Origin of the sequence: Streptomyces rubrogriseus, assembly GCF_027947575.1 — a bacterium.
Taxonomy (GTDB): Bacteria; Actinomycetota; Actinomycetes; order Streptomycetales; family Streptomycetaceae; genus Streptomyces; species Streptomyces rubrogriseus.
The window spans coordinates 5049411-5972156 of sequence record NZ_CP116256.1; the positions used below are offsets into that span (position 1 = coordinate 5049411).

Sequence of the window (922746 nt, forward strand, 5' to 3'; positions counted from 1 at the left end):
CTGCCGGTGCTGACCGCGCTGAGTGCGAACTCGCCGTTCTGGCAGGGCCGGGACTCCTCGTACAGCAGCTACCGCAGCCGGGTCTGGCAGCGCTGGCCGTCGGCCGGTCCCACGGAGCTGTTCGGCTCGGCGGAGAGCTACCACCGCAGGGTCGCGGACATGCTCGCCACCGGGACGATGCTGGACGACGGGATGGTCTACTTCGACGTCCGGCTCTCCCAGCGGTATCCGACGGTCGAGTTCCGGGTCGCCGACGTCTGCCTGGACGCCTCCACCGCGGTCGTCCTGGCCGCGCTCGCCCGCGCGCTGGTCGACACGGCGGCGCGGGGGTGGCGCGCGGGCGCGGAACCGGCCGAGCACAGTGTGAGCCTGCTCCGCCTCGCGGCCTGGCGGGCCGCCCGGTCCGGGCTGACGAGTGAGCTGCTCCACCCGGCGACGATGCGGCGGATGCCGGCCGAGACGGTCGTACGGGACCTGCTGGAGCATGCCGGGGAGGCCCTCGCGGCCGCGGGCGACCTGGAACGGGTGCGCGAGGGTGTCGAGGAGTTGCTGCGGCACGGCAACGGCGCCCGGGTCCAGCGCGAGCTGCTGGCCCGCACCGGCAGCCTGCGGGAGGTCGTCGCCGCGTGCGTGCGCCGCACTCAGGCGGCCTGAACCCGTCCTCAGGGGGTTCGAGACATCAGTAGATCAGGGCGAGGGCGTAGCCCAGCAGGCCCACCGCGAAGACCACCACGACCGCGAGGATCAGGGCCATCGGCCCCTTGGCCCAGCCCTTGGCCGGATTGCTGAGCAGGTCCTGCGGGCCTGCCTCGGGCATGCTGCTCTCCGCCGGCGGCGTCTCCCCGGGCGGCACGCCGCCGCCCGGCTCCAGGCCGGTGCTGAGTCGGGGTTCGGGATCCGGATTCACATAGCTCATGGCCCCCGAGTCCCCCGATCGGGCCGAGATCACCGGGTGGGAACACTTCTGCCGTCCGGGTCCCCCGCCGCCTGCGGCTGGGCTAGCCTCCGAGCACCGTCGACCACGGTGTTCGTCGGCGACGTCACCGTCCGTACACGTCAGGAGCCGGCGCATGCACGACCCCGCACTCGCTCCCCGGACCGTCCCGCCGCTGACCGGCTCCCTCGCCGACAGCCTCTTCGAGACGGCCGCCCGCACGCCGACCCTGCCGATGCTCGCCCGGCGCCGCGGCCCCGGCTCCACGGCGTGGGACGAGGTGACCGCGGTGGAGTTCCGCGACGAGGTGGTCGACCTGGCCAAGGGCCTGATCGCGAGCGGGATCACGCCGGGCGACCGGGTGGCGATCCTGGCCCGCACCCGGTACGAGTGGACGGTCTTCAGCTACGCCCTGTGGACGGTGGGCGCCGAGGTGGTGCCGATCTACCCGACCTCCTCGCGCGACCAGGTCGAGTGGATCCTGCGGGACGCGGGCTGCGTGGGCGTGCTGGTCGAGGACGAGCAGAACGTGATGACCGTCGGCTCGGTGTGCGCGTCGCTGCCCGCGCTGCGCCACGTCTGGCAGCTGGACGCGGGCGCGCTGGACACGCTGGTGGCGCGCGGCGCGTTCCTCCCGTCCGCCACGGTCGACTCCATGCGCCGCATCGTGCTGCCGGAGGCCACGGCCGTGGTGGCCTACACCTCGGGCACCTCAGGCCGCGCGCTGGGCTGTGCGCTGAGCCACCGCGGCCTGGCCGCCCCGTGCGACACCCTGCTCGCCGGCTGGGGTCACACGGCCGCGCCGCCGGGAGAGCAGGGCGCGGTCCTCGCCTACCTGCCCTTCTCGCACGTGTACGGGCTGATGATCCAGAACCTCTGCGTCCGCGGCGGGTTCCTGATGGCCCACGAGCCGGCGCTGACCGGGGAGGCGCTCTCCTCGGCCCTGCGCTCCTTCCGGCCGACGTATCTGTACGCCGTCCCGTCGGTCCTGGAGAAGATCTACAAGAATTTCCTGCGCACGGCCCAGCAGGCGGGACACGGTGCCCTGTTCGAGCGGGCCGCGGCCACGGCGCGCGACTACGCCACGGCGCTGGAGCGCCGGCGCCTGGGCCGGGGAACCGGGCCCGGATTCGACCTGCGCCTCCAGCACGCCCTGTACGAGCGGACGGTGTACCGGCGGCTGCGCACCGAGCTGGGCGGCCGGGTGACCCGGGCCACGTCGGGCGGTTCGCCGCTCAGCCGCGAGCTCGCCCTCTTCTACGAGGGCATCGGCGTCCACGTGCACGACGGCTACGGGCTGACGGAGACCAGCGGCGGGCTGACGATGCAGCCACTGGGCCGGGAGAAGTCGGGCACCGTCGGGCAGCCGCTGCCCGGCACGGAGATCCGGGTGGCCGACGACGGGGAGATCCTGGTACGCGGGCCGTCGCTGTTCCAGGGGTACGTCGGCGACGGGACCGCCACCCGCGAGGTGCTGCGCGGCGGCTGGCTGGCCACCGGCGACCTCGGGCACCTGGACGACGAGAACTACCTGGCGATCACCGGCCGCAAGAAGGACGTGATCATCACCAGCGGCGGCAAGAGCGTGGCCCCGGCCGCCCTGGAGCAGCGGCTGCGGATGCACCCGCTGGTCCACCAGGCGGTGCTGGTCGGCGACAACCGGCCCTGCGTCGGTGCGCTGATCACGCTCGACCCGGAGTTCCTGACGCACTGGCGGGCGTCCCTGGCCCTGCCCGGCGACACTCCGGCCCGGGAGGCCCGGGAGGAGAACGCGCTGCGGGAGGAGGTCGCGCGGGCGGTGGCCGCGGCCAACAGCGCGGTGTCGCGTTCGGAGTCCATCCGGGTCTTCCGGGTCCTTCCCCAGCCCTTCGACGTGGCGGGCGGGCTGCTCACCCCGTCGATGAAGCTCCGGCGGGACGAGATCGTACGGACCTACTCCCTGGAGATCGACGCCATGTACGAGGCGCGGTCCCACCGCCGGCCGACGCCGCCGCCCCAGGAGCCGGCCGGCTGGGAGGACGCGGACAACGTGTTCCTCCGCTGAACCGGCGCCCGGCCCGTCCCCGGCCCGGCACACCGGCGCGACTAGGTTCGGCCCGCACGGGAACTTACAGACGAAGGGGATGCGAAGGAGAAGGAACGACGCCCGGCCCGTGCCGGGCCGGGAAGGCGCAATGGCAGCCGAGTCGCGTTGGGACAGGACACTGGCTTCCGAGGAGATCACGAACCGCACCGCCAGCTTCACCGGGGAGTTGCACAATGTGACCGGTGCGCGGCTGGTCGCGGAGGAGTTCCTCCACGACCTCGCCCGTGCGGCGCCGCCCGCGGCGCCCGAGCACTGGGACGACATCCTCCTCGTCGTCACGGAGCTGGCGGCCAACGCCGTGCAGTACGCTCCGGGGCCGTTCCAACTGCGGCTGCGGCGGACCTTCGACGGCGTCCACGTGGTGATGCACGACACCAACACGACGGAGCCCGCGCCGCGCCCCTTCCATCCGAGCAAGGGCGGCGGCGGCATCGGCTGGCACCTGATCCACACCCTGTCCGACCAGGTGAGCGTCGTCACCGGGGAACGGGGCAAGGACATCCACGTCTTCCTGCCCTGGTGACGGACGGCCGCCGGGGCACCACCCGTCGTCGTCGTGGACGGCGATCCGTACGGGCCGGGCGTGACCCGTACGGGGGTAGGCGTTCGGCCGGGTGACACATCGCTTTGTCCGCGCCGGGGACCTGGGTTAGCCTCTGGCGTATTTTTCTCCTGGGGGCGAATCCGTGAACTGCGAGAACGCGGGCACGGGAGGCCGGGCCGCCCGAACGGTCCGGCAGGGGGTGGTGGGTCCTCGCCGCGAGGACCCCGGGGAGCGGAACGAGGGTGCGCATGACCAGCGACAGCACGGGACCGGTCGACGCGGTTCCGGGCGATCAGGAACTGCGCCGTCTCCTGGCCGGCCTGACGGCCGTGCGGGACGGCGACTTCGGCACCCGTCTGCCGGACGACGCGGACGGGCTGATGGGCGACATCGCCAAGGTCTTCAACGGCATGGTGGACCAGTTGTCCGTGTTCACCTCCGAGGTCACGCGGGTCTCCCGCGAGGTCGGCACGGAGGGCGCCCTGGGCGGGCAGGCGCGGGTGCCGGGGGTCTCGGGCACCTGGGCCGACCTGACGGACTCGGTCAACGCCATGGCGGGCAACCTCACCAGCCAGGTCCGTGACATCGCCCAGGTGGCCACGGCGGTCGCCAGGGGGGACCTCTCCCAGAAGATCGACGTGGACGCCCGCGGCGAGATCCTGGAGCTGAAGAACACCATCAACACCATGGTCGACCAGCTCTCCGCCTTCGCCGACGAGGTCACCCGCGTCGCCCGCGAGGTCGGCACCGACGGACGGCTCGGCGGCCAGGCCGACGTCCAGGGCGTCCGGGGCACCTGGCGCGACCTCACCGACTCGGTGAACTTCATGGCGGGCAACCTGACCAACCAGGTCCGCAACGTCGCCCAGGTGGCCACCGCCGTCGCCAAGGGCGACCTCTCCCAGAAGATCACCGTGGACGCCCGCGGCGAGATCCTGGAGCTGAAGAACACCATCAACACCATGGTCGACCAGCTCTCCGCCTTCGCCGACGAGGTCACCCGCGTCGCCCGCGAGGTCGGCACGGCCGGGAACCTGGGCGGGCAGGCCCGGGTGCGCGGGGTGTCGGGGACCTGGAAGGACCTCACCGACAACGTCAACGTGATGGCGTCGAACCTGACCGGTCAGGTCCGCTCCATCGCCCAGGTGGCCACCGCCGTGGCCCGGGGCGACCTGTCGCAGCGGATCACCGTGGACGCCGAGGGCGAGGTCGCGGCGCTGGCCGACGTGATCAACACCATGGTCGACACGCTGTCGGCGTTCGCCGACGAGGTCACCCGCGTCGCCCGCGAGGTCGGCACCGACGGGCGGCTCGGCGGCCAGGCGAACGTGCCGAACGTCGCCGGGACCTGGAAGGACCTCACCGACAACGTCAACTCGATGGCCAACAACCTCACCAACCAGGTGCGCAACATCGCCCTGGTGACGACCGCGGTGGCCCGGGGCGACCTGTCCAAGAAGATCGACGTCGACGCCCGCGGCGAGATCCTCGAACTCAAGACGACCATCAACACCATGGTCGACCAGCTCTCCGCCTTCGCCGACGAGGTCACCCGCGTGGCCCGCGAGGTCGGTACCGAGGGCCGGCTCGGCGGCCAGGCCGAGGTGGAGGGCGTCTCCGGCACCTGGAAGCGCCTCACGGAGAACGTCAACGAACTGGCCGGCAACCTCACCCGCCAGGTCCGCGCGATCGCCGAGGTCACCTCCGCCGTCGCCGAGGGCGACCTGACCCGGTCGGTCACCGTGGAGGCGTCCGGCGAGGTCGCCGAGCTGGGTGACAACATCAACGCCATGGTGGAGTCCCTGCGCGAGACCACGCGGGCCAACCAGGAGCAGGACTGGCTCAAGACCAACCTCGCCCGCATCTCCGGCCTGATGCAGGGGCACCGGGACCTGCCCGTCGTCGCCGAGCTGATCATGGACGAGCTGGTGCCGCTGGTGTCGGCCCAGTACGGCGCCTTCTACCTGGCCGAGGACGGGGACGACGGTCCGGAGCTGCGGCTCGTCGGCTCCTACGGCTACCCGGAGGACACGGCCAGACCCACCCGTATCGCCTTCGGCCGCACCTTGGTCGGTCAGGCCGCGCGCAGCCGGCGCACCATCATGGTGAACGAGCTCCCGCCGGGCTACCTGACCATCTCCTCGGGGCTCGGCGAAGTGGTCCCGGCCGCGCTGGTGCTGCTGCCCATCGTGGTCGAGGGGCAGGTCCTCGGGGTCATCGAGCTGGCCTCGGTCGCCGCCTTCAGCCAGATCAACCAGGACTTCCTGGAAATGCTGATGGAGACCATCGGCGTCAACGTCAACACGATCGTGGCCAACGCCCGTACCGACGAACTCCTCACCGAGTCGCAGCGGCTGACCGGCGAGCTCCAGGCCCGCTCCGCGGAGCTGCAGACCCAGCAGGAGGAACTGCAGCACTCCAACGCGGAGCTGGAGGACAAGGCCTCCCTGCTCGCGGCGCAGAACCGGGACATCGAGGCGAAGAACCTGCAGATCGAGCAGGCCAGGCAGGAGCTGGAGGCACGCGCCCAGCAGCTGTCGCTGGCCTCGAAGTACAAGTCGGAGTTCCTGGCCAACATGAGCCACGAGCTGCGCACCCCGCTCAACAGCCTGCTCATCCTGGCCCAGTTGCTCGCCCAGAACCCCTCGCGCAACCTCACCCCGAAGCAGGTCGAGTACGCGGGCATCATCCACTCGGCGGGCTCGGACCTGCTGCAGCTGATCAACGACATCCTGGACCTGTCGAAGGTCGAGGCCGGGAAGATGGACGTCTCCCCCGAGCGCGTGACGCTGCGCCAGCTCATCGAGTACGTCGAGGCCACCTTCCGGCCCATGACGAGCCAGAAGGGGCTGGAGTTCACGGTCGTGACGGCCCCCGGGGCACCGGCGGACCTGCTGACCGACGACTCCCGGCTGCGGCAGGTGCTGCGCAACCTGCTGTCGAACGCGGTGAAGTTCACCGAGCGGGGCGGCGTGGAGCTGGCCGTCGAACCGGCACCGGACGACGAGGTGCCCGGGGGCGTGGTGCGGGGCGGTCCCGTGGTGGCCTTCCGGGTCAAGGACACGGGTATCGGCATCCCCGAGCAGAACCTGGAGTCGATCTTCGGCGCCTTCCAGCAGGCGGACGGCACGACGAGCCGCAAGTACGGCGGCACCGGTCTCGGCCTGTCCATCACGCGGGAGATCGCCCAGCTCCTCGGCGGCGCCGTCACGGTGGACAGCACGCCCGACCGGGGCAGCACCTTCACGCTCTACCTGCCGGTGGCCCGGCCCGACTTCGAGGACCTGCTGGCCCGCGCCCCCGAGCACCTCCCGGCCGACGCGTCGTCCGACGTCCTCGACCGTCCGGCACCGGTGGCCGAGCTGACCGGCGGCCACCGCCGGCGGCCCCGGCGCCTGCTCGTCGTGGAGGAGCGGCCGCGCGGTCTGCTGACCCTCGTCGCGGAGAGCGTGGTCGCCGACCTGACGCACGGGCGGGACGACGCGGGCGACCGGCCCCCGCTCGACGTCATCACGGCGGTGGGCGCCGAGGAGGCCGCCGGAGCCCTGGCCGCCGAGCCGTGCCACTGCGTCGTCCTGGAGCTGGGCATGCCGGACGACGAGGCGTCCCGCTTCCTGCGGGCGTTGCGGGGCGACTCGGCGCTGGCGAGCGTGCCGGTGCTCGTGCACAGCGGTCACCGGGCGGACGCCGCCGTGGCGGAGGACCTGCGCTCGCGCGCGGCCGGCGGGACCCTGGAGTTCCTGGCCGGCCTCGACGAGCTGCGCGAGCGCATCGCACTGCATCTGGCCGCCGAGGAACCCGGGGACGTGCTGTCCCTGGTGCGGCCGGAGGAGCCGCCGCGTCCGGACCCGCGGGCCGGTCAGGGGCCGCCCGCCGGGCGCACCGTCCTCGTCGTCGACGACGACGCCCGCAACCTGTTCGCGCTCAGCGGGATCCTGGAGCTGCACGGCTTCCGGGTGCTGCACGCGGAGAACGGCCGCCGGGGCATCGAGGCGCTGGTGGACCACCCGGAGGTCGCGCTGGTCCTGATGGACGTGATGATGCCGGAGATGGACGGCTACACGGCGACGGCCGAGATCCGCCGCATCCCGCGGTACGCCGAGCTGCCGATCATCGCGGTCACGGCGAAGGCCATGCCCGGCGACCGGGAGAAGAGCCTGGCCTCGGGTGCCAGCGACTACGTCACCAAACCCGTCGACACCAAGGACCTGATCGCCTGCGTCCGCCGGTGGCTGCCCGCATGAGCGTGTCCGAGCGGCCCGGCGAGCCGGGCGGCGGTGTCCGAGGGGACCTGTCCGACCCGGTCGGCATGACGCCGCTGTCGCCCGTGGGCCGACTGGCGGCCACGGTGGACCGGCTCAGCCGCGAGGTGCGGGCCGCCCAGGCGGAGGCCGAGGGCCGGGCGCTGATCGAGCTGGCCAAGGGCATCCTGGTCGCGCGGCTCGGCTGCGGCCCGGCCGAGGCCGCCCGGCAGCTCGCCGAGCTGGCCGAGCAGTCCCGGGCGACGCCGCTGGAGTTCGCGGTCGACGTGATCAACCAGGCCGCCCGGGACCGCGTGTCGGAGGTGACGGACGCGTTCCTCGCGGCCACCGCCGCGGTGCGGGCCACCACCTTCGAAGACGACCCGGACGGCCCGGACGACCCGCACGGCACGGGCGCCGGGGAACCGGGCGGGACGGTGGCCGAGTCCGCCGCCGTACGCCTGCGGGCGGCCGAGAGCGGCGCACTGGCCGCGGACGACACCCAGGCCGTCGCCGACGCGCTGCTGGAGCAGGCGCTGCGCCCGCTCGGCGCGGTGGCGGTGGCCATCTGGTCGGCCGGGTACGACGGGTCCCTCACCCTGGTGGGCAGCGCCGGGTTCCCGCCCGCCGAGGCGGCCCGCTGGCGCTATGTGCCGCCGGACGTGGCGACGGTGGCCCGGCGCGGACTGACGGAGCGCTCGGGGCAGTGGTTCGCGTCCCTCGCCGGGACGGGGCTGCCCAGCGTGGGCCGGCACCAGTACCCGGAGGGCGGCAGGGTCGCCGTGCCCGCCGGCACCGGGGGGCGCATCCACGGCGTCCTGGAGATCGCCTGGCCGGTGCCGCTGGCCCCGCAGCCCCCGCAGGTGGTCCGTCAGGTGGAGGCCCTGGCGGAGCTGTGCGCACACACCCTGGAGTCGTACACGCCGCCGCGCGGGCCCGGGCAGGAGCCGCGGGTCATCCCGGACGCGGTGGAGCTGATGGACCTGGCCGACGGGCTGCACGACCCCGCCCTGGTGCTGGTGCCGCACCTGGACGCGGCGGGGCAGCTCGCGGACTTCCGCATCCAGCACGTGAACAAGCGCTTCATGGATCCGGCCGGACGGCCGCGTGCCGTCGTGGGCGGTGCGCTGCTGCTCGAGGCCTATCCGATGGCGGCCGGGGACAGCGAGCTTTTCCAGAACGTGGAGCGCGTGTACGCCACGGGCGAGCCGTTCCGCGCCCGGCACCTGAACCTGACCGCGCTGGTGGACCAGGTGCCGCTGGCGGCGGTCGCGGACATCAGCGTCAGCCGGCACGGCAACGCCGTGCTGCTCATCTGGCGCATCGAGGACGAGACGGCCCGGCTGGCCAGCCTCCTCCAGCACGCCCAGCGGCTCGGCCGCATCGGCGGTTTCGAGGAGAACCTGCTGACCGGCGAGATCACCTGGAACGGGCAGCTGTTCGACCTGTACGGGCGCCCGCACACGAGCACGCCGGTGCCGCTGGAGGAACTGGCCGCCCACGCCCACCCGGACGACGCCGTGGCCATCGGGCGGTTCCTGCGCACGCTGCTGCACCACCGGCGCCCGGCCTCGGCGGCGTTCCGGCTGCGGCGGCCCGACGGGGTGACCCGGCACGTGCGGGTGGTGGCCGAGCCGGTCCTGGACACCGACGACCGCCTGCTCCTGGTCCGGGGCGCCTGCCAGGACATCTCGGCCCAGCACTGGACGGAGGTGGCGCTCGCCGCGACCCGCGACCAGCTGGCCCACACCGAGCAGCAGGCCGTCGAACGCGCCCGGCTCACCCTTCAGTTGCAGCACGCCATCATGCCGCCCGCCCAGACCCCGCTGCGGGTGCCGGACCTCCAGGTGGCCGTCCGGTACCGGCCCGCGGAGACGGAGCAGCTGGTGGGCGGCGACTGGTACGACGCGGTGATGCTGCCGAGCGGTCTGGTGCTGCTGTGCGTGGGGGACGTCGCCGGGCACGGGATAGAGGCGGCGACCAGCATGGTGGTGCTGCGCAACGCGCTGCGCGGTCTCGCGGTGACCGGGGCCGGTCCCGGCCAGCTGCTGTCCTGGCTGAACATCGTGGCGCACCACCTGACGGGCGGGGTCACCGCCACGGCGGTGTGCGGCCTGTACGACCCGGCCCGGCGCACGCTGCGCTGGGCCAGGGCGGGCCACCTGCCGCCGGTGCTGGTGCGGGGCCCGGGGGCGGAGCCGCTGCCGCTGGTCAGGGGGATGCTGCTGGGGGCGGTGGCGGAGGCGGCGTACGAGGAGGCGGAGGCGGAGCTGGCCGCCGGGGACACGCTGCTGATGTACACCGACGGTCTGATCGAACGCCGCGACCGGCCGGTGGAGGAGGCGCTGGCCCAGCTGCTGAGCACGGTGCGTCCGACGCCGAACACCCTGGACCAGCATCTGGACCGGCTGCTCACCTACAGCAGGTCCGACACGGACGACGACACGTGTCTGGTGGGCATCCGGGTGGGGTGAGGCACGGCGGGACGAACGGGCCCGGCCGGCAGGTGTGGAGTCGGGATCCGGGGGTATCCGCCCGGCGCGGTGGGCCACACGACGGCCCGCCGCGCCGCCGCGTTGTTGGAGGTACACGTGCCCATAGCCCAGAACCCGCTGTCCGTCGAGGTGACGCTGCCGCGGGAGGATGTCGCGCTGCTCAAGGTGGAGGGTTACCTGGACGTCGACACGGCAACCGAGTTCCAGCACCATCTGGCCAACCAGCTCCACCACGGCCGCAGGCACTTCCTGTTGGATCTGTCGGCGGTCCCGTTCATGGACTCGTCCGGCATGAACATCATCCTGCGGGTCTACCAGGAGGCCCGCGAACTGCCCGGCAGCGTGCACATCATCTCGCCGGCCCCGGCGGTGCTGCGCGTCCTGGACCTGACGGGGGTGAGCATCACGGTGCCGGTCTCGGAGAACCTCGAAGAGGCCCTCGCCCGGGTGGACGCCCAGCCGGGGGGTCCGCGGATTCCCGACGCCTGAGCCGCCGCGCGTCCGCGTCCCGCCCCGTACCGGTCGTGCGGAAGCGGGTGACGCGCCAGGTCGGCGGGTGGTTAGAGTTGTCGACCGGCTGGGTCACACCGCCGGCCCACCGTCCCGGTCGGGGTGGGGTTCGGCGCAACGCGGATGAGGAGTGGGACAGGTGCCGGAACAGGCGGAGGGAACGGCGGGAGCGCCGACGCGCGAGGTCAGGGACTTTCTGCGGCGCCACCGCGAGCAGATCGCCCAGCGATGGTCGGACGAGCCCTTGTTCCGGGCCGTGTTCACCGTCTCGCGCGACGAGGCGGTCGAGGCGGCCAAGGCCGTCGTGGACGCGCTGGCCCAAGTCGCGGACGCGGCGCGGGTCGAGGACCCGGACGCGGCCGGATTCACGGCGGTGCGCGAGCAGTTGGCCCGGATGGGCGCGGCCCGCTCGCGCGCCGGGCTGAGCACCGCGCAGGTGTCGAGCGAGCTGGCCACGCTGCGTCCGCCCGTCGAGAACCTGCTGGTGGCCGCCCTGCCCGACCAGGCTCCGGCCGAACACGTCCGGGACTGTGTCACCACCCTGAACGTCCTGATGGGCACCCTGCGGGTCGTGGTGATGCAGACGGCGCTCAGCGAGGGGCAGGCGCTCATCGACCGCCAGCGGCTGCAGTTGCTGGAGGTGGCCACGCCGGTCATCAAGCTGTGGGACGGCATCGTGGCCGTTCCGCTGATCGGCACGCTGGACAGCGCGCGCAGCCAGGTGGTGATGGAGACCCTGCTGGAGTCCATCGTGGAGCAGCAGGCGCGCTACGCGATCCTGGACATCACCGGCGTGCCGACCGTCGACTCGCTGGTGGCGCAGCACCTGATGAAGACGGTCGCGGCGGCCCGGCTCATGGGCGCCGAGTGCATCGTCTCGGGCATCCGGCCCGCGATCGCGCAGACCATGGTCCACCTCGGTCTGGATCTCGGCACGGTGGTCACCCGGGCGAGCCTCGCGGACGCGCTGGGGTACGTGCTGCACCAGCTCGGGATCGGCATCGTGACGCCCGGCACGAACGGTGCGGTCGAGCGGTGAGCCAGGCGTTTCCCGGGCCCCACGGGGCTCCGGTGACAGGGCATGTACCGGTGCTCCGGCTCGGTGAGATCCTGCTGGTCACCCTTCAGGGGGACCTGCACGACAGCACGGCGCAGCAGCTCCAGGAGGATCTCGCCGAGACCATCGTGCGCAGCGGCGCCACCGGCGTGGTCATCGACGTCTCCGGCGTGGAGATCGTCGACTCCTTCCTCGGCCGGGTCCTGGCCGAGATCGCCGGGCAGACCGGTCTGCTGGCGGCGCGGACGGTGCTGGTCGGGATGCGGCCCGCGGTGGCCATCACCCTGGTGGAGCTGGGGCTGACGCTGCCGGGCGTGCACACCGCGCTCAGTACCGAGGTGGCCATGGAGCTCCTCAGGCAGCAGGCCCCGTCGTCCCGCTTCGGCGGCCTGCGCCAGGAGAGTCAGTGATGCACACCGCCGCGGGCTCCCAGGCCCGCCTGCCGATCCGTTCGGACATGGATCTGGTATGGGTGCGACAGCATGTGCGCCAGGCCGCCGCCCAGCTCGGTTTCGGCCTGGTGGACCAGACCAAGCTGGTCACGGCGGCCAGTGAGCTGGCCCGCAACACGCTCGTGTACGGCGGTGGCGGCACCATGGAGACGGAGTCGATCGTGGAGGGGACCACGCACGGGCTGCGGCTGACCTTCAGCGACGAGGGGCCCGGTATCCCGGACGTGGAGCAGGCGCTCAGCGACGGGTTCACGTCCGGCGACGGCCTCGGCATGGGGCTGGGCGGCGCGCGGCGGCTGGTGCACGAGTTCGCGATCGAGAGCGCCCCGGGCTCCGGGACGACCGTGCGGGTGACGTCCTGGGTGGGCCGGCCGCCACGCCCGCGTGAGGAGTCCTGATGCCCCGCGTGTGGGACGTCCCGGTGCACGACTCGACCCGGGTGCGGGACGCCCGGGTGGCCGCCGAGCACGCGGCGGCCGCGGCCGGTCTCGACGAGCAGCGGACGTCGGCGGCGGCGCTGGTGGCGACCGAGCTGGCCACCAACCTGCTCAAGCACGCCGCGGGCGGCCGGGTCGTCGTCGACGTGGTCGCCCCTCCCATCCTCACGGCCGACCGGGAGCCGAGGCCGCGCGTGCAGGTCACGACGGTCGACCACGGTCCGGGGATCGCCGACGTGTCCGCCGCGCTGCGCGACGGATTCACCACCACCGCCGGCTCCCTCGGCGCGGGCCTCGGCACCTGTGCGCGCGTCGCCGACGACTTCGACCTGCACAGTGCACCCGGCCGGGGCACGGTGGTGGTCGCCCGGATCGGCGTGTCCGAGGCCCGCGCCGCCGACCCCGAGCCGGCGGCGCGGTTGCGGGCCGGCGCGGTGAACGTCCCGTTCGGGGGTGCGGAGTACTCGGGCGACGCCTGGGCCTGGGTCCGGGACGGGGACCTCGTCACGCTGATGCTGGCCGACGGTCTGGGCCACGGTCCGGAGGCCGCCCGTGCCTCGACCGCCGCCGTGGAGGCACTGCGCACCTCGGCCCACCTGCCGCCCGGCGAGGCGGTGGGGCGACTGGACCGGGCGCTGTCCGGCACCCGCGGCGCCGCCGTCGCGGTGGCCCAGGTCGACGCGCGGGCCTCGGTGCTCCGGTTCGCCGGCGTCGGCAACATCGGGGCGCGGTTGTGCGAGGGCGGCACCTGGCGACACCTGGTGTCGCTGCCCGGCATCGTCGGCACCCACCGGCCCACCACGCTGCGCGAGGAGCGGACGGCCTGGGCGGACGACCGGGTGCTGGTCCTGCACAGCGACGGTCTGCCGAGCCGGTGGTCGCCGACGTCCGACACCTCCCGCACCACGACCGACCCGGCGGTGACCGCCGCCGTCACGATCCGTGACGCCAGCAGCTCGGCGCGGCCCGTGCGGGACGACACCGCCGTCGCCGTGCTGGCCCCGACCCCGCCGGATGGCCCATGACCCGTACCTGGCAGATCAGCGACGTCACCGACGCGGCGGTGGCACGCGTCGCCGCCGCTCGCCTGGCGGCGGCCTTCGGCGTGCCACCCGTGGAACGTGCCCGGCTGACGGCGTCCCTCGGCGCACAGCTGCGGCTGTGCCTGACCAAGGGCGGCACCTGGCGGCTCGCCCTGGAGACGGGGACGGTCTCCCGGACCGCTCCGCAGGCCGCGGAGCGCGTGCTGCACGCCGTGGTGACGCCGTCGCCCGAGGCCGCTGCCGCCGGTCAGCCGCCGTGGCGGGTGACGGTGCCGTGTCCCGAGGCGGACGACGTCGGCGCCGTCGCCGACGCGGGCGCCGTGGCGGACGACCCGGCGGAGCTGGCTCAGGCCCTGCTGGGTGCCGACGAGGACACGGCGCTGGTCCTGGAGCGGCTCACCGAGCAGGAGGGCCTGGTCGACTTCCACCGGGAGGAGCTCCAGCAGACGAACCAGGGCGTGGTGGCGCTGCACGCCGAACTGGACGCCGCCGGGCGGGCCCAGCGCGAGGCGTTCGCCGCCGAGCGCAAGGCGCGTACGGAGGCGGAGCACGCCCGGCGCAGGCTGACGTTCCTCGCGGACGCGAGCGCGGTGCTGACGGCGTCGCTCGACCACCACGAGATCGTGCGCCGGCTGCCGGAGCTGCTGGTGCCGGAGTACGCGACCGGGGTGGACATCTGGCTGTTCGACCAGGACGGCGACCGGCCGGGCCCCGCCCACGCGGCGGCCGCGGTGGTCGCCGCCCGCACCGGTCGCCCGCAGTACGCCGCCGCGCACCCCGGCGGGCTGCCCGGCGTCGACGACCAGCCGCCCTCGGCGCTGGCCCCGGACCGGCCGCTGCTGTGCATTCCGCTGCCGACGCGGCAGGCTCCGCTGGGCGTGGTGACCCTGTCCCCGCCCGGGGACCGCTGGGACCCGGACGACGCCGTGATGCTGGTGGAGCTGACCCGGCGGGCCAGCATCGCGATCGACCACGCCCAGCGCTACCAGCACAACCGCGACATCGCCGAGACGCTTCAACGGGCCCTGCTGACCGAGCTGCCGGCCCCGCCCGGGCTCGCCCTGGCGGCGCGCTATCTTCCGGCCACCCACGGGCTGAACATCGGCGGCGACTGGTACGACGCCTTCCGGCAGCCCGACGGCGGTGTCATCGCCGTGGTCGGGGACGTCACCGGGCACGGGCTGCGGGCGGCCGTGATGATGAGTCAGCTGCGCACCGCCCTGCGCGCGTACGCGGTCGACGGGGGCAGCCCCGGGCAGTTGCTGACCCGGCTGCACACCTTCCTGCACCACCTGCAGCCCGACCTGTTCGCCACCGCGGTCATCGCCCGCTTCCACCCCGACGACCCGACGGTGACATGGGCGGCCGCGGGGCATCCGCCGCCGGTGCTGCGTACCCCGGACGGCGCGGTCCGCACTTTGGACGCCAAACCCGGTGCGATGCTCGGCATCCCGATGCACCAGGAGATCGCGGACCACACGGTGCCGATGGCGCCCGGTTCGACGCTCGCCCTGTACACGGACGGTCTGGTGGAGCGCCGCGCCCGCGGCATAGACCCGGGCATCGCGCGGCTGGCGGACGCGCTCGGGTCGTTCGGTCCGGCGGAGCTGGACACGGACCTGGAGGGCTCGGCCGACGGGATCCTGCGTCCGATGCTCAGCGACTCCGAACGGGACGACGACGTGTGCCTGCTGCTGTGTCACCTGCGCGGTACGGGCTGATCCCCGGGAAAAAAGTTCCGAGCGGTTCGCTCCCGCCCGGTGCGCCGCGGGCCCGGGCGGGGCATGGTGGTGATCAGGACGTGTCGCCTGCCTGCCGCACCCGGCTGGCCGAAGCGGTGCGGGCGCGGTGGCATGGACGAGGTGCGAAGCGGCGATCCACGGGCAGGCGAACGGCGTTCGCGGCAGACCGCCCCGGAGCCGCAGAAAGGGATGAACACCGTGACACGACCCAGGATCCTGGTGGTCGGCGCAGGTTTCGCCGGCGTGGAGTGCGTCCGTCGTCTGGAGCGGCGGCTCTCCCCCGACGAGGCCGACGTCACCCTGGTGACGCCGTTCTCCTACCAGCTCTATCTGCCCCTGCTGCCGCACGTCGCCGCCGGGGTGCTCACGCCCCAGTCGATCGCGCTCTCCCTGCGCCGCAGCAGCCGCTACCGGACCCGCATCATTCCGGGCGGCGCCATCGGGGTGGACCTCGAGGCGAAGGTCTGCGTGGTGCGCACCATCACCGACCGGATCGTCAACGAGCCCTACGACTACATCGTGCTGGCGCCCGGCAGCATCACCCGCACCTTCGACATCCCGGGGCTCACCGACAACGCGTTCGGCATGAAGACCCTGGCGGAGGCCGCGTACATCCGCGACCACGTCATCTCCCAGCTGGACCTCGCCGACGCCAGCCAGGACCCCGTGGAGCGGGCCTCCCGGCTGCAGTTCGTGGTCGTGGGCGGCGGCTACGCGGGCACCGAGACGGCGGCATGCCTGCAGCGGCTGACGCACGCGGCCGTCAAGCGCTACAACCGGCTGGACCCGGCGCTGATCAAGTGGCACCTGATCGACATCGCGCCGAAGCTGATGCCGGAGCTGGGCGAGAAGCTCGGCCGCGACGCGCAGCAGATCCTGACCCGGCGCGGCATCGACATCTCGCTGGGCGTGTCCATCGCCAAGGCCGCGCCCGAGGAGGTCACCTTCACGGACGGCCGGGTGGTGCCCACCCGCACGCTGATCTGGACGGCGGGCGTGGTGGCGAGCCCGCTGATGGCGACGCTGGGCGCGGAGACGGTCAAGGGGCGGCTCGCGGTCACCGCCGAGATGTGCCTGCCGAACCACGACGGGGTGTTCGCGCTGGGCGACTCCGCGGCCGTGCCCGACCTCGCCAAGGGCCAGGAGGGTGCCGTCTGCCCGCCCACCGCCCAGCACGCGATGCGGCAGGGGCGGCACGTCGCCGAGAACCTCATCGCCACCCTGCGCAACCAGCCGATGCGGCCGTACGTCCACAAGGACCTGGGCCTCGTCGTCGACCTCGGCGGCGCCGACGCGGTCTCCAAGCCGCTCGGGGTCGAGCTGACGGGCCTGCCCGCGCAGGCGGTGGCCCGCGGCTACCACTGGTCGGCGCTGCGCACGGGCGTGGCCAAGGCCCGGGTGGCGGCCAACTGGGCGCTCAACGCGGTCGCCGGCGACGATTTCGTCCGCACCGGTTTCCAGGCCCGCAAGCCCGCCAAGCTGAAGGACTTCGAGTACACCGACGCGTATCTGACACCGGAACAGGTGCGGGAGCGGGTCGCGGAGGCGGACCGGGCGAAGCCGTGACCCCCACCCGCCCCCGTCTCCCGTGACGGACCGGGGCATGACATGCTGAGAAGTGGATCTCGGCGTGAACCGGCCGGGACGTGGCTGGAACCGGCTGTGAGGGCCGGCTGTGAATCGGGAGAGTGTACGGCGGCGTGAAGGCAGCGGGACGCTCGGCGCGGACACGGCTGCGCGACCGCGTCGCCGCGTCCGACCCGGGTCTGTTGCGGCTGACGGCGGGTTTGCGGACGGTGGGCGCCATCGCGCTGACGCTGGGCGTGCTCGCCGTCTTCGGCGTGGACGTGAAGCATCTGGTCGCGGGCGCCATGGCGGCGATGGTCGCGACCTTCGCCATTCGGGAGAAGGAACCGGGCCCGCAGGCGGTCACGCTGGCGCTGGGGCTGCCCGTCGCCCTGGCCTCGGTCTCGCTGAGCACGCTGCTGGCGTCGTGGGTCGTCGTCGGGGACGCCTTCTTCGTCGTCCTGATCTTCTCGGCGGTCTTCGTCCGCCGGTTCGGCGACCGGGGCACCGCGCTCGGGCTGATCGGCTTCCAGGTCTACTTCGTGTCGCTGTTCGTCGGCGGCAAGGTGTCCGGGCTGCCCGGGCTGTGGGCCGCCGTGGCCGTGGCGTTCGCGTCCAGCGCGGTGGTGCGCTTCGGGGTGGTCCCGGCGACGCCGGCGCGCATCCTCGGTCTGCTGCGGCAGGCCTTCCGGGCCCGGCTGGCCCAGCTGATCGCCACCCAGATCGAGTTGCTGGACGCCGGTCCCGACGACATCGACAAGACGCTGGAGCGCCTGCGCGAGGGCACCGCGCGCCTGCACGAGACGGCTCTGCTGATCCAGTCCCGGCTGGACGAGGGCACACCCGACGCGTCCACGGCACGCCTGGTGCAGCGGCGCATCGCGGACGCCGAGATCGCCGCCGAGCGCCTCGGTCTGCTGCTGCTGACCGCGCGCAGCGCCGAGCGGGCCGACACCCTCACGCTGCATCTGCCGGGTGCGCCCGCTCCCGCGGTGGGCCACTCCCCCGCTCCGGGCGAGGCCACCGAGCTGCTGCGCCGCGATCTGACGGCGCTGCGCACCCTGGTGCTGCGGCCGCCCGCGGAGGCGCGCGGTACGGCCCTGTCCCACCTGCGCAACCGGCTGCTCGGCTACCGCGACGAGGAGAACCTGCCGGAGGCGACCGCGGCCGTCCAGGACGTGTTCCGCGGCGTCGGTGAGACGGCGCGCGCGGTCATGGGCCTGAGGATCGCGCTGGACGGGCCGCAGGACGAGTCCGACGACTCACCGGCCACCGCACGTTCCCGGGAGGAGCTGGACGCCGAGGACGCGGCCATCGACGCCGGTGAGGAGGCGGCCGAGGAGGAGGAGCAGACCGGGCTGCGGCGGCCCACCACGCGCGCCGCGGTGCAGGTGGCCGTGGGGTCCTCGCTGGCGATCGTGGGCGGCGAGTTCCTGTCCTCGCAGCGCTGGTACTGGGCGGTGCTCACCTGCTGGATCGTCTTCATCAACACCGCGTCGACCGGCGAGATCCTGGTCAAGGGATACCGCCGGCTGCTCGGTACGGTGCTGGGCGTGGTGGCGGGCATCGTGCTGGCCGGTCTGGTGGGCAACCACACCTGGACCGCGTTCGGGCTGGTGCTGGTGCTGATCTTCGCGATGTTCTACACGGCGCCGCTGTCCTACACGCTGATGTCGTTCTTCGTCACCGCGATGCTCGGGCTGCTGTACACGCTGCTGCACACGTACAGCATGTCGGTGCTGCTGCTGCGGGTGGAGGAGACGGCGCTCGGCGCGGCCTGCGGGATCGTGGCGGCGGCGCTGGTGCTGCCGATACGCACCGACCGGCGGACGAACGAACTCCTCGGCACGGTGCTGGAGCGGCTCACCGACGTCACGGAGGGTGCCGTCGACCAGCTCAGCGGCGGACCCGAGGCGGACCTGCTGGACACCGCGCGGGAGCTGGACCAGGCCCTGGGCGACCTGCGGGCCGCCACCCAGCCGCTGACCCATCCGATCACGCCACTGCGGGCCCGACGGGACACGGCCCGTTACGTGGTGGCGCTGCTGGAGACCTGCGCCTATCACGCGCGGTCGCTGGCGGCGACGGCCGAGCTGCTGCCCACCCATCCGTCGATCGCGGCCGACCCGCGGCTGCGCGGCGCGGTGCGGCGCACGGTGCGCAACATCGAGGCGATCGCCGCCCATGTCGCGGACGAGAACGCCGGGACGCGGGTGGAGACGGGGCCGAGCATCGCCTCGCTGCTGGAGCCGGACGCCGCCGGAGTACCGCGGTACGGCCGTATCACGGGCCGGGTGCTGCGGCACCTGGAGCGGCTGGACGAGGCGGTGGTCGGCCTCGCCCGGCCGCTGGGCGTGACCGTCGGGGCGCCGCAGCGGTGACGGTCCCGCCCTGGTGGTGAGGGTCAGAAGTCGCTGGGCAGACCGCTCGCCTCGGCGATTCCGCGCAGCTCCTCGTTCTGCTGGTGGCGTTCCTTGAGGTAGTCGGCGATCTCGCCGAGTCGTTCGGGGTCGGAGGCGGTGGTCGCGTCGGTGACGACCCGGACCGGGCCGGTCTCGTCGGTGCTGATCTCGACGACCTCGTTGTCGAGGCGTCCGGTGACGGCGGTGGCGATGACCAGTGCGGCCTCGTCCCTGATCTCCTGGGGCAGCGCCTCGGCGCTGTCCCCGTCGAGCGAGAAGTCGATGGTCGGCATCTGCTGCTCGTCGATCGCCTGGAGGACCGGTTCCACCACGCTGAGCAGCAGCTGGTAGTCGTCGCTGGCCATGCGCACGCGCAGCAGGTCGAGGTAGACGTCCACGGGACGTCCGTCCGGCGGAGGAATCTCGTGTTCGTTCATTCGCCCCGTGTTCCCCGTGCCGGGACTCTCAGACCCTCCGCCAGCGGGCGAGGGCGAAGGAGAAGACGCCGAACAGCACCAGGCCCGCGGCGACACAGGCCAGCAGCCAGGGGCCGAGGGAGGTGTCGGCGAAGGAACGGAGGGTGTCGTCCAGTCCCTTCGCCCGGTCGGGTTCGTAGGCGACGGCGGCCCGTACGGCGAAGGCGCCCGCCGCGGCGAACACGATGCCGCGGGCCGTCCCGCCGCCGACTCCGGTGACGTCGACCAGCAGCCGGGCCCGGGGGCTCAGTCCGCCGAGCTTCATCTTCTTGCGATAGCTGCGGCGCAGCGCCTGTACGCCGATCACCACCCCGGCGACGACGATCGCGGCACCCGCGGCGCCCACGAGCCACCGGCCGGCGGGCATCTCCATCACCCGGGCCGTGATGTCCCGGGACTGCCGGTCGCTGGAACCGCCGCCGCCTGCTCCGGCCGCGAAGGCGAGGACGGAGTAGGCGACGAACGCGTAGAAGACGCAGCGGGCGGCGGCGGGCAGGCGTTTCCTCGCCGTGCGGCCGTCCTTGCCCGTGACTCCGAAGAGCGCTTCGGACAGCCGCCACAGGGCCATGCCGACGAGTCCGGCGCCCAGCGCCCACAGCAGCACCGCGCCGAAGGGCCGGTCCGACAGCTCGGCCAGGGCGCCGCCCCGGTCCGCCTGCCGGTTCCCGCCGCCGAAGGCGATCTGCAGGGCCAGGATGCCGACCAGCAGGTAGATGACCCCGCGGGCGGCCAGTCCCGCCCGGGCCGCCCCCTCGGCCGCCGATCCGTTCGCCGCCCGCCGGGCGCGGCCCCGCCCGGTACGGGCCAGACCGCCCGCGACACCTGCGTTCATGTGGATCCCCTCCCCGACTTCGCACGCGGTGGTACCGACGTGCGCCCGGCCGTCTTCCGTCTCAGTCCGCCACGCCCGCGTGAGCGGCGCCGGGCACCGGCTCCGGCGCGTCCGCGAGGTGGCGCCGGGCCGTCTCCAGGGCCCGCCGTACCTCACGCGTGCCGGTCGACACGCACAGCGTGTACGCCAGGTCCCGGGTCCGCGGACCCGGTTCGCCCGTCGCGTCGGCGGGCTCGTTCACCGCGGCGGCCTCGTACTCCGCGAGGAGTCTGCGCAGCACCGCGGGGTGTGGCATCAGCATCCGTCCCGTCCCCTCCCTGTCACTTTCCGTGTCCCCTGTGGCCCTCGTGGCCCCGGTGGCCCCGGTTGCCGCCATCAGGTCCGCGCCGGGTGGCCGGGGCGGGCCGTGCGCTGTCCCATCGCCTCGTCGCGGACGCGGGCGCAGCTGCGGCTGATGAGCCGGGAGACGTGCATCTGCGAGATGCCCAGGCAGTCGGCGATCCGGCTCTGCGTCATGTCCTCGAAGAAGCGCATGTAGAGGATGGCGCGCTCCCGTTCGGGCAGCCTGCGCAGGCCCTCCTTGGCGGACTCGCGGTCGATCACCGTGTCGTACGAGGTGTCGGCGGCGCCGAGGGTGTCCGCGAGGCTGTAGCCGTCGTCGCCCGCCGACAGCTCGGCGTCCAGCGAGAGGGTGCTGAAGCTCTCCAGCGCCTCCATCCCGGCGCCGACCTCGTCCTCGCTCAGCCCGGTGTGGGCGGCGAGGGCGGCCACCGAGGGTTCGGGACTGCCCGGGCTCTGGGCGAGTTCCCGGCGGGCGACGCGCACCTTGTTGCGCAGTTCCTGGACCCGGCGGGGCACCCTCAGGGCCCACATCCGGTCGCGGAAGTGGCGCTTGACCTCGCCGGTGATGGTGGGCACGGCGTAGCTCTCGAAGGCCCCCCGCTCGGGGTCGAAGCGGTCGATGGCCTTGACCAGGCCGAGCGCAGCGACCTGGCGGAGGTCCTCGATGGACTCCCCGCGGTCCCGGAACCGCCCGGCGATGCGGTGGGCCATGGGCAGCCATGCCGTGACGAGTTCGTCGCGGACGGCGTCGCGTTCGGGTCCGTCCGCCAGCCCGGCCAGGCGGCCGAAGAGGGCCATGGTGTCGGGGGCGTCGTCGTGGCGGCGGCGTGCGGGGGTGGTCGAGGGCTGGGCGGACTGGGTGGTACCGGGACGGATGGTGGGCGTTTCTATGAGCATGCGGATCCGCTCCTGAACGGTGGTCTCAGGGACTTTCCGCGGGAACGGCGCTGTCCGGGTGTCGTCCCCGGCACAGCCGGGGCACCGAAGCAGCCCTACCGCTCCCGCTGCTGCGCCTCCGGTCCGAAGCACGAATCTGCGACTGCCCCCGGCCCGGTGGAACAAACTCCGCTTTTCGAAAAGTCATCAGGACAGCGGAACGACCACGGTGATGCACTTGCCGCCCGAGGGAAGATCTGCCACCCGCACCTCGCGGGCCAGCCGGCAGACGATCGGCCAGCCCCGGCCGCCGAGGCGTCGACGGCCCCGGTCGTCGGTGGCCGGCACCGCCACCGGCAGGTCGTGGCTGCGGTCGCACACCGAGAGGCGCACGCCCGGTCGCACGCCCGGCCCCACGACGTCGACCTGGAAGTCGGTGATGCCGCCGCCGTGCAGGATGGCGTTGGTGGTCAGCTCCGAGGCGACGAGCACGGCGTCCGACAGGGCACACGGGTCGCACGACGCCCGCCCGCCGGCGCCGCGGCACTCGGTGACGGCGCGTTCCACCGCCGCGCGCGCGTCGGCGGGCCGGCACGGCCGGTACCTGCGGCCCGTGTCCCCGCCGCGCTGCTCGACGACGGGTTGAGTCGTGTCCCTGTCACGCATCGGTCAGCTCCGCTCCCTGGTCGGTCGGTCGGACGGCCCGGTCCGGCGCTGCGCGCGCCGTTGGGCCCGTCACTTTCGGCTGACCTCTGCCGGTAGGGGCAAACCTCCGGTCCTCCGTGCGGCCCACGGGCCATCCGGTCGCCCTGCGGGGGTACGCGGAGTGCATGACGGATGTTGTGGACGCGGACGAACTGCTGCGCCGGATGCACCGCGCGAGGGCCTGTGCGCTGGAGGAGGGGCGGAGCTGGCGGGCGCGCAGCGAGGCGCTGCGGTCGACCGACCCGGAGGGCTCCAGGGAGGCCGCCGTACGGACGGTGGCGTACGAGGCGGTGCTGCGGGTGCTGGACGAGGTGCTGACTCCGGGCCGGAACGCGGACCGGCGGTCCCCGGCGGATTGACGCGGCGCCGGGCGGGAAACCGGGTCGGCATGACAGTCGATCACCGCCGAGCACCGGTCCTGGAAGCCCTCGTCGAATACCGCCGTGCAGGACGGCTGTCGTTCACGCCGCCCGGGCACAAGCAGGCGCGCGGGGCGGACCCCGCGGTGCGCGAGGTGCTGGGTGACGCCGTGTTCCACGGGGACGTGCTGGCGACGGCCGGACTCGACGACCGGCTCACCCGGGGACGGGTGCTGCAGCGCGCCCAGGAGCTGATGGCGGACGCCGTGCACGCCGATCACACGTTCTTCTCGACGTGCGGGAGTTCCCTGTCGGTGAAGGCGGCGATGCTGGCGGTGGCTGGGCCGCACGAGAAGCTGCTGATCGGCCGGGACGCCCACAAGTCCGTGGTCTCGGGGCTGATCCTGTCCGGCATCGAGCCGGTGTGGGTCGAACCGCGCTGGGACGCGGAACGGCATCTGGCCCATCCGCCGACCGCCGAGTCGTTCGAGGAGGCGTTCAAGGCGCATCCCGACGCCAAGGGTGCCCTGGTCACCAGCCCGACGCCGTACGGTGCGAGCGCCGATCTGCGAGCCGTCGCCGAGGTCTGCCACGGGCGCTCGCTGCCGCTGATCGTCGACGAGGCATGGGGGGCGCACCTGCCCTTCCACCCGGATCTGCCGTCCTGGGCGATGGACGCGGGCGCGGACATCTGCGTGACCAGCATCCACAAGATGGGCAGCGGTCTCGAACAGGGTTCGGTGTTCCACCTGCGCGGCGACCTGGTGCCGCCCAAGCTGCTCGGCATGCGCGCCGACCTGCTGAGCACCACCAGCCCGTCGGTGCTGATCTTCGCCGGTCTCGACGGGTGGCGCCGCCAGATGGCGCTCGGCGGGCAGGAGCTGATGAGCGGCGCGCTGGAGCTGGCGGCCGGTGTCCGGGCGGCCGTCGAGGAGATCGACGGCATGCACGTCAACGACCGCGAGGACTTCTGCGGTCCCGGGCCGGCCCACGGTTTCGATCCGCTGCCGGTCGTCATCGACCTCGAAGGGCTCGGTGTCTCGGGCTTCCGGGCTGCGGACTGGCTGCGGGAGCACCGCGGCGTGGTCGCCCACATCACCGACCACCGCCGCATCGGCGCGCAGATCACCCACGGCGACGACCGGGGGACCGCCGACGAACTGCTCACCGCCCTCAAGGACCTGGCCCGCGCCGCCCCGGGCCTGGAATCCGCTCCGCGCGTCGAGGTGCCGTCGCCGGCCGAGCTGCGGATGCCTCAGGTGTGCCTGCCCCGGGACGCGTTCTTCGGACCCACCGAGGACGTGCCCCTGGACCGGGCCGCCGGCCGGGTCGCGGCGGAGATGATCACTCCGTATCCGCCCGGCATTCCGGCCGTGCTGCCCGGCGAGCGGCTGGCCGAGCCGGTCCTGCGCTATCTGCGCAGCGGCCTGGAGGCGGGGATGTACCTCCCCGACCCGACCGATCCGGCGCTGGAGACGGTCCGGGTCGTCGCGGAGCACGGTGCGTGAGCGGAGCCCGGTGAGTGAAACGACGGGGTGCCGGGTGAGTGAAACGGGTCACGTGTCCCGGTGCCGGTTTCGCGGAACGCCCAGAGATGGTTTAGCGTTCATCCATACGTGGCGACGGAGTCGACCGAAATGTCCTCCGCGGTCACCGCTTACGGCCCTGGCCGGCCTCCCCCGTCCGGCCAGGGCTTTTTCATGCCCTCGCGCCCCCGTCCCCGGTTCCGGCACGGAATCCGTACGGGATCCCGCCGTCCGCCGAGGTGCTCAGCGCGGCGACAGAGACTGAAATGGGCATAGGGAAAGCCCCGGAACCGAATCGCCGGCGAGGAGCCCCGTGCCATGACCAAAGCGATCAAACTGCTGAACGCCCTCCCCCTCCCCCAGCGCGCGCGGCTCATGGAGCTGGCCCAGGAGGTCTCCTTCCCGGAGGACGACCGGATCTTCGAAGCAGGGGGCAGGGCGGACCGCTTCTGGGTCATCCGCTCCGGCGCGGTCTCCCTGACCCAGCAGGTGACCTCCCTGCAGCGGGTCACGGTCGCCAGCCTCGGCGTGGGCGACCTGCTCGGCTGGTCCTGGCTGTTCCCGCCCTACGAGTGGGACTTCGGCGCCGAGGCGTTCAGCCCGGTGCGCGCCTACGAGTTCGAGGCGGCCTCGGTGCTCGACCTGTGCGAGCGGGACCCGCAGCTGGGCATCGTGCTGGTGCGGTCGGTCGCGGAGATCCTCGCGCACCGGCTGGAGTCCACCCGGGGCCGGCTCATGGAGCACTACGCCCTGCACGGGCGCGGCTCCCTGTGAGCCGCCCTCAGACGCGGTAGCGGCGCAGCGCGGGCATCGCGACGGCCAGGGCCAGCATCACGGCCACGACGAGCAGCCCGCCGCCGGCCACGGCCTCCCGGGCGCCAGCCGCGGAGCCCGCGCCGCCGTGCAGGACGTCGGCCAGCCGCGGGCCGCCCGCCACGACGACGGTGAACACGCCCTGCATGCGCCCGCGCATCTCGTCGGTGGCGGCGGACAGCAGGATCGCCCCGCGGAACACCATGGAGACCATGTCGGCGACACCGGCCACGACCAGGAAGGCGACCGCGAGCCACAGACTGCCGCTGAGCCCGAAGCCGGTGATGGCGGCCCCCCAGACGACGACCGCGCCGATCACCATCCAGCCGTGCCGGCGGGCCCGCGAGAAGGTGCCGGAGAACAGTCCGCCGGCCACCGCGCCGATGGGGATCGCCGCGAACAGCAGACCCAGCGCGAGCCCTTCGCCGTACGGGGCGTACGTCTCGGCGGCGAGCTGCGGGAACAGGGCGCGGGGCATGCCGAAGACCATGGCGACGATGTCGGCGAGGAAGGACAGCAGCAGCACCTTGTGCCGGGCGATGTAGCGGAAGCCGGCCACCACCTCGCGCACGCCCGCGCGCCGGACCGGCGTGCCCGCGAGCGGCGGCAGCGCGGGGAGCTTGTAGACCGCCCACACGGTGACGCACAGGGCCAGCGCGTCGATCAGGTACAGCTCGGGCAGTCCGATCACCGGGATCAGCACACCGGCGAGCAGCGGACCGACCACCTGCCCGGTCTGCATGACGGTCGAGCCGAGCGCGTTGGCGGCGGGCAGTTCGTCCTCGGGCACCAGGCGGGCGATGGAGGCGTTGCGGGCCGGGGCGTTGAGGCCCCAGAAGGCCTGTTGCAGCGCGAGCAGGAGCATCAGCGCGGCCACCGACGCCATGCCGGTGGCCGCCTGTATCCAGAAGAGCAGCGAGGTCACCGCGATGCCGGTGTTGGTGATCAGCAGCAGCTTGCGGCGGTCCACGGTGTCGGCCACCGCGCCGCCCCACAGGGCGAAGACGATGAGCGGCAGCAGCCCGGCGAGGCTCGCGGCGCCGACCCAGGCCGAGGAGCCGGTGATGTCGTAGATCTGCTTGGGCACGGCGACCGCGGTGAGCTGGCTGCCGACGGCCGTGACGACGGTCGAGGACCACAGTCTGCGGTAGGCCGGGCGGCGCAGGGGCCGAGTGTCCATGGCCCAGCGGCGCCATCCGCGCTGCCGCGTCCCGTCCGGCGCCGAGGCCTTCGCGTCCGGTTCGGTGCCGCTCTCGCTGCTGCTCTCGCTGGTGTCCACGCGCTTCCTACATGCTCGGTACATCTTTCGGTTGCGGGGATCACTATCGCAGCTTCGTTCGAGCCAGCCGGGACGTATACGGCCGGATCCGGCCCGCTCAGGCCCCGGCGACGAGGGAGACGCCGAGGACGATCATCGTGGCGGCCACCAGTCCGTCGAGGACCCGCCAGGCCGCGGGCCGGGACAGGAAGCGGCCGAGGTAGCGGGCGCCGAAGCCGAGCGCGGCGAACCAGACCAGGCTGGCGGCGGCGGCTCCGAGGCCGAAGGTCCAGCGCAGCGGCCCCCGGTCGGCGGCGACGGAGCCCAGCAGGAACACGGTGTCGAGGTAGACGTGCGGGTTGAGCCAGGTCAGCGCCAGGCAGGTGAGCACGGCCCGGCGGCGCGAGCCCGCGGCGTCGCCGTCCGCCCGCAGCGCCCCGGACGGCCGGAACACCCGCCGGGCCGCCAGGGCTCCGTAGCAGAGCAGGAAGGCGCCGCCGATCCAGCCGACGGCGGTCAGCGCGCCCGGCCACGCCACCACCACGGCGCCGACCCCGCCGACGCCCAGGGCGATGAGCACGGCGTCGGACAGCGCGCAGATGCCGACCACGGCGAGCACCGCGTCACGGCGGACCCCCTGACGCAGGACGAAGGCGTTCTGGGCGCCGATGGCGACGATGAGCGAGAGGCCGGTACCGAAACCGGCGGCGGCCGCCGTGAGGGCGTTGTTCATGCCCTCGACGCTAAGCGGACGATCACCGGACGTACAGCTAAAGATTCTTACGTATCATTAGCCAGTGTGATGACGACATGACGCCGACCTTGGCGGATCTGCCGCTGGACCAGGTGCGCACCCTGCTGGCCGTCGTGGACGAGGGCACCTTCGACGCGGCCGCCGCCGCCCTGCACGTGACGCCGTCCGCGGTCAGCCAGCGGGTGAAGGCACTGGAGCAGCGCACCGGCCGGGTGCTGCTGCTGCGCACCAAGCCGGTGCGGGCGACCGACTCCGGAGCCGTGCTGGTGCGGCTGGCCCGCCAGGTGGCGCGGCTGGAGCGGGACGCCTCGGCCGAGCTGGGCCTGCGCGGGGAGGGCGAGCCGACCCGGGTGACGGTGGCGGTGAACGCCGACTCGCTGGCGACCTGGTTCCTGCCCGCCCTCACCCGCATCCCCCGGGAGCCCGCCCTCTGCTTCGAACTGCGCCGGGAGGACGAGGGCCACACGGCGACGCTGCTGCGGGAGGGCGTGGTGATGGCCGCGGTGACGTCCTCGCCGGAACCGGTGCCGGGCTGCACGGTCCGGACGCTGGGCCGGATGCGCTATCTCCCCTGCGCCGCCCCCGAGTTCGCCGCCCGGCAGCTGGACGCGCCGCCACGGGAGGCCGTTGCCGACGCCCCGGTGGTGGTCTTCGACCGGCGGGACGACTTCCAGGACTCCTTCGCGCGCCGGCTCGGTCACGGTGGCGCGAGCGCCGCACGGCACTACGTGCCGACCTCGGAGGGCTTCGTCGAGGCGGTCGCCGCCGGGCTGGGCTGGGGCATGGTCCCGCAGCCGCAGGCCGACCCCCTGCTGCGCACCGGCCGGCTCGTCACCTTCGCACCGGACCTCGCGGTGGACGTCACGCTGTACTGGCAGCAGTGGAAGCTCGACTCCCCGGCGCTGGCCACGGTGGCGGACGCGGTGGTGAGGGCGGCCGCGGACGCGCTGAGCCGGTAGGCGCACGGCGACGGACCCGGCAACTCACGAGCACCACACCGGTTTCGCCCCGCGGTCGACAGGTCACCCGCAACGGAGTAAGCCATGCCATGCACGAGGGCGCGAACGATACCGATCGCAGGTGACTTTGATGGACAACTGGCGCGAGCACGCGGCATGCCGGACGGAGGACCCCGACCTCTTCTTCCCGATCGGCACCACCGGTCCGGCCGCTCTGCAGACGGAGCAGGCCAAGGCGGTCTGCCGGACCTGTCCGGTCCAGGAGCAGTGTCTGCGCTGGGCACTCGACACCGGGCAGACCCTCGGCGTCTGGGGCGGCACCAGCGAGCTGGAACGCCGGGCGCTCAAGCGGCGCGAGGCCGCGCGCCGGAGGTCCGGCTGACCCTCGCCGCCCGCGCCGGAGGTAGCCCGGCGCGGGGACCGTCGGCCGTGGGAGGACCGCCGTGAGCGTACGTGTGCGCCGGGTCTACGACCCGGCGGAGCCGGACGACGGCGTGCGCGTCCTCGTGGACCGGCTGTGGCCCCGGGGCGTGTCGAAGGACGCGGCGCGGGTGGACGAGTGGCCCAAGGGGCTCACCCCGTCGACCGAGCGGCGCCGCTGGTACCACGCGGGCGAGGGCTCGTACGAGGAGTTCGCGCGCCGGTACGAGGCGGAGCTGAGCGCCCCGGAGGCGAGCGAACTCCTCGACCGGGTACGGGAGCTGGCCGGGTCGGGCGACGTGACGCTGCTGACCGCGGCCAGATCGCCCGGCGAGAGCCACGCCGCCGTGCTGCTCCGTCTCCTCGACGAGGTGTGAGCGGCGCGGACCGGGCGACCACCGGGTCCGCCGCTCAGGCGGTCTGCCGCGCCGCGGCCCGGCCCGCCGCCCGCCCGGAGAACAGGCAGCCGCCGAGGAAGGTGCCCTCCAGCGCGTTGTACCCGTGCACCCCTCCCCCGCCGAAGCCGGCCACCTCACCGGCCGCGTACAGGCCCTCGACCGGAGTGCCGTCCGCACCCAGGGCGCGGGAGTCGAGGTCGGTCTGGATGCCGCCGAGGGTCTTGCGGGTGAGGATGTGCAGCTTGACGCCGATCAGCGGGCCGGCCGCCGGGTCGAGGATGCGGTGCGGGGCGGCGACCCGGCCGAGGCGGTCGCCGATGTAGCGGCGGGCGTTGCGGATGCCCTGCACCTGGGCGTCCTTGGCGTACGGGTTGGCCATCTGCAAGTCGCGGGCCTCGATCTGGCGCCGGAGCGCGGCGGCGTCCAGGAGCGGCTTGTCCGTCAACCGGTTCATCTTCTCCACCAGTTGCTCCAGGTTCGGCGCGGTGACGAAGTCCGCGCCGTGGCGCAGGAACGCGTCCACCGGACCCGGTGCTCCCTTGCCCAGCACGCGTTCGCGCAGGAAGCCGGCGCGGTCCTTGGCGGTGATGTCGGGGTTCTGCTCGGAGCCGGAGAGCGCGAACTCCTTCTCGACGATCTTCCGGGTGAGGACGAACCAGGAGTGGTCGTGTTCCGCGAGGCCCTCGGCCGTGCGCAGGTGGCGCAGGGTGCCCAGGGTGTCGTAACCGGGCAGGTACGGCTCCGGCAGCCGGCGGCCCAGCGCGTCGAACCACATCGAGGACGGTCCGGGCAGGATGCGGATGCCGTGGCCGGGCCAGATCGGGTCCCAGTTGCGCACGCCCTCGGTGTAGTGCCACATCCGGTCCCGGTTGACCAGGCGGGCGCCCGCCTCGGCGCTGATGCCGAGCATCCGTCCGTCGACGTAGGCGGGGACGCCGGTGACCATCTCGGCGGGCGGGGTGCCCAGGCGCTCGGGCCAGTGGCGACGGACGATGTCGTGGTCGGCGCCGATGCCGCCGGAGGTGACGACCACGGCCCGGGCGGTGAGCTCGAACTCTCCGGCCGCGTCGCGGTTGGAGGCGACGCCGCGCGGCGAGTCGTCCGGGGCGAGGACCGTGCCGCGCACCCCGCGCGCCGTGCCGTCCTCGACCACCAGGTGGTCGACGCGGTGGCGGTGGTGGAAGGTGAGCAGTCCGTCCCGCGCGGCCTGCTTCGCGTACCGCACGAAGGGCTCGACGACCCCCGTGCCGGTGCCCCAGGCGATGTGGAAGCGGGGTACGGAGTTGCCGTGGCCGCCCGCCCTCAGGTCGCCGCGCTCGGCCCAGCCGACGGTGGGCAGGAAGGTGATGCCGTGCCCGGCGAGCCAGGACCGCTTCTCCCCCGCCGCCCACTCGACGTACGCCCGCGCCCAGCGCACCGCCCAGGAGTCCTCGTCCTCGGTCCGGTCGAATCCGGCGCTGCCCTGCCAGTCGTTCCAGGCCAGGTCGAGGGAGTCCTTGACGCCGAGGCGGCGCTGTTCCGGGGAATCGACCAGGAAGAGGCCGCCGAAGGACCAGAAGGCCTGCCCGCCGAGGTTGGCCGCGTTCTCCTGGTCCACCAGCGCGACCCTCCGGCCCCGGCTGGTCAGCTCGTGGGCCGCGACCAGGCCCGCCAGACCCGCTCCGACCACGATGACGTCGGCATCCATGGCGACCGTCCCTTCCTGTTGTGTCGGTGACCCCGTGGTCAGTGACGCGTGCTGCCGTCGGTGAGCAGCGCGGTGAGCAGTTGTCCGAGCCAGATCCGGGCGTGTGCGACGTCCCGGTCGAGGAGCAGCTGGGTGGTGACCCCGTCGTACGCGGCGACCACGGCGTGCGCGGCGTGTTCCGCGTCACCCAGCACGGCGGGCAGGGCGGTGTGTCCGCGCGCCCGGGCGAGCCGGTCGGCGATCGCCCGCCTGAGCCGGGCCCGGTGTTCCAGCAGGGTCTGGGCGACGTCCGGGTCGCGGGCGGCGTGCACGAGGAAGTCCGTCTTCACCAGGAGCCAGTCCCGGTCCAGGAGCAGCACCTCGGTGACGCGCTCCACGGCGGCCGGCACGTCCAGGTCGGGGCCGTCGGAGGCGAGGGCCGCGGACACCTGCTCGGCGATCTGGCCGGCCCGTTGCTCGTAGAGGGCGAAGAACAGCTCGTGGAGGCTGGCGAAGTTGGAGTAGAAGGCGCCGCGGCTGTACCCGGCGGCCTCGCAGACCTCCTCGATCGACACCCGCCCGAACCCCTTGACGGCGAACACCTCGAAGGCGGCGTCCAGGAGGTTGGCGCGGGTGCGCGCACGGCGTCTGGTCACCCGCCCGGTCGTCTCCCGCACCACCATGCCCGGCCCCTTCGCTCCGTTCGATGCGCGAATGTATCGGATACAGCCGTGTATCGAAAGGGCGCGGGCGTGCCCTTTCCCCGTCGAGCGGTGAATAGAACACAGTTTCGAACACGGAGTACGCTGGTCCCATGACCACGCACCTCCAGGGCTCGCTCTTCGACCAGACCGACGAGGTCGGGCTCGGCTCCCTCGACGGGCTCCGCCGCACCCGCCTCGGCTCCGGTGCCTGGATCGACCTGCTCCCCGGGTGGCTGAGCGGCGCCGACGCGCTCTTCGAGCGGCTGGCCACCGGGGTCCCCTGGCGCGCCGAGCGGCGTGAGATGTACGAACGGGTCGTCGACGTGCCCCGGCTGCTGGCGTTCTACGGTGCGGCCGACCCGCTGCCGGACCCCCTGCTGACGGAGGCGCGCGACGCCCTGTCGGCGCACTACGCCGAGGAGCTGGGCGAGCCGTTCACGACCGCGGGCCTGTGCCACTACCGCGACGGCCGGGACAGCGTCGCCTGGCACGGAGACCGGATCGGCCGCGGCGCGCGCCAGGACACGATGGTCGCCATCCTCTCGGTGGGCGCGCCCCGGGACCTGCTGCTGCGCCCGGTGGGCGGGGGCGGCGAGACCGTGCGCCGCCCGCTGGGCCACGGTGACCTGATCGTGATGGGCGGCTCCTGCCAGCGCACCTGGGAGCACTGCGTCCCCAAGAGCACCCGCGCCGCCGGGCCCCGCATCAGCGTCCAGTTCCGCCCGCACGGCGTGCGCTGAGGGCCGGGCAACCGCCCGCGCCCGGTTTCTGGTTGGCTGTCCCGCGCGGGGGACCACCGACCTGGAACGCGGGAGACCATGAGCGCGGACGTACGGCAAGTGGCCGACGGCACCTACCTGGTGCACGGCGGCAACACCAACTGGGTCATCCTCACCGACGGCGACGCGGTGACGCTCGTCGACACCGGATACCCCGGCGACCGCCGGGCGCTGCTCGAATCCCTGGCCGCCGTCGGGAGTTCGCCCGAGGCGGTGGCAGCGGTGCTGATCACCCACGCCCACAACGACCACCTGGGCTCGGCCGAGTACCTGCGGGCCACCCACGGCACCCCGGTCCTGCTGCACGAGGCCGAGGTGCCGCACGCCCGGCGCGACTACCTCCAGCAGGTGTCGGTCGGCACGGTGCTGCGCAACGCCTGGCGGCCCGGCGTACTGCCGTGGATGCGGCACGTGCTGCGCACCGGCGGCACCGAGCAGCACCCGGTGACCGCGCCCGCGGCCTTCCCGGCGGACGGCGCCCTCGACCTCCCGGGCCGGCCCGTGCCGGTGCACACCCCCGGGCACACCGACGGACACTGCGTCTACCACCTGCCCGACGCCGGCGTGGTGATCTCCGGCGACGCGCTGGTGAGCGGCCACGCCATCTCCCGGACCGAGGGACCGCAGCTGCTGCCCGACCTGTTCCACCACGACCGGGCGGGCGCGGTCGCCTCGCTCGACGTCGTCGCCGGTCTGGAGGGCGACGTGCTGCTGCCGGGCCACGGTCCGGTCCACCGGGGGCCGGTGAAGGACGCCGCGGACCTGGCCCGGGAACGGGCGTTCTAGAGTCGGGGCATGGCCTTGCAGATCAGCGCCACCAATCCGGAGCATCCCGCGCTCCTGCTCGAACTGCCCTGGCAGCTGCCGCTGGAGCAGTGGCCCGAGGAGTACCTCGTGCCGCTGCCCCGCGGCATCTCCCGGCACGTGGTCCGCTACGCGCGCGCCGGGGACGAGGTGATCGCCGTCAAGGAGCTGGCCGAGCGGCCCGCGCTGCGGGAGTACCAGCTGCTGCGCGACCTGGACCGGCTCGCCATCCCGGCGGTGGACGCGCTGGCCGTGGTCACCGGCCGCTCCGACGCCGCCGGTGAGGCGCTGGAACCGGTGCTGGTCACCCGGCACCTGGGCGGCTCGCTGCCGTACCGGTCGATGTTCGAGACGACGCTGCGCCCGGCGACCATGCACCGCCTGATGGACGCCCTCGCGGTGCTGCTGGTCCGGCTGCACCTGGCCGGGTTCGCGTGGGGGGACTGCTCGCTGTCCAACACGCTCTTCCGGCGCGACGCGGGCGCCTACGCCGCCTACCTGGTCGACGCCGAGACCGGCGACCTGCACCCGCGGCTCAGCGACGGGCAGCGCGACTACGACCTCGACCTCGCCCGGGTGAACATCAGCGGCGAACTGCTCGACCTGGAGGCCTCGGGGGCGCTGCACCCCTCCGTCGACCCGGTCGAGTTCGGCACCGAGATCTGCGCCCGCTACCGGAGCCTGTGGCAGGAGCTGACCCGTACCTCCGTGTATCCGGCGGGCAAGTACCACTACATCGAGCGCCGCATCCGGCGCCTGAACGACCTCGGCTTCGACGTCGCCGAGATGCAGATCGAGCACGCCTCCAACGGCGACACGGTCACCTTCGTGCCCAAGGTCGTCGACGCCGGCCACCACCAGCGCCAGCTGCTGCGCCTGACCGGACTGGACGCCGAGGAGAACCAGGCCAGACGGCTGCTCAACGACCTGGAGAGCTGGATGGCCACCCAGGACGACTACGCCCCGGGCGACCCCCTCGGCGCCCGCCCGGAGGTCCTCGCCCACCGCTGGGTGCGCGAGGTCTTCCGGCCCACCGTGCGCGCCGTGCCGGTGGAGCTGCGCGGCGCGATGGACCCGGCGGAGATCTACCACGAGCTGCTGGAGCACCGCTGGTACCTCTCCGAGCGGGCCCAGCACGACATCGGCCTGGACACGGCCGTCGAGGACTACCTCGTCAACATCCTGCCCAGGGCCCGGGAGACCCTTCAGCCCACGGCCGACTGAGCGGCGCGGCGGCCGCTCACCTGTGCGGGACCACCGCCACCGGGCACTCCGCGTGGTGCAGCACGCCGTGCGCCACGGAGCCGATCCGGGCGCCGACGGCCGTACGGCGGGCGCGGCGGCCGACGACCATCAGCTGGGCGTCGGCGGACACCGCCAGCAGGACCTGGCCCGCGCTGCCCATCTCCACGTGCTCCACCACCGGAACGTCGGGGAAGCGCTCGCGCCACGGTGCGAGAGCCTCGCCGAGCGCCTTGCGCTCGTACTGCTCCAGGCCTCCGGCCTCGTCCGCGAGGGCCATCGAGCCGGGGCTGTAGGTGAAGACCGTCGGCAGGGCCCAGGCCCGCACGGCGCGCACGGTGGCGCCCCGCGCGGCGGCCGCCTCGAACGCGAACCCGATGACGTCGGCGCTGTCCTCCGGCTCGCCCTGCTGGCCCACCACGACCTCGCGGCCCCCCGCCTCGGCGGCGGCCTCGTCACCGGCCCGGACGAGGACGACGGGCCGGGTCGCCTCGGCGATCACCTGCTGGCCGACCGAGCCGAGCAGGAAGCCGACGACCGCGCCGTGGCCGCGCGAGCCGAGGACCAGCGTCTCGGCGTCGGCCGCGGCGGCGAGCAGGGCCGCGACGGCGTCGCCCTCGCGGACGTCGGTGGTCACCGTGAGACCGGGATGGCGCTCGGCGACGGTGCCGACCGCCCGGGCGAGGGCATCCCGCGCCCACCCCTCCTGCGTCTCCCGGTCCACCGCGTCGGCCACGCCCTGCCCCTGGAACCGCCAGGCGTGCACGACGTGCAGCGGTGCACCGCGGCGCACCGCCTCCCTCGCCGCCCAGGCCAGTGCGGCCAGGCTCTCCTCCGAACCGTCCGAGCCTGCCGTGATCGGGCGCGTCATGCGGGTCCCTCCCTGGGTCGCGGGAACGTCGTTCTCGGAGCCCAGTCTTCCCCAAGCCGTCCGCACGGCCGCGCGGGGGGAGCTTACGGACGCCGGCGGCCCGTCCCCGCCGCCCGAGCGAGGACCCGCGATCGAACATACGATGGCCGCAGGCCGGTGCGGTGACGGGGACGCCGTGCCGTGAACCCGGCCGCTCGACGTGGGGGACGTATGGCACAGGCCGACGCGGAGACACGGACCGTCATCATGACCGTGGACGACGATCCGGGGGTGTCCCGCGCCGTCGCCCGCGACCTGCGGCGGCGCTACGGCGCCACGTACCGGATCGTGCGCGCGGAGTCCGGCGAGTCGGCCCTCGACGCGCTGCGGGAACTGAAACTCCGCGGCGACCTGGTGGCCGTGATCCTGGCCGACTACCGGATGCCGCAGATGAACGGCATCGAGTTCCTGGAACAGGCCCTGGACGTCTACCCGGGTGCCCGGCGGGTGCTGCTGACGGCGTACGCGGACACCAACGCGGCGATCGACGCGATCAACGTCGTCGATCTGGACCACTACCTGCTCAAGCCCTGGGACCCGCCCGAGGAGAAGCTCTACCCGGTCCTGGACGACCTGCTCCAGGCCTGGCGGGCCGGCGACCACCGTCCGGTGCCCAGCACCAAGGTCGTCGGACACCGCTGGTCGGCGCGGTCCTCGGAGGTCCGGGAGTTCCTGGCCCGCAACCAGGTGCCCTACCGCTGGTACTCCTCGGACGAGCCGGAGGGGCGGCGACTGCTGTCGGCGGCCGGGCAGGACGGGCAGCGGCTGCCGGTGGTGATCACGCCGGACGGGACCCCGCTGGTGGAGCCGGAGGCGCCCGAGCTGGCGGCGCGGGTGGGCCTGGCGACCACGCCGACGGCCGACTTCTACGACCTGGTGGTGATCGGCGGCGGCCCGGCGGGGCTCGGCGCGGCCGTGTACGGGGCCTCGGAGGGGCTGCGCACGGTGCTGGTGGAGCGGTCGGCGACCGGCGGGCAGGCCGGGCAGAGCTCCCGCATCGAGAACTACCTCGGCTTCCCCGACGGAGTGTCCGGCGGCCAGCTCACCGAGCGGGCCCGGCGGCAGGCGGCGAGGTTCGGCGCCGAGATCCTCACCGCGCGCGAGGTGACCGGCCTGGAGGCGAACGGCGCGGCGCGCGTCGTACGGTTCTCGGACGGCTCGGCGATCGCCGCGCACAGCGTCATCCTGGCGACCGGCGTGTCCTACCGGCAGCTGGCCGCGCCGGGCACCGAGGACCTGGCCGGCTGCGGGGTGTTCTACGGCTCGGCGCTGACCGAGGCGGCCTCCTGCCAGGGCCACGACGTGTACGTCGTCGGCGGCGCCAACTCGGCCGGGCAGGCCGCGATGTACCTGGCCCGGGGTGCCAAGTCGGTGACCCTGCTGGTGCGCGGCGAGTCCCTGGCGGCGTCGATGTCGTACTACCTGATCCAGCAGATCGAGGAGACGCCCAACATCCACGTGCGCTGCTCCACCGTCGTCGAGGGCGCGCACGGCGACGGCCACCTGGAGCGGCTCACCCTGCGCGACGCGGTCGACGGCGCCACCGAACTCGTCGACGCGCAGTGGCTGTTCGTGTTCATCGGCGCGGCGCCGCTGACCGACTGGCTGGACGGCACGGTGCTGCGGGACGAGCGCGGGTTCATCCTTGCCGGGCCCGATCTGACCCCCGACGGGCGGCCGCCGGCCGACTGGGAGCTGGACCGGCCGCCGTACCACCTGGAGACCAGCGTCCCGGGCGTGTTCGTGGCGGGTGACGCCCGCGCGGAGTCCGCCAAGCGGGTCGCGTCCGCCGTAGGAGAGGGAGCCATGGCCGTGATGCTCGTCCACCGGTACCTGGAGCAGTCGTGAGCGGGCGGCCGATGCCGTGCAGCCCCGAGGAGATCGGGAAGCTGTTCCTGTTCGAGAAGCTGACGCCCGAGCAGCTGGGCCGGCTGTGCGCCGAGGGCCGGGTGGAGCTGTTCGACCCGGGCCCGGTGTACGCCGAGGGCGAGGACGCCACCTGCTTCTACGTGATGCTGGCGGGGACGGTCGTGCTGTCCCGCCGGGTCGGCGCGGACGACGTGGAGACCAACCGCACCTCGCAGCCCGGGGTGTACGCGGGCGCGATGCAGGCCTACGTCGGCGACCGGGTGCCGCAGGTCTACAACAACTCCATGCGGGTCACCGAGCCGACCCGGTTCTTCGTGCTCCCGGCCGACACCTTCGCGGCCGTGATGCGGGAGTGGTTCCCGATGGCGGTGCACCTGCTGGAGGGGCTGTTCTTCGGGTCCAAGAACACCCAGCGCACCATCGGCCAGCGCGAACGGCTGCTGGCGCTGGGGTCGCTGTCCGCCGGTCTCACGCACGAGCTGAACAACCCGGCGGCGGCCGCGGTACGGGCCACCTCGTCACTGCGGGAGCGGGTGGCGAAGATGCGGCACAAGCTCGCGGTGATCGCCGAGGGCCCGTTCTCCCGCGAGGCGCTCGCGGGACTCATCGAGATCCAGGAGCGCACGGCGGAGCGGGTGGCCAAGGCCCCCTCGCTCAGCCCGCTGGAGGCCGCCGACCGGGAGGACGACCTCGGCGACTGGCTGGAGGACCACGGCATCGAGCACGGCTGGCAGCTCGCGCCGACCTTCGTGCAGGCCGGTCTGGACACCGAGTGGCTCGAACAGGTCGCGGCGGCCGTGGACGCGGAGATCCTGCCGGGAGCGGTGGGCTGGCTCAACTACACGGTCGAGACCGAGCTGCTGATGAACGAGATCGCGGACTCCACCGCCCGCATCTCCCATCTGGTGGACGCGGCCAAGCAGTACGCGCAGCTCGACCGGGCGCCCTACCGGACGGTCGACGTCCACGAACTCCTCGACAGCACCCTGCTGATGCTCTCCGGGAAGATCGGCCCGCGGATCGAGGTCGTCAAGGAGTACGAACGCACGGTGCCGCGGGTCCCGGCCTATCCGGCAGAGCTGAACCAGGTGTGGACCAACCTGATCGACAACGCCGTCGCCGCGGTGAACGACGCGGGCGGCGAGGGGACGCTGACCGTGCGGACGGCGCTGCACCACGACCGGCTGCTGGTGGAGTTCCGCGACACCGGCACCGGGATCGACCCGGAGATCCGGGAGCGCATCTTCGACCCGTTCTTCACCACCAAGCCGGTGGGCGAGGGCACCGGGCTCGGGCTGGACATCTCCTGGCGGATCGTGGTCGACAAGCACCACGGCAGCCTCCAGGTCGAGTCCGTGCCGGGCGACACCCGGTTCCAGGTCCTCCTGCCGCTCACCGCCCCGGAAACCGACCAGACGGATACAGCCGAACCGAGCGAGGAGCCGGTATGACCAGCGACACCGGAATCGATCCCACCGTCCCGCCGAGCGGCACCGGGTGCGCCGAGTGCGACGCGGCCGGCGGCTGGTGGTTCCACCTGCGGCGCTGTGCGAGCTGCGGCCACGTCGGCTGCTGCGACAGCTCGCCCGGACAGCACGCGACCGGCCACTACCGGTCCACCGGGCACCCGCTGGTGCAGAGCTTCGAGCCGGGCGAGGAGTGGTACTGGGACTACGCGACCAGCGAGGTGCGCGAGTCGGGCCCGGGCCTCGCCCCGCCCGGCAGCCACCCGGCCGACCAGCCCTCCCCGGGCCCGGCGGGCCGGGTCCCGGACGACTGGGCGAGCACGCTCCACCGCTGACCCGGCGGCGGGCCGGCGGCCGGGCCCCTGAAACCGGGCAGCCCGCTGCCGGACCCGCGTGTCAGGATGGGCGGCGTGCCGCAGACCTCACTCACCAGCCCGCTCGTCGGCCGCGAGGACGAACTCGCGCGTCTCACCGGCGTACTGGAACGCGCCCGCGCCGGTGAGGCCCGCGCGGTCCTCGTGGCCGGGGACGCCGGGGTCGGCAAGACCCGGACCCTGGACGAGGTCGCCGGGCGCGCCGCCGCGGCCGGGACGACCGTGCTCACCGGTCACTGCGTGGACCTGGGCGACGTGGGTCTGCCGTATCTGCCGTTCACCGAGATCCTGGGCGTGCTCGCCGGCGACCAGCGGTTCGCCGCCGTGCTGGCCGGGCACCCGGTGGCCGACCGGCTGCTCGGCGGCGGGCCGGACGACGGGACCGACGCCGCGCCCTCGCGCCTCAGGCTCTTCGAGGGCGTGGCCGCCCTCCTGACCGACCTGGCGGACGTCGCACCGCTGCTGCTGGTCCTGGAGGACCTGCACTGGGCCGACCAGTCCTCCCGGGACCTGCTGAGGTTCCTGCTCGGCCGGGGGGTTCTCCAGCGGCCGGCGGGCGGGGCCCCGGGCCACCGCCTCGCGCTGTTCGCCTCGTACCGGGCGGACGACCTGCACCGCCGCCATCCGCTGCGCCCGCTGCTGGCCGAACTGGTGCGCCTGCCCGGCGTGGAGCGGCTGGAGCTGCGGCCGCTGCCGGACGCCGACGTGGCCCGGCTGGTGCGCTCGCTGCGGGAGCGCCGGCTGCCGGACAGCACCGTGCGCCGCATCGTGGAGCGGGCCGAGGGCAACGCCTTCTACGCCGAGGAGCTGGTCGCCGCCACGGACGCGCCGGCCGGGGGCGTCCCCAGCGGGCTGGCCGACGTCCTGCTCATCCGGTTCGAGCAGCTGTCCGAGACCGCTCAGCAGGTGCTGCGCACCGCCGCCGTGGCGGGCCGACGGGTGGGTCACGACCTGCTGCGGGACGCCGTCGGGCTGCCCGAGGAGGAGCTGGAGTCGGCGCTGCGCGAGGCGGTGGAGCGGCAGTTGCTGGTCTCCGGCGAGGGGGGCACCTACTCCTTCCGGCACGCCCTCGCCCGGGAGGCGGTCTACGCCGACCTGCTGCCCGGCGAACGGGCCCGGCTGCACGGCGCGTTCGCCCGGCTGCTCGCCGGTCCCGACCGCCGGTCCGACAGCGCGGCCGAGCGCGCGCACCACTACCGCGAGAGCCACGACCTGCCCGAGGCGCTCGCCGCCTCCCTGGAGGCCGCCGACCACGCCCAGCGGGTCGGCGCGCCCGCCGAGGAGCTGCGGCACGTCGAGGCGGCGCTCGACCTGTGGACGGCGGTCGACGCCACCGCCCGGCCCGCCGGACCGGACGCGGTGACGCTCACGCTGCGCGCCTCCGCGGCCGCCGCGCACGCCGGTGAGCTGCACCGCGCGGTCTCCCTCACCCGCGCCGCACTGGCCGGCCTCGGTCAGGACGCGGACCTGGAGCTGGCCGCCCGGGTCCGCTACACGCTGGCCGGCAATCTGCTGAGCGTCGACAACCTTGAGTCCGCGTACGCCTACAGCAGTGAGGCGCTGGGCCTGATCCCCGCCGAACCGCCCTCGTCGACCTGGGTGTGGGCGGCGGCCACGCATGTGACGGCGGCCCGCCAGGTCGGGGAGAACGAGACGGCGCTGCGGGTGGCCCGCCGGGCGCTGCGGGCCGCCGAGGAGCTGGCGGTCACCGACGCCCGCGCCGATCTGCTGATCTCGCTGACCAGCCTGGAGGGCGGCAACCGCTCCACCCCCGAGGGCCGGGAGCGGCTTCTGGAGGCACGCGAGCTGGCGCGGCGGGCGGGCAACGCGCCCGTGGAGCTGAGGGCGCTGTTCAACCTCGCCATCGGCTGCTTCGAGTCCGGAGACCTGGAGGAGTGCCTGCCCTGGGCGTCCGAGGGACTGGACCGGGCCCGCCGCTCGGGGCTGCTGTCCTCGCCGTACCCGCGGGAGATGCGGTATCTGCGGCTGCTCGTGCAGTACACGCTGGGCCACTGGGACGAGGTGCTGCGCGAGTCCGCCGAGCACGCCGGGGAGCGGTCGGCCGTGGACGGTCACGCCCTCGGGCCGGGGCTGTACGTGGCACTGGCGCGCGGCGACTCGGGGGTGGCCGACCGGGCGCGGGCCCTGCTGAACGGGCCGTTCGACTGGATGGCGCGCATGGTCGCGGGCGTCGTGCTGACCGACGCGGCGGCGCTGCGCGGGGACGCGGAGGACGCCGTGCGGTGGATGCGCTCCAGCGTCGAGACGCTCACCGAGGCGGGCACCCGGCCCACCGTGACCCTGCGGCTGGCCACCCTCGCGCTGTCCGCCGTCGCCGACACCGTGACCGAGCTGCGCCGGGCCGGGGACGACGCCGGGGCGGCCCGCTGGTCGGACACTGCGGCCGAGCTGCTGGCCGACGCCCGCTGGTCCGCCGGGCACGGCTACGACGACACGCCGCAGGGCCCTGAGGGCCAGGCGTGGCTGGCGCGCGCGGAGGCCGAGTGGTCCCGGGTCGCCGGACCCGCGCCGGACCCGGCGGCCTGGGAGAAGGCGGTGGCCGCGTTCACGTACGGCGACGCCTACGAACGGGCGCGGTGCAGGCTGCGGCTGGCCGACGCCCTGCTGGCGGCCGACCGTCGCGAGGAGGCGGCCGCCGAGGCGGGCAGCGTTCGCCGGGAGGCCGACCGGCTCGGCGCGACGGTGCTGCGCAAGCGGGTCGACGACCTGGTCCGCCGCGGCCGGCTCGCGGGCACCGCCCGGGCCGGGGCGGGCGCCGCGGTGCTGACCGCCCGCGAGCAGGACGTCCTGCGGCTGCTCGCGCTGGGGCACAGCAACCGCCGGATCGGGCAGGAGCTGTTCATCAGCGCCAAGACGGCCAGCGTCCACGTGTCCAACATCCTCGCCAAGCTGAACGCGGCCAGCCGCACGGAGGCGGTCGCGGTCGCCCACCGGCAGGGCCTGGTCGCCCCGGAGCCCACGTCGTCGCACTGAGGCGGGCCCGGGGAACCCCGGCCGCCCGGCGGACGTTGACCCGGCACCGACATCCACGCCCGGAGCGCGCACCACGACACAGGACGGCACGATGAGCGACTTGGTCCCCGGGGGCAACGTCCCCCTGCCGGGCGGCCCCGTGAGCGTACGGGTGCCCGGCGGCTTCGACGTGTCGGCGCTCGTCACGGACGAGGGCGGCAAGGTCGGCGGCGACGCGGACTTCGTCTTCTACAACCAGCCGGAGGCGCCCGGCGCGAGGCTGCGGGGCGACACGCTCACCGTCGATCCGGCGCGGCTGCGGCGGGGCGCCGCGCGCGTGACGGTGGCGGTCGGCCCGTCGGACCCCGGCACCCCGCTCGGCGCGCTCCCCTCCCCCACGGTCCGTGTCACCGACGCCCGCGGCCGGGCCGTCGCCCGGTTCACCCCCGCGCGGCCCGGGCGGGAGACCGTGCTGCTGCTCGTGGAGTTCTACCGGCGCGGCGAGGGCTGGAAGGTGCGCGCCCTGGGGCAGGGGTATGCGGACGGACTCGCCGGTCTCGCCCGGGACTTCGGCGTGGAGGTGACCGACGACGCGCCGCCGGAGCCGGCCACGGCACCGGAACCGCCCACGCCCGGCACCGACTCCGACGGGTTCCTCGACCTGGTCAACTCCGCCCGTGCCGCGGCCGGTTCGCCCGCCGTACGGAGCGATCCCCGGCTCCGCTCGGCGGCCCGCGCGCACGCCGCCGCCATGGCCGCCGCGGGCACGCTGAGCGTCGAGACCCGGGACGGCGTCTCGGTCCACCAGCGCGTCGTCTCGGCCGGGTTCGCGTACCTCACGGTCGGCGAGCACCTGGTGTCGGGCCCGCGCACGCCCGCCGAGTTCGTCGCGTACTGCCTGCGCGCCGAGCGCACCCGGCGCACCCTGCACGACACCGCCTTCACGCACGCCGGGTGGGCGTCCGTCACCGGCGGGCCCTCGGGCGACACGTACTGGACGGCGCTGTGGGCCGTGCCGCTCACGCCGGACGGCCTGGCCCGCACGACGGCGGAGGTCGTCGGTCTCACCAACCGGGAGCGGGCCGGGGCCGGGCTGCCCGCCCTGGCCGTCGACGCCCGGCTGACCGCGGCGGCACAGGCGCACAGCGCGGACATGGTGACCCGCGACTTCTACTCGCACACCGACCCCGGCGGCGGCAAGCCGTGGGACCGGGCGGCCGCCGCGGGCGCGGACCGGCGCACGGTCGGTGAGAACATCGCCTGCGGCCAGCGCTCCCCCGCCGAGGTGGTGGAGGGCTGGATGAACAGCCCGGGACACCGCGCCAACATCCTCAAGGCCGGATTCACCCACATCGGCGTCGGTCTGGCCGGCGGCGGCCGGGCGGGCACGTACTGGACGCAACTCTTCGGTGGCTGAAGGATGACCCCATGAAGGGTGACCTCTTTTCCAGCGAGCACATGGTGCAGCCCGCCACGGCGCCGGGCATGACCGTCGAGAACTCCAAGTGCATCCGTTACGCCGTGAACGGCGAGATGCACGCCCGGCAGGGCGCGATGATCGCCTACCGCGGCAATCTCCAGTTCGAGCGCAAGGGCCAGGGTGTGGGCGGCATGCTCAAGCGCGCGGTCACCGGGGAGGGACTGCCGCTGATGGCGGTGCGCGGACAGGGCGAGGCCTGGTTCGCGAACGAGGCCCAGAACTGCTTCATCGTCGAGGTGGAGCCGGGCGACGAGTTCACCGTCAACGGCCGCAACGTCCTGTGCTTCGACGCGTCGTTGTCGTACCGCATCGCCACCGTCAAGGGCTCGGGCATCGCCGGTGGCGGACTGTTCAACAGTGTCTTCACCGGACAGGGCAGGCTGGGCCTGGTGTGCGAGGGCAGTCCGCTGGTCATCCCGGTCTCGCAGCAGTACCCGGTCTACGTCGACACGGACGCGGTCGTCGGCTGGTCGGCCGGGCTCGCGACCTCCCTGCACCGTTCGCAGTCGATCGGCTCGATGCTGCGCGGCGGGTCCGGCGAGGCCGTGCAACTGGTGCTCCAGGGCGAGGGCTTCGTCGTGGTACGGCCGAGCGAGGCGACCTCGCAGAAGCCGCAGCAGCACTGAGCCCTCCCCCCGGAAGGAAGACTGCCTTGATCGCGATCACGGAGATCGAAGCCGCCGCCGAGCGGATCGCCGGACATGTCGTACGCACGCCGACCGTGCCGAGCCCGGGCCTGTCCGCGCTGCTCGGCGTCCCGGTCACCGCGAAGCTGGAGCTGCTCCAGCGCACCGGTTCGTTCAAGGCGCGCGGGGCCACGGCGAAACTGCTGTCCCTGACCGAGGCCGAGCGGGCCGCGGGCGTCGTCGCGGTCAGCGGCGGCAACCACGGCATCGCGGTGGCGGTGATGGCCGCCGCCCTGGACGTGAAGGCCACGGTGGTCATGCCGCGTACGGCGCCGGCCCGTTCCGTGGAGATCGCCGAGGAGGCGGGCGCGCTGGTGCGGCTCACCGACGGCATGGACAGTGCCTTCGCGCTGGTCACCCGGCTCCGGGAGGAGGGGCTGACGCTGGTCCACCCCTTCGACGACCCCGTGGTGGTCGCGGGGCAGGGCACCGTGGGCCTGGAGTTCGCCGAGGACGCCTCCGACCTCACCGACGTGCTGGTCAGCATCGGGGGCGGGGGGCTCGTCGCCGGCGTGGCGGCGGCGCTGCGGGCGCTGCGGCCCGGGGTGCGGCTCTGGGGTGTGGAGACCGAGGGCGCCGAGGCCATGTCGCGGGCGCTCGCGGCGGGCGGGCCGCTCACGGTGCCCCTGTCCTCGGTCGTCACCACGCTCAGCGCGCCGTCCGTCTCGCAGCTGACGTACGACCATGTGTCGGAGCTGGTCACCGAGGTGCTCGTGGTGCCGGACCGGGAGGCCGTGCGGGGTTCGCTCGCGCTCGCCGAGCACGCCAAGGTGTGGACCGAGCCGGCCGCCGGCTGTCTGCTCCCGGCGGCCCGGCGGGTGGTGGAGCGGGTGGGGGACGGAGCCCGGATCGGGCTCGTGGTGTGCGGGGGCAACTCCACGGTGGGCGACATGGCGGTGTGGGCGGACCGCTTCGGCCTGCGCTGACGCGGTCCGGGCCCGGACCCGGCGGGCCCCGCACCCGGCGGGCCCCGGGTTTTTGAAGAAGGGTCAGAAACGGGGCCGGGACGCGCGGTCGCTGAACACACCCCGGTGCCCCCGACGTACCTCTGGTCGAGCGAAGAACCGGCGGTGCGAGCGAGGGATGGCCATGGGCAGGGCGCACGTCTCCACACACGAGCTGGTCGCCGGACGCTACCGCCTGTTCGAGGTCGTCCAGCGCGAGACGAACCGGGTCTGCTGGTCCGGGGAGGACGCCACGACCGGCCACCCGTGCCTGGTGACGCGGATCGAGCTGCCGGAGGGCCGGACGGGCGAGGCCGCCCGCAGGGCCCCGGGCCGGGTGATCCGCACCGGCGAGACCATGGCGGCGCTGTGCCCCGGGCGGATCGCGCGGGTACTGGACGCGGTGGTCGCGGACGGCATGCTGTGGACGGTCACCGAGTGGGTCGCCGGTGTGCCGCTCGGTGACCTCCTCGACCGTCGGGGCGCGTTCAGCTACGCCCGGGCCGCGCGCGTCGGTCTGGAACTGCTCGCGGTGCTGGAGGCGGCGCACACCCACGGAGTGACGCACGGCGAGCTGAGCCCGGGGCAGGTGTTCGTGCGCGAGGAGGGGTCCGTCCTCGTCACCGGCTTCGGGCTGGCCGGCGCCACCCTCGCCCCGCGGCTCACCGCCCCCGCGTACGCCTCGCCCGAGCAGGCCCGCGACGAGCGGATCGGGCCCGCGGCCGATCTGTGGACGCTGGGCGCGATCCTCTACACGATGGTGGAGGGCCGTCCGCCGTTCCGTGACCGTGGCCGGCCCGAGGCGACGCTGAAAGGCGTGGACCGGCTGCCGCTGCGCACCCCGGTGCGCGCCGGTCCGCTCGCCCGGGCCGTGACGGGACTGCTGCGCAAGAACTCCCGGGAGCGGCTGACCCGGCCGGTGGTGCGCGCTGCCCTCGCCCGGGCGCTGACCGAGGACCCCGGCACCGCCGTGGCCGAGGTGACGACCAGGCCCGGGCCGCGCAGTGTGTACGCGGCCGTCCGGACGGCGGGCCGCGACCGTTCGCGGCGGACCGTGGCCGCCGGGACCGCTCTGGCCGTCGTGACGGTCGCGGTCGCCGTCCTCGCGGTCCTCGCCGTCACCGACGGGCTCCCCGGCAGGGGCGACGGCGTCGCCACGGGTGCCCGGCAGCGCCCCTCGGCGTCCGCCGCCCCGTCCACCGGCTCCGCGCCCCCGCAGCCTCCCCCGTGTCCCCCTCCTCCCCGCCGGCATAGCCGAGCGCGAGCGCCCCGCCGCCGGAACCGGGCGTCCCCGCTCCGGCCGGGTTCCGCCGCTACGACGCGCCGGAGGGCTTCTCCGTCGCGCTTCCCGAGGGCTGGCGGCGCCTGGGCACCTCGAGCGCGCCGGGTGGCGCGTACCGGGTGGTCTTCGGTGCGTCCGGCGACCCCCGGACGCTCGCCGTCACCTACAGCAGGCGCGCGGGCGCGGACCCCGTGGCCGTCTGGCGGGACGACGTCGAGCCGGGCCTCGCGCGCTCGGACGGCTACCGGCGGATCGGCGAGATCCGCGCGACCACCTACCGGGGGCGTGCGGCGGCCGACATGGAGTGGCTGGTCCGGGACGACGGCACCCGGGTCCGTACCTTCGGCCGCGGCTTCCTGCTCGGCGGCGGGCGCAGCTTCTCGCTGCGCTGGACGACGCCGGCCGGCGACTGGGAGGCCGACGCCAACGAGCGGGCGCTCGCCGCGTTCCTCGGCACCTTCCACGACGATGCGGCCTGACCCCTTCCCGCCCTGTTTACACCTGTTTTCCCTCGGGCCGGGCGGGGGACCCGGCCGTCATGGCACACATCGGATACACGATGATGACCGAGCAGGCCGGCCCGCGGGAACTCGTCGGCCATCTGGTGCGGGCCGAGGAGGTGGGTTTCGACTTCTCGGTGACTTCGGACCACTACTTCCCCTGGCTGCGCGCGCAGGGCCACTCGCCCTACGCCTGGAGCGTGCTGGGCGCGGCGGCGCAGGCGACCTCGCGCATCCCGCTGATGACGTACGTGACCTGTCCGACGTTCCGCTATCACCCGGCGGTGGTGGCGCAGAAGGCGGCGACGCTGCAGTTGCTGTCGGAGGGCCGGTTCCGGCTGGGGCTCGGCTCGGGCGAGAACCTCAACGAACACGTGGTGGGCGGCGGCTGGCCGTCCGTCGACGTGCGGCACGAGATGCTCCGGGAGGCCGTGGAGATCATCCGCGCGCTGTTCGACGGCGGCCACGTGAACCGTCGCGGCACCCACTTCGACGTGGAGTCGGCCCGGCTGTGGGACCTGCCCGAGAGCGCGCCCCCCATCGGCATCGCCGTCTCCGGCGAGCGTTCCTGCGAGCTGGCGGGCGAGTTCGCCGACCTGGTGATCGCCACCGAGCCGAAGCCGGAACTGCTGGAGGCCTTCGACCGGCACGGCGGCGGCGGCAAGCCGCGCGTCGGCCAGCTTCCCGTCTCCTACGACCCGGACCGGAACACGGCGATCGAGCGGGCCCACGCCCAGTTCCGCTGGTTCGGCAGCGGCTGGAAGGTCAACTCCGAACTGCCGCACCCGGACTCCTTCGAGGCGGCCACCCAGTTCGTGACGCCGGACGACGTCGCCGAGTCCATTCCCTGCGGCGACGACCCGGACGCCTTCGTGGCGGCCGTACGCCCCTACGTCGAGGCCGGGTTCACCGAGGTCGCCCTGGTGCAGATCGGCGGCGACTCGCAACCCGCCTTCCTGGACTGGTCGGAGAAGACCTTGCTGCCCGCCCTGCGGGAGGCGTTCGGGCGCGACTGAAACCCGGGGGCGGGCGAATCACCCGGACGACTGAGCATCTTGCCGGTGGGCGGGGTACTAGAGGGCTCTACGTCCGTCCTCCTGGAGGCCCCCGTGAACACCGTCGTGCACAAGACCCTGGTCGTGCAGCTCCAGGCGGGCGCCACCGCCGACCGGTTCCCGGTGCTCGCGCACCTCGCGTACGACGCGGCGGACCCGTTCGCCCTCACGGCGGTCTTCAGCCACGACGGCCGGGTGCTCGCCCGCTGGACGCTGGACCGGGAGATGGTCGCGGAGGGGCTCACCCGGCCGGTGGGCGTGGGCGACGTGCGGCTGCGGCCGGAGTCGCGCGGCATGTGGGACGAGCTGCGCATCGAGCTGCTGGGCGACGGCCGGGCCGACGGGGAGCGCCACCGCGCGGTGGTGTTCGTGTGGGCCGCGGCCGTCGATGCCTTCCTGCGCGAGACCCACGCGGTGGTCCGGCCGGGGCGGGAAGTGGTGCGCGTCGACGACTTCCTCGCCGAGCTGACCGCCGAGGGCTGAACGCCCGGGTCGGCCGGGTCCCGGGGCGCTGGGCGCCGGGGCTCGGACGCCCTGGGGCCGGCACCGCCTCAGCGTGCCGTGTGGCGGTGCCGGGTCCACAGCGGTATCCCGAACCAGCACAGCAGGTACCAGAGCACCACGCCGGTGACGAGGTAGGGCACGAAGCCGTCGTGGGTGGCGACCCGCAGGATCAGCAGGAGCGAACAGGCCGTCGTCGCGAGCAGCAGCACGAGGCCGAGCACGGTCAGCCGGGACGCCCACCGCACCGCCTGGGGTTTCACCCGGCGTCCGGAGACGAGCCGGTGCAGGGACACCGGGCCGATCAGGGCGCCGGTCGTCACGGCGCCGAGGACCACCGTGATCAGGTAGATCATCTGATCGGTGTCCGAGAGGGTCTCGTACTTCGGCTGGAAGACGACCGTGAGCAGGAAGCCGAACAGGATCTGCACGCCCATCTGCGCGACGCGGACCTCCTGGATCAGCTCGGTCCACATCCGGTCGGCCCGCTCTTCCTCGGTCTCGTTGCGGCCTCTGCGCCGGCCCGAGCCCTCAGCCGCTTCCGCGTCCCTCACGTCGTCCTCCCGGTGACCGTCGCCTGCGTCCTCTTCCCTGTTCCCGGGATCCCGCCACTCAGGCGCCGGGCCGGGGCGGTGACGCCCGGTTTGGGTGATCGGGGGGCGGTTACACGGGCCGGGAACGACCCAGGCGCGGCAAGGAAGGCGAAGGATGTCCGACACTCGGCTCACCGTGACACTCGACGGCGGCATCGACGACGCGCGGGCGATCGTCCGCTCACTGGAGGGCGTCTTCGGCGCTCCCGACGGCCGGCCCGCGGACGAGGGGGCGACGGTGCACACCGCGACCTTCGACGCCCCGGACACCCGGCACGTCCCGGACGCGTCCTCGGCGCACCCGACGGGCGGCGCGCTGTCCGCACCGGTGACGGTCACCGTTCAGGGCACGCCGCAGGCCGTGGAGGCGGCGAGCGAGACGCTGTCCCGTGCCTTCACCGCGCGGAACGAGGGATCGGCCTCGGGCGACCAGGAGCGGGAGCGGCAGTTGCTCCTGGTGCCGTGAGGCCGGGACCGCTCACCCGTCGGCCGCCTACCAGCGGCCCTCGACCTGGTCCTTGACGCGCCGGTCGTAGAGGTCGCGGATCGCGGGCAGGGTGTCCTCGGACAGCTCCGGCAGCCGGGCGGCGTCCGTGTTGGCACGGGCCTGCTCGGGCGAACGGGCGCCCGGGATCACACTCGTCACGCCGGGCTGCTGGACGATCCAGCGCAGCGCCAGCTGGGCCGGGGTGTATCCCTCGGGCGCGAGCGCGGCGAACTCGGCGGCGGCCTCCACCCCGGTGGCGTAGTCCACGCCGGAGAAGGTCTCGCCCTGGTCGAAGGCCTCGCCGTGCCGGTTGAAGTTGCGGTGGTCGTTGGCCGCGAACACGGTGTCCTTGGTGTACTTGCCGGTCAGCAGGCCGGACGCCAGCGGCACCCGGGCGATGATGCCGACGCCGGCCTCGCGGGCCGCGGGCAGGACCTCGCGCAGGGGCTTCATCCGGAACGGGTTGAGGATGATCTGAACGCTCGCCACGTTCGGCCGGGCGATCGCGGTCAGCGCCTCCGCGCACGTCTCGACGCTCACGCCGTACGCGGCGACGCGCTCCTCCTCGACGAGGGTGTCCAGGGCGTCGAACACCTCGTCGCTGGAGTAGACGGGCGTCGGCGGGCAGTGCAGCTGCACCAGGTCGAGGCGGTCGACGCCGAGGTTGCGGCGGGAACGGTCGTTCCACTCCCGGAAGTTGTCCAGGACGTAGTTCTGCGGGACCTGCTCGACCCGGCGGCCCATCTTGGTGGCGACCAGGACGTGCAGGTCCGGCCTGCTCGCCAGGAAGGTCGCGATGGTCTGCTCGCTGCGGCCGTCGCCGTAGACGTCCGCCGTGTCGAAGAAGGTCACCCCCGACTCGGCCGCCGCCTCCAGCACCGCGAGGGCTTCCTTGTCGTCTACGTCTCCCCAGTCGGCGCCCAGTTGCCAGGTGCCGAGGCCGACCACCGACGCGTGCTGATCCGACCTGCCGAAAGTGCGCTCGTCCATGGTGTCAGTCTGTCATCCGCGGTGCGCGGGCACCGCGTCGGGACGCCCGGAGCGGACCCGTCCGTCGCCGGCGGCGAGTCTGCGTGCCTGGACGGTGCGCGCGATCACGGGCCCCAGCCGGCGCTTGACCCTGCGCAGCGTCTCCAGCCGGCCGGCCGCCCGGTCGATCCGGTAGTACAGCCGGGGCGGGAGGTGCGGCAGCAGCGGCGAGTGGCGCTGGCCGAGCAGGGCGAACATCTGCTCCGGCGGCAGGTGGATGTAGCGGGGCAGGTTCTCGTACCACTGGGCGCTGAGTCGGGCCGCGCTCTGCACCGGCAGCAGGGCCGCCCGCCGTTCGCGTTCGTAGTGGGCGAGGGCCTCCGGCAGGGTGTCCCGCTCGCGCAGGGCGGTGGCCAGGGCCATGGCGTCCTCCAGGGCGAGCGTGGTGCCGGCGCCGATGGAGTAGTGCGTGGTGTGGGCGGCGTCGCCGAGCAGGACGAGGTTGTCCCGCGACCAGGTGCGGTTGGTGAGGGTGCGGAAGACGGGCCAGGCGGTACCGGCCCGCCCGGAGGACCGCGCGGTGAGCGGGTGTCCGTCCAGGACGTCGGCGAAGAGCTTCTCCAGCAGGACGAGCCCCTCGGCCTCGTCGGCGCGGTCCAGGCCCAGGCCGGTCCAGGTCCCGGGCGCGCACTCGACGACGCAGGTGCTGCCCTCGGGGCCGAAACCGTAGCCGTACGCCCAGATCCAGCCGTGGTCGGTCTCGACGAAGGCGAAGGTGAAGGCGTCGAAGACCTTGGTGGTGCCGAGCCACACGTAGTGGTCGCGGCCGCCGGTGATCTCGGTGCCGAAGTGGTCGGCGTGGTGGGTGCGCAGGGCGCTGCCCGCCCCGTCGGCCGCCACCACGAGGTCGGCGGCGGGCGGGTTCGCGCCGGTGACCGAATGCTCGAACGCCAGGCGCACGCCCAGCTCGCGGGCGCGGGCGGCGAGGATCGCGAGGAGCCGGTGGCGGCCGATGCCGAAGCCCTCGTCGCCGTGGTGCCGGGTGGCCAGGCCGCCGACGTGGGCGACACCGTCCCGCCAGCGCACGGAGTGCTCCTCGACGGCGCGGGCGGAGTCGGGGTCGTGCTCGCGGAGCCGGTCGAGCAGTCCGCGCCAGTAGGTGACGCCCCAGCCGTAGGTGGAGCCCTCCGGATCGCGTTCGTACACGGTGACGTCATGGGCCGGGTCCTGCCGCTTCAGCAGGATCGACAGATACAGTCCGGCGGGCCCACCGCCGACGCAGGCGACCTTCACACACACCCCTGGTATGCACTCATTACGGTCATTACGGTCATTCGGGACCGCAGAGTAACAAGGCAGGGGCCGCGGACGGGGGCTACACGGCCGTGGGGGTCGTCGGGGTCATCCGGTGGCCACCGTGCGGCACTCCGGGTGGCCCCAGCCCTGGTCGTTCTTGGCGATGGGTTCGCCGGCCGCGTACGAGCGGCCGCACAGGCAGCGTCCGGGGAACTTCGCCTTGATGGTGCGGGCCGAGGAGCCGCCGCCGCCCTTTCGTGCCGCGCCGGACGACCCCCGGCGCGGTGCCTTGCGGGCCGCCGGAACGTCGGGGGCGGGCGGCGGCTCCGGGGAGCCGAGACCGCTGCCCGCGGCTTCCTGGACGACGGCCGCCTGGCTGGCGGCACGGTCGGCGAAGTCGTTGAGCCGGTCGCCGTCCACCTGGTGGGCGGGTACGTAGCGGAACTCGACGGAGCGGCCGTCGAGCAGCTCGTCGATGCGCACGACCAGCTCCTGGTTGGCGACCGGCTTGCCGGCGGCCGTCTTCCAGCCGTTGCGCTTCCAACCGGGCAGCCAGGTGGTGACGGCCTTCATGGCGTACTGCGAGTCCATCCGGACCTCGAGCGGCACGTCGGGGTCGGTGGACGCCAGCAGGCGCTCCAGCGCGGTCAGTTCGGCGATGTTGTTGGTGGCCCTGCCCAGCGGGCCGGCCTCCCAGCGGACCGGGTTCTCCGACGCGTCGGCGACCACCCAGGCCCAGCCGGCCGGACCCGGGTTTCCCTTCGAAGCCCCGTCGCACGCGGCCACTGCACGTTCACGCATGCGCCCGATCATGCCATGGCCCGGCGGGGCTTCCGGACAGGGCTCAGGAGACGTCCGTGACCTCGGGCATCTCTCCCTCGGTGGTCGTGACGTCGATCACCGAGAAGCTCGCGCCCTGCGGGTCGCTCAGCGCCGCGAACCGGCCGAAGGGGGTCGTGACCGGACCGAACCGCAGGATGCCGCCCCGCTCGGTGGCGCGGGACACGGCCGCGTCGCAGTCGCCGACGGTGAAGTAGACGTTGATGTAGGGCGGGACCTCGGGCGGGAAGTCCTCCGTCATGGCCATGCGGCCCAGGACGGGGTCGTCGCCGAGGTCGAAGAGGCGGAAGTCCACCTGGTCGTCCTGCATCTGCCGGGCCCGGTAGGAGAAGACCGCGGGGAAGAAGGCGTCCGACTTCGCGGGCTCGCGGGTGAAGACCTCGGCCCAGCAGTACGCGCCGGGGACGGCCGTCGCCTCGAAGCCCTCGTGCCTGTCGCCCTGCCAGACTCCGAAGACCACCCCGCTCGGGTCGCGGGCCAGGCACATGGTGCCGAAGTCGCCGACCTTCATCGGCTCCAGCAGCAGCTCACCGCCGGCCTCGCGGATCCGCCCGGCGGTCGCCGCCGCGTCCGGGGAGGCGAAGTAGAGGCACCACTGGGACTGGTCCTCGTGACCGGGCGGGGGCGGGACCACGGCGGCCACCGCCTTGCCGTCCGCGTAGCACTGGGTGTAGTTGCCGAACTCCGTCGACGACTCGCCGAAGGTCCAGCCGAGGACGTCGCCGTAGAAGCTCTTGGCTCCCTCGACGTCGGTGAACATCGCGTCGGCCCAGCAAGGGGCCCCTTGGGGTTGCACGGCCATGACTGCCGCCTCCTGTACGGACAAATGGTTCGGACTGCGAGGGGACGGAACGACCCGGACCCGGTCCGGTTCCTCACGCTAGCCATCCCGTCCCCGCCCCGCGCGCCGGCGGCGCGTCACTCCCCGGCGTACGCCTGCTCCAGTGCGGCGATGTCGAGCTTGCGCATCGACATCATGGCCTTGTTGGCCCGCGCCACCCTGGCGGGATCGGGGTCGCGGAACATCTCCTCGAGCCGACGCGGGACGACCTGCCAGGACACGCCGAACCGGTCCTTGAGCCAGCCGCAGGGCCCGTCCTCGCCGCCGCCCTCGGTGAGCCTGGTCCAGTAGTGGTCGACCTCGTCCTGGTCCTCGCAGGTGATCTGGAAGGAGATCGCCTCGTTGAACGTGAACTGCGGGCCGCCGTTGAGGCCCACGAACTTCTGGCCGTTGGCGGTGAACTCGACGGTCAGCACCGAGCCGGCGGGCTGCGGAGCTCCCTCGGGGTAGCGGGTGACGGCGCCGATGCCGGAGTTCTTGAAGACGGAGACGTAGAAGTGGGCGGCGTCCTCGGCGTCGCCGTCGAACCACAGGCAGGTGGTGAATCCGTCGGTGCTCATGAGTACCTCCAGGGAGCGGAACACGGTCACCACTGTCGACCGGCGCGGACCGCGGAACTCATCGCTCTGCCGGTGGCGAATCTGCCGCGGGCAGAGAAGTCCCCTGTCCGGGCCTCGACGGGCCGAGAGTGGAGGAACCGCGGCGCCGTTCGGCCGCACACCCCGCACCACCCCCGCACGGCCGGCCACGCCTGGCCACGACTCGACAAGGAGCGCCGATGTCTCCATTCACCGCCGGCCCCGCCCCGGCCCGAACGCCCAGGGCCGAGGAGGGCGACACCCCCGCGACCCGGTTCGACGACCGGCTCGCCGAGCAGCTGCTCGACCAGCGGATCGTGCTCCTCGGCACGCAGGTCGACGAGGTCTCCGCGAACCGGGTCTGCGCGCAGCTGCTGATCCTGTCCGCACAGGACCCGCGCACCGACATCAGCCTGTACGTCAACAGCCCCGGCGGCTCCGTGCACGCGGGGCTCGCCATCTACGACACCATGCGGCTGATCCCCAACGACGTCTCGACGCTCGCCATGGGCTTCGCCGCCAGCATGGGGCAGTTCCTGCTGAGCGTGGGCACCGCTGGCAAGCGCTACGCGCTGCCGAACGCGCGGATCATGATGCACCAGCCCTCGGCGGGCATCGGCGGCACCACCGCCGACATCGAGATCCAGGCGGACAACCTGGACTTCACCAAGCGGACCATCGAGCGGATCACCGCCGAGCACACCGGTCAGAGCCCCGAGACCATCTCCCGGGACGGCGACCGCGACCGCTGGTTCACGGCCGAGGAGGCCAGGGAGTACGGAATGGTGGACCAGGTCGTGCAGTCCCTCGCGGACGTGCGCCCGGCCGCCACCAGGCGACGGATGGGACTGTGACATGGGCAGCTACACGATTCCGAACGTCGTCGAGCGGACCCCGCAGGGCGAACGGTCCTACGACGTGTTCAGCCGGCTGCTGTCCGAGCGGATCATCTTCCTGGGGACCGAGATCGACGACGGCGTGGCCAACGTCGTGATCGCACAGCTCCTGCACCTGGAGTCGTCGGCCCCCGAGAGCGAGATCGCCGTCTACATCAACTCTCCCGGCGGCTCGTTCACGTCGCTGATGGCGATCTACGACACGATGACCTTCGTGCAGGCGCCGATCTCGACGTTCTGTGTGGGGCAGGCGGCGTCCACGGCGGCCGTCCTGCTGGCGGGCGGGGACCCCGGGCGGCGGTTCGTGCTCGAGCACGCGCGGGTCCTGCTGGGGCAGCCGGCCAGCGGCGGCCGCCAGGGCACGGTGTCCGACCTGGCACTCCAGGCCAAGGAGATGGTGCGGATCCGCTCCCAGGTGGAGGAGGTGCTGGCCCGCCACACGCACCACGACGTCGCGACGCTGCGTGCGGACATGGACCGGGACAAGGTGTTCACCGCCCAGGAGGCGGTGGCCTACGGGCTGGCCGACGAGGTGCTCGCGCGGCGCCTGGCGAGGGTCTGAGCCGCCGGGCCGGCGTCCCCGCGGTGCGGGGGCGCCGGCCCGTGCGCGTCCTCAGGCGGCCAGGCACATCCCGTCGAACCGCGCGCCGGACGCCCCGCGGCCCGCTCCCGGGCCGGTGTGCCGGGAGGTGAGCCGGATCAGCTCGCCCTGCGCGCGGGCGAGCAGGTCGCCCAGACCCAGTCCGAGGGCGCCCGCGGCGGCGGCCAGTACTTCGGAGGACGCCTCCTTGCGGCCGCGCTCCACCTCCGAGAGGTAGGGCATGGAGATCCGGGCGGCCTCGGCGACCTCCTTCAGCGTGCGCTCCTGCTCCAGGCGTTCACGCCGCAGGACGTCTCCGACCAGGTCGCGCCACAGGGGCTCTCGCGCGGTGGGCGGCCTTCGCTCCGGGGGAACCGGTGAGGCGGCGGGCCGCACCCCCGGGCGCGTGGCCTGCGGGCGCGTGGCCTGCGGGCGCGTGGCCTGCGGGCGCGTGGCCTGCGGGCGCGTGGCCTGTGGGCGCAGCGGAATGACGCGGGCTTCGTTCGGCACGTGGCTGGTCACCTCCTCAGCCTAGGGTTCCGCGCGCGTCCCGGAAGGGTGCGGCGTTCCGCCCTCAGGAGAATCCGCGGCGCTCGCCCCAGCGGCCCGGATGCCGCGGGCCGTCGGCGGGACTAGGCTGGTCGGAAATCGGAGGCATGAGCCGTCGCGACCCGGGTACCCGCAAGCGCGAAAAGCCTAGGGAGAGCCGTGACTTTCGTGGGAGAGGCAATGCAGACCGCCGTGGTCCGTCCGCAAGCGCAGGTTGTCGGGAAGACCGCCGGGAGCGGGACGGGTGAGGGATCACCGCGGGACGTCGGGGACCCCCGGAGCGTGGCACCGCGCGACGCGCGGCAGTTGTCCCGCCAGTTCTTCCGGCGTCTGACGGAACTCGAAGAGGGCACGGCCGAGTACCAGTTCGCGCGCAACACGCTGATCGAGATGAACATGTCGCTCGTGCGGTTCGCCGCGGGCCGTTTCCGCGGTCGCGGGAACGACATGGAGGACATCGTCCAGACCGGCATGATCGGCCTGATCAAGGCCATCGACCGCTTCGAGTTGTCGCGCGAGGTCGAGTTCACGTCCTTCGCGCTGCCCTACATCGTCGGCGAGATCAAGCGCTTCTTCCGGGACACCACCTGGGCGGTGCACGTCCCGCGCCGGCTCCAGGAGCTGCGCGTGGAGCTGGCCAGGGCCCGCGAGGAGCTCTCCACCCGCCTGGACCGCGAGCCCACGGTCGCCGAACTCGCCACGCTGATGAACATCGGCGAGGACCAGGTGATCGAGGGCCAGATCGCGTCCAACGGCTACAACTCCTCCTCGCTGGACGCCGCGCTGACCGGTGACGGACCCGAGAACGGCGAGTCGGTGCTGGCGGACTTCATCGGTGTGGAGGAGGACGGGCTGCGGCTCGTGGAGGACTTCCACTCGCTGGCCCCGCTGATGGCCGAGCTGAGCGAGCGGGACCGGCAGATCATCCACCTGCGGTTCGTGGAGGAGGCCACCCAGGCGGAGATCGGCGAACGGCTCGGCTGCTCGCAGATGCACGTGTCCCGGCTGATCAAGCGGATCATCACCCGGCTGCGCGAGGGCATGCTGGGCGAACTCGGCTGCGCCTGAGCCCCGCCGCGCGGTGGTGCCCGTCAGCCTTCGGTGAGGGGCACCACCGCGCGCACCCGCTTGCCGACCGGCACGCGTTCGACGACGACCGTCTCCACCAGGGCGTGCACGATCTCCAGGCCGTGCTGCCCGATGCGTTCGGGGTCGCGGGGGAAGCGCTCCGGCACCGCGCCGCTGCTGTCGTACACGGTCACCGCCACCGAGGCGCCCGTCCCCTCGAGCTCCAGGATGTACGGCCCCATGCTGTGCCGGTCCGCGTTGGTGACCAGCTCGCTCACCACGAGGAGCACCGCCCCGTCGGCGCGGGGGCCGATCGTGGCGCACCACTCGGTCCTCAGCTGGTCGAGGAAGAGCGAGGCGAAGGAACGCGCCTGCGCTATGCATCCCGGCTCGCCGGAGTAGTGTGCCGCCCGCCTGAGCGGTTCAACGGGTACGTCGAAACCAGTCGGTATCACTGCCCCGTCCAGGTACTCGGTCATGCGTTTCTCTCTCGGAAGCCGGACTGGCCGGACGCTGCTGCACCTGTCCTCGTACCCCGAGTCGCGCGTCGCAGTCCACGTCTCTTCGCAGTGCGGGCATCGTCACAGTGGTCCGGGGAACCCGTGGCGTCGAGAAGGGTGTGCGATCTGGACGGGGGAAGGGTGTGCGATGGACGAACTGATGGCCGCGCGAAGCCTCACCACCCGGCCGGTGGTCACCCTCGGCGGCGATGCGGTCGCCCACGTCAAGGACACCGTATGCGACGCCGCCGCGGAGCGGATCACCGGTTTCACCCTGACGGGGCGGGGCCTGCTGTCCGGCCCGCTCAAGGAGGGCCTGCCGTGGTCGGCCGTGTACGCGCTGGGCCATGACGCGGTGATGATCCGGGACCGGCGGGGCCTGGTGAACGCGGCGGCGATGACGGCGCACCAGCAGAACCTCCGGGCCCGGTTGCGGGGGGCGAGGGTGCTGACCGAGGCGGGGACGGAGATCGGCACGGTGCTCGACGTCGTGGTGGAGGGCGGCACCGGCGGCCGGGTGGTCGGCTTCCGGGTGGCGGCGAGCCGGCGGTTCGTGCCGGGCCCCACCCGGCACCGGCGCCGGGTGTACGTGCCGCGCGGCCGGACGCTCACCGTCAGCGGCCGGGCCCTGGTGCTTCCCGACGGCGCGGTCCGGCACGTCGCCGACGACCTGCCCGGTTTCACCGCCCTGGTCGGCGGTGTGCCCGGCCCGTGGCAGGGGTCGCTGCCGTGATGCTCTTCACCGAGGTGTGCGGGCTGCCGGTGATACCGCAGGAGGGCGCCGCGCCGCTCGGCACCGTGACGTCCCTGGACGTAGACGTGGTCTCCGGCGCCGTCAGCCACGTCCGGTGGCGCGGCGGCCGGTTCCGGAGGGAGACGGCGCTGCCCTGGGACGCCGTGCACACCGTCGGACCGGGCGCGGTGCGGGTACGGTCCGCCGCCCTCGAAGCGGTGCCGCTCCACCACGACCACGAGTTGCTGGGCCGCCGGATCCTCACCGAGACGGGAACCGAGCGGGGCACGGTGCTGGACGTCGCGTTCGACACCCTGAGCGCCCGCCTCCTCGCGCTCTTCACCACCCGCGGCGAGCTGCCGCCCGACCGTCTGCTGGGTCTCGGCGACTACGCCCTCATCGTGCGGGCGGCCTGAACCCCGGCCGCCCCGGCGCCGGGCCCGGGGCCTAGGCCGCCGTCCGACGCGTACGGCTCTGTCGGCGGGCGTGCCCGGCGGGGGCTGCTTAGCGTGGCAGCGTGAGTCCGCGAACCCCCGCAGTACCTCCCGTACCCCCCGGGCCTCCCGGTTCCCCCGGGCCTCCGGGGTCTCCCGGGTCCCCCGGTCGGGCGGTCGCCCGGCACGGCTGGGCGCAGGCCCTGGGCACGGTGCTGGCCGGGCTGGTCGCCATGGAGGGCGTGGCGGCGCTCGGGTTGTGGGCCGCCGGTGCCGCGGACCTGCCCGACCGCGCCTTTCCCCGGGTCGTCGTGGCGACGTTCGTCACCTCCGTGGGCGGTGCGGTGGAGATGTCCGGCGACGCGGGTGAGCTGGCGGCCACCGACGCGGGTCTGACCGTGATGCCGCTGTCCGTCACCCTGACCGGCGCGCTGGTGATCGCCCGGGGCTTCCTGCGGCCGCTGCGCCACCGGGCCGTCGTCGGGACGCGGGAACTGGCCGGCTGGGCGGGGCGGATCGCCGTGCTGTGGCTGCTCGCCCTCCTCGGGGCGGGGTTCGCGGCGCGGCAGACGTTCGAGGTCTCCCTCGGTGAGGGGCTGCTGAGTGACCTCGGCGACCTGTTCGGCGTGCGTCCGACCGTCGGTTTCACCACGGACGTGCCGCTGACCGTCCTGTTCGGACTGCTGTGGCTGGCGGGGGTGCTCGTCCTCGCCCTGCTGGTCTCGCACCGGGCGCCGCTGCCCGGGCGGCTGCTGCGGCTGCGGACGTCGGTGCGGCCGGCCGCGTACGCGATGGTCGCGCTGCTGCTGGCGTACGTGGTCGTGGGCGTCGTCGTCGCGCTGGTCGTCGCCGCGACGCGGGACCGTCCGGCGGACACCTTCGCCGTGCTGCTGCTCGGGCTGCCGAACCTGGCCTGGCCCGCGCTCACGATCGGTCTCGGGGCCACCTGGAACGGGCGGGTGGAGGGGCCGTTCGGGCTCCCGATGCCGCGGGTGCTCGACGAGGTGCTGCGCACGCCGGACGTCTCGACCGTGAACGTGGGCACGCTCGCCGAGCACGACGGACGGATGTGGTGGCTCCTGGTCGCCGCGGCCGTCCTGGTCCTGTCGGCCGGATTCCTCATGGCGTCCCGCTGTCCGGCCCGGCTGCCCGCCTGGCTGCACGCCGTGCGCATGGCCGTCGCCCTGGCCCTCACCGTCCTCATGATCGGCCTGGTCGGGCGGGTCTCCGCCCACTACGGGCTGTCGGTGCTCGGCATCGGCGACCTGGGCGGCGGGCTGGCGGGGCAGGTGTTCCTGCGGCCGCGTCTGTGGGGTGCGGTGGGTCTCGCGCTGCTGTGGGGGCTGGTCGCCGGGTTCCTGGGCGCGTTGCTCGCCCGGTGGGTGGGCGGGCGGTCCCGTCGGGTCCGGCACTGAGGGGTGTCGGTCCGGGGCCGGGGTCAGGCGACGGGGACGACCAGGGGCGGCGCGGCCCGCTGCATCCGCAGCGCGTCCACGGACTCGGCCATCAGTTCGTACTCGGTGGTCTCGTCACTGGTCGCGAGGCGTACCAGATTCCCCGCGGCGAGTTCGTCGGCGACCAGCTCCTGCTGTACGTCGTCGGCGCACCAGGCGCGCAGCCTGAGCGGCACGTCGGGCGCGTCGTCGGCGACGGGAGTCAGGGCGCCGCGCGGTAAGTGGGGGGTGTCGGGCTGCGGATCCAGCCGCTCGGCGATCCACATCGCCCGGTCGCGCAGCCACCACAGGGCCAGCGCGAGGGTGGGGGCCCGGTAGGTGCCCAGGGGGACGCCGATGCGCCGGCCGTCACAGACACCGTAGGCGGTGACATGGCACAGGAATTCGTCGTGCACTGCTACCCTCCCCCGTCACTCAGCCCGCCTGCCGGTCCGGCATGACGTCCGTGCGGCTCGTGTGCTGTGCGTGAGGGCGCTGTCGCATGGTGTGAAAGGCCCTAGTGGTGAGTATGTTCACTACTGAACCACTGTCACCATGAATTTCCGGCCAGTCTCCTGGCATATTCGCGGCGTGGGTTGGCCGAAATGCCGCGCCGCCTCCGTGCCGCCTGCCATGACCCCGGGGGTAATCGACGGTGCCGACGGGCCCGGGCAGGGTGGTCGTACCGGGTCACCGGAACCGGGACCCGGCTCCTGACCAGCACGCCCACCTCATTGGAGGCTGATCGCCATGTCCGCACCCACCCGCCGTTACGAGGACGCCGTCGCCCGCTACTTCGAGGCCTGGAACGCGGGTCCGGACGCGGTGGCCAAGGCGGTCGCCGCGGCCTGGACGGAGGACGGCGGCTACACCGACCCCTTGGCCGACGTGCGCGGCCACGACGGGATCGCCGCCGTGATCGCGGCGGCGCACGAGCAGTTCCCCGGCTTCTCCTTCCGGCTGTTGGGCCCGGTCGACGGGCACCACGACACGGCGCGCTTCTCCTGGGAGCTGGTGAGCGACGCCGAGGAGGGCGGGGCGCCGGTGGCCGGGTTCGACGTGATCACCCTGGACGGCGAGGACCGCATCCGGTCGGTGTTCGGCTTCCTGGACCGGGTGCCCGCGGGGGCGTGAGCACCGGACGACGCGAACACGGCGGTTCCGGAGGCGCCGTACGCCTCCGGAACCGCCGTGCACGTCCGGTCCGGTCGGACAGGCCCTAGCCCTGGACGATCTTGTCGATGCGGGCCAGTTCGTCGGCGTCGAAATTCAGGTTCCCGATGGCCGCGACGCTGTCCTCCAGCTGCCGCGGGCTGCTCGCGCCGACCAGCGCCGAGGTCACCCTGCCCTGCCGCAGCACCCAGGCGAGCGCCGTCTGGGCCAGCGACTGGCCGCGGGATGCGGCGATCTCGTTCAGGGCGCGCAGCTTGCCGACGAGTTCCTCGGTGACCGCGTCGGAGTTCAGGAAGGGGCTGTCGCTCGCGGCCCGCGAGTCCTCCGGGATGCCGTTCAGGTAGCGGCCGGTCAGCAGGCCCTGCTCCAGCGGGGAGTAGGCGATGGAGCCGACTTCCAGCTCGTCGAGGGCGTCCAGCAGGCCGCTGGTCTCGGGCCGCCGGTCGAGCATGGAGTAGCGCGGCTGGTGGATCAGCAGCGGGGTGCCCAGCTCGGCGAGGATGCGGGCGGCCTCGCGGGTCTGCTCCGGCGAGTAGTTGGAGACGCCGACGTACAGCGCCTTGCCCTGCTGCACCGCCGTGTGCAGGGCGCCCATCGTCTCCTCCAGCGGAGTCTCAGGGTCGGGGCGGTGCGAGTAGAAGATGTCGACGTACTCCAGGCCCATCCGGGACAGGCTCTGGTCCAGGGACGACAGCAGGTTCTTGCGCGAGCCCCACTCCCCGTACGGTCCGGGCCACATCAGATAGCCGGCCTTGGTGGAGATCACCAGCTCGTCGCGGTACGGCGCGAAGTCGGCCTTCAGGGCCTCGCCGAGCGCGGACTCGGCGGAGCCGGGCGGCGGGCCGTAGTTGTTGGCGAGGTCGAAGTGGGTGACGCCGAGGTCGAAGGCGCGGCGCAGGATGGCGCGCTGGGTCTCGACGGGGCGGTCCGGGCCGAAGTTGTGCCACAGGCCGAGCGAGAGCGCGGGGAGCTTCAGGCCGCTGCGTCCGGTGCGCCGGTAGGGCATCTCCGCGTAGCGGTCGGGATGTGCGGTGTACAACGCGACTCCAGAGGGGTTGGCCCCCGAGGTACGGGGCTTGGGTGGAACCGTCCTCCACTCTCGCGTGACCTGCGTGCAGTGGTCCAACAGAAGAATCCGATGGGATTGCGCGGTTAGGCTTCTGAGTCATGGAACTGCGTCATCTCCAGCATTTCGTGGCGGTCGCCGAGGACCAGCACTTCACCCGCGCGGCGGAACGGCTGCTGGTGTCCCAGTCCGGGCTGTCGGCGTCGATCCGGGCGCTGGAGCGGGAGCTGCGGGCGCCGCTGTTCGTGCGCACCACCCGCCGGGTGACGCTGACGGAGGCCGGGCGGGCGCTGCTGGAGGAGGCCCGGCGGATCCTCGCCCAGGTGCGCTCGGCGCACGAGGCGGTCGCCGCGGTGCAGGGGGTGTTGCGCGGGACGCTGTCGCTGGGCGCCGAGCAGTGCATCGCCGGGGTGCCGGTGGCCCGGCTGCTGGCCGCGTTCCGGCGCGGCCACCCGGACGTGGAGATCCGGCTGCGGCAGGCGGGCTCCGGGGAACTGGCCGAGGAGGTCGCGGCGGGGCGGCTCGACCTGGCCTTCGCTTACCGCACCCAGGCGGACACGGACCAGTTGCGCTCGGTCTCACTGGCGGGCGAGCCGATGACGGTGCTGTGCCACCCGGACCACCGGCTGGCGGCGGACGGCGCGGTGCTCACCCCGCACGACCTGGCCGACGAGGTGTTCGTCGACTTCCACCCGGACTGGGGTCCGCGCCGCGTGACCGACGCCGTGTTCGCCGCGGCGGGCGTGCGACGGACCGTGCCGCTGGAGGTGAACGACGTGCACGGGCTGCTCGACCTGATCGACGAGAACCTCGGCATCGCGGTCGTGCCGCGGCACTTCCGCCACAAGCGGGCCGCCCTCACCTCGCTGCCGCTCAAGGACGCCGACGGCACGGAGTACGAGACCATCGCGCTGCTCCCGTCCGCGCGGGCGACCAGCCCGGCGGCGCGGGCGCTGATGGGGTTGCTGGAGACGGGAAGCGCGTGAACGGGGGGCGCGGGCGGGCGGACTGCGCGATGGTGGACGCATGCATGCGAAGGACATCCTCATCGAGGGCTACGGCCGCATCCAGGAAGAAGTCCACGCCGCCGTCGAGGGCCTGGACCCCGACGGCCTGAACGCCCGCCCGGCCGTCGGCGCCAACTCCGTCGCCTGGCTGGTCTGGCATCTCACCCGCGTCCAGGACGACCACGTCGCCGACGCCTTCGGGCTCGACCAGATGTGGCTCACCGGCGAGTGGGAGAAACGCTTCGGCCTGGGCCTGCCCCGCCGCGACACCGGGTACGGGCACAGCCCCGCCGAGGTCGCGAAGGTGCGGGTCGACTCGGGCGAGCTACTGACCGGCTACTACGACGCCGTGCACGAGCAGACGCTCACGGCCCTGCGTTCCCTGACCGCGAAGGACCTGGAGCGGGTCGTCGACGACAACTGGGATCCGCCGGTCACGCTTGCCGTGCGGCTGGTCAGCGTCCTGTCCGACGATCTCCAGCACGTCGGACAGGCCGCCTATGTGCGCGGGCTCGTTCAGAGCGCGGAGGCGTAGGCCGGCAGGACCACGTCCTCGATGAGGGCGTTGCGCTCGTCGAAGGGGACGAAGGCGCTCTTCAGGGCGTTCACCGTGACCGTGCGCAGGTCCTCGACGCTCCAACCCGCCTGCTCGACCAGCAGGGACATCTCGCGGGTCATCGTCGTGCCCGACACCAGGCGGTTGTCGGTGTTGAGGGTGACGCGGAAGCCGAGGTCCTTGAGCGCGGTGATCGGGTGCTCGGCGATCGAGGTCGCGGCGCCGGTCTGGAGGTTGGAGGTCGGGCACATCTCCAGGGCGATGCGCCGGTCGCGCACCCAGGCGGCGAGCCGGCCGAGCTTGCCCGCCGCGAGGTCCGGGATGTCGTCGGTGATCCGCACGCCGTGGCCGATGCGCTGGGCGCCGCACACCTGGAGGGCCTGGTGGATGCTGGGCAGCCCGTGCGCCTCACCGGCGTGGATGGTGAAGGGCACGTTCTCGCGGCGCAGGTGTTCGAAGGCGTCGAGGTGGTCGGCGGGCGGGAAGCCGTCCTCGGCCCCGGCGATGTCGAAGCCGACGACCCCTGCGTCCCGGAAGGCGACGGCGAGGTCGGCGGCCTCGCGGACCCGGTCGAACATCCGCATGCCGCAGAGCAGGGTGCCGACCCGGACGGGTGTCCCGGCGGCGGCCGCCTTGGCCATGCCGGCGGCGAGACCCTCCTGGACGGTCTCCACGACCTCCCTCATCGACAGTCCGCCCCTGGTGTTCAGCTCCGGGGCGTAGCGGACCTCGCCGTAGACGACGCCGTCGGCGGCGAGGTCCAGGACGTACTCCTCGGCGGTGCGCAGCAGCCCCTCGCGGTTCTGCATCACGGCGAGGGTGTGCTCGAAGGTGGCGATGTAGCGCACCAGGTCACCGGAGTTGGCGGCCTCGTAGTACCAGGCGGCCAGCTCGTCGGGGTCGGTGGTGGGCAGGGTGTGGCCGACGCTCCGCGCCAGCTCGACGACGGTGGCGGGACGCAGGCCGCCGTCGAGGTGGTCGTGCAGGACCGCCTTGGGGAGGCGGCGGAGGGTCTCGGTGTCTATGCGCGTAGATGCCATGTGCGGGGGTTCCTCGACGGTTCTGGGGGGACGATCAGGGGGCGACGGGCTGGAGCAGGTCCCAGCGGTTGCCGTACAGGTCCTGGAAGACGGCGACCGAACCGTAGGGCTCGTGCCGCGGCTCCTCCAGGAAGGTCACGCCCGCCGCGGTCATGCGGGCGTGGTCGCGGGCGAAGTCGTCGGTGTGCAGGAAGAACCCGACGCGCCCACCCGTCTGGTCGCCGACCCGGGCCCGCTGGGCCCCACCCTTGGCGCGGGCCAGCAGGAGAGCGGTGCCCGCGGCCGGGCCGCCGGGCTCGACCACGACCCAGCGGGAGCCGTCGGGCCTGGGCGTGTCCTCGGCGAGGCGGAAGCCGAGGGCCTCGGTGTAGAAGCGGATCGCCTCGTCGTAGTCGTCGACGACGAGGGCGACCAGGGCGATGCGTGTCATCGGCACCTTCCGGGACGGGCGATTGACGGGAGAGGTTATACGTAAAACTCCCTGGACGCCAAGTCCCCGCCCGCGGGGCCTGGGCAGGTACGGCGGAGGTCAGCCCGTACGCGCCCCGTCGAGCCGCGCCAGGTCCGCGTCGGTGAGGCGCAGGGCGCCCGCGGCGACGTTCTCGGCGAGGTGTTCCGGGTCGCCGGTGCCGGGGATGGCCAGCACGTGCGGGCCCTGGTGCAGGGTCCAGGCGATCCTGACCTGCGCGGGGCTCGCCCCGTGCGCCCGGGCCACCGCGCGCACCTCCTCCTCGTGGGCGGTGCCGGCACCCCGCGGCCCGGCCTCGCCCGCGATGGCGTAGAACGGCACGAAGGCGATGCCCTGGGCGCGGCACTGGGCGAGGAGCGCGTCGGTGGCGGGGTCGTGGAAGCCGAGACCGTACCGGTTCTGGACGCTCACCACCGGGGCGATGGCCTGCGCCTCGGCGAGGTGCCGGGGCTCCACGCCGGAGAGGCCGAGGTGGCGGATCAGTCCCGCCTCGCGCAGTTCGGCCAGGGCGCCGAAGTGCTCGGCGACCGAGTCCTGGCGCATGCGGCGCAGGTAGACGACGTCGAGGTGGTCGCGGCCGAGCTGGCGCAGGTTCTCCTCGACGTGGGCGCGCAGGTCCGCGGGGCGGGCGGAGGTGCCCCACTCCCCCGACCAGTCGCGGTAGGGCCCGACCTTGGTGGCGACGACCAGGTCGTCCGCGTAGGGCGCGAGCGCGCTGTTGATCAGTTCGTTGGCGGAGCGCAGGGAGGAGAAGTAGAAGGCGGCGGTGTCGATGTGGTTGACGCCGAGTTCGACGGCCCGGCGCAGTACGGCGAGGGAGCGTGCGCGGTCGCTCGGGGCGCCGAGGTGGAAGGCGGCGCTGCCCGTCAGCCGCATCGCGCCGAAGCCGACGCGGCGGACGGGCAGGTCGCCGAGGTGCCAGGTGCCGGCCGACTCCGCGGTGATCGTTTCCGAGGTCATCGGCGGAGTTTCGCACACCCGGGCGGCGTCAGCAGTACAGGTTGCCACCCGGGGAGACACCGAGGATCTGGCTGAACTGCTGGTACTTGGTGACCCGGCTCTGCACCTGCGCGGGGTTCCTGCCGTCGCACTCCAGCGAGCCGTTGATGGAGCGGATGGTCTGGCCGAAGCCGGCGCCGTTGACCATCGCGTTGTGCGGGGTCATGGTGCCGGGCCCGGACTGGGTGTTCCAGTACCACAGGCCGGTCTTCCAGGCCACGGCCGCGTCGTTCTGCACCAGCCAGGGGTTGCCCAGCAGGTCGATGCCGAGCGCGTCGCCCGCGGCCTTGTAGTTGAAGTTCCAGCTGAGCTGGATCGGTCCGCGCCCGTAGTAGGCGGCCTGGCCCGCCGGGCAGCCGTAGGGCTGGTTCCAGTCGCAGTAGTGCGGGTAGTTGGCGGTGTTCTGCTCGACGATGTGCACCAGGCCGCCGGTCTCGTGGCTGACGTTGGCGAGGAAGGCCGCGGCCTCCTGCTTCTTGGTGGTGTCGCTGCCGGTGTTGGCGAAGCCGGGGTAGGCGCTGAGCGCGGCGGTCAGGCCGCTGTAGGTGTAGAAGGAGTTCCGGCCCGGGAACATCTGGTTGAACTGGGCCTCGCTGACCACGAAGTTGCCGACCGGCGTCTGCGAACCGCCGTCACAGGCGTACGGGTCCCAGTACCAGGTGCTGATGAGCGGGTCGTAGCCCGGGTTGGCGTGCTCGGCGATGTAGGCCTTGCCGTCGGTGTAGCGGACGATGTCGCCGGTGTTGTAGTTCGCGTCGGCCGACCAGGCGGGGTAGCTCGAACACGAGGCGGCGGAGGCCTCGTTGGCGGGCATCAGCAACGGCACTGCGCCGGCGAGGGCGAGAGCGGTCACCACGGCGGATATACGGCGCCTCGACACAGGTCTGTCTCCTTCTGCGGAGCACGGCCGCTCCCGTACAGGGCGGAGTGGGGCGCGGAACCTGTGCGCACGTGCCGGTCGGACCGGCCACGGCGTGGGGGCGGCCGTGGAGGGGGGTTGGAGGCACACTCAACCGCCTTGGTCTGTACCAGTCAAGGGTGTAGACCAGTTCAGCTTGACGGGCCCGGCCGGACGTTGTGCCGGACCCGTCGGCGCCGGGGCGCCGGGTAACGCGCCTTCAGCTCGCGGCGGCCAGCGCGGGGGCCGCCGGCCGGGGTTCGGCCGGACGGCCGGCCAGGGCGGCCGAGAACTGGTCGACCACCTGGGCGAGAGCCTCCGCGGCACCCGGGGCGACGGTGACCGTGCCGTCCTCATGCGTCGTGATGTCGCGGTCCAGGGTGAACCAGCCCTGCACGACGTGCGCCGCGCCCATGGAGTTCAGCACCGGGCGCAACGCGTAGTCGATCGCCAGGACATGGGCGGTCGACCCTCCGGTGGCGAGCGGCAGCACCGTCTTGCCGGTGAGCGCGTACTGCGGGAGCAGGTCGAGCAGGGCCTTCAGGACACCGGAGTACGACGCCTTGTAGACGGGCGTCCCGACGACGACGCCGTCGGCACGGGCGAACAGTCCGGCGGCCTCGGTGATCGCGGGGTGCCCGAGGTCGGCGCCGAGCAGCGCCTGTGCGGGCAGGGCGCGGACGTCGAGTGGGACCACCTCGTGGCCCTGGGCGGCCAGCCGGTCGTCGAGGTGGCGCAGCAGCCGGTTGGTGCGCGAGGAGGCGGAGGGACTGCCGGAGACGGACAGAACGGTGGCCATGGGTTCTCTTTTCGGGACGGAGGACGCGGCGGAGCACCCGGCGACGGGTGGGCGTCGCGGTCGGGTCGGGGCGGCGCGGAGCGACGGGATCGGGCGGCGTGGAGCGGCACGCGCAGGGCGGCACCGGGCCGGTGCGGCGGCGTGCGGACGAGGCCGGAGCGTGCGGACGATGCGGGGGATCGACAGATCGGCGAACCGGCGGATGACGGGTCGACAGATCGGCGGGATCAGGCCGCGGTGCGACAGGAGGCGCTGGAGACGCGCGCGAGGTCGACGTGGCGTCGCCGCGTGAGATCCGGTCGCGTTGTCATGCCTTCGATCGTGGCAGCCGCCGCCGAGCACGGTCAAGGAAGATCCGGCCGGTCTCATCGTCCGGCCCCGGATTTCACATGGGCGTGACACTGCGGACCGGCGGTTCCCGGGCCGTGCGCGGCGCTCGCACCCGTCGGGAGATCCCTTCCCTCACCACTACACATAAGGGAGAAATAAGAGCAGAATGCACTTATGCGGCGCTACCGCACACCGCATCCGAAGCGGTCGGCCCTGCAAGTCAAAGGAGACGACTCATGGCCAACGTCTCGCACCCCCGAGGTGACATCACCAGCCACCCGGACGCCCCGGAAATGCAGGCGCGCTACGCGCGCGTGCTCGGTGGCCGCGACGTGGCACTCGTGGACGGGCCGGTGTTCCTGCTCGGCCTCTACTGTGCCGTGTCCCCGTGGATACTCCACTTCACGACCAGCCAGCCCTCCCTGGTGGCCCACAACCTGATCGTGGGCATCGCCATCGGCCTGCTGGCCCTCGGGTTCACCCGCGCCCCGGAGCGCATGTACGGCCTCAGTTGGGCCATGTGCGCGATCGGAGTCTGGATGATCATTTCACCCTGGATCGTGGGCTCGAGTCCGGACGCCGGTGTCATCTGGAACAACATCGTCATCGGCGCCCTGGCCCTGCTACTCGGCATGGTCTGCGCCGGTACGGCGGCGCGGAGCGCCCCACGCAGGTCCTAGACGCACCGGAAGGAAACGGCACGGGCCGGTCCCGCACCCGCGGAACCGGCCCGTCGCCCGTGCCACCGCCGACGGACTGCACCCGCCCGCAGCGGGCAGACGCATTCCTGCGGGGGTTTCGGCGGAGAGGGGTGGAGATGGAGATCGACGGCATTGTCAGCGCCATCGTCATCGGCGTCGTCATCGGCGTGCTGGGCCGGCTGGTGGTGCCCGGCCGGCAGCGCATCGGCGTCGTGTGGACGATCCTCGTCGGCATCGTGGCCGCGCTCGTCGGATCGTGGGTCGCCTCGGCGTTCGACGTGGCCGACACGGACGGCGTCGACTGGGTCGAGTGGCTCATCCAGATCGGCCTGGCCGCGGTCGGCGTGGCCGCGCTGGACCGGTCCCGGTCGCGCCCGGGGCGTTGAGGGCCTGACCGTCACCTGCCGCGGAGCCACTCCTCGTACCAGGTGACGGTCGCGTCCACGGTGTCCGCCAGCGGCGTCGGAGCCGCCCCGAAGAACCGCTCGAAGGCGCCGGAGTCCATGATCTGCGCCTCCGTGTGCTGGTAGAACATCTCCTCGTACTCGGCCATGAACTGTTCGTCGAAGGGGCCGAAGGGACGGGGCCGTTCCAGGACCACGACGTTCAGCGGGCGGCCCACACGCTTCTCGATCAGCGCGTGGATCCCGCGCGTGCTGACGGCGGGCGCGGTCGGCAGGTGCCAGACACGGCCGTCCCCGTCGGGACGCTCGCCGAGGGTGGCGAGAGCGGCTGCCACGTCCTCGATGCCGGTGTAGCTGTGCGGGAGATCGATGTTCCCCATGGCCACGACGTCCCCGCCGGTGAGGGCGCCGGGGAAGACGGCCGCGCCCAGGGACGAGTTGAGCACGCCGGGCCCGACGAAGTCGGCACTGCGGCCGAGGACCACCCGGGCCCGGCCGGACCGGTGGGCGGCGAGGTACCGCTCGTCCAGTTCGGCACGCATCCGACCCTTGCGGCTGGTGGCCTTCCAGGGACTGTCCTCGGTCATCACCGCTCCCCCGGTCTCGCCGTACGGGTAGAGCGTGTCCAGCACCACCAGCCGGGCGCCGCTCTCCTCGACGGCGGCCAGGACCGCCTCCTGGACCCGGGGCATCACCTCCACCTGGAGGTGGTAGGCGACGTTGACGCAGTGGTACACGACGGCCGCGTCGCGTATGGCGGCACGGGCACCGTCGGCCGTGCCCACGTCGGCGGCAACCCGCTCGACGCCCTCGACGGCGGGACCGGCGGCCCTGCGGTCCACCAGGCGGACGGGGTGACCCCTGCGCACCAGCTCACGGGCGAGCGCGGTGCCGGCGGGACCTGATCCCAGGACGACGTGCGGGGCGGGCGGCTGCGGGGTGGCGGCGGACATGGCGCTCCTCTTGCCTTGAATCGCTATGAACACTTACTTCTGTTAGAGACTCTAACGTCAGCGATTATGAATAGCAAGATGGTCGGGCCGGGGGGACATAGGCTGGCCGGGAGGGATCACGTCACGAGGAGGACGGTGCGCCATGGTCGTGAAGGACGCCGAACTGCCACACCTGCGCCGGTGTGTGGAGCTGGCGGCCGAGGCGCTGGAGGCCGGCGACGAGCCGTTCGGGTCGGTGCTGGTGGGCGCGGACGGCACGGTACTGGCCGAGGACCACAACCGGGTGGCCTCCGGCGACCGGACCCGTCACCCGGAGTTCGAGCTCGCACGCTGGTCCGCCGCCCGTCTGACTCCGGGGGAACGGGCCGCGGCCACCGTGTACACGTCCGGCGAGCACTGCCCGATGTGCGCGGCCGCCCACGCGTGGGTGGGCCTGGGACGCATCGTGTACGTCGCCTCGTCGGAGCAACTGGTGGGCTGGCTGCAGGAGTTGGGCGTACCGGCGCCGCCGGTGCGGCCGCTCCCGGTGCGGGAGGTGGCGCCCGGCGTGACCGTGGAGGGCCCGGTGCCGCAGCTCACGCGGGAGATCCACGCCCTGCACCGGCGCTTCCACGCGGGACGCGCCTGAGCCGGGGCACCCGTCCTGGCGGCGGGTGCCCCGGTCGACGCGGTCAGTCCCCGGAGCTCGGCCGGAAGCGCCGGTAGAGGACGGTTCCGCCCAGCACGAGCGCGGCGCCGCCCGCGAGGGTGGGCAGGGTGCGGTCCGTCCCGGTGTGGGCGAGGGACACCTCTTCCCGGGGCGGGACGGCGCGCGGGGACGGCCCGGGCCCGGCGCGCTCCTCCTCCGGGGCGGACGGCTCCGGCTCCGCCGGGGGCCGTACGGGCTCCGGGTGGTCGCCGGAGTCGTTCGTCGACTCGTTGCCGACGGCCGGGTTGCCGATGCCGACCACGTTGACGCTGTTGCCGCTGACGTTCACCGGGAGGTGCACCGGCAGCTGTACCCCGTTGCCGGAGAGCACGCCGGGCGAATCCTTTCCGCTTCCCTCGGCGGCCGCGCCGCCGGACGTCGCCCCGGTCGCGCTGCCGGACGTACCGCCCGAGGCTCCCGCCGCCTGGTGCGACGCTCCCTGGTGCGACGCCCCCGGCTCGCCGGAGTTGGCGCAGCCGTTGCCCGCGGCCGGGTTGAGGAGCCCCACCACGTTCACGGTGTTGCCGCACACGTCGACCGGCACGTCCACCGGGAGCTGCACGGTGTTGCCGGAGATCAGCCCGGGCGAACCGGCCGCGGACCCCTCGGCGCCGGCCCCGTCGGACGCGAACGCCGCGTACGCCGGCATCGTCACGGCCAGCGCGCCTGAGGCGGCGACGGCGAGCACACCGTTTCGGGTAACCCTTCTCATGAGGCTCCCTGCCTTCCAGACATGGTCGCGGGCAGTCGCCCGCACCGTCTAAAACGCGGGCGCACCATCCGAGTTATGGCTTATCGGTCTTTCACCCCATCGAGTGGGCGGTTCATCGAACAAGCGGCGCGCGGTCCGGTGCGATGCCGCCCGGAGGCGCCGGGTGCGCGGCCCGCTTATGGTGAGCGAGGGCGCCGACCACCGGTCCGCGACGGGGCGCCCGGGAGGCATCGATGCAGGCCAAGCTGGAGACTCGGCCCTCGGTCCGGCGCTGCGCGGTGACCGGAGCGCTCGGCCTGGCCCTGTTGGGTGCGGGACTGCCCGCCGCCGCGAACGGCGCGACCACCGCGACCACCGCGACCACGCGGGACGCCGGATCGGGCCTGTCCCGGTTCTACGACCAGCGGGTCGAGTGGACGGCGTGCGAGGGCACGGACATGCCGAAGGACCTCCAGTGCGGCAAGGTCACCGTCCCCCTCGACTACGCGCGACCCCGGGGCGGGACCCTCGACGTGGCCCTGGCCCGGTACCGGGCGACCGGCGACTCACGGGGCTCGGTCCTGCTGAACTTCGGCGGGCCCGGCGGCTCCGGCATCAACGAACTCGCCGTGGGCGGCAAGGAGTTCATGCACCTCACCAACGGCTACGACGTGGTGACCTTCGACCCGCGCGGCGTCGGCCGGTCCTCCCCGGTCTCCTGCGGACCGGCCACCCTGAAGATCATGGAGGCGACGGACGGGGACGGGGGGATGACCGACCCCGAGGGCGTGCTGGAACGGCTGCGCGACGCGGCGGCCGAGTGCGCCAAGTACTCCGGTCCCGTGCTGCCCCACATAGGCACGGTCGACGCGGCCCGCGACATGGACGTGATGCGCCGGGCACTCGGCGACGACCGGCTCAACTACCTGGGCTTCTCGTACGGGACCCGGCTGGGGGCGGTCTACGCGGCGCGGTTCCCGGACAAGGTCGGCCGGATGGTCCTGGACGGCGTGGACACGCTGACGGAACCGCTGGCCGAACAGGGGCTGGCCGGGGCGCGGGGGCAGCAGACCGCGCTGGAGAACTTCCTCGACTGGTGCGTCGAGGACGTCGCCTGCCCGTTCGGCCAGGACGCCCGGGACGCCCGGGACCAGGTGGAGCGGCTCGTCACCTCCCTCGACTCCGACCCGGTGCCGTCGGCCTTCGGCGAGCCCTTCACCGGGCAGGACATGGTCGGCGCGATCGGCCAGGCCCTGTACAGCAGGGAGTTGTGGCCCTCGCTGGAGCGGGCCCTCGCGCAGTTGCTCGAGGACGGCGACACCCGCGGCCTGGAGGGCTTCTCGTCGGGCGGCGTCACCTTCCCGGTCCGGGCCCCGGCCCGCACACCCGTCCGGGGCGACAGGACGGCCGGCCTCACCGACGAGGAGGACGTCCCCATGGACAACCTTCCGGCCGCCCTGATGGCGATCAACTGCGCCGACGACCCCGACCGCCCCACCGCCGCCCAGGTCACCGCGTCCCTCGACCGGCTGCGCGCCCGGTACGAGGACGTCTCGCCGGTCTTCGGCCGGTACCGGCTCACCCAGGTGCTCATGTGCTACGGCAGGCCCAAGGGAACGGACTACATCCGGGACGACGTGAAGGACCTCGACACCGCGAGGATGCTCCTGGTCGGCACCCGCGGCGACCCGGCCACGCCGTACCGCTGGACGACGGAGACGGCGCACCGGCTCGGCCCGTCCGCCGTGGTCCTGGACAACCGGGGCGAGGGGCACACCGGCTACGCGTCGTCCAAGTGCGTGCACCGCAAGGTCGACGACTTCCTCCTGTACGGCTCCCTGCCGCCCGACGGCAGCTCCTGCGGTCCCGAGTCCACCGGCGACGGGTCCGACTGAGCGGCGCCGGGTCGGACCGGGCGGAGATCCGCTCCGAATGCCCGATATGCCTTATATAGCCGTGGCGCATATCGTTCTGACATGGAGCACGATCTGAGTCCCGCCACCCTCGCCGGACTGCGGCGCCCCCGCCCGTATCCGGCCGTGTCCGTACTGACGCCGACGCACCGCCGCGAGCCGGACAACGCCCAGGACCGGGTCCGGCTGCGCAACGCGGTCGCCGCGGCCAAGAAGCAGTTGGAGGAGGATCCGGCGGTCAGCCGTGACCGGCGCGCGGAGGTGTCCCGCGAGCTGGACCGGGCGCTGGCCGAGATCGACCTGACGTACGCCGAGGACGGTCTGGCGATCTTCGCCGCCCCGGGTGAGCACCAGGTCTGGACGCTCAGCCGTTCCGTGCCCGAGCGCGTGGTTCTCTCGGACACCTTCCTGACCCGCAACCTCGTCGCCGCCCAGGCGGCCGAGCGGCCGTTCTGGGTCCTGTCGGTCGCCGCCGACCGGGTCAAACTGTGGAGCGGCGGCGCGGGCCGCGTCGTGGAGGAACACCTCGGCGGCTTCCCGCTCGACCGCCCGGCGGAGGACTTCGACCCCGAGCGCCAGGAGCGGATCGGCGACGCGCCGAGCACCTTCCGGGACGAGGGCACCCGCAGGTTCCTGCGCGACGCCGACGCCGCGATGGGCAAGGTCCTGCGCGCCCACCCCCGGCCGCTGTACATCACCGGCCCCGAGCCCGCCCTGTCCCTGTTCGAGGAGGCGGGCGCGCTCGCCTCGGACGCGGTGCTCGTCCCGCACGGCGGGCTCGCGCACGGCACCGCCGAGGCGGTGTGGCAGGCGGTCCGGCCCGTGCTCGAGAAGGAGGCGCGCGGTTCGGTCGAGGCGGTGGCCAGGGAACTGGACGCGGCCCGCGGCCGCAAGGACTTCGCGGCCGGGGTCGACGAGCTGTGGGAGAGCGCCCACACGGGCCGTGTCCGGCTGCTGGCCGTCGAGGAGAACTTCAAGGTGACGATGCGCGACGACGGCGAGCACCTGCTCCCGGCCCACGACGGCGACCTCGACGCCCGGGAGGACATCGTGGACGAGATCGTCGAACAGTGCCTGGAGACCGGCGCCGACGTCCGTTTCGTGCCGGACGGCGCGCTCGGGGACGCGGACGGCATCGCGGGGGTACTGCGCTACTGACGCCGGCCGCCGCACCCGCGTACCGGCCCGCCCCCGGCCTCTTGACGCACGTGAAAGCCTGTTCGCCGTACACGTACCCGCTGTCGGCGGGTGCGCGGCGGACGACGAAGGAGCGGGCGCGGCGTGAGTGAACTTCTGGGTGTGGCGGTCCTGGGTGCGGGGCACATGGGTGCCGACCACATACGACGCGTCGACCGGGTGGTGAGCGGCGCCCGGGTCGCCGCGGTGGCGGACCCCGACGCCGAGCGGGCGAAGGAGGCCGTGGGCGGGATCGGCGGGACCGGCAGGATCACCGTGCACACCGACGTCGAGGCCGCGCTGGACGCGCCGGGTGTCGAGGCCGTCCTGATCGCCTCGCCCGGCGAGGCGCACGAGGAGGCCCTGCTGGCCGCCTTCGCGCGGGGGCTGCCGGTGCTGTGCGAGAAGCCGATGGTGCCGGACTCCGCCGGCGCGCTGCGCGTGGTGGAGGCCGAGGCGCGCCTCGGCAGGAGGCTGGCGCAGATCGGGTTCATGCGGCGGTACGACGCCGAGTACCGGCAGTTGAAGTCCCTCCTGGACGGCGGGCGGCTGGGCCGGCCGCTGATGCTGCACTGCGTGCACCGCAACGTCTCCTCGCCCCCGCACTTCACCTCGGCGATGCTGATCAACAGTTCCGTCTCGCACGAGATCGACGCGGCCCGCTGGCTGCTCGGCCAGGAGCTGAGTGCGGTGACCGTGCTGCGTCCGCGCCCCTCGGCGGGTGCGCCCGAGGGCCTGCTCGATCCGCAGCTCGTGCTCTTCGAGACCGAGGGCGGCGCCGTGGTGGACGTGGAGGTCTTCGTCAACTGCGGCTTCGGCTACGAGGTGCGCTGCGAAGCCGTCTGCGAGGCGGGCAGCGCCCGGATCGGTGCGGCGCACACCATGGTGGTCACCGCGGCTGGCGGCGCGCGGGAGGAGGTGCCGCAGGACTACCTGGTGCGGTTCGCCGACGCCTACGACCGCCAGGTGCAGAGCTGGGTCGACGCCACCCGACGCGGCCTGGTCACCGGGCCGGGCACCTGGGACGGGTACGCGGCCGCCGCGGCCGCCGAGGCCGGGGTGCGGGCGCTGGACACGGGCGCGCGCACCCCCGTCGACCTGGCACCGCGTCCGGCCCTGCACGACCGGGCATAGAACAAGGGTCCACCGAACATCAGGGCGACGACGCCTTCGGGCCCTCCTCCACCTCAAGTCCCGTAGGAGACCTACGACTTAACCCGCACCCGGAGTACACCGAACACGTACCCGAGTCACCAGGGGAAGACTGTGGCATATGCCGGAAGCACCACCGTATCGTGTGTCGCCGAATCCCTTACGAGGCGTGGCGGGCTGTGCAACAGTCGTAACGGTCCTTCCGCCGGCCCCGGTTCCACCTCGGTCGTACCGTCAGCACATCGGAGTGCGTCATGTCGTCCCATCTCTCCGCGGACCACCCGGCCGCCCAGTCACCGGGACAGGGCTCGGTCGAGGCGCTCATATCGCAGACCCGGCGGCTGCGGGGCGACGTGGACGCGGTACGGCGGGACAGCCAGGACGACACGACGGACCCCCGGGGGCGCTGGCAGCGCGCCCTGTACGACCTGGCACTGCACCAACTCACCGACCTCGACGCGCATCTGGCTCAGCTCCGGGACGGCCCGGCACCCGCGCCGCGCGCCGGTTCGCTGCTCAGCCGGGTCGGCAGCGCGGAGTGGAACCTGCTGACCGACGAGGCCGAGTGGTCCGCGGAACTCTTCCACATCCTGGGCCGCGACCCGGCGTCCGTCCCGCTCAGCCTCGACGAACTCCCGTCCGTGGTACTCACCGAGGACCGCCCGAAGCTCACCGCGATGGTCACGGACTGCCTCGTCGACGGCCGGCCCATCGACGGCGAGTTCCGCGTGGTGCGCCCCGACGGGAGCGTACGCACCGTGCACATGATGGGCGAGCCCGTCCTCGACACCGACGGCAGCACCGCATCGATGTGGGCGGTGCTGCGGGACGTCGGCGAACTGCGCCGCAGCCAGCGGGCGGTGAGCGAGACCCGTGACTCGCTCCGGCACCGTCCGGCGCCGCCCTGGCACGGTCTCCTGCGCTTCCCGGACGAGGGCCGGCCCGGCCTGGACCTGGCCGCGGCGCACCTCCCGCCGACGTCCGCGACGGGCCGGCGGTCCCGGGACGGCGGGTGGTACGACGCGTGTCCGCTCGGCGCCGACGGCGAAACCCTGCTCACCGTGGGCGACTTCGGACGCCCGGAGGCCGAGGCGTACGGCCCGGCGGTGCTGATCGGCGGCCTGCGCGGCCTGGCACTGGCCGGCACCCGGCCGGGACGACTGCGGGACCGGCTCGCCGAACTGCTCCGGGCCACCGCCCTGCCGCCGGTGGCCGACGCCGTCTACTGCGGCTACCGGCCGGACACCCACACCCTGACGTGGGCGCACGCCTCGGGCCCCGTCCCGCTGCTCTTCCGCGGCGGAACGGGGCGTGCGCTGTCCGGACAGGACGGACCGTCGGGACAGGACGGGCCGTCAGGAGAGGCCGAGGCGACCCTCGAAGCGGGCGACCTGCTCCTCCTGCACACCGGGGCACTCGAACCGGAGGCCGTGGAGCACCTCCTCACCCTGGCCCCCCGCCTGACCACGGCGGATTCGGCCGGGGACGGTGTACGGCTGGTGACACGGGAGCTGGACGAGTTTCCGGGTCGTCGGGACGCCTGCGTTCTGATGGCCCGGGTGACGCCCTAGGTCCGCGGAGCGCGTCGCGCCTACGCCGGCGCGACGGTGCCGCCCGGCCCCTTCCCCCGGGGCGACTTGCCCTTGGGCAGCGCCAGCTTGATCTCCTCCCGCAGCTCCTGGATCTTCGGGTATCCGGCGTACTCGGCGGTGAGCCGGTACATCTGACGCAGCCGGTCCCAGGTCCGCTGGGAGGAGTTCGAGCCCATCGACACCAGGGCCAGGCGCGCGTACCGGTCAGCCTGTTCGGGGTCGTCGGCGATGAAGCAGGCGGAGGCCATGGACAGGTAGTCGAAGATCTTCGACCGCTGCCGGCCGTCGATCCTGAGGGCCAGGGCCTTGTCCGCGTAGTGCTGGGCGTGCGCGGCGGCTCCCGGTTCGAACTCGGCGAGCGTCCGGTAGGCGAGGGCCTGCATGCCGTACAGGTCCTCCTCCTTGAACGTCTGCATCCAGTCCGGGGGCGGCACGTCCGCCTTGTCGGAGACGAAGAGGTCCTCGGCCCGTCCCAGGGTGCGGCGCATCGCCTGGCCCTTGCCCATCGAGGCCTGGGCCCAGGCCTCGATGGTGTACAGCATGGCCTTGGTGCGCGGCAGTACCTGTTCGCCGGAGCCGGACTTGGCGAGCTTCATGAGGTCCAGTGCCTCGTCGGGCTTGCCCAGGTGCACCATCTGGCGGGCCGCCCGGGACAGGGCCTCGCCCGCCCGCGGCCGGTCGCCGCCCTCGCGCGCGGCGTGTGCGGCGATGACGAAGTACTTCTGGGCCGTGGGTTCCAGGCCCACGTCGTGCGACATCCAGCCCGCGAGGACGGCGAGGTTGGCGGCGACGCCCCACAAGCGGCGCTGGAGATGGGGTGGGTGGTGGTAGGCGAGCATGCCGCCCACCTCGTTGAGCTGGCCCACCACGGCCTTGCGCTGGAGGCCGCCGCCCCGGGCGGCGTCCCAGGCGCGGAACACCTCGACCGAGCGCTCCAGTTCCTCCACTTCCTGCGACCCGATGGGGGCGGCCTCGTAGCGGTCGAACCCGGCGGGGTCGGCGTGCAGGGGTTGGTGGAGGTCGGGGGCGTCGGCCGCGAGGGCCGGGTCGGTGTGCAGCCAGTCGTGCATGGCGCTGCTGAGTGCGGAGCCCGCGGCGAGCGCGGCGCCCGCGCCCACCAAGCCGCGTCGGTTGAGCATGAGGTCCATTCCCGTGAATTCGGTGAGGACCGCCGCGGTCCGCTCGGGCGCCCACGGCACGCCGTCGGGATGCTCTTCGCTCCCGTCGTGTGGCCGTTTCCCCGCACGCCCGTGCCGGACCAGACCGAGGTCCTCGATGGTCACGACACGGCCGAGACGCTCGGTGAACAGAGCCGCCAGCACCCGCGGCACCGGATCGCGCGGGATCTCTCCCATGTCGATCCACCGCCGCACCCGCGAGGTGTCGGTCGCCAGCTGGGGGTGGCCCATGGCCGCCGCCTGCCGGTTGACCAGCCTCGCGAGCTCGCCCTTGGACCAGCCGGCCAGGCCGAACAGGTCCGACAGACGGGTGTTGGGTTCTTTGCTCACTACAAGCCCCCAGGTTCTCGGCTGAGTTGACAGTAGCCCCGTGCGGGTTGCCGGGCGACTATTCGCCACCGTTCGCCAGGGTGCGCCAGATGGTGTGCCACGGGCGGCCGGGTGTCAGGTAGGAATGCGCCACCCCGACCCGGTCGCCGCGGGGGTACTCCCCAGGGTGGCCCCCGGCGGCCGGTCGGGCGGCGCGACGGCTTTCGGAAGACGTGCCGCCCCGGTACCGAACGGACTGGACCGGACCGGCACCCCTCTTCAGGCAGGCACAGCAGGCACACGAAGGGATCTGTCTCGCCCATGTACGCAGCATCGTCCTCCGTGTCCGCCCCGCAGCGCGCGCTGCACCCCCGCCCGACGGCGGGCGGCGGCCCCTATCTCGCCCCAGCGCGTCCGGCGGCCCCGGTGCTCGGGGCCGGCAGGGCGCGGCTCGGCGCGGGGCCCGGCACCCAGCCGCTCAGCGGGAGAATCGACCTGTCCGGCCCCCAGGGGGCCCAACTGCGCACGGCGATCGCCGCCGTGCACCGGATCTGCCCCGAGTTCTCCCCCGTGCAGGTGCTGCGCCGCAGCGGACGCTCGGTGCTCCTGGTCGGAACGACCGGGCGCAGCACGGCGGTGGCCAAGTGCTTAGTGGACCACTCCCCCGCTTGGGCGGAACGAAGCCGGCACGAGATAGGGGCATACCGCTCGTTCGTCCGGCAGCGCCCTCCGGTGCGGGTGCCGAGACTGATCGCGGCGGATCCGGACAACGGCACGCTGGTCATCGAGCGGATGCCCGGAAGGGTGGCGGCGCTGCAACGGCATCCCCTGGAGGCCCCGCCGCGGGCGGACATCAGGGCGGCGATCGGAGCGGTCTGCCGGCTGAACGCCTGGCGGCCGCCGGCCGGCACCTTCGACGCCCCACTGGACTACGCGGCCGGGATCTCCCGCTACCACGAGCTGGGGCTGCTCACCGACCGGGACCTGGGCGACCTGCAGAAGCTGCTGCACGGCATCGCCCACGCGGGCGGGCGCCAGGGCATGGGCCAGTTCTGTCACGGTGACGCGCTGCTGTCCAACGTCCTCATGTCCCCGGCCGGTCCGGTGCTGGTGGACTGGGAGCACGCGGGCTGGTACCTGCCGGGCTACGACCTGGCCACACTGTGGGCGGTCCTCGGGGACGCTCCGGTGGCCCGCCGTCAGATCAGCCAGATCGCCCAGTCGACGGGCACGGCCGCGCGCGACGCGTTCCTGGTGAACCTGATGCTCGTACTGACCAGGGAGATCCGTACGTACGAGACGGCCGTGCAGCGTTCGATGCACGACCCGGTCGGGGCGACGCCGGGGCCGGCCCACCCGGGTGCCGCGCCGACCGGCGAGGAACAGCGGCTGCTGCTGCGCCGGTTGCACGACGACTGCCAGCTGGCCCGGCGGGCCGTGCGGGCGGCGGTCGGCACGCGCTGACGGGACCGCGCGAGAGGACGACGGTGCGCGGTGTGCCCCTCCGACAGGGGGGCGCACCGCGCTTTTCGTGTCCGTCCGCCCGGGTGTGCGCAGGGGCCACAGGTGTACGCCACTGACGCCCCGCAGGCCCGCGGGCCGTCGCCACGAAACTCGCCGAACCCCTTGCTGACGTGGGAAATCACCGCCATGACGGCATGATTGACGGATCGTCGGACCGCCGGGTACGACTGACCCAGCCCGGCCCCGCACGCCCGTCACGTCCCCCCACGCCCGACCGTCACAGGAGGCCGTTTTGCGAGGATCCCCCGTCGTGCCCGCCCTGGCCACCGCGGCACTGCTGCTGCCGCTGCTCGGCGCGGCCCCGTCGGCCGCCGCTCCCACGGAGGCACCACCCGCCCCGGACCGACTCCAGCGGGCGTTCGCCACCGCGGCGGCCGAGTACCACGTGCCGCAGAGTGTTCTGCTCGGCGTCTCCTACCTCCAGTCCCGCTGGGACGCGCACGGCGGCGCGCCGAGCGTGACCGGCGGCTACGGCCCGCTGCACCTGACCGACGCCCGTACGGCCCTGGCCGGGGCGTCGCACCACGGCGGGGGCTCGGAGGACCCGCGCGGCGACGACGCGCGCGCCGCGCTGCACCCGACCGGCGGTGCCACCGTGCCGTCCGGCGACCTGCCAGCCCGGCTGACCACGCTGCCGAGGGCCGCCGAGCTGACCGGAATGAGCCCCGAGGCGCTGCGCACGGACCCGGCCGCGAACGTGGCCGGCGGTGCGGCGCTGCTCGCCGCCGCGCAGCGCGACCTGGGTGAGCCGCTGAGCGCGGACCCGGCGGACTGGTACGCGGCGGTGGCCCGCTTCTCCGGCGCGGAGGACTCCGCGACGGCGGCGGCGTACGCGGACGACGTCTACGAGGTCATCCGCACGGGTGAGCGGCGCACCACGGACGCCGGCCAGCGGGTCTCGCTGGCCGCCCGCCCCGGCGTGGCGCCGGACGTCTCACGGCTGGACGGCGCCGGCCTGCGCGCCGCCTCCGCCGCCGGTACGGAGTGCCCGAGGTCGGTGTCCTGCGAGTGGGTCCCGGCCCCGTACGAGGAGTTCGGCGACGGCGACTATGGCAACCACGACCTGGGCACCCGGCCGGCCTCCCAGCGGATCCGCTACATCGTCGTGCACGACACGGAGGGCACCTGGAACGGGGTCCTCAACATGGTCCAGGACCCCACCTATGTGTCCTGGAACTACACGCTGCGCTCCACCGACGGCCACATCGCCCAGCATGTGAAGGCGAAGGACGTCGCCTGGCACGCGGGGAACTGGTACGTCAACGCGAAGTCGATCGGTCTGGAGCACGAGGGTTTCCTGGCGGAGCCGGACGCCTGGTACACGGAGGCGATGTACCGGTCGTCGGCGCGGCTGGTGAAGTACCTGGCGAAGAAGTACGACATCCCGCTGGACCGGCAGCACGTCCTCGGCCACGACAACGTGCCCGGCACCACGACGGCGACCATCCCGGGCATGCACACCGACCCGGGCCCGTACTGGGACTGGCGGCACTACTTCCAGCTGCTCGGCCGGCCCTTCCAGCCGACCGCCGGGAAGAAGTCCTCCCTGGTGACGATCCGCCCCGACTACGACGCCAACCGCCCCGGGTACACCGGCTGCGAGACGGCGGGCGAGCCCTGCGCGCCGCACGGCTCCAGTGAGGTCCGGCTGTACGCCGACCACGACGTGAACGCGCCGCTGATCAAGGACATCGGCCTCGGCACCACCCCCACGACCGGGGTGAACGACCTGTCCTCCCGGGTCTCCACGGGCCAGCAGTACGCGGTGGCCGACCGGTGGGGCGACTGGACGGCCATCTGGTACCTCGGGCAGAAGGCGTGGTTCCACAACCCGCCGAAGAGCCCGGCCGCGGTGCCCGCCTCCGGGCGGGTGCTCACCCCGAGGAAGGGCCTCGCGAACGTCCCGGTGTACGGGCGCGCGTACCCGGAGAAGGCCGCCTACCCGGCGGACGTGCCCGCCCAGGCCGTGTCACCCCTGCCGTACACCCTGCCCGCGGGGCAGAAGTACGTGGTCGGTGAGAAGGTGCCCGGCGAGTACTACTACGCGGTCACCTTCGACGAGGCGTCCCACCGGGTGGTGACGGGCGAGGACCAGTACTACGAGATCCAGTACGGTCACCGGGTCGCGTACGTGCGCGCCGCCGACGTGACGGTCTCCGCGGCCCGGTAGCCCGCTGCCGGGAGCCGGGTCTCAGCCCTGCTGGAAAAGCTCCGCCGGGAGCGGCTTCAGCAGGGCGTACAGGTCGTCGGTGATGGGGCGGTCCCAGGCGGCGATGGTCACCAGGACGCCGTCGCTGCGGTCGAACTGGACGCAGGAGATCCGGCTCTCGGAGAGCTTGAGGCGGCGCACGATGAGCAGGTTGTCGCCCTGCATCACGGGGACGTCCTCGGCGCCGACGACCGTGATCTCCTCGTCGTTCTCCAGCGCGAGCAGCAGCTGGGCCACCTCGAAGGGGATCTCTCCCTCGGGGACCTCGCGGGCCGGTGAGCCGTCCGGGAGGTTGCCGATGATCATCGCGGGGCCGCGGCCGCCGAACAGGTCGTAGCGCAGGAAGACGCCCTGACAGCTGCCGTCGGGCGCGGGCAGCAGACCGGCGCCGAGATTGCCGGGCCAGTCGCCCGGGTCCATGGCCAGTACGTCGAAGTCGGGCCCGGCGGGCGTGGCGCTGCGGCGGCGGAGGAACGACATGCCGCCATGGTACGTGGCCGGGGGCCGGGAACGGCGTGCGGGCGGCGGCCCGGCCGGGCTACGCGGTCCGCCGCTGCCGGTCCTGGTGGCGGGCCACCCTGGCCCGGTTGCCGCAGGAGGGCCTGCACCATTCCTGCCGGGGGTGCTCCTTGAGGAAGTAGCGCACGCAGCGCGGCGCGTGGCAGGCCCGCAGCCGTTTCAGGTCGGGCCCCGCGAGGAAGCCGATCACGGCCTGGGCGAGGGCGGCTGCGAGGTCCGCCCGTACGCCCTGCGCGGGGGCGGCGCGCACGACGGGCCCGGCGGCGTCGGCCCAGGCCAGGACGGGGACCGTGGGGGTGCGGGCGGCGGCCTCGTTCAGGAGCCGCAGGGCCTGGGGCACGGGCAGCAGCCGGGCGGCGTCGGCGGGGCTCGGCTCGCCGGGGCGCACGGCGCGGGCGAAGAGGGCCCGGGCGGCGGCCCGTACGTCGCGTACGGCGGCCAGGGTGGACGCGTCGGCCTCGAAGACCTCGGCGTCCGGCACCACGCCGGGGTGTGCCCAGGCCCAGGCGGTGAGCCCGGCCGGGTCGGCCAGTTCGTCGGCGACGCCGCCCTGCCCGTCGTGCCGGACGGTCAGCGCCAGGTCGAGCGCGATCCGGGTGTCCCTGCTGGCCGAGTCCTGCATGCGGCCGATGATAGGCACGCCGGGCCCGGCGGGGTGTCACTCCTGCGAGGGACCGGGGGGCACCACCGCGATCGGGGCCGCCGCGTGCAGCAGCACGGCGTGGGTGACCGAGCCCATCATCCGGGCGGGGGCCAGCAGGCGCCGGCGGTGCCGGCCGACGACGATCAGGTCGGCGTCCTTGGAGGACGCGACCAGGTTTCCGGCGGCGTCGCCGGGCACCACGTGGGTGTCGGCCCGGACGTCGGGGTGGCGTCCGCGGTAGGGGGCGAGCAGGCCGTCGGCCAGGACCCGGGTCTCGCTCTCGATGGAGACCTCGTCGATCACCAGGGGCATCATCTGGCCCGCGGCGGCCCAGGTCTGCACCGGCCACGGGTAGGCCGCGACCACCTGGAGGCGGGCGCCGCGCAGCCCGGCCTCGGTGAAGGCGAAGGACAGGGTGGCGTCGTCGGGGCTGTCCACGTGCAGGCCGACCACCACCCGGGGGCCGGGTTCGGCCGGTGCCTCGCCGTGGACCTCGCGTCCGGGCCGGGGCACCACGACGACCGGGCACTCCGCGTCGCGGGCGGCGGCCATGCCGTTGGAGCCCAGCAGCAGGCCGGCGAAGCCGCCCCGGCCCCGGGAGCCGAGGACGAGCAGCTGGGCGTCCGCGCCCAGTTCCGGCAGCAGGGCACCCGGAACGCCTTCCATGCCCACGTACTCCGTCGGCACCGCGAAGGCCCGTCCCTGAAGGTGCGCCCGCGCCTGGTCGAGCGCGGGGTCCTCGGCGGTGTCCGGCGGGCCCGCGACCAGGACGTCGGTCTGGGCCCAGGCGGCGTACTGGCGCACGTGCACCACCCGCAGGGGTGCCTCGCGCCGGTGGGCGGCGTCGAGCGCCCAGTCCAGGGCGCGCAGGCCGTCGTCCGAACCGTCGACCGCCGCGATGACCGGCAGGGTGCTCATGGGTCCTCACCTCCGGAGTACGGACTTCCCCCCGGCGGCGGACCGAACACCCCGGTTCGGCCGGTCGGCGCACCCCGCGGTGTCCTACGTGAGGTCGAACTCCCCTTCCCGCGCTCCCGACACGAACGCGCCCCATTCCGCCGGGGTGAAGATCAGGGAGGGGCTCTGCGGGCTGCCGCTGTTCCGCATGGCGATGAATCCCTCGACAAAGGCGATCTGGACATCCCCCAGGCCTCGGCTGCTGGACTGCCACTGCGCGTTGCTGAGATCCAGCTCCGGCTTGTCCCAGCCCATGAGCGTGCGCTGGTGGGTGGTGCTCTCGGCCACGTCCGTGCTCCTCCCGGTTTCGTCGTCCGCGGCCAGCCTAGCGACCGGGTTCGACCGCCGACAGGCCACGTGGGAAGTGCCTTGCGGGGAGATGCGAAGGAGATCGGTTCGGTCCGAGGAAGGTGGCGATCCGGTGGGTGAACCAGCGCGGGTCGTCCAGCCACGGGTAGTGCCCGGCGCCGGGCTGGACGGCGAGCTCGGCGCGCGGGAAGACGTCGGCGCAGCGGCGCGCCAGCTCCGGGCTGGGGCCGCCGTCGCGCTCACCGGCGAGGACGAGCACCGGGGCGAGGCAGCGGGCGAGCGCGGCCCTGGTGGCGGGCGGGTCGAAGGCGTCCGGGGAGAGGAAGACGTCGCCCGCCCCGTCGTTGCTCTCCTCGTCGGCGCGCGCGTCGTGTGCGCGGGCCGTGTCGTCCCAGCGGCCGAAGAAGAAGGGCGCGAACACGGGGTCGAACTCGCCGGTCCCGGCGAGCCAGGCCCGGAAGGGCCCGATGGCCTCCTCGAACCACGGCTCGTCCGCGCGCAGGAGCGCCGCCCGGAGCCGGTCCTCGGGCGTCGCCGGCATGTCCAGGGCCCAGGGGGTGGCGGTGACCAGGACGAGCCGTGACACCCGTTCCGGGTGGCGGGCGGCGTACAGCAGGGCGAGGCTGCCTCCGGCCGAGTGCGCGAGGAGGTCCATGCGTGCGAGGCCGAGGTGCTCGCGCAGTGCCTCCACGTCGGCCACGAGCCGGTCGCAGCGGTATGTCGCAGGGTCCTGAGGGACGGCGGAGCCGCCGGTGCCGCGCAGGTCGAGGAGGACCAGCAGGCGGTGTGCGGCGAGGCCGCCCAGGTCGCCGAGGTAGCTGGACGCGCGCATGGGTCCGCCCGGCAGCACGACCAGCGGGTCCCCCTCGCCGCGTACGTGGAAGGCGAGGCGGGTCCCGTCGTGGGCGGTGAAGGTCTGCATGGCGCCGATCCTCACCGTCCGCCGCGCTGCCGCGCAACGGGGTTGGGGAACCGGGCCCCGGGTTCAGGCACCGGCGAAGCGGTCCCGCAGTTCCCTCTTGAGGATCTTCCCGCTGGCGTTGCGCGGCAGGGCGTCCACGAACAGGACGCGTTTGGGCGCCTTGAAGGCGGTGAGCCTCTCGCGGGTGTGGGCGATCAGCTCGTCCTCGGTGACCTCCGAGCGGGGGACGACGACGGCCGTGACGGCCTCGATCCACCGTTCGTCGGGCAGGGCGATCACGGCCGCCTCGGCGACGGCGTGGTGCGTGTAGAGGGCGTCCTCGACCTGGCGTGAGGCGACCAGTACGCCACCGGAGTTGATGACGTCCTTCACCCGGTCGACGATGGTGTAGTAGCCGTCGGCGTCCCGGACGGCGAGGTCGCCGGAGTGGAACCAGCCGTCGCGGAAGGCGGCCTCGGTCTCCTCGGGCCGGTCCCAGTAGCCGTCGCACAGCTGCGGGGAGCGGTAGACGACTTCGCCGGGCGTGCCGTCGGGGACGTCCTTGCCGTCCTCGTCGACCACACGGGCGTCGACGAAGAGGACCGGGCGGCCGCAGGAGTCCATGCGGCCCTCGTGCTCGTCCGGGCCGAGCACGGTGGCGAGCGGGCCGATCTCGCTCTGGCCGAAGCAGTTGTAGAAGGCGAGGTGCGGCAGGCGTGCGCGCAGTCGTTCCAGAACGGGCACCGGCATGATGGACGCGCCGTAGTAGGCCTTGCGCAGGCCGGTCAGGTCGCGGGTGGCGAAGTCGGCGCGGTTCGCCAGGCCGATCCACACGGTGGGCGGTGCGAACAGGCTGTCCACGCGGCCCGCTTCGATCAGGTCGAAGAGCCGGTCGCCGTCGGGCGCGTCCAGGATGATGTTGGTCGCGCCGACGGCGAGGTAGGGCAGCAGGAAGACGTGGGTCTGGGCCGAGTGGTAGAGCGGGAGCGCGTGCACGGGGCGGTCGCCGGCGCCGAGGTCCAGCGCGGTGATGGCGCTCAGGTACTCGTGCACCAGCGCCCGGTGGGTCATCATCGCGCCCTTGGGCAGCGCGGTGGTGCCCGAGGTGTACAGGAGCTGCACCAGGTCCTCGGCGCCCGGCTCGGGGCCGTCGTACGGGGGCGCCGCCGCGAGGCGGGCCAGGAGCGAGTCGTCGGTGTCGCGCAGCGGCAGGGTGCGGGCCTGGCCGGGGAGCCGGGCGGCGAGGCCGGGGTCGGTGAGGACCAGGGTGCTGCCGGACTGGCCGACGATGTGGGCGAGGTCCTCGCCGGTGAGGTTCTGGTTGACCGGGACGTGCACCAGGCCCGCGCGGGCGCAGGCCAGGAACGCGATCAGGTAGGCGTCGGAGTTGTGGCCGTAGGCGGCGACCCGGTCGCCCGGGGACAGTCCCTCGCCCAGCAGGACGCTCGCCGCGCGGGAGACCGCGGTGTCGAGTTCCGCGTACGTCCAGGAACGGTCGCGGTACTCCACCGCGACGCGTGCCGGAGTGCGTCGGGCGCTGCGGCGCAGCACCCCGTCAACAGTGCTGCCGGTGCTGCCGTGTCCGGGCGTCATGACCTGATCCTCGGCCGGTCGCGGGGGCGGGTCAAGCGGTGTGCGCCGGTCCGCCGGCTCCCGGCGCCCGCTCGGTCCGCCCCATTGACACGGCCCGTCGCTGACAGGAAAGTTTCACTCCGCACGGCGATCCGGGAAAGATACTTTCAGCTTCGGTGGCGGGAGACTCTTCGATGGCCGGTCAGGCGACGAACGGATTCAGTCGGCGTCAACTGGGCGCCGGCGCCCTGGCCCTGGGGGGTGCCCTGGCCGTCGCCCCGTTCGCGGCCGGGCCGGCCGAGGCCGTCTCGGACACAGGCCGCCGTCCCACCCTGCGGCGCGGTTCCGCCGAACGCGCCGGGCTCCTCCCCGGCCATCTGCGCCGGCTCGTCACCGACGCCGAGGCATTCCTCGGCCCGTCCCCCGAGCACCCGTGGTACGCGGGCGCCGTGCTGCTCGCCGGCCGGGGCGGCACGGTGGCGCTGCACGAACCGATCGGCATGGCGGTGCGCTACCGGGCCTACGACGAGGCGACGGACACCGGTGTCGAGTTCCCGCCGGACGAGCAGATCCCGATGGCCGGGGACACGGTGTTCGACCTCGCGTCGATCTCCAAGCTGTTCACCTCGATCCTCGCCGTGCAGCAGCTGGAGCGGGGCGCGCTGGAGCTGGCGGCGCCGGTCGCCTCGTACCTGCCGGACTTCGGCCGGGCGGGCAAGAAGGACGTGACGATCCGGCACCTGCTGACCCACACCTCGGGTTTCCGGGCGTGGATCCCGCTGTACAGCGCGCCCACGTACGAGGAGAAGGTGCAACTCGTCTACGCCGAGGCCCCCGTCAGCGCGCCCGGCACGGCGTACCTGTACTCGGACCTCAACATGATCTCGCTCCAGCTGGTGCTGGAGGAGGTCACGGGCCGCACACTGGACGTCCTGCTGCGCGAGGAGATCACGAGGCCGCTGGGTCTCACCCGCACCCGCTACAACCCGCCCGCCTCCTGGCGGCCCGGGATCGCGGCCACCGAGGACGCCCGCAAGCCCTGGTCCGGTCTGGACCGGGGGCTGGTGTGGGGCGAGGTGCACGACGAGAACGCCTTCAGCCTGGGCGGCGTCGCGGGACACGCGGGGGTGTTCTCCTGCGCGTGGGACCTCGCGGTCCTCGGTCGGGCCCTGCTCAACGGCGGGTCCTACGGGCGGGCGCGGATCCTGCGGCCGGAGTCCGTGGAGCTGATGTTCACGGACTTCAACACCGACTTCCCGGGCGACGAGCACGGCCTGGGCTTCGAGCTGTACCAGCACTGGTACATGGGTGCGATGGCCACGCCGCGCACGGCCGGGCACACCGGTTTCACGGGCACCTCGCTGGTGCTCGACCCGACGACCGACTCCTTCCTCGTCGTCCTCGGCAACTCCGTCCACCCGGTGCGCGGTTGGCGTTCCGGGTCGGCCCCCCGGGTGGCGGCGGGCACCAACCTGGCGCGGGCGGTACCGGTCCGTCCGGCACACGGGCGCACGGCGTGGTTCTCGGGGACGGCGAATTCCACCACGGCCACGCTCACGCTGCCCGCCCTGGACACGTCGGCCGGGCGGGCCCGACTGCGCTGCGCGCTGTGGTGGGACACCGAGCCCGGCTCGGACGTGCTGGTCCTGGAGGCCTCGACCGACGGCGGCGCGGAATGGCGGCCGGTGCCGTTCACCACCACGCGCCGCGGCGAGGCGCCCCGCGACCATCCGGCGGGCTCGGCCACCGGCTGGTCGGGACGCGTCTGGCACCGGCTGAGCGCCGCGCTCCCGGCCGCGCACGGGCTCACCCTGCGCTGGCGGTACACGACCGACCGGCTGTACGTGGGCCGCGGGGCGTACGTCGACGGCCTGCGCGCGGACGCGGCCGGCGAGGTCCTGTTCCACGACGCGCGCCCGGCGGACGCGGCACGCGTCGTGGCCGAGGGGTGGACGGCGTCGGCGGACTAGGCCCTGTCCTGTTCCAGCACCGCCATCGCCGCGTTGTGCCCCGGTACCCCGCTCACGCCTCCTCCGCGCACGGCGCCCGCGCCGCACAGCAGGACGCCTGCCCGGCCGGTCTCCACGCCCCAGTGGCCGGTGCCCTCCTGGGCGTGGGGCCAGGACAGCTCGCGGTGGAAGATGTTGCCGCCGGGCAGGCGCAGGTCGCGTTCCAGGTCGAGGGGCGATCTGGCCTCGATGCAGGGCCGTCCGTCGGCGTCGGTCGCCAGGCAGTCGGCGAGGGGCTCGGCCAGGTGGGCGTCGAGCTGGGCGAGGGTCGACTGGAGCAGTTCCTCGCGTACGGCGTCGTTGTCCCGGGCGAAGAGGCGGGCGGGCGTGTGCAGGCCGAACAGGGTGAGGGTGTGCATGCCCTTGGCGGCCAGGCCGGGCCCGAGGATCGTGGGGTCGGTCAGCGAGTGGCAGTAGATCTCCGAGGGCGGGGCGGCGGGCAGTTCACCGGCGGCCGCCCGGGCGTGCGCGGCGGCCAGTTGCTCGTAGCCCTCGGCGATGTGGAAGGTCCCGGCGAAGGCCTCGCGCGGGTCGGTGTCCGGGTCGCGCAGCCGCGGCAGCCTGGTCAGCAGCATGTTCACCTTGAGCTGGGCGCCCTCGGCCGGTGCGGGCGGGGCGTCCCCCGTGAGCGCCGCCAGCTCGCGCGGCGAGGCGTTCACCAGGACGTGGCGGGCGGCGGCGACGCCCTCGCCGTCGGCCGAGCGGAAGGTGACCTCGGCGCTGTGCCCGTCCGCGTCGATCCGGACCGCCTCGTGGCCGGTGGCGAGCACGGCACCCGCGGCGCGGGCGGCGTCGGCCAGCGCGTCGGTGAGCGCGCCCATGCCGCCGACGGGTACGTTCCAGGCTCCGGTGCCGCCGCCGATCACGTGGTAGAGGAAGCAGCGGTTCTGGGCCAGGGAGGGGTCGTGGGCGTCGGCGAAGGTGCCGATCAGCGCGTCGGTGAGGGCCACGCCCCGCACCAGGTCGTCGGCGAAGTGCTCCTCGATCGCGACGCCGACCGGCTCCTCGAACAGGGCCCGCCAGGCCGTCTCGTCGTCGACCCGGCGGCGCAGTTCGTCCCGGGTGGGCAGCGGTTCGGTGAGGGTGGGGAAGACCCGCTGGGCCACGTGGCCGGTCATGGCGTAGAAGCGCTGCCAGGCGGCGTACTCCCGCTGCGAGCCGGTGAGCCGGGCGAACGACTCGCGGGTGCGGCGCTCGCCCCCGCCGACGAGGAGCCCGGTGGGCCGCCCGGCGCGCTCGACGGGCGTGTACGAGGAGACGGTGCGCGCACGCACCCGGAAGTCCAGGCCGAGATCCCGCACGATCTTCCTGGGCAGCAGGCTGACCAGGTACGAGTAGCGCGACAGCCGTGCGTCGACCCCGGCGAACGGCGCCGTGGACACGGCCGCTCCGCCGGTGTGGTCCAGCCGTTCGAGGACCAGCACGGAGCGGCCGGCCCGGGCCAGGTAGGCGGCGGCGACCAGGCCGTTGTGGCCGCCGCCGACGATGACGGCGTCGTAGCTGCGGGAGGTGCTGGGCGGGGGCGTCATGGCTCTTGGTAGCACGGCCCGATCCGGGGCGGCCAGCCCGGCGTCGCGCACCGTGCCCGGTCAGCGGGCGGCCACCGAGCGCAGTGTCGCGACCCTGCGGTACAGCTCCGCCGCCTCGGCCGCGCGGCCGAGCTGTTCCAGGCAGTGGGCCTCGTCGTCGCGGGCGACGAGGGTGTCGGGCCGGTCGGGGCCCAGGACCCGTTCGCGGGCGGCGGCGACCAGCCGGTACTCGGTGAGGGCGGCGGCCCAGCGGCCCAGCCAGCCCAGGGCGACGGCGACCTCGCGGTGGCTGACCAGGGTGTCGGGATGGTCGGGGCCCAGCACCCGTCCGCGGGCCGCGCACACCGCGCGGGCCTCGTCCAGCGCCTCCGCCCAGCGGCCCAGCCTGCCGAGGTTGACGCCCCGGCCGTGCCGGGCGCGCAGGGTCTCGGGATGATCGGCGCCCTGGGCGCGGGCGCGGTCGGCGATCAGTTCCTCGTAGGCGGTCAGCGCCTCGGCGCAGCGGCCGAGGCGGCCGAGGGCGACGCCGGTCTCGTAGCGGGCGGCGAAGGTGTCGGGGTGGTCGGGGCCGAGAGCTCGGGCGCGGGCGGCGGCGACCTCGCGGTAGGTCGCCAGAGCCTCCTGCCAGCGGTCGAGCCGCCCGAGTTCGTAGGCCACCTCGTAGCGGGTGACGAGAGTGTCGGGGTGGCCGGGGCCGAGCACCCGGGCCCGGGCCGCGGCCACCTCGCGGGCCATCCGGTGGGCGTCCTCGGTACGGCCGAGCCGGCCCAGGTTGAAGGCCAGGTTGTGCCGGCAGCGCAGGGTGTCGGGATGGTCGGCGCCCATGGTGCGCTCACGGGCGGTCAGCACCGACGTGTACACCTGGTGGGCGTCGGTGTGGCGGCCCAGCCGGCCCAGGGTGTAGGCCATCTCCTGGCGGACGGCGAGGGTGTCGGCGTGGTCGGCGCCCAGCGTCCTGATCCGGGCCTGGGCGACACCCTTGTAGGCGCGCAGCGCGTCGGCGGCCCGGCCGGTGCGCCCCAGTGCGAAGGCGGCCTCGTAGCGGCTGGCGAGCGTGTCGGGGTGGTCGGGGCCGAGCAGGCGCTCGCGTTCGGCCGCGACCGCGCGGTGCGCCCGGCCCGCCTCCTCCCAACGGCCGAGGCGGCCCAGGCTCAGTGCCGCGTTGTGGCGCTCGGCGAGCCCGGCGGCGGCCTCGGACGCCTAGCTCGGGCCACTCGTCCGGGGCGGGGGCGACGCTTCGGCCGCCGTCGGTCCCGTCGCCGGCGGGCCGCGGGATCCACTCGCCGGACAGGCCCGCCCCGGGGTCCGGGGTGTGGCGCGCGGGCCGGTGCCGGTCGCCTTGTGACCGGTGGTCATGCCGTGGGTCCAGGACGGCAGCCCGGCGCGGCGGCCGAGCTGCCGCGGCGTCCGCGGCCGGGCCGCCGCGAGGTCGGCACCCGCGCCGGTGCGGTGCGCCCGGCGGTGATCCGGCGGCCCAGCTCGCCGGCGTCGTCCGGGCGCTGCTCGGGCCGCTTGGCCAGCAGGTCCAGGATGATCCGCTCCAGGTACCGGGGCAGCTCGGCGCGGTGGGTGCGGGGCGGTTCGGGCTCGGTGTCGCGGTGGCCGACGAGGATCGCCCAGGCGTCGTCGAGGTCGAACGGCGGGACGCCGGTGGCGATCTCGTAGAGCACACAGCCCAGGGAGTACAGGTCGCTGCGCCGGTCGACCTCGTCCCCGCCGATCTGTTCCGGCGACATGTAGTGCGGGGTGCCCATGGCGATGCCGGTGCCGGTGAGCCGGGCGGTGAAGCCCGCGTCGGCACCCAGCCGGGCGATGCCGAAGTCGCAGATCTTCACGGTGCCATCGGCGGTCCGCACGATGTTGGCGGGCTTGAGGTCGCGGTGCACGATGCCCTGCTCGTGGGTGTAGGCGAGCGCGGAGGCGACCTGTTCGGCGATGTCGACGACGTCCGCGACGGGCAGCGGATGGCCCTTGTTGTCCGTCAGGAGCCGGCTCAGGTCACTGCCCTCCAGCAACTCCATGACCAGGAAGAGCATGCCGTCCCACTCGCCGAAGTCGTGGACGACGGTCACCCCGCGGTGCTGGAGCGCGGCGGCCACCCGGGCCTCGCGCCGGAATCTCTCCCGCAGGACGCGGGTGAAGGAGTGGTCGTGCTGCGTGCCCAGTGGTTTGAGGCACTTGACGGCTATGCGGCGGCCCAGTGACTCGTCCCGCGCCCGCCACACCTCGCCCATGCCGCCGCGCCCGATTCTCTCGAGCAGCCGGTACCGGCCCTGGATCAGCGTGCTGTCCCCCATGACTTCGCCCGCCCCCGTGGTTCAGTCCGCCGCGCCCTCCCCTGGCCGGTCCAGTATGGCCGCTTGTCGTCCGATTTTGTATGGCGCCGGGCGCACACCCGGGCCGAGCCGTGCCATGGCGCGCAGGATGTGTTTGGGCGGCAGCTGCCAGCGCAGACGTGCGGGGACGAGGCGCAGCAGGGTGCCCGTGGAGCGCAGCCGGCGGGTGACGGTGGCGGGCGGCGGCGCGGATCTGCCGTAGAGCTCGTGCGCGTACGGCGGTAGGGAGTCGTACGCAAGACGGGCGACCCGCCGCCACAGCAGCTCGCGGGCCGGGACCAGGAGGGGGTGCGTGGGCGGGCGGAGCAGGAAGTCGTCCACCTCGTGCGCGTCCGCTCCCGCGGCCAGTTCGGGCCGTACCCGCGCGAAGTAGGCGGCCAGCTCGGCCCGGTTCGCGGGTACGGAGGCGGGGTCGAGGCCGACCAGACGGGCGCTGTGCCGGTGTTCGGCGAGGTAGCGGTCGGCGTGGGCGTCGGTGAGCGGGAACCCGGAGCGGCGCAGGACGTGCAGGTAGGAGCCGATCTCGGCGCAGTGCACCCACAGCAGCAGGGCGGGTTCGTCGACGCCGTAGCGCTCGCCCGTGTCGGGGTCGGTGGCGCCGAGCATGCTGTGGATCTTCCTGACCCGGGCCCCGGCCCGCTCGGCCGCCTCGGTGGTGCCGTACGTCGTGGTGCCGACGAAGCCCGCGGTGCGCATCAGCCGGCCCCACGCGTCGCGCCGGAAGTCGCTGTTCTGCATCACGCCGCGCACCGCGCGCGGGTGCAGGGCCTGGAGGTAGAGGGCGCGGACGCCGGCCACCCACATCATCGGGTCGCCGTGCGCCTGCCAGGTCACGGAACCCGGGCCGAACAGTCCCGGGTCGCCGTCCGTCCGTGTCGCCGCCATACGGGCAGGCTAACGCGGCGCCGGACCCGTTCCCAGGGCCTCAGCGCAGGGTGGCCAGGAACTCTCCGCAGGCGCGGGCGCAGTCGCGGCAGGCCTGGGCGCTGTCCTCGGCGCCCGGGTGGTCGTCGAACACGTGCGCGCTCTCCAGGCACACCTGGCGGCACCACTCCAGCTGGGCGCGGATGGCGGCCTCGTCCACCTGGTTCTGCTCGGACAGCACCCGGCAGGTCGCGTCGCACACCTCCGCGCACATGATGCCCCGGCGCCGCACGAGTTCCTGGTTCTCGGTCCCGTCCGGGTCCACGAGGCTCGCCCGCAGGGCGCAGGCCCGGGCGCACTCGGTGCACGCCTGTGCGCAGGCGAAGCGGTCCTCGAGGAAGCGGAACAGTTCCTGCTGGGAAGTCGTCGTCGATGTCACACCGAGCGGGTTGCCGCCGGCCGCGGCGCCAAACGGCCGGACCCGGTGTTTCCAAGGGTTCCGGGCCGTTTCCGATCGGAAAGGCCGGCTCTTCGAGGGCGCGGGCGTCGCGGTGGCCGGTGAGCAGGTTCGTCACGCGGGCCGCGGGTACCCGCGCTCCATGACCAACGCATGGATGGACCTGGCCGCGGGCGGCTCCGGCGCGCTCGCCGTCTGGCTGATCGTCGCGGCCGTCGTGGTGGTGGCCGTACTGATCGGCGCGTTCGCCTTCGGCAGCCGGCAAAAGCGCCGGGAGCCGCCGCCGCCTCGTCCCGAGGAGCAGCCCCGTATGCCCGACGACGGTCCCGTCCACGAGGAGCGGGAGCGCCGGGAGCCCGACGAGATGCCCCGGAGCGACGAACGCACGCTGCCGCACGAGATGGGGCACCAGGGCAGCCGTACCGCCTCCGACCAGGAGCGCCCGCGCTGGGACGAGGGCAGCAGCGGGTCCTTCGGCAGCGGCGGCCCGGGCGGACGCTGATCCGGCAAGCCGAAGAGTGACGGTACGTGGCCGCTGCGTAGTTTCCGGCACGGGCGGTGGGGAACCCATGCGCCGTGCTGTTGCAGAGGAGAAGGGCCCGCGCCGGTGCGCGGGCCCGCCACGCGGCCGAACACACCGTCAACTGGGCCGACGGACGGCTCCCCGTCTCCGAGGGCGGGGGGCTGCTGCGCAAGGCCTTTCCCGAGCACTGGTCGTTCCTGCTGGGCGAGATCGCCCTGTACAGCTTCGTCGTGCTGCTGCTGACCGGGGTCTGGCTGACCCTGTTCTTCAAGCCCTCGATGACGGAGGTCGTCTACGACGGCTCGTACGAGCCCCTGCTGGGGATGAGCATGTCGGAGGCCTACCGATCGACTCTGGACATCAGTTTCGACGTGCGCGGCGGGCTGTTGATCCGGCAGGTGCACCACTGGGCCTCCTTGGTGTTCCTGTCCGCCATCGGGGTGCATCTGCTGCGAGTTTTCTTCACCGGCGCGTTCCGCCGACCGCGTGAGGTCAACTGGCTGATCGGCCTCACGCTCTTCGTGCTGGCGCTCGCCGAGGGCTTCGCCGGCTATTCGCTGCCGGACGACCTGCTGTCCGGGACGGGGCTGCGCATCGCCCAGGGGATCATGCTGTCCATCCCGGTGGTGGGGACGTACATCAGCATGTTCGTGTTCGGCGGCGAGTATCCCGGCCACGACATCGTGCCGCGGCTGTACTCGTTGCACATCCTGCTGGTTCCCGCGCTGCTGGTCGCGCTGGTCACGCTCCATCTGATCCTGGTGTTCTACCTGAAGCACACTCAGTGGGCGGGCCGCGGCCGCACCAACCGCAACGCGGTGGGCAAGCCGATGTTCCCGCCGTTCATGACGAACTCCACCGGCCTGTTCTTCATGGTCTTCGGGGTCCTGGTCGTGCTGGCGGCGGTGGCCGAGATCAACCCGATCTGGACGTACGGCCCCTACCGCCCCGACATCGTCTCCACCGGCTCGCAGCCGGACTGGTACGTCGGTTTCCTGGAGGGCTCGCTGCGGCTGATGCCGCCGTTCGAGACGGCGGTGGCGGGCCACACGGTCATGTGGAACGTGCTGGTGCCGGCGGTCCTGCTGCCGGGCGCCCTGTTCGCGGTGCTGTACGCCTATCCGTTCTTCGAGCGGTGGGTGACGGGCGACCACGAGGAACACCACCTGTGCGACCGGCCCCGGGACAAGCCCGTCCGCACCGGGCTGGGCGTCGCCGCGATCGTCTTCTACGGCATCCTGCTGCTGGCCGGCGGCAACGACATCCTCGCCCACACCTTCCACGTCTCGCTGAACCTGCTCACGTGGATCTTCCGCGTCTCGCTGGTGCTGGCACCGCCGCTGGCCTTCGTCGTGACCAAGCGGGTCTGCCTGGCACTCCAGGAGCACGACCGTGAGCGCCTGACCGAGGGCGAGGAGACGGGCGAGGTGCACCAGACCCTCGCGGGCGGCTACGCCGAGAGCCACGGTCCCCTCGACCCCGAGGAGCGTCACGTGCTGCGGGCGCGCAGGCAGCCCGCACCGCTCGCGCCGTCCCCGAAGGTGGGCGACGCGCCGCACGTGGGCCGGCTGCGGGCGACGCTCAGCGAGTGGTACTACGGCGACCGGGTCGACGTAGAGGACGCGGAGCCGGAACGGGAACGGGAGTCGGTGGCGCAGACGGAGGCGTCGGCGGAAGCGGTGGAACGGGGCTCCTACTCGGGCGAGCCGGAGCGCTGAACGCCCCGGTCGGCGTACTGGAAGACCAGTCCGCAGACCCCCATGGCGAGCAGGCCGAAGCCGATCAGGGCCAGCCACAGGCCGAAGACGATGCCGAACGCGAGCACCACGGCGGCCAGCGCGATGCTGATCGGCCAGGCGCTGCGCGGCGGGAAGAAGTCGATCGGACCCGCGGTGTCCACGACCTCACCATCGCCGCGGTCCTGCGCCCGCAGCCCGCGCCTGCGGTACTGCACGCGCAGGAAGAACGCGACGAGCGAGGCCATCAGGAAGGCGAGGACGAGGGCGGCGGTGCCGGCGGGCTCACGGGACCACCAGCCGTAGAGGGCCGCCTCGGCGCCGAAGAAGACCGCCACACCGGTGAACAGACGGGATTCGGTCCTCACTGCACATGCCTCTGATCGTGTCGGGCGACGTCGGGGTGGTGGAGGTCGAAGGCCGGGGACTCGGAGCGGATCCGGGGCAGGGACGTGAAGTTGTGGCGCGGCGGCGGGCTGCTGGTGGCCCATTCGAGGGAACGGCCGTAGCCCCAGGGGTCGTCCCGCCCGACCTTCTGGCCGTAGTGGTGGGTGCGCCACACGTTGTAGAGGAACGGCAGTGTGGACAGCCCGAGGAGGAAGGCGCCGATGGAGCTGATGGTGTTCAGCGTGGTGAAGCCGTCCGCGGCCAGGTAGTCGGCGTAGCGGCGCGGCATGCCCTGCTCGCCGAGCCAGTGCTGGACGAGGAAGGTGGTCTGGAAGCCGACGAAGAGGGTCCAGAAGTGGATCTTGCCGAGGCGTTCGTCGAGCAGTTTGCCGGTGAACTTCGGCCACCAGAAGTAGAAGCCGGCGAACATCGCGAAGACGACCGTGCCGAACAGCACGTAGTGCAGGTGGGCGACGATGAAGTACGAGTCCGTCAGGTGGAAGTCCAGGGGCGGGGAGGCGATGAGGACGCCGCTCATGCCGCCGAGCAGGAAGGTCACCAGGAAGCCGCACGCCCACAGCATGGGTGTCTCGAAGGAGAGCGAGCCGCGGATCATCGTGCCGATCCAGTTGAAGAACTTCACCCCGGTCGGCACGGCGATGAGGAACGACATGAGGGAGAAGAACGGGAGCAGCACGGCGCCGGTGGCGAACATGTGGTGGGCCCACACCACCGCGGAGAGAAAGGTGATGGCGATGGTGGCGCCGACCAGGCTGACGTAGCCGAAGATCGGCTTGCGGCTGAAGACCGGGATGATCTCGGTGACGATGCCGAAGAACGGCAGCGCGACGATGTACACCTCGGGATGGCCGAAGAACCAGAACAGGTGCTGCCACAGCAGCGCCCCGCCGCCCGCCGCGTCGAAGACGTGCGCGCCGAACTTGCGGTCGGCCTCGAGCATCAGCAGCGCGGCGGTGAGCACGGGGAAGGCGGGCAGTACCAGGATCGACGTGAACAGGATGTTCCAGGTGAAGATCGGCATCCGGAACATGGTCATGCCGGGGGCGCGCAGGCAGATGATGGTGGAGATGAAGTTGACGGCGCTGAGCGTGGTCGACACGCCGCTCACCACCAGGCCCATCGTCCACAGGTCGCCGCCGGGGCCCGGGCTGAAGGTGGCGCTGTTCAGCGGCGCGTAGGCGAACCAGCCGAACGAGGCCGCTCCCCCGGGCGTCAGGAAGCCCGACACCACCATCAGTCCGCCGAACAGGTACATCCAGTACGACAGCGCGTTGAGCCGGGGGAAGGCCAGGTCGGGGGCGCCGATCTGCAGGGGCATGATGACGTTGGTGAACCCGGCGAACAGCGGGGTCGCGAACAGCAGCATCATGATGGTGCCGTGCACGGTGAACAGCTGGTTGTACTGCTCGTTGCTGAACAACTGGAGCCCGGGCCGGGCGAGTTCACTGCGCATCAGCATGGCGAGGACGCCGCCGAGGAGGAAGAAGCCGAACGACGTCGCGAGGTAGAGATGGCCGATCACCTTGTGATCGGTCGTCGTGGCCCACCGCACCAGTACCCGGCCCAGCGTGCGGTTCGTCCGCTGCCGAGCCGGGGTCCGGCGCGGCGACTTCGTCCTTCTGTCCACCGCCATGCGGCGGAGAGTACCCAGGCGCCCTGGACTCAGGCCCACGACCACGCCGAGGCCGGCGCGGGGCGTCCGGCGGATGGGCCACCTGGCGCACGCGGGCACGGACCGGACGGTGCCGGATCCGCGCCCGCTCGCGGCGATCGGGTTACGAGGCGTCGAGCACGGTGCCGGTCAGCACCGGGCCCTGCGGTTCGCCCTCGTCGTCGGTGTTCTGGAAGCCGACGTACTCGGTGGGCTCCGCGATCTCGTCGCCGACGGTGGGCACGGTCACCTCGGTCTCCGTCTCACCGGGCGGCACGGAGACCCAGAGCGCGAAGTAGTCCAGCCGGGAGAGCGGGACCTCACCCTCCGGGACCACACCCACCGTATCGACGAGCCAGTCGTGGTCGACGTCCTTGGTGGACAGCTCGGGACGGGTGCCGTCGGGGACCGGTACCAGCACGGAGTACAGGTCCACGTCGGCGGGTTCCGAGAGCGAGACCCGCCAGCGCAGCGGCTGCCCCTCGGTGACCTCGTCGGCGACGGGCGTGACATCGATCTTCGGCACCGGGTCGTCCTCCGCGACCGTCACGCCGCCGGCGTAGGAGCCGACGACCGAGCCGTGCACCGCCTTGACCAGCAGGTCGTGGTTCGAGTCGCCGCCGTAGCGCTTGTTGCCCGTCACCTTGACGGGCACGTCGACGAAGGGGCGGCCGGAGCGCACGGTGACCAGGCGCTCCTCGACCGCCGTGCCGAACCCTTCCATGACGTACATCCGGACCGTTCCGGTGCCCTTGCCCGAGACCCGCACCGGGACGTGGTAGGTGCGCACGCCGGAGTCGCCCTCCTCGACCGTCGTCCGGCCGACGTCGACGCGGGCCAGCGGGGCCGGCCGCACCTGGGGCGTGCCGGGGTGCCAGGCGTAGGCGTCCATCAGCCAGGCCTTGCCGGCCCGGGAACGGGGCGTCAGTTCCAGCGCGGTGACCCGGCGCAGGTCGACTCCGGCGCGGGTGGCGGCGGTGAGCGGTACGCGCAGTTCCTGCGCCCAGTAGGAGGCGGTGCGTTCGCTGCCCGGCAGGCCGTCGGCGCGGACTGCGCCGAGGGTGGCACGGCGGCCGGCGGCGTCGGTGACGGCCACGTCGAGCCGGGTGTCGGTGCTGCCCGGCGGCACGATGACGCGCAGGGCGAGGCTCCGTGCGCCGTTCAGGGAGACGGGTGTGCCGGGACGGACCCGGGCCGCGGTGCCGGGCGCGGACCAGTCCAGGGCGATCGCGCCGCGGCCGGTCTCGCGTTCCGGCTGCCAGTACGCGAAGTGCGGTGAGGAGCCGTGCGCGTCCTCGCCGAGGCAGGCGACGCCCGGGGCGGGGTCGACCGCGGAGCACAGGCGTCCGCCGCCGGTCACCCGCAGGCCGGCTGTCCGGCAGGAGTCCGGCGCCGCGGTCGGCGCCGACCGCGTGGGTCAGCACCCGGGCCGGGTCGGCCGAGGGGGCGCGGCGGCCGGTGCCGTCGACCAGTTCGCGCACCCGGTCGTCACCGGCGACGAACAGCCGGGCGGCGGCGGCGACGTAGGTCGCGCCGGCCCGGTGCTGCTGCCCGGCGGTGAGCCGGGTGGGGCGGTCCGCCGAGCAGACCGGGTCGGGGTCCTCGGGGTCCTCCCAGAAGTCGTCGGAGGCGGGCGCCTGGGCCAGGCCTGGCGTCCACTCGGTGTTGAAGTAGTTGTGGTTGGCGCCGGTGATGTAAACCGCGCTGTGCAGGGCGCGGCCCCGGCTCACTCCTCGGGTGCCGTCGACGTACAGCTGCCCCTGGAGGTCGGAGACGTCGCCGTCGCAGCCCGGCAGGATCGTCAGGGACGGCACGTCGGGCACCGGGTTCTGGCCGAAGGCGGTGGGACCGATGAGCACGGTGCCGCGGATGTTCCAGCGGGCCCGCTCCGGGTGGCCGTCCTGGTCCGCGGGCGGCGGGTACAGGCTGTCCATGGCCGCCCGGTCGACGCCTTCGCCGCCTCGGGAGTGGCCGACCAGCAGGACGCGGGAGAGGTCGGCCTTCGGGCCCCGGCGTACGGCGGCCGGGGCGGTGGAGGTCCTGGTGCCCCAGTCGGCCCAGCGGGCCAGGTGGGAGCGCACCAGTGACGAGCGGGCCTGGGCACCGCCGTCCTCGAGGTCGCCGTCCTGGCCGTTGATGCCGTTGGCGGAGATCGAGACGGTCACATAGCCCTGGGAGGCCAGCAGTTCCTGGTCCTGGAGGTAGCCGCGGTGGCTGGGGATGGGCCGGGCGTCGTCGGCGCAGGGCCAGTCGATGGTGACGGCCTCCTCGCCCTGGCCGGGGACGTAGCAGGTGGCGTGGCGGCCGTGCAGGAAGAGCGCGAGGGGGCGTTTGCCGGTCGCTCCCTTCGGTGCGACGACCACGCCGCGCATCTCGACCGGGGCGGACAGGCCGGGCAGTCGTACCGGGTCGAGCGTGTACTCGCCGGTGGTGGTGGCGAACCGGCCGGGCCGGCCCGGGTCGACGGTGCCGGCGGGGAGCTGGGGCGGGAGTTTCGCCTCGGGCGCCTGGGAGGGGCGGCGCTGCCGGGCGGCGGCTCCCGGGTCCTGGTCCAGCCGGCGGCCCGCGGCGCGGACCTGGAGGTCGGTCAGCCCCTCGGGTCCGCCCGGCCGGGCCTCGTCCAGTGGTAGGCGGAAGGTCCTGCCGTCGCGGTCCGGTTCCGGTACGCCGAGGAGGCGGCCGGCGGTGTGGAACTCCACCCGTGCGTCGCCGGGCGGCACGGCTCGCGGGGAGCGCCACTCCAGGGATCTCGCCTCGCCGGTGCCGGTGATCCGCCAGCCGGGCGGCAGGTCGGCGGTGCCGTTCGGTACCGCCCGTACGGATGCGGGTCCGCCGGGCGGTTCCGGCGCGGCCTGGGCCGCGGCGGGCGCGGCGCCCACCAGGGTCAGGGCCGCCGTCGCGGCGGCCCACAGCGTTCGAGCACGTATCAAGAATCCGCTCCTCAACACCTCGGTAGAACCTCGGTCCGGGGCAACGCCCTTACGGGCGCCCCCTGTTGGAGGAGGGGAAGGAGATCCTTCGGGTTGCCTGTGAGCCGTCGGCCGTCAGCCGTCGGCCGTCAGCCGCCGGTCCCTGCGACGCTTCCGCCGGTGCCGGGGGGCGCCTCGCTCTCGGCGGTCCCTGGGTCCGCGGGGGTCTCGCGGGCGCCGCCGCCGAACGGGCAGTCGTCGCTGGAGCGGCCGGCCAGCCGGCCGCCGGGCTGCTCCACGGTCACCTGCGCCCTGCCCAGCGCGGGGTCCTGCCGCAGCCGGGCGACGGCGACCGTGCAGGCCAGCTGGTCGACGGCCGTGTCGCTGAGGAGCCCGGCGCTCCGCGGCAGCTGGACGGTGACCCCGGTGCCGTCGGTGCGGATGGTGGGGGCCTCGGCCGCGGGCGGCAGCTCGGTCGTCAGCCCCCTCCCGCGCTCCCGGTCGTCCGGTCCCCTGAACAGCATGAGCACGCTGCTGCCGAGGTCGGTCGGGCCCGGCACGGTACGGTCCACCGCGACCAGGGACCCGTCCTCGACGAAGTAGAGCGGGACCTTGACCAGGGGCACCGCCTCGGGCACGGACTCCGAGGGCACGGACGTGACGCCCGGATCCAGGACGCCGGTGGCGGGTTCGCCCGCCTCGACGACTCCGGTCTCGGGTATGCCGCAGGCGGAGAGCGGGAGCAGCGCCGCGATCAGCAGCGGGAAGGCGCGCGCGGACGGTTTCATGTGCGGTCCTCCTCCGCCGGGGGCGGTGTCCGCTCCTCCGTGTCGTCCGGGCGCAGCGGCAGGACGACCGTGAAGACGGCGCCGCCTTCCGGGTGGTTGGCCGCCCGGACGGTGCCGCCGTGCAGGCGTACGTTCTCCGTGGCGATGGACAGCCCGAGGCCGCTGCCCTCGCTCCGGGCGCGGGCGTCGGCCGACTTGTAGAAGCGGTCGAAGACGTGGGGCAGGACGCCCTCGGGTATGCCGTCCCCGCCGTCGTGGACGGTGACGACCGCCTGTCTTCCGGCCCGGGGGTCGTCCTCGGCGTGCAGGTTCAGACGGACCGGGGGCGCGCCGTGCCGGAGGGCGTTGGCGACGAGGTTCGCCACGACGACGTCGAGGCGGCGCGGGTCGACGCGGCCGCGCAGCTCTCCCGGCTCCGGCAGGCCGGTCTCCACGGTGTCCTGCCAGCCGCGGGTGGCGAGCGTGCGGCGCAGGGACTCGGCGAGATCGATCTCGTCCAGGTGCAGGGCGGCCGCGCCCGCGTCGAAGCGGGAGATCTCCATCAGGTCGTCCACGAGCGCGGCCAGCTTCGTGGTCTCCGTGCTGATCAGGCGTACGGCCGTCGCGGTGTCCTCGTCCAGCCCGGCCGCGTCCTCGTCCAGCACGTCGGTGACCGCCGACATCGCCGCCAGCGGGGTGCGCAGTTCGTGGGAGACGTCCGCGGCGAAGCGGCGGGCACCGGCCTCCATGCGCCGCAGTTCGGCCACCGAGCCCTCCAGTGCCGCGGCGGTCTCGTTGAAGGTGCGGGAGAGGTCGGCGAGTTCGTCGGAGCCCTGCACCGCGAGCCTGGTGTCCAGGTGGCCCTCGGCGATGCTCCGGGTCGCCCGGCGCAGCGCCCGCACCGGCCGCAGGACACCCCGGGCGGCCAGGAGGGCGATCAGGACGGCCAGCACCAGGGCGGGCACGGTGGCGCGTTCGATCGCGGTGACCAGCGCGTCGACGTAGCCCTGCTCCTCCTGCTGCGGCACGGTGAGGTAGACCTCGAGACCGGAGGCCTGCCGCTCGGTGCTGTACAGGCCGGCGAAGGTGACGGGCATGCCGACGACGAGGGCCGAGTGGCCTTGGTGCGAGACCCGCTGGAACACGGTGGCCCGGCGGGAGCGCACGGACTCGCGCATCGCCGGGGACAGTTCCCCGAACGAGTCCCCGGGGAGGGACGTGGCGCTCTTCTCCCGGTAGGCGACCAGGACCCGCCACTGCTGGGACCGTCCGCCCCTGGACACGTCGTTGGCGAACGAGTTCAGGCCGGCCGCGTCGGGCGGGAACCGGTAGTTGGGGACCAGGGTGTTGACGCGATGCCGGAACTCCTCGATCACCGTGTCCTGGCTCTGTTGCAGGACACCGGTGCGTGCCTCGCGGAAGGTCAGTGCGCCGGTGGTCACCGTGGCCACGACGGCGACGAGGGTGAAGGTCACCACCAGTCGCAGGCGCAGCCCCATCAGTGCGCGCAGCACCCGGGGAGCTCTCACCGGGGTCCGAACCGGTAGCCGAAGCCGCGCACCGTGTGCACGTAGCGCGGGCTGCCCGGCGACTCACCGATCTTGGACCGCAGTCGCTTGACGCAGGCGTCCACGAGCCGCGCGTCCCCGTGGTAGTTGTGCTCCCACACGGCCTCCAGGAGCTGCTGGCGGCTGAACACCTGCCCGGCCGAGGCGGACAGGGTGAGCAGCAGCCGCAGTTCGGAGGGGCCGAGGGCGACCGGTCGTCCCTGGTGGGTGACGGTCAGCCCGGCCCGGTCGATGACCAGGTCGCCGTGGTGTTCGGTGCGCGGTGTGCCCTGGTCGTCCGAGGTGCCGCCCACGCGGCGCAGCACGGCGCGTATGCGGGCGTCCAGGATGCGGGCGCGGACCGGTTTGACGACGTAGTCGTCGGCTCCGGCCTCCAGTCCGACGACGATGTCGGTGTCGTCGCCGCGGGCGGTGGCCATGATGATCGGCACCTGGTCGTGGGCGCGTATGCGGCGGCACACCTCCAGGCCCGACATGCCCGGCAGCATCAGGTCGAGGACCACGGCGTCGGGCCGGAAGGACCGGAGCTGCTCCAGTCCGTCCTCCCCCGTCGCGGCGGCGGCGACCTCGTGTCCCTGCCGGCGCAGGGCCAGTCGCACGCCGTCCCGGACGGCGCGGTCGTCTTCGATGATCAGGACCCGTGGCATGGACCTCAGTATGCGTGTGCGCGGGTGGCGGGCCACGGGCGGGTGACGGCTGTTACACAGCGGTCCAAATGCGGTCCACGGACGATCACACGCCCCGGGCAGGCTTTGTGATCATGAACGAGCGCCGCCGACCGACTCCCCCACCGTCCTCCGCCGCGGGCCGCCGACGCCGCGGTGGCCGCTCCCGCCGCCGACGGGGTACCCGGTCCCGTCTGCTGTGGCCGGGGCTCGCGGCCGGGACCGTCCTGGTGATCGCCGGCGGGCTGGCCCTCAGGGGAGCCTCGGAACCCTCCGGCGGCCCCACCGACACGGCCGGTGCGTCCTCCGTGACCGAGGACCCCGGCTCGCGCGGGGCCGGCGGGACGGGGGACGCGCCGAAGGAGGAGCCGACCGCCTCGCCGGCGGACAGGAAGGACGGGAAGGACGGGAAGGACGGGGACGAGACGGGCGAGGCGGGCGGGAAGGACGAGGGGAAGGGGAAAGGGCAGGACGAGAAGCCGGACCCCGGCTCGATTCCGTCGTCCGGGCCCGGGACGTTCGCCACCGCGGACGGAAACGGTGACCGGGTCGGCGGGAGCGGGCGGACGCTCACCTACGTGGTGCAGGTCGAGGACGGCATCGGCATGTCGGCACCGGACGTCGCGGCCGAGGTCGACCGCATCCTGGCCGACGAGCGAGGCTGGACGGCCGACGGGAAGACGGGGTTCCGACGGGTGTCCGGCGGCGCGTCCGACTTCCGGGTACGGCTCGCCACGGCGGGGACGGTGGACGACATCTGCGGCCAGTACGGCCTGGACACCGGCGGCGAGGTCAACTGCAACGTGGGCCAGGACGTCATGGTCAACCTCAAGCGGTGGCTCCTGGCCACGCAGTACTACGCGGACGACGTCACGTCGTACCGGGCGCTGATCATCAACCACGAGGTCGGGCACTTCCTCGGCCACGGCCACGAGGGCTGTCCCGGGGCGGGGCGTCCGGCGCCGGTGATGATGCAGCAGATCAAGGGGCTGCACGGCTGCCGGACCAATGTCTGGCCCTACGACGCCGACGGCCGGCCCGTCACGGGGCCCGCGGTGGGCTGAGCGCGACGGTATTCATGGTCGTGAACAGAAATCATATACCAGACCGTTGACGCGTCCACGGCAAGTCTCTAGTGTCCGACGGGAAGACCCGGGAAAGCGCTTTCTCCAGTCGATCCTCCCACCGAGTCCTGGTCGGACCCAACCCCCTGGAGACACGATGCAAGTGAGACCCGTCATCGCGAGCGTCGCCCTGCTGGGCGGCACGCTCGTCGCTCTGTCCGGCACGTCCGCGCAGGCCGCGTCCGCCCGCTACGAGGCCGAAACCGCGTCGGCGGTCTGCACCGGCACCATCGACTCCGACTGGTCCGACTACTCCGGCAGCGGTTTCTGCAACGGCACCAACGCGGTCGGCGCCTTCGCCGAGTTCACGGTGGGCGCGCCCGCCGCCGGCACCGCGACGCTGAACGTGCGCTTCGCGAACGGCACCGCCGGCGCACGGGCCGCGGACATCATGGTGAACGGTTCGCGCGTCGCCTCGGCCTCGTTCGAGCCCACCGGCGCCTGGGACACGTGGGTGACGAAGACCGTCACGGTGCCGGTGCTGGCCGGGAACAACACCGTCAGGCTCAGCCCCAGCTCGTCCGCCGGACTGCCCAACGTCGACTACGTCGAGGCCGAGGTGACCGGCGACGACACCACGCCGCCGGCGTCCGGCTCCGCGCTGTACGTGTCGCCGGGCGGCAGCGACGGCGCGTCCGGGACGGAGTCCGACCCGACCACCCTCACCTCGGCGATCGACCGGGTCTCCCCCGGCGGGACCATCTACCTGCGCGGCGGCACCTACCGGTACGCGCAGACGGTCACCGTCCCGCAGGGCAACGACGGCACCTCGGGCGACCGCACCGAGCTGACCGCCTACCCGGGCGAGACGCCGGTGCTGAACTTCTCGGCCCAGTCGGAGAGTTCCTCGAACCGGGGCTCGCGGTCAACGGGTCGTACTGGCACGTCAAGGGGATCGTCGTCGAACACGCCGGGGACAACGGCATCTTCGTAGGCGGCAGCGACAACGTGTTCGAGCGCACGGTGACGCGCTTCAACCGCGACACCGGGTTGCAGCTCTCGCGGACGACCTCGGACACCCCCCGCGACCAGTGGCCGTCCAACAACCTGATCCTGAGCGCCGAGTCGCACGACAACGCCGACTCCGACGGGGAGGACGCCGACGGCTTCGCCGCCAAGCTCACCGTCGGCCCCGGCAACGTCTTCCGCGACGCCGTGTCCCACAACAACATCGACGACGGCTGGGACCTCTACACCAAGTCCGAGACGGGCGCGATCGGCGCGGTCACCATCGAGGACTCCCTGGCCTACGAGAACGGCACCCTCTCCGACGGCACGCAGAACTCCAGCGGTGACCGCAACGGCTACAAGCTCGGCGGCGAGGACATCGAGGTCGACCACGTGGTACGCCGCAGCATCGCGTACCGGAACGGCAAGCACGGGTTCACCTACAACTCGAACCCGGGCACGATGACGATCTCGGACAACGTGAGCATCGACAACGCCGAGCGCAACTTCTCCTTCGACAAGGGAACTTCGGTGTTCCGGAGCAACACCTCGTGCCGCGCCGACGACGGGTCGAACGACAAGACCGTGGGCGACGCCGACGGGTCCAACCAGTTCTGGACCGGCTCGAACGGCTCCCGGTGCGCCGCGTACGCGGGCGCCCTCGACTGGTCCTTCGGCTCGGACGGCACGCTCGTGGTGACCTTCGGCGGCAACCGGCCCTAGGGCCGGTCTGAGCCGTCACGCCGCGTGGCCCTCCGGAGGCACGCCGTTGGCCCTGGCCGCGTCGGCGAGGGCCTGCGCGGCGGCCTCCGCGGCCTGTGCCGTGTCGCTGGCCGCCTGGGCGGCCCCGTCGTCCGACGGGTTCTCCCGGGTGGCCGGCGACTGCGGCAGCGCTTCGGTGAAGGCGCGGGAGACTCCCTGGAGCGCGGAGGTGACCTCGCTGGGGATGACCCAGAACGTGCTGCCGGAACCCTGCGCCAGCTGGGGCAGCACCTGGAGGTACTGGTAGGCCAGCAGCTTGGGGTCCGGGTCGTTGCGGTGCACGGCCTGGAAGACCTCGTCGATGGCCCGGGACTGCCCCTCCGCCTTGAGGATCTCGGCGGTGCGGTTGCCCTCGGCGCGCAGGACGGCGGCCTGCTTGTCGCCCTCGGCGGTGAGGATCTGCGACTGTCGCTGGCCCTCCGCGCCGAGGATCGCGGCCCGCTTGTCCCGCTCGGCCCGCATCTGCTTCTGCATGGCGTCCTTGATGGACTGCGGCGGGTCGATCGCCTTGATCTCCACCCGGTTCACCCGCAGCCCCCACTTGCCGGTGGCCTCGTCGAGCACTCCGCGCAGTTGGCTGTTGATCGTGTCGCGCGAGGTGAGGGTCTTCTCCAGGTCCATGGAGCCCACGACATTGCGCAGGGTGGTGACGGTGAGCTGCTCGACCGCCTGGAGGAAGTTCGCGATCTCGTAGAAGGCCGCGCGCGGGTCCGTGACCTGGAAATACAGCACGGTGTCGATCTCGACGACCAGGTTGTCCTCGGTGATGACCGGTTGCGGCTTGAAGGAGACCACCTGTTCACGCAGGTCGATCACCGGATAGACCCGGTCGATGTACGGGATGACCACGCTGAGCCCGGGTTTCAGCGTGCGGTGGTAGCGGCCGAGCCGTTCGACGTTGCGGGCACGGGCCTGCGGCACGATGCGCACCGCCCGCACCACGGTGAACACGGCGAGAAGCGCGACGATCGCACCGGCGATGAGGAACGCCGAGGCTTCCATGGTCACTCCCGGGGATAGACGAATGCGGTGGTGCCGCTGATCTCCAGGACGTCGACGGTCGCACCCCGGGGAATCACCAGCGTCTCGTCGTAGGAACGGGCCGTCCATTCCTCACCGCCGATACGGACCCTGCCTTCCCTTCCGGTCACGTCGGAGACGACGTAGGCGGCCTGGCCGACCAGGGCGTCCACCCCGAACCGCTGCGTCTGGGGCTGGACGAGGTGGCGCAGCGCGACCGGGCGCAGGAAGAAGAGGGTGACCGCGGAGACGACCGTGAACAGGAGGAATTGAAAAGGCGTGGAAAGGCCGGCCGCCGCGGATGCGGCGGTGATCAGCGCGGCCACTCCCAGCATTCCGAGCGCGGCGGTCAGGGTGAAGATCTCCGCCAGGATCAGGACCGCCGAAACGATCAGCCAGATCAGCCACGGATCCATCGCGGCCCCCTTTCCGCTTTGGAATTATTTTACCGGCTTTCCGGAAAAGCGGACCCGTTCGTCACCGGCCGGCATCAGGGCTGCGGGGGGGGGCGGCGCGCGCCGTGGCCGGGGCGCGCCGTCCCGTCGCGGTCACGCGGCCGCGCAGGCTCCGAGGTCTTCCCAGACGCCCCATTCGCCGGTGGTGCCGGGCTCCTCGCCGGTCACCCACCACTTGGCGCGCCAGTTGTGGCCGCCGAAGGAGACGGTGTCGCCGCCGCTGTAGACACTGCCGGCGCTCCACACCGGCGCGTCGCAGGTGCCCGGATCGCCGTCACCGCCGCCGTCACCGCCACCGTCGCCCCCACCGCTGCCGCCGATGTTGACGTCGATGCAGGAGTAGAAGGCGTTGCCGGTGTCCGCCACGTTCCAGACGGCCAGTACCTTCTGACGGCCGGTGAAGCCGCCGAAGTTCACCTGGTGGCTCACGTCCGGGGCGGGCTGCGCTCTGTGGCCGTCGAATTCGGCGATCTTCTGGCTGCCGATGAAGTACTGCCAGTTGGCCGTGGCGTGGCGTGCCGTGTGGTGCCAGGTGAAGGTGTGCGTACTGCCGACCGGTGTGACGCGCCAGCCCTTGCTGTCGTCGTCGAGTTCGGCGAACTGGCTGTTTCCGCCGCTGCAACTGTTCAGGCCCTTCGGACCCTCGACGCTCTGGGGCTCGTACTTGATCTGACCGCAGTCGACGACGCCCGCGGCGCACTGGTCCTGCCGGCTGCCGGGCGAGGTCACCCACCCGTGCGCGCTCGCCGTGCTCGCCGGAAGGCTGACGGCGAGCAACGGAGCGACCAGCGCCCCGACCGCGAAGGCCACCCGTCTCTTGGTGCGCATGTCGTGCCCCTTTCGGATACAGGTCTAGACCTGACGACTTCAGGTCTAGACCATAGCGACGGAGCCGGTCCGGTCAAGGGTTCGCGCAACATCAACCGACAAGCGGCGGTGCGCATTTGACGCGAGGGCCCTCGTGCGCAACTCGTTGCGCTATTGGTCTAGACAAGGATCGCCGCGATGGTTAAAAGTCGAATGGGTTGCGCGTCTCCCCCTCCCTCGGGACGCCGTCGACCCCGCCCCGTGCTGCGCACCATCCCCACCGGCCGCCCGGTTCCCCGGCGGTCGTTGCGCAAGAGAGGAGCACCACCGTTGGAAGCGCTGGAAAAACGCAGGGAGCACGTGATCGCGCTCTTCCGCATCGTCGTAGGCCTGCTGTTCGCCTGCCACGGAGCCGCCACCCTGTTCGACGTCCTGGGGGGTCCGCACGGGCCCGCTCCGGGCTTCGCCGCGTGGCCCGGCTGGTGGGCCGCGGTGGTGCAACTGGTCGGTGGCACGCTGGTCCTGTGCGGTCTCGCGACCCGCACGGCGGCCGTCCTGTGCTCCGGGTCCATGGCGTACGCCTACTTCGTCGAGCACCAGCCCGACGGGCTCTTCCCCATCGAGAACGGCGGGGAGGCGGCGGCCATGTTCTGCTGGTCCTTCCTCTTGCTCGCCGCCCTCGGACCGGGCCGCTGGAGCCTGGCCTCCCGCATCCGCCCCCGGCGGGGTGCCGACGGCCGCCCGGCCACCCGGACCCTGCCCTCGGACACGCCGACGTCCGTCTGAGCGGGGGCGTGCCGTCCCCGCCGACGGACGGCACGCCCCCGCTCCGCCCGAAGCGCGAACGCCTCGCACCGTCGCCCGCGGTGCCGGCCGTTCCAGCCGCGCGGCCGGGGTGGCGGCGTCCACTCCTCGCCGCTCACCCGCCTACTGCTGGCCGGTGAACATCCTGATCAGGCCGTGCGGCGCGTCGTCGCCGAACATCAGCGCGTGCAGCCGGGACGCGTCGGCGGCCTCCGCCGCGCTGCGCGGGAACAGGTCCCGCTCGTACGCGGTGAGCGCGGCCTCCACGTCGCCGGGGTGCGCGGCGAGGGCCGTGCCGAGTTCCGCGCCGTCGTACATGGCCAGGTTGGCGCCTTCGCCGGACGGCGGCATGAGGTGGGCGGCGTCGCCGAGCAGGGTCACTCCCGGCACTCGCTCCCACCGGTGGGCGGCGGGCAGGGAGTAGAGGGGGCGCAGGACCGGCGCGGTGTCGGCGTCGGTGATCAGCGCGGTCAACTCCGGTGCCCATCCGTCGAACTCCCGCGCCAGCCGCGCGGCGCCCGCCGCTCCGGGGAGACCGATGTCGTCGAACCACTCGCGCGGCCTGCGCAGGGCCACGTAGGCGTGCAGGGTTCCGCCGCTCTCCCGGTGGGCCTGGATCGCCTTTCCCGGCGCGAGCGCGAACATCGCACCGTCGCCGACCGCCTTCGCCGTGGCCGGGTGCCTGGTGTCGGCGTCGAGCAGGTAGGTCTCGACGAACGACATGCCGACGTACTCGGGCGCGGCGCCGGAGAGCAGCGGCCGCACCCGTGACCACGCGCCGTCCGCGCCGACCAGGAGGTTCGTGACGACGGAGGTGCCGTCGGCGAACGCCACCTCGTGGCGGCCGTCGCCGAGGGGGCGGGCGGCACGGACCTTGCGGCCCCAGCGGACGGTGCCGGCCGGCAGTGAGTCGAGCAGCATCCGCCGCAGTTCGCCGCGCATCACCTCGGGGCGCCCGCCCGTGCCGTCGTCGCCCTCCTCGAACAGGACCGTCCCGTCCGGCGCGAGGGCCCGCGAGGCCTGACGGCCCTCCAGGACGAGCCCGCGGAACTCCTCGGCCAGCCCCGCGGCCCGGAGAGCGGGTTGGCCGTTGCTGTCGTGGATGTCGAGCATCCCGCCCTGCGCGCGCGCCTCCGCGGAGGACTCGGCCTCGTGGACGGTGGCCGGGATGCCGTGGACGTGCAGGACGCGGGCGAGCGTGAGACCGCCGAGTCCGGCGCCGACGATCGTGACGTGCGTGGTCATGGTGCTTCCCTCCTGATGGCGGTCCCGGGCGGAGACCCGGCAGGACCGAGTGCACTGGAACGACGTTCCAGCACCGCCCAGGGTGGAACGCCGTTCCAGTCCCTGTCAAGCTGGAACGGCATTCCAGGCGGTCTAGGATGAGCGCATGGCAACCAGGTCGCGCCGCCCGGAACGGCGGCAGGAACCCCTCTCGCGGGAGCGCATCGTCGGGGCCGCCGTCGAGCTCCTCGACACCGTGGGAGAGCGCGGCCTCACCTTTCGCGCCCTGGCCGAGCGCCTCGCGACCGGCCCCGGGGCGATCTACTGGCACATCACGGGGAAGGCCGAGCTGCTCGGCGCCGCCACGGACGCGGTCGTCACCGCCGCCGTGACCGCCGGACCCACGGATGCCGCCGACTCGCCCGAGGACGCGGTGCGCGCCGTCGCACTGGGCCTGTGGGACGCGACCGAAGCACACCCGTGGCTGGCCGCACAGCTCGCGACCCAGCTGTCCCGCACACCCTGGGGGACGGTGGCACCGCGGATCTTCGAGAGCCTCGGCCGCCAGGTCCAGGCGATGGGCGTGCCCGAGGCCCACTGGTTCACGGCGTCCTCGGCGCTCATGCACTACATCCTCGGCGCCGCCGGCCAGAACGCCGCGAATTCCGCGAGCGCCGGTCCGGCGGGGGCCGACGTGGACCGGGACGAGTTCCTGGACACCGTCTCGACGGCGTGGGAGGGGCTCGACCCGGACGCGTACCCGTTCACCCGGGCCGTGGCGGACCAGGTCCGCGGCCATGACGACCGCGAGCAGTTCCTCGCCGGAATCACCCTCGTCCTGACCGGCATCACGGCACTTCACCGGCCCGGCCGGTAGAACCCGGGCCCGGCCGACCGCCTTCGGGCGGCCTTCGGCGTGTGCGCCGTCTCACGCATCCCATGGCCGCCCAAGTTGCGTGGGTCACTGCGCAAATGCCCTTTTCGCCGCCATGCTCGAAGTGAACGGTGCCGGGCGAAGTGGCGCGTGCCGCCGCCGACTTGGCCACGGCGTACCGACGTGAGCCCCGCCACGGCACGCGTGGCCCTTCCCCACCCTCACCCGTTCCCCAGCCTCACCCGTTCCCCTCCCCACCCGTTCCCCTTCCTCACCTGCTCCGCAGCAGACCCCGTAGAAAGGTGCCGATCGTGGCCGCATACCTGTGCGCTCCCGCCGTGATACACGGCGAGCACTCCGTCGAGACCCGAGAGATCGTCGAGGAAGTACGCGGTCGGCACCCGCACGCGCCGTGGGCACCGCGGATCGACGGCATCGCGGCCAGTACGGGCATCGAGAGCCGCGGCTGGATGCTCCCCCTGGAGGCCGCCGTCGCGCCCGGCGGCGGCGGCGACCTCGGGGCCGCCCGGGAGGCGCTGGTCCGCGACGGGTTCACCGAGCAGGACGCGGACCGCGCGATCGCCGCCCTGAAGGCGGTACCCGCGTCGCAGACCGTCCAGGAGCGCACCGCCCCGGCCTGGGAGGCCGTGCAGGCCTACGGGGAGCGCGCGGCACGTGGTGCCCTGCAGATCGCCGGGCTGGACGTCGCGGACGTCGACTGCCTGATCACCAGCAACTCCACCACCCCGGCCCTGCCCGGACTGGACGTCGCGCTGGCCAACCGGCTCCCGCTGCGCGGCGACACCATGCTCCTGCCCGCCACCCAGTGGGCCTGCGTGGCCGGGACCCGTTCCCTGGCGCTGGCCGCCGACCTCGTGGCGGCGGACCCGGACCGGGTGGTCCTGGTCGTGATCTCCGAGGCGCTGAGCACCACCTACCAGCCCGCCGACGACACCCTGGAGTCCCTGATCGTCCGGCTGCTGTTCGCGGACACCGCGGTCGCGGCGGTGGTCACCGGCCGCCCGAGGCCCGAGTCGGTGCTCCGGCTGGACGCCGCCTGGCACCACACCCTGCCGGGCACGCGGGACCTGCACCGCCTGGAGACGCGGGCGGACGGCACCCACTTCGTGATGGACCGGCGCGGGCCGCGGGCGGTGCAGGAAACGGTCACCGCGATGTGGGAGTGGCTCCGCGTCCGCTACGAGGACGACCCCTCCTCCTGGCACCCCGACGTCCTGCTCGCGCACCCCGGCGGGACCCGGGTGCTGGAGTACATGGAGCAGACGATGCCAGACGAGTGGCCCCCGGGGCTGCTGGAGTACAGCCGGGACAGCTACACCAGCGGCAACCGCGGAGGCGCCGCCGTGTTCGACATCCTGCGCCGGGCGTACGACGCCGGGCAGAAGGCGGGCAGCCGTGCCGTCCTGTACGCGGCCGCCCCGGGCCTGACCGCCACCGCTCTGGAAGGTGAGTGGCTGTAGGGGGCACTCCCGGGCCGCCCCGCCACTCTCCGTGTTCACCGCGCGGTCCGCTGATGTGGGCGAAGCGTCCGCGCGTGTTATTGAATGGGGTGTGCGGTCGGGATCCTCGGGGGCCCTTCCGCACGGGTTCGGGTACGGCCCCGGCACTGTGCCGGGGTTGGCGAGCGAGCTGAGGGAGCCGCATGGACTCCACACCCTCCCCTTCGTCCTCGTCGCCGTTCGACCTGGTCAGCAGCGCCCTGGGCCGGTACATCCCGCGTGGCGGAGCCGCGGCGGCCGGTCCCGACGAGTCGCGGGACGACTCCGGCGGACACCGGCCGGAGCACGACCGTCCGCAGGTGGGCCGGCAGGAGCAGATCCTCGGTGCGGTCAATCTGGACCGGGAGCTGAGAGTCACCCACCGCAATCTCGAGGCCCCCGTCTTCGCGGGACTGGACGCCGCGGTCGGCAGCCCGTTCGTCGATCTCCTGCCCCCGGGGGACGTACCGACGGTCACCCGGCGGCTGCGGCAGGTCCTGGACACCGGTGAGGCACACGTCGCCCGGGTCCAGCGGCTGCGGCGCGGCGACGGGTCGGAGCTGGTCGTGTCGATGAGCATCCTGCCCGCGGCCGCGCCCCGGGAGGGCCTGACCGTCTCCGTGATCGCCATGGCCAGGAGGCTGCACCTGTACGCCGCCGAGACCGCGATCGGCACCTCGCTGGACATCGGCGAAACGGCGCAGTCCCTGGCGGATTCCCTGCTGGCCTGGGGAGACGTGGCCGCCGTCGACCTCGACTTCGCCGTGTGGACGGGCGAGGGGGTCACCGAGCGGGCGCAGGGCCGCATCCGGCTGCGGCGGGCGGCCCTGGTGCCGGACCGGGCCTGGCCCGAGGGGTACGTGACCCTGGGCGAGGACCTTCCCAGCGACGCGAGTCGCCTGCTGTCGCAGGCGATACGCCGCGCCGACGCCCCGCAGTCCATCGTCATCCCCGACCGGGAGGCGATCGAGCGGGTGCTCGGCAGCCCGCGGCTGGTGCGTGCGCTGGTGCCCGGCGACCGGTCCGCCGGCGTGGCGTGTGTACCGCTGGTCCTGGAAGGTGATCCGCCCGTCGTCCTGGGCGTGGCGGAGGTGTGGCGGCGGGCGGACCGGCCGTTCGCCGACAGTGAGCTGTTCGACCTCCAGGAGCTGGTGGCCAGGACCTCCCACCATGTGGACCTGGCCCGTCAGCACCAGCGCGAGCACACTCAGGTGCTGGCCCTGCAGCGGCGGCTGCTGCCGCGCTCCGCCGGTGGCACCGTCCAGACCGCCAGCGTCTACCAGCCCGCCACGCCCGACAGCGCGGGCGTCGGAGGGGACTGGGTGAACAGCTTCCCGCTGCCGGACGGCCGTACCGCGCTGGTCGTCGGCGATGTCGTCGGGCACGGCCTGGGCGCCGCGGCCACCATGGGCCAGCTGAGCATGGAGGCCCGGGCGCTGCTGTCCGCGGGACTGGCCCCCGACGAGGTGCTCGAGCACCTCGACGAGACCGTGACGCTGCTGGACGACGCGGAGTCCGGGCTGGCGGCCGGTTACAGCGCGCTCGGGTCGACCTGCTGCATCGCCGTGTACGACCCCGTCAGCCACCGGGTGACGCTGTCCAGCGCGGGCCACCTGCCCCCGATCCTGGTGTCGCCGGACGGGCGGGCCGGCCCGCTCCCGGTCCGCCCGCATCCCGGCCTGGGTACCGAGTTCGCGCTGCGGGAGCCGTACGGCGTGCACACCTTCGTCGCACCCCCGGGCTCCCTGCTCGCCCTCTACACCGACGGCCTGGTCGAGGACCCGGCCGTGCCGATCGACGAGGGCATCGCCAGGCTGGCGGACGCCGTGTCCGGCGTGCATCCGTGGGACTCGCTGCAGCAGGCCGCGCGCCGGGTGGTCTCCGACGTGATGCCGGCGCACCAGCGCGACGACGTGACCCTGCTCATCGCACGCACGATCGGCTACCGCAAGGGGGACACCGCGACCTGGCGGCTGCCCGCCCGCGACGACGCGGCCGCCCGGGCCCGCGCGCTGGTCTCCGCGCTGCTGCGGCAGTGGCGCACCAGGGACAGCACCCGGGACAGCGTGCTGCTGCTGGTCAGCGAGCTGGTCACCAACGCGGTCCGGTTCGCCGGCGGCCCCATCACGGTACGGCTGATCAGGGCCGGTCCCGGCCTGTTGTGCGAGGTCGGGGACACCGGAAACGGCAGACCGCGGCTGGGCCGGGGCGGGCTCCTCGACGACGGTGGCCGCGGCCTGCACGTGGTGCACCGGCTCACCACCCGGTGGGGCGTGCGGTGGACGGACACCGGCAAGGTGGTCTGGGCCGAGGTCGTGCGCTGACGCGGCCACGGACTCCCTTCCGCGGCGGCGGGGAACCGGGACGCGGGTGGCCGGCGTCCGTCGGGGCACAAGATCGCACAGTCCGCCCCGAGGAGTTCGAGATGCCCGGCACAGCCACCCGCTACCTCTACCTTGCCCGGCACGGTGAGGCCGCACCGGACGAGAGCGGGCTGACGGACGCCGGCCGGCGCCAGGCCGCCCTGCTCGGCCGGCGCCTGACGGACATCCCCTTCGATGCCGTCCACCACGGCCCGCTGCCGCGGGCGGAACAGACCGCACGCCTGATCGCCGACGAGCTGAAGGGCGTCACTCCGCGCGTCTCGGAAGCCGCCGGTGACTACGTGCCCCACCTGCCCGAACGGGCCGAACTCCCGCCGGATTCGGCCGACCTCTATCTCCGTTTCCTCGCCGGTGCCACCGACGAGGAACGCGAGCGCGGCCCGGAGCTCGCCCGTCGGGCGCTGCGTCTTTTCACGGGGGCGGTGACGGACGGCGCCCGGGACCGGCACGAACTGGTCGTCACCCACAACTTCCTCATCGCCTGGCTGGTCCGGGACGCCATGCACGCGCCGAAGTGGCGGTGGCTCGGCCTCAACCACTGCAACGCCTCGCTCACGGTCATCCGTTACGCGCCCGGCCGGGCGGCCTCCGTCCTCCTCTCCAACGACATGCGGCACCTGCCCGCCGAGCTGCGCTGGACGGGCTTTCCCGCCGAACTGCACGTCTGACGGCCTGAATCCGCGCACGGGCCGGAGCGCCGTCGCACCGGCCGGTGCTCAGGAGCCGGGGCCGCTCAGGTAGGCCGCCAGCGAGCCTACGGCGGCGGGATTGCGCGGGCTCTCGACGAGGTCGACGTAGTCGAGGGTGACGATCCGGTCGTTCCTGACGGCGGAGACGTTGGCGAGCGGCTTGTAGGACCTGAGGAAGCGGCGCTTCTGCTCGGCGGTGGTGTCCCCGTAGTCGTTGATCACGATGACCTCGGGGTCACGGGCGACGACCGTCTCCCAGCCCACGGTGGTCCAGCTGTCCTTCAGGTCCTTCATGACGTGGTCGCCGCCGGCCTTGGTGATGATGTCGTGGGGCCCGGCGTAGGCCCCGGCGGTGAGCGGCTTGTCCTCGCCGCTGTCGTAGAGGAACACCCGGGGCCGGTCGACGCCTTTGGGGGCCTTCGCCCGCGCCCGGGCGACCTGGTCGCGGAACCGGGCGACGAGGGTCTCGGCCCGGTCCTCGACGTCGAACACCTTCCCCAGGTTGCGCAGGTCCGTGTACAGCGCGTCGAGCGGGGGCATCACGCCGCGGGCCTTGCCCTGTCCGTTGCGGCACGACTCACTGAGCAGGTACGAGTCGACGCCCACGCGGCGCAGCGCCTGGGGCGTGAATCCGTCTCCCTCGCTGAAACCGTAGTTCCAGCCCGCGAAGACCAGGTCGGCGCGGGCGTCCAGGACCAGTTCCTTGTTGATGCGCTCCTTCGACAGCCAGGTGGTCTTCCGGTAGCCGTCCTTCCACGGCACCTTCGTGAGGTCGCCCTTGTCGTCGGGCATGACGTATCCGGCCATGTGGTCCTCGAGGCCGAGGGCGAACATGATCTCGGTGATTCCCACGTCGTTGGTGACCACCCGCCGCGGAGCCTTCTCGAACGTCAGCTTCTCGCCGCAGTTCTCGACCGTCACCGGATAGTGGCCGTCGGACGACGCCCGGGCGCCCTCCCCCTTCCCGGGCTCCGGCGAGACGTCCGCCCCGCAGCCGGAGACGGCGAAGGCCAGGACGGGGGCGAGGGCCAGGGCCAGGGCGGTGGGGCGGGCGCGGTTCGGCATGCTGGGGGTGACTCCTTGTGGGGCGGGCGGGGCTGAGCGGACGCGGCAGGGCGAACGGACGGGGCGCGCTACCCAGTCGGCGGCAGGCGGTCGAAGAGCAGTTGGAGCGCGCCGGTCTCCGGGTGGGCGACGCGGTGCGCCCGGACGCCGAAGACGTCGGCCAGCAGATCGGCCGTGAGCACGTCGTGCGGGGCGCCGGAGGCGACGACCCGTCCGCCGTCGACGACGTGGAGACGGTCGCAGTGGAGCGCGGCGAGGTTGAGGTCGTGCAGGGCGGCGAGCACGGTCGGCCCGCCGGACCGCACCAGGGACAGGACCTCCAACTGCTGTGCGATGTCCAGGTGGTTGGTGGGCTCGTCCAGGACGAGGATCCGCGGCTGCTGGGCGAGTGCGCGGGCGATCAGGACCCGTTGCCTCTCCCCGCCGGAGAGGGTGAGGAAGCCGCGGTCGGCCAGATGGTCCGCGCCGACCCCTTCCAGGGCGGCGGCGCAGACGTGCCGGTCCTCGTCGGAGGTCCGGGCGGCCGCCCCCTGGTGCGGCAGTCTGCCCATGGCCACGACCTCGGCCACCGTGAAGTCGAACTCCGCCCCCGCTTCCTGCGGCAGGGCGGCGAGCCGGCGTGCGCTCTCCCGCGGGCTCAGGGAGGGCAGCTCGTCACCGCCGAGCCGGACGACTCCGGCCGTGGGGCGCAGCGCCCGGTACACGCACCGCAGCAGGGTCGACTTGCCGCTGCCGTTGGGCCCGACGAGCCCGACGAACCCGCCGCTGTCCGCGTGCAGCGACACGTCGTCGAGCAAACGCGCGCCGGACATCTCGACCGTGAGTCCCTCGATCTCGACCCGCATCACACGCCTCCGAAGGTGTAGGTACGGCGGCGCATCAGCAGGACGAAGCAGGGCACGCCGATCGCCGCGGTCAGTACGCCCAGCGGCAGTTCGGCGGGGGCGAGCACCACGCGCGAAAGGATGTCGACCCAGACCAGCAGGACGGCCCCGCCCAGGGGCGCCACGGCCAGCAGTCGGCGGTGGTCCGCGCCGACCAGCATCCGGGCCGCGTGCGGGACCATCAGGCCGACGAAGCCGATCGCCCCGCTGACCGCGACCACCGCACCGGTGACGGCCGAGGCGGTGAGGAACAGTTCCTTGCGCAGCCGCCCGGGGTCCACACCCAGCGCGGCCGCGGTCTCGTCGCCCATCGCGAGGGCGTTCAGGCGCCGGGCCGACCAGCCGAGATGGACGAGGCCACCGAGGACCGCCCCCGTGGCGATCGGTACGGAGGACCAGTTCGCCCCGCCCAGGCTGCCGAGCAGCCACATCATGGCGGACCGCGCCGCTTCGCCGTGCTCGGCGGCGAACACCATGAAGGTGGTGACGGCCGAGAAGCCGTAGTACATCGCGGTACCGGTCAGCACCAGCCGGAGCGGGGTCAGGCCCCGCGGGGTCCGGGCGACCGCGTACACCAGCACCATGGCCGCGAGCGCGGAGAGGAACGCCGCCGTGGACAGCGCCCAGAGACCGAGTGCGCCGAAGGCCCCGAAGATGAGCACGGCGTTGGCCCCGACGGCGGCACCGGAGGAGATGCCGAGGACGAACGGGTCCGCCAGCGCGTTGCGGACCATGGCCTGGACGGCGACGCCGACGGACGCCAGGCCGGCGCCGACGACCGCCGCGAGCACGGCCCGTGGGAAGCGGAGCTCCCAGACGATGGTGTAGGCGGCGACGTCGTCCGCGCCTATGGTCCCTCCGGTCAGGCCCGCCCAGAGGTAGTGCAGCGCCTCGCTCCAGGAGAGCCCCGCCGCGCCGATGCACGCCCCGCAGGCCAGCGAGACGGGAAGCGCGACGCACAGCCCTGCCACGAGCAGGGGAAGTGAGGCGCGCCTGGCCGGTGGTGGCCCGCTGTTCGTCGTGCGGTCCGGTGGGGCGGCGGGTATCCGGTCGCGGAGCGTGGCCACAGGCGTTTCGCTTTCGCCTCGGGCCGTGCGCCTGCGTGTTCGAAGGAGCGGGCCCGGACGCCGGGCGCCCTGCGCAGCACCTCTCGCAGTCCACGGCGATTGACAGGGCTTCACCACCGCGGGTAATCGGGCTTACGGAACCCCTTGCGGGGCTCCGCCTACCGTTGCGGGTCAGCGCCGGACTTCGACCGGACTTCCCCCACGAGGCGCTTCGCAGCGTACCTCGTCACCTCCTGCGGGCAGGAACCGCACCCGGACTCGACGCGGCGGTGCACGAGTACCTCCTCTTCCGTGACCACCTGTGCACCCACGCGGACGACCGCGCCCTGTACGCGAACGTCAAACGAGCACAACGGCTTGCTGCGGATGCAAGGCACCGAGTACGGCCGGTTCGTGCCTCTCCTGCGCGCGGACGCGGTGGCCGCTCGGCCGGTGCGGAGCCGGGGCACGGAGCGGTGCCGGGGGTCACTCACCCGGCCTGATGCGCCCGCGCCAGGCTCCGGACTCGCCGCCGCGCTTCTCGATGTACTCCTTGAAGCGCTGCATGTCGCCCTTCACCCGCCGGTCGATGACTCCGAGCATGTCGCCGGTCTTCTCCGCGACGCCGGTGGGATCGACGTCCATGACGAGTTCGACCCGGGTGTGCGTGTCGTCCAGGCGCTGAAAGCGGACCGTGCCCTTCTGGTTGGTGTCACCCTTGGTGGTACGCCACGTGATGCGCTCGTCGGGCAGCTGGTCGACGATCTCGGTGTCGAACTCGCGCTTCACACCGCTGACCTGGGTGATCCAGTGGTTGTGCCGCTCGTCGAGCTGCCTGACCTCCTCGACCCCCTCCATGAAGTGCGGGAACTCCTCGAACTGGGTCCACTGGTTGTAGGCGGTGTGCACGGGAACCTCGACGTCCACCACTTCCTTGACCGTGCTCATCTGAGAACTTCCCTCTCTGTAGCGATCGTTGCCGCCAGGGACCGGCGTCCGGCCGGAGCCCCTGGGCACGAAGAGGCGAGTACCCGGGCACCGCCCGTATAACGTCACTCCGTCGAGGCGGCCCGTGCCAGGGCAGCGCGCGCTGCAAGCCCGTGGATCACTCGTCGCCGGACGGGGCGGGCTGGAAGGCAATGGCGACGAGGTCGTCGCCGAGAGTGGGCGCCCACCGGGCGACGTCCTCCTCGATGAAGGTGACGAGAGCGTTGGGAGAGACCGGCCCCGTACTGCTCGAGCAGTGGTCCTGGAGGCGTTCACGCAGCGGGTAGAAGGTGCCGGCACTGTCACGCGCCTCGGTGACCCCGTCGGAGTAGGCGATCAGGATGTCACCGGCGTCCAGGGTGTGCGTCACGGTGCCCGGGGGCGCGGTCAGCAGGTCGCTCATGCCCAGCGGCAGGCTGTGGTCGCCCTTCGCGACGGACGCCGTGCCGTGCCGGACGGTGACCAGCGGCTGGTGTCCCCGGTCCAGGACCCGTACGACCCGCGCGTCGGCGGAGAACTCGAGCAGGACGGCCGTGACGAAGACCTCGTCCGCCGGCCCCGGGGCCTGCGCCGGCGTGTGGGCCGGCCGGCCGTCATCCATCGGCTCCGACGGAGGGCTCTCGCGGTCCAGTTGCAGGGCCAAGTCGATCCGCTCGGCCACCTCGCCCAGCGACGGATGGAGCAGCGCCGCCTCCTGGAACGAGGAGATCACCGTGGCCACCGTCCGCGTCGCGCCGATGCCCTTGCCCTTGACGTCCCCGACGATCACCCGGATACCGAACGGTGTCGGACGGACACTGTAGAGGTCCCCGCCAATGAGCGCCTCGTCGTCGGCCGCCCGGTAGAAGCCGGCCAGGCGCAACGGGCCGATCCGGGCGGGCAGCGGACGCAGCAGGGCCAGTTGCACGGCCTCGGCGACCGCCTGGACGCGGTGGAAACGGCGCTCGGTCCGCCGACGCACCACACACAGCGCAGCGGACAGCACGGTGACGGTGGCCAGAACGGTCAGGGCCACGACGGTCATCGGACCGACGTAGTCCTCGATCGACTGAGTGACCGCCAGCAGCACACATCCGGCGGCACCGACGGCGAGGACGCCCGTCGGCGGGTACGTGAAGAGGGCCAGGACCACCGAGGCCGACAGCAGCGCACCGAAGAAGTAGCGCTGCGGTGTCACCTGGTCGAGCAGCATGGTCACCACGACGAGTGCGGGCGGGACCCAGCGGAGCCATCGGGGCGGCCAGGGATGCTGCTCGTCCCACTGCCTGTGCTCCGCCGCAGCCCGCCCCGCGCCCAAGCTGTCACCCCGTTCCTCACGAGTTCCCGGTCCACGGTCTCGGTGAGCATCATGCATGAGTGAGCACGCCCCGGACGGCACCAACCCACCGCGCCATCCCACCCACCGCCACGGGGCCGACGACGCAGGCCCCCTCCCGGCGGTGAGAGACGCGGGGTGTCGTACTCCAAGTCCGGTGCGACAGGAAGGTCAGTCGGTGAAGAAGTCACCCAGGGCGGCGGAGAGCGGGCCCGGGGCTTCCTCGGCCACGTGATGGCCTGCGTCGATGCCGTGGCCCCGGACGTCATCGGCCCAGTCGCGCCAGATGGCGCGCGGGTCGCCGTACAGGTCCTCCAGGTCGTCCCGTAGGGACCACAGGACCAGGACGGGACAGTGGATCCGTGCGCCCCGGGCGCGGTCCGCCTCCTCGTGCCGGCGGTCCACAGTGAGCCCGGCCCGGTAGTCCTCCAGCATCGCGCGGACCACGTCCGGACGTCGGTTGGCGGCCCGCCACTCGTCGTGGTTCTCCTGCCCCATGGCTTCCGGGTCGCCGCGGTACCACGCGTCGGGATCGGCGTTGATGACGCGTTCGGGGATCTCCGGCTGGGCGAAGAAGAACCAGTGCCACCAGGCGGTGGCGAAGCGGGCATCCGCACGGGTCAGGTGCTCGCTCAGAGGCAGGCCGTCCAGGAATGCCACCCGGGTCACCGCGGAAGGGTGGTCCAGCACCAGCCGGAGCGCCACGGCGGCCCCGCGGTCGTGCCCGACGAGCCCGAAGCGACGGTGCCCGAGCGCCCGCATGACTCCGACCATGTCCCCGGCGACGGCGCGCTTGGAGTGCGGGGCGTGGTCCGCGGCGGGCTCCGGGCCACGCGAACGACCGTAACCACGCAGGTCGGGGCAGACGACGGTGAAGCCGCGCCGGACCAGAACGGGCGCGACCCGGTGCCAGGTCGCCGACGTCCGCGGATGGCCGTGCAACAACAGGAGAGGCGGGCCCTCGCCCCCGTACCGGACGAAGACGGACGCCTCACCGGTGCGCACCGTCCTGGTGGCGAACCCCTCGAACACGGAACACCCCTCTCCCTCGGGGGCACGGTCCGAGCCGCCCCGCCGTCCCGACTGCCCGGGAAGAGCCCCGGCACTCGTCCGGACGCCGAGAAGCGGAGTGCCGGTGCTGACGCGGCCACGCCGTGGGCGCGGAGCTGAGCCGGACCGCACAGGGAAGCGGACGTTCGGCGCCCGGCTTCAGGACCGGCCCACCAAAGAAGGCAGGCTTCCCGCGTCCGGATAACGGTCGGGTCTCACCTGCCGGAACATCCCCTGGTCACGAGTGGTGACGTGAGATACGTCACTAAAGGTTTGGCAAAGACGTGGTACAACAGCGCAACTCCGCAGGTGGCCCGGCCAATCCACCACCCGCGAGGAGCCAACCTGCCGCCGACCTGTCCCCCGCTCCCACCCGACCCGGTCACGGTCCGAAACCGCACCGTGCGCCCCGGGTCCGCTCATCGGACAACGACGTTCGCCCAGAGACCGCTCAACCAGGCGAGATCCCCCAGCCCGCCCGACCAGCGTCACCGAGGTAACCACCGTGTCACTCGACTCCGTCACCCAGTCCGTCGACGAAGCAGTCAGCGGATTCTTCGAGCCCATAGCCAAGTGGCTGGGCGAAGTCGTCTTCTACACCGTCCCCGTCGGCGGGACCGACCTGCCGCTCATCGTCGCCTGGCTCGTCGTCGCCGGCCTCGTCTTCACCGGCTGGTTCGGCCTCGTCCAGCTCCGCAAGTTCAAACTCGCCGTCGACGTGGTGCGGGGCAAGTACGACGAGAAGGGGTCGACCGGCGAGGTCAACCACTTCCAGGCGCTGACGGCGGCCGTCTCCGGCACGGTCGGCCTCGGCAACATCGCCGGTGTGGCCGTCGCCGTCTCCATCGGCGGCCCCGGCGCCACCTTCTGGATGATCCTGTGCGGCCTGCTCGGCATGGCCACCAAGTTCGTCGAGGTCACCCTCGGTGTGAAGTACCGCGAAGTGCACGCCGACGGCACCGTCTCCGGCGGCCCCATGCACTACCTCCCCAAGGGCCTGGCCGAGCGCTTCGGCAAGAACGGCAAGACCCTCGGCAAGGTCCTCGCGGTCCTCGCCTCCTTCCTCATCCTGTTCTTCGGCCTCTTCGGCGGCAACCTCTTCCAGGTCAACCAGTCCTACGCGCAGCTGGTCTCGGTCACCGGCGGCGAGGACGGCGCGCTCGGCTCCTCCGCCGGCGCCCTGTTCTTCGGCATCCTGATCGCCGCGCTCGTCGGCGTCGTCCTCCTCGGCGGCATCCGCTCCATCGCCAACGTCACCAGCAGGCTCGTGCCCGCCATGGCCGGCATCTACGTCGTCGCGTGCCTGATCGTGATCCTGGTCAACATCACCGCCGTCCCCGACGCGATCGCCTCCATCGTCGAGGGCGCGTTCAACCCCGAAGGCGTCGCCGGCGGTGTCCTCGGCGCGCTGATCATCGGCTTCAAGCGGGCCGCCTTCTCCAACGAGGCCGGCCTCGGCTCCGCCCCGATCGCCCACTCGGCGGTCAAGACCAGGCACCCCGCCAGCGAGGGCCTGGTCGCCCTGCTGGAGCCGTTCATCGACACCGTGGTCGTCTGCACCATGACCGCCCTGACCATCGTCATCGCCAACCCGGCCAGTTGGGGCGAGGCCCGCGCGGGGGAGGACATCGGCGGCGTCACCATCACGTCCGACGCCTTCGAGACGGTCCTGCCCTGGTTCCCGTACATCCTCACCGTCGCCGTCCTGCTGTTCGCCGTCTCCACGGTGCTGACCTGGGGCTACTACGGCCTCAAGTCCTGGACGTACCTCTTCGGCCGCAGCCGGGCCAGCGAAGTGACCTACAAGATCGTCTACACCGTCTTCGCCGTCGCCGGTTCACTGCTCACCCTGCAGACCCTGATCGACATGGCCGACGCCTTCCTCTTCACCCTCGCCGTCATCAACATCATCGGCCTCTACCTCCTCGCCCCCGTCGTCAAGCGCGAACTGGGCTCCTTCCTCGAATTCGTCCGCGCCCGCAACGCCGGTCAGGACACCGGGGACGACGAGGACCGGGAGTCGGCGAAGACCACCGTCTGACCGCGCAGGCGATGCCGCCGCCCGCGGTAGACTCGCCGCCTTTCGGATCGCGCGGGAACGCCTCGCCCCGGACGCAATGGAGGTGTTGGTGACGAACAGCGGTGGGCGTCGTCGGCCGGACGTCACAACGGTCGAGATCATCGGTGGACCGGAGGCGATCGAGGGCGGCCTCAGCAGCTACGACGCCCGGTGGGCGGAGGACTACCTCCGTCACCGGCGTCGGATCCTCGACGCGTTGGCGGGGGACGTCGATGTCGAGCACATCGGCTCCACCTCGGTTCCGGGACTGGCCGCCAAGCCGATCGTGGACATCGTCGTCGCGGTGGCCGACATCACGGCGGAGGAGGACTACCTCGACGCGCTGCTGGCCGCCGGTTACGAACTGCGGGTTCGCGAGCCGGGACACCGACTCGTGCGCACCCCCACCCGCGACGTGCATGTGCACGTGTACGAGAGAGGGGCGGCGGCGGTGCACGAGTACCTCCTCTTCCGTGACCACCTGCGCACCCACGCGGACGACCGCGCCCTGTACGAGAGCGTCAAACGAGCCCTGTTCGACCGGCGTTGGGACGACATGAACGACTACGCCGACGCCAAGAGCGAGGTCATCCTCGCGATCAAGTCCCGAGCCCGAGCAGCTCACCAATGACGCGGAGCGGCATCACTTGCCGCTGTGGACGGGGAACGCGCCGCGCCCGCCGCAGTCCACGTCCCGCAGGCCGCACGGGGCGTCCGTGTCGTCGTCGGTGATCTCGAAGTCGGCCTGGGCGTCGGAGCGCATGGGCGCGGTGTAGTGGAGGCGCGGCCGCGGCACGGACCCCCCGTACCGCTCCGCCGCCGCCCGGCCGATGAGCCTCGCGGGGAGCGCATCCGTCTCTGCGACCAACCGGTTCGGGCCGTCTGTCGCCAACACCTCGGCTCCGCGTCCCGCAGCGGCCGCGGGTCGCATCAGTCGAGGGCGTGACTGCGGCCGGCCTGCAGGATCTCGTCGGAGAGCCCGGGCTCGACGTGGCGTACGGCGCGGGCGATCACCAGTGCGCCGACCATTTCGCTGAGCAGGCGGACGGCCTTCTGACGGGCTTCGGCCGGGTCGAGTTCGTGGCCCTTCTCCTCGGCTTCGCGCAGGAACTCGGTGGCGAAGCCGGTCACATAGCCCTCGACTCCTTCGGCGTACGCGCTCTGCACCGCCTCGTTCTGCCGTCCGGCGTCGGTGACCAGGGAGGCGGAGGGACAGCCGCCGTTCGCGGCGTCACGGTGTGCGATGGACAGATACCCGGCCACGACGTGCTCCAGCGGGGGGCCCGCCTTGTCCTGACCATCCTCGATCATGCCGGCCAGGCTCTCGTGCGAGGCGGCGAAGGAGGCCCTGCACACCTCGACCACCAGGTCGTTCTTGGAGGCGAAGTGGTTGTAGAAGCCGCCGTGGGTGAGCCCGGCTTCCTTCATCAGCTCGGCGATGCCGACAGCGTCGATGCCCTGCGAGCGGAACATGCGGCCCGCCGCTTCGAGGATGTTCTGCCGGTTGCGGGCCTTGTCCTCCTTGGTGATCCGCGGCATTGCAGTCCTTCCGCCGTCGTTCCCGACTTGACCCTTTCGATGACGGCCTTCATCATAACAGGAGTTCCAATGATGCCTATCATCAAACTGGTCGTCGAACGGGCGTGCCGCAGGGGCTTGCCCCCCTGCGGCGGCACCAAGCACCGAGGAGAGCAGAAGTGACACGCAATGAAGAGATCGTTCGCGAGGCATACCGGCTGGCGGAAGGGAACGTCCTCGACGGGCCCGGCTTTCGCGCCTTGTTCACCGAAGACGGAACCTTCAACGACCTGCCGAACGCGATGACCCTCCGCGGTGACGAGATCGCACAGGGACTGGTGGGGCTGGCCGACGTCTTTCCCGACATCCACCGTGAGCTGCGCGCGGTGCATGTCCTCGGTGACGTCGTCGCCGTCGAGCTGCGGATTCAGGGGACGCATCTCGGCGCGTTTCCGACTCCGGTCGGCGACATCCCTCCCACCGGGAACCGTATCGACGTGCCGACGGCGGACCTCTGGTACCTCCGTGAGGGGAAGGTCGAAACGTTCAACTGCTACAACGCGGCGAACGTGTTGCTCGCGCAGATCGGGGCCACCCCCGACTTCACGTCGGCGATCGAGGCCGCCAAGACGGCCGCCACACGGGCGTAGTCCCACCGCGCGGCACCGAGCGGGCTGCAGAAGCTGCGCCGGGGCGGCCGGCGGAGAGGGCACCGACCCCGCCGCGTTCGTCCGGTTCCCGTTGCTCTTGCCGTAGGTCTGGCGTTGGGCGAGGACCTGGCCGCATCGGGTCATCGTGGCGAGCGGGGCGCAGGGCCGACCGAGTTCAACGGTGCCTCACCACGCAGGACACGGTCTTGAGGTATCCGTGAGAGCGGTCCCTCCCCAGCGGCGCTCTAATCCTGGTCTCAGGTTGACCGGAGACAATCAGCGGCAAAAACATCGACTGGGAGGGGGCGGGCCGGCATGCGAATCATGATCGCGGATGATGACGCGGCCATCCGTGAGTCGCTGGAGCGGGTGCTCCAGGTCGAGGGTTACGACACCAGCACCGTCGCCAACGGTTTCGCCGTGCTCGACGAGGTAGGTGGGGCCGGCGGTGACACGCTGGATCTGCTGCTCCTCGACGTGATGATGCCCCGTCTCGGCGGGTTGGAGACCTGTCGCCGATTGCGGCAGGCGGGCCGGGATCTGCCGGTGCTGATGCTGACCGCCCGTGACCAGGTCTCCGACCGGGTCACGGGGCTGGACGCGGGCGCCGACGACTACCTGCCCAAGCCGTTCGCCACCGAGGAGTTGCTGGCCCGGGTGCGGGCCCTGCTGCGCCGGCGCACGCCGGCCGACGAGGATTCGCACATCCTGTCGTTCGCCGACGTCCGGCTCGACTCCGACAGGTTCGAGGCGTGGCGGGGCGGGCGGCCACTGCACCTGACCCGGACCGAGTTCTCCCTCCTGGAGGTCCTCTTGTGCAACGCGACCCGGGTCTTGACCCGCGACGCACTGTTCGAGGCGATCTGGGGCTTCGGTATGAGCTCCACCGCCAACAACCTCCAGGTATACGTGAGCTATCTGCGCCGCAAGATGGAGGCGGAGGGTGAACCGCGATTGATCTACACAGTGCGAGGCCTGGGATACACGTTGCGGGCGACCCCTCCGTGAGCAGAACCGCCGGCCGGGGGCCGCGCCGGCTGATTCGATGGTGGCGTCGGCGGTCCCTGCGGGCGAGGCTGACGGTGATCGCGGCGACGGCCATCGCGGTCAGTGTGTTCGTGGCCTTCCAGGTGGCCAGCGAGCTGTTGGCCTGGCAGCTGCGGGACACCGTCGAGGAACAGCTGCGTGCCGATGCCCGCGTCCTGGCGACGAACGCGGAGCGCGCCGGTCTGGCGCAGGTTGAGCTGCCGCCCTATCCCGGATCCGGCCGGCTGGTGCGGGCCATCCTGCCCGACGGATCGATCCGGACGCCGGCCGGGCAGCCCGCGCTGCCTCCGGTCAGCGAGAACGCCGGGCGCGTGGCGCGGGGCGCGTCGGCCGACCTGTTGGAGTCGAACGGCGGCGACGAAGAAGGCTACGCCATCTACACACTGCGGGCGGGCGACGGCGCGGTCCAGGTGGCCCGCATGGTCGACGACGGCCCGGTCAACCAGTTCGGGTTCGGCATGCTGCTGATCGGTCTGCTCTGCGTGGCCGGCGGCGCCCTCGTCGGGCGGACCGTGGCGCGGACCGGGCTGGCACCGATCGACCGGCTGACCTCCGCCGCGGTACGTGTCGCGCGCACCCGGGAGCTGGACGCCGACATCCCGGACGAGGGCGGTGGGGAGATCCGGCGGCTGATCCAGTCGATCAACGACATGCTCGCCGCGCTCCGGGACTCCCGGCAGGCCCAGCGGCTGCTCGCCGAGGACGCCGCCCACGAGCTCAAGACCCCGCTCACCAGCCTGCGCCTCAACGTCGAGCTGCTGATCCGGCTCGATCGGCGCGGCACCCTGGACAGCGCACTGCCGGCGGAGAGCCGCACCCGGCTGCTCAACGATGTCGGCGCCCAGGTGACCGAGTTGAGCACCCTGGTCGCCGAGCTGACCGACCTGGCGCGCGGTGATGTGAGCGACGAGAGCACCGAGGTGCTCGACCTCGCCGACGTGGTGGTGGCCGCCGCGACCCGGGCGGAATCCCGCATGCCCGACATCGAGGTCGCGCTTGACGTGACCTCCGTGTGGGTGAACGGGCGCCCCGCCGCGCTCGAGCGAGCGGTACTCAACCTCATCGACAACGCCGGCAAGTGGTCCCCCGCCGGCCAGCCGGTCCAGGTCCGGCTTCGTGCCGAGGAGGAGTCGGTGGTGCTCGAGGTCGACGACGCCGGGCCGGGCATCGACGCCGCCGACATACCGCGGCTGTTCGACCGGTTCTACCGTGCCGAGAGCGCCCGGGGGTTGCCGGGATCCGGTCTGGGGCTGTCGATCGTGCGGCGGGTCGTCGACGCCCACGCCGGCCGGGCCTCCGTCGCCCGCTCCGCACGCGGTGGCGCGCTGCTTCGGGTCGACCTTCCGGCCGCGACCCCGCCCGCCCCCATCGCGCGGCCCACCACGGGGGAGGACACCGCGGCGTCCTGACCCGCCCCGGCGGCGCGCCGCGGGACTGGGGACGGTGGCCCTCGGCCATGCCCCCCGCGGCTCACCACCCGGGCAGGACGCCGCGCTGCGCCGGCCCCAGCCCCGGCGCGTGGCGCAGGACCGGAGGGCGGCGGCCGTCGGGCCCACGAAAGGGATCCGGGACGGGGCCTGGAGCCCCGTCCCGGATCACGTCCGTGCCGCCCCGCTCACCGTTGCAGCGCGGACTCCTCCTTGCCGGCGAGCGGCTGTCGGCCGTCCGGCGGCTCCGTCGCCGGACGGGACAACCGGCTCGGCCACCACATCCGCCGGCCGATCAGCAAGGTAAGGGCGGGCACCAGGACCGACCGCACCAGCAGGGCGTCGAGCAACACGCCGAAGGCCACCAGGAAACCGACCTCGACCAGCATCACCAGCGGAAGTGTGACGAGGACCCCGAACGTGGCCGCCAGGACCAGGCCTGCCGAGGTGATGACGCCACCGGTGGCCGAGAGGGCTTTGAGCATGCCCTCTCCGGTACCGAGGCGCAGGGTCTCCTCCCGGGTCCTGCTGGCCAGGAAGATGTTGTAGTCGACGCCGAGCGCCACCAGGAACAGGAACGCCAGCAGCGGCACCGAGTAGTCGACACCCTTGAACCCGAGGATCGTGTCGAAGACGAACACGCTGCCGCCGAAGGCCGCGGCGAACGAGACGACCACGGTGGCCATCAGGACCAGCGGGGCCAGGACCGCGCGCAGCAGCAGCCCCAGGATGATCAGGACGACGACGAGCACCAGCGGGATCACCAGCTTCTCGTCACGCCCGGTGGTCACCTCGGTGTCGAGGTTCTCCGCGCTCGGCCCGCCGACGATCGCCTCCGCCCCGTTCACCGTGTGCACCGCGGTACGCACCCGCTTGATCGTGTCGTACTCCGCGGCGGTGTCCGGCGCGTCCTTCGGGAACACGGAGATGTTGGCCCAGCCACCGACGGTCTCCTCCGGAACGGCCATGGCCACGCCTCGGGTGTCCTCCACGACGTCGAGCACCTTCTCCTGCTGCGCCGGACGCGTGAAGACCGTCAGCGGCTGGCCGCCGAGCTCCGGGAAGTGCTCGCGCAGAACGGTGAAGCCGGTGACCGACTCCGGCGCGGACAGGAACTGGTCCTGCTCCCGCAAGGCGCCGGTGTTGCCCGCCAGCCCCAGGGCGAGCACGCCGAGGACTCCGAACGAGCCGAGCGTCGCCACCCACCGGCGGCGGTTGATGGCGGTGCCGAGCCGTTCCCACAGCCCCGGCTTCTCCTCCACGGCCGTGCTGAACCGCGGGATGGCCGGCCAGAAGATCCGCCTGCCGAGCACCACGAGCACCGCCGGGAACAGCGTCAGCATGGCCACCAGCGCGCACAGGATGCCGGCCGCACCGATCGGACCCAACCCACTGGTGCTGTTCAGGTCCGCGACGAGCAGACAGAGCAGGCCGGCGACCACGGTGGCCGCGGACGCGACGATGGCCGGCGCCGCGCCGCGCAGCGCGTGGACCATCGCGACCCGGACGTTCTCATGGTGGTGCAGTGCCTCCCGATATCGGGCGATGAGCAACAGCGCGTAGTCCGTTCCCACGCCGAACACCAGAATCGTCAGCAGCGCCGAGTTCTGGTCGTCGACCACGATGCCGAAGCCCTTGACGAGCAGGTAGACGGTCCCCATCGAGGTCAGTGCGGCCGCGCCGACGGCCACCAGCGGGATGATCCACAACACCGGGCTGCGATAGGTGAGGATCAGCAGGAGCGTGACGACGGCGATGGTGGTGAGGAGGACCTGCTCGTCTATGCCGTCGAAGACGGCGTCCATGTCACCGTCGATCGCGCCCGGTCCCGTCACCTCGAGTTCCAGCCCGGAGGGGCGGTCCTTCGCGGCGTCACGCAACGGGCCGACGAGCGCCTCCGGTGGGCCGTAGCCCGTGCTCACATCGAGGGTGAACGTCATCGCCTCGCGGTCGGTGGAAAGGCTCGTCGGTGAGCGCTCGTCGTCCTCGACGCCCGCCTCCGTCGTCTTCGGCGGGTACCGCTTGGCAAGGGTGTCGTAGTGGCCCTGGACCGCAGCCCGGTCGGCGGCGGTGATGCCCTCGGCCCGGTGGTACACGAAGACGAACGTGCTGTCCTCACCACCGGGGAGACTGTCGTCCAGCGCCGCCACCCTGGTGGACTCGGCACCGGCCGGCAGGGTGTCCACGGCGCTGTCGGTGGTGACCGAACTCAACTTCCCGCTCAGCGGCACCATGCCCGCGGCCAGCACCAACCACAAGCCGATCACCAACCACGGCACCCACCGGCCTGCCAACCGACCTGCCCGCGCTCTCCCGGACGGCGCTGCGTCGACTGCCATCACTAGCCTCCTACATGCGAGTTGCATCGCTCATCTGGATGCGCACTTCCTACGGAGCGAACCTGAGACGACCGTTAATGCGCTGCTCAGGCCGGTTGGCAGAACCGTGTGCCCAGCGCACGCGCCGTGTGGTGGCGTGGGAGTGCCACACGGACAGGCGATGCCTGACCTGGTTGACACGGGCGGCCCTGTGGCTCCGTGGCGTGCGGCATCCGCAAAGCGGCGCAACCCGCGCTGCACGGGTCGCGTCGACCCGTGCAGACGGTCTCGTTGAAGTGGCGGTCAGCGCCGCCGCTTTCCGAGAGTCGGCAGACCTCCACCGACGGTTCGGATGCTGTTGCTCCGCCCCTGAACCGGCGTCACCTTCTCTGGCGGCGCGTGATCGCCGTCTCCGCGACCCACCCCGCGTGCATCCTGCGCGCGAGCACACCCTCGGAGACGACGCACCGCTCATCGGCTGCCCAACGTGCAACCGTCCCGTTCTCGCCAGATGCTGGAACAGCCATGCCGAGCCCCCTCGGTGACTACGACGAGACCGTCACCCACAGGAGCAGGCGTGCCAGAACCTGCGCTTTGGCCGTGTCTGCCAGACCGGTACTCCCTGGCCTCTTCAGACGTCGCCTCGCGTGACCTTCGCGGTCGCAAGGTCGATACTGCCCTTGCGGGGCTCTTGTCGGCCCGTGCTCCGACTCGCCGCGGAAACCTGACACGGAACCCCCTCACGACCGCCGCCCACCGCCGAGATCACGAACCAACATCCACCATCCTGACCAGCGGAAACACTGGTCAAGCACCCGTCTGCCAACTTGCCTAGGAGATACCCTTGAGGATGCTCATCAACGTCCCCGAGACCGTCGTCGCGGATGCGCTGCGCGGTATGGCCGCCGCCCATCCCGAGTTGACCGTGGACGTCGAGAACCGGGTGATCGTGCGGCGGGACGCCCCCGTGTCCGGGGAGGTGGCCCTGGTGTCTGGGGGCGGGTCCGGGCACGAGCCCCTGCACGGCGGGTTCGTGGGACCCGGGATGCTGACGGCCGCCTGTCCTGGTGAGGTGTTCACCTCGCCGGTGCCGGACCAGATGGTGCGGGCCGCGGCGGCCGTGGACAGCGGGGCCGGGGTGCTCTTCGTCGTCAAGAACTACACCGGTGACGTGCTCAACTTCGACATGGCCGCCGAACTGGCCGAGGACGAGGGTATCCAGGTCGCGAAGGTGCTGGTCAACGACGATGTGGCGGTGACGGACAGCCTGTACACGGCCGGGCGGCGCGGCACGGGGGCGACCCTGTTCGTCGAGAAGATCGCCGGGGCGGCGGCGCGGGAGGGGCGGCCGCTGGAGCAGGTGGAGGCGATCGCCCGCCGGGTCAACGAGAGCTCGCGGAGTTTCGGGGTGGCGCTGAGCGCCGTCACGACGCCGGCCAAGGGCAGCCCCACCTTCGACCTCCCGGCCGGGGAGCTGGAGCTGGGCATCGGCATCCACGGGGAGCCCGGCCGGGAGCGGCGGCCGATGATGACCTCCGGCGAGATCGCCGAGGCCGCCGTGGACGCGGTGCTGACCGACCTCGGCCCGCGCAACCCCGTCCTGGTCCTGGTCAACGGCATGGGCGCGACGCCGCTCCTCGAGCTGTACGGCTTCAACGCCGAGGTGCAGCGGGTACTCGGCGAGCGCGGCGTGGCCGTCGCCCGCACCCTCGTCGGCAACTACGTCACCTCCCTCGACATGGCCGGCGCCTCGGTCACCCTGTGCGAGATCGACGAGGAGCTGCTCGGGCTGTGGGACGCCCCGGTCAGCACCCCGGGTCTGCGGTGGGGCATGTGAGGGCCGACGGGGGAAGAATCGCGAGGTACCTACCAGGCAAGGAGATCCTGTGCTCGACGCCGACTTCTTCCGCCGTTGGATGACGGCGGCCACCGCACTGGTCGACCGCGAGGCGGACCGCCTCACCGCCCTCGACTCACCCATCGGCGACGCCGACCACGGCAGCAATCTCCAGCGCGGCTTCACGGCCGTGGCCGCCACGCTGGAGAAGGAGGCGCCCGACACTCCCGGCGCCGTCCTGATCCTCGCCGGGCGGCAGCTCATCTCCACGGTCGGCGGCGCCTCGGGACCGCTGTACGGGACGCTGCTTCGCCGTACCGGCAAGGCGCTCGGGGACTCCCCCGAGGTGAGCGCGGATCAGCTGGCCGAGGCGCTGCGGGCGGGCGTGGACGCGGTCCGGACGCTGGGCGGTGCGGCCCCGGGCGACAAGACGATGGTCGACGCCCTGGTGCCCGCCGTGGACGCCCTGGGCGACTCGTTCGCGGCGGCCCGCACGGCCGCCGTCGAGGGGGCCGAAGCGACCACGCCGTTGCAGGCCCGCAAGGGCAGGGCGAGCTATCTGGGCGAGCGCAGCATCGGGCACCAGGACCCGGGAGCGACCTCGTCCGCGCTGCTCTTCGTGGCGCTGGAGGAGACGGCCGGTGAGTGACGAGCAGCTGGTGGGGATCGTGCTGGTGTCGCACAGCGCCGAGGTCGCCGCGTCGGTGGCGGAGCTGGCGAAGGCCCTGTCGGGCGGTGCCGGGGCGGTGGCCGTCGCACCGGCGGGCGGTACCGCGTCCGGCGAGTTCGGCACCAGTTCGGAACTGGTCGCGGCCGCCGCCGCGTCGGTGGACCGGGGCGCGGGGGTCGCCGTCCTCACCGACCTGGGCAGTGCGGTGCTCACCGTCAAGGCGCTGCTCGCCGAGGGTGACGAACTGCCCGAGAACACCCGTCTGGTGGACGCGCCCTTCGTCGAGGGCGCGGTGGCGGCGGTCGTCACGGCGTCGACGGGCGCCGACCTCGCGGCCGTGGAGGCGGCGGCCGCGGAGGCGTACTCCTACCGGAAGGTCTGAGGGCGCCGGAAGGTCTGAGGGCGCCGGAAGGCCCGAGGCCCGGGAAGGTCTGGGCGGGGGCCCCGGCCGCCCGCTCAGCCCCCGTCCACGAACCGCCGTGCCAGCCGCTCCCCCGCCTTCTCGGCCGCGGCGGTGTCGTCGATGGGTTCGACCTCGCTGCCCTTGAAGACGATGTACGTCACGTCGGAGGCCACACCGCCGCCCTCGGGGTCCGCCGGGATGCCGAGGGAGCGTGCGGCGGCGTAGGAGGCCTCGCCGACGAGGTCGCTCGGGCCGACGTCGCCGACGACCGCGTACCGCACCCGGTCCCCGTGGACGAGGGCCGCGAGCGATCCGCCGCGTACGCCGTCCTCGCGGTGGTCCCAGGTGTCGCTGGGTCCGGGCACGACGACGTAGGGCAGGCGTTCGGCGTCCAGCGGGCGGCCGTCGGATCCGGTGTACGCGGTGGCGGGGCTGAAGTGCGGGTCGGTGCCGCTGTTGCACCGGTCGCCGGGCCGGCCGTCGCAGTCGACGTCCAGGTCGGCCTTCCAGTACACGGCCTCCTTGGTGCCGCAGACCGGGATGTCCGCCGGTGCTCCGGCGTCGCTGCGGTAGCGCCCGCGCGAGACGGGGTCGCAGTCCCGCACCCGGGCCAGCAGGTCGGCGGCGCGGACGGGGCTCCCGCTCTCGCCCCGCTGCGCACGGGGCCCGGTCTCCGGACCGGAGTCCGTCCGCTGCCGCACGTGGGGCGCGGGCTGTCCGGCCGGGACGTGCGGCACGGGGCCGATCCTGACTCCGGACCGGTCCGTGCGCAGGGGGCCGGCCCGGTCCGGCGCACCGGGCAGCAGAAGCTGCGCCGGCGGTTCGGGAAGCGGCGGGGGCGCAGCGTCGGGGAACGTCGTGGGGGCGAGCAGGGCGGCGCTGGCCGCGACCAGTGTCAGCGACTGGACACGCACGATGTGGCCTCTCCTCGGGGGCATGGACGGAGACTCGGCCTCATCTGTCCCCGAAACGCCCGCGCGACCACCTTTCACAGGGCCAGACGGTGCACGCCCGCCGTGCGCCCGGTGTGTCGGGGTGCGGGACCGGGGGCGGGCGGGCCGGGGCCTGTTCCGGCTCCGGCCCGCCCGGCCGCCCGCGCCGGCGCGGGACGGCGACGACAGCGGTCCACGCGCCACCGGCCCGAACTTCCCCGAAGCGGCGGGGAGTTCGGACGTGCGATGACTCAGCATACGTAACCCTTCCGAGTGATCGTCACCCACGGCCCTCTTGATGTGATCGCGTCACGGGGTCATATTGGTCCGGACCTTTAAAGTCCACCGCCGTCGAATCGGCGCCGCAGGGGAGGCTGAGCCGTGCGCGAGGTTCCCGTTCCCCCTCTCCCGCGCCGGTGCGCCCTGCTCTGCGGGACGCTCCTCCTGCTCGCCTCCTGCGGCTGGGGCCCGGACGGGGACGGTGACGGTGCCGGCGGCGGGCTGCCCGCGGCGCCCACCGGCGTCACGGCCGACGCCGGCAGCGCGACGACCGTGCACGTGATGTGGAACGCGGTCGACGACGTGCGGACCTACGAGGTGTATCGCGGCGGCACGCTGGTGAAGGAGGTGCCGATGGCCGAGCGGATGGTGGACGTCACCCGGTTGCGCCCCTCGACGGCGTACGTCTTCACCGTGCGGGCGCGGGACGCCGAGGGCCGGCTCGGGCCGCCCAGCCGGGAGGTGCGGGCGACCACTCCCGCCGCGGTGGCCGACGACTCGGCACCGACCCGCCCGGGGGACGTCCGCGGCCGGGCGGCGGGCAGCCGGGCGGTGCAGCTCACCTGGTCGGCGGCGAAGGACGACCGCGGGGTCGTGTCGTACGACGTCTACCAGGGCGACACCAAGGTGCACAGCGTCGGCGGCAACCAGACGGCGGCCGTGGTGACCGGACTGCGGGCGGGCACCCGCTACGCGTTCACCGTGCGGGCCAGGGACGCCGCCGACAACGTCTCCCCCGCGGGCGCCGCCGTCCGGCTCACCACCCCGGGCACCGACGACGGGCGCGCCACCGCGCCCACGGACCTGCGCGCCGCCTCCCACCGCGCCGACGGGGCCTACTACCTGGACCTTTCCTGGGTCCCGCCGCGCACCGAGACACCGGTGACCGAGTACCAGATCCACCTGGACGGCCGTGCGGCGACCTCGCTGGTCTACGGCGCCGACGCACCGCGCGACCGCGCCGAGTACAGCTTCTACGCCGGGCGCGAGGCCGGGGTCGTGCACCGGGTACGGATCCGGGCGCGGCTGGCCGACGGCACCTGGGGCGGCTTCTCGGCGGAACGGACGGTGACCACGGGCGCGGGCCGATGACCTGACGCCCGGTCGGCCCGGGACCTGCCCGGGGGCGCGTCACCTGGGCGGTCGCGCTCCGCATGCGGGCACGGCCGGGGCCCTGTTGGCTGCCAGCGGGGGCACGGGCGTTCCCGACCCCGGCGGCGCAAGGGATGTACCGCCGACCGTGCCGCCGGAGGGCAGTCCACATGCGCATCTCATCGCCGCTTCTCCGCTCCGGCGCCACCGTGGCGGCCGCCGCCGTGCTGCCCGTCGCCCTGGCCGCCGGGCCGGCCCCGGCCGGACCGGGGATCTCCGTGAGCACCACCGGGACCACGGTGTCGGTCACGACCACGGCCTGCGCCCAGCTCAACGGCAGTTGGGGCACCGCCTCCCTGCTCACCAGCAGCCAGCGGGACTTCGCCCAGGGGCGTCAGGTGGCGCTGTCCGGCAGCGGTTCGGGCCAGTCCGCGGCCTGGTCGGGAATCTCGCCGGGTACGTACACGGTGATCGTCATGTGCTCCAACAACAGCACCGCGGGCACCCAGACGGTCATCGTCTCCTCGGCCCCCTCTCCCTCCCTCTCGCCCAGCCGATCGGCCACCCCCACCCCGTCCGCCTCGCCCGGCGGCGTCATGGGCGGTCTGGGCGGTGCGGTCCAGGACTACGGCACGGCCACCCTGGTGGCGGGCGGCGCGCTGGTGGGGGCCGGCGTCATCGCCGGGGCCTGGTTCCTGCGCCGCCGCTCGAAGCCGTACCGGTTCTGAGCGGGCGCCCGGGGGCGCTGTCAGGCCGGTTCGTCGCCGGGCAGTTCGGCGAACTCGGCCAGCGCGTGCCCGAGCCACTGGGTCCAGAACGTCTCCAGGTCGATGCCGGCCCGCAGTACCAGGTGCCGCAGCCGGTCCTCGGGGCTGTCCCGGCCGGGCGGGAAGTCGCGCCGCTCGATCTCCTGGTACTCGGCCAACTGCCGCTCGTGCAGTTCCAGATGGCGGCGCAGGTCCGCCTCGACACCGGCGGTGCCGACCACGGCGGCGGCGCGCAGCCGCAGCAGCATGGTGTCGCGCAGTGGCTTGGGGTCCTGCGGGGTCGCGGTCCAGCGGGACAGTTCGGCACGGCCCGCGGGCAGGACCTCGTAGGACTTCTTCTGGCCGCGGGCCGGCTGCTGGTCGGGCAGCGCGCGGATCAGTCCCTGCGCCTCCAGCCTTCCCAGCTCGCGGTAGATCTGCTGGTGCGTCGCCGACCAGAAGTAGCCGATCGACCTGTCGAACCGGCGGGTCAGCTCCAGCCCGGACGACGGCTTTTCGACCAGGGCGGTGAGGATCGCGTGCGGGAGTGACATGGCCTCATCCTAGGGACGGCCCGTCCTGCGCCCGCGCTCCTCCCGCCCTCCGTCCGTACCTCTGCTACAGCGCCGCCGCCAGCTCGGTGCCCTGCTTGACGGCGCGCTTGGCGTCCAGTTCGGCGGCCACGTCGGCGCCGCCGATGAGGTGCGCGCGGTGTCCGGCGGCGACCAGGTCGTCGTACAGGCCGCGGCTCGGCTCCTGGCCGGTGCACAGGACGACGGTGTCGACCTCCAGCACGGTGGACTCGTCGCCGACGGTGATGTGCAGCCCGGCGTCGTCGATCCGGTCGTAGCGCACGCCCGGGACCATGGTGACGCCGCGGTGCCTCAGCTCGGTGCGGTGGATCCAGCCGGTGGTCCTGCCGAGCCCGGCGCCGACCTTGCTGGTCTTGCGCTGGAGCAGGTGGACGGTGCGCGGCGGCGCGGGGCGCTCGGGCGCGGCGAGGCCGCCGGGGGCGCGGTAGTCGGTGTCGACGCCCCAGAGGCGGAAGTACGTCTCCGGGTCCTCGTGGGCCTTGTCGCCGCCGTCGGTGAGGTACTCGGCGACGTCGAAGCCGATGCCGCCCGCGCCGAGGATCGCGACGCGCTCGCCGACGGGGGCGGCGTCGCGCAGGACGTCGAGGTAGCCGACGACGGAGGGGTGGTCGACGCCGGGGATGTCGGGCGTGCGCGGGGTGACGCCGGTGGCGACGACGACCTCGTCGTGGCCGGCGAGGTCGGCGACGCCTACGCGGGTGTTCAGGCGTACGTCGACGCCGTGCTCCGTGAGCTGCGTGCGGAAGTAGCGCAGCGTCTCGTCGAACTCCTGCTTGCCGGGGACCTTGCGGGCGACGTTGAGCTGCCCCCCGATCTCGCCCGCGGCGTCGAACAGGGTGACCTCGTGGCCGCGTTCGGCGGCGCTCACCGCGCAGGCCAGTCCGGCCGGTCCGGCGCCGACGACGGCGACGCGCTTGCGCCGCCGGGTCGGGGCCAGGACGAGTTCGGTCTCGTGGCAGGCACGCGGGTTGACCAGGCAGGAGGTGATCTGCCCGCTGAAGGTGTGGTCCAGGCAGGCCTGGTTGCAGCCGATGCAGGTGTTGATGGCCTCGGGGCGGCCGGCCGCGGCCTTGGCGACGAAGTCGGGGTCGGCGAGCATCGGGCGGGCCATCGAGACCATGTCGGCGGTGCCCTCGGCGAGCAGTGCCTCGGCGACCTCGGGGGTGTTGATGCGGTTGGTGGTGACGAGCGGGACCGACACCTCGCCCATGAGACGTTTGGTCACCCAGGTGTAGGCGCCGCGGGGCACGGAGGTGGCGATGGTGGGGATGCGGGCCTCGTGCCAGCCGATGCCGGTGTTGATGATCGTGGCTCCGGCGGCCTCGACGGCCTTGGCGAGGGTGATCACCTCGTCCAGGGTGGAGCCGCCGGGCACCAGGTCGAGCATGGACAGGCGGTAGACGACGATGAAGTCCGCGCCGACGGCCTCGCGCACCCGGCGCACGATCTCGACGGGGAACCGCATCCGGTTCTCGTACGAGCCGCCCCAGCGGTCGGTGCGGTGGTTGGTCCGGGCGGCGATGAACTCGTTGATCAGATAGCCCTCCGAGCCCATGATCTCGACGCCGTCGTACCCGGCCTCGCGGGCGAGGCGGGCGGTGCGGACGTAGTCCTCGATCGTGCGCTCGATCTCGGCGTCGGTCAGCTCGCGCGGGACGTGCGGGCTGATCGGGGCCTGGAGCGCGCTCGGGGCGACCAGGTCGGCGTGGTAGGCGTAACGGCCGAAGTGCAGGATCTGCAGGGCGATGCGGCCGCCCTCACGGTGCACGGCCTCGGTGACGACCCGGTGCTGTTCCGCCTCCGCCCCGGTGGTGAGCCTGGCGCCGCCCTCGTACGGGCGGCCCTCGTCGTTGGGGGCGATGCCGCCGGTGACGATCAGCCCCACTCCGCCGCGGGCCCGGGCGGCGTAGAAGGCGGCCATGCGCTCGAACCCGCGCTCGGCCTCTTCCAGGCCGACGTGCATGGAGCCCATCAGGACCCGGTTGGGGAGCGTGGTGAAGCCCAGGTCGAGCGGGCTCAGCAGGTGCGGGTAACGGCTCATCGGGCCCTCCGTGCGGGGTGTGGTGCCTCTGTTGTAGAGGACCGCCGCGTCTTTGTGCAACTAGTTGCACAAAGACGCGGCGTACGCCACACCGACGCCGGAGGGCTCCGTCAGCGGCTCTCGAGCCGTACGTGCAGTTCCCGCTCCTGGTCCCCTGAGGCCTGGCTCAGGTCGTGCACGGTGAACAGGGAGTCCAGGGCGGTGCGCAGCCTCTCGATCGCCCAGTAGCCGCCCTGCGCGTCGGCCTCCACGGACGCCCCGAGCCGGGCGGGGTCGCACTCGCCCCCGCGGGTGTCGGCCATGTCGAAGGTGCCGAGCCACACGGTCGGACGCACCTCGTCGTACTCCCGGGTCACGTCGCCCGCGTGCCGGTCGGAGGAGAAGCACGCGCACAGGGTGTCGAACACGGTCCGGGCGTCCTCCTTGCTGCACCCGCTCAGCTCCACCGAGACGGACTCCGGATGCAGTCGCTCACCGTCCATCGTGATCGCTCCCTCTCGTGGTCGTGACCGAAACCGCTCTCGCCGATACCACCAGAAAAGCACCACCGGCGGCCCGGCGCGAAGGGGCCGGGTCAGCCCCGGGTGAACCGGTACGTCTTGCTGTCCGTCAGCACGCAGAAGCCCGGCGACACGACGATCACGCGCAGGGTGCCGGTACGCCGGTCGTAGTCGATGCCCTCCGCCTCGAAGCCGCCCGAGCAGGCGCTGCGCAGGGGCAGCTGCCGCAGCGCGGTGACGTGTCCGGTGACGTCGGCCGTGCCGCCCGGCGCCGCCGACAGGTCGATCCGCAGGAGCGGCTTGGTGATGCCGAAGAGCGTGCCCTCCGGGTCGTCGGAGGAGCACAGCAGCGTGGTGGCGTCCTGGAAGTCGCAGCCCTGGACGTCGCGCACGGCGTGGTCCAGATGGACGGTGGCCGCCTGCGGGAGGTTCACCGAGGGCGAGGTGGCGGGGTTGACGCCCGGGTTCGGGAAGACCAGCAGCCGGTTCATGGTGCCCCACTCCGCCGCCAGCATCCACTGCCCGTCGGGCGAGACGGCGGACCACGAGTTGTTCAGCGCCTCCCCGGGACTCAGCGTGTGCACGTACTCCGCCCAGCTCCCGTCCGGCGCCTGCACGCGGAACATCTTCGTGTTCCCGTCGTCGCGCTGGTACGGCTCGACGTAGTGGCCGTCGTAGGACGCGTCCGGGTCTCCGACGTGGTTCCAGCCGCGGGTGCTGAGGCCGAACGGGATGGTGCCGATCCCGGTGTAGCGGTTGGGGCTGCCGGCCGGGACCTCGACCGAGGCCAGACCCTGACTCTCGGTCAGCGGGTCGGCGCGGTCGGAGCCCACCTCGGTCCAGGTGTCGGCGGTCCGGGCGGCGGGGGCCGGGGCGTCCCCCCGTGCCGGACCCGCGAGGCCGACGGAGAGGGCGAGGACGGCGAGTCCCATCAGGGCGGTGTGACAACGTTGCCGGGCGCGCAGGGGCATGGGGGCTCCTCGGTGGGGGTGGCCGGGCGGAAGGCGCTCGGCGCACAGTCTGGACCGCCACCCAAGGCATGTACAGACCAACTCCGGACGCGCTTCGTACGGCGGTCCCGGCGCTTCGTGCGGCGGTCCCCGGCCTGCGGGGAGATGCTGGGAGGAGACGGCGGAGCCCCGGCACAGCCGGCCCTTCACGCGGTGGAACGCGGTAGAGCAGGGAGGTCGGCAGCGAAGGGCGTGCCGCGTCGGACGGTGAAGGCGGGGCATGGGATGGGTGCAGCGGGGTCTGCCGGGTTCGGGGGCGAGCCGTCGCCGCGCGGACCCGTGCGGCCCAGTGGACTGCTCGACCTGCTGAACGTGGCCTCGATCGTGCTGGACACCGAGGGCCGGATCGTCCTGTGGAGCCCGCAGGCCGAGGAACTGTTCGGCTACTCCGCACCGGAGGCGCTGGGGCAGTACGCCGCCCGCATCATGGTCCACGAACGCCATCTCGACCTGGTCGTGAGGCTGTTCGGGGAGGTCATGAAGACCGGTCGGAGCTGGGCGGGCGCCTTCCCCGTCCGGCACAGGGACGGCAGCACCCGGCTGGTGGAGTTCCGCAACATGCGGCTGCTCGACGACCGCGGGGACGTCTACGCGCTGGGGCTCGCGGCCGACCAGTCGATGGTCCGCCGGCTGGAGCGGGACGTGGCCCTGTCCACCCGGGTGATCATGCAGTCCCCGATCGGGCTGGCCGTCCTGGACACCGACCTGCGGTACGTCTCGGTCAACCCGGCCCTGGAGCGGCTCAACGGCATCCCCGCCGAGGAGCACCTCGGCCGGACGATCCGCGAGCTGCTGCCGCAGGTGGACGCCGACCCGCTGGAGGCGGCGGCACGCGGGGTGCTGGAGACCGGGCGCCCGGTGGTCGACCAGCCCGCGACCGGCCGGACCCCCGCCGACCCGGACGAGGAGCACGCCTGGTCGGTGTCCCTGTACCGGCTGGAGGACGCCCTGGGCGCCGTGCTCGGGGTGGCCGTCTCGGTCGTCGACGTGACCGAGCAGTACCGGACGGCCGCCGAGGCCGAGGGCGCCCGGCGCCGGCTCGCCGCCGTGGCGGACGCCTCCGCGCGGATCGGCACCACGCTGCGGCTGGACCGCACCGCGTACGAGCTGGCCGACGTGGCGGTGCCCGGCCTCGCGGACGTCGCCGCCGTGGATCTGCTGGACGCCGTGGTGGAGGGCCGGCGCAGCACCCTGGGCCCGGCCGAACCGGCGGTGATCAGGGCGCTGGCCGTTCGCGCGGACGACGGGGCCCGGGACGCCCTGCGGGCCGCCGACCCGCCCGGCGGCGTCGCCCGGTACGGACCGGACCGCCTGGTCACCGAGTGCGTGCGCACCGCCCGGCCGGTGCTGGTGTCCCGGGTGACGCGCAAGGACCTGGGGCGCATCGCCCGCTCGCCGGAGGCGGCCGAGCTGCTGCGCCGGGCGGGCGTCCACTCGTACCTGGCCGTGCCGCTGATCGCGCGGGGCGAGGTGCTCGGCGCCCTGGACCTGAAGCGGATCTCCAACCCGCTGCCGTTCGACGAGGACGACCTGCTGCTGGCCCGGGAGCTGGCCGCGCGGGCGGCGCTGCAGATCGACAACGCCCGCTGGTACCAGAACGCCCGCGACACCGCCCTCACCCTCCAGCGCAGCCTGCTGCCCAGCCATCCGCCGGTGACGGGCGGCCTCGAGGTCGCCTCCCGGTACCAGCCGGCCGGGGGCACCAGCGAGGTCGGCGGCGACTGGTTCGACGTGATCGAGCTGGCGGGCGGCAGGACCGCGCTCGTGGTGGGCGACGTGATGGGCAGCGGCATCGCGGCGGCGGCCTCCATGGGGCGGCTGCGCACCGCGACGAACACCCTGGCCGCCCTGGAGCTGGACCCCGCGCAGCTGCTCGGGCACCTGGAGCGGACCACGGCGGGCCTGGACCAGGCCATCGCCACCTGCCTGTACGCCGTCCACGACCCGCACCGGCGGCGGTGCCTGATCGCCAACGCCGGGCATCTGCCCCCGGTCCGCCTGCGGGCCGGCCGGCCGCCCGAGCTGCTCGACCTGCCCACCGGAGTGCCGCTCGGGGTGGGCGGCGTCGCCTTCTCCACCACCGAGGTCGGCCTGGAGCCGGGCGACCGGCTGGTGTTCTACACCGACGGCCTGGTCGAGACGCGCAGGCATCCGCTGGACGAGCGGCTGGACGCGCTCCTCGCCCTGCTGGAGGGCCCGGACCGCCCGCTGGAGGAGGTCTGCGACCTGCTGCTGCGCACCCTGCACGAGCCGGAGAACTCCGACGACGTGGCCCTGTTGATCGCCCGGGCCACACCGCCGGCGCAGCGCGACGGCGGGACGGTCAGCCCCTGACGCCGATCACCACATGGGCGTACAGCTCCTCGCAGACCGCGAGGCGGGTGGCCAGACCGGCCCGGGTGAAGGCGTCGACGGCTTCGGGTGCCTGGCGTTCGCTCGTCTCGACCAGCAGGCAGCCGCCCGGGGCGAGCCAGCCGGGCGCCGCGGCCGCGACCCTGCGCAGCACGTCGAGGCCGTCGGTGCCGCCGTCGAGGGCGACCAGCGGTTCGTGGTCGCGGGCCTCGGCGGGCAGCAGCGCGACCTCGCCGGTGGGCACGTACGGCACGTTGGCCGCGAGGATGTCCACCCGGCCGCGCAGGGTGTCGGGCAGCGCGTCGAACAGGTCACCCGCGTACACCCGGCCGCCCGCCTCCGCCAGGTTGCCGCGGGCGCAGCGCACGGCGGCCGGATCGACGTCGGCGGCATGCACCTCGGGCCGGTCCAGGGCGGTCGCCAGCGCCGCTCCGACGGCCCCGGACCCGCAGCACAGGTCCACGACGACGTGCGCGTGCGGTGCGTGGGCCAGGGCCTCGGAGACCAGGAACTCGGTCCGGCGGCGGGGCACGAAGACCCCGGGGGCGATCGCGATGCGCAGGCCGCTGAACTCGGCCCAGCCCAGGACGAGTTCCAGCGGCAGGCCACTGACGCGGCGGTCGACCAGTGCGGTGAGGTCGGCGGCGGTGCGGGCGGTGGTCAGGATGAGCGCGGCCTCGTCCTCGGCGAAGACGCAGCCGGCGGCGCGCAGCGCGGCCACGACGGCGTCACGCGACGGGAGGGACGCCGAGAAGAGCGCGGAGGGGGCGGCTGAGGACGCCGGGGTGGGCGAAGCGGGGAAAGTGGGAGGCATGGAAGCCGAGAGCCTTTCGGGAACCGAAGGGCGCTCTCGCGGTCACTCGTCTCCGGTGACCGCACTGCCGTGAGGTGAGAGCACCCGGACCGACACAGCGGTAATCGGTCTCACCTCCCGGTCGTCCGACGGCCGGGGCGGTCCGCGGCCGACGGACACACTACCCCAGTGATCAGACGCCGAGTGGCCCCGCAGGTGGTTGACTCCCGGGACCTCCTCGTCAAGGTTGTACTGTGCAACCAGCAACGCGGAGGAGGAGTCGTGACGGCTGCCGAGACACCGGACGAGACGACCGCCGTTCCCGCCGGATGCCCCGCGGACGCGGCCGTGGAGACCATCCAGCGCGAGATGACGGTCTTCGCCCGCCGGGCCCGCGCCTCGGCGGGCCGCATGCACCCAGAGCTGTCCCTGGTGTCGTACACGCTGCTCGGGCATCTGGAGGAGCGGGACGGCCGCCGGGCCACGGACCTGGCCGCCCACTACGCCCTGGACAAGTCCACCGTCAGCCGCCAGGTGTCCGCGCTGGAGCGCGCCGGACTGATCGAGCGGCGCGTCGACCCGGACGACCACCGCGTCCAGGTCCTGCATCTGACCGAGTCCGGACGGGATGTCCTGGACCGGGTCACCGAGCGGCGGCGGGCCGCCTTCCGGGAGCGGCTCGCCGACTGGCCCGAGGAGGAGCTGCTCCGCTTCGCCGCGTATCTGGAGCGGTACAACGCGTGGCCGGACGCGGCCCCGGGCGGGGAGCGGGACCGGGCAGCGCCTGCGGACACGTACGGTGGGACGAGTACGCACTGATCACGCCGGCCGCGGGCAGGTGCCCCGACGGCCCGAAAGGCCCCACCGCATGAACACCACCCGAGGCTTCACCGGGCGTCCGCGCGCCGCCCGGCCGGGGCTGCCGCCCGGTCAGTACGACGCGGGCGACGACTGGCCCGTGCTGTCCGCCGAGGTCACTCCCGAGATCGCACCCGCCGACTGGACCTTCCGCGTGGGCGGTCTGGTGGCCGAGCCCCGCACCTGGGACCTGGCCGGGGCACGCCTGCTGCCGGCCGCCGGGTACGCGGGCGACATCCACTGCGTCACCGGCTGGTCGAAGTTCGGGGTGCGGTTCGGGGGCGTGTCGCTGGACGCCTTCCTGGACGCGGCGGGTCCGCTGCCCTCGGCCACGCACGCCGTCGCCCGCGCGCACACCGGCTACACCGCGAACCTGCCGCTCGCGGACCTGACCGGCGGACGGGCCTGGATCGTGTGGGAGTACGACGGACAGCCGCTCGCCCCCGAGCACGGCGGCCCGGCGCGGCTGGTGGTCCCGCACCTGTACTTCTGGAAGAGCGTGAAGTGGATCGCGGGGCTCGAACTGCTCGACCACGACGAGCCGGGCTTCTGGGAGCAGAACGGCTACCACGCCCGCGGCAATCCCTGGGAGGAGCAGCGGTACTCCGGTGACTGAGACGGCCACGCACACGGCGGGGGCGACGGCCCCCACTCCCCCGGCCCGGTTCGCCGTGCCCGGGCGCATCGAGGTGAACGGCCGGGTGGCCGGGACGTGGCAGACGGCCACGCTCACCGGGATCCGCCGCGAGACGCCCCGCGCGTCGACCTTCCGCCTCGCCGTGCCCGGCTGGGCGGGCCACCTGCCCGGCCAGCACCTGATGCTGCGGCTCACCGCCGCGGACGGCTACCGGGCCCAGCGCCACTACTCGCTCGCGTCCGCACCGGACGACTCCGGACACATCGAGCTGACCCTGGACCGGGTGCCCGACGGGGAGGTGTCCGGCTGGTTCCACACGGTGGCACGGCCCGGCGACGAGATCGAGGTGCGCGGCCCGCTCAGCGGCTTCTTCGCCTGGCCGGGCGACCGGCCCGCCCTGCTGCTCGGCGCCGGGTCCGGCGTCGTACCGCTGATGTCGATGGTGCGGCACCACCGGGCGCGGGGGCTCACCGTGCCACTGCGGCTCCTCGTGTCCGCGCGCGGCCCCGAGGAGCTGATCTACGCCGGTGAGTTCGGCGCGGAGACGACACCCGTGTTCACCCGCACGGCGCCGCCCGGGACGCCCGTGGGCCGGCTGGCGGCCGCGCATGTGGCGCCGCTCCTCGCCGAGCCGCCCGCCGGCGGCTGGGAGGCCTACGTGTGCGGGTCGAACGCGTTCGCGGAGCACGCGTCGCGGCTGCTGGTGGCGGCCGGACAGCCGGTGGACCGGATCCGGATCGAACGCTTCGGCTGATCCCGCCCGGTTCGTGAGCGAGGCCCGCAGGACTGGGTACCAGTCCAGTGCGGGCACTCGCACACGTGGCGCGACACGAAGGCGCGGCGGCCCCCGCGCTCGACGGCCGTCCGTCCGCTCCTCCGGTCGCGGTGATCGCGGGGAGGTCGACATGCGAACCCGGGTACGCGGCCGGCGTTGGCAGCGCAATCCGCTGCGGCGCAGGTCGGACGTCGTCGAGGCGTGGACCAAGGTGGTCGTCGCCCTCCTGCTGTTCGTGGCCGCGCCGGCGCTCGGTGCCGCCACCGCGTGGTGGGGCCACGGGCAGGCGCAGGCGATCGTCGCGGCGCAGCGGGCCGAGCGGCACCACGTCCGTGCCACGGTGGTGGACCGCACCCCCGGCACCCTGTCGACGGGACAGCTCGGCGGACAGCACTCCTACCGTGCGACCGTCCACTGGAAGGCACCGGACGGCGCGGAGAAGAGCACCACGGCACGGGTGCCGGCCGACACCAGGCACGGTGACACCGTCGACGTGTGGCTGGACTCCCACGGGCAGAGCGTGCCCCCTCCGTCGGACGGCGCCGAGATCTGGCAGCACAGCGCCACCATCGGCTCGTTCACCACGATCGGGACGGTGCTCACGGTGCTCCTCGCGCACCGCGCCGTACGCGCGGTGGCCATGCGTCACCGCATGGCGGAGTGGGACCGCGACTGGGCGCTCACGGAGCCGCAGTGGACCCACCGGCGGGCCTGACGGCGCTCCGCCCGCGCGGTTCCCGGGGGCGGCCGGACCTGGCGTTTCCGCGAGCCGCTCACGTACCGTGTGATCATCCGTACGGTCTGCCGCGTCTCTCCGCAAAGGCGGTTCTCGATGGCCCTGTTCGACCTTCCGCTCGACGAACTCCGCGCCTACCGCAGCGCGTCGGCCGAGCCCGAGGACTTCGACGCGTTCTGGAGCAAGACGCTCGCCGAGGCCCGCGAGCACGATCTGGACGCCCGCTTCGAACCGGTCGACACGGGGCTCTCCACGGTGCGGGTGTACGACGTGACGTTCGCCGGGTTCGGCGGCCATCCGGTGAAGGGCTGGCTGATCCTGCCGGCCGCGGCCACCGAGCCGTTGCCGCTGGTCGTGGAGTTCGTCGGATACGGCGGTGGGCGCGGGCTGCCGCACGAGCACCTGTTGTGGGCGTCCACCGGCCGGGCCCACTTCGTGATGGACACCCGGGGTCAGGGCAGCGCCTGGGGCGGCGGTGGCGGCACCGCGGACCCCGTCGGCGGCACGCCCGCGTACCCGGGGTTCATGACCCGCGGTCTGGACGCTCCGGAGAACTACTACTACCGCCGGGTCTTCACCGACGCCGTGCGCGCGGTCGAGGCCGCCCGTTCGCATCCGCTGACCGACCCCTCGCGCACGGTGGCGCTGGGCGGAAGCCAGGGCGGCGGCATCACGATAGCGGTCGGCGGCCTGGTGCCCGACCTGGTCGCCGTCGCACCGGACGTGCCCTTCCTGTGCGACTTCCCGCGCGCCGTCACGCTCACCGACCGGCACCCCTACCGCGAGGTCGGCCTGTACCTGAAGACCCACCGCGGCCGGAGCGGGGACGCGCTGCGCACGCTGTCGTACTTCGACGGCGTGCACTTCGCGGCGCGGGGGCGGGCCCCGGCCCTGTTCTCGGCCGCCCTGGAGGACCAGACCTGTCCGCCGTCGACCGTTTTCGCCGCGTTCAACGCCTGGACGCACGAGGACCGGACGATAGAGGTGTACGACTTCAACGACCACGAGGGCGGCGGGCCGTACCAGGAGGCCGCGAAGCTGCGCTGGCTGAGCCGCCACGCCTGAGGTTCGTGGGTGGTGTTTCGGCCGAACCGGCGGACCGGACTTCCCAGCTGGTTTAGACCAATGGTAATTCTGGTGGCGCACCGAGCCCGCGCGGCTACCGTACGTCATCAACAGGAGGCGCGGCATGGCCCGCACCACCCCGCACGACCCGCCCCCCGCCGATCCGGCACCCGCCGACGCCCCGCCGCCCCTGTACCGGCGGGTGGCGGACCAACTGCTCGGCGAACTGCGCGACGGGACCGTCCCCCCGGGCGAACGGCTGCCCGGCGAGCGCCGGCTGGCGGAGTACTTCCAAGTCAGCCGGGAGACCGTGCGGCAGGCCCTGGACGTGCTGCGCCGCGACGGTCTGCTCACCACCGACCGGCGCGGCAGCCATGTCGCCCTGCCGGGGCCGCCGTCCGGAAGCGCGGCGCCCCTGGTCTTCCCGGTCGGCGCCCGGGCGGCTCAGCCGCCCACCGGCGACCGGGCCACCGTCGTCTGGGAGACACCGCCACCGGAGCACGCCGCGGCGCTGGGGCTGGTGCCGGGCCGGCCGACCCTGATGCACCACTACACGTCGGCGGCGGCCGGAGGCAACGGCAGGCGGACCGCGGTGACATCGTTTTCCGCCGTGGCGCTGGCCGAGGTCGAGGAACTGGCCCGCTACCGCGACCGGGCCGACGGGGTCGCCGGCGCGCAGTTGCGGCGGGCCTACGACTGGATGCGCCGCGCGGGCCTGACGCTGCATCACCGCGACACCATCACGCTCCAGCCCGACACCGCGTCGGTCCGGGTCGTGCGGCGGGTGCACGACCAGTACGCGCGACCGCTGGAGATCACCGACCTCCTGGTGGACACCCGGCAGGGCGCCCTGGTCTACGAGTTCACACTGCCGGCGGCCGGCTGACCCGTCGCCCTACGGGAGCCGCCGGGCGACGACCAGCCGAGCCCGCGGGCTGCCGTCGGGACGGTGTCCGAACTCGGGCAGGGCGTGCAGGTCCGTCCGGAAGCCGGCCCGCGACAGCTCGCGGCCCACGTCCCCGAGCCGGAACGTCCGGTAGTACATGACGAACGGCGGCCGCCACAGCGCGTTGCGCACCCGCATCGCGGCGTCGAAGCCGAGCAGCGTCCAGTACCCCGCGGAGCCGGGCCGGGGCGGGGCGGCGACCGGGAAGGCGAAGCGGCCGTCCGGCCGGAGCACGGAGCGCACCTGGCCGAACAGGCCCGGCAGTTCGCGGGGCAGGAAGTGCCCGAACGCCCCGAAGCTCACCACGAGGTCGAAGGCGGGGCCGAAGGGCAGGGCACGGGCGTCCGCGCGCACCCAGGAGACCGCCGGGCCCGGGGGCAGGGTGCGCCGGCGCGCGACCTCCAGCATGCCCGCGCTGAAGTCCACCCCGGTCACGTCCCGTTGGCACACCCGGGCCAGTACGTCGACGCCCGCGCCGGTGCCGCAGCACAGGTCGAGCCCGGCGGCGAAGGGCCCCAGCGGCTCCAGCCCGCGGGCCACGGCGTCCAGCACCCGGTCCGGCGTCCGGTACGGGGTGTGGTCGAACTTCGGGGCGAGCAGGTCGTAGCCGCGCTCGACCGAGGACAGTGCCTGGACGGCGAGTTCGCGCAGGGTGGGACCTTCGGGGCTGAACATCCGGTCAGCCTAGAGGCTGTCCGGCGGGCCCCGCGGGAGCGCGGCGTTCGTCGAGCACGGCGAGTACGCGCTCGCACCAGCGGGCGTTCTCCCGCTCGAAGGTGATCCCGGCGGCCAGGGTGAGGTAGGGCCCTACACGGTCGGCCTCCCGCAGGTGCTCCTCCTCGGTGCGGCCGTCCAGGAGCCGTTCCCGCACCCGCTCGTAGCGGGCGAGTTTGCCCAGCGCCCAGGCCCTGCGCTCCTCGACCAGCGCGCGGACCGCCGCCGGGTCGACGCCGTCCATGGCCTGCATCTTGATCAGGAACTCGTCGCGGATGGCGGTGGGCCGCCGGGTCGGCGCGGCGGCGAAGACGCCGAGCTGCTCCCGGCCCGCCTCGGTGAGCGAGAACAGCCGCTTGGTGGGCCTGCGTTCCTGCGGCACGGTCCGGGCCTCGATGAGTCCGTCGCCCGCGAGGCGCTCCAGCTCCCGGTAGAGCTGCTGCGGCGTGGCGGGCCAGAAGTTGGCGAGCGACACGTCGAACACCTTGGACAGCTCGTAGCCCGAGGCCTCGCCCTCGAGCAGGGCGGCCAGGACGGCGTACTTGAGAGACATGTCGACACGCTAGCAAGCGGGGACCGGGCCGACTACTCTACTCCACACCTATTCAAATAGTTCAGTAATAGCTCAGCATGAAGGAGTTGCGATGCGGGCATTCCGCGCGGCGGTGGAGGCACACGACATGGACGCCGTCGAAGCACTGCTGGCCGAAGACGTGGTCTTCTCCAGCCCCGTCGTCTTCAAGCCCTACCGGGGCAAGGCGATCACGGCGGCGATCCTGCGCGCGGTCGAGCGCGTCTTCGAGGACTTCCGCTACGAGCGGGTCATCGGCGAGGCGGACGGCCGCGACCACGCCCTGCTCTTCGCGGCGCGGGTGGGCGACCGCGAGATCAGCGGCTGCGACTTCCTGCACCTGGACGCGTCCGGCCGCATCGCCGAACTGACCGTGATGGTACGCCCGCTCTCGGGCGCCCAGGCCCTGCAGACGGCCATGGCCACGCAGTTCGAGCGGATCGCCGCGGAAGTGCAGGAGGCACAGGAGGCGCACGAGGCACAGGAGACCCGGGCGACTTCGGCGGACTGAGCCCGGCACGGGACATGCGGAGGACGCGACGCGTAACCTCGTCGGAGCCTGCCGGGACCCGGAATCGTGGTACGGTGCAGTCAGCACTCGTGTACGCCCCCTTGATCGGGCGCCGGTGCCAGTTTCCCTTCGGTTCGCGGATCTGCTCGGTCTGATGCGACCGGCGCGTCCGCTTCTCAGCACAACCTCGTGAGCGGGGCCTCGTCCCCGCCGTGTCCGAGGTGCTGTTCCCCGCCGTCCGGAGGCGTGTCGTCCGACCCCTCGCGCGGCTCTCCCCTTCCTTCCGCATGTCCCATGCCCGTGTCCTCGAAAGGACCGCCCACATGACCACCACACTCGAGCACCCCCCTGTGCAGCACTCCCCGGCCGACATCGCGAGCGGTGTCCTCGACATCGAAGCGGGCGGCAAGGGGCGCCTGCGCGGCACGAACCTGCAGCCCGAGCCGGCCGACCCCGCCCTCTCCCCCGCGCTGATCCGCCGGCACGGCCTGCGCAGGGGCGACCTCGTCGAGGGGGTGTGCGGCGACCGGCGCGTCCTGACCGACGTCGTCCGCGTCAACGGGCGTACGCCCGAGGGGCGGAGCCGGCGGCACTTCGCCGACCTGACCCCACTGCACCCGCACGAGCGGCTGCGGCTCGAACACCCGGCGGCCGGTCTCGCCGGACGCGTCGTCGATCTGCTCGCCCCGGTCGGCAAGGGCCAGCGCGGACTGATCGTCGCCCCGCCGAAGACCGGCAAGACCGTCCTCCTCCAGCAGATCGCCGCCGCGGTGGCCGGCAACCACCCCGAGGCCAGGCTGATGGTGGTGCTGCTCGACGAACGCCCCGAGGAGGTCACCGACATGCGGCGCTCGGTGCGGGGCGAGGTGTACTCCTCGACCTTCGACCGGAGCGCCAAGCAGCACATCGCCCTCGCCGAGCTGGTGATCGAGCGGGCCAAGCGGCTCGTCGAGGTCGGCGAGGACGTCGTCATCCTCCTCGACTCCCTCACCCGGCTGTGCAGGGCGCACAACAACGCCGCCTCCTCCGGCGGCCGCACGCTCAGCGGCGGCGTCGACGCCGGGGCACTGCTGGGTCCCAAGCGGTTCTTCGGCGCGGCCCGCAAGGCGGAGGAGGGCGGTTCCCTCACCATCCTCGCCACCGCCCTGGTCGAGACCGGCTCGCGTGCCGACGACTTCTACTTCGAGGAGCTGAAGAGCACCGGCAACATGGAACTGCGGCTGAGCCGGGAGCCGGCCTCCCGCCGGGTCTTCCCGGCCGTCGAACCGGTCGGCTCGGGCACCCGGCGCGAGGAGCTGCTGCTGTCCGGTGCCGAGACGACCGCCGTGCGCGGGCTGCGGCGGGCCCTGGTGGCCCGGGACGGGCAGTCCGGCCTGGAGACCCTGCTGGAGCGGTTGCGCCGGACGCCGGACAACGCCACGTTCCTGCGGCAGGTCCAGCCGACGCTTCCCGGCGGCTGACACCTCTCGCCGACGGCACCGGCCCGCACCGTCCCTCGGTCCCCGCGCTACGGCATCCGGGTGTTTGCGGGGCGGACCCGGCCCGGTCAGCGTGGCGGTGTGCGGGGCCGTTCCTACGTTTGCGGTATGACTATCGGATTCTCATCCCGGGCGGTTCGCTCCACCTGCATGCTCTGCGCGGCAGGACTGTTGACGCTCGTGCCCGCCACCGCGGCCGCCCGCGCGGGGCGGCCGGACCCCGGCCCGCCCGGCGGTGCGGCGGCGACGGCGGCGGCGGCGGCGGCCAAATCGTCGCCGCTGTACCGCTCCGGCACGCAGGTCCGGCCGCGCCCCGCGGCGCCCCGGGTTCCCGAAGTCTCCGCCCTGTCCTGGGTCGTGGCCGACGCCGGTACCGGCGACGTGCTGGCGGCGAACGACGCGCACCGCGAGCTGCCTCCGGCCAGCACCCTCAAGACGCTGTTCGCGCTCACGGTGCTGCCCGCGCTGCCGGGCGGCATCCGGCACGAGGTGGCCCCCGAGGACCTGGCCGGCATCGGTCCGGGCAGCAGCCTGGTCGGTGTCGTCGAGGGCCAGACCTACCGCGTCTCCGACCTGTGGAACGGCGTCTTCCTCAACTCCGGGAACGACGCCGTGCACGTCCTCGCCTCGCTCACCGGCGGGTGGAGCGCCACGGCGGCCCGGATGCAGGCCGAGGCCCGCGCGCTCGGCGCCCGGGACACCCACGTCCGCTCGCCCGACGGGTACGACGCCCCGGGCCAGGTCTCCTCCGCGTACGACCTGGCCGTCTTCGGCCGGGAGGGGCTGCGGCGTCCCGACTTCGCGCGGTACTGCGCCAAGGTCGACGCGATGTTCCCCGGCCGCGACGGAGGCTCGTACGGGATCATGAACACCAACCGGCTGCTCACCGGGGCCGACGGCGTGGCGCCGTACCCGGGGCTGATCGGGGTGAAGAACGGCTACACCAGCAACGCGGGCAACACGCTCATCGCCGCCGCCCGCCGCGACGGACGGACCCTGGTCGTCACGGTGATGAACCCGCAGGAGGGCGGCGGCCACGCCGTCTACGAGGAGGCCCGGGCCCTGCTCGACTGGGGCTTCGCGGCGGCCGGCGAGGTCGACCCGGTCGGCTCGCTGGTCCCCGAGGACGAGCGTCCCCGGCAGGGCCCGCAGGCCGTACCCGCGGCGGTGACCGCGGCGAAGCCGGCCGAGGACTCTCCGGGCTGGCCGGAGTCGGGTGCCATCATCGGTGTCGCGGGGCTCGGCGCGGGCGTCATGGCGCTCGCCCTGCGGCTCAAGTTCGTCCGGGACGACGGAAGTTGACCGGCGTACCGGGCACGTTCAGAACACCGACAGCCCCGTGAGCGTCGTGAAGCGGTCCAGGGCCGCCACCCCGGCCACCGAGTTGCCCCGCTCGTCGAGACCGGGGCTCCACACGCACAGCGTGCAGTGCCCGGGCACCACCGCGACGATGCCGCCGCCGACCCCGCTCTTGCCGGGCAGACCCACCCGGTGCGCGAAGTCGCCGGCCGCGTCGTAGGTCCCGCAGGTCAGCATCACCGCGTTGATCTGCTTGGCCCGGCTGCGGCTGAGCAGCCGGGTGCCGTCCGCGCGGATACCGTGCCGGGCCAGGAAGCCGGTGGCCAGGGCCAGGTCGGCGCAGGACGCGGCGACGGAGCACTGGCGGAAGTACTGGTCCAGGAGCACCGGTACGGGGTTGTCGATGTTGCCGTAGGACGCCATGAAGTGCGCCAGCGCGGCGTTCCGGTCGCCGTGCGCGGCCTCGGAGGCGGCGACCTCCTCGTCGTGGCCGAGGTCCGGGTTGCCGCTCTCGGCACGCAGGAAGGCGAGCAGTTCGCCGGCCGCGTCACCGGTGCGGGTGTGCAGCCGGTCGGTGACGACGAGGGCGCCCGCGTTGATGAACGGGTTGCGCGGGATGCCGTTCTCGTACTCCAGCTGCACCAGGGAGTTGAACGGGTTGCCGGACGGCTCGCGGCCCACGTGCTCCCACAGGGCGTCGCCCTCCCTGGCCAGGTCGAGGGCGAGGGTGAAGACCTTGGTGAGGGACTGCGCGGAGAACGGCTCCCGCCAGTCCCCCACGCCGTAGACCGTGCCGTCCAGCTCGGCGACGGCCATGCCGAAGCGGCGCGGGTCGCGGGCGGCGAGGGCCGGGATGTAGTCGGCCGGCCGGCCGCTGCCCGGGGTCCGCTCGATCTCCTCGGCGATGCGCTCCAGGACCGGCCGGAAGGTCGTCGGTGTGCTCATGATCGCCATTCTCCCTCCGGGCCGGTCCCGGCGGCGGGAGGCCCCGCGGTGGGTGGACCCCCGTACCGGGGTGGTGCTGGCCTCACCCCCGTTTCGGGGGCGGACGCCATTCTGCGGACGGGCAGCCGTTCACATACTCAGGTACATGGTCGAATCAACGGTGCTCGTCGAGAGCCTGCCCACGCCCGCCCAGGAGAAGGATCGCGAAAGGGGAAGCGACTTCTCCGAACTCTCCCGGCGCATAGCCGGCGCGGGGCTGCTCCGGCGCCGCCCGCTGTACTACACGGTCCGCTTCGGCGCCGTCGCCCTCGCGCTCGCCGGCGGGGTCGCCGCGTTCGTCGCCCTGGGGGACAGCTGGAGCCAGCTGTTCGTCGCGGTCGCGCTCGCCGTCGTCTTCGGCCAGCTCGGACTGGCCGCCCACGACCTCGCCCACCGGCAGGTCTTCACCCGCCGGCGCCCCAGCGAGGCGGGCGGTCTGCTGGCGGCCAACCTGCTGCTCGGCATGAGCTACGGCTGGTGGATGAACAAGCACACCCGCCACCACGCGAACCCGAACCACGAGGAGAAGGATCCGGACGTCTCCCCCGACATCCTGGTGTGGTCGCGGGGTCAGGCGAGCCGGGCGACCGGGCTGCCGCGCTTCGTCGGCAGGCACCAGGCGGCCCTGTTCTTCCCGCTGCTGACGCTGGAGGGCCTGAACCTGAGCTTCAACAGCTTCAAGGCGCTGGGCAGCCGGGCGGTGAAACGGCCGGTCCTGGAGGGCACGCTGCTCGTCGCCCACTTCGCCGTGTACTTCGGCGGCCTGTTCACGGTCCTCTCCCCGGGCAAGGCGCTCGTCTTCCTCGCCGTCCACCAGGGACTGTTCGGGATCTACCTGGGCTCGGTCTTCGCCCCCAACCACAAGGGCATGCCGATGATCGAGGAGGGCATGCGGCTGGACTTCCTGCGCCGCCAGGTCCTGACCTCCCGCAACGTGCGGGGCGGTGCGCTCGTCGACGCCTTCATGGGCGGCCTCAACTACCAGATCGAGCACCATCTCTTCCCCAGCATGCCGACCCCCGCCCTCGGCCGGGCCCAGGCCATCACCGAGGCGTACTGCGCCGAGTTGGGCGTGCCCTACCACCAGACGGGGCTGCTGGCGTCGCACCGCGAGGCCCTGCGGCACATGAGGAGCGTCGGGGAGCCGCTGCGCGCCGCACGCTGAGCCGCGGTCAGCTGTGCAGCACGCCGGTGCCGAGCAGCCCGAAGAGCAGCACGCCGACCGCGATCCGGTAGACGACGAACGAGTTGAAGGTGTGCTTGGCGACGAACTTCAGCAGCCAGGCGATGGAGGCGTAGGCCACCACGAAGGAGACGAGGGTGCCGACCGCCAGGGGCGCGGCACCCGCTCCGGTGCCCAGGGCGTCCTTCAGCTCGTACAGCCCGGCTCCGGTCAGGGCCGGGATGCCGAGGAAGAAGGACAGCCGGGTGGCGGCGACCCGGTCCAGGTCGAGCATCAGCGCGGTGGACATGGTGGCGCCGGAGCGGGAGAAGCCCGGGAAGAGCAGGGCGAGGATCTGGGAGCCGCCGACCAGCATCGCGTCCTTGAAGGACGTGTCGTCCTCGCCCCGCTTGTGCCGGCCGGTGCGGTCGGCCCACCACATCACGCCGCTGCCGACGATCAGCGAGCCGGCCACCACCCACAGCGAGGCGAGCGGGCCCTTGATCAGGGGCTTGGCGGCGAGGCCGACGAGGACGATGGGGATGGTGGCGAAGATGACCCACCAGGCGAACTTGTAGTCGTGGTGGTACCGCTCCTCGCGGTCGCGCAGCCCGCGTCCCCAGGCGGAGACGATCCGCGCGATGTCCTTGGAGAAGTAGACGAGCACGGCGGCGATCGCGCCGACCTGGATGACCGCGGAGAAGCCGATGACGGCGTCGTCGTCGACCGGGATGCCCATCAGCCCCTCGACGATCTTGAGGTGTCCGGTGGAGGAGACGGGCAGGAACTCGGTCACCCCCTCGACGGCTCCGAGGACGACGGCCTGACCGATGCTGATGGCGCTCATGGCATCCAGTTCCTACTACACCAAGCTGTGTGCCCGGCGTCAGCTCCAGAGCGCGTCGGCCAGAGTCACCCCCGCGAACGCCGCCGCGAGGCCGGCCGCCACGCTCGCCCCCACGTTCACCGCGGCGTGCAGGCGTGCGCCGGTCTCGGTCAGCCGGAGCGTCTCGTAGGAGAAGGTCGAGTAGGTGGTGAGGGCGCCGCACAGGCCGGTGCCCAGCAGCAGCCGCAGGTCGGAGCCGACCGCTCCGGCCAGGGCGGCGCCGGTCAGCAGGCCGAGGACGGCGCTGCCGATCACGTTCACCGTGAAGGTGCCCCAGGGGAAGACGGAGTCGTGCCGGGACTGCACGGCGCGGTCGGTGAGGTAGCGCAGCGGGGCGCCGATCATGCCGCCCGCGACGACCAGCAGCCAGTTCACGACGGCCTCCGGCCCTCGTACCGGACGACCTCGCACGGGTCGAGGGTGACCAGGCCCTCGGTGACGAGTTCGTCGAGCAGCGGCAGGAAGTCCCGGACCCGGTCCTCGGTGTCGACGACGACGACGGCCACCGGCAGGTCCTCGCTCAGGGACAGCAGCCTGCTGGTGTGGATGAGCGAGGAGGCGCCGAAGCCCTCGACGCCGCGGAAGACGCTGGCACCGGCGAGGCCCGCGGCGTGGGCGCGGTGGACGATCTCCGAGTACAGGGGGCGGTGGTGCCAGGTGTCGTTCTCGCCGACGTACACGGTCAGGCGCAGGGCGCTGCCGGTCAGCCTCGTCATGACTGCCTCCACTTCAGGACCCGGCGGGCCGCCCATGCGGCGAGCCACACCGCCGTGAGTGCCGCGAGCGGGGTCGCGGCGAGGTAGGCCAGGCCGGTCGGGACCCGGCCGTCGGCGAACAGGGACCGGCTGTCGACGGCGTAGGTGGAGAAGGTGGTGAAGCCGCCGAGCACACCGGTGCCGAAGAAGGGCCGGACCAGTCGGTGGGCGGGCCGGACCTCGGTGACGACCACCATGAACACGCCGATCACGGCGCAGCCGACGGCGTTGACCCCGAAGGTCGTCCAGGGGAAGCCCCCGGCCGGTGTGGGCCACCAGAGGGAGGCCGCGTAGCGGGCGACGGCTCCGGTGCCCCCGCCGAGGGCCACGACCGCGACGACCGGTGCCTGGGTGCGCCACCCGGACCGGTTCGGGGCGGTGGCCCGGATGCCGTCGGGGCGCCCGGTCTTCGGGACTGCCATGGTCGTACGTCTCCTACTCGCCGGGCAGGGGGATGCCCTCCTGCGCTAGTCAAGTAGGGACCGTTGGCGGCGTCCGAGCCGCGGTTCGGGTACGGCGGGCCCCACCGCCGCGCCGCGCCCCTGCGGGCCGCGGCTGCTGCTCAGCGTAACGCCGGGGCGGCGTCCGGGTCACTCCGGGAGGGTCCCGGCGGGTCCGCCGGGAGGGCGCGCCGGTCCCGCCGGGAGGCGTCCGCGCCTACCATCCCTTCTCGAACATCCGGGCCACCTCGGCGATCCGCACCTCGTCGCGCCGGTAGTAGGTGCGGCGGCGGATCCGGGTGGCGCGCAGCAGGCCGAGCCGGGTGAGGAGCCCGAGGTGGGTCTCGGCCACCCGCCGGGAGACGCCCAGCCTGGCGGCGACGGGGCCCGCGTGGACACCGTGCTCCGCGGGGTCGACGTGACGCTGCGGCGGGAAGTGCGCGGCCGGGTCCTTCAGCCACTCCAGGATGTCGAGACGCGTGCCGTGCACGGGGGTCCTCAGCATGTCGTCCTCCCTCCGTGCGGGCCCGCCCGTACCGTGTCCCTCCACCTTCCCGCAGCCGGACCCGGGTTGTCCGGCAACCGGGCCATTTGCACATTCAACCAATATCGGTTCCGGTGCTACCGTTCAGTCATGGGAGCCAGGACGGCCGGTGCGCCGCTCGAGGAACGGTGGCGGGACATCCTGTCGGTGCACGCACGCACGATGTGCGAGATCGACCGGGCACTGCACCCGCACGGGCTGGGCGCGAGCGACTTCGAGGTGCTCGACCTCCTCGTGACCGGGGCGCCCGACGACGGCGACCGGTGCCGGGTGCAGAACCTGGTCGGCCGGGTCCACCTCAGTCAGAGCGCGCTGTCCCGGCTCATCGCCCGGCTGGAGAAGGACGGGCTGGTACGGCGCTCCATGTGCGCGGAGGACCGGCGCGGCGTGTACGTCACACCGACCGCCAGGGGCCGGGAGCTGCACGCCGAGATACTGCCGCTGCAGCGGGCCGCGCTGGCCCGCACGCTCGGCGACGACGACGAAGGCCCCCGCCCCTGACCCGGGGCGCGGGCCTTCGCCACGACCTCGGTCTCAGGAGCGGGCCAGCAGGGTGCGCACACCGTCCGAGGTGAGGGTGAGGCGGTGCTCCGAGCCGGCGTCGATGGACAGTGACAGGTCGTCGGCCGGCCACTGCGCGGCGAGGGCGCCCAGCGGCACCATGCGGTAGCGGGACACGTACGGCAGCAGGTCGGCCATCTCCAGTTCCGAGGTGAACACGGGCACCACCTGGCCGCCGCCCTGCTGCTCCAGGACCGGCAGCGCCAGCATCCCGGGGTCGGCGGCGTCCTGGTCGTTCGCGTCGTCGGGCACCGGCACCAGGACGTCGCTGCTCGCGAGCGTGTCGAGCGCCGCCGTGTTGTCGGCGGTCTCGGTGGTCTCGGCGAGCGTGTCCAGTGCCCGCTGCGCGGGTGTCACGGGGTGGTCGTTCGCGGGTGTCTCCATGGCATTTTCCCTGGTAGCGGCGGCGTTACGGCCCGCACGCACGGTCGGCGCGGACGCGGTCCAGCCTCGCGTACCCGGTCACCCACGGCGCAACCCTGTTCGAGCCACCTGCACGATCCCGTACTCATCTGATCAGCGAGGGGCCCACTTGATCGATCAGTAACGCGGTGGGGTTAGCATATGAGCGCCGCCTAGCTCGAAAGATAGAGACGTGACTGTCAACGACGACTCGTTCACCAACTGGAAGCACCGCGAAGAGACCGCGGAATCGATGATCCCGATGATCGGGAAGCTGCACCGGGAGCAGGACGTCACGATCTTGCTGCACAGCCGTTCCCTGGTGAACAAGTCGGTGGTCAGCATCCTCAAGACCCACCGCTTCGCCCGCCAGATCGCCGGGGCGGAGCTGTCGGTCACCGAGACGATGCCCTTCCTGCGCGCGCTCACCGCGCTGGACCTCGGTCCCTCGCAGATCGACATCGGCATGCTCGCCGCGACCTACCGGACCGACGACCGCGGTCTGTCGGTCGAGGAGTTCACGGCCGAGGCCGTCGCCGGGGCCACCGGCGCCAACAAGATCGACCGGCGGGAGGGACGCGACGTCGTCCTGTACGGCTTCGGCCGCATCGGCCGGCTCGTCGCCCGCCTGCTCATCGAGAAGGCCGGGTCGGGCAACGGCCTGCGGCTGCGCGCCATCGTCGTCCGCGGTGGCGGTGAGCGGGCCGCCGAGGACATCGTCAAGCGCGCCTCGCTGCTGCGCCGCGACTCCGTGCACGGCCAGTTCCAGGGCACGATCACCGTCGACGAGGACAACCGCACGATCCTCGCCAACGGCAACGCCATCAAGGTGATCTACGCGGACGACCCGACGCAGGTCGACTACACGGCGTACGGCATCAAGGACGCCATCCTCATCGACAACACCGGCAAGTGGCGCGACCGCGAGGGCCTGTCGAAGCACCTGCGTCCGGGCATCGACAAGGTCGTGCTGACCGCTCCGGGCAAGGGCGACGTCCCGAACATCGTCCACGGCGTCAACCACGACACCATCAAGCCGGACGAGCGGATCCTGTCCTGCGCGTCCTGCACCACCAACGCGATCGTCCCGCCGCTGAAGGCGATGGAGGACGAGTACGGCGTGCTGCGCGGTCACGTGGAGACGGTGCACTCCTTCACCAACGACCAGAATCTGCTGGACAATTACCACAAGTCGGACCGTCGTGGCCGCAGCGCGCCGCTGAACATGGTCATCACGGAGACCGGCGCCGCCTCCGCGGTCGCCAAGGCGCTGCCCGACCTGAAGGCGCGGATCACCGGCAGCTCGATCCGGGTGCCGGTACCGGACGTGTCGATCGCCATCCTCAACCTCCAGCTGGCCCGTGAGGCGAGCCGCGAGGAGGTCGTGGACCACCTGCGCGAGGTGTCGCTGACCTCGCCGCTCAAGCGCCAGATCGACTTCATCGGCGCGCCCGACGCCGTCTCCAGCGACTTCATCGGCTCCCGCCACGCCTCGATCGTGGACGCGGGCGCGCTGAAGGTCGAGGGCGACAACGCGATCCTCTACCTCTGGTACGACAACGAGTTCGGCTACTCCTGCCAGGTCGTCCGCGTCGTGCAGCACGTCTCCGGGGTGGAGTACCCCACGTACCCGGCTCCGGCGGCCTGATCCGGTCCGGTTCGGTCCAGTCTGGTCCGGTCGGGGGCGACGCCGGGCGCGAGCGTGTGCGAGGGGCGGTGGGACACAGGTCCCACCGCCCCTCGCGCGTGCCGGTTCAGAGGGCCGGCGCGTCCGCGAAGAGCCGGGTCAGCGCGGTCGGTGCCGTGATCGCGGTGCCGAGGACGACGCCTGCGCCACCGTCTTCCGGCGGCATCGGAGGTGGAGGCGGAGCCGGAGGCCGACGGGTATCGGCCGGCCCCGGCCGGGGCATGCGTGTGAGGGCACGCCCCGTCCGGGCGCCGTGCGGTACTACGGCCGGCTGATACGAGAATGGTTCCATGAACGCACTGGTTCGGCGCCCGCCCTGGGTGGAGGTGCTGGTCTGGTGCGTGGCCGTGCTGAGCATGACCGTCCTGGCCGCGGCGGCCGTCGTCCGCAGCACGGTGCTGGACCCCGGGTTCTACGGCCAGGTGCTGGAGGACGAGCACGCCTACCAGCGCTTCTACGACGAGGTGCTGGTGGACCCGCGCAGTACGCCCTTCACCAGCGACCTGCTGGAGCGGCTGCCCGTTCCGCAGTCGACCATCACCTCGAACCTCAAGGTGGTGGTCCCGCCCGAGACGCTGCGGACCATGGGCCAGGGGCAGATCGCGGAGATGGTCCACTATCTGGATGGCGACCGCGAGCGGCTGCGGATCACGGTCGACCTGGAGCCCGTCGTCGCGAACGTCGAACGGCTCAGCCAGGCGTACTTCGGTGATGCCGTCGCGGCCCTGCAGAAGCGGTCCGAACCGGACTTCCAGGCCTTCGTGCAGCACCTGAGTGAGCTGGTCGCGCGGGTGGTCGCCGGTGAGGCGCCGCTGGACGAGCTGCCGACGCTGCCGCTCTCCCACAGCCAGGCGGACGCGGCCACGGACGCGCTGATGCGGCTGGTGCCGGACGGCGCGACGCGCGACGGCGTCAGATCGACCGTGTTGACGGCCCTGGACCGGGGCGACGTGGCCTCCGCCCTGGCCGCGATCGCCCCGGTGGCCCTGACCGACCAGGTCCGGGACGCCGCCGAGGAGCTGTTGCGGGAGGCGAAGCAGGGCACGTGGGTGGTGACCGTCGACGTCGAACCCGGGACCGAGGCGCTGGCTCCGCTGGACCGTGCGCGCAAGGTCACCCGGCTCTTCCAGGAGGTGGTGGAACCGGCGGCGGCCGTGCTGTGCGCCGCCGCGCTCACCCTGCTGTGGTTCCTGCGGCCGTCGCCCGCCAAGCGCCGGCTGATTCCGCTGGGCTGGGTTCCGGCCGCCGCCGCCTCACTCATGGCGCTCACCGTGCTCGTGCTGCGGCTCACGCTGGGCGACACGCTGTTCGGCACCCCGCCGTCCTGGCCGCCCGCGGCCACGGGGCTGCTCGCCGACGTGCAGGCCGCCGCGCTCGACCGGCTGCTGACCACCGCCGTCGTCGTCGCGGTGATCCTGCTCGCCGCGGGCGCGCTGCTGATCACCGTCGGCTGGGTCTGGCAGACCCGGCCCAGCGTGCCGGTCCTCACCGATCCGCGGCACGTTCCGGCGCTGACCTTCACGGTCACCGCCGTCGCCCTCGTCGGGACCATGCTGGCGCCGGTGGCGATCAGCGGCTCCTCCCCGCGGATCTGCCAGGGCAGTGCCGAGCTGTGCGACGCCCGCTACGACGAGATCGCCCAGCTCGCGTCGCACAACGCGATGGCGACCACCGCCGACCGGTTCATCGGTCCCCTCCAGGACCCGGACATCGTCGGTCAGCTGGGCGCCGGGTCGCGGGTCCTGCTGCTCGACACCCACCGCTGGGAGCGGCCCGAGGAGGTCGCGGAGCGGCTGAGCAGCTCGGACTTCTCCCCCGCCGAACGCCGTCGGCTGACCGCGATCCTGCAACGGGTGAACCCGCCCCATCCGGGCCTGTGGCTGTGCCACTCGGTGTGCGGCGCCGGGGCCCTCGAACTGGAGCCGACGCTGCGGCAGATCGGCGAGTGGCTGCGCGACAACCCCACGGAGATCGTCACGCTGATCCTCCAGGACGGCGTGGACGCGGTGACGACGCAGGACGCCTTCGTCCGGGCCGGTCTCTCGGACCTGCTGTACGAGCCGGACCGGGACCCGGACCGTCCGTGGCCGAAGCTCGGCGACATGATCGACAGCGGCCGGCGGCTGGTCGTGTTCGCGGAGAAGGCGGACGGACCCGCGCCCTGGTACCGGAACCTGTACCGGTACGGCATGGAGACGCCGTTCGCCTTCCGCAGCCCGGACGAGATGTCGTGCCTGCCCAACCGGGGCGGTTCGGACAAGCGGCTGTTCCTGCTGAACCACTTCGTCACGGCGGGCGGCGGGCTGCGGCTGGACGCCGGGGTCGTCAACTCGCGGCAGCGGGTGCTGGAGCGGGCGCACAACTGTGAACGGCAGCGCGGCAGTCCGGTCAACTTCATCGCGGTGGACTACGCGACGATCGGCGACGCGCTCGGCGCGGTGAACGAGCTCAACGCCGAACGCGTCGAGGACGGCCCCCGCGTCCCGGTCGAGCGCACCCCCGGCCGGATCCCGGGTGCGGCGGAGGCCCGGCGACGCGGTGGTGCTCCGCGCCGCCGGGCGGTCTCCTGGTGACCGGTCACTCCGGTCGGCCGGTTCCGGCCGGCCCGCCTACTGGTTGATCTTGAACTGGGAGCCGGGTTCGATCCGTACGTCCTCCTTGGCCGAGTTGGTGATCGTGACGTCGGTCAGGGTCGCGCTGCCGCGGGCGCCGCCCATCGCGAGGATGCCGGAGCCGTTGTTCGACTTGTCGATGCGGACGTTCTGGATCTTCACGTCCGGCATCGCACCGCCTCCCGTCTTGAACTGGATGCCGTCGTAGGTCGAGTCGAGGATCTCGGTGTCCCGGATGGTCACGCCCGGGATGTCCTGGCCCTGTGCGAAGAGGGTGATGGCGCCGAACTCCTGCGCCTCGCCCCAGAACGCGCCGCCCGTGCGGTGCAGGGCGTTGCCCGCGACGAGGGTCTGCCCGGAGAAGGGCAGCGGGTCGTGGTCGGTGGCGAGCATGATGCCGGGGTAGTTCATGGTGTCGGAGACGACGTTGTTCTCGATGGTGTTGCCGTAACCGCCGTACACCGCGATGCCGTTGGCCCGCCACGGCAGCTGGATCGTGTTGTTGCGGAAGTGGTTGTCGTGGCCGATGTCCACGGACGGGTCCTTCACGTACTTGTTGGCCCAGACCGCGAGCGAGTCGTCGCCGGTGGTGCGGAAGGAGGAGTTGTAGACGGTGGAGTTGCGGGTGCCGTTGGAGAAGTTGATGCCGTCCGCGTAGGTGTCGCGGATGCGCATGCCGGTGAACTCCAGGCCGTCGGCGGGGCCCCACAGCTCGGGGATGTTCGAGTAGTCGCGGCCGACCCATACGCCGACGTTGGCGTGCTCGATCCACACGTTGCTGATCTTGGTGTCCTTGCCGAAGCGGCCGTTGAGCCCGACGCCGCCCTCCGCGTTGCCGTCACCGCCGCGGATGGTGCCCGAGCCGAAGATGGCGATGTCGGAGATCTGCGTGTTGCCGTCGATGTCGAAGCCGAAGTTGCCCTCGTGCGGGTGGTTGATGCCGCCGGCCTCCTGCGGCGGGGTCAGGGTGTAGAGCTGGGAGTGCCACATGCCGGCGCCGCGGACGGTGACGTTGCTGATCCCGACCTGGTTGTACTGGCCGCGGTTCTGCGGATCGTCGGTGAGGATCTTCTGCTCCTGACGCCACTGCCCGGCGGGGATCCACACGCAGTCGATCCTGCCGTTCTGGTCGTCGGTGACGGCGCGCTGGATGGCGTCGGTGTCGTCGAGCCCGTCGCCCGGGACGGCCCCGTACTCGGTGATGGAGGTGCACTCGGCGGGCTTGGTCTTGGCGGGCGCGACCTGCTCCAGGTCGATCAGGTCGATGACGTAATAAGCGGCCGAGTCGCCCGAGTCGCGCTGGAGGCGGAACTCGGTGCCCTGCGGGAAGGTCCGGTCGAGGAGCGCGTGGGACTCGTCGAAGAGGCGCCGGGCGTCGCCGCCGGGCCGGTTGGTGAGGCCCTCCGGGTCGTCGGTGCTGCCGTACAGCCAGCTGTGCCTGGACGACAGGTTGAGCTTCTGCACGAACTCGCCGTCGGCGTAGAGGCTGATGGTGGCCTCGGCTCCGCCGCCGCCGGGGGCGTCGGGGATGGCGTTGCGCACCACGATGGAGTTGGTGGGCGTGGTGGAGGTGAACTCGACGTACTCGCCGGTCGAGTCGAGCCGGACGGACTCGCGACCCGAGGACTCGGTGCCGAAGTTGGTGTGGCCGAAGGTGCGCTTGGCGTCGGTGGTGAGCAGGGTGCCGTCGTACCGGCCGTCCTCCGCCTCGTACTCGGTGTACGGCACGGCGGCGCCGCGTCCGACGACGAGGGACTTGGCGAGCACGTTGTTGTTCTCGTTGGTCTCGGCGACCCGGGCGGTGGCGTCGGCGGTGGCGGTGAGGGTGACCCCGCCGCTGGTCGCCTTCCACGTGCCGGTGACCGGCACGTTCACCGTGGCGCCCGCCGCGACCTGTCCGGTGGTGCCGTCGAGGGTGGTGGAGCCGGCCTGGATCCGGGTCACCGTGCCCGCCTCGACGGCGCTGGTGCCGCGGTTGTGCACGGCGACGGTGAAGGAGACCTCGGCGCCGACCGCGGGGTTGGCCGGGCTGGTGGTGATGGAGCGCACTTCGAGGTCGGGTCCGGGTGCCCGGTCGACGACGAGGCGGTCGGCGGCGGAGCGGCTGTTGTTGGTGTCGTCCAGTTCGGCGACGGTGTCCTTCGGGTCGGCCACGGCGGCGACCGCGTAGCTGCCGGCCGCGTGGGTGCCGGTGGAGACGGGGACTTCGGCGGACTCGCCGGGGTCGAGCGCGGGGACCGCGGCGCTGCCGGCCGTCTGCCCCTCGACGGTGACCTCGGTGGTGGTCGCGGCCGAGGCCGCGGTGCCGGCGTTGCGGACCGTGGCGTTCACGGTGACCTCGTCGCGCTCGTTCGGCGCGGCGGGCGACCAGTCGAGGCCGGTGACGGTGAGGTCGGGGGCGGGTGCGGCGCTGCCGAGGACCTGGAACTCGGCGACCTGGCCGCCGGGGGCGCCGGTGTTGGAGAAGAACCGGAGCCGCACGTCGGAGACCCGGCCGCTGACCGGGATGGTCACCGCGTTGTCCTGGCCCGGGCTGAAGGCGTAGTCGGCTCGGTCGCGCAGCGAGGTGAAGTCGGTCTCGCCCTGGGCCCGGCCGAGCACCTGGATGCTCTGGGTGCGGGCGGACCACACCGGGTCCGGATTGAGCTTGACGACGACGCCGCTGACGTCGGCGTCGGCGCCGAGCCTGACGGTGAGGTCGGCCGGGTTGCCGGCGGCCTCCCAGTAGGTGGAGGTGGAGTCGTCGGTGGCGTTGGCGGCGACGTAGTTCTGGGTCGTGGAGGTGGCCTCGGCGGGCTTGTTGCGGGCGAGGTTGGTGCCGGTGGGCGGCGGGCCGGTGTCGACGTCGTCGCCGTACACCTCCAGTTCGGCCAGTTGCGCGGCGTTCCAGCCGGTGTTGCCGGTGATGTCGACGCGGACGTAGCGGGCCTCGGAGGGGGTGTCGAGGTCGATGGCCACGGTGCCCGCCCGCTCCGGGCCGAACGCCCGTCCGTCGGAGGCGTCGAGACTGTGGAACGTGGCGCCGTCGGTGCTGCCCCGCAGGGAGAGCGTCTGGGTCCGGTTCTCCCAGCCGGCGGGCAGTTTGAGGACCACCCGGTCGATGTCGCGGGCGGTGCCCAGATCGACCTGGAGCCACTCGGGGAAGGTACCGGCCGGCCCCTCCCAGTAGGTGGCCTGCTGTCCGTCGGTGGCGTTGCCGGCCGGGTAGGCGCCGTGCGAGCCGCCCGCCTTGGCGGGGCGGCCGAGGGCCAGATTGACGTCGGCGGCGGCCGTCACCGGCGGTGTCGCGGCCTGCGCGGTGGCCGCCAGGGGCAGTGGCAGCAGCCCGAGGGTCATCAGCCCGGCGACGGCGGCGCCCGTGAGCGTCCGACGGCCGAGAGATCTCCGTCTCATGGGGGTCCTCTGTTCCGTGGGGAGTCGGGGAGGGCGCGACGGCCCGGCAGTTGGGGGGAAGCACCGAATCTGCGCGCCAATTGAGCAGGACAGTCGATTCTTTGCGGAAAGTGCGTCATCAGGTTTCTAGCGCGTCACCCGTTTGTCAACGGTCGCGGTTGGGGCGGGAATTGACACGTAAACGACTTGCGTCGCTTGCGACGAGCTTGCGCAGCGCTTGAACTGGCAACAAAGTAAGGGAGAGCGGTGAACGGACCGTTCCAAGCCCGCAAGTCACGCAAGTCGTACACGAGGTGGAGCAACAGAGGGGGCAAGCACAGGGTGGCTCGACACCCTGGGGTGTCGAGCTAGCCTCTGCCGGTGCGGGGTCCCCGCTCGCGGGGACGGATGGATCAGTCCGTGCCGGACTCCATCGCGGCGCGGTCCAGCAGCTCGTCGTCGGCGGAGACCTCGCCGCGGGAGGCGATGGCCTGCGCGCCGCCCTCCGGCATGGCGCCGATCAGCCCGGTCGCGGCGGCCTGGGCGGCGCCGATGGCGGGGTTGGCGGTGCCGATGAGACCGAGACCGGCGTACTGCTCCAGCTTGGCGCGGGAGTCGGCGATGTCCAGGTTGCGCATGGTCAGCTGGCCGATCCGGTCCACCGGGCCGAACGCGGAGTCCTCGGTGCGCTCCATGGAGAGCTTGTCCGGGTGGTAGCTGAAGGCCGGGCCGGTGGTGTCGAGGATCGAGTAGTCCTCGCCGCGCCGCAGCCTGAGGGTGACCTCGCCGGTGACCGCGGAGCCGACCCAGCGCTGCAGCGACTCGCGGATCATCAGGGACTGCGGGTCCAGCCACCGGCCCTCGTACATCAGCCGGCCCAGGCGCCGCCCCTCGGTGTGGTACTGGGCGAGGGTGTCCTCGTTGTGGATGGCGTTGACCAGACGCTCGTAGGCGGCGTGCAGCAGGGCCATGCCGGGCGCCTCGTAGATGCCGCGGCTCTTGGCCTCGATGATCCGGTTCTCGATCTGGTCGGACATGCCCATGCCGTGCCGGCCGCCGACGGCGTTGGCCTCCATGACCAGGTCGACCGCGGAGGCGAACTCCTTGCCGTTGATCGTCACCGGGCGGCCCTGGTCGAAGCCGATGGTCACGTCCTCGGGCGCGATCTCGACCGACGGGTCCCAGAACCGCACGCCCATGATGGGCTCCACGGTCTCCACGCCGGTGTCGAGGTGCTCCAGCGTCTTGGCCTCGTGGGTGGCGCCCCAGATGTTGGCGTCGGTGGAGTACGCCTTCTCCGTGGAGTCCCGGTAGGGCAGGTCGTGGGCGACCAGCCACTCCGACATCTCCTTGCGGCCGCCGAGCTCGGTCACGAAGTCCGCGTCCAGCCACGGCTTGTAGATCCTGAGCTGCGGGTTGGCGAGCAGGCCGTACCGGTAGAACCGCTCGATGTCGTTGCCCTTGAACGTGGAGCCGTCGCCCCAGATCTGGACGTCGTCCTCGAGCATGGCCCGGACGAGGAGGGTGCCCGTGACGGCGCGGCCCAGCGGGGTGGTGTTGAAGTACGCCCGCCCGCCCGAGCGGATGTGGAACGCCCCGCAGGTGAGCGCGGCCAGCCCCTCCTCGACCAGCGCCGCGCGGCAGTCGACCAGGCGCGCGACCTCGGCGCCGTACGTCTTGGCACGGTCGGGCACCGAGGCGATGTCGGGCTCGTCGTACTGGCCGATGTCGGCGGTGTACGTGCAGGGGACGGCGCCCTTGTCACGCATCCACGCGACCGCGACCGAGGTGTCGAGGCCGCCCGAGAAGGCGATACCGACGCGCTCGCCGGTGGGGAGGGAGGTGAGGACCTTGGACATAGGAAGAGTATGCATCATTACGCATGACCATGCAAAGCCTCTTCCGGCGTCGCCCGCGTCACCCGGTCGGCAGCGCCACGTACTGGTACTCCAGGAACTCCTCGATCCCGACCCGGCCGCCCTCCCGGCCGAGCCCCGACTGCTTGACGCCGCCGAAGGGCGCGGCGGGATTGGAGACCAGGCCCGTGTTGAGTCCGACCATGCCGACCTCCAGGCGCTCGCTGACCCGCAGGGCGCGGTCCAGGCCCTCGGTGAAGACGTAGCCGACGAGCCCCCAGGGGGTGTCGTTGGCCCGGCGGACCACCTCGTCCTCGTCGTCGAAGGTGAGGATCGCGGCGACCGGGCCGAAGATCTCCGTCGCCGTCAGACAGCTGTCCGGGGAGACGTCGGTGAGCACCGTGGGCGGGTAGAAGCAGCCGGGGCCCTCCGGCGTCGTGCCGCCGACGAGTACCCGCGCGCCGCGCTCCACCGCGTCGGCGACCAGCTCCTCGACCTTGGCCCGCCCGGCGGCGTCGATGAGCGGACCGACGTCGACGCCGTCGCCGGTGCCGGGACCCACCACCAGCGCACCCATCCGGCGGGCCAGCCGGTCGGCGAACTCCCCCGCCACCGAGCGGTGCACGAAGAAGCGGTTGGCGGCGGTGCACGCCTCGCCCATGTTGCGCATCTTGGCGACCATCGCGCCGTCCACGGCCGCGTCGAGGTTCGCGTCGTCGAAGACCACGAACGGCGCGTTGCCGCCCAGCTCCATGGAGGACCGCACGACGGTGTCCGCGCACTGTGCCAGGAGCAGCCGCCCCACGGCCGTCGAACCGGTGAAGGACAGCTTGCGGATGCGCCCGCCGCGCAGGAGCGGTTCGCACACCTCCCCCGCCCGCGAGGTCGTGACGACGTTCAGCACCCCGTCGGGCAGCCCGGCCTCCTTGAGGATCGCGGCCAGGGCCAGGCTGGAGAGCGGGGTCTGCGGGGCCGGCTTGAGCACCATGGTGCAGCCGGCCGCGACCGCGGGGCCGATCTTGCGGGTGCCCATGGCGAGCGGGAAGTTCCACGGGGTGATCAGCAGACAGGGGCCCACCGGGCGCCGGGACAGCAGCATGCGGTTGCGGCCGTCGGGCAGGACGCCGTGGCCGCCGTCGATCCGGACGGCCTCCTCGGAGAACCAGCGGAAGAACTCCGCCGCGTAGGCGACCTCGCCCCGGGCCTCGGCCAGCGGCTTGCCCATCTCGGCGGTCATCAGGCGGGCCAGCGCGTCCGTGCGCTCCAGGACGATCTCGTAGGCGCGGCGCAGGATCTCGCTGCGCGCCCTCGGCGCCGTCCGGGCCCACTCCTCCTGCGCCTGGACCGCCGCCTCCTCGGCCAGCCGGGCGTCCTTGGGTCCCGCGTCGGCGACGTGGGCCAGGATCTCGCCGGTCGCGGGGTCGTCCACGGGCATGACGGCGCCGTCCGCGGCGTCCACCCAGGCACCGCCGAGGAAGAGCTGTGTGGGGGTGTCGGTCATGGGGTCCCTCCTGAGCGCCGGTGCGTTGTCCCCGCGGGGCGGGTCGTGAAGCGGTGCGCGGCGGCCGTCATCGTCCCGCCGCTCCCGACGTACCGGCCTCGACGGCGGCGGCCCACGCCCGCAGGCCCTCGTCGACGGCCGTCTCGTCGATCACCAGGGCCGGGATCATGCGCACCACCTGGTTCCACGCCCCGCACAGCAGCAGGAGCAGTCCCTCGTCGACGGCGGCCCGCTGCACCCGGGCGGCGGTCTCCGGGTCCGGCTCGCCGTCGGCGGTGACGAACTCGCTGGCCAGCATCAGTCCCATGCCCCGTACGTCGCCGACGGCCGGGTTCCGCGACGCCACCGCCTCCAGACCGTGGCGCAGCCGGGCGCCCATCGTCTCGGCGTTCTCGACGAGCTTCTCCTCGCGGACGACGTCCAGCGTGGCGCAGGCCGCCGCGCACGCGACCGCGTTGGCGCCGTACGTCCCGCCCTGCGAGCCCGCCCAGGCCTTGCGCATCAGCTCCTCGGGGGCGGCGATGCCGGACAGCGGGAAGCCGCTGGCCAGTCCCTTGGCGGTGACCAGGATGTCGGGGGTGACGCCGAAGTGCTCGTGGCCCCAGAACCGGCCGGTGCGGCCCACGCCGGTCTGCACCTCGTCCAGGATCAGCAGGAAGCCGTGCCGGTCGGCGCGCTCGCGCAGGCCTTCGACGAAGGCGCGGTTCGCGGGCACGTACCCGCCCTCGCCCAGGACCGGTTCCACGATGACGGCGGCGGTGTCGGCGGGCGAGGAGATCGTCTGGAGGGTGTAGTCCAGCTCCTGGAGCGCGAAGCGGGTGGCGGTCTCCTCGTCCCAGCCGTAGCGGTAGGCCGTCGGGAAGGGGGTGACGACCACGCCGCTCATCAGCGGTGAGAAACCGGACCGGAAGCGGGTGCCGGAGGTGGTCATGGCGGCGGCGGCCACCGTACGGCCGTGGAAGCCGCCGTGGCAGACCAGCACGTTGGGCCGTCCGGTGGCCTGGCGGGCCAGGCGCAGCGCGGCCTCGACGGCCTCGCTGCCGGAGTTGGTGAAGAACAGGCTGTCCAGCTCCGGCGGCAGCACCTCGCCGAGCTTGTCTACCAGGCGCCGCAGCGGCGGGTGCATGACGGTGGTGTACTGCCCGTGGACCAGGGTGGCGACCTGCTCCTGGGCGGCGGCCACGACCCGGGGATGGCAGTGGCCGGTGCTGGTGACGCCGATGCCTGCGGTGAAGTCCAGATAGCGGCGGCCGTCCTCGCCCTCGATGTGGACCCCCTCGCCCCGGACCGCCACCACGGGGGTGGCCTGGCGAAGGTGCGGCGACAGTGCGGTCATGCTCGTCTCCCGGCCTGCTCGTCGGTCTCCTGCGGTCCCCCGAGCCTTCCCGCCCCGGCGGGCGCGGCAACGCGTGATCTGTCCGGCCGGGGCAGCGTGTCCGGACGATGTGTCAGGCGTTCGGCGTAACGTGAGTACCCAGGGAGGCACCGTGAGCGAGAACCGGGAGCCGGGCCCGGCGGGCCGGTCGCCCACCGTGGCCGACGTGCTGGCCCTGCCCGTGCTGGCCGGGGGCGAGCCGCGGGTGGTCGCCGGCGAGGGACACGTGGACCGCCCGGTCCGCTGGGTCCACATCACCGAACTGACGGACCCCGCCTCCTTCCTCAAGGGCGGCGAACTCGTCCTCACCACCGGCATGCCGCTGCCCGACGACCCCGCCGGCGTGCGCCGCTACGTCGACGAACTCGCCGCCGTCGGGGCCGCCGCCCTGGTCATCGAGCTGGTCCGCCGCTATCACCGGCCGCCCGACGCCCTGGTGGGGGCCTGCCGTGCGCGCGGTCTGCCGCTCGTCACGCTCGCCAGGGACGTCAACTTCCTGGAGGTCACCCAGGTGGTCCACACGCTGATCCTCGGCCACCAGGCGGAGGCGATGCGCAGGACGCAGGGCGTCCACGAGGCGTTCACCGCCCTCACCCTGCGCGGCGCGGGCCCGGAGGAGGTGCTGCGCGCCGCGGCCGGGATGAGCGGCCGCACGGTCGTGCTGGAGGACCTGGTGCACCGGGCGCTGGTCTGCGAGGCCTCGGGGTCCACGGCCGGGGCCGCGCTCACGGACTGGGAACGGCGCTCACGCACCACACCGGTCACCGACCGCGCGGGGGTCTCGGGCCCCGAGGGGTGGCTCACGGCTCCCGTGGAGTACCAGGGCGAGCGGTGGGGCCGGGTGGTCATGCTGCCCGCCGTGCCGTCCGGCCGCGTCTTCGGCCCCGAGGACGTCACGGTGCTGGAGCGGACCGCGATGGCGCTCACCATCGCCCGTCTCACCCGCCCCACGCCCTGGGAACGCACCGCCCACCGCGACGTCCTGCGCGACCTGGTGGAGCAGCGGCACCGGTCTCCCGGGGACGCGCGGGCCCGGGTCGCGGCCCTCGGGCTGCCCGCGGAACACGCCCGCTTCGTCGCCGTGCTTGCGGACCTGCCCGCCCAGGAGGACACCGGGGCGGCCGAGACACGGCTCTGCGGGGAACTGACCGCGGCGGGGGCGCAGGTCCTGGTCGGCCTGCTCTCCCCCAACCGGCTCGGCGTGCTGCTGGCGCTGCGCCCGTCCCGGCCGTGGCGCGAGGCCGTGGAGCAGGTGAGCCGCACCGTCCTGGACGCGGCCCAGGGCGCGACGGTGTGCGTGGGCTCACCGGCCGGCGACCTGGCCGACGTGGCCCGGTCGTTCCGCGAGGCGGCCCGGGTGGCCGAGGCCACCGCACCCGGCCTGCCCCTCCCCTCCGGCCGCTCCTTCCACGAGCGGTCCGACATCGGCCTGCGCGGCCTGCTGTTCGCGCTGCGCGACGACCTCCGTGTCCAGGACTACGCGGAACGGCAGCTGGGCCCGCTCCTCGACCACGACGCCCGGCACGGCACCGATCTCGTGACGACCCTGCGGGGCTATCTGGACGCGGCGGGCAACAAGACGGTCGCCGCCCGCTCGGCGGGTCTGTCCCGGGAGACCGTCTACCAGCGGCTGCGCACCATCGAGCGGCTGCTCGGCCGCGACCTGGAGTCCGGCGAGCAGCGCACCGAACTCCACGCGGCGCTGCACGCCGTCGACGCGCTGCGGGCCCGCCCGCACCCCGGCGACCGCGACCGATGAGTTTTCCGCCGGCCACCGGTCGTAAGGGTGTACCGATCGCACACGAGACATCGAGGAACTCCGCATGCGCACTCTGATCAGCACCGCCTTCGTCTCGCTCGACGGTGTCGTGGAGGCCCCGGGCGGCGAGCCCGGCTACCGGAACACCGGCTGGACCGTCCAGCTGGTGGACTTCCTCCCCGAGGCGTACGAGATCAAGGGCCGGGAGCAGAAGGAAGCCTCGGCGCTGCTCCTGGGCCGGGTCAGCTACGAGGCGTTCAGCCCGGTGTGGCCGGACATGGCGGAGTTCCCGGAGTACCGGGCGATGCCGAAGTACGTCGTCTCCACCACCCTCACCGAGGACGATCTGGTCACGAACTGGGGCGAGACGACCATCCTGCGCTCGCTCGACGAGGTCGCCGCGCTGAAGGAGGGCGAGGGCGGTCCGATCATCGTCCACGGCAGCGCCGCCCTGAACCGCAGCCTGTCGGACGCCGGCCTGATCGACCGCTACCACCTGCTGGTCTTCCCGCTGCTGCTCGGCGCGGGCAAGCGGCTGTTCAGCGACACGGACAAGGACGCCCAGAAGCTGAGGCTCGTCGAGCACGAGGCCTACGCCAACGGCATCCAGAAGAACGTCTTCGACGTCGTCCGCTGAGCCGGCCGGCGAGCGGTGGTACCGCGACCACCGCTCGCCGCCGATGGCAGCTCAGACGTCTTCGCCGGCCTCCTGCGTGAACAGCGCGTGCAGCCGCCGTGTGTGGTCGACCTGCCGCTCCGGTCCGGTGAGCGCGACCGTCGCCGTCAGCCGCGGCTCGGTGCTGGACGCGGCGAACCGCAGCTCCAGGTCGCCCGGTTCGACGATCCGGCGGCCGTCGCGGCCGGTGAAGGAGGCGAGGTCGGCCGGGACCTCGACGTGCACCCTGCGGGCCTCGCCGGGGGCCAGCGGCACCCGGGTGTAGCCGATGAGGCGCTGTACCGGCTGGACGACGGAGGCGACCGGGTCGTGCAGGTAGAGCTGCACCACCTCGGTGCCGTGCCGTTCGCCGGTGTTGCGGACGGTCAGTTCCAGCGAGAACGCACCGTCGGTCGGCGCCTCCTTGGTGTGCGCCACGAGGTCGCTCCAGGCGAACGTCGTGTACGTGAGCCCGTGCCCGAAGCCGAAGGCCGGTGTCGGGTCGATGTTGGACACCTCGCTGGCCTGGGCGAGCCGCGCCCCGAGGTAGGTGGTCGGCTGGGCACCCGCGCTGCCGGGCACGCTGACGGGCAGCCTGCCGGTGGGGCTGGTGCGTCCACTGAGCACGCCGGCGAGCGCCGCGGTGCCCTCCTCGCCGGGGAAGAACGACTGCACGATCGCCGCGGACTCGGCCGTGGCGCGTCCGAGTGCGTAGGGCCGTCCGGCGAGGAGCACGGTGACCACCGGGGTGCCGGAGTCGAGCAGCGCGTCGAGGAGCTGCTGCTGGGCGCCGGGCAGCGTGAGGGACTCGGCGTCGCAGCCCTCGCCGCTGGTGCCCCGGCCGAACAGGCCCGCGCGGTCGCCCAGTACGGCGACGACGACGTCCGCGTCCCGGGCCGCGTCCACCGCCTCGCCGATGCCGGAGACCTCGCCGTCGTCGACGCCGGTGCCGCGGGCGACGGTGATGTCGGCGTCGGGGAACTCGGCGGTCAGGGTGTCGTGCAGGGTGGGCAGGTCGAGGCCGACCGGGACCTCCGGGTGCTGCACCCCGACGTGGCGCGGGAAGGAGTAGCAGCCGAGTACGGCGGTGGCCTCGGTGGCGTTGGGGCCGACCAGGGCGATGCGGCGGGGCCGGGCGAGCGGCAGGGTGCCGTCGTTGGTGAGCAGGACGACCGCCTTCTCGGCGATCTCGCGGGCCAGTTCCCGGTTCTCGGGCCGGTCCAGGTCGATCCGGCCGCGCAGCGCCTCCGGGTCCGAGAGGTCCACCCCGTCGAGCGCGGGCGGGACCGGGCTCCAGTCCGGGTCGAGCAGTCCGAGCTCCGCCTTCTGTCCCAGGACGCGGCGCAGCGCCCGGTCGACGAGGGCCTCGGGCAGCCGGCCGTCGGTGACCGCGTCGACGAGCGGGGCCCCGAAGGTCTTGACGGTGGGCAGCTCGACGTCGAGGCCCGCTTTCAGCGCGGCTCCGGCGGCGTCGGCCCAGTCGGCGGTGATGCCGTGCAGCGTCTTGAGGAAGGCGATGCCGAAGTAGTCGGCGACGACCGTTCCCTCGAAGCCCCAGGTGTCCCGCAGCAGCCCGGTCAGCAGCGCCTCGTCGGCCGCGGCGGGCACGCCGTCGATGTCGGTGTAGGCGGACATCACGGAGCGGGAGCCGCCCTCGCGGACGGCCATCTCGAACGGCGGGAGCAGGACGTCGGCCCGCTCGCGGGGGCCCACGGAGGAGGGGGCGAGGTTGCGGCCGGCGCGGGAGGCGGAGTAGCCCACGAAGTGCTTGAGGGTGGCGACGATGCCGGCGGACTCCAGGCCCTGCACGTACGCGGTGCCGATGGTGCCGACGAGGTAGGGGTCCTCGCCGATGGTCTCCTCCACCCTGCCCCAGCGGGCGTCGCGGACCACGTCGAGCACGGGGGCGAGGCCCTGGTGGATGCCGACGGACCGCATGTCGCGGCCGATGGCGCCGGCCATCCGGCGTACCGCGTCCGGGTCGAAGGTGGCGCCCCAGGACAGCGGGACGGGGTAGGCCGTGGCGCCCCAGGCGGCGAAGCCGGCCAGGCACTCCTCATGGGCGACGGCGGGGATGCCGAAGCGGCCGGCCGAGGTGATGCGGGCCTGCGTGCGCAGGAGCGAGAGCGCGCCGAGCGCGGGGTCGACGGGGACGGTGCCGAAGGGCCGGGTGAGCTGGCCGAGCCCGGCGGGCACGAGCGCGTCGAGGTCGACGGCCTCCTCCATGTCGTGCTGATGGGGGGCGACTTCGCCGCCCTTGTCGGAGGCACCCACCCACACTCCGTACAGCTGGGCGATCTTCTCCTCCAGGGTCATCGCGGCGACGAGCGCGTCGACCCTGGCGGCGACGGGGTGGTTGGGGTCGTTCCAGAGGGGAATTTCGGGGGTGGTCTCTACAGCCACGTCGGCAGTCACTTTCCTCCGACACCCATCAGCCCCTGGACCAGGGCACGACGGGCGAACAGGTAGACGAGCAGGATGGGCACCATGGACAGCACCACGGCTCCCAGCAGACCGGGGATGTCGATCCCGTGCGCGGTCTGGAAGTTGTACAGGCCCAGGGTGACCACCTTGGTGGAGTCCGACTGGGTCAGGACCAGCGGGAACAGGAAGCCGTTCCACGCCTGGAGCGCGGAGAACACCACGATGGTGGACAGTCCCCCGCGGGACAGCGGCATGACGAGCTGGAAGAACATGCGCCGGGGACTCGCGCCGTCCATCGCCATGGCCTCGTACAGCTCCGGGGAGATGTCGCGCATGGAGCCGCTGAGGATGAGCGCGGACATCGGCAGGCAGAACGCGGCCGTGGGCAGGATGACGCCGAGCAGGTTGTCGTACAGCCCGGCCTCGCTGATCAGGTAGAACATCGGCACGATCACGGCCTGGGCCGGGATGGCGAGGCCGAGCAGGAACAGCCGGAAGATCGCCGACGTGGCCCTGCCGCGGCTGCGGACGATGGCGTAGGCGAGCGGCGGCACCAGCAGCAGCACGATGCCGATCACGCAGGCGGTGACGACGAGCGTGTTGAAGAAGTACTGGCCGAAGCCGGAGTCGAAGGCACCGGTGAAGTTGTCCAGCGTGAAGCTGTCCGGGAGGGAGACCGGGCCGTTCTCGGCGTAGTCCTGGCGGGTGCGCAGGGTCGCGGCGAGCATCACGTACAGCGGCAGGCCGACCAGGACGAGCCAGACGAGCGAGCCGACGCCGGCCACGTAGTTGGGTCGGCGCCTCATGACACACCCTCCATGGAGCTGCGCATCTTGTCGTAGCCGGAGACCCGGACGACGATCAGCGAGATGATCGTGGCCGCTACGACCAGGGCCAGGGCGATCGCTGAGCCGATGCCGTAGTCGAAGCTCTTGAAGGCCTTGTCGTACATGTAGTAGGCGCTGATGGTGGTGTCGGTGCCGGGACCGCCCTGGGTCAGGATGAGGACCGTCTCGAACGTGGTCAGGCCGCCGACGATCATCAGGATCATCGAGGTGATCATGGAGGTGCGCAGCTGCGGCAGGGTGATGTGGAAGAACTGCCGGTAGCGGCCCGCCCCGTCGATCTCCGCAGCCTGGTACAGCACCTGCGGGACGGCACGGGCGGCGCCCTGGTAGATCAGCGTGTGGAACGGCGTGAACTGCCAGGTGCTGACGAACGCCAGCACCCCGATGGCGGTGGTCTGTTCACCGAACAGGTTGCCGTCGCCGAAGAGCCAGGTCGCCTCCGCCGGAATGCCGAAGTTCGGGTCGAGCAGTGCCCGCCAGAGCACGGACACGGCCGTCGCGGACAGCAACAGGGGGATGAAGTAGATGACCGACAGGACGGCCCGGTTGCGCTGGTGACCGGCGGCCCAGACCCCGAGCAGGATGCTCAACGGGGTCTGGAGGACCACGCCGAGGACGGTGAGCAGCAGGGTCAGCCAGATGCTCTTGAGCATCACCGGGTCGTCGACGAGGCGCGACCAGTTGTCCGTGCCGACGAACTCGGGCGAGCTGATCCCGTCCCAGCTCATGAAGGACAGCACCGCCACCATGATCAGCGGGACGATCGCGAAGAGGGCGAAGAACAGTGCGGCGGGCACCGCCCAGGCGAAGCTGGGGCGGCCCACCGTCGTCGTGGACGGGGCGGGCGGCCGCCGCCGGGACTCCTTGCGGGATCCGGCGGCGGGCCGTGCGCTCGTGAGGTGTGTGGTCATGAGCCGTTCGTCACTCGGTCGGGAGGGCCTGCATGGCCTTGATGAAGCCGTCCGTGTCGAGCTGTCCGTTGAAGAACTGCTGGATGGCCTTGTGCAAGTCCGAGCTGGCCTTCTGCGGGTACGCCTGGTCCCAGGACAGCTGGAAGTTCGGGGCGTCGGAGACGAGGTCGTACTGGAAGCGGTTGTACTCGGGGGTGGCCGAACCGTCGATGAACTTGTCGGTGTTGGTCGTGGTCGGCAGGTTGCCGATGTCGAGGTGGGCCTTGACGAACTCGTCGGAGTACATGAGCTTCAGGAACTCGGCGGCGGCCTCCGGGTGCTTGGTCTTCTTCATCACCGAGTAGTAGTTGTTGGGGTTGCCGGCGACGTTGCCCGGGTCGCCCTTGCCGCCCTCGACGGTCGGGAAGGCGGTGTAGCCGAGGTCCTTCTCGGCGAACTCCTTGTGGTCCGTGAGCTGCTGGGAGTAGTACCAGGAGCCCATCAGCTCGAAGCCGGCCTTGCCCGAGGCCACCAGCTGGACCGAGCCGCCGTTGGTGTACTTGACGGAGTCGTAGTTCTTGCCGAAGGCGCCGGAGTCGACCAGCTCGCTGATCATGTCCAGCGCCTTCTTGCTGTCCGCGCTCTCCCAGGCGCTCTTGTCGCCGCCGATGGCCTTCGCGAACAGCTCCGGACCGGCGATGCGGTCGTAGAGGTACTGGAACCACATCTGGGTCGGCCACACGTCGCCGCCGCCGAGCGCGATCGGCGTGACACCCGCGTCCTTGAGCTTGCCCACCGCGGCGAGCAGTTCGTCCCAGGTCTTGGGCGGCTGGACGCCCGCGTCCTCGAGGACCTTCTTGTTGTGGAAGAGCAGGACCGGCTGGGTGCCGCGCATCGGTATGCCGTACGGCTTGCCGTCGACGACGGCGCTGTTGAAGACGGACGGCAGGAACTTGTCCTTGAGGGCCGGGTCCTTCTTGATGAAGTCGTCGAGCGGCAGCAGGAGGTCCGCCTTGACGAACGGCTTGATGCTGCCGCCGCCCCAGTTGTAGAAGATGTCCGGGGCCTGCGGGGTGTTGATGATCGTCTGGAGCTTCGTCTGGTAGTCGGCACCGGGGATGGTGTCGAGGACCGCCTTGACGTCGGAGGTCTTGTTGAAGGTGTCGACGATCTGCTGTTCGATCTTGTTGCTGGCGTCCCCGTAGACCAGGACATGGATCTTGCCGTCGTCCGACGACGCCCCGCCGTTCCCGTCACCGCAGGCCGACAGGCTCAGCGCCAGGGCGAGCGTCGCACCGGTGGCGACCAGTCTGGGCAAGCGCGCACGTGTCTTCATCGTTCGCCTTTCGAAAGTTTCGGCGCCATCACCGAAAGTCCATGCTGGTCGGACAGTAAAGTGAGACCGGATTTCTGGTCAATGGCCGTGCGGCTGCCGACTCAAAACGTTACCGATCGCATGGCCTATCCTTCCTGCATGCACGATGAAGTTGAGGTGGGCGCCCGGGTGACCCTGGCCGAGGTGGCGAAAGAGGCGGGAGTCTCTCCTCCGACAGTTTCGAAGGTCCTCAACGGTCGTTCGGATGTCTCCAGCACCACCAGGGCCAGGGTGGAGCGGCTTCTCGAGGTGCACGGTTACCGCCGCCGCAACGCGAGCCCGCCGCGCTCGCCGCTGGTCGAACTCGTCTTCCACGAGTTGGACAGCGTCTGGGCGATGGAGCTCGTCCGGGGCGTGGAGGACGTCGCCAAGGCCAACCGGACCGAGGTCGTACTCACCCGCGGCGGCACCCGGCACGCACCCGCCCCGGACTGGATCGAAGGCGTGCTCCGCCGCAGGCCGCTGGGCGTCGTGCTGGTCTTCTCCTCGCTCCCCGCGGAGGTCAAGCAGCGGCTGCGGTCCTGGAACATCCCCTTCGTCATCGTCGACCCGGCCGGTGACCCGGACCCCGACGTCCCGTCGGTCGGCTCGGCCAACTGGGCCGGGGGCCTGGCGGCAACCCGCCACCTCACCGACCACGGACACGAACGCGTCGCGATCATCACGGGGTTCGAGGACATGCTGTGCTCACTGGCCCGGCTCGACGGCTACCGCTCGGCGATGACGATGGCGGGCCTGCCGATCGACCCGGCCCTGGTCCGGTACGGCGACTACAGCGTGGAGAGCGGCTTCGAGCACGGCATGGACCTGCTCGCGGGTCCCGGCCGGCCGACGGCGGTCTTCGCGGGCAGCGACCTCCAGGCGCTCGGGGTACTGGAGGCGGCCCGCGTCAGGGGCCTGAGGGTCCCTCAGGACCTCTCGGTCGTCGGCTACGACGACGTGCCGCTGGCCCAGTGGTCGAGCCCGCCGCTGACCACCGTCCACCAGCCGCTGCGGCACATGGCCGAGGAGGCCACCCGGATGCTCTTCCGGCCGGACGAGCCCGGCCGGGCCGGCCGGCGCATCGAGCTGGCGACCCATCTCGTCGTACGGCAGAGCACGGCGCCGCCGGGCGGGTCCGCGGCGGCGCCCGGCGGCGCGGACACCTGACCAGGGGCCGCGCGGACACCTGACCAGGGGCCGTGCGGACACCTGGCGAGGGGCCGCGCCGCACGTCTGACGAGGGGCCGAGGCAGTCCTACCGGCCCGGCACCTCGCGCACCTCGGGCAGGTCGGGCAGGTCGGGCAGGTCGGTCATGCGCTCGTCGTAGCCGGTGGCGGGGTCGACGACGCGGCCGGCGGCCCACCAGTTCTCCCTCGCCGTCTCGAAGGCCACCAGCATGACGTCCTCCTCGGGAACGTCCGCGTACAGCTTGAGGTTGGCGACGATCGCCCGGAACAGTTCCGCCTTCTGCTCCGCGCCGCGCCGGTTGAACGACAACTGGACGAACAGGGTGCGCGAGGTGCGCCGCAGGCCGAACACGACCGGCTGCATGACGAAGTTGTCGTCCGTGACCTCGTGGAAGACGTGGAACTGGTCGTCCTGCGGAATCTTCAGTACGTCGACCATGGACTTGTGCAGGGCCTCGGAGACGAGGCGGCGGTACTGGGGCGTGGTTCCCTGCCGCAGGGAAACGGTGATCAGAGGCATGACGCCGACGCTAGGAGCCCCGGAGGCATTCCGACAGCGAATGTTCGGCATGGTGGATATGCTGCCGGCTCATGGGCATGGGAGATGTGACGCTGGCCGGGCTGCGGGTGCTGCGTGAGGTGGCCGAGCGCGGCACCTTCACCGCGGCCGCGCACAGCCTCGGCTACACGCAGTCGGCGGTCTCGAGGCAGGTGGCCGCGCTGGAACAGGCGACGGGGGCCCGCCTGTTCGACCGCTTCCCCGGCGGTGTACGGCCGACCGGAGCGGGCCTCGCCCTGCTGCGCCACGCCGTGGCCGCGCTGGACGCCCTGGAGGCGGCCGACCGGGAACTGCGCGGAGTGCGGGACGCCACCGGCCGGGTCCGGCTGGGGTACTTTCCCGCCGCCGGCGCGGTGCTCGTGGCCGACGCCCTGTCGGCACTGCGCCGGGAAGGCTCCCGCCCGCGGGTGACGACGCGGGAGGGGAGCACTCCGGCACTGGTGCGCGCGCTGCGCAGCGGCACCCTCGACCTGGCGCTCCTGACCTCCCGGCCCCCGCACCGCTCGCCCGACACGGACGACCCTCCCCTGCACGTCGAACCCCTGCTGGAAACGCGCCTGGCCCTGGCCGTCGCGGCCGGCAGCCGCTTCGCCGAACACGGCACCGCGGACGTCGAGGACATCGCCGGGCAGCCCTGGATCGCCGGTCCCGGCGGCACGGACGAGCCGCTGCTCGGCGTCTGGCCGGGGCTGCCCGGACGGCCCCGCGTCGCGCACACCGCGCGCGACTGGCTGACCAAGCTCCACCTGGTCGCGGCCGGGGCGGGCGTCACCACGGCCTCACCGGCGCTGCTGCCGGTGATTCCGCGCGGCGTCCGCTTCGTCGACGTCACGGGCGTCGCGGAGGAGGTACGGCGCATCGACCTGGTGTCGCTGCCCGGCCGGCTCACGGCTCCCGCCGGGGCACTGGTCAACGCCCTGCGACGGCGCGCCGCCGACCTGGCCGACTGACACCCGGGCCGACCGGGCCGCAGGCCGGCCGGCAGGGCCGTGACGGGTTCGCCGACCGTTGAGGCCGGGCCGCTCGACGCTCCGGGGTCAGGCGCCGTCGTGGCGCCAGACCATGCTCAGTCCGGCCTCCGCGGCGGTCTGCGGCTCGTCCGCTTCGATGCGCAGCAACCGGTACCCGATCCGGGGCGGTATCGCGGCGCTCCGGGCGTTGGCCCGGTCGCAGTGGATCTCCATGGCCTTGACGCCGGGGAGCCCCAGGCCCTCCTCGGTCAGCGCGGCCGCGGCCCGGGTGGCGAGTCCGCGGCCGGTGGCCGGGGAACAGATCCAGTAGCCGATCTCCAGGACGCCCGCCTCGCCGTTCGGGAACATCGCGCCCCCGCCGAGCACCCGGTCGAGACGGTCCGGCGGGGTCAGCACGTAGACGAAGGACCGCCCGGCGTCCCAGTCCGCGTCCTGCTCGGCACGGAACCTCTCGGTCTCCTCGCGGGTGGGCGGATGCTGGGCCCAGCGAAGCCACTCACCCAGGTGCCCGACATCGGCGGCGACCGCGTCGATGAACGCGTCGTCGGAGACCAGGGAGCGCCGTCGCAGTACTGAGCCGTCCGGCAGTTCGATGTTCTCTCGGGGAAGCCCGGAACGCGATCCTTCTGTCATGCCTGCATCCTGGCCCACCCGGCCGGCCACTTGAAGGGGGCCCCGGTGGAGCCCCGGGACCTGCCGGAAGTCCTCGAGGGCCGCGGTGAACTCCTTGGCGGCCACCAGAAAGGTGGCTCTGCTCGACAGGGCCGTGGCCAGGGCCATGCTCCCGGCTGCGGCGTCCTGTCGGCGCAGGCGCCGGGCCAGGGCCACACCCTCGTCGAACAGTTCGCGCACGCGTGCCGTGTGGCACTCCCAGGAGAGGGCCCAGCGCACGGTGAGCATCCGGTGCAGCCGGATCTGTTCCGCCAAGCGGTCCGGACCGTCCGGGCCGTCCGTCGCGCGGAGCTCGAGCCGGTGCCGACCGGCGGGCGGGGTCGTCCGGCCGCGGGGCGCTCACTGCCGGCGACGGACATGAAGAACAGGACGGCCCAGAACGCCGCCTGGTATCCGCTCCACCTCCTCGCCTCCTCCTCCCCGTGGACGGCCAGTTCCTCGAACAGGGCGAGCGCCTCCTGACGGACCGCCGTCGCCTCGGCGTGCCGGAGCGCGTCGTCGAGCATCTGGGCATACCGGATCAGCAGGTGGAGCCGACAGGCCCGCATCCCGTCCTTCGCGGCCTCCGCCGCCTGCACGGCGAGCAGTTCGGCCATGGCGGTCAGCGCCTCGTCGGACCGGCCCGCGGCGTCGAGGGCGGCGATCCACGCCAAGAAGGTCCAGGCGAGTACGCCTTCCCGCGGACCGTGTGGGCGTCCGCGGGTCACGGACTCCGACAGCACGTCCACGGCCTCCGCGTAACGGCCCTCCTCCAGAAGTCCGGTGGCCCACGGAAACAGGCCCCACACCTCCCCGTCGCCGGACGACTCGGCCCGTGTCCGCCCGACGGAGAGCATCTCGGCCCGCACGGCGAGGCCTTCGTCACGGCGGCCGATGGTGTACAGCGCGAGCTGGCAGCCGTCGAGGGCGTCGTACAGGACGTCGGCGTACTTGGGGTCGGCCGGATCGAGGGCACGGGCGGCGGCCACCGCCTCCTCACGCAGCGCCAGTCGGTCCTCGGGGCGGTCCGAGTACACGCGGTCGCAGCTGAGGTTCTGCAGCGCCCGGGCCAGCCGCGGCAGATACGCCGCGGGGCTGACGCGCGCGAGCACCCGGCAGGCGTCGACCTCCTCGCGTGGCGTGCGACGGCCGGAGGCTAGAAGTATGTTCCGGGCGCGCACGACGGCGTCCTGATCGACCTCTGTGGGCTTGGGCATGACGACGATTGTCGGCCTCGCCCAAGCGGCGGGGAAGGCCGGCGAGCTGTGCCGTCCGTCCTACGGAACGCGCCTCCGAGCTGTCACGATGGACATGGCTTCGCCTCCTGGCGGGCGGCCCTCAGGAGGACTGTCCGGGCGACCGGCCGGCCCGTCGGGTGAAGCGGCGCAGACCGCGCCGGGCGGGCTTGAGGGGCTTGTCCTCGGGCGCGACGGCGGTGGGGGCCGGGCCGCTGCCCGCGGGCAGGGCCGCCGCCGCGGGCCCGGACTGCGGCGGTACGGAACGGCCCCCTTGTGCCAGCCGGGTCCGCACGGCCTGGGCCATGGCGTGGTGGGACGCTTCCTGGAGCAGGCCGGCCTCGGACAGCCGCTCCCACATGTGCAGCAGTTCCTGCCCCCGGGTGGCCACCTGGCTCTCGTCCCAGAGCCGTTGCCATGCCGCGGTGGCCCGGGCCACGTCGGGGGCGGCCCGGTTGAGGTCGGTGCGGCAGCGGATGCGGGCGACGGTCAGCGCGAGGACGGTGGAGAGCATGTGGTCGCCGCGCAGGTAGGCGAGGTAGGCCTCGATCGCCCGTGCTTCCAGGGAGAGTTCGTCCTCGGCGCCGCGGCGCAGGGTCAGGTGTTCCCGCAGTGCGCTGGCGAGGACGAACGCGGCGTGCAACTCCTCGCGCTGCGCGTGCTGGATGATGCGCTCGACGCGGGCGAGCGGGGGGAACGCCTCCTCCTCGGCGGCGGTGCGCTCCCGCCCGGGCGGCAGGTCGTCCTCCTCTGCGATGGTCCGGCTGGAGCCGTCGGGGTGGACCCGCAGGCGCGCCACCTGTTGCACGGTGCGGTCGATGACGGTGGCCGCGACCGGGGCGCCCAGGGTGCGGGCGAACATGGCGACGGCGTCGAGGATCGCCTCGTTGGGCGGTCGCATGCCGCCCATCTCCAGCAGGTGGCCGTTGACCACCGTCGACCCGTCCTCGGCCACGTAGGCGTCGAGGCGGATCAGCGGCGGGGCGGCCAGCGCGGGCAGGTTCCCCTCGTCACGGGGGGTCAGCGAGTGGGTCATCCGGTCAGGCTCCGGGTCGTACGACGCCGAGGACGGGCATGGAGGCGGCCGGCGCGGTGGTGATGTTGCGGCCGGGCCGCGGTGCGTGGACGATCTGTCCGCCTCCGATGTACATGCCCACGTGGGTGGCGTCGTTGTAGTAGATGATCAGGTCTCCGGGACGGGCCGAGGACAGGCTGACGCGGGTCAGGCCGCCCCACTGTGCCTGCGAGGTCCGGGGGATGGGGCGGCCGGCCGCCGCCCAGGCCGCGGAGGTGAGTCCGGAGCAGTCGTACGAGGACGGGCCCACCGCGCCCCACACGTACGGTTTGCCGATCTGCGCCATCGCGAAGCCCACGGCCTTCCCGGCCGCTCCGCTCACCTGCGTCCCGCCGCCCGGAGCGCGCCCCTTGCCCTTGCCCTTGCCGGCCGAGCCGCCGGAGGAGCCATCGGAGGAGCCGCCGGACTCCGTCCACCTGGCCTCGGCCTCCCGGGAGCGCTGCCTCTCCAACGCGGCCAGCCTGCGGGTCTGTTCCTCCTCGAGCCCGGCCTCGATCCGCTCGGCGGAGGCGATCTTCTTCTCGATCTTCTGCTTCGCCGCGGCCTTGTCCGCACGGCTGCTCTTCAGCTCCCGCAGCTCCTTCGAGGCGGCCTCGGTCTGCTCGCTCAGGGCCTCGCGCGCGGTCTTCTGGGTCTCGGAGACGTTGACCAGGCCGCGCATGGCCTGGCGGGCCTGGGACGCCTCGTCGAGGGCCTGTTCCGGGTGGTCCCCGAGCAGCAGCTGGATGCCGGTGGCGGCGAGGTCGCCCCCGCGGTACTGGGTCCGGGCGGCCGCGCCGGCGAGGTCGCGCAGGTCCTTCACCCGCTTCTCGGCGCGGGTGAGGTCCTTGCGGAGGGTCGTCAGCCGCTTCTCCTGCTTGGCCGCCTTCTCGTTCGCGGCGTTGTAGGCCTCGGTGGCCACCTCCGCCTCGCGGTAGAGGCCGTCCAGTTCGTCGCGGATGTCCTCGATCGACTTGTCGGTGTGCGGGTCGGGTTCGCCCGGGGCCGCGTAACCGGGGCCGGGCAACAGGATGATCGCGCAGACGAGGGCTGCGGTGACTCCCCGGCTCCGTATCCGTCTGCCGCCGGTCGACACGTTCATGAACTCCACTCTCAGAGGTCGCGTGCGGGCGGACCGGACGGACGGCTGCCGCCGCGGTCGCCACCGCGGGTCGCGCGGTGGGCCGTTCGGGCCTTGAACACACTACCTTCCCCCGAACGGCCCACCCCGGTCTCCCCACGTGTGTCGGCTTGCTCACACGCGACTGTTCACCGTGCGGTACTCAGTTGCGCCAGGTGTCGTTGAGAGTGGTCTTCGCGGTGTTCACCGTCGCGGTGCGGTTGGCACCGCTCTCCCAGGTCACGTTGCCCGCATCGTCCTTGCGGAGGTACTTGTACTCGAAGGTCGTGCCCTCGGGGAGTTCGACGTCCCGCTTCCACACCGGGTAGGCGGCCGGGTCGAGTTGAAGGGCGCCGCCCGGGTTCCAGTTGCCCAGTTCCGGCCGGTTTCCGGTCACGTAGATGTTCTGGCCCCAGCCGGTGGTAGCGTCGACCGCGAAGGACACGCCGGAGGAGACCGGGTCGGGGTCGCCGCCGCCGTCACAGGTGCGGGCTCCGACGTGCAGGGCCACGGCCGTGTCGGCGCCCAGGGTGGCGGTGAACCGGCCTGCCCCGTCGACCGTGACGCCCTTGCCCGTCTGGACGTCGCAGTAGTCCCCCGCGGGCAGCGACGTCTGGAACGTACGGGTCAGCGAGGTGCCCTCGTGGTTGATGGCGACGTACGCCTTGGAGCCGCGGCCGAAGGCGATCTGGTCACCGCCGTTGTCCCACCAGTCGGTCACCCCCTGGCCGCGTGCGGTGTTGCGGAGGCCGACCATGGAGGAGATCTCGCGCCAGGCGTGCTGGCACTTCCATCCGTCGCTGTAGCAGGCGTTCACCTGACCGCCGTTCGGCGGGCCCGCGTCGTGGTCGGTGAACTCGTAGCCGGAGTGGACGTCGGGGCTTCCGTACGGCCAGGCCAGCATGAAGACGTGTGCCAGGGTGTAGGCGGCGCCGTCCTTGTAGGTGAGGGTCTCGCCGTTGCGCTCGGTGTCGTGGTTGGTGACGAAGACGGCGGCCTTGTCGGAGGGCATATGGCCCCATGCCTCGCCGAAGTTCTTCAGGTACGCGAGGTTCTCGCCGTTGAAGACGCGCTTGAGGTCGCGTGCGTAACGGAACTCCTGCACGTCGCCGCTGCCGACGTACTCGGTCGGGGACACGGCCTCGCCCGCGCCGTAGATCGCCTCGTGCTTCCAGTAGACGTTCGGGTTGCTGAGCCGGGACTTGATGGCGGCCAGGTCGGCGGCGGCCATGTGCTTGGCCGCGTCGATGCGGAAGCCGTCGACGCCGAGGGAGAGCAGGTCGTTGAGGTAGCCGGCGATCTTCCCCCGTACGTAGTCCTCGCCGGTGTCCAGGTCCGCGAGGCCGACCAGTTCGCACTCCTGGACGTTGAAGCGGTCGCCGTAGTTGTTGATCTGCGAGGTGCAGTTGTCGAGATCGTTGGACGAGTAGAGGCCGGGATAGTCGTACTTGGTGTACGAGGAGCCGCCGGTTCCCGTGCCGTTGCCGGCCGACATGTGGTTGACGACCGCGTCGGCGACGACCTTCACCCCGGCGGCGTGGCAGGTGTCGACCATGCTCTTGAACTGGGCGCGGTCACCGAGGCGGCCCGCGATCCGGTAGCTCACCGGCTGGTACGAGGTCCACCACTGTCCGCCCTGGATGTGCTCCTGGGGCGGTGAGACCTGGACGTAGCCGTAGCCGGCCGGGCCGAGGGTGTCGGTGCAGGCCTGGGCGACGGAGGTGAACTTCCACTCGAACATCACCGCGGTGACGTCCTTGTCTCCGGGTGGGGACGCCTGGGCCGGTGCCATGGTGGCGAGGAGGCTGCCGGCCACGCCGGCGGTGAGGGCGAGCGCGGTGGCGGTGATTCTTCGCGCTGGGCTGGTCTTCCCGTGCATGGAGTCTCCCGTGTGAGGGTGCGGGTGTCCCGGTGCGGTGCCGACGAGTTCTGGGGAGCCGGCAGGCACTTGCAGTGTGTTGCAGCAAGAATTCTGCAAGCGATTGCGGTCGTGACCGTAAGGGCGGCCTCCAACCACGGTCAACCCCTCCCGCACACCGGAAAGTTGAAGCGCGACCTCTTTACGGCCCTGCCGCGTACGGGTACCTTCCGGCTGCCGTAAGAGATTTCTGCAACTTTCCGTTCACCCTTTCAAGCCCCTCGCGTTCGATCGCCCGCCCGCTGCTTCGCCCGCCCTCCGGAGACAACGCATGAGACGCACCAGACACATAGGACGTACGAGACACACAAGACGCACAAGACGCACGAAGCACATCAAGCGCATCCGTATGCGGTGGCTCGGGCGGCCGTTGGCCGCGGCCGTCGCCGTCGGCGCCGTGCTGTCAGCGGTGCCCGCCCCACCTGCCGCCTCCCCCGCCACGGACCACGCCGCGGCAACGGCCGAGGCCGGGAACACGGCGACCGTCTTCTACTACACGAAGACGAAGAACTGGGACCGGTACAACCTGCACTACGCACCCGACGGCGGCTCCTGGACCGAGGTCCCCGGCGTGGCGATGGAGGCCGCGTGCACGGACTGGGTGAAGAGGACGGTCCCCCTGGGCAGCGCCGAGGGGCTGCGGGCCACCTTCAACAACGGCTCGGGCACCTGGGACAACAACGGGGGTGAGAACTACGCCCTCGGCACCGGAGCCATCACGGTCAAGGACGGCGTGGTCGCGCACTCCGACCCCTGCGCCGGGGGGCAGGATCCGGACCCGACGCCGGGGGACGGCAACCGGGCCACCGTCTACTACTCCACCCGCACCCTCGGCTGGACCACCGCCAACATCCACTACCGGCCCGCGGGCGGCTCCTGGACCGCCGTCCCCGGCGTCGGCATGCGGGCCGCCTGCGCGGGCTGGTGGAAGATGGACGTCGACCTGGGCACGGCCACCTCGTTGACGGCCGCCTTCAACAACGGCAACGGAGTGTGGGACAACAACAAGGGCGCCGACTACACACTGCCGGCCGGCGTCACGACCGTCGCCGACAACGCGGTCACCGCCGACGCCGACGACCCGTGCGCCGAGGAGGTGCCCGACACGGCGGCGCCGACCGTCCCCGCCGGGGTGACCGCCCGGGCCGACGGCGTGTCCGTCGTGCTGACCTGGGAGCCGTCCACCGACGACACGGGAGTCGCCAAGTACCAGGTGACCCGCAGCGGCGGCACGGCCGGGGAAGTCGTGAGCGACGTCGGCTCCACCGTCTTCTCCGACACCGGCCTGGAGGAGAGGACCACCTACACCTACACGGTCAGGGCGACCGACGCCGCGGGCAACGTCTCCGCGGCCTCGGCCGCCGCGATCGCCACCACCGGCACGAAACCGCCGACGCCCGCGGCGGGCAGGCCCCTGGCCACCGATCCCCGCAAGGACCCGATCTACTTCGTCCTCACCGCCCGATTCAACGACGGCGACGCCACCAACAACCGCGGCGGCAGCCAGCACGAGAGGTCCGGCAACGCCGCGAACGACGACCCCATGTTCCGGGGCGACTTCAAGGGCCTGGTCGACAAGCTCGACTACATCAAGGGCCTCGGCTTCTCCGCCGTGTGGATCACCCCCGTGGTCCTCAACCGCTCGGACTACGACTACCACGGCTACCACGGCTACGACTTCTACCGGGTCGACCCGCGCCTGGAATCCTCCGGAGCCTCCTACCAGGACCTCATCGACGCCGCCCACGCCAAGGGCATGAAGATCTACCAGGACGTCGTCTACAACCACTCCTCCCGCTGGGGCGCCAAAGGCCTGTTCACCCCGACCGTCTACGGGGTGCGCGACTCCCAGTGGAGCTGGTACTACGACGAGCAGCAGCCCGGCTTCGAGTACGACGGCCTGACCGTCGAACCCAAGAGCGGCAAGTCGTACTACCTTCGTCAACGACAAGTGGAACCGCGGCTCGGTCAACCACTCGGCGCAGTTCTACACGTGGAAGGAGCGCAAGGAGTACAACGCCGACGACGCGAAGGCGGCCCTGGAGATGTACGAGTACGAGCAGCAGCAGGGCACGGGCAACCAGCCCACGTCGGCCAACGCCTTCCTGGAGGGCAACAGCTACCACGCCCCGGACCACAGCCGCTTCTCCGGCATGAACGTCATCGACATGCGCATGCACATGAACTTCGGTGACGCGAGCAACGCCTTCCACAACGGCAAGGACTCCGACGACAGCTACAACGACGCCACGTACAACGTCGTCTACGTCGACAGCCACGACTACGGCCCGAACAAGAGCAGCGAGCGCTATTCCGGCGGCACCGACGCCTGGGCCGACAACATGTCGCTGATGTGGACCTTCCGCGGCATCCCCACCCTCTACTACGGCTCGGAGATCGAGTTCCAGAAGGGCAGGAAGATCGACTGCGGCCCCACCTGCCCCCTCGCCACGACCGGCCGCGCCTACTACGGCGACCACCTCGCCGGTGACGTGACGGCCTCCGACTTCTCCCGGGTCGACTCGGCCACCGGCACCGTCGCCACGACACTGGCACAGCCCCTGGTCAAGCACGTACAGCGGCTCAACCAGATCCGCCGGGCCGTCCCCGCCCTCCAGACGGGCCAGTACTCCACGGACGGCATCACCGGGGACATGGCCTTCAAACGGCGCTACACCGACGGCGGCACGGACAGCTTCGCCCTCGTCACCGTCTCGGGCGGCGCCACCTACGCCGGCATCCCCAACGGCACCTACCGGGACGCGGTCACCGGCGACACCCGCACCGTCACCGACGGCCGCCTCACCGTCGCCGCCCCCGGCAAGGGCAACCTGCGGGCGTACGTCCTGAACGGTCCCGGCAAGATCGGAGCGGACGGTCCGTACCTGAAGTAGACCGCCGGAACTCATACCGCCCTTCCCTCGTCCTGACTGGTGGACCTGCCGGTGAGGACGAGGGAACGGGTGCGATGACGGACTGGGCGGCCTGGACGCGCGGGCGTGGACGGGTGCTCGCCGGGGTGGCGGTGTGCACCGCTCTCCTGCTCTCGTTCCACCGTTCGGTGCCCAACCGTGTGGGCGGCCTGGGCAGTCTGCTGGAGTCCTTTCTGCCGTGGCTCGGTGTGGTCGTCGTGGTGCTGCTCGTGCTGGCGCTGGTGCGCCGCTCGGCGCTCGCGCTGGTGGCGGTGCTGCTGCCGGTGGCCGCCTGGACGTACCTGTTCGGCGGGCTGCTCCTGCCCGCGCCGGAGCCCGGCGCCGACGACCTGGTGGTGGTGCAGCACAACGTCAGCGACGAGAACACCGACCCGGAGGGCACGGCGCGTGCCCTGGTCCGTGCCGGGCCGGACCTCGTCGCGCTGGAGGAGCTGGTGCCGCCGGCGCTGGAGGTCTACGCGAAGACCCTCGCCCCCGACTATCCGTACCGCACGGTCCGGGGCACCGTCGGGCTCTGGTCGAAGTACCCGCTCTCCGGTTCACGTCCCCTGGACATCAAGCCGCGGGGCATCGAGGAGGTGTGGGAGCGCGGGCTGCGGACCGTGGCGCACACGCCGCGGGGCGAAGTCGCCGTCTACGTCGCGCACCTGCCGTCGGTCCGGGTGGGGGCGGGCGGTCTCGCGTCGTCCCGGCGGGACGAGAGCGCCGGTCTGCTGGGCGACGCCCTCGACGCGGAGGGGCTGCGGCGGGTGGTCCTGCTGGGCGATCTCAACGGCACGGTCGACGACCGGGCGCTGCGTCCCCTGACCGACTCGCTGAACGTGGCCGGGCGGGGCCTCGCCTTCAGCTTTCCCGCCGGTCTGCCGCTGGCCCGGATCGACCAGGTGATGGCCCGCGCCGGGACCGTCGGCGCCCTGCGCACCCTGCCCGCCACCGGCAGCGATCACCTTCCCGTCGTCGCCCGGGTCTCCTGGCACTGAAGCAAGCCGCTTGCGGTGTTTGCGTTAGCCTTTCGTTTGTGACGCGACGACTTGCTCAGGTGGCGAAGAAGGTTGGGGTCAGCGAGGCCACGGTCAGCCGGGTGCTCAACGGCAAACCGGGGGTCTCCGAGACGACCCGGCAGTCCGTACTGAGCGCGCTGGACGTCCTGGGCTACGAGCGGCCCACCCAGCTGCGCGGCGAGCGCGCCCGTCTGGTCGGCCTGGTCCTGCCCGAGCTGCAGAACCCGATCTTCCCCGCGTTCGCCGAGGTCATCGGCGGCGCACTCGCCCAGCAGGGCCTGACACCGGTGCTGTGCACCCAGACCAAGGGCGGCGTCTCCGAGGCCGACTACGTCGAGCTGCTGCTCCAACAACAGGTCTCCGGAGTGGTGTTCGCGGGCGGTCTGTTCGCGCAGGCGGACGCCCCGCACGACCACTACCGGCTGCTCGCCGAGCGCAACATCCCCGTGGTGCTCATCAACGCGTCGATCGAGAACCTCGACTTCCCGTGCATCGCCTGCGACGACGCCGTCGCCGTCGAGCAGTCCTGGCGGCACCTGGCGTCGCTGGGTCACCAGCGCATCGGCCTGGTGCTGGGCCCGTCCGACCACATCCCCTCGCGCCGGAAGCTGGCCGCCGCCCGCGAGGCGGCCCGGGCCGCCGGTACGGAACTGCCCGAGGAGTTCGTCGAGCGGGCCATGTTCTCCCTGGAGGGCGGCCAGGCCGCCGCCACCCGCCTCCTGGACCGCGGCGTCACCGGCATCATCTGCGCCAGCGACCCCCTCGCCCTCGGCGCCGTCCGCGCCGCCCGCCGCCGCGGACACCACGTACCCCACGACGTCTCCGTCGTCGGCTACGACGACAGCGCCTTCATGACCTGCACCGAACCGCCCCTCACCACCGTCCGCCAACCCATCGAAGCCATGGGACGCGCCGCCGTCGACCTCCTCTGCGCACAGATCCAGGGCACCGAAGTCCCGCACGGTGAGCTGCTCTTCGAACCGGAACTCGTGGTCCGGGGCTCCACGGCCCAGCCGGCCGCCCGCTGACGGCTCCCCGTTCCGCTTCTTGACCGTAAGTTCCTTGCGGGAAATGGCAGTGGCTTGCGGCTACCCGACGTAGCTCGTGAAAGCCGCTGATCCTAGGCATGCCCGGACGCGTCCCCAGCCCTCATCGACACCACCGGGCCCCGCCGCACGGCCACTTCACGCTGTCCATCCTGTAGACGACTCAACATTTCTCTGCAACTCTGCGAGCGCTCAGCGTAAATGTCAGAGAACATCGAGTGTCTACCTGATGTGGGGACAGATGAGAAACCGGAACTGGAGATCGCGGGTCCTGTGCACCGTGGTCGCGACCAGTCTTCTGGCGTTGGGAGGACCGCTGCTGTCGGCCACGGCAGCCGGTGGCCCCAACATCGCCGTGGGAGACGCCACCGCGGCGAGCAGCTCGCACGGTGAGTACGGCGCCGCCAACATCACCGACGGCAACCAGGGCACGTACTGGCAGAGCGGCGGCGGCAGCCTGCCCCAGTGGGTCCAGACCGACCTCGGTGCCACCGAGCGGATCGACGAGGTCGTCCTGAGACTGCCCGCCGGCTGGGAGAGCCGCGATCAGACGCTCTCCGTCCAGGGCAGCGCCGACGGCACGGGCTTCAGCACGCTCAAGACGTCCGCCACCTACGCCTTCGACCCGGGGTCGGGCAACACGGTCACCATCGCCTTCCCCGCCACGCAGACACGGTTCGTACGGGTGAACATCACGGCGAACACCGGGTGGCAGGCGGCCCAGCTCTCCGAGCTGGAGGTGCACGCGGCCGGGGAGTCCTCCGTGAACCTCGCCGCCGGCCGGCGGCTGACGGCGAGCAGTTCCACGGGCGCGTACACCCCCGGCAACGGCAACGACGGCAACCGGGCCAGCTACTGGGAGAGCGCCAACAACGCCCTGCCGCAGTGGCTCCAGGCCGACCTCGGCTCGGCGCGCCGGGTGAACCGCGTCGTACTGCGGCTGCCGGACGGCTGGCCGACCCGCAGCCAGACGCTGAAGATCCAGGCCAGTGACAACGGCTCCGACTTCACCGACCTGACCGCCGCGAAGGCGTACACGTTCGACGCGGCGGGCGGCCAGTCGGCCGCGGTCACCTTCGACGCGGCCACCGCGCGCTACGTCCGGGTCCTGGTCACGGCCAACTCCGGCCAGCCCGCCGCCCAGGTCTCCGAGCTGGAGGTCTACGGCCCGGAGACGGGTGACACACAGGCGCCCACGACCCCGGCGAACCTCGCGTTCACCGAGCCCGCCACCGGGCAGATCAGGCTGACCTGGAACGAGTCCTCGGACGACACCGCCGTCACGGGGTACGACGTCTACGCCAACGGCGATCTGCTGACCTCGGTCGCGGGTGACGTCACCACGTACACGGACACCAGGCCGGCCGGCACGACGGTCACCTACTACGTGCGTGCCAAGGACGCGGCCGGCAACCAGTCGGGCAACAGCAACTCGGTCACCCGCCGCGCCGACACCGGCGACACGCAGGCACCCACCGCGCCCTCGAACCTCGCCCTCACCGAACCGGCCGCCGGGCAGGTCAGACTGACCTGGACCGCCTCGACCGACGACAGGGGCGTCACCGGGTACGACGTCTACGCCGACAACAAGCTCCGCAAGAGCGTCGCCGGTGACGTCACCACCTACACCGACACCCAGCCGGCGTCGGCGAACGTGACCTACTTCGTGCGGGCGAGGGACGCGGCGGGCAACGAGTCGGGCGACAGCAACTCCGTGATCCGCAACGGCACCAAGGACGGCTCGAACCTGGCCGTCGGCAAGCCGATCACCGCCTCGTCCCACATCCACACCTACGTCGCCGAGAACGCCAACGACAACAGCACCTCGACCTACTGGGAGGGGGCGGCGGGCGGCTACCCGAACACGCTGACCCTGAAGCTGGGCGCGAACGCGGACGTCGACAGCGTCGTCCTCAAGCTCAACCCCGACGCCGGCTGGTCCAGGCGCACCCAGAACATCGAGGTGCTCGGCCGTGCCCAGGACGCGTCCGGCCTCACCTCCCTGGTGGCCGCCAAGGACTACGTCTTCGACCCCGCGAGCGGCGGCAACAGCGTGACGGTACCCGTCGGCGCACGGGCCGCGGACGTCCAGCTGAAGTTCACCTCCAACACCGGGGCGACGGCCGGGCAGGTCGCCGAGTTCCAGGTCATCGGCACCCCGGCGCCCAACCCCGACCTCGAGGTGACCGGGCTGACCACGTCGCCCGGCTCCCCCGTCGAGTCGGACGAGATCACGGTGTCCGCCACCGTGCGCAACAGCGGTGCCGCGGGCGCTCCGGCCGGCAAGGTCGCCGTCCGGCTGGGTGACACCAAGGTCGCCACCGCCGACGTCCCCGCCCTGGAGGCGGGTGCGCAGCGCACGGTCAGCGCGTCGCTCGGGGCCCGCGAGGCGGGTTCGTACGAACTGAGCGCGGTCGCCGACGAGGCGAACGAGATCATCGAGCAGAACGAGACCAACAACACCTACACCCGGCCCGATCCGCTGGTCGTCAAGCCGGTGCAGAGCTCCGACCTGGTCGCCGCCACCGTCACCACCTCGCCGTCCAGTCCGGCGGCCGGTGACGACGTGACGTTCAGGGTCGCGCTGAAGAACCAGGGCACCCAGGACTCGGCGGGCGGCGGCCACGCGGTGACGCTCGCTCTTGTCGACTCCAGGGGCAGCACGGTCAAGACCCTCACCGGCACGCACTCCGGTGTCATCGCCGCCGGCTCGACGGCCCCGGCCGTGAGCCTCGGCACCTGGAAGGCGGCCAACGGCTCCTACTCCCTGAAGGTGACGGTCGCCGACGACGCGAACGAACTGCCGGTCAAGCGGGAGAACAACACCTCCACGCAGCCGCTGTTCGTCGGGCGGGGCGCGAACATGCCGTACGACATGTACGAGGCGGAGGACGGCACGGTCGGCGGCGGTGCCACGGTGGTCGGGCCCAACCGGACCATCGGCGACATCGCGGGCGAGGCGTCCGGGCGCAAGGCCGTCCACCTCGACAGGACCGGCGAGTACGTCGAGTTCACCACCAAGGCGGACACCAACACCCTGGTGACCCGCTTCTCCATCCCGGACGCGCCGGGCGGCGGCGGCATCGACGCCACGCTCGACGTGTACGTCGACGGCGTCATGAAGAAGGCGCTGCCGCTGACGTCGAAGTACGCCTGGCTGTACGGCGCCGAGGCGTCACCGGGCAACTCCCCCGGTGCGGGCGCCCCGCGGCACATCTACGACGAGGCGCACATCATGCTGGGCGAGACCGTCCCGGCGGGCAGCACGATCCGGCTGCAGAAGGACGCGGCGAACACCTCCGACTACGCGATCGACTTCGTCAACCTGGAGCAGGTCTCGGCGGTGCCGAACCCCGACCCGGCGGCGTACGCCGTACCGGCCGGGTTCACCCACCAGGACGTGCAGAACGCGCTCGACAGGGTCCGCATGGACACCTCCGGCAAGCTGGTCGGCGTGTACCTGCCGCCCGGCGACTACCAGACGTCGAGCAAGTTCCAGGTGTACGGCAAGGCGGTGCAGGTGGTCGGCGCCGGACCCTGGTTCACGAAGTTCCACGCGCCCACGACGCAGGACAACACCGACATCGGGTTCCGGGCCGAGGCGAGCGCGAAGGGTTCGACGTTCGCGAACTTCGCCTACTTCGGCAACTACACGAGTCGCATCGACGGGCCGGGCAAGGTGTTCGACTTCTCCAACACCTCGGACATCGTGATCGACAACATCTGGAACGAGCACATGGTGTGCCTGTACTGGGGAGCCAACACCGACCGGATGACGATCAGGAACTCCCGGATCCGCAACATGTTCGCCGACGGCATCAACATGACCAACGGCTCGACCGACAACCTGGTGTCCAACAACGACGCCCGGGCGACCGGTGACGACAGCTTCGCGCTCTTCTCGGCGATCGACGCGGGCGGCGCGGACATGAAGAACAACCTGTACGAGAACCTCACGACGACGCTGACCTGGCGTGCGGCGGGTCTGGCCGTCTACGGCGGCTACAACAACACCTTCCGCAACATCCACATCGCGGACACGCTGGTCTACTCGGGCATCACCATCAGCTCACTGGACTTCGGCTACCCGATGAACGGGTTCGGCACCGATCCGACGACCTTCGAGAACGTGTCGATCGTCCGGGCCGGCGGGCACTTCTGGAACGGGCAGACCTTCCCCGGCATCTGGGTGTTCTCGGCGTCCAAGGTGTTCCAGGGGATCAGGGTCAACAACGTCGACATCGTCGATCCGACCTACAGCGGCATCATGTTCCAGACGAACTACGTGGGAGGACAGCCGCAGTTCCCGATCAAGGACACGGTCTTCACCGACGTCTCCGTCACGGGAGCGCACAAGAGCGGTGACGAGTTCGACGCCAAGTCCGGCTTCGGCCTGTGGGCCAACGAGATGCCCGAGGCGGGGCAGGGGCCGGCGGTCGGTGAGGTCACCTTCAACGGGCTGAAGCTCGGCGACAACGCCGTGGACATCCGCAACACCACGTCCACGTTCAAGATCATCCGCAATCCGTAGGACCGGCCCGCAACGGGGATCGGCAACGATTGTTGTCGGACAGGCCACTGACTGGCGCAAGTCTCTTGCGAGACTTGCGCTAGTCTTGCGTTTGTGACGCGACGACTTGCTCAGGTGGCGAAGAAGGTTGGGGTCAGCGAGGCCACGGTCAGCCGGGTGCTCAACGGCAAACCGGGGGTCTCCGAGACGACCCGGCAGTCCGTACTGAGCGCGCTGGACGTCCTGGGCTACGAGCGGCCCACCCAGCTGCGCGGCGAGCGCGCCCGTCTGGTCGGCCTGGTCCTGCCCGAGCTGCAGAACCCGATCTTCCCCGCGTTCGCCGAGGTCATCGGCGGCGCACTCGCCCAGCAGGGCCTGACACCGGTGCTGTGCACCCAGACCAAGGGCGGCGTCTCCGAGGCCGACTACGTCGAGCTGCTGCTCCAACAACAGGTCTCCGGGGTCGTCTTCGCCGGCGGCGGTCTGTTCGCGCAGGCGGACGCCCCGCACGACCACTACCGGCTGCTCGCCGAGCGCAACATCCCCGTAGTGCTCGTCAACGCCTCCATCCCCGACCTCGGCTTTCCCTGCATCGCCTGCGACGACGCCGTCGCCGTAGGACAGTCCTGGCGGCACCTGACGTCACTCGGGCACGAGCGGATCGGTCTCGTCCTCGGCCCCTCCGACCACATCCCGTCCCGGCGTAAGCTGACGGCCGCCCGCGAGGCCGCTCAGGCCTCCGACGGCACCCTGCCCGACGCCCACGTGGAGCGGGCCATGTTCTCCCTGGAGGGCGGCCAGGCCGCCGCCACCCGCCTCCTGGACCGCGGCGTCACCGGCATCATCTGCGCCAGCGACCCCCTCGCCCTCGGCGCCGTCCGCGCCGCCCGCCGCCGCGGACACCACGTACCCCACGACGTTTCCGTCGTCGGCTACGACGACAGCGCCTTCATGACCTGCACCGAACCACCCCTCACCACCGTCCGCCAACCCATCGAAGCCATGGGACGCGCCGCCGTCGACCTCCTCTGCGCACAGATCCAGGGCACCGAAGTCCCGCACAGGGAACTGCTCTTCGAACCGGAACTGGTCGTCCGCGGCTCCACCGCCCAGGTTTCCACCCGGTAGCGGGCACCCGGCATCTTCAACGCCCTGTCAAACATTTACGAAATCAGCGCGAGATATTGCGTCCACTTGTTCACGGTGGTTGAGTGAGCGGCGCCCCACAACGCATCGGCGGTGGGGCGCCTTCCACGTTCATGCCCGAAGGGGACCACCCATGAGAAGTGCTCGGTTCCGCCGTACTCGCCGTGCCGGCGCCATCACGCTCGTCTCCGCCCTCACCCTGACCGCTCTCGCCGCCTGCGGCACGAGCAGCAGTGACGACGGCGGCGGTTCCGAAGGCGGCAGCGGGTCCTCCGACCCGGCCGCTCCGCTGGACCCGAAGACCAAGGTGACGATCACCATCGACTGCATGCCGCCGAAGGCGAAGGCGGCCGAGCTGAAGGAGTGGCAGGAGGACGTCAGGGAGTTCAACAAGACCTACCCCAACGTCACCATCGAGGGGCGCTCCACCCCGGGCCAGTGTCTGGAGCCGCCGCGCTTCACCGCGATGCTCAAGGCCAAGTCACAGCCCGACGTCTTCTACACGTACTTCACCGACCTGCCCCAGGTGCTGGACAACGACGGCGCCGAGGACATCACGGCCTACGTCAACGACAGGACCGTCCCGGCGCTGGGGGACATCGACCCGAACGTCCTCGGCTCGCTCAAGCACGAGAACAAGCTCTACGGCCTGCCCACGAGCAACTACACGATGGGTCTGCTGATCAACCGCAAGCTCTTCGAGCAGGCCGGACTCGACCCGGACGCCCCGCCGCGCACCTGGGACGAGGTCCGCAGCGCCGCCAAGAAGATCGCCGGCCTGGGCGACGGCATCGCCGGCTTCGGCGAGTACAGCGCGGGCAACACCGGCGGCTGGCACTTCACCGCCCAGATGTACAGCCGCGGCGCCGACGTCGTGGACGAGAGCGGCAGGAAGGCGACCTTCAACAACGAGGTGGGCAAGGAGGTCGCCGAGAACCTCCACGCCATGCGCTGGGAGGACGAGAGCATGGGCAAGACCCAGCTGCTCAAGTGGGGCGACCTCCAGAAGCAGATCGCCACCGACAAGCTGGGCATGTTCCTCGCCGCACCCGACGACATCACGTACATGGTGCAGCAGCTCGGCGCCGACTACGAGAACTTCGGCATGGGCCCGATCCCGGGCGCGAAGAACACCCTGGCCGGCGGCAACAACTACATGATCAAGAAGGGGATCTCCCCCGACAAGATCAAGGCCGGCGTCGCCTGGCTGAACTTCCAGAACCTCACCGTCGGCGAGGGGCAGTTCAACTGGGCCCGCAAGAAGACCGACAAGCTGCCGGTGGGCCTCCCGCAGCCCAACTTCTGGCTGAACGAGTCGAAGAAGAAGGACGACGCGGCGCGCCTGGAACACGCCACCATGCCGGTCGAGAACTTCAAGTCGTTCATGGACAACCCGGTCCCGGGCCTGGCCGAGCCGCCGAAGGCCCAGGAGGTCTACAAGGTCCTGGACAACGTGATGTCCGGCCTCCTCACCAATGAGGACGCCGACGTCGACAAGCTGCTCTCCACCGCGGAGCAGCAGGTCAACCAGGTTCTGGCCACGCAGTGACCGGCTCCCTCGGGGGGCGGGCCGCACCGCCTCCCGGGGCCCATGAGACCAGCCTCAAGGAGCGACGATGTCGGCCCCCAGCCTGACCCCGAGCAAGGCGGCCAGCGCCCGCCACGCCCAGCCGCCGGTGGACGGCCCGCCCCGGCGCGGCGGGGCGTTCGGCAGGAGCCTCAAGCGCAACCTCACCGCGCACGGCTTCCTGATCGGAGCGGTTCTCTGCTTCGCGTTCTTCTCCTGGTACCCGATGGTCCGGGAGTTCTTCCTCGCCTTCCAGAAGACGGACCAGGGCGAGGTCTCCTGGGTCGGCCTGGAGAACCTGGAGACGGTCTTCAACGACCCGGCCTTCTGGCAGGCGTGGCGCAACACCGCGCTGTTCACCGTGCTGGCCCTGGTACTCGGCTTCGCGGTGCCGTTCGTCGTCGCGATCGTCATCAACGAACTGCGGCACGGCAAGGGGTACCTGCGGCTGCTCGTCTACCTGCCGGTGATGCTGCCCCCGGTCGCCTCGGTGCTGCTGTTCAAGTACCTGTACGACCCCGGCTACGGCATGCTCAACGAGGTGTTCGGGTTCTTCGGACTGCCCGAGCAGCAGTGGCTGCAGGACCCCGACCTCTCCATGCTCTCGGTGGTCATCGCGTCGACGTGGATGAACATGGGCGGCGCGGCCCTCATCTACCTGGCCGCGCTCCAGGGCATCCCGGGCGAGCTGTACGAGGCGGCGGAGCTGGACGGAGCCGGGCTGCTGCGCAAGATCTGGCACGTCACCATCCCGCAGACCCGGCTCATTCTCTCGCTGATGCTGCTGATGCAGATCATCGCCACCATGCAGGTCTTCGTGGAGCCCTTCCTGCTCACCGGTGGTGCCGGCCCCGAGGGTTCGACGACCACGGTCGTCTACCTCATCTACCAGTACGCCTTCAACTTCAACAACTACGGTGCCGCGGCGGCCCTCGGCCTGCTGCTCCTCGTACTGCTGGCCGGGTTCTCGGCGGCGTACGTGAAGCTCAGCCGCGCCGAGGACGAGTAGAGCCGGGGGAAACCACCGATGTCCACACGCACACTCATCTCACCGGCCCAGCTCGCCCGCCCGCGCGGCAAGGCGCTGTACTGGGTGGTCTTCGGCCTCGTCGTCGCCCTGTTCACCGTGGTCTTCCTCGGCCCGATGTACTGGATGGTCTCCAGCGGTTTCAAGGACACCCAGGAGGTCGTGCAGACCCCGCCGACCCTGGTTCCCGAGTCCTTCCAGCCCGACAACTACTCGCAGGCCTGGAACGTCATGGACCTGGCGAGTCTGCTGGGGAACACCCTGTTCTACGCGTTCGGCGCGCTCGCCTTCCAGCTGGTGTTCGACGTGGCGGCGGCCTACTCGCTGTCCAAGCTCCGGCCGGTCTTCGGCAAGGCCATCCTCGGTCTGATGCTGGCGACTCTGATGATTCCGGCGACCGTGCTGGTGGTGCCGCAGTACCTGACGGTGCTCGACGTGCCGATCTTCGAGCGCAACCTGCTGAACACGCCGTGGGCGATCTGGCTGCCGTCGGTGACCAACGCCTTCAACATCTTCCTGCTGAAGCGGTTCTTCGACTCGATCCCGCGGGAGCTGCTCGACGCCGCTTCGATGGACGGTGCCTCACCGATGCGCACGCTCCGGTCGATCGTGCTGCCGATCTCGCGGCCGATCCTGGGTGTGGTGTCCATCTTCGCGATCGTGGGCGTCTGGAAGGACTTCCTCTGGCCCATGCTGACCCTGCCCGACCCGTCCAAGCAGACCCTGAACGTCGGGATCTACTCCCTGTCCAACGGGGTCCCCATGAACGTGCTGATCGCGGCGCTCACCATGGCCTCGCTGCCGACGCTCGTCATCTTCCTGATCTTCCAGCGCAACATCATGAGCGGACTCACCGCCGGCGGGCTCAAGGGCTGAGGGCTCCAGGGCCGGGGCGCCTGCCGCCTGCCCTTCCTCCCCTCCCTCCCGGCTCGTCCCGTCAACCTTCGCCGCCGGCCTGTCCGACGCCCCGCTCTGTCCGGGCCGGCGGCGAAGATCCACCCTGCCCGAAAGGACCGTCACGTGGCAGCCCCCAACTCGCACCGCACCGAAGACTGGTGGCGCGACGCCGTCATCTACCAGGTGTACCCCCGCAGTTTCGCCGACGGCGACGGCGACGGCACCGGTGACCTCGCGGGCGTGAGGGCGAGACTGCCCTACCTCGCCGAACTCGGCGTGGACGCCGTCTGGTTCACCCCCTGGTACGTCTCCCCGCTGGTGGACGGCGGCTACGACGTCGCCGACTACCGCACCATCGACCCCGCCTTCGGCACCCTGGGCGAGGCCGAGAAGCTGATCGCCGAGGCGCGGGAGCTGGGCATCCGCACCATCGTCGACATCGTGCCCAACCACGTCTCCGACCGGCACGCCTGGTTCCGGGCCGCGCTGGAGGCCGGGCCGGGCAGCGCGGAGCGGGAGCGGTTCCACTTCCGCCCCGGCCGCGGTGCCGACGGCGAGCTGCCGCCCAACGACTGGCCCTCCCAGTTCTCCGGCCGCACCTGGACCCGGGTCCCGGACGGCGAGTGGTACCTGCACCTGTTCACCCCGGAGCAGCCCGACCTCAACTGGGCCCACCCCGAGGTGCGCCGGGAGCACGAGGACGTGCTGCGCTTCTGGTTCGAGCGCGGGGTGGCGGGCGTACGCATCGACTCCGCCGCGCTGCTCGCGAAGGACCCGGCGCTCGCGGACTTCGTGGAGGGCGTCGACCCGCACCCGTACATCGACCAGGACGAGCTGCACGACATCTACCGCTCCTGGCGCAAGGTGGCGGACGAGTACGGGGGTGTCTTCGTCGGTGAGGTGTGGCTGCCCGACGCCGAGCGCTTCGCGCGCTATCTGCGGCCCGACGAACTGCACACGGCCTTCAACTTCAACTTCCTGTCCTGCCCGTGGGAGGCGGACCGGCTGCGCCGCACCATCGACGACACCCTGGCCGAGCACGCCCCGGTCGGCGCCCCGGCCACCTGGGTGCTCTGCAACCACGACGTGACCCGCACGGTGACCCGGTACGGCCGTGCGGACACCGGCTTCGACTTCGCGAAGAAGGCCTTCGGCACCCCGACCGACCTGGTCCTGGGCACCCGGCGGGCGCGGGCCGCCGCGCTGCTGACGCTGGCACTGCCCGGCTCCGTCTACCTCTACCAGGGAGAGGAACTCGGCCTGCCCGAGGCGGACATCCCGCGCGAGCGGATCCAGGACCCGATGCACTTCCGCTCCGGAGGCGTCGATCCGGGCCGGGACGGCTGCCGCGTGCCGCTTCCGTGGGCCGCGGACGCGCCGTACTGCGGGTTCGGCTCGGAGACCGAGCCCTGGCTGCCGCAGCCGGCGGGCTGGCCTGCGTACGCGGCGGACCGCCAGGGCGCGGACCCGGAGTCGATGCTCTCGCTCTACCGCCGGGCCCTCGGCCTGCGACGGTCCACGGCGGGGTTCGGCGACGGCGGCCTGGACTGGCTGCCCGCGCCGGACGGTGTCCTCGCGTTCCGGCGCGCGGGCGGCCCGGTGTGCGTCGTCAACCTGTCCGCGGCGCCGGTCGAGCTGCCCGCGCACAGCGCCGTCCTGCTCGTCAGCGGGCCGCTGGACGAGGCGGGCCGCCTGCCCGCGGACACGGCGGTGTGGCTGCGCGCCTGAGCCGTCACCGGGCGGACCCCCTGCCGGCGAGGTCGCCGAAGGGGGGTCCGCCGTCGCCGGTCGTCCCGCGGCAGGGCAGAATCAGGACAGGAGGCCGTGGGAGGAGGCGACGCGTGCGGGAACGAGCGTGGCTGGGCGGGCTGCGCCGCCCCCCGAATCCCCTGGTGAGCGGGCACCGGGCAGCACGGGGCGCGCTGCGGTCGATGTCGGAGGCGCTCGGCGCCCGCCGCCGCCTGGCCTGGCTGAACGCCGCGGACCTGAGCATCGGCACCACGCTGGACGTGCGGCGCACGGCGGAGGAGCTGGCCGACTTCACCGTGCCCGAGCTGGCCGACGGTGCCGCCGTGGACCTGCTGGACTCGGTGCTGCGGTTCCAGGAGGGCGACCGGGTGTCGGGGGGCGGGGCACCGCGGCTCAGGGCCATGGCGGTGTCGGAGGTCGAGGGCCTGAACCTGGCGCCCGATCCCGTCGGCGAGCTGTCGGTGCACACCGCCGACCGGCTGGGGCAGCGGTGCCTCACCACCCGCCGGCCGGTGCTGGTGTCCCGGATGACGCGCGCCGACTTCGCCGTGATCGCCCCCTCGCGCGAGTCGTCGGACATCATGCGCCGGGCCGGGGTCCACTCCTATCTGGCAGTGCCGCTGATCGCCCGCGGAGTGCTGCTGGGGCTCGCCGACTTCGTCCGGGCCGGGCATCGGGCGCCGTTCAACCGGACCGACGTGGCACTGGCCATGGAGCTGGCCTCCAAGGCCGCCGTCTGCATCGACAACGCCCGCCTCTACGGGCGCGAGCGCGATCACGTGGTCACCCTGCAGCGGGCGCTGCTCCCCCGGTCCAGCCCGAGCACTCCGGGCCTGGACGTGACCTCGTGCTACGACCCGGCCGCCGATCCGGCCGCGGTGGGCGGCGACTGGTTCGACGTGGTCGCGCTGCCCAGCGGCCGCACCGCGCTCATGGTGGGCGACGTGATGGGGCGGGGGCTGGCCGCCGCGGCGACCATGGGGCGGCTGCGCACGGTGGCCCGGACCCTGATGGCGCTGGACATCGCGCCCGAGCGGTTGCTGGCCCGGCTCGACCTGGCCGCCCGCGACCTGGAGGAGGACCAGGTCGCCACCTGTCTGTGCGCGGTCTACGACCCGTACGGCAGCACCTTCCGCATCGCCAGCGCCGGGCACCCGCCGCCGCTGCTGACCGGGCCGGACGGCGCGGTGTCGTTCCTGGACGTGCCCGCGGGGGCGCCGCTGGGGACGGGGGTGATCCCGTACGACCCGGTCGAGCGGCCGGTGCCCGAGCTGAGCCGGCTGACGCTGTACACGGACGGGCTGATCAGGTCGCGCACGGCCGACCTGGGCACCCAGCTGGAGCGGCTGCGCGAGGCGGTGGGCGGCGGCGTGCCCGAGGACGGCACCGAGTGCCGGGCGGTGGCCGAGCGGGTCGGCGGCGACCGGTCGGACGACGCGATCGTGCTGGCCGCCCTGGCCCGGCCGCTCGGTCCGGAGTGCGACGTGTACGTGCGGGCGCTGCCGCCGGACGGGAAGGCCGCCGGGCAGGCCCGTACGGCGGTGCGCGAGCAGTTGGAGCGGTGGGGCCTTCAGGAGCTGGTCGACACCACGGAGCTGGTGGTCAGCGAGCTGGTCGGCAACGCCCTGCGGTACGGGAACGCCCCCGGGGAGCTGCGGCTGCTGCGGCACGAGCGGCTGTCCGTGGAGGTCTCCGACTCCGGACCCGACCTGCCGCAGATCCAGCACGCGGACGTGAGCGACGAGAGCGGGCGCGGTCTCCAGCTGATCAACATGATGTGCCGGCGCTGGGGGTCGTGCCGCACGCCCGACGGGAAGGTGGTCTGGGCCGAGCAGGACCTGCCGGTGCGGACCGGGGCGCCCGGCCCCTCGTAGCACCCGGCCCGTCCCGGCACCCCCGGCCCGTCCCGGTACCCCCGGCCCGTAGCGGCACCCGGCCCGTCGGGAAGGCCGGGGGCCGTCCCCGCCCGGCCTTCCCCTACGCGGCCTTGTCGAGGGCCGGGCGCTCGAACTGGGTGCGGTGCAGTTGGGCGTAGCGGCCGTCGACCGCGAGGAGTTCCTCGTGGGTGCCGCTCTCCACGATGCGGCCGGCTTCGACGACCAGGATGCGGTCGGCCGCCCGGACCGTGGACAGCCGGTGCGCGATCACCACGGCCGTCCGCCCCTGGAGGGCTTCGGTGAGGGCTTCCTGGACGGCCGCCTCGGAGGTGTTGTCGAGGTGAGCGGTGGCCTCGTCGAGGATGACGACGCGCTGGCGGGCCAGCAGCAGCCGGGCGATGGTCATGCGCTGGCGTTCGCCGCCGGAGAGCCGGTAGCCGCGCTCGCCGACCACGGTGTCGAGCCCGTCCGGCAGGGACCGTACGAGGTCGGCGAGGCGGGCCCGGCGCAGCGCCTCCCACAGCTCGCCCTCGGTGGCGCCCGGTCTGGCGAGGAGCAGGTTGGCCCGGACGGTGTCGTGGAAGAGGTGGCCGTCCTGGGTGACCATGCCGACGGTGTCGCGCAGCGACCGCGCGCTCAGCTCGCGCACGTCGACGCCGCCGACGCGGACGGTGCCGCCGTCGGTGTCGTACAGGCGCGGCAGCAGCTGGGCGATGGTGGACTTGCCGGCGCCGGACGATCCGACCAGCGCGATGGTCTGGCCCGGTTCCGCACGGAAGGAGAGGCCGTGCAGGACCTCTTCGCCGCCGCGGGTGTCCAGGGTGGCAACCTCTTCGAGGGAGGCGAGGGAGACCTTGTCGGCGGACGGGTAGCCGAAGCGGACGTCGTCGAACTCGACGGCCACGGGGCCGTCGGGGACCGGGCGGGCGTCGGGCTTCTCGTCGATGAGCGGGGCCAGGTCCAGGACCTCGAAGACCCGCTCGAAGCTGACGAGGGCGCTCATGACCTCCACCCGGGCTCCGGCGAGCGCGGTGAGCGGGGCGTACAGGCGGGTCAGCAGCAGGGCCAGCGCCACGACGGCGCCCGCGTCCAGGGTGCCGCGCAGGGCGAACCAGCCGCCGAGGCCGTAGACGAGGGCCAGGGCGAGCGCGGAGACCAGGGTGAGCGCGGTGATGAAGGCGGCCTGGGCGGTGGCGGTGCGCACGCCGATGTCGGCGACGCGGCGGGCCCGGTCGGCGAACTCGGCGGACTCCTCCTCGGGGCGGCCGAACAGCTTGATCAGGGTGGCGCCGGGGGCCGAGAAGCGCTCGGTCATGCGGGTGCCCATGGCGGCGTTGAGGGCGGCGGCCTCGCGCTGCATGCGGGCCATGCGCCGGCCCATGCGCCGGGCGGGGAGCACGAAGACCGGGAGCAGCACCAGGGCGAGCAGGGTGATCTGCCAGGACAGGGTCAGCATCACCGCGAGGGTGAGCAGCAGGGTGACCACGTTGCTGACCACGCCGGAGAGGGTGTTGCTGAAGGCGCGCTGGGCTCCGATGACGTCGTTGTTGAGACGGGAGACGAGCGCTCCCGTACGAGTACGCGTGAAGAACGCGACCGGCATGCGCTGCACATGATCGAACACGGCCGTCCGCAGATCGAGGATGAGTCCCTCCCCGAGCGTCGCCGAGAGCCTGCGGGAGAGGATGCCGAGCACCGCCTCCGCGACGGCGATGAGCGCGATGAGCAGGGCGAGGCGCACGACCGTGCCCTCGTCCCCGTCCGACACGATCGCGTCGACGACCTTTCCGGCCAGGACGGGGGTGGCGACGGCGAGCAGTGCGGTCGCCACCCCGAGCAGCACGAAGCGGACGATGCGGTGGCGGTGCGGGCGGGCGAACGCGCCGATGCGGCGCATCGTGGCGCGGGCGAAGGGACGGCGCTCGTCCTTGGCGTTCATGACGCTGTACAGCTGCGTCCAGGCCGTGGTCTCCATACTCATGCCGATGACCGTAGAACCTCGACCAACCTTGAGGTCAAGGCGGCACGCTACGTCAAGGCGGCACGGTCCGCGGTCTGTAAGCCCGAATCCGCGCGCCGGTCACCCGTAGTTGGCGCTCCCGGGGGAATGTCTTGTGCTGTGACGACTGCGGTTCGCGCCTCCGAGAAGCCACTTCTGCACCGTGTCCCGGTCCGGAGGGTCCTGTGTGTGCTCCCGCTGCTCCTGGTGGGCGTGGTCGCGGTGCGGCACCGGTCCGTGCTGGCCGACGGCTTCGGCCAGCTCGCCACGGCCCGGTGGCCCTGGCTGCTGGCCGCGGCCGGCGCGACCTGTCTGACCTGGGTCGCCGCCGCCTGCACCCGGCAGGGCGCGGTGGTGGAGCGGCTGCCCGCGCGGCGGCTGCTGGCCACCCAGTTCGCGGCCGGCGCGGCCAACCACCTGCTGCCGACGGGCCTGGGCGCGAGTGCGGTGAACCTGCGGTTCATGACGGTGTGCGGGCTGCCGCTGGCCCGTTCCTCGGCCGCGCTCGCGCTCTACCTGCTGGCGGAGAGCGTCGGCCGCCTCGCCGTACTGGGCGCCCTGCTGATCGCGTTCCCCGGCGCGCTGCGGCTCGGCACCCTGCTGCCCGAGGGGGCCGTCGGGCCGCTGCTGGCGGTCGCGGCCGCGGTCCCGGTCGTGGCGGCGGTGGTACTGGCGCTGCTCCCGCGGCTGCGCGGGGCGCTGCTCGCCTTCCTGCGGACGGCACTGGGCGAGGCCCGGTCGGTGCACGCCCGGCCGGCTCGCGCGCTGGCGCTGTGGGGCGGTGCGCTGGCCTTCCCCGCGTTGCAGGCCTCGGCACTGGTGCTGGTGGGCCGGTCGCTGGGACTGACGCTGCCCGCCGGGCACATGGCCGTGGCGTACCTCGCGGCGACGGTCGCGGTGGCGCTGGTGCCCACGCCGGGCGGCATCGGTTCGGTCGAGGCGGCGCTGGTCGTGGCGCTGGTGGCGGCGGGCGGGCCGGCGGCCGTGGCCACGGCGGTGGTGCTGGCGTTCCGGCTGCTGACGGTGTGGCTGCCACTGCTGCCGGGGGCGCTGACGCTGGCGGCGCTGGTGCGGATGCGGGTGATCTGAGCGGCGGGCCCGGGAGGTCATCCCGGGTGAGGTCGGGCGACGGTGACGTGGACCGGTCCGCCCCGCGGGTCGACCCGGTGCGTCCAGCGGGCCGTGAGCTTCAGCGGGCGGTGCGGGACGGCGGTGATGAGGGGGAACCGCTCGCGGTGCAGGGGGCGGCCGTCCTGGTCGACGTACAGAACGGGGCAGGGCAGCGGGACCGCCGTGCGCAGGAGGTAGGGGAGGCGGTCGTCCGGGGTGACGCGGTTGGGGGCGATGCGGAGCAGCGGCGGGCCGGCGAGGAGGGGGACGCCGCCGGGCCAGTACGGGTCCTCCGTGCCCGTGCCGTCCTGGAGCCACCGGCGTACGGCGGTCGCGGCGTGCGCGCCCTCGCGGGCCGCCGTGGCCGCGCTCTCGACGGCGTGCAGCACGCTGCCGACCGCGAAGACGCCGGGCCGTGAGGTGCGCAGGGCACCGTCCACGGCGGGGCCGCGGGTGCCGGGGTCCAGGGTCAGCGCGCCGCGCCGGGCGAGTTCGTGGTCGGGGACGAAGTCGCCGGTGAACACGACGGTGTCGCAGGCCAGCACGGTGGAGCGGCCGTCGCGGTGACGGACGCGCACGCCCGACAGGCGGCCGCGGCCGAGGAGTTCGGTGACCGCGGTGCCGGTGAGCACGGGGGTGCGGTGCCGCAGCCGGGCCGCCAGGGCCCACCCGGGGGCGGCGGGGGCCCGGGACAGCTCCGTGACCAGCGCGAGGACCTCCGCTCCGGCGGCCCGTACGGTGTCGGCGGCGGCGTGCGAGACGCCCTCGGCGCCGACGATCACCGCGCGGGTGCCGATGTGCTGCCCGTACAGGTGGACCGCCTGCTGGAGTTCGCCGGTGGTGTACACGCCGGCGGGGCGGGTGCCGGGGACGAGGCGGGCGGCGCGGGGGCGTTCGCGGGCGCCGGTGGCCAGGACCACCGCGCGGGCCGCGAGGGTTTCGGCACCCCGGGGCCCCACGGTGGTCAGGGCGCGCGGGCCCGCCCAGTCGAGGGCGGTGACGCCGGTGCGCAGGTCGGCTCCGGCGCGGGCGGCCGCGTCGGCGAGGAGGCGGGCGTGGGCGGGGCCGGTCAGGGCGTGCGGCCGGTCGCCGAAGCCCCGGTGCGCGCAGTGCCTGGGAACTCCCCCGGGCGCCTGCTCGCGCTCCAGGACCACGACGCGTGCGCCGGTCCGCGCGAGCCGGGCGGCGGCCGTGAGTCCGGCGGGCCCGGCTCCCACCACCAGGACGTCGGCCTGTCGGCTCGTCACCTCTGTGCCTCCTCGAACAACGCCCGTACCGCCGCCCCGCAGTAGAAGCCCTGGCAACGGCCCGCGCGGGCCCGGGTGCGGCGGCGCAGTCCGTCCAGGGAGCGGGGCGGGACCGGCCCGGCGAGGGCGTCGCGGATCTCACCGCGGGAGACGCGTTCGCAGTGGCAGACCAGGGTGCCGTACTCCGGGTCGGCGGCGACCAGGTCGGGCAGCTGGTGGGGGCGGGGGAAGGCCTCGCCGAGGTTCGGCATGCGGACCGGTTCGAGCGGGCGCCGGGCGCCGAGGTCGAGGCCGGTGTCCGCGAGGAGGCCGGTGACGTGCGCGGCGATGGCGAGGGAGGCGGTGAGGCCGGTGGAGCGGATGCCGCCGACGGTGACGTAGCCCTGGCGGGGGTGGGCGGCGATCCGGTAGTCGTCGTGCCCGGTGGCGGCGCGCAGGCCCGCGTAGACGGCGGTGACCTCCTCCTCCAGCAGGGCGGGGAGGATACGGCGGCCCTGTTCGCGCAGGCGCCGCAGTCCCTCGGCCGTCGAGCCGGTGTCGCCCTTGTCGTCCAGGTCCTCCGCGGTGGGGCCGAGCAGCACGTTGCCGTAGACGGTGGGGGCGACCAGGACGCCCTTGCCGAGGGCGGTGGGGACGGGCAGCAGGATGTGGCTGACCAGGGCGCGGGCGAACGTGTCGTGGACGACGAGCTGGCCCCGGCGCGGGGTGACGGTGAAGTCGTCGTGGCCGAGGCTCCGGTCGAGGGTGTCGGCGTGCAGTCCGGCCGCGTTGACGAGCCGCCGGGCGTGCAGGGGGCCGCGCGGGGTGTCGAGCCGGTGGACGCCGTCCGCGTGACCGGCGTGCGTGACGGGCGAGTCGAGGTGCAGGTCGACTCCGGCACCGACCGCCTGGGTGGCGTAGGCGAGGGTCGTCGTCCACGGGCAGATGATGCTCTCGCCGGGTACGTGCAGGGCGCCGAGCGCGCCGGGGCCGAGGCGGGGCTCGCGGGCGTAGAGGTCGGCGGCGCCGAGGACGCGGGTGTCGTGGTACTCGTTGCGGCGGGCCTTCTCGGCGAGGCGGGGCAGCGCCGCGAGCTGCTCCTCGTCCCAGGCGACGAGCAGGGCGCCGACGCGTTCGACGGGGATGCCCGACTGGGCGGCGTACGCGGCGAGTTCGCGCGAGCCCTCCCGCACGAGCCGGGCCTCCAGCGAGCCGGGCACGGCGTCGAACCCGGTGTGCAGGATGGCGGTGTTCGCCTTGGAGGTGCCCTGCCCCACGTCGTCCTGCGCCTCGACGAGGGCGACGCGCAGCCCCGGGTGGTGGGCGAGCCGCCGGGCGATCGCGCACCCGACGACCCCGGCCCCGACGATCGCCACGTCGTACGGCTCGACGGGCAGCGCCCCCGACCAGGTGACCGTCACGCGGGGCCCCCGGCGAGCAGCGCGGTGACCGCCCCGCGGAAGCGGGTGCGGCGCTCGGTGGCCTCGTCGGCGGTGATACCCGGCTCGTACACGGTGGTGGGTCCGGCGCCGGGAAGCGCCTCGGCGAGGGCGAGGGAGGGGTTTGCGCCGAGCCGGGCGAGGGTGCCGACGCCGAGCGCGGTGGCATCGGGCAGCGCGGCCACCTCGACGGGACGTTGCAGCAGGTCGGCCTGGGTCTGCATGAGGAGGGCGGAGCGGGTGAGGCCGCCGTCGACGCGCAGCACCGTCAGCGGGGTGCCGAGGTCGGCCGCGGCGGCGTCGGCGAGTTCGGCGACCTGGGCGGCGAGGCCCTCGCACAGGGCGCGCACCAGGTGCCCAGGGGCGGTGTCCAGGCCGAGACCGGTGAGCGAGCCGCGCAGGTCGCCGCGCCACCAGGGGGCGGCGAGCCCGGCCAGCGCCGGGACGAAGGTGACGCCGCCGGTGTCGGGCACCGTGGCGCCCACCGGGTCCAGGTCGGCCGCGCCGGTGATGACGCCGAGGCCGGTGAGCCAGCGTACGGCGGAGGCGGCGGTGTACACCTGGCCGTCCAGGCAGTGGTCGGCGCGGCCGCCGAGCCGCCAGGCGACGCAGGCGGCCAGGCCCGAGGCGCCCCGGCGCGGTGTGCGGCCGGTGTGGGCGAGGAGGAAGGCGCCGGTGCCGTAGGTGCACTTGGCGGTGCCGGGTTCGGTGACGCGCTGGGCGAGCAGCGCGGCCTGCTGGTCGACGGCGAGTCCGGTGAGCGGGAGTTCGGGCCCGAAGGCCCGCGTCGTGCCGACGTGGGCGGCGTTGTCCACGACGGCCGGGAGCCGTTCGCCGGTCAGGCCGTACAGCTCCAGGGCGCGCGGCGACCACTCGGCGCGGTCGAGGTCGAGGAGCTGGGTGCGGGAGGCGGTCGCGGCGTCCGTGACGTGGGCGCCGGTGAGGCGGTGGACCAGCCAGCTGTCGGAGGTGGTGACCTGTCCCTCGCGGGTGAGGTGCCGTCGTATCCAGGCCATTTTCGGGGCGGCGAAGTACGGGTCCAGGGGCAGGCCGGTGAGGTGGCGCAGTTCGTCCGCGTGGTCGCCGAGTTCGGCACAGAGGGGTGCCGCCCTGCGGTCCTGCCAGACCAGTGCGTCGGTGAGCGGGCGGCCGGTGTCCGGGTCCCAGGCGAGCACCGTCTCGCCCTGGTTGGCCAGGCCCAGCGCGGTGACCGGCTCGCCGGCGTCGGCGAGCGCCCGGTGCCCGGCGTCGACCACCGAGCCGTACAGCTCCTCCGGGTCCGCCTCGACCAGGCCGCCGGGCAGGTAGCGGGGCCGGACCTCGGCGAATCCGGTGCCGATCACGCCCCGTTCGGGGCAGACCACCAGCGCCTTGGTGCCGGAGGTGCCCTGGTCGACGGCGAGTACCGCGTCCGGCATCGGCACCTCCCGGCTCCCGCGCCGACGGTCTCGGCGATCACTGCGCGCCAGCCTGCCCGCACGGACACACCGCGTCAAGGGTGACTGACGGTCAGTCAGTTAGCCCTGGTGGCAACGGTTTTGCGCCGCTGTGGCAAAAGCGAACAGAGGCGGAACCTCCGCCTCTATAGTGTGCGCCGACCGCTCGACCACCGCACCACCGCCCCCGGGGAGGGCTGTTTGTCACGCCATGCTGCCGTACGGTCCGTTCCGCTCGTCGCAGCGGGCGTGTGATGGCCAGAGACGGAGCACAGCCCGCCTACGACCCCGCCGGCCACGACACGGCGCTGCGCTCCGCCCTCCAGGAGGTGCGGGCCGGGCGCTGGATGTCGATGCGCATCCTGCTGGAGCAGACCGGCACCTGGTCGCAGTGGACACGGCGCACCCAGGTGCTGGCCGCCTCGGCGGCCGGTACGGACGTGGTGCGGGCCTGGCTCGCGGAGGAGCCGCACAGCGTGGCCGCCGCGGTGATGCACGCCCGGGTGGTCGTGGAGCGTGCGCTGCGAGCGCACCGCGAGGCCCACCCCCGCACGCGCGAACTGTGGCTCCAGGCCTGGCACGCCTGCGACGCGGCGACGCGGGCCGCCCCGCACGACCCGGTGCCGTGGGTGTGTCTGCTGGCGCTGGCCCGGCTGGACGAGGGCCCGCGCTGGGAGGAGCACCGGATGGCGCCGCCGGAGCCGATGCTGCCGCCGGGACCGTGGGGGCTGCTCGCCGAGGCCGGCAAGCGCGACCCGTACAACCGGGAGGCCCACCACCGCATGCTGCAGTTCCTGTATCCGCACGGCGGTTCCGAACGCCTGGCCCGGGCGGCCGGGTTCGCGCACTGGGCGGCCGGTTCGGCGCCGCCCGGATCGGCGCTGCACGTGCTGCCGCTGTACGTGCGGGTGGAGCGCTACCGCCGTTCGGGTGCGCGGGAGGCGGCACTGGATCTGCACTGGGTGGCGGAGGACGCCACCCGTGAGGCCCGGCAGGCGTTCGACTCCTGGTTCACGCTCTCCCCGCTGGACGAGCGGTCCCTGCCGGACCTGAACCACCTGGCCCACGCCCTGTGGGGCGCCCTCCGGTTCCGGGAGGCGAACCAGGTGTTCGACGCGCTCGGCCCCTACTGGACACCGCTGCCCTGGGCCTGCCGGGCCCCGGGCGACGGTTCGGCCGGGCGGGCGGTGGAGGTGTTCCTCCAGGCCCGCACGCGCAGCCGTTCGGCCGCCCGTGGCCGCGGCCACGGCCGACGACGCCCCTGACCCCCCACTCTTGCGTCCCCGGAGGTTTGCCATGCCCCGCCCCTCGAAACCGTCGGCCACCGACGAGGAACAGCGTCTGCGCGAACTCGGCTACCGGCCGGTGCTGGCCCGCCGCATGGGCGGCTTCGGCAACTTCGCGATCAGCTTCTCGGTGATCTCGATCCTCTCCGGCTGCATGACCCTGTACGGCTTCGGCATGGGCACCGGCGGCCCCGCCGTGATGCTGTGGGGGTGGGCGGGCGTCGGCCTGTTCGTGCTGTGCGTCGGGATGGCGCTGGCCGAGGTGACCAGTGCGTATCCGACGTCGGGCGCGCTGTACTACATGGCCGACCGGCTCGGCGGCCGGCGCTGGGGCTGGTACACCGGCTGGCTGAACCTGCTGGGGCTGCTCGGCGCGATCGCCGGCATCGACTACGGGGCGGCGCTGTTCACGGGCGCGTTCCTGAACCTCCAGTGGGGCTTCGAGCCGACGCCGGAGAAGACGATGCTGATCTTCGTCGTGATCCTGCTGCTGCACGCCACCCTCAACCTGTTCGGCGTGCGGCTGGTCAGCGTGCTCAACTCGATCAGCGTGTGGTGGCATCTGGCCGGTGTCGCGCTGATCGTCGGTGCCCTGGTGATCGTCCCCGACCACCACCAGTCGCCGTCCTTCGTGTTCACCGAGTTCGTCAACGACACCGGCTGGGAGAACCCGCTGTACGTGGCCGCGATCGGCCTGCTGCTCGCGCAGTACACCTTCTCCGGCTACGACGCCTCGGCCCATCTCTCCGAGGAGACCTCGAACGCCTCGGTGTCGGCGGCGCGCGGCATCGTGCGGGCCATCTGGGTGTCGTGGCTGGCGGGCTTCGTGCTGCTGGCGGGACTGACCTTCGCCATCCAGGACTACGACGCGACGCGGGACACCGCGACCGGGGTGCCGCCCGCGCAGATCCTCCTGGACGGCCTCGGCACGGACGGCGCGAGCGTGCTGCTCCTCGTGGTGATCGTGGCGCAGTTGTTCTGCGGCAACGCCGAGGTGGCCGCCGCCAGCCGGATGGTGTTCGCGTTCAGCCGGGACGGCGCCCTGCCCGGCTCGTCGCTATGGCGCAAGGTCTCCGCCCGCACCCAGACCCCGGTCGCCGCGGTGTGGCTGTCGGTGGTGGTGGCCTGTCTGCTGGCGCTGCCGTCCCTGTACTCGGCGACGGCGTACGGCGCGGTGACCGCCATCAACGTCATCGGCATCACCCCGGCGTACGCCATCCCGGTGCTGCTGCGGCTGCGGGCCGGCGACCGGTTCACGCCGGGGCCGTGGAACCTGGGCCGGTGGAGCAGGCCGGTCGGGTGGGTCGCGGTGGTGTGGGTGGCGTTGGTCACCGTGCTGTTCTGCCTCCCCCAGTCGTCCCCGGTGACGGCCGACACGATGAACTACGCCGTAGTGGCCCTGGTCGTCGTACTGGTATTGGCCACGGTGTGGTGGTTCGTCGCCCGCCGTTCGTACGGCACGCCGACGACCGCGGCCTACGGCGACGACCGTGAGCAGGCGGAACTCGCCGAGGGCATCGTCTGAAACGCCCCGTTCCGCGCCTCGGCACGGTACGGAACACCGCCCGGGATACGGCAGGATGAGCCCTCGCGCCGGTCGAACTGCCTTGCGGTTCGGCCTGATCGCACATACCCGACATCCCGTAGGCATTCCGTAGTCATTCCGTTGGAGGCGGCCGGTGACCGAGGACCTGACCATGGACCATCTGCTCCCCGCCGGCATCGCGCTGGGGGCGGGTCTGCTGGGGGCGTTCCTGCTGCGGATGCTGCTGCGCTGGCTGGCGGGCCATGCCGGGCGCACCCGCTGGGGCGGCGACGACGTGATCGTGGCCGCGCTGCGCACGGTGGCGCCGTGGGCGGCGGTCGCGGCCGGGGTGGCCGGTGCGGCGGCGGCGCTGCCGCTGACCCGCGCGGTGCAGCACGGCGTCAACCAGGTGCTGACGGTGCTGCTGATCTTCGTGGCGACGGTGACGGCGGCCCGGGTGGTCGCCGGTCTGGTGCGGACGGTGACGACCTCGCGTTCCGGAGTCGCCGGGTCGGCCACGATCTTCGTCAACATCACCCGGATCCTGGTACTGGCCATCGGCTTCCTGGTGATGCTGCAGACGCTGGGCGTCTCCATCGCGCCGATGCTGACCGCCCTGGGCGTGGGCGGTCTGGCGGTGGCGCTGGCCCTCCAGGACACGCTGGCCAACCTCTTCGCGGGCATCCACATCCTCGCCTCCAAGACCGTGCAGCCGGGTGACTACATCCAGCTCAGCAGCGGCGAGGAGGGCTACGTCGAGGACATCAACTGGCGCCAGACCACCGTGCGCGAGCTGTCCAACAACCTGGTGGTGATCCCGAACGGGCAGCTCGCGAAGTCGAACATGACCAACTTCATGCGGCCCGAGCAGCGGCTGACCGTGCTGGTCCAGGTCGGCGTCTCCTACGACAGTGACCTGGACCACGTGGAGCGGGTGACGACCGAGGTGATCGCCGAGGTGATGGCGGAGGTCAGCGGCGCGGTGCCGGACCACGAGCCGGCCATCCGCTTCCACACCTTCGGCGACTCGCGGATCGGTTTCACGGTGATCCTGGGCGTGGGCGAGTTCAGCGACCAGTACCGGATCAAGCACGAGTTCATCAAGCGGCTGCACCGGCGCTACCGCGCGGAGGGCATCCGGATCCCGTCGCCCGCCCGGACGGTCGCGCTCCAGCAGGGGGCCGTGGTCCTCCCGCAGCAGCGGGCGGGCGAGGAGATCGTCCCGCTCCCCTGAGCGTCACGTGGCCGGAATCTCCGTGCGACCCCTGTCGAGCCCGGGTCGATCACGAGATATCTTGATGTCGAGCAATGTTGCAGACGTGGAGCGGAGCACCCGGTGACTGACTCGACCATCATCTATACACACACTGACGAGGCCCCGGCCCTGGCGACGTATTCGTTCCTGCCGGTGGTCCGGGCGTACGCCTCGCAGGCGGGTGTCGCGGTCGAGACCCGCGACATCTCGCTGGCCGGCCGCATCATCGCCCTGTTCCCGGAGTACCTGACCGAGGACCAGCGCATCCCGGACGCCCTCGCGGAGCTCGGCGAGCTGGCCAAGACGCCCGCCGCCAACATCATCAAGCTGCCGAACATCTCGGCGTCCATCCCGCAGCTCAAGGCCGCGATCGCCGAGCTGCAGGGCCAGGGCTACGCGCTGCCGGCCTACCCGGACGACCCGAAGACCGACGAGGAGCGCGACGTCCGCGCCCGCTACGACAAGGTCAAGGGCTCCGCGGTCAACCCGGTGCTGCGCGAGGGCAACTCCGACCGTCGTGCCCCGGCCTCGGTGAAGAACTACGCCAAGACCCACCCGCACCGCATGGGCGCCTGGAGCGGCGAGTCCAAGACCAACGTGGCGACCATGGGCGAGAACGACTTCCGTTCCACCGAGAAGTCCGCGGTGATCGCCGAGGACGGCACCCTGCGGATCGAGCTGGTCGGCGACGACGGCACCACCACCGTGCTGCGCGAGTCGGTGCCGGTGAAGAAGGACGAGGTCGTCGACGCCTCCGTGCTGCGCGTCGCCGCGCTGCGCGAGTTCCTCACCGCGCAGGTCGCCCGCGCCAAGGCCGAGGGCATCCTCTACTCGGTGCACCTGAAGGCCACGATGATGAAGGTCTCCGACCCGATCATCTTCGGCCACGTGGTCCGCGCCTTCTTCCCGAAGACCTTCGCCCAGTACGGCGACGTGCTCGCCAAGGCCGGCCTCACCCCGAACGACGGCCTGGGCGGCATCTACAAGGGCCTGGAGTCGCTGCCCGAGGGCGCCGAGATCAAGGCGTCCTTCGACGCCGAGCTGGCCGAGGGCCCGGAGCTGGCCATGGTCGACTCCGACAAGGGCATCACCAACCTGCACGTGCCCTCGGACGTCATCATCGACGCGTCCATGCCGGCCATGATCCGCACCTCCGGTCACATGTGGGGGGCGGACGGCGGCGAGCACGACGCCCTCGCGGTGATCCCGGACTCCTCGTACGCCGGTGTGTACCAGGCCGTCATCGAGGACTGCCGCGCCAACGGCGCCTACGACCCCTCCACCATGGGTTCGGTCCCGAACGTCGGCCTCATGGCGCAGAAGGCCGAGGAGTACGGCAGCCACGACAAGACCTTCGAGATCCCCACCACGGGCACCGTCCGCCTGGTCGACGCCGCGGGCAACGCGGTGCTGGAGCAGACGGTCTCCGCCGGTGACATCTTCCGCGCCTGCCAGACCAAGGACGCGCCGATCCGCGACTGGGTGAAGCTGGCCGTCACCCGCGCCCGCGCCACCGGCGACCCGGCCGTCTTCTGGCTGGACGAGGGCCGCGCCCACGACGCCAACCTGATCGCCAAGGTGAAGGCGTACCTGCCGGAGCACGACACCGAGGGCCTGGACATCCGGATCCTCAACCCGGTCGAGGCGACCAAGCTGTCGGTGGAGCGCATCCGCCGCGGCGAGAACACCATCTCGGTCACCGGCAACGTGCTGCGCGACTACCTGACCGACCTGTTCCCGATCCTGGAGCTGGGCACCAGCGCCAAGATGCTGTCGGTCGTCCCGCTGATGGCGGGCGGCGGCCTCTTCGAGACCGGTGCCGGCGGCTCGGCCCCCAAGCACGTGCAGCAGCTGGTCAAGGAGGACTACCTGCGCTGGGACTCGCTCGGCGAGTTCTTCGCCCTGGTGCCGTCCCTGGAGCAGTACGCCGAGGCCACCGGCAACGGCAAGGCCAAGGTCCTCGCCGACACCCTCGACCGCGCCACGGCGACCTTCCTCAACGAGGACAAGTCCCCGACCCGCCGCGTCGGCGGCATCGACAACCGCGGCAGCCACTTCTACCTGTCCATGTACTGGGCGCAGGAGCTGGCGAAGCAGACCGACGACGCGGACCTGGCCAAGGCCTTCGCCCCGCTCGCCGAGACGCTCACCGCGAGCGAGCAGAAGATCGTCGAAGAGCTGAACGCCGTACAGGGCAAGCCCGCCGAGATCGGCGGCTACTACCAGCCCGACCCGGCCAAGGCCGCCGAGGTCATGCGCCCGTCGGCCACCTGGAACGAGGCGCTGGCGTCCTTCGCCTGATCCTTTCCGGGCCCGCACGGACCCCGGCACCCCGTCTCCGTCCCCTCGGAGGCGGGGTGCCGCCGCTTCACCACTCCCGCGGCGCGATCAGCTCCTCCGGGTCCGCGTCCGCGAAACCGTAGGCATGGGCGACGAACCAGAAGGCCTCGCCGATCTCCTCCCGGGCCGTGGTCTCGATCTCGCTGCCCGCCTCCTCGAAGGCCGCCTCCAGCTCGTTGAACTCCTCGGTGGCCGCGTGGGTCAGCGCATAGAGCGCCGCCAGGTCGCCCGGCGGGTCCGCCTCCACGCGGGCGCACAGCCGGAGCAGGATGTCGCGGCCCCGGTCCACCACCCGGTCCGGGAAGTACTCGTCCCCGTACAGTCCCGCCAGAAACCGGTGTGCGGCCACCCGCTGGTTGGTGATCGGCATGAAGCCCCCTGTCCTCGCTGCCCGGTACCGTCCCCGTGATCCTGCCGCACCCCACTGACAACGCCCTCGGAGCCGCCCCGTGACCGACGCCCCGCCCGCCTTCGAACTGCTGCCGGGTGCCCCGCACTCCCCCGTGATCCTGCACGTCCCGCACTCCTCCCGCGCGATCCCGGCCGACGTGCGGAGCGGCATCGTCCTGTCCGACGCCGAGCTGGAGCGGGAGCTGGACCACATGACCGACTCGCACACCGCGGAGATCGCCGGGCGGGCCGCCGAGCTGGCCGGCCTCACCCCCTGGCGGTTCGTGAACCGGGCCTCGCGGCTGGTGGTCGACCCGGAGCGGTTCCCGGACGAGCGGGAGGAGATGACGGCCGTCGGGATGGGCGCCGTGTACACGCGGACCTCGCACCGTGAAGTGCTGCGCCCGGACGGCACCGACCCCGAGCCGCTGATCGAGCGGTACTTCCGGCCGTACGCGCGGGCCGTGACCGAGGCGGTGGCCGACCGGCTCGCGGCCACCGGACGGGCCGTGATCGTCGACGTGCACTCCTACCCGGCCCGGCCGCTCCCCTACGAACTGCACGGCGAGGGCCCGCGCCCGCCCGTCTGCCTGGGCACCGACGCCTTCCACACGCCGCCCGGGCTGCTCGCCGCGGCCCGGGAGGCGTTCGCCCCGTGCGGGGAGACCGGCCTGGACAGCCCGTTCAGCGGGACGTACGTGCCGCTGGACTTCTACGGCACACGGAGCGAGGTCGGTGCGCTGATGGTGGAGATCCGCCGGGACACCTACATGACGGAGCCGGGCGGTCCGGCCGGGCCGGGGCTGTCCCGGCTCGCCGGGTCGCTGGCGGCGCTCGTAGACGCCGTGTCCGGCTGAGGACGACCGGTCCCACCGGCTGGAGCACTCCCGCGCGACAGCCGGTCGGGTGCGCGACGAGGGTGGGGGGATGACGCAGGAGACCACCACGCTCACCGGCCAGTCGCCACCCCCGGTGCGGGACTGGCCCGCCCTCGACCTGGACGGCCCGGAATTCGACCCGGTCCTCGCCGAGCTGATGCGCGAGGGGCCGCTGACCCGCGTCCGGCTCCCGCACGGCGAGGGCTGGGCCTGGCTGACGACGCGGTACGACGACGTGAAGGCGATCACCAACGATCCGCGGTTCGGCCGGGCCGAGGTGACGAGACGTCAGGTCACACGCCTCGCCCCGCACTTCAAGCCGCGGCCCGGCTCGCTCGCCTTCGCCGACCAGCCCGACCACAACCGGCTGCGGCGCGCGGTCGCGGGCGCGTTCACCGTCGGCGCCACGAAGCGGCTGCGGCCCCGGGCGCAGGAGATCCTGGACGGTCTGGTGGACGGGATCCTCGCCGAGGGGCCGCCGGCCGACCTGGTCGAACGGGTCCTGGAGCCCTTCCCGATCGCCGTCGTCAGCGAGGTGATGGGCGTGCCGGCCGCCGACCGGGAGCGCGTGCACTCCTGGACCCGGCAGATCATCTCGACCTCCGGCGGTGCCGAGGCCGCCGAGCGGGCGAAGCAGGGCCTGTACGGGTGGATCACCCAGACCGTGCGCGCCCGGGCCGGCGGCGAGGGCGGCGACGTGTACTCGATGCTCGGCGCCGCCGTCGGCCGCGGCGAGGTCGGCGAGACGGAGGCCGTCGGGCTGGCGGGGCCGCTGCAGATCGGCGGCGAGGCCGTCACGCACAACGTCGGCCAGATGCTGTACCTGCTGCTCACCCGCCCCGAGCTGATGGCGCGGATGCGCGAGCGGCCCGGGGCGCGCGGCACGGCGCTGGACGAGCTGCTGCGCTGGATCTCGCACCGCACGTCGGTGGGCCTGGCCCGCATCGCCCTGGAGGACGTCGAGGTGCACGGGACGCGCATCGCCGCCGGTGAGCCGGTGTACGTCTCGTACCTGGCCGCCAACCGCGACCCGGACGTCTTCCCCGACCCGGACCGCATCGACCTGGACCGCGACCCCAACCCGCACCTGGCGTACGGCAACGGGCACCACTTCTGCACCGGCGCCGTGCTCGCCCGGATGCAGACCGAGCTGCTGGTCGACACGCTCCTGGAGCGGCTGCCGGGGCTGCGGCTCGCGGTCCCGGCCGAGCAGGTGGCCTGGCGCCGCAAGACCATGATCAGGGGCCCGCGCACGCTGCCCTGCACCTGGTAGCCCCGCCCACCCCGCGCCCGGCGGGCGGCACGCGTCAGGCCCGCAGCCACTCCGTCACGACCACCTCCCGGCCGGTCCGCAGCCGCAGCGCGAACGGACCGGCGGGCGGGGCCTCGCCGGCGAACCGGCCCATGTCGTCGGCCGTCAGCCGGGCGTGCTCCCGCGGGCCGCTCAGCACCTCGATCCCGGCCGGGCCCGGCGGCAGCAGCTGGCCGATCAGGCCCTCGGCGGTCACCTCGACGTCGACGGTCACGCCGTCCGACTGGAAGGTCAGCATCCGCGGGGGGTCCGTCTCCCCCCTGACGGGGATGCCGTCCACCAGCGAGTCGAAGGTCAGCTCGGCGACGCGGGCGTCCAGGTCGTGCAGGACGAAGGCGTCGACGGCGGTCCGCCGCAGCTCGGCCGGGACCGGGTCCAGGATCGCGGCGGCCTGCCGCAGCTCCTCCTCCAGCAGACCGTCGTGCAGCTCTGCGTCGCGCTCGTCGTGCTCGTCGTGCTCGTCGTGCTCGTCGTTGAGATCGCTCATTTCGTCCCCCGTGCCTCCAGCCGGGCCCGCAGCCGGCGCAGACAGCGCTGGCGCATCGGCCCGATGCTGCCCACCGCGATACCCAGCGCGGCGGACACCTCCTGATAACTGGGCGGTGGCGAGGAGATCAGCACCCGCAGCAACTGGCGGCACCGCTCGCCCAGTTCCTCGAACTCCTGCCACAGCAGCCGTACGCGCTCGGTCTGCGCGGCGGCCTCCTCGGAGTCGAGCACCGACTCCTCCGGCGTACGCTCCTCGCTCGGCCGGTCGAGCAGCTGTGGATCGTCGGTCGGCGTCCACCGCTTGGAGGCCTTGAGCAGCTTCAGGCACTCGTGCCGTGCCGTGCTCGCCAGCCAGGAGCCGGTCTTCTCCGGTTCCCGGATCCGCCCCAGGTGCTGGGCGAAGCGGAACCAGGCGGTCTGGTACACCTCGTGCGCGTCGGCGTCGGACAGCCCGTGCGACCTGGCCACGGACCAGACCAGCGGGCCGAGTCCGTCCACCAGTGACTTCCAGGCCGCCGCGTCCCCGTCGGCCGCCGACTGGACGAGCGCCCCGACATCTGCACGGTCCACGGTCCCACCCCTCGTGTACGACCTGCCATCGTACGCCGTGGAGCGGATGGTTCCGACCGCCAGCAGGCCGTTCACGACCCGCCTTCCGACGGGTCGACGGGGACCGGGCGCCAGGTGGGCGGCAGCAGCGCGGGCACGTGCGCCCCGCGCACCTCCGCGTACTCGGTGTTGGCCGCGAGCAGTTGCCGGCCGGCCGCGCGCGGGTCGGTCTCCTTGTGCGCCGTCATGCGGGAGGCGACCAGCCCCGCGACCACGGGGGTGGCGAAGGAGGTGCCGCTCCACTGCGCGTGCCCCTCGAACATCACCTGGTCCGGCTTGGCGGGCGCCTCGCCCGGCTCGCTCAGCACCCCGTTGTGCGGCGGGTACTGACAGGTGCAGGGGTAGGTGAAGCCGAACCGGCAGTCGTCGTAGGTGGAGTGCTGGTAGACGTACGGCACGGGTGTCCCGAAGCCGGTGAGGGCGCTGGTGAGGCGCTCGCCGGGGGCGTAGGCCCGCACCCAGCCGCCGTGGTTGCTGAAGCAGGCGCCGAACTCGCCGTCGGAGCGCAGCGCCCCGATCGACAGCACCGAGTCCTCCCAGCCGGGCAGGGTGGCGTAGGCGGCGGGCCAGAAGGGCGTGGCGCTCGCGTTGTTGCCCGCGGCGGCGACCAGCAGGGTGCGCTGGTCGCGGAGTTCCTCCATGAAGGCGTGGACGCCGAGCAGGCCGTCGGTGCGGCCGTTGGAGGTGCCGGCGGAGAGGCTGAGGACCTCGGGCCAGCCACCGCGGTCGACGGCCTCGAAGAGCTTCTCGCCCAGCTCCGACTCGAGGATCGCGCCCGCGTCGTTGAGGGTGTTGCTGACGGTCACGTCGGTGTTGGGCGCGACGGCGGCGACCAGCCCGGCGATGAAGGTGCCGTGCCCGACGTACTGGCACAGGACTCCGTCGTCGTCGCACTCCCTGATCTGGGCGTCGCCCCCGGTGTGGGCCAGCAGCGGGTAGGACCGGTAGTCGTGCATGAGACCGGTGTCGACGACGAGGACGCCGACGGCGGTCTCGGCGTCGTACGGCGTCCCGTCGGCGGCCGGGTTGGGCGGCTCGCTCAGCGGGACGGGCACGGGCTCGTCGCCGGGGCAGGCGTTGACGGCGATGGAGACGACGTGGTTGCGGCTGATCAGCCGGCGGCCCGCGCGGCCCTCCATCGTCCGCAGGGAGCGCAGCGCGTGGGCGACGGTGGGGTCGCCGTCGCGGGCACCTTCGCCGGGGTCGGCGACCTGGATGCGGGTGATGCCGGTGCGGTTGGACTCGGGGCTCGCCCGGCGCACGTGGTCCGGGGTGAGCCCGGCCATCGTGGTGAAGTGGTCGCGCACGGTGTCCTCGACGAGCCGGGCCTCCTCGCCGTCGCGGGCGAGGACGACGCCCTTCTCGTAGAAGAACTCGGCCGAGTCGTCCGGGCCCATCGCCAGCGGGACGTCCGGCATCGAGCGCTGGATCTGGTCGAACTGCTCGCGGAATCGCTGTGGTGCCATTCTTGTCCTCCACTGTGGCGGTGGCGGTGACGACGGCCGGGGCCCCGGGCGTGACCGCGGGTGTGCCCCCGGATGTGACCACGGTGGTGGCAGCGGTCGTCAATCAGAGTCCCGGGGTGGCCGATTGATACAGACTCGAACCTGTGTGGCGTGGTTCCGGAGCACTACCATCCGTGGGGTGACAGCGCGAAACGACTCGGTTCTCGACCTGCTGCCGATGGTGTTCGCCGCCCCGGGCGAAGCGCTGACGCGGGCGGAGGAGTTGCTCGGCGCCGATCCCTCGCCGCTGCACGCCTCGGTCGCCCATCAGGTGATCGGCATCTGGCAGCGGGACTTCGGCGACACCCGGCGCGCCCTGGCCCATCTGCGGCGCGCCCGCGACCTCGCCGCGCGCGCGGACTCGGCCGAGCGGGAGGCGGACGTCCTGGCCACGCTCGGGGTCGCGCTGGTGCACGCCGGGCGTACGCGGGCGGGGCTGGAGGCGTTCGAGCGGGGCGTGGCGCGCGGGAGCGGTCACACGCGCGCGCGGGTGCTGTTCCGGCGGGCGTACGTGTGGTGGGTCCTCGGCCGGCACGGGGAGGCGCTGGAGGACGTACGGCGGGCGATTCCGGTGCTCCGTCAGGCGGAGGACGTGATCTGGACGGCGCGGGCGCTGACGCTGCGGGCGACCGTGCACCTGGCGCTGGGCTCGGTGGAGCGGGCGGACGCCGACTTCACCGCGGCGGAGGCGCTGTGGGACACCACGGGCCAGGAGCACGACAAGGCCGACGCGGTGGAGAGCCGGGGTCTGGCGGCCTTCCGGTCGGGAGACGTACCGGCGGCGCTGCGGCTCCTGGACGAGGCGGAGGAGCGGTACGGGAAACTGGGCACGCCGACGTTCATGCTCACCATCCGGCGCTGCGAGGTGCTGATGGCGGCGGGACTCGCCACCGAGGCGCTGGCGGAGGCGGACGGGGCCGTGGCGGCGCTGGACGGGATCGGCGGGCAGTCCACCCGCAAGGCGGAGTTGCTGCTGGTGGCCGCGCGGGCGGCCCGGCTGGCGGACGAGCCGCAGACCGCGCTGGCGCGCGCGGCCGTCGCGGTGCGGCTGTTCGCCGGGCAGCGGCGCACCTGGTACGAGACGCACGCCCGGCTGGTGCTGATCGAGGCTCGGGTCGCCACGGGCCGCGGATCGGGCCGGCTGGTCGCGGACGCGGCGGCGGTGGCGGAGCGGCTGGCGGCCTTCGGGGCCCCGGCCGCGCCGGAGGCTTCGTTGCTGGCGGGCCGGATCGCGCTGGACCTCGGCTGGACCGCGGACGCGGAACGGCATCTGGCGGTGGCCGCGCGCAGCCGGCACGGCGGGCCGCCGCTGGCCCGGATGACGGGCTGGGCGGCGCAGGCGCTGCGGGCGCGGGCGGCGGGGTCGGCGCGGGGCGTCCTGGAGGCCTGCCGGCGCGGTCTGGACGTCCTCGACGATCACCGGATGACGCTGGGCGCCTCGGAGCTGCGGGCCCGGGCCACCGCGCAGGGTGCGGAGCTGGCGGCGCTGGCGCAGCGGGCGTCGCTGGTCTCGGGCGGGCCGCGGCGGCTGCTGGGCTGGAGCGAGCGCTGGCGGGCGACGGTGCTGTCGGCGCCGCCGACCCGTCCGCCGGCCGATCCGGTGCTGCTGACCGCCATGACGGCGTTCCGGGAACTCGCGGCCCGCGCGGAGGAGGCCCGCACGGACGGCGGCCGGCCCGCTCCGGCGCTGGAGCGCGAGCAGCGGCGCCTGGAGCGGGAGATCCGCTCCCGCACCCTGCACATGCGGGGCGAGGCGCCCGGCGACGGCGACCGGTTCGACGTGGGGCGGCTGCTGCGGCGGCTGGGCGACGAGGTGCGGCTGGTGGAGCTGGCGGTGCTCGACGGGCGCGTGCACGTGCTGCTGTGCGGGCAGGGCAGGGTACGGCGCTTCGAGGCCGGGTTGCTGGCCGAGGCGGAGGTGGAGGCGGAGCACGTGCAGGCCGGGTTGCGGCGGCTGGCGCATCCGGGTGGGGAGGCGCGGCTGCCGCTGGTGGAGGCGGCGGGCGCGCGCCTCCAGCGGTTGCTGCTGGGGCCCGCCGCGGCCCACCTCGGCTCGGGTCCGGTCGTCGTGGTCCCGCCGGGCCGGCTGCACCGGGTGCCGTGGGCGCTGCTGCCGGTGCTGCGGGACCGCGTCCTCAGCGTGTCGCCGTCGGCGAGCAGTTGGCTGCGCGCGAGGGACACCGCTCCCCGCCCGGTGGTCGCCAGGTCCTGGTCCGCGGCCCCGGCCTGGCGAGCGGCGGCGCCGAGGTGCCGGAACTCGCCGAGCGGTACGCGGGGCGGGGCCACCGGGGAGGGACGGGGCGGGGAGCCCGCCGCCCGGGCTCCGGACCGGGGCGCGCCGACTGCCACCGGGGGGCGGACGGGAGCACGGTGGTCCCGCGGAGCCTGCCGAAACGCCTTCAGCGCCGCCCCCGGGCGAGCGCCGCCCGGGTGACCACGGCGAACCGGCCGGGCCGCACCAAGTACCGACACAGGCCGCACCGGACCGCGGTGAGCACGGCGAACCCGCCGGGCCGCACCGTGTACCGGCATCGGGCGGACCGGGTCGCGGGGAGCACGCACGGGCGGCCGGTACGCCTTCGCTGCCGTCGCAGGCCGCGCCGGACCGCGGCGAACACGCACCGTCGCCCGGTACGGGCCGAGTGCCGTCGCAGGGCGGGCCCCACCGCGGCGAACGCGGGCGGCCCGCCGGGGCGCTCGCGGTGCCGCCGCGAGGTGGGTGGGAGCGTGGCGGACAGGGGGAGCCGGTCGCGGCGGACGGCGGTGCGAGACGGGCTTCACTGGCTGTCGACGGCGTAGGCGTCGGCGTCGGCGGGGAGGGCGTCGGCCGGGAGGTCGTCGGTGGGGAGGCCGACGCCGCCCGGCAGGCGCGACCCGGCGCCCCCGGGGTCGACGCCGCCGTGCGGGGCCGAACCGTCGTACTGGAGGGCGACGACGCACGGGTGCCCCGCGTGTTGCGGGAACTGGACGGGGCCGCGTTGGCGCACATCGCGGCGCACGGGACCTTCCGCGCGGACAGTCCGTTGTTCTCGTCGCTGCGGATGGCCGACGGGCCGCTCATCGTGCACGACTTCGAGCGGCTCGACCGCAGCCCGTACCGGATCATCCTGCCCTGCTGCGACACCGCGCGCTTCGCTTCGGTCGGCGCCGACGAGTTGCTCGGCCTGGTCACCGCGCTGCTGCCGCTGGGCACGGCCGGGGTGGTGGCGTGCACCGCGCCGGTCAACGACGCCGCGGTGGTGCCCCTGATGCTCGCGCTGCACAAGGGGCTGGAGGCCGGCCTGTCCCTGGCGGAGGCGCTGCGCGACGCGCGGGCCGCGCTGCCGGGCGACGCGGTGCACCAGGCGACGGGGTGGGCCTTCACGGCGTTCGGGGCGGCCTGAGCCCGCCCCGGTACCCGGCCGCCGGGTCAGGCGGGTTGGGGCTCGGGCAGTTCCATGAGCCACGGCAGGGCGCCGCGGTCGCCCGCACCGAGGCGGGTGTAGGCGCCGTAGAGGTGGTTGCCGACGGTGCGGACGGAGAGGGTCAGCCGCTCCGCGATCTGCCGGTTGCTCAGGCCCGCGGCGGCGAGCGTGACGATCTGCCGCTGCCGGGCGGTGAGTTCGCCGAGCACCAGTCCGGACAGCGCGGGGGTGCGGGCGCCCTGGCAGCGTCGGACGAGGGCGGCGGCCCGGGTCCGCGCGGTGCGGGCGGCCCGCGGGTCGCGGTGGACGGGGACCGCCTGGGCGCTCGCCTCGGCCGCGAACAACAGGAATCCGCGCCGCTCCAACTCGTCGGCGACCCGGTCGAGCGCGGGCCCGTCCTCGCGCGCGAGGGCGTCGGCGTGCGCGGCGAAGACGCCGGTCAGCCGGCCGACCGCGCGCTGGGGCGCGCCGAGCCGGACGGCGTCGTACGGGTCGACCCGGCCGGCCGTCCGGACCGCCTCGTCGAGGTCGCCGCGCGCGGCGGCGGCCCAGGCGACGGCGGCCTCCTGGCCGCCCCGCGTCCCGTCGCCCGACTGCGCGGTGGCCAGGGCGAGTTCGGTACGGCAGTCCGGGTCGTCGGGGTGGGTCCGCAGGCCCTCGCGGGCCCAGGCCGCGGCGTCGCGCAGTCCCCCGCCCAACCGGGCGAACCGGGCCCGCAGCGCGGCGTATCCGGCCAGCAGCGGCACCCTTCGGCGGCCAGCCACTCCCCACGGGCGCCTCGACCGGCCGTACGTCGGCCTGCTCGATGCGCAGGGCGAGGGCGGCCCGCTCCGCCTCCAGGGCGGGACCGGTCCGGTCCGGGGTGCGGACGGCCAGGCGCCGGGCCCGCAGCCGGCCCGCGGCGGCGCGCAGCACCGGGCCGTGCAGGGGGTGCGCGAGGCGCCCGGCGCCGTGGTCGTCGACGGTGACCAGGCCTTCGGCCTCCAGGTTCTCCAGGATCCGTACGTCGAGCGCGTCCGGGTTCGGATCCAGGTCCAGGGGCAGGGGCTCGGCGAAGGCGAGCCGTTCGAGGGTCTCCCGCTCCTCGGTGCGGGGGCGGTCGAGTACCTGGGCGGTGCGCTCGCGGACCGCCGGGGTGATCGGCACCGGTCCGCGCCACGCCCACTGGTCCGTGTCCGGCACCGGCACGAGCGAGCCGTTCTCGCGGACGGCGGTCAGCAGTTGGCGCAGCAGCCGCAGGTCTCCCCGGCACAGGCGGTGCAACCGGTCGACGGTGAGCGGCTCCAGGACGGTGTCCGCGCCGGCCGCGAGCAGTTCGGCGGTCTCCTCGCGGGGCAGCGGTTCCAGGGCGAGGCGCGGCAGCAGCTCACCGGACCACAGCCGGGACACGGCGTCCGGTACGGAGGTGCCGTCGGTGGCGACGACCAGGAGGCGGGTACGGCCGTGCACGGCGAGCTGGTGCACGAGGGCGGCCGAGGCGGCGTCGAGCAGGTGCGCGTCGTCGACCAGCAGCAGCCGTACGCCGGACAGGAGGTGTACCGCGCGGTGCAGGGTGACTCCCTCGGGCAGCAGGTGGGCGAAGGGCGCGAAGGGGACGTCCCGGGTCTCGGGCGTCCCGGCGGCGCGGGCGCAGTCGGTGCCGCGCACGGCCTCCGTGACCAGCCTGGTCTTGCCCGCGCCCGCCGGGCCCGTCACCACGAGGCCGCCCCGTCCGGCGGCCACGGACCCGCGCACCAGCTCCAGTTCGTCCGCCCGCCCGGTGAACGGCCAGGGGGTCTCCAGCCTCTTCGCGTCCCGCAGAGAAGTCGTCACGGCAACATGAGTCGGCATACTCATCCCTGATACAGGGTGACTTGAGTACCCCCCGACTCAGGCGCCGGGACCTCCCCGGACGGCACCCTGATGCCCATGACCGCACGCTACTGCTCGCTCGAGCGGCAGCCTGCCCCGGTGCTTCCGCCGGGGTTGGCCGTCGAGCGCGTCGCCGCGCTCGTCGGCGGGCAGCGGATGTGGGTCAACGCCACCGTGCTGCACTACTGCTTCCTCGGCGGCGACACCGACGCCTCGGTGGTCCCGATGCCGGGCACCGGACGGCCGCGGCGGGGTTCTTGGGCGGGGACCGAGGAGCAGCGGGACGTGGTGCGCGACTGCTTCCGGGAGTGGCGCGACCTGGGCATCGGACTCGGCCTCGAAGAGGTCCGCGACCGGTCGGAGGCGGAGCTGCGCATCGGCTTCCAGCCCGGCGACGGGTCCTGGTCGGCGGTGGGCAAGGACGCGCTCGGGGTCGGTCTGAACGACCGGACGATGAACTTCGGCTGGGACCTGACCGCGCCGGGCGAGCGGGCGACGGCCCTGCACCAGATCGGGCACGCGCTCGGCATGCTGCACGAGCACCAGAGCCCGTTCGCGGGCATCCTCTGGGACGACGAGGCCGTCTACGCCGAGCTGGCGGGCCCGCCCAACCACTGGAGCCGGGAGCGGACCTTCCACAACATCCTGCGCAAGCTCGACGGCGACGAGGCCAACGGCCCGGTCTGGGACCCGCAGTCGATCATGGAGTACCCGTTCTCCTCGGGCCTGATACTGGAGCCCGAGCACTACCGTTCCGGCCTGCGCCCGCCCGGTACGCTCTCCGCCGCCGACAAGGAGTTCGCCCTGCGCTGGTACCCGCCCACCGGCCGGCCCGGTCCGCTGGTGCCGTTCCGCTCGGTGCCGCTGGGTCTCGGGCCCGGCGAGCAGGCCGACTTCCGCGTGGATCCGCCGGAGACCCGCGAGTACACCGTGGGCACCTTCGGTGACAGCGACGCCGTCGTCGTCGTCTTCGAGGAGCGGGACGGTGTGCCCCGCTACTTCGCCGGACAGGACGACGGAGGAACCCCGCACAACGCCACGATCAGGGCCCGTTTCGTCAAGGGCCGCCGCTATGTCGTCCGGGTGCGCCTGTACTCCTCGTGGGGTGCGGGCGAGACGGCGGTCATGTACTGGTGACCGCGCGGCTCACAAGCACCCGTGCGCCGTGGCCACAGACCGGCGCCGGGGGCCGGTCGCGGCGCGCGCCGCCTTCGGGGAGGGCGACGCGCGCCGCGGCACACGCCGTGTCCGCCGCTGGGGGGCGGCGGGCACGGCGATTTCCGGATCGCTCGTCCCGTCAGGCGGGACGGCCCGCGAGGTGGCGGCCGAAGGCCGGGTGGGCGGTCAGGCGCCGGACGTGGGACCACAGGGCGGGGTGATCGTCCTCGTGCGGCGGGCTGTCGCGTCGGACGAGCGCCGCCCACACCTCGACGTCGGCGGCGGTCAGCCGGTCGCCGACGACGTGGGAGTGCGCGGTCAGGCGCCGCTCCAGGAGGTCCAGCACACCGGGCAGCGCCGCGGGGTCGGCGGCTCGGGTGCACAGTTCCTCGACGGCGGCGACGGCCGCTTCCGCGCCGGACGGGTACAGCACCGGGCCCGCGGCCGGGGTGAAGGACCGGGCGAGGTCGCGCATGATGTCGCGCGCGTGCGTGCTCACGATCCGGCCCGACCAGCCGTCGCTGAGCACCGGCGCGACGGCCGGCCCCCGGTAGTGGTGCGCGCTCGCCTCGTACAGCGGCCGCAGGGCGGAGTACCCGCCGTCGGGGCAGTCGGGGCGCGGGGCCAGGAGGGTCACCGGACAGATCTCGTCCAGGCCGAGGAGGCGGTGCACGACGGCGATGCCCAGACAGTCGTCGTGGCCGGGTGAGAGGTGGAGGCGGTAGCGGCGCGGAACGGCGTAGTGGCCGCTGCGCGGGTCGCGGCCGATCCGGCCGCGGAAGGCGGGGGCAGGGGCGAGCGGTGTGACGGTCATGGTTCTCCCCGGGTATTTCCCTACCTAATCACTAGGATTACTGGGGAAGTGTCGACCGGCGCCGAAGAGGCGTCAAGTAGGTGTCCACCCACCAAGAAGAGGCCGGGGAGGCCAAGAGAAAAGGGTCCCCGCGAGCTTCCGCCCGCGAAGACCCTTCGCAACCGTCGGGACGACAGGATTTGAACCTGCGACCCCTTGACCCCCAGTCAAGTGCGCTACCAAGCTGCGCCACGTCCCGGTGCGCGATCCGGGTTCGCCGTGATCGCGCTGGTCAAGCCTACCCCATGCGCGCGGCGGGGCGGAGTCGCCGGCCGGCCCCTCCCCTCCGGGGCGGCCGGCGACGTGCAGGGGGCGCGCTACACCGTGCCGGGCGGTGTGATCCCGTACTCGGCCACCCGCTCGGTGAGGTCGCGCCACACCTTCGGTGCCACCGGTACCCCGTCGGCGGCGCGTTCCACGGCGCGGGCGGCGCTGCGTTCGCCGGGGCAGTACACCCCGTCGGGGCCAGCGTGTACCCGGTGGGCTCCGGGGCGCCGTTGCAATCGCACAACTGCGACGAGCACGTGAGGGTCCTCGAAGGGGACGCGGAGGTGTGGGGCGGCGGACCGGATGGGATGATCACATCGCGAGACGCCTTTGCGTCACGCCGCCCACCAGGCGTTACCTCGCACGGTGCGAACCGAAAGTACTGCGAACAACGAACGCGACGAACACCTCGGTGACGACGTCACCGGCGACCGCTCCGCGCGGCGCGCCGTGACCGTCTTCCCGGTCCTGGTCCTCCTGGCCGGCGCCCTCGGCCTGCTGCTCCCCGGCGGTTTCACCGGGTGGAGCGAGGCGGTGCCGTACCTGCTGGGCGTCGTGATGTTCTGCATGGGCATCACGATGACCCCGGAGGACTTCCGCGGAGTCGTGAAGCGCCCCTGGGCGGTGGCGCTCGGGCTCGTGGCGCACTACGTCATCATGCCGGGGCTCGGCTGGGCGATCGCCCACCTGCTCGACCTGCCGCCGCAGCTCGCCGCGGGCGTCATCCTGGTGGGCTGCGCGCCCAGCGGTACGGCCTCCAACGTGGTGACCTACCTGGCCCGCGGCGACGTCGCGCTGTCCGTCTCCGTCGCGACCGTCTCCACCCTGGTCGCCCCGCTGGTCACCCCGCCGCTGACGCTGCTGCTGGCCGGCGAGTACCTGCCGGTGGACGCCGGGTCCATGGTCACCGACATCCTCAAGACGGTGCTGCTGCCGGTCCTCGCGGGCGTCGTCGTACGGCTGCTCGCGGGGCGGTACGTGCAGCGGGCGCTGCCCGCGCTGCCCTGGCTGTCCGCACTGACGATCTCCGTGATCGTGGCGGTCGTCGTGGCGGGCAGCGCGGACGCCATCAAGTCGGCCGCGGGGCTGGTGTTCGTCGCCGTCGTGCTGCACAACGGGCTCGGTCTGGCCCTCGGTTACGGCGCGGGGCGCCTCGGGCGGCTGGGCGAGCCCGGCAGCCGTGCCATGGCCTTCGAGGTCGGCATGCAGAACTCCGGCCTCGCCGCGTCGCTGGCCACCGCGCACTTCAGTCCCCTGGCGGCACTGCCCGCGGCGGTCTTCTCCGTGTGGCACAACGTGTCCGGCGCGGTGGTGGCCGCATGGCTGTCTCGGCGGCGGCCTGCGGCCGGCTGAGCGGAGGAGCGCCGTTTCGCCGGGGGTTACTGTCCGGCTGCGGGTGCGTGGTGGCTGGTCGCGCGGTTCCCCGCGCCCCTTCGGGGCGCGGCGGTGGCCGTGCGCAGGGCCGCGATGCCGATGAAGACCATGGAGGAGAAGCCGGCTGTCGCGAAGGCGGTGAAGCCCCAGTCGCCCTGGTCGGCGGCGAGGAGCTGGCCGCCGAGCCAGGGGCCGAAGACCGCGCCGAAGCGGCCCATGCCCGAGGTCCAGCCGACGGCGGTGGCGCGGTTGGCCGGGGCGGAGCCGATGGAGACGGTCGCGTAGATCATGGTCTGGGCGCTGTTGAGGAAGACGCCGGTCAGGAAGACGACCGCGAAGGTCAGCGCCAGCGGCATGTGGACGCTGAGCAGGAAGACGCCGCAGGCGGTCAGCGCGAACCAGATCGCCGAGATGCGCGGGGCGCCGAACCGGTCCGAGGCGCGGCCCGCGACCAGCATGCCGACGATGCCGCCGAGGTTGAACAGCACGACGAAGGTGAGCGCGGAGCCCAGTTCGTAGCCCTCGCCGCGCATCAGGGTGGGCAGCCAGGTGGCGACGCCGTAGACGAGGAGCAGTCCGCCGAAGGAGGCCAGCCAGTACAGCAGGGTCTGGATCCACTCGCCGCCGCGGAAGAGGTTCGCGAGGTTCTCCCAGCGGACGGTGGCGGGCCTGTCGGCCGGCGCGGCGGGGAGTTCGGCGTCGTAGCGGCCGGCCAGGGTGCGGGCCTCCTCGGTGCGTCCGTGGGCGACCAGGAAACTGAGCGACTCGGGCAGGAACTTCAGGAGCACCGGGACGAAGAGCAGCGGGACCACGCAGACCCAGAAGGCGGAGCGCCAGCCGAGCGGTTCGACGATCCACAGGGCGACGTAGGCGGACAGGATGCCGCCGGCGTGGTGGGCGGTCATCAGCAGGCCGATGGTGATCGCGGCGCGGCCCCGGGGCGCGTAGTCGGAGACCATGCTGATCGCGGTCGGCAGCAGTCCGCCGAGGCCGACACCGGCCAGGGTCCGGCCGAGCCCGAAGACGCCGACGCTCCCGGCGATCGCGCACAGGCCGGAGGCCAGGGAGAAGAGCGCGACGCAGGAGACCATCAGCTTCTTGCGGCCGATGCGGTCGGCGACCGTGCCCGCGGCCAGCGCGCCGACCAGCATGCCGAAGGTGGCGTAGCTGCCGAGGTCGCCGGCCTGGCCCGAGGTGATGCCGAGGGCCTTCTCCTGAAGCATGTGGGGCAGCACGGAGCCGTAGATGAACATGTCCAGGCCGTCGAAGAGGACGGCCAGCCAGCAGAGGCCGACGACCAGCAGGGCCAGTCTGCTGCCGCGGGCGGACAGCGCGGGTGAGGAGGACATCGTTGTTTCCTCTCGTCCAGGAGGCGGTGCCTGGAGGGGACGTGTGATGGGGCGACGCTAAGGACCCGGCTCCGGGAGTGTCAACGTTTTTGTTAACAATCTCAGCAACGATTTGGGGGTGGGCCGCGCACGCGGACGTGCGCGACCCACCCCCTGGGAGAAGGCTGTGAGAAAGCTGTCGGAAAGGTGTCAGAAAGGCGTCACGCGACCGGCGGAGTGCCGTGGGTGTGGAACGACTCGATCGTCTTCAGACCCCAGGCCTGGCCCTTCTTCCGCTCCTCCTCGGTCCAGGTGATCAGCGGCCAGTCCGGCGCCAGCACCAGGCGGGTGAGCGGGTTGCACAGCTCGATGCGGTTGCCGCCTGGCTCGTAGACGTACAGGAAGAACGTCTGCTGGATGGCGTGTTTGTGCGGGCCGGTCTCGATGAACACGCCGGTGTCGATGGCGAGGTCGGCGGCGCGCAGGATGTCCTCGCGAGTGTCGGCGGCGAAGGCGATGTGGTGCAGCCGCCCGGAGGAACCGGTCCAGTCCTCGGTGTAGACGACGTCGTACGACTTGTTCGTGAAGGTCAGCCAACGGGCCGCGATCTTCCCGGAGTCGAGCCTGATCTGCTCGGTGGGCCGGGCGCCCAGGAGGTGTTCCTGGAACTCGGCGCCGGCGAGTACGTCGGCGGCGAGGAAGTTGACGTGGTCCAGGCGGCGTACGCCGACGCCCCGGTTGGGTTTGGCCTGCGGCTGGTTCTTGAGGGCGGGCCGGAGTTCCTCGGGTGCCCGGTAGTGCTCGCTCTCCCAGTACAGGGCGTGTTCGTGCCCGTCGGGGTCGGTGGTGACGTACAGCTTGCCGAGGCCGGGCTCGTCCTCGACCCAGGTGCCGGGCCGCCCCGCCGCCTCCAGGGCCGCGACCCTGCGCCGGAGCGCGTCCTCGCCGGAGGCGCGCAGGGCGAGGCGGCCGAGGCCGGGCTGCTCGCGGGCGGTGAGGACGAGGCTGTGGTGTTCGTAGTCGTCGTAGGTGCGCAGGTAGACGGTGTCGCCGTGCTGCCCGTTGACGGTCAGGCCCAGGAAGTCGGTGAAGAAGGCGACGCTCGCGTCGAGGTCGGGCGTGAAGAGCTGGGCGTGGCCGACGTGCGCGATGTCACCGAGCGGCGGAGTCATGGTGGCCTCCAGGGCGTTGTGCGGGGATCGGTGCCGTCGCGGCGGACCGGGGGAAGACGGTGCCGTCGAAGATCTTGCGCGCGGTGCGTACGACGGCGGTACGCCGCACCACGAGCGGGCCCGGGTCGAGCCGGACGTCCACCTCCAGGAACCCGGTGGGGTGTTCCACCCGGACCCGGTCGCCGGACGGGCCCAGGCGGGCGACGCCCTCCCCCACGCCGCCGGGGACGCGCAGCCCGGCCGCGACGCTCGCGGCGCCCAGGACGCCGATGGAGGTGTGGCAGCGCACGGGGATGAAGGTGCGGGTGGTGACAGCGCCGCCGTCCCGGGGCGGGGCGAGCAGGGTCAGCTTGGGCACGGTGGCGCCCTCGACGTCACCGAGGCCCATCAGGTGCCCGGCGGCCAGCCGGATCTCGCGGAGGCGTCCGGCGAGTGCCGCGTCCGCCTCCAGCTCCGCCGGTGTCTCGTACCCGGTGACCCTCAGCGCGGCGGCCGGGATCAGGACGACCGGCATGCCGTTGTCGACGCAGGTCACCTCGGTGCCGGCGACGGTGTCGCGGACGTTGCCGGTGGGCAGCAGCGGCCCGGAGCCCTGCGGGAACTCGATGACGACCGCTGCGGCGGTGCCGGGCACGCCGGATATCGCCGTGTCCCCGTCGTACGCGACGCGCCCGCCCGGGGTCGGGAAGGTCGCGACGGCCCGTTCGCCGGTGTTGAGCATGCGGATGCGTACGGACGTCTCGGTCTCCCCGGCCGGCACGAGCCCGCGCTCGACGGCGAACGGGCCCACCCCGGCGAGGATGTTGCCGCAGTTCTGCCGGTCGGTGACCTCGGGGGTGTCGACGGCAACCTGGAGGAACAGGTAGTCGACGTCGGCGTCGGGGTCGGCCGAGCCGGAGACCACGGCGACCTTGCTGGTCAGCGGGTGCCCGCCGCCCAGGCCGTCGATCTGCCCCGGGTCGGGGCTGCCCATGGTCCGCAGCAGCAGGTCGTCGCGGGCGGCGGGGTCGGCGGGCAGGTCGGCGGCGAGGAAGTAGGCGCCCTTGGAGGTGCCGCCGCGCATCAACGTGCAGCGCACCTCCTCTGGCCCGGTGCCCGAGCCGGTGCCGGTGCCGGTGCCGGTGCCGGCATCGGTGCCGGTCACGGCCGCTCCCCCGCGGTGTACGCGTCGTACGACTGGTAGGTGACCCCGAGTTCCTTCAGCTTCTCGCGCAATCCGTAGCGGTCCAGGCCGAGTTGGCCCTCCACGAAGGCGGTGCGGGTGGCCGCCTCCTTCTGCTCGCGGGCCTCGGACGCCTCGGCGACCTGCCGGGCGCGCTCGCGCGGGACGACCACCACGCCGTCGTCGTCGGCGACGATCACGTCGCCGGGGCGGATCACCTGGCCGTCGACGGCGATCGGGACGTTGACCGAACCCCCGGTGGCCTTGACCGTGCCCTGCGCGGACACGGCGCGGGTCCAGGCGGCGAAGCCCATCTCGCGCAGTTCCTGGGTGTCGCGGATGCCGGTGTTGGTGACGATGCCGCGCACCCCGCGCCGCTGGAGGGCGGTGGCGAAGAGTTCACCGAACAGCCCGTCGGTGGACGGGGAGGTGGTGGTGACGACGAGGATGTCGCCCTCGCCGCACTGCTCCACGGCGGCGTGGATCATCAGGTTGTCCCCGGGCCAGCTGAGCACGGTGACCGCGGTGCCCGCGACCCGTACGCCCTGCTGGACGGGGCGGATGCGGGGCCCGAGCAGTCCGGTGCGGCCCATGGCCTCGCTGACGGTGGCCACGCCGTAGGCGGCGAGCGCCTCGACGTCCTCGGCATCGGCCTTGGGCGGGTTGGTGACGACGACGCCGCTCATGCCAGCTCCTTCGCGATCTGGGGGTAGGGGCGCATGAAGGCCTCGGCCATGGTCCGGTGCGCCAGGCCCAGGTTGGGACCGGCGTTGCGCTTGAGCTGGACACCCCGGCGGACGGCCAGGTCGGTGTAGTAGTCCCACAGGTGCTGCTGGGCGGCGAGGCACTCCATCGCCTTGCGCTTGGTCTCCCACACCTCGGTGATGTCGAGCAGCACCTCGGGCCGGAAGCCGCTCATCTCGGGCTGGTGCGGCTCGAAGTAGAAGACCGGTGGGGCGCCGATGATCTCGCCCTCGCCCGGGTAGCCGATGGCCTGTGCGAGGACGCGCGCCTCCAGCGCCATGCGGTTGGCGGCCGGGTGGTCGCCGTTGTACGGGTCCTCGACCGGGTGGGTGAGTACGACGTCGGGCTGGGTGGCCCGGTAGACCTCGACGAGCCGGTCGGTCAGCTCCGGCGTGACGGTCAGCGGGTAGTCGCCGGCGTCGAAGAAGCGGACCTCGGCGCCGAGGGCGGCGGCGGCCTTCTCGGCCTCCTCCCGGCGCAGCGCCTTGATCTCCGCCAGCTTCTTCCCCTCCCGCCAGGCCTTGGCGGACTCGCCGCGCTCGCCGAAGGTCAGGCACGCGATGGTGACCTTCTCGCCGCGCGAGGCGGCCAGGGCGATGGCGCCGCCCGCCCGCCACACGAAGTCCCCCGCGTGCGCGGTGACGACGAGGGTCGAGCGGGGGACGGCGGCGGGCGCGTTGCCGTGCGTCATGGGTGACTTCTCCTTGGTGGACAGGTGGCGCCCGCCTCGGTGCCGTGTCACAGGCGCGTGTCTGTGGCGCGTGTGTCAGTCGCGCAGCGCCTCGATCACGCTGGTGAGGTGGGCCCGGACGGCCGCCTCGGCGGCCTGCGGGTCCCTGGCCTCGATCGCCTCGATCATGGCCAGGTGCTCGTTCAGGGATTGCTGCGGGCGTCCCGGGCGCAGCGCCAACTGGAAGCGGTGCCTGACCAGTTGAGCGTTGAGCCGTTCCAGCAGTTCCACGGCCGTCAGCTGGCCGGAGAACTCCCGGATCCGGGCGTGCAGTTCGTGGTTGAGGTCCGAGTAGGTCAGCGGTTCGCCGCCGGCCACGGCCTTGCGCATCGCCGAGCCCAGCTCCTTCAGCCGGGCGACCTGCCCGTCGTCGACGGCGGCGGCGGCCTTGGCCGCGCACAGCCCTTCGAGCACCAGGCGGCACTCGGTGATGGCCACGGCCTCCTCCACCGTCACCACCCGCACCCGTGAACCGCGGTTGCGGATGCGCTCGACGAGCCCCTGGGACTCCAGGTCGATCAGCGCGGCCCGGATACTGGCCCGGGTCACGCCGAACTGCTCGGCGAGTTCGTTCTCCACCAGCCGCTGCGCGGGTGCCATGTCGCCGCGCAGGATCGCCTGCCGCAGCTGACCGAGCGCAAGCTGTTTGGCCTGCTCCCCGGTGCCCGGACGGGCTTGGTTCGGCATGGTTGCCCTCCCTGAGTGAGTGCCTGTCGAACGTAAATCTAGCCAAACAACATTGTCAACAATTTTGTTTGCGTTCTTCGCCCCTCCTCCGACCGCGACGAAGTGTCCGCCGGCCGGGCCGGATGCCCCACACCCTGTCTCCCCCGGCGCCCCGCGGGGCCCGGCTAACGTCGCGCCATGACCCACAGCTTCGTTGTGCACGTCCCCGACGCCGAGCTCGAACCCGAGCCGCTCGACCCCGGCCAGATCGTGTCCGGCACGCCCGAGGTGACCGGCAGGGTGGTCTGGGAGTCGCCGGACGGCCGCCGGGTGCGCGGTGTCTGGCAGATCACGCCCGGCGTGGTCACCGACACGGAGGCGGACGAGATGTTCGTCGTGCTCAGCGGTTCGGCCACCATCGAGGTGGCGGGCGGCCCGACCCTCACGGTCGGACCGGGCGACCTGGCCGTACTGCGCGAGGGCGACCGTACGACGTGGACGGTGCACGAGACGCTGCGCAAGGCGTACGCGATCGACCTCGGTCGTCCGTGAGCCGGGCTTCCGGTCTTTGTCCTGTCAAAAGGTTGACATGATGCCGACGCCCGCCCAGGGTGGCCTCGGACAGATCACGCAGGACAGATCACACAGACAGATCACGGAGAGATCCGAAGAGGGGCGCTCATGGTCGAGGCACTCGGTGTCGCCGTCGTCGGTTTCGGCTGGATGGGCCGGGTGCACACCCAGGCGTACGCCCGGGTCCGCCACCACTATCCGCACCTGGCGCTGCGCCCGGAGCTGGTGGCGGTCGCCGAGGAGGTGCCGGGGCGGGCCGAGGAGGCCGCCGCGCAGTTCGGGTTCGCCTCGGCGACCCGCGACTGGCGCGAGGTGGCGGCGGACCCGCGGGTGCACGCGGTCAGCATCACGGCCCCCAACTTCCTGCACCGCGAGATCGCCGTCGCGATGGCCGGGGCGGGCAAGCACATCTGGGTGGAGAAGCCGGTCGGCCTGTCCGCCGACGACGCGCGGGCGGTGGCCGACGCGGTGGCCGGGGCCGGGGTGCAGGGCACGGTCGGCTTCAACTACCGCAACGCCCCGGCCGTGGAGACCGCCCGCGACCTGATCGCCACCGGGGAGATCGGCAGCGTCACGCATGCCCGTCTCCGCTTCTTCAGCGACTACGCGGCCCACCCGGAGGGCGCGCTGACCTGGCGTTACGAGCGGGAGCGCGGCGGCAGCGGGGTCCTCGGGGACCTGGCCTCGCACGGGGCGGACCTGGCCCGGTTCCTGCTCGGCGACATCGCCTCGCTGACCGCCGACACGGCGGTCTTCCTGCCGGAGCGGGCCCGTCCCGCCGCCGCCACCGCCGGTCATGCCCGGGCGACGGGCGGCGAGCCGGGCCCGGTCGAGAACGAGGACTACGTCAGCTGCCTGCTGCGTTTCGCCTCGGGGGCACGCGGCGTCCTGGAGGCCTGCCGGGTCTCCGTCGGCGAGCAGAACAACTACGGCTTCGAGGTGCACGGCACCAGGGGCGCGGTGTTCTGGGACTTCCGCCGCATGAACGAACTCCGCGTCAGCCGCGGCACGGAGTACCAGGACCAGCCCGTGAGCACCGTGTACGTCGGCCCCGGGCACGGCGAGTTCGCCGCGTTCCAGCCGGGGGCCGCGAACGCCATGGGGTACGACGACCTGAAGGTGGTGGAGGCCCACCGCTTCCTGCGCTCGATCGCGGAGGGCACCCCGTACGGCGCCACCCTGTCGGACGCCGTGCACAGCGCGGCCGTACTGGAGGCCATGTCGCGGTCGGCGGAGCACGGCACCTGGGTCAGTCCCGGGCTGCCCGGTTGACGGCGCCGCGGCGGGCCCGCATCGCCCACCGGCCCAACAGGCCCTGGACCGGGACCAGTACGAGCCAGCTCCACATCGCCGCGGGACCGACGGCCAGGGCGAGCGGGACGCTCAGTGCGAAGACCACCGTCGTCGCCGCCATGTCCAGGCCGAAGAGCAGGAAGCCTTCCTCGGGGGCCGTCCCGCCGCACAGCCAGGGCCGGGTGGCCAGCACGGCGAGCAGGGCCACGTGGGAGGCGCCGAGGGCGGCGATCGCCGCCGCGTAGACGGCGACGGAGACCGGCTCGTCCCCGTACTCGGAGATGAGCTTGGTCGGGAAGGGAACGAGTGCCGCGACGCCCAGGCCGGCCAGGGACAGCGTGATCACCTGGCCGTCGACCCGCTCGACGAGGCCGAAGATGCGGCGGTGGTCGCGCCAGAAGAGCCCGAGCACCAGCAGACTGAGCACGTACGCACCCAGGTTGGGCGCGAGATCCCGCAGAGCCGCGTGGTAGGCCGAGGAGTCCAGCCCGCTGGGCACGGAGAAGTCCAGGACGAGCAGCGTGATGGCGATCGCGAAGACGCCGTCGGCCAGCGCCACCACCCGCTCGGGACCGCCGGCCGGAGTCGATTTCCACATGCGCCCGACGGTACGAGCGGCGGCGGGGACGGCCGCGTCACACGCCCGGGGCGGCGGCGCGCGTCACACGGTCGCGGTGTCGAAGGGCACGTCGGGCGGCATGTTGTGCGGGGTGACGACCTGGATCGGCGAGGGCCGCGCCGGACCGGCGGGCGGCAGGGCGCCGTGGGCACGCATCACGTGGCGGCAGGCCTCGCGCAGGTCCTGGCGCAGGTCGTGGTGGAGGACGACGGACAGGCGCCGCTCGCGCAGCAGCCGGGTGTTGTCCTGGTCGAGGTCGTGGGCGACGAACACGTCGCATGGGCGGCCGAGGTCCTCGAAGGCGCGCAGGGTGGCGATGTTGCCGCCGCCCATCGAGTAGACCGCCCGGATGTCCGGGTCGCGTTCGAGCGCGGCCCGCACCAGGTCGTACTGGGTGGCGTCCAGGCCCTGCCCCTCGGCGATCTCGACGAGTGCCCGGCCGGGGTGGCGGGCCCGCATGACGCCGCGGAAGCCCATCTCGCGCTCCTCCTCGTTGCGGAAGAAGCCGCTGCTGAGGCTGGTGAGGACGTTGCCGGGGCGGTCGCCGAGCCACTGGCCCATCAGGTAGGCGGCGGTCGCGCCCGCGGCCCGGTCGTCGATGCCGACGTAGGCCGCCCGGGGGCTTGCGGGCAGGTCCGTCGCCAGGGTGACGACGGGGACGCCCGCGGCGGTCAGCCGGCCGACGGCGGCGGTCACCTCGGGGACGTCCGGGGCCTTCAGGACCACCCCCTGGGAGCCGCGCCGGGCGATCCGGTCCAGGGTCGCGGTCAGCTCCCCGGCCGGGCCCGTCTCTCGGAAGTGGAAGCGGCAGCGCACCACGGCCGGGTGCAGCGCGGGCAGTTCGGCCTCCAGCGCGGCCCGCACGGCGGTGGTGAAGCGCTCCGGCGCCTGCATCACGATGTCGCACATGAACGTGCGGCCGACCAGCCGTACCTGGGTGCGCTGGCGGTCCAGGTCGGCGATGGCCCGTCGGACCTCGTACGCGGTGCTCTCGCGCACGCCGCCGCGGCCGTTGAGCACCCGGTCGACGGTGGCCTCGCTCAGGCCCGCCTGCCGGGCGATCTCCCGGATCGGGAAGGGGTGCCCCATGACCGGCTCCTCGGCTTGGTCGGCGCGGCGCGCTCTGATGGGTTTTTGATGGCTCGCTGATGGTTGTTCGACGCGTTTGTCAGGACAAGAATGACAGCACCGCGTCGCCCCTGTCAGCGAAAGGACGACGATGCCCGCAGCGCCCGTCCCCGCCCACCGCTCCCAGCTGTCCGCAGGCGACTGCGACCTCGAAGCCTTCCGCGAGCTGGTCGAGCAGCCGACCGACCCGACCGCCCACCCGCGGGCCGCCGCCGTGGAGCAGCACGTCCCCGTGTACGACGCCGGGCAGCTGCGCGACGACGAGGGCACGGCGGCCGAACTCGTCCACGCCCTCGCCGACGGCCCCGGCCTCGTCGTCCTCAGGGGCGCCTTTCCGGACCCGGCGGTGGTCGACCGGGCCACCGCGGTGTTCGACGCGCTGATCGCCGAGCAGCGCGCCTCGGGGGCCTCCGCCGGTGATCACTTCGCCGCGCCGGGGGCCAACGACCGGGTGTGGAACGCCCTGGAGAAGGCGGCCCTGCGCGATGCGGAGGCGTTCGCCGACTACTACGCCAATGACGCCCTGGCCCTGGTCGCCCGCGCCTGGCTCGGCCCCGGCTACCAGGTCACCTCCCAGATCAACGTGGTCAACCCGGGCGGCGCCGCCCAGACCGTGCACCGCGACTACCACCTGGGCTTCCTCTCGGAGCGGGCCGCCGCCGCGTACCCGGCGCACGTGCACCGCCTGTCCCCGGTGCTCACCCTCCAGGGCGCCGTCGCGCACTGCGACATGCCCGTGGAGTCGGGGCCCACGATGTACCTGCCGCACTCCCAGAAGTACGAGCCCGGCTATCTGGCCTGGCGGCTGCCGGAGTTCCGGGCCTACTTCGAGGCGCGTCACGTGCAGTTGCCGCTGGCCAAGGGAGACGCGGTGTTCTTCAGCCCCGCGTTGTTCCACGCGGCGGGCACCAACCGCTCCGCGGGCATCCGCCGTATGGCCAACCTGCTGCAGATCTCCTCCGCGTTCGGCCGGGCCATGGAGACCGTGGACCGGGAGGCGGTGGTGAACGCCGTCTACCCGGTGCTGCTGCGGCGGAAGGCCGAGGGCGCGGACGAGCGGTGGCTGGAGCAGGTGGTCGCCGCGAGCGCGGAGGGGTACCCCTTCCCCACCAACCTCGACCGCGACCCGCCGGTCGACGGCCTGGCCCCGCCCTCCCAGGCGGACGCCGTACGGCGGGCGCTGCGCGAGGAGTGGACACCGCAGGCGCTCCGCGCGCAGCTGCGGGCGGGCCACGCACGACGAGAGAGCCGGTGAACGGGGGCGTGCGGGGCGCGGGCCCCGGCACGGACACCCCACACCACGAGCAAGGAGCAGCGAACCACATGCGTATCGGAATCCTCGGCCTCGGCCGCATCGGCGCCTTCCACGCCGAGACCCTCGCCGGACTCGACTCCGTCGGCTCGCTCGTCGTCGCCGACCCGTTCGCGGACGCCGCGAAGGCCGCCGCGGAGCGGTTCGGTGCCGAGGTCGCGGACTCGCCGGAGGCCGTGCTCGCCGCCGGTGTGGACGGTGTGGTGGTCGCGGCGGCGACCGACGCCCACCCGGACCTGATCCTGGCCGCCGTCGAGGCCGGTGTGCCCGTCTTCTGCGAGAAGCCCGTCGCCCGCACCATGGCGGAGGGCGTCGAGGTGCTCAAGGCGCTCGCGGGCCGCGACGTGCCGGTCCAGATCGGTTACCAGCGCCGCTTCGACACCGGGTTCGCCGCAGCGCGGGCCGCCGTGCGCAGCGGTGAGCTGGGACCGCTGCACACCGTACGGTCGACCACGCTGGACCCGGCCCCACCGCCCGCCGCGTACGTCGCCGCCTCCGGGGGCATCTTCCGGGACTGCTCGGTGCACGACTTCGACTCGATCCGCTGGGTGACGGGCCGGGAGGTGAGCGAGGTCTACGCCGTCGGCGGCAACCGCGGTGCCGACTACATCAGGGAGGCGGGCGACGCGGACACCACCGGCGCGGTGCTCACCCTGGACGACGGCACCATCGCGGTGGTCTCCAACAGCCGCCACAACGCCCGCGGGTACGACGTCCGCATGGAGATCCACGGCTTCGACGACTCGATCGCCGTCGGACTGGAGGACCGGCTGCCGCTGCGCTCGGTCGAGCCGGGCGTGACGTTCCCGGCCGGTACTCCGCACGACTTCTTCATGGACCGCTTCACGGCCGCCTACCGCGCGGAGCTGACCGCGTTCACCGAGGTCGTCGCCGGCGCCCGCACCTCGCCCTGCACGGTCGAGGACGCGCTGGAGGCGGGCTGGATCGCCGAGGCGTGCACGCTGTCGCTGCACGAGCACCGGCCGGTGACGATCGCCGAGGTGCGGCGCGGCTGAGGGGGTGCGGCGGGTTCACGGTCCGGCGGGCTGCCCGGTCAGCCCGCCGGCTCGCTGATGTTCACCATCCAGGTGACGCCGAACCGGTCCGTGCACATGCCGAAGACGTCGCCCCACATCTGCTTCTCCAGGGGCACGGCGACGGAACCGCCGGCGGACAGCTTCTCCCAGTAGCCGCGCAGCTCGGCGGCGTCGTCGCCGCTGAGACTCACCGCGAAGGTGTTCCCCGGCGTGTACTCCATCCCGGGCGGGGTGTCGGCTCCCATCAGGGTGAAGCCGCTCGGTGTCTCCAGCATGCCGTGCATGATCTTGTCGGTGTAGGCGGGGTCCGGCATGCCGGCCGAGCCGAAGGTGTTCAGCGCCAGGGTGCCGCCGAACACCTGCTCGTAGAACTCCATCGCCGGTCGGGCGTCGCCGTCGAAGCTGAGGTACGGGTTGAGACGCGAGGACATGGGTGCCTCCCGGAACGGGACGAGGTGTCAGTGCTCGCACGCTAGCGCGCGCCACTGACAACGGCCCGCCGAGCGGGGCACCGGCGGGATGCTGTCCCCCGCCGGCCGGCCCGGTTCAGGCTCCGCAGGAGCGCAGGAACTTCCGGGTGCGTACCGCGATGGGCAGCGGCTTGTCCGGCTCGCAGGGGTACATGTCCTGCTCGACGATGGCGAACAGGTCGACGCCGAGTTCCTGGGCGGCCGTGAGCACCGGGCCCAGCTCCGGCACGCCGCCGGGCGGCTCGCACATCACGCCGCGCTGCACGGCCGGGCCGAACGGCACCCCGCCCTCGCGCACCCCGGCGAGGATCACCGGGTCGACCTGCTTGAGGTGGAGGTAGCCGATGCGCTCGCCGTAGGTCTCGATCAGCTTGACGCTGTCGCCGCCGCAGTAGGCGTAGTGACCGGTGTCCAGGCAGAGGTTCACCAGGTCGGAGTCGGTGGCGTCGAGGAAGCGTTCGACGTGCTCCTCGGTGTCGATGTGGGTGTCGGCGTGCGGGTGGACGACGATGTCCAGACCGTAGGTGTCCCGCACCTCGCGGCCCAGGCGTTCCATGCCCCGGGTGAGGTGGACCCACTGCTCGCCGGTCAGCTCCGGCGGCTCCAGGATCTCGGCGGTCTTGTCGTCGCGCCAGAAGGACGGGATGACGACGAGGTGCTTCGCGTCCATGGCCTTGGTGAGGGCGGCGACGCGGCCGACCTGTTCCCAGGTGGCGTCCCACTCGGAGGGGCCGCGGTGCAGCCCGCAGAAGATGGTGCCCGCGGAGACCTTGAGGCCGCGCCGGGTCACCTCGTCGGTGAGCCGGGCCGGGTCGGTGGGGAGGTAGCCGTAGGGTCCCAGCTCGATCCAGTCGTAGCCGGCCTCGGTGACCTCGTCCAGGAACCGTTCCCACGGCACCTGCCGGGGGTCGTCGGGGAACCAGACGCCCCAGGAGTCGGGGGCCGAGCCGACGCGGATGCGGTCGAGGGCAGAGGGCATGCTCAGGCCTTCCCTTCGGCGGTGCCGGATGCGGTGCTGTCGGATGCCGCGACGTCGGGATTCGCGGCCTCGGTCCTGTCGGCAGTATCGGGTGCGGCGGGCTTCTCCGCAGCGCCCGCGTCGTCGGGCAGCGCCTCCACGTCGACTCCGCCGACCTGCGCCAGCTCGTGCTTGAGGGCGGCGAGTTCGGCGCCGCCCGCCATGTGGTTGGTGAGCGCCTCGAGGGTGATGTCGGCGCGGGCCGCGCTCAGTTCGAGGGTGCCCAGGCGCAGCACGCTGAAGTGGTCGCCGACCATGTAGGCGTGGTGGGGGTTGTGGGTGATGAAGATGACGCCGAGTCCGCGTTCGCGGGCGGCGGCGATGTACTTGAGGACCACGCCGGACTGCTTGACGCCGAGCGCGGCGGTGGGCTCGTCGAGGATGAGGACGCGGGCGCCGAAGTAGACGGCGCGGGCGATGGCCACGCACTGGCGCTGGCCGCCGGAGAGGGTGCCGATGGGCTGTTCGAGGTCGTCCAGGACGATGCCCATGTTGCGCAGTTCCTCGTCGGCGGTCCGCTTCATGCGGGCGATGTCGAGGCGGCGCACGGGCCAGGGGCCCTTGGTCATCTCGGAGCCGAGGAAGAAGTTCCGCCACACCGGCATCAGCGGGATCGTGGCCAGGTCCTGGTAGACCGTGGCGATGCCGCGGGCCAGCGCGTCGCGCGGGGTGCCGAAGCGCACGGCCTCGCCGTCGACGAGGAACTCGCCCTCGGTGTGCTGGTGCAGCCCGGAGATGATCTTGATGAGGGTGGACTTGCCGGCACCGTTGTCACCGAGCACGCAGGTCACCCGGCCGGGGTGTACGGCGAGGTCGACGCCGTGCAGGGCGCGGATGTTGCCGTAGGACTTGCCGGCCCGGCGCAGTTCGACCAGGGGTCGGTCCTGCTCGGGTGCGGGGTCGGCCAGGACGGCGCCGTGGGTGCCGGGGGCTGCGGGGGTCTTGCTGGTCATTTCCGATCACCTCCGGGTCGCGGCGCGGCGGACGTACAGGTTGATGAGGACGGCGCCGAGGAGCATCACGCCGAGGAAGGCCTTGAACCAGTCGGGGTTCCAGCCCGCGAAGACGATGCCCTGGTTCACCATGCCGAACATGAAGGCGCCGAAGACGGGGCCGATCGCGGAGCCGTAGCCGCCGGTGAGCAGACAGCCGCCGATCACCGCCGCGGCGATGTAGATCAGCTCCTGGCCGACGCCCTCACCCGACTGCACGGTGTTGAATGAGAACAGCTGGTGCATGCCGACGAACCAGGCGCCGAAGCCGACCAGCATGAACAGCGTGATCTTGGTGAAGGTGACCGGCACGCCGACCGCGCGGGCGGACTCCTGGCTGCCGCCGACGGCGAAGATCCAGTTGCCGTACTTGGTGCGCAGCAGGACCCAGGTGGCCAGGGCCGCGAAGACCAGCCACCACACCACCGTGATCTTCACCTCGACGCCGCCGACGTCGAAGGACGAGGCGAACAGGGCCTTGGCCTGGTCGAAGCCGTCCATGTCGCTGATGTCGTCGGTGGCGACGTTGCCGGTGACGAGCTTGGTGACGGCGAGGTTGACGCCCTGGAGGACCAGGAAGGTGGCCAGCGTGACCAGGAAGCTCGGCAGGCCGGTCTTCATCAGCACCCAGCCGTTGAAGGCGCCGACGGCGAGCGAGGCCACGAGGGCGACGACCACGCCCATCCAGACGTTCATGGTCAGCTGGTAGCTGAGCATGCCCGCGGTGAGCGCCGAGGTGACCACGGCGACACCGGCGGACAGGTCGAACTCGCCGCCGATCATCAGCAGGGCGACGGGCAGCGCCATGATGCCGATGGTGGACGACTGGTACAGCACCGTCGCCATGGAGCCGCCGTCGCGGAGGGTGGGTGCGGCGATCAGGAAGAAGACGAACACGGCGACGGCGCCGAGGAAGACCCCGACCTCGGGCCGGGCGAGCACCCGCAGCGCCACGGAGCGCTCACGGGTGCGCCCGTCGGTCTGTTTGGGGCCGGGGGCCGGCGGTGTGGTCACCGCCGGCTCAGCCTGTTGGGCCATGCTCATCACCGGGTGCCCTTCGAGGCGAACTCGGCGACGGCCTTGACGTTGGTCTTGTCGACGAAGGCCGGACCGGTCAGCACCGGCTGCTCCCCGCCGCCGCTGTAGTTGCCGTTGTTCTTGTAGAGCCACAGTCCGTCGACCGCGAGGTAGCCCTGGAGGTAGGGCTGCTGGTCGACGGCGAACTCGATGTCGCCCTTCTCGATGGCGCCGGTCAGTTCCTTGTTGAGGTCGAAGGTGGCGACCTTGGCCTTGCTGCCGGACTCGTCCACCGACTGCACGGCGGTCATGGCGAAGGGGGCGCCGAGCGTGATCAGGTGGTCGATGTCGCCGTCCTGCTTGAGCTTGGCGGTGACGGTCGACTTCACCGAGGGCATGTCGGTGCCGTTGACGTAGAGGTTCTCGATGGACCCCTCGAAGGTCTTCTTCACGCCGTCGCAGCGCTGGGTCAGGCCGACGTTGCCCTGCTCGTGGATGACGCAGACGGCCTTCTTGGCCCCGTCCTCGTTGAGCCGCTTGCCGAGCGCCTCACCGGCCACGCTCTCGTCCTGGCCGAAGAACTCCATCAGGCCGAGCTTCTTCCAGTCCGCCAGACCGGAGTTGAGCCCGACCACGGGTATGCCGGCCTTCTCCGCCTTGTCGAGGACGCTTCGCAGGGCGTCCGGCTTGGCGAGGGTGACGGCGATGCCGTCGACCTTCTGGTCGATCGCGTTCTGCACCAGGTTGGCCTGGTTGCCCGCGTTCGGGTCGGCGGAGTAGACGAGCTTGACGTTGTCCTTGTCGGCGGCCGCCTGGGCGCCCTTGCGGACGATGTCCCAGAAGGTGTCGCCGGGGGCCTGGTGGGTGACCAGGGCGACCGTCATGCGGGGGGTGTTCGCCTTGCCCGCGGAGGCGCCCGCGTCGCTCTCCTCGTCGGCCTTCTTCCCGCCCGAGCTGCTGGAGCAGCCGGCGAGGGTCAGGGCCGCGGCGGCGGCGAGGGCCACGGCAGGGGCGAATCTGCGGGAGCGGGCGTGCGAAGAGCGGTCCATCTTTTCCTGCACCTCACTGTGCGACTGTGCGACGGGAGAGCCGTGTGCCAGACCCGAGTGCCAGACCCGAGAAGAATGGCTGTTGCTGCGCTGGGACCGGATACAAGTCCTTGGGACGCCCACTGTCAATACTTTGTCAAGACATCATTTCACTCACAGGTCCGAATGTAAGTACAAAGTATTGACAGCGTCGTCCAGGAGTCATACACCTTGGGAGGCGGCAGGCCCCCGCCCAGCCAAAGGAGCGTCGCACATGGCCGAGTCAGTCCCGCGTTTCGATCTGATCACGATGGGCCGCATCGGGGTCGATCTCTATCCTCTGCAGACGGGCGTACCCCTGGCGGAGGTTGAGACCTTCGGCAAGTTTCTCGGCGGTTCGGCCTCCAACGTCGCGGTCGCGGCCGCCCGGCTCGGCCGCGCCACGGCCGTCATCACCCGCACGGGCGACGACCCCTTCGGCGGCTATCTGCACGGCGCGCTGAAGGAGTTCGGCGTCGACGACCGCTGGGTCACCCCGGTCGCCGCGTACCCGACCCCGGTGACGTTCTGCGAGATCTTCCCGCCGGACGACTTCCCGCTGTACTTCTACCGCCGCCCCAAGGCACCGGACCTGGAGATCCGCCCGGAGGAGCTGGACCTGGACGCGATCCGCGCGGCCTCGATCTTCTGGATGACCGGCACCGGACTGAGCGAGGAACCGAGCCGCACGGCGACGCTGGCCGCCCTCGCCCACCGCGCCAAGTCCGGCACCACGGTCTTCGACCTGGACTGGCGCCCCATGTTCTGGGCCGACCCGGACCAGGCCCGCCCGTACTACGCCGAGGCGCTCGGGCACGCGACCGTCGCGGTCGGCAACCTGGACGAGTGCGAGATCGCCACGGGCGTGCGTGAACCCCGCGCCTGCGCCGAGGCGTTGCTGGCGGCCGGGGTGGAGCTGGCCGTGGTCAAGCAGGGCCCGAAGGGGGTCCTCGCCGTGCACCGCGACGGCCGGTCGGCCGAGGTGCCGCCGGTCCCGGTCGAGGTGGTCAACGGCCTCGGCGCGGGCGACGCGTTCGGCGGCTCCCTGTGCCACGGTCTGCTCTCCGGCTGGGAGCTGGAGCGGATCATGCGGTACGCCAACGCGGCCGGCGCCCTCGTCGCCTCCCGTCTCGCCTGTTCCTCCGCGATGCCCACCGAGGCCGAGGTCGACGACCTCCTCGCGCGAGCCACTCCCTGAACGGAGCAAAGCCTTGTCCCGCAGCATCTCCAGCATCCCGGACCTCACCGCGGTCCGCGCCCGGCACCCCGAGGCGATCGCCGAGGCCGCGGCCCGCCGGGTACGCCGCCCGCTGATCGGCGACTCGGGCCGCCTGATGATCGTGGCCGCCGACCACCCGGCGCGCGGCGCGCTCGGCGTCGGCGACCGCCGGCTCGCCATGGCCAACCGGGCCGACCTGCTGGAGCGCCTGTGCACCGCGCTGTCCCGGCCCGGCGTCGACGGGGTACTGGCCACCGCCGACGTGCTGGAGGACCTGCTGCTGCTCGGCGTGCTGGAGAACAAGGTCGTCATGGGCTCGATGAACCGGGGCGGCCTCGCGGGCGCCGCCTTCGAGATGGACGACCGCTTCACCGGCCACCGCGCCGAGGACATCGCCCGGCTGCGCTTCGACGCGGGCAAGCTGCTGCTGCGCATCGACTACGACGACCCCGGCTCGCTGGCCACGATGGAGGCGAGCGCCCGCGCGGTGGACGCCATGGCCGCACGTGAACTGCCGCTCTTCGTCGAGCCGTTCATCTCCCGCCGGATCGACGGGCGGGTGCGCAACGACCTGTCGGCCGAGGCCGTGACCCGCTCCATCGCCATCGCCTCCGGCCTTGGCGGCACCTCCGCCTACACCTGGCTGAAACTGCCCGTCACCCGGAACCCGGACGACATGGCCGAGGTCCTGGAGACCTCCACGCTGCCCGCGGTCCTGCTCGGCGGCGACATAGGGGGCTCCCCGGCGGACCAGACCGCGGCCTACGAACGCTGGCGCAAGGCGCTGCGGCTGCCCACCGTGCAGGGCATGGTCGTGGGCCGCTCGCTGCTCTACCCGGCCGGGGGCAGCGTGGAGGAGGCGGTGGACACGGCCGTGGGACTGCTGTGACCGGGTTTGCTGTGGCCGACTGTCGTGACCGACTGCTGTGACCGATTGCCGTGACCGAGGAGAGGCGGAGGAGCGGACGATGACGTATCACCTTCCCGCGGGCAAGGCGGCGGCCGACGGCCCGTACGCCGTGGACGTGACGCCCGAGAGCGCGGGCTGGGGCTACTCCGGCCTGCGCGTGGTGAACCTGGCCCCCGGCGGCAGCCACACCTTCGACAGCGGCGGGAGCGAGTGGATCGTGCTGCCGCTGAGCGGCGGCTGCACGGTCGCGACCGCCGACGACTTCGGCCGGGAGACCTTCGAACTCGACGGCCGGGACAGCGTGTTCAGCGGTGTCACGGACTTCGCGTACGTCCCCCGCGACGCCCGCACGACCCTGACCTCCACCGGCGGCGGCCGGTTCGCCCTGACCGGCGCCCGCTGCACCCGCCGCCTGCCCGCCCGCTACGGCCCGGCGTCCTCGGTGCCGGTGGAGCTGCGCGGCACCGGGAACTGCTCGCGGCAGGTCAACAACTTCGGCGCGGCGGCCCCCGCCGGAGGCGGTGACGAACAGGGTTTCGAGTGCGACAAGCTGATCGCGGTCGAGGTCATCACGCCGGGCGGCAACTGGTCGTCCTTCCCGCCGCACAAGCACGACGAGCACCGCCCCGGCGAGGAGTCGGTGCTCGAGGAGATCTACTACTTCGAGTTCGCGGCCCACGACGGCACCCCCGGCCTCGGCTACCAGCGCGTCTCACCGTCCGGGCAGGGGCAGGGGACCGACGTACTCGCCGAGGTGCGCGACGGGGACGTCGTGCTGATCCCCGACGGCTGGCACGGGCCGTCGATGGCGGTCCCCGGCCACCACATGTACTACCTGAACGTCATGGCGGGGCCGGAGGCCGAACGCGCCTGGCTGATCTGCGACCACCCCGACCACGCCTGGATCCGCGACACCTGGCCCGACCAGCCGGTCGACCCCCGGCTGCCCCTCTACACCGCACCGGAGAGGTCCGCATGAGCGTCGCCGCCACCCGCCGACTGACCACCGCCCAGGCCCTGGTGCGCTTCCTGGCCGCGCAGTACACCGAGCGCGACGGCGTACGGCACCGGCTGATCACGGGCACCTGGGGGATCTTCGGCCACGGCAACGTGGCGGGTCTCGGCCAGGCACTCGTGGAGTACCGCGAGCTGATGCCGTACCACCAGGGCCGTAGCGAACAGGCCATGGTGCACGCGGCCGTCGGCCACGCCCGGCAGCTCAACCGCCTGTCCGCACAGGCGGTGACGACCTCCATCGGCCCCGGTGCCACCAACCTGGTCACCGGCGCCGCCCTCGCCACGGTCAACCGCCTGCCGGTCCTGCTCCTCCCCGGCGACTACTTCGCCTCGCACGCCGCCGACCCGCTCCTCCAGCAGCTGGAGCACCCGGTCGAGGCCGACGTGTCCGTCAACGACGCCCTGCGGCCGGTGTCCCGGTACTTCGATCGGATCACCCGGCCCGAGGCGCTCCTCGCCTCCGCGCTCCAGGCGATGCGCGTGCTCAGCGACCCGGCGGAGACCGGCGCGGTCACCCTCGCACTGCCCCAGGACGTGCAGGCGCAGGCGTACGACTGGCCGGAGGAGTTCTTCGCCGACCGGGTGTGGCGGGTACGTCGCCCGGCTCCCGACCCGGCGGAGCTGATCGAGGCGGTCCGGGCGGTCCGGGCCGCCGCCCGCCCGCTGATCGTCGCGGGCGGCGGTGTGCACCACAGCGAGGCGGAAGGGGCCCTCGGGGCGCTCGTGGACGCCACCGGCATCCCGGTCGCCTCCACCCAGGCCGGCAAGGGCGTGCTGCGCCACGACCACCCGGCGGATCTCGGTGGCATCGGCCACACCGGCACCGCGGTGAGCGACGCCCTCGCCCGCACCGCGGACCTGGTGATCGGCGTCGGCACCCGCTACTCGGACTTCACCACCGCCTCCGGCACCCTCTTCCAGCACCCGGACGTCCGCTTCCTGAACCTCAACATCACCGCCTTCGACGCCCACAAGCTCGCCGCCGGCACCCTGGTGTGCGACGCGCGGTCGGGGCTCACCGCGCTGACGGAGGCGTTGTCCGGACACCGGGTGGACGCGGCGTACGAGACGGAGTACCGCACCGGGAAGGCCCGTTGGGCCGAGGCGGTCGAGGCGGCGTTCCGCGCCGACGACGACGGCGCGGTGCCGACCCAGACCCAGGTGCTGGGCGCGCTGGACGGCGTCGTCGGCGACCAGGACGTGGTGATCAACGCGGCCGGCTCGTTCCCCGGCGACCTGCACAAGCTGTGGCGGGCCCGCTCCCCGCGCCAGTACCACCTGGAGTACGGCTACTCCTGCATGGGCTACGAGATCCCGGCCGCCCTCGGCGTCCAGCAGGCCGCGCCGGGCACCCCCGTGTGGGCCCTGGTGGGCGACGGGACGTACCTGATGAACCCGACCGAGATCGTCACGGCGGTGCAGGAGAACCTGCCGGTGAAGCTGGTCCTGGTCCAGAACCACGGCTACGCGTCCATCGGCGGCCTGTCCGAGTCGGTCGGCGCCGAGCGCTTCGGCACCGACTACCGTCACCGCGTCGCCGACGGCTCCTTCACCGGCGCCCCGCTCCCCGTCGACCTCGCCGCCAACGCGGCCAGCCTCGGCATGGACGTGCTGCGCGCCAAGACGGTGCGGGAGCTGCGCGAGGCACTGGCGACGGCCCGCGCGGCGACCCGCCCGACCTGTGTGTACGTCGAGACGGCGCCCCCGTCGGCCGCCCTCCCGGCGGAGGCCTGGTGGGACGTGCCGGTGGCCGAGGTGTCGGCCCGCGAGGCGGCCACAGACGCGCGGGCGGCCTACGAGCGCGCGGTCGCCGACCGCCGCCGCCACCTCTGACCCCGCCGGCACCCCGCCACCCAGTCAGTCCCCTACGCAAGGGAGGTACGTCCATGGCGAAGACCGGCGACCCCGCACGCGCCGTGACCGCCCCCGCGACCGGCACCCTGGACTTCGCCCTGGACCGGAGCAGTCCGGTGCCGCTCTACTACCAGCTGGCCCGGCAGTTGGAGGCGGCGATCGAGCACGGCGCCCTCGCACCGGGGAACCTGCTGGGCAACGAGGTCGACCTCTCCGTCCGCCTCGGTCTGTCCCGGCCGACGGTCCGGCAGGCCATCCAGTCGCTGGTCGACAAGGGGCTGCTGGTACGGCGGCGCGGGGTCGGCACCCAGGTGGTGCACAGCCAGGTCAGGCGCCCGCTGGAGCTGAGCAGCCTCTACGACGACCTGGAGGCGGCCGGACAGGACCCCGGGACCCGGGTGGTGCGCAACGAGGCCGTCCCGGCCACCGCCGAGGTCGCGGCGGCCCTCGGCGTCGCGGAGGGCACCGAGGTCGCCGTCCTGGAGCGGCTGCGCCTCACCCACGGGCAGCCGGTGGCGATGCTGTGCAACCACCTTCCGGCGGGCCTGCTGGAACTCGACGACGCCCGGCTGGAGTCGACGGGTCTGTACCGGATGATGCGCGCCCGCGGCATCACCCTGCACAGCGCCCGCCAGACCGTCGGCGCCCGCATCGCCTCCCGCGCGGAGGCCGAGCGGCTCGGCGAGCGGGAGGGCGCCGCGCTGCTCACCATGCGGCGCATCGCGTACGACGACACCGGGCGGCCGGTCGAGTACGGGACGCACGTCTACCGCGCGTCCCGGTACGCGTTCGACTTCCAGCTGCTGGTCAGGAACTGACCGGGCTGAGGGACCGTGTCCGGGCGGGCACGCGGGAGGGAGTCTCGAATCCGAAGTGCGCTTCACGTCGGGCACTCAGTAGTCTCGGCTCGCGTGAACAGGCGAAAGCACAAGAAACTGTCCCGGCGCCTCGTCGACGCCGCGCTCGTCGGCGAGCCGGCGCGGGTGCGGGCCGCGCTGCGGGCCGGAGCACCCGCCGAGACGGCGGACCCGGCCGGGAGCACCCCGCTGTACCTCGCGTCCGTGAACGGGGACACCGACATCGTCCGCGTACTGCTCGCGGCCGGTGCCCGGCCGGACACGGAGAGCGGAATCGGCTCGGAGGGCACACCGCTGTGCGGGGCGGCCTGCTGGGGACACACCGAGACCGTCCGCGCGCTCCTCGAGTACGGAGCCGACCCGAACCTGCGCGAGGACCACGGCACCGGCCGGGCGCCGCTGGACTGGGCCTCCAACGGACCGCACCAGGAGACGGCGGACCTGCTCGTCGCCGCGGGCGCGCGACCGCGGGACTGACCTCGGGAGGGGACGGCACGAAGAAGGGCCTTCCCGGACTCGCGTCCGTGAAGGCCCTTCACACCGTCGGGACGACAGGATTTGAACCTGCGACCCCTTGACCCCCAGTCAAGTGCGCTACCAAGCTGCGCCACGTCCCGGTGTCGTCTCGTGCGGTGAACCGCGCGATCACGCGGACAGCACTTTACCCCACGGACGGGGCCGCGCCTAAGCGGGCGCGGGAGAGGGACAATCGGTCGTATGAACAGCCCTGCCGACAACCCCGTGGACAGCACAGCCGCCGACCGCCCGGTGGAGGGGCGGGACCGCGACGACGAGGGCCGGGCGCGCAACGCCCGGCCGCGGGACGGGCTCGGACGCCCGCTGCCGTACGGCGCGGACGGCGTGCCGCGCCAGCCCGAGGGCGTCGTACGGGCTCCGGAGGCGACCGTCGCCGAGGCGCAGCGGCTGCTGGACGACGGGAAGCCGTTCCACGCGCACGAGGTCTTCGAGGACGCCTGGAAGTCGGGGCCCGAGGAGGAGCGGGAGCTGTGGCGGGGCATGGCCCAGCTCGCCGTCGGGCTCACCCACTCGGCGCGCGGCAACTCCACCGGTGGGGCGAGGCTGCTGCGGCGCGGGGCGGGTGCCGTCACGGCGTGGGCGGCGTCGGGGGCCGGGCGGGAGCGGCCGTACGGGATGGACCTGGGCGCGGTCGCCGGGTGGGCCCGGGAGCTGGCCGGCGAGGTGGAGGGCGGCGGTTCCGTGGACGCGGCGGCGCGGGCGCCCCGGCTCCGGGGCTGAGTTCCGTCGGGGCGGCCCGGCCGGGGCGTGGTCGGTGGCGTACGGCAGACTCGTGCCGTGCGGACAATTCATGTGATCGGTATCGGCGCGGGCGACCCCGAGCAGCTGACGCTCCAGGCCGTCAGGGCGCTGCGCGGCACGGACGTGTTCTTCGTCCTCGACAAGGGCGAGGCCAAGTCCGACCTGGTGCGGCTGCGCAGGGACATGCTGGAGGCGCACGTACCGGAGGGGACGTACCGGGTCGTCGAGGCGCGCGATCCCGAGCGGGACCGCGGCGCGGGCGGCGCGGCGTACTCCCCCGCCGTCGGGGACTGGCGCAGTGCCCGGGCCGGGATCTACGAGCGGCTGATCGCCGAGGAGCTGGGCGAGGACGAGACCGGCGCGTTCCTGGTCTGGGGCGACCCCGCGCTGTACGACAGCACGCTGGGCATCCTGGAGGAGATCCTGGAGCGCGGCTCGGTCGCGTTCGAGTACGACGTCGTGCCCGGCATCAGCAGTGTCTCCTCGCTGGTCGCCCGGCACCGGACGGGGCTGAACCGGGTGGCGCGCCCGGTGCAGATCACCACGGGGCGGCGGCTGGCCGAGGGGTTTCCCAAGGACGCGGACGACGTCGTCGTGATGCTGGACGCCCACCAGGCCTTCCGGCGGTACGCGGACCAGGACATCGACATCTACTGGGGCGCCTACCTGGGCACCCCGGACGAGATACTCGACTCCGGCCCGATCGCCGAGGCCGCACCCCGCATCGAGCGGCTGCGCGCGGAGGCCCGGGAGCGCAAGGGCTGGATCATGGACACCTACCTGCTGCGGCGCAATCCCGGCGAGCGCTGACCCGGCCGGGCCGCCGCCCTCCGACCGTGCCCCCGGGCGCACCCGGGCGGACCGTCCCCGCATGCGTGGCCCGTGCACCGGTGTGATCGTGACCGTGTGACAGTCGCCGAGGAATCGCCACGGACCGTCGCCACCCAGCCGCCCGTGCTGGACCGGCGGCGCCGCAACGTCGTCTTCGTCACGATCATGCTCGGCATGCTGCTCGCGGCCCTGGACCAGACGATCGTGGGCACCGCGCTGCCCACGATCGTGTCGGACCTGGGCGGTGCCGAGCACATGTCGTGGGTGGTGACCTCGTACCTGCTCGCGGAGACCGTGGCGACGGTGCTGGTCGGCAAGTTCGGCGACCTGTTCGGCCGCAAGGTCGTCTTCCAGGTGTCCGCGGTCGTGTTCATCACCGGCTCGTTCCTGTGCGGGCTGGCGACCAACATGCCGCTGCTGATCGTCTGGCGGGCGGTGCAGGGCGTCGGCGCGGGCGGCCTGATGGTGACGGCGATGGCGCTGATCGCGGACGTCATCCCGCTGCGGGAGCGGGGCAAGTACCAGGGCGCGATCGGCGCGGTGTTCGGGGTCGCGACGGTCATCGGCCCGCTGCTCGGCGGGCTGTTCACCGACCACCTGTCCTGGCGCTGGGCCTTCTACGTCAACGTGCCCATCGCGGTCGTCGTGGTGATCGCCGCCGCCCGCACCATCCCGGTGGTGAAGTCGGCGGCCCGTCCCGTCATCGACTACCTGGGCATCGCGCTGGTCGCGGTCGGGGCGAGCGCTCTGATCCTGGCGACGAGTTGGGGCGGCAACGAGTACGCGTGGGGCTCGGCCGTGATCATCGGCCTGTTCGCGGGCGGGCTGGTCGCGCTCGGCCTGTTCTGCTGGGTGGAGACCCGGGCGGCCGAACCGATGCTGCCGATGCGGCTGTTCTCCAACCCGGTGTTCACCGTCTGCTCGATCCTCAGCTTCATCGTGGGCTTCGCCATGCTGGGGGCGCTGACGTATCTGCCCACGTACCTGCAGTACGTCGACGGGGACTCGGCCACCGTCTCCGGGGTGCGGACGCTGCCGATGGTGGCGGGGCTGCTGATCGCCTCGGTGTTCAGCGGCAACGTGGTCAGCAAGACGGGGCGCTACCGGCTGTTCCCCATCGCGGGCACGCTGGTGATGGGCGTCGGCCTGTACCTGATGTCGCTGATGGGCGCGTCCACGGGCGCGGGACTCGAGTCGCTGTACATGTTCGTCCTCGGTTCGGGGATCGGCCTGTCCATGCAGGTGCTGACCATCGCCGTGCAGAACACGGTCGAGTACTCCGACCTGGGCACGGCGACCTCCGGCGTCACCTTCTTCCGCACGCTGGGCAGTTCCTTCGGCACCGCGGTGTTCGGCACGATCTACGCCAACGCGCTCGGCCCCAACCTGCGCGACGGCGTCGCGGCTGCGGCCCGCACCGGGGCCGCCGACCCCTCGGTGATCGCCAGGGCCTCGACCAGTCCGGAGGGGGTGCACCGGCTGCCGTCCCCGGCGTCGGCGCCGATCGTCGGCGCGTACGCGGACACCATCCAGACCGTGTTCCTGTGGACCGTGCCGGTCGCGGCCCTGGGCTTCCTGGTCGCGCTGTTCCTCAAGCAGGTCCAGCTGCGCGACAGCGCCCGCGCGGGCTCCACCGACATGGGCGAGGGCTTCGCCTCACCGCACGACGCCAGCAGCAGGCGGACGCTGGAGGCCTCCGTCGGAAAGATCATCGGCGGTACGGAGCTGGACACCGCGCGTCGGATCGTCGCGGACAGCGACACCCGGCTGGATGTCGCCGGTGCCTGGGCGGTGATGCAGGTGGACCTGTTCACGCGGCTGGTCGGACACGCCAGCCTCGGCCTGATCGCCGCCCGCCGCCGGCTGCCGCCGGAGGTGCTGCTGCCGGTCTTCGACCGGATGGTGGAGGAGGGGTTCCTGACCCGGCACGGCTCCCTGCTCTCGCACACCGACGCGGGCGCCCGTGAGGCCCTGGTGATCGGCCGGGCGTGGGCGGCCTGGCTGGAGGACCGGGTGGAGCGGGACATCGGCCGCCCCACGGACACGGAGCTGCGCGCGGCCGTCGACGCCATCGCCAAACGCCTGCTGGTGGAGGACCTCAGCAACGGGCTCCCCCAGCGGATCAGGCAAGGAGCAACTGCAGACCGCCCACAACCGTCGCCGCGATCACCAGACGTTCGAACAGGCGTTGGTTGATCCGGTCCACGGCCCACTTGCCGAGGAACGCGCCGGGCACCACGAACACGACCAGCGCGGCGTCGAGCAGCAGCGAGTGCCCGTCGATCAGGCCGAGGCCCGCGCTGAAGGGCAGCTTGGAGACGTTGACGATCAGGAAGAAGAACGCCGACGTACCCAGGAAGCCGAGTTTGCGGAAGCCCGCGGAGAGCAGGTACATCGACATCACCGGGCCGCCCGCGTTGGCGACCATCGTGGTGAACCCGCCCAGGACGCCGTACGAACGGGCCTTCACGCGGCCGGTGCGCGAGGTGACCTCGTCCGGCTGCTCGGCCGCGTCGGCCCGCCGTCGGCGCCACATCGTCACGCCGGCCATGAACAGCAGGATCACGCCGATCGACGTGCGCACGACCGCGTCGTCGGCCCACACCAGGAACAGGGTGCCGACGACCACGCCCACGCCGACCGCCGGGAACAGCCGCCACAGGGTGGGCCAGTGCGCGTGGCGCCGGTAGGTGAGGACGGCCAGGACGTCCCCGGCGATCAGCACCGGCAGCAGGATGCCGGTGGAGGCGCGGGCGGGCAGGACGGCCGCGAAGATCGCGAGACTGACCGTGTTGGCGCCGCTCACCGCGGTCTTGGAGAAGCCGACGAGCAGCGCCGCGAAGGCGAGGGCGGCGAATTCCCAGCCGGTGAGGTGCCAGAGCGTCATGGTGTCCATTGCGGGCTCCGATGCTATGCGCACCCCACCGGCACCGTAAGCACCGTCTCGCCCATTGATCCTTAGCGTGGTCCCCGGTGGTCGGTGTACGCCGCCCTCAGCTCGCGCTTCAGCACCTTCATGCTCGGCCCGAGCGGCAGCTCGTCCGCGAACTCCACCCGGCGCGGGTACTTGTGCCGCCCGAGGTGCTGCTTGGACCACTCGGTGACCCCGGCGGCGTCCGGCACCGCGTCGGGCGTGGTGCCGGGGGCGCGCACGACCACGGCGCAGACCTCCTCGCCGTGGAGTTCGTCCGGGAGCCCGATGACGGCGACCTGGGCGATGCCGGGGTGGCGCATCAGCACCTCCTCGACCTCCCGCGGATAGACGTTGTAGCCGCCCCGGATGATGACGTCCTTCTTCCGGTCGACGATCCTCAGGAACCCGTCCTCGTCCTTGGTGCCCAGGTCGCCGGTGCGGAACCAGCCGTCGACGAGCGCCTCAGCGGTGGCCTCGGGGCGGCCGAGGTAGCCGGAGAAGACGTTGTGGCCGCGGACGACGACCTCGCCCAGTTCCCCGGGCGGCAGCAGTTCCACGGCGTCCTCGACCTCGGCGCGGGCGATCTCCACGTCGACGCCCCACAGCGGGTGGCCGATGGTGCCGGGCCTGGCGCCGAACACCGGCTGGTTCACGGCCGCCGCCGGAGAGGTCTCCGACAGCCCGTACCCCTCGTAGATCCTCGCCCCGAAGGCCTCCTCGAACCGTTCGAGGACGGCCACCGGCAGCGAGGCGCCGCCGGAGATGCACACCCGCAGCTCCGGCAGGGCCGCGGCTCCGGCCGCCGCGGCGGCGAGGGCGACGAACATGGTCGGCACTCCGTGGAAGGTGTTGACGCCCTCCTTCACCATCAGCTCGATCGCGCGCGCCGCGTCGAAGCGCGGCAGCAGGACGAGGGTCGCGCCCGCCCGCCAGGTGGAGTTGAGGGAGACGGTCTGGCCGAAGGCGTGGAAGAGGGGCAGCGCGCCGAGTGCCACGTCGTCGGGCCGGATGTCGTTGGCGTCGAAGGCGTTGACGGTCGCGTTCATCACCAGGTTGAAGTGGCTGAGCACGGCGCCCTTGGGCACTCCGGTCGTGCCGCTGGTGTAGAAGACGACGGCCGGGTCGTCGGCGTCCCGGGTGACGTACGAGGGCAGGGGCTCGGCGTCGGCGGCGAGCCGGTCGAACTCCTCGCCGAGCGTGATCGTCCGTACGCCCGCCTCCCGCGCCGCGGCCGCTCCGGTCTCCGCCTGGGCCGGATGGCACAGCAGCAGGGCGGCACCGCTGTCGCGCAGGACGTGTTCGACCTCGGCCGGGGACAGCAGCAGGTGCACCGGCACCACCACGGCGCCGGTCGCGGCCACGGCGTAGTACGCGACGGGGAAGTCGGCGGTGTTCGGTGCCATCAGCGCCACCCGGTCCCCCGGCCGGACGTCCAGGCCGACGAGGGCACCGGCCCGGGCGCGGGCCCGCCGCCACACCTCGGCGAAGGTCAGCCGCAGGTCGCCCTCGACCAGCGCCTCCTTGTCGGGACGGCGCCGGGCGTTCTCGGCGAGGATTGCGGCGACGGAGAGGGTTGCCATGGGGTGTTGCTCCGTTTCCTTGCTGCGGCTCTGCAGGGGGTGGCGGCTCTGTGGCCGGGTGGGCCTAGTGGCGTTCGACGAGGACCGCGCTGCCCTGCCCCACGCCCACGCACATCGTGGCCAGCCCGCGGCCGGCGCCCGTGCGACGCATGCGGTGGAGCAGTGTGGTGAGGATGCGGGCGCCGGAGCAGCCGAGCGGGTGGCCCAGCGCGATGGCGCCACCGGTGGGGTTGACCAGGTCGGGGTCGATGCCGAGCTGGTCGACGCAGGCGAGGGCCTGGGCGGCGAACGCCTCGTTGAACTCGGCCTCGGCGAGGTCGCCGATGCTCCAGCCCGCCCGGGCCAGCACCTTGCGGGTGGCGGGGACCGGGCCGATGCCCATGACGTCGGGGTGGACGCCGGCCGAGCCGCCCGCGACGTAGCGGCCCAGCGACTCCAGGCCGAGGTCGTTCAGCGCCTCCTCGCTGACCAGGAGGAGGCCCGCGGCGCCGTCGTTCATCGGGGAGGCGTTGCCCGCGGTGACCGTGCCGCCGGCGCGGAAGACGGGCTTGAGGCGGCCCAGCTTCTCCAGGGAGGTGTCCTCGCGGACGCACTCGTCGGTGTCGACGACCACGCCGTCGGGGCGCTCGACGGGGAGGATCTCGTCGTCGAAGTGGCCGTTCTTCCGGGCCTCGGCGGCCAGGCGGTGGCTGCGCAGGGCGAACGCGTCCTGACGCTCGCGCGGGACGCCGTACCGCTCGGCGACCTCCTCGGCCGTCTCCCCCATGGCGAGCAGACCGTGCAGGTCCTTCATCGCCGGGTTGACCAGGCGCCAGCCGAGCCGGGTGTCGGCGGTCTCGATGCGGTGCGGCAGCGCCTCGTCGGGGCGGGGCAGCACGAAGGGGGCGCGGCTCATGGACTCGGAACCGCCCGCGAGGACGATGTCGGCCTCGCCCGCGGCGATGGTGCGGGCGGCGGTGGTGACGGCTTCGAGGCCGGAGGCGCACAGCCGGTTGACGGTGGCGCCCGGCACGGTCTCGGGCAGGCCCGCGAGCAGCGCGGCCATGCGGGCGACGTTGCGGTTGTCCTCGCCCGCCTGGTTGGCGGCGCCCCAGTACACGTCGTCGACCCGGGCCGGGTCCAGCGCGGGCACGTCGGCGACCAGGCCGCGGAGCACGGCGGCGGCGAGGTCGTCCGGCCGTACGGTGGACAGCGCGCCGCGCAGCTTGCCGATCGGGGTGCGGCGGGCGGCCGCGAAGTGGACGGGACGCACGAGGGACTCCTGACCGTCGTCGCGCGGTCACCGGACGGCGCGCCGCCGCCGCGTCGACCACCGCGAACCTTGATGAGCACTACCCTTAATTAGCACTGCTAGTTTTGGACTATAGACCGCCGGACGGCGTCCTGGGAAGATCCTCCGGACGAACGTCACCGACGCAGCCGGAGGATCCATGGCCGAGGCCCGCGAGCACACGCTGACCGGAACGCGGGGACGGATCGCCGTCCGCGAGTGGCCCGCCGTGCGTCCCCGCTACGTGGCGCTGCTGGTCCACGGATACGGCGAGCACACCGGGCGCTACGAGGAGGTGGCCGGCGTGCTGACCGGCCACGGCGCGGCCGTCTACGCGCCGGACCACGCCGGGCACGGACGCTCGGACGGCGAGCGGGTGGTCGTCGAGGACTTCGAGGACGTGGTCACCGACGTGCACGCCGTGGCGGACCTCACCCGCGCCGCCCACCCCGGCCTGCCGGTCGTCATGGTCGGCCACTCCATGGGCGGCCTGATCGCCTCCCGCTACGCCCAGCGTCACCCGGGCGAGCTGACGGCGCTGGTGCTGTCGGGACCCGTCATCGGCGACTGGGAGCTGCCGCGCCGGCTGCTCGCCCTGGAGGAGATCCCCGACACCCCGATCAGCCCGGCCTCGCTCTCCCGCGACCCGGCGGTGGGAGCGGCGTACGCGGCCGACCCGCTGGTCTGGCACGGGCCGATGAAGCGGCCGACGCTTCGGGCGTTCGTGCGGACGCTGGAGACCGTGGCCGCGGGCGGCGACGTCGGCCGGCTGCCGCTGCTGTGGGTGCACGGGGACGACGACCGGCTGGTGCCGCTGCCCGGCAGCCGCGTCGGCGTGGAACCGCTGAGCGGCGGCGACCTGACCGTGCGGATCTACCCGGGCGCCCGGCACGAGGTCTTCAACGAGACGAACCGGGCGGAGGTCTTCGCGGACGTCACGCGCTTCCTGGACGGCGTGCTCGCCCGCTGAGCGGCCGCGCCCCCGGTGCCGGGGTCCGCCGGGCGTTTGTCCCCCGGGCCCCTTGGGCACCCGCGCCCGCATGGAGTGGTTGCGCCGCGCCGCCTGCGTGGATGAGGACCCCGATCTGTTCTTCCCGGTGGGCACCGCCGGACCCGCCCTGCGGGACACGGCGGCCGCCAAACGCGTCTGCGCCAGATGCCCGGTGACCCCCGAGTGCCTGGCCTTCGCCCTGGAATCGGGGCAGACGTCGGGCGTGTGGGGCGGCACCGACGAGGCGGAGCGCGTCGCGCTGCTCCGGCTGACCACGCAGTACGCACGTACGCACGTACGCACGACGAAATGAGGGACACCTCATGGCCGACGCCCTCGAACTCGACGCGCTGTGGGAGGACTTCCACCGCGTGGTGAACATGACCTCCGCGGAACTCGCGGACTGGCTCCGGGTGCGCGACTCCGGCGAGCTGACCGAGCCGCTGCCGGACGACGCCGGGCCACCGCTGGGACAGCACGTCCTCGCGATCCTGCAGAAGCGGCGCACCGACCTGACCGGGGACGACCTGCGCGCCATGCGCAAGGTCGTGGACACCGTGACCTCGCAGACCGACCTGGAGAACGAGCCCGCGGCCGAGGACACCCGCCTTCGGCACCGGCTCATGACGGTCGGTCACGACCCGCTGAAGCCGTAGCCGTGGGCCGCGACCAACGGCGGACCGTGCGCGAACTCGTCGACGCGCACGGGCAGACGTACGCCGAAGAGGCGGGCATCCGGCTGAAGGACACCCCTCAGCCGCTGTACCGGCTGCTGGTCCTCGCGCACCTGCTCAGCGCCCGGATCAGCGCCTCCGTCGCGGTCGCCGCCGCGCGCGCCCTGAGCGAGGCGGGATTGCGCGACCCGCGCAGCATGGCCGGGGCCACCTGGCAGCAGCGGGTGGACGCGCTCGGGCGGGGCGGCTACCGGCGCTACGACGAGCGCACCGCCACCCAGCTCGGCGAGGCCGCCGAACTGCTGACCGAGCGGTGGGGCGGCGACCTTCGCCGGCTCCGCGACGAGGCGGACGGCGACGTCTCCGAGCTGCGGCGGCTGCTCCAGGAGTTCCCCGGAATGGGTCCGACCGGCGCGGACATCTTCCTGCGCGAGGCTCAGCTGGTCTGGCCGGAGGCGGGTCCCCGGCTTGACCGCAAGGCCCTCCGGGGCGCGGAGCGGCTCGATCTGCCCGGGGACCAGGACCGGCTCCTCGCCCTGGCCGGGAAGACGGAACCGGCCGTCCTGGCGGCCGCCCTGGTGCGGGCGGCGGTGGACAAGGAGGTGGCCGAGGACACCCTCGACCGCGTCGGCTGAGTGCGCCGGACCCGGCGGTCCGGCCCGCTCCCGGCGCCCGGCGGCGCCGGTCACCCGAACAGGCCCGTGCGCTGGTGCGCCCCCGGCCCCGGTGATGCGCTGAGGACACCGTTTCCCGTCCCAGGAGGCATCCCGCGATGAGCCGTCGTCCGTCCCACCCCGCCCGTCTCCTGGCCTCCGCCCTGGCGGCGGGCGCGCTGCTCACCACGGCGGCCTGTTCGGACGGCGGCGGGTCGCAGAGCGCCTCGGACACCGCCGCCGAACAGGCCGGGGTAGCCCGGCCCGACGCCGCGAAGCAGACCCCGACCGGCTCCCCCAGCGCCTCCCCCGCCTCCCTCACCGAGGCCGGCGCCAAGGCCGCCCTGCTCACCGAGGCCGACCTGGAGGGCGGCTGGAACCAGGTCCAGGACGCGGACAAGTGGCGGGACCGGCTGCTCGTCGGCGAGGTGGACGTGGCGGACTTCCTCACCGCGAAGTCCAGCGCGACGGACTGCCAGGCACTGCTGGACGCCCTCTACGGCGACGGCCTGCTGGGCGACCCGTCGGGACCGTCGGCCCTCACCGGCTTCGAGCAGGGCGACTCCCGCCTGCTGGAGCAGGTCGCCGGGTACGACCGCGCGGGTCTGGACGCCCGGATGAAGTGGCTCCGGACCCTGCCGGACACCTGTGACGAGTTCACCGCCACCGGCGCCGGGGGCGCCAGGCGCACGGTTCAGGTGACCGAGGCGTCGGTGCCCGACGTGGGCGACGCCCGTGCGGGGCTGCGGGTGAGCGTCCAGGGGGACGCCGACGGCGGCCCCGCCACGCTCACCCTGGACGTCGCCGCGGTGCGCGTCGACACCTCCGCCGTCACCGTCATGGGCGGCGGCCTCGCGGGCGGGCAGACCGACTCGGTCGAACAGGCGGTGCGCCAGGGCACCGAGCGCCTCAAGACCGTCCTGGACGGCGGGACCCCCTCTCCGCAGCCCACCACCATGGACTGACCGCGGCCTTCACCGCGTCGTGCGCACATCCGGCGAAACCCGGACAGGGTGATCACCGGACGGCACAATGGTGTGCGACGGACGGCGCAGGCGCGAAGGAGCCGACACGTGAGCGAGAGCGACCCCGTGCCCGGCGGGCGCCCCGGCGAGGTCGAACGGGCCACCGCGCTGACCGGCGAGCTGACCGGGCAGGGCGTGCACGGCGTGGTGCTGGCGTACGTCGACACCGCCGGGATCGCCCGGGTGAAGACCGTGCCCACCGCGAAGCTCGCCGCGGCCGCGGCCTGGGGCGTCGGCATGTCCCCGGTGTTCGACACCTTCCTGGCCGACGACTCGATCGTCGCCACGGACGTCCTCGGCTCCCCCGACGGCGACCTGCGCCTCTACCCCGACCTCGACCGGCTGACCGTGCTCGCGGCGCAGCCCGGCTGGGCGTGGGCGCCGGTGGACCGGATCACGCAGGAGGGTGCCCCGCACCCGGCGTGCGGGCGCACCGTGCTGCGCCGGATCGTGGCCGGGGCGGCCGAGCGGCACGGCATCACCTTCAGGGCCGCCGTCGAGGTGGAGTGGGCCGTGGGCCGGGGCGACGCGGACGGCGACGCGTTCGTGCCCGCGGTGTCCGGACCGGCGTACGGCGCGGCCCGGCAGGTCGAGCTGAGCGACTGCGCCGCCGACCTGCTGGCGGCGCTGGCGGCGCAGGGCGTGGACGTGGAGCAGTTCCATCCCGAGTACGCGGCGGGGCAGTTCGAGGTCTCGGTGGGGGCGCTCGGCCCGGTGGCGGCGGCCGACCACAGCGTGCTGGTGCGGCAGACGATCCGGGCGGTCTCGCGGCGCCACGGGCTGCGCGTCTCCTTCGCCCCTGCCGTCCTCGGACAGGGCGTCGGCAACGGCGGGCATCTCCACCTCTCCGCCTGGCGCGACGGGACGAACCTGCACGCGGGCGGGACCGCCCGGTACGGGATGACCGCCGAGGCGGAGTCCTTCGTGGCCGGGGTGCTCGGCCACCTCCCGGCGCTCACGGCGCTCACCGCGCCGAGCCCGGCGAGCCGGCTGCGGCTGCGGCCCTCGCAGTGGGCCGGGGTGTTCACCGCCTGGGGGCGGGAGACCCGCGAGGCCGCGCTGCGGATCGTCACCGGCACCGCCGGGATCCGCGACCGCGCGGCGAACCTGGAGGTGAAGCCGGTCGACCTCGCCGCCAACCCGTACCTCGCCCTCGCCTCGGTGATCGCCGCCGGACTGGACGGGCTGGCCTCGTCCGCCCCGCTGCCCGAGGAGATCACCGGCGACCCGGCCCGGCTCGATCCCGCCGCGGCCGCCGCCCGGGGCGTGCGGCGGCTGCCGGTCACGCTCACGGAGTCGGTGGCCGCCTTCCGGACCGACGGCGTACTGCGCGAGGCGCTGGGTCCGGTGCTGGCCGAGGGGTGATCGCCGTGCGGCTGGGCGAGGCCGGGTCGGTCGAGGGGCTGGACGACGACGGTGTGGCGGCGGCGTACCGCTGGAAGTACTGAGATGGCCGCCGGACCGGTGGCCGAGCGGCTTGCCGCGCTGGAGCTGGTGGACCACCACTGCCACGGTGCCGTCACCGACGACCTGGACCGTGCTGGTTTCGAGGCCCTGCTCACGGAGGGCGAGGCGTGGCCCGGCGTCTCCCCCTTCGACAGCCCCGTCGGCCTCGCCGTGCGCCGCCACTGTGCGCCCCTGCTGGGTCTGCCGCGCCACTGTCCCGCCGGGGTGTACCTGGCCCGGCGGTCCGAGCTGGGCGCCGCCGAGGTCAACCGGCGGTTCCTGCGGGCCGCGCGCACCGGCGCGTTCTGCGTGGACACGGGGTACGCCCCGCACCGCGTGACCGCACCGGCCGAGCTGGCCGAGGCCGCCGGCGCGAAGGCGTACGACGTGGTCCGGCTGGAGGGCGTCGCGGAGGCCGTGGTGGCCGACGGTGTCGAACCGGACGCGTACGCACGCGCGTTCCGCACGGCCGCGTGGGAGGCGGTACGGCGGCCGGGTGTGGTGGCCGTCAAGTCGGTGGCGGCCTACCGCACCGGGTTCGATCTGGACCCGGCCCGCCCCTCGCCCGCCGAGGTGACCGAGGCCGCCCGGCGCTGGCTGGCGCGCGGCGGCGGCCGGCTCGACGACCCGGTGCTCGTGCGGCACCTGCTGTGGACCGCCGTGGACCTCGGCCGGCCGCTGCAACTGCACACCGGGTTCGGCGACGGCGACATCCGCCTGCACCGGGCGGACCCCACCCTGCTGACCGACTGGCTGCACCTGACCGCCGGCACCATCCCGGTCCTGCTGCTGCACTGCTGGCCGTACCAGCGCCAGGCCGCCTATCTCTGTGCGGTCTTCGAGCGGGTGTACCTCGACGTGGGGCTCACCCTGCACCACGTCGGCCCCGCGCGGGCGGGCGCGGTCCTCGCGGAGGCACTGGAGATCACCCCGTTCCGCAAGCTGCTCCACAGCTCCGACGCCTACGGACTGGCCGAGTTCCACCACCTGGGGGCGCTGGCCTTCCGGCAGGGACTGGCCGGTCTGCTTCAGGAGCGGCTGGACGCCGACGAGCTGTCCCTCCCGGACGCGCTGCGCCTGGCCCGCTGGGTCGGACGGGACAATGCCCGGCGGGTCTACCGGCTGCCCGGTGGCCCGGCGGACGACGGCTGAGCGGCGTGGGACGGGTCACAGTCCCGGAGCGCCGCCCGGGAAGCACGAACGGCTGAAAGTATGATCAAGCGATGTCTGACATGACCGAAACCACGCCGGGCTGGCTGACGAGCGACGAACTCGAAATGGCGCGCGCCCGCATGCCGATCCTGTACGTCGAGGCCGTGCCCGTACGGGTGGACGACAGCGGCGAAGTCACCAGCGTCGGCCTGCTCCTGCGCATCGGGCCCGACGGGACGGTCAGCCGGACCCTGGTCTCCGGGCGGGTGCTGCACCACGAGCGGGTCCGGGACGCCCTGCTGCGCCATCTGGAGAAGGACCTCGGCCCGGTGGCACTGCCCCGGGTGCCGCCCTCGCTCCAGCCGTTCACGGTGGCCGAGTACTTCCCGACGCACGGTGTCACGCCGTACCACGACCCCCGGCAGCACGCGGTCTCGCTCGCCTACGTCGTGCCGGTGACGGGTGACTGCCGGCCGCGCCAGGACGCGCTGGACCTGGTCTGGTTCGATCCGCGCGAGGCTCTGTCCGAGGCGGTGCGCAGCGAGATGCCGGGCGGGCACGGGGTGCTGCTGAAGCAGGCGCTGGCGCACGTGGGCTGCGTGGGCTGAGCGCTCCCCGATGCTACTCCTCGCGCCGGTCGCCGTCGCTCAGCTGCGGGTCCAGGTCGTCCCTGAGCAGGCCCCGCGACCCCGTCTGCCCGGTGCGGTAGGCGGAGCGGGCCACCAGGTGGGAGGCGACCGGGCTGGTGAGGAACTGGAAGAAGGCGATGAGCGCGAGGGTGCCCACGTCGGTGCCGTGGCGCAGTCGCAGCGCCACCCCGGTGAGGACGAGGAGCATCCCGAGGGTCTGCGGTTTGGTGGCGGCGTGGCTGCGGGAGAGCACGTCGGGGAAGCGGACCATCCCGATCACACCGAGGAGGCACTGCAGGCAGCCGAGGAGCAGCAGGACGGTCCCGGCCAGGTCGGCGGCCTCGGCCCAGGCGTTCACCGGTGGTCCTGCCTGCCGTCCGGGCGCACGGTGGGCCGGTCGCGCACGGCGATGAAGCGGGCGATCCCCACCGAGCCGGTGAAGCCGAGGAAGGCGAGCACCAGCATCACGGGGAAGTAGAAGGAGTCGCGGTCGTGGGCGGCCTTGACGCCGATGCCGGCGATGATGAGCGCCGCGGCCACGTCCAGGGCGACGGCGCGGTCCAGCATCGAGGGGCCGTACCAGATCCGGTACAACAGCAGTGCGCCGGCGACGAGAATCATCGCGAGCGCGGCGACGAGCAGGGCGTCTTCGACGCTGTGCAGGGTGGTCACGTCGGGAGGTCACCTTCCGGTACGGGGCGGGCGGCGTCGGCGATGTCCTCGGCGGTGCCGAAGGCGCGGGCGACGAGTTCCTCCATGCGCCACACCTGCCGCTGGGCGCCCTCGATCTCGCCGGGGTTGCCCGCGTCGAGGACGTGCAGGAACAGGGTTGCCGTCGACCGGCGCACCTCGATGACGGAGCCGCCGGGGACGTTGGAGACGGCGACGGCGGTGGCCGTGAGCATGAGGTCGCTGCGCACTCGCAGCGGGACGGCGACGACCGCGGCGTGGTAGGGGCCCTTGGCGAAGATCTGCCGGGTGACCTCGACGCTGGAGGAGAACATGTCGAACAGCAGGTAGGCCGCGAGGCGCAGCACGCCCAGGGGGTGCAGCCGGAGGCCGATGTCCACGGCGGGCAGCGGGAAGGCCAGGCACAGGCAGACCGCGACGAGGACGCCGTTGACGAGGTTGGCCCAGGACGGGGTGCCCCACAGCAGGATCCAGATGACGGTGAGCCAGCCCACGAGCGGCAGGTCGAGCACGCGCCGGCCGCGGCCGACCCGGAAGGACCAGCTGTAGGGGGAACGGTCGCGGAAGAGGTTGCTCACCGGCCCAGCACCGCCTCGATGTAGGGGGTACGGGCGAGGAGTTCGGTGGCGGCGGCCTGGGTGAAGGTGGTGAGGGGGCCGCCGAGGACGGTGTAGGACAGGCCGAGGGCGACGGCGGCGCCGGTGGCCACCAGCATGGGCCAGGGCAGGTGCTTGGTGGTGGTGATGGACTGCCCGAGGAAGCCCGCGGAGACGACGGCGCCCGCGGGCACCGGCAGCCCGCTCCCGGACTCGGCCGGCCTGCCGGAGCCGGACGCCTCTCCGGAGCCGGGCGTCTTTCCGGAGCCGGACGCTTCTCCGGAGTCGGGCGTCTCTCCGGAGCCGGGTGCCCTGCCCTCCTCGTCGTCACCCGTGTCGTCGTCCTCGGCCGACTCCAGCACGACGCCCTCTTCCTCGGCCCCGGGCGGCGCGTCGCGCCAGAACGCCAGGTTCCAGACCTTCGCCATGACGTAGAGGGTAAGCAGGCTGGTCGCGGCGGATCCGGCGACGAGGGCCCAGGCCCAGCCGCCGCCGTCGGCGACGCCCGCGCGCATCAGGCCGAGCTTGCCGATGAATCCGGACAGCGGCGGGATGCCCGCGAGGTTCATGGCGGGCACGAAGAACAGCACGGCGAGCAGTGGCGCCGTCCTGGCCAGGCCGCCGAGGCGGGTGAGTTCCGTCGTGCCGTCGCGCCGCTCGATGAGTCCGGCGACGAGGAACAGGGTGGTCTGCACGGTGATGTGGTGTGCCACGTACACGATCGCGCCGCTGATCCCGCCCCCTCCCGCGAGGGCGATGCCGAAGACCATGTAGCCGATGTGGCTGATGAGCGTGAAGGACAGCACCCGCTTCAGGTCGGTCTGGGCGACGGCGCCGAGGATGCCGACGACCATGGAGGCGAGCGCGGCGAGCATCAGCAGGTCGCCCAGGCGGTGGCCGGGGAAGAGCAGGGTCTGGGTGCGCAGCATCGAGTACACGCCGACCTTGGTCAGCAGCCCGGCGAAGACCGCGGTGACCGGCGCGGGTGCGGTGGGATAGGAGTCGGGCAGCCAGGCCGCGAGCGGGAACACCGCCGCCTTGATCGCGAACACGGTCAGCAGCATCGCCTCCAGCAGCGTGCGTACGCCGGGCGGCACCTCCTGGAGCCGCCCGGCGAGCTGGGCGAGGTTCACGGTGCCCGCGACCGCGTAGGTCATGGCGATGGCGATCAGGAAGAGCACGGAGGAGAACAGCGAGATGATCACGTACGTCGATCCGGCCCGGATGCGGGTAGCGGTGCCGCCGATGGTGAGCAGGACGAAGCTGGCGACGAGCATGATCTCGAAGCCGACGTAGAGGTTGACGAGGTCTCCGGCGAGGAAGGTGCAGGAGACGCCCGCCACGAGGATGAGGTAGGCGGGGTGGAAGACGCCGACCGGCGCCTGGTCGTCGCGGTCGGCCATGCCCTGTCCCAGCGAGTACACGAGGACGAGCAGGGTGACGGCGCTGGAGACGGTGAGCATCAGGCCCGCGAGGCGGTCGGCGACCAGGGTGATGCCGACCGGCGGTGCGAAGTCGCCGAGGTGCACGCTGAGCGGGCCGTGGCGGTCGGCGGACACCATGAGCACCACGGAGAGCACCAGGACCGCGCCGAGCACGGCGATGCTGATGAAGCGCTGGAACCGGTGCAGCCGGGGCCCGATGGCCAGCTTCAGGCCGGTGACGCACAGGGGCAGCACGACGGGGAGCGGAACGAGCGCGTTCATCTGGTTCCTTCCGTGCCGGCGCCACCCGGGTCGTCGGGCTGGTCGGGCTGGTCGGGCCGCGGGTGGCAGGAGTCCTCGCCGGGGAGCGAGTCGGGCTCGCGGCCGGTCTCCTCGGGGTCGTTGGAGGGCCCGGCGACCCGTGCGGGGGCCGGCCCGGGGCGGCCCGCGGCATCGGTGGAGCCCAGCTCGCGGCCCTCCCGGTAGTCCTCGGGGTCGGCGCCGAGGATGTCGTTCCAGAGGTTCCCGGAGACGTCGTTGGCGCGGGCCTGGTAGGCGCGTTCCTCGCGGACCCGCCGGCGCAGCCGTCTACGGGCGGCGCGGTAGCGGGCCCGCTGCTCGGCGTCGGCGCCGCCGTCCCCGGCGCGGGCCTCGCGGTAGCGGTCGCGGAGTTCGCCGCGCCGGTCGAGGAACTCGGCGCGCAGGGCGACCAGCCGGTCCTCGGTGTCGTCGCTGATCTCGTCGGAGCCGGTGACCTGGTGGCTGCGGTAGGCCATGGCGAGCAGGAAGGCGGTGGTGGCGAGGGTGATGACGATCGCGGTCAGGGCGATGGCCTGGGGCAGCGGGTCGGTGACGCGGTTGCGGATGATGTGCGGGTAGAGCAGGGGCGCCTCGCCCGCGCTGCCGGTGGCGGCCAGGACCAGCAGGTTGACGCCGTTGCCGAGGACTACGGCGCCGAGCAGGATCCGGGTCAGGGAGCGGGTCAGCAGCAGGGTGGCGCCGACGGCGTTGAGGACGGCGGCGGCCACCAGCAGGGACAGGCTCACGGTCATGCGCGGCCCGCCTCCGGGCGCGGGGCGGCCCGCTCGATCTGGCGGTCGATGCGGGCGCCGAGGGCCCGCACGATGTCCAGGACCACACCGAGCACCAGCAGGTAGACCCCGCAGTCGAAGAGGACGGCGGTGGACAGGTGGGCGTCGCCCCACACGGACAGGTGGCCGTGCCAGGTCCAGCCGTGCAGCACGGTGCCATCGCCGAGGCCGCCGAGCGCGACCCCGGTGGACAGGAACAGGCCGAGGCCGGTGAACACGCCCGGTTTGAAGGGCACGGCGTCGGCGAGTTCGTGGCGGCCGCCGGCGAGGTAGCGGGCGATGAAGGCGACGCCCGCGGTCAGGCCCGCGACGAAGCCGCCGCCCGGCAGGTTCTCCGCGCACAGCAGCAGGTAGACGGAGAGGACGAGGACGGGGTGGAAGATGAGGCGGGCGACCACCTCCAGGACGAGGGAGCGGCGCTCGGGGGCGAGGGTGGCGCTGGCGGCGAGCCAGGTCCGCTCGGGTCCGCCCTCGTCGCCGCTGGGCAGGCCCGCCGACTCGTAGCGGCTCGCCCGCCAGGCGGTGCGCAGTCCGGCGTGCGGGTGGTCCCCGGGCAGCGGCAGTACGGGCTGTTCGGCGCCGTCGGCGCGGCGGTGCAGGTAGATGAGGCTGGTGACGCCGATCGCGGCGGCGGCGAGCACCGCGGACTCCCCCATGGTGTCCCAGGCCCGCAGGTCGACGAGGATCGTCGCGACGACGTCCTTCAGCCCGTGGTGCGCGGTCTCCTCGACCATCGCCGCTCCCGCGCTGTCGGCCCGGCGGTGCCCCGCCATGATCCAGACGACGACGGCGACGGCGGCGCCGCCCGCGAGGGCCACCGGCATCCGCAGCAGGCGCCGCCACCGGCTGAAGTTCTCCTCGAAGCGCACCGGCATCCGGCGCAGCACCAGCACGAAGACGATCATCGAGACGGTCTCCACGCAGAACTGGGTGAGCGCGAGGTCGGGCGCGCCCTGGGCGACGAAGAGCAGCGCGGTGCCGTATCCGGTGAGACCGGCGAAGACGACGGCCTTCATCCGGCGCCGCACGCCCAGGCACAGCAGGGCCGCCGCGCAGGTCAGCAGGGCGACGGCGGCCTGGGCGGGGTGGTCCCACAGACGCGGGGCGGGCACGCCGGTCCAGGGTTCGTCCGCGACGAGCACGGCGATCTGGCCGGCCAGGACGACGCTCATGGTCGTGACGAGGTACACCGACAGCGAACCGCGCTGCACGAATCCGGTGCACTGGAGGGCGGTGCGCTCCAGGGCGAGCAGCATCCGTCCGAAGACGAGGTCGGCGGAGCGCCAGGCGAGCCGCTGGCCGGCCCGTGCGACGGGGCTCGCGGCGAGGAAGAGCAGGACGCCGCCCGCCCAGGCCGCGCCGGACAGGCCGAGGGCGAGGCCCGCCCCGTGCCACAGCGCCAGGTGGTACGGGTGGGCGGGCGCGGGGAACTGCCCGGCGTAGGTGCCCAGCAGGCCCTGGAGCCAGGTCACCCCGGGGCCGAGGACGAGGCAGGCGAGGGCGAGCACGGCGGGCGGCGCGAGGAAGGCCACCGGCACGCGCTGCGCGTCGGTGTCGGGCAGGCCGGGCTTGCGGGCGAAGGCGCCCCACAGGTAGCGCAGGGTGTAGGCGGTGGTCAGGGCGGAGCCCACGACGGCCGCGGCGAGCGCCCAGCGGTCGCCGGTGCTCCCGTCCAGGAGCGCCTGGAAGGCGGCCTCCTTGGCACCGAAGCCGAGCAGCGGCGGCACGGCGGCCATGGACGCCCCGGCGAGCACGGCGACGGCGCACACGGCGGGCAGCCGGCGTCCGAGCCCGGAGAGCTTGCGCAGGTCGCGGGTGCCGGTGGCGTGGTCGACGATGCCGGTGACCAGGAAGAGCGGCGCCTTGAACAGGGCGTGCCCGAGGATCATGGCGGTGGCGGCGAGGCCGGTGTCGTGGCGGCCCGCGCCGGTGAGGACGGTGAGGAAGCCGAGCTGGCTGACGGTGCCGTAGGCGAGGACGAGTTTCAGGTCGTGCAGCCGCAGCGCCCGCCAGCCGCCGAGCAGCATCGTGACCGAGCCGAGGACGAGCAGGAGCGGGCGCCAGGGGGTGATGTCGGCGAGGGCGGGGGCGAGCCGGGCGACGAGGTAGACGCCGGCCTTGACCATGGCGGCGGCGTGCAGGTAGGCGCTGACGGGGGTGGGGGCGGCCATGGCGTTGGGCAGCCAGAGGCTGAACGGCCAGATCGCGGACTTGGACAGGGCGCCGACGAGGATCAGCACGACCGCCGTGGACAGCGCGGCCGACGGGGCCGGCGGGTCGGCCAGGATCGCCGAGATCCGGTAGGTGCCCGCCTCGTGCCCCAGGAGCAGGAAGCCGACCAGCATGGTCAGTCCGCCGAGCGCGGTGACCGTCAGGGCTTGCAGGGCGCTGCGCCGGTTCCGCTTGTGGTCGCTGGTCTGGCCGATCAGCAGGTAGGAGAAGACGGTCGTCAGTTCCCAGAAGATGTAGAGCAGGACGAGGTCGTCGGCGAGGACCAGCCCGAGCATCGCCCCGGCGAAGGCGAGGAGGTTTCCGGCGAACCTGCCGAGCTGTCGGGAGCGGTCGTCGAAGTAGGAGGCGCAGTAGACCAGGACGAGGGTGCCCACGCCCGCGGCGAGCAGCACCATGAGTTCGGCGAGGGCGTCCAGCCGCAGCGCCCAGTCCACGTGGTAGGTGGGCAGCCAGCGCCACACGGCGGTGTCGGCGCCGCCGGCGGCCGTCGTGCTCCACCGGGTGGCGGCCCAGACGGTCGCCGCGGCGGGCGGCACGGCCAGTACGAGGAAGGCACCCGTTCCGCACCGTCTGACCAGCGGCGCGGCGAACAGCGCGAGCGCGAAGTGGCAGAAGATGAGCGCGGACACCCGACAGTGATATATCGGGCATCTCGCCTGAGCGTCCAGGCACGCCGCAGGGAGAACAATCGAGGGGCGGTTCCGGATTGCTCCGGAACCGCCCCTCGATCAACGACTGTCTCCAGTCGGGACGACAGGATTTGAACCTGCGACCCCTTGACCCCCAGTCAAGTGCGCTACCAAGCTGCGCCACGTCCCGTTGCCCGCCTGACCTGGGGTTTCCCCCGGCCGAACGTGCAGGAAAACCATACCGCACTCGGGCCGGTGGTCGCGCACGGCTTTTCCGGGGGCGCGGTCCGCCGGCGCCCGCTCCGGTGGCGTCAGCACTTCTGCGGGCGGGACGGCTCGGCCGCGGCGGCCGCGGTCCCGCTGGAGCCCGCCGCGGCCGCGTCCACCCGCACCAGTCCGCGCACCGCCGGTATCAGGAGCAGGGCGGCGCACACGGCGAAGCTGGTGACACCCGCGACGAGCAGTACCCGGTCGGCGCCGAGGGCGGCGGCGGCCGGACCCGCGAGCGCCTGGCCGACCGGCATCATCGCCAGCGAGCCCGCCACGTCGTAGGCGTGGATGCGGTTGAGGACGTCCGGCGGGACCTGGGTCTGCACGCTGGTCGCCCACATCACGCCCCAGAAGGACATGCCGGCCCCGGCGACGGCGGCCCCGGCCGCCATGGCGGGGACACCGAGCCCGGCGCCGACGCTCGCGGGGAAGGCGGCGAAGCCGACCAGGGCGATCGCGCCGGCCCGGAGCATGCGCACCGGCCGCAGCCGCAGGGCGAGGAGGCCGCCCACGACGGTTCCCGCGCCCAGGGCGGAGTTGACCAGCCCGTAGGCGCGGGGGCCGTGCTCCCCCACCACCTCGGTGGCGACCAGCGGCACGGTCGGGCCCCAGACGGCGATCATGTAGACGCACCAGACGGCTATGACGCTCCACAGCCACCGGCGCGCGAGGAACTCCCGCCACCCCTGGACCAGGTCGGCGCGGAAGGCCTTGCTCCCGCGGCCGGACACCGCCCGGCTGCCCGGCGCGAGCGGGGGCAGCCGGAGCAGCAGCAGGCACAGGGCGCTGACCGCGTAGGTGGTGGCGTGCGCGGCGAAGACCCCGCCCGGCGAGGCGAAGCCGACCAGGAGGCCGGCCACGGCGGGGCCGGCGAGCTGGGCGGCGGACTCGGCGACGCGTATCGCGCCGTTGGCTCCCTGGACGTCGGAGGCGAGCCGGGGCACGGTGCTGGCGACGCCAGGCTGGAAGACGGCGCCCGCGACGCCGTTGGCGAAGCCGATGGCGCAGATCTGCCAGAGCACGACGTGCCCGGAGAAGAAGAGCGCGGCGGCCAGGGCCTGGGTGCCGAGCCGTACCAGGTCGGCGCCGATCATGAGCTTGCGGGTGCTGAAGCGGTCGGCGAGGACTCCGCCGAAGACGACCAGACCGGCGAAGGCGGCGGCCGTCGCGGCCATGGCGAGGCCGACCGCGCCCGCCCCGTACCCGTGCTGGAGCAGTCCGGCGGCGAGCGCGACGGGCAGCATGGTGTCGCCGAGGCGGGCCACGGCCCGGGCGGCGAAGAACAGCGCGAAGTCCCGCGACCAGACGGCTCGCGCCGCCGTCGGCCGCAATGACGTACCGGCCATCCCGCGCTCCCCTCCCCTTGCGCTCCCCCTGCGCCCACCTGCCCTCCCGTGGCACCGTGCGTCCGGCAGCCGGGACCCCCCTCCGGTCCCGGCTGTCACGCACGTCTTCGGATCATGCCACGGGGCACTGACAACGCCTGAGGGGTTTTCAGCCCCCGGCGGGCAGCCCCAGCCGGGGGTGGGCCTCCAGCAGCCTGGTCGGTGCCGCCTGGCGCCAGGAGTCGGCGAGGATGTCGCGCAGCTCGTCCTCGCCCTCCAGGGCGGCGAGCCGGGCCCGCACCCAGGCGAACTGGGCCTCGTGCGCGGCGATCCAGAACTTGTCCGGCTCGGCCAGCACCAGTTCGTCGCGCTCCTCCTTCGGGCAGCGCACCGCGAGCGAGGTCTCGTCCTCGGGCAGCGTCGCGAACATCTTCCCCGCGACCCGGAAGGTGGGCATGTTCCAGGCGGTCTTCTCCGTCGTGTCCGGCAAGGACAGGGCGATACGGCGTACGTCTTCTGCGTCCGGCATGACAGGCACGGTAGCCGCCGCCACCGACAATCACCCGGTGGCGGCGTGGGCGGCCGCCCGGTCCCCGACCTGCTTGAAGTAGAGCGTCGTCGGCCGCAGTTCCCCGCCCGGGTCCGCCGCGTAGTCCGGGATCGTGCCGGCTCGGGTCCACCCGGCGGACCGGTACAGGTGCTCGGCCGGGCTGCCGGTCTCGGTGTCCAGGTGGAGGAGGGTGATCCCGGCCGCCGCGGCCGCCTCCTCGGCGGTGGCCAGCAGCCGGCGGCCCAGACCCCGGCCGCGTGCCTCGCGGGACACCATCAGCTTGGCCAGCTCCGCGCGGTGGCGGCTGTTGGGCTTGTCCGGCAGGGCGAGGCTCACCGTTCCGGTCACCCGCTCCCCCTCCCGCGCCACCCAGACGGCGAGCTGCCCGGCGGCCACGGCGGCGGCCCGTCCCCGCCACCAGTGCGCGGCCTCCGCGTGGCCGAGCGGGGCGAGGAAGCCGACGGAGGCGCCGCCCGCGACGGTGTCGGCGAGCAGCGCGGCCAGGCCGTCCAGCAGCGCCGCCACCCCGTGCTCGTCGACCCGGTCCACGTTCACGGCAGCACCACCGCCAGCGCGTAGCGGGCTCCGTCTGGCCCGGGGCAGCGGAACCGCGTCGGCCCCCACACGCGCATCCGCAGGCAGTCCCCGGCGGCGAGGTGGTGTTCCACGTCCTGCGCCGTGATCTCCAGGGCCCCTTCCAGGAGCCAGACGTGCTGCTCCAGGCCGGGCACCGGCGGCCGGTCGTAGGCGATGTCGGCGCCCGCCGCGAGCCGTCCCTCGACGAGTTCGCCGCGCAGTCCCGCGTGCGGCGGGGACACCGAGCGGCGTACGAACCCGCCCGGGCGGTCCTCCCACACGGGTTGCTCGGCGGCCCGCACCAGCAGCGCGGGTTCCGCCTCGACCTCGCTGAGCAGCCGGGACATGGTCCGTCCGTAGACCGCGCACAGGCGGTTCAGTACGGCGGCGGTGGGGCTGGTCTCGCCCCGCTCGGCCCGGGACAGCGTGGACCGGCTCACCCCGCTGCGCTCCGCCAGCTCCCCCAGCGACCAGCCGCGTCCGGCCCGCAGTTCGGCCAGCCGGGCGGCGAGCCGGGTGTCCACCGGGTCCGCGACGACGTCGTCTTCTCTCATATCCGGGACGCTATCCCGCTCATGAGACGGCCGTGTTACGGAAGGCTCACGCCCGGGCCGCGTCGCCGAGTGCGTCGAGGACCGGCCGGATCAGCGGGTGTTCCTCCGCTCCCCGCCGTACGGCCGCGAAGACGCGGCGGGTGGGCGCCACCCCGTCGACCGGGCGGACGACCACGCCGGTCAGGTCGGTGCCGAGCAGCGCCGAGCGCGGGACGAGCGCCACCCCGGCGTCGGCCGCGGCGAGGGACACCACCGCGCGGAAGTCGTCCGAGGAGTGTTCGAGGCGGGGCTGGAACCCGGCGCTCTCACAGGCCAGCACGACCACGTCGTGGCACGGGTTGCCCGGGTAGGGGCCGATCCAGGTGTCCTTGGCCAGCTCCGCGAGCGGCACCTCGTCGGCGTCGGCGAGACGGTGGGCGACCGGGACGACCGCGTCGAAGGGTTCGGCGTACAGCGAGACGTGGGTCAGGCGCGGGTCGTCGGCGGGCGGCGCCCCGCGGTACTCGACGGCGACCGCGACGTCGACCTGCCGGTCGAGGACCATCGGCAGGCTGGCGTCGCCCTCGGCGTCCTGGACGCGGACCCGGATGCCGGGAGCCGACTCGGCGAGGCGGGCCAGGGCGGGCGCGACGACGAGGGCGATGCCGGTCGCGAAGGAGGCGACCGTGACCGTACCGGCCTCGCCCGAGCCGTAGGCGGCCAGCTCGGCCTCGGCCCGCTCCAGCTGGGCGAGGACGGCGTTGGTGTGGCTGAGCAGGATCTCGCCGGCCGGGGTCAGCCGTACGCCCTTGGCGCCCCGCTCGACCAGGCGGTGGCCGGTCTCCTGCTCCAGTGCGGCGAGCTGCTGGGAGACCGCGGACGGGGTGAGGTACAGCGCGGCGGCGGCCGCCGTCACGGTGCGGTGGTCCGCCACCGCTCGCAGGATGTGCAGCCGCCGCGCCTCGATCATGGGATCGATTCTCTCAGGTCACCGGGGCTTTCAGGCCGCGAGCTGCTCCCGGGCCGCGACGAAGGCGTCCACCGCGCGGTTGACGTCGTCCGTGGAGTGGGCGGCGGACAGCTGGACGCGGATGCGGGCCTTGTCCTGCGGGACTACCGGGTAGGAGAAGCCGATCACGTACACGCCGCGCTCCAGGAGCAGCTCCGCCATGCGGCCCGCCTGCGTCGCGTCGCCGATCATGACGGGCGCGATGGGGTGGTCGCCGGGGAGGATGTCGAAGCCCTCCTCGGTCATCCGGCGGCGGAACAGCGCGGTGTTCTCGGCGAGCCGGACGCGCAGGTCGTCGGCCGACTCCAGCAGGTCGAGCACCTTGAGGGAGGCGGCGGCGATCACCGGGGCGAGGGTGTTGGAGAAGAGGTACGGGCGGGAGCGCTGGCGCAGCAGGGCGACGATCTCGGCGCGGGCCGCGACGTAGCCGCCGGAGGCGCCGCCGAGGGCCTTGCCGAGGGTGCCGGTGATGATGTCGACGCGGTCCATGACGCCGTGCAGCTCGGGGGTGCCGCGCCCGCCGGGGCCGACGAAGCCGACGGCGTGCGAGTCGTCGACCATGACCATGGCGTCGTAGCGGTCGGCGAGGTCGCAGATCTCGTCGAGCGGGGCGACGTAGCCGTCCATGGAGAAGACGCCGTCGGTGACGATCAGCTTGCGGCGGGCCTCGCCCGCGGCCTTGAGCTGCGCCTCCAGGTCGGCCATGTCGCGGTTCGCGTAGCGCAGCCGCTTGGCCTTGGACAGCCGGATGCCGTCGATGATCGAGGCGTGGTTGAGGGCGTCGGAGATCACCGCGTCCTCGGGGCCGAGGAGGGTCTCGAAGACGCCGCCGTTGGCGTCGAAGCAGGAGGAGTAGAGGATCGTGTCCTCCTGGCCGAGGAACGCGGAGAGCCGGGCCTCCAGTTCCTTGTGCACCTCCTGGGTGCCGCAGATGAAGCGCACGGACGCCATGCCGTAGCCCCAGCGGTCCAGTGCCTCGTGGGCGGCGGCGACGACCTCGGGGTGGTCGGCGAGACCGAGGTAGTTGTTGGCGCAGAAGTTGAGGACCTCGCCGGGGCGGCCGCCCGCGGTGACGTTGACGGTCGCGGACTGCGGGGTGCCGATGACGCGCTCGGGCTTGTGCAGGCCGGCGGCGCGGATCTCGTCGAGGGTGGCGCGCAGGTCGTCGCGCACGGAGTCGAACATCTCAGAAGCTCCTAAGAGAATACGTACGTCTTCACGCGGTCCAGTCGAGGATGACCTTGCCGCCGCGGCCGCTCGCCGCGTCGGCGAACGCCGCCTCGAAGTCGCGGTGGGAGTAGCGGCCGGTGATCACGGGGGCGAGGTCGAGGCCGCCTTCGAGCAGCACGGACATGGCGTACCAGGTCTCGAACATCTCGCGGCCGTAGATGCCCTTGACGGTGATCATGGAGGTGACGACGCGGGCCCAGTCGACCGGGAACTCCTCGGCGGGCAGGCCGAGCATGGCGATCCGGCCGCCGTGCGTCATGTTGGCGATCATGTCGCGCATGGCCTCGGGCCGGCCGGACATCTCCAGGCCGATGTCGAAGCCCTCGCGCAGGCCCAGTTCGCGCTGTCCGTCGGCGATGGTGGCGTCCGAGACGTTCAGGGCGAGGCTGACGCCGACCTTGCGGGCCAGTTCCAGCCGCTCCTCGCTCACGTCCGTGATGACGACGTTGCGGGCGCCGGCGTGCCGGGCCACGGCGGCGGCCATCAGGCCGATCGGTCCGGCGCCGGTGATGAGGACGTCCTCGCCGACCAGCGGGAAGGACAGCGCGGTGTGCACGGCGTTGCCGAACGGGTCGAAGATCGCGGCGACGTCGAGGTCGACGGGGACGCGGTGCACCCAGACGTTGGACGCGGGCAGGGCCACGTACTCGGCGAACGCCCCGTCCCGGCCGACGCCGAGGCCGACGGTGGCGCGGCACAGGTGGCGCCGGCCGGCCAGGCAGTTGCGGCACTTGCCGCAGACCAGGTGGCCCTCGCCGCTGACCCGGTCGCCGGCCTTGATGTCGGTGACGTCGCGCCCGGTGTCGACGACCTCGCCGACGAACTCGTGGCCGACGACGAGCGGGGTGCGGATGGCCTGCTGCGCCCAGCCGTCCCAGGCCCGGATGTGCAGGTCGGTGCCGCAGATGCCGGTGCGCAGCACCTTGATGAGCACGTCACCGGATCCGATGGTGGGCTCCGGGACGTCCGCGAGCCACAGCCCGGGCTCCGCCTTCTCCTTGACCAGCGCCTTCAACGCTACGGCTCCTGACGGGGATGAGGTCCCGGCCGTGGGCATGCCGAAGCGGCCCGCGTCCGGGGAGGGGAGGGGAATCGCACAGCAATCTGCCGTACGACACCGTCCCCGGTCCATCGAGCCTTTCTTAAGCCCGGCCGCAGCTTTCCTTCACGCGCCCGGCGAGGGTCCGCGTGCGCCCGGCGAGGAGCCTGCCGCCGCTCACAGCGGGAGTCCGTCCTCCGCGCTGCGTTCGATGCGCCGTACGAGGTCGGCCGCCGTCGTCTTGATCGTGGCCAGGCCCGCGGTCCCCCAGGTCCGGGGCCGTACGTCCGCGGCGGACACGGTGCCCAGCACCGTCCCGGTGCTGTCGATGAGCGGGGCGCCCAGGTAGGAGCGGATGCCGAACGTGTCGACGACGGGGTTGCCCGCGAAGCGCGGGTAGTCGCGCACGTCCTCCAGGACCAGCGCCTTGCGCCGGACCACCACGTGGGGGCAGAAGCCGTGGTCCCGGGGCTGGACCCGGCAGAACTCGGGGCGCGTTCCGTCGCCCCGCGTCAGCGGCGGGAGCTCCGGCACCCGCAGTCCGGCGAAGAACTGCCCTCCCTCCACCAGGAAGTTGACCATCGCGTACGGCGCCTCGGCGAGGCCGGCGAGGTGGGCGGCGAAGGCGTCGAGGGCCGGGTCGGCGCGTTCCGCCAGGCCGAGCCGGCGCAGCCGCCGTACCCGGGTGGGGGCCTCCCGGTCCTCGGGGGTGAGCAGCAGACGTCCGGCCGGGCGCGGCGGGTCGTAGCTCATGGGCGGACTCCGGCGCCGAACCCCGACGTCGGGGCCGGGGTGTGGGCGATGAGGTGGCGTACGAGGGTGAGCAGCGTCTGTACGCCGGAACTGGAGATCCGGGCGTCGCAGCGCACGATCGGGATCTCGGGGTGCAGGTCCATGGCCGCGCGCACCTCCTCGGGGTCGTAGCGGTAGGAGCCGTCGAACTCGTTGATCGCGACGACGAAGCCGAGTCCGCGCTCCTCGAAGAAGTCGACGGCGGCGAAGGACTCCTCCAGGCGGCGAGTGTCCGCGATGATCACCGCCCCGAGGGCGCCCTCGCACAGTTCGTCCCACATGAACCAGAAGCGTTCCTGGCCGGGTGTCCCGAACAGGTACAGGACGTGTTCGGGGTCGAGGGTGAGGCGGCCGAAGTCCATGGCCACGGTCGTTTCGAGTTTGTTCTCGATTCCGTCGAGGTTGTCGGTCGCGGCGCTGACCGTGGTGAGCAGTTCCTCCGTGCTCAGCGGCGCGATCTCGCTGACCGCGCCGACGAAGGTCGTCTTGCCGACGCCGAATCCGCCCGCCACGAGGATCTTCAGGGCGGTGGGGAACGGGTCGGCGCCTTCGCCGTGCGTGTGGTCAGAGCTGTCGTCGTAGTCCATCGAGCACTGCCTCCAGAAGGGCCCGGTCCGTGGGGTGGTGGTGGAACGCGGCGGGGGGTTTGGTGGTCAGCGCGCCGCAGTCGACGAGGTCCGAGAGCAGCACCTTGGTGACCGCCACCGGAAGCCGCAGGCGGGCGGCGAGTTCGGCGACCGCGAGGGGCGCCCGGCACAGGTCGAGTGCCTGCGTGTGCTCGGGTCCGAGGTAGCCGAGGGGGGTCGCCCCGGTGGCCATGACCTGGGACATCAGGTCGAGCGCCACGGTGGGCCGGGTACGGCCGTTGCTGACGGTGAAAGGGCGCACCAGCCGTCCGGCGGCGTCGTCGAGCCAGGGCCCGTCGCCGGCCGCGGCCACCGTCAAGGCCTCATCGCCGGGGGTTCGACGGTGTGCTGCCGGGGCGCGGTGACCAGGTAGGGGCGGACGCTCTTGACGAGCATCGCCATCTCGTAGCCGAGGACGGCCGCGTCTGCCTCGCGGCCGGCCAGCACGGCCAGGCAGGTGCCGGAGCCCGCGGTGGTGACGAAGAGCAGGGTCGAGGCGAGTTCGACGACGACCTGCCGCACGTCGCCGCCGTCGCCGAAGCGGACGCCGGCGCTGCGGCCGAGGGAGTAGAGGCCGGAGGCCAGGGCCGCCATGTGGTCGGCGCTGTCGGCGTCGAGTCCGTGGACGGACTTCACCAGTCCGTCGGCGGACAGGAGCACCGCGCTGCTGGTGTGCGGCACGCGCTGGACGAGGCCGCTCATCAGCCAGTCGAGGTCGGACACTTGGCCGGTCGGCGCATCGCTCGCCATGGTGGATCGACTCCTTGGGGTACGAAGGTCTGCGGGAGCGCGGGTCAGGGGTGGGGGCGGGGGTGGTCGCGGGGGTGGGGGTGGTCGTGAGGGTGGGGGCATGCGGGGAGGCAGGGGCCGTCGCGGGGGTGGGGGTGGTCACTCGGCCGTCCCGCCAGGATCGCGCTGGGCCGGTGTCAGGGGCGCGGGTTCGCTGTGCTGCTGGGCCTCCGCGAGGCCGACGCCGCGCTGGAAGGCCGCCATCAGGCCCGGGTCGTGCCCGGTGTACTGCTCGGGTTCCTGGCGGGGCGCGGGGCCACCGCGCAACTGGGGCACGATGTGCTCCTGGGCACGGCGGCGCGGCAGTTGGGGCTTCCCCATGGTGCCGCGCACCGCGCTGAGCCGCGGGACGGGCGGGGTGTTCGCGTGTTCGGCGAGGACACCCCGGTCCTCGGGCCGTACTCCGGGCACGGCGGCGGCCGGGGTGGCGCGGTTCCGGTGCGTGCCGCGCACGGGCAGCGGCGCGGGTTCACCGGCGACCTTGCGGGTCTCGACCGGGCCGAGTGCCTCGGAAGCGGGGACGGGAGCGGGCCCGGGCGGGACGGGAGCCGGTACAACCGGAGCCGGCACGGCCGGAACGGGTGCGGTCGGAACGGGTGCGGTCGGAACCGGTGTGTCGAAGGACGGGGCGCCGAAGTCCCGCGCGTCCAGGGGCGGTACGTGCGCCGTGGCGGGCGCGTCCGGAGCCTGCGGCACCGCGGGCGACACGGCCCGCGGCTGCCGCCCGGGCGACGCCACGGTCGCCGACCGGGCAGCGGTGACCGCGGCCGGGTGGGCGGCGCCCCCGGCCAGCGCACCCGGCTCCGTGCCCAGCAGTGCCTGCGGCACGACGAGGACGGCCTGGACACCGCCGTAGATGTTGGTCTGCAGCCGCACGGTGATCCCGTGCCGCTTGGCGAGCTGGGAGACGACGAACAGTCCGATGCGCCCGTCCGCGAGCAGGCGGGCGACGTTGACCTGGTCGGGGTCGGCGAGCAGGGCGTTCATCCGGTCCTGCTCGCCGACGGGCATACCCAGTCCGCGGTCCTCGACCTCGACGGCGAGGCCCGAGGTGACGAGGTTGGCGCGCATCAGCACCTGGGTCTGCGGCGCGGAGAACAGGGTGGCGTTCTCGACGAGTTCGGCCAGCAGGTGGATGACGTCGGCGACCGCGTGGCCGCGCAGGGTGCCGTCGATCGGCGGGACCAGCCGGACCCGGGAGTACTGCTCGACCTCGGCGATGGCCGAGCGCAGCACCTCGGTCATGTCGACCGGATTGCTCCACTGGCGGCGGGAGACGGCACCGCCGAGCACCGCGAGGTTCTCGGCGTGGCGCCGGATGCGGGTGGCGAGGTGGTCGACGTGGAAGAGGCCCTTGAGGAGGTCAGGGTCCTCGATCTCGTTCTCCAGCTCGTCCAGGATGGAGATCTCCCGGTGCACCAGGGACTGCAGGCGCCGCGCGAGGTTGACGAAGACCTCCAGCTTCTGTTCGCTGCCCGCCTGGCTGGAGAGCTGGGCGGCGCGGACGACGGCGGTGACGGCGCCGTCGTGGGCGCGGGAGAGGTCGGCGGCGAGCAGTTCGAAGTCGTCGGCGTCGTCCGGCGGTCCGCCGCGCGGGGTGCGCGGGGTCGGCGACTCGCCCCGGCGCAACGCCTCCACGACGGCGCGCAGGTCGCCCTCCTGGCGCGCGGTGCTGCGGCGCAGTGCGCCGACGCGGTCGTGCACGGACCGCGCGGCGCGGTCGGCGGCGACGGCCGCGATGACGACGGCCGCGACGGTCACCGAGACCGCCCCGGCGAGTACGGCCCACAGGACGGGGCCGGGCCGGGTGCCGGTGGACCGGACGGTGAAGAGGACGACCGCGCAGGCGCTGAGGGCGACCGCGACCGGTGGCAGGACGGCGAGCCTCAGGAGTTGGGGCCGTATGTGGGTCTCGGGCAGCGCGGCGGTGGTACGCGGGGCCGGCCGGCCGTGCCGTCCGCCCTCGCGGCGGTCTGCTCGCGCGGCCGGGGCGCGGAGGTGAGACATCGGTGTCCTCGTACTGGTCCGTGTACTGATCCGTCGGCCCTACGTCGCCCGACGGACACTGACAGTAGTCGGCTGCCCCTCATGTGCGGTGGGCAGTTGCCAAAGTCCCTCGGACAACGTCCCGCTCTGGTATGAGGCCTCGTACGACAGACCGATAAGCCGGATACGCAACCGTTCCGGCATGACCGAGAAGCAGTCGAACTCGATCAGAAACGGTCACTGTCGGTGACGGTCGGCGGGGAGCCGGAGGTACCCCATCGCGCGATCAGCGACCGCGCGGCCCACTGGACGGCTTCCGGGTCGAAGCGGTCCGTGCGCCAGGTCGCGGAGCGCTCATCGGCGCCGAGGGGTCAAGCCCGGGAGTGGTCCAGCCGGCCCGCGACCTGCCGCCCGGCATCGGCCGCCTGTGGCGCCTGTGCACCGGCTGGCTCGCCTACTCGCGCGACCGCGTCTTCCCCGGCGGCTGCTTCTTCTACTCGGCCACCGCCGAGTACGACGCCCGCGAGGGCAAGGTCCACGACATGCTGGCGGGCGCCCGTACCAACTGGCTCGCGTACGTGGAGCAGACGGCCCTCGAGGCCCGGCAGGCCGGTGAGATCGCGGAGGGAACCGACGTCTCCCAGCTCGCGTTCGAACTCGTGGCCCTGCTGGAGATGGCGAACGCCGAGTCGGTGCTGCACACCAAGGCTTTGGCGACGGCGTGGACCCGCAACTCCTCGAAACCGGCCGCCGGGAGTGGACGGCGGCCGGTTCGTCCTGCGCGCCGACCGGACGACCCCGGCGGGTATCGACGAACCCATTGACGTCCTCACGCCCCCGTGAAACAAGTATATGGATTTTGTATCTTCGATTCACTGGGGGACCGATGACCGACACCGCCCCGGACGCCGCACCCCGCGCCACCACGTTCACCACCCGCGCCCCGGCGACCGGCGCGCCGCTGGCCGAACATCCGGTCTGCGGTCCCGAGGAGGTCGCCGGCGCCGTGGCGCGGGCCCGGCAGGCGCAGGAGGAGTGGGCCGTGCTGCCCGCGGCCCGGCGCCGGGAGCGACTGCTTCGCTGGAAACGGGTGCTGGCCCGCGAGTTGGGCACCGTCGCCCGGACCGTCGCCGAGGAGACCGGCAAGCCGGCCGGTGACGCCGAGCTGGAGGTCGTCCTCACGCTGGAGCACCTCGGGTGGGCCGCGCGCAACGCCGACCCCGTGCTGCGCCGGCGGCGGGTGCGCACCGGGCTGTTCACGGTGCACCAACGGGCCTCGCTGGTGCACCGGCCGCTGGGAGTGGTCGGCGTGATCGGCCCGTGGAACTACCCCTGCTACACCCCGATGGGCTCCATCGGATACGCCCTCGCGGCGGGGAACGCGGTGGTCCTCAAGCCCTCCGAACTGACCCCGGGCACCGGTCTCCTGCTCGCCGCGCTGTTCGACGAGGCCGTGCCCGCGCACGCCGGGCTGTTCACCGCCGTCACCGGCGCCGCTGCCACCGGGGAGGCGCTGGCCCGCTCCGGGGTCGACAAGCTGGCGTTCACCGGGTCGCCCGGGACCGCGCGCAAGGTGATGGCGGTCTGCGCCGAGACGCTGACCCCGTTCCTCGCCGAGTGCGGCGGCAAGGACGCCGTGATCGTCACCGCGGACGCGGACCTGGACGCCGCCGCCGACGCGATCGTGTGGGGCGCCTTCGGCAACGCCGGGCAGACCTGTGCGGGAGTGGAGCGCGTCTACGCGGTGCGCGAGATCCACGAGGCGCTGTGCGAACGGGTGGTGCGGCGCGCCGGCGCGCTGCGGCCCGGCTCCGGCGGGGACGCGCACTACGGTCCGATGACCCTGCCGGGCCAGCTCGAGACCGTGGCGCGGCATGTGACCGAGGCGGTGTCGTCGGGCGCGCGGACCCTGCTGGGCGGTCCCGAGTCGGTCCGGGCGCCCTATGTCGCGCCCGTCGTGCTGACCGGCGCGCCGGCGGACTCGGCGGCGATGACGGAGGAGACCTTCGGCCCGGTCGTCGCCGTCGACGCGGTGGCCGACGTGGACGAGGCGGTGGCCCGCGCCAACGACTCCCGGTACGCCCTGGGGGCCGCGGTGTTCTGCGGCAGCCGGCGCACCGGGGCCGCGATCGCGGCCCGGCTGCGTGCGGGGGCGGTGTCGGTGAACTCGGTGCTGGGTTTCGCGGCCGTGCCGGCGCTGCCGTTCGGCGGCTCGCGGGACTCCGGGTTCGGGCGGATCCACGGCGCGGAGGGGCTGCGGGCGTTCACGGCGGTGCAGTCGACGACCGTGCAGCGCTTCGCCCCGCCGATCGCGCTGACCTCCTTCGAGGTGCCGGCCGCCGCCCGGGAGCGCGCGGTGCGGCTGGCCCGGTCACTGCACCTGCGGCACTGAACCGCCGGTGGATGAACGGCCGTTCAGACGTTGAGGAGCGGGGCCAGGTAGCGGCGGGCGAAGGCGCGGGCCTGGTCCTCGTCGTCCATCTCGATGCAGCTGGCCGGGTTGAGCAGGAAGGAGACGGCCACCCGCACCATGAGTTCGGCGACGGGCCGCGGGTCGTCGCCGGGCCTGCCCTCGGCCTGCTGCGCCCGGCGCAGGTGGCCCGTCAGGTAGTCGACGGTGGCGGCGAGCGAGGAACCGCCGTGCACGGTCAGGTACGGCAGCACCACCTCGGGCTCCAGCCGCAGCAGGCCTCCGAAGAGGGGGTGGGCGCGGGTGTGGCGCAGGGCGACCACGAACCCCTCGACGACCCGTTCCTCCATGGTCGGCAGCGCGGCCACCGCTTGGTCCAGTCGTTGGAAGAACCGGCTGTTCTCGCGCAGCAGGGTCTGCTCGACCAGCGTGTCCTTGGTCCCGAAGCGCCGGTAGACGGTGACGCGGGAGACACCGGCCCGTTTGGCGACGTCGTCCATGGAGGAACGGCGCAGGCCGAAGACGGTGAACTGCTCCAGCGCCGCGTCGAGGATGCGTCGCGCCGTCGGGTCCTCCGTCTCGGTCTTCGCGGCCGTGGTCACGACGCGGCACCTCCGTCCCGGGCGGTCGAGAAACAACTGCCACCACTTTGTCACACGAGTTCTGGAGGACCTGATGGGAAGTCGTCTCACCGAAGAGCAGTCCGCGTTCGTCGCGGCCGTCGCAGACTTCGCCAAGCGCGAGTGCGGCACCCGGCAGCAGCGCGACGCGCTGACCGGCGACGGCCGCGGGGCGCACCACCCCGGGCTGTACGGCAGGCTCGCCGAACTGGGCTGGCTCGGGGTGTGCCTGCCCGAGGAGTACGGAGGCGCCGGCGGCGGGCTCGCCGACGCCTGCCTCTTCCTGGAGGAGACCTCCTACGGCATGGTCCCGGCCGGCGGTTTCGTCACCACCGTCATCGCCGCCAAGGCCTACGAGCGGTTCGGCTCCGAGAAGCAGCGGCACGAGGTGCTGTCCGGCGTCGTGCGCGGCGACGTCCTGTCCATCGCCATGTCCGAGCCGGAGGCGGGTTCGGACGTCGGCGCGCTGCGCTGCCGGGCCCGGCGGACGGCCGACGGGACGTGGCTGATCGACGGGCAGAAGACCTGGATCTCCAACGCCCACTGCGCGCGGAGCATCCTGCTGGTGGCCCGCACCGGCGAGGACAAGCACGGCGGACTGACCATGTTCCACCTGCCCGCCGACACCCCGGGCGTGGAGGTACGGGGCATCGACACCATGGGCGGCCGGGAGGTCAACGACGTCTTCCTGACCGGCGTCCGGCTGCCCGCCGACGCCGTGGTGGGACAGGTCGACGGCGGCTGGCGGCAACTGATGGCCGGACTCAACCACGAGCGGCTCTTCCTCGCCTCGAACATGCTGGGCCTGGCCCGCCGCGCCTTCGACGACGCGCTCGGCTACGTCCGCGAGCGCGAGCAGTTCGGCCGTCCCGTCGGGTCCTTCCAGGCACTGCGGCACCGGGTGGCCGACCTCGCCACCGAGATCGAGTGCACCCGGCTGCTGGTGCGCGAGGTGGCCCTGGACTGCGACGCGGAGCCCGACCGCCTGTTCCCGAGGGCTGCGTCGATGGCCAAGCTGAAGGCCACGGAGGTCGCCAAGCGGGCGGCCCTGGAGGGCATGCAGATGATGGGCGGCTACGGCTACACGACCGAGTTCGACATGGAGCGCCACCTGCGGGCCGCGGTCGTCTCCACGGTCTACGGCGGGACCAGCGAGATCCAGCGGGACGTGATCGGCAAGACGTACGGCCTCTGAGCGGGCCGGTGGACGAGCGGCGCCGCCCGCCCCGGCGGGGGCGGGCGGCGCCGTCGGTCCGGCAGCCGAGTCCGGGCTCAGTCCCCGTACAGCCCGGCCAGCGCCTCGGCGTACTTGTCCCGGATGACCCGGCGCCGCATCTTCAGCGAGGGTGTCAGCTCGCCGGTCGCCGGGCCCCATTCCCCGGCCAGCAGCTCGTACCGCTTCACCTGCTCGGTACGGCTGAGCCGGGAGTTGGCGGCGGCCACCGCCCGGTCCACCTCGGCCCGCACGGCCGGGTGCGCCACCAGCCCGGCCACCGTGCCGTCCGCCTCGACGCCGTGGGCCGCGGCCCAGGCCGGGGCGGCCTCCGCGTCCAGCACCAGCAGGGCGACCAGGTAGGAACGCCGGTCTCCGTGGACCAGGGCCTGGCCGATCAGCGGGTGCTCCTTGAGCGCGTTCTCCACCAGGGCCGGAGAGACGTTCTTGCCGGTCGAGGTGATGATCATCTCCTTCTTCCGGTCGGTGAGCCAGAGGTAGCCGTCGTCGTCCGTGCGCCCGATGTCTCCGGTGGCCAGCCAGCCGTCGGCGTCCAGGGCGGAGCGCACCGATCCGTCCGGCCGGAGGTAGCCGGAGAAGACGGACTCGCCCCGCACCTCGATCTCGCCGTCCGCGGCGAGCCGGACCTCGACGGACTCCACGGGGCGTCCCACCGAACCGATGCGGAATCCGGTGCGGGGGCTGTTGGTGGTGGCCACGCCGGTGGTCTCGGTCAGCCCCCAGGCATCCATGATCACGACACCGAACCCGGCCCAGAAGTCGACCACGTCGACCGGCATCGGCGCCGAGGCGCTGGCCGCCCAGGTCACCCGGTCGAGCCCGCCCGCCGCCAGCAGCGGCAGCAGGACCTCCTCGCGGGCACGGGCGTAGCGCGCCTCCAGCTCGGCGGGCGGCGACTCGCCCCGCTCGCGGTACCCGACGTGCTCGCGGGCCACCGCGGACGCCGCGTCGATGACCTCCCGCTGCTCGGCCGGCATCAGGGAGAGGACGGCCCGCACGGCGGCGCACAGCTTCTCCCAGATTCGCGGCACGCCGAAGAACTGCGCGGGACGCACCTTGCGCACGACCGTGCCGACGGCGGCGGGGTCGGCGCAGAGGTAGACGTGCGAAGCCCGGTGACAGGGGAGGTAGATGCCGAGCATCCGCTCCGCGATGTGGGCGAACGGCAGGTAGCAGATGTGCTCCACGTGCGGGGGCAGCTCCACCACCGCGTCCAGCGCGAGGGCGTTGGCCAGCACCTGTCGGTGGGTCAGGACTACGCCCTTGGGCTCGCCCGTGGTGCCGGAGGTGTAGACGACGGTCAGCGGGTCCTCGGGGTTCGCGGCGTCCAACTCCTTGGCGAACCGTTCCGGTGCCTGCTCCCGCAGGAGGTCGGCGTACGGGACGTGGCCGCCCTCGGCGGCGGGCTCGGCGACCACCAGCCGCTCCAGCGGCGTATCGGCGTCGGTCAGGAGCGGCTCCCACAGCCGGGCCTGGTCCGCCCCCTCCACCACCGCGACCCGGGCCCGGCAGTTGCGGGCGATGTGGGTGATCTGCTCGGGGGCCGCGGTGGCGTAGACGCTGACCGGAACCGCACCCAGGCGGACCAGCGCCAGGTCGGACAGCCAGTGCTCGGGCCGGTTGGCCATCATCATCAGCACATGGTCGCCGCGGCCGACGCCGAGTCCCGCGTATCCGGCGGCCAGGCGTTCGGTGTGCTCGTGGATCTCCGCCCAGGTGAGCGTCGTCCAGTCGCCGTTCCCGTCTCCCTCCGGCGGCTGCCAGGACAGACCGGGGAGTCGCGGGTAGTCACGGGCGTTGCGGGCCAGCAGCCGGGGCAGCGTGCGCCGGGCCGACGCGTCGGGCGGTTCGCCGACGGTGCGGGGCTCTGGAGTCATCGGGGCCTCCTTGCGGGTGGGTGGGGAACGCCGGAGTCAGAAGTCCGTGAAGGTCTCACCGCGGTCCGCCTTGCGCAGCAGCAGCGGAGGCGGGGTGAAGCGCTCGCCGTAGCGGTCGGCCAGCTCGCGGGCGCGGGCGACGAAGCCGGGCAGGCCTGCACCTGCCCCGGCGCAGCCCTCGTAGCCGTTGATGTACTGGAGGACGCCGCCGGTCCAGCCGGGGAAGCCGATGCCGAGGATCGAGCCGATGTTGGCGTCGGCGACGGAGGTCAGCACGCCCTCCTCCAGGCAGCGCACCGCGTCCAGCGCCTCCACGAAGAGCATCCGCTCCCGCATGTCGGCGAACGGGATCTCGTACCCGGGCTTGGTGAAGTGTTCACGCAGCCCCGGCCACAGCCCCGCCCGCCTGCCGTCGGCCCCGTACCCGTAGAACCCGGCGCCGCCACTGCGTCCGGGGCGCTCGAACTGGTCGATCATGCGGTCGACGACGTGGTCCGCGGGGTGCGGCTCCCAGGTCCGCCCGGCCTCCTGGACGGCACGGCGGGTCTCCTCGCGGATCTTGCGGGGCAGGGTGAGGGTCAGCTCGTCCATCAGGGACAGCACCTTGGCCGGGTAGCCGGCCTGGGCCGCCGCCTGCTCCACCGAGGCGGGCTCGACGCCCTCCCCCACCATCGCCACGCCCTCGTTGATGAAGTGACCGACGACCCGGGAGGTGAAGAAACCCCGCGAGTCGTTCACCACGATCGGCGTCTTGCTGATCTGCCGGACCAGGTCGAACGCCCGCGCCAGCGCCTCGTCCCCGGTCCGCTCCCCCTTGATGATCTCCACCAGCGGCATCCTGTCGACCGGTGAGAAGAAGTGCAGCCCGATGAAGTCGGCCTGGCGCTCCACGCCCTCGGCCAGCGCCGTGATAGGCAGCGTGGAGGTGTTGGAACACAGCAGGGCGTCAGGGGCGACGACGTGCTCGATCTCCTGGAACACCTTGTGCTTGAGCGAGGTGTCCTCGAACACCGCCTCGATCACCGCGTCACAGCCCGCGAGGTCTCCCACCTCCGCGGTCGGCGTGATCCGCGCGAGCAGCGCGTCCGCCTTCTCCTGACTCGTACGGCCCTTCGCCACGGCCTTCGCGCACAGCTTCTCCGAGTACGCCCTGCCCTTGAGCGCCGACTCCAGCGAGACGTCCTTCAGCACGACCTCGATGCCCGCACGGGCACACGAGTAGGCGATCCCCGCACCCATCATCCCCGCGCCCAGCACGGCCACCTTGGTCACCCTCCGGGCCTCGACGCCCTTCGGGCGGTTCGCACCCGAGTTGACCGCCTGGAGATCGAAGAAGAACGCCTGGATCATGTTCTTGGTGATCTGACCGGTGACGAGTTCCGTCAGGTACCGGGCCTCCACGACGAAGGCCGTGTCCAGGTCGACCTGGGCCGTCTCCACGGCCGCGGCGAGGATGTTGCGCGGAGCCGGGCCGGGGGCGCCGCCGGTCCGCTTCCTGAGCAGCGCGGGAAGGGCGGAGAGCCGGGCCGCGAGCTTCGGGTGCGACGGCGTGCCGCCGGGGATGCGGTGGCCGGGCCGGTCCCAGGGCTGGGCGGACTCCGGATGGGCGTCCACGAACGCCCGTGCCTTGGCGATGAGTTCTTCCGGGTCGGCGGCGATCTCGTCGACCAGTCCGGCTTCCAGGGCGTCGGCCGGCCCGTACTGGGTGCCTTCCATGAGGACGGTCCGCAGCGCGTTCACGACGCCGAACATCCGGACGGTGCGGGTCACTCCCCCGCCGCCCGGCAACAGGCCCAGGGTGACTTCGGGGAGCCCCACCCGGGCGGCCGGGGTGTCGAGGACCACGCGGTGGTGGCAGGCCAGGGCGATCTCGTAACCGCCGCCGAGGGCCGCGCCGTTGATCGCGGCGACGACGGGCCTGCCCAGGGTCTCCAGGGCGCGCAGCGAGCGCTTGACGCGCATGCCCGCCTCGAAGGACTGCTGTGCGGTCGCCGGGGTGACGGAGATCAGGTCGCGCAGGTCGCCGCCGGCGAAGAAGCTCTTCTTGGCCGAGGTGACGACGACGCCGCGGATGTCGTCACGGCGGTCCACGAGCCGCTGCGCGACGGCGTCGAGCGAGTCGATGAACGCGGCGTTCATGGTGTTGGCGGACTGGCCCGGATCGTCCAGGACGAGGGTGACGACGCGGTCCTCGGACTCCTCCCAGCGGATGGTGGAGGGCCGTGCGGTGGTGTCCATGACTGAGGTCTCCAGTGAGGTCTCGGGCGGGGGCAGCACGGAGGTCAGACGCGCTCGACGATGGTGGCGATGCCCATGCCGCCGCCCACGCACAGGGTGGCGAGGCCGTAGCGCTTGTCCTGGCGCTCGAGTTCGTCGACGAGGGTGCCGAGGATCATCGCGCCGGTGGCGCCGAGGGGGTGACCGAGCGCGATGGCACCGCCGTTGACGTTGACCTTGTCCAGCGACAGGCCCATGTCCTTCACGAACCGCAGGACGACCGCCGCGAACGCCTCGTTGATCTCGACCAGGTCGATGTCCTCGATGCTCAGCCCGGCCTTGGCCAACGCCTTGCGGGCGGCGGGGGCGGGGCCGGTGAGCATGATGGTCGGGTCGGCGCCCGATACGGCGGCGGAGACGATCCGGGCCCGCGGGACGAGGCCGTGACGGTCGCCGACCTCCTTGGAGCCGATGGCGACCAGGGAGGCGCCGTCGACGATGCCGGAGGAGTTGCCCGCGTGGTGGACGTGGTCGATCCTCTCCACCCAGTGGTACTTCTGCAGCGCCACCGCGTCGAACCCGCCCAGCTCACCGATGTCCGCGAAGGACGGTTTGAGCCCGGCCAGGCTCTCGGCCGTGGTGCCGGGCCGCATGTGCTGGTCCCGGTCCAGGACCACCAGCCCGCTCCGGTCCACGACGGGGACGACCGACCGGTCGAAGCGCCCGTCCTTCCAGGCGACGGCGGCCCGCTCCTGGGACAGGGCCGCGTACTCGTCGACGTCGCGGCGCGAGAAGCCCTCGACGGTGGCCATCAGGTCGGCGCCGATGCCCTGCGGGACGAAGCCGGTGTCGTGGTTGGTGCGCGGGTCCAGTGCCCAGGCCCCGCCGTCGCTGCCCATCGGGACGCGGGACATGGACTCGACGCCGCCCGCGAGGACCAGGTCCTCCCACCCGGAGCGCACCTTCATGGCCGCCATGTTGACGGCCTCCAGACCCGACGCACAGAACCGGTTCTCCTGCACACCGGCCACCGTGTCCGGCAACCCGGCCGCGATCGCAGCGATACGCGCGATGTCCGAACCCTGGTCGCCGACCGGACCGACGACTCCCAGCACGATGTCGTCCACCGCCGCCGGGTCCAGACCCGGGAAACGGGCGCGGATCTCCCGGATCAGGCCGACGACCAGGTCGACGGGCTTCGTGCCGTGCAGGGCGCCGTTCGCCTTGCCGCGTCCGCGCGGAGTGCGGATCGCGTCGTACACGTACGCTTCGGTGCTCACCTCGGGGGTCCTCCCAGTGGGTGTGTGGCAGCCCGCGGTCGCGGCGGGCAACGGTGGGGACGGTCGGCGGCTCAACCCAGGAGGGAGCGGCCGATGATCTCCTTCATGATCTCGGTGGTGCCGCCGTAGATGGTCTGGACGCGTCCGTCGAGGAACGCCCGCGCCACCCGGTACTCGCTCATGTAGCCGTAGCCGCCGTGCAGTTGCAGACAGCGGTCGACGACCCGCTTCTGGAGTTCGGTGGCCCACCACTTGGCCATCGAGGCGTGCACGGGGTCGAGCCGGCCCGCGACGTGCTCGGTGACACAGCGGTCCAGGAAGGTGCGGGTGACCGCCGCCTCGGTGGCCATCTCGGCGATCTCGAAGCGGACGTGCTGGAGTTTGGCCAGCGGCCGGCCGAAGGCCTCGCGCTCCTTCACGTAGCGCGTGGTGATGTCGAGGATCTCCTCGGCCGCCGCGGCGGCGCCGACCGCGATGGCCAGCCGCTCCTGGGCGAGGTTGCCCATCAGGTAGGTGAAGGCGCGGTTCTCCTCGCCGAGCAGGTTCTCCTTGGGGACGCGTACGTCGTTGAAGAACAGTTCGGCGGTGTCCTGGGCCTTCTGGCCGATCTTGGCGAGGTTGCGGCCCCGTTCGAAGCCGTCCGCGCCGCGTTCGACGACGAGCAGGCTCTGCCCGGCGCTGCCGCCCTCGGGAGTGGTACGGGCGACCACCACGACGAGGTCGGCGAGGATGCCGTTGGAGATGAAGGTCTTCGAGCCGTTGAGCAGGTAGTGGTCGCCGTGGTCGGTGGCCGTGGTGCGGATGCCCTGGAGGTCGGAACCGGCTCCGGGTTCGGTCATGGCGACGGCGGTGACGATGTCGCCGGAGACGAAGCCGGGCAGCCAGCGCCGCTTCTGCTCCTCGGTGGCGAGCCGGGTGAGGTAGGGGCCGACGATGTCGTTGTGCAGGCTCAGGGCCAGTCCGGAGGCTCCGGCGCGGGCGAACTCCTCGATGAGGACGGCGCTGTAGCGGAAGTCGTCGTTGCCACCACCGCCGTACTCCTCGTCGACGGCCGGTCCCAGCAGGCCCTGGCGGCCCGCCGAGTACCAGACCTCGCGGTCGACGACGCCGTTGCGTTCCCAGCGTTCGTGGTGCGGCGCCACCTCCTTGGCGAGGAAGGCGCGCACGGTGTCGCGGAAGGCCTCGTGGTCGGGGCCGTACAGGTCTCGTCGGAAGGTCACAGCCAACCCCTCACTCGCTCGATCAGCCGGGCGGGATCCGCTCCGACGGGCGTGACGTCCAGCATCGTCACGCCCGACTCGCGGAAGGCCTCGACGCGTTCGCGGACGTGGCCCTCGGGACCGGCCAGGCAGATTCGCTCCAGCAGTTCGGCGGGGACGGCGGCCTCCGCCTCCTTCCTGCGGCCCGCGAGGTAGTGCTCCTGGATGGCGGCCGCGGCGGCCTCGTAGCCGTAGGAGCAGATCAGGTCGTGGTAGAAGTTGCGGCCCGGGGCGCCCATGCCGCCGACGTACAGGGCGACGGTGGGGCGCATCAGGTCGTGGACCGCTTCGGCGTCGTCGTCGATGGCGAGCAGGCCGCCCGCCACGACCGCCAGCGGTCCGAGCGCGGGATCGCGCCTGGCGGTGCCCTCGGCCAGGGACGGACCCCACACCTTCGCGGCGTGTTCCGGCGCGTAGAGGAACGGCAGCCAGCCGTCGGCCAGTTCGGCGGTCATCCGGACGTTGGCCGGGCCGAGTGCGGCGACGTACACGGGGATGGTGCCGCGCACCGGGTGGGTGAGCAGCTTGAGGGGTTTGCCGAGCGTGCCGCCCTTCTCGGGCGGCAGGGGCAGGTCGGTGATGCCGCGGTGCTCGATCACCTCGCGCCGCCAGATCCGCCGCGACAGTTCGATGACCTCGCGGGTGCGGCCCAGCGGGCGGTCGTAGCGGCGGCCGTGCCAGCCCTCGACGACCTGCGGCCCGGAGGCGCCGATGCCGAGGAGGGCCCGGCCGCCGGTGAGGGCGTCGAGTCCGGCGGCGGTCTGGGCGATCAGGGCGGGGCTGCGCGAGTAGACGTTCAGGATGGCAGAGCCGATGCGCATGCGCTCGGTCCTGGCGGCCAGGTATCCCATGATCGTCGGTGAGTCGAAGCCGTACGCCTCGGCCACCCAGACGGCGTCGAGTCCGGCGGACTCCAGGGCGGCCGCCCGGTCCGCGGCCGCCCGCGGGTCGCCCGTGTACGTCAGCGGTGAGGACAGTTCCATCAGCTGCGGTCCTTCGGGGGGTCGGACAGGTGGGGCAGGTCCCAGTCCCGGGCCACGTCGGCGGTGTGCGCGCCGGGAACGGCGGGCGGCAGGCGCAGGGTGCCGGGGGTGGCGGAGAAGCGGGGCGCGGGTGCGGGCTGGGTGACGCCGTGCGCCTCGGTGTAGGTGCCGCGGCCGGTCAGGTGCGGGTGGTCCGCCGCCTCTCGCAGGGAGAGGACGGGGGCCACGCACGCGTCGGTGCCCTCGAAGACGGCCGTCCACTCCTCCCGGGAGGCGGTCTTGAAGCGGGCGGTGAACAGGGCTTGCAGCGCGGGCCAGTTGCGCGGCTCCGAGCGGTCCGGCAGGGCGTCCCCGGACAGGCCCAGCAGGGTGACGAAGGTGGTGTAGAAGCGCGGTTCCAGGGCGCCGACCGCCATCCAGCCGCCGTCGCCGGTCTCGTACGCGCGGTAGTACGGGCAGCCTCCGTCCAGGAGGTTGGTCCCGCGGTCCTCGCGCCAGGTCCCCGCGGCGAGCATGCCCCAGAAGAGCGCGGTGAGGTGGGCCGTGCCGTCGACGATCGCGGCGTCCACCACCTGGCCGCGGCCGGTGGTGCGGGCGGTGAGCAGCGCGGCCAGGACGCCGGTGGTGAGGTAGAGGGAGCCGCCCGCGTAGTCGCCGAGCAGGTTGGCGGGGACGGCGGGCGGTCCGTCCGGTGCCCCGAGCATGGAGAGGGCGCCGGCCGTGGCGATGTAGCCGATGTCGTGTCCGGCCCGGGGCGCGAGCGGCCCCCGCTGGCCCCAGCCGGTCATCCGGCCGTACACCAGGGCGGGGTGGGCGGCCATGCACTCCTCGGGGCCGACCCCGAGCCGCTCGGCGACCCCGGGGCGGTACCCCTCCACCAGGATGTCGGCGCGGGCGGCCAGGGCCCGTACGGTCTCCGGGCCGCCGGGTGACTTGAGGTCGACCAGGACCGAGCGCTTGTTGCGGTTGGTCACGTCGTGGGCGGGGTCGCCGGCGAGCGGGCCGGGGACGGGGCGGTCGACGCGCACCACGTCGGCGCCGAGGTCGCCGAGCAGCATCGCGGCGAACGGGCCGGGTCCGATACCGGCCAGCTCGAGAACGCGCACGCCGTCCAGCGGACCGGCGCAGGACCGGGCGGGGGGATCAGGGGGACGGTGGCTCATGGGTTCCTCTCTCGGGACGCGGGGGACTCGCCGCCGCGCGACCGGGACCTTACTGAGCGTTCGCTAAGAACGTAGAAGCGTCCCGTCGATCGGTCAACGCCCTGAACGACGGGATTTGGCGCGGTACTTGACGGCCGGAGGGGACGGAGACGCACACTTGCCCCGTGGATCCGCCGCTCCTCTCCCGCGATCGCTTATCGATCGCTAAGCTCCCGGGGGAGGGGCACTGATTCCGAGGAGACGTTGTTGAGCACCGAGCAGAGCCAGGACAGCACGGCCACGGCGCGGCACTGGCGTTCCTACGGGCCGCTGGACCTGCACCCGATCCTGGTTCACGCCATGGAGGCCTTCAACGAGCACGGTTACCACGGCACTTCGGTCCGCAACATCGCCGGCCGGGTCGGCGTCACCGTGCCCGCCCTCTACTACCACTACGAGAACAAGCAGGCCCTGCTGGCAACTTTGCTGGAGACGTCCATCAAGGACGTCCTGGACCGTTGCCGGGCGGCGGCCGCGGAGGCGGGGCCCGCTCCGCTGGCGCGGTTCTGCGGCATGGTCGAGTCGATCGTGCTCTACATGGCCCACCGCAGGTCGCTGGCGTTCCTGGACACCGAGATACGCAGCCTGGAGCCGGCCAACCGGGCGCGTTACGTGGCCCTGCGCGACTATCTCCAGCACATGCTGCTCGACACGGTCGAAGCCGGCCGCGCCGAGGGCGTGTTCACCACCGAGATCCCCGCCGACGCCGTCCGTGCGGTCCTGATCATGTGCCAGGGCGTCGCCAACTGGTTCCGCCCCGACGGGCCCCTCACCGCGGAACAGGTCGCCGAACGCCACGTCCTGCTGAGCCTGGGCACCGTGGGGCACCCCCTGCCCTCCCCCGCGCCGCGGGTCCCGGCACCGTACGGCTCCCGATGACATCGACGAGAGGACGCCCCTCATGGACCGGCTCCAGGCCCGTACCCGCTTCCAGGCACTGCGCGAGACGAAGGGCAGGGTGGCGGCGGCCGCGCTGGACGAGGTGTGGGCCGTACTGGACACCGTCCGGCCCGAGGAGATCCTCGGCGAGTGGAAGGGCGGCGAGTTCGACACCGGCCACCCGCTGGGCGGCGAGCTGGCGAAGGCGGGCTGGTACGGCAAGACCTTCGCCTCGGTGCACGACGCCAAGCCGCTGATGTGCCGGGACGCGGCGGGCGAGCTGTATTCCGACCTGGAGCTGGGCAAGGGCGAGGCCAGCCTGTGGACGGTGGAGTTCCGCGGCGAGTCGACGGCCACGATGGTCTACGACGGCCGGCCGGTCCTCGACCACTTCAAGCGGGTGGACGACACCACCCTCATGGGCATCATGAACGCCAAGGGCGTGCCCGCCGAGGGTCCTTACTACTACTTCTTCCTGGAGCGCGCGTGAGGCGTGCCCGGGCCGCGGTCGTCCGGGAGCCGGGCGCCCCGTTCACCGTCCTGGAGGTGGAGCTGGAGGACCCGCGTCCGCGCGAGGTGCTGGTCAGGATGACCGCGGCCGGGGTGTGCCACACGGATCTGGGAATCCAGGCCGGCTGGCCCCGGCGGCTGACCCCCATGGTCTTCGGCCACGAGGGCGCCGGCCGGGTCGAGGCGGTGGGCGCGGAGGTGACCGGTCTCGTGCCGGGGGACACCGTCTGCCTCACCTTCGCCAGCTGCGGCGGGTGCGGGCAGTGCACCGCGGGCATCCGGCGTACTGCGACGCGGCCCGGGACCTCAACCTCTCCGGCGGGCGCGAGGACGGCAGCACCCCGCTCCGCCTGGACGGCGCCCCGCTGCACGGCGGCTTCTTCGGGCAGTCCAGCTTCGCCACGTACGCCGTGGTCCACCAGCGCGGCGTGGTCAGGGTGCCCGCCGACCTGGCCCCGACGCTCGCCGCGCCCCTGGGCTGCGGAGGCCAGACGGGGGCGGGGACGGTGCTCAACCGGCTGCGCCCCGAGCCGGGCACCTCGCTCGTGGTGCTCGGGGCCGGCGGGGTGGGGCTGAGCGCGCTGATGGCCGCGGTGGCCGTGGGCTGCGACCCGGTGCTGGCCGTCGACCCGGTCGCCTCCCGGCGGGACCTGGCCCGCGCACTCGGCGCCAGGGCCGCCCTGCCGCCGGACGACGCTCTCGTCGCGTCGGTGCGGGAACTCACCGACGGCGGGGCGCACCACGTCGTGGACACCACCGGCCGGCCCGGGATGCTCGACCGGGCCGTCGCGGCGCTGCGTCCGCGCGGGGCGCTCGCCCTCCTCGGCCTCGGCGGTGAGGTGACGTTCGACATGATGCGCCTGATGACCAAGGGGGTCCGCCTGCACGGGGTGATGGAGGGCGACTCCGACCCCGCCCGCTTCGTCCCGGAGCTGATCGCCCTGCACGGGCGCGGGCTCTTTCCGGTGGACCGGTTGGTCACCACGTTCGCCTTCGAGGAGATCGGCGCCGCCGTCGCCGCCATGCGCGACGGAAGCGCGGTGAAGCCGGTCCTCACCTTCTCCTGACGGGCGGCGCGGCCGACCGGGGGACGGGCGCCGGGGGGGGCGCGGCGGACCCGCGGACCAGGTGCCGGGAAGGCCGGGGCGGCCCCGGAGAGGTGTGGTTGACTGAACCGCATGGTCCCGCCCCCGTATCCGCCCGTCCGGCCGTGACCGCCGATCCGACCACGGCAGCCCGGCCCCGCAACCGCAGGCAGCTCATCGTCGAGGCGGCGGGCCGGGTCTTCAGCGAACGCGGCTACCACCGGGCCTCCATGGAGGAGATCGCCGCGGGCGTCGGCATCACCGCGGCGGCCCTGTACCGGCACTTCCCGAACAAGTACGCGCTCTTCGCCGAGTGCGCCGACGTCATGGCCCAGGGGCTGGTGGCCGCGCTCGACGGGGTGCCGCCCGGGGCGCCCCTGACGGATGTACTCGACGCCGTCGCCGGGGTCACGGTCGCGTACCGGGCGTCGGGGGGCGTGTACCGGTGGGAGGCCCGCTACCTCAACCGTGAGGACCGCAGGCGCCTGCGGGCGAAGTTCGGGCGGATCGTCGGGCGGGTCGACGAGGCGGTGCGGCGGGAGTACCCGCCGGCCGACGAGGGGCTGCGGGCCGTGGCCGCCCTGGGCGCGATCGGTTCCGTCACGATGCACCGCACCTCGATCGCCGCGCGCCGGGCGGAGAGCCTGCTGTCGGCGTCGGCGCTGCGGGTGGCCGCCGCCGGCCCGGCCGCGGCGGGCGGCGGCGTCGGCCCGGTCGAACTGCCCGCCCAGCCGGTGCCGCGCACCCGGCGGGCGGAGATCCTCGCCGCCGCCGTCCCGCTGTTCGCGCGGGACGGGTTCGCCAACGTCACCAACAACCAGATCGCGCGGGAGGTGGGGCTGGCCCCGTCGGCGCTCTACCGCCACTACCCCGGCAAGGTCGACATCCTGGCGGCGGCGTGCCTCCAGGCGGCGGGTCTGCTGGCCCAGGGAGTGGAGCGGAGCCTGCGCGAGGTGACCGGCCCGCATCAGGCCGTGGCCGCGCTGGCGGCCACCTACGTGGCCTACAGCTTCGAGTACACCGCGCTCAACAGCGTCGCGGAGGCCGAGTTGACCGGACTGCCCGCGGACCTGCGGCGCCCCCTGGTCCACGCGCAGCGGGAGCACATCGCCGTCTGGGAGCAGCAGTTGCGGCTGGCCCGACCGGAACTCGACCCGCGTCAGGCCCGGGTGCTGGTGCACGCGGGGTTCGGGGTGGTGGTCGAGGCCGGCCGCAGCCTGCGCTGGCGGGACGGCCCCGGCCACCGTGACGCCGTGACCGCGCTGGTGGTGGCGGCCCTCGGGCTGTGAGCGGGCGGCCGGGCGGGCCGGTGGGTCAGCCCGGCCTGTTGCCGGTGGGGATGGTGATCGGGGTGGTGGTCCCGGAGGAGCCCTTGTTGAGGAACAGCATGGCCAGGGCGCGCACGAACTGGTCGACCAGGTAGAAGGTGCCGGGCATGATCGGCGACAGTCCCTCCCGGAACTTGATGTACGCGGGCCACGCGGTGCGGACCAGGGCCGCCGCCACCGGGTCGCGCCGCAGCCCCAGCCAGTCGCCGACCTCGTCGCTGAGGACGTAGCGCACGAACTCGTTCAGGAACCCGCGGGTGACACCGAGGTCGATCTGCGCGGTCAGGCCGAGCAGTTCCTCGGCGAGCTTGATGCCCTCGGTCGTCGGGGCGAGGATCGGGGTCAGCACCTGCGCGGACTGCGCCTCCGCGGCCGCCCAGGTCTTGGGGATGTACTCGTCCGGCACCCCCAGCAGGTGGAGGGCGACCTGCCAGGAGTGCAGGAACGCCTCCTGGTCCTCGGCCGGGAACGGGACCTTCCACTCGACCAGCTTGCTGCGTACGTAGGTTCCCAGGCTGTGGAAGGTGACCAGGATGTCGGCGGCACTGATCGGGATGTCCTGGTCCGCGCCGGACGTCCAGTGCGGCGAGCGCGGCAGCAGGTGCCGGACGGCGGCGTGCACCAGCCGGGTCTTGTTGGCGGTGACGACGAACTGCCCGGTCGGCTCGAACGCCTTCAGCTGGGACAGGTCGTAGCCGAAGGTGAACGTCTTGGCGGCGCGGTCCTGCATGTCGGCGCCGCCCGCCGACCAGTAGACGCTCCTGGCCTCGCGCGGGATGACGGTGCTCATGATGCCGCTGCCGAGGCCGTACAGCATGAACAGGTACGTGTCCCGGCGCCGGTTGAAGTCGGCCGCGCGGGTCAGCTTGGTCCGGTCGGCCCAGGACGGCAGCCGGTTGACCTGCCGCAGATGCGCGGTGAGCTCGGCCGGGAATCCGCCGGGCAGCGGGTCGGCGTTGTTCACCCACCCGGCCATCGCGGTGTTGATCGACGGAACGCTGCCGTTCTCGAGCAGCGCGGCCATCAGGGGGTCCGTCGCGCTGTCCCACACGTACTCCGGATCGGCGCCCGCGCCGGTGCCGGCCACCGAGTCCGCCGACGGCCACGCCCATCCCTTCGCGCCGTCCGCCACGCCCACGAGCCCGAGCGCGACACCGAGCGACAGGACTCCTCGCCTGCTGAGATTCTCCATTGACTTAACCCGCTTCCCTGAAGGTCAGACGGTTCACTGAGCTGTTCTCGCACGTCAGTTGAGTGACCACCACACTTCGAGCCCTGCCGAGTGATGTGATTTCTCATTAACATAGCGAGGCACGTCTGCGTGAGCAATGGGCGTGACGGAGGGTTCGTGGGCGGTCCGGGCCCGTCATACGGGAGCGGCCCGGCGCCAGTGCGCCGGGCCGCTCCTGTCCGGCCGGCCGCTGGGCCGGCGGGACCGCGTCACACGTTCCGCTTCGCCGCTGCTCAGCCCTCGCTCACGAGACCGAGGTCGGTACGGGGCTCGGCGGCGGCGACCACGGGGACGGGCCACTCCTGCTTCAGCGGCGCGGACAGGGCCCGCCACCAGGGGTGTACGGGCAGCTCGCCCCCGGGTTCGAAGGGCAGTCCGGGGACGGGCAGGGCGACCGCCTGCCCGACCGCACCGGCCGCGGCCACCGTCCACTCCCCCGGCTCCGCCCACGCGTGCGGCGCCAGGTTGAAGGTGCCCCAGTGGATCGGCAGCAGGGCACCGTGCGGACGGCCGCCCTGGAGGTCGAGGTGGGCACGGACACCCTCCTCGGGGGTCATGTGGATGTCCGGCCAGAACTCGGCGTACGCCCCGAGCTGGATCATCGTGGCGTCGAACGGCCCGTGCGCGGCGCCGATGTCGCGGAATCCGTCGAAGTAGCCGGTGTCCCCGCTGTGGTACACGCGGTGCTCGGCACCGGCGACGACCCAGGACGCCCAGAGGGTGTGCTGGGTGTTGCGCAGCCCGCGCCCGCAGAAGTGCCGGGCCGGGGTGGCGGTGAGGGTGAGGCCGCCGACGCGCGTCGACTCGTGCCAGTCCAGCTCCCGCAGCCGGTCGGGGGAGACACCCCAGTGTTCGAGGTGGCCGCCGACGCCGAGCGGCACGGCGAACACGGTGTCCGTGCCGGCCAGTGCCTTGATGGTGGGCATGTCCAGGTGGTCGTAGTGGTCGTGGGAGATGACGACCACGTCGACCGGGCCCAGGGCGGCCAGTGGCAGCGGGACCGGATGCAGGCGCTTGGGGCCGGCGAAGGGGAACGGGGAGCAGCGCTCGCCCCACACCGGGTCGAAGAGCACGCGCTGTCCGTCGATCTCGGCGAGCACGCTGGAGTGGCCCATCCAGGTCAGCCGGAGCCCGGTGGCGGGCGGCCGGGCGAGGTCGGCCAGGGTGGTGGCGTGCACCGGGACCGGCCCCTGCGGGGACCGGCGCAGCCGCGCCTCCTTGTTGAAGTAGATCTTGGCGAATTCGGCGGCCGATCCGGAGGGCCGGGTCCGTGCCGTGCCCCCGGGGTTCTGGAAGACGCCGTCGCGGAAGTGCGGCGATCTGCGGATGCGCGCCATGCGCTCACCGCTCGGGTCGGCGCCGAAGGCCGCGGGCCGGGGCACGCTGAATCCGGGACTCGGGGAACGGAAGGCGGCCACGGTACCTCCAGGTGGAGTGGTTCAGGCTCTCATTGTGTTCGTCTCGTCCTACGCCACCTCGAACGACGGATGCGACGTCCGTGTTCCCCCGGTCCGTCGCGACCGGGAAGGGCGTCGGCGCACGTCCCGGCGCCTGTATAGGGTGACGTGCGTGGGGAGAGTGCGGTTGAGCGTGGCGGAGCGGCGCGAGGAGCTGCTGGGCGCCGCCATCGAGCAGATATCGGCGCGGGGCGTGGCGGCGTTGCGGATCGCCGACGTGGCCGCGGCGCTCGGCGTCAGCAACGCCCTGGTGCTCTACCACTTCTCCACGAAGGAGCGCCTGGTCGCCGCCGCGTTCACGCATGCCGCCGAGGACGACCTCGCCCATCTGCGGGGGCTGCTGGCCCGTCGCACGTCGGCGCTGCGCCGGCTGCGGGCGGCCGTGCGGTGGTACGCGCCGACCGGGCCGGCCAAGGGCTGGCGGCTGTGGATCGAGGGCTGGGCGGCGGCGCCGCGCGAGCCCGCGCTGCGGGAGGTCGCGCGCGAGCTGGACCGCCAGTGGAAGGCGGCGATCGCCGAGGTCATCGCCGAGGGCGTGGCCGCCGGTGAGTTCTCCTGCCCCGAGCCGGACGCCGCGGCCCTGCGGCTGACGGCGTTGCTGGACGGGCTGGCGGTGCAGCTCACCTCGTACACGGGCACGGTGTCGCGGGCCCGGGCGCAGGCGTGGGTGGACGACGCCCTGGCCCGGGAACTGGGCCTGGAGCGGGCGGCGTTGACACCGACGCGGCGTTAGCGCCCGTCGGGACACCGGCCAGCCGGTGCACCGGCCCGCCGGGACAGCACCGGCCTCGGTGTCAGGCCACCGCGGCGATCCGCGTCTTGATGTCGTCCGGAGACAGCGTCCCCTTGGCCGTCACGTGGTCGCCCGACGACTCGCCCCGCAGCCGGCGCCCGATCCACGGCACCAGGTACTCGCGCGCCCAGTGCACGTCGTCGCGCCGGACGTCGAGCGTGCCGCGCGGCGGCAGGGGCGGCCAGGGCTGGTCCGGATCGGCCGGGACGCGCAGGCCCAGGGCCTGCCCCGCGCGCAGCGCCACCCGGGTGTGCCCCTCCGGCGACAGGTGCAGCCGGTCGGCGTCCCACGCCCTGCGGTCCTGGACGCTCCGCAGCGACCACAGGTCGAGCACCGGGCAGCCGTAGCGGTCGGCGATGGCGCGGACGTGCCCGTTGTACGTGGCGATCTTGCCGCGCAGGTGCTTGAGGACGGGCACCCCCCGGGTGTCGAACCCGGTGGTCACCAGGACGGTTCCGGCCGCGGCGGTCAGCGCGGCCACCGCCAGCTCGAACCGCTCGGCGACCTCGTCGGGATCGGTGCCGGGCCGGATGATGTCGTTGCCGCCCGCCGCGAACGAGACGAGGTCGGGCGCGAGTCCGACGACCCGCGGGACCTGTTCCGCCACGATCTGGTCGAGGAGCCTGCCGCGCACGGCGAGGTTCGTGTACGTGAAGTCGCCCTCGGGGCGCCGGTCCGCGAGCAGTACGGCGAGCCGGTCGGCCCAGCCGACGAACGCCCCGTCGGGGCCGGGGTCGCCGACGCCCTCGGTGAAGCTGTCCCCCACCGCCACGTACGACCCGATCACTGCTCTGCTGTCACTCTTCGAATCGTCTGCCACATCGGCCCATGATTCACCTTGGAATGTGACCTACGCGACCGTAGGAAGGGATTGACGGGCGGTGAGAAAGGCCACGCCTAAAGTATTCGTCAATTCCGGAATACGGCGAGGGCCCTGCACGGCGCCTGCACCGGGGTCCGGACACGCCGAAGGCCGGACCCGGGGATCGGGGTCCGGCCTCCGGTGCGCGGGGGCCGCGCGGAACCGGTCGTCAGACGGAGACGCCGTGCGAGCGCAGGAACGCCAGCGGGTCGATGTCCGAGCCGTAGTCCGGCGTGGTGCGGATCTCGAAGTGCAGGTGCGGGCCGGTCACGTTGCCGGTGGCGCCCGAGAGGCCGACCTGCTGACCCGCCGTCACCGACTGACCGGCGGAGACGGAGAGCGAGGAGAGGTGGGCGTACTGGGCGTAGTGGCCGTCGGCGAGCTGGATGACGACCTGGTTGCCGTACGCGCCGCCCCAGCCGGCCGAGACGACGGTGCCCGCGCCGACGGCCTTGAGGGAGGTGCCGGTCGGGACGACGAAGTCGGTGCCGGTGTGGTAGCCGCTGGACCACATGCTGCCGGACTGGTGGTACGGGGTGCCGACGGTGCCGCCCGCGACGGGGGAGGTGTAGCCGCTGGTGGTGCCCGTGGACTGGCTGCCGGAGTCCGAGGAGGAGGCCTTCTCGACGTCCGTCGACTTCTGGGCCGGCTTCGCGGCGGGCTTCGCGGCAGGCTTCTCGGCGGACTTCTGCGCGGGCTTCTCGGACTGCGCGGAGGACGGCGCCGACGACTTGGCGGCCTGGCCGCCGATCGACAGCTTGAGGCCGGGGTGGATCAGCGACGGGTCGGAACCGACGGCCTCGCGGTTGTCCGCGTAGAGCTTCTTCCAGCCGCCGTCGACGTCCTGCTCGTCGGCGATCTTCGAGAGGTAGTCGCCGCTCTTCACCGTGTAGGTGTGCGAGTCGGAGTTCTTCTCGGCGGCGGCCTTCTTGGCCGACGCCGGAACGGAGTGCACGGCCTGCTCGGAAACGGAGTGCGCGGGAGCGGCGTTGGCGGCGGCGGCACCCATCAGCGGGAGCGCGAGCGCGGCGCCACCGGTCCCGGCGACGGCGATGGTGCGGGTCAGGCGCATGGCCCTGGTACGGCGGTGCTTACCCTTCGCGGGCATGGCGAATTCCTCTCCGGCGCCTGCGAGGTGAGCTGTCGGGTGCGGGCTGGAGATGCCCGGCCGCGCCGAAACGCGGCTTTACCCCAAGCCGTTCCGGGAACCGGAACAGGCAGTTCTACCTGTGGGTCCCCCGCTCCTGCCGTGTACGGGTGGTCGATGAGTGCGGGCTCCGGTCGGCGGCAGGATTAGGCGTCCGTCCGGATCGGTGGTGAACGTAAGGGACCAAGACGCACAGGGACAAGCGAAGGGTTCCCCCGGCAGGTGTTCCGATTGATCCTTTACGGGAATGTCCGGTAACCCTGCGTCGATTTCCGCGGCACGCTTTTGCTTAAAGCCCCTTGAGAAACAGTTGAATTACGTGAACATGACGGGCAACGCACGGTCACGGATATGACGCTGCTCACGCGCCCCTCATTCACCCTCCGCCATTTCAGGGCCAGTTGTAATTAAGATACCAATTCGGACAGAAGGGCCTTATCGGCCCGGAATATCCCTCGGGGCGCCATTTCGCGTCCGGGTGATGCCGTATCGTCGGGTGGAGCCCGCCGGCGAGCAGCGGCGGCGGGGCGGAGTGGGAGGAGCCCCCGTGACGCAGCAGGTCCCGTCGACCGAACCCGAGCTGACCGGTGTGCGCAACTTCCGGGACGTGGGCGGCCTGCCCACCGTGGACGGGCGGCGGGTGCGGCAGGGGGTGCTGTTCCGCAGCGGTCACCTGGCTCACGCCACCGGGGAGGACGCCGCGTTCCTGGCCTCGCTGGGCCTGCACACGATCTTCGACTTCCGCAACGCGGCCGACCAGAAGCTCGAGGGCCCGGACGTCGAGCTGCCGGGCGTGCGCAATGTGAACCTGCCGCTGAGCGACCCGGCCGACGGCGCCGAGTTCTGGAAGATGGTCCGTGACGGCGACCTCGACCAGCTGCGCGAGATCCTGGCCGACGGCAAGGCCGCGGACCGGATGATCGGCTCCTACCGCGCGATCGTCACGGAGCGCACCGCGGAGCACTCCCGCATCCTGCACGCGCTCGCCGAGGACAGCGTCCCGGCCCTGATGCACTGCGCCGCCGGAAAGGACCGCGCGGGCCTGTCGATCGCCGTCACGCTGCTCGCCCTCGGTGTCGAGCGCGAGGCCGTCGTCGAGGACTACCTGAAGTCGAATGCCGCGCACCGCCGCTACAAGGTGCGCCGCAGCGGTTCCGCGGCCTCGGCCTACTCCCCCGAGGTCATGGAGCTGCTCAGCCCCCTGTTCGACGCGCGCGCCGAGTACCTGGCGGCGGCCTTCGAGACCGTCGAGGAGACGTGGGGCGGCGTCGACGCCTACCTGGAGCAGGGCCTGCGGCTCACTCCCGCGACCCGGGAGCGGCTGCGCGAGCGGATGCTGGACTGAGCCACCCGCCCGCGGCCGGCGCTACTTGGCGCCCACCTCGAACAGCAGGTAGAGGAAGCCGCCGAAGACGTGCCCCAGGGCGATGTAGACGATCAGCCGCACCCACAGGGCGCGCGGGAACTTCTCCTGCATGGTGCTCATGGCGTCTCTCCAGGGGTCGGGCCGAGGCACGGGGCGGCCGTCGGGCTCTGCAGCAGGGTGTGGACGAACAGCAGCTCGACCCCGTCGGGGTCCTGCGCGGCGATCCGGTGCGGGGTCATCGAGTCGAAGTGGGCGCTGTCCCCCGCGGTGAGCCGGTGCTCGGTGTCCCCGAGGCGCAGTCGCAGCCGGCCCCGCAGGACGTGCAGCCACTCCTCGCCGGGGTGCACCCGCACGACGTCGCCCTGGGAGCCGTACGGAACCTGGACGCGCAGGGCCTGCATGCCGCGGCCCGGCGCTCCGGCCCGCCAGTACGTCCAGCCGCCCGCGGCGGTGGGTTCCATGTCGGCGGCCCGCACTACGGCATCCCGGTCCGCGGCCGCCTCGCCCAGCAGCTCGGCGACGGTCGTACCGTAGACCCGGGCGAGGGAGAGCAGCATCGGCAGCGAGGGCTGGCGCTGCCCGGTCTCCAGGCGGGAGAGGTGGGCGGGCGAGAGCCCCGCGGCGCGGGCCGCGGCCTCCAATGTGAGGACGGCCCGCCGCCGCAGCTCACGCAGCTGGGGCGCGACGGCGGCGACCGACCCCTCGGCGGGGCCGGTCTCGGAGGAACTCATGCCTCCATTCAGCCCGAAACTTGCCCGTCAGGCAAATTCCTTGCCTCAGAGGCAAAAACACCGGAGGCTGCGCTCAACGGTTGGCCACCGCCTGCTTGACCAGGGTCTTCCCGAAGTCCCACATCAGGCCACCGCCATTGTGCGCGTCCTCCATCACCTCCGTGAAGGCGTCGACGAACCGGTCGGCGTCGGCGGTGTCGACGATCAGCGGCGGGATCAGTTTGATCACCTCCAGGTGGTCGCCGGACACCTGGGTCAGGATCCGGTGCCGTTGCAGCAGCGGCACGACCACCATCTGCGCGAACAGTCCCTTCCGCGCGGCCTGCAGCATCGTCCAGCGGCTGCGCAGCTTCAGGGACCTCGGACGGCCGAACTCGATGCCGATCATCAGTCCGCGGCCCCGGACGTCGGCGAGCAGCTCGTAGCGGTCCACCAGCTCCGCGAGCCGGGACTTCAGCCGCTCCCCCACCGCGGCGGCGTTCGCGACGATCTCCTCGTTCTCCATCACCGACAGCACCGCGAGCCCGGCGGCCATGGCCTGTGCGTTGGACCCGAAGCTCGCCGAGTGGACCTGCACGCGGTCCATCGAGGAGTACACCTTCTGGAAGATCCAGTCCTTGCCCAGGGTGGCCCCCACCGGGACGTAACCGCCGGACAGCGCCTTGGCCACGCAGACCAGGTCGGGCTCCACCCCGTCCGAGTGCTGGTAGGCGTAGAACTTGCCGGTCCGGCCGAGGCCGGTCTGCACCTCGTCGGCGATCAGCAGCGCCTTGTGCCGGTGCAGCAGCTCCTGCGCGGCGAGCAGGTAGCCGGGCGGGGCCTCGTGCACGCCCTTGCCCTGGACCGGCTCCACGATCAGGGCCGCCACGTCGCCCTTCTTCAGCTCCCGAGCCAGGGCGTCCAGGTCGCCGAGCGGGACGGCGGTGTCGGGCAGCAGGGGTGCGAAGCCCTTGCGGAAGCCGTCCTCGCCGTTGACGGAGAGCGAGCCGGCGGTCAGTCCGTGGAAGGCGTGCGTGCAGTACAGGATCCGCTGTCTGCCGGTCGCGTACCGGGCGAACTTGAGCGCGGTCTCGACGGCCTCGGTGCCGCTGTTGCCGAAGAAGACGCGGTCCAGGTGCGGGCTGTAGGAGAGCAGCTTCTCGGCCAGCAACCCGGGCAGCGGCGGGCAGTCGAAGCGGGTCAGGTCGGCGAGCGAGGCGTCGAGCACGTCGTGCAGCGCCTTGCGGACGACCGGGTGGTGGCGGCCCAGGCCCATCACCGCGAACCCGGCGAGCATGTCCAGGTAGTCGTTGCCGTCCGCGTCCCAGAAGTGCGCGCCCTCGGCACGCTCGTAGACCTTGTCGAAGCCGATGGTGTGCAGCATGCGCGGCAGCTGGTGGTTGAGGTGCTTGGCGTGCAGCTCGTACCGCTCGGCTCCGCGCTCGGCCAAGAGCGCGGCGAGGTCGAACTCCTTGGTCATTCAGTTCTCTCCTTGGGCTGGCATGACGATCCGTCCGTCGCCGGACTGTTCCACTGCCGGTTTCCCGGGCCCCTCCCCGACCGGTTCGGCGAGGGCCAGGCTCGCGGCGATCCGACCGGCGACGTCGACCGGGGTGAGGCCGATGTCCGCGAGCACCTCGGCGCGCTTGGCGTGCGCGAGGAACTGCTCGGGGATGCCGAAGCGGCGCACGGGGACGTCGACCTCGGCGTCGCCGAGCGCCAGTGCCACCGCAGAGCCGACCCCGGCGGCGCGGCTGTTGTCCTCGACGACGGCCACCAGGCGGTGCTCGGCCGCGAGGGGCGCGAGCGCCGGGTCGACGGGCTTGACCCAGCGGGGGTCGACGACGGTGCAGCCGATGCCTCGGGCCTCGAGGAGTTCGGCGGCGCCGAGGCACACGGGTGCCATCACGCCCACCGACACGAGCAGCACCTCGGGCCGGTCCGCGGCGTGCAGGACGTCCAGGCCGCCGATCCGGTCGACGGCGGGTACGGCGGGACCGACGGACTCCTTCGGGAAGCGCAGCAGCGTCGGCGCGTCGTCCACGGCGACCGCCTCGCGCAGCTGGGCGCGCAGCTGGTCGGCGTCGCGCGGGGCGGCGATCCGCAGCCCGGGGACGACCTGGAGGACGGACATGTCCCACATGCCGTTGTGCGAGGCCCCGTCGACACCGGTGACGCCGGCCCGGTCCAGGACGAAGGTGACGCCGCAGCGGTGCAGTGCCACGTCCATCAGGAGCTGGTCGAAGGCGCGGTTGAGGAAGGTGGCGTACACGGCGACGACCGGGTGCAGTCCGCCGGTGGCGAGGCCGGCGGCGGACACCGCGGCGTGCTGCTCGGCGATGCCGACGTCCCAGACCCGGTCGGGGAACCGTTCGGCGAAGGGGGCGAGGCCGACCGGGTGCAGCATGGCCGCGGTGATCGCCACCACGTCCGTGCGCTCCTCGCCGATCCGGACGATCTCCTCACCGAACACGGAGGTCCAGGACGGCCCGCCCGCCGGGCCGAGCGGCTCGCAGGTGAGCGGGTCCATCACGCCGACCGTGTGGAAGTGGTCCTCCTCGTCGCGCAGGGCGGGCTCGTAGCCGCGGCCCTTCTCGGTGAGGCAGTGCACGAGCACCGGGCCGTGGAAGCGCTTCGCGCGGCGCAGCGCCGACTCGACGGCGCCGATGTCGTGCCCGTCGATCGGGCCGAGGTACTTCAGTCCCAGGTCCTCGAAGAGCCCCTGCGGGGCGAAGGCGTCCTTGAAGCCCTTCTTGGCGCCGTGCAGGGCCTCGTAGACGGTGTGCCCCACCACGGGCGTGCGCTGGAGCATGTCCTTGCCCCAGGCCAGGGCGCGCTCGTAGCCGTCGGTGGTGCGCAGGGTCGCGAGGTGGTTGGCGAGGCCGCCGATGGTCGGGGCGTACGAGCGTTCGTTGTCGTTGACGACGATGATCAGCGGCCGGTCCCTGGCCGCCGCGATGTTGTTCAGCGCCTCCCAGGCCATGCCGCCGGTGAGCGCACCGTCACCGATGACGGCGACGACGTGGCTGCGCTCCCCCTGCACCTGGCGGGCCTTGGCGAGGCCGTCGGCCCAGCCGAGGACGGTGGAGGCGTGACTGTTCTCGATGACGTCGTGCGCGGACTCCTCGCGCGAGGGGTAGCCGGACAGGCCGCCCTTGCTCCGCAGCTTGGAGAAGTCCTGACGTCCGGTCAGGAGTTTGTGCACATAGCTCTGGTGGCCGGTGTCCCACAGGATGCGGTCGTCCGGCGACTCGAAGACCCGGTGCAGGGCGACGGTGAGTTCCACCACGCCGAGGTTGGGTCCGAGGTGACCACCGGTGCGGGCGACCGCGTGCACCAGGAAGTCACGTATCTCGTCGGACAGTTCACCGAGTTCCGCCTCGGACAGCGCCTTCAGGTCGCGTGGTCCCCGGATGTTCTCCAGAATCGTCACGCTCGGGCCCCCTTCGGTCCGCGTTTCAGCTCACGGTGACGGCCGGCGCCCCCGAGGCGCCGTCCTTCTCCATCTGCTCCGCGATCCTCATCGCCTCCTCGATGAGGGTCTCCACGATCTTCGACTCGGGCACGGTCTTGACGACCTCGCCCTTGACGAAGATCTGCCCCTTGCCGTTGCCGGAGGCGACGCCGAGGTCCGCCTCGCGGGCCTCGCCGGGGCCGTTGACGACGCAGCCCATGACGGCCACGCGCAGCGGCACCTCCATGCCCTCCAGACCGGCGGTGACCTCCTCGGCCAGCTTGTACACGTCGACCTGGGCCCGGCCGCAGGACGGGCAGGAGACGATCTCCAGCCGGCGTTCCCTGAGGCCGAGCGACTGGAGGATCTGGATGCCGACCTTGACCTCCTCGACCGGCGGCGCGCTGAGCGACACCCGGACGGTGTCGCCGATGCCCTGCGAGAGCAGCGCGCCGAAGGCGACCGCCGACTTGATGGTGCCCTGGAACGCCGGGCCCGCCTCCGTCACCCCCAGGTGCAGCGGGTAGTCGCACTGGGCGGCGAGTTGCCGGTAGGCCTCGACCATGACGACCGGGTCGTTGTGCTTGACCGAGATCTTGATGTCCCGGAAGTCGTGCTCCTCGAAGAGCGACGCCTCCCAGAGCGCGGACTCGGCCAGCGCCTCGGGGGTCGCCCTGCCGTACTTCTGGAGCAGACGGCGGTCCAGGGAACCCGCGTTGACCCCGATGCGGATCGGGGTGCCGTGGTCGCGGGCCGCCTTCGCGATCTCCCTCACCTGGTCGTCGAACTTCTTGATGTTGCCCGGGTTCACCCGGACCGCCGCGCAGCCGGCCTCGATCGCGGCGAAGACGTACTTGGGCTGGAAGTGGATGTCCGCGATCACCGGGATCTGCGACTTCCTCGCGATGACGGGCAGCGCGTCGGCGTCGTCCTGGGTGGGGCAGGCCACCCGGACGATCTGGCAGCCCGACGCCGTCAGCTCGGCGATCTGCTGGAGCGTCGCCCCGATGTCGGACGTACGGGTGGTCGTCATCGACTGCACCGACACCGGGGCCCCGCCCCCGACCGCCACCGGCCCGACCTGGATCCGCCGCGACACACGCCGCTCGGCGATCGGCCGGACCGGTACCCCGGGGAGCCCCAAGGGGATGGCGGTCACGACGTCACTCCCGGTTCCCGGAGACCGTCTCCCGCATGGCGCGCAGGGACTCCTTGAGCGAGCCCATGGTGGCCAGGACGGCGGTGGGCTCGTAGCCGCAGTGCGCCATGCAGTTGTCGCAGCGCGGGTCCTTGCCGCGGCCGTACTTGTCCCAGTCGGTCTTCTCGATCAGCTCCCGGTACGTCGGGACGTAGCCGTCGCTCATCAGGTAGCAGGGGCGCTGCCAGCCGAAGAGGGAGTAGTTCGGGATCGCCCACGCGGTGCACGGGAAGTCGACCTTGCCCTCGAGGAAGTCGAGGAACAGCGGGGAGTGGTTGAGCCGCCAGCGGGCCCGGTTGCCGCCCGAGAAGGCCTTCTTGAACAGCTCGCGGGTCTGCTCCACGCCCAGGAAGTGCTCCTGGTCGGGTGCCTTCTCGTAGGCGTAGGCGGGCGAGATCATCATCTCGTCGACCTTGAGGTCGTCGTTGAGGAAGTTGAGCACCTCGACGATGGTCTGCGGGGTGTCGGTGTTGAAGAAGGTCGAGTTGGTGGTCACCCGGAAGCCGCGCCGCTTGGCCTCCTTGATGGCCTCCACGGCCTCGTCGAACACGCCCTCCTTCGCCACGGACTCGTCGTGCCGCTCGCGCAGCCCGTCGATGTGCACCGCGAAGGCGAAGTACGGCGAGGGCTTGAACTTGTCCATCTTCTTGCGCATGAGCATGGCGTTGGTGCAGAGGAAGACGTACTTCCGCTTGGCCACCAACTGCCGCACGATCTCGTCGATCTGCGGGTGCATCAGGGGCTCGCCACCGGCGATGGAGACCATCGGCGCGCCCGATTCCAGCACCGCCCCGACGGCCTGCGCGACCGGCATGCGCTGCTTGAGCACACCGGCGGGGTGCTGGATCTTGCCGCATCCCTCGCACGCCAGGTTGCAGGCGAAGAGCGGTTCCAGCTCCACGATGAGCGGGAACTTGTCCCGTCGGCGAATCTTCTGTTCGGCCAGGTATGTAGCGACCTTGATGGACTGGCGCAGCGGCATGGCCATCTGGGCTCACCTCCGGGGAAGCAACAAAGAACGGTGCCATTCGAAAAAAGCGGGAAGAACGGATCGAAGAACGCGGAAAGCCGATATTCCACCGCGCACGGTGCCGATCCGGACGAGTTCGTGTTCTGGAGCGTCCACGACCACCCGGACGGCCGCAACCGGGCGCGGGCCCGTGCGGACGGCGCTCAGGAGCGTGGCCGCGGACTCCATGTCCACGGCGATCGCGCCGGTCGCGAGCAGGTCGGCGCGCTCGGGGCCGCGGACGACGTGGTCCGAGCCGGTCAGCGGCCCGGTGTGGACGGTGCGCCCGGGGACGGCTCGCGCGAGTTCCTTGACGAGCCGGTCGGTCGCGACGCAGGGGACGGTGGAGCGCGGGTCCCGGGTCTCCTCGGCGACGACCAGGTCACCGGGGTGCATGCCGGGCGAGAGTCCGGCGCAGAAGCCCGTGGCGAGCACGGCGGCGCCCTCGAGCGCCGGGTCGGCGAGGACCCGGGTGACCGAGCGTTCGGCCGCCTTGGGACCCATGCCGGTGCGCAGGACGGTGACCGGCCCGCCGGCGCCGGCGCGGTCGCCGGTGCGCAGGGCGAGGTGCTCGATGCCGAGCGCGCAGGCGATCAGCAGCGGGGTCGGGCCGGTCTGCGGGGTCATCAGCTGCCCTTCACCTCGGCCGGGGTGGCTTCGGCGGGGGCCTCGGCCGCACGGGGCTTCTTGGCGAAGGGCTCCCCGTGGACGTACCGGCCGAGCGCGGTGAGCGGGAAGACCTGGCGGTAGAGGTTGTAGTTGATGGAGAAGTCCCACGGGAAGCCGGTGCCCGTGAAGTAGGGCTCGTCCCAGGAGCCGTCCTCCCGCTGGGTGGCCGCGAGCCATTGGACGCCGCGCTCCACGGCCTTGGAGTCCCGCTCCCCCGCCGCCAGCAGGGCCATCAGCGCCCAGCCGGTCTGCGAGGCGGTCGAGGCGCCCTGGCCGCTCCACTCCCGGACGTAGCGGTAGGAGCGCAGGTCCTCGCCCCAGCCGCCGTCCTCGTTCTGGACGGACTCCAGCCAGCGCACCGCCCGGCGGATGGCCGGGTGCGAGGTGGGCAGTCCGGCCGCGGTCAGCGCGGGGATCACGGAACCGGTGCCGTAGACGTAGTTGACGCCCCAGCGGCCGAACCACGAACCGTCCGCCTCCTGGGCGTCGAGCAGCCACTGGATGCCGCGGCGGGTGCGCGGGTCGTGGGCGAGGCCCTCGACGGCGAGCATCTCGACCACGTGCGCGGTGACGTCCGCGGACGGCGGGTCGATGACCTCGCCGAAGTCGCAGAACGGCAACCGGTTGGGGAAGGCGCTGGTGTTGTCGACGTCGAACGCACCCCAGGCGCCGTTCTTCGACTGCATGCCGAGGTTCCAGCGCACCCCGCGTCCGATCGCCTTCTCCACCCGTTCCGGGTCGTGGTGCCTGACCCGGCGCAGGGCGAGGACCACCTCGGCGGTGTCGTCGATGTCGGGGTAGTTGTCGTTGTGGAACTCGAACGCCCAGCCGCCGGGCGGGAGTCCGGGCCGCTTCACCGACCAGTCGCCGGGGCGCACGATCTGTTCGCCGAGCATCCAGTCCGAGGCCTTCACCAGCTGCGGGTGGTCCTCGGGCACGCCCGCGTCGGCCAGCGCGATGGTGGCCAGGCAGGTGTCCCACACCGGGGACTGGCAGGCCTCGATCATCCGGGCGCCGTCCTCGCGCCACACGGCGAAACGGTCCAGCGACTCCAGGCCCGCGCGCATCACGGGGTGTTCGAGGTCGTAGCCGAGCAGGTAGAGGGCGATGACCGAGTAGACGGCCGGAGGCTGGATGCCGCCCCAGCAGCCGTCGTTCTCCTGCCGCTCGATGATCCAGCGGGCGGCGCTGTTCATCGCGGCCCGGCGCAGCCGGCGCGGGGCGACCTTGCGGTAGGCGTGCAGGGCCTTGTCGATGCGCTGGAAGGCGCCGTCCCAGCTGGCCGCGGGTGCCAGGGGGCGCGGCGGGTTGGGCCGGGCCGGGTCGGTGTGCAGTTCGTCCAGCGGGAACGGCGCGGGACGCACCGGCCGCTTGGCGGAGACGATGGTGAGCGGCACGATGGTCTGCCGGGCCCAGCAGCCGAAGTCGTAGATGTTGAGCGGGACCCAGGTGGGGAAGTAGATGAGCTCCGGCGGCAGTTCGGGCAGGTCGTCCCACTTCCACCAGCCGAACAGGGCCAGCCAGATCCGGGTGAAGACCCGGGCGGAGGCGATGCCGCCGCGGGACCTGATCCACTCGGCGGCGCGTGCCATGTGGGGCGCGTCGGGCGAGTCCCCGGCCAGGCGGAGGGCGACGTAGGCCTCGATGGTGGTGGACAGTTCGCCGGGGCCGCCGTAGAAGGTGGCCCAGGTGCCGTCCTCGCGCTGCTCGCCGCGGATGAACAGCGCGGCGGCGCGGGTGGTCTCCTCGTCCTGGATGCCCAGGAACTGACGCAGGAGCAGGTCCTCGGCGTCCATCGTGACGTTCGTCTCGAGGTCGCCCTTCCACCAGCCTTCGGCGTCCTGCTTGGCGAGCAGGAAGTCGGTGGCACGCCGGGTGGCGCGGGCGGCGGCTTCGGGTACCCCGGCCGCCGCGGCGGGGATCGTGATGTCGGTGTCGCTGGCCGAGGCTGCCAGGGGCCGCAGGGAGGCTCCGGTGCTTCCGTCGGTCGTCGCTGTCATGGCTTCCCCTTCGTGCAGTGTGCATGTGGTGCGTCTGCTGGGTCCGCCGTCGGCCGGTGCTCGTGTCTCCACGACACCGGCCGGCGACTACGCGAGGGCTATTCGACCGATAATGATCATCTCTTTCGTACGACGACGAAGTCCGCGAGTGCCGTGAACCGGTCCCGCACCCGGTCGGGCATGTCGACGGCGTCGAGGGCTTCGATGGCGATGGTGTGCTGGCGACGCGCCTCGTCGGCGGTCCACTCCCGCCCGCCCGCTTCCTCGATGAGGGCGGCGCGGGCCGCGAACTCCTCCTCGGAGAAGTTCGCGAAGTCGCTGGCCTTGGCGTCGGCCGTGAGGATCTCGCCGAGCCGCTCGGAGGCGGGCCCGCCGGCCGCGAGGGCGGCCACGACCGGCAGCGACTTCTTGCGCTGGCGCAGGTCGCTCCAGGTCTGCTTGCCGGTGGTGTCCGGGTCGCCCCAGATGCCGAGCAGGTCGTCGACGGCCTGGAAGGCGAGACCGAGGTGGTAGCCGTACTTCTCGAGGGTGTCGGCGGTGCGTTCGTCGGCGCCGCCGAGCACCGCTCCGATGGAGCTGGCGCAGGCGATCAGGGCGCCGGTCTTGTTGCCCTCCATCTCCAGGCACTCCTCGACGCTGACGCGGTCGCGGTGCTCGTAGGAGATGTCCTGGGCCTGGCCGTCGATCAGCGAGCGGCTGGCTTTGGTCAGGCGGCGGGTGGCCCGCCCGGCCTCGACGGTGCCCAGTTCGAGCAGCACCTCGTTGGCCAGGGCGAACAGGGCGTCGCCGACCAGGATGGCCTGGGCGGGGCCGTGCACCTTCCAGACGGTGTCGCGGTGGCGGCGCTGCTCGTCGCCGTCCATCAGGTCGTCGTGCAGGAGGGAGAAGTTGTGCACCAGTTCCACGGCCACCGCGCCGGGCACGCCGGCCTCGGGGGCGGCGCCGGTGACCTCGGCGGAGAGCACGGCGAGCGCGGGGCGGACGGCCTTGCCGCCGTCGCCGTCCGCGGGGTTGCCCTGGGCGTCGATCCAGCCGAAGTGGTAGGCGGCGACGGTGTCCATGGGAGGGGCCAGGCGGTCGACCGCCGCCCGCAGGACCGGCGTGGCCAGGGTCCGGCCGCGCTCCAGAAGCGCGGTCACGTCCACCGTGGTCCGTCGATCGGCCTTCGGGGCCGGGGGCACAGTGGGCACAGTCTTTCCTCCAGTTGCGGTGCCGGGAGTGCGGGAGCCGGTCCCGCGCGGATCGGCCTTCACGCCGCCTCCTCGAAGAAATCGGGAAGGAGGCCGCGGGACCGGCCCAGGGCGCCGAGCGCGGCGGCCGCCGCCCCGACACCGCTGCGAATCGCACTCTCCATGGTCGCGGGCCACCCGGTGGCGGTCCACGCTCCGGCCAGATAGAGGCCGGGTGCCTTGGTGCGGGCGCCGGGCCTCAGGCGCCCGACGCCGGGGGCGGGGGCGAACGTGGCGGTGCGCTCCCTGGTCACGAAGAAGTCCTTCACCTCGGCACCCCGGGTGCGCGGCAGCAGCCGCTCCAGTTCGGGCAGGTACCGCTCGCGCAGCACGGCCACGGGCTCGTCGATGTCGTTCTGCGCGGTCGACTGGGACAGCGCCAGGTACTGACCCTCCTTCAGCCCGGAGGCCTCGGTGCGGTCGAACACCCACTGGATCGGGGTGCCGAGGGCCGTGAGGAACGGCGCGGCGAGCACCTTGCGGTCGTAGATCACGTGGATGTTGAGGATCGGCGCGGTGCCGATCCGCAGAAGATTTTCCGGGGCGTCCAGCGCACCGTCCGGCAGCAGGTCGTGGGCCTCGCGCTGGGGTACGGCGAGGACGACGGCGTCCGCTTCGAGCGTCTCGCCGGGAACCTGAACGCTCCAGCCGCCGTTCTCGTTTACAGAGACGGAGGTGACGCGTGTACGGACCTCGGTACGGACGCCCGCGGAGTCGAGCGCCCTGCGGGCCAGCCGGTCGTGCAGTTCGCCCAGCGGGACACGGGCCCACCCGATGTCGGCCGCTCCCGGGTCGGACAGCAGACCGGTCTTGAACACCATCGCGGCGAGCCCCAGCGAGGCGTCGCCCGCGACCGCGTTGAGGGTGGCGACCCCGACCAGGTCCCACAGGGCCTCGACGGCACGCGCCGACTGACCGTGCGCGGTCAGCCAGCTGCCGAAGTCCTGGGTGTCCAGGCTCGGATCGGCGAGGTCGAGCCCCTTGAGCGCGAGCGCGGCGCGTCCCACCGAGGCGCGTTCGGCGAGGGAGAGGTGCGGGTAGCTGGCGAGGCTGCGTCCCAGATGCAGGGGGACGGGCAGCGCGTCGCGCCGCAGTCTGCCGAGCCGGTTGCCCTCGGTCCTCGCCAGGTCGACCACGGGCACGTCGAGACGTTCCTGCACCGGTGCGAGCGCGGCTCCGCCGATCCGGTCGAGGAACCACCGGTAGGCGGTGCAGCAGCGCAGGTACACGTGCTGGCCGTTGTCGACGGTGAGGTCGCCGCGCTGGAAGGAGAAGGCGAGCCCGCCGAGCCGGGGGCGTCCTTCGAGCAGGGTGACGCGCACGCCGGCGTCCGCCAGTGCCAGCGCGGTGGTGACCCCCGCGAGTCCGCCGCCGACCACGACGGCATGCCCGCCGGGGCCGAGGGCCGAGACGTCCGCGAGCACTCCGCCCTCGCGCGTGCCCTTGCCCTGCGTCATGGTGCGCCCTTCCCTGTCCGGCCGCCGCGGTGTTTGAACGGCGTACGGCTGACCGTCTCAGTCAGGGACGCCGACCGCCACCGCAGGGTTGCCCGCCGCTGCCCGCCGCCGGTCTCGTGCGGGTCCCGGGTGTCGAGTGTGCCCGGTGTGTCCATCAGGCGCGCCTCCTGACGGTCCGCCGGGTGACGTGCCGGGCGTCGAGGCCGGACAGGCCGCGCACGGCGACGTACGCCTTCTCGCGTCCCGGCAGGGAGACCCGGCCGCGCAGTACGGCCTCGGGGTCGCGCTCGATGCGGTCCAGGAGACGGCGGTAGATGCCGGCCATGGCGGCCACGCAGGCGCCGCTGCGCCGGTCGAGCATGGGCAGCAGCCGGTAGCCCTCGGCGAAAAGGGCGCGGGCCCGACGCACTTCGAAGTGCACGAGGCCCGCGAAGTCGGAGCCCTCGGGTGGTGTCGGCCCGTTGAATCCGGCCGCGCAGCCGAACTTGGCGAGGTCGTCGGCGGGCAGGTAGGTGCGCCCGCCCTCGGCGTCCTCCCGGACGTCGCGCAGGATGTTGGTGAGCTGCAGCGCGAGCCCGAGCGTGTCGGCGTACTCGGGCGCGCGCTCGGCGCCGCGCGCCCCCGGTTCGGTGCCGAAGACGCCGAGCGAGAGGCGTCCGATGGCGCCCGCCACGCAGCGGCAGTAGACCTTCAGGTCGTCCCAGGTCTCGTAGGTCTCGCCGCGCAGGTCCATCTGGACGCCGTCGATCAGCTCGTCGAGGCCGCCGAGCGGGATGGGAAACCGCCGGGCCGCGTCGGCGAGGGCGACGGCGACCGGGTCGGTGTCGTCCTCCTCGACCGCGCCGTCCTGGATCCGGGCGAGCACGGCCCGGGTCTCGTCCAGCCGGGTGACCTTGACGTCGTCCGCCAGCACTCCGTCGCCGATGTCGTCGACCCGGCGCGAGAACGCGTACAGCGCCGACATCGCCCGCCGCTTGGGCGTGGGCAGCAGCCGGATGCCGTAGGCGAAGTTGCGTGCCTGCTGACCGGTGACGGCCTCGCAGTAGCTGTAGGCGGCGAGCACCGGTGCCGGCATGTTCGCTGACGACTCCACGGACCCGATCACCCCTCTCCTCGCAGGACCACGCCCGCCTCGCGCAGCAAGTGGACCTTGCCTGACTTGGGCGGGCCGGGAAGTACGTCGTGATCCGCCGCGGCGATCGCGTTCAGCGCCGCCCTGCCACCCGCCACGAAGCCCGCGAGGAGCAGTCGCAGCCTGCCGTGGACGCTACCCACCAGGGGGGCGCCTTCATTCAGCAGGTCGCGGGCTCGGGCGGCCTCGTAGGCGATCAGTGCGCGCACGGAGGCGTTCGCGCTGGGCGCGGCGAGGTCCGTCTCCCGGACGTGGAAGCGCTTCATGTCCTCGGCGGGCAGGTAGATCCGGTCCCGTCCGAGGTCCTCGGCGACGTCCTGGAGGTGCTCGACGATCTGCAGGGCGGTGCAGATCTCGTCGGAGCGGCGGATCCGTTCGGGGGTCGAGGTGCCGGTGACGGCGAGGACGAGACGGCCGACGGGGTTGGCGGACAGCTCGCAGTAGGCGAGGAGGTCGTCGTAGGTCTCGTACCGTGCGACCAGCTGGTCCTGGCGGTTGGCGGCGATCAGGCCGAGGAAGGGCTCGGGGGTCAGCGCGCGGCGACGCACGGTGGGCACCAGCCGGCGCAGCAGCGGGTGACGGGGCGAACCGTCGGAGCCGGCGAAGACACGGCGCAGGTCGGCCTCGAAGGCGTCCAGCATCAGCAGTCGGTCGTCGGCGCGGTCGTCGGGGACGCCGAGCAGGCGGGCGTCCGCACCGCCCGGGGCGAGGTCGCCGTCGCCGATGTCGTCGACGAGACGGGCGAAGCCGTAGACCGCCATGAGGTCGGTGCGCCAGGCGCGGGGCAGGAAGAAGGGGGCGACGGGGAAGTTCTCGTCGGCGGCCTTGGCGAGCGTGCCGCGCTCCGGGTCGACGGCGTGCGCCGTGTCGGTGACCGTCATCGCGGGCTGCCCTGGGCGGGGACGGCGCACGCTTCGCGGAGCTGGGGAGTTTCCGTCGCCATTGCCGTCACATCTCCCGTTCTACACTGCCGACCCAATACACACTATTTCGGACACGCCGCCCCGCCACCCGCGCGGCAGGCCCGCTCCAGGGTGGCGGGCATTATCGCCCCATGTGCCGCGTTTCGGGACCGGTACAGCTTACGTTGTACAACTCACGGGCGTGCGCCGGGGTGCACAGCGCATCACAACAACACACCGATTGACTTCAAGATTCCTGAGAACGCCAGGAGTTGACGTTTCCTTTGCAGACGCGGGGCCTCGCCGGAACAGTTCCGGCGAGGCCCCGGTGTGTCGGGCTACTTGCCCGTGAACTTCTCGTACTCCTTGAGCACCTCGTCGGTCGGACCGTCCATGCGCAGCTCGCCGCGCTCCAGCCACAGGACCCGGTTGCAGGTGTCACGGATGGACTTGTTGTTGTGGCTGACCAGGAAGATGGTGCCGGCCTGCTTCTTCAGCTCCCGGATGCGCTCCTCGGAGCGGGTCTGGAACTTGCGGTCGCCGGTGGCCAGCGCCTCGTCGATCATCAGGACGTCGTGGTCCTTGGCGGCGGCGATGGAGAACCGCAGCCGGGCCGCCATGCCGGAGGAGTAGGTGCGCATCGGCAGGGTGATGAAGTCGCCCTTCTCGTTGATCCCGGAGAAGTCGACGATCTCCTGGTAGCGCTCCTTGATCTGCTCGCGGGACATGCCCATGGCCAGGCCGCCGAGGATGACGTTCCGCTCGCCGGTCAGGTCGTTCATCAGGGCCGCGTTCACGCCGAGCAGGGAGGGCTGCCCGTCCGTGTAGACCTTCCCGCGCTCGGCGGGCAGCAGCCCGGCGATGGCGCGCAGCAGCGTCGACTTCCCGGAGCCGTTGGATCCGATCAGGCCGATGGCCTCGCCCCGGTAGGCGGTGAAGGAGACGCCGCGCACGGCGTGCACCTTGCGCACGCCCCGCTTCGTGTCGTCGGAGCCCTTCTTGAGCATGCGGCTCAGGGCGGCCGTCGCGCTGCCCTTGCCGGTCTTGGCGCCGTTGACGCGGTAGACGATGTGCACCTCGTCCGCGATGACCGTCGGCACCCGCTGGTCCTGCTGCTGTTCAGCCACGGCCGTACCTCTCCTCCGCCTTCCAGAAGTACACGAAGCCGCCCACGGCGAGGACCACGGCCCAGCCGAGCGCGACCGCCCACACGTGCGGCGGCAGGTTCTCCGAGCCGTACCCGTCGATCAGCGCGAAGCGCATCAGGTCCATGTAGACGGCGGTCGGGTTCCACTGGAGCACGTCGGCGATCCAGTCCGGCTTGTCCTTCAGCATGATCGGGATGGAGAACATCACGCCCGAGGCGTACATCCAGGTGCGCATGATGAACGGCATCAGCTGGGCCAGGTCCGGCGTCTTGGCCCCCATCCGGGCCACGACCAGCGCGAGACCCACGTTGAAGAGGAACTGCAGGACCAGCACCGGGAGGACCAGCAGCCAGGACAACGAGGGGTAGCTGCCGAAACCGACGACCACCAGGAACAGCACGATCATCGAGGCCAGCAGCTGCTGGAGCTGCTGGAGGGCGAAGGAGACGGGCAGCGAGGCCCGCGGGAAGTGCAGCGCCCGCACCAGCCCGAGGTTGCCGGCGATGGCGCGCACGCCCGCCATCGCCGAGGACTGGGTGAAGGTGAAGACGAACACGCCGGTCACCAGGAACGGGATGTAGACGTCCTTCTCCATGCCCCGGCCCGCGTCGAGGATCAGGCCGAAGATCAGGAAGTAGACGAGCGCGTTCAGCAGCGGCGTGGCCACCTGCCACAGCTGGCCGAGCTTGGCCTGGCTGTACTGGGCGGTCAGCTTCGCCTGGGAGAAGGCGAGAATGAAGTGCCGCCGCCCCCAGAGCTGACGGACGTACTCCTTGAGGCTCGGTCGGGCGCCGCTCACGGACAGCCCGTACTTGGCGGCGAGCCGGGCCGGTGTGAGGCCCTCGTCGGGCGACACGGGCTTGGTCATGGCGACCGTGCCGTCGTGCGTTGTCTCACTCACTGGTGGAAACTTTCGTCTTCGAAAATGCTCGGCCGCGCGGGCCTGGCATGGACCTGGTGGCCCCGTTCGGGGCCGGAACACTCTCGGGTACGAGCTTGTCAGATCACCGGGGGGCGGCCCAGCCGGGTCAGGCGCCACACCGTACGCCACCGCATGGGCCGGCGGGGACCGCACGGGGTGGCCCAGCCCTCGCGGAAGCCGCCGAACCAGGCCTTCAGCGCGGGGCGCGACGGCCGGCGCAGCAGCGTGAGGGCCATCCAGACGCCGAGGTAGACCGGGACCAGCAGCGCGGGGAGGTTGCGTCGGGCGAGCCAGACGCGGTTGCGGGCGACCATGCGGTGGTAGACCGCGTGCCGGGACGGCGCGGTCGTGGGGTGGTTGAGCACCATGTCGGACCGGTAGTCGATCATCCAGCCCGCGTCGAGGGCCCGCCAGGCCAGGTCGGTCTCCTCGTGGGCGTAGAAGAAGGCGTCCGGCAACCCGCCGACCTGGGTGAGGACGCGGGTGCGCACCGCGTTGGCGCCGCCGAGGAAGGTGGTGACCCGGGAGGAGCGCATCGGGTCGGAGGCGCGCAGCCGCGGGACGTGCCGGCGCTGGGTCTCGCCGGTGTCCGGGTCGGCGATGCGGAAGCTGATGATGCCCAGTTCGTCGTCGGCCGCGAACGCCTCGCGGCACAGCTCGGCGGTGTCGGTGCGGGCGAGCAGGCCGTCGTCGTCGAGGAAGAGCAGGATGTCGACGTCGCTGCCGCCGGGGCCGAAGGCCTCGATGCCGACGTTGCGGCCGCCGGGGATGCCCAGGTTCTCGGGCAGCTCGACGGTGCGCACGCCGTCGGGCACCTCCGGGACGGGCGAGCCGTTGCCGACCACGACCACCTCGACCGGGTCGCCGTCCTGCCCCGCGACCGAGTCGAGCAGGGCGCGCAGCTCCTCGGGGCGGTTGCCCATCGTGATGACGACGGCGCCGACCTTCACGGGCGCGCTCACTTCAGCCTGCTGGAGGCGAGGATGGACACCAGGTGCAGCAGGGTCTGCAGCAGCGCGATGCCGGCCAGTACGGCGGTGCCGAGGCGGGTGAAGAACAGGTCGCCGCGCGCCTGGTCGACGATGGCGAGGACCAGGATCAGCAGGGACGCCTCGATGCCGAGGATCAGCCGGTGGAACTTGAGCGCGCCGGCGGCCCGGCGGGCCAGCGCCATGCCGGAGGAGCGGATCTCGGAGGCGGCCTCCTTGACCGGCGGCATCCCGTTCTGGTGCCGGGCGACGCCCACCAGGTCCGTCTCGGCCTTGATCAGGATCGCGCCGAGCGCGGCCAGGGTGCCAAGGAAGGCCCACAGCCAGTCGATCCGGCCGGTGCCCCAGATGTCGGCGGCGCGCAGGCCGAGGCCGACCAGGACCGCGGCGTCGGTCAGGTAGGCGCCGACGCGGTCCAGGTAGACCCCGCCGAGCGAGTACTGCTTGCGCCAGCGCGCGATCTCGCCGTCCACGCAGTCGAGGAGCAGGTACAGCTGGACCGCGACCACGCCGAGCACGGCGCCCCAGATGCCCGGCACGAGCAGCGCCGGGGCCGCCAGCACGCCGCAGACGGTCATCAGGTACGTGAGCTGGTTGGGCGTGATCCTGGTGTTCACCAGATAGCGGTCGATCCGCAGCGAGACCTCGCGCATGTAGAGGCGTCCCGCCCAGTGCTCACCGCTGCGCCGGTCCTTGACCCCCGCGGGATGGACGACCGGGCGTAGTTCAGCTACCGATGGCCTTGACATAGTCGGCGTACAGGTCCTTGATCTGGTCGGTGGTGAGGTCGAGGTGCTCGAGGATCGTGTAGCGGCCGGGCCGCGTCTGGGGTGCGAACTCCACGGCCCGGAAGAACTCCTCGGGCGTGAACCCGATCTCCTCGGGCAGCACCGGCAGCCCGTGCCGCCGCAGGACCCGGGCCATGTTGGCGGACTCCTCGTGGGCCCCGCGCAGGTACATCGCGAAGGCCGCGCCCAGGCCGCACTGCTCGCCGTGGGCGGCCGCGCGCTCGGGGAAGAGCAGGTCGAAGGCGTGGTTGATCTCGTGGCAGGCGCCCGAGGAGGGCCGCGAGTCGCCGGAGACCGACATGGCGATGCCGCTGAGCACCAGTGCCTCGGCCAGCACCTGGAGGAAGTCGTTGTCGCCGATGCCGCCGGGGTGGCGCAGGACGGCCTCGCCGGCCTGGCGGGCCATCGCGGCGGCCAGGCCGTCGATCCGCTCGCCCTTGATCCGGTTGGCCAGCTCCCAGTCCGCGATCGCGGAGACGTTGGAGACGGCGTCGCCGATGCCGGCCCGTACGAAGCGGGCCGGTGCCGCGCGGATGACGTCCAGGTCGATGACGACGGCGATCGGGTTCGGCACACCGTAGGAGCCGCGGCCCGCGTCGTTGTCGAGGGTGGCGACCGGGGAGCACAGCCCGTCGTGCGCGAGGTTGGTGGGCACGGCGACCAGCGGGAGGCCGATGCGCGCGGCCGCGAACTTGGCGCAGTCGATGATCTTGCCGCCGCCGAGGCCGACGACCGCGTCGTAGTGGCCGCCCTTCATGGCGCCGGCCAGCTTGATCGCGTCGTCCAGGGTGCCGCCGCCGACCTCGAACCAGTCGGCGCCGGGCAGGGACGGGGCGACGCGGTCGCGCAGCCGGGCGCCGGAGCCGCCGCTGACGGCGACGGCGAGCTTGCCCGAGTGGGAGATGCGCTCGTCGGCGAGTACGCATCCCAGGTCGTCGAGGGCACCCGCGCGGATGTCCACGACGACCGGCGACGGGATGAGCCTCGTCAGTACTGGCACGCGATCTCCCTGCCCTTGGCGAGGTCGTCGTGGTTGTCGATCTCGACCCACTTGACGTCGCCGATCGGCGCCACGTCGACCTTGAAGCCGCGGTTGACCAGCTCCTGGTAGCCGTCCTCGTAGTAGAGCTGCGGGTCGCGCTCGAAGGTGGTCTTCAGCGCGTCGGCCAGCTCCGCGGCGGCCTCGCCCTCGATCAGGGTGACGCCGATGTACTCGCCGGTCGCGTCGGCCGGGTCCATCAGCTTGGTGATGCGCTGCACGCCCTTGTCGGGGTCGACGACGACCTTCATCTCCTCGTCGGCGAGGTTCTTCACCGTGTCGAGGGCGAGGATGATCTTCTTGCCGTCGCCGCGGGCGGCGAGCAGGGTCTTCTCGACGGAGACCGGGTGCACGGTGTCGCCGTTGGCGAGGATCACACCGTCCTTGAGGGCGTCACGGCCGCACCACAGGGAGTAGGCGTTGTTCCACTCCTCGGCCTTGTCGTTGTCGATGAGGGTGAGCTTGACGCCGTACTTCTGCTCCAGCTCCGCCTGGCGGTCGTACACGGCCTCCTTGCGGTAGCCGACGATGATCCCGACCTCCGTCAGACCGACCTCGGCGAAGTTCGCCAGCGTCAGGTCGAGGACCGTGATGCCGTCCTCCGCGCCCTCGGGGCCGACCGGGACCAGTGCCTTGGGCAGGGTGTCGGTGTAGGGGCGCAGACGGCGTCCGGCGCCGGCCGCCAGCACGAGGCCGATCATGCGGGTTCTCCTTCGTCGTGTACGGCGGGTGCGCCGACCTGGTGGGCGGCGACCCAGAAGCGGATGCTCTCGACGAGCACCACGAGTGCCACAACCACGGCGAGGACCGTGAGCGCGACCTTGAACTGTGTGGCGGTGAGGAGCACGGCCAGCAGGGTGATCACCAGCGTGCGGCCCTCGTGCCCCCCGACCGTCCGCACCAGCCACTGCGGCGGTGCGCCCGCGTCGCCACGGATGCGGTAGACCGTGTCGTAGTGATGGTAGGCGACCGCGGCCACCAGCCCGAAAGCCGCCGGAAGGGCCCCGTTCACGTCGGCTTTCGCGGCCAGGAACAGGACGGTGAGGTACTCGGCGGCCCGGAAGAACGGGGGGACCAGCCAGTCGAGGGCGCCCTTGAGGGGGCGGGCGACGGCGAGCGCGGAGGTCAGCACGTACCCGAGCGCGGCGACGAGCGGCCAGGGGCCGCCGAAGTCGGTGAGCGCGGCGGTGGCGACGACGGCGGCACCACCGAGGAGGGCGACGGCGGGGGTGGCGAAGCCGGGCAGCCGGCGGGCGGCGGCGCGCAGGCCCTTGGCGCCGGCCTCGGCGAGCGGACCGGAGTCGGCGAGGTCGGCCAGCGCCTTCGCCGCCCGGTCGGTGCGGGTGGCCCTGCGGGTCAGCGAGCGCAGGACGCGGCCCGCGGTGGTGTACGTCGCGGCGAACGCGCAGCCGATCAGCAGTGCGTAGAAGGTGATCCGGGGCGTGGTGAGCGCGGTCAGGACGGCGATCATGGCCCAGCGTTCGCCGATGGGCAGCACGATCATGCGGCGCAGCCACACCGTCCAGCCGACGCTGTCGAGCTTGTCGGAGAGGGCGGCGGTGGGGCTGGTGTTGGCCGAGGCGTCGTGATTGGCCTCGTTGAAGGAGAAGTCGACGACGTGCCGGCAGGTCTGGAGCACCATCGCGCCGAGGGCCAGGGCCCACACGTCGTCGCCGCCGCGGGCCGCTCCGAGGGCGAGGCCCGCGTAGTAGGCGTACTCCTTGGCCCGGTCGAAGGTGGCGTCGAGCCAGGCACCGAGCGTGGAGTACTGAAGGGAGTACCGGGCGAGCTGTCCGTCGGTGCAGTCGAGGACGAAGGAGGCGATGAGCAGGACGCCGGCGGCGACGAAGCCGCCGCGGGTGCCGGTGGCCGCGCAGCCGGCCGCTATGAGCGCGGTGATCAGCGAGGCGGTGGTGACCTGGTTGGGGGTCAGGCCGCGGCGCGCGCACCAGCGGGCGATGTAGCGGGAGTAGGGGCTGATGAAGTGGGTGGTGACGAAGCCGTCGCGGGCCTTGACCGCCGACTTCAGGCGTACGGCCTCGTCGTCGACGGCTGCGACGGCCTGCCGCGCCTCGTTGCGGGCCTGCGGGTCGGCGGGGACGGCGGCTACGAGGCTGCCGAGTTCGGGCCGGTGCACCTCGGCGCCGTCGGCGTCGAGGGCGGCGGTGATCCGGTCGGCGAGGCTGTCGACGGCCACGGCGGTGCCGCCGCCCGCGGAGTTCTCGCGGGCCATCGCGCGGGTCAGCGTCTGGCGGGCGGCCGGCTGGGCGGTCACCGCGCCCGGGATCGCGGCGAGCGGGAAGCGGGGGTCGGTGAGGCCGAGGCGCAGCGCGTGCGGGTGGCCCACGAAACGGGCGTCGACGACGGCGACCCGCTCCTCGCCGGGAGCCCGGGCGAGGAGGGTCTCGGTCTCCGCGGCCCCGGCCGCGAGGTGCACGTCGAAGCCCAGGGACCGCAGCTCGCTCTCGATCGACGAACCCGGGACCGGCTGACCGGTGAGGATGGCGGTCGGCAACCGAACTCACTCCCTGGTGCCGGCGCCTGGACGCCGGGCCTGTGCATGGTGGGACGCCCGTGCCTGGGGCACCCGGGCGGCATGTCGGCAGAGGGTATCGGATGCCGGGAACGCCGTGTTCACCGCCCGTTTGACGGTCGGTCGACGCCACTTGCTCCCGCCTTTGCCGCGATCATCATCGTGGATTCGGGGCCCGCCCGACAAACCGCGCCCCCAGACCGGGCATCGCGGACATCGCACAGTGTCCGCCGTTGTTCGCACAGGGTCAGGACGAGCCTCGGCGGGCCGGTCCCCCGGATGGCTGAGGCCGCACCTTCCGAAATCCTCGCACCACTCTGACCTGCGGAACGTTTCCGCAGGTCAGGGCACATGACAACGGTGTTCAGTGCCGCGTTGCCCGATACCCCCTACCCGTAGTTGACTGGCATCCGGGCGCCGGGTCGCCGGATGCCGGAACACACAGGGAGGCGGCTTTCTCATGGGGGCTGGGCACGATCACGGGCACGCGCACGGGGGGCACGCCGGCGGGACGGCGACCGCCGCGTACCGGGGCAGGCTGCGGGTGGCGCTGGCGATCACCCTCACCGTCATGGTGGTCGAGATCGTCGGCGGTCTGGTCGCCGACTCCCTCGCGCTGATCGCCGACGCCGCGCACATGGCGACCGACGCCCTGGGTCTCGGCATGGCCCTGCTGGCCGTGCACTTCGCGAGCCGCCCACCGAGCGACCGCCGCACCTTCGGCTACGCCCGCGCCGAGATCCTCGCCGCCCTGGCCAACTGCCTGCTGCTGCTCGGGGTCGGTGGTTACGTCCTGTACGAGGCGATCGACCGGTTCGTCACGCCGGCCGACACCGCGGGCGGCCCGACCGTCGTCTTCGGCGCGATCGGCCTGGTGGCGAACATGGTGTCGCTGTCGCTGCTGATGCGCGGCCAGAAGGAGAGCCTGAACGTACGGGGCGCCTTCCTGGAGGTGGCGGCCGACGCGCTGGGCTCCCTGGCGGTGATCGTCTCGGCGCTGGTGATCCTGGCCACCGGCTGGCAGCCCGCCGACCCGATCGCGTCGCTGCTGATCGGTCTGATGATCGTGCCGCGAACCTTGCGGTTGCTGCGCGAGACCCTGGACGTGCTGCTCGAGGCGGCACCCAAGGGCGTGGACATCGCGGAGGTGCGCGCCCACATACTGGCCCTCGACGGGGTCGAGGACGTGCACGACCTGCACGCCTGGACCATCACCTCCGGCATGCCCGTGCTGTCGGCGCACGTGGTGGTGGACGGCGAGGCGCTGAGCGCGATCGGCCACGAGAAGATGCTCCACGAGTTGCAGGGCTGCCTGGGCGACCACTTCGACGTGGAGCACTGCACGTTCCAGCTGGAGCCCAGCGGTCACGCGCAGCACGAGGCACGACTGTGCCGCTGAGCCGTGACGCGGCGGACGACCGGGGGCGCGCACGTCCCGGAACGCGCCGTTGAACGCTCCGTTCCGCCGCCGCGCCACTGGAGGAGGCGCGGACCGGACGGTTCCCGGGGTGTGCCCTCGGGAACGGTTCACCGTCGGGCCCCTGCTCGGTGTCCGACCGGCCGCCCCCGGTGCCCGCACGGGCACGCGGGACATGCGGGTGTGCCGGGAAGTGCCGAGAGTGCCGGATTCGTACGGCACACTTGGGGCGCGAGGACCGATGTGAAGGATGGGTATGCCGATCACTCCTGCCACCGCGACGCCCAGCTCGTCGAACGGCACCGCAGAAGCCATTTTGCTGGAACTGGTCGACGAGAACGGTGTGACGATCGGCACCGCGGAGAAGCTCTCCGCGCACCAGCCGCCGGGGCGGCTGCACCGCGCCTTCTCCGTGTTCCTCTTCGACGAGCGGGGGCGGCTGCTGATCCAGCAGCGGGCGCTGGGCAAGTACCACTCCCCCGGTGTGTGGTCCAACACCTGCTGCGGTCACCCCTATCCCGGCGAGGCGCCGTTCGCCGCGGCGGCCCGGCGGACGTTCGAGGAGCTGGGGGTGTCGCCCTCCCTGCTCGCCGAGGCCGGCACGGTGCGCTACAACCATCCCGACCCGGCCTCCGGGCTGGTCGAGCAGGAGTACAACCACCTCTTCGTCGGCCTGGTGCAGTCCGAGCCGCGCCCGGACCCGGAGGAAGTGGCGGGGACGGCCTTCGTGTCCCCGGCCGAGCTGACCGAGCGGCACGCGAAGGACACGTTCTCGGCGTGGTTCATGACGGTGCTGGACGCGGCCCGGCCGGCCGTGCGCGAGCTGACGGGCACGTCCGCGGGCTGGTGAAGGACGTCCCGGCGCCGGGCCCGACGCCTGCCGCCGGGCCCGGCGGGTACTGCCGGGCCCGCCGCGTCTAGCGCGGGGCGTGCTTGAGCGGCAGGGCCGCCCAGATCACCTTGCCGCCGCTCGCGGTGTGGGCCACGTCGCAGGCCCCGCCCGCCTCGCGGGTCGTCTCGCGGACCAGGAGCAGGCCGCGCCCACCGGTGCGGCCGTGGTCGGTCTCCAGGGCGGTCGGACGATAGGGGTGGTCGTCCTCCACGGCCACCCGCACCCACTCGGGCCCGACCGCGACCTCCACGGCGAGCACCGGGGAGAGCACCGCCGCGTGCCGGACCGCGTTCGTGACCAGTTCCGAGACGATCAGCAGCAGGGTCTGCGTCACGTCGTCGGAGACCGGCACGCCCTGGCGCACCAGCAGGTCGCGCACGGCGTGCCGGGCCTGCGGGACCGAGGCGTCCACGGCGGGGGCGGTGAACCGCCAGACACCTTCGTACGGCAGCGGCCCGGCGGGCCCGGTCTCGTCCATCGTCCGGTCGCCACCCCTGGGCTCGATTGTCACCACACCCCTGAGTGTTGGTAACGCGCCGCGCCGCCCCCACGGACTGAACACAAGTCAGCATGTATCGAGCGGTTTCTGACCGTTGGCGCATGAGACGCGACCGTTCCTGACCCGCCCGCCCGGCCGCCCGATACGGAGAGGCCGGTGGATAGCATCCGGTCCATGGAGCCGCAGCTGCTGCACCGGGTCGCCGACTCGGTCGCCACCGTCGTCGTCCACCACCCGGCCAAGCGCAACGCCATGACGACCGCGATGTGGCGGGCGCTGCCCGGCCTCCTCGACGACCTGGCCGCCGATCCGGGGGTGCGGGCGCTGGTGCTCACCGGCGAGGGCGCGACGTTCTGCGCCGGGGCCGACATCTCGACCCTGCGCGAGTCGGCCGGGGAGGCGCAGGGTCTGGCGGTGCGGGCCGAGGAGGCCCTCGCCGCGTTTCCCAAGCCGACGCTCGCGGCGATCCGAGGGCACTGCGTGGGCGGCGGGGCGCAGTTGGCGGCGGCGTGCGACCTGCGGTTCGCCGAGGAGACGGCGCTGTTCGGCGTGACCCCGGCCAAGCTGGGAGTCGTGTATCCGGCCTCCGCGACCCGGCGGCTGGTGGCCCTGACGGGGCCCGCCACGGCGAAGTACCTGCTGCTCAGCGGCGAGTTGATCGATGCCGCGCGAGCGCTGCGCACGGGCCTGGTGGACGAGGTGCTGCCGGAGGGCGAGCTCGGCAAGCGGGTGGCGGAGTTCACCCGGGTGCTGGTGTCCCGTTCCCTGCTGACGCAGGCCGCGGCGAAGGAGTTCGCCGCCGGACGCACGGACCGGGACGCCCACTGGGCCGCGCAGGCGCGGGGCAGCGGCGACACCGCGGAGGGGGTCGCCGCCTTCCTGGAGCGCAGGCAGCCGTGTTTCGGCTGGAACGGGCCTACTTCAGGATGAACCGGTTCCTCGTGCGGAACTCCTCGACGAGGTGGGCGGGCGCCTTGTCCGGGGACCCGGCGTCGTAGGGCGGCCGCGGGTCGTACTCGGTGAGCAGCTGGACCGCCTGGGCGTGCTCGTCGCCGGCGATCCGGCCGACCAGGGTGAGGCCCATGTCGATGCCGGCGGAGACGCCGGCAGCGGTGACGTACTTGCCGTCGGTGACGACCCGCTCCCCGGTCGGCTCGGCGCCGTACCCCTTCAGGAGGTCCAGGGCCAGCCAGTGCGAGGTGGCGCGGCGGCCGCTCAGCAGTCCCGCGGCGGCGAGCAGCAGCGATCCGGAGCAGACGGAGGTGGTCCAGGTACTGGCGGCGTCGGCGGCGCGGAGCCAGTCCAGCAGGGTCTCGTTGTCCATCTGCGCGTCCTGCCCGGGGCCGCCCGGCACGACGACGACGTCCGGGTCCGGCACGTCCGCCAGGGTCCGGTCGGCGGTGAGCGCCAGGCTCCCCGTGTCGTTGCGGACCGGCCCGGTCCGCTCGGCGACGAACACGGTCTCGGCGCCCGGAATGCGGCTCATGGTCTCGTACGGGCCCACGGCGTCGAGGGCGGTGAAACGGTCGAAGAGAACGATGGCTGTGCGCACGTGCTGCCTCTTTCGGTTCGGTGGTACGGCGGGTGGGTGTCCCGGTGGGTCAGGAGACGGTCGCGGGCCGGAACCGGCGGCGGTACTCCGCCGGTGAGGTGCCCAGAGCCTTGACGAAGGCGCGGCGCATGGCCTCCGGCGTGCCGTAGCCGCTGGCGCGGGAGACCTCCTCGACCCCGTCGCCGGTGTCCTCGAGGAGCCGGCGGGCGTGCTCCAGCCGGACCCGGTCGACGTAGCGGCCCGGCGTCGTGCCGGTCTCCGCCTGGAAGGCGCGCGCGAAGTGGCGCGGGGAGAGACTGGCGCGGGCGGCGAGGGACTCGACGCTCAGGTCGTCGCCGGGGTGCTCGGTGATCCAGTGCTGCAGCTCCCGCAGCGGCTCGCGACGGGCGGTCTGGGCGGCGAGCTGGGCGCTGAACTGGGCCTGGTTCCCGGGCCGGCGCAGGAACACCACCAGGTGCCGGGCGACGGTCAGCGCGGCGTCCCGGCCCAGGTCCTCCTCCACCAGCGCGAGCGCGAGGTCGATGCCGGAGGTGACACCGGCCGACGTGGCCACGTTCCCGTCCCTGATGTAGATCGGGTCGGGGTCCACCTCCACGGCCGGGTGGTCGCGGGCGAGCCGGTCGCTGTAGGCCCAGTGGGTGGTGACGCGGCGGCCGTCCAGCAGTCCCGCCCGGGCCAGCAGGATCGCCCCGGTGCAGACGGAGACCAGGCGCCGGGCGGCCGTTCCGTTCTCGCGCAGCCACTCGGTCAGGCGCGGGTCGGGGTTGCGGGTGCCCTGGCCGCCGGGGACCACCAGGGTGTCCGGCTGCGGCCCGGCGCCGAGTGCCTGGTCCGGTACGAGGTTCAGACCGCTGGAGGTGCGCACGGGAGCACCGTCCAGCGACGCCGTGCGGATGCGGTACGTCCCCGGCGTGTGCTGCTCGGCGCCCGCGAAGACCTCCACGGGGCCGGTGACGTCGAGGCTCTGGACCCCGTCGAAGAGGAGGACCAGAACGGTTCGGCCGGTTCGGCCGGTTCGTTGCGCCATGCCGTCGATTCTTCGCCCGGCGGTCGTACGGCCGCAATGACGAGAACCCCTCCTTTCCTGCCATGCGTCCCGCAGGGCCCGAAGCAACGTACTGAGCGGTTGGTAACGTGCGTGGCATGACAACTGCCGCCATCGACGCACGCGCGGGCCGCCGCTGCCACAACGCGCTCAACTCACTGCACTCGACGCACTACTTCTCCCCCGACCTGGGCCGGGAACTGGGCGCTCTCGGGGTCACCGAGGCCCCGGCCGTCAACTTCGCGGCCCGCGCCGCCGCGCTGGGTCCGGTCGGCGCCGGTGCCGTCACGGCGGCGTTCTACAACTACAAGCACGACCTCGTCGCCCGGCACGTGCCCGCCGTGTGGGAGAAGGTCACCCCCGGGCAGGCCCTGGCGGCCCGACTGCGCGCCGTCGACGCGACGCTGCGCCGCCTCCTGGGCGAGGAGGCCGTGGCATCGGCCGGGATGGCGGAGGCGGCCGGTCTGGCGCTGCGCGCCGCCGAGGGCTGCACGCGCGGTGCCCGCCCGCTCTACTCGGCCCACGCGGACCTGCCGGTGCCCGACGCGCCGCACCTGGCGTTCTGGCACGCGGCGACCCTGCTGCGCGAGCACCGCGGCGACGGCCACCTCGCCGCGCTCGTGACGGCCGGCCTGGACGGGCTCGAGGCGCTGGTCACGCACACCGCGACCGGCAAGGGCCTGGCGCCGAAGTGGGTCTTCGGCACCCGGGGCTGGGCGCAGGAGGAGTGGGACGCGGCCTGCGACCGGCTGCGCGGACGCGGACTGCTCGACGCGGCCGGCGGGCTGACCGAGGACGGCGCGGCCCTGCGCGAGGGCGTCGAACGGGAGACGGACCGGCTGGACGCGGCACCCTACGCGCACCTGGGAGCCGAGGGCGTGGCGCGCCTCACGGAGCTCGGGACGGGCTTCGCGCGTACGGCGCTCGGCGCGGGCGCCTTCCCGGCGGACCTGCTCGCCGGGCGCTGACGCGACACGCCCGGGCGTCCACCGATGGTGCGCGAACGGGCATGCGGAGCCGGTACGGAGGTACCCGTTCGTTCCCGGCCGGTCCGGCCGGGAGACGAAAGGGGCTGCTCGTGTTCCGTGCCATCGCAGACGTACTGCGCCAGATCGGTGGCGCAGTCGCCACCGTGGTGACGCTTCCCTTCCGGGCCCTGGCCCGGCTCTTCGGCGGGGCCTCGTCCGCCACCCGGGGCCGCCGGGTCTGACCCCGGCCCCCTCCCCGCCGGTTCCCGACCGGCCGGGGCGGTGCCCTGATCCCCGATTGTCGGTGCCACCTGCCACAATTGCCGCGCAACCTCAGTGAGAAGGCGGTACGGGATCGTGACGACACCCGACGTAGGGTCCATCGAAAGCAGGATCGCCGACGAGCTCGGCGTACGGGAGCGGCAGGTGAAGGCCGCCGTCGAGCTGCTCGACGGCGGCTCGACGGTGCCCTTCATCGCCCGCTACCGCAAGGAAGCGACCGAGATGCTCGACGACGCGCAGTTGCGCACGCTCGAGGAGCGGCTGCGCTATCTGCGGGAGCTGGAGGAGCGGCGCGCGGCGATCCTCGACTCGGTCCGCGAGCAGGGCAAGCTCACCGAGGAGCTGTCGGCGCGCATCCACGCGGCGGAGACCAAGGCGCGCCTGGAGGACATCTACCTGCCGTTCAAGCCGAAGCGGCGGACGAAGGCGCAGATCGCGCGCGAAGCGGGTCTGGAGCCGCTGGCCGAGGGCCTGCTCGCCGACGCGTCGGTGGACCCGCAGGCCGCGGCGGCCGCGTTCGTCGACGCCGACAAGGGCGTGGCCGATCCGCAGGCCGCCCTGGACGGGGCGCGCTCGATCCTCACGGAGAAGTTCTCGGAGGACGCCGACCTGATCGGCGAGCTGCGCGAGCGGATGTGGACGCGCGGGCGGCTCGCCGCCAAGGTCAAGGACGGCAAGGAGGAGGCGGGCGCCAAGTTCGCCGACTACTTCGACTTCGCCGAGCCGTTCACCGACCTGCCCTCGCACCGCGTGCTCGCGATGCTGCGCGGCGAGAAGGAGGACGTGCTCGACCTCGTCCTGGAGCCCGAGGAGCCCACCGAGGGCCCGTCGTCGTACGAGGCGATCGTCGCGAGCCGCTTCGGGATCGCCGACCGCGGCCGGCCCGCGGACAAGTGGCTGGGCGACACCGTCCGCTGGGCCTGGCGCACCCGCATCCTGGTACACCTGGGCATCGATCTCAGGCTCCGGCTGCGCACCGCGGCGGAGGACGAGGCGGTCGACGTGTTCGCCGCCAACCTGCGCGACCTGCTGCTGGCCGCCCCGGCGGGCACCCGGGCCACGCTCGGCCTCGACCCCGGCTTCCGCACCGGTGTGAAGGTCGCCGTGGTCGACGCGACGGGCAAGGTCGTGGCCACCGACGTGATCCACCCGCACGTCCCCGCCAACCGGTGGGACGAGGCGATCGCCAAGCTCGCGCGGCTGGCGAAGGAGCACACGGTCGACCTGATCGCCATCGGCAACGGCACGGCCTCCCGCGAGACCGACAAGCTCGCCGGTGAACTCATCACCAAGCACCCCGAGTTGAAGCTGACCAAGGTGATGGTGTCCGAGGCGGGCGCCTCCGTGTACTCGGCCTCCGCCTTCGCCTCCCAGGAGCTGCCGGACATGGACGTCTCGCTGCGCGGCGCGGTGTCGATCGCCCGGCGGCTGCAGGACCCGCTGGCCGAGCTGGTGAAGATCGACCCGAAGTCGATCGGCGTCGGCCAGTACCAGCACGACCTCTCCGAGGTGAAGCTGTCCCGCTCGCTGGACGCGGTGGTCGAGGACTGTGTGAACGGCGTGGGAGTGGACGTCAACACGGCCTCCGCGCCGCTGCTCGCCCGGGTCTCCGGCATCACCTCCGGACTCGCGGAGAACATCGTGGCGCACCGCGACGCGAACGGGCCGTTCTCCTCGCGGACCGCGCTGAAGAAGGTGTCCCGGCTCGGACCCAAGGCGTACGAGCAGTGCGCGGGCTTCCTGCGGATCCGGGGCGGCGACGACCCGCTGGACGCGTCCAGCGTGCACCCGGAGGCGTACCCCGTGGTGCGGCGGATGGTGAAGACCGCCGGGCAGGAGGTGACCGGCCTGATCGGCAACACGTCGGTGCTGCGGTCGCTGAAGGCGGACCAGTTCGTGGACGAGACGTTCGGTCTGCCGACGGTCACGGACATTCTGCGGGAGCTGGAGAAGCCGGGGCGCGACCCTCGGCCCGCCTTCAAGACGGCCACCTTCAAGGAGGGCGTGGAGAAGATCTCCGACCTGTCGTCCGGGATGGTGCTGGAGGGCGTCGTCACGAACGTCGCCGCGTTCGGGGCGTTCGTGGACGTCGGTGTGCATCAGGACGGGCTCGTGCACGTGTCCGCGATGTCGAGGACGTTCGTGAAGGATCCGCGGGACGTGGTGAAGCCCGGGGACATCGTGAAGGTGAAGGTGATGGACGTCGACATTCCGCGGAAGCGGATCTCGTTGACGTTGCGGCTGGACGACGAAGCGGCTCCGCAGGGGGAGCCGAAGAAGGAGCGGGGCGGGAGGCCGCCTCGGCAGCGGCAGCAGCGGCAGGGTGGTTCCGGGGGCGGTAAGGGGCGGCCTTCGTCGGCGCCCGCCGCGTCCAACGGGGCGATGGCGGACGCGTTGCGGCGGGCCGGCTTGGCGTAGGCCGTCCGGCGGTTGCGGCGGGGGTTTGGGTGCGCGGCCCGGTGTTGCCGGGGCCGCTGCGCCCCACCCGTGCCGCCCGGGGGTACCTCCCAGGCCGTTCAGGCACTGGGGGAGGCACGACTGCCCGCAGCTGCGGCGGCCGGCCGCTGCCCGCACTCAGGCGGGAGCCTCCACCACCTTGCCGTTCGCTACCTCCAGGCGGCGGGTGACCTTGACCGCGTTCAGCATGCGGCGGTCGTGGGTGATCAGGAGAAGGGTGCCTTCGTAGGCGTCCAGGGCCGACTCGAGCTGTTCGATGGCCGGGAGGTCGAGGTGGTTGGTCGGCTCGTCCAGGACCAGGAGGTTGACGCCTCTGCCCTGGAGGAGGGCGAGCGCGGCCCTGGTGCGTTCGCCGGGCGAGAGGGTCGACGCCGGGCGGACGACGTGGTCGGCCTTCAGGGCGAACTTGGCCAGGAGGGTGCGGATCTCCGCCGGTTCCAGGTCCGGGACGGCCGCACGGAAGGCGTCGAGCAGCATCTCGGGGCCGTGGAACAGCTTGCGGGCCTGGTCGACCTCGCCGAGCAGGACGCCGGAGCCGAGCGCCGCGTGCCCCGCGTCGAGGGGGACGCGGCCCAGGAGTGCGCCGAGGAGCGTGGACTTGCCCGCGCCGTTGGCTCCCGTCACCGCCACCCGGTCCGCCCAGTCGATCTGGAGGGAGACCGGACCGAGCACGAAGTCGCCGCGCCGCACCTCGGCGTCGCGCAGGGTGGCCACGACCGCGCCCGAGCGGGGCGCCGAGGCGATCTCCATGCGCAGGTCCCATTCCTTGCGCGGTTCCTCGACGACGTCCAGGCGCTCGATCATGCGCTGGGTCTGGCGGGCCTTCGCGGCCTGTTTCTCGCTGGCCTCGCTGCGGAACTTGCGGCCGATCTTGTCGTTGTCGTTGCCCGCCTTGCGCCGGGCGTTCTTGACGCCCTTGTCCATCCAGGCGCGCTGCGTCTGGGCCCGGTCCTGGAGGGAGGCCCGCTTGTCGGCGTACTCCTCGTACTCGTCGCGGGCGTGCCGGCGGGCCACCTCGCGTTCCTCCAGGTACGCCTCGTAGCCGCCGCCGTAGAGGTTGATCTGCCGCTGGGCGAGGTCGAGTTCGAGGACCTTGGTGACGGTGCGGGTGAGGAACTCGCGGTCGTGGCTGACGACGACGGTGCCGGCGCGCAGGCCGGTCACGAAGCGTTCGAGGCGCTCCAGGCCGTCCAGGTCGAGGTCGTTGGTCGGCTCGTCGAGCAGGAAGACGTCGTAGCGGGACAGGAGGAGGGAGGCAAGGCCGGCGCGGGCCGCCTGGCCGCCGGACAGGGACGTCATCGGCTGGTCCAGGTCGACGGTCAGGCCCAGCGCGTCGGCGGTCTCCTCGGCGCGGTCGTCGAGGTCGGCGCCGCCGAGGCCCAGCCAGCGCTCCAGTGCGGTGGCGTAGGCGTCGTCGGCTCCCGGGACGCCGTCGACCAGGGCCTGGGTGGCCTCGTCCATGGCGCGCTGGGCGTCGGTGACGCCGGTGCGGCGGGCCAGGAACTCCCGCACGCTCTCGCCGGGGCGGCGCTCCGGCTCCTGCGGGAGGTGGCCGACGGTGGCGGTGGGCGGGGACAGGCGCAGCTCCCCCTCCTCCGGGTTGGTCAGCCCGGCGAGCATCCGCAGGAGGGTGGACTTCCCCGCGCCGTTGGCTCCGACGAGACCGATGACGTCGCCGGGTGCGACGACGAGGTCGAGCCCGGTGAACAGGGAGCGGTCGCCGTGGCCGGCGGCGAGGTTCTTGGCGACGAGGGTGGCAGTCATCAGACCGTAGATGTTAGCCGCGGCCCGGCGCGCCCCGGGTCACCGCCGTCACCAGCACGCTTCCCGGCGTCCGCGCCACCACGAAGGCCTCCCCCTTCACCGCGCCCGCGTCCAGGGCGACGCGGTGGGCGCCCGGTTCGAGTACGCCGTCGAAGACCTCGCGGACGCGCGTGCGGTGGAGGCGGTCGAGGCGGTACGCGGTGAGTCGCACCCGGCAGGGCGAGGTGACCTCGACGTCCGCGCCCGCGGCGCTCGCCGAGAGGCGGGTCAGGCGGCGGCCTTCGGCCGGGCCCCGGGCCAGGGCGTGCTCGATCTGGGCGACCAGCACCGGGACGATCGGGGCGAGGCCGTCGACGTGGGCCACGTCCACCCCGGCGTCCGCGAAGGCGCGGCCCACCGAGGCGCGCTGTTCCCCGGTGACCGCGCGGCCGAAGGCGACGGCGTCGTAGGTCCGCAGTTCGTCGGCCGGGACGTCGCGGGCGTCCTGGGTGATGTCCGCGCCGATGCCGATGGTGCGCAGCGCCGCGGCGAGCCTGGCGAGCAGGGCGACGCGGGCGCCGATGAGCAGGACCCGGCGGCCGGGGTGCGCCGAGCCGTCGAGCAGGGTGGCGAGGGCCGCGCGGTACTCGGCGCCGGAGAAGCGGTAGGGGCCGATGCCGGGGTAGGCGTTCAGCTCCAGGTCGGCGTGTTCGGCGGTCTGCCAGGCGAAGTCCCGCCAGACGAAGTCGTCGCCGTCCCGCAGGATCACGGCGGTCACCGCGCCGCAGGCCAGGTCGGCGCACTCGGGGCAGCCGTAGATGACGTACCGGCCGCCGGGCAGGGGCGCGTCGGCCTCCAGGAGCAGGCCGCGGACCTGCGCGGTGAAGATGGCGGGCGGTACGTCGGAGGCGAGCGGGGAGACGGCGTCCAGATCGGAGAGCCGGAACAGGAGGGGGCGTCCGTCGACGACGAAGTCCGTGAAGTCGCGGTGGACCTGGAAGTCGCCGTCGGCGTGGACCTGGCCGGCGCGCGTCGCCGGGGCCAGGCCGAAGGTCGCGTACTCGGCAGCCATGCGGTGAGTATTCCCTCGGCCGGGCCTCTTGGAGCACGCCGTCGGGCGTTCGGTTAACGTCCTGGTGTGGAAACCGAACTGGATGACGAGCGGGATGGCGAAGTCGTCGTGGTCGGCGGCGGGGTGATCGGGCTGACGACGGCCGTCGTCCTCGCCGAGCGGGGCCGACGGGTGCGGCTGTGGACCCGGGAGCCCGCGGAGCGGACCACCTCGGTGGTCGCGGGCGGGCTGTGGTGGCCGTACCGGATCGAGCCGGTCGCGCTGGCGCAGGCCTGGGCGCTGCGTTCCCTGGACGTGTACGAGGAGTTGGCGGCACGGCCCGGGCGGACCGGCGTACGCATGCTCGAAGGGGTGCTCGGCGAGACCGGCCTGGACGAGGTGGACGGGTGGGCCGCGGCCCGGCTGCCGGGGCTGCGCGCGGCGAGCGCCGCCGAGTACGCCGGGACGGGGCTGTGGGCGCGGCTGCCGCTCATCGACATGTCGACTCATCTGCCGTGGCTGCGGGAGCGGCTGCTGGCCGCGGGCGGCACGGTGGAGGACCGCGCGGTGACCGACCTGGCCGAGGCGGACGCGCCGGTGGTGGTCAACTGCACCGGCCTGGGCGCCCGGGAGCTGGTGCCGGACCCGGCGGTACGGCCGGTGCGCGGGCAGCTGGTCGTCGTGGAGAACCCCGGCATTCACAACTGGCTGGTCTCGGCCGACGCGGACTCCGGGGAGACGACGTACTTCCTTCCGCAGCCGGGGCGGCTCCTGCTGGGCGGCACGGCCGAGGAGGACGCCTGGTCGACCGAGCCGGACCCGGCGGTCGCGGCGGCCATCGTGCGGCGGTGCGCGGCCCTGCGTCCCGAGATCGCCGGGGCGCGGGTGCTCGCGCACCTGGTGGGGCTGCGGCCGGCCCGGGACGCGGTCCGGCTGGAGCGCGGGACGCTGCCGGACGGGCGCCGGCTGGTGCACAACTACGGCCACGGCGGCGCGGGCGTCACCGTGGCCTAGGGCTGCGCCCAGGAGGCGGCCCGGCTCGCCTCCTGACGCCGGTGTCCCGGTCGGCCGGACCGCGGGGGTCAGTCCTTGTGGTGCTTGCCGATCGGGTCGCCCTCCACCTCCGTGCCGGGGCCGGGACCGATCCGGATCTCGAACTCGCCCTCGTACTGCTTGTGACCCTCGATGACGGCCAGTTCGACGGCTTCGGAGGCCATCTCGCCGCGCACCATGAGCGGGTCGCGGCGCAGGTCCCGCATGAGCGCGACACACATGAAGATCATCACGATGACGAAGGGCGCCGCCGCGAGGATCGTGAGGTTCTGCAGACCGGTGAGCGCGTCCGCCTCGCCGCTGCCGATCAGCAGCATGATGGCCGCGACCGCGCCGGTCACCACGCCCCAGACGACCACCACCCAGCGGCTGGGTTCGAGCGCGCCCTTCTGCGAGAGCGTGCCCATCACGATGGAGGCCGCGTCGGCGCCGGAGACGAAGAAGATGCCGACGAGGATCATCACCAGCAGGCTGGTGGCGGTGGCGATGGGGTACTCCTGGAGCACGCCGAAGAGCTGGCCCTCGGGGGTCGAGTCGTCGCCCAGCCGGTTCTGCTCCTGCAGCCGCATCGCCGAGCCGCCGAAGATGGCGAACCAGACCAGGCTGACGGTGCTGGGCACCAGGATGACGCCGCCGATGAACTGACGGATCGTCCGGCCGCGGCTGATGCGGGCGATGAACATGCCGACGAAGGGCGTCCAGGAGATCCACCACGCCCAGTAGAAGACGGTCCAGCTGCCCAGCCAGTCCGCCACCCCCTTGCCGCCGCTGATCTCGGTGCGGCCGGCCATCTGGGGCAGGTCGCCGAGGTAGGCGAAGACCGAGGTCGGCAGCAGGTCGAGGATGAGGATGGTGGGGCCCGCGATGAACACGAACACGGCGAGCAGCAGGGCCAGCACCATGTTGGTGTTGGACAGCCACTGGATGCCCTTCTCCACACCGGAGATCGCGGAGGCCACGAACGCCACCGTGAGCACCGCGATGATGCCGACGAGGAGGCCGGTGCTGACCTTGTCCATCCAGTCGAGCTTCTCCATGCCGGAGCCGATCTGGAGCGCGCCGAGGCCGAGCGAGGCCGCGGAGCCGAAGATCGTCGCGATGATGGCGAGGATGTCGATGACCCGGCCGCCGGCGCCGTTGGCGTGCTTCTCGCCGATGAGCGGGGTGAACACCGCGCTTATGGTCTGCCTGCGGCGCCTGCGGAAGGTGCTGTAGGCGATGCCGAGGCCGACCACCGCGTAGATCGCCCACGGGTGGAGGGTCCAGTGGAACAGGGTGGTGGCCATGGCCGTGGCCATGCGGTCGCCGGAGTCGGCCGGGCTGGTGCCGGGCGGGGGCGTGGTGTAGTGCGCGAGCGGCTCGCTGACGCCGTAGAACATCAGGCCGATGCCCATGCCCGCGCTGAACATCATGGCGACCCAGGACACGGTCCGGAACTCGGGTTCCTCGCCCTCGGCCCCCAGGTGGATGCGGCCGTAGCGGCTGGCCGCCAGCCAGAGGGCGAAGACCACGAAGCCGGAGGCGGCCAGCGTGAACGCCCAGCCGCCGTTGTGCAGCAGGCCACCGAGCATGCTGCTGGAGACGTCCTCCAGCGAGTCGGTGGCGGCCGCGCCCCAGATGACGAACGCCAGGGTCAGGACGGCCGTGACGCCGAAGACGACGCGGTCGGTCCGGGGCCGGTGCTCGTGCCCCGGAAGGCCCGCTTCCGAACCCGGAAGCGTGCCTCTTTCGTGCTCTTCCTTGTCGCTTGGTCGGTCCTGCGTCACAGGCGGCACCTTTCCAGTCGATCAGGCCGAAAATACTCCACCGCTACGCCCTTACCACGTAAGACGCGGAAGTCACCTCCTCAGCAGCGGGTATCCGGTTCGCCCGCGGTCACGTGGTATGTCGCGCGCTCGTCCAGGAGCAGCGGCACCAGGGCACGCTGTGGCTGGCGCAGCGGTACGTAGGCGCCCTTCTCCCCGGTCGGGCGGGCCTGTACACCGTGCAGGGCGAGTTCGTCCCCGACGTCCCGGTACTGGGCGGGGGTCAGCCGGTAGCCGCAGGGCGGGTCCTGGATCACCTCGGAGTCCTCGGCCGGGTCGTTGTCCGCGCCGCCCAGGTGGACGGGTCCGGTGTCGGACAGGCCCGCCCGGCGGGCGGCGCCCGTGGCCGCCTCGACGCGTCCGCGCCGCTCGTCCGCGAAGCGGAACATGCCGTCCAGGGCGGCGAGCTGGGAGTCCACCCGGCGCCGGTGGTTGAGGGCCGGGTCCTCGCGCTCGGCGCCGGTGAGGGCGTCGACACGGCTCTCGATGAGCAGACCGACCGCGTGTTTCACGCCGGACATGTTGCGCAGGATGCGTTCCTGGCCGTCGCCGGCGGTCTGCTTGACGGGGTCGCCGGTCTCGGGATCGGTCCAGATGCCGTACGTGCCCGTCGAGTACCCGGCGTGCTCGGCGGCGGGGCGGACGTACTCGCCGGACAGGGTGCGGGCCTCGTCGTGGACCGGCGCGGCGGTGTTGAGGTTGCGGGGCCAGAGATCGAAGAGGTCCTTGTCGTAGTACGGGGGTGTGGCGCCGTACTCGTGCAGGTCGTAGATGACGTCGGGGCGCTCGTCGCGGACGACGGCGGCCAGGGCGCGGGCCTCGGCCGTCGCCAGCGCGAGGTGGTCGCGGTTGACGTCGACGCCGTCGCCGTTGCCGCGGGTGTCGGCGGCCCGGCCGTCGGGGTTGGCGGTGGGCACCACCAGCACGGCGGTGCGGTCCAGGAAGCGCCGGGTCGCGCGGTCGGTGGCGTACGCGAGGTCCCGCACGGTGGTCAGGCAGGCCTCGCGGCCGGAGGGTTCGTCGCCGTGCTGGCTGCACACGAGGAGGACCTTGTTGGCGGCGGAGGGCCTGCCGACGGTCACGAGCCGAAGGGGACGGTTCTGCTTCGTGGTGCCGATGCGGTCCAGGGTGACGCGGTCGCTCGCCCGGTCTGCGGCGGACAGCAGGGCCTGTTCCTCCTGCTGGGTGGTCCAGCGGGCGCCGTGGGTGCGTTCGAAGCCGGTGCGGGGCGGGTGGGGTGCGGCGCCGTCGGCGTGGGCGGGTGCGGTGAGGAGGGACGGGACCAGGAGCGACGCGGCGAGGGCCGCGGTGGTCGCGGTGAGGGTGCGCAGGCGGTTCATCGGCCTCCCTTCGGGACGCGGTGCGTGGAGTGCGGCGCGGGTGCCGGGCAGGTGCCGCTCGTACCGGCGACGGCCCTGGTGAACGCGTGGGTGCCGCCTACGGACGGTACGCGGGCCGAAGTGCGGGATCGGTCCGACGCGGGTGTCGGCGTGTCGGCGCACGGGCCGAGGGGGTTCCTGTCGACCCGCACGGCGGACGGGTGGGCCGGGGCCGCCGTCGCGAGCGGTCTCCGGAGGGTGAGGCGCATGCGTATCGGCATGCGCGGACGGTACATCGGTCCACTCCCGCGCATAAGAGGGCCGAGGGTGACCCATGACGGCCGGATGGCGATCGTGTGACAGGAGTGGCCGTGGACATGACGGTGCGCTCAGGGGCTGAATAGGCTCCGAACGGATTCCGAACGGATCTCGTGTCCCTACGACTTGGAGCTTTCGTGCACCGCAGATGCATCGTGCCGGGCGCACTGGGCGCCGCCTCCCTCATGCTGGCGATCCCGGCGTCGGCGGCGGCCCACTCCCCCGGCGCTCCGGGCATCGGCGACCCCTACTACCCGGCCTACGGCAACGGCGGATACGACGTCTCGCACTACGACCTGCGCCTGAAGTACCAGCCGGCCACGGACCGGCTGGAGGGGACGGCGACGATCCTGGCCCGCACCACCGCGGACCTGTCGCGGTTCAACCTCGACTTCCTGCTGGACGTCGGCGAGGTGCGGGTGAACGGCGCCAAGGCCTCGTTCACGACCTCGGGCGAGCAGGAACTGGAGATCACTCCGAAGAAGCCGCTGGACAAGGGATCGCCCCTCACCGTGGTCGTCCGCTACAGCGGTGTGCCGTCCTCGAAGCAGGCGTTCGGCTTCACCAGTTGGCACCGCACCCCGGACGGCGGCATCGCCGCGAACGAGCCCGAGGCCGCGGCCTGGTGGTTCCCCAGCAACGACCACCCGCTGGACAAGGCCACCTACGACGTGTCGGTGCAGGTGCCGGACGGCACCCAGGCGATCTCCAACGGCACCCTCCAGTCGACGAGTTCGCGGCTCGGCTGGACGCGTTGGAACTGGCGTTCGGACCAGCCGCAGGCCACGTACCTCGCCACGCTGGCGGTGGGGAAGTTCGACCTCACCACCGGCACCACCGAGGGCGGCATCCCGGTCGTCAACGCCTACAGCAGGGACCTGGGCGCGAACGACGGCGCGGCACGGGCCAGCGTGGAGCGGACCGGGGAGGTCGCGGACTGGCTGAGCGAGTACTTCGGGCCGTATCCGTTCGACGCGCTCGGCGGCTACGTGCCGAACACCACCACCGGGTACGCGCTGGAGACGCAGACCCGGCCGTTCTACAGCCCGCGGCAGTTCGCGAACGGGTCGAACGTGTCCGTCGTCGTGCACGAGCTGGCCCACCAGTGGTACGGCGACCTGGTCTCGGTGCGCGGCTGGAAGGACATCTGGATCAACGAGGGCTTCGCGCGGTACGCCCAGTGGCTGTGGTCCGAGCACGAGGGCGAGGGCACGGCGCAGGAACTGGCCGACTACACATACGCCTCGCACCCGGCCGACGACGCCTTCTGGACGGTGAAGCCCGGTGACCCGGGCCCGGAGAACCAGTTCGACGGCGCCGTCTACGACCGGGGCGCGCTGGCCGTGCAGGTGCTGCGCAACGAGATCGGGGACGACGCCTTCTTCACCGTGCTGAAGGGCTGGCCCGCGAAGTACGCCCACGGCAACGCGTCCGTCGCCGACTTCCAGCGGTACGCCGAGGAGGTGTCGGGCAAGCCGCTGGCCGCGCTGTTCGACACCTGGCTGTTCCAGCCGTCGAAGCCGGACGCCCCGGCGGCGAGCGCCCGGTCCCTCGTGAAGGCCCCCGTGGCGCCGCCCGTGCAGCCCCGTTCCTGGCAGAAGATCGCCGCGACGAACGACGTGCACGAGCACTGAGCCGCAGACCGGACTAGGCGGCGTCCCCGTGGTCGTAGACGGTCACGGGGATGCCGCGCCGGGTGAGGCGGTCGGTTATGAGCGGCTCCACGCGCGACCACTTGCCGCCGGCCAGGCCGCAGCCTATGCGGGGCATGTGCACGGACGCCTCCAGCTCGGCCGCCCGGTCGGCGACGCGGCCGAGCGCGGTGCCGATCGCCTCGTAGCGCACGGGGGCGCCCTTGCTGCCGGTCCTCATGCCGTGCTGGCCGATCATGTTGGCCACCCACACGTACGGCTCGACCTGGACGAACCGGACCGCGCCGAGCCCGAAGTCGTTGGTCGCGCGGTCGCGGTGCCAGGCGCGGTACGCCGCCTCCGGCTGCGGCCAGCGGCGGGAGACGGCCAGGACGAAGCCCTTGCCCCAGCCCCCGAGGTCGTTGCACACGTGGGCGATCACCTTGACACCCTTGACCGACGGCGCGGTGGCGTCACCCCGGACATAGCTGATCTCCGACATGACGCCACCGTACGGGCCGCCACTGACAGTGGCCCCGGGCCGCTACTCCTTCGGCGTCGGCAGCTCCTGCCCGGCCTGGTGCGCGACCCGGCGCCGGACGCCGAACCAGCCGGCCACCAGCATCACCGCGATCACGGGCACCAGGAGCACGGTCTTGCGGCCGACCTCCTCGTCGTTCCACATCAGGCCGATGACCGCCAGCAGGAAGGCGATCGTGACGATCTCCGTGACGGGACTGCCGGGCAGCCGGAAGCCCGGCCGTTCGACCAGGCCCGCACGCGCCCGGCGGACGAACACCAGGTGGCAGATCATGATGATCACCCATGTGCTGATGATGCCCAGCGAGGCGACGTTCAGCACGATCTCGAAGGCCTTGCTCGGCACCAGGTAGTTCAGCCCGACACCGAGGACGCAGACCGCGCAGGTCAGCAGGATGCCGCCGTAGGGGACCTGGCTGCGGCTCATCACGCCGGTGAACCTGGGCGCGGAGCCGGCCATCGCCATGGAACGCAGGATGCGGCCGGTGGAGTACAGGCCGGAGTTGAGCGACGACATCGCGGCGGTGAGGACGACGAGGTTCATCACGTCACCGGCGGCCGGCACACCGATCCCCGACAGCACCGTGACGAAGGGGCTCTCGTCGCCCGAGTAGAGCGAGCTCGGCAGCAGCAGGGCCAGGAGCACGACCGAGCCGACGTAGAACAGGGCCACCCGCCACATGATCGAGTTCACCGCGCGGGGAACGATCCTGTGCGGCTCGGCGGTCTCGCCCGCGGCGACGCCGACCAGTTCCAGGGCCGCGTAGGAGAAGATCACGCCCTGCATGACGAGGACCACGGGCATCACGCCGTGCGGGAGGATGCCGCCGTGGTCGGTGATCATGCCCATGCCCGGGGTCTGCCCGCTCACCTCGTGCTGGGTGGCGAGCAGGAAGATGCCGATCAGCATGAAGCCGACGAGGGTGGCGACCTTGACGATCGCGAACCAGAACTCCATCTCGCCGAAGATCTTCACCGAGATCAGGTTCACGGCCAGGACCACCGCGAGGGCGACCAGGGCGAGCACCCATTGGGGGATGCTCGTGAACATGCTCCAGTAGTGGGTGTACAACGCGATCGCGGTGATGTCGGCGATACCGGTCGTGGACCAGTTCAGGAAGTACATCCAGCCGGCGACGTAGGCGCCCTTCTCACCGAGGAACTCGCGCGCGTAGGACACGAATGATCCGGAGGAGGGCCGGTACAGCACCAGCTCGCCCAGTGCCTTGACGACGAAGAAGGCGAAGACGCCCGCGACGAGGTAGGCGACGGCGAGCGCCGGTCCGGCGTCCCGCAGACGCCCGCCGGCGCCGAGGAAGAGGCCGGTGCCGATCGCGCCGCCGATGGCGATCATGTTGACGTGGCGGGCCTTGAGGTCCTTGCTGTAACCGGCGTCGCCCGCGTCCGCGGGGATGGTCCCGGTCGCCTGGGGATGGGCGACCTGTGCCGTGTCGACGGCGTCCTTGCTCACGGGTGGTTCCACTCTCTGGTGCGCTCGGGCGGGGTGCGCCCGAGTCGTCCGTACGTGTGTCTCGGGCCCGCACCACCCAATGACGCGGCACAGACCAAGACGGCACCTTCCCACGACGCTGCGTGGGCATGCGGTGGTTCATGTCACACAGCGTGACTTCTCACAAGATCCGCCGATGGTCCGCACGGGTCGGTCAAGAGACGCGCGACAGGTGCGCGAGAGATGCGCGAGAGGTTTCACAGCGTTGGTGAGACAGCGATACTGCTGCACATGACGACGACCGACACCGCGGAGCCGACCCTCACGATCGACGAGCTGGCCGCGCGGGCCGGCGTCACGGTGCGCACGGTCCGCTTCTACGGCACCAGAGGACTGCTGCCGCCGCCGGTGCTCGGTCCCCGCCGGGTGGGGCACTACGGCCGGGAGCACCTGGCGCGACTGGCGCTGATCGAGGAGTTGCAGCACCAGGGCATGACGCTGGCCGCCATCGAGCGGTATCTCAAGCGGCTGCCGGACGACCTGAGCCCTCACGACCTGGCGCTCCACCGCGCGGTGGTGGCCTCCTGGGCGCCGGAGGCGGTGGAGCGGGTCACCCGCGAGGAGCTGGGCAGGCGGGCGGGGCGACCGCTCACCGACGAGGAGGTGGACCGGCTGGGGGCGATGGACGTCGTGGTGCCCGACGGCGACGCCTACCGGGTGGACGTCGGGCTGCTCCGGCTCGGCGTCGAGCTGCTCGACGTGCCCTTCTCCCCCGAGACGGTCCTCGCCGCCCGCACCGCCCTCCTGGAGCACTCCCGCGCCGCCGCGCGCGACCTGTCGCGGCTGCTGCGCGACGCCGTCGCCGAACGGGAGGCGCCGGAGGTGCGGTCGCTGTCCGCCCACATGCACCCGCTGGTGGTGCAGGCGCTGCTGACCACGTTCCAGCGGTCGCTGCGCGAGGAGCTGCGGGAGTGGCTCGACAAGGAGGCCGGTGAGTGATCCGGCGGTTCAGCGGCCGTCCGTGAAGACCTCCCCCTTGTCCGCCTTCTCCACCAGCAGGGCGGGCGGGGTGAAGCGCTCGCCGTAGCGGTCGGCCAGTTCGCGGGCGCGGGCGACGAAGCCGGGCAGGCCGCCCTCGTAGCCGTTGATGTACTGGAGGACGCCGCCGGTCCAGCCGGGGAAGCCGATGCCGAAGATCGAGCCGATGTTGGCGTCGGCGACGGACGTCAGCACGCCCTCTTCCAGGAGCTTGACGGTGTCCAGCGCCTCCGCGAAGAGCATCCGCTCCTGCATGTCGGCGAACGGGATCTCGTACCCGGGCTTGGTGAAGTGCTCGCGCAGCCCCGGCCACAGCCCGGCCCGCCTGCCGTCCTCGCCGTACTCGTAGAACCCGGCGCCTCCGGAACGTCCCGGTCGGCCGAACTCGTCGACCATGCGGTCGATGAGCGCCTCGGCGGGATGCGCGGTCCAGGTGCCGCCCGCCTCCTCCACGGCCCGCTTCGTCTCCTCGCGGATCTTGCGCGGCAGGGTGAGGGTCAGCTCGTCCATCAGGGACAGCACCTTGGCCGGGTAACCCGCCTGGGCCGCCGCCTGCTCCACCGAGGCGGGCTCGACGCCCTCCCCCACCATCGCCACGCCCTCGTTGATGAAGTGACCGATGACCCGGGAGGTGAAGAAACCCCGCGAGTCGTTGACCACGATCGGCGTCTTGCTGATCTGCCGGACCAGATCGAACGCCCGCGCCAGCGCCTCGTCCCCGGTCCGCTCCCCCTTGATGATCTCCACCAGCGGCATCCTGTCGACCGGTGAGAAGAAGTGCAGCCCGATGAAGTCGGCCTGGCGCTCCACGCCCTCGGCCAGCGCCGTGATCGGCAGCGTGGAGGTGTTGGAACACAGCAGGGCGTCGGGGGCGACGACGTGCTCGATCTCCTGGAACACCTTGTGCTTGAGCGAGGTGTCCTCGAACACCGCCTCGATCACCGCGTCACAGCCCGCGAGGTCTCCCACCTCCGCGGTCGGCGTGATCCGCGCGAGCAGCGCGTCCGCCTTCTCCTGACTCGTACGGCCCTTCGCCACGGCCTTCGCGCACAGCTTCTCCGAGTACGCCCTGCCCTTGAGCGCCGACTCCAGCGAGACGTCCTTCAGCACGACCTCGATGCCCGCACGGGCACACGAGTAGGCGATCCCCGCACCCATCATCCCCGCGCCCAGCACGGCCACCTTGGTCACCTTCCGGGCCTCGACGCCCTTCGGGCGGTTCGCACCCGAGTTGACCGCCTGGAGATCGAAGAAGAACGCCTGGATCATGTTCTTCGAGGTCTGACCGGCGGCCAGCTCGACGAAGTAGCGGGCCTCGATGACCTGGGCGGTCTCGAAGTCGACCTGGGAGCCCTCGACCGCGGCGGCCATGATGTTGCGCGGCGCCGGGTAGGGGGCGCCGTTCGTCTGCTTGCGCAGGTTGGCGGGGAAGGCGGGCAGGTTGGCCGCGAACTTCGGGTGCGACGGGGTGCCGCCGGGGATGCGGTAGCCGGGCCGGTCCCAGGGCTGGGCGGACTCCGGGTGGGCGTCGATGAAGGCGCGGGCCTTGGCGAGCATGTCCTCGCGGCTGTCGGCGACCTCGTCGACCAGGCCGTTCTCCTGGGCGCGGCGCGGGTTGTACTGGGTGCCCTGGAGGAGGACCTTCAGCAGGGCGTCGGTGATGCCGAGCATCCGGACGGTGCGGACGACGCCGCCGCCTCCGGGGAGCAGGCCGAGGGTGACCTCGGGGCAGCCGATCTTGGAGCCGGGGGCGTCCAGGGCGACGCGGTGGTGGCAGGCCAGGGCGATCTCGTAGCCGCCGCCGAGGGCCGCGCCGTTCAGGGCGGCGACGACGGGCTTGCCGAGGGTCTCGATGCGGCGCAGGTTCCGCTTGATGGCCATGCCGCCGTCGAAGAGGTCCTGGGCGGTCTCCGGGGTGACGCGGATGAGGTCGCGCAGGTCTCCGCCGGCGAAGAAGGTCTTCTTGGCGGAGGTGACGATGACGCCGCGGACGGAGTCCTTCTCGGCCTCCAGGCGGTCGGTGACCGCCGCCAGTGAGTCGCGGAACGCCTGGTTCATGGTGTTCGCGGACTGGTCGGGGTCGTCGAGGACGAGGGTGACGACACCGGTGTCGTCCTGCTCCCAGCGGATGGTGGTGGGCTCGGTGCTCATGAGGGTGTGCTCCAGGTGATCCGTCGTGGCCGTGACAGCCGTCGTGGCCGTCGTATCCGTCGGGAGGGGGTCAGATGCGCTCGACGATGGTGGCGATGCCCATGCCGCCGCCCACGCACAGGGTGGCGAGGCCGTAGCGCTTGTCCTGGCGCTCGAGTTCGTCGACGAGGGTGCCGAGGATCATCGCGCCGGTGGCGCCGAGGGGGTGACCGAGCGCGATGGCACCGCCGTTGACGTTGACCTTGTCCAGCGACAGGCCCATGTCCTTCACGAACCGCAGGACCACCGCCGCGAACGCCTCGTTGATCTCGACCAGGTCGATGTCCTCGATGCTCAGCCCGGCCTTGGCCAACGCCTTGCGGGTGGCCGGGGCGGGGCCGGTGAGCATGATGGTGGGCTCGGAGCCGGAGACGGCGGCGGAGACGATCCGGGCGCGCGGCCGCAGACCGTAGCGGTCACCGACCTCCTTGGAGCCGATGGCGACCAGGGAGGCGCCGTCGACGATGCCGGAGGAGTTGCCCGCGTGGTGGACGTGGTCGATCCTCTCCACCCAGTGGTACTTCTGCAGCGCCACCGCGTCGAACCCGCCCAGCTCACCGATGTCCGCGAAGGACGGCTTCAGCCCCGCGAGGGAGTCGGCGGTGGTGCCGGGGCGCGGGTGCTCGTCGTGGTCGAGGACGGTGAGGCCGGCGCGGTCCTTCACCGGCACGACGGACCGCTCGAAGCGGCCCTCCTTCCAGGCGGTCGCCGCGCGCTCCTGGGAGAGCGCCGCGTACTCGTCGACGTCACGGCGCGAGAAGCCCTCGATGGTGGCGATCAGGTCGGCGCCGATGCCCTGCGGGACGAAGTTGGTGGCGAGGTTGGTCATCGGGTCGTTGAACCAGGCGCCGCCGTCCGAGGCCATGGGGACGCGCGACATGGACTCGACGCCGCCCGCGAGGACCAGGTCCTCCCAGCCGGAGCGCACCTTCATGGCCGCCATGTTGACGGCCTCCAGACCCGACGCACAGAACCGGTTCTCCTGCACACCGGCCACCGTGTCCGGCAGTCCAGCGGCGATCGCGGCGATGCGGGCGATGTCCGAGCCCTGGTCGCCGACCGGACCGACGACACCGAGCACGATGTCGTCCACCGCCGCCGGGTCCAGACCCGGGAAACGGGCGCGGATCTCGTGGATGAGGCCGACGACCAGGTCGACGGGCTTCGTGCCGTGCAGGGCGCCGTTCGCCTTGCCGCGTCCGCGCGGAGTGCGGATCGCGTCGTACACGTACGCTTCGGTGCTCACTGGCAGGCCTTTCACTGAGGGTTGTGCACTGCGGGATCGGGGCGGGAGGCCGGGGGCGGCACCCAGTCGGGGGCCAGCCCCCAGTCGCGGACCACGGCCTCGGTGTCGGCGCCGGGCAGGGCGGGGCCGGTGCGGACGGCGGTGGGGGTCGCGGAGAAGCGGGGTGCGGGGGCCGGCTGGGTGATGCCGTCGTGGTCGGTGAAGGTGGAGCGGGCGGCGAGGTGCGGGTGGTGCGGGGCCTCGCGCAGCGACAGGACGGGGGCCGCACAGGCGTCGGAGCCGGCGAAGACGGCCGTCCACTCGTCGCGGGTACCGGACTTGAAACGGGCGGCGACGGCCGCGCGCAGCTCGGGCCAGCGGGACGGGTCGTCGCGGGCCGGTGCCAGGTCGGGGATGCCGAGCAGCCGCATGAACTCGGCGTAGAACTGGGGTTCAAGCGCGCCGACCGCCATGTACCGGCCGTCGGCGGTCTCGTAGGTGCCGTAGAAGGGGCAGCCGCCGTCGAGGAGGTTGGCGCCGCGCCGGTCCTGCCAGCCGCCGGCGGACAGCATGCCGTGGATCATCGCGGAGAGGTGGGCGGTGCCGTCGACGATGGCGGCGTCCACGACCTGCCCGGCGCCGTTCTCGCGCGCGTGGTGCAGGGCGGCGAGGATGCCGACGACCAGGTAGAGGGAGCCGCCCGCGTAGTCGCCGAGGAGGTTGGCGGGGACGGCCGGGGGCTCGTCGGGGCCGCCGATCATGCCGAGGGTGCCGGTGAGCGCGATGTACCCGATGTCGTGTCCGGCGCGCTGCGCGAGCGGGCCCTCCTGGCCCCAGCCGGTCATCCGGCCGTAGACGAGGCGCGGGTTGCGGGCGTGGCAGTCCCCGGGGCCCACGCCGAGCCGCTCCGCGACGCCGGGGCGGTAGCCCTCGATCAGGACGTCGGCGCGTTCGGCGAGGTCGAGGACCCGGGCCGGGCCGTCCGATGCCTTGAGGTCGACGACCACGGAGCGCTTGTTGCGGTTGGTGACGTCGTGGGCGGGGTCGATGCCGAGGCCGGGCCCGCCGGGGCGGTCGACGCGCACGACGTCGGCGCCCAGGTCGGCCAGGAGCATGGCGGCGAAGGGCCCGGGACCGATACCGGCCAGCTCGACCACGCGCACGCCGGCGAGCGGGCCCTCGGTGCCCGGCGTCCGCGTCGGCGTCTTCGCTTCCGACATCCAGCCCCCAGCTCTGTGACACAACCGATGTAACACCAGTGATGCTAAGAACGTGTTCCACTGGGCACAAGACCCGGGCGAGCAAGCGCTTAGCCAATTATGGTGCAGGCTCCTCGCCGGGCCGCGCGATCCTCACGCTAGCCTCAGCCACCGGCAACGGCGCGTGCTGCGGACCCAGGGGTTGCCGACGGGTGACGGAGGGATGTCATGAGCAGGCTGAAGGCGGCCGACCGGCCGTACGACATCGTGCTGTTCGGGGCGACGGGGTTCGTCGGCGAACTGACCGCGGAGTACCTCGCCGCACACGCGCCGGACGGCCTGCGCTGGGCGGTCGCCGGCCGCGACGGGGAGAAGCTGCGCCGCCTGCGCGACCGGCTGACCGCTGCGGCGGACACCGCGGCGGACGTCGGCGTGCTGCTCGCGGACGTGTCCGATCCGGACTCGCTGCGCGAACTCGCCGGGCACGCGCGCGTGGTGGCCACGACGGTCGGCCCGTATGTCCGTTACGGCGACGCGCTGGTCGCCGCCTGCGCCGACGCCGGTACGGACTACCTCGACCTCACCGGGGAGCCCGAGTTCGTGGACCTGGCGTACGTCCGCCACGACACCCGCGCGCGGGAGACCGGCGCCCGCCTGGTGCACGCCTGCGGTTTCGACTCCGTCCCGCACGACCTCGGCGTGTACTTCACCGTGCGGCAGCTGCCGGAGGGCGTGCCGCTGAGGGTGGACGGCTTCGTGCGGGTCGGCGCCACGTTCTCGGGCGGTACGTTCGCCTCCGCCCTGGGCCAGTTCGCGCGCGGGCGCGCGCTGCGGGCGGCCGCGCTGGAACGCCGGCGGCACGAGCCCCGGCTGGTGGGCCGCCGCGTGGTGACCCCGACCGGGGCGCCGCGGTTCGCCGGGGAGGTGGGGGCGTGGGCGCTGCCGCTGCCGACGGTGGACGCGCAGATCGTGCGCCGCTCGGCGAAGGCCCTGGACCGCTACGGCCCGGACTTCCGCTACCGCCACTACGCGGCCGTACGGCGGCTGCCCGTCGCGGTGGGCGGGGTGGCGGCCGTGGGCGCGCTGCTGGCGGCGGCCCAGGTGCCGCCCGCGCGGCGCTGGCTGTCCGGTCGGCTCGCGCCGGGCGAGGGACCGAGCGCCGAACGGCGGGCGAAGAGCTGGTTCTCGGTCCGCTTCGTGGGCGAGGGAGGCGGCCGCACGGTGTTCACCGAGGTCGCGGGCGGCGACCCCGGGTACGACGAGACGGCCAAGATGTTCGCCGAGGCGGCGCTCTGTCTCGCCCTCGACACCCTGCCGCCGACGGCCGGACAGGTGACCACGGCCGTGGCGATGGGCGACGCGCTGACCGAGCGGCTGAGGGCGGCGGGCATCGGCTTCCGGGTGGCCGCGGCCCACTGAACGGCTGCTCCGGGAGGCGTCCGGCCGCCCGGGAGGCGTCGAGGCGGTCCGGGGGCCTACCCGGACCACCCGGCGATCGTGTAGATCATCCCGCCGATCCAGGCCAGACCCGCGCCCACCGCCAGCACCAGACCCGCGACCACGGACCGCTCGACGGGGCGGCCGGACCGGGTCGGGTACTTGGGTGCACGGTGTGTCGTCATGGCTTCCACCCTGCCGGGACCGCGGCGGTGGCACATCCGTACGGATACTCAGGTTTCCCTGGGTGCTCGGATCCGCCAATTTGAGACTTTCACGGCACCTCTCTCCGGGTCACCGGGCATCGGCTGCGGAAAAGTGCCACAAAGGAGTTCAATGAAAGCCTTGAAGGCATGAAGTTCCTTCTCGAAGTCACCATGGACGAGGGCGCGCTCGCCGAGGACCCCACGGGCGAGTTGCAGCGGATCCTGCGGTACTGGGGCGGCAACCTGAAGCACTACGCGCTGCGGCCCGGCGACGGTTCCGAGATCTACGACTCGGCGTACCGGGAGGTGGGCCGCTGGAGCGTCGAGGATCAGGCCGGGTAGGCGGCGTCCCGCAGGGCCGCGCGGCACAGGGCGTCGGCCCTGCGGGTGGTCTCCGGCAGCCGGTAGGCGGGCGTCAGGGCCAGGGTGTGGGCGCAGGCGTTGCCGAGGCCCACCCGGTGCCCGACCGAGACGAAGACCGGCTTCACGCCGTCGCGGGTGCGCACCGCCCGGCCGACCTCCTCGGCACCGGCGAGCAGCGGGGACGTGCTGCCGCGCGGGGTGTCGGGGTCGTCGTGGGTGAAGGTGAACGGGTTCTTGGCCACGCCGATCGTGGGCAGGCCGGTGAGGACGCCCAGGTGGCTGGCGAGGCCGAAGCGGCGCGGGTGGGCCAGGCCGTACCCGTCGCACACGACCAGGCCGGGCGGGCAGGGCAGCGCCTCCAGTGCGGCGAGCACGGTCGGGATCTCCCGGAAGGCGAGCAGGCCGGGCACGTAGGGGAAGGAGATCCGGCCGACCGCCGTGGCCTCGGCGACCACGGCGAGGGTTTCGGCGTCCAGTACGACGGCCGCCGCCGCGACGACGTCGCGTTCGTCGTCGTAGGCGACGTCCACGCCGGTCACCCGGCCGGTGCCGGGGGGCGGGCCGGGCTCGTCGAGCACCACGCGGGCGCGCAGTTCGTCCTGGACCGCCCGGGCCCGTTCCTCGGTCGCGGGCCAGTCGGCGGGGATCTGCACGCTCACGGTCGTCATGGTGGCCGCAAGCCTACGGGAGCCCGAGTAGGCTCGCGATCATGTTCGTACTGGAGCTGTCCTACACCGCCCCGCTCGAAGCCGTCGACGCCCTGCTGCCCGACCACGTGGCCTGGCTCGACGGACTGTACGAGCAGGGCGTGTTCCTGGCGTCCGGGCGCAAGGAACCCCGCGAGGGCGGGGTGATCCTCGCCGTCGCGGAGGACCGTGCGCGGATCGAGGAGATCACCGCGGGCGACCCGTTCGTCAGGGCCGGTGTGTGCGCGTACCGCGTCACCGAGTTCGTCGCCACGAAGACGGCGCCCGGACTGGAGCGCTACCGGGAGACGCTCGGGTAGCGGCGCGGCTCACTTGCCCAGTGCCTGGCGCAGCTCGCCCTTGTTCATGCTTGAACGGCCGTGCACGTCACGGCGCTTGGCCTCCTGGTACAGCTGGTCGTAGGTGGGCCCCTGGGGTCCCTGACGGTTCCCGGACCGCTGGCCGCCGCGCTTGCTCGGCGACTTGTCCTGTGTCGAGGTGCGGCTTGCGGTCTTCGACTCGCCGGACTGCGCGCGCTCCTTGTTCACCGTCCGCGCCGCGATCTCCTTGGCGCGGCCGGTGCTCTCGCCGCGGTCCTTCGCGCTCTTCTTGATGTGCTCGTACTGCCGCTCCCGCTTGGAGCTGGAACCGCTCGGCATGTCCGCTCACTTCCTCTCACGTTCAGCGAACGGTTACCCACGTTACGGACACTCACCCCGGCCCGCCCGGTGTCAGCGCTCCAGCCGGGCGACCCGGCCCTGCTCGCCCGCGGCCCAACAGCCCAGGTCCGGGGTGCAGTCCACGGTGTCGTAGGAGCGGGTGTCGACCGTCCGCCAGGTGTGGCCGCCGTCCGTGGTGAGGTCGGTGCCGGTGGGGCCGACGGCGAGGGCCGCGGTGCGGCTGTGCGGGAGCCAGGCGACGCCGGAGCGGTAGGCGGCCGGGGGCCGGTCGGCGGGCCGCCAGCCGCGGCCGGCGTCGGAGGTCCGGGCGGCGGCCCGCGGGGAGGCCTGCCCGGGGCGGTAGTCGCCGCCCACGGCGAGACCGTGGGCGCGGTCGCGGAAGGCGAGGGCGAAGACGCCGCGGGCCGGGTCGCCGGCCGGGATCGGGGCGTCGGTGGCCGTCCAGGTGCGCCCGCGGTCGGCGGAGTGCAGCACGCGCGCGCGTGCGGCCCCGCCGGTGGCCAGCCACACGTCGCTCGGCCCGGCGGAGACCAGGCACTGGCCGCTGGCCGCGAACCCGGCCTCGCCCTGCTGCGCGGCCGGCATTCCCGCGTCGGGCAGCACCTTCCAGGAGCGGCCGCCGTCGCCGGTCGACAGGATGCGGAACCTCCCGTCCACCGGGTCGCTCATGGCGAGGCCGTGACGGCGGTCGAAGAAGGTCAGGCAGTCGTAGAAGGCCCGGGCGTCGGTGTTGCGGAAGGACTCGGTCCAGGTCGCCCCGCCGTCGTCGGTGCGGTAGATCCGGGACGCCTCGCCCTCGCCGATGGCCAGGACCACGGCCCGGCGGGCGTCGAAGGCCTCGATGTCCCGGAACTCCAGCTCACCGGCGCCCGGCGGGGAGACGTCGCGCCAGGTGTCGCCGCCGTCGGTGGTGCGCAGGACCGTGCCCCCGGTGCCGGCCACCCAGGCGGTGTGCCGGCTGACGGCGGCGAGCCCCCGGAACCGGACGTCGACGACCCCGGTGTCCTTCACGTCCCACTGCGGCCGCGGGTGCGCCTGCGCGGGTACGGCGGTCAGCGCGGCCAGCGCCGCCGCGCAGACCGCCCCGGCGAGCGCCACCCGTCCCGTACGTCTGCCGCCGGCTCGAACGGGCCGTCCCGTGCGTCGCGTGCTTCCCAAGCGCCTCATGGCGGGCGAAGCTAGCCCACGGCCCGCGCCCCGTCCAGAGGGCCGCGACCGCTCGGACGCTCGGTGCGGGCGTGCCGCAAGTGCCCTGCGGGACACGGGAGGAGAGGCGTGTCACTCCTGGGACCCGCGGGGCATGAACGCGGTGACAGAGGTCACTCGCTCGTCGTGTGCACGGATGGGCTGATTCCGACGTCTCTTCCAGTGCCCGGCCCGTACCACCCGCGAAGCCCGTCCAGCCGTCACGAGGGAGCAAGGCGTTGTCCACCGTCATCGATCAGCCCGTCGAGGCGCGCCTCGTCGCCGCCGCGCCGCGCATGCCGAACATTCCCGCCACCCTGCACTACGACCGCGCCGACCCGTTCGCCGTCCGCATGACCTTCCCGGCCCCGGCCACCCTGGAGGGCGTGGAGGTCTGCTGGACCTTCTCCCGCGAGCTGCTCATCGCCGGGATGCAGGAGCCGAACGGCCACGGCGACGTCCGGGTGCGCCCGTACGCGTACGACCGCACCGTCCTGGAGTTCCACGCGCCCGAGGGCACCGCGGTGATCCATGTCCGCTCGGGCGAGCTGCGCCGGTTCCTCCAGGCCGCCGGCGAGCTGGTGCCGGTGGGTCTCGAGCACCTCCAGCTGGATCTGGACCACGAGCTGGCGGAGCTGATGCGCGGGAGCTGCTGACCCCTTCCCGGCTCCCGCGGCGCCGGACGGCGCTCAGCCGCGGGCGGACACCGGTGCCCGGGCCGTCTCGTCGCTCACCGCGTCCCACACCTCTCCCACGATCTTCCGCAGGCCGGGGCCCGCGCCCGCGCACCGCCGGGTCAGCTCCGCGATCCGGTCCCGCCCGCGGTTCCCGCCCGCCGGGCCGCCGGTCGCGCCCAGTCCGGCGGCGGCCGCCAGCGCGGCCAGGGCCGCGTCCCGCTCGGAGACCTCACCGGCCGGCAACGGCCCTTCCAGCAGGTGCCGCGCCTCCTCCCGCAGCGCCCGCGCCGCGGCGGCCCGCGCGAGCACGTACTCCACGGACGGGAACACGCCGAGCACGCGCTTCTTCTCCGCCCGTAGGTATCCCTCGGCCACCAGTTGCTCCCGCACGGCGTCGAAGGTGACCCGGGCGTGCAGCCGCACCCAGGTGCGCCACCGGTGCGGCAGCGACTCGCGGACGAGTTCCAGCAGCCCGTCGAGGACGGCGTCGCCGGTGCGGGAGTCCAGGTCGGCGGGGGTGGCGATGCCCTCGTCGTCGGTGAGCAGCCCGCGCTGGGCCAGTTCGGTGAGCGCGCCGGCGCGCACCAGGTGGTGGACACGGGCGGTCTCGGCCGCCGAGGACCGCTCGGGGTCCCAGGCCAGCAGGCAGAGCCGGGCCGGCAGTGAGAGCGAGCCGTTGGGCACGGGGCCTCCTCGGGGTCCGCGTAAATGCGTTGACAGGCCAACCGGGTCTTCTTTAGTTTCGGTACCGCTTCTGTTGCCGCCGATTGGAGAAGGACGTTGCTCGTCTGAGGTCCTGAGACACCGCGTCACACGTATCTCACGTGTGTCCGCCGCGTGCGACCTCGGCGTTCGAGCCGTCCCGGCCTCCTGACGGAGCAGGGCTTCTTTCGTGCCCTCCCCTCGTCCGACGGCGGCCGCCCGCTTCCGGTGTCTCGATACGCGTTTGCCCCTGACCGCTTCGAGCAACCGCGGAGACCCGTATGTCTACTTCCCCCACTTCTCTCACCTGTACGTCCCTGTCCTTCGCCTGGCCCGACGGCACGGCCGTCTTCGACGGACTCGACGTCGCCTTCGGCCCCGGCAGGACCGGCCTCGTCGGCCTCAACGGCGCCGGGAAGTCCACCCTGTTGAAGCTGATCGCCGGGCGGCTCACCCCGGCCGACGGCACCGTCCGGGTGGCCGGCGAGGTGGGCTACCTGCCGCAGAACGTCGCGCTCGACACCGCGCTGCGGGTCGACGAGGCGCTCGGCATCGACGGCCGGCGGGCCGCGCTGCACGCCATCGAGGCGGGTGACGCGAGCGAGGCGCACTTCGAGACCGTCGGCGACGACTGGGACGTCGAGGAACGCGCGCTGGCCACGCTCGGCGAGCTGGGCCTGGGCCACATCGGCCTCGACCGCACCGTCGGCGAGGTGTCCGGCGGCGAGTCGGTGCTGCTGCGGCTGGCCGCGCTGCTGCTGAGCCGGTCCGACGTCCTGCTCCTGGACGAGCCCACCAACAACCTCGACGTGTACGCCCGCAGGCGGCTGTACGCGGCCGTCGAGTCCTGGCCGGGGGTGATGGTCGTGGTCAGCCACGACCGCGAGCTGCTGGAACGGGTCGACCAGATCGCCGACCTGCGGGCCGGCTCGGTCACCTGGTACGGCGGCAACCTCACGGCGTACGAGGAGGCGCTCGCCGTGGAGCAGGAGGCGGCCGAGCGGATGGTCCGGGTCGCCGAGTCCGATCTGCGCAGGCAGAAGCGCGAACTGGCCGACGCCCAGGTCGTCCTGGCCCGGCGCAGGCGCTACGGGCAGAAGATGTACGACACCAAGCGCGAACCCCGTGCGGTGATGAAGCTGCGGGCCCGCACGGCCCAGCAGTCCGCGGGCAAGTACCGCATCATGCACGAGGAGAAGCTCGCCGGTGCGAAGGAGCGGCTCGACGACGCGGTGGAGGCCGTGCGGGACGACGACGAGATCCGCGTCGACCTGCCGTACACGGCCGTACCGCCGGGCCGGACCGTGCTGACCCTGCGGGCGCTGGAGATGGCGTACGGCGCCCGGGTGGCGGGCGGTCTCGATCTGCACGGTCCGGAGCGGATCGCGCTGGTGGGGCGCAACGGCGCGGGCAAGACCACACTGCTGCGCACCGTCGCCGGGGAGCTGGCGCCGGTGGCGGGCGAGGCGACGGCGCACGTGCCGCTGCGGTTCCTGCCACAGCGTCTGGACGTCCTCGACGACACGCTGAGCGTCGCGGAGAACGTGGCCCGGTTCGCGCCCGGCGCCACCGACAACCGGGTCCGGGCGCGGCTGGCGCGCTTCCTGTTCCGGGGCGCCCGCGCCGACCAGCAGGCGGCCACGCTGTCCGGCGGCGAACGCTTCCGGGCGGCGCTGGCGGCGCTGATGCTGGCCGAGCCCGCGCCGCAGCTGCTGATGCTGGACGAGCCGACCAACAACCTCGACATGGCGAGCGTGCGGCAGCTCACCAGCGCGCTGGAGGCGTACGAGGGGGCGCTGCTCGTGGCCAGCCACGACGTGCCGTTCCTGGAGTCGCTCGGCATCACGCGCTGGCTGCTGCTGGAGGAGGGAGAACTGAGGGAAATCACGCCGGACGCTGTCGGGTATTCCGCCTAGCGTCCGTTGGATGAGCGAGTTCATCAGCATCACCGGGGCCAGGGAGAACAACCTCCAGGACGTCACGCTCCGCATCCCGAAGGGCCGGCTGACCGTGTTCACCGGCGTTTCGGGGTCGGGGAAGTCGTCGGTCGTGTTCGACACGATCGCGGTGGAGTCGCGGCGCCAGCTGAACGAGACGTTCACCTGGTTCGTCCGCAACCGGCTGCCCAAGTACGAGCGGCCGCACGCGGACGCCCTGGAGGGCCTGACCCCCGCGATCGTCGTCGACCAGCGGCCGGTCGGGGGCCACTCCCGCTCCACGGTCGGCACGATGACCGACATCCACTCGGTGCTGCGGGTGCTGTTCTCCCGGCACGGCACCCCCGGCGCGGGAGGGGCGACGGCGTACTCCTTCAACGACCCGTCGGGCATGTGCCCCGGCTGCGACGGCCTGGGCCGCAGGGTGCAGCCCGACTGGGAACGGATCCTGGACCCGGCCAGGTCGCTGGCGGACGGGGCGGTCCGTTTCCCGCCGTTCGCGGCCGGGACCTGGCAGGGGCAGACCTACACCAACACCGAGGAGCTGGACACCGGCAAGCCGGTCGGCGACTTCACGGCGGCCGAGCGCGCCTTCCTGATGCGGGGGCGGCCCGGCAGCAAGGTCGCCGTCAGCGGCTCGGGCGGGACATGGAGCACCGAGTACGAGGGACTCGCCGACCGGTTCGAACGGCTGTACCTCAAGCGGGACCTGTCCGGCATGAGCGAGCGGACCCGGGATCTCGTGCGCGGCTTCCTGGTCGAGGCCCGCTGCCCCGACTGCGGCGGGGCCCGGCTGAACGCGGCGGCGCTCGCGACCCGGATCGACGGGCGCTCCATCGCCGACTGCTCCCGGATGCAGATCACCGACCTGATCGCCGTACTGCGGGAGATCGACGACCCGGTGGCCCTGCCGGTGGCGGCCGCCGCGGTGGCCGCGCTGGAGCGGGTGGAGGCGATCGGCCTCGGCTACCTCAGCCTGGACCGGGAGACCGCCACGCTGTCCGGCGGCGAGGGGCAGCGGCTGAAGACCGTGCGGCACCTCGGTTCCAGCCTGACCGGGATGACGTACATCTTCGACGAGCCCAGCGTCGGACTGCACCCGCGTGACGTCGGGCGCCTCGGCGACCTGCTGCTGCGGCTGCGCGACAAGGGCAACACCGTGCTGGTGGTCGAGCACGACCCGGACGTCATCGCGCTGGCCGACCACGTCGTCGACATGGGCCCGCGGGCCGGTGCCGACGGCGGCCGGGTGGTGTTCGAGGGGACGCCGGCCTCCCTGGCCGCGTCGGACACGCTCACCGGGCGGTGCCTGGGGCGGCGTACGGCGGTGAAGGACACGGTCCGCACGGCGACCGGTGAGCTGTGGGTCAAGGGCGCCGAGCGGCACAACCTGCGGGAGGTGACGGTGGCGTTCCCGACCGGGGTGCTCACCGCGGTCACCGGGGTCGCCGGGTCGGGCAAGAGCACGCTGGTCGCGGAGCTGACCGGGGCCCACCCGGACGCCGTGGTCGTCGACCAGTCGGCCATCGGCATCTCCGCCCGCTCCACCCCGGCGACGTACCTCGGGATCATGGACACGGTGCGGAAGGTCTTCGCGCGCGAGACCGGTGCCGAGCCGGGCTTCTTCAGTTTCAACTCGGCCGGGGCGTGCGGGACCTGCGAGGGGCGCGGGACCATCCACACCGACCTCGCCTTCATGGATCCGGTGACCACCACCTGCCACGACTGCGAGGGGCGGCGCTTCCGGGAGGAGGTGCTGCGGCTGACGGTGGACGGCCGGTCGGTCGCCGACGTGCTCGCGATGACCGCCGACCAGGCCCTCGGCTTCTTCTCCGACCCCGGTCTACGCCGTCGGCTGCGCGCCCTGCGCGACGTCGGTCTCACCTACCTCACCCTCGGGCAGCCGCTGTCCACGCTCTCCGGCGGCGAGCGGCAGCGGATCAAGCTGGCGACCCGGCTGCACCGCACCGGCGCGGTCTACGTCCTGGACGAGCCGACCACCGGTCTGCACATGTCGGACGTCGAGGGGCTGCTCGCCCTGCTGGACCGGCTCGTGGACGCCGGCAACACGGTCGTGGTCGTCGAGCACAACCTGGACGTGGTGGCGCACGCCGACCGGGTGATCGACCTGGGCCCGGACGGCGGGCGGGACGGAGGCCGGGTGATCTTCGAGGGCACCCCGCGCGAACTGCTCGCGGCCCGCGGCTCCAGCACCGCCGAGCATCTCAGGAGGGCCACGAGGGGCTGACAGGGGTTCCGCAGGCGCGGGCCCCCGCTGCATGATGGCGCGGACCGGCGCCGGGTCACGGCGCCGGACAGCCGACGTCGACACCCGCCGATCCGCGCCGACACGAAAGGCCCCGCGTGCCCAGCAAGAAGGCCCTCGTCCGCCGCCCCAGCCCCAGGCTCGCCGAAGGACTGGTGACACACGTCGAGCGGGAGAAGGTCGATCACGGCCTGGCCCTCGAACAGTGGGACGCCTACGTCGAGGCCCTCCGAGCGCACGGCTGGGAGACGCTGGAGGTGGACCCGGCCGAGGACTGCCCGGACTCGGTCTTCGTCGAGGACGCCGTCGTCGTGTTCCGCAACGTCGCGCTGATCACGCGGCCCGGCGCCGAGTCGCGGCGCGCGGAGACGGCCGGTGTCGAGGAGGCCGTGGCCCGGCTCGGCTGCTCGGTGAACTGGGTGTGGGAGCCGGGCACCCTGGACGGCGGCGACGTCCTGAAGATCGGCGACACGATCTACGTGGGACGCGGCGGACGGACCAACGCGGCCGGTGTCCAGCAACTGCGGGCGGCGTTCGAGCCACTGGGCGCCCGGGTCGTCGCCGTGCCCGTGAGCAAGGTGCTGCACCTGAAGTCGGCGGTCACCGCGCTGCCGGACGGGACGGTGATCGGGCACGTCCCGCTGACGGACGTGCCCTCGCTGTTCCCCCGTTTCCTGCCGGTGCCGGAGGAGTCGGGGGCACACGTGGTGCTGCTCGGCGGGAGCAGGCTGCTGATGGCGGCGAGCGCGCCGAAGACGGCGGAGCTGCTCGCCGATCTCGGTCACGAGCCGGTGCTCGTCGACATCGGGGAGTTCGAGAAGCTGGAGGGCTGTGTGACGTGCCTCTCGGTCAGGCTGCGCGAGCTGTACGACTGAGCACGGCGCAGGGCGTGCGCCCCGCCCCGGACCTGCGGGTCTCGGGGCCTTGCCGGGTACCGCCGGACGGTGGCTGATCAGCGACCTTTACAGTGCGTTTAACCTACGCTCTCGTAACCTACGGTTTCGTAGCCTACGATCCCGTAGGTTCCCGGCACCGCTCGCCGGTCGCACCGCACTGTCGTACGTCCCCATGGAGTTATTCGTGACGATCGTCTCCCCGCACCTCGGCACTTCCGCAGAATGGACCGACGCCCGGCTGCTCTACGCGCTGGAGGAAGTGGTCGAGCAGGAACTCAACCGGCATCTGCAGGTCGCCAAGGACTGGATGCCGCACGAGTACGTGCCGTGGAGCGACGGCCGGAACTTCCCGGGGATCTTCGAGGACGGCGAGGCCTGGGAGAAGGACCAGTCCAAGGTCACCGAGATCGGCCGGATCGCCCTCGTGGTGAACCTGCTGACGGAGGACAACCTCCCCAGCTACCACCACGAGATCGCCAGCCTCTTCGGCCGCGACGGCGCCTGGGGCACCTGGGTGCACCGCTGGACCGCCGAGGAGGGCCGGCACGGCATCGTGATGCGGGACTACCTGCTCGCCTCGCGGGCGGTCGACCCGGACAAGCTGGAGCAGTTCCGCATGGCCCACATGAGTGAGGGCTTCGAGTCGGACAACCGGCACTCGATGCTGCACTCGGTGGCGTACGTGGCCTTCCAGGAGCTGGCCACCCGCATCTCGCACCGCAACACGGGCCACCAGTCCGGCGACCCGGTCTGCGACCGCATGCTGGCCCGCATCGCGACCGACGAGAACCTGCACATGGTCTTCTACCGGAACCTGCTCAAGGCGGCCTTCGAGCTGGCACCCGACCTGACGATGCAGGCGGTCCGCGACGTGGTCGTCAACTTCCGGATGCCCGGTCACGGCATGCCGGGCTTCGAGCGGGCCGCCGCGCAGATGGCGATCGGCGAGGTCTACAACCTGCGCATCCACCACGACGACGTGATCCAGCCGGTGCTGCGCTTCCTGAAGGTCATGGAGATCGACGGCCTCGGTCCCGACGGGCAGGCGGCTCAGGAGGAGCTCGGGCTGTACATGGGCGGGCTGGACGCCGAGGCCGCCAAGTTCGACGAGAAGCTGGCGGCGCGCAAGGCCCGGATGGCGGCCCGCGCGGCGGGCTGACCGCCTCGGGCCCGGCCACCCCCGGCCGGGCCCTCCCCGGCCCCGCGCGCCGACGGGCGTCACTCGTGCGCCGTAGTCCCCCCGACGCCGGGGACCGGGTGACGGCGCAGGGCGCGCAGCAGTTCCCGTCACGGCTTTGGCCAGTCCTCGCGCTCGCCGAGCGCTCCGGTGACGGCGACGGCGACGGCGACGGCCATGAGCCCCCGGGGCGTGTCCGCCGTGGCGTTCGCCGATCTGCTGTGCGGCGGTTCGGGACCTGCCGGGGGTCTGCCCGGCGCGACGGGTGCGGTACAGCGAGCTACCGGGCCGCACTCAGGGGATGGTGCGCCGCAGCGCCAGCCGTTCCTTCTCCGACAGGCCGCCCCAGACGCCGAAGCGCTCGTCGTTGCTCAGCGCGAACTCCAGGCAGGTCGAGCGGATCGGGCACAGGGCGCAGATGCGCTTCGCGTCCCGTACGGAGCTGCCGGGCTCGGGGAAGAAGAAGTCGCCCCCGGTCTGCGCGCACAACGCCTCCTCCTGCCAGCTGAGGTCGGGCGCCGCTGTCGTCTCGGTGTGCATGCGCAGCAGCCTGCCGGGACGCGAAAAACGTTCGCTCAACGCGGCATCAACGCCGCGCGTCCGGCACCCCCAGCAGATCAGATGGTCCTCCGCCGCGCACGGCGGCGCACGGCGGCGCGCGGAAGCGGTGACCGGGGGTCGGTGGAAGACTCGTCAGTGCAGGCAACGGGACCCTTGCGAGGAGGGCGAACCATGCTCACGACCCGTTTCGTCACCGGCGCTCCGAACTGGCTCGACGTCGGCACGTCCGACCTCGACGGCGCCACGTCCTTCTACGGCGGCCTCTTCGGCTGGCGGTTCCGGTCGGCGGGGCCGGAGGCCGGCGGATACGGCTTCTTCGAGCTGGACGGCCGGATCGTGGCCGGCGGCATGGGCACGACCGAGGAACAGGGCCCGCCGTCCTGGACCGTGTACTTCCAGGCGCCGGACGCCCGGGCCGCCGCCGGGGCCTCCGGGGAGGCGCACGGCGGTGTCCTCGTGCAGCCGATGGACGTCATGGACCAGGGCACCATGGCGATCCTCGCCGACCGGGCCGGGGTGCCGTTCGGCATCTGGCAGCCGGGGCAGCGCGCCGGCCTGGACGTGGCCGGCGAGACCGGCGCGCTGTGCTGGGTCGAGCTGCACACCGCGGACATCGCGGCAGCCGCCGCGTACTACCGTGCGGTGCTGGGTCTGGAGACCTCCGGCGTCTCCTTCCCCGGCGGCTCCTACACCTGCGTCAACCCGGCCGGAGAGGGCGAGGACGCCATGTTCGGCGGTCTCGTCCCGCTCGCCGAGGATGCGGTGGACACGGACGCCGACGCCGGATGGCTGCCGTACTTCGCGGTGGACGACGCCGACACCGCGGTCGCCCGGACCACGGAGCTGGGCGGCACGGTGCGGATGCCCGCGACGGACATCGAGGGCGTCGGCCGCGTCGCCCGCCTGGCCGACCCGTACGGCGCCCGGTTCGCGGTACTCAGGCCGGCACCCCGCCAGGGGTAGCGTACGGCGCGTCCGGCCACTCGCGGTCACGTCGGGCCCGGCACCCGGGCGCACTGGGTCCGGCGCGAGACCGGTGTCCGGCCTCATGGGGTGCGGGACCGGCTCATGCCGTGGACCGGTGGACCAGGGTCGTCGGCAGGACCACGCCGGGCGGGGCGGCGGTCGCTGGGTGCGCGGCGTCGGAGTCGGTGGCGTCGGCGGCGGTTCCGCGGTCCAGGCCGCGCAGCAGCAGGCGGGCCATCAGCCGGCCCATGCCCTCGATGTCCTGGCGGACGGTGGTCAGCGGCGGGTCGGTCTGTTCGGCGACGGGCAGCATGTCGTCGAAGCCCACCACGGCCACGTCGTCCGGCACCCGCCGCCCGCGTTCGCGCAGCACCCGCAGCGCGCCCGCAGCGGTGAGGTCGTTGGCCGCGAACACGGCGTCCAGGTCGGGGCACCGGTCGAGCAGTTCCCGCATCGCCCGCTCCCCGCCGCCCGAGGTGAAGTCGCCCCGCGCGACCAGCCCCGGGTCGGCACCGGGGCGGACGTCGCGGAAGCCCGCGAGCCGGTCGGCGGCCGAGGTCTGGTCGAGCGGGCCGGTGATGTGCGCGACGCGGGTGCGGCCGAGCCCGGCCAGGTGCTGGACGGCCGACCGGGCGCCGCCGCGGTTGTCGCTGTCCACGTAGACCACCTCGCCCCGCCCGTCGTCCCAGTCGGGGCGCCCGCCGAAGACGGTCGGCACCCCGGCGCTGCGGACCAGGCCGGGCAGCGGGTCGTGCAGGTGCAGGGAGAAGACGAGGGCGCCGTCCACGTGCCCGCCGGCCAGGTAGCGCCCGACGCGGGCGTGGTCCTCGCGGCCCTCGGTGAGCAGCAGCACGAGCTGGTTGTCGTGGGCCGTCAGTTCCTTGCTGATGCCGCGCAGTTGCTGGGCGAAGTAGGGGTCGGCGAAGACCCGTGTCTCCGGTTCCGCGGCGACGACGGCGACGGCCTGGTGCCGTCTGGTCACCAGGGAGCGGGCGGCGTGGTTGGGCACGTATCCGAGTTCCTCCACCGCGCGCCGCACCCGCTCGGCCAGCGCGTCCCGCACCCCGTGGGCACCGTTGACCACGCGGGACACGGTGGCCCGCGAGACCCCGGCGCGCTCGGCCACGGCCTCGAGCGTGGGGCGCGGCGCGGTCTCGGTCACGTGCGGCTCCTCCTCGGCGGCTGCGGCTCAGGATAGCGGCAGGCCGCGACGCGGGAGGCGGCGCTCCGGGGACCGAAAACGTTCTTGTGCGCAGGCGGGTGCGGTCGTCAGCATGGACGTATGTACAGAAGAACGGTCCACGACAGCTGACCGGCGGCGCCGGTGGCGGCGCCGGCCGGCCCGCTCAGTGCTCGTGTTCGTGCGCGGCCGCCTCGCCGGGCGGCGCCTCGCTCTCGCCGCTCTTCGCGGTCGCCCCGCCGTGCTCGTGCGGTTCGTAACCGGGGATCGTGCCGTCCGGCTTCTTCACCAGGAACAGCCCCACCATCCCCATGTCGGAGTGGCTCTGCACGTGGCAGTGGTACATCCACGCCCCGGCGCCCACTCCCTCCCCCGCGACGATCTGGAAGCCGAAGGAGTCCGCCGGGCCGGTGATCTTGTTGTCGATGACCCGGGACGGGTCGTCGGGGCCGGTGAGGATGCCGGTGCGGTTGTCCGCCCAGCGGTGACCGTGCATGTGGAAGGTGTGGTAGTACTCGCCGTGCGTGATCATGACGATCTCCACGCGGTCGCCCACGGTGGCCTCGAAGTCGGGGCCGGTGTGCGGCTTGCGGTTGTTGATGGTCATGTCGTTGAAGACGATCGTGTGCGTGGCGTCCGGCAGCACGTCCCCCTTGCGGCGCACGATCACCGGGCCGTACAGGCCGTTGCGGATGCCTCCGGTGCCGTGTTCGGTGCCGACGACGTGGTCGTGGTAGTGCCAGTAGCCCGCACTGCCCGGCCGCCAGGTGCCGTCGTCGCGGCGGCCCGGTTTGTGGGTGCGCCAGGTGTAGGTGCGGGTGCCGCCGGGCTCGACGTCGCTCTTGTTCATCGCGGTGCCGTCGCTGGAGATCTCGTAGTCCAGGCCGTGCACGTGCAGGCTGGCGCGCACGTCCATGGTGTTGGTGAACTCGATGTGCACCGTGTCGCCCTCGTTGAGTTCGATGAGCGGGCCGGGGACGGTCGCCTTGCCCTTCTCGAAGCCGTAGCCCATCTGACCGTCCGCCAGCTTCTCGGCGTACATCCTGAGGTGTCTCACCTCGCCCCCGGCCGGTGCCGTCCTCGCGGTGACCTCCTTGGCCGCGGGGGCGGCTCCCGCGACCTCCGGAGCGATGGACAACGATGTCGCGGCGGCCGCGCCGCCCAGCAGTACCCGTCGGTTGAAGCCTCGCCTGTCCATGCCGAACTCCCCACGCCGATACGGAATGTGCGCAGACCCAGGACCTGATTGGCTGTGATGAGCCTGTGGGACCGTACCGGTTGCCGCCGCGTTTATCCACACTCAGGACAAAGTTCGTTCGATTGCGGTCATACCTATTGGCGTACCGCGCAAAGAGGTCTAGCTTCCTTGGCGCTGCTGCCGTGACCGAGGAGGTGCCCATGCCCTTAAGAGGGTTGAGCGCGAGAAGAAAAGGGTGGGCGGCGTGCGCCACCGCCGCCTTCGTCGCCGCGGGACTGCTGGCCGGCCCTGCCGCCAGTGCACGTCCGGCGCCGGACCCATCCCTGACAACGATGTCGATCAAGTCGCCGCCCGGCGGCGCCAACGTACGGGTGCTGATCTTCTACGGTTCCGCCGCGGCCGGGGACGAGTCCCCGGTCGTGAACGCCGGCATCTCGGCCATCGAGCGGATCGGTCTCTCCGGGCCTGCCAAGGAGCAGTTCACGGTCGAGGCCACGGACAACGCCAACGTCTTCACCAACGAGAAGAAGCTCGGCCGCTTCAACGCGGTCGTGTTCCTGACCGGCGGCGGCGATGTCCTGACTCCCGCTCAGGAGGCTGGCCTGGAGGCGTACATGGAGGCCGGCGGCGGGTTCGTCGGTGTCCACGACACGGCCCGCGCGGAGCCGTACTCGGACTGGTTCACCGGTCTGGTCGGCGCCCGTCCGGCCGCCGGCAGTCCGGCCAAGGTCCAGCGGGCCACGGTCGAGGTCGGTGACCGGCGGCATCCGGCCACCAAGGACCTGCCGCTGGAGTGGAAGCGCCCCGACGAGTGGCTGAACTGGCAGAAGAACCCGTCCGGTGAGGTCCACACCGTGGCCAGGGTGCGCGAGTCGACGTACGCGCCCGGAACGGGCGCCAACGGGGCGGACCATCCGGTCAGCTGGTGCCGGGACTACGACGGCGGCCGGTCGTTCTACACCGGCATGGGCGGCACGGTGTCGTCGTACGACGAGACCGACTTCCGCACCCATCTGCGCGGCGCCCTGATGTGGACGACCCGGCTGTCGCAGGCCGACTGCAAGGCGACCATCAACGCCAACTACAAGGCCGAGCGGCTCACCGACCCCAACCAGCCCGGCCAGAACGACCAGATCGGCGAACCGCACGGCCTGGTCACCGCGCCCGACGGCCGCGTCTTCTACATCGGCCGCGGCGGCGCGGACTCCTCCCAGCCGGTGGTGACCGACTGGAACGACCCGAACGTCGGCAAGGGCACGGGCGAGATCCACGTCTGGGACCCGAAGACCGACAAGGTCACCCTCGCGGGCGCGCTGACCGTCTTCGGCAACAAGGGCGGCGGCGACGAGCTGACCAAGGTCGAGGAGGGCCTGCTCGGCATCGAGCTGGACCCGAGGTTCGAGGAGAACGGGTGGGTGTACCTGCACTACACCCCGCACTCCCAGATCAACCGGGACACGCACATGGCCGAGCGGCGGGTCTCCCGCTTCACCCTCGACCCGGCCACCAACAAGCTGGATCTGGGCAGCGAGAAGGTGCTGCTCAAGTGGCCGGTGCAGATCCACAGCTGCTGCCACGCGGGCGGCGGGATGGCCTGGGACTCCAAGGGGAACCTGTACATCGCCACCGGTGACAACAACTCCAGCGGTTTCAGCGACGGTTACTCCGGCAACAACCCGCAGCCCAACTTCAAGGGCGTGTCCTTCGCCGACGCGCGCCGCACCGCCGGAAACACCAACAACCTCAACGGCAAGATCCTGCGCATCCACCCGGAGCCGGACGGGACGTACACGCTCCCGGAGGGCAACCTCTTCACCGGCAAGGAGACCGCCGAGGGCGGCGGCAAGACGCGGGGCGAGATCTACGTGATGGGTGTGCGCAACCCGGCGCGCATCTCCGTCGACAAGAAGACCGACACCCTGTACGCGGGCTGGGTCGGCCCGGACGCCGGTGCTCCGTCGCCGACGTGGGGTCCGGCCAAGTACGACACGTTCGCCACCATCACCAAGGCGAGCAACCGCGGCTGGCCGTACTGCATGGGCAACAAGCAGCCGTACCGGGACCGGAACCTGCCGGACCCCTCGAAGCCGCTGGGCTGGTACGACTGCGACCACCCGAAGAACGAGTCGCCGAACAACGACGGCCTGGTCAACCTGCCGCCGGTGACCGGCAACAACATCTGGTACTCGCCGCAGGGCGGCGGCCCCGACTACCCGCGCGACGAGAACGGCGTCCCGTCGTACGAGCAGGACGAGGCCACCTACCGGCTGCCCTGGCTCAAGGGCGGCGGCCAGGCGGCGATGAACGGCCCGCTCTACCGCTACGACGCCGACAGCACCAGTGACACCAAGTGGCCCGCGTACTGGGACGGCAAGTGGTTCGTCGGTGACTTCTACGACGCCGACCAGCCGCGCAACGCGGTGCTGATGGACCCGAAGACGCAGGGCGACGGCGGTCTGCCGGTGCACTCGGAGTCCCTGAAGAAGATCGTGCCGATCGGCAACGACGGCATCAAGAACCTGATGGGCTGGAAGTTCGGCCCGGACGGCGCGCTGTACGTCCTGGACTACGGCCGCGGCTTCTTCACCTCGGACTCCAAGTCGGCCCTGTGGCGGGTCACCTACGAGGGCGGCGGCCCGACGCCGGCCGCCAACCAGCTGGCGAGGGGGACCGAGTGATACGCCAACGAAGAATGTGGGCCGCGCTGCTGGCCGGCCTGCTGATGGTGCTCGGACTGCAGGCGACGTCCGCCTCCGGGCAGCCCGCGAAGGCACCCGCCGCGGCCGCCGCCGACCAGGTGCTCACCTGGACGGCCGGTGACGACATCACCAAGTACACGTCGGCGCCCGAGACGGCGGTGGCCGGTCCGGCCACGATCGTCTTCGAGAACAGTGAGGCCACCGGCAACACCACCGGCATGCCGCACACGCTGACGTTCATGACCAGCGATCCCGCGTACAACCAGGACGTGCAGCTGAACATCCTGGCCAACCCGAACGACGCGGAGGGCGGCAAGCACACCGCCGAGGTCACCCTCACCCCCGGCAAGTACATGTACCACTGCACGATCCCGGGCCACGGCCAGATGACCGGCGTGCTCGTGGTCACCGAGGGTGGCGGCGGCGAGGACACCACGGCGCCCGCGACCTCGGCCGAGGTGGGCGGCACGCAGAACGCCGACGGCGCGTACGTCGGTTCCGCGACCGTGAGCATCGCCGCCACCGACGAGGGCGGCTCGGGCGTGGAGCGGATCGAGTACGCGATCGGTGCCGACGGCGCCTGGCAGCCGTACACCACGCCGGTCGTCGTCGACCAGGTCGGTGAACACGTGGTGCGTTACCGGGCGTTCGACAAGGCGGGCAACGCCGCCGAGGAGAAGAGCGTCACGTTCGCCGTGGCCGCGCCGGACACCGACGACACGACCGCGCCGGAGACCTCGGCGACGGTCAGCGGGGAGAAGAACGCGGACGGTGCCTACATCGACATGGCGACGGTGACCGTCACCGCCTCCGACACCGGTTCCGGCGTCAACACCATCGAGTACGCGGTCGGCGACGGCGCCTGGACGGCGTACACCGGGCCGGTCATGGTGCACGAGGTCGGCGAGCACACCGTGCGCTACCGGGCCACCGACAAGGCGGGCAACGTCGCCGCGGAGAAGAGCGTCGCCTTCACCGTGGCCGCCGCTCCCCCGCAGGACACCACCCCGCCGGTGACCGGCGCGACCGTGGACGGCACCAAGAACTCCGACGGCGCCTACGTCGGCAGCGCGAAGGTGACCGTGAACGCCGCGGACGAGGGCGGTTCCGGCGTCGCCGGTGTGGAGTACTCGCTGGACGCCGGGCCCTACCTGGCGTACACCGACCCGGTGGTCGTGGACCGGGTGGGCCGGCACACCGTGGCGTACCGGGCCAGCGACAAGGCGGGCAACACCTCCGAGCCGCTGACCGTGAGCTTCTCGGTGGTGGCGGGCCAGGTGCCGCCGCCGCCCTGCCCGGAGTACGACGAGCGCCAGACGGTGATCGTCGGCACGGTCGACTCGGGGGTGCCGAACCGGGTGACCAACAACCGGTGCCGGATCAACGAGATGATCGAGGACGAGAAGGAGTGGACGTCCCAGGCGCTGTTCCTCAAGCACGTCCGTGAGGTCATGGACGGCCTCCTGGACGAGGGCGTCGTCGACAAGCGGGAGTACCGGGCGATCAACAAGGCCGCCAAGCAGTCGAAGATCGGGCTGCCCGGCCAGACCGAGGGCTACCGCACGATCCTCGACGGCACCCAGGACTCCTTCGCCAAGTGGGAGCAGGTGGGCGGCGGTTCGTTCGGGCTGAACCCGGACGGGTCGATCACGTCCAGCACCGGCACGCCCGGCATGGGCATGCTGTGGTTCCCCGAGCGCAAGTACGGCGACTTCTCGCTGAAGCTCCAGTGGCGGGACGACGCGGCGGGTACGGCGAACACCAACGGCGGCGTCTTCGTGCGCTTCCCGCAGGTGCACGACCACCCGGAGGAGTCCCGGCCGGAGTGGGTCGCCATCAAGTACGGGCACGAGGTGCAGGTGTTCGACAGCCCGACCGGCGACATGTACAAGACGGGTTCCCTCTACGGCTTCGACCGGGTCGGCCTGGCCGGCGCGGGCGTGACGGAGAAGGGCACCTGGAACGACTACGAGATCCGGGTGGTGGACCAGCACTACTCGGTCTACCGCAACGGCGTGCTGATCAACGAGTTCGACAACTTCGGCGGCCAGACCTTCTACCCCGAGCGCTCGGACGACCCGGGCACCGACGGGCGGCGGTTCGCCTCCGGCTACATCGGACTCCAGGTGCACAGCACCTCGGACGTGGTCTCGTACCGCGACGTCCGGATCAAGGACCTCTAGGGGTCCGCGTCGTGGCTCAGTCCGGGCCGGGAGCCTTCTTCCTGGCCCGGCTGGGCTGGACCCGGCTCGGCTCGCCCGGCATCTTCGGATACTCGGGTGGGTACGGCAGATCACCGAGCCCGTGGTCGTGCTCGTCCTTCGTCGCCAGCTCCAGCAGCGCGTCGAGGGAGTACCTCGTGTCGTCCATGCCCGCGTGCACGTCGCCGAGTTCGGCGAAGCGCGCGGGCATGGTCGTGATGTCGAAGTCCTGCGGGTGCGCGACGCCCACCTCGTCCCAGGTCAGCGGGGCGGAGACGGGCGCCTTGGGGCGGGGCCGCACGGAGTAGGCGGAGGCGATGGTGCGGTCGCGCGCGGTCTGGTTGTAGTCGATGAAGATGCGCTCGCCGCGCTCCTCCTTCCACCACTTGATGGTGACCCGCTCGGGCATCCGCCGTTCCATCTCGCGGCCGACGGCGATGGCGGCGCGCCGCACCTGGGTGAAGGTCCAGCGCGGCTCGATCGACACGAAGACGTGGATGCCGCGCCCGCCGGACGTCTTGGGCCAGCCACGCAGCCCGCCGAACTCCTCCAGCACCGCGCGCAGTTCGTGGGCGGCGCGGGCGGCGTCGTCGTAATCCGTCCCGGGCTGCGGATCGAGGTCGATGCGCAGTTCGTCGGGGTGGTCGACGTCGTCGCGGCGCACCGGCCAGGGGTGGAAGGTGAGGGTGCCGTACTGGGCGGCCCACAGCACGGCCGCCTCCTCGGTGGGGCACATCTCGTCGGCGCTGCGCCCGCTGGGGAAGGTGATGTGCGCGGTCGGGATCCAGTCGGGCATCCCCTTGGGCGCGCGCTTCTGGTAGAACCACTCGCCGGTGATGCCGTCCGGGTACCGCTGCAGGGTGGTGGGCCGGTCGCGCAGCGCACGCAGGACGCCGGGGGCGACGGCCTGGTAGTACCGGGCCACGTCCAGCTTGGTGTACCCGCACTCCGGGAAGAACACCTTCCCCGGGCTGGACAGCCGCACACTCCGCCCGCCCGCCTCCAGCTCCACCGCTTCCGCCATGCGAGCCACGGTAGGCGCAGCACGGGGGCTTCGCATATCAGGCGTCCCGGGGCGAGGGCGTACAGAATCGGAGCATGGACCTGCCCGTCATGCCGCCCGTGAAGCCGATGCTCGCCAAGTCCGTGGCGAAGATCCCGCCGGGGATGCACTACGAGGCGAAGTGGGACGGGTTCCGGGCGGTCGTGTACCGCGACGGGGACGAGGTGGAGCTGGGGAGCCGGACGGGCAAGCCGCTGACCAGGTATTTCCCGGAGCTGGTGGCGGCGGTGCGGGAGCGGCTGCCCGAGCGGTGCGTGGTGGACGGGGAGATCGTCATCGCGCGGGACGGGCACCTGGACTTCGACGCGCTCACCGAGCGGATCCATCCGGCCGACTCCCGGGTGCGGACGCTCGCGGAGCGCACCCCTGCCTCGCTGGTCGTCTTCGACCTGCTGGCGCTGGACGACGCGTCCCTGCTCGACGTGGGGCTGGCCGACCGGCGGGCGCTGCTGGTGCGGGCGCTGGGCGGAGTGACGCCGCCGGTGCACGTGGCGCCGGCGACGGACGACATCGAGGTGGCCCGGCGGTGGTTCGAGCAGTACGAGGGGGCGGGGCTCGACGGCGTCGTCGCCAAGCCGCTCGATCTGCGCTACCGGCAGGACGAGCGGGCCATGTACAAGATCAAGCACGAGCGGACGGCGGACGTGGTCGTCGCCGGGTACCGCTTCCACAAGAGCGGGCCCGTGGTCGGCTCGCTGCTGCTGGGGCTGTACGACGACCGGGGGACCCTCCAGCACGTGGGGGTGTGCGCCGCCTTCACGATGAAGCGCCGGGCCGAGCTGGTGGAGGAGCTGGAGCCGCTGCGCATGGACGACGCCCGGGGGCATCCGTGGGCCGCCTGGGCCGAGGAGGCGGCGCACGAGTCGGCGCGGCTGCCCGGCGCGCCGAGCCGCTGGTCGGGCAAGAAGGACCTGTCCTGGGTGCCGCTGCGTCCCGAGCGGGTCGTCGAGGTGGCGTACGACCACATGGAGAACGGGGCGCGCTTTCGGCACACGGCCCGCTTCCGCCGCTGGCGCCCGGACCGGACCCCCGAGAGCTGCACCTACGCGCAGCTGGAGGAGCCGGTCCGCTACGACCTGGCGGAGATCCTCGGCGGGCCCTGACGCACGCGGTGGACCCTACGGCTGCATCAGGATCTTGACCGCGCCGTCCCGCTTCTTCTGGAACATCTCGTACGCGTGCGGCGCGTCCGCCAGCGGCACCCGGTGGGTGGCGAAGCCGTCGACGCCGAGCGGGTCGTCGTCGGTCAGGTACGGGACGATCTCGTCGCTCCAGCGACGTACGTTGGCCTGGCCCATGCGCAGCTGGATCTGCTTGTCGAACATGGTGAGCATCGGCATGGGGTCGGCCATGCCGCCGTACACGCCGGACAGCGAGATGGTGCCGCCGCGGCGCACCAGGTCGATCGCGGTGTAGAGGGCGGCGAGCCGGTCGATGCTGAACCGCTCCGCCAGCGGCCCGCCGATCGCCCGGGGCATCACCGCGGCGGCCTGCTGCACCAGCTTGGCCACGGCGCCGCCGTGCGCCTCGGTGCCGACCGCGTCGATCACGGCGTCGGGGCCGCGACCGCCCGTCCGGTCCTGGATCGCCGAGACGAGTTCCTTCTCGTTGTCGAAGGACCGCAGGTCGAAGGTCTCCACGCCCCGTTCTCGGGCCCGCTCCAGCCGCTCCGGCACGAGGTCCACGCCGAACACCTTGTCGACCCCCTTGAGGCGGGCGATCCGGCACGCCATGTCGCCGATCGGGCCGAGGCCCAGTACGGCGAGGCTGCCGCCCTGCGGGACGGCGGCGTACTCGACCGCCTGCCAGGCGGTGGGCAGCACGTCGGAGAGGTAGACGAAGCGGTCGTCGGCCGGGCCCTCGGGCACCTTGATCGGGCCGAACTGGGCTTGCGGCACGCGCAGGTACTCGGCCTGACCACCGGGGATCGCGCCGTACAGACGGGTGTAGCCGAACAGCGGGGCGCCCATGCCCTCGCCGGTGACCTGGGTGGTCTCGCACTGGGTCGGCAGCCCGGTGTCGCACATGTAGCAGTGGCCGCACGCGATCTGGAACGGCACCACCACCCGGTCGCCGGGCTTCAGGTTGGTCACCTCCGGACCGACCTCCTCGACGATGCCCATCGGCTCGTGGCCGAGGATGTCGCCCGGTGTCATGAACGGCGTGAGCACTTCGTACAGGTGCAGGTCGGAGCCGCACAGCCCGGAGGACGTGACGCGGATGACGGCGTCCGTCGGCTCCTGGATCTTCGGGTCGGGCACCTCCTCCACCCGCACGTCCCGCTTGCCCTGCCACGTCACTGCCTTCATCGCCCGCGCTCCCTCCGTCGCCGTGCGCGTCGGTTCTGCGTGCCCGCCGGGTACCCCGGGGCTCCCGTCGCCGAACCCGGCGGTCTTTTCGGCCGAACAGCGGATTATCTGCCCCGTTCCGTGCGCCGTATCGGATTCATTCAGGTATGGCACTAAATCCTTCAAGAAGCGCACAATCGATGACACAGGATGGGTGGACGGATGGCCGGAATGCGAAGAGGAACGCGCAGGGGGCGGTGCGCCGCACTGCTGACGGCGGCGGTGGCGGTCTCGCTGGGCGCGGCGGGCTGCACGGCGGGGCCCGGCGCGAAGGAGGACGGACGGGCGTCGCACGCGCCGCGACCGGAGCGGTCGCACAGCGCCGCCCCCGCTTCCGGACCGGTGCTCGCCGTGAAGGTGGACAACGTGCGCGGGGCCCGCCCGCAGACGGGCCTGGAGGACGCGGACGTCGTCTACGCCGAGCCCGTGGAGGCGGGACTGAGCCGGCTGATGGCGATCTACGCCACCGAGCTGCCCGAGTCGGTGGGGCCGGTGCGCAGCGCCCGCGAGTCCGACCTGGAGCTGCTCGGCCAGTTCGACCGGCCGGTGCTGGCGTTCTCCGGGGCGCAGAGCAAACTGCTGCCGATCATCGACAAGGCGCCGCTGCGCGCGGAGCCGGCGAGCGAGGATTCCGACGCCTACGTCCGCGCCGGGGACCGGCAGGCCCCGCACAACCTCTACCTGCGACCGGACGAACTGCTGGGGAAGCCGTCGGGGGCCACGGCCCTCACCACCGGGTTCACCTACGGCAAGGCTCCCGCGGGCGGCCGGGCGGAGTCCTCGCACACGGTGCGCTACCCCTCGGCGAGCTTCGCCTTCACCTGGTCCGACAGCCGGGACCGGTGGCTGGTCTCCATGGACGGCAGCCCGGCCCGCACGGCCGACGGCGGGCGGCTGGCACCGGCCACCGTCGTCGTGCAGCACGTGACGGTGCGCGAGTCGGACTTCCGCGACTTCCGCGGCAGCAATTCGCCCTACGTCGAGTCGGTGGGCTCGGGCGAGGCGGAGGTGCTGCGCGACGGGCGGGCGTACGACGCGACCTGGAAGCGCGGGGCGGCCGCGGACGGCACGACCTTCACCACCGAGGACGGCAAGCCGCTGAACTTCGCCGAGGGCCAGGTCTGGGTCGTCTTCGCCTGGCACTCCTGACGGGGAAACCCACGGTCAGCCCGGCGCCACCGCCGGCTCGGCCGGGTTGCGGAGCCCCTCCGCGGCGTCCGCGACCCGGCGGATCAGGTCGATGAACACCGCCTGCTCGTCGGCGGCGAGCGGGGCCAGGAACACCTGGTTCATCCGGGCGATGCGCACGCCCAGCCTGCGGTGGACGCGCAGCCCCTCGTCGGTGAGCCGGAGCAGGGACCGGCGGCCGTCCTGCGGGTCGCGGACCTTGTCGAGCAGCCCGCGGCGGCCGAGCCGGCTGACCACCTCCGCGATGGTGGACCGGTCCAGGCCCACCCGCTCCCCCACGGTGCGCTGGTCGAGCCCCGGCTCTGCGACGAGGGCGTTGAGGACGGCGTACTGCGGCGAGGTGGTCTCCTCGGAGACCATCGTGTTCCACAGCAGGTAGTGCGCCTGCTGCAGCCGCCGGGCCAGGTGGCCGGGGTGGGTGGCCAGATCGACCGCTGCCATGTGCACTCCCGTGGTCACTTTCGTAGGTGCACTGACGATACATGGCACCGCGTACCGGCATCCGGGAACGCCTCACACGATCTACCACGCATTTTGCGGGTCTTGACGCCCCGCCCGTCCGGTGGCAGCGTGTGGGCAATCTCGCTGGAATACTCAGTGCCCTGACTATCTGCTTCCGGGGCACACGGAAGAGATGGGGCTCCTCGGATGGACAAGGTGGTGGCCACGGCCGGTGCGGCGGTGGCCGACGTGGCCGACGGCGCGTCGCTCGCGGTGGGCGGCTTCGGGCTGAGCGGTGTGCCGAACGTGCTGATCCAGGCGCTGTACGAGCGCGGGACCGGCGGACTGTCGGTGGTCTCCAACAACTGCGGGGCGATGGAGTCCGGGCTGGCCGTCCTGCTGGCCGCCGGGCGCATCGCCCGGGTGACCGGGTCCTACATCGGCGCGAACAAGGAGTTCGCGCGCCAGTACCTCGGCGGGGAACTGGAGGTGGAGATGATCCCCCAGGGCACCCTGGCCGAGCGGCTGCGGGCCGGTGGCGCGGGCATCCCCGCCTTCTACACGCCCGCCGGGGTCGGCACCCAGGTCGCCGACGGCGGGCTGCCGTGGCGGTACGACGGGTCGGGCGGGGTCGCGCTGGCCTCGCCGCCGAAGGAGGTCCGCGAGTTCGACGGGACGGAGTACGTGCTGGAGCGCGGGATCCGCACGGACTTCGCGCTGGTCCGCGCGGCCAAGGGCGACCGGCACGGCAACCTGGTCTTCGCCAAGTCCTCCCGGAACTTCAACCCGCTGGCCGCGATGGCCGGCCGGGTGACGATCGCCGAGGTGGAGGAGCTGGTCGAGCCCGGCGCGATCGACCCGGACGCGGTGCACCTGCCGGGGATCTTCGTCCAGCGGGTGGTGGCGCTCACCCCGGAGCAGGCCACCGACAAGAAGATAGAGCGGCGTACGATTTCCGCGCCTCCGGCACGAGGGACGGTGACTTCCTGATGCCCTGGACGCGTGAACAGATGGCCGCGCGGGCCGCGCTGGAGCTGGCGGACGGCCAGTACGTCAACCTCGGCATCGGCCTGCCCACCCTGATCCCGAACTACCTCCCCGAGGGCGTCGAGGTCACCCTGGAGTCGGAGAACGGCATCCTGGGCACCGGCCGGTACCCCACCGAGGCCGAGGTGGACCCCGACCTGATCAACGCGGGCAAGGAGACGGTCACGGTACGGCCGGGCGCCGCCTTCTTCGACTCGGCCCTGTCCTTCGGCATGATCCGGGGCGGGCACATCGACGTGGCGGTGCTCGGCGCGATGCAGGTCTCCGCCTCCGGCGACCTCGCGAACTGGGCGATCCCGGGCAAGATGATCACCGGGATCGGCGGCGCGATGGACCTCGTCCACGGCGCCCGCACCGTCATCGTGGTCATGACTCACACCGCCAAGGACGGCTCCCCCAAGATCCTCGAGGAGTGCGCCCTGCCGCTCACCGGCAAGGCGTGCGTCAACCGCGTCATCACCGACCTCGGCGTCCTCGACGTCACCGACGACGGCCTGGTCCTGGTGGGGACCGCGCCGGGCGTGGACGTCGACGAGGTCGTCGCCAGGACCGATGCCAAGCTCGTCGTCGCGAAGAGCGCGGAGGGGATGAAGTGAAGGACGTCTACATCGTCGACGCGGTGCGCACCCCGTTCGGCAAGTACAACGGAGGCCTGTCGGGCGTGCGCCCGGACGACCTGGCCGCGCACGCGATCCGTGAACTCCTCGGCCGTACGCCCGGCCTGGACCCGTCCCGGATCGACGACGTGTACTTCGGCAACGCCAACGGTGCCGGTGAGGAGAACCGCAACGTCGCCCGCATGGCCGCCCTGCTGGCCGGACTGCCCACCACCGTCCCCGGCGTCACGGTGAACCGGCTGTGCGCCTCCGGCCTCGAAGCGGTGATCCAGGCCGCCCGTGCCATCGCGGTCGGCGACGCCTCGGTCGCGCTCGCGGGCGGCGTGGAGTCGATGACCCGGGCGCCGTACGTGCTGCCCAAGTCGGACCGGCCCTTCCCCGCCGGGCACACCGAGATGTACTCGACCACCCTGGGCTGGCGCATGGTCAACCCGGCGATGGACCCGCAGTGGACGATCCCGCTCGGCGAGTCGGCGGAGCTGATCGCCGACAAGCACGGGATCACCCGCGAGCAGCAGGACGAGTACGCCCTCGGCTCCCACCACAAGGCCGCCCGTGCCCAGGCCGACGGCCTGTTCGACGCCGAGCTGGCGCCCGTCCCGGTGCCGCGCCGCAAGGGCGACCCGGTGGACTTCGCCGCCGACGAGTGCGTACGCCCGGACGCCTCGCCGGAGGCGATGGCGAAGCTCGGGCCGTCCTTCCGGCAGACCGACGGGACGGTGACCGCCGGGAACGCCTCGCCGCTCAACGACGGTGCCGCCGCGCTGCTCCTGGTCGACGAGGAGGGCCTGCGGGCCACCGGGCGAGAGCCTCTGGCCCGTGTCTCGGCGACCGGCGTCTCGGCGACCGACCCGCAGTACTTCGGCCTCGCCCCCGTCGAGGCCGTGAACCGCGCGCTGGCCAGGGCCGGCCGGAGCTTCGCCGACCTGGACGTGCTCGAACTCAACGAGGCCTTCGCCGCCCAGGTGCTGGGCTGTGTCGCCGAGTGGCCCGAGTTCGACCCCGCGGTCCTCAACCCGCAGGGCGGCGCCATCGCCCTCGGCCACCCGCTCGGCGCCTCCGGCGCCCGCCTCGCCGGCACCGTCGCCCACCAGCTCGCCCGCAAGGGGAGCGGCACCGGCATCGCCACCCTCTGCATCGGCGTCGGCCAGGGCCTCGCCCTGGTCCTCGACCGCTAGTCACCCCAGGGACTCCCCCATGACTCTCACCCAGCACGACATCGACGCGGAGATCGCGGCCGAGCACGCCGCCTACGAGAAGCGGGTCGCCGACGGCGCGCCCGTCGAGCACCACCCGCGCCGCGACTACGCCCCGTACCGCTCCTCGGTGCTGCGCCACCCGAAGCAGCCGCCGATCGCCATCGACGTCACCAAGGACCCGGAGCTGGTGGAGCTGGCCTCGCCCGCCTTCGGGGAGCGGGACATCACCGACGTCGACAACGACCTGACCCGGCAGCACACCGGTGAGCCGATCGGCGAGCGCATCACCGTCTCGGGCCGTCTCCTGGACCGCGCCGGGAAGCCGGTCCGCGGGCAGCTCGTGGAGATCTGGCAGGCCAACTCGGCCGGACGGTACGCGCACCAGCGCGAGCAGCACGACGCGCCGCTCGACCCGAACTTCACCGGCGTGGGCCGCACCCTCTCCGACGACGACGGCTGCTACCGCTTCACCACCGTGCAGCCCGGCCCCTACCCGTGGCGCAACCACGTCAACGCCTGGCGCCCCGCGCACATCCACTTCTCCGTGTTCGGCTCGGCGTTCACCCAGCGCCTGGTCACGCAGATGTACTTCCCGAACGACCCGCTGTTCCCGTACGACCCGATCCTGCAGTCGGTGACGGACGACGCCGCGCGGCAGCGGCTGATCGCGACCTACGACCACAGCCTGTCCGTGCCGGAGTTCTCGCTCGGCTACCACTGGGACATCGTGCTCGACGGCCCGAACGCCACCTGGATCGAAGAAGGACGCTGACCCGCCATGACGAAGATCGACACCGGCAGCCCCGAGCAGGTGCTGCCCACCCCGTCGCACACGGTCGGCCCGTTCTACGGGTACGCCCTGCCCTTCCGCGGCGGCGAGGACATCGCACCCGCCGGGCACCCCGACACGGTCACCGTGCACGGGTACGTGTACGACGGCGAGGGCAACCCGCTGCCCGACGCCCTCCTGGAGCTGTGGGGCCCGGACACCCAGGGCGATGTCCCCACCGCCGACGGGTCGATGCGGCGCGATCCCGCCTCCGGCGGCTTCCTGGGCCGCAACGGCGTGGAGTTCACCGGCTTCGGACGCATCCAGACCGACGCGAACGGCCACTGGTACGCGCGGACGCTGCGGCCGGGCGCGCGGGGGCGGAGTGCGCCGTACGTCAGCGTGTGCGTGTTCGCGCGCGGGCTGCTGGTGCACCTGTTCACCCGGATCTACCTGCCGGGCGACGAGGCGGTGCTCGCGGCCGACCCGCTGCTGGCCCGGGTGCCGGCCGAGCGCCGCGACACGCTGGTCGCCGGGGACGAGGGCCACGGGACGTACCGTTTCGACATCCGCCTTCAGGGCGAGGGCGAAACGGTCTTCCTGGAGTTCCAGTGACATCACCTGCCGTCCCCGACCCCGCCGGGAGCGAACCCGACGCCGACACCGGCCTGCTCGCCCCCGGGTGGACGGGCTCGCCGGCCGCCTCGGCGACCGGTGACCGCGCGTACCTGCGGGCCCTGCTCGACGCGGAGGCGGCACTGACCCGTGCCCAGACCGCGCTGGGGCTCGCCCCGGCCGAGGCGGCGGACGCGGTGGACGCGGCCGCCGCCGACCCGGCCGCCTTCGACGCGCGCTCGCTCGCCGAGCGCGCCCGGGGCGGCGGGAACCCGGTCATCCCCCTGGTGGCCGACCTGACCAAGGCGGTCGGCGAGCCGTACGGGCCGTACGTGCACCGGGGCGCGACCAGCCAGGACATCCTGGACACGGCGACGATGCTGGTCGCCGCCCGCACCCTGGACCTGCTGCTGCCCGACCTCGCCCGTACGGAACGGGCGCTGGCCCGGCTGGCCGCCGAGCACCGGGACACGCCGATGCCGGGCCGGACCCTGACCCAGCACGCCGTGCCGACCGTCTTCGGGCTCAAGGCGGCCGGATGGCGCGCGCTGGTGCTGGACGCGCGGGACCGGATCACGGCGGTGCGGGACGCGCTGCCCGCCCAGCTCGGCGGCGCGGCGGGCACCCTGGCCGCCTTCGAGGCGTACGGCGCGACGGACCCGACCGCGCTGCCCGCCGCCTACGCCCGTGAACTGGGGCTGCGGGCACCCGTACTGCCCTGGCACACGCTGCGCACTCCGATCGCCGACCTGGCCGGGACCCTCGCCTTCGCCGCCGGGGCGCTCGGGAAGATCGCCGTGGACGTACTGACGCTGTCCCGGACCGAGATCGGCGAGGTCGCCGAGGGCGGCGGGGGCGGTTCCTCGGCGATGCCGCACAAGGCCAACCCGGTGCGGTCCACGCTGATCGCGGCGGCCGCCCGGCGGGCACCGCAGCTGGCGGCCACGCTGTACGGCTCGCTGGCCGCCGAGGACGAGCGGCCGGCCGGGGCCTGGCACGCGGAGTGGGAGCCGCTGCGGGACCTGCTGCGGCTGACCGGAGGCGCCGCCCGCGATGCCGCGGAGCTGGCCGAGGGGCTGCGGGTGCGCCCGGAGGCGATGCGGGCGCACCTCGGGCTCACCCACGGGCTGATCGTCTCGGAGCGGCTCTCGGCCGAACTGGCGCCGGTGCTCGGGCGGGCCCGCGCCAGGGAACTGCTCACCGAACTGGCGGCGCGCGCCTACGCCGAGGACCGCGATCTTGGCGAACTCCTCGCCGGGGTACCGGAGTTGCGGGACCTCGATCTGGCCGGCCCGACCGACCCCGCTCGCTACACGGGCGCCGCCGCCACCCTCACCGACCGTGCTCTGGAGCGACGTTGACGACCATGCTCAACCACCTGTCCGAAGGCCCCGCTTCCGCTCCCCCGCTGCTGCTCGGCCCCTCACTGGGCACCTCGTACGCGCTGTGGGACGCGGTGGCGCCCGAACTGTCCGTCCGGCACCGGGTGATCCGCTGGGACCTGCCGGGGCACGGAGGTTCGCGGGCCGACCTGATCGGGCCCGGCGCCACCGTCGGGGACCTGGCCGATCTGGTGCTGGCCCTCGCCGACTCGCTCGGGGTGGAGCGGTTCGCCCACGCCGGGGTGTCCCTGGGCGGCGCGGTGGGCCTGCATCTGGCCGTGCACCACCCGGAGCGCGTGTCCTCCCTGGCGGTCGTCTGCTCGTCGGCGCACTTCAACGGCGCGAAGCCGTGGGAGGAGCGGGCCACGCAGGTGCGCACGGAGGGGCTGGCACGGCTCGCGGACAGCGCGGACGCCCGGTGGTTCACGCCGGGGTTCACCGTGCCGCGGCTGGTCCGGGACCACCGGGAGGCCGATCCCGGTGCGTACGCGGCCTGTTGCGACGCGCTGGCCGCCTTCGACCTGCGGGAACGGATCGGTGAGATCTCCGCGCCGACCCTGCTGGTCGCGGGGCGCGAGGACCCGGCCACGCCGCCCTCGCACCTGCGGGAGATCGCCGACGCGGTGCCGGGCGCGACACTGACCGAGATCCCGGGTGCCTCGCACCTGGCGCCGGCCGAGCGGCCCGAGGCGGTGCTGACGGCACTGCGGGCGCACTTCGACGGTACGGCCCGGCGGGGCATGGCGGTGCGGCGAGAGGTGCTGGGCGACGCGCACGTGGACCGGGCGCAGGCGCGGCAGTCGCCCTTCACCGCCCGTTTCCAGGACTTCATCTCTCGCTACGCGTGGGGCGAGATCTGGACCGACGAGACGCTCTCGCGCCGCGAGCGCAGCATGGTCACGCTGACGGCGCTGGTCGCGCACGGCCACTACGAGGAGCTGGCCATGCATGTGCGGGCGGCGCGCCGCAACGGGCTGACGCCGGACGAGATCGGCGCGGTACTGCTCCAGACCGCGGTGTACTGCGGTGTCCCGGCCGCGAACTCGGCGTTCGCGACGGCCCAGCGGGTGCTGGCCGAGGAGGCGGAGGGCACCGCGGAGTGAATCCCCTCGGCGCGCTCTGAGGTCCCTCGGCGCGCCCTGAGGGACCTCAGCCCGCCCGGCCCACCACCGCCAGGGCCTCGCGGGCGCGGGCCGCGAGGCCGTCGGCGCCGCAGGACTCGGCCAGCGCCAGTCCCCGGTTCAGCTCGGCCGCCGAGCGGGCCGCGACGCCGTACTCCACGCGGGCGGCGGCGTGCTCGTACTGACAGGGCGACGCCTCCAGGTAGGTGGCGGCCTGGGCGGCGAGCCGGACCGCGCGCTGGCCGGTCTCCAGTGCGGCGGCACAGCGCAGGGCCTCTCCTATCGCGGTGTCCGTGCCGAAGCGCTCGGCCTGGCGGCGGGCGTCGGTGGCCAGCCGGGCGGCGCGGCCGGGGTCCTCGCCGGCCAGCGCCCGGGCCAGTTCGGTCGCCCAGGGGACGACCACCGGGTTGTGCCGGCCGCGCGCGGCGGCGGCCTTCTCGGCGGCCTCCAGTTCGTTGATCCCCTCCTTGGTGCGGCCGGTGGCGAGCAGCAGCCGGGCACGCACCGGGCGGGGGTCGGGCAGCACGATCGTCGACGGGTACGGCGGTGCGAAGCCGTACTGCTCGGCGACGGTCCGGGCCTCCTCGACATGGCCGCGGGCGAGCAGGGTGTCGATCAGGTTGCAGGTCGCCGACCAGTACAGCGGCAGTCCGCGGCCGACGCGTTCGGCGATGCGCAGGGACTCGCGCAGCGACTGCTCGGCATCCCTCAGGCGGCCCCTCCTGCGGTGGCCGAGGCCGACGTAGGCGTGCGCGAGGGAGAGGTGGCCGCCGCTCCAGCCGGCACTCTCGTAGGCGCGCAGGGCCTCGGTGAACAGTGCCTCGGCGCGGTCGAGCCGGTCGGCGTAGGCGTAGGAGCTGGCCAGCATCATCGGCAGTTCCAGGCCCCACTCGGTGTCGGTCCAGCCGAGTCCGGGTGCCAGGCGGCCGTTGACGAGGGCGCGGTCGCACAGTTCGACGACCTCCTCGGCGCTCTCGCCGTGGGTCATGGCGTCGAAGCCGCGCAGGATGAGCAGGGCGCGCTCGGCGTTGTCGCGGCCGGTGCAGGTGGCGGCGAGTTCGGCCAGGCGTGCGGAGCGGTGCGGCGAGGAGGTCTCGCCCGCGTGGATGCCCTCCCACATGTACTGGGCCGCCTGGAGCCGCAGGCGCGCGGAGGGGTCGGGGTTGCGGGCGGCCTCCGCCTCGACGGTGCGGACGGCCTCCTCCAGCTGGTCGTTGTGGAGCAGTGCCTGGGAGAGCCGGAAGACGGCGTCCACCCGCTGCTCGCCCTCCAGTCCGGGCATGGCGAGCGCGGTGCGCAGGTGACCGATGGTGGTGGCGGGCGCGGTGAGGAGGGTGGCGCAGCCCAGTTCGAACAGCACGCGTGCGTGGGACTCGGGCAACGGCGGTTCCTGCAGTGCCCGTTCGAGGCAGCGCCGGGCTGCGTCGGGGGCTCCGACGGCGAGGTGCTCGCGGGCGGCCTCGCGCAGCTGGGCCACGACTTCCTGGTCGTCGTCGGGGTGCACCTTGAGCAGATGGCGGGAGGCTGCCGCCGCACCGAAACCGGAGTCGGCGACCAGCTGGGCCGCTATGCCGTGCATCGCCGTGCGCAGCGCGTCGGGGATGGAGTTGTAGACGGCGGTGGCGATCAGCGGATGCACGAACTCCAGGTCGCCCGCGGACGGCTGCCCGGCGGTGGCGTCGGGCACGGCCAGGATCCGGGCGCCCCGGAGCAGCTCGGCGCAGCGGGCGGCGTCGGCGCGGTCCAGGGTGGCGAGCCTGGCCACCATGTCGACGGTGATGCCGCCGCCGAGGATGGCCGCGGCCCAGGCGAACCGGGTGGAGTCGACGCCGAGTTGCTCCAGGCGGGCGACGAGACCGCCGCCGCGGGCGGAGCGGTTCAGGTCGCGCAGTTCGGCGGCCTCCGCCTCGACGGGCTGCAGTTCGCTGTCCTGGACCTTCGCGAGGAGTTCGACGGTCTCGTAGGGGTTGCCGCCGGTGACGGCCCACACCTCGCGGCAGAACGCGGCCTCGGCGTGTGCGCCCAGCGTGGCGCGGGTGAGTCCGGCCGTCGCCTCGGGGGTGAGGGCGTTGAGCGGGGCGAGGGGCCGGCCGACGGCGGTGGCCGCCTCCAGGTGACGGGCGCTGTCCCCGCTGACGTCGCCGGGGCGGCGGGCGATGACGACCAGGACGGAGGTCTCGTCGAGCCGTTCGGCGAGCGCGGCGAGCCAGCGCAGGGTCTCCTGGTCGGCCCAGTGGGCGTCGTCGATCAGCAGCACCAGCGGCCACTCCCGGCGGGCGAGCCGGCGTACGGCGGCGACCAGGCCGTCGCACACGCCCTGCGGGTCGGCCTGCCGCTCACCGGGGTCCGCTATGCCGAGGGCGGGGCCCGCGATGTCGTACCAGTCGCCGAGGTACTCGCGGGCCTCCTCGGGGAGCATGGACACCAGGGCGGGCTGGAGCAGTTGGCGCACCACGTTGAAGGGGACGGACCTGAGGGTCTCGCCGCCGCGTGCCGACCAGACGGTGCAGCCACGGGCCTCGGCGATCCGGCGGGTCTCGGCGAGCAGCGCGGTCTTGCCGACCCCGGCCTCGCCGCGGGCCTCCAGCAGGGTGCCGGGGGACGAGCGGTCCGCGCACAGCGTGTCCACCGCGCGCGTGATGGTGGCGACCTCCTCGTCGCGCTCCCAGAGGGAGGCCGGGACGGCGCCCGCCCGCCGTACCTACGTCATCCCGCTACCTCCCCGAGTCGCCCGAATGACGTACAGAGCCTGAGCCTAGCCCTCCGATCGCGCAAGTGGTGGGCGCTCCGCCGACCAGTTGCCGTGAGGGGTGACATGCGGTAAAGCGTGAACGACGGACCGGGCCCGTCATCAGCGGCGGTGCGGCCGGGAGGCCGTCAACCTCGCGCGGCGCGCGGGGCGCCGGGCCGTCCGCAGGGCGGGGCGCGGCCGGAGTACGGCCGGGCCTCTCATCCGGCTTTCACCGACGCCTCATACGGTGGGCACATGACGCAGGCGACTCCTCCCGGGTGGTACCCGGACCCCGGACAGAAGAATGACGGTCCCGCCACCGAACGCTGGTGGGACGGCACGGCGTGGACCGACCGGGTGCGCCCCGCGGAGGCGGCCGCCGCATGGGCTCCCCCCGCACAGCCGCCGGGGCAACCGCCGGTCCCACCACCGGTGCAGGACACCGCGGCCGGGCCGTACCCCGTGCACCCGGGCTATCCGGGCATACCCGTCCAGCCCCCGTCCGCGCGACGGCGGCGGCTGCGCACCGGCATAGCCGTCGCGGCGGCCGTGGCGGTGCTGGCCGGCATCGGGGTCGGCGTGTACGCGCTGACCGACGACGGCTCGGGCGGCAACGACGCGGGCGCCGCGCAGCAGGACCGGCGCGGTCCCGGCGACCGGAACGACCCCTTCGGCGACTCGGGCGGGGGCGGAGGCGGCGAGGACGGCCGGTCGCCCGCGCCGGACTCCCCCGACCAGTCGGAGCCGCCCACGATCGACAGCGGCTCGGTGACGGACGCGTTCAGCGGGATCAGCCTGCCCATCCCGGACGGCTGGTCGGGGCAGGAGTTGCAGGTCGGCGCGCAGGTGACGTCGGAGGACGCCTACAAGTGCCCCGGCGACACCTCCAAGTCCTGCACGAAGGGCGGCGCCTACTCGGCCCCCGCCGTGCTCCTGAAGACCGAGGGCGACACCGCGGAGGAGGTCGCGAAGGCCGACATCGAGGCGAACGCCGAGGAATCCTACGGCGGCGAGTCCTACGGCGGGATCACCTCGCACGAGGAGCTGGCCTCCGAGGCGGTCACGGTCGCCGGGCAGAAGGGCTACCTGGTCCGCTGGAAGGCGGTCACCGCCAAGGGTGCCGACGGCTTCGTCGAGTCGCTGGCCTTCCCCTCGCCCGCCGACGCCGAGCGCATCGTCGTCGTCCGCTTCGGTGTCGACACCGACCAGAAGCAGACGGTCATCGACGAGATCACCAAGGGCATCGAGGTGGACACCTCGGGCGGCGGCGGAGGCGACGGCCAGGACGTCTGACCGGCCCGGCGGCGCCCGCAGAGGTACCGCGGAAAGACTGCCGGCCGGGTGGGGCGCCCTTCCGCTCAAAGGGTGCCCCGCCCGGCCGGCGGTGCGCGCCGCCCCCGTCCCCACGGTGCGGCGCGGGCAGGCCACCGTCCAGTCATCCCGTGGACGGCGGCCTGAGTCTCAGGGGAGGCCGAGCGCCGGCAGCACGACGGCCTCCACGAACCGGACGAGGTAGGCCGCGTCCGCCTGCTCGCCCTCCAGGACGGGCCGCATCCGCAGCATGCCGAAGAGCTGTGCCGGCACGTACTCCAGCGCCGGGTGGCCGGCCGGCACCTCTCCGCGGGCCACACCGCGCGCGAGGATCGCCCGCAGCGCGGCGATCTCCGGCTCGACGAGTGCCTCGCGCAGCGCGCACTTGAGCTCCGGATCCTCCATGACCGCGTGGCCGAGCGCCTGGAGCAGCCCGGTGTCCTTTCCCGCCCCCTCGCCCGCGGCCGCGGCCGCCTGACGCAGGTCCTCGGCGAGCGAACCGGTGTCGATGTCGGTGAAGCGCACCCGGCGGTTGGAGCGCAGGGCGGCGGCCACGAACTGGGGCTTGGTCTTCCACTGCCGGTAGAGCGTGGACTTGCTGCACCGGGTGCTGGCGGCGATGCCCTCCATGGTGACGGCGTCGTAGCCGCAGGAGCGGAGCTGGTCGAGCACGGCGTCGAAGAACTCCTGCTCACGCTCCGGCGTGATCTTGGAGCGGCGCGAGGTGCCGGCCGCTTCCGGTCGGTCCGCGTCCTGCGACGTCATCGGCCCCGCTCCTTCCCGTTTCCCGTGTGTCGTATGTCTATCGATACGCCAGTGTACCGGTACACCACCGTATCGGTACACTGGCGTATCGGAACGAGGTCGTATCGATGAGAACCGTCACACGGCCCCGTACCCGACCAGCAACACGCACCACCGTCAGCGAAGGGGCCGGGGGATGAATGCCCGCAGCGAGCCTGCAGAAGCGGGGCCGGACGCGCCCGCGCGCCCACCGCTCGTCCGTGAGCTCCTGCTCGTGGCCGGGCTCTTCCTGGTCTACAAGTCGGGCCGCCGACTGGCGACGGGAGAAACCGCCGAGGCGTTCCGCAACGCCCACCACGTGTGGGACTGGGAGCGGGCGCTCCGGCTGCCCGACGAGGGCGCGGTCCAGTCCCTGCTGCTGCACGGCGACACGCTGATACACGTCGCGAACACGTACTACGCCGCCGTCCACTTCCCGGCCACCGTGGCCTTCCTGGTCTGGCTCTACCTGCGACGGCCGGCGCACTACCTCTGGGCCCGCCGGGTGCTGGCCGCCGTGACCGGCGCCGCGCTGGTGCTGCACCTCCTCTTTCCGCTCGCCCCGCCGCGCATGCTGGCCGCCACCGGCCTGATCGACACGGCCCGGCTCTTCGGGCCCTCGGTGTACGGGCCGCCGCGCACCGACACGTTGTCGAACCAGTTCGCGGCGATGCCCTCGCTGCACTTCGGCTGGGCCCTGATGCTGGCGGTCGGTCTGATCGTCGCGACGCGGACCCGGTGGCGCTGGCTGTGGCTGCTGCATCCGCTGGTGACGCTGCTGGTCATCGTGGGCACCGCGAACCACTACTGGCTCGACGTGATCGTGGCCACGGCCCTGCTCGGCCTCGCGCTCGCCGTACTGCGGGTGCCCGAACGGCCCCGACGGCCGCGGTGCGCCCTCCCCCACCGGCGGCCCGAGGTCCGGCGCGGGTCGTCGGCCGAGCGGCCCGAGCTGGTCGGGGCGGGCCGGTGAACGCCGCCCTGGTCGCCGTACTGCTGTCGCTCGTCTCCGCCTGCGCCTACGCCGCGGCGGCCGTCGCCCAGGAGCGGCTGGCCTCGCGCGCCTCCGGCGCCGGTGCGCTGCGGATGCTGGTCTCCGGCGCCTGGTGGTGGGCGGTCGCGCTGAACGCCTCGGCGGCACTGCTGCACGTGGTGGCGCTCAAGTACGGACCCCTCACCGTGGTCCAGCCGCTCGGTGCGCTCACCCTGGTCGCGGCGGTGCCCCTGGGGGCGCGGCTGGCGGGCCGGCGGGTGAGCGCGATCGAGTGGCGGGGCACCGGGCTGACGCTGCTGGGCCTCGGCGCACTGCTGCTCACCGCCTCGGGGCCCGCCCCGGACGACGTGCTGAGCGTGCCGGAGGCGCTGACGGTGTCCGGCGCCACGGCGGCGCTGATCGGCGTGCTGTCGCGGCCCGGCGCCCGGCCTGGACTGCGGCACGCGACGGCGTCCGGGATCGCGTCCGGTGTCGCCTCGGCGCTCACCCAGACCGTGACGGTCGCCGTCACCGACCGGTCGGGCCCGCTGCTGAGCGTCCAGGTGATCGGCGTGGCCGTGCTGGTGGCCGCCTTCGCGACCGGCGGACTGCTGCTGTCCCAGACGGCGTACCGCGGCGGCCTCGGCGCCCCGCTGGCGGTGGTGACCCTGGCCAATCCGGTGGCCGCCGCGGTGATCGGGCTCTCCCTGCTCGGAGAACGGCTCCGGGGCGGCGCGGGCGGCGTGCTCCTCGCGCTGACCGGTGCGGCGCTGGCCGCCTGGGGAGTGCTCCAGCTGAGCCGGGCGGCCCCCGACCGGCCGGAGCTAGCCGCACCGGCGCTCGCGGGCCCGGGGCTCGCGGGTCCGGGGCTCGCGGGCCCGGCGCTCGCGGGTCCGGAGACGGAGCCGAAGGGACCGGCACCGGCGGGGCCCGGGCTGGTGCCCCGGCAGCCGGGGCCGGGGCACCTCACGCGGCTCTAGGCCCGTCCGGCCGCAGTCTCAGTCCGTGACGATCGCCGGGTCGCTGGTCCCCGGCCGGCCGTTCTCCACGTGCCCGGCGAAGCGGCGCAGGAAGGCCGGGTCGGTCTCGGAGGTGACCGTCACGTCGTACCAGCGCCGGCTGCGCGCGAGGCCGACGGTGTGGTGCACGGTGGCGCCGGGGCGGACGGTGACGGTCCGGGTGCGGCCGTCGTGGGCGTTCGCGATCCGGAGCCGGACCGTGCCGGCGCCGGTGTTGGTGAGGGTGAGCCGGAGGTCGTCGCCGCGGTGCCGTGCGGTGGCCTCGGGTCCGGCGGGTCCGGCGACCTCGTTGGCGCCCCGGAAGACCCGCAGGAAGCCGGCCGGGCCGTGCACGGTCAGGTCGTAGGAGCCGCCGGAGTAGGCCGAGTTCCAGGTGTCCGCGATGTTCTTGCCGGCCTCGGTGGTGTACGTCCAGGGGCCGTCGGTGCGGTTGCCGGAGGTGACGAGGAAGGCGGCACCGGCCCGGGGTCCGGAGGCGAAGGCCAGCGTGAACTTCCCGGCCGCGGTGTCCACGGCACCGTCCACGTGCGGGGCGTAGCGCAGCGGCCGGGTGGGGCGTGTACCGCGTTCCTGTCGGGGCATGCCGGGGTCCGCGGGCGGCGTCGGACGGTAGTCGGGGTGGCGTTCGCGGTCCGGCGGCTCGTAGGCGTCGGTGTCCGGCAGCCGGGCCGGGCGGCTGTCGGTGCGGGAGAAGTCGAAGGCGGAGGTCAGGTCGCCGCAGACGGCACGCCGCCAGGGTGAGATGTTCGGCTCGTGGACGCCGAAGCGGCGTTCCATGAAGCGGATGACCGAGGTGTGGTCGAAGGTCTCGGAGCAGACGAAGCCGCCCTTGCTCCAGGGCGAGACGACGAGCATGGGCACGCGCGGGCCCAGCCCGTAGAAGCCCTCGCGGTGCTTGGCGCTGCCCTCGAAGACGTCCAGGGAGACGTCGACGGTGGACCGGCCCTGCGCGGCGGACTTCGGCGGCAGCGGCGGCACCACGTGGTCGAAGAAGCCGTCGTTCTCGTCGTACGTGATGAACAGGGCGGTCTTCGCCCACACCGCCGGGTTGGAGGTGAGCGCGTCCAGGACCTGGGAGATGTACCAGGCGCCGTAGTTCGAGGGCCAGTTGGAGTGCTCGGAGAAGGCCTCCGGGGCGGCTATCCAGGAGATCTTCGGCAGCTTGCCCGCCTTGACGTCGGCACGGAGCCGGTCGAAGTAGCCCTCGCCGCTCTTCGCGTCGGTGCCGGTGCGGGCCTTGTCGTACAGCGGATCGCCGGGCTTCGCGTTCCGGTACTTGTTGAAGTACAGCAGGGAGTTGTCGCCGTAGTTGCCCCGGTAGGCGTCGTCGATCCAGCCCCAGTGGCCGGCCGCGTCGAGGCCGTCGCCGACGTCCTGGTAGATCTTCCAGGAGACCCCGGCCGCCTCCAGGCGCTCGGGGTACGTCGTCCAGTCGTAGCCGAGTTCGTCGTTGCCGAGGACCGGGCCGCCGCCCGCGCCGTCGTTGCCGGTGTGCCCCGACCACAGGTAGTAGCGGTTGGGGTCGGTCGAGCCGATGAAGGAGCAGTGGTAGGCGTCGCAGACGGTGAAGGTGTCGGCGAGCGCGTAGTGGAAGGGGATGTCCTCGCGGGTCAGGTACGCCATGGTGGTGGTGCCCTTGGCGGGCAGCCAGCGGTCGTACTTGGCGTCGTGGTAGGCGTCCTGGCCGTCGGACCAGCCGTGCGGGAGCCCTTCGAGGAACTGCATGCCGAGGTCGTCGGCCTCCGGGTGGAAGGGCAGCACCTCGGTGCCGTCGCCCTTGCGCTGGTGCCACACCGACCTGCCGTCGTCCAGTCGCACCGGATGCGGGTCGCCGAAGCCGCGGACCCCGCGCAGCCTGCCGAAGTAGTGGTCGAAGGAACGGTTCTCCTGCATCAGGACGACGATGTGCTCGACGTCCTCCATCGACCCCGAGCGGTGGTTCGCCGGGAGTGCCGCGGCCCGGTCGATGCTCGCGGACAGGGCGCTGAACGCCGTGGTGGCGCCCGCGAGTTGGAGGAATCTGCGCCGGTTCACTTCGGCCATGGGGGTGAGGGACCTCTCGCCTTGGGGGGTTCAACCGGCCGGACGGTGCCGGGTGATGACGGATTGCGCGCGAAAGGAGTGTTCCAGGAGCAGCAAACGTCAGGGAAGGGTCCGGTGGCGCTGGTGTGAAAGTCACCGGTACGCGAGGTGTGCCGGGCTCCCCGTCCGGGGATGGTCGCGATCATGACAGGCATGGACACGGAAGCACCGGCAGCCCCGACCCGACGGCCCGTACGCCAGTTGCTCGCCGCCTCGGTGGGCAACGCGGTGGAGTGGTACGACTGGTACGCCTACACCTTCCTGGCGACCTACATCGCGGACCAGGTCTTCCCGAAGGGCGCGGACAACTCGCTGGTGCCGCTGCTGTCGACGTTCGCCGTGTTCGCGGTGGGCTTCTTCATGCGGCCCGTCGGCGGGCTGCTGATGGGCGCGATCGCGGACCGGCGGGGGCGGCGGGCCGCGCTGACGGTCACCATCCTGCTGATGGGCGGCAGCAGTCTGCTGGTCGGGCTGACCCCGACGTACGCGGCGGCCGGGGTGCTGGCCCCGGTGGTCCTGGTCCTGGCGCGGCTGCTCCAGGGGCTGTCGGTGGGCGGCGAGTTCGCGGCCTCGACGACCTTCCTGGTGGAGTCGGCGGGGCCGGGGCGGCGCGGCCTGTTCTCCAGCTTCCAGTACGTCTCGACCACGGCGGGGCAGCTGGTGGCGTCCGGGATCGCGACGCTGCTGGTGGACACGCTGAGCGAGGACCGGATGAACGGCTGGGGGTGGCGGCTCCCCTTCGTGTTCGGCGCCGTCCTCAGCCTGGTCGGCTTCTGGATCCGGCAGGGCGCGCAGGAGACCCGCAGCACCGAGCAGCAACGGGCGCCGCGTCCGGCCCTCTTCGAGGCGCTGCGCCGTCATCCGCGCGAGTCCCTGCTGATCTGCGGCATCACGGCGGGCGGCACGATCGCCTACTACACCTGGACGTCGTACCTGCCGACGTACGCCGAGCTGAACGCGGGCGTGGCCAAGTCGGACGCGCTGCTCGCCGGGACGATCTCGCTGGCCTTCTTCGGGCTGCTCCAGCCGCTCGGCGGCCTGCTCTCCGACCGGTTCGGGCGCCGTCCCCTGCTGCTCTTCTTCGGTGTGGGCTTCGCGCTGCTGAGCGTGCCGCTGCTGCACTCCCTGCGCGACTCCTTCGCCGTGCTGCTGCTCGTGCAGTGCGCCGGGATGGTCCTGCTGACCGGCTTCACCTCCATCAGCGCCGCCGTCAACGCCGAGGTGTTCCCGCCGCGGGTGCGGGCGGCCGGGATCGGCTTCCCCTACTCGCTCACGGTGGCGCTGTTCGGCGGCACGGCACCGTACGTGGGCACGCTCTTCAAGGACCTGGGCCACTCCGGGATCTTCCCCTGGTACGTCGCCGTGCTGTGCCTGCTGTCCTCACTGGTGTACCTGCGGCTGCCGGAGACGGCGCACAAGGAACTGCGGCGCTGACACCGGGCCTTCGCGCCGGTCTCTCGCGCCGGGTTTCCCGCGCGGGGCCTTCCCGCCGGGCTTCCGGCCGGGTTCGGCTCACCGGTGCCAGAGGTCGCGCCGCAGGGCCGCCTCCGTGCCGGTGAGGTAGACGGCGGTGGCCAGCCACTGGGCCGCGTACTGGTCCAGGTCGTCCCCGGCCGGGCGGCCGAAGGCGTCCCGTGGACGGCGGGCGGCCACCGCGCCGAGCGCGGCGAACAGGTCCGCGCCGGTGGCGAACCCGCCGCGGCGCAGCGCGGCGGCGTGGGCGCCGCGGTCGCTGTCGCGCGCGGGTTCCGCGGTTGCTCGGCGTCCGCCCGTGACCGCCAGTTCGACCAGGTCGCGCACGCGCCGCAGCGGCGAGTCGACCGGACTGGCGTCGGCAGCGGCGAGCGGGGCCGGTGACGGGGCCGGGCCGGGAGCCGCTGCCGGGAAGTGCGCGTCGCACAGCCGGTCGTAGCCGAGGTCGGCACGGTCCCGCCAGTCCTCCGGGAGGCGGAGGGTCGCCGCCCCGGGACCGGGAACCGGCCCGACGGCCAGTGGGCGCAGGGTCGTGACCCGGTCGGGGTCGACCCGCCCGAGCACCCGTACCCGCAGCCCCGGGCACGCGCCCAGTCGCCGGAGGTTCGCGGTGTGCGCGAGGGCGGGATGCCGGTGGGCCGGTGCCAGCCGGACGGCCGGCCCCGGACCGTCGCCGGTGTCGATCCGGGCCAGCACCGCCTCGCCGTCCGCGGCGACGATCTCCACGTCGCACCCGGTCAGCGGCGGGGCGTCCCCGGTCCGGTCGGCGGCGGCGGCCGCGAACGCGAAACCGGCCCAGGGGCGTCCGGCGGCGAACGTGGCCCGGACGCCGGGCTCCGCGAGCAGGCGGCCGTCCGGGGCGACGACGGCCCCGGTGACGACCAGACCACCGCGGGACAGCCGTTCGTGATCGCTCAGGAAGGACCGGACGGCGACGTGGGCGGTGCCGGCGCGGCCGGCTCGCTCCGGTCCCCCCGGCGCTACGTCGGGGAGGGTGTACCAGTTGCCGGCGTCGTCGACGAGATGGGTGAGGACACCGCCCAGGGCACCGGGTCCGACGACCGGTTCCCGGCAGACGCCGTAGAGGCGCAGCGGCCCGTCGGGGCGGTGGTGGTGGACGACGGCGCCGATCAGGCCGGGGTCGGGGTCGGCCGCCTTCAGCCGGTGGGTGACGAGGAGGAGTTCCCGCAGGGCGGCGACCGACTGGGCGGGCCGCTGGACCCGGTGGGCGCCCTGCGGGTCGCGCGCGTCGCGCAGGTGGCGTACGACGTCCAGGGCCGCGCCCTCCGCACGGTGCAGGCCGGCCAGGCGTGCGGTGTGCGCGGCCCGGAGCAACTCGGCCTGCGCGACCGCGCCCGCCGCGGTCATCCCGGCCGCCAGGACGGCGGCGGCCGCCGTCCACAACCCTCGGCGGCGCGGACCTGCCCGGCGGAGGGGCCGCGCGCGGGAAGGGCGACCGGCGCGGTGGGCGGAGGCGTCTGGGCCGGCGGAGCCGTCTCGGCCGGTGGGGCCGGGTCCGCGACCGGGGCGGCGCCCAGGGCGGCGGTGCGGTGCAGGCAGCGCGGGGACAGGAGGCAGGTGCAGCGGGCCTGGTCCGGCGAGGTGATCGTGCCGGACGGGCCGGGGGTCAGGGTGACCAGCGCGTCCTCGCCGCAGCGGATGCCGTAGGTGCCGTCCTCGGCGGCGTCGGCGGAGGTGGCCGCCAGCGACTCGACGGCCGCGTCCAGTCTGCGGCGCAACCGGGTGGACAGGCCTTCCACCGCGGCGGCGAACACCTCCGGCGCGACCGGCGGCAGCGAGGGGGCGGTGCCCGGACGGGAACGGGTCATCGGGCGGCTCCACGGACCTGCGCGCCGACCCAGCGGGCGAGCGAGAGCGGGCCGAGGGCGGCCACCGGCATTCCGGCGGCCACGAGTCGGCGGGTGACGGGCACGGAGTAGCGGGGCGTTCCCCCGCCGTCCAGCGCGGCGCAGCCCAGCAGCCGGACGCCGGCGGACACCAGGGCCCTGACCTCGGCCAGCAGTCCGTCGACCGCGGCACCCTCCTCGAAGTCGCTGACGACCACCACCAGGGTCCGGTCGGGCACCTTCACCAGGGAGCGGGCGTGGGCGAGACCGGCCGCGATGTGCGTCCCGCCGCCGACCTCCACCTCGAGCAGCAGCGAGAGCGGGTCGGCGACCAGACCGGTGAGGTCGGCGACCTGGGTGCTGAAGGTGAGGAAGTGGGTGGAGAGCATGGGTGCTCCGCCCAGGACCGCGGCGGTGAGCGCCGACCAGACGACCGAGGTCTCCATGGAGGCGGAGACGTCGACGACCAGGATCAGCCGCCAGTCGTTCTGCCGTGCGGTCCTGGTCCGGAACACCGGCCGCTCGGGGACGACTTCGACCCGCCCGTCCTCCCGGCGGCGGATGTGCGCGAGGTTGGCCCGCAGCGTGCGGGGCAGGTCGAGGGGGCCGCCGGGGCGGCGGGTGGGGCGCGGGGTGGTCAGGCCCGTCAGGGTGGGGCGCAGGCGGGTGGCGAGTTCCCTGGTGAGTTCCTCGACCAGCCGCTTCACGAGCGGCCGCAGGCTCGCCACCCGCTGCTCGGGCATTCCCCTGGCCAGGGTCAGCACGGCGGACAGCAGTTCCACGGAGGGCCGTGCGGAGGCCGGGTCGAGCAGGGTGATGGCGTCCGTACGGCCGTCGGCGACGGCGCGTTCGAGGACTTCCTCCCGGATCTCCGCGCCGAACAGCGTCCGGAGGTCCTCGGCCCAGTGCCGGACGCTGGGCCAGCTGCGCGCTCCGCCGCCGGTCCGGTCGTCGTCGCTGCCTCCGGAGGGCCCGCTCGCGCCGGGTTCCGGTTCGCCGCCGTCCCCGCCCTCTTCGGTCTGCCGGCTCTCCTCGTCCGCCTCCTCGCCCTCCCGGTCGAAGAGTTCGTCGAGTGCCCGGGCGTACGGCCGCAGGGCCGCGGGGAGTCTCGCGGTGTCGCGGCCGAGCAGCAGCCGCCAGCGGTCCGCGGGCCCTAGCCGCGGGGCGCCGGCTCCGTGCGGGGTCTCGGCGCCGGAGGGCTCCGTCCGCGGCGCGGGAACCGACGTCTCTCCCGCGTCCTTTGCCGCCGGGGCGCTCACCAGGTCCGCCAGGCCCAGCTCCCGGAGCAGAGTGAAGCCCTCTCCGTCGGCCGCGGCCCACCGCCCGACCAGCGCGGCCGGCGCCGGGAGCCGCAGGTCGGGCCGGTCGCCCAGGCGGTCGGAGACGGCCGCGAGGACACGGGTCCGGCCCTGCGGGGTGAGCGCCCGGAAGCCGCCGCGCAGGGCGTACAGCCGGTCGAGGAAGCCGCGGTCGCTCATGGTCTCGACGCGCTCGAACAGCGGGTCGAGGGCGGTGGACGCGGACTCGATCAGGAATCCGGCCGCGACCAGCACCCCGGTGAGCCGGCGTTCCAGCCGTCGCCGTCCGTCGGGCCCGGTCGCCGTGTCCACCCAGCCGGCGAGCCTCGTCCCGAGCAGGTCCGAGCCGTCGAGGTCCAGCAGTACCCGGGCGGCCTGGGCGGCGCCCTGGAGGAGCGGGGAGCCGCTGCGGGAGAGCGCGTACAGCTCGCCGTCCAGCCGCAGGCCGAGCCGGTCCGCGGCGCTGCGGACGGCGAGGGTGACGACCGCGACGGCGTCCCGGGTCTCGTCGCTGCCCGCCAGCCCCGGCAGGAGGCGGACGGCGGCGTCCAGCAGGAGGCCGGCGAGCCGGGCCGCCCGGATCCGGACGGGTTCGCTGGTGCCGGGCAGGTGCCGTCGGTGGATGGACTCCAACAGGTCCAGGGTATCGAGGAGTTCGGGCAGTGCGGCGGCGCCCGGCAGGACGCGCTCGGCCTCGGTGAGGCCGTCGTGGAGCAGGTCCGTGAGGGCGCACCGGGCCGCGGCCCCCAGAAGGGCGACGACCCGGGCGGGGGTGACCCGCCCGGCCTCGGCCGCCCTGCGGTGGTTTTCCCGGAGGGTGCCGTCGGCCGCCTGGGCGGCGGTCACCCCGCGCACGCCGACGAGGTCGAGGCGGGCGGCGACCGACGGGGTCCAGGCGGCCCGCCACCGGGTGGTGAGCGCACCGCCCTCCCCGGCAGCGGTCACCTCGACGGGCTCCGCGTAGCCCACCCCGCACTCCCGCAGGCGCTGGAGCAGGATCTCGCGCCGGGCGTCGAGCGTGGTGCGCAGCGGCGTGAGCCGGAGGTCCCGGCCGCCCGGGTCGGGCGGGCCGGGCAGCCGCAGCGCGGCCAGTTCGGCCTCAACCCAGGGCCCGAGTCCGGAGCGGGGGGTGCCGGGCGCGAGGCGGCCGCGTCCCGTGCCCACCAGGACGGCGCCCAACTCCCGGTCGAGGGTCCGGCCCCGGCCGAGTACGGACGTCACCGCCTCCACCAGTTCCCGGCGGCCCGGTGCGGGCAGACCGCGCAGGGTGCCGAGGTCGCCGGCCATCCGCAGCGCCTCGACGGCCTCACCGGTGCCCGCCGTGTCGCCGGACGCGCGGATCTCCCGGCACACCTCGGTGAGGAACCCGGCGGCGGCGGCACGGACGCGGCCGGGGTCGCCACCGGCGTCGAGCACCGCCTGCCGCCAGCGCGGGGCGCGGATGCCGGCGGGGTACCCGGAGCCGGGGTCCAGCTGGGCGAAGGCGTACGGCACGAGGGACGTGACGACCGGGGAGCCCGGCCCCGGGTCCGGCGCGGTCTCGGCCACCGTCCCCCAGCCGCCCTCGTCGGACAGTCCGGGTACGTGGAAGGCGCCGATCACGGCCGCGACCCGGCGCTGCCCCCGGGCGGCGAGGGTCCGGCGCATGTGTGCCTCGCGGGCGAGGTCACCGGCACCGATCCCGGTGTGGGCCGCGGTGTCGTCGCGCAGCGCCCGCCCGAAGGCGAGGGCGGCGCGGCGCACGGCCTCGGGAGCGCTGCCCGGCGCCAGTGCCTCGACGGTGCGGTCCCACAACTCGTCGGCGTCGACCGCGGTTCCGTCCGGCGGTCCGCACGACCATGCCCGGTCCGCCAGCGGCAGGTCGCAGCAGACCACCTCTGCGCCCCGTTCCCGCGCCCAGCGGATCGCCGCCAGCTCCGGCGAGAAGTCGGCGAGCGGGTAGAGCTCCAGCCGGCCGTCCTGGTGGGCACCGCTCAGGGCCACCGGCGCCACGGTCCGCGGATCGGCGAGGTACGGCAGCCAGGGCTGGAAGTCGGTCGGCAGTTCCACGCAGACGACCTCGGCGTCCGCGGCGTCCAGCAACCGGGGGACGGCGACCGCCAGTGCGGGACTGTGGTGGCGTATGCCGATCAGGTACGGCTGCGTGTCAGCCGTAGGCACCACCACATCGGTGGCGGTCTCTTTGCGTGCGGTCATGGGTCCAGGTGCGTGGGCGTGCGGGGGAGGCGGTGGGGACGGCCGCCCGACGGCCGTCCCCACCGGTGGCGGAGGTCAGCGGCGGCGCCTGCCCGGCCGCGGCACCTCCAGTTCCTCCAGGCGCGGCCCGTCCCCGTCCTGGATGCGCTGCCAGGCCTCGCGGTACAGCCCGGCGACCGGCCGGGTGGGCACGACGACCCCCAGGACGGGCGCCTCGCCCTCCAGCAGGTCGTACATCGGCAGCTTCCACCGCTCCAGGGGGAGGTGCGGGTTCGGCGGCTGGGTCCAGCCGCCGGGCAGGAACAGCGAGCGTCCGGCCTTGGCACGGCTGCCCTCGACCACGAGGTCGGTGGCGGCCAGTTCGGCGCGGGCCGCGCGGAGCCTGGCCGTTCCGCCGCGCTGCCCGCCCCAGCCGGTCCAGCGGGCGGTGTTGCGGTCGGTGGGGTCCGGCATGGCGAGCAGCATCAGGTAGAGGACGGCGGCGTCCTCGCCGATGCCGTACCGCTTGGCCGCCTCGCCGACCAGGTCGGGCACCGAGCGGGCGGGGTCCTGGGGCCACCACAGCCCGTCCGCGTCGCACTCCCCCGCCATCGGCCGGCCCGGGTCGGCGAGCAGTTCGGCGAACGGCCGGTCGTGGACCAGGCGCAGTGCGGTCTCCTGGGCGTTCGGCCGCTCGCCGGTGTACAGCGCCGCGAGGTGGGGGTCGTGACCGGCGGCGTCCAGCAGCGCCGGTCGGATGGCGGGGAGCGGTTCCGTCCGCTCGGTGCCCAGGACGACCGCGCCGTGGCGTTCGAAGCCGTCGCCGGTCTCCGCGGGGTCTCCGGCGGCCCGCCGGAACGCCTCCCAGTCGATCCCGCGCCGGTCGACGGCGAGCAGCAGACCGGGGTGGGCCAGTCGCTCGCGCAGTGCGGTCAGTACGCCCGGCAGGATGGCCCGCAGCGGGTCGCCGGACGGGAGCCGGTGTGCGAGCCACGCGGCCAGGGCCACCGACCCCTTGAGGACCGAGCTGTCGAAGCGGGGTGCCTGCTCGGCGGTCTCCAGGTAGTAGCGGCCGAAGCTCCAGGTCAGGTCCGTCGTCAGACGGGGCTCGGTGGCCAGGTCCGCGAAGCCCCGCAGGGCGTCGGCGGGTGCCCAGCCGACGGGTTCGACGGCGCGGACGGCGTCGTGCAGCACGTCTTCGGGCAGCGGGGTGCGTCTGCCCAGCCGCTGGTTCCAGACCTCTGCCGCGCGGGCGGTGTCGGGGCCGTGCGTCCAGAGCCGGGAGGGTTCGGTGGGCAGCAGAGCGGCCACCACGGCCCGCAGGGCGGCGCTGTCGAGCTGTCTCAGCTCGTCCTTGGACACGCGGGCGTCGGCCGACTTCACCCCGATGACCTTGAGGGTCGCGGAGGGCACGCTCGCGCGCTTGTCGTCGGTCTGCGGCATGCCGGCGAGCACCAGCCGGGCCATGGTCGGGGTGACGCCGGTGAGCCGGGAGAACTCCTCGGCGGCCTCGGGGCGCCAGGGCACGGGGCCGCGCTCGGCCAGTTCGGCGCGGAGGGCGGCGACCCAGCCGGGCGCCCGGGCCGGCTCCGGCACGAACGGCTCCTCGGACACCGGCGTGTAGGGGGCCGGCGTCTCGAAGCGGCCGGACGGGTCGTGGTAGGCCGCGCCGTAGTGCTTGCCCTTGACCTCGTGGGGTCCGTACTCGCGGACGAACTGGTACCAGTCGTCGGGGAAGACGAGGAACGCGCCGCCCTCCAGGTTGAGCACGGTCCCCCTCGTGTACCCGTAGGTGTCGCCCGGCCCGTCGAAGGTGTCGGGGTCGAAGGCCAGGTGCACCCGGCGCCAGTGGCCGGGGTCCAGCTCCGTCAGCCCGTGCGCGTCCAGTTCGCCGAGGAAGGTGTCCAGGGCCTGCCGGTGCTCCTCCACGGTGGCTTCCGAGGCCGCCCGGAGCGCCAGTACGGCGGGCAGTTCGGGCAGCGCCAGTCCGTTGAGGTGCTCCAACGGCTCCTGCTTGGCGAGCGACAGGTGAAATACGCCCGCGGGAGCCGGTTCGGCCAGTCCCTTCATCGACCGGGCGAGGAGCTGCGGCAGCTCGAAGAGGCTGTGCTGGAAGTCGTAGTACCAGCGTGCGTCGCGTTCGGTCAGGCCGACGCCGTTCAGCGCGGAGGCGAGCAGGCGGTCGCCGAGCGCGGGCCGCGGTTCCTCCGGGGTGACGCCCCGGACCGCCGAGTCCAGCCGGGCGAGCAGCCCGTCCAGGACGCGCTGCTGCTCGGCGGCGTAGCGCGCCACGCCGGTGATGCCCCGGAGCAGCGCCTCGTCGCCGACCTCGGGGAAGAGCGTGCGGACGGGTCCGAGCACCGCGTCCCGGTCCGCCGCCCCGTCCCCGGCGGTCTCGGCGACGGCCGCCGCCAGCAGTGCCGCCGCGACGTCGTCGCCGACCCGGCGGAGCGCCGCGGAGCCCTGCGGGTCGCGGGGCCGGAGCAGGTGCCAGTAGCGCAGGGGCGGCAGCAGAGGGGTGCCCGCGGAGAAGGGACCGGCTGTCTGATCACGATTGAAGCGGGCGAGCACCGCGTGGTCGGAGTCTCGCAGTTGGAGGTCGCTCGACCATCGCATCACGGTGACGACCCGGTCGGAGCCGGGGAAGACCAGCGCGTTCTCCGGGCTCCCGCCCACGCGCCACGGTACGACGACCGAGCGGCCGGCCAGGTCCTCCCCCTGCTGCGAACCATCAGGCCGGATGATCACCCGCCAGCCGAGCAGCCCGTCCACCGGGGCGCACACCGGGCCCGGTTCGGCGGACGGGGCGGGCAGCAGCCACGTGGTGCCGAGGGTGCTGCCCTCCGGTGCGGCGCGCAGCCCCTGGGCGAACCAGTCCGGACCGCCGCGCTCGCCCATCGTGTCGTCGGCCGGGTCGTAGGCGTGCCAGGTGCTGTTCTGCCGGCGGGACCAGTCGTCGATCCAGACCCAGTACGAGGTGCCGTCACCGATCACCCGACGGCGCCACGGGACGTGGGTGTCCCCGGGCCGCAGCACGCGGTAGCCGCTGGTCCTGCCGCCCCCGGCGAACGGGAGGGAGACGGGCGGCATGCCGTTCGTCCCGCCGCTGCCGTCCGCGTGGCAGGCGTAGGAGGAGCGGACGTCGCCGACGAGTTCCGTGGGCGGCGAGATGCCCGTGTCGGGGTGGTACCAGTAGCCGTGCGAGGTGGACGTGGCGGACACGTACCAGGAGACGAGCAGTCCGCCGTCCACGTACCGGACGTCGGGGCGGTCCGCGTCGTCCGGCAGGCGCAGTTCGTGACTGAGGACCGTGCCCCGCGCGCCGAGTACCCGCGCGTACGTGCCGTCGAGGACGACGAGGTACGGCCATGCCTCGGCCACGCGTGTCGCGCGGGCCCTCTCCGGGGAGGCGGCGGAGCCGATCGCCTCGTCCCAGGCGGGCCAGCCCAGTTCGTCGACGATCCCGTTGCGCAGGGCGCGGGCGAGCACGGGCGCCATGCCGGTGCCCAGGGCGTCCCGGACCTCCTGCTCGGCGGTCGCCATGATCTCGCCCGGCAGCCAGTTCAGGGTCTCGAACGGGCCGCTGTTGAGGGCGAAGTCGCCCAGTCCACTGGTGAGGTAGCCGCGGCTGACCCCGGCCACCCATTCGGCGAGCATCGGGCGGCCGCCCGGCGACTCGGCGAGCCGGGTCACGGTGCGCTTGTCGATGCCCTCGCGCTCGTAGGTGGGGCAGCCGCTCTGGAACACCTCCCGGAAACGGGTGTCGGCCTCCAGGGCGAGGAGGTCGCGCCGTTCGTCGAGGTCCGCCCAGTCCTGGAGGTTGAGCCACGGGCGCTCCTCGGGGTCCCCGACCGGGATGGCCAGGGCGAGGAGCTGGTCGAGGAGGTTGACGTCGCCGACGGGGGGCGGCAGCGTGCCGCCCTCGTCGTGCAGTTCGGCGCGGAGGGCACCGGCCATGCGGTCGAGGAGGGGGTACAGCCCGGACGGCGCGATGCTCCGCTCGTGGGTGCGGCACAGGGCGAGGAACCGGCGGGTCCAGCCGGCGGTGCCGTCGGGCGACCGGGCCTCGGCGGGCAGCGTGGCGTCGCACAGTCCCTCGGTGGCGCCGGTCTTGTCCAGCAGGTCGAGCCACTGTCCCAGCTCCTCGTGCTCCCACTCCGAGGGGAGCAGTCCGAGCAGGGTGCCGCGGGCGGCGGGTTCGCGCCGGGTCAGTTCCAGCAGGGCGGCCCGGTGCGCCTTCCACCAGCCGGGCGGTGCCTTGCGGGTGCCGGGCAGCGGCAGCACCTCGCGCAGGTAGGCCATCTCCTCGGCGAGGGCGTTCCTGCCCGCGACGGCCTTCGCCAGCCTGCGCAGATCGCCCGCGCCGGGGCTGGACGGGGCCACGCCGTGCGCGGCGAGCCGGACGAAGAGCCCGCGCAGGTGCCGGAAGGCGGTGGCGGCCGGCACCCGGGACGAGAGTCCCTTGGCGTAACTGGAGAGCACCTTGGTCGGCATGGCGTCGGCGAGGGCGAACTCCAGGAACACCGCGTCCATGCGGGCCTCGTCGAACGGCAGGGCGTGGGCCGTCTCGGCCTTGCGCGCGTTGACGAACATCTGCGAGGCGTAGGCCTTCTCGCCGGCGGCCAGGAACACCCGGCCGGCCTCCTCGTAGAAGGTGGGCAGGAAGTGCGGCACGGAACCCGCGAGGCGGGCTCCGATCGACTCGTAGGTGGCGCGGGCCCGCTTCGCCCGGGAGCGCACCGTCCTGGCGACCTTGTTCATCTCCTCGACCAGGGACATCGCGAGGTGGCCGTCGGTGGGGTGGCGGACCAGCACCCACTCGGGGAAGCCCATGGCCCGGTGCTGTCCGACGCCGACCTCGACCGGCTCGCCCACGGGCAGCAGCCCGAGGAACCCGCCGCCGTCCCCGCCTGCCGGGTCTCCCGCGGCGGGTTCCGTGCCGGACGGGTCGGCGGGCGTCAGGCGTACGACGATCCGGTCGTCCAGCCCCGGATGCCGGTAGGCCCGGGTGAACACGGGCACGGCGCGGTCGCCGCCCCCGGTGGTGCCCGGCGGCAGTACCGCACCGGCGCGCAGCAGCTCCTCCACCTCAGCCGCCGCCCCGTCCCGGGTCGTGCCGTCGCTCATGATCGTGTGCCTTTCGTGGGTGTGGTACGTACCGCCGCTGTGGCGTTCACTCGGCGCCGTCCGTGGGCACGGTGCGCCCGGCGTGCAGGGCGGCTGCCATGCGCATGCCCTCGGACCAGGCGACCGGGCCGACCTCGCGCAGCGGGAGGTTTCGGTACTCGTCCTCGTGGCTCCAGACCAGAGCGCCGGTCCAGGCCTTCTCCTCGGTGTACGGGTCGCTCATGCCGACGGAGACGGTGACGATGCGCCCCGCGTCCCGGACGCGGTCGACGATCCGGCCCCCGGAGACCTGGTAGCCGAGGGACGTGGCACGGGCGGAGAGGTGGAACCACGAGCGGTACTCGGCACCCGCGAACTCGGTGACCACGTCGGTGTCGCCGTCGCAGGAGTCCCCGGGCGCCGGCCAGGTGGCCCGGTGGATCTGCTCCACGCCCTGCACCACGCCCGACTCGGCGGCGAACGTGCGCAGTTCCTCCAGGTCGGGGAGGAGGACCGGGTGGGGCATGGTCACCGTGCGGGAGGTCAGGCGGACGGTCTCCCCGTCCAGGTTCACCACCCGCAGTCCCTGCGACTCGTCCGCGTCGCGCAGGAAGCCGACCTCGTCGGGGCCCTCGCCGACCACGACGATGTCCCGCAGGGCCGCCTGCCATGCCTCGTCGGGCCAGACCCGCGCGAGCAGCCCGGTGGGCACCGGGAGCGAGGACACCATCCAGTTGTCGACCTGCGCCGCGCACTCGGCGGCGTGCCGGTCCAGCCACTCGGCGAAGCGCTGGAGTTCGACCACCTCGGGGCGGTCCCGTATCTCCGCGGGCAGCGTCCGCTCCCGCTTGCCCTCCGCCGGGGACTTCGCGGACGCGGGCCGCGCCACCACCCGGCCCTCCACCAGGGCGACTTCGTACGTGTCGCCCGCTGCCAGCCAACCCATCAGCTCTTCGCCTCTCCCACTACTAGGTACACACGGCACAGCACACGGGGCCCTGAATCGGCACGCTCCGCTGTGGCGTTGGCCAAAGACTAGGGGCACCCACCGACAGCCACGGGAGTCGACCGCGCGGTGCCTTTCGCGCCAGATTGGACAGCGGCGGTTTTCGGCCGGGCCCGCTGCCGCCCGGACCGCGGGCCGGGCGGGCCCGGCTGGCGGGCGCGGCCGGCCCCGGGCGGCGGAACCCGCCCTGGCCAGGACGCCAGTGGCCGCGACGCGAAGCCGGCGGACTCTCGTCGGTTCCCGCACGGGCCGAAGCCGTCCGCGGATTGGTGTGTTATCCGCCCTTCTTCGCTGCCGCACCCGTCTCGACCGTCCCCCGACAAGGCTCTGACGACGGCGAATTGCCTCCGATGCGGTTCGCACGTGCGTACGTGTCGTGTTCCGCCGTCCCGGATGGGGGCACATGGCCGATGGCGCGGGGGCGCGCGGAGCCCGGCGGCCCGAACGGGGCCGCCGCTGACAAGGGGTGGGGGAGATGGTTCGTATTGCCGTGGTGCACGACGAGGAACTGCTGCGGTCGGCACTGGTGCAACTGCTCAGATCCGACGACACGCTGGACGTGTCGTCGCACTGTCTCGACGCCGACGGTCCGGAGCTGACCGGGGCGTTGCCCGCCGACGTCTGCGTCGTGGACGGAGAGTGCCTGACGGGGCCGGAGGACGCGGGAGCCGGACGCCTGCGGGCCCGGTACGGGGACCGGCTCGTGGTCCTGGCGACCGCCAAGCGGCCGGGAGTGCTGCGCCGGGCGTTCGACGGAGGCGCCCTCGGGCTGGTCGACAAGAACGCCCCGGCCCATCGGCTGATCACCGCCGTGCACACGGTCGCCCAGGGCGAACGCTTCCTGGACGAGACGCTCACCGTGGCCCTGCTGAAGGGCGCGGAGATGCCGCTGACCACGAGGGAACTGGGCGTGCTGGCCCTGGCTTCCCAGGGGGCGCCGATCGCCGAGATCGCGGCGCGTTTGCACTTGTCCCGGGGGACGGTCCGCAACTACATGGCCACGGCGGTCCGGAAGGTGGGTGCCCGCAACCGCGTCGACGCGATCCGCATCGTCCAGAGCGCCGGCTGGACCTGACGCGTCATGAGTTCCAGTGCCCCGTCAGGTCCCGGTAGAGAGGCGAACGGCCCAGCAGCTCGGCGTGCGTTCCGCACTGCGCCCGTACGCCGTCCAGCACCAGGATCCGGTCCGCACGGACGGCCGAGGACAGCCGGTGCGCCACCACGACCAGGGTTCCGGACCGCCCGGCGAGGGCCTCCTCCGCGCGGGCCTCGGAGGCCGGGTCGAGATGGCAGGTGGCCTCGTCGAGCAGCAGCAGGGGGGCGGGCGACAGGTACGCGCGGGCCAGCGCGACCAGTTGCCGCTCCCCCGGCGAGAGCTCGGCGGGGCGCACCGTGGCGTCCGGCCCGCCCAGCCGCTCGACCAGGGGCGCGAGACCGAACACGTCGATCGCCGCTCCGAGTTCGGCCCGGCTCGCGTCCGTCCTCAGGTACGCGAGGTTGTCGCCGACGGTGCCGGAGAACACGTAGGCGTCCTGCGGGACCAGCACCCGGAGTGCGGCCAGCTCGGCGGCGGGGCGCCCCGTCACCGCGCGGCCGGCCACGCGTACCTCGCCGCGGCTCGGCGCGAGCGTTCCCGCGACGAGGCGGGTGAGGGTCGACTTCCCGATGCCGCTCGGGCCCACGACGGCCAGGTGTTCGCCCGGCGCGACGCGCAGGTCGAGCGCGTCGAGCACGGGCTCGGCGCGGACGCCGTAGGACAGGGTGACGGCCCGCAGTTCCACCGCCGGGGCCGCGGCGGTGTGCACCGCGAAAGCCGCCGCCCCCGGTGCGCTCGCGGTGCTCGGCCCCGACTCCACCCCCGGCCCCAACCCCGACTCTGGCCCCAACTCCGGCTCCGGCTCCGGCTCCGGGCCGAGGATCCGGTCGAGGACGACCAGCAGCCGGGACCCCGCCGCGCCCAGTGCGGTCATCAGGGTGTGCAGGGCGGGCAGCAGGGACTGGACGAGGTAGGTGAACGCGCCGAGCAGCGCCCCCACGCTCACCCCGCGCCCGCGCAGCCACCCCACCGCCACCAGCAGCGCCAGCACGGGCAGGTGGCCCGCGACGCCGAGCGCCGCCGTGCGCACCGCCGCCCATCCGGCCAGCGTCCGGGCCGCCGCGGCGGCATCGGCGACCAGTTCCGCGCCGCGCCGCTCCACCCCGGGCCCGGTCCCGCAGGCGGCGAGGTCCCGCAACGCCGCCCGCGCGCTCGCCGCGTGCTCACCCAACGCCTCGTCGGCCGCCAGGGCCCGGCGCTGGGCGGCCGCCATGGGCCGCAGCGTGACCAGGAACAGCGCGAGCCCGGCCGCCAGCGGGGGCAGCACCACCACGAGCAGGGCCGGGTGCAGGGAGAGCAGGCCCAGCAGTGCGCCGGCGGCGGTGAAGACGAAGGACCGCAGGGTGAGGACGAGACCGGCGAAGCTGTCCCGGGCGATCTCGACCTGGTTCGTCAGCCGCGAGACGGCCGCGCGGTCCGTCCCACCGGGGCCGCCCGGCGCCGCCCGGGCCATGGACCGGTCGACCGCGCGCCGCACCAGGCCGTCGCGCAGCGGCTCCGTCACCCCGGCGAGCTGCGCGAACACGCCCCGGACGACCCGGGCGCCGGACAGCACGGCGACCAGCGCGACCCCGAGCCACAGCAGTCCCCGGCGCGGATCACCGGCGAGGAACCCCTCGTCGACGGAGCGCGCGACCGCGTGGCCGACCAGGAAGGCCTGCCCCGCCTCGGCCAGCGACCAGAGCCCGAGCCGTACCAGCACTCCCTTGCGGTGGGCGAGGAAGCGGCGGGCCGGCGGCGCGAGGCGGCGCAGCGACCCGGCCTCGGCGGACGTCACGGGCGTGCCTCTTCGGGCTCGGGACGCCGGACGGCCCCTGGGACGCTCCCGCCGACTCCGGGACCGGGACCTGGACCTGGACCTGGACCGGCATCAGCACCGGCATCGGCTCCCGCGCCGGCGCCGGCGCCGAAGACCTCCCGGTACCCCGCCGTGTGCCACAGCTCGCGATGGGTTCCCACGGCACGCACCTGCCCGTCCTCCAGCCAGAGCACCAGGTCGGCCCGGTCCGCGACCGACGGGCGGTGCGCCACCACGAGCCTGGTCCCCGGCCGCACCGAGCGACGCAGCGCCAGGTCCACCTCGTGCTCCGTGGCGGTGTCCAGACTGGACGTGGCGTCGTCCAGCACCAGCAGCCGCCCGGCGTGCGCGAAGGCCCGCGCCAGTCCGAGCCGCTGGTGTTCCCCGCCCGAGAGTGGTGCCCGCGGCAGCGGGGTGTCGTAACCGTGCGGCAACCGGCGTACGAAGCCGTCGGCGCCCGCCGCCCGGGCGGCTTGGCGTACCCGCTCACGCGACGGCCGCCGCGCCCCGGTGGCGATCGCCTCCGCGACCGTGCCGTCCCCCAGTACGGGGCGTTCGAAGGCGTACGCCACCTCGGTGCGCAGCGCCTCGTGCGTCAAGCGGTCGAGCCGGACGCCGTCCAGCAGTACGTGTCCCTCGTCGGGGTCGATCAGCCGTCCCGCGACAGCCGCCAGGACGGACTTGCCCGCCCCGCTGCGGCCGACCACCGCGACCGTGCTGCCGCCCGGCACCCGCACGCCGTCGGCGCGCAGCACCTCCCTGCCGCCGCGCAGCACGCGCACCCCGCACAGTCGCAGTTCTCCCGGACCGTCCGGAGGCAGCCGCCGCGTGCCGTACGCCGTGGCGGGCATCCGTTCCAGCTCCCGGGTCCGGCGCCGTGCCTCGCGGGCCCGGACGATCGCCCCGAGCAGGGACGCCGCCGCGCCGACACCGGCCGTGAGCTGCGCGTACCGGCCGACGGCGAGCAGGTCCCCCACGCTCAGTTCGCCGGCCGCCAGCCGCAGCCCGCCGACGGCGGTGGCGGCCAGCGTCAGCAGCGGGACCAGCACACCGCTCCGGCCGAGCGCCCGTCCGTGCAGCGCCCACATGTGCCGGCCCTGGGCGGCCAGTTCCGCCAGCGGTGCCAGCACACGGGCCCGCTCCCGTCCGGCGGTTCCCGCGGCGCCGATCGTGTCCGCGCCCTCCAGGGCTTCCAGCAGCCGGGAGGCGATCAGGGACTGGGTGCGCTGGTAGGCGGCGACCGTGGCGCCGGTGTCGCGGGCGAAGGAACGCAGCAGCAGCGCCAGGGCGGGCAGACCGGTCAGCACGCAGAGCGCCACCCACACGTCGACGAACGCCAGCGCCACGAGGGCCCCCAGCGGGGTGATCAGTGAGGCGGCCAGCGCCGCGCGGGCCGCCGGAGCGCCGCCCGCGTCGGCGGCGTTGAGGGTCAGCCGGGTCCCGATGTCGCCCGGCGGGTACGGCCGCGCCTGGTCGGGGGCGGTGCGCAGCAGGCCACGCAGGGCGCGGGTGCGGACGGACGCCGTCCAGGTGGCGTTGCAGCGGCCGGTGAACAGCGAGGTCGCGCTGTCCAGCAGCAGTTCGCCCAGGAGCAGCCCGGCGCTCAGCGGGAGCCACCATCCGGCGTCGCCGTCGCGCAGGAGCAGATCCAGGGTGCGGCCGAGGGCCAGGGGCTGGGCCACCGCCGCCACGGCCGCCGCGGCCGAGCACAGCAGGACCAGGGCTTCCAGGGCTCGCCCCGGCGCCCGCGACGGCACGGGCCTGCTCTTTCGCACCGGTGAGGACCTCCGTACGTCGTGCGCGGGCAGGCGTCGGCGCCCCGGGCCGGAACCCGGGGCGCCCGCGCCCGGCGACATGGCTCACCACGTCGCCGTGGCCGTCAACCCCTGTGTCAGTTACAGGTGGTGATGCTCAGGCTGCTGTCGCCGCAGAGCAGGAGGCTCGCGCGGCTGCCGGTCTCGACGTCGCCCATGGCCTCTTCCTTGGGGGTCTCCATCGACTGCAGGTCGAACAGGTTCATGACGCATTCCTTTCGTTCGGCAAGGGGTGTGCTTTTCTCACGGCTCCTGGTGGAGCCGAGTCGGGGGGCCGCCGCTTCGGCGCGGCGGCGGCAGGAACGGCAGTCCGGCGGGCGAGTCGCCGAGGACGGAGGCGACGGCGAGCAGGCATCCGGCCGTTCCGGTGGAGAGGTCCATGGACAGGCGCATCATCTGCTCGCCGGGGAAGGCGAGCCGGTCGCGGTAGGACATGGCGTGCCAGGACAGGGCGTCCAGTTGTCGCCGTACGGCCCGCGGCCCGGTACCGGGCGCCGTGGCCGTGGTGCGGCCCAGGTGCAGGACCATTCCGGCCACGCCCCGGTAGAGCCCGGGCTGGGCGTAGAACATCGCCTGGGCCGCGGCCACGATCTCGTTGGCGGCCCGTGCGAACTCCTCGTCCGCCCGGTGCGCCAGGTAGTCGTCCAGCACCATGCCGATGCCCACGCTGCCGGCGCCCAGGTAGGGCATGGTGCGCCAGCCCTCGTCGACCTGAAGCGCGCCGCCCGCGCCGCGGACGCAGCGGGCGAGGTCCTGGCGCAGCGCGTCGCGCGCGAGGTCGAGGAGGGCGGAGTCCCGGGTGCGTTCGAATAGCCGGAGGAAGAACAGGGCCCGCCCCGCGCCGCCGTACAGCAGCCCGGCACGAGCGCGGCCGCGGTCGGCCGGCCCGCCTTCGCCCCGCAACCCGTCGGCGGCCAGTTCGGCGCAGTGCAGCGCCGCCGAGTGGAGCGCGGCCTGACCGGTGGTGGCGGCCAGCGACTCCAGGGCCAGGCCGAGACCGGCGGTGCCGCCGTGCAGGTCCGGACCCAGGTGGTCGAGCGGCTGGTCGAGGAGGAGTTCGGCGAGGTCGAGGGCGCGGTCGCGGTGACCGAGGCGCTCCAGGGTCCAGGCGAGTCCGGCGAGCCCGTCGTGGAAACCGAGCGGCATGCCCGACGGCGGTCGCTTGGTCCGCTCCAGCAGCCACTGCTCGCCGTCCTCGTCCCGTCCGGCCCCGCTCTCGGCCAGGGCGTACAGCACCCCCGCCGCACCGTGGGCGAAGGCCAGCCCGCCGCCCGCCGTGGCGAACTGCGCGATGTCACCGGGGAAGAGGCGGTCCGTGCGGGAGGGGGTCGCGGAGGCACGGATCGCCGCCACCATGGAGTCCCGGCTGCGCGGCCAGTCGTCCGGCCGGACGGGCGCCACCGGCCCGGCGGGCCGCCGCACCGCCGGGGCCCGGTGGACGCGCGTGGTCTCGTCGAGGCGCGTGACCTCGTCGCTGCGCGTGCCCCCGTCGCTGCGCGTGCCCCCGTCGACGCGCGTGCCCCCGTCGACGCGCGTGCTCCCGTCGACCCGCGTGATCTCGTCGACCGCCGCGTCCAGGAAGGCCCGGTCCACCGGGAACTGCTCCGCCACCACCTCCGCGAGGTGCGCCGCCTTGTGCCGGTCGACGGCCAGCAGACTGGTGAGCGGGAGGAACAGCGCGATCCGCAAGCACGCCAGCGCGTACCGGTCCACCGCCACCCCACGCCGGTCGGCAGGCGCCACGAACCCCGGGTTCGCCACGATCTGCCGTCCCGCCTCGTCGACGTGGTGGGCGGCCTCGAAGTCCAGCAGGGCGACGCTGTCGTCGTCCCGGACCATGATGTTGAACAGGTGCAGGTCGTTGAAGACCACACCCCGGGCGTGGACCTCCGCGACGGCGCGTTCCACCCGCGCGTGGACGTCGAGGGCCCAGTCGGTGTACTCGGCCAGTCTCCGCTCGCCCGGGTCGGCCTCGATGAGCGGGTGCCGGCGGGCGAAGAACGTGTTGAGCGGCTTGCCGTCGATGTGCTCCAGGACGAGGAAGTGGTGCTCCCCGACCGTGAGGTGGTCGAGCACCTCCGGTGTGCAGGCGAGCCCCGACAGCCGCTCCAGCGCCCGGCGTTCACGGTGCAGCCGGGTCACGGCGTCGGCGCCGTCGGCCGCCAGCCCGGCGTGCGGACGGGCCTCCTTGAGGACGACCCGCGCACCGGTGCGGGTGTCGCGGGCGAGGTAGACGCCGCCGCCGTTGGAGAAGTGCAGCGCCGACTCGACGGTGTACGGCATGCCGGTCACGGTCACCGCGGAGCGGGCGTCGAGGTGCGGGCGCAGGAAGGCGGGCGGGTCGACCCACTCCGGGATGCGGAAGACCGGACCGCGCAGGTCCGGCACCAGCACACCGTCGGGGCCGGACACGGCCGGCCGCAGTTCCCCGTCCGCGTCGTAGCAGTCGCGCCGGGTGAAGCCGCCGTAGCGGACGTGCACGGGCCCGTCGCCGATCCGCAGGTCGCTCAGGATGTGCGGTCCGGGCTCGCCGGCCAGCAGCTCGGACAGCTCTCCCACGAGCCGCTCGAACTCCGCCTCGTCCGCCGGGTACACGGTGACGAACTTGCCGCTGCCCGCCCGGTCCGCGTACTTGGCGTTGCGCTGGTGCAGCAGGTAGCGGCTGGGCACGAACTTGAAGGCCGTACCGCCGTCGACGCAGTGCCGCCACACCCGGTCGAGCACGGACTCCGCGTTGTCGAGGCAGGCGGAGACGTGGATCTTCCATCCCTGGGCGGGCAGGTCGGCGTCGGCCGGACGCAGGGCGAGCCAGTCCCCGCTCTCGTGGCGCTGCCACCCCTGCGGTACGGGCGAGGAGGCGGCGGCGTACCGGGAGCGCGCGGCCCCGGTCCGGTCGGCCGTGCGGTGCGGGGCGTCGTAGAAGTACGGGTCCGCGTCGCAGTACACGGCGTAGCCCTTGTTCACGCCTGCTCCCTCCCACCGGTGGCTGACGGAGACGACGCTGTCACGCGGCGTACCGCCTCGGACAGTTGCGGCTGTCACCACTCCGAGGTGCGGAACGCACAGGTAACTTCGCGGCTGCGGGACTCCCGGAGGCGGAGAATTCCGTGTGGCGGAAGTGCTGTTGCCGGGGCGGGACGGCGTGGCGATGGTGTGACCACACGACGTCGAGGACGACGGGAGCCGCGCATGCCGCACATGACCGCCTTCGCCAGGAACCAGTGGTACGTCGCCGCCTACAGTCACGAGGTGGGGCGCGAGTTGCTGGGCCGCACGGTCCTCGGCGAACCGCTCGTGCTCTACCGCGCCGAGGAGGACGGGAGCCCGGTGGTCCTGCACGACCGCTGTGTGCACCGCCGCTATCCGCTGTCCGAGGCGCCGACGCGGCTGGACGGGGACCGGATCGTGTGCGGCTACCACGGGTTCACCTACGACACGACCGGCACCTGCGTGTACGTGCCGGGCCAGAAACGGGTCCCGCGCACCGCCCGGGTCGCCTCGTACCCGGTGGCCGAGCGGGACTCCCTGGTGTGGGTGTGGATCGGCGACCCGGCGCTGGCCGACCCCGAGGCGGTGCCGCGGGCCCGGCACCTGGACGCGCCGGGCTGGGTCACGGTCCGGGGCATGGAGCCGATCGACGCGGACTACGGGCTGCTGGTCGACAACCTGCTCGACCTCTCCCACGAGACCTATCTGCACGGCGGTTACATCGGCACGCCCGAGGTCGCCGAGACGCCGATCACCACCGAGGTCGACGAGGGCGCCGGGATCGTCCGGGTGAGCCGGCACATGGACGACGCCGAGTGCCCGCCGTTCTACGCCAGGTCGACGGGGATCGTCGGGCGCATCGACCGCTGGCAGGACATCGAGTACCACGCGCCCTGTCTGTACCTGCTGCACAGCAGGGTCGCCCCGACCGGTGTGGTGCCCGCGCCCGACGGCAGCGACCCGGACGGTTTCCACACCGAGATCACCTACGCCATCACGCCGTCGGGCGACGGCAAGGTGTACGACTTCTGGGCGGTCTCCCGGGACTGGGCGACGGACGACGCCGAGGTCACCGAGTTCCTGTACAAGAACAACCGCACGGTCGTGATGCAGGACGTCGACGCGCTGAACCTGCTCCAGCGCACGCTGGGCGGTGAGCGCACCGGCTATCAGGAGCTGAGCATCAACATCGACACCGGAGGCCTGGCGGCGCGCCGCATCCTGGCCCGGCTGGTCGAGGAGGGCGCCGGGGCCGGACCGCGGGCGGCCCGGTGAGCGGCCGCACCGGCGAGGTCTACCGCGTCGACTGGCTGCCCGGCACCGACGTCCTGCGCGGCACCTGCCACTGCGGCGCCGAGCACACCGCCGAGGACCCCGTCGCGATGTGGGACTGGATGCTCGCCCACCCGCGAGGACACGACCTGCCCGGGGACGGTTCATGACCCGGTACGAAGCCGAACTCGTCGTCGCCCGCCGGGATACCGCGGCCGACGGCGTGCTCGTCCTCACCCTGCGCCACCCGCTGGACGAACGGCTCCCGGCCTGGGAGCCCGGCGCCCACGTCGACGTGGTCCTCGGTCCCGGCCTGGAGCGGCAGTACTCGCTGTGCGGCGACCCGGCCGACCGGGCCGAGTGGCGGATCGCGGTGCTGCACGAGAAGGGCGGGCGGGGCGGCTCGGCCTACGTCCACGGGGAGTTGCGGGCCGGGGACGAGGTCCGGGTGCGCGGCCCGCGCAACAACTTCCGGCTGGAGCCCGCGCCCCGCTACCGATTCGTCGCCGGCGGCATCGGCATCACCCCCGTCCTGCCGATGCTGGCCGCCGCCGAGGAGGCGGGCGCCGAGTGGACCCTGCTGTACGGCGGGCGGACCCGGGCCGGGATGGCGTTCACGCAGGAGTTGGCGCGGTACGGCGACCGGGTCACGCTCGTCCCGGAGGACGAGTCGGGGCTGCTCGACCTCGCGTCCGTGCTCGACGACCTGTCCCCGGACACCCTCGTCTACTGCTGCGGGCCCGGCCCGCTGCTGGACGCCGTCGAGGCACGCTGCCCGGCCGGGAGCCTGCGCGTGGAGCGGTTCCGCCCGAAGGAGGCCGACGCGGACGCCCCGGCGGAGGGGGAGGCGGAGTTCGAGGTCGTGCTCGCCCGCAGCGGCCGTACGGTGGTCGTGCCGCCCGGTGTCTCGGTCCTGGACGCGGTCCGCGGAGCAGGCGTCGAGGTGCTCTACTCCTGTACGGAGGGCACCTGCGGCACCTGCGAGACCGAGGTCGTCGAGGGCGCTCCCGACCACCGGGACTCGGTGCTCACCGAGGAGGAGCGGGCCGCCGGGGAGACGATGCTCATCTGTGTGTCGCGGTGCCGCGGCCGACGGCTGGTGCTGGACCTGTGACTCCGCGGCGACACCTCCTCGGTTGAATCCTCAACGGCCCATCTCAGCAAGAGCATTGACCACGACTGAGCGCCGGCCCTACGTTCCCGCTGAGCACGTTCCCACTGAGCACGTTCCACTGAGCACGTTCCTCCAGGGGGAGTCATGCGTCGTCTGCTCGTCGGCCTCACGGCCGTGTCCGTCCTGGCCGCCGCGACGGCGTGCGGCTCGTCCGACGACTCCGGGGGGTCGGACGGGTCCGGCTCCTCCGGGGGCACCACCGAGGTCGAGGTGGGCCTCATCCCCATCGTCGACGTCGCGCCCCTGTACCTGGGTCAGAAGAAGGGGTTCTTCGAGAAGCAGGGCCTGAAGCTGTCGTTCTCCAGCGCGCAGGGCGGCGCGGCGATCGTGCCGGGGGTGGTCAGCGGCCAGTTCCAGTTCGGCTTCAGCAACATGACGTCCCTGATGATCGCCCAGTCGAACGACGTGCCGGTGAAGGCCGTGGCCAACGGCATCGCCTCGACCGGTGAGGTGGGCAAGGACTTCGAGGCGCTCACCGTGAAGGGGGACAGCCCGCTCCGGTCGCCGAAGGAGCTGGAGGGCAAGAAGGTCGCCATCAACACGCTGAAGAACATCAACGAGACGGCGGTGCGGGCCTCGGTGCGCAAGGCGGGCGGCGACCCGGACGAGGTGGAGCTGGTCGAGCTGGCCTTCGACCAGATGCCGGCCGCACTGGACGCCGGGCGGATCGACGCGGCGATGGTGGTGGAACCGGCACTGGCCACGATCAAGAGCCAGGGCGGCCGGGAGATCGCCTCCCCCATGATCGACGTCGCCCCGAAGCTGACCGTCGCCATGTACTTCACCTCCACCAAGTACGCGCAGGAGCACCCGGAGGTGGTGGAGAAGTTCCGGGCGGCCACCGCCGAGTCCCTCGCCTACGCGGACACGCACCCCGACGAGGTGCGCGAGACCGTCACCACGTACACGAAGATCCCGGCGGACGTGCTGGCGAAGGTGACCCTGCCGAAGTGGCCGGCCGAGCCCGATCGCGCCGCGATCGAGGAGCTGGCGAAGCTCGGCGAGGCCGACGGTCTGTTCAAGCGGACGCCGGACCTGGACAAGCTACTGCCGTGAGGGGCGAGAACGCCGCACTGGGTGCGGCCGGGCTCGCGGCCTTCCTCGCCCTGGGCGAGGCCGTGCCGCGGCTGGGCCTGGTCGAGGAGGAGTACTTCCCGCCCACCAGCCGGATCGCCGACGCGCTCGGCGCGGAACTCGCGGACGGCGCCTTCTGGACCGCGCTCGGCGACACCCTGACCGGCTGGGCCATCGGCCTGGCCGTCGCGGTCGGCGCGGGGATCGTCGTGGGGGTGCTGCTGTCCGTGGTGCCGTACCTGCGTGCGGCGACGGCGTCCACGATCGAGTTCCTGCGCCCGATCCCGTCGGTCGCGCTGATCCCGCTCGCGGTGCTGCTGTACGGCACCGAGCTGCGGTCGGTGCTGCTCCTGGTCGTGTACGCGGCCTTCTGGCAGGTGCTGATCCAGGTGCTGTACGGCGTCCGGGACGTCGACCCGGTCGCCGAGGAGACGGCGCGCTCGTACGGCCTGGGCACCTGGGCGCGGGTCCGGTACGTGCTGTGGCCGACCGCGCTGCCCTACGTCATGACCGGGGTGCGGCTGGCGGCGGCCGTGGCGCTGATCCTCGCCGTCACCGCCGAGTTGGTCGTCGGGGCGCCGGGTCTCGGTGCCCGGATCGCGGTGGCGCAGACCTCGCAGGCCGTGCCGGAGATGTACGCGCTGATCGTCGTCACCGGTCTGCTGGGCCTGCTGATCAACGTCGGCGCGCGGTCGGTGGAGCGGCGGGCGCTGGCCTGGCACCAGTCGGTGCGCGGGGAGGTGGCGGTGTGAGGCGCCTGCTGCTGCGGCTGGTGCTCGTGCTCGCCCTGCCGGTGGTCCTCGTGGCCGTCTGGTGGGTCTCCTCGTCGGGCAGCGAGGACGTGTACTGGCCGCCGCTGCGGACGATCGTCGAGACCTTCCCGCAGGTGTGGACCGGCGAGCGGTGGCGCGGTGACGTGCTGCCCAGCGTGCTGCGGCTCGCCGCCGGTTACGCGCTGGCGGGCGTCGTCGGTGTCGCGCTCGGCACGCTGATCGGCTCCTACCGGCGGGTGCGGGCGGTGTGCGAACCGGTGCTGGAGTTCCTGCGCGCCGTGCCGCCGCCGGTGCTGGTGCCGGTGATCATGCTGTTCGCGGGCATCGGCGACACGATGAAGATCGTCGTCATCGCCACCGGCTGTGTCTGGCCGGTGCTGCTCAACACGGTCGAGGGGGTGCGGGCGGTGGACGCGGTGACGGCCGAGACCGCCCGGTCCTACGGCATCACGGGTGCCGCGCGGCTGCGGCACGTGGTGCTGCGCTCGGCGAGCCCGCAGATCTTCGCGGGGCTGCGCCAGGCGCTGTCCGTCGGCATCATCCTGATGGTGATCAGCGAGATGTTCGCGGCCAGCAACGGGCTGGGCTTCACCGTCGTGCAGTTCCAGCGTTCCTTCGCCATCCCCGACATGTGGACGGGCATCCTGCTGCTCGGTCTGCTCGGCTTCGTGCTGTCGGTCCTCTTCCGGCTGGTCGAGCGGCGGGCGCTCGGCTGGTACCACGGCCTGCGCGCCGCCGCCCGGCGGTCCCGGTGAAAACCGGTGAAACCCCCGTACCTCGTGACTCGTGAAAGGGCGGTCCATGCTCGACGTACGTGGCCTGAAGAAGGTGTACGAGGGTGCGGGGCGGCGCGTCGAGGCGGTGCGCGATCTGACCTTCACCGTGGCGGCCGGTGAACTGGTCTGCATGGTCGGCCCGTCGGGCTGCGGCAAGACGACGCTGCTGAAGTGCGTGGGCGGACTGCTCGAACCGACGGCGGGCGAGGTCTTCCTGGCCGGCCGCAGGGTGACGGGTCCGCCGCCCGGGACGGCGTTCGTCTTCCAGGAGTACGGGCGCAGTCTGTTCCCGTGGCTGCGGGTCGGCCAGAACGTCGAACTCCCCCTGAAGCAGAAGGGATTGAGCAGGGCACGGCGCGGAGAGCTGGTCGCGGAGGCGCTCGCGTCGGTCGGGCTCGCGGACGCCGCCGGGGCCTACCCGTGGCAGTTGTCCGGCGGCATGCAGCAACGGGTGGCCATCGCGCGGGCGCTGGCGTACGAACCCGAGGTGCTGCTGATGGACGAGCCCTTCGCGGCGGTCGACGCGCAGACCCGCGCCGACCTCGAGGACCTGGTCCGGGCGCTGTGGCGGGAGCGGGGTATCACGGTCCTGTTCGTCACCCATGACATCGACGAGGCCGTCTACCTGGGCGAACGGGTGATCGTGCTGTCCGCCTCCCCCACCGTCGTACGGGAGCAGCTCCGGGTCGACCTGCCGGACGCGCGGGACCAGGTGCACACCCGGGTGGCTCCCCGCTTCGCGGAGCTGCGCACCCACGTGTACGAGCAGATCCAGGCGGCGAAGCGCGGCGTGTCCGCCGCCCCGCCCCCGCCCTGACCACCCGTCACTCGGCGGCGGGAACGACTCTCAGGTGGGAGGGGGCGTGGCGGGCACGTGGTGCTCGGTGCGCGGTGCGGCGCGGCTCCCTGAGGACCAGCGTCAACCGCGTGTAGCCCAGCTCCTGGAGCGACGCGGGCGTTTCGACCACGACCCGGCACTCGGTGGTGCCGCGGCGCGGGTCGGGGTGGTGCAGCGGCCGCACGGCACCGTCGTGTTCGACGGCCCGCGCTCCGACGGCGCGGATCCAGTGCGGCAGGCCCTGGCGGTAGGCCGCCTCCATGATGGGGTCCTGGGCGATGTCCCGGCGGACGGCCTGCAGTCCGGGGTCGTGGCCGTACCGCTCCAGGGTGGCGGCGAAGTGCGCCAGCATGGGCAGGCACCAGCTCGACTCGTGCTCGCCGAGGACCGTGGCGGCGTCCGGGTGGAAGAGGACGAACCGGAGGAAGTTGTCGTCCGGCATGGCCGTCGGGTGCGGTCCGGCGCCCTGGAAGAGTGTCCGGAAGGCGCCGTTGGCCAGCACCACGTCCCAGCGGTGGTCGACGACGAGGGAGGGGAAGGGGACGGCCTCCAGGAGGGCGGTGTAGTCCTGGAGATAGGCCTGGGCCTCGGGGGTCGCCGGGGCGGGCCGCGGCGCCGGCCGCTGCCCACCTGCCTGAAATGCCATCGGGAGGTCACCCCTCTTGCCTATGCGGCCTTCTCGCGGCGTCCGCATCCTGTCGCCCCGACGCGAGGCGTGTCAACTATCGTGGCATTTCGTGCCTGTTGACGACTGAAATAGGCCACAGTTGTGGCGATGCCTGGATGTGAGTTCGAGCGGCAGGCTACTCTCCGGGAAGTTCACGGCAACTGCATGTGAGAAGCCTGTGAGGCCTGTGAGAGACGTAGGAGAGCTGTCGGTGACGGGTGGCTTCGAAGGTCCGGGCGCCAAGCCGACCACCACGCTGGCCGCCGTCGTCGCCCGGGTCGGCGCCCTCGCGGACCGGCTCGACGTACCGCACGCCGAGGTCTTCGACGTGGGCCGGCTGTCCGCCGCCTCCGGCGTCCCCGAGGCCGTCGTCGGGGCGCTGCTCGGGGGCCGGCCGACGGGCGAGGCCGACGTGCAGACCAGGTTCGTGCAGCGGCTGGACCTGCTGCGCCGCACCCGGCTGAAGCCGAACGGCCGCAAGTACACCCAGCAGGAGATAGCCGACGGCGCCGGGATGTCGCGGCAGCAGGCCGGTGCGCTCATCAACGGCGACCGGCGCCCCACCATGGAGCACTGCGACGCCATCCAGCGCTTCTTCCGGGTGCACGCCGGATTCCTCACCGCCGAGGACCCCGAGGCGCTCGCGGGCGCCCTCCAGCGCACCGAGCAGGAGCTGCTCCAGCAGCTCGCCGACCGGGAGCGGGAGGCGGCGGCCCCCGCCGACGACCCGCTGGAGCGGCTGCTCCAGGACCACGGCGTGCGCGGCATCGCCTGGCGGGCCGCACAACTGCCCACCGACCAGCACCGCGACAAGGTCGCCGAGTGGCTGGACATGCTCCTGGAAAGCGTCAAGCGGCCCGAGTCGTGAGGACGGCATTGTCAGTGGTGGACGGCAAGCTGGGAGGGTGCCGCCGCCGTGCGGGGGCGCGTGACCGCTGACGTCGTTGTGGGGAGAGCCGACCGATGACCACCGCCGTACTGACCGACCACGAACGCACCGCCGTCCAGGCCTATCTGCGGCTCCTGCACACCGTGCGGGCCGGTTTCGACACCGGGGCGGGCCCCGGCGACTCTCCCCGCCCGCCCGTCGTCCCGCCCTCCGTGCTGGCCGAGGCGGAGCAGGCGCTGCGGGCCGCGGGACTGACGGGGAACGAGGAGGCGTTCTTCCGGCTGCTGCGGGACTGGTGCCCGCCCACCTGACCGGCGGGCGGGCGGCCGGAGTTCAGGTGCGCGGGACCGTGACCGCCGTGGTGACCAGGCCGTCCCGGGCGCTCCAGCGGCCGTCGAAGCGGCTCAGGCGCCTGCCGTCCACGGTCGGTCCCGGCACCAGGAGGGCGGCGTGCAGGGTGCCGCGGCGCGGGTCGACCGGGTCCACGCGGATCTCGATGTCCGCCTCGGTGAAGTCCAGCCACTGCCCGGTGAGGGGGTACCACGCCTTGTAGACCGACTCCTTGGCGCTGAACAGCAACCGGTCCCAGTGGACGCCGGGCCGCTCGCCGCCCAGCCGCCGCAGCAGGGCCACCTCGGCGGGCAGGGCGATGCTCTCCAGGACGCCGTCCGGGAGCGGGCCGTCGGGTTCGGCGTCGATGCCCAGGGAGGCCAGGTCGGTCAGTCGGACCAGGGCGGCGGCGCCGTAGCCGTCGCAGTGGGTCATGCTCCCGGCGAGTCCCTCGGGCCAGCGCGGCGCCCCGCGCTCGCCGGTCGGCACGGGCTGCGCCGGCACGCCGAGCTTCTCCATGGCCCGTCGGGCGCAGGACCGCACCACGGTGAACTCGCGGCGCCGCTTGGCGACCGCCCGCGCGACGAGCGCCTCCTCCTCCGGATACAGGGGCAGGTGGCCGGCGTCGTCCTGGCCGAAGGCTTCCACGGCGACGACCGTGCCGGGCAGCAGTTCCTCGATCAACGGGACACCTCCTGGTGCGACGGCGCCGTGGACGGCTGCGTCGACGGCAGGATGCGGCGCAGCTGCCCCGGCGGCCCGGGCCGCTTGCGCCACTCGCGGGGATAGCCCACCGAGACCTCCTCGAAGCGGACCCCCTCGTGCCAGGTGGTGCGCGGGATGTGCAGATGCCCGTAGACCATGGTCTCCACCCGGAACCTGCGGTGCCAGTCGGCGGTCAGCGAGGTGCCGCACCACATGGCGAACTCGGGGTACCACAGGACGTCGGTCGGGTGCCGGTGCAGCGGGTAGTGGTTGACCGGGATCGTGGGCAGGTCCGCGGGGATCCCGGCGAGCCGGCGCTCGGTCTCGGCGACGCGCGCCCGGCACCAGGCCTCGCGGCTGGGATAGGGGTCGGGGTGCAGCAGGTACTCGTCGCTGCACACGACGCCGGTGCCCTGGGCGTACTCCAGTCCCTCGGCCTTGGTCGCACACCCCGCGGGCAGGAACGAGTAGTCGTAGAGCAGGAAGAGCGGCGCGACGACCGCCGGGCCGCCCGCGCCCTCCCACACGGGGTACGGGTCCTCGGGGGTGGTCACGCCCAGCTCCCGGCACATCTCGACGAGGTACTCGTAGCGGGCGACGCCGCGCAGGTCGACCGCGTCCTTGGGATGCGTCCACAGTTCGTGGTTGCCGGGGGCCCAGACGACCCGGCGGAAGCGGTCCGCGAGGATGCCGAGCGCCCAGCGGATGTCGGCGACGGTCTCCGCCACGTCGCCGGCCACCAGGAGCCAGTCGTCGTCGGACTCGGGGCGCGTCCGCTCGACCAGGGCCCGGTTCTCCTCGTATCCGACGTGCAGATCGCTGATGGCCCACAGCTTCCCCCGAGCCCCGGCGCTCGTCGTCATCCCCCACCCCTCCCAGACACACGTTCGACGCCACGAGATCACATCCCCGCCCGGGTCACAAGGCGGCCCGGCCCGGCCGTGCGACGGCCCCGGGGACCGCCGAACGGCCGGGCCGAGGCATCCGTGTGACGCTCGTTGCGCTCGGGGCCGCGCGTACCCCTATGATCGCCCCAACACCACCGCCACGACTCTCCTTTCGCGCAGAGCGGCTCGGTGTCCCTCCAAACCCCTGGCCGGGCACGGCCCGCTTCGCCCTGCCCGCGAACCCTGGAAGGCGGCTTGCATGGCTTCTCCCGTACGCGTCTGGCTCAACCGCACGTACGCGGAGAACGTCTTCTTCATGGATCAGCTGCGGAGAAATCCCGCCGACCGGGCCGTCGAGATCCATGCCACGCACGGCGACCCGGACTCCCCCGTGCTGGCCGCCGCGGACACCGCGGAGCTGGAGCCCGAGGGGCTCTCCCCGGCCGGTTACGTCGAGTACGCCCTGGCCCAGTGCGCGCGGCGCGGCATCGACGTGTTCGTGCCCCGGCTGCACCAGTCCGCGATCGTGGCCCACCGCGCCGAGTTCGAGGCGCTGGGTACGGCCCTGCTCGCGCCGCCGCCCGAGGCGGTGGCCGTCTTCCGGGACAAGGTGATCGCCTACGAGGCGGTCCGGGCCGTCGGCGTGCCGGTGCCGCCGTGGTGGCGGGTGCGCACGGCCGACGAACTCGTCCTCGCCGTGGAGGAACTGGAGGCGGGCGGCCACCGGGCGTGCTTCAAGCCGGCCTCCGGCGCGGGCGGGGTGGGCTTCCGGACGGTCACCCGGGACCCCTTCTCCCTCGCTCACCTGAACGGCTTCCCCAGCCCGTCCGTGCCGCTGTCCCTGGTCGTCGAGGCGCTGCGGGCGGCCGAGGAGCCCGTGGACTGGCTGGTGATGCCGCGCCTGGAGCAGCCGGAGGTCTCGGTGGACTGCCTCACCGGGACCGACAACCGGGTCCGCCTCGCCGTGGGCCGCACCAAGAACGGCCGCCGCCGCGGGTTCACCCTGCACGAGCAGTGGCTGGCACCGGCACGGCGGATCGCCGAGACGTTCGGGCTGCACCACCTGTCCAACGTGCAGTTCCGGATGTACGGCGACCGGCCCGTCCTGATGGACGTCAACACCCGCCCGGCGGGCGGACTGCACCAGCTGGCGCTGTGCGGGGTCAACGTGCCGTGGGCGGCGGTCCGGCTGGCCCTCGGCGACGACCCGGGCGAGCTGGAGCCGCCGTTCCTGGGTCAGGACTACGCGGTGGTGGCGGGACCGCGTCCGCTGCGCCCGGTGACCTTGCCGCACCAGCGCGCGGACCTCCCGGCCGCCGCGCCGCCGGCACCTGCGACCGCACGGCCGGCGACGGCGACGGCGACGGCGGCGAAGTCCGCCCCCGTGGGACTCACCTGAGGTAGGCCAGTCCCGGGTGCACCGCCCGGTAGCCGTCGACCAGGCGGCGGGCGACGTCGACCGAGTCGACGAGGGGGTGCAGGGCGAAGGCGCGGACCGCGGTCGCGCGGGAGCCGGTCCCGGCCGCGGCCAGGACGTCGCGCTCGACGCCCTTGACCGCGCGGACCAGGCCGGTGGCGTGGTCCGGCAGCGGATCGGCCGCCATCGGGTGGGCGCCGTTCGCGTCGACCAGGCAGGGGACCTCGATCACCGCGTCGGCGTCGAGGACGGAGAGCGTGCCGCGGTTGCGGACGTTGAGGATCAGGGTGGCGCGTTCGTCACGGGCGACGGCGCGCATCAGCGCCAGCGCCACCTTCTCGTAGCCGCCGGACAGGTCCTCGGCCTCGCGTTCGCCCGCGCCCGCCGTCTCGCGGTTCTCGGCCATGTAGGTGGCCTCGCGTTCGGCGCGGGTGCGGTCCCAGGTGGCGAGGGCCGGGGCGTCGGGGCGGCGCATCTCGTCGTAGAAGCGGGCCTGCTGGTCGCGCAGGAACGCGCCCCGGGTGAGGTCGGCCTCCCGGTAGGCGCGGACGGTCTCCCGGTTGAAGTAGTAGTAGTGCAGGTACTCGTTGGGGACGGCGCCGAGGGAGCGCAGCCACTCGGCGCCGAAGAGCCGGCCCTCCTCGAAGGAGCCGAGCAGTGCCGGGTCGGCCAGCAGCCGCGGCAGCTCGTCGCGTCCGTCGACGCGCAGGCCGCGCAGCCAGCCGAGGTGGTTGAGGCCGACGTAGTCGACGAAGGCGCGGTCCGGGTCGGCGCCGAGCACGCGGGCGACGCGGCGGCCGAGGCCGACCGGCGAGTCGCAGATGCCGACGACCCGGTCGCCGAGGTGCCGGGACATGGCCTCGGTGACCAGGCCCGCCGGGTTGGTGAAGTTGATGACCCAGGCGTCCGGTGCCAGCCGGGCCACCCGGCGGGCGATGTCGACGGCGACCGGGACGGTCCGCAGCCCGTAGGCGATGCCGCCCGCGCCGACCGTCTCCTGGCCGAGGACGCCCTCGGCGAGCGCCACCCGTTCGTCGTCGGCGCGTCCCTGGAGGCCGCCGACACGGATCGCGGAGAACACGAAGTCGGCGCCGCGCAGCGCCTCGTCGAGGTCGGTCGTCGCGGTGACGGCCGGCGCGTCGGGCACCCCGGCCGCCTGTTCGGCCAGCACCCGGGTCACCGCCGTCAGCCGGGCCGGGTCCAGGTCGTGCAGGACGACGTCGGTCACGCGTCCCTCGGCGCGGTCGCCGAGGAGCGCCCCGTACACGAGCGGTACACGGAACCCGCCGCCGCCCAGCATCGTCAGCCTCACGTCCGCACCCTTCCGTCGCCCGGCCGCACTCCCGTCCGGCGCCGATCATGGCACGGCCGGTGCCCCCGCGCGCGCACCTCCCCTTCCCTCTGGCCGGGGAGCGGGCGGACACCTACCCTCGGCCCGGTGACCGCCCCTGCCGGCCCCACCGCCCCCGAACGGCTGCTCGCCGTGCTCGCCGCGTTCGACCACGCGCACCCGGCCCTGTCCCTGACGGACATCAGCCGCCGGGCCGGGCTGAGCCTGACCACGGCGCACCGGCTGGTGGGTGCCCTGACCCGGTGGGGTGCGCTGGAGCGCGACGGTGCGGGCGTCTACCACGTGGGCCTGCGGCTGTGGGAGATCGCCGCGCTCGCCCCGCGCGGTCTCGCGCTGCGGCAGGTGGCGTGGCCGTACCTGGAGGACCTGTACGAGGCGACCCACGAGAACGTGCAGCTGGCGGTGCGGGACGGCGGCGAGGTCGTCTACATCGAGTGGCTGGCGGCGCGGTCGTCCGTCGGCGTGCACATCCGCGTCGGCGCCCGCTGGCCGCTGCACGCCACCGGGGTCGGGCTCGCTCTGCTCGCGCACGGCGAACCGGAGTTCCAGGAGGCGTACCGCACCGGTCCGCTCGCCTCCTTCACCGCGTACACGATCACCGACCCGGCACGCCTGCGCCGGGTGCTGGCCGAGGTCCGGCGCACCGGAGCGGCGGTGAGCGACCGGCAGATCACCGACGACGCCCTGTCGGTGGCCGCCCCGGTGCACGGCCCGGACGGCACGGTGACCGCGGCCGTGTCGGTCGTCGTGCCGCACGCCGACGCGCAGGTGCCGGTGCTGGTTCCGGCGGTCCGGCTGGCGGCCCGCGGCATCTCCCGGGCCCTGGGCTGGCGCCCGAATATCCCTCGCACCGGTGAGGACGGGCCCCCGTACTCCTCCTGATACTGGGACGGCCCGTGCCCCAGGAGCCGCCATGCCCGCCCGGTCCCCGCTGTCCTCCCCGCTCGCCCCCGTCCTCGCCCGGCTGCGTACGGCCAGCCCGTACGCGGTGGACGCCGCCGTCGCCGCGCTGGTGCTGTTCGCCGTCTCGCTGCAGTGGCTGTTCCCCGACGAGGGGGACGATCCGCTGTCCTGGCGGGGCTGGCTGCTCGGGGCCGCGACCGCCGTGCCGTTGGTGTGGCGGCGTGCGGCGCCGTTCGCGACCGCCTGTGCCGTGTCGGTGGCCACCCCGGCCCAGGCGGTGCACCACGCGCCGCCGCCCGACCTGATGTACGGCGGCTTCGTCGTGCTCTACACGCTGGCCGCCCTCGCCCGGCCCTGGCAGCGGCGGGTGATGCTGACGGGCTGGCTGATCGGGGTCGCCGCCACCATCAGCCACAAGGAGGACGCCGAGCCCTTCGAGTACGCCTTCCAGCTGCTGAGCATCGGGTGCGCGTACGCGCTCGGCTCGCTCACCCGGACCCAGCGCGCCTACACCGCCGAACTGGAGGACCGGGCGCGGCGGCTGGAGCGCGAGCGGGCGGCCGACACCGCGCGGGCCACGGCGCAGGAACGCGCCCGCATCGCCCGCGACATGCACGACATCCTGGCGCACGCGGTCAGCCTGATGGTGGTGCAGGCCGAGGCCGGACCGGTCGTCGTGCGCAGTGATCCGGCGCGCGCGGAGGCCGCGTTCGACGCGATCGCGACGGCCGGGCGGGACGCGATGACCCAACTGCGGCGCATTCTCGGGGTGCTGAAGGAGGAGGAACGCGAGCCGGGGCCGCGGCGGCTGCCCCAGCCGGGCCTGACCGCGCTGCCGGGGCTGGTCCGCGGGGTCGGCGAATCGGCCGGCCTGCGGGTGGAGTTGAGGACGACGGGCGAACCGGGTGCCCTTCCCGCGGACACCGAGGTGGCCGCCTACCGCATCGTGCAGGAGGCCCTCACCAACACGGTCAAGCACGCGTACGCTTCCTGCGCGGTGGTCGGGCTCGACTGGGCGGAGGACGGGGTGACCCTGACGGTGACGGACGACGGGCGGGGTCCGGCGGCCCCGGGTGACGGGACGGGCGGCGGCGGGCACGGACTGATCGGCATCCGGGAGCGGGCCGCCGCCTGCGGGGGCGAGGCCGTCACCGGCGGCGGGCCGGACGGCGGTTTCCGGGTCGTCGTACGCCTGCCCGTCGCGGTCGGCCGGCGGACGGCCCTCGGGTGAGCGTCCGGGTGGTCGTGGCCGACGACCAGGAGCTGGTGCGCAGCGGGTTCAGCATGATCCTGGAGGCGCAGCCGGACATCGAGGTGGTCGCGGAGGCCGGGGACGGCGCGGAGGCGGTCGCCGCGGTCGAGCGGTACGCGCCGGACGTCCTGCTCCTGGACATCCGCATGCCGGTCATGGACGGCCTGGACGCGGCCCGGCGGGTGTGCGCGCGCTCCGCCTGCAAGGTCGTCATGCTGACCACCTTCGACCTGGACGAGTACGTGTACGAGGCGCTGTACGCGGGTGCCAGCGGCTTCCTGCTCAAGGACGTGCGCCGGGACGACCTGGTGCACGCGGTGCGGGTGGTCGCGGCGGGTGACTCGCTGCTGGCCCCGGCGGTGACGCGCCGGCTGGTCGCGGACATCGTGCGGCGCCGGCGCGAGGAGGCGGCGGCCGACGTCACCCCTCGGCGCCTGGAGGTGCTGACCGCGCGCGAGGTGGAGACGCTGCGGCTGCTGGCGCGCGGGCTGTCCAACTCCGAGATCGCCACGACCCTGTTCGTGAGCGAGCACACCGTCAAGACGCATGTCAGCAACGTGCTGGGCAAGCTCGGTCTCCGGGACCGGGTGCAGGCGGTGATCTGCGCATACGAGACCGGTCTGGTGGCTCCCGGCTCCCCGTGACGCTCCCCCTGCGGGGTGAGGCGGCGAGCGCTCTCCCCCGTGCGGGCGAGTCGGCAAACCGCTCTCTCCGGCGATCCGGCGGACCCCCGGCGGCCCCGACCCTGGTGGCGACGACACCAGACCGAGTCCGATTCCCGGGAGGGACCGTGCTGTCCACACTCGCCCGGGCGGCGACCCGCCGCCCGCTGACCGTGATGCTCCTGTGGGGCCTGTTCCTGCTGCTCGGCTTCGGCCTCGGCACGGGCGTCTTCGGGAGACTCTCCGACGACGTGCCCGACATCCCGGGCACCGAGTCGCAGGTCGCCGCCGAACACCTGGACGGCCTGGACCCGGCGGGCGACTCGATCACCGGCGTGGTCGAGGCCTCCGCCGTCGCGGACCCCGCGGTCCGGGCCGAGGTGCGGCGGACCGTGGCCGACCTGCGGGAGGTCGCGGGCGTCGCCGAGGTCCCGGACCCGTACGCCACGCCCGGGCTGGTCGCCGAGGACGGGCGGGCCCTGGTCGTCTCCGTCACCCTGGAGGGCGGTCTCGACGACGCCGCCGAGGAGGCGGCGGTGGACGACGCGGCCGACCGGCTGCACGGGATCGACGGGAGCGAGGTGTCCGGGGTCCACGTCAGCGGCGGGCCGCTGCTGGGCCGGCAGCTCGGCGAGCGCGCCCAGGAGGACGTGCAGAACGCGGAGTTGATCTCGCTGCCGGTCGTGCTGGTCCTGCTGCTCGTCGTGTTCGGGGGGCTGCGTGCGGCCGGGCTGCCGCTGCTGGTGGCGGTGGCGGGGATCGCGGGCGCGTTCCTGGCGCTGTTCGGCTTCAGCCTGTTCACCGACATCTCCGTGTACGCGATCCAGGTCACGACGATGCTGGGGCTCGGCCTCGCCGTGGACTACGCCCTGCTGATGCTGGTCCGCTTCCGCGAGGAGCGGCGGCACACCCCGGACGTCGTGGAGGCCGTGCACCGCACGGTCGCGGCTGCCGGGCGGACCGTGCTGTTCTCCGGGCTGACGGTGGCGGTGAGCCTGGCCGGGCTGCTGGTCTTCCCGAGCACGTTCCTGCGCAGCATGGGGCTCGCGGTGGCCGCGGTGGTCGTCGTCGACATGCTGGCGGCGCTGACCCTGCTGCCCGCGCTGCTGACCCGGTTCGGCGGCCGGATCCCCCCGGCGAAGGCGCGGCCGGAGGAGGAGGGGCGGCTCTTCGCCCGCCTCGCCCGCTTCGCCGCCCGGCGACGGGTGGCCGTCCTGGCGGTGGCCGTCCCGGCGCTGCTGGTGCTGGCGCTGCCCGTCACCGGCATGTCCATCAACCTCGGGGACGCGCGGCAGCTTCCGAAGAGCACCGAGGCACGGCAGTTGTACGACGCGTTGGAGGCGCACTTCCCGCCGGGCACCGGCGTCTCACCGGTCACGGTGGTCCTGCGGCCGGGCACCGACGCCGCGACCGCCGACCGGATCCGCGCGCTGGCCCCGGGCACCACCGTCCGTGACCTGTCCGGCGGCACCACCGTGCTCGAACTGCCCGCGGGCGGCGCGGCCGACGGTCCGGCGGCCACCGAACTGGTCGAACGGGTGCGGGACCTGCGCGGCGACGCGCCGGTCCAGGTCACCGGCGGCGCGGCCCAACTGGTCGACTTCCGGGAGATGCTCGCGGACCGGGCGCCCTGGGCGGCACTGACCGTGCTGGCGGGGATCTTCGTGCTGCTGTTCGCGTTCACCGGGTCGGTGCTGCTGCCGCTGCGCACCGTCGCGACGACGCTGCTCAGCCTCGGGGCCGCGCTCGGGGCGGTGGTCTGGGTGTTCCAGGACGGTCACCTGGCCGGGCTGATCGGCGCCGAGGGGCTGGGCGCGCTGAGCCTGACGGCGCCGCCGCTGATCATCGCCATCGCCTTCGGACTGGCCATGGACTACGAGTTGTTCATCCTGGCCCGGATGCGCGAGGCCCGGGAGCGGACCGGCGACGACCGGGAGGCCGTGGTGACCGGCCTGCGCCGGTCGGGCCGGGTGGTGACCTGTGCCGCGCTGCTCCTCGCGGTGGTGTTCGGCGCCTTCATGACGGGGGGCTTCTCGCCGATCCTGCAGATCGGGCTCGGCCTGACCCTGGCGGTGCTGATCGACGCCACGGTCGTCCGGATGCTGCTGGTGCCGGCCACGATGGCGCTGCTGGGCCGGCGCGCCTGGTGGGCCCCGAAGCCGCTGCGCCGGGCGCACGAGAGGTTCGGGGTGCACGAGGAGGCCCCCGACCCCGCTCCCGTTCCGCCGCAGCCCGCGGCGCGCTGAGACGCCGGGCGCGCAGCCGAGACGCCGGGCGCGCCGCCGAGACGCCGGGCGCGCGGCCCGGCCGGTCCGCGGTTCCTCCCCGACGGGGGTGGGGAGGGACCGCGGTCGGGGCACGCCCGTCCGGCCCGGCACTTTCGTGACGTTCACGACGTTCACGGGCTGAACTCCCCGGCCCCGCAAGGACTTTCTCGGCTTCACCTCTTGACGGCGGCGGCCTCCCGGAGCACATTGGCCGCACTCTGAGAGCGCTCTCAAACGTCTCCCCGCGGAGCGCGCTCGGGGCGTAACGCTTCCCACTCCCGCATCGAGAGGCGACCCCCACATGAGTCAGACATCCGGCAACCCGCCCAGACGCCGGCCGCTGCGCCGGGCGCTGGTGGCCGTCGTCGGCACGCTCGGCCTGGCCGCGGCGGCGACGACCGTCACGGGCCCGTCGGCGGGCGCGGCCGTTCCGCCGCCCCCGTCCGGCTGGACCCAGGTCTTCGCCGACGACTTCGACGGCGCGGCCGGCTCCGGCGTGAACACCGCGAACTGGCAGTACGACACCGGCACCTCGTACCCCGGCGGCCCGGCCAACTGGGGCACCGGCGAGATCGAGACGATGACGTCGTCCCCGAGCAACGTCTCGCTGGACGGCGGCGGCAACCTGCGCATCACCCCGCAGCGCGACGGCGCCGGCAACTGGACCTCGGGCCGCATCGAGACCAAGCGGGCCGACTTCGAGCCCCCGGCCGGCGGCAAGCTGCGCGTGGAGGCCCGTATCCAGGTCCCGAACGTCACCGGGGCCGCCGCCAAGGGCTACTGGCCGGCGTTCTGGATGCTCGGCGCGCCCTACCGCGGCAACTACTGGAACTGGCCCGGTGTCGGCGAGATCGACATCATGGAGAACACCCAGGGCCTCAACACGGTCTGGTCCACGCTGCACTGCGGCACCTCGCCCGGCGGCCCCTGCAACGAGACGAGCGGCATCGGCGGCAACACCCCGTGCCCCGGCGCCACCTGCCAGGCGGGCTTCCACACCTACCGGGTGGAGTGGGACCGCTCGACGAGCGTCGAGGAGATCCGCTTCTACGTCGACGGCAACAACTTCCACACCGTCCGCGCCAACCAGGTCGACGCGACGACCTGGGCGAACGCCACCAACCACGGCTACTTCATCATCCTGAACGTCGCGATGGGCGGCGGCTTCCCGGACGCCTTCGGCGGCGGCCCGGACGGCGGCACCCAGCCCGGCCACTCCATGCTCGTGGACTACGTCCAGGTGCTGTCGGCCGGTGGGAGCGGTACCACGCCACCGCCGACCGGCGGTGACCGCGACGCGTACAGCGCCATCGAGGCGGAGTCGTACGACGCCCAGTCCGGCACCCTGACCGAGGGCACCTCGGACTCGGGCGGCGGCAGCAACCTCGGCGCCCTCGCCAACGGCGACTGGGTGCAGTACAAGGGCGTCGAGTTCGGTTCGAGCGCGGCGACCCAGTTCAAGGCCCGGGTGGCCAGCGGTGCCGCCGCCGGGGTCAGCGGCCTGGTCGAGGTGCGCCTGGACAGCCGCACCAGCACGCCGGTCGGCAGTTTCGCCGTGGGCAACACGGGCGGCTGGCAGTCGTGGCGGACGATCCCGGCGAACATGGCCTCGGTGACCGGCACCCACGACGTCTACCTGACCTTCACCAGCGGCCAGAGCGCCGACTTCGTCAACGTGAACTGGTTCGGCTTCGGCCACTGAGCGGCGACCGACCCCCCGCAGGAGAGGCGAAGGGGCTCCACGCACCGTGGGGCCCCTTCGTCGCGCCGTGCGGCGTCGCTCAGCGCAGCTCCGCCCGGAAGGCGGCCGGTGTCTGGTCGGTGTGCTGCTGGAAGAACTTGGAGAAGTTCGCCGCGTCCGGGAAGCCGACCGCCGCGCCGACCCGCCCGATCGGCAGCTCGGTGTGGGCGAGCAGCCGCTTGGCCTCCAGGACGACACGCTTGTCGATGAAACCCTTGGGCGTCTCACCGGTGGCGGCGCGCACCGCGCGCACCAGGGTGCGGCGGGAGTAGCCGAGCGCGTCGGCGTAGGCGCTGACGCTGTGGTTGGTGGCGAAGCCCCGCTCGACCGCGTCCCGGAAGAGGATGAAGGTGCTGTCCCCCGGCGTCTCCGCCCGCCCCTGCCGCGCCGCCCTCGCGGAACCGGCCGCGAGGTGGGCGAGGCGCAGCAGGAACGCGGAGAGCGTGTGGCGCAGTACGGCCGTGTGCAGGCTCAGCGGGAGTGTGGTCGCGTCCTCGTACTCGCGCCGCAACTGGTCGAGCGCCGCCGTCAGTCCGGCGAGCCGCGCCTCGTCGGGGTGGAGCAGGGGCGGCAGGTCGTAGCGGTAGAGGCCGGTGGCCTCCACGGTGGCGCGGGGCAGGAAGCCGGGCTGCATGGTGAGCACCGTTCCGCGGTACTCGGCCTCCGGCGCGAAGCGGTGGACCTGGCCGGGACGGATCCACAGCAGGTCGCCGGCCGACGCCTCGTACTCGGCGAAGTCGATCATGTGACGGACCGGTCCGCCGGTGAGGAGCATGACGATGTGGAAGTCGATGCGGTGCACGCGGTGCAGCGGCGCCTGCGCGTGCCAGGTGCGGCCGGCGCCCATGGGACCGACCTGCATGCCCACTCCGAGGAGGCTGAGATCGACCGGGAAGGGGAACGTTCTGATCCCGTCGCCGCCGCCTTGGCTTCTTTCGTCCGCCATGTCCGTCTCGTACCGTCCCGCCCGTGTGCCCCGCGGCCGGGGCGTGTCCCAGTTTCACCACAGGCTGACACACCACGACCTTCACTCCCAAAAGTCAGACTTTTAAGTTTGAACGCGTCAGACCAGCTACTTCGCTCCGATCGAGGATTTCTTGAAGATGAGCACGCAGTCGAGCAAGCAGACAGTGGACGGCGCGGACCGCTTCGAATGGACCGAACTCGACCGGCGTGCCGTGGACACCGCCCGGATCCTGGCGGCCGACGCCGTGCAGAAGGTGGGCAACGGTCACCCGGGTACGGCGATGGCCCTCGCCCCGGCCGCCTACACGATCTTTCAGAAGGTGATGCGACACGACCCCGCCGATCCCGAGTGGACCGGCCGTGACCGCTTCGTCCTCTCCCCCGGCCACACCTCGCTGACCCTCTACACCCAGCTCTTCCTCGCCGGGTACGAGGTGGAGCTGGACGACCTCAAGGCCTTCCGCACGCACGGCTCCAGGACGCCGGGCCACCCCGAGTACGGGCACACGGCCGGCGTGGAGACCACCACGGGGCCGCTGGGCCAGGGTGTGGCCAACGCGGTGGGCATGGCGATGGCGGCCCGCTACGAGCGCGGCCTGTTCGACCCCGAAGCCCCCGAGGGCGAGTCGCCCTTCGACCACACGGTCTGGGCGATCGTCAGCGACGGCGACCTCCAGGAGGGCGTCTCCGCCGAGGCCTCGTCGCTCGCCGGTCACCAAAAGCTCGGCAATCTGGTCTTCCTCTACGACGACAACCACATCTCGATCGAGGGCGACACCGTGACCGCGTTCTCCGAGGACGTGCTGAAGCGCTACGAGGCGTACGGCTGGCACACACAGCGCATCGAGCCCGCCGACAGCGGCGACGTGGACGTGCAGGCGCTGCACGCGGCGCTGACGGCGGCGAAGGCCGAGACCGGCCGCCCGTCCATCATCGCCATGCGCACGATCATCGCCTGGCCCGCCCCGAACGCCCGGAACACCGAGGCCTCCCACGGCTCCGCCCTCGGCGCGGACGAGGTCGCCGCCACCAAGCGCGTCCTCGGTTTCGACCCGGAGCAGTCCTTCGAGGTCGCCGACGAGGTCCTCGCCCACACCCGCCGGGCCCTGGACCGGGGTGCCGAGGCGCACGCCGCCTGGGACAAGCGGATCGCCGCCTGGCGCGACGCCGCCCCCGAGCGCGCGGAGCTGTTCGACCGGGTGGTCGCCGGCCGGCTGCCCGAGGGCTGGGAGGACTCCCTGCCGGTGTTCGAGACCGGCAAGGCGGTCGCCACCCGGGCCGCCTCCGGCAAGGTCCTCCAGGCGCTCGGCCCGGTGCTGCCCGAACTGTGGGGCGGCTCGGCCGACCTGGCCGGCTCGAACAACACGACGATCGACAAGACGTCGTCCTTCCTGCCGGAGGGCAACCCGTTGCCCGGCGCCGACCCGTACGGCCGCACCGTGCACTTCGGCATCCGCGAGTTCTCGATGGCCGCGGAGATGAACGGCATCGCCCTGCACGGCAACACCCGGATCTACGGCGGCACCTTCCTGGTCTTCTCCGACTACATGCGCAACGCGGTGCGCATGTCCGCGCTGATGCAGCTGCCGGTGACGTACGTGTGGACGCACGACTCCATCGGCCTCGGCGAGGACGGGCCCACCCACCAGCCGGTCGAACACCTGGCCTCGCTGCGCGCGATCCCCGGCCTCAACGTCGTCCGCCCCGCCGACGCCAACGAGACCGCGACCGTGTGGGCCGAGATCCTGCGCCGCCACTCCACCCACCCGGCGCCGCACGGCCTCGCCCTCACCCGCCAGGGCGTGCCCACCTACGCCCCGAACCCGGACGCGGCACGCGGCGGGTACGTCCTCGCCGACGCCTCCTCCGGCGCCCCGGACGTCGTCCTGATCGCCACCGGCTCCGAGGTGCAGCTCGCGATGGCCGCGCGGGAGACGCTGGAGGCCGAGGGCACCGCGACGCGCGTGGTGTCGATGCCGTCCGTGGAGTGGTTCGAGGAGCAGCCCCGCGCCTACCGCGAGAGCGTGCTGCCGCCGTCCGTGCGGGCCCGGGTGGCCGTGGAGGCCGGGATCGGCCTGACCTGGCACCGGTACGTCGGGGACGCGGGACGCATCGTCTCCCTGGAGCACTTCGGCGCCTCCGCCGACGCGAAGATTTTGTTCACCGAGTTCGGCTTCACCGCCGGGCACGTGGCCGGCGCCGCCCGGGAATCCCTGGCCGCCGCTCGCGGCTGATCCCACCGGATCCCATCCCGGTCCGGACCCGTTTCGACCTCGATCCGAGGGCAGAAAGAGAAGATGATCACTGTGACCGAAGCAACCGCCACCGCGGGAGCACTCCAGCGCCTGGCCGACCAGGGCGTGTCCGTCTGGCTCGACGACCTGTCGCGGCGGCGGATCGAGTCCGGCAACCTCGCCGAGCTGATCAGGACGAAGAACGTCGTCGGCGTCACCACCAACCCGTCCATCTTCCAGGCCGCCATAGGCTCCGGCGAGGGGTACGAGGAGCAGCTCGCCGACCTGGCGACCCGCGGTGTCACCGTCGACGAGGCGGTCCGCATGATGACCACCGCCGACGTCCGCGCCGCCGCCGACGTGCTGCGCGGGGTGTACGACGCGACCGGCGGGCGCGACGGCCGGGTCTCCATCGAGGTCGACCCCCGGCTCGCCCACGACACCCGGGCCACGGTCGCCGAGGCGCGGCAGCTGGCCTGGCTGGTCGACCGCCCCAACGTGATGATCAAGATCCCGGCGACGAGGGCCGGTCTCCCGGCCATCACCGAGGTCATCGGCGCGGGCATCAGCGTCAACGTCACGCTGATCTTCTCCCTGGAGCGCTACCGCGAGGTGATGGACGCCTACCTCGCCGGCCTGGAGAAGGCGCAGGCGGCCGGGATCGAGCTGGCCGGCATCCACTCGGTCGCGTCGTTCTTCGTCTCCCGCGTCGACAGCGAGATCGACAAGCGCCTGTCCCTGCTGGGCACCGAGGAGGCGCTCGGCCTGCGCGGCCGGGCGGCACTGGCCAACGCGCGACTGGCCTACGAGGCGTACGAGAACGTCTTCGCGGGCGACCGCTTCACCGCCCTCGCGGGGTCCCGCGCCAACCCCCAGCGCCCCCTGTGGGCGTCCACCGGTGTGAAGGACCCGGCATTCCGGGACACCCTGTACGTGGAGGAGCTGGTCGCCCCCGGCACCGTGAACACGATGCCGGAGGCCACCCTGGACGCCGCCGCCGATCACGGCGACGTACGGGGCGACACGGTCACCGGCGGGTACGCCCAGGCCCGGGCCGATCTCGCGGCCGTGGAGCGGCTCGGCGTGTCGTACGACGAGGTGGTGGAGCAGTTGGAGCAGGAGGGCGTGGCGAAGTTCGAGGCGGCCTGGCAGGAGCTGCTCGCCGCCGTGACGAAGTCCCTCGACAGCAAGGGAGTTGACGGGGAATGAGCGAGGAGCTTCCCGCTACGACGGTCCGGGAGACCAAGGCGACGAAGGAAGCCAAGGAGGCCCGGGCGGCGCAGGAGGCGGCCGGACCGCCGCTCGCCGAGGAGGCCGAGCAGGCCCGCGTCGCCGGAGCGGCGAAGGCCGCCGGCGCGTCCGGGTCGTCCCGGAGCGCGAAGAAGACCGGGGCGTCCCGCGCGGCCAGGGCGGCGAAGGGCAAGGGTGCGGCCGGCCGGGCCGTGGAGCCGGTGGCACCGCTCGACTGGAGCAACCCGCTGCGCGATCCCCAGGACCGCCGTCTCCCCCGCATCGCGGGCCCGTCCGGGCTGGTCATCTTCGGCGTCACCGGTGACCTGTCCCGCAAGAAGCTGATGCCCGCCGTGTACGACCTGGCCAACCGCGGCCTGCTGCCGCCCGGCTTCTCGCTGGTCGGCTTCGCCCGCCGGGACTGGGAGGACCAGGACTTCGCCGAGGTCGTGCACGACGCGGTCAGGGAGCACGCGCGCACGCCGTTCCGCGAGGAGGTCTGGCAGCAGCTCTCCGAGGGCATGCGCTTCATCCCCGGCGACTTCGACGACGACAACGCGTTCGAACAGCTGCGCAAGGCCGTCGAGGAGCTGGACGCGTCCCGCGGCACCAGCGGCAACTACGCCTTCTACCTCTCCGTGCCGCCGAAGTTCTTCCCGAAGGTCGTCCAGCAGCTCAAGAAGCACGGGCTGACCGACGCGCCCGAGGGTTCCTGGCGCCGTGCGGTCATCGAGAAGCCGTTCGGCCACGACCTGGACAGCGCCCGCGACCTGAACGCGCTGGTGCACGAGGTGTTCGACCCGGAGCAGGTCTTCCGCATCGACCACTACCTGGGCAAGGAGACGGTCCAGAACATCCTGGCGCTGCGCTTCGCCAACCAGATGTACGAGCCGATCTGGAACCGGTCCTACGTGGACCACGTGCAGATCACGATGGCCGAGGACATCGGCATCGGCGGCCGGGCCGGCTACTACGACGGCATCGGCGCCGCCCGCGACGTCATCCAGAACCACCTGCTCCAGCTGATGGCGCTGACCGCCATGGAGGAGCCGGCCGCCTTCGACGCGCGGTCGCTGCTCACCGAGAAGCTGAAGGTGCTGCGCGCCGTGCGGCTGCCCGACGACCTGGGCGAGCACACCGTGCGCGGGCAGTACGCGGGCGGCTGGCAGGGCGGCGCGCAGGTGCCCGGCTACCTGGAGGAGGACGGCATCGACCCGGCCTCCACCACGGACACCTACGCGGCCATCAAGCTCGGCATCGACAACCGCCGCTGGGCCGGGGTGCCCTTCTACCTGCGCACCGGCAAGCGCCTGGGCCGCCGGGTCACCGAGATCGCGGTCGTCTTCCAGCGGGCCCCGCACTCGCCCTTCGACTCCACGGCGACGGAGGAGCTGGGCGAGAACGCCATCGTCATCCGCGTCCAGCCCGACGAGGGCATGACGGTGCGCTTCGGCTCCAAGGTGCCGGGCACGTCGATGGAGATCCGGGACGTGTCGATGGACTTCGCGTACGGCGAGTCCTTCACCGAGTCCAGCCCGGAGGCGTACGAACGGCTGATCCTGGACGTCCTTCTGGGTGACGCCAACCTGTTCCCGCGCCACCAGGAGGTGGAAGAGTCCTGGCGGATCCTCGACCCGATCGAGGAGTACTGGGCCTCGCACGACAAGCCCGCGCAGTACGCGTCGGGCGGCTGGGGACCGCGGGAAGCGGACGAGATGCTCGCACGAGACGGACGGAGCTGGCGCAGGCCATGAGGATCGACCTGACCGACACCACGGCAAGCAAGATCAACAAGGCGCTGGTGCAGGGCCGCCGGGCCATCGGCACCCCGGCCGTGGGCATGGTGCTCACGCTGGTCATCGTCACGGACGAGGAGAACGCCTACGACGCGATCAAGGCCGCCGAGGAGGCCTCACACGAGCACCCCTCGCGCACCCTGGTCGTCATCAAGCGCCATCCCCGCAACCTGCGCGACCGCACCCGCTCGCACCTCGACGCCGAGGTCCGGGTCGGCTCCGAGGCCGGGACCGGCGAGACGGTCGTCCTGCGCATGTACGGCGAGGTGTCCGAGCACGCCGACTCGGTGGTGCTGCCGCTGCTGCTGCCGGACGCGCCGGTCGTCGTGTGGTGGCCGGTGGAGGCGCCGGACAACCCCGCGAAGGACCCGCTGGGCGCGCTGGCCCAGCGCCGGATCACCGACCTCTACACGGTCGAACGGCCGATGGAGGTCCTGGAGCGCCGGGTCCGCGCCTACGCGCCCGGCGACACCGACCTGGCCTGGACCCGGCTGACGCTGTGGCGCTCGATGCTGGCCGCGGCCCTGGACCAGGCCCGGGTACCGGTGACCTCCGCGGTCGTGGAGGCCGAGGCCGACAACCCGGCCGCCGAGCTGCTGGCCCGCTGGATGGAGGCCCGCCTCGGCGTCCGCGTGGACCGCGTGGTCACCGACGGCCCGGTGGTGACGGCGGTCCGCCTCGGCACGGCGAACGGCGAGATCGTCGTCGACCGGCCGGAGGGCCCGCTCGCCACGATGACCCTGCCGGGTCAGCCCTCGCGCTCCGTCGCCCTGAAGGTGCGCCCCACCTCCGAACTCATCGCCGAGGAGCTCAGGCGCCTCGACGCCGACGAGATGTACGCCGTCGCCCTGCGCGGCAAGGCCGGCAAGGAGACCCCTGTCCATGTCTGACACCCCGAAGCTCAACCAGCGGCCCGAGTGGACCGCGCTCGCGGACCACGCCAAGGGCACGCTGCCCCACCCGGACCTGCGCGAGCTGTTCGCCCAGGACCCCGGGCGGGCGGAGCGCTACGTCGTGCGCGTCGGCGACCTGCGCATCGACTACTCGAAGCACCTGGTCACCGACGAGACGCTGGCCCTGCTCCAGGAGCTGGCCGCAGCGACCGACGTGGCCGGGCTGCGCGACGCGATGTTCCGCGGTGAGCGGATCAACATCACCGAGGACCGGGCGGTGCTGCACACCGCGCTGCGGGCCCCACGCGACGCGGTGATCGAGGTCGACGGCGAGAACGTCGTCCCCAAGGTGCACGCCGTGCTCGACAAGATGGCCGGCTTCGCCGACCGGGTCCGCTCCGGCGAGTGGACCGGCCACACCGGCCGGCGCATCAAGAACGTCGTCAACATCGGCATCGGCGGCTCCGACCTCGGTCCGGCGATGGCCTACGAGGCGCTGCGGGCCTTCACCGACCGCTCCCTCACCCTCCGCTTCGTGTCCAACGTGGACGGCGCCGACCTGCACGAGGCGGTCCGGGACCTGGACCCGGCTCAGACGCTGTTCGTCATCGCGTCCAAGACCTTCACCACCATCGAGACGATCACGAACGCCACGTCCGCCCGCTCCTGGCTGCTGGACGGCCTCGGGGGTGACGAGAAGGCGGTCGCGAAGCACTTCGTGGCCCTGTCGACCAACGCCGAGAAGGTCGCGGACTTCGGCATCGACACGGCCAACATGTTCGAGTTCTGGGACTGGGTCGGCGGCCGCTACTCCTTCGACTCGGCCATCGGCCTCTCCCTGATGATCGCCATCGGCCCGGACCGCTTCCGGGAGATGCTCGACGGCTTCCGCATCGTCGACGAGCACTTCCGCAACGCCGAGGCCCCGGCCAACGCGCCGCTGCTCCTCGGCCTGCTGGGCGTCTGGTACGGCGACTTCCTGGGCGCGCAGTCGCACGCGGTGCTGCCGTACTCGCACTACCTGTCGAAGTTCACCGCGTACCTCCAGCAGCTGGACATGGAGTCCAACGGCAAGTCCGTCGACCGCGAGGGCAATCCCGTGGAGTGGCAGACCGGGCCGGTGGTGTGGGGCACGCCCGGCACCAACGGGCAGCACGCGTACTACCAGTTGATCCATCAGGGCACGAAGCTGATCCCGGCGGACTTCATCGGCTTCGCGCGGCCCGTGGCCGAGCTGAGTGACGAACTCAAGGCTCAGCACGACCTGCTGATGGCCAACTTCTTCGCCCAGACCCAGGCCCTCGCCTTCGGCAAGACCCCGGACGAGGTACGCGCCGAGGGAGTGCCCGAGGAACTGGTCCCGCACAAGACCTTCCGCGGCAACCACCCCACCACGACCGTCCTGGCCGCCGAACTGACCCCCTCCGTCCTCGGCCAGCTCATCGCCCTCTACGAGCACAAGGTCTTCGTCCAGGGCGCGATCTGGAACATCGACTCCTTCGACCAGTGGGGCGTCGAACTCGGCAAGGTGCTCGCCAAGCGCGTCGAACCGGCCCTCACCGAGGGCGCGGACGTGCCCGGCCTCGATCCGTCCACGGCCGCGCTGGTGGCCGCCTACCGCGAACTGAAGGAAGTGCACTGACATGCAGATCGGTCTTGTGGGTCTCGGCAAGATGGGCGGCAACATGCGCGAGCGCCTGCGCAACGCCGGCCACACCGTCGTCGGATACGACACCAATCCCGACCGGGCCGACGTCGACAGCCTGGTCGAGCTGGTGGACCGGCTGGAGCGGCCGCGCGCGGTCTGGGTGATGGTCCCGGCCGGCGGTGCCACCCAGCACGTCATCGACCAGCTGGCGACGCTGCTCAAGCCCGGTGACACCGTCATCGACGGCGGCAACTCCCGCTGGACGGACGACGAGCGGCACGCCGAGGACCTCGGCAAGCGCGGGATCAACTTCGTCGACGCCGGTGTGTCGGGCGGCGTGTGGGGGCTGGAGAACGGATATGCCCTGATGGTCGGCGGCGACAAGGAGACCGTCGACGACCTCAAGCCGATCTTCGACGCGCTCAAGCCGGACGGCCCCTACGGCTACGTCCACGCGGGCCGGGTCGGCGCCGGGCACTTCTCCAAGATGGTCCACAACGGCATCGAGTACGCCATGATGCAGGCCTACGCCGAGGGCTGGGAGCTGCTGGAGAAGGTCGACTCCGTGGACAACGTCCGCGAGGTCTTCCGCTCCTGGCAGGAGGGCACCGTCATCCGGTCCTGGCTCCTGGACCTGGCCGTCAACGCCCTTGACGACGACCACCACCTGGAGAAGCTGCGCGGCTACGCCGACGACTCGGGCGAGGGCCGCTGGACCGTGGAGGCGGCGATCGACAACGCCGTGCCGCTGCCCGCGATCACGGCCTCCCTCTTCGCGCGGTTCGCGTCCCGCCAGGAGGACTCGCCGCAGATGAAGATGGTCGCCGCGCTGCGCAACCAGTTCGGTGGCCACGCCGTGGAGTCGGCCAAGAAGTAGCCGCCCGGGAAGTGGGCGGTCCGGAAAGCGCGTTGACGTGCTCGGCCGGTTCGGGTCAGAGTCCCTCCCTGATGGAGATCAACGACCTGACACCGGCCGAGTCGCGTCTTTGGCGGGCGTTCGCCTCGGGCACCGACGTGGACTTCCGCTCCGCGGACTCCTCCGCCGCGGACTCCTCCGCCGCGGACTTCGACGACCCCGCCGTGGGCGGCGCCTGGGGCCCGGAGCGGACCGTGCGCGCGAGCGTGCTGCGGTCCCTGCTCCTGGACGGCCCCCGGGAGGACGGCCGGGTCGCGGCGCTCAGCCTGGCCGGCGCCCGCGTCACCGGACGGTTGGACCTGCAGTACGCCACGGTCGACCACCCCGTGCGGCTGCGGCACTGCCACTTCGACGAGGCCCCGAGGTTCTACGGAGCCCGGCTGCGCGAGCTGAACCTGAGCGAGTCCGTGCTGCCCGGGCTGATCTCGCACGCGGTCCGGGTGGAGGGCGTACTGCGGCTGACCCGGGCCCGGTTCAGCGGTACGGTGCGGCTTGCGGGGGCGGAGGTCACCGGCAGCCTGTACCTGGAGAGCACCCGCATCGAGACGCCGGACACCGAGTGGCCGGTGCTCCAGCTGAACCAGGCGGTGCTGGGCGCCGACCTGTGGGCGCCGGGTCTGCGCGCGGGTGGCGAGGTCCGGCTCACCGGTGCCCGGGTGGCCGGCACCGTCAACCTCAACGACTCGGTGCTGGACCGGCCGGGCGGCACCGCCGTCCAGGCCGAGACGCTCGCCGCCGAGGCCGACGTACTGCTGCGGCGCGCGGACGTCCGGGGCCGGCTGGAGCTGCGCGGTGCCCGGATACCCGGCCGACTGGACCTGTCGCACGCCCGGCTGGCCAACGCCGGGAACACCGCGCTGCGTGCCAGCAGTTGCGTGATCGGCGAACTCTGGCTGCGGGAGGGCCCGGCGGTGCAGGGGGCGCTCAATCTGCGCCGCGCCCAGGTGGACGTGCTGTTCCTCCAGCCGGAGGTGGTGCCGGCCTGGGTCCAGCTCAACGACCTCACCTACACGTCGCTCGTCCCGCACGAGCCCGCCGAGCGTCGGCTGCCGATGCTGGAGAAGGGGGACAGCTACCTCCCCTTCACCTACGAGCAGCTGACCGCCGCCTACCGGCGCATCGGTGACGACGACGCGGCCCGCCTCGTACAGCTCGCCAAGCAGCGGCGGCGCCGGCGCACCCTGCCCTGGTACGGCCGCCTGTGGGGGCACCTCCAGGACATCGCGGTCGGCTACGGCTTCCGTCCGCTGCGCGCGGGCGGCTGGCTGCTGTCGCTGCTCGCGGTCGGCTCGGTCGTCTACGGACTGCACCACCCGCCGCCACTCAAACCGGAGGAGGCCCCCGGCTTCAACCCGGTCTTCTACACGCTGGACCTGCTGCTGCCGGTGATCTCCTTCGGTCAGGAGAACGCGTTCTCGCCCAAGGGCGGGTATCAGACGCTCTCCTACGTCCTGGTCATCACCGGCTGGATCCTGGCCACGACCGTGATCACGGGTCTGACCCGCACCGTCAGCCGCCAGTGAGGATCTCCGTAAGGAGGGCGGGAGTTCCGAGCGGGCGGGTACGGGGTATGCCGGACGCGTCCCGAACGAACGATCAAGGAGAGCGATGGCGATGCCACCCCTGCGGCAGGAGGTTGAGGCGGGTGCGGCCGGGCTGGACCCCGGGGCGCTGGCCCGGCTGGACCTGCACTTCGCCCGGCAGGTCGACGAGGGCCGGCTGCCCGGGTTCCTGGTGGCCGTCGCGCGCGGCGGCCGCGTCGCCCATCTGACCGTGCACGGACAGCGGGACGTCGCGGCCGGACTCCCGGTGACGGCCGACACACTGTGGCGGATCTACTCCATGACCAAGCCCGTCACGTCCGTGGCGGTGCTGACCCTGGTGGAAGAGGGCCGGCTGGCGCTGGACGACCCCGTCGACCGGTACCTGCCGGCCTTCGCCGAGCCGCGGGTGTACGTCGGCGGGACCGGCGAGAACGTCGTCACCCGCCCCGCCTCCGGTCCGGTGCGGGTCCGGCACCTGATGACCCATACCGCGGGGCTGACGTTCGGCTTCTACCGCACCCACCCCGTGGACGCGCTGTACCGGGCGGCCGGGGTGGAGTCCTCGGTGCGGCCGGGTGCCGACCTGGCCGAGACGGTGGACCTCTACGCGAGCCTGCCCCTGCAGTTCGATCCGGGCACCGAGTGGAACTACTCCGTGGCCAGCAACGTACTGGGGCGGCTGGTGGAAGTGGTGTCCGGGCAGCCCCTCGACGTGTTCTGCGCCGAGCGCGTCTTCGGACCGCTCGGTATGACGGACACCGGGTTCCACGTCACCGACGCGCAGGCGGGCCGCCTGGCCGAGCTGTACGGCGAGACCGAGGACGGCGGCATCGCGCCGGTCCCCGGGCTGCCGCTGCGGGGCCGGCCGCGGTTCCTGTCGGGCAGCGGCGGTCTGGCCTCGTCCGCCCACGACGTGCACCGCTTCGCGGAACTGCTGCGGCGCCGCGGCGAACTCGACGGGATCCGGCTGCTCGCCCCGGCGACGGTGGACCTGATGACCCGCAACCACCTCCCGGGCGGCGCCGATCTGCGGTCCTTCGGCAGCCGCCCGGCGCACGACGAACCCGGCAACGACGGCGTCGGCTTCGGTCTCGGCGTCTCCGTGGTGACCGACCCGAGCCGCACGCGGTCGCCCTCCAATCTCGGCACCTACGGCTGGAGCGGAGTGGCGACGACCACCTTCTGGGTCGACCCGGGCCGTGATCTGACGGTGCAGTTCATGACCCAGGTGCGGCCGAGGTCGTCCCACACGGTCTACCCGGACCTGAAGCGGCTCGTGCACGAGGCCCTCACGGACTGATCCGGCCCGGCGGTGTCCGGCTCCTCGCGGTCAGGACGAGACGTGTGCCATCGCGGCGTCCAGGTGCGGCAGGTGGTGGTCGAGCCGCTCCCGCTTGGTGCGCAGGTAGGTGATGTTCGACTCGCACGGCGGTATCAGCAGCGGCACCTGCTCGGCGACCTGGATGCCGTGCCGCACCAACGCCTCGCGCTTGCGCGGGTTGTTGGACATCAGCCGCACCGAACGCACCCCGAGGTCGTCGAGGATCCGCGCGGCGACGCCGTAGTCCCGGGCGTCCACCGGCAGGCCGAGGGCGAGGTTCGCCTCCACCGTGTCCAGGCCCTCGGCCTGCAACGCCATCGCGCGCAGTTTGGCGAGCAGGCCGATGCCGCGCCCCTCGTGCCCGCGCAGGTAGACCACGACGCCACTGCCCGCGTCGGCCACCTGCCGGAGCGCGGTGGCGAGTTGGGCGCCGCACTCGCAGTGCTGGGAGCCGAAGGCGTCGCCGGTCAGGCACTCCGAGTGGAGCCGGGTGAGCACGTCTTCGGCGCCGAGGTCGCCGTACACGAGGGCCACTTGCTCGTCGCCGCGTTCGTGGTCGAAATAGCCGAACGCCCTGAATTTCCCGTACACGGTGGGAAGCGGCGTCATCACGATCCGCTCCACGTCCGTGCGCTGTGCCGTCTTCTTGCCGAGTACACCGATTTTTTCTGTCATGATTCTCGCGTTCCTCAACAGTTTGCTCAACCGAGATGAAAGGCCGTGCCGGAATGGATGTTTCACTGGTGCCGGCGGACACGAGCGACGATGTGCGCGAGCGTGGCTCCGGAGTCGCGGTGCTGCCGGTCGGGAGTTTCGAGCAGCACGGCCCGCACCTGCCGCTGGCGACCGACACCCTCGTCGCCTGCGCCGTCGCCCGGGCGGTGGCCGACGCGTATCCGGTGCACCTGCTGCCGCCGGTGACGATCGGCTGCTCGCACGAGCACGCGGACTGGCCGGGGACCGTCAGCATCTCCGCCGTGACCCTGCACGCGGTGGTGCGCGACATAGCGGACTCCCTGCGCCGCTCGGGCGTCGGGGCCCTGGTCGTGGTCAACGGGCACGGCGGCAACTACGTGCTGGGCAACGTCGTTCAGGAGTCCTCGGCACGCGGCGAGCGGATGGCGCTGTTCCCGGCCGCGGAGGACTGGGAGACGGCGCGCCGGCGGGCGGGGGTGGTCACCTCGCTGCTCACCGACATGCACGCGGGGGAAATCGAGACCTCCGTTCTTCTGCACAAGCATCCCGAATTGGTCAGGCCCGGTTACGAGGCCGCCGATTTCGTCGCGGACGACCGGCGTCATCTGCTCTCCCTCGGTATGTCCGCCTACACCGATTCCGGTGTCATCGGGCGTCCTTCACTGGGTTCGGCGGAAAAGGGGAAGGAACTACTGGAAAGCCTGGCGGATTCCTTCGGGGAATATTTCGCACTGCTGACGGCCGAGACGGCGGGGACGCCGTCCACGTACGACGACTCCGACGGCTCCGAGGGCTCCGACGGCGAGCGCGTGTAGCGCGCGGCGTACCGACGTCCGACGAGGACGGCGACGCCGGGCAGGCTCGCCACGAGGCTGAGCACGCCGTACACCACCGCCACGCCCAGCCCGGTGCCCGCGCCGAGCCCCGCCGCGCCGAACGCCCACGCGGTGACGCCCTCCCGCGGGCCCCAGCCGCCGACGTTCAGCGGCAGCCCCATGGCGAGCAGCGCCAGCACGGCCAGCGGTGTGAGCGCGGCGACGGAGGCCGCGCTGCCGGCGACCCGGGCGGCGAGCACGAACATCGTGAGGTGTCCGGCGAGCACGACGGCGGAGGAGAGGGCGATGCCCGGCAGGTTCCGCCGGGACAGCAGCCCGTGCCGTGCCTCACCGAGCGCCGTCCGCACGGCCCGGCCCCGGCGCGCGGGGGCCCGGTTCATGCGCAGGGCGAGGACGACGGCGAGCGCGCCGGCCAGGGCGAGGGCCACGAGGGGTGCGAGGTGGCGTGCCTCGGCGCGCACCGGGGACGGCATCGTGAGCAGTACGCCGGCCCCGACACCCATCAACGCGAGCTGCCCCGCGACCCGTTCGAGGACGACGGCCCGCACGCCCCGCCCCAGGTCACCGGCGCTCCGCCCGTGCCGCACCGCCCGGTGCACGTCGCCGAGGACGCCGCCGGGCAGGGCCGCGTTGAGGAACAGGGCGCGGTAGTAGTCGGCGACGGCCGCCGCGAGCGGCAGCCGGATGCGCAGCCCGCGGGCGACCAGGGTCCAACGCCAGGCACTGAACACCGTGGTGACCAGTCCGATCCCGAGGGCCGCCAGCACGGTGGGCCCGTCGATCCGGCGCAGCCCGTCCAGGAAGGCGCCGGTCCCCAGCCGCCACACGAGCACGGCGAGGACGGCGGTGCCGGCGAGCGTGCCGAGGTGGGCGCGCAGGGCGCGGCGGCGGGGAGCCGCGACGCCGGTCGGGGCGTGCGGGCGTACCGGCGTCGGCAGTACCGCCGTCGGTGCGGTCGACACCGTCGGCAGAGTCGGTGCGCTCACGGGGCCCCGCCCGTCGGCCGGCACAGCGCCAGCAGGTCGGTGTGGTGGACGACGACACGCAACTCCCCGGCCGCGCAGGCCGCGAGGCGCTCCTCCAGGTACCGGTCCGCCCGCGCCCGCAGTTCCGGACGCTGTTCGACGGCCGCACCGACCCAGCCCCGCAGCCACTGGGCGGTGAGTCCGGCCTCGTCGGGGCCGAGCCGCCAGGGGCTGGGGTGCGTCCGTACGGTGGCGCCGTGCCCGGCGAAGGCCTCGGCGGCGGCGGTGACCGCGTCCGGACCGAGCATGCCGGTGCGCCGCTGGTGGTCGTTGAACGCCTCGGTGATCTCGGCGTCCAGGGGGTGGGCCGGGGTGAGGTCGACGCGTCCGGCGACGGAGAGGGTCAGCAGCGCCGGGCAGCCGGCCGCGGTGCAGGCGGCGGCGAGCTTGCCGACCTCCTCGGTGGTGAGGACGTCGAGCAGTGCGGACGCCGTCACCAGCGCGGCGCCGTTCAGGGCGTCCGGGGTGAGGCGGGCGAGGTCCCCGCGCCGCGTCTCGACGGTGACGCGGCTGCCGTCGGCGGCGGTGCGCGGGGCGGCCACGGCGGCGAAGTGCAGGAGGTAGGGGTCGCGGTCGTGCAGCACCCAGTGCTGGGCACCGTCGAGCAGCGGGGCCAGCCAGCGCCCCATCGACCCGGTGCCGCAGCCCAGGTCGTGCACCACCAGCCCGTCCGCCCGCCCCGGCAGGTTGGCGAGCCTGATCCGCAGCGGGTCGAGCAGGTCGTGCGCCCGCGCGGCGGCATCGGCGGGCTCCCGCAGCCGCAGCCATTCGGGCGCGTAGCGCGGGGGCTTTGCAGGGTGCTCGCGCACCGGCGCTCCGCGCAGACGGACGGTGGCACGCTCGCCGGAGGACTGCTCGAGGCCGTCGGCGACCGGCCCGTCGGAGGACCCCCCGGCCCCGAACCGCCCCTGCCCGTCGGTGACCGGCCCGTCGGAGGACCCCCCGGCGGCAGGCCGCCCCGGCTCGTCGTCGACCAGCCCGGCGGAGGACCCTGCGGCGCCGGACAGCCCCTGCCCGTGGGCGACCGGCCGTGCGAAGGGCCGCTCGGCGCGGTGCTCCGTGGGCTCGGCGGCGGCGTCGTCCGGCCGCCGCGTCGCGGGGCGGGCGGGGCCGTCTTCGGGCCGGTCGACGGACGGGACCGTCCAGTCCTCGCCCGGGCTGCCCCCGAGGCCGGCGGCAGGCCGCTCCACGGGGCGTCCGGCGCCCGGGCGGACCGGGCCCGCGACGTGGACGACGGCGTTCGGGGAACCGGTGGCGTTGGCGTCCGGCGGGCCGAGCCCGACCGGGCCAGTGCCCCCGGCCGCTGCCGGGACGGTGTCTACGGCCGCTGCCGGGACGGCGCTCTCGGCCGGTGCGGCGGGCTTGCCCGTGCTCATGCGGCCCTCCTCGGTTCGCCCGGCAGCCGGTGCAGTACGCCGGCCAGGCTCTGGGCCGTGCTCGCCCAGCCGTTCAGGGCGGCGCGGCGACCACGGGCGGCGGCCTTGAGCCGCCGTCGTACGTCCGGCTCGCCGAACCAGCCACGCAGCTCCGCGGCGAGGGCGACGGGGTCCTCCGGCGGGACGAGGATGCCGGGCACGCCCCCGTCGGGCGCGCGTCCGACCGCCTCCGGCAGGCCGCCGACATCCGTGGCCAGCACCGGGATGCCGCGCGCGAGGGCCTCGGTCACCGCCATGCCGTACGTCTCGGCGTACGAGGTGAGGACCATCAGGTCGGCGGCGGCGTAGGTGGCGTCCAGGTCGGCGCCGGCCCGCGGCCCGGCGAGCACCAGCCGCTCCTGGAGACCGTGCCGCGCGATCAGCGACCGCAGCCGGTCGGCGTACTCCGGGTCCTGTGCGAGTCCGCCGACGCACACGCAACTCCACGGCAGGTCGGCCACGGCCGCCAGCGCCTCCACCAGCCGGTGCTGGCCCTTGCGCGGGGTGACCGCGGCGACGCAGACCAGCCGCGAGACGCCGTCGGTGCCGGGCGCGAGGGGTGCGATGTCGGCGCCGGGGGCGGCGACGTGGACCCGGCCCGGGTCGAGGCCGTGGTGGGAGACGAGGCGGCGCACCGCCCAGTCGCTGGTGGCGACGACGGCCGGGACGGCACGCAGCACCGAGCGCTCGCGGGCGTCCAGGGCGGCCGCCACGGCGGGGTCGAGGCCGGTCTCGTCGCCGAGCGGGAGGTGGACGAGGACGGCCATGCGCAGCCGTTCGGCCTCCGGGACGACGACCTCCGGCACTCCGCAGGCCACCAGACCGTCGAGGAGGACGACCGCGCCGTCCGGCAACCGTCGCAGAACGCGGGCGAGTTCCGCGCGGGCCGCGTCGTCCGGCCGGGGCCAGTCGCCCGGCACGGGCAGCCCCCGCACCCGCCAGCCGAAGCCGGGCAGGTCGAGCCGTACCCGCCGGTCGTAGGCGTTGCCGCCACTGGGCGCGGCCGGGTCGTCGACGCCACCCGGCATGACGAAGTGCACGGATCGCAGGGACATGGGGACGATCCCCCCGTTCCTCGGGCCCGGGATCCGGACCGGGGCCGCGGCCTGGGCCTGGGCCGTCCCCGGCAGCTGGGCGGGGACGTGGGCGAGCCGGGTCCGCCCCGCGGCGGTCGTGCCGGTCACAGCGCACGCTCGTAACTCGCCCAGGCGACGTGCGACTCGTGCAGGGTGACGGTGAGCCCGGTCAGGCCCCTGGCGCCCTCGCCGAGCCCGCCCTTGTGCACGCGCTCGGCGAGCCGGTCGGCGATGACCTTGGCCAGGAACTCCGTGGAGGTGTTGACGCCGGCGAAGTCGGGTTCGTTGTCGAGGTTGCGGTAGTTCAGCGCACCCACGACGGCACCCAGCTCCTGGGTGGCCAGGCCGATGTCGACGACGATGTTGTCCTCGTCCAGCTGCTCGCGCCGGAAGGTGGCGTCCACCAGGAACGTCGCTCCGTGCAGGCGTTGCGCGGGCCCGAAGACGTCGCCGCGGAAGCTGTGGGCGATCATGATGTGATCGCGGACGGTGATGCTGAACAACGGACGACCCTCCAGGTGTGGCGCGTCTGGTTCCCCGCCGATGGCTGCGCGGGTGCCGTCTATTACGGCTGGATGCCCTCCGCCGTTCAGTGGTCCGTACGTCTTTCCGCAAGGTCAGGCGCCGCTGCGGGCGTCCGTGCCGGTGTCCTCGTCGTCGTAGCGGATCCGGTGGCACAGTGCGGGGATCTCTCCGGATGCCAACCGCGGCATCAGCTCCGGCAGTTCGGCGAAGGCGGACTCACCGGTGACGAGCGCGTCGAGCGCCGGGTCGGCGAGCAGTTCGAGGGCGAGGGCGAGCCGGTCGGCGTAGGTGCGGGTGGCGGCACGGGCCGGGGAGACGGTGCCGACCTGGCTGCCCCGCAGGGTCAGGCGCCGGGAGTGGAAGGCCTCGCCCAGCGGCAGGGCGACGCGCCGGTCGCCGTACCAGCTCAGCTCGACGACGGTGCCCTCGGGCCGCAGCAGTTCCAGCGACCGGGCGAGTCCCGCCTCCGTCGCGCTGGCGTGCACGACGAGATCGCGGTCGCCGACGGCCTCGCCCGGGGAGGCGAAACCGGCGCCGAGCGCCTCGGCGACCTCCGCGCGGGCCGGATCGGTGTCGACCAACTCGACGCGGACGCCCGGGAATCGGGCGAGCAGCGCGACGACCGAGCAGCCGACCATGCCTCCGCCGACCACGCTGACCCGGTCGCCGACCAGCGGCGCCGCGTCCCACAGGGCGTTGACGGCGGTCTCGACGGTGCCGGCGAGTACGGCCCGCCCGGCGGGCACCGAGGGCGGTACCGGCGTCACGGCCGCGGCGGGGACGACGTACCGGGTCTGGTGCGGGTGGAGACAGAACACGGTGCGCCCGACGAGACGCTCCGGCCCCTCCTCCACCACACCCACGTTGAGGTAGCCGTACTTCACCGGCCCGGGGAAATCGCCCTCCTGGAACGGCGCGCGCATCGCCGTGTACTGGTTCTCCGGCACCCGGCCGCCGAAGACGAGGGTCTCGGTGCCACGGCTGACCCCGCTGAAGAGGGCGCGCACGAGCACCTCGTCCGCGCCCGGTACCGGCAGCTCCACCTCGCGGATCGCGCCCCGCCCCGGCGCTTCGAGCCAGAACGCACGTGCCATGCGTGCCATCGGAAGTCCTCCTGAACGATCGGGAAGCCACTCACGTACCGAGGGATGCACAAGCCGCGCACAAGGTAGCGGCGTTGATCGACTCTGTCACACGGCCGGAGGATGTTCGGTGGCCCTGATCAACCTGAACCACACGGACGACGCGTACGGCGCCTGTCCCGCGAGGTCCGTTCAGCAGGAGACGGCGGTCGGCGCGGGCGCGCAGATCCTGCTCCTGGCGCTGCTCGGCACCGCGATCGGCATGGGCACGGCGGGCTGGCTGACCGGCCTGGCGTTCGCGTTCGCGAGCTGGGCGGTGCTCTCCCGGGCCCTGCACCGCTCCCGGCTGCCGTCGTTCGGCCCGGCCAACCGGGTCACCCTCGGCCGGGCCACCCTGGTCGGCGGGGTCACCGCCCTGGTCGCGGACTCCTACCGCAGCGCGCCGCCCGTCTCCCTCCTGGTCGGCCTGACGGCCGTGGCCCTGATCCTGGACGGCGTGGACGGCAAGGTCGCCCGCCGCACCGGCACGTCGACACCGCTGGGCGCGCGCTTCGACATGGAGGTCGACGCGTTCCTCATCCTGGTGCTCAGCGTGTACGTCGCGCTGGATCTGGGCCCGTGGGTGCTGCTGATCGGCGGCATGCGGTACGTGTTCGTGGCCGCGGCGCGGGTGTGGCCGTGGCTGACGGCCCCGCTGCCGCCGAGCACGGCCCGCAAGACGGTGGCCGCGCTCCAGGGCGTCCTGCTGCTCCTGGCGGGCGCGGAGCTACTGCCGCACCTGGGGAACGCCGGGGTGGTGGCGGTGGCGCTGGGCCTGCTGGTGTGGTCGTTCGGCCGGGACGTGCGGTGGCTGTGGCGGCGGTCCCGGGTTCCCGCGACGCCTGCCACGGCAGTGCGGGAACTCGTCGCGCAGTGAGTCCCTCCTAGGCCGCCGCGCCCACCGGCCCCGCGGAGCGCGCCGATCCCGAGGACCGCGCCGAGATCCGCCCGCTGATCAGGACGGACCGGCGGCGGGTGAAGAGACGGGGCAACGAGACCATGAGGGCGTTCAGACGCCCCGACTGCACGCTCGGCCGCCGTCCGCGGTCCAGAGCGCGCATCGCGGTCGCGACCACCTGCTCGGGGGTCTGGTAGCTGCCTTGGTAGGCACCGCCCTCCAGACCGTCGAAGAACTCGGTGCGGGTGAGCCCCGGGGCCAGCGAGAGAACCCGCAGCCCGGTGCCGCGGGACTCGTACCACAGAGCCTCGGTGAAGCTGAGCACGAAGGCCTTGCAGGCGGCGTAGACCGCCATCCCGGGGCTGGGCGCGTAGGCCGCCGCGCTCGCGACGTTGACGAGCACGCCACGGCCGGAGTCGCGGAGCGGCTCGATGAACGCCCGGGTGAGGTCGACGAGGTTGGCCACGTCCACGTTGATCTCGTCGGTGAGTCGGTCGGGGTCCTCCTGATGGAAGGTGCCGCTGGTGCCGAATCCGGCGTTGTTCACCAGGCCGTCGACGCGGATGCCCCGCCCCGCCAGGTCAGCGGCGAGCCGACGCCCCGCCCCCGGCTCGCTCAGGTCCAGCCGCACCGCCGTGGCGCGTACGCCGTGCCGCGCCCGCAGTTCGGAGGCGAGGTCCTCCAGGCGGTCGAGCCGCCGTGCGACGAGGACGAGGTCGGAGCCGCGGCGGGCCAGTTCGCGGGCGAACTCGGCGCCGATTCCGGAGCTGGCGCCGGTGACGACCGTGGTCTGACCGGAGAAGTCGATTGCAGTCATGTCATGCACTGTAGGCAGCTCTTTGCACTCAGTGCAAGTAGTGCGCTTGATGTACGATCATGCGCACAGTGAAACCCTACGCGCTGCGTGCAAAGCTATAGACTGAGTGCATGGCCGACACCCCCACGCTTCGAGAGCGCGCGCGCCGCGCCGCGCGCGCGGAGATCACCGCCACCGCCGTGCAGCTCTTCGCGGAGCAGGGCTTCGAGGCGACGACGATCGACCAGATCACCAGTGCCGTGGGCATCTCGCGCCGCTCCTTCTTCCACTACTTCGGCAGCAAGGAGGACCTCGTCCTGGGCGACACCCAGGCGCTCGGCGAGTCGGTACGGGCCGCGCTGGAGGCCCGCCCGGACGACGAATCGGCCTGGACCGCCATCCGGGCGGCCCTCCTGACCATCCGTCCGGCGGACAAGACCCCGGAGGAGCAGCTCACCCTCGCCCGCATCCACCACGAGGCGCCCTCCGTGCGCGCCCGGCACCTGGAGAAGCACCTGCGCTGGCAGGAACTGCTCGCCCCGGACATCCAGCGCCGCCTGGGCCTGCCCCCGACGGCGGCCCCGGACCCCAGGGCACTTGCCTTCGTCGCCGCCGCTCTGGCCTGCGTCGACGCGGCCGTCGACGCGTGGTACCGCTCCGGCGGCGCGGAGGACCCCGAGCACATCTTCGACGAGGCGGTGGCGACGCTGCGCCGCTAGGACCGGACCGGCCCCGCCGTGGAGGGGGTTGGTGCGGCGGCCCCGGCACCCCGGTGCGGCCACCGGGGCAGCGTCGCCGCCGCCACCAGCGGTACGGCGGCCAGCACCAGCCACGGCACCGCGACCGGCAGGCCGGTGTCCAGCAGCAGGCCGGTCGCGGAGCTGCCGGCCAGCACGACGATCCCGGAGACCGAGGACAGCGCCCCGGTGTACAGCCCGAGCCGCCCGTCCTCGGCGAGGTCCGGCACCCAGGCGCGGGCGACGGGCGCGACGAGCATCTGCCCGAGGGTGAGCAGGACGACGAACCCGGCGGCGGGCAGCAGCCCACCCGTCCCCGTCCACCCCGCGGGCCGCGCAAGCCCGACGACCGCGAACCCGACGGCGATCAGCACCAGCCCAGCCACCATCGACCGGCGCCGCGCCAGCCGCTCCCCCGCCCACCGGGTCACCGGCAACTGCGCGGTCACCACCAGCAGCGACGACAGCGCGAACAGCCAGGCCAGCGGCGCCTGCGAACCGGCGGCCCGCTCCACCTCGGCGGGCAGCGCCAGGTAGAGCTGGTTGTAGGCGAGGAGGTAGGCACCGTAGGCGCAGCACAGCGCGAGGAAGCGCCGGTTGCGCAGTACCAGCCGGGCCCCGCCCTTCATCCGGACCCGGACCCGGCCGGGAACGCGCTGCGGCAGCAGCCATGCGTGCCCGGCGAGGACCAGCACGAAGACCCCGGCCCCGGCGAGGCAGGCCGTACGGAAGTCGACGGCGAGCAGCAGCGCCCCCAGCAGCGGCCCGACGAAGGCACCGGCCTGCCCGGCGACGGTGAACAGCGCCAGGACCCGCGTCCGGTCCCCGGCGCCTTCCTCCTCCCACACGACGGCCTGCCGGGCGACCTCGGACTCGACGGCCGGCGAGAAGAGCGCGGCGGCGAACCCGATCAGCAGTACGGCACCGACGACGGCCCAGGTCCGCTCGGCGAAACCGAGCCACGCGAACCCGGCGATCCGCAGCACGCACCCGGCCAGCACGACGGGCCGGATGCCGTACCGGTCGGCGAGCGCCCCGCCGACCACGAACAGCCCCTGCTGGCTGAAGGTCCGCAGCCCGAGCACGAACCCGACCAGCCACCCCGCCATGCCGACGGACTGCCCCAGATGCTCGGCGAGGAAGGGCAGCACGGCGAAGAAGCCGATGTTGAAGGCGAGCTGGGTGAGGATGAGCAGCCGGAGCAGCGGGGAGAGCGCGACGAACGGGGCGGTACGACGGCCGGGTGCCTGCCCGGACCGCCCGCCGGCGGCGGACGTGGAGGTCATGTCACCGGACTCCGACTCCGGCAGGTTCCTGCTCCGTCTGCGCCACTGACCGCCGCTCGACCGCCTCGGTGTCCCGAGGGGACGACCGGGTGGGCCGTCGGCGCAGCCCGCCCGCGGCGCTGACGGCCAGCGCGCCGAGCAGGGCCAGTACGGCGGCGGGGGCGAGGACGGCCCAGGGGGCACGCTCGGCGTAGGGCTGGTTCTCGGCGAGGAGCAGCCCCCACTCGGGGGACGGCGGCTGGGCGCCGAGTCCGAGGAACCCGAGCGAGGCGAGGGCGAGGGCGACACCGGGCAGCCGCAGCAGGGCGTGCCGGAGGACGGGCGGCACCACGGCGGGCAGCAACTCGTGCCGCAGCAGATGGACCGGTCCCGCGCCCAGGCCCTTGGTGGCGGTGATGTGCAGGGTGGCGCGCTCCTGCCGCAGCAGGGAGGAGGTGTGCGCGGCGAGCGGCGCCCAGGCGACGGCGCCCACGGCGAGCGCGGGGGTGGCCGCGCCGCTCCCGGCCACGGCGGTGACGAGCAGCGCGACGAGCACCGGCGGTACGGCGTTGACGGTGTCGACGAGGGGCGCGGAGACCCGGGGCACGAGCCCGAGCAGTACGCCCGCGAGGAGGGCGGCGGCACTGATGGCGGTGGCGAGGAACAGCGTGTCCAGTGCCCCGTGGCCGACCCGGGCGAGCAGGTCGCGCCCGAGGGCGTCGGTGCCGAAGGGATGGTCGAGGGAGGGGGCCCGCAGCCGCTGCCCCGTGTCGAGGGCGAGCGGATCACGGGCGAGGCCGAACCCGACGACGGCGAGCAGGAGGGCACCGTAGAGCACCGGCAGCACTCCCCCGGCGGGCGGGGTGGGCCGGTGCAGCGAGGACAGCGCGCCGTCGCGGAGCGCGGGCCCGGTGAGCAGCCGGGCGGCGACGCGGGTGGCGCCGGTCGCGAGCGCGGCGAGCAGGACGAGGGCGAGGGTCCCGGCCTGGAGGACGGGCAGGTCCTGAGCGAGAGCGGCCTGAAGGGTGGTGCGCCCGAGCCCGGGAATGTCGAAGACCTGCTCGACGGCGACGGCACCACCGGTCAGCCCGACGACGAACAGTCCGAGGTTGGGCAGCAGCGCGGGCACGCACCGCCGCACGGCCTGGCGGGCGATGGACCGCCCCGTCAGCCCGCGGGCCGCGGCGGCCAGCGCCCACGGTTCTCCGAAGGCACCGGGCAGCAGATCATCGAGCAGCCGCCCCAGCACGGCGCCCGCGGGCAGCCCGAGGGCGAGCGCGGGCAGCAGCGTCCACTGCGGCCCGTACCACCCCAGCGCGGGCAGCCACCCCAGCTGCACCCCGACGACGGTGGCGAGCACGGAGGCGACGAGGAACTCGGGCAGCGAGGCGAGTACGGCGGACAGGCTCCCGCCCCCGCGCCGCCCGCCGAGCCGGCGCCGCGCGCCGAGCCGCAGGGTGCGCGCGCAGATCAGCCCGGCGGTGAGCCCGGCGACGAGCAGCGCGACACCCATGAGCAGCAGCGAGACCCCGAGCGCCCGCGTGACGTCGGGCAGGACGTTCGCGCCGGAGATCCACGACCGCCCGGCGTCCCCGCGCACGAGCCCGCCCAGCCAGCCGGTGAGGACGTGCAGGGGCCCACCGTCGATCCCGAGCTGCCGCCGGATGTCGGCGAGCACCTCGGGCGTGGGCTCGCGCTCGGCGGACCGCGCCTTGAGGACGGTGTACGCGGGGTCGGTGCGGGTGAGCCAGGGCAGCAGCCCGACCCCGCACACGAGCCCGACCGCGAGCACGACCCGCCAGGCCAGGGCGGCCACCCGCTGCAGCACGGTTCAGCGCCGGGTGCCGGTACCGACGAGCGCGCGCTCGTACGGGTCGAGGACGACGCCCTGTACGGAGTCGGCGACGCCGGTGATGATGCGCTGGTGCACGAGCGGCACGACGGCGTCGCTGCCGATGATGCGTGCCTCGGCGGCCATGGCGGCGTCCTGGCGCTTCGCGGTGTCGGCGATCTGCTCGGCGTCGGCGACGGCACGGTCGACGCCCTTGTCGCACAGCTGGGCGATGTTGAAACCGCCGTCGCAGGTGTAGTCGCCGGCGAGGACGGCGACGGGGTCACCGGTGTCGAGGAGCGTGTTGCGGGCAAGCACGAAGGCGTCGAACTTCCCGTCCAGCGCGTCCGCTTCGAGCCGCGAGTACTCCCGCACGGTGAGCTTGACGGTGAACCCGGCCTTCTCCAGCTGCTGCTTGACGACCTGGGCGACCTCGGGCAGCTCGGGCCGGTTGTCGTAGGTGGCGAGGTCGATGGTGTCGCCGCCGGGCTTCTTGGCCGCCGCACGTCCGACGGGCGGGGTGCGCTTGCCTTCCGCCCAGGTCACGGCGGGCCCGTAGACACCGGCACCGGGATCTCCGTACCCCTCGTACACGTCCTTGGCGAACACGGAGGTGTCGAGCGCGCCTCGGGCGGCGGCCCGCAGTCCGGCGTCCTTGAATGGCCCGGAGGAGGCGTTGAGGAGCAGGCTGGTGGTCCGGGTGGTGGCGGTGTCGCGCCGGGTCTCCTCGTCCAGCGAGGCGGCCTGGGCGACGGGAACCGCCTCGGCGATGTCCAGCTCCCCGGTCCGCAGGGCGTTGGCACGGGCGGTGCCGTCGGCGATGAAGCGCGCGTCGATGCCGGAGGCCTGCGCGCGGCCGCCCCAGTAGTCGTCGAAGCGGTCGAGGGCGGCGGAGGTGGCGCCGTTGACCTCGGTCAGCTCGAAGGGGCCGGTGGCGTGACCGACGGGGTCGACGCGGTCGCTCTTGCCGTAGGCGCCCTTGGACAGGATCGCGAGGCTGGGGCTGGAGAGCCGCAGCGGCAGCACGGGGTCGGGCTCGGCCGTGGTGATGCGGACGATCCGGTCGCCGCCCGCCTCGGCGCTGAGGGTGACACCGGCGAGGGCGGCGGGCGCGGGCTCGGCGTCGGTGGCGTGCGTGAGGGACGCGGCCACGGCGGCGGGGGTCACTTCACCCCCGTCCTGGAACGTGGCGTCGCGGAGGCTGAACTCCCAGATCCTGTCCCCGTCCCGCCGCCAGGACTCGGCGAGCGCGGGCGCCGCGGACCCGTTGGCGTCCAGCGAGGTGAGTCCCTCGGTGACCCCGAGCCGGCTGAGCAGGGTGGCGTCGGCGCCGTACGGGGACAGGTTCTCGGCGGGCGGGAAGGCGAGGGCGACGCGGAGACGGGCGCCGTCACCGTCGCCACCGTCCCCGGACGCGGAGTCGTCGCCCCCTCCGGAGGCGAAGCAGCCGGCCATCAGCGGCACGAGCAGGAACGGGGCGAGCAGCCGGGGGCGGCGGTGGGAGCGCATGGTCCTCGGATCGATCAAGTCAGGTGCGGGCACCTGGATTTCGGGCGACGGGCGTCGGGCGGGTGTGCGGGTGCGCAGCAGCGCACGGGGAGCCTACATGGAAACGATTTTCACGCCTACCTGGCCCCGCGCCATCCCGCCATGGGCACCTCGAAGTGCACGATCCCCTGCCCGCCCCCGGCGTCCTCCCGCTCGTCGTGCACCACCTTGGCCAACGACCGCCAGAAGGGCTCGGCCCCGGTGACGGCGGGGTCTGTGTGCAGATAGACGGCTCGATACCCGCCGTCGGCGACGGCGAAAGCGAGCAACTCATCGACAAGTCGACGCGCGATCCCGTGCCGCCGGTGCTCGGGCCGCACGTACACCCGCCGCAACTGCGCGGTCACCCCGGAGGGGAACCGCTCGGCGACGTGCACGGGGTTCGGGGGGTGCGCGGGCCCCCGGGAGTCGAGAGCACCGGTGCCCACGACCTCGCCGTCGGCGGCGACAGCGACGAGGAGGGTGTGCCGGGCGGGGGTCAGGTAGGCCCCGGCCGGGTCGATGACGTCGCCGTGCCAGCGCGGAACGTACCCGGTACCGAAGTCGCGGTAGACGGTGTCGAGCATGACGGCTCGGGCGGAGGGCACGTCGGCGGGGGTGGCGGTCCTGATGGTGTAGTCGGTGGTGCGCACTTGCACATCGTACGCATTAAGCCGGATCGCGCCGCCAATGGGGCCCCTCACCTGCACTGAAGCCACTCATCGAAACCTTGGCCGATGCCCGCGTAGCCCGCTCGTCGTACCCCTCTCGTCGTACATCTCGTCGCTACCGCAGCGGTTGCACTCAAGGCTCAACCCCTTGCGGGACGACTCGGCGGACTCAGCACCATACGGTCTCATTCGCACAGAGACATGGACATGACTCCACCTACGGGAGGCGAACCGTGAAACTCAAGAGCAAGATCGCGGGCACGTTGCTGGCGGCAGGCCTGGCGGTGTCCGCACTGCCCCTGACCGCCTCGCCGGCGCAGGCCGCTTCCAAGCATGTCGGGCAGAACGGCAACGAGTCGCGTTGCTACTCGACGGGCTACTACGTCTGCTTCTACTACAGCACCTGGAACTCGGCCTACTGGGGCGGCTGGAACGACAACGCCAACCTGGGCGACAACTACTACCGCGCGGGCACCGGGTCGGGCGCGGGCCAGGTCGTCCGCAACAACGCCCGGAAGATCCAATGCGACTCATGGGCCGCCTACTGCAGGAGCTACTACTCACCCAACTACTCGGGGAACTACGACTGGCTCTACGGCGGACAGCGCGGGGAGCTCTACTACACGTGGAACAACAACGCGTCGGTGTACATCGGCGTCTGACCCCGAGCCGCCGACGCGTTCCTTCCGGGCCCGCGGGTGCCACACCCCGGGCCCGGCAGCGCGGGGAGCGGCAGGCCCGCACTCCTCCGACGACTTCGACGGATCCGACGAAGTGGAATCACCTCATGCCTCTGCGTCTGCCTCCCCCTCAGCGCCGAACGTCCGTGCCGACTGCATGGGCCGCGGTGGTCGTGATGACTGCGGTGGTCGCCACGTCGGCCACAGCCTGCTCCGGCCAGGACTCCGCGGTTCCCGACTCGACAGTGGCACCGCCGACCGCCCCGCCCGCCCCGGGGGAGGTCGTTCTTCCCGTCAACACCTACCTGCCGACGGTTCATGACCAGGCCCGGACAGCGCTCGCTCGTGCCGTGCTCATCGACCGCTGCATGCAGAAGTCCGGTTTCTCGTTCCCCCGGCCCGCCGACTCGGTCCTGAAGGCAGGCGTCGAGGACAACGGCGTCTACGGCAACAAGCGACGCTACGGGGTGGCCGACAAGGACACAGCACGGCGGTACGGATACCACCTGCCATCCGCAGTCGACGAAGGGGCCGACGAGGACACCGAAGCAGCTGCCCAACGTGCCGACTGGATACGCGCCCAACGGAGCAACCCCGCTTACACCGCTTCTCTCAACGGCGGGGGCGAAAACGGCCCACCGGGAGGGTGCGTGGCGGAGGCCGATGCGGCGCTGGCCGGCGAGGACGACGCGTCGAAGGACTCCAACGCCGACGTGGCCTCGGGCATCAAGGCCGAGTCCCACAAGCGGACGATGAACAGCCCCGACGTCATCGCCGTGTTCAAGCAGTGGTCCCACTGCATGCACGACAAGGGCTATACGACCGCCGCTCCGGTCGGCGAGAACCTGCCCTTCAACATCGACGCCCTCCCGGTGAGCCGCGAGGAAATCAACATGGCGCTCACCGACGTTGCCTGCAAGCGGGAGACCCGACTGGTCACCATCTGGTCGACGGAGGAACAGCGGTACCAGAGAGCGCAGATCAAGAAGCACGCCGATGAACTCCGCAAGGCGGCGGACGACAACGAAAGGCTCAGGGAGTCCATCGCGTCGATCGTCGGCCATGAGTGAGCGCCCGACCACAACGGGTAGCTACACCGGCAGCGCGTGCAGCTTCTTGCCGTGCAGGGCGAAGACGTGTTTGCCGTCGGTTGCCACCAGCCAGGCGTGGTAGTCGCCTGTCTTGTCGTTGAACGTCCAGCGCACCGCGCCGGTCCTCGCGTCGATGGCGATGATGCCGCCCTGCTTGTCCAGGTCCGTGGCGCCGTACAGGGTGTCGCCCGCCTTGACGTACTGCCGCGGCACCTGGAGCCCGGCCTCCGCGAGGGCTTCGGACTTCCAGAGCTGTTTGCCGGAGCGCGGGTCCACGGCCCACATGGTCCTGGCGCTGTCGGCGACGTAGAGCACGTCCTCCAGTGCGGCCGGTTCCCGGAAGAGGGCACCGTCCGACGCTTTCAGGGACCACTTCTCCTTGCCGTCGGCCAGGTTGAAGGCCTGGAGCACGTTCCCTTGGGGAACGATGACCAGATCCTGGTGGACCGTGAAGAAGCCGTAGTTCGTCTTGGTCGTCTTGTGCGTCCACACCTGCCCGCCGCTCGCGGTGTCGCGCACGGTGAGGTTCTTCTTGAAGTCGGTGTAGACGAGGTGGCGGCCCCGGACGGCGGCGTGGATGCCGTTCTGCTCGGTGCCGGCATCGCGCTGCTCCTTCCAGGCGACCCTGCCCGTGGTGCTGTTGAGGGCGGCGATGACGTTGGTCTTGGAGGACCCGTCCTCCTCGAGGATCTCGGCGATGACGTACACCTGCTCCCCGTCCACCGCGATCGGTCGCGGCTGCCGGTACTCCTTGCCCAGCCGGCTGCGCCAGGTCTCCTTGCCGGAGGCCGGGGCGTATCCGATGACGGAGCCGTCGTAGTCGCTGCTGGCCAGGTACAGGGTGTCCTCACTGAGCAGCAGGGGCGCGCCGGGGACCGCGCCGCCCGGCAGGGACCACTTCTGCCCGCCGGTCGCGGCGTCGAGGGCGGCGAGCGGGCTGCCGCTGGCGATCACGACGCCGGCCGCGGCCACCAGCTCGTCGTTGTCACCGTAGGTCTCGGCCGAGGTCGGCTTGGTCCACAGCGGTTTCGGAGCCTGCCCCTTCTCGCCGACGTCGCCGCCGTCACCACCGTCGCCGGAGCCCTTGCCGCCGCCCTTCGGCTCGTCACCGCCGGTGCTTCCCGGGTCCTCTACGTCCACGGAGTCCTCGTCGCAGCCGACCGTACCGGCGGTCAGCGCCGCCAGCGCGAGACCGCCGCCGGCCAAGCGCAGTACACGCCGCCGGGAAGGAGCACCGAAAGCCCCAGGTGTTCTGTCTTCCGACCCGCTGTCTCGCCTGACCATGTGCCGTACCCCCGTGATGTGATGCGTCAGTGCCGGAACCCGAACAGGAGCCCACGCCGTACCGAACATACGGACGTGTGCCTCTGCGACCAGGACGTTAGCCGGGCTCCCGTGCCGTTCACACCGCCAGATCCCAACCGCGACAGCACCGTGAAGCAATCGAGACAACTCGTCGCGGACCCACTTCACGCACCACACGCACCTCACGCACCTCAGACGGTGCCGCGGGCGGCCGGCCCGCCTGATCTCAGGCCCCCTCCGCAGCCGGGGCGAGGGCCTTTCCCAGGAGATCCACCAGCTGGCGCAGCTCCTCGTCCCCCAGCCGTGCGAACGGCGTCAGCGCCAGCGTCGCCTCTATGACCGCCGCCCGCACGCGGCGCCCGTCCTCCGTCAGGGCCACCACGCGTGAGCGGCGGTCGGCGGGGTCGGCGGAGCGTTCGACCAGGCCGCGGTCGGTGAGCTGGTTCATGACGAAGCTGAGGTTGGGCGCGTTGCAGTACAGGCGGCCGGCCAGTGTCTTCATCGAGGGCGGTGCCTGGGCCGGGTCGATGGCCCACAGAGCCTGAGCGGTCGCGGGGGTCAGGCCGTGCTCCGTCAGGACGGCCTCGATCCGGTCGCCGGTCTGCATGAAGAGCTCGTGGTTGGCCGCCACCGCCGCCTCGAGGGTGCTTCGCGTCATGGGCCCATCGTACGCCTATTTACTTCGAGACTCGAAGTGTATGTTGGGGGTCAGAGATTGGTTCGAGACTCGAAGCATCTGTCTGCGGGCCGCGTCATGCCTTCTTTCGGTCGCACTTCTTCCAGTCACTTCTTCCAGTCACTTCTTCCAGTCGCAGTCGCTCCAGCCGCACAGAAAGCGATCACCCATGCACGACTACACGAACACCACCGCCCTGGTCACCGGCGCATCCAAGGGGCTGGGCGAGGCCTACGCACGCGAACTCGCCTCTAAGGGCGCGCACTTGATCCTCGTCGCCCGCTCGGCCGACGCACTGCACACCCTCGCCGACGAGATCCGGGCCACCCATTCCGTCCGCATCGACGTGATCGCCGCTGACCTGTCCGACCGGCGGTCGCCACAGCGGGTCCTCGACGCCGTCGACGGGCTCGGCCTGGACGTGGATCTCCTGGTCAACAACGCCGGGATGGGGGCCGTGGGGCCCTTCCTCGGCCGGCCCCTCGCGCCCAACCTCCAGTCCGTCGACGTGAACGTCACCGCCCTGGTCGGACTGGTCCACCTCCTGGGTGCCCGCATGGTCGAGCGCGGCCGAGGCGGCATCGTCAACATCGCCTCCACCGCCGCCTTCCAGCCCATGCCGTACCAGGCGAGCTACGCCGCGACCAAGGCGTTCGTGCTCTCGTTCACCGAGGCGGTCGCCGAGGAGGTCCGCGGCACCGGCGTACGCGTGATGGCGGCCCACCCGGGAGCCACCGCCACGGGGTTCTTCGACCGGACGACCGCGTCCATGAACCCCAGGTTCACGGACGCCCCCGCCGACGTGGCGGCCAGGACGCTCGACGACTTCGCCCGGGGCCGGGCCGTCTCCTTCCCCGGGCGGGCGTCCCAGCGCATCGGGGTCTGGGCGTCGAGGGTGCTGCCTCGCACCACGGTCACGCGGGTCACGGGCGCCCTCAACCGCCGACTGGGGTTCCGCGACGTCAGCGATCGCGATCCCGTCGCCGCGCCGGGGCAGTGATGTCCTGGGTGGCATACTGCGCAAAGAAGAGGCGTGAACCGGGGGGCGGGCCATGAGGTGGTTCCAGCGGGATCGGCGGGAGCGGCCCGCAGGTGTGGTGCCGCTCTCCGGTGTCGTCAAGAGTGAGAGCGTGCCCGGACAGGCACCTCCACCGCTCACCGCGGGCGGCCCGGTGCTGCAGCGGATCGGCGGCGACAGTGACCAGGTCGCACGGATGACGACGCCTGCGGAGCCGGTCATCCTGGACATCATCCATCAGGGACGAGGCCACTTCGTCGTGGACGCCCTGGACGCCGGTCTGCATTCCCAGAGCCAACTCGTCTACACGGACGGGCCTTTCGCCTGCCGGGCTCTGGTGAATGCCGACGACAGGACGGTGCGGGCACTCAGAGTCCAGGCGGACGGGCCGTGGGCGATCGAAGCGGCCGCGGTGTCGAGTGCCTCGGCCTTGGCCGGAGCCGCACGGTGCCCCGCCTCGAACGTGCTGCGCTACGAGGGCGGCCCGGGGATCGCTTCGCTGTGCCACGAGGGAGACCCGCGGGCCGAGGACGGCGGCTATTTCCTCGTCGACACCTACGCGCCGGATGGGAACGGTTTCCTCGACGAGCTGGCCAACCACGTCGGCCCCTGGCGGGGCGAGGCACCGTTGACCGGACCGTGCCTCATCTACGCCCGCTCGGACGGACCGTGGTCCATCAGCGTGCAGCCCCTGTAGGTCCTGTCGGTCCTGTCGGTCCTGTAGAACCCATAGCACCCGTAGGGCCCCAGGCAAGCATCGGTGATCCGGGCTCAACGACCGTTGCCCCTACGCCTGTTCATCACATAGGGTCCCGTCAGCGACACCAGGCGTCAGCCCCCGAACCGGGAGTGCAACGGTGGCATCACCCTCTCCCCTCTCCGAAACCCTGCGTCGTCTCGACAGGGTCCTCCAGGAGAAGAAAGGCCGTTCGGAGCCGCTGGACGCGGCGGAGCTCGCCGTCCGGGCGGCACTGCCGGTGTCCACCGTCCGCAGCCTGCTCCAGGGCGGTGTGCCACCGGACGACTCCGTCAACGACCGGGTCCGGATGCGGATCGCCGCACTCGCCGAAGCCGAGATGGCCGCGACCGGCAAACGCATGTCCGACCTGGCCTCGGACATCTCCGAGCGGCTCGGCGTCTCCGGGTACTGGGCCCGGCAGGTCTGCGACGGCAAGAAGGTGCCCAGCGTCGAGCTTCTGCACGGGCTCGTCGAGTACTTCGGGGTCGAGGAGGGAGAGGCGTTCTTCACCGCGTCGGCCGCCGACGCGCTCAACCGCGTCCTGCTCCCCGTCCTGCACGGACTGGAACACCCCGAGACCGATCCCGTGCTCGCCCTGATGGATCGGTACGGCGTGAGCTCCGCCGACCTGCGCGCCCACGGCTCCCTGACCCGCGAGCAGCTGGAACGCCTCCTCGAAGGCGTCCTGCGGTCCGTCGTACCCCCGGACGGAGGCCGCGAGCGGTGAGCACCAAGGCGATGAAGTCCTTACTCTCCTTCCTGGGCCGGCGCACGGCGGGGGCCATTCGGCGGCCGGCCGAGCCCCGGGAGGTGATGGCAGCCTTCTGCGAGGCCATGAGCGCCCGCACCGGCCGGCCGATCCGTCTCGTGTTCCGAGGGTTCCCGCCGGACATCCCCGTCTCCGGCATGCGCCTGGACTGCGGGGACCACTCCATCATCGTGGTGGAGGAACACACCGTTCCCGAGGCGCAGTTGGTCATTCTGGGCCATGAGCTGTGGCACGAGGAGCAGGGCGACTGCGGACACCACGTGGCGGGGATGCCGACGGCCGCCCGTGCGCTGCCCACCGAGCAGGCCGGGGAGGTGATCGAGCGGGCCGTCGAACAGATCCTCGCGGCGCACGAGGTGCCCTCCGACGCACTCCTCGCCGTCGCCGCCCGAGCCAAATCCCGCGACGACCACGAGGCGGACGCCGAGACGTTCGGGCTCCTCTTCGGCCGGGAGGTCCGCACCTGGATGAAGGGCCGGTACGCGCAGGGCCCGGTCAGCGCGGACACCGTGGAAGGCCGCATCAACCTGTCCCTGAGCAACCGCGGCGGGCACCTGCTGCCATGAGCCCGTCCTTTCACATTCCCTACATCCTGCCCACCGCGCTGCTGGCGCTGGCCCTCGTGCTGAAGCTCCCCACGTTCCTGCGGGCCTCGCGCGACCCGGACGTCAGGGCCACCACTCTCCTGCTGATCTGGGCCACCGCCGTGCTGGTCGTGATCACCCCGGTCAACATAGAACGGCTCAACGTCCTCACGGGTGTACCGAACATCGCCTCCCCCTGGGCCTACTCCTTCCTGACGGCCTTCTGCGCCACCGGCCTGACCATGATCATGCGCTGGCGGGAGCCACCGTCGGTGAGACGGCGGCGCAGGATCCGCCGCATCTACTGGATCTACGCGGGCATCGTCGCCGTCCTGTGGCTGACGTTCATCCTGGCCGACGTCCCCACGGCACGCGTCTACGACCTGGACACCTACTACGCCGGCACCCCCTGGATGCGCGAGCACATCCTCCTCTACATCGCCGCGCACACGGTGTCGTCCCTCGTGGCGGTCTCCATGCTGTGGAAGTGGTTCCCCGAAGTGGCCAACCGCTGGCTGAAGGCAGGAGTGGTGTTCCTGCAACTGGGCTTCGCGTCAGGGCTCGTCTTCGATGTGGCGAAGACGGCTGCGATCGGGGCCCGCTGGTCGGGACACGACTGGGACGTACTGAGCACTCAGGCCGCGCCCCCGTTCGCGCTACTGGAAGCCGCCCTGGTCGCGCTCGGCTTCATCGTCCCCCAGGCCGGGCCCTTCGTGCAGAAGTGGGTCCGGGACCGGCGCGAGTACCGTCGGCTCGCCCCGCTGTGGCACGCGCTGAGCAGCCTCACCCCGGCGGCGGCCGAAGCGCGCTTCGGACCGTGGACTCCACTCGACCTGCGGCTGTTGCAACGCCGGCAGCGCATCCACGACGCGCTGCGCATGCTCGGCCCCTACCTCGACCCGGTGCTCTACCAGCGGGCCCGCGAAGCCGCACGGGCCGGGCACGGCGTCCCGGAAGCCGACGCGGACGGTGTCGCCGGAGCCGTCACGATCACTGCCGCCATCAGCGCCTACCGGCAGGGCGGACCTTCCGTCTCCCCGGTCCAGGGGCCGCGGGGAGGCGCGGTCGTGGGCGGCCACATCGAAGGCATCGCGTCCGCCCTGCACCGGCCCCGCATTCTCCAAGACGTTCGCCGACGCATGACCAGCACAGAAAGCGCGCATCACCATGGCTGAAGGAATCGTCACCCGCCGGCCCACCGCAGTGGTCATCGGCGCCAGTGCCACCGGTCTGCTCGCCGCGGCGGCCCTCGCGGACTTCGCCGACGTCACCGTCGTCGAACGCGACCGCCTCCCCGAGGGGCCCGAACCGCGCAGGGGCGTCCCCCAGGCCCGCCACGCACACCTGGTGTGGAGCGGAGGAGTCAAGGCCTTCGACGACCTCCTCCCCGGTCTCACCGGGGAGATCGTCGCCCACGGCGGCCGCCTGGTGCACATCATGGGCGACATGGTCTCCCGGGCCCCCAACGAAGTGTGGTTCCGCCGTTTCACCTCCACCCATCACCGCAACCTGGTCTGCTCCCGCGACCTCCTCGACTCCGTTCTGCGAGGCCGCGTCCTGGCCGACGAACGCATCACGCTCCGCCAGGAGACGACCGTGCTCGGCCTCGAAGGCGACGCCACAGCGGTCACCGGCGTCCGCATACGCGCAGGAGCAGCGGCCGAAGCCGACGCAGGCGCCAACACAGGCGTCGACGCCGAAGCCGACGCCGGGGAACGCACCCTGCGCGCGGACCTGGTCGTCGATGCCTCGGGTCGGGGGTCGCGCGCGCCGCATTGGCTCACCGAGCTGGGCGGGCCGAGCGTCACTGAGCGCGAGGTCAACGCCGGCGTCGCCTACGCCACCCGTCTCTACCGGGCCCCCGAGGCGGCCCGGAACATCGACTTCCCCCTCGTGAACGTACAGGCCAACCCGGCCAAGGCACCCGGGCGGGGAGGCATCGTCCTGCCCATCGAGGGGAACCGCTGGATCGTCACGCTGGCCGGTACCCGCGGCGGTGAACCCACCGACGATCCCGGCGCCTTCGTCGACTTCGCACTCAACCTCGACGATCCCGTCATCGGCGAACTCGTCAAGGGCCTCGAGCCACTCGGGGACATCGTCACCACCCGGGCCACGGCCAACCGCCGTCGCTACTACGAGCGGGTCAAACACTGGCCGGACGGCTTCCTCGTCCTCGGCGACGCCATCGCCGGCTACAACCCCGTCTACGGCCATGGTCTGACCGTCGCAGCCCAGTGCGCCCTCGCCGTCCGCGACACGCTCGGCGCGACCCGGCTGGGACAACCGGGCCTCGCACGGCGTCTTCAGCGCGCCGCCGCACGACCGGTGGCCGCCGCCTGGGACCTGGCCGTCGGCCAGGACGCCCTGTATCCGGGAGCCACCGACACCCCGCCCAACGGCGTCGAACGTCTCCTCGCGCGCTTCGTCGACAAGGCCGTGGAGACCGGCGCACGCAATCCGCGCGCCATGGCTGCCCTGCTGGATGTCATGAGCCTGGAGCGACCCGCGACCCGGCTGTTCTCGCCCGACATGCTCATCCCCATGCTCCTCGGCCCCAGAAGACCGCACCTGCAAGGGCCGCCCCTGACCGATGCGGAGCGAAAGACCGTTGGGCCGTAGTGCTGTACTTCCGCTACGGCAAGCCTCAGGAAAGGGGTCACGGCCTCGGCGGTCAGGCCAGCTCGCACAACGGACCCTCGGGGTCCTGGTGGCACGGCGTCCAGGCGACGGAAGCGAAGACCCACTTCTGCCGGAGGTCCGCCGGGACGGACTCCGTGCGGATGCGCAGCGGCTTGCCCTTGGCGTCCTTCAGCTGGAGCCACTCGCCCTTCTGGTAGGAGTCGTTGTAGTGGACCTTGATGCCCCACTCGCACGCCTGCCCCCGTGGCGCGATCGCCTCCACCCTGAGGCCGCCCGAGGGCTGGCCGCCGCCGACCTCGATGTAGTGGGTGCCGAAGTAGGACTCGCCCTGCCCCTCGGCGTCGTCGGTGAGGACGGGCTCCTCGGCGCGCGGCGGAAGGTGGAGCCTGATGCCCTGATAGGTGGCTCCGCCCTGGGGCGGCATGGCGACGACGGTCTGCGTGGTGCTCTTGTGGCACGTGATGCCGGTGGTCTTCCAGCCGTCGATGACCACGGCGGAGGACCGGGTGCTCAGCACGGTCATCTTGAACGCGTCGGTGAGTTCCAGACCTCCGTCCCTGGTGTTCCGCTCGTACCGCTCGGGGGCGTGTTCCATCACGGACGCGTACACGAGCGGGCGGCCGCCCAGCTCCCTCAGGTAGGAGAAGGCGGAACCGGGGTCGCCGGTCGTCAGTTTCCGCGCCTCGTCGGCGGTCAGCTCACGGTCGAGGACCATCGCCCACGTGGGGGGCTCGCCCTCCTCCGGCCGCACCGACACCGTGAACGGGGTCTTGGCCGCGTCGATACCGGTGTTGGTGTCGTTCTCCCTGATCGTGCTCGGCTTGATCATGAGGTACGCCACCAGCACCGCGCCCAGGACGCCCAGGAGACCGACGGCCGCCTTCACGAACAGCCAGCGGAGCTTCTTGCGCCGGGAGGCCTCGGGGTCAACCCCGAGCACGTCGGAGACGAGCACCTCGAAGCTCTCGTCGGGGCGGTCTCCCCCGCCGGCGGGCGGCTGCGGGGCGGGCGGCGCGGGGTCGGCGGGCGGTGGGGGCGTGTCCCCGTCCGTGTCCGCGTGCTGTCCCGTGGGCTCGGCGGGGGCGCCGCCGCCTTCATCGTCGGGGCGCGGCTCCGGAGTCCCGTCCGGTGAAGCGGTCGTCGTCATGCTCGTCCCCCCGCAACACGTCGCATCCCGTCTCCGGCGGCCGCTGACGCCCGTGTCGGCCGGGCCGCTCGAAACCCGCCTGATCCCTTGTCACGTACCGGTTCACCCGTCACGTACAGCAGTCTGCCGTACCGGGGTCACCGCTGGTGACACACCGGTCACAGTCGGGGCCTCGACGTCGAGCGCCTCGCTTCGCCGACGGGCTCGGTCCACCTCGGCCATGTGTGCCTCGGCCCACTCGCGGAGTGCGGCCAGCGGCTCTTCCAGGGTCAGGCCGAGCGGGGTGAGCCGGTAGTACACGCGCGGCGGGACCGTCGGCTCGACTCTGCGGCCGACCAGGCCGTCACGGGTGAGGCCCTGAAGGGTCACCGACAGCATCTTCTGCGAGATGCCGGTCATCCTGCGCTGCAGTTCCGCGAACCGCACCTCCTCCGGGGAGGCCTCCGCCAGCACTTTGACGGCCATGGACGTCCACTTGGTGCCGATCCGGTCGAGGAGGCGGCGGGTGGGGCACTGCGGGTCGAACAGGTCTCCGCGAGGGAGGTGCGGAGGACGTGACGTCGAGGAGGTCACCCGGGGCTCACCACCTGTGGCGGAAGTGCGGTCTTGGATCGCCCAGCCTAGTTTCCTATCGTTCTGTTGTCACCATTGGTAACTGCGTCTTGGTAACTGCTTTCCGGTAACTGCTTCGGCCGACCCCAGGGGTTTCTCGTGCTCACGCCCGTCGCCTCGTCCCACTCCTCCGATCCCCGCCCTCCGGGCGTCGAACTCCGGCGCGTCGCGGTCAACGGCGTCGAACTCGACGTGGCCCTCCAGGGCGAGGGCCCCGCCGTGCTGCTGCTGCACGGCTTCCCGCACACGTGGCAGCTGTGGACCCGCGTCATGGGCCCCCTCGCCGAACACCACCGGGTCGTCGCACCGGACATGCGAGGCGCGGGGGCGAGTACGCGTGCGGCGGACGGATACGACGCCGGCACACTCGCGTGCGATGCCGAAGCGCTGCTGGAAGCCCTCGGAGTCCGCTCGGCGGACGTCGTCGGCATCGACGCCGGAACCCCGCCCGCGTTCCTTCTCGCCATGCACCGGCCCGACCTCGTCGGGCGGCTCGTCGTCATGGAGTCACTGCTGGGCGGGCTGCCGGGGGCCGAGGAGTTTCTCGCGCGCGGGGCGCCCTGGTGGTTCGGCTTCCACGCGGTGCCCGGTCTCGCGGAGACGGTGCTGGCCGGGCACGAGGCCCAGTACGTCGACTGGTTCCTGGACGCCGGTTCCCTCGGGGAGGGCGTCGACCCCGCCGTCCGGGACGCCTTCGTGCGGGCGTACACCGGGACCGAGGCCCTGCGCTGCGCCTTCTCGTACTACCGGGCGCTGCCCACGAGCAGCGAGCAGATCGCGCAGGCCGTCGCCGGCGGGCGGCTGACCGTCCCCACCATGGCCGTCGGCGCCCGTCCGGTGGGGCGGGCCCTCGAACGGCAGCTGCGGCCGGTCACCGATCACCTGGTCGGCCATGTGATCGAGGACTGCGGGCACATCATCCCGCTGCATCGCCCCGAAGCGCTGCTCCGCCTGCTCGAACCGTTCCTGACGTCAGTGGTACTCCATCGGGAGCACCGATGATTTCCGGGCCGGCCGGCAGTCGTTACGGACACGAGAGCAAGGAGTCCGCCATGTCCGTGCAACGACCTGCCGCCGAGCAGCCCACCACCGAACTCGACGCCCGCTACAGCTCCGCACTCCATCCCCGTCCGGGCGCCGCGGACGTCACCGCCACCGAGTGGGACGAGGCCCGGCGGCGTCTGGAGGCCGCCGAGATCTTCTGGGTGGCCACGGTGCGGCCCGGTGGCGGGCCGCACGTCACGCCGGTGATCGCGGCGTGGCACGACGGTGTGCTGTATTTCTCCACCGGACCGGGTGAGCAGAAGGCCCGGAACCTGGCGCACGACGCGCACTGCGCGCTGATCACGGGCGGGAACTCGCTCACCGAGGGGTTCGACCTCGTCGTCGAGGGCGAGGCGGAGCGGGTCGGTGATCCGGCGGTGCTGGAGGAGGTGATCGCGGCGTACGAGGCGAAGTACGGGTCGCACATCACGTCGGCCGAAGGCACCTTCCACGGCATCGGGGACGCCATGCGGCGCGGCGACGCGGTGCTGTTCGCGGTGGCCCCGGTCACCGCGTACGGGTTCGGCCGGGACGACGGGGTCTACAGCCATACGCGGTGGGCATTCTGAGTGACCGGGCAGGCAGCGCGTCAGCGGCCGACCGTCCAGGTCGCCGAGTTGGACGTGAGGTCCCGGACGGCGTGGCTGCGGACGGCGGTCGTCGTGTCGACCACCGTTGCGGTCACCTTGTGGGTGCGCCGGTCGGCCGGGACGCCCAGGGCGGCCGGGAGGACGGAGGTCCTGCCCCGGGCGTGCCTGGCCTCGCGTCCGTCGACGTACCAGCGGAGCTGCGGTCGGGAGAGTCCCGTGGCGGGGCCCAGGTCGGCGAGTTCCACGGAGAGGCGGGTGAAGCGCGTGGCCCGGGTCGCCGTGTTCCGCAGCGGGGTGAGGGCGTTGGCCGAGCGGTAGAAGCCGGCGATCATCGCCTCCCGGCCGGGGAGGTTGAACCGGTCGGTGTTCAGTGACCGCATGATGGAGTTCTCCGTGGGACGGTACACCCCGTACTCGTAGTAGTCGGCGCCCTCGAAGGTGCCGACTACGCCGCCGCTCGGGTCGGTCTCGCCGAGCCAGGACGCCCACTTGGTGCGCTGCCTCGCCATGTCGTCCGCCGTCAGGGTCGAGGCGTTGGGATGGGCGGGCTCGGGGTAGGGGTAGTCGCCGTAGCCCTCGTACTGGTACTCGTCCGCCAGGAGGCCTATGGAGTGGGCCATCTCGTGGGCGGCTATCAGGGTGGACCGGTCGTTGTCGGAGGAGAGCGTGGAGACGCCGTCGTAGCCGTAGTCCGCCGCGAGTCCGGAGTAGCCGGCACCGCCGTACTTGGCGGAGTTGGAGACCACGATCACCAGGTCGGTCGCCGGTGCCCTGTCCGCGTAGGTCTTCGTCCTGTCGAGGTCGACGCAGATCAGGCGCTCCGTGTCGCCGCACCAGAAGTACGAGCCGAGCGCGGTGTTCCTGACGACGTCCCGGGTCGGGTCGCCGGTGACGCCGGAGTCCTCGGAAACGGCCTTCACGGCCCAGACGTTGAAGAGGCCCTCGTAGCTCTTGTAGGGGTCGATGTCGGTGACCTCGTCCCACTTCGCACGCGCGTCCTCGAGGAAGTCGTCCTGCTCGGCGGAGGTGTAGCCGTCGCCGACGATCGTGACGTCGAGGCGGTCGGCGGTCGGGCCGGTCTCGGCGAGCGGGACGACCTCGCCGTCCTCGGATGCGGCGGCGGTGCGTTTCCGGGAGTCGGACCCGGTCGGCCCGTCCGGCTGGGTGTGCGGGCTGCCGGCCGGGACGCTGGTGCGCGCGCCCCCGCCGGTCGGCTCCGGGAAGTACTCGACGTCGACGTACGGGCCGGCGCCGGCCGTCGGTGCGTCGGCGGCGCCCGCGCCGTCGACCGCGGTCAGGGAGACGGAGAGGGCGAGGACGGTTGCCGCCGCCGACCTGCGCAGGCCTGTGTGCACGAAGCTCTCCCCCAACCCGATTGAAGTAACTGCGTAATTAAGTGCAGTTAAGTGCTCGCTTAAGTTAGGGGCCGGTCAGCGCTTCTGGCAAGGGGCGGGTGGGATGCGGGTGTTGCTGGACGGCGTGCGGTCAGTCGCCGACCCCCAGCGCGCCCAGCAGCATCGGCAGGGACGCGTGCAGCTCACGCTCCCAGTAGGCCCAGCCATGGGTCCCCGGGCCGTAGAAGTTGGTCGTCACGTGCCTCGCGCCGACGCGCTTCAGCTCGGCCGCGAGCGCGTGGTTCTGTCGGTTGAAGTCGGCCTCCAGGGCGCTCGTGGCGCCCGGTGCGTCCAGGGGGCCGGTGGTGCCGTCGCCGCAGGAGAGGTAGACCGGGATCGACCTCAGTCGCTTGGCGAGGTGGAAGGGGTCGTGGGCCTGCCAGATGCCGCGTTGGGCGACCGGGTCGCCCCAGACGCGGAGCGGGTCGTTGTCCTGGCCGGCGAAGAAGCCCATGATGCGGTCGACCGACTCGTCGTTCAGGAGGGGATGGGCGGAGCCGGAGAAGGCGGCCGTCGCCCGGAACATCCCGGGGTGCCGGGCGGCGTACAGCAGTGCGCCCTGGCCGCCCATGGACAGGCCCGCGACCACGCGGTTGCTGCCCGCGCCCCAGTCGCGTTCCAGGAGGTGGCGCAGCTCCTTCGTGTGGAACGTCTCCCATGCCGGGTCGCCGCCCCGGCCGTGGTTCCACCAGTCGCTGTACCAGCCGTTCCAGCCCGCCTCGGGCATCACGACCAGGACGTCGCGCAGGCTCTCCGTCTCCGCCACGTCCGTCATGCTCGTCCACGACGTGTAGTCGCCGCAGCAGCCGTGCAGGAGCCAGAGGGTGGGCCAGTGCTGCCGGTGGCGTCGGTCGTGCGGGTTCCAGCCGTCGGGGGTGAGGAGCCGGACTTCGACCGTGCGGCCACCCAGGGCCGTAGACCGCACCGACAGGTCGACCTGCCGGTCCGCGACCCGGGTGACGGCGACGACCTCCGCGCCGGGGCGGGTGGCGCCGGTCCCCGGTTTCCCGGCGGCCAGGGCCCCAGGAGCGGTCGGCGTCAGGACGGCCAGCAGGACGGCGAGGACCAGGAGGAGTCTGGCTCGCAGCGGGGTGAGGACGGTGGGCACGTTCGCGAACACGGCGGCTCCCTGGGTGGGTTGCTGTGCGTGGTGCGTGGTGCGTGGTGCGTCCGGCGGGCGGTCGTGGCGGACCTGGTCAGGGGCGGGCGTCGTGCCGGCGCGGCAGGATCAACAGCGCGTCGCCGACCGGGCGTTCGCCCGCTGCGTCCGAGGGGGAGTTGAGTACGGCGCCCTCGGCCACCATCGTCGTAGAGCCGCCGCCGTCCAGGTTGACGGCGGCGCGCAGGCCGAGTGACCTCGCGACCTCCGCGCTCTCGCCGATGCTGAGTCCGAGGGAGTCCGTGCTGCGCCCGTCGGCGGTGACGAGGACGGTCCGGCCCGCGGCGTCCACCCCGGCCAGGGTGCGCGGGTTGCGCTTGTGGACCCAGCCGTAGTACCAGCTCGGGTCGCCGGGGTGCACCATGCCGTCGGTGGCGGGGGTGACGTGGACACGGCCGTCGCGGACCAGCTCGGGGCCCGCGTTCACGATGTCGGTACCGGGCGAGGTGGGCATCCGGCGGGCTCGGTCGTCCAGCAGGGTCGTGCTCACGCGCAGGCGCTCGCCGACGCGGGCCGTCGCGGTCAGGTCGGCGACGCGTTCGCCCGTCGCCTGGACCGAGCTGCCGCCCCGGGGAATCGTTCCACCGCGCGGTGAGCGCAGTTCCACGACCCGCTCCTGGGCGTCCAGCACGGCTTCCATGCCTTCGCCCCCGGGGCTGCGGCCGCCGTAGTCCGGGGTGAAGGCGACCAGCTCGTCGGGGTTGGTGCAGGTGACGTCGTGCAATGGGAGCGACGTCGGGGTGTCGCCCGCGCTGCCGCCGCAGTTCCTGATCAGCCCGGGTACGCGGTTGACGCCGTTCAGGGGGAGGGAGGCGGCTCGGGTGGCGATCCGGCCCTGCCAGGTGAGGCGGGCGATCTCGGTGCGGCGGCCGTTGTCGTGGACGACCAGGGCCGGGCGTCCGGCCACCGGTTCGCTCAGCAGGCGGCCGTCGTACACGCCCACTCCGGCGGGGTCGCCCGGTGCGCCCGCCCTGGGGTCGAGGACGAAGAAGCCGGCGTTGACCGCGGCCGTGGCGGCGGCCGACGCCGCGAGCGCGCTGGTCGTCTCGCGGTTCTCCAGGTCGGGGCCGTACGACGCGTCGAGGGTGCCGCGGAACGTGCGCGGGTCGATGGTGAGTACGTCGACGTGCCACGGGCCCCGGTCCGTCGCCGCGCCGTCCCAGCCGGTGTAGACGGCCGAGCCCGAGTACCCGGCAGCTCTCAGGCGGGTGCGTTCGGCCGTCGCGGCTGTCTGCGAGTCGAAGGTGCCGACGCGGACCCGCCAGCCGAGGGTGCCACCCCGGTAGTCGGCCGTCGCGGGTGTCGTCACCTCCTCCACCCTCGCCTCGAAGCCGTCCCGCCGCAGTTCCGCGGCCAGTTGGTCGGCGCTCGCCCGGTCCTTCAGCGCCGTCGGCGGCGCGTCGGGGTCCGGGGAGGTGTCGCCGCCGGGGATGGACGCCTCGACGGTCCAGTGGAGTGCCGGGTCCTCGGCGTTCCCGCGCACGATGCGGGTCAGGGTGACGCCCGGCTGGAGGGTGGTCGTGGTGCGGCGCTCGGGGAGGCCGGCGGGGCCCAGGGGGAGGGCGCGACGGGCCGTCGGCGGGTGCCCACCGGGGTCCGGGGACGCCACGGCGGCCGGTGGCAGCGCGGCCAGCGCGGTGAGGGCGCCGAGAACGACACCCGTGGCGGCGCACAGCCGCCTCTTCCTCAGCTTCATCTGTCGTCCCGTCTCGCGCCGACCACGGACACCGACCGACCCATGCTGCGCACAAGTATCGGCCGGTCCCGGCCCACGTCAAGGCCGCCTCGGAAGGCGGAAGTCCGTCCGGTTCGCATGCGCCCCCGGTCAGGGGATCCGCGCCACGCCCGCATAGAAGCCGCTGCGTTCCCGCGCCGGTGCCGGCTCCTCCTGGTACCACTCGGTCGCGGACACCAGGCCGGGCTCGACGAGTTCGAGGCCGGAGAAGAAGGGCTCGACCTCGCTCCGGGTGCGCATCCGCAGCGGGATGGCCCCCTTCTTGTAGGCGGACTCGGTCTCCTGCCTCAGCTCCGGGTGCTGGTCGGCGGTGCCGTGCGACAGGAGCAGGTAGCTGCCGGAGGGCAGGGTGTCCACGAGGGTGCGCACGACACGGTACGGGTCCTCGTCGTCCGGCAGGAAGTGCAGGAGCGCGATCAGGGAGAGGGCGATCGGACGGTCGAGGTCCAGTACCTCCCGGGCGCGTGCGAGGATCGTCGCGGGCTGCCGTACGTCGGCGTGGAGGAAGTCCGTGACTCCCTCCGGGGTGCTGGTCAGCAGCGCCTCCGCGTGCCTGAGGACGATCGGGTCGTTGTCCGCGTAGACGATCCGGGCGGCCGGGCTGATCGCCTGCACGATCTGGTGCAGGTTGGGTTGGGTGGGGATGCCGGTGCCGATGTCCAGGAACTGGTCGACGCCGTTCTTCGCCAGCCAGGCCGCCGCGCGGTGCATGAACGCCCGGTTCCGGGCCGCGTTGCCGCGTGCCTCCGCGGGGAGGGTCTCGCCGACCCGCTGGTCGACGGGGTAGTTGTCCTTGCCGCCCAGCAGCCAGTCGTAGACGCGGGCCGGGTGCGGCCTGCTCGTGTCGATGTGGGGTCTGGGTGTACCGGCGGTCACAGGACACTCCTCCGTACGCGGGACGGCATCGTCGGGTCGTCAGCGTAGTGGGACCGGCGTCCGCTCCCGTGCCAAGATGATGTTCCGACCGGCGCTCACCCGGGCGCTCATCACTCCGGCGCCTTGGGTGGCCCACGAGTTGAGGACGGAGTCAGGCCGCATGACCTCCCTGAGCAGTGGTGAGAGCGCCGCCCACCCCGACCGGATCGACACGAGCAGGCCCCATCCCGCACGGATGTACGACTACTTCCTCGGCGGGAAGGACAACTACGAGGTCGACCAGAGGGCCGCCGAGCAGTTCATGAAGTCGGCGCCCGAGGTGCGTGAGGGAGTTCTCGCCAACCGGCACTTCATGCACCGGGCGGTGCGGCACGTGGTGGCCGAGGGCGGCGTCCGCCAGATACTCGACGTGGGCACGGGCCTGCCCACCGAACCCAACGTGCACCAGATCGCGCGGTCCCTCGCACCCGGTACCCGGGTCGCGTACGTCGACAACGACCCCATCGTCGCCACCCACTCGAGGGCCCTGGCCGACGACCCGGACACCGCCGTCGTCCTGGCCGACCTGCGCGACCCGCGCACGATCCTCGACCATCCCGAGGTACGCGCGGTCATCGACTTCGACCGGCCGGTGGCGCTGCTGCTGGTCGCCGTCGTGCACTTCGTGGCCGACGCGCAGGACCCGGTGGGCATCGTCGCCACCCTGCGCGACGCGCTGCCCGCCGGTTCCTACCTCGTCCTGTCGCACGCGACGGGCGACGTCCACGAGGACCGGCGCGAGGACGCGGCGGCCGTCTACAACAAGGCCACCGCGTCCCTCAACCTGCGGTCGCACGCCGCGGTCCTCGACCTGTTCGGTGACTTCTCGCTCGTGGAGCCGGGTCTGGTCCGGGTCACCGACTGGCGCCCCGAGGAGACGCGGCGCCCCGACGCCCCGCCGATCGGCATCTACGGCGGAGTGGCACGCAAGGACGCCTGACGCACGGCGGCGGCCCGGCCCCGGCCGACGGCGGCCGGCTATCCCTTCTGCTCCACCCGCACCCAGTCCACCTCGGCCTGCACTCCCCCGGCCGCGATCCGGTCCACGCTGGACTGCGGCAGCCCCCAGTACGGACTGGTGACCTGGTTCCAGCCCGCCGGGTAGGCGCCGCCGAGCGCGAGGTTGAGGATGACGTATTGGTCGTGGTCGAAGACCCAGGCGCCGCGTGTCGACTCCAGTTTGTTGCGCGACGTCTCCTGGACCACCCGGTCGTCGACGGAGAACCTCATGCCCGTCGGGGTCCACTCCACCGCGTAGGTGTGCCACTGGTCGGCCCGGCCGCCGCCCGGGTACACCTGGCGTGCGCCGATGTTGCCGTCCGCCGAGTAGCCGGGGCCGTGCAGGGCGCTGCTGGTCCAGTCGCCGTAGCCGATGTTCTCCATGATGTCGGTCTCGCCGGATGCGGGCCAGGACACGGAGGGGTCGTCGACGTCGCTGCCGAGCAGCCAGAAGGCGGGCCAGAAGCCGTCGCCGACGGGGAGCTTCATGCGGGCGCTGACCCGGCCGTAGGTGAAGTCGAACTTCGTGTTGGTGTCGATGCGGCCGGACGTGAAGTCGTAGGTGCCGCCGCCCGCCTTCGTGCAGCCCTTGCAGTGCTCGGCGCGCAGGACCAGGGCGCCGTTCTCCAGGCGGATGTTGTCGGCCGAGTCGACGTAGGCCTGCGACTCGCCGTTGACGGAGCCCATCTCCGTGCCGGTGCGGACCACGCGCCACTTGCCGCGGTCCAGCGCGGCGGAGGTGAAGTCGTCGAAGAACGTGGTCCGGTAGGTGCCGGACTGTTCGCCGGGCAGCGCCGGGTAGGCGGCGGCCGCGCTGCCTCCGGTGCCCCAGACCTCGAACTCGTAGAGGGAGTAGCCGAACTGGGCGGTGGCGGGCGCCGGGTTGTAGAAGGAGCGGCGTTCCTTGCCGAGCATGCGGACGTAGCGGCCGGTGGCTGGCTGGGGCAGGCGCACGGTGTCGTGGCGGCCGGTGGCCTCGCCCGGCGACCTGACGTCGGCGCGGCGGGCGGCGGCCTCGGCCGCGGAGGGGCGGTACACGGTGCGCCAGGTGCGGTTGTCGTCGGAGACCTGGAGTTCGTAGTCGACGGCGTAGGCCGCCTCCCAGTACAGCTCGACGGTGTCGATGGTGGAGGTGGCGCCGAGGTCGACGGAGACCCAGCGGTCGGCGTTCCAGTCGCTGGACCAGCGGGTGGTGTCGGCCTTGAGGTCGGCGGGGCGGCCGCCGTCGGTGACGAACGCGGGTGAGTTTCCGGCGTGCTGGTAGACGTTCGAGTACGCGGGGTGGTTGAGGGCGAGGTTGGTGCGGGTGGTGGAGGCGGGAGCCGGTTCGCCGCCGTAGACCTTGAAGGAGTAGAGGGAGTAGCCGTAGGGGGTGGCGCGTTCGATGCCGCGCATGCGGACGTAGCGGGCCCGCACCTCCTGCGGGTAGGTGTGCGCGGTGACCGAGCCTCCGGTGCCTGCGGTCTCGGTGTAGAAGGGCGTCCAGTCGGTGCCGTTCGTGGACGCTTCCAGTACGTATCTCTTGCCGTGGGCCGCCTCCCAGTCCAGCGTCACCCGGTCGACGCGGATCGTCGTGCCGAGGTCGACGCGGATCCAGGCGTCGTCGGTGAAGTCGCTGGACCAGCGGGTGCCGCCGTCGCCGTCGAAGGCGAGGCCGGGCGCGGTGCCGGCGTTCTCGCCGGCCGAGGCGGTGACCGCGGCCGGGTCGGCGGCGTACGCGGTGGCCGCGCGGTCGGTGTCCCAGGCCGCGGCCGCGGCGACGGACGGTTGGGCGGCGGCCGGAACGGGGGTGGTGAGGGACGGGACCGCGGCCAGCACGGCGAGCGCGGTCAGGGCGGTGAGAAGGGTGCGGGGGGTACGGGACGGCATGCGGTTCTTCTCCTTGGGACGACTGGACAACGCCATGGGTAACGGCATGGGCAATGTCACGGCTGGTGTCATGAACCTGACATACGAACAGGGAAGTCCGTGCACGCGGACCGTGGTGGGCGCGGACTCCCGCATCCGCACCCACCACGGGGCTCAGGCGGCCTTGCGCTCCCTCCCCCGCGCCCGGCCGATGATGTCCGCGTAGTGGTGTCCGCTGCCCTTGATCGTGCGGACCTGGGTCGCGTAGTCGACGTGGACCAGGCCGAAGCGCTTGTCGTAGCCGTACGCCCACTCGAAGTTGTCCAGCAGCGACCAAGCGAAGTACCCGGCCAGCGGGGCTCCCCTGCGGGCGGCGGAGGCACAGGCCGCGAGGTGTGCGGTCAGGTACTCCTGGCGCTCGGGGTCGTCGACGGTGCCGTCGGGACGGACCAGGTCGGGGAAGGACGAGCCGTTCTCGGTGACGTACAGCTTGCGCGGTCCGTACTCCTCGGTCAGGCGCAGCAGCAGGTCCTCGATGCCGCCGGCGTCGATCTCCCAGTCCATGCCGGTGCGCGGGACGCCGGCGCGGCGGACGGTGCGCACCTGCGGGGCTGGGCCGGTGGGGTCGGCGGCGACGGTCTGGGGGAAGTAGTAGTTCAGGCCGAGCCAGTCCAGCTCGGCGCCGATGAGCTGCATGTCTCCTGGCCGCTCGGGGAGTTCGACGCCGTAGACCTCGCGCATGTCCTGCGGGAAGCCGCGGCCGTGGATCGGGTCGAGCCACCAGCGGTTCGTGTGGCCGTCCATGCGGCGGGCGGCGGCCAGATCCTCCTCGCGGTCGGTGGCGGCGTGGATGGTGGAGAGGTTGTTGACGATGCCCACCTGGGCGTCCGGGGCCGCCGCGCGGATGGCCCGCATCGCCAGACCGTGCCCCAGGAGCAGGTGGTAGGAGGCGCGGACGGCCGCCGTCAGATCGGTCCGGCCGGGGGCCATCTTGCCCTCCAGGTGTCCGATCCAGGCCGAGCACAGCGGCTCGTTGAGGGTGGCCCAGTGCCCGACGCGGTCGCCGAGGCGTTCGGCGACGACGGCGGCGTACGCGGCGAAGTGTTCGGCGGTGGCCCGCTCCGGCCAGCCGCCCCGGTCCTGGAGCACCTGCGGCAGGTCCCAGTGGTAGAGGGTGACGGACGGGGTGATGCCGGCGGCCAGCAGGTCGTCGACGAGCCGGTCGTAGAAGGCCAGGCCCTTGGCGTTGACCGGGCCGTCGCCGCCCGGCACCACGCGCGGCCAGGCGACGGAGAGGCGGTAGGCGTTGGTGCCGAGGCGCCGCATCAGCTCGATGTCCTCGTGCGTGCGGTGGTAGTGGTCGCAGGCGACGTCGCCGTGGTCGCCGTTGTCGATCTTCCCGGGGGTGTGCGAGAAGGTGTCCCAGATCGACGGCGAACGTCCGTCCTCCGCCACGGCTCCCTCGATCTGGTACGCCGATGTGGCCGTGCCCCACAGGAAGTCGTCCGGGAGTGCGGCGAAGTCGATGGTCACGAAGGTCCTTTCGGGTTGGGGGTGAGAGCGGTGGGGCGTGCCGGTCACTTGACGGCTCCGGCCGTCAGGCCCGCCACCAGGTAGCGCTGGAGGAGCAGGAAGCCCGCGACCACGGGCACGCTCACGACCAGCGAGGCGGCCATGATCTGGTTCCAGTAGACGTCGTTCTGCGTGGAGTAGCCCTGGAGTCCGACCGCCAGGGTGCGGGTGGCGTCGTTGGTCATGACGGAGGCGAACAGGACTTCGCCCCAGGCGGTCATGAAGGCGTAGACGGCGACCGCGACGATGCCGGGGATGGCGGCGGGCACGACGACCTTGAACAGGGCGCGCAGCGGCCCGCAGCCGTCGACGAGGGCCGCCTCGTCCAGGTCCCGGGGTACCGAGTCGAAGTACCCGATCAGCATCCAGATGGAGAAGGGCAGGGAGAAGGTCAGGTAGGTGAGGATGAGGCCGCCGCGGGAACCGAACAGGGCGATCCCGGTGGCGTTGCCGATGTTGACGTAGATCAGGAAGAGGGGCAGCAGGAAGAGGATGCCCGGGAACATCTGCGTGGACAGGACGGTCACCGAGAAGACGCGCTTGCCGCGGAACTCGTAGCGGCTGACGGCGTAGGCGGCGAAGACCGCGATCACGACGGAGCAGACGGTCGCGGCGCCCGCCACGATGAGTGAGTTGAGGAAGTACTTCGCCAGCGGGACCGTCGACCAGATGTCGATGTACGGGCGGATGGTCAGGTTGCTGGGCAGCCAGTGGAACTGGCTGGAGACGTCCTCGAGCGGCTTCAGCGAGCTGGAGACCATGACGTACACCGGCAGCAGGACGAAACCGGTCAGCAGGGTGAGGAAGACGCGGCGGGTCCAGGTGAAGGAGCGCGGTGCCGCCATCGGGGACCTAGACATCGGCCGTCTTCCTCTCCTGGGGGTTGCGGGGGGCCCGCGCGGTCCTGGAGGTCACGAACAGGTACACGCCCGTCACCAGCAGCAGGAAGAGCAGCAGCAGGACCGACATCGCGGAGCCGGCGCCGAAGTTCCAGGTGACGAAGGACGACTGGTAGATGTGGATGGAGATCAGGTCGGCGGCTTCCGGCGCCGCCTTGCCGAACAGGACGAACGGCGTGTTGAAGTCGTTGAACGTCCACAGGAACAGCACCAGGACCAGGACCTGGTTGACCGGACGCAGCGACGGCAGGGTGATGCGGCGGATCTGCTGCCAGACGCCGGCGCCGTCCAGGGCGGCGGCCTCGTACAGCTCCTTGGGGATGTTCTGGAGGCCGGCCATGACGATGAGGAAGGCGAACGGCCAGCCCTTCCACACCGACACGACGAGCAGCGCGACGAAGCTGTTGTCGCCGATCAGCCAGAAGGAGGGCTTGTCGGTGAGGCCCAGCTGGTCGTGCAGGACGTGGTTCACCAGGCCGTTGTCGTGCTGGAACATGAACGCCCAGGTGATGACGGCCGCGTAGACCGGCAGGGCGTACGGCACCAGGAAGATCGCGCGGAGCAGGCCACGGCCGCGGAAGGCGTCCTGCATGCAGATCGCGGCGGCGGTGCCGATCAGCCAGCACAGGCCGACGGAGAGGATCGTGAAGGCGCAGGTGACGAGGAAGGAGTGGAGCAGCGCCTCGCCGACGGGGGCGTCGAAGTCCACCGACATGGTGAAGTTGTCGAGCCCGGTCCACGGGGCGGTGGTCCAGTCGCGGATGTAGAACTGGGTGAGTTCCTTGAAGCTCATCACGATGCCGATGACCATCGGCACCAGGTGGACGAGGAGTTCGAGGAGCAGGGCCGGCAGGAGCAGCAGGTAGGGCAGGCCGATGCGGCGGATCCGCCCGGGGCGGCGGCGGGGTCCGCGCGCCGTCCCGGGGGAGCTCTTGCCGACCGTCCGCTCGCCGGGCTGCGCCGAGGCGGTCGTGGTGGTCATGGCGAGGTCCGTGTCCGTGTCGGAGTCGGTGGGGCCGGTTCGAAGTCGAGGGTCGGGGTGCTCACTTGTTGGGCATCTGCTGCTGTGCCTTGGCGAGCTTCTCCTTGACGGACTCGGTGGTCACCTCGCGTCCGTTCGCCGCGTCGGCGAACAGTTCCTTGACGGCGGTGCCGACCGCGGTCTCGAACTGCGACTCGTCGGGCACCTGGGGCAGGGCCGCGGCGCTGGTGGCGAGGGTCTCGCGCAGGACGGTGGTGCCCTGGGTGTTGAACGCCGGGTCGGACTGGGCGGCCTTGACCGGCGGGATGGAGCCGTAGGCCTTGTTGAGGAGCTTCTGCTCGGCGTCGCTGGTCATGAACTTCACGAACTTGGTGGCGCCGTCGAGGTTGTCGCTGTTCTTGAAGACGGCCATGTTGATGCCGGCGACCATGGAGTTGGTGGCCTTGCCGGCGCCGGGCGCGCCGGACGGGACGGGCGCGGGGGCGACGCCCCACTCGTCGTCCTTCATGCCCATGGTCTTGAAGGTGGCGGAGGCGGTCTGCCACAGCACCATCGCGGTCTTGCCCTTGGCGAAGTCGCTGAGGGACTGGTTCTGCGCGTACTCGGCGTTGCCGGGTGCGACGACCTTGTCCTTCGCCATCAGGTCGACGTACTGCTTGACGGCGGCGACGGCTCCCTCGGAGGTGAAGTCGGGCTTGCCGTCGGCGGTGAAGAAGTCGGCGCCGTGCTGCTTGGCGAGGACGAAGACCTGGTGGATGTTGTTGGACAGGTTGGAGCCCTCGGCGCCCAGGCCCCACTTGCCGTCCTTGGAGATCTTCTTGCCGGTCTCGACCAGCTCGTCCCAGGTGGCCGGGGGCTTGGTGATGCCGGCGTCGGCGAACATCTGCTTGTTGTAGTAGAGCGCGTAGGCCATCGAGTACAGCGGGACCGCGGCCGGGTCCTGGCCCTCGACGCCGGTGGAGCCGAGCGCGGAGTCGACGAAGCGGTCCCTGCCGCCGATCTTCTCGAAGTTCTTGCTGTCCCAGGGCAGCAGGGCGCCGGTGGCCTGGAGGGAGGCGCTCCAGGTGTTGCCGATGTTCAGGACGTCGGGGCCCTGTCCCGAGGTGGTGGCGGTGAGGATCCGGTTGAGCAGGTCGGACCAGGGCACCACCTCCAGCTTCACCTTGATGCCGGTCTCCTTCTCGAACTTGTCGAGTTCGGGCTGGAGGACCTTCTTGTCGACCTCGACACTGGCGCCCTGGTTGGAGGCCCAGTAGGTGAGTTCCTTCGGCGAGTCGTTGGATCCGCCGCCCGAGGAGGAGCCCCCTCCGCAGGCCGTGGCGGCGAGTGCGAGAGACATGGTGACGGCGCCTACGGCCGCGGCTCGGATGCTGCGCATGGCTCCTGGGTTCCTTCCGGGAGTCGGTCGGGAAGTCCCGACGGCGGCTTCGGCTGTTTCCCTTCCGAAGCCCCTCATGGCTTAATTTAGGACGTGAGTTAAACCCCGAGAGAAAGACTCGTCAAGGTCTCTCGCACGTTCGAGGGGCGCGCGGGGGCGGCAGAGGAAGGGGCCGGATGGCCAGGCACGGCGGGCGCACGGTCCGTGACCTGCGGCGGGAGAGCCGCAGCAGCGTTCTGCAACGGTTGTATTTCGACGGGCCGATGAGCCGGCTCGCGCTGGGCTCGGCGGCCGCCCTGAGTTCGGGTTCCGTCAGCAACGTGGTCGCCGAACTGATGGCCGACGGACTCGTGGAGGAGGCGGGCACCCTCGGCGCGGACGGCGGCCGGCCGCGCACCCTGGTCCGGGTCGCGGCGGACCGGGGGCGCCTCGTCGGAGTCGACGTCGGCGAGACCCGCGTACGCGTGGAGCTGTTCGACCTGTCGATGTCCGAACTCGCCCGGGCGGAGCGCGCGCTGCCCGGACACGGGTCGCGCTCCTACGACGTCGGTGTCGTCGCCGGGCACATCCTCGACGGGGTCGCGGAGGTGCTCGGCGCCGACCGCGCCGACGGCCGGGCGCAGGGCGGCGGTGAGCTGCTGGGGGTCGGCATCGGTGTCCCCGGAATCGTCGAGCGCACGGCCGACGGCACCCTGGTGCACGGCCAGACCGTCGGCTGGGACGCGGTCCCGCTGGAGGCGCTGCTGCGCGACTCGGGCCGACTGCCCGCGCACGTACCGCTGTTCGTCGAGAACGGCGCCAGGACGCTGGGGCAGGCCGAGATGTGGTTCGGCGGCGGACGCGGCGCGCGCAACGCCGTGGTCGTGCTCTTCGGCTCCGGGGTCGGCGCGTGCGTCGTCACCCACGAGGTCGAGCAAGGACGTGCGGTGGAGTGGGGGCACCTGACGGTACAAGTGCGCGGGCGCCGCTGCCGGTGCGGCGCACGGGGCTGCCTGGAGGCGTACGCCGGGGCGGAGGCGCTGCTCGCGCGGTGGCGGGAGGCGGGTGGACAGCCGCCGTCCGGCGTCGACGAGGAGGCCGCGCTGACCGCCATGCTGTCCGCGGCCAGGCCGGGGGACGGGGGCGAACCGGACCCGGTGGCGTCGCGGGTGCTCGCCGAGACCGCCGAGTACCTGGGCGCGGGGCTGGCCGACCTGGTCAACCTCTTCCAGCCCGAGCGGGTCCTGGTGGGCGGCTGGGCCGGACTCCAACTGGGCCCGGCCTTCCTGGAGTCCGTCCGGGCCCACACGCTCGCCCACGCCCTGCGGCACCCCGCCGCACGGGTGGGCATCGCGCTGGGCCGCCTCGGGCCCGACGCGGTGACGGTGGGCGCCGCGATCCTGCCCCTGGCCGCGTTCTTCGCCCGCGGCGGCTGGCGTCCGCCGGTCGACTCCCCGCGCCGGCCCCGGCCTGGCGGGCCGCTCTCGGGGGAGGCTGGCGGCGCAGCGGGGCGGGGGCTGAGGCCGTGCGCGCGGCGCGTGCAGCGGCAGGTGCGTGGACTAGGCTGAGCCGGCCGGGATGCGCGGCCGGGGAGGGCGGCCCGGAGCGACCGCGGAGCGACCCGGAGGCGACCATTAGCGACAGGGAGAACGACGAGATGGCAGGCCGAAGGCGCTGGTCGACCGAGCAGATCCTGGACGCCGCGGCGGAGCTGCTGCTCGCGGGCGACGCCGAGACGTTCAGCGTGCGCAAGCTCGCCGCGTCGCTGGGGACCGACTCCTCCAGCCTCTACCGGCACTTCCGCAACAAGACCGAACTGCTGCGCGCGGTCGCGGACCGGATCCTGCTGTCCGCCATGGACGGCTACCGGCCCGAGGGCGACTGGAAGCAGCGCCTCACCGCCGTGGCACTGCGTCTGCGGGAGTCCTTCGGGCGGCAGCCGCAGCTCGCCGCGGTCTGGGGGCGCCACGGGTCGGGCGGTACGGGCTCCCGGCTGATGATGGAAGAGGTGTTGCAGGCCCTGCGCGCCTCGGGCCTGCCCGACGACGAGATCCCGGCGCGCTACCACCGGCTGGTGATCCTGATCTCCTCGCTGATCACCGCCGAGGGCGGCTTCGGCGCCGTCGGTGCCCAGGAGCACGAGCAGGGCATGGAGCAGTTCCGGGTCGCGGTGCTGGGCGCCGACCCCGAGCGCTTCCCCGCGCTGGCCCACTTCGCCCGGGAGATCCGCCCGCTGGGCGCGGACCGGGGCGCCGCCTTCGAGGAGATCCTCGCCGCCCACCTCGCCCACATCGAGGCCGCGACCCCCTGACCCGGGCCGCCCGCGCTACGCCGACTCCCGTACCACCAGCTCCGGGTCGAAGACGACCGACGTGGGCTCGACGCGCGCGCCCTTGATGTGGTCGTCGAGGAGGCGTGCCATCGTGGCCGCCATCTCCTCCACGGGCTGCCGTACGGTGGTCAGCCGGGGCCGGCAGGTGACGGCCACGCTGGAGTCGTCGAAGCCGACGACCGCGACGTCCTGCGGCACCCGGCGCCCGTGGTCGCGCAGCACCTGGACGGCACCCTGGGCCATCAGGTCGTTGGCGGTGAACACACCGTCGGTGTCCGGGTGTTCGGTGAGCAGGGAGGTCATCGCGGCCATGCCGCTGTCCACCGTGAAGCCGCCCTCGGCCACCGGCACGTACGGGTGCCCGTGCCGGGCCAGGGTGTCGCGGAAGCCGGCCAGGCGCTCCTGGCTGGCCGCGACCGCCAGCGGGCCCGCGACGGTGGCTATCCGGCGGCACCCCCGCTCCAGCAGGTGCTCGGCGGCGAGCCGCCCGCCGTCGCGGTGGGCCAGGTCGACGTAGCTCAGCGGTACGGGGCGGCCCGGACGGGCGAACAGCACCGCCGGCAGTCCGGCTCCGGCGAGCAGCGCGGGCAGCGGGTCGTCGGGGTGCGTGGACACCACCAGCGCGCCGTCCGCGCCGCCCTGCCTGAGGTAGGCCACGACCTCCTGCCGGGCCTCGGGCGTCTCGGCGAACATCAGCACCGGATGCATCCTGCGTGGCCGCAGATGCCCGACCACGCCGCCTACCACGCGGCCGAAGAACGGGTCGGCGAAGACCCGCGTGGCGAACGCGTTCTGCTCCGTGTCCGTGGCGTCGCCCGCGCCCGAGACGACCAGCGCGACGGTGGTCGTGCGCCGGGTCACCAGCTGCCTGGCGGCCTGGTTGGGCGCGTACCCGGTTCGTTCGATGGCCCGGCGGACCAGGTCCTGGATGGCCGGGTCCACGTTGCGGACGCCGTTGACCACCCGCGAGACGGTGGCCCGGGAGACGCCGGCCTCCCGGGCCACGTCCTCCAGGGTCGGGGCCTGTCTGCTCATGCCCGCACCCTAACCGGCGGGGTCCGGCGCACGGTAGAGCGCTCTCCGCTCCCCCGCCCCCTGTCCTCGCGCTCTTCCCGCCGCGCCCTGCCGGCCGCGCGCCGTCCGCCGCCCTCACGCGGAAGCCGGCGGCACCACCTCCATCTCCGCGGCCAGCGGCACGTCCCCCGCCGACCGCCCGGCCAGCACCCGGCAGGGCCCCGCCTCGGTACGCCAGGCGTGCTCCGCCACCGACCAGTGGCGCAGGGCCCGCGCCGGGACGCGCACCGTCGCCGTCACCGTCTCCCCCGGACGCGCCCGCACCGCCGCGTATCCGGCGAGCCACCGCGCGGGACGGTCGAGGGTCGACGCGGGCCGGGCCAGGTACACCTGGACGACCTCCCGGCCCGCTCGCGCACCGGTGTTGCGCACCCGCACGCGCACGGTGAGGCCGTCGCCCGCCCGGGTCACCGGCGGGACGGTCAGCTCCTCGTACAGCCACGTGGTGTAGCCGAGCCCGTGGCCGAACCAGTAGGCGGGCGTGCGGTGGTGGCGCAGCCAGCCCCGGTGACCGAGGTGCAGTCCCTCGTCGTAGTCGAGGCGGCCGCCGTCCGGGCGAGTGCGGGTGACCGGGGCGTCGGCGAGGGCGGCCGGCCAGGTGGTGGGCAGTCGTCCGCCCGGCTCGGCGTGTCCGAAGAGCACGTCGGCCAGTCCACCGCCGCCCTCCTGTCCGGGAAACCAGGCCAGCAGCACCGCTCCCGTCTGCTCCCGCCACGGCAGTTCCACCGGCCCGCCGCTGTTGACGACGGCGACGGTGCGCGGATTGGCGGCCGCGACGGCGCGGACCAGCGCGTCCTGGGTGGCGCCGAGCGCCAGGCCCGTACGGTCGTAGCCCTCCGACTCCCCGTGCTCGGTGGTGCCGACGACCACGACCGCGGCGTCCGCAGCACCGGCCGCGCGGGCGGCCTCGGCAAGCGACGCGGTCACGTCCGGGGCGGGCGGGGCCGCGACGAGGACGGTCGCCCGGCCGGTGCCGGGCGCCAGCTCGCGCCGGGCCACCAGCAGGGTGGGCCGGCCGGCGGTGAGGTCGGCGGTGGCGTACTGGGCGGGCGGGTTGACGTGCACCACCGCCGGATCGTCGGTGGACGGCGGGAAGTCCCCCTCCAGCAGGGTACGTCCGTCCGTCGTCAGGCTCATCCGGCCGAACCCGGCCACGCCCAGGGACCAGGAGCCGCCGGTGCGGGGACACAGCCGGGCGCTGATCTCGACGGTGTGCGCGCCCGGCACCAGGCGGGGCTCCAGCAGGCGTCCGCCGCGGCGCCGTTCGGCGTACAGCTCGCGGCCGTCCGCGTCGAGCATCCGCAGCAGGACGCCGGGCAGCCCCGAGCGCGGGTCGGTGCAGGCGTCCGGGTCCAGTGGAGGTGCGGGGCCGTCCGGCCGGGGGCCCGGAACGTGTACGACGCGGGCCCGGCCGCGCAGTTCGGCCCGGATGCCGTCGAGGACGGACACCTCGTCCTGCGGGAAGACGCCCGCGCTGCCGCCGCCCTGGGTACGGGTCCGCGCGGCATGCGCGCCGATCACGGCGACCGTCCCGAGGTGCTCGGGGTCGAGTGGCAGGACGTCCTTGTTGGCCAGCAGCACCGTCCCCGCTGCGACGGCCCGACGGGCCAGCGCCCGCCCGTCCCCGGCACGCCGCGGCCGGGACCCGGACGGCTGCGCACCGTGCGCCGGGTCCCGGCCCGGGAAGCTCTCCGCACCGGGCACCGGCCCCCGGCCCGCGAGACCCTCCGCACCGGGCACCGGCCCCGGCCCGCGAGACCCTCCGCACCGGGCACCGGCCCCCGGCCCGCGAGACCCTCCGCACCGGGCACCGGGCCCGGGACCGCCGCCCCGTCCGCACCCGGCGAGTCGGCTGGCCCGGCCGGGACCGGCGACCGGGACGCGTCGCGCCCACCCAGCGCGCCGAGCCACGCCGCGAGCCTCAGCAGGCGCCGTGCCTTGTCGTCGACGGTCGGCTCGGGCACCGCGCCCTCGGCCACCGCACGGGCCAGCGCCTCGCCCCAGGCGCCGTCGGGGCCCGGCATGGCGAGGTCGAGACCGGCGCGGGCGGTGTCGGTCGTGCCGCGCACCGCGCCCCAGTCGGACACGACGACGCCGTCGAAGCCCCACTCGCTCTTCAGCGGGTCGGTGAGCAGGGCGTTCGCGGTCATCGTGGTGCCGTTGACCGCGTTGTACCCCGCCATGACGAGCCGGACCCCGGCGGCCACCGCCGCCTCGAAGGGGGCGAGGTAGACCTCTCGCAGCGCCCGCTCGCCCACCCGCACGTCGACGGTGAGGCGGTCGGTCTCGGAGTCGTTGGCCACGTAGTGCTTCGCGGTGGCGGCCACGCCGTGCGCCTGGATCCCGCGGACCAGCGCGGCGCCGATCCGGCCGGTCAGCTCGGGGTCCTCGGAGAGGCACTCGAAGTGCCGGCCGCCCAGCGGGCTGCGGTGCAGGTTGAGGGTCGGGGCGAGGACGACGTCCACGCCCTTGCGCCGGGCCTCTGCGGCGAGCAGGCCGCCGAGGTCCTCGACCAGCGCCTCGTCCCAGGTGGCGGCGAGCGCCGAGGCGGAGGGCAGCAGGAGAGAGGTGCTCCGCTCGTCCCAGGCCTCGCCCCGTACGCCCGCCGGGCCGTCCGACATCACCAACTCCCGTAATCCCACCGCCGGTTCCGCCCTCGTCCGCCAGGTCGTGGCGCCGTTCAGCAGCAGTGCGCGGGCGCGTGGTGTCAGTTTGCCGAGCAGCCGGTCGATCTCTTCGTCGCTCGTCCCCACCCGGGTCTCCCCCTTCCCCTCGTCCCCGGCGTCAGGCGTAGACGCCGAACTCGTACAGCGAGTAGCCGTAACCCGTGCCGCGTGCGGTGCCGTTGACGCGTACGTAGCGGCCGGTGCCGGACACGTCGAGGGTGTCGACGCCGCCGTTGCCGTCGGTCACCGTGGACACGGTCCGCCAGTTCTGTCCGTCGTCCGAGGTCTGGACGGTGTAGGCCCTGGCGTAGGAGGACTCCCAGTACAGCTGGACGTGCCGGAAGCCGGTGCGGGTGCCGAGGTCCACCTGGAGCCACTGCGGGTCGCTCCAGTCGCTGGCCCACCGGGTGTCCGGGTTCCCGTCCACGGCGTTGGCTGCGGTGCAGGGGCAGTCGCCGTAGCTGGGCTGGAAGGAGGACGCGGTGGCCGGTTTGCCGAGGGCGACGTTCGTACCGTCGACGGCGGGCGGCACGACCCGCGCCGAGAGGGTCTCGACGCCGACGTTGCCCCGGCCGTCGGTGGCCTTGACGTACAGCTTCCAGACGCCGGGCCGCTCGGGGGCGGTGACCTCGAGGCGTCCACCGCCGAGGTCGGTGACGGGCAAGGGGGTCAACTGCTTGCTCTGGTCGATGTAGTTGCTGTTGGCCAGTACCTCGTACGCGATCGGGTCGCCGTCCGGGTCGGTGGCGCGCACCGTGAGGACCAGGTCCTTGCCGGCCTGCACCTTGCCCGGGTCGCCCTCGACGCCGAAGCCGCTCACCACCGGCGGGGTGTTGTCGCGCGAGGTGTCACCGCCGTAGGCCCGCTTCACGGCGTAGTACGACAGCCGCTTCTGGCCGGCGGGCAGCAGGTTGAACCAGATGCCGCCGAAGTCGTACTCGGTGCCGTAGTGGAACAGGGTCGCGCCCAGGGCGACGCCGCGGTGCCCGGTGACGCAGTTCCAGGCGTCGGTGTAGCCCTGCGCCTTGGCCTGGTCGGTGGGTTCCCGCGGCACCCCGTTGGCGTCGTCCGGCACCTCCCACTCGCCGGCCGGTCCGGACTCGGTGACGATGTACGGCTTGGTGTAGCCGCCCTGTTCCCACGCGGAGCGCACGTCGCACACGGCGTCGTAGGAGTTGACGGCGTACAGGTCCAGGTCGGGGGCGTTCTTCTTGTAGTAGGGCCAGGCGCCGACCCAGGCGTCGGTGGAGGTCACCGGGTGGTTCGGGTCGACGGCGTGGATCTTCTTGGCGACGTCGTTGACGAAGGTGGTGTAGGCGTCGCGCTGGCGCTCAAGCTCGTCGCCGCCGTAGCAGTTCTGCAGGCCGAGCACCGACTCGTTGCCGACGTTCCACATCAGGACGCCGGGGTGGTCCTTGTACTCCTGGACCCAGCGCGGGAACTCGGCCAGCATCTGGTCCTTGTACGAGGTGTCGGTGAGGTAGTTGACGCAGCCGCCGCTGCCCGGGCCGCCGCCGGGCTGGAGCCAGAAGCCGGCGATGACCTTGACTCCGTGGGCGGCGGCGGAGTCGAGGAGGGGGCGGCTGCTCGCGTCGGTGCCCCAGGTGCGGATGGTGTTCACGCCCATGGACGCCAGGTCGGGCAGGTACCGGTCGGCGTCGGCGGGGGACGGCCCCCAGGTGAGGCCCTTGACCGTGTAGGGGCTGCCGTCCACGGTCAGCTGCCAGTTGCCCTGGCTGCCGGTGACCTTCACGACGCTGCCGGCGGCGTGCGCCTGCGCGGCGGGCAGCGCGGTGAGTGCGCCGAGCGTGAGCAGGCCGGCCGTCAGGGGCGCGGTGAGTCTGCGGGCGGGGGTGAGTCTGCTGGTGGGGGTGCGGGGTCGGCTCATCGGGATGTGTCTCCGGTCTGCGGGGTATGGGGGTCGGCCCGGCCGTGGCGGGGGCGGGGACGGCCGGGCCGGTCTCGGGGGCCGAGGGCGGTCAGGGCAGCTCGTAGTCCTCGTTGAGCGCCGCTCCGGCCTCCGGGTGGGTCTGGTCGTAGCCGCGCGCGTCGCACTGCAGTCCGCCGACGATGCAGTGGCCGACCATGGCGTCCAGGGTCGCCTCGTCCCAGGCGTTGAAGAAGTCGTAGTGGAACGAGTAGCTCGCGCCACTGGCCAGCCGTACCCGGGAGAGGTCGCCGTTGACCGGGAAGGCCATCTTGAACTCGATCATCGGCAGGGCGACCGGGTGGTCGGCCGGGCAGATGTTGTTGTTGGTCCCGGGGTTGACCACCGGATACGCCATGTGGCTCTTGTGGTCCGGTGTGTCCAGGTTCTTGCCGTCCCAGCAACTGGGCGCCTGGAAGCGGATGTTGACCTGGACGTCCTGGCGTTCGGGGCAGTCGGTGGGGAAGTCGACGTTGAAGAAGCTGTCGCCGCACTCCCAGCCCTCGACGAACCCGGGGTGGTCGCGGAACTCCTGTGCGCTCTGCATCGGGCTGGCGACGACGTAGCGCAGGCCCTTCGGGAAGGGGCGCACGCTGGTGTAGTCGGTGACACCGGCCTTGTAGTAGATGGTCTGCGGGCCGACCGGGAGCACCGGGCGGTCGCCGTCGTACATGGTCGGCATCCAGTAGCCGGAGCGGTCACCGGGCGCCCGGCAGGTGGTGGACCCGGCGTCGAGCGAGGCGGTGGTGCTGTACGCGTTGGTCGTCGTGTTGCCCATGAAGGTGTGGTCGTGCGACTTCCCGGGCTGCTGGGCGTAGACGATGGGGTCGTCGGGCGCGGTGTGGCTGACCCCGCAGTTGGCCTGGAACTCGTGGAAGTAGCGGTGCGGCGGCTCCTTCGTGGACGGGGTGACGCCGGTGACCGGCGGGTTTGCGGGGATGTAGCCGTCGCCGTCCGGGTCCTCGGGCGAGGCGGCGGTCGAGACCGCCATGGTGTGCCCGGTGTGCGCGGCGGAGGCCGGGGCGGACGCGGCGGGTGTGTCCGCGTTGGCGGCGACGGTGCCGATGCCGATCGAGGTCAGCAGTAACGCGCTCGCGACGAGGGTGCCGGACAGAACTTTCGATCTCCGTGGCATGGAGACCTCCTGAGAGGGTCGGGGAAATTCTCGGAGAGCGCTCTCCCACGTCGGAGTGTTGAGGGCACGGCGAAGGGTGTCAAGGGATTGAACGGAAGCGGCTGCGGGTGGGCCAACACACGTTGCTTCCCCACTTGTTGAACACAGCTCACGAGAAACGGTCGCAACTCTTGACGTGTCGTGCGCGCAGATGAAGCATGCACACCCAGAGAGCGCTCCCCCACCCCCACTTCGTTCACTTTCCGAACAAGGAGAGCCGCCCGCATGCCCTCTTCCCCCACGCCCTCCCCCACACCCTCCTCCGCGCCCGAGCCCTCCGGGGTACGGCGTCGCAGCCTCCTCGCGGCAGCCGCCGCGGCACCCGTACTGGCCTCACTCGCCGGCGCGGGAACCGCCGCCGCCGACTCCCCCGGCGGCCCTCGCGCCCTGCCCGGCGGTGGCGACCTCGGGCCGAACGTCATCGTCTTCGACCCGTCCACGGCGAACATCCAGGGCAGGCTGGACGAGATCTTCAAACAGCAGGAGTCCGCCCAGTTCGGCACGGGGCGCTATGCGCTGCTGTTCAAGCCCGGCACCTACAACGGCCTCAACGCCCAGCTCGGCTTCTACACGTCCGTCGCGGGCCTCGGCCTCTCCCCCGACGACACCACCATCAACGGCGACGTCACGGTCGACGCCGGGTGGTTCGACGGCAACGCCACGCAGAACTTCTGGCGTTCGGCGGAGAACCTCGCGCTGGTCCCGGTCAGCGGCACCAACCGGTGGGCGGTCTCGCAGGCCGCGCCGTTCCGGCGCATGCATGTGCGCGGCGGCCTCAACCTCGCTCCCGACGGTTACGGCTGGGCCAGCGGCGGCTACATCGCCGACAGCCGGATCGACGGCACGGTCGGCCCGTACTCCCAGCAGCAGTGGTACACCCGGGACAGCTCGGTCGGCGGCTGGCTCAACGCCGTGTGGAACATGGTGTTCTCCGGCGTGGAGGGTGCGCCCGCGCAGAGCTTCCCCGAACCGCCGTACACGACGCTGGAGACGACGCCCGTCTCCCGGGAGAAGCCGTTCCTGTACCTCGACGGCGACGAGTACCGCGTGTTCCTGCCGGAGAAGCGCACCGACGCCCGCGGCGTCTCCTGGGGCAGCGGCACCCCGCGCGGCACCTCGCTCCCGTTGTCCCAGTTCTACGTCGCCAAGCCCGGCGACGCGGCGGGCACCCTCAACCAGGCGCTGGAGGAGGGACTGCACCTGCTGCTGACCCCGGGTGTCTACCACCTCGACCAGACCGTGGACGTGAAGCGCGCCGGCACGGTCGTGCTGGGCCTCGGCTACGCCACCCTCGTCCCCGACAACGGCGTCACCGCCCTGAAGGTGGCCGACGTGGACGGCGTACGTCTCGCCGGATTCCTCGTGGACGCCGGTCCCGTCAACTCCGCGACGCTGCTGGAGGTCGGGCCCGAGGGGGCGTCCGCGGACCACTCGGCCAACCCGACCACCGTGCAGGACGTGTTCGTCCGGATCGGCGGCGCGGGCCCCGGCAAGGCGACCACGAGCCTGGTCGTCAACAGCCGGCACACCATCGTCGACCACACCTGGGTGTGGCGCGCCGACCACGGCGACGGCGTCGGCTGGGAGACCAACCGCGCCGACTACGGCGTGGTGGTCAACGGCGACGACGTACTGATCACCGGCCTGTTCGTGGAGCACTTCAACAAGTACGACGTGCAGTGGAACGGCGAGCGCGGCCGCACGGTCTTCTTCCAGAACGAGAAGGCGTACGACGCCCCGGACCAGGCCGCGATCCAGAACGGCTCGGTCAAGGGCTATGCCGCCTACAAGGTCGGCGACGACGTCACCGAGCACGAGGGCTGGGGTCTGGGCAGCTACTGCTACTACAACGTGAACCCGTCCATCGTGCAGCACCACGGCTTCGCCGCGCCGAACCGTTCCGGAGTGCGCTTCCACGGGCTGCTCGTGGTGTCGCTCGGCGGCAACGGGCAGTACGAGTGCGTCATCAACGACACCGGTTCACCCACGTCGGGGACGGACACCGTGCCGTCGAAGGTGGTGCAGTACCCCTGAGGCGAACGTGACGTCGGCCTTCAGGACCCGGCTGTGGCCTGAAGGCCGAAGTCGTCACACGGAACGGCAATCCAATTCGGTCTCCATCAACTCGTTACCAAGATCGCTACAACCCTTTCGAGGCGTGACACACATCACGACACCTGCTCGCGGAATACCCGATTTCTGCCCGGTTTCTGCATTGGACGGGTCATCAATCCCCCGCTTCTATAGAGCACTTGAACCGCAGGGGGAGCGGCGAGATTTCCCCTCGTGTCCGAGAAGGGAGTCTCGATGTCACCATCATCACGGATATTCAGCAGACGTCAGTCACTGGCCATTTTCGGCGGAATCGCGGCAGGTACCGCGGTGCCTCTGGGGGTGTTCGGGTCCGGCCCCGCGTACGCGGCGGACACGGCGGAGACCGACGGGGGTACGGGACTGCCCGACACCGACCGCGGCAAGGTCGTACAGGCGTACCGGACCGGTGGCCGCGCGGTGCGCACGGCCGCGGCGGCGGCGCTGGTGGGCAACGCGGACAGCGTGGCCACGTTCCTCGGCGAGCGGCTGCCGGCGGCCACTGCCGAGGACAATCGCTTCGCCCTCACCGAGGCCCTGGTCAGCGCGGGCAAGGCGACGCGTACCGGGATCGGGCAGGCGCTGTCCGGCGGGGACGCGGCGGTCGCCGCCTATCTTCAGGGCGGCTTCGAGTCGGCGGTGCACGAGGACCTCCAGGTGGCCGTGACCACCGTCAACGCGCACGGCGGCAAGGCCGTGAAGCGCGAGTCCTCCGAGGCGCTCGCGACCGGTACGGACTTCGCCCTGCGGGACTTCCTCAGCAGCGGGCAGTACCGCGCGCACGACGAGGACCAGCGCGTCGAGGTGACCTCCATCCTCGTGACCGCCTCGCCGCAGGTGCGGGAGTACGCGGAGCGGGCGCTCGACGACGGATCGCCACGCGCGATCCAGTGGTTCCTGACGACCGGGCAGTACATCGCCCGGGCGCGGGACGAGGAGTCGGCGGAGATCCAGCAGCTCGTCAAGATCGTGGAGTCGGAGGGCCGGCGCGCCGAGCTCAAGACCGACGAAGCGGTCGAGCTGTCCGAGCAGGCGGTGCAGGCCGCCGCGAAGGCCAAGGCCGCCGCGCTGGAGGCGAAGGCCGAGGCGCAGGCCGCCGAGCAGGACGTGCAGCGCTCCGCCAGAGCCGCGAACAAGGCGGCGCGGGCCGCCCAGGGTGCCGCGGCCGCCGCATCGACCGCGGTGTCCGCCTCGCGCACCGCGCAGGCCGCGGCCCGGCGTTCGGTGACCGCCGCGAACGCCGCCGCGGCAGCCGCCGCGGCCGCTGGTCGCGCCGCCTCGCGTGCCTACCGCGCCGCGATCAGCGCGTCCAAGAACGCGAACATGGCGGAGGCCGCCAACCAGGCGGCGAAGGCCGCGCGGGTCATGGTCGACTGGGTGCGCACCGTGGCCGCGAAGGCCAAGCTCGCGGCCCTCGCCTCCGACGCGGCCGAGGCCGCGGGCAACGCCGCCGCAGGTGCCGCGGTCAACTCGGCCGCCGCCGCGCGCGCCTCCGCGGACGCCGCCGCGGCCTCCGGTGCCGCGCAGTCCCAGGCCGCCGAGGCCCAGCGCCAGGCCGCCATCGCGGAGGCCGCCGCGGGCCGGGCCACGGCCGCCGCGAGCCGGGCCTCCACCCTGTCCCGCAGGTCGGCCGCCGCCGCCCGGTCCGCGTCCGCCGCCGCCGACAGCGCGGCCGACCACGCGGAGAAGGCGGCCGACGCCGCCGAGGAGGCGGCCCGGAACGCCGGCAAGGCCGTGGACTACGCCAACCGCTCCACCGCCGCCGCCAACGCCGCCGTGGAAGCCGCGAACAAGGCGTACGACGCGGTCACCGAGGCCCGGGAGGTCGAGAAGGAGGCCCGCGAGGCCGAGATCGCCCGGTTGAACGAGGAGACCGAGGAAGCGATCGAGGTCGCCAAGGAGCAGCGGCGCGAGGAGACCGACCGGCTGGAGCGCGCCAACCGGGAGCGCACGCAGGAGGCGCGGCTGTCCGAGGAACTCGTCGCGCTGATCACCGCGATGGAAGCGGCGTTCGCCGACGGCCGCACCGGGGAGGCCGTGGACAAGGGCCGGCAGGCCGCCGTCCTGCTCCTCGACCGGTCCGGCACGTGGACCCGCGAGGCCGCCGAGTTCGCGCTGGCCGGCTCCGACGAGGACGTGCTGCGCTGGATCGAGGCCGACCGGGTCATCGCGCTGCAGCAGGACAACGCGGAGAACACCGCGGCCACCGCCGCGATCTCCACGCAGAACGTGGCCGAGGCCGCCGCGGCGGCGCTGCGGACCGAGGACCCCGCCGCCATCAGGACCTTCCTGGAGAAGGGCGCGGTCGAGGCGGCCAGGGACGACAACGAGGTCGAGGTCACCACGCTCCTCGCGGACGACTCCACCGGTACCGCCGTACGGCGTGCCGCCGAGGCCGCCCTGACGGACGGTTCCGCCGAGGCGCTGCACACGTTCCTGCACGTGAAGCGCGCCGCGGCCGTCCACGAGGACGACAGGGTGGCGGCCACCACGCTGCTGGTCTCCGGCGGTCCGTACGTACAGGCCGCGGCGAAGGTCGCCCTCGAGGGCGACACGCACATGCTGCGCCAGTTCATCGGCACGACGCAGCACGAGTTCGCGCGCATCGACCACGATCACGCCACGCACATCAGCGCGATCCGTGCGGCCATCGCGCGGGCGGCCAAGATCGCTCAGGACGCGCTCGAGGACGCGGCGCGTGCCTCCGAGGCCGCGGCCGTCGCCCGGCAGGCCGCCGAGGAGGCCACCGTGTGGGCCGGCAAGGCCGAGGGCTGGGCGGCCGACGCCAAGGCCTCCGCCGAGGAGGCCCGCCGGAACGCGGGGACGCGGAGAACTCCGCTGCCGCCGCCGCCCGGTCCGCGCAGACCGCGGCGAACGCGGCCGCGGCCGCCCGCAGGGCGAGCAGTGTGGCGCGGGACGCGGCGAACCGGGCGGTGCGCTCCGCCGAGACCGCCGCGTCCTACGCCCTGGACGCCCAGCGCTCCGCGACCGTCGCACGCCAGGCGAAGCTCGCGGCGGGCAGGTCCTTCGCCGAGGCGGCGGCCGCCGCCACCGAGGCCCGGATCCTGGTCATCCAGGCCGCGATCCGGCAGGCCATCCAGGACGCGCTCGACAACTCGAAGGTGCCGATCGACGGCGAGACCGGGCTGCCCGACGGCGCCGAGAGCTGCCTGACGCCGTTCGGCGACCCGATCGAGCACCGCAACAACACCAATCCCTGGGAGCTCGGCTGGAGCTGGCTCACCGGCTCGGGTCCCACCTCGCAGTGCTTCGGCCCGGACGACGAGTTCACCCGCCTCTACCGTGAGCACTCGCACACGCAGGGGGTCCTCGCCTACTTCCTCAACAAGTGGCAGCGCACCGGGAAGTACGAGCTGGGCCACACCTACATGAACGACTACATGCTCAGCGGCTTCGACGGCGCCGGCAAGTACATGACGGACTACGGGACGCTCACCACGGGCGGACTCACCGGCAACCTCGCGTACACCTTCCTGGGCTCGCACCAGGTCCGCATGACTCCCATCCGGGAGAACGCGGACGGATCGGTCACCTGGCGCTACACCGCGTACAACGAGTCGGACATCGAGTCGGCGACGCACCCTCCGGTCATCGGGTACACGGACTGGTGGAGCGACACCGTGGGCGCGTTCGTCGACAAGGTCGTCGGCGACGAGGGGCCGCTGTCGCCGAAGACCCAGGTGATCGAGTTCAACGTTACGCTGGGTCCGTGACGCGCAAGAGGGCAGGTGGACGGTGGCTCTTCGCCGTGCTCGCCGCGTCCGCGGTGCTCGTGTCGGGATGCTCGGGGTCGGTCGACCCGAAGAAGCTGCCCGGTGTGTACCGCAACGACGAGGGCGGGCAGATCGAGCTCTCGGCGGACGGCACGTTCTCGGCCGAGCGTGTGACCACGAACGAGAGCGCGGGCCCGGTTGATTTCAGCGGCAGCTGGGATTACCAGGATCCGGACACCTCGAGCGATTTCGTCTACTTGGGGGTCGAGGACGGCGGTCTCGGAAAGACCGGCGGGATCCAGCTCTATGTAGACGATCAGGACACGCTGTACTTCCAGTCCGATCCGGACGGACCGGTCACGCAAAAGCTCAACAAGACGAGCTGAGTGGCCTCACATTCCCAGCGGTTGCCCGATTCCTGTTCCTTTCAGGAATGGGGCAACCGCGTCAAGTGCGCCCTTCGACAGGGCGCTTCAACCCATGATCCGTCGACTTTCTAGGACTGTGATGAAGAAACGCAGCTCATTCGTGCGCGTTCTGGGCGCCGCGGCGACCGCCGGCGCCCTGGCCTGGGCCGTGCTCGCCCAGGGCAACGCCGGCGCCGCCGCCACGACCGCCACCGAGGCCGTCGCCGAGGCCGCGCCCGGCTACGCCGTCGAGGACTACAACTACCCGAACGCCGACAAGATCCTGGCCGAGCAGAACATCGTCCTCAAGCGCGGCGACGGGCACATCGTGCTCGCCGACTGCGCCGGCGGGGACAACCTCCTGCAGTTCCTCGCGCGCGACCACGAGGACGTCTGCTTCGAGGTCACCGCCGACGAGGGCTACCTGACCCTCGAACTGCCCGCGGTGCACGGGGTGAAGACGGACGACTCGGCCAACACCCACCTGGAGATGACCGCCGAGGACGACCAGGTCGAGTACGACATCCCCGCGGACACGTGGAAGGGCGTCGGCGAGTCCGTCGACGGCCGCGAGCACGTCCTGGTCGAGATCCGCGTCACCAACTAGCCGACCTCCCCCTGTGATTGAGGAATCCACTCGTATGCCTTCCATCAGACGTTCCCGGGCGGCCGTGCTCGGCGCGGTCCTGACCGCCGGGTCGCTGGCGCTGAGCACGGCGGCCGCCGTCGCCGTCACCGGCGGCACGCCGGTCGCCGACTCGGACACCACCCACGCCTACACCGCGCAGATCACCGTCGGCGCCCACGACCGCGGCTGCTCCGCGGTGCTCGTCGACGCCGAATGGCTGCTCACCGCGGCCAGTTGCTTCGCCGAGGACCCGGCCGCCTCGCTCGCCGTACCGGCCGGTGTCCCCGCCAGGACGACCACCGCCGTCATCGGCCGCTCCGACCTCTCCGGCACGCAGGGCGCCGAGCGCCGCGTCGTGGAGATCGTGCCGCGCACGGACCGCGATGTGGTCCTGGCCCGCCTCAACCGGCCCGTCACCAACGTGACCCCGGCCCAGCTCGCCACCACCGCGCCCGCCGCCGGCGCGGAGCTGACGTTCGCCGGTTACGGCCGTACGGACACCGTCTGGGCGCCGCTCGAACTGCACACCGGCACCTACACCGTCGACTCCACGGCGGCCACCTCCGCGGGCGTCACCGGCAAGGACGGCGCGGCCGCCTGCATGGGCGACACCGGCGGCCCGGTCGTCTCCGGCGGCAAGCTCGTCGGCCTCAACAGCCAGTCCTTCCAGGGCGGCTGCCTCGGCGTCGACGAGACCCAGACCTCCACCGCGGGCGTCATCGCGCGCGTCGACGACCTCGCCTCCTGGATCGACGAGAAGGCCGGCGCCACCCGCATCGTCGACTTCAACGGCGACGCCGTCGAGGACATCGCCGTCGGCGACCCGATGGCGACGGTCGGCGGCGACACCACCGCGGGTCTCGTCCGTGTCGTCCACGGCGGCGGCAAGGGCGTCGCGGAGATCACCCAGGACCTCGACTGGGTGACCGGCGGCGCCGAGGCCGGGGACCACTTCGGCAACCACCTCGCGACCGTCGACTACAACGAGGACGGCTACACCGACCTCGTCGTCACCGCGTCCGAGGAGAACGTCGGCAGCGCGGTCGACGCCGGCTTCTTCGACATCCTGTTCGGCGGCAAGGACGGCCTCGGCAGCGGCCCGGCCTCCCGCCACTTCGAGCAGGGCTCGGGCAACGGCTCCATCGGCAGCGCCGCGCCCGAGACCGGCGACCGGATGGGCGCCTCCCTCGCGGCGGGCACCACCGCCGCGGGCGAGCCGTGGATCCTGGTCGGCGCGCCGGGCGAGGCGCTCGGCTCGCTCACCAAGGCGGGCGGCGCCTTCTACGTGCACGGCGACACCAGCATCAGCATCAACCAGGACTCCTCGAACGTCCCCGGTGCGGCCGAGGCGAACGACGCCTTCGGCACGTCCGTCACGGGCGACTCCAACTTCATCGCCATCGGCGCTCCCGGTGACGCCATCGGCGGTGACGCGAACGCCGGCAACCTGGCCGTGTTCAGCCACAAGCTGGACGCCGACGGACGGCCCACCGTGGTCGCCGGCATGGACCAGGACAACGAGAAGATCAGCGGCAGCGCCGAGGCCGGTGACAAGTTCGGTCAGGCTCTCGCACTGGTCGCCTACCGCCCGTCCGGTGCGGCCACGGCCACCGACTCGATCCTCGCGATCGGCTCGCCCGGCGAGGCCCTGGCCGCCGAGACCGGCGCCGCGCAGCAGGCGGGCGCGGGCAACGTCATGCTCGTGCACCTCGCGGCCGACGGCACCTGGGACTACCTGCGCGCGCTCAACCAGGGCTCCAGCACCGACGACCGCTCCGGCACGATCGAGGCCGGCGACTCCGTGGGCGCCTCCCTCAGCGCGGTCAACACCGCCCCGCGGGCGGTCGGTTCGGCCGACACCCTGAAGATCGCCGTGGGCGTCCCCGGTGAGGACCTCGCGGGTGCCGCCGACGCCGGCGCCATCCACACCTTCTCGCTGATGGGCTCGGCGGGCGCCAACGACCTGTGGATCGAGGCCGGCGACGGGGACGGCGTCCCCGGCACCCCGGGCGCGGACGAGAAGCTGGGCACCAGCATCCACCTCACCCCGCGCAACCTCTACGCCGGTATGCCCTACGGGCCCGCCGCCACCGGAGCCCTGCACGTCCTGCCCTTCCCGAACGTCGTGCCGGGCGGTACGAGCCGCCCCGCGACCACGTACCAGCCGGGCCAGGGCGGACTCCCGGCCAACGGCAACTACTTCGGGTACGCGGCGCGGTAACGGCTGCCGCCGTACGACCTGAGCCTCCGGGAACCACCCGGTGATGCCTCCGGTCGATTCGGCGGCGGGTTCCTCTCGGCCCCGCCGGGTTTCGGCCCGGCGGGGCCGAGTGCTGCGCGGTGGCGGGTACGGGTGCTGCGCCGTGGCGGGTACGGGTGCGGACCCGGGGTCCCGACGGGCAGTCGGGACCCCGGGCCGCCGACGGCATCCCGGGTGGGGGGCCGCCCGGCACGCCTACCGCGCGACCGCCGCGGGTGCGGGCGCGTAACCGGTGGGCCGGGCGGTGAAGGTGCCCCGGCCCTGGGTGCGGCTGCGCAGCCGGGTCGCGTAGCCGAACAGCTCGGCCAGCGGGACCGTGGCCGTGACGACCGTCGCCCCGGCCCGCCTGTCGGAACCGGTGACCCGGCCGCGGCGCGCGGCCAGGTCACCCAGCACGCCGCCGACACCGTCCTCGGGCACGGTGACCGTGACCTCCACGACCGGTTCGAGCAGGATCATCCCCGAGGCGCGCAGGGCGTCGCGGAGACCGAACCGGCCGGCGGTGCGGAAGGCCGTGTCCGAGGAGTCCTTCACGTGCGTCTGGCCGTCGGTCAGCGTGACCCGGAGGCCGGTCACCGGGTGGCCGCCCAGCGGACCCTCGGCGAGGGCGTCCCGGCAGCCCGCCTCGACGGCTCGGACGTACTCCTGCGGCACGCGTCCGCCGACGACCGTCGAACGGAACACGAAACCGCCGCCCGCGCCGTCCTCGTCCGGCTCCCAGGGCTCGACGTCGAGCACGACGTGCGCGAACTGCCCGGCGCCGCCGTCCTGTTTGACGTGCCGGTGGACGAAGCCGGTGACGCCTTCGCCGACCGTCTCGCGGTACGCCACGCCGGGGCGCCCGACCGTGACCTCCAGCCCGTGCTCGCGCCGCACGCGCTCCACCGCGACCTCCAGGTGCAGTTCGCCCATGCCGGACAGCACGGTCTGTCCCGTCTCCGGGTCGGTCCGCACCGCCAGCGAGGGGTCCTCCTCGGTCAGCCGGGCGAGCGCCGAGGCCAGCCGGTCGGTCTCGGTGGCCCGCCGGGCCTCCACGGCCACGTGCACCACCGGTTCGGCCACGCCCGGGGGTTCCAGGAGCAGTGGGGCGCCCGGTGCGCACAGGGTCGAACCGGCGCGGGCCGTCTTCAGCCCGACCACGGCGACGATGTCCCCGGCGACCGTGCGCTCCAGCGGGTCGTGCCGGTCGGCCCGTACCCGCAGGATGCGGCCGACGCGCTCGGTGCGGCGCATGCCCGGGTCCCACACGGTGTCTCCCTTCTCGATCGTGCCCGAGTAGACCCTCAGGTACGTCAGCCGTCCCGTCGGGGTGGCGTTCACCTTGAACGCCAGTGCCGCCGTCGGCGCCGCCGGGTCGGCGGGCCGCTCCCGCTCCGCGCCGTCGTGGATGCCGCGCACCGGGGGCACGTCCAGCGGCGAGGGCAGGTACGCCACCACGGCGTCCAGCAGCGGTTCGACGCCGCGGTTGCGGTAGGCGGAGCCGCACAGCACGACCACGCCGTCGCCGGTGCGCGTCAGGTCGCGCAGGGCGCCGGTGAGGGTGGCCGCGGTGAGCGTCTCCCGGTCGCAGAACTCCTCCAGCGCGCCGGGGTGGCGTTCGGCGACCGCCTCCTCCAGCAGCCGCCGCCTGCGGGCGGCCTCCTCGCGCAGCGTCTCGGGCACCGGACCCTCCTCGGCCGTGTCCGCGCCGTCGGCCCATACGAGGGCGCGCATGCGCGGCAGGTCGACGACGCCGGTGAAGCCATCCTCCGCGCCGATGGGCAGCTGCACGACCAGGGGCACGGGGTGCAGCCGCTCGCGGATCGAGGCGACGGCGGTGTCGAGGTCGGCGCCCGCCCGGTCCATCTTGTTGACGAACGCGATCCTGGGCACGCCGTGCCGGTCGGCCTGCCGCCACACGGACTCGCTCTGCGGCTCCACGCCCGCGACCGCGTCGAAGACCGCGACCGCGCCGTCCAGCACGCGCAGGGATCGTTCGACCTCGTCGGCGAAGTCGACGTGTCCCGGGGTGTCGATGAGGTTGATCCGGTGGCCCGCCCAGGCGCAGCTGACGGCCGCGGCGAAGATGGTGATGCCGCGGTCGCGTTCCTGCGGGTCGAAGTCGGTGACGGTGGTGCCGTCGTGGACCTCGCCGCGCCTGTGGGTGGTACCGGTCAGGTAGAGGATCCGCTCGGTGACGGTGGTCTTCCCGGCGTCGACATGGGCGAGGATGCCCAGGTTGCGGACGGTGGTGAGCGGGTTGGTGCGCATGGCCCGAAGCCTTTCGGAGGAACCGGAGAAGGGCAGCGCGATTTCTCCCGACGCACGTGCCGGACGCCCCCGGCAGGGGACGTCGGCTGTCAGATGTGCGTCGCGGGCGTCCGGTGCCGGCCGCGCAGCGGGCACCGGGCGGCCGAAGACACCAGGATCACCTCGTGCCGGGACGGGGGAACGACGGGTGCGGTGCGGCTGCGCACGGCCCTGCTCCCCTCACTCGGTCTCGGTGTCACGGCGAGTGTAGGGAGGCCGGGTGCCGAGCCGCACCGTATTTTCGGCGGCCCGCGTGACGAAACGAGAGATGCCGACTGGGACATCTCCCGGTCGGCATCTCTGTTTGATCTTCTGTGTCCGAGGGGGGACTTGAACCCCCACGCCCGATAAAGGGCACTAGCACCTCAAGCTAGCGCGTCTGCCATTCCGCCACCCGGACCAGGTGTCTGTCGCGGTGCGGGGGTGCTCCCCGCGGCGACATGGACAACCATACCAAGCTTTCGCGGTGCCTTTCACCTGCGTTTCCTTCCCCCGCCCTTCCCCTGAGCGGCGGTCCGGGACCGGTGGCTCCGCTGCGCCTAGGGTCGCACCATGAGTGACTGGATGGTTACGCAGGGACCGCTCCCGCGTCGGCGGCCGCGGGCGTTGTCGCCGCTCAGGGAGCATCTGCGGGACACGTTCTGGTTCGCGCCCACCGCGGCGATGGCGGGCGTCTTCGTGGTCTGGCTGGTGGCCCAGGAGCTCGACGCGGCCCTCGTCCGTTCGCTGCAGGACGACGGCGACTACGACACGCTCGCCGAGCTGCTGCGTTTCGCGGACGACGCGAAGACGGTGGTGTCGGCGGTCGGCTCGGCGATGATGACCTTCATCGGTGTGGTGTTCAGCATCTCCCTGGTCGCGGTGCAGATGGCGAGCGGGCAGTTCACCCCGCGGGTGGTGCGGCTCTTCGTCCGCAGCCGGATCACCAAGGCGACCTTCGCCGTCTTCCTGGCCACCTTCGTCCTGACGCTGCTGGTGCTGACCAGCTACGACAGCAATCCCGACCCGCGCGCCGCCACGTCCGTCCCGCTGGTGCAGTCGGTACTCACCCTGATCATGGTCGCGTTGAGCCTGCTGCTCTTCGTGATGTACGTGAACGCCACCCTGCGGCTGATGCGGGTCAGCCATGTGATCGCCCGCATCGCCGCCGAGTCCTTCCGGGTGGCGGCGCTGATGCCGGTGCCGGCGGACGGCGGCGGGGCGCCCGGGCTCGGGCCCGTGACGGCGTGGATCGCCCACGACGGGCAGGGCGGCGTACTGCGGGACGTGCACATCGCCCGGCTGGTTCGGGTGGCCCGGGGGCACGGGGTGGTGCTGCGGCTGGTCCGGCGTATCGGCGACTTCCTGGTGCCGGGCACACCGGTCCTGGCGGTGCACGGCGGGGCGGCCCCGCCGCGCCGGGCGCTGCGCTACGCCCTCTCCGTCGGGGTGGAGCGCACCTTCCACCAGGACCTGGCGTTCGGGCTGCGCCAGCTGTCCGACATCGGGCTGCGTGCCCTGTCGCCCGCCGTCAACGATCCGACGACCGCCGTGCAGGCGCTGGACCGGGTCGTGCAGATCCTGGCCACGCTGTCCCGGCGGCCGCTGGACGCCGCCCTGCACCGGGACCGCCGCGGCGCGCTCCGGCTGGTGCAGCCCGTACCCGGCTGGGCGGAGCTGGTGGACCTAGGGTTCGCCGAGGTCCGCGCCTGTGCCACCGGTTCGCCGCAGGTGACCCGGCGCCTGATGGCCGGTCTCGACGACCTGCTGCTGCTCGTGCCGCCGGAGCGGCGCGCACCGCTGCTGCGCCACCGCGAGCTGCTGCGGCAGGCCGTCGAGCGGACCGCGCCGACCGCTGCGGAGCGGGCCTTCGCCCTGCGGCCCGACCGCCAGGGCATCGGCTGACCCGGGGCGCCCGGCGGAGGCCTCCGACACCCCTTACGGCATGAGGTGGTGGTCCGGTTACGGCATGAGGTGGTGGTCCGGGAAGTTCCCCGGCAGCCGCTCCCCCGCCGGTCCGCGGGTCACGGCGCGCACCAGCAGCTCACCGCCCACGAAGGCGCCGCGCCAGGAGGCCCCGTGTCCGCCGAACAGCTCGTCGCGGTCGCCGCGGGAGCGCGGTACGCCGTGGCCGACCTTGAACGCGCGGATCTGCGGCGCCAGCCTGTCGTACGTCGCCGGGTCGTCCGTGGAGAGCGTGGCCACCAGGGCGCCGTTGGAGGCGTTCATCGCGGCGAGCAGCTCGGCCTCGGTGTCGACCAGGACGATGGTGTCGACCGGGCCGAAGGGTTCGGCGTGGTGCAGGGGTGAGGAGCGGGGCGGGTTGAGCAGGGTGACCGGCTGGACGTAGGCCGAGGTGTCCTGGCCGGGCAGGAACCGGGCCTCGGCCGCGCTGCCGCGGTGCAGTGGGACGGCGCCCCGGTCGACGGCCTCGGCGACCTGGTCGTGCAGCTCCTTGGCCTTCGCCGCGTTGATCACCGGGCCGAAGTCGAGCGCCGGGTACGGGTCGTCGGGTGCGGCCACGGCGAGCGGGTGGCCGACGCGCAGCGTGCGGACGGCCGGGAGGTACGCGGCGAGGAACGCGTCGAACCGCTGCCGCTGGACGACGAAGCGCGGGTAGGCGGTGCAGCGTTGCTTGGCGTAGTCGAAGAGCTTCGGGACGGTCCGGCTGAGCGCGTCCCAGTCCGTGAAGTTCCAGATGCCCCAGGTGTTGAGTCCTTCCTGTTCGAGGATGTGCCGCTTGCCGAGGTCGGCGAGGGCGGTGGCGACGTCCGCGCCCGTGTCCCGGCCGCCGACGAAGGAGACGCAGCCGATCTCCGGTGCCCGCACCAGTGCCTGGGACAGCTCTCGGCCGCTGCCGCTGAGGAGGGTGACGGGAAGTCCTTCGCGGGCGGCGAGTGCGCAGGCCAGGGTCAGGCAGGCGACTCCGCCGTCGGTCGGGGTTTTGGCGATGACCGCGTTGCCCGCCAGTGCCTGCACCAGCAGGGCGTGGGCGAGGACGCTCATCGGGTAGTTCCAGCTGGCGATGTTGGACACCGGGCCGTCCAGCGGAGCGCGCCCGTCGAGCATGTCCTCGATGCCGTCGAGGTACCAGCGCACGCCGTCGACGGCCCGGTCGACGTCGGCCCGTGCCGACCGCCAGGGCTTGCCGATCTCCCACACCAGCAGCAGCGCGAGCAGTTCGCGGTGCTGGGCGAGGGCGTCGAGGGTGGCCGCGACGCGGGCGCGGCGTTCGGGCAGCGGGACGTGGCGCCAGGCCCGGTGCTGGTCGAGCGCGGCGCGTACGGCGCGGTGGGCCGTGTCGGCGTCGATCCGGGGCGGGCCGGCGATCGGGGTGCCGTCGACCGGGCTGGTGGCCGGCAGGACCCGGCCGTCCGCCCGCCAGCCGGCGTCCCAGAGGTTGAGGACGCGGTCGTCGCGGAACGCCTCGGGGGCGACGGTGCGGCAACGCTGCCAGCAGTCGGTCCAGGAGGTGCCGGACTTCAGGGTGAGCGGCCCGGTGTCCGGAGCGCCGGCGGCCGTCATGCGCGGGCTCCGTCGCGGGCCGCGCCGTCCTGTGCGGCACCTGCCCTTGCGTCGAGTGCGTCGAGTGCCTCGAGTACGTGCCGTGCCGTCTCGGTCGGTGTGCTCCCGACCCGTACGCCGGCCGACTCCAGCGCCTCCTTCTTGGCCCGCGCCGTGCCCGAGGAGCCGGAGACGATGGCACCGGCGTGGCCCATCGTCCGGCCCTCGGGCGCGGTGAAGCCGGCGATGTAGGCGACGACGGGCTTGGTGACGTGCGCGCGGATGTGGGCCGCCGCGCGTTCCTCCGCGTCGCCGCCGATCTCGCCGATGAGGACGATCAGCTCGGTGTCGGGATCGTCCTCGAAGGCGGCGAGGCAGTCGATGTGGCTGGTGCCGACGACCGGGTCGCCGCCGATGCCGACGCAGGTGGAGAAGCCGACGTCGCGCAGTTCGTACATGAGTTGGTAGGTGAGCGTGCCCGACTTGGAGACCAGGCCGATGCGGCCGGGCTTGGTGATGTCGGGCGGGATGATGCCCGCGTTGGACTGGCCGGGGGTGATCAGGCCGGGGCAGTTGGGGCCGATGACGCGGGTGCCCTTGGCCCGGGCGTGGGCGGTGAGGGCGACGGAGTCGTGGACCGGGATGCCCTCGGTGATGACGACCGCGAGGCCGATACCGGCGTCGGCGGCCTCGACGACCGCGGCCTCGGCGAAGGCGGGCGGCACGAAGACGACCGTGACGTCGGCGCCCGTGTGTTCGATGCCCTCGCGGACCGACCCGAAGACCGGGACGGTGCGGTGGTCGAAGTCCACGGTGCGGCCCGCCTTGCGCGGGTTGACGCCGCCGACGACGTCGGTGCCCGCGGCCAGCATGCGGCGGGTGTGCTTCATGCCCTCGGCACCGGTCATGCCCTGGACGAGGACCTTGCTCTCCTTGGTGAGGTAGATCGCCATGTCGTCCTGTCTCCTTATCCGGCTTGTCCGGCGGTGGACGCCGCGGTGGCGAGCCGGGCGGCACGGCGGGCGGCGCCGTCCATGGTGGTGGCCTGTTCGACCAGGGGGTGCGCGCGGGCGTCGAGCAGGGCCCGGCCCCGCGCGGCGTTGTTGCCGTCGAGGCGTACGACGAGCGGTTTGGTGAGCCGGACCTCGTCGAGGGCGCGGACGATGCCGTCGGCGACCGCGTCGCAGGCGGTGATGCCGCCGAAGACGTTGACGAGGACGGACCGCACGTCGGGGTCGGAGAGCACGACGGACAGCCCGTCGGCCATGACCCGGGCGGAGGCGCCCCCGCCGATGTCGAGGAAGTTGGCGGGGCGGGCACCGCAGCCGGCCACCACGTCGAGTGTCGACATGACCAGCCCGGCGCCGTTGCCGATGACGCCGACCTCGCCGTCCAGCTTGACGTAGTTGAGGCCCTTGGCGCCGGCCCGCGCCTCCAGGGAGTCGTCGGCCTCCTGCCTCGTCTCGCCCCAGCGGGACTGCCGGAAGCGGGCGTTGTCGTCGAGGGTGACCTTGCCGTCGAGGGCCACGATCCTGCCCTCGGCCGTCCTGACCAACGGGTTGACCTCGACCAGGAGGGCGTCCTCGCGGACCAGTACCTTCCACAGCCGCACCAGCGTGTCGACGGTCTGCGGGGGCAGGCCGGCGGCGTCGGCGATGCGCACCGCGGTGGCGGTGTGCACGCCCGTGGCGGGGTCGACGGGGATGCGCGCCACGGCCTCGGGCCGCCGGGCGGCGACCTCCTCGATCTCCATGCCGCCCTCCGCGGAGGCGATGGCGAGGAAGCCCCCGGACGCCCGGTCGAGAACGTAGGAGACGTAGAACTCCCGCTCTATGTCGCAGGGTTCGGCCAGCATGACGGTGCCGACCGGGTGCCCCTTGATGTCCATGCCGAGGATGTGCCGCGCCGCCTCCTCGGCCTCGGCGGGGTCGGCGGCGAGCCGCACTCCGCCCGCCTTGCCGCGCCCGCCGGTCTTCACCTGCGCCTTGACGACGGCGCGTCCGCCGAGTGCGCGGGCGATCTCCCGGGCCCGCTCGGGCGAGTCGGTGACCTCGGCCCTCGGGACCACGATCCCGTGTTCCTTGAAGAGTTCCCTTGCCTGGTGTTCGTACAGGTCCATCTCGGCTCCTGACTGAAAGTGCCGCACGCCCCCTGGACACCACCCACCGGATGCGGGATAACAAGCTTCATACAGTATTCGTCGACTGTATGCAATGTACCGCGAGAGCGCCCCAACCCCTCGTGAAGGGACAGGACTTCGCCATGCCCGACGACACCCAGGACGTCATCTCCGGCGGCCACCTCGTTGCCAAGGCACTCAAGGCAGAGGGGGTCGACCGCATCTACACGCTGTGCGGCGGCCACATCATCGACATCTACGACGGCTGCGTCGACGAGGGCATCGAGGTCGTCGACGTACGCCACGAGCAGGTCGCCGCGCACGCCGCCGACGGATACGCCCGCATCACCGGCAAGCCCGGCTGCGCGGTGGTCACCGCCGGGCCGGGCACCACCGACGCCGTCACCGGGGTCGCCAACGCCTTCCGCGCCGAGTCACCCATGCTGCTGATCGGCGGTCAGGGCGCCCACACCCAGCACAAGATGGGGTCCCTCCAGGACCTGCCGCACGTCGACATGATGACGCCGATCACCAAGTTCGCGGCGACCGTGCCGGACACCGCCCGCGCCGCCGACATGGTGTCGATGGCGTTCCGCGAGTGCTACCACGGCGCGCCGGGGCCGTCCTTCCTGGAGATCCCGCGCGACGTGCTGGACGCCAAGGTGCCGGCGGACAGGGCGCGGGTGCCGCGGGCCGGGGGCTACCGCGCCTCCACCAGGTCGGCCGGCGACCCGGAGGCGGTCGAGAGGCTCGCCGACCTGCTGGTGCACGCCGAGAAGCCCGCCGTCCTGCTCGGCAGCCAGGTGTGGACGACGCGCGCGACCGAGGCCGCCGTCGAGCTGGTCCGCACGCTGAACGTCCCGGCGTACATGAACGGCGCCGGCCGCGGCACCCTGCCGCCGGGCGACCCGCACCACTTCCAGCTCTCCCGCCGCTACGCCTTCTCCAACGCCGACGTGATCGTCATAGTCGGCACACCCTTCGACTTCCGGATGGGCTACGGCAAGCGGCTCTCCCCCGACGCGACCGTCGTGCAGATCGACCTCGACTACCGCACCGTCGGCAAGAACCGCGACATCGACCTCGGCATCGTCGGCGACGCGGGGCTGGTGCTGAGGTCGGTGACCGAGGCGGCGTCCGGACGGATCAACGGGGGCGCGGCGAAGCGCAAGGAGTGGCTGGACGAGCTGCGTGCGGCCGAGCGGACGGCGCTGGACAAGCGGCTGCCGCAGCTCAGGTCGGACGCCTCGCCCATCCACCCGTACCGGCTGGTCAGCGAGATCAACGACTTCCTCACCGAGGACTCGATCTACATCGGCGACGGCGGCGACATCGTCACCTTCTCCGGTCAGGTCGTGCAGCCCAAGTCACCCGGCCACTGGATGGACCCGGGACCGCTCGGCACCCTCGGCGTCGGCGTCCCCTTCGTGCTGGCCGCCAAGCAGGCGCGGCCCGACAAGGAGGTCGTCGCCCTCTTCGGCGACGGCGCCTTCTCGCTCACCGGCTGGGACTTCGAGACCCTGGTCCGCTACGACCTCCCGTTCGTCGGCATCGTCGGCAACAACTCCTCGATGAACCAGATCCGCTACGGCCAGGCCGTGAAGTACGGCAAGGAGCGCGAGCGGGTCGGCAACACCCTCGGCGACGTGCCCTACGACCGGTTCGCCCGGATGCTGGGGGGCCACGGCGAGGAGGTCCGCGACCCCGCCGACATCGGCCTCGCGCTGCGCCGGGCCCGCGAGTCCGGCAAGCCGTCCCTGATCAACGTCTGGGTGGACCCGGACGCGTACGCCCCCGGAACCATGAACCAGACGATGTACAAGTGAGGTGAACACTCATGACAGCGAAGGCTCTTGAGGGCATCCGCGTCCTGGACATGACGCATGTGCAGTCCGGGCCCTCGGCGACCCAGCTGCTCGCCTGGCTCGGCGCCGACGTCGTGAAGCTGGAGGCGCCGCACGGCGACATCACGCGGGGGCAGCTGCGCGATCTGCCGGACGTCGACTCCCTCTACTTCACGATGCTCAACTGCAACAAGCGCAGCATCACCCTCAACACCAAGACCGAGCGCGGCAAGGAGATCCTCACCGAGCTGATCCGCCGCTCGGACGTCATGGTCGAGAACTTCGGACCGGGCGCGGTGGACCGGATGGGCTTCACCTGGGACCGCATCAAGGAGATCAATCCACGGATCGTCTACGCCTCCATCAAGGGGTTCGGCGAGGGCCCGTACACCGCTTTCAAGGCGTACGAGGTCGTCGCGCAGGCCATGGGCGGGTCGATGTCCACCACCGGTTTCGAGGACGGGCCGCCGCTGGCGACGGGGGCCCAGATCGGGGACTCGGGCACGGGCGTCCACGTCGTGGCGGGCATCCTCGCCGCCCTCTACCAGCGGGAGCACACCGGACGCGGTCAGCGGGTGAACGTGGCCATGCAGCACGCGGTGCTCAACCTCTGCCGGGTGAAGCTGCGCGACCAGCAGCGCCTGAGCCATGGTCCACTCGCCGAATATCCCAACGAGGACTTCGGCGACGAGGTTCCCAGGTCCGGGAACGCGTCCGGCGGCGGGCAACCGGGGTGGGCGGTCAAGTGCGCGCCGGGCGGCCCCAACGACTACGTGTACGTCATCGTCCAGCCGGTCGGCTGGCGGCCGCTCAGTGAGCTGATCGGCCGCCCCGAGCTGGCCGAGGACCCCGAGTGGGCGACCCCGCGGGCCCGGCTGCCGAAGCTGAACAAGATGTTCCAGCTGATCGAGGAGTGGTCGTCCACGCTGCCCAAGTGGGAGGTGCTGGAGCGGCTGAACGCCCACAACATCCCGTGCGGGCCGATCCTGTCCACGAAGGAGATCATCGAGGACGACTCACTGGTCGCCAACGAGATGGTCGTCACCGTGCCCCACCCCGAGCGGGGCGAGTTCGTGACCGTGGGCAGCCCGCTGAAGCTCTCGGACTCCCCGGTGCAGGTGACCAGTTCGCCGCTGCTCGGCGAGCACAACGAGGAGGTCTACGTCGGCGAGCTGGGCCTCGGCGACGAGGAACTGCGGCTGCTCAAGTCGAGCGGGGTGATCTGACGTGATGGCCGAGGACCGTCTGGCGCGGGTGCGCGGCCTCCTGGACGCCGTACGCGGCGAGGGACGCACGGCGCTGACCGCCCCCGAGGGCAAGGTGCTCGCCGACGCCTACGGGATCGCCGTACCCGGCGAGGAGCTGGCGCGGGACGTCGACGAGGCGGTGGCGTGCGCGGCGCGGTTCGGCGGACCCGTGGTGATGAAGATCGTCTCGCCGGACATCCTGCACAAGACCGACGCCGGCGGTGTGGTCGTCGGCGTCGAGGGCGCGGCGGACGTGCGGGCGGCGTTCTGCCGGATCGTCGACAACGCGCGCGCGTACGACGCCTCAGCGCGGATCGAGGGGGTGCAGGTTCAAGAGCTGCTGCCGCAGGGGCAGGAGGTCATCGTCGGGGCGGTCACCGACCCGACGTTCGGCAAGGTGGTGGCGTTCGGACTCGGCGGGGTGCTGGTCGAGGTGCTGAAGGACGTCACCTTCCGGCTGGCTCCCGTGGACGCCGACGAGGCGCTGTCCATGCTGGACTCGATCAGGGCGGCCGAGGTGCTGCGCGGGGTGCGCGGACAGGCCGGGGTGGACCGGTGGGCGGTGGCGGAGCAGATCCGCCGGGTCTCCGAGCTGGTCGCCGACTTCCCGGAGATCGCCGAGGTGGACCTGAACCCCGTGATCGCCACGCCCGAGGGCGCGGTCGCCGCCGACATCAGGGTGATCCTGGCGACCGACACGCCGAAGGAGCGGCGCCGGTACACGCGCGAGGAGATCCTCACCTCGATGCGCCGTCTGATGCAGCCCGCGTCGGTCGCGGTGATCGGCGCGTCGGGCGAGCCGGGGAAGATCGGCAACTCGGTGATGCGCAACCTCGTCGACGGCGGCTTCGCGGGCGAGATCCACCCGGTGAACCCCAAGGCCGATGACATCTTGGGCCGCAAGGCGTACAAGAGTGTCACCGACGTTCCCGGTGAGGTGGATGTGGCGGTCTTCGCGATCCCCGCGCGGTTCGTGGCGGCGGCCCTGGAGGAGGTGGGGCGCAAGCGGATCCCCAACGCCGTCCTCATCCCCTCCGGCTTCGCCGAGACCGGCGAACAGGCGCTCCAGGACGAGATCGTGGCGGTCGCCGAACGGCACGGCGTCCGGCTGCTCGGCCCGAACATCTACGGCTACTACTCGACCTGGCAGGACCTGTGCGCCACGTTCTGCACGCCCTACGACGTCAAGGGCGGCGTCGCGCTGACCTCGCAGTCGGGCGGCATCGGCATGGCCATCCTGGGCTTCGCGCGGACCACGAAGACCGGCGTGTCGGCGATCGTCGGGCTGGGCAACAAGTCGGACCTGGACGAGGACGACCTGCTGACCTGGTTCGGCGAGGACCCGCACACCGAGTGCATCGCGATGCACCTGGAGGACCTCAAGGACGGTCGCGCGTTCGTCGAGGCGGCGCGCGCGACCGTGCCGAGGAAGCCGGTCGTGGTGCTCAAGGCGGGCCGTACGGCGGCGGGCGCCAAGGCGGCCGGGTCGCACACCGGGGCGCTGGCCGGGGACGACGCCGTGTACGACGACGTCCTGCGGCAGGCCGGCGTCATCCGGGCGCCGGGGCTCAACGAGATGCTGGAGTACGCGCGCGCGTTGCCCGTGCTGCCCGCCCCCAGGGGCGACAACGTGGTCATCATCACCGGCGCCGGCGGCAGCGGGGTGCTGCTCTCCGACGCGGTGACGGACAACGGGCTGTCGCTGATGGAGATTCCGCCCGACCTGGACAGGGCGTTCCGCGCCTTCATCCCGCCGTTCGGTGCGGCCGGCAACCCGGTGGACATCACCGGGGGCGAGCCGCCGTCGACGTACGAGGCGACGATCCGGCTCGGTCTGGAGGACCCGCGCATCCACGCGCTCGTCCTCGGCTACTGGCACACCATCGTCACGCCTCCCATGGTGTTCGCCGAACTCACCGCGCGCGTGGTGGCCGAATTCCGCGAACGCGGCGTCGAGAAGCCCGTGGTGGCCTCCCTGGCGGGCGACGTGGAGGTGGAGGAGGCGTGCCAGTACCTCTTCGAGCGCGGCGTCGTGGCGTACCCGTACACGACCGAGAAGCCGGTGGCGGTGCTGGGCGCCAAGTACCGGTGGGCGCGGGCCGCGGGCCTGTTGGGGGGCGGTTCATGACGTGAGACGGCGAGGGGCCGGCCGACGGGTGCGCGTCGGCCGGCCCCGGGGACCCGCGCGCGCACGAAAGGCATTGGACAGGGGGCGCTGGCCAGATCTTTCGACGCTAGGGGTGCAATCGACATGACAACCACCGATGTCACACGGGTCGCCGCCTACCGGGAGGTGACCGACAGGAACGGACGCGTCTACCGCGTGGGCGAGTCCGACATCGACATCATGGGGCGCAAGCGCAAGTGGATGGTGATCCTGCCCTGGATCGGGATGATGGGCATCTCCTCCGCCGAGTACGCGTTCGCGTCCGCCGAGGACACGCTGCACGAGGCCCAGCACTGGTCCAGCGGCAGCATCTACTGGATGATGACCGCCTGGGTGTTCTGCCAGGCCGCCGTCGCGTTTCCGGCGGGACGGCTGCGGGAGAGCGGCAAGCTGCCGGCGCGCTGGGCGATGATGCTGGGGTCGGCCGGCACGCTGCTGGGCTATCTGTCGCTGGCGTACGCGCCGCACGTCTCGCTCGCCTTCATCGGGTTCGGCGTGTTCAGCGGCATGGGTGCCGGCATGGTGTACGCGACCTGCGTCAACATGGTCGGCAAGTGGTACCCGGAGCGCCGGGGCGGGAAGACCGGCTTCGTCAACGGCGGTTTCGCCTACGGCTCGGTGCCGTTCGTCTTCATCTTCCACGGCTACATGGACACCTCCAACTTCCGCTGGGTGCTGGTTTCCGCGGGTGTCTTCCTCGCGGCGATGGTGGCGATCGCCGGCTTCTACTTCCGGGACCCGCCGAAGAACTGGTGGCCGGCCGCCGTCGACCCGCTGAACCCGCCGGCCGACCCGCGGGCCCGGCGTTCGCTGGAGAAGAACCCGCCGGCCGTCAAGCAGTACTCCCCGATGGAGGCCTGGAAGACCGGCCGGGTGGCGCTGATGTGGTTCTGTCTCGCCTGCACCTCCGGTGTGAACATCTTCGGCATCGCCTTCCAGGTCGACATCGGCGAGGAGGCGGGCTTCGCGGCCGGGATCGTGGCCGCGGCGATGTCGCTGAAGGCGATCGTCAACGGCACCGGGCGCGGCGTCATCGGCTGGCTCTCCGACCTCTACGGCCGCAAGCAGTGCCTGCTCTACGTGTGCGCCATCCTGGGTCTGGCCCAGTTCGGCATCATCTGGTCGGCCGAGATCAAGAACCTGCCGTTGTTCCTGGTCTTCTCCGCCATCTCAGGTTTCGGCGGTGGCGCCATCTTCCCGATGTTCGCGGCGCTGACGGCGGACTACTTCGGCGAGAACAACAACGCCACCAACTACGGGATGGTCTACAGCTCCAAGCTCGTCTCCGGCCTCGGTGCGGGCATGGGTTCCGTGGTCGTCGGCGTCTGGGGCTACAACGGCGCCTTCAGCCTGGCGGGCAGTATCTCGATCTTCGCCGGGTTCGTGGCGCTGTCGCTGAGGCCTCCGGGGCGCCCGAAGGGCAAGCGCGTCACTCCGAATCCCCAGCCGCTCGGCGAGGGATGACCCGACGCAGGCTTCCTCGCACGGACCGGGCGGCCCCTCCCCCAGCACGCGGGAGGGGCCGCCCGGTCCGTGCTCCGGGTCAGTGGCGGCGCTTGCGCAGGGCGGCCAGGTTGTCGTAGCTGATCTTGGCCTCCCGCAGGGACTGCGAGGGATCGGTGGCGCTCGGCGAGTTGTCGTCCTCGATCATCGGGTTGTGGTAGTTGCGCTGTCCGACCCGGGAGAAGAACGTCGTGTAGTCGATGACGCCGGTCCCGAACGGCACCATGTCGTAGCCCATGCCGTTGGTCGTGCTGACCACGCCGTCCTTGGCGTGGAAGAGCGGGTAGCGCCGGTTGTTGCGGACGACCAGGCCGGCCGGGTCGAAGACGTTCTTCCGGGTGGTGCCGTCATGGGCGGTGTACTCGTGGAACTTGTACTGGGCGACGTGGGCCCAGAAGATGTCCATCTCCAGCCAGACCACCCTCGGGTCGGTGACCTTGAGGAAGTACTCCAGTTTCCGGATGCCCGAGCTGCGGGTCGGCCGGCCCTGGTCGTCCAGCGGGCCGCCGTCGAGCAGGAATCCGTAGGCGCTGTCGTGGTTGTGGGTGTAGAGCTTGATGCCCTCCCGGTGGGCGATCGCGCCGAGGGCGTTCCACTTGTCGGCGGCCACGTCCCAGTCGGCGCGGTAGGAGCTGCCGGTGGGGTCGCCGCCGGTGCCCATGTGGTCCATGCCGAGGATGTTGGCGATCTCCAGGTGCTTCTTGAAGGTGTCCTTGTCCGCCTGGGTCAGCGGCCAGGAGGACGGGATGAAGCCGTGGTTGCCCTGGGCGCGCAGCCCGTAGTCGTCGAGCCAGGAGCGCAGCAGCCGGGCGCCCTTGACGGACTCCAGGCTGGCGCCGCCCGGTGCGTTGGCGTGCTGGTTGTATCCGGCGAACTCCACCTGGCGGTAGCCGTGGCGGGACAGCTGCTTGAAGACCTCGCGGAAGCCGGAGGGCAGGTCCGAGGCGAGGGGGTCGCGGGCGGTGGCGTCGCGGACGGTGTAGAGGATGATGCCGCGCTTGTCCGCCGGGACGAGGACCTGCCCGTGGCCGTGTCCATGACCGTGGTCGTGGTCTCTGCCCCGGTCGTGGGCGAGCGCCGGGGAGGCGCCGAGGACGGGGGCGGCGACGGCTCCGGCCGCCACCGCGGTGCAGGTGCTGAGGAAGCGGCGCCGGTTCACGCCGAGGGCGCGGCGCAGGCTCTCGCCCGGGCCGTCGGCGGACGGGTCGGCGTCGGTGCGGGAGGAGTCGGTGAACGGGGTCACGGATGCCTGCCTTCTGGGTCGTGGCCTGCACCGATGCGGTTCGGGCGGGCCGTTGTCAGTGCCGTGTGTTTCACTCTCAGTAGTCGGATTTCGGCGGGCGTACCGGGTGGTGCGTCAGCCGAGTCCGGCGAGCCGGAGCAGGAGTTGTTTCACGTCGGTGGCCGCGACGCGGTCTCCGACAGCGCGGGGGGTGGAGCAGATGAGGAGCGGACCGTCGTCGTCGCTCGCGGGGAGGCGGCCGTGGCTGCCTCGAATAGGTGACGCGTCGAGGGGCACGACCGCCATGCGGTAGCGCATGCCGAGCTTCTTGCGGGCCAGCGCGCCGGCCGCCTTGACCTTGACGTAGGGGTCGAGCGGGTCCATGAACAGTTCGACCGGGTCGTAGCCGGGTTTGCGGTGGATCTCGACGAGCTGCGCGAAGTCGGGCGCGCGGTCGTCGTCGAGCCAGTAGTAGTACGTGAACCAGGCGTCCGGCTCCGCGAGGGCGACCAGTTCGCCGGCGCGGGGATGGTCGAGGTGCTGGGCCTTCTTGCCCTCGTCGTCGAGGAGTTGCTCGATGCCGGGCAGTCCGTCCAGGGCGGCACGGGTGGCGTCGAGGTCCTCGGGGCGGCGGACGTACACGTGGGCGACCTGGTGGTCGGCGACCGCGAAGGCGCGGGAGGCCATCGGGTCGAGGTACTCCATGCCGTCCTGGGTGTGCACCTCGAGCAGTCCGGCGCGGCGCAGGGCGCGGTTGATGTCCACGGGCCGGCTGACGGGGGTGATGCCGTACTCGGACAGCGCGACGACGGTGCGGCTTTCGGCGCGGGCGTCGTCGAGCAGCGGGGCCAGTGCCGCGTCGAGGTCGGCGGCGGCCTTCCGGGAGCGCGGGTCGTCGGGGCCGAAGCGCTGCAGGTCGTAGTCGAGGTGAGGGAGGTAGCAGAGGGTCAGGTCGGGATGGCGGGTGGCCATGATGTGCCGGGTGGCGTCGATGATCCACTGGCTGGAGACCAGGTCGGCGCCGGGTCCCCAGAAGTGGAAGAGAGGGAAGGTGCCGAGTTTGTCGGTGAGTTCGTCGTGCAGGGCCGGGGGCCTGGTGTAGCAGTCGGGCTCCTTGCGGCCGTCGGCGTAGTAGACGGGACGGGGGGTGACGGTGATGTCGGTGTCGGCGCCCATGGCGTACCACCAGCAGATGTTGGCGACGGTGTAGCCGGGGTGGGCGCGGCGGGCGGCGTCCCAGAGTTTGTCGCCGGCCACGAGTCCGTTGTGCTGGCGCCACAGCAGGACGTCGCCGAGTTCGCGGAAGTACCAGCCGTTGCCGACGATGCCGTGCTCGGAGGGCATGGTGCCGGTCAGGAAGGTGGACTGGGCGGCGCAGGTCACGGCCGGCAGGACGGTGCCGAGCGGCGCCCGGGAGCCGGACTGGCCGAGCTGCTTGAGGTGGGGCATGTGGTCGAGGAGACGGGGGGTGAGGCCGACGACGTCCAGGACGAGGAGGGGGGTCGGTCCGTCGGAGGGGGTGGGTCGGGTCATGGCAGTTCCTTCAGGCCGAGGTCCGTCAACAGGTCGCGGGCGAGGGTCAGCTCGGCGGCGATGCCGTCGGTGAGCTGGGCGCGGGCGCGGGGCCGCAGCTCGGGCGGGAGGGCCTGCCAGGTGTAGGTCTCGACCTCCAGGTTGCGGGTGAGGGGGTGCGGGCCGCCGACGAGCCGGGTCAGCGCGGCCTTGAGCACCGGAAGGGTGGAGGTGAGGGGCGCGGCGGGGGCCGCGTGCAGGGGGACGTGGAAGTGGGCGCGCCAGGGCGCGGTGCCGGGCAGTGGGCCGCCGTCCGCGAGGGCCTCGTCGAGGTCGTCGGTGCCGTGCAGGCCGCCGGAGGGGGTGGTGGTGCGGGTCTGGTGCAGGAAGCGCGGCTCGGCGAAGGCGGCGAGCGCCTCGCGGACCGCGGGGTCGGCGGGGTGTTCGGCGTGCAGTGCGGCGGACAGCTGCGACTTGACTATGGGCACGCGGGCGGCCGTGAGGGCGTCCAGGGCGGTGTGCGGGTCTTCGAAGGAGGTGGCGAGGTGGCAGGTGTCGACGCAGACGCCGATGCGGTCGTGGGCGATCGCGGTCAGCGGGGCGATGGCGTCGTGGGTGGTCTCGACGACGCAGCCGGGTTCCGGTTCCAGGCCGACGCGGATGGAGCGGCCGGTGAGTTCCTGGAGCGCGTCGAGGCGTTCGGCGAGGGTGACGAGGGCGGCGCGTGCCTTGTCGGCGCGGGTTTCGTCGTAGGCGGTTCGCCAGGCCAGCGGCAGGGTGGAGATGGTGCCGTCCGTGACGTCGTCGGGCAGCAGTCCGGCGAGGAGACGGGCCAGGGAGGTGGTGTGTTCGAGGCGTTCGGGGTCGGCCCAGTCCGGCTTGTAGACGCGGTACTTGACCTCTTCGGCGCCGAAGCCCTCGTAGGGGAAGCCGTTGAGGGTGACGACCTCCAGGCCGCGCCGGTCGAGTTCGGTGCGCAGGCCGCGCAGGGCGGCGGGGTCGGTGACCAGGGCGTGGGCGGCGTCGCGGGCGAGCCACAGGCCGATACCGAGGCGGTCGCGGCCCAGGCGTTTGCGGACCGGCTCGCAGTGGTCGCGGAGCTGGGCGAGGACGCCGTCGAGGGTTTCGGCGGGGTGCACGTTGGTGCAGTAGGCGAGGTGGACGGTGGAGCCGTCGGGGTGCCGGAAGCGCATGGCTCACTCCCCGCCGCGCAGGATGGAGTTGCCCTCGTGCGTGGCGTCCCCGGCGGCCACGTCGAGTTCCAGGCGTCCGCTGAGCCCGTAGAAGGCGACCGGGTTGCGCCACAGCACCCGGTCCACGTCGTCCTCGGTGAAGCCCTCGGCGAGCATCAGGTCGCCGACCTTGCGGGTCTTGAGCGGGTCGCTCCTGCCCCAGTCGGCGGCGGAGTTCACCAGGACCTGCTCCGGACCGTACTCGCGCAGCAGGGCGACCATCCGGGCCTCGTCCATCTTGGTGTCCGGATAGACCGAGAAGCCGAGCCAGGCGCCGCTGTCCTTGGCTTCCTTCACGGTGGTCTCGTTGAGGTGGTCGACCAGGACCCGCTCGGTCGGCAGCGCGGACTCCCGGACCGCGTCCAGGGTGCGGCGCAGGCCGGCGAGCTTGTCGCGGTGCGGGGTGTGCACGAGGGCGGGCAGCCCGTGGTCGGCGGCGAGCTGGAGCTGGGTGGCCAGGGCGGTGTCCTCGGCGGGCGTCATCGAGTCGTAGCCGATCTCGCCGACCGCCACCACCCGGTCCTTGACGAGATACCGGGGCAGCTCGTCGAGGACGGGCAGGCACCGGGGGTCGTTCGCCTCCTTCGGGTTCAGCGCGATGGTGCAGTGGTGGGCGATGCCGTACTGGGCGGCGCGGAAGGGTTCCCAGCCGAGCAGGGCGTCGAAGTAGTCACGGAAGGAGTCGGGCGAGGTACGGGGCTGGCCCAGCCAGAAGGACGGCTCGACGAGTGCGCGGACGCCGACCGCGTACATGGCCTCGTAGTCGTCGGTGGTCCGGGAGGTCATGTGGATGTGGGGGTCGAAGATGCGCATCAGGACTCCTTGCCGTGGGGGTCGGCCGTGCCGGGCGCGGGGCGTCCGGACTCGGTCAGGGCCAGGACGCGGTGCAGGTCTTCGGGGACGGTGCGGTCCGCGGCGGTGCGTTCGGCGGCGTAGTCGGCGAGCATCCGGGCGAGTTCGTCGTCGCCGTGTGCCCGGCGGGCGAGGTCCGCGACGCTGTCGACCGCGACGCCCGTGAACAGGCACTTGAGCACGGCGTGCCGCCACTGGTGGGCGTCGAGGTGCCGGGCGGCGTACGGGCCGAGGGCGGCGGCGACGAGCCGGGTGTCGTTGGTGCGCAGGGCGTCCTCGACGAGCGGGAGGGCGTCCGGTCCCGGCACGAGGTGGGGCAGGGCGTGCAGGACGGCGCGGCGTTCGTCGGCGGTGCCCTGGGAGTACACCCGGGTCAGGGCGCCGGTGTCGGCGCGGGCGGCGTGCAGGACGAGGACGCGTGCCGCGTCGGCGTGGGCGGGCCCGCAGCGACGCCCGGCCTCGGCGAGGCGCAGTTCCCACACCGAGATGGGGCCGTGGGTGCCGGGGTGGGCGGCGGCCTCGTCGAGGGCCTGGTCCAGCCAGGCCCGGGCGGCTCCGCCGAGCCGGGTGGCGAGGGCGGCGCGCAGGTCGGCGGGCGGGACGTGGGCGGGGGTGGTGCCCTGGGGGTCCTGCCCGTCGGGGGTGCCGTCCGCGTCCTGGGTGTCGGGGGTGACGTGGGCGGTGTACGGCTGCGTCATGGTGTGGCTCCCTTCAGTGGGTGGCGGAGGGCTCGCCCGAGCGGTTGGTGCGGGGTGGTGCCGGTGCGGCCCGGCGCAGGAACGGGAGGGAGCGTTCGGCGAAGTGGGGACCCGCGTGCGAGTGGCGGGGCAGTTCGACGACGGTCAGGCCCCGGTAGCCGGTGGCGGCGAGGGCCTCGAGGACGGGCGGGAAGTCGATCTCGCCGTCACCGAAGGGGAGGTGTTCGTGGACGCCGCGGCGCATGTCCTCGATCTGCACGTGGCGCAGCCAAGGCGCCGCGGCGCGCACGCAGTCGGCGGGAGGGAGCGGTTCGAGGCACTGGCAGTGGCCGATGTCCAGGGTGAGGCCGAGGTGTTCGGGATCGCCGAGGGCGCCGCGCAGGGTGTGGAAGTCGGCGACGGTGGCGAGCAGGTGCCCCGGTTCGGGTTCCACCGCGAGGGGGACGCCCGCGGTGGCGGCGGCGTCCAGGACCGGCGCGAGGGCGTCGGCCAGCCGCTTCCAGGCCGTGTCCTCGTCCGTGCCGGCCGGGGTGACGCCGCTGAAGCAGTGCACGGCGTGGGCCCCGAGTTCGGCGGCGACGTCGACGGCGCGCAGCAGAAGGCCGGTGCGGCGGGCGCGGTCCTGCGGGTCGGGGTCGAGCAGGGAGGGTCCGTGCTTGCGGCGCGGGTCGAGTACGTAGCGGGCGCCGGTCTCCACGGTGACGCCCAGACCGAGCGTGTCCAGCCGCCGGGCGAGGCGGCGGGTGCGGGCGGCGAGGTCGTCGGCGAGGGGGTCGAGGTGCATGTGGTCGAGGGTCAGGCCGACGCCGTCGTAGCCGAGGTCGGCGAGGAGGGCGAGGGCGTCGTCGAGGCGGAGGTCGGCGAGGCCGTTGGTGCCGTAGCCGAAGCGGAGCGGGTGGGTGGCGGGCCCGTCTCCGGCCCCGTGCGGGCCCTGTTTCGGGTTCCGGCTCACGTGATGCTCACCTTCCTCATGGCGGACCTCTTCGCGAACCGCCGGCCGGCCGGCGCGAGGGCCGCCACCAGGAGGGACGTGGCACTCGCACCGGAGCGGGCGGCGAGCGCGGCCTGGAGCGGGATCGTGGCCCGGATGCCGCCGCCCACGGCGCGTTGGGTGAGCGGGGGTGAGGGGTTGAGCGCGGCGTGGAAGTAGGGGCGGGCGGCCGTCGCGGCGTAGGCGGCGCCCAGGGCGGCCGCGAGGGCGTCGGTGACGGCGGGTGCCGGGGTGGAGCCCGACAGGCCGGGGCGGCTGCTGCCCGCCGGCCTGCCGGGAGTCGGGTGCGGCGCCGGGCGACCAGGCCGGTCAGTGCCCCCGCCGTCGCGAGGGCGGCGAGCGGGGCCAGCACGGAACCGCCGGTGGTCTCCCGGCGGGAGACGGCGGTGACCGCGAGGGTGTGGCTGCCGAGCAGGGCGGCGGAGGGCAGCGCGGCACGGGTGCCGCCGCCGGTGGCGGCCGCGCCCAGGAGCAGGTCCAGTCCGCGGGCGGCCGCCATGGCCGCGGGGCTAGCCGGGGTGCGCTTCAGGGCCAGGTCGTAGGCCCAGACGGTGGCCGCCAGCGGCGCCGCGACCGCGAGGGCGGGACGTCCCGCACCGGCCGCCAGCGCCAGGCTGGCGCCGGTGAGCACCCCGGCGGCGGTGAGGGCGGCCGCGGGGCGGATACGGCCGGACGGGAGGGGCGGTGCGGGCGTTCCGCGGCGTCCTCCGCACGGTCCGCCCAGTCGTTGAGGGCCATGCCGGCCTCGTACAGGCACAGGGAGGAGCCGATGGCGAGCAGGGTGCGGGGCCCGGGGCGCGCGCTGGCCGCGGCCGCGCCCGCCAGGGCGTCGCCCGGGACGGTGAACAGGGCGGGCAGGCGTAGGAGTTCGGCCCAGGCGCCGAGGCGGGCGGAGGGCGTGCGGGGTGTGCGCGGCTCGGGACGACCGGAGGGCGGTGGGGTGGCCCGGGAGCCGGGGGCGTCGGCCTGCGGTGCTCCGGGCTCCCGTGCGGTCGTCACCCGGTCCGTGGCGACGGTGCGGTTCATCGCCGCGCCCCGCGTTCGTCGGCGGCGGCCGAGCCGGGGGCGGCGCCGTCGGCCAGCCGTCCGGCGAAGCGTTTCAGCTCCGTGTACTGCTCCGCCAGGGCCGACGGGCCGTCCCCCACCGGGTCCTTGAAGAAGAAGCCCAGTTCACCCAGGGGGCCGGACAGGCCCCGCTGGTGGGCGCGGGCGATCAGGCGGGCCAGGTCCAGGACGAGCGGCGCGGCGAGGGACGAGTCGCAGCCCTGCCAGGTGGTCTGGAGGAACATGCGGGCGCCGAGGAAGCCGTCGAAGGCGATGTGGTCCCAAGCGGTCTTCCAGTCGCCGAGCGCGGGCACGTCGTCGATGTGGACCTCGCCCTCGACAGGGGCGCCGAGGGTGTCGGCCAGCACACGTTCCTTGCCGGCGTTCTTCGCCGCGGCGGCCGCCGGGTCGGCGAGGGCGGCCCCGTCGCCCCCGCCCAGGAGGTTGGTGCCGGACCAGGCACGCACGGCCAGCGCCCGCTGCGCGAACATCGGGCCGAGCACCGAGCGCAGCAGGGTCTGCCCGGTCTTGCCGTCGCGGCCCGCGTAGGGCAGGCCGCTCGCCTCGGCCGGTGCGGACAGCGCCGGGTGGTGCAGGCCGGTCGACGGAGTGAAGTTGACGTAGGGGCAGCCGGCCCGCAGGGCGGCGGCCGCGTACAGCGAGCTGGCGGGGAGCGCGCCCCCGGCGGGCGCGGGTTCGGTGGAGGCCACGTTCACCACCACCGTCCGGTCCACGCCCGAGCGACGCGCGAAGTCGGTGATGTCGGCGGCGAACGCGGCGACCAGCTCCTCCTCGTCGCGGGTGTCGCCGGGCAGGGGTCCGCCGGGGCGGATCTCGCGGTCGGCCGCGGCCAGTTCCGCGTGCACGGCCGAGGGCAGTCCGTGCGGCAGCACGCCACCGGCGGCCAGGGCCTCGGCCCGCTTGGGCAGGGGGCAGTCCACGGTGTCGTGACCGCCGAAGACGAGGGAGGGGAGCGCAGGGAGACCCGCGTCGGCGAAGTCGGGGGTCTCGGTGACCATGCCGGTCGGCGGGTGCAGTCCCGCGGTCACGGCGGCGCAGCCCGCCACCACCGTGGTGGCGACGGAGCCGCGGGCTCCGATCAGCCAGACACCGGTACGGGAGCCACGGGAGGAAGCAGAGGGGGACGCGGACATGGGCAGCCTCCTTGTCGAGCGCGTCGGGCACACACGAGCGGTGGTACAGCCGGGGAAGTACGGCCGGTGGTGGTACGGCCGGGGTGTTCCGTTCGGGGGTCGGGGTGACGGCGGGCGGAGGTCCGGCGTCCTCCGCCCGCCGCCGTTCCGGTCGCCCCTGAGGGGGCGCCTCCCTCGGGAGGTGACCCCTCAGGGGCGGGTTAGCCCTAGGAGGGCAGTTCCTTGAGCTGGATGTTGCGGAAGGAGACCTGATCGTCGGCGCCGTGGTTCTGCAGGCCGATGTAGCCGTCGGTCAGGCTCCGCTCGGGGTCCTTGTTGGTGAAGTCGTTGATCTTGACTCCGTTGAGGAACACCTGGAGGCGTTCGCCCTGGACCTTGATCTCGTAGGAGTTCCACTGGCCGGGCGGCCGCAGAACCTGGTCACGGGCCTTGATGTTCGCCGCCTTGAAGGTGTAGATCGCACCGGTGGTGCGGTCCACGGCGTCCGTGGCGTCGATCTGGATCTCGTAGCCCTTGTTGACGGCGGACCAGGGGTCGTCGGAGGCCGGGAAGCCCACGAAGACGCCGGAGTTGTCGTCGCCCCGCATCTTCCAGTCGAGCTTGAGGGAGTACGACTTCAGTTCCTTGGCCTGGTACCAGAGCAGACCCATGCCGCCCTCGGACTCCAGGACGCCGTCCTTGACGTTGAACTTTCCGGGGCCGGCCTGCTTCCAGCCTTCCAGCGTCTGGCCGTTGAAGATGTCCCGGTAGCCCTTGCCGGGCTTGCAGTTCGCCTTGACCTGACCGGTGGCGTACTGCATGCCGCCGAGCAGGTGGCCGCGGAAGGTCTCGTCCGCGTAGGACTCCTTGGTGTGGCCGAGGCCGGTGTAGAAGGAGCGGCCGCCGCCGTAGGTCTGGCACCAGGCGATCGGGTGGTCGCCCTTCATGTTCCCGCCCTGGTAGGTGGTCTCGTCGAGGGTGGCGAGGACCTTGGCCTGTTCGCGCGGGTTGGTGCGGTAGTTGTACAGCTCGTCGGTGTGCTCCCAGGTGTCGTCCAGGTGCGCGGTGGCCGGGTGGTCGTGGTCCTCGACGCGGACGGTGGCCTTCTGGATGGCCGGGTGCGAGTCGAAGTAGGCGCCGACGAGGCCGCCGTAGAACTCCCAGTCGTACTCGGTGTCGGCGGCGGCGTGGATGCCCATGTAGCCGCCGCCGTTCTTGACGTAGTTCTCGAACGCCTTCTGCTGATCGGCGTTGAGTACGTCACCGGTGGTGGACAGGAAGGCGACCGCGTCGTACTTGGCGAGGTTGGCCGTGGTGAACTGTCCGGCCTCCTCGGTCGCGGTGACCGAGATGCCGGCCGGGGTGCCCAGCTCCTTCAGGGCGGCGATGCCCGCCGGGATGGAGTCGTGGCGGAAGCCCGCGGTCTTGGAGAAGACCAGGACCTTCTTGCCGGCCTTGAACGGCTCCGTGGAGAACTCGAAGTCGTCGATGTCGAACAGCGCGCCCTCGCCGCCCCTGAAGACCAGGTAGACGTCGGTGGTCTTCTTGGGCAGGGCCCGCAGCGGCACGTCGACGTTCTGGAAGGTCTCCCAGCTGCCGGTCGGCGGGATGTACGCCGAGCCGTGCAGCGGACCGGTGGGCGAGCCGGTGCGGACCTCGATGTAGCCGCCGGCGCCGCCGGAGGAGGCCCGTACGGTCAGCTTCTTCTGCCCGTCGAACTTGTAGGGGCTGAAGGAGATCCAGTCGCCGTCGTTGATGTCGCCGACGGTCTTGCCGCCGTTGGCGCCGGTCTTGTCGATCGGCGACACGCCCTGCTGGGTGCTGAAGTGCTCGGCCTGGCGGTGCGGGGGCTGGATCACGGTGCGGGCGGTGCCGGTCAGGGCCTCCTGGCCGTTCGCCCCGCCGTCGGTGTAGCTGGCGCCGACGACGCCGTAGATGTTGGCGTTGGGGTCGTGGCCGCCGTCGCCCGGCGGCGGGTTCAGGGTGCCCTCACAGCCCATCTCGCTGGTCAGCTCGTGGGCGTGGGAGTCGTGGCCGAGGCTGTAGGCGACCTTGACCCTGGAGCAGTCGACGGTCTCCTCGGGGTCGGTGACCTTCACCTTGAAGGGGATGGGCTGCCCCATGGGGAGCAGGGTGCCGTTGCCGGGGGTCTCGATGACCACCTTGGGCTCGGTGTTGCCGACCACGATGCGGACGCTGGCGTTGCCGGTGTTGCCCTCGGGGTCCTTGGCGGTGAAGGTCGCGGTGTAGGTGCCGACCTTCTTGTACTTGTGGGTGGGCGTGAGGCCCTCGCCCTTGGTGCCGTCGCCGAAGTCCCAGCTGTAGGTGAGGTCCGGGGAGTCGGCGTCCTTGGCGGTGGCGGTGAAGGCGACCTTCAGTCCGGCCGCGCCGGAGGTCTTGTCCGCGCTCACCTCGGCGATCGGGGAGAAGCCGTCCGCGGCGTTCTCGATCCGGTACAGGGCGGAGTCCTTGTCGCCCTGGAACCAGGACAGGCCGTAGTCCAGGACGTAGAGCGCGCCGTCGGGGCCGAACTCCATGTCCATGATCTGGGTGCCGGTCCACGGGAAGTCGTTGATCTTCGCGACCGCGCCGTCCTCGGTCTGCTCGATCCGCTTGATCCAGCGGCGGCCGAACTCTCCCGCGAAGAAGTCCCCGTCGTACTCCTCGGGGAACTTCACGCTGGAGTCGAGGTCCGGGTCGTAGCGGTAGACCGGGCCGCCCATCGGGGACTCGGAGCCGCTGCCGAACTCGGGCACGGAGTCGTCGTCGTAGGGGATCCACGCGGCCTGCGCCGGCGGCAGGTCGGTGAGACCGGTGTTGTGCGGCGAGGTGTTCTTCGGGGCCGCGCAGTCGAAGGTCTCGCCGGAGGTCTTGGTGGCGAAGTCGTAGTCGACGTACGGGTCGTTGTCGCCGGTGCAGAAGGGCCAGCCGAAGTTGGCGGCCTTGGTGACCTTGGCGAACTCGACCTGTCCGGCCGGACCGCGCTTCGGGTCGGCGGCGCCGGCGTCGGGGCCGTAGTCGCCGACGTAGACCGTGCCGGTCTTCTTGTCGACGCTGATCCGGAACGGGTTGCGGAAGCCCATCGCGTAGATCTCGGGCCGGGTCTTCTCGGTGCCGGGCTCGAAGAGGTTGCCCTCCGGGATGGTGTACGAGCCGTCCTCGGCGACCTTGATGCGCAGCAGCTTGCCGCGCAGGTCGTTGGTGTTGCCGGCGCTGCGGCGGGCGTCGAAGGCCGGGTTGCGGTCGGCGCGCTCGTCGATCGGCGTGTAGCCGTCGGAGGCGAACGGGTTGGTGTCGTCGCCGGTGGAGAGGTAGAGGTTGCCCTCGGCGTCGAAGGCGATGTCGCCGCCGACGTGGCAGCAGGTGCCGCGGGAGGCCGCGACGTCCAGGACCTTCTTCTCGCTGGCCATGTTCAGCGTGCCGTTGGCGTTCAGGACGAAGCGGGAGAGGCGGTTGACTCCGTCGAACGGCTTGAAGTCCTCGGCGGTGCCGTTCTCCGGGGCGTCGCCCGCGGGGGTGTCGAGCGGCGGGGCGTAGTAGAGGTAGATCGCCCGGTTGTTCTCGAAGTCCGGGTCGATGCCTACGCCTTGGAGGCCCTCCTCGTCGTGGTTGTAGACGGGGATCTTGCCGGCCACCTTGGTGACGCCGCCCTGGTCGGTCAGGCGCAGTGTGCCGTCGCGGGCGGTGTGCAGGACGCTGCGGTCCGGGAGCACCGCGAGCGACATCGGCTCGCCCATCTCGGGCTCGCCCTTGGCGAGCGGTACCTGCTGGAACTGCCCCTCGGCGGCGGCCGCCGTCTCGTCGTGCTCCGGGTGGCCCGGATGGGCGCCGGCGACGGTCGCCGGGGTGCCCACGGCCAGCAGCAGGCCGGTGAACAGGGCGAGGGTGGTGCGAAGCCTGGGGCGCCTCGCGGTGCTGGTGCTTTTGAGTCTGGTTCTGTGCACGAAGTCCCTCCGGGAACGGGTGGGCCGTACGGGATGGGTGCGAAGACGTGCGATGCGGGCGCCGGGGTGCGCCGTCACCCCGGAGGCGTGAGTGTCCTGAACACTTCAGGGACGGTAACCGCGTTCTTCCGGGGCGAACACCCCTTGGACCGGAGCTGGTTGAACTTTTTCCCAACTCAGGACAAAGCGGGATTCGGGCAGGCCGGACCGGGGACCGGCGGGTGGTCCGGTCCCCGTCCCGGCCTGCGGTCGGGCGCGAGCGGATCAGCTGAGGGAGAGGTGCGGATCAGCTGTTGAAGGCCGCGTCGAAGGACGCGCTGGGCGGCTCGAAGTCGAAGGCCTTGAGCCGGGTGAGGGCCTCGGGCGCGCCTTGCAGCCGGTCCATGCCGGCGTCCTCCCATTCGACGGAGACGGGCCCCTGGTAGTCGATGGAGCGCAGCATGCGGAAGACGTCCTCCCAGGGGACGTCGCCGTGCCCGGCCGACACGAAGTCCCAGCCGCGCCGCGGGTCGCCCCACGGCAGGTGGGAGCCGAGCCGCCCGTTGCGGCCGTCCAGGCGCTTGCGGGCCTCCTTGCAGTCGACGTGGTAGATGCGGTCGCGGAAGTCCCACAGGAAGCCGACGGGGTCGAGGTCCTGCCAGACGAAGTGGGAGGGGTCGAAGTTGAGGCCGAAGGCGGGCCGGTGGCCGACCGCCTCCAGGGCCCGCTGCGTGGTCCAGTAGTCGTAGGCGATCTCGCTGGGGTGCACCTCGTGGGCGAACCGCACGCCCTCGGCGTCGAAGACGTCCAGGATCGGGTTCCAGCGGTCCGCGAAGTCCTGGTAGCCGCGCTCGATCATGGACTCGGGCGCCGGCGGGAACATGGCGACCAGGTGCCAGATCGCCGAGCCGGTGAAGCCGATGACGGTGTCGACGCCGAGCCGGGCGGCGGCGCGCGCGGTGTCCTTGATCTCGGCGGCGGCGCGCTGCCGTACGCCCTCCGCGTCGCCGTCGCCCCAGATGCGGGCGGGCAGGATGGCCTCGTGGCGCTCGTCGATGATGGCGTCGCAGACGGCCTGGCCGACCAGGTGGTTGGAGATGGCCCAGCACTTGAGGCCGTACTTGTCGAGCAGCTGGTGCCGGGAGTCCACGTAGGACGGGTCCGCCAGGGCCTTGTCGACCTCGAAGTGGTCGCCCCAGCAGGCGAGTTCCAGGCCGTCGTAGCCGAAGTCGCGGGCGAGTCGGCAGACCTCCTCCAGCGGCAGGTCCGCCCACTGTCCGGTGAAGAGCGTGAAGTTGCGTGGCATGGCGCTGCCGGCCTCCTCAGGGGGTGATCGGGGTGTAGACGGAGTTCTTCTCGGCGCTCTCCTCCACGGCGGCGAGCACGCGCTGCACCTGCAGCCCGTCCGCGAAGGAGGGTTCGGGGCCCCGGCCTTCGGCGACGGCGTGCACGAGGTCGCGCGCCTGGTGCACGAAGGTGTGCTCGTAGCCGAGTCCGTGGCCCGGCGGCCACCAGGCGTCCAGGTAGGGGTGTCCGGGTTCGGTGACCAGGATCCGGCGGAACCCGGCGTGCTCCCCGGGCTCGGTGCCGTCGTGGTAGGACAGCTCGTTGAGCCGTTCCAGGTCGAAGGCGAGTGAGCCGCGCTCGCCGTTGAGTTCGATGCGCAGGGCGTTCTTGCGGCCGGTGGCGTAGCGGGTGGCCTCGAAGGAGACCAGGGCCCCGGAGGTGAGGCGGCCGGTGAACACGGCGGCGTCGTCGACGGTCACCTGCCCCGTCACCCCGTCCGCCGGACCCGCGGACAGACCCCGGGGCGCGCCGGCGGGCAGCGGGCGTTCCCGTACGAAGGTCTCGGTGAGGGCGGAGACGCCCGCGATCCGCTCGCCCGACAGGTACTGGGCGAGGTCGACGATGTGGGCGCCCAGGTCGCCGAGCGCCCCCGACCCGGCCAGCTCCTTGCGCAGCCGCCAGGTGAGCGGTGACTTCGGGTCGACCAGCCAGTCCTGGAGGTAGGTCACCCGCAGGTGCCGCAGCCGGCCGACGCGGCCCTCGGCGACCATCCGCCGGGCCAGCGCGGTGGCGGGAACCCGGCGGTAGTTGAAGCCGACCATCGCCAGCTGGCCCCGGGCCGCGGCCTCGTCGGCGGCGCGGGTCATCGCCTGCGCCTCCTCGACGGTGTTGGCCAGCGGCTTCTCGCACAGCACGTGCTTTCCGGCGGCGAGCGCGGCCAGCGCGATCTCGGCGTGGCTGTCGCCGGGGGTGCAGATGTCGACGAGGTCGATGTCGTCCCGTTCGACCAGGGTCCGCCAGTCGGTCTCGGTGCTCGCCCAGCCGTGCCGGTCGGCCGCCAGGCGGACGGCGTCGGCGTCCCGCCCGCAGATCGCGGCCAGCACCGGGTTCAGCGGCAGGTCGAAGACCCGGCCGGCGGTGCGCCAGCCCTGGGAGTGGGCGGCCCCCATGAAGGCGTAGCCGACCATGCCGACCCGCAGGGGCGGTCTGGTCGCGGACGCCCCCGTCGCCGCCCCGGCCCCGGTATCGGTCCCGGCACCGGTCCCGGTATCGGTCCCGCTGTCGGTCCCGGCGGCTGCCTCCTCGGCGCCGGCCCCCTCGGGCTGCTGCGGCTGTCCCATGCGGATGTCCTCCTCGTCGTGGTGGCGCGGTGGGGTGGGCCCCGCCCCGGCGGCGGCTGGTCAGGCCGCTGCCGGAGCGGCAGCCCTCACTTGAAGCCCGTGGACATGTACTGGTCGACGTTGTCCTTGTCGACGACGGCCGAGTAGCAGGTGACGGTCGAGGGGATCTCGAACTCGGCGAGACCGCTGACGCCCTTGCCCTGCCCGAGGGCGCGGGCCAGGTCGATCGCGGAGGCGGCCATGGTCGGCGGGTAGAGCACCGTCGCCTTGAGTACGCCGCTGTCGGCCTTGATGGCCTGGAAGGCGGAGAGCGCGCCCGCGCCGCCGACCATCAGGAAGTCGTCGCGACCGGCCTGCTCGATGGCGCGCAGCGCGCCCACGCCCTGGTCGTCGTCGTGGTTCCACAGGGCGTCGAAGTCCGACTGGGCCTGGAGCAGCTGGGCCATCTTGGCCTGGCCGGACTCGACGGTGAACTCGGCGGCCTGGCGGGCCACCTTCTTGATGTTCGGGTAGTTCTTCAGGCCGTCGTCGAAGCCCTGGGTGCGCTGCTGGGTCAGTTCCAGGTTGTCGATGCCGGCCAGCTCGATGACCTTGGCGTCCGACTTGTCCTTGAGCTTCTCGCCGATGTAGTGGGCGGCGTTGAGACCCATGCCGTAGTTGTCGCCGCCGACCCAGCAGCGGTAGGCCTGGGGGCTGTTGAAGATCCGGTCGAGGTTGACGACCGGGATGCCCGCCCGCATCGCCTTCAGACCGACCTGGGTGAGGGCCTTGCCGTCGGCCGGCAGGATGACCAGGACGTCGACCTTCTTGTTGATGAGGGTCTCGATCTGGCCGATCTGCTGCGCGGTGTCGTTGGAGCCCTCGGTGATCTCCATGGTGATCTCGGAGTACTTCTCGGCGCGCTTCTTGGCCTGCTCGTTGACGGCGTTGAGCCAGCCGTGGTCGGCCTGCGGGCCGGCGTAGCCGATGGTGACCGGCTTGCCGGGCTTGTCGTCGGCGGCCGGCTGGGTGTCCGCGGCGGCCTTGTCGTCGCCGCCGTCGGGGTCGTTGCTGGTGCACCCGGCGAGGACGGCACCGGCGGACACGGCGGCGGCCCCGAAGAGCATCCCTCTGCGACTCGTGAGCTTCGTCATGACGGTGAACCCTTTCCTCAATGCGTGCTTGCGGTACGGCGCTGGACCAGCACGGCGGCGACGATGATCGCGCCCTTGGCGATCTGCTGGACGTCGCTCTGCAGGTTGTTCAGGGCGAAGATGTTGGTGATCGTGGTGAAGATCAGGACGCCGAGCACGGAGCCGAGGATGTGGCCCCGGCCGCCGGTCAGCAGCGTTCCGCCGATGATCGCGGCGGCGATGGCGTCGAGTTCGTAGAGGTTGCCGTTGGTGTTCTGGCCGGAGCCGGCGAGGGCCACCAGCAGGAAGGCGGCGATGCCGCAGCACAGCCCGGACAGCAGGTAGAGGTAGAGCCGCTGGCGGCGGACGTCGATGCCGGCCAGCCGGGCGGCCTCGGCGTTGCCGCCGACGGCGACGGTGCGGCGGCCGAAGGTGGTCCGGTTCAGGACCAGCCAGCCGACGACGGTGACGGCCGCGAAGACCAGCACCAGCGGCGGTATGCCGAGCACGTACGAGTCGCGCTCGGCGAGGTCGAGGACGCTCGGGACGGTGACGACCTGGGTGCGGCCGTCGGTGATCTGGAGCGCGAGTCCGCGCGCCGAGGCCAGCATCGCCAGGGTGGCGATGAAGGGGACCATCCCGCCGAAGGAGATGAGCAGGCCGTTGACCAGGCCGCAGCCGACACCGACCACGATCGCCGTGAAGAGGATGCCGGCGAAGCCGTACTCCTGGGTGGCCACCGTGGTCGCCCACACCGAGGAGAGGGCGACGATGGCGCCGACCGACAGGTCGATGCCGCCGGAGATGATCACGAAGGTGACACCGACGGTGACGATGCCGATCACCGACGCCTGGGTGAGCACCAGTTGCAGGTTGCGGGTGTCGAGGAACGCGTCGGGCTGGGTGATGCCGCCGATGAGGACGAGGGCGGCGAGCACACCGAGCAGGGTGAGGGTGCGGACGTCGGCGCGGCCCAACCGGACCCGCCAGGCGGGCGGACCCTCCACGGGTGCCGCCTTGTCGGTGCTGCCCCGTGGCGGGGACACGTGCTGCGTCATGACGCCGGGCTTCCTTCCATCACGAGGTCGAGTACGCGGTGTTCGTCGAGTTCGCGGGCGGGGGCCTCGTGCACGACGCGGCCCTCGCGCAGCACCAGTACGCGGTCGGCGAGGCCCAGCACTTCAGGCACCTCGCTGGAGACCAGCAGGACGGCGAGGCCCTCGTCGGCGAGGCGCCGGATGACGGCGTACAACTCGGCGCGGGCGCCGACGTCGACGCCGCGGGTGGGTTCGTCGAGCAGCAGGACCCGGCAGCCGCGCAGCAGCCAGCGGGCGAGGACCGCCTTCTGCTGGTTGCCGCCGGACAGGGTGCGCACGGGCACGGCGGGGTTGTCGGGCCGCAGCGACAGCTCGCGGGTCGCCTTGTGCGCCGCGCCGAGTTCGGCGCCGCGGTCGATCCAGCCGCCGCGCGAGAAGCGGGACATGGCCGAGACCGACACGTTGCGGGTGACGGACTCCAGCATCAGCAGGGCCTGGGCCTTGCGTTCCTCGGGGGCGAGCCCCAGCCCGGCGCGGACCGCGGCCCGCACGCTGCCGGGCCTGAGCGGCCGCCCGTCGACGAGGACCTGGCCGGTGCTCGCCTTGCGGGCGCCGTAGACCGTCTCCAGGATCTCGGAGCGGCCGGAGCCGACCAGCCCCGCGAGGCCGACGATCTCGCCGGGCCGCACCTCCAGGTCGAGGTGGGCGAACTCCCCTTCCCGGGACAGTCCCTTGACGCTCAGCACGGGTTCACCCGCGGGCGGTGCGGTGGGCCGGTCCGGGAAGACGTACTCGACGTTGCGGCCGGTCATCAGCGCCACCACCTCGCTGGTCGGCGTCGACTCGGCGGGCAGCCCGCCGGCCACCGCGCGGCCGTCCTTGAGGACGGTGACCCGGTCGCCGATGCGGCGGATCTCCTCCAGGCGGTGCGAGATGTAGACGACGGCGACTCCGTCGGCGGTGAGGTCGGCGACGATGCGGAAGAGGTTGTCGACCTCGTCCGGGTCGAGCGCGGCGGACGGCTCGTCCATCACGATCAGCCGTACGTCGTGCGACAGCGCCCGTGCCATGGACACGATCTGCTGCTGCGCCGCCGACAACTCCCCGACCAGCCGCCCCGGGTCGACCTCGGGGTGCCCGAGCCGCTTGAGCAGCGCGGCCGTCGACGCCTTGGCCGCCCTCCCCCGTACGACGAAGCCGGCGGCGGTCGGCTCGTGACCGAGGTGGACGTTCTCGGCGACCGACAGGTGCTCGACCAGGTCGAGTTCCTGGTAGATGGTGGCGATGCCCAGTCGCATGGCCGCGATGGGCGAGCGCAGGGTGACCTCCTCGCCGCGCCAGCGGATGGTGCCGGTGTCGGGCTGGTGGGCGCCGGCCAGCACCTTGATGAGGGTGGACTTCCCGGCGCCGTTCTGGCCGAGGAGGCAGTGCACCTCACCGGCCTGGACGTCGAGGTCGACGCCGTCGAGGGCCCGGACTCCGGGGAACGACTTGGTGATGCCGGACATGCTGAGCAGCGGTGGTTCTGGTGCCATGTGAGGTCCCCTCGGCGGGCGTGCGGGCCGGTGTCAGGGCAGAGCAGTGCTGGGCAGGGCAGAGCAGGGATGGACGGAACAGGGCATATCGGGGTAGAGCGCTGTGCCGGACGGAACTGTGAAGCCGTGGAGCCGTGGAGATATGCGGATATGGAGCCGTGGAGATATGGAGCCGTGGAGCCTGGTGCGCGGAAAAGTAGAGGTGGCTACGCGGGTGAGAACAGGTGGTCGCTGATCAGCCGGGCCGCGCCGATGACTCCGGCGGTGGGGCCCAACTCCCCCAGTACGATGGGCAGGTTGCCGGTCGCCAGGGGCAGCGACTGGCGGTAGACCTGGGTGCGGATCGCGGCGAGCAGGTTGTGGCCGAGGCCGGTCACCCCGCCGCCGATCACCACCAGGCCCGGGTTGAAGAAGCTGACCAGTCCGGCGATGACCTGGCCGGTGCTGCGGCCGCCCTCCCGGATCAGGTCCAGTGCGGTGGCGTCGCCCGCGGCCGCCGCGGCGGCGACGTCGGCGGCGCTGAGGCCTCCGTTCGCCTCCAGCCGGTTCGCCAGCTCGGCCGACTGCCCCTGCTCGGCGGCCTCCGTGGCGTCGCGGGCCAGGGCCGCGCCGCTGAAGTGGGCCTCCAGACAGCCGCGGTTGCCGCAGGCGCACTGGCGTCCGTCGGGCACCGCCTGGATGTGCCCGATGTCGCCCGCGCTGCCGGTCGTACCGCGGTAGACCTCCCCGCCGACGACGATGCCGCAGCCGATGCCGGTACCGATCTTGACGACGAGGAAGTCGTGCTGGGTGCGGGCGACGCCCGCGTGCTGCTCACCCAGCGCCATCAGGTTCACGTCGTTGTCGACCATGACCGGGCAGCCGAGTTCCTGGCTGAGCGCCTCCCGTACGGGGAAGCCGTCCCAGCCCGGCATGATCGGCGGAGCCACCGGCACGCCCTCGGGGAAGCGGACCGGCCCCGGGACGCCGATGCCGGCGCCGTCGAAGCCCTCCGCGAGCCCGGAGGCGCGCAGCTTCGCGGCCATGGCGAGCACCTGCTCGAAGACCGCGACCGGGCCCTCGCGCACGTCCAGTGGCTGGTTGATGTGCCCGAGGATCTCCAGCTCGGCGTTGGTGACGGCGACGTCGACCGAGGTCGCGCCGATGTCGACGCCGAGGAAGCGCAGTTCGGGGTTGAGGCGGACGTTGTGGCTGCGGCGCCCGCCGCGCGAGGCGGCGAGTCCGTCGGCCACGACGAGTCCGGTCTCCAGCAGCCGGTCCACCTCGACGGCCAGCTTGGACCTGGAGAGGTCGACCTGGTCGCCCAGCTGGGCGCGGGAGTTGGGCCCTCCGTCGCGCAACAGCTGGAGCAGTCGCGCCTGGTGGGTGTTAGCGGGTCGTGCGGTCATGCGTCTCACGAGCCCCTCCCCGCCTCGATCGGCCTTGGGTCCGCCGGTTTCCGGCCACGTCCGCGACTTGTCGGCGTGGCTTGCTTTCGGAGGGAACGTAGCAGTGGGCGCCGGGTGTGGGAAGAAGTCACGCACGAATTGCTGCGAACTTTCTCCACTGAGTGGACAAAGAAGGGTGCGGCCCGGGACGGCCCGGGACACGACGAGGCCGCCCGGACCATGCGCCGGACGGCCTGTGAACCCGCTGCGAACGGGCTGTGATCTTACGATTCCCCGCGGGCGTGGTACGAGCGGCGGGTGTGCTCGGTGTGCTCGCGCATCAGCCGGGTCGCCGCCTGCTCGTCCCGTTCGGTGACGGCGGCGATCAGCCTGCGGTGCTCGATCCAGGACTGACGGCCGCGCTGGCGGGCGACCGGCGTGTAGTACCAGCGGACCCGGCGGTCGACCTGTGCGGCGAGTTCGGCGAGGACGGCGTTGCCCGCCAGCTCCATCACCTTGCCGTGGAAGCGGGCGTTGCAGGCGACGGCGGCGTCCACGTCCTCGGCGGCGACGGCCCGCTCCCCCTCCTCGCACAGCGCCTCCAGCGCCGCGATGCCCGCGCTGGAGGCGTTGGCCGCGGCGAGCCGGGCCGCCTCGGCCTCCAGGAGCGTACGCACCGTCAGGAGCTGGTCCGCCTCCTCCTCCGTCGGCTCGTGCACGAAGGCGCCCTGCGCGGGGCGCAGATCGACCCAGCCCTCGGTGTTGAGCCGCTGCAGTGCCTCGCGCACGGGCTGCCTCGACACCCCGAGGTGACCGGCGAGTTCGCTCTCGACGAGGTGCTGGCCGGGCTGGAGGGCCCGGGTGGTGATGAGTTCGAGCAGCGCCTCGTAGACACGGTCCCGCAGCGGGCCGGGCCGTTCGAGCCTGGGCACCGCGCCCTGCGGCAGTCCTGCGGACAACATCGGTCCCCCCTCGACGGCCGGAACACAATCAGTACGCGAAGTATTGATTGTCTTTCGTCTACAGTCTACGGCGCGCCCGGGCCATGACGCCGTGGGTGTAGGCCACGTCACACCGGGGGACGGTCCGGGACCTTCAGGGGCAGCGGACGACCTGTCCGGCGTAGGAGAGGTTGCCGCCGAAGCCGAAGAGCAGGGCCGGGTCGCCGGTGGTGATCTCGCCCCGCTCCACGAGCTTGGAGAGCGCCAGCGGGATGCTCGCCGCGGAGGTGTTGCCGGACTCGACGACGTCGCGGGCGACCACGGCGTTGACGGCGCCGATCTTCGCGGCGAGGGGTTCGACGATGCGCAGGTTGGCCTGGTGCAGGACGACCGCGGCGAGGTCGGCCGGCTCGAGACCGGACCGCTCGCAGGCCTGGCGCGCGATGGCCGGCAGCCGGGTGGTGGCCCAGCGGTAGACGCTCTGCCCCTCCTGTGCGAACCGCGGCGGCGTCCCCTCGATGCGGACCGCGTTGCCCATCTCGGGCACCGACCCCCACAGCACGGGACCGATCCCCGGCTGCTCGCCGGGAGCGCAGGCCTCGACGACGGCGGCCCCCGCCCCGTCGCCGACCAGCACGCAGGTGGTGCGGTCGGTCCAGTCGACGACCTCGGACATCTTGTCCGCGCCGACGACCAGCGCCCGGCTCGCGGAACCGGCCCGTACGGCGTGGTCGGCGGTGGCCAGGGCGTGGGTGAAGCCCGCGCACACGACGTTGAGGTCCAGCGCGGCCGGGCCGGGGATGCCGAGGCGGGCGGCGACGCGGGCGGCGGTGTTCGGGGAGCGGTCGATCGCGGTGGAGGTGGCGACCACGACCAGGTCCACGTCGGCGGGGGTGAGCCCGGCCGACGCGAGCGCCTTGGCGGCGGCGTGGCCGGCCAGCTCGTCGACCGGCTCGTCCGGTCCGGCGATCCGGCGCGCACGAATGCCCACCCGGCTCCGGATCCACTCGTCGCTGGTGTCGACCATGCCCGCCAGGTCCTCGTTGGTGAGGATCCGGGCGGGCTGGTAGTGGCCGACGGCGGTGATGCGGGAGCCTTGGTGCATGGGTGGAGTCCTCGCTGCCTCGGGGTACGGGATCCACCAGTGTGATCAGTGACCGACGGGTACGACGGCAGGTGATACGACAGGAAACCGGCGCCCGGCTTGTCGGCTTCGGTCAGCATCCCCGGCCGCCCCGGGCCGTCCGCCGGTCACCGGCCCGTGCGCTCACCCGGTGAAGAGCTGGGTCGCCTTCCGCACGAGTTCGTAGAGACCGTAGGCGAGCGGCACGCCCACCCACAGCCAGGTGAAGGCGATCAGCGGCCGCCGGTCGGGCGTCCCGGTGGCGTCAGGCGGACTCTGGCTGCGGTCGGGTGACATCGTTGCCCTCCTGCTGCGTCGGGGTGGCGGGTCGGTGGTGCCGGGCGTGGACAGGGCGGACGAGTTCGTTGGCCACGAAGCCGACGACCAGCAGTCCGATCATGATGAGGAAGGACGTGCCGTACAGGGCCGAGCCGTGCCGTCCGGCCTCCTCCTGGTGATCGGCGATCCAGTTCACGATCAGCGGCCCGAGGACACCGGCCAGCGACCAGGCGGTGAGCAGCCGCCCGTGGATCGCGCCGACCTGGTAGGTGCCGAAGAGGTCCTTGAGGTAGGCGGGGGCCGTGGCGAAGCCGCCGCCGTAGAAGGACACGACGACCAGGGCGCACAGCACGAACAGCGGTTTGGAGGAGTCGCCGAACAGCGCGATCAGGGTGTACATCAGCGCGCCGACGCCGAGGTACACGCGGTAGATGTTCTTGCGCCCGATCAGGTCGGAGGCGGAGGACCAGCCGAACCGGCCCGCCATGTTGGCCGCCGACAGCAGGGCCACGAAGCCGGCCGCGGCGGTCACGGACACCGGGGTGGAGGTGTCGGAGAAGAAGTCCGTGATCATCGGCGCGGCCTTCTCCAGGATGCCGATGCCGGCGGTGACGTTCATGCAGAGCACGATCCACAGCAGCCAGAACTGCGGGGTGCGCACGGCGGAGCGCGCCGAGACCTGGACCCCTTCGAGCGGGGCGGGGCGGCCGTCCGCCCGTTGCCTGGGCCGCGGCACCCGTACCAGCAGCACGCCGAGCAGCATGAAGACGGCGTACGTCAGTCCGTGGACGAGGAAGGCGAGGGCGATCCCCGAGTTGTCGGTGCCGAAGGACTTGAGCATCTGCGCCGACCAGGGCGAGGCGATGAGGGCGCCGCCGCCGAAGCCCATGATGGCGATGCCGGTGGCCATGCCCGGCCGGTCCGGGAACCACTTGATCAGCGTCGAGACGGGCGAGATGTAGCCGATGCCCAGGCCGATGCCGCCGACGAAGCCGTAGCCGAGGACGATCAGCCAGTACTGCTCCACGGCCGCGCCGAGCGCCGAGAGCAGGAAGCCGGAGGAGAAGCAGACCAGGGCGACGGTCATCGCCCAGCGCGGCCCGTGCCGTTCCACCAGCGTGCCGCCGAACGCGGCCGAGAGACCGAGCATGACGATGCCGAGCTGGAAGGGCAGCGCGCTCTGCGTGCCGCTGAGGCCGAGCGCGGACTCCAGGGGCGGTTTGAACACGGACCAGGCGTAGGCCTGGCCGATGGAGAGGTGGACCGAGAGAGCGGCCGGGGGAACGAGCCAGCGGCTCCAGCCCGGGGGTGCGACGGGGGGACTCATGGGTCCCCAACCGTAGGGATCCGGAAAGCGCTTGAGAAGACTGTTGAGCGGACAACTACAGAAGCCGATCATTCGACTACGGACCACCACCACTGCTGCACAAAGCCTTGCCGCCCCAACCTCCATACTGTAGACAATATTTCGTCGACAGACACTTCTCGGTTCCTCCTCGGTATCCCTCGACCGAACGGAGCTCCCCCGCCATGAAAGTCGCAGTCCTCGGCGCCGGGGCGATCGGCGCCTACGTCGGCGCCGCGCTCCACCGTGCGGGCGCCGACGTGCATCTCATCGCCCGTGGACCGCATCTGGCGGCCATGAGGCAGTACGGAGTACGGGTGCGCAGCCCGCGCGGCGACTTCACCGCGCATCCGCACGCCACCGACGACCCGGCCGAAGTCGGTCCGGTCGACTACGTGTTCCTGGGTCTGAAGGCCAACTCGTACGCGGCGTGCGGGCCGCTGATCGAGCCGCTGCTGCACCAGACCACGGCGATTGTGGCCGCCCAGAACGGCATCCCCTGGTGGTACTTCCACCGGCACGGCGGCCCCTACGACGGGCGCCGCCTCGAAAGCGTGGACCCGGCCGGCGCGGTCAGTGCGGTGCTCGCGCCCGAACGGGCCGTCGGCTGCGTCGTGTACGCGGCCACCGAACTGGAACAGCCGGGCGTCGTACGCCATGTGGAAGGCACCCGGTTCTCGGTCGGCGAGCCGGGCCGGGAGGTCTCGCCGCGGTGCACCGCGTTCAGCGAGGCGATGCGCTCGGGCGGACTGAAGTGCCCGGTCGAGCCGGACCTGCGGGGCGACATCTGGCTGAAGCTGCTGGGCAACATCTCCTTCAACCCGATCAGCGCCCTGGCCCGGGCCACCATGCGGCAGATGTGCCTGCACGGCGGCACCCGCGAGGTCATCGAAACCATGATGACCGAGACGCTGGCGGTCGCCGCGGCCCTCGGCTGCGAGGTCGGCGTCTCCATCGAACGCCGGCTCGCGGGCGCCGAGCGGGTGGGCGACCACCGCACCTCCACGCTCCAGGACCTGGAGCGCGGCAAGCCGCTCGAACTCGACGTGCTGCTGGCGGCCGTCGTCGAACTGGCGGAGATCACCGGGGTCCCGGTGCCCACCCTGCGCACCGTGCACGCCCTGTCGGACCTGCTCGCGCTGAGGAGCGCCGCATGAGGAAACGCGACCGAACCCCCAAGACCTACACCCGCCTCACCCACCCCCTGGTCCGGGACTCGCGCGACGCGCCGTTCCGCCGGGCGACCTGGGAGGAGGCCCTGGACCGCACGGCCCGGGGCCTGACGGCGGCGCGCGGCGCGTTCGGGATGTTCTCCTGCGCGCGGGCGACCAACGAGATGAACTACGTGGCCCAGAAGTTCGCCCGGGTGGTCATGGGCACCCACAACGTGGACTCCTGCAACCGCACTTGTCACGCACCGAGCGTGGCGGGCCTGTCGGCCGCCTTCGGCTCGGGCGGCGGCACCTCCTCCTACGAGGAGATCGAGCACACCGACGTCATCGTGATGTGGGGATCCAACGCCCGTTTCGCACACCCGATCTTCTTCCAGCACGTGCTGAAGGGCATACGGGGCGGCGCCCGCCTGTACGCGGTGGACCCGCGCCGCACCTCCACCGCCGAGTGGGCGGAGAGCTGGCTCGGACCGAACGTCGGCACGGACATCCCGCTGGCGCACGCGGTCGGCCGGGAGATCATCCACGCGGGCCTGGCCAACGAGGCGTTCATCGAACGCGCGACGACGGGCTACGACGACTACAAGGCCCTGGTCGAACCCTGGACCCTGTCCCTCGCCGAGAAGGTGACCGGCGTACCGGCCGCCGCCATCCGCGAACTGGCACACGCCTACGCCCGCGCCGAGCGCGCCCAGCTGTGCTGGACCCTCGGCATCACCGAGCACCACAACGGCACGGACAACGTCCGCGCCCTGATCAACCTCTCCCTGCTCACCGGCCACGTCGGCCGCTACGGCTCCGGTCTGCAACCGCTGCGCGGCCAGAACAACGTGCAGGGCGGCGGCGACATGGGCGCCATCCCCAATCGCCTCCCCGGCTTCCAGGACGTCCTCGACCCGGAGGTCCGCCGGAAGTTCGAGACGGCGTGGGACACGGTGGTCGAGCCGCGCCACGGCCTCACGCTGACGGAGATGTTCGAGGCGATGGACGAGGGCACGCTCCGCGCCGTCTACTGCATCGGCGAGAACCCGGCCCAGTCGGAGGCGGACGCCGAACAGGCGGTACGCCGTCTGCGCGCCCTGGATTTCCTGGTGGTCCAGGACATCTTCCTCACCAAGACCGCCGAACTGGCGGACGTGGTCCTGCCGGCCACGGCCGGCTGGGCGGAGACGGAGGGCACCACCACCAACAGCGAACGACGTGTACAACGCGTCCGCAGGGCCGTGACCCCGCCCGGCGAGGCCCGCGAGGACATCGACATCCTCTGCGACCTCGCGGCCCGCCTCGGCCACGACTGGAAGTACGACGACGCGGAGGCGGTCTGGAACGAGCTGCGCTCCCTCTCCCCCGACCACCACGGGATGACGTACGCCCGCCTCGATGAGCACCAGGGCATCCAGTGGCCGTGCCCGAGCACGGAGGGCCTGGAACCCACGTACCTGCACGGCAGGTTGTGGTCTGCGGACCCTGCCGACCGCGGCCGCCTCGCTCCCTTCGGACTCGTCCGGCACGACCCGCCGGTGGACCTCACCGACGAGCAGTACCCGATCCGGCTGACCACGGGACGCCGCCTCGACTCCTACAACACGGGGGTGCAGAGCGGCGGTTACGCCTCCCCGCTGCGCCGCGTCGAGTCCGTCGAACTCTGCCCGGAGGACGCCGAACGCTACGGCGTGGTGGTCGGCGAGGAGGTGCGGGTGACCTCACGACGCGGCTCGTTGCTGGCCCCCGTCTGGGTCGACACGGCCCTGCGCCCGGGCCTGGCCTTCATGAGCTTCCACTTTCCCGACGAGGTGGACACCAACCAGCTGACCATCGAGGCGAACTGTCCCATCGCCGGGACGGCGGAGTTCAAGGCCTCGGCGATCCGGATCGAGAAGGTGAGCACCGGTGGACCTGCGCTTCGGTGACAGCAAGCCCACGGACGAGGAACGCGCGGCCGTGGACGCCCTGCTCGGCCCGCCCGAGTCCTCCTGGGAGGGCGCGGACCGCTCCGACGCGGACCTCAGGTGGGCGCGCGGCGGCCGGGAGGCCCGGGACCGCCGCGACCAGCTCCTGCCGGCCCTGCACGCGCTCAACGACCGCGTCGGCTGGATCAGCGAGGGCGCCCTGGACTACGTGTGCCGCCGTCTGACCGTCCCCCCGGCCGAGGCCTACGGCGTGGCGACCTTCTACGCCATGTTCTCCGTCCGCCCCCGCCCGGCCACGGTCCTGCACGTCTGCACCGACCTGGCGTGCACGGCGGCGGGCTCGGGTGAGCTGTGTGCGGCGGTGGAGGCGCGCCTGGGCCCGGAGAGCGGCGTGAAGGTCGAGCGATCTCCCTGCTTGGGCCTGTGCGAACGGGCCCCGGCGACTTTGACGATCCGGGCGGGCCACCCAGCCCGTCCGGCGCTTGAGGGCGAGGCCGTCCAGGCCGAAGGCGGGGGTCCGGGGGCGGCAGCCGCCGGGGACGGGAACGGGAAGGGGCGGCGGGGGCGAAAAGCTCTCCACGCGACGGCGGTATGCGCCCCCGCGACCCCCGACCGGGCGGTCACGGCGGCCACCGCCCCCGAATCCGCCCCCACCGAACCGGCCCCCGAAGCCGCGGTCCCCCAGTCCGGCGACCCCACCCTCACCCTCCTCAGCCGCATCGGCACCGTCGACCCCACCTCCCTGGACGACTACCGCGCCCACGGCGGCTACACCGCCCTCCGCCGCGCCTTCGCCCTCGGCCCCGCCGCCGTCATCCGCGAGGTCACCGACGCCGGTCTGGTCGGCCGCGGCGGCGCCGCCTTCCCCACCGGCCGCAAGTGGCAGGCGACGGCCGCCCAGCCCGACCACCCGCACTACCTGGTCTGCAACGCCGACGAATCCGAACCGGGCACCTTCAAGGACCGCGTCCTGATGGAGGGCGACCCGTACGCCCTGGTCGAAGCCATGACGATCGCGGCCTACGCGACCGGCGCCCACCGGGGTTACCTCTACCTCCGCGGCGAGTACCCGCGCGCGCTGGCCCGCCTCACCCACGCCATCGAGCAGGCCCGCACCCGCGGCCTCCTCGGCGACGACGTCCTCGGCCAGGGCTACGCCTTCGACATCGAGATCCGGCGCGGCGCGGGCGCGTACATCTGCGGCGAGGAGACGGCCCTGTTCAACTCCATCGAGGGCCACCGCGGCGAGCCGCGCTCCAAGCCGCCGTTCCCGGTCGAGAAGGGCCTGTTCGGCAAGCCCACGGTCGAGAACAACGTGGAGACCCTGGTCAACGTCCTGCCCATCCTGACGATGGGCGCCGAGGCGTACGCCGCGATCGGCACTCCGACGTCCACCGGCCCCAAGCTGTTCTGCGTGTCCGGCTCCGTGGCCCGCCCCGGCGTCTACGAACTCCCCTTCGGCGCCACGCTGGGCGAGCTGCTCACCCTCGCCGGGGTCCGCGACAACCTCCGCGCGGTCCTGCTCGGCGGCGCCGCCGGCGGCTTCGTCCGCCCCGACGAACTGGACATCCCGCTCACCTTCGAAGGCACCCGCGAGGCGGGCACGACCCTGGGCTCCGGCGTCGTCATGGCCTTCGACGACACGGTCCCGCTCCCCCGCCTGCTGCTGCGGATCGCCGAGTTCTTCCGCGACGAGTCGTGCGGTCAGTGCGTGCCGTGCCGGGTCGGGACCGTCCGCCAGGAGGAGGCGCTGCACCGGATCGCCGACCGCACGGGCGCCGCGGCGGCCGACGACATCGCCCTGCTCCGCGAGGTGGGCCGCGCGATGCGGGACGCCTCGATCTGCGGTCTGGGGCAGACCGCGTGGAACGCCGTGGAATCCGCCATCGACCGTCTGGGGGCGTACGAATGACCGCGATACCGCTCGGAGTGCCGCGCCGCCTGGTGGAGTTCACCCTGGACGGGCAGGAGGCCCGGGTTCCCGAAGGGTCCACGATCCTCGACGCCTGCCGGGCCGCCGGGAAGGACGTCCCGACCCTGTGCGAGGGCGACACGCTGACCCCGAAGAACGCCTGCCGGGTCTGCGTGGTGGACGTGGAGGGCGCCAGGACCCTCGCGCCGGCCTGCTCGCGCAAGGCGGAGCCCGGCATGGTGGTGCGCACGGACACCGAGCGCGCCCGGCACAGCCGCAAGGTCGTCCTCGAACTCCTCGCCTCCTCGGTCGATCTCTCCACCACCCCTTCGGTCGCCCAGTGGATCAAGGAGTACGAGGCGAAGCCCGACCGCTTCGGCCCGGACGCGGCGCGCGTCGACGAGGAACCACGTGTCGACAACGACCTCTACGTGCGCGACTACGGCAAGTGCATCCTCTGCTACAAGTGCGTGGACGCCTGCGGCGACCAGTGGCAGAACAGCTTCGCCATCTCCGTCTCCGGCCGCGGCTTCGACGCCCGGATCTCGGTCGAGCACGACGGCCCGCTGACCGACTCGGCGTGCGTCTACTGCGGCAACTGCATCGAGGTGTGCCCCACCGGGGCCCTGTCCTTCAAGTCCGAGTTCGACATGCGGGCGGCGGGCACCTGGGACGAGGAGCGGCAGACCGAGACGACGACGGTGTGCGCGTACTGCGGCGTGGGCTGCAACCTCACGCTCCATGTGCAGGACAATGAGATCGTCAAGGTCACCTCTCCGCACGACAATCCGGTGACCCACGGCAACCTGTGCATCAAGGGCCGCTTCGGCTACCAGCACGTACAGAACCGGGACTGACCGGCACACCGACCGGCGCAAGGGGCACGACATGGGACGAGTCACGGAACGACGCAAGGTCATCCGCATCAGGGACGGGGCGGTCTCCACCCGGCCGGACACGCTCGTCGCCGAGGAGCCGCTGGAGATCCGGCTGAACGGCAAACCGCTCGCCATCACGATGCGCACCCCCGGCGACGACTTCGCGCTGGCGGCGGGCTTCCTGGTGAGCGAGGGCGTGCTGGCCGAGCAGGGTGACCTGCAGAACATCGTGTACTGCGCGGGTGCGACGGTCGACGGCTCCAACACCTACAACGTGGTCGACGTGAAGACCGCCCCCGGTGTGCGGGTCCCCGACATCACGCTGGAGCGGAACGTCTACACCACCTCCTCCTGCGGCCTGTGCGGCAAGGCGAGCCTGGACGCGGTGCGTACGACGGCCCGCTGGCCCATCGCCGACACACCCCCGGTCCGCGTCACCCCGGAACTCCTCGCGGACCTCCCCGACCGGCTGCGCGCCTCCCAGCGGGTCTTCGACCGCACGGGCGGGCTGCACGCGGCGGCGCTGTTCACCGAGGACGGCGAGCTGGTGGACGTACGGGAGGACGTGGGCCGGCACAACGCGGTCGACAAGCTGGTCGGGCGCGCCCTGCAGAACGGGGACCTGCCGCTGTCCCGGTCCGTGCTGCTGGTGTCGGGCCGGGCCTCCTTCGAGCTGGCGCAGAAGGCCGTGATGGCCGGCATCCCGGTGCTGGCCGCGGTCTCCGCGCCGTCCTCGCTGGCCGTGGACCTGGCCGCCGAGACCGGACTGACCCTGGTGGGCTTCCTGCGCGGCAGCTCCATGAACGTGTACGCGGGTGAGGACCGGGTCGCCCTGCGGGCCGCGGTCGCCCAGGGCTGACCCCCCTCCCCGCGGCACGGCGGCGGGGCTCCTGCCGGGCGGGGAGCGCCCCCTGCGCCCCCGGGGGCCCCGCCTCGACCGCTCCGGTGTCCGACACGCGGGGGACGGCGCGGTCCCCGCGGACACCGGACGTCTCTTGTACTGATGTCCGGACGAATGGGTCCCCTCCACCAGCCGCCCGAAGGGCAGACCGCGCCATGCCCCCTCGAACCCGCCGTCCCTTCTGGCTCGCGCTCGCCACGTCCTGCGCGCTCGCCGTGTCCTCTCCCTTCCCGGCACACGCGCGACCCGGCGACCGCGCACCCGGCTCCGAGGAGCAGGTGCTCTTCGACGCGGCCCGCGACCCCGGCGGATACGCCTGCTTCCGCATCCCGGCGATCGTGCGCACGAGGGACGGCACGCTGCTCGCCTTCGCCGAGGGCCGCGTCCTGGACTGCGGGGACGCCGGTGACATCGACGTCGTCCTCAAGCGCTCCACCGACGGCGGACTCACCTGGGGCCCGCTGCGGGTCGTCAACGACGGCGGCGGCGACACCCACGGCAACCCGGCCCCGGTCGTCGACCGTGCCACCGGCCGCGTCCTGCTGCTGGAGACGTACAACGCGGGCCGCACGGACGGCGCCAACTGCCCGGTGCCCTGCGCGCGCACGCCGCACCTCCAGCACAGCGACGACGACGGCCGCACCTGGTCCACTCCCCGCGACCTGAGCGTCGAGATCCTGCCGCCCGACTGGGACTCCTGGTACGCCACCGGCCCCGTGCACGGCGTCCAGCTCACCGGCGGCGCCCACCCCGGCCGGCTCGTCGTCGGCGTCAACGCCGAGACCTGGGACGGCGGGCGAAGCGGGACGGGGGTCCCCCCGGCCGGAGGCTGGGGGAGGGTCACCGCCAACCACGCGGCCCTCGTCGTCAGCGACGACGGCGGCGAGCACTGGAGGACCGGCGCCACCGACACCTGGCCCGTCGCCGCCGACGGCACCTTCCGGCAGAAGCCCTCCGAACTGACCCTCACCGAACGCGCCGACGGCGCCCTCCTGGTCAGCGGCCGGGAGGAGAACGGCACCGACCTGGGCCACCGCACCCAGGCACTCAGCCGGGACGGCGGCGACAGTTTCGCGGCGCCCTTCCGGGCCCTGCCCGACCTGTACGCCCCGCAGGCGCAGGGTGCGGTGCTGCGTGTCGGCGACCGCATCCTGCTGTCGGCGCCCGCCGACCCCGACCGCCGCCGGACGATGACGGTCCGCTCCTCCCGGGACGGCGGCGCGACCTGGGACAGCGCGGACCGCGGCACGGTCGTCACCCGGGACTGGTCCGGCTACTCGGACCTGGTGCCGGTCGACGACGACACCGTGGGCCTGCTGTACGAGGGCGGGAAGACCGACGCCCGCGACGAGATCCGCTTCGCCCGCCTCACCGCGGACCGGCTCGCTCCGCCCCGGGCCCCCGACCCCACCACCCCCGACCTCGCCGCCGGTGCCGCCCCCGCGGTGGTGCTCGGCGGCGCCGCGCCGACCACGGACGGCGCGGTGGGCGGCGCGCTCGCGTTCGACGGCGCGGACGACGCCGTACGGCTGCCCTACGACGGGCGGCTGACGCTCGGGGAGGGGGACTTCACGGCGTCGCTGTGGTTCCGGTACTCGGCGGCCGACGGGGAGCAGCCGCTGCTGTGGATGGGCGGCACCGGCACCACCCAGCCCCAGGTGTGGCTGCGCGCCGAACCGGACGCCGGGCGGGTGCAGGGGCTGATCACCGCGCGGGACGGAGCGACGGCCCCGCGCTCGGCGTGGGTGCGCACGGACCGCGCGTACGACGACGGGCGATGGCACCGTCTGACGCTGCGCCGGGGCGGGGGGCGGCTCACGCTGTTCGTCGACGGTTCGGCGGCGGACGACGCGGCGGACGTGCGGGGTTCGGTCAGCCGGAACTCACCCTTCGGGGTGCACATCGGCGAACGGATGGACGGCCGGGCCCGCTTCACCGGCGCCGTCGACGACGTACAGGTGTGGAACAGGGCCCTGACGGACTCGGAGATCGCCGCCGGTGACCCGCCCGCCGCCGGCGGGAGCACCGTCCTGCACCTCCCCCTGGACCGGGTGGACGAGGCGGCCACGGCCACGGGCGGGAGCGCGGCCACGGGCGGCTGACCGTCATCGCGCCGGACCGCGGGGGCCTCAGCCGGAGCGGCTCCCGGTGCCGACGGCGGTCCGCGCCGGGGTGGCCGGCTCCTCGGACGCGACCGCCTCCGGGTCGTGCGACCGGCGTTTGGCGATCACCGCGCACACCATCAGCTGCATCTGGTGGAAGAGCATCAGCGGCAGCACCGCCAGCGAGGCCTGGGCGCCGAACAGGACGCTCGCCATGGGCAGTCCGGCGGCCAGCGACTTCTTGGACCCGGCGAACTGGATCGCGATCCGGTCCTCCCGCCCGAAGCCGAGCCCCTTCGCCCCGTACCAGGTCAGGGCCAGCATCACGGCCAGGAGCACTGCCTGGACGGCCAGCAGCCCGGCCAGCCGCGCCGGGCTCACCTGGTGCCAGATGCCCTCGACCATGCCCTCGCTGAACGCGGTGTAGACGACCAGGAGGATGGAGCCGCGGTCGACGAGCCCGAGCACCTTCTTGTGCCGGGCGACGAAGCCTCCGATCCACCGGCGCAGCAGTTGCCCGGCCACGAACGGCACCAGCAGTTGCAGCACGATCTTCACCACCGAGTCGGCGGAGAACCCGCCCCCGCCGCCGCCCAGCAGGGCGGCGGCCAGCAGCGGTGTGACGACGATGCCGACCAGTGAGGAGAAGGACCCGGCGCAGATGGCGGCGGGCACGTTGCCGCGGGCCATGGAGGTGAAGGCGATCGAGGACTGGATGGTCGACGGGACCAGGGTGAGGAAGAGCAGGCCCTGGTAGAGGGGGTCGGTCAGGAACACCGGGACCAGACCGCGCGACGCGAGGCCGAGCAGCGGGAAGACGACGAAGGTGCAGGCCAGCACGGTGACGTGGAGCCGCCAGTGCCGTACGCCGTCCATCGCCTCACGGGTGGAGAGCCGGGCGCCGTAGAGGAAGAAGAGGAACGCGATCGCGCCGGTGGAGGCGCCGGAGGCGACGTCCGCGCCCGTGCCGCGGGCCGGCAGCAGCGCCGCGAGGCCCACGGTGCCGAGCAGCAGCAGGATGTACGGGTCGATCGGCATCCGACGCGGCCAACGCAGGCGTTTCACGGTGCTCCACTTGCTCGCTGCTTGCTCGTACTGCTCGTTCGGCGGGATCACGGGTCCCCGCTCCATCGTGCTCCCCCGTCCGGCGATCGGGAATCCGGCATACCGCTCTGACTGTCATCACGATCACCGATGACCCCGCTAGGCTGGCGGCATGTACGACCCCTCCCACCTGCGCACCTTCCTGTCGGTGGCCCAGACGCTGAGCTTCACGCAGGCCGCCCGGCGGCTCGGGCTGCGTCAGTCGACGGTGAGCCAGCACGTACGGCGGCTGGAGGACGCCACCGGGCGCCAGCTGTTCAGCCGGGACACGCACTCCGTGGAGCTGACGGAGGACGGGGAGGCGATGCTCGGGTTCGCGCGCCGGATCCTGGAGGTGCACGAGCAGGCGACGGCCTTCTTCACGGGCACCCGGCTGCGCGGGCGGCTGCGGTTCGGGGCCTCCGAGGACTTCGTGCTGACCCGGCTGCCGGAGATCCTGGAGGCCTTCCGGCACGACCACCCCGAGGTCGACCTGGAGCTGACGGTGGAGCTGTCGGGCACCCTGCACGAGCAGCTGGCGGCCGGGAAGCTGGACCTGGTGCTCGCCAAGCGGCGGCCCGAGGACCCGCGCGGCGAGCCGGTGTGGAGCGACCGGCTGGTGTGGATCGGCGCGGAGCGGCTGCGCCTCGAACCGGACCGCCCGGTGCCGCTCATCGTCTACCCGCCGCCCGGCATCACCCGCGCGCTCGCCCTGGACGCCCTGCAGCGGGAGGGTCGCGCGTGGCACATCGCGTGCACCAGCGGCAGCCTCAACGGCCTGATCGCCGCCGCCCGGGCGGGCCTGGGCGTGATGGCGCACTCCCGCGGCCTCGTCCCGCCCGGTCTGGTACGGGTGCCGGACCGGGCCGGGCTGCCCGAGCTGGGCGGCGTCGACTTCGTGCTGGTGCACGGCGGCCGCCGCCCTCGGCGCAGGGCGCGGCCGACGCGCTGGCGGCGGCGATCCTGGCGGGCGGCGACCGGCTGCACCGGCCTCAGCGCACGGGCCTCGGATAGGTCAGCTGCTTGACCCGGCGCAGGTACGGTGACGCCTCCACGTGCTGGACGCCCTCCAGGCGGCCGAGCGGGCCGCTCAGGTAGGCGTAGAGGTCGGCCGTGCTGCGGACGACCGCGGTGGCCACGATGTTGGACGGGCCCGCGGTGGCGGCGGCGTGGGCGATCTCGTCGTGTGCGGCGAGCGCCTCGCCGACCCGGTGCAGGGCGGCCGGGCTGGTGGTGAGCCACAGGACGGCGGCGGTCGGGTATCCGAGGATCTCCGAGTGGTACTCCACGTCGATGTACACGGCGCCGGAGCCGAGCAGCGCGGCCAGGCGGCGCTTGACCGCGGACTCGGAGCGGCCGGTGGCGCGCTGGAGTTCGGGGTGTCCGGCGCGCCCGTCGCGTTCCAGGACGTCGAGCAGCGGTTCGTCCTCGGGGTCGATACGGGCCGGCCCCGACGGGGGCGGGCCGGTCTCCGGCCGCAGCGCCGCGACCTGGTCGGCGCTGAGGACGCCGAACTTGCGGAGCCAGCCGCTGGGGCCGCCGTAGAAGCGGTGCAGGATCTGGTGGGCGTGGATCTCCAGCACACTCGGGGTGCGCGGCAGCTTGCCGAGGAGCAGGTCGTCCCGGTCGCCGGGACTGCGCGGCCGGGTGCCGAAGATGATCTCCGTGCCCCCCGCGGCCAGCCCGATCCAGTTGGTGTCGGGGCGCTTGGCGAGGGCGTCGGCGATGGCCGGCGCGCTGTCGGGGACGCAGCGCAGCCGAAGCGTCCAGTAGTCCTGGCCGAGCCGCTCGGCGTCCCGGACGGCGACCACCCGCAGCCCGCCCTCGGCGCACAGTCTGCGGTAGCGGCGGGCGACGGTCTGGTCGGAGACGCCGAGCACCGCCCCGATGCGGCTGAAGGAGGCGCGGCCGTTCACCTCCAGCGCGTCCAGTACACGTAGGTCCAGTTCGTCGAAGGTGTCGGATTCCATCCGCATGTCGGCCACTCCTGTCGGATTCCGTCCCGGTGCCGCCGTGAACCCGTGCGATCGGCCGGGCGAGCCCCATCGTACGAGGGCACGGACATCACGTACGACACGGGAGAGAAGACGGAACATGCGTACATGGGGGCCGCTCACCGCGGTGTGCCTGGGGACGTTCATGCTGTTGCTGGACGTGACGATCGCGGTCGTCGCGCTGCCGGACATGGCCCGGGGGCTGCACGCCTCGCTGAGCGATCTGCAGTGGGTGATGGACGGCTACGCGCTGGCGCTGGCCGCGCTGCTGCTGGGACTGGGGGCGGCGGCCGACGTCCTGGGACGGCGTCGGGTGCACGTGGCGGGCGTGGTGCTGTTCGCGCTGGCGTCGCTGCTGTGCGGGCTGGCCACCGGGCCGGGCATGCTGGTCGCCGCGCGCGGGCTGCAGGGGCTGGGCGCGGCGGCGATGTTCGCCACCACGCTGCCGCTGCTCGGTTCGGTCTACCAGGGGCGCCGGCGGTCGATGGCGCTCGGGGTGTGGGGCGCGGTCAGCGGCGCGGCGGCGGCGGTGGGCCCGGTGCTGGGCGGACTGCTCACCGACGGTCCGGGCTGGCGCTGGATCTTCTGGGTGAACCTGCCGGTGAGCGTGGCGGCGGTCTGGCTGACCCTGCGCGTGGTGCCGGAGTCGCGCGGGGCGAGCGGGCGCCGCGTGGACTGGGCGGGCACGGCCACGTTCGCGGCGTTCGCCGGGGCGGTGACGTACGGGGCGGTACGGGCCGGGTCGCACGGGTGGACGGAGGGCGGCACCCTCGCCTCCTTCGTGCTCGCGGTGGTGGCGCTGGGCGCGTTCGTCGCCGTGGAGCGCCGGGTCGCCGATCCGCTGCTGGACCCGCGGCTGTTCCTGCGGCCCGCGTTCTCGGGCGTGATGCTGGGCGGGCTGGCCTTCAACGCGGCGGCGTTCGGTGTGATGGCGTACACCTCCATATGGCTCCAGACGATGCTGGGGATGAGCCCGGTGCGGGGCGGTCTGGTGTTCGTGTGGCTGTCGCTGGCGTCGTTCGTGGTGGCCGCGGCGGGCGGGCGGCTGCTGCACGGGGTGCCGGCCCGGCTGACCATCGGGGGCGGACTGCTGCTGATCGCGGCGGGGCAGTTCTGCATGGCGTTCCTGGACGCGGGCTCCGGCGGGTCCGCCCTGGTGCCGGGGCTGCTCCTGGTGGGTGTGGGCACGGGCCTGGTGTCGCCCGGCATCGCGGGCGCGGCACTGGCCGCGGTCCCGGCGGAGCGGTCCGGCATGGCCGGGGGTGCGGTCAACACCTTCCGCCAGCTCGGGTACGCGCTCGGCATCGCCGTGTTCGGCACGGTGCTGACCTCGCGGATGGAGGACACGCTTCCGCACGACGCGGCGCACGGCCTGGCGGGCGGTGCGGCGGGCGCCCTGCGGGGTGTGTTCGGCGAGCACGCGCTGCGGGCCTCGTTCGCCTCCGGACTGAACGCGGCCGCGGTGGCCGCGGGCGCGGTCGCGGCCGTCGCCGGGGTGCTGGTGCTCGCCCTGGTCAGGGCCGAACGCGGCGGCCGGAATGCCGGTGTGACGGATTCCGCGCCGCCCGCGCTGAAAGAGGAGGAGGCCGTTCCGGCACCCCCGTACCGGCGGTAAGCGGGTCGTACAGATTCGGTGGAGATTACGGCACCGAACCTTACTCAACCGTCAGGAAACTGTCCGACCCTTCCCCATGTGAGCGCATTTCCTCTCGCTGACCAGCGCGAACCTGAGCCCTGTTCGATTTTGGCGCCCCTCCCGTCCCCGCGCCGGGTGGGGTAGCTTTCACCGCGCTGTGCGGGGGCGTCATCGAAAAGCGGGGATCGAAAAGCGGGGAGCGGGGTTTGCGCGAGTTCACCAGTCCTCCGTTGACGTTGCCACCACCGGTGGGCGGTCTGGCCGACGTCGTCTTCGAACATGCCGACGAGGATCCGCGGCACATCGCCCTCGGCCGCAAGGACGAGGCCGGGCAGTGGCGGGACGTCACCGCCGCTGCCTTCCGCGACGAGGTGCTGGCACTCGCCAAGGGACTGCTGGCCCAGGGCATCCGCTTCGGCGACCGGGTCGCCATCATGTCCCGCACCCGCTACGAGTGGACCCTGTTCGACTTCGCCCTGTGGACGATCGGCGCCCAGGTGGTGCCGATCTACCCGACCTCCTCGGCCGAGCAGTGCATGTGGATGCTCTACGACGCCGAGGTGACGGCCGCGGTCGTGGAGCACGAGGACCACGCCATGACGATCGCCACCGTCATCGACCGGCTGCCGCACCTGCGCGGCCTGTGGCAGCTGGACTCCGGAGCCGTGCAGGAGCTGTACGACGCGGGCGCGCACCTCGACGACGAGGTGGTCCACCGGCACCGCAAGGCGGTCACACCTGAGTCGGTCGCCACCGTCATCTACACCTCCGGCACGACCGGCCGCCCCAAGGGCTGCGTCCTGACCCACGGCAACTTCATGTACGAGGCGGACACCGTCATCGCGCGCTGGGAGCCGGTGTTCCACTCCAAGCGGGGCGACGAGGCGGCGACGCTGCTGTTCCTGCCGCTCGCGCACGTCTTCGGGCGGATGGTGGAGGTCGCGGCGATCCGCGGCCGGGTCCGCTTCGGCCACCAGCCGCAGCTCAACGCCGCGGCCCTGCTGCCCGACCTGGCCGCCTTCCGGCCGACCTTCATCCTGGCGGTGCCGTACATCTTCGAGAAGGTGTTCAACGCGGCGCGGCGCAAGGCCGAGAAGGACGGGAAGGCGGGGCCCTTCGAGAAGGCCGTCGACGTGGCCGTGAAGTACGCGGAGGCGGTGGAGGCGAAGGCCTGGGGCGACGGCCCCGGCCCGTCGGCGGGCCTGCGCATGCAGCACCAGTTCTTCGACAAGCTCGTCTACTCCAAGGTCCGGGCCGCGATGGGCGGACGCATCCGCAACGCCATGTCGGGCGGCTCGGCGATGGACCGGCGCCTCGGGCTGTTCTTCGCGGGCGCGGGCGTGCAGATCTACGAGGGCTACGGCCTGACCGAGTCCACGGCGGCCGCCACCGCCAACCCGCCGGAGCGCACCCGCTACGGCACCGTCGGGCAGCCGATTCCGGGCATGACCGTGCACATCGCGGACGACGGCGAGATCTGGCTCAACGGCGAGAACGTCTTCGAGGGCTACCTGAACAACCCCAAGGCCACCGACGAGACCCTGCACGACGGCTGGCTGGCCACCGGCGACCTCGGCGCCCTGGACGAGGACGGCTACCTCACCATCACCGGCCGCAAGAAGGAGATCCTGGTGACCTCCGGCGGCAAGAGCGTCTCCCCGGGGCTCCTCGAGGAGCGGGTGCGCGACCATCCGCTGGTCAACCAGTGCATCGTCGTCGGCAACGACCGGCCCTACGTGGCCGCGCTCATCACCCTCGACCAGGAGGCGGTCGAGCACTGGCTGACGATGCGCAACAAGCCGCAGCTGTCCGCGGCCGACCTGGTGCACGACGCCGACCTGGAGACGGAGGTGCGGCGCGCGGTCGTCGCGGCCAACACGCTGGTGTCCCAGGCCGAGTCGATCCGCACCTTCCGCATCCTCGCCCAGCCGTTCACCGAGGAGCACGGGCTGCTCACCCCCTCGCTGAAACTGAAGCGCAAGGCCATCGAGAACGCCTACGGCACCGAGGTCGAGGCCCTTTACACAGCGTGAGTTCCACGGTCAGGAATGCGTCCGGGCTCGTGATCGTTGACGATATGAGTACCACCTGACCACAACCGAAGGATCAAGAGCTCGTGAGCAGCAAGGTCCCCCCGATCATCCTGAACAACGGCGTCGAGATGCCCCAGCTGGGCTTCGGCGTCTGGCAGGTGCCGGACGACGAGGCGCAGACCGCCGTCGCCCTGGCCCTGGAGGCCGGGTACCGCAGCATCGACACAGCGGCGATCTACGGCAATGAAGAGGGCACCGGCAGGGCGATCGCCGCCTCCGGCCTGGCCCGCGAGGACCTCTTCGTCACCACCAAGCTCTGGAACAGCGACCAGGGGTACGACTCCACCCTCCGCGCCTTCGACACCTCGATGGCGAAGCTCGGCCTGGAGTACCTCGACCTCTACCTGATCCACTGGCCCATGCCGGCCAGGGAGAAGTACGTCGACACCTACAAGGCGTTCGAGAAGCTCCTGGCCGACGGACGGGTCCGCGCCATCGGCGTGTCCAACTTCCTGCCGGAGCACCTGGAGCGGCTGACCGCCGAGACGTCGGTGATCCCGGCCGTCAACCAGATCGAGCTGCACCCGCACCTCCAGCAGCACGCCGCCCGCGAGGCGCACGCGGAGCAGGGCATCGCCACCGAGGCCTGGTCCCCGCTCGGCTCCGGCAAGGGCATCCTGGACATCCCGGCGATCGTCGCGATCGCCCAGAAGCACGGGCGCACCCCGGCCCAGGTCGTGCTGCGCTGGCACCTCCAGCTGGGCAACGTGGTGATTCCGAAGTCCGTGACGCCGTCCCGGATCAAGGAGAACCTCGACGTGTTCGGCTTCACCCTGGACACCGAGGACCTCGCGGCGATCAGCGCGCTGAACGAGGACCGTCGGCTGGGCCCGGACCCGGCGGACGTCAACTCCTGAGCGGTGCCGCACACGGGAGGGGCCCGACCGCGCGTGCGGCCGGGCCCCTCCCGCGTCTCGCGCGGGTCAGTTGGGCTGCCCCAGCGGCCGTACGACCACGGTGTTGCCGTCGACCCCGGCGGGCTGGGTCATGGCCCAGACGACCGAGTCGGCGATCTGCTCGGCGGTGAGGAGCTCGCCGGGCGGCAGCCCGCAGGTGCCGTCCCAGAACGGGGTCTCCACCCGGCCGGGCGCGATCAGGATCACGCCCACGCCCCACTGCGTCACCTCGCGCCGGGTGGTCTCGGCGAGGCCGGTCACCGCCCTCCCCCCACTCTCGGCTTCGCTCAGGCCGGGGGACCCCCATCGCCACCGGTGATGAGCGTGACCGGTGTGTCGGTCATGAGTCCCCCTGTGTCTGTTCCTGCTTCTCGCACGGACAGCGGGGAATCCATCACTTGGAGCGCTCTCGAAGTCAAGCGCGAGCGTCGGCGGCGACGGCCTCAGACCGGCCGTACCGCCGTGTACACGGTGTGCGCCACCAGCAGGAACACGTCCTGGCGGCGGTGCAGGCCCGCCTCGTCGGCGGGGTCGAGCAGCCGGTCCAGGGTGGCGCGGTCCTCGGCGTCCAGGCGCTCGCCGATCCGCTCGCGCAACCGGGACAGTGACGTGGTGACGTAGTCGCGGGCCGCGTCGGAGAGGGGCGCGGGCAGGTCGAGCAGGAAGCTGCGGGTGCCGGTGTGCTTCAGTCCCGCGGCTGTCAGCATCGCGGGCCAGTCCTCGGTCTCGGCCACGGCGTCCGGCAGGTCCGCGCGCATCTCGGCGAACGCGTCCTCCTCGACGGCGCGGATCCTGGCCTGGAGCCCGGGGCGTCCGGTCCCGATGTCGCGGGGCAGGAACCGGGCGGGCAGTCCGCCCTCCAGGATCGCCAGGGTGCCGCCGGGCGCGAGGTGCCCGCCGAGTGCGGCGAGGGCGGCCCGCTGGTCGGGGAGGTGGTGCAGGCTCTGGCTGGCCCACATCAGGTCGGCGGGGTAGTCCAGCTCGGCCAGTGCGCCGGGCAGGTCTCCGGTGAGAGTGCCGAAGCGGTCGCCGAATCCGAGCCGCTCGGCGCGGGCGCGGGCCCGGTCCAGGAGCGGTCCGGCGCCGTCCGCGGCGACCACGCGGGCGCCGGGGAAGGTGTCGGCGAACAGCGCCGAGACGACGCCGGGTCCGCTGCCGACGTCGACGATCAGACCGGGCTCCGTGACCTCCCCGGCCAGCCAGGACAGGGCCTGCCGGTACAGCGGCGTGTACAGCTCGGCCTGCGCCTCCAGGTGGGGGGCCATCTCGGACCAGTCGATGTCGGCGTGGTCGTGCGGGTGCCCGTGTCCGTGCCCGTGTCCATGCCCGTGTCCCTGCTCGTGGGCGGGGTCGTGTGTGTCGTGATGGTGGTCGTGCGCCATGCCGGTAGCCTCCCGTTCGCGGTGCCGCCAGCGTGCGTCGACTCACCGGCCCGGTGCAACCGGTGTTGCCGCTCCCGCAAAAAAGAGGAGGCCGCCGGGGCCCGGCCCGCAAGGACCGGACCCCGGTGGCTCACCCGCGCCGCGCGCGGGAACCGCTTACGACAGGGGCGGGTAGGCGTTCTTCATCAGCTCCTGGAACTGCGCGGAGAACCAGGCCCCCGAGATCGGGGCGTCGGGCAGGGCCCCCGACATGCTGTTGCCGTTGCGCTCGTTGCCCGTGTAGGTGGGGTCGCACATCCGGTCGAAGCCCTTGCCGTCCGGGTTGTCGATCAGCTTGCTGGAGCCGTCGGACTCGCCCGGGGGCTTCATCCACACGTACGCGTCGATCCCGGCGGCGGGGCTGGCCTGCGGGCGCTCGCCGAGACCTGCTCCGGACTGGTTGCACCAGTTGCCGAGGTGGATGCGGCGGTCGTAGCGCCCGCCGTTCACGTAGGTGTTCACGTCGGTCGTCGCGCCCGGTCCGGTGGGCCGGTCGGCGCCGCCCCAGCCGTTGCGGGAGGTGTCGATCAGCATGCCGAGGTTCTGGTCGAAGCCGAGCGAGACCAGCTTGTCGCGCATGGCCTGGGCGTAGGACAGCTCGTCGGTGTACTGGTTCCAGTCGACCCAGTCGGACTGGCGCACGGAGGTCCCGTTCACCGAGTCCGTGATCTTGAAGTTCTCCTCCTTCAGGGCGCTGTAGTTGGCGGTGTTGACGATGAAGCCGTGCACGTCGTCGAGGGTCGCGCCCTCGGTGGTGGCGGCGGTCTTGAAGATCTCGGCGGAGGGGCCGAAGTTGCTGTCCCAGCCGAGCCAGCCGTGGTGGCCCGCGTCGACGTAGTTGTAGACGTTGCCGACGGCGCCGAGCTTGTTCAGGGCGTAGCCGACACCCTTCTGGTAGTTGCCGTTGGCCTTCATCACGTCGCAGTTCTCCGTGGCGGTCGGCCGCCCGGAGACGTTGGTGACCAGGTTGGGCAGCGAGTCGATCTCGACCGTGGTGACGATCCGGAGGTCCGCGTACTTCGAGTCGGAGAGGATCTCGGCGATCGGGTCGATGTACTCGGTCTTGTAGCGGTCGATCTCGGTCGGGCCCAGCTCGCCGTTGGAAGCGAGGGCGGAGCAGTCGCGTCCCGGCAGGTTGTAGATGACGAGCTGGACGACCATCTCGCCGGAGCCCTTCTGCTCCAGCGCGGCGTCCAAGTGGTCACGCAGTCCCATGCCGCCGTTCGCGCCCTCGATGGCGGCGATCCGGTCGAGCCACACCCCGGTCGGCTCGTCGGCGATGCGGTCGCCTCCGGGCTCGGCGGCGGCGTGGGCGGACCACTCGGGGTTCACGTAGACCTGGGCGCCGTCGTAGGGGTTGTCCACCCGGTCGCCCGGGCCGGTGGGATCGGTCGGCGGGTCGGTCGGGTCGGTGGGCGGGTCGGTCGGGTCGGTCCCGCCGTCGACGTTGCAGGTCACGCCGTTGAGGGTGAAGGTGGCCGGGATCGCGTTGCTGCCGCTGTAGGTGCCCTGGAAGCCGAAGCTCGCCGAACCGCCCGTGGACAGGGTGCCGTTGTAGGACTCGTTGGCCGCGGTGACGGCGGCACCGCTCTGCGTGACCTTCGCGTTCCAGCTGTTGGTGACCTTCTGGCTGCCTGCGTAGGTCCATCCCAGCGACCAGTTGGACGTGGCGGCGCCGTTGTTGGTGACGGTCACGGCAGCGGTGAATCCGCTTCCCCAGTCGTTCTGCACCTGGTAGTCGACGGTGCAGGCGGCGGCCGCGGCCCCGGCGCTCGCCGAGTGGGCGGCCAGTGCCGTGCCCGAGGCGCCGGCGACCAGGGTGAGGGCGGCGAGCATCGCGGTTCTGGTACGGGTCATGAGTGCGGGTTCCTTCTTTCGTGGGGGTGCTGCTGTCGTCCCGGGCCGCGCCCGTGCCGGTGCGGCCCGCTGCCGATCGGCATGGGGGTGCCGTCGTGATCGGAGGTCAGGAACGGCCCCCGGGCACGGTGGAACGGCCCGAGGGGTGAGCGATCCGGCACACGGGCCGGCAAGGCGTCGGACACGTAGCGGCCACGGCTGCGGCAACGGCTAAAAGTCCTGAACGCGGGGGGTGGAACGGGGGGTGGCGCATGAGCGACTCCTTGCAGTTCGGGCGCGCCGTGACGGACGCGTCGACTGGTGGAACCGCTCCCACTGGTGCAGCGAAGGTAGCGCCAAGTGACGGCAAAGAACAGAGGAGTTACCGACTTTCTCCCCGCCGAATCTGTCGAATCTTTTCGACTGTTCACACATCTTGACCGCACCAGGTGCCCTCTCCACTATGGGAGCGCTCCCACTGGTTCAAGGCTTGTTGCTCCTCCCCCCACCCCCTCCCCGAGCCGCAAGGAGGAACCAGCACCATGCACTCAGGACACAGACCCAGACGCCGCACCGCGCGGCGCTGGTGGACCGCCGCGCTGGCGGCGCTCGCACTCCCTCTCACGATGCTGGGCACAGGTTCAACTCCGGCCCAGGCGGCCGCACTCCAGTGCAGCGTCGACTACAAGACCAACGACTGGGGCGCCGGCTTCACCGCGGAGCTGACGCTGACCAACCACGGCACCGACGCCATCGACGGCTGGACGCTGACCTACTCCTACGCGGGCAACCAGAACCTCACGAACGGCTGGAACGGAACCTGGTCCCAGTCCGGGCCGAACGTCACCGTGAAGAACGCGTCGTACAACGCGCGGATCGCCGCCGGGGCCGCCGTCTCCACCGGCGGACAGTTCACCTACAGCGGCAGCAACGCGGCGCCGACGAACTTCGCGGTCAACGGCACCTCCTGCGCGGGCGCGCACCAGCCGCCGATCACCGTGCTGACCAGCCCCGAGGCGGGCGCTGTGTACTCGCGGGGCGAGGCCGTGCCACTGGCGGCCACGGCGGCCGCCGCCGACGGCGCCACGATCAGCAAGGTGGAGTTCTACGACGACGCCACCCTGCTGGGCACCGACACCAGCTCGCCCTACACGTACTCCGCCTCTGGCTTGACCGTGGGCAGTCATTCCCTGGTGGCGAAGGCCTACGACAGCATGGGCGCCTCCGCGGACTCGACCCCGGTCGGCGTCACGGTGGCCGCGGGACCGACCGTGGTCGCCTCACCGGGCCAACTGGGCGTGCAGCAGGGTGAGTCGGGGACGTACGAGGTCAAGCTGTCGGAGCAGCCGACGGCGAACGTGACCGTCACGACCTCCCGCGCGAGCGGCAACACGGGCCTCACCCTGACCGGCGGCGCGAGCCTCACCTTCACCCCGTCGAACTGGGACACCGCCCAGCGGGTGACCGTCTCGGCGGACGCCTCCGGCAGCGGCTCGGCGGTCTTCGAGTCGACGGCCCCCGGCCACGGCAAGGCGGCGGTCACCGTCACCCAGCTGGCGGCGGCGAAGGACTACGACGCCCGCTTCCTGGAGCTGTACGGCAAGATCACCGACCCGGCGAACGGTTACTTCTCACCGGAGGGCATCCCCTACCACTCGGTGGAGACCCTCATCGTCGAGGCGCCCGACCACGGTCACGAGACCACGTCGGAGGCGTACAGCTACCTGCTGTGGCTCCAGGCCATGTACGGCAAGGTGACCGGCGACTGGACCAGGTTCAACAACGCCTGGGAGATCATGGAGACGTACATGATCCCCACCCACGCCGACCAGCCGACCAACTCCTCCTACAACGCCTCCAAGCCGGCGACCTACGCGCCCGAGCTGGACACGCCGAACGAGTACCCGGCGCCGCTGGACGGCACCGTGTCGGTGGGCTCCGACCCGATCGCCGGTGAGCTGAAGTCGGCGTACGGCACGGACGACGTCTACGGCATGCACTGGCTCCAGGACGTCGACAACACCTACGGCTACGGCAACTCGCCCGGCAAGTGCGAGGCGGGCCCCTCCGACACCGGCCCCTCCTACATCAACACGTTCCAGCGCGGTGCGCAGGAGTCGGTGTGGGAGACGGTGCCGCAGCCGACCTGCGACGCCTTCAAGTACGGCGGCAGGAACGGCTACCTGGACCTGTTCACCGGTGACGCCTCCTACGCCAAGCAGTGGAAGTTCACCAACGCCCCGGACGCCGACGCGCGCGCCGTGCAGGCCGCGTACTGGGCGGACATCTGGGCCGGGGAGCAGGGCAGGAGCGACGAGATCTCCGCGACCCTCGACAAGGCCGCGAAGATGGGCGACTACCTGCGCTACGCCATGTTCGACAAGTACTTCAAGAAGGTCGGCAACTGCGTCGGGCCGTCGGCCTGCCCGGCCGGCACCGGCAAGGACTCCTCGCACTACCTGCTGTCCTGGTACTACGCCTGGGGCGGCGCGGTCGACACCTCGGCGGGCTGGGCCTGGCGCATCGGCTCCAGCCACACCCACGGCGGCTACCAGAACCCGCTGGCCGCGTACGCGCTGAGCACCGACGCCGACCTGAAGCCGAAGTCGGCGACGGGCCAGTCCGACTGGGCCAAGTCCCTTGACCGGCAGGTGGAGTTCTACCGCTGGCTGCAGTCCGACGAGGGTGCCATCGCGGGCGGTGCGACCAACAGCTGGGCGGGCCGGTACGCGACGCCGCCGGCCGGTACGCCGACCTTCTACGGCATGTACTACGACGAGAAGCCGGTGTACCACGACCCGCCGTCCAACCAGTGGTTCGGCTTCCAGGCGTGGTCCATGGAGCGGGTCGCCGAGTACTACCAGCAGAGCGGTGACGCCGACGCCAAGGCCGTCCTGGACAAGTGGGTCGACTGGGCGCTGTCGGAGACGACCGTGAACCCGGACGGCACCTTCCGGATCCCCTCGACGCTCCAGTGGTCGGGGCAGCCCGACACCTGGAACGCCTCGTCGCCGGGGGACAACGGCGGCCTGCACGTCGAGGTGGCGGACTACACCAACGACGTCGGTGTGGCGGCGGCGTACGCCAAGACCCTGACGTACTACGCCGACCGCTCGGGCGACACCGAGGCGGCCTCGACCGCCAAGGCGCTGCTCGACGGCATGTGGGAGAACAACCAGGACGCGCTCGGCATCGCCGTCCCGGAGACCCGCGCCGACTACAACCGCTTCGACGACGGCATCTACGTCCCGAGCGGCTGGAGCGGCACCATGCCGAACGGCGACACGATCGACGCGTCGTCGACCTTCGCCTCGATCCGCTCCTTCTACCAGGACGACCCTGCCTGGTCGAAGATCGAGAGCTATCTCCAGGGCGGTGCCGCGCCCACGTTCACGTACCACCGGTTCTGGGCCCAGGCGGACATAGCCCTCGCCATGGGTTCGTACGCGGAGCTACTGGAATAGCCCCCGCGAAGCGCTCCGCGGGGTGCGCGGTTCTTTGGCTGCGGGCTGTGTGTGGCTGGTCGCGCAGTTCCCCGCGCCCCTGCGGGGCGCTTGACGGCTCCGCGTAATCGGTCTCGTCACCGGACGACGGGACCAACCGACCGGGCGGCCCCTGCCCACGCCTGGGGCCGCCCGGTCCTCGCATGTGTTCTGTTCCTGACGGAAGGACGGTTCCCCACCGTGCGAAGAACCCGAATCCTCACCGTGCTGCTGGCCCTCGCGGCCGGCCTGCTCGCGGGCAGTCCGCCCGGCGCGCTGGCCGCCGAGACCTCGGAGGCGGCGGTCGCCGCCGACAGCTACACGTGGAAGAACGCCCGCGTCGACGGGGGCGGCTTCGTCCCCGGCATCGTCTTCAACCGGACCGAGAAGGACCTGGCCTACGCCCGCACCGACATCGGCGGCGCCTACCGCTGGCAGGAGGAGTCCCACACCTGGACGCCGCTCCTGGACCACGTCGGCTGGGACGACTGGGGGCACACGGGCGTGGTCAGTGTCGCCTCCGACCCGGTCGACCCCGACCGGGTGTACGCGGCGGTCGGCACGTACACCAACGACTGGGACCCGACGAACGGCGCCGTGCTGCGCTCCGCCGACCGGGGCGCGAGCTGGGAGAAGACGGACCTGCCCTTCAAGCTGGGCGGCAACATGCCGGGCCGCGGCATGGGCGAGCGCCTGGCCGTCGACCCGCACGACAACGACGTGCTGTACCTGGGCGCCCCCAGCGGCCACGGACTGTGGCGGTCCACCGACGCGGGCGTCACCTGGTCCGAGGTGACGGCCTTCCCCAACCCCGGCAACTACGCCCAGGACCCGAGCGACACGTCCGGCTACGCCTCCGACAACCAGGGCATCACCTGGGTCACCTTCGACGAGTCGACGGGCGGCGGCGCGGGCACAGCGACGGGGACCGTCTACGTCGGGGTCGCGGACAAGGAGAACGCGGTCTACCGCTCGACCGACGCGGGCGCGACCTGGGAGCGGCTCGCCGGGCAGCCGACGGGCTACCTGGCCCACAAGGGCGTGCTGGACGCCGAGAACGGCTACCTGTACCTGGCGTACAGCGACACGGGTGGCCCGTACGACGGCGGCAAGGGCCGGCTGTACCGGTACGCGACGGCGACCGGCACCTGGACGGACATCAGCCCGGCCGCGGAGGCGGACACCTACTACGGCTTCAGCGGCCTGACCGTCGACCGTCAGCACCCGGGGACGGTGATGGCGACCGCGTACAGCTCGTGGTGGCCGGACACGCAGATCTTCCGCTCGACGGACAGCGGTGCGACGTGGTCCCAGGCGTGGAGCTACACCTCGTACCCGAACCGTGAGAACCGCTACACGATGGACGTCTCCTCCTCCCCGTGGCTCACCTGGGGCGCGAACCCGACGCCGCCCGAGCAGACGCCGAAGCTGGGCTGGATGACGGAGGCGCTGGAGATCGACCCGTTCGACTCGGACCGCATGATGTACGGCACGGGCGCCACGATCTACGGCACGGAGAACCTGACGAACTGGGACGAGGCGGGCGGCACGTTCGCCATCGAGCCGATGGTGCGGGGCTTGGAGGAGACGGCCGTCAACGACCTGGCCTCTCCGCCGTCGGGTGCCCCACTGCTCAGCGCGCTGGGCGACGTCGGCGGCTTCCGGCACACCAGCCTGACCGAGGTCCCGTCGATGATGTACACCTCGCCGAACTTCACCTCGACGACGAGCCTGGACTTCGCGGAGACGAAGCCGGACGTCGTGGTCCGGGCGGGCAACCTCGACTCCGGCCCGCACGTCGCGTTCTCCACGGACAACGGGGCCAACTGGTTCGGCGGCACCGACCCGTCCGGGGTGAGCGGCGGCGGCACGGTCGCGGCGGGCGCGGACGGCAGCCGCTTCGTGTGGAGCCCGGACGGCACCGGCGTGCAGTACACCACCGGCTTCGGTACGTCCTGGCAGGCGTCGACCGGTATCCCGGCGGGCGCGATCGTCGAGTCCGACCGGGTGAACCCGAAGACCTTCTACGGCTTCAAGTCCGGGAAGTTCTACGTCAGTTCGGACGGCGGCGCTACCTTCACCGCGTCGGCCGCGACCGGGCTGCCCGCCGGTGACAGCGTCCGCTTCAAGGCACTGCCTGGTGGGGAGGGCGACGTCTGGCTGGCCGGCGGGGCGGCGGACGGCCCGTACGGCCTGTGGCACTCCACGGACGGCGGCGAGACCTTCACCAAGCTGCCGGGCGTCGACGCGGCGGACACCGTCGGCTTCGGCAAGGCGGCCCCCGGAGCCTCGTACCAGACCCTGTTCACCAGCGCGGAGATCGGCGGGGTGCGCGGCATCTTCCGCTCCACCGACGCGGGCGCGACCTGGACCCGCGTCAACGACGACGCCCACCAGTGGGGCTGGACCGGCGCCGCCATCACCGGCGACCCGCGGGTGTACGGCCGGGTGTACGTGGCGACCAACGGACGCGGCGTGATCTACGGCGACACCTCGGACACGGGCGGGGGCACCGATCCGGGTCCCGACCCGACGCCCACCGGAGCCTGCGAGGTGACGTACACGGTCACGAACCAGTGGTCGGGCGGCTTCCAGGCGGACGTCCGCCTCACCAACACCGGCACGTCGGCCTGGAACGGTTGGACCGTCGACTGGTCGTTCCCCGGCGACCAGAAGGTCACCCAGATGTGGAACGCCGAGCACACCCAGTCCGGTACGGCGGTGACTGCCAGGAACGTCGGCTGGAACGCCGGTGTGGCCCCCGGTGCCTCGGTCGGCTTCGGGTTCACCGGGAGCTGGTCGGGGACCAACGCGGAACCGGAAGGGTTCGCCGTCGCCGGACGCGCGTGCCCGGCCGCTACGTGACGGGACCGGTGAAGATCGCCGTCTCCGAGTCGAAGTCGGGGGCGACCTCGATCTGGATCAGCTTCTCGCCCTTGGGGAGTTCGCAGCCCCAGGGCACGCTGATCGACCGGCCGGCGAGGAGCTTGGTCTGGGGAGTGCCGTCGAGACCTGTGTCGGAGTCGAAGACGGACTCGCTGCTCCGGCCGTCCTTGCCGTAGGAGCAGTTGACGGTGAGCAGCGTGGTGTCGAGGGTCTTGGTGCCGCTGTTCTTGACCTTGACCGTGAACCGCGCGTAGGGGGTCTTCTCGGGCATGGCGTACTCGCTCGACACCGTGCGTTCGAAGCCGGACAGGGTGACCTCGACGTCGGACTCGTAGGTGACCGTCTCGTCGAGCGCGTGGACACCGTCGTCGGTGTCCTCGGAGGCCGCAGGGGCTTCCTCCGCGGCCTCCTCCTCGGCCGCGGGGGTGTCGCCCCCGTTCACGGACGCCGTCTCGGTGACGGTGACCGTGGGCGCGGGTCCCGCCTCGTCGTCACCGCCGACTCCCGCGGTGACGGCCGCCGACACGGCCGCGGCCACCACCGCGGCGGCCACGGCGACGAGCACCGTGCGGTTCTTCCTCGGCGGCGGGGGCGGAGGCACCGGTGGCGGCCCGTAGGACGGCATGGGCGGTGGTGTGAAGTCGTTGCTCATGGTTCCCCCCGGGAGATGGTGCTGTTGCGTGGTGCATCATCTCCCGGGAGGCCGTCCTGTGGAGATCATGTGATGGAATCGTGTCCATGATCGTCGGGCGGGGCCTTTCGGCCGGTAGGGTCGCGGGCCGACGCGACCGTCCGGGAGGGCGCGTGCCGACGGCGCCCCCTCACGCGCCCGTGCCCCATGTGCCCGTTTCACGCCCTTGTGGCTCTGCCGCCCTTCTTCGACCGTTGAGTGGGCGGGAGTGGTGGCGAGGACTGGGGGAACCGCATGGCACGAACCTGGGAGGGACCGGCGGGGCGGCTGCTGCTCGGACTTGCGGTGCTGCTGCACCGGACGGTCACGGACCGGGCCGCGAAGAGAAGACTAGAACACTGGCGCAACGCCGCTCTGCGCGCCGCGTACCGGCGGGGCGTGCCGGTCGGGGTGCTCGCCTCCCGGACGCGGCTGACGCAGAGGTGGGTCAGGACGGTGGTCACCGGCGGGAAGCCCCCGCCGGTGGACGAGGCCGCATGAGGGTCAGGGCGTGTAGACCGACGGCCGCGGGGCCGTCGGCATCCCGCTTCCGAGGAAGAAGCTCGGGTGCGGCGGCTGGTTGTAGGCGGTGTTCTGCCAGGACAGGGCGGTGCGGTACTGGGTGTCGTGGAGAAGGGTCGTGATGCGGGTGTCCGTGTCGTAGGGGGTGGAGTAGATGCGCAGGGCCGTGTTGTTCGACGTGCGCCAGACGACCTCCTCGCGCCAGTCGCCGAGGATGTCGCCGGCCAGGACCGGGGTGGCCTTGGTGCCGTTGTTGGAGGCGACGCCGGAGCCGGTGAGCAGGCGGGTGTCGCCCGAGGTGCCGTACTTGTCGACGTGGGTGCCGTCGAGGAGTTCGCGGCCGGTGTCGCCGTCCCACCAGGACAGGAAGTTGGCGCTGGAGGGTTTGCGGCTGCTGACGACGGTGCCCTTGGGGTTGCGGATGCCGCTCTCGGCGGACGACCAGGACTCGGCGCCCGCACTGCCCGACCAGATGTCCCCGGAGACGCCGCGGCCGTTGTCGCCGCTCGCGCCGGTGGACCAGAGGATCTGGCCCGTGCGGGCGTCCGCCATGTACGACGAGGGCTTCGAGCCGTCCTCGTCGACCTTGAACTCCTCCAGGCCCGCACGGGACGGGTCGAGGTCGCCGACGTGCATGGCGTCGCCGTGGCCGTTCCGGGTGGTCCACAGGGCGTAGCCGTTGTCGTCGACGGCCATCGCGCCGTAGACGATCTCGTCCCGGCCGTCGCCGTCCACGTCCGCGACGGAGAGCTGGTGGTTGCCCTGGCCGTCGTAGCCCTTGCCGCTGTTGGTGGAGGAGTTGGTGTCGAAGGTCCAGCGGCGGGTGAACTGCCCGTTCCGCCAGTCCCAGGCGGCGATCACCGTGCGCGTGTAGTAGCCGCGCGCCATGATCACGGAGGGGCGGGAGCCGTCCAGGTACGCCGTGCCCGCCAGGAACCGGTCGACGCGGTTGCCGTAGGAGTCGCCCCAGGAGGAGACCGAGCCGCGGGCCGGCACGTAGTCGACGGTGCCCATGGCCCTGCCGGTCCGGCCGTTGAACATGGTGAGGTATTCGGGGCCCGAGAGGACGTAGCCGCTCGAGTTGCGGTGGTCCGCCGACGAACTGCCGATGACCGCGCCGCTGCCGTCCGTGGTGCCGTCGGCGGTCTTCATGGCGACCTCGGCCAGGCCGTCGCCGTCGTAGTCGTACACCTGGAACTGGGTGTAATGGGCGCCGGAGCGGATGTTGCGGCCCAGGTCGACGCGCCACAGGCGGGTGCCGTCGAGCTTGATGCCGTCGACGATCGTGTTGCCGGTGTAGCCGGACTGGGAGTTGTCCTTGGCGTTGGTCGGCTGCCACTTGAGGACGATGTCGAGGGCGCCGTCGCCGTCGAGGTCGCCGACGGAGGCGTCGTTGGCCTCGTAGGTGTAGGAGACACCGTCGGGGGTGGTGCCGCCGGAGGGCGGGCTGATCGGTACGTCCTTGTAGCCCGCGCGGAACTGGATCGCGTGGACGGAGTCGCCCTGCTCCGTGCCGTTCACGACCGCGCGGACGGTGTAGTCGGCGTGGGAGGGGGCGCCGGAGTGGAAGTAGGTGGTGGAGCCGGTGACGGGGCTGGAGTTGACCTTCGTGCCGGCCCGGTAGACGTTGAACGCGACGTTGTCCGGGTCGGTGCCCAGCCAGCGCCAGCCGACCAGGTTCCCGTCGCCGGTGTGGACGCTGACGACGCCCCGGTCCAGGGCTTCGACCTGGCGTGCCGTGGCGGCCTCGGCGGTGTCGGGGGCCAGCGCGGTCAGGCCCGCGGCGAGGAGCCCGGCGGCGGCGAGGGCCGCGGCCAGGGCGAGTGGGCGTCTGCGGTGCGGGTGGGGGCGTGGGGGCGGGTGTGGGGGTGCCTCACGGGACGAACCTCCTGAGGGGCGGATGGATTCCGCCTCTCAGTCGCCGCCCGGGGCGGCCGGGTTGCCGCCCTTCGCCGGGGACTTCCTGAACGCCGCGAGGGTGAAGACCGGGTCGGGCCGGGGCCGGTCCTGGTCCGGCAGGGCCGCGAGGCGCGCGGCGAACTCCTCGGCGAGCGGCTCGCCCGGCGGCAGCGTGACGAACCAGCCGCGCCGCAGGTCGGCGACGGTCCGGCGGGGGCTGCGGCCCTGGCCGTGGCCGGTGAAGCGGGCCGTGCCCGCGGGGACCAGGCCGTGGTCGCGGGCGTATTCCTCGACCAGGTGGGCGGCGTCGTGCGCGACGCTGGGCGGCCGGGCGGCGAGCACGGCGTCGATGTCGCTGCCCACGTTGTGCGAGGCGCCCTTGTCCACCGTGGTCACATAGGTCCCGCCGGGCCGCAGCACGCGGGCGCACTCGGCGACGATCGCCCGCACGTTCTCGGCGCCGCCTGCGAGGTGCAGCAGCCACACGCTGGCGACGGCGTCGAACTCCCCGTCGGCGAAGGGGAGTCGGCGACTGTCGGCGAGGACGACGGCGCCGGGCAGCCGGGCCGCGGCTCGGCGCGCCATGGCGGGGGCGAGGTCGACGCCCACCACCCGCAGGTCGTCCCGTCCGGCGACGATCCGCCGGGTGACGATGCCGGTGCCGCAGGCCACGTCGAGCAGCCGGCGGGCCTGCCGCGGCACCAGACTCAGCACGCCCTCCGCGGCCGCCGCGGCCCGGGGCTCGCCGCCGCGGGAGTCGTCGTAGCGTTCCGCTTCCTTGTCGTAGTCGAGCACACCGTCAGTGTGCCCCGTGACCGGCGGCCAGGTCCTCCACCCTGCGGGCGAGCTCCACGTCCTTCTCGGTGACGGCGCCGCCCGCACTGTGGGTGTGTACGGCGAGGGCGACCGTGTTGTAGCCGAGGGTCAGGTCGGAGTGGTGGTCGAGCTCCTCCTGCACCTGGGCGACGTGGACGACCATCGCGGCCGCCGCGAAGTGCGAGCCGAGCCGGTAGGAGCGGGTGAGGCGGCCGGCCTCGAGGGACCAGCCGGGCAGGGTGGCCAGCCGCTCCTCGACCTCCTGCGGCGACAGCGGTTCGACGGGCATGGGCTGCGCTCCTCTCCTGGGCGGGTTCGCCTCAGCCTGCCACAGCGCGGCCGCTCCGGCGCGCCCCGGCGTCGACTACCGTTCCGGGTATGACCGCACTCGTGTCCGGCACTTCCCCCGCCACCGACCGGGGCGTGGGCCCGATGCTGCGTGCCTGGCGGGAGCGGCGGCGGGTCAGCCAGCTGGAGCTGGCGTTGCGCGCCGACTCCTCCGCCCGGCACATCAGTTTCGTCGAGACGGGCCGTTCCCGGCCGAGCGAGGAGATGGTGCTGCGCCTCGCCGAGCACCTGGACGTCCCGGTGCGCGAGCGCAACGCGCTGCTGCTCGCGGCCGGTTACGCCCCGCACTACCCGGAGACCCCGCTGGACGACCCCGCGCTGGGCGCCCTGCGCGCGGGCATGGAGCGGCTGATCCGGGGCTACGAGCCGTATCCGGCGCTGGTCGTCGACGCGACGTACCAGGTGCTGGCGGCCAACCGGGGGATCGCGATGCTGATGGACGGCGTCGCGGAGCACCTGCTCACGCCGCCGCTGAACGCCATCCGGCTGACGCTGCACCCGGACGGCCTGGCGCCGCGCATCCGCAACCTGCGCGAGTGGCGCGGACACCTGCTGGAGCAGATGCAGCGGCAGATCGCCCTGCACCGCTCGCGGCCGCTGCGGGAGCTGTACGACGAGGTGGCCGCCTATCCGGTGCCGGAGAGCGCGCCGGGCGCCGAGCCGGACGAGCCGGTGCCGTACTTCGCGCTGCCGATGCAGATCGAGCACGAGGGACACGTCCTGTCGTTCATCTCGTCCATCTCCACCTTCAACACCCCGATGGACGTGACGGTCGCCGAGCTGGCCATCGAGACGCTGCTCCCGGCCGACCCGGCGACGGTCAAGTACCTTCAGACGCTGCTGCCCTGATCCTGCCTCAGGGCCGCGTGCTGGAGCAGCGCGAACGCGGCGACGACGAGGGCCTGGAGCACCGTCCACACCGCCCCGGCCGTGGTGGGCGTGAGCCACAGGGCGAGGGCTGCGAAGCTGACGGCCGCCCAGGCGAGGTTGGCCTCGACGACGCCCCGGACGGCGAGCGCCGGGGGCCGGGAGCGGGCGGCCAGCAGGCCCACGCACCCGGCGTACACCGCGAGGAAGGCCCCGAGGGCGAGCAGCAGCCCGGAACCGGCGCCGAGGTAGCGGCCGAGCGGGCCGGACAGTACGAGGTAGGCGAGCGCGTTGGCGCCGGTCACCGCCGCGTCGAGGGCCAGGAAGCGGCGGAGCATCAGCCGCGGTTCGGCCGTACGGGCGAGTGCGGCAAGCTGGTGCGTGGACATGACGTGTCACCCTCCGTCGGGTCGGAGACGCTGGGGTCGGGCCGGGCCCCGGGCCGGAGTGCGCCGGACCGGAACCCGGTGGCTCCACGATCCCGCGCCGCACGGGGACGGTCGATTACCCGCCGGGTAATGCGTCCGGTCCGAGAATGATCCACGAACACCCCTGTGAGACTGACAGAGGAACATGACAGACTGCGACGAGACTTGGGCGCGTTGGGGAGGCGTGGCGTGAGCGAGCGACGGGCCGCACCCACCGTGGGCCAGGTGGTCCTCGGCAGACGGCTGCAGGAACTGCGGGAGACGGCGGGACTCAAGCGCGAGGAGGCCGCCAAGGTGCTTCGCGTGGCCCCGGCGACCGTGCGGCGCATGGAGATGGCCGAGGTCTCGCTGAAAATACCGTATGTCCAGATACTGCTGACGGCGTACGGAGTCGCCTCCGACGAGGTCGCGGCGTTCGTCGCGCTCGCCGAGGAGGCGAACCAGCCGGGCTGGTGGCAGCGTTACCACGACGTGCTGCCGGACTGGTTCAGCCTGTACGTGAGCCTGGAGGGCGCCGCACGGATCGTCCGGTCCTACGAGCCGCACTTCGTCCCCGGGCTGCTGCAGACCGAGGACTACGCGCGCTCGGTCCTGGAGGCCGGGACGATCGGCAACGCGGGCGCGGACGCGGTGGAGCGGCACGTGTCCCTGCGCATGGAGCGGCAGCGGCTCCTCGACCGTCCGGACCCGCCCCACCTGTGGGTGGTGATGGACGAGACGGTGCTGCGCCGACCGGTGAGCATCCACGGCCGGGTGATGCGCGAGCAGCTCGACAAGCTGCTGGAGTTCGCCGCCCGGGACCGGGTGACGCTCCAGGTCGCCGAGTTCGAGGACGGGCCGCACCCCGGGACGTACGCGCCGTTCACCCTGTTCCGCTTCGCGGAGCCGGAGCTGCCCGACATGGTCTTCACCGAGTACCTGACGGGCGCCCTGTACCTGGACTCCCGCACCGAGGTCTCCGCGCACCTGGAGGTCCTGGACCACATGACGGCGCGCGCCGCCTCGACCCAGCGCACCGAGAAGGTCCTGCGCGAGTACCGCGAGAACTTCTGACCGGCGACGACCCCGGCACCCGCCACCCGGCACCTGAGGAGACGACACCGCATGACCGGACCCGAGCCCGCCTCCGCGCCCCTCGACACCAGCCGGCCGCACCCGGCCCGCGTCTACGACTGGTGGCTGGGCGGCAAGGACAACTACCCGGTGGACGAGGAGCTGGCCCGCAGGATCCTCGCGGCGGACGGCACGGCGGTGCGCGGGGCCCGCGCGAACCGGCGGTTCATGCACCGGGCGGTCCGTACCCTCGCCGAGGCCGGGATCCGGCAGTTCCTGGACATAGGCACCGGCATCCCCACCGAGCCGAACCTGCACCAGGTGGCCCAGGCGGTGGCCCCCGAGTCGCGGGTCGTCTACGCCGACAACGACCCGATCGTCCTCCGGCACGCCGAGGCGCTGCTGCACGGCTCGGCGGAGGGCGCCACCGAGTACGTCCACGCGGACGTCCGGGACCCGGAGCGGATCCTGCGGCTGGCGGGCGAGTCCCTGGACTTCGACCGGCCCGTCGCCCTGTCGCTGGTGGCCCTGACCCACTACCTCGGCGACGCCGCCGACGGCGACGACGTGCACGGCCTGCTCAAGCGGTACAAGGACGTGCTCGCACCGGGCAGCCACCTGGTCCTCTCGCAGGTCACGCCCGATCTGAACCCGGCGGCGGTGGGGAAGGCCGCGGAGCTGTTCGCCCGTGGCGGCACGCCGTTCCACCCGCGTTCCCTCACCGAGTTCGCGCGCTTCTTCGACGGTCTGGAACTGCTGGGCCCCGGCATCATCCCGGTCACCGGCTGGCGGCCGGACCCCGAGGACGTGGCGGCCCAGACGGAGGGCATCGTGCCGGTGTACGCGGGGGTGGCCCGCAAGCTCTGACCCGCTCCGCGCACCGGCCCCCGGTCCGTACGTCCGGCGACCCGCCCCCTGACCCGTACGGGCGCCGCGAACAGGTGCGCTCCCGTGTCCGGCCCTAGGTTCGTGAACCAGGGCCTGGCGAGCACCCGGCACCGGGTGAGCAAGGGAGCGCACGTGACCGACACGCGGACACCGCCCACCGAGCCGGGCGCGGCGCTGCTGCGCGCGGGACGGTTCTTCCGGCCGGGCACCGCCGCACCCGACCTGCACAGCATCGGACTGGTCGGCGGGCGGGAGTCGGACGCCTTCTACCGGGACCGCTGGAGCCACGACAAGGTCGTGACGTCGACGCACGGCGTGAACTGCACGGGTTCGTGCCGGTGGAACGTGTTCGTCAAGGACGGCATCATCACCTGGGAGACCCAGGCCACGGACTATCCGTCGGTCGGCCCCGACCGCCCCGAGTACGAGCCGCGCGGCTGCCCCCGGGGCGCCGCGTTCTCCTGGTACACCTACTCCCCCACCCGGGTGCGCTACCCGTACGTGCGCGGGGTGCTCCTGGAGATGTACCGGGAGGCGAAGGCGCGGCTGACGGACCCGGTGCTGGCGTGGGCCGACATCCAGGGCGACCCGGAGCGCCGCACGCGATACCAGCGGGCGCGCGGCAAGGGCGGCCTGGTCCGGGCGAGCTGGGACGAGGCGGTCGAGATGATCGCCGCCGCGCACGTGCACACGATCCGCACCCACGGTCCCGACCGCATCGCGGGCTTCTCCCCCATCCCCGCGATGTCGATGGTGTCGCACGCGGCGGGCGCCCGCTTCCACTCGCTGATCGGCGCCCCGATGCTGTCGTTCTACGACTGGTACGCCGACCTGCCGGTGGCCTCTCCGCAGGTCTTCGGCGACCAGACGGACGTGCCGGAGTCGGGTGACTGGTGGGACGCGGCGTACCTGATCATGTGGGGTACGAACGTGCCGGTGACCCGCACGCCGGACGCGCACTGGATGGCGGAGGCCCGCTACCGGGGGCAGAAGGTGGTCGTTGTCTCGCCCGACTACGCCGACAACACCAAGTTCGCCGACCAGTGGCTGCACCCGCACCCCGGGACGGACGCGGCACTCGCCATGGCGATGGGGCACGTGGTGCTCAAGGAGTTCTTCGTCGACCGGACGACCCCGTTCTTCGACGACTACGTGCGCCGCTTCACCGACCTGCCGTTCCTGGTGACGCTGACCGAACGGGACGGGGCGTACGTCCCGGACAAGTTCCTGCGCGCCGCCGACCTGGGGCAGGGCGGCGACGACGCCCGCTGGAAGACGGTGGTCCTGGACGAGGCGACGGGCCGCGCGGTGGTCCCGAACGGCTCGCTGGGCTTCCGCTGGAACGAGGCCGACCAGGGGAAGTGGAACCTGGACCTGGGCGACGTGCGCCCCCGGCTGAGCCTGCACGGCCACGAGATGGCCTCGGGCGTGGAGATGCTCCTCCCCCGCTTCGACACCGAGGGCGGCACACACGGGCAGGGACGCGGCGACGTCCTGCGCCGCGGGGTGCCGGCGACGCGCCTCGGCGGGGCGACCGGGCCGCTGGTGACGACGGTCTTCGACCTGATGCTGGCCCAGTACGGCGTGGCCCGGCCGGACCTGCCGGGCGACTGGCCGGCGTCGTACGAGGACGCCGACGCGCCCGCCACCCCGGCCTGGCAGGAGACGCACACCTCGGTCCCGGCGGCGGCCTGCGTCCGCATCGCCCGCGAGTTCGCGCGCACCGCCGAACGCTCCAAGGGCCGCTGCATGATCCTGATGGGCGCGGGCACCAACCACTGGTTCCACTCCGAGACGATCTACCGGGGCTTCCTGGCCCTGCTCCAGCTCACCGGCTGCCAGGGCCGCAACGGCGGCGGCTGGGCGCACTACGTGGGCCAGGAGAAGTGCCGTCCGGTGACCGGCTGGGCGTCGCTGGCCGCCGCGTCGGACTGGTCGCGCCCGCCGCGCCAGGCGATCGGCACCGGGTACTGGTACCTGCACACCGACCAGTGGCGCTACGACCGGTTCCGCGCCGACGTCCTCGCCTCGCCGCTGGGCGAGGGGCGGCTGGCCGGGATGGCGGGCGCGGACTGCCTCGCCCTGTCGGCGCGGACGGGCTGGATGCCCTCGTACCCGACCTTCGACCGCAACCCGCTGGAGCTGGGCGAGACCTTCGGCGACCCGGTGGCGAACGTGGTGGCCGAACTGCGGGCGGGGACGCTCAAGTTCGCGGGCGAGGACCCGGACGCGCCGGAGAACTGGCCGCGGATCGTGACCCTGTGGCGGGCCAACCTGCTGGGCTCGTCCGGCAAGGGCGCCGAGTACTTCACCAAGCACCTGCTGGGCACCCAGTCCTCGCTGCGCGCCGAGGAGGCGGCGCCCGGCGAGCGGCCCCGGGACGTGGTCTGGCACGAGGAGGCGCCCGAGGGGAAGGTCGACCTGCTGCTGTCGCTGGACTTCCGGCACACCTCGTCCACGCTGCTGTCCGACGTGGTGCTGCCCGCCGCGACCTGGTACGAGAAGCACGACCTGTCCAGCACGGACATGCACCCCTACGTGCACGCCTTCTCCCCGGCGGTGGACCCGCCCTGGCAGGCGCGCACCGACTTCGACACCTTCAAGGTGCTCGCGGAGAAGCTGAGCGAACTGGCCGAGGACCACCTCGGTGTCCGCAAGGACCTGGTGGCGGCCCCGCTCCAGCACGACACCCCGGGCGAGATCGCCCAGCCGGGCGGTGTCGTACGGGACTGGCGGCGCGGGGAGTGCGAGCCGGAGCCGGGCAAGACCATGCCGAACCTCGTCGTCGTGGAGCGCGACTACACGGCGATCGGGGCGAAGTTCGCGGCGCTGGGACCGCTGGTGGAGGCCAAGGGCCTGCCCGCCAAGGGCATCACCCTGAAGCCGGACGAGGAGGTGGCGCGGCTGCGGGACCTCAACGGCACGGTGCGCGGCGGCCCGGCCGACGGGCGTCCGGCGCTGGACACGGCGGTCAAGGCGGCCAACACCATCCTGTCCCTGTCCGGCACCACCAACGGCCGCCTGGCCACCCAGGGCTTCCACACCCTGGAGGCGAAGACCGGGCAGGAGATGGCCCACCTGGCCGCCGAGCACGAGGGCAAGCGGATCACCTACGCGGACACCCAGGCGGCGCCCGTGCCGGTGATCACCTCGCCGGAGTGGTCCGGGAGCGAGGCGGGCGGGCGGCGCTACACGGCGTTCACGCTCAACACCGAGCACCTCAAGCCCTGGCACACCCTCACCGGGCGCCAGCACTTCTTCGTCGACCACGACTGGATGCACGAGCTGGGCGAGGCGCTGCCCGTGTACCGGCCGCCGCTGGACATGCACCGGCTGTTCGGCGAACCGCAGTTGGGCCCCGACGGGCACCGCGAGGTGACGGTCCGGTACCTCACCCCGCACAACAAGTGGTCCATCCACTCCGAGTACCAGGACAACCTGTTCATGCTGGCACTGTCCCGGGGCGGTCAGACCATCTGGATGTCCGCCGAGGACGCGGCGGCGATCGGGGTCGCCGACGACGACTGGATCGAGGCGGTCAACCGCAACGGCGTCGTCGTGGCCCGCGCGATCGTCTCGCACCGCATGCCGCCCGGCACGGTCTTCATGCACCACGCCCAGGAACGCACGGTCAACGTCCCGCTCACGGAGACGACCGGGAAACGCGGCGGCGTCCACAACTCACTCACCCGGCTCCTCCTCAAACCGACCCATCTCATCGGCGGCTACGCCCAGTTGTCCTGGGCGTTCAACTACCTGGGCCCGACGGGCAACCAGCGCGACGAGGTGACCGTGATCCGCGGCCGCTCCCAGGAGGTCGAGTACTGATGCGCCCGATGGCCCAGGTCGCGATGGTCATGAACCTCGACAAGTGCATCGGCTGCCACACCTGTTCGGTCACCTGCAAACAGGCGTGGACCAACCGGCGGGGCATGGAGTACGTCTGGTTCAACAACGTGGAGACCCGTCCCGGACAGGGCTACCCGCGCCGCTACGAGGACCAGGAGAAGTGGCGGGGCGGCTGGGAGCTGAACCGGCGCGGAGCGCTGCGGCTGAAGGCGGGCGGCCGGTTCAAGAAGCTCGCAGGCATCTTCTCCAACCCCCGGCTTCCGGAGATCAAGGACTACTACGAGCCCTGGACGTACGACTACAAGAACCTCACCGACGCCCCGCTCGGCACCGACTACCCGGTCGCGCGGCCCGTCTCGCAGCTCGACGGCAAGCCGATGAAGATCGGCTGGTCCTCGAACTGGGACGACAGCCTGGGCGGCGCGCCCGCCTACGGCGACCTGGACCCGATGGTGGAGCGCACCCGGCAGCAGGCTTCGGAGAAGGTGCGGTTCGCGTACGAAGAGACGTTCATGTTCTACCTGCCGCGCATCTGCGAGCACTGCCTGAACCCGTCATGCGTGGCGTCGTGTCCGTCGGGGGCGATGTACAAGCGCTCGGAGGACGGCATCGTCCTGGTCGACCAGGACCGCTGCCGGGGCTGGCGGATGTGCGTGACCGGCTGCCCGTACAAGAAGGTGTACTTCAACCACCGCACCGGCAAGGCGGAGAAGTGCACCTTCTGCTATCCGCGCATCGAGGTGGGCCAGCCCACCGTCTGCTCGGAGACCTGCGTGGGGCGGCTCAGATACCTGGGGGTCGTCCTGTACGACGCCGACAAGGTGACCGCGGCCGCCGAGACACCGAACGAACGCGATCTGTACGAAGCGCAGTTGGGTGTCTTCCTCGATCCGGAGGACCCCGGGGTGCGGCGGGCCGCCGAGGAGGCGGGGATCCCGTTCGACTGGATCGAGGCGGCCCGGCGCTCCCCCGTGCACGCGCTGGTCAGCAAGTACAAGGTCGCGCTGCCGCTGCATCCGGAGTACCGCACCATGCCGATGGTCTGGTACATCCCGCCGCTGTCGCCGGTCGTGGACGCGCTGACGGAGACCGGGCACGACGGCGAGGACGCGGACAACCTGTTCGGCGCGATCGACACGCTGCGCATCCCGCTGGAGTACCTGGCCGAGCTGTTCACGGCCGGTGACACCGGGCCCGTACGGGCCTCGCTGGAGAAGCTGGCGGCGATGCGGGCCCACATGCGGTCGGTCAACCTCGGCGAGGATCCGGACCCGGCCGTCTGCGCGGGCGTCGGCATGCGCCCCGAGGAGGTCCAGGAGATGTACCGGCTGCTGGCGATCGCCAAGTACGAGGAGCGGTACGTGATCCCGACGGCGGCCGTGGGGGACGCGCACCGGCTGGAGGCGTCCGCGCTGCCGGACACGTGCAGCCTGGACACCGACGGCGGCCCCGGCATGGGCGGCGACGGGCCCTTCGGCCAGGACTCGGGACGCAAGCGGCTGCCGCTGGTGCCGGTGGAGAACTTCCACATCCTGCGCAGGCGGCAGACCGCGGACGACGAGAGGGAGGTCTGAACCGATGCCCGGCTTCGAGGTGCTCCACCAGGCGGCGGCGCTCTGTCTGACGTATCCCGACGACGACTTCCGCGCCAGGCTGCCCCTGCTGCGCGAGGCGGCGCCGCAGCTGCGCGGTTTCACCGACCACGCGGCGGCGACCGGGCAGGGCGAACTCCAGGCGCACTACGTGGAGGTCTTCGACTTCAGGAACCGGCACAGCCTGTACCTGAGCTGGTGGACCGACGGCGACACCCGCAACCGCGGGATGTCCCTGGTCCGCTTCAAGGAGCTGTACCGCGCGCACGGCCTGGAGTTCACCGGCGAGGAACTGCCGGACTTCCTGCCGGCGGTCCTCGAGTTCGTCTCCCGCACCGGGGACATGACCATGCTCACCGAGCACCGCGACGCCCTGGACCAGTTGCGCTCCCGGCTCACCGCCTTCGGCACGCCCTACGCCTGCGTCCTGGACGCCGTGTGCGCCACCCTGCCGCCCGCACCCACCGGAGCCCGCCGATGAACGTCTTCCTGTGGGGCGTGCTGCCCTACGCCGCCTTCGCGCTGCTGATCGCGGGCCTGGTCTGGCGGCACCGCTACGACCGCTTCGGCTGGACGACCCGCTCCTCGCAGGTCTACGAGTCCAAGCTGCTGAACATCGCGTCGCCGGTCTTCCACTACGGCATCCTGTTCGTGCTCGCCGGCCATCTGATCGGCCTGTTCATCCCGGCGTCCTGGACGCAGTCGATCGGCATCAGCGAGCACGCGTACCACCTGTTCTCGCTCTACGGCGGCACGGTCTCCGGGGTCCTCGCGGTCGCCGGGATCGGCATCCTGATCTACCGGCGCCGCACCAACGCGCCGGTCTTCCGGGCCACCACGGCCAACGACAAGCTCATGTACGTCTTCCTGCTCGGCGCCCTGCTCCTGGGCATGATCGCCAAGCTGTCGGACACCTCCGGCAACGGCTACGACTACCGGAGCACCATCGCCCCCTGGTCGCGCAGCCTGTTCACGCTGAACCCGAAGACGGAGCTGATGGCGGGCGTCCCGGTGCTGTACCACGTGCACGCGGTGGTCGGCATGGTGCTGATCGCCCTGGTGCCCTACACCCGCCTGGTGCACATGTTCAGCGCGCCCCTGCAGTACCTGACCCGCCCGTACGTGGTCTACCGGTCGCGCGACCCCCGGCAGCTGGGGCCGCGCCCGGACCGGCGGGGCTGGGAGCGCGCGGGCTCCTGACCCGCCCGGCTACCTGTCCGCCACCACCTCCGGGCGCAGCATCAGGGCGCGGAGCTGCTCACGGCTCAGGGGCGTGGTCGGCAGCAGGGGGCCGAGCTGCCCGTGGCCGCGGTGACCCGCGCTGTCGCGGACGAACAGGGCCCGGCCGTCGGGCAGTACGAGCCGGCCCGTGAGTTCCTCGCCCCACTCCGGGCCGTCCTCGTTCCGCTCCCGCGGCTGCCGCCAGATGGTGAGCACCCGGCCGCCGGTCAGTTCCTCGCGCACGCAGTCGGTGCGCGGCGGCTCGGTCCCGCTCGGCGCGCAGAGGTCGTGGGCGGGGTCCAACCCGTCGGGGAACTTGGCCTCCAGGTACTTCCGGTCGTGCAGGGCGACCCCGAGGTAACCGACGCCGTCCCCGCGGCGGACGGCGTACCAGCCGTCCAGAGCGCCGTGGGACTCCCCGCTGGTGGCGGCGTCCAGATCCGCGTCCTTCAGCAGCACGGCCAGGGAGATCTCCTCGACCTCCCCGGCACCGGCCGGCAGCAGCCCCGCGAGCCGCTGCGCCCGCCCCGAGCCACCGGTCAGCTCGGTGTGCGCCGGAGCGGAGGCGGAAGGGGAGGCTGTGGCGGACGCCCGGTCCGCCCCGCCCGAGGGCACGGCGGACACGGTGAACAGCGCGCCGGCCATGACGGCCAGCGCCCCGCCGGCCACCGCCGCGCGGCGCCTTCGGCGCACCCTGGCCGCCTCGGCGAACACCGCCGCCGCGTCGAACGAGGGACCGCCGGCCCCCTCGGCGGCCCGGGCGAGCAGGTCGCGCACCTCGTCGTCCCTGGCGTCGCTCATACGAACTCCTTCCCCACCTGGGCGCGGAGCGCCGCCAGCCCGCGGGCCGTGTGGCTCTTCACCGTGTTCTCCCGCATTCCGAGCACCGCGGCGGTCGCCTCGACGCTCTGGTCCTCCCAGTAGCGCAGCACCAGCACGGCCCGCTGCCGCGGTGTGATGCGGGCCAGCGCCTCCCGCACCACCATCCCGGTCTCCGAGTCGGTGTCGGGAGCGGCGCGTTCGGGCAGCTCCCCGTACGCGTGCTCACGCCGCCAGAACCGGCGTCTGCCCTCGATGAAGGTGTTGAACAGCGTCTTGCGCGCGTACGCCTCGACGTTGTCCAGCTTCTGCAGGCGCCGCCAGCCGAGCACCACCTTGACCAAGGTCGTCTGCACCAGGTCCTCCGCCTCGTGGCGGTTGCCGCACATCAGGTAGGCGCTCCTGAAGAGCGCCAGGCGTCTGTCCCGGACGAAGTCGTGCAGCGCGTCCTCACCGTGATCCACCCCACCCCCCTTTCCCCACCCGCCCGCGCGGACGGTCTCACCGTTCAAGTGCGGTGGCCCGCCCTCCCGGTTGCGGCCCGCCCGGCCGAATCCGGGGACGGAAAAGGCGGCGGACTCCGCAACGTCTCGCCCAGGCCACCGCATTGAGAGGGAGTACGGACGTCCGACACGAGAACACAGCGGGAGAGCCCACCATGAGTGGAATACGCGTACGCACGAGAACCGCCGCCGCGGTCCTGGCCCTGGCCGCGGTCACCGTACCGGCCGCCACGGCGCACGCCGGTGCCCGGTGGTCCGCCGCCGACCTGACGGGCGTGGGCCACGCGGCGCTCACCGGCGTCACCAGGGTGGACGGCGACACCACCTGGGCTTACGGGGTCAAGGTCCGCCAGGAGGGCAAAGTCCAGCCCAGGACGCCCCTGCTGCTGGCCCGCGACGACGACGAGAGGTCCTGGCGGGAGATCCCCATGCCGGCGTTCGCCGACCGCGCCAACCAGATCAGCTCGATCGACGCCGTGTCCCAGGAGGACGCCTGGGCGGTCGGTCTGTACGAGGAGTCGCGCGGGGCCTTCCTCACCCAGCACTGGGACGGCACCGAGTGGCGGGTGGTCGACGCGCCGGCGCCGGAGGGGATCCGGCTCGCCGGTGCGGGACTGCTGGACGTGTCGGCACGGGCCTCCGACGACGTGTGGGCGGTCGGCTGGCTCATCGTCGTCGACAGCGAGGTGCCCAACCCGGACAAGCCCGGGGGGACGATCCAGGAGACGCACGCCGAGGCGATGCTCCAGCACTGGGACGGCGAGGCGTGGCATCTCGTGCCCGTACCGGACGCCGCCTCGCTGTGGACGTACTCCGTCACCGCACTCGCCGACGACGACGTGTGGGTCTCCGGGTACACCTTGGACGACCGGCCCGCGATGCTGCACTACGACGGCTCTTCCTGGTCCCGCGTACCGGTCCCCTACGACGGGGTCAACGGCGAACTGACGGACCTGGAGGCCCGCGGGCCGAACGATATATGGGCCGCGGGCCGGAAGCTGGTCGACGACGAGGACCCGGGGCACGCGCTGCTCGCGCACTGGGACGGCCGCTCCTGGAAGCAGGTGCCGACCCCCGCCGACGCCGGTCGCGTGAACGACCTGACCCTCGCACCCGCCGGTGTGGTGGCCGCCGGGGAACAGCCGGACGGCACGCCGTACGTGATGCGGATGCGCCACGGCCGGTGGTCCCAGCCGCCGGTGCCGCCGGGCGGTACGGACGGCAGCCGGTACCTGACCTCGGTGGCCTGGACCCCGCGGGGCGTCACCGCCGTCGGCTACGAGGAGGGGACGACGGGCCTCCCCAGCCCGTTGCTGCTGACCGGCGGGCGCTGACTCCCGGCCGCTCCGGGCCGCCCACGCCGGGCCGCCCACGCCGGGCCGCCCGCACCCTCCGGCACCGGACGTGAACGTGCCGGAGGGCGCGGGGCGTCCAGGTCAGGCGAGCTTGGCCGACAGGGTGATGGTCGTGCCGGTCAGGGCCTGGCTGACCGGGCAGTTCTTCTTGGCGTCCTCGGCGGCGGCGACGAAGGCGTCGTTGTCGAGGCCGGGGACGGTGCCCTCCACGGTGAGGTGGATGCCCTTGATGCCCTCGCCGGGCTGGAAGGTGACGTCGGCGGAGGTGGTGAGCTTGGTGGGCGGGGTGCCGGCGCCGGCCAGGCCGTGCGACAGCGCCATGGAGAAGCAGCTGGAGTGGGCGGCGGCGATCAGCTCCTCCGGGCTGGTCTTGCCGTTCGCCTGCTCGGCGCGCGACGGCCACGACACCGGCTGCTCGCCGATGCCGGACGAGTCGAAGGTGACGACACCGTTGCCCTCGAGCAGGTTGCCTTCCCAGACGGTGTGTGCGGAGCGCGTGGTTGCCACGGCGGTTCCTCTCGAATTCTCTTGCTGTAGCTGGGCGGTGGGAGACCGGCGGACGGGCTCCCACCCCCCATCCGATCACACTCCGGCTCAGCTCACCCGGAAGACCGGCCCCCGGGCGGTGAACGGCAGCCGCGCGCCCTGGGGAATCAGGTAGGCGTGCTCGCGCCGTACCCGCAGGACGTCGCACCAGCCGTCGGTGACGACGAGGACCGGCGCGGTGGGCGGGAAGTCCTCGGCGCGCAGCAGCAGGTCGATGCCGGGCTGGAGGACGGTGCCGCCCCGGCCGTGCACCCGCACCCTGCCGGCGATGTCCGTCACCGGGAGGTACCCGGCGTCGTGCGGCGCCGCGTCGCAGAACACGACGCGGGCGGCGGGCACGTCGCGGGCCTCGGCGTAGGAGGCGATGGCGCCGAGCGCCTTGCCGAGCAGGGTGCGGTCCATGGAGCCGGAGGTGTCCAGAACGACGCCGAAGGTGCAGCGGGCGATCTCCTCCGGGGGGAAGTACCGTCCGGCGCGCGGGATGTCGGGGGTGGCGGCCTGGCGCCGCGAGGGGCGGGCGTAGGACCGTACGGGCTCGGGGCGGGGCACGTACTCGTCGAACCAGCGGGCCAGCCGCGCGTCCCAGGGCAGCGGCGGGTGGCTGAGGACGCGGATCTCCTCGGCCAGGCCGGCGGGCAGGAAGCCGCGTTCCTGCTGCTGGTGCAGGTCGAGGCCCTGGGTGAGGCCCCGGCGGTAGAAGCCGTCGAGGTCGACGTGGTCGCGGGGCGGGCGGAGCGGACCGCCGAGTACGTCGCCGACGCCCTTGCCGCGCGGGGTGGACAGACGGCGCAGGCGGCGCAGGTCGACGGCGATGCGGTCGTAGACCTCCTCGGCGGAGAGCCCGGCCAGCTCCGGGTCGTGCAGCAGGCCCTCGGGCATGGTGCCGACCTGCATCTCGACGAGCCAGCCGTTGATGACGTAGTCGCAGGCCACGTTGAAGAGGTACGGGTCGCGGGTGCCGCAGCGGTCGCCGTGGCGCAGGGCGGCGTGCAGCATCTCGTGGGCGAGGATGAAGCGCCATTCCTCGTCGTCGTAGCGGCGCAGCGGGTTGACGTAGATCTCCCCCGTCTCGGCGTTGACGGCGGCGACGGATATGCCGTGGGCGCGGGCCAGTTCGGCGTCGGCGACGAGGGTGATGCCGGAGGCGATGCCGCCGAGCAGCGGGTAGGAGGAGACGAACCAGCTCAGGGCCTGCTGCCAGGGCTGAAGCCGGGTGGGGCCGCCGAGCATGGCGTCGCGGCGGCCGCCCGCGAGGTCGAGGGCGGTGGACATGGTGCGGGTGAGGGCGTGGGCGAAGGCCTGTTGCCAGTCGGGGACCTGGAGGTTCCAGCCGTCCCAGGGGACGAGCAGCTGGTCGGGGTCGCCGTCCGCGGTGCCGCAGTGCTCGTAGGCGGCGGGGATGCCGCCCTCGCGGCGCCAGGCGGCAGCGATGCGCTCCTCGTCGCCGTCGGGGTACGTCGGCGGCAGGTGGTCCGGGGTGCGGCCGACCGGGAAGGTCAGCAGGAAGCGGTTGACGACGGTGCAGCGGGCGGCCAGGTCGTAGCGGTCGGGCTGGACGCGCTCGCCGGTGGCGGCGGGTACGTGGCCGAAGCCGAGGTGGATCAGGGCGTGGGCGATGGCCCAGGCCCAGTCGGCGGGCTCGGCGTGGCGGGTGGGGTTCAGGTGGACCCGGCCGTTGGAGCTGACGCGGGCGAGTCCGTGGCGGGGCGCGACCTCGCACTCCTCCTCCCGGCACAGCTTGACCTCCATGGCCGCGAGCGCGGGGTTGGCCCACACCAGTTGCACGCCCTTGGCGCAGTCCTCGGCGGCCGGGTCCTTCTTCTTCTGCTGCTGCTTCTGCTTGCGGGTGCGGCTCACCGGCGGGCCTCCACCAGCCGGGGCATGTCGCGGGCGGCCTCGACGAGGAACCAGGCGGGCAGCAGCGGGTTGCCGTCGGCGTCGGAGGCGATGACGCTCTGGGCGACCTCGACGGAGATCTCGGCGAGCTGTACGAGCAGCGACTTGGCGCGGTAGGCGGTCTGGCGGCCGTTCGCCGACATGTGCTCCTTGCTCGCGGGCAGTTCCTTGACCAGGCGGCCGCGGAAGGACTCGGCGAGGTAGTAGAGCAGGTCGCGGTCCTGGAGGCGGCTGGGCCAGCGGGCCTCGCCCTTCAGGATCGCCTCGATGCCGAACCGGCTGCGGACGATCTTGACGTAGCCGCAGAAGGCGGTCGCGTGGGCCGGGGTGAGCGTGCCGTGCGCGAGAACCTTCAGGGTCTCCTCGTCGAGGTGCTGGCCGAAGGAGTGCAGGGCGTCGGAGAGCATGTGCCAGGAGCGCGGGGTGGAGAACGGCTCCTCGGTCTTGGGCGGCTTGGACCACAGGTGGTCGGGGCGGTCGGTGAGGTGGTCGGTGATCCACGGGTGGATGCCGTTCTCACCGGCCCACACCAGCCAGTCCGTCGCGGAGGCGTCCAGGTGGACGTGGGTGAGACGGTTGACCAGCGCGGAGGCGATGGGGCGGGCGAGTGCGTTGTCGGTGGCCCGGTTTCCGGCGCCGATGACGATGGAGCCCATGGGGAGTTCGTAGTTCCCGATGCGGCGGTCGAGGATCAGCGAGTAGAACGCCTTCTGCACGTCCGGGGTGGCCGCGTTCAGCTCGTCCAGGAAGAGGCAGTACGGCTCGTCGCGGGCGATGGACTCCGGCGGGCAGAACACCGACCGGCCGTCCCGGATCTGCGGGACGCCGATCAGGTCCTCGGGCGCCAGCTGGGTGCCGAGCAGGCTCACGCACTCCAGGCCCAGCGAGTCGGCGAAGTTCCTCACCAGGGAGGACTTGCCGATGCCGGGTGCGCCCCACAGGAACACCGGCCGCACGGTGGCGAGGCCGAGCAGCAGTTCCGGGAGACGGGCGGGAGTGACGGTGACGGCTGCCTGCACGCAGGGGCTCCTTGGCGGGAGGGGGTCGGGAGGTGACCGGCCCAGTGTGCGTGCCCCCTGGGTCCCCGCGCAGCCGAATTACGGTGCGGTGGGCCCCTCCGCGCGCCGCCTGCGGGCCGCCATCACCGCGTACACGAGGACGCCCGCGAACAGGAACAGCACGCCCTGGTAGACCGCCGCGTACCCGGCGCCCGCGACCAGCCACAGGGAGAAGGCCGCCGCGACCGCCGCGACGACGCCGTCCCGGACCAGGCGGGCCCGGTCCACCTTCTCGCCCTGTCCGGAGACCAGGTGGAAGATCTGGGCGGCCGTGGCCAGCAGGTACGGCACGGTGGCGGTGAAGGTGGTGACCAGGACGAGGACCTCGAAGACCTTCGCCGAGCCGGACGTGTAGTTGTAGACGGTGAGGAGGGAGGCGAGGACGACCGTGACGCCGACGCCCACCGTGGGCACCCCGCGCCGCTTGCGCGCGAACGCGGCCGGGAAGAGGCCGTCCCTGGCCGCCGCGTACGGGGTCTGGGCGCTGAGCAGGGTCCAGCCGTTGAGGCAGCCGGTCATCGAGACCAGGGCGGCCAGTGCGACGGCCCAGCCGCCCCAGGCGCCGCCGAACATGGCGTTCACGGCGTCCGAGAAGGGCGCGTCCGAGGTGACCAGGCGCTCGTGGGCGACGGTGCCGAAGACCGAGAGGGTGCCGAGCAGGTAGACGAGGGCGGCGCCCGCGGTGCCGATGACGGTGGCGCGGCCGACCGTGCGGCGGGGGTCCTTGACCTCGCCGGCGCTGACGGCGGCGGACTCCACACCGAGGTAGGAGAAGAGCAGGATCGCGGCGGCGGCGGAGACCGCGCCGATGCCGCCGGAGCCGCTCGCGTTGAACGGGCCGAGGTTGTCGGCGTCGAAGAAGAACAGCCCGCCGACGGCGACGAGCAGCAGCGGAGCGAACTTCAGCACGGTGGAGACCAGCTGGACCGCGCCGACCCAGCGGGTGCCGGCGAAGTTGGCGAGCGCGGGCAGCCACTGGATGACGAGGGCGGCCAGGCACGCGGTCCAGCGGTGGTCGTTCACCGGGATCAGGACGTCGAGGTAGCCGACGGCGGCGACGGCGAGGGCCGCGTTGGACACCCAGGTGGTGATCCAGTACGCCCAGGCGGCGAGGAACCCGGCGAAGTCGCCGAAGGCGCCGCGGGCGTAGACGTAGGGGCCGCCGGTGCGCGGGTCGCGGGCGGCGAGGCGGCCGAAGACCAGGGCGAGCGCGATGGCGCCGACGGTCAGGACGCCGAAGGCGAGCAGGCTGATGGTGCCGAAGGGCGCGACGGAGGCCGGGAGCAGGAAGATGCCGCCGCCGATGATGTTGCCCATGACCAGGGCGGTGGCGACGGGAAGCCCGAAGCGGCGGGCGTGCCGGGTGCTCTCGGATACGGGGGCCGCGGGGGTCTCCCGCGGTTCCGGAGCCGGTGGGGGGACGGTCCCGGTGACGTGCATGGGGTGGTGCGCCTCTCATGGAACGGGGCCCGGGATCGCCGGACGCGCCCATGGTCGGGCACGGTCCGGCACCGCTCCAAATCAGGCGCTTTTGTCCCGTACGAACCCGTCCGCAACGGGAAAAGATGCGCCCTCCGCGGCGTTCGACCGCGAATCGTCCACCGGGTCCACGGGTACCTGCGGACCGTTCGACTCGCGCAGCCAGCGGCGCAGCACCCGGTGGACGTGTTCGGCGCCGACGACCTCCGCGCCCTCGTCGACGGGCGCGGACAGCACGACCGGCGACAGCAGGAAGGCGCGCGACTGGGCGCCGCCGAGGCCGCCGTGCGAGCCGATCTGCTCCTCGAAGGCGAGGACCTCGCCGTCGACCGGGTCGTGGAAGGAGTTGACCATGATGTCGGCGGTGTGCGGGAAGGAGTGCGTGCGGCGGACGGCGTCGGCGGCGCCGGGGCCGAAGGGGGCGAGCGGCCCGGGGTCCTGGTCGAGCCGGTCCAGGGGCACCTCGGCGCCGCGCGCGCCGAGCACCACACCGCCGTGTTCCTCGCTGCGCACCAGCAGGAAGCCGATGCCGGGGTGGTTGGCGAGGGTGGGCAGCAGGGCGGGGTGGCGGGCGTCGATCTCCTCGCGGGTCATCCGGTGCGGCACGTCCGGGAAGGAGACCAGGCCCAGGTTGCCGGAGGCCAGCACGATCGGCTCGGATCGGCGCCCGGTGGGGGTGTCGGCGGGCCGCTGCTGCTCGGCGCCCTCCTCCACGGGTCGGTGCAGGGCGGCGCGTACGGTGTTGCGCGCCTCGGCGCCGCTGCGGGTGCGCCGGGCGCTGCGCGGCACGGGCAGCCCGCAGCCGGCCCGCACCAGGTCGGCGAGGGTCAGGCCGTAGCGGGCGCGGAAGGTCTCGCCGGGGCTCTGGCCGTGGTCGGACAGGAGCACGATCCGGTACGGGCGGGGCGCGTGCTCGGCGACGTTCTCGATCAGGGCGAGGGACCGGTCGAGCCGCCCGAGGACCTTGGCGGCGTCCCGGCCGACCGGCCCGGAGTGGTGGGCGACCTCGTCGTAGGCCACCAGGTCGGCGTAGACGGCGGTGCGGCCGGCCAGCATGTCGCCCATGACCGCGGCGACGACGACGTCGCGTTCGACGACGGTCGCGAAGGCGCGCACGAAGGGGTAGAGGCCGCCGCGGGAGACGCGCGGTCGGACCTTGTGGACGCGGGCGCGGGTGGACTGGCCGATCTCCCGGCACACCTCGGCGACGAAGGACATCGCGGTACGCACGGCGTTGGCGGGGTCGGAGAAGTAGGCGAAGTAGCCGGATCTGGAGCGGGTCTCCCGGCTGCGGCGGCGGGTGGCTATGGACAGCACGAGGGCCTGTTCGTCGGCGCCGCCGCCGAACAGGTTGCCGCGGCTGGCGCCGTCGAGGCTGAGCAGTCCGCCGTCGCCGGTGCGCCGCACGGCGCGGTACTGGAGTTCGGCGGCGCTGGTCGGGCGGTTGCAGACCATGACCTCGCCGCTGTCCTTCTCGTACCAGCGGAAGGCGGGGACGTCGTGGTTGCTGCCGTGCAGGATGCCCAGCTGGCTGGCGCCGGTCTGGCTGGACCAGTCGGTGCGCCACTGGGCGAGCCGGTGGGTCGCCGAGGAGCCGTCTCGGCCGAGCCAGCGGGCGACGGTGGGCATGGCGCCCCGGTCGACGGCGTCGAGCAGGACGTCGTGGCCGACGCCGTCCAGTTGCAGGAAGACGGTGCCGGGGTCGGCCGGGCAGGGCGGTCCCGATCTGCGGCGTCGGTCGGCGAGGCGGTAGAGGCGGCGCCGGTAGGCGTCGTCGTCGCGCACGGCCAGGGCACCGCCGGTGGCGGAGGCGACGGCGGACATGACGGCGGCCACCACGACCGCCGTCTCGGGGGCGACGCCGCCGCGCCCGGCCGGGTTGACGTCGATCGCGAGGAGCAGCAGTCCGCCGTTGAGGAAGAAGACCAGCAGGCCGAGGACGAGGGCCGGCACCAGGAGCAGCAGGCGGACCAGGAGCGGCCAGACCAGGGCGGAGAGCAGGCCGAAGGCACCGGCGCCGACCGCGGCGGTCATGGCGATGTCGGTGGCACTGTCCCCGTCGGGCGACTGGAGCCGGAAGTCCGGCAGGATCCCGGCGAGCACGAGCATGGTGAGCGTGGACACGGCCCACACCGTGACGCTCCGCCCGACCTGACTGGCGACCCGGCGCCAACGCCCTGCACCCACGCTCCGCACACCTCACGTCCCCGGCCCGTCGTCCGTGCGGGCCTTCCCCACCCTGCCACAACGCTCCGGAGTGCCCGTTTGTCCCCCCGGGTCCGGTTCACACCCCGCGGCAGCGGTCAGCGGCCGTCGTACCCGGCGGTCGGCATAGACAGCCTGCGGTGCACGCACGCCTTCATCCGGGCGTCGTAGGACGGTTCGGCGTGGCCGACCGTCTCGACGCGGACGCCGCGCCGCGCGCACTCCGCGCTGAAGTCGTCGACGGAGGACAGCGCGCTCTCCAGCACCCGTCGGCTGGGTGCCACGAACAGGTCCTGGCCGGGGCGCACTCCGTCCCACAGAGCGTCGTGGTCGGGCCGCAGACCGCGCACCAGCAGCTGTCTGGCGACGACGTAGCCGTGCTCCGCGGCCCAGCGGGCGCACATGGCGTGCTGGCTGCGGGAGTCGACCAGGAAGGGGTCGTCGTCCAGCTGTTCCAATGGCGTCAGACTCGCGATCGCCGTCACCCGCACCGGCCCCATGGTGTCCCCCCTCACCTCCCGTCACCTCCCGTTTTCGCCGCCGACCCTACTCCTGGACGTAGGCTTCGGGGAGTCGCGCGAAGGAGGCAAAGGAGTGCCGGTGGAGCTCACATGGTGGGGTCACGCCACCTGCACGGTCGAGGATTCGGGCATCCGCGTGCTCACCGATCCTCTGTTCGTCCGCCGGCTGGCCCACCTGCGTCGCAGGCGGGGCGCGGTGCCGCCGCCCGAGGCGTGGCGCGCGGACGTGGCGCTGGTCTCCCATCTGCACGCCGACCACCTGCATGTGCCGTCGCTCGCGCGGCTCGCGCCGGGCACGCGCCTGCTCGTGCCCCGGGGCGCACGCCGGGCGGTGCCGGGGCTGCGGCGGCTCGGTCACCTGGAGCTGACCGAGGTGGCGCCGGGTGACGAGACGACCGTCGGTGACCTGCGGATACGGGCGGTCCCCGCGCGGCACGACGGGCGACGGCTGCCGGTCGGACGGCACCGTGCCCCCGCGCTCGGCTACGTCGTCGAGGGCGAGGCGCGGACGTACTTCGCCGGGGACACCGGTCTGTTCGACGGCATGGAGCAGGAGGTCGGGCCGGTCGACGCGGCGCTGCTCCCGGTGGGCGGCTGGGGCCCCTACCTGGGTGCCGAGCACCTGGACGCGGGGCGGGCGGCCGAGGCGCTGGCCCGGCTGGCGCCGCGCACGGCGGTGCCGGTGCACTACGGCACGTACTGGCCGATCGGGATGGACGCCGTGCGCCCCCACGAGTTCCACACGCCGGGCGAGGAGTTCGTGCGCCTGTCGGCGCTGCGCGCGCCGGGCGTGGCGGTGCATCGGCTGGGGCACGGCGAGAGTGTGCGGGTGGAGGTCGCGCGGTGAGCTGGCTGGCGGCCGCGACGCTGGACATACCGACGGAGCCGACGCAGCAGGCGCTCGGCTACCCGTCGCTGTTCCTGCTGGTCCTGATCGGGGCGCTGGTGCCGGTGGTGCCGACGGGGGCGCTGGTGAGTTCGGCGGCGGTGGTGGCGATGCACCAGACGCTGCCGTTCGCCATGCTGATGGTGTTCGCGACGGCGTCGCTGGCGGCGTTCTGCGGGGACATGGCGCTGTACTGGCTGGGCCGGCGCGGGGTGGGCTCGAAGAACGGCTCGCGCTGGCTGGAGGCGATCCGGTCCCGGGCGCCGGAGGACCGGCTGGAGCAGGCGCAGGACAAGCTCGCCGAGCACGACGTCGCGGTGCTGGTGCTCTCCCGGCTGGTGCCGGCCGGCCGGATACCGGTGATGCTGGCCTGTCTGCTGGCCGAGTGGCCGCTGCGCCGCTTCGCCCGGGGCAACCTGCCGGCCTGTCTGGCCTGGGCGGTGACGTACCAGCTGATCGGGATCCTCAGCGGCGCCCTGTTCAGCAGGCCGTGGGAGGGCGTGGCCGCGGCGATCGCACTGACCGTGCTGGTCAGCGTGGCGCCGGGGATGTGGCGTCGGTTCCGGGGCCCGGCGAAGGCGTAGGCGTCCGGCGGTCCGCGCCGACGGGTACGGGCACGGGAACGGGGAGCGTCACTCCAGCACGCGGGAGGCGCCGATCGGCAGGTCCCACAGGCGTTCGCGGGGCAGGCCGGCCTGCTGCCAGGCGGCGCGTACGCGGTTGAGCGGTTCCAGTACCGGCTCCGCGGAGAGCACGAACGTGCCCCAGTGCATCGGCGCCATGTGGCGCGCGCCGACGTCCTGGGCGGCCCGCACCGCCTCCTCCGGATCGCAGTGCACGTCGCTCAGCCACCAGCGCGGGTCGTAGGCGCCGATGGGGAGCAGGGCGAGGTCGATGCCGGGGTAGCGGCGGCCGATCCGGGTGAACCAGTGGCCGTACCCGGTGTCACCGGCGAAGTAGACGCGCCGGCCGTCGGGGTCGGTGAGCACCCAGCCGCCCCACAGGGTGCGGCAGGTGTCGGTCAGGGAGCGCTTGGACCAGTGGTGGGCCGGGACGAAGTCGAACCGGACGCCGTTCAGCTCGGTCGCCTCCCACCAGTCCAGCTCGGTGACGTGGGTGAAGCGGCGGCGGTGGAACCAGCGGCCGAGACCGGCCGGGACGAGTACGGGGGTGTCGCGCGGGAGCCGGCGCAGGGTGGGGGCGTCCAGGTGGTCGTAGTGGTTGTGGCTGATGACGACGGCGTCGACGCGGGGCAGGGCGCTCCAGGGGACGCCGACGGGCGTGACCCGGGGCGGGGTGCCGAGGATCCGTCGGGACCAGACCGGGTCGGTGAGCACGGTGAGGCCGCCGATCCGCACCACCCAGCTGGCGTGTCCGGCCCAGGTGACGGCGACGGTGCGCGCGTCCACCCGGGGCAGCGGGCCGGGGGCGCACGGCAGCCGGGGGACGTCGGCGAGTCCGGCCGGGCCGGGTCTGACCGCCCCCTCCCGGGCGAATCTGGCGAAGGCCTTCAGACCGGGCAGCGGTGCGGTCAGCCGGTCGTGGAAGGTCCGCGGCCACACCCGGCGCTCGGCCGGCGGCCGGGGGGCGGCGAGCGGCGGGTGGGCGGCGGCCTCGGCGGAGGCGGGGGTGTTCTCGGCGGAGGCGGGGGTGCTCGTGGCCGACCGGGGCTGCTGCGTCATCGAGGGGGCTCCCATCGCTGAGCGTCGCGGAGACCGTCGAAGACCGACTTCAGACCGGTCAACGCGCGTTGCACGTGTGGCAGTTCCAACGGGTCCGGGGACAGGAGGCATTCCGCCCGCCGCTCGTCGGTGCCCGCGTCGAGCAGGGGGCCGGTGGCGAGCCGGACCCGCAGGGCGGGCAGGTCGTCGCCGAAGCGGTGTCCGCCGGGGGCGGGCAGGCCGAGCCGGGCGGTGAGGAAGTCCTCCAGCTCCTGCGCGTCGCCGACGCCCTCGGCACCGAGCGCGTCCCGCAGCGGGCCGAGGTCGGCGTAGAGGTGGCGCCCTGCCTGCGGGGGCCGGGCGGTGGCGCCCGAGGCGACGACGGCCGCGTGCGCGGCGGCGGCCACGCGCGCGTGCAGGCGTACGGCGGCCGCCCGGCGTGCGGTGACCGGCTCGGGTTCGCCGAGCGCGTACCCGGCCGCGGCGGCGACGGGCGCGGCGACCCGGGCGCCCAGCGCGGTGAGTACGTCCAGCACGCGCGCGTGCAGTCCGTTCCCGGCGGCGGAGGCGGGGAAGCGGGCCACGGCGGCCGGCCAGGCGGGCGGGAGCAGCGCGCCGGCCAGGTCGGTGACGACGGTGACCCGCTCGGGCAGCATCTCGGCGGGGCTGAGGAGCACGGTGGCGTGCGGGTCGTGCAGGGTGTCGCGCCAGGTCTCGTCGCTGACCAGGTGCAGTCCCTCGCCGGTGGCGGCCTCGACGGTCTCGTGCAGCAGCTCGGGCGGCGCGACGGTGCCGGTGGGGTCGTCGGCGACGGACAGCACCAGCAGTCGGGGGTCGCCGCCCTCCGCGCGGACCCGGCGGACGGTCTCCAGGAGGGCGTACGGGTCCGGTACGCCGCCGGACTCGGCGGGCGTCGGTACGTGGAAGACGGGTCGGCCCAGCAGTCGTGCGTACGGTGCCCACCAGGCGGCGCAGGGGCGGGGCACCAGGACGTCGCCGCCCAGCGCGGCGGTCAGCGCCAGGAGCAGGGCGCCCGCGCCGGGGGCGGCGGCGAGGTGACCGGGGTCGGTGGTCAGGCCGCGCCGGTCCCAGTAGCCGCTCGCCGCGTCCAGGAGGGCGGGGGCGCCGCCCGCCGGTTCACCGCGTGCGCGGCCCGCGGCGGCGGCGAGCACGGCGGACAGTTCGGGCAGCACCGGCAGGCCGTCGTCGGGGAAGTGCGGGCCGTAACGCACGGGACCGTGTCCCACGGCACCGGGTCCCGCGCCGTGGCGGCCTGCGGGGTCGTGGCCCGCGGTGTCGTGGCCTGCGGGTTTCGTGACCAGGCCCTCGGGGTCCGTGCGCCGCATGCCGTACCTCCGCGCGGTCCGTGCCGCCTGTCCGTGCCGTGCCCTGGTCCCGTCGGTCCCGTTCCCGTCGGTCCCTTTCCGTTCCCGTCGGTCCTGTGCTTCGCTCGCCGCTCGTTGATCCCAGTACCCACCGTGGCGCCCCGCCAAGGCTCCAGCTCCGGTTGCGCGTGTCACAGCCTGGCCGGCGGCCGCGCGGGGTCAGCGTTCCCCGTCCTCCCCGCGCAGGCGCAGCCGCAGCCGGTGTGCGGCCGCCCCGCACGCGCCCGCGATCAGGACACCGCCCGCGACCAGGGCGGGCACCGAGTCGCCGAAGGTCCCGCCGGCACCGGCCCGCACCCCGTGCTCCGCCGTCGCACCACCGCAGGGCGTGCCGTGCGCGGAGGTCCCCGCGCGCGGGGCGGCGGATTCCCGGCACGCGGGCTGAGCGGCGTCCGCACCGGCACCGGCACCGCTCTCCTCCGGCACGCTCATCGTCGCGCTCCAGGGGTCGCCGCCCTCGCCGCCCGAGGCGTCCGGGCAGGCGCCGTCGACGGTCCAGTCGCCGGCGGCCTCAGCGGCGTCGCCGGTCTCGGCCCAGCCCTCGGTCCCCGCCGAGGGCTCGCTGTCCGTGGCCCCTCCCGGGTTCGTGACGCCTCCCGGGTCCGTGGCTCCCCCCGGGTCGGCCGCGGCCTCCGGGTTCGCCGCGCCCTCCGGGTCCGCGGTGTCCGCTGCGGGCCGCTCGGCCGCGAAGTCCTCGGCGGCGGCTATGCGCGCGGTGCCGCGGTAGGCCGGCCCGGACGCCGTTCCCGCGTCGTCCGCCACCTTGCGCAGCGCGACGGTGCCCTCCTCGAAGGCCGCCGAGGTGGCGTCGAGGCTCGCGGGCGCGGACCCGCCGGTCGGACCGCACGAGACCGAGACCGTGACGGTGTCTCCGGGGCCGGCGTCCGCCGGGCTGACCTGCGCCGCGGCCTGCCCGGCGGACGGCGGCGGGGCCTCCTCGGCGGACGCCGGGGGCACGGCCGCCGAGTCGTCGGCAGGCGGAGGGACGGCGGGTTCCCCCGCGCCGGAGGGAGGCGGCGGGACACCCGGGTCGGCCGAGCCCACCCCCGCTGAGAGACCGAGGGCGGCACTGGCCAGCACGGCGACGGACAGGGCGCGGGCGGTGCGGCGCATGGGACGGGCTCCTTCGAGCGACGGCTTGCGGGGCACTGCACTCGCGCCCCTCGGCCATCACAGCCCGCCCGGCACGGCCACGCCCGTCACCGTGCTCCGTTCGCGCGAACGCGGCGTCCGGGCGGGTGAGTCCCGGGTTTCACGCCTCCGGACCCGGATCCCGCAGGACCTGCTCCCGCACCCGGTCGCAGCAGCGGGTGATCAGGCGGGAGACGTGCATCTGGGAGATGCCGAGCTGTTCGGCGATACGGCTCTGGGTCATGTCGTCGAAGAAGCGCATGTACAGGATGGCGCGCTCGCGCGGGGGCAGGGCGGCCAGCCGGCCCTTGACCGCCTCGCGGTCGACGACCGTGTCGAGGGCCGGGTCGGGGGCGCCGAGCGCGTCGCCCAGCGAGTAGCCGTCCTCGCTGCCGGGGAGTTCGGCGTCCAGGGACAGGGCGGTGAAGCTCTCCAGCGCCTCGAGCCCGACCCGGACGTCCTCCTCGCTCAGTTCGGCGCGCTCGGCGATCTCGGCGACGGTGGGCCTGCGGCCCGGAATGGTCTGGGACAGGTCCTGGCCGGCGAAGCGCACGCGGTTGCGCAGTTCCTGGACCCGGCGCGGCACGTGCAGGGTCCACATGTGGTCGCGGAAGTGGCGCTTGATCTCCCCGGTGATGGTCGGTACGGCGTAGCTCTCGAAGGCGTTGCCGCGCTCGGGGTCGTACCGGTCGACGGCCTTGACCAGGCCGAGGGCCGCGACCTGGCGCAGGTCCTCGTAGCTCTCGCCGCGGCTGCGGAATCGTCCCGCCAGCCGTTCGGCCATGGGCAGCCAGGCCTCGACGATCCGGTCGCGCAGCGCGTCGTGCTCGGGACCGTCGGGAAGGGTGGCGAGCCGGCGGAAGGCGTCGGCGGTGTCGGGGGCGTCGTCGTGCGGGTGCTTCACGCTGGCGTGGATCGGCATGGTGCGTCGCAACTCCCTCGGAGCGCGGGGTCCCGTCGTCGCACCGGGCGGCAGCCCGGTCGGTGCGGCCCCGCGGATCGCGGCCGGAGGTCCGGGACCTGCGGCTCGAAGGGGCGGCTGCACCGTGACGACGACGGGGCCCTTGGTCGGGCGGTCACCGTGGGAGGGCGTCCGGCCCCCGGACGGACGCATCCGTGGCGGCGTCGCGCCGCTCCCACGGACGTGCCTCCTGTCCGAAGCACTGAACTTGCGCATGCCCCGTGTCCCCCGCGGCAAACCCCCCGCTTCTCAGCCCTTGCGCGGACGGTGCAGGCGCACCATGTTGCCGGCCGGGTCGCGGAAGGCGCAGTCGCGGACGCCGTAGGGCTGGTCGACCGGTTCCTGGAGGACCTCGGCGCCCGCGGCGCGGACGTGTTCGAAGGCGGCGTCGACGTCGTCGGTGGCGAGGATGACGCCGCGCAGGTGGCCCTTGGCCAGCAGGTCGGCCATCGCCTGCTTGTCGGCGGCCGAGGCGTTGGGGTCCGCCAGCGGGGGTTCGAGAACGATGTCCACGTCGGGCTGCGCCGGGGAACCGAGGGTCACCCAGCGCATTCCCTCGTACCCGACGTCGTTGCGGACCTCCAGGCCGAGCACGTCCCGGTAGAAGGCGAGCGCCCTGTCGTGGTCGTCGACGGCTATGAAGCACTGCGAGAGGCTGATGTCCATGCGCGTCACGCTACGGGCGGTGGCGCGGGCGCCGCTTCTCCGTTCCTGACCGACTCGCCCCTGCCGGCCGGCGTCCCGCTCCCGGCCGACTCGCTCTTCCCGGCCGGCGTCCCGCTCCTGGCCGACTCGCCGTGCCTGACCGGCCGGGTGTAGACCTTGGCGACGCAGGCCGGGAGGGCGGCCCCGTCGGCGTGATCGCGCTCCCGGTAGGCGCTCGGGCTCTCGCCGACCAGTTCGGTGAACCGCGAGCTGAACGACCCCAGCGAGGTACAGCCGACCGCGAAGCAGACCTCGGTGACGCTCATGTCGCCGCGCCGCAGCAGCGCCATGGCCCGCTCGATGCGGCGCGTCATCAGGTAGCTGTACGGCGTCTCCCCGTAGGCGGCGCGGAAGCTGCGGGAGAAGTGGCCCGCCGACATGAGGGCGACGCGGGCCAGCGCGGGCACGTCGAGCGGCTCGGCGTACTCGCGGTCCATCAGGTCGCGGGCCCGGCGCAGCCGGGCCAGATCCTCCAGCGTCGTCACCCGACCACGATCCCACAGCGCCGGACACCCCAGGTAGCGTTTCCGGCGCCGTGGGCGGGGGGGCACGCTCAGGCGCCGACGTAGGCGGCGAGGTGCTCGCCGGTGAGAGTGGAGCGGTCGGCGACGAGGTCGGCGGGGGTGCCCTCGAAGACGATCCGGCCGCCGTCGTGCCCGGCGCCGGGGCCGAGGTCGATGATCCAGTCGGCGTGGGCCATGACGGCCTGGTGGTGCTCGATGACGATGACCGACTTCCCGGCGTCGACGAGGCGGTCGAGCAGGCCGAGCAGCTGCTCGACGTCGGCGAGGTGCAGTCCCGTGGTGGGCTCGTCGAGGACGTACACGCCGCCCTTCTCGCCCATGTGGGTGGCCAGCTTCAGGCGCTGCCGCTCGCCGCCGGAGAGGGTGGTCAGCGGCTGGCCGAGGGTGAGGTAGCCGAGCCCGACGTCGGAGAGCCGCTGGAGGATCTTGTGCGCGGCCGGAGTGCGCGCCTCACCGGCGCCGAAGAACTCCTCGGCCCGGTCCACCGACATCGCGAGCACCTCGCTGATGTCCCGGCCGCCGAAACGGTACTCCAGCACGGCGGGCTGGAACCGCTTGCCCTCGCAGTCCTCGCAGGGCGCGGCGACGCCGGCCATCATCGCCAGGTCGGTGTAGATGACCCCGGCGCCGTTGCAGGTGGGGCAGGCGCCCTCGGAGTTGGCGCTGAACAGGGCGGGCTTGACGCCGTTGGCCTTGGCGAAGGCCTTGCGGATCGGGTCGAGCAGTCCGGTGTACGTCGCCGGGTTGCTGCGCCGCGAGCCCTTGATGGGGCTCTGGTCGACCGACACGACGTCGGCACCGGCCGGGACCGAGCCGTGGATCAGGGAGCTCTTGCCGGAACCCGCCACGCCGGTGACCACGCAGAGCACGCCGAGCGGGACGTCGACGTCGACGCCCTGGAGGTTGTGCGTCCGCGCGTCGCGGATCTCCAGGGCGCCGGTGGGCTTGCGGACCGACTCCTTGAGGACGGCCCGGTCGTCGAGGTGGCGGCCGGTGACGGTGTCGGCGGCCCGCAGCTCCTCGACGGTGCCCTCGAAGCAGACGGTGCCGCCCGCGGTGCCGGCGCCGGGGCCGAGGTCGACCACGTGGTCGGCGATCGCGATCGCCTCCGGCTTGTGCTCGACGACGAGGACCGTGTTGCCCTTGTCCCGCAGGCGCAGCAGCAGGTCGTTCATCCGCTGGATGTCGTGCGGGTGCAGACCGACGGTGGGCTCGTCGAAGACGTACGTGGTGTCGGTGAGCGACGAGCCGAGGTGGCGGATCATCTTGACGCGCTGCGCCTCGCCGCCGGACAGGGTGCCCGCGGGCCGGTCGAGGGAGAGGTAGCCGAGGCCGATCTCCACGAAGGAGTCGAGGGTGTCGCGCAGCGCGGTGAGCAGCGGCGCCACCGAGGGTTCGTCGAGGTCGCGGACCCACTCGGCGAGGTCCCGGATCTCCATCGCGCAGGCGTCCGCGATGCTGATCTTCTTGATCTTCGACGAGCGGGCGCCCTCGCTGAGCCGGGTGCCCTCGCACTCGGGACAGGTGGTGAAGGTGACGGCCCGTTCCACGAAGGCCCTGATGTGCGGCTGCATGGCCTCCTTGTCCTTGGACAGGAAGGACTTCTGGATCTTGGGGATCAGGCCTTCGTAGGTGAGGTTGACGCCGTTGACCTTCACCTTGACCGGCTCGCCGTACAGGAAGTCCCGCAGCTCCTTGTCGGTGTACTCGCGGATCGGCCTGTCCGGGTCGACGAAGCCGGACTGGGCGTACACCTGCACGGTCCACTGGCTGTCCGACTTCCAGCCGGGGATGGTGAAGGCGCCCTCGGCGAGCGACTTGGAGTCGTCGTAGAGCTGGGTGAGGTCGATGTCGGAGACGGTGCCGCGGCCCTCGCAGTGGGTGCACATGCCGCCGGTGCGCTCGAAGGTCGCCCTGACCGCCTTCTTGTTGCCCCGCTCGACGGTGATCGCGCCGCTGGCCCGGACCGAGGCGGTGTTGAAGGAGTACGCGCTGGGCGGGCCGATGCGGGGCTCGCCGAGGCGGCTGAAGAGGATGCGCAGCATCGCGTTGACGTCGGTGGCGGTGCCGACGGTGGAGCGGGGGTCGGCGCCCATCCGCTGCTGGTCCACGATGATGGCGGTGGTGAGGCCGTCCAGGACGTCCACCTCGGGGCGGGCGAGCGTGGGCATGAAGCCCTGGACGAACGCGCTGTAGGTCTCGTTGATCAGCCGCTGCGACTCGGCGGCGATCGTGTTGAACACCAGCGAGCTCTTGCCCGAGCCGGAGACGCCGGTGAACACGGTCAGCCGGCGCTTGGGAATGTCGATGCTGACGTCCTTGAGGTTGTTCTCGCGGGCGCCGTGCACACGGATCAGGTCGTGGCTGTCGGCGACGTGCGACTCGGGTCCCTGCGGGCCCGGCCTCTTGGCGCTGCTCATCGTGTCTCCATCTGTCGGGGGCTCGGTGAAGGTGACGCCCTCAGTGCCTCGGTGGTCACACGCTAGAGGGCGCCCGGCGGCCCGCGCTTCTCGATTACTGATCCGCTCCCGGGCCGCGGAAATCGGAGCGGACCCGTCCGGACGAATCCGTGTCGGTCCGCGGTGTCCGGGTACGCGGTCGGCACCCCCTGAGGATCTGGAGGGAGACATGCAGCGAGGCAGCGACCGGATGAGCGTCCACCGCGACGACGAGATGAAGCATGAACTGCAGGGTCTGCTCAGGTCCGGGCACCCCACCCGCAGCGAGGAGTGGAACGACCCGGAACCGGCCGCCGAGGACGATCCGGACGTCATGTACGGACCGGTGACACCGGGCCGCGGACCGACGTACCTGGAGGCCCTGCGGCTCGAGCTGGCCCGGAACCTGACCCGGGGCAGCTTCCCCGCGGGACCGCGGGAACTGACCCGCACACTGCGCCGCGGCGACGCGCCGGACGCCCTCGTCGAGGAGCTGGACCGACTGCCGCACAAGGCGCGCTACGACAACGTCCAGGAGCTGGCGGTGGCCCTCACCGAGAGCGGCCGGCCCGGTCCGCAGGGCGCATAGGCGCCGGAAGGGATACCGAAACTCCATGCGCATCGCATTTCTGACCGCGCCCGAGGGCGTGGAGCAGGTGGAACTGACCGAGCCGTGGCGGGCGGCGAAGGACGCGGGGCACGACCCGGTGCTCGTCTCCACGCAGTCCGGCGAGATCCAAGGCTTCGACCACCTCGACAAGGCGGACACGTTCCCCGTCGACGAGGTGGTGGGCGAGACCTCCGCCGACACGTTCGGCGGTCTCGTCCTGCCCGGCGGGGTGGCCAATCCGGACTTCCTGCGAATGGACGAGAAGGCCGTGGCGTTCGTCAAGGACTTCTTCACGCAGGGCCGGCCGGTGGCCGCCATCTGTCACGCGCCGTGGACGCTCGTGGAGGCGGACGTGGTGCGCGGCCGCACCATGACCTCGTGGCCCAGTCTGCGAACGGACCTGCGCAACGCGGGCGCCACCTGGGTCGACGAACAGGTCAAGGTCTGCGACGCGGGCGACAACGTCCTGATCACCAGCCGCAAGCCGGACGACCTCGAGGCGTTCTGCGAGACCTACCTCGCGGAGTTCGCCAAGGCGGCCGACTGAGGCGGGCGGACGGGCGACGGGCGGACGGGCCACCGGCGAGGATCGTCGGTGGCCCGCCGCCGCGCTCAGCCACCGGGCGCGGCGGCCTGGCCGCAGCCGCGTTCCCGGGCGCCCTCGCGGGTGCGGCCGGGGGCCACCGGGCGCCGGGGGTTGCGGCGCAGCCACTCGCCCTCCAGCCGGGCCATGCGGTCGTTGTGGGCCCGCAGCGCGTCGTTCGACCCGTACAGCAGGGTGTCGTGGCGCGTGCGGTGGATGGTCTCCAGCTCTTTCATCAGCTGCTGGTCGTCCAGGCGGCCCGGGTCCACTCCGGTCATGGTGTCGTCCCGCGTGTCGTGTTCGTTCATGCGTCCCGGGTACCCGCCCCGCAGCACTACCACCCCCGAGCGGCACCCGGGAGGGCAGCCACATGGATCTCGCGTTTCTGCACCCCCTCTACGAACACCAGGGCCCCTGGGCCTCCGTCTACGTCGACCTCTCCCGGCACACGGAGGACACCCCCCACGAGCGTGAGCTGACGGCCGCCGCGGTGGCCCGGGAGCTGGCGGAGCAGGGCGCGGACGACGCCACCTGCCGGGCGGTGCGGGAGGCGGTGGACGAGCTGCGGCACGCCACCGATCCGCACGGGCGGGCCCTGTTCGCGTGTGCGGGACAGGTGGTCCTCGATCCGGCGCTGGCCCGGCCCCCGTACGGCGGGACCACCGCCGACTGGGCCCCGCTGCCGCACGTCACGCCGCTGCTCGACCTGGCCGGCGAGGACCCGGTGTGCGTGGTGGCGTACGTCGACCGCAAGGGTGCCGACTTCGAGCTGCGCAGCGCGCTGGGCAGCTCCGACGCGGGCGGCGTGACCGGCAGGCAGTGGCCGGTGCACCGCACGAGCAGCGCGGACTGGTCGGAGCGCCACTTTCAGCTCCGGGTGGAGAACACCTGGGAGCACAACGCGGCGGAGATCGCGGACGCGCTCGCCGTGTGCCAGGAGGAGACCGGCGCCGACCTGCTGATCCTGGTCGGTGACGACCGGGAGCGGCGCTCGGTGCACGAGCGGCTGCCCGCGCGTCTTCAGGACCGCGTCGCCGAGGCCTCCCGGGGCGCCGGGAGCAGGCTGCTGGACGACGAGGTGGAGGGGCTGCGCGACGACCACGTCCGGGCCCGTGCCCGGGAGGACCTGGACCGGTTCCTGGCCGCCCGGTCGCCGGACGACGAGGGCCGGGCCGGCGCGGCGGAGGGCGTGCCCGCGCTGGTCGAGGCCGCCCGGGAGCACCGCATCGACGAGCTGCTGGTCATTCCGGACGCCCCCGACACGCACCGCGAGGTGTGGATCGGCGAGGACGCCGACCAGGTGGCGGTGCGCCGTACGGAGCTGAAGACGCTCGGTGAGCAGAACTCCTGGTCGGCGCGGGCGGACGACGCCCTGCTGCGGTCGGCGGTGATGACGGGCGCGCCCGCGATCTCGGTGACGCCGGTGCTGCCGCCGGAGACCTCCCAGAAGGCGCCGGTGGGCGGCCTGGGGGCGCTGCTGCGCTGGAAGTGATCTCCCCCGGGTCTTCCGGGTCCCCCCGGAGTCCGGAGGTCAGCGGGCCCGCTCCACCCGCCGTTCGTCCCAGACCGGCTCCGCCGTCTCGCGCACCCGGCCGTCGCTGCCGAAGACCAGGTACCGGTCGAAGGAGCGGGCGAACCACCGGTCGTGGGTGACCGAGAGGACCGTGCCCTCGAAGCCCTCCAGGCCCTCCTGGAGGGCTTCGGCCGATTCCAGGTCGAGGTTGTCGGTGGGCTCGTCGAGGAGCAGGGCGGTGACGCCCTGGAGTTCCAGCAGCAGGATCTGGAAGCGGGCCTGCTGGCCGCCGGAGAGCCGGTCGAAGGCCTGCTCGGCCTGCTGGGTCAGTTCGTAGCGGCGCAGCCGGGACATGGCGGCGCCCCGGTCCTGGGCGTGCTCGGTCCACAGGATGTCCAGGAGGGTGCGGCCCAGCAGCTCGGGGTGGGCGTGGGTCTGCGCGAAGTGGCCGGGCACCACGCGCGCCCCGAGCTTCCAGTCCCCGGTGTGCGCCACGTCTTCGCCGGCCAGCAGCCGCAGGAAGTGCGACTTGCCGGAGCCGTTGGAGCCGAGGACGGCGACCCGTTCGCCGTAGAAGACCTCCAGGTCGAAGGGTTTCATCAGGCCGGTGAGTTCCAGTTGCCCGCAGGTGACGGCGCGGACGCCGGTGCGGCCGCCCTTCAGGCGCATCCTGATGTCCTGCTCGCGCGGCGGCTCGGGCGGCGGTCCGGCCTCCTCGAACTTGCGCAGCCTGGTCTGGGCGGCGCGGTAGCGGGACGCCATGTCGTGACTGTTCTCCGCGGCCTGGCGCAGCGTCAGCACCAGCTTCTTCAGCTGGGCGTGCTTCTCGTCCCAGCGGCGGCGCAGTTCCTCGAAGCGGGCGAAGCGTTCGCGGCGGGCCTCGTGGAAGGTGGTGAAGCCACCGCCGTGCACCCAGGCGTCGGCGCCCGCGGGCCCCGGCTCGACCGAGACGATCTTCTCGGCGGCGCGGGCCAGCAGCTCCCGGTCGTGGGAGACGAACAGTACGGTCTTGCGGGTCTCGGCGAGCCGCTCCTCCAGCCAGCGCTTGCCGGGCACGTCGAGGTAGTTGTCCGGCTCGTCGAGCAGCAGCACCTCGTCGGTGCCGCGCAGCAGCGCCTCCAGGACGAGGCGTTTCTGTTCACCTCCGGACAGGGTGCGCACCTGCCGCCACTGCGCCTTGTCGTACGGCATCCCCAGCGCGGCCGTGGTGCACATGTCCCACAGGGTCTCCGCCTCGTACCCCCGTGCCTCGGCCCAGTCGGAGAGCGCCTGCGCGTAGGTCAGCTGGGCGGCCTCGTCGTCCACCGTCATGATCGCGTGCTCGGCGGCGTCGACGGCGCGTGCGGCCTCGCGGATCCGGGGCGGCGCGACGGACACCAGCAGGTCGCGCACGGTGGTCTCGTCGCGTACGGAGCCCACGAACTGGCGCATCACGCCGAGGCCGCCACCGACGGCCACGGTCCCGCCGTGCGGCTTCAGCTCACCGGCCAGCAGTCGCAGCAGGGTGGTCTTGCCCGCGCCGTTGGGTCCGACGAGGGCCACGACGGCCCCCTCCCCCACCCGGAAGGAGACGTCGCCGAGGAGCGCCCTCCCGTCGGGAAGGTAGTACTCCAGGTGCGCGGCTTCGAGGTGACCCATGGGACGGGATTCTGCGGCTCCGGCGGCTCCCCGGGCAAACCCATTTCCGCCGCGGCGTCCGAGCCCCGGGCATGTGGCGCGGACCACCGGCAGGAAACGCCGTCCGCAGGGTAGGCGGGATCCATGAGTCCCGACGTAGACCTCACCGCCGCCACGCCCGGCCCGCACCCCCTCCGCAACGGCTTCCTGCGGCTGGACCAGCGGGCGTTCGAGGCCGTCGCCTCCCGCACCTGGCCGGGCGCGGACCCGCTGCTGCCCCGGTTGAGCCGCGGCGCCAATCACGGAGTGCTGTGGTTCGCGGTGGGCGCCGCCCTGGCCGCGTCGCGCACCCCGAGGGCCCGGCGCGCGGCCGCCCGGGGGCTCGCCTCGCTGGGCCTGGCCTCGCTGGCGATCAACACGCTGGGCAAGCGCTCGGTGCGGCGCCCCCGTCCGGTACTGGACCCGGTGCCGCTGGTGCGGCAGCTGAAGCGGCAGCCGATCACGACGTCCTTCCCCTCGGGGCACGCCGCGTCGGCCGCCGCGTTCGCGACCGGGGTCGCGCTGGAGTCACCGGCGTGGGGCGCGGCGGTGGCCCCGGTGGCCGCCGCGGTGGCCCTGTCCCGGGTCTACACCGGTGTCCACTTCCCGAGCGACGTCGTGGCCGGTGCGGCCCTCGGTGCGGGGGCCGCGTTCGCGGTACGGGGCCTGGTGCCGACCCGGGCCCAGCACACCCCGCCGGCCCGGCCGCGTGCCGAGGTGCCCGCGCTGCCGGGGGGCGAGGGGCTGGTGATGGTCGCCAACGTCGGCTCGGGCACCTCGGACCGGGTGCGGGCCCTGTGCGACGCGCTGCCCGACGCGGAGGTCGTGGAATGCGAGCCCGGGGACGTCCGGGCCGAACTCGAGAAGGCGGCCGGCCACGCCCGGGCGCTCGGTGTGTGCGGCGGCGACGGCACCGTGAACGCGGCGGCCGAGATCGCGCTCCGCCACGGCCTGCCGCTCGCGGTGCTGCCCGGCGGCACGCTCAACCACTTCGCCTACGACCTGGGCGTGGAGGACGTAAGGGATCTGTGCGGGGCGCTGGAGCGGGGCGAGGGGGTGCGGGTGGACGTGGGCCGGTTCGCCTCCGGCGGGCGGCGCGGTGTCTTCCTGAACACCTTCAGCCTCGGCGTGTACCCGGAGCTGGTCAACGAGCGGGAGCGCTGGTCGTCCCGGATCGGCGGCTGGCCGGCCGGGGTGCTCGCCGCCGTGCGGGTGCTGCGCGCCGACCGGCACCCGCTGGAGGCCGAGGTGCGGGGCCGCCGGCGCCCGCTGTGGATGCTGTTCGCGGGCAACGGCACCTACCACCGCCGCGGGCTCGCCTCGGGGCGCCGGCTCGACCTGGCCGACGGACAGCTGGACGTGCGGGTGGTGCACGGGGGCCGCCGGCCGGCCCTGCGGCTGCTGTCGGCGGCCCTCGCCGGACCGCTGACCCGCTCCCCCGCCCATGCGGCGGTGCAGGTGCCCCGGCTGCGCCTGTCGGGGGTCGCGCCGGGCACGCTGATGGCGTACGACGGCGAGCTGACCGAGACCGAGGGCGACCTCACGCTGGAGAAGCTGCCCGAGGCGCTCACGGTGTACCGGCCGCTGCCCGGTGGCGGCCTGTTCTCCTGACGCCACACCCCTCCCTGACACCCTTCCCTGACACCCTGTCAGTCCACATGGCAAAACGGTGATCTCACCATGCGGCTGACGGGCGTACCGTGATCACACTGTCGGGAGAGGGGATCGACCATGCCGAAGCCGCATGAGACCGCCGTATACACGCACGGGCACCACGAGTCCGTGCTGCGTTCGCACACCTGGCGCACCGCCGAGAACTCCGCCGCCTACCTGCTCGGCTCCCTGCGGCCCCACATGCGGATCCTGGACATCGGCTGCGGGCCGGGCACCATCACCGCCGACCTGGCGGAGCTGGTCCCGGACGGCCACGTCACCGGCGTGGACCGGTCGCCGGAGATCGTGGAGCGGGCCAGGGCCACGGCCGCCGCGCGGGGGCTGGAGAACACCGGCTTCGCGGTCGCGGACGTGCACGCGCTGGACTACCCGGACGACACCTTCTGCGTGGTCCACGCCCACCAGGTGCTCCAGCACGTGGGTGACCCGGTGCGGGCGCTGCGCGAGATGAGGCGGGTCGCGCGGCCGGGCGGGTTCATCGCCGTCCGCGACTCCGACTACGGGGCCATGACCTGGTACCCCGCGTCCTCGGGCATGGACGACTGGCTGGACCTGTACCACCGGGTGGCCCGCGCCAACGGCGGCGAGCCGGACGCCGGGCGCCGGCTGAAGGCCTGGGCGCTGGAGGCGGGGTTCACCGACATCACGGCGACCTCGGCCACCTGGACCTTCACCACGCCCGAGGAGCGGGAGTGGTGGAGCGGCCTGTGGGCGGACCGCACCCTGGCGTCCGCGTACGCGGAGCGGGCGACCGAGGGCGGCCATGCGACGCCGGAGCGACTGCGCGCCGTATCGGCGGCCTGGCGGGACTGGGGAAAGCACCCGGAAAGCTGGTTCAGCGTTCTGCACGGAGAAATTCTGTGCCGAAAGGAAGCGTGACCGACGCCTGTTCGGTGAAATCCGGGAAACCAGTACGACAGGAGGTTCAACATCATGGTTCCGCTTCTGCTCGTACTGCTTCTCGCGATCGTCCTTTTCGGTGTCGGATTCGCGGTGAAGATTCTCTGGTGGATCGCTCTGGCGGTTCTGGTCCTGTGGCTGATCGGTTTCCTGGCCCGCGGGACGACGGCCGGCGGCGGCAGGGGCCGCTGGTACCGGTGGTGAACGACCGGTGACGCACGACGGATGACGTACAACAAGTGACCTGCAACAGGTGACGTACAAGAGGTGACGAGGCCGCTGCCCCGGGAGTGCTCACTCCCGGGGCAGCAGCGGTCCCAGCGGCCCGAGGTCCAGGTTCAGGTCCTCGGGCCGCAGTCCGTAGCGGTCACGCAGCTCGGTCATGCGGTCGTCGAGGAGCATCAGGGTGAGCCCGATCCGCTCTTCCTGGTCCTCGCTCAGGTCGCCCTCGTCGACACGGCGCAGGGCCTGGCGTTCCATGAGCTGGCGCAGCAGTTCGACGACCGTCAGGACCAGCTTCATCAGGTCGCGCTCGACCGTGTCCGGCTCGAGGTCGAGGCGGCGCTTGCGGGGCTCGGCGGGTTCGGTCACGTCAGTCCCCGAACGGTGAGGGAACGTTGCGGTTGACCGAGCTGATCAGCGCGTTCAGATCGATGCGGACCAGGTCGACGTCCGCGATGCGCAGCGTGACGTCACCGGTGATGACGACGCCGCCCGCCAGCAGCCGGTCGAGCAGGTCGACCAACGCGATCTCGCGGCGCTCCACGACGGTCACGATCCCTCCTCCTCTGTCTCTCCGGCGAAGGAATAGGCCGCCCACGGACCGGTGAGTTCCACGCGAATTCCGGGCGCGTCGTCCTTCGTACGGTCCACCATTTCGACGAATTCCTCGGATGCGTCGCGGGCCACCAGATAGGCGGCATTGAGAACGTTCCGCCCGGCGGCACCGGAAAGGCGGGGGTTCTGCGGCGCGTGCAGCCGGGCGGCGTCGGCCCGGTCGGACAGCGTCGCGTGCAGACCGGTGGCGAACTGTTCGGCCCTGCTCCACAGGTCGTCGTTCGCCCGCGACTGCCGGCGCCGCTGCCGAAGGTAGTCCCGGCCCGAGGCGGGCTTCGGCGCGGGCTCGGCCGGCCGCGCGGACTGCGCCTGCTGCGCCGGATCCGCCTCGACGTACACCTTCACGCCCCACTCCACCCGGCCGTCCAGCCGGTCGAGCGTGCGCCGGAAGGCCGCCTCGCGCTCCTCCAGCATCACGCGTACGCCGCTGTCGTCCCTGAAGACGGTGGCCAGCCGGAGCGGCAGCGGGGTGGTGACGGCGGTGAGCGCGTCGACCACCTGCTGGTGGGCGCGGGCGGTGGCGGTCAGCCAGTCCAGGTCCTCCAGGTGGTCGCGCAGTGCCGCCTCGCCGAAGTCGGCCTCGGGCACATGGCTGACGACGGCGACCAGGTCTCCGTGCGGCAGCAGCCGGGGCGGGTCGTCCGCCACGCCCGCGAGCTGGGACTGGAGGGCCGCGCCGAAGGGGCGGCAGACGGCGTAGACGTAGCGCAGTCCGGTCACGGCGCCTCCTCCCTCGGCACCCGGCCCGGGTCCAGCTCACGCAGGCGTTCGCGGAGCGCCGCGTTCTCCCGGGTGAGCTCGTCGTGCCGGGCGCGCGAGGACAGCGCGGGGTCGCTCTCCCACCAGTCGATGCCCATCTCCTTGGCCTTGTCGACGGAGGCGACGACGAGCCGCAGCTTGATGGTCAGCAACTCGATGTCGAGCAGGTTGATCTTGATGTCGCCCGCGATCACGACTCCCTTGTCGAGCACCCGCTCCAGGATGTCGGCGAGGTTGGCGCTCTGTCCCTGGCCGTAGGGATCGGGCAGCCGGCTGGGGGTGGTCATCGACGGCTCCCGCCCTCGGCGTCCTCGTACTCGTCCTCGTCCTCGTACTCGTCACCGGACGCGTACTCGTCCTCCCCGGCTTGCTTGTCCTCCTCGGGCGCCTCGTGCTCCTCGTCCTCCTCGGGCGCCTCGTCCTCCTCAGGGTCCTCGTACTCGCTTTCCGCCTCTTCCTCGTACTCCTCTTCGGGCTCGCCCTCCGCCTCCTCGTCGTACTCGCCCTCGGGCTCCTGCTCCGGCTCCTGCTCCTGCTCCCCCTGCCGCTCCTCTTCCTCCTCGGCGACGGCGTCCTCGTGGCTGCGGACCACCTCGCCGTCGCGGATCTCGCCGCGCCAGCCGTCGTCGGCCTCGCCCTTGAAGGTGATGTGGCGGACGAAGTTCTTGAGGTCGAGCCGGGCGCGGCGGCCCTGGGCGCGCCAGATGTTGCCGGTCTTCTCGAACAGGCCCGACGGGTAGTACTCGATGACCAGGACCACGCGGGTCAGGCTGTCGGCGAGCCGGTGGAAGCTGACGACACCCTTGGTCGAGCCCTTGGCGCCCTCCGACGTCCAGGAGATCCGGTCGTCGGGCACCTGCTCGGTGGTCGTCGCCTTCCAGCTGCGGTTGGACCACAGGACCTTCAGCTGCCAGTCCGAGGTCGTGTCGTCGGCGCGGTTCGCGCTCTTGACGCCCTTCGCGAAGGTGCTGAAGTCCTGGTACTGGGTCCACTGGTCGTAGGCCGTGCGCAGCGGCACGCCCACGTCGACGTACTCGATGATGACGGTCGGCTTCTGGCCCCCACCGCCCTTCTTGCGGCCCTTGCCGCCGGTGAGGTTCTTGAAGGCGCCGACCACGTTGTCCTTCACCTTGCCGGCGCCGACCTCGAAGGCGGCCCGCATCGGGCTCTTGCCCTCGGCCAGCTTGCGTCCGCCGTCGAGGGCGAGCTTGGCGAATCCGGGGCTGTTGCCCTCGGCGATGTCGTTCAGTTTGCCGGTGGTCTCGCCGAGCTTGGTGCCGACCCCGGTCAGCAGCCGGGTCGCCTGGGCGGCGAGGTAGTCCTGCACCTCGGCCTTGAGCCGGTCGGCCGCCTCACTCTGCGCCACGTCGGCCAGCGGGTTCTTCTTCGCGGCCTTTCCCGCCGTGGAGGCCGCGGACCCCAGGGAGTCGCTCATCGCTCACCACCGTCCTTCGACCGCCGGGCACCGGTGCCGCGGGCGGCGTTCCTGGCCCCTGCCGTCTTCTTTCCGGCCGCCTTCTTGGCGGGTTGGGCACGCTTGGCCGCCGCCTTCTTCGCGGGGGCCTTGGCGGCGGCCTTCTTCGCCGGCGCCTTCCTGGCCGTGCCGCGCGCCTCGGGCGGTGCCTTCTTCGCGGGCCGCGCGCGCCGCGGCGCCCGCCGCTCCTCGGACTCCTCGGACTCCTCGGCCTGCTCGGGCTCCTCGGTCTGCTCGGGTTCCGCTCGCTCTCCGGCCTCCTCGTACTCCGAGTCCTCCGAGGCCTCGGAGTCGCGGGAGTCGTGGGAGTCGTCGGATCCGGTGCCGGGTGCCCGGGAGGCCACGCCGGAGAGCTGGTCGCGCACCTCGGCGGTGCGCCCGTGCAGCCGGTCGGCGAGGGCGTCGATCTGCCGCTCGACCATGGCGCCCGAGGCCGCCTTGCCCACGCCCCGCAGGTCCGTGCGCAACTGGTCCCCGATCTCCTTGAACTGCGGGTTGTTCTGCAGTTGGCCGGAGACCAGTTCGGCGATGCCCTTCGGGGTCAGGTTCAGCTTCTTGCCGGCCACCATGGTCCCCACGGCGACCGCCATCTTCAGCTTCTTCGTGCGTCCCAGCAGGTATCCGGCCCCTATGGCGAGGCCCAGTCCCACTCGATTCATGGTGCCGTCCCGTTGCCCAATCCCGCGCTCGTGCGCGTAGCGATCTCCAGCCGGTCCAAGAGCTCGTCCTCCTGTCGGTCGAACTCCTCCTCCGTGATCTCACCGGCCTCCAACTGCTCTTCCAGGCGGGCAAGTTCGGCCCTTACCGTGGCCGGGTCGTAGTAGATCCGCTCGGCCTCCTCCAGCACCTGTCTGATGGCCCACCCGCTGCCGCGCACCGGTGCGAACGGCAGCAGCAGGACCTCCGAGATCAGTCCCATGTCGTCACCCCACTCCGGCGTCCGCCCCGCCGGCCGCCGTGCCCGCGGGCTCGGCCGGCCCGGGCTCGACGAAGCTGTACGGCGGCAGCGGGCCGTTCACGCGGACCTCCAGGTGCGGCATCCGGCCGCGGGCCCGCTCGACGGCGGCCAAGAACTCGTCGGCCGCCTCCCGCTTCACCAGGAACGAGACGTTGGCCAGCCAGCCGGTGGACTCGGGGCCCACGCTCACGGCGTCGGCGGCGGCCTCCAGGGCGCGCTCCAGCGCCGTGGCGTCCGCGGCCTCCTTGTCCTTGACCGCGGCCGCGACCATCTCGCCGAGCTGGATCTTCGTCTCGTACGTCCCGCCACCCGCCTGCCTGTTGGACTCGGCGAGGGCGCGGATCTCGGGGTTCTCGGCCATCACGTGATGCAGTACGGCCTCTTCGACGTGGTTGGCCTTGATGTTGTACTCGACGCGGCCGTCCAGCGCCCCCAGGCGTTCCGCGTAGTGCTCGGCGCGCTCGGCGAGGACTCCGGTGACCGCCTGGTCGTCGGGGGCGACGCTGCCGAAGCGCATGGGCAGCACACAGCCGTCCGCACCGATCTCGCTCAGCACGTTCTGGTGGGCGAGGAGCTCCCTGCGCTTGGGGCGCAGCCCCTCGGGGGCGTCACTGACGACGGCCGCCAGCTCGCCCTCCTTGAGGATCCGCACCTCGCGCGGTGGGTCGCCGACCCCGCCCGTGCCCTCGGGGAGCGAGGGACGCGTGGCGGCGGTGATGCCGTAGACGTACGTACTCACTCCTGCTCCTCCTTCCGGCGCGAGGGCGCGGCCTTGCGGGTCCGCGGACGCGACGACGTCTCCCGTTCGGAGCCGCCGTCCTCACGGGCCTGCTTGAACGCGTCCGAGATGGTCTCGGCGGCGCCGGACAGCGCCCCCTTGGACTTGCCCCGGGCGCCGGACTCGGTCATCTCGCCGACCAGGTCGGGCAGCCCCGGGTCCTTGCGCGGCCCGGCCTCCAGGTCGAGCCGGTTGCACGCCTCGGCGAAGCGCAGATAGGTGTCCACGCTGGCGACGACGACGCGGACGTCGATCTTCAGGATCTCGATGCCGACCAGGGAGACGCGCACGAATGCGTCGATGACGAGCCCCCTGTCCAGAACAAGCTCAAGCACGTCGTAGAGGCCGCTGCTGCCGCCTCCGCCGCCGGTCTGTTGTGCCGGTACGACAGTCATGCCTGCTGTTCCTCCATCTTGTCGGTGGTGTGGGTGGTGTTCGCGGGTACGGGCGGGAGCCGTGCGCCGGCCTAGCGGCCGCCGCGGGAGTCGGCCCGTCCGCGCTCGTAGCGCCGGGCGCGCCGGTAGCCGGTGAGCTGTCCCTCGGCGTCCAGTTCCACCTGGTAGCTCGCCATCAGGCTCATGGTGTCGGGCACCCGCTCCAGTTCCAGGACCTCGACCTCAAGGACCCAGCCCTCCTCCGTCTGCTCGAAGGACGACACGGACTCGGCGGTCATGCCGGTGAGCTCCGCGAGCTGGGCGCGCGCCTCGCGCAGAACCTCCATCGGTTTGGGACGGCGCGGCTCGTGTGACGAATGTGACTTCTGAGACTCTTGAGATGTCTGAGATGCCTGAGACCTCTGTGGCTTTCGTGAACTCTGTTGTGATTCTTGCGAGTCGGATGTGTTTTTCGTGTTCGACATGGCCACCTCCCCCTCCGTGTGGCCGCATGTGTGTTCGCCAAACCTCGCCGGGTTGCGCAGTCCGCTCAGCCGCGCAAGGCGTTCAGGCGCCGCCGGGCGGGACCCAGGGCACGGGGCCGGTTCATGATCCCGGCCCAGGGCCGGGTGCGGGCCTGCTCCACGGCGTCGGCGACGGTCCAGCGGCGGGCGTGCAGGGCCGGGTCGTCCAGCTGGTCCCAGGAGATGGGCGTGGCCACGGGGGCGCCTGGGCGGGCACGGACGGTGAGGGGGGCGACGGCGGTCTGCGCGTAGGCGTTGCGCTGGATGTCGAGGTAGAGCCGGTCCCCGCGGTCCTTCTTGCGGGCGGCCGTGGTGAGCCGGTCGGGGTGGGCGGCGGCCAGGACGTCGGCGACGGCCCGCGCGAACTCCCGTACGTCGTCGAAGTCCTGGCGGCCGTCCAGCGGCACGACCACGTGCAGCCCCCGGGACCCGGTGGTCATCGGCGCGGAGGGCAGCTTCAGCTCGTCGAGCAGATCGGCCAGCAGCCGGGCCGCCGCGCGCACCGCCTCGAAGTCGTCTCCGGCCGGGTCGAGGTCGAAGACCATGCGGTCCGGCCGGTCGAGCCGCCCGGTCCGGGAGAGCCAGCGGTGCAGGGTGAGCGCGGCCTGGTCGGCGAGGTACACGAGGGTGGCGGAGTCGTCGCACACGGTGTGGCAGACGGTGCCGCCCTCCTTGCCGACCTCGACGCGGTCGATCCACTCCGGGTAGTGCTCCGGGGTGTTCTTCTGCATGAACCGCGGGCCGTCGACGCCGTCCGGATGCCGTTCCAGCATCAGTGGGCGGCCCCGCAGATGCGGCAGCATGAACGGGGCGGCGGCACGGTGGTAGTCGACGAGATCGCCCTTGGTGTACTCCTCCGTACCGCCCTCACCGGCCGGGAACAGCACCTTGTCCGGCCGGTGGACCTCCACCGTGTGCCGTCCGGCCCGCACGGTCCGGGCGCCGCCGCCCCTGCCGCCACCACCCCTGCCGCCACCACCCTTGCCGCCGCTCCCGCTCACGCTCACGCTCACGGAACGATCGCCTGCTCCACGAGCATCCGTGCGGCCGCCTCGATGGACTCGGCGTCGATCCCCGCGCCGTGCAGTTCCTCCGCCGGGGTCGCGGAGCCCGGCATCGTCGTCACCGCGAGCCGCACCAGCCGGGGCACGGGCCGCCCGTCCGAGAAGGCGTCCAGGACGGCGTCGCCGATGCCGCCCTCCCGCCGGTGGTCCTCCACGGTCACCAGGCAGCCGGTCTCCTCGGCGGCCGCGCGCAGGGTCGCCCGGTCGACGGGCTTGACCGAGTACAGGTCGATCACCCGGACCGGGATGCCGTCCGCTCCGAGTGCGTCGGCCGCGGCGAGCGCCTCGTGCAGGGTGACGCCGGCCGCGACGACGGTGAGCCGGTCGGCGTCGGAGGAGCGCAGCACCTTGCTGCCGCCGACGGGGAACTCCTCGTCGGGGCCGTAGATCACCTTGCTCTCGCCGCGCGAGGTGCGCAGATAGCGGATGCCCTCCAGGCCGGCCATCTCGGCGACGAGGCGCGCGGCCTGGTTGGCGTCGCACGGGTACAGCACGGTCGAGCCGTGGATGGCCCGCATCATGGCGAGGTCCTCCAGGCCCATCTGGCTGGGCCCGTCCTGTCCGATGGCGACGCCCGCGTGGGAGCCGACGAGGTTGATGCCGGCGCCGCTGATCGAGGCCATGCGCACGAAGTCGTACGCGCGGGTCAGGAAGGCGGCGAAGGTGGTGGCGAACGGCACCCAGCCGCGGGCCGCCATCCCCACCGCGGCGGCGACCATCTGCTGCTCGGCGATGTAGCACTCGAAGTAGCGCTCGGGGTGTTCCTTGGCGAAGAACTCGGCCCGGGTGGAGTCGCCGACCTCGCCGTCGAGGGCGACGACGTCGCCGCGCGCCGTGCCGACCGCGGCGAGCGCCTCCCCGAAGGCGTTGCGGGTGGCGACCTCGTCGCCCTGGTCGTAGCGGGGCAGCTCGGTCTGCCCGGTGCCCGTCGAGCGCAGCGACCGGGCGTCCTCGGGCGCGTGCACCCGCACGGTGAGGTCACGGGGGCCGCCGAGTTCGGCGACGGCCTCCTCGGCCTCGGGCAGCGGCTTGCCGTGCTGCCCCTCGCGATCCTCCACCGCCTTGACGCCCTTGCCCTTGAGGGTGCGGGCGATGATCGCGGTGGGCTGTCCCCTGGTGGACAGGGCCTCGCCGTAGGCGCGGTCGATGGCGTCGACGTCGTGGCCGTCGATCTCGATGGTGTGCCACTCGAAGGCCCGGAACCGGCGCGCGTACGCGTCGAGGTCGTGGCCGTGCCGGGTGGGGCCGCGCTGGCCGAGCCGGTTGACGTCGACGATCACGGTGAGGTTGTCGAGGTGCTCGTGCCCGGCGTGCTCGGCGGCCTCCCAGATCGACCCCTCGGCCAGCTCACTGTCGCCGCACAGCACCCACACGCGGTAGTCGGTGTGGTCGAGCCGCTTGCCGGACAGCGCGATGCCGACGCCCACGGGCAGCCCCTGGCCGAGCGAGCCGGTGGCCGTCTCGACCCACGGCAGCCGCTGCGGCGTGGGATGCCCCTCCAGGCGGCTGCCCTGCTTGCGGAAGGTGAGCAGTTCCTCGTCGTCGATGGCGCCGGCCGCCTTGAAGGCGGAGTACAGCAGGGGCGAGGCGTGTCCCTTGGAGAGCACGAAGCGGTCGTTGCCGGGGTGGGCGGGGCGTTCGAAGTCGTAGCGGAGGTGGTTGGCCAGCAGTACGGCCATCAGGTCCGCGGCGGACATCGACGACGTCGGGTGCCCGGAGCCGGCGGCGGCGGCCGCCCGTACGCTGTCGACGCGCAGCTGCTGTCCGAGGTCGACGAGTTCACCGGTGTTCATGAGTCTCCTTCCGCGGCACGTCCGTCGGTGCGCCTGACGGGGCCGGGGGCGATGTCGGGTCCGGGGGGCGGCTGGTTTGCCGGCGGTTCGGGACCGGGGTCGGTGGGCGGGCCCGCGGACCGGCTCGGTCCGGACGGGGCGGTGGGGCGTCTACCGGCGGAGCCCGCTCCGGAGGCGCGGGAGGACTTGCCCGGCTTGCCCGAGCCTCCTCGGGCGGGGCGCGGTCCGGCGGCCTCGACGGCGCGGCGCGGCTTGCCGGACGCACGGGGCGAGCCGGACTGGCTCCCCTTCGCCCGCTCACCGTGCGACCGGCTCCCGGCGGAGGCGGCGTCGGGCCCTCTCTTGGCCGGTTCGCCGCCCGGCTGGTTCTTCGCGGGCTCACCGCCCGGCTGGTTCTTCGCGGGCTCACCGCCCGGCTGGTTCTTTCCGGGTTCGCCGCCCGGCTGGTTCTTTCCGGGCTCACCACCCGGCTGGTTCTTTCCGGGCTCACCGCCCGGCTGCCCCTTCGCGGGCTCGCCGCCGGGCTGCTTCTTCGCGCCGTCGCCGTCGGCATGCTTCCCGGCAGTCCCGGCAGTCCCGGCGGCCACGGCGTCCTTCCCGCTCTGCTCAGGACGCCCAGGCACCCGCGCGACCTCCGGAGACGACGACTCCAGCGGCACCGACCAGGACCGTACGAGGCCCAGCTGAACGGCCTGGCGGGGCAGCACCGCGTCGAGCAGCCAGTCGGCGGCGACCCGCACGCGGTTGCCCGGCATCGCCGCGAGGTGGTAGCCGCGGGTGACCGCACCCGCCGCCGGGCCGGACATCGGCAGGCCGAGCGGATTGGCCGCGGCCTTGGCGCCGCCGAGGTCCACCACGAACCCCATGTCACGGTGGCGGTAGGCCCGCCGCTGCCCGCGGCCGAGCGAGGCGACGACGTTGTGGGCGCAGACCTTGCCGTGCCGCCAGGCGTGCTGTGCGGTCATCGGCGTGTACTGGCCCGGCTGGTTCAGGTCGGGCACCGCCGCCACGTCACCGCAGGCGAACAGCTCGGGCCGGCCCGGCACCTGGAGGTGGGGGTCGACGAGCAGCCGGCCGCGTTCCATGGGCAGCCCCAGGGACTCCACCAGCGGGTCGGGCCGCACGCCCACGCACCACACGAGTGTGCGGGTGTCGACGGTGGACCCGTCGGTCAGGACGACCCCGTCGTGCGTGGCCTCCTGCACGGAGGTCCCCATCCGCACGTCGACGCCCCGCTGCCGCAGGACCCGCTCGGCGGTGCGGGAGAGCCGTTCGTCCATCTCGGGCATGACCCGCGGCGCCACGTCGAGCAGCATCCAGCGCGGCCGCATGCCGGTCCGCATCGGATGCCTGCGGACCTGCGCGTCGGTGTACATCGCGCCGTGCGCGGCGACCTCGGTGCCGGTGTATCCCGCGCCGACCACGACGAACGTGCATCGCGCGGCGCACTCCGCCCGGTCGTCGGCCGCGGCGGCCAGCTCCACCTGCCGGGTCACATGGTCGCGCAGGTAGAGCGCCTCCGGCAGCCCGCGGAAGCCGTGCGCGTGCTCGGCGACGCCGGGGATCGGCAGCAGTTTGTTGACGCTGCCCGCGGCGAGCACCAGCCGGTCGTAGGCCAGGGTGCCCTCCTCGCCCTCCGGGCCGGTGTAGTGCACGGTGCGCCCGTCGAGGTCGATGCCGTCGGCCTCGCCGAGCACCAGCCGGACGTGCGGCAGCGTGCCCGACAGGGACACGCTGACCCGGCGCGGTTCCAGGATTCCGGCGGCGACCTGGGGCAGCAGGGGCAGGTAGAGGAAGTAGTCGGTCGGGTTGAGCAGGGTGATGTCGGCCTGGTGCCGGGTGAGCCGGGACAGGGTGCGGGCCGTCCGGTACCCGGCGAAGCCTGCACCGACGATCACGATGCGGGGTCGGCTCACGGTTCGCCTCCGGGCTGTCGCGTACCTCGTGAGCCTTCCGCGTCCCCTGGGCCGGGGCCCCCAAACGTCCGCGGGGTAGTCGCGGCACGTCCGCGGGGAAGCCGCCGGGCCGCCGGTTTCCGGCACCGCGCCCGGGTACCCGGTGCCCCGGACCCACCCCCGCTCCCTGTCCGGAGGCACCCCCTCATGCCCGAGTACGGCTACTTCCTCTCGTGCGAACAGTACGGTCCCGCGGAGCTGATCGAGCAGGCCCGGATGGCCGAGCAGGCCGGATTCCAGGCACTGTGGATCTCCGACCACTACCACCCGTGGAACGCCGAACAGGGCCAGAGCCCGTTCGTGTGGTCGGTGATCGGCGCCCTGTCCGAAGCCGTGTCGCTGCCGATCGAGACCGCGGTGACCTGCCCGACCGTGCGCATCCACCCGGCGGTGGTGGCGCAGGCCGCGGCGACCAGCGCGGTGATGACCGACGGCCGGTTCCGGCTGGGCGTCGGCACCGGCGAGGCACTGAACGAGCACATCTTCGGCGACGCCTGGCCGGCCGCGCACATACGCCTGGAGATGCTGGAGGAGGCCATCCTGATCATGCGCCGGCTGCTCACCGGCGAGGAGGTCAACCACCACGGCACGCACTACACGGTGGAGAACGCCCGCCTGTACACGGTGCCCGACGAGCCGGTCCCCATCGATATCTCGGGCTTCGGCCCGGCGGCGACGAAGCTGGCGGCCAGGGTCGGCGACGGCTACATCACGATGATGCCGGACGCCTCGATGGTGGAGCAGTACCGCAAGGGCGGGGGCGGCGGGAAGCTGGTCAGCGGCGGCACCAAGGTCTGCTACGACACCGACAAGGACGCGGCCGTGCGCACCGTGCACCGGCTGTGGGCCAACGAGCAGTTGCCCGGCGAGCTGGGCCAGGTGCTGCCCTCACCGAAACACTTCGAGCAGGCGCAGACCCTGGTCACCGAGGACATGGTCCGCGACAGCCGGGTGTGCGGCGACGACGTCGACGAGCACGTGGCGGAGCTGAAGCAGTTCGCCGACGCCGGTTTCGACCGGGTCTACGTCAACCAGATCGGCCCGGACCTGCGCGGCTTCTTCGACCTCTACCGCACCAAGGTGCTGCCGCAGCTCCAGCAGAGCGCCTGACGCGGGCGGAGCACGGGGGTACGCCCGCACGGATGCCGTCCGTGCGGGCGTACCCCTGTGCTGTGTGCGGCCGGTCAGCCGCGACGGCGCTTGTTCTCGGGGTCGAGGTCGTCCTGGCGCGGTGCCGCGGGACCGGTGCCGCCCGGTGCGGGTGTGCCCGCGCCCGGGGCTCCGGTCGCGCCGCCCACTCCGCCGGGAGCGACGGGCGGCATCGGCGGGTACGGCACGCCGAGTCCGCCCGGCGCCGAGGCGGGCGCGTCGCCGCCGGGGACGTGGTCGTGCCCCGTGCCGGGTGCCGAACCCGGGCGCGACGGGTGCGGCCGGGCCGCGCCCCGCAGCAGATACGCCACGACGGCCAGGAGGGCGGCCGTGATCAGCGCGGCGGCCCAGCCCGGGAGCGCGAGGGCGAGCGCCAGTCCCACGGCGAGCGCGACGGCGGCGCCCGCGTAGAGGGCGGCGGTGCCGGACGCGGCGTACAGCGTGGCCCTGCGGCGCTGCCTGCGGGTCTGTTCCCGCAGTTCGTCGCGCACGGTCTCGCGTGCCACCTGCGCCAGTTCGTCGACCAGTTGCCTGTCCAGGTGTTCCAAGTGATCCATGCGGTCCATGGGTTGCGGGTACCCGCCGGCCCGGCTTCCATGGGCGGACCGGGAGTGGGCACCCGGTCGGCCCAACTAGGCTCGTCCGTATGGACATTCTGGGAGCCACACTGCGCATCTACGTCGACGACCTGGACAAGGCGATCCCCTTCTACGAGGGTCTGGCCGGCGGCGAGGCCCTCCGCTTCGAACGCGGTGGCGTCCAGGCCGCCGCCATCGGCTGCTTCCTGCTGATGAGCGGGCCCGAGTCCCAACTCGAGGTGCTGCGCAAGGTGGCCGCGACGATCGCCGTGTCGGACGTCGAGGAGACCCGCCACGTACTCGGCTCACTGGGCGCCGACATCATCGCCGGCCCGGTCGCCACGCCCGGGGGCCGCAACCTGATCGCCCGGCACCCGGACGGGGCGATCTACGAGTACGTGGACCGGCAGCAGTAGGGCCCCGGCACGTCACCCGAGAGGCCGGGCGGGGCTCACTCCCCGTCCGGCCACATCCGGAAGTCGTAGCGGGCCGGGAGCGGTGCGTCGTCCAGCCGCGCCCACAGCAGGCCGATGCCGTCGGCGCCCTCCCTCAGATCGGCGACCTCGAAGCCCTCGTCGAACACGGCCCGCGCGTCCTCGTGCCGGCCCTCCGCGGTCAGCAGCTCGGCCTCGATCAACCGGTACCGGCCGCGGGCCCGCGTCGCGGGGTCCAGCCGGTCCCACACGGTCCGGGCGTCCGCGCTGCGCCCGGCCGCCAGCAGCGCCGCGATCGCCTCCCGGCCCAGCGCGGCGGTGACGGCCACCCACCTCCCGCCCCCTTTCTCCGCCCCGTCGGTCCGGCGTGCGCACAGGTCGTCGAAGGCCTCCGTGTACCGGTCGGCGGCGCGCTCGCCGTGGCCGTCCTCCTGGTCGGCGACGGCGAGGCAGCGCAGCAACGGCCAGCGGTCCGTGGCGGACTTGAGGCCGCGCTCCCAACTGCGCACCGCCTGCGCCCGGTCGTCGCCGTGCCACTGGGCGACGCCTAGGTGGTACTCGGCCGACGGCGTGGCGGCCGCGGTCTCCAGCATGTCCCGCCAGGGCCGGGCGACCAGCGTGCCGCCGGGCGGCTCGTGGTGTTCCGGGTCGGGCAGGGACCCGGCGCGCAGCAGGTGCAGCCAGGGCCGCTGTTCCTCGCCGAGGGTGTCCTCCGCGAAGGGCGTGCCGGGCAGTTTCCAGCCGGCCCGCAGCACCTCGAGCGCGCCCCAGCCCGACCCCGTGGCCAGGCGCTCGTCCGGCTCAGTGTCGGCACACGCCCGCCAGGCGTCGTACGCGGCGTCGACGTCGGCCCGCGGCAGGGCGGCCTCCAGCCGGTCCTCGGCCCGGCGCAGCACGGTGCGCCAGTCGCCCTCCGGCGAGGCGGCGAGCGGCCCGTACGCCTCCAGCCAGGACACCTCGCTCTCCGCCTCCAGCTTGACGTGTTCGAGCTGGGTGCGGACGAGCCCCGCCTGGATCTCGCAGTAGCCGCCGGTGCCGGGTTCGGTGAGCCACTCCTGCCAGCGGCGTCCGCCGGGTCCGGTGCCCCACACGAACAGCTTGCGGCCGCGCAGCAGGTCGGTCGAGGTCTGCACCAGTCCGTGGCCGTCCGCGTCGAGCGCGGCGATCCAGCGGCGCCGGTCGTCCGGCACCTCGTAGAAGTAGTCGGCGGCGTAGGTGCTGTTCAGGGGGTACGTCTGGTCGACGCCGCCGTATTCCGGCACCGGGACCCGGCGCAGCCTGCGCTCGTAGCCGAAGTGCCAGGCCTCGTCTGCGGGGGCGAGGACGCGTCGGTCCTCGGGGACGGCGATGTTGGACCACCAGTAGGTGGGCGCCGGGCGTTCGTGCGGGTTGCGGATGCGGGCGCCGACATAGAGGAAGTCCGAGTCCTCCGGGAGCCACAGGTCGACCTGGAAGGGCAGGTCCCGCAGTCTCTCCCACTCCCACAGGCGCAGCATCCGGCCGCCGTCGGGGGCGGGGACGCAGGCGGCGTGCACGGGTGAGCAGGACAGAGTGGTGTGGCCGGTGGCGCCGATGTTCCATTCGATGCCGCCGGAGAACCAGACGCCGTTGAGGGCGAAGTTGGCGGGCTGGAGTACCGGGTTGACGTAGAGCAGTTCGCGGTCGGTCGGCTTGTGGTGGAGGGAGGCGATGCGGCCGCCGAGGGCAGGCAGGACGGTGGCCCGCAGCCGGTCGTTCTCGATGACGAGGGCGTCCAGCGCGCGCGGTTCGCGCCCGCGGCCGTAGCCGTCCCGGACCTGGGCGGGCAGCAGGCTGCGCAGGGGCTCGTAGTCGATCTGCCGGGCCATGTCGCGCGGCAGGCCCGCCCGGTCCCGGTCGTCGATGCGGTGGGCCTCGTCCAGGGGGCGCAGCGGCGGCAGGGGGTTGTCCGGCCCCAGCGGCGCGGCGGGCAGGGTCAGTACCTCGCGTCGGATCGTCGTCACGCTTCCCCATGGAAGCCGCTCCCCGGCGCGGTGAACAGGGTCTCCGTGGGCCGGGCCGGGGCGACGTGCCTCACGTTTAATCCGCTGGGACCCGTGAGTGCGCGGACGTAGGGTCGGGCGGTCGACGCGCGTACCAAGACGAAGAAGACGAAGGAGAGCGGCCGTGAGTGAGCAGCACACCTACCGGGTGATCGTCCGGGGCACCTGGGAGGGGCTGACCGAGGAGGCGCGGGGCCGGCTGCTCGCCGAGGCGGACGAGCACGGGATGGCGAGCATGCGGTTCACCGAGGAGGGCTCGCTGTCGTACGAACCAGCACCGCTGAAGCACTTCTCGATGCGCTACGTGGTGGTGTCGGACGCGGCGGACGGCGAGGAGATGGCGGGAGCGATCGCCGAGGACCGGGCGGAGGGCGCGCTGCGCGGGCTGGGCTACGGGTTCGGCGACCTCAAGTCCACGGTGACGGACCTGGACACGATGAAGATCAACCGGAAGTCACGGTCTCGGCGGTGATCGCCCAGCGCTGGTGGTCGCGCCAGGCGCCGTCGATGTAGAGCATCCTCGGCGAGAAGCCCTCCAGGTGGAAGCCGCAGGCGCGGGCCAGGGCGATCGAGGCGGCGTTGCCCGGCTGGACGTTGATCTCCAGCCGGTGCAGCCGCATCGGCCCGAACGCGTACCGCACCACGAGGTCCAGTCCCTCGCGCATCAGCCCGCGGCCGGCCGCGTGCGCGAAGGCGCCGTAACCGAGCGCGCCGCTGAGGAAGCCGCCCTCGACGATGTTGTTGATGTTGACGAATCCGGCGATGGAGCCGCCGTCCGGCACCGGGCCCGCCGGCCCGCCCGCCCCGTCCGTCGCCTCCGTGTCCTTCTCGCACACCAGGAACCCGGCCTTGGTGCGGTCCTCGATGAGCCGCGTCGCGTAGGCCTCGTACGCCTGGACGCTGTCTGGCGGGAAGAGCCAGGGGTGGTGCAGGTCCTTGCTCTGGCGTGCCCGGGCGGTGAACTCGGCGGCGTCCGCGTGGCTGAAGTGCCGGATGCCCACGCGCGGGCCCTCGGCGAGGTGGCGGGGCGGGGTGTGCGGCATGGGGCCAGCCTACGCCGGGGAGCGCAGCGCCGGCCGGTCCAGCGTCAAGGTGCCCGCGTCCGCGTCGAGTTCCGCCGGTACGCCGAAGGGGACGGTCAGCGCCCCCTCGCAGTGCCCGAACCCGAAGTCCTCGACGACCGGCACGCCGAGGCCGCCGAGCCGGTCGGCCAGCAGGGGCCGCAGCCGTTCGTAGGGCTCGCACCGCGCCCACGAGCCGAGCAGCACGCCGCCGACCCCGTCGAGCCAGCCGGAGCGCAGCAACTGCGTGAGGTACCGGTCGATGCGGTACGTCTCCTCCCCCACGTCCTCCAGGCACAGCAGGCCGCCGCGCGCGGAGGGCCGGGCGTGCGGGGTGCCGAGGTCGGCGGCGAGCAGGGCGAGGCAGCCGCCCAGGGTGACGCCCCGGGCCCGGCCGGGCACCAGCGGCGTGCCGCCGGAGGTGATCACGCGGACCGTCTCCGGGGCGAACAGGGTGGCCCGCAGGTGCTCCTGGGCCCGGGCGTTCTTGATGAAGTCGATCCCGGCCGCCATCGGTCCGTGCAGGGTGACCAGGCCGAGGCGGGTGGCGAACGCCTCGTGCAGCGCGGTGATGTCGCTGAAACCGACGAACACCTTGGGACCGGCCGTGCGCATCGCCTCCCAGTCGAGCAGGTCGGCCATGCGCTGGACGCCGTACCCGCCGCGGGCGCACAGCACGGCGTCCACGGCCGGGTCGCACCAGGCGGCCTGGAGGTCGGCGGCCCGGTCGGCGTCGGTGCCCGCGAGGTAGTCGAAGGTGTCGTGCCGGTCCAGGACGTGCGGCGCCACGACCGGGTCGAGGTCCCAGCCGCGCAGCACGTCCAGGCCCGCCTGGAGCCGCTCCTCGGGCACCGGTCCGCTGGGCGCGACGACGGCCACCCGGGCGCCGGGGGCGAGCCGGGCCGGCCGGACCAGCTCCCGCACCCGGCTCATCGGGTCAGCTCCAGGGCGGGGACGCCGGGCGGGGTCAGCCCGAAGACCTGGGCGTAGAGGGACAGCTCCGCCTCCAGCGCGCGCACCATGGTCTCCGCGCGGCGGAAGCCGTGCCCCTCGCCCTCGAAGGCGAGGTAGGCGTGGGGTACTCCGCGGCCCGCCATGCGGTCGAGGAACCGCTCGCACTGCACGGGCGGGCAGATCACGTCGTCCAGTCCCTGGAGCAGCAGGAACGGGGCGGTGACGCGCTCGGCGTGCTCGGCGGGCGACCGGTCGGTGTAGCGGTCCGGGACCTCGGCGTACGGGCCGATCAGGCTCTCCAGGTACTGCGACTCGAAGTCGTGGGTCTCGCCGGTCCCCCAGCCGGTCAGGTCGAGGATCGGGTAGCTGATCGTGCCGCAGGCGTAGACGTCGGTGGTGGCCAGTGACGCGGCGGAGGTCCAGCCGCCCGCGCTGCCGCCGCGCACGGCGAGCCGCTCCCGGTCGGCGGTGCCCTCGTCGGCGAGGGCGAGCGCGACGGCGGCGCAGTCCTCGACGTCGACCACGCCCCACTGTTCGCGCAGCCGGTTGCGGTACTCCCTGCCGTGGCCGCTGGAACCCCCGTAGTTGACCTCGGCGACGCCGATGCCGCGGGAGGTGAAGTAGGCGATCTCCAGGTCGAGGACGAGCGGGGAACGGCTGGTGGGGCCGCCGTGCGCCCAGATGACGTACGGCGGCAGTTCGCCGTCCGGGGCCCGGCAGCCGGGGTGGTGCGGCGGGTAGAGGTGGGTGTGGATCTCCCGTCCGCCCGGTCCCGTGAAGGTGCGGATCCGCGGCCGCGGGTAGAACTCCGGGTCCGTGGCGTCCTCGTGCGGGGCGCCGATCACCCGGGCGCGGCCGGTGCGGGCGTCCAGCTCGACGACCTCGTAGCCGCTGCGGGGGCTCGCGCCGACGGCGGCGACGCGCTCACCGTGCGCGGCGAGGGCGGGCGCGAACTCCGTCCAGGGGCCCGCCGCGTCGACGACCTCGCCGGTCTCGGGGTCGAGTATGCCGAGGACGGCGGCGCCCCGGCCGTGCAGAACCGCGATCAGGCCGCTGTCCAGGGGCGCGAACCAGCGCTGCCCGAGCTTCCACAGCGGCCCGCCGAACTCCTCCTCGCGGGGGCACAGCGGCCGCCCGTCGCGGTAGAGGTTCCACCAGCCGGTGCGGTCGGAGGCGTACAGCAGGGTGCCGTCCGGGGCCCAGTCCGCCTGGGCGATCGACTCCTCGGGCCCGCCCGCGACGGTCCGGGCCTCCTGGAAGGTGCCCTCGGGACCGACCTCGGCGACGATCAGCTCGGTGCCGTCCCAGGGCATGCGGGGGTGGTCCCAGGCGAGCCAGGCGGCGCGACGCCCGTCGGGCGAGAGGCGGGGTCCGGTGACGAAGCGGTGCCGCTCGGGGGTCAGTTCACGGACCGCGCCCCGGTCGTCGGCCGCGGAGCCGTCCAACGGCACCGCCACCGGCACGCGGCGCAGGTCGGTGGGCCCCTCGCCGGTGAACTCCTCCAGGACGCACCACACCTCGCCGCGCTCGGGGCGCGGGTCCGGCTCGATCCAGCGCAGCCCGCCGCCGACCGCGGACAGCGGCGTCAGCGGACGCGGCTCGCCGCCGCCCGGGGTGAAGGCGTACAGCCGCTGGTCGGCGAAGTTCACGAAGACCACCAGCGGGCCGGAGTCGGTCGTGGCCGCGCCCCAGGGCCGGCCGCCGTACTCGATGACGCGGCTGCGCACGTTCCACGGCGCGGGCAGCACCGGCTCCTCGGCGCCGTCGGCGTGCCGCCGCACCAGGGTGCGCCGTCCGCCCTCGGTGGGCCGGGGCGCGGTCCACCACACCTCGTCACCGACGAAGCCGACGTCGTCGGGCCGTCCGTCGTGCGCGGCGGCGAGGGCCGCGTCGACGGGCGAGGGCCACGATCCGTATGACAGAGTCCGCACTGACTCCCCCACTTCTCCTCCAGCTGCTTGCTCGTCCGGGCGGTGCCGGGGTCTTTACGCCGTGCGCAGGAAACGGTCGAGGACATGGACGCCGAAGTGCAGCGCCTCGACCGGGACCCGTTCGTCCACGCCGTGGAAGAGGGCCTGGTAGTCGAAGCCCTCGGGCAGCTTCAGCGGCGCGAACCCGTATCCGGTGATGCCGAGCCGGGAGAACTGCTTGGCGTCGGTGCCCCCGGACATGCAGTACGGCACGACGTGCCCCTCGGGCGCGAACTCCTCCACGGCCGCCCGCATCCGGGCGTACGTCGGCGAGTCCACCGGCGCCTGGAGGGCCACCTCGCGGTGGACGAACTCCCAGTCGACGTCCGGCCCGGTGAGCCGGTCGAGGGTGCTGCGGAACTCGTCCTCGGCGCCGTACAGGAACCGCCCGTCGACGTGGGCGACGGCCTCTCCCGGGATGACGTTGACCTTGTAACCGGCGTCCAGCATGGTCGGGTTGCTGCTGTTGCGGACGGTGGACTCGACCAGCTTCCCGGCCTGGCCGAGCTTGTCCAGCAGGGCGTCGACGTCGCTCAGGTCGGTCTCGATGCCGTAGACGGCGGCGATCTCGGTCAGGGCCGCGCGCACGGTCGGGGTCAGGCGCAGCGGCCACGCGTGGTCGCCGATGCGGGTGAGTGCGGCGGCGAGCCGGGTGATCGCGTTCTCCCGGTTCACCTTCGAACCGTGTCCGGCGCGCCCGCGCGCGGTGAGCTTGAGCCAGCCGGTACCCCGCTCACCGGCGGCGATGGGGTAGAACTGCCGCCCGGCCCCGTCGTGGAAGGTGAACGCCCCGGACTCGCTGACGCCCTCGGTGCAGCCCTCGAACAGCGCGGCGTGCCGGTCGGCGAGGAAGCCGGAGCCGTCCTCGGCGCTGGCCTCCTCGTCCGCGGTGAAGGCGATCACCACGTCCCGCCGGGGCCGCACGCCCCGCCGGGCCCAGTCGCGGACGACGGCGAGGATCATCGCGTCCATGTTCTTCATGTCGACCGCGCCGCGTCCCCAGACGACGCCGTCGCGGATCTCCCCGGAGAACGGGTGCACGCTCCAGTCGGCGGCCTCGGCGGGCACCACGTCCAGGTGACCGTGGACCAGCAGCGCGTCGGCCGACGGGTCGGTGCCCTCGATGCGGGCCACCACGTTGGTACGGCCAGCCGTCCGCTCCAGGAGCGTGGGCTCGATCCCGGCCTCGGCGAGCCGCGCGGCGGCGTACTCGGCGGCCGGCCGCTCCTGGCAGTCGCCGCCGCCGCGGTTGGTGGTGTCGATCCGGATCAGCTCGGAGGTGAACCGGACGACCTCGTCCAGCGCCTGCGCGCCCGTGCCGGTGCCCGTGTGCTCAGCCATACTGCTCCTCCACCGCCGCCGAGACGATCGTCGTGACCGCCTTGAACGTCCGGATCGCCTCGAACATCGTGTCGTGGGTGTACGCCACCTTCCGCTCCCCGACCTGCGCCACCCCGGGCACCACGGTCGCGGCCGCCGCCAGGTGCTCGGCGTCGAACTCCAGGGCGAGGGTGAACGGTCCGCCGCTCACCGGCTCGTGCCGCACCGCGAGCGCGGCTGCCTCCTTGGCCGCGGCCCGGATGTCGGCGGCGGTCCTGGCGGGCGTACGGCACACGGCCGCGTACCGCGACACATGGTCCTTGACCGCGACCTTGCGCGCCTCGGGCGCGTACCCGAGCGCGTCCTCGCAGGCCACGTCGTCGCCGGTGACCAGCACCACGGGCACTCCGTACTCGGCGACCACGTGGGCGTTGAGCAGGCCCTCGCTGGCCCGTACGTCGTTCAGCCAGACGCCGGTGAGCTGGTTGGCGAGGTAGGTGTGGGCGAGGACGCCCTCCATGCCGGCGCCCGCGTGGTACCCGATGAACGCGATGCCGTCCACGTCTCCGTGCTGGACGCCCTCCACCATGGACAGCGCCTTGTGCCGCCCGGTGAGCATCTCCGTGCGCTCGTCGAGCCGCTCCAGGAGGAGGTTGCGCATGCTCCAGTGCGCCTCGTTGACCAGTACCTCGTCGGCGCCGCCGTCGAAGAAGCCGAGCACGGCCGCGTTCACGTCCGAGGTGAACATCGACCGGCACCGCTCCCACTGCGGTGTCCCCGGCAGCACGTCGGCCGGCCAGGTGACGCCGGTGGCGCCCTCCATGTCGGCACTGATGAGGATCTTCATGGCTCGAACCGTACGCGCTGCCCGGCCACCTCTGCCAGGGCTGTGGATAACCACCGGTGGTCTGGACCACTAAAAGGGCCCCGTACGGCCTACGATCAGCGCTTTCCCGGAAGCCCCAGGTCCCCGGTACCCGCCACCACCCACGTCGACGGCAGCTCGATGCGGGTGCCGTCCGTCGTGTACTCCGTGGTGACCAACGGGAGTTCACCGCTCGCCAGGACGGTGAGGCCCGCCGCGCGGAGGTACTCGGGCACCGCCTCGTCGGGGACGGCGCCGGGGGTCAGACCGTGGCGCAGGACGGGGGCGAGCTTGGCGGGCGGCCCGGCGGGCCCCTGGGCCAGACCCATCAGAACGGTCTTGGCCGCCTGGGAGGGCTCGACCAGGAAGGCGCGGCCGCGTTCGCCGAGGAGCACGGCGAGGGCGTCGGCCAGGGACTGCCGGTCGTCGGGCTCGCACTGGTGCAGGACGCCCCGGACGTAGACGTTGGCGTCGCCCAGCTCCGCGTGCAGCGCCTGAGCCTCGGCCTTGTCGGCGGCGTCCAGCTGCCGGTACGCGGCCAGTCCGGCCGGGTCGGCTTGGCGGGCGTGGGCGAGGGCGGCGGCGGACAGGTCGGCGCCCACCACGTGCGGGAAGCGTTCGGCGAAGTAGCGGGTCTGGGTGCCGTTGCCGCAGCCCAGGTCGATCAGCGGCAGGGCGGGGTCGGCCAGGTGCGGCTCGAAGTGGGCCAGGTGGCGACCGGCGGTCAGCGTCGGCTCCGCGTCCCAGAACACCGCCCCCCGGTCCCCGGAGGCCTCGTTCCAGAAGCCCTCCCAGGCGTCCCGGTACCGACTCGTCACGCTCATGCCCGTCTCCCCAGGTGCGACGACGTACGCCCCGCCGGCGACGGGTCCGTACGGTGTATCGCGCCGGGCGCACGGCCACAAGCGCCGGGCGCATTCCTTCACCGGTAGTTCGCGCCGGGCGGATTCGGGCCCCGGACCGAGCGGCGCGAGCGGGGCGGACGCGGGCAGCGCGAACCCGCGCACCCGCGGGGCTCGGTGGCCGCGCCCCGGCACGCTCGCTAGCGGTGCCGGGCGGGCAGTGTCAGTTCGAACCACACCGTCTTGCCCGCGCCGGTGCGGCTGGCGCCCCATTCGCGGGCGAGGGTGCTGACGACGCGCAGACCGCGCCCGGTCTCGTCGCCGGGGCCCGCGCTCTTGAGCGCGGGCAGTTCGTGGTCGTCGTCGTCCACCTCGCACAGCAGCGTGTCGGCGCGCACCAGGCGCAGCGCGACGGGGCGGCCGTGGGAGTGCCGTACGGCGTTGGTGACGAGTTCGCTGACCATCAGCTCGGCGGGGCCCACCAGCTTCGGCAGCCCCCAGTCGTGGAGTTGCTCGCGGACCGCCGCGCGGGCGCGGCCCACCTCCGCCGGGTCGCGGGCCAGGCGCCACTCGGCGACGGCGTCGGGCTCGATGCCGGTCAGCCGGGCCATCAGCAGGGCGACGTCGTCCTTGCGGCCGCCGCCGGTGCCCAGGGCCCGGATGATGGTGTCGCAGGCGTCGTCCATGGAGGCGGCCGGGTGGGCGGCGGACTCGCAGAGGGTGGCGAGGCCGACACCGATGTCCTCGCCGCGCACCTCCACCAGGCCGTCGGTGCACATCACCAGCCGGTCACCGGGCGCCACCGGGACCCGCACCGACTCGAAGGGCACCCCTCCGACGCCGATCGGCGCACCCGTCGGCAGGTCGATCAGCTCGCTGGCGCCGTCCTCGGCACGGACCAGGACGGGCGGGATGTGGCCCGCGTTGGCGAGGTGCAGTTCCCCGGCGATGGGGTCGTACACGGCGTACAGGCAGGTCGCGAGGTGGGTGTCGCCGAGCCGCTGGGCGAGGTCGTCGAGGTTGCGCAGGAGCTGGGCCGGGGGCAGGTCGAGGCCGGCCATGGTCTGGACGGCGGTGCGCAACTGGCCCATCATCGCGGCCGAGTTGAGACCGTGCCCCATGACGTCGCCGACGACGAGGGCGGTGCGGGCGCCGGGCAGCTTGACCGCGTCGAACCAGTCGCCGCCGACCCGGCCGAGCAGTGTGCCCGGCAGGTAGCGGGTGGCGACGTCGCAGCCGGCCAGGCGCGCGGGGATGTGCGGGAGCATGCTGTCCTGGAGCGTCTCGGCGACGTTCTCCTGGTGGGTGTACATGCGCGCGTTGTCGAGTACGAGGCCCGCGCGGGCGGCGAGTTCGGCGCCGGTGACGCGGTCCATGTCGTTGAAGACGGGCCGCTCCGGGTGCCGGAGCAGGATCATGAAGCCGAGGACGACGGTGCGTGCCTTCAGCGGCACCAGCAGCATCGAGCGGCCCGTGATGAGCGGCCGGATGTCCCGCTTCTCGAACTGGGAGGCGATGGCGTGGCCCATCTCCTCGGTGATGCGGGGCACCAGGACGGGCTCACCGGTGGTCATGCACTGGAAGAAGGGGGTGTGCGCCGGGAAGGGCATGGCCTCGCCGACCGGTACGACGTCGTCCCAGCGGCCGGGTTCGTCGGTGTGTTCCAGGGCGACCCGGTGCCACATCGTCGTCGTGTCGGGCACGCCGTCGGGGAAGCCCTCCCCGGCGACGACCTGTTCCCGCAGATAGGTGCCGGCGACGTCGGTGAAGCGTGGGACGACCGCCCGGCTCACCTCGACGATGGTCCGGGAGAGGTCCAGCGAGGTGCCGATCGCGCCGCTGACCTCGTTGAGGAACTCCAGGCGTTCGCGGACCGCGGCGTACTCCAGGTCCTCGGCCTCGTCCCGCAGCTCGTCCGGCACCGGTTCACCGGCCGCCAGGGCCCGCGCGGCCCGTTCGCGGCGCGCCCGGCGCTCGGCCCGCCGGGGCACGCCCCAGTCGGGGGTGACGGGCACCCGGTCGTGGCGGCTGAACTCCAGTACCGGGTAGCCCAGTTCGAGGACCTGCGCGACGATGCGGGCGCTCTCGCCGACGCTCATGCTGGGCAGGATCTCGGGGAGCCGGCGGGCGAGTTCGTCGGCGCCGGGGAAGTCGGTGTGCAGGGCGAACGCGGGGGCGATCCGCTCGACCACGGCCGGCCCGGCGCTGTGGTCGGTCCCGTCGGCGTAGTCCCGCCGCAGTCCGTCCGCGTCGGCGGCCAGCACGAGCAGCCGTTCCGGACCGGGGCCCACCAGGGGGTAGGCCCACCAGAGCACGTCGACGCGGTCGTCGGCCCGCACGGTCAGCCGGGCCCGGCCCGCGGCGGGGTAGGACAGCCGCCCGTCGAGGGAGGACTCCAGGCCGGGCCCCGGGCCGTCGTGGGCGGGGTACGAGCGGTAGGAGTCGTCGTGCCCGGCGCCGTCCGGTTCCGTGTCCTCGGGGAGCACGCCCGAGACGGGCAGCAGATCGGGGGCGGGCCGCCCGATCGCCTCTTCCTTGGGCAGGGCGAACAGCCGTCGTGCGCCACGGCTCCAGTGGGAGACCAGTCCGTCGCGGTCCACCACGACGACGGCCAGCGGGACACGGCCCGTCACGGGGTCGGCCGGCACGGTGTCGGGTCCGGCACGGTGGCCGGGAGGTGCGTCCCGCTCGGTGCCATGGTCCATGGCGTCAGGCCCTCTCTGCCCACGGCTCCGCAAGATCTGTGTCGCCGTCACCACCGTACGGGGGTGGCCGGTGACCATGTGCGGCAACGGGGGAATTGGTGGCGCGCGAGCACACCGGCGCGCGCCCGCGCGCCGGTGTCGCGGTCTCAGTCCTCGTGGCCGAGCTGAAGGTCGCGCTCCGTCCGGCCGCCGCCGGCCATCTGGAGCACGGTCGCGACCGGCGGGTAGCCGGCGGCGATGACGGTGTACTCGCCGGACGACAGGTCCACGAACCGGAACGTGCCGTCCGGGCCGGTGGTGAGGGTGTCCACCACGTTGCCCGCGGCGTCGAGCAGCGTCACGCGCGCGTCCTCCACGGCCCGCCCGCCACTGGCCCGCACGGTGCCCCGCAGCACGGCGCCGCCGGCCAGCTCGACGTCCTGGCGGGTCTCCCGGGCGGCCTGGACGCTGACCGGCAGCGCGGCCGGGCGGAAGGCGGGGGCACTGGCGGCGAGGGTGTACTCGCCGGCCACCAGCTCCGTGATGACGTAGCCGCCCTCGCGGCCGCTGCGGGTGGTGGCGACGACCTCGCCGTGGACGTTGGTGAGGGTGACCGTCGCGTCACGCACGGGGCTTCCGTCGGCGGTCATGACGCTGCCCGCGAGGCGGCCGGCGCCGCCGAGGACCACGTCGAGTTCCACCGGGCGTTCGCCGACCGTCACGGAGACCGCCTGCGGCTGGTGGCCGCCGGCCGCGGCGATCAGGACGTACGCCCCGGAGCCGGGCGTGGCCAGCGCGTACCGTCCGTCGTCGCCGCTGGCGCCCCGGCCGATCTGCTGTCCGCCGACGTCGATGAGGGTGAGCGCCGCGCGGGGCACGACGGTGCCGTCGGGGTGCTGCACCGTGCCGCAGACGGGGATGCCGCCGGCGTAGGGCGACCGGGCCGGCGGGACCTGGGCGGCCGTCTGTGGCTGCGGGGCGTGCGGTGCGTGCTGGGCGGTCTCCGGGTCGGTGACTTGGGCGTTGTGGGACACCAGGGGTTTCTCCTTGAGGAAGAGGGCGATGAGGAGCCCGAGGACGAGCACCGGCACCAGGTAGAGGAAGATCCGCGGCATGGCGTCGGCGTACGCCCCGATGTAGGCGTCGCGCAGCGCCGGGGGCAGGGAGTGGACGAGCTGGGGTGTGATGGCCTCGGCGTCCGGGAGGTCGACTCCCGCCTCGGCGGGGATCCGGTCGGCCAGGGCGTCGGTGAGCCGGCCCGCGAAGAGGGTGCCGAAGACGGCCGCGCCGACGCTGCCGCCGATCTGCCGGAAGTAGTTGTTGGCGCTGGTGGCGGTGCCCAGGTCGGTGGGGCGCACCGAGTTCTGGACGGCGAGGACGAGGACGGGCATCACCAGGCCGATACCGGCACCGAGGACGGCCATCCAGATGCTGTAGTGCAGCCGGGGCGTGTCGGTGCCGAGGCGGGAGAGCAGCCACATGCCGACGACGGACAGCGCGCTGCCGAGGATCGGGTGGATCCGGTAGTGACCGGTACGGCTGATGAGCTGTCCGGAGATGATCGAGGCGCCGACGATGCCGCCCATCATCGGCAGCATCAGCAGGCCGGACTCGGTGGCGCTGGCGCCGTCGACCATCTGGAGGAAGGTCGGCAGGTAGCTGGCGGCGCCGAACAGGGCGACGCCGACGACGAGGCCGACCAGGGCGGTGACGTTGAAGATGGAGTCCCGGAACAGGCGCAGCGGGATCAGGGGTTCGGGCGCGAAGTGCTCGGCGACCAGGAAGAGCAGGGTGGCCGCGACGGCTCCGGCGCCGAGGCCGAGGATGACCCGCGAGCCCCATGCGTACTCGGTGCCGCCCCAGCTGGTGAGCAGCACCAGGCAGGTGGAGGCGGCGGCGAGCAGCAGGGCGCCGAGGATGTCGAGGCGCGGCTTGACGCGTGGCCTGGGCAGCTTGAGGACGACGGCGACGACGGCCATGGTGACCAGGCCGAAGGGCACGTTGATGTAGAAGCACCAGCGCCAGGAGAGGTGGTCGGTGAAGTAGCCGCCGAGCAGCGGGCCCGCGACGGAGGCCAGTCCGAAGGCGGCGCCGATCAGGCCCATGTACCGGGCGCGTTCGCGGGGCGGCACGATGTCCGCGATGATCGCCTGGACGCCGATCATCAGGCCGCCCGCGCCGACGCCCTGCACCGCGCGGAAGGCGATCAGCTGGTCCATGGTCTGCGCGCGTCCGGCGAGCGCGGAGCCGACGACGAAGACCAGGATGGCGAACTGGAAGACGCCCTTGCGGCCGAAGAGGTCGCCGAGCTTGCCGTAGATGGGCAGTCCGACGGTCGAGGTGAGCAGGTACGCCGTGATCGCCCAGGACATCTTGTCCAGACCGTGCAGCTCACCGACGATCTTCGGCAGCGCCGTGGCGACGATCATCTGCTCCAGGGCCGCGAGCAGCAGCGCCAGCATCAGCCCGACGAAGACCAGCCGCACCCGGCGCGGGCTCAGCCCCGCGTCCCGCTCGCCGTCCGGCCCGGGAACGGGAGGCCCGGGAGGCGCCTGGGCCTCCTGGGCCGCAACGACCGGTTCGTCCTGTGCGGGATCCCTTACCGGGTCCTGCACCAGAGTGATCCCGCCCACGTACCGCTCCCCTCGTCACACCTGCTCACATTTGCCGCCTGAGGCGACAACTGCGAACAAGTGCGACGAGTTACGGACGTACGGCGGTTTCGCACGGAGATCACTCGAACCGGTGAGGCGGCCAACAGCCGCCCCGCGTCTGCCCTTTGGCTACTTCTCGACCTCGGCGGCGAGCTTGGCGAGCAGGGCGTCGTAGATCCGGGCGAGGCCCTTGGGGGCGAAGGTCTTCTCGAAGAAGCCGCCGACGCCGCCCGCGCCCTGCCAGGTGGTGAGCACGACGACCCGGGACTTGCCCTCGCCCGCCGGGGTGACCCGCCAGGTGGTGACCATGGAGGAGTTGCGGTCCTTCTCGACCAGTTCTCCGTCGGTCGGCTCGGTGACCTCCAGCAGGCAGTCGCGGACGCGCTTGCTGGTGGCCTGGAGCTTCCAGTGCACGAGGGTGCCCTCGCCGTCGCCGCCCTCCCGGACCTCGTACTCGCTGAAGTGCTCGGGCAGCAGCTTCTCGCGGGTGCCGCTGTAGTCGGCGAGGGTGTCGAACACCGTCTCCGCGTCCGCTGCGACGATCCGCTCCGTCGTCGCCTCGACCTGCGCCATCGGGTTCCTCCAGGGCCTGGTTCTCGGGTTCGGGGCAAGCCAACCACCCCGCCGCCCGGCCACCAAATCGGGGGGCGCGAAGCGGCCCCGCGCGACTCGTCCGCACGATCAAGGGAACAAGTGTTCTATTGTGTCGAACAGTGCTACCGAGGAGGCCTCAATGCGCTGGGAGAACCTCACGGACTCCGACCACGCCCGGGCGGCGGACACCGCGCTGTTCGGCGCGGACGCCGTCGTCACCCGCACGTTCGACACGCCCGAGTTCAGAGGCATCACCTTCCACGAGGTGCGGGCCCGCTCGATCCTGAACCGGGTGCCGGGGGCCTCGCGCATGCCGTTCGAGTGGACGGTGAACCCCTACCGGGGCTGCACCCACGCGTGCGTGTACTGCTTCGCGCGCAAGACCCACAGCTACCTGGACCTCGACACGGGGCTCGGGTTCGACTCCCAGATCGTCGTCAAGGTGAACGCGCCCGAGGTGCTGCGCCGCCAACTCGCCTCGCGCCGCTGGCAGGGCGAACACGTCGCCATGGGCACCAACGTCGACTGCTACCAGCGCGCGGAGGGCCGCTACCGGTTGATGCCGGGCATCATCGAGGCCCTCACCGAGCGGGCGAACCCCTTCTCCATCCTCACCAAGGGCACGCTGATCCTGCGCGACCTGGACCTGCTGACGCGGGCGGCGCGGGTGACGGAGGTGGGCATCTCGGTCTCGGTCGGCTTCACCGACGCGGAGCTGTGGCGCACCGTGGAGCCGGGCACCCCGGCCCCGGAGCGCCGGCTCGAGGTCGTCCGGGCCCTCGGCGAGCGGGGCATCGGCTGCGGAGTGCTGATGGCCCCGGTCATCCCCTTCCTCGGCGACGAACCGGCCCAGCTCAGGGCCACCGTGCGGGCCATCGCCGCCGCCGGTGCCACCTCGGTCACACCCCTGGTGCTGCACCTGCGTCCGGGGGCCCGCGAGTGGTTCATGGCCTGGCTCGGCCGGCACCACCCGCACCTGGTCCGCCGGTACGAACGGCTGTACGCGGACGGCGCCTACGCCCCGAAGTGGTACCAGCGCAGGATCACGCGTCAGGTGCACGATCTGGCCCGCGAGTACGGCATCGGTCCCGCGCGCGCGGGGATGCCGCGAAGGATCGCGGAGCCGGAGCACTCGCACCCGGCCGAACCCGCGCCTCCGGAGCCGGTGCAGCTCTCCCTCATCTGACAGCCTTCGGGCACGCGCTCCGGCCGAAGAAGTCGGCCTCGCCCAGAGCGAAAGGGATCCTCCATGACCTACGGCTGCATCGCTTCGATGAAGACCCGGCCCGGCTGCCGCGAGGAGGTGGTCTCCCTTCTCCTGAGCGCCGCCGACGGTCTGCGGGACGCCGGATGCGAGCTGTATCTCGTGGGCCTGTCCGAGGACGACGAGACGACGATCTGGGTGACCGAGGTGTGGCGGACCAGGGAACACCACGACGCCTCGCTGGAACTGCCCGAGGCGAAGGACGCGATCGGCCGGGCCATGCCCATGCTGACGGGGGAGTTCACCAAGCAGGAGATGTCGGTCGCGGGCGGGCTCGGGCTCTGACGGCACCGTGAGCCCGCCCGGAGCGGCCGAGTAAGAGCATTGGAGGGCATCTTCCGACCCAATCGGGTCAAGTATGGACAGGTCTCGTTCTTCGGAGGGCCCTCCCCGGGACGATCCGGCGAGGACCGCGACCCACGCGGCCCCTTGCCCCGCCGTCCTGGCAGTCCTGGGAGAACGCCATGAGACAACGCGCAGCCGTGCTGTGCAGCGCCGCCGTCATCGCCGCCGGGACCGTCACCGCCGTCCCCGCCGACGCGAGCGCACCACGGCCGACGCACCCCGCGCCCGCGGCGCCCGCGGCGGGCCCGCACTGGGAGAAGTGCGCCACGGAGGACTACCCGACGCTCCAGTGCGCGTCCCTGGAGGTGCCGCTCGACCACGCGCGTCCGCGCGGCAGGCGGATCACGCTGGCGCTGTCCCGCGTCCCGCACACCGCCGGGACGTACCAGGGCCCCTTGCTGGTGAACCCCGGCGGGCCCGGAGGCAGCGGGCTGACGCTCGCCGGGTTCGTGGCGTCGTCGCTGCCCGCGAAGGTGGCCGCCCAGTACGACGTCATCGGCTTCGACCCGCGCGGCGTGGGCAGGAGCACTCCCGCGCTGGACTGTCTGCCGGGCCACTTCGACCCGGTGCGCCCCGACTCGCTGCCGGACACGCCGGACGTCGAGCAGGCCAACCTCGCCCGTGCGAAGTCCTTCGCCGACGCCTGCGGCGAGAAGTACGCGGACGTGCTGCCGTACATCGACACGGTCGACGCGGCGCGGGACGTCGACGCGATCCGCGCGGCGCTCGGCGCGGAGAAGCTCAACTACTTCGGCTACTCGTACGGCACCTATCTGGGCGCCGTCTACGCCAAGCTCTACCCGCAACGGGTGCGACGGCTGGTCCTGGACTCCGTCGTCGGGCCGGACGACGTCTGGTACGACGCCAACCTCAACCAGGACCTCGCCTTCAACGACCGCCACCGGGCGTTCCTGGCCTGGGTCGCCGAGCACGACGCGGCCTACGGTCTGGGCAGCGACCCCGAGCGGGTCGAGGCCGCCTGGTACGCCATGCGGACGGCCCTGGCCAAGCGGCCGGCCGGCGGGAAGGTCGGCGCCTCCGAGCTGGAGGACACCTACATGCCGGGCGGGTACTACAACGGCTACTGGCCCTACCTGGCCGAGGCGTTCGCCGCCTACGCCAAGGACGGGGACACCGGCCCGCTGGTCGAGGCGTACGAGAACTTCGGCACCCTGGACGCCTCCGGGGACAACGGCTACAGCGTCTACACCGCGGTGCAGTGCCGCGACGCCGCCTGGCCGCGGGACTGGGACGAGTGGCGGGACGACAGCTGGGACCTGTACGAGAAGGCGCCCTTCATGGTGTGGAACAACGCCTGGTACAACGCGCCGTGTGCGTTCTGGCCCACCGGGTCCGGGCAGCCGGTGGACGTCGCCAACGGCGAGCTGCCCCCGGTCCTGCTGTTCCAGGCGACCGGCGACGCGGCCACGCCGTACGAGGGCGGCGTCGCCGCGCACCGGCTGCTGCGCGACTCCGCCCTCGTCGTCGAGGAGGGCGGCGGGAACCACGGCATCACGCTGAGCGGGAACGACTGCCTGGACGAGCACCTGGCCGCCTACCTGACCGACGGCACGGTGCCGCGCGGCGACGGTGGCGAGGCGGACGCGGTGTGCCAGGCGCTGCCGGACCCGAAGCCGCTGGAGTCCAAGGCGGCTTCCACGTCCTCGCGGGGTTCGACCCTGCACGGACTGCTCGGCTTCCGCCGCTAGGGCCTGTCTGACAATTCCCGTCTGCCGCGCCTCGGGCGACGACGCGAATTGTCAGACAGGCCCTAGCCGTCCGTTGCCGCACGCCGTGTGCCGCACCCCGTCGGCGGCGTTGTCAGTGGCGTGGTCCACGATGGACGCATGAGTGAACTGACCAGGATCCCGGCCCCCGAGGGCGTCGCGCCCGCCGCGCAGTACTCCCATGTCGTCCTCGGCACCGGGCGCTTGGTGGCCGTGTCCGGGCAGCTCGCCCTGGACGAGGACGGCAAGGTGGTCGGCGAGGGCGACCCCGCGGCCCAGGCCCGCCAGGTCTTCGAGAACCTGCGCCGGTGCCTGGCCTCGGCCGGAGCGGCCTTCGACGACGTGGTGAAGCTGACCTTCTTCGTCACGGACATGGCCCACATGGGCGCGATCCGCGCCGCCCGCGCCGAGCACATACCCGACGACCGGCTGCCGGCCGCCTCCGCGGTGCAGGTGGCCGCGCTGGTCCGGCCGGAGTTCCTCATGGAGATCGAGGCGCTCGCGGTCGTGGCGCCGTGAGCGGTCCGCAGGCCCGCGTGCGGGTGCGGGAGATGACCCTCGCGGACTGCGACCGGGTGTCCCTGATCCGGGTCCGGGGCTGGCAGAACGCCTACCGGGGCCTGATGCCGCAGCCGCACCTCGACGCGATGGACCCCACCGCCGACGCCGCGCGGCGTCGCGACCTGTTCGCCCGGGCACCGGAGGGCGTGGTGCACCTGGTCGCCGAGGACGAGGGCGGCGAGGTCGTCGGCTGGGCCTGCCACGGTCCCTACCGGGACGGCGAGACGCGCACCGCGGACGCCGAGTTGTACGCCCTCTACGTCGACACCGGACGGCTCGGCGCGGGCATCGGGCGGACTCTGCTCCAGGAGTCGGTGCGCCGGTGCCGGGCCGCCGGACACGCCCGCATGCTCCTGTGGGTGCTCGAGGGCAACACCCGCGCCCGGCGGTTCTACGAGCGGGCGGGCTTCGGCCCCGACGGTGCCGAGGAGCCCTTCGAGGTGGACGGCGTCCCGGTGCCCGAGGTGCGCTACGCCCGGGTGCTGAACGGCTGACGGCACGTCACCGTTCTCCCCCCGCCCGCCGCTCACCACTCCCTCGCCGCCCGCCGCTCACCGCTGCCCCGGGATGCGGGCCAGCGCCCGCACCGCCGCTTCGGCCAGCACCGGGTGGGCGAGCGCGTCGTTCAGGACGGGGCCGGCGCGGTCGTCGCCGAGGGCACCGAGTCCCTCGACGCAGGCGAGCGCGACGCGCCGGTACGGATCGTGCGGGCGCAGCCGCCGCTCCAGGGTGGTGATCAGCGCGGGCACCGCCTCGGGGGCCCGCAGTTCGACCAGCAGCCGTACCGGGTGCAGGGCGTAGGCGACCCGCAGTTCGTTGGTGGCGAGGGCCGCGGCCGCGCGGGCGGTCCGCGGGTCGCCGAGGCGCGCCAGGGCGTGCGCGGCCGAGGCACAGCGGGGCGGGTCGCGGTGGTTCAGCAGGAGTACGAGCGACTCGAAGGCCCGCCGGTCCCCCGCCACCCCCAGCCGGAAGGCGGCCAGTTCCCGGGCCCACAGCGGGTGTCCGGGCTCGGTGAGCACGGCGGCCAGCTCGTCCTGGTCCCCGGTCGCCACGAGCCGGTCGTACACCGCCGCGGCCTCCGGAACACCCGACGCCGCCGACTCGGCCCGTAAGCGCTCCGTGAGCGCTCGCAACTCTTCGTCCATGACACCGAGGTTAGGGGCGTCACACCCCGTCTGGGACGTACATCACGAACGTCGAGGGCTGGCGCGCTCGTTACCCGCGGGTTAACCTCAGACGAGCGGGTCACCCACCCGCAGCAACTCCTCACGGTGGTCTGGTGACGCAACCACCGGGAGGGCAGTCGGTCCGGTACCTCGGGTACCGCATCAGGACTCGGCCTCGGGACAGGGCCGGTCACAGGCCGCCGGGCGGGCGTGTGCACGCCTCCCAGGACGGCACCGGGCGTGTGCGCGAGTCGGCCCGGCAACACCCGCACTCCCTTCCTTCTCCTTCTCACGCACCCGGTGCGCCCCACGGCGTACCCGGGGCGCGTTCCCGTCGTCACCCTCATTCCTGGAGTCCCGCGATGGCCACTCCCCTGTCCCACTCCCCTCTGTCCCCGCTCCGCACCGTCGCCGTCGTCGGCCTCGGCACCATGGGCACCGGCATCGCCGAGATCCTGGCCGGGGCCGGCCGCCAGGTCGTCGGCATCGACGTCAGCGAGGCGCAGGCCGTCAAGGCGGTCGCCGCGCTGGAGTCCTCCACCGCCCGTGCCGTCGAGCGCGGGCGTCTGACCGGGCAGGAGCGCGCCGACGCCCTGGGCCGTGTCCGCACCTCCACCGACCTGCGGGCCGCCGCCGACGCCGACCTGGTGATCGAGGTCGTTCCGGAGTCGTACGAGATCAAGCAGCGGGTCTTCCGGGAGCTGGACGGGATCGTGCGTCCGGAGGCGATCCTGGCGACCGGCACCAACGCGCTGTCCGTCACGCGGCTGGCCGCCGACTCGGCCCGCCCGGAGCGGGTGCTCGGCCTGCACTTCTTCAACCCGGCACCGGCCATGAAGCTGGTCGAGGTCGTCTCCTCGGTGCTGACCGCGCCCGCCGCCGTCGCGGCCGTCACCGACCTCGCCCTGGACCTCGGCAAGGAGCCGGTCGCGGTCGGGGACCGGCCCGGGTTCGTCGCGGACGGGCTGCTGTTCGGCTACCTCAACCAGGCCGCCGCGATGTACGAGGCGAACTACGCCTCCCGCGAGGACATCGACGCCGCGATGCGGCTCGGCTGCGGCCTGCCGATGGGGCCGCTGGCCCTGCTCGACCTGGTGGGCGTGGACACCGCCCGCACGGTCCTGGAGGCCATGTACGCCGCCTCCCGCGACCGGCTGCACGCCCCCGCGCCGATCCTCAGGCAGCTCAGCGAGGCGGGCCTGACGGGGCGCAAGGCGGGGCGCGGCTTCTACACCTACGAGGCGCCCGGCAGCTCGGTCGTGGTGCCGGACGCGCTGACCCCGGCCAAGGGCGGCGACGCGGTCGCCGGGCGGCCGGTGCGCGCGGTGGGGGTGGCCGGTTCGGGCACCATGGCGTCCGGCATCGCGGAGGTGTTCGCCAAGGCCGGGTACGAGGTGGTGCTGGCCGCCCGCAGCGCGGAGAAGGCGCAGACGGCCAAGGCCCGGATCGGGAAGTCCCTGTCCCGTTCGGTCGACAAGGGACGCATGACCGCCGAGGCGGCCGCGCGGACCCTGGAGCTGATCACTCCGACGGGCACCTACGACGACTTCGCCGACGTCGACCTGGCCGTGGAGGCCGTCGCCGAGGACCTGGAGGTCAAGCGGCAGCTGTTCGCCACGCTGGACAAGGTCTGCAAGCCCGGCGCCGTGCTGGCCACCACCACGTCCTCGCTGCCGGTCGTCGCCTGCGCCCGCGCCACCTCGCGCCCGCAGGACGTGATCGGCATGCACTTCTTCAACCCGGCGCCGGCCATGAAGCTGGTCGAGGTGGTCCGCACGGTGCTGACCGCCGACGACGTGCACGCCACCGTGCACGAGGCCTGCGCCAAGGTGCGCAAGCACGCCGTGGACTGCGGCGACCGGGCCGGGTTCATCGTGAACGCGCTGCTGTTCCCGTACCTCAACAACGCGGTCAAGATGGTGCAGGAGCACTACGCGACCCTCGACGACATCGACGCGGCGATGAAGCTGGGCGGCGGCTACCCCATGGGCCCGTTCGAGCTGCTCGACGTGGTCGGACTCGACGTGTCGCTGGCCATCGAGAAGGTCCTGCACCGGGAGTTCCGCGACCCGGGCCTCGCCCCGGCGCCGCTGCTCGAGCACCTGGTGGCCGCGGGCTGCCTCGGCCGCAAGACGGGCCGCGGTTTCCGCGAGCATGCCCGCCGCTGAGCCGCCGGGCGACCGGCCGCGGTCCGAGGAGGACTGGGGCGGACTGCTCGATCCGGCCGGGTCTCCCCCGCCTGCCGCAGGCGGGGGAATCCCCGGTCACGCGCATGATTGCGCCCGCATGCAGTACGTTCGGGTCATGTCCCAGCCCGCCAAGTCCTCACGTACCTCAGCCACGTCCGACGCGCCGGAGAGCGCGGCCGGCAGCCGGGCCGCCGCCCAGCGGCTCAAAATGCGCCGGGAGCTGGCGGCGGCGGCGATGGAGCTGTTCGCGACCAAGGGGTACGAGGCGACCACCGTCGACGAGATCGCGGCCCAGGCCGGGGTCGCCCGCCGCACCTTCTTCCGCCACTTCCGCTCCAAGGAAGAGGCGATCTTCCCGGACCACGACGACACCCTGGTGCGGGCCGAGGCGGTGCTCAACGCGGCGCCCGCGCACGAGCATCCGCTCGACACGGTGTGCCGCGGCATCAAGGAAGTCATGAAGATGTACGCGGCCCGGCCGGAGATCTCGGTGGCCCGCTACAAGCTGACGCGCGAGGTGCCCACCCTGCGCGAGGCGGAGATCGCGTCGGTGGCCCGTTACGAGCGGCTGTTCACCCGCTATCTGCTCGGCCACTTCGACGAGCACGCGCACGACGACGACGCCAACGACGACCCGCTGCTCGCGGAGGTCGCGGCGTCCGCCGTGGTGACCGCGCACAACCACGTGCTGCGGCGCTGGCTGCGGGCCGACGGGCAGGGCGACGTCGAGGCCGAGCTGGACCACGCCTTCGCGATCGTGCGGAAGACCTTCGGCACGGGCATCGGGGCGGGCCGCAGCACGGCCGCCACCGCCCGTCCCGCCGCCTCCTCGGCCTCCGTGCAGGGCGAGGTGCTCGTGACGGTGGCGCGCACCGACGCGCCGCTGCACGAGGTCATGCGCACCATCGAGCAGGCGCTCAAGGAGCGCTGACCGTCCCTCTCCGCACCGTTCCGCTCTGTGACGACGGCCACCCACCGGGTGGCCGTTTTTGCATGTCGGCGCCCGTTTTTCCCCTCGAGCGGGAGATGATTCGATCGATCATCGCTCATCTGTCACGTAAAGAATTCATCTGAGAACAGTTTCTGGCACTCAGTGCCTTGCGGGGTGACACGCGGTGTCATACGTTGAAGGTGTTCGGGCTGTCCCCGCACCTCATCCCCTGCGCGTCCGAACGCCTGCGTCACAGGCACACACCCTCACCTCAGCAGCACCGACGTAACCCTCAGCGCCCCTCCCTCAGGGCGCTCACCGCCGGAGGCAACACCGTGACCGTGAAGGACATCCTGGACGCGATCCAGTCGCCCGACTCCACGCCGGCCGACATCGCCGCACTGCCGCTCCCCGAGTCGTACCGCGCGATCACCGTGCACAAGGACGAGACCGAGATGTTCGCGGGCCTCGAGACCCGCGACAAGGACCCCCGCAAGTCGATCCACCTGGACGACGTGCCGGTGCCCGAGCTGGGCCCCGGCGAGGCCCTGGTGGCCGTCATGGCCTCCTCGGTCAACTACAACTCGGTGTGGACCTCGATCTTCGAGCCGCTGTCCACCTTCGGTTTCCTGGAGCGCTACGGCCGGGTCAGCGAGCTCACCAAGCGCCACGACCTGCCGTACCACGTCATCGGCTCCGACCTGGCCGGCGTCGTCCTGCGCACCGGCCCCGGCGTCAACGCCTGGCAGGCGGGCGACGAGGTCGTCGCCCACTGCCTCTCCGTCGAGCTGGAGTCCTCCGACGGCCACAACGACACGATGCTCGACCCCGAGCAGCGCATCTGGGGCTTCGAGACCAACTTCGGCGGCCTGGCGGAGATCGCGCTGGTCAAGTCCAACCAGCTGATGCCGAAGCCGGACCACCTCAGCTGGGAGGAGGCCGCCGCCCCGGGGCTGGTCAACTCCACCGCGTACCGGCAGCTGGTCTCCCGCAACGGCGCCGGGATGAAGCAGGGCGACAACGTGCTCATCTGGGGCGCGAGCGGCGGACTCGGCTCCTACGCCACCCAGTTCGCCCTCGCCGGCGGCGCCAACCCGATCTGCGTCGTCTCCAGCGAGCAGAAGGCGGACATCTGCCGGGCGATGGGCGCCGACGCGATCATCGACCGCAACGCCGAGGGCTACCGGTTCTGGAAGGACGAGAACACCCAGGACCCCAAGGAGTGGAAGCGCTTCGGCAAGCGCATCCGCGAACTCACCGGCGGCGAGGACATCGACATCGTGTTCGAGCACCCCGGCCGCGAGACCTTCGGCGCCTCCGTCTTCGTCACCCGCAAGGGCGGCACCATCACCACCTGCGCCTCGACCTCGGGCTACATGCACGAGTACGACAACCGCTACCTGTGGATGTCCCTGAAGCGCATCATCGGCTCCCACTTCGCCAACTACCGCGAGGCCTGGGAGGCCAACCGCCTCATCGCCAAGGGCAAGATCCACCCGACGCTCTCCAAGGTGTACTCGCTGGAGGACACCGGCCAGGCCGCCTACGACGTCCACCGCAACCTCCACCAGGGCAAGGTCGGCGTGCTGTGCCTGGCGCCCGAGGAGGGCCTGGGCGTGCGCGACCACGAGAAGCGCGCGAAGCACCTCGACGCCATCAACCGCTTCCGGAACATCTGAGGACGGCGGAGGCCACACATGACTGAGCGTCAGAAGGACCGGCCGTGGCTCATGCGCACCTACGCCGGTCACTCCACGGCCGAGGCGTCCAACGAGCTGTACCGGCGCAACCTGGCCAAGGGGCAGACGGGTCTGTCGGTCGCCTTCGACCTGCCGACCCAGACCGGCTACGACTCCGACCACGTCCTCGCCCGCGGCGAGGTCGGCCGGGTCGGCGTGCCGGTCGCGCACCTCGGTGACATGCGCCGGCTGTTCCAGGACATCCCGCTGGAGCAGATGAACACCTCGATGACCATCAACGCCACGGCCATGTGGCTGCTGGCGCTCTACCAGGTCGTCGCGGAGGAGCAGGGCGCGGACATCACCGAGCTCCAGGGCACGACCCAGAACGACATCGTCAAGGAGTACCTGTCCCGGGGGACGCACGTCTTCCCGCCGGGGCCGTCGCTCCGCCTGACGACCGACATGATCGCGTACACGGTCTCCCACCTGCCCAAGTGGAACCCGATCAACATCTGCAGCTACCACCTGCAGGAGGCGGGCGCCACGCCGGTGCAGGAGATCGCGTACGCGATGTCCACCGCGATCGCCGTGCTCGACGCGGTGCGCGACAGCGGTCAGGTGCCGCAGGAGCGGATGGGCGACGTGGTGGGCCGCATCTCCTTCTTCGTCAACGCGGGCGTGCGCTTCGTCGAGGAGATGTGCAAGATGCGCGCCTTCGGCCGCATCTGGGACCGCGTCACCCGCGAGCGGTACGGCATCGAGAACCCCAAGCACCGCCGCTTCCGCTACGGCGTCCAGGTCAACTCCCTGGGCCTCACGGAGGCGCAGCCGGAGAACAACGTCCAGCGGATCGTGCTGGAGATGCTGGCGGTCACCCTCTCCAAGGACGCACGCGCGCGTGCCGTGCAGTTGCCGGCCTGGAACGAGGCGCTGGGCCTGCCGCGCCCCTGGGACCAGCAGTGGTCGCTGCGCATCCAGCAGGTGCTGGCGCACGAGAGCGACCTGCTGGAGTACGAGGACCTCTTCGAGGGCTCGAAGGTGGTCGAGGCGAAGGTCGACGAGCTGGTCGAGGCGGCGTTCGCGGAGATCGACCGCATCCAGGAGATGGGCGGCGCGATGGCCGCCGTGGAGTCCGGCTACCTCAAGTCCCAGCTGGTGGCCTCGCACGCCGAGCGCCGGGCCCGGATCGAGTCCGGCGAGGAGAAGATCATCGGTGTCAACGCCTTCGAGGGCACCGAACCCAACCCGCTGACCGCCGACCTGGACACCGCGATCCAGACGGTCGACCCGGCGGTGGAGGCCCGTGTCATCGCCTCGCTGCGGAACTGGCGGGACACGCGGTACCAGCCGCCCTTCAACCACCCGCGCCCCTGCAAGGCGCTGGAGAAGCTGAAGGAGGCGGCGCGCGGCACCGGCAACCTCATGGAGGCCACCCTGGAGTGCGCCCGCGCCGGCGCCACGACCGGCGAGTGGGCCGGGGCGCTGCGCGAGGTCTTCGGCGAGTTCCGCGCTCCGACCGGCGTGTCCTCGGCGCCGGTCGCGGTCACCGCGGAGGAGGGTTCGGCCCTCTCCGAGGTGCGCCGCAAGGTGGAGCTGACGGCCAAGGAGATGGAGGTCGGCAAGCTCCGCTTCCTGGTCGGCAAGCCCGGCCTGGACGGCCACTCCAACGGCGCCGAGCAGATCGCCGTGCGCGCCCGCGACGCCGGGTTCGAGGTGGTCTACCAGGGCATCCGGCTCACCCCGGAGCAGATCGTGGACGCCGCCCTCGCGGAGGACGTGCACGCGGTGGGCCTGTCCATCCTGTCCGGCTCGCACGCCCAACTGGTGCCGGACGTGCTCGAACGGCTCCGTGTGGCCGGTGCCACAGACATCCCGGTGATCGCCGGTGGCATCATCCCGAACGGTGACGCCGAGGAACTGCGGGCCGCGGGAGTGGCCGCGGTCTTCACCCCGAAGGACTTCGACATCACCGGCATCATCGGCCGGATCGTCGACGAGATCCGGTACGCGAACAAGCTCGACCCCCTGGAGGTCCCCGCATGACCACGGTCAACCGTCTCCGCCCCCGGCGTTCCTGCCTGGCCGTACCCGGCTCGAACCCGCGCTTTTTGGAGAAGGCCCAGGGCCTCCCGGCGGACCAGGTCTTCCTGGACCTGGAGGACGCCTGCGCGCCGCTCGCCAAGCCGGAGGCGCGGCACACCATCGTCAAGTTCCTCAACGAGGGCGACTGGACCGGCAAGACCCGTGTCGTGCGCGTCAACGACTGGACGACCGAGTGGACGTACCGGGACGTCGTGACGGTGGTGGAGGGCGCGGGCCCGAACCTGGACTGCATCATGCTGCCGAAGGTCCAGGACGCCCAGCAGGTCGTCGCGCTCGACCTCCTGCTCACCCAGATCGAGAAGACGATGGGCTTCGAGGTCGGCCGGATCGGCATCGAGGCGCAGATCGAGAACGCGCAGGGCCTGAACAACGTCAACGAGATCGCCCAGGCGAGCCCGCGCGTGGAGACCATCATCTTCGGCCCGGCCGACTTCATGGCGTCGATCAACATGAAGTCCCTGGTCGTGGGCGAGCAGCCGCCCGGCTACCCGGCGGACGCCTACCACTACATCCTGATGAAGATCCTGATGGCCGCGCGCGCCAACGACCTCCAGGCCATCGACGGCCCCTACCTCCAGATCCGCAACGTGGACGGCTACCGCGAGGTCGCGCAGCGCGCCGCCGCCCTCGGCTTCGACGGCAAGTGGGTGCTGCACCCCGGCCAGGTCGAGGCGTCCAACGAGATCTTCTCGCCCTCCCAGGAGGACTACGACCACGCCGAGCTGATCCTGGACGCGTACGACTACTACACGTCCGAGGCGGGCGGCAAGAAGGGCTCGGCGATGCTCGGCGACGAGATGATCGACGAGGCCAGCCGCAAGATGGCGCTGGTCGTCTCCGGCAAGGGACGTGCGGCCGGCATGCGGCGCACGTCGAAGTTCGAGATCCCGGAGGGTTGAGGGCGATGCAGTTCGGACGCACCTACGAGGAGTTCGAGGTCGGGGCGACGTACAAGCACTGGCCCGGGAAGACGGTCACGGAGTACGACGACCACCTGTTCTGCCTCCTCACCATGAACCACCACCCGCTCCACATGGACGCCAACTACGCCGAGCAGACGACGGACTTCGGCAAGAACGTGGTGGTCGGCAACTACATCTACTCGCTCCTGCTCGGCATGTCCGTCCCGGACGTGTCCGGCAAGGCGATCGCCAACCTGGAGATCGAGTCGCTCAAGCACGTGGCGCCGACCTTCCACGGCGACACGGTCTACGGCCAGACGACCGTGCTCGACAAGTGGCCCTCCAAGTCGAAGAACGACCGCGGCATCGTCCACGTCGAGACCAAGGGCTACAAGCAGGACGGCACCCTGGTCTGCGTCTTCCGCCGCAAGGTGATGGTGCCGACCGAGACGTACACCAAGGAGCGCGGCGGCGAGCAGCCCGGCCGGCCCGAGCTGAAGGAACAGGGGAAGTAGAGATGAGCCGCCTCGCCCAGACCCACGGCCTCACGGACGTCCAGCGGGAGATCCTCTCCACCGTCCGGGACTTCGTGGACAAGGAGATCATCCCGGTCGCCACCGAGCTGGAGCACCGCGACGAGTACCCGCAGGACATCGTGGACGGGCTGACGGAACTCGGCCTGTTCGGCCTGATGATTCCCGAGGAGTACGGGGGCCTGGGCGAGTCGCTCCTGACCTACGCCCTGTGCGTGGAGGAGATCGCCCGCGGCTGGATGTCGGTGTCCGGCATCATCAACACGCACTTCATCGTGGCGTACATGCTGAAGCAGCACGGCACGCAGGAGCAGAAGGACCACTTCCTGCCCCGCATGGCCGCGGGCGACATCCGGGGCGCCTTCTCGATGTCCGAGCCGGCGCTGGGCTCCGACGTGTCGGCGATCTCCTCGAAGGCGGTGCGGGACGGCGAGGAGTACGTCCTGAACGGCCAGAAGATGTGGCTGACGAACGGCGGTACGTCGTCACTGGTGGCCGTACTGGTGAAGAGTGACGAGGGTCACCCGGAGGGCACGGCCCCGCACAAGTCGATGACGACCTTCCTGGTGGAGAAGGAGCCCGGTTTCGGTGAGGTCCGGCCGGGCCTGACCATCCCCGGGAAGATCGACAAGATGGGCTACAAGGGCGTCGACACCACCGAGCTCATCATGGACGGCCTGCGCATTCCGGCCAATCGGGTGCTCGGCGGCGTCACCGGCCGAGGTTTTTACCAAATGATGGACGGCGTCGAGGTCGGCCGCGTCAACGTGGCGGCCCGTGGCTGCGGCGTCGCTCAGCGTGCCTTCGAACTCGGTGTCCGGTACGCCCAGCAGCGTCACACTTTCGGCAAGCAGATCGCCCAGCACCAGGCCATCCAGTTCAAGCTCGCGGAGATGGCTACCAAGGTGGAGGCGGCGCATGCGATGATGGTGAACGCTGCGCGCAAAAAGGACTCGGGCGAACGAAACGACCTGGAAGCGGGGATGGCCAAGTACCTCGCCTCCGAGTACTGCAAGGAGGTCGTGGAGGACGCCTTCCGGATCCACGGCGGATACGGCTTCTCCAAGGAGTACGAGATCGAGCGCCTCTACCGCGAGGCGCCGATGCTGCTCATCGGTGAAGGCACCGCCGAGATCCAGAAAATGATCATCGGCCGCCGACTGCTCGAAGAGTATCGATTCCAGGGTTAGATGTCCGGATACGGGGTGTTTTCTTGGAGAAGAAGGTCACACCCCGTAGGCAGTGTTCGGCCGCCGACTCGGCTTCCTGGCTTACCCAGTTGCGGCGCGGAGCCGCTACGATCGCCGGAAAGCCGCCGTCCCCCGTCATAGCGCGGCATCATCCGCTACGAAGGTCATCCATGCCCCACAGCCAAACCTCTGCACCTCGCGACAGCCTCGCCGGCGTACGCCTCGCGCGCGGAGCCTCGCCGTGGCTTCTGCCGACCGTCGCCACCGCAGCCGTCAGCCTCCTGCGGGCCCGCCGTTCCGGCACCGCCAAGGCCGTCGCCGTCCCCGCCACCGCGCTCGCGGCGGGGATGCTGTGGTTCTTCCGCGACCCCGAGCGCGAGATCACCCAGGGCCGGGTCGTCTCGCCCGCCGACGGTGTGGTGCAGAGCATCATGCCGTGGAAGGACGGCCGCACCCGCGTCGCGATCTTCATGAGCCCGCTCAACGTCCACGTCAACCGCGCGCCGCTGTCCGGCACGGTCACGTCGGTCGAGCACGTACCGGGCGGCTTCGTTCCCGCTTTCAACAAGGAGAGCGAGAACAACGAGCGCGTCGTGTGGCACTTCGACACCGAGCTCGGCGACATCGAGATGATCCAGATCGCCGGAGCGGTGGCCCGCCGTATCGTCCCGTACGTGCCGCAGGGCACCAAGGTCGAGCAGGGCGAGCGGGTCGGTCTGATCCGCTTCGGCTCCCGCGTCGACCTGTACCTGCCGGAGGGTGTGGAGGTCGACGTCGAGGTGGGGCAGAAGACGGTGGCTGGGGTGACTCGAATTGACCGTGATTGATCCACAGACCCAGGCCGGATGGGTGCCGGAGGCCGACGAGGTGGACGACGAGGAGGAGATGCCGCTCTCGCTCCGCCTGTCGATAGCGGACACGCTCACGCTCGGCAACGCCACGTGCGGCTTCATGGCGGTGTACTTCACCACCACCGGCATCCTGATCCCGCACCTCATGGGCAGCGACGAGTCGGGCATGGCCCGGCACAGCGCGGCCACCGCGGTCATCCTGATGCTGTGCGCGGCGATCTTCGACCTGTTCGACGGTCTGGTCGCCCGCAAGCTGCGGTCCTCGCCGATGGGCGCGGAGCTGGACAACCTCTCCGACCTGATCAGCTTCGGCCTGGCACCGGCGTACTTCGTCCTCGTCTACGGCATGGTCGCGGACGACGCCTACCAGCGGGTGGCGGCGGTGGGGGCGATCGTGGTGCTGCTGGCGGTGGTGCTGCGGCTCGCGCGGTTCTCCTGCGTCACCGTCAAGGACGGCACCTTCCAGGGCATGCCGTCGCCGTTCGGGGCGCTGACGGTGGTGTCGATCGTGCTGCTGGAGCTGCCGTTCGTGGCGACGCTGCTGGCGATCCTGGGCACGGCCTGGCTGATGGTGAGCCGGGTCGAGTACCCGAAGCCGCGGGGGCGCCTCGCGGTGGCGATGCTGTCCTGGATCGTCCTGTCGATGGGGCTGCTGGCCGGCTGGGCGTTCGACGCGCCGAGCGGGCAGCTGCTGCTGCAGACGGGGTGTGCGTTGCAGCTGGTGATGGGGGCGGTGATCCCCCTGTTCGCCACGGCTCGCAGGGTGAACAACTTCCGTGACAATCGGCGGGAGGCGCGGGCCGCGCAATTGCCGTGACGGCGTCTTGAGGGCCCCGAACCTGGTTGGGTTCGGGGCCCTCCGCTTTTCGGGCGCCCGGTGTCGGTGCGGGCGTCCCTGGGGGCTCCGCCCCCAGACCCCCGGGCCTATGCCCACCCACCACCCGACTCGGTGGGGAGAGAGGTGACGTTTCCGTCCCGTCCGGCGTTTGAGGACGAGGCCCGTTCAGGGCCGTAAGCGGGGGTCTGCGGGTGGCGGGGGCGAGACTCCCCTACGCGACGAAGTCCCGCGCGATCGACTCCGCCACCCGCTCCAGGATCGGCCCGGCCTCCGCGATGCACTTCGCCACGTCCGGCTCCACATCCGTCAGCGGATACGCCCGCCGGATCCCCGCCCGCCCCAGCGTCTCCGCCGGCAGCGCAAGGCGTCCGCACACCGCGACGACCTCCTTGCCCGCGGCCCGGGCCGCCGCCGCGACGCCCGCCGGTGCCTTCCCGTGCAGGGTCTGCTCGTCCAGCGAGCCCTCCCCCGTGATCACCAGGTCCGCCCGCTCCAGCGCCGACGCGAAGCCCAGCACGTCCAGCATCACCTCGATGCCGGGCCGGAACCGCGCGCCCAGCAGCATCGCGCCGAACCCGATGCCGCCCGCCGCACCCGCGCCCGGCGACGCGGCGTACTCGGCGGCACGCGCGCCCACGGTCTCCGTCCGCTCCAGCACCTTCGCGAAGTGCGCCAGGGCCGCGTCCAGGGCCGTCACGTCGTCCGGCGAGGCACCCTTCTGCGGCCCGTAGACCGCCGGGGCGCCCTTCGGGCCGGTCAGCGGATTGTCGACGTCGCTGGCGAGCACCAGCTCCACGTCGGACAGGCGGGGGTCGAGGCCCGACAGGTCGGCCGAGACCAGCCCCGCGAGACCGCCCCCGCCGGGCGCGACCGGCTCGCCGTCCGCGTCCAGGAACCGTGCGCCCAGCGCGGCCAGCATCCCGGCGCCGCCGTCCGTGGTGGCGCTGCCGCCGACCCCGAACACGATCGTCCGCGCGCCCGCGTCCAGCGCGGCCCGCAGCAGCTCGCCCGAGCCGTACGTGGACGACGTCAGCGGCGCGAGGACGCCTTCCGGGAGCCGCTGGAGGCCGCTGGCCTCGGCCATCTCCACGACGGCGGTGTCCTCGCGCAGCGCGTACGCCGCCGTCACCTCCGCGCCGAGGGGGCCCGCGACCCGTACCTCCCGGCGTTCGAACCCGGCCGCGACCGCGGCGGCCACCGTGCCGTCGCCGCCGTCGGCGACGGGCAGCGCCTCGACCAGGACGTCCGGCACGACGCGGCGCAGTCCGGCCGTGACGCGCTCGGCGACCTCGACGGCCGTCAGCGAGCCCTTGAACTTGTCCGCGGCGACGAGTACCCGGCGGGTCCCGTCCACAGCAGCGTCAGCCACCTTGCTCTCCCCTTGCTCTCCGAGCCTTGCGCACGTCAAGGCAGTCGCGCCGCTGCGACCCTAACCGGAGGACGCCCGCGCCGTCATGCCCTGCCCACACCGTGGAACCCGCCGTGCACCCGCTCCGGGAGGGCGCCGGGCCCGGAGCCGGGCCGCTCGTTACGCTGCCGGGATGACCACTGCTGACTACGCCACCTACATCGCCGGACTGCCCCGCGTCCTCGCCGGAGCCGCCGCGGTCTTCCGGGACGCCGCGGGGCGCGTGCTGCTCGTCGAGCCCAACTACCGCGAGGGGTGGGCGCTGCCCGGCGGGACGATCGAGTCCGAGGACGGGGAGAGCCCGCGGCAGGGCGCGTGGCGGGAGACCCTGGAGGAGATCGGACTCGACGTGCGGATCGGTCGGCTGCTCGCGGTGGACTGGTCGAACGGGGCGGGCAGGCCGCCGATCGTGGCGTACCTGTACGACGGCGGGGTCCTGTCGGAGGACGACCTCAAGGCGATCCGGTTGCAGGAGGAGGAGCTGCTGTCCTGGCGGCTGGTGCCGCGCGAGGAACTCGGCGACCACCTGCTCGGTTCCCTGCACGGCCGGGTGCTGGCCGCGCTGGACGTACTGGCGGACGGCTCCGGCACGGCCGAGCTGGAGGACGGCGTGCGGGTCGACCGATAACCGTTCGCCGACCGCACCCCCGCGCCCTACCCTCGACCGCATGACCGGCAAGCCTCTCGTCGCCATCCTCAGCGGTGCCGGCGTCTCCACCGACTCCGGCATCCCCGACTACCGCGGTCCGAACGGTCTGTGGCGGCGCGACCCGGAGGCCGAGAAGCTCGTCACGTACGAGTACTACATGGGCGATCCGGAGATCAGGCGGCGCTCCTGGCTGATGCGGCGGGACAGCGCCGCGCTGCACGCCGAGCCGAACGCGGCGCACCGCGCGGTGGCCGACCTGGAGCGCCGCGGGGTACCGGTGCGCGTGCTCACGCAGAACGTGGACGGTCTGCACCAGCTCGCCGGGGTCTCCGCCCGCAAGGTCCTCGAACTGCACGGCACCGCGCGCGCCTACGTGTGCACCGGCTGCGGGGTCCGGGGGCCGATGGCGGACGCGCTGGCCCGGCTCGAGGCCGGTGAGGCCGACCCGCCGTGCCTGGAGTGCGGCGGCATTCTGAAGTCGGCGACCGTGATGTTCGGCGAGCGCCTCGACCCGGTGGTGCTGGGCGAGGCGGCCGCCATCAGCAAGGCGTGCCGGGTGTTCGTCGCGGTCGGCACCAGTCTCCAGGTGGAGCCCGCCGCCGGACTGGCCCGGGTCGCCGTCGAGCACGGGGCCCGGCTGGTCGTCGTCAACGCGGAGCCGACGCCCTACGACGACCTGGCCGACGAGGTGGTCCGGGAGCCGATCGGCACCGCCCTGCCCGCGCTGCTGCGCGGGCTGGGCTGAGCCTCGACGGCGGGAACCGGGGACCGGAGGCCGGTCAGAACAGGGTGTCGGCGAGGCGGTCGACCTGGTCGGGGTCCGAGGTCCAGCAGTAGAGCACGACCTCGTCGGCGCCGATGTCCCGGAAGGCGTCGACGGCGGCCCGGATCTCCCGTGCGGTGGTGAGCAGGCCCTCGGCCATGTACTCGGCGCGTCCGGTGAAGGCGTAGTAGTCGCGGAGGTTGCGCCGGGCCCGCTCCACCGTGGCGTCGGGGCCGAGGGCGACGCTCGCCTGGGCGACCAGGCGCGGCCGGCCCGGGCGGTCGTACTTCCGCCAGACCGCCTCGACCCGGCGGAACAGGCCGCTCATGTGCGCGGCGGGCAGCGCGGCGCCGAGGAACCCGTCGCCGAACCGGCCGACCCGTTCCAGGGCGGCCGGGGCGAAGCCGCCGAACAGCACCCGCGGTCCGCCGGGCGTGGCGGGGCGGGGCCCGATGGGGCCGACGTCGCGGCCGTAGGGCTCGCCGTCCCAGGTGCGGCGCAGGAGGGCCATCTGCTCGTCGAGGCGGCGGCCCCGGCGGTGGAGGTCGATGCCGGCGGCGAGGCAGTCGTCGGCGCGCCCGCCGACTCCGATGCCGAGCGTGAAGCGGCCGTCCGACAGGCGGTCGAGGGTGGCGGTCTGCTTGGCGAGCAGCGCGGTGTTGTGGACGGGGGCGATCAGCACCTCGGTCTGCAGGCGGATGCGGGAGGTGGCGCCCGCCAGGGTCGCGAGGGTGATCAGGGGTTCGGGGTTGTCGTAGACGAGCCGGTCGAGCAGTCCCAGCGTGCTGAAGGGGAGCGCGTCGGCGCGCCGGGCCCAGGTCGGCAGCAGGGCGGGGTCGTCGACGGGCAGGCCGAGGCCGATGTGCGGGCGGTGCGTGGAATGCATGGGTGCGGTCCTCCGGAGGGCATGCCGAAAAGTGGCGCCGCCCCTCCGTGGTCCCGGGCTGCTGTGCGCGGGCCTGCTCCCCATCTGCGGCATCGTTCGGGAGAGCGTGGTCTTCGAAGTCCGGTGAGCGTAACGGGCCCCGCGGCGCACGGGCAACGCGTTTTCGCCCGGGGCCCGCGCGGCTAGAACAGGGCCTGCGGCGCCGCCGCCCCGCGTTCGAAGTCCAGCAGCCGCTGCTTGCGCTCCAGGCCGCCGCCGTAGCCGGTGAGGCCGCCGCTCGCGCCGATGACGCGGTGGCAGGGGACGATGATGCCGATCGGGTTGCGGCCGTTGGCGAGGCCCACGGCGCGGGAGGCGGCCGGGTTGCCGAGGGCGGCGGCGAGTTCGCCGTAGGTGCGGGTCTCGCCGTACGGGATCTTCTGGAGCTGTGTCCAGACGGTGCGCTGGAACGGGGTGCCGTTCAGCCGCAGGCCGAGGGTGAAGTCCTTCAGTTCGCCGGTGAAGTAGGCCTCCAGCTGCTCCTCGGTCTCGGCGAAGGGGCGTTCGTCGCGTGCGCCGAAGGTCTCCTCGGCCGGGCGGTGGCGCTGGTCGGTCATGTAGAGGCCGCACAGGGCGCCGTCCTCGGCGACGAGGGTGAGTGCGCCGTAGGGGCTGTCGATCACGGTGTGCTGTTTCACGGGTTTCGCTCCGGCTCCTCGAACGGGCTCGACGGTCTCATACGGGCAGGAAGTTGATCGGGTGGTCGTCGGTCGCCCACAGGTACTGGACGGCGTACGCCCGCCAGGGCCGCCAGGCCGCCGCGCGGGCGGTGAGCGCGGCCGGGGTGGAGGGCAGGCCCAGTTCGGCGGCGGCGCGGCGGATGCCGAGGTCGGTGGGGAGGAAGGCGTCGGGGTCGCCGAGGGCGCGCATGGCGATGACGTCGGCGGTCCAGGGGCCGAAGCCGGGGAGGTCGAGGAGTCGGGCGCGGGTCTCGGCCCAGTCGGACTCGACGCCCGGGTTGACCGAGCCGTCGGCCAGGTGGGCGACCAGGGTGGTGAAGGTGGTGCGGCGGGTCCTGGGCATCGCCAGGGTCTCCGGGTCCACCGCCGCCAGCGCCTCGGTCGACGGGAAGAGGTGGGTGAGGCCGCCCTCGGGGTCGTCCACCGGATCGCCGTGCGCGGTGACCAGGCGGGCGGCGTGGGTGCGGGCGGCTGCGGTGGAGACCTGCTGGCCGAGCACGGCCCGTACGGCGAACTCCGCCTCGTCCACGGTGCGCGGCACCCGCCGCCCGGGGGCCTTGTCGACGAGCGGCGCGAGCAGCGGGTCGGCGCGCAGCTGGTCGTCGATCGCCACCGGATCGGCGTCCAGGTCGAGCAGGCGCCGGCAGCGGCTGATGGCGACGGTCAGGTCGCGCAGGTCGCTGAGGGTGAGGCGGCAGGCGATGTGGTCGGGGTTGGGGGTGAGGGCCACGATGCCGTGACCGTACGGGAGGCGCAGGGTGCGGCGGTACGCGCCGTCCTTCCACTCCTCCACGCCGGGTACGGCGGTGGCGGCGAGGTGGCCGAAGAGGTTGTCGGGGTTGAGGGGGGCGCGGAAGGGGAGGCGGAGGGACAGGGCGCCGGGGGCGGTGGTGGCGGGGCGGTTCCTGGGGGCGCGGGTGCGCAGTTCGCTCGGGGAGAGGGCGTAGACCTCGCGGACCGTGTCGTTGAAGGTGCGGATGGAGGAGAAGCCGGCCGCGAAGGCGATGTCCGCCATGGGCAGCGGGGTGGTCTCGATCAGCAGCCGCGCGGTCTGGGCGCGCTGTGCGCGGGCGAGGGCGAGGGGGCCCGCGCCCAGTTCGGCCAGGAGCTGGCGTTCGACCTGGCGGGTGCTGTAGCCGAGGCGGGCGGCGAGACCGGGCACGCCCTCGCGGTCCACGACGCCGTCGGCGATCAGGCGCATGGCGCGGGCCGTGAGGTCGGCGCGCCGGTTCCACTCGGGCGAGCCGGGGCTGGTGTCCGGACGGCAGCGCTTGCACGCCCGGAACCCGGCCTGCTGGCAGGCCGCCGCGCTCGGGTAGAAGGTCATGTTCCCGGGCTTGGGCGGCACCACCGGACAGCTCGGCCGGCAGTAGATGCCGGTGGTCAGGACGGCCGTGAAGAACCAGCCGTCGAACCGCGCGTCCTTCGACTGCACGGCGCGCACGCAGCGCTCGGTGTCGGTGTGCATTCCCGTCTGCATGGGTCCAGGATGGTGCACCGGCCGGGCCGGGGCTGGCGGGAATCCGACATGGAGGTGCCGCGTGCTGGGGCCTGGCGGATCACTCCGGGCGCCAGGCCGACTCGCGCAGCAGCCGCAGGCCGTTCAGACCGACCAGCACGGTCGAGCCCTCGTGGCCCGCGACGCCGAGCGGCAGCGGGAGGTGGCCGATGAGGTCCCACAGGACGAGGACGGTGATGAAGACCCCGGCGACGGCCAGGTTCTGGACGACCAGCCTGCGGGCACGCCGGGAGAGGTCCACGACCGCGGGTACGGCCGTCAGCTCGTCGCGTACGACGACCGCGTCGGCGGTCTCCAGGGCGAGGTCGGAGCCTGCCCCGCCCATGGCGACACCGGCGTGCGCGGCGGCCAGTGCGGGGGCGTCGTTGACGCCGTCGCCGACGAAGAGCACCTTGCGGCCGGCCCGCTCGCGCTCCCGTACGGCCTCGACCTTGCCCTCGGGCAGCAGTCCGGCGCGGACGTCGGTGATACCGGTCGCGTCGGCCACGCGGGCGGCGGCGGCCGCGTGGTCGCCGGTGAGCAGGGTGGGGGCGGTGCCGGTGAGGGCGGTGAGCCGGGTGGTGGCCCGGGCGGCGTCGGCGCGGAGGCGGTCGGTGAGGGCGAGGGTGCCCAGCGGGGTGCCGTCGCGGGTGACGCGGACGGTGGTCTCGGCGCCCGCAGCGCCCTCGGTGGGATCGGCGCGGCCGACGTGCACCGTGCGGCCGTCGACCACGGCCGTCACGCCGCGGCCGGGAGCCGCCGTGAAGTCGTCGGCGGGCGCGATGTGCAGTCCCCGGGCGCGGGCGGCGGCCACGATCGCGCGGGCCAGCGGGTGCTCGCTGGGGTGCTCGGCCGCGGCGGCGAGGGCGAGGAGGGCGTCCTCGTCGACATCCCCACCGGCCACCGGACTTACGGCGGTCACCTCGGGGGTCCCCTCGGTGAGGGTGCCGGTCTTGTCGAGGGCGGCGGTGTCGATCTCGCCGAGGCGTTCCATGGCGACCGCCGACTTGACCAGGACGCCGTGCCGGCCGGCGTTGGCGATGGCCGAGAGCAGCGGCGGCATGGTCGCCAGGACGACCGCGCACGGCGAGGCGACGATCATGAAGGTCATGGCGCGCAGCAGGGCGTCCGTGAGGTCGGCACCGAAGGCGAGCGGGATGCCGAAGACCGCGAGGGTGGCGACGACCACCCCGACCGAGTAGCGCTGCTCGATCTTCTCGATGAACAGCTGGGTCGGCGCCTTGGTGCGGGACGCCTCCTCGACCAGGGTGACGATCCGGGCGATGACCGAGTCGGCCGGATCGCGCCCGACGCGGACGCGCAGGGCGCCGGTGCCGTTGAGGGTGCCGGCGAAGACGTCGTCGCCGGGGCGCTTGAGGACGGGCAGGGACTCGCCGGTGATGGTGGCCTGGTCGACCTCGCCGGTGCCCTCGACGACGGTGCCGTCGGCGCCGATCCGCTCGCCCGGCCGGACCAGGACCAGGTCGCCGACGGCGAGGTCGGCGGCGGGGACGGTCTCCTCGCCGCCTTCCCGCAGGCGGGTCGCGGTGGTGGGCGCGAGGTCGAGCAGGCCGCGCACGGAGTCGGCGGTGCGGGCGGTGGCCAGGGCCTCCAGGGCGCCGGAGGTGGCGAAGATGACGATCAGCAGGCCGCCGTCGAGGACCTGCCCGATGGCGGCCGCGCCGAGCGCCGCGACGATCATCAGCAGATCGACGTCCAGGGTCTTCTCGCGCAGCGCCCGCAGCCCTTCCAGCGCGGGCTCCCAGCCGCCGGCGGCATAGGCGAGCGCGTACAGCGGGCCGTACGTCCAGGCGGGGGCGGAGCCCAGGTCGAGGGGCAGGGCCGCGAGGAAGGCTACGAGGGAGACCAGCGCCCAGCGGGCCTCGGGCAGGGTGAGGACGCGGGTGCGGCGGCGGGGCGGCGCAGCCGCGGCGGGCGCGGTCTGCGGAGCGGGGGCGAGGGTGGTGGACACGCGGCCCACCATACAGGAACACATGAAGACTCATTCATTCTTTCATCCGTTCATGTGCCTCCGCCGAGTCCTCCGTAGGTCCTCCGTAGGTCCCCCGTAGGTCCTCCGGGCGATGCGTAAGATGACCGCATGGGTCACGGAGCCGCCACCACCGCGCAGGACGCCGCCGAGCGGGTGCGCCTGGACGCGGACAACGTCGCGAAGGTCGCCACGACCCTCCAGGCCCTGTCCACCCCGTCCCGGCTGCTGATCCTGGCCCGGCTGCGCGAAGGCCCGCTGCCCGCCACCGAGTTGGCGGCGGAGGTCGGCATGGAGCAGTCGGCCTGCTCGCACCAGCTGCGGCTGCTGCGCAACCTCGGTCTGGTGGTCGGCGAGCGCAAGGGCCGTTCGGTGGTGTACGCCCTGCACGACGACCATGTCGCCGGGCTGCTCGACCAGGCCGTCTACCACGTGGAGCACCTGCGGCTGGGGATCAGCGACACGGCTGAGTGAGCAGCCCTTGCATGGTCTCGGCAGCGCGTACGGCGGCGTCCGCGCAGCAGTTGTTGAACAGCACGTGCAGCTCGTCCGCCTGTCGGGCGGCGCTCCGCAGGCGGGGCGCCCGGGCGGCGAGTTCGGTCACGTCGTAGTCGTACCGGAAGCGGTCCTCCTTGCTGCCCCTCCCCCATGCCGCGCTGCGGCCGTGGAACCGTACGACGGCGAGGGAAGGCCGGGTGACCGGTGCGATGGGCGGCAGGGACCCGGGCAGCCGCTGGGCCATGTCGGTACCGACGGCCGACGCGCCGAGAGCGGACAGTGACGCACGGGTGGCCTCCGCACGCTCCGGCTCCCACCACCCCGGATGACGGAACTCCACGGCGAGCGGCCACCCCTCCGTACGCAGGGCGCACGCTTCGAGCGTCGCCTCGGCCGGGTCGCCCGGCGCGAACCATGGCGGGAACTGGAACAGCACGGTGCCGAGCCGCCCGGCCTTGCGCAGCGGCTGGACCCCCTCGGCGAAGCGCCCCCACACCTCGTCCAGCAGGCCCTCGCTCGCCCGCCCGCGCCTGAGCGGGCCGGGGTCGGTTCCGCGCAGGTCGGCGGGGAGGGCCTCCGGGCGCGTGGGGTGGCCGGTCAGCAGGGAGAACGCCTTGACGTCGAAGCGGAAGCCGTCCGGCGTGCGCTCCACCCACAGCTCGCTGTTGCGCCGGCTCGGCAACGCGTAGTACCCGGCGTCCACTTCGACGACGGGCAGCCGCGAGGCGTAGTGCCGCAGCCGCCCCTCCGCGTCCCGGCGCCCTCGCGGGTACCAGCCGCTCGCCAGGAGCTGCCGGTCCGTCCACGAACAGGCGCCGACCAGAATGTCACCCATGGGAGCCCGGTTACCCCGGGCCCCCGTCGTGATCCGGGCCTATTCGGTCGCCGTCGGCCGGCGCGATGAGCGCGTCGCGTCACGGACGTCGGTGAGCGGGCGCAGCCGGTAGGTGTACGCGTAGTCCCGGTCGGCGAAGAGCTTGAACTCGTCGTGGGTGTGCGCGCCCCAGCTGTTGTCGCCGCCGACGCCCATCTGCCGGTGGTTCAGGCGCAGGACGACCTCGTCCCTCGGGGTGAGCTGGTAGTCGTGCCGCACCCCGGCCGACAGATCCTCCGGCGTGAAGTACGACGCGTTGGCCTCCAGGAGGGGTTCGCCGGAGGCCAGCAGGCCCACGCCGTGGCGGTCGGTGAGGGCGATCCAGCGGACGTCGGTCTTGTTTCCGTTCTCCTGCGGGCGGATGTACGGCGTCCACTGCTCGGCCACGGTCCCGGAGTAGAGGCCGACGTCCGTGCCGTCGTTGCGGTCCCAGTGGTTCTCCTCGGGGCCGCGGCCGTACCAGTGCACGCGGTCCAGGCCGCGCGGCAGGAACAGCATCGTGCCGACCTCGGGAATGTAGGGCAGGTTCGCGGCGCCCGGGTGCAGGGTGTTGTCGACCTTGATCTCGCCGTTGCCGAACACGGTGTAGGTGGTGCCGTACGTGGACTCCACCGAGGTGGGGAGCGTGCCGGTGACCTTGATCTCGACGGCCCGGTCGCCGAGCGCGCGCACGCTGACGCCGGTGACCTTCCGGCGGGCGCCCGCGTCGCGCCAGGTCTGGTTGCGGGTGTGCTGACCGTTGCCCTTGTCGTTGTCGGTGGGCGCGCGCCAGAAGTTGGGCACCGGTCCGGAGGTGATCAGCCGGGTGCCCTTGGCCTCGTAGGAGGTGATGGCGCCGGTGCGCTTGTCGACGGTGACCGAGAAGCCCTTGCCGGTGACCTCGACCTCCTGGTCGCGGTCCTCGTGGCGCAGCGCCGGGACGCTCTCCAGGCGGGTCCGGGTCACCGCCGGGACGTCGGTCTCGACGGGGAGCTGCTGCCGGGCCACCTCGAAGCCCGCCTTCGCCCACGGGGTGGACTCCTTGGTGGTGAAGGAGAGCTGGAGGAAGTACTCGGTGCCCGGACCGGGTCGCCCCGGGAGCCGGACGGGGACGGTGATGTCCTTGCTGGAGCGCGGTGCCACGTCCAGCTGGTCCCGGGTCAGCCTCCCGCGCCGTACGACCTCGCCGTCGGCGACGAGTTCCCAGTGGCCGTCGAACTCGCTGAGGCGGGTGAAGAGGTACTCGTTGGTGAGGGTGACGGCGCCGGGGCCGCCGCCCGGGGTGCGGGCGGCGTCGATCGCCTGGTAGACGCGCTTGACCTCGGCGGCCTTGCCGGTGTGGCCGCGGTCGGCGGTGACGATGCCGTCCGCGACGAAGGCGCCGTCGTTGGGGTTGTCGCCCCAGTCGCCGCCGTAGGCGAGGAACGTCTTGTCCCGGGGGCGCCGCGTCGAGGTCCTCACGGTGGCGGCGTCGAACCAGAACCGCACGCCGTCGTCGCCGGGTCCGCGGCTCTCGGAGGCCAGTTCGGCGGCGCCGAGGGCGCGGGCGTAGACGCGGGCGCGCCGGACGGTGCCGCTGAACTCCCGTACCTGGTTGTCGGCGTCGGTGGCCAGCGCGAGGGGCGCGGTGTTGCTGCTGGGGCGCCGGTCGGTGGTGCGGGTGGCCCGTTCGACGCCGTCGACGTAGAGGGTCAGGGTCCCGGCGTCCGCGTCGAAGACGCCCGCGAGGTGGTGCTCGCGGCCGGTCCAGTCCTCCGGCACGGTCCAGTTCGCGGTGATCCACTGGCCGTCGGAGTGGATGAAGAACTCCAGGGTCCGGCCGTTCTGCTTCAGCGCGTACTGGGTGTCGCCCTTGGCGATGATCGGCTGGTGGTAGCCCGTCACGTGCGGGGTGACCCAGGCCTCCAGGGTCAGGGAGCCGGTCAGGTCGAGGCTGTCGTCGCGTTCGAAGACGGTGATGCCGGACAGGCCCTTGTCGCGGTCGAGTGCGCCGCGGGTGGCGAGGATCTCGCCGCGCAGCCCGGCGGGTCCGGCCTCGGTGAGCAGGGTGCGGGCGGGGACGGGCGTGTAGAGGGACTGGTCCACGAAGTCCCAGATCCAGCCGCCCTGGAGGACGTCGTACCGGCGGACGATGTCCCAGTACTTCTTGAAGTTGCCGGTCGAGTTCCCCATCGAGTGGGCGTACTCGATCATGACGTACGGCCGGGTGTCGGAGGTGTCCTTCGCGCGCTGCTCGACGCGCTGCGGGCTGTCGTACATCTCCGAGCGGACGTCGCTGACGCCGGGGCGGTCGTCGCCCTCGTACTGGATGACGCGGGTGTCGTCGTAGGAGCGGATCCAGTCGTGCATGGCGGTGAAGGTGGAGCCGCCGCCCGCCTCGTTGCCCAGCGACCAGATGACGACCGAGGCGTGGTTCTTGTCGCGGTGCACCATGTTCTGTGCGCGGGCCACGCAGGCGGCGGTCCAGTCGGGATGGTCGCCGGGGTACTCGCCGCGGATGCCGTGGGTCTCCAGGTTGGTCTCGTCGACGAGGTAGAGGCCGTACTCGTCGGCCAGTTCGAGCCAGTACGGGTTGTTGGGGTAGTGCGAGGTGCGGACGCTGTTGATGTTCATCCGCTTGATGATCCTGATGTCCTCGACCATGTCCTCGCGGGTGAGCGCGGTGCCGCGGGAGGGGTGCATCTCGTGGCGGTTGGTGCCGCGGAAGGACACCGGCTCGCCGTTGATCCGCATCAGCCCGTCCTTGAGCGCGAACTCGCGGAAGCCGACCCGGTGCGACAGGGTCTCGGTCACCCTGCCCGCCGGGTCCCTGAGGCGCAGTACGGCGGTGTAGAGGTTCGGGTGCTCGGCCGACCAGAGCCTGGGCTTCGGCACCGCCTTCGCGGCCCGTACCGTGACGTCCTCGCCCGCGCGGGCCCCGCCGACGTCGACGGGCTGTTGCAGCGGCCGGGACCAGACGGCGTGGCCGCGCGCGTCGTAGAGCTGGGTCTCGACGGTGTAGCGCCCGGTGCCGTCCCCGCCGTACGCCCGCACGCTCGCGGTGACGGCCAGTTCGGCGCCGGTGTAGGTGTCGTCGAGCGGGGTGTCCAGCTTGAAGTCGCGCAGGTGCACGGCCGGGGTGGAGTAGAGGTGGACCGAGCGGAAGATGCCGCTCAGCCGGATCATGTCCTGGTCCTCCATCCAGTCGCCGTCGGAGTAGCGGTAGACCTCGACGGCGATCTGGTTGGTGCCCGGCTTGAGGAGGTCGGTGACGTCGTACTCGGAGGGCGTGTAGGAGTCCTCGTCGTAGCCGGCCAGTTCGCCGTTGATCCAGACGTAGTGCGCGGACTTGACGCCCTCGAAGTGGAGGAAGGTGCGGCGGCCCGTCCAGTCCCGGGGGACGGTGAAGGTGCGCCGGTACTGGCCGACCGGGTTGTAGCGGGTCGGCGCTGCGGGCGGCTGCGGCTCCTCGCCCAGGCCGTTGGGGCCCCAGTAGGGGTAGGTGATGTTCAGGTAGATGGGGAAGTCGTGGCCGTGCAGCTGCCACACGGACGGGACGGGGATGGTCCCCCAGTCCCCGTCGTCCACGTCGGTGCGGTGGAAGTCGGCGTCCCGGTCCTCGGGACGGTCGGCGTAGGCGAACTTCCAGGTGCCGTCCAGGCTGAGCCGGTAGGGCGAGCGCGCGCGGTCGCCGGCGAGCGCCTGCTCGACGTCCGCGTACGGCGTGAGCGTGGCGTGCGGCGGCTGGGTGCCGAGCCGGAAGACGCCGAAGTCGTTCCACTCCGGCGGCTCGTCGGCCGCCGCCCGCCGTACGGCCGCCTGTGCCGTGAGGGGCGACGCGGACAGCGCGAGGGCGCCGAGGACGGCGGCACCGCCCTCCAGGAGACGGCGTCGGCTGACGACCGGGCGGGGCCGGCCGGGCTGAGGGGCCGGGGATGCGGCGGGTGACACGGGCGAGTGCGGCATGACCGTGGCCTTCCGTGGGCTTCGGGGGCGGCTCAACGCACGGTGCTGTGAGAGCAGTTGCCGTGGGGGTGGAACGCAACTGCCGGTGACGCGGCGACTACTGAGTCACGGGTCACCCTAGAACCCGAACACAACCGAATCAATTACCCCGTCGGAGTTTGTTTGTTCCTGGTGAACACGGGGGCCTTCGGCACGTTCGGTCACGTGACCCGGGCCGTTGGGGCACCGGGGTCTGCCCCTGGGGCTCCTGACGGTGACCGGATCACCGCGTAACGTCATCCCGTGAGCCTGTGGACTTCCCTGGAGCCCGCGTCCGCGACCGTGGACCCCGGCAGCAGTACCCGCGTACGACTGCGGGTGCGCAACACCGGAGACGTGGTGGACGAGTACCGGTTCGAACCGGTCGGGGACATGGCGCCCTGGACGACGGTCGAGCCGCAGACGGTGCGCCTGTATCCGGGCACGACCGGCACCGTGGAGCTGACCTTCGCCCCGCCGCGGACACCGGACGCGGTGGCGGGCCCCCATCCCTACGCGGTGCGGATCACGCCGACGGAGCACCCCGACGCGGTCACGGTTCCGGAGGGGAACCTGACGATCACGGCGTTCTCCGAGGTGCGCGCCGAGTTGGTGCCGCACACGGTGAAGGGGCGGTTCCGGGGCCGGCCGCGGCTGGCGGTCGACAACCTCGGCAACACGAAGGTGACGGCGTCGCTCACGGGCAGCGACACCGGCGACCACCTCTCGTACGAGATCCGGCCCTCGAACGTGCAGATCGAGCCGGGGCGTGCGGCGTTCGTCGAGACCACCCTCAAGCCGCGGCAGGTCATCTGGTTCGGGGCGAAGCAGGAGCGGCCGTACAAGCTGGCGGTGCGCCGGTCGGGGGTGGAACCGACCGATGTCGAGGGGACCTATGTGCAGCGCGGGTTCCTGCCCCGCTGGCTGGCGACGTTCTTCGGGATCTTCCTGGCGTTGGCGATCGCCTTCGTGATGATCTGGATCGCCTACAAGCCACAGGTTCGCACCAGCGCCACCGAGCAGACCGAGCAGGCGGGCGCCGCGCTGGCGCCCAGTCCCAGCGCGACCCCGGAGCTGCTGCCCAGCACCGCCGGGTCCGCGCCCGCCGAGCAGCCGCAGGCGCAGCAGCCGCCCGCCCGGGAGCCGGAGGACGACGGCGGAGCCGGTGGCGAAGCGGCGCCGGCTCCCGAGAAGCGCGAGCAGCCCGAGAAGGAGACGTCGGGCGGGGGCGGGGGCGGCGGCGAGAAGCCGGACGTCGAGGCGCCGGAGCCCGTCGCCCCCGGCACGACCATCTACGGCCACGCCTCGAACCGCTGCATCGAGGTGGCGGGCCACAAGTGGCGGGACGGTGCGCCGCTGCAGATCGCGGACTGCACCGGAAAGAACTGGCAGAAGTGGGACTTCCGGCCCGACGGCACGATCCGCTCGCTGGGCCTGTGCATGGACGCGACCTGGGGCGGCACGGCCAACGGCACGGTGGTCCAGGTGGCGGTGTGCAGCGGCAACCCGGCACAGCAGTTCATCCTGGCCGGCCCCCGGGACCTGGTCAATGTGCAGGCCAACAAGTGCGTGGACGTCGTCGACGAGAAGACGGGCAACGGCGCCAAACTCCAGCTCTGGGAGTGCAGCGGCCGCGACAACCAGAAGTGGAGCACGCGCTGACGGACCCGGGGCGGGCAGCGGTTCAGCGCTCCGCCGCGGAGACCAGGGACGCCCACTCGACGGTGCGGTCGCACCAGCGGTCGAGGAGGACCCGGTCGTGGCCGACGGCCAGCAGGCCCGCGCCGGTGGCGGCCCGGTAGTCCTCCACGACCCGCACCAGGGCGGCCGTGGTCGAGGCGTCGAGCATGGCCGTCATCTCGTCGCACACCAGCCAGCGGGGGCGCAGCACCAGGGCGCGGGCCAGGCAGGCGCGCTGCAACTGGCCGTCGCTGACCTCGTGCGGGCGCCGGGTCAGCAGGTCGTCGGTCAGGCCCACGGTCGCGGACAGTTCCCCGACACGGTCGGCGGCGTCCTCCCGGCGGCCGGTGGCGCGCAGCGGCTCGGCGATCAGGTCGGCCAGCCGCAGCCGGGGGTCCGCGGAGAGCCGGGCCTGCTGGAAGACGACGCCGAAGGCTGTGCGCTGTTCCCGTGGGGCGCGGTGCCGCCAGTGCCGTACGGGGGTGCCGTCGAGGTGCAGTTCTCCGGCGTCGGGCCGGTGCAGCAGGGCCGCGACGCGGGCCAGGGTGGACTTGCCGCAGCCGCTGGGGCCGAGCAGGCCGACCGCCTCCCCCGGCGCGACGGACAGGGAGACGTCCCGGAACACCGGGGCGTTCCTGGTGTATCCGGCGGTGACGGTGCGCAGTTCAAGCACGGTCGGCGGCCTCCGTGAGCGCGGCGTGCGGGTGGTGGCAGGCCACTGCGTGGCGCAGCGGGGGCAGGGCGGCACAGGCGTCGGTGGCCCGGTCGCAGCGGGCGGCGAAGGCGCAGCCGCCCGGAAGGGCGCCGAGTTCGGGCGGCAGGCCGGGGATGGGGGTGAAGCCACGGTCGGGCAGCGCGTCGAGCAGTCCGCGGCTGTAGGGGTGGCGTGGGCCGGGAGCGCCGAAGAAGGCGCCGGCGTCGGCGAGTTCGACGATGCGCCCGGCGTACATCACGGCGACGCGGTCGGCGATGCGCGCGGCGGCGGCCAGGTCGTGGGTGATCATCAGCAGGGCGCGGCTCCCGGCGTCGCCCCAGGCGACCTTGCCCTCGGCGTCGTCGACATGTCGCCGCAGTTCGTCCACGGTGCGGTCCACCAGGTCCCGGTCGAGGCCGGTGGTCGGCTCGTCGGCGAGCAGCAGCGGGGCGTCGCCGACCAGGGCGAGGGCGGTGGCGGCGCGCTGGGCGAGGCCGCCGGAGAGTTCGTGCGGGTGGTGGTCGAGGTGGTCCGCGGGGAACGCGGCGCGCTCGGCGGCGGCCCCCGCGGCCTCGCGCAGGGCCTTGCGTCCGCCGCGGACGCCGGTGAGTTCCGCGACCGTCTCCGCCAGTTGCGAGCGGACGGTGCGGACCGGGGTGAGGTGGGCGGCGGGGCTCTGCGGGACCAGGCCGATCAGCCGTCCCCGCACCGTGCGGGCGAGGGTCCGCTCGTCGGCGGCGAGCAGGTCCAGGTCGCCGAGGAGCGCGCGGCCCGCGGTCTGCGCGTTGCCGGGCAGCAGGCCGAGCAGGGCGGAGGCGAGGACGGACTTGCCGCAGCCGCTCTCGCCGATCAGGGCCAGGCACTCGCCGGGCGCCACGTCGAAGTGGGCGTCGGTGACGGCGGCGACCCGGCGCCCGCCGGGCATCAGGAACCGCACCGACAGTCCGCGCACCGACAGCACGGGGGCTCGCCCGGTCACAGCATCAGCTCCGATCGGCGGCGCGGGTTGATCCGCTCCCGCCAGGCGCCCGCGAGACCGGCGACGGCGAGGGTGGGCACGATGATGAACAGGCCGGGGAAGAGGGTGGGCCACCACTGCCCGGCCAGCAGTGAACCCCGCGCCTCCTGGATCAGGTTGCCGAGGCTCGCGGTGTGGGTGGGCAGTCCGAGGCCGAGGAAGGACAGCGCCGACTCGTGCCACATGGCGTGCGGCACCATCAGTACGGCGGCCAGCGCGGCCTGCGGCAGCACGCCCGGCAGCAGGTGCCGGACCGTCACCCGCCACCGGGACGCGCCGCCGGAGACGGCCGCGTCGATGTGGGGACGGGCGCGCAGGGACAGCACCTCGGCGCGGACGATGCGCGCGGTGGACAGCCAGTGGGTGAGCGCGACGGAGGCCACCACCGGCCAGACGCCCGGCCGGAACATCGCGACGATGAAGATGCCCAGCAGCAGGTGGGGCACGGAGGAGAGGGCGTCCACGACCCGCATGACGCCCCGGTCGACCCAGCCGCCGAGCGCACCGGCGGTGGCCCCCACGGCGGTGCCGACGACCGTCGCGGTCAGTGCGGCGGCCATCCCGACGAGCAGGGAGACGCGCAGGCCGTACACGCAGCGCAGCAGCAGGTCGCGGCCGACGTCGTCGGTGCCGAAGGGGTGCGCCCAGCCGGGGGCCTGGAGCTTGGCGGCCAGGTCCACGGCCTGCTGGTCCAGCCGCACCAGCGGCGGCACGAGCAGCACCGCGAGCACGGTCACGGTCAGCAGCACGGCGGAGGTGCGCAGGCGCAGGGTGCGGTGGGAGCGGCGGTCGTCACCGCGGGAGCGCCAGGCGGGGGCGGCGCCCTCCGGCTTCCCGGCCGTGGTCTCAGCCACGGACACCACCCCGCACGCGCTCCGCAGCCGACGGGACGTCACATCTCACTGAGCTTCACCCTCGGGTCGAAGAGTCCGTAGAGCAGGTCGGCCAGCAGGTTGCCGGCGAGTACTGCGACGGTGGCGAGAACGGTCAGGGCGGCGAGCAGCGGGAAGTCGACGGCGGTGGCGGCCTCGACGGTGGCCGCGGCGATGCCCGGCCAGCTGAAGACGGTCTCCACCAGCAGGGCGCCGGTGATGAGTTCGGGAACGCGGGAGCCGATCAGGGTGAGCACGGGCAGCAGCCCCGAGCGCAGCGCGTGTCCGACCAGGACGGTGCCCTCCGCGAGTCCGCGGGCCCGGGCGCCGCGCACCGGGTCCTCCGCGAGTGCGTCGCCGACGCCCTGGCGCACGTAGAGGGTGAACCAGGGCAGTTGGGAGACGGCGAGCACACCGGCGGGCAGCACGATGTGGCCCGCGACCTGTCCCGGGGTGACCTGTTGGCTGGCGGTGTCGGTCAGACCGCCGGCGGGCAGCACGTCCCACTGGAGGGCGAACAGCCACACGGCGAGCAGCGCGATCCAGAAGACCGGCGCCGCCTCCAGGGTGTACGAGAGCGAGGTGACCGCCCGGTCGAGCACCGAGCCCGGCCGGCGGGCCGCCAGCACGCCGAGGAGCAGGCCGAGGCCGACGGCGACGGCGAAGGCGACGGCGCACAACAGCGCGGACCAGACGAGCCGTTCACCGATGACCTGCGTCACCGGCTGCCGCAGCACGCTGGAGTGGCCGAGATCGCCGGTGAGCGCGGAGGTCAGCCAGTGCCACCAGCGGGCGACGAAGGACTCGTCCACCCCGAGGTTCTCGCGCAGCCGGTCCAGGGTCTCCTGGTCGGCGCCGAGCGCGGCGGTGCCGGCGTACGCCCTGACGGGGTCGAAGGGTGAGGCGGCGGCGATCGCGAACGCGCCGAAGGTGACGACGAGGACCACGGGCACGGCGAACAGCGCCCGCCGCCCCACCAGCCGTGCCATCGCGCCCCAGGGCGGCCGTCGGGCCGATCGGCTCACTTCTTCGGCCGCCAGTTCTCGATGTTCCACCAGGGCCCGCTGGCGAAGCCGTGCTCGTGCGGCTCCAGTTGGGTGGTCAGCCCGTCCCAGCGGTCGGCGAGGACGTAGAGGTGGTCGATGTGGGTGAGGAAGGTGTATCCCGGGTCCGCCACGAGCGCCTTCTGGATCTCCCCGTAGGCGGCGGCGCGCACCTTCGGGTCCTGGCTGCGGCGCCCGGCGTCGAGCGCCTCGTCCACGGCCGGGTTGGCGTAGTGGGCCATGTTGTTGAAGCCGTCACCGGCGAGGGTGGAGTGCAGCAGGGTGTAGAGGCCGAAGTCGGGGTCGCCGACGCTGCCCAGGCCCGCGAGGACCGCGTCGGTCTTCATCCGCGGCTCGATGACCTCCCAGGTGGCGCCCTCGACCTTCACCTCGATGCCGGCCTTCTTGGCGTCGGAGGCGTAGGCGAGCGCGTGGTCCTGGCGGACCTTGTCGCCGGAGGGGTAGTAGAGCGTGAAGGAGGCGCGCTGTCCGTCCTTGGCGCGGATGCCGCCGGAGCCGGGCTTCCACCCGGCCTCGTCGAGGATGCGCCCCGCCCCGGCGAGGTCGCGCGGGCGCTCGATGCCGCGCTCGTACCAGGGGTCGTCGACGGGCAGCGGTCCGTACGCCGGCCGGCCCGCGCCGTCGAGGATCTTGTCGACCATGGCCTGCCGGTCCACGGCGGCGTCCAGGGCCCGGCGGATCGCGCGGTCGCCGGTGACCTGGCCGGCGCTGGGCAGGGTGACCGCACGGAAGTCGTAGGACCTGGCCCGGTAGGTGCGTCTGCCGTCGTCCTTCTCGAAGGTGGCGGCGAGGTTGGGCGGCAGGACGGCGCCGTCGAGGTCGCCGGAGCGCAGCCGGGTGGCGCGTACGTTGTCGTCGGCTATGACGGCCATGGTGAACGACTTCACCGCGGGCTTGTCGCCCCAGTAGTGCGGGTTGGCCCGGAAGCCGAGCTTCTCGCCCTTGCTCCAGTTGGTGAGCACGTACGGTCCGGTGCCGACCGGTTCGGTGTTGAAGTCGCCGGTGTTGGGGTCCTGCTTCCCGGCGACGTGCTCGGGGACGATGGGCAGGACGGTGCGGGCGGCGAAGGGCGCGTAGGGGTACTTGAGGGTGAAGACGACGGTGTCGTCCCCGCTCGCGCGGACGTCCTCGACGGCGTCTAGTTCGCTGCGGGCGGTGTTGTTGGTCTTCTCGTCGAGGACGGTGCGGTACGTGTAGACGACGTCCCCTGCCGTCAGCGGTTCGCCGTCGCTGAACTTCACGCCCTCGCGCAGGGTGTAGGTGTACGTGCGGCCGTCGTCGGTGACCTTCGGCAGCGCGGCGGCGAGGGCGGGCTTCAGCTCCAGGTCGCTGTCGCGGGCGAGCAGCCCGTCGAAGATCTTGGAGTTTCCGTCCTTGCCGTAGCCGAGCAGCGGGCTGAGCGTGTCCGGTTCCGAGGCCACGCCTATGACGACGGATTCGGCCGCCTCGGCGCCGCCGTCCCCTCCCCCGCGCGAGGGCGCGGAGCAGGCGGTCGCACCGGCGGCGAACGCCACCGCGGCGGCGGCACTGCGTATCGGAAGTCTCCGATCGGTCCGACGGGTCCAACGGGTCCGACGGGCTGTCATGTCTCCCCCACGCTTGTTGTCGATGCGCAGCTATTGCACATCACTCGCAATAAAGCGTCAAGCCAGGTGGGGGGTGGGAGGGCATGCCTCGACGGCGTGCGGCCGGTCGGCCCGCGTGCGGAGGCGGCCCGCACGCGGAGGCGGCCCGCGTGCGGAGGCGGCCCGCCGAACAGTGCGGCGGTCAGCCCGCCAGCGCCGCGAACGCCTGGTACGCCGGGGCGTCGAAGAGGACGAAGCGCACCTCGGCGACCGATGTCCGGGTGGCCCGCACGGTCTCCACGGCGATGCGGGCCGCGTCGTCCATCGGCCAGCGGTAGACGCCGGTGGAGATGGCGGGGAAGGCCACCGTGCGGGCGCCCAACTCGTCGGCGGTGCCCAGGGATTCGCGGTAGCAGGAGGCGAGGAGGCCGGAGCGGTCCTCGGTGGCCGACCAGACCGGACCGACCGTGTGGATCACCCAGCGCGCGTCCAGGTCCCCCGCGGTGGTGGCGACCGCACGGCCCGTGGGCAGGCCCTTGCCGAGGTGGCCCGCGCGAAGCCTGCGGCAGTCCGCCAGGATCGCGGGGCCGCCGCGCCGGTGGATGGCGCCGTCGACGCCGCCTCCACCGAGGAGCGAGGAGTTGGCGGCGTTGACGATCGCGTCGGCGCTCTGGCGGGTGATGTCGCCCTGAACGAGGATGATGTCGGTCATGTCTGCCTCAGCCTGCGCCAGACCGCCTTCGCCGCGTTGTGGCCCGACATGCCGTGGACGCCGGGGCCGGGCGGGGTGGCCGACGAGCAGATGAACACGGCCGGGTGCGGGGTCGAGTACGGGAACAGGGAGATCTTGGGGCGCAGCAGCAGTTGGAGGCCGGAGACCGCGCCGGAGGAGATGTCGCCGCCGACGTAGTTGGCGTTGCGGGCGGCGAGTTCGGCCGGTCCGGCGGTGGCGCGGGCGAGGACGCGGTCGCGGAAGCCGGGGGCGAAGCGCTCCAGTTGGCGTTCCATGGCGTCGGTGAGGTCGCCGTCCCAGCCGTTGGGGACGTGGCCGTAGGCCCAGAAAACGTGCTTGCCGGCCGGGGCGCGGGTGGGGTCGGCGACGCTGGGCTGCACGGTGATCAGGAACGGCCGCTCGGGTGCGCGGTCCGTGCCGGAGGCGGCGTGCAGGGCTGCGCCGATCTCCGTGCTGTCGGCGCCGATCTGCACGGTGCCCGCGCTGCGCGGCTCCTCGGCCGTCCACGGGACGGGCCCGTCCAGCGCGTAGTCGATCTTGAAGACGCTGGGTCCGTAGCGGTAGTTCGCGTAGTGGCTGCCGAGGCCGGCGATGCGGGCCAGGGCCGTGGGCGAGGTGTCGAAGACGTACGCGCGCGCGGGCGGCAGGTCGTCGAGGCGTTTGACCTCGTAGTCGGTGTGGACGGCGCCGCCTAGGTCCTCGAGGTACGCGGTGAGGGCGTCGGAGATGGACTGGGAGCCGCCGCGGGCGACGGGCCAGCCGCGGGCGTGCGCGGCCAGGGCGAAGACCAGGCCTATGGCGCCGGTGGCGAAGCCGCCGAGCGGGGCCATGACGTGCGCGACGAGCCCGGCGAAGAGGGTCTTGGCCTTCTCGTCGCGGAAACGGCGCATCAGCCAGGTCGACGGGGGCAGACCGACCAGGCCGAACCGGGCCAGGGTGACCGGGTCGCGGGGCAGCGCCGTCAGCGGCAGGGACATGAAGTCCCGGGCCAGCGTGTCCCACCTGGGCAGGAAGCGCTCGACCAGCCTGCGGTACGGGCCGGCGTCGCGCGCTCCGAAGGAGGCGGCGGTCTCGCCGACCGAGCGGGACAGCACGGCGGCCGAGCCGTCGGGGAACGGGTGCGCCATGGGCAGCCCGGGGTGCAGCCACTGAAGGCCGTACCGCTCCAGGGGGAGGTCGCGGAAGGCGGGCGAGTTGATACCGAGCGGGTGCGCGGCCGAGCACGGGTCGTGCCGGAAGCCGGGCAGGGTCAGCTCCTCCGTGCGCGCGCCGCCGCCCACGGTGCCCTGCGCCTCGAACACGGCGACCGAGAAGCCGCGGCGGGCCAGTTCCACGGCGGCGGTCAGTCCGTTCGGCCCCGCACCCACTACGACCGCATCGAGCATCGACGGCACCTTCGGACCCCTTCGTCAGCCGATGGCCACTGGGGATCAGGATATGCCCGGGGTCCGACGGCGCACGGTCTCGGGTGGGCGGGACCGCGCGCCGGGGTTCAGGCCGCCGCGGCGCGGAACGTGCTGGGACTCTGGCCCCGGTGGCGTTTGAAGGCGGCGCTGAAGCCGAAGGCGTCGGCATAGCCGACGGTCCTGGCGATCCGGGCGATGCTCAGGTCGGTGTCGGTCAGCAGTGCCTCGGCGTCGGCCATCCGGCATTCGGTGAGGTAGGCGAGGGGCGGGCGGCCCATCAGCTCGGTGAAGCGTTTGGCGAACAGCGCCCGGGAGACGCCCGCCCGGCCCGCGAGCGACGCCACCGTCCAGGACTCGGCGGGCCGGCCGTGGAAGGCGTGCAGGGCGGGGCCGAGAACCGGATCGGCCAGGCCGCGGTACCAGCTGGGCGCGTCGGCGCCGGCCTGGTCGAACCAGTTGCGCAGCGTGCAGACCAGGGCCCAGTCGAGGAGCCGGTCCATCAGGGCCTGGGAACCGGCCGAGAGCCGGGCGGCGTCGGCCGCGGCCGTCTCCAGCCAGGCACAGACCTCGACGTCCTCGTTGACGACCAGGACGGACGGCAGGGTGCGCAGGAGCCGTTCGTGGCGGTGGCCCGAGGCGCGGTAGGCGCCCACGATCAGCGCCGTCGCCCCGTCCGGATCGGTTCCCCAGCGGATGCCGCCGAGGTCCTGGGCGGTGCACTCGGGGTCCGCGGTGAAGCACGCGATCTCGTACTCGGTGTGCGGGCGGTCGACCGTGGCGGGCCGGTCGGCGAGGAGGAACGGCGCCGGGCCGCGCACGAGGGCGGTGTCGCCCACGCCGACCGCCCGTCGGGTGCCGTCGGGCAGCAGCAGGGTGCCGCCGCCGCGCAGCACGCTGACCATGGTGAGCGGCGCCCCGTCGGTGAAGCGGATGGTCCAGGGCGCCGTCAGGACGGCGTGGCTGACGACCGAGCCCTCGGCCCGGATGCCGCTCAGCAGTGAACTCAGGGGATCCACGCCGGTCATCGTAGACGATCTCCTATGTCTCCGAGGGTTTCTCCCATGGATCATCCATGCGGCCGGGACTGTACTGGACTCGTCGCACTGACCGAGACCAGCCGGGAGACCCCGTGACGGAGCACAGCAGCAGCAACGGCAGGACCGCCCTCGTGGTCGTCGCGCACCACCGCGCCGACTCCCTCACCGCGCACACCGCCCGTCGTACCGCCGACCGGCTCGAGGCCGCCGGATACCGCGTCGACCTGCTCGACCTGCACGCCGAGGGTTTCGACCCGCGGATGACCACGGCGGACCAGCCGGACTGGGGGGACCGGGAGAAGCAGTACTCGGACGAGGCACGGGCACACATGCGGCGGGTGCTCGACGCCGACGTGGTCGTCGCCGTCTTCCCGGTGTACTGGCAGAGCGTGCCCGCCCTCCTCAAGGGATGGATCGACCGGGTGTGGAACTACGGCTTCGCCTACGGCCGCAGCAAGCCGCGTCTGGCGGGCAAGCGCATGCTCTGGCTGGGCCTGGCCGGCGCCACCGCCGACGATCCGATCAGCGAGGCGATGCACGCCCTCCTGGAGACCAACCTCAGCGAGGGCATCGCCTACTACTGCGGCTTCTCCCATTCGGCCGTCGGTCTGCTCACCGACGCCGAGGAGCGCCCGCAGCGGGTCGACGCCGAGGGCAGTCTGCTGGTCGGCGACGCGGTCGCGGGCGCCGAGCGGGAGGCGCAGTACGCCGACTTCGACCGTCGTGCGCGGGAGGCGGTGGAGAAGTTCCTCGCCGCGGAGGGGGTGGCGGTCTGACGGCGGGAGACCCGCGCGGTGCGACCGGCGCGACCGGCGCGGGCGGCCCGGTCGTCACAGGTCGAGCTGGTACTCCAGGGCGCGGTGTGTCGGGACGTAGCCGAGCGCGTCGTTGATGCGGCGCATGTGCGTGTTGCTGTCGGCCGTGTCGGTGACCAGACCGGCGAGACCGGGGTGCTGGGCGCGGGCGAGGCGGATCGACTCGGCCTTCATCCAGCGGCCGAGGCCGTGGCCGCGGTGCTCGGGCAGCACACCGGTGCCGTAGTGCAGCCCGTCGCCCCTGCCGTCGCCGGGCACGACGAACTCCGAGAAGCCGGCGACCGAGCCGTCCGACTCGTCGACGACGGCCACCGTGGTGAGCTGCTCCCCGCGGTCGGCGACGGCCCGGGCGGCTGCCAGGACCCGCTCGACGTCCCAGACCACGACGCCGTAGTCGGTGTCGTCCATCGGCATGTCGTCCATCGCGCGGCGCGAGTCGGCGAAGGTCCAGGCCAGGTCGTCCGGGACGGTGCCGCGCCAGGACACCAACCGGTAGCCGGGGTGCGGCCGCTCGGCGATCGCGTCGGTCTCCTCCGCCCGGCCGCCGCCCGTGCCGCTCAGGTCGAGCCGGGCGTACGTCAGGGCCAGCACCTTGCGGAAGCCGCGCGCGGCGAGGAAGTGGTCGCCGGGCGTGTCCGCGTCGGCCTGCGCGACGACCGACCGCCGGCCGGCCGCCCGCGCGGCGGCCACCGCCTCGTCGAGGAGCCGCGACCCGACGCCTCTGCGCCGCTCCGCCGCGTGCACGTTCAGCGTCAGCTCCGCCAGGTGGTCCTGCCCTTCCCGGGTGAACACCCGCAGGAACGCGTGCCCGAGCGGGCCGCCGTCGTCCCCGCAGGCCAGCCAGGCCAGGCGATGGGCGGACGGGGTGCGGGCGGGATCGGTGAGAGCGGTGACGTGCAGGGACAAGGTGACTCCGGTCGGTCGGCGACGGCTGCTCCGACCGACAGTCGACCACGCGACGGGCCGCCGGGGCACCGGATTTCCCGGGCGGCGGCCGACGCTCCCCCGGGGATCAGGCCTCGCCCGACAGCAGGGCCACCACCTGCCGCGCCGTGGCCGCGTCGCGGGCGGCGGTGAACGGCAGTTCGTTGCCCCCGGTGATGCGGAACGGCTCGCCCGTGCGGGTCAGGTGGGTGCCGCCCGCCTCCTCGACCAGGAGGAGACCGGCCGCGTGGTCCCACGCCGCTTCCCAGGAGAAGGCGGTGGCGTCGGACTCGCCGCGGGCGACGGCCAGGTACTCCAGGCCGGCCGAGCCGCAGGGGCGGGGGGCCACCCCCGGGGTGCGCAGGGCATGCAGGTCGCGCTTCTGCTCGTCCGTCGTGTAGTCCGGGTGGGAGGTGGCCACCCGCAGGTCCCGGCCGGGCTCGGGCGGCCCCGCGTACAGCCGCTCGCCGTCCAGGAAGGCGCCCCCTCCGCGTACGGCCGCGGCGAGCCGGTCACCGGCCGGGGCGTAGGTCCAGGAGGCCTGCACGACGCCGCGGTGGGCGAGCGCCACCAGCGTGCAGAAGCCCTCCTCGCCGCGCACGAACTGCCGGGTCCCGTCGACCGGGTCGACGATCCACACCGGGGCCTCGCCGCGTATCGCCCCGTACGAAGCCGGGTTCGCGTGCACCGCCTCCTCGCCGACCACCACCGAGCCGGGCAGCAGGCGGGGCAGCACCTCCGTGAGGTACAGCTCCGCCTTGCGGTCGGCGTCCGTCACCAGGTCGTGCGGGCCCGCCTTCTGGTCGACCTCGTGTGCCGCGAGCCGGCGCCAGCGCGGCATGATCTCCTGCGCGGCCGCCTTGCGGACGGCCTCCTCCACGTCGCCGGTGTGCCGGGCGAGAAACTCGTCGATGGTTTCGTTGTTCTCGATCATGGCTCCATGAGAGCACGCGCCACTGACAACCCCCACCCGGGTGGTGTACTCCGGGTGGAATCGGTACGAACATCAGGTGTACGCGCGCGCCTGCCGGTCAGCGGCCCACCGCGTACCCCTGCATGCCGCGCGGGTTCGCCGCCGCCGACAGCACGCCCGTCTCCGGGTCCCGGGCGACGGCGCACAGCCGACCCTCCGACCACGCCTCCCCCACCGTCACGTCGTGCCCGCGGCGCCGCAGCTCCTCGACGACCTCCGCCGGCATGCGGGACTCCACGGTGACCGAGCCCGCCCGCATGCCGCGTGGGAAGAAGGAACCGGGGAAGCTGTCGTTGTGCCAGTTCGGGGCGTCGATCGCGCCCTGGAGGTCGAGACCGCCCCGCACCCGCGCGCGCAGCGCGACCGCCAGGAAGAAGTGCGTCTGCCACTGGTCCTGCTGGTCGCCGCCCGGGGTGCCGAAGGCCATGACCGGCACCCCGTCGCGCAGGGCGACAGAGGGCGTGAGCGTGGTGCGCGGGCGACGGCCCGGCGTGAGCGAGTTGGGCAGGCCCTCCTCCAGCCAGGTCATCTGGAGCCGGGTGCCGAGCGGGAAGCCCAGTTCGGGCACGACGGGGTTGGACTGGAGCCAGCCGCCGCTGGGCGTGGCCGAGACCATGTTGCCCCAGCGGTCCACGATGTCGAGGTGGCAGGTGTCGCCGCGGGTGCTCCCGTCGGCCGCGACGTCCGGCTCCCCCGGCACCGGGGACGCCGGGCCCTTGGCGACCGTCGGTTCACCGACCCCGAGGGCGTCGAGGCCCTCCCCCTCCACGGCGGCGACGAGCGCGTGGGCGGCGAGCCGCGGGACGCGCCCGCCCGGGGCGCCGGGGCGCAGTTCGAAGGAGGCCTTGTCGCCGACGAGCCGCCGCCGCGCCGCGTTGTACCCGGGCGACAGCAGCTCATCGAGCGGTACGCGGTCCGCGCCGTCGGCGTCGCCGTACCAGGCCTCCCGGTCGGCCATGGCGAGCTTGCAGCCCTCGACCAGCAGGTGGACGTAGTCGGCACCGCCGTGGGCGGGCAGCTCGGGCGGGAGCAGCGCCAACTGCTGGAGCAGGACCGGCCCCTGGCTCCACGGTCCGGCCTTGCACAGGGTCCAGCCGTTCCAGTCGTACGTCGCCGGGGCCTCGTAGTGCGCCGACCATTCGGCGAGGTCGGCGGCGGTGAGGGTGCCGGTGTGGCGTTCGCCGCTGGTGTCCAGGGTGGGCCGCCCGGCCTGCCGTACGAGGGCCTCGGCGACGAACCCGGAGCGCCAGATCTCCCGCGCGGCGTCGATCTCCGCCTCCCGGTCCGCCGCGCCGGCGGCCTCCGCGAGCAGCCGCTTCCAGGTGGCGGCCAGGGCCGGGTTGCGCAGCAGCTCGCCGGGGCGGGGCGGACGGCCGTCCGGCAGGTAGACCTCGGCGGAGGAGGTCCACTCCGTCTCGAACAGCTCCCGGACGGTCTCGACTGTCTCGGCGACGCGCTCCACGGGTGCGTGCCCGTGCTCGGCGTAGCCGACGGCGTACTTCAGCACGTCGGCCAGCGACTTGGTGCCGTGGTCGCGCAGCAGGAGCAGCCAGGCGTCGAAGGCCCCGGGCACGGCGGCGGCGAGCGGCCCGGTGCCGGGGACGAGGTCGAGTCCGAGCCCCTTGTAGTGCGCCACCGTGGCGCCCGCCGGGGCCACACCCTGTCCGCACAGCACCCGCACCTCGCCCCCCGCCGGCGCGAGCAGGATCGGCACCTCCCCGGCGGGCCCGTTGAGGTGCGGTTCGACGACGTGCAGCACGAAGGCCCCGGCGACGGCCGCGTCGTAGGCGTTGCCCCCGTCCTCCAGCACCGCCATGGCCGACTGGGAGGCCAGCCAGTGGGTCGAGGACACCATGCCGAAGGTGCCACGCAGAGTGGGACGAGTCGTGAATTGCATACCTGACCTCGGTGTTGGGCACGTCGACGGGCCTGTGCTCCACGTCGGCCGGTGCCGTACGCGAAGTGGACGCCTGCCATCCTCCCTGTCCGGTCCGAAGGCCCGGAAGAGGGCTTGAGCACTTCGACGGGACCCGACCGGACTTCACAGGCCGGTCACGCCGACCGCCCCCGGTCCGCGAAGACCCAGCGGTTGCCCGCCAGGGCGTCGTTCTCCTCGGGCAGCGGGCCGCGTCCGTGCTGGTGGGTGAAGTCGAAGGGAGTGTGGACCGACGCGGTCCAGCCCCGGTCCCCCAGACGAGCCGCGGAGTCGGGCCGCGGCTCCCGGCTGAACAGGTCGAGCAGGTCGATGCCGAGCTGCCGGCGCGTCGACACGTACAGCGGGCTGTCGCGGTACGCCATCAGGTCCTTCTCGAGCTTGACCTCGTACGCCAGGGTGCTGCCCGGCGCGCTCAGCCGGTCGACCGTGTCGATGAGCGCGGTCTCGGCCGCGTGCGGCAGGTAGAACAGCAGCCCCTCGACCAGCCACGCGGTGGGGGCCGTGACGTCGAAGCCCGTCGCCGTCAGCGCACCGGCCCAGTCGGCGCGCAGGTCGGTCCCGATCGGCACCCGCCGCGCCCGGGGTTCGGCCGACAGGGTGTCGAGGACCCGGTGTTTGAACGCGAGGACTCCGTCCCTGTCGATCTCGAAGACCACGCAGTCGGGGGGCCAGTCGAGGCGGAAGGCCCGCGCGTCCAGCCCGGCTCCCAGCAGCACCACCTGGCGGATGCCGGCGGACCGGACCGAGCGGAGCAGGAAGTCGTCGAGAACCCGGGTCCGCAGACCGAAGTAGCGGGCGAAGCGTCCCCAGAGCGGGCTCGTGTCCCCGCCCGGGGCCTGGTCCAGGCGGACCGGCCAGTGGGCCGACGCCCGAGCGCCCAGAACGAAGTGCTCCGCGTAGATGTCCTGGGCGAGGGCGTCATGGCGGTGGGTCTCGATCGCCCGCGCCGCGGCGACCAGGAGGGCGGTCAGCCCCACTCCTCCCTCCACGCCGTCCGTACGAGTGCCCAGCGGTGCCGTGTCTGCCATGCGTTCTCCCCTGGTGGGTCGGTGTGGGACCGGCGTACGTCGGAGCCGGCGGCCCGGGCGGGCTGCGGCGAGCGGCGTGCTCAGGGCCGGCGGCCGTCCGGGATCAGGACGGGTTTGACGACGCGGCCGGTCTCGCAGTCGCGTTCGGCCTCGTTGATGTCGGCGAGCGGATAGGTGCGGATCAGCTGGTCGAAGGGAAACCGTCCGGCCTGCCACAGCTCGGTGAGGCGCGGGACCAGCAGCCCGGGGACGGCGTCGCCCTCACAGATGTGGAAGATCGCGCGCCCGCGGTCCAGTGTCCCCGCCTCGATCGGCAGGGTGCCGCGGAGCCGTGCCACGAGGCCGAGACGGCCGGTCGGACGCAGCGATCGGAGCGCCTCGTTGATCAGCCCGGCGGACCCCGTGGTGTCCAGCGCGTACGTCGTTCCCCCGCCGGTCAGCCGCAGAATGCGGTCGGACAGGCCGGTCGGCGTGGTGGGGACCGGCAGGGCGTGGAGCCGCTCGGCGAGGGCCAGCCGCCCGGGATGCCGGTCCACGGCGACGGTCACCGCGCCGGCGGCGTGTGCCGCCATCACGGCGGCCAGGCCCACCGCGCCCGCGCCGAAGACGGCGAGGGTGTCGCCCGGGCCGACGCCGAAGGAGTTGAGGACCGCACCGGCGCCGGTGAGGAAGCCGCAACCGAGCGGTCCGAGCAGTTCCAGGGGCAGTGCGGGATCGACCCGTACCGCGTTGCGGGCCGGGACCAGCGCGTACTCGGCGAACGAGGACTGGCCGAACCAGCGGGGCGCCAGGGCGGTCCCGGTGGTGTCGGTGAAGCGTGCGGCGTGCTCCCGGCGCCCGCCGAACAGGTTCAGCGCGGCGAAGGAGTCGCAGTAGGCGGGGGCCGCGCCCATGCAGTTCCGGCAGTGCCCGCAGGAGTCGAAGCTCAGCACCACGTGGTCGCCCGCGCTCAGGCCGGTGCCCGTGCCGCCCGTCTCCACGACGACTCCGGACCCCTCGTGGCCCAGGACCGCCGGCAGGGGTGAGCGGCCGCCCGACTGCCGCACCGCGAGGTCGGTCCGGCACATCCCGCAACCGGCGATCCGGACCAGGATCTCCCCCTCGGCCGGCCCCTCCGCCAGCACGACCTCCTCGACGGTGAACGGGTTCTCGTACGCGCGCAGTACCGCCGCGCCGAACTTCATTCAGGCCTCCTCCGGGCGGTGCACGACGAACGGTCTGAGGTTTCCGTACAGCCCCCACGGCCCGCCCGCGACGCCGACACCGCTGTCCTTGGCACCCGCGAAGGGCTGGGCGAGGGAGAGTTCGGCATGGTGGTTGATCCAGGCCGTTCCGCACTCCAGGCGGTCGGCGACGGCCGCGGCCCGGTCGAGGTCGGTGCTCCACACCGAGCCGCCCAGTCCGAAGCCGGTGTCGTTGGCCGCCCGGACGGCTTCGTCGAGGCTGTCGTACGGCAGGACCGGCAGGACCGGGCCGAACTGTTCCTCGGTCACCACCGGGCTGTCGGCCGGCACGTCGGCCAGGATCGTCGGGGCGAAGAAGTACCCCGGCCGGTCCAGGCGGTGTCCACCGGCCGCGGCCCGGCCGCCGTCCGCCAGGGCCCGGGTCGTGCGCTGCTCGACGCGGGCGAGTTGCGGGGCGTTGCTGACCGGCCCGATGCGTGACGCCGGATCGAGCCCCGGTCCGACCACGGTCGTGCTCGCCCGGTGGGCGAGGGCCTCCACCACCCGGTTGTGGAGCCGGGCAGGGGCGTAAACCCGCTTGACCGCCATGCAGACCTGGCCGCAGTTGCGGAACGCCGCCCAGAACAGCCGGTCCGCGATCTCCTCCACGTCGACGTCGTCGAGCAGGATGGCGGCGTCGTTGCCTCCCAGTTCCAGGGTGACTCGCGCGAGAGAGGCCGCCGCGCCCGCGGCGACGGCCCGGCCCGTGGCCGCCGACCCGGTGAAGGTCACATGGCGGATCCCGGGGTGCGAGGCGAGTCGGGCGCCGAGCGGCTCCCTTCCGGTGACGACCGTGAGCACGCCCTCGGGCAGGGAACCGGCGAGGACGGCCCCCAGCATCCGGGTGGCGAGGGGCGTGGACGGTGAGGGCTTGAGCACCATCGTGTTGCCCGCGGCAAGCGCCGGCGCGAACTTCGCCGACGCCAGTTGCAGGGGGAAGTTCCACGGCACGATCGCGGCGACGGCCCCGATCGACCGCCACCTCAGCCGGCTGTGCACGGGGCGGTCGTCCGTGATCGGCTGCGCCCCGATGTCCAGCTCGGCGAAGTAGCGCAGCCGGGCAGCCGTACGGGCCACCTCGGCATGCGACTCGGTCAGCGGCTTGCCCTGTTCACGGGTGAGGAGCGGGGCGAGAGCGGCGGCGGCCGCGTCGACGGCGTCCGCCGCGGCGAGCAGTGCCGTCCTGCGTGCGGCCGGGTCGGCCCGCCAGCCCGGCCAGGCCGCTCGGGCCCGGTCGACGACCAGGTCCAGTTCCTCCGGCCGCCGGTCGGGGGCCTCGTCGAAGGCTTCGCCGGTCGACGGATCGACGACGGCGAAGTACCCGCCGCGGTCGGTGCTGTGCGCGGGACGTCCGGTCGCCGGAGCCACGGTCAGCTCTGCGCGGCAGCGGCCGCGTGTTCCCGGACGTGCCGGTCCATCTCCGCCCGGAAGGCCGCCACCAGGTGCGGCCGGATCCGGCCCGTGGTGCGGTCCCCTCCCTCGCAGACCGCTCCGCGCACCCCGACGATGTCCGTCTCGATACGGGCCAGTTCACCGAGGTCGCCGGACTTGACACTGCCCGCCAGCGCGGCGAGGAGACCGGAGTCGTGGGCGCGCCGCACGAACTCGGCGCACACGTCGGGCGGAACGTGGTCGAACAGCCGCGTCCCGTCCTTGACCGCGGTGTCGAGCATGGCGGCGTCGGAACCCGAACGGCGAGCGATGTCGGGCAGCGAGAGCGGGTTGACACAGCCGATGCGGTGGGCGTCGGCGTAGCCCGACGCGACGACGAACGCGTCCGCCCTGTGGTCCTTCACCGCTCGGACCACCCCGCGCATGACCTCGACGGCCTGTTCGGGTGTCGTGCACCCGTAGAGGCCGACCTTGATGTAGGTGGCCCCGGACACGGCCGCGCCGAGCGCCGCCTGGGCCACCGTGCCGGGCTTGTACGGCACGTCCCCCACGGTGGCGGAGACCGGCTTGTCCGCCGGGACCGCCGCGCGGATCTCCCTGATGACCCAGGGGTAGTTGGCGCCGAGCGAGCCCTCGTCGGGCTTCTTGACGTCGACGATGTCCAGGTACTCGGCCGCCTTCGCGCAGTCGAGGGCCTCGTCGACACCGTCCGGAGAGATGAGCAGCAACAAGGTTGAGTCCTTCCCCCGCACACCCACCTGCCCCGAGAGCGGATGTACGGATTCGTCCGGCTCACATGCGGTGCGCACATCCTTCCCTCCGGGCGTCACGTCCGGGCAGGGCGCGCGCAGTGCCACGTGGATCGCGGTCACGAGGTGCCCGCGCCCGGCGCAACGCGCCGTCTGCGCCGGGCCGCCCGCGGGTGCGCGGGGGCGCCGTTCCGTCCGGCATCCACGCATGGTCGCGGGTCGTGCGGTGCGTTTCGACGCTGCGCGGGGTTACGGGTTCATCGCGCCGCGGAACAGAACCTCACCCTCCGCGGCGCGCTCGTGAGGTTCACCGAGAGTCACGGCCGGGTCGGGGACTGAACGCCGGGCCGGCTTCCAGCTCCGGGGCCAACAGTTCGGCGACCGTCTGGCGGCGGCGGATCAGGCGGGTCTCGGCGCCGTCGACCAGGACCTCGGGGATGAGCGGCCGGGAGTTGTAGTTGGACGACATGCTCGCGCCGTAGGCGCCGGTGTCGTGGAAGACGACCAGGTCGCCGACGTCGGTGCGGGGCAGCGGAACCGGTTCCACGTCCCCGCCCTCGACCTGGGTGAAGACGTCCCCCGACTCGCACAGCGGTCCGGCCAGGACGGTGTCGCGGGCGTCCGAGGCGCGGCGGGCGCCCGCCGCGTCGAGCACCGAGACGCGGTGGTTGCTGCCGTACATCGCGGGCCGCATCAGGTCGTTGAACCCGGCGTCGACCAGGACGAAGTAGTTGCTGCCCACGGGCTTCTGGGCGCGCACCTCGGCGGCCAGGACTCCGGAGCCGGCCACCAGGAAGCGTCCCGGCTCGATCTCCAGCCGCACCGGGTGGCCGAGTTCGGAGACCAGCTCCCGGCGTGCGGCGTCCCAGAGTTCGAAGTAGCGGTCGGTGTCGATCTCCGGGTCGCCCGGCGTGTACGGCACGGAGAGGCCGCCGCCGGCGGAGATGGCGCGGATGTCCCGCCCGGCCATCCTGACCTGCTTGACCATGGTCTCGCAGACCGACTCCAGGTGACCGTAGTCCACCCCGGAACCGATGTGCATGTGCAGGCCGACCAGGTCGAGCCCGTGCCGGTCGACCAGCGCGAGGCTCTCTTCGAGGTGCTCGTGCCAGATGCCGTGCTTGCTGTGCTCGCCGCCGGTGTTGGTCTTGCGGCTGTGGCCGTGCCCGAAGCCCGGGTTGATCCGGATCCACACCGGGTGGCCCGGGGCCGCCCGGCCCACCTGGTCCAGCATCTGCGGGGAGCCCGCGTTGACGGGGATGCCCAGCTCGACCACCCGGCGCAGCGTGGAGCGGTTCAGCAGGTCGGCGGTGAAGACGATCGGTTCGTCGTCCCCGCCGACCCGGTAGCCGGCCGCGAGCGCCCGCTCGATCTCGCCCTCCGACACGGCGTCGACGTGGACGCCCTCCTCGCGCATCAGGCGCAGGATGTGCAGGTTGGAGCAGGCCTTCTGGGCGTAGCGGATGACGTCGAAGCGGCGCAGCCGGTCGATCTGGGCGCGGATCGTCGCGGCGTCGTACAGCCACAGCGGGGTGCCGTGCTCGGCGGCCGCGGCCGCCAGCCGGGGGCCGTCCAGGGCACCGGGCAGACGGGGCTGCTCTGCGGAGGAAGGGGCGGATGGGGAGGTCATGGTCAGTCCTTCTCGCCGATCATCAGGGCAATACCGAGATCTTCTTCCAGACGGCGCAGGATCTGCTCGGCCGTCCGAACCACGGACGGATGGTCCGGCCCGCGCAGCATGAAGCGGGCCACGATCTGTCCGGCGCTCACCGTCCGGCCGGGTCCGGTGCCGTAGCTGTCGAAGCCGACGACCTCCAGGACGCCGGGCCACTCGGCGATCCGGTCCAGCGAGGCGCCGGGGGCGAGGGTGCCGCCGTCGCGGGCCATCACCTTGCGTCCGCCGACGCAGCCGTCGAGCGTGCCGGGCAGCGCCACCTCCGCGCCGGGTTCCAGGATCGCCAGCAGTCCGGAGAAGATGTCGGCGCCGGTGGCGTGCCGGTAGATGGTGGGCAGCGCGCCGCCCATCACCCGGGGGTTGACCTCGACCAGGACCGGGCCGCGCCCGGTCACCATGATCTCCAGGTGGAAGACGCCCAGGTCCAGGCCGATCGCCCGGCACACGTCGGCGGCGTAGGCGACGCAGGCCGCGGTCTGTTCCTCGGAGAGCGCCGCGGGGATGTAGGAGCCCAGCTCCACCACCTCGTCCTCGGCCCAGCGGAACCGCCCGGACACCGCGAAGGGGAAGAACTCCCCATCCCTGACGCCCAGTTCGACCGAGACCAGGGTGCCGACCAGGTATTCCTCGACGAGGATGCCGCGGGTGAACTGCTCGTGCCACTGCACGGGCACCGCGTCCAGTCCGGTCAGCACCCCGCGGCAGCCGGCGGCGGCCTCCTCCGGGTTGGTGGCCACGTAGGAGAGCAGGCTGTCCGCGCCCGACGGCGGCTTGAGGATCACCGGGTAGCCGATCTCCTCGGCCGCGGCGAGCGCCGCCTCCTCGGTCTCGGCCAGCGCGTGGCGCGCGGAGGCGAGCCCGGCCTTGTCCAGGGCGGCCCGGCACCGGTCCTTGCGGCGGGCGGTGAGGACGCCGTCGGTCGCCGTGCCGCGCAGACCCAGTTCGCGGCAGGCGACGGCGACCGCCTCGGCGCTCAGCTCCAGCTGGGCGGTGACCACGTCGATGGGGTCGGCCGCGTGGCGGGCGGCGAGGACCCGGGTGACGCTCTCGGCGTCGGTGGTGACGAGGTTGTCGACCAGGTGGTCCACCGAGCCGACGATCCGCAGGTTCTTCTCGGTGGGCGGATAGAAGGGGTCGGCGGACTGGAGGTAGGTCACCCGGTGACCGGCCTCCTTGGCCAGCCGGATTGCTTCGAGCGCGGCGGGGTTGGAGTCGACGAACGCGATGTGCATGGGTTCTGCCTAGGGGTCGCGGGAGGAGGGAGGGCCGGGGCGGTGCGGTGCGGGGCGGTCAGAGGGTGACGGGCAGGAGGTCGGCCAGGTCCGGCACGGTGCCCGGCGCCGCGGCCGTGTACCGGGCCTCGACGGCGGCGGCGAGGCCGGGCACCAGGGGCGCGGCGTGCTCGGCGGCGGCCCGGAGACCGGCGACGGCGAGTCCGGGGTCGTCCGGCGCCCTGGCGGCGAGCAGCGCGAGCAGGTTCGCGGTGGTCTCGGCGGCCTGCCGCATCGAGAAGGTCTCCAGGGTGTAGGCCCGCCGCATCCGGTCGCGGTAGCGGTCCAGGACCGCACCGGTCCCCGGCCCGGCCGTCACGGGCCGCCCCGTGTGCGGGGCCAGGGCCGCCGCGACGCTCTGCAGCGGCCGGTGCAGCCGGGTGCGTACGGTGTCCAGGAAGTCCGCCTCGGTGAAGTTGGCGGGCTGGTGCTCCGGGTTGCCGAGCGCGAGGTGGAAACGCACGTTGTCCGCGCCGTACTTGCCCACCAGGTCGCGGGCCCACACGAGGTGGCGGCGGCTGGTGGAGAACTTGGCCCCGTCCAGGTGGTAGAACTCGTTGGTCACGATCGCCGCCGGCTCGGTCAGTCCGCCGTGCGCGAAGGTGAGCCCGAGGTGGGCGAAGGCGAAGTAGAACGTGTTGTCGTAGCCGAGGAACTGCACGAGTTCGAAGCCCGAGTCCGCGGCCCACACGCCGGGCGGCGTCGCGGGGCCGCGGCGGGCCCGCGCGGCCTCCGCCATGTGCCTCAGGCCCGGCAGCATCTCGGCCCAGACGTTGAAGACCTGGCCGTCGAAGCCGTCGATGCCGACCGGGATGCCCCAGTCGGCCGGGTAGCTGACCGGGAAGTCGGGCAGCGGCCGGGAGAGCATCTCGTCGACGAAGCGCAGCACGTGCGGGCGCATCGTGGCCCGCCGGGCGCGGTAGAACTCGGTGAACTGCTCCCGGTACTCCTCCAGCGGCAGGACCAGGATCTCCGTCTCGCGCGGCTGGGTGGGGGTGGCGGGCCCGGCGCCGGTGCTCGTCGGGAAGAGCAGGGAGTCGACGTCGTTGGGGTGGCCGCAGTTCTCGCAGATCGCCCCGCAGGTGCCGACCAGGCACTCGGGGCAGTACCCGGTGGCGAAGGCCTCCAGGAGGTAGCGGCCGGTCCGCCCGCAGTACGGGAAGGTCCAGGTGCGGGTCTTGAGCCGGCCCGCCCGGTACAGGCCGGTGAAGAACTCCCGCACCTCGGCGCGGTAGGCGTCGTCGGGGCTGGTGAACGCGTCGATGTCGATGCCGGCGAGTTCCAGCGTGCCGACGATCTCGCGGTTGCAGCGCGCCGCCAGCTCCACCGGGTCCAGGCCGAGCCGCTCGGCCGTGGTGACCACGTACGTCTGGTGGTCGTCGCCGCCGGACGCGTACAGGACGGTGTGTCCCAGCATCCGCTGGGCGCGGCTGAAGACGTCGGCGCCCAGGTAGGGCCCGGAGAGGTGGCCGACGTGCAGGTCGCCGTTGGTGGTGGGGGGTGTGGCGGTGACCAGGAAGCGGCGCGGGGCCGGTGTCATCGGTCCTCCCCGTGGGCCTGCCCGGCGGCCGGGGCGGCGCCGAAGGGACCGAGGGACCAGACCGACACCATCTCCAGTTCCTCGGTGTCCGAGGCGTTCTCGAAGTGGTGGCGCTGGTGGGCGCCGACCACCAGGGCGTCGCCCGCGGCGATCCGCGTCCGCTCCCCGTCGACCTCGGCGTGGCCGCTGCCGCGCACCACGTAGAAGTGCTCGTGGTCCTCGTGGGAGTGCGGGGTGGTGGCCGTGCCCGGCGCGACGGTGCACACCCCCATGCCGGTGTCCGAGGGGCCGCTGGACTCCCAGGGCAGGATGCGGCGGAACGCGCAGCCGTACTCCTCGTTGACGAGGGCGTCGGCCCGCCGCTGGATCCGGATGCCGCTCATGCGTGGACTCCTTCGAACAGGGGGGTGGCGAGGTCTTGGTGGCCGGCGGCCGGGGTGTCGAGGACGGCGTCGAGGATGTCTCCGGCGCGGTGGGCGAGCAGCGACAGCAGGGTGCTGGTCAGGCCGTGGGTGTGTTCGGCGGCGCCGTGCAGGAAGATCCGCGGTGCGAAGCCCTCGTCGGTGCGTACCGAGTAGTCGCGGTCGACGAGCAGTTCGCCGTCCCCGTCCCTGAGCAGGTACGGGTCGACGCCGGTCAGCAGGCCGCGCGCCTCGCGGAAGTCGTAGCCGGTGGCCAGCACGACCGCGTCGTGGCGTTCGCCGCGTTCCTCGCCGGTGAGCAGGTCGCGCAGGGTGGCGGTGACCAGGCCGTCCTCGGTGCGGGCCCCGGTCAGTTCGGTGAACCGGCTCAGGTGCAGCCGCTGCCCGCCGTGCACCTGCTGGTCGTAGAGGAGTTCGGCGACGGCGGTGATGTCCTCGTCGTCGACGGCGGCGTAGTTGGTCGCCTTCAGCTCCGCGAGGATGCCGCGGCGGCGCTCGGGTCCGGCGCCGTGGAACAGGTCGACGGAGGCCGGGTCGAAGATGGCGTTGGCCAGGGCGCTGCTGTTGGCGGGCATCAGCGCGAACCCGCGGTGCGCCAGGGTGACGTCCGCCGCCGGGAACTCGCCGGCCAGGTACTGGAAGATCTCCGCCGCGCTCTGTCCGGCGCCCACCACCAGGAAGCGGTAGGGCAGTTCGCGGCCGCGATCGTGGAAGGGCCGGATGCCGCCCAGGAAGGAGCTGCTGTGCAGGACGGTGCCGTCCCGGAGGGTGCCGGGCTCGACGCCGGGCGGGACGATCGGGGTGCCGCCGGGTGCCAGGGACACGTGGTCGGCGGAGACGGTGTGCCGGGTGCCGTCCGGGCCGCGGTGGTCCACCTCCAGGCGGGTGACCCGTCCGTCGGGGCCGGTCACCGGGCGGATCGCCTCGGCGGTGCTGCCGTAGGTGACGTAGCCGGCGAGCCGGTCGGCCGCCCAGCGGAAGTAGTCGACGTACTCGCGCCGGGTCGGGTTGAGCGTGCCCAGGTTGAGGAAGGGTTCCAGCCGGCCCTTGGACACCAGGTAGTTGACGAAGCTGTACGGGCTGGTCGGGTCCCTGGGGGTCACCAGGTCCTTCAGGAAGGCGACCTGCATGCGGGCGCCGGGCAGCAGCATGTCGGGGTGCCAGGAGAAGGCGTCCCTGGATTCCAGGAAGTGCAGGGACGTCCCGGCGGCGGCCGGTCCGGCCGAGGCGTGCAGCGCGCTCATGGACAGGTGCGAGGGCCCGTAGCCGACGCCGAGCAGCCGGTGGTGCGGGTGTCCCCCGCGCGGGGCAGTGGTCATGGTGTTCCTCTCCGCCGGGTCAGTCGGCCTGGACGGCGGGGCCGGTGCGGTCGTCGTCCAGCGGCCGGTAGTGGGCGTAGAACTTCTTGGTGGGCTCCAGGACCTCCCAGGTGCCGGTGAATCCGGCGGGGACGACGATGGTGTCGCCGGGGACGAAGGTGCGGGCGTTGCCGTCGTCGTCGGCGATGACCACCCGGCCGTGGAGCATGTGGTAGAACTCGTCCTCCTCGTACACCGCGCGGAACTTGCCCGGGGTGCTCTCCCAGATGCCCGAGGTGAAGGCCCCGTCGGGACTGGTGAAGTGCAGGGTGTTGGTGATGGCCAGCTCGCCGGAGATCCAGCGGTCCGGGCCCTTGCGCACCTGGCGCACGTTCTCCGGCTCGGACTCGCCGAGGACCACGATGTCCTTGATCGTTCTGCTCGTCATGCCGATCCCTTCGCTGTACGGGTGTGAAAGAGTTCCGCGAGCCGCCGGGCGGCACCGTCGCGGACCACGGAGTAGTGCGTCTCGGGCAGGGGGGCGACCCGCGCGCCGGGCGGTACGAGACCGGCCGGGTGCAGGTGCAGCGGCGTCAGGCCCCCGAAGGCGTCCGGTCGTTCCCGCTCGGCGGGTACGACCAGGAGCGGGCAGTCCCGCGGCAGGGGCCGCGGGCGGTGGTCGAGCAGCAGCCGGTACAGGGCCCGGTACTGGTCGTAGAGGCCGCGCAGGGCGTCGGCCGGCTCCCGGGGCAGGTGGGTGGCGGCGAGGTGTCCGAAGGGGTCCGGGTGGCCGGCCGGTACGGCGATCTCCGCGGCGCCGTCCCGCTGGCCGAGATAGTCGGTGAAGAACCCGGCCGCGGCGGCCCGTTCGTCCAGGTCCGCGCCGTCGGTCGCGGCCACGAAGCTGTCGACCAGGGTCAGCGAGAGGGGCTGGACCAGGTCGGTGCGGCGGGCGGTCTCCGCCGCGAGGACGCCGCCCATCGACCAGCCGAGGAGGTGGACGGGCCGCCCCAGGGCCGCGACCGCCCGCGCGTACTGGTCCGCCAGTTCGGTCAGGGTCGCGGGGAGCCGGCCGCTGGGCGGGGCCTGCAGTCCGTACACCGCGTACGGGGCGGGCAGCGCGTCGATCAGGGCGCGGTAGCCGAGGAGGTGTCCGCCCACCGGGTGGACCAGGACCACCGCCGCCCCGTCGCCGGGTCTGACCGGCACGAGCAGGGTGTCGACGTGCCGGTCGAGCAGCGCGTCCTGGCCCGCGACGGTGCTCGCCTCGAAGAGGCTGGACAGCGGCAGCCGGACGCCGAACTCCTCCTCGATCCGCCGGACCAGCCGCACCGCGGAGACCGAGCTGCCGCCGCTGGCGAAGAAGTCGTCGTCGACCGACCGGACGGCCGTGCCGCACACCTCCTGCCACAGCCGGGCCAGCGCCGACTCCCGCTCGGTGCGCGGTGCGCGGCCGGACGCGGCGGCCCGGTCGGCGTCCCCGCGCCCGGTCCCCGCCGCGTGTTCCTCGGCCAGGGCGAGGAGGGCGCGGGCGTCGCGCTTGCCGTTGGCGGTCAGCGGGAGGGCGGCGACGGTGTGGAAGGCGCTGGGCACCGCGTACGAGGGCAGGGTGGTGCCCAGCCGGGCGCGCAGCGCCGCGGGTCCCGGGACCGGCTCGCGGTCGGTGCGAGGACCGCCGTCGGTGCCCGGGCCGCCGTCTTCCTCCGCGACGAGGAAGGCGATCAGGCGGGCGGCGGCACCGGTGCCGGTGACGACGCAGGCCGCGGCCCGGACGCCGGGCTGCGCCGCCAGCTGCTGCTCGACCTCCAGGAGGTCCACCCGGTAGCCGCGCACCTTGGCCTGGCTGTCGAGCCGGCCGAGGAACTCCAGGGTGCCGTCGGGCCGGTAGCGGGCGTGGTCGCCGGTGCGGTACAGCCGCTCGCCGGTGCGGGGGTGGGTGGGGAAGCGGGCCGCGGTCAGTTCGGGCTGCCCGTAGTACGCCGTGGCCAGGCCGTCACCGGCGATGAAGAGCTCGCCGGGCACCCAGTGGGGCACGTCCGCGAAGCCCGCGTCCGCGTCGAGGACGTGGTAGCGCTGGTTGGCGAGGGGCAGCCCGTACGGCACGGACTTCCAGGACGGGTCGATCCGGTCCACGACGTGGTAGTTGGACCAGATGGACGCCTCGGTGGCACCGCCCAGGGCGACCACCTCGGCCTTGGGCGCGGCCCGCCGGACGCGGTCGGGCAGGCCGAGCGGGATCCAGTCGCCGCTGAGCAGGACCAGCCGCAGTCCGCCCAGGACGTCGGCGGCGCGTTCGTCACCGAGGTGGTCGAGGAGCATGTCGAGGAGGGCCGGGACGGTGTTCCAGACGGTGGCGCCGCTGTGCCGCACCCAGTGCGCCCACAGGTCGGGGTCGGGGCGGGCGGCGCAGGGCGGCACGACGACGGTCGCGCCGGCGCACAGGGCGCCGAACAGGTCGAAGGCCGAGAGGTCGAAGTGCAGTTCGGACAGCGAGAGCAGCCGGTCGTCCGGGCCGACGCCGAAGCGCTCCACCATGTCCTGGACGGTGTTGCGCAGCCCGCCGTGCGGGATCGCGACGCCCTTGGGGGTGCCGGTTGAGCCCGAGGTGAAGATGACGTACGCGAGGTCGTCGGGGGCGGGCACCGGCAGCGGCAGGGGCTCGCCGGGGTGCCCTGGGGCGTCGAGGGCGAGCACGTGGACGGGCCGTTCCAGCTCCGCGAGGAGCCGTGCCCCCTCGGCGTCGGCCAGCACCCTGCCGATGCCGTGCCGGGTGAGCAGCGCGTCGAGCCGGGCGGGCGGCCAGTCCACGCCGAGCGGTACGTAGGCGCCGCCGGCCGCGACGACCGAGAGCGCGGCGAGGTACTGGCCGGGGCTCTTGCGGGCCAGCACGCCGACGAGTTCGCCGGGTGCCGCCCCGGAGGCGGCCAGCGCGGCGGCCGTGCGCCCCACCCGGTCCGCGGCCTCGCGGTAGGTGGTCTTCCCGTCCGCCCCGTGGAGGGCCGTGCGGTCGGGGGTGCGCTCGGCGCCCTCGCGCAGCCCGTCCAGGACGCCGCCGCCCGGGAGGTCGCGCGCGGTGCGGTTGGCGGCGGTGCGCGCGGCCAGCAGGGCCCCGGGCAGCGGCGGCGGGTGCGGGGCGGCCCAGGGGGCGTCGTGACCGGCCAGGCGGCGCAGCAGGTCGGCGTGGGCCGCCGCCAGCTCGTCGACCAGGCCCTCGGGGAAGGCCTCGGCCACGTGGTCGAAGGTGCAGACGAGTTCCCCGTCCTCCTCGGAGACCTGGTGGTCGAGGAGGACCTGCGGGGTGTGCATGGACTTGAAGACCAGCTCCCACCCCTCGGCCCGCAGGTGCGGGGGCAGCGCGTCGGACGCCGCGTCGTCGAGTCCCGAGGCGAAGACGAACGGGCTGCCCACCGCTGCCCCGGGGCGCTCTCGGCGGGCCCGGCGGGCCACCTCCACCCCGGACAGCCAGGCGTGCGGCAGGTCCGCCATCAGCCGCCGTTGCAGGGCCCCGGCGCGCTCGGCGAAGGTGTCGCCGGTGCCGTCGCACTCCAGCAGCAGCGTGCTGCCGAAGTTCCCCACGCACGCGGCCGGGGCGGGGTCGGTGCCGTTCGGGCCGGCGGCCAGCATGGCGCGGGTGGCGACGAGGACGGTGAGGGTGAAGGAGGGCCGGCCCGACCAGCGGCGCAGCACCTCGGCGTAGGCCGCGCACAGCACGGAGTTGGCCGACAGGCCGGCGCCGCGGGCCTGTTCGCGCAGCGCCGCCCACACGGGCGCGGGCAGTCGGTGGCGGACCCGGGCGAAGCGGGCCCGGGCCGGGCGGGACAGGGTCGGCGGGGTCGGCGGGCCGGGCAGGACGGGTGTCCGGCGCTGCCAGTGCGCGACGGCGTTGCGGTGGGCCTGGCTGTCCCGGTGGGCGGCGAGGGCCTCGGTGTACCGGGCGAAGTACCCGCGTTCCACGGGCGGCCCGGCGAACGCCCGCCCCTCGTAGGCGTCGGCCAGGTCGCGGCAGAGCAGCCCGATGGAGCGGGCGTCCAGGACGAACAGCCGCAGGCAGAGCAGGACGAAGGTGGTGCCCCGGGCGGAGTAGACCGCGCAGCCCAGTTGGGGACCGTCCGCCAGGCCGGGCAGGAGTGCGGCCGCCGTCTCCCGTTCCCGGTGGAAGGCCGCGCGGGCCTCGGCGGCGTCGAGGTGGCCCCAGTCGACCAGGGCCGGGCCCCAGCCGTCGTCGAGCGGGACGACCCGTTGGCGGCCGTCCGGGCCGACCGCGGCGCGGAGCATCTCGTGCCGGGTGAGGACCGTGCGCAGCGCCGCGTGCCAGCGTCCGGTGTCGAGGCCCGGCACCTCGAAGCCGTGCGCGATGTACGCCGGGGTGGCCAGTTCGGGGAAGTCCGACTCGCCGACCTGATAGGCGCTCTGGAGGTCGGTCACCGGGAAGGGGCGCCCGGACGGCCGGGGCTCCGGGTCCGCGGCGGCGACCCGGGGCCCGGGCAGGCCGGGATGGGCGGTGATCGCCGCGAGGACCGGCTCCTTCGCGGCCGTGAGGCGGTCGAGGAGCTCCTCGGGGGCGTCCGGCGGGGCGTCGACGGACAGCCGGCCGCGGCGGGCGCGCACCGTGACGCCCTGCTCGGCCAGTTCGCGAAGGAGCGCGAGCGGGTCCCGCTCCCCCGCACCCCGTTGTGTGTCTTCCACCTCGCCGTACCCCTCCGACCTGTGTCCGTCGTCGTCGCCCCTGTGGTGGCCCCGCCCGCGACGGGGCCACCGCCTTCGTCCGGTTCCGTTACCGTCCGGTGCCGCCGTCCCCGGCCGCGTCGCCGTCCGCGGCCGCGTCGCCGTCCCCGTCCGCGTCCGCGGCGAGCCGGTGGACGGTGCCGTCCTCGGCGAACAGTTCGCTCAGTTCGAAGTCGAAGCCCTCCGCCTGGGCGAGCGCCACCAGCCGCATGGCCGCCAGCGAGGAACCGCCCAGCGCCAGGAACGGCGTGTGGACGTCGACCTGCTCGACCTGGAGCACCTGCGCCCAGATCGCGGCCAGCGCGATCTCGTCCTCGGTGGTGGGGGCCGTGGTGACCCCGGCGGCCGCGGCGGTGCCGCGGGCCGGGAACAGCGCCCGCGCACCGGTGTCCGCGGGCCGGGGTTCGGCCGCCGGGCCGGGCCGGTGCGCCGCGATGTGCTCGGCGAGCTTGCCCACCGGGGCCGTGCCGCCGTCCGCGATGGCCTCCAGGACGCCGCGGAACGCGCCCAGGATGCGCTCCACCGACTCCGCGTCGAAGAACGCCAGGTCGTACTTGACCTGGAAGAAGAGCTGCTCCTCGGGCATCGCCTCGATGGCGAACGGGTAGTTGGTCCAGCCGACGTAGCGCTCCTGGCGCACGTCGACGCCGCCCCGCCCGGTCCACCCGGTGCCCCGGGGGAAGTTCTCGAAGATCAGCAGCGACTCGAACAGGGGCTGGCCGCTGGGCAGGTCGGTGCGCTGCTGGATCAGCGGCAGCGGGTAGTGGTCGTGGGAGCGGGCGGCGACCTGGGTGCGCTGGATCTGCTGCAGCCAGCGGCCGACGGGCTGCTCGGGCTCCAGGTTCACCCGCATCGGGAGGCTGTTGATGAAGATGCCGACGATGTCCTCGACCCCGGCCAGCCCCACCGGGCGGTGGGTGATGGTGATGCCGAAGCAGACGTCGTCCTGGCCGCTGCACCCGCCCACGACCACCGCCCAGGCGCCCTGTACCAGGGAGTTCAGGGTCAGCTGGTTGGCGCGGCCGTACGCGAGCAGCCGCTCGGTCAGCTCCTCGCCGAGGTCGAGGCGGGCCTCGGCGTGCATCTCCTGCGAGCTGGCGGAGAGGCCGAGCTGCGCGGAGCGGCCGATGACGGTCGGACGGCGGAAGCCGGCCAGCCGCTCCAGCCAGTAGTCCCGGGCGCCCTCGATGTCCTCGTGCTCCAGGAAGGACACGTAGTCGCCGAAGGAACGCGTGGGGCGCAGTTCGGGCAGCCGTCCCTCGAGACCGGAGTGGTAGATCTCCAGGGAGTCGCGCAGCAGGACGAAGAGCGACCACGCGTCGAGGATCAGGTGGTGGTAGCTCATCACCAGCTTGTACGTGGTGGCGCCGAGCCGGACCATGGTCAGCCGGAACAGGGGCGCCCGGTCGTAGGGGAAGCCGCGGCGCCGGTCCTCGTCGAGGTAGCGCTCCAGCAGCTCCTTCTGCTCCGCCTCGGTGCGGTCGGACCAGTCCAGGACGGTCCAGCCCAGCTCGGCGGTGCGCTGCACGGCCTGGAGCGGTTCGGACAGGCCCTTGGTGGCGATCCAGACCCGCAGGATCTCGTGCCGGTCGACGACCTGCTGCCAGGCCCGGTGGTACGCGTCGAGGTCGACCTCGCCGTCGACCGCGTACAGGAACTGCTCGAAGTAGACGCCGGAGTCCGGGTCGAGCAGCGAGTGGAACAGCATGCCCTTCTGCATCTCGGTGAGCGGGTACACCGTCTCGATGCCGTCGGGGTCGGCGGCGGCCGCGCGCACCGCGGCCAGGTCCTCCTCGGCGAGGGTGAAGCCCTGCGGGTCGAGGGAGCCGGCCGGGGCGGGGCCGGTGTCGCCCTGTGCCGCCATGAAGGCGGCGGTCTCGGCGACGGTGGGGGTGGCGAAGACCTGGGTGGCGCTCAGGCCGATGCCGTCGCGGTTGGCCTTGGCGCTGATCAGGAAGCCCTGGATGGAGTCGCCGCCCAGCGCGAAGAAGTTGTCGTGGATGCCGACGGCGGGCAGGTCCAGGGTCTCGGCCCACAGCGCGCACAGGTAGCTCTCGAGTTCGTTGCGCGCGGCCGTGTAGTCCTCGGCCAGTTCCAGGTGGGCGCCCGGCAGTTCGTGCAGGGAACGGCGGTCGACCTTGCCGTTGTGGGTGAGCGGGATCGCGTCGATGACGGTGAAGGCGGCCGGGACCATGTAGTACGGCAGCCGGTCGCCCAGGTGGGCGCGGATCGCGGCGGCGGTGGGCGGCTCCCCGTCGCAGGTCAGGTGGGCGACCAGCCGCTGGTGTCCGCCCGCGCCGCGCAGCCCGGAGGCGACGGCGCCGGTGACGCCGGGGACTTCGAGCAGCCGGGCCTCGACCTCGCCCAGCTCCACCCGGTAGCCGGCGATCTTGACCTGGTCGTCCATCCTGCCGAGGAGTTCGAGGCGACCGTCCTCGGACTGCCGGGCCAGGTCGCCGGTGCGGAACACCCGGCCGCCGTCGGTGTCGGCGAACTTCTCGGCGGTGAGCCGGGGCAGCCGGTCGTAGCCCTCGGCCATGCCCACGCCGGCCAGGCACAGCTCGCCCGTCTCGCCCGGCGGGACCGGGCCGAGGTCGGCGTCGAGGATCCGGGGGGTCAGCTCGGCGGGGTGGCCGACCGGCACGAAGCCGTCGTACACGGCGCCGGGCAGGCACTCCCAGTAGGTGCTGTAGAGGGCCTCGGTGAGTCCGTAGACGTTGAACAGCCGGGCGGACAGGCCGGTGGCGAAGTACTTCTCCGGCAGCGCGCCGGGCATCACGTCGCTGCTGCAGAAGACGTACTTCAGCGAGGTGTTGGCGGCGAAGCCGGGGTTCTCCAGGATGCCGGAGAGCAGCGCCGGGACGACCATCAGCGTCGTCACGGAGCCGCTGTTGATCAGCTCGACCAGCCGGTCGGGGTCCTTGTGGTCGCCCGGCGGGACGATGACCACGGTGCCGCCGGAGAGCACCGGCCAGAACACCTCGCGGACCAGGTTGGTGATGCTGAGGGTGGTGCGCAGCAGCTGGCGGTCGCCGGGTTCGAGCGGGAAGGTGCGCTGGAGCCAGCGCTGTCCGCTGAGCAGGGCCCGGTGGGTGAGCATCACGCCCTTGGGGGTGCCGGTGGAACCGGAGGTGTAGAAGATGAACGCCAGTGCGTCCGGGGCGAGTTCCACCGGCTCGGTGAGCGGTTCGGCGGCCTCGTCGAGCAGGTCCTCGACGGCGAGCTGCCGGGTGCCGTCGGGCGCGGGCCCGTCGAGGAGGGCGCGCTCGGTGACGACGATCGTGGCGCCCGAGTACTCCAGGATGGTGGCGCGGCGCTCGGCGGGGTCCTCGGGGTCGACCGGGACGCAGACACCGCCCGCGCGCAGGATGCCGAAGAGTGCGGGGAGCAGCGCGAGGGAGCGCGACATGTGCAGTCCGACCCGGCTGCCGGGGCGGACTCCGCGGGCGACGAGGGCCGCGGCGACCCGGTCCGCCTCCGTCTCCACCTGGCCGTAGGTGGCCGACGAGTCCGAGAGGAGGGCTGCCGTGCGGGTGGGGGCCGAGGCGGCCTGCGCCGTGAGCAGGTCATGCAGGAACGACATGCGTGGACACCATTTCCGTGTGGTCGGTGCGGGCTGCGGTAGGGAAGGCGGTACGAGGAGGTGGGCGCGGGGAGGTCCGGTGGACCCGTCAGTCCCGCGCGGCGCGGGCCGCGTCCACCCCGGGAGAGGTCGGGTCGGCGGGCCGGGCGGCGGCTGCCGCGTCCGGGACGTCGGTGAGCGCCGGTTTCCGGCGGTCCGGGTGTGGGCGGCCGGTACGCGCGGCTCCCGGTGCGTGGTCGGGTCGCCCGACGGGTGCCTCGGCCGGTCCGTCCGCCGCGGTGCCGCCGGGGCCGTCGACGCCCTCACCGGTCCGCGCGGGCGCGTCGGGATACGGCGCGTCGGGATACGGCGCTTCGAGGACCGGCGCTGTGGCGGCCGACGCTTCGGCGGCCGGCGCTCCGAGGGCCGGTACGTCGGACACCGGCGGCTTGTGGGGCGGCACATCCCGCACCGGAGGCTTGTGAGCCGGCACATCCCGCACCGGAGGCTTGTGGGCCGGCACGTCGAGGACCGGCGGATCCTGGTGGTCCCGGGCTTCGAGGACCGGCGGCCTGTGGGCCGACAGGTCAGGCACCGGCGTTCCGGCGGCCGACGCACCAGGCACCGCCCCTTCGAGGGCCGGCACCTCAGGGACCGACGCTTCGCCGGCAGGCGCCTCGGGCACCGGCGGTTCCTGGACCGGCGCGTCAGGCACCGGTCCTTCAGGCGCAGGCGCGTCAGGCACCGGTCCTTCAGGCACCGACGCGTCAGGCACAGGCGCGTCAGGCACCGGTCCTTCAGACGCCGGCGCGTCGAACACCGGCGCTTCGGGGACCGTCCGCGGCCGGGGCGGGGGCAGCAGGGCCGCCGCGACCAGGGGCAGGGCACCCGCGGTCAGGAAGACCCAGGTGGTGCCGGCCGTGGCGGCGAGGGTGCCGCCGAACAGCGAGCCGAACGGGATGACGCCCCAGGTCAGCCAGCGGTAGGCGGCGTTGACCCGGCCGAACAGGGGCAGCGGGATGGTCGCCTGGCGGTAGGAGATCACCGCCACGTTCCAGACCATGGACACCAGCCCGTAGACGAACAGCCCCAGGGCGACCACGGGCACCGCGGGCACGGCCAGGGCGAGGAAGCAGAGGCCGAGCAGCGGCGCGCCGAACCGCATGACCGGCCCGTCGCCGACCGCATCGAGGATGCGTCCGGTCACCAGCCCGGCGAGGATGCTGCCGACCGCGAGGCAGGTGAGCAGCAGCCCGTACCCGGTCTCGGAGAGGCCGAGCCGGCCGGGGCGCACCGCCCACAGCGGCAGCATGGTCAGGCACATCGAGTAGGACAGGTTGTTGACGGCGGCGGCCGTCGCGAGCCGGGCCAGGTCCCCCCGGCCGCGGAAGTAGCGCAGCCCCTCGCCGAGTTCGGCGACCAGGGATCCGAGCGACGACCTTCGCCCGTCCGCGCGGACCGGTTCGGGTGCCGTCCGGGCGTGGCCGGCCGCCGCCTGCTCGACGGCCGCGGGCAGCAGTCCCAGCGCCCAGACGGTGACCACGTACAGGGCGACCACCGCGGCCAGTCCGCCGCCGGAGCCCAGCGCGACCACGTAGCCGCCGAGTGCCGGACCGATCAGCTGCGCGAGGAACATCTGGGTGGACTGGAGGGAGGCGTTGGCCTTGGGAAGCTGCCCCATCGGGACCAGCCGGGGCAGCTGGGACTGGGCGGCCACGTCGACGAAGATGCCCGCGCAGCCGATGAGGAAGGCGGTGACGACCAGCGCCCACAGCGGCAGCCGGTCCGTGGCGGCCAGGGCGCACATGACGGCCACCAGCGGCAGCCGGACCATCGACGCCCAGCGCATGACGCTGCGGGGCGGGTACCGGTCGGCCAGCACCCCGGCGGGCAGGGTGGCGATGAGCCAGGGCAGCCGGACGGCGAGGCCGACCGCGCCGACCGCGACCGCGGAGCGGCTGATCCCGAGGGCCAGCAGCGGGACCGCGATCTTGTAGATGCCGTCCGCGAGGTCCGAGGAGACCACGGCGGACTGGAACAGCCGGAACGGCGGGCCGAGCCGCTCCTTGCCCGGGGTTTCCCGTCCCCTCCGGGTGGCACTCAACATCGGTCCACCAGCACCACGGAGCTCATCAGGGCACCGTGGTGGGCGTTGAGGACGGGTCCGCCGCCGGGGACGCCGTGCCGTACCAGCACGCCCGAGGGGGCGCCGCCGAACATGAACGGGCCGACGACGAAGGGAACTTCGGCGTGTTCCAGGGCGCCGGTCTCCTGGTCCCGGAAGTCCAGCGCGAGCCGGTCCGGCGTCACATGGGTCTGCAGGATGTGGCGTCCGGCCCATCGGGCGTCCTCCAGTGCCCGGCGCCACTCCTCGTCCCGGACCTCGGGGCCGAGGACCACGCCACCGCCGCCGTAGCCGCCGACGGGCTTGAGGACCAGCTCCGTGCGGTGGGCCAGGGCGTGCCGCAGCAGCGCGTCGCCCTCGGGGCCGGGTGCGGGGAACAGGGCCGTCCAGGGCAGGTGCCGTTCGATCAGCCGCTGGTCGTCCTCGGGCAGCGCCTCCTTGTCCGCCCAGAGCCAGGCCATCGTGGTCTTGTCGCTGAGCAGCCAGGTCGCCTCGGACGTGTGCATCCGCACCCGGCCGGCACGCACGGAGCGGACCAGGGCGTCCAGGCCGGGGCTCGGCGGCTGGTCGAAGCTGAGGAAGAGCCGGAACACGGCGTCCACCCGCCGCCCGTCGAGCAGCAGGACGTCGTCCTCGCCGGTCTCCAGCCGGTCCATCGGGCAGGCGACGGTGTCCATGCCGTGCCGTCGGCCGCTCTCGCACATCGGGGCCAGCCAGGCGAGAAACGCGTCGGGGTCCTCGAGTCCGGGTGCCGCGCCCTTTCGGAACACGGGAATGGCGACCCGCGCCCCCTCCGAAAGCCCCAGTGACGTACGGATTTCGGCGAAACGGGAATCCACGGCGGACGGCGGGGCGTCGATAAGGTCCCCGCCGGGAAGCGGACGATAGAGATCGCGGAATCGCGCGGCGAGGAGATCGGCCTGGAGTGTGCCGCCGAGCGCACCGTCGATATTGAATTCGACGAACCGGGGGACGCCGGCGCGGTAGACGATGTCGGGGCGCGCGGCGACGAGCAGGTGGTCGCCGAGCAGTTCCGTGCGCGACAGCAGTGGGGTGTCGGCCTCGTCCACCCCCAGCACGTCCTGGAGCTCGCCGACCGTGGTGGCCCTGCGGCGGCATGAATCGAGGATCAACCGCATCAGACGTGCGGAAACGCGGCCCAGTTCGTCGTAGTGGCTCCGGTCGACGAAGCTCGGGCGCGCCGGGCGCCAGGTCCCCTTGGAGCCGATGATTCCGTCATGGACGCTCCGCGCGCCGGCGGCCGAAGAGGCCAGGGCGTTTTCACGGAAGGACGGGGCGAGTTCACTCCAGATGTCGAACGAACGACGCGATGAACCGAGACTGTTCTCCATGCCCCCCCGCATGTCCTGATGCCGCTTTCGCACAGGGGGTTTCCGCGTCCCCCCAGCCGCTGGAGCGGAACACTATCGCCAGGTCGCCGGCACCGGTTCGACGCGCCGGAAGATGCCTCTCCGGCACGGAGTCCGGGGCGAAGAAATCCCGCGCCGGACCCACGGGTTCGCGGACATCTTGCCGACGGGTCGCACGCAATCGGCAAATACCACTACGTGGACACCGGGTGGCGGCGGTCCGCGTCCACGGCGCTCGCGGCCGGGTGAACCTCTGTACGAACTCCGTTTCCCCGTTGTATGACTTCTCCCTATGTGATGGCGGAGCGTTCACCCGGAGCGTGCGCTTCGGAAGCCGCTTGACAACGTTGTCCAACAGGGAAGGGTCCGTGCTCGTCATGCCCGACAGATCCAAGAGACCGCCGATACGGTCGTCCAGCCCACGGGCCGCCCTGCGGGCCACGGTCGCGGCGGTGCTCGCCGGGGCACTCGGCCTGGCCGCGTTGACGGGCGGCGGCACCGCCGTCGCCGTACCCGTCACGACGGCCTCGTCCTCGGCCGGTGAGGCGTCCGGCGGAACGGACTACACGAAGCTCGTCGACCCGTTCGTGTCCACCGCGGGCGACGACGGCAACGACCTTCCCGGCGCCCAGGCGCCGCACAGCCTGGCCAAGGTCAACCCGATGACGACCCCGGGCCGCAACCACTCGGGGTACGACTACAACGAGGACCACATCGCCGGGTTCACCGCCACGAACCTGGACGGCGTGGGCGGTTCGGGCGGCGGCGGCGACCTGCTGGTCGTCCCGACCTCCCAGCAGTACGACAGCCGTCCGGCCACCGGCACCTACGCGCACCCCTACAGCCACGACGACGAGAACGCGACGCCCGGCTCCTACCGGGTGGGGCTCGGGTCCCCCTCGGGGACGATCGACGCCGAGATGACGGCGACGACCCGCACGGCGCTCGAACGGTACGCCTTCCCCGCGGGAGCGCGGCCCCAGCTCGTCCTCGACCTCGCCAACAACTTCACCAGCCGCACCCGCGCGACGCTGGACGCGACACGGCTGAAGGACGGGACGACCGCGATCAGCGGCCTGGTCGCCGGATCGTTCAACGGCGCCTCGTACCGCCTGTACTACTACGCCACCACGAACGTCCCCGTGACCTCGCTGCGCACCTGGGGCGACGACGGCGCGCTGGGCGACGCGACGGCGCGGGAGGGCACCGACACCGGTGCCGTCCTCGGGTTCGACCCGGCCGACGGGGACGACGTCGAACTGCGCGTCACGCTGTCGCCGATCAGCGCCGAACAGGCCGCCACCGACCAGCACGAGGAGGTCGCGGGCCGCACCTTCGAGGAGGTGCGCGCCCGGACGGAGGCGGACTGGAACCGTACGCTCGGCGCCGTCGCGGTGAAGGCCTCGAAGCGGGCCGACCCGGACTCGACGCTCACCAAGCAGTTCTACACGCACCTCTACCGCATGTACGCGCTGCCGGTGAACGCCACCAGCACCAGCGGCACGTACCGCGGCGTCGACGGCGCGGTGCACGAGGCGAACGGCTTCACCTACTACGACGGCTGGTCCACCTGGGACGACTTCCGCAAGTACTCGGTCGCGGCCTACATCGACCCGGCGACCTACCGGGACATGGTGCAGTCCGCGGTCATCCTCTTCGCCGACGCGCACGCCGCGGGCAAGAGCCCCGGCAGCCTCACCCACTCGGTGCCGACGGTGCGCTGGGAGCGCTCGGCCGTGGTGATCGCCGACGCCCTGTCGAAGGGTTTCAAGGACTTCGACCGGCTCGACGAGGCGTACCCGGCGCTGAAGTCGTACACCGGCTACTACACCGGGACGCAGCTGCGGCAGGGCTACGTCGCCGGTGACCCCGGTACGACGGTCCAGCGCGGCTACGACCAGTGGGCGCTGTCCGTCATCGCCGACGCGCTCGGCGAGGACGCGGACGCCGAGAAGCTGCGCGAGCAGGCGACGATGGCGACCGACAACCTGGTCAAGCCCGGCGCCTGGACCGCGGCCGACGGCACCGAGGTGGGTCTGCTCACGCCGCGCGACGGCGAGGGCGACTGGCAGGGCGTCGACTACGAGAAGTTCGAGGAGGCCAGGCTCTACCAGGGCACGCTCTGGCAGTACCACTGGTACGACGCGTACGACATGGGCGGCCTCATCGAGGCCATGGGCGGCGAGAAGGCCGGCCGGGCCGCGATCCGGCACATGTTCGGCGAGGACTCCGACGCCGACGACGGCTCGACCATGCTGCACTCCAACGCCAACGAGATCGACCTCCAGGCCCCCTACCTCTTCAACTACGTCGGCGAGCCGAGCCTGACGCAGAAGTGGGTGCGCGCCATCTACACGGGCGAGACCTGGAACCGGTACATCGCGACCGGCTCCACGAACGAAGCCCCCAGCTCCGGCGGCGAGTTCCGGCCGCCGGTGAGGACCAAGGCCTACGAACTCGCCCCGGACGGCTTCCTGCCGACCATGGACAACGACGCCGGCACCATGTCGACGATGTTCGTCGCCGCCGCCCTCGGGCTGTTCCCGGTGACCGCGGGCTCCAGCCAGTTCCAGATCGGCAGCCCGTTCTTCGACTCCACGACGATCACCTACGCGGGCGGCGCCCGGTTCACCGTCGAGGCCGACGGGGTCTCGCCGGACGACTACTACGTGCAGAGCGCGGCGCTGAACGGCAAGCGGTTCTCCAACACGTGGCTCGACTACTCGCAGATCGTGGCCGGCGGCACCCTGAAGTTCGACATGGGCTCCAGGCCGTCGTCCTGGGGTGCCCGCACCGAGCCCGCGTACTCGCTGAACACCGACTCGGGCGACGGTGACGACGACCACGGGCCCGGCAGGGGCACGACGGTCGTCTCCGCCAGCCCGGAGACCGTCCGCACCACCGCGGACGGCACCGTCGACGCGAGCGTCCGGCTCCGCCTGTCCGGGAGGGCCTCGTTCGCGGCGCGGAAGGGCACCAGCCTCACCGGGACCGGCGCGGCGAGCGTGACCGGTCTCCCGGACGGCGTCACGGCCGACCTCCGGGTCACCGGCCGGCGCACCGCGTCGCTGAGGCTCACCGGCACCACGAGGACCGACGCGCGGTTCGGCATCACCTTCCGCGACCGGGCCTTCCCGCGCGGCATACCGGCCTCCACGGTGACCGGCACCGGCGTGTCCGTGACCGACCCGCTGATCGTCTCGGCCGCGGCCGTGCACCGCGGCAGCCTCGCCGCGCTGGTCGACGAGGCGTCCCTGGTGCGCGAGGGCAACTACTCCGACGGCTCCTACGGCATCTTCCGCACCGCCCTGGAACGCGCGCGGACCGTCCTCGCGGACCCCGCCTCCCCCACCGGCACGCTCATGGCGGCGCACGACGCGCTCCGCTCGGCCATTGACGCACTCACCCTGGACGAGGGCGGTTACGCCGTCCTCCAGGCCGAGGACCCCGACCGGATGGAGGGTCCCAGCCTCGTGAAGGAGGCGTACTACTCCGACGGCGACCTCGGCGGCGTCACCGAGGGCGCCTGGGAGCAGTACACGGACCTCGACTTCGGCGGGGTCGCCCCGCGGAGCGTCTCCGTGCGCTATGCCAACTCGCAGGCCGCGGCGGCGGAACCGAGCAGCGTGGACATCCACGCCGGGGACGCCGACGGCCCCGTCGTCGCCACCGTCTCCCTGCCCGGGACCGGCGGCTGGCAGTACTACACCACCGTGCGGGCGGCGGTCCTGGACCCGCAGGCCCTGCTGGAGGCGTCCGGCGCGACCTTCGTGTTCCACGCCCCCTCGGGGCGGCAGTGGGTGTCGAACTTCGACTGGTACCAGTTCTCGCCCGAGGCGGCCCCCTCGTCCTCCCCGATCACCACACTCGCCACGCTCACCACGGCCAACGCCACCTCGACCGGCGACGGTTCACTCCCGCTGAAGCTCTCGGGCGGCGTCTTCGAGAACGTGACGAACGGCGCGTGGGCCGAGTGGCGGGACACCGTCCTCGGTGACGGCGCCGACACCGTCACCGTCAGCTACGACAAGCCCCGCTCCCGCGCCGCGTCGGACTCGCACATCGAACTGCGCCTGGGTGCGAAGGACGGCCCGACGGCCGTCACCGTCCCGCTGGACTACACCGGCTCGGGCTGGGGCACCGTGGCGGACACGAGCGTGCGGCTCGACCCGGACGTCTTCGACGGCACGCGGGACGTCTACGCCGTCTTCGTCTCCAGCACCCAGACCGACGCACAGCCCTATGTCGCCAACGTGCACTCGCTCACCCTGACGCGGCAGGCGGACGCCCCGGTGGTGTTCGACGCCACGGCCTTCGAGGGCGACAGCGGCGGCGGGCTCAAGAGCGAACCGGCCACCTGGAGCGGCGCGGGATCCGCCACCAGCCTCGGCGGCACCTACGACGGAGCCTGGCTCGACTACGGGGACGTCGACTTCGGCGACTCCCCCAAGAACACCGTCACGCTCACCTACGTCAACAACTCCGCGCGCTGCGGGACCGGTTCCGCCGTCCAGCTCTACCTGGACGCCTTCGACCCGGACGCCCCCGGTACGCCGTACGCGACCGTCCCGCTGCCGGTCACCGGCAGTTCGTGGTCGTCGGGCGGGACGACCAGCCTGACCCTGCCGGAGGCGATCACCGGCACGCACGCCGTGCACCTGCGGCTGACCACGAACGCGGACTCCTCGCACCCCTACGTCGCCAACCTCGGCCAGGTCGCCTTCGACCGTGTCGAGGCGCCCGCGAAGACGGACCTGTCCGCGCTGCGGCAGGCGGTGGACCGGTACGAGGGCCTGGCCGAGGACGCGGACCGGTACGGCACGATCGACTTCGGGGTGTTCCGGCGCGAACTCACCGCCGCCCGCGACCTCCTCGGTGCCGAGGACGCGACACAGCTCGAGGCCGACCTGCGGACCCGGAGCCTGACCCTGGCCGCGAACCAGCTGGTGCCGCTGCCGAGGCTGCGGCTGGAGAACCTGGTCGCCACGGCGTCCGCCCTCGGCAACGAGCGCTACACGGACGCCTCGTGGAAGGCGTTCACCACGGCGCTCACCGCGGCGAAGACGGCCGTGGCGGACGAGGCGGCGACGGACCGCACCCTCACCGAACGGTACGCGGCCCTCGACCGGGCCAGGTCCGCGCTCACCACGAAGCGCAGGACGGTGCCGGCCGCGCCCGGCGCGGTGTCCACCGCCCCGTCCGGCACCAGTGTGAAGGTCACCTGGTCCGCACCCGAGGACGACGGCGGTTCGCCGGTCACCGGCTACGAGATCACGCTCAGCGGCGGCCACCAGGTCGAGATCGCCGATCCGGACAGCCGGAGCACGGTGTTCACCCGGCTGACGGACGGCACGTCGTACACGGCGCGGGTCCGCGCGGTGAACGCCCTCGGCGACTCCCCCTGGAGCGCACGGACGCAGCCCGCCGTCACGGGCGACAACCGGCCGCAGGCCCCGACCGTCACGGGTGTGGTCACCGACGGCGAACGGGTCCGGGTGAACTGGCGGCCGGCCGGTGACGGCGGCTTCCCCGTCGTCGGCTACACCGTGGCCCTGGACGACGGAACCACCGCGCACGTCTCCGGCACCACCTCCACCGCGCTGCTCACGGCGGCCGGCGGGGCGAAGGCCCACACCGCCACCGTGACCGCGGTGACCCGGGCGGGCAGCTCGGACGGCCCCGGGGCGACGGTCTCCACCACCCCGGCCACGTCCACCACCTCGGCCACCGACCCGGCGGAGTACGAGCCGTCCCCCTTCCCCGACGACACGCTCGACGCCACCTACGCCTCGGACGCGTGGCCCGAGACCGGGGACGGGTCCGACTGGTTCACCCACCTGCTCTCCGGTTTCGACGACCTCGGCCCCGCCACGCTCGGCGCCAACTCGGAGGTGCCCGCGGGCACCCCGCTCGGCGCGGAGAACGACAGGATCACCGTTGGCGTCAACAACGCGGCGACGCAGAAGCAGGTCGACCGGGCCGAGGTGGACGCGTCGAACAGCGCCACCGTCACGATGGCCGACGGTCTCGGCTCCCGGCTCGGCCCGCTGTACGGCGAAGCCCTGAAGGAGGGCCGCCTGCCCAAGACCAGCGCGCTGTTCTCCCGCGTCAACGAGAACCTCGACACCCACGACGCGGCGAAGAACCACTACCAGTACCTGCGGCCGTACGTGCGGCTCGGCTTCGCCGGGGACGGCGGCGCCGTCTACGAGTCGCAGCACAGCTCGTACAGCGGCCTCGCCGGTCAGGGCTCGTACCCGAGCGGTCACACCTACGGCGGCTACGAGGCCGGGACGATCCTCGCCACGCTGCTGCCCGACCTGGCGCCGTCGATCCTCGCGCGCGCCTCGGAGTACGGGGACAACCGGATCGTCCTCGGGTTCCACTACCCGCTCGACGTCATGGGCGGCCGCATCACGGCCCAGGCCACGGTGGCGCACCGCTGGGCGGACCCGGAGTTCGCGAAGCTGCTGGGCCAGGCCCACACCGAGATCGAGAACGTGCTGCTCGCGCGGTGCGAGGAGAAGGGCTACGGCGACACCCTCACGGCCTGCGCGGGCGACCCGTACGCCGGGCTGAGCACGGCGCAGCAGGTCGACCGGTACACCCAGCGGCTCACCTACGGGTTCTCCCGTACCGGGGAGGCCGGGCAGGCCCTCGACGCGCCGTCCGACGCGGCGGCGCTGCTGATCACCGCCTTCCCGGACCTCACCGAGCAACAGCGCACCCAGGTCCTGGAGCAGACCGCGACGGACTCGGGATACCCGCTCGACCTCACCGGCTCCGGCGGGCCGGGCTGGCAGCGGATCAACCTGGCGGCGGCGATGGCGGCGGACGTGGTCGTGAACGCCGACGGGTCGGTCACGGTGACCAACTTCCCGGACGCGACCGCGGCGAGCGTGGCCGAGGCCGCCGCGGTCACCGTGGGGGGCGTGGCGCTCGACGGGTTCGACCCGGACGTGAGCACCTACGTCGTGGACTGGCCGAGGAACCGGCGGATCCCGGCCGTCGGCGCCGTGACGGCCGCCTCGGGGGCGCGGGTGAAGGTGACGTCCGGCAGCTCCACGGTCTCCTCCTCCCAGCGCGGGTTCAGTACCCGCACCCTCACGGTGACCTCGGCCGACGGCGAGTTCACCCGCACCTACACGGTCGGGTTCCGGCCGGTGGAGCAGCATCCGCACCGGCCGGGCGCTCTCCGGGACACCGGCGGTGGCGGCACCGCCGGTGGCAGTGGCGGCGGGGGCGATGTCGGCGGCGGTCTCTGGTCGCCGGCCCGAGAGTGGGAACGGACCGTGAACTGACGGCGGGTCGACCGCGGCCCCGCCCCGGTGCACCGCCCCGTCACGGCACGTCCGTGGCGGGGCGGTCCGCCGTTCTCACGTCGGGGTCGGCTCCTCGGCGCGCGGTCCGTCGCCCTCCCGGGCCCGGCGCAGGGCGTCCTCGTCGGTGCGGGCGTCGTAGCCGACCAGCCGGGGCAGGGCGGCGGTGAGCAGTCCCACGGCCGCGACACAGGCCACCCCGCCGGTCCAGATGGCCGGGCGGGCGCCGGTCCAGCCGGCCATCGCGCCCGCGCGGACCTGACCGAGCTGCGGCCCGATGCTGTAGGAGAGCACCTCGATGCCGGCGAGGCGGCCGCGCAGCCGGTCCGGGATGGTCTGGTTCCAGATGGTGGTACGGCCCAGGCCGCTGAGCATGTCCCCGGCGCCCGCCAGCGCGAGGCAGGCCAGCACGAGCCAGATCTGCGAGGTCCAGCCGGCCGCGGCGACCGCCAGTCCCCAGCCGGTGGCGCCGAACACCACCAGCAGGCCGTGCCGCCGGGTCCGGGACACCCAGCCGCTGGTCAGGCTGACCAGCAGGGAGCCGACGGCGCCCGCCGAGTACATCAGGCCCAGCGCCCAGTCGGCGTCCAGCTCGTCGGCGAGGAACGGGAAGATGGTGTTCGGGAACGCGAACAGCATCGCGGCCAGGTCGATCGCGTACGTGCCCAGCAGCACCGGCCTGGACCAGGCGTACCGGGCGCCCTCGGCGATCCCGCGCAGGGACGGCCGGGCCGCGTGCTCGACGGGCGGCACGGGCGAGAGCCCGCGGCACATCAGGACCGAGGCGCAGAAGCAGACCACCGTGGTGGCGTAGGCGGGGACGTTGCCCGCGTAGGCGACCACGAGGCCGGCCAGCGCGGGTCCGGCGATGGCGCCGGCCTGCCAGCGCAGGGCGTTCAGGGCCGCTGCGGCGGCCAGCTGGTCGTGCGGCACGATCCGGGCCAGCAGCGAGTCCAGGGCGGGGCGTTGGAGACCGGCCAGCGCCGCAACCCCGCCCGCGACCACGTACAGCGGCCAGAGCAGGGGCCGCGGCAGCAGCGCGTTCACGAGCAGGACGGCCGCGAGGAGTCCGAGGCCCGCCTCGGTGAGGACGATTACCCTGCGCCGGTCCACGGCGTCGGCGAGCGCTCCGCCGTAGAGGCCGAAGACCACCAGGGGCACCAGTTCGACGGCGCCCATGACTCCGACGGCCAGCGGGGAGCCGGTCAGTTCCTTGATCTGGAGCGGCAGCGCGATCAGCGCCATCACGCTCCCGAGGTAGGTGACCAGCCCCTGCACCCACAGGAGCCGGAAGTCGCGGGAGGAGCGCCAGGGCGCGAGGTCGGGCAGCAGGGCGGTGAGCTTCGCGGTCATGACCTTGCTCCGCCGTCCCCGTTGGCGACCGCGTTGGCGGTCGCGGTGACGTCCGTGGTGGCGGTCGGCGCGGGGGCGAGCGGCCGGGACGTGGAGCGCAGCGGTGTTCTCATCGACCCGGTGTTCACTTTCAGGGAGGAGGGCGCGGTAAGCCGGACGGGGATAGTTAGGTAAGGCTTACCTGATCTTGACCCGCTCAGACTAGGCAGCCCACGCACCCGTGGCAATCGAGCCTTCTCGACAGCGGTTGTAGCGATCGGGACACGGCGTGGCCGGCGTGCGACGGCGACGGTGCGGCCGGCGCGCCCGCCCTCAGCGCGCCCGGAACCTGCCCGGAGTGGTCCCCGTCGTCCGCCGGAACGCCGCTCCGAAGGCGCTCGCCGAGCGGTAGCCCACCGCGTCGGCCACCACGTCGACCTCGAACCCGCGCGCCAGCAGCCGCACGGCGTGCTGCGCCCGGACCGAGGCGACCCAGCGGGCGAAGCTCGTGCCCGTCTCGGTGCGGAAGGCGCGGGTCAGGGTGCGCTCGCTGCGGCCGAGGGCGGTGGCCCAGCCGGTCAGGGTGCGCCGGTCGGCGGGGTCGGCCCGGACCGCGTCCACGATCGGCCGCAGCAGCGCGGACGTGGGCAGGTGCACCAGCAGCGCCCCGGGTGAGGGCCGCAGCACGTCCAGCACCATGGCCTCGGTGACGTCCCGGGAGCGCGGCGGCAGGTCCGGCTCCCCCAGTCGGTCCAGGAGCAGCCTGAGCAGGGGGGTGATGTCCACGGCCACCGGCTCGTCGGGCAGCGCCGAGACCGTGCCGTGCCGGAAGAAGTGGGCGCGGTAGGAGGTTCCGGCGACGGCGGAGGCCGAGTGCGGCTGCCCCGCCGGCATCCACAGGCCGAGCGTCGGTGTGATGCACCAGACCTGGGAGCCGACCACGACGGTGGACGCGCCGTGGGCGTTCCAGAGCAGTTCGTGCCAGGGGTGGGAGTGCTCGGTCCAGGTCGTGTCGGCGGCGACGACCTCCTCGTACGCCTTGGTCACGAACGGGACGTCCACCTCGCCGGCGGCGAGCGCCGGCAGTTCCCTGGTGACACGCATGCGGCCCAGGCTAACCGGCGGGGCCGCCGGTTCCGTCCGGCCGGTCCACGGCGGTACCGGCCGGAAACCGGTACACGGCGGTACGGGCCGGAAATGGGTGTGCGAACCGATGGACGCCCGTGGCGCACGTCCCGGACGCTGCTGCGGTGCCCCTGTTCTGGAGAATCTCGCTGTTCAACTCGGTGGTGCTGATCGCGGCGACCGCGTTGCTGCTGGGACCGGTCACCGTGTCGACCCCCGTCCTGCTCACCGAGGCCGCGATCCTCACGGCCGGCCTGGTGGTCATCCTGATCGCCAACATCCTGCTGCTGCGGATCGGCCTCGGACCACTGCGCCAGCTCGCGCGGGCCATGACCACGACCGATCTGCTGCGGCCGCGGGTCCGCCCCAAGGTCGACGGCGACGGCGAGATCGCCGAGCTGATCACCACCTTCAACACCATGCTCGACCGGCTGGAGGCCGAACGCGCCCTGAGCGCCGCCCGCACGCTGAGCGCGCAGGAGTCGGAACGCCACCGGGTCGCCCAGGAGCTGTACGACGAGGTGGGGCAGACCCTCGCCGCCGTGCTGCTGGATCTCAAGCGGGTCGCGGACCAGGCGCCCGAGGAGGTGCGCGAGCAGCTCTCTCAGGTGCAGGAGACGACCCGGGCCAGCCTGGACGAGATCCGCCGCATCGCCCGCCGGCTGCTCCCGGGGGTCCTGGAGGAGCTGGGCCTCAGCAGCGCCCTGAGGTCGCTCTCGGACGAGTTCACCGGGCCGTCGCTGACCGTGCGCCACGACATCGCCGCCGGCCTGCCCGGTCTCGGCGACAACGCCGACCTGGTGCTCTACCGGGTCGCCCAGGAGGGACTCACCAACGCGGCCCGGCACTCCGGGGCCCGCCTGGTGGTGCTGTCCCTGGACCGTGCCGGTGATGATGCCGTCCGGCTGCGGGTGCGGGACGACGGCCGGGGCTTCGACGACTCGGGCGGGGCCGCCGAGGGCGCCGGGATCCGGGGTATGCGGGAGCGCGCCCTGCTGATCGGCGCCGACCTGGTCGTCGGCCCGGCGCGCGGGGGCGGCACCGAGGTGCGGCTGACCGTGCCCGTCGGCGACCGGGTGCCCGACCGGGTCGCGTGACCGCCCGGACGGGGGGAGGAGAGCGGAGCGGGGCCCGGGAGGGCGGGAACACACCGGTCGGGCGCGCTGTTGTCCCCGGATGCGGAACGGAGGCGTAACGGTGCACGGTGAATACAAGATTCCCGGCGGCAAGCTGGTCGTCGTGGACGTGGAGGCCGAGGACGGCGTGCTGCGGCACGTGCGGGTGGCGGGCGACTTCTTCCTGGAGCCGGACGAGGCGCTGGACGCCGTGAACCGCGCACTGGAGGGCGCCCCGGCGGACACGGACGCGGCGGGGCTGGCCGCGCGGATCGACGCGGCGGTGCCCGAGGGCACCGTCATGTACGGGCTGACCTCGGAGGGCGTCGGCATCGCCGTGCGCCGCGCGCTGGCGCACGCCACGGACTGGACGGACTACGACTGGCAGCTGATCCACGAGGAACCCGAGCCCCCCGCGCTGCACATGGCCCTCGACGAGGTTCTGACCGCCGAGGTCGCCGCGGGCCGGCGTCCGCCGACGCTCAGGGTGTGGGAGTGGGGCGCCCCCGCGGTGATCATCGGCAGTTTCCAGTCGCTGCGCAACGAGGTGGACGCCGAGGGCGCCGCCCGGCACGGCATCGAGGTGGTCCGCCGGATCTCCGGGGGCGGCGCGATGTTCGTGGAGCCCGGCAACACGATCACCTACTCCCTGTCCGTGCCGGAGGCGCTGGTGCAGGGCCTCTCCTTCCAGGACAGCTACGCCTACCTGGACGACTGGGTGCTGGGCGCGCTCGGCGAGATGGGCATCCGCGCCTGGTACCAGCCGCTCAACGACATCGCCACCGACCAGGGCAAGATCGCGGGCGCCGCGCAGAAGCGCGTCGTGGGGCCCGGGGGCGGACCGGGCGCCGTACTGCACCACGTGACCATGTCGTACGACATCGACGCGGACAAGATGCTCCAGGTGCTGCGGATCGGGCGGGAGAAGATGTCCGACAAGGGCACCAGGTCCGCGAAGAAGCGGGTGGACCCGCTGCGCCGGCAGACCGGTCTGGCGCGCGAGGCCGTGATCGAGCGGATGATCTCCTCCTTCGGCGGGCGGTACGGGCTGTCCCGGGGCAAGGTGACGGACGAGGAGCTGGCGCGGGCCCGGGAGTTGGCGCGCACGAAGTTCTCCTCCGCCGAGTGGACCGCGCGGGTGCCCTGAGGGCCCCGGCGCAACCTAGGCCCTGCCGCGCACCGCGACCAGGCCCGACTCGTAGGCGAACACGACGAGTTGGGCCCGGTCCCGGGCACCCAGCTTGGTCATCGCACGGCTGATGTGCGTCTTGGCGGTCAGCGGGCTGATCACCATGTGGGCGGCGATCTCCTCGTTGCTCAGGCCGCGCGCCGCGAGCGCGGTGACCTCGCGTTCCCGGCGGGTGAGGGTGTCCAGGCCGGGCGCGGTGGACCGGTCCGGGGGCCGGGCGACGAACTCGCCGATCAGGGTGCGGGTGACCGACGGGGAGAGCAGGGCCTCGCCGTGCGCCACCACGTCGATGGCCTGGAGCAGGTCGGCGGGCTCGGTGTCCTTGAGGAGGAAGCCGCTGGCTCCCGCCCGCAGCGCCTCGAAGACGTACTCGTCGAGGCCGTAGTTGGTGAGGATGACGACGCGTACGGCGGCGAGGGCCGGGTCGGCGGCGATGTGCCGGGTCGCCTCGATGCCCGACATCACCGGCATCTGCACGTCGACCAGGGCCACGTCGGGCACCTGCGCCCGCACCAGCGCCACCCCCTGTTCCCCGTCGGCCGCCTCGCCGACCACCTCGACGCCCTCCTCGGCGTCGAGCAGCGCCCGGAAACCGGCCCGCATCAGCGCCTGGTCGTCGACGAGCGCGACCCGGACGACGCCGCTCATGCCGTCTCCCCCAGCGGGAGCCGTGCGCGCACCGAGAAACCGCCCTCCGCGCGGGGGGCGGCGCGCAGGGTGCCGCCGAGGGCGCTGACGCGTTCGTGCATGCCGGTCAGGCCGGTGCCGGGCACCGGCGGGCGGTCCGGATCGGCGGCCCCGTCGTCGTCCACGACTATGGTCAGCTCGCCCATGCGGTCCCCCGTGTGGTCCGTCGTGTGATCCACCGTGGGATCCGTCGTGTTCCGTGTGCCGTAGTCGATGCGGACCCGCACTTTCGCCGGTCCGGCGTGCCGCGCCGCGTTGGTGAGGGCCTCCTGCACGATGCGGTAGGCGGCCCGGTCGACGGCCCGGGGCAGCGGGCGCTCGTCCCCGGTGACCGTGAGCTCGACGGCGAGCCCCGCCGCCCGGGCCCGCTCGACGAGCAGGGCCGGGGTGCCGGTGGGTTCGTCGGCCCGCAGCACCTGGAGGGCGGAGCGCAGCTCGCGCATCGCCTCGCCGCTTGCCTCCTGGATGGCGAGCAGCGCGGGCGGCACCTCGTCGCCGCGTTTGCGCGCCAGGTGGACAGCGACGCCCGCCTGGAGCTTGACGATGGAGATGCTGTGCGTCAGCGAGTCGTGCAACTCGCGGGCGATCCGCAGCCGTTCCTCCCCGGCACGGCGCAGGGCCGCCTCCTCCCTGGTGCGCTCCGCCTCCAGGGCGCGCTGTTCGGTCTGGCGCAGGTACGCCTGCCAGTTCCGGTCGGCGAGACCGGTCACCACGGCGCACAGGAACCAGCCGACGAGCAGTCCGGCCCGTTCGGCCGCGTGCTGGGTGCCGGGGCCGGTGGCCACGTACCCGGCCAGGAACACGGCGCCGCCGGCCGCCGCGAGACCCCGGTGGCCGACCCGGGCCGCGGTGTGCACGGCGCCCAGGACGGGCAGGGCGGACAGCGGGCCGGGGTGTGCGTGCACGACGTACGCCGTGCCGAGGACGGTGGCGGCGGCCAGCACCGCGCGCGGGGCGGCGCGGTGGAAGGCGAGCGCCGCCGAGGCGAGGACGACGAGCACGTGGTCGAGTGCCGTGGTGTCGTCGTCGAAGGCGGCGACCGCCGTGCCGAGGGCGCCGACGACGGCCGCGAGGACCACGTCGGCGAGCCGTCCGCGATCGACCTGACGCCCACTCATGCCCGCACCCTATGCGTCCCGGCCGACACGCGCGTCGGCCCTGTGGACGGCTTGCGGACTACTCCCGGCGAAGTAGTCCACCGCCCGGCCGGGCCCCGGCGGCGCAGTGCCGACCGCATCCGGCCGTACGACGACGGCGGGCACCTTGGCGGCGCACTCTGCTGTCCATGCCCACACCCTTCCGTCACACCGAACCGCTGCCCCCGAAGGCGGCCACCGGCCACGTCGCCGAGGTCTACGCACAGGCCGCGCGGGACTTCGGCATCCCCGAGCCCGCGCCCTTCGTGGCCCTCTCCTCCGCGCCCGTGCTCGTCGCCCCGGCCTGGGCGCTGATGCGCGAGTCCCTGCTCGCCGGTCCCGGCGACCGCACCGGCAAGGAGGTCGCCGCCTTCGGGGTGTCGCAGGCCAACAAGTGCCGGTTCTGCGTGGACGCGCACACCATGCTGCTGCACGCCACCGGCGACCACGCCCTGGCCGAACGGCTGGCCAGGGGGCAGGAGCCGGCGGACGAGCGGCACGCGCGCGTACTCGGCTGGGCGCGCCGCACCCGCGTTCCGGGTGCGGCGGGCGAGCCCCACCCGTTCCGGCCCGAGGAGGCTCCCGGCTATCTCGGCACCGTGCTGGCCTTCCACTTCATCAACCGCGTCGTGTCGTCCCTGGTGACCGAGACGCTGCTGCCGGCCGGCGCGCAACGCCTGCGCCCGGTAAGGAGCCTGGCGGGCCGCTCGCTGTCCCGCACGGTGCGGCGAACCGCCGTGCCCGGCGCCTCCCTTCCCCTGCTGGACGACCCCGGCCGGGGACCGGCGTGGGCGGCGGGGACACCGGTCGGCCCGGCGTACGCGGCGCTGAGCTCCGCAGCCCCGATGGGCGCCGGTCTCCTCGACGCCGACGACCAGGACCTGGTACGCGCCACGCTGCGCGACTGGGACGGCTCGCACCCGCCGCGCACACCGGACCCGTTTCCCGACCGGCGGGAGCGGCCCGGCGCACGGCTGGCGCTGCTGGTGGCGCTCGCGCCGTACCGGATCACGGACGCGGACGTCGCGGCGTGGCGCCGGCCCGAGCACACCGACCACTGCCTGGTGCACCTCGTCGCGTACGGCGCGTTCGCCGCCGTGGACCGCATCGAGACGGCGCTGACCGCCCCGACCGCCCGCCCCGCCCCTCGGGAGACCTCATGACCGTCGTCACCGGCTCCCGCCGGGAACCCGGTCCCGACGCGGTCCGGGACACCGCGGGCCTCCTGCTGTCGCGCTACCCGGGCCGCCCCCTGCCCGCCGGACGGCTCGCCGGGCGGGAGGCGGCGCCGCCCGTCCGTCTGCGTCACCGCACGGCCACGCACCGAGTTCGCCCTTCCGCACCACGGGGACTCGTGTGACACTGGCGTCCCGTCCGCAGTGCGGGCACCCTCCGCACCGTCCCCCACGAGAAGTGCGCCGTGCGTTCTCTTCCTCTGCCGCTCGCCCTGACCGCCCGTCTGGCGCCGGTCGCCGTGCTCGCCACGGCCGGCTGGGCGCTGTCGTCCGGGCCGGACACGTCACCCGCGGCGAAGGAGAGGACGCCGCCCGACACCACGAACAGATCGGCGTCCGCACCGGCGACTGAGGCGGCGACCAAGACGTACGCCACCGCACCGGCACCGTGCGAGAGCCTGGCCGACAAGACGGTCACCTCGCTGGTGCCGGGGGCCAAGGCGGCCGGCAAGGAGATCCCGTCCACGGACACCAAGGTGCGCCGCACCTGTTCGTGGAACGCGCTCAAGGGATACGACTACCGCTGGCTCGACGTCTCCTTCGAGGTGATGGCGACGGACGAGGCGGCCCGGAAGTCGTACAAGGAGCGCGTCGCCGACCGCAGCGGCGGCGGCGACGTCCCGGGTCTCGGCGACGGCGCCTACTCCGTCGTCAACCTCACCACCGAGGACAAGCAGCAGACCCGCGAGGGCACGGTGCTGGTCCGCGCGGCCAACGCCCTGGTGATGATCACCTACAACGGCAGCGACTTCGAGTCGAAGAAGGCCCCCGGTACGACCGAGATCAACAAGGGCGCCATCAAGGCGGCCAAGGAGGCGGTGGCCGCCCTGGTTGACGGCTGAGCCCTCCCCGGGCGCCGTGGACCGGACACGTGCCGTCGCGGTACACCCTGGTCGACTCCGGTGGCAGGATGGCCACGCGGCCGTCGCCTCCGCCCCGGTTCGAGCGCCGTGGCCGCACCCCGTGCCACGACGCTCCCCCGGAGGAAGACACCCCATGGACAGACGCGCCCTCATGCTCGCGACCGGCGGACTCCTCGGCGCCGTCGGTGCCGCCCAGCTGACGGCGGCCCCGTCGGCCGTCGCCGCCGGGACGGACGCCGCGACCGGCCCCGTCTTCGACGTGCGGGCCTACGGGGCGGTCGGCGACGGCGTCACCGACGACACCGCGGCCTTCCGCCGGGCGCTGGCCGCGGCGCGGGAGGTCCCGGGCGGCGGAGCGACGCTGCTGGTACCGGCGGGCAGTTACCCGCTGGGGGAGTCCCTGCTGCTCGGTCAGGGCATGACCGTCCGCGCGCACGGGGCCCTGCTCTTCCGCACCGGCAACACCTCGGCCCTGGTGAAGAACTACACGGCCGGCATGCCCGCGGTCGGCGGCTACGCCGGGGTCGGCAACATATCCGTCCACGGCGGCACCTGGGACATGCGCGGCAGCCGGTTCACCTCGACCTGCCCCGCGTTCGTCTTCACCCACGCCGACGGCTTCACCGTCCGCGACGTCACCGTGCTCGACGTGCCCGAGGCGCACGCCGTCGAACTCAACGCGGTACGGCGGGTCAGGATCACCGACTGCCTCTTCGACGGGGTGTACGTGGCGCCCGGCGTCCCGGCGGTGCCCAACCGGCACGAGGCCGTGCAGATCACCGGCGCGACCAACGTCCACAACCTGCCGGCGCCCGACTACGACGGCACCCCCTGTGAGGACGTGCTGATCTCCGGCTGCACGATGCGCAACTCCTCGTCCGGCAACGCCCCTTACGACGCCCTCTGCGGCGACCACTACGTCGCGTCCGCCGACTCCCCCCGCCCCCTGCACCGGAACATCCGCGTTCTCGGCAACAGGGTCGAGAGCAGCGGCGCGTACGGTGTCCGCGCCACCGACTGGCAGCAGTCGGTGATCGCCGGCAACACGATCGACGCGGCGGCGGTCACCGGCATCTACGTCAGCTCCGGTTCCGGCAACCCGCTCCAGGACATCGCGGTGACCGGCAACACCGTGCGCGGGACCGGCGCCGGGGGCGCGATCGTGGTGTCCAACACCGGCACGGGGCGCAACAGTTCGGTGGTCGTCAGCGACAACCTCGTCCGCGGGGTGGACGGCGAGACCGGGATCTACGTCGGGCAGACCGACGGGGCGTCGGTCACCGGCAACACCGTGGCCACGACCCGCCACCCGTCCGGCGGGAACGCCCAGGGCATCCAGCTCCAGGGCTGCCCCGACGCCCTGGTCACCGGTAACCACCTGTCGGACGTCGACGGTGACGGCATCGGCGTCGACAGCGGTTCCACCGGAGCGCTGATCGCCCAGAACACCGTGCTGGACCCGGCCCGCAACGGCATCTCGGCCGCCTCCTCCGACATCGCCCTGCGCGACAACCGGATCACCGGTGCGGGTTCGGGCGGGACGGCGGGCACCTACGCCGTCCGCGTCGGCGGGAACGCCGTGAACGTGTCGTGCCGGGGCAACGTGTCCCGCCCCGGCGAGGGTGCCGGGGCCGAGGCGGGCATCGCGGTGATGGCCGGCTGCCGGGGTGCCTGGATCGCGGGCAACGACCTGCGCGGCTGGGGGGACGGCGGCGGTTCTCGACCGTGGCACCGGGACCGTGTCGGCCGACAACCTCGGCTGACCCGGTGGGTGATCAGGCGGAACGGCTGCGGTTTCCGGCCGCATCGGCGCCGGGCCGGGTCGCGGGCAGCAGCATCAGGACCAGGTAGAGGACCAGGGACGTGGCCAGGCCGACCGCCCAGCCGTAGTCGGCCAGCGGTTCGAGGAAGGGGACGGGGCGGCCGTCGACCAGGGGGTGGAAGTCGGCGCCGCCGACGGCCAGGACGCCGCCGACGACGAAGGCCAGCACCGCACGCCAGTTCCAGCCTGCCTCGTACCAGTAGCGTCCGCCCCTGCGGTACAGGTCGACGAGGTGCAGCCGGGCGCGCCGCAGTATCCAGTAGTCGGCGATGAGGATGCCGGCCACGGTGCCGAGCAGCCCGCCGACCAGGCCGAGCCAGGTGAAGATGTAGCCCTGCGGGTCGGAGTACAGCTTCCACGGGAAGATCAGTACCGCCAGGACGGACGTGATGAGGGCGCCGGCCCGGAAACTGACCTTGCGCGGTGCGACGTTGGAGAAGTCGAAGGCCGGGGAGACCAGGTTGGCGGCGATGTTCACGGACAGGGTGGCCACCAGGACGGTGACGAGGGCGAAGAGCAGGCCCACCACGTTGTCCGTCTTCGCCGCGAGCTGCACCGGGTCCCAGATCGGTTCGCCGTACACGGCCTGGCTGCCGGAGGTGACCATGACGGAGAGGAAGGCGAACAGGGTCATCGTCGTGGGCAGGCCGAGGGCCTGGCCTCGGGTCTGGGCCTTCTGGCTCTTTCCGTATCGGGTGAAGTCCGGGATGTTGAGGGACAGGGTGGACCAGAAGCCGATCATGCCCATCAGGGACGGCCAGAACAGCTTCCAGAAGTCGCCGCCCCAGCCGAGCTTGGAGGGCTGGTCGAAGAGCGGGCCGAAGCCACCCGCCTTGTCGGCCATCCACCACAGCATCACGAAGGCGCCGACGAGGACGAAGGGCGCCGCCCAGTTCTCGAAGCGGCGGATGGTCTCCATGCCCCGGTAGATGATGGCGACCTGGAGCGCCCAGAAGATGGCGAAGGACAGCCACATGGTCCAGGCGTGGCCGCCGAAGGTCCCCGCGTTCGTCCAGCCGTCCCCGATCAGCTTGCCGGCCAGGAAGTAGATCGCCTCGCCGCCGATCCACGTCTGGATGCCGAACCAGCCGCACGCCACCAACGCCCGCACCACGGCGGGCAGGTTGGCGCCCCGGATGCCGAAGGAGGCGCGGGCGAAGACCGGGAAGGGGATGCCGTACTTGGGTCCGGCGTGCCCGGTGAGCAGCATCGGCGCGAGCACGATCAGGTTGGCCAGGGCGATGGTGAGCACCGCCTGCTTCCAGTCCATGCCGACCGCGATCAGACCGGAGGCGAGGGTCCAGGAGGCCGTGTTGTGGGCCATGCCGACCCACAGGGCGGAGAAGTTGTACGTGGTCCAGGTGCGCCCCTCGACGGGGACGGGCAGCAGGTCCTGGTTGGCGTAGGGACCGCTCGGCGGCGGGGAGCCCGGGGCGAGCTCCACGCGCCCGTCGGGGAGGGTGACTTGGGCGGACGGCGGTATGGCCGTGGGCGCGGTGTCGGTCATGGGCAGGCCAATCATGCGGTGGGACGGGAGAGGCCGTGCGGGCGGTGCCGAGGGGGGTGCGCGAGTGCGCCCTGGGGCCCGCCCCCGGGTGCGGGGCGGGCCGGGGTGGCTCAGCCGTTGACGGCCGGGATGACCTGGGTGCCGTAGGTGTCGATCACGGCTTCCCGCGCGTCGTGCATGTCGTACAGCGCGAACTGGTCGACGCCGAGGGCGCGCAGGGCGGTCAGCTTCTCGATGTGCTTCTCGACCGGGCCGATCAGGCAGAACCGGTCGACGATCTCGTCCGGCACGAACTGCGTGTCCGGGTTGCCGCTGCGCCCGTGGTGGGCGTAGTCGTAGCCCTCGCGGGCCTTGATGTAGTCGGTGAGTTCGTCGGGCACGGTACCGGTGTGGGCGCCGTACTTGGCGACCAGGTCGGCGACGTGGTTGCCGACCATGCCGCCGAACCAGCGGCACTGCTCCCGCGCGTGGGCGAGGGCCTCGGGCGAGTCGTCGGCGGTGACGTAGGCGGGAGCGGCGACGCAGACCGTCACCTCGGACGGGTCGCGTCCGGCGGCCTCGGCGGCGTCGCGGACGGCCTTGACCATGTACTCGGTCAGGTAGAGGTCGGCGAGCTGGAGGATGAAGCCGTCGGCCTCCTCGCCGGTCATCTTCAGCGCCTTGGGACCGTACGCGGCCATCCACACGGGGACTTCGGCGCCGGGCCTGGTCCAGGGGAACCGGACGACGGTGCCGCCGCCGAGGTCGGCCTCCTCTCCCCTGCCCAGCGCGCGGATGACCCTGATCGCATCGCTTATCCGGGCGAGGGTGTTGGGCTTGCGTCCGGCCACCCGCATCGCGGAGTCGCCGCGGCCGATGCCGCAGACCGTGCGGTTGCCGAACATGTCGTTGAGGGTGGCGAAGGTGGACGCGGTCACCTCCCAGGTGCGGGTGCCCGGGTTGGTGACCATCGGGCCGATCTTCAGTGTGCTGGTGTTGGCCAGGACCTGGCTGTAGATCACGAACGGCTCCTGCCACAGCACGGCGGAGTCGAAGGTCCAGCCGTGGCTGAAGCCGTTGCGCTCGGCCCGCTGCATCAGCTCCACGACGCGGGAGGCCGGCGGGTCGGTCTGCAGGACGAGTCCGAAGTCCATGGGCACCGCTCCTAGTTCAGGTACTGACAGGTGACGCGCGGGGTGTAGGCGCCGTGGCCCTTGCGCCCGGTGTACTCCCGCTCGGTCACGACCGGTTCGCCGCGCGAGAGCACGGTCTCCACCCGGCCGGTGATCCGCCGGCCCTCGTACGCCGAGTAGTCGACGTTCATGTGGTGGGTCTGGGCGGAGATGACCTGCTCGGCGTGCGGGTCGTAGACGACGATGTCGGCGTCGGCGCCGGGCGCGATGGTGCCCTTCTTCGGGTACAGGCCGAACATCCGGGCCGGGGTGGCGCAGGCGATCTCGATCCAGCGGCGGCGGCCGATGTGCCCGTCGACGACGGCCTGGTGAAGCAGGTCCATGCGGTTCTCGACGCCCGGCATCCCGTTGGGAATCTTGGAGAAGTCGCCCCGGCCCAGTTCCTTCTGCCCGCTGAAGCAGAAGGGGCAGTGGTCGGTGGAGACCACCTGGAGGTCGTTGGTGCGCAGGCCCCGCCACAGCGCCGCCTGGTGCTCCTTCGGCCTGAGCGGTGTGCTGCACACGTACTTGGCGCCCTCGAAGTCCGGCTCGGCGAGGTTGTCCGTGGACAGGAACAGGTACTGGGGGCAGGTCTCGCCGAAGACGGGCAGGCCCTCGTCGCGGGCCCGGGTCAGCTCGGCCACCGCCTCCGTCGCCGAGACGTGCACCACGTACAGCGGCGCCCCGGCGACCTGGGCGAGCCGGATGGCGCGGTGGGTGGCCTCGGCCTCCAGCAGGGCCTTGCGGACCTCGCCGTGGAAGCGGGGGTCGGTCTCGCCGCGGGCGAGGGCCTGCTCGACCAGGACGTCGATCGCGATGCCGTTCTCGGCGTGCATCATGATCAGGCCGCCGTTCTCGGCGGCGCGCTGCATGGCGCGCAGGATTTGTCCGTCGTCGGAGTAGAAGACGCCGGGGTACGCCATGAACTGCTTGAAGGAGGTCACCCCCTCCTCCACCAGCAGGTCCATCTCCTTGAGCGTCTCCTGGTTCACGTCCGAGACGATCATGTGGAAGCCGTAGTCGATGGCGCAGTTGCCCTCGGCCTTGGCGTGCCAGGCGTCCAGGCCCTCGCGCAGGGAGTGCCCGACGCTCTGGATGGCGAAGTCGACGATGGTGGTCGTGCCGCCCCAGGCGGCGGCGCGGGTGCCGGTCTCGAAGGTGTCGGCGGCGTAGGTACCGCCGAAGGGCATCTCCATGTGGGTGTGCCCGTCGACGCCGCCCGGGATGACGTACTTGCCGCTCGCGTCGATGGTCCGCTCGGCGGTGAACGCCTCGGCGGCCGGGGTGCCGGTCGCGGCGAGGGCGGCGACGCGGCCTTCCTCGATCAGGACGTCGGCGTGGATCTCGTCGGCCGCGGTGATGACGAGGCCGCCGCGGATGACGGTACGGCTGCTCATGCTGCTGTTCCCTCCTGTCAGGGGCCCCGGTCGGATCAGGGCGCGGTCAGCGGGGAGTAGGCGCCCGGCGCGCGGTCGCGGTAGAACTGCCAGCGGTCGCGGACCTCGCGCAGCTTGGCCATGTCGAGGTCTCGGACGACGAGTTCGGTCTCCTTGTCGCTCGCCACCTCGCCGACGAACTGGGCCTCGGGGTCGACGAAGTACGAGGTGCCGTAGAAGTCGTTGTCGCCCAGCTCCTCGACGCCGACGCGGTTGATGGCGCCGACGAAGTACTCGTTGGCGACGGCGGCCGCCGGCTGCTCCAGCTGCCACAGGTAGCCGGACAGGCCGCGCGAGGTGGCCGACGGGTTGAAGACGATCTCGGCGCCTTCGAGGCCCAGCGCCCGCCAGCCCTCCGGGAAGTGCCGGTCGTAGCAGATGTACACGCCGACCTTGCCGACGGCGGTGTCGAAGACCGGCCAGCCGGAGTTGCCGGGACGGAAGTAGAACTTCTCCCAGAAGCCCCGTACCTGGGGGATGTGCGTCTTGCGGTACTTGCCGAGGTAGGAGCCGTCGGCGTCGATGACGGCGGCGGTGTTGTAGAGGACGCCGGGCTGCTCCTCCTCGTACATGGGGAGCACCAGGACGATGCCGTGTTCGCGGGCCAGGCGCTGGAAGCGCTCCACGGTCGGGCCGTCCGGGACGCGTTCGGCATAGGCGTAGAACTCGGGGTCCTGGACCTGGCAGAAGTACGGCCCGTAGAACAGTTCCTGGAAGCACATGACCTGTGCGCCCTGGGCGGCGGCGTCGCGCACCGCCTGCTCGTGGACCTGGATCATCGATTCCTTGTCGCCCGTCCAGGCGGTCTGGAAGAGCGCGGCACGGATCACTCGGCTCATCTTCGGCCTCCACTCGCTCGAATCGCTCGCTGTGGCGCTCGCTGTGGCGCTCGGTGTACGGCGAGACTAGGGACCGGCGGTGGCCGAAATGAGTGGCACGGTGTCACGTATGCGGGGGTCGGGCATTGCACGGTGTCACCCCTGCTGTGCGTCGTGGGCGAGGAGCGCGATGTGTACGGAGGCCGCCTGCTCGAAGTCGTCGAGGTCGACGCCGAGGCGGCCCTGTATGGCTTCGAGGCGCCGGTAGAGGGCGGGCCGGGAGACGTGGTGGAGCTGGGCGGTGCGGGACTTGTTGCGTCCGGTGGCGAGGTAGGTGCGCAGCACGGGCAGCAGGTCCTGGTCGGGGCCGCGCAGGAGGCCGTCCAGCTCGCGTTCGGCGAAGGACTGCACGTGCGGGTCGTCGCGCAGCAGCCGCACCAGACCGCGCAGGTGGATGTCGCGCAGCCGCACGACCGGCGGCAGGTCCAGGGCGGCGGCCGGGGAGTCGGCGACCGCGTCGGCGACGTGCTGGGCCTCGCGCAGCCCGGCGGGCACGTCGGTCCAGTCGGCCCGGGCGTCGGCGGCGGCGACCACGGCGTGGGAGTTGTCCGGTTCCGCACGCAGCCGGGTCGCAAAGTGGGCGGTGAGCGCCCTGGCGTCCTGGTCGGGGGCGAGGCTGAGCAGGACGGCGACGTGGTCGTCGGCGAGGCGGGCGGCGAGGCCGGGCAGGCCGAGGCGCCGCAGTACCCGGGCCGGCCGGGCGGGCTCCCGCTCGCGGACGACGAGGGGGACGAAGACGCGCCGGTTGACGGGCAGCCCGGCGGCGCGGGCCCGGGGCAGCAGTTGCCGCGCCGGTACCGCCCCGCTGACCAGGTCGGTGAGCAGGCTCCGCGCGGACTGCTCCTCCCAGGAGTCCCAGGACTCCCGGGACCCCGCGGGCACGCCCGGCTGCGTGCCGTCACCGGCGAGCATGCGGTGCAGGACGAGCGCCTCGGCCGCGCGGTCGGCGAGCAGGCGTCCGGCGGCCCGCTCGCCCCGGTAGCCGCACAGCACCAGGCGCCCCCAGCCCTCGCCCCGGCAGGTCAGTTCGGCGCGGACCCAGCCGTCGGCCGAGCCGGCGCCGGCCTGGCGGGCGATGCGCTCCCAGTCCCGCAGTACGTCGTCGACGGCGGCCCGCTCCCCCGCCGTGGCGAGCACCCGGTGGGCGAGGTTGGTGACGACGACCGGGCAGCCGGCGTGCCGGGCCACCTCGTCGAGCAGGCGCTGCACCGGGGCGCCCGCGGTGATCAGGCCGGTCAGCTCGGTGCGTACGGCCTCGGAGAGGCTGACGGCGGCGAACTTGCGGCGCAGCAGCCGGGACTGCACCTCCTCGGTCAGTTCGGCGAAGGGGAAGGGCCGGTGCAGCACGACCATGGGCAGCCCGCAGCGCTCGGCCGCGCTGCGCATCACCTCGGGCGGGGCCGGGAAGGCGCGGCCGAGGCCGAGCACGACGGCGGCGGCCTCGGCGCGGTCCAGTGACCGGATGTACTCCCCCTGCCCGTCCTCGTCACCGGCGAGCAGCACGCCGGTGGTGAGGACCATCTCGCCGCCGCTGAGCATCACCCCGACGTCGGCGGCCTCGGCGACGTGCACCCAGCGCACGGGCCGGTCGAGGCGGTGCGCTCCGGCCACCACCTCGGGCTGTCCGGCCCGCACCCGTTCGAGGCCGAGGACCTGACGGACCGACAGGGCCGGTTCCCAGGGCTGCTGGGCCGGGGCCCGCGGGGTGGTCGTGGTCATGGCGGCCTCTCCTGGGCTCGTCACGCGGCGATCGGGCGGTCAGATGCTCCGCAGGGCGCGTTCGAGGATCGCGGCGCCCTCCTCGGCCTCCGCGACGGTGAGGGACATCGGCGGGGCGACGCGCAGGACGCTGGTGCCGTGGCCGCCGCCCTTGCCGACGAGCAGCCCGCCGGCGCGGGCCTCCTCCAGTACGGCCGACGCCGCCTCGGGGGCGGCCTCGTCGGTACCGGGCCGGGTCAGCTCCACGCCGATCATCAGTCCGCGGCCGCGTACCTCGCGCACATGCGGCACCTGGGCGGCGACGGCCCGCAGCCGTTCGATGAGCAGTCCGCCGACGCGCCGGGCGTTGCCCTGGAGGTCGTGCTCCAGGAGGTGGTTGAGGTTGGCGAGGCCCGCGGCCATGGTGACCTGGGTGCCGCCGAAGGTGGAGATGCTGTTGGCGTCCAGGCAGTTCATGATCTCGGCGCGGGCGACGACACCGCCGATCGACATGCCGTTGCCGATGCCCTTGGCGAAGGTGACGATGTCCGGCGGGCCGCTCCTGCCGTGGGCCTGCCAGCCCCAGAAGTGCTCGCCGGTGCGGCCCCAGCCGGTCTGCACCTCGTCGGAGATCCACAGGATGCCCCGCTCGTGCAGCACCTCGCGGAAGGCGGCGTACAGGCCGTCCGGCGGGGAGGTGAAGCCGCCGACGCCCTGGACGGGTTCGGCGATCAGGGCGGCGGGGGCGCGGGTGTGGCCGAGCAGGTCCTCGAGGTCGGCGACGCAGGCGTCGATGAAGTCCCGGTCGTCCAGGTCCGCGTAGGGCCCGCGGGTGCGGACGCCGCCGTGCACGTACAGGGTCTGGAGCGGGGACAGGGAGGTCGGGGACCAGCCGCGGTTGCCGGTGATGCCGACGGCGCTGAAGGAGCGGCCGTGGTAGCTGTTGCGCATCGCCAGGATCGCGTTGCTGCGCCGGTGTGCGGTGGCGAGCAGCAGGGCCGTGTCGTTGGCCTCGGTGCCGGAGGTGGTGAAGAAGACGCGGGCGTCGGGGATGCCGGACAGCTGGGCGACGCGTTCGGCGAGTTCGACCATCGGCCGGTTGAGGTAGAGGGTCGAGGAGTGGACGATCCGGCCGGCCTGCTCGGCGACGGCCTTGGTGACCTCGGGCAGGGCGTGCGCGGTCATCGTGGTGAGGATGCCGCCGAAGAAGTCGAGGTACTTGTTGCCGGCGGCGTCCCAGACGTACCGGCCCTCGCCGTGGGTGATCTCCAGCGGGTCCTCGTAGTAGAGGGCGAGCCAGTCGGGCAGGACGGCGCGGTGGCGGGCGAAGAGGTCACGGGTCACGGCCGCACCAGCCCCTCGTAGGCGTCGGGCCGGCGGTCGCGGTAGAAGGCCCACTGCTGCCGGACCTCGTCGATGAGGTCGAAGTCCAGGTCGCGGACGACGAGTTCCTCCTCGCGGTCGCTGGCGACGTCGCCGACGAACTGCCCGCGCGGGTCCACGAAGTAGGAGGTGCCGTAGAAGTCGTTGTCCCCGTACTCCTCGACGCCGACCCGGTTGATGGCGGCGACGAAGTACTCGTTGGCGACGGCCGCGGCGGGCTGTTCCAGCTGCCACAGGTGGGCGGAGAGGCCGCGGTGGGTGGCGGACGGGTTGTAGACGAGCTGGGCACCGCCGAGGCCGAGTTGGCGCCAGCCCTCCGGGAAGTGCCGGTCGTAGCAGATGTAGACGCCGACCTTGCCGACGGCGGTGTCGAAGACGGGCCAGCCGACGTTGCCGGGGCGGAAGTAGAACTTCTCCCAGAAGCCCTTGACCTGCGGGATGTGGTGCTTGCGGTAGGTGCCGAGGACGGTGCCGTCGGCGTCGATCACGGCCGCGGTGTTGTAGTAGAAGCCGGACTGCTCGACCTCGAAGACGGGGACGACGATCACCATGCCGGTCTCGCGGGCCAGGGCCTGCATGCGGCGGACGGTGGGGCCGTCGGGCACGGGCTCGGCCCAGCGGTAGTGCTCGGGGTCCTGGACCTGGCAGAAGTAGGGGGCGTTGAACACCTCCTGGAACCCGATGACCCGGGCGCCCCGCCTGGCGGCCTCGCGGGCGTGCTCCTCGTGTTTCGCCACCATGGACTCGGTGTCGCCGGTCCAGGTGGCCTGGACCAGAGCGGCACGTACGACGTTGGCCATGAGCTGCTCCTTCGACACGACGTCAGAGCCTCTACGCCCGTAGAGCAGGCCGTAGAGGGACGAACGTAAGCCTGGCCGGACGGGCTTGCCAAGACCATCGTCGTCAAGGCGCGGTGTCGATCACGTTTCGCACTCCTGTGGGTGAGTGCGGGTGTCTCAGGCCGGCACGGGCACGCACCTGCCCACCAGCTCGTCCATGGACAGCCCCAGCGCGGCGGCCAGCGCGGCCACCGTGAAGAACGCCGGGGTGGGTGCCCGGCCGGTCTCGATCTTGCGGAGGGTCTCGGCGGAGATTCCGGCCTGGGCGGCCACCGCGGTCATGCTCCGCTCACCGCGGGCCGCGCGCAGCAGGCGGCCGAGCTGTTCACCGCGCTCGCGCTCTTCGGGGGTCAGAGGGGTGCGTACCATGCCGTCATTCTAATACCGGTTTCCCGTACCGGCCCCGGGCGTGCCGCACATCGCTCCAGGTCGCTGACCCAATTCAAATACCGGTATAGTAATTGGCATGGTGGAACTGAAGACGGACACATCGATCGACGCCATGCACGCGGCCGGACAGGTCGTCGCGCGCGCCCTGACCGCCGTACGGCAGGCCGCGGACGTGGGCGTGTCCCTGCTGGAGCTGGACGCGGTGGCGCACGAGGTACTGCGGGAGGCGGGCGCGGGCTCGCCGTTCCTCGGGTACCGGCCCTCCTTCGCGCCGACGCCCTTCCCGGGCGTCATCTGCGCCTCGGTGAACGACGCGATCGTGCACGGCATCCCGGACGGCTACCGTCTGCGGGACGGAGACCTCGTCTCCATCGACTGCGGCGCCCTCCTGGACGGCTGGGCGGGCGACTCGGCGCTCAGCTTCGTGGTGGGCACCCCGCGCCCGGCCGACCTGACGCTGATCGAGACCGCGGAGCGGGCCCTGGAGGCGGGCATCGGGGCCGCCGTGGTCGGCAACCGCATCGGCGACATCGCGCACGCCATCGGCACGGTGTGCCGGTCGGCCGGCTACGGGATCATGGAGGACTTCGGCGGCCACGGCATCGGCCGGCACATGCACGAGGACCCGGGGGTGCCCAACGAGGGCCGCCCGGGACGCGGGCTCCCGCTGCGGCACGGCATGGTCCTCGCCATCGAGCCCATGCTGACCGCCGGCGGCCGGGACGACTACCACGCGGCTCCCGACGGCTGGACCCTGCGCACGAACGACGGCTCCCGGGCGGCACACGTGGAGCACACGGTGGCGATCACGGACGGCGGCCCGCGCGTCCTGACGTCGAGGGACGGCCTCTGAGGGACGAGGCGGCCCGGACCCGGCCCGGGCCGGGTCCGGATCGCGAGCCCGGCCGGGGCCGGGGGCGAGGGCCGGGGCCGGGCCGTGAGGCCGACCGGGAGACCGAGCCGCGAGCCCGGTCCGAGCCCGGGGACGAGCGGGGGCCCGGGGCGCGGGAGACGCGGACCGTGCCGTGAGCCCGACCTGGGATAGAGCCGCGAGACCCGGCCGCGGGTCCGGGCCGTGAGGCGGGCCGGTGGTCGGCCCCGGTCCGGACGAGGACCCTCCGCCCGCCCGGGTTCCCGGCATGCCCGGTGGAACAGAACGTGTCATGTTGGGCATGACCGCATGCCTGCCGGGTTACCCGGCCCCGGCACGTCGATCAGCGATGCAGCGGAGGTCCGTACACGATGACCAGCGGCTACATGGGCCCGGAGGGCGACCCGTTCGCGGAATTCCTGGCACGCTTCTTCGGCGGGCCCAGGCCCCGGCAGATCGACATCGGCCGGCTGCTCAGCCAGCCCGCCCGGGAGCTGGTGCGCGGTGCCGCCCAGTACGCCGCCGAGCACGGCAGCCGGGACCTGGACACCGAGCACCTGCTGCGGGCCGCGCTGTCCACCGAGCCGACCCGGGGGCTGCTCAGCCGGGCCGGTGCCGACCCCGACTCGCTGGCCTCGCAGATCGACGAGCGGACCGGACCGGTGCAGCACCCGCCGGGCGAGGTCCCGCCGCCCACGTCGCTCTCGCTCACCCCGGCCGTCAAGCGTGCCCTGCTGGACGCGCACGAGCTGGCCCGCTCCACCGGCACCGGGTACATCGGCCCGGAGCACGTGCTCAGCGCCCTGGCCGCCAACCCGGACTCGGCCGCCGGGCACATCCTGAACGCGGCCCGCTTCGCGCCCTCCAACCTGCCCACGGAGACGCCGGAGGCCGCGAAGGGCCGTACCGAGAGCGCCCGGACCACGAACACGCCGACCCTCGACAAGTACGGCCGCGACCTCACCGATCTGGCCCAGCAGGGCCGGATCGACCCGGTGATCGGGCGCGAGGAGGAGATCGAGCAGACCGTCGAGGTGCTCTCCCGGCGCGGCAAGAACAACCCCGTCCTGATCGGTGACGCCGGCGTAGGCAAGACCGCGATCGTGGAGGGTCTGGCGCAGCGCATCACCGACGGCGACGTGCCGGACGTGCTGATCGGGCGCCGGGTGGTCGCGCTCGACCTGACCGGGGTGGTCGCGGGCACCCGCTACCGGGGCGACTTCGAGGAGCGGATGAACAACATCGTGGGCGAGATCCGCGCCCACTCCGACGAGCTGATCATCTTCATCGACGAGCTGCACACCGTCGTCGGCGCCGGTGGCGGCGGCGAGAGCGGTTCGATGGACGCCGGGAACATCCTCAAGCCGGCCCTGGCCCGCGGCGAGCTGCACATCGTGGGCGCCACCACGCTGGAGGAGTACCGCAGGATCGAGAAGGACGCGGCCCTCGCCCGCCGCTTCCAGCCGATCCTGGTGCCGGAGCCCACCACCGCCGACGCGATCGAGATCCTGCGCGGCCTGCGCGACCGCTACGAGGCCCACCACCAGGTCCGCTACACCGACGAGGCGCTGGTCGCGGCCGTGGAGATGTCCGACCGCTACCTCACCGACCGGCGCCTGCCCGACAAGGCCATCGACCTGATCGACCAGGCGGGCGCCCGCGTCCGGCTCCAGTCGCGCACCAAGGGCACCGACGTACGCGCCCTGGAGCGCGAGGTCGACCAGCTCGTCCGGGACAAGGACCAGGCGGTCGCCGACGAGCAGTACGAGCAGGCGACACAGCTGCGCGACCGGATCGTGGAGCTGAAGCAGCGGATCACCGAGGCCACCGGCGACGGCGAGGCCGACGAGGGGCTGAACCTGGTCGTCGGCACCGAGTCCATCGCCGAGGTGGTCTCCCGGCAGACCGGCATCCCGGTCAGCAGCCTCACCCAGGAGGAGAAGGACCGCCTGCTCGGCCTGGAGTCCCACCTGCACGAGCGGGTCGTCGGCCAGGACGAGGCGGTCCGGGTCGTCTCCGACGCCGTGCTGCGCTCCCGCGCCGGGCTGTCCAGTGCGGACCGGCCCATCGGCAGCTTCCTCTTCCTCGGCCCGACCGGCGTCGGCAAGACCGAGCTGGCCCGGGCGCTGGCCGAGGCGCTGTTCGGCAGCGAGGACCGGATGGTCCGGCTCGACATGAGCGAGTACCAGGAGCGCCACACCGTCAGCCGCCTGGTCGGCGCCCCGCCCGGCTACGTCGGGCACGAGGAGGCCGGTCAGCTCACCGAGGTGGTGCGCCGGCACCCGTACTCGCTGCTGCTGCTGGACGAGGTGGAGAAGGCGCACCCCGACGTCTTCAACATCCTGCTGCAGGTCCTGGACGACGGGCGGCTGACCGACTCGCAGGGCCGGACGGTGGACTTCTCCAACACGGTCGTCGTGATGACCAGCAACCTGGGCTCCGACGTGATCACCCGGCGCGGCGCCGGGATCGGCTTCGGCTCGGGCGGCGCGGAGGCAGACGAGGAGGCCCGGCGCGAGCAGGTGCTGCGCCCGCTGCGCGAGCACTTCCGGCCCGAGTTCCTCAACCGCGTGGACGAGATCGTGGTCTTCCGCCAGCTCAGCGGCGAGCAGCTGCGGCAGATCACCAGCCTGCTCCTGGAGCAGACCCGCCGCATGGTGCACGCGCAGGGCATCACCGTCGACTTCACCGACGCGGCCGTGGACTGGCTCGCCGAGCGCGGCTACCAGCCCGAGTACGGCGCCCGGCCGCTGCGCCGCACCATCCAGCGCGAGGTGGACAACGAGCTGTCCCGGCTGCTGCTCGACGGCCGGGTGGCGGAGGGCGGCCGGGTGACGGTCGACGTCGAGGACGGGCGGCTGGCGTTCCGCACGCCGGAGCGGCCCGTCCCCGAACTGTGACTACCTCCGCCGCACCGGTTCGACCACCATCGCCGAGCCGCCGCCGCGCCGTACCTTCTCCGCGGCGGCCAGCCACTTGCCGTGCGGCAGCCGCTGCACGGCGGTCGCGGCGCCGATCTCGGGGTTGAGCTTGAAGGAGTGCCCGAGGGCCTCCAACTCGGCCCGTACGCCGCTGTCGTAGAGGCCGGGTTCGAGTTCGGTCTGCGCGGCGTTGCGCTGGCTGGCGCGCGGCGCGGCGATCGCGTCGACGAGCGGGAGTCCGCGGTCGAGGAAGCCGGTGAGGGTCTGGAGCACGGTGGTGATGATGGTGGCGCCGCCGGGCGAGCCGAGGGCCACGACCGGCTGGTGGTGGCGGTCGAGGACGATCGTCGGGGCGATCGAGGAGCGCGGGCGCTTGCCGGGCCCGGGCAGGTTCGGGTCGTGCACGGCCGGGTTGGCCGGGGCGAAGGAGAAGTCCGTCAGCTCGTTGTTGAGCAGGAAGCCGCGCCCCGGCACGGTGATGCCGCTGCCGCCGGTCTGCTCGATGGTGAGCGTGTAGGCGACGACGTTGCCCCACTTGTCGGCCACCGTGAGGTGCGTGGTGTTCTCGCCCTCGTACGTCGTCGGCGCCGCCGTCCCGCCGCCCGCGCAGTGGGCCGGGTGCCGCGGGTCGCCGGGGGCGAGCGGGCTGGTGAGCACCGCGTCGTCCTTGATCAGGCACTCACGGGAGTCGGCGTACCGCTGGGACAGCAGCTCCTTCGCCGGTACGTCCTCGAAGGCGGGGTCGCCGACCCAGCGCCCGCGGTCCGCGAACGCGATGCGGCTGGCCTCGATGTAGCGGTGCAGGTAGCCGGCCTTGTCCGCGGCGGAGAGGTCGGTGCGCTCCAGGATGTTGAGGGCCTCGCCGACGGTGGTGCCGCCGGAGGAGGAGGGGGCGATGGAGTAGACGTTCAGGCCGCGGTACGAGGTCTTCGTGGGCGCCTGGAGCTTGGCCTCGTAGGCGGCGAGGTCCTTGGTGGACAGGTCGCCGGGGCGGGCGTTCCAGCCGGAGTCCGGGTCGACGGGCGGCTTGTTGACGGTGTCGACGATGTCCTCGCCCAGCGCGCCGTGGTAGATCGCGCCGACGCCCTTGCGGCCCAGCTCCCGGTACGTGCGGGCCAGGTCGGGGTTCTTGAACGTCGAGCCCACGACCGGGAGTTCGCCGCCCGGCAGGAACAGCTCGGCGGTGTCCGGGAAGTAGCGGAAGCGCTGCTCGTTGGAGGCGGTCTGGGAGCGGAAGGTCTCGTCGACGGTGAAGCCGTGCCGGGCCAGTCGCTCGGCGGGCTTCAGCACGGACGACAGCTTCCGGCTGCCCCACCGGTCCAGGGCGGTCTGCCAGGTGGCCGGGGTGCCCGGCGTGCCCACGGCCAGGCCGCTGGTGACGGCGTCGGCGAAGGCGAGCGGCTTGCCGTCCTGCGTGAAGAGCTTCTCGTCGGCGGTGAGCGGCGCGGTCTCGCGGCCGTCGATGGTGCGCACGGTGCGGGACTCGGCGTCGTAGTAGACGAAGTAGCCGCCGCCCCCGACCCCGGCGGAATACGGCTCGGTGACGCCCAGTGCCGCGGCGGTGGCGACCGCCGCGTCGACGGCGTTGCCGCCCTTGCGGAGCACCTCGATACCGGCGGCGGAGGCGTCCCGGTCGACGCTGGAGACCGCGCCGCCGTACCCGACGGCGACCGGGGTCTTCGGGGCGGGCCGGTGCTGGGCCGTGGGCGGCGCGGCCGCTCCCACCGACACCACCACGGCGGCCGAGACCGCCAGGACCGTCAGATTCCGTGCGACAGGGCGACGCATCCGCACCTCCAGGGAAAGGCCGTTCGGGCAGCTTAGTTGATCGCCATGGCCGCGTCAGGAGCACCCGACGAGCCCGGGTGCGCCCGGGCCCCCGCGCCCCGTCGAACACAGGTACGCCGACGCCCGCTAGCATGCGCGCCCATGACTGACGACGTACGCAACATCGTCCTGGGTGTGCTCGCGGCGGGCATCAGCGCCACGCTGGGCTGGCTCGCCCGCACCTACCTGTGGAAGCGCAGGCTCCGGCGGAAGCAGGCGTTCCTCGGGCTGCCGGGCGGTTCCGAGTCGCTGCTCGTCGTCAACCGGGACCCGGCCGCCTCCGAACCGGCGGTCCACCGCTTCGACGTCTTCGCGCTGCTGGAACTCGCCGCACTGGTCAAGGACTGCGGCGCGCACGTCCAGGTGGTCACCCAGGACATGGTCGGCCAGGGCTTCGGCGAACGTACGGAGTTCTGCGTGGGCGGCCCCGGCTCGAACCGGCGCATGGTCGCCCACATGGCGGCGATGCTGCCCGGGGTGCGGATGAACGTCGACCCGGAGCCCGGTCCCGACCGGGGCGCCTTCCAGATCGGCAGCGAGCGCTACCGGCTGGAGGCGGGTGTCACGGAGTACGTGCTGCTGGCCCGCCTCACCGCCGGGGACCGGCGCGAGGCCCGGCCCGCCTTCCTCTTCTGCGGCCAGCGCGCGATCACCAACCAGGCCGCCACCCGCTACCTCGCCCGGCACCACGAGAAGCTGGCCCGCAAGCACGGCAACAACTCCTTCGTGCTGCTGCTCAAGGTCGTCAACTCACAGGCGTACGGCCCGGACGTGGTCGAGCTGGTCGGCGACGTCACCCGGGCGGCGACCACTCCCCTCCCCACCCCGGCACCCGCCTCCCGCAACTCCCACCGGGCCTGAGCACCGCTCCGGGTCGGTCGCCCGCGGTGCCGGGCGCACGCCCGCCGTCGCGGTCGCGGTCACGGCAGGTGTCGGACGATGTCGGCCACGGCCTGTGGCTGCGACAGGAACGGGTGGTGGCCCGCTTCCACCTCGACGGCCCGGTCCGCACGGCGGGAGAACTCACGCTGCGCGGCCACGGGGGTGCCGCGGTCCTCGGTGCACACCACGTACGTCGTGAGCACGTCGTGCCACGCCGCCGCCCGAACGGGCTGCTGCGTCACGGTCAGCGTCTGCCGGACCAGACGGGCCGCCGCGTCGCGGGCGAGGTCCGGCGGGCAGTCCTGCGCGAACGTCTCGGCGAACAGCTCCGGCCGGGCGCCGAACGTGCCGCCCTCGGGATCGAAGTCCAGGAACGGCGGCGGCGCGTCGGCTCCGAACGTCGACAGCGACTCGCCGGGCTCGGGCAGGTAGCTCGACACCAGCACCATGTGGCGCACCGCCGCCACGCCCGCGGCCGCCTCTGCGGCGACGATTCCGCCGTAGCTGTGGGCCACCACCACGATCGGCTCGTCCGACACGGTGAGGTCCGCGCGCACCGCGGCGACGTCCTCGGCGAGCCCGGGTCCCTGCGGACCGGCCGGCCGGTCGCCCTCGCCGCAGCTCGGCAGCGCCGGGGCGGTGCTGCCGATACCGTGCCCGCGCAGGGCCGAGGCGGCCAGGTGCCACCACCACGACCCGTCACGGACACAGGCCCCGTGCACGAACACAACGCGCATTACTTCCTCCTCGAAATCCGGACGCCAAGCCCTCCGGTCAACGGTAGACGTAGCCGTGGTTACGTGAAAAAGTGCGGCGATGGGTCGACACAAGCAGCCCGAGATCCGCGACCGCATCCTCGACGCCTGCGTCGACCACGCGCTCGCGCACGGGCTTCCCAACCGCCTGGAGCCGTTCGCGGCCGCGTCCGGCACGTCGGCCCGGATGCTCATCTACCACTTCGGGACCCGGGACGCGTTGCTGCGGGAGACCCTGCGGCGGGCACGGCGACGTCAGCGCGACTTCTTCGGCGAACTGGTCTCCCCCCGGCCCGACGAGCCCTACCCGAGCACGCTGCGCCGAGCCTGGCGGGTCATGACCGGCCCGGCCGGCCGGCCCTACCTCACCATGTTCGGCAGACTCCGCGAGGATGCCGAGCAGCGGTTGTGGCCGGACTTCCGCCGCGAGTCCACCACGGACTGGCTGCGGCCGTTCGAGGAGGGCATGCGCAGTGTCGGCCGTCCCGAACTCGCCACGCTCGTACTGGCGGTCGTCCGCGGCCTCATCATGGACATCGAGACCACGGGCGACGTGGCGAGAGCCGACCGGGCCTTCGAGGACTTTCTCGCCGCACTCGTTCTCGTCACCGGGACTCGGGCCCGCGACGCCGTGGGTGAGTCCTGAGCGACTGGCGACGTCTCCCGGGCGGCGCGCCCGTGACGGTCAGGACCGGCGTGCCGCCGGGCCGTCGACCGCCGCCGTACTGGCGCGCACGACCAGCACGGGTTCGACGGAGGCGGGCTCGGGGGCCGCGTCCGGGTCCGCGATGTGCCGCAGCAGGTGGGCGACCGCGAGGGCTCCCATCTCGGCGAACGGCTGGGCCACCGTGGTCAGTGAGGGCGAGCAGTACTCGGCGAGCGCGATGTCGTCGACCCCGACGACGGAGATGTCCCGCGGCACCCCGCGGCCGAGTTCGTGCAGGGCCCGGATCACTCCGAAGGCCATCTCGTCGCTGGCCACGAACACTGCGGTGACGTCGGGGATCTTGCCCAGGACCAGGCCGTTGCGGTATCCGGAGGCGGGTGTCCAGTCCCCCTCCAGCACCGGTGGCACGGACAGTCCCGCCTCCTCGAGGGTGTCGCGCCAGCCGGCGCGGCGACTGGCCGCGTCGAGCCATTCCTGGGGGCCCGACACGTGCCAGACGGTCTCGTGGCCCAGCTCGATCAGGTGCCGGGTCGCGAGCCTTGCCGCCAGGGCCTGGTCGACGGCGACGATCTCGGTGGCCGGTGTCCTCGACCCGTCGACGGTGACGGTCGGCACCGAGCGGGTGAGCCGCTCGATCCTGGGGCTCACGTGCACCAGCGGCACCGAGAGGATGACCCCCTCGACGTCCTGCTCCGCCAGCCGGGACAGCGCGCTCTCGATCGCCGCGGTGTCCAGGGACGCCGTGGCGGCGGTGCTGACCGCGTACCCGGCCTCGCGCGCCGCGGCCTCGATGCCGAAGACGAGGTTCGCGCGGGAGTAGAAGGTGGTCCGCAGCGTGACGACGCCGATCGTCCGGCTGCGCCCCGAGGACAGCATCCGCGCCGCGTTGTTCTTGCGGTAGCCCAGCTCCTCGACCGCGGCGAGCACCTTGGCACGGGTGGTGTGCTGGACGTTGGGATGGCCGGCCAGCGTACGGGAGACCGTCTGGGCGGATACCCCGGCGAGCCGGGCCACGTCGGCCATGCCGGGCTGCCGGGCGGCACCGTCGTCGGCCGTCCGCCTGCTCACGGGCGCCCCGTCGGCGGCCGGCGTCTCCGATGACATCGCTCGCCTCTCCACAAAAACGGCGGCTCCGGCCGCCGTCGCAGGTAATGGTCCGCCTCGGAGTCTAGCCAGGCGCGACCCATTGGCATCGATAACATCACCGGCCGGCACTCGCTGAAGTCCCACGCCGAGAACACCGGGCTGGTCCACCGCACGACCCCCGCCACCGTGCCCTCGCTTCACCGCCCTCGACGCGCTCAACGGGCAGCCCTACGCGGCCGCCGCGGAGATGCGCGTGTACGGCGTGCCCGTGGACCTCCCCACGGGCTACCCGCCGGGCGAACGCCCCGCCGACGCCCGATGAGACACCGCCGGGTGCGGCCCGTCCCTCCCCAGGGGCGGGCCGCACCCGGCCGTCGGCTGCCCTGGGCGTCAGTCGAAGGTCTCGACGTACTCCTCCGACGGGCCGAGGTCGGGGCCCTCGCGCAGGGTGACGCGGTCGCCGAGGCGTTCGAGTTCCAGCACGGTGAGGGTGTTGTCGCCGGGGCGCAGCAGCGGACCGGGCAGGTAGAGCGTGCTCTGGGGGCCGATCTCCCAGTAGCGGCCGAGCAGGGTGTCGTTGACCCAGAGGAAGCCCTTGCCGAACCCGGGCAGGGCGACGAAGGCGTCCGCGGGCTCGGCCACCGGCAGGACGGCGGTGGCGAACCCGGCCCGGCCGTCCGAGGGGGCCGCCGCCGCGGCGCGTGCCGTGTCCCGCCCCGTCCACGCGTCGAGCGGCAGCGGACGCATCGTCCAGCCGTGCACCAGCCGGCGCTCCACCCGCACCCCGCCGAGGATGCCCTTGCCCTGGCCGAGCAGCGGGCCGTAGTTGATCCGTCCCTGGTTCTCCACCAGCAGCGCCAGCCGGACCCGTGCTCCGGTGCCGGTGACGGTGAACGAGGCGCTCTCGCGGTCCAGTACGGCGACGGGTGTGTCGTCGAGGAAGACCTGGGCGCGGTCGTGCAGCCCCGTGACGGTCACCTCGTGCTCCCCCGGCGGCAGCAGCGGCTCGGCCTCGTAGAGGACCAGGCCGGAGGCCAGGGACAGTTCCTCGAAGCTCAGCGGCAGCGGTGCGCTCACGGGCTCGGCCGTCGCCCGCAGGGCGTCGAGCAGGGCCGCCTGCCCGACGACCGGCAGGTCGCGGGGTGCCAGCAGCGGTGGGTCGGCGGGCAGCGGGCGCCGGGCAGCGGCGGGGTCGAGCGCGGTCAGCCTGTCCCGCAGGGCGAAGAACTTCGGGGTCAGGGCGCCGTTCTCGGCGATGGGGGCGTCCGAGTCGTAGCTGGTGACGGTGGGGCGGATGGTGCCGCCCTCGTGGTTGGCGCCCGCCCACAGTCCGAAGTTGGTGCCGCCGTGCGCCATGTAGAGGCTCACGGAGCCGCCCTCGTCGAGGATGCCGCCGAGGTCCTCGGCCGCGCTCGGGGCCGGCCGGACGTGGTGCTTGTCGCCCCAGTGGTCGAACCAGCCGTTCCAGAACTCGGCGCAGAAGAAGGGCTCTCCGGGCCGGCGGGAGCGCAGCAGCGCCGCGGCCCGGTCGGGGCGTGAGCCGAAGGTCGCCGCGGCCAGTTCGCCGGGCAGGGCACCGCCGTCCTGCATCAGCGGGGTCGGTCCGTCCGCGGTGTAGAGCAGTTCGGTGATGCCCCGGGCGACGAGGGCGTCCCGGATGTGGCGGACGTACGCGCGGTCGTCGCCGTAGCTGCCGTACTCGTTCTCGATCTGCACGGCCACGACCGGTCCGCCCCGGCCGGCCTGGAGTTCCGCGAGCCGCGGGACGAGCGCGTCGAACCAGCGGTCGACCGCTTCGAGGTAGGGGCCGTGGGAGGTGCGCAGCCGCATGCCGGGAGTGCCGGTCAGCCAGGCGGGCAGACCGCCGTTGTCCCACTCGGCGCAGATGTAGGGACCCGGCCGCACGACGACGTCCAGCCCCTCTTCCTGGGCGAGCCGGATGAACCGGGGCAGGTCGCGCGGGCCGTCGAAGCGGATGTCGCCCGCGGTGCGCTCGTGGAAGTTCCAGGGGACGTAGGTGTCGACCGCGTTCAGGCCGAGGGCGGCCAGCCGCCGGAGCCGGTCGGCCCAGTGCCCGGGGTGGACCCGGAAGTAGTGCAGCGAGCCCGCCAGCAGGCGGTGCGGGCGCCCGTTCCGCAGGAGGGTGCCGTCGGCGTAGGTGAGGGTGGATCGCTGCACGGTTTCCTCCTTGACCGTCGATAGCTGTGACTATGGCAGATGATGTTATCGATGCCAATCCTCCCCTGATGCGGTCAGCAAGGCGGCATCGAGGGTGGCCGGGAGGACTCTGGCATCGCTATCAGGATCCCCACGGCACACTCTCGATCTCCGGCACTTCAACCTCTCGATCGGGAACTTCCGTACAACACAAGGGCGTTGAGGCCGTTGCGGGGCTGAAGAGGAGTGGACATGACACGGGAGCGCGCGCGGGATCCGTGGCGGCTGCTGCTGATCGAGGACGACCGGGAACTGGTCCTCATGCTTTCCGACGTACTGCGGGACGAGGGTTACGCGGTCGATGTGGCGACCGACGGCCAACGGGGCCTGCACCTCGGCCTCACCCGGCGCTACGACGTGTTCGTCGTCGACCGGCGGCTACCGGTGCTGGACGGCCTCGACCTGCTGGGCCGGCTGCGCACCCGCGCGGTCCGCACCCCGGCACTGATGCTGACCGCGATGGGCACCGTGCACGACCGGGTCGACGGCCTGGACGCCGGCGCCGACGACTACCTGGTGAAACCGTTCGAGCTGGACGAACTGGGCGCCAGACTACGGGCGTTGTGCCGGCGTTCCCTGGAGGGCGGTGACGTCCTGCGGATCGGTGCGGGCCGTCTGCACGTCGGGCGGCGCGAGGTGGAGTCCGCGGACGGCGAGCGGATCGCGCTCGCCGCACGGGAGTTCGCCCTGCTGTGGGTGCTGGCCTCGCACCCCGACGCCGTCCACACCCGGGCGGAGCTGCGCCGGCTGGTGTTCGAGGAGGCACCCGCCTCCTCCATCGTCGACACCTACGTCTACTACCTGCGCCGCAAGCTCGGCCGGCAGGTGGTGCGCACGGTGCACGGACTGGGCTACCGCCTGGGGGCGTTGTGAGCGCGTCGGCGTCCGGGGAGCGGGCGGCCGTCCACCGGGCCCGCCTGCGCGTCGCCGTGCTGACCGGCGTGATCATCACCCTGCTGGTCACCGTCGTCGGCGGGATCGCCGACACCGTCATGACGCGGGCGCAGAGCGACCAGGTGTGGCGGGAGCTGCGCTACGGCGCGGCGCGCGGCGACCTGTCCAGTCCGCCGGTGTGCACCTGGCTGTTCGCGCGCGGCGCGACGCCGTTGGCCAACGCCCCGGCGGGCTTCCCCGTGGAGAGCGACATGCGGCGGGTCGGCCGGACCCACGAGGCGGTGGAACGCACGGTGCGCCGCGACGACACCCGGTATCTGGTGCGTACGCAGGTCAGGGCGGACGGGAAGGTCGTACAGGCCGTGTTCGACCTCCGGTTCCAGCTGGCCGACCGCCGGCACCTGTGGTTCGCGCTGGGCGTCGCCGAGGTGGTGGGTCTGCTGGCCGCGGCCGTCACCGGGGTGGTCCTGGGGCGGCTCGCCGTGTCCCCGCTGGCCGAGGCGCTCACCCGGCAGCGCCGCTTCGTCACGGACGCCAGCCACGAGCTGCGCACCCCGGTCACCCAGGTGTACACGCGGGCGCAGCTGCTGGCGCGGCAGGCGGCGGCGCAGGACCTGCCCGCCCGGCACCGCGAGGGGCTGACGCGGCTGGTCGGCTCGGCCGGCCGGCTGGGCGAGGTGCTGGACGACCTGCTGTTGTCCGCGAGCCTCGCGGCGGGCCCGGCGCGGCCTTCGGAGCACCGGCCGGTCGACCTGGCGGCGCTGGCCCGTGCGGCGGTCGCGGAGGAGGCGGACCGGGTGCGGGAGGGCGGTCTCACCGTCGCCGTGGACGGACCGCCGCGCCCCTTGTTCGTCGACGGTGTCGAGTCGGCGCTGCGCCGGGCCGTCGGGGAGCTGCTGTCCAACGCCGTCGGACACACGCCGCCGGGCGGGCGGATCGAGGTCGCCCTGGCACGGGTGCGCGGCACGGTCACGCTGACCGTCGCGAACACCGGGAAGGGCTTCGAACCCGCCGAGGCGGAACGCCTCTTCGAACGGTTCCACCGGGGCGGGTCCACCGGCCGGTACGGGCTGGGGCTGGCGCTGCTGCGGGAGGTCGTCACCCACCACGGCGGTACGGTCGCCGCGACCGGGCGTCCCGGACACGGCGCCCGGTTCGTCATCCGGCTCCCCCTGGGCGGTCCCCCGGCCGTCTCCGTCCCGCCGCCCCGGGGCCGGGCGCCCCGCTTCGTGCCGCGCCGGGTCAGGGCCGGGCGTACCTGACCAGCAGGCGGGCGGCGGCCCGCACGTCCGAGTCCAGCGGGCGGTCCGGGTCGACCGGGGGGATCGCGTCGGCGAGAGCCTCCAGGAGGTCCCCGCACCGGGGTGCGGTGGGGCGGCGGGCTCCGACGTGGGCGGCCTGGCGCAGGCCGAGGGCGAGCGACCCGCACAGCAGACCGAGCAGCTCCGCCGTGTCGTGGGCGCGCAGGGCCGCCTGGGTGCCGAACGGGACGACGTCCTGGTTGTGCAGGTTCGTCGGCAGGCTCTGCATGCCGGCCGGGGTCGCGGCGCGGCGGATCTCCGCCACGAACGCGGTGGTGGCCAGCTGCACGCCTTGGAGACCGTGCTGCACCCCGGGCTCGGGGGCGAGCATCGGCGGCAGCCCGCCGTTGCGGGCCGGGTCCACCAGGAGGTCCAGCTGGCGTTCGGCGAGGTTGCCGAGCTGGGCGGCGACGGAGGCGAGCAGGTCGGCGGCGAACGCGGCGGGCTGCCCGAAGAAGTTCCCGCCGTGCACGGCCTTCCCCTCCCCCGCGTCGTCGGTGCCGGAGCCCGTGCCGGGAGCGGGAAAGAACAGCGGGTTGTCGCTGACCCCGGCGAGGTCCGCGGCGACGACGCCGTCGACGTGACGCAGCGCGTCCTCGGCGGCGCCCAGCAGCTGCGGGGCGCAGCGGATGCTGTACGGCTCCTGCAGCGGCCGGGTGCCGGAGGGCGTGCCGCCCGCCAGGGTGCGCCGCATCCGGCCGCCCACGTCGACGGCGCCGGGGTGGCCGTAGGCCCGCAGCAGGTCGGCGTCGAGGAAGCCGGTGTCGCAGCCGAGGAGGTCGGTCAGCAGGCAGCTGAGCGCGGTGAGCGAGCGGTGCGCGGCGCGCACGGCGTCGAGGGCCAGCGCGGTGGCCGCGGTGGTGAGGGAGGTGCCGTTGACCAGGGCGAGCGCGTCGCGTCCGTCGAGGGCGAGGGGGCGCAGTCCGGCGGCGGTCAGCGCGTCGCCGGCCGGCATCCGGTCGCCGTCCAGGTAGGCGTGGCCCCGGCCGCGCAGGGCCTGGGTGGCGTAGGCGAGCGGGATGAGGTCGCCGCTCGCGCCGACGGAGCCGTAGCGGGGGACGGCGGGGGCGAAGGTGGTGGCGAACATCGCCGCGAGCCGGTCGACCACCTCGGCCGACACGCCCGAGAGCCCCTGGGCGAGGGAGCGGGTGCGCAGCAGCAGGGCGGCGCGCACGATCCCGGGCGGGAGGTCCGGTCCCTGGCCCGCGCCGAGGTGCGCCAGGGTGTTGTCGCACTGGTCGGCGTCGTCGGTGCGGCCGGCATAGCCGACGAGGGCGCCGAAGCCGGTGTCGGCGCCGTAGATCCGGCGGTCCGTGCCGCCGGGTCCGTGCCGCAGCGCGTGGAAGAGGCGGCGCCCGCGGTCGAGGCGGGCGCGGGCCTCCTCGTCCACCGTGACGGTGAGGGGCTGCGCCGCGCGGGGCAGGACCGCGGGGTCCAGGGGGCCGGTGAGCGGGACGGTGTCCGTGGGTGTGAGCACACCGGGCAACGTAGGCCGGGGATCTCAGAGCGCTCTGAAATCCCGTGGCTACCTTCCGTGGACATGAGCCACGACTGCCATGACTACCTCATCATCGGAGCGGGCCCCGCCGGCCTGCAACTCGCCTCCTTCCTGGAGCGGGACGGCGCGGACTACGTCGTCCTGGAGCGCGGCGGCGTGCCGGGCGCGTTCTTCACGCGCTTCCCCAGGCACCGCAACCTGATCTCGAACAACAAGGTGCACACCGGGTACGACGACCCGGAGCTGCGGCTGCGGATGGACTGGAACTCGCTGCTGAGCGACGACCCGGAGCTGGTGTTCACCCGCTACAGTCCCCGCTACTTCCCGCCCGCCGACGACCTGGTGCGCTACCTGGCGGACTTCGCCGACCGGACCGGCGTGCGGGTGCGCTACGACACCGCGGTGCGGCACGTCACCCGCGACGCCGAGGGGTTCACCGTCACCGACCGGGGCGGGACGCGGTGGCGGGCGAGGCACCTGGTGGTCGCCACCGGCATGCCGGTGCCGAACCTGCCGTCGATCCCGGGCGTCGAACTGGCCGAGCGCTACGACACGATCGACACCGATCCGGCGGGCTACACCGACCAGCGGGTGCTGATCATCGGGCGGGGCAACTCGGCGTTCGAGACCGCCGAGAACCTGATGGAGAACGCGGCGGTCATCCACGTGGCCGGCTCGGGCTCGCTGCGCATGGCCTGGCGGACGCACTACGTGGGGCACCTGCGGGCGGTCTACAACAACTTCCTGGACAGCTACCAGCTCAAGTCCCAGAACGCCCTCCTGGACGGCCGGGTGCAGGACATCCGGCGGGACGCGGACGGCTACCGGGTCCGGTTCGCCTTCGAGCGCAACGAGGACGTCGTCAAGGACCTGCGCTACGACCGGGTGATCGTGGCGACCGGGTTCCGCTGCGACGTCTCGCTCTTCGACGAGACCTGCACGCCCGACCTGATGGTCGACGGCCGCTTCCCGGAGCTGACGCCCCTGAGCGAGTCGGTCAACGTGCCCGGCCTGTACTTCGCCGGGACGCTGATGCAGGGCCGGGACTTCCGGAAGGCCACGACCGGCTTCATCCACGGCTTCCGCTACATGGTGCGGGCCCTGCACCGGGGACTGCGCCAGCGCCACCACCAGGAGCCGTGGCCCGCGACGGAGTTGGGCGACACCACGGAGCGGGCCGTGGACGCCGTGATCGGCCGGGTCAACCGGTCCTCGGCCCTGTGGCAGCAGTTCGCGGTCCTCGGCGACCTGCTCACGCTCGCCCCGGACGGCACCATGCGCTACGCCGAGGAGGTCCCGGTCGCCCATGTGCCGGACGCCGTCGGCGCGGGGGACTTCGGGGACGTCGAGGCGCACGCCGTGATCACCCTGGAGTACGGCAAGGACCACGACCTCGTCGACCCCTTCGACGTGAGCGCCGGCCGCGGGTCCCAGTACGACGTCTCCGGGCTGGACGGCCGCTATCTGCACCCGGTCGTGCGCTGGTACCGGCAGGGCGCGTTCGTCGCCGAGCACCACCTGGCGGCGAACCTGGAGAACGAGTGGGACAGCGAGGAGTACCACCGCGCCCCGCTGCGGGCGTTCCTCGCCGCCCGGCGCGACGCGGCGGCCCCGGTGGCGCCGTGACCCTCCGCGAGCTGCACGACGCGGCGCGCGCGGTGCTCGACCCGGTCCACTACGACTACGTGGCGGGCGGCGCGGGCGAGGAGCGCGCGCTGGCCGCCAACGCGCGGGCGTTCGACCGGTACGCGCTGCTGCCCCGGGTGCTGAGCGGCGCCACGCGGCGGGAGACGGCCGTGGACCTGCCGGGCGCCCGGGGCGCGGCGCCGGTGGTGGTCGCGCCGACCGCGTTCCACCGGCTGCTGCACCCGGACGGGGAGCGGGCCACGGCGCGGGCCGCCGCGGCCGAGGGCGCCGTCCTGGTGACGGGCGTCGCCGCGACGACGGCGGTGCCGGCCGTCGTCGCGGCGGCCCGCGAGGCGGCGCCGGACCCGGCGGTGTGGTTCCTGCTCTACCCGCACCCGCGCCGGGAGGTCACCGAGGCGCTGGTGCGGCGGGCCGAGGGGGCCGGCTGTACGGCCCTGGTCGTCACCGCCGACTCGCCGCGCTTCGGCCGCCGCACCCGGGACCTGCGCAACGGGTTCGACGACCTGCCGCCCGGCTACGCGGCGGAGAACATGCGCGACCTGCCCGGTACCCCGCCGGGCACCCTCACCGACATCCCGATGCACCCGGCGGCGTCCTGGCGGGACTTCGCCGAGACGGTGGGCGCGACCTCGCTGCCCGTGTGGGTCAAGGGGGTGCTCCACCCGGCGGACGCGCGGCTGGCCGTGGAGCACGGCGCGGCGGGGGTGATCGTCTCCAACCACGGCGGCCGTCAGTGCGACAGCGCCGCGGCGTCCGTCGACTGCCTGCCCGCGGTCGTCGAGGCGGTCGCCGGTGCGGTGCCGGTCCTCCTGGACGGCGGGGTGCGCCGGGGCGGTGACGTGGCCGTCGCCCTCGCGCTGGGCGCGGCGGCCGTCGGCGTGGGGCGCCCCGTGCTGTGGGGGCTGGCGGCCGAGGGCGAGGCGGGCGTCCGTCGGGTGCTGCGGACGCTGCTCGACGAGTACGACCACACGCTCGCCCTGTGCGGCGGGCGCCGCAACGCCGATCTGAGCGCCGACATGGTCGTCCGCCAGGGCGCGGCGTGGCCGGGGGAGGCGGCGTGGTGAGCGGCACCCGGCGGCCCGCATCGTGGTGGCTGCCGCGCACCGTGGTGGCGTTGCGGGTGCGCGTCTTCGAGAAGGTCAACGGCGACCGGGTGGTGACCCTGCCCAACGCCGCCCACGGCCCCGAGGTGTTCGAGCGGGTGTACGCCCATCCCGCGGTGAACGGCCGGAGCGCGGGCGCCAGCCTGTCCGACCTGTTCTGGTACTGGCTCGCGCCGGGTTCCGAGGTGCACCAGGAGCATCTGGAGCCCGGTGAACGCTACGACGAGGTCGCCGCGACGACGCGGCGGATCCTCGCCGGCTCGTCCGCCGGACTCGCCGAGGCGGCCGGGCGGGCCGTCGCCGACGTACTGGACACGGTCCCGCTCACCCGTATCAGCCTGGTGCGGCTGCGGGACCTGCTCATGCCCGCCTGGGCGGCCTTCGCCTACGAGCTGGTCTTCCGCCGGCCGTGCCCGCCGCACGCCCGGGACCTGATCACCGCACACGCCGACGACGTGATCACCGCCCTCAAGTGCACCGGCCTGCGGCACCCGCGACGCCGGGCCCGGCTGACGGCGTACCTCGGCGAGCGGATCGCCGCCGGGGACGTGCCGCACCGCCTCCCGGCCTCCCTCACCCCGTCCGAGCAGGCGCTGTACCTGCAAGGGACGTTCTTCAACACGGCGGTCGTCCAGCTGTCCGAGGCGACCGCGCACGTGCTGCTCGCCCTGGCCCGCCATCCGCGGGTGCAGCACCGCCTGTCGGAACGCCCGGACGACGACCGGTACCTCGCGCACGTGATCGACGAGACGCTGCGGCTGTACCCGCTGTTCGGGATCGCCCACCGCATCACCACCGGTGAGGTGCCGCTCGACGACACGACGGTGCTGCCCGCCGGGTCCGTGGTGTGCTTCAGCTACCCCGACTACCAGGCCACGGGCCACGAACGGCCGGGCGAGTTCGACCCGGACCGCTGGTCCGGCCCCGCGGCCAGGCGGGGCCCGTACATTCCGTTCGGGGTGGCGGCGAACCGTCCCTGCCCCGCGTGGCGCGTGTCCCCGATCGTCCTGCGCGTCGCCGTGCGCGAGGTGCTGACCCGGTTCCGGCTCGACTCGACGGCCTCGCACACCCGCTCCAACCCGCACCGCGCGCCGTGTCTGCTGATCCCTCGCGGCCTCGCCCCCGGCCGGCGCCGGCTGGCGGCCCTGCGCCGGTTCGTCCGGCTGCGGGACGGGGTGGAGGACGTCACCCGGGGCGTACGGCAGCTGGTGCTCGGCACGGTCATGGTGCTGCACGCCCGGCGGCTGCGCCCGGCGGCCCGGTACTTCGAGGAACCGCGCTCCGGACACTGTCCGGTCGCTCACCACACGCAGAGCAAGGAGAGCAACGGATGAGCACCACGGAACTGGGCCCCGCCTTCTTCCTCGCGGTCGTCGTGATCCTCGTCGTCTGCCGGGTCGTCGGACGCCTGCTGCAACTCGTCGGGCAGCCACCGGTCGTCGGGGAGATGCTCGCGGGCGTGGTCCTGGGCCCGTCGGTCCTGGGCGCGCTGCTGCCCGGCGTCGAGTCGGCCCTCTTCCCCACCGAACTGCGTCCGGTCCTCTACGTGGTGGGACAGATCGGGCTGGTGGCGTTCATGTTCCACGTCGGCTGGGACTTCCGCGCGGACCGGCTCCGGGGGGTCGCCCGGTCAGCCGGGCTGGTGTCGGCGGCGGGGCTGGTGGTGCCGATGGTGCTCGGGGTGGTGCTCATCGCCGCCGTCGGCGAACGCACCGGCGCGCTCGCCCCGGACGTGTCTCTGACGGTGTCCGGCCTGTTCGTCGGCGTCGCGCTGGCGGTGACGGCGTTCCCGATGCTGGCCAGGATCATCGCCGAACGGAACCTGGCGAAGACGCGGTTCGGCGCCCTGTCCCTCGGGGCCGGCGCGGTCGACGACGCCGCGGCCTGGGTCCTGCTCGCCGGGGTCTTCGGCATCGCGGGCGGCAGCGCCGGGAAGGTCTCGGTGGCCGTCGCCGGGGGCCTCGGTCTCATCGCGGTACTGGCCGTGGGCGTGCGGCTGCGCGACCGTACGGCGCTGCTCGCCGAGCGCACGGGTGCCGACCAGCTGCTGCTCGCCCTCGTCGGCGTGCTGTTCCTGATCGCCTGGTACACCGACGTCATCGGGCTGTACGCGGTGTTCGGCGCGTTCAGTCTCGGCGTCGTCTTCCCCCGCTCGGAGCGGCTGGACCGCACGGTCGGGACCCTCCAGCCGGTGGGCGCGGTCTTCGTTCCGCTGTTCTTCACGTACTCGGGGCTGAACACCGACTTCACCCTGCTGGGTTCGGGTCCGGTCCTGTTCTTCACCGCGGGGTGCGTGGTGGTCGCGGTCGTCGGCAAGTTCGGTGCCTGCTGGCTCGCCGCGCGGGCGGCGGGCGAGCCCAACCGGGTCGCCCTGCGGGTGGGGGCGCTGATGAACGCGCGCGGACTGATGCAGCTGGTCGCCCTCAACCTGGGGCTCGCGGCGGGGATCGTGACGCAGGCGATGTTCAGCGCCCTGGTGGTGGTCGCCATCACGACGACCGTGATGGCGACGCCGCTGCTGGCCCTGCTGGACCGGCGGGACCGGGTGCGCGCCGGTCGTCCGCGGGAGGCCGTCGCCGTGGGCGGCCGGTGACCGGGGACCGGCCGGACCGGTCCGGCCGGTCAAGTCCCCCGCGCCAGCCGCCGCTTGTCCGGCTTCCCGGCGGCGGTGAGCGGCACCTCGTCGATGACGGTCAGGCGCGTCGGCGCGCAGGCCTCGCCCAGCCGCGCCGCCACCAGCGCGCGCAGGTCGTCGAGAGCGGGTACGCGCCCGGCCGTGGGGACGACGAAGGCGTGCACGGCCTCCCCCGTGGCGTCGTCGGGCACGGCGACGACGTACGCCTCCATCACCGCCGGGTGGCGGGCGAGCAGTCGCTCGATGGGACCGGCGTAGTGCACGTTGGCGTCGACGATGACCACGTCCCGGATGCGTCCCGAGAGCCACAGCCTGCCCCGGGCGTCGAGACTCCCGAGGTCCCGCGTGCGGACCCAGCCGTCCACGAACACCTCGTCACTGAGCGCGGGCTGCCCCCAGTACCCGGCACCCTGCGAGGGGGTGCGGACGAAGATCTCCCCCTCGGTGCCGGCCGGGACGGGGCGGCCGGAGGGTCCCCGGACCTCCAGGTCGACGGGCGGTACGCCGAGCGAGCCGGGCGGGTCGGCGGGCGTGGCCATGGAGATCATGCCGGTCTCGGTCTGTCCGTACCCGTGGAAGACGACCGGGCCGAGCACCTGCGCGGCCTCGCGCGCCCGGGCCGGTTCCAGCGGCGAGCCGGAGACCATGAGCGCGCGCAGGCCACCGAGATCGGCGGGCGCGGAACGCAGCTCCGTCACGAGCCGGTTCAGCCGCCCGACCGTGATGACGCTCGCGGTCGCCCGGTGCCGCACGAGGGCCCCGGGGAGGTCCGGCGGGTCGGCGGAGACCAGGACGCCGCCGGCGGCGAGTGCGAGCAGGCCGTACTCGAGCATCACCTGGCTGGCCAGGGTCCCGAAGACCAGGAACCGGTCCAGTCGGCCCGCCAGTTCCCGGACCGCCGGCGGCCAGTCCCGCGGCCGCAGCGCCCAGGCCGCCGTCATCGCCTCGTACGTCTGGGCACACGCCTTGGGAACGCCGGTGCTGCCGCTGGTGTGGATGAGCCGGGCGACGTCCTTCGGCCGGGCCGGGACGCGGGGCCGCAGACCGTCGTCGGGCGCCGCGAGCAGCTCGTCGAGCGGCAGGACGGCCCCAGGTGGCCGGAGGTCCGTTCCGCCCGGTGCGCCGGACCGGTCCGTGACCGTGACCGCGACCTCGGCGTCCCGCAGCAGGGCCGCACGCTGGTGGTCCGTCATGCCGGGCCGTACGCCGACGACGCGGGCTCCGACGGTGTACGCGGCGATGACGGCGGCGAAGGCCTCCGGGCCGACGCCGAGCAGCAGGGCCAGGCCGCGGCCCGGCCCGACGCCGTGCTGCCGCAGGGCGGCCGCCACCCGCCGGGTCATGCCGAGCAGGTGCCGTCCGCTCACCTCCCGGCCGTCGTGCTCGAAGACCGTGCGGTCGCCCGCCGCGTCGAGGAGGTCGAGGACCGCACCGGGGAACTGTTCCGTCATGGCGCTCCTTCACGAGACCGGTTGACCGCACACCACCGGCCGGACGCTAACGGCGCGGTATCAGAGGACTCTGAGACGCGGCCCCGCCCGGACCCGCCCACGACGGCGCGGGCCGGCGCACGCACCTTCGGGTGCGTACGCCGCCCGGGCCCGGGCCCGGACCCGGGGCCGGGGCCGGGGCCGAGCTGGAGCCGTACGGCTCTCAGCAGGCGCCGAGGTCCTCCCAAACCCCCCATTCGCCGGTGGTGCCGGGCTCCTCTCCGGTCACCCACCACTTGGCACGCCAGGTGTGGCCGTCGTGGGCGACGGTCTCCCCGCCGTTGTAGACACTCCCGGCGCTCCAGGCTCCCGCGACGCAGTCGCCGGGCTGGTCGCCGCCACCGTCGTCACCACCGCCGTCGTTTCCACCGCCGTCGTTTCCACCGCCGATGTTGACGTCGATGCAGGCGTAGAAGGCGTTGGCGGTGTCGGCGATGTTCCAGACCGCGAGAACCTTCTGCCGCCCGCTGAACCCGCCGAAGTCCAGCTGGTGGCTGACCGACGCGGGCGGCAGGGCGCCGTGCCCGTCGAACTGGGCGATCCTCTGGTCGCCGATGAAGTACTGCCAGTTGCTGGTGGCGTGCCGGGCCTCGATGGTCCACGTGAAGGTGTGCGTGGTGCCGATCGGTGTGACCCGCCAGCCCTTGCTGTCGTCGTCCAGATCGGCCCACCGGGCGTCTCCGCCACTGCAGTTGCGCAGCCCCTTCGGACCTTCGACGCTCGCCGGTTCCCACTTGATCTGACCGCACTGCACCACGCGGTTGGCGCACTGGTCCTGTCGGCTCCCCGGCGAGACCACCCAGCCGTGGGCGCTCGCGGTGGGCGCCGGCAGACTCAGGGCCACCACGGGAGCGACCAGCGCTCCCACGGCGGCGGCCACTCGTCTTTTCATGCGCATGACATCACTTTTCCCTTCGGTCCACGTCGGATCAGCCTGCCCCGGCTTACGACGGTGCCGATGAGGCAACCTCGCACCGCAGGTCTAGACCTACGCGTGCAGGTCTAGACCTTAGCGAAGCAGTGGGGGGCGTCAAGGGGCCCCGCACACCGTCCCCGGCCCGCCGTGTGCGACAACTGCCGTGACTGAGCGGCCTCTTGTGCCGGACGGCCGCGTGTAGTGGGCTGTCGGCCATGAAGAAGAGAAGCACGGCGGCCCTGACCGCACTCCTGGTCGTGGTCCCCCTCGTCGCGGCGGCACCCGGTCAACGGGCCGAGGCCGCTGATTCCCGGCCCGGCGATTCGGCGCGATCCGCCGAGTCGACGCTGGTCAAGGGAGTGGACCTGGACACGGTGACGATCCCCGAACTGCAGGCGCGCATGAACCGGGGCTCGCTGTCCTCGCTCCGGCTGACCCTCGCCTACCTGCGGCGGATCAAGGCCGTCGACCCCAGGATCAACGCGGTGCTGCGCACCAGCCCGACGGCCCTGCGCCAGGCGGCCGCCAGCGACCTCAGACACCGCCTCGGCAGGACCCGTGGCCCGCTGGACGGCATCCCCGTCCTGCTCAAGGACAATGTGAACACCCGTGACATGCCGACGACCGCCGGGTCGCTGGCCCTTGCCGGGAGCCCGCCGGACACCGACGCGGTCCTGGTCGGGAAGCTGCGGGCGGCCGGCGCGGTGATCCTCGGCAAGGCCAACCTCTCCGAGTGGGCCAACTTCCGCGCGGCCAAGCCGACCTCGGGGTGGTCGGCGGTGGGCGGGCAGACGAACAACCCGTACGTCCTGGACCGCAACCCCTGCGGATCGTCCTCGGGTTCGGCTGCGGCGCTCGCCGCGTCGCTGGCGCAGGTGGCGATCGGGACCGAGACGGACGGCTCCATCGTGTGCCCCGCCGGGATGAACGGCGTGGTCGGACTCAAGCCCAGCCTCGGAGTGGTCAGCCAGTCCGGCGTCGTACCGATCTCCGCCGAACAGGACACGGCCGGCCCCATGGCCCGCAACGTGATCGACACCGCGCTCACGCTCTCCGTGCTGAGCGGCCGTGACACCGTCCGCGCCGGCGACGCTCCGAGCCTCACGGACGCGGTCGGCCGTCCCGGCACCCTGCGCGGCAAGCGGATCGGCCTGTGGCGGCTGCCGTCGCTCGGCGCCGAGGTGGACGGCCTCATGACCCGTACGGCCGAGCGGCTGACCGCCGCGGGGGCGGAGGTCGTCGAGGTGAGCCTGCCGTACCAGGAGCGGCTGGCCGAACTCGAGTTCCCGGCGCTGCTGAGCGAGTTCCACCGGGACATCGACGCCTACCTCGCCACCCGGAGCGGGCCGCGGGACCTGGCCGGGCTGATCGAGTTCAACCGCACCCACCCGCGGGAGCAGAGCTGCTTCGCCGGCCAGGAGCTGTTCGAGCAGGCGCTGGCCGCACCGCCCACCACCGATCCGGAGTACCGGGCGATGCGTGCAGAGTTGACGGACCTGTCCCGGCGTTCCATAGACGAGGTCATGGCCGCGCACGACCTGGACGCCATCGCCTCCCCGGCGAACCCGCCCGCGTGGACCACCGACTGCGCGCGGGGCGACAACGACGTGATCCCGTCCTCCACCCCCGCGGCGGTGGCCGGATACCCCTCGCTGTCGGTGCCCGCCGGGTTCGTCGGTGAACTGCCGGTGGGGCTGCTCCTCATGGCCGGCGACCGCCAGGACGTCGAACTGCTGTCCCTGGGTGCGGCGGTGGAGCACCGCCTGGACGCCTGGCGGGCGCCGCGGTACCTGCCTTCGGCACCGTCCGGCACCTCCCGCTGAGCCCGAGCGGACCGGCGAGCGGCACGTCGTCGAGCGGCGCCTCGACGAGGTCGCTCGCCGGTGTGCAGCTGACCTTCTACTCGTCCGCGAGCAGTGATCTCCGGCTGCACCCCGCGTAGGTCCCCCGTGTGTTCGTGTCCCTCCGACCACTGCAACGTATCGAGACGAACATCATCAATGCCGCCGACACGCACCTTTCGGTCATAACCCCTATTTACACCGGAAGCAGGGCCAAGACTTCACGCTTCGGCGACCTCTCCGTACAGCTGGGAGAGTTCGGGCACGCCGTCCTCCGCCCACGCATGGCCGTTCGCCACCACGTCGAACTCCCGGCCGGAGGCGAGCCGGACGACCGGCTGTCCGTCGGACCGGATGCTCCAGGCGGCGCCGGGCACGGTGCGCACGATCACGGTGCCGAGGTACAGACCGGCGTCGTTGCCGAGCCAGGTCTGGATCTCCTCGTCGCCGCGCCAGCGCGGGAGCACCTGGTCCAGCTGCTCCAGGGAGAGCGCGGAGTCGTCGAGCCGGACCCCCTCCCGCAGCGCCTGCGAGCGCAGCAGATCGCAGTCGGCGAGCAGCTCGCCGATGCCCTCCGCGTCGTGCGCCCGATGATCTTCGCGCCGCTTGCCCAGGAAGGGGAAGTTCATACCTCCACACTGTCATTCGTACCGCCATGTGCACCACAGGGCACGCGGAAGGCGTGTGTGCGGTGCGTGGACGGTGCGTGCGGCTACAGGTCCAGGTCCACCACGACCGGCGCATGGTCCGAGGCGCCCTTGCCCTTGCGCTCCTCGCGGTCGACGTAGGAGTCGGTGACCGCCTTGGCGAAGGGCTCGTTGCCGTACACCAGGTCGATGCGCATGCCGCGGTTCTTGGGGAAGCAGAGCTGGCGGTAGTCCCAGTACGTGAAGGGGTGGTCGTACTTCAGCGGGCGCGGGACCACGTCGGACAGACCGGCGCCGCGCAGGGAGGCGAGGGCGGCGCGCTCGGCCGGGGTGACGTGGGTGGCGCCCTCGAAGGCCGCCCGGTCGTAGACGTCGTCGTCCTCCGGCGCGACGTTGTAGTCACCCATCACGGCGAAGGGGCGGCCGCCTGCGGCGTCGCCCTCGACGGCGGCGCGCAGCGCCTCGAACCACTGGAGCTTGTAGGCGTAGTGCGGGTGGTCCACCTCGCGGCCGTTGGGCACGTACACCGACCAGACGCGGACCGGCCCGCAGGTGGCGGAGATCGCGCGGGGCTCCTGGACCCCCTCGTAGCCCGGGTCGCCCGGCAGGCCCTTGACCACGTCCTCCAGGCCCACGCGGGAGAGCACCGCCACCCCGTTCCACCGGCCGGTGGCGTGGACCGCCGCCTCGTAGCCCGCCTCGCGCAGGGCGTCGAAGGGGAACTGCGCCTCGGCGACCTTGGCCTCCTGGAGGCACAGCACGTCGGTGCCGCTGCTCTCCAGCCAGGCGAGCAGCCTCGGCAGGCGGGCGGTGATCGAGTTCACGTTCCAGGTCGCGATGCGCATGTCCCACAACCTACCGGGCGGCACTGACAACGCGGTCCCGCCCCGGGCAGAGCCTCAGAGCCGCGCCGAGTCGCCGGGGGCCAGCCGCAGGTGCTCGGAGCCGCCCAGCTCGCCGATCTGCCGGTCGTAGATCGGGCGGGCGAGGTCGGTGAGGAGCGCGTCATGGACGTCGTAGGCCCGCTGCGGCCCGACCTCCCGCACGTACTCGATCACCTCGGCGATCTTGTTCCACGGGGCCATGACCGGCAGCATCAGCGTCTCGACCGGGTGGTCGGGGACGGTGAGGGCGTCGCCGGGGTGGAAGACCTTGCCGCCGTCGACGAGGAAGCCGACGTTGGTGACGCGCGGGATGTCCGGGTGGATCACGGCGTGCAGCTCGCCGTGGACCTGTACGTCGAAACCGGCGGCGGTGAAGGTGTCGCCGTGCCCGACGGTGTGGACGCGGCCCGGGAAGGCCGCCGAGATCTTCTCCGCGACGGACCGCAGCGTCCAGATCGCCGCGGCCGGGTTGTCCTCCATGGCGGCGCGCAGCCGCAGCTCGTCGAAGTGGTCCGGGTGCTCGTGGGTGACGAGGATCGCGTCCGCGCCGAGGGCCGCGTCCTCCTCGGTGAACCCGCCGGGGTCCAGGACGAGCGTCCGCCCGTCCTTTTCGAGGCGGACACAGGCGTGCGACTTCTTGGTGAGCTTCATGCCCCCATCCTGCCGCCGCCCGCCCGTCTCCGGCCCGCAGGGCTCACTCCGGTGGTGTCGTCTCCTCGCGGATGACCTGCTGGGCCACCCGGAAGGCGCCGTTCGCGGCCGGCACCCCGCAGTAGACGGCCACCTGGAGCAGCACTTCCTTGATCTCCCCCGGGGTGAGGCCGTTGCGCAGGGCGGCCCTGAGGTGGGGCGCCAGCTCGTCCAGGTGGCCGCCGGCCACGAGGGCGGTGAGGGTGACACAGCTGCGCGCACGCCGGTCGAGGCCCGGCCGGTCCCAGATCTCTCCCCACGCGTAGCGGGTCAGGAGCTCCTGGAAGTCCCCGGAGAACTCGTCCGCCTGCGCGAGCGCCTGGTCCACGTGCCCGTCCCCGAGGACCTCACGGCGCACCTTGAGCCCCGCGTCGTAGGGGTCCGGCCGCCCCTGTGCCTGTGGCGGCACGACGGGTGCCGGGGCGATCTCGGCGATGGGCGCGGCCTGCGGCGGCGGAGCCGGCACCGGCTGGACGGGCGCGGCCGGGATCCCGGCGGCCGGGACCGGGACCTGGTGTGCCGTGGGGTGGACCGGGACGGGGACCTGCCCGGTGGAGGTGGCCTCGTGGGCGGCCTGCCAGGCGGTGGTGAAGTGCCGTACCAGCAGGTCGGTGACGGCCGCCGGCTGCTCGACCGGGACCAGGTGGGAGGCGCCCGGGACGACCGCGAGGCGGGCGTCGGGAATGCCCGCGACCAGGGTGCGGGCCTCGGCGGGACCGGTGACCTGGTCGTCGGAGCCGACGAGGACCAGGGTGGGTACGCCGACCCGGCCGAGTTCACCGCGCACGTCGAACGCGGCGAGGGCCTCGCAGGCGGAGATGTAGCAGCCGGGGTCGGTGGTCCGCACCATCTGCACGGCCCACTCGGTGATCGCGGGCTGCGCGGCCGCGTATCCGCCGGTGAACCAGCGCTCCGGGGAACTGCGGGCGATGGGGTCGAGACCGTTGGTGCGCACGATCACACCGCGCTGGCGGAACTCGTCGGCGGTGCCGAAGCGGGGCGAGGCGGCGATCAGCGCGAGGGAGGCGAGGCGCTCGGGGTGGCGCAGGGCGAGTTCGATGCCGACGGCCCCACCGAACGCGCAGCCGGCGTACCCGAAGCGCTGCACGCCGAGTCCGTCGAGGGTGGCCAGCAGACGCGTGGTGAGTTCGGCGACGGACCCCGCCGGGTGGGCCGGGGCGCCACCGTGTCCGGGCAGGTCGAACCGGAAGACCCGCCACTGCTGGGCCAGTTCGGGCACCTGGCGGTCCCACATGTGCCATGTGGTACCGAGAGACGGCCCCAGGATCAGGACTGGTAGGTGTTCTGGCCCGTCAAAGCGGTATTGCAGCGTCTCGGTCTTGCCTTCTGTCACGGGTTCACACCTTCATCTGTCACGTTCTTTCACACACCCCCTGCGAGACCTCCCCACGCCTCCGCCGCCGGAGGCAGGTTCGCCACGTCTGGCTTCACGTACCACTTCTCCGTCGTCTTCACGTTCGTGTGTCCGGCCCACCTGGCGAGCAGGTGATCCGGCACCCTGTCGTCGGCGAAGTACGTGAGGCAAGACGCCCGAGCATCGTACAGACGGACCCTGCGAGGGCCGTTCGCGTCCACTGTTCCGCAGGCCCGCGTGCGAAGCTGCCGACCGTTCGGCGCGGCCCGGTCCGGGAAGGCACCTCGGCCACCCCGGTTCTCGTACTGCTTGATCGGCCGAAGGCGCCTCGTCCTCGGCACCCGGAGGCCTCAGGGAAAGCTCCACAGCACCCATCGAAGCGCTGTAAGAAGGGACAGACCGATGTTGGACATGGAAGAGGCAACCAGGCTGGCCAGGCAGTTCCTGGACCAGAAGGTCAGCCACGAAGGCATGGCCTTCGCGCTCGTCGAGGGAGAGCGCGCCCAGGTGGGAACCGCCTTCTACTTCGACTGCCAGTCAGTCACCTACCTCCGCACCGGAGACCTGCGGGACATGGCCGTCGGCACCGGCTACGTCCGCGTCGACGGGCAAACCGGGGAGTGCCGCATGCTGGGAGCAACCGAGTCCGCCCAGCTCGACCTCTTCTGACCGACTGAGACACCTCGCTGCCGTGCTGGTCGGCGACTTTCCGCCTCCGCCCCTACCGTCACTCGACCTTGCCGGTGCCCGAAATGGTTCGCCTGTTCCCTTTGTTGGGCGGACAGCACGCGTCCTTGCGCGGGGACGGGCAGCCCATGGCGGATTCGATCCAGTTGGAGAACTCGCATGCCAGGTGCCAGCGATGTTCGGAGATCATGCACGGTGCGATCAGGCCGGTCCCGGTCAGGGCGACGCCTGCGGCTGGACGCGCTGATCACGAAGGCGGCAGCGCGGCCTCGGAGGCGCGAAGGCGCTGAAGTGGTGTGGGCGTTGGTGGATGCCTGGTCAGGCGCTTTCGGGGCAGGGAGTGGGCATGGACTGGCGTGACTTCGGACATCAGATGGCGGGCATGGCCCAGGACCTGCTCGCGCAGGGCTCGGTGGAGACGACGTTGGAGCGGATCACGGGTTCGGCGACCGAGTTGGTGGACGGCTGTGATGCGTCCGGCATTCTCCTGCTGGACCACGGCCGGGCGCGGTCGCTGGCACCGAGCTGTCCTCTGGTCGAAAAGCTTGATCGGCTTCAGCACCGCCTGGGCCGGGGGCCGTGTTTCGGCGCTGCCCGCCACGGCGTGGAAGAGCGGGTGTTCCGGATCCCCGATCTGACGCTGCACGAGCCGCGCTGGCCGGACTTCGTGTCTGCCGCCCAGGAGCTGGGAGTGGGCAGCATGATGGGGTTCCTGCTGTTCACCGAGGACGAGAGCTTCGGCGCCCTGAACATCTACTCCCGGCGGCCCGGCGCCTTCAGCGAGATCAGTGAGGCAGCCGGCATCATGCTGGCCTCGCACGCCGCGGTCGCCCTGTCCAGCGCCCGCACCCACGCCCAGATGCAGGAGGCGGTCGCCAGCCGCCACCGGATCGGCGAGGCCATGGGCATCCTCATGGCCGGCCGCCACCTCACCGAGCAGCAGGCGTTCGACGTGATCCGCCGCTACTCGCAGGAGACCAACACCAAACTGCGCGAGGTCGCCCGCCTGATCTGCGAACGAGGCTCGTTGTAGCGGCGTTCGGCGGCCCCTGCCCACTGACGTGAACGCAGCATCGCTCGACGCCCTGCCGCTTTGACCCGTTGGCCCCGATGGGGCTGATCCGCCAACCGGTGCTGGGGACGAATTCGATCCGGCGGGGTCGCCGCGCCGGCTCGGCCCGGCTTCCCCGATTGGCGTATGGCCGCGCGCGCGGCTGGTGTGCTCGTCATTGGATGGTACTCATGGCCGCAGAGGAGCGCAGGGCCGCAGTGACCCCGGTGCGGGGGCCGGCCGCGGAAGGGGAGGACGAGGTGACGGCACTGGTCCGGCGGACGCCTGGTCGGCCCCGAGCCCGGCGGACGCACGGCGCGGGCGGCCGGTGATGAGCTCGGGGCGAGCTCTCGACGTGCACCTCTTCGACGAGACGGTGGCGGCGATCGCGTTGTTCGCGGGCACCGAGCACCGGCTGGTCTACCAGAACGGTGCCTGTGCCAGGCTGCTCGGAGCCCGGCCGATCGGCCTGCCCGCGAGGGAGGCGTTCCCCGAACCGGATGCCGAGGAGTTCCTGACCGTGCTGGACGAGGTGGTCGCCACCGGGCGGCCGTGCCGGCTTCCCGAAGCCCGCGAGCCCGACCCCGGCGCCCCGGAACAGGCCCGGTACTTCGTGTACTCCTGTACGCCCGTCACGATGGCCGAAGGCCACGGCGCGATGGTCGTCGCGCTGGACACGACGGCCGAGACGATGGCACTCGAGCGGTACGAGGCGGTCGTGACGGCCGTCTCGCAGATGGTGTGGGTACTGCGTGCGGACGGATCCGCGAGGGAACTCGTCCCCGGCTGGCAGCAGTTGACCGGGAGCCCGTGGCACGACCGGATGGACGAGCGGTGGGGTGCGTACGTCCATCCCCGTGACCGGGCCCGCCTTCGGCGGGAGTGGCGTGCCGCCCTCGCCCAGGAGCCGCCGGGGCTGTTCGAGACCACGTTCCGGGTGCGGGCCGCCGACGGCTCGTACCGTCATGTGTCGACCCGGTGCGTGCCCATCCTGCGCAACGGCCGCGCCGAGGAGTGGATCGCCGCGACCGACGACATCGAGGACACGTGGAGCGCCACGCTGCGCGAACGCCTTCTCGCACAGATCGCACAGGTGTCCGGAGAAAGCCTGGACGAGTCCTTCGCCGTAGTGGTGCAGGCGATCGTCCCGGAGCTCGCGGACGCCTGCGTGATCATGCTCCTGGGCCACGAGGAGTGGCCCCTGCCCGAGCACGTACCGGTCACGGCCAGACGGGCCGTCTCCTCCACCCGCCACGGCCTGCCGGCTCGGCCTCCGTTGCGGGATCAGACCGTGGTCATCAGCGACACGGTGCGGGACGTGCTGGCGCGACGCGCTCCCCGCACCCTCCGTCTCGCGGCGGGCGAAGGAGTGCCGCCGGGCATCGTCCCAGCGGTCACCGAGCAGTGGCTCAGGAGCGCGGACGCCACCAGCCTGACCCTGTACCCGCTGGTGGCCGAGGACGTCATCCTCGGCTACGCCGCCACCAGCGCCAACGGGGACGCCCCCGCTCCCGGCCCCGCCGACACCGAGCTGCTGCAGAGGATCTTCCGTTCCGCGGAACGGCCCATCCGCAAGGCGCTCGACCTGCAGCGGGCGCGCCGCACCGCGCTGCGCCTCCAGCACGCTCACCTCACCAGCCCGCCGGCCGTCTCCGGCGCGAACCTGGCCGCCTGCTACGAGCCGGCCAGCTCCGCGAACGAGATCGGCGGCGACTGGTACGACGCCGTCATCCACGCCGACGGGACCCTCGTCCTCGACATCGGAGACGTCGCCGGACACGACCTCACCGCGGCCACCGCCATGGGGCAGCTGCGCAGCATGCTCAGAGGCCTCGCCTGGAACAACGGCCCGGAGTGCCTGCCCTCGACCCTTCTGAGCATGCTCGAGAACGCCGCCGAAGGGCTCGACATCGCCTCCTTCACGACCGCCATCCACGCCCGCATGCGCCGCCACCGGGACGGCGCCTGGCACATGACCTGGTCCAACGCCGGCCACCCGCCGCCCCTGCTCATTCCCGCCCAGGCCGAGCCCTACTTCCTCACCGGCACCGACGCGGACCCCCCGCTGTGCGTCGCCCCGGGCGTCCCGCGTACCAGCCACACCCACACCATCGCCCCCGGAGACACCCTCCTGCTCTACACCGACGGCCTCATCGAAACCCCCACCGCCTCCCTCGACGAGGGCCAGCACAGACTTCTGACCGCGTCGGCACACCAGCGCGGCAGTACCCTGTCCGAACTCCTCGGTTCCCTGCAGCGCAGTCTCTCCGACAACCGGGACGACATCGCGCTGATCGCCTTCAGAGCCGATCCACCAGGCTGAGAACCCGCACTCCGCCGGTCGGTGCCATGAAGGGGAATCCGATGGGCAGTTTGCCGGTGAGATATCATGTACGGGGGGTTAAAACAGGCACACGGTCTGTTGGTTTTCAGCCCGGGAGAGTCCAGCCGATGGCGAGGCAGCTACGCGCCGAACGGACCCGCGCGACGATCGTCCGTGCGGCGGCCGACCTGTTCGACCGCCACGGCTACGAGTCGACCAGTCTGAGCGAGATAGTCGCCCACGCCGGGGTCACCAAGGGCGCCCTGTACTTCCACTTCGCGGCGAAGGAAGACCTCGCGCACGCCATCATGGAGATGCAGTCCCGCACCTTTCGCCGGCTGGCGAACGACCTGGACGGGCGGGGCTACTCCTCGCTGGAGGCGCTGATGCGCCTCACGTTCGGCATGGCCCGGGTCTACGAGGAGGGGCCGGTACTGCGGGCCGGAACGCGGCTGGCCACCGCGGGCGTACCGGTACGGCCGCCCCTGCCGCACCCCTTCACCGACTGGCGGGAGATCGCCACCTCCCGGCTGCTGGACGCGGTGCGGCAGTCCGACCTGCACCAGGACATCGACGTCGACTCCGTCGCCCACACCCTCGTCTCCTCCGTCGTCGGCACCTGCGTCGTGGGCGGCACCCTCGAACCGGCGGGACGTCAGCCCCGCCGCCTGGCCGAGATGTGGTACATCCTGATCCGCGGCATGGTCCCGGTGACCCGGCGCGCCCGCTACGTCACCCTCGCGGCCCGCCTGGAACAGGAGACGGGCACGGCCTGACGGTGTGGTCCTCCGGGCCGCCTCGGCCGGGCCGGGTGCTCTGCTCGTCTACAGCTGGGCCGAGGCGAAGCCGGTCAAGAGGACGGCTGTGCCGCCGATCTCACCGATGATCAGGGCTTCGCGTACACCACGCAGGCTGGTCTTCCGGTCGCGCATCTGGTTGTCGGTCCGGCCCTCGATTCCGAGCCGCGCATAGTTCGCGATCGTCACGACGAACATGCCGACGACTGCTGCCGCGGCGGTGACGTTCACCGCGGACGGCCAGCCGGAGAACTGGACGAGCGGTGCCACGACGGCCGATGTCGCGAAGCTGTACAGCAGTGCGGAGTTGTGGGCGACGTTGACGTACCGGTGTGCCGTTCCGTCCGGGGACGACATCGACTGCTGCCACTTCCACACCCCGAGGAACAGCGCTGCCAGGAAGATCACGCCGGCAGCGAAGAGGACCCAGGCGGTTTCCTGGCGGATCATGATGTACCTCCGAGTGATGCGGGAAGCCGCCCGCCTGTCGAGGTCGGGCAGCTTCCCGCGGGTAGTGACGGTGGGTTGCCCCAGGGGCCGCACAGCGCAGTGCGCAGCCCCGTCCTTCGGTCGCGCAGGCGGGTCCGGTCCGCTAGGCGGGCAGCGGGTCGCGGAGATTCGTCGCGCGCGTCACCTCGTGAGCCAGTTCAGGAACTGGCTCCACCGGCCGGTGCCCGCGGCCTTGCGCGCGGTGCCGGACTGTTCGGCACGCTCGCCCGCGGGTGCCTGACCCGGGGCAGGCGCCCGGTCGGGGGCCGGGAGCGGGGTGAAGCGGGCCGGGAGCGCGGTGAGGCCGCGGGTGAAGGGCCCGGGGCGCCACGTCAGGCTGTCCTCGGGCACGGCGGCCGCGATGTCGGGAATCCGGTTGAGGAGGTTCTCGACGGCGGCCATGGTGATCTGGCGGGCGGGGTCCTTCGAGGGGCAGGCGTGCGGGCCCGCGCTCCAGGCCAGATGGGACCGGTTGCTGCCGGACCGCCGGGCAGCGGCCAGGCTCGGGCTGTTGTTCGCGGCGGCGAAACTCACCATGATCAGCTCCCCCGCCTCGAACTTCTGCCCGGCGAACTCCACGTCGGCGGCGGGGTAGTGGGGCGCGAGATTGGGCACCGGGGGGTTCTCCCACAGGGTGTCCTCCATCGCCTCGTCGATCAGTCCGCCCTGGCGGGCGTACTCGTCGTGGACGAGGATGCGGTGCAGGGTGTTGCCGATCAGGTTGCGCAGCGGGTCGGCGCCCGCGCCCAGGATCAGTGAGAGCTGATAGACCATCTCCTCGTCGGTCATCCTGGTCTCGTGCTGCATCAGCCACGAGGTCACGTCCTCGCCGGGGCGGCTGCGCTTGAGAGCCACCAGCTCACCGACCGCACCGAAGAGGACCTCGGCGGCCCGTTCCGCGTTGACGCCGTCGAACATGCCGGAAATGCCGAACAGGATGCGGTCGCCGATGTCGGCGGGGCAGCCGAAGAGTTCGTTGAAGACGAACAGCGGGAGCTGCTTGGCGTAGTCGGCCATCAGGTCGGCGGAGCCGCGGGAGCCGAACTGGGAGATCAGGTAGTCCGAGATCTGTTCGGTGCTGCGGGCCAGCCGGGCGGTGTCGATGCGGGCCATGGCGTCGGTGATCGCCTGGCGCAGCCGCAGGTGCTCGGCGCCGTCGCTGAACATGGCGTTGGGGCGGTAGGCGAGCAGCGGGACGACGGGGCTGTCCGCCGGGACCAGGCCGTCGTTGAAGGCCTTCCAGCGGCGCGCGTCCTTTCGGAAGGTGCCGTTGTCCTGGAGCAGGCGCAGTGCCGTGGCGTAGTCGGTGACGAGGGAGGCGTCGACACCCGGGGCGAGTTCGACGGGTGCGGAGGGGCCGTATGACCGTGCGTAGTCGTAGTAGGCGTGCGGGTCGGCCGCGAAGTCCGGTCCGTACAGCGGTATCCGCGCGTCGGCGTGGGCGGGGCATCCGGGCGGGGGCACCGCGTCGTGGGTGGTGGCGTCCATGACTGCTGTTCTTACTCCTGGGGCACGGTCCCGGAGGACCGGGGGGTGGGATACGGGGCAACGACGTTGCTTCGAAGGCAGGTTACGTCGTGCGGCCGACCGTGCGGAGCACACGGGGGGGTGGTCACTTCCGCAGCCAGGCCAGGAACTGGGACCACTTCCCGGGGCCGCCCGCCCCGTGCCGATCCGCCCCGTGCCGATCCGCGCTGTGCCGATCCGCGCTGTGCTCAACCCGTGCCGTCGTGCGCTGTGGAGGGAGCGGCACAGTGGGCCCCTCCATGGCCTGGACGGCGCCGAAGCGGACGGGAAGCGCGTTCAGGGCGCGGTGGAACGGGCCGGGCCGCCAGGTCAGCAGGGGCTCCGGCACGGCGAGTTCGACGTCCGGCAGCCGGCCGAGCAGGTTCTCGACGGCGGTGACGGTGATGCCTGTCGCGGGCCGCTGCGACGGGCAGGCGTGCGGGCCGGCGCTCCAGGCGAGCGAGGCCCGGTTGCCCGTGTGGTGGCCCTCCGTCCGTGCCATGCCGGCGTTGGCGGCCGCGAAGCCGACCAGCATCAGCTCGCCCGCCCTCACCTCCCGGCCTGCGAACCTCCGGTCCTCCGCCGGATAGTGCGCGGCGAAGTTCGCGATGGGCGGGTTCTTCCACAGCGTGTCGTTGACGGCATCGCGAACATCCTGGTAGGCACCCCGATCCCGGGTCAGGATGCGGTGCAGGGTGTTGCCGATCAGGTTCCGCAGAGGTTCCGCGCCCGCCCCGAGGAGCAGGGACAGCTGATGGACCATCTCGTCGTCGGTCAGGCCGGCCTCGTGCTCCATCAGCCATGAGGTGACGTCGTCGCCGGGCTGCTCCCGCTTGAGGGCGACGAGTTCACCGACCGCCGCGTACAGCAGCCGGGCCGACTCCGCGGCGTCGACTCCGTCGAACATGCCGGCGATGCCGACCAGCACCCGGTCGCCGATGTCGGCGGGGCAGCCGAAGAGTTCGTTGAAGACGAACAGCGGGAGCTGCCTGGCGTAGTCGGCCATCAGGTCGGCGGAGCCGCGGTTGCCGACCTGGGCTATCAGGTACGCGGAGACCTGCTCGGTGATCCGGGTCAGTCGGCGGGAGTCGATGCGGGCCATACTGTCGGTCACCGCTCGCCGTAACCGCTCGTGCTCGGCACCGTCGGCGAACATGCAGTTCGGCCGGTACGCGAGCAGCGGCACGACCGGACTGTCCGCGGGGACCCTGCCGCTGTGGAGGTCCCGCCACCGGCGGGCGTCCTTGCGGAACGCGGGCTCGCGCACCAGATTCAGCGCCGCCGTGTAGTCCGTGACCAGCGTGGCCTCCACACCGGGCGCGAGCTCCACCGGTGCGGTCGGCCCGAAGCTGCGAAGGTGGTCGTAGTACGCCTGCGGATCGGCCGCGAAGTCCGGACCGTACAGCGGCACCCTGGCACCGGAGTCGTGAGCGGGGCACCCCGGTGGGGGCACGGGCGCGGAATGGACATCCATGTCGTCGTTGCTCCTTCTGGCGCGGGTCCAACAGCCACAGGCGTAGTAGCACGAGGCGCGGTTGACTGACGGGATCTCAACCGTAGTCTCAACTCTCCCGGTTCTCACGGTTGTTCGGCCCAGCAGGGAAGGGAGGACGGTGGTGGCGGGGGCGCTCCTCGGTCATCCGCCCGCCGACCCGGGCGGCGGTCTCGCGCAGCCAGATGTGGGCCGCGTCGTGGGTGTGCACCGGGTGCCACCACAACGCCTCGCTCAGCGGCACCGCCTCGTAGGGCGGCTCCACCACGCGTACGGCGGCGAGCGGGGCGAGGAGCCGGGCGAGGCGGGCCTGGATGAGGGCGATGCGCCGGGTTCCACTGACGAGCAACGGGATGATCTGGAAGCTGTCGACGGAGACCTCGACCCGGGGCTCGATGCCCAGCATGCCGAGCTGGCGGACGGCCGGGGCGTCGTAGGTGCGCTGGTAGGTGACCCAGGGCAGCCGGGCCAGGTCTTCCCGGGTCAGCCGGTCGCCGACGCTCGGGTGGTCGTCGGCGACGAGGAAGACCCAACGGTCCTGGTAGAGGTCGGTGGCGGGGAAGCCGCTGATGACGCCGTGCGGCATGAACAGGCCGTCGGTGGTGCTCAGCAGGGCGTCCGTGGCGTCCACCACGGTGGTCGGCGTCTGGGCGAAGCGCAGCCGGATGCCCGGAGCCTCCTGGTGCACCACCCGGGCGAGTTCGGCGCCGAAGACGGCGACCGCGTAGTCGGACGCCACGAGCTTGAACTCCCGGCTCTCCCGGGCCGGGTCGAAGTCCGCCTGGCTGGCGAACAGCCGTTCCAGCAGGTCGTAGGCGGTGGACACGCGGTCGAGGAGGACCTGTCCGAGGGCGGTGAGTTCGTAGTGGCCGCCGACCCGGGCCAGCAGGTCGTCGTCGAAGTGCCGGCGCAGGCGGGAGAGCGCCGCGCTCATCGCCGGCTGGCTGAGGCCGACGCGCTGCCCGGCACGGGTCACGTTGCGCTCCTCCAGCAGGGCGCGCAGGGCGACGACGAGGTTGAGGTCCAGGCGACCGAGATTCACGGCGATCTTCCTTGCTGTCCGGCGACGACCTGCGAGAATTCGCCGCATGGATGGCTGTCATCCACAGAATCGATTTCCCTGATCGCGAGTGGCGGGTCCAGATTAGTGCCACCGCAATCAGGAGGACATGTCCGTGAAACCTGAAGCCGCGTCCGCCCTCTTCGCCGGACCCTTCGCCCTGGCCACCCTTTCCGCTCCCGAGGGCCCCGCCTTCCCCGCCCTCGTCACTCCCGACGCCCGGGTGACCGACCTGCGGTCCGCCTTCGAGGACGCCGGCCTCAGCATGCGCGGGCTCCTCGACGACTGGGACGCGGTTGCGCCGCGGCTGGCCGCACTGGCCGGCGACGACGCCGCCGCGCGCAGGCCACTGGCGGAGTTCCGCGTGCACGCGCCGGTCGAGCCGCGCCAGGTCTTCCAGTCGGGGGCCAACTACCGGCAGCACGTCATCGACCTGCACGTCGCGCACCGGGCCCCGGACGACGACCGGCCGGAGGAGGAGCGGCGCGCGGAGGCCGCCGGGATCATGGACCGGCGGGCCGCCGAGGGCCTGCCGTACGTGTTCATCGGCCTGCCGAGCGCGGTCACCGGCCCCTACGACGACGTCGTACTCCCGGCCTGGGCCGAGAAGCCCGACTGGGAGCTGGAGCTGGCGGCGGTGATTGGCCGCCCGGCCCACCGGGTGTCCGTCGGCGAAGCCCTGGACCACGTCGCGGGTTACACGATCGCCAACGACCTGACCGACCGGGCCACGGTCTTCCGCCGGGACATGCCGCAGATCGGCACCGACTGGCTGCGCAGCAAGAACGCCCCCGGGTTCACCCCGCTCGGACCCTGGATCGTGCCCGCCGCCTCGATCGCGGACCCGGGCGACCTGCGCCTCACCCTGAGGCTCAACGGCGAGACCATGCAGGACGAGTCCACCAAGGACATGATCTTCGACATCGCCCGGATGGTCTCCTACGTCTCGCAGACCGCCCGGCTGCTCCCCGGCGACCTGGTGCTCACCGGCTCCCCCGCCGGCAACGGCATGCACTGGGGCCGGCTGCTGCGTGACGGCGACGTCATGGACGCCTCGATCACCGGGCTCGGTGCCCAGCGCACCCGCTGTGTGGCGGAGGTGACTCGATGACGCCGGACCGCACCGACCCCGAGGGGGCCATAGCGCGCGCCGCGAAGGCGTACTCCAACTGGGGCCGCTGGGGCGAGGACGACGTGCTCGGCACGCTGAACTTCCTCGACGGGGCCAAGCGACGCGAGGGCGCCGCACTGGTCCGGCGGGGTGTCAGCTTCTCCCTCTCCCAGCGCTTCGACATGAACGGCCCGCAGAAGGGCTGGCGCCGCCGCACCAACCCGGTGCACACCATGCTGGACACCGGCACCGACGCCGCCCTCGGCAACCAGGGCTTCCCGCACGGCATCGGCGGCGCCGACGACGTGATCGCCATGCCGTTGCAGTGCTCCACGCAGTGGGACGGGCTCGGCCACATCTTCGACCACGGCAAGGCGTGGAACGGACGCCCCGCCGAACAGGTCGTCACCTCCGAGGGCGATCTCGTCACCGGCATCGAGCACATGGCCCCGCACGTCGCCGGACGCGGGGTGCTCCTGGACGTCGGCCGGGTCGCCGGCGAGGACGGTGAGCTGCCGGACGGCTTCGCGATCACCGAGGAGCACCTGGCCGCGACCGCCGGGGCGCACGGCGTCCGGGTGGGCCGCGGCGACATCGTCCTCGTCCGCACCGGCCGGCTCGCCCGGGCGCGCCGCGAGGGCTGGGGCGACTACGCGGGCGGGCCCGCACCCGGCCTGTCGTTCACCACGGCCGGCTGGCTGCACCGCACCGAGGTCGCCGCGATCGCCACCGACACCTGGGGCTTCGAGGTCCGCCCGAACGAGTTCGAGCACGCCTTCCAGCCGCTGCACCAGGTCGCCATCCCGCACATCGGCCTGCTGATCGGCGAGATGTGGGACCTGGACGCCCTCGCCGAGGACTGCGCGGAAGACGGCGAGTACGGCTTCTGGCTCACCGCCGCGCCCCTGCCCATCACCGGCGCGGTCGGCTCACCCGTCAACCCGATCGCGGTCAAGTAGACCGACGAAAAAGGGAGTTCTTCATGACCCAGCCCCGCACGGTCCTCGTCGTCGGTGGCGGCGCGGCCGGCAACGCCGTGACGATCCTGCTGCGCCGCGCCGGTCTCACCGTGGACCTGGTCGAGGCCAAGGACGACTGGAACGCCACCGCCGGCTCCGGCATCACACTCCAGGGCAACGCCCTGCGCGTGCTGCGCGAACTCGGCGTCTGGGAGCAGGTGGAGGCGTCCGGATTCGGTTTCGGCTCGGTCGGCATCACCGCCCCCGACGGCACCGTCCTGCACGTCCAGGACGACCTGCGCACCGGCGGCGACGACCTGCCCGCCACCGTCGGCATGCAGCGGCCGCGGCTCCAGCAGATCCTCATCGACGCCGTGCGCGCCAGTGGCGCCACCGTCCGCCTCGGCACCACCGCCGAGATCCTGGACCAGGACACCGACGGTGTCACCGTACGCCTCAGCGACGGCACCGAGCGCCGCTACGACCTGGTGATCGCCGCCGACGGCCTCGGCTCCGCCACCCGGGCCGCGATCGGCATCACCGACAAGCCCGAGCCGACCGGCATGGCCATCTGGCGCATCGCCGCCCCGCGCCCCGCCGGCCTGACCCGCACCGACCTCGCCTACGGCGGCCCCGCCCACATCGCCGGGTACTGCCCCACCAGCGGGACGACGCTCTACGCGTACGTCGTCGAGGCCAACCGGGACCGCGCCTCCATACCGCCCGGGTCGTACGCCGAGGAGATGCGCCGCCTCACCCGCCACTACGGCGGACACTGGCCGGAGATCACCGAGCACATCACCGACCCGGCAAAGGTCAACTACACCTGGTTCGACCGGATGCTCGTCGAAGGCTCCTGGCACCGCGGCCGCGTCGTGCTGATCGGCGACGCCGCGCACTGCTGCCCGCCCACTCTCGCGCAGGGCGCCGCGATGTCCCTGGAGGACGCCTGGGTGCTGGCACAGCTCCTGACCGGCGGCGACGCCTGGGACGACGCGCTGTTCCAGGTCTACTACGAGCGGCGGATCGCCCGCGTCCGGCCAGTGGTCGAGGCATCGGTGCAGATCGGGCAGTGGCAGCTGGACGGTGTACGGGACGCCGACGTACCCGGCCTGATGGGCCGCACCATGAAGATGCTCCGGGAGCTGCCGTGACCGCTCCCACCGTCGACGTCCACGCCCATGTCCTGCTGCCCGAGGTCGACGCACTCGTCGACGGCCTGCCCGGCCACGTCGAGGCACGCGCCCTGGACGCCCGCCGCAACGGCCCCGAGGCCCTCGCCGTGAGCGGACCGATGGTCCGCGACCGGATCCCACTGCTCACCGACGTCACCGCCCGGCTGGCGGCGATGGACGCCCGGGGTGTGGATCTGCAACTGGTCAGCCCCTCACCGTCGCACTACCACTACTGGACGGACGAGCAGACCGCGGAGAAGGTGTACCGGCTCGCCAACGAGGCGACCGCGGTGCACTGTTCGGCCGCCCCGGACCGGCTGCGCGGATTGGGCCTCGTGCCGCTCCAGCACCCCGAGCTGGCGGTGCGGGCCCTCGACCACGCCCTGGAGCAGGGGCTGCTGGGCGTGGAGATCTCCAGCCATGCCCCCGGCCGGGAGCTGTCCGACCCGGACTACGCCCCCCTGTGGGCGCGGGCCGAGGAGACCGGGGCCGTCCTGTTCCTGCACCCCTTCGGGTGCACGCTCGACGAGCGCCTGGACCGCTGGTACCTGTCCAACACGGTCGGACAGCCCACCGAGAACGCCGTCGCGCTGTCCCACCTGATCTTCTCCGGTGTCCTGGACCGGTACCCCGGGCTGAAGATCGTCGCGGCGCACGGCGGCGGCTACCTGCCCACCCACATCGGCCGCTCCGACCACGCCTGGTCGGCCCGCTCCGACGCGGGCGCCGGCTGCGCGCACCCGCCCAGCGGCTACCTGAAGCGGCTGTACTTCGACTCCCTGGTCCACGACCCGCACGTGCTGCGGGAGTTGATCCGGGCGGTCGGCGCGGACCGGGTGCTGCTCGGCTCCGACTTCCCCTTCGACATGGGCACCGAGGACCCGGTCGGCGCCCTGCGCGCCGCCCGCCTCACCGACTCCGACTTCCACGCCGTACGAGGCGGCAACGCCGCCGCCCTCCTCCGGAAGGACTGACCGCCATGCGTCTGCTCACCCACCTGCGGCACGTCGACCTCGCCGTGCCGGACTACGACAAGCAGCTCGACTTCTACTCCGGAGTCTGGGGCCTGACCAAGGTCGCCGAGGACTCCGGCATCTCCTTCCTGGCCGCCGAGGGCTCCCCCGAGCAGTACGTCGTACGGCTGCGCAAGGCCGAGGAGAAGCGCCTCGACCTCGTCTCCTACGGCGCCGCGAGCGCGGCGGACGTCGACACCCTCGCCGAGCGGCTGCTCGCGGGCGGCGTCCAGTTGATCTCCCGGCCGGGCACGGTGGACACGCCCGGCGGCGGCTACGGCTTCCGCTTCTTCGACGTCGACGGCCGCACCATCGAGGTCTCCGCCGACGTCGAGGTCAGGCGGCACCGCAAGATCGAGGAGAAGGAGTCCATTCCGGTCAAGCTCTCCCACGTCGTCCTCAACTCCCCCGACCTGAACCGCACCCGCGAGTGGTACGAGCGCCACCTCGGCTTCGCCCTCTCCGACACGCTCAGCTCGCCGCACATGGGCGAGGTCATGCACTTCTTGCGGATCAGCAACCAGCACCACTCGATGGCCCTCGCGAAGGGTCCGCACACCGCCCTGCACCACGTCTCCTTCGAGATGCGCGGCCTCGACGAGTACATGCGCGGCTCGGGCCGGGTCATGCGGGCGGGCTTCCGGAAGATCTGGGGCCCCGGGCGGCACATGGCCGGGGACAACACGTTCACGTACTTCCTCGACCCGCACGGCAACACCGTCGAGTACACCACCGAGCTGGAGAACCTGGACGAGGACACCTGGCACCCGCACGTCTACGACTTCTCCAAGCCCGAGGTCACCGACCAGTGGGGCACCGCCAACCCCATGAACGAACTGGTCGCCAAGGAGTCGTTCAACGACCCCGACCGCGGTGTGTTCGTCGCCCCGCCGGTCTGAGCCGCGTCCACCTCGACCGACCACCACCGCACAACAGGAGTCGGACCATGCGTTTCGCCGCCTACGAACACCGCCAGCGTCACCGCGTGGCCGTCGTGGAGGACGACGGCTCCCTCCGCCCGCTGCCCGGCGTCGCCTCACTCACCGACCTGCTCGCGCGGGCCGACGGACTGCCCGGCCTGCTCGCCGCCGGCCGGGCCGCCCTCCACGCCCCGCCCGGTCCGCACGTGTCCCAGGTGCGGCTGCTGCCCCCGCTGCGGCCCGCGTCGGTACGGGACTTCGTCACGTTCGAGGAGCACGTCGAGGGCGTACGCCGCTCGGTCGACGGCGTAGCCGGTGTCCCCGAGCAGTGGTACGCGGCGCCGACCTTCTACTTCACCAACCCGCACGCGACCTACGGCCACCGGGACGACATCCCGGTGCCGCCCGGTTCGGCCGTGCTGGACTTCGAGTTGGAGGTCGGCGCGGTGATCGGCCGGGAGGGCCGCGACCTCACCCCCGAGCAGGCCCGCGACCACATCGTCGGCTACACCGTGTTCAACGACTGGTCCGCACGCGACCTCCAGGGCGCGGAGATGAAGGTGGGCCTCGGTCCCTGCAAGGGCAAGGACACCGCCACCGCCCTCGGCCCGTACCTCGTCACCGCCGACGAGCTGGAGCCGTACCGGGACGCCGACGGGTTCCTGCGCCTGGCCCTGACCGCCGAGGTGAACGGTGAAAGGGTCGGCGAGGACCTGCTGTCCAACATGAGCTGGACCTTCGAGGAGATGACCGCCTACGCCTCCCGCGGCACCCGCGTCGTCCCGGGCGACGTCCTCGGCTCGGGCACCTGCGGCAACGGCGGCTGCCTGGCCGAACTGTGGGGCCGACGCGGCGAACAGACACCGCCGCCGCTGAAGCCCGGCGACACCGTCTCCCTCACGGTGGAGGGCATCGGCACCCTCACGAACACCGTCGTCCCCGGGCTGGACCCCGTCCCCCTGCCGACCGGCCGGCGCCGGTCCCGGGAGCGGCCGTGAGCGCCTGACCGCGCCCGGCGGGGAGGGCGCCGGACGTGCTCCGCACGATGATCTCGTAGTAGCCGCCCGGATCCACAGTTCCGGCTCGGGACTCAACCGTGACCGACTCATCCGTCGCGGGTCGCCGGGTGGTCCACCGCCCACCCCAGCGGATGGGTCTCGGCGACACCCGCAGTGGGGGCCAGGGGTTCGGCTCCGGCCCGGTTGAAGGCGGCGAGTGCCTCGACGAGCGCCAACCGCTGCGCGGGGGTGAGCATCTCGACGATGCCGGCGATCTCGGAACGCCGGCGGGCCGTGACGTGCTCGACCGTCCGGCGCCCCTCCTCCGTGAGCTCCAGCAGCGTCTCGCGGCGGCTGTGGGGGTTGGGCTGCCGGGCGGCGAGGCCCGCCGCGATCAGCCGATCGACCATCCGCATCGCCGTGGACGGTGCGACCTGAAGCTGCTCGGCGAGCGTGACCAGCTTGGTCGCCCCTCTCGTGAGCACCACCAGCATGCGGAACTGCGGCAGCGTCACCCGCTCCTCGACCGCCGCGAGGGAACGTGCGGACACCGCGACCAGCAACCGCGAGGCGGTCAGCACCTCCCGGGTGACGGCGTCCACGTCGTCCGTGGCCCCCACGGGGCTGTCGTGCTCGGTCATGGCTCTTTTCTACCGTGTCCGCCGTCCGGCCGTACCCACACCATTGGCCACATCTTTAGACTGTGCAAAACTTCAGGCACTCAAGAGATGTCTACCCGGAGGTGACCGTGCCGGACGAGAACACGGGTTCCCTTCGGCCTTCCCCGCCCACGCGATGGCGGCGCAGAATCGCCAGGGCGCCCCTCCTCCTGTTCCGGGCCGGTCTCGGCCCCCTCATGGGCGGGCGCCTGCTGCTGCTCCACCACACCGGACGGGTCTCCGGGCAGGACCGCCGCGTCGTCCTCGAAGTGGTGGCCTACGATCCTGACTCCCGCGCCTGGACCGTCGCGTCCGGATTCGGCGCGGGCGCCGACTGGTACCGCAACCTCGGCGCCCACCCGAAGACGGTCCTCCAGTTCGGCAACCGGCACCACGCCGTCACCGCCCGCTTCCTCTCCGCGGAGGACGGCGCGGAGATCATGGCGGATTACGGCGCGCGCCGCCCCCGCACGGCACGCCGGCTGTGCGCGTTCATGGGCCTGCCCTCCGACGGCAGCGCCTCGGCCTTGCGCCGGGCCGGGCGGGCGATCCCCTTCGTACGCCTGGAGTCGGATCCGCCCCGGCCGTTTGTCTAGACCTATTTTGTCTAGACCTCTTGTCCTGCCCAGATCGGCGGGCTACGTTTCCCGCTGTTCGGAGTTCTCCACGTTTCCTTCAATTCCCCTGATGGGCAAGGCTGGAAGGAGCATGTCCGCATGCAGGACCGGAGACTGTCCAGACGAACCGTCATCGCCTCCGCCACCGTCGTCGCCGCGAGCGCGACGGGCGTCGTAGGTGCCGCGGCCACCCCCGCGGCCGCGCACGGGCGCGACACGCGCGACCGGCGCGACCGGCGCGACCGGCGCCTCAAGAAGATCATCTCCCGGATGAGCATCGAGGCGAAGATCGGCCAGCTGTTCGTCCCGTACTTCTACGGAACGTCCGCGACTTCCCCCAGCCAGTTCGACCAGGACCGCAACCTCGGGGAACTCGGCGTCCGCACCGTGGCCGAGCTCATCGCCAAGTACCACATCGGCGGGGTCATCTACTTCTCCGGCTGGGCGAACAACATCCAGGACCCCCACCAGATCGCGGACCTGTCGAACGGTGTGCAGCGGGCCTCGCTCGCCCTGCCCACGCCCATTCCGTCCCTGATCTCCATCGACCAGGAGCACGGGGCCAACGTCCGCATCGGCAGCGGCGCCACCCAGTTGCCGGGGGCGATGGCGCTCGGCGCGGGCCGCTCGCTCTCCGACGCGCGCACCGCCGGGCGGATCTCGGGCACCGAACTCGCCGCCCTGGGCATCCATCAGAACTTCGCCCCGGTCGCCGACGTCAACGTCAATCCGGCCAACCCCATCATCAACGTCCGCTCCTTCGGCGCCGACGCCCGCGAGGTCGGCCGCATGGTGGCGGCCCAGGTGACGGGGTACCAGCAGGTCGGCGTCGTGGCCTGCGCCAAGCACTTCCCGGGCCACGGGGACACCGGCCAGGACAGCCACACCGGTCTGCCGGTGATCACCCACACCCGCGAGGAGTGGGAGCGCGTCGACGCCCCGCCCTTCAGGGCCGCGATCGCCGCCGGTGTCGACTCGATCATGACCGCGCACCTCCAGGTCCCCGCGCTCGACCCCAGCAACGACCCGGCCACCCTGTCGCCCGCGATCCTCCAGGGCGTGCTGCGCGACGAACTCGGCTTCGACGGCGTGATCGTCACCGACGCCCTCAACATGCAAGGCGTCCGCACCAAGTACGGCGACGACCGCGTACCCGTCCTCGCTCTCAGGGCCGGTGCGGACCAACTGCTGTTCCCACCGGACATCGACGTCGCCTACCACGGGGTCCTGGCCGCCGTCCGCGCCGGTGAGATCACCGAGGAGCGACTCGACGAGTCGGTCCTGCGCATCCTGCGCGTCAAGGACAAGGCCGGACTGTTCGACAAGAGCCCCTACGCCTCCCGGCAGGAGGTCGACCGGGTCGTCGGCGCCCGCGGGCACCGGCTCGCCGCCGCGCGGATCGCCGAACGCACCACCACCCTGCTGGTCAACGAGGACGAGGCGCTCCCGCTGAGCCGTCGGCAGCGGAGGCTGCTCGTGGTCGGCGCCAGCCCGGCCTTCCCGACCGACGACACCCGCACCACGGTGCCCGAGCTGGCCGCGGCCTTCGACGAACTGGGCTACCGCACCTCCCACCTCGCCACCGGCCGGACGCCCGACGCGGCGAAGATCGACGAGGCGGTGGCCGCGGCACGGGGACGGGACGCGGTGGTGGTCACCACCGACAACGTCAACGCCACCAGCGCCCAGCGCACCCTGGTGTCCCGGCTGCTCGCGACGGGAGTGCCGGTCGTCCACCTCGCGGTCCGCAACCCCTACGACATCGCCCACCTCGGCGACGTCCGGGCCTCGCTGGCCTCCTACTGCTGGACCGAGGTCGAACTGCGCGCCGCGGCCCGGGTGATCGCCGGCCGGGTCGAGCCGCGCGGCAAGCTGCCCGTGCCCGTCCAGCGGGCCGACGACCCGGCCGAGGTTCTCTTCCACGCCGGGCACGGCCTGTCGTACGACGACCACCGAGGGCGCTGACGGCCACCGCCCGCACCTCTGACTGACATGACAGTCAGGATCTCAACGGGCCACTGTTCCAGCAGTTTCTCCCTCGGGCATATTGAGTTTTCCGCAACACGTGTCTAAGGTCGTGGCCCGTGGAAACCGACGACGTCCCCGGCGGCGCACCGAACGCCGACACCGCCGCCCGCGTCCGCGAGGTCATCGCGGCCGCGGGCGTCAGTCAGCGCGAGTTCGCGCGCCGCGTCGTCATGGATCCGTCCAAGCTGTCGCGTTCGCTCAGCGGCACCCGCCGCTTCACGGTCGCGGAGCTGGCACGGATCGCCGACGAGGGGCGGATCGACGCGGGCCGGCTGCTCGGCACCCGGTCCCGCGAGAAGCCCACGCCACCGGCGACCCATGTCGAGGGCGGGCGGCCGCTGCAGATCGTCCGCGAGACGGTCCGGCTGATCGCGGAGCACGGATTCCACGCGGTGCGGGTCGCCGACATCGCCCGCGCCTGCGCCACCAGCAGTGCCGCGATCCACTACCACTTCCCGGGGCGCGCCGAGCTCCTGGAGGCGGCCGTGCGCTGGTGCATGGACGAGGACACCGCGCGCCGTGCCGCCCGTCTCGCCGAGGCGGACGACGCGGCGGCGGAGCTGTCCCAGCTCATCGCGTTGCAGACGCCGCGTACCGCGCAGCAGCGCCGCCAGTGGGCGGTGTGGCTCGACCTGTGGGCCGAGGCCGCTCGCTCCACGACGGTGGGCCGTCTGCACTCCGAGTACTACCGGCAGTGGCGCGAGACCGTCGCCGACGTCGTACGCCGAGGTGTCGGACAGGGCGTCTTCCGCGCCGGGCTCGATGCGCAGGCGGCGGCACTGACGCTGACCGCTCTGATCGACGGCCTGGCGACGCACGTCCTGTCGGTGGACGGGCCGGCCTCCGCCGGTGCCGCGGACGCGATGCACACGGCGCTGACCACCCACGTCAACGACACGATCCTGGCTCCGTAGCGCCCAAGCCGCGGAAGCCCCTGCCCCTGCCCCTGCCCCTGCCCCTGCCCCGCCCGCACCCTGCTCCGGCACCGCCGGAGTGGGAAGACCTCGGGAGGCCCCCGCATGCCCATGACCGAGAACGTCATCATCACCTGCGCGCTCACGGGCGCCGGCGACACCGTCCGCAAGAGCCCCCACGTTCCCGTCACCCCGGAACAGATAGCCAGGAACGCCGTCGAGGCGGCCGCCGCCGGAGCGGCCGTCGTGCACATCCATGTACGCGACCCGGAGACCGGCGATCCGTCCCGCGACCCGAAGCTGTACCGGGAGGTCGTCGAGCGCGTCAAGGAGACCGGCACCGACGTCGTCATCAACCTCACCGCCGGCATGGGCGGCGATCTGGTCATCGACCCGGACGCCCCGCTCACCCACCTGCCCGGCACCGACCTCGTCGGCGGTCTGGAGCGCCTTCCGCACGTCGAGGACCTGCTTCCGGACATCTGCACGCTGGACTGCGGCTCGCTCAACTTCGGCGACGGCTCGAACCTCTACGTCTCCACTCCCGACATGCTGCGCGCGGGCGCGCGGCGCATCCAGGAGCTGGGCGTGCGGCCCGAGTTGGAGATATTCGACACGGGCCAGCTCTGGTTCGCCAAGCAGTTGCTCGCCGAGGGCCTGCTCGACGACCCGACCGTCTTCCAGCTGTGCATGGGCATCCCGTGGGGCGCGCCCGCGGACCCCGGGGTGCTCCAGTCCATGGTCAACATGCTGCCGGACGGTGCGCGCTGGGCGAGCTTCGCGCTCGGCCGGATGCAGATGCCGTGGGTCGCCCAGTCGATCCTGCTCGGCGGCCACGTCCGCGTGGGCCTGGAGGACAACCTGTACCTCGGCCGGGGCAACAAGGCGACCAACGCGCAGCTCGTCGAACGGGCCGTGACCCTCACCGAGTCGATGGGCGCCCGCGTCGCGACACCGGACGAGGCCCGCGCCACCCTCGGTCTCCGGCCCCGCGACCGGTCCGCCGCGACGACGAAGGAGCGCATCCGATGACCTCCCCCGAGAACGTACGCCGCGTCGCCTGTGTCGGCGCCGGAGTCATCGGCGGCGGCTGGGTGGCCCATTTCCTGGCGCGCGGCTACGAGGTGACCGCCTGGGACCCGGCTCCCGACGCCGAACCGAGGCTGCGCCGCCTGGTCGAGGCGGCGTGGCCGACGCTCACCCGGCTCGGCCTCGCCGAGGGCGCGTCGACCGACCGGCTCACCGTCACCGGCACCCTGGAACAAGCCGTCTCCGACGCCGAGTTCGTCCAGGAGAGCGCGCCCGAGAAGCTCGACCTCAAGCGCGATCTGCTGGCCCGCCTGGACGCGGCGACACCGCCCGGCGTCGTCATCGCCTCGTCCACCTCCGGCTATCCGATGACCGACATGCAGACGACGGCCGCGGACCCCTCGCGCCTGGTCGTCGGCCACCCGTTCAACCCGCCCTACCTCATCCCGCTCGTCGAGGTCGTCGGCGGCGAGCGCACCGACGCGGCGGCGGTGGCCTGGGCCTCCCGCTTCTACGAGGTCGCGGGCAAGTCCGTCATCACGATGGACAACGAGGTCCCGGGCTTCATCGCGAACCGCCTCCAGGAGGCGCTGTGGCGCGAGGCGCTGCACATGGTCGCGAGCGGTGAGGCGACGGTCCGGGACATCGACCGGTCGATCACCGAGGGACCCGGGCTGCGCTGGGCGGTGATGGGACCGATGCTGACGTTCGCGCTCGCGGGCGGCGAGGGCGGCATGGCGCACATGCTGGACCACTTCGGCCCGTCCCTGAAGTCGCCGTGGACGCGGCTGGCGGCGCCGGAGCTGGACAAGGAGTTGTACGACGCGGTGGTGGCCGGCTGCGACGAGGCGGCGGACGGCCGCTCCATCGCCGACCTGGTGGCCGAACGCGACCGGGGCGTCGTCGAGGTACTGCGCGCCACCGGCCGCCTGGGCCCCGAGGAGGACGCCCGATGACCGGGCTCCCGCTGCTCCACCGCACGGTCCGGCCGGAGTGGATCGACTACAACGGCCACCTGAGCGAGGCCTTCTACGTCCTCGTCTTCGGTCACGCCACGGACGCGCTGATGGCCCGGGCGGGCCTGGACTCCGGCTACCGCGAGTCCACCCGCTGTTCCCTCTACACGGTCGAGTCCCACATCCGCTTCCTCCGCGACGTGCCCGAGGGGGCACATCTGGCCGTCCGCACCCGTGTGCTGGGCGCGGCGGCCCGCAAGGCGCGTTTCACGCACGAGATGTACGTGGTGCCCGGACCGGACGCGGAGCCGGCGCCCGACGCGGCCGCGGTCGCGACGTCCGAGCTGCTCGCGGTCCACGTCGACCAGTTGGCGGGGCGGGCCACCGAGTTCCCCGAGTCGGTCCGGCGCCGCTTCACGGAGCTGACCGAGCCGCCTCCTCACTGGGCGGGCCGCTCGATTCCCGCGGTGGCCTGACGTGCGGGGGACCGCCGTCGCGGCGGTCCCCGTCGTCGCGGCGGTCCCCGTCGCCCGACGGGCCGGTGCTCTCGCCGAGGAAGCCGCCCGACTGGTGCCGCCACAGCCTGGCGTAGGCGCCGTCCGCCGCGAGCAGCTTCTCGTGGGGGCCCTGCTCGACGACGCGTCCGCGGTCGAGGACGACGAGGCGGTCCATGCCGGCGACGGTGCTCAGTCGGTGGGCGACCACGAGGGCCGTACGTCCGTCCATCAGCCGCCACAGGGCGTCCTGGACGAGGAGTTCACTCTCCGAGTCCAGCGCGCTGGTCGCCTCGTCGAGCAGCAGGACCGGGGCGTCGCGCAGGATGGCCCGGGCGAGGGCGACGCGTTGGCGCTGGCCGCCGGACAGCTTCACCCCCCGCTCCCCCACCAGCGTGTCGAAGCCGTCCGGGAGCAGGTCGGCGAACTCGGTGACGTGCGCGGCCGCGGCGGCCGCGCGGATCTCCTCGTCGGTGGCGCCGGGCCGGGCGAAGGCGATGTTGTCCCGCAGGCTGCGGTGGAACATGGCGGGTTCCTGCGGGACGTAGGCGATCAGTGAGCGCAGATCGCTCTGGCGCAGCAGGCTGATGTCCTGGCCGCCGATCAGGATGCGTCCGGCGTCGATGTCCGACATCCGCAGCAGGAGCCTGGTGAGCGTGGTCTTGCCGCCGCCGGACCTGCCGACCAGACCGATCCGGGCGCCCGCGGGCACGTCCAGGTCGAGCCCCCGGAAGATCGGCTTCGCACCCGCGTGCGCGAAGGTCACCGCCTCGAAGCGGATGCCGGAGTCCCGCGGCGCGAGGGGTGCGGGCGCGTCGGCGTCGACCACGGTGGGCGGATCCAGCAGCAGCTCGGTGAACTGGGCGGCCTCGGTCGTCGAGCTCTCCAGCCGCCGGTAGATCTGGTTGAACTCGAACATGATCTGGGTGGCGTTGGAGTAGTAGGTGAAGGCGACGACGACCTCCTCCACCCCCTGGCCCGGGCCGCCGAAGGCGATGGCGACCAACAGGCCCAGGACGTTGGTCAGTACGGACATGGGCGCGATCAGGGTGTCGACGCGCAGGTTGCCGTAGTCCCACGATCTCAGGGTCAGGCGCCGGGAGTCCGCGACCCTGCCGCGGTGTTCGGCCGCCTCCCGGCGCTCGGCCGCGAACGCCCGGACGGTCTCCATGTTCATGAGGCTGTCGGCGACATGGCCGGAGACCCGGGCGATCGCGGCCTCCCGGTCGTTGACGAGCCGTTGCCTGCGCCGGATCAGCGGTGTCGCGGCCACCACCGTCAGCGCGATCATCAGGAACAGGCCGACGACGAGCATCGGTTCGTAGCTCCACAGGACCACGGCCCCGAACACCAGGGGGACGAGACTGCCCACGATCCGGTACGTCACCGTGTCGACGAAGTCCTCGAAGCGCTTGCCGAAGCTGAGCACCCTTTTGGTCAGGGAGCCGGCGAAGTTGTCGTGGAAGAACGCGGCGTCCTTGGCGAGGAGTTCGTCCATGCCGCTCACGTACAGGTGCTCCATGCCGAGGGCGTCCACACGGTTCAGGCAGTGCTGCCCGACCCGCCAGACGGCCTCGGCGAGCAGCAGCGTCAGACCGAAGCCCAGCACGTACGGCAGCGCCCGGCCGAGGGTGAGACCGCCGTCGTCGGCGGCCTGCCCCGCCAGTTTGGCGATCAGCAGGGGCGCGACGTAGCGGATGCCGATGTTGCCCACGGCCGGCAGCAGCAGGGCGGGCAGGGCCAGCCGCCGCAGGCGCAGCAGTTCCCGGCCGTAGTGGCGCAGGGCCAGGACGACCGCGCTCCTGCCCGGCGCCGGTCCTCGCGTGTCTGTCGTCACCGTCACACTCCCGGAGGTTCGGAAGCCGGAAGTCTCCCGTCGGACGGGGTTCACAGTCCAGGCATTTAACGCGGACCGTCGACAACCGGACACCGCACGGGCCCTCCGCGTCTCTCCCCGACCACCGAGTCCGGGTGGTGTCGCTGCGGCCGCCCGACAGCGCGGGCCCGCACCGGCCGTCGAGACAACGTGACATTGTATAGTGGGAGGTCATTGGCTGGTCGGGCGCAGGACGCAGGAGCACGGATGCCGCATCTCAAGTCCCAGGCGATCTCCGTCCAGACCCATCTGCGCGACCAGGTCGGTGACGCGCTCCGCGCCGCCCTCATCGCCGGTGACCTGCGTCCGGGGGTCGTCTACTCCGCCCCCACCCTCGCCGCGGAGTTGGGCGTCTCCGCGACTCCGGTGCGCGAGGCCATGCTGGACCTGGCCAGGGAGGGCCTGGTCGAAGCCGTGCGCAACAAGGGCTTCCGGGTCACCGAGATGACCGAGCGGGACCTCGACGAGTTCACCGAAATCCGAGCCCTGATCGAGGTTCCCACCGTGGGCCGCGTCGCCGCGACGGCGACCGCGGAGCAACTGGAGGCGCTGCGCCCGCTGGCACAGCAGATCGTCACCGCGGCCCGGAAGCACGACGTCCTCAAGTACCTCGAAGCCGACCACCGGTTCCACCTGGAGCTGCTGGCCCTGGCGGGCAACCACCATCTCGTGGAGGTGGTGGGCGATCTGCGCAAGCGTTCACGCCTGTTCGGGCTGGGCAGCCTGAACGAGACGGGGCGGCTGGTCGCTTCCGCCCAGGAACACGTCGACCTCCTGGACCTGATGGCGGCCGGCCGCGGCACCGAGGCCGAGGAGTGCATGCGCCGCCATCTCGCGCACGTCCGCACACTGTGGGCGGACGGCAGGACGCACGTCGAGGACTGACCCGAAGAGCACCCTCGCCCTCAAGTCCCCTTTCGTGCAGGCCACTTGGTGACGACGGCAATCGCTGGGCCGTTATTCCGTCCGACCACTTCCCATGCCATGTCACCTGTGCAATGGTACATGGCACAGGTCGTGGTCATGCCCATTTCAACGCAGCTCAAGGCATCGGCCGTGCCCCCGTCCGTTCGACGGCGCGGCCCTCCCCGATCCACGACTCCTTGACCCTCCATGGGCCCGCGTCGCGTGGTCCCCACCCTCATGGGAGGCAAAGTGAGAACGTCATGTGTCCGGCGGCGTCCGGGGGCGGCCCTGCCGCTGGCCCTGGCCGTCGCCATGGGCGCCGGCCTGCCGCAGCGCAGCTACGGCGCCCTGCCCTCGGCCCCCGCGTCCGCCGCACGGGCCGCGCACACCGGACAGCAGCACGCCGGTCCCCCGCCCGTGGCCCAGTCCGTCACCGCCCCGAGCGAGCATGTGGGCAGGGAGCGGCTGACGGCCTCGTCGATTCCCCCGCTGGCGGCGAGCAAGGACGCGCTCAAGCAGTCCTACGGGCAGCAGAAAGAGCCCGCGGAGCCGCGGACCGCGGACCGGGGGAAGCCCACGGCCGCGGCCGCCGCGTGCGACGTATCCGCCTTCACCACCCGCACCGGCGGCGCACTGGTGCGGCAGATCAAGTCGGCCACGACCGACTGCGTCAACACCCTGTTCAACCTGACCGGAAACGACGCCCACCAGGCCTTCCGCGAAGCACAGATGACCACCGTCGCCCACGCCCTGCGCGACGGTTCGGCGTCCTACCCCGGCAACGCCGGCACCGGCATGCCGCAGCTCGTGCTCTACCTCCGCGCCGGCTACTACGTGCACTACTACAACGCCAGTACGGTGGGCGGCTACGGCAGCACCCTGCAGACCGCGATACGCGCGGGGCTCGACGCCTTCTTCGCCAGTCCGCACTCCCGCGACGTCGGCGACGCCAACGGTGAGACCCTCGCGGAGGCCGTGACCCTCATCGACAGCGCCGAGGAGAACGCCCGCTACATCCACGTCGTCAAGCGGCTGCTGGCGGACTACGACTCCTCCTGGAACTCCTCCTGGTGGATGCTCAACGCGGTCAACAACGTCTACACCGTGACCTTCCGTGGTCACCAGGTGCCCGCGTTCGTGAGCGCCGTCCAGTCGGATCCCGGCCTGATCGACGCCCTGTACGGCTTCGCGTCCGGTCACCTCGCACTCCTGGGTACGGACCAGTCCTACCTCACGTCCAACGCCGGTCGTGAACTCGGCAGGTTCCTGCAGCACTCCGCTCTGCGGAGCAAGGTCCGCCCGCTGGCCGCCGGCCTGCTGAACTCGACCTCGATCACCGGCACCACCGCCCCGCTCTGGGTCGGCGTCGCCGAGATGACCGCCTACTACGACCCCGCCAACTGCTCCTCCTACGGCACCTGCGACCTGCCGGCCCAGCTGGCGAAGGCGGTGCTGCCGGTGACGTACGCGTGCGGTTCCGGCATCACCATCAGGGCCCAGCAGATGTCGTCGGGCGAGCTGTCCTCCAGCTGTGACAGCCTGCGCGGCCAGGACGCCTACTTCCACTCGGTCGCCCGGGACGGCGGGCCGGTCGCGGGCGACCAAAACGACACGATCGAGGTCGTGGTCTTCGACTCGAGCACCGACTACCAGACCTACGCCGGTGCCATGTTCGGAATCGACACCAACAACGGCGGCATGTACCTCGAGGGCGACCCGTCGGCGACCGGCAACCAGCCGCGCTTCATCGCCTACGAGGCCGAATGGCTGCGCCCCGACTTCCAGATCTGGAACCTCAACCACGAGTACACCCACTACCTCGACGGCCGCTTCGACATGTACGGCGACTTCGACGCCAACATCACCACCCCGACCATCTGGTGGGTCGAAGGTTTCGCCGAGTACGTCTCCTACTCCTACCGCGGCGTTCCGTACACCGAAGCGATGACCGAGGCCGGCCGCGGCACCTACGCGCTGAGCACCCTCTTCGACACCACGTACAGCCACGACACCACCCGCGTCTACCGCTGGGGCTACCTCGCCACGCGGTACATGCTTGAGAAGCACCGCGCCGACCTGGACACGGTTCTCGGCCACTACCGCGCAGGCGACTGGAACGCCGCCCGCGCCCATCTGACCGGCACCATCGGCACCCGCTACGACGACGACTGGTACACCTGGCTGGCGGGCTGCGCCGCCGGTGACTGCGGCGGCGGCACCGGCACCGAGTGCACCGGCACCGACACCAGGGAGCTGGGGCAGAACTGCCGGCGGAGCGGCCAGGCCGCCACCACCGGGAACTACGCGTACCTCTACCTCCACGTCCCGGCCGGCACCGCGCGGCTGACGGTCACCACCTCCGGCGGCACGGGCGACGCGGACCTGTACTACGGCGACAGCGGCTGGCCGGGCACCACCGGCTACACACGGCGTGCCACGGGCGCCGGCAACAGCCACACCCTGACCGTCGACCGACCGGCGGCCGGCGCCCACTACATCAGTCTGTACGCGGTGGACGGCTTCGACGGGGTGACCGTCGCCACCGGCTACTGACCCGGCGCGGATCCGGCGCGGACCCGGCGCGGGAGCGACCGACGCGCCGGGGCCCGGGGCGGCGCGAAGCCGCCCCGGGCCGCAGGCGTGGGTCCCGTGCTCAGAGGGTGAAACCCGCCGGGTAGGGGTCCGAGGGATCGAGCAGGTACTGCGCGGTGCCGGTGATCCAGGCCCGGCCCGTGACGGAGGGCAGGACGGCCGGGCGGTCCCCGACCGTCGTCTCCCCGAGGATCCGCCCGACGAAGCGGGAGCCGATGAACGACTCGTTGACGAAGTCCCGGCCGGACGGCAGCAGGCCACGGGCGTGCAGTTGCGCCATGCGGGCGCTGGTGCCCGTGCCGCAGGGCGACCGGTCGAACCATCCCGGATGGATCGCCATGGCGTGCCGCGAGTGCTCCGCGGTCGATCCGGGCGCTTCGAGGTAGACGTGGTGGCACACGTCGATGTCCGGATTCTCTGGGTGGGACACCGGGTTCTGCTTGTTGATCGCGTCCATGACGGCCAGTCCGGCGTCCAGCAGCGGCTGCTTGTGCGCCCGCTCGAAGGGGATGCCGAGGTCGTCGGTCCGGACGAAGGCGTAGAAGTTGCCGCCGTAGGCGATGTCGTAGCGCACCTCCCCGTGTCCGGGGACGTCGACGACCTGGTCGAGGGCATGGGAGTACGACGCCACGTTCTCCAGGGTCACCGACTCGGCGTGGCCGTCGCGCACCCTTACCCGGGCCGTGACCAGTCCGGCCGGGGTGTCGAGCCGGACCGTCGTCTCCGGCTCGGTCACCTCGACCATGCCGGTCTCGACCAGGACCGTGGCGACACCGATGGTCCCGTGCCCGCACATCGGCAGGCAGCCGGAGACCTCGATGAAGAGCACGCCGTAGTCGGCGTCCGGCCGGGTGGGGGGTTGCAGCACGGCCCCGGACATCGACGCGTGTCCGCGCGGCTCGCACATGAGCAGGGTGCGCAGGTGGTCGCGTTCCGCGACGAACCGCTGCCGCCGCTCGAACATCGTCGCGCCGGGGAGGACGCCCACCCCGCCCGTGATCACGCGGGTCGGCATCCCCTCGGTGTGCGAGTCGACGGCGTGGTAGCAGACCGTCGAACGCATCGTCAGTTCACCCCGGCGTCGATGAGGGCCTGGGTGGCGGCGCGCACGACCGCCTCGGTCTCCGGGCCGAGCGGCTGACGCGGCGGGCGGCAGGGACCACCACGGCGGCCGGTCAGCTCCTGGCCGAGCTTGATGGCCTGGACGAACTCCGTCTTGCTGTCCCACCGCAGCACCGGGTGCAGTTGCCGGTAGAGCGGCAGCGCCGCCTCCAGGTCGCCTCGGACGGACGCCTCGTACAGCGCCAGACAGGCCCGGGGGAAGACCTGCGGGTAACCGGCGACCCAGCCCTTGGCACCGGCGAGGGCGACCTCCAGCACGGTGTCGTCGGTGCCGATCATGAGGTCGAGGCCGGGGGCCAGCTCGGAGATCTCGTAGCAGCGCCGGACGTCGCCGGAGAACTCCTTGACCCCGACGATGTACCCCTCGGCGTGCAGCTTGGCCAGCAGGTCGGGGCGCAGGTCCACCTTGGTGTCGATGGGGTTGTTGTACGCGGTGACGGGCAGGCCCACCGAGGCGACCCGTTCGAAGTGCTGGAGCACCGCGCGGTCGTCGGCGCGGTAGGCGTTGGGCGGCAGGCACATGACGGCCTGACAGCCCGCGTCCTTGGCGAACCGGGCGTGCCGCTCGGCCTCGCGACCGCCGTAGGCGCCGACGCCCGGCATGACGGTGAAGCCCTCGGGGGCGTTCGCGACGGCGGTCTCCACGACGCGGTCGCGCTCCTCGTACGTGAGGGTCTGGTACTCGCCCAGCGATCCGTTCGGCGCGACGCCGTGCATCCCCTGCGCGGCGAGGTGGGCGACGCTCTCGCCGTACGCGCCGAAGTCGACCGAGAGATCGTCGTCGAACGGCAGGCTGGTGGCGACGATGACGCCGTGCCAGGGCTTGCGGGTCTCGCTCATGGACACTCCTTGTCGGTTTCACTGCTGTCCGCCGTTACCGCCGAAGTCGCCGGTACGGGCGGTGCCGCCGATACCTGCGGGTCTTCGTCGAGGTCGGCGAGGGCCCCGAGGGTGACGGGCGTCGCGACGAGCCGTTCCGCGGGCTCGTAGGCCCGGCGCCGCGCCGTGAGGCAGTGCACGGCGGGTCCGCACATCCGCCCCTGGCACCAGCCCATGCCGGCCCGGGTCAGTTGCTTGATCTGCCGGTGGTCGGGTGCGCCGTCGGCGCGGGCGGTCCGGATCGCACCGGCGGTCACCTCCTCGCAGCGGCACACGACGGTCTCGTCGGTCAGCCACGAGGACCAGGCCGGAGGAACCGGATGGGCCAGCGCCATCGCCCGGGCGAAGGCGCGTTGCCGGTCCACCGCCGAACGCAGCGCCGTCAGGCGCCTGTTCGCCGGTACGGGGGTGGCGCGGGCGTCTGCGAGGACCGACGCCGCGGCCAGCCGGCCCTCGTTCACGGCGAGTGCCGCCCCGCCCACCCCGCACGTCTCCCCCGCCGCGTAGAGGCCGGGGACGGTGGTGCGCTGGCCCCTGTCGACCGCGACCACCGCGTTGCCGTCCGCCGAGTCCGTGAGGGAAGCCCCGAGGGGAACGAGCAGGTCGAGCTGGGGTGCGAAGCCCCAGCCGACGCCGACGGCGTCCACCTGCACGCGTCGTTCCGTGCCCGGGCGCGGGCTGCCGTCCGGGGCCAGCGAGGCGATCCGTACCGACGTCACGCGTTCGTCGCCCTCCGCGGCGACGATGGCGGTGCGCGGGCGGACCGGGACGCGGTGGCGCACGAGCGTGGCGGCGTACCCGGCGCCCTCGGCCCACTTGTCGGGATTGCGCAGTAGCGGGCCGGGGTGCCGCAGCCAGGCCCGGGGGTGGGCCGCCTCGCACACCGCGACCACCTCGACGCCGCGGGCCGCGAGTCCGGCGGCGACCGGCAGCAGGAACGGGCCCGTGCCGCCCAGCGCGACCCGGCTGCCGGCGGCCACTCCACTGCCCTTGAGCAGGGCCTGCATCCCGCCGGCGGTCAGCACGCCGGGCAGGTCCCATCCCGGGAAGGGCAGTTGGCGGTCGTAGGCGCCGGTGGCCACCAGGAGTCTCGCCGCCCGCAGGACGACGGCGGTCTCCGGCGGAGCCTCGCGGCGGTCGACCGCGTGGACCGCGAATCCGTCGCCCTCGCGGACCGCGGACCACGCGTGGTGCCCCAGGCGCAGGTCGAGCCGGCCCGCCGTCCGGTGTGCCGCCAGCGCCCCGCACAGGGCGCGGTACCGGTCCAGTCCGTGGTGCAGGTCGTCGGTCGGTACGGCCGCCCGCGCGTGCTCGGGCGGGTGGCGCCAGTACTGACCGCCGAGGGCGGTTCCGGAGTCCAGCAGGGCGACGCGCAGTCCGCCGGCCAGCGCCGTGGCCGCGGCGGCCATGCCTGCCGGGCCCGCGCCGACGACGACGAGGTCCGCGGGCTCACTCATCGTCGTCCTCCAGGGTCGTGACGGTCATGCCCGGCCGGGCCGGCACCAGGCAGGCGCGCTGCCCGCGGGCTCCGTCGACGGTGACGAGGCAGTCGAAGCAGACGCCGATGCCGCAGAAGACGCCACGCGGGCGGTGTCCGACGCGGGTGGTGCGCCAGGCGACACGGCCCGCCGCGACGAGGGCCGCGGCGACGGTCTGACCCTCGGCGTACGGCAGGGGCTCGCCGTCGACGACGATCTCGCTCACTGGGGCGCACCTCCGGGGGTGAGGAAGCGGTCGGGGAGAAGGGCGGTGTGGGCGGCCGGATCGGCGCCCCGCCAGGGCCGGCCGAGCAGGTGGGCCGTGACGAGCGCGCCGGTGGCGGGGGCGAGGCCGATGCCGGCCCCCTCGTGGCCGCACGCGTGGACGACGCCCGGCACCCGCGGGTCGGGGCCCACCACCGGCAGGTGGTCCGGGCAGTACGGCCGGAAGCCGCGGTAGGCGCGCATCAGATGGACTCCGCGCAGGAAGGGGAAGAGCCGGCACGCCTGGGCCGCGAGCCGGGCGAGAACGGCGGTGTTCATCGTGGTGTCGAAACCGACGCGTTCCCGGCTGGCGCCGATGAGGATCGTGCCGCCGCGCGTGCCCTCCACGACGCAGGAGGTCTCCAGTCCCGCGTCGGAGGAGGCGACGTTGGCCACGTAGTCGGCGGAGTAGACCTTGTGCCGGACCATCGGCGGCAGCGGTTCGGTCACCAGGACGAAGCCGCGGCGCGGCAGTACCTCGACGGGGGCGCCGAGCCGCCGTCCGACCTCACCGCCCCAGGTTCCGGCGGCGTTGACGACGGCGTCGGCGGGCAGCACGTCACCGGCGGCCGTCCGGACACCGGTGACGCGGCCGTCCCGGCCGGTCACCGCTCCGGCCACCTCGCCCGGGTGGAAACGCGCGCCGCGCCGTACGGCGGCCCGCAGCAGCGCGGCCGCCGCCAGCACGGGCTGCACCTGCGCGTCCTGCGGGTAGTGGACGCCGCCGGGGATCCCGGGTGCGAGGTGGGGTTCGAGGTCCCGCACCCGGTCGACCTGCTCGACGCGGACACCGGCCGCCTCCTGCCGGGCGGCGAACTCCTGGAGCGCCGCGAGGTTCTCGACGCCGTCCGCCACCACCAGGCCGCCCTTCGCCTCCAGTTCGAGGGAGTCGGGTCCCAGCTCCCGGCCGGCCTCGTCCCACAACGTGCGGCTCAGGTGTGCCAGGGCGAGTTCGGGGCCGGGTTCCTTGTCGGAGAGGAGGACGTTGCCCTCTCCGCGGCTGGTCGTCCCGGCGCCTACGGGGCCGCGGTCGGTGACCGTGACGTCCATGCCCGCCGAGACGGCGTGGAAGGCGCAGGCGGCGCCGACGACTCCCGCGCCCACGACGACGACCTTCAGGGTCAACGGCTCCTCCTCCGTGCACGCACCTCACTGTGCAATGTCACATGCGATGAGTGAGGCTATACATCCGGCAGGCGGAAGACAACGCCCACTTCACCGCCGGCGGCCGGCGAGGGTGGGAGATCGACCCCGGGTGCCCGGGCCGGTCGGGGCACCGGCCGGCTCGAGGTCGGGCGCGTCACGCCCGGAGCGGGGCGGCGACCCGGTCGCGGTGGCCGTCGTACGGGGCGAGGAGGTCGCCGGGGCCGAGCAGCGACGGGCCGGTGCCCGGCGGCGGGTCGAGTACCTCGGACTGGAGGCGCTGGATCTCGGGCGAGGGTTCGAGGCCGAGCTCGGTGTCCAGAATCCGGTAGAGGCACTGGTACGCCTCCAGCGCCTCCGCACGCCGGCCGGCCCGGTGCAGGGCGCGGATCAGTCGCCCATGGAACCACTCGTTGAGTGGGAAGTCGTGGACCAGTGAACGCAGTTCGGGGATCGATCCCCGTTCCCGGCCGAGGCGGCGGTCCGCCTCGAGTGCCAGTTCCAGCGCTCGTATGCGGACCTCCTCCAGATGCACCGCGCGCGCCGTGAGCGCCCGGCCCACCGGGACGTTGGACAGCATGGGGCCACGCCACAGGGCGAGCGCGGCGCGTGCGCTGTCGGCGGCGGACTGGAGACGGCCCTGGTCCAGTTCCGTCCTCGCCCGGTCCACGAGCCGCTGGAAGACGGTGCTGTCCACCTCCTCGTCGGTGACCCGGATGACATAGCCGGGGGCGTGGGTGGCCAGCAGCCGGCGTTCGCCGTCGGTGAGCCGCCGGTCGCGGAACATCCGGCGCGCCTGGTGGATGTACGTCTGGACGGTGGCGTGGGCGCTGCGCGGCGGGTCGTCGCCCCACAGCTCCTGGATGACGGAGTCCGCCGCGACGATCTCGTTCGGCCGGGTCAGCAGCAGGGCGAGTGTCCGGCAGACCTTGGGCGTGGTGGGCAGATGCACCCTGCCGTCATCGCCGATGATCTCGAACGGGCCCATGAGATTGAACCGCACTGCCTCACACTCCTGTCCCGGCACACGGGTTGCCGTGCCGCGGATGTCGTACGTACACGGAGATCCGGCCGCCGCGGAACGCGGGACTCACCGGCCGCCGGGTGGCGGGACCGCGGAGTCGGGAGAAGAGACCGAGCGGTCCGTTTCATTGTGGGCCAGGAGTGCCCACTGGGGACTCACCATGAAGCAACGCCCGCTGCCCGGGACCGGGTGCGGCCGTGGCGCGCAGTGCGGACCGGACGATACCGGCGACCTCGGGGACGCTCTGGTCGAGATAGAAGTGGCCGCCCGGCAGCACCCTCAGGTCGGATCCCGCGGTGGTGTGCTCGCGCCACGCGGCGGCGGCCGCCACGGGGACGACGGGGTCCCGGTCCCCGACCAGGACCGTGACGGGGACGGCGAGCGGCGGACCCGGCTGCCAGGTGTAGGCCCCGACCGCCCGGTAGTCGGCGCGCAGCGGCGGCATCACCATCTCCATCACGTCCGGGTCGTCGAAGACCTTCCCCACCGTGCCGCCGAGCCGGCGGATCATGGCGATGACCTTCTCGTCGGTGTCCAGCCGGTCGCTGTCACTGCCCTGCGGCGTGGGCGCGAACCGGCCGGACAGGAACAGGTGGCACGGTCCGGGCAGTGCGCGCCGCCGCAGTTCGCGGGCGAGTTCGTAGGCGAGCAGCGCACCCATGCTGTGCCCGAAGAACGCGTGCGGGCGGTCGGCGAACGGGGCCAGTTCCCCGGCGAGCGCGTCCACCAGCAGCCCGATGTCCGCGAGCGGCGGTTCCCGCCTGCGGTCCTGGCGGCCCGGGTACTGCACCGACAGGACGTCGAACTCGGGCGTCAGTTCCCGGGACAGCGCGAGGAAGGCTCCCGCGGCGCCGCCCGCGTGCGGGAAGCAGAGCAGCCTGAGGCCGCTGTCGGGTGCGGGACCGAACCGCCTGAACCAGTCACTTCCCATCGCTTCTTCCCCTTACCGTTCGCCGTGTGCGGCCGGCCCGCGGCGGACCCGACGGAGTGCGGGCCCGGAGCGGACGGGACCAGGGTGGACCCCGCCGCTGGTGGACGGCATGAGATCGGCCAGAGGGAGCGCACGGTGCTCGCGCGATTACCGCCCGGTGGGGGCGGCACGTGACACTGGGGTGCCACTTATCCCGCCTTGGGGCTCGACGATCGCGACCACGGAGCACGACATGACCAAGCAGGAGCGGGCGGCACGTACGCGTCGAGCGCTGATTCTCTCCGCCGCCGAGGTGTTCGACCAGGAGGGTTTCGCGCCCGCGTCGCTCACGATGATCAGCTCCCGGGCCGGGGTGAGCAACGGGGCACTGCACTTCCACTTCGCGAACAAGAGCGCGGTGGCCGAGGCGGTGCAGGGCGAGGCGTTGTCGGTGCTCCGGCAGATCGCCCACTCGCGGCCGGAGGGGGCCGCGCCCTCGCTCCAGTCCCTCGTCGACACCTCGCACACGCTGGCCCAGCGGCTCCAGGACGATGTCGTGCTGCGGGCCGGCTTCGGGCTGAGCGGGGACGCGACGTGGAAGGAACGGGCCGATCTGCGGCGCCACTGGGTGGACTGGGTGAGCAGCGGCCTGACCGTGGTCGCCCTGGACGGCGCCCTCGCGGACGACGTCGCCACGGGCGACGCGCTGGCGGTGATCGCGGCGACGACGCTGGGGTTCGAGGCCATGGGCCGGACGGATCCGCAGTGGTCGACGCGGGAGATGTTCACCCGGCTGTGGCGGCTGCTGCTGCCGCGGATCTCGGCGGACAACGGCACGGGGACGGTCGCACCGGAAGGCACCGGCGCCCCGGACACCGTCGTGCCGGGTCCTCGCTGGTGGCCGGCGAGGCAGGACGCGCCGCGCTGACCCGAACCCCACGGCACGGTCCGGCCGGCGCTCCGCACATGCCGGTGGCCCGGAACCCCGCTCCGGGGGTCCGGGCCACCGGACGTCGCTATGCCGCGTTCCGCCAGCTCGGCGAGGCCGCGGACGCCCACGAGGTCGCGGCGCGCCGTCGGGCCGCGGAGGGGAGCCAGCGGGCGCCTGTGCGGCGTCGTTCGCCGGAGCGTTCGCGCTCGTCCTCGGCGGCGCGGGCCGCTTCCGCGGCCATGGCCGCAGACAGGACGACCGCGACCGCGGCGACCTCCTCGGCGCTGGGCGAGCCGCTGGTGATGCGCCACGACTGGGCCGACAGGATCTCGGACGTGTCGTTCGCCATGTGTCCTCCTCGGGCTACTGGGGCTGGTTGCCGTGCTTGCGGGTGGGCAGCGGCGCGTGCTTGTCGCGGAGCATCCGCAGCGCGCCGATCAGTACCGACCGGGTCTCCGCCGGGTCGACGACGTCGTCGACGAGACCGCGCTCCGCCGCGTAGTACGGGTGCATGAGCTGGTCGCGGTACTCGTCGATGCGAGCCCTGCGCACCCCCTCGGGGTCGTCGGACGCGGCGATCTCCCGGCGGAAGACCACGTTGGCCGCGCCCTCCGCGCCCATGACCGCGATCTCGTTCGTCGGCCAGGCCAGGGCGATGTCCGCGCCGATCGAGCGGGAGTCCATCACGATGTACGCGCCGCCGTAGGCCTTGCGCAGCACCAGGGAGATCCGCGGGACCGTCGCGTTGCAGTACGCGTACAGCAACTTCGCGCCGTGCCGGATGACGCCGTTGTGCTCCTGGTCGACACCGGGCAGGAAGCCGGGAACGTCGACCAGGCTGACCAGTGGGATGTTGAACGAGTCGCACGTCTGGACGAAGCGCGCCGCCTTCTCCGAGGACTCGATGTCCAGCACACCGGCCATGGACTGCGGCTGGTTGGCGACGATGCCGACGACCTGTCCGCCCAGCCGGGTCAACGCGCAGATGATGTTGGGCGCCCAGCGCTCGTGCACCTCGAAGTACTCGCCGTGGTCGGCGATCTCCTCGATGACCCGACGCATGTCGTACGCGCGGTTGGGGTCGGCGGGCACCAGCGTCAGCAGCGCCTCCGTGCGCCGATCGGCCGGGTCGTCCGGCACTTCGGCGGGCGGCAGCTCGCGGTTGTTGGCGGGCAGGTAGGACAGCAGGTGCCGGACGTCCTCCAGGCACTGCTCCTCGTCGTCGTAGGCGAAGTGCGCCACGCCGGACGTGCCGGCGTGCACGTCCGCGCCGCCCAGCCCCTCCTGGGTGATCTGCTCGCCGGTGACCGCCTGGACGACGTCCGGTCCGGTGATGAACATCTGGGAGGTGCCGCGCACCATGAAGACGAAGTCGGTCAGGGCGGGCGAGTAGGCCGCGCCGCCGGCGCAGGGGCCCATGATCACGCTGATCTGCGGGATCACGCCGGAGTTGCGGACGTTGCGCTGGAAGATCCCGCCGTAGCCGGCGAGCGCGATGACGCCCTCCTGGATGCGGGCGCCGGCGCCGTCGCAGAGTCCGACGACCGGTGCCCCGGCGGTCTCGGCGAGATCCATCAGCTTGTGGATCTTCTGCGCGTGCGCCTCGCCGAGCGCGCCGCCGAAGATGCGGAAGTCGTGGGCGTAGGCGAAGACCGTCCGGCCGTCGACCTGCCCCCACCCGGTGACCACGCCGTCGCTGTGGGGCTTCCTGTCCTCCAGCCCGAAGCCGGTCGCGCGGTGCCGGCGGAAGGCCTCGGTCTCGGTGAACGTCCCCTTGTCGAAGAGGAGTTCCAGCCGCTCGCGTACGGTCAGCTTGCCCTTTGCCTTCTGCGCCTCGGTCGCACGTTGGCTGGGACCGGCCAGGACACGCTCGCGCAGCTCGGCCAGCTCCGCCACCCGCGCCTCCATGGTCACGGGCAGGGAACCGCCCGCCGGTCGTTCCTCGACGGTGCTCATACGAGTCCTTTCCAGACGAGTCCAACAGACCGTTGCATCATGGCCATAACCGCTCAAGGCGCCCTTGAGAGTGGCTGGGGAGGGCGCGTGCGGCGGGGGCTGCCGCCGGTGCCGACCCACCGGTGCGCGACCGGCGTGACGGCACCGGACCAGGCCGGTACCGCTGCTCAGTCGCGCCAGGCTCCCTCCGCCACGGCGGTCTCGGCGTACTCGGCGAAGGTCCGCGGGGCTCGGCCCAGGGCCTGCCGCACGCCGTCGGAGACCTTGCTCTCGAAGCCGCGCTCGACGGGGTACAGCGCGGCGGCCCACAGCCCGGCCTCCTCGGCCGGGATTCCCTGGGCACCGAGTTCGGCGACGAACTGCTCGGTGGTGAGCGGGGTGTACCGGACCTTGCGGCCGGCCGCCGACTCGATGACGGACAGGACCTCGGCCAGCGGCAGCGGTGCGGGTCCGGAGAGTTCGTAGGTACGGCCGGCGTGGCCGTCCTCGGTCAGCGCGGCCACCGCCACCGCCGCGATGTCCTCGACGTCGATCCAGCTCGCCGCGCCGTCACCGGCGGGCAGCCGCAACTCGCCGGCAAGCACCCCTTCGTTGAAGAACCCCTCGTTGAAGTTCTGCGCGAACCATCCCGGCCGCAGCACGGTCCAGTCGACGCCGGACTCACGGACGGCCGCCTCCCCCTCCAGGAAGGCATCGCTCGTGGTGGGGTCCTCGCCGTAGTAGCCGGGGGTGTCGACGCCCCGGGCGGAGAGCAGGACCAGCCGCTCCACCCCGCTCGCCACCGCCCTCCGCACCAGGGCGCGGGTCCGCGGATCGCCGTCGTTCTGGACGATGTAGACGCCCGAGGCGCCGTCGAGCGCGGGGCCCCAGGTGGACTCGTCCAGCCAGTCGAAGCGCACCTCGCCCGAACGGGAGGCCGGCCGCACGGGCACGCCCCGCTCCTTCAGCAGGCGCACGACGCGGCGCCCGGTCTTTCCGGTGCCGCCGATAACAAGTACGGGTTTTGTCGTCATGCCGCCGAGGGTAATTGCAGAATTTCCCGTCCCGACCGGGGAATTAGCAGGCGATGGACGGCGAGTGGGAAGGGAGCGGCAGCATCACATTTGCGGCCCTGGCTTCTGCGGTCGCGAATGACTGAGAGATTGAGGAGTTCCCGCATGACTGCCCTCACGAACAAGACGGCGCTGGTCACCGGTGGCAGCCGGGGCATCGGGCGTGCCATCGCCCAGCGACTGGGCAAGGAGGGCGCGCTGGTCGCCCTGACCTACTCCAGCGACGAGGCCGCCGCCAAGGAGACCGTCCACTCGATCGAGGCCGCGGGCGGCCGTGCCTTCGCCTTCCGCTCGCAGCTGGGCGTGCCGGGTGACGCCGAGGCGCTGTGGCAGGCCTTCGACGCGCAGATCGGTCAGTACGCGGACGGTGGCTCCGGCCTGGACATCCTGGTGAACAACGCGGGCATCGCCGGCCCGGGCCTCATCCACGAGGTCGAGGAGGCCGACTACGACAAGGTGTTCGCGGTCAACGCCAAGGCCCCCTTCTTCATCATCCAGAAGGGCCTGGAGCGTCTGCGCGACGGCGGCCGTATCGTCAACATCTCCTCCGGGGTCACCAAGGTCGCCTTCCCGGGCATGACCTCCTACGCCGCCGCCAAGGGCGCGGTCGAGGTCCTGACCCTCACCCTGGCCCAGACCCTGGGCTCGCGCGGCATCACCGTCAACGCCGTCTCCCCCGGCACCATCGAGACCGACATCCACCCGTGGATGGCCGACCCCGCCGCCAAGGCCCACGCGGCCGGCTTCTCGGTCTTCAACCGGGTCGGCCAGCCCGACGACGTCGCCGACGTGGTCGCCTTCCTGGCCTCCGACGACGCCCGCTGGGTCACGGGCCAGAACATCGACGCCAGCGGTGGTTCCGGCCTCGGCCTCTGAGCGCCCTCCGGAGGGCTCTCGCCCCCCGACCCGGAAACGCCGCCCTTCTCCCTGCCGCACACAGAGGAGGAGGGCGGCGTTCTCCGTCGTGCCCGGCATCCGCGTCCGCCGGGCACCGTCGGGAAGACGCACCCCGGACACACGAGCGGCCCCCGGGCTTCCGGGGGCCGCTCGGCGGGGTGCGGGGGTCAGGCCCGCTCGATGCCCAGGGTGTGGGTGAACACGTTCCGCGGGTCCCACCGCGTCTTCGCGGCCTGCAGCCGGCAGTAGCCGTCCTTGAAGTACAGGGTGCTCCAGCCGATCCCCGAGGTGTTCAGCGCGGGGTCGGCGAGGTCCGCGTCGGCGTAGTTGATGAAGGCTCCGTCATTGACGCCGCTCGGTCGCGGAACTCCCCCGGTCGCCGCGAACACGTCGCGGTAGAACTCGCGGACCCACGCGAGGTTCCGGTGGTCCTCGGCCTCGGTGGCCCAGAGGTTGACGAAGAGCATCTTGATGACCGAGTCGCGCTGCGCGGTGGCGGTGGCCGAGGAGGCGGGCAGGTTGGCCGCGGCGCCGTAGCCGGCGATCTCGACCAGAGCCGCCGGGTTGTCGTAGTCGGTGCGGGTGAGGTGCTTGTAGAACGCCTTGATCTGGGCGTCCGGCAGGGTCTTGCGCAGGTAGGCGGACTTCGCCTTGAAGCGTCCCTTGCCCTCGAAGCCGTCCCCGCCGAGGCCGGGCCAGTTGAGGACGTTGTAGAGCCAGTCGACCCGCTTGCGGGTGACGACCGTGTACGTCAGGCCCGTGCCGGCGACGATCTCGGCGAGGTAGGCGTCGAGCAGGGTGTCCGCGCCGGGCACGGCCGCGTCGATCTGGGTCGACATCAGGAACTCGCCCGCGGAGCGGTGGCGCGGCTTGAGGGCGCTGAAGAGCCGGGCGTAGGGGTGGCCGGCGGAGTCGTTGGCCGCGTGCCAGGCCGAGAAGTTCCGCAGGAGCCTGGAGAAGGCCGCTTCGGTCATGGTGTTGTCCCAGGGGAAGGTGACCTCGGAGATGATCAGTTCCCTGGGCGCCCGGGGCAGCAGCGCGGCCGGGTCGAGGCCGCCGGCGTCGTTGCGGAACCAGTAGCGGGTCACGATGCCGTAGTTGCCGCCGCCCGCACCGGTGTGGGCCCACCACAGTTCGCGGTTGGGGTCGTCGTGCTCCCGGGTGGCGACGATCTTGCGGACCGTGCCGGCACGGTCGACGACGACGATCTCGATGGCGTACAGGTAGTCGACCGTGATGCCGTGGGAGCGGGCGAGCGGGCCGTAGCCGCCGCCGGGTATGTGACCGCCGACGGCCACGGACGGACAGGTGCCGCCGGGCAGGGTGACGCCCCAGCCGTCGTACAGCTTCTGGTAGACGCTGCCCAGTTGGGCGCCGGGGCCGATGGCGAAGGCGCGGCGGGACGCGTCGAACTCGATCGCCGCCATGGCGGAGATGTCGATGAGGACGCGGACTCCGCTGTGGGTGGTGAAGTCCTCGTAGCAGTGCCCGCCGCTCTTGACGGCGAAGCGCAGCCCCTTGGCCAGCGTCTCCCGGACGGCCTGGGCCACCTGGTCGGCGTCGCTCGCGACCAGGACGTAGTCGGGGGTGCCCTTCCAGCGGCCGTTGGCGCCGGCCACGAGGGTCGCGTAGCGCGGGTCGCCGGGGGTGACCTTGACGAGTTCGCCCCCGGCGATCGCCGCGGCGGGTGACGGCTGTGCGGCGAAGGCCTCGCCTGCCCAGCCGCCGAGGGCGGGCAGCGCCACCGCGGCGCCACCGGCGACGGCACCGTGTCTTATGAAGCGTCGTCGAGAAATGGCGGACATGACTGTGCACCTCCATGAGGAACTGACTGACCAGGAATTGCGGTCGCGCTGTGGGGGTGGTTTCGAACCGCAGTGGTACGGAACTCGACATCACAGCCCTCCCCGGCCCGGGGAGCGGGGAGGAATTCATGACAGCCAGTCCCAAACAGCTTGCACACTATTGGCCGAATTCCATCGCCAAGTAATCGCACACCAATTCCGGTTGTGGAGGCGCAGGGGACGGTGGAGATGGTGGGACGCGGACGGCGGACGGCCGCCGGGGCTCAGATCGCTCCGTCGCCGGCGGGCGAGTCCTCGGCCGGCGGGTTCAGCGCCCGCCAGCCGGACGGGGAGCCGTCGGCCAGCCCGTAGGCGACGACGGACACGGTGGCGGCCCGGGTCGCGGCGCACACCCGGATCTCGCCGGGCTCGGTTTCGGCCAGCAGGGCCTGGCACAGGTCGAGCAGGGCGCCGTTGACGGTGGGCGCGGTGCCGTCGCCGGGCTGGGAGCGGACCAGTACGCGGCCGGTGGCCACGGAGGCGTGGAACGTCAGTCCGGGCGAGGCCGGCCGGCCGTGCGGCAGGACCGGGACGGCGAGGCGGTCGCGGATGGCCGCCGCGGCTCGCACCGCCCGCAGCGCCGCGGTGGGCTCCTCCCCACGGCGTGTCCCGTCGTCCGCGGCCGCGGAGCACGGGCGGAACAGCCCCAGTGTCACCGCGCCGATGGTGGCCACGGGTTCGCCGCCGAGGCGCTCGATCTGCTGCCGCGTGACCGCGTTGAGATGCTCGAAGTCCTCGTCCATGGCCTCCGGCCGGAAGCCGTTGTGCCCGGGCGTGAGCCGGTTCTGGACGAGGAGCACGCTGAGGTGCGGGCGTTCCGCCACCGGTGCGGTGCGGACGGCTGTCCCGCCGCGGACGGGGGCGCCGCGCGGCTGCGCCGGCCACTGGACGACCGCGACCTGCCGTTCGGCGCTCTGCGTCCGGCGCGCTGAGCGAGGCGACGGCGGCGAGGCCGGCCGGCGGTCCTCGTGACCGCGGAACTGCGCGGGCACCTCCCGGTGGTTGGGCGGAGCGACGGCGGGCGCCGGCCGGGCGGCAGTCGCGGCCGGGACGGCAGTCGTGGCCGGGACTGCCGTGCCGAGGAGTGCCGACGCCTGGTCGAGGGCCTGGTCCTGGGCCAGTATGGCCTGCTGCAGGCGGCGCAGTTCGTGGCCGGGCTCGAGTCCGAGGTCCTCGACGAGGGTGGCCCTGATGCGGTTGTACACGGACAGGGCGTCCACCTGGCGGCCACACCGGTAGAGCGCGAGCATGAGCAGGCCCGAGCTGCGTTCCCGCAGCGGCTCCGCCTCGACCGTGGTCTCCAGCTCGCCGAGGACCGCGTAGTGCTCGCCGCACCGCAGTTTCGCCTCCAGGTAGTCCTCCAGGACGTCGAGGCGGCTGTTCTGCACGGCGGTGAGTTCCGGCCACATGGTGCCGGTCTCGACGAGGTCGGCGAGGACGGGTCCGCGCCACAGGTCGAGGGCCTCACCGAGAAGGCGGACCGCCTCGTGATGGACTCCGGCGGAAAGCCGGGCCCGCCCTTCGGACACCCGACGGCGGAACAGGTGCAGATCCACCCGGTCGGGGTCGACGCGGATCATGTAGCCGGGCGCGCGGGTGACGAGTTCGCCCGCCGCGCCGGCCGCGGATCCGTGCTCGCTGAGCATCCCGCGCAGTCCCCAGACCGCGTTCTGCAGGATCTTCCGCGCGGTGGCGGGCGCGTTGTCGGTGCTCCACAGGGCGGACAGCAACTGGCTGGTGGGCACCACCTGGTTGGCCTGCAGCAGCAGGTACCCGAGGGTCGCCCGCTGTTTCACACCCCCCAGCGGCAAGGACTGCTCGCCGGACAACACCTCGAGTGGACCGAGCATCCGAAAGCGCATAACTCCCCCAGTCCTGCACGCTGTCGTATTCTCCTGGCCACGACTTTACAAACCAGCACACCGGTTTGTCAAAGTGGCGACCACTCGAAGCGACACACATCCACCACGACCCCACAGGCACTGCCGCTCACCTGGCAAAACAACAGACCGGAGGGCCCGGGGCGGGGGATTGCCCGGGCCCTCCGGAGCGTCGGCGACCCTGGGTCGGGCCGGACATGAGGGTGGTTCAGAGGCTCAGTGTCTCGATTTGCGGGACTGAAACAGCGAGTACAGTCTGTTTCGGTTCATCCTACGACGGCCAGGATGTTCAGCCGATCGGAGCGAGCCGGGCTCCGTCGGTGTCCCGGATGATCGCGCACACGTCGCGCAGCGCGGCCTCCAGTCGGTCGATCTCCTCGTCCGTCACATACACCGAGGGCTCGAACCGCAGCGTGTTCACCGCGCTCGACGTCGGGAAGACACGGACGCGGTGCTCCCGCAGGATGTGGCCCGCGACGAAGTAGCCGAAGAACCCGCTGCGGGCCACCTGCCGCAGCGGCTCGGCCGCGGCGTCCGACTGGTCCCGGAACTCCAGCCCCAGCATCAGGCCGCGCCCGCGCACGTCCCGCACCGTCTCGGGGAAGTCCGCCCGGACCGACCGGAGCATCCCCAGCAGCCGCTCACCGCGCTCCGCCGCCCGGCGGTAGACCGCACCGCCGTCGGCCTCCATGATCTCGAGCACCTTGAGCCCGATGAGACAGGAGAAGGCGTCCTTGGCGAAGGTGGAGCTGTGGGCCAGTTCGAACTGCCCGTGGTAGAGCGGCTTGCGGACGAGCAGCACCGCGGACTTGGCGATACCGCCGCCCAGGCTCTTGGCCAGCGTGTAGTAGTCGCCCTTCAGCCCCAGCCGGGTGGCCGCCAGGAAGCTGCCGGTGCGTCCCATGCCGCTCTGGATCTCGTCGACGACGACCGGGATCCGGGCCTCGGCACAGACCTCCTGGACCTCCGCCACGAACTCGGCGGACAGCTCGTGGATGCCGCCCTCGCCCTGGACGGGTTCCAGGACGAAGGCCGTGAACAGCGGGTGGTCCCGCTCGACGACCTGTACCCGGCCGCCCTCCACGACCAGGTCGAGCAGGTGCGCCCGCTCCTCGTCGACGGTCTTGCGCAGCGCGCCCGGCTGGTCCCGGGGCACGAACCTGGCCTGCGCGGCGAGGGACTTGAACGGCAGCCGGTAGCCCGGGTTGTGGGTGAGCTGGACGCTGCCGGCGAGCTTGCCGTGGAAGGCGCCTTCCGGGGTGAGGAACAGCGGGCCGCGGGCCAGCTGTTCCTCGTTCCGGCGCCGGACGTCCGCGATCAGCTCGTCGGCGGACCCGGCGACCTCGGGCGGGACCGTGGCGGTGCCGTCGGCGACCCGCGCCCGGACCTCGTCCAGATGTGCGTCGATCTCCTCGGTGAGTGCCGACAGCCGCAGTCCGCGGTCGAGTTCGGCATGCTTCATCGCCGCCTCGACGGCCTCCGCGCCGCTGTTGGCGAAGATGGCGTAGTACGACTCGTCGTCCCCGCGTTCGCGCTGGACGATCCGGTTCAGCTCCGCCGCCAGTTCGTCGGCGTACGGGTGGCGGGAGAACTGCGCGTGGACGGGCGTCTGCAGGTCCAGCAGCTCTCTGGCCCGGGCGTTGATCTCCGGGTTGTTGTGCCCGAGCATCAGCGAGCCGTAGCCGCCGACGAAGTCGAGTACGGGAATCTCCTCCCCGTCCTCGCCGTGCCGGTACAGGGTGTTGCCCTCCGCGCGCACGTAAGCGGCGTCCAGGCCGCCGGAGGCGAGCACCTCCAGCAGGAACGGCTCGGCGAAGCCGTCCCGCGTGGTCGGCTGGTCGGTCATGTCGGTCCCTTCAGGCGCTGGTGACGGGCTCTTCGCGGGCCTCGGCGGACGTGGCGGCCTCGGCGGACGTGGCGGGCTCCGGGCCGGCCGCGGGCTCGCCGCCCTCGGGAACGGTGTCGGGAGCGGTCGCGGCGCCGATGGCCGGGATGTGGCGGAGCAGTACCAGGGCGACGACGGCGGTCAGTACGGCCATGCCCGCGCTCATCCAGGCGGTGGCGTGGAAACCCGCCGTGAACGCCTCGCGGGCGGCGGTGAGGAGCTGCTCGCCGACGTTCTGAGGCAGCGTCTCCGCGGCCTTGGCGGCGCCGCCGACGGTGTCCCGGGCGGCCTCCTCCGCCGCGGCCGGGATACCCGCCGGAGCGGTGTCGGCGATCCCGGAGCGGTAGACGGCGACGGCGACGCTGCCGGTGACCGCGATGCCGAACGCCAGCCCCAGGTCGTAGGCGGTCTGCCCGGTCGCGGACGCGGCGCCGGCCTTCTCGGGCGGGGCCGCGCCGGAGGCGAGGGCGGTGCCGAGCACGCTGATCGGGGCCACCCCGAACATGATCACGGCGAGGCCCGCCGCGGCCGGCACGATGCCCGAGTCGTCCGGCCCGGCCGTGGCGGTGAGCCAGAAACCGACCAGGGTGACGACCAGGCCCGCGGTGATCACGTAGGCCGGGCGGAAACGCTTGGCGAGCACCGGGGTCAGCTGGGAGCCGATGATCAGCCCGGCGGCTCCGGGCAGCAGCCACAGACCCGCGGCGAGCGGGGTCAGTTCGCCCGCGACCAGCAGGTACTGCGGGACGAGGTACTCGACGCCGTTCAGGGCCATCATGCCGAACAGCAGCGTCAGCAGGGCGCCGGTGAAGGCGCGGGTCCTGAACAGCCGCATGTCCAGCAGCGGGGTCTCCAGGCCGTTCTGACGGCGTACGAAGACCACCGTGAAGGCGGCGCCGATGACGATCGCCGCCAGGTTGGCGAGGCTCCAGCCGTGCTCGGCGAACTTCTTGATGCCGTAGACGACCGGCAGGATCGCCGCCAGGAACAGCACCACGCTGACCAGGTCGAGCCGCCCCGCGCCCGGGTCCTTGTACTCGGGCAGCAGCACCGGCGCCAGCAGCACCGGCACCAGCATGACCGGGACGCCCATCAGGAAGACGGAACCCCACCACCAGTGCTCCAGCAGCACACCGCCGATGACCGGTCCGATGGCGATGCCCACCGACAGGGCGGTGACCCAGGTCGCGATGGCGGTCGCCCGCTGCCGGTCGTCCTTGAACATGTGGATGATCAGCGACAGCGTCGAGGGCAGCACCGCGGCGCCGGCCACGCCGAGCAGGGCGCGCGCCACGATCAGCATCTCGGGGCTGGTGGAGTACGCCGCCAGCACCGAGGCCGCGATCACGCCGAGCGAGCCGAGGATCAGCAGCCTGCGGCGGCCGATGCGGTCCCCGAGCGTGCCCATGACGACCAGGAAGCCGCAGGTCATGAAGCCGTAGAGGTCGGTGGTCCACAGCAGTTGGGAGCTCGTCGGCTGAAGGTCGGCCGTCAGGTAGGGCGTGGCCAGCCACAGCACACCGAGGTCGGCGGTCATCAGCGTCACCGGAAGCAGCAGCGCCAGCAGTCCGAACCACTCGCGCGGCCCGGCCCGCAGCTCCACCGCGGGAGCGGTGTTCGAAGACATGGGTTCCCTCTTTCGTTCTCTGTGCCTGTGGGTGTCGGTCGGTCAGTGGGTCTGCCGGTACGCGCCGACGCGGGCGAGGATCTCGGCGGCGACGGTGTCCGGATCCTGCTGCGGCTGCCAGTGCGAGGTCTTCTCGAGCGTCAGGAGCCGGTACGGCCCGGTGACGTACTCCTCGGTCTTCGCCACCGCCAGTTCGCTGACCGCCGTGTCGGTGCGGCTGTAGACGAAGGTGGTGGGGACGGTGACCGGTCCGAAGTCCAGCGGGTCACCGAGGAGGTTGTTGGCGCGGTACCAGTTCAGGGCGGCGTCGAGCGTGCCGTCGGCGGTGTGCGTGGCGACGTACCGGGCGATCTGGGCGTCGGTGAGGACGCCCTCGCCGGCCTGGGTGAACCAGGCGTGCAGCTGGGCGGCGCCGTCGGCCAGGAAGTGGTCGGCGGCGCCGTCCGAGACGAGGAACTCGACGTACTGGGAGCTGTGCTGCTGCTCCTCGTCGACACGGTAGGCGTGCTGGTAGGCGTCGAGGTGCGGGATGGCCAGCGCGGTCAGGGAGCGCACCCGGCCGGGGTGCCGGGCCGCCAGGTACCAGGCCACCGCGGCGCCCCAGTCGTGGCCGACCACGTGGGCCGAGGACGCGCCCAGGGCGTCGAGGACGCCGAGCGCGTCGGCGGCGAGGTGCGGCAGCCGGTAGTCGGCCACGGCGGTGGGGCGGGCGTCCGGCGAGTAGCCCCGCTGGTCGGGGGCGACGGTGCGCAGGCCCGCGGCGTGCAGCAGCGGCGCCGTCTCGGTCCACGACTCCTTGTTGTGCGGGAACCCGTGCAGCAGCAGTACGGGTTCGCCGTCCTCGGGACCGGCGACGTCGACGTCGAAGACCAGGTCGTCGAGGGCGATCCGCGTCGCCGTCACCGCTGTGCTCCGGCGATCGCGGCCTCGATCGGCGCGTCGTGGAGGACCGCCGGGGAGTCCACGAGGCCGATGACCCGGGAGTAGGCGCGGGCCACCGCGGCGTCGCGGGTGGCGGCCTCCTGGACCTGGGCGATGAAGGCGTGCGCCTGCTGCACCTCGGGGGTGCGCTCGCCCTCGACCTCGGGGAAGCTGAGGTCGGCGCCCACGGCCATCTCCCAGCAGCCGTCGACGGCGTCCCGGGCGAGGTCCTCGAAGTACCGGAGCGGGTCCGGGCGGTGGGTGTCGGCGAGGTGTCGGCGCAGCACCAGGGAGCCGAGCGCGGAGACCGTCATGCCCTGCGCGTAGCTGGGGTTGAAGCTGCACACGGCGTCGCCGATGACCAGCAGACCGGCCGGGAAGTCGGTCATCCGCTGGTAGTGGCGGCGCAGGTTGGTCGGGAACTTGTAGGCGATCGGGTCGTCGATGGGTTCCGAGACCGTGAGCACCTCGTGGATGTCGGGTGCGGCGAGGGACTTGATGAAGCCGATGAAGCCCTCGGGGTCGGTGGGCGGGTGGTCGCCGAGGATGCCGTAGGCGGTGACGATGGCGCGGTCGCCGTCGATCTTCTGGCAGATCGCGCCGCGCGGCACGCCGGCCGAGGCGACCGTGTTGATGGAGATGTTGCCTTCGAACGCCTCGTCCGGGACGCGGTAGTAGCGGGTGGTGTAGCCGAGGCCGATCTTGTGCTTCTCCTCCTGGACGGCCTCGTAGCCGAACTCCTCCAGCCAGACCGAGGTGCGCGAACCGCGTCCGGTGGCGTCCACGACGAGGTCGGCGTGCAGGGTCTCCTCGGTGCCGTCCGCGCGGCGCACGACGACGCCGTTGACCTCGCGCCGGTCCGGTGTGGTCGTCAGGCTCTGGACGGTGGCCCGCTCCAGGAACGAGACCTCGGGCAGCGCGAGCACCCGGTCGCGCACGTGGCGCTCGAGGAACGGGCGGCTGGAGGTGAGGGCGATCAGCCCGGAGTCGACCTTGGCGAGCCGCTTGCCGTTGATGATCCAGCGAACGTCGTCGGCGACGTCACCGGTCTGGGCGCCGGCCGCCCTCATCTGCTCGGTGATGCCCGGGAAGTACTCCTCGGTGATCTGCTGGCCGCGGGCGAGCAGGCCGTGCAGGTGGTGCCCCTGCGGCAGCCCGCGGCGCAGTTCGTGCGGACCGGTCAGCTCGTCGCGGTCCACGACCGTGACGTTCGCGAAGGTCTCGGAGAGAGCACGGGCGGAGAAAAGGCCCGCCATGCTCCCGCCGAGCACTATCGCGCGGCCTTCGCGCTTTTTGCTCATAGCGATTTACTCTCCTTCGGCAAGCGGAGTGGAATCAAAAGCCGCGGCAATCAGAGATCAGTGGGACGACCTGGCCGCGCGGAATCGCGTGAGTCCGCCCAGACGGTATCCGCAGGCGTTCCACCGCCCGCTCACTGCTCGGCAATGGGCCGGTCATCAGGCATTCCAGCGGCGGCAGTTACCACACCGTGACTGATCACCTACCCGGTGTTTCTAGTCTTTCGTCACATTGCTTGCAAGGTCTGGAAGAGGTTTCGGGTCGCGGCCGCGTGGATTTTCCGCGGGCAGATGTCCGAACGACACAGCCAGGAAAGGGCAGCCGAGCGTGGTCACCAGTGAGAACAATTCCGTAGCAGCCGGGGCGCACACCGGGCAGGTGGAGCGGATCGCTGTCGTGGGACTGTCCTGCCGGCTCCCCGGGGCCGCGGATCCCGCGGCGTTCTGGGAGCTGCTGCACAGCGGTTCCGACGCCGTGACCGAGGTGCCGCCGGGCCGCTGGGACGTGCCCGCGGACGCGGTGCCCGGCTCGTCCGGGGCCCGGCGCGGGGCGTTCCTGGACGGTGTCGACCGGTTCGACGCCGGGTTCTTCGGCATCTCGCCGCGCGAGGCCGCCGCGATGGACCCGCAGCAGCGGCTCGTGCTCGAACTGACGTGGGAGGCCCTGGAGGACGCCGCGATCGTCCCGGCGTCGCTGCGCGGCAGCAGGACCGCCGTGTTCGTGGGCACCCTGCGCGACGACTACACCAACCTGCTCTACCAGTACGGGGACGAGGCGGTCACCCAGCACACGATGGCCGGGGTGAACCGGGGCGTCATCGCGGGCCGGGTCTCGTACCACCTGGGGCTGCGCGGTCCGAGTCTCACGGTGGACTCGGCGCAGTCGTCGTCGCTGGTCGCCGTGCACCTGGCGTGCGAGAGCCTGCGCAGCGGCGAGTCGACGACGGCCGTGGTGGCCGGCGTCAACCTCAATCTGCTGGCCGAGAACGCCACGACGGAGGAACGATTCGGCGCACTGTCCCCGGACGGTGTCTCGTACACCTTCGACGCGCGTGCCAACGGCTTCGTACCCGGCGAGGGCGGCGGCGTGGTGGTGCTCAAGCCGCTGTCGGCCGCCCTGGCGGACGGCAACCGGATCCATGGCGTGATCCGCGGCACGGCGGTCAACAACGACGGCGCCGCCGACGGACTCACCGTCCCCAGCGGCACCGCGCAGGAGCAGCTGATCCGCGAGGCGCACCGGCGCTCCGGGCTCGGCCCGAACGAGCGGGTCCAGTACGTCGAACTGCACGGCACCGGCACCCCGGTCGGCGACCCCGTCGAGGCCGCCGCGCTCGGCGCCGCCCTCGGCGCGGACCGCACCGACGCGGACGGCGCGCTGCGGGTCGGCTCGGTCAAGACCAACATCGGGCACCTGGAGGGCGCCGCCGGCATGGCGGGCCTGATCAAGACGCTGCTCGCCATCACCCACCGGGAACTTCCCGCCAGCCTGAACTTCCGGACCGCCAACCCGGCGATCCCGCTGGCCGAACTGGGTCTGGAGGTCCAGCGCGAGCTGTCCGCCTGGCCGCGTCCGGACCGTCCGCTGGTGGCCGGCGTCAGTTCGTTCGGCATGGGCGGCACCAACGCGCACGTCGTCGTCTGCGAGCCTCCCCTCCCGGCCGCGGAGCCGGACACCCTCACCGGCTCCGCGGCCCCCTCCTCGCTCTCCTGGGTGGTCACCGGGCACTCCGAGGAGGCGCTGCGCGGACAGGCCGCGCGGCTCGCCGAGTTCGCCGGCGCCGAGAACGCGCCCGACCCGCTCGACACCGGGTACTCGCTGGCGGCGGACCGTACGGTCTTCGAGCACCGCGCCGTAGTGGTCGGCGCCGACGGCGCGGCCCTGCTGGACGGTGTGCGGGCGCTGGCCGAGGGACGGCCGGGCGCCGGGGTGGTCCGGGGCCGCGGCGAGGCCGGTGCCACCGCTCTGCTGTTCACCGGGCAGGGGGCGCAGCGACCGGGCATGGGCCAGGAACTCTACGCCGAGCACCCCGTGTTCGCGGACGCCTTCGACGCCGTGGCCGAGCGGCTCGACCCGCTGCTGGGGCAGCCCCTGTGGGAGGTCATCGCCTCCGGAGCGGGCTTGGACGAGACCGGTCGCACCCAGCCGGCGCTGTTCGCGGTCGAAGTGGCGCTCTTCAGGCTGCTGGAGTCCTGGGGCGTGCGGCCCGGCTTCCTCGCCGGACACTCGATCGGCGAGCTGGCCGCCGCCCACGTCGCCGGCGTGCTGTCCCTCGACGACGCGGCGCGGCTGGTCGCGGCGCGGGCCCGGCTGATGCAGGCGCTGCCCGCCGGCGGTGCCATGATCGCCGTCGAGGCCACCGAGGAGGAGGTCCTCCCCCACCTGGAGGGACTGGAGGCGCGCCTGTCCCTCGCGGCGGTCAACGGGCCCGCCTCGGTGGTGATCTCGGGCGAGGCGGACGCGGCCGCGGACGTGGCGGCACGGCTCGCCGAGGCCGGGCGCCGGACGAAGCGCCTCACCGTCTCGCACGCCTTCCACTCGCCCCTCATGGACGGCATGCTCAAGGAGTTCCACAAGGTCGCCAAGGAACTCACTTACCACGCCCCGCGGATACCCGTCGTCTCCACCCTCACCGGCGCTCTCGCCTCCGGCGACGACCTGCGCACCCCCTGCTACTGGACGGAACAGGTCCGGCGCGCCGTCCGCTTCGCCGACGCCGTACGGACCCTGGACGGGCTCGGCGCGACGGTCCTCCTGGAGGTCGGCCCGGACGCGGTCCTCAGCTCCCTCGCCGACGCCACCCCCACGCTGCGCGCCGGGCGCCCCGAAACCCGGACGCTGCTCGCCGCGGTCGCCACCGCGTTCGTCCGTGGCGCCGACGTCGACTGGCGCGCGGTCCACGCGGACGCCGGCGGCCGCTCCGTGCCGCTGCCCACGTACGCGTTCCAGCGCCGCAGCCACTGGTTCGACGCCACGGCCCGCAAGGAGGTGCGGGCGCTCGCCCCGGTGGCCGACGAGGAGCGGTCACCGGCCGCGGCGTCTGGCGCTGCGCCGGCCGGCCGGGCCGAGCGTCTGCGGTTCGCCGAGCAGCTGGTGACGAGTCATGTCACCGCCGTCCTCGAGTACGGGGACGGCGAACGGCTCGATCCGCGCGTCCCGTTCCAGAAGCTCGGGTTCACCTCGTTGATGACGACGGAACTGCGTGCCGCCCTCGCCGAGGCCACCGGGCTGGCCCTGCCCGGCAGCCTGCTCTTCGACCACCCCACCCCGCGGGAACTGACCGCGTTCCTCGCCACGCGGCTGGCGGACGCGACCGACGAGCCGGACGCCGGGGAGGAGTTCGCCCGGCCCGCCGACGCCGACGAACCGATCGCGATCGTGGGTATGGCCTGCCGCTTCCCCGGCGGGGTCACGTCCCCGGAGCAGTTGTGGAAGCTCGTGTCGGAGGGCGGCGACGCGATCACCGAGTTCCCCGTGAACCGAGGCTGGCCCGACGACCTCTACGACGCCGACCCCGACCGCCCCGGCCGCAGCGCGGTCCGGCACGGCGGATTCCTGCACGACGCGGGCGAGTTCGACGCCGCCTTCTTCGGCATCTCGCCGCGCGAGGCGCTGGCCATGGACCCGCAGCAGCGGCTGCTCCTGGAGTCGGCGTGGGAGGCCGTGGAGCGGGCCGGGATCGACCCGGAGACGCTGCGCGGTTCCCGTACGGGCGTCTTCGTCGGCGCCACCGCGCTGGAGTACGGCCCGCGGATGCACGAGGCGCCCGAGTCCGTCCAGGGCAGTGTCCTGACCGGCAGCACGGCGAGCGTCATGTCCGGCCGGATCGCCTACCAGCTCGGGCTGCTCGGACCCGCGGTCACCACCGACACCGCCTGCTCGTCCTCGCTGGTCGCGCTGCACCTGGCGATCCGCTCCCTGCGCTCGGGCGAGACCAGCATGGCGCTGGCCGGCGGTGCGACCGTGATGTCGTCGCCCGGCATGTTCGTGGAGTTCTCGCGGCAGCGGGGTCTGGCGCCGGACGGGCGCTGCAAGTCCTTCGCCGCGGACGCGGACGGCACCGGCTGGAGCGAGGGCGTCGGCCTGCTGCTCGTCGAGCGCCTCTCCGACGCCCGCCGCAACGGCCACCGGGTACTGGCCGTGCTGCGCGGTTCCGCCGTCAACCAGGACGGCGCCTCCAACGGCCTCACCGCGCCCAACGGCCTGTCGCAGCAGCGCGTCGTCCGCCAGGCCCTGGCCGACTCCGGTCTGGCGGCCACCGAGGTCGACGCGGTCGAGGCGCACGGCACCGGCACCCGGCTCGGCGACCCCATCGAGGCCGAGGCCCTCATGGCCACCTACGGAAGCGGCCGGGACGGGCTCGCGCCGGTGTACCTGGGCTCCTTGAAGTCCAACATCGGCCACGCCCAGGCGGCCGCCGGTGTCGGCGGTGTCATCAAGATGGTCGAGGCCATCCGGCACGGGGTACTGCCCCGGACGCTGCACGTCGACGAGCCGTCACCGCGCGTGGACTGGAACGCGGGCGCGCTGGAGCTGCTCACCGAGGAGCGGGCCTGGCCCGACACCGGCCGGCCCCGGCGGGCCGCCGTGTCCTCCTTCGGCATCAGCGGCACCAACGCGCACGTCGTGCTCGAACAGGCCCCGGACGCGCCGCCGCCGTCCGCCGCGCCGCCCGCCGTCCGGGCTCCCGCCGTGCCCGCACCCTGGCTGCTGTCGGCCCGGGACCCCGACACGCTCCGGGCCCAGGCCGAGCGCCTGCGGGCGTACGCGGACGGTGACCGGGCGCCGGAACCGGCGGCGATCGGCCGGGCGCTCGCCACCACCCGTACCGCCTTCGAGCAGCGCGCCGTCGTCCTCGCCGCGGACCGGGACGGCTACCTGGCCGGTCTGGACGCGCTGGTCCGGGGCGCGGACGCGCCCGGCGTCGTCACCGGCAGCGCCCGGGGCGCGGGCCGCACCGCGTTCCTCTTCACCGGTCAGGGCGCCCAGCGGGCCGGCATGGGCCGGGAGCTGTACGCGCGCCATCCGGTGTTCGCCGAGGCCCTGGACGCCGCGCTCGACGCGCTCGACGCCCATCTGGACCTGCCGCTGCGCGAGGTGCTCTTCGCCGCGGAGGGCAGCCGCGAGGCCGCCCTGCTCGACGAGACGACGTACACGCAGCCCGCGCTGTTCGCCCTCGAAGTGGCACTGTTCCGGCTCCTGGAACACCACGGTGTCACCCCCGGTCTGCTGGCCGGGCACTCGGTCGGTGAGCTGTCCGCCGCGCACGCGGCCGGGGTGCTGAGCCTGGACGACGCCGCGAAACTGGTCGCCGCGCGCGGCCGGCTGATGCAGGCCGCCCGCTCGGGCGGTGCCATGATCGCCGTCGAGGCCGCCGAGGAGGAGGTCCTTCCGTACCTGGAGGGACTGGAGACACGGCTGTCCCTCGCGGCCGTCAACGGACCCGCGTCCGTGGTGATCTCCGGCGACGAGGAGCCGGCCCTCGAGGTCGCGGAACTGCTGCGGGCGTCGGGCCGCAGGACCAAGCGGCTCACGGTCTCGCACGCCTTCCACTCCCCGCACATGGACGGCATCCTCGACGCGTTCCGCGAGGTCGCGTCCACGATCGCCTTCTCGGCGCCCACCGTGCCGATCGTCTCCACGGTGACGGGCCGGCTCGCCACCGAGGCCGAACTCACCTCGCCCCACTACTGGGCGAACCAGATCCGCGCGGCCGTCCGCTTCCTCGACGCGGCCCGCGAACTCGCCGCCCAGGGCGCCACCGTGTTCGTCGAGGCCGGACCGGACGCCGTGCTGACCGCGCTCACCCGGGGCGCGCTGGAGGACACCGGGGCCACGGCCGTGGCGTTGATGCGGGCGGGCCGTCCGGAGGCCGAGACGCTGGCCCAGGGCCTGGCGGGCGCCCACGCCGCGGGGGCCGCCCTGGACGCGGCGACGTTCTTCCCCGGCGCCGGCACCGCCGACGGCCTGCCGACGTACGCCTTCCGGCGCACCCACTACTGGCTGGCGCCCGCGTCGCCCACCGATGCCCGCAGCCTCGGCCTGGACGCCCCGGAGCACCCGCTGCTGTCCACCTCCGTGGAACTGGCCGACCGGGAGGACACGCTGTTCACGGGGCGGCTGTCGCTGAGCGGCCACCCCTGGCTCGCGGACCACACCATCGGCTCGACCGTGCTGGTACCCGCCACCGCCTTCGTCGAGCTCGTCATGGCGGCCGGCGACCACCTCGGCGCCGGCCGGGTCGAGGACCTCACGCTGGAGGCACCGCTGCCGCTGACCGGCCGGGACGCCGTGCGGGTCCAGATCGCGGTCGGCGCCCCGGACGCCTCGGGGCTGCGGCCGTTCTCCGTCCACGCCCGTCCCGACACCGGCGACGACGGCACCGTCCGCCCCTGGACCCGGCACGTGACCGGTGCCCTCGCCACCGAGGCCGCCGTCCCCGAGCCCGACCCCGCCTTCGGCGTCTGGCCACCGCAGGGCGCCGCGGCCGAGCCGCTGGAGGGCGTGTACGACCGGCTGGCCGCGCTCGGCTACCACTACGGACCGGCCTTCCAGGGGCTGCGGGCCCTGTGGCGGCACGGCGAGGACCTGTACGCGGAGGTGCGGCTGCCGGACGAACACCGGGAGACCGCCGCAGGCTTCGGCGTGCACCCCGCGCTGTTCGACTCCGTCCTGCACCCCCTGGTGCTGGACGCGGGAGCCGACGGCGACTCCGGACGGATCCGGCTGCCCTTCGCCTGGTCCGGGATCGGCCTGCACGCCACCGGCGCCACCGGCCTGCGGATCCGGATCTCCCCCGACGGTCCGGACACCTACCGCGTCTCCATGGCGGACGACACGGGCGCCCCGGTCGCCGGCGTCGAGTCGCTGACGCTGCGCCCGGTCGACGCCCGTCGGCTCGCGGCCGACGCCGACGCCGCCCCGGCCGCCGCGCTGCACACCGTGGAGTGGACCCCCGTCCCCCTCCCGGCTAGGCGACGGTCCGGACTGGGCGGAGGCGGTCGACGGCCTCGACGCCGCCGCGGGCTCCGGCATCGTGGTCGTACGGCCGTCCGGCGCGCCCGACACCGCCGAGGGCGCGCACCGGCCCGTACGCCACGCGCTGGAGCTGGTCCAGCGGTGGCTGGCCGACGAACGGTTCGCCGACGGACGGCTGGCGTTCGTCACCCGGGGTGCCGTCGCGGCGCTGCCCGGCGACGACGTCACCGGCCTCGCCGCGGCACCGGTGTGGGGCCTGATCCGCTCGGTGCAGTCCGAGCACCCGGACCGCGTCGTGCTGGTGGACCTCGACGGTGACGACGACCGTCTGCTGCCCGCGGCTCTCGCGGCCGGGGAACCCCAACTCGCCGTCCGCGGCGGCAAGCTGTACGCCCCGCGGCTGGCCCGCCGCGACCCCGAGCCGGTGCGGAACGGGCCGGCCCCGGCTCCGGCTCCGGCACCGGCCCCGGCTCCAGATCCGGACGGCACCGTGCTCGTCACCGGCGGCACCGGCGGGCTCGGCGCGCTCCTCGCCCGGCACCTCGTCACCGAGCACGGCGTGCGCCATCTGCTGCTCAGCAGCCGCCGCGGCCCCGGCACGCCGGGCGCCGACGAGCTGCGGTCGGAACTGACCGCGCTGGGCGCCGAGGTGACCGTGGTCGCCGCCGACGCCGCCGACCGGGACGCCCTCGCCGGACTGCTCGCCGCCGTCGACCCCCGGCATCCGCTGACGGCGGTGGTGCACACCGCGGGCGTCCTCGACGACGCGACCGCCCAGTCGCTCACACCGGAGCAACTGGCCAGGGTGCTGCGCCCCAAGGTCGACGCGGCCCGGCATCTGCACGAGCTGACGAAGGACCTCGACCTGGCGGCCTTCGTGCTGTTCTCCTCGGTGTCCGGCATCACCGGCACCGCGGGCCAGGCCAACTACGCGGCGGCCAACACCTATCTGGACGCCCTGGCCGCGCACCGCCGCGCCTCCGGGCTGCCCGCGACCTCGCTCGCCTGGGGCCTGTGGGACGCCTCGCACGGCATGGGCGGCACCCTCGGCGATTCCGACCTCGCCCGCTGGGCCCGCGCCGGGATGACCCCGCTCACCCCGGAGCAGGGACTTGCCCTGTTCGACACGGCGCTGGAGAGCACCGAGCCGCTGCTGGTACCGGTGGCGCTGGACCTGACCCGCTTCCGTACCGGCGCCGAACCGCTGCCCGCGCTCCTGCGCGGACTCGTGCGCACCCGTGCCCGTCGCGTCGCACAGACCGGTGCGGGCACCGGGGGCGCCGGATCGGACTGGGCGCGCCGGATCGCGGCACTGCCCGAGGACAAGCGCCGCGACGCCGCCCTGGGCCTGGTCCGGGACACCGTCGCCGCGATCCTCGGCCACGCGGGCGGCACCTCCGTCGACCCCGAACGCGCTTTCAACGACATCGGCTTCGACTCGATGGCCGGCGTGGACCTGCGCAACCGCCTGGGCGCCGCCACGGGTCTGCGGCTGCCCGCCACGGTGGTCTTCGACCATCCGACGCCCGGGGCCGTGGCATCCCATCTGCTCTCCCGGGTCTCCGAGTCCTCGCGGCCGGCCGTCGGGCCGACGCCGGCCCGGCGGCGCGGCCCGGCCGACGAGCCGATCGCGATCGTCGGTATGGCCTGCCGCTACCCCGGTGGAGTGTCCTCGCCCGAGGAGCTGTGGCGGCTGGTGGCGGACGGCGTGGACGCCGTCACCGAGTTCCCGGTCAACCGGGGCTGGGACCTGGAGGGCCTGTACGACCCGGACCCGGAGCAGACCGGTACCTCGTACGTCCGCGAGGGCGGCTTCCTGCACGACGCCGACCTGTTCGACCGGGAGTTCTTCGGCATCTCCCCGCGCGAGGCGACGGCCACCGACCCGCAGCAGCGGCTGCTGCTGGAGACCGCCTGGGAGACCTTCGAGAACGCCGGTCTCGACCCCGCCCTGCTGCGCGGTTCCAACACCGGTGTGTTCACCGGCGCGATGTACGACGACTACGCGTCGCGGCTGGCGTCCGCTCCGGATGAGTTCGAGGGGTTCCTGCTCGCCGGGAACCTGTCCAGCGTCGTGTCGGGCCGGCTGTCCTACACGTACGGCCTGGAGGGTCCGGCGGTCACCGTGGACACGGCGTGCTCGTCGTCGCTGGTGGCGCTGCACATGGCGGCCGGTGCGCTGCGTGCCGGGGAGTGCGACCTCGCGCTCGCGGGCGGGGTGACGGTGATGAACGGTCCCAGCACGTTCGTGGAGTTCTCGCGGCAGCGGGGTCTGTCGCCGGACGGGCGCTGCAAGTCCTTCGCCGCGGGCGCCGACGGCACCGGCTGGAGCGAGGGCGTCGGCCTGCTGCTCGTCGAGCGGCTCTCCGACGCCCGCCGCAACGGCCACCAGGTACTCGCGGTCGTCCGCGGCTCGGCCGTCAACCAGGACGGCGCCTCCAACGGCCTCACCGCACCCAACGGCCCCTCCCAGGAACGAGTCATCCGCCAGGCCCTGGCCAACGCCGGCCTGACCCCCGCCGACGTCGACGCCGTCGAAGCACACGGCACCGGCACCACCCTGGGCGACCCGATCGAGGCACAGGCACTACTGGCCACCTACGGCCAGGAACGACCCGACGGACGCCCCCTCTACCTCGGCTCACTCAAGTCCAACATCGGACACAGCCAGGCCGCCGCCGGAGTCGGCGGGATCATCAAGATGATCCAGGCGATGCGCCACGAAGTACTGCCCAAGACCCTGCACGTCGACGCACCGTCCCCGCACGTCGACTGGGAGACGGGCACCCTGGCGCTCCTCACGGAGGAGGCCCCCTGGCCGGCCGCCGGCCGGCCGCGCCGGGCGGGCGTGTCCTCCTTCGGCATCAGCGGCACCAACGCCCACGTGATCGTGGAGGAGGCACCCGCGGCACCCGTGGACCGCCGCCCGGCCGCCGGCCCCGAGTCCCCGGGCGGCGTGGTGCCGTGGATCGTGTCCGGGAAGGACGAGACCGCGCTGCGGGCCCAGGCAGGCAGGCTGCACCAGCACGTGCTGGAGCACCCGGACCTGTCTCCCGCCGACGTCGGCCTCTCCCTCGCGACCACCCGCGCGGTCCTGGACGAGGGGGCGGCCGTCGTCGGCGCCGACCGCGAGTCGCTGCTGCGGGGTCTCGCGGCGATCGAGCGCGGTGAGTCGGCCGGAGTCGTCCGGGCCCGTTCGGCACGGCCGGGGAAGACCGCGTTCCTGTTCACCGGGCAGGGCAGCCAGCGGCTCGGCATGGGACGCGAACTCTACGAGAGCAGTCCCGTGTTCGCGAAGGCGCTGGACGAGGTGTGCTCCCGGTTCCGGGCCGAACTCGCCCGCCCGGTCAAGGACGTGCTGTTCGCCCGGGAGGACTCCGCGACCGCCGCCCTGATCGACCAGACCGCGTTCACGCAGGCCGCGCTGTTCTGCATCGAGGTCGCGCTGTACCGGCTCTTCGAGCATCACGGATTCACTCCCGACTACCTTCTCGGCCACTCCATCGGCGAGGTCACCGCCGCGTATCTCGCCGGGGTGCTCGACCTGGACGACGCCTGCTGCCTGGTCGCCGAACGCGGCCGGTTGATGCAGGCCGCCCGCGAGGGGGGCGCGATGGCCGCCGTGCAGGCCTCCGAGGAGGAGGTGTACGCCTCGATCGCGCCGTACGGCGACGCGGTGGGCATCGCCGGCGTCAACGGTCCCGAGTCGATGGTGATCTCCGGGGACGAGGACGTCGTGGAGGAGGTCACCGCGGCCTGGCGGGCCAGGGGTGTCCGCACGAAGCGGCTGCCGGTGTCGCACGCCTTCCACTCCGCGCACATGGACGAGATCCTCGACGAGTTCCGCGAGGTGGCCTCCGGGCTGTCCTTCCGGGCGCCGCGCATCCCCGTCGTGTCCAACGTGACCGGCACCCTCGCCACCGACGCGCAGCTGACCTCGCCGGACTACTGGGCCACCCACATCCGGGAGGCGGTGCGCTTCCTGGACGGGGTGCGCTTCCTCGAGGCCCAGGGCGTCACCGACTTCCTGGAACTCGGCCCGGACGCGGTACTCACCGCGCTCACCCGGGGCAGCCTGGATGAGGGCGCCGGTGCCCTGGTCGCGGCGCTGCGCCGGGGCCGGCCCGAGGCCGAGACCGTCGCCGCGGCGATCGCCGCACTGCGGCTGCGCGGCGCGGCCCCCGACTGGGACACGGTCTTCCCCGGCGCCCGTCGGGTCGCCCTGCCGACGTACGCCTTCCAGCACGAGCGGTACTGGCTGGACGGTGCGGAGTCACCCGCCGACGCGGCGGGGCTCGGCCTGTCCGCCGCCGATCATCCGCTGCTCGGGGCCGCCGTGCGCATGGCGCACCGCGACGAGTACCTGTTCACCGGCCGCCTGTCCCGCCGTTCCCAGCCCTGGCTGACCGAGCACGCGGTGCACGGCACGGTGCTGGTGCCGGCGACCGGGCTGCTGGAGCTGGCGGTGCGGGCCGGCGGGCAGTTGGGCGCGGAGCGGGTCGAGGAGCTGACGCTGTCGGCACCGCTGGTCCTGCCCGAGCAGGGCGGTGTCCAGGTGCAGCTCGCGATCGGCGAGGCCGACGGTGCCGGGCGGCGCACGGTCGAGGTCTTCTCTCGGCTCGACGACGGCGACGTCGCCGCGGACCGCCCGTGGACGTCGCACGCGAGCGGGGCCCTGACCCCGGTCGCCGGCGTCTTTGACGAGCCGCCGCTGCCGTGGCCGCCCGCCGGTGCCCGCGAGGTGCCGCTCGACGGGGCCTACGACCGGCTGACCGACTCGGGTTATGCCTACGGTCCGGCCTTCCGGGGCCTGCGGCGGGTCTGGCGCGGCGACGGCGAGATCTACGCCGAGGTCGCCCTGCCCGAGGAGCAGCGCGCCGGCGCCGGACGGTACGTCCTGCACCCGGCCCTGCTCGACGCCGCACTGCACCCGCTGCTGCCGGGCGTCGCCGACCAGGACCGCGCGGCGCTGCTGCCGTTCGCCTGGTCCGGGGTGACCGTGCACGCGACCGGCGCCTCCGTGCTACGGGTCCGGCTCGCGCTGTCCGGACAGGACTCGGACACGCTGGAGGCGGCGTTGACGGTGGCGGACGGAACCGGTGCCCCAGTGGCCTCGGTCGAGTCCCTGCTGCTGCGCCCGCTGTCCAAGGACGCACTGCGCGAGGCCGCCTCCACCGCCCGCGACGGACTCTTCCGCGTCGCCTGGAACACCCTGCCCGCCACCGACACCACCGCCACCGACACCACCGGCTGGGCCGTCGTCGGCGACGTGACAGTCGACGGAGCGAGCAGGCACGCGAGCCTGGACGCGGTGAGGGCCGAGGGCTCCGTCCCCCGGACGGTTGTGTTCACCCCGCCCGTCCCGGACGGTGACGTGCCGGAAGCGGCCCACACCGCCCTGCGCGACGCCCTCAACGCCACACAGTCATGGCTCGCCGACGAACGCACCAACGACACCACCCTCGCCGTCGTCACCCGCGGCGCCCTCGCCACCCGCGAAGGACAGCCCACCGACCCCGCACAGGCCGGCCTGTGGGGCCTGCTCCGCGTCGCCCAGACCGAAAACCCCGGCCGCATCACCCTCATCGACACCGACACCGACACCATCCCCACCACCGCCCTCACCAGCCACGAACCCCAACTCGCCCTGCGCGACAACACCCTCCTCGTCCCCCGCCTCGCCCGCACCACCAACCAGCACACCGAACAGCCCCGCTGGGACCGCGGCACCGTCCTCATCACCGGCGCCACCGGCGCCCTCGGCACCGTCCTCGCCCGCCACCTCGTCACCCGGCACGGCACCCGACACCTCCTCCTCCTCAGCCGACGCGGCACCAACGCCCCCGGCGCACGAGAACTCCAGCAGGAACTCACCACCCTCGGCGCCACCGTGACCATCGCCGCCTGCGACGCCGCCGACCGAAACGCCCTCACCTCCCTCCTCCACACCATCCCCGCCGAACACCCCCTCACCGCCGTCGTCCACACCGCCGGCACCCTCGACGACGGTCTGCTCTCCTCGCTCACCGAGGAGCGGCTCGCCGGTGTACTGCGTCCGAAGGTCGACGCGGCCTGGAACCTGCACGAACTCACCAAGGATCTCGACCTGGAGGCATTCGTCCTCTACTCCTCCGTCGCCGGCCTGATCGGCAACGCCGGCCAGGCCAACTACGCCGCCGGGAACACCTTCCTGGACGCCCTCGCCCAGCACCGCAGGGCACTCGGACTGCCCGCCGTCTCCCTCGCCTGGGGCCTGTGGGACCAGGCCAGCACCATCAGCGGACAACTCGACCAGACCGACCTGCGCCGGCTCGCCCGGCTGGGCCTGCTGCCGCTGTCGTCCGCGGACGCGATGGAGCTGTTCGACGCGGCTCCGGCCACCGGCGAGGCGGTGCTGGCCGTCACCCGGCTGGACACCGGCGCACTGCGCAAGCAGGGCGAGCGTCTGCTCCCGCTGCTGCGGGACCTCGCGCCGGCCGCGCCGCGCCGTGCGGCGGCGGGCACCGGCGGTGCCGACGGCGGCCCCTCGCTGGCGGAGCGGCTCGGTGCCCTGCCGGACGAGGAGCGGCGCGTCGAGGCCCTGACGGATCTCGTGCGCACCCAGGTGGCCGCGGTGCTCGGCCACTCCGACCCCGGTTCCGTCGACCCCGGCCGGGCCTTCCAGGAGCTGGGCTTCGACTCACTGACAGCAGTCGAGCTCCGCAACCAGCTGAGCACCACGAGCGGACTGCGCCTGCCCACCACCCTGGTCTTCGACCACCCCACCCCCGCCGCCCTCGCCGCCCATCTGCGGCAGCGGATCACGGTCGAGGAGGGAGCGGCGGCCACGCCGGTCCTCGCGGATCTGGACAGGCTGAAGTCGGCCATCCGGACCGCTTCGGCGGACCGGGACGCGTTCGACCGGATCACCGACCGGCTGCGCGAGTTGCTGGACATCGCCGACACGGCGAACGGCACCGCGACCGGGGACGACGACACCGACCGGGACCTGGACACAGCCAGCGACGAGGAGCTGTTCGCCCTCCTCGACGACCTCGGCTGACCGGGGCACCGGACAGCGACACGCGGATCCGCCGGCCGGCGGGCAGCACACGGACGCGCACGAGCCGCGCCTGCGCCCCGCCGGCCGCACCGCCAACCAACCATCATCCACGAGCCACACCACGTCGGGGAGCTGAAATCACGTGGCCAACGAGCAAGAACTCCGCGAGTACCTCAAGCGGGCGATCGCCGATGCGCGCGACGCGCGCAGGCGCCTGCGCGAAGCCGAGGACAAGGCCCACGAGCCCATCGCGATCATCGGCATGGCGTGCCGCTACCCCGGAGGGGTCGCCACGCCGGAGGACCTGTGGCGGCTGGTCGACGACGGTGTGGACGCGGTCGGCGGCTTCCCCGCCAACCGCGGGTGGGACCTGGAGCGGCTGTACGACCCGGACCCGGACGCGGCGGGCACCTCGTACACGACCGAGGGCGGTTTCCTGCACGGGGCCGACGAGTTCGACCCGGAGTTCTTCGGGATGTCGCCGCGTGAGGCCCTCGCCGTGGACCCGCAGCAGCGGCTGCTGCTGGAGACCACCTGGGAGGCGTTCGAACGGGCCGGCCTCGATCCGGCGTCGTTGCGCGGCAGCCGCACCGGCGTCTTCACGGGTCTGATGTACAACGACTACGGCTCCCGCCCGAACCTCCCCGCCGAGGGGAACGAGGGCTATCTGTTCAGCGGCAGCGCGGGCAGCATCGCCTCGGGCCGGCTGGCGTACACCTTCGGGCTGGAGGGCCCGACGGTCACCGTGGACACGGCGTGCTCGTCGTCGCTGGTCGCCCTGCACATGGCGGCCGGTGCGCTGCGTGCCGGGGAGTGCGACCTCGCGCTCGCGGGCGGCGCGGCCGTGATGTCCACGCCGACCGCCTTCGTCGAGTTCTCCAGGCTGCGCGGACTGGCTCCGGACGGTCGCTGCAAGTCCTTCTCCGAGCACGCCGACGGCACCGGCTGGGCCGAGGGTGTCGGCCTGCTGCTGGTCGAGAAGCTGTCCGACGCCCGCCGCAACGGCCACCGGGTGCTGGCGGTCGTCCGCGGCTCGGCCGTCAACCAGGACGGCGCCTCCAACGGCCTCACCGCGCCCAACGGCCCCTCCCAGGAACGGGTCATCCGCCAGGCGCTGGCCCACTCGGGTCTCACCCCCGCCGACGTGGACGCCGTCGAGGCGCACGGCACCGGTACCTCGCTCGGCGACCCGATCGAGGCGGAGGCACTGCTGGCGACCTACGGCCAGGAGCGGGCGGAGGGGCGTCCGCTGTACCTGGGCTCGCTGAAGTCCAACATCGGGCACAGCCAGGCCGCCGCCGGGGTCGGCGGGATCATCAAGATGGTGCAGGCGATCCGGCACGGTGTGCTGCCCGCGACCCTGCACTCCGCGGAGCGTTCGAGCCGGGTCGACTGGGAGGCGGGCGCGGTCGAGCTGCTGACCGAGGCGCGGCCCTGGCCGGAGACCGGGGCACCGCGCCGGGCCGGAGTGTCGTCGTTCGGCTTCGGCGGCACCAACGCGCACGTGGTCATCGAGCAGGCCGTGGAGCCGACGGACGAGGATGCCCGGGACGGGGACGAGCCCACGTCCGAGGCCCCGGCGCAGGCGAATGTCCCGGCGCCGCCGGTGCTGCCGTGGGTGCTGTCCGGGCGCACCCGGGAGGCCGTGACCGCTCAGGCACGCAGGCTGCTGTCGTACGCGACGGAGCACGAGGAGGTCGAGCCCGCCCATGTCGCGCAGTCACTGATCCACGACCGGTCGGTTTTCGACCACCGTGCGGTGGTGGTGGGGGCGGACCGGGAGGAACTGCTCACCGGACTACAGGCCCTGGCCGACGGCCGGCCCACCCCCACCAACGTCGTCCAGGACACCAAACACACCGGGAAGACCGCCTTCCTCTTCACCGGCCAGGGCGCCCAGCACACCGGCATGGGCATGGACCTCTACCACACCTACCCCGCCTACGCCCACGCCTTCGACACCATCGCCACCCACCTCGACCCCCACCTCGACCAACCCCTCCACCACACCATCACCACCGGCCACCACCTCCACCAGACCGGCAACACCCAACCCGCCCTCTTCGCCACCGAAGTCGCCCTCTACCGACTCCTCGAAACCTGGGGCATCACCCCCGACTACCTCACCGGACACTCCATCGGCGAACTCGCCGCCGCCCACATCTCCGGCATCCTCACCCTCCAAGACGCCTGCACCCTCGTCACCGCCCGCGCCCGCCTCATGCAAAACCTCCCCACCACCGGCACCATGATCGCCCTCCAAGCCACCGAAGAAGAAATACTCCCCCACCTCACCGGACACGAACACCACCTCACCATCGCCGCCATCAACAGCCCCACCTCCCTCGTCATCTCCGGCAACCAAACCGCCGCCAACCACATAGCCGCCAAACTCACCGAACAAGGCAGAAAAACCAAAACCCTCACCGTCTCCCACGCCTTCCACTCCCCCCACATGGACGGCATGCTCCACGACTTCCACCACACCGCCGCCCAACTCACCTACCACCAACCCACCATCCCCATCGTCTCCACCCTCACCGGAAACCTCGCCACCCACAACGACCTCCGCACCCCCACCTACTGGACCGACCAACTCCGCAACACCGTCCGCTACACCCAAGCCCTCCACACCCTCCACACCGCCGGCGTCACCACCTACACCGAAATCGGCCCCGACGCCACCCTCACCCCCCTCACCACGAACACCATCGGCGACACCGACGGCACAGCAGCCATCGCCACCCTGCGCGCCGGACGGCCCGAGCCGCGGCAGGTACTCGCGGCGGTCGGCGAGTTGTACGCACGTGGCCGGCGCGTCGACTGGGACGCGTTCTTCGGCGGCCGGCCCGGCCGGTCCGTGTCCGTGGACCTGCCGACGTACGCCTTCCAGCGCGACCGGTACTGGCTCGACGTCACGGAGGCCGCCGCCGACGCCTCCGGCCTCGGGCTGACCCCGACGGACCACCCGATCCTCGGTGCCACGCTCGATCTGGCGGACGGCGAGCAGACCGTCTTCACGAGTCGGCTGTCCCTGCGCACACATCCCTGGCTGGCCGACCACACCGTGGCCGGCACCACTCTGCTGCCGGGCACGGGCTTCGTGGAACTTGCCGTGCTGGCCGGTCAGCGCCTGGGCTGCCCGCGGGTCGAGGAGTTGACGCTGTCGGCTCCGCTGGTCCTGCCGGAGCGGGACGGCGTGCGGGTACAGCTCGTGGTCGGCGAGGCCGACGGCGCGGGCCGCCGGGCGGTCGACGTGTACGCACGTCCCGACGGCGGCGACGAGACACCCGGCGCCGTTGCCGAGGCCCGCCAGTGGACGGCTCTCGCGAAGGGCGTGCTGGCGCCCGCCGCCGGAACCGGCACGGCGGCGGACGGTCTGCCGGTCTGGCCGCCGACGGGCGCGAGTGAGGTGCCGCTCGACGGGGCCTACGACCGGCTGGCGGTCCAGGAGTACGAGTACGGTCCGGCCTTCCGGGGCCTGCGGCGGGTCTGGCGCGGCGACGGCGAGATCTACGCCGAGGTCGCCCTGCCCGAGGAGCAGCGCGCCGGCGCCGGACGGTACGTCCTGCACCCGGCCCTGCTCGACGCCGCACTGCACCCGCTGCTGCCGGGCGTCGCCGACCAGGACCGCGCGGCGCTGCTGCCGTTCGCCTGGTCCGGGGTGACCGTGCACGCGACCGGCGCCTCCGTGCTCCGCGTGCGACTGACCCTCACCGGGTCCGACGTGGCGGCGTTGACGGTGGCGGACGGAACCGGTGCCCCGGTGGCCTCGGTCGAGTCCCTGCTGCTGCGCCCGCTGTCCAAGGACGCACTGCGCGAGGCCGCCTCCACCGCCCGCGACGGACTCTTCCGCGTCGCCTGGAACACCCTGCCCGCCACCGACACCACCGCCACCGACACCACCGGCTGGGCCGTCGTCGGCGACGTGACAGTCGACGGAGCGAGCAGTTACGCCGACCTCGGCGCCGTGGCGAACGCCGATCCCGTCCCGGGCACCGTCCTGTACGCCCCGCCCGTCCCGGACGGTGACGTGCCGGAAGCGGCCCACACCGCCCTGCGCGACGCCCTCGCCACCACGCAGTCCTGGCTCGCCGACGAACGCACCAACGACACCACCCTCGCCGTCGTCACCCGCGGCGCCCTCGCCACCCGCGAAGGACAGCACACCGACCCCGTACAGGCCGGCCTGTGGGGCCTGCTCCGCGTCGCCCAGACCGAAAACCCCGGCCGCATCACCCTCATCGACACCGACACCGACACCATCCCCACCACCGCCCTCACCAGCCACGAACCCCAACTCGCCCTGCGCGACGACACCCTCCTCGTCCCCCGCCTGGCCCGCACCACCAACCAGCACACCGAACAGCCCCGCTGGGACCGCGGCACCGTCCTCATCACCGGCGCCACCGGCGCCCTCGGCACCGTCCTCGCCCGCCACCTCGTCACCCGGCACGGCACCCGACACCTCCTCCTCCTCAGCCGACGCGGCACCAACGCCCCCGGCGCACGAGAACTCCAGCAGGAACTCACCACCCTCGGCGCCACCGTGACCATCGCCGCCTGCGACGCCGCCGACCGAAACGCCCTCACCTCCCTCCTCCACACCATCCCCGCCGAACACCCCCTCACCGCCGTCGTCCACACCGCCGGCACCCTCGACGACGGTCTGCTCTCCTCGCTCACCGAGGAGCGGCTCGCCGGTGTACTGCGTCCGAAGGTCGACGCGGCCTGGAACCTGCACGAACTCACCAAGGATCTCGACCTGGAGGCATTCGTCCTCTACTCCTCCGTCGCCGGCCTGATCGGCAACGCCGGCCAGGCCAACTACGGCGCCGGGAACACCTTCCTGGACGCCCTCGCCCAGCACCGCAGGGCACTCGGACTGCCCGCCGTCTCCCTCGCCTGGGGCCTGTGGGACCAGGCCAGCACCATCAGCGGACAACTCGACCAGACCGACCTGAAGCGCATGGAGCGCACCGGGCTGCTGCCGCTGTCGTCCGCGGACGCGATGGAGCTGTTCGACGCGGCCCCGGCCACCGGCGAAGCGGTCCTCGCGGCAACCCGGCTGAACCTGGGTGCCCTGCGCAAGCAGAGCGACGGCCCGCACCTCCTCTTCCGCGGCCTCGTCCCGGCCGCCCCGCGCCGGGCGGCCGCCGCGCAGGCCGACGGCGGTTCGTCGCTGGAGCAGCGGCTGGCTCCGCTGTCCGCGGCCGAGCGCGAGCAGGCGCTCACGGATCTCGTGCGCACCCAGGTCGCGGCGGTGCTCGGACACTCGGACCCCGGCACGATCGAGTCCGGCCGGGCCTTCCAGGAGCTGGGCTTCGACTCACTGACGGCGGTCGAACTCCGTAACCGGCTGAGCACCACGAGCGGACTGCGCCTGCCCACCACCCTGGTCTTCGACCACCCCTCCCCCGCCGCCCTCGCCGCCCATCTCTCGGCGGAGCTGTTCGGCGAGCAGGAGTCGAACGTGCCGGCCGTGGTGGCCGCCGACTCGGCGTCCCTGGAGCCGATCGCGATCGTCGGCATGGCCTGCCGCTACCCGGGCGGGGTGTCCTCGCCCGAGGAGCTGTGGCGGCTGGTGGCGGACGGCGTGGACGCCGTCACCGAGTTCCCGGTCAACCGGGGCTGGGACCTGGAGAACCTGTACCACCCGGACCCGGACCACGTGGGGACGACGTACGCCCGGGGCGGCGGCTTCCTGCACGACGCCGACCTGTTCGACGCGGAGTTCTTCGGGATGTCGCCGCGTGAGGCGCTCGCCGTGGATCCGCAGCAGCGGCTGCTGCTGGAGACCGCCTGGGAGACGGTCGAGAACGCCGGCATCGTCCCCGCGTCGCTGCGCGGCAGCCGCACCGGTGTGTTCACCGGCGTGATGTACCACGACTACGGCTCCCAACTGAACACGGTCCCCGAGGACCTGGAGGGCTATCTCGCCAGCGGCAACGCCGGCAGTGTGGCTTCGGGCCGGGTCTCGTACAACCTGGGCCTGGAGGGTCCGGCGGTCACCGTGGACACGGCGTGCTCGTCGTCGCTGGTCGCCCTGCACATGGCGGCCGGGGCGCTGCGTGCCGGGGAGTGCGACCTCGCGCTCGCGGGCGGGGTCACCGTCATGTCGAGCCCGACTTCCTACGTGGAGTTCTCACGTCAGCGGGGTCTGTCGCCGGACGGCCGCTGCAAGCCGTTCGCGGCCGCCGCCGACGGCACCGGCTGGAGCGAGGGCGTCGGCCTGCTGCTCGTCGAGCGCCTCTCCGACGCCCGCCGCAACGGCCACCAGGTACTCGCGGTCGTCCGCGGCTCGGCCGTCAACCAGGACGGCGCCTCCAACGGCCTCACCGCACCCAACGGCCCCTCCCAGGAACGAGTCATCCGCCAGGCCCTGGCCAACGCCGGCCTGACCCCCGCCGACGTCGACGCCGTCGAAGCACACGGCACCGGCACCACCCTGGGCGACCCGATCGAGGCACAGGCACTACTGGCCACCTACGGCCAGGAGCGGGCGGAGGGGCGTCCCCTCTACCTCGGCTCACTCAAGTCCAACATCGGACACAGCCAGGCCGCCGCCGGAGTCGGCAGCGTCATCAAGATGATCCAGGCGATGCGCCACGAAGTACTGCCCAAGACCCTGCACGTCGACGCACCGTCCCCGCACGTCGACTGGGAGACGGGGGCGGTCGAACTTCTCACCGAGGCACGGGAGTGGCAGACGTACGGCCGTCCGCGCCGCGCCGCCGTCTCGTCCTTCGGCATCAGCGGCACCAACGCCCATGTGGTGATCGAGCAGACGGAGCCGACCGGCCGGCCCGAGCAGCCGGAGTCGGCGTCCGCCACCCCGCTGCCGGCCGTCCCGTGGGTGCTGTCGGGCCGGACCCCGGAGGCCGTGGCCGGGCAGGCGCGGCGGCTGCTGTCACACGTCGAGGCACGCCCCGAAGCGTCCCTGATGGACATCGGTCTCTCGCTGGCGGTCGGCCGGTCGCAGTTCGAGCACCGGGCGACGGTCGTCGGCGCGGACCGCGAGGAACTGCTGGCCGGGCTGCGGACGCTGGCTTCCGGTGCCACGACGCAGACAGCGGTACGGGACACCAGGCACGCCGGGAAGACCGCGTTCCTCTTCACCGGCCAGGGCGCCCAGCACACCGGCATGGGCATGGACCTTTACGACACCTACCCCGCCTACGCCCACGCCTTCGACACCATCGCCACCCACCTCGACCCCCACCTCGACCAACCCCTCCACCACACCATCACCACCGGCCACCACCTCCACCAGACCGGCAACACCCAACCCGCCCTCTTCGCCACCGAAGTCGCCCTCTACCGACTCCTCGAAACCTGGGGCATCACCCCCGACTACCTCACCGGACACTCCATCGGCGAACTCGCCGCCGCCCACATCTCCGGCATCCTCACCCTCCAAGACGCCTGCACCCTCGTCACCGCCCGCGCCCGCCTCATGCAAAACCTCCCCACCACCGGCACCATGATCGCCCTCCAAGCCACCGAAGAAGAAATACTCCCCCACCTCACCGGACACGAACACCACCTCACCATCGCCGCCATCAACAGCCCCACCTCCCTCGTCATCTCCGGCAACCAAACCGCCGCCAACCACATAGCCGCCAAACTCACCGAACAAGGCAGAAAAACCAAAACCCTCACCGTCTCCCACGCCTTCCACTCCCCCCACATGGACGGCATGCTCCACGACTTCCACCACACCGCCGCCCAACTCACCTACCACCAACCCACCATCCCCATCGTCTCCACCCTCACCGGAAACCTCGCCACCCACAACGACCTCCGCACCCCCACCTACTGGACCGACCAACTCCGCAACACCGTCCGCTACACCCAAGCCCTCCACACCCTCCACACCGCCGGCGTCACCACCTACACCGAAATCGGCCCCGACGCCACCCTCACCCCCCTCACCCAGCAAACCCTCGACAACACCACCGCCATCCCCCTCCTCCGCCACAACCACCCCGAAACCCACACCCTCCTCACCGCCATCAGCCGACTCCACAACCGCGGCATCCCCATCAACTGGAACCACCTCTTCACCAACACCCACGCCACACACACCCCCCTACCCACCTACGCCTTCCAACACGAACGGTTCTGGCTGAAGGGGTCGGCGCAGTCCGGCGACGCGGGCCAGGGGCTCACTCCGACGGGTCATCCGCTGCTGGGTGCCGCGGTCACCGTCGCGGGCGCCGATCAGGTGCTGTTCACCAGTCGGCTGTCGCTGCGCAGCCATCCGTGGTTGGCCGAGCAGGCGGTGTTCGACGCGCCCGTACTGCCCGTCTCCGCCCTGGTGGAGCTGGCCCTCCGTGCGGGCGACGAACTGGGCGTCCCGGGCGGGCTCGCGGAGCTGGACCTGCGCGCGCCGGTCGTTCTGCCCGAACAGGGTTCTCTGCAGCTCCAGTTGGGCGTGGGTCCGACGGACGAGGCCGGACGGCGGCCGTTCACCCTGCACAGCAGGCCGGACGACTCGGACGCTCCCTGGAAGGTGCACGCCCATGGCGCCTTCGAGTCCGTGGACGGCGGTGCCACGCCCACCGGTCCGTCGCCGGACGCGGACGCGACCGATGTGCGGCTGGCCGAGGAGCTGTTGCCGGACGCCGCCCGCTACGAGCTGCATCCGGCCCTGCTGGAGGCGGCGGTCATGGTGGCTGCGGGGACCGGGGAGGCCGGTACCACGCCGGTACCGGCCCACTGGCGGGGCGTGCGGCTGCACGCGTCGGGTGCCACCGCCGTACGGGTCCGGGTCGGCGTCCCGGACGAGAACGGTGTCACCGTGCTGCTGTCCGACGCCGCAGGGCAGCCTGTCGTCACGGTCGAGAGGCTGACCTTCCGGGATGTCCCGGACGCCGAGTTCGCGGTGGCCTCCGAGGCCGGCCGGCCGCTGTTCCGGCTCGACTGGGACCGGACCGCGCTGCCGGAGCCCGCTTCTCCGGTGCGCTGGGGTGTCCTCGGTGACGGCGTCCGGTTCGACGGACCGGCCGACGACATCGTGGCGTTCGAGGATGTGGCGGCCGTCGGCAAGGCGGCCGAAGCGGGCGAAGCAGCCGGTACCGGCGCCCCGGTGGACGCGGTGCTGGCCAGGGTGACGTCCGAGGGGGCCGGCGACGCGCCGACGGCCGCGCACACGGCTGCGCGCCGTGCGCTGGACCTCGTACAGGACTGGCTGGCCGACGACCGTCTCGACACCACCCGGCTGGTGGTGGCGACACGAGGAGCGGTGCGCGCCGATGGGGAGGAAGGCGCCCCGGACGTCGGCGCGGCCACCGTCTGGGGGCTGCTGCGCTCGGCGCAGGCGGAGGCCCCCGACCGGATCGTGCTCGTCGACCTGGACCACGCCGACGCGGGCACGGCACCGTCGGTGTCGCCTGCCTCGCTGTCCGCGCTCGTCGCGTCGGGCGAGCCGCAGGCGGCGCTGCGCGGCGGCGAGACCCTCCTGCCGCGGCTGCGCCGGCTGCCGTCGGAGGCGTCCGACACCTCCCCGGCCGAACCGGTCTGGGACCCGGAGGGCACCGTGGTCGTCACCGGTGGTACGGGCGCGCTCGGCAGTCTGTTCGCCCGGCATCTGGTCACCGAGCACGGAGTACGCAACCTGCTGCTGCTCAGCCTGCGGGGCCAGGAGGCGCCGGGGGCCGGCGAGCTGATCGCCGACCTCGCCGCGCTCGGCGCCCGGGTCACCGTACGGGCCGTGGACGTCGCCGACCGGGACGCGCTCGCCGCCGTCCTGGCCACGGTGCCGGACGGCCACCCGCTCACCGGCGTGGTGCACGCTGCGGGCGTCCTGGACAACGGCCTGGTCTCCGCGCAGACGCCGGAGAGCCTGGCCACCGTGCTGCGGCCCAAAGCGGACGCGGCCTGGCATCTGCACGAGCTGACGAAGGACATGGACCTGTCGGCGTTCGTGCTGTTCTCGTCGAGCGTGGGCGTCGTCGGCGGGCCCGGCCAGTCCAACTATGCGGCGGCCAACGCCTTCCTCGACGCGCTCGCCGAGCACCGGGCGCGGCTGGGTCTCCCCGCGACGTCGCTCGCCTGGGGACTGTGGGACCTCGGCCACGGGATCAACGCGGGCCTGGACGCCAACGACCTCAAGCGGTTCGGCCGGGAGGGGTTCCGCCAGATCTCGCCCGAGGCGGGCACGGCGCTGTTCGACGCGGCACTGGACGGTTCCGCGGCGACGGTGGTGGCCCTGCCGGCCGACCTGTCCGTGATGCGGGCGCACGGCCGTGTCCCGGCGGTCTTCGGCGCTCTGGTGAGGGTGCCGAACCGGCGCACCGCCCAGTCGGGGACGGTCGCGGCGGAGTCGTTCGCGCAGCGCCTGGCCGGGCTGTCCGTACCGGAGCGGCGGCAGGCGGCCCTGGACCTGGTGCGGGCCGAGGTCGCCGCCGCGCTGGGGCACTCGGGACCGGACGCCGTGTCGGCCGAGCGCGCCTTCCAGGAGATGGGCTTCGACTCGATGACCGCGGTCGAGCTGCGCAACCGGCTCATCGCCGCGAGCGGGGCACGGCTCGCCGCCGCGGTGGTCTTCGACCACCCGACCCCGCAGGCCCTCGCCGAGCATCTGCTCGGCGAGGTGGCACCCGAGGGCGCCGGCGACCCCGCACAGCCGCTGATGTCCGAGCTGGACCGGCTGGAGGCGTCGCTGGCGGCACTCGCCGACGACGGCCGCACCCGGTCCGCGGTCTCCGTTCGGCTGCAGACGATCCTGTCCCGGCTCAACGAGGCCGCCGGACCGGACGAGAGTTCCGACGTGGTGAGCAGTCTCGATACCGCGTCGGCCGACGACCTCTTCGACTTCATCGACAACCAGCTCGGACGATCGGCGAACTGATGGTCCCCGACCCCGAATTCCGCCCCCATCCGGCTCTCAGGAGAAGTTGATTACGCATGTCCAACGAACAGAAGATGGTCGAGTACCTCAAGTGGGTGACGACCGACCTGCAGAAGGCACGGCAGCGGCTCGCGGAGCTGGAGGCCGGCAACGACGAGCCGGTCGCGATCGTCGGAATGGCCTGCCGCTTCCCGGGCGGTGTGGCCTCCCCCGACGACCTGTGGCGGCTGGTCATGGACGAGGCCGACGGAATCACCGACTGGCCCACCGACCGCGGCTGGGACATCGACGCGATCTACGACCCGGAGCGCGGCAAGCCCGGGAAGTCGTACACGAAGAAGGGCGGGTTCCTCGACGGCGCCGCGCAGTTCGACCCCGGGTTCTTCGGGATCTCGCCGCGTGAGGCCCTCGCGATGGACCCGCAGCAGCGGGTGCTGCTGGAGACCGCCTGGGAGACCTTCGAGCAGGCCGGGATCGATCCGGCCACGCTGCGGGGCAGCCAGGTCGGCGTCTTCGCCGGTGTGGTGGAGCAGAGCTACCTCGGCCTGGAGGGCCCGGAGGAGCTCGAGGGCTATCTGATGACCAGCAAGCTGAGCAGTGTCGCGTCCGGCCGGATCGCGTACACCTTCGGTTTCGAGGGTCCGGCCGTGTCCGTGGACACGGCGTGCTCCTCGTCCCTGGTGGCGCTGCACCTGGCGGTGCAGTCGGTGCTCAAGGGCGAGTCGACTATGGCGCTGGCCGGCGGTTCCACCGTGTCCGGCAACCCGAGCGGCTTCGTCGACTTCTCCCGGCAGAACGGGCTCGCCGAGGACGGCCGGATCAAGTCCTTCGCCGCCGCCGCCGACGGCACCGCGTGGGCCGAGGGTGTCGGCCTGCTGCTGGTCGAGAAGCTGTCCGACGCCCGCCGCAACGGCCACCGGGTACTGGCGGTCGTCCGCGGCTCGGCCGTCAACCAGGACGGCGCCTCCAACGGCCTCACCGCACCCAACGGCCCCTCCCAGGAACGGGTGATCCACCAGGCGCTGGCCGACGCCCGGCTGAACGCCTCCGACGTCGACGTGGTGGAGGCGCACGGCACCGGCACCCGGCTCGGCGACCCGATCGAGGCGCAGGCGCTGCTGGCGACGTACGGCCGGCAGCGTCCGGAGGGGCGTCCGCTGTACCTGGGCTCGCTGAAGTCCAACATCGGGCACACCGTGGCGGCGGCCGGGGCCGGCGGCGTGATCAAGATGATCATGGCGATGCGGCACGGAATCCTGCCGAAGACGCTGAACGTGGACGAGCCGACCCCCATGGTCGACTGGGAGGCGGGCGCGGTCGAGCTGCTGACCGAGGCCCGGCCCTGGCCGGAGACCGGCGCCCCGCGCCGGGCCGGTGTCTCGGCCTTCGGGGTCAGCGGCACCAACGCCCACGTGCTTCTCGAGGAGCCCCCGGCCGAGGAGCCCGAGGAGGTGGCCGACCCGGCCGCCACGACGCTTCCGGTGCTGCCGTGGGTGCTGTCGGCCAGGACCGCACCGGCCCTCCGCGACCAGGCGCGGCGGCTGCTGTCGCACGTGGAGGCACGGCCTGCGGAGGATCCGCTGAACGTGGCGTACTCCCTGGCCACCGGGCGCTCCGCGCTGGAGCACCGTGCGGTGGTGGTGGGGGCGGACCGGGAGGAACTGCTCACCGGACTACAGGCCCTGGCCGACGGCCGGCCCACCCCCACCAACGTCGTCCAGGACACCAAACACACCGGGAAGACCGCCTTCCTCTTCACCGGCCAGGGCGCCCAGCACACCGGCATGGGCATGGACCTCTACCACACCTACCCCGCCTACGCCCACGCCTTCGACACCATCGCCACCCACCTCGACCCCCACCTCGACCAACCCCTCCACCACACCATCACCACCGGCCACCACCTCCACCAGACCGGCAACACCCAACCCGCCCTCTTCGCCACCGAAGTCGCCCTCTACCGACTCCTCGAAACCTGGGGCATCACCCCCGACTACCTCACCGGACACTCCATCGGCGAACTCGCCGCCGCCCACATCTCCGGCATCCTCACCCTCCAAGACGCCTGCACCCTCGTCACCGCCCGCGCCCGCCTCATGCAAAACCTCCCCACCACCGGCACCATGATCGCCCTCCAAGCCACCGAAGAAGAAATACTCCCCCACCTCACCGGACACGAACACCACCTCACCATCGCCGCCATCAACAGCCCCACCTCCCTCGTCATCTCCGGCAACCAAACCGCCGCCAACCACATAGCCGCCAAACTCACCGAACAAGGCAGAAAAACCAAAACCCTCACCGTCTCCCACGCCTTCCACTCCCCCCACATGGACGGCATGCTCCACGACTTCCACCACACCGCCGCCCAACTCACCTACCACCAACCCACCATCCCCATCGTCTCCACCCTCACCGGAAACCTCGCCACCCACAACGACCTCCGCACCCCCACCTACTGGACCGACCAACTCCGCAACACCGTCCGCTACACCCAAGCCCTCCACACCCTCCACACCGCCGGCGTCACCACCTACACCGAAATCGGTCCCGACGCCACCCTCACCCCCCTCACCCAGCAAACCCTCGACAACACCACCGCCATCCCCCTCCTCCGCCACAACCACCCCGAAACCCACACCCTCCTCACCGCCATCAGCCGACTCCACAACCGCGGCATCCCCATCAACTGGAACCACCTCTTCACCAACACCCACGCCACACACACCCCCCTACCCACCTACGCCTTCCAACACGAACGGTTCTGGGCCGAGACGTCCGGCGTCGTCGCCGACGCCTCCGATCTCGGTCTCGCGTCCGCCGGGCACCCGATGCTCGGCGCGGCGGTCACCGTCGCGGGCGCCGATCAGGTGCTGTTCACCAGCCGACTGTCGCTGCGGACGCACCCCTGGCTGGCCGACCACGTCGTGCTCGACCAGACGCTGGTGCCGGCCACCGCGCTGGTGGAGATGGCGATCCGCGCCGGTGACGAGCTGGGCAGCACGGTCCTGGACGACCTGTCCGTGCTCGGCCCCCTCGTGCTCCCGCGCAAGGGCGGGGTGCACGTCCAGGTGAGCGTGGGTTCGCCGGACGCGTCGGGCCGGCGGGAGCTGTCGGTCTACTCGCGTCCCGAGAACGCGGACGTGCCGTGGACGCTCAACGCCCGGGGGCATCTGAGTTTCCGCGGCCCCGACGCCCCGTTCACGCTCGCCCAGTGGCCACCGGCGGGCGCCGAGGAGGTGCCGCTCGACGACGCGTACGACAAGCTCGCCGTCCAGGGCTACGTCTACGGTCCCGTCTACCGGGGGCTGGAGCACGTCTGGCGGCTGGGTGACGAGGTCTATGCCGACGTCAGGCTGCCGACCGGCTCGCGTACCGACGTCGGCGGTTTCGGGCTCCATCCGGCCCTGCTGGAGACGGCGTTGGCCGCGTCCTGCCTCGCCGGGTACGGCAGCAGTCCGGAGGGCACGGTCTGGATCTCCACGGACTGGAAGGACGTACGGCTGCACGCGACCGGTGCCGACCGGCTGCGGGTCCGGCTGGCTCCCGACGCGGACGGCGCGCTCAACGTCCAGCTGGCCGATCGCGCCGGGCGGCCCGTGGCCTCCGTCTCCTCGGTCGACTGCCGTGCGATCGCGGTCGGTGAGGTGTCCAACGCGCTGGCCCGTAACCGGGATTCGCTGTTCCACGTGGACTGGACACCGTTCCCGGTGGCCCCCGCGGCGGGCGCGGGGCGGTGGGTCGCGCTCGGCGCCGCCGAACCCGGGGCGCGGCGTTACGCGGATGTGGCGTCGCTCGCCCGGGCGGTGGGCGCGGGCGAGTCCGTCGAAGCCGCTGTGTTTCGTGCCGAGACCCGCGACACGGGCGACCGCGCCGCCGATGTGCACGACCTGGCCCGCGAGGCGCTCTCCGTGGTGCAGGACTGGCTGGCCGAGGAACGGCTCGCCGGCACCCGGCTGGTCGTCCGCACCCGCGGCGGGGTCACCACAGCGGGCGACGGGGACGTGACCGACCTCGGAGCGGCGGCGGTCTGGGGCCTGCTGCGCTCGGCGCAGTCGGAGAACCCGGGGCGGATCGTCCTGGTGGACATCGACGACGAGGAGGCTTCGGCGCGGGTGCTGCCCGCGGTGTTGACGTCCGGTGAGCCCCAGTCGGCGGTGCGCGGCGGGCAGGTGTTCGTGCCGCGGCTCGGGCGGGTTCCCGAGGCGCCCGCGGGCGCCGCCACCGGTTCCTGGGATCCCCGGGGCACCGTGCTGATCACCGGCGGAACCGGCAGCCTGGGCGGCCTGTTCGCCCGCCACCTGGTGGTGGAGCACGGCGTACGGAACCTGCTGCTGACCAGTCGGCGGGGCCGGGACGCCGAGGGCGCTGCGGAGCTGGAGGCCGAGCTCACGGCGCTCGGCGCCCGCGTCGAGATCGCCGCCTGTGACGCGGCCGACCGTGCCGCGCTTGCGGCGGTGCTCGCGGACATCCCGGCGGAGTATCCGCTCACCGGCGTGCTGCACACGGCCGGTGTGCTGGACGACGGGCTGATCGGCTCGCAGACCCCGCAGCGGCTGTCGGCGGTCCTGCGCCCGAAGGTGGACGCGACGTGGAACCTGCACGAGTTGACGCGGGACATGAACCTGTCGGCGTTCGTGCTCTTCTCGTCGATCGCCGCGGTCGTCGGCGGGCCCGGCCAGTCCACCTACTCGGCCGCGAACCACTTCCTCGACGCGCTGGCGCAGCACCGCCGCTCGCGCGGGCTGGCGGCCACGTCGTTGGCCTGGGGGCTGTGGTCGCAGACCAGTGGGATGACCGGTCATCTCGACGAGGCGGACCTCAAACGCATCGCACGCAGTGGTTTCCGCCCGGTCGAGTCGGAGCAGGGTCCCGCGCTGCTGGACATCGCGCTGACCGTCGGACGGGCGGGCCTGGTCGCCACGCCCATGGACCTGACCGCGCTCCGCGAGCAGGTACAGGTGCCGGTGCTGCTCAGCAAGCTGGCCCGCACCCCGGTCCGGCGCAGCGCGCAGAACGCCGAGGTGAGCAACGAGTCGCTGGCCGAGCGGCTGGCGGGGGTGGGCGACGCGGAGCAGCGCGAGGCCGTCCTGGGCATCGTGCTCGGACAGGCCGCCGCGGTCCTCGGCCACCCCGACGCAACCGGGCTCGACCGGGAACAGCCGTTCACCGCGCTCGGTTTCGACTCGCTGACCTCCGTGGAACTGCGCAACCAGCTGGGCACGGCCACGGGTCTCAGGCTGCCGCCCACGCTCGTCTTCGACCATCCGACGCCCGCCGCGCTCGCCGCGTACCTGCACGGCGAGGTGCGGGCCGAACTGTCGGCGGACGGTTCCGCCGGCCGGTACGGCGTGGACTTCGCCGCCGAGGTGCGGCTCGCCGACGACGTCCGGCCGGCCGACGAGGTGGTCACCACGGTCGCGGACCCGAGGGAGATCCTGCTGACCGGCGCCAGTGGGTTCCTCGGCGCGTTCCTGCTGCGCGACCTGATGCGGAACACCACCGCCCGGGTGCACTGCCTGGTCCGCGGCGCGGACGAGGCCGCGGCCATGGAGCGGCTGAAGGCGAACGCCCAGTGGTACCGGGTGTGGGACGACATCGACCCGGAACGGATCTCGGTCGTCCTCGGCGACCTCGCGAAGCCCCGGCTGGGCCTGGGCGAGGAGGGCTTCGACACGCTCGCCCGTAGGGTCGACGTGGTCTACCACAACGGCGCGCGGGTGCACTGGCTGCTGCCGTACGAGGCCCTCAAGCCCTCGAACGTCACGGGTACGGAGGAGGTGCTGCGGCTGGCCGCCCGCCACCGCACGGTTCCGGTGCACTACGTCTCCACCGTCGGCGTGTTCGACGGGGTGCGGGAGCCCGGTGTGCCGCTGCGGGTCACCGATCCGACCGGGCCCGCCGCGGCCCTGCCGAGCGGCTATCTGCGCTCCAAGTGGGTGGCGGAGCAGGTCATCGAGGTGGCCCGGGACCGGGGTCTGCCCGTGTCGGTCTACCGGGTGGACGTCATCTCCGGCGACCAGGTGAACGGTGCCTGCCAGACCCGTGACTTCGTCTGGCTGACGCTGAAGGGGCTCATCCAGGCCCGCAGTGTGCCCAAGGGCACCGAGGGCCGCTTCCACCTGCTGCCGGTGGACTACGTGAGCGCCGCGATCACCGGGATCTCGCGGCAGCCCGGCACGGTCGGCCGTACCTTCCACCTCTTCAACCGGAGCTCGCTGGCGCTCAGCCAGTGCGTGGAGTTCCTGCGCTCGCTCGGTTACGAGCTGGACGAGGCCGACTGGGACACCTGGTCCCAGATCGTGACGTCCGGTGACAACGCGCTGCTGCCGCTGCTCGACGCCTTCGAGATGATGACGTCGGACACCGACGGCTTCTACCCGCCGATCGACACCGCTGAGACGGTGGCGGCGCTGGAGGGCACCGGCATCGGGATTCCGGTGCTGACGCGGGAGCTGTTCGAGAAGTACGTGGCCTTCTTCGTCGAGGAGGGACACTTCCCGGCGGCCGGGTGACCTGCCGCACGCGAGAGCCCCCGCCGGCCCGAGGCCCGGCGGGGGCTTCTTGCACCGCTACGGCTATGGCTGCGGCTTGCGGATGCCGAGGCTGTGGCTGAAGACGTTCCTCGGGTCCCACCTCTCCTTGACCTGCTGCAGCCGGGGGTAGTTGCCCTTGAAGTACAGCTCGTGCCAGGGAATGCCCGACCGGTTGAGGGCCGGGTCGGCGAGGTCGGCGTCGGCGTAGTTGATGTAGCAGCCGTCGTTGACGCCGCCCGGACGGGGCACGCCGCCGGTGGCGGCGTAGACGTCCTCGTACGCCTCGCGGATCCACCGCTGGTGCAGCGCGTCGTCGGCCGGGTCGGACCACAGGCTGCAGTAGAGCATCTTCGCGATCGAGTCGCGTTGTGCGGTGGCGGTGTCGCCCGGAGCGACCTCGTTGATCTTCCCGCCGAAGCCGACGATGGCGATCATGCCGTAGGGTCCGGGGTAGTCGTCCCGCGTCAGCTGCCGGTACACCGCCCGCAGCTGCTCCTCGGGCATGACCTCGCGGACGTACGCCGACTTGGACTTCCAGCGCGGTACGGAGGCCTCGACGAAGCCGGACCACTCGGTGACCGCGTAGAGCCACGGGGCCCGGTAGCGGTCGCCGACGTGGTAGGTGACGCCCGTGCCCTCGCTGATGGCGGCCAGGTAGCCGTCGAGCAGCCGGTCGGCGTCCGGGGCCGCGGCATCGACCTGCGTGCTCATCCGGAAGTAACCGGCCGCCTTGTGCATGGTCTTGAGCTGGCTGAACAGGAAGCGGCCGGGCGAGTCCGGGGCGGAGTTGCGCGCGTGCCACTCGGTGAAGTTGCGCAGCAGACGGGTGAAGCTCGCCTCGTCCAGGTCGTCCCAGGACCAGCTGACGTCCGACAGCAGCACCTCGGACGGCGCCGCGGGCAGCAGCGTCGACGGATCGTCGCCGACGGCGTCCGGGGAACGCAGCCAGTAGCGGGTGATGACACCGAAGTTGCCGCCCCCGGCGCCGGTGTGGGCCCACCACAGCTCACGGTTGGGGTCGTCGTCCTCCCGGGTGGCGACCACCTTGCGCGCCCGGCCCTTCGCGTCGACGTGGACGACCTCGACGGCGTACAGGTGGTCGACGGTCAAACCGCGCGACCTGGACAGTGCCCCGTAGCCACCGCCCGTGATGTGGCCTCCGGCACCGACGGTGGGACAGGTGCCGCCGGGCAGCACGACACCCCAGCGCTTGTACAGGGTCCGGTACACCGTGCCCAGCAGGGCGCCCGGTCCGACCGCGAAGGCACGGCGCTCGCGGTCGTAGGTGACCGAGTTCAGGCCGGCCATGTCGATGACGACCCGGACGTCGCGGTTGGCGACGAAGTCCTCGTCGCAGTGACCGCCGCTGCGGACCGCGATCTTCAGGCCCTTGTCGACGGCCTCCTGGACGGCTCGGACCACTTGGCCGGCGGAGCTGACGACGCGTATGTAGTCGGGGTTGCCGACCCATCGCTGGTTGGAGCCCGATATGAGCCCCTGGTAGCGCGGGTCGGAGCGCGTGACGTGGACCGGGGCCGTGGCCGTGGCCGGACGGTGGCCGGCCGCGGCCTCGGCGAGGCCGGCGGCGGGCGCGGCCGTAGCCGGCGGTGCGCCGAGCGCGGGCAGCGCCAGCGCGCCGCCGGACACCGCGGCGCCTTTCATGAGTTTCCGGCGGGACACCTCGGTCATGACCGAACCTCCGTGAGAACAAGAGAGAAGGAAAAGTGGGCGGAAGTACCCAGTTCCGACAACGCACGCCGGACCATTCCAGCCATGTCTCACGAGCCGGTAACCCCGGGGCAACCGCGAACCGGACGGCCCCTTCCGGCACGGGTCCCGCTCCGCTCCGGGGCGGGTGATTACCGCGGGATGGACGGGCGGCTGAATACCGCCCGATACGTTCTGCACATGACTGTTCCGAACAGGGCGGCGTGAATTCCACCGATGGCCGTCGGCGAGCCCCGATCAGTAATCGAGTGAGTGAGGAGAATCTTCGTGCGCAAGGTGCTCATCGCCAATCGTGGCGAAATCGCTGTCCGCGTGGCCCGGGCCTGCCGGGACGCCGGGATCGCGAGCGTGGCCGTCTACGCGGATCCGGACCGGGACGCGTTGCACGTCCGTGCCGCTGATGAGGCGTTCGCCCTGGGTGGTGACACCCCCGCGACCAGCTATCTGGACATCGCCAAGGTCCTCAAAGCCGCCCGCGAGTCGGGCGCGGACGCCATCCACCCCGGCTACGGATTCCTCTCGGAGAACGCCGAGTTCGCGCAGGCGGTCCTGGACGCCGGCCTGATCTGGATCGGCCCGCCCCCACACGCCATCCGCGACCTGGGCGACAAGGTCGCCGCCCGCCACATCGCCCAGCGGGCCGGCGCCCCCCTGGTCGCCGGCACCCCCGACCCCGTCTCCGGCGCGGACGAGGTCGTCGCCTTCGCGAAGGAACACGGCCTGCCCATCGCGATCAAGGCCGCCTTCGGCGGCGGCGGCCGCGGCCTCAAGGTCGCCCGCACCCTCGAAGAGGTCCCCGAGCTGTACGACTCCGCCGTCCGCGAGGCCGTGGCCGCCTTCGGCCGCGGGGAATGCTTCGTCGAGCGCTACCTCGACAAGCCCCGCCACGTGGAGACCCAGTGCCTGGCCGACACCCACGGCAACGTGGTCGTCGTCTCCACCCGCGACTGCTCCCTGCAGCGCCGCCACCAAAAGCTCGTCGAGGAGGCCCCCGCACCCTTCCTCTCCGACGCCCAGACGGCAGAGCTGTACGCGTCCTCCAAGGCCATCCTCAAGGAGGCCGGCTACGTCGGCGCCGGCACCGTGGAGTTCCTCGTCGGCATGGACGGCACGATCTCCTTCCTGGAGGTCAACACCCGCCTCCAGGTCGAACACCCGGTCACCGAGGAAGTCGCCGGCATCGACCTGGTCCGCGAGATGTTCCGCATCGCCGACGGCGAAGAACTCGGCTACGACGACCCCGCCCTGCGCGGCCACTCCTTCGAGTTCCGCATCAACGGCGAGGACCCCGGCCGCGGCTTCCTGCCCGCCCCCGGCACCGTCACCCTCTTCGACGCACCCACCGGCCCCGGCGTCCGCCTCGACGCCGGCGTCGAATCCGGCTCCGTCATCGGCCCCGCCTGGGACTCCCTGCTCGCCAAACTCATCGTCACCGGCCGCACCCGCGCCGAGGCACTCCAGCGGGCCGCCCGCGCCCTGGACGAATTCACCGTCGAGGGCATGGCCACCGCCATCCCCTTCCACCGCACGGTCGTCCGCGACCCGGCCTTCGCCCCCGAACTCACCGGCTCCACCGACCCCTTCACCGTCCACACCCGGTGGATCGAGACCGAGTTCGTCAACGAGATCAAGCCCTTCACCACGCCCGCCGACACCGACACCGACGAGGAGTCGGGCCGTGAGACGGTCGTCGTCGAGGTCGGCGGCAAGCGCCTGGAAGTCTCCCTCCCCTCCAGCCTGGGCATGTCCCTGGCCCGCACCGGCCTGGCAGCCGGGGCCCGCCCCAAACGCCGCGCGGCCAAGAAGTCCGGCCCCGCCGCCTCCGGCGACACCCTCGCCTCCCCGATGCAGGGCACCATCGTCAAGATCGCCGTCGAGGAGGGCCAGGAAGTCCAGGAAGGCGACCTCATCGTCGTCCTCGAAGCGATGAAGATGGAACAGCCCCTCAACGCCCACAGGTCCGGCACCATCAAGGGCCTCACCGCCGAAGTCGGCGCCTCCCTCACCTCCGGCGCCGCCATCTGCGAGATCAAGGACTGAGCGATGACGACCTCAGACACGATGTCCGTCGGCGACAACACCGTGAAGGACGTCCGCCGGCTGGACCGGGTGATCATCAGGTTCGCGGGGGACTCCGGCGACGGGATGCAGCTCACCGGTGACCGTTTCACCTCGGAAACGGCGTCGTTCGGCAATGACCTGTCGACGCTGCCGAACTTCCCCGCCGAGATCCGGGCCCCCGCCGGCACCCTGCCGGGCGTCTCGTCGTTCCAGCTGCACTTCGCCGACCACGACATCCTCACACCCGGCGACGCCCCCAACGTGCTGGTCGCGATGAACCCGGCCGCGCTGAAAGCCAACGTGGGCGACCTGCCACGCGGCGCGGAGATCATCGTCAACACGGACGAGTTCACCCGGCGGGCCATGCAGAAGGTCGGCTACGACACCTCCCCGCTGGAGGACGGTTCCCTCGACGGCTACCACCTGCATCCGGTGCCGCTGACCACACTGACCGTCCAGGCGCTGGGCGAGTTCGACCTCAGCCGCAAGGAGGCCGAGCGGAGCAAGAACATGTTCGCGCTCGGGCTGCTGTCGTGGATGTATCACCGGCCCACCGAGGGCACGGAGAGGTTTCTGCGGTCGAAGTTCGCGAAGAAGCCGCAGATCGCGGCCGCGAACATCGCGGCCTACCGGGCGGGCTGGAACTTCGGGGAGACCACGGAGGACTTCGCGGTCTCCTACGAGGTGGCGCTAAGCGGCGACGGCGTTCCCGCCCGGCACCTACCGCAACATTTCCGGGAACCTGGCCCTGGCCTACGGTCTGATCGCCGCGTCCCGGCAGGCGGACCTGCCGCTGTTCCTGGGCTCCTACCCCATCACCCCGGCGTCCGACATCCTGCACGAGCTGTCCCGGCACAAGAACTTCGGGGTGCGTACCTTCCAGGCGGAGGACGAGATCGCCGGGATCGGCGCGGCGCTGGGAGCGGCCTTCGGCGGGTCGCTGGCGGTGACCACCACCTCCGGCCCCGGGGTGGCGCTCAAGAGCGAGACGATCGGGCTGGCCGTCTCGCTGGAGCTGCCGCTGCTGGTGGTGGACATCCAGCGGGGCGGCCCGTCGACGGGTCTGCCGACCAAGACGGAGCAGGCCGATCTGCTGCAGGCGATGTACGGGCGCAACGGCGAGGCGCCGGTTGCGGTCGTCGCGCCGCGCACGGCGGCCGACTGCTTCGACGCCGCCCTGGAAGCGGCACGGATCGCGCTGGCCTACCGCACTCCGGTCCTCCTGCTCTCCGACGGCTACCTCGCCAACGGCTCCGAACCCTGGCGGATCCCCGAGCCGGACGAACTGCCCGACCTGAGCGTGCAGTTCGCCCAGGGCCCCAACCACACCCTGGACGACGGCACCGAGGTGTTCTGGCCCTACAAACGCGACCCGCACACCCTGGCCCGCCCCTGGGCGGTACCGGGCACCCCCGGCCTCGAACACCGGATCGGCGGCATCGAGAAACAGGACGGCACCGGGAACATCTCCTACGACCCGGCCAACCACGACTTCATGGTCCGCACCCGCCAGGCCAAGATCGACGGCATCGACGTCCCCGACCTGGACGTCGACGACCCGGACGGCGCCCGGACCCTGGTCCTTGGCTGGGGCTCCACCTACGGGCCCATCACCGCCGCCGTGCGCCGGCTGCGCACCGCCGGGCAGGAGATCGCCCAGGCGCACCTGCGCCACCTCAATCCCTTCCCGGCCAACCTCGGCGACGTCCTCGCCCGCTACGACAAGGTCGTCGTCCCGGAGATGAACCTCGGCCAGCTCGCCACCCTGATCCGGGCCAGGTACCTGGTCGACGCCCGCTCGTTCAACCAGGTCAACGGCATGCCGTTCAAGGCCGAACAGCTCGCCACGGTCCTGAAGGAGGCCATCGATGACTGACACCGGCGCACTGCTCCAGCTCGTCCCCAAGGCCGAGGCCAAGCAGTCCATGAAGGACTTCAAGTCCGACCAGGAAGTGCGCTGGTGTCCCGGCTGCGGCGACTACGCCATCCTCGCCGCCGTGCAGGGCTTCATGCCCCAGCTCGGCCTGGCGAAGGAGAACATCGTCTTCGTCTCCGGCATCGGCTGCTCCTCCCGCTTCCCCTACTACATGAACACCTACGGGATGCACTCCATCCACGGCCGCGCCCCCGCCATCGCCACCGGCCTCGCCACCTCCCGGCGCGACCTGTCCGTGTGGGTCGTCACCGGGGACGGCGACGCCCTCTCCATCGGCGGCAACCACCTCATCCACGCCCTGCGCCGCAACGTCAACCTCAAGATCCTGCTGTTCAACAACCGGATCTACGGCCTGACCAAGGGCCAGTACTCCCCACCTCCGAAATCGGGAAGATCACCAAATCGACCCCGATGGGCTCCCTGGACGCGCCCTTCAACCCCGTCTCCCTGGCCCTCGGCGCGGAAGCCACCTTCGTCGCACGGACCGTCGACTCCGACCGCAGACACCTCACCGACGTCCTGCGCCAGGCCGCCGAACACCCCGGCACCGCCCTGATCGAGATCTACCAGAACTGCAACATCTTCAACGACGGCGCCTTCGACGCCCTCAAAGACCAGCAGCAGGCCGAAGAGGCGGTCATCCGCCTCGAACACGGCCAGCCGATCCGCTTCGGCACCGACAACACCAAGGGCGTCGTACGGGACCCGCAAACCGGCGACCTGAACATCGTCACCGTCACCGCCGACAACGAGACGCAGATCCTGGTCCACGACGCCCACGCCGCGTCCCCCACCACAGCCTTCGCACTCTCCCGCCTCGCCGACCCCGACACCCTCCACCACACCCCGATCGGCGTCCTGCGCTCAGTCCAACGACCGGTCTACGACACCCTCATGTCCCAACAACTCGACACCGCCACCGAAACAGACGACAAGGGCGACCTCGCCACGCTGCTGACCGGCGGGGATACCTTCTCCCATTAAAAACCGGCGAGAAGGTTTGTTACTTTCACGTGCCCGAGACCGACCTGTTTCGAGATCGAGGAGGACAGTTGAGCGCCACTTCCGCCCCCGCGCCTCAGCACGGCATGGCCTGGCTGGAAGCCGTCGTGGGGGACGGCTTCACGGAGACGTTGCAGGACGGGCTCAACCGCTCCCGCTTCGGCCGCGCCCGGCAGACCACCGGCACGACACATCCCGGGCTCCCCGCGGATGGTCGTGGCCCGGTGGCCGGCCCCGTCCGGAAGGACCGCGACGGCCGGGACGACCACGTCTGGGCCGAGCGCCGCAGGCTGGCGCGCGAGGTCCACGACGAACTGGGCACGGCTCTGTCCACGGCCGCCCGTCACATGGAGCTGCACGCCGCCGAGACCGGCGAGGCCCGCCACCTCGACGCCGCCCTGCACTCGTTGCGTGAAGCCATGGCCGTCACCCGCAGGCTGACCGGCGAGCTCCAGGCGCAGACCGTACTGCCGCCGCTGGCCCGGGCGTTGGGGGACTTCGCCGCCACCACCCGTCCCCGGAGGACCGAGGTCCGCATCAGGAGCACCGGAGACGAACGCCTCCTGTCGGACGTCTGCCGCCGTGAACTGTTCCTCGCCGTGCGCGAGGCCCTGCACAACGCCTTCCACCACGCACACGCCGACCGGGTGACCGTGACCCTGCGCTTCACCCGCCGCTGGGCACACGCCGGCATCGTCGACGACGGGGTCGGGTTCGACGCCGACGCGGTGCTCGCCCCCGGACACCGCGCACCGGGTCTGCGGTCGATGACCGACCGCGTCGACGACATCGGCGGTCGGCTCCTGATAGCGAGCGGCCCCACCAGCGGCACGCACATCGACGTCCATCTCCCGCTGCGGCCCCGCAAGTGAGCGCCGCACCGCGGACGTGACGCCATGGGAGGCCCACGTCCGCGGACGGATCACTCCTCGCTTCGGCCGAAGGCCTCGGCGTGGCCCGCCGCCCAGGTGCGGAACGGCCTGGCGGGCCGGCCCGTAACCTCCCGCACGGTCGGCACAACCTGCGCCTTGGCCCCCGCCCGCTGCCGCTCGGCGCTCTCCAGGAACGCGTCGGCGACGGGCCTCGGATACCTCCGGAGCAGGTGCTCGCGCGCCGCGTCCAACCCCAGCTCCTCGAAACGCAGTGACCGGCCCAGCACCTCGGAGAGCTGCGCCGTCTGCTGCCGGGCGGTGATCGCCTCGGGGCCGGACAGCGCGTACGCCCGTCCTTCGTGGCCGGGCCGGGTCAGTGCGGTGACCGCGACTTCCGCGATGTCACGCGGATCGACGCAGGCGACCGGGGACGTCCCGTACAGCGCGCGGACCACACCGTCGGACCTGATGGCGGGCGCCCAGGACAGCGTGTTGGACATGAAGGTCCTGGCCCGCAGGAAGGTCCAGTCGAGCCCGGACTCCCGTACGGCCCGCTCGTTCTCGCGCTGCCGTCGCGTGATGAAGTCGTCCGCCCCCGGTTCCTCCACCGCGAGCATGGACAGCTTCACCAGGTGCCGGACCCCGGCCTCGCGTGCCGCCGTCGCGAAGCGTTCGTCGTCCGGCTCGGTGGCGCTGTTGGTGACGAGGAACGCCGCCCGCACCCCGTCGAGTGCCCGGTCCAGACCCGGGCGGTCGGCGTACTCGGCCGCGTGGACCTCGACGTCCGGGCCGGTGACGGTCACTCGTTCCGGCCGTCGGGCCAGAACCCGAACGGGGCCGGTCCGGGCCAGCAGGCGGGCGACCTCGCGGCCGACCGCACCGGTCACGCCGGTCACAAGAATCACTCGGGGTTCCTCTCGGGCAGCGAGGCGGGGACACCTCCGAACATATAAAGATGGCGGGAAGGGTAGGACCCGGCCCTGGGCGCGAAGCGGCGACGGTCGCGTCCAGGGCCAGGTGCTCAGCCGAAGAACTCCGGGCCGGACAGCGTGGTGAGGAAGACGAGATTGCCGTCCTGATGCCCGGTGACCCGTACGGTGGTCAGCCCCGCCGCCGGACCGGGCCGGACCGTCGCCTGGATCCAGCACGGGCTGTCGAACTCCGCGTACCGGAGGAACCGGGTGCCGCCGATCGACGGCACGAAGGGCCCCGGACCGGTCACGAGGCACGCCGCCTGCCGTGCCGCCTCCAGCAGAAGCATGCCCGGCACGTGGTCGTTGGGTCGCTGGAAGAGGGTCGGGTGACGGGTGTCCACCCGCAGTCGCCACATGTCCTGCTGCGAACTCGCCGACAGGACCACGTCCTCGTCGCGGGTGCGACCGACGCGCGCCGCCGGCACGGGCGCGGTCCGGGGCACCGAGGTGGTGGGGGTCGCGAAGTCGCCGCGCATCCGCCGGTAGACCTGAGGACTGGTGAAGCGCGTCGTGGCCGTCCCCGTGGCGGCGAGCCGTCCGGCGCGGCGCACGGTCCAGTCCACCTGTCCCTGTACGGGCTGCCCGCCGCGGAACTTCAGCTGGGAACAGACCACTTCCACTTCCAGCCGCACGGCCTCGCCCGTCACGGCGAGGTGTTCGAGGTGGCAGGTGTAGTCCAGCGTGGCCATCAGGAAGTGGTAGCCCACCGGCACGCCGTACCCGGCGTGGAAGACCAGCATCGCGGCCTGACGCAGCGTCTCGGCTATCAGCAGCGGATCGTGCCGGTCCCCGTGGACCGGTGCGAAGAACGGGTGGTCGTGCGGCAGGACGGCGGTGACCGAGAACCGGTCACCGCCCTTCGGTATCCAGCTGATCGGAAACGCGTCCTGCACCCTGGTCCGGTGGACAAGCGCCATCGGAACCGGCAACGCGGTTTGTTCGATCGAGTTGGCATCGGACGCAGATTTGATCAAAACTACTGCTTCGGGCATGGGTCCCCCCCAGGAATCATGTGATGCCGAGCTGTCCTGTATGCGCGAACGTTAAGATACAGACTGAGCGGTTTTTTTTCTATCCTTCTCGGGGGCGACATGAACAAGGAGGCAGGCATGGCCAAGCAGGACCGGGCGATCCGCACCCGACAGACGATCCTGGACGCCGCGGCGCAGGTCTTCGAGAAGCAGGGCTATCAAGCCGCCACGATCACGGAGATCCTCAGGGTGGCCGGCGTGACCAAGGGGGCCCTGTACTTCCACTTCCAGTCCAAGGAGGAACTGGCGCTGGGCGTCTTCGACGCCCAGGAACCCCCGCAGGCCGTTCCGGAGCAACCCCTCCGGCTTCAGGAACTCATCGACATCGGCATGTTGTTCTGCCACCGCTTGCGCACGAACGTCGTAGCCCGGGCCGGCGTGCGCCTCTCCATGGACCAGCAGGCACACGGTCTTGACCGCCGAGGACCGTTCCGTCGCTGGCACGAGACACTCCTGACGTTGCTGAACCAGGCCAAGGCGAACGGCGAGTTGCTGCCCCACGTGGTCACCACCGACTCGGCCGATCTCTACGTGGGGACGTTCGCCGGGATACAGGTCGTGTCCCAGACGGTCAGTGACTACCAGGACCTCGAACACCGCTACGCGCTGCTGCAGAAGCACATCCTGCCCGCCATCGCGGTTCCCTCCGTGCTGGCCGCGCTCGATCTCTCCGAGGAGCGCGGTGCACGCCTCGCAGCCGAACTGGCACCGACCGGGAAGGACTGACCACTACAGCGCCCGCACCGTATACCGACCCGCCGTGCCCGAGCGGCCGACCGGGCCCGGCGGTCTGCTCGGCGGTCTGCCCGGCGAATCGAGGCGTGGCGGGTCAGAGAATCGTTCCACCGGTGGCGTCGACGTACTGACCGGTGATCCACCGTGAGTCGTCGGAGGCCAGAAAGGCCACCACGTCGGCGATGTCGTCGGGTCTGCCGATGCGGTTGAACACGGAGTAGGCGGCCAGTGCCGCGGCCGCCTCGGGGGTCTGCCGCCGCCGCGCGTTCATGTCCGTCTCCACGAAACCGGGCGCCACCGCGTTGACCGTGATGCCCCGTTCTCCCAGTTGCCTGGCCAGGGCGAGCGTGAGCGTGTCCACGGCACCCTTGGTCATCGCGTATCCGATGGACTCGGGGAACGCGCGCCGGGTCGCGGCAGACGAGATGTTGATGATCCGCCCGCCGTCACGCAGCCGTTTCAGCCCGTGCTGGACCAGGAACAGCGGTGCCCGGACGTTGACGGCGACCAGTCGGTCGAAGACCTCCTCGGTGACTTCCGTGATCCGTCCCGAGCCGCTGACGCCCGCGTTGTTCACCAGGACGTCCAACTCGGGCGGTACGCCGAACTCGCCCATCCCGGCGTCGAACGCCGCGTAGAGCGCGGCTGCGTCACCCACGACGCCGAGTTCGGCCCGGATGGCGAACGCCTGTCCGCCGCCGCTCCGGATGGTCTCGACGGTCTCTCGCGCCGCCGCCTCGTTGTTGCCGTAGTGGACCGCCACGAGCGCCCCGTCCGCGGCCAGCCGCAGGGCGATACCGCGTCCGATGCCCCGGCTTCCCCCGGTCACCAGGGCGGTCTTGCCCTCCAGCGGTCTTTCGTACCCCGTCCCATGTGCACGCATATCAGCCCCCGCCGTGCGTGAGCGACCCATGGCGGCCGCTCGGCCGTTCGAATCGACGGTCACAGCGTACCTTTGACCGCGTCGGAGGGGGCCGGAGTGGCCCAGTTGGACCGCTGGGGCCGGATCGGACGGCGCCCACGGGGGAACCGGCGACGACCGTGGGTCAGGGGTCGCCGGGACCGCCCAGGCCCGTCAGGGCCCCGACCGGGTCGAGGTCGGGGGTCCCGCGCGGCCACCAGTCCTCGCGGCCGGGCTCCGACTCGTACGCGTACCAGAGACCGGTCCGGCCGAGTCTGAGCTGGACGTGACCGCGCGGGTGGGTGAGGCGGTTGCGCCAGGGGCGGAAGGCGGGGAGGTCGGCGGCGAGCAGCAGGGGGCGGGCGCGGTCGAAACGGCCGGCCGGCGGGTCCCAGGGCTCCTCCAGGACGTCGAGACCCGCCAACCCGCCCTGCCGCCAGGCGGCGACGGCCCGCGCCAGCTCCGCCGTGTCACGTCCGGCGGCCGTGGCGAGCGACGCGTAGAGCGCACGGGTGCCCGCGGTGAGGCCGGAACCGGGGCGCGCGGCGGCGAGCCGGACGGCGTCCTGCCACAGCGTCAGTCCGCCGACCGGGTCGCGTCCGGTGGTGAGCAGGGCGTGGGCGCGGGCGGCCGCGTCGGTGGCCAGCTGGTCCAGCGCGAAGGGGTCGGGGCCGCCCGGGGCGGCCGGATAGGCCGGCGGCTGTTCGGGGTGCGGGGGCGCGGGCAACGGCGCCGGGAGGGGCGGCAGGGCGCGCGGGGTCAGCGCCGCGCCGACCCGGACGCCGGGCAGCGACGCCGGGCCGCGGTCCTGGGCCGCGCGTGCCTCGCGGGCCGCGTTCCGCCGGGACAGGGCGTCGAGCAGCGCGCGTTCGCCCCGGCCGCGGAGCAGCAGCAGGACGAAGGGGTCGGCGTCGAGCAGACGTGCCGTCTGGTAGCAGAGGGCGGCGGCGTGCTTGCAGGGGTGCCCGGAGTCGGGACAGCTGCACCGCGGGGTCAGGTCGCCGGGTCCGGGCAGCAGCGGGACGCCGCGGTCGGCCAGGTCGGCCAGGGAGTGGGGAAGTTCGCCGTCGAGCAGCGCCGCGATGTGCCCGGGGCGTTCGACGGCGGCGTCGAGGAACCGGTCCCAGTCGGAGTCGCCGAGCGTGCGCAGCCGCACCTGCACGCGGTACGGCCGGGAGCGGCTGCCCCGCACGTAGGCGAGGACCAGCCCGGGCGTCACGGTGATGGCGTCGACGTGCCCGCGCTCGGCGTATCCGCGCCCGCGTTCCAGCCGGGCGGCGTCCAGGGCGCCTTCCTCCAGCGCGGTCACCCACGCGTTCCCCCACCAGGTGGCGGCGAGGCCCTCCGCCGCGGCCTCCCGGGGCGGCAGCGCGGGAAAGGTGCGCCGGAGATCGCCGTCACGGTCCGGGGCGGCCATCGAGCGGGGCGCGCGGGCCTTCGCGGGCGGTGCGGAGGAGACGGCCCGGCCACGCGCCGCCGAGGCGTGCTGCCCCGTGTCCGCAGCGGGCGACGGGGCGGGCTCCGCGTGTGCCGTCGTCCCGCCCTCGGCGGCGGACGCACCGGCCTCCTCACCGGCGGGAGGGGGCTCCTCGGCCTGGTCCGCCTCCGGGGGCAGCCGGAACGCGCCCGCGGCGAAGTCCCGTACGGCGCGGGCGCGCGCGTCGGCGGTGCCCGGACCGCCCGCCCGCCGCTGACGAGCGGCCGGGCGGGACGACCGCCGCGCGGGCGCGGCGCCCTGGGCCGAGACGCCCTCGGCCGCCGCCTCTGTCTTCGCCTGCCGACGAGCCGCCCGCAACGCCTCACGCGCCACGTCCGCCGGTCGGCTGCCGCCCGCGTCACTTGAGCCCGGGAGGGACCCCTCGTCGGGAACGGCCGCGACGGGTGGACCGAGCGGGACGGTCGAGCCGGCCGGGTCAGCGGGGGCGGCCGGGCCGATGGGGGCGGCCGGGCCGATGGGGACGGCCGGGTCCGTGGGGACGGTCGGGCCAGTGAGGGCGGCTGGGTCAGCGGGGCCGGTCGGGCCGGCGGTGCCGGCCGGGTCCGTGACGGCGGTCGGGTCGGTGGAGCCCGTCCACTCGGTCATGGCGTCGGGCCGGTGCGTCGTCTCGCCCGGATCCGCCGTCTCTCCACGCTCGCCCGACTTCCGGGGGTCTCCCGGACCCGTCTCCAAGGCGTCGGCGGCGCCCGGGGCGTCAGGTGCGTCAGGTGCGTCGGGGAGGTCCGCGGGACTGTGCGCCCCCGTCCGTCGCGCGGTCAGCGCGCTGCGCAGCGCGGCACGGGCGGCGTCGCCGGGGCGCGGACGGTTGTGCTCCGGCGGCTTCCGGTCCTGGTCCCCGTCCTGGCCCCGTGCCGACGGCGACTCCGACTCCGACGGTGACGGAGACGGAGACGTCGGCGTCGGCGTCGGCGTCGGCGTCGGCGTCGGCCCACGGTCCGCGTCCGCGCCCGTACCCTCGCCGCGCTCGCGTGCCTCCCGCAGGGCGCGGCGGGCCTCGTCCGCGGGCCGGGGGGTCACGACGGCCTCCGCAGGGACACCAGGTCGGACAGCTCACGGGCCGTCAGTTCGGTGAGGGCCGACTCGCCGGAGCCGAGGATCGCGTCGGCCAGCGCCCGCTTGGACTGGAGCATCTCGGCGATGCGGTCCTCGACCGTGCCCTCGGTGATGAGCCGGTGGACCTGGACCGGCTGGGTCTGGCCGATGCGGTAGGCGCGGTCGGTGGCCTGCTCCTCCACGGCCGGGTTCCACCAGCGGTCGAAGTGCACGACGTGTCCGGCGCGGGTGAGGTTCAGGCCGGTGCCCGCGGCCTTCAGGGACAGGACGAGCACGGGGGTCGCCCCGCTCTGGAAACGGTCCACCATCCGCTCGCGCTCCGGCACCGGCGTACCGCCGTGCAGGAGGTCGACCGGGACCGCGCGGGCGGCCAGGTGGGAGGTGATGAGGCGGGCCATGCCGACGTACTGCGTGAAGACCAGCACCGAGCCGTCCTCCGCGAGCACCGTGTCCAGCAACTCGTCCAGCAGGGCGAGCTTGCCCGAGCGGGCGGTCATCCGGTCGGCCCCGCCCGGCGGGTGCTCCTCCTTCAGGAACAGCGCGGGGTGGTCGCAGATCTGCTTGAGCGAGGTCAGCAGCTTGAGGACGAGGCCGCGGCGGCCGATGCCCTCGGCCTCCTCGATGGCGAGCATCGACTCGCGCACCACCGCCTCGTACAGCGCGGCCTGCTCGCGGGTGAGCGGGACGGGATGGTCCGTCTCGGTCTTCGGCGGCAGCTCGGGGACGATGCCCGGGTCGGACTTCCTGCGGCGCAGCAGGAAGGGGCGGATCAGCCGGGCGAGACGCTCCACCGCCTGGTCGTCCTCGCCGTTCTCCACCGCGCGCGCGTGCCGGGCGCGGAAGGACTTCAGGGGGCCGAGCAGCCCGGGCGTGGTCCAGTCGAGCAGCGCCCACAGCTCGGAGAGGTTGTTCTCCACCGGGGTGCCGGTCAGGGCCACCCGGGCCGGGGACGGGATCGTGCGCAGGGCCTTCGCCGTGGCCGAGTACGGGTTCTTCACGTGCTGGGCCTCGTCCGCGACGACCATGCCCCAGGGCTGCTCGGCCAGGGTCGTGGCGGCGGACCGCATGGTGCCGTAGGTGGTGAGGACGAAGCCGCCCGTCAGGTCGTCGAGGGTGCGGTCGGGGCCGTGGAATCGGCGGACCGGGACGCCGGGCGCGAACCGGTTGATCTCCCGCTGCCAGTTGCCCAGGAGGGAGGCGGGGCAGACCACGAGGGTCGGTTCGGTGCGGGCGCGCCTGAGGTGCAGGGCGATGACGGTGACGGTCTTGCCGAGGCCCATGTCGTCGGCGAGGCAGCCGCCGAGGCCGAGCGAGGTCATGAGGTCGAGCCAGGCCAGGCCGCGCGACTGGTAGTCGCGCAGGGTGGCGTGCAGGCCGGGCGGTGCTTCGGCGGGGCGCACCCCCGCGGTGAGCCGGTCGCGCAGGGCGGCCAGCGCGCCGACGGGCACCACCTCGACGGTCTCGCCGTCGGTCTCCGCGCTGCCGGTGAGGGCGACGGAGAGGGCGTCGACCGGGTCGAGCAGGCCCAGGTCGCGCTTGCGGGCCCGGCGGACGAGCGCCGGGTCGACCAGCAACCAGCGGTCGCGGAGCCGGACGACCGGGCGGTGGGCCTCCGCGAGGGTGTCCATCTCGGCCTCGGTGAGCGGGTCGCCGCCGATCGCGAGCTGCCAGCGGAACTGGAGCAGGTCCTCGCTCTCGAAGAAGCCCGTGCCGTCGGTCGCCGAACCGGGCGCGGTCCTGATCACCGCGGTCGCGGTGAGGTCCTGGGCCAGGTCGCGGGGCCAGTGCACGGCGACCCCGGCGGCGGCCAGCCGGCCGGCCGCCACTCCCAGCAGGTCGGTGACCTCTTCCTCGGACAGGGCGAGTACGTCGGGCACGTCCTGGTCGGTGAGCCGGTCCAGCGGCGGCCAGACCCGCGCCGCGCGGCGCACCGCCAGGGCGGTGTCCACGCGCGTGCGGGCGCCGAACGCCGCGTCCGCCGTCCCCGACCACAGGTCCGCCGCGTCGGCGACGAGGGTGGGGTCGGCGAGGCTGTGCACCTGGACGACGGCCGCGCCGGCGTTGCGCGCGCCGACGCCTCCGCTCCCCGGGGCGGCCTCCCCCTCCCGGTCGAACAGGTCGTACGCCGACAGGTCCAGGCGGAGCGAGATGCGCACGCCCGCGTCCATGCCGGCGGCGACCTCCGCGGCCCAGTCGTGGGCGTCGGGCAGGCGCCGGGCCTCGCGCGCGGCGAACGGCCGTCCCGAGGCGTGGGGCGCGGCCGGGGTGCGGGGCAGGGTGTCGGCGACCGCGTCCAGGAAGGCGCGGACCAGTGCTTCCGGCTCCGGCAGCCGGATCGGTCCGGGGCCGTCGAGGGGGACCGCGTGGCCCTCCGGCGGCAGGGCGGCGGCCACGGCCCGCAGGTGCGCGATGTCGTCGGGGTCGAGCGGCCCGGCCCGCCAGGCGTCGTGACCGGTCGGGGTCAGGCCGGGCAGCAGCTGGCCGCGTGCGGTGAGCCGCAGGGCGTGCAGGGCCGCCGCGCCCCAGCAGGCGGTGGCCGGGTGGGCGGCCCGGTCGTGCCGGGCGCGCACCAGGTGGGGCAGCGCCTCGGCGAGCGGCAGCGACAGCGCGGGCGCGGTCCCGCGCCGCACTCCGGCGCCGTGCCGCCGCACGACGGTCAGCTCCGTCGGTCCGCCGGACCGCTCCCCGTCTCCGTCCCGGTCCCGGTCCCCATCCCCGGCGGCCGCTGCCCCGATGTCCTCTGCCGCGTCGACCGGCCCGCCGTCGGGATCCCAGAAGGCGATCCGTCCCTCGCGCGGGAGTGGTGCGGGCAGGAAGACGGCCGCGAGCCCGACGGGGACGGACGACGTCGTCGCCCCGGCCCGCCCTGCCTCCGTCACGGCCATGTCGCTCATACGTTCTGTCACCTCCCGCCCGTCCGCCCGATCAGATGTCTTCGACTCTACGGGCGGGGTCTGACAATCGGCTCCGACGGCCTGCCGCCGGTCCCTGGGACCGGGCGGGGCGGGACGGCGCGGCGCGGGGCGGGCCGAGGCGGAGGCGAAGGCTGGAGCACGGCCCTACGGAACGGTGTGCGAGACCACGTACACCATCGGGTAGTCGGGATTGTCCATGTTCACGACGACGTCCTGGGTCGGCGCCGGGTTCTCCTGCTCGTTGACGACGCCCCACCAGGAGCCGGACCCGCCGAACTGCCAGCCGGTGACCCGCTGCGCGCGGTCACTGATCGCGATCTTGCCCTTCCTCAGCGCGTCCCGGTCGACGCCCAGCCCCGCCAGGAAGACGTCGAGACCGGCACCGGTGGTCTCGAACTGGACGTAGAGCCGGCTGGTCCTCCAGTTGTTCGTCTCGTAGTACGCGACCTCTTCGGCCGGGACCGGGACGGGCACCTCGTAGATGCGGCGTTGCAGCTTGGAGGGCCAGCCGCTGGTCATACCGGTCGCCGCGTACTTCGCCTCCTTGTCCCGGCCGCTGTCGCGGCTCTGGTTGGCGGAGATCACCAGGTAACCGGCCGGGACGCCGATGAGCAGCACGATGATGAGCAGGGTGAGCGTACGGCGGCGGATCATGTGCCGGCGGCCCTCGGCCGCGGCGCCGGCCGGCTCCGGGGGACCGGGCTGGTGCGGCAGGGACTCCGTCACAGCGACTCCCGGGACTCACGGCGGGCCTCGGCGTACCGCTCGTAGCGCTCGTACCGCTCCACCCGGCGCCGCTTGGCCCGGCGGAAGCGGCGGGCGACCAGCCGGGACAGGTCGGCGGCGCCCACCATGCCGGCCTCGGGGCCGAGCTGGGCGCGGACGATGCGGGCCTGGGGGCGGTAGCCGCGGCCGGTGAGCTGGCGCTTGAAGGCGTCGCGCGCGGGGCCGATCAGCAGGTCGTCGGCGGCGCTGACCCCGCCGCCGATCACGAAGCAGGACGGGTCGAGGGCCGCGGCGAGGTTCGCGATGCCGACGCCGAGCCACTGCCCGATGTCCTGGAGCAGCTCGACGCACATGGCGTCGCCCTCGCGGGCCAGCTCGGTGATCATCGGGCCGGTGATGTCGCCGATGCTGCCCTTGACGTGCTCGATGATTCCGTACGCCACCGGGGAGTCCGCGGCGGCCAGCTCTCGGGCCTCCCTGACCAGGGCGTTTCCGGAGCTGTACTGCTCCCAGCAGCCGCGGTTGCCGCACGGGCAGCGGTGGCCGCCGGGAACGACCTGCATGTGCCCGAACTCGCCGGCGACGCCGTACTTGCCCCGTTTGACCTGGCCGTCCTCCAGGATCGCGCCGCCGATGCCGGTGCCGAGCGTGATCATGACGAGGTGGTCCTCGCCGCGGCCGGCGCCGAAGCGCCACTCGGCCCAGGCGGCGGTGTTGGCGTCGTTGTCCACCAGGACGGGCACGGCGAGGCGGCCGGCGATGCGGTCGCGCAGCGGTTCGTTGCGCCAGGACAGGTGGGGGGCGAACAGGACGCGGTTGCGGTCGGCGTCGACCCACCCGGCCGCGCCGATGCCGACGGCGTGCACGTCGTGCCGGTCGGAGAGGTCCAGGACCAGTTCGACGATCGTGTCCTCGACGACCTTCGGGCTCTTGGACTTGTCCGGGGTCTCCGTGCGGAGCTTCTCCAGGATGTTGCCGTCGGCGTCGACGACACCCGCCATGACCTTCGTGCCGCCGATGTCGATGCCGACCGTGGGCACGCGGGGTGCCGTGAGGTGCGAGCGGCGTTCCCTCGTGCCCACGGTGCGCAGGACCGGGGCACGGCGGGAGCCGATGGGGGCGGTGAAGTCGCGGTAGGTGCTCATCGGGTGCGATTGTGCCGCACGGCTGTGCCGTGCGCCGAATGGGACAGGGGGTGGTGTGATCGGTTCGTTGCCGGGTGCGGGCGCGCTGTGGTTACTCGCGCCCACGCGGCGGAGCCGCACATTACACAGCCCCGCGCCCCTGGTCACGCTGCAGCTCGTGGCGTAGATCGTCCAGCTCCGTTCCGCCCGCCATCTGCCTCGTCAGCTCGTCCAGGGTGATGTCCTCGCGCTCGTGGTTGCCGACCATCGTGCCGCGCTTCAGCAGCACGAACCGGTCCCCCACCAGGTACGCGTGGTGTGGGTTGTGGGTGATCAGCACGACACCGAGGCCCTGGTCACGTGCCGCCGCCACGTATTTCAGGACCACACCCGACTGCTTCACGCCCAGTGCCGCCGTCGGCTCGTCCAGGACGAGCACCTTCGCGCCGAAGTACACCGCGCGGGCGATCGCCACGCACTGGCGCTCGCCGCCGGAGAGGGTGCCGATGGGCTGGTCGACGTCGCGGAGGTCGATGCCCATGCGCAGGAGTTCCGCGTGGGTGGTGCGGCGCATGTGGTCGACGTCCATGCGTTTGAACGGGGCGACGCCCTTGCGCGGCTCGGAGCCGAGGAAGAAGTTGCGCCAGACCGGCATGAGGGGGACGACGGCGAGGTCCTGGTAGACGGTGGCGATGCCGCGGTCCAGGGCTTCGCGCGGGGAGGCGAGGCGGGTCTCCTCGCCGTCCAGGCTCAGTGTGCCGCCGTCGTGCTGGTGCAGCCCGGCGATGATCTTGATGAGGGTGGACTTGCCCGCGCCGTTGTCGCCGAGCACGCAGGTGATCTCGCCGGCGTGGACCTCCAGGGACACGCCTTCGAGCGCGCGGACGTTGCCGTAGTTCTTGCTGACGCCGGACAGCTCGACGAGCGCCGTACGGTCTTCGTTCCGCGTCACTTGGTGGCCTCCGCGCGCTTGCGGACCCAGGCGTTGAGCAGGGTCGCGAGGAGCAGCATCGCTCCGAGGAAGAACTTGAACCAGTCGGGGTTCCACTCGGCGAAGACGATGCCCTTGCTGGTCATGCCGAAGATGAACGCGCCGACCGCCGAGCCGACGGCGCTGCCGTAGCCGCCGGTGATCAGGCAGCCGCCGATGACGGCCGCGATGATGTAGATCAGCTCGTTGCCGACGCCCTCGCCGGACTGGACGACGTCGTAGGAGAAGAGCAGGTGCTGGCCGGAGATCCAGGCGCCGAGGCCGACGCCCATGTAGAGGCCGATCTTGGTCCTGGTGACCGGGACGCCCACCGCGCGGGCGGCGTCCTTGTTGCCGCCGACCGCGAAGATCCAGTTGCCCGCGCGGGTGCGCAGCAGGATCCAGCTGGCGACGGCGACCAGGGCGAGCCACCACAGGATGGTCACCTTGAAGCCGACGCCGCCGATCGTGATCGTGGAGGCGAAGACGTCCCGGGCGGAGGGGAAGCCCTCCATGTCGGCGATCGACTTGGTGGAGACGGTGCCGTCGACGAGCTTGGTGAAGCCCAGGTTCAGACCGGTCAGCATGAGGAACGTGCCGAGCGTGATGATGAAGCTGGGCAGTTTGGTGCGGGTGAGCATGAAGCCGTTGAAGGCGCCGATCGCCAGGGTGACCAGCAGCGACACGCCGACACCGACCCAGACGTTGGCGGTCATCTGGTAGCTGAACATCGACGACACCAGCGCCGAGGAGGTGACCATGACGCCCGCGGACAGGTCGAACTCGCCGCCGATCATCAGCAGCGCCACCGGGACGGCCATGATGCCGATCGTGGAGGCGGCGTAGAGCACCGTGCTGAGGCTGGCGGCGTGCAGGAAGCTGTCGGCGAAGAACGCGAAGAAGACGAAGACGGCGATCGCGCCGACGACGGAGCCCAGCTCGGGGCGGCCGAGGAGTTTCCGCAGCGGAGAGGTCTGCAGAATCCTTTCGTCAGCCGCCTTCACCTGCGTGGCGTTCATCGCGTGCCCCGCTTCGTGTAGTCGGCCAGCGCGGCGGCGTCGTCCTTGGTGATGATCTGCGGCCCGGTGAGCACCGGACGGCCGCCGCCCAGGACGTCGGCGTTGTACCTGTACAGCCAGAGCAGGTCGACGGCCTCGTAGCCCTGGAGGTAGGGCTGCTGGTCGACGGCGAAGCCGAGGGTGCCGTCCGCCAGTCCGGCGGCCACCTTGGCGTTGAGGTCGAAGGTGTCGATCTCGGCCTTGCTTCCCGCGCCCTGCTTGGCCTTGACCGCGGTGTCGGCGTAGGGGGCGCCGAGCGTGACGACGGCGTCGACGGACTTGTCGGTCTGGAGCTTGGCCTCGATGGCGGACTGCACGTCCGGCATGCTGGTGCCGTTGACGTAGAGCCGCTGGACCTTGCCGTCGAAGGTCTTCTCCACGCCGTCGCAGCGCTGCTCGTGGCCGACGTTGCCCTGCTCGTGGAGCACGCAGACCGCCTGCTCGCGGCCCCGCTCGTTCAGCTCCTCGCCCACGGCCTCACCGGCGATCGTCTCGTCCTGGCCGACGTGGGTGAGGGCGCCGAACTCCTTGGACTCCTCGGAGCCGGAGTTCACCGTGATCACCGGGATGCCCGCCTTGTGCGCGCGGGCGAGGGCGGACTTCATCGCGTCGGGCTTGGCGAGCGTGACGATGATGCCGTCGACCTTCTTGTCGATGGCGGCGTTCACGAGCTGGGCCTGCTGCTGCGCCTCGTCGTCGTGGGAGTACAGGAAGTTGATGTTGTCCTTGACCGCGGCCTGCTCGGCGCCGCTCTGGACGATGTCCCAGAAGGTGTCGCCGTCGCCCGAGTGGGTGATCATCGCGAAGGTCCAGCGGGGGGTGTTCACCGCCGCCCTGCCCTCGGCCGACGCGGCCTTGCGGGCGTCCTCGGCGCGCTTGCCGCCGGTACTGCTGCAGCCGGCCAGGGACACCGACAGTGCCCCTGCCAGCGCGATGCCCACCCATGTCCGAAACCGTGCCACGAGGCCGTGCCCTTCTTGCTGTGCCGTGCTGTGCGTGCGGGGCCTGTCTCAGCCCCGGCCGGGTTCTGGAGACCCCAAACGCCCCATTGTCCGACACACAAGCGGAGCCTTTGCCTCCGGGGATCGGCCGAGGGTCACATTGTCCGGACATTGCGACGAACCCGCACGGTGGGGGCCGCCGGTGGGAGCCGCCGCGGGGGGCGGTCGCCGGACGCGGTCGCTCAGGGCCGCACGAGCAGCTGGAACTCGAAGGAGTAGCGGGACGGCCGGTAGGTGTGGGTGCCGAACTCGACCGCGCGTCCCGTGTCGTCGAAGGTGGTGCGCTCCATGGTGAGCAGCGGGGCGCCCGCGTCCTCGCCGAGTCGCTCGGCCTCGCCGGAGGTCGCGGCGCGGGCGCCGATGGACTGCCGGGCGCTGTGCAGGGTGATCCCGGCGGCGCGCATCAGCCGGTAGAGGCCGGTGGCCTCCAGCTGTCCGGTGTCCAGGTCGACGAGGCCGGGCGGCAGGTAGTTGCACAGGTACGCCATCGGTTCCCCGTGCGTCAGCCGCAGCCGCTCGATGCGGTGCACGTCGCCGCCCTCGGCCACGCCGAGCGCCGCGGCGATCTCCGCGGTGGCCGGGACGACGCTGTTGACCAGGACTTTCGTGGCGGGGCGCTGGCCCGCCGCCTCCAGGTCGTCGTAGAGGCTGCTGAGTTCCAGGGGGCGCCGGACCTTGCTGTGCACGACCTGGGTGCCGACGCCGCGGCGGCGCACGAGCAGGCCCTTGTCGACGAGCGACTGGATGGCCTGGCGGACGGTGGGCCGGGACAGGCCGAGCCGTGCGGCCAGCTCGATCTCGTTGCCCAGCAGGCTGCCGGGGGTCAGCGCGCCGTGCTCGATCGCCGCCTCCAGCTGCTGCGACAGCTGGAAGTACAGCGGCACCGGGCTGCTGCGATCCACGCTGAGGTCCAGCGACACGGTCGGGTCCACTTCTGGTTTCGGCACGGGCCGAGCGTAGCTCCGTGCCGAGGCGACGGGAAGCTGCGCAGTTCGATTGTCCGGACATACGCATTGACAGGGAGCGGCTGTGAGCCCACTTTGATTCCATGCGCATCGGGGTCATCGGAACGGGCCGCATCGGCACCGTTCACGCCAACACGCTCAGCCGCCACCGCGACGTCGGATCCCTGATCCTCACGGACGCCGACATCACACGGGCGCAGGAGCTGGCCCACCGGCTGGGCGAGACGGCGGCACCAGGAGTGGACGAGATCTTCCAGTGGGGCGTGGACGCGGTGGTGATCACCACGGCGACGCCGGCCCATGCCGAACTGATCGGCCGGGCGGCCCGCTCGGGGCTCCCGGTGTTCTGCGAGAAGCCCATCGCCCTGGACCTGCCGGGCACGTTACAGGCGATCGCCGAGGTGGAGGCCGCCGGGACGGTCCTCCAGATGGGCTTCCAGCGCCGCTTCGACACCGGCTACACCGGGGCCCGGGAGGCGGTGCGGTCCGGGCGGCTGGGCCGGCTGCACACCGTCCGGGCGGTGACGAGCGACCAGACCCCGCCGCCGGCCGAGTACCTCCCGCAGTCCGGCGGGCTCTACCGGGACACGCTCATCCACGACTTCGACGTCCTGCGCTGGGTGACCGGGCGGGAGGTCGTCGACGTGTACGCCGCCGGGTCCGACGCCGGTCCGCCGATGTTCCGCGCGGCGGGCGACGTGGACACCGGGGCGGCGCTGCTCACGCTGGACGACGGGACGCTGGCGACGGCGACCGCGACGCGGCTGAACGGGGCGGGGTACGACGTGCGCATGGAGCTGGCCGGGGAGCTGGACCAGATCGTCGTGGGCTTGGACGACCGTACGCCGATCGCGTCCACCGAGCCGACCGGGCCCCCGGCCGCGGACAAGCCGTGGACCGGCTTCGTGGAGCGCTTCGGACCCGCCTACGAGGCCGAGCTGACCACCTTCGTGCAGGTGGTGCGCGGCGAGCGGGCCAACCCGTGCGACGGGCGCGAGGCGCTGCAGGCCCTGCGGATCGCGGAGGCCTGCGACGTCTCGCGGCGCGAGCGCAGACCCGTACGGCTGACGGAGGTGCCCGAGGCGCTCACGTCTTAGGAGGCGCTCACGTCTTAAGAGGCGCTCACGTCTTGAGGCGTGTCGCCCTGGTACCCGCCGGCCTCAAGGGGTGTCGTCCTGGTACTCGTCGAGGAGCCCCGCGTCGTACGCCAGCAGGGCGATCTGGACCCGGTTGTCGAGGTCGAGCCGGGCCAGGATGCGGGAGACGTGGGCCTTGACCGTGGCGACGCTCATGAAGAGGTGCGACGCGATGTCGGCGTTGGCCATGCCGCGGCCGACCGCGACGGCGACCTCGCGCTCGCGGTCGTTGAGGGTGTCCACGCGGGCACGCGCGCGCGAGCGCCGCGCGAGCCGTGCGTCGGGGGCGGTACCGGCCGCCTGTTCCATCAGCCGCCGGGTCACGGCGGGCGACAGGACGGGGTCGCCGGCCGCGACCCTGCGCACCGCGTCGAGGATCTCCGCCGGCGGCGTGTCCTTGAGGACGAACCCGGCGGCTCCGGCGCGCAGGGCCCGCAGCACCTGTTCGTCGGCGTGGAAGGTGGTGAGCACGACGACCTGGGGCGCGTCCGGGCGGCTCAGCAGCCGTTCGGTGGCCGTGAGGCCGTCCGTCCCCGGCATCCGGATGTCCATGAGGAGGACGTCCGGGCGGGTGCGGTCGACCAGCGCCACGGCCTCGTCGCCGTCGGCGGCCTCGCCGACGATCTCCACGTCCTCGGCGCCGCCCAGCATGAGGGACAGCCCGGCCCGCACCAGCGGGTCGTCGTCGACGAGGAGCAGTCTGATCGCAGTCATGCGTCATACGTAATCACGGTCGCCACCGGCCGCCCGGGGGTGGCTCAGCCCCACGGCAGCCTCGCCCGTACTTCGAAGCCGCCCCCCGGCGTCGGCCCGTGCTCCAGGGTGCCGCCCGCGAGCGTCGCCCGCTCGGTCAGCCCGATCAGCCCCTGCCCCGAACCGGGCACGTGGGGCACCTCGCCCCGGGGCGGGACGTTGCGCACCGACAGGGCCAGTCCGTCGCCCGGTGCCCCGGTGACCGAGACGGTGACCTCGGTGCCGGGCGCGTGCTTGCGCGCGTTGGTCAGCGCCTCCTGGGTGATGCGGTACGCGGTGCGGCCGACGGCGGCGGGGACGGCGCCGGGGTCGGGCACCCGCTCCGCGAGGGTGACCTTCATGCCGGCCTCCCGGGACTCGGCGACCAGCGCGTCGAGCGCCGCGAGCGTGGGCTGGGGACGGCCCGCGTCGTCGGACTCCCCGGCCCGCAGGACACCGATGATCTGCCGCAGGTCCTGGAGGGCCTCGTGCGCGCTCTCCCGGATGACGCCCGCCGCCCGCACGACCTCTTCCCGGGGCGCGTCGGGCCTGAACTCCAGGGCGCCCGCGTGCACGCTGAGCAGCGTCAGCCGGTGGGCGAGGACGTCGTGCATCTCGCGGGCGATGGCCTCGCGGGCCAGCCGCTGCGCCTGCTCGGCCCGCAGCCGCGCCTCGGCCTCGGCGTGCCGGGCCCGGTCGCGCAGGCTGAGCAGGAGCTGGCGCTTGGAGCGGACGAGCAGGCCCCAGCCGAGCACGGTGACCGCGAGCAGGACGGCGATGACGAGGGACGCCAGGAAGGGCAGGCCGGGTTCCGGGCGCATCCAGTAGTAGAACGGCGTCACGGCGAGACTCGCGCCGCCGATCCAGGCCGTGTACCGGAAGGGCCGGTGCACGGCGAGCGTGAACAGGGCGGCGAGGACGGCGCCGCCCGCGGTGGCCGAGACCAGGGAGACGGGCACCATGGCCACGGCGAGCCCGACCGGCCACCGCCGCCGGAGCCAGACGGCGGCACAGGCCAGGGCGCCGATCAGCTGGTCCGCGACGGCCATGGCGGGTGAGAGGTCCGGCTCCTGGTCCAGCGCGTCGGCGGCCAGCAGGCCGATGGTGACCGCGAGCAGGAAGCAGGCGAAGTCGACGACCCAGTCGCGTGCGGTGCGCCGGGGGCGGCCGCCGGGCCGCCGGGGTTGCGGGTACAGGTCCTCGACCAGCGCCGCCGGCAGTACCCAGCGCCGTTTGGCGAAGGCCGGGGGCACCGTGGTCCGCTCGTCACTACTGTTCACAGTCGACAAATCTACGCAGGACTGACGCCGGGAACGGCCGGTCGCGCGGGACCGTCGACCAAAGTCGCACGGGCGGCGACTTTCGGCGCGCGGTCGGCACGCGAAGCAGCCTTCGGTCGGGCAGGCCTCGCCCCGCGGCCGATGCCGGCGGGCGCACCGCGGGGCGAGAGTCGGGATCATGAAGCAATTGCTGGAGTTCCTGGGCCTGCTCGCCGTGCTCCAGGGCGTGATGGGCCTGGTGCACGAATTCACCGACTGGAACCTGGGGCTGGTTCGGCGGATCGGTTTCCTGGACGGCTACGAGGTCTACGCGAGCGTCGCGCTGCTGGCTCTCGGCGGCGCGCTGTTCGCCGCTGCCGAGAGCCGCGAATCCGGGTGAGCCCGGCGGCAGGCCGACTCCGCGCGTACGCCGTCACCATCACCGCCTTCCGAGCCCTCAGCCGTACGGCGCGCAGACAGCTCTCCGGCATCCTCGGCAGACTGCTGCAACCTCGACCGTGACCCACCGCCCGGGCCGCCAGGGGGCTTTGGCGCTCTGCCCTCGAGGCGCCCCGGTACGGACGGCGCGCCGCTCAGGTCGACGTCCGTTCACCGCCAGCACGGGCACGGCGGCCCGGCTGGGATGGACCCATGAACACGCACACGCACACCAACCCACCCGCCCCCACCACCGCTCCGCTGACCGGCCGTACCGCCCTCGTGACCGGTGGCAGCCGTGGCATCGGCGCGGCGACCGCCCTGCGGCTGGCCCGGGAGGGCGCGGACGTGGCCCTCACCTACGTGAACGGCAAGGACGCGGCCGAGGACGTCGTAGGGGCCGTCGAGGCGCTGGGGCGCCGCGCGGTGGCCCTGCGGGCCGACGCCGCCGACGCGGAGGAGGCGGCGGGGGCGGTCGAGCGGGCCGCCACGGCGCTCGGCGGCGGCCTGGACGTGCTGGTCAACAACGTGGGCCTGGGCCTGCTCGGCCCGCTGGAGAGCCTCTCCCCCGCCGACGTCGACCGGCTGCTGGCGGTGAACGTCCGCGGCGTCTTCCTGGCCTCGCAGGCGGCCGCGGCCCGCATGACCGGGGGCGGGCGGATCATCACCGTCGGCACCTGCATGACCCAGCGGGTGCCGGGGCCCGGCGGGACGCTGTACGCGACGAGCAAGTCGGCGCTGATCGGGCTGACCAAGGCGCTGGCCCGGGAACTGGGCCCGCGCGGGATCACGGCGAACATCGTGCACCCGGGGCCGATCGACACCGACATGAACCCGGCGGACGGCCCGTACGCGGACGGACAGGCGGCGATGACGGCGCTGGGCCGCTTCGGCACGGCCGACGAGGTGGCGTCGACGGTGGCGTACCTGGCGACCGCCACGTACGTCACCGGCGCGGAGTTCGCGGTCGACGGCGGCCACGCGGCGTAGCCGTCCCCGCGAGTACGCGCGGGGCGCACCGGTGCTGTCCTGCCGGTGCGCCCCGCGGGTTCGGTGTGGCGGCGGGTCAGCCGCCCAGTTCCTGGTGGCGGGCGGCGAGGTGGGCCGCGCCGTCCTCGGTCAGGGAGCCGAACAGGCGCAGCCGGGAGATGCCGCCGTCGGGGAAGATGTCCACGCGCGCGTGGGTGCCGACGGCCGCCTCCGGCAGGACGAAGCGGTGGTTGGTGTCGGGCTGCATCCGGGTGCGCGGGAGCACCTCGCGCCACTCACCCTCCTCGCCGTCCTTCACCGACACCGACGCCCAGCCGGCGCTGTTGCCCTTCAGGTACGCCGTGTCGATCTCGATCGCGCGGATCTGCGAGCGGTCCACCAGGCGGTACTGGATCCAGTCGTTGCCCCGGTCGCGGCGGCGGCGGGTTTCCCAGCCGTCGTCCATCTTGCGGGAGCGGCCCGGCTGGATGGTGTTGGTGGCCGGCGAGTAGAAGAGGTTGGAGGCGTCCTCGACCTGGCCGCCGTTCTCCAGGGCGACCGCGTCGAAGGTGCCCAGCGCGGTGAGCCAGGCGGGGTCCGGGACGACCTCGCCGTACACGCGCAGACGGGCGATGCCGCCGTCGGGGTGCTGCTTGAGGCGCAGGTGCGTGAAGCGCTGCTCGGCCGAGACCGCGAAGCCGTTGGCCGCGTGGCCGCCGACCGGGGTGCGCGGGACGAGGGTCGTCCACTTCACGTCGTCGGCGAGCAGTTCCTCCGGGGAGGGGGAGCCCGCGACCGAGGCGCCCTCGACGGAGACGGCCTGCGGGTAGTTGCCGCGGAAGTGGGCGGTGTCGACGACGATGCCGCGGATCACGCCGGGGGCGCCGAGGCGGATCAGCGCCCAGTCGTGGTCCTCCTCGGTGGGCCAGGGCTGCTCGGCCGAGACACCGCGGCGCCGGCGGGTCTCCCAGCCGTCCATGACCTTGCCCTTGTGCCCGAAGTGCTCGGGGTCGAACTCGGCGGGCTCGGGCACCAGCAGGTTCTCGCGCTGGGCGAAGAACTCGTCGTTGGCGGCGACGACACCCGCGCCGAGCTGCCGGTCGGCAAGGTTGGCGTACTGGGTGAAGGGGAGGTCGGCGGTGCGGTAGTCCGCGTACGGGTCGCCGCCTCCGTAGGGCTGGGCGTCGCCGGTGAAGCTGGCCAACGAGGTGTTCTGCTGGGCCGTCACGGTGATCAGGTGTTCCTTTCGGGGCTGTTCGGGGGGTACTGGGTTCAGGGAGTGTCCGGGCACGTCAGGCCCGGTCGAGGAGCTGTCCCTTCGGGTCGGTGAACGCGCCGTCCGCCACGATGCGCTCACCGCGCAGCCAGGTGGACTTCACGACGCCGTACAGGGTCTTGCCCGCGTACGCGGTGACGCGGTTGCGGTGCTGGAGGGCGGCCGGGTCGACGGTGAAGGTCTCGTCCGGGGCCAGCACGGCGAAGTCCGCGTCGTGGCCCGGCGCGATGGCGCCCTTGCGCGTGTCGAGCCCCACCAGGGCGGCCGTACGCTCCGACATCCAGCGCACGACGTCCTCCAGGCCGTGGCCGCGCTCGCGGGCCGAGGTCCACATGGCCGGCAGGCTGAGCTGGAGTCCGGCGATGCCGCCCCAGGCGGTGGCGAAGTCGTCGGTCTTGAGGTCGGCGGTGGACGGGGAGTGGTCGGTGACGACGCAGTCGATCGTGCCGTCCGCCAGCGCCTGCCAGAGCAGGTCCTGGTTGGCGGCCTCGCGGATCGGCGGGCAGCACTTGAACTCGCTGGCGCCGTCCGGCACTTCCTCGGCGGTGAGGGTGAGGTAGTGCGGGCAGGTCTCGACCGTCACCTGTACGCCGTCGGCGCGGGCCTCGGCGATCAGCGGCAGGGCGTCGCTGGAGGACAGGTGCAGCACGTGCACCCGCGCGTTGAACCGCTTGGCCTGCGCGAGCAGGGTCGCGATCGCGGTGTCCTCGGCGTCGCGCGGGCGGCTGGCGAGGAAGTGGGTGTACTTGGGGCCGCCCTGCTGCGGGGCGGCGGCCAGGTGGTGCGGGTCCTCGGCGTGCACGATCAGCAGGCCGTCGAAGGCGGCGATCTCCGCCAGCGACCGGGCGAGCTGCTCCTGGTCGAGGTGCGGGAACTCGTCCACGCCCGACGGCGACAGGAAGGCCTTGAAGCCGAAGACCCCGGCCTCGTGCAGCGGGCGCAGGTCCTTGACGTTGTCCGGGAGGGCGCCGCCCCAGAAGCCGACGTCGATGTGGGCCTTGTCCGCGGCCACCTCGCGCTTGGTGCGCAGGTTGTCGACCGTGGTGGTCGGCGGGATGGAGTTGAGCGGCATGTCGACGAGGGTGGTGATGCCGCCGGCGGCCGCGGCGCGGGTGGCGGTCCAGAAGCCCTCCCACTCGGTGCGTCCGGGGTCGTTCACGTGCACGTGGGTGTCGACCAGGCCGGGCAGGACGACGTGGTCGCCCACGTCCTCGAGCCGGGCGCCCGCCGGGACGGGGGCGTCGTACGGCAGCACGGCCGTGATCTTCTCCCCGGTGACCGCGACGGACGCGGCGCGGGTCCCCTCGGGAGTGATGACGCGCGTCGAGCGCAGCACCAGTTCAGCTTCGGACACCCGGATCCCCTTCTCTGCCTGTACTTGTCTGCCTCTGCCGTCGAATTTCAACGTTCTGTTGAAGGAGTCTTCACTCCCACTCCGAGGCCGTCAAGAGGCACCCTTTGTGACGGCATGCCCAATGACCCCGCTCTGGACGTTTCCACAAAGCGGAATTAGAATTCCAGCAAGCAGAACGTAGCTACGTACAAGCCGGTAGTCAACCGGGTGCCGGGTACGCTTCTTTCCTCCCGCCAGCCTCGAAAGGAACGTGCCGTGCCGACGTCCAGCGCCAGCACCACCGACTCCGCCAGGTCCGCCACCGGTGGCGTCCAGTCCCTGGAGCGCGCCTTCGACCTGCTCGAACGGATGGCGGACGCGGGGGGCGAGGTCGGCCTGAGCGAGCTCTCGGCCAGCAGCGGGCTGCCGCTGCCGACCATCCACCGCCTGATGCGCACGCTCGTGGCCTGCGGGTACGTACGTCAGCAGCCCAACCGCCGCTACGCACTCGGCCCCCGCCTGATCCGCCTGGGCGAGTCCGCCTCCCGGCTGCTGGGCACCTGGGCCCGCCCGCACCTGGCCCGCCTGGTCGAGGAGACCGGCGAGACGGCGAACATGGCCCTGCTCGACGGGGACGAGATCGTGTACGTCGCCCAGGTGCCGTCCAAGCACTCCATGCGCATGTTCACCGAGGTCGGGCGGCGCGTCCTGCCGCACTCCACGGGTGTCGGCAAGGCGCTGCTCGCGAGCTTCCCGGCGGACGAGGTGCGGGCCCTGCTGGGCCGTACCGGCATGCCGGCCGCGACCGACAAGACCATCACCACGCCGGACGGGTTCATCGCGGCGCTCGAGGACGTGCGGCGCCAGGGCTACGCGATCGACGACAACGAGCAGGAGATCGGCGTCCGGTGCCTGGCCGTCCCGGTGCCGGACTCCCCCACCGCCGCGGCCATCTCGATCTCCGGCCCCGCGGGCCGCGTCACCGAGGCCGCGACCGACCGGATCGTGCCCCTGCTCCAGCAGGTGGCGGCGGAGCTGTCCGAGGCCCTGCTGACCTCGAACGGCTCGAACGGCAACCCGGCCGCCTGAGGCGGCCCGCCCGTCACGGGGTCAGCGACGCGGCGGGTCCCCGAAGAGCTCCACGGCGTGACGGACCTCCGTCAGTCCCGGCGCGAGGGCGCTGACGGAGCCGATCGCGCCCGCGACCAGCAGCAGGGAGCGGCGCAGTCGCGGCACCTCGGGGACGCCGTGACCCACCATCGCCGCGAGGTCGGCCAGTTCGTCCTCCGCGATCTGGCGGTCCGGGAAGTCGGCGGGCAGCAGCGCGAGTTGGCGGCGCAACCGCGACACCGCGGTTCGCAGCGCCACCACCCTCACGTCCTCGTCGCCGACGGTCACGTGCCTCTGCCCCAAGCTCCGCAACACAGCCCTCCCCCTAGCACTCCGTTGTGCGCGGGCCAGTAAACGCCACCGCGCACCGGACGCGCCACCGCGCGGACCGAAATTCAGCCTCCGGAAAGTCTCCGGAAATCCCCCGCACGCCGGGGCGTTTGGCGGCCGGTCAGGTATGCAGGAGCCATGACCGACAACGAGACCCCGGCAGAAGACCAGGTGGGCGACCGGGTGGCGGGGCTGCTGCTGGCCGCCGGGGGCGGCAGGCGGCTCGGCGGCCGCCCCAAGGCACTGCTCGAACATCGCGGACATCCACTCGTCGAACACGCGGTCGAAACGCTCCGCACGGCCGGCTGCGCCCGCGTGCACGTCGTCCTGGGGGCGCGCGCCGCGGACGTACGCGCGCGGGCCGCACTCGACGGCTGCGTCCTAGTGGGCAACCCCGACTGGGAGCAGGGCATGGGGTCGTCACTGCGCGCCGGGCTCGGCTCACTGGCCGGAACCGGGGCGCGGGCGGCGCTGGTCGCCCTGGTGGACCAGCCCGGCATCGGGGCGGAGGCGACGGCCCGGGTGCGCGCCGGATTCCGGGACGAGACGTCGCTGGCCTCGGCGGCGTACGCGGGCGTGCGCGGGCATCCCGTACTGCTCGGCGCCGCGCACTGGGCGGGCGTCGCGGCGACCGCCACCGGGGACCGGGGTGCCCGCGCCTATCTGAGGGAACACGAGGCGGAGATCGCCCTCGTCGAGTGCGGGGACGTGGCGCGGCCGTACGACATCGACACCGAGGCGGACCTGGTCCACCTTGAGTGAGCGAGGTGGCACCGAGCGCCACCTTGCCTCGACCCGGAGAATCTCGACATCAACAAACCATTGAAGTTCCACGATGAGGAAACTACTATCCACTGACCAGAAGCACTCCGCTGCACGGCGAGTGCGTAATGCCCCATACGCACCCTCTGGCACCCGGTGCCACCGCTGAAGGAAGTGACAGCTCATGTCCGCACCAGCGCCGTCCACGCTGGCCATCGTCGACGCCGAGCCCCTGCCCCGGCAGGAGGAGGTCCTCACCGATGCGGCGCTCGCCTTCGTGGCCGAGCTGCACCGGCGGTTCACGCCCCGGCGTGACGAGCTCCTCGCCCGCCGAGCGGAGCGCCGCGCCGAGATCGCCCGCACCTCCACGCTCGACTTCCTCCCGGAGACCGCCGCGATCCGCGCGGACGACTCCTGGAAGGTGGCCCCCGCTCCGGCCGCGCTGAACGACCGCCGCGTCGAGATCACCGGCCCCACCGACCGCAAGATGACCATCAACGCGCTCAACTCGGGCGCGAAGGTGTGGCTCGCGGACTTCGAGGACGCCTCCGCGCCGACCTGGGAGAACGTGGTCCTCGGCCAGCTCAACCTGGCCTCGGCCTACACCCGCGCCATCGACTTCACCGACGAGCGCACCGGCAAGTCCTACGCCCTGCGGCCGGACGCCGAACTGGCGACGGTCGTCATGCGCCCGCGCGGCTGGCACCTCGACGAGCGCCACCTCCAGGTCGACGGCCGCCCGGTCCCCGGCGCCCTGGTCGACTTCGGCCTGTACTTCTTCCACAACGCACAGCGCCTGCTGGACCTCGGCAAGGGCCCGTACTTCTACCTCCCGAAGACCGAGTCCCACCTGGAGGCCCGCCTCTGGAACGAGGTGTTCGTCTTCGCGCAGGACTACGTCGGCATCCCGCAGGGCACGGTCCGCGCCACCGTCCTGATCGAGACGATCACGGCCGCGTACGAGATGGAGGAGATCCTCTACGAACTGCGCGACCACGCCTCCGGGCTGAACGCGGGACGCTGGGACTACCTGTTCTCCATCGTCAAGAACTTCCGTGACGGCGGCGCGAAGTTCGTCCTGCCGGACCGCAACGCGGTGACGATGACCGCCCCGTTCATGCGGGCGTACACCGAACTCCTCGTCCGCACCTGCCACAAGCGGGGCGCGCACGCGATCGGCGGCATGGCGGCGTTCATCCCGTCCCGCCGGGACGCCGAGGTCAACAAGGTCGCCTTCGAGAAGGTCCGCGCCGACAAGGACCGCGAGGCCGGCGACGGCTTCGACGGCTCCTGGGTCGCCCACCCGGACCTGGTCCCGATCGCCATGGAGTCCTTCGACAAGGTCCTCGGCGACAAGCCGAACCAGAAGGACCGCCTGCGCGAGGACGTCGACGTCAAGGCGGCCGACCTGATCGCGATCGACTCCCTGGACGCCAAGCCGACCTACGCCGGTCTGGTCAACGCCGTCCAGGTCGGCATCCGCTACATCGAGGCCTGGCTGCGCGGCCTCGGCGCGGTCGCCATCTTCAACCTGATGGAGGACGCGGCCACCGCCGAGATCTCCCGCTCGCAGATCTGGCAGTGGATCAACGCGGAGGTCGTCCTCGACAACGGCGAGCAGGTCACCGCCGACCTGGCCCGCCAGGTCGCCGCCGGGGAGCTGGCCAGCATCCGCGCCGAGATCGGCGACGAGGCCTTCGCGGCCGGCAACTGGCAGCAGGCCCACGACCTGCTGCTCACGGTGTCGCTCGACGAGGACTACGCCGACTTCCTGACGCTGCCGGCGTACGAGCAGCTCAAGGGCTGACGTCCTACGGGCCTGGTGATCCGCGCCCCCGGTGCCGCAGCACGGCACCGGGGGCGCGGACGCGTGTCAGCCGAGGTGGACGGACCAGTCCTGCTCGGCGGGCGGCTTGCCGTGCAGGTCGGGGACCCGCTTGAGCCAGTCGGGCCGCCCCCGCCGTGTGTGCGCCGCGCGGGCGGCGTTCTCGGCGGCGAGTTCCTCGCGGCTCGGGAATCCGGTGGGCAGCCACTGCCGGGAGGCCTGTACGCGCGCGTGCAGGTAGTCCACGTAGGCGGCGCGCACCTTCTCCGGCGTGTCGAGGTCGCCCTCGCAGGTCAGCCAGGCCTCCGGCACCCGGTCCACCACCTCGCGCAGCAGTTCCCGTGTCACCTTCGGCGCCAGCTCGGCGTCGGCGGCCGGGAGGTCGGGCGCGTAGTGGCCGAGGGCGTGGTGCCGGAAGTCGTACGCCTTCTCGGGCGGGGAGGCGCCCCAGCGGTGGTGGAAGACGAGGGCCGCGCCGTGGTCGATGAGCCACAGGCGCGGCGGCACGGTGCCGAGGGTGGGCCAGACCATCAGGTTGGAGCTGTGCACCGTCCGGTCGACGTTGACGGTGAGGGCGTCCAGCCAGACGACCCGCCCGGCCTCCCGCGCGTCCACCGGGAACACCTCGGCCAGCTCGGGCGTGAAGTCGGCACCGCCCGACAGGTAGTCCATGCCGAGGTTGAGCCCCGCGCTGGCGTGCAGCAGCTCCCGCACCTCCTGGTGCGGTTCGGCCTCCGCGATCGCCGGGTCGAAGTGCGCGAGCACCAGCTCCGGCACCCGCAGCCCCAGCTCCCGGGCCAGCTCCCCGACGACCACCTCGGCGACCAGCGCCTTGCGGCCCTGCGCGGAGCCGGTGAACTTCAGCACGTAGGTGCCGAGATCGTCGGCCTCGACGACGGCGGGCACGGAGCCGCCGGAGCGCAGGGGCTCGATGTAGCGGCTCGCGGTGACCTGTCTCATGTTCTGCATCGTAGCCAGTAGCCTGAGGCGGGCTGCCGCCCAGAGCGCCACCGTCGAAAGGATTCGGTTCATGGGTACTGATTCCGCCGCCGCCCTCTCCCTGGTGAACACTGTCGTGGCCGAGGCGTTCGATCGCTGGAGCCCGCCGCTCCACAAGGAATTCGAGACGAACACGCACCGCGACCAGTGCGGCCAGACGCTGCTCCACGACGCCCCTGAGCTGCGCATCTGGCAGACCCGGCTCGATCCCGGTGAGCGGCTTCCCGTCCATCGCCACGAGCGGGACTATGTCTGGATAGCCCTGACCCACGGCACGGCGCGGCAGCACGAAGGCGATGGAACCAGCCGGGAGATCTCCTTCGAGCGCGGCCGCACCCAGTACTTCACTTTCGACGAGGGGCAGCATCACCTGCACGACCTGAGGAATATCGGCGACGAGCCCCTCTCCTTTCTCACCGTCGAGACGGGTGGCGGGGCAGCGGCGCGCTGAGGGCGTCGAGGAACACCTCGTTCGCCGACCGCTCGCCGACGGAGACACGGCAGGTGCCGGGGACCAGGCTCCCGACGTCCGCGACGAGGATGCCCGCGGCACGCAGGCGTTCCATGGTGCGTTCCGGCTCGTGCAACCGGAGCAGCAGGAAGTTGGCCTGGGACGGGAACACCCGCTCCACCGCGGGGTTCTGGGCCAGCAGCGCGGCCATGCGGTCCCGCTCGGTCAGGATGCGGGCGACGCTGTCGCGCACGCGGTGCGTGTCCACGAGCCGTTCCCGTACGGCTCGCTGCGACGCGTCGGTGAATCCGAAAGGCACCTGTACCCGGCGCAGCGCCTCGACGATGCCGGGGCGGGCGAGTGCGACGCCGCAGCGGGCCCCGGCGAGACCCCACGCCTTCGACAGGGTGCGCAGGACGACGAGGTTGTCGTGCTCGGCGACCAGGCCGGCATGTGAGGGCTGATCGCTGAACTCGACGTAGGCCTCGTCGATCACCACCAACCCGGTTGACCGGGTGACGAGTTCGCGGACCTGCCCGGGTCGGGGCCGGGTGCCCACGGGGTTGTTCGGGTCGCACAGGAACGTGACCCGGGGGCCGGTGGCCAGGATCCGGTCCACGTCGAGCCGGTCGAAATCTTCGCCACCGAGGGGTACTTCCGTGACCGGCAGCCCCAGGACCCGGGCGAAGTGCGCGTAGAGCTCGAAGGTGGGGGGCGTCACGCAGATCCGGTCCCCCGACGACGTCAGCGCCGTCAGCAGCAGACTGACGGCGTCCACCGCACCGCTGGAGAAGATCAGGTGGTCCTCCGTCAGGGAGGCGAGGCCCTCCTGGCCGGGCAGCTCGCCCACGGTGTTGAGGTAGGTACGGGCGAGGTCCGCCGTGTCGAGGTCCGGATAGCGGCCGCCCGGGCCCAGGAAGGGGTTGGTGTTGCTCGACAGATCGACGAGGTCGAACCGTGGCCGGTGCCGGAAGCGGGCCGGTCCCGGAACCTCGACCGTGGTGACGGACGGCGCCGCGAAACGGGTCGGTTCGACCCGGGGGGACGACTGCCGGGGTGCCGTGAGGCCCGGCGCCCGCAGCCAGTGGTCGAGCGGCACGAAGAGGTCGGCGCCCAGGGCACGCAGGGCGTCGGGCTCGCCGCGGCCGAGGTGGACCCAGTCGAGACCGGCGCCACGCGCGTCGGTGTACAGCCGGTGGAGGAAGGCCGCGTGGAGGTCGTGGCGGGCGGCGGGGTCGTCGCGGTCGGCGGCCAGGGCCAGGCAGTACGTGCCCCGGCCGCTGTGGGAGCCCAGGAGGAGCCCCGCCTGGACCACGTCCTCGTCCCCACGGCGCCGTACGAGCAGTTCGGCGCGGGCCGCCAACGGGCCCTGTGCCAGGGCCTTCAGCGCCGCCGGGCCGAGGAGGCCGCCGTGCGGGCCCGTCGCGGCGGCGTCGGATGCCCACGGCGTCTCGTCGAGCCCGGTCAACGGGATCCGTTCCCAGGTCAGCTCCTCCGAGACGGCGCGGCTGCTTCGGCGCAGGTCGTCGACGCGCCCGGCCCCGAGGCGGCCGCGTAGCAGCTCGTCCACGTCGCCGTTCAGTCGCGTCACGCACTCGGAGCCGGCCGCGACCGGGACGAAGCCCGCCGCGCGGAGTGCTCCCGTGTCGTCCGTGCGGCGCACACCGGGCACCAGGATCTGCTCGACGGCCGACTCCCGGGCCCGGCGGACGAGCGCGTCGATCTCGGGCCCGGTGGGAGCAGGGCTCGTCGGGCCGTACCACGCGCCGCCGCCCACCAGGGTGGAGCGGTGCATGACGTCGGTGCCGGCCAACACGTCGTCCTCCAGGCCCAGTCGGACCGGGGAGCACACCGGGTCGGTGGAACCCAGGGCCGCGCACAGCACACGCCGCAGCTCGGCCGTGTCAGTGGCTCTGCGCATGCCGTCCCCCTTCCGGGGCCGTCGCCCGGTGTGCGTCGACGCGGTCGCGGTACTCCTCGAACAGCTCGCCCAGCGTGCGGGCGATTCCCGTCTCCCACCCCACGGTGCAGTCACCGATGAGGCCTCGCCGCACCTCGTGGTCGAAGACCGCCGTCTCCCGGCTGCGGTCGCTGCGCTCCAGCCGGAGCGGCACCCCGGTGAGGGCGGACATGTACTCCAGGAGGTCGGTGACGCCGACCTCCTCGTCGCCGCCCCAGTTCACGACCCGCGCGGGGGTCCGCGCCACCTGCCACAGCAGCGGCACCTGGCGGACGAGGTCGTCGGTGTGCAGGAGGTTGCAGTAGTTCTGCCCCCGGTGCGGCACCGCGGCCGGTCTTCCCTCGCGCATCTGCCGGAAGAGGATCATGGGGACTCCGCCGTGGCCGTACGGGCCGTAGGCGATGTTGAGCCGGGCGATCACCGACGGCAGCCCGAGGGCCTCGGACAGGCCGCGCACGACGCCCTCGGCCGAGAGCTTGGCCACGGGGTACGTGGGCAGCCAGGGCACCGCACCGCCGAGCGGGTCGTCCTCCCGGTAGCGGTGGGTGGGCTCGTCCCGGTGGTAGACGACGCCCGACGACACGTGGAGGAAGCCCTCGGCGCCGGCGCAGTGCGTCATCAGCCGTGCGGTGCCCACGCTGTTGACGCGGGCGGTCCGCTCGAAGTCCCGGCCGTCGCCGCGGTGCACCGCGGAGTGCAGGACGTGGGTGAAGTCCCGGGGCAGGTCGGGCAGTGTGCCGTCGCCCATGTCCCAGACGACGGTGCGGGCGCCCGCCTGCTCCAACGCCTCGCGGGCCGCCGGGTCACCGAAACGGCCCAGGCACCACACCTCGTTGTCGCGGGCGAGCGCCTCGGCGACCGGCCGCGCGACCTGACCGGTGCCGCCGGTGACGAGGATCTTCTTGCCGTGCATGCTCATCCGCTCCTCGCTCATCGTTCGAGGGCGCGGGTCAGCTCGCGCCGCAGGGTCGCCTGGAATGCCTGTACGTGCTGGGGGCTCATGAGGGTGTAGTGCTCCCCGTCGACCTCGGTGTATGTGTTGGGGCGGCGGGTGAACCGGTCCCAGTGCCGCAGCTGCTGGTCGAGCCAGTCCTGCTTCGTGCCCTTCAGCGGGGTGCAGTAGAAGACGTCGACCCGCTCGACCGACCCGGACGGCTCGTAGGTGCGGCCCAGGTGCACCATGCCCTGGGCCAGGTGGACCCAGGCGGTGAACCGTTCGAGGGTGAGGTCGAGTTCGGTCAGCCGGCGTTCGGGTGCGTGCGCGACGAGGTACGCCAGCTGGTCCGCCTCCGGCAGGGGGCGCAGCGCCGCGGTGAGCTCCGGGATGCGGGCGGGTTCGATCAGTTCGAGGAAGAGGGCGAGGTTGAGGGCGCCGTCGGTGAAGGTGATCTCGTTCATCCGGCCGGAGATCGACGGAGGCAGGTTGAAGACGCCGACGAACTTCACCTCGTCGCCCTCGGCCTCCAGGCGTTTGGCGATCTCGAAGGCCACGGCGCCGCCGTAGGAGTATCCGGCGACCGCGTACGGCCCGCTGCGCTGGGTCCGCCGGATCGCGGCGACGTAGGTGGTGACCATCTCGTCGAACGAGGCGAAGGGCGTCTCGCCGCTGCCGAACCCGCGTGCGCGCAGGGCGTGGAAGGGCCGCTCGCCGGTGAAGTACTGGGCGAGGTTCACGAAGACGAGCACTTCGCCCAGGCCGGGGTGCACGCAGAACAACGGCGTGCCGTCCCCGGTCGCCTGGAGCGGTACCAGCGGATCGTAGGCGGCGTCGCCTCCGGCTTCGCGGCCGGTGGTCAGCCGGTGGGCGAGCGCTCGCACGGTCGGCGCCTGCAACAGGGTCGCCATCGGTAAGTCGTCGATGCCGAACTCCGTCCGGATCCGCAGCTTGAGCCGGAGCACGTCGAGGGAGGTGCCGCCCAGATCGAAGAAGCTGCTGGTCGCGGACACCCGCTCGACGTTCAGTACGCGCGCGTAGAGGTCGGCGAGCCCGGTCTCGACGTCACCCCGCGGAGCCACGTGGACGCCGAGGAACCGGGTGCTCACCTCGTCCGCCCTGCGCGCCGCGGCGTCCAGGTCGCCGGCCTCGACGGCGGCGCGCAGGCGCGTCCGGAGGATCTTGTTCAGGTTGCTGCGCGGGATGTCCGACTCGCCCACGGGAAGGATCAGGTGCGGTCTGAACCCCCAGTGCATGACGGTGGAGCTGCGGATCGCGACGAGGGTTCGGTACAGGGCCGTCGCGTCCGCCGCGTCCCGGGCGGGGACGAAGGCGACGGCGAGCTGTTCGGAGTCGGCGCCTTCGGGCCGGACGGGGAACGCGGCGACCTGTCCGGGCCGCACGCCCTCCAGTGTGTCCAGGGCGGCCTCCAGGTCGTGGCTGTAGTAGTTGACGCCGTTGACGATGACGGAGTCCTTGGTGCGGCCGACGAGGGTCAGCCGGCCGTCGGCGTCCAGGCGCCCCAGGTCGCCGGTGCGGAACCAGCCGTCGCCGGTGAACGCCTCGGCGGTGGCTTCCTTGTCGCCGTAGTAGCCGTCGGTGACCATGGGGCCGCGCAACTGCACCTCGCCCGGTTCGGTGCGGCCGGGCTGCCGGGTGGAGGAGAGCACGGTGCCGTCTCCGCCGGTGACGCGGATCTCCAGTCCGCGCACGGGGCGGCCGAGCGGCGGGAACTCCGCGTTCAGGTCCCGGTCGGCGAACTCTGCGTTGAACACGCTGCCCGCGCAGGTCTCGGTCATGCCGAAGGCGGGCACGATCACGTCACCGCGCAGCCCGTACGGGGCGAGCGCCTGAGTGAAGCCGCGCACGGTGGCGGTCACGGTGGCCTCGCCGCCGGAGATGATGTGGCGGACCTGCGACAGGTCCCACGCGTCGGGCGCGGGCGGCCGCTCGGCGAGCTCCTGGTTCAGCTGCCCGAAGAGGAAGTTGGGGGTGAAGGTGACCGTCACCCGGTGCGTGTCGATAAGCCGGAGGAACTCCAGGGGGTCGGAGAGGACCGTGGCCGGGTCGGTCATGACCTGGTTCGCCCCGTTGAACATGGGCAGCAGATGGGCCTCCACGGCGGCGATGTGGTCGGTCGAGATCCAGTTCAGCGAGGTGTCGTCGGGGCCGAGTCCGAGTGCCCCGGCCTTCCCGGCCTGCGCGGCGAGGAGGTTGGCGTGGGTGAGCCGGACGGCCTTGCTCGTTCCGGTGGACCCAGAGGTGAGCATCAGCAGGGCGAGGCCGTCCGGGGCGCTCGCGTACGGGGGTTGCGTCCCGCCCGCGGCCCGGCCCAGTTCCTCGACGGTCACCCGTCTCAGACCCACGTCGGGCAGTTCGTGTGCGGCCGCCCTCGTCTCGATCACCAGCGGGTCGCCGAGCAGTACCCGCAGGTGCTTCAACTGGTCGTGCCGCCGCGCCGGGTCGGCAGCCGGTGCGACCGGGCACGGAACGACACCGCTCAGCACACAGCCCCAGAACGCCGGAAAGAATTGCTTGGGTTCGGTGGCCGTGACAAGGGCACGGTGCCCCGGGGCGGTGCCGTGGTCGCGCAGTCCCTGTGCGATGCGGGCGGCGGCGTCCCGCAGTTCCGCATAGGAAAGGAATGTGCGAGTGTCACCGACGAACATGACACCGCGGGAGGTGTCGAGCGCCGCGCGGTCGAGCAGGTCGGGGAGTGTCGCGGCGGCAGGATGTATGTCCGGTGTGGCAGTTCCAGGCGTGGGAATTCCAGGCATGCGAAGAGAACCTCCGGTTCGAAGGCAGAGGAAGACAGGGAAGGCAGGGCAGGGGTGCGCCACGACTTCCCTCGGGTTGCGGAGCGTCCCGCTATGCTCCGCCGGTCACGTTGAAGCGGACGATTTCGTGAACCGTCTTCTCCAGTTGTGATTCGTCCGGGTCGGACACCATCGCCCGGCCGACAAGGCCGTAGGGGCCGACCCGTGCGTCGGGTGACGCGTCGTAGTGGATCTCGTCGAGCCGGAAGGCGCGCTCGAAATCATCCTGGGCCAGGTGGCCGCTGTCGGGGCGCCGCAGGAGGACGTACCCGTAGAAACGCTCGGGTGTCTCGACGCGTTCCGTCAGAGACGGCGACTCGCCGAGCGCCAGGCTGATCTCGGCATCGAAGAGGTCGACGCCGTAGGTCAATTTGTTGGCCCGCGGGGAGAGCCCGCCGGGAATCCGGACGGCGCACTCGCCGAACGTCAGGGCCGTGTCTTCCTCGAAGAGCTCGAGATGGAATACGCAGTCGGGTGCGCGCAGACTTCCCAGAACCTGGTGGGCGATGGTCTCGGCCTGCCGGAACAGCCCGGCGTGGAGCGTTCTGTCCAGCACCCATGCAGCCATGGTCCCGCCCCGTGCGGCGTCGAACGGCGCCTCGTGGTAGCGGCTCATGCACGACCAGCGGAGTTCACCGCGCTCCCAGATGCCGTCGATGAAGACCTCCGGCCCGTCGACGAACGACTCGGCGACGATCGCCACGTCCGAGGCTCCCGGAAAGAGCGCGAGGGCGTCTTCGTACTCCCGCGCGGAATGGATGATGCTCGTGCGCTGGGCGCCGGCTCCGGCAGCCGGCTTGATCACGAACGGCTCACCCAGCTCGTCGGCCAGCTGCCGGTACGGGGTCCCCGTGGGCACATGCCGGCAACGCGCCCTCCGCACTTCGGGCGGCAGACCGCTCTTTTGAAGATACTTGTCGCGGAAAGAGAGAATGGTGCGCGGGTCCGCGTTTCCCGGAAGATTGAACTGCTGCCGCAGACAGGCCGCGGTGAACACTCCCATTTCATGGACGGAAAGGGCACCGACGACGTCGTCGAGTCGCCGGGCGAGCACTGCGCGCAGCACTTCCTGGGCGTTCTCGAAGTCGGCGACCCGGCAGGACTGCCGGTCGGCCGGTGCGCCGTTGGGATCCTGCACCACATAGAAGGGATCGAGACCACGACGCCGCAACGCCTGGTCGAGGTCGTCCCGATACCCGATGACGATCATTCTCGGCATTGTCGCCCCCCGCTTTCGATTCAAACCCGTCAATGGATCGGATGATCGTTTGCGCCTTGGTCGAGGACGTGCACGTCGGCATCTTTTCACAGGGATCCCGGGATGTGGACACGTGAACGTGCGTCCATTTACCTGTGCGCTGTGACATGAGTCATAGGAAAATTTAGCCAATAGAAGGGATGGGAAAGTGTCTTACCCATTCGACCCAATGAATTCTGCCATGCCGGGCAAACCCGATAAATGCGGCGAAGGTGAGGGCTGAGCGGCCCCTCGGTTGACGCCCCATTGAATAACCGCTATCTATTGGAGGTCTCGGGAGGGTGGGGTGGTCCGTGCAGGACGTGGTGCTGGCGCTGCTGGCCAAGGAGCCGTCGCACGGGTACGACCTGCGCGGGCGGTTGGTGGCGGCGCTCGGACCGCTCGGGGAGTCGCTGAACGCGGGGCAGATCTATGTGACGCTCACCCGGCTCGAGAAGGCGGGTCTGGTCGTCCAGGTCCGCGAGGACACGTCGGTGCGCGGGCCGCGGCGCAAGGTGTACGCGCCGACCGCCGCCGGGCAGGAGCGGGTGGCCGCCTGGCTGACCGAGAGCCCCGGCCCCCGGGCGGACCTGACGGAGTTCCACCTGAAGCTGGTGGCCGCCGCCGAGTCGGGCATGGCCGATCCGCTCGCTCTCGTGGACGCCCGGCGCCGGGAGCTGCTGCACGGCCTCGCCGAGACCCAGCGCGCCGCCCTCGCCCACGACACGGATTCGGAGGCCGGGCTGCTCCTGGAGGGCATCGCGCTCCGACTGCAGGCCGATCTTCGCTGGCTGGAGGCATGCGCGCGGACCTGGTCCGCCCGTGCCCGACGTGGGAAAGGCAGAGGAAGCGCATGACGAGAGACGGTCGACGGGCCGGGGGCGGCCGGTTGCGGTGTAAGGGCGCGGTCGCCACCCCGGACACGAGCAGGGGACCGGGAGTCCGCGGGACCGAGGGGGCGGCCGGTCCGGCGCTGCGGACGGTCGGTCTGACGCGCACCTACGGCGAGGACGAGAGCCTGGTCTGGGCGGTCGACGGCGTCGACCTCGACGTACCCGCCGGGCAGACGCTGGCCGTGACCGGGCCCAGCGGCTGCGGCAAGTCCACACTGCTGCAACTCCTCGGCGGCCTCGACCGTCCGAGTGAGGGCGAGGTGTGGCTGGGCGGGCGGCGGATCGACGAACTCGGCGAGCGGGCGCTGGCCGGGCTGCGGCGTCGCGCCGTCGGCTTCGTCTTCCAGGACTTCCACCTCATGGACGAATTGACCGCGGCGGAGAACGTGGAGCTGCCCGCACTGCTCGCCGACGCGTCGCCACGCACCGCCCGCCGCCGCGCCGCCGGACTCCTGGAGCGGGTCGGGCTCGCGGACCGGGCGCGCCATCTGCCCTCCGCTCTCTCCGGCGGGCAGCGCCAGCGGGTCGCCATCGCCCGCGCCCTGGTCAACGAGCCGCAGGTGGTCCTCGCCGACGAGCCCACCGGCAACCTCGACACCGCGGCGACCCGCGACGTCCTGCGGCTCTTCGACGAGTTGCGCACCGCGGGCCAGACGCTCGTCCTGGTCACCCACGACGAGCGGGTCGCCGCCACCGCCGACCGCGTCGTCTCCCTGCGCGACGGGCTGGTGACGGACGACACCCGCCTGGACGCCTCTCGTGACGGCCATCGGCTCGGCACGCTGCTGCGTTGGGAGGGCTGACCGTGGGACGTCTGCTGCTGGTGTGGCGTCTGATCGCGCGCGACCTGCGCCATCGTCCGGGCGAGGCCGTCGTGTTCCTGCTCGCCGTCACCGTCGCCGGCGCGAGCCTGACCCTCGGGCTGGCGAGCGACGACGCCGTGGCCACGGGGTACGCGAAGACCCGCGAGGCCACCTCCGGGCCGGACGTCGTGGCGGTCACGACGGCCGCGGATCCGACCGCCGTGGCCCGCCGCATCGCGGACACCCCCGGGGTGGCGGCGCAGTCCGACCCCGTCTTCGCCTTCGACACCTACGTCGAGGCGCACGGCCGGACCGCGCACTCCTCCGTCGAGGGGCGGGGCGGCTCGCCCTCCGTCGTGGACCGGCCGCTGGTGACCTCCGGCACCTGGGTGCGTCCCGGCGGGGCGGTGCTCGAACGCGGCTTCGCCCGAGCCCTCGGCGTGCACGTGGGCGACCGCGTCACCATCGGCACGCGCGACTACCCGGTCGTCGGGACCGCGATCAGCGCCGCCACCTCCGTGTATCCGTGGAGCGACGCCGCACAGGGCCCCGGCCCGTCCGACTTCGGCGGCAGGATCTGGCTCACCACCGCCGACACCCGCGCGGCGGCCAAGGACACGGACGCCGCCGGTGTCCACCTGATCCACCTGAAGCTGACCGACCCGGCCGCGACGCAGCGGTGGCAGAAGTCCGTCTTCACCCCGGAGCGCAGGGGCGACGTCTGGGTCAACACCCACAACTGGCAGGGCATCCTCCGGACCGACAGCGCCATGATCAGGAACAGCCGGCCCGCCCTGGTGGTCGGCGGTTCGCTGCTCGCCGTCGCCGCGGTCGTCACCCTCGCCGCGCTCGCCACCGTGCGCTCCGCCCGTGACAACCGGCGTGCCGCGCTGCTCAAGGCCGTCGGCGCCGGGCCCGCCACCGTCACCGCCGTCCTGCTGGCGCAGTACCTGCTGCTGACACTGCTGGCCACCGCGCTCGGCCTGACCGTCGGCACGCTGGCCGCGCCGCACGTGGTCGATCCCAGCGCCGGGCTGCTCAACACGCTCGGCCCCCCGGATGCCAACACCGTCACGGCCGTGCTCCTCCTGGCCGTCGTGGTCGCCGTGACCGGTGCCCTCGGCCCCGCCCTGCGCGCCGCCCGCACCAGCACGGTCCACGCACTGGCCGACCCGGCACACCTGCTCACACGTCACCCGCACCTGAACGCGGTGACGGCACATCTGCCCACCTCGTTCCTGCTCGGCGTCCGGTTGCTCGCCCGCCGCCCCGGCCGCGCCGTCCTGGCCTCGGCAAGCACGGCCGCCACCACCCTGATGGTCACCGCCCTGCTCACCTGGCACGCCGAACTCGATGTGCGGCCCGACTTCAGCCGGTTCGGCCCCATCGACGTACGGGCCGACCAGACCGGTCAGGTGCTGCTCGCCGTCACGCTCGCCATGGTGGCGCTGTCCACGCTCAACACCGTGCTCCTCGGCTGGAGCACCGCCGTTCAGGCCCGGCACACCCTGGCCGTCGCCCGTACCCTCGGCGCCACACCCGGGCAGGTCACCGCCGCGCTCTGCGTCGCGCAACTGCTGCCCGCCGTACCGGGAGTGGCCGCGGGTGTTCCGGCGGGACTCGCCCTGTACTGGCTCTTCGGCACGGTGGTCGTCCCCCCGGCGTCGTCGCTGCTCGCCGCCGCACTCGCCGTCCTGCTGACCGTCGGCACGCTCACCGCCCTCCCTGCCTGGCTCCACGCCCGCGTCCCCGCCGGACGGGCCCTCGACGCCGGACCCGCCTGAGTCGTGACACCGGGTACGTCACCGCAGGTCCAGTTCGGCGCGGACCGTCTTGCCTACGGGCACTCGGTCGAAGACGCCCCACCGGTCGGCGAGCGCGTCCACGAGCAGCAGCCCACGGCCGTGCTCTGCCTCCGGCGCCACCGTGACCGTCCCCTCCGGCCCGGCCGGACGGCGCTCCCCGCGGCTGTCGGACACGTCGATCCGCAGCGTGTACGCGTCCAGCCGCAGCAGCACCTCGATGTCCCGCCCCGGCACCCGCCCGTGCGTCACGGCGTTCGCCGCCAGTTCGGCGACGAGCAGCGCGGCCGTGTCGGAGACCGCCGAGCCGTACGGGATGCCCCAGGCGTCGAGGCGGTGTACGGCGAGGTGCCGGGCCAGGCGGGCGCCGCGCGGAGTGGAGCTGAACCGCTGCACGAACACACGCGCGGTGACCGGGAGTCGGGGGGTGGAGGCTGGTCTCATGCGGCCCATCCCACCTGCGGCGACGGTCCGCCACCAGGTCGGACACCGGTACGCAGGGCCAGCGTACGGGTACTCAGAGTGGACTGTAGGGGTAACCATCCGTGACCATGGGCCCGTTGGGTGGGTTGTCCGGGTGGGTGTACGTGCGGGAGGTGTCCTGGATGTCGGACGGAACGGGTGGCGCGGAAGCGCTCTGCGGGGGCGGGGAACCGGAGCGGTCGGACAGCCTCAGGACCTTCGGCGAGGTCGTCAAGGCGTTCCGCAAACGGGCGGGCCTGACCCAGGAGGAGTTCGCCCCGCAGGTGCGCTACTCGGTGCCGACGGTGGCGTCGATCGAGCAGGGGCGGCGCTTTCCTCCGCTGGACTTCGTGGAGCGCGCGGAGGAAGTCCTCGACGCGTTCGGTGTGCTGCGGGGTGCGGCACGGCATCTGTCACGGCAACCGGGGCTGGCCAGCTGGTTCCGCCAGTGGGCGCGGTTCGAGGCGGAGGCGGTGAGTCTGTACACGTATGAATGCCGGTTGGTCCCGGGGCTGTTGCAGACCGAGGCGTACGCGCGCACGTTGTTCACGAACCAACTGCCGCCACTGAGTGACGACCAGATCGAGACGCAATGGGTGGCCAGGGCGGAACGGCAGCGGCTGCTCAAGGAGCGACCGAACACGGCGTTCAGCTTCATCTTGGAGGAGCATCTGTTCCTGCGCCGCACAGGCGGGGCGCAGACCACTCGGGAGTTGATCGACCACGTGCTGAGGCTGGCGGAGCTACGGAACGTGGAGGTGCAGGTGATGCCATTGGAGCGGAAGGCACACGCAGGCATGGACGGCCCCATGCAGCTCCTGGAGACGCCCGACGCTCGCTGGTTCGCCTACAACGAGGGGCAGCGCGGAGGCATGTTCGTCTCTGAACGGAAAGAGGTCAGCGTCCTCCAGATGAGGTATGCCAGGATGCGGTCACAGGCCCTCTCCCTCGACGACTCCCTGGGCCTGTTGCAGCGGATGCGAGGAGCCTCATGAACACGACGGAACTGGCCTGGTTCAAAAGCTCGTACAGCAGCGGAGGTGACGGCGACTGCGTCGAGGTGGCGACCTGCACCGGCACCATTCACGTCCGGGACTCCAAAGTACGGCAGGGCGCCCAGCTCGCCCTCTCCCCGACGGCCTGGACCCGTTTCCTCAACACGTGCGTCCATGAAATGGCCGATCAGCCGCAGGCGTTGACCACATCATGACTCAAGGACCAGCGCCTCGCCCCCTGTCCGACGAAGCCCTCTCCGCCCTGCTCGGCAAGCAGCAGTTCGGCACGCTCGCCACCGTCAAGCGCAGTGGCCACCCGCACCTGACCACGATGCTGTACAGCTGGGACTCCGAAGCCCGCACGGTGCGCTTCTCGACGACGGCCGACCGGGTCAAGGTCGGGCATCTGCGGCGCAACCCGCGTGCGGCGCTGCATGTGCAGGGTGGCGACGTGTGGTCGTTCGCCGTCGCCGAAGGCGAGGCCGAGGTGTCCGAGAGCACGACCGCTCCCGGCGACGCCGTCGGGCGGGAACTGCTCGCGATGGTCCCGCAGGCCGCGAAGCCGGAGGACGAAGACGCGTTCCTGGCGCAACTGGTCGCCGAGCGCCGGATGGTCATCCGGTTGAAGGTGGACCGCCTGTACGGCACGGCACTCGACATCACCGGCTGAGCAAGGCGCTGGTCCGCCGCCACCCCCGCACGTCCGAACGCCCCGTCCTGGGTTCCTTCCAGGACGGGGCGTCGCACCGGGACCGGGACGTCCACTTGCCGCGAGAGACCCCGACTGCCGCTAGTTCCGGTACCGGAACACGATCCGGCCGCGCGTCAAGTCGTACGGCGGGAGCTCCACCAGTACCCGGTCTTCCAGCATGATCCTGATGTAGTTCTTGCGGATCTTCCCGCTGACGTGCGCGAGGACCTGGTGGCCGTTCTCGAGCTCAACTGTGAACATGGCGCTGCGCAGGCACTCGACGACCTTGCCCTCGACCTCGATGACGTTCTTGTGCTTCGTCATCGCACCAGCTCCAGGTTGCTGCTCGTCGGCCGGGCGCCGATGCCCTCGAACAGCGCCGATGCCGCGTGATGGGACTCCTGGACTTCGGCCCGCGCCTCGGTGAACCCCGAGCGGTGCAGTGTCCCCAGCGCGTGGGCCAGCAGTGCCCGCGCGATGCCGCGGCGCTGCTCGCCGGTGCGGACCGCGACCAGCCCGATGCGCGGTCCTCTCACCGTCACCACCCGGATCAGCCCCAGGTAGCGGTCCGGCGCCGCGGCCACCGCGTACTTCGACGGATCGACGATGGTGTCGCCCTCGGGGAAGGTGACCACCTCCGCCGGCATCGACTGCCACCCGACGGTCGCGCCGACTTCGTCACGGATCGCGCGGTCCACGGCCCGCAGCAGACCCTCGTCCGCCTGACCGGCGGGAACGATCGTCACGCCGGAAGGCGGCAGGGCCTCGCCGAGCCCTGTGTCCTGCGGGTCGGTCGGTACGACGTACTCCCACTCGCGGCGGCGGACCGTGAACCCCGCCCGCAGCCAGCGGGCCGTCAGCTCGGCATCGGCTTCGTCCACCACCGTGTGCAACGGTGCCGGAAGTTCCGCCAGCATCGCCTCGGCGAGCCGGTCGAAGGGGGCGTCGTGCCAGGCGTCGATGCTGACGAAGAGGCGACCGTCGGCCCGGCGCGCCGCATATCCGCGGCCGACCACCAAGTCGTCGTCCAGTGCGTGCCATTGCCGGTCCGCGACGCGCGTGATCGTCACGGCGTTTTCTCTCGGGCCGGATGTGAAGGGCTTTGAGTTCATCGGAGTCCTCCTCCAGGAGTGCCTCGGGCTCGGGCGCTCCTGGCGACACCGGAAGGTCAGCCGTCGGACCGTGACGGATCGGGTGAGCACCCACGGGTGACTGCGTTCACGGGGCTCACCTCCATACGACGACTTCACGGTCCGCCAGGACCGTAGCAGCGGGGCGCCGCCTCGCTCAAACGGTTTGGGTCACGAGGCGGCCCGACGGTCACAGCCCCGCCAGGAGATCCGCGAGCGGGGCCGGTGGCCGTGCGCCGTCGAGGGCCTCGACGAGGAGGCCGCCGTAGCGGATCTTGCGGCCCTTCCTGGTGCTGAGGAAGCGGCGCAACTGCTGTTGCCGGGGGCGGCCGTGCTGGGCGGGCTGGGCCAGGAAGGTCTGCCAGGGGCGGAGTTCGTCCTCGGAGCGTATGACCTCCTCGACCCGCGCCGGGCCCAGTGCCCGGATCATCTCGTCCTCCAGGTCGGCCACGCAGACGTGGAAGTCGCGTGCAGCGCCCGCCCGTTGCCAGCCGCGGACGTAGAAGGGCTCCTCCCGGGCGTCGCAGAGGCCGGTCAGGCGCAGGCCGAGGCCGGGTGGGCCGAGCAGCCCCGCGTAGCGGCCGACACTCATCGCGCCGCCCATGGACACCACGGCCACGCCCTCGGCGGTCAGGTCGCGGTCCTCGCGGGCCGCCAGGGCCTGGACGGCGGCGAGGTCGCTGGGGCCCTCCAGCAGCACCGCCGTCCGCAGGCCGAGATCCCTCACCAGATCCGCCGCCAGGTCACCCGCCGTGTCCCCGGCGCCGCCCGCCGCCGCCCAGCGGGCGATCTCGTCCCGGAACGCGTCCATGTCCGCCATGCGGTGAGTGTGCACCACCCGGGAGCGGTACGGCACGGGATTTCCGGGCGCGTGAGTGCCGCCGCTCAGGCCACGCGCAGCGGGTTGGGCAGCGGCCGGTAGCGGGCGTCGGCGCCGTCCGCGCCGGTCCAGCGCAGCAGGAGGTTGGTCTTGGCGGGGAGGGTCGGGGCGGTGAGCAGGGCCGGGATTTCGGGCAGGTCGTGGCGGGCCAGGGTGCGGCGGACGGCGGGCCAGGGGTCGAAGGCCGGGTGGTGTTCGGTGAGGGCGGCGGCGATCTCGTACAGATGGTTGACGACCAGGCAGTAGACCAGGCGTTCCCAGCCGGCCGCCCTCGGGGTGTCCGGCAGTAGTTTGACGCCCTCCGCGTCCCGGAAGAGGGCCTGCACCGGCATGCCGGTCGCGTCCACGGCGACCAGCGTGTTCTGCAGGTGCGCCTCCAGGACGACGCCGTCGTCGGCGAAGGCGGTCAGGACGGGCGGCACGACGGCGGCGAGGTACGCCTCCCACCAGGCCGCCGGGTCAGCGGTGGCGGTCAGCGGGCTGTCGGGGAAGCCTTCCACGAGCGCGGCGGCCAGGAGCGGGGTCGCGCCGGGCAGGAGGTGGTCGCGCAGGCCGTCGCGGACGACGACGGCCAGTTCCTCGAAGGCGAAGTCCGCGGTGCGGTGGCCGCGGTCGCCGAGCCAGGCGGCGGGAGGGCCCAGGGAGGCGAAGGCCTCGGTGGCGGCCGTGTCGGTGCGGCGCAGTCTCAGCAGGTCGTGGCGCCACAGGCGGCGGATGTCGTTGGTGACGCGCACGTCGAGGCTGAACTTCAGGAACAGGTCCCGGCCGGGGAGGTACTCGGGCGCGTACACCGTGCGGATCGCGGCCGTCGGCCAGGCGAAGAAGCCGGTCGTGCCCACCCGGACGAGCCGGCCGTCGGCGAAGGCGGGGGCGAGGGCGGCTGCCGTCAGCTCCAGTTGCCAGGGGTGGGCGGGCAGCAGTCGGTAGCCGGGCGGGGCCTTGCCGAGGGCGTCCAGGGCGGCGGTGTCGCCCTCGTCGACGACGGTGTCCTCGCGCACGGCGAGCAGCGTCAGCGGGAAGCGGGCGTGTGCCTCGGGCGCGTAGGGCAGCCACCCGGCGTGCGGGCCGCCGCCGCGTGCCTTGGGGGCGGGGTGGTGGGTGTGGCCGGTGAGCAGGGCCTGCTCGGAGCGGAGGTACGGGTCGGCGGGCGGGGTGGCACGCGCGCGTGCCGTCAGCAGGGCGGCCACCGCGTCGCGGCTGTCGGTCATCTCGGTGGGCAGTTCGTGGTTGGGCACACCGGTGTGCCGGCGCAGGGCCTCGGCGACGAGCTTCACCAGTTCGGCGTGGTCGACCCGGTGCCACCCGTCCTGCGTGCGGACCTCCGGTTCGGCGGGCCGCCGTCCCCGTCGCACCCGCAGCAGTCTGCCGCCGGGCAGCAGGTACACGGGGCGGGCGCCGGGGCCCGGCAGCGGTTCGGCCACCTCGCGCAGCAGGCAGTTCAGCAGCGGTACGGCCGCGTGGGCGTCGGCGCGGCGCGCCACGTCGTCCCGGGCGGCGGCGCCGTCCGGAAGGGGGGCGTCGGCGCCGGTGGGCGGGGGCAGGAGATCCACGCGTTCCACTCGTTCCCTACGGTCGGTCCATGGCGGAGAGGACGGAGACGATCAGTATGTCTCTCGTCATGACAGTCGTCGGTCCTCCGCCGTGACGTCGTACTCGTACGCGTACTCCGACCCGTACGCGTACGCGTACTCCGACCCGTACCCGAGGAGCCTGCCCGTGCATCGTCCCCCCAGTGCGGCGGCCGAGGTCGCCGAGGAGCTGGCGGCCGTCCGTCCCGCTCTGGCCGCCCGGTTCGCGGCCGAGCGGCCAGGGGCCCGCGCGGCCGTGCTGTCGCGGCTGTGGCGTGCCCTCGCCTTCGAACCGCTGCCGTGGGTCGAGGGCCGGGAGCGGTCCGGGGACGGGCTCGTCCTGCGCCTGCGGGACGGCCGCCGGCTGAGCGGTCCGCCCGCCGACCCGTACCGCACGGACGCCTACGTCCGGGTGGTACGGCTGGACGAGGTCGCGTACGACGACCCGGAGCGGCTGCTGACCGACCTCGCCGTACCGCACTCGGCCTCCTTCGCCGCCGAACTCGGGCACAGTGCGGCGTCCTTGGCCCTGTCGCGCGCGGCACAGCCCCGGGCGGTCCGGGAGGGGGCGCCCGAGAATCACCCGGACGAGTGGCCGGACAGCGGCTGGGGCTGGGAGCGGCGGGTGGTCGACGGGCACCCGTACCACCCCGGCTGCCGTGCGCGGCCCGGCTTCTCGGTGGCGGAGCAGCTCGCCTACGGGCCCGAGCACGGGCCGGTGGTGGAGCTGGGGCTCATGCCGGTCCCGGCGGCGGAGTGCCTGGTGACGGGGGTGTGGCCCGGGGAGCTGCGGGACGGGGCGCGGGTGCTGGTCCCGGTGCATCCTTGGCAGGCCGCGCACGTGCTCAAGCAGTCGTACGGGGCCGGGCCCGCCGCGCATCCGCTGATGTCCCTGCGGACCCTCGCCGTGCCCGGCTCGGTGCACGTCAAGACCGCGCTGAGTGCCCGGCTGACGTCCTCGGTGCGGGACATCTCGGTCGCCTCGATCGCCGCGTCGGCCGATCTGTCGTCGTTCGGGGCGCGGTTGGCGGCGCGTCTGGACGGCCTGCTCCACGTGACCCGCACGCTGGGCGCGGCCACCGCCCACTCCCCCGACCTGGCCGCCGTCCTGCGCGAAGCGCCCGAGGTGTACGCCTCGCCCGGCGAGCACGTCGTCCCGGTGGCCGCGTTGGCGACCACCGGACTGCCGCGTTCCGCCGCGTGGCTCGCCGCCTTCGCCCGTCTCGCGCTCACCGTCGGGCTGCGCGCGCTGGAGCTGGGCGTGGCCCTCGAGGCGCACGGTCAGAACCTCCTGGTCGTGCTGTCCGCGACGGGCGACCCGCTGCGCCTGGTCTACCGCGACCTGGCCGACATCCGCGTCTCCCCGGCCCGCCTGGCCCGGCACGGCCTCGCGGCCCACGGCCTGCCCGGCCGGGTACTGACCGACGAACCGCTCGCGCTGCGCCGGAAGCTGTTCGGCTCGCTGGTGGGAGGCGCGCTGGCGGCCACGGCCGGTTCGGGCCCGGCCCTGCGCAGGGCCCTGGAGGCGGCGGTGCCGGAACTGCCGCGCACGGAGGACGTCGTGGCCCTGCGGGAGGAACCGCTGCCGGTGAAGGCGCTGACGGTGATGCGGCTGACGCCCGGACATGCGGGCGACATCTGGACCGTGCTGCCCAATCCCTTGGCAACCGGTCCCTGCTGACCCGGCCCGGCCGGCCGGTCCGTCAAGGGCCGGACGGCCAAGGCTTGGCCGATTTTCGGCTCTTCGTGGAAAACCCGGGGCTGGCCGCGGCGGGCGCGCCCTACGGTGTACGCCCTGTGGGGTCATCCGGACGTGAGGGTTGTGAGAGCGGGACATGACTGACGCCAACGGCAGTGACGGCCTGATGACGCCGATCCGGCCCGATCAACTGGAACCGGGCGCGGTGATCGCGCAGTCGCTGGACAACCAGTGGGTGCCGGCCCGGCTGGCGGCCGACATGATCGAACGGGGCCAGTCCCTGGACGAGGTCGCCGGCCGACGCATCAGGGAGGTGCGGGCCGAGTACTTCCGCAGCCTCATCAACGCGAGCCAGGTCGTGATCAACCGCGCCTACTTCTACAACAACGCGGCGATCAGCCGGGACCTCCTGGAAGAGGGCGAGTCCCGCTCGGCGCACCGCAGTCTGCTCGCCTCGGGGGCGATCGTGCCGTTCCTGCTCAACGAGCGCCACCCCGCCGAGGAACCACCCGCGCACCTGCACGTACGGCCCGAGGGGTTCACCGCCTGGCAGGAGACGCTGGAGGGCATGTCCGGCACCGACCGGGTCCGCTGTGTGCGCATGGCCTGGGACGACTCGCTCGACGACCGGGCGAACCGGGAGCACACCCGGATCCGGCTGTTCCAGCCGTTCACCGAGAAGGTGCAGGGCCTGACCGCCAAGAACATTGATGTCCTCGCCTCGCAAGTCGGCGTGCCGCCCGAGGAGTTCGACGCCTTCGGCAGGCGGCTCGGTGAGGTGGTCAGCCACAGCAACAGCCTCAGCGTCCGACGGCAGCCCGTGGTGCGCAACACGCTGTACGAGGAGTTCGTGTCCGTCCCCGGGTCGAACGTGGCAGAGGGGAGGTACGACCGCGGCAAGCTCTACGCCAAGGAGATCAAGCAACTGCTCGACCTGATCTACAACGTCAACCTTGCCGACGCTCTGGGACGCTATCCCCTCACCCCGGCCGACAGCCTGCGGCGGGTGGTGTTGCAGGAAGCACGTGAGGCACGCACCACCACCGGGTTCGTGGAGGACCCCGAACAACTGCTGACATTCCTGCGGCGGCAGGCCTTCGCGACCGTTCAGGACCATCTGACGCCGGCCGCGGTGAACTCGCTGGCTCTGCAGGACATCTGGCGGCTGCGGCAGACCTCCGTCTGGAACAGCTACATCCGGGCGTTCGGAGCGCTGACCGCGGCTCCAGACCGCTTCCACGACGCCGCAGGGCAGGTGTTCGACCGCTACGTCCGGCTCAACTCGGAGATTCTCAGACTCGCGCAGGAACGCAGGCAGGCTCGTCCCAACCGGTGGCGTCCGGTCGTCGAGGTCGTCGTCACCCTTACCGCGGGCACGTTCTCGGCCATCAGCGGCGCAGGCCTGTGGGAACTGACCGGCGCTCTCCTGCCGACCGCGGTGTCCGGTCCGGTGACCGGCTCGGTACAGCTGGTGCTGCGCAACTGGGAAGCCGGGCGACAGGAGCAGAGATTCGCCCGGGAGATAGCCTCCGTACGGCTGGCGAGTGAGCGAGAATGGCGGCAGTTCCGCGACCTGGTGCAGCGGCTGCCCGACTACCGGCAGGATGCGCACACGGGATCGGCCGGCAACGCCGCCACCACCACCCAGGACGACGACGTGCCCAACGACTACTGAGCTTTGGCTGGAGTACCGTGCACTGCCTGCGAAACGCCCGATGAACCGGTACGAGGCCCTGCGCCGACGCGTTCCGGAGTGGTTCCGCAACGAGCCCGGGGGGATCGAGATCCTGACGGACCCCGCGCTGGTCCGCAGGGCCCGGCGGTCGGCCGTCCCGACGGTGCGACGTGGCCCGTTGGGTTCCCTGCGGGCGTGGGCGAGGGCTGCCCTGCGGCCGGTCCCGACCGGTGTGGTGTCGGCCAACCGCTACCTGTGGTACCTACGCGATCCGGTGCGGTTCCCCGACGGCCGGCTCGGGCTGTACGACCGTCTTCTGCCGCCTCCGGAGTCCTCCCCCGGCGTCGTCGTGCTGCCGCTCCTCGACGACGGGGCGAAGGTCGTGCTGATCGAGCACTACCGGCACGCCACCCGCGATCGGCACTGGGAGGCCGTGCGCGGCTTCGGTGATCCGGGCGCGACCGGCGAGGAGAACGTGGCGCGGGAGCTGGCGGAGGAGGTCTCCGCGCGTCCCACGGCGGTGACCGCCCTCGGTGAGCTCCACCCCGACACCGGTCTGTGTGCGCACCGCGTCGAACTCTACGCGGCACGAGTGCAGTCGGTGGGTGCACCGGAAGTGGGCGAGGCGATCCAGCGGGTGATCACGGTGCCGGCCGCCGAGGCGGAAGCCATGGTGGCCGACGGCCGGATCACCGACGGCTTCACGGTCGCCGTCCTCTACCGGGCCCGGCTGGCCGGGTTGTTCACGTCTGTCACGGAAAACGGCGGCGAGAACTGACGGCGCGTCCGGCGGATGCCCGCCGCCGGACACCCGCCGTTTTGGAGCCCGGCGGCACTGATCAATAGGATCCGCCGATGATCACAAGAACACGGCTGGCGGCGGGTGCCTGTGCACTGCTCGCCGCGCTGGCGGCCGGGATGGCGTTCCCGGCCGGGGCGAGCGCCGGTGAACCCACGGGTGAGGACGCGCCGAAGGTCGACCTCGTACTCGACGTCAGCGGTTCGATGCGGACGCGGGACATCGACGGCGGTACGCGCATGGCGGCGGCGAAGCAGGCGTTCAACGAGGTGCTCGACGCGACGCCGGAAGAGGTGCAGCTGGGCATCCGGACGCTCGGCGCGGACTACCCGGGCGACGACCGCAAGACCGGCTGCAAGGACACCGCGCAGCTCTACCCGGTCGGCCCGCTGGACCGCACCGAGGCGAAGACGGCGGTGGCGACCCTGTCGCCGACCGGCTGGACGCCGATCGGGCCGGCGCTGCTCAAGGCGGCCGACGACCTCGACGGCGGCGACGGTTCCAAGCGGATCGTGCTGATCAGCGACGGCGAGGACACCTGCGCCCCGCTGGACCCGTGCGAGGTGGCCCGCGAGATCGCCGCCAAGGGCATCGGGCTGACCATCGACACGCTGGGACTGGTCCCGAACACCAAGATGCGCCGGCAGCTCAGCTGCATCGCCGAGGCGACCGGCGGCACGTACACCTCGGTCGAGCACACCGACGAACTCACCGACAAGGTGAACCAGTTGGTGGACCGGGCGGCCGACCCGGTGGTGACGCCGGTGGCCACCGAGGGCGCGGACGCGTGCGCGAAGGCGCCGACGCTGAAGTCGGGGCTGTACACCGACCGCGAGGAGTTCGGGCAGCAGCGCTGGTACCGGGTGGACGTGGAGCCCGGCCAGGAGCTGCGCGCCTCCGTGAGCGTGGGCGCCGACCGGGCCGTGAACCCGTCCTACGGGGTGCTGCTGCGGGCGGTTACGGTGCACGGCCGGGAGATCGTGCGCGGTGAGGCGGCGGGCAACGGCCGTACCGACGTGCTCTCGACGGGGCTGCGCTACCCGAAGGCGGAGAGCGACGAGGACGACGCCCCGGCCGAGGCCGTGTGCCTCCAGGTGACCAACTCCTTCTCCGTCGCCTCCGGTGTGAAGACCACGCCCGGTCTGCCGCTGGAGCTGACCGTCGACGTCGTGGACGGCCCGGGCGACTCCGACGACGTGGCCGCCTTCGGCCTCGGGCGCGGCTGGTGGCTGCTCGGCCTGCTGGTGCTGGTCGGCTTCGTCGCCGGTCTGCTGTGGGGCTGGCTCTCGCGCTGGCGGTTCGCGATCTGGAGGACCAACTGATGCGATTCACCCGAGCGTTGACGACGGCCGTGGTGCTGCTCGGTCTCGCCGCGGCTCCCGCGGCGGCCGACTCCTCGCCCTCCGCGAGCCCCGCGCAGGACGGTGACGCGCCGACCACGGCGGGCACGTCCTTCCGGACGGCGGCCGAGTTCGAGCAGGGGCAGGTCGCCACGGCGAACGGTGCCGCGGGCGACTACCTGTACTGGTCCTTCCCGGCCGACGCCGGGCAGCGGCCCACCGTGAAGGCCACGGTGAAGCTGCCCGAGACACACGCCGCCCAGACCTGGCGGGTCGACGTGTACGACGGGCTGCGCCGCCGCCAGGCCTGCCAGTGGGGCGCCCAGGCCCGCACCGCGGACGCGGGCACCTCCTCGGTCGAGCTGGCCTGCGTGCTGCGCACCGTGCGCGCCTGGACCGAGCCGTGGGCCAACGACCCGCTGCCGGGCACCTACTACGTCCGGCTCACGGCGGTGAACGTGCCCACCTCCGACCTCGGTGTACCGGTCTCCGCCGAGGTCCGGGCGGACTCCAAGGACATCGGCGGGGCCGCGGCGGTGGACGGTTCGCTGGCCGAGCCGCTGGTGCCGGGCATCGCGGTGACCTCCGGCGCCGACCAGGGCGACGAGGACGAGAAGGGCGCCGTGCTGTCCGCGATCGAGCCGGAGGACGGCTGGTCGTCGGGCTGGTGGTCGGACCGCTGGGTGTGGAGCGGGATCGGGGCCGTACTGGCCGCGCTCGCGGGCATCGGCGGCTATGCGCTGACCCGTGGTTCGGGTCGGCCGTCCCGGGTGCCGCCCGGGGCCTGACCGGTTGTCAGGAGGCCCACTCCCGGTGGGCCTCCTGCCGTTTCACCCCTCCCGCAGCGCCTTGGCCGCCGTGCCGTCGCCGGTCACCCGGACCCGGCCGTCCCGCACGGCCTCCCGCAGACCCGTCTCGCCGCGGCCGAGGGCCGCGCACGTCACGGCGTCCAGCACGAGCCGGGCGTCGGGCTCCCCGGGCGCGGGCCCGTCGCCGTACACGGGACCCTCCACCGAGTCGGCCGCCGCGTCGGCGTACAGGTGGAAGTCCCCCTCCTCCAGCCGGACTTCGACGACTCCCTCCGCCGCCCCGGCCTCCCGCAGGGCCCGCAGCAGGGGCAGGGCGAACCAGTGCGCCCGTACGGCGTCCGTGGGCCGCCGCTCCCCCAGCTCGCCCGCGCCCCACGCCCCGAGCGCCTCCAGCACGGGCAGCAGACCGCGTCCCCGCGCGGTGAGTTCGTAGACGTACGCCGCGCCGGGCGGGGGCAGCCGGCGCCTGGTCGTCAGCCCCTCGCGCTCCATGTCCTTGAGCCGCGAGGCGAGTACGTCCGTGCTGACGCCGGGCAGGTCGGCGTGCAGGTCGGTGTAGCGCCGCGGACCGGCGAGCAGCTCCCGGACGATCAGCAGGGTCCAGCGGTCGCCGACCGCGTCGAGCGCGCGGGCGGCGGAACAGTACTGGTCGTAGCTACGGCGAGGACGTGGTGACATGCGACGCAGTGTAGACAAGTTGTTGGACTTTCCAAGCTGCTACTTGGTAAAACCAAGCAACACCAGATTCCGGAGGGGAAGCCGCGCATGGAGTTCCGGCAGTCGAACAAGCTCAGCGAGGTCTGTTACGAGATCCGCGGCCCGGTCATCGAGCACGCCAACGCGCTGGAGGAGGCGGGCCACAGCGTGCTGCGCCTGAACACCGGCAACCCCGCGCTCTTCGGCTTCGAGGCGCCGGAGGAGATCGTCCAGGACATGATCCGGATGCTGCCGCAGGCGCACGGCTACACGGACTCGCGCGGCATCCTCTCCGCCCGCCGGGCCGTCGCCCAGCGCTACCAGGCGCTTGGCCTGGAGGTGGACGTGGACGACGTCTTCCTGGGCAACGGCGTGTCCGAGCTGATCTCCATGGCCGTACAGGCCCTGCTGGAGGACGGCGACGAGGTCCTGATCCCCGCCCCCGACTTCCCCCTCTGGACGGCGGTGACCACCCTCGCGGGCGGCAGGGCGGTGCACTACCTCTGCGACGAGCAGGCGGAGTGGTACCCGGACCTGGCCGACATGGAGGCGAAGATCACCGACCGCACCAAGGCGGTCGTCATCATCAACCCCAACAACCCCACCGGCGCCGTCTACCCCAAGGAGATCGTCGAGGGCATCCTCGACCTCGCCCGGCGGCACGGCCTGATGGTCTTCGCCGACGAGATCTACGACCAGATCCTGTACGACGACGCCGTGCACCACTCCGCCGCGTCCCTCGCCCCCGACCTGGTGGTGCTGACCTTCTGCGGACTGTCCAAGACCTACCGGGTGGCGGGCTTCCGCTCCGGCTGGCTGGTGGTGACGGGGCCGAAGCAGCACGCGAAGGACTACCTGGAGGGCCTGACCATGCTGGCCTCCATGCGGCTGTGCGCCAACGCGCCCGCCCAGTACGCCATCCAGGCCGCGCTCGGCGGCCGCCAGTCCATCCGCGAGCTGACGGCCCCCGGCGGGCGGCTGCACGAGCAGCGGGACGTGGCCTGGGAGAAGCTCAACGAGATCCCCGGCGTCTCCTGCGTCAAGCCCAAGGGCGCGCTGTACGCCTTCCCGCGGATCGACCCGGCCGTCCACCGGATCCACGACGACGAGCGCTTCGTCCTCGACCTGCTGCTCAGGGAGAAGATCCAGGTGGTGCAGGGGACGGGATTCAACTGGCCCTCCCCCGACCACTTCCGCATCCTGACCCTGCCCCACGCGGAGGACCTGGAGGCGGCGATCGGGCGCATCGGACGCTTCCTGAGCGGCTACCGCCAGTAACGGCGTGCCCGCCGTAGCCTGGGGGCATGGGTGATCTTTTTCTGGTTCGGCACGGTGAGACCGAGTGGTCGCGTTCGGGTCGGCACACCGGGCTGACGGACGTCCCGCTGACCGAGAAGGGGCGGGAGCAGGCGCGGAGTCTGGTGCCGTTGATCCGGTCGCACCGGATCGGGGCGGCCTTCGTCAGCCCCTTCCAGCGGGCCCGGGAGACGGCCGAGCTGATCGGCCTGCACGACGTGCGGATCGAGCCGGACCTGCACGAGTGGGACTACGGCGGCTACGAGGGGATCACGACCGTCGAGATCCACCGGACCCGGCCGGACTGGTTCCTGTTCACGGACGGTGTCGCGCCCGGGCCGCCGGACCATCCCGGGGAGACGCCCGAGGAGGTGGGTGAGCGGGCCGACCGGGTGCTGGCCACGGTGGAGGCCGCGTTCGCCAACACCGAGGGGTGCGTGGTGCTGGTGGCGCACGGGCACTTCCTGCGCGTCCTGACCGCCCGGCACCTGGGCCTTCCGCCCTCGCACGGAGCGCTGTTCCAGCTGGGTACGGGGACGCTGTGCCGGCTGGGGACGGAGCACGGGCGGCCGGTGATCGCCGCCTGGAATGTCAGACCTCCGTCGTAGCCTTCGAAGGCGTGACCGATGAGGGAAGGAGGGACGCCGTGGCCCTGTCGCCGACCGCCGCGCAGCGGCGTGTCATCGCCGCCGCCGATCCCGTCACCGGACGCCTGAAGGGTACGGAGGCCCAGCTCGCGGCGCTGGTGAGGCGGGGCCTCGCCTTCCGGCATCCGCGCCCGCCGCACGACCACTTCCTGACCCCGGCGGGGCACCGGGCACGGGAGGCGGCCGACGCGCCGGAAGGGCCGAAGCCGCCGGAGCCCGCCGAAGTCCCGGCCGCCGACGGTGTGTTCGCCGCGCGGGTCGGCGGGGAGGAGGCCGCGCCGGGCGACGCGGGGCCCGCGCGGCTGCGCGAGGTGCGCGGCGCCTGGCAGGGGCTGCTGGAGCTGCGCCGGATGACGCATCCCGACGGGAACACGGACCGGCCCTGTGCGTGGGAGCGGTCGCATCTCGTGCGGGCCGCCGCGCTCGCCCTGGAGGCGGCCGGGCACCGTCCGGCCAGCCCGGACGGCGCGGACGGGTACCGGGTGCGGGCGACGCCGCAGCCCGAGGCGGTCGCGGTGTACGAAGGCGACGGCGGCGCGCTGCGGGAGTGCGCGGCGACGCTGGCGCGGGCCGGCTGGCAGACCGGGGAGCACACCGAGCCGCGCACGCGGGCCCGTTTCCTGCTGGCCTCCCCGCGGAAGGTGTGACACCGGCGTGTCAGGATCGGTGCGTCAGTACGTGTGCGAGGAGAGGCAGCAGCCGTGAGCGAACCGTTCTCCGTTCCCGTGAGCGTCCGCGGGTACGAGACCGACACCCAGGGCCACCTGAACCAGTCGGTGTACCTGAACTACGCCGAGCACGCCCGCTGGTCGATGCTCGAGGCGGCCGGGATCCGGCAGGCGGACCTGGTCGCCCGCGGGGTCGGGCCGGTGGCCCTGGAGACGACGATCCGGTTCCAGCGGGAGCTGCTCGCCGGTGACGAGGTCACGGTGACCTGCGCCTTCGAGTGGGGTACGGGCAAGACCTTCCGGATCCGGCAGCTCATCACCAAGACGGACGGCACGGTCGCCGCCGAGGTCGAGGGCGTCGGCGGGCTGATGGACCTGCGCGAGCGCAGGCTGGTGCCGGACCCGCGGCAGCGTTTCAAGGAACTGGCGGCCCGGCCGGAGCTGTTCGGGCTGTAGGCCGAGGGGTGCCGGGTCGGGCGTCCGCCGGCTCGGGCCGGTGCTCGGTGTCATAGGCCGCGCGGGCCTCGGTCGAGGGGCAGCGGCCCGCCTTCCGGGTGGCGGCGACGATCGCCACGGCCGCCCTGCAGTGTCGGGAGGGTCGGAACCGGTGAGGCGCCGGTGACATGGAGAGGGCCGGTTCGTCCCGGACGGCACACCGCCGGGACGGTTCGTCCCGGGCGGCACACCGCGCGGACGGCGGGTCGCCCGGGACGAACCGTCCCGTCACCGGACAGCGATGGAGCCCCGGCGGGGCTCCCGGCGTCACGGCATCGCCGCGGCCCGGGACGCCTCGGTGATCTCGTCGCCCGCCTCCATCGGGTGGGTGACGTCCTCCGCGTCCCGTTCCCGCCCGCCGATGTGGTTGAAGACCAGGTTGAGCAGGACCGCGGCCACACAGCCGGTCGAGATGCCCGAGTCCAGGATGATCCGCGCGTTCTCCGGGAACGAGTGGTAGAACTCCGGCGCCGCGATCGGGATGATGCCGACGGCCAGGGAGACCGCCACGATCAGGACGTTGTTGTCCTTGTCCAGGCTCGCCCGGACCAGGGTCTGGATGCCGCTGGCCGCGACGGAACCGAAGAGGACCACGCCGGCGCCGCCCAGGACCGGGCGCGGGACCACCGCGATGAGCGAGGCCGCCATCGGGCACAGCCCCATCAGGACCAGGAAGCCGCCGCCGACCGCGACGACGTACCGGCTGCGGATCTTCGTCATCGCGACCAGGCCGATGTTCTGGGCGAAGGCGCTGCACATGAAGCCGTTGAAGACCGGGCTGAGGGCGGAGCCGAGGGTGTCGGCGCGCAGTCCGGCCGCGATGGTCTTCTCGTCGGCCGGGCGGTCCACGATCTCGCCGAGGGCGAGCATGTCGGCCGTGGACTCGGTCATCGAGACCACCATCACCACGCACATGGAGATGATCGCGGCGATCTGGAACTGCGGGGCGCCGAAGTGGAACGGCGTGGGGAAGCCGACGACGTCCGCGTCCGCGACCGGGCCGAAGTCCGTGACGCCGAACGGGATGGCGACGAGCGTGCCCGCGATCAGGCCGAGGAGTACGGCGATCTGCTTGACGAAGCCGCGGGTGAAGCGGCGCAGGAAGAGGACGATGGCGAGGGTGATCCCGGCCAGGCCGAGGTTGGTCGCCGAACCGAAGTCGTCCGCGGTGGGGCTGGGTCCCTGTGCCCAGCCGAAGGCGACCGGCAGCAGGGATATGCCTATCAGGGTGATGACGGTGCCGGTGACGACCGGCGGGAAGAAGCGGATCGCCTTGCTGAAGAAGGGGGCGGCGACGAAGCCGAGGAGTCCGGCGACGATGACCGCGCCGAAGATGATCGGCAGCGCGTCGGACTTGTCGTCGGTGGAGGCGACGACCGCGGTCATGGGGGCGACACCGGCGAAGGTGACGCCGTTGACGAAGGGCAGCCGGGCGCCGATCTTCCAGATGCCCAGCGTCTGGAGGAAGGTGGCCAGGCCCGCGGTGAACAGGCAGGCGCCGGTGAGGAAGGTCAGCTCGGTGGCGCTCAGGCCGATGGCCGCGCCGACGATCAGGGGCGGGGCGACGACCCCGGCGTACATGGCGGCCACGTGTTGCAGGCCGGTCGTCGCCATCTTCAGTGGCGGGAGTTTCTCGTCAACAGGGTGGTCGGCCACGGCGGCGTTCCTCCGGTCGTTTACACGTCGGCTCTGACGTGGGTGTCAGGGAGGTGGAGCTAGTGGTGGTCGTGCGGGACCGGGACGGACCGTTCGGGGGAACGGGCGACCGCTCCGAGGCGTGCGCGCAGGGGCGCACACCCCGGAGTAGGCCACCGTGGACCCCGCTCGGGTCCACGGTTACCGGCCGGGAGCCGTCCCTCCCGGCCGGAGATCAAGTGGTGTTCTGTTGTGCGGTGTTCGGCGGCTTCCGGCTCAGCCCCGCGCGGCGGTCCGCGCCAGGCGCCGTGCCTCGTCCCGGGTGGAGCGGGCGACGGCGTCCTCGTCGACCGTGAGCAGCCTGCCGTCCTCGACGATCTGCCGTCCGTTCACGAACGACGCCGTGACCGGGGCGGGGGCGCCGAGGACCAGGGCGGCCACCGGGTCGGCGATCGAGGAGTGGGCGAGGGTGTCCATCCGCCACAGCACCAGGTCGGCGAGCTTGCCCGGCTCCAGGGAGCCGGTCTCGGCGGCCCGGCCGAGGACCTGTGCGCCGCCGTACGTGCCCAGGCGCAGCGCCTTGCGGGCGTTCAGCGCGGCCTCGCGGTGGGCGCCGAGGCGGTTGATCAGCAGGGCGCCCCGCAGTTCGGTGTGGAGTTCGCCGGACTCGTTGGAGGCGGTGCCGTCGACGCCGAGGCCGACCGGGACGCCGGCGGCGAGCAGGTCGGGGACCCGGGCGATGCCCGCGGCCAGGCGGGCGTTGGAGGACGGGCAGTGGGCGACGCCGGTGCCGGTGCGGGCGAAGGCGGCGATGTCGGAGTCGTTCATGTGGACGCAGTGCGCCATCCACACGTCCTCGCCGAGCCAGCCGGTGGACTCGAAGTAGTCGGTCGGGCCCATGCCGAACAGCTCGTGGCAGAACTTCTCCTCCTCGACGGTCTCCGAGCCGTGGGTGTGCAGCCGCACGCCGAGCCGGCGGGCCAGCTCTGCGCCCTGGCGCATCAGTTCGGTGGAGACGGAGAAGGGCGAGCAGGGGGCCACGGCCACCTGGGTCATCGCGTCGAAGGAGGGGTCGTGGTGCTCCCGGACGGTGGCCTCGGTGGCGGTGAGCGCGTCGTCCAGGCTCTCCACCGCGAAGTCGGGCGGCAGCCCGCCGTCGGACTCGCCGCGGTCCATGGAGCCGCGGGCGAGGGTGAAGCGGACGCCCATGTCGCGTGCGGCGCGGATGATCGCGCCGGACAGGTCACCGGCGCCGCGCGGGTGGATGTAGTGGTGGTCGGCGGCGGTGGTGACGCCGCCGCGGGCCATCATGGCCAGCGAGCCCTGGGCCGCCGCGTGGGCCATCGGCTCGTCGATGCGCGCCCAGGTCGGGTACAGCGCGACCAGCCAGTCGAACAGGTTGTGGTCGGTGGCCAGGCCGCGGGTGAGCCACTGGTAGAAGTGGTGGTGGGTGTTGACCAGTCCGGGGGTGGCCAGGTGGCCGGTCGCGTCGATCCGGCGTACGACGTTGTCCAGGTCCTCGGGTGCCCCGCCCGCGCCGACGGACTCGATGCGGTTGCCGGCGAGCACGACGTGACCGGAGGCGTACTCGGTGCCGCCCGCGTCCACGGTGGCGATCGCACAGTTCTCGATGACGGTGCGTTCGGGTGCCGATGATGCTGCCATGCTGCTTCCTTGCCTTTCGGTGGGGCCCGTGGGCGGGGAGTCGAGTACCCACGGGGAGGGCACGGCAGGACCCTAGGAGGATTTGAGTGCCGGAACCGGGTGGCGGCTCCGGGTGCCGAGGTGGTGGAAGAACAGGTTGAGGGCGACCGCGACGATCGCTCCGGCGCTGATGCCGGAGCCCAGCACGGTCTGGGCCCAGGCGGGGAACTCGGCGTAGAAGGTCGGCGCGGCGAGCGGGATGATGCCCGCGCCGAGCGCCACGGCGACCAGGATGATGTTGGAGCTGTCGTCGAGTCCGGCCTCGGACAGCGTACGGATGCCGCTGACCGCGATGGAGCCGAAGAGGACGATGCCCGCGCCGCCGAGCACCGGCATCGGCACCAGCGAGACGACCGCGCCGAGGACCGGGAAGGCGCCGAGGACCAGCAGGGTGGCGCCGGCGACGGCGACGACGTAGCGGCTGCGCACCCGGGTGAGGGAGACGACGCCGACGTTCTGGGCGAACGCGGAGGTGGGGAAGCCGCCGAAGACGGGGCCGACCAGGGTGGCGAGGCCGTCGGTGCGCAGGCCGCGGGTGATGACCTTGGCGTCGGCGCGGCGGTCGCAGATCTCACCGAGGGCGAGCATGCCGGCGGACGACTCCGTCATCAGGACCAGCATGACGATGCACAGCGACAGGATGGCCGCGGGCTGGAACTCGGGGGCGCCGAAGGCGAAGGGCGTGGGCAGCGCGGCGACCGGCGCGGACTTCAGGGCGCCGAAGTCGGCCATGCCGAAGGGGATGGCGGCCAGGGTGCCGATCAACAGGCCGAAGAGCAGGGCTACTTGCTTGACGAAGCCGCGGCCGAAGCGCTGGATGACGAGGATGACCGCGAGGGTGAAGGCGGCGAGCGCGAGGTTGCGCATCGAGCCGAAGTCGGCGGCGGTCTTGTCGCCGCCCTGGGCCCAGCCGACCGGGACCGGCATCAGCGTGACGCCGATGAGGGTGATGACGACGCCCGTGACCAGCGGCGGGAAGAAGCGCAGCAAGCGGCCGAAGAACGGTCCGACGGCGAGGCAGAAGACACCGGCGACCATCACCGCACCGTAGACGGCGGGGAGTTGGCTGCCCTTCGCGTTGGTCTCGACGATGGCGAGGATGGGCGCGATGCCGGCCGAGGAGGCGGCGTTGACGAAGGGCAGGCGGTTGCCGACGAAGCCCTTGACGCCGAGGGTCTGGAGCAGGGTGGCGACGCCCGCGATGAGCAGCGAGGCCGCGATCAGCCGGGTGCGGCCCTCGATGTCGAGTCCGCAGGCCTGGCCGATGATGAGCGGAGGAGTGACAACGCCCGCGTACATGGCGGCGATGTGCTGGAGTGCGGCGGGGACGAGCCGCGAGGGGTGGAGCTTCTCGTCGACCGGGTGCACGGACGTGACGGCGTCCTCGGTGTGCTCCGGTGACGGGGTGGAACTTGAGCCTTTCGCCGGCTCCGTTGCAGGCTGTGCCATGGTGTTCCCTCCGGTGTGACGCGCCGCCGGCCCGAGCGGCCGGGCCGGTGGCGCGCGTCCCGCGTCAGAGGTTGGTCATGTCGACCGGGATGAGTTGCTCGGCGCCGTCGCGCAGGATGGTGGCCTCGATCAGGCCGTAGGGGCGGTCGGCGGCGTAGTACACGGCGCCGTCCTTGGCCTCGTTGTCGATCCCGAAGGGCGACAGGTCCGAGCGGAAGTGGTGCTTGTTGGGCATGGAGAAGCGGATCTCGTCGACCTCGTCGCGCGAGTTGAGCACCCGCACACCCATCTCGAAGAGGGTCTGCTGGAGCGAGTACGAGTAGGTCTCGGCGAACGCCTGGAGCGCGTGCTTGCGCACCCCGTTGTACGAGCGGTCCCAGTCGGGGGCGTGCGAGTCGACGCCGTCCCAGTTGTGCCGCCACCAGGTGGAGACGGTGGTGGCGAGGATCCGGTCGTAGTCCTCCTTGAGGGTCGTGTACTTGTCCTTCAGGTAGCCGAAGAACTCGGAGTTGGTCGAGTTCAGGACGGTCAGGTCCTTGAAGCCGGAGAGCACCTGGATGCCGTGGCCGTCGTAGGTGATCTGCGCGACGCGGGTCTCCTGGCCGGTGCGGACGAAGGAGTGGGCGATCTCCTCCGCGCCGACGAAGCGGGCGCCGCCCTTCGACGTCTCGATCCGCTCCCAGCCGAACTCCTCGATGCGGATGCGGGCCCGGTGGATCGGCTCGTTGTTGTCCACGAAGTGGCGGGCGAGCTTGACGCCGAGGTCCTCGGCGCTCTCGATGCCGTGCTCCTTGGCGAAGGCGAACACCGTGTTCTTGGTGGTGTCGGTCGGCAGGACGTTGGCGTTGGAACCGCTGCGGTGGACCTCCTCCATGTCGCCGGACAGGGCGACGGAGACGTTCAGGTCCTTGATGTGGTGCGTGTCGCCGTCACGCGTGATCTTGACGACGCGGTTCTCTGCCTTGCCGTACTGGTTCTGTCCCAGGACGAAACGGGTCATGATTCGGTCAGCTCCCTCGGTAAACGGAGTAGCCGAACGGGTTGAGCAGCAGCGGAACGTGGTAGTGCTCGCCGGGCACCACCGCGAAGGTGATGGTGACCTCGGGGAAGAACACGGGCCGGCCGTTCTCGCTGTCCCGGAGCGCGGGGGCGTCCTGCTGGGCCGCGGCTTGTTTCTTGGCGAAGTACGTCTCGGTGTCGAAGTCGAGCCGTACGTGGGTGGTGCCCTCCGGCAGGGCCGGGAGGTCCTTGCACCGGCCGTCGGCGTCGGTCGCGGAGCCGCCGAGTGCCTGCCAGTCCGCCTCACGGCCCGTTCGGGCGGCGAGGCGGACGGCGACGTCCCCGGCGGGGCGGCCGACGCTGGTGTCCAGGATGTGCGTGGACACGGAGGCGGTGGTGCTGGTGCTCATGGTCGGGCGTCCTGTTCGACGAGTCGGGTCAGGCGGATGCGGTTGATCTTCCCCAGTTCGGTGCGGACGATCTCCCGCTCCTGCTCCGGCGAGTTGCCGATCCGCTCCTTGACGGCGTCCCGCATCTGCTCGCCGGTCCGGCCGGTGGCGCAGATGAGGAAGACGTGGCCGAACTTCTCCTGGTAGGCCAGGTTCAGTTCGAGCATCTCCGCCTTGAGTTCCTCGGCGGCGCCGGCCATGCCCGCCTGTTCGCGGGACGAGGTCGGATCGCCCGGCTTGGGGCGGCCGATCGGCGGGTGTCCGGCCATCGCCTCGGCGAGGTCCTCGGCGGTCAGCTCGGCCATGGCGGCGTCGCTGGCGGCGTACAGGTCCTCGGCGGTGGCGAAGGGGCGGGCGGCGAGCAGGTGCCGGGCCCACGCCGTGGCGGCGCACGCCTCGTGGAGTTCCGCGAGTGCCGCGGTCTCCTCGAGGGTGTTGAAACGGGCCAGGCCCGACGCGGAAGTGGACGTCACGGGAGCCTCCGTGGCCTTGTGCTGAGCGGGCGTGCCGATAGCTAACGCCCTCGGAAACAAGCCGTCAACACTTTGTTGAAAATTCGGGGTCAGAAAAGCCGCCGCCCGGTTACCGGGCGGCGGCTGGAGGTGCGGGGGAACCGTGCAGGTCAGGTGCCCTTCTCGCGGTTGAGGTAGTTGTAGACGGTGAAGCGGCTGACGCCGAGGGCGCTCGCGACGGTCTCCACGCCGTGCCGTACGGCGAAGGCGCCGCGGGCCTCCAGGGCGCGCACGACCTCCTGCTTGGTCCTGCGGTCCAGGTCGGCCAGGGGCCTGCCCTGCCGGCGCTCCATGGCGGCCAGGATGTGGTCGAGGGAGTCGGCGAGCTGGGGCAGGCGTACGGCGACGACGTCGGCACCCTCCCAGGAGAGCACGACGTCCTCGAGACCCGCTTCGTCCGGCGGCAGCATCTCGCCGCCCATGGCGTCGACCAGGGGCTTGACGGCCGCGATGAACGGCTCCTCGGCGGGACCGGTCACCGCTCGCCCTCTCCCTCGGCGCCCGCTCCGACCACGTTGACCTGGAGCGAGATCCGGGTCGCACCGGCCTCCAGGGAGCGGCGCAGCAGCGCGTCCACGGCGGTGAGCACCTGGTCGGCGCCGCCTTCGGCGGTGTTGCCGAAGGGACCGACGTCGACCGCGTCCAGCTCGGCGGCCTCGACGACCTCCCGGGCCACCACCGCGTGGGCGGGCGCCTCGTCCAGGTCGAAGGGCTCGGTCGTGAACTCCACTCTCAATCGCACGCGGTCAACCTAACGCGGGGTGACCGCTTTGCGCCGCCCCCTCTTGACAACAGGCGCGCTCGCCGGGCAACCTTCCATCAAGCAGAAACGAACTTCCGTAATACGGAAACACCCTCGAACGGAAGGGAGCGCGGCACCCGATGGGCTTCGCAGACCAGCGCTTCAACGTCAACCTGTCGATCCTCTTCACGGAACTCCCGCTCCTGGAGCGCCCCGCGGCCGCCGCCGCGGCCGGCTTCACCGCGGTCGAGCTGTGGTGGCCCTGGATCGACTCGCCCACCCCCGAGCGGTCCGAGCTCGACGCCCTCAAGGCGGCCATCGAGGACGCCGGCGTCCAGCTCACCGGCCTGAACTTCTACGCCGGGCGGCTGCCCGGACCCGACCGGGGCGCGCTGTCGATCCCCGGTGAGGAGTCGGAGCGCTTCCGCGCCAACATCGACGTGGCCGCCGACTTCGCCCGGTCGCTGGGCTGCACGGCGCTCAACGCCCTGTACGGCAACCGCGTCGAGGGCGTGGACCCGGCCGAGCAGGACAGGCTCGCGCTGGAGAACCTGATCCTCGCCGCCCGCGCGGCCGACCGGATCGGCGCGGTCCTGCTGATCGAGGCGCTCAACCAGCCCGAGTCGCCCCTGTACCCGCTGGTGTCGGCACCGGCCGCGATCGCGGTCGTGGACCAGGTCAACGAGGCCACCGGTCTCGGCAACGCCAAGTTCCTCATGGACCTCTACCACCTGTCCATGAACGGCGAGGACCTGCCGCAGGTGATCGACGCGTACGCCGCCAAGACCGGCCACGTGCAGATCGCCGACAACCCGGGCCGCGGCGCCCCCGGTACGGGCTCCCTCCCGCTGGAGGACCTGCTCGACCGGCTGAGGAAGGCCGGGTACGACGGCTGGGTCGGCCTGGAGTACAAGCCCGGCGACGACCCCAGCGCCCAGTCCTTCTCCTGGCTGCCGGCCGGGGCCCGCGCGGCCCGCTGAGCGCCACCCGCAGAATTTCTTCAGAGATTTTCCAGAGAGGTACCCATCATGAGCACGCTCCCCAAGGTCGCCTGGATCGGTCTCGGCATCATGGGCTCGCCCATGTCCGAGAACCTGATCAAGGCGGGTTACCAGGTCACCGGCTTCACCCTGGAGCAGGAGAAGCTGGACCGCCTCGCCGCCGCCGGCGGCAACGTGGCCGGTTCGATCGCCGAGGCCGTCCGCGACGCCGACGTCGTCGTGACCATGGTGCCCGCGTCGCCGCAGGTCGAGGCCATCGCCTACGGCCCCGACGGCATCCTGGAGAACGCGAAGTCCGGCGCGCTGCTGGTCGACATGTCCTCGATCACCCCGCAGACCTCGGTGGACCTCGCCAAGGCCGCGAAGGACAAGGGCATCCGCGTCCTGGACGCCCCCGTCTCCGGTGGCGAGGCCGGCGCGATCGAGGCCGTGCTGTCCATCATGGTCGGCGGCGAGCAGGCCGACTTCGACGAGGCCAAGCCGCTCCTGGAGGCGCTCGGCAAGACCATCGTGCTGTGCGGTCCGCACGGCTCGGGCCAGACCGTGAAGGCCGCCAACCAGCTGATCGTCGCCGTCAACATCCAGGCGTGCGCCGAGGCCGTGGTCTTCCTGGAGAAGTCCGGCGTGGACCTGAAGGCCGCCCTGGACGTCCTGGGCGGCGGCCTGGCCGGCTCGACCGTGCTGACCCGGAAGAAGGACAACTTCCTCGGCCGCGACTTCAAGCCGGGCTTCCGCATCGACCTGCACCACAAGGACATGGGCATCGTCACCGACGCCGCCCGCAACGTGGGCGCCGCGCTGCCGGTGGGCGCCGTGGTGGCCCAGCTGGTCGCCTCGCTGCGCGCCCAGGGTGACGGCGGCCTGGACCACTCGGCCCTGCTGCGGGCCGTGGAGCGCCTCTCCGGCGCCCAGGTCTGAGGCACCCGCCCCGAGACCTCCGGGTGGCGCCGCCGCTGACACCTGTCATGTCGCGCCCGAGCGGCGGCGCCGCCCGGAACCCACTTCAACAAACTGTTGACGTGCCACAGTCCCAAATCTAGGCTCCACGAAGCGGAAACGAGTTTCCACTAGATGTTTCCGCTGAACCCTCGTCTGCAAGGCCACGGAAGGTCCACGATGTCGCAGCGCGTGCTCACCACCGAGTCCGGCGCCCCGGTCGCCGACAACCAGAACTCCGCTTCCGCCGGCATCGGCGGCCCCCTCCTGATCCAGGACCAGCACCTCATCGAGAAGCTCGCCCGGTTCAACCGCGAGCGCATCCCGGAGCGCGTGGTGCACGCCCGCGGCTCCGGCGCCTACGGCCACTTCGAGGTGACCGACGACGTCAGCGGCTTCACCCACGCCGACTTCCTGAACACGGTCGGCAAGCGCACCGAGGTCTTCCTGCGCTTCTCCACGGTGGCCGACTCGCTCGGCGGCGCGGACGCGGTCCGCGACCCGCGGGGCTTCGCGCTGAAGTTCTACACCGAGGAGGGCAACTACGACCTCGTCGGCAACAACACCCCGGTGTTCTTCATCAAGGACCCGATCAAGTTCCCGGACTTCATCCACTCGCAGAAGCGCGACCCGTTCACGGGCCGTCAGGAGCCGGACAACGTCTTCGACTTCTGGGCGCACTCCCCCGAGGCGACGCACCAGATCACCTGGCTGATGGGCGACCGCGGCATCCCGGCGTCCTACCGCCACATGGACGGCTTCGGCTCGCACACCTACCAGTGGACGAACGCCAAGGGCGAGTCCTTCTTCGTCAAGTACCACTTCAAGACGGACCAGGGCATCCGCTGCCTGACCGCCGACGAGGCCGCGAAGCTCGCGGGCGAGGACCCGACCTCGCACCAGACGGACCTGGTGCAGGCGATCGAGCGGGGCGTGTACCCGTCCTGGACGCTGCACGTGCAGCTGATGCCGGTGGCCGAGGCGGCGAACTACCGCTTCAACCCGTTCGACGTGACCAAGGTGTGGCCGCACGCCGACTACCCGCTCAAGCGGGTCGGCCGGCTGGTGCTCGACCGCAACCCGGACAACGTCTTCGCGGAGGTCGAGCAGGCCGCGTTCTCGCCGAACAACTTCGTCCCCGGCATCGGTCCCTCCCCCGACAAGATGCTCCAGGGCCGCCTGTTCGCCTACGCGGACGCGCACCGCTACCGTCTGGGCGTCAACCACACCCAGCTCGCGGTGAACGCCCCGAAGGCCGTGCCCGGCGGCGCCGCCAACTACGGCCGCGACGGTCTGATGGCGGCCAACCCGCAGGGCCGGTACGCCAAGAACTACGAGCCGAACTCCTACGACGGCCCGGCCGAGACCGGCACGCCGCTGGCGGCCCCGCTCGCGGTGTCCGGCCACACCGGCACCCACGAGGCACCGCTGCACACCAAGGACGACCACTTCGTGCAGGCCGGTGCGCTGTACCGGCTGATGAGCGAGGACGAGAAGCAGCGCCTGGTCGCGAACCTCGCCGGCGGTCTGTCCCAGGTCTCGCGCAACGACGTCGTGGAGAAGAACCTCGCGCACTTCCACGCGGCCGACCCCGAGTACGGCAAGCGCGTCGAGGAGGCGGTCCGCGCCCTGCGCGAGGACTGATCCACCGGCTCGCGCACGGGACCCGGCGGGGAGGCCGGGACCGTGTGCGCGGCCCGCGCAGGCACCGAAGCGGCCCGGATGAGGGGTGACCGCCAGGTGCCGGCGCGGGCAGGGCGAGGACCGCGGCGGCCTGCGAGCCAGTGCGGTGGTGAAGGGCAAGGACGTTCCTCCTACGACCTGAGGGGAGGAACCGTCCCGGTCCGTCGCACCGCCGCGGTCCCAGCCACCCGCCTCTCGTGATCGAGAGGCCCCACATACTCCGTCCGGCGGCGCGAACGACCTGTCGCGCCCAGCCTCGCGCCGCCGGACGGGCACCACGTGAAGACGCCTCGCACCGAGAACCTTCACCGGCCGAGCAGCGCCGGATGCGGACGGTCCCGCATCCGGCGCTGCTCGGCGTTCACCGGGTGCGGATTCTCCTCCCGCGCAGCAGCCTGGAGGCATGGCAACCGCACACCCGCCCGAGCGTCCGCACATCGTCGTCCACTCCCCCGCCCTCGACGGCTCCCGCCGGGTCACCTCGGGCGAGGAGACCCTGGGCGTCGCCTCGCACGTCGACGACGTGGCCGAGCTGCTGCGGCTGGCCGACCTGTACGTGACCGACGTCGAGTCGAGCGACCTGGTCGAGTGGCAGGGCGGCGGCCCGGAGGACTGGCCGGGGCTGCACGAGCACCACGAGCACCGCGCTGACTGAACGCGCGTAGGAGTCACCCGCAGCGGGCACAACCCCGGCACAACACGGGGCGCACGGGGGTGGTGTCGTGGACGGTGGCACGGAGATCGGGTGGGAGCCGCACGAGGTCGCGCTGCTGGGCGGCGGGCCGCGGGCCGCCGTCACGGTGGCGGTGGTAGCCCTGCACCTGCTGGGCGCCGTGGAGACCGGCCCGGGCCGGACGCTGTGCGCGACGGGCCCGGAGCCGGAGGGACTGGGGCCGTTCGAGGGGACCGTCCTGGACTGCCTGCGCGAGCCGCTCACCGCCCGCGAGCTGGTCCGGCACGCCGACGTGCGGCTGGCCCTGGCCCTGACCCGCATCCCGCTCGCGGAGGACGGACTGCTGACCCACCCCTGGCTCAGGCCCACCCGGGGTGCCCGCCGGCGCGTGGCGTTCTGGCGGGAGCGGCATCCGCTGCCGGCGGTCAGGCACGGGCTGACGGACGAGGACACGCTGCTCGCGGTCGCCCTGCACGGTGATGCCGCCCTGCGCCT

746 protein-coding genes, 4 tRNA genes, 20 pseudogenes and 1 riboswitch (2 of these 771 running past the window's edge) are annotated in these 922746 nt (G+C 72.8%); of the genes and pseudogenes, 347 read left to right on the top strand and 423 right to left on the bottom strand.

What is annotated here, in order from left to right; translation table 11 throughout:
- Positions 1–654: the 3' portion of a glutamate--cysteine ligase gene (locus Sru02f_RS23140; RefSeq protein ID WP_109028953.1), read on the top strand. 438 nt of this gene lie to the left of the window's left edge; 654 of the gene's 1092 nt are visible here — the last part of the coding sequence; the start codon falls outside the window, past its left edge; its stop codon occupies positions 652–654.
- 25 nt (positions 655–679) lie between these two features.
- Here the strand turns inward: Sru02f_RS23140 and Sru02f_RS23145 are convergent, their stop codons facing one another.
- A complete protein-coding gene (locus Sru02f_RS23145) occupies positions 680–916 on the bottom strand; it encodes a DUF6480 family protein (protein WP_109028952.1) in 237 nt (78 codons plus the stop codon).
- Positions 917–1070: 154 nt separating this feature from the next.
- Between Sru02f_RS23145 and Sru02f_RS23150 the strand changes: the two genes are divergently transcribed.
- The 12 genes from Sru02f_RS23150 to Sru02f_RS23205 all read left to right on the top strand — a co-directional run bounded on the left by Sru02f_RS23150 (position 1071) and on the right by Sru02f_RS23205 (position 19488).
- Positions 1071–2978 carry an AMP-dependent synthetase/ligase gene (locus Sru02f_RS23150; protein WP_109028951.1) on the top strand — a complete coding sequence of 636 codons (1908 nt, stop codon included), beginning with the start codon at positions 1071–1073 and terminating at the stop codon, positions 2976–2978.
- A 130-nt stretch (positions 2979–3108) separates the two neighbouring features.
- A complete protein-coding gene (locus tag Sru02f_RS23155; protein ID WP_003971813.1) occupies positions 3109–3543 on the top strand; it encodes an ATP-binding protein in 435 nt (144 codons plus the stop codon).
- Positions 3544–3812: 269 nt separating this feature from the next.
- Entirely contained in the window at positions 3813–7808 is a 3996-nt protein-coding gene (locus Sru02f_RS23160) for a HAMP domain-containing protein (protein WP_109028950.1), read from the top strand.
- Positions 7805–10279: a SpoIIE family protein phosphatase gene (locus Sru02f_RS23165; protein WP_109028949.1), complete on the top strand. Its 2475-nt coding sequence runs from the start codon at positions 7805–7807 to the stop codon at positions 10277–10279. The genes Sru02f_RS23160 and Sru02f_RS23165 overlap by 4 nt, the downstream gene beginning before the upstream one ends.
- 117 nt (positions 10280–10396) lie before the next feature.
- Entirely contained in the window at positions 10397–10789 is a 393-nt protein-coding gene (locus Sru02f_RS23170; protein WP_109028997.1) for an STAS domain-containing protein, read from the top strand.
- A 160-nt stretch (positions 10790–10949) separates the two neighbouring features.
- A complete protein-coding gene (locus Sru02f_RS23175; protein WP_109028948.1) occupies positions 10950–11849 on the top strand; it encodes an STAS domain-containing protein in 900 nt (299 codons plus the stop codon).
- Complete coding sequence (locus Sru02f_RS23180) at positions 11846–12277, top strand: STAS domain-containing protein (protein ID WP_109028947.1); 432 nt, start codon at positions 11846–11848, stop codon at positions 12275–12277. The genes Sru02f_RS23175 and Sru02f_RS23180 overlap by 4 nt, the downstream gene beginning before the upstream one ends.
- Positions 12277–12717 (top strand): anti-sigma regulatory factor, encoded by a 441-nt coding sequence (locus Sru02f_RS23185; RefSeq protein WP_109028946.1) that lies wholly within the window; start codon positions 12277–12279, stop codon positions 12715–12717. Before Sru02f_RS23180 ends, Sru02f_RS23185 begins: the two co-directional genes overlap by 1 nt.
- Entirely contained in the window at positions 12717–13781 is a 1065-nt protein-coding gene (locus Sru02f_RS23190) for an ATP-binding SpoIIE family protein phosphatase (protein ID WP_373103527.1), read from the top strand. Before Sru02f_RS23185 ends, Sru02f_RS23190 begins: the two co-directional genes overlap by 1 nt.
- The gene (locus tag Sru02f_RS23195; protein WP_109028944.1) at positions 13778–15520 is read left to right on the top strand and encodes a PP2C family protein-serine/threonine phosphatase; all 1743 of its coding nucleotides are present in this window, start codon (positions 13778–13780) and stop codon (positions 15518–15520) included. Before Sru02f_RS23190 ends, Sru02f_RS23195 begins: the two co-directional genes overlap by 4 nt.
- 210 nt (positions 15521–15730) lie before the next feature.
- Positions 15731–17107, top strand: a complete 1377-nt coding sequence (locus tag Sru02f_RS23200) for an NAD(P)/FAD-dependent oxidoreductase (RefSeq protein WP_164273044.1) — start codon at positions 15731–15733, stop codon at positions 17105–17107.
- Positions 17108–17241: 134 nt separating this feature from the next.
- On the top strand, positions 17242–19488 hold the full coding sequence (locus Sru02f_RS23205) for an FUSC family protein (RefSeq protein ID WP_167469232.1): 2247 nt from the start codon (positions 17242–17244) through the stop codon (positions 19486–19488).
- A gap of 23 nt (positions 19489–19511) precedes the next feature.
- Here Sru02f_RS23205 and Sru02f_RS23210 read toward each other — a convergent pair whose 3' ends face one another.
- From Sru02f_RS23210 to Sru02f_RS23230, 5 genes are all read right to left on the bottom strand, one after another.
- Positions 19512–19946: a hypothetical protein gene (locus Sru02f_RS23210; protein WP_003971824.1), complete on the bottom strand. Its 435-nt coding sequence runs from the start codon at positions 19944–19946 to the stop codon at positions 19512–19514.
- A gap of 28 nt (positions 19947–19974) precedes the next feature.
- Positions 19975–20817: a DUF1206 domain-containing protein gene (locus Sru02f_RS23215; protein ID WP_109028942.1), complete on the bottom strand. Its 843-nt coding sequence runs from the start codon at positions 20815–20817 to the stop codon at positions 19975–19977.
- A 61-nt stretch (positions 20818–20878) separates the two neighbouring features.
- Complete coding sequence (locus Sru02f_RS23220; RefSeq protein ID WP_109028941.1) at positions 20879–21118, bottom strand: DUF5133 domain-containing protein; 240 nt, start codon at positions 21116–21118, stop codon at positions 20879–20881.
- A 74-nt stretch (positions 21119–21192) separates the two neighbouring features.
- Entirely contained in the window at positions 21193–22056 is an 864-nt protein-coding gene (locus tag Sru02f_RS23225; RefSeq protein WP_109028940.1) for a SigB/SigF/SigG family RNA polymerase sigma factor, read from the bottom strand.
- Positions 22057–22242: 186 nt separating this feature from the next.
- Positions 22243–22701: an ATP-binding protein gene (locus tag Sru02f_RS23230; protein ID WP_109028939.1), complete on the bottom strand. Its 459-nt coding sequence runs from the start codon at positions 22699–22701 to the stop codon at positions 22243–22245.
- Positions 22702–22865: 164 nt separating this feature from the next.
- On the opposite strand from Sru02f_RS23230, the gene Sru02f_RS23235 reads away from it, so the two are divergent.
- The 3 genes from Sru02f_RS23235 (at position 22866) to Sru02f_RS23245 (ending at position 25399) form a co-directional block, all read left to right on the top strand.
- On the top strand, positions 22866–23099 hold the full coding sequence (locus Sru02f_RS23235) for a hypothetical protein (RefSeq protein ID WP_109028938.1): 234 nt from the start codon (positions 22866–22868) through the stop codon (positions 23097–23099).
- A 29-nt stretch (positions 23100–23128) separates the two neighbouring features.
- Positions 23129–24607, top strand: coding sequence for an aminotransferase class I/II-fold pyridoxal phosphate-dependent enzyme (locus Sru02f_RS23240; RefSeq protein WP_109028937.1), 1479 nt, complete (start codon positions 23129–23131; stop codon positions 24605–24607).
- Between the two features lie 336 nt (positions 24608–24943).
- Entirely contained in the window at positions 24944–25399 is a 456-nt protein-coding gene (locus Sru02f_RS23245) for a cyclic nucleotide-binding domain-containing protein (RefSeq protein WP_003971831.1), read from the top strand.
- 7 nt (positions 25400–25406) lie between these two features.
- Here Sru02f_RS23245 and Sru02f_RS23250 read toward each other — a convergent pair whose 3' ends face one another.
- Both Sru02f_RS23250 and Sru02f_RS23255 read right to left on the bottom strand, forming a co-directional pair.
- Positions 25407–26717 carry an MFS transporter gene (locus Sru02f_RS23250; RefSeq protein ID WP_244941713.1) on the bottom strand — a complete coding sequence of 437 codons (1311 nt, stop codon included), beginning with the start codon at positions 26715–26717 and terminating at the stop codon, positions 25407–25409.
- Between the two features lie 97 nt (positions 26718–26814).
- Complete coding sequence (locus tag Sru02f_RS23255) at positions 26815–27429, bottom strand: LysE/ArgO family amino acid transporter (RefSeq protein WP_109028935.1); 615 nt, start codon at positions 27427–27429, stop codon at positions 26815–26817.
- A gap of 77 nt (positions 27430–27506) precedes the next feature.
- Here Sru02f_RS23255 and Sru02f_RS23260 point away from each other — a divergent pair, with 77 nt between their 5' ends.
- The 3 genes from Sru02f_RS23260 to Sru02f_RS23270 all read left to right on the top strand — a co-directional run bounded on the left by Sru02f_RS23260 (position 27507) and on the right by Sru02f_RS23270 (position 29206).
- Complete coding sequence (locus Sru02f_RS23260; protein WP_109028934.1) at positions 27507–28409, top strand: LysR family transcriptional regulator ArgP; 903 nt, start codon at positions 27507–27509, stop codon at positions 28407–28409.
- Between the two features lie 130 nt (positions 28410–28539).
- Positions 28540–28791 (top strand): WhiB family transcriptional regulator, encoded by a 252-nt coding sequence (locus Sru02f_RS23265; protein ID WP_003971835.1) that lies wholly within the window; start codon positions 28540–28542, stop codon positions 28789–28791.
- Positions 28792–28852: 61 nt separating this feature from the next.
- Entirely contained in the window at positions 28853–29206 is a 354-nt protein-coding gene (locus Sru02f_RS23270; protein ID WP_109028933.1) for a DUF488 domain-containing protein, read from the top strand.
- 34 nt (positions 29207–29240) lie between these two features.
- Here Sru02f_RS23270 and Sru02f_RS23275 read toward each other — a convergent pair whose 3' ends face one another.
- A complete protein-coding gene (locus Sru02f_RS23275; RefSeq protein ID WP_109028932.1) occupies positions 29241–30914 on the bottom strand; it encodes an FAD-binding dehydrogenase in 1674 nt (557 codons plus the stop codon).
- Positions 30915–30952: 38 nt separating this feature from the next.
- Complete coding sequence (locus Sru02f_RS23280; protein WP_109028931.1) at positions 30953–31576, bottom strand: TetR/AcrR family transcriptional regulator; 624 nt, start codon at positions 31574–31576, stop codon at positions 30953–30955.
- A 131-nt stretch (positions 31577–31707) separates the two neighbouring features.
- On the opposite strand from Sru02f_RS23280, the gene Sru02f_RS23285 reads away from it, so the two are divergent.
- From Sru02f_RS23285 to Sru02f_RS23295, 3 genes are all read left to right on the top strand, one after another.
- Complete coding sequence (locus Sru02f_RS23285; RefSeq protein WP_109028930.1) at positions 31708–32337, top strand: alpha-ketoglutarate-dependent dioxygenase AlkB; 630 nt, start codon at positions 31708–31710, stop codon at positions 32335–32337.
- A 78-nt stretch (positions 32338–32415) separates the two neighbouring features.
- On the top strand, positions 32416–33162 hold the full coding sequence (locus tag Sru02f_RS23290; RefSeq protein WP_109028929.1) for an MBL fold metallo-hydrolase: 747 nt from the start codon (positions 32416–32418) through the stop codon (positions 33160–33162).
- Positions 33163–33171: 9 nt separating this feature from the next.
- On the top strand, positions 33172–34404 hold the full coding sequence (locus Sru02f_RS23295) for a DUF4032 domain-containing protein (protein WP_109028928.1): 1233 nt from the start codon (positions 33172–33174) through the stop codon (positions 34402–34404).
- 16 nt (positions 34405–34420) lie between these two features.
- Here the strand turns inward: Sru02f_RS23295 and Sru02f_RS23300 are convergent, their stop codons facing one another.
- Positions 34421–35293 (bottom strand): universal stress protein, encoded by an 873-nt coding sequence (locus Sru02f_RS23300; protein ID WP_174854963.1) that lies wholly within the window; start codon positions 35291–35293, stop codon positions 34421–34423.
- A 210-nt stretch (positions 35294–35503) separates the two neighbouring features.
- Between Sru02f_RS23300 and Sru02f_RS23305 the strand changes: the two genes are divergently transcribed.
- From Sru02f_RS23305 to Sru02f_RS23350, 10 genes and pseudogenes are all read left to right on the top strand, one after another.
- Complete coding sequence (locus Sru02f_RS23305) at positions 35504–37180, top strand: NAD(P)/FAD-dependent oxidoreductase (protein WP_109028926.1); 1677 nt, start codon at positions 35504–35506, stop codon at positions 37178–37180.
- On the top strand, positions 37177–38652 hold the full coding sequence (locus Sru02f_RS23310) for an ATP-binding protein (RefSeq protein WP_109028925.1): 1476 nt from the start codon (positions 37177–37179) through the stop codon (positions 38650–38652). Before Sru02f_RS23305 ends, Sru02f_RS23310 begins: the two co-directional genes overlap by 4 nt.
- Complete coding sequence (locus Sru02f_RS23315; RefSeq protein WP_109028924.1) at positions 38649–39002, top strand: UBP-type zinc finger domain-containing protein; 354 nt, start codon at positions 38649–38651, stop codon at positions 39000–39002. The genes Sru02f_RS23310 and Sru02f_RS23315 overlap by 4 nt, the downstream gene beginning before the upstream one ends.
- Positions 39003–39068: 66 nt before the next feature.
- Entirely contained in the window at positions 39069–42035 is a 2967-nt protein-coding gene (locus Sru02f_RS23320; RefSeq protein ID WP_109028923.1) for a helix-turn-helix transcriptional regulator, read from the top strand.
- 91 nt (positions 42036–42126) lie between these two features.
- Positions 42127–43431, top strand: coding sequence for a CAP domain-containing protein (locus Sru02f_RS23325; protein WP_109028922.1), 1305 nt, complete (start codon positions 42127–42129; stop codon positions 43429–43431).
- Positions 43432–43442: 11 nt separating this feature from the next.
- Positions 43443–44120, top strand: a complete 678-nt coding sequence (locus Sru02f_RS23330; protein ID WP_109028921.1) for an AIM24 family protein — start codon at positions 43443–43445, stop codon at positions 44118–44120.
- Positions 44121–44146: 26 nt separating this feature from the next.
- Positions 44147–45106 (top strand): threonine/serine dehydratase, encoded by a 960-nt coding sequence (locus Sru02f_RS23335; protein WP_109028920.1) that lies wholly within the window; start codon positions 44147–44149, stop codon positions 45104–45106.
- Between the two features lie 163 nt (positions 45107–45269).
- Positions 45270–46885: pseudogene (locus tag Sru02f_RS23340) on the top strand (serine/threonine-protein kinase).
- Between the two features lie 59 nt (positions 46886–46944).
- A complete protein-coding gene (locus Sru02f_RS23345; protein ID WP_109028918.1) occupies positions 46945–47922 on the top strand; it encodes an LLM class F420-dependent oxidoreductase in 978 nt (325 codons plus the stop codon).
- A gap of 93 nt (positions 47923–48015) precedes the next feature.
- Positions 48016–48444: an SsgA family sporulation/cell division regulator gene (locus Sru02f_RS23350; protein WP_109028917.1), complete on the top strand. Its 429-nt coding sequence runs from the start codon at positions 48016–48018 to the stop codon at positions 48442–48444.
- Positions 48445–48512: 68 nt separating this feature from the next.
- Here the strand turns inward: Sru02f_RS23350 and Sru02f_RS23355 are convergent, their stop codons facing one another.
- The gene (locus Sru02f_RS23355) at positions 48513–49016 is read right to left on the bottom strand and encodes a DUF6328 family protein (protein ID WP_109028916.1); all 504 of its coding nucleotides are present in this window, start codon (positions 49014–49016) and stop codon (positions 48513–48515) included.
- Positions 49017–49170: 154 nt separating this feature from the next.
- Here Sru02f_RS23355 and Sru02f_RS23360 point away from each other — a divergent pair, with 154 nt between their 5' ends.
- Positions 49171–49521, top strand: a complete 351-nt coding sequence (locus tag Sru02f_RS23360; RefSeq protein WP_109028915.1) for a hypothetical protein — start codon at positions 49171–49173, stop codon at positions 49519–49521.
- Between the two features lie 27 nt (positions 49522–49548).
- Here the strand turns inward: Sru02f_RS23360 and Sru02f_RS23365 are convergent, their stop codons facing one another.
- The 5 genes from Sru02f_RS23365 to Sru02f_RS23385 form a co-directional block, all read right to left on the bottom strand.
- Positions 49549–50532 carry an aldo/keto reductase gene (locus Sru02f_RS23365; protein ID WP_109028914.1) on the bottom strand — a complete coding sequence of 328 codons (984 nt, stop codon included), beginning with the start codon at positions 50530–50532 and terminating at the stop codon, positions 49549–49551.
- Positions 50533–50544: 12 nt separating this feature from the next.
- Positions 50545–51804 (bottom strand): FAD-dependent monooxygenase, encoded by a 1260-nt coding sequence (locus tag Sru02f_RS23370; RefSeq protein WP_373103530.1) that lies wholly within the window; start codon positions 51802–51804, stop codon positions 50545–50547.
- A 108-nt stretch (positions 51805–51912) separates the two neighbouring features.
- A complete protein-coding gene (locus tag Sru02f_RS23375; protein WP_109028912.1) occupies positions 51913–52620 on the bottom strand; it encodes a ribonuclease H family protein in 708 nt (235 codons plus the stop codon).
- 31 nt (positions 52621–52651) lie between these two features.
- Positions 52652–53449, bottom strand: a complete 798-nt coding sequence (locus tag Sru02f_RS23380; protein WP_109028911.1) for a VOC family protein — start codon at positions 53447–53449, stop codon at positions 52652–52654.
- Between the two features lie 116 nt (positions 53450–53565).
- Positions 53566–54048 carry a VOC family protein gene (locus Sru02f_RS23385; RefSeq protein ID WP_030866830.1) on the bottom strand — a complete coding sequence of 161 codons (483 nt, stop codon included), beginning with the start codon at positions 54046–54048 and terminating at the stop codon, positions 53566–53568.
- A 218-nt stretch (positions 54049–54266) separates the two neighbouring features.
- Between Sru02f_RS23385 and Sru02f_RS23390 the strand changes: the two genes are divergently transcribed.
- Together Sru02f_RS23390 and Sru02f_RS23395 are read left to right on the top strand one after the other, a co-directional pair.
- A complete protein-coding gene (locus Sru02f_RS23390) occupies positions 54267–54920 on the top strand; it encodes an ATP-dependent Clp protease proteolytic subunit (RefSeq protein ID WP_003971862.1) in 654 nt (217 codons plus the stop codon).
- A gap of 1 nt (position 54921) precedes the next feature.
- Positions 54922–55524 (top strand): ClpP family protease, encoded by a 603-nt coding sequence (locus tag Sru02f_RS23395; protein ID WP_109028910.1) that lies wholly within the window; start codon positions 54922–54924, stop codon positions 55522–55524.
- 51 nt (positions 55525–55575) lie between these two features.
- On the opposite strand, the gene Sru02f_RS23400 is transcribed toward Sru02f_RS23395, so the two are convergent.
- Complete coding sequence (locus tag Sru02f_RS23400; protein WP_109028909.1) at positions 55576–56064, bottom strand: helix-turn-helix domain-containing protein; 489 nt, start codon at positions 56062–56064, stop codon at positions 55576–55578.
- A 207-nt stretch (positions 56065–56271) separates the two neighbouring features.
- Between Sru02f_RS23400 and Sru02f_RS23405 the strand changes: the two genes are divergently transcribed.
- Positions 56272–57159 carry an RNA polymerase sigma factor SigF gene (locus tag Sru02f_RS23405; RefSeq protein WP_109028908.1) on the top strand — a complete coding sequence of 296 codons (888 nt, stop codon included), beginning with the start codon at positions 56272–56274 and terminating at the stop codon, positions 57157–57159.
- Between the two features lie 23 nt (positions 57160–57182).
- On the opposite strand, the gene Sru02f_RS23410 is transcribed toward Sru02f_RS23405, so the two are convergent.
- Positions 57183–57638 carry an ATP-binding protein gene (locus Sru02f_RS23410; protein ID WP_109028907.1) on the bottom strand — a complete coding sequence of 152 codons (456 nt, stop codon included), beginning with the start codon at positions 57636–57638 and terminating at the stop codon, positions 57183–57185.
- Between the two features lie 169 nt (positions 57639–57807).
- On the opposite strand from Sru02f_RS23410, the gene Sru02f_RS23415 reads away from it, so the two are divergent.
- The 3 genes from Sru02f_RS23415 to Sru02f_RS23425 all read left to right on the top strand — a co-directional run bounded on the left by Sru02f_RS23415 (position 57808) and on the right by Sru02f_RS23425 (position 60241).
- Entirely contained in the window at positions 57808–58392 is a 585-nt protein-coding gene (locus Sru02f_RS23415) for a PRC-barrel domain-containing protein (RefSeq protein ID WP_109028906.1), read from the top strand.
- Complete coding sequence (locus tag Sru02f_RS23420; RefSeq protein ID WP_109028905.1) at positions 58389–58808, top strand: PRC-barrel domain-containing protein; 420 nt, start codon at positions 58389–58391, stop codon at positions 58806–58808. The genes Sru02f_RS23415 and Sru02f_RS23420 overlap by 4 nt, the downstream gene beginning before the upstream one ends.
- A 230-nt stretch (positions 58809–59038) precedes the next feature.
- Positions 59039–60241 (top strand): streptophobe family protein, encoded by a 1203-nt coding sequence (locus tag Sru02f_RS23425; protein ID WP_109028904.1) that lies wholly within the window; start codon positions 59039–59041, stop codon positions 60239–60241.
- Positions 60242–60264: 23 nt separating this feature from the next.
- Here the strand turns inward: Sru02f_RS23425 and Sru02f_RS23430 are convergent, their stop codons facing one another.
- Positions 60265–60675, bottom strand: a complete 411-nt coding sequence (locus Sru02f_RS23430; protein ID WP_003971870.1) for a hypothetical protein — start codon at positions 60673–60675, stop codon at positions 60265–60267.
- A gap of 334 nt (positions 60676–61009) precedes the next feature.
- On the opposite strand from Sru02f_RS23430, the gene Sru02f_RS23435 reads away from it, so the two are divergent.
- The gene (locus tag Sru02f_RS23435; protein ID WP_109028903.1) at positions 61010–61393 is read left to right on the top strand and encodes a nuclear transport factor 2 family protein; all 384 of its coding nucleotides are present in this window, start codon (positions 61010–61012) and stop codon (positions 61391–61393) included.
- Positions 61394–61478: 85 nt separating this feature from the next.
- Here Sru02f_RS23435 and mgrA read toward each other — a convergent pair whose 3' ends face one another.
- On the bottom strand, positions 61479–62471 hold the full coding sequence (mgrA, locus tag Sru02f_RS23440) for an L-glyceraldehyde 3-phosphate reductase (RefSeq protein ID WP_109028902.1): 993 nt from the start codon (positions 62469–62471) through the stop codon (positions 61479–61481).
- 128 nt (positions 62472–62599) lie between these two features.
- Between mgrA and Sru02f_RS23445 the strand changes: the two genes are divergently transcribed.
- Both Sru02f_RS23445 and Sru02f_RS23450 read left to right on the top strand, forming a co-directional pair.
- Positions 62600–63484, top strand: a complete 885-nt coding sequence (locus Sru02f_RS23445) for a LysR family transcriptional regulator (protein WP_003971873.1) — start codon at positions 62600–62602, stop codon at positions 63482–63484.
- 40 nt (positions 63485–63524) lie between these two features.
- Positions 63525–64040 carry a mycothiol transferase gene (locus Sru02f_RS23450; RefSeq protein ID WP_109028901.1) on the top strand — a complete coding sequence of 172 codons (516 nt, stop codon included), beginning with the start codon at positions 63525–63527 and terminating at the stop codon, positions 64038–64040.
- On the opposite strand, the gene Sru02f_RS23455 is transcribed toward Sru02f_RS23450, so the two are convergent.
- The 6 genes from Sru02f_RS23455 to Sru02f_RS23480 form a co-directional block, all read right to left on the bottom strand.
- A complete protein-coding gene (locus tag Sru02f_RS23455) occupies positions 64022–65101 on the bottom strand; it encodes an adenosine deaminase (RefSeq protein ID WP_109028900.1) in 1080 nt (359 codons plus the stop codon). The two genes, Sru02f_RS23450 and Sru02f_RS23455, sit on opposite strands and share 19 nt — an antisense overlap.
- A 34-nt stretch (positions 65102–65135) precedes the next feature.
- Positions 65136–65531 (bottom strand): VOC family protein, encoded by a 396-nt coding sequence (locus Sru02f_RS23460; protein ID WP_109028899.1) that lies wholly within the window; start codon positions 65529–65531, stop codon positions 65136–65138.
- A gap of 99 nt (positions 65532–65630) precedes the next feature.
- On the bottom strand, positions 65631–66530 hold the full coding sequence (locus Sru02f_RS23465) for an aldo/keto reductase (protein WP_174854962.1): 900 nt from the start codon (positions 66528–66530) through the stop codon (positions 65631–65633).
- Between the two features lie 28 nt (positions 66531–66558).
- The gene (locus Sru02f_RS23470; RefSeq protein ID WP_109028897.1) at positions 66559–67449 is read right to left on the bottom strand and encodes a glycoside hydrolase family 19 protein; all 891 of its coding nucleotides are present in this window, start codon (positions 67447–67449) and stop codon (positions 66559–66561) included.
- Between the two features lie 238 nt (positions 67450–67687).
- Positions 67688–68266 (bottom strand): NADPH-dependent FMN reductase, encoded by a 579-nt coding sequence (gene ssuE / locus Sru02f_RS23475; RefSeq protein WP_109028896.1) that lies wholly within the window; start codon positions 68264–68266, stop codon positions 67688–67690.
- A gap of 227 nt (positions 68267–68493) precedes the next feature.
- Complete coding sequence (locus Sru02f_RS23480; protein ID WP_350891961.1) at positions 68494–68577, bottom strand: putative leader peptide; 84 nt, start codon at positions 68575–68577, stop codon at positions 68494–68496.
- A gap of 255 nt (positions 68578–68832) precedes the next feature.
- On the opposite strand from Sru02f_RS23480, the gene Sru02f_RS23485 reads away from it, so the two are divergent.
- A complete protein-coding gene (locus Sru02f_RS23485; RefSeq protein ID WP_109028895.1) occupies positions 68833–69276 on the top strand; it encodes an SPW repeat protein in 444 nt (147 codons plus the stop codon).
- A gap of 137 nt (positions 69277–69413) precedes the next feature.
- Positions 69414–69683 carry a GlsB/YeaQ/YmgE family stress response membrane protein gene (locus Sru02f_RS23490; protein WP_003971884.1) on the top strand — a complete coding sequence of 90 codons (270 nt, stop codon included), beginning with the start codon at positions 69414–69416 and terminating at the stop codon, positions 69681–69683.
- 11 nt (positions 69684–69694) lie between these two features.
- Here the strand turns inward: Sru02f_RS23490 and Sru02f_RS23495 are convergent, their stop codons facing one another.
- A complete protein-coding gene (locus Sru02f_RS23495; RefSeq protein ID WP_109028894.1) occupies positions 69695–70654 on the bottom strand; it encodes an SDR family oxidoreductase in 960 nt (319 codons plus the stop codon).
- A 142-nt stretch (positions 70655–70796) separates the two neighbouring features.
- On the opposite strand from Sru02f_RS23495, the gene Sru02f_RS23500 reads away from it, so the two are divergent.
- A complete protein-coding gene (locus Sru02f_RS23500) occupies positions 70797–71282 on the top strand; it encodes a nucleoside deaminase (RefSeq protein ID WP_109028893.1) in 486 nt (161 codons plus the stop codon).
- A 43-nt stretch (positions 71283–71325) separates the two neighbouring features.
- Here the strand turns inward: Sru02f_RS23500 and chpB are convergent, their stop codons facing one another.
- Positions 71326–72054 carry an LAXTG-anchored chaplin ChpB gene (gene chpB / locus Sru02f_RS23505; protein ID WP_109028892.1) on the bottom strand — a complete coding sequence of 243 codons (729 nt, stop codon included), beginning with the start codon at positions 72052–72054 and terminating at the stop codon, positions 71326–71328.
- Positions 72055–72287: 233 nt separating this feature from the next.
- Here chpB and Sru02f_RS23510 point away from each other — a divergent pair, with 233 nt between their 5' ends.
- From Sru02f_RS23510 to Sru02f_RS23525, 4 genes are all read left to right on the top strand, one after another.
- A complete protein-coding gene (locus tag Sru02f_RS23510) occupies positions 72288–73928 on the top strand; it encodes an alpha/beta hydrolase (protein ID WP_109028891.1) in 1641 nt (546 codons plus the stop codon).
- 81 nt (positions 73929–74009) lie between these two features.
- Positions 74010–75104 (top strand): baeRF3 domain-containing protein, encoded by a 1095-nt coding sequence (locus Sru02f_RS23515; RefSeq protein WP_109028890.1) that lies wholly within the window; start codon positions 74010–74012, stop codon positions 75102–75104.
- A gap of 123 nt (positions 75105–75227) precedes the next feature.
- Positions 75228–76256: a Gfo/Idh/MocA family protein gene (locus Sru02f_RS23520; protein ID WP_109028889.1), complete on the top strand. Its 1029-nt coding sequence runs from the start codon at positions 75228–75230 to the stop codon at positions 76254–76256.
- A 272-nt stretch (positions 76257–76528) separates the two neighbouring features.
- The gene (locus tag Sru02f_RS23525) at positions 76529–77845 is read left to right on the top strand and encodes a PAS domain-containing protein (protein WP_109028888.1); all 1317 of its coding nucleotides are present in this window, start codon (positions 76529–76531) and stop codon (positions 77843–77845) included.
- A 20-nt stretch (positions 77846–77865) separates the two neighbouring features.
- Here the strand turns inward: Sru02f_RS23525 and Sru02f_RS23530 are convergent, their stop codons facing one another.
- Positions 77866–79374: a DNA-binding protein NsdB gene (locus tag Sru02f_RS23530; protein WP_109028887.1), complete on the bottom strand. Its 1509-nt coding sequence runs from the start codon at positions 79372–79374 to the stop codon at positions 77866–77868.
- A 300-nt stretch (positions 79375–79674) separates the two neighbouring features.
- On the opposite strand from Sru02f_RS23530, the gene Sru02f_RS23535 reads away from it, so the two are divergent.
- Both Sru02f_RS23535 and Sru02f_RS23540 read left to right on the top strand, forming a co-directional pair.
- Positions 79675–80817 (top strand): aminoglycoside phosphotransferase family protein, encoded by a 1143-nt coding sequence (locus Sru02f_RS23535; protein WP_167469231.1) that lies wholly within the window; start codon positions 79675–79677, stop codon positions 80815–80817.
- A 310-nt stretch (positions 80818–81127) separates the two neighbouring features.
- Complete coding sequence (locus tag Sru02f_RS23540; protein ID WP_109028886.1) at positions 81128–83047, top strand: N-acetylmuramoyl-L-alanine amidase; 1920 nt, start codon at positions 81128–81130, stop codon at positions 83045–83047.
- A gap of 21 nt (positions 83048–83068) precedes the next feature.
- Here the strand turns inward: Sru02f_RS23540 and Sru02f_RS23545 are convergent, their stop codons facing one another.
- The 6 genes from Sru02f_RS23545 to Sru02f_RS23570 form a co-directional block, all read right to left on the bottom strand.
- A complete protein-coding gene (locus Sru02f_RS23545) occupies positions 83069–83566 on the bottom strand; it encodes a hypothetical protein (protein ID WP_003971896.1) in 498 nt (165 codons plus the stop codon).
- A 58-nt stretch (positions 83567–83624) separates the two neighbouring features.
- Complete coding sequence (locus Sru02f_RS23550) at positions 83625–84227, bottom strand: ABATE domain-containing protein (RefSeq protein WP_174854961.1); 603 nt, start codon at positions 84225–84227, stop codon at positions 83625–83627.
- 36 nt (positions 84228–84263) lie between these two features.
- Positions 84264–85166: a universal stress protein gene (locus tag Sru02f_RS23555; protein ID WP_109028884.1), complete on the bottom strand. Its 903-nt coding sequence runs from the start codon at positions 85164–85166 to the stop codon at positions 84264–84266.
- A gap of 84 nt (positions 85167–85250) precedes the next feature.
- Positions 85251–85493: a DUF397 domain-containing protein gene (locus Sru02f_RS23560; protein ID WP_109028883.1), complete on the bottom strand. Its 243-nt coding sequence runs from the start codon at positions 85491–85493 to the stop codon at positions 85251–85253.
- Positions 85494–85530: 37 nt separating this feature from the next.
- Positions 85531–86436: an alpha/beta fold hydrolase gene (locus tag Sru02f_RS23565; RefSeq protein ID WP_109028882.1), complete on the bottom strand. Its 906-nt coding sequence runs from the start codon at positions 86434–86436 to the stop codon at positions 85531–85533.
- Between the two features lie 63 nt (positions 86437–86499).
- The gene (locus Sru02f_RS23570) at positions 86500–88008 is read right to left on the bottom strand and encodes an acyl-CoA synthetase (protein WP_109028881.1); all 1509 of its coding nucleotides are present in this window, start codon (positions 88006–88008) and stop codon (positions 86500–86502) included.
- A 173-nt stretch (positions 88009–88181) separates the two neighbouring features.
- Between Sru02f_RS23570 and Sru02f_RS23575 the strand changes: the two genes are divergently transcribed.
- Positions 88182–89957 carry a serine hydrolase domain-containing protein gene (locus Sru02f_RS23575; protein ID WP_167469230.1) on the top strand — a complete coding sequence of 592 codons (1776 nt, stop codon included), beginning with the start codon at positions 88182–88184 and terminating at the stop codon, positions 89955–89957.
- Here the strand turns inward: Sru02f_RS23575 and Sru02f_RS23580 are convergent.
- The 4 genes and pseudogenes from Sru02f_RS23580 to Sru02f_RS23595 all read right to left on the bottom strand — a co-directional run bounded on the left by Sru02f_RS23580 (position 89954) and on the right by Sru02f_RS23595 (position 95164).
- Positions 89954–91525: a phytoene desaturase family protein gene (locus Sru02f_RS23580; RefSeq protein ID WP_167469229.1), complete on the bottom strand. Its 1572-nt coding sequence runs from the start codon at positions 91523–91525 to the stop codon at positions 89954–89956. The two genes, Sru02f_RS23575 and Sru02f_RS23580, sit on opposite strands and share 4 nt — an antisense overlap.
- Before the next feature lie 60 nt (positions 91526–91585).
- Positions 91586–93822 (bottom strand): annotated as a pseudogene (locus Sru02f_RS23585) (tetratricopeptide repeat protein).
- Between the two features lie 21 nt (positions 93823–93843).
- Positions 93844–94746: an oxygenase MpaB family protein gene (locus Sru02f_RS23590; protein WP_109028877.1), complete on the bottom strand. Its 903-nt coding sequence runs from the start codon at positions 94744–94746 to the stop codon at positions 93844–93846.
- A 40-nt stretch (positions 94747–94786) separates the two neighbouring features.
- The gene (locus Sru02f_RS23595) at positions 94787–95164 is read right to left on the bottom strand and encodes a four-helix bundle copper-binding protein (protein WP_109028876.1); all 378 of its coding nucleotides are present in this window, start codon (positions 95162–95164) and stop codon (positions 94787–94789) included.
- A 160-nt stretch (positions 95165–95324) separates the two neighbouring features.
- On the opposite strand from Sru02f_RS23595, the gene Sru02f_RS23600 reads away from it, so the two are divergent.
- Both Sru02f_RS23600 and qcrB read left to right on the top strand, forming a co-directional pair.
- Positions 95325–95684 carry a DUF6479 family protein gene (locus Sru02f_RS23600; protein ID WP_109028875.1) on the top strand — a complete coding sequence of 120 codons (360 nt, stop codon included), beginning with the start codon at positions 95325–95327 and terminating at the stop codon, positions 95682–95684.
- Between the two features lie 74 nt (positions 95685–95758).
- Positions 95759–97423 (top strand): cytochrome bc1 complex cytochrome b subunit, encoded by a 1665-nt coding sequence (gene qcrB, locus Sru02f_RS23605; RefSeq protein WP_109028874.1) that lies wholly within the window; start codon positions 95759–95761, stop codon positions 97421–97423.
- Here the strand turns inward: qcrB and Sru02f_RS23610 are convergent.
- The 6 genes and pseudogenes from Sru02f_RS23610 to Sru02f_RS23635 form a co-directional block, all read right to left on the bottom strand.
- On the bottom strand, positions 97399–97809 hold the full coding sequence (locus Sru02f_RS23610) for a cytochrome c oxidase subunit 4 (protein ID WP_109028873.1): 411 nt from the start codon (positions 97807–97809) through the stop codon (positions 97399–97401). The two genes, qcrB and Sru02f_RS23610, sit on opposite strands and share 25 nt — an antisense overlap.
- A complete protein-coding gene (gene ctaD, locus Sru02f_RS23615; RefSeq protein WP_203696051.1) occupies positions 97806–99482 on the bottom strand; it encodes an aa3-type cytochrome oxidase subunit I in 1677 nt (558 codons plus the stop codon). The genes Sru02f_RS23610 and ctaD overlap by 4 nt, the downstream gene beginning before the upstream one ends.
- A gap of 142 nt (positions 99483–99624) precedes the next feature.
- Positions 99625–102430, bottom strand: a pseudogene (locus Sru02f_RS23620) (hypothetical protein).
- Between the two features lie 128 nt (positions 102431–102558).
- Positions 102559–103197 (bottom strand): hypothetical protein, encoded by a 639-nt coding sequence (locus Sru02f_RS23625; protein ID WP_109028870.1) that lies wholly within the window; start codon positions 103195–103197, stop codon positions 102559–102561.
- Positions 103194–104675: an ATP-binding protein gene (locus Sru02f_RS23630; RefSeq protein WP_167469248.1), complete on the bottom strand. Its 1482-nt coding sequence runs from the start codon at positions 104673–104675 to the stop codon at positions 103194–103196. The genes Sru02f_RS23625 and Sru02f_RS23630 overlap by 4 nt, the downstream gene beginning before the upstream one ends.
- A 26-nt stretch (positions 104676–104701) precedes the next feature.
- Positions 104702–105391, bottom strand: a complete 690-nt coding sequence (locus Sru02f_RS23635; protein WP_109028868.1) for a response regulator transcription factor — start codon at positions 105389–105391, stop codon at positions 104702–104704.
- A gap of 113 nt (positions 105392–105504) precedes the next feature.
- On the opposite strand from Sru02f_RS23635, the gene Sru02f_RS23640 reads away from it, so the two are divergent.
- Together Sru02f_RS23640 and Sru02f_RS23645 are read left to right on the top strand one after the other, a co-directional pair.
- The gene (locus Sru02f_RS23640) at positions 105505–106473 is read left to right on the top strand and encodes a DUF3152 domain-containing protein (RefSeq protein ID WP_109028994.1); all 969 of its coding nucleotides are present in this window, start codon (positions 105505–105507) and stop codon (positions 106471–106473) included.
- Positions 106474–106630: 157 nt separating this feature from the next.
- A pseudogene (locus Sru02f_RS23645) lies at positions 106631–108204 on the top strand (carbohydrate-binding protein).
- 15 nt (positions 108205–108219) lie between these two features.
- Here Sru02f_RS23645 and Sru02f_RS23650 read toward each other — a convergent pair.
- From Sru02f_RS23650 to Sru02f_RS23660, 3 genes are all read right to left on the bottom strand, one after another.
- Positions 108220–109245: an SPFH domain-containing protein gene (locus Sru02f_RS23650; RefSeq protein ID WP_164276698.1), complete on the bottom strand. Its 1026-nt coding sequence runs from the start codon at positions 109243–109245 to the stop codon at positions 108220–108222.
- Positions 109246–109247: 2 nt separating this feature from the next.
- Positions 109248–109679 carry an NfeD family protein gene (locus tag Sru02f_RS23655; RefSeq protein ID WP_109028866.1) on the bottom strand — a complete coding sequence of 144 codons (432 nt, stop codon included), beginning with the start codon at positions 109677–109679 and terminating at the stop codon, positions 109248–109250.
- A gap of 132 nt (positions 109680–109811) precedes the next feature.
- A complete protein-coding gene (locus tag Sru02f_RS23660) occupies positions 109812–110546 on the bottom strand; it encodes a lytic polysaccharide monooxygenase (RefSeq protein WP_109028865.1) in 735 nt (244 codons plus the stop codon).
- Between the two features lie 309 nt (positions 110547–110855).
- Between Sru02f_RS23660 and Sru02f_RS23665 the strand changes: the two genes are divergently transcribed.
- Positions 110856–111311: a DoxX family protein gene (locus Sru02f_RS23665; RefSeq protein WP_109028864.1), complete on the top strand. Its 456-nt coding sequence runs from the start codon at positions 110856–110858 to the stop codon at positions 111309–111311.
- A gap of 141 nt (positions 111312–111452) precedes the next feature.
- Here the strand turns inward: Sru02f_RS23665 and Sru02f_RS23670 are convergent, their stop codons facing one another.
- Complete coding sequence (locus Sru02f_RS23670; RefSeq protein WP_109028863.1) at positions 111453–112574, bottom strand: FAD-dependent oxidoreductase; 1122 nt, start codon at positions 112572–112574, stop codon at positions 111453–111455.
- A gap of 145 nt (positions 112575–112719) precedes the next feature.
- Between Sru02f_RS23670 and Sru02f_RS23675 the strand changes: the two genes are divergently transcribed.
- From Sru02f_RS23675 to Sru02f_RS23690, 4 genes are all read left to right on the top strand, one after another.
- Complete coding sequence (locus tag Sru02f_RS23675; protein WP_109028862.1) at positions 112720–113430, top strand: TetR/AcrR family transcriptional regulator; 711 nt, start codon at positions 112720–112722, stop codon at positions 113428–113430.
- 308 nt (positions 113431–113738) lie between these two features.
- Positions 113739–114908 (top strand): type III polyketide synthase, encoded by a 1170-nt coding sequence (locus tag Sru02f_RS23680; protein ID WP_109028861.1) that lies wholly within the window; start codon positions 113739–113741, stop codon positions 114906–114908.
- A gap of 182 nt (positions 114909–115090) precedes the next feature.
- Positions 115091–117250: an ATP-binding SpoIIE family protein phosphatase gene (locus tag Sru02f_RS23685; RefSeq protein ID WP_167469228.1), complete on the top strand. Its 2160-nt coding sequence runs from the start codon at positions 115091–115093 to the stop codon at positions 117248–117250.
- 101 nt (positions 117251–117351) lie between these two features.
- On the top strand, positions 117352–117978 hold the full coding sequence (locus Sru02f_RS23690; RefSeq protein ID WP_109028860.1) for a histidine phosphatase family protein: 627 nt from the start codon (positions 117352–117354) through the stop codon (positions 117976–117978).
- A 48-nt stretch (positions 117979–118026) separates the two neighbouring features.
- On the opposite strand, the gene Sru02f_RS23695 is transcribed toward Sru02f_RS23690, so the two are convergent.
- The 6 genes from Sru02f_RS23695 to Sru02f_RS23720 form a co-directional block, all read right to left on the bottom strand.
- Positions 118027–119064 carry an ABC transporter substrate-binding protein gene (locus Sru02f_RS23695; RefSeq protein WP_109028859.1) on the bottom strand — a complete coding sequence of 346 codons (1038 nt, stop codon included), beginning with the start codon at positions 119062–119064 and terminating at the stop codon, positions 118027–118029.
- A 68-nt stretch (positions 119065–119132) separates the two neighbouring features.
- Positions 119133–119909 carry an ABC transporter ATP-binding protein gene (locus tag Sru02f_RS23700; RefSeq protein WP_164276710.1) on the bottom strand — a complete coding sequence of 259 codons (777 nt, stop codon included), beginning with the start codon at positions 119907–119909 and terminating at the stop codon, positions 119133–119135.
- A complete protein-coding gene (locus Sru02f_RS23705; RefSeq protein WP_109028857.1) occupies positions 119909–121015 on the bottom strand; it encodes a FecCD family ABC transporter permease in 1107 nt (368 codons plus the stop codon). The genes Sru02f_RS23700 and Sru02f_RS23705 overlap by 1 nt, the downstream gene beginning before the upstream one ends.
- Before the next feature lie 465 nt (positions 121016–121480).
- Complete coding sequence (locus Sru02f_RS23710) at positions 121481–121942, bottom strand: SRPBCC family protein (protein WP_109028856.1); 462 nt, start codon at positions 121940–121942, stop codon at positions 121481–121483.
- A 157-nt stretch (positions 121943–122099) separates the two neighbouring features.
- The gene (locus Sru02f_RS23715) at positions 122100–123278 is read right to left on the bottom strand and encodes a PP2C family protein-serine/threonine phosphatase (protein ID WP_109028855.1); all 1179 of its coding nucleotides are present in this window, start codon (positions 123276–123278) and stop codon (positions 122100–122102) included.
- Positions 123279–123467: 189 nt separating this feature from the next.
- Entirely contained in the window at positions 123468–124328 is an 861-nt protein-coding gene (locus tag Sru02f_RS23720) for an alpha/beta fold hydrolase (RefSeq protein ID WP_109028854.1), read from the bottom strand.
- A gap of 523 nt (positions 124329–124851) precedes the next feature.
- On the opposite strand from Sru02f_RS23720, the gene Sru02f_RS23725 reads away from it, so the two are divergent.
- Entirely contained in the window at positions 124852–126387 is a 1536-nt protein-coding gene (locus Sru02f_RS23725; protein WP_109028853.1) for an alanine/glycine:cation symporter family protein, read from the top strand.
- Between the two features lie 88 nt (positions 126388–126475).
- Positions 126476–127036, top strand: a complete 561-nt coding sequence (locus Sru02f_RS23730; RefSeq protein ID WP_109028992.1) for a GrpB family protein — start codon at positions 126476–126478, stop codon at positions 127034–127036.
- Between the two features lie 299 nt (positions 127037–127335).
- On the opposite strand, the gene Sru02f_RS23735 is transcribed toward Sru02f_RS23730, so the two are convergent.
- On the bottom strand, positions 127336–127944 hold the full coding sequence (locus Sru02f_RS23735) for a TetR/AcrR family transcriptional regulator (protein WP_109028851.1): 609 nt from the start codon (positions 127942–127944) through the stop codon (positions 127336–127338).
- A gap of 158 nt (positions 127945–128102) precedes the next feature.
- Here Sru02f_RS23735 and Sru02f_RS23740 point away from each other — a divergent pair, with 158 nt between their 5' ends.
- The 3 genes from Sru02f_RS23740 to Sru02f_RS23750 all read left to right on the top strand — a co-directional run bounded on the left by Sru02f_RS23740 (position 128103) and on the right by Sru02f_RS23750 (position 131029).
- Positions 128103–128573, top strand: coding sequence for an ester cyclase (locus Sru02f_RS23740; RefSeq protein WP_109028850.1), 471 nt, complete (start codon positions 128103–128105; stop codon positions 128571–128573).
- Between the two features lie 315 nt (positions 128574–128888).
- Positions 128889–129581 carry a response regulator transcription factor gene (locus Sru02f_RS23745; protein WP_109028849.1) on the top strand — a complete coding sequence of 231 codons (693 nt, stop codon included), beginning with the start codon at positions 128889–128891 and terminating at the stop codon, positions 129579–129581.
- Complete coding sequence (locus tag Sru02f_RS23750; RefSeq protein WP_109028848.1) at positions 129578–131029, top strand: HAMP domain-containing sensor histidine kinase; 1452 nt, start codon at positions 129578–129580, stop codon at positions 131027–131029. The genes Sru02f_RS23745 and Sru02f_RS23750 overlap by 4 nt, the downstream gene beginning before the upstream one ends.
- Positions 131030–131235: 206 nt before the next feature.
- Here Sru02f_RS23750 and Sru02f_RS23755 read toward each other — a convergent pair whose 3' ends face one another.
- Complete coding sequence (locus Sru02f_RS23755; RefSeq protein ID WP_109028847.1) at positions 131236–133386, bottom strand: MMPL family transporter; 2151 nt, start codon at positions 133384–133386, stop codon at positions 131236–131238.
- A gap of 823 nt (positions 133387–134209) precedes the next feature.
- On the opposite strand from Sru02f_RS23755, the gene dhaK reads away from it, so the two are divergent.
- Genes dhaK through Sru02f_RS23770 form a run of 3 tightly spaced genes read left to right on the top strand, consistent with a single transcriptional unit; the run spans position 134210 to position 136254 of the window.
- Positions 134210–135202, top strand: a complete 993-nt coding sequence (gene dhaK, locus Sru02f_RS23760) for a dihydroxyacetone kinase subunit DhaK (RefSeq protein ID WP_109028846.1) — start codon at positions 134210–134212, stop codon at positions 135200–135202.
- A gap of 49 nt (positions 135203–135251) precedes the next feature.
- Positions 135252–135851, top strand: coding sequence for a dihydroxyacetone kinase subunit DhaL (gene dhaL / locus Sru02f_RS23765; protein ID WP_109028845.1), 600 nt, complete (start codon positions 135252–135254; stop codon positions 135849–135851).
- A complete protein-coding gene (locus Sru02f_RS23770) occupies positions 135844–136254 on the top strand; it encodes a PTS-dependent dihydroxyacetone kinase phosphotransferase subunit DhaM (protein ID WP_164277346.1) in 411 nt (136 codons plus the stop codon). Before dhaL ends, Sru02f_RS23770 begins: the two co-directional genes overlap by 8 nt.
- A 74-nt stretch (positions 136255–136328) precedes the next feature.
- Here Sru02f_RS23770 and Sru02f_RS23775 read toward each other — a convergent pair whose 3' ends face one another.
- Positions 136329–137189 carry a glycoside hydrolase family 75 protein gene (locus Sru02f_RS23775; protein ID WP_244941712.1) on the bottom strand — a complete coding sequence of 287 codons (861 nt, stop codon included), beginning with the start codon at positions 137187–137189 and terminating at the stop codon, positions 136329–136331.
- Positions 137190–137588: 399 nt separating this feature from the next.
- Between Sru02f_RS23775 and Sru02f_RS23780 the strand changes: the two genes are divergently transcribed.
- Together Sru02f_RS23780 and Sru02f_RS23785 are read left to right on the top strand one after the other, a co-directional pair.
- The gene (locus Sru02f_RS23780; RefSeq protein WP_109028843.1) at positions 137589–138578 is read left to right on the top strand and encodes a fibronectin type III domain-containing protein; all 990 of its coding nucleotides are present in this window, start codon (positions 137589–137591) and stop codon (positions 138576–138578) included.
- A gap of 170 nt (positions 138579–138748) precedes the next feature.
- Complete coding sequence (locus Sru02f_RS23785) at positions 138749–139306, top strand: hypothetical protein (protein ID WP_167469226.1); 558 nt, start codon at positions 138749–138751, stop codon at positions 139304–139306.
- A 20-nt stretch (positions 139307–139326) separates the two neighbouring features.
- Here Sru02f_RS23785 and Sru02f_RS23790 read toward each other — a convergent pair whose 3' ends face one another.
- From Sru02f_RS23790 to Sru02f_RS23805, 4 genes are all read right to left on the bottom strand, one after another.
- Positions 139327–139878 carry a PadR family transcriptional regulator gene (locus tag Sru02f_RS23790; RefSeq protein WP_109028841.1) on the bottom strand — a complete coding sequence of 184 codons (552 nt, stop codon included), beginning with the start codon at positions 139876–139878 and terminating at the stop codon, positions 139327–139329.
- A 64-nt stretch (positions 139879–139942) separates the two neighbouring features.
- Positions 139943–141958, bottom strand: a complete 2016-nt coding sequence (locus Sru02f_RS23795) for an NADPH-dependent 2,4-dienoyl-CoA reductase (protein WP_109028840.1) — start codon at positions 141956–141958, stop codon at positions 139943–139945.
- Positions 141959–142068: 110 nt separating this feature from the next.
- The gene (locus Sru02f_RS23800; protein ID WP_109028839.1) at positions 142069–142440 is read right to left on the bottom strand and encodes a hypothetical protein; all 372 of its coding nucleotides are present in this window, start codon (positions 142438–142440) and stop codon (positions 142069–142071) included.
- Positions 142441–142532: 92 nt separating this feature from the next.
- Positions 142533–143429 carry a hypothetical protein gene (locus Sru02f_RS23805; protein ID WP_109028838.1) on the bottom strand — a complete coding sequence of 299 codons (897 nt, stop codon included), beginning with the start codon at positions 143427–143429 and terminating at the stop codon, positions 142533–142535.
- Positions 143430–143693: 264 nt separating this feature from the next.
- Here Sru02f_RS23805 and Sru02f_RS23810 point away from each other — a divergent pair, with 264 nt between their 5' ends.
- Positions 143694–145802 carry a SpoIIE family protein phosphatase gene (locus tag Sru02f_RS23810; protein WP_109028837.1) on the top strand — a complete coding sequence of 703 codons (2109 nt, stop codon included), beginning with the start codon at positions 143694–143696 and terminating at the stop codon, positions 145800–145802.
- On the opposite strand, the gene Sru02f_RS23815 is transcribed toward Sru02f_RS23810, so the two are convergent.
- A complete protein-coding gene (locus Sru02f_RS23815) occupies positions 145792–146634 on the bottom strand; it encodes a putative protein N(5)-glutamine methyltransferase (protein WP_109028836.1) in 843 nt (280 codons plus the stop codon). The two genes, Sru02f_RS23810 and Sru02f_RS23815, sit on opposite strands and share 11 nt — an antisense overlap.
- Before the next feature lie 261 nt (positions 146635–146895).
- On the opposite strand from Sru02f_RS23815, the gene Sru02f_RS23820 reads away from it, so the two are divergent.
- From Sru02f_RS23820 to Sru02f_RS23845, 6 genes are all read left to right on the top strand, one after another.
- Complete coding sequence (locus Sru02f_RS23820) at positions 146896–147432, top strand: MarR family winged helix-turn-helix transcriptional regulator (RefSeq protein ID WP_109028835.1); 537 nt, start codon at positions 146896–146898, stop codon at positions 147430–147432.
- Positions 147433–147481: 49 nt separating this feature from the next.
- Positions 147482–148087, top strand: coding sequence for a sulfite oxidase-like oxidoreductase (locus tag Sru02f_RS23825; protein ID WP_109028834.1), 606 nt, complete (start codon positions 147482–147484; stop codon positions 148085–148087).
- On the top strand, positions 148080–148862 hold the full coding sequence (locus Sru02f_RS23830; protein WP_373103533.1) for a ferredoxin reductase: 783 nt from the start codon (positions 148080–148082) through the stop codon (positions 148860–148862). The genes Sru02f_RS23825 and Sru02f_RS23830 overlap by 8 nt, the downstream gene beginning before the upstream one ends.
- A 151-nt stretch (positions 148863–149013) precedes the next feature.
- A complete protein-coding gene (locus Sru02f_RS23835; protein ID WP_109028833.1) occupies positions 149014–149598 on the top strand; it encodes an Rv1733c family protein in 585 nt (194 codons plus the stop codon).
- A gap of 117 nt (positions 149599–149715) precedes the next feature.
- Positions 149716–150684, top strand: coding sequence for an acetylxylan esterase (locus Sru02f_RS23840; protein WP_109028832.1), 969 nt, complete (start codon positions 149716–149718; stop codon positions 150682–150684).
- A gap of 124 nt (positions 150685–150808) precedes the next feature.
- A complete protein-coding gene (locus tag Sru02f_RS23845; protein WP_109028831.1) occupies positions 150809–151570 on the top strand; it encodes a GntR family transcriptional regulator in 762 nt (253 codons plus the stop codon).
- Between the two features lie 9 nt (positions 151571–151579).
- Here the strand turns inward: Sru02f_RS23845 and Sru02f_RS23850 are convergent, their stop codons facing one another.
- Positions 151580–152305, bottom strand: a complete 726-nt coding sequence (locus Sru02f_RS23850; RefSeq protein ID WP_109028830.1) for a class I SAM-dependent methyltransferase — start codon at positions 152303–152305, stop codon at positions 151580–151582.
- Positions 152306–152309: 4 nt separating this feature from the next.
- Positions 152310–152897: a PadR family transcriptional regulator gene (locus tag Sru02f_RS23855; RefSeq protein ID WP_109028829.1), complete on the bottom strand. Its 588-nt coding sequence runs from the start codon at positions 152895–152897 to the stop codon at positions 152310–152312.
- Between the two features lie 91 nt (positions 152898–152988).
- Here Sru02f_RS23855 and Sru02f_RS23860 point away from each other — a divergent pair, with 91 nt between their 5' ends.
- From Sru02f_RS23860 to Sru02f_RS23870, 3 genes are all read left to right on the top strand, one after another.
- Positions 152989–153426, top strand: a complete 438-nt coding sequence (locus Sru02f_RS23860; protein ID WP_109028828.1) for a nuclear transport factor 2 family protein — start codon at positions 152989–152991, stop codon at positions 153424–153426.
- A gap of 212 nt (positions 153427–153638) precedes the next feature.
- Positions 153639–154886, top strand: coding sequence for a transcription termination factor Rho (gene rho / locus Sru02f_RS23865; protein WP_109028827.1), 1248 nt, complete (start codon positions 153639–153641; stop codon positions 154884–154886).
- 126 nt (positions 154887–155012) lie between these two features.
- On the top strand, positions 155013–156206 hold the full coding sequence (locus Sru02f_RS23870) for a D-alanyl-D-alanine carboxypeptidase family protein (protein ID WP_373103536.1): 1194 nt from the start codon (positions 155013–155015) through the stop codon (positions 156204–156206).
- 18 nt (positions 156207–156224) lie between these two features.
- On the opposite strand, the gene Sru02f_RS23875 is transcribed toward Sru02f_RS23870, so the two are convergent.
- Positions 156225–157157 carry a glutaminase gene (locus Sru02f_RS23875; RefSeq protein ID WP_164279399.1) on the bottom strand — a complete coding sequence of 311 codons (933 nt, stop codon included), beginning with the start codon at positions 157155–157157 and terminating at the stop codon, positions 156225–156227.
- Positions 157158–157293: 136 nt separating this feature from the next.
- On the opposite strand from Sru02f_RS23875, the gene Sru02f_RS23880 reads away from it, so the two are divergent.
- Positions 157294–158352 carry a fatty acid desaturase family protein gene (locus Sru02f_RS23880; RefSeq protein WP_167469224.1) on the top strand — a complete coding sequence of 353 codons (1059 nt, stop codon included), beginning with the start codon at positions 157294–157296 and terminating at the stop codon, positions 158350–158352.
- Between the two features lie 7 nt (positions 158353–158359).
- On the opposite strand, the gene Sru02f_RS23885 is transcribed toward Sru02f_RS23880, so the two are convergent.
- From Sru02f_RS23885 to Sru02f_RS23905, 5 genes are all read right to left on the bottom strand, one after another.
- A complete protein-coding gene (locus Sru02f_RS23885) occupies positions 158360–159196 on the bottom strand; it encodes an undecaprenyl-diphosphate phosphatase (RefSeq protein ID WP_109028824.1) in 837 nt (278 codons plus the stop codon).
- A 39-nt stretch (positions 159197–159235) separates the two neighbouring features.
- A complete protein-coding gene (gene crcB / locus Sru02f_RS23890; protein WP_109028823.1) occupies positions 159236–159610 on the bottom strand; it encodes a fluoride efflux transporter CrcB in 375 nt (124 codons plus the stop codon).
- The gene (locus Sru02f_RS23895; RefSeq protein ID WP_109028822.1) at positions 159607–159951 is read right to left on the bottom strand and encodes a DUF190 domain-containing protein; all 345 of its coding nucleotides are present in this window, start codon (positions 159949–159951) and stop codon (positions 159607–159609) included. Before Sru02f_RS23895 ends, crcB (Sru02f_RS23890) begins: the two co-directional genes overlap by 4 nt.
- A complete protein-coding gene (gene crcB / locus Sru02f_RS23900; RefSeq protein ID WP_109028821.1) occupies positions 159948–160412 on the bottom strand; it encodes a fluoride efflux transporter CrcB in 465 nt (154 codons plus the stop codon). Before crcB (Sru02f_RS23900) ends, Sru02f_RS23895 begins: the two co-directional genes overlap by 4 nt.
- 235 nt (positions 160413–160647) lie before the next feature.
- Positions 160648–160935, bottom strand: coding sequence for a helix-turn-helix domain-containing protein (locus Sru02f_RS23905; RefSeq protein WP_167469223.1), 288 nt, complete (start codon positions 160933–160935; stop codon positions 160648–160650).
- 129 nt (positions 160936–161064) lie between these two features.
- Between Sru02f_RS23905 and Sru02f_RS23910 the strand changes: the two genes are divergently transcribed.
- A complete protein-coding gene (locus Sru02f_RS23910) occupies positions 161065–161475 on the top strand; it encodes a MarR family winged helix-turn-helix transcriptional regulator (RefSeq protein WP_109028819.1) in 411 nt (136 codons plus the stop codon).
- Positions 161476–161508: 33 nt separating this feature from the next.
- Here Sru02f_RS23910 and Sru02f_RS23915 read toward each other — a convergent pair whose 3' ends face one another.
- The gene (locus tag Sru02f_RS23915; protein ID WP_109028818.1) at positions 161509–161919 is read right to left on the bottom strand and encodes an SseB family protein; all 411 of its coding nucleotides are present in this window, start codon (positions 161917–161919) and stop codon (positions 161509–161511) included.
- Positions 161920–162130: 211 nt separating this feature from the next.
- Here Sru02f_RS23915 and Sru02f_RS23920 point away from each other — a divergent pair, with 211 nt between their 5' ends.
- Together Sru02f_RS23920 and Sru02f_RS23925 are read left to right on the top strand one after the other, a co-directional pair.
- Complete coding sequence (locus tag Sru02f_RS23920; protein ID WP_109028817.1) at positions 162131–163585, top strand: glyceraldehyde-3-phosphate dehydrogenase; 1455 nt, start codon at positions 162131–162133, stop codon at positions 163583–163585.
- Between the two features lie 329 nt (positions 163586–163914).
- Positions 163915–166197: a PI-PLC domain-containing protein gene (locus Sru02f_RS23925; protein WP_109028816.1), complete on the top strand. Its 2283-nt coding sequence runs from the start codon at positions 163915–163917 to the stop codon at positions 166195–166197.
- Positions 166198–166233: 36 nt separating this feature from the next.
- On the opposite strand, the gene Sru02f_RS23930 is transcribed toward Sru02f_RS23925, so the two are convergent.
- From Sru02f_RS23930 to Sru02f_RS23945, 4 genes are all read right to left on the bottom strand, one after another.
- The gene (locus Sru02f_RS23930; RefSeq protein ID WP_109028815.1) at positions 166234–169629 is read right to left on the bottom strand and encodes a CARDB domain-containing protein; all 3396 of its coding nucleotides are present in this window, start codon (positions 169627–169629) and stop codon (positions 166234–166236) included.
- A 392-nt stretch (positions 169630–170021) separates the two neighbouring features.
- Positions 170022–171467, bottom strand: a complete 1446-nt coding sequence (gene argG, locus Sru02f_RS23935) for an argininosuccinate synthase (protein WP_003972108.1) — start codon at positions 171465–171467, stop codon at positions 170022–170024.
- Positions 171468–171525: 58 nt separating this feature from the next.
- Positions 171526–172965: an NAD-dependent succinate-semialdehyde dehydrogenase gene (locus tag Sru02f_RS23940; protein ID WP_109028814.1), complete on the bottom strand. Its 1440-nt coding sequence runs from the start codon at positions 172963–172965 to the stop codon at positions 171526–171528.
- 67 nt (positions 172966–173032) lie between these two features.
- The gene (locus tag Sru02f_RS23945) at positions 173033–174301 is read right to left on the bottom strand and encodes an aspartate aminotransferase family protein (RefSeq protein ID WP_109028813.1); all 1269 of its coding nucleotides are present in this window, start codon (positions 174299–174301) and stop codon (positions 173033–173035) included.
- A 151-nt stretch (positions 174302–174452) separates the two neighbouring features.
- Here Sru02f_RS23945 and Sru02f_RS23950 point away from each other — a divergent pair, with 151 nt between their 5' ends.
- Positions 174453–176099 (top strand): PucR family transcriptional regulator, encoded by a 1647-nt coding sequence (locus Sru02f_RS23950; RefSeq protein ID WP_167469222.1) that lies wholly within the window; start codon positions 174453–174455, stop codon positions 176097–176099.
- Positions 176100–176163: 64 nt separating this feature from the next.
- Positions 176164–176736, top strand: coding sequence for a dihydrofolate reductase family protein (locus Sru02f_RS23955; protein ID WP_109028811.1), 573 nt, complete (start codon positions 176164–176166; stop codon positions 176734–176736).
- Between the two features lie 51 nt (positions 176737–176787).
- Here the strand turns inward: Sru02f_RS23955 and Sru02f_RS23960 are convergent, their stop codons facing one another.
- Genes Sru02f_RS23960 through Sru02f_RS23975 form a run of 4 tightly spaced genes read right to left on the bottom strand, consistent with a single transcriptional unit; the run spans position 176788 to position 182252 of the window.
- A complete protein-coding gene (locus Sru02f_RS23960) occupies positions 176788–179169 on the bottom strand; it encodes a beta-xylosidase/alpha-l-arabinosidase (protein WP_109028810.1) in 2382 nt (793 codons plus the stop codon).
- The gene (locus tag Sru02f_RS23965; protein ID WP_109028809.1) at positions 179166–179984 is read right to left on the bottom strand and encodes a carbohydrate ABC transporter permease; all 819 of its coding nucleotides are present in this window, start codon (positions 179982–179984) and stop codon (positions 179166–179168) included. Before Sru02f_RS23965 ends, Sru02f_RS23960 begins: the two co-directional genes overlap by 4 nt.
- A complete protein-coding gene (locus Sru02f_RS23970; protein WP_109028808.1) occupies positions 179981–180937 on the bottom strand; it encodes a carbohydrate ABC transporter permease in 957 nt (318 codons plus the stop codon). The genes Sru02f_RS23965 and Sru02f_RS23970 overlap by 4 nt, the downstream gene beginning before the upstream one ends.
- A gap of 10 nt (positions 180938–180947) precedes the next feature.
- Positions 180948–182252, bottom strand: coding sequence for an ABC transporter substrate-binding protein (locus Sru02f_RS23975; RefSeq protein WP_109028807.1), 1305 nt, complete (start codon positions 182250–182252; stop codon positions 180948–180950).
- Positions 182253–182390: 138 nt separating this feature from the next.
- Between Sru02f_RS23975 and Sru02f_RS23980 the strand changes: the two genes are divergently transcribed.
- Complete coding sequence (locus tag Sru02f_RS23980) at positions 182391–183440, top strand: LacI family DNA-binding transcriptional regulator (protein WP_174854960.1); 1050 nt, start codon at positions 182391–182393, stop codon at positions 183438–183440.
- 88 nt (positions 183441–183528) lie between these two features.
- On the opposite strand, the gene Sru02f_RS23985 is transcribed toward Sru02f_RS23980, so the two are convergent.
- A complete protein-coding gene (locus tag Sru02f_RS23985) occupies positions 183529–183981 on the bottom strand; it encodes a tautomerase family protein (protein ID WP_109028806.1) in 453 nt (150 codons plus the stop codon).
- 71 nt (positions 183982–184052) lie between these two features.
- On the opposite strand from Sru02f_RS23985, the gene Sru02f_RS23990 reads away from it, so the two are divergent.
- Complete coding sequence (locus Sru02f_RS23990; RefSeq protein WP_167469221.1) at positions 184053–184970, top strand: LysR family transcriptional regulator; 918 nt, start codon at positions 184053–184055, stop codon at positions 184968–184970.
- Between the two features lie 87 nt (positions 184971–185057).
- Here Sru02f_RS23990 and Sru02f_RS23995 read toward each other — a convergent pair whose 3' ends face one another.
- The 5 genes from Sru02f_RS23995 to Sru02f_RS24015 form a co-directional block, all read right to left on the bottom strand.
- The gene (locus Sru02f_RS23995) at positions 185058–185624 is read right to left on the bottom strand and encodes a GNAT family N-acetyltransferase (RefSeq protein ID WP_109028988.1); all 567 of its coding nucleotides are present in this window, start codon (positions 185622–185624) and stop codon (positions 185058–185060) included.
- Positions 185621–186859, bottom strand: coding sequence for a hypothetical protein (locus Sru02f_RS24000; RefSeq protein WP_244941711.1), 1239 nt, complete (start codon positions 186857–186859; stop codon positions 185621–185623). Before Sru02f_RS24000 ends, Sru02f_RS23995 begins: the two co-directional genes overlap by 4 nt.
- A 121-nt stretch (positions 186860–186980) precedes the next feature.
- The gene (locus Sru02f_RS24005) at positions 186981–187913 is read right to left on the bottom strand and encodes a hypothetical protein (protein WP_109028804.1); all 933 of its coding nucleotides are present in this window, start codon (positions 187911–187913) and stop codon (positions 186981–186983) included.
- A gap of 4 nt (positions 187914–187917) precedes the next feature.
- Positions 187918–189033, bottom strand: coding sequence for a C40 family peptidase (locus tag Sru02f_RS24010; protein WP_109028803.1), 1116 nt, complete (start codon positions 189031–189033; stop codon positions 187918–187920).
- A gap of 181 nt (positions 189034–189214) precedes the next feature.
- Entirely contained in the window at positions 189215–190930 is a 1716-nt protein-coding gene (locus tag Sru02f_RS24015) for a carbohydrate-binding module family 20 domain-containing protein (RefSeq protein WP_109028802.1), read from the bottom strand.
- Between the two features lie 373 nt (positions 190931–191303).
- Between Sru02f_RS24015 and Sru02f_RS24020 the strand changes: the two are divergent.
- From Sru02f_RS24020 to Sru02f_RS24065, 10 genes and pseudogenes are all read left to right on the top strand, one after another.
- Positions 191304–193863 (top strand): annotated as a pseudogene (locus Sru02f_RS24020) (carbohydrate binding domain-containing protein).
- 74 nt (positions 193864–193937) lie between these two features.
- Complete coding sequence (locus tag Sru02f_RS24025; RefSeq protein WP_244941710.1) at positions 193938–194882, top strand: endonuclease/exonuclease/phosphatase family protein; 945 nt, start codon at positions 193938–193940, stop codon at positions 194880–194882.
- Between the two features lie 38 nt (positions 194883–194920).
- Positions 194921–195931, top strand: coding sequence for a LacI family DNA-binding transcriptional regulator (locus Sru02f_RS24030; protein WP_109028801.1), 1011 nt, complete (start codon positions 194921–194923; stop codon positions 195929–195931).
- 259 nt (positions 195932–196190) lie between these two features.
- Complete coding sequence (locus tag Sru02f_RS24035; RefSeq protein ID WP_167469220.1) at positions 196191–200480, top strand: discoidin domain-containing protein; 4290 nt, start codon at positions 196191–196193, stop codon at positions 200478–200480.
- Between the two features lie 93 nt (positions 200481–200573).
- Positions 200574–201587: a LacI family DNA-binding transcriptional regulator gene (locus Sru02f_RS24040; RefSeq protein ID WP_109028799.1), complete on the top strand. Its 1014-nt coding sequence runs from the start codon at positions 200574–200576 to the stop codon at positions 201585–201587.
- 151 nt (positions 201588–201738) lie between these two features.
- On the top strand, positions 201739–203154 hold the full coding sequence (locus Sru02f_RS24045) for an extracellular solute-binding protein (RefSeq protein ID WP_109028798.1): 1416 nt from the start codon (positions 201739–201741) through the stop codon (positions 203152–203154).
- Between the two features lie 67 nt (positions 203155–203221).
- Positions 203222–204181, top strand: coding sequence for a carbohydrate ABC transporter permease (locus Sru02f_RS24050; protein WP_109028797.1), 960 nt, complete (start codon positions 203222–203224; stop codon positions 204179–204181).
- Positions 204182–204199: 18 nt separating this feature from the next.
- Entirely contained in the window at positions 204200–205075 is an 876-nt protein-coding gene (locus Sru02f_RS24055) for a carbohydrate ABC transporter permease (protein WP_109028796.1), read from the top strand.
- A gap of 144 nt (positions 205076–205219) precedes the next feature.
- A complete protein-coding gene (locus Sru02f_RS24060; protein WP_109028795.1) occupies positions 205220–206824 on the top strand; it encodes a glycoside hydrolase family 13 protein in 1605 nt (534 codons plus the stop codon).
- Between the two features lie 113 nt (positions 206825–206937).
- A complete protein-coding gene (locus Sru02f_RS24065) occupies positions 206938–208719 on the top strand; it encodes an ATP-binding SpoIIE family protein phosphatase (RefSeq protein ID WP_109028794.1) in 1782 nt (593 codons plus the stop codon).
- Positions 208720–208822: 103 nt separating this feature from the next.
- Here Sru02f_RS24065 and Sru02f_RS24070 read toward each other — a convergent pair whose 3' ends face one another.
- Positions 208823–210697: an ABC transporter ATP-binding protein gene (locus Sru02f_RS24070; RefSeq protein ID WP_109028793.1), complete on the bottom strand. Its 1875-nt coding sequence runs from the start codon at positions 210695–210697 to the stop codon at positions 208823–208825.
- 213 nt (positions 210698–210910) lie between these two features.
- Between Sru02f_RS24070 and Sru02f_RS24075 the strand changes: the two genes are divergently transcribed.
- Complete coding sequence (locus Sru02f_RS24075) at positions 210911–211810, top strand: lysylphosphatidylglycerol synthase transmembrane domain-containing protein (protein ID WP_109028792.1); 900 nt, start codon at positions 210911–210913, stop codon at positions 211808–211810.
- A 17-nt stretch (positions 211811–211827) separates the two neighbouring features.
- Here the strand turns inward: Sru02f_RS24075 and Sru02f_RS24080 are convergent, their stop codons facing one another.
- From Sru02f_RS24080 to Sru02f_RS24090, 3 genes are read right to left on the bottom strand one after another with little or no spacing between them, the layout of a single operon-like run.
- Positions 211828–213078 (bottom strand): NAD(P)/FAD-dependent oxidoreductase, encoded by a 1251-nt coding sequence (locus Sru02f_RS24080; protein ID WP_109028791.1) that lies wholly within the window; start codon positions 213076–213078, stop codon positions 211828–211830.
- Positions 213075–214478: an NAD(P)/FAD-dependent oxidoreductase gene (locus Sru02f_RS24085; RefSeq protein ID WP_109028790.1), complete on the bottom strand. Its 1404-nt coding sequence runs from the start codon at positions 214476–214478 to the stop codon at positions 213075–213077. Before Sru02f_RS24085 ends, Sru02f_RS24080 begins: the two co-directional genes overlap by 4 nt.
- Positions 214475–215914 carry an FGGY family carbohydrate kinase gene (locus Sru02f_RS24090; protein ID WP_109028789.1) on the bottom strand — a complete coding sequence of 480 codons (1440 nt, stop codon included), beginning with the start codon at positions 215912–215914 and terminating at the stop codon, positions 214475–214477. Before Sru02f_RS24090 ends, Sru02f_RS24085 begins: the two co-directional genes overlap by 4 nt.
- A 272-nt stretch (positions 215915–216186) precedes the next feature.
- Between Sru02f_RS24090 and Sru02f_RS24095 the strand changes: the two genes are divergently transcribed.
- The 4 genes from Sru02f_RS24095 (at position 216187) to Sru02f_RS24110 (ending at position 222299) form a co-directional block, all read left to right on the top strand.
- The gene (locus tag Sru02f_RS24095; protein ID WP_109028788.1) at positions 216187–217197 is read left to right on the top strand and encodes a hypothetical protein; all 1011 of its coding nucleotides are present in this window, start codon (positions 216187–216189) and stop codon (positions 217195–217197) included.
- A gap of 31 nt (positions 217198–217228) precedes the next feature.
- On the top strand, positions 217229–218743 hold the full coding sequence (locus tag Sru02f_RS24100) for an amino acid permease (protein ID WP_109028787.1): 1515 nt from the start codon (positions 217229–217231) through the stop codon (positions 218741–218743).
- A gap of 172 nt (positions 218744–218915) precedes the next feature.
- Positions 218916–219977 (top strand): mechanosensitive ion channel family protein, encoded by a 1062-nt coding sequence (locus Sru02f_RS24105; RefSeq protein ID WP_109028986.1) that lies wholly within the window; start codon positions 218916–218918, stop codon positions 219975–219977.
- A 102-nt stretch (positions 219978–220079) separates the two neighbouring features.
- A complete protein-coding gene (locus tag Sru02f_RS24110) occupies positions 220080–222299 on the top strand; it encodes an NADP-dependent isocitrate dehydrogenase (RefSeq protein WP_109028786.1) in 2220 nt (739 codons plus the stop codon).
- Positions 222300–222366: 67 nt separating this feature from the next.
- Here Sru02f_RS24110 and Sru02f_RS24115 read toward each other — a convergent pair whose 3' ends face one another.
- The gene (locus Sru02f_RS24115) at positions 222367–222708 is read right to left on the bottom strand and encodes a DUF5713 family protein (RefSeq protein WP_109028785.1); all 342 of its coding nucleotides are present in this window, start codon (positions 222706–222708) and stop codon (positions 222367–222369) included.
- 79 nt (positions 222709–222787) lie between these two features.
- On the opposite strand from Sru02f_RS24115, the gene Sru02f_RS24120 reads away from it, so the two are divergent.
- A complete protein-coding gene (locus Sru02f_RS24120; protein ID WP_109028784.1) occupies positions 222788–223585 on the top strand; it encodes an N-formylglutamate amidohydrolase in 798 nt (265 codons plus the stop codon).
- 70 nt (positions 223586–223655) lie between these two features.
- The gene (locus Sru02f_RS24125) at positions 223656–224879 is read left to right on the top strand and encodes a cytochrome P450 (protein ID WP_109028783.1); all 1224 of its coding nucleotides are present in this window, start codon (positions 223656–223658) and stop codon (positions 224877–224879) included.
- A gap of 34 nt (positions 224880–224913) precedes the next feature.
- Here the strand turns inward: Sru02f_RS24125 and Sru02f_RS24130 are convergent, their stop codons facing one another.
- The 3 genes from Sru02f_RS24130 to Sru02f_RS24140 form a co-directional block, all read right to left on the bottom strand.
- Entirely contained in the window at positions 224914–225405 is a 492-nt protein-coding gene (locus Sru02f_RS24130; RefSeq protein ID WP_109028782.1) for a hypothetical protein, read from the bottom strand.
- Positions 225402–225977, bottom strand: coding sequence for an RNA polymerase sigma factor (locus Sru02f_RS24135; RefSeq protein ID WP_003972148.1), 576 nt, complete (start codon positions 225975–225977; stop codon positions 225402–225404). The genes Sru02f_RS24130 and Sru02f_RS24135 overlap by 4 nt, the downstream gene beginning before the upstream one ends.
- Before the next feature lie 71 nt (positions 225978–226048).
- Positions 226049–227482: a S8/S53 family peptidase gene (locus Sru02f_RS24140; protein WP_109028781.1), complete on the bottom strand. Its 1434-nt coding sequence runs from the start codon at positions 227480–227482 to the stop codon at positions 226049–226051.
- Between the two features lie 217 nt (positions 227483–227699).
- On the opposite strand from Sru02f_RS24140, the pseudogene Sru02f_RS24145 reads away from it, so the two are divergent.
- Positions 227700–230904: pseudogene (locus tag Sru02f_RS24145) on the top strand (CHAT domain-containing protein).
- Between the two features lie 26 nt (positions 230905–230930).
- On the opposite strand, the pseudogene Sru02f_RS24160 reads toward Sru02f_RS24145, so the two are convergent.
- Positions 230931–232761 (bottom strand): annotated as a pseudogene (locus tag Sru02f_RS24160) (LuxR family transcriptional regulator AbsR2).
- A gap of 72 nt (positions 232762–232833) precedes the next feature.
- Here Sru02f_RS24160 and absR1 point away from each other — a divergent pair.
- Complete coding sequence (gene absR1, locus Sru02f_RS24165; protein WP_109028985.1) at positions 232834–233913, top strand: beta-glucuronidase AbsR1; 1080 nt, start codon at positions 232834–232836, stop codon at positions 233911–233913.
- 160 nt (positions 233914–234073) lie between these two features.
- On the opposite strand, the gene Sru02f_RS24170 is transcribed toward absR1, so the two are convergent.
- The 3 genes from Sru02f_RS24170 to Sru02f_RS24180 all read right to left on the bottom strand — a co-directional run bounded on the left by Sru02f_RS24170 (position 234074) and on the right by Sru02f_RS24180 (position 235311).
- Positions 234074–234748: a glutathione S-transferase C-terminal domain-containing protein gene (locus Sru02f_RS24170; RefSeq protein ID WP_109028778.1), complete on the bottom strand. Its 675-nt coding sequence runs from the start codon at positions 234746–234748 to the stop codon at positions 234074–234076.
- Positions 234749–234912: 164 nt separating this feature from the next.
- A tRNA-Pro gene (locus Sru02f_RS24175) sits at positions 234913–234986 on the bottom strand.
- 118 nt (positions 234987–235104) lie between these two features.
- Positions 235105–235311, bottom strand: a complete 207-nt coding sequence (locus tag Sru02f_RS24180) for a hypothetical protein (protein WP_109028777.1) — start codon at positions 235309–235311, stop codon at positions 235105–235107.
- Between the two features lie 109 nt (positions 235312–235420).
- Between Sru02f_RS24180 and Sru02f_RS24185 the strand changes: the two genes are divergently transcribed.
- Entirely contained in the window at positions 235421–236407 is a 987-nt protein-coding gene (locus Sru02f_RS24185) for a bile acid:sodium symporter family protein (RefSeq protein ID WP_109028776.1), read from the top strand.
- Positions 236408–236433: 26 nt separating this feature from the next.
- Here Sru02f_RS24185 and Sru02f_RS24190 read toward each other — a convergent pair whose 3' ends face one another.
- The 6 genes from Sru02f_RS24190 to Sru02f_RS24215 all read right to left on the bottom strand — a co-directional run bounded on the left by Sru02f_RS24190 (position 236434) and on the right by Sru02f_RS24215 (position 242251).
- Positions 236434–237777 carry an MFS transporter gene (locus tag Sru02f_RS24190; protein ID WP_109028775.1) on the bottom strand — a complete coding sequence of 448 codons (1344 nt, stop codon included), beginning with the start codon at positions 237775–237777 and terminating at the stop codon, positions 236434–236436.
- Between the two features lie 200 nt (positions 237778–237977).
- Complete coding sequence (locus tag Sru02f_RS24195; RefSeq protein ID WP_109028774.1) at positions 237978–238928, bottom strand: VOC family protein; 951 nt, start codon at positions 238926–238928, stop codon at positions 237978–237980.
- A complete protein-coding gene (locus tag Sru02f_RS24200; protein ID WP_373103539.1) occupies positions 238909–240072 on the bottom strand; it encodes a 4-oxalomesaconate tautomerase in 1164 nt (387 codons plus the stop codon). The genes Sru02f_RS24195 and Sru02f_RS24200 overlap by 20 nt, the downstream gene beginning before the upstream one ends.
- A complete protein-coding gene (locus Sru02f_RS24205; protein WP_109028773.1) occupies positions 240069–240776 on the bottom strand; it encodes a 4-carboxy-4-hydroxy-2-oxoadipate aldolase/oxaloacetate decarboxylase in 708 nt (235 codons plus the stop codon). Before Sru02f_RS24205 ends, Sru02f_RS24200 begins: the two co-directional genes overlap by 4 nt.
- Complete coding sequence (locus Sru02f_RS24210) at positions 240773–241525, bottom strand: PIG-L deacetylase family protein (protein WP_109028772.1); 753 nt, start codon at positions 241523–241525, stop codon at positions 240773–240775. Before Sru02f_RS24210 ends, Sru02f_RS24205 begins: the two co-directional genes overlap by 4 nt.
- A 75-nt stretch (positions 241526–241600) precedes the next feature.
- Positions 241601–242251 (bottom strand): GntR family transcriptional regulator, encoded by a 651-nt coding sequence (locus Sru02f_RS24215; protein WP_109028771.1) that lies wholly within the window; start codon positions 242249–242251, stop codon positions 241601–241603.
- Positions 242252–242428: 177 nt separating this feature from the next.
- On the opposite strand from Sru02f_RS24215, the gene Sru02f_RS24220 reads away from it, so the two are divergent.
- Positions 242429–242782, top strand: coding sequence for a cupin domain-containing protein (locus Sru02f_RS24220; RefSeq protein ID WP_109028770.1), 354 nt, complete (start codon positions 242429–242431; stop codon positions 242780–242782).
- A gap of 129 nt (positions 242783–242911) precedes the next feature.
- On the top strand, positions 242912–244075 hold the full coding sequence (locus Sru02f_RS24225) for a Gfo/Idh/MocA family protein (RefSeq protein ID WP_109028769.1): 1164 nt from the start codon (positions 242912–242914) through the stop codon (positions 244073–244075).
- Here the strand turns inward: Sru02f_RS24225 and Sru02f_RS24230 are convergent.
- The gene (locus Sru02f_RS24230; RefSeq protein WP_174854958.1) at positions 244053–244694 is read right to left on the bottom strand and encodes a TMEM175 family protein; all 642 of its coding nucleotides are present in this window, start codon (positions 244692–244694) and stop codon (positions 244053–244055) included. The genes Sru02f_RS24225 and Sru02f_RS24230 overlap by 23 nt on opposite strands.
- Before the next feature lie 63 nt (positions 244695–244757).
- Positions 244758–245804 (bottom strand): LacI family DNA-binding transcriptional regulator, encoded by a 1047-nt coding sequence (locus tag Sru02f_RS24235; protein ID WP_109028768.1) that lies wholly within the window; start codon positions 245802–245804, stop codon positions 244758–244760.
- 130 nt (positions 245805–245934) lie between these two features.
- On the opposite strand from Sru02f_RS24235, the gene Sru02f_RS24240 reads away from it, so the two are divergent.
- A complete protein-coding gene (locus Sru02f_RS24240; RefSeq protein WP_109028767.1) occupies positions 245935–247098 on the top strand; it encodes a phytanoyl-CoA dioxygenase family protein in 1164 nt (387 codons plus the stop codon).
- 68 nt (positions 247099–247166) lie between these two features.
- Positions 247167–248171, top strand: a complete 1005-nt coding sequence (locus tag Sru02f_RS24245) for a Gfo/Idh/MocA family protein (protein WP_164271527.1) — start codon at positions 247167–247169, stop codon at positions 248169–248171.
- Positions 248172–248209: 38 nt separating this feature from the next.
- On the opposite strand, the gene Sru02f_RS24250 is transcribed toward Sru02f_RS24245, so the two are convergent.
- The 5 genes from Sru02f_RS24250 to Sru02f_RS24270 all read right to left on the bottom strand — a co-directional run bounded on the left by Sru02f_RS24250 (position 248210) and on the right by Sru02f_RS24270 (position 252738).
- Entirely contained in the window at positions 248210–248623 is a 414-nt protein-coding gene (locus Sru02f_RS24250; protein WP_109028765.1) for a VOC family protein, read from the bottom strand.
- A gap of 115 nt (positions 248624–248738) precedes the next feature.
- Positions 248739–249641: a sugar phosphate isomerase/epimerase family protein gene (locus Sru02f_RS24255; protein ID WP_109028764.1), complete on the bottom strand. Its 903-nt coding sequence runs from the start codon at positions 249639–249641 to the stop codon at positions 248739–248741.
- Positions 249642–249643: 2 nt separating this feature from the next.
- Positions 249644–250633 (bottom strand): ATP-binding cassette domain-containing protein, encoded by a 990-nt coding sequence (locus tag Sru02f_RS24260; protein ID WP_109028763.1) that lies wholly within the window; start codon positions 250631–250633, stop codon positions 249644–249646.
- A gap of 6 nt (positions 250634–250639) precedes the next feature.
- A complete protein-coding gene (locus Sru02f_RS24265; protein WP_164271538.1) occupies positions 250640–251716 on the bottom strand; it encodes an ABC transporter permease in 1077 nt (358 codons plus the stop codon).
- Positions 251716–252738 carry a sugar ABC transporter substrate-binding protein gene (locus Sru02f_RS24270; protein ID WP_109028761.1) on the bottom strand — a complete coding sequence of 341 codons (1023 nt, stop codon included), beginning with the start codon at positions 252736–252738 and terminating at the stop codon, positions 251716–251718. The genes Sru02f_RS24265 and Sru02f_RS24270 overlap by 1 nt, the downstream gene beginning before the upstream one ends.
- Before the next feature lie 253 nt (positions 252739–252991).
- On the opposite strand from Sru02f_RS24270, the gene iolC reads away from it, so the two are divergent.
- The 6 genes from iolC (at position 252992) to Sru02f_RS24300 (ending at position 259090) form a co-directional block, all read left to right on the top strand.
- The gene (gene iolC, locus Sru02f_RS24275) at positions 252992–253954 is read left to right on the top strand and encodes a 5-dehydro-2-deoxygluconokinase (protein ID WP_109028760.1); all 963 of its coding nucleotides are present in this window, start codon (positions 252992–252994) and stop codon (positions 253952–253954) included.
- A 13-nt stretch (positions 253955–253967) separates the two neighbouring features.
- Positions 253968–254864, top strand: coding sequence for a Cgl0159 family (beta/alpha)8-fold protein (locus tag Sru02f_RS24280; protein ID WP_109028759.1), 897 nt, complete (start codon positions 253968–253970; stop codon positions 254862–254864).
- Positions 254865–254943: 79 nt separating this feature from the next.
- On the top strand, positions 254944–255864 hold the full coding sequence (gene iolB / locus Sru02f_RS24285) for a 5-deoxy-glucuronate isomerase (protein ID WP_109028758.1): 921 nt from the start codon (positions 254944–254946) through the stop codon (positions 255862–255864).
- Positions 255861–257735, top strand: a complete 1875-nt coding sequence (iolD, locus tag Sru02f_RS24290; protein ID WP_109028757.1) for a 3D-(3,5/4)-trihydroxycyclohexane-1,2-dione acylhydrolase (decyclizing) — start codon at positions 255861–255863, stop codon at positions 257733–257735. The genes iolB and iolD overlap by 4 nt, the downstream gene beginning before the upstream one ends.
- Positions 257736–257788: 53 nt before the next feature.
- Positions 257789–258574 (top strand): GntR family transcriptional regulator, encoded by a 786-nt coding sequence (locus Sru02f_RS24295; RefSeq protein ID WP_109028756.1) that lies wholly within the window; start codon positions 257789–257791, stop codon positions 258572–258574.
- Positions 258575–258667: 93 nt separating this feature from the next.
- Positions 258668–259090 (top strand): ankyrin repeat domain-containing protein, encoded by a 423-nt coding sequence (locus tag Sru02f_RS24300; protein ID WP_109028755.1) that lies wholly within the window; start codon positions 258668–258670, stop codon positions 259088–259090.
- 66 nt (positions 259091–259156) lie between these two features.
- Here the strand turns inward: Sru02f_RS24300 and Sru02f_RS24305 are convergent.
- Positions 259157–259230: transfer RNA gene (locus tag Sru02f_RS24305), tRNA-Pro, on the bottom strand.
- A 100-nt stretch (positions 259231–259330) separates the two neighbouring features.
- Between Sru02f_RS24305 and Sru02f_RS24310 the strand changes: the two genes are divergently transcribed.
- The 3 genes from Sru02f_RS24310 to Sru02f_RS24320 all read left to right on the top strand — a co-directional run bounded on the left by Sru02f_RS24310 (position 259331) and on the right by Sru02f_RS24320 (position 262918).
- The gene (locus tag Sru02f_RS24310) at positions 259331–259870 is read left to right on the top strand and encodes a DUF309 domain-containing protein (RefSeq protein WP_109028754.1); all 540 of its coding nucleotides are present in this window, start codon (positions 259331–259333) and stop codon (positions 259868–259870) included.
- Between the two features lie 57 nt (positions 259871–259927).
- Complete coding sequence (cobF, locus tag Sru02f_RS24315; protein WP_109028753.1) at positions 259928–260701, top strand: precorrin-6A synthase (deacetylating); 774 nt, start codon at positions 259928–259930, stop codon at positions 260699–260701.
- A gap of 96 nt (positions 260702–260797) precedes the next feature.
- A complete protein-coding gene (locus Sru02f_RS24320) occupies positions 260798–262918 on the top strand; it encodes an MDR family MFS transporter (protein WP_174854957.1) in 2121 nt (706 codons plus the stop codon).
- Here the strand turns inward: Sru02f_RS24320 and Sru02f_RS24325 are convergent.
- The 3 genes from Sru02f_RS24325 to Sru02f_RS24335 all read right to left on the bottom strand — a co-directional run bounded on the left by Sru02f_RS24325 (position 262845) and on the right by Sru02f_RS24335 (position 266468).
- Entirely contained in the window at positions 262845–263618 is a 774-nt protein-coding gene (locus Sru02f_RS24325; RefSeq protein ID WP_109028751.1) for a sulfite exporter TauE/SafE family protein, read from the bottom strand. The two genes, Sru02f_RS24320 and Sru02f_RS24325, sit on opposite strands and share 74 nt — an antisense overlap.
- 62 nt (positions 263619–263680) lie before the next feature.
- Positions 263681–265216 (bottom strand): long-chain-fatty-acid--CoA ligase, encoded by a 1536-nt coding sequence (locus Sru02f_RS24330; protein WP_109028750.1) that lies wholly within the window; start codon positions 265214–265216, stop codon positions 263681–263683.
- Positions 265217–265280: 64 nt separating this feature from the next.
- Complete coding sequence (locus Sru02f_RS24335; protein WP_109028749.1) at positions 265281–266468, bottom strand: thiolase family protein; 1188 nt, start codon at positions 266466–266468, stop codon at positions 265281–265283.
- Positions 266469–266646: 178 nt separating this feature from the next.
- On the opposite strand from Sru02f_RS24335, the gene Sru02f_RS24340 reads away from it, so the two are divergent.
- The 8 genes and pseudogenes from Sru02f_RS24340 (at position 266647) to Sru02f_RS24375 (ending at position 273035) form a co-directional block, all read left to right on the top strand.
- Positions 266647–267456 (top strand): alpha/beta hydrolase, encoded by an 810-nt coding sequence (locus Sru02f_RS24340; RefSeq protein ID WP_109028748.1) that lies wholly within the window; start codon positions 266647–266649, stop codon positions 267454–267456.
- A 70-nt stretch (positions 267457–267526) separates the two neighbouring features.
- Positions 267527–267790: a WhiB family transcriptional regulator gene (locus Sru02f_RS24345; protein ID WP_109028983.1), complete on the top strand. Its 264-nt coding sequence runs from the start codon at positions 267527–267529 to the stop codon at positions 267788–267790.
- Positions 267791–267800: 10 nt separating this feature from the next.
- On the top strand, positions 267801–268133 hold the full coding sequence (locus Sru02f_RS24350) for a DUF3140 domain-containing protein (protein ID WP_003972181.1): 333 nt from the start codon (positions 267801–267803) through the stop codon (positions 268131–268133).
- Between the two features lie 2 nt (positions 268134–268135).
- A complete protein-coding gene (locus Sru02f_RS24355) occupies positions 268136–268786 on the top strand; it encodes an endonuclease (RefSeq protein WP_109028747.1) in 651 nt (216 codons plus the stop codon).
- A 137-nt stretch (positions 268787–268923) separates the two neighbouring features.
- Complete coding sequence (locus tag Sru02f_RS24360; RefSeq protein WP_109028746.1) at positions 268924–269769, top strand: hypothetical protein; 846 nt, start codon at positions 268924–268926, stop codon at positions 269767–269769.
- A gap of 108 nt (positions 269770–269877) precedes the next feature.
- Positions 269878–271277, top strand: a pseudogene (glnA3, locus tag Sru02f_RS24365) (gamma-glutamylpolyamine synthetase GlnA3).
- Between the two features lies 1 nt (position 271278).
- Positions 271279–272427 (top strand): amidohydrolase family protein, encoded by a 1149-nt coding sequence (locus tag Sru02f_RS24370; RefSeq protein ID WP_109028745.1) that lies wholly within the window; start codon positions 271279–271281, stop codon positions 272425–272427.
- Between the two features lie 80 nt (positions 272428–272507).
- Positions 272508–273035 carry an NUDIX hydrolase family protein gene (locus tag Sru02f_RS24375; protein ID WP_030870383.1) on the top strand — a complete coding sequence of 176 codons (528 nt, stop codon included), beginning with the start codon at positions 272508–272510 and terminating at the stop codon, positions 273033–273035.
- Between the two features lie 13 nt (positions 273036–273048).
- Here Sru02f_RS24375 and mnhG read toward each other — a convergent pair whose 3' ends face one another.
- From mnhG to Sru02f_RS24470, 19 genes are all read right to left on the bottom strand, one after another.
- Positions 273049–273414: a monovalent cation/H(+) antiporter subunit G gene (gene mnhG / locus Sru02f_RS24380; RefSeq protein WP_003972187.1), complete on the bottom strand. Its 366-nt coding sequence runs from the start codon at positions 273412–273414 to the stop codon at positions 273049–273051.
- Positions 273411–273677: a monovalent cation/H+ antiporter complex subunit F gene (locus Sru02f_RS24385; protein ID WP_203698425.1), complete on the bottom strand. Its 267-nt coding sequence runs from the start codon at positions 273675–273677 to the stop codon at positions 273411–273413. Before Sru02f_RS24385 ends, mnhG begins: the two co-directional genes overlap by 4 nt.
- Before the next feature lie 47 nt (positions 273678–273724).
- Positions 273725–274324: a Na+/H+ antiporter subunit E gene (locus Sru02f_RS24390; protein ID WP_109028743.1), complete on the bottom strand. Its 600-nt coding sequence runs from the start codon at positions 274322–274324 to the stop codon at positions 273725–273727.
- Positions 274321–276048, bottom strand: a complete 1728-nt coding sequence (locus Sru02f_RS24395) for a Na+/H+ antiporter subunit D (protein WP_109028742.1) — start codon at positions 276046–276048, stop codon at positions 274321–274323. Before Sru02f_RS24395 ends, Sru02f_RS24390 begins: the two co-directional genes overlap by 4 nt.
- Entirely contained in the window at positions 276045–276818 is a 774-nt protein-coding gene (locus tag Sru02f_RS24400; protein ID WP_109028741.1) for a Na(+)/H(+) antiporter subunit C, read from the bottom strand. Before Sru02f_RS24400 ends, Sru02f_RS24395 begins: the two co-directional genes overlap by 4 nt.
- Complete coding sequence (locus tag Sru02f_RS24405) at positions 276815–279718, bottom strand: Na+/H+ antiporter subunit A (protein ID WP_109028740.1); 2904 nt, start codon at positions 279716–279718, stop codon at positions 276815–276817. Before Sru02f_RS24405 ends, Sru02f_RS24400 begins: the two co-directional genes overlap by 4 nt.
- Before the next feature lie 116 nt (positions 279719–279834).
- Positions 279835–279908: transfer RNA gene (locus tag Sru02f_RS24410), tRNA-Pro, on the bottom strand.
- Positions 279909–280029: 121 nt separating this feature from the next.
- Positions 280030–281334 (bottom strand): MFS transporter, encoded by a 1305-nt coding sequence (locus tag Sru02f_RS24415; protein ID WP_109028739.1) that lies wholly within the window; start codon positions 281332–281334, stop codon positions 280030–280032.
- Between the two features lie 148 nt (positions 281335–281482).
- On the bottom strand, positions 281483–281842 hold the full coding sequence (locus Sru02f_RS24420) for an MmcQ/YjbR family DNA-binding protein (protein ID WP_164271058.1): 360 nt from the start codon (positions 281840–281842) through the stop codon (positions 281483–281485).
- 30 nt (positions 281843–281872) lie between these two features.
- A complete protein-coding gene (locus Sru02f_RS24425) occupies positions 281873–282418 on the bottom strand; it encodes a GNAT family N-acetyltransferase (RefSeq protein WP_109028738.1) in 546 nt (181 codons plus the stop codon).
- Positions 282415–282993 (bottom strand): helix-turn-helix domain-containing protein, encoded by a 579-nt coding sequence (locus Sru02f_RS24430; protein WP_109028737.1) that lies wholly within the window; start codon positions 282991–282993, stop codon positions 282415–282417. The genes Sru02f_RS24425 and Sru02f_RS24430 overlap by 4 nt, the downstream gene beginning before the upstream one ends.
- 46 nt (positions 282994–283039) lie before the next feature.
- Positions 283040–283942, bottom strand: coding sequence for a LysR family transcriptional regulator (locus Sru02f_RS24435; RefSeq protein WP_109028736.1), 903 nt, complete (start codon positions 283940–283942; stop codon positions 283040–283042).
- Between the two features lie 30 nt (positions 283943–283972).
- A complete protein-coding gene (locus tag Sru02f_RS24440; RefSeq protein ID WP_109028735.1) occupies positions 283973–285166 on the bottom strand; it encodes a glycine C-acetyltransferase in 1194 nt (397 codons plus the stop codon).
- Positions 285167–285197: 31 nt separating this feature from the next.
- Positions 285198–286226, bottom strand: coding sequence for an L-threonine 3-dehydrogenase (gene tdh, locus Sru02f_RS24445; RefSeq protein ID WP_109028734.1), 1029 nt, complete (start codon positions 286224–286226; stop codon positions 285198–285200).
- A 201-nt stretch (positions 286227–286427) separates the two neighbouring features.
- Positions 286428–287003 carry a GAF domain-containing protein gene (locus tag Sru02f_RS24450; RefSeq protein WP_109028733.1) on the bottom strand — a complete coding sequence of 192 codons (576 nt, stop codon included), beginning with the start codon at positions 287001–287003 and terminating at the stop codon, positions 286428–286430.
- On the bottom strand, positions 287000–287629 hold the full coding sequence (locus Sru02f_RS24455) for a GTP-binding protein (RefSeq protein WP_174854956.1): 630 nt from the start codon (positions 287627–287629) through the stop codon (positions 287000–287002). The genes Sru02f_RS24450 and Sru02f_RS24455 overlap by 4 nt, the downstream gene beginning before the upstream one ends.
- A complete protein-coding gene (locus Sru02f_RS24460; RefSeq protein ID WP_109028980.1) occupies positions 287607–287981 on the bottom strand; it encodes a DUF742 domain-containing protein in 375 nt (124 codons plus the stop codon). Before Sru02f_RS24460 ends, Sru02f_RS24455 begins: the two co-directional genes overlap by 23 nt.
- Before the next feature lie 2 nt (positions 287982–287983).
- Positions 287984–288418, bottom strand: coding sequence for a roadblock/LC7 domain-containing protein (locus Sru02f_RS24465; protein ID WP_109028732.1), 435 nt, complete (start codon positions 288416–288418; stop codon positions 287984–287986).
- Positions 288419–288556: 138 nt separating this feature from the next.
- Complete coding sequence (locus Sru02f_RS24470) at positions 288557–290464, bottom strand: sensor histidine kinase (protein ID WP_373103542.1); 1908 nt, start codon at positions 290462–290464, stop codon at positions 288557–288559.
- A 362-nt stretch (positions 290465–290826) separates the two neighbouring features.
- Between Sru02f_RS24470 and Sru02f_RS24475 the strand changes: the two are divergent.
- Both Sru02f_RS24475 and Sru02f_RS24480 read left to right on the top strand, forming a co-directional pair.
- Positions 290827–291156: pseudogene (locus Sru02f_RS24475) on the top strand (TetR family transcriptional regulator C-terminal domain-containing protein); the annotation flags it as partial.
- Positions 291157–291329: 173 nt separating this feature from the next.
- Positions 291330–292835, top strand: a complete 1506-nt coding sequence (locus Sru02f_RS24480) for an aldehyde dehydrogenase family protein (RefSeq protein WP_109028730.1) — start codon at positions 291330–291332, stop codon at positions 292833–292835.
- A gap of 23 nt (positions 292836–292858) precedes the next feature.
- On the opposite strand, the gene Sru02f_RS24485 is transcribed toward Sru02f_RS24480, so the two are convergent.
- Positions 292859–293455 (bottom strand): TetR/AcrR family transcriptional regulator, encoded by a 597-nt coding sequence (locus Sru02f_RS24485; protein ID WP_109028729.1) that lies wholly within the window; start codon positions 293453–293455, stop codon positions 292859–292861.
- Between the two features lie 73 nt (positions 293456–293528).
- Here Sru02f_RS24485 and Sru02f_RS24490 point away from each other — a divergent pair, with 73 nt between their 5' ends.
- Positions 293529–294668, top strand: a complete 1140-nt coding sequence (locus tag Sru02f_RS24490; RefSeq protein WP_109028728.1) for an acyl-CoA dehydrogenase family protein — start codon at positions 293529–293531, stop codon at positions 294666–294668.
- A gap of 77 nt (positions 294669–294745) precedes the next feature.
- Here the strand turns inward: Sru02f_RS24490 and Sru02f_RS24495 are convergent, their stop codons facing one another.
- The 6 genes from Sru02f_RS24495 to Sru02f_RS24520 all read right to left on the bottom strand — a co-directional run bounded on the left by Sru02f_RS24495 (position 294746) and on the right by Sru02f_RS24520 (position 303486).
- A complete protein-coding gene (locus tag Sru02f_RS24495) occupies positions 294746–296584 on the bottom strand; it encodes an AMP-dependent synthetase/ligase (RefSeq protein ID WP_109028727.1) in 1839 nt (612 codons plus the stop codon).
- A gap of 36 nt (positions 296585–296620) precedes the next feature.
- Positions 296621–298822, bottom strand: a complete 2202-nt coding sequence (locus Sru02f_RS24500; protein ID WP_109028726.1) for a 3-hydroxyacyl-CoA dehydrogenase NAD-binding domain-containing protein — start codon at positions 298820–298822, stop codon at positions 296621–296623.
- A gap of 44 nt (positions 298823–298866) precedes the next feature.
- Positions 298867–300081: an acetyl-CoA C-acetyltransferase gene (locus Sru02f_RS24505; RefSeq protein WP_109028725.1), complete on the bottom strand. Its 1215-nt coding sequence runs from the start codon at positions 300079–300081 to the stop codon at positions 298867–298869.
- Between the two features lie 71 nt (positions 300082–300152).
- The gene (locus Sru02f_RS24510; RefSeq protein WP_109028724.1) at positions 300153–301301 is read right to left on the bottom strand and encodes a long-chain specific acyl-CoA dehydrogenase; all 1149 of its coding nucleotides are present in this window, start codon (positions 301299–301301) and stop codon (positions 300153–300155) included.
- Positions 301298–302323, bottom strand: a complete 1026-nt coding sequence (locus Sru02f_RS24515; RefSeq protein ID WP_109028723.1) for an LLM class F420-dependent oxidoreductase — start codon at positions 302321–302323, stop codon at positions 301298–301300. The genes Sru02f_RS24510 and Sru02f_RS24515 overlap by 4 nt, the downstream gene beginning before the upstream one ends.
- Positions 302323–303486, bottom strand: coding sequence for a CaiB/BaiF CoA transferase family protein (locus Sru02f_RS24520; protein ID WP_109028722.1), 1164 nt, complete (start codon positions 303484–303486; stop codon positions 302323–302325). The genes Sru02f_RS24515 and Sru02f_RS24520 overlap by 1 nt, the downstream gene beginning before the upstream one ends.
- A gap of 246 nt (positions 303487–303732) precedes the next feature.
- Here Sru02f_RS24520 and Sru02f_RS24525 point away from each other — a divergent pair, with 246 nt between their 5' ends.
- The 4 genes and pseudogenes from Sru02f_RS24525 (at position 303733) to Sru02f_RS24540 (ending at position 307288) form a co-directional block, all read left to right on the top strand.
- Positions 303733–304404 carry a TetR/AcrR family transcriptional regulator gene (locus Sru02f_RS24525; protein ID WP_109028721.1) on the top strand — a complete coding sequence of 224 codons (672 nt, stop codon included), beginning with the start codon at positions 303733–303735 and terminating at the stop codon, positions 304402–304404.
- Positions 304405–304426: 22 nt separating this feature from the next.
- Positions 304427–304894: a DUF4334 domain-containing protein gene (locus tag Sru02f_RS24530; protein ID WP_109028720.1), complete on the top strand. Its 468-nt coding sequence runs from the start codon at positions 304427–304429 to the stop codon at positions 304892–304894.
- A pseudogene (locus Sru02f_RS24535) lies at positions 304891–305981 on the top strand (NAD(P)-dependent alcohol dehydrogenase). The gene Sru02f_RS24530 and the pseudogene Sru02f_RS24535 overlap by 4 nt, the downstream one beginning before the upstream one ends.
- Before the next feature lie 143 nt (positions 305982–306124).
- Complete coding sequence (locus Sru02f_RS24540; protein ID WP_174854954.1) at positions 306125–307288, top strand: TetR/AcrR family transcriptional regulator; 1164 nt, start codon at positions 306125–306127, stop codon at positions 307286–307288.
- Between the two features lie 25 nt (positions 307289–307313).
- Here Sru02f_RS24540 and Sru02f_RS24545 read toward each other — a convergent pair whose 3' ends face one another.
- Both Sru02f_RS24545 and Sru02f_RS24550 read right to left on the bottom strand, forming a co-directional pair.
- Positions 307314–308519 (bottom strand): oxygenase MpaB family protein, encoded by a 1206-nt coding sequence (locus Sru02f_RS24545; protein ID WP_109028718.1) that lies wholly within the window; start codon positions 308517–308519, stop codon positions 307314–307316.
- A 272-nt stretch (positions 308520–308791) separates the two neighbouring features.
- The gene (locus tag Sru02f_RS24550) at positions 308792–309976 is read right to left on the bottom strand and encodes an MBL fold metallo-hydrolase (RefSeq protein ID WP_167469217.1); all 1185 of its coding nucleotides are present in this window, start codon (positions 309974–309976) and stop codon (positions 308792–308794) included.
- Positions 309977–310127: 151 nt separating this feature from the next.
- Here Sru02f_RS24550 and Sru02f_RS24555 point away from each other — a divergent pair, with 151 nt between their 5' ends.
- Positions 310128–310748 carry a TetR/AcrR family transcriptional regulator gene (locus tag Sru02f_RS24555; protein WP_109028717.1) on the top strand — a complete coding sequence of 207 codons (621 nt, stop codon included), beginning with the start codon at positions 310128–310130 and terminating at the stop codon, positions 310746–310748.
- Between the two features lie 61 nt (positions 310749–310809).
- Here the strand turns inward: Sru02f_RS24555 and Sru02f_RS24560 are convergent, their stop codons facing one another.
- Both Sru02f_RS24560 and Sru02f_RS24565 read right to left on the bottom strand, forming a co-directional pair.
- The gene (locus Sru02f_RS24560) at positions 310810–311595 is read right to left on the bottom strand and encodes an SGNH/GDSL hydrolase family protein (RefSeq protein WP_109028716.1); all 786 of its coding nucleotides are present in this window, start codon (positions 311593–311595) and stop codon (positions 310810–310812) included.
- 244 nt (positions 311596–311839) lie between these two features.
- Positions 311840–312778 (bottom strand): M23 family metallopeptidase, encoded by a 939-nt coding sequence (locus Sru02f_RS24565; RefSeq protein ID WP_109028715.1) that lies wholly within the window; start codon positions 312776–312778, stop codon positions 311840–311842.
- A gap of 2 nt (positions 312779–312780) precedes the next feature.
- Positions 312781–312940: riboswitch (cyclic di-AMP (ydaO/yuaA leader) on the bottom strand.
- A gap of 424 nt (positions 312941–313364) precedes the next feature.
- On the opposite strand from Sru02f_RS24565, the gene Sru02f_RS24570 reads away from it, so the two are divergent.
- Positions 313365–314162, top strand: a complete 798-nt coding sequence (locus Sru02f_RS24570) for a tyrosine-protein phosphatase (protein WP_109028714.1) — start codon at positions 313365–313367, stop codon at positions 314160–314162.
- 21 nt (positions 314163–314183) lie between these two features.
- Here Sru02f_RS24570 and Sru02f_RS24575 read toward each other — a convergent pair whose 3' ends face one another.
- From Sru02f_RS24575 to Sru02f_RS24670, 20 genes are all read right to left on the bottom strand, one after another.
- Positions 314184–314303, bottom strand: a complete 120-nt coding sequence (locus tag Sru02f_RS24575; protein ID WP_011031171.1) for a DUF6126 family protein — start codon at positions 314301–314303, stop codon at positions 314184–314186.
- Positions 314300–314914, bottom strand: coding sequence for a helix-turn-helix domain-containing protein (locus Sru02f_RS24580; protein ID WP_109028713.1), 615 nt, complete (start codon positions 314912–314914; stop codon positions 314300–314302). The genes Sru02f_RS24575 and Sru02f_RS24580 overlap by 4 nt, the downstream gene beginning before the upstream one ends.
- A 73-nt stretch (positions 314915–314987) precedes the next feature.
- Positions 314988–316373: an aspartate aminotransferase family protein gene (locus tag Sru02f_RS24585; protein WP_109028712.1), complete on the bottom strand. Its 1386-nt coding sequence runs from the start codon at positions 316371–316373 to the stop codon at positions 314988–314990.
- The gene (dxs, locus tag Sru02f_RS24590) at positions 316374–318326 is read right to left on the bottom strand and encodes a 1-deoxy-D-xylulose-5-phosphate synthase (protein WP_109028711.1); all 1953 of its coding nucleotides are present in this window, start codon (positions 318324–318326) and stop codon (positions 316374–316376) included.
- 25 nt (positions 318327–318351) lie between these two features.
- A complete protein-coding gene (gene ispG, locus Sru02f_RS24595; protein ID WP_109028710.1) occupies positions 318352–319506 on the bottom strand; it encodes a flavodoxin-dependent (E)-4-hydroxy-3-methylbut-2-enyl-diphosphate synthase in 1155 nt (384 codons plus the stop codon).
- 4 nt (positions 319507–319510) lie between these two features.
- Positions 319511–320533: an adenosyl-hopene transferase HpnH gene (hpnH, locus tag Sru02f_RS24600; protein ID WP_003972231.1), complete on the bottom strand. Its 1023-nt coding sequence runs from the start codon at positions 320531–320533 to the stop codon at positions 319511–319513.
- Positions 320534–320539: 6 nt separating this feature from the next.
- Complete coding sequence (locus Sru02f_RS24605) at positions 320540–321181, bottom strand: phosphorylase family protein (RefSeq protein ID WP_109028709.1); 642 nt, start codon at positions 321179–321181, stop codon at positions 320540–320542.
- Positions 321181–323223 carry a squalene--hopene cyclase gene (gene shc / locus Sru02f_RS24610; RefSeq protein WP_109028708.1) on the bottom strand — a complete coding sequence of 681 codons (2043 nt, stop codon included), beginning with the start codon at positions 323221–323223 and terminating at the stop codon, positions 321181–321183. Before shc ends, Sru02f_RS24605 begins: the two co-directional genes overlap by 1 nt.
- Before the next feature lie 116 nt (positions 323224–323339).
- Positions 323340–324404 carry a polyprenyl synthetase family protein gene (locus Sru02f_RS24615; protein ID WP_167469244.1) on the bottom strand — a complete coding sequence of 355 codons (1065 nt, stop codon included), beginning with the start codon at positions 324402–324404 and terminating at the stop codon, positions 323340–323342.
- A 68-nt stretch (positions 324405–324472) separates the two neighbouring features.
- Positions 324473–325909: a hydroxysqualene dehydroxylase HpnE gene (hpnE, locus tag Sru02f_RS24620; protein WP_109028706.1), complete on the bottom strand. Its 1437-nt coding sequence runs from the start codon at positions 325907–325909 to the stop codon at positions 324473–324475.
- Positions 325906–326064 (bottom strand): DUF6380 family protein, encoded by a 159-nt coding sequence (locus tag Sru02f_RS24625; protein ID WP_109028705.1) that lies wholly within the window; start codon positions 326062–326064, stop codon positions 325906–325908. Before Sru02f_RS24625 ends, hpnE begins: the two co-directional genes overlap by 4 nt.
- Positions 326064–327014: a presqualene diphosphate synthase HpnD gene (gene hpnD / locus Sru02f_RS24630; RefSeq protein WP_003972236.1), complete on the bottom strand. Its 951-nt coding sequence runs from the start codon at positions 327012–327014 to the stop codon at positions 326064–326066. Before hpnD ends, Sru02f_RS24625 begins: the two co-directional genes overlap by 1 nt.
- On the bottom strand, positions 327011–327922 hold the full coding sequence (hpnC, locus tag Sru02f_RS24635; RefSeq protein WP_109028704.1) for a squalene synthase HpnC: 912 nt from the start codon (positions 327920–327922) through the stop codon (positions 327011–327013). The genes hpnD and hpnC overlap by 4 nt, the downstream gene beginning before the upstream one ends.
- Before the next feature lie 359 nt (positions 327923–328281).
- Positions 328282–329070: an ABC transporter ATP-binding protein gene (locus tag Sru02f_RS24640; protein WP_164273854.1), complete on the bottom strand. Its 789-nt coding sequence runs from the start codon at positions 329068–329070 to the stop codon at positions 328282–328284.
- Positions 329063–329992 carry an ABC transporter permease gene (locus Sru02f_RS24645; RefSeq protein WP_109028703.1) on the bottom strand — a complete coding sequence of 310 codons (930 nt, stop codon included), beginning with the start codon at positions 329990–329992 and terminating at the stop codon, positions 329063–329065. Before Sru02f_RS24645 ends, Sru02f_RS24640 begins: the two co-directional genes overlap by 8 nt.
- A 98-nt stretch (positions 329993–330090) precedes the next feature.
- Entirely contained in the window at positions 330091–330963 is an 873-nt protein-coding gene (locus Sru02f_RS24650) for a glycosyltransferase family 2 protein (RefSeq protein WP_109028702.1), read from the bottom strand.
- Positions 330964–330971: 8 nt separating this feature from the next.
- Entirely contained in the window at positions 330972–331751 is a 780-nt protein-coding gene (locus Sru02f_RS24655; RefSeq protein ID WP_164273857.1) for a CDP-alcohol phosphatidyltransferase family protein, read from the bottom strand.
- Positions 331729–332790 carry an iron-containing alcohol dehydrogenase family protein gene (locus tag Sru02f_RS24660; RefSeq protein WP_109028700.1) on the bottom strand — a complete coding sequence of 354 codons (1062 nt, stop codon included), beginning with the start codon at positions 332788–332790 and terminating at the stop codon, positions 331729–331731. The genes Sru02f_RS24655 and Sru02f_RS24660 overlap by 23 nt, the downstream gene beginning before the upstream one ends.
- Positions 332778–333530, bottom strand: a complete 753-nt coding sequence (locus tag Sru02f_RS24665; RefSeq protein ID WP_109028699.1) for a phosphocholine cytidylyltransferase family protein — start codon at positions 333528–333530, stop codon at positions 332778–332780. Before Sru02f_RS24665 ends, Sru02f_RS24660 begins: the two co-directional genes overlap by 13 nt.
- Complete coding sequence (locus tag Sru02f_RS24670; RefSeq protein WP_109028698.1) at positions 333527–335344, bottom strand: DUF5941 domain-containing protein; 1818 nt, start codon at positions 335342–335344, stop codon at positions 333527–333529. Before Sru02f_RS24670 ends, Sru02f_RS24665 begins: the two co-directional genes overlap by 4 nt.
- A 478-nt stretch (positions 335345–335822) precedes the next feature.
- Between Sru02f_RS24670 and Sru02f_RS24675 the strand changes: the two genes are divergently transcribed.
- The gene (locus Sru02f_RS24675; RefSeq protein WP_109028697.1) at positions 335823–336761 is read left to right on the top strand and encodes a cation diffusion facilitator family transporter; all 939 of its coding nucleotides are present in this window, start codon (positions 335823–335825) and stop codon (positions 336759–336761) included.
- A gap of 274 nt (positions 336762–337035) precedes the next feature.
- A complete protein-coding gene (gene idi, locus Sru02f_RS24680) occupies positions 337036–337629 on the top strand; it encodes an isopentenyl-diphosphate Delta-isomerase (RefSeq protein ID WP_109028696.1) in 594 nt (197 codons plus the stop codon).
- A gap of 67 nt (positions 337630–337696) precedes the next feature.
- Here idi and Sru02f_RS24685 read toward each other — a convergent pair whose 3' ends face one another.
- Positions 337697–338149: an ATP-binding protein gene (locus Sru02f_RS24685; RefSeq protein WP_016327856.1), complete on the bottom strand. Its 453-nt coding sequence runs from the start codon at positions 338147–338149 to the stop codon at positions 337697–337699.
- 195 nt (positions 338150–338344) lie between these two features.
- On the opposite strand from Sru02f_RS24685, the gene Sru02f_RS24690 reads away from it, so the two are divergent.
- Complete coding sequence (locus Sru02f_RS24690; RefSeq protein WP_164274902.1) at positions 338345–339100, top strand: enoyl-CoA hydratase/isomerase family protein; 756 nt, start codon at positions 338345–338347, stop codon at positions 339098–339100.
- Here the strand turns inward: Sru02f_RS24690 and Sru02f_RS24695 are convergent.
- Complete coding sequence (locus Sru02f_RS24695) at positions 339087–339722, bottom strand: DJ-1/PfpI family protein (protein WP_109028694.1); 636 nt, start codon at positions 339720–339722, stop codon at positions 339087–339089. The genes Sru02f_RS24690 and Sru02f_RS24695 overlap by 14 nt on opposite strands.
- Positions 339723–339771: 49 nt before the next feature.
- Positions 339772–340749, bottom strand: a complete 978-nt coding sequence (locus Sru02f_RS24700) for a GlxA family transcriptional regulator (protein ID WP_109028693.1) — start codon at positions 340747–340749, stop codon at positions 339772–339774.
- A gap of 116 nt (positions 340750–340865) precedes the next feature.
- Here Sru02f_RS24700 and Sru02f_RS24705 point away from each other — a divergent pair, with 116 nt between their 5' ends.
- The 3 genes from Sru02f_RS24705 (at position 340866) to Sru02f_RS24715 (ending at position 344435) form a co-directional block, all read left to right on the top strand.
- On the top strand, positions 340866–341735 hold the full coding sequence (locus tag Sru02f_RS24705) for an SCO6745 family protein (protein ID WP_167469214.1): 870 nt from the start codon (positions 340866–340868) through the stop codon (positions 341733–341735).
- Between the two features lie 110 nt (positions 341736–341845).
- A complete protein-coding gene (locus tag Sru02f_RS24710) occupies positions 341846–341977 on the top strand; it encodes an LPFR motif small protein (RefSeq protein WP_007389050.1) in 132 nt (43 codons plus the stop codon).
- A gap of 115 nt (positions 341978–342092) precedes the next feature.
- Complete coding sequence (locus Sru02f_RS24715) at positions 342093–344435, top strand: Tex family protein (RefSeq protein ID WP_109028691.1); 2343 nt, start codon at positions 342093–342095, stop codon at positions 344433–344435.
- Between the two features lie 156 nt (positions 344436–344591).
- Here the strand turns inward: Sru02f_RS24715 and Sru02f_RS24720 are convergent, their stop codons facing one another.
- Together Sru02f_RS24720 and Sru02f_RS24725 are read right to left on the bottom strand one after the other, a co-directional pair.
- The gene (locus Sru02f_RS24720) at positions 344592–346238 is read right to left on the bottom strand and encodes an ABC-F family ATP-binding cassette domain-containing protein (protein WP_109028690.1); all 1647 of its coding nucleotides are present in this window, start codon (positions 346236–346238) and stop codon (positions 344592–344594) included.
- A 13-nt stretch (positions 346239–346251) separates the two neighbouring features.
- Complete coding sequence (locus Sru02f_RS24725; protein ID WP_109028689.1) at positions 346252–347289, bottom strand: oxidoreductase; 1038 nt, start codon at positions 347287–347289, stop codon at positions 346252–346254.
- 66 nt (positions 347290–347355) lie between these two features.
- Here Sru02f_RS24725 and Sru02f_RS24730 point away from each other — a divergent pair, with 66 nt between their 5' ends.
- A complete protein-coding gene (locus tag Sru02f_RS24730; protein WP_109028688.1) occupies positions 347356–348282 on the top strand; it encodes an FAD-dependent oxidoreductase in 927 nt (308 codons plus the stop codon).
- 68 nt (positions 348283–348350) lie between these two features.
- Here the strand turns inward: Sru02f_RS24730 and Sru02f_RS24735 are convergent, their stop codons facing one another.
- Both Sru02f_RS24735 and Sru02f_RS24740 read right to left on the bottom strand, forming a co-directional pair.
- A complete protein-coding gene (locus Sru02f_RS24735; RefSeq protein ID WP_109028687.1) occupies positions 348351–350087 on the bottom strand; it encodes a BCCT family transporter in 1737 nt (578 codons plus the stop codon).
- Between the two features lie 80 nt (positions 350088–350167).
- Entirely contained in the window at positions 350168–351466 is a 1299-nt protein-coding gene (locus Sru02f_RS24740; RefSeq protein WP_109028686.1) for a M14 family zinc carboxypeptidase, read from the bottom strand.
- Between the two features lie 434 nt (positions 351467–351900).
- Between Sru02f_RS24740 and Sru02f_RS24745 the strand changes: the two genes are divergently transcribed.
- Positions 351901–353397 (top strand): M1 family metallopeptidase, encoded by a 1497-nt coding sequence (locus Sru02f_RS24745; RefSeq protein WP_174854953.1) that lies wholly within the window; start codon positions 351901–351903, stop codon positions 353395–353397.
- Between the two features lie 13 nt (positions 353398–353410).
- On the opposite strand, the gene Sru02f_RS24750 is transcribed toward Sru02f_RS24745, so the two are convergent.
- Both Sru02f_RS24750 and Sru02f_RS24755 read right to left on the bottom strand, forming a co-directional pair.
- On the bottom strand, positions 353411–353896 hold the full coding sequence (locus Sru02f_RS24750; protein WP_109028683.1) for a macro domain-containing protein: 486 nt from the start codon (positions 353894–353896) through the stop codon (positions 353411–353413).
- Between the two features lie 42 nt (positions 353897–353938).
- Positions 353939–355405, bottom strand: a complete 1467-nt coding sequence (locus Sru02f_RS24755; protein WP_109028682.1) for an amino acid permease — start codon at positions 355403–355405, stop codon at positions 353939–353941.
- 222 nt (positions 355406–355627) lie between these two features.
- Here Sru02f_RS24755 and Sru02f_RS24760 point away from each other — a divergent pair, with 222 nt between their 5' ends.
- Entirely contained in the window at positions 355628–356383 is a 756-nt protein-coding gene (locus Sru02f_RS24760; RefSeq protein WP_003972263.1) for a MerR family transcriptional regulator, read from the top strand.
- A gap of 9 nt (positions 356384–356392) precedes the next feature.
- Here Sru02f_RS24760 and Sru02f_RS24765 read toward each other — a convergent pair whose 3' ends face one another.
- From Sru02f_RS24765 to Sru02f_RS24775, 3 genes are all read right to left on the bottom strand, one after another.
- Entirely contained in the window at positions 356393–358573 is a 2181-nt protein-coding gene (locus tag Sru02f_RS24765) for a 3-hydroxyacyl-CoA dehydrogenase NAD-binding domain-containing protein (RefSeq protein ID WP_109028680.1), read from the bottom strand.
- Positions 358574–358643: 70 nt separating this feature from the next.
- A complete protein-coding gene (locus tag Sru02f_RS24770; protein ID WP_109028679.1) occupies positions 358644–359858 on the bottom strand; it encodes an acetyl-CoA C-acetyltransferase in 1215 nt (404 codons plus the stop codon).
- An 11-nt stretch (positions 359859–359869) separates the two neighbouring features.
- Positions 359870–361057 carry a CaiB/BaiF CoA transferase family protein gene (locus Sru02f_RS24775; protein WP_109028678.1) on the bottom strand — a complete coding sequence of 396 codons (1188 nt, stop codon included), beginning with the start codon at positions 361055–361057 and terminating at the stop codon, positions 359870–359872.
- Between the two features lie 207 nt (positions 361058–361264).
- On the opposite strand from Sru02f_RS24775, the gene Sru02f_RS24780 reads away from it, so the two are divergent.
- Positions 361265–362455: a saccharopine dehydrogenase family protein gene (locus tag Sru02f_RS24780; RefSeq protein ID WP_109028677.1), complete on the top strand. Its 1191-nt coding sequence runs from the start codon at positions 361265–361267 to the stop codon at positions 362453–362455.
- Between the two features lie 56 nt (positions 362456–362511).
- Here the strand turns inward: Sru02f_RS24780 and mmpA are convergent, their stop codons facing one another.
- The gene (mmpA, locus tag Sru02f_RS24785; protein ID WP_109028676.1) at positions 362512–362658 is read right to left on the bottom strand and encodes a morphogenic membrane protein MmpA; all 147 of its coding nucleotides are present in this window, start codon (positions 362656–362658) and stop codon (positions 362512–362514) included.
- Positions 362659–362826: 168 nt separating this feature from the next.
- Between mmpA and Sru02f_RS24790 the strand changes: the two genes are divergently transcribed.
- Positions 362827–363021, top strand: coding sequence for a hypothetical protein (locus Sru02f_RS24790; RefSeq protein WP_109028675.1), 195 nt, complete (start codon positions 362827–362829; stop codon positions 363019–363021).
- Here Sru02f_RS24790 and Sru02f_RS24795 read toward each other — a convergent pair.
- Positions 363009–363710, bottom strand: coding sequence for an endonuclease V (locus Sru02f_RS24795; RefSeq protein ID WP_109028674.1), 702 nt, complete (start codon positions 363708–363710; stop codon positions 363009–363011). The two genes, Sru02f_RS24790 and Sru02f_RS24795, sit on opposite strands and share 13 nt — an antisense overlap.
- 41 nt (positions 363711–363751) lie before the next feature.
- On the opposite strand from Sru02f_RS24795, the gene Sru02f_RS24800 reads away from it, so the two are divergent.
- A complete protein-coding gene (locus Sru02f_RS24800; protein ID WP_109028673.1) occupies positions 363752–364048 on the top strand; it encodes a YciI family protein in 297 nt (98 codons plus the stop codon).
- A 9-nt stretch (positions 364049–364057) separates the two neighbouring features.
- Here the strand turns inward: Sru02f_RS24800 and Sru02f_RS24805 are convergent, their stop codons facing one another.
- Entirely contained in the window at positions 364058–364387 is a 330-nt protein-coding gene (locus Sru02f_RS24805) for a hypothetical protein (RefSeq protein ID WP_052842262.1), read from the bottom strand.
- Between the two features lie 72 nt (positions 364388–364459).
- Positions 364460–365506, bottom strand: coding sequence for a WD40/YVTN/BNR-like repeat-containing protein (locus tag Sru02f_RS24810; RefSeq protein ID WP_109028672.1), 1047 nt, complete (start codon positions 365504–365506; stop codon positions 364460–364462).
- 326 nt (positions 365507–365832) lie between these two features.
- Here Sru02f_RS24810 and ssgD point away from each other — a divergent pair, with 326 nt between their 5' ends.
- On the top strand, positions 365833–366249 hold the full coding sequence (ssgD, locus tag Sru02f_RS24815) for a spore wall synthesis regulator SsgD (RefSeq protein ID WP_109028671.1): 417 nt from the start codon (positions 365833–365835) through the stop codon (positions 366247–366249).
- A 33-nt stretch (positions 366250–366282) separates the two neighbouring features.
- On the opposite strand, the gene Sru02f_RS24820 is transcribed toward ssgD, so the two are convergent.
- Positions 366283–366954 (bottom strand): GOLPH3/VPS74 family protein, encoded by a 672-nt coding sequence (locus Sru02f_RS24820; protein ID WP_109028670.1) that lies wholly within the window; start codon positions 366952–366954, stop codon positions 366283–366285.
- A gap of 299 nt (positions 366955–367253) precedes the next feature.
- On the opposite strand from Sru02f_RS24820, the gene Sru02f_RS24825 reads away from it, so the two are divergent.
- The 4 genes from Sru02f_RS24825 to Sru02f_RS24840 all read left to right on the top strand — a co-directional run bounded on the left by Sru02f_RS24825 (position 367254) and on the right by Sru02f_RS24840 (position 373230).
- Positions 367254–368888 carry an ABC-F family ATP-binding cassette domain-containing protein gene (locus Sru02f_RS24825; RefSeq protein WP_109028669.1) on the top strand — a complete coding sequence of 545 codons (1635 nt, stop codon included), beginning with the start codon at positions 367254–367256 and terminating at the stop codon, positions 368886–368888.
- A gap of 10 nt (positions 368889–368898) precedes the next feature.
- Positions 368899–371157 (top strand): ATP-binding cassette domain-containing protein, encoded by a 2259-nt coding sequence (locus Sru02f_RS24830; RefSeq protein ID WP_109028668.1) that lies wholly within the window; start codon positions 368899–368901, stop codon positions 371155–371157.
- Positions 371158–371273: 116 nt separating this feature from the next.
- The gene (gene ddaH, locus Sru02f_RS24835; protein WP_109028667.1) at positions 371274–372050 is read left to right on the top strand and encodes a dimethylargininase; all 777 of its coding nucleotides are present in this window, start codon (positions 371274–371276) and stop codon (positions 372048–372050) included.
- A gap of 205 nt (positions 372051–372255) precedes the next feature.
- Positions 372256–373230 carry an acyl-ACP desaturase gene (locus tag Sru02f_RS24840; protein ID WP_164272164.1) on the top strand — a complete coding sequence of 325 codons (975 nt, stop codon included), beginning with the start codon at positions 372256–372258 and terminating at the stop codon, positions 373228–373230.
- Positions 373231–373542: 312 nt separating this feature from the next.
- Here the strand turns inward: Sru02f_RS24840 and Sru02f_RS24845 are convergent, their stop codons facing one another.
- Positions 373543–373788: a WhiB family transcriptional regulator gene (locus Sru02f_RS24845; protein WP_011031128.1), complete on the bottom strand. Its 246-nt coding sequence runs from the start codon at positions 373786–373788 to the stop codon at positions 373543–373545.
- A gap of 192 nt (positions 373789–373980) precedes the next feature.
- On the opposite strand from Sru02f_RS24845, the gene Sru02f_RS24850 reads away from it, so the two are divergent.
- Positions 373981–374772 (top strand): VOC family protein, encoded by a 792-nt coding sequence (locus Sru02f_RS24850; RefSeq protein ID WP_109028665.1) that lies wholly within the window; start codon positions 373981–373983, stop codon positions 374770–374772.
- Positions 374773–374875: 103 nt separating this feature from the next.
- Here Sru02f_RS24850 and Sru02f_RS24855 read toward each other — a convergent pair whose 3' ends face one another.
- Both Sru02f_RS24855 and Sru02f_RS24860 read right to left on the bottom strand, forming a co-directional pair.
- Positions 374876–375937 (bottom strand): LacI family DNA-binding transcriptional regulator, encoded by a 1062-nt coding sequence (locus Sru02f_RS24855; RefSeq protein WP_109028664.1) that lies wholly within the window; start codon positions 375935–375937, stop codon positions 374876–374878.
- A 184-nt stretch (positions 375938–376121) separates the two neighbouring features.
- Positions 376122–377153, bottom strand: a complete 1032-nt coding sequence (locus Sru02f_RS24860) for a multicopper oxidase domain-containing protein (protein WP_109028663.1) — start codon at positions 377151–377153, stop codon at positions 376122–376124.
- 200 nt (positions 377154–377353) lie between these two features.
- Between Sru02f_RS24860 and Sru02f_RS24865 the strand changes: the two genes are divergently transcribed.
- Positions 377354–379831, top strand: a complete 2478-nt coding sequence (locus tag Sru02f_RS24865) for a ThuA domain-containing protein (protein ID WP_174854952.1) — start codon at positions 377354–377356, stop codon at positions 379829–379831.
- Between the two features lie 14 nt (positions 379832–379845).
- The gene (locus tag Sru02f_RS24870) at positions 379846–382035 is read left to right on the top strand and encodes an OmpL47-type beta-barrel domain-containing protein (RefSeq protein ID WP_109028661.1); all 2190 of its coding nucleotides are present in this window, start codon (positions 379846–379848) and stop codon (positions 382033–382035) included.
- A 16-nt stretch (positions 382036–382051) separates the two neighbouring features.
- Here Sru02f_RS24870 and ligD (Sru02f_RS24875) read toward each other — a convergent pair whose 3' ends face one another.
- Positions 382052–383077, bottom strand: coding sequence for a non-homologous end-joining DNA ligase (ligD, locus tag Sru02f_RS24875; protein ID WP_109028660.1), 1026 nt, complete (start codon positions 383075–383077; stop codon positions 382052–382054).
- 74 nt (positions 383078–383151) lie between these two features.
- Between ligD (Sru02f_RS24875) and Sru02f_RS24880 the strand changes: the two genes are divergently transcribed.
- Positions 383152–384219 carry an ATP-dependent DNA ligase gene (locus Sru02f_RS24880; protein ID WP_109028659.1) on the top strand — a complete coding sequence of 356 codons (1068 nt, stop codon included), beginning with the start codon at positions 383152–383154 and terminating at the stop codon, positions 384217–384219.
- Positions 384220–384234: 15 nt separating this feature from the next.
- Here Sru02f_RS24880 and Sru02f_RS24885 read toward each other — a convergent pair whose 3' ends face one another.
- Positions 384235–385425 (bottom strand): zinc-dependent alcohol dehydrogenase, encoded by a 1191-nt coding sequence (locus Sru02f_RS24885; RefSeq protein ID WP_109028658.1) that lies wholly within the window; start codon positions 385423–385425, stop codon positions 384235–384237.
- Positions 385426–385635: 210 nt separating this feature from the next.
- Here Sru02f_RS24885 and Sru02f_RS24890 point away from each other — a divergent pair, with 210 nt between their 5' ends.
- The gene (locus Sru02f_RS24890) at positions 385636–386613 is read left to right on the top strand and encodes a DUF3048 domain-containing protein (protein WP_109028977.1); all 978 of its coding nucleotides are present in this window, start codon (positions 385636–385638) and stop codon (positions 386611–386613) included.
- A gap of 15 nt (positions 386614–386628) precedes the next feature.
- On the opposite strand, the gene Sru02f_RS24895 is transcribed toward Sru02f_RS24890, so the two are convergent.
- A complete protein-coding gene (locus Sru02f_RS24895; RefSeq protein ID WP_109028657.1) occupies positions 386629–387093 on the bottom strand; it encodes a MarR family winged helix-turn-helix transcriptional regulator in 465 nt (154 codons plus the stop codon).
- Positions 387094–387300: 207 nt separating this feature from the next.
- Here Sru02f_RS24895 and Sru02f_RS24900 point away from each other — a divergent pair, with 207 nt between their 5' ends.
- From Sru02f_RS24900 to pcaDC (Sru02f_RS24930), 7 genes are read left to right on the top strand one after another with little or no spacing between them, the layout of a single operon-like run.
- Positions 387301–388083, top strand: a complete 783-nt coding sequence (locus tag Sru02f_RS24900) for a CoA transferase subunit A (RefSeq protein WP_109028656.1) — start codon at positions 387301–387303, stop codon at positions 388081–388083.
- A complete protein-coding gene (locus tag Sru02f_RS24905; RefSeq protein WP_109028655.1) occupies positions 388083–388736 on the top strand; it encodes a CoA transferase subunit B in 654 nt (217 codons plus the stop codon). Before Sru02f_RS24900 ends, Sru02f_RS24905 begins: the two co-directional genes overlap by 1 nt.
- On the top strand, positions 388733–389935 hold the full coding sequence (locus tag Sru02f_RS24910; RefSeq protein ID WP_109028654.1) for a thiolase family protein: 1203 nt from the start codon (positions 388733–388735) through the stop codon (positions 389933–389935). Before Sru02f_RS24905 ends, Sru02f_RS24910 begins: the two co-directional genes overlap by 4 nt.
- Positions 389936–389954: 19 nt before the next feature.
- Positions 389955–390728 (top strand): protocatechuate 3,4-dioxygenase subunit beta, encoded by a 774-nt coding sequence (gene pcaH, locus Sru02f_RS24915; RefSeq protein ID WP_109028653.1) that lies wholly within the window; start codon positions 389955–389957, stop codon positions 390726–390728.
- 6 nt (positions 390729–390734) lie between these two features.
- Positions 390735–391340: a protocatechuate 3,4-dioxygenase subunit alpha gene (gene pcaG / locus Sru02f_RS24920; protein ID WP_109028652.1), complete on the top strand. Its 606-nt coding sequence runs from the start codon at positions 390735–390737 to the stop codon at positions 391338–391340.
- Complete coding sequence (gene pcaB / locus Sru02f_RS24925) at positions 391337–392701, top strand: 3-carboxy-cis,cis-muconate cycloisomerase (protein WP_109028651.1); 1365 nt, start codon at positions 391337–391339, stop codon at positions 392699–392701. The genes pcaG and pcaB overlap by 4 nt, the downstream gene beginning before the upstream one ends.
- A gap of 5 nt (positions 392702–392706) precedes the next feature.
- Positions 392707–393825 carry a bifunctional 3-oxoadipate enol-lactonase/4-carboxymuconolactone decarboxylase PcaDC gene (gene pcaDC / locus Sru02f_RS24930; RefSeq protein WP_164272426.1) on the top strand — a complete coding sequence of 373 codons (1119 nt, stop codon included), beginning with the start codon at positions 392707–392709 and terminating at the stop codon, positions 393823–393825.
- A 46-nt stretch (positions 393826–393871) separates the two neighbouring features.
- Here pcaDC (Sru02f_RS24930) and Sru02f_RS24935 read toward each other — a convergent pair whose 3' ends face one another.
- Entirely contained in the window at positions 393872–396484 is a 2613-nt protein-coding gene (locus tag Sru02f_RS24935) for an ATP-binding protein (RefSeq protein WP_373103745.1), read from the bottom strand.
- A gap of 345 nt (positions 396485–396829) precedes the next feature.
- Here Sru02f_RS24935 and Sru02f_RS24940 point away from each other — a divergent pair, with 345 nt between their 5' ends.
- Positions 396830–397867, top strand: a complete 1038-nt coding sequence (locus Sru02f_RS24940) for a DUF2510 domain-containing protein (RefSeq protein ID WP_109028649.1) — start codon at positions 396830–396832, stop codon at positions 397865–397867.
- Between the two features lie 168 nt (positions 397868–398035).
- Here Sru02f_RS24940 and Sru02f_RS24945 read toward each other — a convergent pair whose 3' ends face one another.
- Positions 398036–398650 (bottom strand): TetR/AcrR family transcriptional regulator, encoded by a 615-nt coding sequence (locus tag Sru02f_RS24945; protein WP_109028648.1) that lies wholly within the window; start codon positions 398648–398650, stop codon positions 398036–398038.
- A 175-nt stretch (positions 398651–398825) separates the two neighbouring features.
- Between Sru02f_RS24945 and Sru02f_RS24950 the strand changes: the two genes are divergently transcribed.
- Together Sru02f_RS24950 and Sru02f_RS24955 are read left to right on the top strand one after the other, a co-directional pair.
- On the top strand, positions 398826–399641 hold the full coding sequence (locus tag Sru02f_RS24950; protein WP_109028647.1) for a phosphatase PAP2 family protein: 816 nt from the start codon (positions 398826–398828) through the stop codon (positions 399639–399641).
- Positions 399638–400621, top strand: a complete 984-nt coding sequence (locus Sru02f_RS24955; protein WP_373103545.1) for a DMT family protein — start codon at positions 399638–399640, stop codon at positions 400619–400621. Before Sru02f_RS24950 ends, Sru02f_RS24955 begins: the two co-directional genes overlap by 4 nt.
- Positions 400622–400639: 18 nt before the next feature.
- On the opposite strand, the gene Sru02f_RS24960 is transcribed toward Sru02f_RS24955, so the two are convergent.
- Positions 400640–402703, bottom strand: a complete 2064-nt coding sequence (locus Sru02f_RS24960; RefSeq protein ID WP_109028645.1) for a phosphocholine-specific phospholipase C — start codon at positions 402701–402703, stop codon at positions 400640–400642.
- A gap of 171 nt (positions 402704–402874) precedes the next feature.
- Here Sru02f_RS24960 and Sru02f_RS24965 point away from each other — a divergent pair, with 171 nt between their 5' ends.
- Positions 402875–404176 carry an MFS transporter gene (locus tag Sru02f_RS24965; protein WP_164277588.1) on the top strand — a complete coding sequence of 434 codons (1302 nt, stop codon included), beginning with the start codon at positions 402875–402877 and terminating at the stop codon, positions 404174–404176.
- 78 nt (positions 404177–404254) lie between these two features.
- Here the strand turns inward: Sru02f_RS24965 and Sru02f_RS24970 are convergent, their stop codons facing one another.
- The 5 genes from Sru02f_RS24970 to Sru02f_RS24990 all read right to left on the bottom strand — a co-directional run bounded on the left by Sru02f_RS24970 (position 404255) and on the right by Sru02f_RS24990 (position 415587).
- Positions 404255–405583 carry a hypothetical protein gene (locus tag Sru02f_RS24970; protein ID WP_373103547.1) on the bottom strand — a complete coding sequence of 443 codons (1329 nt, stop codon included), beginning with the start codon at positions 405581–405583 and terminating at the stop codon, positions 404255–404257.
- A complete protein-coding gene (locus tag Sru02f_RS24975; RefSeq protein ID WP_373103550.1) occupies positions 405580–406044 on the bottom strand; it encodes a hypothetical protein in 465 nt (154 codons plus the stop codon). The genes Sru02f_RS24970 and Sru02f_RS24975 overlap by 4 nt, the downstream gene beginning before the upstream one ends.
- A complete protein-coding gene (locus Sru02f_RS24980) occupies positions 406041–409556 on the bottom strand; it encodes a DUF5682 family protein (protein ID WP_109028643.1) in 3516 nt (1171 codons plus the stop codon). The genes Sru02f_RS24975 and Sru02f_RS24980 overlap by 4 nt, the downstream gene beginning before the upstream one ends.
- Before the next feature lie 75 nt (positions 409557–409631).
- Positions 409632–414662 (bottom strand): DNA-binding protein, encoded by a 5031-nt coding sequence (locus Sru02f_RS24985; protein ID WP_109028642.1) that lies wholly within the window; start codon positions 414660–414662, stop codon positions 409632–409634.
- Between the two features lie 46 nt (positions 414663–414708).
- Entirely contained in the window at positions 414709–415587 is an 879-nt protein-coding gene (locus tag Sru02f_RS24990) for a DUF4132 domain-containing protein (RefSeq protein ID WP_109028641.1), read from the bottom strand.
- A 526-nt stretch (positions 415588–416113) separates the two neighbouring features.
- On the opposite strand from Sru02f_RS24990, the gene ramR reads away from it, so the two are divergent.
- The gene (gene ramR / locus Sru02f_RS24995; RefSeq protein WP_159107478.1) at positions 416114–416722 is read left to right on the top strand and encodes a two-component system response regulator RamR; all 609 of its coding nucleotides are present in this window, start codon (positions 416114–416116) and stop codon (positions 416720–416722) included.
- A 4-nt stretch (positions 416723–416726) separates the two neighbouring features.
- Here ramR and Sru02f_RS25000 read toward each other — a convergent pair whose 3' ends face one another.
- Genes Sru02f_RS25000 through lanKC form a run of 4 tightly spaced genes read right to left on the bottom strand, consistent with a single transcriptional unit; the run spans position 416727 to position 423319 of the window.
- Positions 416727–418520: an ATP-binding cassette domain-containing protein gene (locus Sru02f_RS25000; protein ID WP_109028639.1), complete on the bottom strand. Its 1794-nt coding sequence runs from the start codon at positions 418518–418520 to the stop codon at positions 416727–416729.
- The gene (locus Sru02f_RS25005) at positions 418517–420397 is read right to left on the bottom strand and encodes an ABC transporter ATP-binding protein (RefSeq protein ID WP_109028638.1); all 1881 of its coding nucleotides are present in this window, start codon (positions 420395–420397) and stop codon (positions 418517–418519) included. Before Sru02f_RS25005 ends, Sru02f_RS25000 begins: the two co-directional genes overlap by 4 nt.
- A gap of 35 nt (positions 420398–420432) precedes the next feature.
- A complete protein-coding gene (ramS, locus tag Sru02f_RS25010) occupies positions 420433–420561 on the bottom strand; it encodes a mycelium formation morphogenetic lantipeptide SapB (RefSeq protein WP_003972313.1) in 129 nt (42 codons plus the stop codon).
- A gap of 37 nt (positions 420562–420598) precedes the next feature.
- Positions 420599–423319: a class III lanthionine synthetase LanKC gene (gene lanKC, locus Sru02f_RS25015; protein WP_167469211.1), complete on the bottom strand. Its 2721-nt coding sequence runs from the start codon at positions 423317–423319 to the stop codon at positions 420599–420601.
- Positions 423320–423544: 225 nt separating this feature from the next.
- On the opposite strand from lanKC, the gene Sru02f_RS25020 reads away from it, so the two are divergent.
- From Sru02f_RS25020 to Sru02f_RS25050, 7 genes are all read left to right on the top strand, one after another.
- On the top strand, positions 423545–424618 hold the full coding sequence (locus Sru02f_RS25020) for an aromatic ring-hydroxylating dioxygenase subunit alpha (protein WP_109028636.1): 1074 nt from the start codon (positions 423545–423547) through the stop codon (positions 424616–424618).
- Entirely contained in the window at positions 424615–424785 is a 171-nt protein-coding gene (locus Sru02f_RS25025) for a hypothetical protein (RefSeq protein ID WP_109028635.1), read from the top strand. The genes Sru02f_RS25020 and Sru02f_RS25025 overlap by 4 nt, the downstream gene beginning before the upstream one ends.
- Positions 424782–425729, top strand: a complete 948-nt coding sequence (locus Sru02f_RS25030; protein ID WP_109028634.1) for a PDR/VanB family oxidoreductase — start codon at positions 424782–424784, stop codon at positions 425727–425729. Before Sru02f_RS25025 ends, Sru02f_RS25030 begins: the two co-directional genes overlap by 4 nt.
- A gap of 144 nt (positions 425730–425873) precedes the next feature.
- Entirely contained in the window at positions 425874–426845 is a 972-nt protein-coding gene (locus Sru02f_RS25035) for an ABC transporter substrate-binding protein (protein ID WP_109028633.1), read from the top strand.
- On the top strand, positions 426842–427615 hold the full coding sequence (locus Sru02f_RS25040) for an ABC transporter permease (protein WP_109028632.1): 774 nt from the start codon (positions 426842–426844) through the stop codon (positions 427613–427615). Before Sru02f_RS25035 ends, Sru02f_RS25040 begins: the two co-directional genes overlap by 4 nt.
- On the top strand, positions 427612–428391 hold the full coding sequence (locus tag Sru02f_RS25045; RefSeq protein WP_109028631.1) for an ABC transporter permease: 780 nt from the start codon (positions 427612–427614) through the stop codon (positions 428389–428391). The genes Sru02f_RS25040 and Sru02f_RS25045 overlap by 4 nt, the downstream gene beginning before the upstream one ends.
- 46 nt (positions 428392–428437) lie before the next feature.
- Complete coding sequence (locus tag Sru02f_RS25050) at positions 428438–429229, top strand: ABC transporter ATP-binding protein (RefSeq protein WP_109028630.1); 792 nt, start codon at positions 428438–428440, stop codon at positions 429227–429229.
- 7 nt (positions 429230–429236) lie between these two features.
- On the opposite strand, the gene Sru02f_RS25055 is transcribed toward Sru02f_RS25050, so the two are convergent.
- Positions 429237–429896, bottom strand: a complete 660-nt coding sequence (locus Sru02f_RS25055) for an MmyB family transcriptional regulator (protein ID WP_174854951.1) — start codon at positions 429894–429896, stop codon at positions 429237–429239.
- Between the two features lie 232 nt (positions 429897–430128).
- Here Sru02f_RS25055 and Sru02f_RS25060 point away from each other — a divergent pair, with 232 nt between their 5' ends.
- Together Sru02f_RS25060 and Sru02f_RS25065 are read left to right on the top strand one after the other, a co-directional pair.
- Positions 430129–430785: a helix-turn-helix domain-containing protein gene (locus Sru02f_RS25060; protein ID WP_109028628.1), complete on the top strand. Its 657-nt coding sequence runs from the start codon at positions 430129–430131 to the stop codon at positions 430783–430785.
- 95 nt (positions 430786–430880) lie between these two features.
- Positions 430881–431117: a hypothetical protein gene (locus tag Sru02f_RS25065; protein WP_109028627.1), complete on the top strand. Its 237-nt coding sequence runs from the start codon at positions 430881–430883 to the stop codon at positions 431115–431117.
- 22 nt (positions 431118–431139) lie between these two features.
- Here Sru02f_RS25065 and Sru02f_RS25070 read toward each other — a convergent pair whose 3' ends face one another.
- Together Sru02f_RS25070 and Sru02f_RS25075 are read right to left on the bottom strand one after the other, a co-directional pair.
- Positions 431140–431820: a 4'-phosphopantetheinyl transferase family protein gene (locus Sru02f_RS25070; protein ID WP_109028626.1), complete on the bottom strand. Its 681-nt coding sequence runs from the start codon at positions 431818–431820 to the stop codon at positions 431140–431142.
- Positions 431817–432704: a metallophosphoesterase family protein gene (locus Sru02f_RS25075; RefSeq protein WP_109028625.1), complete on the bottom strand. Its 888-nt coding sequence runs from the start codon at positions 432702–432704 to the stop codon at positions 431817–431819. Before Sru02f_RS25075 ends, Sru02f_RS25070 begins: the two co-directional genes overlap by 4 nt.
- 283 nt (positions 432705–432987) lie before the next feature.
- Between Sru02f_RS25075 and Sru02f_RS25080 the strand changes: the two genes are divergently transcribed.
- Entirely contained in the window at positions 432988–434127 is a 1140-nt protein-coding gene (locus tag Sru02f_RS25080; protein ID WP_109028624.1) for an ATP-grasp domain-containing protein, read from the top strand.
- Here the strand turns inward: Sru02f_RS25080 and Sru02f_RS25085 are convergent.
- Positions 434120–435457 carry a 6-phospho-beta-glucosidase gene (locus Sru02f_RS25085; protein ID WP_174854950.1) on the bottom strand — a complete coding sequence of 446 codons (1338 nt, stop codon included), beginning with the start codon at positions 435455–435457 and terminating at the stop codon, positions 434120–434122. The genes Sru02f_RS25080 and Sru02f_RS25085 overlap by 8 nt on opposite strands.
- A 126-nt stretch (positions 435458–435583) precedes the next feature.
- Between Sru02f_RS25085 and Sru02f_RS25090 the strand changes: the two genes are divergently transcribed.
- The 5 genes from Sru02f_RS25090 (at position 435584) to Sru02f_RS25110 (ending at position 442282) form a co-directional block, all read left to right on the top strand.
- Positions 435584–436378 (top strand): IclR family transcriptional regulator, encoded by a 795-nt coding sequence (locus Sru02f_RS25090; protein WP_109028623.1) that lies wholly within the window; start codon positions 435584–435586, stop codon positions 436376–436378.
- 31 nt (positions 436379–436409) lie between these two features.
- On the top strand, positions 436410–437630 hold the full coding sequence (locus tag Sru02f_RS25095) for a sensor histidine kinase (RefSeq protein ID WP_109028622.1): 1221 nt from the start codon (positions 436410–436412) through the stop codon (positions 437628–437630).
- Positions 437627–438295, top strand: coding sequence for a response regulator (locus Sru02f_RS25100; RefSeq protein ID WP_109028621.1), 669 nt, complete (start codon positions 437627–437629; stop codon positions 438293–438295). Before Sru02f_RS25095 ends, Sru02f_RS25100 begins: the two co-directional genes overlap by 4 nt.
- Before the next feature lie 146 nt (positions 438296–438441).
- Entirely contained in the window at positions 438442–440559 is a 2118-nt protein-coding gene (locus Sru02f_RS25105; protein WP_109028620.1) for an MMPL family transporter, read from the top strand.
- A gap of 322 nt (positions 440560–440881) precedes the next feature.
- Positions 440882–442282 carry a glycoside hydrolase family 16 protein gene (locus Sru02f_RS25110; RefSeq protein WP_109028619.1) on the top strand — a complete coding sequence of 467 codons (1401 nt, stop codon included), beginning with the start codon at positions 440882–440884 and terminating at the stop codon, positions 442280–442282.
- Between the two features lie 79 nt (positions 442283–442361).
- Here Sru02f_RS25110 and Sru02f_RS25115 read toward each other — a convergent pair whose 3' ends face one another.
- Positions 442362–443267, bottom strand: a complete 906-nt coding sequence (locus tag Sru02f_RS25115) for a helix-turn-helix transcriptional regulator (protein ID WP_109028618.1) — start codon at positions 443265–443267, stop codon at positions 442362–442364.
- 157 nt (positions 443268–443424) lie between these two features.
- On the opposite strand from Sru02f_RS25115, the gene tkt reads away from it, so the two are divergent.
- The 8 genes from tkt to Sru02f_RS25155 all read left to right on the top strand — a co-directional run bounded on the left by tkt (position 443425) and on the right by Sru02f_RS25155 (position 454848).
- Complete coding sequence (gene tkt / locus Sru02f_RS25120) at positions 443425–445521, top strand: transketolase (RefSeq protein WP_109028617.1); 2097 nt, start codon at positions 443425–443427, stop codon at positions 445519–445521.
- Between the two features lie 63 nt (positions 445522–445584).
- Positions 445585–446730 (top strand): transaldolase, encoded by a 1146-nt coding sequence (tal, locus tag Sru02f_RS25125; RefSeq protein WP_109028616.1) that lies wholly within the window; start codon positions 445585–445587, stop codon positions 446728–446730.
- Positions 446727–448505, top strand: a complete 1779-nt coding sequence (gene zwf / locus Sru02f_RS25130; RefSeq protein WP_109028615.1) for a glucose-6-phosphate dehydrogenase — start codon at positions 446727–446729, stop codon at positions 448503–448505. Before tal ends, zwf begins: the two co-directional genes overlap by 4 nt.
- On the top strand, positions 448502–449437 hold the full coding sequence (gene opcA, locus Sru02f_RS25135; RefSeq protein WP_109028614.1) for a glucose-6-phosphate dehydrogenase assembly protein OpcA: 936 nt from the start codon (positions 448502–448504) through the stop codon (positions 449435–449437). Before zwf ends, opcA begins: the two co-directional genes overlap by 4 nt.
- Entirely contained in the window at positions 449430–451082 is a 1653-nt protein-coding gene (gene pgi / locus Sru02f_RS25140) for a glucose-6-phosphate isomerase (RefSeq protein ID WP_109028613.1), read from the top strand. Before opcA ends, pgi begins: the two co-directional genes overlap by 8 nt.
- 1 nt (position 451083) lies before the next feature.
- Positions 451084–451965: a phosphogluconate dehydrogenase (NAD(+)-dependent, decarboxylating) gene (gene gnd / locus Sru02f_RS25145; RefSeq protein WP_109028612.1), complete on the top strand. Its 882-nt coding sequence runs from the start codon at positions 451084–451086 to the stop codon at positions 451963–451965.
- Between the two features lie 71 nt (positions 451966–452036).
- Positions 452037–453527: a membrane-associated oxidoreductase gene (locus Sru02f_RS25150; protein ID WP_167469209.1), complete on the top strand. Its 1491-nt coding sequence runs from the start codon at positions 452037–452039 to the stop codon at positions 453525–453527.
- A 91-nt stretch (positions 453528–453618) separates the two neighbouring features.
- Positions 453619–454848, top strand: a complete 1230-nt coding sequence (locus Sru02f_RS25155; RefSeq protein ID WP_109028974.1) for a serine hydrolase domain-containing protein — start codon at positions 453619–453621, stop codon at positions 454846–454848.
- Positions 454849–454878: 30 nt separating this feature from the next.
- Here the strand turns inward: Sru02f_RS25155 and ribA are convergent, their stop codons facing one another.
- Complete coding sequence (gene ribA, locus Sru02f_RS25160; RefSeq protein WP_109028610.1) at positions 454879–455544, bottom strand: GTP cyclohydrolase II; 666 nt, start codon at positions 455542–455544, stop codon at positions 454879–454881.
- A gap of 53 nt (positions 455545–455597) precedes the next feature.
- Between ribA and Sru02f_RS25165 the strand changes: the two are divergent.
- Positions 455598–456311 (top strand): annotated as a pseudogene (locus Sru02f_RS25165) (creatininase family protein); the annotation flags it as partial.
- Here Sru02f_RS25165 and Sru02f_RS25170 read toward each other — a convergent pair.
- The 5 genes from Sru02f_RS25170 to Sru02f_RS25190 form a co-directional block, all read right to left on the bottom strand.
- Complete coding sequence (locus Sru02f_RS25170; RefSeq protein ID WP_159107477.1) at positions 456194–457387, bottom strand: lysylphosphatidylglycerol synthase transmembrane domain-containing protein; 1194 nt, start codon at positions 457385–457387, stop codon at positions 456194–456196. The pseudogene Sru02f_RS25165 and the gene Sru02f_RS25170 overlap by 118 nt on opposite strands.
- Positions 457384–458433, bottom strand: a complete 1050-nt coding sequence (locus Sru02f_RS25175) for a hypothetical protein (protein ID WP_167469242.1) — start codon at positions 458431–458433, stop codon at positions 457384–457386. Before Sru02f_RS25175 ends, Sru02f_RS25170 begins: the two co-directional genes overlap by 4 nt.
- A gap of 365 nt (positions 458434–458798) precedes the next feature.
- A complete protein-coding gene (locus Sru02f_RS25180) occupies positions 458799–460025 on the bottom strand; it encodes a glycosyltransferase family 4 protein (RefSeq protein WP_109028606.1) in 1227 nt (408 codons plus the stop codon).
- Positions 460022–460420 (bottom strand): 6-pyruvoyl trahydropterin synthase family protein, encoded by a 399-nt coding sequence (locus Sru02f_RS25185; RefSeq protein ID WP_109028605.1) that lies wholly within the window; start codon positions 460418–460420, stop codon positions 460022–460024. Before Sru02f_RS25185 ends, Sru02f_RS25180 begins: the two co-directional genes overlap by 4 nt.
- 114 nt (positions 460421–460534) lie before the next feature.
- Complete coding sequence (locus Sru02f_RS25190) at positions 460535–461545, bottom strand: zinc-dependent alcohol dehydrogenase (RefSeq protein ID WP_167469208.1); 1011 nt, start codon at positions 461543–461545, stop codon at positions 460535–460537.
- A 109-nt stretch (positions 461546–461654) separates the two neighbouring features.
- On the opposite strand from Sru02f_RS25190, the gene Sru02f_RS25195 reads away from it, so the two are divergent.
- Complete coding sequence (locus tag Sru02f_RS25195; protein ID WP_109028603.1) at positions 461655–462440, top strand: CDP-alcohol phosphatidyltransferase family protein; 786 nt, start codon at positions 461655–461657, stop codon at positions 462438–462440.
- A gap of 7 nt (positions 462441–462447) precedes the next feature.
- Here the strand turns inward: Sru02f_RS25195 and Sru02f_RS25200 are convergent, their stop codons facing one another.
- Positions 462448–463278: an SDR family NAD(P)-dependent oxidoreductase gene (locus tag Sru02f_RS25200; RefSeq protein WP_109028602.1), complete on the bottom strand. Its 831-nt coding sequence runs from the start codon at positions 463276–463278 to the stop codon at positions 462448–462450.
- A 110-nt stretch (positions 463279–463388) separates the two neighbouring features.
- Between Sru02f_RS25200 and Sru02f_RS25205 the strand changes: the two genes are divergently transcribed.
- Positions 463389–463976, top strand: coding sequence for a TetR/AcrR family transcriptional regulator (locus Sru02f_RS25205; protein WP_109028601.1), 588 nt, complete (start codon positions 463389–463391; stop codon positions 463974–463976).
- Here Sru02f_RS25205 and Sru02f_RS25210 read toward each other — a convergent pair.
- The 4 genes from Sru02f_RS25210 to Sru02f_RS25225 form a co-directional block, all read right to left on the bottom strand.
- Complete coding sequence (locus Sru02f_RS25210; RefSeq protein WP_109028600.1) at positions 463973–465280, bottom strand: MDR family MFS transporter; 1308 nt, start codon at positions 465278–465280, stop codon at positions 463973–463975. The genes Sru02f_RS25205 and Sru02f_RS25210 overlap by 4 nt on opposite strands.
- A 1-nt stretch (position 465281) precedes the next feature.
- On the bottom strand, positions 465282–467087 hold the full coding sequence (locus Sru02f_RS25215) for an ABC transporter permease subunit (protein WP_109028599.1): 1806 nt from the start codon (positions 467085–467087) through the stop codon (positions 465282–465284).
- A gap of 3 nt (positions 467088–467090) precedes the next feature.
- Entirely contained in the window at positions 467091–468599 is a 1509-nt protein-coding gene (locus Sru02f_RS25220; RefSeq protein ID WP_109028598.1) for an ABC transporter substrate-binding protein, read from the bottom strand.
- Positions 468600–468715: 116 nt separating this feature from the next.
- Entirely contained in the window at positions 468716–469270 is a 555-nt protein-coding gene (locus Sru02f_RS25225; RefSeq protein WP_109028973.1) for a GNAT family N-acetyltransferase, read from the bottom strand.
- A gap of 251 nt (positions 469271–469521) precedes the next feature.
- On the opposite strand from Sru02f_RS25225, the gene Sru02f_RS25230 reads away from it, so the two are divergent.
- Together Sru02f_RS25230 and Sru02f_RS25235 are read left to right on the top strand one after the other, a co-directional pair.
- Positions 469522–469950, top strand: a complete 429-nt coding sequence (locus Sru02f_RS25230) for a hypothetical protein (protein ID WP_109028597.1) — start codon at positions 469522–469524, stop codon at positions 469948–469950.
- Positions 469951–470144: 194 nt separating this feature from the next.
- Positions 470145–471038 carry a hypothetical protein gene (locus tag Sru02f_RS25235; RefSeq protein ID WP_159107476.1) on the top strand — a complete coding sequence of 298 codons (894 nt, stop codon included), beginning with the start codon at positions 470145–470147 and terminating at the stop codon, positions 471036–471038.
- 21 nt (positions 471039–471059) lie between these two features.
- On the opposite strand, the gene Sru02f_RS25240 is transcribed toward Sru02f_RS25235, so the two are convergent.
- The gene (locus Sru02f_RS25240) at positions 471060–472343 is read right to left on the bottom strand and encodes an outer membrane protein assembly factor BamB family protein (protein ID WP_109028595.1); all 1284 of its coding nucleotides are present in this window, start codon (positions 472341–472343) and stop codon (positions 471060–471062) included.
- A 247-nt stretch (positions 472344–472590) separates the two neighbouring features.
- Complete coding sequence (locus tag Sru02f_RS25245) at positions 472591–473022, bottom strand: MarR family winged helix-turn-helix transcriptional regulator (RefSeq protein WP_109028594.1); 432 nt, start codon at positions 473020–473022, stop codon at positions 472591–472593.
- A 187-nt stretch (positions 473023–473209) separates the two neighbouring features.
- Between Sru02f_RS25245 and Sru02f_RS25250 the strand changes: the two genes are divergently transcribed.
- The 6 genes from Sru02f_RS25250 (at position 473210) to Sru02f_RS25275 (ending at position 478772) form a co-directional block, all read left to right on the top strand.
- The gene (locus tag Sru02f_RS25250) at positions 473210–474040 is read left to right on the top strand and encodes an SDR family NAD(P)-dependent oxidoreductase (RefSeq protein WP_109028593.1); all 831 of its coding nucleotides are present in this window, start codon (positions 473210–473212) and stop codon (positions 474038–474040) included.
- 52 nt (positions 474041–474092) lie between these two features.
- Positions 474093–474755: a hypothetical protein gene (locus tag Sru02f_RS25255; RefSeq protein ID WP_109028592.1), complete on the top strand. Its 663-nt coding sequence runs from the start codon at positions 474093–474095 to the stop codon at positions 474753–474755.
- A 160-nt stretch (positions 474756–474915) separates the two neighbouring features.
- Positions 474916–475524, top strand: a complete 609-nt coding sequence (locus Sru02f_RS25260) for a hypothetical protein (protein ID WP_109028591.1) — start codon at positions 474916–474918, stop codon at positions 475522–475524.
- 11 nt (positions 475525–475535) lie between these two features.
- Entirely contained in the window at positions 475536–476132 is a 597-nt protein-coding gene (locus Sru02f_RS25265) for an ImmA/IrrE family metallo-endopeptidase (RefSeq protein WP_167469207.1), read from the top strand.
- Positions 476129–477325, top strand: a complete 1197-nt coding sequence (locus Sru02f_RS25270; RefSeq protein WP_167469206.1) for an MAB_1171c family putative transporter — start codon at positions 476129–476131, stop codon at positions 477323–477325. The genes Sru02f_RS25265 and Sru02f_RS25270 overlap by 4 nt, the downstream gene beginning before the upstream one ends.
- Positions 477318–478772, top strand: coding sequence for an FAD-dependent oxidoreductase (locus Sru02f_RS25275; protein ID WP_109028589.1), 1455 nt, complete (start codon positions 477318–477320; stop codon positions 478770–478772). The genes Sru02f_RS25270 and Sru02f_RS25275 overlap by 8 nt, the downstream gene beginning before the upstream one ends.
- A gap of 52 nt (positions 478773–478824) precedes the next feature.
- Here Sru02f_RS25275 and Sru02f_RS25280 read toward each other — a convergent pair whose 3' ends face one another.
- Together Sru02f_RS25280 and Sru02f_RS25285 are read right to left on the bottom strand one after the other, a co-directional pair.
- Complete coding sequence (locus Sru02f_RS25280; RefSeq protein WP_109028588.1) at positions 478825–479940, bottom strand: hypothetical protein; 1116 nt, start codon at positions 479938–479940, stop codon at positions 478825–478827.
- Positions 479941–480042: 102 nt separating this feature from the next.
- Positions 480043–480513 (bottom strand): winged helix-turn-helix transcriptional regulator, encoded by a 471-nt coding sequence (locus Sru02f_RS25285; RefSeq protein ID WP_238697768.1) that lies wholly within the window; start codon positions 480511–480513, stop codon positions 480043–480045.
- A 138-nt stretch (positions 480514–480651) separates the two neighbouring features.
- On the opposite strand from Sru02f_RS25285, the gene Sru02f_RS25290 reads away from it, so the two are divergent.
- A complete protein-coding gene (locus Sru02f_RS25290; RefSeq protein ID WP_109028587.1) occupies positions 480652–481554 on the top strand; it encodes an alpha/beta fold hydrolase in 903 nt (300 codons plus the stop codon).
- Between the two features lie 50 nt (positions 481555–481604).
- Positions 481605–482165: a pyridoxamine 5'-phosphate oxidase family protein gene (locus tag Sru02f_RS25295; RefSeq protein WP_109028586.1), complete on the top strand. Its 561-nt coding sequence runs from the start codon at positions 481605–481607 to the stop codon at positions 482163–482165.
- A gap of 20 nt (positions 482166–482185) precedes the next feature.
- Here Sru02f_RS25295 and Sru02f_RS25300 read toward each other — a convergent pair whose 3' ends face one another.
- From Sru02f_RS25300 to Sru02f_RS25315, 4 genes are all read right to left on the bottom strand, one after another.
- Positions 482186–483541 carry a M64 family metallopeptidase gene (locus Sru02f_RS25300; RefSeq protein ID WP_109028585.1) on the bottom strand — a complete coding sequence of 452 codons (1356 nt, stop codon included), beginning with the start codon at positions 483539–483541 and terminating at the stop codon, positions 482186–482188.
- A 130-nt stretch (positions 483542–483671) separates the two neighbouring features.
- A complete protein-coding gene (locus tag Sru02f_RS25305; RefSeq protein WP_109028584.1) occupies positions 483672–484700 on the bottom strand; it encodes an alpha/beta hydrolase in 1029 nt (342 codons plus the stop codon).
- A 76-nt stretch (positions 484701–484776) separates the two neighbouring features.
- Positions 484777–486435 (bottom strand): phosphodiester glycosidase family protein, encoded by a 1659-nt coding sequence (locus Sru02f_RS25310; RefSeq protein ID WP_109028583.1) that lies wholly within the window; start codon positions 486433–486435, stop codon positions 484777–484779.
- A gap of 129 nt (positions 486436–486564) precedes the next feature.
- Complete coding sequence (locus Sru02f_RS25315; protein WP_109028582.1) at positions 486565–487350, bottom strand: SAM-dependent methyltransferase; 786 nt, start codon at positions 487348–487350, stop codon at positions 486565–486567.
- Positions 487351–487510: 160 nt separating this feature from the next.
- On the opposite strand from Sru02f_RS25315, the gene Sru02f_RS25320 reads away from it, so the two are divergent.
- On the top strand, positions 487511–488329 hold the full coding sequence (locus Sru02f_RS25320; RefSeq protein ID WP_164279784.1) for an SAM-dependent methyltransferase: 819 nt from the start codon (positions 487511–487513) through the stop codon (positions 488327–488329).
- 38 nt (positions 488330–488367) lie between these two features.
- Here the strand turns inward: Sru02f_RS25320 and Sru02f_RS25325 are convergent, their stop codons facing one another.
- The 5 genes from Sru02f_RS25325 to Sru02f_RS25345 form a co-directional block, all read right to left on the bottom strand.
- Complete coding sequence (locus Sru02f_RS25325; RefSeq protein ID WP_109028580.1) at positions 488368–490257, bottom strand: discoidin domain-containing protein; 1890 nt, start codon at positions 490255–490257, stop codon at positions 488368–488370.
- A 153-nt stretch (positions 490258–490410) separates the two neighbouring features.
- Positions 490411–491769, bottom strand: a complete 1359-nt coding sequence (locus Sru02f_RS25330; protein WP_109028579.1) for a GH1 family beta-glucosidase — start codon at positions 491767–491769, stop codon at positions 490411–490413.
- A gap of 44 nt (positions 491770–491813) precedes the next feature.
- Positions 491814–492653 (bottom strand): carbohydrate ABC transporter permease, encoded by an 840-nt coding sequence (locus Sru02f_RS25335; protein ID WP_109028578.1) that lies wholly within the window; start codon positions 492651–492653, stop codon positions 491814–491816.
- 7 nt (positions 492654–492660) lie between these two features.
- Entirely contained in the window at positions 492661–493689 is a 1029-nt protein-coding gene (locus Sru02f_RS25340) for a carbohydrate ABC transporter permease (protein WP_109028577.1), read from the bottom strand.
- 61 nt (positions 493690–493750) lie between these two features.
- Positions 493751–495067 carry an ABC transporter substrate-binding protein gene (locus Sru02f_RS25345; protein WP_109028576.1) on the bottom strand — a complete coding sequence of 439 codons (1317 nt, stop codon included), beginning with the start codon at positions 495065–495067 and terminating at the stop codon, positions 493751–493753.
- 176 nt (positions 495068–495243) lie between these two features.
- Between Sru02f_RS25345 and Sru02f_RS25350 the strand changes: the two are divergent.
- Both Sru02f_RS25350 and Sru02f_RS25355 read left to right on the top strand, forming a co-directional pair.
- Positions 495244–496532: pseudogene (locus Sru02f_RS25350) on the top strand (ROK family protein); the annotation flags it as partial.
- A gap of 171 nt (positions 496533–496703) precedes the next feature.
- Positions 496704–497357: a TetR/AcrR family transcriptional regulator gene (locus Sru02f_RS25355; RefSeq protein WP_109028574.1), complete on the top strand. Its 654-nt coding sequence runs from the start codon at positions 496704–496706 to the stop codon at positions 497355–497357.
- A 15-nt stretch (positions 497358–497372) separates the two neighbouring features.
- Here Sru02f_RS25355 and Sru02f_RS25360 read toward each other — a convergent pair whose 3' ends face one another.
- The 4 genes and pseudogenes from Sru02f_RS25360 to Sru02f_RS25375 form a co-directional block, all read right to left on the bottom strand.
- Positions 497373–498413, bottom strand: coding sequence for a LacI family DNA-binding transcriptional regulator (locus Sru02f_RS25360; RefSeq protein WP_109028573.1), 1041 nt, complete (start codon positions 498411–498413; stop codon positions 497373–497375).
- Between the two features lie 114 nt (positions 498414–498527).
- A pseudogene (locus tag Sru02f_RS25365) lies at positions 498528–501205 on the bottom strand (glycoside hydrolase family 3 C-terminal domain-containing protein).
- Between the two features lie 31 nt (positions 501206–501236).
- Positions 501237–503006 (bottom strand): discoidin domain-containing protein, encoded by a 1770-nt coding sequence (locus tag Sru02f_RS25370; protein WP_109028571.1) that lies wholly within the window; start codon positions 503004–503006, stop codon positions 501237–501239.
- Between the two features lie 91 nt (positions 503007–503097).
- Complete coding sequence (locus Sru02f_RS25375; RefSeq protein ID WP_109028570.1) at positions 503098–504180, bottom strand: DUF1996 domain-containing protein; 1083 nt, start codon at positions 504178–504180, stop codon at positions 503098–503100.
- A 264-nt stretch (positions 504181–504444) separates the two neighbouring features.
- On the opposite strand from Sru02f_RS25375, the gene Sru02f_RS25380 reads away from it, so the two are divergent.
- The 6 genes from Sru02f_RS25380 to Sru02f_RS25405 all read left to right on the top strand — a co-directional run bounded on the left by Sru02f_RS25380 (position 504445) and on the right by Sru02f_RS25405 (position 513300).
- Positions 504445–506253 (top strand): coagulation factor 5/8 type domain-containing protein, encoded by a 1809-nt coding sequence (locus Sru02f_RS25380; protein WP_109028569.1) that lies wholly within the window; start codon positions 504445–504447, stop codon positions 506251–506253.
- Between the two features lie 348 nt (positions 506254–506601).
- The gene (locus Sru02f_RS25385; RefSeq protein WP_373103553.1) at positions 506602–509484 is read left to right on the top strand and encodes a hypothetical protein; all 2883 of its coding nucleotides are present in this window, start codon (positions 506602–506604) and stop codon (positions 509482–509484) included.
- Positions 509433–510044, top strand: a complete 612-nt coding sequence (locus Sru02f_RS25390) for a hypothetical protein (protein ID WP_373103555.1) — start codon at positions 509433–509435, stop codon at positions 510042–510044. Before Sru02f_RS25385 ends, Sru02f_RS25390 begins: the two co-directional genes overlap by 52 nt.
- A complete protein-coding gene (locus Sru02f_RS25395) occupies positions 510041–510430 on the top strand; it encodes a hypothetical protein (RefSeq protein WP_109028567.1) in 390 nt (129 codons plus the stop codon). The genes Sru02f_RS25390 and Sru02f_RS25395 overlap by 4 nt, the downstream gene beginning before the upstream one ends.
- Before the next feature lie 121 nt (positions 510431–510551).
- Positions 510552–511058: a hypothetical protein gene (locus Sru02f_RS25400; protein ID WP_109028566.1), complete on the top strand. Its 507-nt coding sequence runs from the start codon at positions 510552–510554 to the stop codon at positions 511056–511058.
- Positions 511059–511092: 34 nt separating this feature from the next.
- The gene (locus Sru02f_RS25405; protein WP_109028565.1) at positions 511093–513300 is read left to right on the top strand and encodes a S1 family peptidase; all 2208 of its coding nucleotides are present in this window, start codon (positions 511093–511095) and stop codon (positions 513298–513300) included.
- Between the two features lie 234 nt (positions 513301–513534).
- On the opposite strand, the gene fusA is transcribed toward Sru02f_RS25405, so the two are convergent.
- On the bottom strand, positions 513535–515589 hold the full coding sequence (gene fusA / locus Sru02f_RS25410) for an elongation factor G (protein WP_109028564.1): 2055 nt from the start codon (positions 515587–515589) through the stop codon (positions 513535–513537).
- Positions 515590–515943: 354 nt separating this feature from the next.
- Positions 515944–516028 (bottom strand) — tRNA-Leu (locus Sru02f_RS25415).
- A 152-nt stretch (positions 516029–516180) separates the two neighbouring features.
- Between Sru02f_RS25415 and Sru02f_RS25420 the strand changes: the two genes are divergently transcribed.
- Positions 516181–517512, top strand: a complete 1332-nt coding sequence (locus tag Sru02f_RS25420; protein ID WP_109028563.1) for a DUF2254 domain-containing protein — start codon at positions 516181–516183, stop codon at positions 517510–517512.
- 57 nt (positions 517513–517569) lie between these two features.
- On the opposite strand, the gene Sru02f_RS25425 is transcribed toward Sru02f_RS25420, so the two are convergent.
- From Sru02f_RS25425 to sucC, 3 genes are read right to left on the bottom strand one after another with little or no spacing between them, the layout of a single operon-like run.
- Complete coding sequence (locus Sru02f_RS25425) at positions 517570–519132, bottom strand: aldehyde dehydrogenase family protein (RefSeq protein ID WP_109028562.1); 1563 nt, start codon at positions 519130–519132, stop codon at positions 517570–517572.
- Positions 519129–520064, bottom strand: a complete 936-nt coding sequence (gene sucD, locus Sru02f_RS25430) for a succinate--CoA ligase subunit alpha (RefSeq protein ID WP_109028561.1) — start codon at positions 520062–520064, stop codon at positions 519129–519131. Before sucD ends, Sru02f_RS25425 begins: the two co-directional genes overlap by 4 nt.
- Before the next feature lie 14 nt (positions 520065–520078).
- Complete coding sequence (sucC, locus tag Sru02f_RS25435; protein WP_109028560.1) at positions 520079–521230, bottom strand: ADP-forming succinate--CoA ligase subunit beta; 1152 nt, start codon at positions 521228–521230, stop codon at positions 520079–520081.
- Between the two features lie 143 nt (positions 521231–521373).
- Here sucC and Sru02f_RS25440 point away from each other — a divergent pair, with 143 nt between their 5' ends.
- From Sru02f_RS25440 to Sru02f_RS25455, 4 genes are all read left to right on the top strand, one after another.
- The gene (locus tag Sru02f_RS25440; protein WP_109028559.1) at positions 521374–523056 is read left to right on the top strand and encodes a thiamine pyrophosphate-binding protein; all 1683 of its coding nucleotides are present in this window, start codon (positions 521374–521376) and stop codon (positions 523054–523056) included.
- 11 nt (positions 523057–523067) lie between these two features.
- Positions 523068–524300: a formyl-CoA transferase gene (gene frc / locus Sru02f_RS25445; protein ID WP_109028558.1), complete on the top strand. Its 1233-nt coding sequence runs from the start codon at positions 523068–523070 to the stop codon at positions 524298–524300.
- A 4-nt stretch (positions 524301–524304) separates the two neighbouring features.
- Positions 524305–526449 carry an acetate--CoA ligase family protein gene (locus tag Sru02f_RS25450; protein WP_109028971.1) on the top strand — a complete coding sequence of 715 codons (2145 nt, stop codon included), beginning with the start codon at positions 524305–524307 and terminating at the stop codon, positions 526447–526449.
- Positions 526450–526572: 123 nt separating this feature from the next.
- Positions 526573–527952, top strand: a complete 1380-nt coding sequence (locus tag Sru02f_RS25455) for an OFA family MFS transporter (protein WP_164276863.1) — start codon at positions 526573–526575, stop codon at positions 527950–527952.
- A gap of 79 nt (positions 527953–528031) precedes the next feature.
- Here the strand turns inward: Sru02f_RS25455 and Sru02f_RS25460 are convergent, their stop codons facing one another.
- The 19 genes and pseudogenes from Sru02f_RS25460 to Sru02f_RS25550 form a co-directional block, all read right to left on the bottom strand.
- Positions 528032–529234, bottom strand: a complete 1203-nt coding sequence (locus tag Sru02f_RS25460; protein ID WP_109028556.1) for a sugar phosphate isomerase/epimerase family protein — start codon at positions 529232–529234, stop codon at positions 528032–528034.
- A gap of 114 nt (positions 529235–529348) precedes the next feature.
- Complete coding sequence (locus Sru02f_RS25465) at positions 529349–530746, bottom strand: nucleotide pyrophosphatase/phosphodiesterase family protein (protein ID WP_109028555.1); 1398 nt, start codon at positions 530744–530746, stop codon at positions 529349–529351.
- Positions 530743–531918 (bottom strand): metabolite traffic protein EboE, encoded by a 1176-nt coding sequence (gene eboE, locus Sru02f_RS25470; protein ID WP_109028554.1) that lies wholly within the window; start codon positions 531916–531918, stop codon positions 530743–530745. The genes Sru02f_RS25465 and eboE overlap by 4 nt, the downstream gene beginning before the upstream one ends.
- Positions 531919–531921: 3 nt before the next feature.
- Entirely contained in the window at positions 531922–532770 is an 849-nt protein-coding gene (locus Sru02f_RS25475) for a TatD family hydrolase (RefSeq protein WP_109028553.1), read from the bottom strand.
- A complete protein-coding gene (locus Sru02f_RS25480) occupies positions 532770–533507 on the bottom strand; it encodes an EboA domain-containing protein (RefSeq protein WP_109028552.1) in 738 nt (245 codons plus the stop codon). The genes Sru02f_RS25475 and Sru02f_RS25480 overlap by 1 nt, the downstream gene beginning before the upstream one ends.
- Positions 533508–533520: 13 nt before the next feature.
- Positions 533521–534459, bottom strand: a complete 939-nt coding sequence (locus Sru02f_RS25485; protein ID WP_109028551.1) for a sugar phosphate isomerase/epimerase family protein — start codon at positions 534457–534459, stop codon at positions 533521–533523.
- Positions 534456–535524, bottom strand: a pseudogene (locus Sru02f_RS25490) (SCO3242 family prenyltransferase). Before Sru02f_RS25490 ends, Sru02f_RS25485 begins: the two are co-directional and overlap by 4 nt.
- Entirely contained in the window at positions 535521–536696 is a 1176-nt protein-coding gene (locus Sru02f_RS25495) for an inositol-3-phosphate synthase (protein ID WP_109028549.1), read from the bottom strand. The pseudogene Sru02f_RS25490 and the gene Sru02f_RS25495 overlap by 4 nt, the downstream one beginning before the upstream one ends.
- A gap of 206 nt (positions 536697–536902) precedes the next feature.
- Entirely contained in the window at positions 536903–540619 is a 3717-nt protein-coding gene (locus Sru02f_RS25500; RefSeq protein ID WP_109028548.1) for a ThuA domain-containing protein, read from the bottom strand.
- Positions 540620–540905: 286 nt separating this feature from the next.
- Positions 540906–541904, bottom strand: a complete 999-nt coding sequence (locus Sru02f_RS25505) for a sugar phosphate isomerase/epimerase family protein (RefSeq protein WP_007389000.1) — start codon at positions 541902–541904, stop codon at positions 540906–540908.
- A 16-nt stretch (positions 541905–541920) separates the two neighbouring features.
- Complete coding sequence (locus Sru02f_RS25510; protein WP_109028547.1) at positions 541921–543225, bottom strand: Gfo/Idh/MocA family protein; 1305 nt, start codon at positions 543223–543225, stop codon at positions 541921–541923.
- An 86-nt stretch (positions 543226–543311) separates the two neighbouring features.
- Positions 543312–544358 (bottom strand): substrate-binding domain-containing protein, encoded by a 1047-nt coding sequence (locus tag Sru02f_RS25515; RefSeq protein WP_109028546.1) that lies wholly within the window; start codon positions 544356–544358, stop codon positions 543312–543314.
- A 17-nt stretch (positions 544359–544375) separates the two neighbouring features.
- Positions 544376–545395, bottom strand: a complete 1020-nt coding sequence (locus Sru02f_RS25520; RefSeq protein WP_003972411.1) for an ABC transporter permease — start codon at positions 545393–545395, stop codon at positions 544376–544378.
- Complete coding sequence (locus tag Sru02f_RS25525) at positions 545392–546909, bottom strand: sugar ABC transporter ATP-binding protein (RefSeq protein WP_109028545.1); 1518 nt, start codon at positions 546907–546909, stop codon at positions 545392–545394. Before Sru02f_RS25525 ends, Sru02f_RS25520 begins: the two co-directional genes overlap by 4 nt.
- Before the next feature lie 206 nt (positions 546910–547115).
- Positions 547116–548297 (bottom strand): ROK family transcriptional regulator, encoded by a 1182-nt coding sequence (locus Sru02f_RS25530; RefSeq protein WP_109028544.1) that lies wholly within the window; start codon positions 548295–548297, stop codon positions 547116–547118.
- A 263-nt stretch (positions 548298–548560) separates the two neighbouring features.
- Complete coding sequence (locus Sru02f_RS25535; protein ID WP_003972414.1) at positions 548561–549238, bottom strand: GntR family transcriptional regulator; 678 nt, start codon at positions 549236–549238, stop codon at positions 548561–548563.
- Between the two features lie 133 nt (positions 549239–549371).
- Positions 549372–550322 carry a beta-ketoacyl-ACP synthase III gene (locus Sru02f_RS25540; RefSeq protein ID WP_109028543.1) on the bottom strand — a complete coding sequence of 317 codons (951 nt, stop codon included), beginning with the start codon at positions 550320–550322 and terminating at the stop codon, positions 549372–549374.
- A gap of 162 nt (positions 550323–550484) precedes the next feature.
- Positions 550485–550637 carry an MFS transporter small subunit gene (locus tag Sru02f_RS25545; RefSeq protein WP_167469203.1) on the bottom strand — a complete coding sequence of 51 codons (153 nt, stop codon included), beginning with the start codon at positions 550635–550637 and terminating at the stop codon, positions 550485–550487.
- Complete coding sequence (locus Sru02f_RS25550) at positions 550606–551946, bottom strand: OFA family MFS transporter (protein ID WP_109028542.1); 1341 nt, start codon at positions 551944–551946, stop codon at positions 550606–550608. The genes Sru02f_RS25545 and Sru02f_RS25550 overlap by 32 nt, the downstream gene beginning before the upstream one ends.
- A 203-nt stretch (positions 551947–552149) precedes the next feature.
- Between Sru02f_RS25550 and Sru02f_RS25555 the strand changes: the two genes are divergently transcribed.
- The 6 genes from Sru02f_RS25555 to Sru02f_RS25580 all read left to right on the top strand — a co-directional run bounded on the left by Sru02f_RS25555 (position 552150) and on the right by Sru02f_RS25580 (position 560839).
- Positions 552150–553121 carry a 2-dehydropantoate 2-reductase gene (locus tag Sru02f_RS25555; RefSeq protein WP_109028541.1) on the top strand — a complete coding sequence of 324 codons (972 nt, stop codon included), beginning with the start codon at positions 552150–552152 and terminating at the stop codon, positions 553119–553121.
- Positions 553118–555046 (top strand): molybdopterin oxidoreductase family protein, encoded by a 1929-nt coding sequence (locus Sru02f_RS25560; protein ID WP_109028540.1) that lies wholly within the window; start codon positions 553118–553120, stop codon positions 555044–555046. Before Sru02f_RS25555 ends, Sru02f_RS25560 begins: the two co-directional genes overlap by 4 nt.
- Positions 555027–556958: an NAD(P)H-dependent oxidoreductase subunit E gene (locus tag Sru02f_RS25565; RefSeq protein ID WP_109028539.1), complete on the top strand. Its 1932-nt coding sequence runs from the start codon at positions 555027–555029 to the stop codon at positions 556956–556958. Before Sru02f_RS25560 ends, Sru02f_RS25565 begins: the two co-directional genes overlap by 20 nt.
- The gene (locus tag Sru02f_RS25570; protein ID WP_109028538.1) at positions 556955–557815 is read left to right on the top strand and encodes a 2Fe-2S iron-sulfur cluster-binding protein; all 861 of its coding nucleotides are present in this window, start codon (positions 556955–556957) and stop codon (positions 557813–557815) included. The genes Sru02f_RS25565 and Sru02f_RS25570 overlap by 4 nt, the downstream gene beginning before the upstream one ends.
- A 31-nt stretch (positions 557816–557846) precedes the next feature.
- Positions 557847–558695 (top strand): formate dehydrogenase accessory sulfurtransferase FdhD, encoded by an 849-nt coding sequence (gene fdhD / locus Sru02f_RS25575; protein ID WP_109028537.1) that lies wholly within the window; start codon positions 557847–557849, stop codon positions 558693–558695.
- Positions 558696–558892: 197 nt separating this feature from the next.
- Complete coding sequence (locus Sru02f_RS25580) at positions 558893–560839, top strand: exo-alpha-sialidase (RefSeq protein WP_109028536.1); 1947 nt, start codon at positions 558893–558895, stop codon at positions 560837–560839.
- Positions 560840–560866: 27 nt separating this feature from the next.
- On the opposite strand, the gene Sru02f_RS25585 is transcribed toward Sru02f_RS25580, so the two are convergent.
- A complete protein-coding gene (locus Sru02f_RS25585) occupies positions 560867–561877 on the bottom strand; it encodes a bile acid:sodium symporter family protein (RefSeq protein ID WP_174854966.1) in 1011 nt (336 codons plus the stop codon).
- A gap of 178 nt (positions 561878–562055) precedes the next feature.
- Between Sru02f_RS25585 and Sru02f_RS25590 the strand changes: the two are divergent.
- Positions 562056–562936, top strand: a pseudogene (locus Sru02f_RS25590) (LysR substrate-binding domain-containing protein).
- Here Sru02f_RS25590 and Sru02f_RS25595 read toward each other — a convergent pair.
- Entirely contained in the window at positions 562915–563898 is a 984-nt protein-coding gene (locus Sru02f_RS25595) for an Lrp/AsnC family transcriptional regulator (RefSeq protein ID WP_109028969.1), read from the bottom strand. The pseudogene Sru02f_RS25590 and the gene Sru02f_RS25595 overlap by 22 nt on opposite strands.
- Positions 563899–564016: 118 nt before the next feature.
- Here Sru02f_RS25595 and Sru02f_RS25600 point away from each other — a divergent pair, with 118 nt between their 5' ends.
- The 3 genes from Sru02f_RS25600 (at position 564017) to Sru02f_RS25610 (ending at position 568502) form a co-directional block, all read left to right on the top strand.
- Positions 564017–565531 carry an MFS transporter gene (locus Sru02f_RS25600; protein ID WP_109028534.1) on the top strand — a complete coding sequence of 505 codons (1515 nt, stop codon included), beginning with the start codon at positions 564017–564019 and terminating at the stop codon, positions 565529–565531.
- 227 nt (positions 565532–565758) lie between these two features.
- The gene (locus Sru02f_RS25605; protein WP_109028533.1) at positions 565759–567585 is read left to right on the top strand and encodes an AMP-dependent synthetase/ligase; all 1827 of its coding nucleotides are present in this window, start codon (positions 565759–565761) and stop codon (positions 567583–567585) included.
- Positions 567586–567668: 83 nt separating this feature from the next.
- Positions 567669–568502 carry an aldo/keto reductase gene (locus Sru02f_RS25610; protein WP_109028532.1) on the top strand — a complete coding sequence of 278 codons (834 nt, stop codon included), beginning with the start codon at positions 567669–567671 and terminating at the stop codon, positions 568500–568502.
- 66 nt (positions 568503–568568) lie between these two features.
- Here the strand turns inward: Sru02f_RS25610 and Sru02f_RS25615 are convergent.
- From Sru02f_RS25615 to Sru02f_RS25625, 3 genes and pseudogenes are all read right to left on the bottom strand, one after another.
- Positions 568569–568805: pseudogene (locus Sru02f_RS25615) on the bottom strand (short-chain dehydrogenase); the annotation flags it as partial.
- 179 nt (positions 568806–568984) lie between these two features.
- A complete protein-coding gene (locus Sru02f_RS25620; protein WP_109028530.1) occupies positions 568985–569923 on the bottom strand; it encodes a class I SAM-dependent methyltransferase in 939 nt (312 codons plus the stop codon).
- 156 nt (positions 569924–570079) lie between these two features.
- A complete protein-coding gene (locus tag Sru02f_RS25625; protein WP_109028529.1) occupies positions 570080–571819 on the bottom strand; it encodes a cellulose 1,4-beta-cellobiosidase in 1740 nt (579 codons plus the stop codon).
- A 521-nt stretch (positions 571820–572340) separates the two neighbouring features.
- Here Sru02f_RS25625 and Sru02f_RS25630 point away from each other — a divergent pair.
- Both Sru02f_RS25630 and Sru02f_RS25635 read left to right on the top strand, forming a co-directional pair.
- Positions 572341–575262: a glycoside hydrolase family 48 protein gene (locus Sru02f_RS25630; protein ID WP_109028528.1), complete on the top strand. Its 2922-nt coding sequence runs from the start codon at positions 572341–572343 to the stop codon at positions 575260–575262.
- Positions 575263–575481: 219 nt separating this feature from the next.
- Positions 575482–578145 (top strand): xyloglucanase, encoded by a 2664-nt coding sequence (locus Sru02f_RS25635; RefSeq protein ID WP_109028527.1) that lies wholly within the window; start codon positions 575482–575484, stop codon positions 578143–578145.
- On the opposite strand, the gene Sru02f_RS25640 is transcribed toward Sru02f_RS25635, so the two are convergent.
- Complete coding sequence (locus tag Sru02f_RS25640; RefSeq protein ID WP_109028526.1) at positions 578138–578818, bottom strand: hypothetical protein; 681 nt, start codon at positions 578816–578818, stop codon at positions 578138–578140. The two genes, Sru02f_RS25635 and Sru02f_RS25640, sit on opposite strands and share 8 nt — an antisense overlap.
- Before the next feature lie 273 nt (positions 578819–579091).
- Between Sru02f_RS25640 and Sru02f_RS25645 the strand changes: the two genes are divergently transcribed.
- A complete protein-coding gene (locus Sru02f_RS25645; RefSeq protein WP_003972436.1) occupies positions 579092–579337 on the top strand; it encodes a hypothetical protein in 246 nt (81 codons plus the stop codon).
- A gap of 3 nt (positions 579338–579340) precedes the next feature.
- Here the strand turns inward: Sru02f_RS25645 and Sru02f_RS25650 are convergent, their stop codons facing one another.
- The 3 genes from Sru02f_RS25650 to Sru02f_RS25665 form a co-directional block, all read right to left on the bottom strand.
- Positions 579341–581176: a rhamnogalacturonan lyase gene (locus Sru02f_RS25650; RefSeq protein ID WP_457853527.1), complete on the bottom strand. Its 1836-nt coding sequence runs from the start codon at positions 581174–581176 to the stop codon at positions 579341–579343.
- 96 nt (positions 581177–581272) lie between these two features.
- Entirely contained in the window at positions 581273–582052 is a 780-nt protein-coding gene (locus tag Sru02f_RS25660; protein WP_109028524.1) for a class I SAM-dependent methyltransferase, read from the bottom strand.
- Positions 582053–582056: 4 nt separating this feature from the next.
- Positions 582057–582362, bottom strand: coding sequence for a 4a-hydroxytetrahydrobiopterin dehydratase (locus tag Sru02f_RS25665; RefSeq protein ID WP_109028523.1), 306 nt, complete (start codon positions 582360–582362; stop codon positions 582057–582059).
- A gap of 89 nt (positions 582363–582451) precedes the next feature.
- Here Sru02f_RS25665 and Sru02f_RS25670 point away from each other — a divergent pair, with 89 nt between their 5' ends.
- On the top strand, positions 582452–583270 hold the full coding sequence (locus Sru02f_RS25670; RefSeq protein WP_109028522.1) for a helix-turn-helix domain-containing protein: 819 nt from the start codon (positions 582452–582454) through the stop codon (positions 583268–583270).
- Here Sru02f_RS25670 and Sru02f_RS25675 read toward each other — a convergent pair.
- Positions 583252–583677, bottom strand: a complete 426-nt coding sequence (locus Sru02f_RS25675; protein ID WP_109028521.1) for a hypothetical protein — start codon at positions 583675–583677, stop codon at positions 583252–583254. The two genes, Sru02f_RS25670 and Sru02f_RS25675, sit on opposite strands and share 19 nt — an antisense overlap.
- Positions 583678–583905: 228 nt before the next feature.
- Here Sru02f_RS25675 and Sru02f_RS25680 point away from each other — a divergent pair, with 228 nt between their 5' ends.
- The 6 genes from Sru02f_RS25680 to narI all read left to right on the top strand — a co-directional run bounded on the left by Sru02f_RS25680 (position 583906) and on the right by narI (position 592298).
- Complete coding sequence (locus Sru02f_RS25680) at positions 583906–584769, top strand: helix-turn-helix domain-containing protein (protein WP_003972442.1); 864 nt, start codon at positions 583906–583908, stop codon at positions 584767–584769.
- Between the two features lie 51 nt (positions 584770–584820).
- Complete coding sequence (locus tag Sru02f_RS25685) at positions 584821–585636, top strand: SAM-dependent methyltransferase (RefSeq protein ID WP_109028520.1); 816 nt, start codon at positions 584821–584823, stop codon at positions 585634–585636.
- A gap of 153 nt (positions 585637–585789) precedes the next feature.
- Positions 585790–589485, top strand: a complete 3696-nt coding sequence (locus tag Sru02f_RS25690) for a nitrate reductase subunit alpha (protein ID WP_109028968.1) — start codon at positions 585790–585792, stop codon at positions 589483–589485.
- Complete coding sequence (narH, locus tag Sru02f_RS25695) at positions 589485–591080, top strand: nitrate reductase subunit beta (protein ID WP_109028519.1); 1596 nt, start codon at positions 589485–589487, stop codon at positions 591078–591080. The genes Sru02f_RS25690 and narH overlap by 1 nt, the downstream gene beginning before the upstream one ends.
- 4 nt (positions 591081–591084) lie before the next feature.
- Positions 591085–591579 (top strand): nitrate reductase molybdenum cofactor assembly chaperone, encoded by a 495-nt coding sequence (gene narJ / locus Sru02f_RS25700; RefSeq protein ID WP_109028518.1) that lies wholly within the window; start codon positions 591085–591087, stop codon positions 591577–591579.
- Positions 591576–592298: a respiratory nitrate reductase subunit gamma gene (gene narI / locus Sru02f_RS25705; protein WP_109028517.1), complete on the top strand. Its 723-nt coding sequence runs from the start codon at positions 591576–591578 to the stop codon at positions 592296–592298. Before narJ ends, narI begins: the two co-directional genes overlap by 4 nt.
- A gap of 9 nt (positions 592299–592307) precedes the next feature.
- Here the strand turns inward: narI and Sru02f_RS25710 are convergent, their stop codons facing one another.
- Positions 592308–593120 (bottom strand): hypothetical protein, encoded by an 813-nt coding sequence (locus tag Sru02f_RS25710; RefSeq protein ID WP_109028516.1) that lies wholly within the window; start codon positions 593118–593120, stop codon positions 592308–592310.
- Positions 593117–593602, bottom strand: coding sequence for a SigE family RNA polymerase sigma factor (locus Sru02f_RS25715; RefSeq protein WP_109028515.1), 486 nt, complete (start codon positions 593600–593602; stop codon positions 593117–593119). The genes Sru02f_RS25710 and Sru02f_RS25715 overlap by 4 nt, the downstream gene beginning before the upstream one ends.
- Positions 593603–593796: 194 nt before the next feature.
- Here Sru02f_RS25715 and Sru02f_RS25720 point away from each other — a divergent pair, with 194 nt between their 5' ends.
- Positions 593797–594975 (top strand): hypothetical protein, encoded by a 1179-nt coding sequence (locus Sru02f_RS25720; RefSeq protein ID WP_109028514.1) that lies wholly within the window; start codon positions 593797–593799, stop codon positions 594973–594975.
- A gap of 102 nt (positions 594976–595077) precedes the next feature.
- On the opposite strand, the gene Sru02f_RS25725 is transcribed toward Sru02f_RS25720, so the two are convergent.
- From Sru02f_RS25725 to Sru02f_RS25750, 6 genes are all read right to left on the bottom strand, one after another.
- On the bottom strand, positions 595078–595503 hold the full coding sequence (locus Sru02f_RS25725; protein ID WP_003972448.1) for an OsmC family protein: 426 nt from the start codon (positions 595501–595503) through the stop codon (positions 595078–595080).
- 87 nt (positions 595504–595590) lie between these two features.
- Complete coding sequence (locus Sru02f_RS25730) at positions 595591–597399, bottom strand: vWA domain-containing protein (protein ID WP_109028513.1); 1809 nt, start codon at positions 597397–597399, stop codon at positions 595591–595593.
- Positions 597396–598457 (bottom strand): ATP-binding protein, encoded by a 1062-nt coding sequence (locus Sru02f_RS25735; protein WP_109028512.1) that lies wholly within the window; start codon positions 598455–598457, stop codon positions 597396–597398. The genes Sru02f_RS25730 and Sru02f_RS25735 overlap by 4 nt, the downstream gene beginning before the upstream one ends.
- Before the next feature lie 78 nt (positions 598458–598535).
- Positions 598536–599936 (bottom strand): amino acid permease, encoded by a 1401-nt coding sequence (locus Sru02f_RS25740; protein WP_109028511.1) that lies wholly within the window; start codon positions 599934–599936, stop codon positions 598536–598538.
- A gap of 81 nt (positions 599937–600017) precedes the next feature.
- Positions 600018–602171 carry a phage holin family protein gene (locus tag Sru02f_RS25745; RefSeq protein WP_109028510.1) on the bottom strand — a complete coding sequence of 718 codons (2154 nt, stop codon included), beginning with the start codon at positions 602169–602171 and terminating at the stop codon, positions 600018–600020.
- 107 nt (positions 602172–602278) lie between these two features.
- Positions 602279–602680: a hypothetical protein gene (locus Sru02f_RS25750; protein WP_109028509.1), complete on the bottom strand. Its 402-nt coding sequence runs from the start codon at positions 602678–602680 to the stop codon at positions 602279–602281.
- A gap of 94 nt (positions 602681–602774) precedes the next feature.
- On the opposite strand from Sru02f_RS25750, the gene Sru02f_RS25755 reads away from it, so the two are divergent.
- Together Sru02f_RS25755 and Sru02f_RS25760 are read left to right on the top strand one after the other, a co-directional pair.
- A complete protein-coding gene (locus Sru02f_RS25755; protein ID WP_174854949.1) occupies positions 602775–603548 on the top strand; it encodes an MBL fold metallo-hydrolase in 774 nt (257 codons plus the stop codon).
- Entirely contained in the window at positions 603545–604171 is a 627-nt protein-coding gene (locus tag Sru02f_RS25760; protein ID WP_109028508.1) for a DedA family protein, read from the top strand. The genes Sru02f_RS25755 and Sru02f_RS25760 overlap by 4 nt, the downstream gene beginning before the upstream one ends.
- A 48-nt stretch (positions 604172–604219) precedes the next feature.
- Here Sru02f_RS25760 and Sru02f_RS25765 read toward each other — a convergent pair whose 3' ends face one another.
- The 7 genes from Sru02f_RS25765 to Sru02f_RS25795 all read right to left on the bottom strand — a co-directional run bounded on the left by Sru02f_RS25765 (position 604220) and on the right by Sru02f_RS25795 (position 612374).
- Positions 604220–605269 (bottom strand): MBL fold metallo-hydrolase, encoded by a 1050-nt coding sequence (locus Sru02f_RS25765; protein WP_109028507.1) that lies wholly within the window; start codon positions 605267–605269, stop codon positions 604220–604222.
- On the bottom strand, positions 605266–606594 hold the full coding sequence (locus Sru02f_RS25770) for an aminotransferase class I/II-fold pyridoxal phosphate-dependent enzyme (protein ID WP_167469202.1): 1329 nt from the start codon (positions 606592–606594) through the stop codon (positions 605266–605268). Before Sru02f_RS25770 ends, Sru02f_RS25765 begins: the two co-directional genes overlap by 4 nt.
- Before the next feature lie 198 nt (positions 606595–606792).
- Entirely contained in the window at positions 606793–607746 is a 954-nt protein-coding gene (locus Sru02f_RS25775) for a hypothetical protein (RefSeq protein ID WP_109028506.1), read from the bottom strand.
- 139 nt (positions 607747–607885) lie between these two features.
- Positions 607886–608686 carry an RNA polymerase sigma factor SigF gene (locus Sru02f_RS25780; RefSeq protein WP_109028505.1) on the bottom strand — a complete coding sequence of 267 codons (801 nt, stop codon included), beginning with the start codon at positions 608684–608686 and terminating at the stop codon, positions 607886–607888.
- A 288-nt stretch (positions 608687–608974) separates the two neighbouring features.
- Positions 608975–609391: a VOC family protein gene (locus Sru02f_RS25785; protein WP_109028965.1), complete on the bottom strand. Its 417-nt coding sequence runs from the start codon at positions 609389–609391 to the stop codon at positions 608975–608977.
- A gap of 5 nt (positions 609392–609396) precedes the next feature.
- The gene (locus tag Sru02f_RS25790) at positions 609397–609867 is read right to left on the bottom strand and encodes a helix-turn-helix transcriptional regulator (protein WP_373103747.1); all 471 of its coding nucleotides are present in this window, start codon (positions 609865–609867) and stop codon (positions 609397–609399) included.
- Between the two features lie 116 nt (positions 609868–609983).
- Positions 609984–612374 (bottom strand): ATP-binding cassette domain-containing protein, encoded by a 2391-nt coding sequence (locus tag Sru02f_RS25795; protein ID WP_109028503.1) that lies wholly within the window; start codon positions 612372–612374, stop codon positions 609984–609986.
- A gap of 208 nt (positions 612375–612582) precedes the next feature.
- Here Sru02f_RS25795 and Sru02f_RS25800 point away from each other — a divergent pair, with 208 nt between their 5' ends.
- A complete protein-coding gene (locus Sru02f_RS25800) occupies positions 612583–612981 on the top strand; it encodes a DUF2795 domain-containing protein (protein ID WP_109028502.1) in 399 nt (132 codons plus the stop codon).
- Between the two features lie 25 nt (positions 612982–613006).
- A complete protein-coding gene (locus Sru02f_RS25805) occupies positions 613007–613549 on the top strand; it encodes a type 1 glutamine amidotransferase domain-containing protein (protein WP_109028501.1) in 543 nt (180 codons plus the stop codon).
- A 65-nt stretch (positions 613550–613614) separates the two neighbouring features.
- Here Sru02f_RS25805 and Sru02f_RS25810 read toward each other — a convergent pair whose 3' ends face one another.
- Positions 613615–613893, bottom strand: a complete 279-nt coding sequence (locus Sru02f_RS25810) for a DUF6158 family protein (protein ID WP_011030977.1) — start codon at positions 613891–613893, stop codon at positions 613615–613617.
- 62 nt (positions 613894–613955) lie between these two features.
- Between Sru02f_RS25810 and Sru02f_RS25815 the strand changes: the two genes are divergently transcribed.
- Positions 613956–615077, top strand: coding sequence for a baeRF2 domain-containing protein (locus Sru02f_RS25815; RefSeq protein ID WP_109028500.1), 1122 nt, complete (start codon positions 613956–613958; stop codon positions 615075–615077).
- Between the two features lie 39 nt (positions 615078–615116).
- Here Sru02f_RS25815 and Sru02f_RS25820 read toward each other — a convergent pair whose 3' ends face one another.
- Positions 615117–616736, bottom strand: coding sequence for an ABC-F family ATP-binding cassette domain-containing protein (locus Sru02f_RS25820; protein ID WP_109028499.1), 1620 nt, complete (start codon positions 616734–616736; stop codon positions 615117–615119).
- 123 nt (positions 616737–616859) lie between these two features.
- Here Sru02f_RS25820 and Sru02f_RS25825 point away from each other — a divergent pair, with 123 nt between their 5' ends.
- From Sru02f_RS25825 to Sru02f_RS25835, 3 genes are all read left to right on the top strand, one after another.
- Positions 616860–618365 carry a bifunctional phosphatase PAP2/diacylglycerol kinase family protein gene (locus tag Sru02f_RS25825; protein WP_109028498.1) on the top strand — a complete coding sequence of 502 codons (1506 nt, stop codon included), beginning with the start codon at positions 616860–616862 and terminating at the stop codon, positions 618363–618365.
- A 120-nt stretch (positions 618366–618485) separates the two neighbouring features.
- Positions 618486–619307: a methyltransferase domain-containing protein gene (locus tag Sru02f_RS25830; RefSeq protein ID WP_109028497.1), complete on the top strand. Its 822-nt coding sequence runs from the start codon at positions 618486–618488 to the stop codon at positions 619305–619307.
- Positions 619308–619361: 54 nt separating this feature from the next.
- Positions 619362–619532: a hydrophobic protein gene (locus Sru02f_RS25835; RefSeq protein WP_052840530.1), complete on the top strand. Its 171-nt coding sequence runs from the start codon at positions 619362–619364 to the stop codon at positions 619530–619532.
- A 90-nt stretch (positions 619533–619622) separates the two neighbouring features.
- On the opposite strand, the gene Sru02f_RS25840 is transcribed toward Sru02f_RS25835, so the two are convergent.
- From Sru02f_RS25840 to Sru02f_RS25900, 13 genes are all read right to left on the bottom strand, one after another.
- The gene (locus tag Sru02f_RS25840; RefSeq protein WP_109028496.1) at positions 619623–619919 is read right to left on the bottom strand and encodes a gas vesicle protein K; all 297 of its coding nucleotides are present in this window, start codon (positions 619917–619919) and stop codon (positions 619623–619625) included.
- 1 nt (position 619920) lies between these two features.
- Positions 619921–620103: a gas vesicle protein gene (locus Sru02f_RS25845; protein ID WP_003972471.1), complete on the bottom strand. Its 183-nt coding sequence runs from the start codon at positions 620101–620103 to the stop codon at positions 619921–619923.
- Positions 620100–620885, bottom strand: coding sequence for a GvpL/GvpF family gas vesicle protein (locus Sru02f_RS25850; protein ID WP_109028495.1), 786 nt, complete (start codon positions 620883–620885; stop codon positions 620100–620102). Before Sru02f_RS25850 ends, Sru02f_RS25845 begins: the two co-directional genes overlap by 4 nt.
- Entirely contained in the window at positions 620882–621211 is a 330-nt protein-coding gene (locus Sru02f_RS25855; protein WP_003972473.1) for a gas vesicle protein, read from the bottom strand. The genes Sru02f_RS25850 and Sru02f_RS25855 overlap by 4 nt, the downstream gene beginning before the upstream one ends.
- The gene (locus Sru02f_RS25860) at positions 621208–622359 is read right to left on the bottom strand and encodes an SRPBCC family protein (protein WP_109028494.1); all 1152 of its coding nucleotides are present in this window, start codon (positions 622357–622359) and stop codon (positions 621208–621210) included. The genes Sru02f_RS25855 and Sru02f_RS25860 overlap by 4 nt, the downstream gene beginning before the upstream one ends.
- Entirely contained in the window at positions 622356–623057 is a 702-nt protein-coding gene (locus Sru02f_RS25865; RefSeq protein ID WP_109028493.1) for a DNA primase, read from the bottom strand. Before Sru02f_RS25865 ends, Sru02f_RS25860 begins: the two co-directional genes overlap by 4 nt.
- Positions 623054–623317, bottom strand: a complete 264-nt coding sequence (locus Sru02f_RS25870; RefSeq protein ID WP_007445595.1) for a gas vesicle protein GvpG — start codon at positions 623315–623317, stop codon at positions 623054–623056. Before Sru02f_RS25870 ends, Sru02f_RS25865 begins: the two co-directional genes overlap by 4 nt.
- Before the next feature lie 4 nt (positions 623318–623321).
- Positions 623322–624095 carry a GvpL/GvpF family gas vesicle protein gene (locus Sru02f_RS25875; protein WP_109028492.1) on the bottom strand — a complete coding sequence of 258 codons (774 nt, stop codon included), beginning with the start codon at positions 624093–624095 and terminating at the stop codon, positions 623322–623324.
- Positions 624092–624529: a gas vesicle structural protein GvpA gene (locus Sru02f_RS25880; RefSeq protein WP_109028491.1), complete on the bottom strand. Its 438-nt coding sequence runs from the start codon at positions 624527–624529 to the stop codon at positions 624092–624094. The genes Sru02f_RS25875 and Sru02f_RS25880 overlap by 4 nt, the downstream gene beginning before the upstream one ends.
- A 71-nt stretch (positions 624530–624600) precedes the next feature.
- Positions 624601–624993, bottom strand: coding sequence for a gas vesicle protein GvpO (locus Sru02f_RS25885; protein ID WP_109028964.1), 393 nt, complete (start codon positions 624991–624993; stop codon positions 624601–624603).
- A gap of 65 nt (positions 624994–625058) precedes the next feature.
- Positions 625059–625964 (bottom strand): non-homologous end-joining DNA ligase, encoded by a 906-nt coding sequence (gene ligD / locus Sru02f_RS25890; RefSeq protein WP_109028490.1) that lies wholly within the window; start codon positions 625962–625964, stop codon positions 625059–625061.
- 77 nt (positions 625965–626041) lie between these two features.
- Entirely contained in the window at positions 626042–627889 is a 1848-nt protein-coding gene (locus Sru02f_RS25895) for a transketolase (RefSeq protein WP_109028489.1), read from the bottom strand.
- A complete protein-coding gene (locus Sru02f_RS25900) occupies positions 627886–629805 on the bottom strand; it encodes an NAD(P)/FAD-dependent oxidoreductase (protein WP_109028488.1) in 1920 nt (639 codons plus the stop codon). The genes Sru02f_RS25895 and Sru02f_RS25900 overlap by 4 nt, the downstream gene beginning before the upstream one ends.
- A 186-nt stretch (positions 629806–629991) precedes the next feature.
- Between Sru02f_RS25900 and Sru02f_RS25905 the strand changes: the two genes are divergently transcribed.
- On the top strand, positions 629992–630954 hold the full coding sequence (locus Sru02f_RS25905) for an LLM class F420-dependent oxidoreductase (protein WP_109028487.1): 963 nt from the start codon (positions 629992–629994) through the stop codon (positions 630952–630954).
- Positions 630955–631028: 74 nt separating this feature from the next.
- Here the strand turns inward: Sru02f_RS25905 and Sru02f_RS25910 are convergent, their stop codons facing one another.
- On the bottom strand, positions 631029–631559 hold the full coding sequence (locus Sru02f_RS25910; RefSeq protein WP_174854948.1) for a phage holin family protein: 531 nt from the start codon (positions 631557–631559) through the stop codon (positions 631029–631031).
- Positions 631560–631639: 80 nt separating this feature from the next.
- Here Sru02f_RS25910 and Sru02f_RS25915 point away from each other — a divergent pair, with 80 nt between their 5' ends.
- Positions 631640–631987 carry a VOC family protein gene (locus Sru02f_RS25915; RefSeq protein WP_003972485.1) on the top strand — a complete coding sequence of 116 codons (348 nt, stop codon included), beginning with the start codon at positions 631640–631642 and terminating at the stop codon, positions 631985–631987.
- A 35-nt stretch (positions 631988–632022) separates the two neighbouring features.
- Here Sru02f_RS25915 and Sru02f_RS25920 read toward each other — a convergent pair whose 3' ends face one another.
- Positions 632023–633987: a DUF5107 domain-containing protein gene (locus Sru02f_RS25920; protein ID WP_109028485.1), complete on the bottom strand. Its 1965-nt coding sequence runs from the start codon at positions 633985–633987 to the stop codon at positions 632023–632025.
- A 163-nt stretch (positions 633988–634150) separates the two neighbouring features.
- On the opposite strand from Sru02f_RS25920, the gene Sru02f_RS25925 reads away from it, so the two are divergent.
- On the top strand, positions 634151–634498 hold the full coding sequence (locus Sru02f_RS25925) for a DUF6204 family protein (RefSeq protein WP_109028484.1): 348 nt from the start codon (positions 634151–634153) through the stop codon (positions 634496–634498).
- Here the strand turns inward: Sru02f_RS25925 and Sru02f_RS25930 are convergent.
- The 9 genes from Sru02f_RS25930 to Sru02f_RS25970 all read right to left on the bottom strand — a co-directional run bounded on the left by Sru02f_RS25930 (position 634470) and on the right by Sru02f_RS25970 (position 646949).
- Complete coding sequence (locus Sru02f_RS25930; protein WP_109028483.1) at positions 634470–635069, bottom strand: GNAT family N-acetyltransferase; 600 nt, start codon at positions 635067–635069, stop codon at positions 634470–634472. The two genes, Sru02f_RS25925 and Sru02f_RS25930, sit on opposite strands and share 29 nt — an antisense overlap.
- Before the next feature lie 9 nt (positions 635070–635078).
- Positions 635079–636020, bottom strand: a complete 942-nt coding sequence (locus Sru02f_RS25935; RefSeq protein WP_167469201.1) for a S66 peptidase family protein — start codon at positions 636018–636020, stop codon at positions 635079–635081.
- A complete protein-coding gene (locus Sru02f_RS25940; RefSeq protein WP_109028482.1) occupies positions 636017–637984 on the bottom strand; it encodes a S9 family peptidase in 1968 nt (655 codons plus the stop codon). The genes Sru02f_RS25935 and Sru02f_RS25940 overlap by 4 nt, the downstream gene beginning before the upstream one ends.
- Positions 637985–638026: 42 nt before the next feature.
- Positions 638027–639352 (bottom strand): M20/M25/M40 family metallo-hydrolase, encoded by a 1326-nt coding sequence (locus Sru02f_RS25945; protein ID WP_109028481.1) that lies wholly within the window; start codon positions 639350–639352, stop codon positions 638027–638029.
- On the bottom strand, positions 639345–640178 hold the full coding sequence (locus Sru02f_RS25950; protein ID WP_030178507.1) for a M55 family metallopeptidase: 834 nt from the start codon (positions 640176–640178) through the stop codon (positions 639345–639347). Before Sru02f_RS25950 ends, Sru02f_RS25945 begins: the two co-directional genes overlap by 8 nt.
- 95 nt (positions 640179–640273) lie before the next feature.
- Entirely contained in the window at positions 640274–641020 is a 747-nt protein-coding gene (locus tag Sru02f_RS25955) for a class I SAM-dependent methyltransferase (RefSeq protein ID WP_109028480.1), read from the bottom strand.
- Between the two features lie 218 nt (positions 641021–641238).
- Positions 641239–643743: an ATP-binding SpoIIE family protein phosphatase gene (locus tag Sru02f_RS25960; protein WP_167469200.1), complete on the bottom strand. Its 2505-nt coding sequence runs from the start codon at positions 643741–643743 to the stop codon at positions 641239–641241.
- A gap of 146 nt (positions 643744–643889) precedes the next feature.
- Complete coding sequence (locus tag Sru02f_RS25965) at positions 643890–646355, bottom strand: MFS transporter (protein WP_109028478.1); 2466 nt, start codon at positions 646353–646355, stop codon at positions 643890–643892.
- 150 nt (positions 646356–646505) lie between these two features.
- Positions 646506–646949, bottom strand: a complete 444-nt coding sequence (locus Sru02f_RS25970; protein ID WP_003972496.1) for an SRPBCC family protein — start codon at positions 646947–646949, stop codon at positions 646506–646508.
- A gap of 160 nt (positions 646950–647109) precedes the next feature.
- Between Sru02f_RS25970 and Sru02f_RS25975 the strand changes: the two genes are divergently transcribed.
- From Sru02f_RS25975 to Sru02f_RS25995, 5 genes are all read left to right on the top strand, one after another.
- Positions 647110–648156 carry an Rv2578c family radical SAM protein gene (locus tag Sru02f_RS25975; protein WP_109028477.1) on the top strand — a complete coding sequence of 349 codons (1047 nt, stop codon included), beginning with the start codon at positions 647110–647112 and terminating at the stop codon, positions 648154–648156.
- Between the two features lie 63 nt (positions 648157–648219).
- Positions 648220–648519 (top strand): putative quinol monooxygenase, encoded by a 300-nt coding sequence (locus Sru02f_RS25980; RefSeq protein WP_109028476.1) that lies wholly within the window; start codon positions 648220–648222, stop codon positions 648517–648519.
- A 179-nt stretch (positions 648520–648698) separates the two neighbouring features.
- Positions 648699–650288: an alpha/beta hydrolase gene (locus Sru02f_RS25985; RefSeq protein WP_109028475.1), complete on the top strand. Its 1590-nt coding sequence runs from the start codon at positions 648699–648701 to the stop codon at positions 650286–650288.
- A gap of 138 nt (positions 650289–650426) precedes the next feature.
- The gene (locus Sru02f_RS25990) at positions 650427–650825 is read left to right on the top strand and encodes a RidA family protein (RefSeq protein WP_109028474.1); all 399 of its coding nucleotides are present in this window, start codon (positions 650427–650429) and stop codon (positions 650823–650825) included.
- Complete coding sequence (locus Sru02f_RS25995; RefSeq protein ID WP_109028473.1) at positions 650822–651361, top strand: GNAT family N-acetyltransferase; 540 nt, start codon at positions 650822–650824, stop codon at positions 651359–651361. Before Sru02f_RS25990 ends, Sru02f_RS25995 begins: the two co-directional genes overlap by 4 nt.
- A gap of 57 nt (positions 651362–651418) precedes the next feature.
- On the opposite strand, the gene Sru02f_RS26000 is transcribed toward Sru02f_RS25995, so the two are convergent.
- Positions 651419–652012 (bottom strand): adenylosuccinate lyase, encoded by a 594-nt coding sequence (locus Sru02f_RS26000; protein ID WP_109028472.1) that lies wholly within the window; start codon positions 652010–652012, stop codon positions 651419–651421.
- Between the two features lie 383 nt (positions 652013–652395).
- Between Sru02f_RS26000 and Sru02f_RS26005 the strand changes: the two genes are divergently transcribed.
- From Sru02f_RS26005 to pssA, 9 genes are all read left to right on the top strand, one after another.
- Positions 652396–654201 carry a 3-hydroxyacyl-CoA dehydrogenase family protein gene (locus tag Sru02f_RS26005; protein ID WP_109028471.1) on the top strand — a complete coding sequence of 602 codons (1806 nt, stop codon included), beginning with the start codon at positions 652396–652398 and terminating at the stop codon, positions 654199–654201.
- 136 nt (positions 654202–654337) lie between these two features.
- The gene (locus Sru02f_RS26010; RefSeq protein ID WP_109028962.1) at positions 654338–655153 is read left to right on the top strand and encodes a TetR family transcriptional regulator; all 816 of its coding nucleotides are present in this window, start codon (positions 654338–654340) and stop codon (positions 655151–655153) included.
- A 341-nt stretch (positions 655154–655494) separates the two neighbouring features.
- Positions 655495–656832, top strand: coding sequence for a crotonyl-CoA carboxylase/reductase (gene ccrA, locus Sru02f_RS26015; RefSeq protein WP_167469235.1), 1338 nt, complete (start codon positions 655495–655497; stop codon positions 656830–656832).
- A gap of 18 nt (positions 656833–656850) precedes the next feature.
- Positions 656851–658878 carry a protein meaA gene (locus Sru02f_RS26020; protein ID WP_109028469.1) on the top strand — a complete coding sequence of 676 codons (2028 nt, stop codon included), beginning with the start codon at positions 656851–656853 and terminating at the stop codon, positions 658876–658878.
- The gene (locus tag Sru02f_RS26025; RefSeq protein WP_109028468.1) at positions 658875–659837 is read left to right on the top strand and encodes an HpcH/HpaI aldolase/citrate lyase family protein; all 963 of its coding nucleotides are present in this window, start codon (positions 658875–658877) and stop codon (positions 659835–659837) included. The genes Sru02f_RS26020 and Sru02f_RS26025 overlap by 4 nt, the downstream gene beginning before the upstream one ends.
- 5 nt (positions 659838–659842) lie before the next feature.
- Positions 659843–660355: a MaoC family dehydratase gene (locus tag Sru02f_RS26030; protein WP_109028467.1), complete on the top strand. Its 513-nt coding sequence runs from the start codon at positions 659843–659845 to the stop codon at positions 660353–660355.
- Positions 660356–660357: 2 nt separating this feature from the next.
- Positions 660358–661563, top strand: coding sequence for an acyl-CoA dehydrogenase family protein (locus tag Sru02f_RS26035; RefSeq protein ID WP_109028466.1), 1206 nt, complete (start codon positions 660358–660360; stop codon positions 661561–661563).
- Between the two features lie 170 nt (positions 661564–661733).
- Positions 661734–662390 carry a phosphatidylserine decarboxylase gene (locus Sru02f_RS26040; protein ID WP_109028465.1) on the top strand — a complete coding sequence of 219 codons (657 nt, stop codon included), beginning with the start codon at positions 661734–661736 and terminating at the stop codon, positions 662388–662390.
- 22 nt (positions 662391–662412) lie between these two features.
- On the top strand, positions 662413–663231 hold the full coding sequence (gene pssA, locus Sru02f_RS26045; protein ID WP_030178550.1) for a CDP-diacylglycerol--serine O-phosphatidyltransferase: 819 nt from the start codon (positions 662413–662415) through the stop codon (positions 663229–663231).
- A 232-nt stretch (positions 663232–663463) separates the two neighbouring features.
- Here the strand turns inward: pssA and Sru02f_RS26050 are convergent, their stop codons facing one another.
- Positions 663464–664606 (bottom strand): glycerate kinase, encoded by a 1143-nt coding sequence (locus Sru02f_RS26050; RefSeq protein WP_109028464.1) that lies wholly within the window; start codon positions 664604–664606, stop codon positions 663464–663466.
- Between the two features lie 187 nt (positions 664607–664793).
- Between Sru02f_RS26050 and Sru02f_RS26055 the strand changes: the two genes are divergently transcribed.
- Both Sru02f_RS26055 and Sru02f_RS26060 read left to right on the top strand, forming a co-directional pair.
- Entirely contained in the window at positions 664794–665288 is a 495-nt protein-coding gene (locus Sru02f_RS26055) for an NUDIX domain-containing protein (protein WP_109028463.1), read from the top strand.
- A gap of 40 nt (positions 665289–665328) precedes the next feature.
- Complete coding sequence (locus Sru02f_RS26060) at positions 665329–666054, top strand: Sir2 family NAD-dependent protein deacetylase (RefSeq protein WP_109028462.1); 726 nt, start codon at positions 665329–665331, stop codon at positions 666052–666054.
- Positions 666055–666088: 34 nt separating this feature from the next.
- Here Sru02f_RS26060 and Sru02f_RS26065 read toward each other — a convergent pair whose 3' ends face one another.
- The 4 genes from Sru02f_RS26065 to Sru02f_RS26080 all read right to left on the bottom strand — a co-directional run bounded on the left by Sru02f_RS26065 (position 666089) and on the right by Sru02f_RS26080 (position 671159).
- Complete coding sequence (locus Sru02f_RS26065; RefSeq protein WP_109028461.1) at positions 666089–666958, bottom strand: LLM class flavin-dependent oxidoreductase; 870 nt, start codon at positions 666956–666958, stop codon at positions 666089–666091.
- Positions 666959–667140: 182 nt separating this feature from the next.
- Entirely contained in the window at positions 667141–667635 is a 495-nt protein-coding gene (locus tag Sru02f_RS26070; protein WP_109028460.1) for a methylated-DNA--[protein]-cysteine S-methyltransferase, read from the bottom strand.
- Positions 667636–667672: 37 nt separating this feature from the next.
- Positions 667673–669157, bottom strand: coding sequence for an AlkA N-terminal domain-containing protein (locus Sru02f_RS26075; RefSeq protein WP_280524843.1), 1485 nt, complete (start codon positions 669155–669157; stop codon positions 667673–667675).
- A gap of 79 nt (positions 669158–669236) precedes the next feature.
- Complete coding sequence (locus tag Sru02f_RS26080) at positions 669237–671159, bottom strand: heavy metal translocating P-type ATPase (protein ID WP_174854965.1); 1923 nt, start codon at positions 671157–671159, stop codon at positions 669237–669239.
- Positions 671160–671276: 117 nt separating this feature from the next.
- On the opposite strand from Sru02f_RS26080, the gene Sru02f_RS26085 reads away from it, so the two are divergent.
- Positions 671277–671639, top strand: coding sequence for an ArsR/SmtB family transcription factor (locus tag Sru02f_RS26085; protein WP_109028458.1), 363 nt, complete (start codon positions 671277–671279; stop codon positions 671637–671639).
- Here Sru02f_RS26085 and Sru02f_RS26090 read toward each other — a convergent pair.
- Positions 671620–672498, bottom strand: a complete 879-nt coding sequence (locus Sru02f_RS26090) for a DUF72 domain-containing protein (protein ID WP_109028457.1) — start codon at positions 672496–672498, stop codon at positions 671620–671622. The genes Sru02f_RS26085 and Sru02f_RS26090 overlap by 20 nt on opposite strands.
- A 39-nt stretch (positions 672499–672537) precedes the next feature.
- A complete protein-coding gene (locus tag Sru02f_RS26095) occupies positions 672538–676461 on the bottom strand; it encodes a glycoside hydrolase family 2 TIM barrel-domain containing protein (RefSeq protein ID WP_109028456.1) in 3924 nt (1307 codons plus the stop codon).
- Positions 676462–676743: 282 nt separating this feature from the next.
- Between Sru02f_RS26095 and Sru02f_RS26100 the strand changes: the two genes are divergently transcribed.
- The gene (locus Sru02f_RS26100; RefSeq protein ID WP_109028455.1) at positions 676744–678141 is read left to right on the top strand and encodes an RICIN domain-containing protein; all 1398 of its coding nucleotides are present in this window, start codon (positions 676744–676746) and stop codon (positions 678139–678141) included.
- Between the two features lie 22 nt (positions 678142–678163).
- Here Sru02f_RS26100 and Sru02f_RS26105 read toward each other — a convergent pair whose 3' ends face one another.
- From Sru02f_RS26105 to Sru02f_RS26140, 8 genes are all read right to left on the bottom strand, one after another.
- Positions 678164–678832 (bottom strand): ABC transporter ATP-binding protein, encoded by a 669-nt coding sequence (locus Sru02f_RS26105; RefSeq protein ID WP_109028454.1) that lies wholly within the window; start codon positions 678830–678832, stop codon positions 678164–678166.
- Positions 678825–679832 (bottom strand): ABC transporter ATP-binding protein, encoded by a 1008-nt coding sequence (locus Sru02f_RS26110; protein ID WP_109028453.1) that lies wholly within the window; start codon positions 679830–679832, stop codon positions 678825–678827. Before Sru02f_RS26110 ends, Sru02f_RS26105 begins: the two co-directional genes overlap by 8 nt.
- Positions 679829–680725, bottom strand: a complete 897-nt coding sequence (locus Sru02f_RS26115; protein ID WP_167469199.1) for an ABC transporter permease — start codon at positions 680723–680725, stop codon at positions 679829–679831. The genes Sru02f_RS26110 and Sru02f_RS26115 overlap by 4 nt, the downstream gene beginning before the upstream one ends.
- A 38-nt stretch (positions 680726–680763) precedes the next feature.
- Positions 680764–681732, bottom strand: coding sequence for an ABC transporter permease (locus tag Sru02f_RS26120; RefSeq protein ID WP_161270309.1), 969 nt, complete (start codon positions 681730–681732; stop codon positions 680764–680766).
- 32 nt (positions 681733–681764) lie between these two features.
- A complete protein-coding gene (locus tag Sru02f_RS26125; RefSeq protein ID WP_109028451.1) occupies positions 681765–683393 on the bottom strand; it encodes an ABC transporter substrate-binding protein in 1629 nt (542 codons plus the stop codon).
- A gap of 181 nt (positions 683394–683574) precedes the next feature.
- The gene (locus Sru02f_RS26130; protein WP_109028450.1) at positions 683575–684084 is read right to left on the bottom strand and encodes an O-acetyl-ADP-ribose deacetylase; all 510 of its coding nucleotides are present in this window, start codon (positions 684082–684084) and stop codon (positions 683575–683577) included.
- Complete coding sequence (locus Sru02f_RS26135) at positions 684081–685490, bottom strand: phytoene desaturase family protein (RefSeq protein ID WP_109028449.1); 1410 nt, start codon at positions 685488–685490, stop codon at positions 684081–684083. The genes Sru02f_RS26130 and Sru02f_RS26135 overlap by 4 nt, the downstream gene beginning before the upstream one ends.
- Before the next feature lie 107 nt (positions 685491–685597).
- Complete coding sequence (locus Sru02f_RS26140) at positions 685598–686527, bottom strand: AraC family transcriptional regulator (protein ID WP_455431889.1); 930 nt, start codon at positions 686525–686527, stop codon at positions 685598–685600.
- 113 nt (positions 686528–686640) lie between these two features.
- Between Sru02f_RS26140 and Sru02f_RS26145 the strand changes: the two genes are divergently transcribed.
- A complete protein-coding gene (locus Sru02f_RS26145) occupies positions 686641–687324 on the top strand; it encodes an NAD(P)H oxidoreductase (protein ID WP_167469198.1) in 684 nt (227 codons plus the stop codon).
- 54 nt (positions 687325–687378) lie between these two features.
- On the opposite strand, the gene Sru02f_RS26150 is transcribed toward Sru02f_RS26145, so the two are convergent.
- From Sru02f_RS26150 to Sru02f_RS26230, 17 genes are all read right to left on the bottom strand, one after another.
- Positions 687379–688269 (bottom strand): GNAT family N-acetyltransferase, encoded by an 891-nt coding sequence (locus tag Sru02f_RS26150; RefSeq protein ID WP_174854946.1) that lies wholly within the window; start codon positions 688267–688269, stop codon positions 687379–687381.
- A 106-nt stretch (positions 688270–688375) separates the two neighbouring features.
- A complete protein-coding gene (locus Sru02f_RS26155) occupies positions 688376–689221 on the bottom strand; it encodes an inositol monophosphatase family protein (protein WP_109028445.1) in 846 nt (281 codons plus the stop codon).
- A 97-nt stretch (positions 689222–689318) separates the two neighbouring features.
- A complete protein-coding gene (locus tag Sru02f_RS26160) occupies positions 689319–691157 on the bottom strand; it encodes a gamma-glutamyltransferase family protein (protein WP_109028444.1) in 1839 nt (612 codons plus the stop codon).
- A gap of 155 nt (positions 691158–691312) precedes the next feature.
- Positions 691313–692224 (bottom strand): class I SAM-dependent methyltransferase, encoded by a 912-nt coding sequence (locus Sru02f_RS26165; RefSeq protein WP_109028443.1) that lies wholly within the window; start codon positions 692222–692224, stop codon positions 691313–691315.
- An 80-nt stretch (positions 692225–692304) separates the two neighbouring features.
- Entirely contained in the window at positions 692305–693408 is a 1104-nt protein-coding gene (locus Sru02f_RS26170) for an NAD(P)-dependent alcohol dehydrogenase (RefSeq protein WP_109028442.1), read from the bottom strand.
- The gene (locus tag Sru02f_RS26175; RefSeq protein ID WP_109028441.1) at positions 693409–694815 is read right to left on the bottom strand and encodes an aldehyde dehydrogenase family protein; all 1407 of its coding nucleotides are present in this window, start codon (positions 694813–694815) and stop codon (positions 693409–693411) included. It lies immediately after the preceding gene.
- Between the two features lie 2 nt (positions 694816–694817).
- On the bottom strand, positions 694818–695570 hold the full coding sequence (locus tag Sru02f_RS26180) for a (5-formylfuran-3-yl)methyl phosphate synthase (RefSeq protein WP_109028440.1): 753 nt from the start codon (positions 695568–695570) through the stop codon (positions 694818–694820).
- Positions 695571–695895: 325 nt separating this feature from the next.
- Positions 695896–697218 carry a diaminopimelate decarboxylase gene (gene lysA / locus Sru02f_RS26185; RefSeq protein WP_109028439.1) on the bottom strand — a complete coding sequence of 441 codons (1323 nt, stop codon included), beginning with the start codon at positions 697216–697218 and terminating at the stop codon, positions 695896–695898.
- A gap of 2 nt (positions 697219–697220) precedes the next feature.
- Positions 697221–698495 (bottom strand): ATP-grasp domain-containing protein, encoded by a 1275-nt coding sequence (locus Sru02f_RS26190; protein WP_109028438.1) that lies wholly within the window; start codon positions 698493–698495, stop codon positions 697221–697223.
- A 58-nt stretch (positions 698496–698553) separates the two neighbouring features.
- Positions 698554–700074 (bottom strand): class I tRNA ligase family protein, encoded by a 1521-nt coding sequence (locus Sru02f_RS26195; protein ID WP_109028437.1) that lies wholly within the window; start codon positions 700072–700074, stop codon positions 698554–698556.
- Positions 700071–700457: a cupin domain-containing protein gene (locus Sru02f_RS26200; RefSeq protein ID WP_109028436.1), complete on the bottom strand. Its 387-nt coding sequence runs from the start codon at positions 700455–700457 to the stop codon at positions 700071–700073. The genes Sru02f_RS26195 and Sru02f_RS26200 overlap by 4 nt, the downstream gene beginning before the upstream one ends.
- Complete coding sequence (locus tag Sru02f_RS26205) at positions 700454–701815, bottom strand: lysine N(6)-hydroxylase/L-ornithine N(5)-oxygenase family protein (RefSeq protein WP_109028435.1); 1362 nt, start codon at positions 701813–701815, stop codon at positions 700454–700456. The genes Sru02f_RS26200 and Sru02f_RS26205 overlap by 4 nt, the downstream gene beginning before the upstream one ends.
- A 19-nt stretch (positions 701816–701834) precedes the next feature.
- Positions 701835–702242 (bottom strand): cupin domain-containing protein, encoded by a 408-nt coding sequence (locus Sru02f_RS26210; protein ID WP_109028434.1) that lies wholly within the window; start codon positions 702240–702242, stop codon positions 701835–701837.
- On the bottom strand, positions 702239–706480 hold the full coding sequence (locus Sru02f_RS26215; protein WP_109028433.1) for a non-ribosomal peptide synthetase: 4242 nt from the start codon (positions 706478–706480) through the stop codon (positions 702239–702241). Before Sru02f_RS26215 ends, Sru02f_RS26210 begins: the two co-directional genes overlap by 4 nt.
- Positions 706481–706568: 88 nt before the next feature.
- Positions 706569–710102 carry a non-ribosomal peptide synthetase gene (locus tag Sru02f_RS26220; protein WP_109028432.1) on the bottom strand — a complete coding sequence of 1178 codons (3534 nt, stop codon included), beginning with the start codon at positions 710100–710102 and terminating at the stop codon, positions 706569–706571.
- Between the two features lie 88 nt (positions 710103–710190).
- Entirely contained in the window at positions 710191–712188 is a 1998-nt protein-coding gene (locus Sru02f_RS26225) for an MFS transporter (protein ID WP_109028431.1), read from the bottom strand.
- Entirely contained in the window at positions 712182–713558 is a 1377-nt protein-coding gene (locus Sru02f_RS26230; protein ID WP_164279282.1) for a hypothetical protein, read from the bottom strand. The genes Sru02f_RS26225 and Sru02f_RS26230 overlap by 7 nt, the downstream gene beginning before the upstream one ends.
- A 395-nt stretch (positions 713559–713953) precedes the next feature.
- Between Sru02f_RS26230 and Sru02f_RS26235 the strand changes: the two genes are divergently transcribed.
- Positions 713954–720877, top strand: a complete 6924-nt coding sequence (locus Sru02f_RS26235; protein WP_109028960.1) for a glycoside hydrolase domain-containing protein — start codon at positions 713954–713956, stop codon at positions 720875–720877.
- A 75-nt stretch (positions 720878–720952) separates the two neighbouring features.
- On the opposite strand, the gene Sru02f_RS26240 is transcribed toward Sru02f_RS26235, so the two are convergent.
- Together Sru02f_RS26240 and Sru02f_RS26245 are read right to left on the bottom strand one after the other, a co-directional pair.
- On the bottom strand, positions 720953–722248 hold the full coding sequence (locus tag Sru02f_RS26240) for an MFS transporter (RefSeq protein ID WP_109028429.1): 1296 nt from the start codon (positions 722246–722248) through the stop codon (positions 720953–720955).
- A gap of 312 nt (positions 722249–722560) precedes the next feature.
- A complete protein-coding gene (locus tag Sru02f_RS26245; RefSeq protein ID WP_109028428.1) occupies positions 722561–723331 on the bottom strand; it encodes an AraC family transcriptional regulator in 771 nt (256 codons plus the stop codon).
- A gap of 146 nt (positions 723332–723477) precedes the next feature.
- On the opposite strand from Sru02f_RS26245, the gene Sru02f_RS26250 reads away from it, so the two are divergent.
- Both Sru02f_RS26250 and Sru02f_RS26255 read left to right on the top strand, forming a co-directional pair.
- Positions 723478–724449: a HAMP domain-containing sensor histidine kinase gene (locus Sru02f_RS26250; RefSeq protein ID WP_167469197.1), complete on the top strand. Its 972-nt coding sequence runs from the start codon at positions 723478–723480 to the stop codon at positions 724447–724449.
- Positions 724450–724549: 100 nt separating this feature from the next.
- Positions 724550–725614 (top strand): lipoate--protein ligase family protein, encoded by a 1065-nt coding sequence (locus tag Sru02f_RS26255; RefSeq protein WP_109028426.1) that lies wholly within the window; start codon positions 724550–724552, stop codon positions 725612–725614.
- A gap of 15 nt (positions 725615–725629) precedes the next feature.
- Here the strand turns inward: Sru02f_RS26255 and Sru02f_RS26260 are convergent, their stop codons facing one another.
- Both Sru02f_RS26260 and Sru02f_RS26265 read right to left on the bottom strand, forming a co-directional pair.
- Positions 725630–726304: a response regulator gene (locus Sru02f_RS26260; protein WP_109028425.1), complete on the bottom strand. Its 675-nt coding sequence runs from the start codon at positions 726302–726304 to the stop codon at positions 725630–725632.
- Complete coding sequence (locus tag Sru02f_RS26265) at positions 726301–727461, bottom strand: sensor histidine kinase (protein ID WP_109028424.1); 1161 nt, start codon at positions 727459–727461, stop codon at positions 726301–726303. Before Sru02f_RS26265 ends, Sru02f_RS26260 begins: the two co-directional genes overlap by 4 nt.
- A 167-nt stretch (positions 727462–727628) precedes the next feature.
- Between Sru02f_RS26265 and Sru02f_RS26270 the strand changes: the two genes are divergently transcribed.
- From Sru02f_RS26270 to Sru02f_RS26285, 4 genes and pseudogenes are all read left to right on the top strand, one after another.
- Complete coding sequence (locus Sru02f_RS26270) at positions 727629–728642, top strand: carboxymuconolactone decarboxylase family protein (RefSeq protein WP_109028423.1); 1014 nt, start codon at positions 727629–727631, stop codon at positions 728640–728642.
- Positions 728639–728839: a hypothetical protein gene (locus Sru02f_RS26275; RefSeq protein WP_109028422.1), complete on the top strand. Its 201-nt coding sequence runs from the start codon at positions 728639–728641 to the stop codon at positions 728837–728839. The genes Sru02f_RS26270 and Sru02f_RS26275 overlap by 4 nt, the downstream gene beginning before the upstream one ends.
- A gap of 60 nt (positions 728840–728899) precedes the next feature.
- Positions 728900–729556 (top strand): hypothetical protein, encoded by a 657-nt coding sequence (locus tag Sru02f_RS26280; protein WP_109028421.1) that lies wholly within the window; start codon positions 728900–728902, stop codon positions 729554–729556.
- 172 nt (positions 729557–729728) lie between these two features.
- Positions 729729–731207: pseudogene (locus Sru02f_RS26285) on the top strand (right-handed parallel beta-helix repeat-containing protein); the annotation flags it as partial.
- 145 nt (positions 731208–731352) lie between these two features.
- Here Sru02f_RS26285 and Sru02f_RS26290 read toward each other — a convergent pair.
- The 8 genes from Sru02f_RS26290 to Sru02f_RS26325 form a co-directional block, all read right to left on the bottom strand.
- Positions 731353–732906, bottom strand: coding sequence for an NCS1 family nucleobase:cation symporter-1 (locus Sru02f_RS26290; protein ID WP_174854945.1), 1554 nt, complete (start codon positions 732904–732906; stop codon positions 731353–731355).
- A gap of 110 nt (positions 732907–733016) precedes the next feature.
- The gene (locus tag Sru02f_RS26295; protein ID WP_109028419.1) at positions 733017–734039 is read right to left on the bottom strand and encodes a TIGR03842 family LLM class F420-dependent oxidoreductase; all 1023 of its coding nucleotides are present in this window, start codon (positions 734037–734039) and stop codon (positions 733017–733019) included.
- An 11-nt stretch (positions 734040–734050) separates the two neighbouring features.
- Positions 734051–735454 (bottom strand): dihydropyrimidinase, encoded by a 1404-nt coding sequence (hydA, locus tag Sru02f_RS26300; RefSeq protein WP_109028418.1) that lies wholly within the window; start codon positions 735452–735454, stop codon positions 734051–734053.
- Positions 735455–735489: 35 nt separating this feature from the next.
- Complete coding sequence (locus Sru02f_RS26305; RefSeq protein ID WP_109028417.1) at positions 735490–736332, bottom strand: nitrilase-related carbon-nitrogen hydrolase; 843 nt, start codon at positions 736330–736332, stop codon at positions 735490–735492.
- Between the two features lie 135 nt (positions 736333–736467).
- Positions 736468–738090, bottom strand: coding sequence for a PucR family transcriptional regulator (locus Sru02f_RS26310; RefSeq protein WP_109028416.1), 1623 nt, complete (start codon positions 738088–738090; stop codon positions 736468–736470).
- 39 nt (positions 738091–738129) lie between these two features.
- Entirely contained in the window at positions 738130–739413 is a 1284-nt protein-coding gene (locus Sru02f_RS26315; protein ID WP_109028415.1) for an aspartate aminotransferase family protein, read from the bottom strand.
- Positions 739410–740252, bottom strand: coding sequence for a nitrilase-related carbon-nitrogen hydrolase (locus Sru02f_RS26320; RefSeq protein WP_109028414.1), 843 nt, complete (start codon positions 740250–740252; stop codon positions 739410–739412). Before Sru02f_RS26320 ends, Sru02f_RS26315 begins: the two co-directional genes overlap by 4 nt.
- A gap of 156 nt (positions 740253–740408) precedes the next feature.
- Positions 740409–740660: a helix-turn-helix domain-containing protein gene (locus tag Sru02f_RS26325; protein ID WP_109028413.1), complete on the bottom strand. Its 252-nt coding sequence runs from the start codon at positions 740658–740660 to the stop codon at positions 740409–740411.
- A gap of 97 nt (positions 740661–740757) precedes the next feature.
- Between Sru02f_RS26325 and map the strand changes: the two genes are divergently transcribed.
- Positions 740758–741534 carry a type I methionyl aminopeptidase gene (gene map, locus Sru02f_RS26330; RefSeq protein WP_109028412.1) on the top strand — a complete coding sequence of 259 codons (777 nt, stop codon included), beginning with the start codon at positions 740758–740760 and terminating at the stop codon, positions 741532–741534.
- Between the two features lie 389 nt (positions 741535–741923).
- Positions 741924–744452, top strand: a complete 2529-nt coding sequence (locus Sru02f_RS26335; RefSeq protein WP_109028411.1) for an ATP-dependent Clp protease ATP-binding subunit — start codon at positions 741924–741926, stop codon at positions 744450–744452.
- Here the strand turns inward: Sru02f_RS26335 and ggt are convergent, their stop codons facing one another.
- The gene (ggt, locus tag Sru02f_RS26340) at positions 744453–746261 is read right to left on the bottom strand and encodes a gamma-glutamyltransferase (protein ID WP_109028410.1); all 1809 of its coding nucleotides are present in this window, start codon (positions 746259–746261) and stop codon (positions 744453–744455) included. It lies immediately after the preceding gene.
- Positions 746262–746402: 141 nt separating this feature from the next.
- Between ggt and Sru02f_RS26345 the strand changes: the two genes are divergently transcribed.
- Positions 746403–747161 (top strand): hypothetical protein, encoded by a 759-nt coding sequence (locus tag Sru02f_RS26345; RefSeq protein ID WP_109028409.1) that lies wholly within the window; start codon positions 746403–746405, stop codon positions 747159–747161.
- A 59-nt stretch (positions 747162–747220) separates the two neighbouring features.
- Here the strand turns inward: Sru02f_RS26345 and Sru02f_RS26350 are convergent, their stop codons facing one another.
- Positions 747221–747919, bottom strand: a complete 699-nt coding sequence (locus Sru02f_RS26350; RefSeq protein WP_109028408.1) for an alpha/beta hydrolase — start codon at positions 747917–747919, stop codon at positions 747221–747223.
- Positions 747920–747998: 79 nt separating this feature from the next.
- Between Sru02f_RS26350 and Sru02f_RS26355 the strand changes: the two genes are divergently transcribed.
- The gene (locus Sru02f_RS26355) at positions 747999–748583 is read left to right on the top strand and encodes a TetR/AcrR family transcriptional regulator (protein ID WP_109028407.1); all 585 of its coding nucleotides are present in this window, start codon (positions 747999–748001) and stop codon (positions 748581–748583) included.
- A gap of 39 nt (positions 748584–748622) precedes the next feature.
- Here Sru02f_RS26355 and Sru02f_RS26360 read toward each other — a convergent pair whose 3' ends face one another.
- Positions 748623–749708, bottom strand: coding sequence for a LacI family DNA-binding transcriptional regulator (locus Sru02f_RS26360; RefSeq protein ID WP_109028406.1), 1086 nt, complete (start codon positions 749706–749708; stop codon positions 748623–748625).
- Between the two features lie 372 nt (positions 749709–750080).
- Positions 750081–751868 (bottom strand): glycoside hydrolase family 35 protein, encoded by a 1788-nt coding sequence (locus Sru02f_RS26365; protein WP_109028405.1) that lies wholly within the window; start codon positions 751866–751868, stop codon positions 750081–750083.
- A 231-nt stretch (positions 751869–752099) separates the two neighbouring features.
- Between Sru02f_RS26365 and Sru02f_RS26370 the strand changes: the two genes are divergently transcribed.
- Positions 752100–752780, top strand: coding sequence for a response regulator transcription factor (locus tag Sru02f_RS26370; RefSeq protein WP_109028404.1), 681 nt, complete (start codon positions 752100–752102; stop codon positions 752778–752780).
- Positions 752777–754063, top strand: a complete 1287-nt coding sequence (locus Sru02f_RS26375) for a sensor histidine kinase (RefSeq protein ID WP_109028403.1) — start codon at positions 752777–752779, stop codon at positions 754061–754063. Before Sru02f_RS26370 ends, Sru02f_RS26375 begins: the two co-directional genes overlap by 4 nt.
- Here the strand turns inward: Sru02f_RS26375 and Sru02f_RS26380 are convergent.
- On the bottom strand, positions 754044–755579 hold the full coding sequence (locus tag Sru02f_RS26380) for an aromatic amino acid ammonia-lyase (RefSeq protein ID WP_109028402.1): 1536 nt from the start codon (positions 755577–755579) through the stop codon (positions 754044–754046). The genes Sru02f_RS26375 and Sru02f_RS26380 overlap by 20 nt on opposite strands.
- Positions 755580–755642: 63 nt before the next feature.
- Here Sru02f_RS26380 and Sru02f_RS26385 point away from each other — a divergent pair, with 63 nt between their 5' ends.
- The 4 genes from Sru02f_RS26385 to Sru02f_RS26400 are packed head-to-tail and all read left to right on the top strand — an operon-like array spanning position 755643 to position 760943.
- Positions 755643–757226: an NAD(P)-binding domain-containing protein gene (locus tag Sru02f_RS26385; protein ID WP_109028958.1), complete on the top strand. Its 1584-nt coding sequence runs from the start codon at positions 755643–755645 to the stop codon at positions 757224–757226.
- Positions 757223–758311 carry an alpha-hydroxy acid oxidase gene (locus tag Sru02f_RS26390; protein WP_109028401.1) on the top strand — a complete coding sequence of 363 codons (1089 nt, stop codon included), beginning with the start codon at positions 757223–757225 and terminating at the stop codon, positions 758309–758311. The genes Sru02f_RS26385 and Sru02f_RS26390 overlap by 4 nt, the downstream gene beginning before the upstream one ends.
- Positions 758308–759684 (top strand): cytochrome P450, encoded by a 1377-nt coding sequence (locus Sru02f_RS26395; RefSeq protein ID WP_109028959.1) that lies wholly within the window; start codon positions 758308–758310, stop codon positions 759682–759684. The genes Sru02f_RS26390 and Sru02f_RS26395 overlap by 4 nt, the downstream gene beginning before the upstream one ends.
- On the top strand, positions 759681–760943 hold the full coding sequence (locus tag Sru02f_RS26400; RefSeq protein ID WP_109028400.1) for a cation:proton antiporter: 1263 nt from the start codon (positions 759681–759683) through the stop codon (positions 760941–760943). Before Sru02f_RS26395 ends, Sru02f_RS26400 begins: the two co-directional genes overlap by 4 nt.
- A 29-nt stretch (positions 760944–760972) precedes the next feature.
- On the opposite strand, the gene Sru02f_RS26405 is transcribed toward Sru02f_RS26400, so the two are convergent.
- Together Sru02f_RS26405 and Sru02f_RS26410 are read right to left on the bottom strand one after the other, a co-directional pair.
- A complete protein-coding gene (locus Sru02f_RS26405) occupies positions 760973–762436 on the bottom strand; it encodes a class I adenylate-forming enzyme family protein (RefSeq protein ID WP_109028399.1) in 1464 nt (487 codons plus the stop codon).
- A 202-nt stretch (positions 762437–762638) separates the two neighbouring features.
- On the bottom strand, positions 762639–763373 hold the full coding sequence (locus Sru02f_RS26410; protein ID WP_109028398.1) for a lytic polysaccharide monooxygenase: 735 nt from the start codon (positions 763371–763373) through the stop codon (positions 762639–762641).
- A gap of 233 nt (positions 763374–763606) precedes the next feature.
- Between Sru02f_RS26410 and Sru02f_RS26415 the strand changes: the two genes are divergently transcribed.
- On the top strand, positions 763607–765214 hold the full coding sequence (locus Sru02f_RS26415) for an amidase family protein (RefSeq protein WP_109028397.1): 1608 nt from the start codon (positions 763607–763609) through the stop codon (positions 765212–765214).
- 239 nt (positions 765215–765453) lie between these two features.
- Here the strand turns inward: Sru02f_RS26415 and Sru02f_RS26420 are convergent, their stop codons facing one another.
- The 4 genes from Sru02f_RS26420 to pcaDC (Sru02f_RS26435) all read right to left on the bottom strand — a co-directional run bounded on the left by Sru02f_RS26420 (position 765454) and on the right by pcaDC (Sru02f_RS26435) (position 768807).
- Positions 765454–765861 (bottom strand): DUF6278 family protein, encoded by a 408-nt coding sequence (locus tag Sru02f_RS26420; protein WP_109028395.1) that lies wholly within the window; start codon positions 765859–765861, stop codon positions 765454–765456.
- 83 nt (positions 765862–765944) lie between these two features.
- On the bottom strand, positions 765945–766724 hold the full coding sequence (locus Sru02f_RS26425; protein WP_109028394.1) for an exodeoxyribonuclease III: 780 nt from the start codon (positions 766722–766724) through the stop codon (positions 765945–765947).
- A gap of 54 nt (positions 766725–766778) precedes the next feature.
- On the bottom strand, positions 766779–767414 hold the full coding sequence (locus Sru02f_RS26430) for an MBL fold metallo-hydrolase (RefSeq protein WP_109028393.1): 636 nt from the start codon (positions 767412–767414) through the stop codon (positions 766779–766781).
- 43 nt (positions 767415–767457) lie between these two features.
- Entirely contained in the window at positions 767458–768807 is a 1350-nt protein-coding gene (pcaDC, locus tag Sru02f_RS26435; RefSeq protein WP_109028392.1) for a bifunctional 3-oxoadipate enol-lactonase/4-carboxymuconolactone decarboxylase PcaDC, read from the bottom strand.
- A gap of 423 nt (positions 768808–769230) precedes the next feature.
- Between pcaDC (Sru02f_RS26435) and Sru02f_RS26440 the strand changes: the two genes are divergently transcribed.
- From Sru02f_RS26440 to Sru02f_RS26455, 4 genes are all read left to right on the top strand, one after another.
- Positions 769231–769497 carry a hypothetical protein gene (locus Sru02f_RS26440; protein WP_109028391.1) on the top strand — a complete coding sequence of 89 codons (267 nt, stop codon included), beginning with the start codon at positions 769231–769233 and terminating at the stop codon, positions 769495–769497.
- Between the two features lie 364 nt (positions 769498–769861).
- The gene (locus Sru02f_RS26445; protein ID WP_109028390.1) at positions 769862–770548 is read left to right on the top strand and encodes a GAF and ANTAR domain-containing protein; all 687 of its coding nucleotides are present in this window, start codon (positions 769862–769864) and stop codon (positions 770546–770548) included.
- A 349-nt stretch (positions 770549–770897) separates the two neighbouring features.
- The gene (locus tag Sru02f_RS26450) at positions 770898–772889 is read left to right on the top strand and encodes a SpoIIE family protein phosphatase (protein WP_109028389.1); all 1992 of its coding nucleotides are present in this window, start codon (positions 770898–770900) and stop codon (positions 772887–772889) included.
- Between the two features lie 128 nt (positions 772890–773017).
- Positions 773018–773665: a ScbR family autoregulator-binding transcription factor gene (locus Sru02f_RS26455; RefSeq protein WP_109028388.1), complete on the top strand. Its 648-nt coding sequence runs from the start codon at positions 773018–773020 to the stop codon at positions 773663–773665.
- Between the two features lie 48 nt (positions 773666–773713).
- Here Sru02f_RS26455 and Sru02f_RS26460 read toward each other — a convergent pair whose 3' ends face one another.
- The 4 genes from Sru02f_RS26460 to Sru02f_RS26475 all read right to left on the bottom strand — a co-directional run bounded on the left by Sru02f_RS26460 (position 773714) and on the right by Sru02f_RS26475 (position 778215).
- Positions 773714–774136, bottom strand: a complete 423-nt coding sequence (locus tag Sru02f_RS26460) for a hypothetical protein (protein WP_109028387.1) — start codon at positions 774134–774136, stop codon at positions 773714–773716.
- A 180-nt stretch (positions 774137–774316) separates the two neighbouring features.
- The gene (locus Sru02f_RS26465) at positions 774317–775663 is read right to left on the bottom strand and encodes a cytochrome P450 (protein ID WP_109028386.1); all 1347 of its coding nucleotides are present in this window, start codon (positions 775661–775663) and stop codon (positions 774317–774319) included.
- Between the two features lie 124 nt (positions 775664–775787).
- Positions 775788–777155: a cytochrome P450 gene (locus Sru02f_RS26470; protein ID WP_109028385.1), complete on the bottom strand. Its 1368-nt coding sequence runs from the start codon at positions 777153–777155 to the stop codon at positions 775788–775790.
- Positions 777156–777243: 88 nt separating this feature from the next.
- Entirely contained in the window at positions 777244–778215 is a 972-nt protein-coding gene (locus tag Sru02f_RS26475) for a LysR family transcriptional regulator (RefSeq protein WP_109028384.1), read from the bottom strand.
- A gap of 127 nt (positions 778216–778342) precedes the next feature.
- Here Sru02f_RS26475 and Sru02f_RS26480 point away from each other — a divergent pair, with 127 nt between their 5' ends.
- From Sru02f_RS26480 to Sru02f_RS26505, 6 genes are read left to right on the top strand one after another with little or no spacing between them, the layout of a single operon-like run.
- Positions 778343–779344: a fumarylacetoacetate hydrolase family protein gene (locus Sru02f_RS26480; RefSeq protein WP_109028383.1), complete on the top strand. Its 1002-nt coding sequence runs from the start codon at positions 778343–778345 to the stop codon at positions 779342–779344.
- Complete coding sequence (locus tag Sru02f_RS26485; RefSeq protein WP_109028382.1) at positions 779341–780303, top strand: cyclase family protein; 963 nt, start codon at positions 779341–779343, stop codon at positions 780301–780303. The genes Sru02f_RS26480 and Sru02f_RS26485 overlap by 4 nt, the downstream gene beginning before the upstream one ends.
- 23 nt (positions 780304–780326) lie before the next feature.
- Positions 780327–781457, top strand: coding sequence for an FAD-dependent oxidoreductase (locus Sru02f_RS26490; protein ID WP_109028381.1), 1131 nt, complete (start codon positions 780327–780329; stop codon positions 781455–781457).
- A complete protein-coding gene (locus Sru02f_RS26495) occupies positions 781454–782452 on the top strand; it encodes an amidohydrolase family protein (RefSeq protein ID WP_167469195.1) in 999 nt (332 codons plus the stop codon). The genes Sru02f_RS26490 and Sru02f_RS26495 overlap by 4 nt, the downstream gene beginning before the upstream one ends.
- A 5-nt stretch (positions 782453–782457) precedes the next feature.
- The gene (locus Sru02f_RS26500) at positions 782458–783390 is read left to right on the top strand and encodes a VOC family protein (protein ID WP_109028379.1); all 933 of its coding nucleotides are present in this window, start codon (positions 782458–782460) and stop codon (positions 783388–783390) included.
- Positions 783391–783437: 47 nt separating this feature from the next.
- Positions 783438–784409, top strand: coding sequence for a fumarylacetoacetate hydrolase family protein (locus Sru02f_RS26505; RefSeq protein WP_109028378.1), 972 nt, complete (start codon positions 783438–783440; stop codon positions 784407–784409).
- 107 nt (positions 784410–784516) lie between these two features.
- Here Sru02f_RS26505 and Sru02f_RS26510 read toward each other — a convergent pair whose 3' ends face one another.
- Entirely contained in the window at positions 784517–785050 is a 534-nt protein-coding gene (locus Sru02f_RS26510; protein WP_109028377.1) for a MarR family winged helix-turn-helix transcriptional regulator, read from the bottom strand.
- 107 nt (positions 785051–785157) lie between these two features.
- Here Sru02f_RS26510 and Sru02f_RS26515 point away from each other — a divergent pair, with 107 nt between their 5' ends.
- From Sru02f_RS26515 to Sru02f_RS26540, 6 genes are all read left to right on the top strand, one after another.
- On the top strand, positions 785158–785664 hold the full coding sequence (locus tag Sru02f_RS26515) for a nitroreductase family deazaflavin-dependent oxidoreductase (protein WP_244941707.1): 507 nt from the start codon (positions 785158–785160) through the stop codon (positions 785662–785664).
- A gap of 120 nt (positions 785665–785784) precedes the next feature.
- Positions 785785–787650: a glycoside hydrolase family 3 protein gene (locus tag Sru02f_RS26520; RefSeq protein ID WP_109028375.1), complete on the top strand. Its 1866-nt coding sequence runs from the start codon at positions 785785–785787 to the stop codon at positions 787648–787650.
- A 119-nt stretch (positions 787651–787769) separates the two neighbouring features.
- Positions 787770–788627: a TetR/AcrR family transcriptional regulator gene (locus tag Sru02f_RS26525; protein WP_109028374.1), complete on the top strand. Its 858-nt coding sequence runs from the start codon at positions 787770–787772 to the stop codon at positions 788625–788627.
- A gap of 105 nt (positions 788628–788732) precedes the next feature.
- Positions 788733–789659: a beta-keto acid cleavage family enzyme gene (locus tag Sru02f_RS26530; RefSeq protein WP_109028373.1), complete on the top strand. Its 927-nt coding sequence runs from the start codon at positions 788733–788735 to the stop codon at positions 789657–789659.
- The gene (locus Sru02f_RS26535) at positions 789656–790612 is read left to right on the top strand and encodes a 3-hydroxyacyl-CoA dehydrogenase NAD-binding domain-containing protein (protein WP_109028372.1); all 957 of its coding nucleotides are present in this window, start codon (positions 789656–789658) and stop codon (positions 790610–790612) included. The genes Sru02f_RS26530 and Sru02f_RS26535 overlap by 4 nt, the downstream gene beginning before the upstream one ends.
- Positions 790609–791088 (top strand): thioesterase family protein, encoded by a 480-nt coding sequence (locus tag Sru02f_RS26540; RefSeq protein ID WP_109028371.1) that lies wholly within the window; start codon positions 790609–790611, stop codon positions 791086–791088. The genes Sru02f_RS26535 and Sru02f_RS26540 overlap by 4 nt, the downstream gene beginning before the upstream one ends.
- On the opposite strand, the gene Sru02f_RS26545 is transcribed toward Sru02f_RS26540, so the two are convergent.
- Positions 791027–792943 carry an ABC transporter ATP-binding protein gene (locus Sru02f_RS26545; protein ID WP_109028370.1) on the bottom strand — a complete coding sequence of 639 codons (1917 nt, stop codon included), beginning with the start codon at positions 792941–792943 and terminating at the stop codon, positions 791027–791029. The genes Sru02f_RS26540 and Sru02f_RS26545 overlap by 62 nt on opposite strands.
- A gap of 246 nt (positions 792944–793189) precedes the next feature.
- On the opposite strand from Sru02f_RS26545, the gene Sru02f_RS26550 reads away from it, so the two are divergent.
- Positions 793190–793867 (top strand): GntR family transcriptional regulator, encoded by a 678-nt coding sequence (locus tag Sru02f_RS26550; protein WP_174854944.1) that lies wholly within the window; start codon positions 793190–793192, stop codon positions 793865–793867.
- A 270-nt stretch (positions 793868–794137) separates the two neighbouring features.
- A complete protein-coding gene (locus Sru02f_RS26555; RefSeq protein WP_373103562.1) occupies positions 794138–796441 on the top strand; it encodes a M9 family metallopeptidase in 2304 nt (767 codons plus the stop codon).
- Positions 796442–796541: 100 nt separating this feature from the next.
- Here the strand turns inward: Sru02f_RS26555 and Sru02f_RS26560 are convergent, their stop codons facing one another.
- From Sru02f_RS26560 to Sru02f_RS26590, 7 genes are all read right to left on the bottom strand, one after another.
- Positions 796542–797543, bottom strand: coding sequence for a proline racemase family protein (locus tag Sru02f_RS26560; RefSeq protein WP_109028367.1), 1002 nt, complete (start codon positions 797541–797543; stop codon positions 796542–796544).
- 2 nt (positions 797544–797545) lie between these two features.
- A complete protein-coding gene (locus Sru02f_RS26565) occupies positions 797546–798442 on the bottom strand; it encodes a dihydrodipicolinate synthase family protein (RefSeq protein ID WP_109028366.1) in 897 nt (298 codons plus the stop codon).
- A complete protein-coding gene (locus tag Sru02f_RS26570) occupies positions 798439–799938 on the bottom strand; it encodes an FAD/NAD(P)-dependent oxidoreductase (protein WP_109028365.1) in 1500 nt (499 codons plus the stop codon). Before Sru02f_RS26570 ends, Sru02f_RS26565 begins: the two co-directional genes overlap by 4 nt.
- Complete coding sequence (locus Sru02f_RS26575; protein WP_109028364.1) at positions 799931–800185, bottom strand: (2Fe-2S)-binding protein; 255 nt, start codon at positions 800183–800185, stop codon at positions 799931–799933. Before Sru02f_RS26575 ends, Sru02f_RS26570 begins: the two co-directional genes overlap by 8 nt.
- The gene (locus tag Sru02f_RS26580; protein WP_373103749.1) at positions 800182–801342 is read right to left on the bottom strand and encodes an NAD(P)/FAD-dependent oxidoreductase; all 1161 of its coding nucleotides are present in this window, start codon (positions 801340–801342) and stop codon (positions 800182–800184) included. The genes Sru02f_RS26575 and Sru02f_RS26580 overlap by 4 nt, the downstream gene beginning before the upstream one ends.
- Before the next feature lie 181 nt (positions 801343–801523).
- Complete coding sequence (locus Sru02f_RS26585) at positions 801524–802369, bottom strand: AfsR/SARP family transcriptional regulator (protein ID WP_244941706.1); 846 nt, start codon at positions 802367–802369, stop codon at positions 801524–801526.
- A gap of 145 nt (positions 802370–802514) precedes the next feature.
- A complete protein-coding gene (locus Sru02f_RS26590) occupies positions 802515–803321 on the bottom strand; it encodes a thioesterase II family protein (protein WP_109028362.1) in 807 nt (268 codons plus the stop codon).
- Positions 803322–803553: 232 nt separating this feature from the next.
- On the opposite strand from Sru02f_RS26590, the gene Sru02f_RS26595 reads away from it, so the two are divergent.
- Entirely contained in the window at positions 803554–804228 is a 675-nt protein-coding gene (locus Sru02f_RS26595; RefSeq protein WP_109028361.1) for a ScbR family autoregulator-binding transcription factor, read from the top strand.
- A gap of 88 nt (positions 804229–804316) precedes the next feature.
- Here Sru02f_RS26595 and Sru02f_RS26600 read toward each other — a convergent pair whose 3' ends face one another.
- The 3 genes from Sru02f_RS26600 to Sru02f_RS26610 form a co-directional block, all read right to left on the bottom strand.
- On the bottom strand, positions 804317–804580 hold the full coding sequence (locus tag Sru02f_RS26600) for a hypothetical protein (RefSeq protein ID WP_109028360.1): 264 nt from the start codon (positions 804578–804580) through the stop codon (positions 804317–804319).
- A gap of 14 nt (positions 804581–804594) precedes the next feature.
- The gene (locus Sru02f_RS26605; RefSeq protein ID WP_109028359.1) at positions 804595–806187 is read right to left on the bottom strand and encodes an acyl-CoA carboxylase subunit beta; all 1593 of its coding nucleotides are present in this window, start codon (positions 806185–806187) and stop codon (positions 804595–804597) included.
- Between the two features lie 167 nt (positions 806188–806354).
- Entirely contained in the window at positions 806355–807200 is an 846-nt protein-coding gene (locus Sru02f_RS26610) for an NAD(P)H-binding protein (RefSeq protein WP_109028358.1), read from the bottom strand.
- A 144-nt stretch (positions 807201–807344) separates the two neighbouring features.
- Between Sru02f_RS26610 and Sru02f_RS26615 the strand changes: the two genes are divergently transcribed.
- Positions 807345–808115, top strand: coding sequence for an SDR family oxidoreductase (locus Sru02f_RS26615; protein ID WP_164274512.1), 771 nt, complete (start codon positions 807345–807347; stop codon positions 808113–808115).
- A gap of 188 nt (positions 808116–808303) precedes the next feature.
- Here the strand turns inward: Sru02f_RS26615 and Sru02f_RS26620 are convergent, their stop codons facing one another.
- The 6 genes from Sru02f_RS26620 to Sru02f_RS26645 form a co-directional block, all read right to left on the bottom strand.
- The gene (locus Sru02f_RS26620; RefSeq protein WP_109028356.1) at positions 808304–809941 is read right to left on the bottom strand and encodes an FAD-dependent oxidoreductase; all 1638 of its coding nucleotides are present in this window, start codon (positions 809939–809941) and stop codon (positions 808304–808306) included.
- A gap of 263 nt (positions 809942–810204) precedes the next feature.
- Positions 810205–811830, bottom strand: coding sequence for an AfsR/SARP family transcriptional regulator (locus Sru02f_RS26625; protein ID WP_373103565.1), 1626 nt, complete (start codon positions 811828–811830; stop codon positions 810205–810207).
- A 319-nt stretch (positions 811831–812149) separates the two neighbouring features.
- The gene (locus tag Sru02f_RS26630) at positions 812150–813706 is read right to left on the bottom strand and encodes an aspartate aminotransferase family protein (RefSeq protein WP_109028354.1); all 1557 of its coding nucleotides are present in this window, start codon (positions 813704–813706) and stop codon (positions 812150–812152) included.
- A 10-nt stretch (positions 813707–813716) separates the two neighbouring features.
- Positions 813717–815372, bottom strand: coding sequence for an MFS transporter (locus Sru02f_RS26635; protein ID WP_109028353.1), 1656 nt, complete (start codon positions 815370–815372; stop codon positions 813717–813719).
- Between the two features lie 42 nt (positions 815373–815414).
- Complete coding sequence (locus Sru02f_RS26640; protein ID WP_109028352.1) at positions 815415–816275, bottom strand: alpha/beta fold hydrolase; 861 nt, start codon at positions 816273–816275, stop codon at positions 815415–815417.
- Positions 816272–817594: an FAD-dependent oxidoreductase gene (locus tag Sru02f_RS26645; RefSeq protein WP_109028351.1), complete on the bottom strand. Its 1323-nt coding sequence runs from the start codon at positions 817592–817594 to the stop codon at positions 816272–816274. The genes Sru02f_RS26640 and Sru02f_RS26645 overlap by 4 nt, the downstream gene beginning before the upstream one ends.
- Before the next feature lie 325 nt (positions 817595–817919).
- Here Sru02f_RS26645 and Sru02f_RS38095 point away from each other — a divergent pair.
- The 3 genes and pseudogenes from Sru02f_RS38095 to Sru02f_RS26665 all read left to right on the top strand — a co-directional run bounded on the left by Sru02f_RS38095 (position 817920) and on the right by Sru02f_RS26665 (position 848982).
- Positions 817920–831612, top strand: a pseudogene (locus tag Sru02f_RS38095) (type I polyketide synthase).
- 142 nt (positions 831613–831754) lie between these two features.
- Positions 831755–842467, top strand: a complete 10713-nt coding sequence (locus Sru02f_RS26660; protein ID WP_409351425.1) for an SDR family NAD(P)-dependent oxidoreductase — start codon at positions 831755–831757, stop codon at positions 842465–842467.
- A 56-nt stretch (positions 842468–842523) separates the two neighbouring features.
- Positions 842524–848982 carry a type I polyketide synthase gene (locus Sru02f_RS26665; protein WP_373103569.1) on the top strand — a complete coding sequence of 2153 codons (6459 nt, stop codon included), beginning with the start codon at positions 842524–842526 and terminating at the stop codon, positions 848980–848982.
- Positions 848983–849045: 63 nt separating this feature from the next.
- Here the strand turns inward: Sru02f_RS26665 and Sru02f_RS26670 are convergent, their stop codons facing one another.
- Positions 849046–850692, bottom strand: coding sequence for an FAD-binding oxidoreductase (locus Sru02f_RS26670; protein ID WP_373103571.1), 1647 nt, complete (start codon positions 850690–850692; stop codon positions 849046–849048).
- A 306-nt stretch (positions 850693–850998) separates the two neighbouring features.
- Between Sru02f_RS26670 and Sru02f_RS26675 the strand changes: the two genes are divergently transcribed.
- The 4 genes and pseudogenes from Sru02f_RS26675 to Sru02f_RS26690 all read left to right on the top strand — a co-directional run bounded on the left by Sru02f_RS26675 (position 850999) and on the right by Sru02f_RS26690 (position 856602).
- Positions 850999–852771, top strand: a complete 1773-nt coding sequence (locus Sru02f_RS26675; RefSeq protein ID WP_373103574.1) for an acetyl/propionyl/methylcrotonyl-CoA carboxylase subunit alpha — start codon at positions 850999–851001, stop codon at positions 852769–852771.
- A gap of 3 nt (positions 852772–852774) precedes the next feature.
- Positions 852775–854668: pseudogene (locus tag Sru02f_RS26680) on the top strand (2-oxoacid:acceptor oxidoreductase subunit alpha).
- Positions 854661–855712 (top strand): annotated as a pseudogene (locus tag Sru02f_RS26685) (2-oxoacid:ferredoxin oxidoreductase subunit beta). The pseudogenes Sru02f_RS26680 and Sru02f_RS26685 overlap by 8 nt, the downstream one beginning before the upstream one ends.
- Positions 855713–855780: 68 nt before the next feature.
- A complete protein-coding gene (locus Sru02f_RS26690) occupies positions 855781–856602 on the top strand; it encodes a sensor histidine kinase (protein WP_244941734.1) in 822 nt (273 codons plus the stop codon).
- Positions 856603–856652: 50 nt separating this feature from the next.
- Here the strand turns inward: Sru02f_RS26690 and Sru02f_RS26695 are convergent, their stop codons facing one another.
- Both Sru02f_RS26695 and Sru02f_RS26700 read right to left on the bottom strand, forming a co-directional pair.
- A complete protein-coding gene (locus Sru02f_RS26695; RefSeq protein ID WP_109029537.1) occupies positions 856653–857507 on the bottom strand; it encodes an NmrA family NAD(P)-binding protein in 855 nt (284 codons plus the stop codon).
- Between the two features lie 116 nt (positions 857508–857623).
- A complete protein-coding gene (locus tag Sru02f_RS26700) occupies positions 857624–858568 on the bottom strand; it encodes a ScbA/BarX family gamma-butyrolactone biosynthesis protein (RefSeq protein WP_109029538.1) in 945 nt (314 codons plus the stop codon).
- A gap of 117 nt (positions 858569–858685) precedes the next feature.
- Here Sru02f_RS26700 and Sru02f_RS26705 point away from each other — a divergent pair, with 117 nt between their 5' ends.
- Entirely contained in the window at positions 858686–859333 is a 648-nt protein-coding gene (locus Sru02f_RS26705; protein WP_109029539.1) for a ScbR family autoregulator-binding transcription factor, read from the top strand.
- Between the two features lie 103 nt (positions 859334–859436).
- Here the strand turns inward: Sru02f_RS26705 and scbB are convergent, their stop codons facing one another.
- The 9 genes from scbB to Sru02f_RS26750 form a co-directional block, all read right to left on the bottom strand.
- A complete protein-coding gene (gene scbB / locus Sru02f_RS26710) occupies positions 859437–860225 on the bottom strand; it encodes an A-factor type gamma-butyrolactone 6-reductase ScbB (RefSeq protein ID WP_109029540.1) in 789 nt (262 codons plus the stop codon).
- A 163-nt stretch (positions 860226–860388) separates the two neighbouring features.
- Positions 860389–862758 carry an SWIM zinc finger family protein gene (locus tag Sru02f_RS26715; protein WP_373103576.1) on the bottom strand — a complete coding sequence of 790 codons (2370 nt, stop codon included), beginning with the start codon at positions 862756–862758 and terminating at the stop codon, positions 860389–860391.
- Positions 862755–865688, bottom strand: a complete 2934-nt coding sequence (locus Sru02f_RS26720) for an SNF2-related protein (RefSeq protein WP_373103578.1) — start codon at positions 865686–865688, stop codon at positions 862755–862757. Before Sru02f_RS26720 ends, Sru02f_RS26715 begins: the two co-directional genes overlap by 4 nt.
- A 165-nt stretch (positions 865689–865853) precedes the next feature.
- On the bottom strand, positions 865854–866435 hold the full coding sequence (locus tag Sru02f_RS26725) for a sugar kinase (RefSeq protein ID WP_109029543.1): 582 nt from the start codon (positions 866433–866435) through the stop codon (positions 865854–865856).
- Complete coding sequence (locus Sru02f_RS26730; protein WP_109029544.1) at positions 866432–867580, bottom strand: ROK family glucokinase; 1149 nt, start codon at positions 867578–867580, stop codon at positions 866432–866434. The genes Sru02f_RS26725 and Sru02f_RS26730 overlap by 4 nt, the downstream gene beginning before the upstream one ends.
- A 121-nt stretch (positions 867581–867701) precedes the next feature.
- Positions 867702–868511, bottom strand: coding sequence for an ATP-binding cassette domain-containing protein (locus Sru02f_RS26735; RefSeq protein ID WP_109029545.1), 810 nt, complete (start codon positions 868509–868511; stop codon positions 867702–867704).
- Complete coding sequence (locus Sru02f_RS26740; protein ID WP_109029546.1) at positions 868508–869548, bottom strand: ABC transporter permease; 1041 nt, start codon at positions 869546–869548, stop codon at positions 868508–868510. The genes Sru02f_RS26735 and Sru02f_RS26740 overlap by 4 nt, the downstream gene beginning before the upstream one ends.
- Positions 869545–870549 carry a sugar ABC transporter substrate-binding protein gene (locus Sru02f_RS26745; protein WP_109029547.1) on the bottom strand — a complete coding sequence of 335 codons (1005 nt, stop codon included), beginning with the start codon at positions 870547–870549 and terminating at the stop codon, positions 869545–869547. Before Sru02f_RS26745 ends, Sru02f_RS26740 begins: the two co-directional genes overlap by 4 nt.
- 221 nt (positions 870550–870770) lie before the next feature.
- Positions 870771–871508, bottom strand: coding sequence for a myo-inositol degradation transcriptional regulator (locus tag Sru02f_RS26750; protein ID WP_109029984.1), 738 nt, complete (start codon positions 871506–871508; stop codon positions 870771–870773).
- A 128-nt stretch (positions 871509–871636) separates the two neighbouring features.
- Between Sru02f_RS26750 and Sru02f_RS26755 the strand changes: the two genes are divergently transcribed.
- Positions 871637–872650 carry a Gfo/Idh/MocA family protein gene (locus Sru02f_RS26755; protein ID WP_109029548.1) on the top strand — a complete coding sequence of 338 codons (1014 nt, stop codon included), beginning with the start codon at positions 871637–871639 and terminating at the stop codon, positions 872648–872650.
- A 63-nt stretch (positions 872651–872713) separates the two neighbouring features.
- Here Sru02f_RS26755 and Sru02f_RS26760 read toward each other — a convergent pair whose 3' ends face one another.
- Both Sru02f_RS26760 and Sru02f_RS26765 read right to left on the bottom strand, forming a co-directional pair.
- On the bottom strand, positions 872714–873403 hold the full coding sequence (locus tag Sru02f_RS26760) for a response regulator transcription factor (protein ID WP_109029549.1): 690 nt from the start codon (positions 873401–873403) through the stop codon (positions 872714–872716).
- 44 nt (positions 873404–873447) lie between these two features.
- Positions 873448–874701 carry a sensor histidine kinase gene (locus tag Sru02f_RS26765; protein ID WP_109029550.1) on the bottom strand — a complete coding sequence of 418 codons (1254 nt, stop codon included), beginning with the start codon at positions 874699–874701 and terminating at the stop codon, positions 873448–873450.
- A gap of 178 nt (positions 874702–874879) precedes the next feature.
- Here Sru02f_RS26765 and Sru02f_RS26770 point away from each other — a divergent pair, with 178 nt between their 5' ends.
- Both Sru02f_RS26770 and Sru02f_RS26775 read left to right on the top strand, forming a co-directional pair.
- Positions 874880–875080, top strand: a complete 201-nt coding sequence (locus Sru02f_RS26770) for a hypothetical protein (RefSeq protein WP_109029551.1) — start codon at positions 874880–874882, stop codon at positions 875078–875080.
- Between the two features lie 251 nt (positions 875081–875331).
- On the top strand, positions 875332–876108 hold the full coding sequence (locus Sru02f_RS26775; RefSeq protein ID WP_109029552.1) for an SDR family oxidoreductase: 777 nt from the start codon (positions 875332–875334) through the stop codon (positions 876106–876108).
- 76 nt (positions 876109–876184) lie between these two features.
- On the opposite strand, the gene alc is transcribed toward Sru02f_RS26775, so the two are convergent.
- Both alc and allB read right to left on the bottom strand, forming a co-directional pair.
- On the bottom strand, positions 876185–877315 hold the full coding sequence (gene alc / locus Sru02f_RS26780) for an allantoicase (RefSeq protein ID WP_109029553.1): 1131 nt from the start codon (positions 877313–877315) through the stop codon (positions 876185–876187).
- A 64-nt stretch (positions 877316–877379) separates the two neighbouring features.
- Positions 877380–878717, bottom strand: a complete 1338-nt coding sequence (allB, locus tag Sru02f_RS26785) for an allantoinase AllB (protein ID WP_109029554.1) — start codon at positions 878715–878717, stop codon at positions 877380–877382.
- Positions 878718–878972: 255 nt separating this feature from the next.
- Between allB and allR the strand changes: the two genes are divergently transcribed.
- On the top strand, positions 878973–879785 hold the full coding sequence (allR, locus tag Sru02f_RS26790; protein WP_003972681.1) for an allantoin degradation transcriptional regulator AllR: 813 nt from the start codon (positions 878973–878975) through the stop codon (positions 879783–879785).
- Between the two features lie 21 nt (positions 879786–879806).
- Here allR and Sru02f_RS26795 read toward each other — a convergent pair whose 3' ends face one another.
- Entirely contained in the window at positions 879807–880121 is a 315-nt protein-coding gene (locus tag Sru02f_RS26795; RefSeq protein ID WP_109029555.1) for a DUF5955 family protein, read from the bottom strand.
- A 153-nt stretch (positions 880122–880274) separates the two neighbouring features.
- On the opposite strand from Sru02f_RS26795, the gene Sru02f_RS26800 reads away from it, so the two are divergent.
- Both Sru02f_RS26800 and aceB read left to right on the top strand, forming a co-directional pair.
- The gene (locus tag Sru02f_RS26800; protein ID WP_109029556.1) at positions 880275–880898 is read left to right on the top strand and encodes a nucleotidyltransferase family protein; all 624 of its coding nucleotides are present in this window, start codon (positions 880275–880277) and stop codon (positions 880896–880898) included.
- A gap of 184 nt (positions 880899–881082) precedes the next feature.
- The gene (gene aceB / locus Sru02f_RS26805) at positions 881083–882705 is read left to right on the top strand and encodes a malate synthase A (protein ID WP_109029557.1); all 1623 of its coding nucleotides are present in this window, start codon (positions 881083–881085) and stop codon (positions 882703–882705) included.
- Between the two features lie 66 nt (positions 882706–882771).
- On the opposite strand, the gene Sru02f_RS26810 is transcribed toward aceB, so the two are convergent.
- Positions 882772–883683: a HipA family kinase gene (locus tag Sru02f_RS26810; protein ID WP_109029558.1), complete on the bottom strand. Its 912-nt coding sequence runs from the start codon at positions 883681–883683 to the stop codon at positions 882772–882774.
- A 70-nt stretch (positions 883684–883753) separates the two neighbouring features.
- Here Sru02f_RS26810 and Sru02f_RS26815 point away from each other — a divergent pair, with 70 nt between their 5' ends.
- Positions 883754–884173, top strand: a complete 420-nt coding sequence (locus Sru02f_RS26815) for a cupin domain-containing protein (protein WP_109029985.1) — start codon at positions 883754–883756, stop codon at positions 884171–884173.
- Here Sru02f_RS26815 and Sru02f_RS26820 read toward each other — a convergent pair.
- From Sru02f_RS26820 to Sru02f_RS26835, 4 genes are all read right to left on the bottom strand, one after another.
- On the bottom strand, positions 884136–886094 hold the full coding sequence (locus tag Sru02f_RS26820; protein ID WP_109029559.1) for a pyridoxal phosphate-dependent aminotransferase: 1959 nt from the start codon (positions 886092–886094) through the stop codon (positions 884136–884138). The two genes, Sru02f_RS26815 and Sru02f_RS26820, sit on opposite strands and share 38 nt — an antisense overlap.
- Positions 886078–887046: an NAD-dependent epimerase/dehydratase family protein gene (locus Sru02f_RS26825; protein WP_109029986.1), complete on the bottom strand. Its 969-nt coding sequence runs from the start codon at positions 887044–887046 to the stop codon at positions 886078–886080. Before Sru02f_RS26825 ends, Sru02f_RS26820 begins: the two co-directional genes overlap by 17 nt.
- Positions 887047–887063: 17 nt before the next feature.
- Positions 887064–889844 carry a non-ribosomal peptide synthetase gene (locus tag Sru02f_RS26830; protein WP_109029560.1) on the bottom strand — a complete coding sequence of 927 codons (2781 nt, stop codon included), beginning with the start codon at positions 889842–889844 and terminating at the stop codon, positions 887064–887066.
- Between the two features lie 91 nt (positions 889845–889935).
- Positions 889936–891093: an ATP-grasp domain-containing protein gene (locus Sru02f_RS26835; protein WP_167469313.1), complete on the bottom strand. Its 1158-nt coding sequence runs from the start codon at positions 891091–891093 to the stop codon at positions 889936–889938.
- Positions 891094–891434: 341 nt separating this feature from the next.
- Between Sru02f_RS26835 and Sru02f_RS26840 the strand changes: the two genes are divergently transcribed.
- Genes Sru02f_RS26840 through Sru02f_RS26850 form a run of 3 tightly spaced genes read left to right on the top strand, consistent with a single transcriptional unit; the run spans position 891435 to position 894600 of the window.
- A complete protein-coding gene (locus Sru02f_RS26840; protein WP_109029562.1) occupies positions 891435–891977 on the top strand; it encodes a PadR family transcriptional regulator in 543 nt (180 codons plus the stop codon).
- Positions 891974–892816 carry an ABC transporter ATP-binding protein gene (locus tag Sru02f_RS26845; protein WP_109029563.1) on the top strand — a complete coding sequence of 281 codons (843 nt, stop codon included), beginning with the start codon at positions 891974–891976 and terminating at the stop codon, positions 892814–892816. Before Sru02f_RS26840 ends, Sru02f_RS26845 begins: the two co-directional genes overlap by 4 nt.
- Before the next feature lie 2 nt (positions 892817–892818).
- A complete protein-coding gene (locus Sru02f_RS26850) occupies positions 892819–894600 on the top strand; it encodes an FtsX-like permease family protein (RefSeq protein ID WP_109029564.1) in 1782 nt (593 codons plus the stop codon).
- 18 nt (positions 894601–894618) lie between these two features.
- On the opposite strand, the gene Sru02f_RS26855 is transcribed toward Sru02f_RS26850, so the two are convergent.
- Positions 894619–895062, bottom strand: a complete 444-nt coding sequence (locus tag Sru02f_RS26855) for an ATP-binding protein (protein WP_109029987.1) — start codon at positions 895060–895062, stop codon at positions 894619–894621.
- A 161-nt stretch (positions 895063–895223) separates the two neighbouring features.
- Between Sru02f_RS26855 and Sru02f_RS26860 the strand changes: the two genes are divergently transcribed.
- The 3 genes from Sru02f_RS26860 to Sru02f_RS26870 are packed head-to-tail and all read left to right on the top strand — an operon-like array spanning position 895224 to position 896745.
- A complete protein-coding gene (locus tag Sru02f_RS26860) occupies positions 895224–896075 on the top strand; it encodes a helix-turn-helix domain-containing protein (protein WP_203697159.1) in 852 nt (283 codons plus the stop codon).
- Positions 896072–896290 (top strand): DUF397 domain-containing protein, encoded by a 219-nt coding sequence (locus Sru02f_RS26865; RefSeq protein WP_109029566.1) that lies wholly within the window; start codon positions 896072–896074, stop codon positions 896288–896290. The genes Sru02f_RS26860 and Sru02f_RS26865 overlap by 4 nt, the downstream gene beginning before the upstream one ends.
- Positions 896287–896745, top strand: a complete 459-nt coding sequence (locus tag Sru02f_RS26870) for a PPOX class F420-dependent oxidoreductase (RefSeq protein ID WP_109029567.1) — start codon at positions 896287–896289, stop codon at positions 896743–896745. The genes Sru02f_RS26865 and Sru02f_RS26870 overlap by 4 nt, the downstream gene beginning before the upstream one ends.
- 120 nt (positions 896746–896865) lie before the next feature.
- Here the strand turns inward: Sru02f_RS26870 and infA are convergent, their stop codons facing one another.
- From infA to Sru02f_RS26890, 4 genes are all read right to left on the bottom strand, one after another.
- Positions 896866–897090 carry a translation initiation factor IF-1 gene (gene infA, locus Sru02f_RS26875; RefSeq protein WP_109029568.1) on the bottom strand — a complete coding sequence of 75 codons (225 nt, stop codon included), beginning with the start codon at positions 897088–897090 and terminating at the stop codon, positions 896866–896868.
- Entirely contained in the window at positions 897087–897878 is a 792-nt protein-coding gene (locus Sru02f_RS26880) for a GNAT family N-acetyltransferase (protein ID WP_109029569.1), read from the bottom strand. Before Sru02f_RS26880 ends, infA begins: the two co-directional genes overlap by 4 nt.
- A 208-nt stretch (positions 897879–898086) precedes the next feature.
- Complete coding sequence (locus tag Sru02f_RS26885; protein ID WP_109029988.1) at positions 898087–898716, bottom strand: TOPRIM nucleotidyl transferase/hydrolase domain-containing protein; 630 nt, start codon at positions 898714–898716, stop codon at positions 898087–898089.
- Between the two features lie 65 nt (positions 898717–898781).
- Positions 898782–900335, bottom strand: coding sequence for an IucA/IucC family protein (locus Sru02f_RS26890; protein ID WP_109029570.1), 1554 nt, complete (start codon positions 900333–900335; stop codon positions 898782–898784).
- A gap of 157 nt (positions 900336–900492) precedes the next feature.
- On the opposite strand from Sru02f_RS26890, the gene Sru02f_RS26895 reads away from it, so the two are divergent.
- From Sru02f_RS26895 to Sru02f_RS26915, 5 genes are all read left to right on the top strand, one after another.
- Complete coding sequence (locus tag Sru02f_RS26895; RefSeq protein ID WP_109029989.1) at positions 900493–902025, top strand: IucA/IucC family protein; 1533 nt, start codon at positions 900493–900495, stop codon at positions 902023–902025.
- Positions 902026–902179: 154 nt separating this feature from the next.
- Positions 902180–903718, top strand: a complete 1539-nt coding sequence (locus Sru02f_RS26900; protein WP_109029571.1) for a hypothetical protein — start codon at positions 902180–902182, stop codon at positions 903716–903718.
- Positions 903719–903758: 40 nt separating this feature from the next.
- A complete protein-coding gene (locus Sru02f_RS26905; protein ID WP_109029572.1) occupies positions 903759–904496 on the top strand; it encodes an NUDIX hydrolase in 738 nt (245 codons plus the stop codon).
- Between the two features lie 77 nt (positions 904497–904573).
- Positions 904574–905839 (top strand): VWA domain-containing protein, encoded by a 1266-nt coding sequence (locus tag Sru02f_RS26910; RefSeq protein WP_003972702.1) that lies wholly within the window; start codon positions 904574–904576, stop codon positions 905837–905839.
- On the top strand, positions 905839–906645 hold the full coding sequence (locus Sru02f_RS26915) for a hypothetical protein (RefSeq protein WP_109029573.1): 807 nt from the start codon (positions 905839–905841) through the stop codon (positions 906643–906645). The genes Sru02f_RS26910 and Sru02f_RS26915 overlap by 1 nt, the downstream gene beginning before the upstream one ends.
- A 42-nt stretch (positions 906646–906687) precedes the next feature.
- Here Sru02f_RS26915 and Sru02f_RS26920 read toward each other — a convergent pair whose 3' ends face one another.
- Entirely contained in the window at positions 906688–907344 is a 657-nt protein-coding gene (locus tag Sru02f_RS26920; RefSeq protein ID WP_109029574.1) for a winged helix-turn-helix transcriptional regulator, read from the bottom strand.
- 87 nt (positions 907345–907431) lie between these two features.
- Here Sru02f_RS26920 and Sru02f_RS26925 point away from each other — a divergent pair, with 87 nt between their 5' ends.
- From Sru02f_RS26925 to Sru02f_RS26940, 4 genes are read left to right on the top strand one after another with little or no spacing between them, the layout of a single operon-like run.
- A complete protein-coding gene (locus Sru02f_RS26925) occupies positions 907432–908640 on the top strand; it encodes a pyridoxal phosphate-dependent aminotransferase (RefSeq protein ID WP_109029575.1) in 1209 nt (402 codons plus the stop codon).
- A gap of 26 nt (positions 908641–908666) precedes the next feature.
- Positions 908667–909266, top strand: coding sequence for a histidine phosphatase family protein (locus Sru02f_RS26930; protein ID WP_109029576.1), 600 nt, complete (start codon positions 908667–908669; stop codon positions 909264–909266).
- Between the two features lie 38 nt (positions 909267–909304).
- A complete protein-coding gene (locus Sru02f_RS26935) occupies positions 909305–909952 on the top strand; it encodes a hypothetical protein (protein WP_373103581.1) in 648 nt (215 codons plus the stop codon).
- A 54-nt stretch (positions 909953–910006) separates the two neighbouring features.
- Positions 910007–910429 (top strand): acyl-CoA thioesterase, encoded by a 423-nt coding sequence (locus Sru02f_RS26940; protein WP_109029578.1) that lies wholly within the window; start codon positions 910007–910009, stop codon positions 910427–910429.
- 306 nt (positions 910430–910735) lie between these two features.
- Here Sru02f_RS26940 and Sru02f_RS26945 read toward each other — a convergent pair whose 3' ends face one another.
- From Sru02f_RS26945 to Sru02f_RS26980, 8 genes are all read right to left on the bottom strand, one after another.
- Positions 910736–912124, bottom strand: coding sequence for a nucleobase:cation symporter-2 family protein (locus Sru02f_RS26945; protein ID WP_109029579.1), 1389 nt, complete (start codon positions 912122–912124; stop codon positions 910736–910738).
- Positions 912125–912379: 255 nt separating this feature from the next.
- Positions 912380–913768 carry an 8-oxoguanine deaminase gene (locus tag Sru02f_RS26950; RefSeq protein WP_109029580.1) on the bottom strand — a complete coding sequence of 463 codons (1389 nt, stop codon included), beginning with the start codon at positions 913766–913768 and terminating at the stop codon, positions 912380–912382.
- A gap of 72 nt (positions 913769–913840) precedes the next feature.
- Complete coding sequence (locus Sru02f_RS26955) at positions 913841–915256, bottom strand: nucleobase:cation symporter-2 family protein (RefSeq protein WP_109029581.1); 1416 nt, start codon at positions 915254–915256, stop codon at positions 913841–913843.
- 64 nt (positions 915257–915320) lie between these two features.
- Positions 915321–916256: a factor-independent urate hydroxylase gene (gene pucL / locus Sru02f_RS26960; protein WP_109029582.1), complete on the bottom strand. Its 936-nt coding sequence runs from the start codon at positions 916254–916256 to the stop codon at positions 915321–915323.
- Positions 916257–916263: 7 nt separating this feature from the next.
- A complete protein-coding gene (gene uraH / locus Sru02f_RS26965) occupies positions 916264–916665 on the bottom strand; it encodes a hydroxyisourate hydrolase (RefSeq protein ID WP_109029583.1) in 402 nt (133 codons plus the stop codon).
- Positions 916662–917177 carry a 2-oxo-4-hydroxy-4-carboxy-5-ureidoimidazoline decarboxylase gene (gene uraD / locus Sru02f_RS26970; protein ID WP_164270569.1) on the bottom strand — a complete coding sequence of 172 codons (516 nt, stop codon included), beginning with the start codon at positions 917175–917177 and terminating at the stop codon, positions 916662–916664. The genes uraH and uraD overlap by 4 nt, the downstream gene beginning before the upstream one ends.
- A gap of 149 nt (positions 917178–917326) precedes the next feature.
- The gene (locus tag Sru02f_RS26975) at positions 917327–917695 is read right to left on the bottom strand and encodes a helix-turn-helix domain-containing protein (RefSeq protein ID WP_003972719.1); all 369 of its coding nucleotides are present in this window, start codon (positions 917693–917695) and stop codon (positions 917327–917329) included.
- Complete coding sequence (locus Sru02f_RS26980; protein WP_167469314.1) at positions 917692–917958, bottom strand: hypothetical protein; 267 nt, start codon at positions 917956–917958, stop codon at positions 917692–917694. Before Sru02f_RS26980 ends, Sru02f_RS26975 begins: the two co-directional genes overlap by 4 nt.
- A gap of 140 nt (positions 917959–918098) precedes the next feature.
- Here Sru02f_RS26980 and Sru02f_RS26985 point away from each other — a divergent pair, with 140 nt between their 5' ends.
- The 5 genes from Sru02f_RS26985 to Sru02f_RS27005 form a co-directional block, all read left to right on the top strand.
- Entirely contained in the window at positions 918099–918938 is an 840-nt protein-coding gene (locus tag Sru02f_RS26985; RefSeq protein ID WP_109029586.1) for a TIM barrel protein, read from the top strand.
- A 48-nt stretch (positions 918939–918986) separates the two neighbouring features.
- The gene (locus Sru02f_RS26990) at positions 918987–919877 is read left to right on the top strand and encodes a 2-hydroxy-3-oxopropionate reductase (protein ID WP_109029587.1); all 891 of its coding nucleotides are present in this window, start codon (positions 918987–918989) and stop codon (positions 919875–919877) included.
- A gap of 198 nt (positions 919878–920075) precedes the next feature.
- Positions 920076–921539, top strand: coding sequence for a catalase (locus Sru02f_RS26995; RefSeq protein WP_109029588.1), 1464 nt, complete (start codon positions 920076–920078; stop codon positions 921537–921539).
- 442 nt (positions 921540–921981) lie between these two features.
- The gene (locus tag Sru02f_RS27000) at positions 921982–922233 is read left to right on the top strand and encodes a hypothetical protein (RefSeq protein WP_109029589.1); all 252 of its coding nucleotides are present in this window, start codon (positions 921982–921984) and stop codon (positions 922231–922233) included.
- Between the two features lie 67 nt (positions 922234–922300).
- On the top strand, positions 922301–922746 hold the 5' portion of the coding sequence (locus Sru02f_RS27005; RefSeq protein ID WP_109029590.1) for a TIGR04222 domain-containing membrane protein. 202 nt of this gene lie beyond the right edge of the window; 446 of the gene's 648 nt are visible here — the first part of the coding sequence; the start codon lies at positions 922301–922303; its stop codon lies off the right edge, out of view.

Coding starts and splice junctions, on each gene's coding strand:
- Sru02f_RS24235 (WP_109028768.1), bottom strand. CDS start 245,804: ATGGGGCACCCCTTCCCGATCCGGGAGATCGCCCGGCAGGCGGGCCTG.
- Sru02f_RS25005 (WP_109028638.1), bottom strand. CDS start 420,397: ATGTCGCCGGGCGCGGGCGCCCCGGGTTCCGGCCCGGGGCGCCGACGC.
- Sru02f_RS24375 (WP_030870383.1), top strand. CDS start 272,508: ATGACCGAAACCACGCCGGGCTGGCTGACGAGCGACGAACTCGAAATG.
- Sru02f_RS26460 (WP_109028387.1), bottom strand. CDS start 774,136: ATGATCCGCCAGGAAACCGCCTGGGTCCTCTTCGCTGCCGGCGTGATC.
- Sru02f_RS26345 (WP_109028409.1), top strand. CDS start 746,403: ATGACTGACGACGTACGCAACATCGTCCTGGGTGTGCTCGCGGCGGGC.
- Sru02f_RS26845 (WP_109029563.1), top strand. CDS start 891,974: ATGACGAGAGACGGTCGACGGGCCGGGGGCGGCCGGTTGCGGTGTAAG.
- Sru02f_RS24775 (WP_109028678.1), bottom strand. CDS start 361,057: ATGTCGGAAGCGAAGACGCCGACGCGGACGCCGGGCACCGAGGGCCCG.
- Sru02f_RS24400 (WP_109028741.1), bottom strand. CDS start 276,818: ATGACCGTGAGCCTGTCCCTGCTGGTGGCCGCCGCCGTCCTCAACGCC.
- Sru02f_RS25770 (WP_167469202.1), bottom strand. CDS start 606,594: ATGCGGCGCACGGACCCCGAGGGCCTGGTCACGAAACCCGCAGGCCAC.
- Sru02f_RS25065 (WP_109028627.1), top strand. CDS start 430,881: ATGACCACCGCCGTACTGACCGACCACGAACGCACCGCCGTCCAGGCC.
- Sru02f_RS23790 (WP_109028841.1), bottom strand. CDS start 139,878: ATGTCACTCCCGCACGCGATCCTCACCGCCCTGGTCGAAAAGCCGTCG.
- Sru02f_RS26830 (WP_109029560.1), bottom strand. CDS start 889,844: ATGCCTGGAATTCCCACGCCTGGAACTGCCACACCGGACATACATCCT.
- Sru02f_RS24655 (WP_164273857.1), bottom strand. CDS start 331,751: ATGTCAAGGCCATCGGTAGCTGAACTACGCCCGGTCGTCCATCCCGCG.
- Sru02f_RS26090 (WP_109028457.1), bottom strand. CDS start 672,498: ATGGGTGACATTCTGGTCGGCGCCTGTTCGTGGACGGACCGGCAGCTC.
- Sru02f_RS23390 (WP_003971862.1), top strand. CDS start 54,267: ATGTCTCCATTCACCGCCGGCCCCGCCCCGGCCCGAACGCCCAGGGCC.
- Sru02f_RS26125 (WP_109028451.1), bottom strand. CDS start 683,393: ATGACAGCCCGTCGGACCCGTTGGACCCGTCGGACCGATCGGAGACTT.
- Sru02f_RS25865 (WP_109028493.1), bottom strand. CDS start 623,057: ATGAATCGAGTGGGACTGGGCCTCGCCATAGGGGCCGGATACCTGCTG.
- Sru02f_RS26500 (WP_109028379.1), top strand. CDS start 782,458: ATGCGTCTGCTCACCCACCTGCGGCACGTCGACCTCGCCGTGCCGGAC.
- Sru02f_RS23870 (WP_373103536.1), top strand. CDS start 155,013: ATGACTATCGGATTCTCATCCCGGGCGGTTCGCTCCACCTGCATGCTC.
- Sru02f_RS23190 (WP_373103527.1), top strand. CDS start 12,717: ATGCCCCGCGTGTGGGACGTCCCGGTGCACGACTCGACCCGGGTGCGG.
- Sru02f_RS23965 (WP_109028809.1), bottom strand. CDS start 179,984: ATGAGGCGCCGACCCAACTACGTGGCCGGCGTCGGCTCGCTCGTCTGG.
- Sru02f_RS25095 (WP_109028622.1), top strand. CDS start 436,410: ATGCCCGCCCGGTCCCCGCTGTCCTCCCCGCTCGCCCCCGTCCTCGCC.
- Sru02f_RS23300 (WP_174854963.1), bottom strand. CDS start 35,293: ATGACGCGCCCGATCACGGCAGGCTCGGACGGTTCGGAGGAGAGCCTG.
- frc (WP_109028558.1), top strand. CDS start 523,068: ATGACAGCGAAGGCTCTTGAGGGCATCCGCGTCCTGGACATGACGCAT.
- Sru02f_RS23225 (WP_109028940.1), bottom strand. CDS start 22,056: ATGCTCATAGAAACGCCCACCATCCGTCCCGGTACCACCCAGTCCGCC.
- Sru02f_RS26815 (WP_109029985.1), top strand. CDS start 883,754: ATGGGTACTGATTCCGCCGCCGCCCTCTCCCTGGTGAACACTGTCGTG.
- Sru02f_RS26885 (WP_109029988.1), bottom strand. CDS start 898,716: ATGGCGGACATGGACGCGTTCCGGGACGAGATCGCCCGCTGGGCGGCG.
- lysA (WP_109028439.1), bottom strand. CDS start 697,218: ATGACCTCCCCATCCGCCCCTTCCTCCGCAGAGCAGCCCCGTCTGCCC.
- Sru02f_RS25855 (WP_003972473.1), bottom strand. CDS start 621,211: ATGACCACCCCCAGCCGGCTGCCCGATCCCTACGGCCAGGGACAGAGC.
- Sru02f_RS24580 (WP_109028713.1), bottom strand. CDS start 314,914: ATGAGTTCCTCCGAGACCGGCCCCGCCGAGGGGTCGGTCGCCGCCGTC.
- Sru02f_RS26505 (WP_109028378.1), top strand. CDS start 783,438: ATGCGTTTCGCCGCCTACGAACACCGCCAGCGTCACCGCGTGGCCGTC.
- Sru02f_RS24905 (WP_109028655.1), top strand. CDS start 388,083: ATGCCCTGGACGCGTGAACAGATGGCCGCGCGGGCCGCGCTGGAGCTG.
- Sru02f_RS25945 (WP_109028481.1), bottom strand. CDS start 639,352: ATGGCTGAGCACACGGGCACCGGCACGGGCGCGCAGGCGCTGGACGAG.
- Sru02f_RS24095 (WP_109028788.1), top strand. CDS start 216,187: ATGGCCAGAGACGGAGCACAGCCCGCCTACGACCCCGCCGGCCACGAC.
- Sru02f_RS25985 (WP_109028475.1), top strand. CDS start 648,699: ATGAGACAACGCGCAGCCGTGCTGTGCAGCGCCGCCGTCATCGCCGCC.
- Sru02f_RS24350 (WP_003972181.1), top strand. CDS start 267,801: ATGGCCGACGCCCTCGAACTCGACGCGCTGTGGGAGGACTTCCACCGC.
- Sru02f_RS25335 (WP_109028578.1), bottom strand. CDS start 492,653: ATGGCGGCACCGCGCTCCTTCACCTGGACCCGCCGCGTCTTCCTCACC.
- Sru02f_RS26910 (WP_003972702.1), top strand. CDS start 904,574: ATGATCACAAGAACACGGCTGGCGGCGGGTGCCTGTGCACTGCTCGCC.
- zwf (WP_109028615.1), top strand. CDS start 446,727: ATGAGCGAGGAGCTTCCCGCTACGACGGTCCGGGAGACCAAGGCGACG.
- Sru02f_RS24825 (WP_109028669.1), top strand. CDS start 367,254: ATGTCTACTTCCCCCACTTCTCTCACCTGTACGTCCCTGTCCTTCGCC.
- Sru02f_RS23485 (WP_109028895.1), top strand. CDS start 68,833: ATGGCCAACGTCTCGCACCCCCGAGGTGACATCACCAGCCACCCGGAC.
- Sru02f_RS24015 (WP_109028802.1), bottom strand. CDS start 190,930: ATGCACGGGAAGACCAGCCCAGCGCGAAGAATCACCGCCACCGCGCTC.
- Sru02f_RS23955 (WP_109028811.1), top strand. CDS start 176,164: ATGCGCACTCTGATCAGCACCGCCTTCGTCTCGCTCGACGGTGTCGTG.
- Sru02f_RS24490 (WP_109028728.1), top strand. CDS start 293,529: ATGGGAAGTCGTCTCACCGAAGAGCAGTCCGCGTTCGTCGCGGCCGTC.
- Sru02f_RS26520 (WP_109028375.1), top strand. CDS start 785,785: ATGCAGGACCGGAGACTGTCCAGACGAACCGTCATCGCCTCCGCCACC.
- Sru02f_RS25815 (WP_109028500.1), top strand. CDS start 613,956: ATGGATCTCGCGTTTCTGCACCCCCTCTACGAACACCAGGGCCCCTGG.
- Sru02f_RS25370 (WP_109028571.1), bottom strand. CDS start 503,006: ATGAGCCGACCCCGCACCCCCACCAGCAGACTCACCCCCGCCCGCAGA.
- Sru02f_RS24605 (WP_109028709.1), bottom strand. CDS start 321,181: ATGACCCCGCAGACCGGCCCGACCCCGCTGCTGATCGCCTGCGCGCTC.
- Sru02f_RS25275 (WP_109028589.1), top strand. CDS start 477,318: ATGGCTGAAGGAATCGTCACCCGCCGGCCCACCGCAGTGGTCATCGGC.
- Sru02f_RS26415 (WP_109028397.1), top strand. CDS start 763,607: ATGAAGAAGAGAAGCACGGCGGCCCTGACCGCACTCCTGGTCGTGGTC.
- Sru02f_RS24295 (WP_109028756.1), top strand. CDS start 257,789: ATGGCGAAGACCGGCGACCCCGCACGCGCCGTGACCGCCCCCGCGACC.
- Sru02f_RS25570 (WP_109028538.1), top strand. CDS start 556,955: ATGACCGCGATACCGCTCGGAGTGCCGCGCCGCCTGGTGGAGTTCACC.
- Sru02f_RS26775 (WP_109029552.1), top strand. CDS start 875,332: ATGAACACGCACACGCACACCAACCCACCCGCCCCCACCACCGCTCCG.
- Sru02f_RS26440 (WP_109028391.1), top strand. CDS start 769,231: ATGTTGGACATGGAAGAGGCAACCAGGCTGGCCAGGCAGTTCCTGGAC.
- Sru02f_RS23160 (WP_109028950.1), top strand. CDS start 3,813: ATGACCAGCGACAGCACGGGACCGGTCGACGCGGTTCCGGGCGATCAG.
- Sru02f_RS24965 (WP_164277588.1), top strand. CDS start 402,875: ATGGTCGCGATCATGACAGGCATGGACACGGAAGCACCGGCAGCCCCG.
- Sru02f_RS26870 (WP_109029567.1), top strand. CDS start 896,287: ATGACTCAAGGACCAGCGCCTCGCCCCCTGTCCGACGAAGCCCTCTCC.
- Sru02f_RS23195 (WP_109028944.1), top strand. CDS start 13,778: ATGACCCGTACCTGGCAGATCAGCGACGTCACCGACGCGGCGGTGGCA.
- chpB (WP_109028892.1), bottom strand. CDS start 72,054: ATGAGAAGGGTTACCCGAAACGGTGTGCTCGCCGTCGCCGCCTCAGGC.
- Sru02f_RS24190 (WP_109028775.1), bottom strand. CDS start 237,777: ATGTCCTCCTCACCCGCGCTGTCCGCCCGCGGCAGCAGACTGGCCCTG.
- Sru02f_RS26170 (WP_109028442.1), bottom strand. CDS start 693,408: ATGAAGTTCGGCGCGGCGGTACTGCGCGCGTACGAGAACCCGTTCACC.
- Sru02f_RS24940 (WP_109028649.1), top strand. CDS start 396,830: ATGACGCAGGCGACTCCTCCCGGGTGGTACCCGGACCCCGGACAGAAG.
- Sru02f_RS25910 (WP_174854948.1), bottom strand. CDS start 631,559: ATGGACCGCATGGATCACTTGGAACACCTGGACAGGCAACTGGTCGAC.
- Sru02f_RS25235 (WP_159107476.1), top strand. CDS start 470,145: ATGACTGCGGTGGTCGCCACGTCGGCCACAGCCTGCTCCGGCCAGGAC.
- aceB (WP_109029557.1), top strand. CDS start 881,083: ATGTCCGCACCAGCGCCGTCCACGCTGGCCATCGTCGACGCCGAGCCC.
- Sru02f_RS23515 (WP_109028890.1), top strand. CDS start 74,010: ATGGAGCACGATCTGAGTCCCGCCACCCTCGCCGGACTGCGGCGCCCC.
- Sru02f_RS23220 (WP_109028941.1), bottom strand. CDS start 21,118: ATGCTGATGCCACACCCCGCGGTGCTGCGCAGACTCCTCGCGGAGTAC.
- Sru02f_RS23840 (WP_109028832.1), top strand. CDS start 149,716: ATGGCCCTGTTCGACCTTCCGCTCGACGAACTCCGCGCCTACCGCAGC.
- Sru02f_RS24225 (WP_109028769.1), top strand. CDS start 242,912: ATGGTCGAGGCACTCGGTGTCGCCGTCGTCGGTTTCGGCTGGATGGGC.
- scbB (WP_109029540.1), bottom strand. CDS start 860,225: ATGCGTGCACATGGGACGGGGTACGAAAGACCGCTGGAGGGCAAGACC.
- Sru02f_RS26235 (WP_109028960.1), top strand. CDS start 713,954: ATGCCCGACAGATCCAAGAGACCGCCGATACGGTCGTCCAGCCCACGG.
- Sru02f_RS26985 (WP_109029586.1), top strand. CDS start 918,099: ATGGGCTTCGCAGACCAGCGCTTCAACGTCAACCTGTCGATCCTCTTC.
- Sru02f_RS23685 (WP_167469228.1), top strand. CDS start 115,091: ATGGACTCCACACCCTCCCCTTCGTCCTCGTCGCCGTTCGACCTGGTC.
- Sru02f_RS25545 (WP_167469203.1), bottom strand. CDS start 550,637: ATGTCACCCGACCGCAGCCAGAGTCCGCCTGACGCCACCGGGACGCCC.
- Sru02f_RS26270 (WP_109028423.1), top strand. CDS start 727,629: ATGCCCACACCCTTCCGTCACACCGAACCGCTGCCCCCGAAGGCGGCC.
- Sru02f_RS24880 (WP_109028659.1), top strand. CDS start 383,152: ATGGACCTGCCCGTCATGCCGCCCGTGAAGCCGATGCTCGCCAAGTCC.
- Sru02f_RS26025 (WP_109028468.1), top strand. CDS start 658,875: ATGACCACGGTCAACCGTCTCCGCCCCCGGCGTTCCTGCCTGGCCGTA.
- Sru02f_RS23295 (WP_109028928.1), top strand. CDS start 33,172: ATGGCCTTGCAGATCAGCGCCACCAATCCGGAGCATCCCGCGCTCCTG.
- Sru02f_RS24950 (WP_109028647.1), top strand. CDS start 398,826: ATGAATGCCCGCAGCGAGCCTGCAGAAGCGGGGCCGGACGCGCCCGCG.
- Sru02f_RS24345 (WP_109028983.1), top strand. CDS start 267,527: ATGGAGTGGTTGCGCCGCGCCGCCTGCGTGGATGAGGACCCCGATCTG.
- Sru02f_RS26120 (WP_161270309.1), bottom strand. CDS start 681,732: ATGGCACGGCTGGTGGGGCGGCGGGCGCTGTTCGCCGTGCCCGTGGTC.
- Sru02f_RS24170 (WP_109028778.1), bottom strand. CDS start 234,748: ATGACCGTCACACCGCTCGCCCCTGCCCCCGCCTTCCGCGGCCGGATC.
- Sru02f_RS25830 (WP_109028497.1), top strand. CDS start 618,486: ATGCCGAAGCCGCATGAGACCGCCGTATACACGCACGGGCACCACGAG.
- Sru02f_RS24890 (WP_109028977.1), top strand. CDS start 385,636: ATGCGAAGAGGAACGCGCAGGGGGCGGTGCGCCGCACTGCTGACGGCG.
- Sru02f_RS25515 (WP_109028546.1), bottom strand. CDS start 544,358: ATGACGAAGCTCACGAGTCGCAGAGGGATGCTCTTCGGGGCCGCCGCC.
- Sru02f_RS26065 (WP_109028461.1), bottom strand. CDS start 666,958: ATGCATTCCACGCACCGCCCGCACATCGGCCTCGGCCTGCCCGTCGAC.
- Sru02f_RS24420 (WP_164271058.1), bottom strand. CDS start 281,842: ATGCCGGACGCAGAAGACGTACGCCGTATCGCCCTGTCCTTGCCGGAC.
- Sru02f_RS25325 (WP_109028580.1), bottom strand. CDS start 490,257: ATGCCGTCCCGTACCCCCCGCACCCTTCTCACCGCCCTGACCGCGCTC.
- uraH (WP_109029583.1), bottom strand. CDS start 916,665: ATGAGCACCAGCACCACCGCCTCCGTGTCCACGCACATCCTGGACACC.
- Sru02f_RS23940 (WP_109028814.1), bottom strand. CDS start 172,965: ATGACCGACACCCCCACACAGCTCTTCCTCGGCGGTGCCTGGGTGGAC.
- Sru02f_RS23915 (WP_109028818.1), bottom strand. CDS start 161,919: ATGGAGACACCCGCGAACGACCACCCCGTGACACCCGCGCAGCGGGCA.
- Sru02f_RS23415 (WP_109028906.1), top strand. CDS start 57,808: ATGGACGAACTGATGGCCGCGCGAAGCCTCACCACCCGGCCGGTGGTC.
- Sru02f_RS25345 (WP_109028576.1), bottom strand. CDS start 495,067: ATGCGCAGCATCCGAGCCGCGGCCGTAGGCGCCGTCACCATGTCTCTC.
- Sru02f_RS23490 (WP_003971884.1), top strand. CDS start 69,414: ATGGAGATCGACGGCATTGTCAGCGCCATCGTCATCGGCGTCGTCATC.
- Sru02f_RS24830 (WP_109028668.1), top strand. CDS start 368,899: ATGAGCGAGTTCATCAGCATCACCGGGGCCAGGGAGAACAACCTCCAG.
- Sru02f_RS24665 (WP_109028699.1), bottom strand. CDS start 333,530: ATGATCGGCCTCGTGCTGGCGGCCGGCGCCGGACGCCGTCTGCGCCCC.
- Sru02f_RS25190 (WP_167469208.1), bottom strand. CDS start 461,545: ATGGCACGCATGGCACGTGCGTTCTGGCTCGAAGCGCCGGGGCGGGGC.
- Sru02f_RS26230 (WP_164279282.1), bottom strand. CDS start 713,558: ATGGAGAACAGTCTCGGTTCATCGCGTCGTTCGTTCGACATCTGGAGT.
- Sru02f_RS24585 (WP_109028712.1), bottom strand. CDS start 316,373: ATGACCAAGGAGTTCGACCTCGCCGCGCTCTTGGCCGAGCGCGGAGCC.
- Sru02f_RS26310 (WP_109028416.1), bottom strand. CDS start 738,090: ATGACCACGACCACCCCGCGGGCCCCGGCCCAGCAGCCCTGGGAACCG.
- Sru02f_RS24895 (WP_109028657.1), bottom strand. CDS start 387,093: ATGGCAGCGGTCGATCTGGCCACCCACCCCGGCCACCTGGCCCGGCGG.
- Sru02f_RS24990 (WP_109028641.1), bottom strand. CDS start 415,587: ATGGGTTGGCTGGCAGCGGGCGACACGTACGAAGTCGCCCTGGTGGAG.
- pcaH (WP_109028653.1), top strand. CDS start 389,955: ATGACTCTCACCCAGCACGACATCGACGCGGAGATCGCGGCCGAGCAC.
- Sru02f_RS25555 (WP_109028541.1), top strand. CDS start 552,150: ATGAAAGTCGCAGTCCTCGGCGCCGGGGCGATCGGCGCCTACGTCGGC.
- Sru02f_RS23410 (WP_109028907.1), bottom strand. CDS start 57,638: ATGACCGAGTACCTGGACGGGGCAGTGATACCGACTGGTTTCGACGTA.
- Sru02f_RS23360 (WP_109028915.1), top strand. CDS start 49,171: ATGTCCGACACTCGGCTCACCGTGACACTCGACGGCGGCATCGACGAC.
- Sru02f_RS23785 (WP_167469226.1), top strand. CDS start 138,749: ATGCGCATCTCATCGCCGCTTCTCCGCTCCGGCGCCACCGTGGCGGCC.
- Sru02f_RS24685 (WP_016327856.1), bottom strand. CDS start 338,149: ATGGACGAGACCGGGCCCGCCGGGCCGCTGCCGTACGAAGGTGTCTGG.
- Sru02f_RS25780 (WP_109028505.1), bottom strand. CDS start 608,686: ATGCCGATCCACGCCAGCGTGAAGCACCCGCACGACGACGCCCCCGAC.
- Sru02f_RS23345 (WP_109028918.1), top strand. CDS start 46,945: ATGGCACACATCGGATACACGATGATGACCGAGCAGGCCGGCCCGCGG.
- Sru02f_RS26200 (WP_109028436.1), bottom strand. CDS start 700,457: ATGAGCGGCATCCGGATCCAGCGGCGGGCCGACGCCCTCGTCAACGAG.
- Sru02f_RS23675 (WP_109028862.1), top strand. CDS start 112,720: ATGGCAACCAGGTCGCGCCGCCCGGAACGGCGGCAGGAACCCCTCTCG.
- Sru02f_RS25440 (WP_109028559.1), top strand. CDS start 521,374: ATGCCCGACGACACCCAGGACGTCATCTCCGGCGGCCACCTCGTTGCC.
- Sru02f_RS25665 (WP_109028523.1), bottom strand. CDS start 582,362: ATGCCCGTCGAACCGCTGTCGCCGCAGGAGGTCGAGGAGCGGCTGGCC.
- Sru02f_RS26400 (WP_109028400.1), top strand. CDS start 759,681: ATGAGCACCACGGAACTGGGCCCCGCCTTCTTCCTCGCGGTCGTCGTG.
- Sru02f_RS23455 (WP_109028900.1), bottom strand. CDS start 65,101: ATGGCATCTACGCGCATAGACACCGAGACCCTCCGCCGCCTCCCCAAG.
- Sru02f_RS24325 (WP_109028751.1), bottom strand. CDS start 263,618: ATGGACACCATGACGCTCTGGCACCTCACCGGCTGGGAATTCGCCGCC.
- Sru02f_RS25400 (WP_109028566.1), top strand. CDS start 510,552: ATGAAGAAACGCAGCTCATTCGTGCGCGTTCTGGGCGCCGCGGCGACC.
- Sru02f_RS25270 (WP_167469206.1), top strand. CDS start 476,129: ATGAGCCCGTCCTTTCACATTCCCTACATCCTGCCCACCGCGCTGCTG.
- Sru02f_RS23285 (WP_109028930.1), top strand. CDS start 31,708: ATGACCACGCACCTCCAGGGCTCGCTCTTCGACCAGACCGACGAGGTC.
- hpnE (WP_109028706.1), bottom strand. CDS start 325,909: ATGACGCAGGGCAAGGGCACGCGCGAGGGCGGAGTGCTCGCGGACGTC.
- Sru02f_RS24385 (WP_203698425.1), bottom strand. CDS start 273,677: ATGATTCTCGTCGCCGGCGCACTGCTGTTGTACCGGATCTGGTACGGC.
- Sru02f_RS24125 (WP_109028783.1), top strand. CDS start 223,656: ATGACGCAGGAGACCACCACGCTCACCGGCCAGTCGCCACCCCCGGTG.
- Sru02f_RS25205 (WP_109028601.1), top strand. CDS start 463,389: ATGGCCGACACCCCCACGCTTCGAGAGCGCGCGCGCCGCGCCGCGCGC.
- Sru02f_RS25805 (WP_109028501.1), top strand. CDS start 613,007: ATGCGCATCGCATTTCTGACCGCGCCCGAGGGCGTGGAGCAGGTGGAA.
- sucC (WP_109028560.1), bottom strand. CDS start 521,230: ATGGACCTGTACGAACACCAGGCAAGGGAACTCTTCAAGGAACACGGG.
- Sru02f_RS26155 (WP_109028445.1), bottom strand. CDS start 689,221: ATGATCGAGAACAACGAAACCATCGACGAGTTTCTCGCCCGGCACACC.
- Sru02f_RS26755 (WP_109029548.1), top strand. CDS start 871,637: ATGCGCATCGGGGTCATCGGAACGGGCCGCATCGGCACCGTTCACGCC.
- Sru02f_RS26915 (WP_109029573.1), top strand. CDS start 905,839: ATGCGATTCACCCGAGCGTTGACGACGGCCGTGGTGCTGCTCGGTCTC.
- Sru02f_RS24515 (WP_109028723.1), bottom strand. CDS start 302,323: ATGGAACTGTCCTCACCGCTGACGTACACGGGCGACCCGCGGGCGGCC.
- Sru02f_RS23625 (WP_109028870.1), bottom strand. CDS start 103,197: ATGAAACCGTCCGCGCGCGCCTTCCCGCTGCTGATCGCGGCGCTGCTC.
- Sru02f_RS25640 (WP_109028526.1), bottom strand. CDS start 578,818: ATGAGCAACGACTTCACACCACCGCCCATGCCGTCCTACGGGCCGCCA.
- Sru02f_RS26165 (WP_109028443.1), bottom strand. CDS start 692,224: ATGGCAGACACGGCACCGCTGGGCACTCGTACGGACGGCGTGGAGGGA.
- Sru02f_RS23860 (WP_109028828.1), top strand. CDS start 152,989: ATGCGGGCATTCCGCGCGGCGGTGGAGGCACACGACATGGACGCCGTC.
- ribA (WP_109028610.1), bottom strand. CDS start 455,544: ATGACAGAAAAAATCGGTGTACTCGGCAAGAAGACGGCACAGCGCACG.
- Sru02f_RS23365 (WP_109028914.1), bottom strand. CDS start 50,532: ATGGACGAGCGCACTTTCGGCAGGTCGGATCAGCACGCGTCGGTGGTC.
- Sru02f_RS25775 (WP_109028506.1), bottom strand. CDS start 607,746: ATGCGCCGCACCGCCCGCGCCCTGTCCGTCGCCGTGCTGGCCAGTGCC.
- Sru02f_RS24480 (WP_109028730.1), top strand. CDS start 291,330: ATGACCGACACCGCCCCGGACGCCGCACCCCGCGCCACCACGTTCACC.
- Sru02f_RS26470 (WP_109028385.1), bottom strand. CDS start 777,155: ATGGATGTCCATTCCGCGCCCGTGCCCCCACCGGGGTGCCCCGCTCAC.
- Sru02f_RS25670 (WP_109028522.1), top strand. CDS start 582,452: ATGACCGCACTCGTGTCCGGCACTTCCCCCGCCACCGACCGGGGCGTG.
- Sru02f_RS23800 (WP_109028839.1), bottom strand. CDS start 142,440: ATGGACGGTGAGCGACTGCATCCGGAGTCCGTCTCGGTGGAGCTGAGC.
- Sru02f_RS23495 (WP_109028894.1), bottom strand. CDS start 70,654: ATGTCCGCCGCCACCCCGCAGCCGCCCGCCCCGCACGTCGTCCTGGGA.
- ligD (WP_109028660.1), bottom strand. CDS start 383,077: ATGGCGGAAGCGGTGGAGCTGGAGGCGGGCGGGCGGAGTGTGCGGCTG.
- Sru02f_RS23805 (WP_109028838.1), bottom strand. CDS start 143,429: ATGCCCCTGCGCGCCCGGCAACGTTGTCACACCGCCCTGATGGGACTC.
- Sru02f_RS23155 (WP_003971813.1), top strand. CDS start 3,109: ATGGCAGCCGAGTCGCGTTGGGACAGGACACTGGCTTCCGAGGAGATC.
- Sru02f_RS26220 (WP_109028432.1), bottom strand. CDS start 710,102: ATGTCGTTCCTGCATGACCTGCTCACGGCGCAGGCCGCCTCGGCCCCC.
- Sru02f_RS24705 (WP_167469214.1), top strand. CDS start 340,866: ATGACAACTGCCGCCATCGACGCACGCGCGGGCCGCCGCTGCCACAAC.
- Sru02f_RS25600 (WP_109028534.1), top strand. CDS start 564,017: ATGCGTACATGGGGGCCGCTCACCGCGGTGTGCCTGGGGACGTTCATG.
- Sru02f_RS23735 (WP_109028851.1), bottom strand. CDS start 127,944: ATGCCGCGGATCACCAAGGAGGACAAGGCCCGCAACCGGCAGAACATC.
- Sru02f_RS25530 (WP_109028544.1), bottom strand. CDS start 548,297: ATGACCGCACGACCCGCTAACACCCACCAGGCGCGACTGCTCCAGCTG.
- Sru02f_RS24470 (WP_373103542.1), bottom strand. CDS start 290,464: ATGTCTCACCTCCGCGCCCCGGCCGCGCGAGCAGACCGCCGCGAGGGC.
- mmpA (WP_109028676.1), bottom strand. CDS start 362,658: ATGACGACACACCGTGCACCCAAGTACCCGACCCGGTCCGGCCGCCCC.
- Sru02f_RS26405 (WP_109028399.1), bottom strand. CDS start 762,436: ATGACGGAACAGTTCCCCGGTGCGGTCCTCGACCTCCTCGACGCGGCG.
- Sru02f_RS24865 (WP_174854952.1), top strand. CDS start 377,354: ATGCCCTTAAGAGGGTTGAGCGCGAGAAGAAAAGGGTGGGCGGCGTGC.
- Sru02f_RS25870 (WP_007445595.1), bottom strand. CDS start 623,317: ATGGGACTGATCTCGGAGGTCCTGCTGCTGCCGTTCGCACCGGTGCGC.
- Sru02f_RS26385 (WP_109028958.1), top strand. CDS start 755,643: ATGAGCCACGACTGCCATGACTACCTCATCATCGGAGCGGGCCCCGCC.
- Sru02f_RS26485 (WP_109028382.1), top strand. CDS start 779,341: ATGACGCCGGACCGCACCGACCCCGAGGGGGCCATAGCGCGCGCCGCG.
- Sru02f_RS25980 (WP_109028476.1), top strand. CDS start 648,220: ATGACCTACGGCTGCATCGCTTCGATGAAGACCCGGCCCGGCTGCCGC.
- Sru02f_RS26880 (WP_109029569.1), bottom strand. CDS start 897,878: ATGAACTCAAAGCCCTTCACATCCGGCCCGAGAGAAAACGCCGTGACG.
- Sru02f_RS25465 (WP_109028555.1), bottom strand. CDS start 530,746: ATGACCCGACCCACCCCCTCCGACGGACCGACCCCCCTCCTCGTCCTG.
- fdhD (WP_109028537.1), top strand. CDS start 557,847: ATGGGACGAGTCACGGAACGACGCAAGGTCATCCGCATCAGGGACGGG.
- Sru02f_RS23810 (WP_109028837.1), top strand. CDS start 143,694: ATGGGTGCAGCGGGGTCTGCCGGGTTCGGGGGCGAGCCGTCGCCGCGC.
- Sru02f_RS26355 (WP_109028407.1), top strand. CDS start 747,999: ATGGGTCGACACAAGCAGCCCGAGATCCGCGACCGCATCCTCGACGCC.
- Sru02f_RS23555 (WP_109028884.1), bottom strand. CDS start 85,166: ATGAGCACCCTGCCGGTCATCGCGGCGGTCGACGGTTCGGACGACGGC.
- Sru02f_RS26635 (WP_109028353.1), bottom strand. CDS start 815,372: ATGTCTTCGAACACCGCTCCCGCGGTGGAGCTGCGGGCCGGGCCGCGC.
- opcA (WP_109028614.1), top strand. CDS start 448,502: ATGAGGATCGACCTGACCGACACCACGGCAAGCAAGATCAACAAGGCG.
- Sru02f_RS24270 (WP_109028761.1), bottom strand. CDS start 252,738: ATGGACCGCTCTTCGCACGCCCGCTCCCGCAGATTCGCCCCTGCCGTG.
- Sru02f_RS26225 (WP_109028431.1), bottom strand. CDS start 712,188: ATGTTGAGTGCCACCCGGAGGGGACGGGAAACCCCGGGCAAGGAGCGG.
- Sru02f_RS25620 (WP_109028530.1), bottom strand. CDS start 569,923: ATGGCGCACGACCACCATCACGACACACACGACCCCGCCCACGAGCAG.
- Sru02f_RS26040 (WP_109028465.1), top strand. CDS start 661,734: ATGCCCCACAGCCAAACCTCTGCACCTCGCGACAGCCTCGCCGGCGTA.
- Sru02f_RS24195 (WP_109028774.1), bottom strand. CDS start 238,928: ATGACTCCGCCGCTCGGTGACATCGCGCACGTCGGCCACGCCCAGCTC.
- Sru02f_RS25915 (WP_003972485.1), top strand. CDS start 631,640: ATGGACATTCTGGGAGCCACACTGCGCATCTACGTCGACGACCTGGAC.
- Sru02f_RS25380 (WP_109028569.1), top strand. CDS start 504,445: ATGCCCTCTTCCCCCACGCCCTCCCCCACACCCTCCTCCGCGCCCGAG.
- Sru02f_RS24625 (WP_109028705.1), bottom strand. CDS start 326,064: ATGGACACACCGGGCACACTCGACACCCGGGACCCGCACGAGACCGGC.
- Sru02f_RS26800 (WP_109029556.1), top strand. CDS start 880,275: ATGACCGACAACGAGACCCCGGCAGAAGACCAGGTGGGCGACCGGGTG.
- Sru02f_RS23385 (WP_030866830.1), bottom strand. CDS start 54,048: ATGAGCACCGACGGATTCACCACCTGCCTGTGGTTCGACGGCGACGCC.
- Sru02f_RS24780 (WP_109028677.1), top strand. CDS start 361,265: ATGAGCAGGCTGAAGGCGGCCGACCGGCCGTACGACATCGTGCTGTTC.
- Sru02f_RS26595 (WP_109028361.1), top strand. CDS start 803,554: ATGACCAAGCAGGAGCGGGCGGCACGTACGCGTCGAGCGCTGATTCTC.
- Sru02f_RS23245 (WP_003971831.1), top strand. CDS start 24,944: ATGACCAAAGCGATCAAACTGCTGAACGCCCTCCCCCTCCCCCAGCGC.
- infA (WP_109029568.1), bottom strand. CDS start 897,090: ATGACGAAGCACAAGAACGTCATCGAGGTCGAGGGCAAGGTCGTCGAG.
- Sru02f_RS23510 (WP_109028891.1), top strand. CDS start 72,288: ATGCAGGCCAAGCTGGAGACTCGGCCCTCGGTCCGGCGCTGCGCGGTG.
- Sru02f_RS26020 (WP_109028469.1), top strand. CDS start 656,851: ATGACTGAGCGTCAGAAGGACCGGCCGTGGCTCATGCGCACCTACGCC.
- Sru02f_RS24545 (WP_109028718.1), bottom strand. CDS start 308,519: ATGGAGAATCTCAGCAGGCGAGGAGTCCTGTCGCTCGGTGTCGCGCTC.
- Sru02f_RS26620 (WP_109028356.1), bottom strand. CDS start 809,941: ATGTCCGCCATTTCTCGACGACGCTTCATAAGACACGGTGCCGTCGCC.
- sucD (WP_109028561.1), bottom strand. CDS start 520,064: ATGGCGATCTACCTCACCAAGGAGAGCAAGGTCCTCGTCCAGGGCATG.
- Sru02f_RS24115 (WP_109028785.1), bottom strand. CDS start 222,708: ATGCCGATCACCAACCAGCGGGTGGCCGCACACCGGTTTCTGGCGGGA.
- Sru02f_RS26430 (WP_109028393.1), bottom strand. CDS start 767,414: ATGAAGCTCACCAAGAAGTCGCACGCCTGTGTCCGCCTCGAAAAGGAC.
- Sru02f_RS24565 (WP_109028715.1), bottom strand. CDS start 312,778: ATGCCCGCGAAGGGTAAGCACCGCCGTACCAGGGCCATGCGCCTGACC.
- Sru02f_RS23265 (WP_003971835.1), top strand. CDS start 28,540: ATGGACAACTGGCGCGAGCACGCGGCATGCCGGACGGAGGACCCCGAC.
- Sru02f_RS24050 (WP_109028797.1), top strand. CDS start 203,222: ATGTCGGCCCCCAGCCTGACCCCGAGCAAGGCGGCCAGCGCCCGCCAC.
- Sru02f_RS26535 (WP_109028372.1), top strand. CDS start 789,656: ATGACCTCCCCCGAGAACGTACGCCGCGTCGCCTGTGTCGGCGCCGGA.
- Sru02f_RS23165 (WP_109028949.1), top strand. CDS start 7,805: ATGAGCGTGTCCGAGCGGCCCGGCGAGCCGGGCGGCGGTGTCCGAGGG.
- Sru02f_RS23460 (WP_109028899.1), bottom strand. CDS start 65,531: ATGACACGCATCGCCCTGGTCGCCCTCGTCGTCGACGACTACGACGAG.
- Sru02f_RS26325 (WP_109028413.1), bottom strand. CDS start 740,660: ATGGTACGCACCCCTCTGACCCCCGAAGAGCGCGAGCGCGGTGAACAG.
- Sru02f_RS25630 (WP_109028528.1), top strand. CDS start 572,341: ATGCACTCAGGACACAGACCCAGACGCCGCACCGCGCGGCGCTGGTGG.
- Sru02f_RS26990 (WP_109029587.1), top strand. CDS start 918,987: ATGAGCACGCTCCCCAAGGTCGCCTGGATCGGTCTCGGCATCATGGGC.
- Sru02f_RS25885 (WP_109028964.1), bottom strand. CDS start 624,993: ATGTCGAACACGAAAAACACATCCGACTCGCAAGAATCACAACAGAGT.
- Sru02f_RS25795 (WP_109028503.1), bottom strand. CDS start 612,374: ATGAGCAGCGCCAAGAGGCCGGGCCCGCAGGGACCCGAGTCGCACGTC.
- Sru02f_RS26410 (WP_109028398.1), bottom strand. CDS start 763,373: ATGCGCATGAAAAGACGAGTGGCCGCCGCCGTGGGAGCGCTGGTCGCT.
- Sru02f_RS24105 (WP_109028986.1), top strand. CDS start 218,916: ATGGACCATCTGCTCCCCGCCGGCATCGCGCTGGGGGCGGGTCTGCTG.
- shc (WP_109028708.1), bottom strand. CDS start 323,223: ATGACAGCGACGACCGACGGAAGCACCGGAGCCTCCCTGCGGCCCCTG.
- Sru02f_RS24495 (WP_109028727.1), bottom strand. CDS start 296,584: ATGACTCCAGAGCCCCGCACCGTCGGCGAACCGCCCGACGCGTCGGCC.
- Sru02f_RS23150 (WP_109028951.1), top strand. CDS start 1,071: ATGCACGACCCCGCACTCGCTCCCCGGACCGTCCCGCCGCTGACCGGC.
- Sru02f_RS25375 (WP_109028570.1), bottom strand. CDS start 504,180: ATGCCACGGAGATCGAAAGTTCTGTCCGGCACCCTCGTCGCGAGCGCG.
- Sru02f_RS25220 (WP_109028598.1), bottom strand. CDS start 468,599: ATGCGCTCCCACCGCCGCCCCCGGCTGCTCGCCCCGTTCCTGCTCGTG.
- Sru02f_RS24530 (WP_109028720.1), top strand. CDS start 304,427: ATGGACCGGCTCCAGGCCCGTACCCGCTTCCAGGCACTGCGCGAGACG.
- Sru02f_RS25810 (WP_011030977.1), bottom strand. CDS start 613,893: ATGAACGAACACGACACGCGGGACGACACCATGACCGGAGTGGACCCG.
- Sru02f_RS26820 (WP_109029559.1), bottom strand. CDS start 886,094: ATGCGCAGAGCCACTGACACGGCCGAGCTGCGGCGTGTGCTGTGCGCG.
- Sru02f_RS25860 (WP_109028494.1), bottom strand. CDS start 622,359: ATGAGCGACTCCCTGGGGTCCGCGGCCTCCACGGCGGGAAAGGCCGCG.
- Sru02f_RS23185 (WP_109028946.1), top strand. CDS start 12,277: ATGCACACCGCCGCGGGCTCCCAGGCCCGCCTGCCGATCCGTTCGGAC.
- Sru02f_RS24205 (WP_109028773.1), bottom strand. CDS start 240,776: ATGAGCGGCGTCGTCGTCACCAACCCGCCCAAGGCCGATGCCGAGGAC.
- gnd (WP_109028612.1), top strand. CDS start 451,084: ATGCAGATCGGTCTTGTGGGTCTCGGCAAGATGGGCGGCAACATGCGC.
- pcaDC (WP_164272426.1), top strand. CDS start 392,707: ATGCTCAACCACCTGTCCGAAGGCCCCGCTTCCGCTCCCCCGCTGCTG.
- Sru02f_RS24245 (WP_164271527.1), top strand. CDS start 247,167: ATGCGTATCGGAATCCTCGGCCTCGGCCGCATCGGCGCCTTCCACGCC.
- hydA (WP_109028418.1), bottom strand. CDS start 735,454: ATGAGCAGCCGTACCGTCATCCGCGGCGGCCTCGTCATCACCGCGGCC.
- Sru02f_RS23235 (WP_109028938.1), top strand. CDS start 22,866: ATGACGGATGTTGTGGACGCGGACGAACTGCTGCGCCGGATGCACCGC.
- Sru02f_RS25625 (WP_109028529.1), bottom strand. CDS start 571,819: ATGACCCGTACCAGAACCGCGATGCTCGCCGCCCTCACCCTGGTCGCC.
- Sru02f_RS25150 (WP_167469209.1), top strand. CDS start 452,037: ATGGAGATCAACGACCTGACACCGGCCGAGTCGCGTCTTTGGCGGGCG.
- Sru02f_RS23200 (WP_164273044.1), top strand. CDS start 15,731: ATGAACACCGTGACACGACCCAGGATCCTGGTGGTCGGCGCAGGTTTC.
- Sru02f_RS23630 (WP_167469248.1), bottom strand. CDS start 104,675: ATGGGGCTGCGCCTGCGACTGGTGGTGACCTTCACCCTCGTCGCCGTC.
- Sru02f_RS24860 (WP_109028663.1), bottom strand. CDS start 377,153: ATGGACAGGCGAGGCTTCAACCGACGGGTACTGCTGGGCGGCGCGGCC.
- Sru02f_RS25355 (WP_109028574.1), top strand. CDS start 496,704: ATGGCAGGCCGAAGGCGCTGGTCGACCGAGCAGATCCTGGACGCCGCG.
- Sru02f_RS26630 (WP_109028354.1), bottom strand. CDS start 813,706: ATGACCGACCAGCCGACCACGCGGGACGGCTTCGCCGAGCCGTTCCTG.
- Sru02f_RS24900 (WP_109028656.1), top strand. CDS start 387,301: ATGGACAAGGTGGTGGCCACGGCCGGTGCGGCGGTGGCCGACGTGGCC.
- Sru02f_RS24265 (WP_164271538.1), bottom strand. CDS start 251,716: ATGAGCATGGCCCAACAGGCTGAGCCGGCGGTGACCACACCGCCGGCC.
- Sru02f_RS24430 (WP_109028737.1), bottom strand. CDS start 282,993: ATGAGAGAAGACGACGTCGTCGCGGACCCGGTGGACACCCGGCTCGCC.
- ctaD (WP_203696051.1), bottom strand. CDS start 99,482: ATGGCGGTGGACAGAAGGACGAAGTCGCCGCGCCGGACCCCGGCTCGG.
- Sru02f_RS24435 (WP_109028736.1), bottom strand. CDS start 283,942: ATGATCGAGGCGCGGCGGCTGCACATCCTGCGAGCGGTGGCGGACCAC.
- Sru02f_RS23575 (WP_167469230.1), top strand. CDS start 88,182: ATGGCCGGTCAGGCGACGAACGGATTCAGTCGGCGTCAACTGGGCGCC.
- Sru02f_RS23850 (WP_109028830.1), bottom strand. CDS start 152,305: ATGTTCAGCCCCGAAGGTCCCACCCTGCGCGAACTCGCCGTCCAGGCA.
- Sru02f_RS23700 (WP_164276710.1), bottom strand. CDS start 119,909: ATGCGGGTCGAGATCGAGGGACTCACGGTCGAGATGTCCGGCGCGCGT.
- Sru02f_RS23290 (WP_109028929.1), top strand. CDS start 32,416: ATGAGCGCGGACGTACGGCAAGTGGCCGACGGCACCTACCTGGTGCAC.
- tal (WP_109028616.1), top strand. CDS start 445,585: ATGATCACTGTGACCGAAGCAACCGCCACCGCGGGAGCACTCCAGCGC.
- Sru02f_RS24985 (WP_109028642.1), bottom strand. CDS start 414,662: ATGAGCGACGGCACGACCCGGGACGGGGCGGCGGCTGAGGTGGAGGAG.
- Sru02f_RS25675 (WP_109028521.1), bottom strand. CDS start 583,677: ATGTCCACGCACCAGCTTGCCGCACTCGCCCGTACGGCCGAACCGCGG.
- Sru02f_RS26720 (WP_373103578.1), bottom strand. CDS start 865,688: ATGAGCGACATGGCCGTGACGGAGGCAGGGCGGGCCGGGGCGACGACG.
- Sru02f_RS23905 (WP_167469223.1), bottom strand. CDS start 160,935: ATGCTGAGGACCCCCGTGCACGGCACGCGTCTCGACATCCTGGAGTGG.
- Sru02f_RS25295 (WP_109028586.1), top strand. CDS start 481,605: ATGTCCGTGCAACGACCTGCCGCCGAGCAGCCCACCACCGAACTCGAC.
- Sru02f_RS23375 (WP_109028912.1), bottom strand. CDS start 52,620: ATGATCGGGCGCATGCGTGAACGTGCAGTGGCCGCGTGCGACGGGGCT.
- Sru02f_RS25540 (WP_109028543.1), bottom strand. CDS start 550,322: ATGCACCAAGGCTCCCGCATCACCGCCGTCGGCCACTACCAGCCCGCC.
- Sru02f_RS26995 (WP_109029588.1), top strand. CDS start 920,076: ATGTCGCAGCGCGTGCTCACCACCGAGTCCGGCGCCCCGGTCGCCGAC.
- Sru02f_RS23315 (WP_109028924.1), top strand. CDS start 38,649: ATGACCAGCGACACCGGAATCGATCCCACCGTCCCGCCGAGCGGCACC.
- Sru02f_RS26210 (WP_109028434.1), bottom strand. CDS start 702,242: ATGACGAGCAGAACGATCAAGGACATCGTGGTCCTCGGCGAGTCCGAG.
- Sru02f_RS26565 (WP_109028366.1), bottom strand. CDS start 798,442: ATGAGCGAGACCCGCAAGCCCTGGCACGGCGTCATCGTCGCCACCAGC.
- Sru02f_RS26900 (WP_109029571.1), top strand. CDS start 902,180: ATGACTGACGCCAACGGCAGTGACGGCCTGATGACGCCGATCCGGCCC.
- Sru02f_RS23275 (WP_109028932.1), bottom strand. CDS start 30,914: ATGGATGCCGACGTCATCGTGGTCGGAGCGGGTCTGGCGGGCCTGGTC.
- Sru02f_RS26760 (WP_109029549.1), bottom strand. CDS start 873,403: ATGACTGCGATCAGACTGCTCCTCGTCGACGACGACCCGCTGGTGCGG.
- Sru02f_RS26540 (WP_109028371.1), top strand. CDS start 790,609: ATGACCGGGCTCCCGCTGCTCCACCGCACGGTCCGGCCGGAGTGGATC.
- Sru02f_RS26740 (WP_109029546.1), bottom strand. CDS start 869,548: ATGAACGCCACGCAGGTGAAGGCGGCTGACGAAAGGATTCTGCAGACC.
- Sru02f_RS23330 (WP_109028921.1), top strand. CDS start 43,443: ATGAAGGGTGACCTCTTTTCCAGCGAGCACATGGTGCAGCCCGCCACG.
- Sru02f_RS26645 (WP_109028351.1), bottom strand. CDS start 817,594: ATGAGCAAAAAGCGCGAAGGCCGCGCGATAGTGCTCGGCGGGAGCATG.
- Sru02f_RS25930 (WP_109028483.1), bottom strand. CDS start 635,069: ATGCCGCACACCCCGCCCCGCCACCTCGCCGAGGGCCCGCGCGTGGGC.
- Sru02f_RS24000 (WP_244941711.1), bottom strand. CDS start 186,859: ATGCCCAAGCCCACAGAGGTCGATCAGGACGCCGTCGTGCGCGCCCGG.
- Sru02f_RS26030 (WP_109028467.1), top strand. CDS start 659,843: ATGCAGTTCGGACGCACCTACGAGGAGTTCGAGGTCGGGGCGACGTAC.
- Sru02f_RS23985 (WP_109028806.1), bottom strand. CDS start 183,981: ATGCCTCTGATCACCGTTTCCCTGCGGCAGGGAACCACGCCCCAGTAC.
- Sru02f_RS23670 (WP_109028863.1), bottom strand. CDS start 112,574: ATGACCACGCACGTCACGATCGTCGGCGCCGGACTCGGCGGTCTCACG.
- iolC (WP_109028760.1), top strand. CDS start 252,992: ATGGCCGAGTCAGTCCCGCGTTTCGATCTGATCACGATGGGCCGCATC.
- Sru02f_RS26295 (WP_109028419.1), bottom strand. CDS start 734,039: ATGGACTTCGGACTCGTCCTGCAGACCGACCCGCCGGCCTCCCGCGTC.
- Sru02f_RS24960 (WP_109028645.1), bottom strand. CDS start 402,703: ATGGCCGAAGTGAACCGGCGCAGATTCCTCCAACTCGCGGGCGCCACC.
- Sru02f_RS25455 (WP_164276863.1), top strand. CDS start 526,573: ATGACAACCACCGATGTCACACGGGTCGCCGCCTACCGGGAGGTGACC.
- Sru02f_RS26265 (WP_109028424.1), bottom strand. CDS start 727,461: ATGAGTGGGCGTCAGGTCGATCGCGGACGGCTCGCCGACGTGGTCCTC.
- Sru02f_RS26005 (WP_109028471.1), top strand. CDS start 652,396: ATGGCCACTCCCCTGTCCCACTCCCCTCTGTCCCCGCTCCGCACCGTC.
- Sru02f_RS23240 (WP_109028937.1), top strand. CDS start 23,129: ATGACAGTCGATCACCGCCGAGCACCGGTCCTGGAAGCCCTCGTCGAA.
- Sru02f_RS24025 (WP_244941710.1), top strand. CDS start 193,938: ATGACGGACTGGGCGGCCTGGACGCGCGGGCGTGGACGGGTGCTCGCC.
- Sru02f_RS23995 (WP_109028988.1), bottom strand. CDS start 185,624: ATGACAGAAGGATCGCGTTCCGGGCTTCCCCGAGAGAACATCGAACTG.
- Sru02f_RS24720 (WP_109028690.1), bottom strand. CDS start 346,238: ATGACTGCCACCCTCGTCGCCAAGAACCTCGCCGCCGGCCACGGCGAC.
- Sru02f_RS26455 (WP_109028388.1), top strand. CDS start 773,018: ATGGCGAGGCAGCTACGCGCCGAACGGACCCGCGCGACGATCGTCCGT.
- tkt (WP_109028617.1), top strand. CDS start 443,425: ATGAGCACGCAGTCGAGCAAGCAGACAGTGGACGGCGCGGACCGCTTC.
- Sru02f_RS25645 (WP_003972436.1), top strand. CDS start 579,092: ATGGCACGAACCTGGGAGGGACCGGCGGGGCGGCTGCTGCTCGGACTT.
- Sru02f_RS26930 (WP_109029576.1), top strand. CDS start 908,667: ATGGGTGATCTTTTTCTGGTTCGGCACGGTGAGACCGAGTGGTCGCGT.
- ggt (WP_109028410.1), bottom strand. CDS start 746,261: ATGCGTCGCCCTGTCGCACGGAATCTGACGGTCCTGGCGGTCTCGGCC.
- Sru02f_RS24870 (WP_109028661.1), top strand. CDS start 379,846: ATGTGGGCCGCGCTGCTGGCCGGCCTGCTGATGGTGCTCGGACTGCAG.
- Sru02f_RS26570 (WP_109028365.1), bottom strand. CDS start 799,938: ATGAGTGAGCCCGCGGACCTCGTCGTCGTCGGCGCGGGCCCGGCAGGC.
- Sru02f_RS26835 (WP_167469313.1), bottom strand. CDS start 891,093: ATGATCGTCATCGGGTATCGGGACGACCTCGACCAGGCGTTGCGGCGT.
- Sru02f_RS24800 (WP_109028673.1), top strand. CDS start 363,752: ATGTTCGTACTGGAGCTGTCCTACACCGCCCCGCTCGAAGCCGTCGAC.
- Sru02f_RS23885 (WP_109028824.1), bottom strand. CDS start 159,196: ATGAGCGCCATCAGCATCGGTCAGGCCGTCGTCCTCGGAGCCGTCGAG.
- Sru02f_RS23635 (WP_109028868.1), bottom strand. CDS start 105,391: ATGCCACGGGTCCTGATCATCGAAGACGACCGCGCCGTCCGGGACGGC.
- Sru02f_RS24575 (WP_011031171.1), bottom strand. CDS start 314,303: ATGAGCACCATGCAGGAGAAGTTCCCGCGCGCCCTGTGGGTGCGGCTG.
- Sru02f_RS25075 (WP_109028625.1), bottom strand. CDS start 432,704: ATGACGACGAGCGCCGGGGCTCGGGGGAAGCTGTGGGCCATCAGCGAT.
- Sru02f_RS26035 (WP_109028466.1), top strand. CDS start 660,358: ATGAGCCGCCTCGCCCAGACCCACGGCCTCACGGACGTCCAGCGGGAG.
- Sru02f_RS25685 (WP_109028520.1), top strand. CDS start 584,821: ATGACCGGACCCGAGCCCGCCTCCGCGCCCCTCGACACCAGCCGGCCG.
- Sru02f_RS24805 (WP_052842262.1), bottom strand. CDS start 364,387: ATGCCGAGCGGTTCCAGCTCCAAGCGGGAGCGGCAGTACGAGCACATC.
- Sru02f_RS23640 (WP_109028994.1), top strand. CDS start 105,505: ATGAACGAGCGCCGCCGACCGACTCCCCCACCGTCCTCCGCCGCGGGC.
- Sru02f_RS26000 (WP_109028472.1), bottom strand. CDS start 652,012: ATGGACGAAGAGTTGCGAGCGCTCACGGAGCGCTTACGGGCCGAGTCG.
- Sru02f_RS25970 (WP_003972496.1), bottom strand. CDS start 646,949: ATGGCGCAGGTCGAGGCGACGACGGAGCGGATCGTCGCAGCGGACGCG.
- Sru02f_RS26160 (WP_109028444.1), bottom strand. CDS start 691,157: ATGCAATTCACGACTCGTCCCACTCTGCGTGGCACCTTCGGCATGGTG.
- Sru02f_RS26480 (WP_109028383.1), top strand. CDS start 778,343: ATGTCCGTGAAACCTGAAGCCGCGTCCGCCCTCTTCGCCGGACCCTTC.
- Sru02f_RS24455 (WP_174854956.1), bottom strand. CDS start 287,629: ATGGACTACGACGACAGCTCTGACCACACGCACGGCGAAGGCGCCGAC.
- Sru02f_RS25035 (WP_109028633.1), top strand. CDS start 425,874: ATGCGTCGTCTGCTCGTCGGCCTCACGGCCGTGTCCGTCCTGGCCGCC.
- Sru02f_RS23930 (WP_109028815.1), bottom strand. CDS start 169,629: ATGAGACGGAGATCTCTCGGCCGTCGGACGCTCACGGGCGCCGCCGTC.
- Sru02f_RS23710 (WP_109028856.1), bottom strand. CDS start 121,942: ATGAGCACGGTCAAGGAAGTGGTGGACGTCGAGGTTCCCGTGCACACC.
- Sru02f_RS23450 (WP_109028901.1), top strand. CDS start 63,525: ATGCATGCGAAGGACATCCTCATCGAGGGCTACGGCCGCATCCAGGAA.
- Sru02f_RS23445 (WP_003971873.1), top strand. CDS start 62,600: ATGGAACTGCGTCATCTCCAGCATTTCGTGGCGGTCGCCGAGGACCAG.
- Sru02f_RS26450 (WP_109028389.1), top strand. CDS start 770,898: ATGAGCTCGGGGCGAGCTCTCGACGTGCACCTCTTCGACGAGACGGTG.
- Sru02f_RS23525 (WP_109028888.1), top strand. CDS start 76,529: ATGTCGTCCCATCTCTCCGCGGACCACCCGGCCGCCCAGTCACCGGGA.
- Sru02f_RS23210 (WP_003971824.1), bottom strand. CDS start 19,946: ATGAACGAACACGAGATTCCTCCGCCGGACGGACGTCCCGTGGACGTC.
- Sru02f_RS26510 (WP_109028377.1), bottom strand. CDS start 785,050: ATGACCGAGCACGACAGCCCCGTGGGGGCCACGGACGACGTGGACGCC.
- Sru02f_RS26905 (WP_109029572.1), top strand. CDS start 903,759: ATGAACCGGTACGAGGCCCTGCGCCGACGCGTTCCGGAGTGGTTCCGC.
- Sru02f_RS24055 (WP_109028796.1), top strand. CDS start 204,200: ATGTCCACACGCACACTCATCTCACCGGCCCAGCTCGCCCGCCCGCGC.
- Sru02f_RS24130 (WP_109028782.1), bottom strand. CDS start 225,405: ATGAGCGATCTCAACGACGAGCACGACGAGCACGACGAGCACGACGAG.
- Sru02f_RS25050 (WP_109028630.1), top strand. CDS start 428,438: ATGCTCGACGTACGTGGCCTGAAGAAGGTGTACGAGGGTGCGGGGCGG.
- Sru02f_RS23690 (WP_109028860.1), top strand. CDS start 117,352: ATGCCCGGCACAGCCACCCGCTACCTCTACCTTGCCCGGCACGGTGAG.
- idi (WP_109028696.1), top strand. CDS start 337,036: ATGCCGATCACTCCTGCCACCGCGACGCCCAGCTCGTCGAACGGCACC.
- Sru02f_RS25955 (WP_109028480.1), bottom strand. CDS start 641,020: ATGAGCGTGACGAGTCGGTACCGGGACGCCTGGGAGGGCTTCTGGAAC.
- Sru02f_RS25750 (WP_109028509.1), bottom strand. CDS start 602,680: ATGGGGCCGGTGCGGGTGACGGCGATCGCGAGTCTGACGCCATTGGAA.
- absR1 (WP_109028985.1), top strand. CDS start 232,834: ATGACCGCACGCTACTGCTCGCTCGAGCGGCAGCCTGCCCCGGTGCTT.
- Sru02f_RS23230 (WP_109028939.1), bottom strand. CDS start 22,701: ATGCGTGACAGGGACACGACTCAACCCGTCGTCGAGCAGCGCGGCGGG.
- Sru02f_RS25030 (WP_109028634.1), top strand. CDS start 424,782: ATGACCCGGTACGAAGCCGAACTCGTCGTCGCCCGCCGGGATACCGCG.
- Sru02f_RS25990 (WP_109028474.1), top strand. CDS start 650,427: ATGAGTGAACTGACCAGGATCCCGGCCCCCGAGGGCGTCGCGCCCGCC.
- Sru02f_RS24675 (WP_109028697.1), top strand. CDS start 335,823: ATGGGGGCTGGGCACGATCACGGGCACGCGCACGGGGGGCACGCCGGC.
- fusA (WP_109028564.1), bottom strand. CDS start 515,589: ATGCGCACCAACCCGCTCACCACCGTCCGCAACCTGGGCATCCTCGCC.
- Sru02f_RS24450 (WP_109028733.1), bottom strand. CDS start 287,003: ATGAGCTACGACCCGCCGCGCCCGGCCGGACGTCTGCTGCTCACCCCC.
- Sru02f_RS25535 (WP_003972414.1), bottom strand. CDS start 549,238: ATGTTGTCCGCAGGACTGCCGCAGGGCGCGGTGCCCAGGCTCGAACGG.
- Sru02f_RS26060 (WP_109028462.1), top strand. CDS start 665,329: ATGACCGGCAAGCCTCTCGTCGCCATCCTCAGCGGTGCCGGCGTCTCC.
- crcB (WP_109028821.1), bottom strand. CDS start 160,412: ATGGCAGTCCCGAAGACCGGGCGCCCCGACGGCATCCGGGCCACCGCC.
- Sru02f_RS24500 (WP_109028726.1), bottom strand. CDS start 298,822: ATGGACACCACCGCACGGCCCTCCACCATCCGCTGGGAGGAGTCCGAG.
- Sru02f_RS26665 (WP_373103569.1), top strand. CDS start 842,524: ATGTCCAACGAACAGAAGATGGTCGAGTACCTCAAGTGGGTGACGACC.
- Sru02f_RS24255 (WP_109028764.1), bottom strand. CDS start 249,641: ATGCCCTCTGCCCTCGACCGCATCCGCGTCGGCTCGGCCCCCGACTCC.
- Sru02f_RS25360 (WP_109028573.1), bottom strand. CDS start 498,413: ATGAGCAGACAGGCCCCGACCCTGGAGGACGTGGCCCGGGAGGCCGGC.
- Sru02f_RS26445 (WP_109028390.1), top strand. CDS start 769,862: ATGGACTGGCGTGACTTCGGACATCAGATGGCGGGCATGGCCCAGGAC.
- Sru02f_RS26810 (WP_109029558.1), bottom strand. CDS start 883,683: ATGAGACAGGTCACCGCGAGCCGCTACATCGAGCCCCTGCGCTCCGGC.
- Sru02f_RS25265 (WP_167469207.1), top strand. CDS start 475,536: ATGAAGTCCTTACTCTCCTTCCTGGGCCGGCGCACGGCGGGGGCCATT.
- Sru02f_RS23875 (WP_164279399.1), bottom strand. CDS start 157,157: ATGGCGATCATGAGCACACCGACGACCTTCCGGCCGGTCCTGGAGCGC.
- Sru02f_RS23925 (WP_109028816.1), top strand. CDS start 163,915: ATGAACGCACTGGTTCGGCGCCCGCCCTGGGTGGAGGTGCTGGTCTGG.
- Sru02f_RS26240 (WP_109028429.1), bottom strand. CDS start 722,248: ATGACCGCGAAGCTCACCGCCCTGCTGCCCGACCTCGCGCCCTGGCGC.
- Sru02f_RS23795 (WP_109028840.1), bottom strand. CDS start 141,958: ATGAGCCGTTACCCGCACCTGCTGAGCCCGCTCGACCTGGGCTTCACC.
- Sru02f_RS25240 (WP_109028595.1), bottom strand. CDS start 472,343: ATGGTCAGGCGAGACAGCGGGTCGGAAGACAGAACACCTGGGGCTTTC.
- Sru02f_RS24230 (WP_174854958.1), bottom strand. CDS start 244,694: ATGTGGAAATCGACTCCGGCCGGCGGTCCCGAGCGGGTGGTGGCGCTG.
- Sru02f_RS26335 (WP_109028411.1), top strand. CDS start 741,924: ATGACCAGCGGCTACATGGGCCCGGAGGGCGACCCGTTCGCGGAATTC.
- Sru02f_RS26465 (WP_109028386.1), bottom strand. CDS start 775,663: ATGGACGCCACCACCCACGACGCGGTGCCCCCGCCCGGATGCCCCGCC.
- Sru02f_RS25200 (WP_109028602.1), bottom strand. CDS start 463,278: ATGACTGCAATCGACTTCTCCGGTCAGACCACGGTCGTCACCGGCGCC.
- Sru02f_RS25245 (WP_109028594.1), bottom strand. CDS start 473,022: ATGACGCGAAGCACCCTCGAGGCGGCGGTGGCGGCCAACCACGAGCTC.
- Sru02f_RS23465 (WP_174854962.1), bottom strand. CDS start 66,530: ATGACCTCGGAAACGATCACCGCGGAGTCGGCCGGCACCTGGCACCTC.
- Sru02f_RS25020 (WP_109028636.1), top strand. CDS start 423,545: ATGCCGCACATGACCGCCTTCGCCAGGAACCAGTGGTACGTCGCCGCC.
- Sru02f_RS24010 (WP_109028803.1), bottom strand. CDS start 189,033: ATGAACGTGTCGACCGGCGGCAGACGGATACGGAGCCGGGGAGTCACC.
- Sru02f_RS23405 (WP_109028908.1), top strand. CDS start 56,272: ATGCAGACCGCCGTGGTCCGTCCGCAAGCGCAGGTTGTCGGGAAGACC.
- Sru02f_RS24005 (WP_109028804.1), bottom strand. CDS start 187,913: ATGACCCACTCGCTGACCCCCCGTGACGAGGGGAACCTGCCCGCGCTG.
- Sru02f_RS24690 (WP_164274902.1), top strand. CDS start 338,345: ATGGAGCCGCAGCTGCTGCACCGGGTCGCCGACTCGGTCGCCACCGTC.
- Sru02f_RS27000 (WP_109029589.1), top strand. CDS start 921,982: ATGGCAACCGCACACCCGCCCGAGCGTCCGCACATCGTCGTCCACTCC.
- Sru02f_RS25765 (WP_109028507.1), bottom strand. CDS start 605,269: ATGACGCAGCAGCCCCGGTCGGCCACGAGCACCCCCGCCTCCGCCGAG.
- Sru02f_RS25800 (WP_109028502.1), top strand. CDS start 612,583: ATGCAGCGAGGCAGCGACCGGATGAGCGTCCACCGCGACGACGAGATG.
- Sru02f_RS24415 (WP_109028739.1), bottom strand. CDS start 281,334: ATGGCCGGTACGTCATTGCGGCCGACGGCGGCGCGAGCCGTCTGGTCG.
- Sru02f_RS26420 (WP_109028395.1), bottom strand. CDS start 765,861: ATGAACTTCCCCTTCCTGGGCAAGCGGCGCGAAGATCATCGGGCGCAC.
- Sru02f_RS24035 (WP_167469220.1), top strand. CDS start 196,191: ATGAGAAACCGGAACTGGAGATCGCGGGTCCTGTGCACCGTGGTCGCG.
- Sru02f_RS24100 (WP_109028787.1), top strand. CDS start 217,229: ATGCCCCGCCCCTCGAAACCGTCGGCCACCGACGAGGAACAGCGTCTG.
- Sru02f_RS23580 (WP_167469229.1), bottom strand. CDS start 91,525: ATGACGCCCCCGCCCAGCACCTCCCGCAGCTACGACGCCGTCATCGTC.
- iolB (WP_109028758.1), top strand. CDS start 254,944: ATGACGTATCACCTTCCCGCGGGCAAGGCGGCGGCCGACGGCCCGTAC.
- Sru02f_RS25595 (WP_109028969.1), bottom strand. CDS start 563,898: ATGCGGATGGAATCCGACACCTTCGACGAACTGGACCTACGTGTACTG.
- Sru02f_RS23655 (WP_109028866.1), bottom strand. CDS start 109,679: ATGGATCCGTGGCTGATCTGGCTGATCGTTTCGGCGGTCCTGATCCTG.
- Sru02f_RS25550 (WP_109028542.1), bottom strand. CDS start 551,946: ATGAGTCCCCCCGTCGCACCCCCGGGCTGGAGCCGCTGGCTCGTTCCC.
- Sru02f_RS26085 (WP_109028458.1), top strand. CDS start 671,277: ATGGGTCACGGAGCCGCCACCACCGCGCAGGACGCCGCCGAGCGGGTG.
- Sru02f_RS23650 (WP_164276698.1), bottom strand. CDS start 109,245: ATGGAAGCCTCGGCGTTCCTCATCGCCGGTGCGATCGTCGCGCTTCTC.
- Sru02f_RS24260 (WP_109028763.1), bottom strand. CDS start 250,633: ATGACCAGCAAGACCCCCGCAGCCCCCGGCACCCACGGCGCCGTCCTG.
- Sru02f_RS24090 (WP_109028789.1), bottom strand. CDS start 215,914: ATGCCGGACGCGGTACTCGCCGTCGACCAGGGCACCTCCGGCACCAAG.
- Sru02f_RS26925 (WP_109029575.1), top strand. CDS start 907,432: ATGGAGTTCCGGCAGTCGAACAAGCTCAGCGAGGTCTGTTACGAGATC.
- Sru02f_RS26075 (WP_280524843.1), bottom strand. CDS start 669,157: ATGCAGACGGGAATGCACACCGACACCGAGCGCTGCGTGCGCGCCGTG.
- Sru02f_RS24215 (WP_109028771.1), bottom strand. CDS start 242,251: ATGCCGAACCAAGCCCGTCCGGGCACCGGGGAGCAGGCCAAACAGCTT.
- Sru02f_RS24440 (WP_109028735.1), bottom strand. CDS start 285,166: ATGTTCGACTCCGTGCGCGACGACCTGCGCGCCACCCTCGACGAGATC.
- Sru02f_RS24465 (WP_109028732.1), bottom strand. CDS start 288,418: ATGGCGAGCGATGCGCCGACCGGCCAAGTGTCCGACCTCGACTGGCTG.
- Sru02f_RS24970 (WP_373103547.1), bottom strand. CDS start 405,583: ATGACCGCGGCGGGCGCGGTCGCGCAGGCCGAGTTGCTCCGGGCCGCG.
- Sru02f_RS26610 (WP_109028358.1), bottom strand. CDS start 807,200: ATGACGACAAAACCCGTACTTGTTATCGGCGGCACCGGAAAGACCGGG.
- Sru02f_RS23535 (WP_167469231.1), top strand. CDS start 79,675: ATGTACGCAGCATCGTCCTCCGTGTCCGCCCCGCAGCGCGCGCTGCAC.
- ramS (WP_003972313.1), bottom strand. CDS start 420,561: ATGAACCTGTTCGACCTGCAGTCGATGGAGACCCCCAAGGAAGAGGCC.
- Sru02f_RS25895 (WP_109028489.1), bottom strand. CDS start 627,889: ATGAACACCGGTGAACTCGTCGACCTCGGACAGCAGCTGCGCGTCGAC.
- Sru02f_RS25250 (WP_109028593.1), top strand. CDS start 473,210: ATGCACGACTACACGAACACCACCGCCCTGGTCACCGGCGCATCCAAG.
- Sru02f_RS23590 (WP_109028877.1), bottom strand. CDS start 94,746: ATGGCGGCGACACGGACGGACGGCGACCCGGGACTGTTCGGCCCGGGT.
- Sru02f_RS25790 (WP_373103747.1), bottom strand. CDS start 609,867: ATGGACCGCGAGTACGCCGAGCCGCTCGACGTGCCCGCGCTGGCCCGC.
- Sru02f_RS26055 (WP_109028463.1), top strand. CDS start 664,794: ATGACCACTGCTGACTACGCCACCTACATCGCCGGACTGCCCCGCGTC.
- Sru02f_RS24140 (WP_109028781.1), bottom strand. CDS start 227,482: ATGGCACCACAGCGATTCCGCGAGCAGTTCGACCAGATCCAGCGCTCG.
- Sru02f_RS25115 (WP_109028618.1), bottom strand. CDS start 443,267: ATGGCGGACGAAAGAAGCCAAGGCGGCGGCGACGGGATCAGAACGTTC.
- Sru02f_RS25950 (WP_030178507.1), bottom strand. CDS start 640,178: ATGAAGATCCTCATCAGTGCCGACATGGAGGGCGCCACCGGCGTCACC.
- Sru02f_RS26705 (WP_109029539.1), top strand. CDS start 858,686: ATGGCCAAGCAGGACCGGGCGATCCGCACCCGACAGACGATCCTGGAC.
- Sru02f_RS23745 (WP_109028849.1), top strand. CDS start 128,889: ATGCGAATCATGATCGCGGATGATGACGCGGCCATCCGTGAGTCGCTG.
- Sru02f_RS23570 (WP_109028881.1), bottom strand. CDS start 88,008: ATGACGCCCGGACACGGCAGCACCGGCAGCACTGTTGACGGGGTGCTG.
- Sru02f_RS25960 (WP_167469200.1), bottom strand. CDS start 643,743: ATGGACCATGGCACCGAGCGGGACGCACCTCCCGGCCACCGTGCCGGA.
- Sru02f_RS25055 (WP_174854951.1), bottom strand. CDS start 429,896: ATGGCATTTCAGGCAGGTGGGCAGCGGCCGGCGCCGCGGCCCGCCCCG.
- Sru02f_RS26855 (WP_109029987.1), bottom strand. CDS start 895,062: ATGAGACCAGCCTCCACCCCCCGACTCCCGGTCACCGCGCGTGTGTTC.
- Sru02f_RS23305 (WP_109028926.1), top strand. CDS start 35,504: ATGGCACAGGCCGACGCGGAGACACGGACCGTCATCATGACCGTGGAC.
- Sru02f_RS24210 (WP_109028772.1), bottom strand. CDS start 241,525: ATGACGCACGGCAACGCGCCCGCCGCCGTCCCCCGCTCGACCCTCGTC.
- pgi (WP_109028613.1), top strand. CDS start 449,430: ATGTCTGACACCCCGAAGCTCAACCAGCGGCCCGAGTGGACCGCGCTC.
- Sru02f_RS25720 (WP_109028514.1), top strand. CDS start 593,797: ATGAGTGGAATACGCGTACGCACGAGAACCGCCGCCGCGGTCCTGGCC.
- Sru02f_RS23395 (WP_109028910.1), top strand. CDS start 54,922: ATGGGCAGCTACACGATTCCGAACGTCGTCGAGCGGACCCCGCAGGGC.
- Sru02f_RS24790 (WP_109028675.1), top strand. CDS start 362,827: ATGAAGTTCCTTCTCGAAGTCACCATGGACGAGGGCGCGCTCGCCGAG.
- Sru02f_RS25525 (WP_109028545.1), bottom strand. CDS start 546,909: ATGGCACCAGAACCACCGCTGCTCAGCATGTCCGGCATCACCAAGTCG.
- Sru02f_RS24760 (WP_003972263.1), top strand. CDS start 355,628: ATGCGCGAGAGGTTTCACAGCGTTGGTGAGACAGCGATACTGCTGCAC.
- Sru02f_RS25495 (WP_109028549.1), bottom strand. CDS start 536,696: ATGTCCGCGTCCCCCTCTGCTTCCTCCCGTGGCTCCCGTACCGGTGTC.
- Sru02f_RS24740 (WP_109028686.1), bottom strand. CDS start 351,466: ATGAACCGCCTGCGCACCCTCACCGCGACCACCGCGGCCCTCGCCGCG.
- Sru02f_RS24370 (WP_109028745.1), top strand. CDS start 271,279: ATGGCCGCCGGACCGGTGGCCGAGCGGCTTGCCGCGCTGGAGCTGGTG.
- Sru02f_RS26195 (WP_109028437.1), bottom strand. CDS start 700,074: ATGACACCGGCCCCGCGCCGCTTCCTGGTCACCGCCACACCCCCCACC.
- pucL (WP_109029582.1), bottom strand. CDS start 916,256: ATGACCCGTTTCGTCCTGGGACAGAACCAGTACGGCAAGGCAGAGAAC.
- Sru02f_RS26245 (WP_109028428.1), bottom strand. CDS start 723,331: ATGCGTGTCACCAGGGAACTGCCGGCGCTCGCCGCCGGCGAGGTGGAC.
- Sru02f_RS25520 (WP_003972411.1), bottom strand. CDS start 545,395: ATGACGCAGCACGTGTCCCCGCCACGGGGCAGCACCGACAAGGCGGCA.
- Sru02f_RS23755 (WP_109028847.1), bottom strand. CDS start 133,386: ATGGCAGTCGACGCAGCGCCGTCCGGGAGAGCGCGGGCAGGTCGGTTG.
- Sru02f_RS25425 (WP_109028562.1), bottom strand. CDS start 519,132: ATGACGGCCGCCGGCGCTCCGGACACCGGGCCGCTCACCCTGAAGTCC.
- Sru02f_RS24725 (WP_109028689.1), bottom strand. CDS start 347,289: ATGGCTGCCGAGTACGCGACCTTCGGCCTGGCCCCGGCGACGCGCGCC.
- Sru02f_RS24340 (WP_109028748.1), top strand. CDS start 266,647: ATGGCCGAGGCCCGCGAGCACACGCTGACCGGAACGCGGGGACGGATC.
- Sru02f_RS23145 (WP_109028952.1), bottom strand. CDS start 916: ATGAGCTATGTGAATCCGGATCCCGAACCCCGACTCAGCACCGGCCTG.
- map (WP_109028412.1), top strand. CDS start 740,758: ATGGTGGAACTGAAGACGGACACATCGATCGACGCCATGCACGCGGCC.
- Sru02f_RS23895 (WP_109028822.1), bottom strand. CDS start 159,951: ATGACGAGGCTGACCGGCAGCGCCCTGCGCCTGACCGTGTACGTCGGC.
- Sru02f_RS24795 (WP_109028674.1), bottom strand. CDS start 363,710: ATGACGACCGTGAGCGTGCAGATCCCCGCCGACTGGCCCGCGACCGAG.
- Sru02f_RS23435 (WP_109028903.1), top strand. CDS start 61,010: ATGTCCGCACCCACCCGCCGTTACGAGGACGCCGTCGCCCGCTACTTC.
- Sru02f_RS23500 (WP_109028893.1), top strand. CDS start 70,797: ATGGTCGTGAAGGACGCCGAACTGCCACACCTGCGCCGGTGTGTGGAG.
- narJ (WP_109028518.1), top strand. CDS start 591,085: ATGCCCGGCTTCGAGGTGCTCCACCAGGCGGCGGCGCTCTGTCTGACG.
- Sru02f_RS23260 (WP_109028934.1), top strand. CDS start 27,507: ATGACGCCGACCTTGGCGGATCTGCCGCTGGACCAGGTGCGCACCCTG.
- Sru02f_RS24360 (WP_109028746.1), top strand. CDS start 268,924: ATGAGCCGTCGTCCGTCCCACCCCGCCCGTCTCCTGGCCTCCGCCCTG.
- Sru02f_RS24250 (WP_109028765.1), bottom strand. CDS start 248,623: ATGTCCTCGCGTCTCAACCCGTACCTCAGCTTCGACGGCGACGCCCGA.
- Sru02f_RS26370 (WP_109028404.1), top strand. CDS start 752,100: ATGACACGGGAGCGCGCGCGGGATCCGTGGCGGCTGCTGCTGATCGAG.
- Sru02f_RS25080 (WP_109028624.1), top strand. CDS start 432,988: ATGGCTTCTCCCGTACGCGTCTGGCTCAACCGCACGTACGCGGAGAAC.
- Sru02f_RS26135 (WP_109028449.1), bottom strand. CDS start 685,490: ATGCTCGATGCGGTCGTAGTGGGTGCGGGGCCGAACGGACTGACCGCC.
- Sru02f_RS23550 (WP_174854961.1), bottom strand. CDS start 84,227: ATGCAGGACTCGGCCAGCAGGGACACCCGGATCGCGCTCGACCTGGCG.
- Sru02f_RS24980 (WP_109028643.1), bottom strand. CDS start 409,556: ATGACCGCACGCAAAGAGACCGCCACCGATGTGGTGGTGCCTACGGCT.
- Sru02f_RS26530 (WP_109028373.1), top strand. CDS start 788,733: ATGCCCATGACCGAGAACGTCATCATCACCTGCGCGCTCACGGGCGCC.
- Sru02f_RS25710 (WP_109028516.1), bottom strand. CDS start 593,120: ATGAGCGACGCCAGGGACGACGAGGTGCGCGACCTGCTCGCCCGGGCC.
- eboE (WP_109028554.1), bottom strand. CDS start 531,918: ATGCGCTTCCGGCACCCCGACGGCTCCACCGTCCACCTCGCCTACTGC.
- Sru02f_RS23825 (WP_109028834.1), top strand. CDS start 147,482: ATGAACACCACCCGAGGCTTCACCGGGCGTCCGCGCGCCGCCCGGCCG.
- Sru02f_RS24045 (WP_109028798.1), top strand. CDS start 201,739: ATGAGAAGTGCTCGGTTCCGCCGTACTCGCCGTGCCGGCGCCATCACG.
- Sru02f_RS24885 (WP_109028658.1), bottom strand. CDS start 385,425: ATGAAGGCAGTGACGTGGCAGGGCAAGCGGGACGTGCGGGTGGAGGAG.
- Sru02f_RS25405 (WP_109028565.1), top strand. CDS start 511,093: ATGCCTTCCATCAGACGTTCCCGGGCGGCCGTGCTCGGCGCGGTCCTG.
- ssuE (WP_109028896.1), bottom strand. CDS start 68,266: ATGGCCACCGTTCTGTCCGTCTCCGGCAGTCCCTCCGCCTCCTCGCGC.
- Sru02f_RS25155 (WP_109028974.1), top strand. CDS start 453,619: ATGCCACCCCTGCGGCAGGAGGTTGAGGCGGGTGCGGCCGGGCTGGAC.
- Sru02f_RS23545 (WP_003971896.1), bottom strand. CDS start 83,566: ATGTCGTTCCTCCGCCGCCGCAGCGCCACGCCCGCCGGGCCCGACTTC.
- Sru02f_RS26275 (WP_109028422.1), top strand. CDS start 728,639: ATGACCGTCGTCACCGGCTCCCGCCGGGAACCCGGTCCCGACGCGGTC.
- hpnH (WP_003972231.1), bottom strand. CDS start 320,533: ATGGCCATGCCGCTGCGCCAGTCCATCAAGGTCGCTACATACCTGGCC.
- Sru02f_RS25480 (WP_109028552.1), bottom strand. CDS start 533,507: ATGACGCAGCCGTACACCGCCCACGTCACCCCCGACACCCAGGACGCG.
- Sru02f_RS25210 (WP_109028600.1), bottom strand. CDS start 465,280: ATGACCTCCACGTCCGCCGCCGGCGGGCGGTCCGGGCAGGCACCCGGC.
- Sru02f_RS26550 (WP_174854944.1), top strand. CDS start 793,190: ATGCCGCATCTCAAGTCCCAGGCGATCTCCGTCCAGACCCATCTGCGC.
- Sru02f_RS24395 (WP_109028742.1), bottom strand. CDS start 276,048: ATGAACGCGCTCGTTCCGCTCCCCGTCGTGCTGCCCCTGTGCGTCACC.
- Sru02f_RS26130 (WP_109028450.1), bottom strand. CDS start 684,084: ATGACCGACATCATCCTCGTTCAGGGCGACATCACCCGCCAGAGCGCC.
- Sru02f_RS25320 (WP_164279784.1), top strand. CDS start 487,511: ATGACCTCCCTGAGCAGTGGTGAGAGCGCCGCCCACCCCGACCGGATC.
- Sru02f_RS24310 (WP_109028754.1), top strand. CDS start 259,331: ATGAACAGCCCTGCCGACAACCCCGTGGACAGCACAGCCGCCGACCGC.
- Sru02f_RS24520 (WP_109028722.1), bottom strand. CDS start 303,486: ATGAGCCACCGTCCCCCTGATCCCCCCGCCCGGTCCTGCGCCGGTCCG.
- Sru02f_RS23380 (WP_109028911.1), bottom strand. CDS start 53,449: ATGGCCGTGCAACCCCAAGGGGCCCCTTGCTGGGCCGACGCGATGTTC.
- Sru02f_RS25280 (WP_109028588.1), bottom strand. CDS start 479,940: ATGACGACGACCGCTTCACCGGACGGGACTCCGGAGCCGCGCCCCGAC.
- Sru02f_RS25905 (WP_109028487.1), top strand. CDS start 629,992: ATGCCCGAGTACGGCTACTTCCTCTCGTGCGAACAGTACGGTCCCGCG.
- Sru02f_RS24240 (WP_109028767.1), top strand. CDS start 245,935: ATGCCCGCAGCGCCCGTCCCCGCCCACCGCTCCCAGCTGTCCGCAGGC.
- Sru02f_RS23480 (WP_350891961.1), bottom strand. CDS start 68,577: ATGACAACGCGACCGGATCTCACGCGGCGACGCCACGTCGACCTCGCG.
- Sru02f_RS26080 (WP_174854965.1), bottom strand. CDS start 671,159: ATGGTGGGCCGCGTGTCCACCACCCTCGCCCCCGCTCCGCAGACCGCG.
- Sru02f_RS24975 (WP_373103550.1), bottom strand. CDS start 406,044: ATGACCCGTTCCCGTCCGGGCACCGCCCCCTCGCTGCCGCCGGTCGCG.
- Sru02f_RS26260 (WP_109028425.1), bottom strand. CDS start 726,304: ATGAGCGGCGTCGTCCGGGTCGCGCTCGTCGACGACCAGGCGCTGATG.
- Sru02f_RS24750 (WP_109028683.1), bottom strand. CDS start 353,896: ATGTCGGAGATCAGCTATGTCCGGGGTGACGCCACCGCGCCGTCGGTC.
- Sru02f_RS23320 (WP_109028923.1), top strand. CDS start 39,069: ATGGGCGGCGTGCCGCAGACCTCACTCACCAGCCCGCTCGTCGGCCGC.
- Sru02f_RS23600 (WP_109028875.1), top strand. CDS start 95,325: ATGACCAACGCATGGATGGACCTGGCCGCGGGCGGCTCCGGCGCGCTC.
- Sru02f_RS26825 (WP_109029986.1), bottom strand. CDS start 887,046: ATGCACGGCAAGAAGATCCTCGTCACCGGCGGCACCGGTCAGGTCGCG.
- Sru02f_RS23815 (WP_109028836.1), bottom strand. CDS start 146,634: ATGCCTCCCACTTTCCCCGCTTCGCCCACCCCGGCGTCCTCAGCCGCC.
- Sru02f_RS26950 (WP_109029580.1), bottom strand. CDS start 913,768: ATGGCAGCATCATCGGCACCCGAACGCACCGTCATCGAGAACTGTGCG.
- Sru02f_RS26010 (WP_109028962.1), top strand. CDS start 654,338: ATGTCCCAGCCCGCCAAGTCCTCACGTACCTCAGCCACGTCCGACGCG.
- Sru02f_RS24765 (WP_109028680.1), bottom strand. CDS start 358,573: ATGAGCACCGAGCCCACCACCATCCGCTGGGAGCAGGACGACACCGGT.
- argG (WP_003972108.1), bottom strand. CDS start 171,467: ATGTCCAAGGTCCTCACCTCCCTCCCCACCGGCGAGCGCGTCGGTATC.
- Sru02f_RS25740 (WP_109028511.1), bottom strand. CDS start 599,936: ATGCACGTCACCGGGACCGTCCCCCCACCGGCTCCGGAACCGCGGGAG.
- Sru02f_RS23565 (WP_109028882.1), bottom strand. CDS start 86,436: ATGCAGACCTTCACCGCCCACGACGGGACCCGCCTCGCCTTCCACGTA.
- Sru02f_RS24330 (WP_109028750.1), bottom strand. CDS start 265,216: ATGGCAACCCTCTCCGTCGCCGCAATCCTCGCCGAGAACGCCCGGCGC.
- Sru02f_RS24850 (WP_109028665.1), top strand. CDS start 373,981: ATGCTCACGACCCGTTTCGTCACCGGCGCTCCGAACTGGCTCGACGTC.
- Sru02f_RS26730 (WP_109029544.1), bottom strand. CDS start 867,580: ATGAGCACCTACCGCGACTTCACCGCCCCCATCGGCTCCCGCCGTGCC.
- Sru02f_RS25975 (WP_109028477.1), top strand. CDS start 647,110: ATGCGCTGGGAGAACCTCACGGACTCCGACCACGCCCGGGCGGCGGAC.
- Sru02f_RS26920 (WP_109029574.1), bottom strand. CDS start 907,344: ATGTCACCACGTCCTCGCCGTAGCTACGACCAGTACTGTTCCGCCGCC.
- Sru02f_RS25505 (WP_007389000.1), bottom strand. CDS start 541,904: ATGCCACGCAACTTCACGCTCTTCACCGGACAGTGGGCGGACCTGCCG.
- Sru02f_RS23980 (WP_174854960.1), top strand. CDS start 182,391: ATGCACGATGAAGTTGAGGTGGGCGCCCGGGTGACCCTGGCCGAGGTG.
- Sru02f_RS23695 (WP_109028859.1), bottom strand. CDS start 119,064: ATGCCGAACCGCGCCCGCCCCACCGCCCTGGCCCTGGCCCTCGCCCCC.
- Sru02f_RS26625 (WP_373103565.1), bottom strand. CDS start 811,830: ATGCTCGGTCCACTCGAGGTGTTGTCCGGCGAGCAGTCCTTGCCGCTG.
- Sru02f_RS25880 (WP_109028491.1), bottom strand. CDS start 624,529: ATGACTGTCGTACCGGCACAACAGACCGGCGGCGGAGGCGGCAGCAGC.
- Sru02f_RS23975 (WP_109028807.1), bottom strand. CDS start 182,252: ATGAAGACACGTGCGCGCTTGCCCAGACTGGTCGCCACCGGTGCGACG.
- Sru02f_RS25585 (WP_174854966.1), bottom strand. CDS start 561,877: ATGCCGATCGACCCGTACATCCTGCTGCTGCTCGGCACCGTGGGCCTC.
- Sru02f_RS25340 (WP_109028577.1), bottom strand. CDS start 493,689: ATGACCACCACGACCGCCTCGGCGCAGCCCGGCGAGCGGACGGTCGGC.
- Sru02f_RS26955 (WP_109029581.1), bottom strand. CDS start 915,256: ATGGCACAGCCTGCAACGGAGCCGGCGAAAGGCTCAAGTTCCACCCCG.
- narI (WP_109028517.1), top strand. CDS start 591,576: ATGAACGTCTTCCTGTGGGGCGTGCTGCCCTACGCCGCCTTCGCGCTG.
- Sru02f_RS23910 (WP_109028819.1), top strand. CDS start 161,065: ATGGGAGCCAGGACGGCCGGTGCGCCGCTCGAGGAACGGTGGCGGGAC.
- Sru02f_RS26615 (WP_164274512.1), top strand. CDS start 807,345: ATGACTGCCCTCACGAACAAGACGGCGCTGGTCACCGGTGGCAGCCGG.
- Sru02f_RS25255 (WP_109028592.1), top strand. CDS start 474,093: ATGAGGTGGTTCCAGCGGGATCGGCGGGAGCGGCCCGCAGGTGTGGTG.
- Sru02f_RS23255 (WP_109028935.1), bottom strand. CDS start 27,429: ATGAACAACGCCCTCACGGCGGCCGCCGCCGGTTTCGGTACCGGCCTC.
- Sru02f_RS26490 (WP_109028381.1), top strand. CDS start 780,327: ATGACCCAGCCCCGCACGGTCCTCGTCGTCGGTGGCGGCGCGGCCGGC.
- Sru02f_RS23325 (WP_109028922.1), top strand. CDS start 42,127: ATGAGCGACTTGGTCCCCGGGGGCAACGTCCCCCTGCCGGGCGGCCCC.
- Sru02f_RS24945 (WP_109028648.1), bottom strand. CDS start 398,650: ATGACGTCGCAGGACGCGGACCGACCGGAAGCGGCCGGCACCTCGCGC.
- hpnC (WP_109028704.1), bottom strand. CDS start 327,922: ATGACGGTCACCGACACGGCGCACGCCGTCGACCCGGAGCGCGGCACG.
- Sru02f_RS25420 (WP_109028563.1), top strand. CDS start 516,181: ATGAGTGACTGGATGGTTACGCAGGGACCGCTCCCGCGTCGGCGGCCG.
- Sru02f_RS23835 (WP_109028833.1), top strand. CDS start 149,014: ATGCGAACCCGGGTACGCGGCCGGCGTTGGCAGCGCAATCCGCTGCGG.
- Sru02f_RS25785 (WP_109028965.1), bottom strand. CDS start 609,391: ATGGACATCAGCCTCTCGCAGTGCTTCATAGCCGTCGACGACCACGAC.
- Sru02f_RS23880 (WP_167469224.1), top strand. CDS start 157,294: ATGGTCGAATCAACGGTGCTCGTCGAGAGCCTGCCCACGCCCGCCCAG.
- Sru02f_RS26605 (WP_109028359.1), bottom strand. CDS start 806,187: ATGAGCACCGTCGAGGAACGACCGGCGGGCGGTTCCCTGCCCGTGACC.
- narH (WP_109028519.1), top strand. CDS start 589,485: ATGCGCCCGATGGCCCAGGTCGCGATGGTCATGAACCTCGACAAGTGC.
- Sru02f_RS26350 (WP_109028408.1), bottom strand. CDS start 747,919: ATGCGCGTTGTGTTCGTGCACGGGGCCTGTGTCCGTGACGGGTCGTGG.
- Sru02f_RS26360 (WP_109028406.1), bottom strand. CDS start 749,708: ATGTCATCGGAGACGCCGGCCGCCGACGGGGCGCCCGTGAGCAGGCGG.
- Sru02f_RS25310 (WP_109028583.1), bottom strand. CDS start 486,435: ATGAAGCTGAGGAAGAGGCGGCTGTGCGCCGCCACGGGTGTCGTTCTC.
- Sru02f_RS23845 (WP_109028831.1), top strand. CDS start 150,809: ATGGCCCGCACCACCCCGCACGACCCGCCCCCCGCCGATCCGGCACCC.
- Sru02f_RS23945 (WP_109028813.1), bottom strand. CDS start 174,301: ATGACCGCACTGTCGCCGCACCTTCGCCAGGCCACCCCCGTGGTGGCG.
- Sru02f_RS26700 (WP_109029538.1), bottom strand. CDS start 858,568: ATGCCCGAAGCAGTAGTTTTGATCAAATCTGCGTCCGATGCCAACTCG.
- Sru02f_RS23660 (WP_109028865.1), bottom strand. CDS start 110,546: ATGCGCACCAAGAGACGGGTGGCCTTCGCGGTCGGGGCGCTGGTCGCT.
- Sru02f_RS25450 (WP_109028971.1), top strand. CDS start 524,305: ATGGCCGAGGACCGTCTGGCGCGGGTGCGCGGCCTCCTGGACGCCGTA.
- Sru02f_RS26095 (WP_109028456.1), bottom strand. CDS start 676,461: ATGCCGCACTCGCCCGTGTCACCCGCCGCATCCCCGGCCCCTCAGCCC.
- Sru02f_RS23215 (WP_109028942.1), bottom strand. CDS start 20,817: ATGAACGCAGGTGTCGCGGGCGGTCTGGCCCGTACCGGGCGGGGCCGC.
- Sru02f_RS25820 (WP_109028499.1), bottom strand. CDS start 616,736: ATGGGTCACCTCGAAGCCGCGCACCTGGAGTACTACCTTCCCGACGGG.
- Sru02f_RS25580 (WP_109028536.1), top strand. CDS start 558,893: ATGCCCCCTCGAACCCGCCGTCCCTTCTGGCTCGCGCTCGCCACGTCC.
- Sru02f_RS25475 (WP_109028553.1), bottom strand. CDS start 532,770: ATGCGCATCTTCGACCCCCACATCCACATGACCTCCCGGACCACCGAC.
- Sru02f_RS26305 (WP_109028417.1), bottom strand. CDS start 736,332: ATGAGCCGAGTGATCCGTGCCGCGCTCTTCCAGACCGCCTGGACGGGC.
- Sru02f_RS26320 (WP_109028414.1), bottom strand. CDS start 740,252: ATGGCCAACGTCGTACGTGCCGCTCTGGTCCAGGCCACCTGGACCGGC.
- pcaG (WP_109028652.1), top strand. CDS start 390,735: ATGACGAAGATCGACACCGGCAGCCCCGAGCAGGTGCTGCCCACCCCG.
- Sru02f_RS26205 (WP_109028435.1), bottom strand. CDS start 701,815: ATGACCACTGCCCCGCGCGGGGGACACCCGCACCACCGGCTGCTCGGC.
- Sru02f_RS24845 (WP_011031128.1), bottom strand. CDS start 373,788: ATGCACACCGAGACGACAGCGGCGCCCGACCTCAGCTGGCAGGAGGAG.
- Sru02f_RS25560 (WP_109028540.1), top strand. CDS start 553,118: ATGAGGAAACGCGACCGAACCCCCAAGACCTACACCCGCCTCACCCAC.
- Sru02f_RS23990 (WP_167469221.1), top strand. CDS start 184,053: ATGGGCATGGGAGATGTGACGCTGGCCGGGCTGCGGGTGCTGCGTGAG.
- Sru02f_RS23970 (WP_109028808.1), bottom strand. CDS start 180,937: ATGACCACACACCTCACGAGCGCACGGCCCGCCGCCGGATCCCGCAAG.
- Sru02f_RS24220 (WP_109028770.1), top strand. CDS start 242,429: ATGACCCACAGCTTCGTTGTGCACGTCCCCGACGCCGAGCTCGAACCC.
- Sru02f_RS23855 (WP_109028829.1), bottom strand. CDS start 152,897: ATGTCTCTCAAGTACGCCGTCCTGGCCGCCCTGCTCGAGGGCGAGGCC.
- Sru02f_RS26290 (WP_174854945.1), bottom strand. CDS start 732,906: ATGACCGACACCGCGCCCACGGCCATACCGCCGTCCGCCCAAGTCACC.
- Sru02f_RS25835 (WP_052840530.1), top strand. CDS start 619,362: ATGGTTCCGCTTCTGCTCGTACTGCTTCTCGCGATCGTCCTTTTCGGT.
- Sru02f_RS26860 (WP_203697159.1), top strand. CDS start 895,224: ATGTCGGACGGAACGGGTGGCGCGGAAGCGCTCTGCGGGGGCGGGGAA.
- Sru02f_RS25510 (WP_109028547.1), bottom strand. CDS start 543,225: ATGGGACAGCCGCAGCAGCCCGAGGGGGCCGGCGCCGAGGAGGCAGCC.
- Sru02f_RS26560 (WP_109028367.1), bottom strand. CDS start 797,543: ATGCGTTCGACGGTCTGCTACCACGCCGTCGACTCGCACACCGAGGGG.
- Sru02f_RS24070 (WP_109028793.1), bottom strand. CDS start 210,697: ATGGAGACCACGGCCTGGACGCAGCTGTACAGCGTCATGAACGCCAAG.
- Sru02f_RS25935 (WP_167469201.1), bottom strand. CDS start 636,020: ATGAGCCGGGTGCGGGAGCTGGTCCGGCCGGCCCGGCTCGCCCCCGGC.
- Sru02f_RS26600 (WP_109028360.1), bottom strand. CDS start 804,580: ATGGCGAACGACACGTCCGAGATCCTGTCGGCCCAGTCGTGGCGCATC.
- Sru02f_RS26590 (WP_109028362.1), bottom strand. CDS start 803,321: ATGGGAAGTGACTGGTTCAGGCGGTTCGGTCCCGCACCCGACAGCGGC.
- Sru02f_RS26770 (WP_109029551.1), top strand. CDS start 874,880: ATGAAGCAATTGCTGGAGTTCCTGGGCCTGCTCGCCGTGCTCCAGGGC.
- Sru02f_RS26425 (WP_109028394.1), bottom strand. CDS start 766,724: ATGCGCATCGCGACCTGGAACGTGAACTCGATCACCGCCCGCCTGCCG.
- Sru02f_RS23280 (WP_109028931.1), bottom strand. CDS start 31,576: ATGGTGGTGCGGGAGACGACCGGGCGGGTGACCAGACGCCGTGCGCGC.
- Sru02f_RS26190 (WP_109028438.1), bottom strand. CDS start 698,495: ATGCACATCGCGTTCGTCGACTCCAACCCCGCCGCGCTCGAAGCAATC.
- Sru02f_RS24700 (WP_109028693.1), bottom strand. CDS start 340,749: ATGGCGCAACGAACCGGCCGAACCGGCCGAACCGTTCTGGTCCTCCTC.
- iolD (WP_109028757.1), top strand. CDS start 255,861: ATGAGCGTCGCCGCCACCCGCCGACTGACCACCGCCCAGGCCCTGGTG.
- Sru02f_RS25110 (WP_109028619.1), top strand. CDS start 440,882: ATGAGTCAGACATCCGGCAACCCGCCCAGACGCCGGCCGCTGCGCCGG.
- Sru02f_RS25825 (WP_109028498.1), top strand. CDS start 616,860: ATGAGTCCCGACGTAGACCTCACCGCCGCCACGCCCGGCCCGCACCCC.
- Sru02f_RS26670 (WP_373103571.1), bottom strand. CDS start 850,692: ATGACCGAGGTGTCCCGCCGGAAACTCATGAAAGGCGCCGCGGTGTCC.
- Sru02f_RS26865 (WP_109029566.1), top strand. CDS start 896,072: ATGAACACGACGGAACTGGCCTGGTTCAAAAGCTCGTACAGCAGCGGA.